A 920,871-nucleotide genomic window follows, 5' to 3' on the forward strand; every position below is an offset into this window, starting at 1 on the left:
CGAAGGACACCTGCACCAACGGCGAGCGGCTCAGGTCACGGCTCAACTGCAGCGCGTCCACAAGCTTCTCGAACGGGACCTCTTGATGCGTCAGCGCTCCGAGGACGGCGTCCTTCACCCGTCCCAGCATCTCCCGGAACGTCAGCTCCTCCGCCGCCTCCGTGCGCACCACCAGCGTGTTCACGAAGAAGCCGATGAGTCCCTCCACCTCCTTCACCGTGCGCCCCGACACCGGCGAGCCCACCACCACGTCCCACTGTCCGCTGTAGCGAGCCAGCAAGACCTGGAAGCCCGCCAGCAGCGTCATGTACAGCGTCACGCCCTCCTGTCGGCTCAGGCGCTTCAGCTTCTCGCTCAGCTCCCGCGAGAATCGCACCGGAGCGCTCGCGCCTCGGTAGCTCTGCACCTTCGGTCTCGGACGGTCCGTCGGCACCTCCAGCGCCTCCGGTGCTCCAGCCAACCTCGCCCTCCACCAGGACAGCTGCTCCTCCAACACCTCCCCCCGCAACCACTCTCGCTGCCAGACGGCGTAGTCCGCGTACTGCACCGGCAGCTCCGGCAACGTCGCGGCCTCGCCTCTCACATGCGCGCCGTAGAGCGCCTCCAGTTCCTTCGTGAGCACCCCCATCGACCAGCCGTCCGCCACGATGTGGTGCACCACCAGCACCAATACGTGCTCGTGCTCGCCCAGCTTCAACAACGTCGCTCGCAGCAGCGGTCCCCTGCCCAGGTCGAACGGGCGACGTCCTTCCTCGACGGCCAGCCGCAACGCCTCCTGCTCACGACGCACCACCGACACGCCGCCCAGGTCCACCACGGGCAGCGCCACGGGGCCCGCGGCCTGGATGGACTGGACCGCGCCCTGCCCTTCCTGATGGAAGGTCGTCCTCAAGGACTCGTGGCGGCGGACCAGCGCCTCGAAGGCACGCTCCAAGGCACTGACCTCGAGCGCGCCTTCGAGTCGCAGCGCGAGCGGGATGTTGTAGAGCGGGCTGTCGGGCTCCAGGCGGTCCAGGAACCACAGGCGCTGCTGCGCGAACGATTGAGGCAAGGCGCCGATGCGCGGCACGGGCAGCAGCGCGGAACGCTCCGCTCCAGGCCCTCCACGGACCAGGGTCTCCAGGCTCCTCGCGAGCGAGGACACCGTGGGGTTCTCGAAGAGCGTCCGCACGGGGACGTCTCGCCCGAGCACGTCACGCAGCCGAGAGGCCACCTGCATCACCAGCAGCGAGTGCCCGCCCTGCTCGAAGAAGTGGGCCTCCGCGCTCACATGCTTCACGCCCAGCAGCGGCGCCCAGACGCCCGCCACCAGTTCCTCGAAGCCCGTCCGAGGCGCGATGAAACCCTCGGGCACGGAGTCGCGCGCCACACGCTCGAGCCGACGCGCCTGGATGCGCGCCACGTCCACCTTCTCCGGCACCTCGCGATGTCCCGACAGGGGCAGCGTCCCCACTCGCGCCTCGGGGTCCGCCACGGCCGCCTCCAGCACCTGCTGATAGTGCGCGGCCATCCGCTCCACGGTGGAGACCTCGAACAGGTCCGTGTTCAGCTCCCAGAAGCCCGTGAGCTCCTCCGCGTCCTCCCGGACGGAGAGCGCGAAGTCGAACTTCGCCATCCCGGGCTCGTACTTCACCTCCGACGCCTTCAGGCCTCTCAACGCGGGCAGCCGCGCCGGCCCGTTCAAGCCGAAGGCCACCTGGACCAACGGAGCCCGACTCGTGTCACGCGTCGCCTGCAGCGCCTCCACCAGCTTCTCGAACGGCACCTCCTGGTGACCGAACGCACCGAGCACCGACTCCTTCACCCGTCCCAACATCTCCCGGAACGTCAGCTCTCCCGCCGCCTCCGTCCTCACCACCAGCGTGTTCACGAAGAAGCCGATGAGTCCCTCCACCTCCTTCACCGTGCGCCCCGACACCGGTGAGCCCACCACCACGTCCCACTGTCCGCTGTAGCGCGCCAGCAGCACCTGGAAGCCCGCCAGCAGCGTCATGTACAGCGTCGCGCCCTCCTGTCGGCTCAGGCGCTTCAGCTTCTCACTCAGCTCGGAGGGCAGGCCCACCTCCACCGTCGCCCCTCGGTAGCGCTGCACCGCGGGCCTCGGCCGGTCCGTCGGCACCTCCAACACCTCGGGCGCTCCTGTCAGCCTCGCCCTCCACCAGGACAACTGTTCCTCCAGCACCTCGCCCTGCAACCGCTCGCGCTGCCAGACCGCGTAGTCCGCGTACTGCACCGGCAGCTCCGGCAGCGGCTCAGCGCTCACGCCGTAGAGCGACTCCAGCTCCTTCGCGAGCACCCCCATCGACCAGCCGTCCGCCACGATGTGGTGCACCACCAGCACCAGCACGTGCTCACGCTCGCTCGACTTCAACAGCGTCGCCCGCAGCAGCGGCCCCGCGCCCAGGTCGAACGGCTCGCGCGCGAGCTTCTCCACCGCGTCACGCAGCTCGCCCTGCACGGAGGCCACCGCGAGCCGCACCACCGCCTCGGAGGCGATGCGCTGCACCGGCTGTCCCTCCACCTCCTCGAATGTCGTCCTCAGCGACTCGTGTCGCCGCACGACCTCCGCGAGCGCCCGCTCCAACAACTCCACGTCCAGCGGGCCACTCAGGCCCACGACGAACGGCAGGTTGTACGAATACCCGCCCGCGTCGAGCTTCCCCAGGAACCACAGACGCTGCTGCGCGAACGACAGCGGCATCCCCGCGAGCCTCGGCACGCGCGACGGCACGGAGAGGCTCGCACCGGAGCCTCGCGCCGTCAGCCCCTCCAGTCGCTCCGCCAGCGCCTCCACCGTGGACGTCTCGAACAACCACCGCACCGGCACGTCACGCCCCAGTGCCTCCCGCAGTCTCGACACCACGCGCGTCGCCAGCAGCGAGTGGCCCCCCAACGCGAAGAAGTCGTCCTTCACGCCGACCCGCGCCACGCCGAGCAGCGGTGTCCAGATGCGCGCGACCAGTGACTCCATCACCGTCCGAGGACTCTGCACCTCCTCGATGCCCGGCCCCTCCTGGTCCGGCGACGGCAAGGCCCTGCGGTCCACCTTCCCGTTGGCCGTCAGCGGCAACGCCTGTAGTCGCACGAAGGCCGAGGGCACCATGAACTCGGGCAGCTTCTGCTTCAGCCAGTCGCGCACCTTCAGCGTCTCGGGCCCTTGCTGCTCGACGTAGTACGCGACCAGCCGCTTGCCGCCGGCTCCGTCCCGCACCACCACGAGCCCCTCCTTCACCGAGGGATGCGCGAGCAACGCCGCCTCCACCTCGGCCAGCTCGATGCGATAGCCCCGCACCTTCACCTGGCTGTCGCGTCGCCCCAGGAACTCCAGCACCCCGTCCGGGCGCCACCGCGCCAGGTCCCCCGTGCGGTAGAGGCGCTCTCCCGGCGCCGCGCTGAAGGGATTCGGGATGAAGCGGTCCGCCGTCACGTCGGGCTGGCGCAGATAGCCTCGGGCCAGTCCATCGCCACCGATGAACAGCTCTCCCGCCACGCCCACGGGCACCGGTTCCATCCCTTCGTCCAGGATGTAGACCTGTGTGTTGCCGATGGGCCGGCCGATGGGCACCGACGTCCCCACGTCCTCCACCCGCGTCATCCGATGCGTCGAGGTGAAGAGCGTGCTCTCCGTGGGCCCGTAGCAGGCCGTCACCGGGATGCACAGCTCCTCCAGCGAGCGCCTCACGTGGGGCGCGGACACCACGTCGCCGCCCGTCAGGAGCTGACGCACCGTCTTCAGCCCCTCCAAGCCCAGCTCCACCATCTGGCTGAACAAACCCGACGTCAGATGCAGCAGCGTCACCGAGTGACGTCGGAGCACCTCGGACAGGAGGTCCAGGTCACTCGGCGAGCGCTGCGGGAAGACCACCAACCTTCCGCCGAGACACAAGGGACCCCAGACCTCCAACGTCGACGCGTCGAAGGAGATGGGCGCGATGAGCAGGAACGTCTCCTCCGGTCCCAGCTTCGCGTAGGGCGCGCCGTACAAGAGCCGCAGCACGCCCCGGTGCTCCACCGCCACGCCCTTGGGACGGCCCGTGCTCCCGGACGTGAAGTCCACGTACGCCAGATTGCGTCCCGACACCGGCATGCGCGGCGCCGTCGCCGGCTGGCCTTCGAGCCGCTCCTCCTCCAGCAACATCAGCTCGGGACGTCCCTCCCGAGGCAGCTGCTCCAGGAGGACCCGGGTGGTGATGAGCAACCGTGGCGCCGAGTCCTCCAGCATCTGCTCCAGTCGCTTCGCCGGGTAGCTGGAGTCGAGCGGCACGTACGCGCCACCGGCCTTGAGGATGGCCAGCAGCGACACGATGAGCTCCACCGAGCGGTCCAGACACACCGCCACCAGCACGTCCACGCCGACGCCGCGCGCCCGCAGGGCCCAGGCGAGCTGATTGGCTCGTGCCTCCAACTCCCGATAGGTGAGCCGCTCGTCACCGAACTCCAGCGCCACCGCGTCGGGGCGCAGCGCCACCTGCTCCTCGAAGAGGTGGTGGACACACGCCTCACGCGGGAACTCGACCGCCGTCTGGTTCCACTCGACCAACAGCCGCGCGCGGTCCTCGGCGGGCAGCAGGGGCAGCGTCGACAGTCGGGCCTGGGGACGGGCAGACAGGTTCGACAACAGCTCCAGGAAGCACGCGGCGATTCGCTGCACCGTGGACGAATCGAAGAGGTCCGCGTTGTAGATGAACTGGCCCTCGACGCTCGCGTCGGGGGCGTCCACGAGCAACAGCTCCAGGTCGAACTTGGCGATGGTGCTCGCGAAGTCCCAGGGGCTCGCGGTGACACCGGGCAACGACAACAGCGGCGCGGCGTCCTGCAACGTGAAGAGCACCTGGAACAGCGGCGAGCGGCTCAGGTCTCGCTCCGGACGAAGGTGCTCCACCAGTCGCTCGAAGGGCACGTCCTGGTGCGCGAGCGCCCCGAGCACCGACTCCTTCGTCTGACGCAGGAACACCTCGAAGGAGCGCGCCTCATCCGGCTGCCCCCGCAGGGCCAGCGTGTTGACGAAGAAGCCCATGAGGCCCTCCGTCTCCCTCGCCGTGCGACCCGACACCGGTGAACCCACCACCACGTCCCACTGCCCGCTGTAGCGCACCAGCAGCACCTGGAAGCCCGCCAGCAGCGTCATGTACAGCGTCGCGCCTTCGCGCCGTCCCAGTTGGCGCAGGGACTCGCTCAGCTCCGCGGACAGTCGCACCGACACGCTCGCGCCCCGGTAGCCCTGCACCGGCGGCCTCGGCCTGTCCGTGGGCAGCTCCAACACCGGCGGCGCGCCCTTCAGCGCCTCGCCCCACCATGCGAGCTGCGCGGACTCCACCTCGCCCTTCAACCAGTCCTGCTGCCACGCCGAATAGTCCGCGTACTGCACCGGCAGCACAGGCAGCTCCGCCCCGACGTACAGCGACTCCAGCTCCCGCGTAAGCACGCCGAGCGACCAGCCATCCGCCACCAGATGGTGCAGCACCACCACCAGCACCTGCTCGTCCCGGCCCGCCCTCAACAGGCTCGCCCGGAGCAGCGGGCCTCGCGTCACATCGAAGGGCGACTGGACCTCGCGAACCACCTGCTCATGCACCGCCGCCTCCACGTCGACGGCGTCCTCGACGGACGTCACGCACAGGGAGATTGCCGCGTTCGGGGCGATGCGCTGCACGGGCTCTCCGCCCACCTCCACGAAGCTCGTGCGCAGCGCCTCGTGTCTGCGCACCACCTGCGTGAGGGCCTGCTCCAGGACACGCGCGTCCACCGCCCCCTGGAGCCGGACGACGAAGGGGAGGTTGTACGAGTGTCCTCCCGCATCCAACTGCGCGAGGAACCACAGCCGTCGCTGCGCGAACGACAGCGGTGGGTCCACCGGTCGGTCCCCGCGAGTCAGCGAGGGGCGCCGCGGACTCCCGCCCGCCGTCGTGCCCAGTCGCTCGGCCAGCGCCTCCACCGTGGGCGCCTCGAACAACAGTCGCACGGGGACGTCGTGGCCCAGCTCGTCCCGCAGGCGCGACACCACGCGCGTCGCCAGCAGCGAGTGTCCACCCAGCGCGAAGAAGTCATCTCGCACGCCGACACGCGGCACGCCCAGCACCTCGCGCCACACGTTCGCGAGCATCTCCTCCATCGCGGTGCGCGGCGCTTCGTGGCGCGTACCCGGCTCTTCTCGTGCTGACTCCAGCCGGGGCAATGCCCGGCGGTTCACCTTCCCGCTCGGCGTCAGCGGTAGGGCCTCCAGCGGCACCAGCACCGAGGGCACCATGTACTCGGGCAGCCGCTTCGCGAGACGACGCTTCAGCGCCTCGGCATCCCAGGCGCCCGTCGCGACGACGTAGCCCACCAGTTGCTTCCCACCCCGCTCGGAGACACGCGCCACCACCGCCGCGTCCTCCACGCCCTCCACTTCCTTCAGGGCGACCTCGACCTCGCCGGGCTCCACGCGGAAGCCACGCACCTTCACCTGCTCGTCCGAGCGCCCCTGGAGCTCCAGGTTCCCATCCGCGAGCCACCGTCCCCGGTCACCCGTGCGGTACAGGCGCCTCCCGTCTCGATGACCCTGCACCGCACTGGGGACGAAGCGCTCCGCCGTCAACTCCGGACGTCCCCAGTAGCCGTGCGCGAGGCTCCGTTCTCCCAGGTACAGCTCCCCCGTGACGCCGATGGGACACGGTTCTCCGAACGCATCCAGCACGAACACCGTCGCGAGCGTGATGGGCTTGCCCACCGGGGGGAGCGCGGGCCACGTCGACGGCGGGCCCTCCGCCCTCCAGGCCGTCACCACGTGCGACTCCGTCGGACCGTACTGGTTCTCCAGCACGCACCCGGGCAGCCGCTCGAAGAACGACACCACCGCGGGCGTCACCTGCAGCGGCTCGCCCGCCGTCACCACCTGCCTCAACGGAGGGAGCGCCGGCTCGTGCCGGGCTCGCTCGGCCAGTGACTGGAGCGCGACGTACGGCAGGAAGAGCCGCTCCACGCCATGCTCCCGCATGTGCGCGAGCAACAGGGCCGGGTCCTGCCGCGTCGTGGCCGAGACGAGCACCAGCGTCCCGCCCTCGCACCACGTGCACAGCATCTCCTGGAACGACACGTCGAAGCTCAACGCGCTGAACTGCAACGTCCGCGCGCGCGGCGCCGCCGTGCTCTCGAGCTGCCAGCGCACCAGCGTGTCCAGCGCGCCGTGGGACATCGTCACGCCCTTGGGCCGGCCCGTGCTCCCGGACGTGAAGAGGACGTAGCAGGGCGTGACGGGAGACAGCACCCACGCGGGCGCCAGCGTGGACGCCTCGGCGATTCGCTCGGCCTGCTCATCCAATCGCACCCGACGCGATGCACCCTCCGGAGGAAGCACGGCCTCCAGCGACGAGTGCGCCAGCACCACCGGCGCGCCCACGTCCTCGAGCATCCGGGCCAGTCGCTCCCGTGGGTAGCTCGCATCCAGGGGCATGCACGCAGCGCCCGCCTTCAACGTCGCCAGCACCGCCACGGGCAGGTCCAGGCTGTCCCGCTCCAAGCACAGACCCACCACGTCACCCGGGAGCACCCCCAGCGTCCGCAGGTGGTGCGCGAGCTGATTGGCCCGCGCCTCGAATCGCGCGTACGTCAACGACTCGCGTCCATCCGTCACCGCCACCGCGTGCGGCGTGCGCGCCACCTGTGCTTCCACACGCCGATGCAGCAACCAGGACGGAGACCGGTACTCCTGCCTCCAGTGACACTCCCGCACCACCGCCTGGCGCTCCTCGCCATCCAGGAGCGGCACCGTCCCCACCCGAGCCTCGGGGTTGCCCACCACGCCCTGGAGGAAGCGGACGAAGTGCCCCGCGAGCCTGCGCACCGTCGCCTCGTCGAAGAGCGCGGTGCTGTACTCCCACAGGCCCATCCAGCCGTCCGGCGTCTCGCGAACGAAGAGCGTGAGGTCGAACTTGGCCACGCCGGGCTCGAAGTCCGCGTCCCGCGACTCCAGCCCCGGCAGTCGCACCAGCGGCGGCGCGCTCTGCAGGACGAGCAGCACCTGGAACAGCGGCGAGCGGCTCAGGTCACGCACCGGCCGCAGCGCGTCCACCAGTCGCTCGAAGGGCACGTCCTGGTGCTGATACGCCCCCAGGCACGAGCGGCGCACCCGCGCGAGCAGCGACTTGAAGGACTCGTGTCCATCCACGTCCGTGCGCAGCGCGAGCGTGTTGGCGAAGAACCCGATGAGCCCCTCCACCTCGCGCCGCGTGCGCCCCGCGATGGGCGTGCCCACCACCACGTCCGGCTGGCCGCTGTGCCGCGACAGCAGCACCTGCAGGCTCGCGAGCAGCCACATGAACGGCGTCACCGACTCCTGCTTGCACCGCTCGTGCAGCGCCCGCATCAACTCCGCGGGCAGCGGCACGCCCAGCACCGCGCCTTGCGTCGACTGCACCGCGGGCCTCGGCCTGTCCGTGGGCAGCTCCAGCGCCGGCGAGGCCCCCGCCAGGTGCTCTCGCCACCATGCGAGCTGCGTCTCCAGCACCTCGCCCGTCAACCACTCCCGCTGCCACGCCGCGTGGTCCGCGTACTGCACCGTCAGCGCCGGCAGCGCGGGCTCGCGCCCCTCGACGAGCGCGCCGTACAGCTCGCGAAGCTCGCGCTCCAGCAGCGACAGCGACCACCCGTCGCACGCGATGTGGTGCAGGGTCAGCAGCAGCACGTGGTCGTCTTCGCCCAGCCGCAGGAGCCGGGCGCGCAGCATCGGTCCGGTGCCCAGGTCGAACGGACGCCTCGCCTCCTCCTCCGCGTGCCGACTCGCCTCCTCCTCCCCTTGCACCCGCTCCGCGTGCAGCGTCACCGTCGCCTCGGGCGAGATGTGCTGCACCGGCTCGCCCGCGACCTCGGCGAAGGTGGTCCGCAGCGCCTCGTGCCGGCGCACCACCTCCGTCAGCGCCCGCTCCAGCGCGGCCACGTCCAGCCGGCCCTTCAGCCGCGAGAAGAACGGCGCGTTGTAGGCGAAGCCCGAGGGGTCCAGCCGCGAGAGGAACCACATGCGGCGCTGGGCGAAGGAGAGCGGCGGCGCGCCCTCGCGGCGGACCGGCACCACGGGGGGCGGCCTGCGAGCACGGGGGCTCGCGGGCTTCGACTCATTCGCGGACATGTCGACACCTCAACTCAAGGAAGCAGATCTCGAAGACACGAAGCCCCACGACACGGACAGGTCGCTTCACTTCGCGAAGGCGTGAGGCGTGGGCCCGGACGAAGCCGGGCGGGACTTCAAGCCGCGGGGAAGGTGCGGCCCTGCTCGCGCAGCTGCTCCTCGCAGACCGCGGTGACGTGCTCCAGCGTGTCGAACAGGTCCACCATGGAGAGCTGGACGCCCAGCTCCTCCTCGATGCGGTTGGCGAGCATCGTCGCCATCAGCGAGTTGCCGCCCACCTCCAGGAAGTGGTCCTGCGGCCTCACCACCTCGGCCCCGAGCAGCTCGCGCCAGTACGCGGCGAGCTGGCGCTGAAGGGGCGTGGTGCTCGTGTCAGTGCTCACGTGTGCTCCTCATGGTGACGCCTCAGCCCACCTTGGCGGTGGGGCCCTTGAGCCGCTCGCGCAGCAGGTACTTGCGAATCTTTCCCGACGGCGTCTTGGGCATCTCCTCCACCACCTCCAGCCGGTCCGGCCAGTACTGGTTGGACATGCCCAGGCCCTTCAAGTGCGTGCGCAGCTCGTCCAGCGTCGGCGCCTCGTCGCGCGCCACCACCACCGCGCACACCCGCTCGCCGCCGATGCGGTCGTCGGAGTGACCGATGACGGCCACCTCCTTCACCTTCGGATGCGAGTACAGCGCCGACTCCACCTCCACCACCGGCACCTTCTGGCCATAGCGGAAGATGACGTCCTTGAGCCGCCCGACGATGCGGATGCCCCCGCGCCCGTCGTCCCGCGCGAGGTCCCCCGTGTCGAACCAACCCTCCGCGTCCACGCTCGCGCGGTAGAGGTCCTCCCGCTTGAAGTAGCCCAGGCACTGGCTCGCGCCCCGGACGAGCAGCCGTCCCGTCCCTTCCGGATAGGGCGAGCCGTCCTCCGCCAGCGCGGGGACGATTCGCACCTCCATCCACTCCACCGGGCGCCCGTCGCTGTGGGACGGCCAGTCCGGCGGGTCGTCGCGCCGCGTAATCGTCACCGCGCCGTTCTCCGTCATCCCCCACAGCGTGTGCAGTGGCACGCCAAAACTCTCGCGGACCGCGGCGATGAGGTGCGGCGGCACGGGGATGGAGCCGGTGGACAGCCGACGCAGCGAGGATGTTTCACCGCCGCGCTTCTTCTTCGCCGCGATGACGTTCATCACATACGTGGGAATCCCATACATGAACGTGACGCCGTGCTCCTGGATGCAGCGCAGCGTGAGCTCCGGGTCCCCCACGTCCATGTAGACAGCCGTCGCCCCCAGGTTCACCGCCATCAAGTACAGGTAGGTAAATCCGCTGGAGGCGGTGAGCAGCGAGGGCAGGCACACCACGTCGTCCTCGCCCAGGGCCATGACGTCCGCGATGGCGCGGGTGATGCCGTAGTTGGTGTTGTGCGAGTGGACCACGCCCTTGGGCTCGCCCGTCGTCCCGGAGGTGTAGAGGACATTGCAGATGTCGTCGGCGCGCGCGGACCTGGCGTCCAACGTCGCCGGGTCGACTTCGTCCTCCCAGCGCCGCTCGACGAAGCAAGCCTCGAAGTCCAGCTCGCCCGGCTGGGTGGCGCCCTGCGCGCCGAGGAAGACGCGGTGCTTCAACGCCGGCAGCGACGACACGGCCTCGCGCAGCATGTCCCGGTGCGAGTGGCCGCTCCAGCTCAGCGGTCCGATGTAGACGGAGGATTCCGTCCTGCCGAGGATGAACTCCACCTCGCGGCGTCGGTAGTCGGGAGGAATGGGCGCGATGACGGCGCCGATGCGCGCGCACGCCAGCGCCAGCGCGGTGAACTGCCACCAGTTGGGAAGCTGCACCGCCACCAGCTCGCCCCGGGCCACGCCCAGCGACACGAGCGCGCCCGCGAAGCGCTCCGCGTACCGTCCCAGCTCCGCGTAGCTGATGCGCGTGACGTCCTTGGCGAAGTAGCGCGCCGCGACGATGGCCGGCTTGTCCGGGTGCTTCTGGATGGCACGACGCAGGTCGTCCAGCACCGTCTCGTCACGCCACCAGCCCCTGCTCCGGTACAGCGCCGCCTGCTCCCGCGTGGGGCCGCTTCCGAACCGTGCGTCCATCGTCCACATCCTCCATGGACCGCGTGACTTTCCGGACCGCGCGAACCATACCGATTCGCCTGTAAAACCAGCAAGACTGCGAAAGCTCACATGTCTGCACCCCAAGGACCCTCACTCACATTGACGGGGCCGCTCTCGGTTTCCTACTTTGGAATGAATAGCCAGGATTGTGCGTCCCACGCGATGATGACACCGGGCACGCTTCCACCGGCATGACACCCATGGTCCAGGTACCCCTCGAGGAGCGCGCCCGTCGCATCCGCCGGACCATCCTCCGGCTCGCCGCCACGCCCGTGGGCTGCCACCTGGGAGGCTCGCTCTCCATGGTGGAGCTGCTCGTGGTGCTGCTCGGCCGCGTGATGAACGTGCGGCCCCAGGAGCCCCGCTGGGAGGAGCGCGACTCGCTCATCCTCTCCAAGGGCCACGCCGCCGCGGGGCTCTACGCCGCCCTGGCCGAGTTCGGCTTCATCGACGCTGAAGAACTGGTGCAGCGCTACAACGCGGAGGGCAGTCCCTATACCGGACACGTGAGCGCGGCGGTGCCGGGTGTCGAGTTCCCCACGGGGAGCCTGGGACACGGCGTGGGCCTGGGCGTGGGGATGGCGCTGGGGCATCGGCTGCGGCAGCGCGCCAACCGCGTGTTCGTCATCTGTGGAGACGGTGAGATGGGCGAGGGCTCCAACTGGGAGGCGCTGCAAATCGCGGCGCAGCACAAGCTGAGCGGGCTCACGGTGCTGGTGGACCGCAACGGCGGACAGAACGACGGGCCCACGGAGAGCATCCTCTCCCAGGCCGCGCTGGTGCAGCGGCTCTCCGCGTTCGGCCTGGGCACCGTGGAGGTGGACGGGCACGACCTGGACGCGCTGGCCTCCGCGCTGGAGGCGCCCGCCGAGGGGCCTCGCGCCATCGTGGCGAACACGAAGAAGGGCGCGGGGGTGCCGATGCTGCGCGGCAAGGGGCCGCACTACGCGACGTTCAACCCGGAGCAGCTCAAGCGGGCGCTCGCGTCGCTGGGGGAGGTGACGCCATGACGAGCTCCACCTCCAGCGGCGCGGACCTGCTGACGGCGCCCTCGGACTGGCTCGCGGAGCAGCCGGGCCTGTCCAACCGGCTGGTGTTCCGGCACGCGCTGGCCCGGCTCGCGGACCAGGATGAGCGCGTGGTGCTGCTCGAGGCGGACCTGGCGGGAGGTGGAGACCCGTACGCCGCGCGCCACCCGGAGCGTTTCCTCAACCTGGGCATCTGCGAGGCGGCGATGCTGGACATCGCCAGCGGCATGGCGGCCACCGGCCACGTCGTCTTCGCGCACACGTTCGCGCCCTTCGGCGCGATGCGCGCGTGCGAGCAGGTGCGGTTGGGGCTGGCCTATGCGCGCGCCAACGTGAAGCTGGTGTGCGACTACGGCGGACTGTCCGGCGCGTTCTTCGGCCCCACGCACCACGCCATCGAGGACCTGGCCATCCTACGCTCCATGCCGAACATGACGGTGGTGTCGCCGGCGGACGGGTTGGAGACGATTCAGGCGACGCGGGCGGTGCTGGAGCTGGAGGGCCCGGTGTATCTGCGGCTGGGCCGCAACCGCGTCACGCGGCTGGACGTGGCCCGGCCCGCCTTCGCCCTGGGGCGCGCCATGTGCCTGCGCGAGGGCGGCGACGTGGGCATCATCGCGCACGGCGAGGTGGGCGTGAGCGTGGCGCTGGACGTGGCCGCGAGGCTGGAGACCCAGGGCGTCTGTGCGCGCGTGGTGAACCTGCACACGCTCAAGCCCTTCGACGAGGAGGCGCTCCTGGAGACGGCCGAGCGGACCCGGCTGCTCGTCACGGTGGAGGAGCACTCCATCCTCGGCGGCCTGGGCGGCGCGGTGTGCGAGAGCGTGGCGAGTCATGGGTTGGGCCGGCGCGTGGTGCGCGCGGGCATCCAGGACCGCTACGACTCCACGGCCGGCACGCACGAGTCGCTGCTGCGGCGCCACGGCCTGGAGGCGGGCGCGCTGGTGGAGACGATTCTCGGCGCCCTGCCCCGCCCCCGGCTGGCGGCGCTGGCACCGGCCAGGAGGGGATGATGCAAGGCCACGAGGTCCACCTGGTCTACACCCGCCTGCGCACCGAGGAGCGCATGCTCGCGGACGCGCTGCGCGCGCGGGGCTTCGGGGTGAGGACGCACGCGGACTCGGAGCTGGTGCTCCCGCTGAGTCGCGAGCGCTGGCAGGACGGCGGCCCCGTGCTGATGCGCAGCATGTCCTTCACGCGGGCTCGCTACCTGGCCTCCATCCTGGAGGTGAAGGGCTCGCGCGTGCTCAACACCGCGCAGTGCATCGCCACGTGCGGGGACAAGGCGCTCACCACGCTCGCGCTCGCCAGGGCCGAGGTGCCCATCCCCTGGGCCTTCGTGGGCTTCGAGGAGGAGGCCTGCGTCGCGCAGATGCAGGAGCGCGGCTTCCCCGTGGTGACCAAGCCCGTGCTCGGCTCGTGGGGGCGCATGGTGGCGCGCGTGGACGGCGTCCACGCGGCGGAGGGCATGATGTCCATGCGCTTCGAGATGGGCGGCGCGCAGGACCACGTGGCGCTGGTGCAGCAGTACATCGACAAGCCGGGCTACGACTTGCGCGTGTACGTCATCGGCAAGGCGGTGGGCGGGATGCGCCGACGCTCCGAGCACTGGGTGACCAACACCGCCCGGGGCGCGGTGCCGGAGCGCTACGAGGTGCCCGAGTCCCACGCCCGGCTCGCCGAGCAGGCCGCGCGCGCCGTGGGCGGGGAGCTGGTGGCGGTGGACCTGCTGGAGACGCGGACAGGCGAGGTGATGGTGAACGAAATCAACCACTGCGTGGAGTTCGCGCGGAGCATCGAGTTCACCGGCATCCCCCTGCCGGAGCTGATGGCGGACTACGTGCGGGAGACGTTGCGATGACGCGCGTCGCGGTGCTGGGGGCCGGGGGCTACGCGGGCGGCGAGGTGCTGCGGCTGCTCCTCGCGCACCCGGCGGTGGAGGTGGCCCAGGCCACGTCCGAGCAGCACGCCGGCAAGCGGCTCGACTTCCCCCACCCGCACCTGCGCGGCGCGAGCACGCTGCGCTTCGCGCCCCACGACGCGCTGGAGCCGTGCGACGTGCTCGTCTCCTGCATGCCCTCCGGCGAGCTCATCCGCCGCTGGTCGCAGGTGAGTCCGCTCGCCGCGCGCATCATCGACCTGAGCGCAGACTTCCGGCTCGGCCCCGTCGAGCACGCGCGCTGGTATCCCCGCGCGCCCCGGCCCGCGGAGCTGCCCGAGTTCGTCTATGGCCTGCCGGAGTGGGCGGGCGCTCGACTGAGGGACGCGCGGCTGGTGGCGGTGCCCGGGTGCATGGCCCACGCGGCGCTGCTCGGGCTGTTGCCCCTGGTGCGCGCGGGGCTGGTGCGTCCCGAGATGGTGGTGGTGGACGCGAAGACGGGCTCGTCGGGCGGCGGAGCGACGCCGGACCGCTCCTCGCATCATCCCGAGCGGGCCTCGGCCCTGCGCTGCTATCGGCCCACGGGACATCGGCACACGGGCGAAATCGAGGCCGCGACGGAGCGCTTCACCGGCACGCGCGCCACCGTGCACTTCAGCGCGACGGCGGTGCCCAGCGTCCGAGGCATCCTCGCCACCGTGCACGCCTTCGCCGCGCGTCCGCTCGAGGACGCCAACGAGCCCCTGCGCGCGCTCGCGTCGACGTACCGTGAGCATCCGTTCGTGAACGTGCTGCGCGCCAACGCGAGCGCGTCACCGTTCCCCGAGCCGGGCCCGCTGTCGGGCACGAACCACTGTGACTTGTCGGTGGACGTGGACGCGGAGCGCGGGCGCATCGTGGTGAACGCGGCGCTGGACAACCTGGTGAAGGGCGCGGCGGGTACGGCCGTGCATGCGTTGAACCTGATGCTGGGCAGGCCCGAAACGGAGGGCCTCGGCTTCCGCGGCCTCCACCCCCTCTGACGTGAAAGACTCCCCCATGCGCCACCTCCCCCTCGGTGTCCGCCCATGAGCACGCTGACCGTCCTCTACATCACCGGCTGGTGCCGCAGCGGCAGCACCATCATCGGCAACGTGCTCAACGAGGTGGCGGGTTGCTTCCACACCGGTGAGCTGAGCTTCCTGTGGAAGAACGCCTACGGGAACGGCTCCAACACGATGTGCGGCTGCGGCACGCCGCTGGTGCAGTGCGCCCTGTGGGCCAAGGTGCTGGAGCAGGGCGTGGCGCCGGGTGAGTCAGCGCAGGGCCACGCCGCGCGAGTGGTGCGCCGACAGCTGGACACGGTGCGCACGCGGCACACGTGGCGCGTGCTGCGGCAGGGCACGCCCTCGCCAGCGCTGTACGAGCACGCGGAGCTGCTCGCCCGGACCTACCGCACCATCGCGGACGCCACCGGCAGCCACATCATCGTGGACAGCGGGAAGTTCCCCTCCGAGGCGGCGCTGCTGCCGCACGTGGACGGAATCACTCCGTACTACCTGCACCTGGTGCGGGACCCTCGCGCGGTGGCGCACTCGTGGACGAAGACGAAGCAGTACGTCGTGCCGATGTCCGCCGCGCGGAGCACCGCATACTGGCTGGGCTTCAACGTGGCCTCGGAGCTGGTCACCCGGCGTCACCCGGAGCGCTCGCTGTTCCTGCGCTACGAGGACTTCATCGCGTCGCCTCAGGCCACCATCGACTCGCTGCTGGAGCTCATCCAGGTGGACCGCTCGGTGAATCCGGTGAAGGGGCGCACGGTGGTGCTGGGCCGCAACCACACCGTCACCGGCAACCCGGACCGGTTCCTCAGTGGCTCCACACTGCTGCGGCCCGGCGACGATGCGTGGCGCAAGGAGCTTCCGGCGAAGGTGAAGACGCTGGTGTGCACGCTCGCGTGGCCGCTGACGGGGCGCTACCAGTACCGGGGAGCGCCAGCCCCCGTGGACGTCGGCTCCGGAGCGGAGCCCGCGAAGAATGTGTCGGACGCTCGGAGTGGGAACCTGGGGACCGGGACTCATTCATAAGGCCGCGCTCATCGACGGTGGAGCCCGGGGACCGGGGCTGGCGAGGAGCCCCGCGATGGTGCAGGCCCCACCAGGACATGTCGGACACTTGAGGGAGAACCTTGGAACCGGGACTCATCCATGAGGTCGCGCTCATTGCCGGAAGCATCAGTGGACTGGGGCTGGCGATGAACCCCTGCGCTGGAGCAGGTCCCGTCAGGACCGTGTCGGACATTCGGAGGAAGAACCTTGGAACTGGGACTCACCCATAAGGTCGCGCTCATCGCCGGTGGCTCCAGCGGACTGGGGCTGGCCGTGGCCGAGGAGCTGGTGAAGGAAGGCGCGCATGTCGCCATCGGCGCACGCGACGCCGAGCGGCTGGCTCGCGCCGAAGCGCACCTTCGCTTGATGTCGCGCGGTGGCAAGGTGCTGGCCACGCGAGTGGACTTGAAGGAGCACGGCGCCGCGAAGGCGTGGGTGGAGGACGTGGCCAGCAAGCTGGGCGGCCCCCACATCGTGGTGACGAACAGCGCCGGGCCTCCGCCGGGGCCTGCGACGAAGTTCGACATCAGCGCGTACCAGGAGGCCATCGACACGGTGATGCTGCCGGCCATCAACCTGGCCCTGGCTTCGTTGCCCTACATGAAGGCCGCGAAGTGGGGACGGCTCCTGCTCATCACCTCGGAGACGGTGGTGCGGCCGGTGGCGCGCTTCGCCCTGTCCGGGACGGCGCGCCTGGGCATCGTGGGATTTGCTTCCGCGCTGGTGCAGGAGCTGGGCGACTGCGGTGTCACCGTCAACGTGCTCGCGCCGGGCTATACGCGCACGCCGCCCGTGGAGCGCACCGCGGGGACCAACACGTCGGGCGATGTCGAGGCGGGGCTTCGGGCCATGGCCGCGCACATCCCGCTGCGTCGGGTGGGTGAGCCGGAGGAGTTCGCCGCGGCGGCCGCGTTCCTCGCCAGTGAGCGTGCGTCGTTCATCACGGGCACCGTGCAGCTCATCGACGGTGGCGCGAGCGTCATCGGATGAGCACCGTGTCCCAGCCGGCGCCCCTGGTGGTGAAGATTGGCGGCGCCGCGGGCGTGGACCTGGAGAACGTCTGCGCCGACGTGGCGGAGCTGCGTCAGCGCGGCGAGCGGGTCGTCGTGGTGAACGGTGGCTCGGAGGCAGGTGACTCGCTGCTGGCCTCGTTGGGCATGGAGCGCACGGAGGTGCTGACGGCCTCTGGCAACGTGGTGCGGCTGACGAACGAGGCCACGCTGCGTGTCCTGACGATGGCGTGGGTGGGGGACGTCAACAAGCGTGCGGTGCTCGCGCTGCTGTCGCGCGGGGTGTCGGCGTTGGGGATGTGCGGCGCGGATGGGCGGATGCTCGTGGCCCGGCGCAGGCCGCCCTTGAAGATTCAGGACGGAGCTCGCACGCGCATCGACCGCACGCACCTGGCGGGAGAGATGACCGAGGTGAACACGCGGCTGCTCGGCGTGTTGATGGACGCGGGCCAGACGCCCGTCGTGTGCCCTCCGGCGGTGACGGAGGATGGGGTGCTGGTGAATGTGGACGCGGACCAGGTGGCCGCCGCCATCGCCGCCGCGCTGGGGGCCCGCGCGCTGGTGATGCTGTCGAACGTGGCGGGGCTGCTCGAGGACCCGGCGGACCCCACGTCGCTCATCCGCGAGAGTGATGATGTCGAGCGGGTCATGGGCTTCGCGCGGGGCCGCATGCGCTACAAGCTGGAGGCGGCTCGGCGCGCGCTCGCGGGGGGCGTGCGGTCCGCGTACATCACGGCTTCGGCGGCGCCTCGGCCCGTGCTGTCCGCGCTGGCGGGCGAGGCGGGTACGAAGCTCACTTCTTCGGGTGTGAAGGTGGCTGATGCGGGTGCGTGAGGCGAGCTCGGAATTGCTGCGGTGGATGCTGGAGCACTACAGCCCCAGTCACCAGGAGCGCGATTTCTCCCGCGCGCTCGCGGACCGGCTGGAGCGTCGCGGCTGGCGCGCCCATGTCGACGAGATGGGCAACACCGTGGCCAGCCTCGGCGACGGCGACACCTGCGTCGCGCTGCTGGGCCACATCGACACCGTGCCCGGCGACATCCCCGTGCGCCTCGAAGGCACGCGCCTGTTCGGCCGAGGCGCGGTGGACGCCAAGGGCGCGCTGGCCGCGTTCATCGAGGCCGCGGAGCTGCTCGATGACTCCGAGCGCGCCGGCAAGCGCTTCCTGCTGCTGGGCTGTGTGGAAGAGGAGGTCGCCATCACCCGGGGAGCGCTCCACGCTCGCGAGCACCACCGCCCGGACTTCGTCGTCAACGGCGAGCCCAGCGGCGCTCACGCCATCACCCTGGGCTACAAGGGCCTCGTCCGGCTGGAGCTGGAGTACCGCGCCGCGCGCAAGCACACCGCGAGCCGCAACTATCGCGCCCCCGCCGAGCACCTCGTCGACGCCTGGAACGCCCTGCGCCGCCGCTGCGACGAGCGCAACCCCGGCTGCACCCTCTTCGAGCAGGACCTGCCCTCGCTCCTGTCCTTCCACACGGGCACCGACCACGACACCGAGTGGGCCACCGCGAACATCAACATCCGCACCGGCCCCACCAGCGACGTGGACGCCCTGCTCGCGTGTCTCACCCGCGTGCCCGACGTCTCGGTGAAGACGGTGTCCCGCAAGGGCGCCGTGTCCGCCGAGGGCAACGACGCGCTCACCCGCGCCTTCAAGCAGTCCATCCGCGAGCGCGGCGCGCGCCCCACCCTTCGCGTGAAGACGGGCACCTCGGACTGGAACACCGTGGCGGACACCTGGGCCGTGCCCACCGTCGCCTATGGCCCCGGTGACTCGGCGCTGGACCACACGCCCGACGAGCACATCGAGCTGGGCGAGTACGAAGAGGGCGTCGCCGTGCTGGCCCGCGTGCTCGCGCTCCTGCCGAACAAGGGCTGAGACGTCAGGTGCTCGCGACGTCCGCCGTACGCGGGCGCTGCCAGCGCAGCCCCACCATCGACAGGAAGAACAGCGCCGCCGCCGTCGCCGTGACGCCACGCACGCTCACCCGGTCCGCGAGCGCACCCTGCGCCCAGACGCCCACCGAGTAGCCCACGTTGACGAGCATCATCGCGAGGCTGCTCACCCGGCCCTGCAGCTCGCGCGGCGCGCGCTCCTGGTTGCGCGTGCTCAGCCCCGTCATCACCACCAGGTACACCGCGCCCAGCACGAACATGCTCCCCATCGCCACGGGCAGCGTGGGCGACAGCCAGTACGCCATCGTCACCGGCCCCATCAACATCATCGACAGGTCCACCACCCGGTCCTTGCCCCAGCGCACCGCGAGGCCGCCCACCAGGCCCGACGCGACGAGCGCGCCCACACCCTGCACCGCGATGAGCACCGACGCGGCGGATGCATCCGCGCCGAACACCTGGAGCGCGAACACCGGCACCAACGCGATGAAGGGCGAGATGAACAGCGCGAGCAGGAACAGCGCCACCATCGACAGGCGGATGCCCGAGTCGCCGCGCGCCAGCCGCGCGCCCTCGAGGATGTCGCCCCACAGCCCCCGGGAGGATGCGGGCAGCGAGGCCCTGGGCTCCGCGCGCACCTGCGCCACCGCGAACAACACCGCGAAGAACGACAGCGTGTTCGCCACCATCACCCACGCCACGTTGCCCGCCGCGAGCAACCCCGCCGCGAGCACCGGCCCGACGATGCGCCCCAGGTTGAACTGCGCCGACATCAGCGTCATCGCGCTGTGCAGGTCCTCCTTCGCCACCAGCCCCGCCACCAGCGCCGTGTACGCCGGCCCCGACAGCACGTGCACGCAGCCATTGAGGAAGCAGATGCCCGCCACCGCCTGCACGGTGAGGCTCCCGGTGAAGGCCAGCGTCGCCAGCACCCCCGCGAGCAGCGCCTGCGACGCCGCGCACACCGCGACGTACTTGCGCCGGTCGAACCGGTCCGCCAGCGCGCCGCCCAACGGCGACAGGATGAGCGAGGGCAGGTACGTCAGCGCCGCCACACCGCCCGTCCACTCCGCGCGCCCCGTGACCTTCGTGACGAAGACGCCCAGCGCGAGCACCTCCATCCACGTGCCCACGTTGGAGACGAGCGCCCCCGACCACACCGCGAGGAACTCCCGGTGACGGAAGGCACGGAAGGACGGCAGGTTCGCCAGGCTCGAGAGGGACACGCTGAGCCCGGTTTCTAACAGCACCCCGACGCGCGCCGGAACAGCGCGCGGGGCCCACATCCCAACCCGTGTCAGACGAGCTCGGACTTGGGCTGACGCGTCATCAGGTCCACCACCGCCATCTTGGCGTTCTTGTCCTCGTAGGCAATCAGGTAGACCTGCTGGCAGATGGGCAGCTCCACGCCCGTCTTGAGCGACAAGTCGCGCGCGCTGCGCGCCGTCTTCACGCCCTCGGCGACCTCCTTCATCTGCCCGAGGATGTCCGCCAGCTTCTTGCCCTTGCCCAGCTCCATGCCCACGTGCCGGTTGCGGCTCAGCTCACCGGTGCACGTGAGCACCAGGTCCCCCATGCCGGACAGGCCCGACAGCGTCAGGGGGTTGGCGCCCTTGCGCACCGCCAGCCGGGTGATTTCGGCCAGGCCGCGCGTGATGATGGCCGCGCGCGCGTTGTGGCCCATGCCCAGGCCGTCCGCCATGCCCGCGGCGATGGCGATGACGTTCTTCAGCGCGCCGCCGTACTGCACGCCCACCACGTCCGTGGACGTGTAGCTGCGGAAGGTCTCCGTCTGCAGCGCCTTCTGGCAGCGTACGGCCACCTTGTCCCAGTGCGACGCGATGGTCACCACCGTGGGCATGCGCCGCGCCAGCTCCTTGGCGAAGCTGGGGCCGGAGAGCACGGCGAGGTACGGGTGGAACTCCTCGGGCAGACAGTCCTCGAGCAGCTCCGTCATCGTCAGGAGCGTCTCGTTCTCGATGCCCTTGGACACGGTGATGATGGGCACGTTGCGCGGCAGGAAGTCCTTGGCGCGCGCGAGCACCTGGCGCGTGGCGTGGCTGGGCGTGGCGAGCACCACCAGCTCCGAGCCGTCGAGCGCCTCCTGCAGGTCCAGCGTGGCGCGCACGCGCTCGGAGATGGGGATGCCGGGCAGGTAGGTGGGGTTCTCGTGCCGCGTGTTGATGGCGTCCACCACCGTCGGCTCACGGCCCCAGAGGCGGACGTCCTCGCAGTTCGCCGCCAGCACGTTCGCCAGGGCGGTACCGAAGGAACCCGAGCCGATGACACTGCCACGCATGAAGACCTCGCTTCGAGGGGGTGGAGGACACCGGCGCTAGAGGCCGGTGACGATGCCGATGGAGACGACCGGCATGAAGGTCGCGTCCTCGGGGCGGCTGCGGAAGTCACCGCCCAGGGAGACAGAGTAGGACGTTTTCTCGCTCAGCGGCACTTCGGCGCCCAGGCGCACGGGCACGGAGCCGGAGGACACCAGGTCGGGCGGCAGTCCGCCCAGGGGCGTGCGCTGGATGGGCTCGGTGTCCAGGGCCACGTGATAACGCACGTCGGCGAAGAAGCGCGTGGCGCGTGGGCCGCGCAGCTGGAAGGTGCCGACGAGGCCGGGCATGAGGTTCCAGTTGCGGCGTCCGCTCAGGTAGCGCGCGCCCCGGTCCTCCAGGCTGGCCGAGCGCAGGAAGAACGCGTGGCTGCCCTCCATCACCAGGCCCAGGCTCCAGCGCGGGCCGCCGTCCAGCGCCGTCCAGCGCAGGCCCAGGCGCGGCTCGTTCATCATCCCATAGAGGGTGTCGAAGCCCGCGAGCACATCGACGCGGGGCAGCACGCCCAAGGCCGCGCGGACGGAGGCGACGGGGAAGCCGAGCGACAGGCCCACGGCCACGCCGCCCGGGCCCACGGAGCGCGCGCCCAGGAGGCTGACGCGGTTGGGGACGGGAGGCGGGCCGGGTGGGGGCTCGGGGATGCGCGGTGTCGAGGGCGCGACGGGGACGGGCTCCTCGTCGTCCGGCACGGGGACGAGGGGTGGGACTTCGGGCAGACGGGGCAGCGTCGCGGCTTCCGGTCCGGTGGGCGCGGTGGCGGCTCCGGGAAAGCCGGTCCAGGAGGTGTCGTCCGGGGAGTCGTTCCGGGAGGGCGCGGGCACCTGCTCGGCGGGCTGTGGGGCCGAGGGGTCCCACGGTCGCTTCTCGGGCGGCGGGGTGCGGACCACGGGGGCCTGGGCCCAGGCGGTGGCATGCCCGAGCGTGAGGGCGAGCGGCACCAGGAGCAAGCGGACGGAGGGCATGGAGACGGCCGCGAGCTTAGTCCACGGCGCGGGAGGGACACGAGCCGGGTGCGGGACGGAGCGCGACCCTGGGTGTGCCCCGTCGGCTGGTAGGCAGGGGGCGGTGGGAAACGTGTCCTCGCCAGCGCCGCACCGGTCTACCATCCGCGGCGCGCCGGGTGGTGGGCGACCGAGGAGAGCCAAGGGATGAGGGCAGGAGGGCGCGTGGCGTTGTGGGTGACACTGGCCATGGGGTTGGCGTGTCGCTCGCGCGCGACGGAGGCGGACGCGGATGCGGGAGTGGCGGCGCGGGTGGCACAGGTCAACGCGATGCTGCCCGCGTGCGAGGTGCTGCTGCCCTCGGACGTGCGTGAGTCGATGCTGCCGGGCTTCACGATGAAGGAGGACCGGGCGTGTCCCACGTGCGGTCCGCTGTGCACGTTCCGCTCGGCGTCGGAGAAGGACGTCACGGTGTCGGTGACGTGGGACTGCAAGCCGCACTATTCACAAGCGGACACGCAGGCCTTGTTGCAGCCGACGTTGAACCTGGGCGGCGAGGAGATTCCGGCGCTCGGCAAGGCGGCGGCGCGCAGGGCTCCGGCGCAGGGGATGTTGCAGGTGATGGCGTGGGACGACGACACGCCGTGCGCGCTCATCGTCACGTGGCTCGGGGGTTCGCCGGAGCAGGCGCTGGATGTCGCGCGCCTCGCGCTCGGCGCCACGCGTCCGGACTCCTTCCGCGTGCCGACGCCGCCGGAGCCCGAGGTGGACTCCGGGACGCCGTGAGCCGAGAGCGTCACCCCGTCGTGCATCCATGGAATCGATGACCTCGCCCAAGAGCTTCGACATGGAGACGACGCTGCGCCTCCTCGGCGAGGCCGGTGGCCATTACGAACCTGGGTCCAAGGAAGACGAGGCCATTCAACTGGCCGGCATCGCCCTGCTCTATCTCCGGCATACGCATCAAATGGATGCGTTCTTCCGATATCGAGCGGAGTTCTCGGACCCGGCCTCCGAGGTTCGCATCACCCAGGACTTCGCGACGCGTGCACTGGCGGATGAATGGCTCACCAGCGGAGCGGGTACAGACGGAGAACTCGTGCGCATCGAGGGACAGGGCTTCCAGGTCGTGGTCCTCCCCACGGGAAAGCGATTCCTCCGGACACCGCTCCCCGAGGAACTGGGCCCGTCCCGTCCCTAGCCATACGACTCCCGGCCGGGAGCCTCGCCACGAATGAGCCGCTACTTCTTGTTGGACGAGGACAAAGCAGCCACGGCGAGGCACGGCGGCGAACTCGATGGAATGCACAAGTGGCGACTGCCCGGTGTCCGCTGCCACGCCTGTGGCGCGACCTGGAGCAGCGTGGGTCATGACCATCCCGAGGTCGACCCCTCGGGGATCACCGAGCACGCTGAGTTCGAGCGACCAAGACCCGAGCCCTTCACGGAGTTCGTGCGCCTGCGGGAGTTGGCCCGCCCCTTCGTCCCACCCGGAACGCCCCTTCCACCAGGAACGACCTTTGGGCCCCTGGTGGGACGCGCCTCGGGCAGGTTCGGCCCCATCGACTGGCTCGGAGGAATCCGGCTGCTGATGCAGCCCGATGCGCTGGAGCGACTTCAAGCCGAGGGCATCCGCGGTCCCCGAGGCTGCCGCACCGAGCTGCGCTTCCGGCAGAAGAACCCACCAGAGCTGCTGGAGATTCAGCTCAACCCCCTAGGGCGACTGCACCTCGACTGCATGCCGCCCGACCATCCACCGCCCTGCGCAACGTGTGGTCGCCTCAACCTCCGGTGGCCCGAGGCCCCCATCCTGGATGCGGCCTCACTCCCCACGGAGCTGGACCTGTTCAGGCTGGGCAACTTCGCCACCATGCTCATCGGCACCGAGCGCCTCGTGGACACCGTGAGCCGCCTGCAACTGGACGGCATCACGTTCCGCGAGCTTCCCATCCGCTGAGCGCACGCCTCACAGCGTACGCAGGTACTCCACCAGGTCGTCGACCTCCGACTCCGTGAGGTCCACGGTGGTGCCGTGCTTGTTGGACGCCCTGCCCTGCATCAGCCAGCCCTTGAGCGACAGCGCGCTGCCGTCGGTGACGAAGCGCGTCCGAGGGCGCCCCTACTCGCCCCCTTCTTCACGGGTAGGTGCGGCGCAGTTCCTGGAGGGCCTAGCGCCAGCTCCCATTTACGCGCTGCTCCCACCGTCTCGGGCACACCTACCGCCTTGCGCCGCACTGTGTCCGTTACCCGGTCCTCGGGCAGGTACAGCCGCATGCCGATGCATCCGCTGCCTCGCCGCCCTGCCAGATGCAGGCTGACGGCCACCTGGCAGTTGTCCGTGCGCCCCAACGTGCCCGAGGACTGCCGGCCACCCCACCGAGTGCTGCCCCTTCTTCGGAAACCCCGTGTCGTCCACCACCAGGGTCTCCAATTCCGGCACCTCGGTTTCCAGTGTCCTCGCCAGCCGCTCTCGCAGCGCTTCGTCACTCCACGTCCCCTGCGAGACGCACTGCTGCAGCCGCTGGCGCATCACCTCCACCTCGCGGGTGTCCTCAACCAGTCGGGACGCCATCGGCTCGACGCTCTTGCGTTCCCCGTCCAGCAGCAGGCCCGTCAAATACGCCTCCATGGCCCGGCGGCGCTCCAGCCGTCCCATGCCGACCACCATCTCATCGAGGTAGGCGCTCAGCGCTTCATCCAGCTTGCACAGATGTGCGGGTGTCTTCCCGACCGAAGATCATGACCGCCACCTGGATTCATGTGACCGGGCAACACTAGCACTGACTGCAAATCCGTAAAAACATGCACTCACAACACGACTGCATCCAGCGATTCAGCGTGGCCGGGGACCTCATGAAGACGCTCAGGTGGTGGGTTTTGCTGCTGCTGTTCTCCGCTGGCTGCGCAGGTGCGCCGGCACATGTTGGAACCGACGACTTGCGCACGGCCAACGTTGAAGACTCCTCGGAGTCCTGCGCCGCGTCAGCAGGGGCGTCCGAGGAGGGCTGCTATGCCCCGTCGTGCAGCGAGGACGAGTGCGGCCTCTTCCGCTGCGAGGATCTCGCCTCGCCGCCGTATGCCCTTCGAGTTGCACCTGCCCGGAGCGCAGACACCGCGACAGCACGTATCCAACGGTACTGGGGTGGTGCGGTTCCCCTTCCAGGCCGCGAGGCTGTTTTCATCATCCCGTGGTACCGAAAGGAGGAGCTGCCGAGCGTCAAGGCTGCACGGAAGGCAATCTCGGAGTGGAAGCGCCGTGAGAAGGAGCGACACCATATCTTTCCGCGCGCCTTCGAGGCGTACTTCCGGAGGAACGGCATCGACATCCACAAGTACACTCTGCTCGTCGACGTTGCTGAGCATCGGAGGGTTCACGCCGGAAATGATGGCGGACCATGGAATCGAGATTGGCGCATGTGGATTGAGAGTCAGCGAACACCACCGTCTCAAGCGGCGCACTTCCGGCATGGCGGAGTGATGGTCGAGCGCTATGGGCTCATCGGTGTTCCAATGACGTACTGGCAGAAGCTGGCGATGACCGCTGCCGCGGGAGAGTGAATGCGCTACTACGCGCTGAGGGAACGACGCGATGTGGAGCGGTCTAAATGGAGCGGGAGCTTCCACCTCGACCGGCAGTGGGGATTGCCCGGAGTGAAGTGCCCAACCTGTCGGGAGACTTGGGCTGGTGTCGGCTACGACTATCCGACCGTGGACCTCTCCTCACTGACGGAGAGGCGCGAATTGGAACGAGCGCAGTGCGTGCCCTGGGAGCAGTTCGTAAAGCTGAGGGAGCGGGTGTTGCCGCTGGTGCCCCGCGGAGCCGTCGTTGAGCCGGGCACTGGGTTTGGCGCGTTGACGGGGAAGGCCAAGGGGAAGTTTCCCCCGGTGGTCATCCACATGCCGTGGCTACTCCTCATCCAGCCGGCATTGGCGGCGCGACTCACGGGGCTCACCGGCGCCATCCCTGTCCCGACACGCTTCAAGGCACGTCCGGGAGTGGCAGAGCTGCTGGAACTCGAGGTTCAGCCTGGCGGGAGCATTCGGGGAGTCGATGCCGGCGAGCCCTGCAGGACGTGCGGCCGCGGAGACTCCGAGATGCCGCTGCCCCCGTTCGACGAGATGCGCCTGGACAATGTGCCAACGGTCGATTTTTCGAGAGTCTTCCGGACCGTCGTGGTCGTAAGCGAGCGCGTCCTCGAGCGGCTGGGCCGCGAGTTGGAGGAGTCGGAGATTCTCGCGGTGGACGTCACCAGCGACCGACCGACGAGGACGTCGGCCCGGCGAGCCGGTGTTGACGTTTCGCCGTGAGCTGGTGGTCCGCGGCCTCGTCGGCTGCCGCTATCCCGGGCTCGTCAGCCTCCGGGCGCCGGCGAGGCCTCCACGCGCGATCCAGCGCCGCCGCGCTCACCGCGCCAGGGACTACCATCCGCTTTACCATCTGCGTCTTGAATGCATCCGTGTACGGCACCAAGTCCTGCCTGCTCTCGCCCCAAGGCGTCGTCAGCTCGGCTTGTTCGCCGAGGCGACAACTTCCCTGACACAGGGGGCTACTCTCCCTACCCGAAGGATCGTCCCGGCACGGAGCTTTCGACCGCTGCTGACCTTATCGATGTCTCGCAGGTGCGAGTCCTGAAACACATCGGACTTGATGGAATTGGAGAACCGCTCGTGGACCGGGGTATCAACCAAGGCCTCCATGACATCGCTCACCCATGAAACAGGCGTTGTCACAAGCTCGACCAAGGTGCTGGCCCAGTCCTTCGGCATCGTTGACCTCGCGTTCTTCCGTCACATCGTCGAACGCTGTCACCTCACAGCGTGCGCAGGTACTCCACCAGGTCGTCGACCTCCGCCTCCGTGAGGTCCGCGGTGGTGCCGTGCTTGTTGGACGCCCTGCCCTGCATCAGCCGGCCCTTGAGCGACAGCGCGCTGCCGTCGTGCAGGTACGGCGCCGTGCGCGCCAGGCCCAACAGCGACGGCGTGTTCAACCCACGCTTGCGCGTGTTCTCGTCGTCCCGAATCGGCCCCGTGGTGATGAAGGTCCCCACGTCCGCCTGCTGGTTGTTCGTGAAGTGCGCGCCCTCGTGACACGTGTCACACGCGGCCTTCTTGAACACCTGCTCACCCCGCGCCTGCGCCGCCGTCTGCACCGCGCCCCGGTACGGGTTGTCCGGCGTGGGAATCACGTCGATGAACGCGGACAGCTGCGCCACCATCACCCCATCCAACGACGTGCCGCCCATCCGCCCCCGCACCGTCGCGTCCAGGAAATCCCTCATCGAGGGGAACTCCCCGCTCCAGTGGAACGGACCTGTCTCCGTCACCTTCCGCCCCGCCAGGCTCGGCGTCTGCCGCGGCCCGTCCGGGAAGCCCCACACGTGCCCGTCATCCCGCCCGTCCAGGTGACACGACGCACACGACGCCGCCACCCCCGCGCTCGTCATCCGCGAATCCAGCGCTGAATAGAACAGCTTGCGCCCCGCCGCCTCCTGCGCCGTCAGCACGTCCTCCCCCACCACCGGAATCGGCGCCCCCTGCGTGCGCACGTTCGCCACGTTCCCCGAGCCGTCGTTCACCAGCGTCGTCACCGTGTGGTCGAACGCGTTGTAGACGTACACCTTGCGCCCATCCCGCGTCATCGCGATGCCGCTGGGCCCCGAGCCCACCCGCACCAACTGCCGCACCGTGCTGCCCCGCTCCCCCGTCAAATCCAACCCCGTGCGCCGCTGCGTCGGCAGGATGGCCACGTTGTCCGTCTCGCGGTTCACCAGGAACAGCCACTGCCCGGACGGGTCCACCACCGCCGCCACCGGCCCCTGGATGGGGTGACTCGACTCCGGGCTGACGATGGTCGACGGCGGGAAGTCCGGCTCCTCGCTCGGCGGCGGACGGCACTGGTCCAGGTCATCCACCCGCGGCGAGCCGTCCTCCGTGTTGAACGTCAACACGCCCGGCGCCACCACGCCCGCCGTGTTGCACGGCCCACCCCCGCCATAGAGCGAGCCCCCAGGCCCCCGCCCGTCACTCGTGAGCGAGTCCTCACGCGCCCACAAGGTCGGCGCGAACGCCCGCGCGCCCTCGGGCGACACCACCACGTCCGCCATGCCTCGCGGACGGAACAGCACGTCCGACGAAGGGAAGGGAATCGGCTCATCCGCCGCCACGCCCTGCCGCGTGTTCGCCCGCGCGTACAGGTCCGTGCCCTCGCGCTGCATGCGCGGCTGGTGCGCGTCCGACAGGTCCACCGTCACCAGGTCCGCGTGCCGGAACAAGCTGACCAGCGCCCTGCGTCCACCATCCACCAGCGCGACACCGCGCGGCTCCTCGCCCACCGGCAGCTCCCAGCGCACCTCCAACGTGCGCGTGTCCACGGCCATCAGCGTGCCGTACACCGAGGAGTCCAGCGCCGTGCTGTTCACCACGTAGAGCGTGTCCCCGTTGGGAGACACCGTCAGACCCATGGGCTCCACGCCCACTGCCACCCGCGCGGCCTCGTTCCAGTCACCCCGGCGGATGACGGACACGCTGCGGGCCCCGCGGTTGGAGACGTAGACCGTGTCGTCCGGGCCCACCACCACCCGCTCCGGCCCCGCGCCCACCTTCACCTCGCCCACCTTCTGTCCGCTCGCGGTCTCCACCACGGCGAGCACGCCGGTGTCCGCGTCCACCACGTACAGGAAGGCGTCGTCCCGGCTGAGCGCCACCGAGCCCGAGGCGTTGGTCCACGCCGCTCCCGTGGAGCGGTCCTCGCACGCACACAGCCCGAGCGCCGCCGCCAGGACCCCGGCCAGAAGATGCCGCTTCATGAAGTCTCCTCTCGCGTCCCCCGACGGGACCCCACCCACCGTGCCTCGTCGTCGGAAGTTGCCGCGCTGTGTCGGAGGGGAGGACACGCCCGGCCCTGGTCGCTCGCCTCCCCCGCGAGCCTGGCATGCTTGCACCAGACCCCCCGCGAAGTCGATGGCCTCCCGGGGCGGCCTCCGGGTGCCGGACAGACGGCCTCGCCGCCCCCTAGGACGAAACGCCCGAGCGTGTCGCACCGGGTGGGAGTAAAGGAGTGGGACGTGTCCCGTTCGTCCTCCGTCATCCTGAGCTTCCGGCGCACCTTCGCCCTGCTCATCATCCTGGTGGTGCTGCCCTCCGCCGGCCTGTCCGGCTTCGGCGTGGTGGCCATCATCAACGAGCGCGCCGCGGTGGAGAAGCGCCTGGAGTCCGCCTGGCGCGGGACGCTGGAGACGCTCTCCCAGGAGCTGCCCCGGCAGCTCGCCGAGGCCCGGCTGGAGCAGGAGGCCGGCATTCTGCGCCTGGAGGCCGCCGACGGCCGCATCCTCTCCGAGCCCGACGGCACCTTCCAACTGGAGGGCGGTCGCGCCATCACCGAGGACCCCCAGCTCGCCGAGGCCCTGGGCACCGTGCTGCCAGAGGTCGGCTCGCTCCCCGAGGCGCCCACCTTCTTCTCCCTGTCCACCGGTGGACGCTCCGTCGTCGTGGTGGCCGAGCGTGACGGCGCCGTCGTGCGCGGCGTCCGCCTGTCCGTGCGCGCCCTGGAGACGCTGATGACGGAGCAGGTGGAGCCGCGCGCCGTGTCCAGCGAGCCGGTGCGCTTCGGCCTGATGCCCGTGCCCCGCGAGTCCTCCGGCGAGGGCGGCCTCATGGGCAAGCTCGTGTCGGAGGTGGCCCAGGCCCGCGCCAGCGCGCTGGGGCCGCAGGTGCTCGCCGAGCGCGTGCTGTCCCCGCCCCTGCAGGACTTCCGGCTGGTGGTGCTGCCCACCGGCGAGGACCCGGTGGCCCGCGCCTCCACGCGCAACCGCGCGGTGTACGGCGTGCTCTTGGGGCTCTTCTACCTGACGCTCACCTTCGGCGTCGTCTACACCGGCCGCGTGCTGTACCGCGAGGCGCGGCTGTCGCGCATGAAGACGGACTTCGTGTCCCTGGTGAGCCACGAGCTGCGCACGCCGCTCACCTCCATCCGCATGTTCATCGAGACGCTCGCCCTGGGACGCCTCAAGGACCCCGCGCAGATGCAGGAGGTGCTCACCCTGCTGACGCGCGAGACGGAGCGGCTGTCCGTCTTCATCGAGCGGGTGCTGGACTGGTCGCGCATCGAGGGCGGACGCAAGGTGTACCAGCGCGAGCCCCTGCCGGTGATGGACGTGGTGGACACCGCCGTGTCCGCCTTCCGCGCCCAGCGGCTGGAGGGCGGCGTGGACCTGAAGGTGGACGTGGCCGGCGACCTGCCGCGCGTGGACGTGGACAAGGAAGCCGTCGCGGGCGCGCTGCTCAACCTGCTGCAGAATGCCTACAAGTACAGCGGGCCGGCGGACCGGCGCATCCAGCTGAGCGCGCACCGCTCCGGCCGGTGGATTGACTTGACGGTGGAGGACAACGGCGTGGGAATCGCTCCGAAGGAACGCAAGCGCATCTTCGAGCGCTTCTACCGGGTGGACAACCTGCTGACGCGAAAGACGGAGGGCAGCGGGCTGGGACTGGCCATCGCCCGGCGTATCATCGAGGCCCACGGCGGCAGCATCACCGTGAAGAGCGAGCTGGGCCGTGGCAGCCGGTTCACCATCCACCTTCCGGTGCAGAAGGCATGAGCGACACGACGCGGCGCATCCTGGTGGTGGAGGATGACTTGTCCATCCTCACCGGCCTCTCCATGAACCTGCGCTTCGAGGGCTACGAGGTGCTCCAGGCCCAGGACGGCCGCACCGGCCTGCAGCGCGCGCTGGACGACAACCCGGACCTGATGGTGCTGGATTTGATGCTCCCGGAGCTCAACGGCTTCGAGCTGCTCAAGGAGCTGCGCCAGCGCGGCCGGGACACGCCCGTGGTCGTCCTCTCCGCCAAGGGCATGGAGACCGACAAGATTCTGGGCCTCAACCTGGGCGCGGACGACTACGTGGTGAAGCCCTTCGGCCTCCAGGAGCTGCTCGCGCGCATCAAGGCCGTGCTGCGCCGCCGCTACCCGACGCCGGGGGGCGCGCCGCCGGTGACGTTCGGCGACGTCAGCGTGGACATGAACGCGCGCACCGTGGCCCGGGGCGGCGCGGCCGTGGAGCTGACGGCGCAGGAGTTCAAGCTGCTGGCGCACTTCCTGGCGCACCCGGAGCGCACCTTCACCCGCGAGGAGTTGCTGTCCGGCGCGTGGGGCTACCACTACGAGGGCAGCGCGCGCACCGTGGACAACTTCATGCGCCAGCTGCGGCTGAAGTTCGAGCCGAACCCCGAGGAGCCGCGCCACTTCGTCACCGTCCGGGGCCTGGGCTACCGCTTCGAGAAGTAGCCGTGGGGCTCACGGCCCCGCGACGCCGATGTGGCGCGAGTCCTCCAGGTCGAAGGGCTTGCCGTCGAAGCGCCCGTAGCGCTCGCGCGGGATGAAGCCCGCGGCGGTGAGGGCGCTGTCCAGCTCCTGGGGCGAGAAGTGCCGCAGCTTGAGCCGGCGGATGGGGCTGGGCACGCCCGGCTGCTTGCGCTCGCGCAGGTGCAGGGCGAACAGCGGGCGGCGCGGCTCCAGGCCCGCGTTGGGCTCTTCGTCATCGCGCGGGAGCACCGGCTCGCGCGGCGTGTTGAGCACGTCGTAGACGAAGGTGCCGTCGGGCGTGAGGTGGTGGCGCACCGTCGCGAGGAACGCCTCCAAATCGTCATTGCCCGGCATCAGCCCCAGCGCGTGCTGGGGGGCGAGCACCAGCGGGAAGCGGTCCGGCATCCGCAGCGCGCGCGGGTCCGCGACGAGGAAGCGGGCGCGGTTGGAGACCTCCGCGGGCTCCGAGGCGCGGCGCTCCTCGGCGGAGCGGATCATCACCTCGGAGGGGTCCACGCCCACCGCGGTGTAGCCGTGCTCGGCCAGGGCCCAGACCACCCGGCCGTTGGCGGCGCCCAGGACCAACACTGGCCCGCCGTGCTCGGCCGCCTGCCGTGTGTAGAAGAGGAGGTCCGGCTCCTGGCCCACCAGGGACAGCGGTGTGCGACCTCGCGCGTCGTTCCCACCCATGGAGGCAAGCCACTAGCACGTTTGCTGGGGTCTTCGGGACAGCGACTTGCCCTGGCAGGGCAGCCGATTGCCCACCCGTTGTCCGGGAGCGGACGAAGGGCGGCTTGGAGCGGCGGTAAACCCTGGCATCGGCCTTGCGATGCAGGTGCCCGGACGACGGTCGCCCATCCGGGGCGGTCCGGGTTTCGCGGGGTGGATGCGGATGACGCGGGGATGGCGCTGGGCGGGTGCGCTCTTCATGGCGGGCGCGATGTGGACCGTGGCGGGTTGCGACTCCAAGAGCAGCGACGAGTCGCAGCAGGACAACCCAGGCATGGACGACCCGGGCCCTCCGCCCGAGCGGCCAGGCCCCTCGGACGGGACGGACGCGGGCACGCCGGACGGCGGGGGCGGTGAGCCCACCGAGCCGGACGCGGGCACGCCGGACGGCGGGGGTGGCGAGCCCACCGGGCCGGATGCCGGCACGCCGGACGGCGGTGGCGGCCCGACGACGCCGGACCCGCGCGCGGACGCGGAGATTCCGCCGCTGCCCTCGGCGCCCGGCTGGCGCTTCTACGGCGCGGACCAGGGCGGCCCGCTCACCGTGTACGGCGTGAGCGCCGACGAGGCGGGCAACATCTGGGTGGCCGGCGGCGAGGAGGGCCTGTTCCTGCTCAAGCGCGGCGCGGAGCGCTTCGTGCGCTACGGCATGGAGGACGGCCTGCGTCCGTACGGGTACATGGACGACGGCAGCACGCCGCCGGGCGCCAAGTACCTGAAGGTCATCTCCGTGGCGGGCGGCAAGGCGGGCACCGTCTTCGTCGGCTACGAGGGCATGCCCGGCAAGGGCTCCGAGCACTGCGAGAACAACTGGGACGGCCCCAGCCCCGACCCCGCGCGCTACAAGAGCGGTGACGCGGACAAGGTGTCGCTCAACGGCGACGGCACGCTGGACGTCATCCACTACGACATCTTCTCCGGTCCCAACGTGGTGGCCGCGGAGCCCCGCGGGCGCGAGAAGCTCTGCAACATCCTGCGGCTGCGCTACGACAAGCGCACCAACAGCATCTGGTTCGGCGGCAACCACGGCTTCGCGCGCGGCAACGCGGAGTTCAACGGCGCGCCCATGTGCAACGGCCAACTCAACTGCACCGGCGTGTTCGAGCACGTGCACCCGCACGTCAACGCGCTGGACGCCAACGGCCGGGTGATTCTCCTGACGGACGCGTACTACGGCGTGGCGGTGGACCCGGGCGGCGACGTCTGGTTCGGCGGCTCGGACCGCACCACGCGCTTCCGCTACGGCACGCTGGGCGGCAACTTCTGGCGCGCGCAGACGGGCTCGGAGAACGACTCCACCAACAAGCTGGACCTGTGGCCGGACGCGAAGCCGGAGTACTCCACGCCCGCCGAGCGCGTGCCGGACAACATCTCCGGCGCGGTGGTGGCCAACGACGGCACGGTGTGGCTGAGCTCCTTCAGCAATGGCCTGGTGCGCATCGACGCGAACGGCGCGGTGCTGGGCCACCTGGGCAAGGGCTCGGGGCTGGTGGACAAGTACCTGTCCGCGCTCGGCAAGGACCCGTCCGACGGCAGCATCTGGACGGGCGCGTCGTGGGGCGGCGGTCTGTCGCGCGTCAAGGGCGGCAACATCACCAACTATGGCCTGGACGTGTTCGGTCGCCGCTACGGGATGTCCCGGGTGAGCGACATCCAGGCGGATGCTTCCGGCAGTGGCCGGCGGATGCTGGTGTCCTTCCTGGGCTACCAGGACTCCACCACCAAGAAGTGGGTGGCGGGGGTCATCGGCATCTATGAAGGGAACTGAGTCGGGCCCGCGCCTCGTGTCCCGATGAAGGCACGCGGCGGCCGTCCTCCTCGGGGGACGGTCGCCGCGTGGTTAATTTCAGCGAACGTCCCGCGCTACTTCGCGGGCAGCGCGCGGTGCTTCTCGAAGAGCGCCTGCTGACGGCTGACCAGCGGCACCTGCCGTCCGGCCAGCCACATGCCCAAAGGCCGCGTGGCCGACTCCAGCGGGTCTCCGTTCCACAGCACCACGTCCGCCGTCGCGCCCGGGGCGAGCCGCCCCACCGGCAGCTCGAGCGCGTCCGCGACGTTCGACGTCATCGCCTTGAGCGCCTCGGTGTGCGGCAGGCCCCAGGCCACCGCGTTGCCCGCCTCCTGCGTCAGCGTGCGCACCATACCGGGCTCGCCCAGCACGGAGAACAGCACCTTCACGCCCGCCGCGCCCAGCAGCGCCGACGCGTCCAGCCGGCTGTTGAGCCGGTCGAAGTCCAGGGGCAGGTTCTGCGTGGGCTGCAGGATCACCGGCACCTTCGCGTCCGCCAGCTCCTTCGCCACCAGCCACGCCTCGCTGGCGCCCGCGATGACGAGCTTGAGGTTGTACTCGCGCGCGAGCGTCAGCGCCGCCCGGATGTCCGACGCCTTCTGCGCCACCATCACCACCGGCAGCTTGCCCGCGAGCACCGGCTGCAGCGCCTCCAGGTCCAGGCGGCTCGCGCCCACGTCGCGCATGCGCCGCTGCTCGAAGTCACCCTTGCGCCGGCCGTACTCGCGCGCGTCCGACAGCACCTCGCGCAGCCGCTCCAGCACCAGCGCCCGCGAGCCCGACACCGCGTCCCGCCCGCCGATGCCCAGGTGGATGTGCATCGCCAGCGGCGTGCGTCGAACCGCGCCGTCCGTCGACACGAGCGCGCTCTGTCCCGAGATGAGTCCCCCGTGCTGCACCGTCAGCGCGCTGGTGACGCCGCCCAGCCGCGCCACCGCGAACGCGGCGGACACGGGGTTGACGTCCTCCGCGGACACCAGCGCCGCGCGCACGTCGCGCTTGTTCGCCTCGCCGCGCAGCCCGTCGTCCTGCGTCGACACCTCCGCGCCCACCTCCACCAGTCCGAGCTGCGTGAGCGGATCCACCAGGCCCGGCGTCAGCACGCGGCCCTTGCCGTCCACCGTGCGGCACCCCGAAGGCACCGCGCCGCCCTCGCCCTGCTGGCGCACGCTCGCGACCTTGCCGCCGTCCACCACCACCGTGGCGACCCTCACCCAGGCGGCGCCCGTGAAGGCCGTCACGCCCTGGAACACGGTGCAGGCCTCGGTGCCCAGCGCCAGGGGCTGCGCACACTCGCGCGTCTTCGTCACGTCGCAGCGCTCGGTGAGGCCCAAGTCGGTCAGCGACGGCACCGGCGCGGACGCGGCCACCAGCTTCGCCGGGCCCTGGGCCATCTCGCCCACCTCGAAGTCGCTCGCCTCCACCGCGCCCGAGCCCGCGTCGAACGTCACCACGCCGTCCGCCCACACCCGCTGGGCCCGCGCGTAGACGCTCAGCGGGTGGCCCTTCCACAGCACCACGTCCGCCATCTTCCCCGGCTCCAGCGAGCCGGTGACACCCTCCACGCCCATCACCCACGCGGCGTTCAGCGTCACCCAGCGCAGCGCCTCCTCCTCCGGAATCGGGATGCCCGACTCCCGCGCGCGCCACATCGCCTTGCCGGCCTCCTGGTTCAGCCGCTGGATGCCATAGGCGGAGTCCGAGTGGATGACGGCCTTGCCGCCCGCCTGCGACAGCAGGCCCGCGTTCTCCGGGATGCCGTCCCACGCCTCCAGCTTGAAGCCCCACCAGTCCGCCCACGTCGCCACCGCCACGCCCTTGGCGGCCAGGCTGTCGCGGACCTTGTACGCCTCCAGCGCGTGGTGGAAGGCGCGGATGGTGTAGCCCGCCTCCTGGGCCACCTGGAGCATCACCTCCATCTCGTCCGCGCGGTAGCAGTGGTTCTGCACCAGGATGTTGCCGCGCAGCACCTCCGCGAGCGTCTCCAGCTTCAAATCACGCATCGGCTCCGGACCCGCCTCGTCCGGGCTCTTCTCCTTCTTCTTCGTCCACTCGTCCCGCTTGGCCATGTAGTCGCGGGCCTGGGCGAAGGCCTGTCGGTAGCCGGCCACGTTGGCCATGCGGGTGGCGGGCGCCATGTTGCGCCCCGCGCCGTAGACGCGCCGGGGGTTCTCGCCACACGCCATCTTCAGCGAGTCCTTCGCCCCCGGGAAGCGCACCTCCGCCGCCGAGCGGCCGAAGTGCAGCTTCACCGGGAAGCCCCGGCCGCCAATCAGGTTGGCGCTGCCCGGCAGCACCAGCAGGGACGTGACGCCGCCCGCCGCGGCGCGGCGAAGCCCGGGGTCCTGCGGCCAGAACGAGTGCTCCGCGGAGACCTCCGCCGTCACCGGCGCGGTGGCCTCGTTGCCGTCCGAGTTGGAGAAGGAGTCGGGCGACGCATAGACGCCCAGGTGGCTGTGGGCGTCGATGATGCCCGGGGTGACGTAGAGGCCGGTGCCGTCCACCTCCTCGGCGCCCGGGGGGCTCGTGACCTCGGCGTTGCGTCCCACCGCCGTCAGCTTTCCATCCACCCAGGCCACCGCGCCGTCCTCGATGGCCGGGCCGGAGGCGGGCAGCACCGTGGCGTGGCGCACCACCACCGCGCGCGTCTGCTTCCAGACACGCGTGGCCCCGGGGGGCGCCTCGGCGGGGGTGGTGGGGGTGGGAGCCCGCGGCACGGTGGCGCAGGCGGAGGCCAGCAGCAGGAGCAGGGAGGAGGAGCGCATAGGGGTGGCCCGTCGTATCACGGCCCCCTGGGGCTCCAACCATGCCCGGTCGCCTGGAGGGCGGGCTGAACCCCACCCGACAGGAAGTCACCTCGCGACGAGAAGCCGTCTAGAATCCCCGCCCGGTCATGCCCCCTCTGCCCCCAGCCCCCATCCCCTCGCACACCGTCATCAACGCGCGAGGCCAGGGTGAGCGACTCTCCGCGCAGCAATTCCACCTCGTCCTCCTCGACACCGAGCGCGCTGGCACCGTCTTCCCGCTCGCCAACGAAGCGCTGCGCGTCGGCAAGGCGGCCGACAACGACGTCGTCATCGACCACCCCACGGTGAGCCGCAACCACCTGGTGGTGCGCCGCCAGGGTGACCGCTTCCTCGTCCAGGACCTGGGCTCCACCAACGGCACCTTCCTGGACGGCGCCCAGGTGCGCGAGGCGTACCTGCGGCCCGGCGCGCTGCTCGAGGTGGGCGATGTCCGCCTGCGCTTCAGCCCCCAGCTGGCCCCCGTGCAGGTGGAGCCCACGCTGGAGGACCGGCTGGGAGATCTGGTGGGCCGCAGCCTGCCGATGCGGCAGATCTTCGCCCTGCTCCAGAGAATCGCCCCCACGGACTCGACGCTGCTGCTGGTGGGTGAGACGGGCTCCGGCAAGGGCGCCGCCGCCAAGGCCATCCACAAGTTGAGCCCCCGCGCGCCCGGGCCGCTCGTCGTCTTCGACTGCGCCAGCGTCTCCGACTCCCTCATCGAGAGCGAGCTGTTCGGCCACGAGAAGGGCGCGTTCACCGGCGCCGTCAGCCAGCGCATCGGCTGTCTGGAGCGCGCCAACGGCGGCACGCTGTTCCTCGACGAAATCGACGACCTGGCGCTGGACCTCCAGCCCAAGCTCTTGCGCGCGATTGAGGACCGCGAGTTCCGTCGGCTCGGCGCCTCCACGCCCATCTCGTTCGACGCGCGCATCGTCGTCGCGAGCAAGAAGGACCTCTGGGCCGAGACGCAGGCGGGCCGCTTCCGCGAGGACCTCTACTTCCGCCTCTCCGTGTTCACCGTCAGCCTGCCGCCCTTGAGAGACCGCAAGGAGGACATCCCCCTGCTCGTGGACGCCTTCGCGGGCGAGGGCCTGTGGCTGCGGCTGCCGGAGAAGATTCGCGAGCAGTTCAACGGACACACCTGGCCGGGCAACGTGCGCGAGCTGCGCAACGCGCTCGAGCGCGCGCGGCACATGGTGGACATCCCGGAGCTGGCCGGGGACGCGCTGCTGCGCGAGTTCACCCGCGAGGCCCCCGCCCCCGCCGGCGACTTCCTGCCCGCCGAGTTCACCGGCCCGTTCAAGGTGTGCAAGGACGAGCTCATCCGCGCCTTCGAGCGCGAGTACCTCACGCGCCTGCTGGGCCGCGCCAAGGGCAACATCGCCCGCGCCGCTCGCGAGGCGGAGCTGGACCGCAAGCACCTCTACTCGCTGCTGCACAAGTACGGGCTGGTGCAGAGCGAGGGCGACTGACCTCGTCACCGGGCCGGAGCACACGCGGCGTCGAGCAGCTCCGGCCGGTACTCGAAGTGCATCGTGTCGTAGTGGTACCAGCGGCCTCCCCAGATGAAGCCCTCCGCCTCGAACGCGTCCACGAGGGCCTGGGGGATGGAGTTGCGCCAGCGCACGGGATTGCGGGGCTTCTGCCATTCCCAGTAGTGCGAGCGCGCGACGTTGAGGTCAATGGAGACGCCGTACGCGTGGGCGCTGCGTCGGTTCGTGTTGGCGATGTTGCGCCAGACGAACGTGCCGCCCACGCCCTGGAGATAGGGCTTGAGCGAGGCGTCCTTCGCCACGAGTGACGCCAGCCGGGCGCTGACGCGCTCGAAGGCGGGCGCCACCTTGCGGTTCACCTTCAAGCGCTGACCCAGGAAGTCGATGGGGATGACGTCCACCTGCTCCCGGGCAGCGCCGTAGGTGGCCTCGAACAGCGGCTCGAAGCGGATGCGGCCGGGGTCCTCGTCCTCGCGGGTCACCGGGGTGATGGGCCCCTTTCGATAGGGAATGGACAGCGTGTCCTCCAGGTCCGGGGCCTCCAGCTTGCGGGCGAACGACTTCGTCTGTCCGTCGTCGAACGGGAAGGAGCGTCCGTCGGGCAGCAAGAAGCCCCAGCCCGAGTCGAGTCGCACGGGCGTGAGCGCCGGATACCACCGGGCCAGACACACGAGCGCGGCGGGTGGCGCATCGGCCTCACGGGGCTGTGCGCGCGTCCCGGCGTCGACGGGCTCGGCGGCGTGCACCGGCAGGGACAGGAGCCACGCGACGAAGGCTTTCGATGACAGACGCGGGGAAGGCATCCCCCGCATCCTCGCACCTCCAAGGGCTGGGAAGTGCTGTCCATCGGATGAAGCCGCGAACAAGGTGTGCCGGGGAAAACCGACGTGGCATGGTGCGTCTGCCTTCGCAGTCCTTCCATCCCCCCAGGAGGGTTCACGATGAAGCGTCCGTCTCCCTGGCTCGCCGTGCTGTGCGCCGGTTTCATCTCGATGCACGCGACCGGGTGCTTCGGCAGTTTCAAGCTCACGCAGAAGATCTGGCAGTTCAACAAGAACATCTCGGGCGAGAAGTTCGTGCAGTGGCTGATGTTCCTCGTGCTCGTCATCGTGCCCGTGTACCAACTGGGCTCGCTCATCGACGCGCTCATCATCAACAGCATCGAGTTCTGGAGCGGCAACAACCCCGTGTCCAGCGTGGACGGCGAGGACGACGGCACCCGCGTGGTGCGCCTGAGCCCCACGGACGTGCTGCGCATGTCGCGCGACGCCCAGAGCGGCGTGATGCGACTGGAGCTGGAGCGCGAGGGCCAGGAGCCCGTCATCCGCCACTTCGAGCCGCTGGAGAACGGCATGGCGGTGCGCGACGACGCGGGCGCCCTGCTGGTCCGCGCCGAGGGCGCCGCGGACGGCGCGGTGGCGGTGACGGACGCCGCGGGCCAGACGCTGACGGTGCACGCCAGCGAGGCCCTGGCGCTCGCGCGGCGCATCTACGAGGAGGGCGGCGCCACGGCGCTCGCCCGCCACACCGTGGACCAGGCCCGCGTGTCCCAGGGGCTCGCGCTCAACACCTGCGCGGCGCACTGACGGGGCTCCGCGAGCAGCGCGCCCGGCGGCCCTCCCGCACGCTGACGGAGGGTTCGCGCCAGGCGCTGGCGCGGCGGCGGCGCTCCTCAGGGCCGACGCGCCGACCCCGAGACGCGCGGAGGGTTCGCGCCAGGCGCTGGCGCGGCGGCGGCGCTCCTCGGGGCCGACGCGCCGACCCGAGACGCGCGGAGGGTTCGCGCCAGGCGCTGGCGCGGCGGCGGCGCTCCTCGGGGCCGACGCGCCGACTTGAGACGCGCGAGCGGACCGCGCCCCTCGCGCGAGGCGACGCCCGAGCCTCCGGGCGTCGCCTCCGCCTCGGTCCTACGGAGGCGTGCCCGCGTCGAGCGGCTCGCCCTCTTCCGGCCCGAAGCCCGCGTCGCGCGCCTCGGAGGAGAACGTCCCCTCCAGGCTGCGACCGGCGCCGTAGCCCTCGCCCTTCTTGAAGGACATGGAGAAGTCCCCGCGCGTCTGCTCGCCGGGGTTGCCTCCCGACTCCAGTTGCAGGTCCCCCTTCTCCACCGGCGCGAAGACACGCGCCGGCTCGCCCGCGTTGAGGTGCACCACCGTGGCGCGCGCCACGCCCGACGGCGTCGTGCCCGCCAGGTTCACCTTCGCGCCGGGCCGCAGGTCCAACCCCTCCGTGGACACGGTGAGCCGCACCACCAGGTCCACGTCCAGGTCGTTGTTGCGGAAGTAGCTCACCTGCAGCGCCTCCGCGTTGCGGAGGATCTCCACCCGCGACACCTCGAGCGGGAACAGCTCCGACACGCTGCCGGACAATGAATTGTCCGGACGCGCGCACGCGAGCATCCCCGCGCCCGAGACCACACCCGAGAGCGTCAGCGCCGCGAGGGCGCGGACCGCGCTCCTCATTGCTCCACCGCCAGACGCAGGACACCCTTCTTGGACGGCGCCATCACCGGCAGGCGGTACAGCACCACGCGCTTGCCCGTGGACAGGTACGCGAGCTTTGGAGACCACGCGCCGTCCTCGTCCACCACCGTCTCACGCCAGATGCCGCCGATGCGCGTGCTGATGAGGAGCCGGTCCTCCGTCGGGTTGCAGCCCGTGTCGTTGTTCCCCGACTCCGACGAGCAGAAGTAGTGCGCGATGGAGGGCTCGTGGTTGATGGGGTCGAACGCGAGCGACGGATACCAGCCACCCGTGCCACGGCCGAACACCGGGTCCGGCGTGGACCACTCCCCCTTCGTGTTGCAGCTCGTCGCGGTGGGGCTCGGGCAGTCCAGGTACAGCAGCACGTCGCCACGCGACGAGGAGCCGCGGTTCTGCACGGCGATGCCGAAGCCCTGCTCCGGGTCGAACGCCATGGAGGGCCCCAGCTGCGTGTTGCCGATGCTCTCCGCCGTGGCGACCTCCACCGGAGCGCTCCACGCCACGCCATCCGCGGCGCGCCGCTGGAACACGATTCCGGCGCCCGTCGCCTGCGCGCCCTCCTTCACGTAGTCGTGCACCACCGCCGGCTGCGCGCCCGCCATGATGAGCCCGATGTGTCCGCCGTAGCCCGCCTTGGTGTCACCCGACGCCGCCACCATGCGGAACGCCCAGCTGGACGGGGGACCGCCGCTCGCCAGCTCCAGGTCCGCCGACTCCCAGTCCTGGCGCCCGAAGTTGCCGTTGTGCCCGTCGCGATACGCGATGAGCGCCTGGCTGCCCGAGAACACGATGGACGAGTTGAGCCCCACCAGGAAGCCCACGTCGCTCAGCGGGTTGTTGATGGCCGCCGCGTTGGAGCGCGTGGCGACGATGCTCTCCGTCCACACGCCCGCCGCCGAGCGGTAGGACACCGCCAGGTCGCTCTGCAGCCAGAACGTGGAGCTGTCGCGTCCACCGCCCAGGTACGACACCGCCGGCTGGCCGTTCGCGCCGAAGGCCACCGACACGCCGTACACCCGCTGCACGGTGGCGATCTTCTCCACCGGCCCGAGCACGCCCGCGTCGAACTCGCGGTAGCGCAGGTCGTAGTTCGTCTCGCTCCCCGTCGCCGTCCCGTTGTTCACGAAGTACACCATGCCGATGCGGTCGTTCGGCCCCACCGCCATGGCGATGTTGGAGATGGGATTGAACTCGCTCGGGTCCGCGTCCACCTCCAGCTTGGTGAAGGTCTCCGTCGTTCCCCCGCCGCCATCCGGCCGGCCCGCGTCCGGGTTGTCCGGCTTCGAGTCCTTGCCGCAGCCCATCGCCAGCGCCAATCCCAGTGCCCAGGCATGACGTCTCATCTTGGTCTCCTTGCGTTTCCGGCCGTGCACAACGTTGCGTCGCATCCTAGTTCACCCACGCACCCGAGGGAGCAGACGAGCAGCGCGCATCCAGACACGCGCCAGGCATGCCCCCGCTGGGTTACGCTTCCGCGCCTATGTCCCGTGCGCGTCCTGCTCGTCGGCGCCTGACCCGGCGCTCCTTCATCCAGCGGCTGAGCTTCCTCGGCGGAGGCGTGGTGTTGCTGGGGCCCCTGGCCTGCAAGCGCTCCTCCGAGGAGCCCAAGCCCGCGAAGGACCCCGGCCCGCTGGGCACCACCTCCGGAGGGCGGCAGACGCACACCTTCTCCGCCTTCGAGTTCGCCGTCGTGGCCGCCGCCACCGAGCGCATCCTCCCCAAGGACGAGGACCCGGGCGCGCTCGACGCGGACGTGCCCGTCTACATCGACCGCATCCTCCAGACACCCTCGATGCAGCCCATGCGCGAGGACTTCATGTCGGGACTGGCCGCGCTGGAGCACCGCTCGCAGCGCATGTTCCAGAAGGGCTTCGCGTCGCTCACGCCCGCGCAGCAGGACGAGCTGCTCACGCTCTTCAAGGACAGCCCGCCCAGGAGCGGCGAGGCGCACTTCATGGAGCTGCTCACCGTGCTGACGCTGGAGGGCTTCCTGGGAGACCCGTCCTACGGCGGCAACAAGGGCAAGGTGGGCTGGAGGCTGATGGGCTTCGACACGGTGGGCACCGTGGCGATGGCGCCCCCCGAGGGCTACGACGGCCCGAAGTGCCTGCGCGAGTGCGGGGTTCACAAGTGAGCCTGCCCCCGGTGGATGTCTGCATCATCGGCAGCGGCGCGGGCGGCGCGCCCATGGCGCTGGAGCTGGGCCGCGCGGGCTTCAAGGTGGTGGTGCTGGAGAAGGGGCCGCACTACCGGCCGCAGGACTTCGTCCACGACGAAATCCTCAACAGCCGCCGCAACTTCTTCATGCCGCTGCCCTGGGAGGAGCCGCACCTGGTGCGCAAGGGCGCCCAAGGGAAGTACGAGCGCAGCACCGCGGCGTGGACCGCCAACTGCGTGGGCGGCGGCACCGTGCACATGAGCGGCTTCTTCTACCGCCTCAAGCCGGTGGACTTCCGGCTGCGCACCACGCTGGGCGCGGTGCCGGGCAGCACGCTCGCCGACTGGCCCATCTCCTACGAGGAGCTGGCGCCCTTCTACGACAAGGCCGAGGCGGAGCTGGGCGTGTCCGGACAGGCCGTGCCCCACCCCTTCGCCGAGCCCCGGAGCGGCCCCTTTCCGCTGCCCCCGCTGGACGTGCACCCGGTGGCGTCGGAAATCGACAAGGTCTGCCAGGCCATGGGCTGGCACTCGATTCCCACCGCGCGCGGCATCATCAGCCGCCCGTACAAGGGCCGCGCGCCGTGCGCGTACTGCGCGCTGTGCGGCAGCTACGGCTGCGAGATGGGCGCCAAGAGCGGCACCAACGCCAGCCTCATCCCCGCCGCCGTCGCCACCGGCAACGTCCAGGTGCGCCCCGGCTGCATGGCGCGCACGGTGGAGGTGGACAAGAAGGGGCGCGCCAAGAGCGTCGTCTACCTGGACGCGGACGGCGTGGCCCAGGAGCAGCCCGCCAAGGTCGTCGTCGTGTCCGCCACCGCGGTGGAGAGCGCGCGGCTCCTGCTCAACTCCACGTCCAGGCGCTTCACGCGGGGCCTGGCCAACGGCAACGGCCTGGTGGGGCGGAACCTCATCTTCAGCTCCTTCGGTGAGTCCCAGGCGACGTTCCGGCTGTCGAAGCAGGCGGAAAGGCGCCCGTGGCTCAAGGACCCTGGGCCCTTCGTCAACCGCAGCCTCCAGGACTTCTACCTGATGCCCGACGCGCGCTTCGGCTTCCGCAAGGGCGGCACCCTGGGCTTCATGTGGACGCACCCCAATCCCATCCACGCGGCGTCGGGGCTGGCGGGCAGCGGCGCGTCCGCCGTCTTCGGCAAGGAGCTCAAGGACCGCATGCGCGCGTACCGCGACTCGCGCGTCCTGCTGTTCGAGGTCTACGCGGAGTACCTCCCCACGCAGGGCAGCTACGTGAGCGTGGAGGGCGACGTGAAGGACAAGCACGGCATCCCCGTGGCCGCCATCACCGTGGAGCGCCACCCCATGGACCTGGCGGCGACGCGCTTCCTGGTCGAGCGCGGCGAGGAGGTGCTCTTGCGGCTGGAGCCGGACTCGCTCGAGCGCAAGAGCGTCGCCGGCGAGACGACCATCCTCCAGCACGGCACCTGCCGCTTCGGCGACGACCCGGCCGAGTCCGTGCTGGACCGGAACTGCCGCGCGCACGAGGTGGACAACCTCTACGTCGTGGACGGCAGCTTCATGCCCACCGGCGGCAGCGTGCCCTCCACGCTGACCATCGCCGCCAACAGCTTCCGGGTGGCCAGCCACCTGGTGCGCACGCTGAAGCAAGGCGTCTCCTCCGGCGGCTAGCGATTGCGCAGGGGCGTCACGTCCACCTTCACGGCGTAGCGCGCCTGCATGTCGGACTCGAACTCGATGAGGTGGTCTCCCACGCCGGTGAGCTCCGCCTCGCGCGTGAAGACGCTGAACTTCTCCATCGAGTCGAGCACCGCGCGGCCGTCCGCCGCGGTCCGGATGCGCGCCCGGCAGCCCTCCTCGTGGAAGATGACCACCGTCTCCTCGCCCGCCGCGGTGACCTCATCCAGGTAGAAGCTCACCTTGATGTGAGACGCCTCCGGCACCTGGACGATGAACTGGCTGCGGCCGGGGAAGCGACCCTCCGAATAGCCTTCCTCTCCCAGGATGCAGCCGGCGACGCGGCCACACACGGGCCATGACTCATCACACACATCCTTCACACGCGGACCGATGAAGTCGTCGCGAGTGTCTCCGCATCCCACCGCCAGCAACGTGAGCAGGAATGCACCGACGCTCTGGGCCTTACGACAGAACACTGTTACAACATTCATCATCATCGACCCTCTAGCGAGGAGTGAACGTCCATGCGACTGCACACCCCGTGGCTCCCCATTCTCTTCTTCTCACTCGCCGCCTGCGGCGAAGGCGCCGAGGAAATCCCCAAGGCCCCGCAGCTCATCTCGGACCGCGACGAGATGGCTTTCGACCAGGAGTTCCGCTCCGGAACCTACGTCGGAACCACGGGCTTCAACTCCGTCCAGGTGAAGAACATGGGCGAGGATACGCTGGATGTCTCCAGCATCGCCCTCTCCGGCCCGAATGTCTTCACGATGAAGGTCTCCAAGGACGGCCAGGACCTCAATCCCCAGGAGGCCTTCCAGGTGAAGTCCAAGGAGCGCTTCTTCGTCGAGGTGGCGTTCCGCCCCCGCGAGGCCCAGCAGTATCAGGGCGCGCTGGTCATCAAGTCGAACGCGGCGAACCTCCCCGAGAAGAGCATCACGCTCAACGGGCTGGGCATCGCGCCTCCCTGAGACACGTTGGACGAAGCGATGACGGGCGGCCCTGACCGCCCCATCCACCCTGGCGCCGTGCGGTCGACTGCCCGCCAGGGTTTGCGCCACGAGGCCCTGCCCGCGGCCTCGCGCGAGCGCCCCCGTTGCAATGACTTGCATGCCGACCGCGCCGGCATCCCGACGGCGGACGCGCGAGTCGTTCCGGACGACCCCTTCATGGCCAGACACGGCGTGCTCGCGTGGGGGGAGACCTTGTCCCGGTGGGAGCCGCGCCCGCCGGACACGACAGCCCGGGAGCGCCCACCCGAAGGTGGGCCCCCGCCCCCCACGACGCTCAAGGCTGACGCGTGAAGACACAGCCACCACTCAGCGGAGCCACGCCGCCATCCGGGTCCGTGCCCGCATCCGCGGGTCCCGGGCACTGCGTGGTGACACCGCCATCCCGCGTATAGGATTGCGGGTAGTCCGCGTAGCCGGTGCGCAGCGTGTAGCCCACCTGCTCGTAGGAGTTGCGCTCGGACGCGGAGACATCCACGCGCATCTTCCCGCCGCGCACGAAGCGTCCCTCCAGGCAACCGCAGGCATACGGCGCCAGGGTGACGACGGTGGAGTTGGGCCGCTCCTCCAGCGTGTACAGCGGCTGCAGGGTGCTGGCCGAAGCACCCGCCGGCGTGTGCCAGGCCCTCAGCGCATCCGAGCGGTAGCCCAGCGTGAGCCCCTGGTTGCGGCTGCCCGCGCGCACCACCGCGCAGTTCTCGATGCCCGCGTCCGGCGTCGCCGGGGCGTCGCCGTCACAGAACGTCAAATCCAGCGCGAGCCCGTGCGCGGTGCCACCGTCCGGTGACTTCGCCACCTCCCACTGCACCAGCCACGCGCGGTCCTCCGGCGCGGGCACGGCGGGAAGCGTGAACAGGTACGAGTCCACGTCGGAAGGCACCGCGTCGTAGTCCATGGGGCCGCGCACGCCGCGGCCGTTCACCCGGTCGTCACCGCTGCGCAGCCGGCCGTAGCCGTGGGACAGCCTGCCGGAGACGCTGTACTCCGCGGTGTCCGGCGGCGCGGGGAACGCGGTGGTGGAGGCCATGGCCTTGGTCACCACCTGCTCGACGCCGCCCGAGTAGCGCCCCTGCTCGTCCGCGTCCTCCTCGCGCCACGTCACCACCAGGTCGTAGTCCTTGTCGTCCGCCCAGCCCACGCCGTTGTCCTGGACGTTGAAGAGGTAGCGCTTCTCCCCGGTGAACACCGGCACCGGGATGACGCCCCGGAAGTTGCTCAGGTTCACGAAGCGCGGGTTCTCCGACACCTCCTCGCGCAGCGAGTGCAGGCACATGGGCGCCGGCAAGTCCGTGCGCCGGCAGTAGTCCTGCACCAGCGGGGCGATGTCCGGGTTCTCCCCGTAGCCCTTGGGGCACTCGGTGCTGTCGTTGACGCACGCCGTGCGCCAGTCCTCGATGGTGGCGCCCTTGGACACCAGCGTGAAGACGAGCACCTGACGGTCCGGGATGTCCGGCAGCGGCGGGAAGCGGCCCCCCTCGCTCTTGGGGACCAGGTGGTAGTGCAGCCGCGTGGGCGCGGCGGTGGCGGGCAGCCTCACCTCGTACCAGTCCTCGTCGCCGATGTAGCCCAGGCGCCCCGTGAAGGTCGTCGTCGCGCCCGAGGGAATCGTCGTGGCCAGGTCCTGCGCCGGAGCGGTCAGCCCGCACGCCAGCGCGTCCGCCACCTTGTCGTTGCCCACGACCACGCCGTCCACCACCCGCGAGTCCTGCGCGTCGGCCTCGTCCAGCACCCGGACGTCCACCTGGTAGGCCTGCTGGATGTCACCCGGCGCGGTGTCCCGGTCGCTGATGCCGCGGTAGCCGCGCACCACCAGCATCCACTTGCCGCCGTACTTCGCCTCCTTCACCTTGCGCGCCGTGGCCAGCACGCCGGGGCGCACGCTCGGGCGCACCTGGTCCTCGTCCTCCTTCTCCTCCTTCACGAGGAAGCCGGGACGCAAGAGCTGGTACGACAGCCGCCAGTTGGGCACGAAGCCCTGGTCCGGCGCGGTGAGGCCCACGTAGAGGACCTTCCCCTGTGGCACGTCGAAGGTGAAGCGGTCCACGTCGTTGTCCGTGGCCAGGTAGCCGGTGGCCGTGCCCGTGAGCCCCCCGCCCGCCGACGTCAGCGCCACCGGCGTGGCGGCCGCCATGGCGTCGTTGGGCTCGTTGGTGTCCGGGTTCTCGGTGATTCGCGCCGTCAGCCGGTAGGGGCTGCGCGCATCGAACTTGGGCTGGGAGACGACGTCCGGCGAGTCCTGCACCAGCACCAGCAGCGTCTTGCCCGCCAGGTCCGCGCGCAGGGGCAGCACCATGTCCACCGGCTTGGGCGCGCCCTGGCCGTGCTTGTCGTCCTTCTTCGCGAGCGCCGCCTCCTTGCCGTCCGGCAGCGTCTCCAGCACGGTGAGCGACAGCTGCACCGCGGTGCTGGAGGCCACGTAGACGCCGTTGAGGTTGAGCAGCGTGCGCGCGGTGGTGTTGGCGGGCAGCACGATGCGGTACCAGTCCTGGTCACCCTCGCGCTGCGGGCCCTCCTTCGCCAGGAAGCGCTCCAGCGTCTCACCGGGCTTGAGCTCGCACTCGTCCAGCGTCAGCGCCTCCTCGCGGCTGTTGCAGACATCCACCACCGCCACGGTGCCGGCGTCCTCCTTGTCATCACCCTTGGAGGAGCAGGCGGCGGCGAGGGCGAGCAGCGAGAGCGACAGCAGTCGGGCTTGGGTCTTCATGGCAGCGTCGTTTCTCACGGCGTCGGGAGGGTGACGTCGGGACGGCCAGGGCAGCCGTCGACGAAGTCCTCGGGATTCACGCGGATGATGCCGTCGGCGGGGGACTTGATGCCCCCCACCGGGTAGCGCACGTGGTTCACCCGGAAGGTGCGCACCTGCGTGCGCGCGGTCGGGTCGTCGGCGGGCACCATGGCCACCGACAAGGCGATGTCGTTGTAGCCGGCGCCCCGCACCACCACGCCCGCGTCGTCGGCGGAGGCGATGGTGGGCGCCAACAGCACGTTGTCCACGCGCAGCGTGTAGCACTGCCGGCCCAGCTCGTCCGGAGGGCCGTCCGCCTCGAAGGAGTAGCGGTAGCCCTCCGCCGCCAGGTTCGCGGTGTCCACCACCAGCGGGCGGGTGTGCAGGCGCAGCTCGGCGCGGCTCGACAGCCCGTCGTTGTCCGGGTCCTCGTCCAGGTCGTCGCTGGCGCCCTGGGTGCCGCCGCGCCACTCGATTCCGTCGGGCACGCCGTCGCGGTCGCTGTCGGCCAGCGTCGCGTTGGTGCCGATGAACTGCTCGTCGCAGTCGAGCAGGCCGTCACAGTCCGAGTCCGACGCGCGCAGGAGCGGCGGGCAGCCCTTGTCCAGGCCACCGCCGTCCGGGTCCGCCACCTGCGTGGGGTCGAAGTCCACGCCGCGGTCTCGGAAGTACACCTCCACGCCGTCGCTGAAGCCGTCGCCGTCGGTGTCCACGCGGTTGGGGTCCGTGCCCTCCTCCCGCTCGCGCGCGTCCGACAGCCCGTCGCCGTCCGTGTCCGCCTCGTCGAAGGGGCTGCCAGGCGGCGAGGAGAAGTTCGTCGCGATGACCTCCTTCACGATGAACGTCCGGCGCACCTGCCCGAAGCTGAAATCCAGGAAGTTGATGGGCTCGTTGTTGCGGAAGTCGCGGAAGTTGCCGCCGCCCAGCGCCGCCATCTTCTCCAGCCGGTCCGAGTTCTGGTTGATGATGAGCAGCGGGCAGCCGCCGTCGCCCGACAAATCACACACCGACGACACCGGCTGCGTGGGGTTGAAGACGTGCACGGTGTTGACGCGCACGTCCTCCACCAGGTCCCGCAGCTGGCGGATGCGCACCACCGCGTCACCCTGCAGCAGCTCGTCGTCCTGGTCCGTGGTGGGCCGACCATCGGACAGGAAGAGGACCGAGTAGCGCGCCTGGGCCAGCGCCTGCGCGCCGCCCGGCTCCAGCCGGCTGCGCGCGATGTCCGTGTTGATGAGCGAGTAGATGTCCGACAGCGGCTTGACGAAGTCCGTCGAGTCGCGGTTCGGGGAGTTGTCCGGGTTGCGGAAGGTGAGCAGCTGCTCGGTGAGCTGGCGCATCCGCGCGTCGTCGAAGCTGGCCACCTGCACGAAGCCGTCCTGCGGCGGGCTGCCCGGCGTCTGGGTGAGGAACGCCGTGGTGCTGCCGGCGAAGAGCACCACCGCCAGGTGGACCTCCGGGTCCCTGGGCAGGTTTTCAATCAGCTCCACCAGCGCGGTGGCGCGGGTGCCGTCCGGGTCGCTGACGCGCATGGACTGCGAGGCGTCCATGGCGACCACCAGCTTGATGGGTCGCACCACCTCGTTGGAGCCCGTGCTGCAGAAGCGGCCCTGGATGGACACCGAGCGGTCCACGGGGACCTCCACGTCGCGGCGCGGGTCATACAGATACGAGTCGGTGCAGGCCACCGTCACCGCCACCGCGACCACCAGCCCCGCCAGGATACGTGCGGCCACACTCACGGAAGCAGACCTCCCTGCTGGCCCGAGGGCGGCGCGCCCACGCACCGGCCCTGGCTGTCCCAGGGATTGCTCAATTCCGTGGGCACCATGAAGTTGTCGTTCGTCAACGTCAGCTCCGGCCCCACCGGCACGCGCACGCTGGGCGGCGAGTACTGGGACCACGCGCAGGCCGCGCGCCACACGCCGTAGTCGGTGGCCACGCCGCTCTCCGGCGCCTCCGCGAACCACAGCTTGAACAGGTTGAAGCCCTGCTTGGTGCCCGGCCGGTCCGGCGTGGCGACCATCTGGAGGTTCGAGACGGTGTAGTCGTAGCAGATGCTCCCGTTGGGGAGGACCTCGGCGATGCGCGTCTCGTACTGGAAGCCGTTCTTCTCGAAGAAGGCCCTGTCGCGCCGCGTGGGGTCCGTGCCCGCGCGCAGCTCCACCTCGTCCGGCAGGCCGTCACCGTCCGTGTCCAGCCCCGCCACGCTGGGCTCCAGCGGGTTCAGGCCCCAGCGCGCCTCGATGCTGTCAGGGATGCCGTCGCCGTCGCTGTCGACGATGGTCTCGCGCGTGCGCAGGTAGGCCTCGGCGAACTGGGAGAGCCCGTCACCGTCCGTGTCGCGGCACGTGCAGCGCGGCGTCAGCGGCGAGTTCGGGTTGCAGCCGCGCGCGTCCAAATCGTTGGCGGCCCTGAAGCCCTGGTCCTCGCGGCGGTGCTCGAAGCCGTCGTCCAGGCAGTCGCTGTCACTGTCGGAGGTGAAGGGGTGGGTCTTCAGCGTGAAGGAGTTGTCCACGTCGTCCGGCACGCCGTCGCCGTCGCTGTCGATGACGCGTCCGTCCAGTCCGGGCGAGGAGCTCAGCGGCTCCACCAGCAGCGTCTTCATCACGTTGCGCGACGCGAAGGACGAGTAGTCCAGCGCGCCCAGGCCCAGGTTGGAGATTTCGGCCGTGTCGTTGAACTCCTGGTAGACGCCGTTGCCCATGTCCGCGAAGCGCTTGAGCAGCCAGGAGGCGATCTTCTTGGCGGCCTCCGGGTACTGGGCCTGCGGCACGCCGGGGTAGATGCCGTAGATCTCCTGGCAGATGGGGCCGCACGCGCGCACCGCCTCCTGGTTGAAGAGCAGCACCGTGTGCATGCGCACGTCGCCGACGTTGTACTGGTCCTTGAGCTCCATCAGCCGGCGCACGTAGCTGAAGAGCTGGTAGTTCTGGTTGCGGTCCGTGCCGATTTCAAACCCGTCGATCTGGTCCGTGGTGTTCGTGGCGTTGCAGAAGCTCACGATGGAGTCCGCCCACGTCAGGTCCGGGTTGTCCGGATTGGCGTACACGCTGAGGTTGTCGGTGGCCGAGCAGCGCGGGTACGGCGTGCCGTCCGTGAGGAAGACGACGACGTAGCGGGTGCGCGGCAGCACCTCCGGGTTGGACAGGGCCACGGCGTTGATGTCGCTGGCGATGAGGCTGTACGCGTACGACAGCGCGCCCTGGTAGTCGGTCCCCTTGCCCAGCTGGCTCTGCAGGCCGTCGATGTAGCTGTCGATGTTGGTGTCGGGCCGGGCGAAGCGGTTGCCCGTCGTGGCCGGCGGCCAGACGTTGCGCACGTTCGTCTCGAAGGGGGCCACGGACACCTGCACGTTGCCGCCCGCCGCGTTGACCTGACGGAACTGGTTCACCAGGCGCTTGAGGGCCCGCACGCGCGCGGGCTCGGTGACGCCCGGCGGGATGATGGCCTGCACCTCGGCGCGCTGACAGAAGCCGCTGTCGGTCTGCGCGCCCGGCGGGTCGCTGATGCACATGCTGCCCGACTCGTCGATGACCACCACCACCTTCACCGGGAAGCCGGAGGGGTTGGGCGGGCGCGTGCACACGCGCCCCTGGAGCATCACGCGGTCATCGACGTGGGTCTGCTGCTCCGTCCGGGGCTCCAACATGGAGTCGGTACAGGACAACAGCCCCGTGGCCAGGAGGCCCGCCATCAGCAGCGGGAGTCGGACAAGGCGACGCATGCGGTACGACCTCCTGGCGAGGGGGACGACGAGATTACTGCTCGCTGCGACGACGGCGCATCAGCATGCGCAGCAGCGCGGCGCCCAGCGCGGTGGCGCTGAAGCCGGCGGGGACGGAGCTGCAGTTGCCGCCCTCGCCGTCACCCTCACCCACCGTCAGCACGAGGGTGCTGGTGGAGACGCGCTGCTCGGGGAAGACGCGGTCGGCGAAGGCCAGTCGGGCCTCCACGGTCAGCTCGTACGTGCCCTCGGTGTCGGGCACGAAGTTGGGCACGCTGCCGTCCACGTACGAGTACTGCCAGTTGCGGCTGAGCGTCACCGCGCCCTGGGGGTTCTCCACCACGGCGTTGGAGCCCGAGGGGCGCTTGGTCACCGTCCAGCGGTACTCCATGGCCGCGCCGTTGCGGTTGGCGAACAGCGGCGGGCGCAGCGACTCACCGGAGCGGGAGAGCTTCATGGTGCCGCCGGCGCTGACCGCGAAGGCCTTCTTCGGGTCCAGGCAGTTCTGCTTCTGCGTGGGGTCCACCACGACGCAGAAGAGGATGTCGCACGCGTCGCCGTCGCCGTCGCCGTCGCTGTCGGCCTGGTCGCGGTTCGCCACGTCCTTGCAGTTGTCGGCGTCATCGAGGACGCCGTCGTCGTCGTCGTCCGGGTCGCACGCGTCACCCACGCCGTCGTTGTCCCTGTCGGTCTGCTCGGGGTTGGCGAGCCCGGGGCAGTTGTCGCTGCTGTCGGCGATGTTGTCGCCGTCCGCGTCCACGCGGCACTGGCTGCCGTCCGCCGGCATCACCTGGTCGGGGTTGGCGACGCGCGGGCAGTTGTCCGTGCCGTCCGCCACGCCGTCGTTGTCGTCGTCCGCGTCGCAGACGTCGCCCTGCGCGTCACCGTCCAGGTTGGCCTGGTCCTGGTTGGGAATCAGCGGGCAGTTGTCCTGCTCGTTGGCGATGCCGTCGTTGTCGCGGTCCGGGTCGCAGTCGTCGCCGATGCCATCACCGTCGGCGTCGCGCTGCTGGAAGTTGGAGAGCGTCGCGCAGTTGTCGCAGACGTTGCCCACGCCGTCGCCGTCGCTGTCCGCCTGGTCGCGGTTGGACGCGAACGGGCAGTTGTCGCGGTCATCCGCGCGGCCGTCGCCGTCCGCGTCGTCCGTGTAGGCGAGCGTGTCGCCGTCGTCCGTGTAGTTCACCCACACCGAGCCGCCGCACCCGCACCCGCACCCGCCGCCCTCCTCCTGGGGCTTGCCGCAGCTGTCGCCGAGACACTCCGGGTTGTCGGGATTGTCGTTGGACTGTGCCTGGGCAAGACCGGGGTTCACGACCAGCATTGCCCCGAGCATCAGCACCGGAGCGAATCGAACGCGTGACATGGTGACTCCTTTCAGCCCCGAGCCCTTAGCAAGAGTCGATCCGCTCCCCGTCGTGAATCAAACATCCGTGATTCCAGAGGGTTGCGCATGGAGTGAGGAGGACTGGGCGGAGGAGTGTGGGGGGCACTCCCCAGCCCGGGCGAGGGGAAGACCCCACACCCACGGGTGGATCAGGTTCCGAGGATGAAGGCCTCGGGGTCCAACAGGAGGGTACCGGAGGGGGTGCGTCCCTCCTTCTCGTCGTACTGGATGCTCTGGATGAGCAGCGAGCCGATGCCGGCGCCGCGCGGGTCGTTGTCCCGGCCGGCCTGGAGGTACAGGTAGATTTCGTTGGTGCCCGCAGGGATGGTTTCGCCGGGCACGAGCGGGTGGGGCCGCGCCAGCGTGCGCACCAGCGTGATGTTCTCCACGCGCGAGTCGTAGCAGGTGCGTCCGTCCACGGTGGGCTCGGACTCCACCAGGTCGTAGCCGTAGGCGCGCTCGCGGTGGAAGTCGAGGTCGGCGCTCAGCGGGTCTCCATGCGCCTCGATTTCGGCGACGTTGGTGATGCCGTCGCGGTCCGAGTCGAGCAGGTCCTCGGGCACCAGCGGGTTGGTCTGCGACAGCACCTCCACCAGGTCCGGAATCGTGTCGCCGTCGCTGTCGCCGATGCAGGGGTTGGTGCCCAGCACGCGCTCCTCGCAGGTGTTGAGCCGATCTCCATCCTCGTCGAGCGACAGGTTGCAGCCGTTGATGATGTCGGGGACGAGCGGATCCAACCCGACGCGGACCTCGATGCCGTCCATCAGCCCGTCCTGGTCCGAGTCGACCACCGTGGGGTCCGTGCCCAGGGCGACCTCGTCCACGTCCGGCAGGCCATCTCCGTCGCTGTCGACGAGCACCTGGCCGGCGCGCACCACCACGTTGCGGTTGAAGGCGAGGAAGCGCTTGAGCTTGAGGGTGTTGGTGCGCGCGGCGTACTGGATGCCGGAGAGCGTGGGGGACAGGCCCGCCGCGTCCGTCTCCACCGCCTGGGTGCCGCCCGCGTGGGCGATGGCCGCCACGTGCGCGCGGGTGTTGGGGTCCGCGACGTCGCGCACGTAGATGGGCTGCACCACCACCTCGCCCGCGCCGTACTGCTGGGCCAGCGCCTTGATTTCGCCGGTGACGGCGGTGAGCTCACACTGGCTGCAGGCGACCTTGTCCGTCAGCGCGTTGCACGTGGCGTCCAGGCCGATGTTGAAGGCCGGGTTGGCGCAGCTGGTGTCCTGGCTGCGCACGACGACGACGACGACGTAGCGCGTGCGGGCCACCTCGCCGCGACACGACGTCTGCATGTCACCGGCGAGCAGCGTCTTGGCCAGCCGCAGCGAGGAGCGGATGCTGACGGGCCCCGTCTCCTGATAGGTGGCGAAGCGCGGCAGCGCGGCCTGGAAGTCCGCCGCGTCGGAGAAGCCGCCCAGGATGCCGGTGGCCACCGAGTGGTACGCCACCAGGCCGAACTTCACGAACGGCCCGGAGAAGCGGCTGGAGAGCGTGGCGAGGCCGTCGGTGGCGTAGCCCACGATTTCCGTCTCGACGCCCTCGCCGCCCTGCAGCGCGAAGAGGACCTTGGTGGGGAACGCATCGCCGCCGGCGAGCGGCACGCAGACCTTGCCGGAGAAGTTGGCGCGGTCTCCGCCGTTGGCCCCACGCCCGTCGATGGCGTACAGGCCCGCGTCGGAGCAGGACAGGAGCAGAATCGGAAGCAGCGGCCACGCGGAGCGCGGAAGGAGGCGCATCAGATGGATTGTAGACCGCAGCCCCCCACGACAACGCAAGCGACAGCCGCGTCCGCGACGAAATCTCCTCGCGCTCGCACACAGCGATGGCGGTGATTTCGCCCCGCCACGGAACCTGGACGCGCCAGGTTCGGCCTCGCGCTCACAATGTGAGCAGGAAGGCGAGCACGTCGTCCCGCTCCTGGGGACTGAACGCGCGCGCGTCTCCGTGGGCGGGGCCCGACATCTCCAGCACCTTCCTCAAGGGGAAGCGCGTGTCGACCACCAAGCGGCCCTCCTTCGCGGCGTAGCCCGCCGAGGCGCTGGTGAGCAGCGGCCACACATCCCACGTGCCCACCAGGGAAGGAGGCGCCGCGCCCACCACCAGTTCCTGCTGCTCCAGCCGCAAGGGCAGCGCCACCGGCGTGCCCACGTCCAGGTACTGGCCGCGCGTCGCCGCGTCCTGGTCCAGCGTGTAGAGGGGCGCGGGGTGGCAGGCGACGCAGCCGCCCTTGCCCTCGAACAGCGCGCGGCCCCGCGCCGGGTGCCCCACGGCGCCGTCGGGGAGCGTCACCGTCGGCGGCGGCGCGCCGTCCTCGCCGCGGTACGGATTGGGCGGCGTGGCAATCAATGACGTGAAGAGCGTGAGCGCCTCCACCTCCGAGGGTGACGGGTCCGGGTTGTGGAAGCGGTTGCGCGCGCCGACGAAGCTCGCCGTCTCCGCGAGGCTGTGCTGGCTGGCCGGCGTGAAGAAGGGCGGCGTGTCGCGGCTGCCCTGCACGGTGGGCGAGCGGTAGATGCGCACGGGATGCTTCTTCGCGTAGAAGAGCCCGCCGGTGTGGCCCTCGATGTGGCACCCGTCGCAGGTGATGCCCGAGCGCCCCAGGTCCGCCGAGTAGAGGACCTGTCCCTGCCGACGCTTGGCCTGATGCCGCAGCGCCACCACGGGCAGCCGCCGCGCCACCACCGCCCCGCCCTTGCGCGCCTCGCGCGCGTCCACCACCGCCACCTCGCGGGTGAAGCGGTTGAGCACGTAGAGCCGCTGGCCGTCCGGGGACAGGACCAGCGAGCGCGGCCCCGAGTGCAGCTCCGGGCCCGCGCGGCCCTTGACGGAGAAGTCCTCCGCGGGGCGAATCAGCGGCGTGCCCTCGGGCGGCGCCACCACCAGCTCCTGCAACACCGCGTCGCGCGCCAGCCGGTCGTCGTTGGACACCAGCGCCCGCGCGTCGAGCACGCGCACCTGGCCCAGCGCCACGTCCGCCGCGTAGAGCAGCCCCGCCGCGTCATCCAGCGCCAGCCCCTCCGTCATGCCCACGCCGAAGCCCCGGTGGCGCACGAAGTCGCCCGTCGCCGGGTCGATGACGGACACGCCGCTGCTGCCGTGCACCTCCTTGCGCTGGGGCATGGGGCCCACGTTCGGCCCCAGACTCCCCATGAACAGCCGCCCCAGCCGGGCGCTGGCCACCAGCGAGCGCGGCGCGTGGCCGCCCATCACCTGCGCGCGGAAGGGCTCCGTGCGTCCGCCGACGATGGCCACGCCCGGCCCCGGCGCCACGGTGAACACGGGCGTGCCGTCCCGCAGCCGCAGCAGCTCCACCTGCCCCGTCTGGAGGCTGCCCACCGCGAGCACGTCGCGCCACCGCGCCAGCGCGCGCGGGTTGGGGTCCACCGGCGTCGTCCACTGCTCGCGCCCGTCCTCGAGCGACACCGCCCGCACCGTGTCGCGCACCTGCTCGGCGATGTAGGCCACGCCCCGCGCGCCATCCACCTCCAGCCCCGAGGCCCCCAGCGGTGCGGGCCACACCCGCGGCGCGCCGCGCGCCTCCAGCGCATACACCCACAGCTCCGGCTGGAAGCGGTGCACCACGCCCAGGAAGGCCCTGCCGCTCGCGTCCTTCCACGTGGCCAGCGCGGAGGGCCCGTCACCCACGGGGAGCGCCTCCACGTGGCCCGAGCCCACGTCCAGCGCGTACACCGTGTCCGTGGGCGGCGAGACGACGAACAGCGTGCGCCCATCGGGCGAGGCCACCATGCCCGTCAGGTCCGGGAAGGCGGTGTCGTTCACCACCGTGAGCGCGTCCTGTCCCTCGCAGCAGTCCGCCCGCTCCGACACCAGGCGCGCCTCCACCACGACCTGGGGCGAGTCCTCGGGCAGCTTCAGCCCGGAGGGCAGCCGCGCGAAGGCGTGGCGCGAGTCCACCACCCTCAGCGGCAGCTCCAGTGACAGGGGTGGACCCAGTGACAGTCGCAACCCGGTCACCAATTGCTCGCCATGCACGGAGAGCGGCTGGGAGGTCTCGTTGCTGGTGAGCCTGGGGCCCACGCCGGTGAGCCGGGGCCCGGTGGTGGGTGGAGTGGGACCTTGTGCCCGCGGGGGCGTCTGACCCCGGGGCTCCCGCGCGCTGAGCCGGTATCCGACGACACCCGCGGCGGACCAGAGCAGGACGCCCACCGTCAGGAGACTCCATCTGCGCAGCGCGCTCGTCACGCGCGCAGCATCTCTCATCCCCCGCGTCGCCGCGATGATTCTCCGGGCGCTCGCCCGGTTGGACGGCGCCTCCTTGGATTTGGATGCGGAGCGGCACGCCACATTTCCAGTCGGCCGGCAACGCGAGACACGAGTCGTGGAGCACGCGCCCCACATGGGGTGGAGTGCCCCCCACACCTGTCGCACCACGCCTCGTGAATGGCCCTGGAGTGTGCGTTGACAGGTCCATACGCGCATCGCTTAACCTGTTGATGATGCGACGCTTCCTCCTCTGCATGGTCGTCGCCCAGCTCCTCGGCATCGGTACGTTGTTGCACCCGAGCGACGCATGGGCCCAGGGCCGCGGCCGTTCCGCGAAAACAGCGAAGGCCAAGAAGGCGGCGGGCAAGAAGTCCGGCCCCAAGGCTCCGCCCAAGATCGAGACCAAGGGCGCGCCGGTGACGGACCCGGTGACGGGCGAGCCGGACGCCACCGCGTCCGCGGCGCCGCCGCAGCGCGGGCCCTCGCGCATCGACTTCGATGACCGGCTCATCCAGGGTCAGACGAACAAGTCGGGCGCGGTGTATCTGTATGACCGCAAGGAATTGAAGACCCGGTCGATGATCCGCGAGCGCGACAGCTTCCGCGCCGAAACGCTCGCCACCGTGTACGACCAGTAGGGCAGTACCGCCCACCCGCCCTTGAAGGGAGCGTCACCGTTGAGCGGCCAGCCCAGCGTCCTGCAAGTCGTCATCCTCCGCGACGGACTCCTCGTTGGGACGGAAGTGTTCGTCCCCGGCACGTATGCGCTCGGGTCGGACCCGACGTCGGACCTGCGCCTGGATGACCCGGCCGTGGAGCCGCGTCACGCGCTGCTCTACTTCCAGAACGGTCGCGCGGCCATCCAGGACGCGGGCACCGCCACGGGCCTGTTCGTCAACGGCCACCGCGTCACCGCGTGTGAGATCCGCTCGGTGGACGAGGTGCTCTGCGGTCCCTTCGTCCTCAAGACGCGCGTGCTCGCGCAGCGCCCCCAGGAGGTGAAGCCCCAGCCGCCGCCGGAGGTCGCCGCGCTGTTCGGCGCGCCGCAGCCCGCCCCGCCCCAGCCGCCCGCGCCGCAGGCCGCGCCCGTGCGCCAGCTGCGCCCCGTGCAGGCGGCGCCGACGCAGCCGCTCGCCACCACCGTCCCCGCGGTGCGCGCGGTGCCGCAGCAGACCGCGCCCTCCGCCGCGACGCAGGCCATCTATCCGCAGCACGCGGCCCAGCCCGCGGTGGTGCCCATGCCGGCGCCCGTCGCGCCGCAGGCGGCCGTCCACGGCGCGGTCGCGCACGCCGCCCCGCCCGCGCAGCCCATCCCCCTGCACGCGCCGGTGCCCGCGGGCACCGTCCCGTCCGTGCGCCGCCGCGCGACCCAGGAGCCCGCCCCCGCCGCCGCCGCGCCCGTCAACACCGGCATGCTGCTGGCGGACGACCTGCTCGCGGACGTGGCGCTGGACCCGCTCCCCGTCGCGCAGGGCCCGCTGCTCCAGGAGCCGCGCGTCACCGCCTCCCGGCCCACGCACGCGCCGCGCATCGACCCGGGCAAGGGCGCCTCCCAGCTCTACCTGGAGCTGTACTGGGGCACCGTGCGCCGCGACGCGCGCCGCTTCGCGCCGGACAGGAAGAAGCCCGTGGTGGCCTCGCTCGAGCTGCCGGAGGCGATGCCGCTGTGGGGCTTCACGCTGCCGGAGACCGGCGCGCCCTTCACGCTGGCCGAGTCCATCAGCGGCTCCTTCCGCCTCTTCGTGCCCCCGGGCACCGAGGTCGAGAAGAGCGGCTCCGACGGCCGCTTCACGCCCGTCACCGGTGCCTCGCTCGAGTCCGACGGCAGCCGCCGCTTCATCACGCTGCGCGAGGGCGTGGGCGCGCGGCTGACGCAGGGGCAGATGTCGCTCGTCGCCTACGCGGCGCCCGTGCCCGCGCGCGTGTTCGTCAACCCGCTGCGCGGCCTGCCGTGGCTGGCGATGACGTGCTTCGCGCTGTTCGCGTCGGGCCTGGGCGCGTTCATCGCGCTCAAGCCGCCCACGCCGGAGACGGCGGACTTCACGCAGAAGAACCTGCCGCCCGTGGCGCTGCGCCTCATCGCCCCCGAGCCCAAGAAGAAGGAGGAGGCGAAGAAGAAGCTGGAGGCGCTCAAGGAGAAGGCCAAGCCGGTGAAGAAGGAGGAGGCGAAGGTGGCGGAGAAGGCGCCGCCCAAGCCGGTGGAGAAGACGCCGCCGCCTCCCCAGCCCGCCAAGGCCGTGGCCGCCGCGCCGCCGGAGAACAAGGCGCTCAAGGCGCTCGCGAAGCTGTCGGCCGCGGGCCCCGCCACCAACGACCTGCTGGCCGCGGTGGACAAGCTGGGCAGCGGGCCGGGCAGCAAGAACGTGAAGAACTCCAACTACAAGCTGTCGGGCCTCATCGGGAAGGCGCCCATCGCCAACGCGGGCCTGGGCACCTTCGGCCTGGGCGGCGGCGGCAAGGGCGGCGGCGCCACGCTGGGCGCGGAGCTGTTGCGCGGCAAGGGCGGCGGCGGCATCGGCGCCCTGGGCGCGGGCTCGGTGGGCAAGGGCAAGGTGGGAGGCACCGTCACGCGCGCCACCGCGCGCAGCATCGCCTCCACGCAGGGCACGGTGGACCGCGAGGCCGTGGCGCGCGTCATCAACAGCCACCTGAACGAGGTGCACGGCTGCTACGAGCGCGCGCTGCTCAAGGACCCGGGCCTGGCCGGCAAGGTGGTGCTCGAGTGGACCATCGGCGCCAACGGCCGCGTGGCCGCGGCGAAGACCAAGTCCTCCACGCTGCGCAACGCCTCCGTCGAGGCGTGCATCCTCTCCAACCTGAAGACCTGGACCTTCCCCGCCCCCAAGGGCGGCGTGGTCATCATCACCTACCCGTTCCTCTTCAACTCCGTCGGCTACTGACGCGAGGGGGACCACCCCCTCCTCCCCGCGTTCCGTTCCGCTCATCCGCCAGGAAGCCCCCACCGTGCGATACGCCCTGCTCATCCTCTTGTTCCTGGCGCCCGGCCTTGCCCGCGCGCAGGCCGAGGCGCTCGAGAACCCCGGCTCCGTCTCCGCCATCCAGGAGCGGCAGTACCGGATGCACCACGAGCTGTACCTCGGCGTCGGCGTGCTGCCGGCGGACGCCTTCTACAAGGGCCTCACCGGGAGCGTCTCGTACACGTACCACTTCAGCGACACGTTCGCGTGGCAGGTGGGCCGGGGCACGTACAGCTACAACATCCAGACGTCGCTGCGCCGCCAGTTGGAGCGCGACTTCGACGTGGCCCCCACCGCGTCCGCGTTCGAGGACCAGGTGCAGTGGATGGTGGGCTCCGACCTGGTGTGGAGCCCGCTGTACGGCAAGACGGCGGTGCTCAACAGCTCCGTGCTGCACTTCGAGGCGTTCCTGCTCGGCGGCGGCACGGTGGTCAAGATTGACCGGCAGGACGGCTTCCGCCCCGCCGTCAACCTGGGCCTGGGCGTGCGCATGTTCTCCGGCAAGACGGTGTCGTTCCGGTTGGACGTGTCCAACAACGTCGTCTTCGCCGGCGCCTCGCGCATCATCAACGTCCCGGTCGTCCAGCTCGGAACCGCGTTCAACTTCGGCGCCACGGAATGACTTCCCGCTCACTCATCGCCGCGCTCGCCAGCGCCGCGCTCGTCGTGTCTCCAGCGGCCGCCCGCGCCCAGTCCGGCGCCGGCGCGCTGCCCATGCCACCCCCCCCGGGGAACGCGAAGCCCGCGTCCACCGGCACGCCGCCCGCGTCCGGCGCGCCCGCCGCCAAGCCCGCGGAGGGCAGCGCCGCGCCGGGAACGCCCGCCGCCGCGCCCGGGGCCGACAAGAAGCCCGAGGGCGACAAGAAGGCCGAGGCCCCACCGGCGTCGCTCCCGCAGAAGGTGGACCCGGCCACGTTCGACCGCGCGCTGCAGGACTACTTCGACGGCAAGCCGCGCGACGCCGCCGGCCCCCTGTACGCCTGGCTCGAGGCCGCGCCCAAGACGGACGACAACTACGCCTGGGGCCAGTACTTCCTGGCCAGGAGCCTCATCGACCTGGGGCTCACGCACGCGGGCGCGTCCTACCTGGCGCGCATCGCGCGCGAGCGCTCCAACCCCAACGTCATCCCGCGCGCGCTCGACGCCCTCAAGGCGCTGACGGACCAGCCGCACGATGACGTGATGATCGACGAGCAGGTGTTCGGCGCGCTGGACCTGGGCTTCCTGCCCGAGGACACGGGCGCGTACGCGCACTACCAGCAGGGCCTGGTGGACCTGCGCGTGGGCAACGAGCGCTGGGCCAACACGCACTTCGCCAAGCTGTCGGAGACGAGCGCGGAGGCGAGCCACGCGAAGTTCGCGCTGCTCGTCACCCGGCTCAAGCAGGTGAAGGAGCCGTCCGAGGAGCTCATCTCGGACTTCCTCACGCTGTCCAAGGACGAGAAGCTCACCCGCTCGGCGCGCAACGAGGCGGCGCTCGCGGTGGCCCGCCTGCGCTACGAGCGCCAGGACTACACGGGCGCGCTGGAGGCCTACAATCTGGTGAAGCTGCCCCAGCTGGACCCGGGCCGCGCCAGCCTCTACCTGGAGGAGGCGTGGACCCGCTACAAGCTGGGCGAGCCGCGCGCGTCGCTGGGCATCCTCACCACGCTGGACGCGCCGTCCTTCCGCGACGAGTTCCTGCCGGACAAGTACCTCCTGCGCGCGCTCATCTACCGCGACCTGTGCCACTACCTGCCCGCCAAGCGCGCCGCCAAGGAGCTCACGCGCCGCTTCGCGGACTCGCTGGAGGCGGTGCGCAACCGCGATGACCTGACGCAGGACATCCGCCTGCGCCGCGCGGCCAACTCGCACGGCGGCACGAAGCGGGCGGCGCGCTTCGTGGAGACGCTGGATTTGGAGGGCGAGCGCCTGGGCCGCTACGCCGGCAGCTTCGGCGACCGGCTCTTCACCCACCTGACGAAGCTCTATGACCTGTCCCGCGCGGAGGCCGTGCGGGTGTACGACGCGCGGCTGGCCAAGGCGGTGCGGCAGGAGGCGGACACGCTCTTGCGCGCGGCCGAGCAGGTGCGGCTGATGGAATACGAAGTGGGACTGAAGCTGTACGAGCGCGTGAAGAAGGGCTCCAAGCTGGTGGTGCCGGTGGATGAGCCCCTGTTGACGCCCGACAGCGTCGCCTTCCGCTTCGACGGCGAGTACTGGAACGACGAGCTCAAGTCGTACCGGGTCAGCATCGAGAGCCGCTGCATCGAGGAGACCCCATGACCGGCCAGCTTACCGGCCTGATTGCCGCCGCCCTGCTGGCGGCCGCCCCTGGAAGCCCGGGCCGCAACGCCGCGGGCTTCAACCCCATCGTGTCCAAGGCGAAGGAGCGCGACGAGCTCATCGCCAAGCTCAAGCGCGACATCTTCAAGGTGGACCGCGCCATCGGCGAGACGGAGAAGCTCATCTCCAAGAGCCGCAACGCGCCGTACCTGCCGGACCTCCAGTTCCGGCTGGCCGAGCTCTACGTGGAGAAGAGCCGCTACGTGTACTACCTGCAGGCCGAGTCCCGGCCCGAGGGAGCCACGGGCGCCATCGTCTCTCCCGAGACGCGGCTGATGAAGCAGAAGGCGGTGCAGATGTACTACCGCCTCCTGCGCGAGTACCCGGACTTCAAGGACGGCGACCAGGTGACGTTCTACCTGGCGCACGAGCAGCGCGAGCTCGGCCAGTTCGACGAGATGCTCAAGACGCTGGGCGATTTGACGCGCAAGTTCCCCAACAGCCCGCTCAGGCTGGAGGCGGAGCAGATTCTCGGCGACCACTTCTTCGACAAGGCCGACCTGGTCGAAGCGGAGAAGCACTACCAGGCCATCCTCGAGGCCCCGCCCTCCCCCGTTCACGACCTGGCCCGCTACAAGATGGGCTGGATTCGCGTGAACCAGGCCAAGCACGCGGAGGCGGTGACGTTCTTCGAGGCCGCGGCGGCCAGCGCTCCCCTGCCGGGCGTGGACGTGAAGAAGGCGCTCAACGTCAAGCGCGAGGCGCTGCTGGACCTGGTCTACAGCTACACCGAGGCGAAGCCGCCCAAGGGCGCGCTCAACTACTTCGAGAAGCTCAGCGACAGCCGGGCCACGTACGCGCTCGCGCTGGACAAGCTGGGCAACCGCTACTTCATCAAGCAGCAGTACGAGTGGGCCATCCCCGCGCTGCGCAAGCTGATGGAGATCCAGCACGACCCGGAGCTGGACCTGGAGCGGAGCCAGAAGCTCTACGACGCGCTCAAGGCGGCCAAGGGCAAGGTGCTGCCGGAGCCGGAGGACCTGCGCGTGCTGGTGCGCGCGGCGGTGCAGAGCAAGACGGACCCGGAGCTGGTGGAGGTCGAGCGCAAGAAGCAGCTCGCGGAGCTGGAGGAGATGGGCCGCGACCTGGCCACCCAGTTGCATCTGGCGGCGCAGAAGAAGGAGGAGAAGGAGCTCTACCTGAGCACCGCCGAGGCGTACGAGGCGTACCTCAGCCTCTTCCGTCCCGAGCAGTACGTGCGGCCGATGATGAAGAACCGCGCGGAGGCGCTCTTCTCCGCCAAGGCCTTCCCGGAGGCGGCGCGCCAGTTCGAGGAGCTGGCCCGCTACGAGGCCAAGGCCAAGGACGCGAAGGGCGAGGAGGACGCCCTCTACGCGGCGCTGCTCGCGCACTTCTCCACGCTCAAGCCGGAGGAGGCGCTCAAGCGCAACGCGTATGAGGTGGCGGACGCGCGCCAGGCCATGAAGCTGCTCGGCGCGGAGTACGTGTCGCGCTACCCCAAGAGCCCCAACGCCCTGGACGTGAAGTTCAACATCGCGCGCGCCTTCTACGAGGACGGCGACTACCCCAAGGCCGCGGAGCTGTTCACCGCCTTCGCCCTCTCCCACCCGCAGCACAAGGAGTCCACCGTCGCCGGCAACCTGGCGCTGGACAGCCTGCGGCAGGTCAACGACTTCAAGGGCCTGGACGAGACGGGCAAGAAGTTCCTCGGCGCGCCCCTGCCGGGCAACTTCCGCGCGGAGGTGCAGAAGATCCTCACGCAGAGCCGCGCCGAGGCGCTCGACGAGCTGGCCTTGCAGAGCGCCCAGGAGACAGGCGACGTCATCCAGGGCCTCGTGAAGGTGGCCGACGAGAACAAGAACAGCGACATCGGCGAGAAGGCCCTCTACGGCGCCTTCACGGCGGCGCGCGAGAAGCGGGACCTGCAGGCCGAGCGCGAGCTGGGCTCCAAGCTGTCGCAGGACTACCCCAAGAGCCAGTACCTGTCGGACGTGCTCCTGACGCTCGGCCGTCACGCGGCGGAGGCCGCGGCGTTCGGCGAGGCGGCCAGCTGGTTCGAGCAGGTGGGCCAGAAGCTGGGCTCGGACGTGGCCGGCGTGGACGGGTGGCTTGCGGGCGCGCGGCTGCGCATGGCGCTGGGTGAGTACAAGGAGGCCGCGCGCAACCTGGAGACGGCGGCGGAGTCCTCCGGCGCTCGCAAGGGCGACGTGCTGGTGCTGCTGGCCGAGGCGCGGCTGAAGGCGAAGGACTACTCGCGCGCGAAGCTGGCGGCGGAGGCCGCGCTGAAGCAGGACCCCAGGAGCGCGGGCGCGGCGGCGGTGCTCGCCGAGGTGCAGGCGACCACGGCGCCCACGGCGAGCGCGGACGCGCTGGTGGCCACGCTCACCACGGCGGTGCAGGGCCCCAACGGGCAGACGGAGGAGGCGGCCAAGGGCCTGTGGTACCTGGGCGAAATCCTCTACCGCGGCTACAAGGACCTGCCCTCCGACAAGGTGGAGGAGAAGGTCGCCGCGCTGCAGGGCCTGGAGGGCATCTACACGCAGGCCGCGTCGCTGGGTTATCCCGAGTGGGCGGTGGCGTCGCTGTGGCGGCTGGCGCTGGCGTACGGGCACATCGCGGACGTGGTCGAGTCCACGCCGGTGCCGGGCGGGCTGTCGGCCTCCGAGTCGCAGCAGTTCCAGGCGGCGGTGAAGGAGCAGGTCGGGCCGCTCAAGGCGCGCTCCGAGGAGGCCTTCAAGGCGTGTCTGTCCCGCGCCGAGTCGCTGGAGGTCTTCAACGCCGCGGTGGTGGGCTGCCGTGCCCGCTCCGAGCAGGCGTCGCTGCCGGTGCCGCAGCCGGGCGCGCCGACGCAGTCGGCCGCGCTGGACGAACTGCGCAAGAAGGCCGAGCGCACGCTCAGCGTGGAGGCGCTGGAGGCGCTGGGCATGGCGTACCTGGACGCGCGGCAGTTCGGCGTGGCGCAACTGACGTTCGGCCGCGTGACGGAGCTGCAGGACACCAAGGCCTCGGCGCACTCGGCGCTGGGCTGGGCGCTGCTCAACATGGGCGACGCGATGGGCGCGCGCGAGGCCTACGCCAAGGCGATGGACTCCGACCCCACCTACGACAAGGCCCGCCTCAACCTGGCCGCGCTGCGCTGCCGCTTCGGCGACGTGGACGGGGCCCGGCGGGAGCTGGCGGTCCTCAAGGACGTGGGCTCGCTCACGGGCTCGGACGTGGACAGCGCGGGCTGGAAGGCGTGCAAGTGAGCCCGGGCATCCACGCCACGTCCATCTCCAGCGTCCGGCCCCTTCGGGGGCTGGCGCTGGCGGCCGTGCTGGTGGCCGGCCTGTGCGCGTGCGGCGACGAGGGCGGCCGGCTGGAGGGCAGCGTCTCTCCGCTGCTCGACTTGCGCTACACGCGCGCGGAGGCGGTGCTGGCGGAGGGCGAGCTGTCCATCAACTTCGTCAAGCCGCAGGGGCCGGGCGTCAACACGCTCCTGAAGGTCAGCGCGCGCGTGGGGGACATGATTCCCGAGGGCTATACGGGCGGGTTGGACATCAACCTGGCCGAGGTCCTGGAGGGTGGCGCGCAGCGGGGCGCCATCGGCCGCAGCGTGCTGGACGAGCCGGCGCGCGTCTTCCCTCCGCTCGAGCGGGGCTCGCTGGTGGTCCAGCGGATTCCCACGGCGCAGGGCCAGCGCATCAGCGGCGAGTTCCACGTCACGTTCGTCAACGGCACCGACATCTATTCCGGCCGCACCATCTTCGGCAGCTTCGAGGCCACCGTTCCATGAAGCACTTGCTCCTGCTCACCCTTCCCCTGCTCGCCGCCGGCTGCGGCTCCAGCTACGGCATGAAGGTGCCCAACTCGTTGGTGAAGAAGCTCCCGTTCGAGGTCCGCATCGAGCTGCTCGAGGCGGAGAACGAGCTGGCGCTCGCCGTCGACAAGGTGGACGAGGCGAACAACGAAATCGACCGGGCCCGCGACAACATCCGCCGCGCCAAGGACCGCCAGGAGGCGGCCGAGGACGAGGTGGACCGCGCCACGGACGAGGTGTCGCGCGAGGTGGCGAAGCTGGCCATCGAGGAGTCCGAGGCGCGCGTGGAGTACCTGCGCGCGAAGCAGCGGCTGTCGGTGGGCCTGCGGGACGTGTCGGAGCTGGCGCGCGACTGCGCCTTCGCGAAGTTCGAGCTGGCCAAGCTGACGTCGGCCCGCAAGGCGAAGGTGCAGGGCAGCGAGGAGCTGGACCCGAAGGAGTACGAGGAGCAGGTGGCCGAGTGCGAGGCGGAGGTGAAGTCGGAGAGGGCCGAGCTCGCCGAGGAAGAGAAGGAAGAGAAGGCGGCGCGTGAGGCGTGGGAGGCGAAGAAGTCCGCCCTCGCCAAGAAGACGTTCGACGCGCGCGCCAGTCCCTACGTGGAGAACCTGTGATGACGAAAGCCGGCGTCCTAGTCCTCCAGTTGCTCACCGCCCAGGCGCCTCCCCCCGACGCGGCGGCGCTCGAACGCACCGCGGCGGTGGAGAGTGCCCGGTTGCGCGCGTCCCCGGACGACGCCGACGCCCTCTACCGTCTGGGCACGGCCTTCCTCGCGCTGAACAAGCCGAAGAAGGCGGTGGAGCCGCTGACGAAGCTGGTGGAGCTGGAGCCGGAGCTCGTCCCGCCGAGGCTGGCGCTGGGACGCGCGCTCAGGCTGGCGGGCGACGCGCAGAAGGCGCGCACGCTGCTGGACCAGGCCATCGCGGCCTTCCCCGAGGACGCGACGCTGCGCTCGGAGCGAGGGCTGCTGGCGCGCGTGCTGGACGAGACGGACGTGGCCATCAGCCAGTACTCGGTGGCGGTGGAGCTGGCGCCGCAGGACGCGGAGCTGCGCTTCAACCTGGGTGAGGCACTGCAGCGCGCCAACCGCACGGACGACGCCATCGAGGCATACCGCGAGGCGCTGAAGCTCAACGCCCAGCTGAACGTCGCGCGCATCAACCTGGGCAAGGCGCTGGCGGAGAAGGGCCTCAACGGCGAGGCGAAGGCGACCTTGCGCGAGGCCACGCGCGAGAAGCTGGGCGACGCGGAGGCGCACTACAACCTGGGCGTCATCCTGCTGCGCGAGAACGACTTCGACGGCGCCATCGGCGAGTACCAGCGCGCCATCGCGGCGGACCCGAAGCACGCGCGCGCGCAGAACAACCTGGGCGTGGCGCTCAACGAGAAGGGCGACCCGCGCAAGGCCACCGACGCGTTCATCAAGGCCATCGCGGCGGACCCGAAGTACGCGGAGGCGCACTTCAACCTGGGGCTCGCGTACTACCAGCTGGGCGACAACGTGCGCGCCACCAAGGCCTTCGAGAAGGCGCTGGTGCTCGAGCCGCGTCGGGCCAGTGGCCCGTACACGCAGCTGGGCCACCTGTACCTGGAGCAGGGCAAGAAGAAGCAGGCGGTGGAGGCGTTCAAGAAGGCCATCGAGAAGAGCTCCGACGACGGCAAGAAGACGACGGAGGCGTACCAGGGCCTCGCCCGGGCGTACCTCTCGCTGGGCAAGGCGGACGAGGCGGTGGCCACGCTGAAGACGGCGGTGGAGGCGTTCCCCAAGGACGCGGCGGCGCGCGCGGGTTACGGCGAGGCGCTCAAGGCCAAGGGTGACCTGGATGGCGCCATCGCGGAGTACGAGGAGTGCGTCGCCCTGTCGCCGACGGTGGAGAACCGGCTGGCGCTGGCGGACACGTACGCGAAGAAGCGCGTGGCGGCGAAGGCGCAGCCCCTGTTCCTGGGCGTGCTGAAGGAGGACCCGAACCACCGCGCGGCGAAGCTGGGCCTGGCGGACCTGCTGATGGCGATGGGGGACTACCCCGGCGCGGAGACGTACCTGCGCCCGAAGGAGGGCGAGGAGGCCGACACGGCGGCGCTGGCGCGGCTGGGCATCGTCCACTCGCGGCGCGGGCGGCCGGAGCAGGCGGTGACGGAGCTGGAGGCGGTGGTGGCCAAGGACCCGGCGCAGATTGAAGCGCGCGCGGAGCTGGGCTTCCTGTACCTGCGTGGTGGTGATGGGGCAAAGGCGCGCAAGGTGCTGAGTGATGCGCTGGCGGTGGAGCCTCGCAACGCGCTGACGTTGTTGTACCTGGGCCATGCGCTGTACCAGCAGGGCAACACGAAGGACGCGGAGAAGTCCTTCCGGGGCTCCGCGCAGGTGGACCCGACGTTCGCCGAGCCGCACAACGCCCTGGGGCAGTTGCTTGAGGCGACCCAGCGCGTGGATGAGGCGAAGCAGGAGTATCAGACGGCGCTGAAGCTCCAGCCGAATCACGAGGATGCGCAAATCGCCCTGAAGCGACTGGGTGGTGCCGCGTCCGCGAAGGCGGAGTAGTCAGCCGGCGGGTGGATGCCCGCCCTCGTCGACCCGGGGCCACGGCCCTGGCCCGGGTCCGAGTGGCGGTGATTCGCGCCGGGATGCCGCGCAGCACCGACTGACGCGAGCACCGTGTCCGCGCTGGCGCGTCCCCCCGGCCAGCGGCTTCACACCAGCGGGCACAGCAGCGCCTCCTCCTGAGTTCACTCCGCCTGGGAGGTTGTTACGCCGGGATGCCGAGCAGCACCGCGCCCACGGACACGAGCACCGCGCCCGAGAGCTGACGGTGTCCGAGCCGTTCCCCCTGGAACGCGGCGAGCAGCAGCGCGAAGGCGATGGACGTGTTGCGCAGCGTGAGCACCACCCCTGCCCCGCTGTCACTCAACGCCGTCAGCAATAGCGAGAAGGACAGCATGCTGATGGTTCCCCCGATGAGCACCAGCCAGGGCCGGCACCACGCCTGTCGCAGGAGCTCCACGAAGCCGAGCTGTCGCCCGCGCTCCACCATCAACACTGGGAGCGCGATGAGCAGGCCCGTGGTGAACAGGGCGGGCGGCTGCGCGCGCTCCGCCAGCGCCAGCTTGTAGCTCAGGTGATAGCCAGCAATCGCCACCGCCGACAGCGCCGCCCACGCCACGCCCGAGGCCGCGCGTCCCTGAGGGCGCGACACGTGCATCACCACCAGCCCCGCGCCCAGCACCCACGCGCCCGTCAGTGACCACACCGACACGCGCTCCGCCAACAGCAGCACCGACACCGGCCACACCAGCAACATCGCGCCACCGCGCGACACCGTGTACGCGAGTCCCAGTGGTGCTCGGTGCAGTGCTCTCGCGAGCGCCACCAGGTAGACGCTCTCGCACGCACCCGCGCACAGCGCCCACATCAATCCTCGCGTCGTCGGGAACGCCTCGCCCCTCATCCCCAGCGCCCACAGTCCTCCGCCCACCGTCGCAACGGTGATGACGCCCACCACCCCGGCCTCCGGATTCGGATGCCGCTTGAGCATCGCGTTCCACGACGCGTGGAGGAAGGCGGACAGCAACACCAACACCAGGGCAGCGGTCTGCAACGAGGCACCTCGGAACGACGAGGCTCCGTATCTACTCCAGCCACGCCTCCCGGGTCCTCATCTGCTCACGAGGCGCCATCCGGTCTGCCTGGCATCACGCTCCCGAGAGGAACCCGGGCCTGGTGGGCGAAGGTTGACGCGCCATCCGCCTCGCGCAGGTCCTCACCTGCTCACGGGTCCGATTCACCGGGCCCGCTCCCAGAGAAGAACCGTGCAGGCAACACCGGCCCCGTGGGCACGGGCTGACGTTCGAGCTGACGCTCGCGTCCGAAGGTGTACCGCGCCTCCGCGTGTGCCCCGAAGGACCCGCCTCGCGCCTGCGCGGACAGCACCAGGTCGGTCTCCGGAACCACGCCGGGAGCAACCGCCACCACACAGGGCGTCACCCGAGCATGGGCCCCCGCGCTCCTCGGCAACACGAACTCCGTGGAGCCCTCGACGACACGCGCACCCTCGGGGAGCACGATGCTCACCTCGATGTCCGCGTCGAGACCCGCGCGTCGCTCCACCTCGGCCACGAGTGACAGAGCACCGCCCTCGGACACCACCTCGCGCCAATCGACCCGCATCGGCGCGGGCATTCGCGACGTCAGCCCCCTCGGCGCGCCCGTGGCACTTCCCGAGTGGACATGTTCGTCCGACGAGGTCCGGGGTTCTTCCTCGCGACCGCGCGAAGAAGGTGTCCGAAAGAGCGCCTCTCGCACCTGATGACGCGCACCCGACTCGCACACCACGGCGGTCGCCGTCGACACGCTCCCGCGAGACGAGGCCCGAGCAGGTGCCTCCACTTCGCGCGCCATCCGAGGCGTGGCACGTGAAGACACTCCACGGCCCACGGCTGCGCCCTCCTGCTGTGAGAGCGACGGCGAAGGCTCCGGACTCCTACGCGGACGCCCTCGGGCTCGCTCCACTCCCGAGGCCACTCCCGCCGAGAGCGCTCCCACCAACGCCAGCGCCAGCACCGCACCCGCGATGCGCCGTCGAGGACTCGCGAGCCACCTCACGGGCGACCCGCGTCCACTTCCCATCATCGACACGACGAACTCCCTACGGCCCCTGGCGCGAACATGGACATGCTCCGCTCACCTGCACAGGGGCGCGTGGCTCGGATACGGATACGCCACGGCGGGCTCGGTGGCGGCGTCCATCAGCTCGCGGGGAAAGCCTCCGCACATGAGCGCATCCAGGAAGTCCGCCAGACACGGCGCGGCCTCCAGCGTCTCCGCCACATCCACGGGCGTCCCCTCCTCCATGCGCCACGTGTGCTTGCGATAGCCCCGCGCCCACGGAGCCAGGTTCATCGCCGGAGCCGCGAGCGACTCGTACAACAGCTGCCGCGACGGCGTGCTCGTGCCCAGCCGATAGAGGATGGCGGCCACCTCGTTCTCCTCGATGGGCTGGAGCAGCCCGTCCTCGGGACGAGGCCGGCTCCACGCAATCATCTCCGGTGAGCGTGTCTCCAGGTCCAGCCAGAACATCGTCCCGCCCTGGCGGTCGTAGTAGCGGGGACTGCCACGTGTGTCCGAGCTGAACCATGTGGCCCACCCCTCGCTCCACGCCTGCCCCGGAAACGTCGGCACGCCCAGGAAATGAGGCCCGCCCTCGGCCGGGCTCGTCCCATGGCTCGCCATGGCCCAGTGTCCCAGCTCGTGGAGCACCATCGCCTCGGACCACCACGCCGCATCCGAGTCCCCGGGCAGCCAGAGCTGCGCGGACCAGCGGCGCCCCACCGCCGTCACCTGCCACGGCGCGAAGCACGCCCCACAGGACCACGTCGTGCCGAAGCCCAGCCAGGCCACCAGCGGCAGCCCCGTGTCGCCATATCGCTCCCGCGTCCCGTGCCACGCCGCGCTCACCGCCTCGAACACCGCCGCGGCCCCGGAGCCCTCGGACTCCTCGATGGCGACCACGGGTGAATCGAGCAGCGCACGCGTCGGCCTCGACCAGCTCCAGATGCGCGCCGAGGCACCAGGCGTCGCGGGCACGCCCTGCGCACCCGACAGTCCCGGGTCCGCCACCGCGTACTCCACCAACCCCGTCTGCCCCTGCCCCGCCGCGTACACCACCACGGCGTCCTCCGCGCCCACCTCCCGCGCCACGCGCACCGTGAATCGCCCCGAGCCATCCGTCACGGCCAGGTCCACGAGCGCCCCGCCCTGGAACGACGCGACGAGGAAGCCCCGCGCGGACACCCACTCCGCCTCCGGCGCCCAGTCGCGGAACGACGCGTCCGGCAGTCGCCGCGCATAGCGGGCCACGCCGCTCAGCGTCCGCCCGGGAGCGCCGCAGAAGCCGCGGTTCCCTTCCGCCACACAGCCCGCGTCACACGCGGCGGATGCCCAGCGCCCAGCCGCGCAGCGCTCCAGCGCGCCCGCGTCGGAGCAACGGGACGTGCCCTCCACACAGGCCGCCGCGGCCTCGCAGTGCGCGCCACCTGCCTCCACACAGGCCTCACCCATCGCGCAGTCCCGCTGCTGGAGCTGTCCATCGACACAGCGCTCCACCACGCGAGGGCCCAGACATCGCCCCTCGGGGGGAAGCGCGTCACAGGCGATGCGCATCCGAGGGCTCTCCTCGGGCAGGGCGCCGCACGCGCTCTGTCGGCACGCCTCATCGGAGGGCTCGCACGCGGAATCACAGGGCGCGCCCGCGCCGCACGCCAGCAACCCCACGCTCCACACCACCAGCGCCCACGCTCGCACCGCGGACTCGAAACCCACCAGGGGGACATCCTCCACGCCCGCCACACTGGTGACGGGTGCGCGGCAGGACAACACGCGCTCCTCCGAGGACTGCAGGAGCAGGAAGCGCGGGGGTCCCCTGCTCGCTCGCATCCGAGCGCGCACTCTGTCCATCAGGAGACAACAGCAGCTGGAACACCGCCTGCCCGGCTGCTCCACGCCCGAGGACGGGCGGTCAGCCTGGGGTCAGACAAGAACACTCCTCGCGGGGGCGGGCGCCCGGCGGTACAGCCTGGAGGGAGGCCGGGTTCGCCGCACACCCCCGCGAGAAGCAGCTTCAGACAACGACTGCCAGACTCCCGCTCACGCGGGAGGTGAGACGCGGCCCGAGGGGATGACGAAGGGACCGGGCACCTCCGGCCACTCGACGACCTGGACCTGCAGACCAAAGGTGCTCGCGATGAGGTCCGCGCGGAGCACCTGCGCGGGAGGGCCCAGCTCCACCAGCCGACCTCCCGCGATGACGGCGATGCGATGCGCGTACCGCGACGCCAGGTTCAAGTCATGGAGCACCGCGAGCACCGCGCCACCGTTGCGCGCGAAGTGCGTCGCCTCTTCCAGCACCAGGTGCTGATGCGACAAATCCAGACTCGACGTGGGCTCGTCGAGCAACAGGTAACGGCCCCCATGCGCGGGCGCATCCCAGAGTTGCGCCAACACGCGCGCCAGCTGCACGCGCTGCCGCTCGCCGCCCGACAGCGACGTATACGGACGCGAGGACAGGTGACGGATGTCCATCACGTCCAGCGCCGCCTGCGCCACGTCCAGGTCCGCGCCACTGTCACCGCGCATCGGATGCGGACTGCGTCCCAGCAGCGCCACCTCCAGCACGGTGAAGCCGAACCCCAGGGATGACTCCTGCGGGAGCACGCCCAGCCGCAGCGCGCGCTCGCGAGACGGCCACTTCAAGAGCGGGCGCCCATCCAGCAGCACCTCGCCCACGGAGCAGGGCAGCTCGCCCGAGAACGCGGACAGCAGCGTGGACTTGCCCGCGCCGTTGGGCCCCACCACGGCGAGCACCTCGCCGGGCACCAGCTCCAGGGACAGCGGCCCCAGCGTGCGCCCTCGGCCCCGCCACACCTCGACGCCTCGTGCCTCCAGGCTCATAGGGTCCCCTTGCTGCGCGCCAGCAGAGCGATGAAGACGGGCACCCCCAGCGCCGACGTCAGCGCGCCCACGGGCAGCTCCACCGGAGCCGCCAGGGTGCGTGTCAGCGTGTCCGCCACGACGAGCAGCGCCGCGCCCAGCAGCGCCGAGGCCCCCATCAACCGACGGTGGTCCGGCCCCATCCCGAGCCGCAGCAGCGCGGGGACCATCAGGCCCACGAAGCCGATGACGCCCGACGCAGACACCGCCGCCCCGACGCCGAGCGCTCCCGCCAGGATGAGCCTGCGCTTGAGCCGCTCCACGTCCACGCCCAGGTGCCACGCCTCGCGCTCCCCCAGCAGCAGCAGGTTGAGCGAGCGCGCCTCTCGCAACAGCAGCGCCAGCGCCACCAAGAGCGGCGCCGCGGCCGCGCCCACCACGCTCCACGAGGACCCGCTCAGGCTGCCCCACGTCCAGAAGGTGATGGTGCGCAGCTGCGCGTCGGTCGCGATGTGCGTGAGCAGGCCGATGCCTGCCCCCGCGCCCGCCGTCACCGCCACGCCCGCGAGCAGCACCCGCGTCGTCTCCGAGCGTCCTCCCCCCGTGCCCAGCCGCTGCGCGAGCAACGTCGCGCCCAGCGCGCCCATGAAGGCCATGCCCGGCACCGCCAGCAGCCGGAACGCGCCCAGCCTCGAATCGATGGACAGGTCCAGGATGATGGCCAGCACCGCGCCCAGCGCCGCGCCGCCCGAGGTGCCCAACAACCCCGGCTCCACGAGCGGGTTGCGGAACAGGGCCTGGAGCGCGGCGCCGCACGTGGCCAGCACCGCGCCCACCATCACCCCGAGCACCACGCGCGGCAGGCGGATGGACAGCAACACCGCCTCCTGCACGGCCTCCAGCCGATGCCCCGTCTCCACCCCGAGCGCTCCCAGCACGCTGCCCGCCAGCCCCAACAGCGGCACCCGCACCGAGCCCACCGAGAGCGACGTCAGCGCGGCCACCCCGAGCGCCGCGCCCAACACCCACCACGGACGTGGACGGAGACGGGCCGGATTCACCGACTCGCGCGCGGGATAGCTCGCGGGAGCCGGTGCCACGTCCGAGGCGCTCATTTCGCGTCCCGCGCCGGCAACCCCATGCCGTCCTGGATGCGCTGCACGGCCTTGCCCAGATGCGGCCCCAGGCTCATGAAGTGCACGTCCTCGACGGTGGTCGCCTTCCAGCCCTTCGCCTGGGACAGCCCCGGCACGTCGCGCAGCCCCGCCTCCCCGCCGATGGCCGTCAACGTGCCCTCCGGAACCAGGATGATGTCGGGCGCGGCGAGGATGACACCCTCCGCCGTGAGCGGCCGGTGCCCCGAGTACTCCGTCACCGCGTTGACGCCCCCCGCCAGACGGATGAGCTCGTCGGTGGGCGTCTCCTTGCCCGCGACCATCAGCGCGTTGGCCCCCCGCGCGTACAGCGCGAGGATGCGCACGGGCTTGTTCTGCTTGCCCTTCGCGGCCCGCGCCGCCGCGTCCTGGAGCTGCTTCTCCAGGTCCGCCACCAGCGCCTCGCCCTGGGACTCGCGCCCCAGCTTCCTGGCGAGCACGCGGACGCGGTTGCGCGCCTCGTCCAGCGTCGGCTTGTTGGACAGGATGACGACGTCCATGCCCGCCGAGCGCAGCTGCTCGAGCACGCCCGGAGGCCCCGCCTCCTCGGACGCGAGCAGCGCCGTGGCGCCGAGCGCGACCAGGGGCTCCGACGCGAGCGCGCGCTGGTAGCCCACCTTGGGACGGCCACGCGCCACCGGCAGCGCGAGGCTGGTGTCGTCCACGCCCACCACGGCCTCGCCCATCCCCAGCGCGAACACCGTCTCGGTGACGGCGGGCCCCACCGTCACCAGCTTCACCGGCGCGCTCTTCGCGGCGGCGGCGGGCGCGGCGGCCAGCGCCCCCTGCGACAGGAGCAGCGCGGCGAGCCCCAGGCTCCAGCGCTTCATGACACCACCCCGGGCGCGGGCAGCACGGCGACGAGCTCTTCCACCAGGGCCCGCCAGTCGGTGGACTCGGGCACGCCCGGCTTCCGCTTGCCGAAGATGAGCGCGATGTTCTCGCCGTCCTTGTCGAACAGCTCCAGCGACGTGACGACGCCGTCCCGCGTGGGCTTGCGGACGATCCAGGCCGAGTGGATGTGGTCGGTGCGCAGGTGCAGGTTGAAGCTGGGGTCCAGCACGTTCATCCACGGGCCCATGGCCTTCACCGTGTGCACCGGGCCGGTGTGGATCTGGATGGCGCCGGGGTTGCCCACGAACACCATGATGGCCAGCCCCGAGGCCGCCACCTTCTCCAGCACCCACGTCAGCGACGCGGACGCCACGGGCGTGACGAACTCCTTGCCCACCAGCCGCAGCGCCTGGGTGCGCGCGACCTTGAAGCGGCGCAGCAGCGGGAAGAAGTCATGCGTGTCCTGCAGCCCGCGCCAGCCCTCCACCAGGCCCGCCACGTCGATGTCCGCGTCCGGACGCGGCGCCTCGGGGGCGGTGGCCGCCTCCACGGGGACGACCTTCGTCTGCTCCGCGTGGGTGAAGTCCTCGACGATGCGCTCGAACGCGGAGACGCCCTGCTCGTCCTCCAGATAGATTTTGTGCAGGGCCATGCCGGTGGCGTCGAAGAAGTGCAGGCTGCGGCGGATGCCCTCGGGCCGCGTCTCGCGCACCGCGTAGCCGAAGCGCCAGCGCGTCAGGAACAGGCGCAGGTCGATGTTCTCGTCGAGCACCAGCGCGACCGCGCCGTTCACCTCGATGTTGCGATACAGGCCGCGCTTCTCGTGCACCGCGCTCTCGTTGCGCGTGAGCGTCATCACCTTGCCCAGCGTGTCCAGCCGGGGCAGCAGGGCATCGAGGCGCAGGTCCAACCGGACGACGTCGCCGCCCACGCCGGTGGCGAGCAGCTGGGCCTCGCTCACGCCCAACTGCTGGGCCGCGTCGCGGATGCGCATGCGCGGCTCGGCCTCGCGCAGCGCGTTCCAACGCTGGAGGAGGGCGGTGGGCTCGGAGGAGGAGGCCGTGGAGGCAGGGTTGGAAATCATGGCGGACACCTGGAAAGGGGGGAACAGGACGGCGACATCAACGCGAGGCTTCGGCGGAGATTTCTTCGGACGGCACGTCATCGACGGCCGCGCCACCCGTGGGCGCCGTCAGCTTCGACCAGCGCAGCTTCAGCATCGCGGGCGTGCCGGCGTCGTCGTAGTAGGACTCCATCTTCACCTTGACGTACGCGCCGGAGTCGGTGCGCACCACGTACACCTGCGCGCGCGGCGTCAGCTTGTGCGTGGACACGTCATAGGAGTACCAGGCGCCGTTCGCCTCGAAGACGGTGTCCGGGTCCGAGCCCTCGTCGTCCCCGTCGTCCTGGTCCACCGCGTAGCCGCTCGCGGGCGCCTGGGTCAGCCCCGCGAAGTCCTGACCGGACACCACCGCCACCTCCACGCCACCCGTGCCGTTGACGCCGCCGCGCGAGCGGATGTGGTAGCGATTGAAGGACAAGTCCCAGAGCGCGTCCGTCTCCGGCGACACCTGCGCGCCCTCGTCCAGGTCCAGGCCAATCCAGACCGACGAGTCCGTGGCGTTCACCGTGGTGGTGATGGAGCCGTCCGCGTTGCTCACGTGGCTGATGTGCGTGCCGTCCGTCGGGTCCAGGTCCTCGCCCGGCGTGGGCTCCAGGTCGTCACCGCAGGCGGCGAGCAGACCGGACAGGCACAGCGCGGCGACGCGGGACGCGGAGAGGAAGGTGGGACGGGACATACGGGCTCCTGGGAAGTGGGGGTGGAAGCTCACAGCCGGAAAGCGACGCCGGCCTGGAAGGAACGCGGAGGAATGGGCAGGTCCGTCGGGTTGCCCGCATCGGCCAGGTTGGAGCCGATGACGAAGAACTGGAGCGCCTCGCGCGGACGCCACGCGATGCGCGCGTCCAGGGAGAGGTACGCGTCCGAGTCGTACGGGTTGGCGACGCCGTCCCCATCCGTGTCCGGATAGAAGGGCCGCTTGCCGACGAGCGCGCCGCGCACCCACGTCTCCAGGCCCCACTCGCGGTGGCGCCAGGTGACCTGCGCCGTCAGCCGGTGGCGCGCCTGGCCCTCCAGCGCGCGCTCCTGCGACTGGTCGCGGCCGTCGGTGAGCGAGTACGCCAGCTCCCCCGACAGTCGCCACGGGAACTGCTGACGGAGGCCCAGCTCGCCGCCGCGCACCCGTGCGCGCGCCACGTTGACGTAGGAGAACTGCTGCTGCTCGCCGCCCTGCTCCACGGACGTCCCAATCATGTCGCGCAGCGAGTGCTGGAACGCGCTCACCCACAACAGCGAGCGCTCCGTGGGGCGCACCTCGGTGGCGACGCTGAAGCTGCGCGAGCGCTCCGGCTTCAGGTCCGGGTTGCCGCGCACGACGTAGCCCACCGAGGGGTTCTCGAAGTCGATGAGCAGCTCCTGGAAGCCCGGCGCCCGGTAGCCCCAGCCGTAGCTGGCGCGCACGGTGAGCCACGACAGCGGGTCCACCTTCGCCGCGAGCCGGGGCGTCACCGCCGAGCCGAACTGCGTGTCCACGTCCACGCGCGCGCCGGGGACCACCACGAGCTTGGGCTCCGTCAGGAGCGTCCAGCTGTCCTGTGCGTAGAGCGAGCCACGGCCCCGCTCGCCGGTGCCCGTCTCCAGCCGGTCCGCCGTCAGCCACTCGCCCAGCGCCTCCGCGCCGACGACGAGCGCGTGCCGCTCACCCAGGCGCGCGTCCAGCTGCGTGCCCAGGCGGGCCTGCTGGTCGCGCGTCTGTTCCACCGTGTCCAGCGCGGAGGAGCGGCGCTGGTCGCGCAGGTACGTCCGCTGGAAGCGCGAGTACGAGCCCTCCACGCGCAGCGACGCGTCGTCGCTCAGCTTCCACGACGGCGCCACGCGCGAGTTGATGGACGTGTCTCGACTGGCCCGGTCGAACACCGCGCCGGTGGCGCCCAGGTCGATGCCGCGCTGGGTGCGCCGCGAGACGCCCGCGGACGCCTCCAGCGACATCGCCCCCTGGTTCTTCAGGTCGCCGCTCGCCGAGACGTCGAAGCCGTCCAGGCTGCTGCCGCTGGTGCCGACGTCGGTCGTGTCCAAATCGTAGGACGCGCGGCGCTGCAGGCCGCCGCTCAGCCGCAGCCCCCAGCTCTCGCCTCGCGCCTCACCCGTGGCGTCCAGGTCCAGCCGGTCCAGCTGGCCGTACGCCAGCCGCAGCTCTCCGCCGAGCGGCCTGCGCGCGCGACGGGTGATGAAGTTCACCACGCCGCCCACCGCGTCGCTGCCGTAGAGGACGGACGAGGGGCCCTTCACGATTTCGACCTGCTCCACGTCCTCGAGGGACAGGCGCGACAGGTCCACGCTGCCGGCCACGCGGCCCGCGACGCGCTCGCCGTCCACCAGCACCAGCACGTACTCGGGTCCCAGGCCCTGCACCTGGAGCGACGCGCCCGCGAACGTCTGGTTCACCACCAGGCCCGGGTGTGCCGCGAGCAACTCCGACGCGTCGCGTGCGCCGCTGGCGACGATCTCCGCGCGGGTGATGACCTCGGTGGCCACCGGTGTCTCGCTCAGCCGCTCCTGCCTGCGCGACGCCGTCACCACCGTGCGCGCCGTGGGCACCTCGTCGAGCGACGCGTCCGCAGGCACGGGCGTCGAAGATGCCGAGGTCGTCGAGGCCCCTGGACCCGCGACGACCTCGGCCTGCTTCGACTGCTCCACCGCATCCTCGGTGACGCCCGACGCGGAAGACTCCGACTGCGCCGGGACCTGCTCCCCGGCGGACTGAACTTCAGAAGGGACAGAGGACTCGGGCGCGGCGGCCCCGGGCTCCGACGCCATCGAGCCCCACGCCATCGACGGCGCGGCACAGGCCAACACGAAGAGACACCAACTGCCGCGCATACAACGTCCTCCGGCCCGCGACCGGTCGAGACTCCCCAGCGTCCTGGAGTCCCCACGGGGCACTGGGCTCAACGGCCTCGGGCCTCAAAGTCCAAACCTGTGACACCCCGGGACGAGCGCCCCGGAACTCCCACCGCTCCACCGTGCGCGCCCTTCGCGCTCCCATCACCCGGCGGCCGCTCCAGCGGCACCACCCGCGTCCGATGACACCGCCGGCACTTGAGCTCCACGCCCTCGGGCACCCGCCTTGCCAGCAGACTTCCGCACAGACACCGCAGCTCGCCCGCCTCGCCCTCCCGCTGGCATCCGTCGCGCATCTCCACCCCGGTGTCTGAAACGCGACTGACGATATTGATACTCATTATCAAAGTCAATCTTCTCTCCCAGGTTCTGTCCCGGGGCGGACAAGTGCGGGTTCCAGGAGGACGGTGAGTGGGGATTGGCGCACCCAGGGACAGTCCGGGGCGGACACTCCGTGGGGCCCGGGGCGAGCGGAGGGCGCGCGGCCAGGGCCATGCCGCGCGGGCGGGGGCACCGTGGAGCTGGGCGCGGACGGCCTCTGGATGAGGAGCGGCACCGCGCGGGCGGGGCGCCGTGGAGCTGGGCACAGACGGCCTCTGGGTGAGGAGCGGCACCGCGCGGGTGGAGGCACCGTGGAGCTGGGCACAGACGGCCTCTGGATGAGGAGCGGCACCGCGCGGGTGGAGGCACCGTGGAGCTGGGCACAGACGACCTCTGGATGAGGAGCGGCACCGCGTGGGCGGGGCGCCTTGGAGACGGGCGCTGACGGCCTCTCGATGAGGAGCGGCACCGCGCGGGCGGGGCGCCGTGGAGCTCGGCGCAGACGGCCTCGAGATGAGGGCTCGGCCCAGGCGGCTCAGCGCGGCGGGGGCGCCGTGGAGCTCGGCGCAGACGGCCTCGAGATGAGGGCTCGGCCCAGGCGGCACCGCGCGGGCGGGGCACCGTGGAACTCGGCGCAGACGGCCTCTGGATGAGGGCTCGGCCCAGGCGGCACAGCGCGGGCGCGCGCGCCGTGGAGGCTGGCGCGGATGGCCTCGCCGCCGAGGAGGGAACCCGGCGCTAACCCTCGGCGCTGCGGCGCTTCGCACAACTGGCGGCCTCGCCGTCGAGGCGAGCGCCGGGCGCTTCCCCTCGACCTAGTGAAGCTTGGGGCGCGCGGCGGCTTCGCGCTGGATGCGAGGCTTGGGCGTCACCATGCGGGCGATGCCGTAATAGAGCTGGTCCTCGGTGTAGACCTTGCGCACGCGCCGGTGGGTGCCGGGGACGTAGGCGGGGCCGGGACGCTCCAGCCACTGGAGCACGCGCACCTCGCCGGTGAGGGCCAGGGCGGAGAGCAGCTCCGGAGGGCACTGCTTGAGGTAGCGGCGCACCAGGGGGCGCAGCTTCCGGGAGAAGTCCTTGCCGAGCACCGCGTGCCTGCGCCCCGAGTGCAGCGTGCCGTCGAAGCGGCGCGACATGTGGAAGAGCTCGTGCATCACCGTCTCCAGTCGGGCCCGGGCGGTGGACCCCCGGAAGAACAGCGGCCGGAGGGTGATGCAGTAGAGCATCCGCCGGCCGCGGATGCGGATGACGGGCTTGCGCCGGCCCCGGCGGTCCTTGCTCTTGCCACCCCGGAAGCACAGGGGCTTGACGGTGCCGCGGGAGGCTCGGCGCGCCTCACCCGCCACCACCAGGATGCGGCCCGCCTTCACGTGGGCGAACTCCGGCAGCTTCGTCGCGATGTCCCGGATGAGGGCGCGGACCGTCTTGTTGAAGTTGGGGCGGCGTCGGACCACGAGTGGTGGACAGTCTAGCGGAAAAGCCCTTGGGGAGGCCCTCCAGGGTGCACACAATGTCTAGCGTCATGCGCAAGACTTCGCTCGTCGTCCAGCTCGCGGCACTCGTCTGCTTGGGTCTGGGGTGCGCCTCGGCCCCCTCCCGTCCGTCGGCCTCGGCCTCGCTGACAGGCCAGCAGACCTCCGTGGAATCCCAGGGCCTCACCGAGGCCACCCTGCGCTTCGGCGCCCAGCTCGAGAGCGCCGGCCCCGGCATGGTGGAGCGGGCCGACTACGAGCTCGTCTCCGACGGGAAGGTCCTCAAGAAGGGCTCCGCCAGGCTGGAGACAGCCCTCCAGCCCGGGACCGCGACGGAGGTCTCCTTCGAGGAGAAGGCCGCCTACGTCCAGAGCCCCGAGGACCTCGCGCGCCTGAGCGCCCAGGGCGGCACGGTGCTGCTCGCCCTCCGAGGCGTATTGGTGGTGCGCTCCGGCGACTCCGAGCAGCAGGTCCCCTTCGCCGCGAGCCGCGCGGTGCGCGTGCCCCGCCTCCCCACCGTGGTGGTGGAGGAGCTGGATGGGGCGCGCTACTCGGCCGAGGAGGTGCAACTCAACCTCCGGCTGGGTATCCGCAACCCCAACCCCTTCCCGCTGAAGCTGGATGGGCTGACGTGGCAGGTGGCGGTGGCGGGCAAGGCGCTGGACAGCGGGACGCTGGCCCAGGCCGACAGCGTGGATGCGTCCGCCACGGGTGTGTACCCGGTGGAGGTGGCGGTGACGAAGGACTCGTGGGGGCCGGAGGTGAAGTCCCTCATCTCACGGGGAATCCTGCCCTATGGGGTGACAGGAGAGCTGACGGGTCCACTGATGCGGGTGCCGTACTCGCTGACGGGCGAGGTGAAGCTGAACGTGTCCCGCTAGGATGGGCGATGCGTGCCCATCTATCTGTTGAGTGAAGAGCACCCGGAGCTGTTCCCTCCTCCGGACCGCGCGGACAAGAGCGGCGTGCTCGCCGTGGGCGGGGACCTGAGCCCCGAGCGGCTGCTGGCGGCGTACTCACGTGGCATCTTCCCCTGGTTCAGCGAGGGGGACCCCATCCTGTGGCACTCGCCGGACCCGCGCTTCGTACTGGAGCCGGACAAGCTCCACGTGGGCCGCAGCCTGAGGAAGACGCTGGCGCGGGGCGAGTACGAGGTGCGCTACGACACGGCCTTCGCGCGCGTCATCACCGAGTGCGGCCGCGTGACGCGCCCCGGGCAGAACGGCACGTGGATCACCAACGAGATGCTGGAGGCGTACGTCGCGCTGCACGAGCGCGGCTATGCGCACTCGGTGGAGGCGTGGGCGGGAGGCGAGCTGAAGGGCGGGCTGTACGGCGTGTCGCTGGGCGCGGCGTTCTTCGGCGAGAGCATGTTCGCGCTGGCGCCGGACGCATCGAAGGTCGCCTTCGTCACCGCGGTGGAGCGCTTCAAGGCGTGGGGCTTCCAGTTCGTGGACTGCCAGGTGGAGACCGAGCACCTGTCGCGCTTCGGCGCGGAGTCCTGGCCCCGGAAGCGCTTCCTCACCGCGCTGCGCGAGGCCCTGCGCCAACCGACGCGGCAGGGGAAGTGGACCCAGCCCGCGTCCGAGTGACGAGCGCGAGCGTCAGTCCTCCACGCCCCACAGCTCCACGGTGCCGTCCGCCCTGCCCCACGCCACCAGGCGCCCGTCGGGCGAGAACACCGCGTCGCTCGTGTGCAGGTCCTCGCCGTCGCCATGGCTGAACAGGGCCTCGCCCGTGTCGAAGCGATGCACGCCGAAGCCTCGGCCATCGCGAGAGGCGGCGAGCAGCGCGCCGTCGGGGCTGAAGCTCAGGTTGCACGCGTAGCCCTGGAAGCCCGCGAGCGACTTCACCTGGCGACGCTCGCCCACGTGCACCACGGCGACCTCCTCCGTGATTCCGCCCACGGCGAGCAGCGGCTGCGTCGGATGGAAGGCGAGACTCCACACCGTGGACGCGTCGATGGAGAGCGCCACGGGGCGGGCCTCGGAGGCGACGTCCCAGAGCCACAGGTTCTCGCTGCGTCGGTCATCGGCGTGGAAGGTCACCGCGGCGTAGCGGCCCTCCGCAGAGAGCGCGCACGCCGTCACCGACACGCCCAGGTCCATCGGCGTGAGCTCACGAAGCGGCCGCCAGGACTTCAGGTCCCACACCTCGGGCGAGTCACCTTCCAACGGAATCAGCAGCAACCGCGCGCCATCCGAGGACACGGCGAGCCGGGTCACCGCGTGCGTCAGGTGCCGCTCACGCACCTGTGCACCGTCCGTCGCGCAGAAGGCCACCAACCTCGGCCGCCACGGTCCTTGGGGCGACCGGTTCGCGGACACCACCGTCAAGACGTGCTCGGCGTCAGGGAACGCCAGGGAGTGCATTCCGGACGCGGACTCGTGGGTGCCCATCGGCTCCGGCGAGAGCGTCTCCACATCCCACCACCGCAGGGGCTGTCCCCTCCGCGCCAGCGCGCCGAGCCGGGCACCCGTCGGGTCGAAGACGAGCCGCTGGCCACAGGCAAACAAGTCCGGCACAGCGGGACCGAGCCTTGCCACCGGTTTGAGGCTCTCCGCGTTGGACTCGGTGATGACGGGACGGGAAGCTCGCATGGGGATGCTCGGCCGACGGGGCGGGAGCGGGGGCCTGACCGCGCCCCACCCTCCGCATACGAAGCCAGGGCGCGTCCCCGGTCACCGGAGACGACGAACTCCCTCAGCGCCTCACCTTGCACGGGGACAGGGTGCGTTGCTGCACCATCAGGTCCTCCTCCGAGGGGCTGCTGTAGCGCACGGCCTTCGGCGCGGCCTTGGGCTTCGCCACCTCGTGCACGTAGAGCGACATCAAGTCCCGCGTGAGGATGAACTTCAGCCCGCCGCTGTCGTGCAGGCCGCCGAAGAACACCGAGCCGCCATTGCGAAGCTGCACGGGCGTCAGCGCGCCGATGGGCTTGTGCAGCACCAGGGACAGGTCCTCCGTGGCCCAGTCACACGGGTTCTTCTTCCCGGCGCGCTCCATCCACGTCACCAGGAAGTCGCTCACCGTGGTGCCATCCTCCCAGCTCGCGCCGATGCGCTCCCACAGCCGTCCGCACTCCGGCATGTCGCAGTCGCGCGCGGGCACGTACTCCATCACGTCCGAGGGCAGCCCCTCCGCCTCCTTGCCCGTCTCGCGCTCCGTCGGTCGGCGCAGCTTGCAGCCCGTGGGCTCGTCCTTCTGCCGCAGCGCCACCGGCGTGCCGGACAACCTGCCCGGCGGCAGCAGGTCGCACTCCGCCTGCACCTCCGCCATGAGGAACGTCTTGCGTTCCGCGTCCGTGGCGCCCATGCGCACGGCCCACCAGGCGCTCGGCACCGCGCGACAGGGCACCGCGTCCGTCTTGCCGTAGATCCACAGTGGAATCGTCGGGTCCGGCGCGCCCAGCTTCCGGATGTCCAGCTCGTCCACCCGCTTGACGCCGGCGCGCTCCCGCTCCAGCCCCTTGAAGTAGGGGTCCTTCGACTCGGGGATGATGGCCTGGTGCACCAACCAGCCCGAGCCCTCCAGCCCCGCCTGCGAGCGCTGGGTGAAGGGCACCACGTCCGGGCGCTTCGGACAGCCCCGCTCCACGTCGGAGGGGACGATGAACTTCACCGAGCCATCATCGTCCTGCGCCCCCGCGCTCCACGGCGCGAGCAGCGCCCATCCCAACACCCATGCAGTCGACCGCATCGACAATCGCATCCGCTCTCCTCCAGGCGACTCGAATCCTGGATGCGTTCATACCCCAAGCCCGGCGCGCCGCGGCACCTCGACGCACCGCGCCCGAAGCACGGCCAGCACCTTCGCGATATGACCCCCCCGACACCCACTCACCAGGATGAGCCCATGCGCGCCCTGTCGATGCTGGCCGCGATGACACTGGCCTTGATGGCCTGCGGCAAGGACAAGCCCGACCCCGAGCCCCAACCTCCCGTCAGCGATGCCGACGAGGGCGACTGGGAGGACACGGGCCCCTTCGCCACCTGCGGCGTGGACGCCGCCTCCAACGCCTGCGGCAGCCTGGGCAGCTTCGACATCACCGGCTGCACCCCCGGGCAGCTCGCCTCGCTGGACCCCGACGGCGTCTACACGATTCACGTGCGCGCGCGCACGCCCCGCTACGGCAACACCTACGCCTTCTCGTCGCAATCGATGCGGCTGGCGGACTCGGGCGACCAGTACGCGGGCGGCCTGCCCCTCGACACGCGGCAGGTGCATGCCGGTGGCGTCGTCTTCGCCTCCGGCTCGTTCACCTCGGGCACCACCTCCCGACGCCGCTCGTTCATCGGTTGCCAGTCCCCCGCCCCGAACCGGCTGCAGGGCTGCTACGTGGACTGCATCAACGGCCGGCTCGAGAGCGAGGGCACCTTCGACGCGTGGAAGGTGACGCCTCGCGACGGCGAGCCGGTGTCCTCCGGCCTGGAGCTGATGTCCGAGACCGCCGTGTCGGCGGGACTCGCCGCCGACGTCTACGTCACCAAGGGCCACGCCTACGTCGTGTCCCTCTATGGTGGCCTCTTCGTCTACGACGTGAGCGACCCGGCCAACCCCCGGCTCACCCGCAACATCCGCCGCGCGAACGACAACTACTGGAACGGCGTGTGGGCGAAGGACGACGCGCTCTACATCGCCAGCGACTCGCGCGGCGTCATCGTCTTCGACATCAGCACCCCGGGCGAGCCGCTGGAGGTGCGCGCGATGGGCACCTCACGCACCAACGTGCACACGGTGTTCGTCGAGGGGAACCGCCTGTTCGCCGCGTCCCCCGCGCCCACCGGAGAAGTCCTCGTCTATGACATCTCCCAGCCGCTCGACCCCCAGCTGACGGGCACGTTCCAGGCCACGGGCTTCACCGCGGCGACGTCCTACGGCCCCCACGACATGTTCGCCTTCGAGGGGCGGCTCTACGTCAACTTCTGGCGCGCCGGCTACGTCATCGCGTCGCTGCAGGACGACGCCGCGCCCCGGCAGCTCGGCGCGTACCGCTACGAGCACTCCAACAGCCACGCCAGCGCCGTCGCGCGCTACGGCGAGCGCCTCATCGCCTTCGAGGGCGGCGAGGACTGGGGCGCGCACCTGCGCGTGCTGGACGTGACGGACGCCGCGAACCCCAAGCGCATCGGCGAGTACCGCCTGCGCCAGCACGTCTCCATCCACAACATGGTGCTGTCCGGCACGAAGCTCTACGTCGCCTGGTACCACGAGGGCGTGCGCGTGCTGGACGTGTCCACCCCGGAGAGCCCCCGCGAGGTGGCCCACTACAACACCTTCCGTCCGGACGACCCGATGCGCGGCGAGAGCTTCTACGACGGCGCCATCGGCATGCGCGTGCCCGGGGACGGCTTCATCTACGCGGTGGACACCTCGCGCGGCCTGCTCATCCTGCGCGAGACGCCCTGAGCCTCACTGCGCCTTCTTGCGCGCGGGCTTCTTCGGCGCCGGCTTGAGGATTTCAATCTCCACCGGGGGCTCCGACTTCACGTCGGGGCCCGCGTCCGGCGTGGCGGCCGCGGGCTCCGGGGCCTTCACCTCCACCCGGTCCTCCAGCGGCACCCGCCCCGCCGAGCGGCGGAACAGCTCCCACAGCGCCTTGTGCCAGTCCTCGCGGCTCGCCGAGCCCGACACCACCAGCCCCGCGCCGCTGTAGCGCGCCTCCAGCCCCAGCGGCTGCAGCGCGGTGGTGAACGACGTGAGCTGCTCCTGGAGCGCCGGCACGTCGAACGTCAGCTCCAAATCCCGCGCGACGAAGGCGTCCGTGCGCAGCACCTCCAGCAGCGCCGCGCGGCACGCCGCGTCCTTCACCGTGGCCGTCAGCGCCCGCTCCGCACCCTGCGTGGCCTTCAGGTCCGGACACGCCTTGCGCGCCGCCGCCAGCCGGGGCGTGACGTCCTCGTCCGGGGGGTTGCCCACGGTGAGCCGCCACACGGCGAAGCGCCCCTCCGCGTACAGGAGCATCAGCGTGCGCCCGGGCTTTCGCCCACTGAGCAACAGTTCGTTGCTGCCCTGGAGCACCTCCACGTGGGCCACGGAGGGGTCCTCCACCTCCACCCACTCGACGGCCGCCAGCTTCTGGAACTGCTCCTTGTCGACGTCCAGGGGACGGACCAGGTCCACCGGCCACGCCAGGGCCAGCGCGGGGACGAGGAGGGCCAGGAGTGCTCCAAGGGAATACATGCGAGCGGGCATCGGGGCTCCGGCGGGGTGGAACGGACCCTTAGCACGGGATAAGAACGGTGCTCTATGCCTACCTGGGCCCTCTGGGTCGCCTGCCTGGCGCTGTGCTTCGTCAGGTCGCTGGTCGCCGCGGCCGAATCCGCGCTCTACGGAACGTCGGACCTGCGTGCACAGGAGCTGGCCGAGTCCCACAAGGGCGCGTCGAGCCGACGCGTGCTGCGCCACAAGACCGAGCGCGAGGCCACCGCCACCGCGCTGCGCCTGGGCACCCTGCTCAGCGGGTTCCTCGCCGCCGCCATCGGCGCGTTCGTCCCGCCGCGCATGCTGGATTTGACGCGCTACGGTGAGGCCGCGTGGCTGCCCGTCGCCACCGTGGCCGCGGGCGCGCTGTTCGTCGGCGTGCTGGCCAGCCTCATGGAGGTCACCATGCGGGGCCTCGCCAACGCGAACCCGGAGCGCTGGGCGCTGCGGCTGTCGGGCGTGGTGTCGCTGCTGGTGGCGGTGCTCTACCCGCCCATGCGCGTGGTGCTCGGCGTGCTCAACCTGATGGCGCGCACCTTCGGCCGCACGCTGCGCTTCGAGCCGCCGCCGCCGCCGCTCGAGGAGCTGGAGAAGCTGCTCGCCGCGCAGGCCGCGAAGAACGAGGTGGACAAGAGCGCGCCCCAGCTCATCCGCTCCATCTTCGAGCTGTCCGACAAGCGCTGCCGCGACGTCATGGTGCCGCGCACCGAGGTCGTCACCGTCGACAGCACCATCTCCTCCGAGGACCTGCTGCGGCTGCTCGCCGAGGAGAACCACTCGCGCATCCCCGTGTACCGGGACGACGTGGACCACATCATCGGCGTGCTGCACGCGCGCGACATCATCCCGCTCCTGCAGCACCCGGAGCTCATCGTCCTGCAGGACATCATCCGCCCCGCGCACTTCGTGCCGTGGATGAAGCCCATCGGCGACCTCCTGCGCGACATGCAGAAGCGGAAGATCCACATGGCCATCGTCGTGGACGAGTACGGCGGCTTCATGGGCGTGGTCACGCTGGAGGACATCCTGCGTGAAATCGTCGGCGACATCGGCGACGAGTTCGAGGTGGAGGAGAAGCAGGTCGAGAAGATGGCGGACGGCAGCTTCATGGTGGACGCCGCCATGGAGGTGGACAGCTTCACCCAGGCGTTCGGCTTCCCGCTGCCCGAGGGCGACTTCGACACGCTGGGCGGCTACCTGTCGTCGCTCGCCGGCCACCTGCCGGACGTGGGCGAGCGCTTCACCTACAACGGCTGGCAGTTCGTCGTGGCCAACAAGGAAGGCGCTCGCATCGACCGCGTGCGCATGTCCCGGCTCAAGAGCGCCACGCCGGGCAAGGACACGCGCCCCAAGGAGCCTCGCTCCGAGGCCTCCGCGGCCAAGTCCTGAGCGTCACTCCGCCATGCCCTCCAGCGGGGGCACGTGCGTGAGCTTGCGCGAGCCCTGGGCCCGGAAGGACGCCCGCCGCTCCGTGCCGCCGAAGCGCAGCACCACCCCGCCGCGCAGCCGCACCGGCACCGCCCCCGTCACCGGCACCACGCGCTCGGCGGCCAGCGGGAAGAGCACGCGCAGGGGCACCTCGCCCTGGGGCGCCAGCGCCGCGTCCACGTGCTGCTGGCCGGTGGCCACGCGCCGTCCGTCCACCCACAGCTCGAAGTCCACCGCGGTGAGCGTCGCCGGGTCCGACGCGGGGTTCCTCACCTGGAGCCCGACATCGAGCAGGCCCGAGCCGTCCGCCTGGAAGTCCACGTCCAGCGACTCGACGCGCACCGCCTCGTCGTAGGCGCGCGGCTTGAGGGGCACCGCGCCCAGGCAGCCCGGGCCGACGAGCGCCGCCCATGCCCCGAGGACGAGGAGCCGCGCGCGCATCAGCCGCCCAACAGGGGCTGGAGCGCCTCCACCGTGAGGGGCCAGCCCGCCCGGCGGGCCAGCGCCTCCAGCGCCTTGATGAACTCCGCCGCCGACTGGAAGCGCCGCGCCCGGTCCGCGAAGAGCGCCTTGCGCACCACCAGCCCCGCGTAGTCCGGCAGGTCCGACGTCACCGAGGAGAGCAGCGGCACCCGCGCGTCGCGCACCTTGTGCATCAGGTCCGCCTCGTTGTCGCCCGAGTACAGCCGCCGGCTGGCGAACAGCTCCCACAGGATGATGCCCACGGCGAACAAGTCGGTGCGCGCGTCCACCGCCTGCCCCAGCACCTGCTCGGGGCTCATGTACGGCAGCGTGCCGCGCAGCGCGCCCGCGTCGCCGCGCATCATCCCCTCCACCTCCGCCACGCCGAAGTCCGTCAGCTTCACGTCGCCGTTGATGCCCAAGAGCACGTTGGCCGGGTTGAGGTCGCGGTGGACGATGGTGGCGCCGTTCTCCCCCACCTTCGCCCGGTGGATGTAGTCGAGCGCCTTGAGCAGGCACCACGCGATGTAGCACGCGGCCTCGGGCGGCATCGCCGCGCCGGCCTTGAGCAAGAGCTCCTGCATGTAGCCGAGCGTCCGGCCACTGACGAGCTCCTGCACCATGAGGTAGTCCGGCCCCGCCTTGAACAGGCGGAACGTCCGGACGATGTGCGCGTGTCGCAGGCGCACCGTCAGCTTCGCCTCGTCGACGAAGGCCTTCACGTAGGCCGTGTCGTTGCGGAACGACGGGTGCAACCGCTTGATGACAACTTCGTCAGGCTCGCCGGGCGAGCGCTGCGTCGTGGACCGGGCTCGCGCCTGGTACACCTCCGCCATGCCGCCAACGGCCAGTCGGCCGACTACCTCGTAGCCACCCAGGTCCGGAGCATCCGCCACGACACAAGCCTACTGCGATTTTCCGCAGGCACCCACTATTCAGCCATCAAGGCTGAATACAGGGCCTCGTATCGCCGGGCGGAGACATCCCAGGAAAAGTCCTTCTCCATGCCCCGCCGCCGGAAATCCGCGAGCCGGGGCGGGTCCGCGTAGAGGGCCTGGGCCCGGCGGAAGGCGGCCAGGAGCGCCGACTTGTGGAAGGCCTCGAAGAGGATGCCGTTGCCGTCCAGCCCCCCCTCCACGGTGTCCACCAGCCCCCCGGTGGCCCGGACGATGGGGACGGTCCCGTAACGCAGCGAATACATCTGGTTCAGCCCACACGGCTCGTAGCGGCTGGGCATCAGGAAGAAGTCCGCGCCGGCCTCCACCAGATGCGACAGGGCCGGGTCGAAGCCCAGGTGCACGGACACCTGGCGCGGGAAGCGGGCCTGCAGGGCGCGCAGGCCCTCCTCCAGGGGGCCCTCGCCGCTGCCCACGCCCACGAAGCGGATGTCCGCCTGCAGCGCGGTGGGCAGCGCCTCCAGGAGCAGGTCCATGCCCTTCTGCCACGCCAGCCGGCTGACGATGGCGAACACGGGCGCGTCCCCCTCCGGCAGGCCGAAGCGCTGGAGCAGCTCCCGCTTGCACACCGCCTTGCCCTCCATCTCCCGAGGGCCGAAGCGCGCCGGCAGGTAGGGGTCCGTGACGGGGTTCCACTCGTGCACGTCCACGCCGTTGAGGATGCCGTGCAGCCGGTGGGCGCGGCGGCGCAAGAGCCCGTCCAGGCCGTAGCCCTGCTCGGGCGTCTGGATTTCGCGCGCGTACGTGGGCGACACGGTGGTGAGCGCGTCGGAGAACACCAGGCCCCCCTTGAGCAGGTTGACGGTGTCGTAGAACTCCAGGCCGCCCTCCGAGGTGAACAAATCCCACGGCAGCCCCAGGTCCGCCATCGCGTCCTTCTGGAACTGCCCCTGGTAGGCCAGGTTGTGGATGGTGAACACGCTCCTGGCGCGCGACAGCGACGTGGACTGGAAGCCGCGCCGCAGCGCCACCGGGACCAGCCCCGTCTGCCAGTCGTTCGCGTGGATGATGTCCGGCTGGAAGCCCACGCGCTGGGCCGCCTGGAGCGCGCCCACGGACAGGTAGGCGAAGCGCCGCGCGTTGTCGCCGAACTCACCCGCCGCGTCGCCGTACAGCCCGTGGCGGCCGCCGAAGAAGTGCTCGTTCTCCAGGAAGAGGACCTCCAGCCCCTCCGCCACGCGGGCGGAGAGGATGGGCCCACCCACCTCGCCGAAGGGGAAGCGCAGCTGGAGCGACTGTCCGGTGGGCGCGAGTCGTCCGGCGTCGCGCAAGTCACGGTAGCGCGGGGTGACGACCTTGACGTCGTGACCCAGCGAGGCGAGCGCGGCGGGCAGCGCGCCGGCCACGTCCCCCAGTCCCCCCGTCTTCGAGAAGGGCGCCACCTCCGAGGAGATGAAGAGAATCTTCATGTGACAACCATGACGGTTGCGCCGGATGAGTCAACCGTGAACGTGCGCCCACTGTCCGCGTCCCTTATGGTGCGCCCGTGCTGATACCTCCCGACCCCATCCAGCGCTTCGCGGACGTCTTCGAGCGCGCCAAGAAGGCCATCCCCGTGGACCCCAACGCGGTGGTGGTGGCCAGCGTCGGCGCCGACGGCCGCCCCAGCGCGCGCGTCGTCCTTCTCAAGGACTTCGATGCGCGCGGCTTCGTGTTCTTCACCAACCACGAGAGCCGCAAGGGCCAGGAGCTGCTCACCCACCCCTTCGCCGCGCTGTGCTTCTACTGGCAGCCCCTGGACGAGCAGGTCCGCGTGGAGGGCCGCGTGGAGGTGGTGTCCCCCGAGGAGGCGGACCAGTACTTCAGGAGCCGCGCGCGCGGCAGCCAGGTGGGCGCGTGGGCCAGCCTCCAGAGCCAGCGGCTGGGCTCGCGCGATGAATTGGAGTCGCGCGTGGAGGACGTGGAGAAGCGCTACGCGGGAGGAGACGTGCCGCGCCCGCCGCACTGGTCCGGCTTCCGCGTGGTGCCCGACCGCATCGAGTTCTGGCACGCCCAGCCCAGCCGGCTGCATGACCGGCACGTCTACCTGCGCGACGGCGACGCGTGGCGCACGCAGATGCTCTACCCGTAGCGACGCGGCCCCTCGTGCTACCAGGGCACCTCCGCGCCCTGGTAGTCGAAGAAGCGACCACTGTGCTCCGCGCGCAGCTCATCGATGACGTTGAGCATCCCTCGCACCGAGTCGCGTGGCGGCAAGGGCGCGTCCGGCCCGCCCATGTCCGTCTTCACCCAACCGGGGTGCAAGAGCACGGGGACGATGCCCTGGGCACGCAAGTCATTGGACAGGTTGCGCACGCCCATGTTCAACGCGACCTTGGACATCCGATAGGCATAGGCGCCGCCGTCGCTGTTGGACGACAGCGAGCCCATGCGCGAGGTGACGTAGGCCACCTTGCGCGAGCGGCCCCGCAGGAGCCCCGGGAGCAGCGCGCTGGTGACACGCAGCGGCCCCAGCGCGTTGACGGCGAAGGTGCGCACCACGTCCGCGTAGTCCACGTCCGTCAGCGCGCACCACAACCCTGGCACGCCCGCGTTGTTGATGAGGACATCCACCGGCTCCAGCAGCACCTCGTCGGCGAAATCCCTGACACTCGCCTCGTCGGCCACGTCCAGCGCATGGACTCTCAAGCGCCCCGCACAGTCGTGTTTCAGCGGCTCCAGCCGCCGCCTCCCCTCCTCGGTGCGCACCCCGGCGTCGACGATGTCGCCGCGCTCGAGGAGCTGTTGGACGAACTCATACCCAATGCCCCTGCTCGCTCCGGTGATGACGTAGCGCATGCTCTTCATTAACGCGCCGAATGGATGTCCTTGGCAAAACACGGACGAATGACGCGAGTGAGTGCACGCTGGTCACCGGAAAATTTGATTCAGGAGAGACAACCCATGACTGTCGCCGTCGTAGGAGGTGGGATTTCAGGTCTGGTCGTCGCCTGGCGATTGCGCTCCCGCGGTAGGGATGCCGTTCTCCTGGAGACAACCCCCCGGCTCGGTGGCGCGGTGGGCACGCGCGCGCAGCAGGGCTTCCTCCTGGAGACGGGCCCCAACAGCTTCCTGGACCGCGAGCCCGCCATGCGAGAGCTGGCATCCGCGCTCAATCTGGAACACAGGATTCGCGCGGCGGATGGGGCGGCGAAGCGGCGGTATGTCTACACGCGGGGGAAGCTGCGCTCGGTGCCCGCATCGCCGCCGGCGTTCCTGAAGTCGGACATCCTCCCCTTCGGCGCGAAGCTGCGGGTGATGGGGGAGCTGTTCAGCGGCCGCGCGGCGGCTGGTGTGGACGAATCCCTGGCGGACTTCGGGCGCCGGCATCTGGGGCCCACGGCGACGCGGGTGCTGCTGGACGCGGTGCAGACGGGCATCTTCGCGGGCGACGTGGAGAGGCTGAGCGTGGGCGCCACGTTCCCGCAGCTCGTGAAGCTGGAGCGCGAGCACAGAAGCCTCCTGCTCGGCGCCATCCACGCCCAGAAGGCCCAGGCGAAGGCGCAGAAGGCCCTGCCCGCGGGCAGCACCGCGCCGAAGCTGAGCGGCGCGCTGAGCACCTTCGAGGGCGGACTCGGCACGCTCATCGACGCCCTGGGCACGGCGCTCGGGGACGCGGCGCACACCGGTGCCACGGTGGAGGGCCTGACGCGGGGAGACGACGGCTGGCGGCTCGCGGTGAGCGAGCGGGGACAGCGCTCGGAGCTGAAGGCGTCCCACGTGGTGCTGGCCGCGCCCGCATACGTGACGCGGGGCCTCCTGGAGCTGCTGGACGCGGAGCTGGCTTCTCGCGTGGGCGGCATCGACTACGCGCCCATCGCCGTGGTGCACCTGGGCTTCGACGCGGGGACGACGCCCGCGCCGGACGGCTTCGGCTTCCTGGTGCCGCCGATGGAGAAGCGCCGCCTGCTCGGCGCCATCCACGCGTCCACCGTGTTCCCCTTCCGCGTGGAGGCGGGCCGGGTGCTGTACACGTGCATGGTGGGCGGCGCGACGCGGCCGGACCTGGTGGCGCTGGACGAGGCCGCGCTGGTGGCGCTGGCGCGCGAGGAGCTGCGGGCGCTCGCGGGCGTCACCGCCACGCCGACGCTCACCGAGGTCTTCCGCTGGAAGCGGGGCATCCCCCAGTACAACGTGGGTCACCTGGAGCGGATGGACGGCGTGGACCGGGCGCTCACGCGCCTGCCCGGGCTGCACCTGGCGGGGAACGCCTACAAGGGCGTGGGCCTCAACGACTGCATCCGCAACGGGCTTTCGCTCGCGGACGCGCTGGTGGACGCGGGGGCCTGAAAGCGACGGCTCGGCCCCGGGCGGCGACCGTCCGGCGCCACCGGGTCAGTGGGGCACGAGGGGCACGTCAGACTGGGCATGCATGCTGCGCAGCCTCCGGAGACCCCCATGCCCCCCACCCTCCTCGTCGCCGCCGCCATCGTCCTGTTCCCCGTCGTCCTCGCCGGAAGCATCCTCGTCGACGCGCTCGAGCTCGACGTGGACAAGGCCCCCGAGCAGTGACGCCTCCGACGGTGTAGGCTCCGCCGGGCGCATGTCGGAGAAGCCCGAAGGGTCCATCGTCCGCGCCACCCTGCGGGCCCTCGCGGAGCCCCGCAGGCTGGTGCCCATCCTCCTCGTCTGCGCCCCGCTCGTCGCCGCGCAGGTGAGCTTCAGCCGCGAGCCGCTCGCCCCGCACCTGGGCGTGCTCATGTGCCTGGTCTTCGTGGGCGTGGCCCCCGTCACCTACCGGGTCCTCTTCCCCAGCGGGCTGGATTTGAGCCACGGCGGCGTGCGCGTGCTGATGTACGGCACGCTGGGCAGCGGCGTGGTGCTGATGATGGGCATCGTGCTGCCCAAGCTCCTGGACATGGGGCCCACGTTCCTCACCCAGCGCACCAACCTCATGGTGTGCAACGCGCTGTTCCTCGTCGGCGGCTGGGGGCTGGGGCGGGACATCGGCTTCGAGGAGTCCCTGGCCAAGGAGCGCGCCCGCGCGGCCCGCTTCGCGCTGGAGGCGGAGCAGGCGCAGCTGCTCGCGCTGCGCAGCCACCTGGACCCGCACTTCCTCTTCAACACGCTCAACGCCATCGCCGAGTGGTGCCGCGAGGACGGCGCGGTGGCGGAGGCGGCGGTGCTCAGGCTGTCCACCATGCTGCGCTCGGTGCTCGCCGGCGTGCGCAAGGCGACCTGGCCCCTCTCCGAGGAGCTGGCGCTGATGCGCACCCTCTTCGACCTCCACCTGCTCAGGGACCCGGAGCTGTTCCAGCTCGCGGTGGACATCCGCCCCGGCGCCGAGGACGTGCCGGTGCCGCCGCTGGTGCTGCTGCCGCTCGCGGAGAACGCGGTGAAGCACGGCCCCGCCGCGGGCCACCGGGGCCGGCTGTCGCTGGAGGTGCAGGTGCGCGACGGCCAGGTGGCGGTGGCCATCGAGAACCCCGGCGCCTCCCGGGGGCCGCGCGAGGGCAGCGCGGGCCTGCCCACCGTGGAGCGCAGGCTCGCGCTGGCCTATGGCGAACAGGCGCGCCTGTCGCTCACCAGTGACGCGGAGCGCACCCGTGTCACCGTCACCCTGCCCCGCTCGGGCCCCCTGCCAGGAGTCATCACGTGAGCCCTCCCCTGCGTGTCCTCATCGCCGACGACGAGCTGCTCGCCCGCAAGCGCCTGTCGCGACTGTTGGGCGCGCTGCCCGACGTGCGGGTGTGCGGCGAGGCGGCCGACGGGGAGGCGGTGCTCGCCGCGGTGCGCGCGGGCGGCGTGGACGTGGTGCTGCTGGACATCCACATGCCCGGCCTCAGCGGCCTGGACGCGCTCGCGCTGCTGCCGGAAGACGGCCCTCGCGTGGTGCTCTGCACCGCGCACGCCGAGCACGCCGTGGACGCCTTCGAGCACGGCGCCGTGGACTACGTCTTGAAGCCCGTGGAGCCCGCGCGGCTGCAGAAGGCCCTGGAGCGCGTGCGCGCGAGAATCGGCGCGGAGCCCCGCGCCCGCGGGGACGGCGCCCCCACGGAGAAGCCGCCGCAGCAGGCCCGGGCGCTGGCGCGGCTGCCCATCCCCACGCGGCAGGGCATCGTCCTGGTGGACCCGGAGACCATCTCCCACGCGGCGCTGGATGACGAGCTGGTGACGGTGTTCACCGCGCAGGGCGAGTTCCTCACCGACTTCACGCTCAACGAGCTGGCGGAGAAGCTGCCCCAGGACCTGTTCCAACGGGTCCACCGCCGGGCGCTGCTCAACCTGCGCCACGTCGCCAGGCTGGAGCCCCTGGAGACGGGGGGCTACCTGGCGCGCACGTCCCGGGGCCACGCGGTGGAGGTCAGCCGCCAGTCCGCGCGCGAGCTGCGAAGGATGCTGGGTCTGCGCAAGGGCGCCGAGGACGAGGGCTGACCGCAGGTCCCCCTCGCGTGTCGCGGCGCGCCCAGCTCGCGCCGCACCTCACCTGCGACTACTGCACGCTCACCTCGACATCGACGAGCTGGCCGTTCTCCTCGCGCTGGAAGCGCACGTTGCCGTCCTCGGTCCACGCGGGCGAGGTGCCCTGACCCAGGCTGTAGGCCGACGCGACGTTGTCCTGGGCGTCGAGCTTCATCACCCGCACCTCGGTGGTGGTCGTCGTCTGCGGCGCGAGGTAGACGATGATGCGGCGCTGGTTGGGCCCCCACTGCACGGGGGTGTTGCTCACCGGAGCCGGCACGTAGGCGGGGTCCGTGGCGAGCGACGTGCTCCGGTTCGTCACCTGCATCAGGTTCTTCCCGTTGGCCTTCACGCGCCAGAAGGACGCGAGCCCCGAGCGCAGCTTCGACTGGAACAGGATGCTCTTGCCGTCCGGCGTCCACGACGCGCTCTGGTCGTCATGGCCCGTCGTCAGCCGCTCCGTCTTGCCGTTGCTCGCCTTGTAGAGGTGGAGCTCCGCGCTGGTCACCGGCTGGCCCACGTTCCACGAGGAGGGCAGCTTCGAGAACACCACCTGGCTGCCGTCCGGCGACACCGACGGGGCGCTCGCGCGCTCGGCGATGAGCGTCGACTTGCCGTCCTTCACGCCGTACAGCTGCTGGCTCGGCGTGAGGTAGACGATGATGCGTCGGTCCGCGACGGCGCCCTGCGACTGCTCCGCCACGGTGGCGTCACCGCCGGAGGATGCGGCCTCCATGTCCGCGCCACCGCAAGCGGTCAGCGCCAGAGAAGAAGCCATCCACATCACGAGTGTCCCGCGACGAGCGATGCTTCGGACTTCATTCGGATGCATACGGTCCTCTGTGTGAAAATTTCCGCTGCCGAGTACGAATACTGACAAAGGAGTCTGACCCGCACTCACGGGTATTTCACGTCAGACTGCTGGAACAATCCACCCAGTCTCAATTGACCCGCCGATTACCCAACGCGCCTCTCGCACCGCGTCAGCGGTTGACGAACAGCGCCGGGATGCGCGCCGCGTCGTCACCCAGCACTTCCGAGAGGAGCTGGTGCGCAGGGGTGGGAAGCGTGGTGCCGGCGCGTGCACAGCGGGAAGCCTCGTCCAATGTGCGCATGGGCACGTCGCAGTAGGACTCGCGCCAGTGGACGGAGAGGGACTCGGCGAAGCGGCGGGCCATCAGCTCCACGCGCTGCTCCAGCCAGCCCTCGGGCGAGGTGAAGCTGGCGCGGCGCGGGCGAATCTCACCGGGCTCGAAGTGGACGTCGTGCTCCAGCGAGGACTCGGACAGGTGGTCCTGGAGCACCGTCGCCAGCGGGGCCCGACGCGCGTCCAGCACCCCCGAGGAGGACAGCGTGAGCTGGTGCTCCACCGACAGGCGCAGGGCGTGGTACTCGAAGGTGCGCGCCACATCCCTGTAGCGCGTGACGGGCACGGTGAAGTTGCGCGTGTACGTGCGCACCTTGGTCACCTTGCGCGTCTGCGTCTTGCCGTCCTTGTCGGTGTACGTCTCGTCCGCCTCGAACGGCTCCTCGATGGTCTCCTTGCGCTCCTCGTGGTCGGTGTAGGGGACGCGCTCCGTGTACGGCGCCGTCATGGCCACGTTCTCGCTGCCGCGGCGCGTGTCGAAGCGGCCGGCGAGCAAGAGCTCCGGCTGGGGCTTCGCGGCGGGCGAGTACCAGGGCGACAGCTCGTAGGCGCGCGCGAGCCGCGAGCGCAGGAGCGCCATGCGCGCGGAGTCGAGGCCCGACACCTGGCCCTCCCACGTGGGCACGCCGGTGAGCTCGGGGGCCGGAGCGGGCTCGGGGGCGGGCTCGCGCCAGTGGCGGCAGTAGCGCGACACCACCTCGCGCCAGTGCGCGCCGGTGTCGGACGTCACGGCCTTGAGGCGCCCGCAGGTGTCCTTGCCGCTCTGGAGCACGGAGGACTCCATCTCGCGCTGGATGCCGACCATCTCCTTGTGCGCGAGCAGCGGGCGCTTGCGGATGAGCGCCTCCTCCGCCGTCAGCGCGTGGCCCTGGCTCGCGGGCGCGACGATGACGGCGCGCAGGTGCCGGTGCGTGCCCTCCATCTCCTCCAGGAGCGAGCTCTCCAGGCCACCGCTGAGCTTCGCGTTCCACTGCACGCGCCGGTCGAGGAAGCGCAGCAGGTCGTCCTCGGCCTTCTCGTCGATGCCGTCCAACCGGAAGCGCCGCGCGTTGCCGAGCAGCTGGCTGAGCGCCTTGCCGCGCAGGCCATCGCGCTCGATGACCAGGGACTTGTCATGCGGGTCCTTGGCGACGAGGTCGTCATAGAGGCTGGCGGCCTCGACGAACTGGCCGTTGCGCGCCAGCTCGTCGGCGCGACCTCGCAGGGTGGAGCAGGCACTTCCCAAAAGAGCGAGCAGCAACAGCGGAGGAAGGAGTCGGAACATGGGTGCGAAGAGCAGGACCTCTGCCGCTGACGTGGCGGGCGCCCGGATATTCGCCCCAGCCGCGCCCGGCTCGCAACGGAGGGGGTCCTCCCGAGGCCGCCCGCCCGCCCGCGCCTACTCCACCGGCCAGTCGTGCACGGGGGCGCCGGAGGCCGTGAGGTCCAGGTAGCGCTCCAGCATCGCCGCCAGGGCGTCCCTGCGGGGCATGCCCGCCTCCAGCCGCGTGAGCACCTGCCGCTGCCAGCGCGCCCCCGTCCTGCGCGTGTCCACCCGGCGGGAGATGACCTCCATCATCCGGTCCGCCTCCTGTGCCTCCACGCCCGCGGACACCAGCCCGCGGTGCGCCACGGGGATGAGCCTGCGCACCAGGTCCACCACGGGCACCACGCGGGGACTCGGCGCGGACTCACCCGGCCACAGCAGCTCCGCGTCCAGCCCCTTGCGCGAGGCGCGGATGAAGTTGCCCGCGGCGTGCGCGAAGGGCAGCGCGGGCAGCAGCGCGTCGATGCGCTCGGCGAGCCCCAGCGTCAGGCCCAGGAGGAACGCGCCGTTGGCCACCATGTCCACCACGGAGGGCCCCGCGGGCAGCGCGCGCAGCTCGATGCGCAGGTGCCCCGCGTCCTTCGGGTCATAGACGGCCCGGTTCCAGGACCACACGGTGCCCTGGTGCAGCCGCAGCTCCTCCAGCCCCGGCGGACGGCCCGAGGCCGCGTGCTCCAGCGGGGACTCGTGCCCCACCACGGGCAACAGCGGCGCGTGCAGCGCGACCGACTCGGCGAACAGCTCGTAGGCGCCCTCGCGCACCCAGCCGTGGCCGAACGTCACGCGCCCGTGGGGCTGGAAGCCGCCCTCGCCCGGCTCGCCCCGGTCATCCACGGACTGACGGAACAGCGCCACGCGTGTCTCGTCCCAGAGCTTGCGCCCCAGGAACAGCGGCGAGTTGGCGCTGATGGCCAAGGCGGGCGCGGTGGCCAGCTGCGCGGCGTTGTACAGGCGCGCGAAGTCGGCGGGCGTCACGCGCAGGTGGAACTGGAGGGACGTGTTCGCGCCCTCGAGCGTCGTGTCGTCCCAGGCGAGCGTCAGCGCCTCCTCGTCGCCCCGGATGGCGACCTCGATGGGCTTGCCTCGGCGCTGGCGGATGGCGTTGTTCAGCGCGCGGTAGCGCGGCTGGGCCGTCAGCGCGCCCTTGCCCAGGTCCGCCTCGCGCAGCGTGGGCAGGATTCCAATCACCGCCACCCGCGCGCCCTCGACCGCCGCCGCGCGCCGCACCTCCGCGAGCGCGTCCTCCAGCTCCGCCCGGAGCGCGGTGAAGGGCCGCCCCGCCAGCGGCCCCGGGCGCAGGTTGACCTCCAGGTTGAAGCGGTTCATCTCCAGCGTCACGCGCGGGTCCTTCGTGCGCGCGAGCACCTGCTGGTTCATCGGCAGCGGGAAGCCCCGGTCGTCCACGAGGAACAACTCCAGCTCCGCGCCAATCGTCGTCGGTCCTTCGCCGAAGCCGGGCCTGGCGAGGACGACGCGCAGCGCCTCCAGGCTCTCGTCGAGCCTGCGCGAGAAGCGCTCGAAGTCCTCCGGACCGAACTGCTCCTGCTGGATGGAGAGCCCCATGCGCGGACAACCTGTGCACGGTCGCCCGCACCGGCAGCACTCGCCAGGGGCTCGCCGGCCCGGCCGCCGGGACTGCCTCGGGCCGTCCGCTCCGGAGGCACGCCCGTCTTCCATCCCGGGGCACCCGGGTGACGAGGGGCCCGGGTGTGTTATCTGGCGTCCTGGCCATGCCGTCCGACACGCCCACCAACCTCTACGACCTGACGCGGCCCGCGCTCGGCGCGCTGCTGTCCGACTGGGGCTACCGGCCCCACCACCGCGACGTGCTCTGGTCCGGCCTGTACCGACAGCAGGCCCGGGCGCTGGACGAGGTGGAGGGGCTGCGCGCGGACCTGCGCGAGGCCCTGCGCGAGCGCGCGCGGCTGGGACAGCTCACCACGCACCACGAGGCGTTCAGCTCCGACGGCCACACCCACAAGCTGCTCATGAAGCTGGAGGACGGACAGACCATCGAGACCGTCCTCATGCGCTTCAAGGGCCGCGCGACGGTGTGCATCAGCACCCAGGCAGGGTGCGCCATGGGCTGTGTCTTCTGCGCCACGGGGCAGATGGGCCTGTCGCGTCACCTGACGCCCGGCGAAATCGTGGGACAGATTCTCCACGTGCAGCGCATCCTCCGCGAGTCGGGCGAGACGCTGCGCAACGTCGTGCTCATGGGCATGGGCGAGCCGTTGCACAACTACGACAACACCCTGGCCGCGGTGGATGTCCTGGTGGACCCGCTGGGCCTGGCCCTGGCGCCGCGCTTCATCACGCTGAGCACGGTGGGCGTGGTGCCGGGCATCCGTCGACTCGCGGACGAGGACCGACCGGTGCAACTGGCGGTGAGCCTGCACGGCGCGACGGACGCGGAGCGCGCGGCGCTGGTGCCCGCGGGGCGACGCTGGCCGCTGGCGGAGCTGATGGACGCGTGCCGCTACTACATCGCCCGACGCAAGCGCCGCATCTTCTTCGAGTGGACGCTCATCGAGGGACGCAACGACACGGTGGAGCACGCCCACACGCTGGGCGCGCTGTTGGGTGACATGGACGCGCACGTCAACGTCATCCCCCTCAACCCCACGGTGGGCTACGACGGCGGGCCGAGCCGCCCCGAGTCGGTGCGCACCTTCCAGGACGTGCTGATGTCGCACGGTGTCCCCAGCACCGTGCGTCAACGCCGGGGCATCGACATCGACGCGGGCTGTGGTCAGCTCAAGTCCGCCGTGGAGCGACGCTCGCGCCGTTCACTTCCCACCAGCCCGTGACGCGCTCGCGCGCGCATGTCAGCCGCGCCCGTTAACGTCGCGCCGCCGGAGGCCTTGTGCCGAGCTCCGGACCCACACCCTCATCTTGTATCGCTGGAGGACACCCGCGAGGTTTCCGCGGGGGGGCTCTTGCACGCTCCATGGCCGTGGGCACATTCTTTCCATCGGCTTCCCCGGGGAGGTGGGCGATGCTTTCCATCCAGGAGCATTCGACGACGGAAGAAGCGAGCAGCGACCTGCTCGACTTCATCCTCCAGCCGTCCAACTGGCTCTCGGCCGCGCGCCGGGAGACGGACCCTGCCGTATGGCCGGGTCAGAACACGCTCTACCAGCGCCGGGTGGGCCCGCTGCGCATCAGCGCGTGCGTGGAGGTCTCCGCGGGGCTGGAGGTGCTGCTGCACATCGCCTTCCGCGCGCCGGGGCTCACGCCCGTGAAGGCGGCGGACCAGCTGGAGAGCTTCCTCAAGGAGCGGCTGCCGCTCACGCCCAACTCCGAGTGGCAGGTGGAGGTGGACGAGCGCCGGTGGATCCACTTCTCCCGGCGCTACGCGGCCTCGCACCTCACGGCGTGAGGCTGTCCAGCCGGTGATGGCGCAGGGGCTGCGCCACGTTCTTCACCGGCGTCTCGGTGAGCGCGCCGAAGCGCAGGCCCTGGATGAAGGGCTCGGTGGAGTCCACCAGCACGTCCCGGGCGCTCGCCATGACGAGCGTCTCGCGGAAGCCCGCCAGTGACTGCAGGCGCGCCGCCTGGTTCATGCCGCTGGAGAAGGCGGTGTACTGACGGTTGGGGCCGAAGAGGCCGCAGTTGACGTGGGCCAGGTTGACGCCCACCGCCACGCCCAGACCGGGGAGCTTCACGCGCTCGCACAGCGCGGCCACTTCCTCGCGGGCTCCGAGCCTCGCGGTGAGCGCCTGGATGTCGCACGCGGCCCGAACGGCGGCCTCGGCGCGCTCCCTGCGGCTGGACTTGAAGAAGGGCGGGCCGAACAGGCCGATGACGCAGTCGCCGACCATCTTGTCGAACACGCCGCCGTGCTCCCAGATGCAGTCCACGGCGCGCGCGCTCCACTCGTCCACGAAGCGGCCGATGTTGCGCGGGCTGTCGAAGCCGTGCTCGCAGATGCGCGTGAAGCCGTTGATGTCCGCGAAGAGGATTCCCACCTCCTGGTCCTGCGCGCGCAGGTGCTGCGCGTAGTTGGGGTCCTGCAGGAGCGCGTCGATGATGCTGGTGGGGAAGAACTGCGACAGGTGGATGCGCTCGCGGTTGTAGTCGAGCAGGCGCTGGCTGAGCGTGGAGGCCAGCACGCGCAAGAGGTCCATCGTGTACGCGGAGAAGCCCTCGTCGCAGGCGACCGCGATCTTGCCCAACGGCTCGCTGGAGGCCGAGCCGGAGATGAGCACCGCCTCGGTGGTGCGGCCGGGGAGCAGCTGGCGCAGGGCGGAGACCTCCTCGGACAACAGGCGGTGGCCGTGCTGGCGCAGGGCGCGCTCCACGTCCTGGCTGGGCTGCTCGCCGCTCTCGAACTCCAGGTGGCCGTTGCGGTACAGGCGGTAGTGGAGCACCTGGGGGCGCACGGCGTCGCGGTAGAGCAGGAGGAAGGAGGGCACGCGCACGCGCTGGGCCAGCGTGAGCACCGCCTGGTCCATGCCCACCTCGAACACGGGGTTGGCCAGGTGCGCGTTGCACTGGATGATGAGCTGGTGCTTCTCCGACGCGGTGTGGACCAGGCACAGCACGGTGTCGAGCTGCTCGGCGATGGTGTCGAGCAGGCGCAGGGCGCGGGCGGAGGCCTCCGGTGACGTGTGGTCTCCGGAGAAGAGCAGACCGAAGGAGCCCACGGGGTCTCCGGCGACGTCGAGCGGCTGGGTGACGAGCGTCGCGTCTCCGATTCGCTGGGGTCCGGGGGCGCCGTCGAGCAGCGGGCCGGGGAAGTCTCCGCCCCAGTCGCCCTCCTGCCAGGTGCGGGTGCGCAGGTCCTCGTCGCGCGTGGTCAGCGCCACGGCGCGGGCGCCGGTGAGCGCGAGGATGGGCGGGAAGCAGCGGCGGAAGGTCTGCGTGAGGTTCTCACGCGCGCGGAGGCTCTCCTCGAGGAGGTCATCCACCGCGCGGTGGAGCGCGCGCAGCGTCTTGTATTCCTCGAGGCTCAGGTCCGTGGCCAGCGGATGCGTCATGAGGCGGGTTCTACCGCCGAGGACGCGGCGTTGTCACAGGGGCGGCGTGTGGGGCTGGCCGCCCACGACCTGACCGTGGGCCACCTCGATGAGCCAGTAGCCCTCGTGGCCGGCCTCGGTGGAGGAGCCGGCGCCGAAGATGTGGGGGCGCTCGTTGGTGGCGGGGTGGTGGTAGCGCTGGTGGATGTGACCGTGGAGGACGGCGTGGCGGGGGCCTGGGAGCAGCCGCAGCAAGGCCTGGGCGTCGCGCAGGCCGTGGTGCCAGCGGTCGGCGCGTCCCCTGCGGGTGAGGGGGGCGTGGTGGACGACGACGAGGACGGCGCGGCCGTCCAACCGGGGGTCCTTCAGCAGGGCCGAGAGGCCGTCGAGCTGGGCGTCGCCGATGACGCCGAAGGAGAGGCCGGGCGAAGCGGGGACGCGGGCGGACAGGAGGCCCACGACGGCGGCCTCGGAGCCCACGAGGCGCACGAAGGGGAAGGCGCCCTCGCGGCGGTGTTCGGGAAGGTCGCTGTGGAGCAGGTGGCCGAAGTGGCTGGCGAAGCGGCCCTTCTGGTGGCTGCCGGGGGTGTAGACGTCGTGGTTGCCGGGGATGATGGTGCAGCGGCTCGGGTCGTCGGCGAGGGGGCCGAGGGCCTGGCGCGCGCCCTTGAACTCGCTGTCGAGCGCGTACGCGGTGAGGTCACCGGAGAGGATGAAGTGGTCCGCGGCGTGGCGGTCGACTTCGCGGGCGATGGCGGAGAGGGAGTGGGGGGCGCGGGCGTAGCGCTTCGCGCGGCCGCCGACGGTGAGCTCGGCCAGCGCGACCCAGCGGCGCCAGCCGAGCTTGCGCAGGGGCAGCGCGAAGTAGTCGTCGGTGATGTGGACGTCGGAACAGTGGATGAAGCGCATCAAGACTCCCGCCCGGGAACGGGCGGCCGGGTGCGGACATTCTCTCCGGATGACGAATGGGGGGAAGCGCCATCGACGCCGGTGGGGTGTACAGGCGTGACGGAATCGCCGCGAAGTGATGGTCAGGCCATGGACCTTCGCGGCGAGCGCTTCGAGATGCTTCGAGCCCCTGCACCGTCCGCGAGGTCGACATGGTGCGTCTGCGGCTCTTGGTGTTCGTGCTGTGGCTCCATGCCCCCCTGGCCAGCGCCTATCCCATTGCGCCGCGGACACTCTGGTCGCTGACGCAGGAAGCGAACAGCATCGTCTGGGTGGAGGTGGAGAGCGTCCGCATGGCCCCGAGACGCGCTGGCGATACCTGGGCAGATGACCCTGGAGATATCGCACGGCTGAAGGTCCTGGAGTCACTGATGGGCGCGGCCCGGCCAGGAATGACGATCGAAGTGCCCTCCTCCTCGGCATTCATTTGCCCAGCCCCCGCGAGCTATACGACCGGGAAGCGGGTGCTCGCGTTCCTCTTCGAGGAAGAGGGCGAATGGTGGACAGTGGGTATGTCCTACGGCGTGCGCCCCTTGGAGAACGCGCCCGAACTGGATGTGTACCGGCGGGTCGTGAAGGCCGCACGGGAGGCACATGCGCTCACCGCATCGCTTCCAGAGACGTCACCCGTCCGGACGAAAGCACGACAGGACTGGCACGTGCTCGCCGCACGTTTTCCAGCGACGCGCTGGGGCGGGCTGCATGACCTGATTCCCAGGGCGAGTCTGCTCCAGTACGGCGCCTTCATGCCTCCCAGCGCGTCATCCCTTCCGCTCACATCGGCACAGCTCGGACAAGTGGCACAGGACTTCGTGAGCGCGCCGTCGCTGGACCTCTCGTTCGTGATGACGCTCATGCTTCTCCGAGAGGTCCCGCACCGGAACTTCGACCAGATGGCCACACGCGTCCTGGAAACCATCATCCTCGACAGGCAGATGCCTCCCTGGGGATTCACCGCCTTCAACCTCATGCGGGCAAGGCATGGAGAGACGCCCCATCCTCCTCCCAAGCTTGTCCCCAAGCCGGGAGTGCTCCGCGCCGAGATGAACGCTCAGCAGTTCCAGTCGCTACAGCTCGAATGGACCGCGTTCAAGCAGCGCCATGGACTGAAGCCTCGACCATTGTCTCTGCCCGTCAGGTCCCAGCCCTCGGGTCCATGATGTGCTTCATCCTGGATGCCTCTTCGTGGCAACCGTTCTCCGAGGGACTTCCCGTTCCGCGTCGAGTAAGCAATCGGCTCTCCCGGAGCCCTCTCGGGCAGGAGGGGCCGGCGGCACGGGACTCCGCTCCGTGATAGGAACACGGTCGGAGTCACTGCCGACCATGAAGCGATTCGCGCTCCTGCTCTGCCTCGTCCTGGGCGCCTCTTCCCTCGCCGCGCAGCCGCGCGTGCCTCGGAAGAAGGTGGCCGTGCTGCCCTTCCAGGCCATCTCCGGCGATGTCCCCGCCCGTGCTGGCCCGCGCCTCGCCGCGCGGCTCGCCTCCGAGGTCCATGGCACCGCGGGGCTCGCGCTCGTCGACACTCCCGCGACCACGCCTTCCGAGACCACGGTCGACGCGCTCGCCGTCGCGCGTGCCGCCGTGCAGGAAGCCACCACCGCGCGTGCCGCCCGTCGCTTCTCCCGCGCAGACGCCGCGCTCGGCCGCGCGCTCGAGGCCTACGCGGACAACGCCGTTCATCTCACGGATGGCGCGGAGCTCGCGGACACCTACGCCCTGCGCGCCGCCGTGCGCTACGCCGTCGGCCGCGATGACGAGGCCACCCAGGCCCTCACCCACGCCCTCTCCATCGCGCCTGGGCGTCCCCTCCCCCTGGCCGCTACGTCCCCGCTCTTCGCGCACACCGTCGAGCGCGTTCGCACCACCCACGCCGCGCAGCCTCGCGCCACGCTCCGCTTCGAGTCCGTCCCCTCCGGCGTCGAGGTCACGCTCGATGGCGTCGCCGTCGGCACCACGCCAGTGCGCGTGCTGCATGTGCCTCCGGGCGCGCACCTGTGGCGCGCCACGCTTCCCTCGGGCGAGAGCGTCGCGGGCGTGGCGGAGGCCGTGGCAGAGCGCGAGGTGCCCGTGCTCCTCATGCCTCCAGGCGATGGCCCCGCCGCGTCGCTGGCGATGTCCCTCTCCAACAATCAGCTCGATGCGTCCGCGATCAAGGCCGCGTCGAAGCTCGGTCGCGACCTCGGCGCAGACTTCGTCGTGCTCGGCACCCTGTCCCGCATGGGCTCGGGCCTCGCCCTCGACGCGTTCGTCCTCGCGCCCGGCGACACCTCGCCACGCAGGCTGCCGCGCATCGCCATGGACCTGGAGTTGCTCGACGCGGGTGACCCGTTGCGCGAGATAGCGGCACAGCTCGCCTCGCGCGGCGTGGAGGCGGGACTCGCCGAGTCCGTTCCGCTCTCACCGACTCCCGGCGCCTCGCGCAACACACGCACCTCACAGACGGTCTATGCCGTGCCTGTCGCGGATGCGGCGAAGCCCGTGGCCCCCGTCCGCAAGCCCGCGGATGCCATCCGCAAGCCGCTCGTCCGTCCATGAGCACCTTCCGAGGACGCTTCGCCCCCAGCCCCACGGGCCGCATGCACCTGGGCAACATCCGCAGCGCGCTGCTCGGCTGGCTCCAGGCTCGCGCCGCCAACGGGCGCTTCCTCTTGCGCATCGAGGACCTCGACCGCGCCCGCTGCAAGCCCCAGTACGTCGACGACCTGATGGAGGACCTGCGCTGGCTCGGCCTCGACTGGGACGAAACACCCCTCGTCCAGAGCCAGCGCGACGACCTCTACCGCGAGGCCCTCGCCACCCTGGAACAACAGGACCTCGTCTACCCGTGCTTCTGCACCCGCGCGGAGATTGCCCGCGCCGCCAGCGCCCCCCACGGACTCTCCGAGGAAGGCCCTCGCTACCCCGGCACCTGCGCCCACCTCACCTCCGCGCAAATCACCGAGCGCGCGAAGACACGCGCCCCCGCCATCCGCTTCCGCGCCCGTCCTGGTGAGATCCACTTCGTCGACGCCCTCATGGGCCCCTACACCCAGGACGTCGACGCCGTCGTCGGTGACTTCGTCGTGCGCCGCAACGACGGCGTCGCCAGCTACCAGCTCGCCGTCGTCGTCGATGACGCGGCCACGCACGTCACCCACGTGCTGCGCGGCGACGACCTGCTCTCCTCCACGCCCCGCCAGCTCCAGCTCTACGACGCCCTGGCGAAACGAGCGCCCGACTTCCTCCACGTCCCACTCGTGCATGGCGAGGACGGCAAGCGCCTCGCCAAGCGCGAGGGTGCTTTCGCCCTCGCTGAGCTGCGCGAGCGCGGCGTCGCACCCGAGCGCGTGCTGGGCCTGCTCGCCGCGTGGAGCGGGCTCGGAGACGGTACCCCCAGGACACTCGAAGAGCTGCTGCGCGCCTTCTCCATCGAAGCCCTCCCCCGCTCGCCCGTGGTGGCGAAGGAAGCCGTGCTCCTCAAGGCACTCGACCTGCGGTGAGCCCCCGCCGCCTCCCTCTCACCGAGGAGGCGTCCTGGAGCCGTGGAATCGTCCGCGGCCCGACGATGCCCATGTTTGCCGCGGAACCCGAGCAGCCCGCTTCAGGGGTGCTCACCGCGGCAGGAGGCCCGGCCCATGGCAACAACCATCGTGGAAAGAGAGAAACCCGGCGTCATCTCCGCCAGCGCGGGAACGCCCTTCAAGCTCAGCTGGGGCGCCATCCTCGGCGGCACCTTCGTCGCGCTCGGCGTGCTCATCCTCCTGTACTCACTGGGCCTCGCGCTCGGACTGTCGTCCGTCGACCCGAGCAACCCAGGCAGTGCACGCTCGGCGGGCATCGGCACCGGCATCTGGGGCCTCATCGCTCCGCTCATCGCCCTCTTCGCGGGAGGCTTCGTCGCCGCCCGCACCGCGGGCGTGGTGGACAAGGGCGGCGGCGCGATGCACGGCGCCGTGATGTGGGGGCTGACGACCATCGCGGGCGTTGCCCTCATGGGCATGGTCATCTCCACCATCGTCGGCACCGCGGTGCGCACCGCCACCGGCGTGGTGGGTGCCACGGGCGCCGCCGTCGCGGGCGCGGCCTCCCAGGGTGACCAGGTCGCCAACGCCTTCGGCCTCGACGCCAACGACGCGCTCGGTCCGGTGAACGAGCGGCTGCGCGCCGAGGGCAAGCCGGCCATCACCGCCAACCAGCTCGAGGCCGCGACGAAGGACATCGTCACCACCGGCGTGCGCACGGGCAACGTGGACCGCGAGCTGCTCGTCAGCTCCATCGCGGAGAACACGCGCCTGTCGCGGCAGGACTCGGAGGACGTCGCCAACCGCGTGCAGGTGCAGATCGATGCCGCCAAGACGAAGGTCGGCCAGGTCGGCCAGCAGGTGCAGCAGGGCGCGCTCGTGGCCGCGGACAAGTCCGGCCGCGTCTTCTGGGGCATCTTCGGCGCGCTGCTGCTGGGCCTCATCGCCTCCGTGCTCGGCGCGGGCCTGGGCGTGAGCAAGCGCCAGCGCGTCTACGCCGAGGGCGCCATCTCCACGCCGGGAACGACGACCCGCCGTGAGGTGTATCCGTAAGGCAACGAAGCGCCCTTGCGGCACACGCGAGGCCCACTCCTTCACGGGGGTGGGCCTCGCGTCGTCCCCATCCAGCCACGAGAGCGAGCCCCAGGCGCGCTCGCCCCGCACAAGGCCCTGACGGCGGCGAACCGTGCCCGACGGAGCGTCGCGTGACGCAGGGCCCCCGCGAAGTCGGTCGGCGGGCCCTCGCGCGCACCCGCGCCACACGGAGCACGACTCGCTCGCGCCGCCCCTCGGCCGGTCCGCGCTCCGGAATGGCGCGGGGTTGAGATGTTCATCGCTCCACGTCAGGGCGTCGCTCGCGTCCGCCAGGCACCTCACGATGCGCCGTCCCCCTCACGACGACGCGCTGCCCCGTGGGCCTCCTGCGGTAACCTGCTCGCGAGTCGTCATCAGGGGGGCGCCCTCACACCTCCAGGCCCCCAGTCACGCTCCATGACGGGGGAAGCTCGTGAACCGAAGTCGGACGTCCCTGCTGTGTCTCGTGCTGCTCGCCACCCTCAGTGGCGGCTGCTTCCTGCGCACCGGCTACATCCTCGAGGCGCTCAACGAGCCCTCGGAGCCGAAGACGCCTCCCCTTCCCCCTTCCTTCCGCGAGCGCGTGGGCCGCCTGACGCGCTCCCACCTGGTCGACGCCTACGCCGACCCCGCCGAGGTCGCGAAGTGGATGTCCGCCCTCGGCAGCGCCCCCCGCCCCATCGTCGAGCAGGTGGAGTGCCTGCGCGCCCACGCCGGCGGCAGCAACGCCACCTGCTACGACACCTTCCTGCGCGCCACCGTCCCCGGAGGCATCTGGGGCCTGCCCACCCAACCCCGGAGCGTCAACCCCACGGCGCCCACCGCCGCGGAGGTCGACGCGCAGCGCTTCCTCGGCAACGCGATGGGCATCGCCGCGTCGCTCGCCGCGCTGGGTGACTCGCTTTCGGACCCAGTGAACCCCAGCCTGCTCAACCAGGGCCTGCGCGAGGGCGCCGAGTCCGCCGCGCAGTACGTGAGCGCCCGCCGCTGGAGCCGCAAGCTGGGGCGCCCCTCCAACGCCATCGTCCTCAGCGGCGGCGGCGCCAACGGAGCCTTCAGCGCGGGCATCCTGTGGCGCCTGCTCGGCGTGCTCGAGCAGTGCCGCGGCAAGCCCGAGCCCGAGGGCTGCGGCGACGCGCGCATCGACCTGGCCGCGGGCTCCAGCACCGGCGCGCTCATCAGCACGCTCGTCGACCTGTTCCACACGCCCGGGTACGAGCAGAAGGCCCGCGACGTGCTCCTGGGCAACTACACGTGCTCGGTGGAGTCGGACCTGTACTGCGTCAACTCGACGTGGGTCTGGAAGATTGCCTCGGACCTCAAGGGACTGGTCCGCTTCGACGGCATCGAGAACAAGCTGCGCGCCATGGTCGTCCCCGCGCAGCTCACCAACGGCACGGAGCTGGTCTCCGTCTCCGTGGACTTCGAGACCGGTGACGTCCACGGCGTCAGCGACCAGGACCCCGCGGACTTCCCGCCCACCGCCACCGAGGCGCAGCGCGTGGACGGCCTCATCAACGCCGTGCTCGCCTCCATCGTCGAGCCCGTGCTCGCCGAGCCCGTCCCCTGGATTCCCTCCAGCAAGGGCCGCCACGCGGGCACCTTCCTGGATGGCGGCGTGCGCTCGGGCCTGCCCGTGCTCCAGGCCGTGCAGCGCGGCGCCGAGCGCGTGCTGGTCATCTCCACCGGCAACCTCGAGTCCACGCCCGTGCCGCCCCCGGACAACGCCGTCACCACGCTGATGCGCACCATCGACCTGTTCGTCGCCCAGCCGCGCGTGGGCGAGGTGCAGCAGGCGGAGCTCGCCGCCGTGGGCCGCCGCTTCGCCGAGTACAACGTCTGCGCGCTGCGGCTCGCCCAGGTGGAGGACCCCACCGCGGTGGAGCCCTACTGCCGCCGCACCGGCACCGGCTTCGTCCCCACCGAGCCGCGCTCGCTCCAGGCCGCCACCAGCATGTGGCTGGGCCCCGCCCGCTTCGAGCAGGTCGCGTCCAGCTGGCGCTCGTCGTGGATGTTCCGGCCCGAGTCGCAGCTCGCCACCGCCAGCGGCTACGCGTTCTCGCCGCAGGTCATGCGCCCGCTCTTCAAGGAGGGCGTGAAGTCCTTCCAGCAGCGCTGCGCCGAGGTGCTGCGCCTGTTCGAGGTGCGCGGCACGCTCGCCCAGAACGAGTGCGCCCGCCCCGTCGACGACGTCGTCACCGAGGCCGAGTCGCGCTTCGCCCCGATGGGCCAGTGCACCGACGGCAAGCCCGACCAGCGCTCCTGCGATTGAAGTCTCCAGGAGAGCCGGGGCCGCCCTCCGCGCCCCGGCTCCCGTCGCCATGAGCCCCCTGTCGCCACGAGGGGCCTCAGCGCCCAGGCCACCGCCGCGCCTGTCGCCACGAGCCCCGGGCTCCCCGGCCAGCCTCCGCGCCATGCGGGCCCCACGGAGCACCGGCGTCGGCATATCCTCGCGCGCCCGCTTCACCCGAGTGCGCCATGTCCCAGAGCTCCACCACCCGCTGGCTCGCCCTGCCCCTGGTCTGCCTGAGCCTCCTGCTGCTCCTGGCCGCCCTGGCCTACTGGCTCACCCAACCCACCACCCCGCCCCCACCGCCGCCCGAGGAGCCCGTCGCCCAGGCGCCCCCGCCAGCCCCCACGCCGCCGCCCCGCCTCACCCCGCCGCCCGTGGTGCCGCCCCCCGCCTTCCCCTCGCCCCAGTCCGAGGTGCCCGTCCCCGAGCAGCCCGACAAGCGCCGCGTCATCCAGAGCGAGTTCACCCTCGAGGAAATCCACGGCGACTTCCGCCCCGAGGACATCGAGGCCGCCCTCAAGGCGGTGACTCCGCTCGTGCAGCAATGTTTCCAGGATGCCGCACAGCGAAACCGGGGCCCACAAGCCGTGAAGCTGCGCTTCAACCTGGAGTCACGCGGCGAGGGCGAGGGGCGGATGGACAAGGGCGAAGTGCTGGCGAGCACCATCCCGGACCCGATGGTGCAGGCGTGCGTGGTGGACTCGCTGCTGGACATCGGGTTCAAGACCCCGTCCCGAGGGGGCCGGGCGACGGTGGTGTACCCCTTCGAGTTCCGCGTACCGTTGGAGTAAGGTCGCAAGGCCCCCAACCCCACCTCAATGCCCGTCTCCGTCGAACAGCTCGGCCCCCAGGACGCGGACGCCCTGCGGGCGTTGCTCTCGAAGGACCCGGTCCACAACCTCTACCTCTTGGGGTTGCTGGAGGAGTTCGGCATCGCCGCCCGGGGCCGCATCCCCTTCGCCTTCTACGGGCGCTTCGACAACAAGCTGCTGACGGCCGCCGTCTTCGTGGGCGGAGAAGGCGGCCTGGTGGTGCCCAGCGCCAGCGACGCGAGCGCCACGAGCGTCATCGCGGACGCGCTGGCCTCCTCGCTGAGCCTGAAGGCCGCGGTGGGCGACAAGTCCTCGGTGGACGCGCTCCTGCGCAGCCTGTCCCCCGGAAAGCCCCGGCTGTCGCGCACGCAGCGGCTGTTCAGCGTGTCCGCGGATGACCTGGGCCCCTTCACCAACCCGCTCCTGCGGCTCGCGCGCGAGGAGGACCTGCCCCGCCTGCTGCCGCTGGCGCAGGGCTACGTGCGCGAGGCCATGGAGCGAGACCCGCTCTCCGAGGACCCCCGGGGCTACGAGGCCCGCGTCGTCCAGCGCGTGCGCCAGAAGCGCACCTACGTGCTGGAGGAGAACGACGCGCTGGTGCTCAAGGTCGACATCGGCAGCCGCTCCCAGTACGGCGCGGAGCTGGAGGGCCTCTACACCCTGCCCTCCGAGCGCCAGAAGGGCCACGCCACGCTGTGCCTGGGACAGATTTCCCGGCACCTCTTGTCCTCGCTGCCCCGGCTGACGATGCGCATCGACGAGCGCGACGAGAGCACCGCCCGCATCGCCCGGAAGGTCGGCTACCTGGCCGGCCGCACGTGGCGGCTGGTGCTGGTGGAGTAGCTCGCCCAGGCCGGGCGCGATGCCGTACAGTCCGCGCCCTCCATGAGCAGCCGTCCCACGCCTTCCCGCCGCCCCCTCTCCGGAGAGGGCCCCGTCATCCTCCACTCGGCCACGGACCCGCGCTGGCTCCCGCTGGCGCTCGAGCACTTCGACGCCGTGCTGGTGGACCACGCCCACTGCGAGAAGAAGGCCGCCGCCAACGCGCTGTCGCTCCTGCAGGCCTACCCGGACCTGCCGGGGCTGCCCGCGCAGATGGCCCGGCTGGCGCGCGAGGAGAGCGCGCACCTGGCCCGCGTGCTCGACCTCATGGAGGCCCGGGGGCTCACGCTCACCAAGGACGCCGGGGACCCGTACGCCCAAGGCCTGCAGAAGCTGGTGCGCACCCCGGCCGCCGAGCGGCGCACCGACAGGCTGCTCGTCGCCGCCATCATCGAGGCGCGCTCCTGTGAGCGGCTGTCACTGCTCGCCGAGGGGCTGACGGACCCGGCGCTCGCGCGCTTCTACGGGGAGCTGGCCCAGTCCGAGGATGGCCACCAGTCGCTGTTCTTCCGGCTGGCCGTCACCGCGTCCGGAGGCGACGACGCGCCCGTGCGCGAGCGGATGGAGTGGATGCTCGACCACGAGGCGCGGGTGCTCGAGGACATCGGCGTGCGCGCGGCCATCCACTGACGCCCTCGCCTCAGAAGGGCCACACCCACGGCACCGCCACCGTCAGCACCACCACGAGCAGCAGGGTGAGCGGCGTGCCCAGCCGGAAGAAGTCCGTGAAGCGGTAGTGCCCGGGGCCGTAGACCAGCACGCAGCTGGGCTCCAGCGGCGTGATGAACGAGCAGCTGGCCGCCAGCGTCACGCCGATGGCGAAGGGGCGCACGTCCACGCCCAGCTGCGCCGCCGCGTTCACGGCCACCGGCAGCACCACCAGCGCCGCGGCCTGGTTGGACATGGGCGCGGACAGGACGATGGTGAGCAGCATCAGCGCCACCAGCACCGTGCGCGGCCCGCCGAAGTCCCCCAGCTCCGCCACCCGCTGACCCAGGAACTTCCCCGCCCCGCTCACCTCCATGGCCAGCCCCAGCGCCATCATGGAGCCGATGAGCAGCACCACCCGCCAGTCCACCCGGAACGCCTTGCGCGCGTCCATGCAGCCGGTGGCGATCATCGCCAGCATGCCGGTGAGCCCCGCCACCGACAGCGGCAGGATGTCCAGCGAGCCCGCCGCGAGCGCGCACAGGAACAGCACCACCGCGAGCAGCGCCTTGCCGTAGCGCGGCGGCTGGTACTCGTGGCCGCTCAGCACCGTCAGGCTCAGCCCGTCCGCCAGCTCCGCCGCCTTCTCGCGGGGTCCGCGCAAGAGCAGCACGTCCCCCACCGCCAGGGGCAGCAGCGACAGACGCCGCTCGCCGAAGGTGCGGCCCAACAGCTGGAGCTTGGTGACGCGCTGGAGGCTCGGGTGGCGGTGCAGGGCCAGCGCCACCAGGCCGTAGCGCTCCACGAAGAGCGCCTCCTTCAGGCTGCGCCCCACCAGCGGGCTGCCCGGCGGTACCGCGGCCTCCACCAGCGCCGTGTCCTCGTCGAGCTGCGCCTCGTCCGCGTGCCGCAGGTCCGGACGGATTTCGATGCCCCGCAGGTCCTTCACCCGGAGGATGTCCTCGCGCGAGCCCTCGACCAGCAGCCGCTCGTCGCCGCTCAGCACCTGCGTGGGCGTGGCCGACGTGGCCTTCCCGTCGCGGAGCAGCCCGATGACGCGCAGGCCCAGCCCTTCCGTGATTTCGGCCAGCGGCTTGCCCAGGTAGCGCGAGCCCGCGGGCAGCACCGCCTCCGTCAGGTAGTCGCGCAGCGTCCACTCGTCCGCGCTCCCCTTGCCCACCCGCGAGGGCAGCAGGAGCGGCCCGAGCAGCACCACGACGAGGATGCCGATGACCGCCACCGGCAGCCCCACCGGCGCCAGCTCCGCCACGCCAATGGGCCGCATCCCCATGCGCTCGAGCGCCGCGGACATCACCAGGTTGGTGGACGTGCCGTAGAGGAACACCATGCCGCCCAGCATCGACGCGTACGCCAGGGGCAGGAGCACCTTGCTCTTGGGCACCTTCGCCCGGTTCGCCGCGCCGATGGCCACCGGCAGGAAGGCCGCCGTCGTCACCGTGTTGGAGATGACGGACGAGAACACCGCCACCACCACCATCATCGCCAGGACGAAGGTCTGGTGGCCGAAGCGCGCGAAGAAGGCCAGCCGCTGCCCGACCAGCTGCACCACGCCCGTCGACGCCAGCCCCTGCGTCATCGCCAGCAGCGTGAAGATGAAGATGACGGTGTCGTTGCTGAAGCCCTCGAAGGCCTGCCGGGGCGTCAGCACCCCCGTCAGCGCCAACAGGCACACCACCACCAGCGAGCTGACCTCGATGGGGATGCTATCGATGGTGAACAGAACCAGCGCGATGAGAACGACGGCCAGGACGATGGCGATGGTCATGGAAAACCGGTGGGGGCCGCCAACTTGTGCCCTGTCCGCCGGGGCGGCGAGCCCCTGCCGCACCGTGTCGTCAACTACTAGATGACCGAGCGCTGATAAGAGGAATTAGGAGATTGTGCCTGGTGGGGCGGGGCATCGTCGGACGCCAGTTGCTTTTAGGCGCCCCTTCCAGAAGTTTTGTCGTCTCTCCCGCTGGTAGGGGCCGTGCCCTACTTCACCAGGACGGGGAGCCCCTATCTTGAGAGAACACAAGGAAACTTCCATGGCTTCGACGCAAGTGGCGGCGGAGGGCTCCAAGGCCCCCACGAACAACCCCACGCTGCTGGCCTGGGTGGCCGAGATGGCCAAGATGACCCAGCCGGACAGCATTGTCTGGTGCGATGGCTCCGAGTCCGAGAAGAAGCGGATGACGGAGCAGGCGGTGAGTGAGGGCATCCTCATCCCGCTGAACCAGCAGAAGCGGCCCGGCTGCTACCTGCACCGCTCCAACCCGAACGACGTGGCGCGCGTGGAGCACCTCACGTTCATCTGCACGCCGAACAAGGCGGAGGCGGGCCCCACCAACAACTGGATGGAGCCGGACGAGGCGTACCACAAGCTGGGCCAGCTCTTCGCCGGCAGCATGAAGGGCCGCACCATGTACGTGGTGCCCTACGCCATGGGCCCCATCGGCAGCCCCTTCACGAAGATTGGCGTGGAGCTGACCGACAGCATCTACGTGGTGCTGAACATGCGCATCATGGCGCGCATGGGACAGCAGGCGCTGGACATGCTGGGCGACAGCGACGACTTCAACCGCGGCCTGCACAGCACGGGCGACGTCAACCCGGACCGCCGCTACATCTGCCACTTCCCGCACGACAACACCATCTGGAGCTTCGGCTCGGGATATGGCGGCAACGTGCTGCTGGGGAAGAAATGCCTGGCGCTGCGCATCGGCAGCTTCCTGGGCCGCGAGGAGGGGTGGCTGGCCGAGCACATGCTCATCCTCGGGGTGACGAGCCCCAAGGGCGAGACGACCTACGTCGCCGCCGCCTTCCCGTCCGCGTGCGGCAAGACGAACTTCGCGATGATGATTCCGCCCGCCGAGTACAAGGGCTGGAAGATCGAAACGGTGGGCGACGACATCGCCTGGATGCGCCCGGGCCCGGACGGCCGGCTGTACGCCATCAACCCGGAGGCCGGCTACTTCGGCGTCGTCCCGGGCACCAACAACAAGACCAACCCCAACGCCATGGAGACCATCTCCAAGGACACGCTGTTCACCAACGTGGCGCTGACGCCGGATGGTGACGTGTGGTGGGAGGGCAAGGACGGCGAGGTCCCCGAGGAGCTCATCGACTGGCAGGGCCGGCCCTGGAAGAAGGGCAGCACGGAGAAGGCGGCGCACCCGAACAGCCGCTTCACCGCGCCCATGTCCAACAACCCGGTGCTCAGCCCCAAGGCGAATGATCCGATGGGCGTGCCCATCTCCGCGCTCATCTTCGGCGGCCGTCGCTCCAGCACCGTCCCCCTGGTGCTCCAGGCCTTCAACTGGACCCACGGCGTGTTCCTGGGCGCCACCATGGGCAGCGAGACGACGGCGGCGGCCACGGGCAAGGTCGGCGTCGTGCGCCGCGACCCCATGGCCATGCTGCCCTTCTGCGGCTACCACATGGGCGACTACCTCCAGCACTGGCTGGACATGCAGAAGACCATTCCGCAGCTGCCCAAGATCTTCCAGGTGAACTGGTTCCGTCAGGACAAGGACGGCAAGTTCCTGTGGCCGGGCTTCGGCGAGAACATGCGCGTGCTGGAGTGGGTGGTGAACCGCGTGCACGGCCGCGTCCCGACCAAGGAGACGCTGCTGGGCTGGGTGCCCCGTCAGGACGAGGGCCTCAACCTCAAGGGCCTGGACATGTCGGCGGACGCCGTCGCCGAGGCCACCTCCATCAAGGAGGACGAGTGGAAGACCGAGCTCAAGAGCCAGGAGGTGTTCTTCGAGCAGCTGGGCACCAAGGCGCCGGAGGCGCTCATGCTCCAGCGCAAGCTCTTGATTTCGCGCCTGGAGCACTGAGGCGCCCGTCGGCTGTAGCGCCTTGAAGCACCCGTCGGGGTCGCTCCCTCTCCCAGTCTGGGGGTGGAAGCGGCCCCGACCTCGTTTCACGAGGTGTGAGGTCACCCTCTTCGCCCCGGGGCCGAAGGCGCGCTAGTCTCGTGTTCATCATGAGACTGGTCTTCGTATTGTCGGCGGCCCTCGCGCTGTCGCCCCCGGTGGCGTTCGCCCAGCGCGCCAAGAATCCAGCGGCCCTCATCAAGGAAGGCGAGCGGCTGTATCAAGCCGGCAAGTACCAGGAGGCAGCGGACGCGCTGAAGAAGGCCCACGAGGCCCAGCCCAACCCGCGGCTCATCTTCAACATCGCCGTGGCGCTGGAGAACGCCGGGGATTTGCGCGAGGCGCTCTCCTGGTACCAGCAATACGTGGGCAACACCGAGGGCACGGACCCGGCGCTGCTCAAGCGCAGCGCGCGCAGCATCGACAAGCTGCGGCTCTTGCTCGACAAGGAGAACCAGGCCCAGGCCACCGCGGAGGCCGAGCGGCTGAAGCTGCAGGGCGAGGCGGAGGCGGCGAAGAAGCGCGCGGAGGAGGAGCAGCTCGCCGCGCAGCGCGCCGAGGAGGAGAACCTGCGCCAGCGCCAGGCGGAGCTGGACCGGGCCATCAAGTCCTACCAGCGCCAGAAGATCGCCGCCTACGCGGTGGGCGGCGTGGCGGTGCTGGGCGTGGGCGCGGGCGTGCTGTTCGGCCTGCAGGCGCGCGACGAGCGCGAGAAGTTCGACGCGGCGCGCACCGAGGACACCAAGCAGACCTTCGCGGACAACACGAAGACCAAGGCGCTGCTCGCGGACATCGGCTTCGGCGTGGGCCTGGCCGGCGCCATCACCGCCATCATCCTGTATCCGAAAGACGGCCCCCCGGCGGAAGGCGAGGTCCGGATGACCCTGGCGCCTCGTGGCACCGGCGCGGGTCTGGAGGTCAGCTTCTGATGAAGACCCTGCGACTCATGTCGTGCTGCGCGGCGCTCCTGGCCGGCTGCAGCTTCACCACCGCGGGCGGGCTCGACGAGTGCGAGACCAGCGCGGACTGCGACACCAACCAGGTCTGCTCCTCGGGCGGCTTCTGCCTGCCCCAGCCGGAGGGCTGCGGCGAAATCGTGGGCCCCACCACGGGCAACCCCATCATCCTGGGCGCGGCGCTGCCCCTGACGACGTCCACCGGAGAGGACGTGTCGGAGCGGCAGGCGCTCAACGCGCTCAAGCTGGCGATGGAGGAGATCAACCAGCGCGAGGGCGTGGGCGGCCGGCGGTTCAACCTGCTCATCTGCGACACGCGCTCGGAGCCCGCCCGGGCCCGCGAGCAGGCCGAGTGGCTGGTGACCGAGCGCGGCGTGCCCGCCATCTTCTCCTCGGGCAGCGCGCAGACCATCGCCATCAGCACCATCACCATTCCGCGCAACGTGCTCTTGATGACGCACACGGCGACCAGCCCCGACATCGCCACGCTGAGCGACAAGACGGCGGCGTCGGGTGAGGCGGGACTGGTGTGGCGCACGGCGCCGTCGGACCGGCTGCAGGGCCGCATCATCGCGGACCTCGTCAGCAACGTGCGCGCGGTGAGCGGGGACCAGCGCCCCTTCGCCGACACCACCACGGTGAGCCTGGTCTACGTGAACGACGCCTACGGTCAGGGCCTGTTCGACACCGTGCTCGGCCGGGTGAGCAACGGCCGGACGCCCTCCTCCGCGTTCTACGCGCGCAACGGCGACGTCAGCGCGGCCGTGACGCACCTGGCGGCCAACCCGGCGCCGAGCATCGCGGTGATGATGGGCTTCTCCGAGGACAACGCGAAGATCATCACCCAGGCCGCCGCCCAGGGCCGTACCAGCCAGCGCTACTTCTTCACGGACGCGAGCAAGGACTCGAACCTCATCACGTCGCTGGGCACCTCGAAGGGCATCGTCGAGGGCGCCTACGGCACGGCGCCCGCGCAGGCGCGCCCGGGTGACGCGGTCTACACGACGTTCAAGGAGCGCTTCCGCACGGCGTACAGCGGCACGGACCCGGGCCAGTTCTCCTTCACGGCGCACGCGTACGACTCGATGTACCTGGTGGCGCTGGGCGCGGCGTACGCGGCGGGCGCGGAGGTCAACAACCCGCAGCCCATCACCGGCGACCGCATCGCCCAGGGACTGGCCAAGGTGACGCCGCCTCCGGCCACCCCGGCCACCACCTACGCGCTGGGCTTCAGCCGCTTCACCGAGGCGCGCGGCGAAATCAGCGCGGGCAAGTTCATCAACGTGCAGGGCGCCAGCGGCCCGCTGGACTTCGATGCCACGGGCGAGGCGCCGTCCGAGTACGAGCTGTTCCAGATTGTCGACGGCGCCTTCCAGACGGTGGAGCTCATCGCTCCGGCCGCGGACTGAAGCATCCCCGGGTTGAAGGAGCGCTCCCTCGGTCGGGGGAGCGCTCTACCCCGCCGCCCCGAGCACCCGCGTCAGGGCAGCGATGGACGGTGGAACTCATCGCTCCGGCCGCGGACTGAAAGCGCCGGTGCGTGGAAGGAGCGCTCCCGCAGCCGAGGGAGCGTGCGCCCCCGTCGCCCCGAGCACCCGGGTCAGGGCGGCGATGGACGGTGGAGTTCATCGCTCCGGCCGTGGACTGAAGAAGCCTGGGCTGAAGGAGCGCCCCCTCATCCGAGGGAGCGCGCTACCCCGTCGCCCCGAGCACCCGCGTCAGGGCGGCGATGGACGGTGGAGTTCATCGCTCCGGTCGCGAACTGAAGAAGCGCCGGTGCGTGAAAGGAGCGCTCCCGCAGCCGAGGGCGCGCTCTTCCCCGCCGCCCCGAGCACCCGCGTCAGGACGGTGGAGCTCATCGCTCCGGCCGAGGACTGAAGAAGCGCCGGTGCCTGGAAGGAGCGCTCCCCCAGCCGAGGGAGCGTGCTACCCCGTCGCCCCGAGCACCCGCGTCAGCGGCGCCAGGGCGGCGAGGAAGTCCTCGGGCGGGGAGAGCAGCGAGAGCACCAGGAACGCGCCCCCGCCGAAGTCGTAGAAGTAGCCGGGCTGGACGAGCACCCCCGCCTCCAGCAGCGCGAGGCACGTGGCCTCCTCGCCGGGCTCCCTCGGAATGCGCAGCACCGCGCTCCAGCCGCCGTGCGCGGGCAGCACGTCCCACGTCGCGCCCGGGGGGCGGGCCCGCAGGAGGTGCTCGCGGTTGGCGCGCACGCGCTCGAGCAGCGCCGCCTGGAACACGGGCGCATGGGCGAGCAGTCGGGGCAGCGCGAGCTGCACGGGCGTGGCCACGGACAGGTACGTGTCGGCCACCCACTCCAGGCGGGCCAGGGCCTCGTCGCGCGCGGCCTCGGGCCCGCCCACGTGCATCCACCCGAGCTTCAGGCCGGGCAGGCCCGCCACCTTGGACAGGCCGGACAGGCTGAAGGTGGGCATGGGGAGCGCGCGGCCGGCCACCGTCGTCACGCGGCCGGGCGCCGGGGCCCAGGCGTAATCGGCGAACACCTCGTCGCTGATGAGGGCCAGTTGGTGGCGCGCGCAGACGTCGGCGAGCGCGGCCAGTTCGCCCTCGTGCAGGAAGTGGCCGGTGGGGTTGCCGGGGTTGATGATGAGCACGGCGCGGGTGCGCGGGCCGAGGGCCGCCTCCACCTCGCCCGCGTCCAGGCCGAAGCCGTGCGCGAGCGGAAGGCGGTAGGAGCGCGTCTGGACGGCCTCCAGACGCGCCAGGTGCTCGAAGAGGGGGTAGCAGGGCGCGGGGACGAGGACGTCGTCACCCGGCTCGCACAGGAGCTTGAAGAGCCAGCCGTAGGACTCGCTGGTGCTCGCGCTGAGCACCAGGTGCTCCGGGGAGACGGCGGTGCCCCGGGAGCGGAGGTACCCGGCCACCGCCTCGCGAGCCGAGGGGAGGCCGAGTGCTTCCGGCGCGTAGTCGAAGGCGCCGGGAGGGTGGAGCACTCCGGCGTCGGGCGCCGGGAGCCCCACGCGGGTGGGGTTTGAAACCGTGAGGTCCAGTGGGGGGAGGCCCTGGGCGCGGAGCCCGGCGAGCGCTTCCGCCAGTGGATTCGGGGTGCGGGAGAAGTCCGAGCGGAGGGAGAAGCGGCTCACAGCCCCGTCTGCAGCATGGCGTTGGCGACGCGGCGGATGAGCTCGCGACGCACTTCCTTGCGGCAGTGCTCGATGGCCTTCTCATGAGGCCTGGGAAGCTCCGGGTCCCTGGCTCGCAGGGCGGTACGGAGGACGAGCTCCACCTTGGTGGGCTCGATGTGGAACAGCCGAGCCCCGTCCTTCTGGAGGAAGTAGGACAGCCCCCTCTGGTCGATGAGCTTGTGGAAGAAGCGTCGGACGTCCGCGAGGAACGTGAGGTCGATGATGTCCGCCATTCGTGACGGCTTTCTCGCGCGGAAAAATCGGCCCGTCCATTTCACGGCCGCGTCACCCGAAAACTTGCGCGACCTGTAGCACCCGTCTGTCCGGCCGAACGCGCGGGAGGCCGAATTCTCGGCCCCGGCGCTCACGGCATCAGAGGACGCAGGGCGCGCCGGAACGCGGCGTGCCGACGTCGCGCGTCGGGCTCGAACGGCACCGGCCCGAGCACGGGAACACCGTGGCGCGCCTGCAGTAGCGCGCGGTTGTCGCGCTCGGAGACGTCACGGGTGGAGGTGCTCCGCGAGAGCAGCACGGCGCGCACGGGGATGCGCCGGGCGGCGAGCGCCTGGAGCGACAGCGCGGTGTGGTTGAGCGTGCCCAGGCCCGCGCGCGCCACCAGCAGCACGGGCAGCCGCAGCGTCTGGATGAGGTCGATGACGTCGTGGCGCGAGTCCAGCGGGACGAAGAGTCCCCCAGCGCCCTCCACCACGGCGGGGCCGCCCTTCAGCTGCCTCCAGGCCGCCAGGGTGGTCTTCCAGTCCGGCTCGCGGCCCAGGCGCGCGGCGGCCACGCCCGGGGCCACGGGCAGGCGGAAGCGGTGCGGACACAGGACATCCAGCGGGAGCGTGCTGCCGGCGGCCTCTCGCAGCGAGAGCGCGTCGGCGGGGGCGCGCAGGGAGGCGCAGCCGGACTCGTAGGGCTTGAAGCCCTGGGGCGACAGGCCCGCGTCGGCGAGCAGGGACAGGAGCGCGCGCGAGGCCTGCGTCTTGCCCACCCCCGTGTCCGTGCCGGTGACGAAAATCTGGAACGGTCGGCTCATGCGGTGTTGTCTCCGTGGATCATCCTCGGGCGAGGTGTCCGCACGCCCGAGCCTTCGCGCCAAGGCCGCCGCGGACCGAGGCACGCTCGCGCGACGTACAGAATGACGAGGGCGTCTGGTCCGCGGGCGCGCCGCGCGCGAGAGGCGTGGCCCGAGGCCCTCACCACGACGTGCCACGGTCATGCACGCCCACGTGCCGCAGCGCCTCGAGCGCGAGGTCCACGTGCCCCAGCGTATGGCCCGCCGACAGGCAGAAGCGCAGCCGGCTCGTCCCCTCGGGCACCGTGGGCGGACGGATGGCCTTCACCAGCACCCCCGCCTCGCGCAGCCGCCTCGCCGCGTCCAGCGCGCGCCCGGGCTCGCCCAGGATGACCGGGAACACCGCGCTGCGAGCCTCCGCGCGCAGGCCCAGGCCCCTCAGCCCCTCCGCGAAGCGACGGATGTTGCGCCACAGCCGCTCGCGCAGCTCCACGTCCTTCTCCACCGCGTCCACCGCCACCTCCGCCGCCGCGCACAGCGCCGCCGGCAAGGCCGTGGAGAAGATGAACGGCCGCGCCCGGCTCGTGAGCAGGTCCACCACCACGCGCGACGTGGCCACGTAGGCCCCCTGCCCTCCCAGCGCCTTGCTCAGCGTCCCCATGCGCAGCGCCACCCGCGACTCCAGCCCCAGCTCCTCGCACAGCCCCGCGCCCCGCGCGCCGAGCACCCCCGTCGCGTGCGCCTCGTCCACCATCAGCGCGGCGCCGTGCGCCTCACACGCCTCCACGATTGCACGCAGCGGCGCCACGTCCCCATCCATGGAGAACACCGTGTCCGTGACGACCAGCTTGCGCCGCGCCGTCGTCGACGCGAGCGCGCCCGCGAGCGCCTCCACGTCCGCGTGCGGGTACACGATGACCTTCGCGCGCGACAGCCTGCACCCATCCACCAGGGACGCATGGTTCAGCGCGTCCGAGAACACCGCGTCCCCCGGTCCCACCAGCGCGGGGAGGATGCCCGTGTTCGCCGCGTAGCCGCTGTTGAACAGCAGCACCGCCTCCGCCCGCTCGAACGCCGCGAGCCGCGCCTCCAGCCGGTGATGCGCCAGGGTGTCGCCCACCACCAGCCGGCTCGCGCCCGTGCCGACGCCGTAGCGCTCCACCGCGGCCACGGCCGCCGCCCTCACCGCCGAGGACGCCGCGAGCCCCAGGTAGTCATTGGACGAGAAGTTGACGAGCGTCTCGCCCCCCATCGTCACCACCGGCCCCTGCGCCGAGTCCAGGGGCTCCAGCCCGCGCCGAAGCCCCCGCGCCTGCAGCGCCGACACATCCTCGCGCGCCCACTCCGAGGCCACGTCGCGCGTCGAATCACTCACGGCCCACCGTCCTACCGGTCCTGCCGCGGCTCCAGCGGACGGATGCCAGCCTTCTCCAGGAGCGCCATGTCCTGGGTGTACTCGGGGTTGCCCGTGGTCAAGAGCTTCTCGCCGAAGAACAGCGAGTTCGCGCCCGCCATCATGCACAAAAGCTGCGCCTCCTCGTTCATCTGCTGACGGCCCGCCGACAGCCGCACCATCGACTGGGGCATCAGGATGCGCGCGGTGGCGATGGTGCGCACCATGTCCACCGTCTCCACCCGGGGCTGCTCCGCCAGCGGCGTGCCCTCCACCGCCACCAGCGCGTTGATGGGCACCGACTCCGGGTGGTGCTCCTGATTGGCCAGCGTGCGCAGCAGGTTGCAGCGATCATCCACCGACTCGCCCAGGCCGATGATGCCGCCGCAGCACACGGAGATGCCCGCGTCCCGCACCCGCCCCAGCGTGCGCAGCCGATCTTCATACAGGCGCGTGGAGATGATGTCCCCGTAGTGCTCGGCGGACGTGTCCAGGTTGTGGTTGTACGCGGACAGCCCCGCGTCCTTCAGGCGCTTGGCCTGGCTGTCCGTCAGCATGCCGAGCGTGGCGCACGCCTCCATCCCCAGCTCGCGCACGCCCCGCACCATCTCCAGCACGCTGTCGAACTGCGGGCCGTCCTTCACCTCGCGCCACGCGGCGCCCATGCAGAAGCGCGTGGCCCCCGCGGAGCGCGCCTTCCGGGCAGCGGCCAGCACGTCCGGCACCGCCATCAGCTTCTCCGCCTTGACGCCCGTCTTGTAGCGCGCCGCCTGCGGGCAGTACGCGCAGTCCTCCGAGCACCCGCCCGTCTTGATGGACAACAGCGAGCACAGCTGCACCTTGTTGTCCTGGAACACCGCGCGGTGCACCGTCTGCGCCCGATGGACCAGGTCCAACAGCGGCAGCACGTAGACGGCCCGCACCTCGGCCAGCGTCCAGTCGTGCCGCACCGCCACTCCCTCCGGAGCGGGCTCGGCGTGGTGGGCATGGCCGTGGAAGGACTCGGTGGCGGCGTCGGACATGGGCTCCTCGACAGACGGCAAGAGGAGCGCGAACGTGCGCGGGCGGCGCGGACTTGTCAACCACTCAGCGAGAACAGGTTGACGACTTCCCTCCCACCCCCGAACGGACGACCGGCGCCCGAGGAGAACCCTGGAGCGCCGGCCTTCCACCCTTCATGTCATGCGGGCTGGCGTCAGACGTGGACGCGGCGCCGGCCGGCCAGTCCCACCAGGAACAGGACCAGGAGCGCGCCCAGCACGGAGAACAGCAGACCGGACGGGTGCAGGTCGAAGACGCGGCCGTCGCTGCGGAACAGCGAGCCGATGAAGCCACCCACGAAGGAGCCGACAATACCCAGCAGCGTCGTGGCCACCAGACCCATGGACTGGTTGCCGGGCATCAGGGCCCGAGCGAGAAGACCGGCGAGAAGACCGATGACCAGGAAAGCGATGATCCCCATGACACGACCTCACAGTGAGTGGTGAAGGGGGCGCACGGTGTGGCGCCCACCCGGCTTGTGCGAGGGTCAGCGCCCTTCGCGCCGCCCGTGGGAATGAAGCTGGGTCGCCCCTCCCCAACGTACAACTCGACGGCATGGGTCTTGACACCAAGCCTGCCTGCTCTCCAGACGTGCAATTCGTGAACGACATGGGCCTACAACGAGCGACTACAAAACACGCTAGGTTGGGCTAGAAGCATCCGGAGTGACGCGCTGCGGCGCCCAAGATTGCATTGAAAACGGGTCTAGCAGGCCCCACTCGACTTAACGCCAGCCCCTCTTGCTAGCCTACGCTTCCATGTCAGCTGCCGAGGCTCTCCGAACCGTCCCCCAGAGATCTCCCTCCTTCGACAAGGAGGGCAGGGAGATTCTGAAGGAGTACACTTCTAATGAACTCGTGTTTGCCGTCGTCGGACATGTCGGCTCGGGCACCACCTTCATTGCGGAGGCCCTTGAAAAGCTGCTGGCTAGTTCGCAGGGTGGTTCCTACGAGGTAGCAATCATCAAGGGGCGAAGAGCGATTACGGAGTGGGCGAAGGAGAGCAAGCAGCAAGGCGAGGGAACTGACAAACCCAAGCTTGACCAGACCATCCAGTTTCAAGACTGGGGCGACGAGATGCGAAGCACGGATGCAACATCTGTAGCCCGTCGCATCGTCGAGCTAATACGCAGGACTCGTGCTGAGCGCCAAGGCAAGAGTCTTAGCGCTGGTCGCGTTCTGCCAGATGGGAAACCTCGTGCCTACATCATTGATGCTCTCCGACATCCCTCGGAGGCTTACCTCCTCAGAACACTCTACCGCAACGCATTCGCTCTTATTGGCGTCGTTTGCCAAGAAGAGGTTCGAAGCAAGCGTTTACGACTTAAGTATCCTGAAGCCGGGACAACTCAAATTTCGAGCTTCATGAAACGCGACGCCAAGGACTCTGCTAAGAAATACGGACAGCGCGTCGTTGACACATTTCACCTAGCCGATTTTTTCATCGACAACACGGAAGAGCGATATACAGAAGTCGGCGATCACAAGCGCGAGAATGACCTCTGGAAAGTCGACGAGCATCTCCTAAGGCTAGTCAGGATAGTAAAGCCACACCAAACAACCATTGAGCGCCCCACATCAAGCGAAACCGCAATGCATGTCGCTCATGGAGCACAAATGCGCAGCGCCTGCTTGTCCCGCCAAGTCGGCGCAGCATTAATTGACCAGTCCGGGAACATTGTTGCGACCGGAGCCAATGAAGTGCCTCAAGCAGGCGGCGGCGTATATGGACAAGGCATTGGAGACAATTCAGTTCGTCCAGTCGACAGCCGCTGTGCCTATCGCGCTGAAAGCTATTGCAGCAACAACAAGGAGCAGGACTCAATAGTTGACGACGTGCTAAAGATAATCCAGAAGACGAAAACCTTAACACCCGACGAATCCACTGAAATCAAAGATACTCTCCGCAAAGACTCTCGAATCGGTGGACTTTTAGAGTTCAGCAGAGCAGTGCACGCCGAGATGGACGCTCTTCTTAGCGCCGCACGAGCAAGAACGTCCCCCCAAGGGTGCCGCTTATTTGTAACAACCTTCCCCTGCCACTACTGCGCACGACACATTGTCGGAGCCGGGGTTGACGAAGTGCAGTACATCGAGCCCTATCCCAAAAGCCGAGCACTCAAGCTCCATGGCGACTCCATTTCCGAACATGCTCGAGACTGGATTCCACCAAGCAAGGGCGGACAGAAGGTACTTTTCAGACCTTTTACAGGTGTTGCCCCTAGACTATACGCAAGAACGTTCATCAAAGATCGAGATTTGAAATCCAGCAACGGCCAGATGAGCATTGGTGAGCCTGACTGGGGCACTGCATGGGATGTCAGCAAACTGAGCTATATCGATCTGGAAGCCAAGCTCTCCGGCCCGGAGGCCGAACATGACTAGATCGTCCACAGTTCCTCACCTTAGACTAGTCGCAGCCCAGGATGAAGGAGTTCCAAAAATTCCTCCATCAAAGGCCCTTCAAATTCCACTCTTCTTTCACCACAATCCAAGGATTCTTGGATTCGTCGACATGTCAAACATGTCAGCAAATCCCTTCATCCAGCTTCTCACGGAGCTTCGTCCACGATGGGTAATGGATCTACGCCCCCTGCCCCTTCTTGATCTTGGAGGGACGAATCGAAGGTGGTTCTTTGATTTTTTTGAAAAACATTCAATCCAGTACTTCGACGTATTTGGGCGCATTGGCCCCTCACTGCGCAACAATGCAGCACTTAGCTCAGGCAACGCAGCCAGCATAATCAGTGCTCTTATCTCAAAAGAGACAGCCTCCCGCAGAGCGCCTCCGGGGCCGATACTCATACTCCTTGAGGACATAAAGAGCACTGAAGCAGCAGAGCGCACACTTCCTTCCGGTATCCCCCCATCTACTGGAGAAGGCTGGGAAACATGCATTATCGAAGCTAAAATACTACCATCACGGAATCCCAGCCAAAGCTACTCTCACCGGTAGGTGGCGTTCGTCGCACGTAACATGTCAGACTCTTGATGTAAGCCCGACCCATGGCGAAGGCGAAGACGCACTACACCTGCCAGGCGTGCGGGTACCAGACGGCGAAGTGGCTGGGGAAGTGCCCGGACTGTGGCGCATGGAGCTCGCTCCTGGAGGAAGCCGGGGCGAAGCAGGACGAGAAGCGCCCGGCCTGGGGCGCCTCGGGCGGCGCGGCGAAGCCCATGCTGCTCAAGGACGTCAGCGGGGACGCGGAGGTGCGCCAGCGCACCGGCATCGCCGAGTTCGACCGGGTGCTGGGCGGCGGCGTGGTGGCGGGCTCCGTCGTCCTGTTGGGCGGCGACCCGGGCATCGGCAAGTCCACGCTGCTGCTCGCGGCCCTGGACCGGCTCGCGCGCCAGGGCGCGGTGCTCTACGTCTCCGGCGAGGAGAGCCTGCGCCAGACGAAGATGCGCGCCGAGCGGCTGCGCGTGGAGGGCGACTCCATCCACCTGTTCGCGGAGACGGACGCGGAGCGGGTGCTGGCCGCCGCCGAGTCGCTCCAGCCGCGCGCGCTGGTGGTGGACTCCATCCAGACCATGTACCTGCCGGAGTTGGGCAACGCGCCGGGCAGCATCACCCAGGTGCGCGAGGTGGCCGGGCGGCTGATGGCCTACGCCAAGCGCACGGGGGTGCCCACCTTCATCGTGGGCCACGTGACGAAGGAGGGCTCCATCGCGGGCCCCCGCGTGCTCGAGCACATGGTGGACACCGTCCTCTACTTCGAGGGCGAGCGCGGCCACCCGTTCCGAATCCTGCGCGCGCACAAGAACCGCTTCGGCTCCACCAACGAGATTGGCGTCTTCGAGATGAAGGGCGCGGGCTTGGTGGAGGTCTCGGACCCGTCCGCCCTCTTCCTGTCGGAGCGCCCCGCGGGCAAGTCCGGCAGCGTCGTCACCAGCACGCTCAACGGCACCCGCCCCCTCCTGGTGGAGGTGCAGGCCTTGGTGGCCCCCACCGGCTACGGCACCGCGCGGCGCACCGCCATCGGCGTGGACAGCAACCGCGTGGCCCTGCTCGCCGCGGTGCTGGAGAAGAAGGAGGAGATTCCCCTCGTCGGGTGTGACTTGTTCGTCAACGTCGCGGGCGGCATGCAGCTCAACGAGCCCGCGTGCGACCTGGCCGTCTGCGCGGCGCTGGTGAGCAGCCTGCAGAACCGGCCGCTGGACCCGCACACGCTGGTGCTGGGCGAGGTGGGCCTGGCGGGTGAGGTGCGCGCGGTGGGCCAGGTGGAACCCCGGCTCATCGAGGCGGCGAAGATGGGCTTCAAGCGGGTGGTGATGCCCGCGGGCAGCGCCCGGCGCATGGAGGCCACGAAGCTGCGCGTGGTGGGCGTGGAGACCCTGGGCGACGCGCTCCGGGCCATGTTCGACTGACGAGCCCTACCTCCGCGTGGGCCCCGTCGGAGGAGGCGGCTTGGGCTTCTTGTCGTAGCGGCCCCGGGCCGTCTGGATGGCGGCGCGGCTCTGCAGCGCCCACTTCGCCAGCTGCTGGACGGGGTCCAGCAGCGTGTGCCCCAGGGGCGTGAGCGCGTACTCCACGCGGGGCGGCACCGTGGGGTACTGGGTGCGCGTCACCAGCCCGTCCCGCTCCAGCCCCCTGAGGGTGAGCGTCAGCATGCGCTGGGAGATGCCCTCGATGCCGCGCTTCAAGTCACTGAAGCGCAGCGGCCCGTCTCCCAGGCTGCCCACGACGAGCACGCTCCACTTGTCGCCCACGCGCGTGAGGACGTCGCGCACGGCCAGACAGGACTCGGTGGCGCCATGGGGATTCTTCGAGCGGGGACGCTTGGCGGGAGGTGGTGACATGGATGTGCCTTCTTGCGGACGAAACGGGCCCCCGTTACACGAGCGCCGGTTACGGGTTGTAACCGACGAACCTTTCGGAACCCACTCCCATCAGGAGCCGTCCCCCATGACGACCGCCGCCACCACCGCCGTCCCCGCCTCCAAACCCTGGGCCCTCTGGACGGGCCGGGTCTTCTCCGGCCTCGTCGTGCTGGCGCTGGTCGCCAGCGCGTCCATGAAGCTGCGGCAGCCCCCGGAGGTGGTGGAGGGCTTCGCCAAGTCGGGCTTCCCGGCGTCGGTGCTCGTGCCCATCGGCATCGCGGAGCTGCTCTCGGCGCTGCTCTACGCGGTGCCGCGCACGGCGGTGCTGGGGGCCATCCTCGTCACGGGCTACCTGGGCGGCGCCACGGTGACGCACGTGCGGCAGGGGGACTCGTTCCTCATCCCCGTGCTGCTGGGCGTCATCGCCTGGGGCGGCCTGTTCCTCAGGGACGCGCGCGTGCGGGCGCTGCTGCCCCTGCGCGGCACGAACTAGGAACCACCTCCTGCCTGCAAGCCGCCGCGCCCTCGTTCCCGACGGGGGCGCGGCGGAGGTGTCCTTCCGCTACCAGGTCACGATGAAGGTGCAGGAGGCGCCGCCCTTCTGACGGCAGCCCTGGTCCGGGTCATGCGCGACGACGGCGTGGGGCATGAAGCGCTGGGCCATGCCCTTGATGAGGCCCTGGTCGAACCGGCACGGATAGGGATTGCCACACACCACGTGGCCCTCGTTCTTCCCGGGCACCGCGCTGTACGAGTAGTGGCCGATGCCGTCCGCCATCTCCCCCGTGAGGGGATTGAACATGGACCGGCCGTTCTTCCGGTGGTTCATGTGGAAGGCGATGTCGATGGAGGCGAGCCCCTTGTGGATGTCGGTGATGTCCGAGGGGAACACGGCGTTCTTGGGAATCATCGAGCCGACCTTCTCCAGGCCGCGCCCGCCCAGCAGGGAGTCGATCTTCCGGTACGCCTGGAGGTAGTCCTCCAGCGGGTACCAGGCCGTCACGTCGATGGCGCGCTCGGCGCCCGCCCCGCGCGCGGGGACCTTCATCACGTCCAGCAGGGCGTTGACGAGGACGGTGAACGACTGGATGGCCTCCACGATGGAGGCCACGCTCGCGCCCGTGACGGTGATGCCGGGCTCGTGGGTGACTTGGGACATGTGAGTCTGGGTTCCGGAAAGAGGGTTCGGAGGGCTACCGGCCGCCCGCGTCGAGGGCGCGGTGGGCGGTGTGGTTGCGCAGGTACAGGAAGCACTCCTTCAGCCCGTCACGCAGGCTGCCGAGCGTCTTCACGTCCCGCAGGTCGACGCCAATCTGCGTGAGCGTCTGGGCGATGACCGGGCTGATGCCCGTCACCACGCAGTAGGTGTCGAGCAGGCGGGCGGCGTTCACCATCTTCACGAAGTGGTTCGCGGTGGAGGTGTCCACCACCTCCACGCCCGTGATGTCGATGATGGCGCAGCGGGCCTTGCCCTGGGAGATGCGGTGGAGCAGCCGCTCGGTCATCTCCAGCGAGCGCTGCGTGTCCACCACCCCGACGATGGGCAGCGTGAGCACGTCCTCCCACAGCTCGATGATGGGCGTGGACAAGTCGCGGATGGCCAGCCGCTGCTTCTCGATGGTGGAGAGCTTCTCCTCCAGCTCGCGCCGGGCCGCGTCGAGCTTGAGCATCGACTGCTCGCTCTCCTGCACGGACGCGTGGAGCTGGCGGGCGAAGAGGTTGATGGTGTCCTCGAACGAGGAGAACACGTCATGGTTCTCCACCGCGATGAGATGCTCGTCCGGGTTGAACTCCCCGAGCGAAATCATCGCCAGCACGTCCCGGATGCGCTCGAGACGCTCGAGGTTGATTTCGATGACCTGCGGTTGCGACTGATTCATGGGCGATGAGGCCCGGGCCGTGGACGAGGGAGTTGGCGTTGGACGGCCCGAAACGGATTCGACACATCAGGGTATGCCCAAAACCTCTCAACGCTTCAAATGGGTGGACATCGACCCGGATGAAACATTGAAAAGCCCGCCTCTCCAGAGAGAGAACAGACTCCCTGGGAAGCGCAGTCAGCCCGGCGGGGCGCGGCCAATTCCTCTCAAATCGAAGGCCCAAACCCAGACGGACGGGCGAGCGCTCGCGGACCGCCCGCGCGCACGGGCAACGCTTCGCGTCGGAGCCATGGACACGGCGTGGGCTCCTGGACGTCGCGGGGCCCTTCGAGTGCGGAGCAGTCGACGCTCGGGGCGGGACCGCCGTCCACGGGTGGACGGGATGTCCGGGGCGCTGACGCGCCGGTGACCGGGCGTGACTAGGACAGGGGGCATGGCGTCCATCGTCCCTCCCGAGCTCCGCGCCGTGGTCGCGGAGGTGAAGCCCCGGCTGCGAGGCGTGTCGCACGCGCTCGCGTTCCTCGCGGCGTTGGGCGGCTTCATCGCGCTCGCGCTCGCGCCGGCCAAGGGCCTGCAGCACTTCGCCGACTGCGTCTTCGGCCTGTCGCTGGTGCTGATGTTCGGGACCAGCGCCACCTACCACGTGCCCACCTGGGGCCCGGCCGCGTACCAGCGCCTGCGGCGGATGGACCACGCCGCCATCTACCTGCTCATCGCCGGGACCTTCACGCCGCTGGCCACGCTGGACGCACCCGACGCGTGGACGCGGCACCTGCTCTGGGTGATGTGGGGCTGCGCGCTCACGGGCGCGGGGCTGTCGCTCTTCGGCATCTCCGGCACGCGGGGCGTGCGCTCGGTGCTCTACGTCATCCTGGGCGCGCTCTCCGCCCCGGTGATGCTGCGGCTGCCCTCGGTGGTGGGGACGACGCGCGCGACCTGGCTCGTGCTGGGCGGCCTGCTCTACGCGGTGGGCGCCGTCGTCTACGCGCGCCGGTGGCCGGACCCCAGCCCCGCCGTCTTCGGCTACCACGAGGTCTTCCACCTCATGGTCATCGCCGCCGCCTCCACGCACTACCTCGTGCTCGTCGACTTCCTCTGGAGCCGATGACGACGGGGTGACGGCGCGCGCCCGCACCAGGACGATGCGTGCATGCGCCCTCACGCATCTCCTCTAGCGACCCGCGCGCGCCCGGCCCCGAAGCCAGACACGGGGTGAAAACCATGCATGCATCGGAATGAAACCCCATGGAAGGGTTACCAACTTCACGCGTGCGTTGGCGCGCATTCCAGGTAGTTTGCCATTGCGGTTCCCCCCTCCTCGAGGTCTCTCCATGGTCGCCAGGCAACGCGCTGCTCCCCCCTCCCCGCCGATTTCCAAGGGAGAGCGAAGGGACGGCTTCGCGTTCCGGGCGGGGCGCGTGTCGCTGGACCTGCCGGCGACGCTGGCGGGGCGGCTGAAGGACACGCCCCAGGAACTGCTCCAGACGCCGAAGGACCTGGGCCGGTGGCTCATCGCCGCGGGACTGGCGGCGCAGGTGCAGGAGCCCACGGCGGAGGAGCTGGCCCAGGCGCGCGAGCTGCGCGAGGCGCTCCACCGGCTGGCCCTGGCCCTCGCGCGCGGGGAGAACTTCTCCGCGAGGGACCGCTCCATCCTCAACCGCTGGGCCGCGGAGCCGCCGCCCGCGCCCCAGCTGGGGCCTCGCGGGCTGTTCTGGGCGGGCGCGGACATCCGGGGGCTGTTGGTGACGGTGGCGCGCGACGGCGCGGAGCTGCTCGGCGGCGAGCTGGCGGAGCGCGTGCGCACGTGTGAGCAGCGCGACTGTGGCCTGCTCTTCGTGGACACCTCGCGCTCGGGCTTGCGGCGCTGGTGCTCCATGTCCGGCTGCGGCAACAAGGCCAAGGTGGCCGAGTTCCGGCGTCGGCAGCGGCAGGAGGCTCGCTAGCCACCCCCGCGCGCCAGGGCCAGCAGCTTTTGGGCGCGGGCCTCCAGCGCGGCGCGCAGCCCGTCGGGGCGCTGGATGTGGAACGCGAAGGGCAGCCGCGACAGCTCCCGCGCGAACCAGTCCAGGTCATCCGTCTGCCCCGACAGCCGCACGCCGCCGGGCACCGCCTCCAGCACGCCCAGCGTGGCGAACAGGTGCTGGCGCGCCCGGGCCAGGTCCGTGTCGAGCAGCACCTCCACGGCGAACGCGCGCGGCAGCGACGCCACCGCGGCCTCCACGTGCGCCAGCGCGTCGAAGCCGTCCGGCCGCGTGAAGTGGACGTCGAGCGGGAGCACCGCGCGCACCCGGTCCAACCGGAAGGTGCGTAGATCCTCGCGCAGGTGACAGACGCCCACCGCGTACCAGCGCCCGCCGCGCCAGACGAGGCCATACGGGTCGAAGTCGCGCTCGGTGTCCTCCTCGCGCGCTCCCCGGTAGCCCAGGCGCACGCGCTTGCGCAGCTGGGCCGCGGAGCTCAGGGCGACGAGCGCGGTGTTGTCCGCCATCTCGCGGGCGCGGGAGATGTCGAGCGTCACCGACTCGTCCACGGAGCGCACGCGCCGCTTCAGCGTCGCGGGCATCACCCGCTCCAGCTTCGCCTGGGCGCTCTCCACCGCGGGGGCCGCCTCCGCCAGGCCCAGCCCGCGCGAGGCGAGCAGCCCCACCGACAGCGCCAGCACCTCGTCCTCGGTGAACATCATCGGCGGCAGCTTGAAGCCCGCCACCAGCATGTAGGCGCCGTCCCTGCCGCGCTCGGCGGTGATGGGGATGCCCAGCTCCTCCAGCTTCAGGATGTAGCGGCGCACGGTGCGCCGGTCCACCTCCAGCCGCCGCGCCAGCTCCGAGCCGCTCATCCGCCCATGGGTCTGCAGCAACTCGAGCACGGTGAGCACGCGCGTGGTGGGCCGGGACATAGGTCGGGAACCTAACGCCAGGGGCGCTCGAATCAGGGCCGATTCCGCCCTACATGCTCCGTACGGTGCCGCCCTCCCCGCTCCCCTGGAGGGCACCCCCATGACGCAGACGTCCCACCTCTGGCTGTTCTTCGTGCTCGTGTCCGGAATCGTCATCCTCCCCGGGCTGGACATGGCCTTCGTCCTGGCCAGCTCCCTGGTGGGAGGACGCCGCTCGGGGCTGGCCGCGGTGGGCGGCATCATCTGCGGCGGCGTGTGTCACGTGGCGGTGGGGGCGACGGGGGTGGCGGTGCTGCTCGCGGTGGTGCCCGCCGCGTTCAACGTGCTGCTCTGGGTGGGGGCGCTCTACGTGGCGTGGATGGGGGTGGCGCTGGTGCGAAGCCCGTCCACCTTCTCCCCGTCCTCGCAGGCCAGCCAGCGCTCCGCCCTGGCCACGTTCCGCCGGGGAGCGCTCACCAACCTGCTCAACCCGAAGGCCTACGTCTTCATGCTCGCCGTCTTCCCCCAGTTCCTGCGGAAGGAGTATGGGCCGCTGTGGCTGCAGGCCCTGGTCCTGGGGGCCATCATCGCGCTGACCCAGGGCGCGGTGTACGGCGCCATCACCCTGGTCGCGGACCGCGCGCGCGGCTGGCTGGAGTCACGTCCCTCCGCCAGCGCGCGCGTGGCTCAGGCCGTGGGAGGCCTCATGGTGCTCGCCGCCGTCGTCACCGCCCTCGAGGGCTGGCGCGGCACCTGAAGCCGCCCACTCATGTGCGTCGGACGCGTGTCGATTGGATGGCTCTCAGGATGAGCAGCAGCACCACCGCTCCGATGAAGGCCACGAAGATGGTCCCGGCCAGGCCGCCGAAGGGCGTGCCCGCTCCCAGTGCACGGAAGATGAAGCCGCCCAGGAACGCTCCCACCACACCCACGACGATGTCGCCGATGAGCCCGTAGCCCCCGCCGACCACGGCCGACGCCAACCACCCGGCGATGAGGCCGATGACCGCCCACACTAGAATCGTTTCCAAAGACATCTCTTCCTCCTCGGGTCGCACTGATGTGTCTGGCGCAAACCTAAGCACGCCGGTTCGCGTTCGAACGGAGGCCGGTCCGTTCGCAGGGCAGGCAAGCGGGCGTCGAGCTGGTTTTGACTGACTTTCCGTTCTTTCGGAGGTAGCTGAAGGAAGACACCGCGCAAAGGAGAGCGCCCATGGGTCGTCATCGGAATGATTCACTGTGGATGAAGTGCGGAGCCCTGCTGTGGGCGGGGGCCCTGGTGGGGTGTGGAGGGGCGGAGGTGGGAGGTGGGCCGGTGGAGGAGGCCCGTGGGGAGCAGGGGCTCGCGGCCTGCGCGTATGTGATTACGACGAACACGTACGTGGGCGCGGACTGGTGGGGCACCATCGTCTTCAAGAACACGGGCGCGGCGGCGATGACGAGCCCGACGATTGCGTTCGGGGTTCCCAGCGGCGTGACGTGCGACCACGACGAGCCGGGCTGGACGCACACGCAGAGCGGGAGCACGTGCACGTACTCGCGCACCTCGGGGCTGACGGTGGGGGTGAACGCGTCCTACACGTTCTACTACTCGACGAACTCGAACACGTCGTGGACGGCGAGCAACATCGTCATCAGCGACCCGAGCTGCGGGAGCACGCCGCCTCCTCCGGGAGGTGGGCTGACGGAGAACCAGAAGAAGGTGTCGGAGGGGCTGACGAGCATCTGGGAGAACGACACGCCGGTGCTCGCGTATGCGTATTCGGAGAACATCCAGGACGGGCGCGGGTACACCAGCGGGCGCGCGGGGTTCTGCACGGGCACGGGCGACGCCATCCAGGTCATCCAGTGCTACAACGCGCGGCGCAGCGCGGCCAATGGCAACCTGATGGCCAAGTACATGCCGGGGCTGACGACCATCAACAACCGCTTCCTGTCCACGGGGCAATCGCAGCCATCCACGTCGGAGCTGGATGTCATCGGCAACTGGCGGGCGGACTGGGCCGCCAGCTACAACAACACCACCACGCGCGCGGACTTCAAGGCGTGCCAGGACCAGGTCAGCGACCAGTTCTATTACACGCCGGCCATGGCGGAGGCGAACAAGTGGGGCGCCACGAGCGCGCTGTCGAAGATGGCGCTGTATGACGCGTACATCAACCACGGCGAGTCGGGGGTGAAGAGCCTGGTGCGCGCGGCGAACAACGCGCTGGGCAACACGGCCCAGGTGGCGCCGGCGGTGGGCTACAACGGAATCACGGAGTCGTCGTGGCTGCAGCGCTTCCTGGAGAAGCGCCGCGACGTGCTGGCGGCGGACGCCACGTGGCTGCAGGCCATCGACCGCGTGGCCGCGTACGAGAAGCTGCGCCGCCGGGGCAACTGGGATTTGTCCGCCGCCGTGCGCAACGACGTGCGCGCCAGCGACTGCTGGAACTCGCCCTATCCGTTCAGCGGCTACACCGTGCGCAACATCAACGCGGACGGCACCTGGAGCACCCCCGGCTCGTACACGTTCTCGTGTCAGTGAGGGGTGGGTGAGCGCCCGGGGAGCGTGACTCCGGGCGCAGGACGCGGGCGGCGCGGCCAGGGCACCATGAGGAGCAGGCACACGAGGAACCCCAGGCCGCTCACCGCCATCGAGACGCCCTCGCCCGGCGGTGAGTAGCGCCACACCACGCGGTGGGCCCCCGGCGGGACTGCCACCGCGCGCAGGGCGTGATTGGCGACGAGGACCTCCGTCGGCACGTCGTCCACGGTGGCGCTCCAGCCGGAGAAGTACGCATCCGACAGCACCAGGACCGCCGGGTGCTTCGCCCGCACCGTCACCTCCACCTCGTCCACGCCGTACCGCTCGAGTTGGGCCTGCCCCGGGGGCTCCCCCTCGGGTGGCACGGGCAACGGCTCGTGGCACTCCACCACGGCCTGGAGTCCGGGAACGAAGCCGGGCGAGGAGAGCAGCGCCAGTCCCTCCTCCGCGCTCGCCACGCAGCGAGGCGCGGCGAGATACACCCGCGACAGCGGTCGGGGGTGCGCGAGCAGCGCCACGCGGAACGGCTCGCTCGTGGCGAGCACGGTGCTCTGAAGTCCCCGGGCCTTCACCTGTTGCTCGTCGGCGACGAAGTACCCGACGCCCGCGAGCGGTCCGAAGCGGTTCCACCACGGCTGCGGGTCCTTGAGCAGGTCCGCCACGCGGGCGGACAGCGCGGGCAGATACCAGTTCGCGCTCTCCACGCCCCAGGACGCGGCCGAGTCCGCCGCCAGCACCACGCGCGCGCCCGCCACCTGCGTCTCGTCCGGGGTCAGCCCCTCCATCGTCTCCGGCAGGGCGATGCCGGCGGCCGTGAAGACCCGCGCCCGTCCCTGCAACGGCTCCCCCACGCGCTGTTGGAGCGTCTCGACGAACGGTGGCGGCGCATCGAGCAGACTCCGCGCACAGGAGACATACGCGGGCTCCGTGGCGCGCCCGAGGTCGACGGCCAGCAGCGCCACCCACGCCACGCCCACCCGCCGCGAGGGCACGCGCAACAGGGCCACGCCGCCCATGGCGATGCAGGTGACGGCCATGCAGGCCGCCTCCACCGTGAGTCGCTCGCCCAACTGTCGCGACACCTCCCGCCACACCTCGGCGGGCCCCGCGTAGAGCCCGCGCAAGGACTCCGCCAGCCACAGCCCCGTCCCCGTCATGGCCAGGAGCAACACCCCCACGCCCGTGGCCAGCAGGCCCCACGCCGTGCGTCGACGCTCGTCCCGCGTGCGCCCCAGCAGCACGTCCGCGCCCCACGCGGCCAGCACCGCCAGCCAGAACGCGGCGTGCACGGTGAGCTTCTCCGGATAGCGGAAGGCCCTCCAGGGAGGCAGCAGCTCGTAGACCCATCCGTAGAGCGGCGTGTGCCGGCCGAGCATCAACAGTCCCGCCAGCCCCACGAACCCGAGCGCCAGCTGCACCCAGCGCTCCCGACGCCGCGCCCACGCCGCCACGCCCGCCAGGAACACCACCGGCAAGCCCACGTAGAGCGAGCGCGCCCAGAAGTCCGCCGTCCCCAGGCCCAACAACCCCTGGGCCACCGCGCCCCGGAGCGGCGGCTCCAGCGCGAGGACATTGCCCACCACCAGGTCCAGCACGCGCAGCGGATGCACGGACCACAGCTGCGCGGCCTCCGCGGTGCGCCGCTGCGCAAAGGTCTCCGGCAACACCGACGCGGAGGCCCACAGCTGCGCCGTGGACACCACCACCGCGAGCAGGAGCCCCGCCCCCGCCACCAGCACCGCGCGCCGTCGGGACACGCCCTCGCCGAGCGGCCCCAGGAGCACCACCAGCGCCACCGTGGCGCCGCCCACCGTGAAGCCCTGCGGGTCGCCCGCGAGCAGCACCAGCGCCAACGTCACCCCCAGGGCGCCCGCCGCCGCCCGCGAGGCCCGGGTCAGCACCGCGTCCGAGAACAGCAGGAGCCACGGCAGCATGGCCGCGGCCTGGAGGTACAGCAGGTTGCTGGTGAGGCTGACCAGATAGCCGCTCAGCGTGAAGGCGAGCGCCCCCAGCACGGAGGCCTCGATGCGGGCCCGCCGCGCCCGCAGGAACAGGTACATGCCCGTGGCCGCCAGCGGATAGCACGCGAGCACCATCACCGTCAGGGCCACCGGGCCGTCGAACAGCAGCATCAACACGTTGGCCGGGTGAAACGCGCCCGTGACGGTGGCGCCCGCGAAGGGCTGGCCCAGCGCGTTGAAGGGGTACCAGCTCGGCCACGCGCCCTGGCTCACGCACGTGGCCCAGTACTCCCGCGTCGGGGCGTACACGCGCAGCATGTCTCGCTCGCAGAACACGCCCCCCGAGGCGAGCAGCCGATGGAAGAACAGCAGCGTCCCGAGGACCGAGGCCCCCAGGATGAGGAGGCCCTCGCGCGCGCGCGTCGAAAGAGGAGAGGACATGCGGTGCCCCGCCTTCTAGCAGAGGAGGAAGGGCTCTCGAAGCAGGGCTCGGCTAGAGTCCGGCCCACGCATGAGCCCGGAGCGCCGAGACACCTTCCGCTGGCGGGACGTCCCGCACCTGTTGTCGACGCGGCTGCTCGCGGCGTTCCTCGTCCCCACCCTGCTCATCCTCGCGGTGACGGGCACGGCGGTGTACCAGCTGGCGCGCGCCATCCTCGAGGAGGAGCTGGGCACCAGCCTCTCCAACATCGCCGCCGCCACCGCCAGCCAGCTCAACGGCGAGCGCATGCTCACCATCGAACCCGGCGACGACGTGGGCGGCACCCGCACCTGGCGCAACGTGGTGCGCCTGCTCGAGGGCGTGCGCGAGGCCAGCAACGTGCGCCGCGTCTTCGCCGTCGACGTCCAGGGACGTGTGCGCGCGGACGTGGGCGGCGGCCTGCCCGTGGGCGCGGAGGTGCCGGAGCTCGCGCGCGACAGGCTGGAGCTGGCGCGCGTCTTCGCCGGCCAGCACGCCGCCAGCCAGGTGCTTTTCACCGGCTCCGACGGGCGCCTGTACAAGACGGGCTATGCCCCCATCACCCTGGCGGGCCAGGTGGTGGGCGCGGTGGGCGTGGAGGGCAGCGCCGCCTTCTTCGGCCCCCTGCAGCGGCTGTCGCGCACCTTCGCCATCATGGGCGCGCTCGCCCTGGCCGCGCTCGCCGTCGTCGCGCTGCTCACCGCGCGGGGCCTCGCGCGCCCCCTGCGCCGGCTGATGGACTCCGCCCTGCGCATCGGCCGGGGCGACCTCACCACGCCCGTGCCGCCTGAACCCACGCGCGAAATCGGCGTGCTCGCACGCGAGCTGGAGGAGATGCGCGGCGCGCTGGAGGGCCGGGACAGACAGCTCAAGATGATGCTCGCGGGCGTCGCCCACGAGGTGCGAAACCCCCTGGGCGGCATCGCCCTGTTCTCCGGCCTGCTCCAGGAGGACCTCCGCGCCGGCGCCCACGAGGACGCGCGCGCGCACGTCGAGCGCATCCAGCGCGAGGTGGCCTTCCTGCAGCGCATCGTCGAGGACTTCCTCGCCTTCGCCCGCGAGCAGCCCCTGTCCCGTGCGCCCGTGGAGGCCCCCGCGCTGCTGTCCATCGTCAGCGAGCTGTCCTCCGCGGAGGCCCAGTCCCGGAACGTGGTCCTGGACGTGGACGCCTCTCCCGCCCTGCTGGAGGCCGACGGCAGCCTGCTCACCGCCGCCCTCTTGAACCTGGTGAAGAACGCCGTGCAGGCCTCGCCATCCGGAGGCCACGTGCGCATCCACGGCGCCGTGCGCGACGGGCGCTACGCCATCCAGGTCCACGACGCCGGCGCGGGCGTGCCCGACCTCCAGAAGGAGCGCATCTTCGAGCCCTTCTTCACCACCCGGGAGAAGGGCACCGGCCTGGGCCTGCCCCTGGCGCGCAAGATTGCCCGCGCCCACGGGGGCGAGCTGCACCTGACGTCCACGCCGGGCGACACCACCTTCACCCTGACGCTGCCGTTGGGCGCCGTCAGCCCGCCTCGTTGAACTGACGCGCCATCTGCCCCACCTCGCCGGACACCTGCGCGAGCGTGCTCGTGGCCTCCTGCGTGGACTCCAGGCGCTTCATCGTCTCGTCCATGATTTGCGACAGGTCCGAGACGGCGATGGAGATCTGCGAGATGCCCGCGTTCTGCTGCGTCACGGCGGCGGCAATCTGACGGGCCGCGGCCGAGTTCTCCTGCGACATCAGCGACAAGGCCCGCAGCGAGTCGCCCGACGCCCGCATCTGGTCCAGCCCCGTGCCGATGGTGCGCACGCCCTGCTCGCCCATGCGGGCCGCGTCCTGGATGCCCACGCTGACGTCCTGGAGCACGTCGCGGATGCGCCGCGTGGACTGCAGCGACTGGTCCGCCAGCGCCCGCACCTCGCGGGCCACCACCGCGAAGCCCTTGCCCTGCTCCCCCGAGCGCGCCGCCTCGATGGCCGCGTTCACCGCGAGCAGGTGCGACTGGGCGGCCAGGTCCTTCACCGTCTCCGTGATGTCGCCAATCAGCGAGGCGCTCCGGGCCAGCTTGTCCAGCCGCTGCTGGATGCCGTCCACCGCGCCGCGGATGTCCGCCAGCCCCGCCACGCTCTTCTCCACCGCCGCCTCGCCCTGCAGCCCCAGCGCCTCCGCGCGCCGGGCCACCTGCAGCACCGCCTCCGCCCGGTCCGCCGCCATGCTCGAGGTGCGCCGTATCTCCTCCGACGTCACCTGCGCCTGGTGCAGCGCCGCCGACTGCTTCGACAGGCTCTGCTGCTGCGCGTCGTTCGCCGCGCGCAGGTGCCCGCCCGCCTCCCCCAGCCGCGCCGCCGAGGCCTGCAGCGTCAGGGGAAGCTGACGCAGCCGCGCCAGCACCGCGTTCATGCCTTCGGCCAGGTCCCCCATCTCGTCCGTGGACACCCACGCGGGCGCCACCACGCGCCCCGCCGCCACGGATTCAATCGCCTGCCCCACCGCGTCCGCCGCCCGCGCCTGCCTGCGCGCCAGCATCCACATGGTGATGCCCGGCAGCAGCAGGAGCCCGCCCACCCACGCCAGGCTGAACGTCAGCTCCCCCGCCAGCACCCCGCCCAGCTCCATCAGCATCCGCGCCGAGCGCCGCGCGCCCTCCGACTCCAGCTCCAGCGCCAGCGTGTCCCGGATGGCCTCCAGCTTCACCACCACCACGCAGCCGCTGAGCACCAGCGCGGAGATGATGGAGCCGCCGAAGGTGAAGGGCAGGAACCACGCCTGCCGGGGCCACGAGAAGCCGCCGCCCGCCAGCGCCACCGTCGCGTGCTTGCGCTGCTCCTCCAGCGCCAGCGGCAACAACATCCGCTCCAGCGAGACGCTGATGGGAAAGCCCAGCAGCACGCCACAGCACACGCCGATGATGGTCCCCAACACCACCTGCGACAAATCCTTGTGCCACGTCAGGCACACGTGGAGGCTGAACCAGAAGCCCCCCAGCGTCCACCCCACCCACGACGTCCCCACCGCCACGCGCCACGGCAGCCGCAGGATGCGCTCCAGTCGCTCACCCGGCTTGTCGCCCGCGCGCGAGCGCAGCGCGTTGCCCACCATCCACCGCATCAGCAGCGCGGGGTAGAGCATCCCCAGGCCCACCAGGATGGGCGGCAGCACCCACGCCACCGCCCTCACGCCCTCCCACCCGGCGACGCCCATGGACATGCCGTTGAGGTACGCCGCGATGGGCGCCGCGGGGACCACCCAGGACATGAACACCCTGAGCGCGCGCCAGCGATACTCGCGAATCAACGAATCTTCGATGCTCATGCGGGATTGCCTTCCCGCGCCTCCGGCCAGGGGACGCGGTGAGTCCAGGAATGGAGGGATGGCGGACGACCCCATTCTCCGCACGTCGTCGAGACGAAAGCGAGCGGCGCACGCCCGGTTCCAGACATTGCACTCCCGTCAGCCGGGCGCTCGTCGAAAGGCATACACAGTCGGGAAATCAACCTCCTCCAGAAAGATTGAGCAAGAAGACAGACGCGGCGATTTCGGCCTCAATCCACACAGCAGGCGCGGATGGCGGAGGTATACAGGCGCAGGGACTTGCGCGTGGCGTCGAGCACCCGGGCAGGCTCGTCCCCGGTGGGGTCCGTGCAGAGCTTGAGGATTTCGAGCGCCTCCACCGGGTGCAGGTCGTCATAGCGAGCGTGCGCCTTGAGCCACATCATCGCGCTGGCGTCGATGCGTGCGCCGTCCGCGGCATAGGCGCGGAAGGGCTCCACCACGTCGCGCGTCCACACGCCGGTGATGCCCTCGATGGCCCAGTTGGACGCGGCGATGCCCTCCGCCAGCGTGCCCCGGGCACAGGTGTCTCGCAGGTGCGCGTGCAGCGCCTGGAGCTCCGGCAGCGGCCGCACCTGGAAGAGCGCCTCGGGCTCCAGGCCGAGCGCGCGCACCCAGTCGATGAACCACTCCGCGTGGCGCGCCTCCACGGCCAGGTTCTGCAAGAGCCAGCGGCGGATGCTCGCGTCCCCCTCGGAGCGGCCGTACGTCGTCTTGGCCAGCGACAGGGCCATGTACTTGGGGAAGGACTCGACGATGAGGAAGAACTGCGACAGCACGCGGCGCCAGTACACCAGCGGCGGGCGCCGGCCCTCGGCGGTGGCGCGGAACAGCGGAGGCCAGCACGCCGCGTCCCAGTCCCGGCGGGTCGCATCCAGCATGGACTCGAGCCAGCGGGGATGCGCCGACGGGTTCAGCGGCGGAGGCCCATAGCGACGCACGGGCACACGAGACGTGAGGCTGCGCACTTCCTGCTCGGAAGACGACATGGCGGCACGAGGCTCCTGCACCCGGCGGGTTCCAGACCGACATGGCCCCCCTCACCCGCCAGGGCGGCCCCATAGTGGTGACAGCACCTCCACGGGGCCACGCGACTGTCGTCGCCCGACGCTTTTCTCACCGCCTTGTTTCAGATTTCAGCCGGGGGCACCTGGAGGCGTCGCGCGCCCCACAGCGGGCCTGTCTCTCCGACCGACGGCGACTCGCGCCCGCCGTCACGGGGTGCGGGCCACCTGGCGGCGCGCCTTCTCCAGCATGCGCTGCAGCGGCGCCTCGTCCGCGCGGGCGAGCGCCTCGTCCCAGGTGAGCCACTGCGCGCCGGAGGACTCGTGGGGGTCGTGCGCGAGCGACTCCGGGTCCTCGGCCACGACGAGGTAGCGCACGTCCAGGTGCTGGTGCTCGGGCTCGTCGCGGCGCGCGGGGATGGTGTGGACGTCCACGTCCAGCGGGCGGGGCGCGGTGGGGTGGAGCACCACGCGGCAGCCGGTCTCCTCGCGCGCCTCGCGCAGGGCGGTGGCCTCCATGTCGCCGCCGTCCGCCAGGTCCGCGTGCCCGCCCGGCTGCAGCCACCGGTGGAGCTTGCCGTGCAGCACCATCACCACGCGCTCGCCCCGGGGGTCCACCACCACGGCGCTGCCGGTGAAGTGCGCCGTGGCCTGCGCGCGGGAGAAGGGCGAGGCGAGCGTGGCCGCGTGGTGGCGCATCCGCTCCAGGTCCTGGCGCTCCTTGTCGTCCCCGGGGACGTGGCGCGCCAGGAGCTCCCGCAGGGCGTGGGCGTTCTGGGATTCCATGCGCGACCACGTATCCCCGGCGGGCCCTCACACGCCAGCGCCTTCTGGAAGCGGCCGGCCCGCCCGGGGCGGTGTAGGGTTCTGGCCGGGTGTGTTCTCATGCGGACGCACCCGGGGCGGCCGGCCCCGCTGGCATGAGGACCTGAGGGCAAGCACCTGCATGGCGCGCATTCTCGTCATCGATGACCACGACACCCTCCGCGAGGGGATGACCGTCACGCTCACGCGCTCCGGGCACGCCGTGTCCGCGGTGCGCGGCGGCGCGGACGGGCTGGCCGCCTGGCGCAAGGCCCCGTTCGACCTGGTCGTCACGGATTTGAAGATGGACGGCATGGACGGCATCGCCGTCACCCAGGCCCTCAAGGCGCTGGACCCCTCCGCCGTCGTCATGGTGGTGACGGCCTTCGGCACGATTGAGACGGCCGTGCGGGCCATGCAGGAGGGCGCCTACGACTTCATCACCAAGCCCTTCACGCCCGACGTGCTGCGCGCCAAGGTGGACAAGGGGCTGGAGCTGGCGAGCACCCGCCGGCGCGTGGAGAAGCTGGAGGGGCGCACCGCCGCGCACGACGCGGACGCGGCCCTGACGCACGGCAGCCTGGTGGGCGACAGCGAGCCCATGCAGAAGCTGCTCTCCCAGGCGCGCAAGGCGGCGATGAGCGACGCCACGGTGCTCGTTCGCGGCGAGAGCGGCACCGGCAAGGAGCTCATCGCGCGCATGCTGCACCAGCAGTCCCCGCGCAAGGACGGGCCCTTCGTCGTGGTGCACTGCGCGGCGCTGGCGGAGACGCTGCTGGAGAGCGAGCTGTTCGGCCACGAGCGCGGCGCCTTCACCGGCGCGGTGAAGCGCAAGCTGGGCCGCTTCGAGCTGGCCGACGGCGGCACCCTCTTCCTCGACGAAATCGGGGAGATTCCCCACGCGGTGCAGACCAAGCTGTTGCGCGTGCTCCAGGAGAAGGAGATCCAGCGCGTGGGCGGCGAGGAGACGCTCAAGGTGGACGTGCGCGTGGTGAGCGCCACGCACCGGGATTTGCAGGCCGAGGTGAAGGCGGGCCGCTTCCGCGAGGACCTGTACTACCGGCTGCACATCGTCCCGCTGGTGCTGCCGCCTTTGCGCGAGCGCCCAGAGGACATCGCCGCGCTGGCGCGCCACTTCGTCGCCAAGCACGCGGTGCGCGTCAACCGCCGGGTGACGGGGCTGGACGAGGGCGCCCTGCGCGCCCTGGCCCGCCACGCGTGGCCCGGCAACGTGCGCGAGCTGGAGAACGTGGTGGAGCAGGCGCTCGTCTTCGCGGAAGGGGAGGTGCTCACCGCCCAGGACCTGCCCGGCCACCTCACCGGCGGCACGCCGCGCATGGACGCGGGGCTGCCGGTGCCGCACGGCGACAGGCCCCTGCCGGACATCCTGGAGGACCTGGAGCGGCAGCTCATCGCCCGCGCCTACGAGAAGGCCGGCGGGGTGAAGACGGAGACCGCCCGCCTGCTGGGCATCAAGACGTCGGCGCTGTACTACAAGCTGGAGAAGTATGGCTTCCTCCCCAAGGGCACCGCGCCCGAGGAGGGGTGATCCTCGGAAATCCGTGACCCCAGGCCCACGCCCCATGACTTTCCACCGGCCCCCCCTCCCCACCCCGTCCCACCCGGCGCGCCCAGACACCTGGAATCCCAGCGCTTTTCGCGCGAGGCCGGGGCGCGGGGGCGCCGCGGGGCTGGCATCCGCCTTGCTCATGGGGGCCTGTTGATGAACCCCCGCTCCCTCGTCCTCGCGTTGTGCCTGCTGGTGGGCGTGCCCGCCTGGGCCGCGTCCGGCCTGGAGGCGGCGCGCGCGCGGGCGCAGGTGGCGAGGACGGAAGCGCGGGCGCTGAGGACCCAGCAGCAGACGCTGCGCGACGAGCTGCAGGGCGTGGCCGAGCGCATCGAGGCGCTGAAGGCCCGTGCCCAGGGGCGGCTGACCACGGGCACGGAGCTGGAGACGGCGCTGAGGCGCTCGCAGGAGCTGAGCGGCTCGCTCACCCAGCTGGCGCAGGCGGTGTCCACGGCCGAGGGCGAGTCGGAGCGCGCGCACGTGGCGCTGCACCAGGCGCTGTCGGAGGAGCTCGGGCGACTGATGACGGCCTGGGACAAGACGGTGGACCGCGCCCAGCGCGCCACGCTGCTGGAGGTGATGCGCACCACGCGCACCGAGCGCGACTCGGTGCGCCTGGCGCTGCCGGCCTCCAAGGTCCCCACGCTGGACAGGACGACGACGGGCGGCGACGACCCGGAGGACCTGCTGGAGCAGGCGGACACCCTGCGCGACGCCGAGGACAAGGTGCGCGAGCGGCTCAAGCTGATGCGCGCGCGAATCACCGAGGCACGCGAGGAGCGCGACCTGGACCGCCGGATGAGCGACTTCCTGGGCGAGGAGTCGATGTTCGACGAGCAGGACCGGCGGCTGCGGCTCAGGATGAGCTCGGACCGGAGCCTGCGGGTGGAGCCCAGCGACCGCGGCGGTGGCCTGTTCCAGGAGGCCAGCGGCGACAGCGACGCGCCGCCCATGTCGGGCAACCCGGGCACGGGCGCGCCCCCGGAGCCCTCCATGCCGGACACCCCCGGGACGCCCACCACGGGCCGCCCCGAGCCCATGTCCGTCCGCGCCACGGACCGCCGCCCCCTGGTGGACGGGGTGCGCGCCCAGGACCTGGCCGCCGGAGGTCCGGTGGACCTCACGGCGATGGAGGCCGAGGCCAGGCGCCTGGAGGCCCTGGCCGGGGAGCTGGATGGCCGGGCCGGCGCGCTGGAGCGCCGCGCGCAGGAGCTGACGAAGTAGGGCCGCCCTCGGGCTAGAGCAGCCCGGACTCGACCTCCAGCCGCACCACCGCGCGCAGCCGCACCTCGCGCTCGGGCGTCCGGCCCTTGCCGCGGATGATGATGCTCATGGTGGGCGCGGCGACGAAGGGCTGCAGCTCCACGTCCGCCAGGTCCAGCCGCAGCGTGGGGTTGGGCGCGCGCGGGCTGCCACGGGACAGGTCGTTCTTCCACGCGATGCGCGACTCACGGTCTCCGGCGCGGACGAAGAACTCCACGTTGTCCAGGAAGGTGAAGTCCACGTCGTTGGGGCTGAGAATCTGGAGCGAGAGCGAGTCGACGTGGACGGAGGTGGCCTCGCTCTTGGAGAGCCCCTGGTTCTTGAAGTCCTGGTTCTGGTCGAAGTCCATCCCCGCGAAGCTGCTGATGGGGGGGAAGGCGTTGAGCTCGGTGCTGCCGCCCGGCAGGCTCGCGGGCACGGTCGTCTCGCCCCTCACCTCGGTGATGAACGTCGACTGGGCGCAGGCGGCCAGCCCGAGGCCGACCGCCGCGGCGAGAAGTGAGGCAGGGCGCATTCCAGCAATGTACCGGGCGCGAGCCGTGTCGTCACCGTCGCCAGCCAACCGGCCGGGCCCGTCCTCCCGCGAGTGGGGCGTGCAGGCACGAGGCCGGGTATGGTGCCCCGCGTCGTGTCCCGCGTCCGCCCTACCCTCCTGGTGTTCCTGGTGCTCGCCACCGCCCGCCCCGCGTCCGCGGCCGAGTGGGAGGGCGCGCTCAAGGGCACCCTGCGGCTGCTGGCGGACACCAACGCCCCGCGCGACTTCACCGACGGCAGCACGCCTTCGCCCGGAGTGGACCCGGCGCTGAGCGTGCTGGGTTCGGCCGAGGGGAAGGGGACGTTCGAGCGCACGCAGCTCGTCGGCCGCTACGAGCTGGGGGCGCGCAAGTACGCGGGCTTCTCCGACGAGGACACGCTCATCCAGGCCGGCGCGCTCGAGGCCTCGCTGGCGCTGGGCACGGAGTTCGGCCTGGGCGCGGAGGGGCACGCGAAGGACCGGCGGGGCGGCACCCGCGCGTACTCGGACCTGGGCGCGAGCGCCTTCGCGGAGTACGCCCCGGACGTGCGGCTGGCGCTGCGGGTGCGCGCGGGCGCGCGCAGGTTCGTCTACCGGCCGGACCCCACGGCGAACTTCGGCGGGCTGGAGCTGGGGGTGCTGGGGCGCTACCGCTTCGACCGGCGCCACAGCCTGTCCGTCTTCGGCGACTGGGGCGCGCGCCGCTACGGGCCGCTGGCGCGCCCGCGCCCGGGCGTGGAGAGCTCCCCGGGACGGCGCGAGGACGGCGCCCTCACCGCGGGCTTCGGCTACAACTACCGGGGGCCGCTGACCCTGGGGCTGCGCTACACGTACCAGGAGGTCTCCTCCAACAGCTACGGGGAGACGGTGCTGCGCCACCGGGTGTCGGCGAACGCCGGGGTGCGGCTGCCCTGGCGGATGACGCTGCTGGCTCAGGGCTCGCTGGGCGTGACGCGCTACCCGGACGGCATCTATTTGTCGCCGGAGATCATCCTCGTGGAGGAGGACGAGGGGCAGAACTCCCTGTCCCTGAAGCTCGCGCGCCCCGTCTCGGAGCGCGTGGACCTGGAGCTGTCCTGGGGCCTGTGGAGCACGCGGCTGCCGCGCAACGACTTGAGCTACTCCCGCCAGGTGTTCGGCGTGGGCGTCACCTGGCGCGACTGAGGCTCAGCCCAGGTCGCAGATGCGCTCGTCGATCTCCTCGGCGAGCCCCGGGTGTCCCTGGGCCAGGGCGTGCTCCTTCGCCCGGGTGAGCACCTCGCGGGCGCGCTCGGACTGCCCGGCGCCCGACAGCGCGTCCCCCAGGGAGACCATGGCGGCCGCGTAGGTCCCATCCAGCCGCACCGCCTGCTCCAGGGCGGCGGCGGCCTCGGCGTACTGCTTGCGGTCCAAGTACAGCTTGCCGAGGGAGAAGTGGCTCATGGGGGAGTCGGGGAAGTCCGCCACCATCTTCTTGAACTGTTCCAGCCGGGCGTCGCTCATGGACAGGACCCTTAGAGGACCCATGGCGTGTTGCCAAGGGTGCGGTAGGGTGCGCCGCACATGGCAACGAAGAAGAAGACGACCCCCAAGAAGAAGAGCGCGGCCAAGAAGGCGCCGGCGCGCGGCAAGAAGTCGGCGACGGGCAGGACGGTCGCCGCGAGCAAGGCGCCCGCCAAGGCCAAGGCCCCGGCGCGCAAGAAGACGACGGGCAAGACGCCGCTGCGGCCCAAGAAGAAGGCGAAGCTGCCAGCCGCCCCGCAGCAGAAGACGGGCCCCGCGGAGAACCCCCAGGCGCAGGCCCTGGCGCGCCGCATGGCGCAGCTGCTCATCGACAAGAAGGCGCTGGACGTCGTCATCCTGGATGTCCGGGGCATGACGTCGTACGCGGACTACATCGTCATCGCCTCCGGCGAGAGCGACCGCCAGGTGAGCGCCATGGCGGAGAACGTCCAGGTGCAGCTCAAGCAGGGTGACGCGCCCGAGCGCGCGCTGGGCACCGAGGGCGTGGACACGGGCCAGTGGGTGCTGCTCGACTACGGCGAGGTGGTGGCGCACCTGTTCCTCGCGGACCTGCGCGCGCACTACGACCTCGAGGGTCTCTGGGCGGATGCCGCCCGGGAGAAGGTGTCCTGAAGGTCCGCCTGCTCTCCATCGGCAAGGACCGCTCGGGCCTCTTCGAGCCGGCGGTCCAGGAGTATGCCCGCAGGCTGGGGCACTACACCCGCTTCGAGCTGGTGGAGCTGGCCGAGGCGAGCGGCAAGAAGCTCAAGCCCGGCGACGCCAAGGCCGCGGAGGCGGAGGCCATCCTCGCCAGGCGCAAGCCGCAGGACTGGCTGGTGGCGCTGGACGAGCGCGGCTCGCTCATCGACTCGGTGGAGCTGGGCCGCTACGTGGGCAAGGCGCAGACGGGCTCCAGGGACCTGCTCTTCGTCATCGGCGGCGACGAGGGCCTGGACGAGAGCGTGCGGGCCGCGGCCCATCTGACGCTGTCCTTGTCCAAGATGACGCTGCCCCACAGGCTTGCGCGCGTGGTGCTCGTGGAGCAGCTGTACCGGGCGTTCACCATCCTCAAGGGTGAGCCGTACCACAAGTAGGCAGGCGGGCCTCCCAGGCCCCCTTGCGCGCTGGCGTCAGGGCCGTCGGACAGGAGGCGTCAACGGGCCCCATGAGCACCGCCAGCACCGAAACCTCCCTTCCCTCCCCCGCCGCCACCGTGCGCGTCATCGCCTCGCCCCAGTCGTGGGTGGAGGGTGAGGCGGTGCGACAGCTCGAGGCCGTCGCGCGGCTGCCCGGCATGAAGGCCGCGGTGGGACTTCCGGACCTGCACCCGGGCAAGGGCGCGCCGGTGGGAGCGGCCTTCACCTCGGAGGGGCTCTTCTATCCCTACCTGGTGGGCAACGACATCGGCTGTGGGATGGGGTTGTGGGACGTGGGGATGCTGGCGCGAAAGGCGAAGGCCGAGCGCTGGGCCTCGAAGCTGGAGGTGGAGGGACCCTGGAACGGTGACGTGGAGGGGTTCCTGGCGGAGGAGGGGGTGAAGCCCTCGGGCTTCGAGGGGGCGCTGGGCACGGTGGGCGGCGGCAACCACTTCGCGGAGCTGCAGCGGGTGGACGCGGTGCACGACGCGCGGGCGTTCGCCGAGCTGGGGCTGGAGGCGGACCGGTTGCTGCTGCTGGTGCACTCGGGCTCGCGGGGGCTGGGCGAGGCGATTCTGCGGGCCCACGTGGACCGGCACGCGGCGGGCGGGCTGACGGCGGGCTCGGACGAGGCGCGGGCGTACCTGACGCGGCATGACCACGCGGTGGCGTGGGCCCGGGCCAACCGGGCGCTGGTGGCGCGCAGGGTGCTGGATGGCATCGGCGCTCCGGCGCGGCGAGTGTTGGATGTCTGCCACAACAGCGTCACCCCACGACGCGAGGACGGGGCCCTGAGGTGGTTGCATCGCAAGGGCGCGGCGCCAGCGGACGAGGGGCCCGTGGTGATTCCGGGCAGTCGTGGCGCGCTGAGCTATCTGGTGGCGCCGGTGGGGGATGGGACGGGCAGCGCGTACAGCCTGGCGCACGGCGCGGGGCGCAAGTGGACGCGCACGGCGGCCCGGGAGCGCATCAAGGAGCGCTTCACGGCGGAGTCGCTCACCCGGACGAGCTTCAAGAGCCACGTCGTCTGCGAGAACAAGGACCTGCTCTTCGAGGAGGCGCCGCAGGCGTACAAGGCCATCGACCGGGTGGTGACGGACCTGGTGGAGGCGGGGCTGGTGAAGGTGGTGGCCACGCTGGCGCCGGTGCTGACGTACAAGACGCGCTCCCACGAGGAGTAGCGCGGGCCCGCGGGAAGAAGCCGGCCCTGGAGTCGCAGCGCGTTTTTCCCCTCCGCGTCCGGCGGGTGCGTGGTTAGGGTTCGGGCATGACTCCCGCGCACAAGGTATTGCTCTGCATCCTGGATGGTTGGGGCATCCGCCACGAGCGAGAGGCGAACGCCATCCTCCTGGCCGGCACGCCGAACCTGGACAAGCTGACGAGCCCCTACCCGTTCACCGAGCTACAGACCTCGGGGCTGGCCGTGGGTCTGCCCGAGGGGCAGATGGGCAACTCGGAGGTCGGCCACACCAACATCGGCGCCGGTCGCATCGTCTACCAGGACCTGGTGCGCATCAACCGCGCGGCCGAGTCGGGGGAGCTGGCGCAGAACCCGGTGCTCCGCGCGGCGATGGACGGCGTGAAGGCGGACGGCAAGGCGCTGCACCTGTTGGGGTTGGTGTCGCCGGGTGGGGTGCACTCGTCGATGGAGCACCTGTACGCGCTCCTGAAGGCGGCGCGGGAGCGGGGTGTGCCGCACGTGTACGTGCACGCGTTCCTGGACGGACGTGACACGCCGCCGCAGAGCGCGCTGGGCTACGTGGAGGCGCTGGAGCGCTTCCTCCACGAGACGCACACGGGCCGCATCGCCACGGTGAGCGGGCGGTACTACGCGATGGACCGCGACAAGCGGTGGGACCGGGTGCAACTGGCGTACGAGGCGCTGGTGCACGCGCGCGGTCCCAAGGCGCCGGACGCGCTGAGCGCCATCCGCGCGTCGTACGCGGAGAAGGTGACGGACGAGTTCGTGAAGCCCACGGTGATGGCGAGCGGGGATGGGACGCCCGTGGGCCGCATCCAGGATGGGGACACGGTGGTGTTCTTCAACTTCCGCGCGGACCGGGCGAGGGAGCTGACGCAGGCCCTGGCGTATCCGACGTTCAAGGAGTTCGACCGGGGCGGGCTCCGGCTGGGGCGGTACGTGTGCATGACCCAGTACGACGAGACCTTCGACCTGCCGGTGGCGTTCGCGCCGGACCAGCCGCAGGACATCTTCCCGGAGATTCTGGCGCGGCAGGGGCTGCGGCAGTTCCGCACGGCGGAGACGGAGAAGTACGCGCACGTGACGTTCTTCTTCAACGGCGGGCGCGAAGTTGTGTATCCGGGTGAGGACCGGCACCTGGTGCCGAGTCCGCGCGACGTGAAGACGTACGACTTGAAGCCGGAGATGGCGGCGCGCGAGGTGACGGCGGAGCTGGTGCGGCGGCTGGACTCGGGGACGTATGACTTCGCGCTGGCGAACTTCGCCAACCCGGACATGGTGGGGCACAGCGGCCGGCTGGACGCGGCGATGCAGGCGGTGCGGGTGGTGGACGAGTGCCTGGGGGTGCTCGGCAAGGCGTGCGAGCGCAACGGCTGGGTGATGGCCATCTCGGCGGACCACGGCAACTGCGAGCAGATGGTGGACCCGGTGACGGGCGAGCCGCACACGGCGCACACGCTGAACCCGGTGCCCTTCCACCTCATCCACCCGGCCTTCCGGGGACAGAAGCTGCGCCCCGGCATCCTCGCGGACATCGCGCCCACGCTGTGCAAGGTGATGAACCTGCCGCAGTCGAAGGAGATGAACCGGCAGGGCGTGCTGCCCTGAGCACGCGGCCCCTCCGGGCCCCACGAATCCACTCGACGCTCCCCTCCACCGCCGCCTAGCGTTCCCAAGCGGGCGGTGGGGGAACGGGCGATGGGGATGGGGACGACACGAGTCGGGTGCAGGGGTTCCACGCAGCGGGCGTCCACGAGCGCGCGCCCATGCTGAGGGCCCTGCTGGACGTGCTCTACCCTCCCGCGTGCATCGCCTGCGCGAAGGTCCTCCCAGGTCCCGGCGCCTTCTTCTGCGAGCCCTGCGACACCGCCGTGGAGCGCCTGCCGCCCGTGTGCTGCCGCACCTGCGCGGAGCCGGGTCCGTTCCCCGCCGGCCTGTGCCCACGCTGCCGCGCCGCTCCCCCACCCTTCTCTCGCGCCTGGGCCCCGTTCGCGCACGAAGGCCCCGTGGCCCGCGCCGTCCACCGCTTCAAGTACGAAGACCACCCGGAGCTGGCCGCGCCCCTCGGCGAGATGCTCGCGGCCGAGGCCCACCGCTTCCTCACCCGCGCGCCCCGCCTCGTCGTCGCGCTGCCGCTCCACACCCGCCGCTACCACGCGCGCAAGTACGACCAGGCCCAGCTGCTCGCGGGCGCGCTGGCGAAACACCTGGGCCTGCGCGCCCCCGTCGGGCTGCTCACGCGCACGCGGGAGACCCAACGACAGGTGGGCCTCACCGAGGCCGAGCGCGCCGACAACGTCGCGGACGCCTTCGTCGCCTCGGACGACCTCGCGGGGCGCGACGTGCTCCTCCTCGATGACGTCTTCACCACCGGCGCCACCGCGCGCGCCGCGGCCACCGCGCTCCTGGTCGCCGGCGCCACCCGCGTCGAGGTCCTCACCCTCGCCCGCGCCTTCACCATGACGTGAACACCACCTGACGCAGCAACTGTCACAGCGCGTCAACTGCAACCGGGTCCACGACAACTCACGCCCGGATTCAGCGCGGACCCCGCGTGTCTTTCATTACCCATCTTCCGCGACTTTCCGTCCCGTGTTCTTGCATCAGTGCCGTGTCACGAGACATTTCGCGTCGCGTTTCACGGCTCGCTTCCCCCCTCTTCGAAACGGAGTCCGTGATGAAGCTCCCCGTGTTGAGCTCGTTCGCCCTCGCCGGTGCCGTGTGCGCGCTGGGCCTCCCCGCCCCCGTCCAGGCCCAGGTCCCCGCGCCCTCGTGGACGCGGCAGTTCGGCGCCAACCTCGACGAGCAGGCCCGCGCCGTCGCCGTCGCGGGCACCGCCGTCTATGTCGTGGGCAACACCACCAGCCAGCTCGGCCCCGAGCCCAAGGCCGGCGGCAACGACGTCTTCGTCGCGAAGTACGACACCGCGGGCGCGCTGCAGTGGGTGCACCAGTTCGGCACGCCCGAGGATGACCGCCCCGCCGCCGCGGCCACCGACTCCGAGGGGAACGTGTACGTGACGGGCCGGACGTACGGCTCGATGGGCTTCCACACGAACGCCGGCGGCTATGACTTCTTCATCGCCAAGTACAGCCCGCAGGGCCAGCAGCTCTGGGTGCGCCAGCAGGGCACGCAGATGGATGACTTCGGCACGGGCCTGGCCATCGGCGCGGACGACACGCTGTACTTCTCCGGCTACACCGGCGGCAGCTTCGCCAACGGCGGCAACCCCGGCCACTACGACGCCCTCGTGGGCCTCTACGACTCCGCCGGAAACCCGTACTGGCTCCGGCAGCTGGGCTCGACGAGCAGCGACATCGCGCGAGGCATCGCCGTGACGCCGGACCATAAGGTGTACGTCGTGGGCCAGACGAGCGGCAGCCTCGACGGCGCCACCACGCCCACGGGCACGGACATGTTCCTGCTGCGCCTGGACATCCTCGGCGCCACCCAGTGGGTGCGCCAGCTGGACCTCTCCGAGCTCGATGACGCCAAGGGGGTGGCGGTGAGCCCCGACGGCGGCGCCTACCTCGTCGGCGACACCTTCGGCGCCATCGACGGCCACACCAACGCCGGCACCATCGACGTGGTGCTCGCCCGCTATGACGCCGTGGGCAACCGCCAGTGGAGCCGCCTGCTCGGCGGCGCGCAGCCCGACTACGCGAGCGGCGTCGCCGTGGCCGCCAACGGCACCGTGAACGTCACGGGCTACACGGCCAACGCCCTGGACGGCCAGCCGTACGCCGGCAGCCAGGACGCCTTCTTCACCCGCTACGACGGCTCGGGCACCAAGCTGGGCACGCGCGTCGTCGGCACCCACCTGCCCGACGTCGGCAGCGGCGTGGCGGTGGACACCAGCGGCAATGCCTACGTGACGGGCTCCACCTACGGCAGCCTGGGCGGCACCAACGCGGGCAGCTACGACGCGTTCCTCGTCCGCTTCTGAGACAGGCCCGCATTCCGTGTCCGGACGTGGGACAGGTGTTCGTTGCCTGTCTCACGCGGAATCCAGGACGGAAGCTTCGCGGTGGCCAATCGTCGAGGGCGCGATAGCCTCGCGGCATGCGCTGGCACTCCCTCCTCCTCGTCCCCGCGTTGCTCTCACTCCACTGTACCCACGCCACCGGGTCCGCCGGGCCGTCCAAGCCCGAGGCCACGGTGGCGGCGGCGCCCGAGTGGCCCGAGGCCCAGCCCCCCGCGCTGCGCCTGCCGGACACCGTCCAGCCCCTGCACTACCTGCTGGACCTGAAGCTCATCTCCACCGAGTCCACCCACTCCGGCACCGTCACCATCGACGTGGACGTGCGCGAGCCGGTGCGCCAGGTCTGGCTGCACGGACAGGATTTGGAGGTCACCTCCGCGCGCATCGAGACGCAGGGCCGCGCGCTCGAGGCCAGGCCCGTCACCGCGAGCGAGGGCCGGCTGGGCCTGCTGCTGCCCGAGACGCTGCCCGCGGGCAAGGCGCGCATCGTCATCGCCTTCACGGGTCAAATCGACAAGGAGCGCAGCCGGGGCCTGTACTCGCAGGAGGAGGGCGGCCACAACTACCTCTACACCTTCTTCGAGCCGGTGGACGCGCGCCGCGCCTTCCCGTGCTTCGACGAGCCGGGCTTCAAGGTGCCCTGGCAGCTGCGCTTCACGGTGAAGGCCGAGGACGTGGCGCTGGCCAACCACGCCATCGAGGCGAAGGAGACGCTGCCGGACGGCCTGCAGCGCATCACCTTCCGCGACAGCAAGCCCATGCCCAGCTACCTCGTCGCCTTCGTGGTGGGCCCGTTCGACGTGGTGGACGCGGGCACCACCGGGCGCAACAGGGTGCCGCTGCGCTTCGTCGTCCCCAAGGGCCGCGGCGCGGAGACGGCGTACGCCGCGAGCGTCACCCCGCGCATCGTCACCGTGCTCGAGGACTTCTTCGACCAGGCGTACCCGTACGAGAAGCTCGACGTCGCGGTGGTGCCCCGCTACTGGGGCACCATGGAGCACCCGGGCCTGGTCGCCCTGGGGCAGCCCCTGACGCTCATCCGCCCCGGCGAGGAGACGCTCCAGCGGCGCAAGTGGTACGTCAACATCGCGGGCCACGAGCTGGGGCACTACTGGTTCGGCAACATCGTCACCTGCCGCTGGTGGGACGACATCTGGCTGAACGAGTCGCTCACCTCGTGGCTGGACCGCAAGCAGATGGACGGGTTCGACCCGAGCTGGGGCTTCGGTCGGGACGCGAGCACCAACGCGCTGGCGGGCGCCATGAGCGCGGACGCGCTCGCCGCGGCGCTGCCGGTGAGAAAGCCCGCCAACACACATGACGAGGTCATCGGCTCGTTCGACAACTCCACCACCTACGCCAAGGGCTCCGCCATCATCGGCATGTTCGAGTCGTGGCTGGGCGAGGACACGATGCGCGACATCCTGCGCGCGCACATCCGCAAGCACGAGTGGGGCACGGCGACGTCGGATGACTTCGCCGCCACGCTCGCCCAGGCCGCGAGCCCCGACGTCGCGCGCTCCTTCCGCAGCTTCATCGACCAGCCCGGCGCGCCCCACATCTCCGCGCAGCTGGTGTGCGACGCGGGCAAGGCGCCGCGCCTGAAGCTGTCCCAGGAGCGCTTCCTGCCCGCGGGCTCCACCGCATCCAAGGACGCCACCTGGTCCGTCCCCGTGTGCGTGCGCGCCGGGGACCGCGCGGGCGACGTGCGCGCCTGCCAGCTGCTCTCCGAGCGCACCGGCGAGATGGAGCTGCCCATGAAGAGCTGCCCCCAGTGGATGCTGCTCAACGCGGGCGGCATGGGCTACTACCGCGCCAGCTACACGCTGCGGCAGTTCCAGCAGGTGAACAGCGTGGCCAGCAAGTCGCTGACGGTGCCCGAGCGGCTGGCCTTCTTCGCGGACATCGAGGGCGCGGTGCAACGGGGCGACGTGCGGCTCGGGGAGGTGCTGTCCCTGGTGAACGACACGGCGAAGGACCCGGACCGCGGCATCGCGCTGAGCGGCGCGCGCCTCTTGCACCTGGTGGGCGAGGACTCGCTCACGCCCGCCGAGCGGCAGCGCTTCCGCGCCTGGGTGGGCAAGCTCTACGGAACGCGGGCCCGGGCGCTGGGCTGGCAGCCGGCGAAGGGCGACAGCGACGAGGTGAAGCAGACGCGCTCGTTGTTCCTGTCGCTCGCGACGATGATGGGTGACGAGCCCACGCTCACGCGCGAGGCCAAGGCCCTGGTGACGAAGTGGCTGGCGCAGCGCGACAGCGTGAGCCCGGAGGCGGTGCCGGTGGCGCTGGCGGTGGCGGCGCGCAACTCCGACCGCGTGCTCCACGAGCAGCTCCTCACCCGCGCGCGCAAGGCGGAGGACCGCAACGAGCGCAACCAGATGATCAACGCGCTGTCGGCCTTCCGCGACCCGGAGCTGGTGAAGCAGAACCTGACGCTGGCGATGACGGAGTTCGACGTGCGCGACGCGCGGCCCTTGTTCGCGGGCGCGTTCAGCGGGCCGGAGACGCGGGCGGTGGCGTGGCAGTTCTACCGCGAGAACTTCGACACGCTGGCCTCGCGCGTCCGCTCGGATGAGCTGGGCTGGCTCATCGCGATGACGGGCTCGCTGTGTGACGACACCAGCCGCGCGCAGATGGAGGCCTTCCTCGGGCCTCGCGTCGACAAGCTGGAGGGTGCGCCGCGCGCCTACGCCCGGGCGCTGGAGTCCGTGCGGCTGTGCGTGGAGTCCAACCGCCTCCACCAGGACAGCGTGCGCGCGTTCATCGGCAAGCTGCCCCAGGTCACCGCGGCGCCCACCCGCTGAGGGCCCGTGCGGGCTCCCTCGTGTTCAAGAGGGAGCCCGCTCCACGCGGGCAGACGGTGCGCGCGCCCCGCGAGCGCGCTAGACATGGGGCCATGCTCGACTCCGCCCGCTACCTCGAACGCATCGGCGCCCCCGCGCACGCATCGCTCGCCGAGCTGCAGCGCGCCCACCTGGAGTCGGTGCCCTTCGAGAACCTGGACATCCACCTGGGCCGGCCCATCCAGCTGGACCCGGACGCGCTCTTCGACAAGGTCGTCGTCCGGCGGCGCGGCGGCTTCTGCTACGAGCTCAACGGGCTGTTCTCCCGCCTGCTCACCGCGCGCGGCCTGCGCGTGACGCCGCTGTCCGCGCGCGTCGCCACCGAGCCCCGGGACGGCACCTTCGGCCCGGAGTTCGACCACCTGACGCTCCAGGTGGAGGACCGCGAGGGGACGTGGCTCGTCGACGTGGGCTTCGGCGACAGCTTCCTCGAGCCCCTGCGCCTGGACGAGAGAGGCGTGCAGACACGCGCCGGCCGCGACTTCCGGCTGGCGCCCGAGGGCGACCGGCTCATGCTCCTGCGGCGCGACGACTCCGGCTGGCAGCCGCAGTACTCCCTGTCCCTCGTCCCGCGCGCGCTCGGGGACTTCGTGGACATGTGTCACCACCACCAGACGTCGCCCCAGTCCATCTTCACGCGGGGGCGCCTGTGCACCCGGGCGACGCGGGAGGGCCGCGTCACCCTCAAGGAAGGCGCCCTCGTCCTCACCCGGGGCACCACCCGCGAGGAGCACCCCGTGCAGGTCGAGGACGCCCGCGCCCGGGCGCTGGCGGAGCACTTCGGCATCCGCCTCTAGCCAGGCCCCACGCCTCAGGGCTTCTGCTCGGCGGCCTGCCTGCGCATCGCCTCGAACGAGGCCTTGTACTCCTCCATCGTCCCCAGGCCCACGGCCGCGCGGCGAGCGTCCACGTTGGCCGGGTCCTCCAGGTTCTTGGGCTCCATCTGCCCGTTCACCTCTTCCATCTGCGTGCCGTAGCGCTGCGGCTTGCCCGTGTTCACCAGCACGCGGTCCGTCAGGTACGCAAGGTTCTGCTTGGAGCCCTCCCCGCGCGCCACGGCCGCCTCCAGCAGGGGCAGCACCTGCTCCTGGAACGCCACGTCCTTGTCCGCGTGCTGCACCAGGAGCCACGCCGCATGGGAGGCCTTCTTGCCCACCAGCGCCTGGCTCGGCCAGCCCTTCTTGGCGATGACGTCCTTGAGCCAGGCCGTGTTGCTCGCGTCGACCTCCTCCAGCTTCTTCGTCATGGCCTCGTCCTGGAAGTTGTTCCGCATCAGCGTCATGCGCACCTGCTGGTCCACCTCCATGCGCGACAGCAGCTCGTCGCGCAGCGCCGGGTCCGCCGCCTTCAGCTGCTTCGCCTCCTCCTCGGCGACGCGCTTCTCGATGGCCGCGAAGCCCGGCAGGCCCCGGACGTTGTCCAGGTCCGTGTCCTTCTTCATGTGGGCCACGTCCTCGAAGCCCTCGTCCGCCGCGCGCCCCAGCCACATCAGGGCCTCCTCGCCCTGGTTCAGCATCGACGCAGCGCAGGCCGCGTTGTAGGCCATGTTGTTGCTGCGCACCCCACCCTCCCAGGCGGACCGGAACAGCGGCAGCGCCGCCTCGCCGTTGCCGACGGCGGCCAGCCCGGTCGCCTCCATGGCGGCCTTGCGCGCCTCGGGCGTCGCCACGGGCTTGGGCGCGGCGGCCTGGGCCTCGGCGGGGGTGGCCGCGCCTCCGGACGCGTGGGCACAGGCGGCCAGGTTCAGCGCGGCGAGCAGGATGACGAGACGACGCATTCGGGGGCTCCAGGGGGTGTGAGGTGAAAACGGGGTAGCAGTGTAGGCGGGTTTTTCGGGACACCAAGCGCTCGTCCACCGCGAAATCCGCCGGAGGCCCACCCACACCCACCCCGTTCCCGAGCGCACCCCGGGTAACGTTTTCGGTTGCCTGTGCGCCGTCCGGGGTCGCATGCAGGGGAAGGCCCCGGAGGGCCCGCCTGTTCATCGCCGTCGGCGCCCCCAGGAATGGGACGCTGTGCCCCACGCATGTCGCACCGAGGAGAACGGATGTCGCGCTTCACATGGCTGGCCGCAGTCTTCGTGCTCACCTGCCCCCTCTGGGCGCAGGCCCGGCCCGCGGCGGACGAAACAGCGCGCGTCTACGCGGCCGAGGCGATGAAGCAGGCCTCCTCGCCCCGAGGCGCCGCCGGCCTGTTGCGGCTGCACTCCCTGGTGGACGAGGTGGAGGACCTCACGCCGCTGGTGAGCACGTACGCGTACATCGCCTCGCGGCGCCAGTTCGACGCGAACACGCGCGCCACCGCGCAGCTGCTCCTCTTGGACACCGAGCGGGCCCGCGGCCGGCTGACGCGCGCCAACGAGGTGCGCCAGTGGATGGGCTTCGTGGGCGACTACTACGTCGTCGGCGGCTTCGACAACGAGGGCAAGTCCGGCTGTGACACGGACTTCGGCCCGGAGGCCGCGGCGCTGGATTTGACGGCCACCTACCCGGGCGCCAAGGGCCGCCAGGTGTCGTGGCGCAAGCTGACGGCGAACACGGCGGACGGCTACGTGGACCTGGCCACCGCGGTGCGCCCCAACCGCGAGGCCGTGGCGTACGCGGCCACCTGGCTGGAGTCCAACCAGGAGTCGCGCGTGACGCTGGGCCTGGGCACCTCCGGCGCCTACCGCCTGTGGGTCAACGGCCAGCTCGCCTCCAAGGAGGACCGCTACAACCTGCCGCGCCCGGACCAGGCGCGCGTCTCCGTGAAGCTGCGCAAGGGCCTCAACCGCGTGCTCCTCAAGGTGTGCCAGGAGACGGGCCCGCTGGGCTTCTACCTGCGCCAGGAGTCGCCGGGCGTGCGCGCGGCGCTGCCCGCCAAGGCCCCCGCCGTGGAGCGCGGCGCGCCCCCCGCGCCCCAGGTGCTGCCCACGCTCACCTCCGCGCTCAAGGCGTTGGTGGAGAAGAACCCCGACGACGCGGCCCTGCGCGGCGACTACGCGCGGGTGCTCGGCTTCTACCGCGGCTTCGATGACCGCGAGCACACCGCCACCGTGGAGGCCACGCGCGCCGCGGAGCTCGCCCCCCAGGACGCGCGCCTGCAGATGCTCGCGGCGAGCCTCCAGCGCGATGACCTGAACGAGCGCCGCCGCTTCCTGGAGGCCGCGGTGAAGGCGGACCCCGCGCTGCCCGAGGCCCGCGTGGCGCTGGCCGACTTCGAGCTGGAGCGCGGCCACCCCGAGCGCGTCATCCCGCTGGTGGCGCCCGTGCTGGAGAAGACGCCGGACGACGCGCCCGCGCGCCTGGTCCTCGCGCGCGCCCACGAGGCGCTGGGCGAGCGTCCCCGCGCGCACGCGCTGGTGGAGGAGGCCTTCCGCCATCAGCCCCGGCAGCCGCGCGCGGTGCGCTCGGCGGCGCAGATTTCGCGGCAGCTGGGCCGCAACCGCGAGGCCATGGACCGCATGCGCGTGGTGCTGGCGCTGCGCTTCGACGACACCGGCACGCGCCGCTCGCTGGCCGCGCTGCTGGCGGACTCCGGTCAGGTGGAGGCCGCCGAGCGCGAGTACGCGCAGCTGGTGGCCCTCAACCCGTTCGACAACGGCGCGCGCGTGCGGCTCGCCGAGCTCAAGGCCAGCAACGGCAACGTGGAGCAGGCCGTGGCGCTGTTCGCCGAGGCCCGCGCGCTGTCGCCCGATGAGCCGGAGGTCTACGAGCGCGAGGGCCGCGCGCTGCTCGCCGCCGGTCGGCGTGAGCCCGCGCTGGCCGCCTTCGAGCGCTCGCTGGTGCTGCGTCCGCAGAACCCCGGCCTCAAGGAGGCCCTGCGCGCCCTCAAGGGCGAGGGCACCGGCGCCGGCATGCAGCACGTGGTGGACGCCAGGCCCCTGGCGAAGGAGGCCGAGGCCTACGTCCACGAGGACGCCATCTACCTGGTCGACAACACCTACGTGAATGTCCAGAAGAGCGGCCTGTCCAGCCGGCTGTCGCAGATGGTGGTGAAGGTGCAGAACGCGCGCGGCGTGGACGCGTTCCGCTCGATGCCCATCACCTACTCGCCGGACCGGCAGGAGGTGCGCATCCTGCGCGCGCGCGTGACGAAGGCGGACGGCTCCGTGGTGGAGAGCTACGGGGAGAACGACCGCAACATCAACGAGCCGTGGACGGGCATGTACTACGACGCCCGCGCCAAGGTGCTGTCCTTCCCGTCGCTCGCCGCCGGCGACACGCTGGAGGTGACGTACCGCCTGGACGACACCGCGCAGGAGAACCTGCTGTCGGACTACTGGGGTGACGTGGAGAGCGTGCAGGGCGTCTATCCGAAGCTGCGCTTCCAGTACCTGGTGGAGACGCCGAAGGAGCGGCCGCTGTACTGGAACAAGAGCAAGCTCACCGGCGTGGAGAGCGCGCAGGAGTCGCTGGAGGGCGGCCGCGTGCTGTACCGCTGGGGCGCGAAGCACGTGGCCAAGGTGGTGCCGGAGCCGGGCATGCCGGGCTGGGCGGAGGTCGCCCAGAACCTGCACGTCTCCACGTACCAGACGTGGGACCAGGTGGGCCGCTACTGGTGGGGGCTCGTGAGGGACCAGCTGCAGCCCAACGCGGAGCTGAAGCAGACGGTGGACCAGGTCCTCCAGGGCGTGGACCGCAAGAACGAGCTGGCGGTGGTGCGCGCCATCTACAACTTCGTGGTGACGAACACGCGCTACGTGGCGCTGGAGTTCGGCATCCACGGCTTCAAGCCCTACCGGGTCGACCGCGTGCTGGCGCGGCGCTTCGGTGACTGCAAGGACAAGGCGAGCCTCATCCACTCCATGCTGCGGGTGGCGGGCGTGGACAGCCGGCTGGTGCTCCTGCGCATGCGCAACCTGGGCGCGCTGGACGCGGAGCCGGCGAGCCTGGCGGCCTTCAACCACGCGATTGCGTATGTGCCCAAGTTCGACCTGTACCTGGATGGCACCGCGGAGTTCCACGGGGCCAAGGAGCTGCCCAGCTCGGACCGGGTGGCCAACGTGCTGGTGGTGGAGCCGGACGGCAAGAGCACCTTCATGGTGACGCCGGAGGCGAAGGCGGAGGACAACGCCACGGGCCTGAAGATGGACGTGACGCTGCGCGCGGACGGCAGCGCCGAGGTGACGGGCTCCAGCACGGTGAGCGGGCAGAGCGCGCCCGAGTACCGCCGCGCCTACCGTCCCGAGGCCACGCGCAAGTCCACCTTCGAGCGCGCGTGGGCGCAGAGCTTCCCGGGCCTGACGGTGAACGAGGTGTCGCTCAACGACACCACGCGCCTGGACGAGGACGTGGCGATGGGCTTCCGGATGAGCATCCCGCGCTACGCGGAGGTGCTGTCCAACGCGGTGCGCTTCCTGCCCTTCGGCACGGGCCGCACCTACCAGCAGGCCTTCGCGCCGCTGGCGGAGCGCCGCTTCGACCTGGTGATGCAGAGCCCGTGGGTGAACCTGTTCAACCTGCGCTACACGCTGCCGGCGGGCTGGTCCGTGACGGAGCTGCCGCAGGCGGTGGACGAGACGAACCCGTTCGGCCGGCTGCGGCTCACCTACCGCGTGGAGGAGGGCAAGCTCATCGCCGAGGGCGAGGTGAAGCTCTCCGTCGCGCGCATCAAGTCGGACGAGTACCCGGCGTTCAGGGAGTTCCTGGGCCGGGTGGACCGCGCCTTCGGGCGTCGGGTCATCATCCAGGGCCCCGGTGGGCGCACCGCGTCGCTGACGCCGTAGGCGGCGCGCTCAGGGCCGGGCTCCACGTGGGTTGCCGTGGAAGCCCGGCCGTGTACTGTCGCCCCAACATGGGAGGGCGGCTCGATGAAGCACGGACGACAGGTGGGACTCGCGGTGGCGGCGATGGTCTTCTGGGGCTTCGGTGCGGCCGCGGCCGAGCCCGAGGTGAAGCCCCTGCCCGAGGTCCTGGAGGTGGGGGCACTCACCTCGGCCTTCGCTGAGTTCCAGCGGACGTGTGCCGCGGACGGACAGCGGCTGTGGGGCCACTCATTGTGCGCCCCGCTCCTCGTCGTCCATCCCGGCACGCGCGTCTTCGTCGCGAGCACCTGGCCGAAGGGCGCGGGGACAGGACCCTGGGTGGGCGTGCTCCCCTCGGAGCTCACCATCGCGAACACGGCCCTGACCTGGGCGGGAACCACCTGGGTCCAGCTCCAGGGGCCGTTGCCCGACGTCCCCGTGCGTCGCCGTGCGCTGATTGCCCACGAGGCCTTTCATCGGCTTCGGACCACGTTGGGACAGCCCGGGCGGGAGAAGGACAATGCCCACCTCGATGGCATGGAGGGCCGCACGCTGCTGCAACTCGAGTGGCGGGCCCTCGCGGCAGCGCTGCGCGCGACGAACCCTTCGGTGCGCGCTCGGGCTGTCGAGGACGCGCTGGTGTTCCGTCGCGAGCGTCGAGCGCGCTTCGAGGAAGCCGCCGTCGCGGAGGGGCTCCTCGAGGAGAACGAAGGTCTCGCGGAGTACACGGGCGTGGCGCTGGCGGGGGCCGATGCACGTGGCAGGCGAGCCCTGGCGCTGGAGAACCTCGAGGATGGCGCCAAACGGAAGTCCTTCGTGCGTGCCTTCGCCTATGCATCGGGTCCGGCCTACGGCCTCCTGTTGGACGAGGCGGGCTCACGCGCCCAGGGGTGGCGTGCCCGGGCGCTCGCCGGGGCGGAGTTGGGAGCGCTGCTGCAGGAGGCATTGAAGCTGGGGACGCCTGAGGCCTCACCCGAGCGCGAGGCACGCTACGAAGGCGCCGCGTTGAGAGAGAGCGAACGGGAGCGGGCTCGCCTCGCCGAAGCGCGGGCCGAGGCGCTGCGCAAGAAACTGGTGGAGGGCCCGGTGTTGCGCCTTCCGCTGGTCCGCATGCGCATCCAGTTCAACCCTGGTGAGCTCATCCCGCTGGCCGAGCACGGCACGGTGTATCCCGGCGCGCGCATCGTGGATGCGTGGGGTTCGCTCACGGCGACGTCCGAGGTGATCCTGTCCTCGGACTGGAAGTCGGCCACGGTGAACGCCCCGCGCACGGAGCCCCGAGATGCTCGCTGGGAAGGCGAGGGATGGGTGTTGGAGTTGGCTCCCGGCTGGCAGGTCAATGCGGGGCCTCGACCCGGAGACCTGGTGCTCCAGGCCCCTGAGGCTCGCGCACCGGCGCCAAGGCCCTGACTCGACTTGAGGGGAGACGTGACGGGCTGCGAGGTGGAGCGCGAGCATCAAGTCCGCAGAGACACGACAACGGACGATGGAGCCGCCGACGCACTTGCAGTCCCCAGCATCAACCCACGCCCCTCGCGTTCACGAGGAGCAACGAGCGCGTGCAGGTCGGCACGGTGACGAAGCTGTTTCAACCCACGCCCCTCGCGTTCACGAGGAGCGACCGCCTAATCCACGCCCGTGACGAGGCGAGCTACAGTTTCAACCCACGCCCCTCGCGTTCACGAGGAACGACCGGTCTTCTCTCGGTGCCGAGCATTTGGGCGAGTTTCAACCCACGCCCCTCGCGTTCACGAGGAGCGACGGTGCATGCGCAGACGGGCAAGCCCCTCTTTAGCAAGTTTCAACCCACGCCCCTCGCGTTCACGAGGAGCGACTGGGGTCAGACCATGATGGTCGTGTTCGAGGAACAGTTTCAACCCATGTCCCTCGCGTTCATGAGGAGCGACCGACGTTCTCGGCCAGCTCAACCATTCCCTGAATGCGTTTCAACCCACGCCCCTCGCGTTCATGAGGAGCGACGCAGATGCGCGCGGTGGTCAAGGCGAAGGTGGAGTTTCAACCCACGCCCCTCGCGTTCACGAGGAGCGACCGCGCGCGCGTTCAGCTTCACCTTGACCGGCATGTTTCAACCCACGCCCCTCGCGTTCACGAGGAGCGACACCGAGCCGGACGCCCAATACACCATCCCCCGGTTTCAACCCACGCCCCTCGCGTTCACGAGGAGCGACGTCCACTGGGTGGGCGAGGGCCAGCCTCCGGAGTTTCAACCCACGCCCCTCGCGTTCACGAGGAGCGACGCGGAGCGGCTCGTTGCCCCACCGCTGCTTGACCCAGTTTCAACCCACGCCCCTCGCGTTCACGAGGAGCGACTTGACGTCACCGGCCGACGGATAGGCGAAACTGCGTTTCAACCCACGCCCCTCGCGTTCACGAGGAGCGACGGGGCAGGCGCCGCGCAAGTTCTGGACGGCTGAGTTTCAACCCACGCCCCTCGCGTTCACGAGGAGCGACACCGTCGACATCACCGTGCCCGACACGGAACGGTTTCAACCCACGCCCCTCGCGTTCACGAGGAGCGACTGTCCGCACTCTGACCGACCCACCCCAGTCGAGTTTCAACCCACGCCCCTCGCGTTCACGAGGAGCGACAGTTCATCACGGACGCGGGCAACGAAATCCTGGTGTTTCAACCCACGCCCCTCGCGTTCACGAGGAGCGACGTCGTGGTGCAGTGCGGACTCAACGACCTGCTCCAGTTTCAACCCACGCCCCTCGCGTTCACGAGGAGCGACTGTGGATGCGCCCGCCCAGGTGCAGGAGACGGCGTTTCAACCCACGCCCCTCGCGTTCACGAGGAGCGACCACCGTCGCGCCGGTGGCGGCAACGCTCAGCTCGTTTCAACCCACGCCCCTCGCGTTCACGAGGAGCGACGGCCAACGCGACCGAGACGATCGAGGGCGCCAAGTTTCAACCCACGCCCCTCGCGTTCACGAGGAGCGACCTTCACCATCATCGAGGCGGTGATGAGCCTCAAGTTTCAACCCACGCCCCTCGCGTTCACGAGGAGCGACCCTCCGAGTAGTTGGGCGCGTAGACGTTGCTCCAGTTTCAACCCACGCCCCTCGCGTTCACGAGGAGCGACCCTGCTCGTCCAACCTAGCAGGATCCCAGGAGAATCCAGCCGCTTCGCGCGAACCCCATCCCAGAAGAGGTCCACAGCACACAGCAGCCAGTCCTGCGGCCACGCAACCTTCAAGAACTATTGAAGTTTTCAAAGAGCGCGAACCCTCGACGGAGCGCACACCGGGACAGGTTCGCGCTTTCGCCGTCCGCCAGCAAGCCACCTCCCGATCTCGCGACCCCGCATTCTGTCGCCGCCATCCTGACGTCCGCACCCTCATCACCTGCGCGAATCTGCCATGCCCAGCACTGCTGGCGTGACAGCCCAGACGCGCCCCGCGCATCCCCCACAAAGCCACGCCATCGACCTGGAAGCACTCCAGACCCGCGCCACCCATGGCCTACCCATCATCGAGGTTGCGCCCCCGTGCGCCCCACTCCTCAAGGCCGGGGCACGCGGGCGGCGAAGGTGGTGGCGATGATGCGGTCGGCGAGCACCGGCCGCGCGTGCCCCATGCGGTGCGTGTTGAAGGCATAGACGAGGCGCCGGCTCGAATCCCGCGTGGCGCCCATCCCGCTGACATAGCCCTGGCGCGCCCCGCGCCGTCCCCACACCGTCACGCCGCCCAACTCGTAGCGCGCCAGGCCCGCGCCGTGCGCCGCGCGACCACCGTGGGCCGAGGGCACGTCCGGCACGGTGAACATCTCCTCCAACTGCTCGGAGGGCAGCAGCCGGCCCCGGAAGAGCGCGGAGAGGAACGTGTCCAGGTCCGCGGTGGAGGAGATCATCTCCCCCGCGGCCCACATCAGGGACTGGTTCGCCTCCGTGACGTCCACCCAGCGCTGCGTCCCATCCGCGCTGGCGAGGGCCTCGTAGCCCCGCGCGTGGGGACCGGGAATCGTCGGGTCGTTGCCCGGCACGGACGTGTCGCGCAGGCCCAGCGGCGTGAGGATGCGCTCGCGCACGGCATGGCCGTACGGCCGACCCGTCACCTTCTCGATGAGCAGCCCCGCCACCAGGTAGCCGATGTGGCCGTACTCCTGCACGGTCCCCGGCGTGAAGCGCGGCCCCTGTGGGAGCGCCAGCGCCACCAGCTCGCGCGGAGACCAGCGACGGAAGCGGTGCTCGAAGAACCACTCGGGATGGCGCGTGGACAGCGGGACACCGGGCAGGCCGTGGGTGTGGTTGAGCAACTGCCGGACGGTGATGAGCGGATAGTTGGGTGGCAGCAGGCCGGGCAGCGAGTGTTGCACCGGACGGTCCAGGTCCACGCGGCGCTCGCCGGCGAGCTGCAACAGCACCGTGGCGGTGAAGGTCTGCGTGAGGCCGCCGATGCGGAAGCGCGCGTCACCAGGCATCGGCGCGCCGGTGTGCAGGTCCGCAACACCCGCGGAGCCGAGCCAGCGGCCCGCGGAGCCTTGCACGCGGACCTGGGCGGCCGTCGCGTCGGGCAGCTCGATGATGACCTGTCGCAGCGTCTCGCGGTCCAACGGGGCCAGCAATGACTGGCCCCAGTCCAGGCCCTGTTCACGGGTGTCCACTTCGTTGGAGAGCGCTTCGTCCCCGGGAGCACACCCCGTCCCGGAGAAGCTCACCACCAATACCGCGGCACCGACCCGCAGACCCCGGCGCGGGACATCCATGTTCCCTCTCCCCTCTCGAAACTCCGGCCCGGGGACAGAACACCAGTGAGGGGGAGCGGTGTCACCCGCTCCGTGGGGATTTCGTGGACTGGACCACGTCAGGTCAGCGGAAGCGTCGGGCCCACGCCTCCACGTAACCCTCCGGGGCGGCGATGGGCGCCTCCCTCAGGGCCTCGGGCAACGCGAAGGACTCCAGCACCCGAGGCACGTGGGGCAGCAGCTCCACGCAGGCCTCGCGCAGCTCCACGTCCAACCGCCGCGCCTCCTCCGCGCCGAGCAGCCCCTCGGACTGGAACCAACCCGCGTGACGCCGCAGGCCGTCGGCCACGAAGACCCGGAGCACCGCGCTCGCCGTCCGGAATCCCTCCGACGACGGGACCTCCGCCCGGAGCGCCACCTGCAAGCACTCCAGCGCGAGCGCCTCGCCCTGCGCCTCCGCCAGGGCGATGGCCTCCGTGGACCACGCGTTCCAACGCTCGAAGCGATCTTCCCCGGGCCCCAGAGGCGCCTCCAGGCCCTGAGCGATTCGCGTCCGCAGCCGTCGGGCCCGCTCGGCGAACAGGCTGGAGCCCTCCGTCCGCGCCGCGTCCGTCCCCTCCGAGGGGGTCCGCAGGTGCTCTCCCATCACCAGGCGCCTGGCGGCGGTGAGCTGCAGCACCTGGTTCTCCCCTTCAGCCGTCATCACCGCCTGACATGTCCCCAGGTACTCCGGGATGCGATTGACGCCGAACATGCCCTGCGCGCCGCAACGCTCCCGACACGTCTGGATGATTTCGAAAGCCGTCCGGGAAATGTACGGTTTGAGCAGCATGGCGAGCAGCGAGAGCCTCTCGCGCTCCTCGTCCCCCTCCTCACTGAAGCGTTCCTGCACGAACCGGCCGAACAGCGTGCAGGCTTGGATGCGTGCCAGCCCGATGAGGAGGTCATGCTGGACATTCCAGCACTCCAGCATCGCAGCAGTGCCCCGGTCCGGCACCGCGACCCGCCGCTGGCGGGCGTAGCTCAGCGCGATGGAGAGCGAGGCCCGGGCGCTCGCCACCGCCCCGCACGACAGGGCCACCCGCCCTGTCTGGAGCATCTCGATGGTGCGCCTGAAGCGCTCACGTCGGCCGTAGTCGCTGTGGAAGACCCCCTGCTCGCTGATGGAGCCCGCGTCCCCCGGCAGCCAGTCCCGGAAGGAAAGTCAGACACGGTCGAACCCGATCATCGCGTTGTCCATGGCATACAGCGGCCGCTCCGGCTGGGGCACCACACGCACGCCCTGATGGAGGCCGCCGTCCTTCCCCCTCAGGCGGAGGATGAAGGGGAAGACCCCCTGGTCCTCCCCGGCCACCTTGAGCCGCGCGGCGATGACGACGAGCTTGGGGACGTCCTCCGCCCCCACGTTCGGCATGAACTTCAACGCGGCGTCGCGCGGCGTGGTCAGCCAGAAGCCGCGCCGGTCATGGTCATACTCGGCCTCCGTCTCCAAACTGAAGACGGTGCTGCCATACCCCAGCTCCGTCAGCAGGAAGACGCCCACCGAGTCCCCGCTGTCGAGCTCGCGCAGGTAGTCCTCCAGGTCCGTGCGCCCGCGCCCCAGGCTCAGCAGCACGTTGAGCGTGAGGTTGAAGTGCCCGCTGAGCACCAGGAACAGCTCCGGCGCCAGCATCGCCGACCACTCGAACAGCGCGAACAGGCTGGGCAGGTCCTGGGCGATGGCCTTCCCCGACCCGAGCCCCCGGTGCACCTCCTGGAGCTGTCGGTACGCATGCCGCGCCCGCTCGCCCAGCGTCTGGTGCTCCCGCTGACGGAACACCTCGGCGGCGAAGAGCCGCGCGAAACGGGACTCGCGCTCACGCGCGTTCGACTCGGCCACCGGAACACGGGACTCGGACATGCGGACCTCGCTCTGGAGTGGACAGCGGCGTGTCTGATAACGCGGACCCCACCACAATGCCCAATCAAAGACAAACATCCAGACCCGCAATCCCAGCCATCCATTCCCCGCACCCGCCTCCACCTGCGGGCGAGCGCGAAGCCCCCAGCCCATCCGCGCTCAGGAGGCCACGAGCGCGGCGAGCAGCTTGCGCACCTCCTCCGGACCGCTGACGCGATAGGTGGCGCGCGTGGGCTTGTTGCCCGCATGAATCGTGAGTCCGTCCTCGGGCATGGCCTCGAACAGGTCCTCGTCCGTGCGGTCATCGCCGATGGCCACCGCAAGCGTGCCGGGGGGCAGCCCGCGCAGGACGCCCTCCACCACCCGGCCCTTGTGCACGCCGTGCGGCCGCACCTCCACCACCTTGTCGCCTGGGAGGACATCCACCGGCCTGCGCGCGAAGGTCTCCGCCAGCTTCAGCCGCAGCTCGCGCGACTGCAGCGCGCCGAACTCCGGGTCCACCTGCCGGTAGTGCCACGCGAGCGACGCGGACTTCTCCTCCACGAACGAGCCCGGCACGCGCGCGGCGAACTCGTCGAGCACCGGCCGGGCCGCGGCCTTCCACTCGGCGGACACCCCCTCCAGCATCTTCCACGTGTCCCCGGGCCTGGGCCGCGACCACAGGCCGTGCTCCGCGTAGAGCCCCAGGTTCAGCGTCCCGAACCACGCCTCCAGCGTCTCCTTGGGCCTGCCGCTCACCACGCTCACCGAGAGGTCCGGCCGCGCGAGCAGCTTCGCCAGCAGCTCGCGCAGCGCATCGTCCGGCGCGGCCAGCTCCGGCCTGCGCGCGAAGCCCACCAGCGTGCCGTCATAGTCGAGCATCAGCGCCAGCCGCCCGGCGGACTTCATCACCTCCAGCGCCTCGGTGGCGCCCTGGAACTTGCGGACGGAGACCGAGGGCAGCCCCTGCAACCGCCCCAGGAAGCTGGACACCCACCAGTGGACGTCATGGGCCTTCACCTGCGCGCGCAGGGCGCGCATGCGCTCGCGGCGCTCGGGCTCGCCCATCTCCAGCGCCTCCTCGATGGCGTCCGCCGCCTTCTCCACGTCGTAGGGGTTGACGGAGACGGCCCGGTGCAGCTCGTCCGCCGCGCCGGCGAACTCGCTGAGCACCAGCACGCCGTCATCGTCCGGCCGGGCGGCGCAGAACTCCTTCGCCACCAGGTTCATCCCGTCCCGCACCGGCGTGACGAGCATGACGTCCGCGGCGCGGTACAGCCCCGTGAGCTGCTTCTCGTTGAAGGAGCGGTAGAGGTAGTGCACGGGCACGTTCTGCGTCGTGCCGTACTGGCCGTTGATGCGCCCCACCAGCTCGTTCACCTGCTCGCGGTACGTGGCGTACTCGCTCACCTGGGTCCGGCTGGGCACCGCCACCTGGATGAAGCGCAGCCGCCCGCGCCACGTGGGCTCGCGCTCCAGCAGGCGCTGCACGGCGAGCAACCGGCGGGGGATGCCCTTCGTGTAGTCGAGCCGGTCGATGCCCAGCAGGATGCGCTGGCCCTCGGCGCTGCGCCGCAGGGACGCGACCTCCTCCAGCACGCTCGGCTCCTTCGCGAGCGACTCGAAGGCCTCCGTGTCGATGCCCATGGGGAACGCGCCCACGCGCACCTGGCGCCCTTCCCACATGATGCGGTCCACGTCCGTGTCCAGGCCGAGCTGCCGCAAGAGCGAGCCGGAGAAGTGCCGCACGTAGCTCACGGTGTGGAAGCCGATGAGGTCCGCGCCGAGCAGCCCCTTCAGCAGCGCCTCGCGACGGGGCAGCGTGCGGAAGATTTCGGACGAGGGGAACGGGATGTGGTGGAAGTAGCCGATGCGCGCCTCGGGCAGGCGCTGGCGCAACAGCCCCGGCACCAGCATGAGCTGGTAGTCGTGGACCCAGATGATGTCACCGGGTTGATAGTGCCGGGCCACCAGGTCCGCGAAGCGCTCGTTGACCTTGCGGTACACCTCCCAGTCGCGGTCCTGCCGGGGGACGCGCTCCAGCATGTAGTGGCACAGCGGCCAGAGCACCCGGTTGGAGTAGCCCTCGTAGTAGCGGCTCACCTCGCTGGGCGACAGGTGGATGGGCACGCAGCGCTCCTCGGCGAGGCGGGCCTCCACCTGGGTGCGTTGGGTTTCCGACAGACGGGACACGTCACCGGGCCAACCAATCCACAGGCCGCCGGAGCGTTCATGGGGTCGTCGAAGGCCCGTGGCCAGCCCGCCGGAGCTGAGCACCACGGCGACACTGTCCTTCTCCACCTTGACGGTGACAGGGAGACGATTGGAGACGAGCAGGAGTCGAGGCATAGAACCTCAAACCCTTATTCACTCCCTCCACGAATGGCCATCGCCGATTCGCGCGAGGTGGCGATTGTTGGACCCTCGCGTGTCGCCCGAGGTGCCCAGCCCAGTCGCGCGAGCAACGCGGGCTCGCGCCCGGGTTTCCAGATGAACGCATCCAGCACGTAGTGCGTGGCCTGCGGCAGCGCGAGCAGCGGCACCACCAGCGCCAGCAGGTCCGGTGACAGCGTCCACTCCGAGCCCCCGAAGAGGCCCGTGCGCTCGTGCCAGATGAAGCGGTCCCACAGGAGCTCCTCCGCGAACGCCAGCGCCACGAGGAACAGGAGGAAGCCCGGCAGGCCCGCGCGGAGGATGGAGCTGGCGACGCCGAAGTCCCCCTCCCCGTCGCGGCCTCGCGCGTAGCGGAACAGGAGCGCGAAGTACGGCACGCCGTGCAGCACGACGTTCATCACCGTGAAGGTGAAGTCGTCGCGCGCGAGGACGATGCCGCCGAACCACGTCACCCACGTGGCGCCGATGAGCAGCACCTTGCCCAGCTGGAGTCCCTCGCCGCGCGCCACGCGGGCGAGCTGGAGGCCTGCCCAGGTGAGGAGCACGCCCGCGTGCAGCAGCAGGGCCACGGTGCCGAGCCACGGGGGCAGCCCCGGGAGGAAGTCGCCCTCGACGAACCACCAGAACGCGCGCGGCAGGTTCGCGTGCCACCACACCACGGGGCCCACGGTGGCGGCGTAGATGGCGGCGGCGTCGAGGCGACGCTCCAGGTCCGAGGCGCGGGCCTTGCGCGTGTAGAGCGCCACCCAGCCGTACTGCTGGCGGACGAAGTGGAACAGCGCCACGTAGGCGAACAGGGTCCAGAACGCGCCCGCGGAGATTTGATGCGCCAGCACGCCCACGACCCAGGCGACCAGGGGAGCCCCCAGGTAGAGCCCGGGGCGCTCACGCAGCTGCCCCGGGTCCAGGTAGGTGCGGAACAGCGTGGACCAGACGTGGGCCACGTCCACGCAGACGACGAGCAGGAGCCACGCCCAAGGAGGCGTGTCCCCCGCGGCGCCGAGCCACGGCGCGGCGAGCACGAGGGCCACGGACGCGAGGGCACTGCCAGCGAACACGGCGAGGTCCACGCGCGGACCGAACAGCCAGCTCTGGGAAGGCGCGAGGAAGCGGGGCATCCGGACCGAGAGGCTATCAGCACCGTGGAGCGGTTGGGTGGCGAGGCTCGGCCCCCTCGTGGGGGCACGAGGAGGCGAGGTGTCCAGGCCACATCGCCATCAACTCGGATGAGCCGAGTGGTGCGCCGCTCCCACGTGGGCGACGCAGACGGAGAGCACGAGAGAGAGGCGGGCATCTGACCAGGCCGGCAACGCCATGGAGTGGAGGGCCCCAGGCAGGGTGTGTCCGGCCCTCGCGGCGATTCAGTCCGCGCCGGGAAGTGGAGGGGCTTGCAAGCGCGGCGCGGCTCCCGCGTAGTGCGCCTGTCGACCTCCTTCCCGAAGCTTCCGCCATGTCCTCCACGCCCCCGCCCCCTCGCTTCCGTCGTCGGCTCCTGGCGGTGATGCTCCTGGCGGGACTCGTGCCCCTGGTGTTGCTGGGCGTGGTGGCGCAGGGCGTCCTGGAGCGTGTGCTGTCCGTCTCCGTCGCGCCCGTGGAGGCCGTGCTGGACGAGGTGTCCGTGAACCTGGAGCGACAAGGGCTCTCTCGTGACGCACTGGACGAGGCGCGGCTGAACCTCGCGCAGGCGGAGCTGACCCGACGGGCACTGGCGCGCCGGGTCCCCGCGTTCATCACCGTGCTCGTGTTCGTCTCGGGCTGTGTGCTCGCGCTGGCCGCCGTGCTGCTCGGCCGCGCGCTGACCCGGCCGGTGACGACGTTGACCGAGGGCATGTGGGCCTATGCCCGTGGCGACCTGTCGGTGCGTCTGCCTGCCGTCGACCCGCCGCGCGACGAGCTCCAGTTCCTCCTGGGCCAGTTCAACCGGATGGGACAGGAGCTGGTCGCACAACGCGAGCGCGCGAAGTCCGCCGAGCAGATCGCCGCATGGCAGGACGTGGCGCGCGCCTTGGCCCATGAGCTGAAGAACCCGCTCACGGCGATGAAGCTCTCGCTCGCGCGGCTGTCGCGCTCGGACCCTGGCTCTCCCGCGGATACCACGCGCATCGCCGAGTCCGTGGCGCTGCTGCAGGAAGAGGTGGAGCTGCTCATGCGCATGACGCAGAGCTTCTCCACCTTCGCGAGGCTGCCCGCGCCGCACTTCCAAGAGGTACCGCTCCGGCCGCTGCTCTCCGAGGTCTGCGCGCTGTACGCGCGGACCTCCGCCGTCCCCGTGGAGCTGGTCGCGGGCCCCGAGGTCTCCCTGCGCGCGGACCCGGATGGACTGCGCCGCCTCTTCGGCAATCTGGTGAAGAACGCCACCGAGGCCTCCTCCGAGGGCGCGCCCCCGGTGCGTGTCTCGCTGGAGCCAGCCTCCACGGGCGGCGTGCGCGTCACCGTGGCGGATGGCGGCAGCGGCGTTCCCGGAGTCCTCGAGGGCGCGGCGCTCACGCGTGGACTCTTCAGCACGAAGCCCGAGGGCAGCGGGCTCGGACTTCCCATCTCGCAGAAGATCACACACGAGCACGGCGGACAGCTTCGCCTGGAGCCCGCGCCGGGCGGCGGTACGCTCGCGAGCGTGGAGCTTCCCCTCGTTCCTCCGCCCGCCCAGGTGTCTCCGTCATGAAGCCCGGCCCTCGCATCCTCGTCGTCGATGACGACCCCGGCGTCCTCGAAGCCGTGCACGAGTTCCTGCGCGACGTGGAGTCTCCTCTCGCGCCTCCACCTCGGTGTCCCTGTCATGAAGCCTGCCTCGCGCCCCCTGGTCGCTGACGATGCTCTTTGCATCCTCGATGCCGTGCGCGGCCTCCCGCGCGACATGGAGTCTCCTCTCGCGCCTCCACCCCCGGTGTCCCTGTCATGAAGCCCGGCCCTCGCATCCTCGTCGTCGATGACGACCCCGGCTCCCTCAAGGCCCTGCGCGGCCTCCCGCGCGACATGGAGTCTTCCCTCGCGCCTCCCCCCCCGGTGTCCCTGTCATGAAGCCCGGCCCTCGCATCCTCGTCATCGATGACGACCCCGGCGTCCTCAAAGCCCTGCGGGGCCTGTTGAGCGACGAGGGCTTCACTGTCGTCGAGGCCCGCTCCACCGCGGAGGCGACCCGCGTCCTCGATGCCCCCGAGGCTCCGCCCGCGATGATGTTGCTCGACCTCCGCATGCCCGGAGAGACAGGCCTGGAGTTCCTCGCGCGACTGCCCCGCCCCCTGCCCGTGCCCGTCGTCGTGCTGTCGGGCGAAGCCTCTCCCTCCGAAGCCGCGCAGGCCCTGAAGCTCGGCGCCACCGACTTCGTGGAGAAGCCCCCTTCCCCCGAGCGACTCCTCACGGCGCTGCGCAACGCACTGGCGCTCGGCGCGCTCCAGGAGGAGCGAGAGCGACTGCTGGACGCGCTCGCCCGCCCTGGACACCTCGTGGGCGACAGCCCCGCCATGGAGGCCCTGCGCCGGCTCATCACCCGCGTGGCCCCGAGCGACACGGCGGTGCTCATCACCGGCGAGACCGGCACCGGCAAGGAGCGCGTCGCACGCGCGCTGCACCTCGCCTCGGGCCGCAAGGGACGCCTCGTCGCCGTCAACTGCGCGGCCATCCCGTCCACGCTGCTGGAGAGCGAGCTGTTCGGCCACGAGAAGGGCGCGTTCTCCGGCGCGCACAGCCGCCGCGCGGGGCGCATCGAGCAGGCCCACGGCGGCACGCTGTTCCTCGACGAGATTGGCGACATGCCGCTGGAGCTGCAGGCCAAGCTGCTGCGCGTGCTGGAGACACGCGAGGTCGAGCGACTTGGCGGCTCGGCGCCCGTGCCGGTGGATGCGCGTGTGCTCGCCGCCACCCATCAGGAGCTCGCCCGCGCGGTGAAGGACGGCCGCTTCCGACAGGACCTCTTCTTCCGCCTCAACGTGATGCCGCTCCACATCCCGCCGCTGCGCGAGCGCCCCGAGGACCTGCTCCCCCTCGCCCGCGCCTTCGCCGCGGAGTTCGCCGGACGCGAGGTGCCCCTGACGCTCGCGCCCGGCGCGGAGGTGGCCCTGCGCGCCTACCCGTGGCCCGGCAACGTGCGCGAGCTGCGCAACGTCATCGAGCGGCTCAACCTGCTGCGCGGCGACGGGCCGATGGTGCTCGGGCCGGAGGCCGTCTCCGGCCCCCTCGCCTCCCCCACGCCCAAGCGCGCCAGCGTGGGAGAGAAGAGCTACCGCGAGCACGTCGAGGACTTCGAGCGCGAGCTCATCCGCGCCGCGCTCCAGGAAGGCGAGAGCATCGCGGGCGCCGCGCGGCTGCTCCAGGTGGACCGGGGAAACCTCTATCGCCGCATCAAGGCGCTCGGCCTTCCCGTGAGCTGAACGCGCCTCACGGAGCCGCGGGCCGCGGCTTCACGTCCGTGTTCTGCCCCGCGACGATGCGCCACGCGCCGTCCGCCGAGCGCTGCATCACGTAGCGCATCTGCGTCCTCAGGACTCCCGGCTCGGTGTTCTGCACGCCCGGAGGAAGGCCCGGATGGCCCGTCACCTCGTGCGTCGTGTCCACCACCGCCACGTCGTCGCCGACGAAGGAGATGCGGCGCACCGTCACCTTGCTCTGGCTGCCCTTGAACAGCGACTCGAAGATGGCCGCGTGGCGCTCCTGGATCTGAGCCTTCCCCTCGAACATCGTCCCCGCGATGTTGATGAAGTCCGCGTCGGGCGCGAAGTCCTGGGACCACACCACCGCGTCCTGGCGGTTCCAAGCCGCCGTCTGCGCGTCCACCTGCTCACGAATCCGCTGCTCGTCCCGCGTGTGGTCCACGTGTGAACACGCCAGGGGGAACATCAGCCATGCGCACGCGGTCATCACCCGAAACCTCCGGGCGGTGTCGAGGGGCAGTTCGGGGAGCAGGTCAGCGAGCATCAGAGGGTTCTCGGGGTGGGTGGTGGCCTTGGCGTGCCATTCTATCCTTCGCTGGGGCCCGTCACGCGTTCAAATGACACTCCAAGGTTCCCGACTCCTTCGAGTGCGTTCTTGATGTCTTCGGAAACAACGAGCGCGACCTTGAACTTCTTCAGCCGGAAGACCTGCGCGCCCTCGGTCTTCGAGGGGTCGATGCGAAGCCCGTAGATCCAGTTGTACTCCCCTTCAAATCCAGGGGGATGGTCGTCGTAATGATGCACCTCGCTGCACCGTGCCTCATCGATGGCATCAACGACCTTGGTTGCATTGACAACGAAGTACCGTTCGGGCTCCCCCTCGATGGACACCTCAAGAAGCTGGACGTCCTCTGGAGCCAGTGTCTGGAAGACGTTCGCGACGGCATCGCTGACGATGGGGGCTGCTTCAATCACAGAAAAAGCAAACGCCCTTTTCCTACCGGGATGTGCGATGCGTGCCTTGAGAGGTCCAAGGTCTGGAAGCACGCGGCCATCCGCGAACATCCAAGGCTCGTCAAACGCATCGCCAGAATCCCGCGTCGGCGTTTCCAGTAGCCACCGGGGCACATCTCCAAGCTCCACCGAATAGAAATGGCGCTCCACCTCACCCCTCCACCTTCACAATGAAGCTCCGCAAGTCGGAGCCCTGCGTCAGAAGCTCGTTGGCTATCTTCGCAAGTTCCTTCGTCAAACTGGCCCGGCAGGCCTCCGTGGTTCGGCAGCGCGAAACCGAAAGCTCGAGGCGCCGGATCACCGCTCGGTGATACAGCTCAGGATGAGGCCCCTCGTGGCCATTGAGCCGCACTTTATTTGCCACGTCCTCGAGAGACATGCCTGCCTTCTCGAATATCTTCAGGCACTGAGGCGTCCAAGGCCCCCCTGTTGCATCCGAAATCGGGTTCTTGTTCGTGCAGATGTGGTGAACAGGCCCGACCTCGTCACCGGGAATCCGCCCATCCGAGTACATCGCCAGGGCAGCGGCTGCGCCAGGCGCCAGCGCGACATGGAGCACGCCGGCGGCGGGAAGCGCCATCGAAGTCACACCGCCATTCATCGCCGCTCCGAGCTGGAACCCCGATTCAGCCCGCGCTCGGACCACGGCTTGCGAGAAGCCAGGGAGCTTCGGACCTTGAGCCGCCATGGCGTTCTTGCCGCCCAGCGCCGCGGTGACGAGCAGCACCAGGACGCGCGTGCCGTTCGTCCCCAACACCCTCCCGAACCGATGCCCGATGTCCTGCAACTCGATGACGCTCGTTGCTCGCTCCGCGTCGTCCCACAACCTCACGAAGCCCCGGCCGATCTCCCAGACCGGCAGGACGCCCAGGTAGGCCACCATCGCCGCCGTCAACGCCACCGCGATGACCTTCGTGATGGGCTCAGGAAGAGCCATCGTGAGGAGCACTGTCAAAGCAGCCGAGGTCAGCAGGGCCTTGAGTGCCGCCGGGTTCAGCACCTTGCCGACCTCCACCTCGACGCTCTCCCAAACAGTATCGAGCGCGAAACGACAGCGCCATCAACGTCCGGTCCCTGCGAGAGAAGGTCAGACCCGTTGCCCCAACGAGGGTCAGGCACTCATCGCCATCAGGGCAGATGCGCGCGGACAGCGACTCGGGCGAGCCTCCATGGCCTGAGTCCACAATGCCCTTCGAGGACACGAGCAGCGTCCTGGACCGCACCCAACCTCGTTGGTCGGCCTCGTCCGCTTCGCGAAAGGCGACGTCCATCCGAAGGTCGAGGATGAGTGCCGTGAGGGCGGACTTGAACTCATCCTCGGTGACCTCGACCGGGTCAACGTCCACGGACTCGTGGACGACCCGCTGACCGCTCCCCGTGTCGAGATGGACGACGCGGCCGGTGGCACAACCGGCCGTGAGCAACAGCAGCGGGAGTATCCCAACCCACCTCATAGAGTCCCCCGAAGGTGAATCTCCCGAAATCCAGGGCGGATGGCATCCTGGGTCCAGTGTCCAGCAACTTCAACGGCATTCCCCGTGCGACTCCCAGTGAGCAGGAAACCCAGGAAGCCCCGGGGCGATAATCCCATGCGGCCACCCCCAGACCGCCTCACAGGAAGAGTCGCCCCATGTCGAACCGCATCGGCCGCCCCACCTTCGTCCCCACCGCGCAGACGGGCCTCACCCCGGAGCGCGAGCGGGCGGCCCGGGCCACCGGCGACAAGCCCTCCCAGACCCGCGCCCAGGTCGACCAGTTCGAGTCGCGCGCCGCCCGCCCCAACGCGTCCCTCCTGGGCACCGCGCTCCCGACGGCGGCGGTCGCCCTGCCTTCCAAGGCCGCGGACATCCAGCCCCAGCTCCACGCGGCCACGGGGTACTCGGCCCACTTCGGCTCGGGCAAGCGCACCGCCACGGCGCACGTGGAGGGCCAGGGACAGGTCCACCTGCCCACCGGCTCGGGCCGTGGCCCCTCCTTCCACGCGGAGGCGGGCAAGCCGCTGACGGTGACGGCGGACCCGGCGCGCTTCTCGTCGCAGTACCAGAAGGTGGAGCTGGTGTGGCGGCTGGTCCCCGGCGGCGCGGAGAACGTCGTCCCCATGTCGGACGGCACGCGCGACGCACAGGGCCGGCTGAACCTCCAGCCGGGCACCTTCGACCTCCCCCCGGACGCGACGGGCCTGGTGCGCATCTCCTTCCGCACCACGGACGCATCCGGGCGCACCAGCAACCAGTGGGACCCGAGCAGCGACGCCTCCATCGCCTCCGCCGAGGGCGCGACGGTGTCCTTCACGGACGACTTCCAGACGCAGGTGGACGGCACGCTGCGCGCGGGCGACAAGCTGCAGCTCGCGTATGACCAGGACCGGCTCAAGTCGCTCGCGGGCGGCAAGACGCCCACCGAGGTCGTCGCCTGCGTCTCCTTCAACGGCGAGCCGCCGCTGGAGTTCCCGCTGGACCTGCAGGCCCAGGACGGCGGCGAGGGCGGCGCGTTCATGCCCTCGGTCCGCGTGCCCTTCGAGGCCACGGACGTGCAGGTCTGGTTCCGCGGCAAGGCGGACGACAACACGACGTGGGACTCCGCCAACGGGCAGAACTTCAAGTTCTCCGTGGGCGTCACGCGCGACGACGCGGAGCCGGGCTGGAAGAACGAGCTCTTGCGCAGCAAGAGCTTCCCCAACCTCAGCGCTGACAAGTTCGTGGGAATCGGCCCTTCGTCACAGCGCTACAACTGCATCGCGTGGACGCTGGGCAACCGCAACGAGTGGGTCTGGCCGGGCACGCGCGTGGAGGACTTCGACAAGCTCTACGCGCAGCAGGGCTACCAGCCGCTCGACACGTTGGACCTGAGCCACGACCCCACGCTGGAGAAGGTGGTCATCTACGGCCGCAAGCCGGTGACGGGCAACGGCCCGCTCGAGGTGACGCACGGCGCGCTGATGGACGAGCAGGGCCGCTTCACGAGCAAGATCGGCACCCAGCCGCTCATCCGTCACAACAGCGCTGACGACCTCACCGGGCCTTCGTATGGTGCGCCCGTGCGAGTCTACGTGCGGCCCCGGTCGGTGAGCGTGTCATGAGCCCGTCCAGCGAGCGCTTCGACGCCCTGGCCGCGGAGTGGGAGCGGCACTGCGAGGAGCACCTGGAGGCATCCAATCCCTTCGTGTTCGTCCAGCATCCGTCCTTCGAGTCGCTCGTGGGGCTCGGGCGCGCGGCGGTGCCGCTCATCATCGAGCGCTATCGCCACGGCAGCGTGTTCTGGGGCGCGGCGCTGCGCCGCATCACCGGCGTCACCACCTTCGGCGAGGGCGTCGTGGGGGACCTGGAGGCGAACCGGCGCGGCTGGCTGAAGTGGTGGGACGCGCACCAGGCCGAGTTCCCGGGCTGAGACGAAGCGGGACGCCGGGCCGGAAGGCCGCGCCCCGTCTGACACACCCACGTCCTCCGACAGCGCGAGCCTCCGGGACCCGGAGTGCTCCCTCGGGACAGGCGTGAAGACGTGCCGCAATCGCGGGGCGCGATGTCAGTATCACATCCGGATTCGACATCAGGATGTGCCCATGACATCGACACGGCTGGCCGGCCCTCGTCCTTTCAAGCACTTGTCACGACGCGGCGGCTGGAACGCAGCGTGCTCTGTCCCATGCGCATGAACCGCCTCGCGCTTCTCTCCTGCCTCGTCTCCCTCGCCTCCGGCGCCCAGTCCATGCCGGACGCTGGCGTCGCCTCCGAGCCCCAGGCCGTCGACACGCCCTCCTCCACCACGCCTGGCCCCGCCACCACGGCGAGTCCAGGGAGCGCCGCCCTGCCCGAGGGGCGCGACCCGCGAGCCGACGACGAGCGTGACGACAAGCACGCGTCCGAGCCCGAGGACACCGAGCCCGAGGGCGACTACGGCCAGCTCCGCGTGAAGACGTCCGAGGAGGACACACGCGCCGAGCACCAGCGCTCGAAGCGCGGCAAGAAGTCGCGCGACGGCCGCAAGGACGCGTCACGCGAGCAGCGCGACCTGTGCGAGGACGAGGACCTGGAGGACGACGACAGCGACGAGCTGTCCGTGCTCGCGCCGCTCCAGCTCGACGTCGACGGCCGCGCGCTCACGCCGACCACGCTCGAGCTGCACGGCCTGCATCGGCTGACGGACGCCCAGGTCCGCGCCTTCATCCGTCCCACCCCGGAGGAGAGCAGCACGCCCACGCCGGCGAATCTCCGGCAGACGCTGCGCCGGCTCGCGCGCACGGGCCTGTTCTCCCGCGTGGAGCCCCGCGTGCGCGTCACCGAGCACGGCGCCGCGGTGCTCGAAATCCACCTGGAGGAGCACCCCATCGTCACCCAGGTGGAGGTCGAGGGCCTGCGGGACCTCCAGCTCGATGAAATCCTGGAGGAGCTGCTCCACCTGCCGCCGCGCTACCCGGACGAGGACGGCGACGAGGAGGACGAGGAGTTCGTCGCCACCCTTCGGGTGAACGGCGCGCGCGGCACGCTCACCGTCACCAGGCCCTGCCCGCCCCAGCACCCGCCCCGCGAGTGGCTGGCCCGAATGGACAAGGACACGTATCGCCCGGGCATCGTCCTCGGCGGCGTGACGGCCGCGCTGCAGCGCGCGTTGAGGGAGCTGCGCTCGGACGGCTACATGCTCGCGAGCCTCTCGGGGACGCTGACGCCGGACGGCAAGCTCACCGTCATCGTGGACGAGGGACGACTGGAGGCCGTGGACGTGGTGGGCGTGGAGGGCGCCATCGCCGACCGCGTGCGCGACGCGCTGGACCTCAAGCCCGGAGACGTCTTCCTGCGCAGCGACGCGCGCCGCGCCATGGAGCGGCTGGAGGCCCGCCTGCCGTTCCTGGAGGCGAAGAGCGTGGACACCGACTCCCGGGACGCGGCCCGGCGCCGCGACGCGCGCATCGTCGAGGAGCGCACCGCCGATGGCGTGCGCCACTACCGGACGCAGGAGCAGAAGCGGAAGGAGAAGCGCCGCCGCGACAACGTCGAGGTCGAGCTGAGCTGGGGCGAGCTCTTCGAGTCCTGGCGCCACGGCCGCGACGGGGACGGCATCACCCTGGAGGGTCGCAAGCTGGTGGTGCACGTGCGCCCGCGCCGCCCGGACGTCGACGTGTCCCTGCTGCCCATCCACACGCAGGTGACGGGACTGGCGCCGGGCCTGGCGGGCTCGCTGCGCCTCTGGGATGGGAAGGACCGCATCCACACCACGCTCGACGCCGCCGCGTTCCTGGCGCTGCGACTGGGCGGCCAGAAAATCCCCGACGACCCCGAGGGCACGAAGCGGCAGCGCCGGGTGAACCTGCTCGGCGGCGCGAAGGTGGAGATTCCAGCGGTGGGCCTGGCGGAGCTGGGCGCCCAGGCGCACGACTTCACCGACACGCTGGACCGCTGGCGGATGAGCGACATCGACTCGTCGCTGTACTCGGCGCTCATCAACCGGCCGGACCGCGACTACTTCCGCCGCAAGGGCGTGGCGGGCTTCGCCACCTTCCGCTGGTCCGACTGGCTCGCGGGCGTCGAGTACCACTCGGACCGCTACGAGACGCTGCGCAGCTTCTCCCCGCCGCTGTCGCTGTTCCGCCGCGACTCGCCGCCCTTCCCCAACGCGCCGGTGACGGAGGGCCGCTTCCAGTCCGTGGTGGCCCGGGTGGAGTACGCCAGCAACGCGCCACGCGGAACGAAGGTGGGCTCGCTGTTCCGCACGCCGGAGACGGCGCTGCTCGACATTGACGGGGACTGGGACCACCGCCCGTTCCTGCACGCCTTCATGACGCTGGAGGTGGGCGAGGGGCCGGCGACCACCGGCGCGGACGAGCGGTTCTGGAAGCTGGTGGGCGACGCCTCCCTGGTGGTGCCCACCAGCGCGAAGACGGGGCTGCGGCTGCGCCTGCGGGGCGCGGGCGGTGACAACCTGCCTGAGCAGAAGCGCGAGGCGCTCGGTGGGTGGACGGCGCTGCGAGGCTTCGGCTTCAAGGAGTTCAAGGGCGACGTGTCCATGCTCGCGAGCGCCGAGTACCGGTGGCATGCCTTCGGCCTCTTCACGGACCTGGGCACGGTGCGCGGGGAGGGCGAGTGGACGGACCCGCGACTCGGCGTGGGCGCGAGCTTCCACTTCACCGACGACGTGCGCATGGACGTCGCGTGGCGCACGGACGAGAAGGCCACGGCCACGCCCGAGGCGCGCCTGTTCTTCGTGCGGACGTTCTAGAGGCCCATGGCACGCACGGGAATACACCGCAGACGCAGGCTCGGCGCGGCGATGGTGGCCGCGCTGGGGCTGTTCGCGCCCCAGGCCCTGGCGGAGGAGCCTCGCGTCGCCTGCACCGCCACGCTCTCCGGTCGGCGCGTGCTGGTGCGCCCGGAGGCCTTCGCCTTCCTCTCGGAGGAGCTGGACCGGCTGGTGCGGCTGGGCATGGCGGGCAAGGTGGAGGTGGAGCTGTCGCTGTGGAAGCGCAGGACGCTGTGGTTCAACACCCGGCTGGACGGCGCGCGGCTCACGCAGGTGATTGGCTACGGCCGTGAGGGCTACCTGCTGGATGGACGGCTGCTTCCACAAGGGCCCGCGGCGCTGGAGCTGGAGCGCGTCGCCTGGACGCTGGAGTCCCGCCCCGACGTGGGCGACCGCTTCGTCGTCCAGGTGGAGGTGAGGCTGAACGTGGTGACGGCGGCCAGCCTGGGACGCATGGCCTCGTGGCTGCGGTGGAAGGATGAAGAGGCAGAGGCAGGCCGCAGCAGCCTGACGGGGACGCTGCTGCGCTCCGTCGCGGAAGACCTCACCCGACGCGCCTCCGGGCGCTGCGACGTCGCTCCGCCCACCTGAGGCGGAGGGACGCCCCGGCAACGACAGACACACACGCCCATCCCCATGGGTCCCACACGAATCGCGGTGCCCGGCCTCGCGTCGGGGCACGGAGAATGGTCATGCGCCGCTGGCTTCTCACCCTGTCCGTCCTGCTCACGTCCTGTGGGCTGCGCGTGGAGTCGCTTGGGAGCACGGTGCATGTCTTCGCGCCCGAGGACGCCGAGGCCCAGGGCGCGAGCATCCCGGTGCTCTATCTGGAAAAGGACCGCGCCCTCTTCTTCCCCGAGGGGGTGAGCGGCGCCGCCGGCTCCGTGGAGCCGCGCCCCAGCGAGCTCGTCGCGCTGGGGCAGCGAAAGGACATCGTCATCATCGCGGTGGACACGGAGCACACGTCGGGTCCCTGGACGCCCTCCGGCATCCCGACGCGCTACGTCACCCACCTCGGCGCCACTGCCAAGCCCTGACGGCCCCAGGAAACCCTCTCACAAATCATTGACTAAACTACAGAAGCAACCAGACTGCGCCTGTCAATCAAACCCCTGGGGGGGATTCATGCGCGATGTCGTCCGTGGACTCGTGGTCTGGGCGCTGTGCTCCACGCAACTGGGCTGTGGTCAAGAAGACCTGCAACCCTCGCACCTCGAGCCGGGCATCGAGGCCGTCGCCTCCTCGTCCGCCCCGTTGAGCACGAATGACGTGGGGGTCATCGCGCCCAAGGATACGGGCTGCCCGACCTTCGCTCCCACCGTCTGGATTCACATGGACAACGAGGACAGCCGCCAGACCAGCTTTGTCGACGGCTGGGTGGGGGCCACCCAGGTGAACGGGTCCGGCAACACCACCTTCACCTTCTGTCGGGTCGACGGGAACAAGTTCAGGGCGCTCTCGACCAGCGCGGGCCCGTCGAGCAACTTCGCGCTGCTGAAGCTGGGGGCGAGCTGTCCCGCGGGCAGCGCCGAGTTCAGTCGCTACTTCGACAACGAAGACCGCGACAACATGAACTCGAACTCGAACTCGGCCAACATCTGGCCCAACCTGCAGGGCCGGGACACGACCCTGTACTTCTGCCTCTTCACGGGGGCGACGACGCCCGCGAGCTCGCTGCCCATCCTCGAGTTCGATTATGGCGTCTTCGCGACGCCCTCCTTCCGCTTCGGCAAGGAAGCGGGCGTCATCTTCAACGACGACGAGGACACCCGGAACGCCAACGCCTACACCGTGGACTACGACTTCCAGTGGGCGGCCAAGGCCATCGTCACGGAGGGAGGGAACACGACGCTCTACACGGCCCGTGCCGCGTATGTCTATTGCGGCGACAACATCTGCAATGCCCACGAAGGCGAGCGGAGCTGCCCTTCGGACTGCACCGTCTGCGGTAATGGCATCTGCGGCCCCCGGGAGACCGCCACCTCCTGCGCCGATGACTGCGGTTGGTGCGGCGATGGGGTCTGCAGCAACAGCGAGAACTCGAGGACATGCGGGAGCGACTGCGCCCGCTGCGGTGACTTCGTCTGCAATGGTGGCGAGACGACCCAGTCCTGTCCAATCGACTGCCGCAACTGCAACGACCTGACCTCCGACCCGGACGGGCTCATCCCCACCTGCCCCGGCCCCAACGGCTAGCCTCCCCCGAGGCGCGCCGCGACGCCGTGGCGCGCCTCACCCCACCCGCACCACCGCGCGCCCGAAGTTCTCGCCGCGAAACAGCCCGGCGAAGAGCGCGGGCGCGGACTCGAGTCCCTCCGCCACGTGCTCGCGGTGCTTCAGCGTGCCGTCCTGGAGCCACTCGCGCAGCGCCGTCCGCGCCTCGCCGAAGCGCGCGAAGTAGTCGAGCACCACGAAGCCCTCCATGCGCAGCCTGTGGGTGATGAGGAACGGCGTGTTCTTCAGGCCCGCGCGCTGCTCGGGCGGCACGCCGTAGTCCGCCACCAGTCCCGACACCACGACGCGGCCCCTGAGCGCCATGCACGCAAGCGTCGTGTCCAGCATCGTCCCGCCCACGTTGTCCAGGTACACATCCACGCCCCGTGGACACTCGCGTCGAATCGCCGCGCCCAGGTCCACCTCCGCCCGGTAGTTGATGACCGCGTCGAAGCCGAGCGCGTCCTTCACCCAGCGGCACTTCTCCGCCCCACCGGCGATGCCCACCACCCGCGCCCCCTGACGCTTCGCGATTTGTCCCGCGACGGAGCCCACCGCGCCCGCCGCCGAGGACACCAGCACCGTCTCGCCCTCCTGGGGGCGCCCCAGCTCCAGGATGCCGAAGTACGCCGTCAGCCCCGGGATGCCCAACACGCCCAGCTCCGCGGACAGGGACTCGCTTCCGCGCTCCACCTTGCGCAGCCCCTTCGCGCTCACCACCGCGTGCTCGCGCCAGCCCCACCCGCCCGCCACCACGTCCCCCACCGCGTAGCGCGCGTCCCGCGAGTCCAACACCTCGCCCACCGTCGCGCTCCCGATGACCTCTCCGGGCCTCAACGCCGGCGCATACGAGTCCACGCCGCCCAGCCGCGCCAACGTCCCCGGGTCCACCGACGCGAACAACGTCCGCACCCGCAGCTCCCCCTCCCCGGGCTCACCCACCTCCACCGGCTCCAATCGGAAGTGCTCCGGCTCCGGACGCCCGGGAATGTGGCGCGCGAGGACGATGTGACGGCTCGGCAGAGGGCTCATCGACAGGCTCCGGGTTCGAGGCGCCCCACCTTCTTCCGTCCACCTCCGACTGGCAACAGGAAGTCATGTCTTCCTAGGCTGTCCACCATGACGAGTCTCCCCACGCCCCCCGTCCATCCCCTGCTCGCCACCGCCCGGGAGCTCGCGCCGCGCCTGTCCGAGCGCTCGGCCGAAATCGAGAGCGCGCGCCGCCTGCCCGCGGACCTGGTCTCCGAGCTCAACCGCGCCGGCGTCTTCCGGATGATGATTCCCGAGACCTACGGCGGCCTGGAGCTGCACCCCGCGCTGTCGTTCCAGGTCATCGAGGCGCTCGCGCGCGCGGACGGCGCCACGGGCTGGAACGCGATGATTGGCGCGGCCACCGCGCTGACGGCCGCGTGGCTCCCGGAGGCCGTGGGCCGCGCCATCTTCTCACGGCCGGACGTCATCACCGGCGGCGTGGCCGCGCCCCTGGGCCGCGCCGAGCGCGTCGAGGGTGGCCACCGCGTCACCGGCCGCTGGACCTGGGCGAGCGGCAGTCAGCACTGCCACTGGCTGATTGGCGGCGCGCTGGTGACGGAGGGCGGCAAGCCCCGCATGGTGCGCGAGGGCGTGCCGGAGACGCGCCTGTTCTTCTTCCCCGCCGAGCACGTCACGCTGCACGACACGTGGTTCGCCGCGGGCCTGTGCGGCACGGGCAGCGGCGACATGGAGGTGAAGGACCTCTTCGTTCCGGACGACCATGGCTTCTCGTTCTTCGCGCCCCCGCGCGTCGCCCGGCCGCTGTATGGCTTCCCCTTCGGCCTGCTCGGCCTGGGCATCCCCGCGGTGGCGCTCGGCATCGCCCGGCGCGCCATCGACGAGCTGACCCTGCTGGCCCGCCAGAAGACGGTGGTGGTGGAGCGCAGGCTGCTGGCCGCGCGCCCCGCGGTGCAGGAGGCCGTCTCCGAGGCCGAGGCCCTCGTGCGCTCCTCGCGTGCCTTCGCGCTGGAGACGATTCACGCCGTCTTCGACGAGGCCTCCCGCGGCCCCGCCTCGGTGCGCGCGAGGGCCGAGCTGCGCCTGGCCATGACCCACGCCACACGAAGCTCCGCGCGCGCCGTGGACCTCATGTACGAGGCCGCGGGAGGCCCCGCCGTCTTCCACACGAGCGCGCTCCAGCGCTGCCTGCGCGACGTGCACACCCTCACCCAGCACGCCATGGTGGCCCGGCCCACGCTGGAGCTCACCGGCGGAATCCTCCTGGGCTTCGACCCGCCGACGCCCGTGCTGTGACACGAAAAAGGGGCCCGGCCTCCCTGAAGCGCTGGGAAGAGACCGGGCCCCGAGGGGCGACGACATGTCACCCCATGCCTACTGCCGGGCCATCGCCGCCTTGCGCTCGGCCTGTTCGTCGCGCAGGTGCTCGCCGGAGACGTCCACCACCACCTCGCGCAGCGTGCCGCCGCGGAACGCGTAGGGCGCGCGGTACATCGAGCTCACCGCGGAGTTGTCATCCCGTCCGCACGTCAGCCCCTCGCCCAGGCTGATGACCAACGGCATGGTGGCGGCGATGTCGCTCTGCGCCACCAGCTCCCCGTCGATGAACAGCCGCCCGCGTCCCGGCGCGCCCTTGCCCTCGGCCAGGTCCGGCGCCCCCGTGGGCTCGAACTCGAACCTCAGCTCGGATGGCCCCTCGGGTATCTCCACCCCGGACTCGATGTGGAACTCGCGCTCGCCCACGAAGTTGTAGACGTAGTGCAGCCGCCGGTCCTGGATGAAGAAGGTGTAGCCGCCGGTGAGCCCGCCGTGGCTGAGCAGCACGCCCTCCGCGTCGCCCTCCACGTCCACCCTGGCGGTGATGGAGTGTGGCCGGTTGAGCACGTGCACCGCCACGTTCTCCGGCGCCGGTGACGTGTGCGGGCGGTACACGTAGCGCTTGCGGTCCCGGGTGATTTGCGGCCGCTCCTCGGAGAAGACGGCCCGGTCGGGCGACGCGAGCGGCATGACCTGGTAGCGCCCCGCCTCCACGTACCAGAGGGCAATCATCTCGATGAGCTTGCCCCGCTCCTCGGACGCGAGGTTCTTCGTCTCCGAGCAGTCCTCCGCCACGTGGTACAGCTCCCACCCCTCCGCGTCGAGCTGGCGCAGCCGCTCCTCGGTGAGCTTCGACTCGCCGAAGCCCTCGCCCGCCTCGGTGAACGAAGGGCCCGGGTAGGGGCACACCGCACGCCAACCGTCGTGGTAGATGGCGCGGTTGCTGAACATCTCGAAGTACTGCGTGCGGTGCCGGCTCTCCGCCCGAGCGTCGTCGAAGGTGTGGCGGAAGCTGACGCCCTCGATGGGGGACTGGGTGACCCCGCGCAGCGCGGCCGGCGGCGTCAGCCCCAGGCAGTCGAGCACCGTGGGCACCATGTCGATGGCGTGGCAGTACTGCGAGCGGATTTCGCCGCGCGCGCGGATGCCCTTGGGCCAGTGGACCAGGAACGGGTCCGTGGTGCCGCCGCGGTACACCTCCCGCTTCCACCGGCGGAACGGCGTATCCCCCGCCCACGCCCAGCCCCAGGAGTAGTGGTTGAAGTACTTGGGCCCGCCCAGCTCGTCGATGGCCTCCAGGTTCTGCTCCAGCGACTCGGGCGTGTTGTTGAAGAACTTCAGCTCGTTGACGGAGCCGTGCGGCCCGCCCTCCGCGCTCGCGCCGTTGTCGGAGATGACCATGATGAGCGTGTTGTCCAGCTCACCGGTCTCCTCCAGGAACTTCAGCAGCCGACCGATGTGATGGTCCGTGTGCTCCAGGAAGCCGGCGAACACCTCCATCATCCGCGCGTAGAGCCGCCGCTCGTCGGCGGACAGCGTCTCCCACTCCGCCACGTCCGGGTCGTGCCGGGACAGCTTCGTGCCCGGAGGAATCACGCCCAGCTTCAGCTGGCGCTGGTAGACCTTCTTCCGGTACGCGTCCCAGCCGTCGTCGAACTGGCCCTTGTACTTGTCCGCCCACTCCCTGGGCACGTGATGCGGGGCGTGCATCGCGCCCGTGCAGAAGTACATGAAGAAGGGCTTGTCCGGCGCCACCTGCTTGGAGTCCGCGATGAAGTCCACGGCGCGGTCCACCAGGTCCTCGGTGAGGTGGTAGCCCTCCTCGGGCGTCTTCGGCGGGAGCACCGGGTGGTTGTCGTGGACCAGGTCCGGGAAGTACTGGTGCGTGTCGCCGCCGAGGAAGCCGTAGAAGCGCTCGAAGCCGCGCCCCAGCGGCCAGCGGTTGTAGGGTCCCGCCGCGCTCGTCTGCTCCGCGGGCGTCAGGTGCCACTTGCCCAGGGCATACGTGTTGTATCCCTGCTCCTGCAGCATCTCCGAGAGGAACCCGTTCTCGAAGGGGATGGTGCCGTTGTAGCCGGGATACCCGAGGGAGACCTCGGTGATGGTGGCCATGCCGTTGGAGTGGTGGTTGCGACCGGTGAGGATGCACGAGCGCGTGGGGGAGCACAGCGCGGTGGTGTGCATGCTGTTGTAGAGCAGTCCGCCCTTCGCCAGCCGGTCCAGGTTCGGCGTGTGGATGGGCGAGCCATAACAGCCCAGGTGCCCGAAGCCCGTGTCGTCCAGGACGATGAAGAGGACGTTCGGCGCGCCGTCCTTCGCGCGCAGCGGCCGGGGCCAGGCCGGTGAGGACTGCTCCCACGTGCGACCGATGGTGCCGGGAAAGGCACTGCCCGGCGTGTATTCCTTGAGCGACATGTCCCTTGCCTCCGAGAAGACGTGACACCGCGAGCCGCGTCCGCGAGCCCCCGTCACGGGAGGACACCGCACCGGCCCCGAAGCTCAGGAATGGACACAGCATCGGACAGCCACCGCTGTCCCCAGGGTGGAGCCGGGCGAGCAGGGCCCGGCTCGACAGCCCCTGGACGTCACTCGCGCTACAGCCAGCTCTCGGAGGCCACGCCCAGTCCCGCCAGCACGCGCTCCGCGGCCTTCACCCCGAACCAGTTCGCCTCCTCGAAGAGGGCCAGTCCCCCCAGGTCCGTGTGCGCGAAGTGCAGGCTGGGCCCCAGGCTCTCCTGCGCGGCCTGGCGCTCCGGGCCCCAGATGAAGCCCGGCGTGGGCCGCACCATGGCGTGGCCCCAGCGCTGGACCTCCAGCCGCTGCGCCTGCGCGGAGATTCCCGGGTGCGCGGGGCGCAGGTCCGCCATGACGAGTGCCTCCCAGTCCGCGTAGCTGGCGGAGAGCGCCTTCTCCCGCTCCGCCTTCACGTCCCCGCCCGCCATCGGCAGGTACCACGTGAGCACCGTGGGGCCGTTCTCGTCCTGGCGCAGCCGCTGGTGCGTGGCCACCACGTAGCCCAGGCTCTTGCTCTCCTGGAACACGTTGTCCCACGCGAGCGGGAAGCCCCGGGACACGGGCGGCGAGGACAACGTCAGGTTCGCCACCACCCACGGCGCGTAGGTGAACGCGGACAGCCACGCGGGCCGCTGCGCGCGCCACGGCGCCACCACGTGCGCGGCGATGAAGCGGGGACACGTCAGCACCACCTGACGCGCCTGGAAGGAGCGCGGCTGGCCCGTGCGCGCATCCAGCGCGTCCACGCGGCACCCCTTCACCGAGGGCGTCACGGTGTGCACCAGCACGTCGCGCTCCACCGCGCGCGGCGGCAGCGAGCTCGACAGCTGTTGGACCAGCCGTCCGTTGCCCTCGGGCCAGCTCAGGAAGCCCTCGCTGCGCTCGCCCTGCCCGTCCTGGCGCGCGGCGAAGTACCAGATGCCCGCCCACGCGGAGACGTGCTCGGACGTGGCGCCGTAGTCGTCGCGGCACGCGTAGTCCACCAGCCACTTCAGCCGCGCGGAGTGGAAGCCCTCGCGCTCGAGCCAGTGCGCCATGCTCAGCGAGTCCAGCGCCGTCCACTCCGCGTCGTCGCTGGAGCGCGACGTGGGCACCGCGAACGCCTTGCGCCCCTTCGCGTCGCGCGCGGCGGCGAAGGCGTTCATCCGCGCGTCGAAGCGCTCCAGCTCGGCCAAATCCTGGGCCGTCGCGCCCACGCGCAGGTAGAGCCCCTCGTACCAGTGGCCCCGGTAGAAGTGGCGCTCGTCCGGCTCCTGGATGAGCAGCGTCTCCTCGAACGTCGGCAGCCCCTGCGCGTCCACGCCCGACACCGCGCCCATCTCGCGCAAGAGCCGCATCACCGGGCCGCGGTCCTCCGTGGGCGCCGGCAGGTAGTGCGCGCCCCAGGGGAAGGCCGTCACCGCGTTGCGGCCGGAGCGCGACGTGCCGCCGACGTCCGCCTCCAGCTCCACCACGCGCACGTCCCTCACGCCCGCGCCCATCAGCCGCCACGCGGCGGACAGGCCGGCGATGCCGCCGCCCACCACCAGCACGTCCACCGGCTCCACCGTCTGGGCGGAGGGCAGCGGGCCGCCGCGCAGCTTGTGGCCCACCTCCACCGCCCGGTCCACCACGGCGCCGGGGATGGGCGCGCGGGGCGCCTCGCGCTTGCACGCGCTGGCCACCGCCGAGCCCAGGAACGCGGCGATGAGCTCCCGCCGCGTCAGTTCCACCGCCGCCACTCCTCCTCGTAGTAGTGCACCAGCACCTGGTTGTTGAGCCGGTTCACCTCCGTGGGCAGCGGGCCCATGTCCGGAGGAAAGCGCGTCAGCGACTCCAGCGTGGACAGGTCCAAGAAGCGCAGCCCCTCCGGCAGCGCGCGGTGGTGCCCGGGCGCCTCGTGCGCCACCAGCACGTAGCCCCACTCACCGAAGGACGGCACCAGCGCGTGGTAGGGCTCCGTCCAGTAGCCCGCGGCCCTGAGCGTGTTCTCCACGCACCAGAAGGAGCGCCGCGCGAACAGGGGGCTGGTGCTCTGCACCACCGCCACGCCGTCGGGCGCCAGCCGCTTCTTGAGCAGCTTGTAGAAGCCCGTGGTGTACAGCTTGCCCAGCGCGAAGTTGTTCGGGTCCGGGAAGTCGACGATGACCACGTCGTACTGCTGCGTCCCCTCCATCAGGAACTGCATCGCGTCCGTGTTGATGACGCGCATGCGCGCATCCGTCAGCGAGTGGTGGTTGAGCTTCACCAGCTCGTCGAAGCGCATGGCGAGGCCCGTGATGGCCGGGTCCAGGTCCACCAGCGTCACGGAGCGCACCTCCGGGTAGCGCAGCACCTCGCGCGCGGCCAGCCCGTCGCCACCGCCCAGGATGAGCACGTGCTCCACCTTGCCCGCGCGCACCATGGCCGGGTGCACCAGCGACTCGTGGTAGCGGTACTCGTCCAGGCTCGCGAACTGGAGGTTGCCGTTGAGGAACAGCGAGAAGCCCCGCTTGCCGCGCGTCAGGATGATGCGCTGGTACGGTGAGCTGGACGCGTGCACCACGTCGTCCGCGTAGAGTTGGTCCTCGTAGAACGTCGTCAGCCTGTCCCCCAGCGCGAAGCCCACCACCAGGAACACCGTCAGCACCACCGCCTTGATGCGCAGGCGCAGCGGGTTGCCCAGCAGCGGCGCCAGGAGCCACGTGCTCCACAGGCCCACCGCCGCGTTCAGGATGCCGAACAACAGCGAGGTGCGCACCAGCCCCAGCTTGGGCACCAGGAGCAACGGGAACGCGACGCTCGCCGCCAGCGCGCCCAGGTAGTCGAGCGACAGCACCTGGCTGACCAGGTCCTTGAACTTCAGCTGGTCCTTGAGGATGCGCAAGAGGAGCGGAATCTCCAGCCCCACCAGCGCGCCGATGACGATGACGCTGCCGTACAGCGCCACCTGGAACATGTCCGTCAGCGTGAAGGTGAGGAACAGCACCGGCGCGCAGATGCCGCCCAGGAGCGCCACCGCCAGCTCCACCTCCACGAAGCGCTGGGCCACCCCCTTGTCGATGTAGCGCGACAGGTAGCTGCCGATGCCCATCGCGAAGAGGTAGCCACCGATGACGGTGGAGAACTGGGTGATGGAGTCGCCCAGCAGGTAGCTGGCCAGCGCCCCGACGACGAGCTCGTAGACGAGCCCGCACGTCGCGATGACGATGACGGTGATGTACAGCAGCGTCTTGTTCACGTCGTCACTTCACGGCCGCGTCGGTCCACCCGACGGCAAACGGCCCCGTCAACCACCAATGGCCGCGGCCACGATGATGGACAGGCCGAGGATGAACGAGCCGATGACGATGCCGACCGCCGTGTTCTGGTCGACCTCCAGCTCCTTGTGCACGTCGAACGGCATGATGAGGCGGATGACGTAGAAGCCCGCCACGAACACCGCCAGGCCGATGAGCGAATAGATGACGCTCGCCAGCACACCCTGCCAGCTCACGACGACGCCGAGTAACAGCATCACTTCCCTCCCTGAAAACCACCAGTCCACAGCAGGATGCCGCCCGGGCCGCGCTTCACGGTGCCCGGCACCCGGTCCTTCTCTTCACGCGTGAACGGCGACCACGCGGTCAACATCATGGTCGCGTACGCCGCGAGCACCACGCCTCCGAACCACTTCATGCCCCGCCTCCGTGTCGTGCCATCGCGAGCCTAATGATTGCCCAGGTTGCTGTCCGCCCACCTGCGCGTCTCGAAGTTGTGCGAGCGGAAGAACGCGAACACCGGCCCCAGCAGCAGCAGCACCAGCGCCACGCAGAACCAGCTCCCGTTGGGCACGTCGTGCACCAGCTTCACGTGGTAGCCGCGGTCGACCGGCTGGGGTGACGCATCGAAGGACGCCGTGGTGCGCAGCACGTACTTCCCCGCGGGGAGCGCGGACAGGTACAGGCTCTCGCTCGGGCTGCCCTCGGACCAGGAGCCGTCGCTGTCCTGGCCATAGTAGTAGCTGAGCTCCTGGTAGAAGCTCGTCACGTCGCCGGTGTCCTGGTTCACCAGGTCGCCCTGCACGCCAATCCAGCTGTTGCCCAGCCCCGAGGACAGCTCCACCTTCACGTTGCCGCGCTTGGTCAGCTCGAACGGCGCGCTGAAGCGCGTGGCGGAGGGTGTGTTGGACATCGCCTCCGGGGGCAGCTTGACGCCCTCCTCCAGCACCACCCGGTTCAGCGCGCTGATGGAGAAGAAGCCCGACAGCACCAACAGCCCCAGGAACCAGATGAAGGACCACAGGAAGGTGGACTTCATCCGCTCGGAGAAGGGGTTGGGCTGGCTGGGCTGGATGCCCTCGGCGGGCGGCAGCCGCTCCAGGTTGAAGGCCTTCTGGATGACCTCCGGCGCCAGGTACTCGCCATGCGTGTACGTCACCTCGTCCTCGGTGGCGTCCACGTTGAGGGAGTACGGCGGATTCACGTACTCGGTGGCCTCGGCGGACTCGCCGGCCTGCACCTTCCAGTAGAACTCGCCCTGCACCGTCTCCGTCACCGCGTGCACGTTCTGGAAGGCCTTGTAGCGCCGCTTGTCGAAGAAGGCGGACGTCAGCGGGGCCAGCGACACGTCACCGGCGGCCACCGGCTCCAGGAACACCCAGTGGCCGTTGGAGTTCATCAGCCAGACGAAGCCCTTCGCCCGGTGGTACAGCAGGTACTCCTCCCACGGGTAGCGCACGCCCTCCACCGTGCACGAGCGCACGAGGAAGCCGATGCACATCCACTCCGTGTTCTTCAGCGTCCCCTTCGCGCCCAGCGGGATGAGGGGCGGATGGTCGGGCTTCTCGAGCAGCCGCAGGAAGGACAGCTTGCCCTTCCGCACATCCAGCAGCGCGCCGCAGAACGGGCACGCCACGCGCAGCGACTGGTCCGGCGCGCGCAGCTCCAGCGGGCCGTTGCACTCGGTGCAGCGCGCCTGCTGCAGGTCCACCTTGCGCTTCGCGCGCGGGCGCAGCTGGTCGGCGGGGATGCCCAGCTGCTCCAGCTTGAGCCGCTCCCCGATGAAGACCTCCGGGTCGCGGTGGCGGGTGCCGAAGTCCAGGGTGAGGAAGGCGCCGTTGGAGCCGGTGGCGTCGACGTAATAGGAGTCCTGCGTGGGGTCCACGTCGCTGGGGAGCTGTCCCTCGGCGGCCACCACGGTGCCGTGGCCACGCTCCTCCACCACCCAGACGCGGTTGCGCAGCTTCAGTCGCTGGCCGGGGTGCATGTCCTCCAGCTGGAGGCCCTCCTCCACGCCGCCGTCGAGCAGCAGGTGGAAGGCGCCCTCGGACTCGCTCATCCACGCGGCGCGGCCGTCGTCGAACTCCACGTACCACTCGTCCCACGGGCCCGCGCCATGGTCCTTCTGCAGGTGGCCCACCACCCGGAAGCCCGAGCGCGCGTAGCGCCCCTCCGCGCCCAGCTGGAGCGGGGAGTCGGTGGGGACGATGCGGCCAATCTTCCCGTGCGACTCGAAGTCATCGCCCTTGCGGGCCACCACCGTCTGGCAGTGGCCGCACACCACGACCTGCGCCGAGCCGGCGGTGAACTCCACGTCCGCGCCGCACGACGGACACCTCCCCTGACTCACGCCATCACCCCCCGCTTCAGCTCACGCACCTCGCATGAGGCCGCGCCCAGGCGCCTGGCCAGCAGCGACTCGAAGTCGGGCCGGGAGCGCGGGCGGCAGCAGTAGACATTGAGCGCGGCGAAGCCATGCTCGGGGAAGGTGTGGATGGCCAGGTGGCTTTCGGCCAGCAACGTCAGGCCGGTGATGCCCCCGGGCTCCGGGAACACGTGCCACTGCGGCTGACCCACGACCTTCAGGTCCAGCAGGACGATGAGCTCCTCGAAGAGCGCCGCCAACGCGGCCGCGTCCTTGAGCAACCCAGGCGAGCAGCCGCTCGCGTCAACGAGCCATTCCTGTCCGGTCGTCAGCTTCGAAGTCCTCCCGCCTCTGCCCACCTCTTTAGCACGAGCCCCGACGCACGAAAGCCGCTCGTGCCCCCGGGGCGCCCCCTCGTTGGCGTCCGGCCCGCGCTTGCCGCTACGCTCCGCAAGTGAAATGACGCAGCCGTCGCCCCCCGAAGTGCCCGTGTCCCCCATCCCCACGCCCTCTCCGGAGCGGGAGCCCGGGGCCATCGCCCGGCTGACGCGAGGTCTGAGAGGACTTCCCGCCGCGCCGCGCTGGTGGGGACCGGGCTGTGGCGGCATGGCTGGCTGGCTCCTGAACCTGCCGGCGGGCGCGCCTCCGTCGGTGGACCTGACGCCGCGCTTCCACGCGCTGCTCGCGCGGGTGCGGGACGGCGAGCCGGTGTTGCCGGTGGAGGCGTGGCGTCACCAGTACGTGCTGGTGCGGGGGATGCTGGGCGACGAGCTGCCCGGGTACCTGTTGGACAACGTGCAGCGGCTGGAGCGCCGGGGCCTGGACGTGCGCGAGGCGCCGGTGGACACCGAGGGGCTGCTGCTCGACAACGTCGCGGTGCTGCGCGAGGCGCTGCTGGACGCGGCGCACTTCGGGCGCTCGGTGGTGCTGGTGGGCCACAGCAAGGGCGGCGTGGAGTGCACGGCGGTGCTCGCGCTGTACCCGGAGCTGCGCCGCGTGGTGCGCGCGGTGGTGACGCTGCAGGCGCCGTACGGCGGCTCGCCCATCGCGCACGACCTGTCCACCACGCCGGAGATGCGCAGGCTCATCGACTTCGCCTTCCCGCTGCTGTTCCACGGGGTGTCGCGCTCGGTGGAGGAGCTGTCCTACACGAAGCGCATGGAGTTCATCCGCCGGCACCCCTACCCCCTGGACATCCCCACGGTGGCGCTCGCCACCTCGCGCCTGTCGAGGCTGTCGTCGCTCTACGCGCTGCAGCGCTACCTGGACGAGCGCTACCAGTACGCGTCCGACGGCATGGTGACGGCGCTGGACGCGGAGGTGCCGGGGGCGGGCCTGGTGCGGCTGTCGGACATGGACCACGCGGAGGCCGCGCTGCGCGCCTTCCCGGGCTTCAGCCGCTACCACCCGGGGGACCTCACCGAGGTGATGGTGGCACTGGCGCTCGAGCCCCGCTGAGGGGGATTGTGCCCTGCGGTGGACGTCCGGGGCGGGGGGCGACGAGACGTCCTGGAATCCGGCGCGGGTGGGGGTAATCTGCGCCGCCCATGACCTTCCGAATCCTGACTGCGCTCGTGCTGAGCCTCTCCCTCGCCGCTTGCAAGGACTCCTCCGACAAGAAGGAGCCCTCGGCGGCCACGCCCACCCCGCCCGCCGCGACGAAGCCCGCGGACAAGCCCGTCGCGGCCACGCCGCCCCCCGCCGCCCCCGAGGCCACCGGGGAGTGGACCAAGAAGGTCCAGGCCGGGCAGGACCTGCTGGCCACGATGGAGACGAACCAGGGCACCATCGAGCTGCGCCTGTTCTCCAAGGACGCGCCGCTGACGGTGGCCAACTTCGTGGGCCTGGCCACGGGCGAGAAGACGTGGACGGACCCGAACACGGGCGAGAAGGTGACGGGCCGGCCGCTGTACAACGGCGTCATCTTCCACCGCGTGATTCCGAACTTCATGATTCAGGGTGGCGACCCCACGGGCACCGGCCGCGGTGACCCGGGCTACCGCTTCGCGGACGAGTTCCAGAGCGGCCGCACGTTCAACAAGACGGGCCTGCTCGCCATGGCCAACGCGGGCCCGGGCACCAACGGCAGCCAGTTCTTCATCACCACGGCGGTGACGGACTTCCTCAACAACCGCCACACCATCTTCGGCGAGGTGACGAAGGGCTACGACGTGGTGGAGAAGATTTCCAAGGTGAAGACGGCCCCGGGTGACCGGCCGGTGGAGCCGGTGGTCATCCAGAAGATCACCCTGGCGGACGCGCCGGCCACGGCCGGGGCGAAGTGATGAGCCCGCCCAAGCTGCGCCGCGTGGCGACACGCCTGGGCGAGCTGGACTGCCAGGTGGTGGACGGGCTGTCCGAGGGCGCCACGCCGGAGCTGGTGGTGGTGCTCTGCCACGGCTTCGGCGCGCCGGCCACGGACCTGGTGATGCTGGCGCCGGAGCTTGTCGGGCTGGAGGCCTCGCTGGCCGGGCGCGTGCGCTTCGTGTTCCCTGGGGCGCCGCTGTCGCTGGCGCAGTGGGGCATGGCGTCCGGACGTGCCTGGTTCCATCTGCCCGAGTCCATCATGCGCGGGCAGCAGCGGGACTGGGACACGTATGGGAAGAGCGTCCCGGAGGGCCTGCCCGCCGCGCGCCGCGCCGTCACGTCCGTGGTGGACGCGGTGTCGACGGCGACGAAGCTGCCCTACAACCGCATCGTCCTGGGCGGCTTCAGCCAGGGCGGCATGGTGACGACGGACGTGGCGCTGCGGCTGGAGGAGTGCCCCGCGGGGTTGTGCATCCTGTCGGGCACGCTGCTGGCGGAGGCGGAGTGGACGCAGAAGGCCAAGGCCCGTCAGGGGCTGCCGGTGTTCCAGGCCCACGGTCGCTATGACGACGTGCTGCCCTTCGCGGCGGCCGAGCGCCTGCGCGACACGTTGGTGAAGGCGGGCCTGTCCGTGGACTTCTTCCCCTTCGACGGGCCGCACACGATTGACGAGGGCGAGCTGACGCGCCTGGCCGCGTTCCTGAAGGCCCGCCTGGGAGGCTGACGAGGGCATGTACCACGCGAAGCAGCTCACGGTGTCCACGCGGGGACGGGGCTTCACGGACATCACCGCGGACGTGCGCACAGTGGTGGAGCACAGCGGCCTGGAGCAGGGGCTGTGCACCGTGTTCCTCCACCACACCAGCGCGTCCCTGGTGTTGAGCGAGAACGCGGACCCGGATGTGCGCCGGGATTTGGAGGCCTTCTTCGCGCGGCTGGTGAAGGACGGGGACCCGCTGTTCGTCCACGACGCGGAGGGGCCCGATGACATGCCGGCGCACGTGCGCACGGTGCTCACGCAGAACTCGCTGAGCATCCCCGTGAAGAACGGCGCGCCGGACCTGGGGACGTGGCAGGGCGTCTACGTCTGGGAGCACCGCACGTCGCCCCACCGCCGACGCGTCACCGTGTCGGTGGTGGGCTGAAGCGACGGTGATTCAGCGCAGGCCGCGCGTGCTGGCGACGACGCGCGCCTTGCGCTCCTTCTGGGGCTTCGGGGGCAGGCTCGCCTGTCCCCGGATGCGCACCCACGAGCCGGGAGACTCCGGCGTGGCGTGCACCATGGACCAGCCGGTGGGGACCTCGGGCGCGGCCCAGGTGTAGAGGAGCCGGGCGTCGCGCGGCGAGAGGTTGACGCAGCCGTGGCTCGTGGGCTCGCCGAAGCGGTCGTGCCAGTAGGCGGTGTGCAGGGCGTAGTCGCGCTCGAAGAACATGGTCCACGGCACGGTGGCCACGCGGTAGGTGTCATTGCCCGCGGTGCCGGAGCCGGTCATGTCGGCCTCGGCGAACTTTATCCAGACGCGGTAGAGGCCCTCGGGCGTGTCCGTGCCGGGCTTCCCGGAGGAGACGAGCGTGGCGTACACGGGGCGCTCGCCCTCGTAGGCCACGAGCACCTGCGCCTCCAGGTCCACGTCCAGCCAGCGCTCGCCGGGCTCGACGCCGGGGGGCGCGTGGGTGAACCAGGCCACGTGCAAATCGTCCCGTGACACCCAGTGGTCCTCGGAGATGAGCACCCAGCGGCCATCGGGGGACAGCTCGCGCACGGCGACGAGCGTCCGTGGAGGGAGCACCGTCTCGCGCGCGGCCTTCTCGTCGGGGGCGACGCGGACGACGACGGGAGCGGTGGGCTTGAGGCGTGACTGGGCCCAGGCGAAGGGCGAGGAGAGCTCGGACATCTGCTCCGCGTCCACGCCGACGAAGGCCGAGGGCCGGTACTCGCGCAGCACCCGGGCTTCCAGGTACTGGCCATCCGTGGTGCGCCAGAAGGTGCGGCGTCCCACGCGCACCTGTCCGCGCAGCTGCACCGTCACCGAGCCCTTGAGGAGCACGCCCTTCCTGCGCGCGCGGGCCAGGGCGAGGCTGGGGTAGGCGCGCACGCGCTTGCCGACGACGCGTGCGTAGGTGCCGGGGGTGAGCTCGCCCTCGCGGAGGCGGGGGAGGTCGCGCACGCGGGGCTCGCGGAAGTTCTGCTCCAGGTAGCGCTCGCAGACCCAGCCGCGCGGCTGGATTTCGACCCAGGCCTCGCACTCGGAGCTGCGCATGGCCGTCTCGCTCTTCCACAGGACGCGCATGTCCTGGGCCACGGTGCCCAGGGGTGGGGAGCTCTGACGCGGCTCGGAGCGCACGGCGATGGAGCGGAGGACGCGCAGCGAACCGGCGTCGGGCTGGTAGGGAATGGCGACGGGCTCGGAGCCCGCGTCGGGGCTGGTGGAGGCCGTGGGTTCGGGGTCCTCGCCTTCGAGCCCGAGAGCGGGGTCATCGAGCACGAGGCTGGTGTCCTCGAGGGGCTCGCCGTCGGGACCGAGCACGAGCTCTTCGCTGGGGTTCTTCCGGTCGGGGATGACGACGAGCTGCTCGGCGGGTGGCGGCGCGTCCGTGTCTTCTTCGAGGGGGAGTTCCTGACGCTCGGGCTTCGGGGTGGCGCTGAGCTCGGGGTCGATGGAGAGCGAGGGCTCGTGGCCGGCGGAGGGGGCGTCGGAGTGCGGGGGCTGCGTGGCGACGACGGGACGCGAGGGACCGCCATCCGTGTCGAGCACCGGCGCCGTGCGGTTCCAGGCCGCGAGCAGCTCGCCTGGTGTCGCGGCGGTGACGGGTGTGCCTCCGTCGACCGGGGGAACCACCGAGGAGGGTTGCGCGGAAGGGACTGTCGTATCGGCCCGAGCCGTGTCGCCGAGTGCGGAGGGATTCGCGGTGGGCGCCGCCCCCAGCCCTGATGGGGCACCGTTCACACTGACTGGCGAAGACGCTGTTTCGCTCGGCGTGGCCGTACTGTTCGCGAGGCCCTGGGCAGAGGAAGGATTCGCGAGAGGCGCAGCTCCAGGCTGCGTCGGTCCGCCGCCTTCGAGTCCGTTCGAGTGTCCCATCTCGGTGGCCGCCGGCGCTGCTCCGCCGCTGTTCGCGCCACCTGGAACAGCTCCGAGCCCGTTCGCGGCGGAAGGCGTCCCCGCTTCATCACGCGCGGCGTTCGCTGCTATCGGGCCAGGAGGTGTGACGGTGCCCGCCGGACCGGGCTCCTCCGTCTTGGACGAAGGCGTGCAGGCGATTCCAGGCAGGAGAAGGGCGAGCTGAAGCCAACGTCGCATGTGGACGACACGGTACGAGGGCTCGCCCGCTTGCTCAACGTCGTCCGAGGTGGGGCCCCCTGCGCACGACTCCGCTCGGGTGCGTAATCCGTGCCGCCACGACGGTGGATGTCACATGTAACGGAATGGAGCCTCCCGCGCCCCCACCCGCACGAGTGGAAACCCGTATGCACCGTGAGACCCGAGACATTGTCTCACGGTGAAACAGCCCCCACGCCCAGGTCAGCGCAGCACCCCAATCAGCTCGACAGGAAGCGCGGTTCCCGAGGGCCACAGTACATACGTCGCGCCCCGCGAGTGCTGCCACGCGCGCCACAGCTCCTCGCGCTTGTACGTCACCGACACCGTCTCGTCCGTCTTGAAGGCGGGGTCGTTGCACACGACGTCCCCCTCGGGCGTGAAGCCCTTGAGCACGATGAGGTGGCCATCGGAGCTGCGCACGGGTGAGCCGGTGAGCTCTCCCTCCTCGTAGGCGATGCTGATGCTGACCGGGATGCCCGCGGCGATGAGCCGCTCCACCTGCGCGAAGCCATCCAGCCGCAGCACCGCGCCATGCAGCGCGCCGTTGCCCATCGCCGAGGCATAGGCCGTGTTGAAGACCCAGTTCCCCGTGCCCTTGTAGACCCAGTCATACGTCCGGTCCGCCGACGAAGGCACCGAGGTCACCAGCTCCGGCCGCCCCAGCCTCCGCCCCCAATACGCGAGCAGCATCGTGGTGGACGTCGGCGAGCACCACACAGGCCCACCGTCCGGATACAGCATCTGCGAGTGGCCGGGCACCTCCAGCACCGTCCCCCAGACGCTCCGGTCTCCACCGCCATCCCATGCGACACCCTGCTTGTCGCTCACCGCCGCCGACAACGCGCGCACACGCGGCGTGGCCTCCGGGTTGGACGAGAACAGCCACACCGTCATCCGCAGCGCGTCCGCGCGACGCTTGAGGTTGAGCGTGTCCGTGAACACCTGACCGTCCGCGTCGCCCTGTCCCTCCACGCTGTGCCGGGCCACGGGCTCCTTGTCGAAGGCCCACACCCCCAGGTGGTAGTCCTTCGTCCAGACGCCCTCGATGCGCGCGGCCAGCGTCACCTTCACCCACGTGCCCGGCGGCGTCAGCGCATCGAAGGACGGGATGACGCTGTTGAAGCCCCCTGGCACGAGCTGCACCTCGGAGACGGCGCTCCCCAGCCGATAGGTCGCCTCATGGTAGCGCGTGCTCCCATCCTCCAACCGGCCCGCGGGCACGGGCACGTTGTCGGTCCGCGCCGAGGCCTCCAGCACGAGCGCACCGTCCGCCGTCACCGCCGTGCCCTCGCGGGTGAAGCGCTCGAAGTCGCGCTCGCTCGCGCTGCGCCGCCACAGTCGCGCCGGAGCCCCCGGCTCCTCCACGGGCAGTTCCTCGCGCCCCTTCTGCGGCGAGACACAGGCGGTCTGCGTGGAGGTGATGAGAAGGGCCAGCGTCGACAGGGAGCGCGCGTTCACGGCCCGGAGTCTGCGAGGGCTCCACCACTCCAGACAAGGCGCATCGCAGCGACACGCTCCATCACCGGACAGCTCGCATGCACCCGGAGCGGCCCTTCGCAGGCGCAGCGGAACACCCGATGACGAACGAGCGCTCGGAGCGCCTCACAGCCCGGCACGCGCTCGGGCGCCGCGCCTTCGCGACGGCATGAGAGCGCCCCGCGCCCCCCACCCCGGCACTACCGCATGACGGCGCCGACCTACGCGCCACCGCATACGGCCCCGCGCACCGCACCTCGACGCTCTCGCGAGCGCCTCGACAGGCGCGATGCACACGGTCCTTCACGCACAACGGTCTCGACGAGAAAGCGGCCGAGCCGCGCCAACCCGAAGCGCCTATGCCTCCGGCGTCTCCGTGCCCGCGCCATCCAGCAGCTTGTAGAGCGTCTTGCGGTCCACATCGAGCAGGCGCGCCGCCTCGCTCTTGTTGCCCCCCACCGACTGGAGCACGTGCGCCGCATACCGCCGCGACAGCTCCGCGAGGCTCGGCATGTCCCCCGCGAGCCCCGTCAGCCGCTTGGGCGCATCTCCAATCGGCTCCGGGAAGTCCTGCGGCCCCAGCACGCCCGTCACGTTGAGCGCCAGCGCCCGCGCCACCACGTTCTCCAGCTGCCGCACGTTGCCCGGCCAGTCATACGCCGTCAGCCGCCCCATCGCCTCCGACGTCACCACCGGGCTCACCCCACCCCGCGCATGCCGTGACGCGAAGTGCTGCACCAGCGCCGGGATGTCCTCTCGCCGCTCACGCAGGGGCGGCAGGTGCAGGTGCACCACGTCCAGCCGGTACAGCAGGTCCTCGCGGAACACGCCCTCCGCCACCCGCTCCTTCAAGTCCTTGTTCGTCGCCGCCACCACGCGCGCGTCCACCTTCACCGGCACGCTCTCGCCCACCCGGCGGATCTCGCCCTCCTGCAGCACGCGCAGGAGCTGCGACTGCACCTTCATCCCCACGTCGCCAATCTCATCCAGGAAGAGCGTCCCGCCGTTCGCCTCCTCGAAGACACCCCGACGCGCGCCCGAGGCGCCCGTGAAGCTGCCCTTCGCATGGCCGAACAGCTCGCTCTCCATCAGCGACTCGGTGATGGCGCCGCAGTCCACCGGGATGAACGGCCCCGTCGAGCGCGGCGAGCGCTTGTGCAGCGCCCGCGCCACCATCTCCTTGCCCGTCCCCGTCTCGCCCGTAATCAGTACCGGCACGTTGCTCGCGGCCGCGCGGGCCACCTGCTTGTAGACCTCCAGGAGCGCGGGGCTGCGCCCCACCAGCGCCGTGCGGTCCACCTGCTGGCGCAGCGAGCGGTTCTCCTCCACCAAGCGCTTCTGCTCGAGCGCCCGGCGCGCGATGCGCAGAATCGCATCCACGTCGAAGGGCTTGGCCAGGTAGTCGAACGCGCCCAGCTGGATGCTGTCCAGCGCGCCCTCGATGTTGCCGAACGCCGTCACCACGATGACCGGCGTGTCCGGCAGGTGCGCCTTCACCTCCTGCAGCACCTTCAGCCCATCCCCTGGCTCCGGCATGGCCATGTCCGTGAGCACCAGGTCGAACGCGCCCTCCGCCAGCTTCTCCTGCGCGGCCTTGGGGTGCGCCGCCTGCGCCACCGAGCCGAGCGGCCCCAGCAACCGCTGGAGCAAATCCCTCGCCTGAGGGTCATCGTCCACGACGAGGATGCGCGCTGAGCTCACGAAGCCACCTTGCGGATTGCGGAAGCCGTGGACGACTCCGCGGACTGGACGGCGCTTCCCACCGTCTGCCGCGCGACCTTCGGGAAGCGCACCACCACGCGCGTCCCCTTCCCCTCCTCCGAGCGCACCGCCAGCGTCCCCCCGTGCGCCTCCACCACCCGCTTCGTGGTGACCAACCCCAACCCATGCCCCGGCAGCGAGCGCGCCTCCGGCGCGCGGAAGAACGGCTGGAACAACGACGTCAACACCGCGGGCCCCATCCCGATGCCGTTGTCCGACACCTCGAGCACCGCGTCCGTCCCGTCCGTCGCCACGCTCACCGTCACCTTCGCGTCGGGCCGCCCCGCCGAGTACTTCACCGCGTTCGTCAGCAGGTTGCGCGCGGTGACCTGCAACAGCTGCCCCGGGCAGTCCACCGCCACGCCCGCCTCCAGCGCCCGGTCCAGCGCCACGTTCTGCAGCGCCGCCACCTGCGACACCTCCAGCAGCACCGTCGTCACCGCCGTGTCCAGCTCGCCCACCGTGCGCTCGCCCCGCGTGCCCGCGCGGCAGAAGCGCAAGAGCGCCTCAATCAGCTCCCCCATGCGCACCGCGCTGGACTCGCACTGCGCCAGCATCTCCAGCGCGCCCGCGTCCTTCACCGCGCCCGTGCGACGGATGAGCGTCAGGTAGCCCTTGAGCGGCGCCAGCGGGCTGATGAGGTCGTGCGCCACGCGGCGCGTGAAGGCATCCAGCTCCTGGTTGTGCCGCCCCAGCTCCTCCAGCTGTCCCTGAATCGTCGCGTCCTGGCGCTGGAGCAGCCGCGTGATGTGCCACCCCACCAACACCGACAGCAGCATGGCCAGGAGCGTGGTGCCCGCGCCCAGCGCCGTGTTGCGCACGCGCAGGTCGGCCAGCCGCCCCACCAGCCGGCGCGCCTCGTTCGCGTTCTCCTCCGACAGCGACTCGCCCAAGGCGTCCAGCTGCGCGGCCACCGGCCGGATGCGCTCGGCCAGGTGCCGACGCGCCCGGTCCGCCTCGCGCCGCTGCGAGAACACCGCCGCCGCGCGCACCTGGTCCGCCAGCCCCTGGCACGCGGCGTTGAAGCGCTCCCACATCGCCTTGTCGCCCGAGGGCAGGTTGCGCGTGTACGCCTCCGAGGCGAAGCGGATGTCGGTGAGAATCTCTTCCATCACCGCGTCGGCCGCGCCGCGCTCCCGGTCGTCCGTGGCGCGGATGTGCGCCTCAATCGCGGACTCCAGCGACAGCGCGTCCACGCGGATGCGCCCGATGAGGCCGGCGCGCTCCAGCGCCTGCTTCACCAGCGCGTCCACCTGCGCGCCCGTGCGCACCTCCGTCCACAACATGAAGGCGGTGACGGCCGACAGCAGGGCCACCACGAAGAAGAAGCCGGCGCGATAGCCGCGGATGGACTTGCGGGTGCTCACCAGGGTCGTCCTGTACCACGGAGCACGGGCCGAGGACCCGCGTCCTGACCTTCAGGGCGCCGCCGTCCCGTCGCCTGCCGCCGGAGCATCCGGCTGCCGCGCCGACGGCAACCGCCGCCGCGCCCGCTCCAGCGCCGACTCATAGAAGACGTCCGACAGCTGCTCGTGCATCTCCCGCAGCTCGTTGAGCTCCCGCTCCCGCGCGAGCAGCTGCGTGTTGTGCTCCTCCAGCGCGTGCCGGTCCGCCTCCGTGCGCGCCAGCTCCTCCATCAGCGCCGCGCGGCCCTGCTCCGCCTCCGCGCGCTCCTGCTTGAGCCGCTCGATGGCCGACTCCAGCGCCGCCAGCTTCACCGCCACCGACTCCATGCGTTCGCGCTCCGCCTCGTACTGGCGCTGCCAGTGCAGCGTCTCCAGCACCTGCGCCTCCAGGCGCTCAGGCGGGATTCGCGCGCACCCTGTCGCCAGCCATGCCACCGCCGTCGCCATCGCGAACCACAGGGACCGCATACACCGTCTCTCCCGCGCCGCGGTCGCGAGAGATTCGCGACGAGGTGCGACGGGCTCGTGTCCTGTTGCAGCAAAGGACGCGTGCGCAGCTTGCTCAAGTGGCCCGGTGTCGTCAAAGCGACAAGCGCCCGTCTGGGGAGCAAGCCCCCAATGTTGGAGCCTCAACTGAGGATTTCCTCCCCAGCACGCGCACGAAAGCCCACGCGCTTCCCTCGGAAGGCCGCGCTGGCACGCCCGCTGCTCAAGCGCCTGTCCGCTGATACGGCGCAATCCTGCGTCGTCCTGCCTCAACGGAGCATTCCATGAAGACCGTGTTCGCCGCCGCCCTGCTCGCCGCCGCCACCGCGTTTGCCAACACCCCCGCTCCGGCCGCCGCGGAGGCCAAGCCCGCCGCCGCCGAGGCGCAGCCCGCTCCCGCCGCCGAGATGAAGGCCGAGGAGGCCAAGCCCGAGACGGCCGAGGCCAAGCCCGCCGCGGAGGCCAAGCCCGCCAAGGGCAAGAAGGCCAAGAAGGCCGCCCCCAAGGCCGAGACGGCCGCCGAGACCAAGTAGTCTCGATTTCCTCACTTCGAGGAATCCCCGCGAGGGCGCCCTTTCCAAGGGGGGCGCCCTCGTGGCATTTCGGGGTCTGTCATCACCCGGACACTTCACGACCAGGTCGCCTCCCTCGGAAAGTCACCTGTGTCATCTACACCCCGCCTGGGTCATTGTCTCCGTGGCGAGCTCTTGATTTTCAGCAAAGCTGGGATTTGACAGAAACACAGTAATCGCGCTTAATGCGACTTCAGAGGATGACAGTCGGTTCCGGATTCCTGCGGAACCCCATTGCAAATCCGTCTTTTCCTGGAGTCACCCCCATGGTGGAAGCCTTCTCGAAGGTGTCGGAAGCCTCGAAGCTGTTGCTGGAGAAGGGCCTCTGCCCCGCCACCGCGGTGGAGTCGCTGGGGCTGGTGGGGCACGCGATGGGCGTGGACCGGGCCTACATCTTCGAGAACCGGGTGTCGCAGACGTACGGCCGGTTCGTGACGGACCTGCGCTACGCCTGGGCGGAGCCGCCCACCGCGTCGCCCCTGGCCAACCCCGTGCTGCGCGCGTTCTCGTTCCGGGACTTCGCGCCGGGCTGGGTGGACATGCTGGAGGCGGGGATGGTGGTCGCGTGCCCCACCCGTGACGCGCCGCCGATGATGCGCGATCTGCTCGAGCGGCAGGGGACGCACTCCATCCTGCTGTGCCCCATCAACCCCTCGCGTCAGCAGTGGTGGGGCGTGGCGGTGTTCGAGGACTGCCGGCAGCCCCGGGCCTGGAAGCCCGAGGACGTGTCGCTGCTCAAGTCGCTGTCGCGGGCGGTGGCGGCGTCGGTGCGCCACGGGCAGATGCGCTCCTCGCTGGACCAGGTGCGCAACAGCCTGAGGGCGGCGGTGGGCCGCACGCCGGCGTCCGGGCACTAGCCCCTCGCCTCCCCGGTCGCCAGGCGACGGAGGGCGCGGGCGACCCTCCCCCCTTGAGCCCTGGCCCCGTGCGTCGAGGGTTTCTGCTACCCTGGCGGCCCCCTGTCTACCGCCATGTCCTCCATCGACCCGACGGCGATCAGCCGGCCTCGCTCCCCCGACCTCATCAGCGGCTACCGCCTCGAAAAGCTCGTGGGCACCGGAGGCATGGGCGAGGTCCACAAGGCCACCCAGCTGTCGCTCGGGCGCACGGTGGCGGTGAAGCTGCTCAACCAGGAGCTGGCGAAGGACCCGTCCTTCATCGCGCGCTTCCAGAAGGAGGCCGCGGCGCTCGCCGCGCTGAGCCACCCCCACGTCGTCTCCATCGTCGACAAGGGGAAGACGGACGCCACCTACTACCTGGTGATGGAGTTCGTGGACGGCCCGTCGTTGCGCGAGCTGATCCGCCAGTCCCAGTTCGACATGATGGGCGCGCTCAGGCGCATGCTCGAAATCTGCCGGGCCATCGAGTACGCGCACGGCCGCGGCGTCATCCACCGCGACCTGAAGCCGGAGAACATCCTGCTGGACCAGCAGGCCGGCGGCATCGCCAAGGTGTCGGACTTCGGGCTCGCCTCGTTCCTGGATGACGCCAGCCCCTCGTCGCGCTACGCGCTGACGTCCACGCACGTGTCCATGGGCACGCTGTCGTACATGGCGCCCGAGCAGCGCGTGGACGCGAAGAACGCGGACGCGCGCGCGGACATCTTCTCGCTGGGCGTCATCCTCTACGAGTGGCTGACCGGCGAGGTGCCGCTGGGCACGTTCGACCCGCCCTCGCAGCGCAAGCCCGGGCTGGACGCGCGCCTGGACGGCATCGTCACCAAGTGCCTCAAGCCGGACCCGGAGGACCGCTACCCGTCGGTGGCGGCGCTCATCGCGGACCTGGAGCTGCTCGTCCCCGGCAGCCTGCCGTCGATGCTGCCGGTGAAGCAGACGCGGGTGCAGCGCTTCAAGGCGGGCGTGCGCAAGGTGGTGCGCACCACCATGCAGGCCGCCGCGGTGGTGATGGTGCTGGCGGCCAGCCTGGTCCTGGGCACGGCCTTCTATCTGAGCGGCGAGCGCCGCGCGGCGTCCGCGCCGGGCGCCACCCTCATGGCCTACCTGGGCGAGCCGCGCATCCAGCCGGTGCCCGGGCGCGAGGAGTCCAACCCCGAGCGGCGCAGGCTCACCCTGGGCGAGGGCCTGGCGGAGCAGAGCCTGGTGGTGGCCGGACGCCCCGTCACGCTCGAGGACAAGACGCTCGTCTTCCCCTGGCAGGACGACGAGCAGAGCGTGGGCCGGGTGCGCGTGGACGTCACGCGCCGGGACGGCGACAGCCTCAGCCTCACGGCGCAGCTGCTCACGGAGGCGCCGCCGCTCACCTTCGAGCGCCGCCTGCGCGACATGTTCAGCCTCTACCAGCCGTCCCCGCCGCCCACCGCGTCCATGCTGCTGCTGGGCAGCACGGGCCGCTACGTGGCGCTGGTGCACAACGGCGTGGGCGAGCCCTTGCGGCTGGAGTGGGCGCTCGGCGAGCGCCGTGGCGCGATGCTCGGCATCGAGTCCCCCAAGGCGGGCCCGGTGAACGTGGAGCTGGCAGTGGACGCGGAGGGGCGGCTGGAGGCGTTCCTGGGCACGGGCAAGGACCGCCGGGCGCTCTTCGAGCCGCTGGTGCTGGGAGCGGGCTGGGTGGAGCAGTTCGGCGACGCGCCCTTCCCCGGCTTCGGCTGCATCGAGGGCACCTGCCGCGTGTCCGGCATCACCTACGTGCTCAAGCAGTCGCCGCCCGGAGGGACGACGGCGCCGGTGCCGCCGACACCCACCCCGTCCCCGCCGAAGGTGGCCGCGGCGGTGCCGGCCAAGGCGGTGGTGCCCAAGAAGGCGCCTCCTCCGCCCCCCAAGAAGCAGCCCGTCAAGCCCGCGCCCAAGAACGGCAAGCGCCGCTAGACGGGCACGAAGGCGACAGAGTTCCGCAGGGGAATATGGCCAGTGACGGGGGATTGCATTATCCCTCGGCACTCCTATGCGCACCTTCCGCCGCGGCCTGACCGCGTTCGCACTCGTCGCCGGCCTCACGGGCTGCTCCCACTCCCCCACCCCCAGCGTCGCGCCGCGCGTGCTGGAGAGCGCCGCGGAGAAGGCGCGCTCCGGCACGGACGAGGCGCGCACGCTCGCCTTCGCCGGCTTCCACGCGTACCTGATGGAAGGCGACGCGGCGGTGGCGCAGCAGCGCTTCGACGCCGCCGTGGCGAAGGACCCGGCGGACCCCTACGCCCTCATCGGCCAGCACCTGCTCGCGCGCCGCGCGGGGCGGCCGGACCGGGCGCTCGTGGCCGCGCTGGAGGTGGTGACGCGCGCGCCCACGCACCCGCTGGCGCTCATCGGCGCGCGCTACGCGCTGGACACCGTGGGCACCGCGCCGCCCCTGGATGAGGCCATCCTCGCGGCGGCGCAGAAGGCGCTCGCGGCGGGCGCGTCGGGCGAGACGGCGTACCTGCTGCGCGGCACGCGGCTGTCGGTCGCGGTGACGCGCGGGGACCTCAAGGCGCGCGACGCGGTGCTCAAGGAGCTGGGCGGCGTGTCCGAGGCGACGCTCGTGGGGCCCTTCTCCGCCTTCCATGTCCTGTCGTGGGACGAGGCGTGGCCCACCGGCCAGGGCGGCTCGCTCACAGGCCCGTTCACCGGCGCCTTCGGGGCGCTCCCCACGCGCAAGCTGCTGGCGCCGGACGGCCGGCTGGATTTGGGCGGCGAGCCGGGCGAGGGCGACGTGTACCTCATGGCCTTCGACGCGGAGGTGCCGCAAGGGGCGACCTACGTGGCGCGCTCGGTGAGCGCCGCGTCGCACCAGGTGGTGATGGACGGCACGCTGGTGCTGGAGCGCGCCGCGTGGACGCAGGCCACCTCCACCGTCACCAGCCGCGCCGTGAAGCTGTCGGCGGGCAAGCACCGCATCATCGTCCGTCAGCTCAAGGGCGGCACCTCCGGCGTGCTGTCGTTCTCGCTGCTGCGCGAGGACGGCCAGCCCGCCAACGTGCGCTTCACCGCGGCCACCGGACCGGCGCCCGCGACGTGGGGCAGCGCCCCCTCGCTGGCCGACGCGAAGGGCGTTTACCCCACCGCGAAGTCCATCAAGGACGCGCTCTCGGGCGAGGCGGGGGAGCTGCTCTCCACGTTCCTCGCGGCGCGTGACGGCCTGGCGCGCGACGCGGACGGCGCCCGGCGGCTGATGGCGGACGTGGACGCGACGACGCCCGCGCTGCTGGCCCTGCGCGCGGAGGTGGCCGCGGCGGACCGGACGGTGCCCTCCAAGGTGGCGCGCGGCCGGGCCACGCGGGATTTGGAAGCGCTCTTGTCCAAGGACCCGACCCACGTGGCCGCGCTGCTCTTGCGCGCGGACCTGTTCATGGACGACGGGCAGGCGGCGAGCGCGCTGGAGACCCTGAAGACGGCGAGCGAGGCGGTGCAGCCTCCGGGCTTCCCGCTGTTCCTGATGCGCGCGCGCGCGGCGCTCACGCTGGACGTGGACGCGCTGGCGGAGGAGTCGCTGGCCGCGGCGCTGCAGCTCCAGCCGCAGCTGTGTGAGGCGCTGGGGCTCCAGTACAACCTGGCGCGGCGGCGCGACGCGGTGGAGCGCTCCAACACGCTGGTGGAGGCGCAGAAGGACTGCCCCGGCGTCGCGGCGCGGCGGGCGGACCACGCGCGTACGCGCGGGGACCTGGAGGCCGCCGCGCGCGAGTACGCGCAGCTGCTCGCCCGGGACCCGACGAGCGTGAGCGCGGGCACGTCGCTGGCGACCCTCTACGTGGGCCTGCGTCGCCATGACGACGCCATCGCCGTGCTGGAGAAGCTGGCGGTGACGTGGCCGCGCAACACGGAGCTGCTCAAGCGCATGGCGGACGTGCGCGAGTACTCGGGCAAGGGCGCGGAGGCGCTCGCGCTGCGAGAGAAGGCGCTGGCGCTGGAGGGGGACGATTTGTCGCTGCGCCGCGCGGTGGAGCGCGCGAAGACGGGCAAGGAGCTGCTGCAGGAGTTCGCCATCGACGGGCAGGAGGCGCTGCGCGCCTACGACGCGGAGCCCGTGACCGGCGGCGCGGCGGTGTTCGTCCTGGATGCCGCGGCGGTGCGCGTGTACCCGGACGGCAGCATCGTCAACCGCATCCACACCATCCAGAAGGCGCTGGAGCAGTCGGGCGTGCAGGAGATCGCGGAGGTCAACGTGCCCCGCGGCGCCCAGGTGCTGGCGCTGCGCACGCTCAAGGCGGACGGGCGCGTGCTCGAGCCGGAGAACATCGAGGGCAAGGACACGGTGAGCCTGCCCGGCGTGCAGGTGGGTGACAGCGTGCAGGTGGAGTACCTGCTGGCGGAGAGCCCGCGCGGCCCCGCGCAGCCGGGCTTCACCGCGTCCGCGTTCTACTTCCAGATCGCCAACCAGCCCAACGCGTGGACCACGTACACGGTGGCCGCGCCCAAGGGGACGGGCATGAAGGTGGACGCGCACGCGATGAAGGCGCCCCAGCCCACGGTGCGCGGCGACGAGGAGGTCTTCCACTACGAGGCGCGCCGCGTGCCGCCGTTCATCCCCGAGCCGGACGCGCCGCCCTCCGGCAACGAGTACCTGCCCTTCGTCATGGTGGGCGCGGGCGCCACGGGCAACGACAGCCTGGCGCGCGTCTACGGCGACGCCTTCCAGGAGCGCTGGGCGCGCACCGCGGAGGTGGTCCGGTTCACCCGCGAGGTCACCCAGGGCAAGCAGGGCCTGGAGGCGGTGAAGGCGCTGCACGCGGCGGTGATGGAGCGCTTCTCCGGGCGGGACAACGGGCTGGGCCAGTCCGCGGCGTCCACGGTGGCGCAGGACCGGGGCAGCCGGCTGACGGTGCTCAAGGCGGGCCTGGAGGAGCTGGGCATCCCCTCGCGCGTGGCGGCGGTGCGCACCTTCAACGTGGACCCGGCCGAGTACCTGTTCCCCAACGACAACCTGCTGCCCTATGCGGCCCTGCGCGTGGAGGTGCCGGGGAGCGCGCCGGTGTGGGTGGACACGTCGGTGCGCTACGGGCCCTTCGGTGAGCTGCCGGAGTTCGCCATGGGCGAGCTGACGGCGTACCTGTTGCCGGAGCCGGGCAGGAAGCTGGAGGTGGTGAAGACGCCCGCGACGAAGCAGTCCACGGGCAAGCAGGTGCGCCTGACGCTCTCGCTCGACGCCGACGGCAAGCTGAGCGGCAAGGGCGAGGAGACGTACACGGGCTTCGAGGCGGCGCAGCTGGCGGAGGCCTTCAACCAGCTGTCGGCGGAGAGCCGCAACCAGGCGCTCCAGGGCGCGGTGGCGCGCTACTTCGGCGGCGCGGCGCTCTCCAGCGTCACGCTGGACCACAAGGACCAGGTGGGCGCGCCCTTCGTGCTGCGCTACGAGTTCACCGTGCCGCGCTTCGGACGGCTGGAGGGCGACAACCGCATGGCGCTGGGGCCCCTCACCTTCCCCGCGCAGCTGGGCCGCCGCTACGTGCAGCTGAGCAGCCGCCGCACGCCGCTCTACATCGACAACACCGAGGCCAGCAGCACGCAGGTGACGCTGTCCCTGCCCTCGGGCTGGAAGCTGCCCGACCCGCAGCCCGCCATCGACGTGAAGAACCCCTTCGGGCAATTCACCCGCACCGAGAAGCAGGACGGCGGCACGCTCACCATCACCGAGTCGCTGCGACTGCCGCGCGCCCGCGTCGCGCCCCGTCAGTACGAGCAGTTCGCCGGCTTCACCGGGGACGTGGACCTCATCCAGACGCGGGAGATGTTCCTGGTGAAGCAGTAGCCAGCCCGCCTGTCCGCCCGCTCTCCCAGCAAGACGGGTCGACCCAAGAGGGGCTCCCGGGTTGAATACGGGGGCCCCTCACGCGTCCGTAGGGCGTGAAGTGCCCCTGACGATGGGGCGCTTGGATTCTCAACCTGGAGAAGACGTCATGAGTCCTCGAAGCTGGCTCTGGATGGTGGCCCTGCTGTCGGCCCCGGTGGTTCAGGCGCAGACGACGCCAGTGCCCGCCGCGGACCCCTCGTACGACGGCCGCGAGTACGGCGAAGGCGAGTTCGACGAAGACTCCGACGACGAGATTGCCCCCATGGCGCCCCAGCCTCCTCCGGCGCTGCCCACGGAGCAGCCCTCGCGCAGGCCCTATGCCGGCGCCGTGTGGGCCTCCGGGCACTGGTACTGGGACGGCGACGAGTGGCGCTTCAACCCGGGCACGTGGCTGGCCCCCATGGAGGGCTACCAGTTCGTGAACGGCTACTGGGAGGAGGACCGGGGGGCCTGGTACTGGGTCTCCGGCGGCTGGGCGCGGCGGGGCACCACCGAGGTGGAGATTCCCATCGCCGTGTCCTCCGAGGCCCTCACCGTGCAGCAGGCGCCTCCCGCGCCGCGCCAGGAAATCCGTCCGGCCGCGCCCTCCGCCGACCTCACCTGGGAGCCCGGCTACTGGTACTGGTCCGGCAACAACTGGGACTGGGTGGATGGCACGTGGGCCGCTCCGCCGCGCGCGGGCCTGGTCTTCGTGTCGCCCCGCTGGGTGCAGCGCGGCCTGACCTGGCACTTCGTCAGCGGAGGCTGGGCGCCGCGCGGCTCGCTGCACGTCACCGTACCCGTCTTCCGCCACGCCCGCGTGTCCGTGCGCTGGGGCCACCCCAACTACTTCGCGCACACGTGGTACCGCGCGCCGGCCGTCCGCTACTACTACCACCGCCCGTGGCGCGCCTCCGGCCACTACTACCGGCATGACCGCGTCTGGCGCTCGCCGACCTACTACCACCGCGCCTCGCCGGGCCCCGGCTACCACCGCCGCGACGACTCGTGGCGCGGCCGCGATGACCGCTGGAAGAGCCACCACCGCGGGCCGGAGCGCCACGAGCGCTGGCGCGCCCCCAGCCACCGCTCCTCGCCCCGCGGCCATGAGGCCACGCCCGTCCGCGGCGGCGACCGCCACCGCGGCGGACGCGGCGGCGGCTGGGGAGACGGCGACCGCCGACGCTAGAGCCCTGGCTCGGGGCCCGCCTCCCCCCGGGGGCCCCCCCAGCGTTCACCCCTCGACAGGGGCGTCGTTCAGACTCGAGAAAATCAAGACTAAACAGCAAAACCCAGGTGCCTCATCCCCCTCCTTCAGGAGTGCACCATGACACCTGGGTCCTGTCGTTTCGCGGTGTTGCTGTCCTTGTTCCTCGTGGCCCCGGCCTGCGCGCCGGAGCCCGCGGCGGAAGAGACTCCGGCCCCGGAGGGCCTGGAGACCTCCCGCGCGGCCATCACCCTGCCCCCGTCGTACACGGACGCGCAGGTGACGGCCATCGCCCGGCCCACGGCGCTGGCCTTCACGCCGGATGGGCGGCTGCTCATCACCACGCAGACGGGGCAGCTGCGCGGGTGTTCAGCGGGGGCGTGCTGCTGCCGACGCCGGCGTTGGACCTCTCCGCGGTGCTGTGCACCAACTCGGAGCGCGGCCTGTTGGGCGTGGCGGTGGACCCGGACTTCGCGACCACCGGGCACATCTTCCTCTATTACACGTTCAACAAGTTCAACACGTGCACGACGAACATCGCCAACGTGGCGGTGAACCGCGTCTCGCGCTTCACGCTGCCGAGCACGAACGTGGTGAGCCCGTCGAGCCAGGTGGTGCTGCTCGACAACATCCCGTCCCCGGGCGGCAATCACAACGGCGGTGATTTGCACTTCGGCCCGGATGGGCTGCTCTACGTCAGCGTGGGAGACGGCGGCTGTCAGCTCGGGGACCCGAGCCGCTGCGGGGGAGCGAACACCACGGCGCGCAGGCTGGACGTGCTGCTCGGGAAGATGCTGCGCATCAACAAGGACGGCACCGCGCCCACGGACAACCCCTGGTACGCGGTGTCGGGCAGCCGGCGCTGCGGCAATCCCGCGGGGGTGCCGACGGGCACGGGGCCGTGCCAGGAGAACTACGCCACGGGCCTGCGCAACCCGTTCCGCTTCGCCTTCCAGCCGGGCACCAGCACGTTCTTCATCAACGACGTGGGCCAGAGCCTGTGGGAGGAGATTGACGAGGGCATCAAGGGCGCGGACTACGGCTGGAACACGCGCGAGGGGCACTGCGCGAACAACTCCACCACCAACTGCGGCGCGCCTCCGGCGGGGATGACGAACCCCCTCTTCGACTACAAGCGCGGCACCAACCCCACGGGCTCGCCGTTCCAGAACTGCAACTCCATCACGGGAGGGGCCTTCGCGCCGCCTGGAGCGTGGGCGAACGCGGACGACAACGCGTACTTCTTCAGTGATTACATCTGCGGGAAGGTGTTCAAGCTGGTGCGCGGCGCGGGCGGCGCGGTGACGGTGGACGCGTTCGCCACGGGCCTGGGCTCCGGCTCCGCGGTGACGCTGCGCTTCGGCCCGTCGGGCGCGCGCCAGGCGCTCTACTACACGACGTACGCCGGAGGCGGAGAGGTGCGCCGCATCGAGTTCACCGGCACGCGCACCGTGACGCCGTAGCGGGCGCTCGACAGGCGGGGCCCCGGACGTGACGCGCTGACGCCCGTCCGGGGTGTTCGCTGTCCTCGCCCGCTCCAGCGGGTCAGCGGATGTCAGTAGTAACAGAGGTTGTCGGAGCCGCAGCCCCCCGTATAGCCCTTGCATTGACAGTGGAAGTCTTCGGAGCAGAAGCTCATGGGGCAGACGGAGCCACCCCCGCCACCACCGCCCGTCGACTGCTGGTAGTAGCAGGCCCCCTGGACGCAAGCGACGCTCAGCGCCGACGGACACGCGTTCCAGCAATCACTCTCATCGTTGCAGAACGACTGGACGCAGACGGACAGGCCCGCCTCCGTCGCGCCCGGCGAGGCCTCGTCACAGACCGCGTCCTCGGAGGGCTCGGCGCTCGCCGGACTCCCACCGAAGACGACGGCCGACACGGCCAGAAGGACGGCGACACTCCAGGGAAGCTGCTTGCGAAGGAACTTCATGGCGATGCTCCTCTCGACGCGTGCGGACCACGCGACGATGCGCGGCCCGCACAGACGCTACAGAAGCACCGCGATTGCAATCAAACCCGGGTCACCACAACCTCAGAACTGACAGAGGACGTCGGGCCCGCGGGAGCCCGGGCGCTCATTCGGCGCAAGCGGACCCGCCCACCCGTGGGTCCATCCCGGAGCCTACAGCAGTATCCCCGTTGCAATCCGGCGACGAAGCCCCCGAGGCGTCAGGGAGGCAGCCCCGTGGAGAGCACCTCGCGGATCTCCCCCGCCGTGTACTGTGTCCCCCAGAGCGCGTTCACCAGCACGGCGACCCCCTCCGAGCCCGAGTAGACGCTGCCCGAGGTCATCTCGACCAGGGTGACGCGAGGGTCCGCAAGCTCAAGCAGGCGCGGCGCCACCTGGGACACGTCCCGCCCGTTCAGTTGGAGCACGCGCTGCGCCTGGAGCCACCCCACCAACGCGTCCTGCACGAAGGGGACGTAGAGCGACTGCTCCTCGGGCCCCAGGTTCGTCAGCAGATACCCCAGGGACACCGTGGTGAGGGCATGGGCGTACTGGACCACCAGTTGCCCGTGGTCCAACGCGCGCGTGTTCCAGTCCGGGACCTCCAGGTGCTGGATGTACAGCGGAGACATCGTCGGGCCCACGAGCGGCGCGAGCGTCTGCGTCTGCTCCACGGGGACGAGCGTGTCCCAGTCCTCGTGCAGGACGAGGAAGGGCGTCGTCAGCCTCGGCGCGAGGTGCTCGCGCGTCCACGCGCTGTAGTCCGCGCCCGGCGCCCCCGGAGCCCCTCCCGTGGCGGCGACGATGCGGCGCCGATAGGGCTCGAAGAACGTGGCGTACTGGGAGCGCACCCACGGGTCCGACACGCGCGAGGGAATCACCGTCTCCAGGTATTCGAACTGCCGCGCGAAGTCGGACAGCGGGAAGAGCGCCACGCCCGCCCTGGGACGCACCGCCCTCGGCGCATCCGCCGCCGCGTAGAGCGCCTCGAAGCCGCCCCAGGAACCTCCCTGGATGCCGATGCGTGAGCGGTCCACCTCGGGCGCCTGCTCGAGGAAGCGCAGCCCCGCGTGCATGTCATCCCGGTCGTTCTGGATGCTGCCACCCGCGTAGAAGCGGCCGAAGACGTTGAGCACGCCGAAGCCGTTGTACAGGTAGAAGAACGACTCGCCCGCGATGAGCTCCGGCGTGCTGATGCTGTAGACGATGTTGGACGAGCCCGCGTGGTGGCCCGGCTCGCTGTCATCCGGATGGAAGCCGTTGCCTCGCGCAGCCCACTTCGCGTCCACCGCCTCGCCCGTCCACGTGATTCCGTCGTAGGGACGGGTCAGCATCATCACGGGCCAGGCGCCCGGACTCCTCGGCGGGAACCACTGCGCGTAGGACGCCGCCTTGCCTTCCTCCTGGAGCCGCAGCAGTTGGTACGCCCACTGCTGCCCACCGACCGCCGCCTGCCCCGAGCCCAGGACGGTCACCGTCAGGGGCTTGGAGTCGGTCTCCTGCTCCTCGGGAGGAAGCGGCGCCTCGGGCTTCGGGTCGGACGAGGAGCAGCCCAACAGAGCCAGGACGAGAATCACCCATCGTGTCGTGCGCATGAGCCCCAAGACACCGCAGTCCGGATTTTTTGGAAGCGGCGAGCGCGGATTCTTCGTCACCGCCCCGACAGTGCGCCCGCGCTACTTCGCTTCCTCGGGTTCCTTGAAGATGGCCACGTGGGGCTGACCGTCCTCGCCCACGTAGCCGCGATACATGCCCGAGGAGTTGAACGGCATCGCCACATTCCCATCGCGGTCCATCGCGATGACGCCGCCCTCGCCTCCCGCCTTCACCAGCACGTCGTTGACAACGAGGTTGGCGGCCTCGGGCAGGGGCAGCTCCTGGTACTCGACGCGCGCGCAGATGTCGCGCGCCACGGTGTAGCGGATGAAGAACTCTCCGTGCCCCGTGGCGGAGACCGCGCAGCGCGGGTCCGCGTAGGTGCCCGCGCCGATGATGGGCGAATCCCCCACGCGGCCGTAGCGCTTGTTCGTCATGCCTCCGGTGGACGTGCCCGCCGCGAGGTTGCCGGCCTGGTCCAGCGCCACCGCGCCCACGGTGCCGAACTTGTGGTCCCCCGTCACCGGGTCATACCCGGGTCGCAGCGTCGAGGGCGTCGTGCCCGGAGCCGGCGTCGCGCGCTCCTTCTCCAGCGCGCGCTGGAGGCCCTGCCAGCGCTCCTCCGTGTAGAAGTACTTCGGGTCCACCAGCTCCACGCCCTGCGCCTTGGCGAACGCCTCCGCGCCCTCTCCCATCATCATCACGTGCGGCGACTGCTCCATCACCCGGCGCGCCAGGTCGATGGGGTTCTTCACGCGCCGCAGCCCCGCGACAGCCCCGGCCGAGCGCGTCCTGCCGTCCATGATGGCCGCGTCCAGTTCGTTGACGCCGTCGTGGTTGAAGACCGCGCCCTTGCCCGCGTTGAAGTGCGGAGAGTCCTCCAGGACACGGATGGCCGCGCTCACCGCGTCCAGGCTCGTGCCGCCCTTGGCCAGCACGCCATGTCCCGCCGCGAGGGCCTGCTGGAGCGCCGCGCGGACCTCGGCTTCGCGCTCGGCTGAGAGGTTCTCGCGCGAGATGACGCCCGCGCCGCCGTGGATGACCAGCCCCCACCGGGGCTTGCGAGCAGCCGAGCCCTCCTGGGTGAGTCGGGCGTCATCGACCCGCGCGCCCTGGGTGCTCGTGCAGCCCACGGGCAGGAGGAACAGCGCGGTCCCCGCGACGAGGCTTCGGGGAAGAGACGGCAGGGAAGCGAACATTCCGTGACCTCCAGCGGGACCCGCGAGACGACGCGTATGAGGTGACGACACGCGTGTTCGCAGGCGATGTGCCCGCGTCGGTAGCACGGCGCTCCGAAGGGCACAACGACGGCCCCCTGCCTGCCCTCCAGGCGACGAGCAGGCCACGGACGGAGGGCCTTCCCGTCCGCTCCGTTCCCCGTGCCTTATGGCGCTGGCGTGCACAGTCTCGGGGTCGTCCACGGAACCGGGGAGCGCGTGATGAAGAAGCTGAAGGGCTTGCGGGTGGCGGTGCTGGCGACGAGCGGCTTCGAGCAGGTGGAGCTGACGCGTCCGGTCAAGAAGCTGCAGCGCCAGGGCGCGGAGGTGACCATCGTGTCGCTCCTGCCCGGCCACATCCGGGGCATGAACCACATGCTGCCGGGCAAGAAGGTCCGCGTGGACGCCACGCTGCGCGACGTGAAGGCCGCGGACTTCGACGCGGTGCTGCTGCCCGGCGGGCTCATCAACCCGGACACGCTGCGCCAGAGCGCGCTGGCCAAGGACTTCGTCCACGACGCGGACTCGCTCAACCTGCCCATGGCCATCATCTGTCATGCGCCGTGGCTGCTCATCTCGGCGGGCCTCACCGAGGGCCGCACGCTCACGTCGTGGCCCGGCATCCAGGACGACGTGAAGAACTCCGGCGCCCTGTGGCGCGACGACGAGCTGGTGCGCGACGACAACTGGGTCTCCAGCCGGGGGCCGCAGGACCTGCCCGCCTTCGAGCGCGCCATGGTGGAGCTCTTCGCGGAGAAGATGCCCGAGGTGCGCGAGCGCCTGCGTCAGGCCCAGGACGAGCACCCCGTGGCCGCGCGCTACCACCCGACGACGGAGGAGTCCGGACGGCGCTGGCCCCGGCTGCTCGCGGGCAGCCTGGCCACCGCGGCCATCAGCTTCGGCGTGCGCCGGCTGGCGGCTTCACGCTGAAGCGCGCGAGGGCCGTGGTGCGTTCCACGGCCCTCCTCGGGCCCGACGAGGTCGAGCGCCGCTCAGAGGCAGCGGGGATTTCCACCCACCTGCCGGCAGGTGCACTCCCCCACTTCCCCGTCATCGCAGCAGGAGAAGGTGGACAAGTCGAGGCAGATCTTGGTCCGCGCGAAGGAGCAGGTCGGCATCCCAGGCCGGCAGCCCGTGGGCGGGCACGCGTACGTCGTGCCATCACAGACCACGCTCACGTAGTTCGTCGAAGTGCAGGTGACGGGCGTCGTCGGACACGTGACGGTGGTGCCATCCGAGCAGGAGGCGTAACAGCCCACCAGCGCCTCCGAAGCGGAGGTCAGGGCATCGCCCTCGTCGACCGTCGTCTCGGCGGGCACTCCGCCACACCCCACCGCAAGACTGACGGCGCAAGCCCACAGCCACAGCTTCAGAGACTTCATGGCAGACCTCCTGGTGTCGAGAAGGTGTGCGAGCGAAGGACGACCGAGCCGGCGGCATCCTCCGCAATCCGGACATCAAGAGCAACTCGGGGGCAGAAGTATCGCTCCGCGGTCTCGACACGCGCGGGCACGAGGCCCGCGGTGGGCTCGAATCAGGGAGTCACATCCACCCGAGCTGCAACCGGGCCACGTCCGTCATCCGGCTCTGGTCCCAGGGCGGGTCCCACACCAGCTCCACGTGGGCCTCCTTCACGCCGGGCACGCCGCTGACCTTGGTGCGCACGTCATCCACCAGCACCGGCCCCATGCCGCAGCCGGGCGCCGTCAGCGTCATCTGGATGTCCACGCGCTGCCCACCCTCCGGCAGCGGCTCCGCCTTGCACGCGTACACCAGGCCCAGCTCCACGATGTTCACCGGAATCTCCGGGTCATACACCGTGCGCAGCTGCTCCCAGACCTGCTCCTCGTGGAACTCGCTGGGGTCGCCCGCGGCCTTCTCCTTGGGCGCGTACTCCTCGCCCAGCGCCGCGCCGTCCTTCTCGTCGATGCGGAAGAGCTGCCCGTAGGGGTCCTGCACCGTGATGTTGCCGCCGAGCGTCTGCATCACCCGCAGCTCCGCGCCCTCCGGCAGCACCACCCTGTCACCGCTGGGGATGATGGTCGCGGGGACCTCCCGCTCCAGCATCGCCGTCACGCCTCGCATGGTCCGCTCCCTCCTTCCCTACTCCGTGGAGACCGCTTCACTGTGTCCCGCCAGCGCCGCGCGCATCGTGTGCCACGCCAGGCTCGCGCACTTCACCCGCGCGGGGAACTCGCTCACGCCAGACAGCACCGCGAGCTTGCCCAGCGCGTCCAGGTCCACCGACTCCGGCCCTTCCGTCACCAGCTTGTGCACCAGCGCGAAGAGCGCCTCCGCCTCCTCGCGCGACTTGTCCTTCACCGCCCCCGTCATCAGCGACGCGGACGCGCGTGAAATCGCGCAGCCCTGCCCCTGGAAGCCGATGTCGCGGATGACGTCTCCCTCCATCTTCATCGTCACGGAGAGCTGATCTCCGCACAGCGGGTTGTGCCCCGCCGCCTCGTGGTTGGCGCCCTCCACCACGCGGTAGTTGCGCGGCCGCTTGGAGTGCTCCAGCACCACCTCTTGATAGAGGTCCTTCAGGTCATCCGAGCCCGAGCTCATCCGAACACCTCCCTCACCTTGTGCAGCCCGCGCACGAGCGCATCCACGTCCTCGCGCGTGTTGTAGAGCGCCAGCGACGCCCGCGCCGTCGCCGGCAGCTTGAAGTGCTGCATCACTGGCTGCGCGCAGTGGTGGCCCGTGCGGATGCAGATGCCCTCGCGGTCCAGGATGGTGCCCACGTCGTGCGGGTGGATGTCCTCCAGCGTGAAGGACAGCACGCCCGCCTTCTCGCGCGCCGTGCCGATGAGTCGCAGCCCCGGGACCGACTCCAGCGCGGCCGTCGCGTAGGCCATCATCTCCCGGTCGTGCTCGGCGATGGCGGACAGCCCCACGCCCTGCAGATACCGGATGGCGGCGGCCAGCCCCACCGCGCCCTCCAGGTTCGGCGTCCCCGCCTCGAAGCGGTGCGGCACGCGGTTGTACGTCACCTTCTCCATCGTCACGGAGAGGATCATGTCCCCGCCGCCCTGGTACGGAGGCATCGGCTCCAGTCGCTCCAGCCGCCCGTACAGCACGCCGATGCCCGTGGGGCCGAACGTCTTGTGCCCGCTGAAGGCGTAGAAGTCACAGCCCAGGTCCTGCACGTCGACGGGGAAGTGCGTCACCGACTGCGCCCCGTCCACCAGCACGGGGATGCCCTTCGCGTGCGCCCGGCGCGTCAGCTCCTTCACCGGGTTCACCGTGCCCAGCGCGTTGGACACGTGGGTCACCGCGAGGATGCGCGTCTTCTCCGTGAGCAGCGCGTCCACCGCGTCCATCACCAGCTCGCCCCGGTCATCCACCGGAATCACCTTGAGCGTGGCGCCAGTCTGCTCGCACAGCATCCGCCAGGGGACGATGTTGGCGTGGTGCTCCATCTGCGTGATGAGCACCTCGTCCCCGGCGCCGATGTGCTTGCGGCCGTAGGTCTGCGCGACGAGGTTGATGGCCTCGGTGGTGCCACGCACGAAGATGATTTCGCGCGCGTCCCGGGCGTTGAGGAACCCGCGCACCGTCTCGCGCGCGCCCTCGTACGCCTCCGTGGCGCGCTCGGAGAGGATGTGGACGCCCCGGTGCACGTTGGCGTTGTCGTGCTGGTAGAAGCGGACGATGGCGTCGATGACCGCCTGCGGCTTCTGCGCCGTGGCCGCGCTGTCCAGGTAGACGAGGGGACGGCCCCGCACCTCCTGCCGCAGCAGGGGGAAGTCCGCGCGCACCTGCTGCACGTCGAACGTGCTCATGCCGTCACCTCCGTCCGGGCCGCGCCCGGCAACCGCTGGGCCAGCAGTGACTCCACGCTCGCGCGCACCGGCCCCTCCGGCACCGCCTCCACCAGCTCACGGGCGAAGGCATACGTGAGCAGCCGCTCCGCCTCCGCCTGGGGGATGCCTCGCGAGCGCAGGTAGAACAGCGCCTGCGCGTCCAGCCGCCCCACCGCCGCGCCGTGCGCGCACTTCACGTCGTCCGCGAGAATCTCCAACTGCGGCCGCGTGTCCGCCTGCGCGTGCTCGGACAACAGGAGGTTGCGGTTCTGCTGCCGCGCGTCCGTGCGCTGCGCGTCCTGCCGCACCTTCACCAGACCGTGGAACGTGCCGCGCGCCCGGTCATCCAGCACGCCCTTGTACAGCTCGCGGCTGGTGCAGTCCGCCACCGCGTGGTCCAGCGCGGTGCGCACGTCCTGGTGCTGCGTCCCGCGCCCCACGTACAGGCCATTGAGGGTCGCGTCGCCACCCTTGCCCGCGAAGGAGACGTGCACCTCGTTGCGCGCCAGCACGCCGCCGAAGGCGAACGTGTGCGAGACGAAGCGGCTGTCGCGCCCCTGCTTCACGTGCAACCCGCCCACGTGCAGCGCCGCGTCCCCCTCCGACTGGAGGCGGTAGTGCTTCAGGCTGGCGTTGTCCCCCAGCGCCACCTCGGTCACCGCGTTGGTGAACGTGGCCACGGGGCCTCCGCTCGCGCTGGCGTACGTCTCCACCAGCGTGCCCTCGCTGCCCTCCTCCGCGAGCACCAGCACGCGCGGGCTCGCCAGCACGGCGGCGTCGCCGCGCGTCAGGAAGACCAGCTGCACGGGCACCTCGCTCAGCGCGCCCTTCGACAGGTGCACCAGCGCCCCATCCTCCAGCAGCGCCGCGTTGAGCGCCGTGAAGGCCTGCTCCGACGCTCGCGCCCTTTGCCCCAGGTGGGCCTCGAGCAGCGCCGCGTCCTCCGTCAGCGCCACGCCGAGCGGCTTCACCGTCAGCCCGCGCGGCAGCCCCGTCACGCTCGACAGCTCCGGAGCGAAGCGTCCGTCGACGAAGACCAGCCGGGGTCCACCGACGAGCGCGAGCCTGTCCACCACCGGCGCCAGCACCGCGCTGTCACGCAGCGCCGACACGGGCGTGAAGCCTCCCTCCGCGATGGGCGAGACGTTGGTGTACTTCCACGCCTCGTCCTTCGTCGTCGGCAGGCCCAGCCGCTCGAAGTGCGCGAGCCCCTCCTGCCGCAGGGTGCGCAGGTAGGCAGGCGCGCTCGCGGCCTGCTTCTGGAAGCGCGAGGCGACGTCCAGGTAGCGCGTCATCGCCGGACCTCCCCGCCCTTCGGCGCCCCCTTGCCACCCTCCAGGCCCAGCCAGCCGTAGCCCTTCTCCTCCAGCTCCAGCGCCAGCTCGCGCCCGCCCGAGCGGACGATGCGGCCCGCCGACATGACATGCACCTTGTCCGGGACGATGTAGTCGAGCAGCCGCTGGTAGTGGGTGATGAGCACCATGCCGCGGTCTTTGGAGCGCAGGCCGTTCACGCCCCCCGCCACCGTGCGCAGCGCGTCGATGTCCAGGCCCGAGTCCGTCTCGTCGAGCACGGCGAGGCGCGGCTCCAGCACCGCCATCTGGAAGATTTCGTTGCGCTTCTTCTCGCCGCCGGAGAAGCCCTCGTTCACCGAGCGGTTCATGAAGGCCTGGTCCAACTGCACCAGCTTCGACTTCTCCTTGGCGAGCTGGAGGAAGTCCATCGCGTCCAGTTCCTCCAGCCCCCTCCCCCGGCGCTGCGCGTTGAGCGCCGTGCGCAGGAAGTGCAGGTTGCCCACGCCCGGAATCTCCACCGGGTACTGGAAGGCCAGGAACACACCCTCCGCCGCGCGAGCCTCGGGCGACAGCTCCAACAGCGACTTGCCGTCGAGCAGCACCTCGCCCTGTGTCACCTCGTAGGCGTCACGCCCCGCGAGCACGCTCGCCAGGGTGCTCTTCCCCGAGCCGTTGGGCCCCATGATGGCGTGCACCTCACCGGCGCCCACCTCCAGGTCGATGCCCTTGAGGATGTCCTTGTCGCCCACGCGGGCGTGCAGATTCCGAACCGACAGCAGCGCCATGACCTACCCCACGCTCCCTTCCAGACTCACTCCGAGCAGCTTCTGCGCTTCCACCGCGAACTCCATGGGGAGCTCCTTGAAGACCTGCCGGCAGAAGCCATTCACAATCATCGACACCGCGTCCTCCTGGGAGATGCCGCGCTGCCTGCAATAGAAGAGCTGGTCCTCGCCAATCTTCGACGTGGAGGCCTCGTGCTCCACCTGCGCCGACGCGTTCTTCACCTCGATGTACGGCACCGTGTGGGCGCCGCACTTGTCACCCAGGAGCAGCGAGTCGCACTGCGTATAGTTGCGCGCGTCCTGGGCGCTCTTGAGCACCTTCACCAGCCCCCGGTACGTGTTCTGTCCCCGGCCCGCGCTGATGCCCTTGGACACGATGGTGGAGCGGGTGTTCTTCCCGATGTGCACCATCTTCGTGCCCGTGTCCGCCTGCTGCAGGTTGTTGGTGAGCGCCACCGAGTAGAACTCGCCCACCGAGTCATCCCCCTTGAGGATGACGCTCGGGTACTTCCACGTAATCGCCGAGCCCGTCTCCACCTGCGTCCACGAAATCTTCGCCTTCTCGTGCGCGATGCCACGCTTGGTGACGAAGTTGTAGATGCCGCCCTTGCCCTCGGCGTCGCCGGGGTACCAGTTCTGCACCGTGGAGTACTTGATGGTGGCCCCCTTGAGCGCCACCAGCTCCACCACCGCCGCGTGCAGCTGGTTGGTGTCGCGCTGGGGCGCCGTGCAGCCCTCCAGGTAGCTCACGTAGGAGCCCTCGTCCGCGACGATGAGCGTGCGCTCGAACTGGCCCGTCTCCGCCGCGTTGATGCGGAAGTACGTGGACAGCTCCATCGGGCACCTCACGCCCTTGGGCACGTAGACGAACGAGCCGTCGCTGAACACCGCCGAGTTGAGCGCCGCGAAGAAGTTGTCCGAGTGCGGCACCACCGTGCCCAGGTACTTCTTGAGCAGCTCCGGGTGCTCGCGCACCGCCTCCGAGAACGAGCAGAAGATGACGCCCGCCTTGGCGAGCTTGTCCTTGAACGTCGTCGCCACGGACACCGAGTCGAACACCGCGTCCACCGCGACGTTCTGCAGGCGCTTCTGCTCCTCGAGCGGGATGCCGAGCTTCTCGTAGGTGCGCAGAATCTCCGGGTCCACCTCGTCCAGGCTGTCCTTCTTCGGCTTGAAGCGCGGCGCCGAGTAGTAGCTGATGGCCTGGTAGTCGATGGGGCGGTACGTCACCGCCTGCCACGTGGGCTCGCGCAGCGTGAGCCAGTGGCGGAAGGACTTCAGGCGCCACTCGAGCAGGAAGGCCGGCTCGCCCTTCTTCTCGGACAGCGCGCGGATGACGTCCTCGTTCAGGCCGGGCGGGAAGGTGTCCGCCTCCACGGCGGAGACGAAGCCCGCCGCGTACGGGCGGCGCGTCAGCTCCTGGAGGGTGTCGGTGGTCATGAGCGAACTCCTGTCACGGATGAAGTCGTCGGGGGGGTGTTGGGGCTCGTGGGCCGCGAGGGCACGCCCAGACCCACCAGCCGCTCGGGCATGCGCGGCGCCGGGGCGATGAGGTCCGCCAGCGTCAGGCGCGCCAGCGACTCCTGGATGGCCTGATTGATGAGGCGCCAGTGGCCGCGCACCTGGCACACCGCCTCCAGCTCACAGGGCGCGCCGCCGGTGGGATGCACGCCACACTCGGTGAGCGACACCGGGCCCTCCAGCGAGGCCACCAGCTCCGCCAGGGACAGGGACGCCGGTGGCCGCGCCAGGCCATAGCCCCCGTTGGCGCCGCGGTGGGACACCACGAGGCCCGCTTGAAGCAGGCCCTTGAGCACCTTGCTGGCCGAGGGCAATGGCACACGGGTGCGTGCCGCCAGCTCGCGAGTGGTGCGGGTGCCACCCTCCGCGCGAGCCAGCTCGGTCATCAGCACGATGCCGTAGTCGGTCATCTTGCTCATCCGAAGCATGCGGGACGCTCTCTCCTCTCTGGGTCCATTCCCACGCGGGCCCTCCAGCCCGCCGGGGCGTCATATGTAATCTGGACCGTTTCAGTCCACATTGCATTTTGACGGAAGGCGGGCGGCCCTGCGGTTGGAGGGCTTCTGGGACAGGGCTAGGGTGAGGCCCCTGTCACCTGGAGGGAATCCGCCGATGCGTCATCTGCTGCTCCTGGCCACCCTGGCACTGAGTCTGGCGGGCTGTGAGAAGAAGTCCGCGCCCACCCCCACCGACGCCCCGCCGAGCGGCCAGGCCACGGCTCCCCAAGGCTCCCAGGAGGGCACTCCAGCGCAGGCCCCCGCCCAGCCGGGCGCCCAGGCACAGGCGGGCGGGGACTCGAGCCCCATCGTGGTGGGTGAGGTGGGCAGCCTCACGGGCAGTGAGGCCACGTTCGGCGTGTCGGCGCGCAACGGCATCGAGCTGGCGCTGGACGAGGCCAACGCGGCCGGCGGCGTGAAGGGCCGCAAGGTGGTGGTGCGCGTGTACGACAGCCAGGGGCGCCCGGAGGAAGGTGCGCAGGCGGCGACGCGGCTGATTACCCAGGACAAGGTGGTGGCGATCCTCGGCGAGGCGGCCTCGTCGGTGTCCATGGCGATGGCGGAGAAGGCGCAGGCGGGCAAGGTGCCCATGATTACGCCCACGTCGACGAGCGCCGAGGTGACGAAGAAGGGCGACTACATCTTCCGCGTCTGCTTCATCGACGAGTTCCAGGGCCTGGTGATGGCGAAGTTCGCGCGCGAGAACCTGAAGCTGTCGCGGGTGGCGGTGCTCACGGACAACAAGAGCGCGTTCTCCATGGGGCTCGCCAACGTCTTCACCGCGAAGTTCCAGGAGTTCGGCGGACAAGTGGTGGGGACGGAGAGCTACTCGAAGGGGGACACGGACTTCCGCGCGCAGCTGACGGCCATCAAGCAGTTGAAGCCGGAGGCGGTGTTCGTGCCGGGTTACTACACGGACGTGGGCATCATCGCGCGGCAGGCGCGCGAGGTGGGCCTGAAGGTGCCGCTCCTGGGCGGCGACGGGTGGGACTCCGACAAGCTGTTCGAGCTGGGCGGGTCCGCGCTGGAGGGCAGCTACTTCTCCAACCACTACTCGCCGGGCAACCCGGACCCGGTGCTCCAGTCGTTCCTGGCGCGCTACAAGGCCCGCTACGGCAGCGTGCCGGACAGCGTGGCGGCGCTGGCGTACGACGCGGGCCGGGTGCTGGTGGAGGCGATGAAGCGCGCCCCGGACCTGAGCGGCCCGTCGCTGCGCGACGCCATCGCGGCGACGAAGGACTTCCCGGGCGTTGCGGGGCGCATCACGCTGGACGCCAACCGCGACGCGGTGAAGGAGGCCGTCGTGCTGAAGGTCGCCGGCGGCAAGGCGGAGTTCGTCACCACCGTGACGCCGTAGCGGTGACGCGTGCCCGGTCCCCCGTCCTCACGGGATGGGGGACTGGATGACGTAGTAGATGGAGTTGAAGTAGCGGTGCAGCGCGTTGAGGAGCTGGACCAGGAAGGGCCAGCCCACCGTGGTGATGCCGAGCAAGGCGGCGGAGACGACGGCGTACTCCACCATGGATTGGCCTCGGCGATTTCGACGCGTGAGCGAGGCCATCAGCACGTCCCCGGTTGTCTGCAGCCCATGTAGTACTCGCCACGGGCCTGCGCCGTGGCCTGGTTGTTGTTCGCCTCCCAGTCACGCCACTCGTTGTTGAAGTAGGTGCCGTTGCCGTCACCTTGCTTTATCTCCTGGATGGGCTCGCCACCGCCTGTCTGTGGCTGGATGGAGATGCTGACTTCTCGAGGATCATCCCCGGGAGTCTCCTTCAGAGCCGCAGCATCCGAGAGTAGCTTGGTCCTGATCGCCTGGGAGACGAGTTGCTCGGCCGCGGACGACATGTCCGAGTAACCATCATTCTCCTGGTGCTTATAGAGGAATGACACGCGGTGATAGAGGTCCCTGTCCTTCTGCTGGCGCTGCCCAGGCTCGAAACTCTGGTGCTCGGTGAGCGCCCAGGTGTCCGTCACCAGCGCGATGCGTTCCCAAGGCAACATATAAGTGTCCCGGGCTACATCCCGTCCTTGGGGGCCGCCCTTCTTGGCATTGCCATGGACGTTGCCTGACTGGGTCTCCTTCGCAAGGTCGACCTTGGAAAACTCCTGGAGGAACGTCGTGGGGAGCAGATAGTTCTGCACACCGCTTCGCGCGGAACAACGAATGAGCCCCCCGCGATTGAACTGGGACATGAAGGGGCCATGAAGCGTGACGCCATAGTTTCCCACGGCATTTTGGTCGACGGTGCATTCCACTTCCTGCGCCCCTGGATGAAGCCAGCACGCATGCGCCACCATTTCCTGGTGGTGGATGTCATCATCCGTTTCGCACTCAGGCCCCTTGCCAGGGCCATAGCTGTCCAAACCCGACTCGTGGTCGCAATACATCTGGCGCGCCAGTCCCTGCGTCTGACTGAAGCCCGCGAAAGACTCTCCGTTCTTGGGCTCCGCAGCATAATCCGAGACCGCATAGTCCCAGATGGTCGCTAGTGAGGTCTCCTGGGCGTCCAACACGTGGCGTAGCAGGTCATCCAGGAAAATGGCGTACATGAACACGGGGATGATGACCAACATGCACAGCGCCGTCTCTACGGCGGCAGCCCCCCGAGCACGCTTCCTCCGAATCCTGAAGGTCTTCACAGTGACACTCCCGGAGCATCGGCGATGGTGGCCGCATCGGAGTTCCCCGCCTCATCCAGTACCCGCCTTGCCTCGGAAGCAGTGAAGGGGTGCAGCTTCACGCGCCAGTAGGGGGCAAAGAGATTGGGAGGCTCCGACCAGCCCCCCTGCTTGAAGCGGTGGTAGTACACAAGGGACTTGGACAAGGCAGTGCCCTCCGCCGCAGAGAGGGTGAGGCTCCCCGAGCCTTGGTTGCCATGGTCAAACTTCACGGACCGGGAGCTGTTGAGTTCCCAGGGGGCCTTCTTCAGGTCTCCGACGTTGAGCTTCATCGTGTAATAACTGTAGACACGGGGCTGTCCCCAATCCCGGCTTGAACTCGGGTTGGCGCGGTACTTCATGAAGCAGTTGCCCGAACCCGCGCACGCCGTCAGCGCCCTCGCGTTGGTCCCCTCGAAGCGATGCCGACCTCGGTGGGTATCGATGCCACCATTGTCGTGGCCCCCACCATTGGCATCGCTCCAGATGAGCGCCTCGTAGGAGTTCTGCGCAGGGAGGGCATCTTCCCACCCGGAGTGGCGAAGAGAGCCCTCCTCGACAGCCGCCACGGTGGAGCCCTGATTCCCACCGCTCCTGCCTCCCTTGTAGATATCCACCTTGCTGCTGCTCTGTGTCGTCTTCGAGGACCCCTGATGATCTAACACTTGACACATCCCCTTGCCGGGGATCTTCCTGAACTCCGCGAGGAACTGAGCGTTGAGATGTTTAGGCGGGCTTCCGCCGCCATTGCGATTGGATGGCCATCCCGAACGGCTCGCATTGCCAATTTCCGTCGCGACCCTCGCGCGAGCATCCGCTGAGGTGCTCGCCACACTGCCCTGGCAATCCATTCCGTCCACAGCGCAGTTGAATTCGTTGGCGTTCATGCCGCCCACCGCCGACGACAACTCGCTCGCCGTTGGGGCAGTGTCGGTCTTGAGGCGGGAGAGCCCATGGCTCGAACCATCCCGCACCGCCTGCAGGGTGTTCTCGTGTACTTCGCGCTGGGACGAGTGAAGGCTGTCCACCATCAGGTCCAGCCCCTCCATCGCAGTCCTGAAGGAGCTTTCGAGGACCCTGACCTCACGGTCGTACATCCTGGCCTCCTTGCCAAAATCAGCCGCGATCTCCCCGGCATCAATCGCGTGCTTGCAGCACAGGCATCTTCCGCCGCAAGCAGCACACCGAAGCCCTTCCGCCTTGGCGATGTCGTTGAAGTTCGATTCCCCAGCCCGCAACATCGCGCCCGTAACACTCGCGGCCGCCATATAGGCGTGCAGGCTGTTCATCGCCACGTAGGACCCCGCGATGGCCCGGTTGCTGACCGCGTAGTAGTTGAGCGCCCGGGCCTCCAGCACTGCCATGGAGAACGACATGGAGTCGCTGTGCTGCTGCAGGCTCATCTTCTGCCGCAGCGCATGACTCAAGTTGAAGCTGAGCGTCACCATCAACGCGAGGACGAGGAAGGACAACGAACCCAGGACGATGGCCTGCCCGCGCTGAGGATGACGACGAGACCGTCCTACGAGCTCGGGTAAGTGAACGGGAAGAGGCATTCATTCCTCGCGGGCACATCGTCAGTGTTGAGGTAAAGATTGGACTGCATCCGCATGGTGTAGGTGGCGCGAATAGGGGCGATGTAGATGCCTTGCCCTGCCGCATCTTCGTAGGGCGCCTCCCCCGCGGACTTACTTCCGTACTTCCACTGCGCCGCCCTGCGAATCTCGCGGGCAGACGCTTTCCCGATCCGCAACACCATCTGCAGATCTCGCGCTCGTGCCGCGTTATAGATGACCCGGTCCGCGAACGGGATGACGAGCCTGTAGTTGAACGTCACCTGCACACGAAGCTTGGTGCGTTGGCTCTGTCGCCAATTGTCGGAGGTGGCATTGTCGGGATCGTCGAAGTCCATCTCGCCGCTTCCACTCACATCCTCTCGCGTGGGTCCGCAGATGGTGACCTCTGCGTATTTCAGGCGAATCTTGCCCATCTGATTGTTCGCCATCTCGTTCCACTTGTCCGTGAACTCCTGTCCGCTGCCCACCGGGCGCACATACTCGATGCCAGCAGGACCCTCCGAACGCTTGGCAAGCATCGGAAGGAGGACGGCGAGCGCCGCCTTTTCCATTTCAGCGACGCTAGCGTTGTGGAGGGAACCGGCTCGCACCGCCTTGTAGGCGGCGTACTTCGTCAGGAGCCGGGCCTGGTGCATCAACCCAAGCTGCAGGATGCCCAGGATGAGAAACACGAAGAGCGGCAGGACTACCGCGGTCTCCACCGCGGACTGCCCAGACTGCGCCTTCGCAGGACGTAAGTGGAAGGGGCATCGCATACAACAATCACTACCACACCCACACAGAGCTCCACAAAAGCCCGGGAACCGAATCTTCTACCCCTGCCCTACAGTGTTCTGCGCCACACAACAATGACAGCCACCTGGCGGACAAATCCATCCCAGCCACCCGCCTGCCCGCCCGCCCGCAGCACGACCAAAAAAGTCCAGACAACCACCCCAGGAAGATCCACGACATGACAAGGTGTCCGCGCCCCCGCTGCCCGCCAGGACCACCGGAGGCTGTCTTTGCGAGAACACGTAAGGGTTTCCCGTCTACCCTCCATGCAGGCAGCGCCCTCAACCGAACAAACCCACGCCAGTCAGGAATCGTCCCTGCACGGAACACCCGCCCCGCAGCTCCCACGGACTGCGGGGCGGAGGCTCGACGACGAGCTTCAGTTCAGGGAATCGTCCGGTCGAATCCAGCACGCCAGGAGCGCGCGACTCGTGCCCGGGCCTCGGGTACCGCCAACGCCCTCTACGGGATGGGCGACTGGATGACGTAGTAGATGGAGTTGAAGTACCGGTGCAGCGCGTTCAGCAACTGCACGAGGAACGGCCAGCCCATCACGGTGAAGCCCATCAGCGCCGCGGTGACGACGGCGTACTCCACCATCGACTGGCCGCGAGGCTTGCGTCGGTCGAGCACGGGCATCAGCACTTCCCCGGCTGCTTGCAGCCCAGGTAGTACCGGCCCCGCTTGCGCGCCGTGGCCTCGTTGTTGTTCACCTCCCAATCGCGCCACTCGTTGTTGAAGTAGATGGCGGGGGTCAGCCCCTGGATGACGATTTGTGACGGCGCGCCGCCGTTCTGCGGCTGGATGGAGAGGCTGACGTCACGCGGGTCGTCGCCGGGGGTGTGGTCGAGCGCCAGGCTGGAGGCGAGCAGGTTGCGATCGATGGCCTGTTTGACGAGCTCCTCAGCGGCGGGGGCCATCTGCGTGTAGCCCGAGTTCTCCTGGTTCGAGTAGATCTGCTGCACGCGCGCGTAGAGGTCCCCCTCCTCCTTCTGTCCCTCTCCGGGCGAGAAGCTCTGCACCTTGGTGAGGGCCCACGTGTCCGTCACCAGCGCGATGTACTCCCACGGGAGCAGGTAGGTGTCCTTCTCGCTCCCTCCCTGGGAGTTGCTGTGGACCTGCCCCTTGTTCTGCTTCTGCTCCTTCGCGAGGTCCACCTGCGAGAACTCCTGGAGGAACGTCGTGGGGAGCAGGTAGTTCTGGACGCTGCTGCGCGCCGAGCAGCGGATGAGCCCCCCCTTGTTGAACTGCCGCATGTAGGCGGCGTGCAACGTGACGCCGTAGCTTCCGACGGCGTTCTGGTCCACCGTGCAATACACCTGCTTCGCCTCCGGATGCATCCAGCACGCATGCGCCACCACATCCTGGTGGTGGCTCACGTCGTTCTCGCACTCGGGTCCATTCCCGGCGCCGTAGCTGTCCAGGCCCGACTCGTGGTCGCAGAACATCCGCCGCGCCAGGCCCTGCGTCTGGCCGAAGCCCGCGAAGGACTCACCACCCGTCGGCTTCGCGGCGTAGTCCGACACCGCGTAATCCCAGACGGTGGACACCACTGTCTCCTGGGCGTCCAGGACGTGCTTCAACAGGTCGTCCAGGAAGATGGCGTACATGAACACGGGGATGATGACGAGCATGCACAGCGCCGTCTCCACCGCGGCCGCGCCCCGCGCGAGGCGGCCTCCAGTCCTGATGCTCACAGCGACACCTCCGGCGCCTCGGCGATGGCGGCCGCGTCGGAGTTGCCCGCCTCCTCCAGCACCTTCTTCGCCTCATCGGGCTTGAACGGATGCAGCTTCACGCGCCAGTACGGCGCGAAAAGGTTGGGGGGCTCCGACCAGCCGTCCTGCTTGAAGCGGTGATAGTAGATGAGGGACTTCGACAGGCTCATGCCCTCGGTCGCGGACAGCGTCAGGCTGCCGGTGCCCTGCTCGCCATGCGTGAACTTCACGCTCCGGGAGGAGTTGAGCTCCCAGGGGGCCTTGGCCGGGTCCCCCTTGTTCAGCCGCATGGTGTAGTAGCTGTAGACGCGCGGCTGGCCCCAGTCGCGTTCCGAGTCGGGGTTGGCGCGGTACTTCATGAAGCAGTTACCAGAGCCCGCGCACGACGTGAGCGCCTTCGCGTTCGTCCCCTCGAAGCGGTGCTGCCCCGAGTGCGCCATCAGCACCGTGTGGCCTCCGCCCCTGTCGTCGCTCCAGATGTTGGCCAGGTAGGGCGCGGTCGCCGGGGTGGCGTCCTCCCACGACAGCTGGGCGAGGGCCCCCGTCTCGTTGGCCGCCACGGTGGTGCCCTGGTTGCCCCCCATCTGCCCCGGCAGGTAGACGCCCAGCATGTTCTGCACCGTCTTCGACGAGCCGAAGTGACCGACGAACTGGTGCGTCCCCTTGTTGTTGGGGATGGTCTTGAACTCCTCGAGGAACTTCTCGTGCAGGTGATTGGGCGGCAGGCCCTTGCGGTTGGCGGGCCACGCCGAGCGACTCGCGTTGCCAATCTCCGTCACCACGCGCGCGCGCGCCTCGGGCGAGGTGTTCGCCACGCTGCCCTGGCACTCCATCCCGTCCACGGCGCAGTTGAACTCGTTGGCGTTGAGCGCCCCCACCCCCGACGCCAGGTCGCTGACCTCCGGCACCGTCTGCGTCTTCAGCAGGGAGAGGCCATGGCTCGAGCCGTCCTTCACCGCCTGCAGCGTCTTCTCATGCACCTCCCGCTGCGAGGTGTGGATGTTGTCCACCATGAGGTCCAGGCCCTCCATGGCGTTCTTGAACTTGCCCTCCAGGCCCCGGACGTCCCGGTCGTACATCAAGGACTGCTTGGCGAACTTCGCGGCGATCTGCCCCGCCTCGACGGCGTGCTGGCAGCAGGGGCACTTCCCCTGACAGGCGGCGCACTTGGCGGCCTCGGAGGCGGCGATGGCCGTGAAGTTCACCCCGCCCGCGCGCAGCATCTCGCCGGTGACGCTCGCGGCCGCCATGTACGCGTGCAGGCTGTTCATCGCCACGTAGGAGCCGGCGATGGCCCGGTTGCTGACCGCGTAGTAGTTGAGCGCGCGCGCCTCCAGCACGCCCATGGAGAACGCCATCGCGTCGCCGTGCTGCTGCAGGGACATCTTGCGGCGCAGCGCGTGGCTCAGGTTGAAGCTCAGCGTCACCATCAACGCGAGGACGAGGAACGACAGCGAGCCCAGGACGATGGCCTGCCCGCGAGGAGAGCGGCGACGCGGCCGGCGACTCAGTATGCGAACGGGAAGAGGCATGCGTTCCTCGAGGGCAGGTCGTCGGTGTTGGTGTAGAGGTTCGACTGCATCCGCATGGTGTAGGTGGCGCGGATGGGGGCGATGTAGATGCGCTTGGACGCGGCGGCGGCGTAGGGGCCCTCGCCGGTGGAGGCGCTCCCGAACTTCCGGACGGCCACCTTGCTCTTCTCCGTGCCCTTCACCTCGCCCATGCGAATCACCATGGGCATGTCGCGGGCGCGCGCGGCGTTGAAGATGACCCAGTCCGCGAACGGGACGACCAGCCGGAAGTTGAACGTGACCTGGATGCGCAGCTTGGTGCGGTGGCTCTGCTTCCAGTCAGCGGAGGTGGCGTTGTCCGGGTCGTCGAAGTCCACCTCGCCGCCGCTCCCGCCCGCGTCCGCCTTCGTCGGCCCGCAGATGGTGACCTCGGCGTACTTCAGCTCCGTGTCCGCCATCTTGTTGTCCTTGAGCTCCTTCCACTTGTCCGCGAACTGCTGCCCGCTGCCCACCGGCCGCACGTACTCGATGCCCCCCTGGCCGGACGCGCGCTGGGCGAGCATGGGCAGCAGCACGGCGACGGCCGCCTTCTCCATCTCCCGCACGTTCGCGTTGTGGATGGAGCCAGCCCGCACCGCCTTGTAGGCCGCGTACTTCGTGAGCAGCCGCGCCTGGTGCATCAGCCCGAGCTGCAGGATGCCCAGGATGAGGAACACGAAGAGCGGCAGGACAATCGCGGTCTCCACCGCGGACTGCCCGGACTGCGCCCTCGCGGGATGTAAGCGGAAGGAGCATCGCATCCATCAATCACTACCACGCACGCAGAAAGAACCACAAAAGCCGAGGATTCGATTCTTCCGCCCCTGACTGGGAATGTCCTGCGCCTCACACCAATGACAGTCATGAATGGACAAAGCCATCCCGGCCTCCCCGCCTGCCTGCCCGCAGCCCCATCAAACAAATACAGGCATCCGCCTCGGGGGAATCCACGACACAACGACGCCTCCGCGACACTTCATCGCCCTGGAGGGCAGTGAGGTGGCTGTCTTTCGGAAAACACGTAAGGGCTTCCCGTCCGCCCTCCAGGCAGCCGGCGCCCACGCGCGCGAACGCGAATCAACCAGACAGGAATGAAACAGCCCGGTCGAATCCAGCGCGCCAGGAGCGCGCGACTCGTCCCGGGCCAGGGGTTGTCGCCGGCGCCCTACGGAATGGGCGACTGGATGACGTAGTAGATGGAGTTGAAGTACCGGTGCAGCGCGTTGAGCAGCTGCACGAGGAACGGCCAGCCCATCACGGTGAAGCCCATCAGCGCCGCGGTGACGACGGCGTACTCCACCATCGACTGGCCCCGGGCACGCCCCTGCTTCCTCAGCGACTTCTCCACCACGGCCTCCTTCATGGCACAGCCCCGCGCTGCAGCAGCGACAGCTGGAGCTCCACGCCCGGCTCGGGCAGCTTCAGGCGCAGCGTGGCGCGACCCATCGTCGTCCCCCGCATCACCTCGAACCCGATGCCACCGGCGTCCATCGGCTCCACCGCCCCCACCTCCCAGCCCTTCTCCTTCAACAGCGCCCGGTACTTCTCCCCCACCGCCTGGGGAGAGTCCCCCGGAAGCCTGCCCGACACCACGTGGTGCGCCGCGCCCTCCATGTCGAAGGACAGCGTCACCGGCTCGCTCAGCTCCGGCGGCAGCGGCATCCACGACGGCACCTTCGAGGCCCGCTTGAGCAGCGGCGCCACCTGCCCCGCCGACACGAAGCCCAGGGTCTCCCCGCCCTGCGCCAGCACGGACACCAGCCGCATCTCCTCCGTGGCCGGGCTCCAGTACCCCACCCAGCCGCCGTTCACCCCGTGCCGCTCTCCGAGCACCGGCAGCCCGTTGTCGAGCAGCACCTTGCGGTAGTGCTCCAGCACCTGCTCGGGCGTGTCCTGCGTGGTGAACCAGGCCACCGCGATGGGCACGTCCGGCCCCAGGTAGTCCACCGCGAGCAGCTCCGCGCGGCTCGCGCGCGGGTACGCCGGGAAGTGCACCAGCGCCCGCTTCAGCGCCGCCTCCTCCGCGGGCGAGCGGCCCGGCGCCTTCGCCGGAGGCGCGTCATCCAGCGAGGGCGGAGGAGACCACTCCTCGGACACGTCCCGCCGCCCGTAGACGGCTCCCTCCCAGGCGAAGCCGATCAACGCGCCCACCACGGCCACGGAGAACAGCAGCGCGGGCACGCGAATGACCAGGCTCGACGACTTGGGCATCAGCAGCGCTCCGCCTGGGCGCAGCCCAGGTAGTTGTTCCCTCGCGCGTTGTGCGTCTTCTCGTTGTTGTTGCGGTCCCAGTCCCGCCACTCGCTGTTGAAGTACGTGGCGCTGCCGCCATTCTGGTTCATCGTCTGTGTCGGGCCGCCGCTGGACGGGAACGGGACGATGGAGAGGCTCGCCTCACGCGGGTCATCCCCCGGCGGCATGTCATCCAGGCGGATGTCGCTGCTGAGCACCTCCTGCGTGGCCTCGTTGACGAACGCCTCCGCGGCCGAGGACATCTGCTCGTAGGCCGGGTTGTCTCCGCTCTTGTAGATCTGCGACACGCGCGCGTAGAGGTTCTCCTGGTCGCTGTCCTCGGTGCCCGGCGCGTAGCGGGCCTCCTTGGTCAGCGCCCACGTGTCCGTCACGATGGCGATGCGCTCCCAGGGCAGCAGGTAGACATCGCCCGCGAGGCCCCGCGGGTCGTCCTGCAAATCACCGCCCTGCGCGTTGCTGTGGATGCCGTCGCTCTTGTTCTTCGTCTGCCGCGCCAGGTTCACCTGGCTGAAGTCCTGGAGGAAGGTGCGCGGCAACAGGTAGTTCTGCACGCCCAGGCGCGCCGAGCAGCGGATGACGCCGCCCTTGCCGAAGTCATCCATGTACGCCTGGTGCAGCGTCACGTTGTACGCGCCCGCGGGCCCACCACCGCCGCCGCCGTTCGGGTCCGCCTGGTTCAGCGTGCACTGCACCTGCTGCGCGCCCGGGTTGAGCCAGCACGCGTGCGCGGTGACCTCGGCGTGGTGGCCCTCGTCGTTCTCGCACTCGGGGCCCTTGCCGGGGCCGAAGCTGTCCAGGCCCGACTCGTGGTCGCAGTACTGGAGGCGCGCGTAGTACTGGGCGCCGTTGAAGCCATAGAAGGGCTCCTCCGCGCCGCCCTCGGGCGGAGGGTTCTTGGGCTTGGTCGGATAGTCCTGGACGGCGTAGTCCCAGATGGTCGACAGCGCCGTCTCTTGCGAGTCCAGCGTGTGCCTCAACAGGTCATCGACGAAGAGCGCGTACATGAACACGGGGATGATGACGAGCATGCACAGCGCCGTCTCCACCGCGGCCGCGCCGCGCCTCGCGCGTTGTCCATAAGTCTTCACAGGGCCACCCCGTCCACCTGGGACATCTGCGCCGCGTCCGAGTTGCCCGCCGCGTCCAGCACCTGCTGCGCATCCCCCTTGGTGAAGGGGTGCAGCTTGGCGCGCCAGTAGGGCGCGAAGAGGTTGGGCGCCTCCTTCCAGCCCTCCTCGCCGAAGCGGTGGTAGTAGACCAGGGACTTGGACATGGCCATGCCCTCGGTCGCCGCCACGGTGAGGCTGCCCTGGCCCTGCTGCCCGTGGGTGAGGCGCACCTGCGCGGACGAATTGAGCTCCCACGGCGCCTGGCGCGTGTTGCCCACGCGGAAGGGCATGGACACGTAGCTGTAGACGCGCGGCTGGCCCCAGTCCCGGTCCGGGTCCGGGTTGGCGCGGAACTTCATGAAGCAGTTGCCGGAGCCCGCGCAGCCGGTGAGCGCGCGCGTGTTGACGCCCTCGAAGCGGTGCTGGCCGGAGTGCGCGCCGTTGTTCACGTGGCCACCGCCGCCGTCGTCGCTCCAGACCTCCGACTTGAAGTTGCTGGTGCCCACGCCGTGCTCCCAGCGGTGGAAGATGTTGCCCTCGTCCGACGCGGCCACCATGGTGCCGTCGTTGCCGCCGGACTGGCCGCCCTGGGTGAGCTGCCCCTTGCTCTTCACCGTCTTGGCGGTGCCCTTGGTGCCGGAGATGAGCTTCGTCGCCTCGTTGTCCGGAATCTCGTCCAGCTCATCGAAGAACTGCGAGTTGAGGTACTTGGGCAGGTTGGCGGACGCGCCTGCGCCGGGGCTGTCGCGGTTGGCGGGCCAGCCCGAGCGCGTGGCGTTGGCGATCTCCGTCATCACCCGCGCGCGGGCCTCGGGCGAGGTGTTGCTCTCGCTGCCCTGGCACTCCATGCCGTCCACGGCGCAGTTGAACTCGTTGGCGTTGATGGAGCCCACCGCGGAGACCAAATCCGTGGCGAGCGGCGCGGTGTAGTCGCGCAGCTGCCCCAGGCCGTGGCTCCTGCCGTCCTTCACCGCCTGGAGCGTCTTGTCGTGGACCTCGCGCTGGGCGGTGTGGATGTTGTCCACCATCAGGTCCAGGGCCTCCATGGCTTGACGGAAGTTGGACTCGAAGGCCTCCACCTTGTCGTCGTAGTCCTTGCCCGCGTCGCGGAAGTCGCCGGAAATCTTGAACGCCTCCGCCATGTGCTCGCAGTGGTCGCACATGAACTCGCAGGCGACGCACAGGCCGAACTCAATCATGGCGATCTGCATGAAGTTGTTCGACGACGCGCGCATCATCTGGCCGGTGAGGCTGGCGGCGGACATGTACGCGTGCAGGCTGTTCATCGCCACGTAGGAGCTGGCGATGGCCCGGTTGCTGACGGCGTAGTAGTTGAGCGCGCGCGCCTCCAGCACGGCCATGGAGAACGACAGCGTGTCGCTGTGCTGCTGCAGGGACATCTTGCGGCGCAGCGCGTGGCTCAGGTTGAAGCTCAGCGTCACCATCAGCGCCAGGACGAGGAACGACAACGAGCCCAGGACGATGGCCTGCCCGCGCTGGCGGCGGCGGGCGGGCCGGCTCAGTAGGAGAACGGGAAGAGGCATGCGTTGCTCGCGGGCAGGGCGTTGGCGCCCAGGTACAGGTTGGACTGCATCCGCATGGTGTACGTGGTGCGGATGGGCATGATGTAGATGCCCTGGGAGGCGGCGCTCTCGTAGGGGCCCTCGCCCGTGGCGGCGCCGCCGAAGCGACGGGTGGACGTCTTGGATTGCTCCTCCGCCTTCATCTTCCCCATGCGCATCAGCATGGGCACCTCGCGGCCGCGCGCGGCCTTGTAGATGACCCAGTCCGCGAACGGCACCACCAGTCGGTAGTTGAGCGTCAGCTGGATGCGCAGCTTGGTGCGGTGGTTCTCCCGCCAGCCGTCCGGGTGGATGTTGTCCGGGTCGTCGAAGTCGAACTCACCGCCGCCGGACACCTCCTCCTGCGTGGGGCCGCAGATGGTGACCTCGGCGTACTTGAGGTTCGCCCCGGGCATCTGGTTGTTCTTCAGCTCCTCGAACTTGGTCTCGAACTCCTGGGCGCTGCCGACGGGCTTGACGACCTCGATGCCCGCCTCGCCCGAGGTCCGGGTGCTGAGGATGGGCAGGAGCACCGCGAGCGCGGCGGCCTCCATGGTCTCCACCTTGGCGTTGTGCAGCGAGCCGGCGCGCACGGCCTTGTACGCGGCGTACTTCGCGAGCAGCCGCGCCTGGTGCATCAGCCCCAGCTGCAACGTGCCCAGGATGAGGAACACGAACAGCGGCAGGACGATGGCGGACTCCACCGCGGCCTGGCCTGATTGGGCCCTTGTGGGGACGGAACGCATCCAGCCTCGCTTCAGGAGCGGCACCCCACCGGGGGCTGCCGCCGGACGACAACAGGGTTGCACGGACCTTTAGATCTCGCGAATGAAGGGCCCGTTGTTGCGAGCCCCGTCCCCCCCTCTGGGAGCATCCCTCTCCTTGGGAGAAAATGCCGTGCGCGAAAGAGCTGTTCGGCCAGATGACCGATGGGTCCCCGGAAAACTCTCAGCGCCTGGAAAAGCGGGTGACGTGAAGAGACATCCATGCACCGCTCGGACGGCTGCTTTCGGGGGGGATTGACCGGGCTAGCGGCGGCGGGCCATCTCCTGGATGAGTTCCACGTAGCGGCGGTTCTTGGGGTTGAGCTTGAAGGCCTTGCGCAGGGCCTCGTCGGCCAGGGCCCACTGGCCCTCGCCCTGGGCCACCTCGCCCAGCAAGGCCCAGCCATCCTCCAGGCCGGGCTCCTGGCGGACCACCTCCTGGAGCTCCTGGAGGGCCAGCCGGCCGTGGGACTCGGGCTTCATCAGATACCGGGCCCAGGCGCGCCAGGCGTGGTGCAGGGGCTTGGGCTCGATGTCGCAGGCGTACTCGAAGTACTCGAACGCGCCGGCGTACTGCTTGTCGTTGAGGCGGCGGCGGGCCTCGTCGAACTGCGTCCTGGCGTCGAGCAAATCCGTGCGGATGCGGAACTGCTCGGCGGTGGAGGGGCGCCCGGTGGCGGTGCGCTCCTTCTCGCGGTGGGCGGCGCGGCGCTTCCGCCACAGGAGGTTCTGCTCCGCGTCGGACAGGGTGCCATAGGCGCGGGCGTAGGCGGCGAGCAGGGACTCGGCCTTCTCCTTGAGCTCGGGCGTCTGGAAGCGCAGGGGTGAGAAGCGCTCGGCCCAGGCGAGGAAGGCCCGGCGCAGCGGCAGGGGCTGCACGTCCTCGGGCACCTCCAGCAGCGCGAAGGGGTCCTTGGCGCGGTGCGCGAGGAAGGCCGACACCAGCGCGTCGCGCGTGGGCACGTCCTCGTCGCTGAAGGGCAGGCCCCGGGCGGCGACGGGCTCGGGCGCCACGGGCTCGGGAGGCGGGGCGGCCACGGGCACCGCGCGCGAGGACAGCTCCACGGCCCGGGCGTCCACGTCCTCTACGAAGCCCGCGACGCCCAGCAGGCACAGCGCGTACAGGCGGCGCAGGACGGTCTCCATGTCGAAGCCCGTGCGCTCCATCAGCTCGTTGAAGGTGGGGCGCTGGCGCAGCTGCTGGAGCAGCCGGGCGTCCTTGGACGACAGCTTGGGGCCCGACTCCACGGCGGGCATCTGCCCGAAGCGGCGCTCGTCGGTGAAGGTGAAGTGGGTGGCCACCGCGTCGAAGGGCATCACGCCCTCCACGCCCGTGAGGATGAGCTGCGCGGTGTTCATCCGCACGCTCGCGTCGGGCGTCTCCACGTCCGCGATGAGGCGGTACTTCGCGTCCACCCACCGGAAGCAGTCGAGCAGCTTGTGCGCCAGGTTCGCCTGCAGCTGCTTGTACAAGTCGAACGGGCTGATGAGCCCCTTCTGCACCAGCAGCCCGCCCATCTGCATGCCCGAGGAGACGCTCTCCGCCAGCGACTTCTGGTAGTCGGCCTCGGACAGCTTGCCCTTCTCCACCAGGTACTTCCCCAGCGTCTCGTGGAGCAGGTTGGACTGGCACGCCACGGGCGAGCCTTCCTCGAAGAGGATGCGCTTCTCGCGCTGGCGCACCTTCAGCTCCAGCGTGCACGTGCGCTCCTCGGCCATCAGCGCCTGGAGCAGCAGCGGGAAGGGCGTGTCCGCGAGCAATCCCTCGCGCTGCCGGAGCACCTGCGACGGGGAGGGAAACATGGAGCGGGGGCCTCGGCTGTGGACGCGGGGAGGGACGACGTCTTGAAGCCTACGCCCGTCCCGCCACTCCAGACATCCCCCGGCCCCAGGGCCCTTCACCAGGAGGTCCGAACAGCGAGCGGACCGGCCCCCACTCGCGGTCCTGGGGTCTGGGGCTACCCGGCGCGCTACTCGATTGGGGGCCCGGCCTCTTCCCAGCCGGCGGCCGAGGGGGCCTCGCCCGGGGGGTAGCCCTCGCCGTAGCCGCCGCCATAGCGGTGGGTGCGCTGGGTGAACAGGCCCATCTGGCGGGCCATCGTCGCGCCCGTGCCCAGCACCAGCGCGAGCAGCACCGCGTAGGTCAGCGGACGGCTGGGTCGGGACAGCCACGCCCACCGGCGCTCGCGGCGACGCTGGAAGCCCGGGGCGACGACGTACTCGTTCCACGCCGCGTCCCGAGCGCGCTTCGCGTCCGCGCTGCGCCCGTCCTTCGCCAGGGCCCGGGCGAGCAGGTAGCGGCCCTCCACCGAGCCCAGCCGCGTCGCGCAGAAGCGCTCCAGCGCCTCGATGGCGCCCTTCACCTCGCCGCGCTTCAATCGGAAGCGGCCGCGCTCCAGGTCGATGGCGCCCTGGCGGTAGCCGGCGTCCAGCTTCGCCGCCTCGTCCAGGAGCAGCTCGCCGCGCTGCGCGTCGCCCGCGCCCAGGTACGCGACGCCGAGCAGGAACAGGGTGTCCACGTCCTCGTCGCCCGCCTCCAGGTTGGGCTTGAGGATGTCCACGGCCTCCTCATAGCGCTTCTGCTCCACGCGGATGTCCGCCAGCTCGTGGCGCGCGCGGCGCTCGTGGGGGTTGGTGAGGATGGTCCCCGCCAGGTACCCGGCGCGCTGGAAGCGCTTCATCATGCGCACGGGGCTGGGCAACAGCCGCCACGTGAAGCGGTCCGCCACGAAGATGAAGACGATGACCAGGCCCAGCGACAACAGCGGGCTGCCCGTCAGCAGCGTCAGGAACATCCACAACAGCCACTTGCTCATACGCTCCTCGAAATCCCTCGCGCGCGCCGGCTCGACTACAAGAGCCGCGCGCAGACGGCGCTGTGCACGTCCGCGCCCTTCTCCGTCAAGGCCAGTCGCCCGTTCGTGAGCGTCGCGAAGCCGTGCTCCACCAGCCGCGCCACCTCCGCCCGTCGGGGCTCCACCGGCTGGCCATATCGCTCACACACCGCCTCCCAGTCCACACCCGACACCAGCCGCAGCCCCATCGCCAGCCGCTCCGCGAACAGCTCCTCGGCGCCCAGCGCCTCGCGGCTGTCCTCGGGCAGGCGCCCCGCCTCCACCTGGGCCAGGTACCTCTCCGGGCTGCGCAGGTTCGCGTAGCGCGAGGGCTCGGGGGACAGCAGCATCCCCGTGGCGCCCACGCCCAGCGCCAGGTACTCGCCGCCCGTCCAGTACAGCGCGTTGTGCCGGGAGCTGAAGCCCGCTCTGGCGTGGTTGGAGACCTCGTAGCGGGTGAGGCCCGCGGCGCCGTACACCTGGCGCACCGTGGCGGCCATCGTCACCACGTCGTCGTCCGAGGGCAGCTCCAGCTCGCCGCGCTTGAGCTGCTTGGACAAGGGCGTGTCCACCGCCAGCACCTCGCGCTCCACCGTCAGCGCGTACGTGGACAGGTGCTCGGGCTGGAGCGCCACCGCGCGGCGCGCGTCCTGCTCCACCTGGGCCACCGTCTGGCCGTGCACGCCGTAGATGAAGTCCATGGACACCACCGGGAAGCGCGCGCGCCGTGCCAGCTCCACCGCGCGCTCCACCTGCTCCGCGTCGTGCGCGCGGCCCAGCGCCTTGAGCGTCCGGGGCTCGAAGGACTGGACGCCCAGGGACAGCCGGTTCACGCCCGCGGCCCGGTAGCCCTCGAAGCGCTCCGCGTCCGCGCGCTCCGGGTTGCCCTCCAGCGACACCTCCGCGCCGGGCGACACCTTCAGCCTCGCGGCGATTCCGTCCAGCACGCGGGAGACGTAACGCGGATGCCACAGTGACGGAGTTCCACCGCCCAGGAAGATGGACTCCAGGGGCTTGTCGCGCAGCTCGGGCGAGAGGGCGAGGCGCGCGTCGAGCTCCGCCAGCACCGCGTTCGCGTAGCGCTCCTCGGGCACCTGGCGCGCCACGGCCACGGCGAAGTCGCAGTACGGGCACTTCGCGAGGCAGTAGGGGAAGTGCAGGTACAGCCCGAAGCGGGCCGCCGGCATCCCCGTGAGCAGGTCCACTGGCGCGTCGAACGGCATGAGGGGCAAACCTCTACTTCCGGCCCTTCAATTGCGCTTCCAGTTTGGCGATCTTCGCCTTGTAGCCGGCCGCCGCCTCGAGCGCCGTCTCGGCCGCCACCAGCTTGCGCTTGAGGTTGGCCGCGTCCGCCTTGAGGCCCTCCCGCTCGGCCTCCCAGTCGGCGGGCGCACTCGACGCCACGGGCTGTGGTGCCTGGGCCAGCTTCTGCTCCAGCGCCTCTCGGGCCTGCTGCTCGGCGCGCAGCTTCGCCTCGGCCGCGGACAGCGCCGCCTTCGCCTCCTCCAGCTTCTTGTCGGACGCGGCGCGCGCCGTGGCCGACTCCTGCGCCTTGCCCGCCTGCGAGGACTCCGCGCGAGCGAGCCGGGCCTCGGCGTCCTGGAGCTTCGAGGCCAGCTCCGCGCGCGTCGCTTCCACTGACTCGAGCTTCGAGGCCAGCTCCAGCCGCGCCACCTCCACGTCCTTGAGCCGGGTCTCCGCCGCCTGGGCCGCCGCCTCCTCCTTCTGCTTGCCGGCCTGCGCGGTCTGCGCCGCCTGGGTTGCACGGGCCGCGTCGGTCTTTGCCGTCTCCAGCGCGCCCTCCAGCATCTTCAGCCGCTGCTGGAGCCGCTCCGCCTTGTCCGCCTCGGCGCGCGCGGCCTCCAGCTCCTCGCGCAGCTCCGCCAGCTGGGCCTCGGCGCCGCCCTGCCCTTCCGCCAGCGCGTCCGCGCGGGCCTCCACTTCCGCCGCGTGCACCTGCGCGTCGGAGCGCTCCGCCTCCGCGGCCTCGCGGCGCACGCGCTCGAGCGACACCTCTTCCTTCGCCTGCGCGAGCGCGCCCTGCACCCGCGCGAGCTCCGCCTCGCGCTGCGCGGAGGCCGTCTCCAGCATCGTCACCCGCGCGGCCAGGCCCACGCGCTCGGCGTCCGTGGTGGCGGTCTTCATCTCCGCGGCGGCGAGCTGCTTCTTGAGTTCGTCGCGCTCGGCGTGCGCGGCCTCCAGCGCCGCGGACACCTCGCCCACCTTCGCCTCGGCCTGCTGGGCCGCCTCGCCCAGCGCCGCCGCGTCCGCCTCCATGCGGTCACGCAGGGAGACCTGCTCGACCTCCAGCGCCTCCAGCGCCTCCTTCAGCGCCGCGGCCTCGCCCTCCGCCACCTGCGCGCGCTCACCGGCCTGCGCGAGCCCCTCTTCCAGGGCCTGGGCGCGCTCGGCGGCGCGCGCGGCCTCGGTCTCCAGCCGCGCGGTGAGTCGGGCCACCTCGGCGGCGCGTCCCTCCAGCGCCTGCCGCAGCACGGGCAGCTCGGAGGCCTCCGTGGTGCGCGCGGTGAGCGCCGCGCGCAGGCCCACGATTTCGGCGTCCTTCAGGGCCAGCGCCTTCTCCAGCTCGGAGGTCTGCGCCTGCAGCGTGCGCAGCCCCTCCTCCACCACCGCGAGCTGGCGGCGCGCCTGGTCGCGCTCCTCCTCCAGCGAGCGCGAGCGGGTCTGCGCCTCCTCCAGCGAGCTCTTGGACCAGTCGCTCTCGCTCTCCACCGCGGAGAGCGCGCCCTGCGCCTCGGCGAGCGCGGCCTCCAGCTGGCCCACGCGCAGGCCCAGCGAGTCACGCTCGGCCGTGGCCGTCTCCAGCTCACCGCCCAGCCGCTCCACGTCGGAGAGCACCTGCTGGTACTGCTCCTGGACGGCCTCCAGCGCGCCCTGCGCCTCGGACTTCTCCGCCGCCAGCTCCGCGACGCGGTCCTGGGCCAGCGACAGCGCCTCCTTGGCGCCCACCAGCTCCTCGGCCACCGCGCCCCGCGACTCGCGCTCGTCGTGGAGCTCCGCCGTCAGCCGGGGGACCTCCGACTCCACCTCCGCGAGCGCCCGCGACAAGTCCTTGCGGTCCGCCTCCACCGCGGACAGCTCCGCCTCCACCGCGGCGAGCTTCGCCTCGGCGTCCGCCGCGCGCTTCTCCGCGCTGGCCAGGGCCTCCGAGGTCTGCGCCAGCTTCGCCGGGGAGTCCTTCACCGCGCCCAGCTGCGCCTTGGCCTCCGCGGCCTCCTTGCGCGCCTGGGTGAGCGACTGCTTGAGACCGGTCACCTCCCCGTCGCGCTCGGCGTACAGGGTGCGCGCCCGGGCCAGGGTCTCCGTCTTCTGCCGGACGACGGCCCGGAAGTACTCGAGCTTCTCCTCCGGAGAAGCCCCCATGGGCATCCGGGGCTCGGCGGCCTCCTTGAAGGGATCATCCCCCGGCACCCGCGCCGCCCGGGCGACCGGGGCCGGGGTGGTGGCGACGGGGGCGGGGGCCTTGGCCGCGCCCGTGCCCGCCGACGACAACGCCGGGGACGCCGCCGGGCGGCGAGGGGGCAGAGGGGGCGGAGCAGCGGGCGGTGGCGCCGAAGGCGGGGGCTTGGGCTGGGGCCTGGGGAGGGCAGTGGCGGTGGGGGCGGGGGGGGCCGCTTGGACGCCAGTGTCCTCCAGGTCCAGGCTGTCGCGCAGGTCCGCGAGCGGATCCACCTCTTCCGGAGGTGACGGCATGGGCCCGCCCAGGTTACCGCCCGGCGGCGCGGCCTACCAGGGACGCGTGACGGGAAGGGTCGGTTCGGGCGACCGGACGCGGGGAGGCCCCACGGACCCCTCGACGCCGGGGCGCCCGGGCGTTAGCCAGTGAGGGATAAATCTCACCTCGCCTTGCCCTCCTGGGGGGCGAGTGCCAGCTTCGGACCCTTCCATATGGCCATCCGCTACGCGCTGCCCAACGGGCTCACTGTCGTCTTCGAGGAACAGCACGCCGCCAAGGTCGCGGCCTTCCAGGTCTGGGTGAAGGTCGGCAGCGCCGACGAGCGCCCGGACCAGGCGGGCCTGGCCCACCTGCACGAGCACATGCTCTTCAAGGGCACGGAGCGGCGCGGCCCCGGCGAAATCGCCCGGGACGTGGAGGCCCACGGCGGGGAGATCAACGCCTGGACGTCCTACGACCAGACGGTCTACCACATCGTCATCGCCAGCCAGTTCGCCCGGACGGGCCTGGACATCCTCGGGGACGCGGTGCGCCGCTCCGCCTTCGACGCCGAGGAGCTCTCGCGCGAAATCGAGGTCGTCTGCGAGGAGATCAAACGCAGCCAGGACACGCCGTCCCGCCGCGCCTCGCGCGACTTGTTCTCCACGGCCTTCCAGCGCCACCCGTACCGGCTGCCGGTGCTGGGGACGGCGGAGAGCGTGCGCAGCTTCAGCCGCGAGAAGGTGCTGGAGTTCTACCACCGGTACTACACGCCGAAGAACATGGTGCTGTCCGTCTCGGGGGACCTGAGCGAGGCGGAGCTGCGCGGGTGGGTCGACGACATCTTCGGCGGGGACTGGGGCCGGCCGTTCGAGGGTGAGGTGAAGCGCCCCGAGGAGCCCGCGCTCACGGGCCGCCGCGTGCTCCTGCGGCCGGACGAGGTGAAGGAGGCGTGGCTGCACCTGACGTTCCCCATTCCGGAGGCCGCGCACCCGGACACGCCCGCGCTGGACGTGCTGGCGATGATGGTGGGCCAGGGAGAGGCGTCCCGGCTGACGCGCGAGGTGAAGCGCCGCCACAACCTGGTCAACGACATCCACGCCTTCGCGTACACGCCGCAGGACCCGGGGCTGTTCTCGGTGTCGATGACGCTGCAGCCCGGCCACTGCGAGCGCGCGCTGGAGGAGGCGGCGAAGACGCTGGCCACGATGCGCGTGACGCCGGTGACGGCGGACGAGCTGTCCACGGCGAAGGCGCTGCTGGAGGCGGAGGCCGTCTACCAGCGCGAGACGGTGCAGGGCGTGGCGCGGAAGATGGGCTACTTCCAGTCCGGCATGGGCAGCCTGGAGGCGGAGGCGCGCTACTACGAGGCCGTGCGCTCGCTGACGCCCGAGCACATCCAGAAGGCGGCGGAGAAGTACCTGCGGCTGGACAAGGCCATCGTCACGGCGCTGTTGCCGCACGGGACGGAGTTCACGGAGGCGCAGGTGAACGCGGTGCTGGACCGCGTGGAGAAGGGCCCCGTGGCCGCGCCGCCCGAGCGCAGGGCGAGCAAGGTGTCGGCGGGCGAGCCCTCGCTCAAGCTGGGCGCGAAGGCGAAGGGTCCCAGCGACATCATCCAGGAGACGCTGCCTTCGGGGGCGAAGGTGGTAGTGCGCGTGGAGCCGGCGGTGCCGCTGTTCGCGGTGCGCGCGGCGTTCATGGGCGGGTTGCGCTACGAGACGCCGGCGGACAACGGACTGACGACGCTCTTGGCGCGCAGCCTCACGCGGGGCACGCCGACGCGGGACGCGGAGGAGATTTCGCAGCTCGCGGACATCTACGCGGGCAGCATGGGGGGCTTGAGCGGACGCAACTCGGTGAACCTGCGCGGGGAGTTCCTCTCGCGGCACTTCGAGGCGGCGTTCCGGCTGTTCTCCGACAGCGTGTTGCACCCCTCGTTCCCCGAGGTGGAGGTGGCGCGGGAGCGCTCGCTGATGCTCCAGGACATCCTCACGCGGGAGGACAAGCCGTCGGGCCTGGCGTTCGACCTGTTCAACCGGACGCTGTTCCGGACGCACCCGTACCGGATGCCGACGCTGGGTGAGAAGGAGTCGGTGGAGGCGCTGGGGCCCGAGGCGCTCCGCGCGTACCACGAGAAGTACATGGACCCGTCGCAGCTGGTGCTGACGGTGGTGGGCGACGTGAAGGTGGACGAGGTGCTCGCGCTGGCGAACGAGTACTTCGGCAAGTCGCGGGGCAAGGCCGCGCCGGCGCCGCGCATCCTGGAGGAGGGACCGCTGGAGGGTGCGCGCGAGGAGAAGCGCGTGCTGGCCAAGGCGCAGTCGCACCTGGTGATGGGCTTCCGGGGCATGCGCATCAACGACCCGGAGCGGCACGCGCTGGAGGCGCTGTCGGGGGTGTTGTCCGGCCAGGGCGGGCGGCTGTTCGTGGAGCTGCGCGACAAGCGGTCGATGGCGTACAGCGTGAGCAGCTTCGGCGTGGAGGGCATCGAGCCGGGCTACTTCGCGGCGTACATGGGGACGAGCCCGGAGAAGGTGGACGCGGCGCTGGAGGGCATCCGCGCGGAGCTTCGGCGCGTGCGTGACGAGCGGATTCCCGAGGCGGAGCTGGAGCGGGCGAAGCAGAACCTCATCGGCACGCATGAGATCGCGCTCCAGCGCAACGGCGCGCGGGCGGGGATGATGGCCATGGACACCCTCTACGGGCTGAACCTGGACAACTTCCTGCACTATGCGGAGCACATCGCCGCGGTGACGTCGGAGCAGGTGCGGGACGTGGCGCGCAAGGTCATCGACTTCGACAAGAGCGCGCTCGCCATCGTCGGGCCGTGATGTCGGGATGGCGAGCGCCGGGGTTTTGGCGCTCGCCTTCAATCAGGTTCAAATCGAGAGCTACACCGACGTGAGCTTCACGCCGGTGACTTTCAACCGCACCAGTGCTCGCTGGAGATCCTCGGACACGATGAGCGCGATGGACCAGCCCTCGGTGCGGAACACCTTCGCATCCCCCACCTTCGCGGGGTCGATGCGCATGCCATAGACATCACGGTACTGCCCCAGCTTCTCGGGTCGATGGTCGTCCTCGGTCCAGTAGAGCACCTCTTCCGTCGCCCCATCGTCGATGCAACGGATGAGCTTCGTCGCCACGAGGATGAAGTACGCGTCGGGGCGCCCCTGGATATCCACGGGGACGAGCTGCACATCGTCAGGAGCAAGCTCCTGGAAGAGGTTGGCCACGGTCACATGGACCACGGGCGTGCCGAAGCCCGCCAGGGAGAAGTCGAGCGCCTTGCCCGGAACTTCGATGGGAACGGAGAGCCGCCCGCTCACCGCCACCGGATGGCCCTCCCTGAACATCCAGGGGTTCTCCAGCTCGCGCCCTTGGGACTCTCGGGGATGCCCCAGGTCCCATCGGCCCGGCACCGAGACATCGTCGGTCAATTGGAAGTACCGCTTCACCATCGCGCAGCCTCGGTCTCACTCGCTTCGCGTCAGCAACTTGTTCAAGCCCGAGCCAGGAGTGGAGACCTCCCTCGCGAGCCGTCTGAGTTCCGTGACCAGGACCTCACGACACTCCATCACCGTCCGGCATCCCTTCGTCGCTTCTTCCAGCCGTGCATAGACGCGCTCATGATAGCGCTGCGGATGGGGACCTCGATGGCCTTGAACCTCGACCACGTTCTCGGCGTCCTTCAGCTCCATCCCCGCCTTCGCGAAGATTCGTCGGAACCGTGGCGTCCAAGGGCCACCCCGGACCGGAGATTTGCTGTTCTTGTCGGTGGCGATGTGATGGTTCTCGGGGTCCCTGCCGCCCATCTCACGTGACGCCATGGCGACGGCGTTGGGAGCCAGCGCGATGGTGAAGCCATCTGCTGCCATCGCCACCGACTGGACGCCTCCGATCGCCCCGTAGCGGTAACCCGCCTGAGACTCGACGAAGAGCGCGGCCTGCGAGGAGCCGGGCAGCCTTGAGGAGCGAGCCAACAGTCCCGCTGTATTCCCCAGAGCAGCGGTGGTCAGCATGACGAAGATGCGCGCCGCGTTCTCTCCAAGGACTTCACCGTAGACCTCTCCCGCGTCACGGAGTTGCTCGAAGGTCGTGGCCCGGTCCACGGTCCGCACCAGCGAGACCCATCCATCCAGGATGCGCCAGACCGTGTCGACGCCCAGGTAGGCGATGGCCGAGGCCGTCAGCAGCGCAGCAAGGCCCTTACTCATGGGCTCGGGCAATACCCAGAGGAGCATGTACATGCTGACGGAGGCACTCACCGTCGCCATCAATGCCTGTGGGTCCGCCATGTCCTCCAGCGCTTCCGCCGTCTCCTCCCAAACTGACTCCATTGCGATGGCCATGGCCAACGAGTACTTGCCGTCGCTGGCCAGCAATGGGCCCTCCGTCAGCAGGCGGAGGCAATCACCCGGTTGGTTCTTCCGCTCACACCAATGGCCGTAGGCGCACGTCAGCGCATCGTCCGCGTAGGACTCCAGCAGGCTCGGTCCATCGGGTGAATCTTGCTCCTTCCGGGGGATGAGCCGTGGTCCCTGGTTGTCGAAGAAGAACACCCCACTCCGCTCGGGAACACCGAAGAGTTCGCGTGCCTCTCGCATGGGACTCGCGAAAGGTCGCACGTCTCGAGCGAGTACCACCACTGCGGCCTCGAACTCCTCTTCGTCCAACTCCACCGGCGCAGCATCGTCCTGGGCGATGGGAGCGTGTGCCAGTGGAGGCTCGACCCCTGTCTCCAGGCGAACCAGACGCGTCGTCCCGCATCCCGTCACGGCCAGCGCAAGCAACAGCCCGACAATCCCGAGCGCTTTCATCCACGCCCTCCCTCTCCGGACTCGTTCCCCGAAGACTGGGCTCCGGGATATCAGAGTGAGTGGGCTGGTGAGGACAAGAGACTCCTCCGCAATCAATCAGAGTTCAGTGCCAGGGAGCACGGGTGACGGCGGCGGTGGCTCCGCTTCCGGCACCTCCCGGAGTCCCATCGACAGCGCCGAGTCGAGCGCATCGAGCAGTGGCCCCGTGGGAGCCCCAGGCAACGTGTTGCACGCCCGGACAAGGTCGCGCTTCCTGCGCAGCTTCTCCGGCTGCCGCTTCGCCTCCACCGCGAGCGCCTCCACATCCACCGGCGCCGACAGCAAGACAGCACACGTGCGGAACAACTCCATCCGCGCGCGGTCGTCCTCCTCCAACAACACCGGCGCCCCGTCCAGCTTCAGCCCCTTGAAGCCCAACGCCCGCACCTGCTCCACATCGAGCACCAGCACACCGTTCTCCGTGGGACGTGGCGCGGGCGGCTCGCCCTTGCCTCCGGTCAGCTCCACCACCCCGTCCGCCGGCTCGGGATGACAGGGCACCTCGCGCAGCGCCACCATCTCATCCGCCTTGCGCGTCTCCGTCGTCTCCCCTCCCCTGTGGAGCTGGATGAGCCCCGCGACCAGCGCCGGCACGCCGACCGACAACAACACCACGCCCCACGTCGTCGCCACCTTGCGACTCGAAGGCCCGTAGTGCCCGTCCCGGTCGATGCCATCCCGGTCCGGCGTGTTCGAGAACAACGTCCTCCCGAGCACCAGGAAGCCACCGATGCCCGTGAGCACCCCACCCGAGCTCACCGCCCCCGCCGCGCCCGGTGACGAGTGCGTGCTGATGAGGTTCTCCGTGTACTCGACGTGCTGCTCCGTCCGGCAGACGTCCGCCGTGGAGAACCGCAGCGAGAGCCGGGGCCAGTCCACCGCCGCGCTCGCGAAGGGCATCCGCTCCCCGAGCTGCGACTCCTGGACATACGTGCGCAGCACAGGCCCCCGCTCGGTGCGCCGCTCCACGTCCAGCGGCGTGCACCCCACCGCCAACATCAACACCGACGCCACCCACCGCTTCATGGCTGCTCCCCCCGGAAGTACGCCGCCACGTCCGGGCACTCCACCAGGAAGCGCGTTGTGTCCTCGCAGCTCGGCGACTTCTCCGTCGTCGTCCCCACCCGGATGAGCGGCTCCCGGCAGTCCAGCACCCGCTCCCGCGCGGGCGTCACGAAGGCGAAGTCCTCCGAGCCACACCCCGTCCGCTCCAGCAGGGTCGTCTCACAGGAGGTGTCCAGGTCGAGCTGCTCGGCGACTCCGGGGCAGGCCGACGTCTGGCAGAGGCGGGTCACCACATCCCGACAGACCGCCGCGTCGGGTGCTTCCGGGCCGGAGCAGGCACACAGCCAGGCCAGGGGCCACAAGATGAACAGGTATCTCACGGCGCTCCCACGCTACGCACGGCGCGGTAAAAGGGCCCGCATGTCCCAGACCTATCTGTCACTCACCGTGGAGTTGCCCGAGGAAGCGTCCGAGGCCGTACAGGACCTCCTCCACGAGTCCGGTGCGCTCGGCCTCGAGGTACGAGACCGCGAAACCCCCACCATGCCCGGCGTGAAGGCCCCCAACGCGGGCGAGTCCATCGTCATCGGCTACTTCGAGGACCGCCCCACCGCCGAGTCCGCCCGCGACAGCGTCGCCGAGTCCTTCCCCGACGCCCGCCTCGCCCTGGACGAGCAGCCCCAGCAGGATTGGAGCAACGAGTGGAAGTCCCTCATCAAGTCCGTCCATGTCGGCCGCCTCTGGGTGGGCCCGCCCTGGGACGTGGCCAACGCCCCCGCGGACGCGGTTCGCCTGGTCATCGAGCCCAAGATGGCCTTCGGCACCGGTGACCACCCCACGACGTCCCTGTGCCTCGCCGCCGTGGACGCATACATGACCGACCACCCCGGCGCGAGCGTCCTGGACGTCGGCACCGGCACCGGCGTGCTCGCCATCGCCGCGAAGAAGCTCGGCGCGGGCCGCGTGGTCGCCACCGACAACGACCCCACCTCCGTGGAGCTCGCCCAGGAGAACCTCACCGACAACGGCACCCCGGACATCGACGTGTCCGGCAAGGAGCTCACGGCCGTCGAGGGCACCTTCGACCTCGTGCTCGCCAACATCCTCGCCAACACGCTCATCGAGCTGGCGCCGCTCATCGCGCCCAAGGCCAAGGACCGGCTGGTCCTCGCGGGTGTGCTCTCCCACCAGCGCGCCGACGTCGAGGCCGCCTACCGCAACCTCGGCTTCACCGTGCTCCCCGGCGCCACCCAGGGTGAGTGGGTGCGCATCGACTTGAAGCGCTGAAGGTCTCCCTCCGAGGGCTCGAACGAGGCCAACCCCTCACGAGCCTTCGGATGCCTGGAGCGCTCCTCGATTCCGAACCCAGGAGTGGCCCTTCGCGACGCCACTCCACCTCGCGCGCGAAGGCCCCCCTCGTGCCCTACTGCACGACGAGGGGACGCGGTGCTGAGCCAGGACACGTGTCCTGCGCCTTCACCGCCTGCTTCGGGCCTCGCGTCAATGCGTCCCTTTGCTCGGCGGAGCGCGAACGGGCTTCAGCTCCTTGTCCAGCTCGACCACCGCGGAGCCGAGCCCACCGCTCTGCATCCGCGAGTAGCGCACGTCATCGATGGTGACGCGCCACCCCTGCTCCGTCTCGTGCACCTGATACGTGGGCAACCGCAGCCAGTTCGACAGTCCGCGCAGGTGCGGCGCCGCGAGCGCGGCCTGGATGACCGGGCCGGGGTTCGGCTCGCGCGGCAGGCTCGGGCCATTGATGCGCAGGTGCTCCTCTCCGCCCTTCAGGAAGTCCGCCGTCACGAAGTGATAGCGGTCCTTCCCCACCGCGATGAGGTCTCGCACGAAGGGGTTCGCCGGCACCGGCCCCGCGATGACTCGCTCCACCGACTGCCCCTGCCCCTCCAGCCACGCCTTCGCGCGAGGCGCCGCCACCTGCGAGCCCAACAGGATGGCCCCCAGGTACAGCACCAGCCCCACGCCACACACCGTGGCCACGCGCTGCGTGGACACCACCTGCGTCCCCTTCAATCGCAGCCACACAATCGCCGCCACGCCCACCACCCACAGCACCTTCGCGGGCCACGGCACGAAGGCGGGGACCGTCACGAGCGCCGTGCTCGCGAGGCCCAACACCATCCACCCCGCCGCGGACTTGCGCGTGCGCGCATCCGCCATGATGACCGCCGCCCCCGCGAGCAACCACACCCACGGGTCGATGATGAACAGCGTGTCCCCGTAGAACCACGCCCCGTCGAACGGCATCAACAACCGCACGCCATACGTGTTGAGCCAGTCCAACGCGGGATGACTCAACACCGACAGCGTCGACAACAAGAAGAGCGGCCCCGCGCGCGCAGGCTCCAGCTCCGGATGGCGACGCCTGCGCACGAAGCGGTCCCACGCCAGCATCAACCCCGTGAGCACGAATGGCCAGATGGCCAGCATCAACACGCCGTGCGTCCACCCGCGTCGCCAGTACAGCGAGGCATCCGAGCCCGCGAACGTCACCACCGCGTCCACATCCGGGAGGTTGGCGCCGATGACGAGCGTCGCGGTGGCCAGCGGCGTGTAGCGCTTGAGCCCCGCCTCCGCCATCCAGGCTCCGACGAGCGAGTGCGCGAGATTGTCCATGTCCCCCCGAGGCTACTTCACCCCACGCGGACCTCGACACCTCGCGTCAGCCGAAATCCTCCAGCACGCAGGGCCCAGGCGGATTAACACTCGCCCCGCGCACCCCTTCTTGTGGAGCACTCCATGTCCCTGTCGATGTACGAGGCCACCATCCCCGTCTTCATCCGCGCCCTCGAGGTGCTCTCCACCCTCGTCACGCAGGGCGAGAAGTACGCCCAGGAGAACGGCCTCGACCCGAAGCAGGTGCTCGAGGCGCGCCTCGCGTCGGACATGTTCAACCTGGTGCAGCAGGTCCAGCGCGCCAGCGACACCTCGAAGGCCACCGCCGAGCGGCTCAGCGGCGCGCCCGCCCCGCGCATGCCCGACACCGAGAGCACCTTCGATGAGCTGCGTCAGCGCATCGACAAGACCATCACGTACCTCAAGTCCGTCCCCGCCAAGAGCTTCGCGGGCAGCGAGAACCGCAACGTCACGCTCACCACCGGCACCCTCAAGCGCGACTTCAAGGGCGACGAGTACCTGCTCACCTTCGGCCTGCCCAACTTCTACTTCCACATCACCACCGCCTACGGAATCCTCCGCCACCTGGGCGTGCCCATCGGCAAGAAGGACTTCATCGGCCCCATGTGAGCCCCGGCTGAACGCCTCTTGGGCCCGACGCGCCGGACAGGCTAGCGTCCCCGGCGCGTGGAGCCCCCTGCCTCCCAGTCCCTCCCGAGACCTCCCACGGAGGTCCGCTCGCAGCTCGTGGGTCCGCTGCTCGCGTACCTGCGCGCCACGGGCCTGGACCCCACGCCCCTGGTGGAGCGCTTCGGCCTGCCGCTCGACGCGGGCTCGCTCCCCGAGGTCAGCCTCCCGCTGTCCACCCTGCACGCCTTCCTCGACGCCGCCGAGCGGCTCTCCCAGGACGCCTTCCTTGGCCTGCACGTCGCCCAGCGCGTGCCTCGCGGCAACTACGGCCTCGTCGAGTACATCGCCCGGGCCTCGCCTACGCTGCGCGACACCTTCCGCGCGATGGCGCGCTACATGGCCCTCCTGGAGCCCGCCTGGAGCGCGTCCTTCACCGACGACGCGGACGGCGGCGGCACCTTCTCCTACGGCATCGAGGGCGCCCCGCTCGCATACGGACGCCACGCCAGCGAGTACGGACTCGCGCTCTTCACCCACGTCGGCCGGCAGCTCACCGAGCGCCCGTGGTCGCCGCGCGCCATCGCCTTCGCGCACCCCGCCCCTCCGGACATCGCGCCGCTGGTGGACCACTTCGGCGTCGCGCCCACGTTCAACCGCGGCCGCAACGCGCTCACGCTGGACGCGGCCACGTTGGATTTGCGCGTGCTCGGCGCGGACCCCGCCCTGCTCTCCGTGCTGGAGCGCGCCGCGAGCGCCGCCGTGCCCTCGCCCGTACCGGACGCGCCCGGCTTCGTCCAGGCCGTGCGCGACACCATCCGCGCGTCCCTGCGCGAGGGCGCGCCCCAGGCCGCCGACGTGGCCAAGGGACTCCACCTGAGCCTGCGCACCCTCCAGCGCCGCCTCACCGAGCACGGCACGTCCTTCCAGGACGAGGTCGACACGGTGCGACGTGAGCTGGCCTACCAGTACCTGCGCGACGTGAACCTGGGCGTCAGCCAGGTCGCCTTCCTCCTGGGCTACTCCGAGCTGAGCACCTTCGACCGCGCCTTCAAGCGGTGGACGGGGATGACGCCGCGCGTCTGGCGCGAGGGCGCCGAGCGGGGCTGAGCCACCGGACGTGCGGGCCCGCCGCCCCGTGGCGTCCCGTGCCAGGAGATTGGCGTGAGCCGCCAGGGACACGCGCCGGGGACTCCCCTAACTTGGGAGGTCCCCTGCTCCACCGTCCGGAGGACGCCATGCTCAAGGCCCCCATCGCCGTGCTCTTCGACGAGTACTACTCGTCGCACCAGCACCCCACCAACCGGCTGACCCACAAGGTCGCCATTCCGGTCATCGTCCTGCACATCATCGCGATGCTGGACTGGGTGAGGCTGGCGACGGTGCCCGCGCTGCCGGGCGGCGTGCTGACGCTGGGCATGGTGGCCTGGGCGCTCGCCGCGGTCTGGTACCTGCGCGCGGACGTGAAGCTGGGGCTCGTCGTGGTGGCCTTCATGGCCGCCTGCTTCCCCCTGGGCCGGCTGATGCCCACCTGGAGCGTGCTGGCCATCGCAGCGTTCGGCTGGCTCATCCAACTGGCGGGCCACGCCGTGTGGGAGAAGAAGTCCCCGTCCTTCCTCACCAACCTGGTGCACGCGCTGGTGGGCCCGCTGTTCTTCGTCGCCGTGCTCTTCGGCGACTACGTCATCAAGCCCCAGCCCCAGGGCGCCACGCCGGCGCGCGCCTGACGTATCCTCCGGACTCCCATGAGCTTCGCCGACAAGCTGCGCACCTGGATGCCCCTGCACGAGAACGGCCTCAGCCGCGCCGTGCACTTCTTGGGCGCTTACATGTTCATCTTCGCCCTGCTCGTCCCGCTGGGCCTCGTGCGCTTCTCGGTGGGAGGCTTCTCGCTGTCCGCCGCCCACGTGCTGGTGGCCCTGGTGGCGCTGTACGCCATCAGCCTGGAGTGGACGGCGGGCCTGCTGATGAGCCTGCCGCTCTTCCCCACGCTGAGCGCCGCGCTGGCCGTGGGCCACCTGCCCGGCCCCACCGTGGCCATCGTCGCCGTGTCCGTGATGGTGGTGCGCTTCGCGCTCGTGGTGGGCGCGCACGTCGTCCTCGAGAAGAAGACCCACGGCCTGTCCCTGGGCGGGCCGCAGCTGTTCTTCATCGAGCCGGTGTACCTCATCACCCTGCTGCTGTTCGGCATGGGCCTCAAGCGCGACCTGCACGCGCGTGTCATGTCCGGTGGGTCCCGCCCCGCGCCGCTGACGGTGTGAGCCCGCGCGCCTGGGGGCCTTCCTCCCTCAGGTGCCGCTGGCGATGCGCACGGGAGCGGGCGACTCGACGTCCGCGTCGAGCGCGTGGCCCTGGAGCGCGTGGACCACCACCGCTTCCCGGCGCCCCCTCACGTGGGCCTCGCCCAGGCGCAGACCGACGAAGTCGCCGCCGCCGCGCGTCCACGTGCTCTCGCTCACCAGGATGTCCACGCCGTGGACCTTGGTGAGCCCCTCCACCCGCGAGGCCAGGTTCACCGCGTCGCCGATGACGGTGTACTCGTGCTGCTCGGCGCCCCCGAGCATGCCCGCGGCCACCACGCCCGTGTGAAGCCCGATGCCGATGCGCAACGGCGGCAGTCCCCGGCGCAGGCGCAGCACGTTGAGCTCGGCCAGCTTCTCGCGCATGGCCAGGGCCGCGCGCATCGCCTGCTCCGCGTGGTCGTCGCTCGAGTCCGGTACGCCCCAGCACGCGAGCATCCCGTCCCCGAGGAACTTGTTCACGATGCCCCCGTGCGCCATCACGATGTGCGTCATCCGCCCGAAGTACTCGTCGAGCAGCTCCAGCACCTCGCGCGGCTGCAGCGTCTCGCTCAGCATGGTGAAGTCGCGGATGTCGCTGAAGAGGATGGTCACCTCGCGCTGCACCGGCCGCAGCGACGTGTCCCCCGACGCCATCACCCGCTCCACCACCGGCTTGGGCAGGAAGCGCGACAGGCCGTCGCGGCGCCGCAGCCGCAGGAACATGCTGCCCACCTCCGCGTTCGTCATCGCGATGAGCAGCCCCAGCGTCACGTAGCAGAAGACGACGAAGCTGGTGCTGGACCACGTGCCGTGCCCGGACACGCCCGCGACGAAGGCATACCCCATGGACGACAGCGCCGTGGACAACAGCACGTGCAGCCACGAGAAGCGCGCCACGGAGAACACCAGCACCATGCCCATGCTCGCGCCCAGCATGCCCGCGTCGAACTGGCCCGTGCGCGCCCAGGCATGCCACCCCATGAAGGCGAAGAAGCTGGTGTCCGCCACCGTGGTGGGCACGGGCAACCACCGTGCGTGCCTCAAGTGCGGCCGCTGGCGCAGCAGCACCACCAACGCGAGCACGGAGAACAACCCGTACAGGACGATGGCCAGCACGCGCTGGAGGTCATGCGGCGGCAGGGACTCGCCGGTGACGTGCGCGATGCCACCCTGGCTCACCGACAAGAGCGCCATCAGCGCCAGCCGCACCCACGCCACGCGCCGCTCGCCTCGCAGCGAGCTCTCCGCCAGCACCAGTTCCTCGTTGGCGCGGCTCAGCGCGAAGCGGGCCACGGCGGAGTCCTGTCCCGGCGAGAAGCCCTCGTCGTCCCGGCCCATGATGGCGAGCTCCCCTTCCTTCCCTTCCCGGGGCGGAGCCAGGACCTCCGCCTGGCCCGTCATCGTCACGTCCGCGCGTCCACCACGCCCCGTGCGCGAAAAGGTCCAGGGGAACCTGCCACGGGGCACCGACATGCTCATGGTGCCTCAAGTCGCGAAGGCCAGCGAGCCCTGGCGTCGGGCCGGCGCTTGCTGTTGAAGTCCCCGCCCCGACACGCCCCCACCCCGTCGCCGCTGGAGAAGCCCACGTGGTCCGCCTCTTCGTCCCCATCGCCGAGCCCGCCCCCGACACGCTCGTGCTCACCGGCGAGCGCCGCCACTACGTCGTCCACGTCCTGCGCCTGGGCGAGAACGACACGCTGGAGGTCTTCGACGGCAAGGGCCGCGCGTTCGAGGCGAAGGTCACCGGCGTGGACGCGCAGGAGGTGCGCGTGAGCCTGGGAGCGTCGCGACAGGCGCCGCCCCGCCGCGCGGTGAGCGTGGTGCAGGGCCTGCCCAAGGGCGACAAGCTGGAGTGGGTGCTGCAGAAGGGGACGGAGCTGGGCGCGGCCGCCTTCCTCCCCGTGGACACGCTGCGCAGCGTGGTGAAGCTCGAGCCCAAGCGCGCGCAGGAGCGCACCCAGCGGTGGACGAAAATCGTGGAGGAGGCCGCGCGCCAGTGTCGTCGTGACGACGTTCCCGGCGTCGAGGTGCCGCGCTCATTGGGTGACGCCGTCGGCGCGCTCGCGCGGGGCACGGTGGTGCTGGTGTTGGACGAGGAGGAGTCCGCGGTGCCGCTGGGCGAGGCGTTCCGGGCCGCGGGCGCCGGCACGCCCATCGCCCTCGTGGTGGGGCCCGAGGGCGGGCTCGCCCGTGAGGAGGTGCAGGCGCTGAAGGCCCAGGGCGCCCGCCCCGTCACGTTGGGTGCGCGCATCCTCCGTACGGAGACGGCCGCGCTCGCCGCCCTGGCGGTGATGATGCACCTCGACGGAGAGCTTGGTTAGCGAGGGGCCAGTCGAGCGCCCGTTCCACACGGGTTCCCACCTTCTCTGGGCCATTCCTACGTTTGGACCATCTGGGACCTTCCGGGTCCCCACAGACAGGAGAAGGGTTCATGGGGATCATCGCATTCATCATCATCGGCCTCATCGCGGGCCTCATCGCTCGCGCCATCCTCCCCGGCAAGCAGAGCATGGGCCTGTTGGCGACGACGCTGCTGGGCATGGTCGGCTCGCTGCTGGGCGGATTGATCGGGTCCCTCTTCACGCGGGACGGACGGCTCTTCGACTTGCGACCCTCGGGTCTCATCATGTCGGTGCTGGGTGCCATCGTCGTGCTGCTCATCGTCGGAGCGGTGGGACGGCGCCGTGTCCACGCCTAGCGTGAGGCGCTCCACACCGGCTGTCCCCCAGGGGACAGGTGGACGCCTGTCGTTGACGAGCCCCTGACGGTTCCTCGACCGAGGGACCTCGGGGGCTCGCCACTTTTCTTGCTCCTTCGGTGCGGACGTCTTTTCATGGCGACGCGTCTCATCCCGGAGGAGAGTCCGTTGTCCAAGTGCATGAAGTGCGGAGCCCTGTTGCCGCCCGTCGGAGAGTGCCCCGCCTGCGCCAAGGCCGCCGCCCAGACCACCCTGCCGGGTCTGCCGAGCTTCCTCGACCGGGACCTGCAGATCGACCGCCGCTCCGGCATGCGTGACGACGGCCCCGCCTTCGCCGAGCGCAGCCCCGCTCCCCCGGCCCCGCCGTCCGTGGCGCCGCTCGCGGGCCCGCTTCCTCCGCCCGCCGCGCCCCGCGCCGCCGCGCCCCAGAATCCGCCCGGGGTCGCCCGCCCCACCCCGCCGGGCATGACGCCCTCGCACCGGCCCGCGCCTCGCGCCGCGACGCCTCCGCCGGCCGCCCAGCCATCCTGGGCCCAGGGGGGTGGTTTCCCCATGGACGTGCCGCCCGTGCCCTCCACGGCCCAGACGCCCATGTCCGCCATGACGCCCGCCTACGGCACCCCGCCGGTGCCGCCGCGTGTGCAGCCCCTGGTGGCGCCCGCCCCTGGCCTCCCCCGCGTGGAGACTCCGGCGCCCGCCGCGAGCCTGGCGGACACGGAGCCCGGCTCGCCCATGCCGTCGGGCCTGCCCTGGTCCGCTCCGGAGCCCGTGGCCCCGGTGTCCTCGGGCCTGCCCGTGATGGCGGCCCTGGAGACGCCGGCGCCTTCCGCGTCCAGCCTTCCGGCGGTGGAGTCCGCGCCCGCTCCGGTGTCCACGGGTCTGCCCGTGATGGCCAGCGCCGCGCCTCGGGCGGAGAAGCCGAAGTCCGTGCGCACCGCCGCGGTGCAGCCGGGGGTCGCCGAGGTCCACGCGCGCCCCGCGTCGCTGTGGCGCCGGCTGCTGTCCTTCAGCATCGACGCGGCGGCCATCGGTGGCGTGGCGGCGCTGTACATCACCCTGGCCTCGTCGGTGACGGGGATGAAGGCGCCCGAGGCGGGCCTGTCCGGCCTGGACGGGTTCGTCGCGTGGCTGCGGGCGCTGCACACGGTGCTGCTGCCCGGGTTTTTCCTGGTGCTGGTGTTGGCGCTCGTGTACTGCGCGGTGGCGGCCTTCCTCTGGAACGGACGCACGTTGGGCCGACTGCTGCTGGGCCTCAGGCTGGTGGACACCCACGGCCTGGCGCCGGCGCCGGGAAGGGCCATCGTCCGCGCGATGCTCGCCAGCCTCTCCTTCGTCCTGTTCCTGGGCGGATTCTGGATGGCGCTCTTCGATCGCCGTGGACAGACGCTCCATGACAAGCTGACGTCCACCTTCGTCGTTCAACCGAGCTGAACCACCGCTTCATTGTGCCTTGCGGCCGCGGCCGTAAGATGCCGCGCCTACATGCCCGCCCGCCTTGCCCAGCTCCTCGTCTCCCGCACGCTCCTTTCCCAGGAGAAGGCGGGAGAGTTGTTGCGACTCCAGCAGGCCCAGGGCGGACATCTGGACACGCTGCTCTTGGAGCAGGGGCTCGCGAACGAGGCGGATGTCCTCTCGCTGCTCGGTGACGTCGCGGGCTTCCGGCCCGTGAACCTGGTCGACTTCGAGCCGAACCTCGAGGTCGCGTCCTTCATCCCGCCGAAGATCGCGGAGCGGCTGTGCGTGGTGCCGCTGTCGCTGGATGGGCAGACGCTGCACGTCGCCTGCGCGTATCCGGTGCCGAAGAAGGAGCTGGACGAGGTCGGGTTCCTGCTCGGCAAGCCGCTCGAGTTGTGGGTGGCCACCGAGGTGCGGATTCGCGAGTGGATCTCCACCATCTACCGCCAGCCGCTGGCGCCGCGCTTCACGCAGCTGGTGTCCGCGTTGGACCCGGACAAGCAGCTCCCCGTCACGCCGCCGCCTCCTCCGCCGGCGGACGAGTCGCTCACGGTGGACATGGTGGAGCGGCTGGCCCGCTCCGTCGCCGGTGAGCCGGTGGCCGCGGAGATTCGCGCCGCGCCCCGCGAGGCGCCCGCGCCCCAGCGTCCGCCTCCGCCGCCGCCTCCCGACCCGGTGCCGCCACCCGCCTTCGTGCGAGCCCCGCTGCGGCTGAACATGCCCGCGGCCGAGCGTCCCTCGACGCCGCCGTCCAGGCCCGATACGTCTCGCCCGGCCCAGCCGCCGGTGCTCACGGCGACGCCCCCTCGGCCTCCCGTGGAAGCGACGCCCACGACGGTTCAACGGGGCGGTGTGCCGTCCGCGAGCGGTGCTCCGACTGGGGCGCGCGCCGGAGGGACTTCGCCGACGGGCGCGCAGTCTCCTGCCCGGTCCACGACGGGTACCTCCGGGGGACAGCCTCCGCCGTTTTCCCCGACGAGCGGAGCCTCGGCCGGAGTGCCCGGAACGCAGTCCTCCGCGAGCGGCGCTTCACCGACAGGCTTCGCGGGACAGCCTCCCGCGGCGAGTGGTGCTTCGCCCGGCACGCAGCCCGCGGCGGGCGGCGGCTCAACGACAGGGTTCGCGGGACAGCCACCGGCGCAGCTCGCGGCGAGCGGCGCCTCCTCGACGGCTTCAGCGGGCCGCCCCGCGACAGGTCCCGGCGCGCAGCCTCCGGTGACGACGGTGAGCGGCGTTCCGTCGGCCACGTCCACGGGCCGACTCGTGACAGGCCCCGCCGCGCAGCCTCCGGCGACGACGCAGGGTGGTGCTTCTTCTGGCGCACGTCCCTCCACGGCGCCTGCCACGCAGCCTTCCTCCCAGCCCGTGACGGGGGCGCGTGCCTCCACGGCTCCGGCCAGCGGAGCGCCTTCTTCCGCGACGACGCCTGGCGCCGCGCCCCCGTTGTGGCCGCCCGCGCAGTCCGGTGGCGCGCCGCAGCTGTGGCCACCGGGTCCCGCCGCGCCCACGTCGGGGGCGGACTCCGTGCCGCTCTCCACGATGCGCTTCGGCTCGCCGCTGTTGGCCGGAGGTCCTCGGCCCGAGGTGCCGCCCGCGCAGCCTCCGCGCTCGAGCGAGCCCGCGTTCATCGTCTTCCCCAATCCGAACAAGCCGGCCGCGCAGCCCAAGGCCAGGCCGCCCGAGCCCGAGGTCCGGCCGCCGCCCACCGCGTCCGCCAATCAGGAGGTCCCTGACTGGACGCTGGCGGCGGCGCGCGCCGCGCTGCGCGAGTCCACCAAGGACCGCGACAAGTTGATGGACGTGGCGCTGCGCTTCGGCCGGCGGACGTTCGACTACGTGGCCGCCTTCGCGGTGTTGCGAGGCGCGGCGATTGGATGGGAAGCGCGCGGCGAGGGCATGGCGAGCGAAGGGCTCACCCAGGTGTCCGTGCCGCTCGACGCGAGCAGCGTCTTCCGCACGGTGGCGGTGACGCGGGGAAGCTACGCGGGGCCGCTGCCTCCGGACGCGCTCACCCGGCACTACCTGGAGCTGTTCGGTCGGCAGACGCCGCGCACGGTGTTCCTGTACCCGGTGGAGGTGAAGGGCCGGCTGGTGGCCATCCTCTACGGAGACTGCGGACAGAAGCCGATGAGCCAGCGCCGGCTGTCGGACTACATCCTGTTCTGCCAGGACCTGGCCTCGGCATTCCAGGAGCTCATCCTCTTCCGCAAGCAGCGCGTGTCCGAGCCTCGCTCCGTCGAGGAGGACATCACCATCGACGTGGACGTGCCGGTGGCCGCCACGCCCGCTCCCGCGCCCGCGGTGGTGGCGGGGCTGGGGTGGAGCCCGTTCTTCGGTCGAGGCGCCGCGGGCACGGTGGGACGCGCCGCCGCGCTGCCGCCTCGCGCGCAGTCGCAGGAGGAGCGCCCGCCGCCGGACTTCGCGCCGCTGCTGCGTCGGCTCACGGGCCCGGACGCCGCGCAGCGCTCGAACGCGATGGTGGAGCTGGCGCGCTCGCCCGAGGCGAGTGCCCGCGTGCTCGCCCAGCACTTCCCCGGCCCCACCGCGTGGAGCCGGCTGCCGGTGGTGGAGCTGCCCGAGGCGGACGAGCTCGGCCCGATTCCCGCCGCGCTGTCGCGACTGGGGCGCCCGGCCGCGCAGGCGTTGGCGCCGCTCCTGGATTCGCATGACGCGGACACGCGCTACTTCGCGCTGCTCACGGCGGGCAACCTGCCCTACGTGGAGCTGGTGGACGGGGTGCTGCGCGGCCTGTTCGACCTGGAGCCGGACATCTCCAGCGCCGCGCGGGTGGCGGCGGCCGCGCTGAAGCAGCTGCCGAGGTTGGACTCGGCGATGCGTGAGCTGCGCCAGGAGCTCAACAGCCGGGACACGATGCGTCGCGCGCTGGCGGCCCGGGCGTTGGGAACGCTGCATGACCGCGAGGCCGTCGAGGGCCTCATCCAGCTCACGCGCAGCGAGGACGAGATGTGCGCGCAGGCCGCGGCGGAAGCACTGCGCGAGGTGACGCGCATGCCGCTGGGCCTCAGCCCGAAGCAGTGGGCGGCGTGGTGGGCGGAGAACCGCAGCCGTCGCCGCGCGGACTGGCTCATCGCGGCGCTGCGACACCGCGAGCTCGACGTGCGGCTCGCCGCCATCGAGGAGCTGAGCCGCGCGCTCAACGACACGCTCGGCTACTACGCGGACGCGCCGGAGAACGAGCGCGAAGTGGCCGCGCGTCGGTGGGAGAGCGCCGCCGTGGACCCGGCCAATGCGCGCCGGCTGGGCATGCTCTGAGCGTCGGTGAGTCGAGGCGGGCTCCGCCTCGGCTCCGGACGCCGCGCCATCCCGCTATGCTGCGCCGGTGACGCCAGCACGGGACAGGACCCCATGACCGGTGGGATGTGGATCAGCCTCATCGCGTGCGCCGGGCAGCTCGCGCTCGCGGGGCTGGCATTGGCCCGGGTGGGACGCAGCCCGCTCGCGCTGCCGCTCTCCCTGCTCTCCATCGCGCTGTCCGCGTGGAACTTCACCGGCTACGCGTTCGCCCGCGCGAGCGAACCGGGTTGGCGACTGGTGGGCTTCGCCGCCGCGCTGATGACGGTGCCGTGCACCCTGCACTTCACCCTCGCGTTCGTGGGCCGCCGCCGCCGCTCGGCCTGGGCCATGTACGGCACCTATGCCGTCTTCGGCGCCCTCGCCCTGCTGATGCACGTGGCGCTGGGTGTGCCCTCGCTCGCCGCGACAATCCTCACCCTGCGCTTCGGCCTCTTCGTCACCGTCCTCGTGGTCCCACCGGTCATCGGGACCTTCACGCTGCTGGCGCTGCACCTGCGCGACGCACGTCGCCCGGACGAGCGCGCCCGCGCGAGCTTGATGGCCCTGGGGCTCACCTTCCTCGTCGCCCTGCTCCTCACCGAGCTCGCGGTGGAGCTCGGCCTCAGACAGGTGCCACGCCTGGGCAACCTGGGCACGCTCCTGTGCATGCCCTTGATGGCCACCGCCTCGCTGCGCTTCGGGCTCTTCGGACGCGACGAGAGCGAGGGCGCCCCGCGCATGGCGCTGCACGCGGTGGTGCTCGCGGGCGTGGGCGTCCTCGCCTACCTCACCGTCTTCCGCCTCTTCGCCGCGCAGGTGGGCGCGCTCGTCCTGTGCACCACCGCCATCACCTTCTCGCTCGTCGCCGCCACGCGCCGGGGCGTCACCGCCTTCGTCACCCGGGGCGAGCGCATGGAGCGCCTGGCCACCCTGGGCCGCTTCTCCGCGCAGATGGCGCACGACCTGAAGAACCCCATCGCCGCGCTCAAGGGCGCCGCCCAGTACCTCAAGGAAGAGCACGCCCGAGGCCAGTCGTGGGACACGCACGGCGAGTTCCTCGACCTGATGCTCGAACAGGTGGAGCGCCTGGGGCGCGTCGTGGACACCTACCAGCGCCTCGCGCGCGTGGAGCCCCTCCCCCGCCCCGTGGACCTGGGCCGGCTCGTGGAGAGCGTCCTCTCCCTCCAGTCCTTCGCGAGTTCGAGCCCCATCACCATCGTCCGCGAGCTCGCCCCGGACCTGCCCGCCTGCGCCGCGGACGAGGACCTGCTCACCAACGCCGTGGAGAACCTGGTGCGCAACGCCACGGAGGCCATGCCGAAGGGCGGCACACTCACCGTGCGCACGCTGAGGGACGACGAGGACGTGGCGGTGGAGGTGGAGGACACGGGTGAGGGCATGGACGTGCGCACCCGCGAGCGCGCCTTCGACGACTTCTTCACCACCAAGGCCTCGGGCAGCGGGATGGGGCTGGCCTTCGTCCGACGCGTGGTGGAGGCGCACGGAGGCACCGTGGGTCTGACAAGCCGGGAGGGGCGCGGTACGGTGGTGCGTCTGCGCCTGCCGGTGGATGCCCGGCGCGTGGACGGTGGGGCCGAAGGAGAAGCCGCGTGAGTGAGTCGTTGAAGGGAACCGTGCTGCTGGTCGATGACGACCCGGCGGTGGCGAAGGTGCTGGGTGCGCTCCTGGGTCAGGCGGGCCTGGCCACGCACACGGCGCGCAACGGGACGGAAGCGCTCTCGCTGCTCGAGCGCTGGCCGGTGGACGTGGTGGTGAGCGACGTGCGCATGCCCGGCATGGACGGCATGCAGCTGTTGGCCGAGATGGGCCGGCTCTGGCCGGACGTCCCCGTCATCCTCATCACCGCGCACGGCACCGTGCCGCTGGCGGTGGAGGCGATGAAGGCGGGCGCCGCGGACTTCGTGCTCAAGCCCTTCGACCGCGAGGAGATCCTCTTCACCATCCGCAAGGCGCTCCTGCGCGCGCAAGGTGAAGCGACGAACGAACCGCTCCGCACCCCGAGCGCCTTCGTCGGGAGCAGCCAGCGGATGCTGGAGGCCCAGGCCCTGCTCGCGAAGGCGGCCACGGGCATGGCCACGGTGCTGCTGCGCGGCGAGTCCGGCACGGGCAAGGAGCTGGCCGCCAAGGCCGTGCACGACGGCAGCCCCCGGCACGCAGGGCCCTTCGTGAAGCTGCACTGCGCCGCGCTGCCGGACACGCTGCTGGAGAGCGAGCTGTTCGGCTACGAGAAGGGCGCCTTCACCGGCGCGGCCACCCGCAAGCCCGGTCGCGTGGAGCTGGCGCACGGCGGCACGCTGTTCCTGGACGAGATTGGCGACATCTCCCTCGCCGTGCAGGTGAAGCTCCTGCGGGTCATCCAGGAGCGGGAGCTGGAGCGGCTGGGCGGAACGCAGACGGTGAAGGTGGACGTCCGCTTCGTCGCCGCCACGCACCAGCCGCTCGAGGAGCTGGTGAAGGCGGGGAGATTCCGCGAGGACCTCTTCTACCGCCTCAACGTGGTGCCCCTGTGGCTGCCGTCACTGCGCGAGCGCCCCGAGGACATCGAGCCGCTCGCGCGCCACTTCCTGGACATCCACGCGCGCACCAACGGCAAGCCGCCCTTCTCGCTCACCCCGGACGGGCTCGCGGTGCTGCGCGCCCAGCCCTGGCCGGGCAACGTGCGCCAGCTCCAGAACTTCCTGGAGCGCCTGGTGGTCCTCTCGGACGGACAGACGCTCACGGGCGACGACGTCTCGCGCGAGCTGGCCCGGCAGCCGGGGCTCACCACGCCCGTGCTCACGCCGCCCCAGGGCGTCACCGCGCTCGCGAGCCCCGCCGCCGACAGCGGCCGCACGCTCGAGTCCCAACGCAAGGGCACCGAGAAGCAGGCCCTGGTGGACGCACTCGCGCGCGCGGGCGACAACCGCACGCTGGCGGCCCGGCTGCTCGGCATCAGCCGCCGGACGCTCTACAACAAGCTGGAGGAGCACGCCCTGCTGTAGCTACACGACCTGCGTCACCCCGTCGCTCAGCGCCTCCAGCTCCGCGTGGAAGTGGTCGATGAGCGCGTGCGGGTCCGGCACGCGCAGCTCATCCGCGGCCACGCCCACCGTCACCTGCCCCGCGTAGCTGAACAGGCTCACCCCCAGCCCCAGGTGTCCCGCCTGGGGCACCCAGAACGTGAGCGCGCGCAGCTTCACGCCCGCGAGCGACACCGGCTGCCGGGGCCCCGGCACGTTGGTGGCCACCAGCGAGGCCTTCGTGGCGAAGACATCCACCACCACCCGCTCCAGCGGCGCGGGCGTGTAGCCCAGCAGCTCTAGCGCGCCGAAGGTCACCACCGCCTCGGGGGACTTCTTCACCAGGTCCATCCGCCGCGACAGCTCGTGGAGCCGTCGTCGAGGCTCGGCCAGGTGCACCGGCAGCCGCAGCAGCACCACGCCGAACCGGTTGCCCAACGCCCGAGGCACCGGCTCATCCAGCGGCCGCAGGTTCACCGGCACCACGGCGTGCAGGTCCTCGGGAGGGACGTTGCGCGCCTCCAGGTAGCGCCGCAGCGCGCCCGTCAGCGCCGCGAGCAGCACGTCGTTCACCGTGCCGCCCAGGGCCTTGCCCACGGTCTTCACCCGCTCCAGGGGGATGGGCGAGGACCACGCCGCGCGCTTGCGAGTCCCCAGGGGCCCCCTGAGCGGCGTGCGCGGGTCCGGCGTCACCACCATCAGCTTGCCGAGCGCCGCGGCCCCCAGCGCCCCCTGCCGCACCAGGTCTCCGGCGAGGATGGGCTCCGCGGCAATCTCCGCGCCCTTGCGCAGCACCGTCCGAGCCGTGCCCGCCACCGCCCGCGCCCCGCGCATCCACTTCGCGAGCCCTCCCTCACGAGGCGCTGTCCGCGAGGACTCCGGCGCCTCCTCCCGCGCACCGTCCCCATCCGTGAGCGTCAGCAGCACCCGCGCCAGCGCGATGCCATCCGACAGACAGTGATGCAGCCGCGCGAGCAGCACATCGCCCCCGTCTCCACCCTCCAGCACGTGGAACTGCCACAGCGGACGCGAGCGCTCCAGCGGCGTGCTCATCCACTCGCTCACCAGGGACTCCAGCGCGGCGCGGTCTCCGGGGGCCGGCACCTGGAGTCGCCGCAGGTGCGCGTCCAGCGAGAAGTCCTGGGCCTCCTCCCACTGCGGCTGCCCCAGCCGTCCCATCACCACCTTCTGGCGGAAGCGCGGGTAGCACTCCACCAGGCGCGTGCGCACCAGCTCGCGCAGCCGCTCGAAGTCCAGCCGGCCCTCGAAGCCGAGCACGGCTGTGATCATCATCAGGTTGGCGGGCTCCTCCATGTGGAACCACAGCGCGTCCACACTCGCCATCCGCTCCTGGTTCATCCCGGCCACGCGTGCCTCCGTGCGTCCCACCCGACGGGACACACCATGATGGCGCAGGACGGCCTCCCGTGGCGCGCTGTCTTGACGAGGGGGCCGCTACTCCTCCTCGCGCTCGAACTGGAAGGTCTGCTTGGTCGCGTCGTCGACCGTCAACGTGAGCGTCTCCTCCTCGAAGTCCCACCGGAACGAGCCGCCCTTGAACTTCACCCTGGAGCGGGCCAGGGGGATGACGCGCTTGTCACCACACACCGGGCCCACCGCCTGGCCATCCTTCGCGAGCAGCTTCACGTGGTGGTCATCCAGCACCTCCATCGTCCCCCAGGCGCGCACGACGAGCTGGTTGCCCTGCCCCAACGTCGCGTCCTTCAACGCGGTGCGCAGCACGAAGCACCCCTCGGGCGTGATTCGCAGCGTGCGCGCATAGTCCGCGCGCGGCTGGGGTTCGATTCGCGTGAAGCCTCCGTCCTGCTGCAACGGCAGGCTCGCGGCCGCCAGCCGCCAGGCGCCCACCAGCTTCTGGGGCACGGGCCTGGCCGAGGCCGCCTGCCCGTCACACGGAGACTTCTGCTCCTTCTCCGGACTGGGCGGCGCGGGCTCGAAGGCCTTCTGACACGTGTTGCCGCACGCCTTCGCCGAACACTGCGTGTCGTCCTCGGCGCAGCCCGCCTTCAGGGTGCAGGCCTTGAGCCGGTCCAGCGACTGCTCGCAGCCCTCGCGCAGACAGCGGTCCACGCACTCGGGCTCGATGCACTCGGCCACGCACACCCAGTTGGCGCTGCCGCAGACGCCCGCCACCGTGCGTGGACGCTCGCCCCCTTCCTGCCCCAGCGCCGTGAAGGCGCTCAGCAGGCCCCCCACCACCACCCACCCACGAATGGAACCCATGCCGGGGTGAAACCTAGGCACGGTCCGACGGAGGCGAAGCCCTCCAGTCCCCCCGGGTGTCCACCCGCGAGCACTGCCGCCCGCTCCCTCAGCGGAAGTGCCAGCGCCAGGTGCCCACATCCCCCGGGTCGGCCAGCTCCAGCTCGAAGGACAACAGCTCGTTGCGAGCGAAGTCGCGCGGGTCCACGCGCAAGAACGTCATGCCCGCCGGATTCTGTCCTCGCAGCGGCGACACCGTGAAGGACAGCTCCGCGTCGAAGGCCACCTTGTAGAACAGGCAGAAGCCATCCACGCGCCCCGCCTCCATCACCGGCCGCTCGTAGCGCACGCGCTGGGGCAGGCCGTCCGCCGCCATCGTCTCCAAATCAAAGGCGAACGCGGGCTCCGGCTCGCACAGCAGGTGGTCCACCTCGTACGAGCGCACCACGCGCGTGAAGTAGGACGGGTTCATCGCCTCACGCAGCGTCTGCAGGCAGCTGTAGTCCACGCCCGGGATTCGCTGGCTCCAGATGAAGGGCAGGCACGCCTCGTCGCGCAGCTGCACCGGCTCCACGAAGACCTCGAAGCGGTTGGGGAGGATGCGCCCGCCGGGCCTGAGCAGCCGCGAGCGCAGGTCCAGCATCCTCGGCACCAGCCCCGCGTCGAAGAGCGCCTCCCCGAGCAGCTCGTGCAACAGCACGTCCACCTTCTCCGGCGGCTGGAAGCTCCACGGCTGCGCGCGCACGAAGTCGATGTGCTCGAGCCCGTTGCGCCGCGCCACCCACTGCGTGGTGTCCAGCAGCCGCGAGGGGTCCACCGCATACAGCCGCCGCGGATGACGCGTCGCCGCCGCGAAGGTGCGCAAGCCCGCCCCCGCGCACACGTCCATCACCACCTGCCCCGGCTTCACGTACCGCGCACACGCCTTCTGCCACGCCAGCACCCGCGCCGGGTCCGACAGCGCCGAGTCCTGCGGCGCCGGGCTCGACAACGCCAGACTGTCCGGCACCACGTTGCGCAACGGCAGCTGCGACACCAACGGCAGGTGGCTCAGCCGAGAACGCAGGTCCATCAACGCCTGCCGAGGCAGGTCGAGCAGATTGGGCATGACACCCCCCACGACAGGAGACGGAAGAACCCCGGGGCGGGCCGTCGGCCTACCGGGGATTACCAATCATGCTGGAATTACCTGGAGCACCCCATCCGCCGTGGGGACAGGGTCTGTGTCCCCACATGAACGGCCCCGGCGTCGAGTCGAGGACAGTCCCGCCTCGCTGGCGGCGGGGTGTCAGGAGGAGGACGGGAGCTTCGCGCCGAAGGCCTTCAATCGCTCGCAGGCCTTCTCCAGCTTGTCACGGGGGATGGAGAAGACGGCGCGCACCCGCTCCGGGTCCGAGCACCAGGGGCCGCCATTGAGCACCACGTGCGTGTGCTCGTAGACGACGCGCGGCAGGTTCTCGGGCGTGAGCCGCTCGCCGTCCACCGTGCGCCCCAACCAGGACGTCACGCGGGGCGCGAGGAACAGCCCGCCCGCGTCACCCACCTCCGCGCGCGCCTCGCTCGGCAGCACCGCCGCGAGCAGGTCGCGCTTCTCCGCCAGCTCGCGGCGCATCTTCGTGAGGAAGGCGCGCAGGGAGCGGTGTCGCGCCGGGTAGAGCAGCTGGCCGTCCGGGCTGCGCGCGTAGGCCGCGTACAGGTAGGCCGCCGCGCGTGCGGTGACCAGGTGCAGCACGCCCGGGCCCGCCTCGCGCATCGCCGAGGCCAGCGCGCGGTCCCTCGTGGCGAGCCAGCCGACGCGCAGCCCGCCCGCGGCGAACTCCTTGGACAGGCCGCCGAGCACCACCGTGCGCGCGCCCACGCCCGGCACCGCGCCCTCCAGCGTCACCGGGCTGTGCACCGTCTCCGCCGTGGGGCTGGTGAGGTTCACCAGCCCGAAGATTTCGTCGGACACCAGCAGGCAGCGCTGCTCCACCACGTAGTTGGCGAGCGCCACCAGCTCCTCGCGCGCCACGTAGACGCCCGTGGGGTTGGAGGGCTGCGAGATGACGACGGCGTCCGGGACGAAGCCGCCCTGTCCCCGTCGCGAGAGCAGCTCCGACAGCGTGCCCTGGTCCACCTGGCAGCCGGCGGAGAGGAACGTCGGCGGCAGCACGCCGTAGCAGGGCGTCGTCAGGAAGACGCGGGGCGCGCGGCCCAGGCGCTTCTTGAGGGCGACGCCCAGGTGGTGGATGAGCGGCCAGACTCCCGGCGCGAGCACCAGCTCCTCGGGCGTGTAGCGCACGGCGCGCGTCTCCAGCAGGAAGGCGGCCACGGCCTCCGAGAGGCCCGTCTGCGCGCCGGACTCGCGAGGCGCGGCCGCGGCGGCGATGAGCCCCTCCACGAGCGGCTCGGGCAGCGGCCCCTCGTTCTCGCCGTAGTCCAGGCGCACCAGCTCCGCGTCGTCCTCGCGGAACACCTTGGGCGCGAAGGCGGGGAAGGCCGAGAGCGTCTGGATGCGCGAGGAGCGCGGCAGCGGCGCCACCGGGTGCCGGCGGGGCCCGGGCGGCTCCGGCTCCGCGAAGGAGATGCGGAAGGACAAGAGGTCCGCGAAGGTGCGCTCATAGAACCACTGGGCCAGCGTGCTGATGCGCGAGTACGTCACCTCCGCGGCCACCTCCAGGTCCGCGCGCAGCGGCTCCGGCACGGGCAGCAGCAGCGTCAGCTCCAGGTCCGGCCACACCGCGTTCTTCACCAGGCCGTAGAGCACGACCAGGTTGGGGGCGTACGGCTCGCGCGCCAGGAACTCGAAGAGGGTGAGCGGCTCCACCTGGCCGGTGATGTTGAAGAAGGCGCTCTCGTCCAGCACCACCCAGATGCCCCGCCGCGACGCCTCCGCGATGATGTCGCGCAGCACGGACAGGTTGGTGCGCTCGCCCTTCTCCACCGTGAGCAGCACCATCTTCACGTCGAAGGCGGACAGCAGCCGGCGGATCTCCTCCAGCGTCGTGTGCGTCACCGTGGCGCGCACGCCCGCCTTCTCCAGCGCCCGCGCGTAGAGGGGGTGGAGGTTGCGCGACACCAGCACCTCGTCGCCCGCGTCACACGTGGCGAGCAGGAGCGAGTACACCGCCTGCTCGCGCTCGGGGGCGACGAACAGCTCCTCCGCCGACAGCCTCAGGCCGAAGTAGCGCTCCAGGTAGCGCACCAGCTGGCGCCGGAACGACGCGTCCCCCGCCTCGTGCGCGTACGGCAGCAGCGGCCCCTTCGCGAGCCGCTCCGAGAGCGCCGCGACGAAGCCGAGCTGCTCGGGCGAGGCGGCGCCCAGATCCAGCTCCTCCTGCAGCGCGGGGATGCCCAGTCCTCGAAGCGACTGGCGCAGGGCCAGCGTCTCGCGCGGACGCGACAGGTGCGCCTCCCACACGGCCACCTCGTGCCATACGGCATGGCCCGACTGCAGCCAGCCCAGCGCGGTGGCGGCGCGCAGGGGCTCGGGGCTGTGCGCCTCCATGAAGAACTCGAACTCGCGCCCGGTGCGCTGCTCCAGCGCGACCAGCGGACGGATGTCCGTGTCCGCCGCCTGCCGCACCCGCCGCGCCACGCGCACCCGCGTGGAGAAACCGCGCCGGGTGAACATCCGCTCGATGATGGGACGGCCCGGGCGGCCCGCCAGGTTGAGCAGCAGCTTCCCCGTCAGCGCCAGCCGCTCGGGCGCCTCGTCGAGCAGCCGCGCGATGAGCCCCAGGCCGAAGTGGTCCTCGTACACGTTCTGCAACGTGCAGTAGTTCGACAAGTCATACAGCGCCTGCTCGTCGGCCTGGGACAGCTCCCCAGGCAGCTCCTCCGTGCGCAGCACCTGGGGGATGCAGCCCACCACGAAGTCCCACGCGGGCTGCGCCGGGACGCCGCGCAACAGGTCGCTCTCCGCGAAGGACAGCCGCGACACCAGCGTCTCGTCGCCGTTGAGCCACGCGTTGCAGCGCGCGACGACGGGCGAGTGCGGGTTGAGATCCGCGCCGTGCACGTGCGCCAGCCGCGTGAACTTCGCCAGCGCGATGCAGATCCAGCCCGAGCCCGCGCCCACCTCCACCAGCCGCTTGCCGGCGTACTCGTCCAACGGGACGCTGAGCAGCCCCTCCAGGAAGGTGTAGGCCCAGGACTCGGGCGCGAAGATGGAGGGCAGGAGGAACAGCTCCAGCCGCTCCTGCGAGGCGCCCACCGCCACGGTGACGGTCACCAGCCGCAGCGGGGCCGACTCGGGCTGGTCGCGCGACAGGTCCGCCAGCGCGCGCAGCTCCACCCGCGCCTGGGCGCGCCGCTCGGGGTGGGCCAGGTCCTCCGACAAAGCGCGCAGCAGGTGGAAGGCCTCTCGGGGTGAGGACGGATAGGTCGGCATGGCGCGCGCGACTGTCCCGGGCCCACCGCCGTGTGTCAACGCACTCCTGGCGCATGCACGCAACCCTTTGGCGCCGTGGCTCCAATCAAGATTTGGCCGCTCGCGCGTAATGAAGGGGTGGTCGCGTGGGTAGGACGGGAAGGCAACGGCTGGAACGAATGAAGTCGGTCACGCTCGTGGACAGACCCCGTGGTGGAGAGGGGGCACTGATGGAACTCAGTTTCGCGTCGCCGACGAAGGTCGGCATGCAGGCCTTGATGAGCATTCAGCCCTCGCGGAGCCGAGTCCTCAGGGACCCCGCGCGTGTGCGGTGGGAGTCCCAGCCGTGGCGTCGTCAGCTGCGCAACCCAGAGGAGTTCGAGACGCCGGTGTCCCGCTCGGCGCTGGTGAAGGCGCTGCTGGATGAGCAGCTGGAGGTGGACGCGGAGGTGGCGCGGTTCGCCGGGGCGTCGGAGGACGCCGACTGCATCAGCATCGCGCAGGTGGTGCGCTTCGCGGAGCTGTTGACGCGGCGCATGACGCTCGCGGACGCGGATGACCAGGTGCTTCAGCTCGCGCACCTGCGGCGCAACACCGAGGACCTGGCGGAGCGGATGATCGAGTGGGCCAACCAGGGCCGACTCTGAGCTGCTCGAAGTCGTGACGCATCCCGTCTGACTCGACATGCCGGGCCGTGCGGGAGGAAGCCTGGGGCTCGAGGCCCCGGGCCACATGCCCGCGGCGGTCTGGATGAGGGGGAGTGACGGCACGGGATGAGGAGGGGGGAACCGGCGGGCAGTCGGGCGGACTGGCTCCGCCTCGCTGTTCCACCGGGGTTTGTCGGCGCCATCGTCCACCACTGGCCGTTCGGATGGGGCCCAGGCGGGTTCCACGGGCACGGGTGGTGCGAGTGTCTTGACAGGGGTGGAGGTGCGCTGCTCTCACGGAGGGCATGTTCTCCTCGCTCGTCCTCGCCGCCACGCTGGCGGCTGCTCCCGCGCCCCGTTCCGCAGCCCAGGCCCAGACGGTGGTGCACGTGCCCAAGCTGGATGCGCTGGCGGGGCTCACGGCCTTCCTGGAGCGCGCGGGCACGCACGCGGCGCTGCTCCGACCCGCGGCGTGGCGCGCGGAGCTGCACCCGTTCCTGACCATCGACCCGACCAGGCCGGAGACGTTGACGGCGGTGGGGTTGGACCCGGCGGGGCCGGCGACGGTGTCGCTGCGCACGGATGGCCGCGTGTCGTGCATGCGGGTGTCGGACGCGAAGGTGTTCCAGGCCAAGGCGGCCGAGGCGATGACGCAGGCCGGGGGCGAGGCGGCGAAGTCGGCGACGTCGAAGGGCGTGACGACGGTGAGCACGACGCGCTCGGCGGGTGGGGCCATGGGCTATGCGCTCAAGGGCTCGGACGTCTGCGCGTACGGGGCGACGGATGAGGGCGGGGCGGCGCTCCTGAAGGAGTCGGTGAAGCTGGTGGGCAAGGCGCCCGCGGCGGATGCGCGGCTGGGGAAGGTGGCGGGGGTGGCGTTCCTGGCCACGGGTGGGGCGGTGTTGGGGTTGGACGGCAACGCGACGGGGCTGAAGGTGGACGGCACGACGACGAAGCTGCCGTTGCCGCCGTTCCAGGCGAAGGCGGCGAGCCCGTATGCGGCGATGAAGCCGGAAGGGCTGTTGTTCTCGCGCGTCGCGGTGGCGCCGGCGGGGGTTTCGCAGGCGGTGGGCTCGCTCAGGGCGAACATCCAGGCGCTGTGCGCGACGTGTCCGAAGGAGCAGGTGCAGGCGACGACGGACGCGGTGGCGAAGCAGCTGACGGGCAACATGTTGGTGAGCATGAGCAACGTGCAGGTGCGCGGCTCGCTCAGGGCTCCGGAGGCGCGCTTCTTCGCGGTGAAGCAGGCGCTGGCGGCGGAGGTGAAGGACGCGGCGGCGATGAAGAATGCGCTGGAGCCGCTGGGGAAGTTGCCGGGGGCGAAGGCGTTGGAGGATGGCTGGGCGCTGACGGTGAAGGGCGGCACGGTGCAGGTGCGGCAGAAGGGCAAGCACCTGGTGGTGGGCAACGACGACGCGGTGACGCAGGCGACGATGGCGGCGCTGCCGGAGACGACGGCGAAGCTGGAGCGCGCGGCGGACTTCTCACTGGACCCCAAGCTGCTCGCGCGCGGACTGTCCCAGGTGTCGCTGGCGGACGTGCTCTCGGACGAGAACCTCGCGGCGATGTTCGCGGTGAGCTCCGAGCTGGGGCCGCTGCTCGCGCGCAGCGAGCGAATCACGGGCTGGCTGGACAGTGCGCCCGGTGGCGCCCACCGGTTCTTCTTCGACTGGACGTTGCCGGAGTCGAAGTAGGGAGCACGGGGCGCTAACGCGCCTCCACCGCCCGGAACGTCACGCCGTCGAGGGACAGTCGGGTCACCGCGTCCAGGAACTGCTCCGTGGCGATGATGACGCCCGGAGCGTCCACGAGCCGGAAGAGGTCGACGCCGTCGGGCAGCGAGCGTGCTTCCAGGACGATGGGGTCCGGCATCGGGCCCTCCACGTCACTGATGCCACACCTCGGACAGGGCGGTCTGCGAATCCAGGTCAGTGCCTCGGGATGGAACCGCCCCTGGACGTCCAACTGAAGGCTCATCAGTGAAGGCGGACTCTGCGTCCTGAACTTCACGGAGACAGGCGCACCGAGCAGTCCTCGGATGCCCTCCTTCTGGAGCGCCTCCATCGCCTCGCGACGCAGGCACAAGGACCAACCCGCGGGCATGTAGAGCGAGCCGAACGTGCCAGAGCCCGTCCCTGTCAGGGGACCCAGCTCGGCTCCCGCATCGAGCACCGCGTTCGCGGGCGCGAAGGGACGCACCAGCTCGCGCAAGCGCTCGAGCTCGTCCTGCGACACAGGAGAAGGGTCGGACAACCGAGCCTGCTCCTTGGGCGGGAGACTGGACAGGTCGACGCAGGGATATTCGAGGCCGAGGGTGGCACCGCTGAGTCCGCACTGAGGACAAGGCTCCACCCCGGGGAGTCCCCAGCGAGGGGCGGCATTCAGCTCCCCCGAGTAGCGCGAGGAGGGCTCCTGCTCGACTCTGAAGTACTTCATGCGCTGTCCGTGACCTCGGAGCCAAGCCTCAAGGGTCCGCGAAGAGCTGGGGCCCCGGCGGAAGAATCGGGTGTCCGTAGTAGGGCACGATGGGTCCGGCGATGTCGAACCGAAACGCGAGCTCCAGGGACTTGCGAAGCAGCTCCTCCTTCGGGATGCGTCGACGGTGCAGGTTCGCGTTCATGTACTCGCGCCAGGCCGCGTTCCAGGGCCCTCCCCGCCCACCTGGATTGTGGACTCGCAGGTGCAGGTGCTCGGGCACGACCATCGTGAACTCATGGATGTTGATGCCATGACGCGCGAACCACCGCGCCAGCAACTCCTCCTGCGGGAAGAGGTGGTGTTTGACCAGGCGGCTCCCATCTTGCGGAGGGAACGCGGGGAGGTAGCCGTAGCGATAGCCGAAATGGAAGACCATCCGAGGCCGCGCCGCCTGTCGGATTCCAGAGCGTCGGTAGTCTCGTGGAGGAAGTCTCCCCGGAGGACGTACGGGCCGATAGGGATGACTGACATTCCGAACCCCAAGCTCACGTCGCGCGCTGGCGCTGAGCGCCGGGTCCACGTCGTCACAGGCGAAGAGCCCACATTCCGCCAGCGCGCCTTCACAGGCGAACACGACGCACTGGTCAGCATCAGGGGCCTCACATTCGACGTCGGAGGAGACCTCTTCAGGGAAATCTGTATGAAGAGCGGAACTCGAAGCGCCGCATGCCGGAAGGAAGGGCACGAAGAGACAAGCGACCCAGAGCCATCTGACGCACCAGTACGAGGGCATGCGCATGATTATGCGCTCGCGGGTGACAGGCTTTCCCGAACCCACGCCTATCCTCTACTCGCTGTCCCCACACCCGAGACAACGAGGAGACGACATGCCCCGAACGAAACATCCCCGATGGACGGCGAAGCGCGCGGCGCTCGCGACGCTGGTGCTGGCCCCCATGGCGGCTGGCGCCGTGAGCCAGAAGCTGCGCTACCGCTTCGACACCGTCACCACGCCCGTCACCACCGTCACGGATGACAGCGGCAAGGGCCACACCGGCACGGTGCAGACGAACAACGGCGCAACGGTGACGGCGGTGACGGGCTTCGAGGGCCTCGGCGTGAAGTTCCCCGCCGTCTGTGACGGCACGGGCTGCCCGCTGGCGAACATCACCACTCCCGACGCGACCGACCTCAATCCCGGCACGGCGCTCTTCACCTTCGGCGCCCGCGTCCGCCTCACGCTCGCCGACCTCTCCACCGCCCACGGCTCCAACCTCGTGCAGAAGGGACTGGCGAGCACCGCGCAGTGGAAGCTCCAGCTCGACGACGCCGTGCAGGGCCGACCGAGCTGTGTGGTCCGCACCACGGGCGGCGTGAACCCCATCATCGCCAAGTCGTCGGTGGGCGTCGCCGATGGCGCCTGGCACAAGGTCGCCTGCCAGCGCACCAGCACCACGCTGACCATCCTCGTGGACAACGTCGCTCGCGGCAGCGCTCTGCTCCCGGCCACCTACGACATCAGCCCCACGGGCCAGGCCGTCAACGTGGGCGCCAAGAGCGTCGGCAACAACAACGACCAGTACCACGGCGAAATCGACGACGTTTACTTCAACCTCGACTGAGCCTCGCCCCTCGCTCCGGTGGGCCTCGGCTCACCGGAGCGCGCGCACCAGGCCATCAGGAGCGCTCACGCGGGCCGCTCCTCGCGCCACCGCCGTGCATCCCGCTCCGCCCGCTCCTCACGGTTCTGGAAGAGCGTCAGCCCGCGCTCCACGTCGCCCACTTCCAGCGTCCCCGCCAGTCGCCCGTCCGCGTCCACCACCAGCAGCAGCGGAGACTCCTCCTCCGCCATGCGACGCAGGGCCCGCCACCCGTCCTCTTCCAGCCGCGCCACCGGCGCTGGGCGCATCACCTCGCGCACCTGCCGCCGCGTCCGCTCCCCCGCCGGCACCGCGCGCACCGCCTCCACCGCCACGCGCCCCAGCGGCCTGCCCTCCTCCGTCACCGGCAACGCCGTGCGCCGCTCCACCCGGAACTCCCACAGCGCCTCTTCCAGTGACGCCCCCGCGTCCACGCCCATCCAGCGCGGCGTCATCAACTCCGCCACCCTCACCTTCTCCAGCGTGGCCTTCATCCGCACCTGCTTCGCCTCGCCATCCGCGCCCATGAAGATGAAGAACGCGATGACCATCAGGAACGGGTTGAACGTCGCCAGCCCCCACACCCCGAACAGCAACGCGAACCCCCGCCCCACCACCGACGCCACCTGCGTCGCGCGCACCATCCCCATCCGCCCCGCGAGCAACGCCCGCAGAATCCTCCCGCCATCCATCGGGAACGCGGGCAGCAGGTTGAACACCCCCAGGAACAGGTTCAGGCTCGCCAGGTAGAAGCACGCGAACTGCAGATTGAACGAGCCCGTACCCGCCACACCCCACGTGGCCAACGCGAGCAACCCCGCCAGCGCCAGGCTCGTCAGCGGCCCCACCAGCGCCATCAGCGCCTCGTCCCGGGCCCTCGGCGGAGCCTCCGACAACTCCGACACCCCGCCCACCATCATCAGCGTTATCGAGCGCACCTGCCCGCCCCGCGCCAACGCGTAGAGCGTGTGCGCCAGCTCGTGCACGAACACCGACACGAACAGCCCCACCGCCACGCCCAGCCCCCACGCCCACGGCGCGCCCCACAGCTGCCCCTCTGGAACCGCCGCCACCTCCGCGGCCCGCCGGAACGCGCCGCCAAACACATACGCGAGCAACGGCAACACGAGCAGCAGCGAGAAGTGCACGCGGACGGGAATGCCGCGCAACGAGCCCACCTGCAACGCACCTCGCGTCTCGCGCATCTCGCATCCTCCGGGTCCGGCGCGCCCTCGCCTGCCCCCACCAACCTCCGTCAGCCGCGCGACGCGCGCACGGTGCCAGGGGCGACGCGTTCGCCCGCCCGGCCCCTGAGTGTCCGCTCCCCATCCCGGCAGGTGTCCACCCACGAGCACACCGACGACGACACAGCGCCACGCGCGTGACTCGCCAGCTAGCGTGCCCGCGCTCGACTGCCCGCCGTGCCCCTTCCCCTCGAGAGGCCCCGCATGAACCTGAACAGCCCCCTCACCCTCGCCCGCGAAGTCTGGCGAGCGGCCCGCGTGCTCAGGGACCCCCACCGCCTGCAGGACATCATCGACCTGGCCCGCGTGCTCGTGCCCCCCACCGCCATGCGCCGCATCGTGGAGCGACTGAGCCAATCCCCCACCTGCGCCCGCGCCCTCGCCGAGCGCCCCCGCGTGGGCCGCCTCCCGCTCGCCACGCTGCGAGCCCTGCCCGAGGGCACCCTGGGCCGCGCGTTCATCGACCACCTGGAGCGCAACGGCCTGGACCCCGACGCCCTGCCCCAACGCGAGGCCCACACCCCCGAGGACTACGTGCGCGCGCACCTGCTCGAGTCCCATGACATCTGGCACGTGCTCACCGGCTTCGACACCGACGTGGCCGGAGAGCTGGGCGTCCAGGCCTTCAGCCTGGCGCAGGTGGGCACCCCCTTCGCGCTCGGCATCCTCACCGGCGGGCTCGCCAACACCCTGCTCTACGCCTTCTCCGAGCGCGACGCCCGCGTCCAGGCGCTCGCCCGGGGCTGGGTGCTGGGACGCCGCGCCCACCCCGTGTTCGGCGCCCCCTGGAGCGAGCTGTGGGCGCGCCCCCTGGAGGAGGTCCGCCAGCGCTACGGCCTGGACTTGTTGGCAGTGGACGCGCTGCTCCCCGTCCTGATGGGCCCGGTAAAGGACGACCCCGCCCGACGCGCCGCCTGAGCGAAGGCGGGCAGCGCGCGAGCGCCCCAATCGTGCTAGAGCGCGGGCCCATGGACGAGACCACCGAGAAGGACCCCCTCCGCGCACGCCTCCAGCAGATGGAGAAGCAGGCCGAGCTGGGCGGCGGTGCGGACCGCATCGCCAAACAGCACGAGGCCGGCAAGCTCACCGCTCGCGAGCGCATCGACCTGCTCCTCGACCCCGGCTCCTTCTGCGAGCTGGACAAGTTCGTCACCCATCGCTCCACCGACTTCGGCATGGGCGACAAGAAGATTCCGGGCGACGGCGTCGTCACCGGCTACGGCACCGTCGAGGGCCGACAGGTGTTCGTCTTCGCCCAGGACTTCACCGTCTTCGGCGGCTCGCTGTCCGGCGCCTATGCCCAGAAGATCTGCAAGATCATGGACATGGCCACCCGCGTGGGCGCGCCCGTCATCGGCCTGAACGACTCCGGCGGCGCGCGCATCCAGGAGGGCGTGGAGAGCCTCGCGGGCTACGCGGACATCTTCCTGCGCAACACGCTGGCCTCCGGCGTGGTGCCCCAGATTTCGCTCATCATGGGGCCGTGCGCGGGCGGCGCGGTGTACTCGCCCGCCATCACCGACTTCATCATGATGGTGAAGGACACCTCGTACATGTTCATCACCGGCCCGGACGTCATCAAGACGGTGACGCACGAGGAGGTGTCGAAGGAGTCCCTGGGCGGCGCGCTGACGCACAACCAGAAGTCCGGCGTGGCGCACTTCGCCGCGGAGAACGAGCAGGCCGCCATCGTCATGACGCGCGAGCTGCTGTCGTTCCTGCCCTCCAACAACCAGGAGGACCCGCCCGTCCAGCCGTGTGATGACGACCCGTTCCGGGCCGAGGAGTCGCTCAAGACGATTGTCCCGAGCAACCCCAACAAGCCCTACGACATCAAGGACATCATCAAGGCCGTCGTCGACAACAAGCACTTCTTCGAGGTGCAGGAGCACTACGCGCGCAACATCGTCGTGGGCTTCGCGCGCATGAACGGCAAGAGCGTGGGCATCGTCGCCAACCAGCCCGCGGTGCTCGCCGGCGTGCTGGACATCGACGCCAGCGTGAAGGCCGCGCGCTTCGTGCGCTTCTGCGACTGCTTCAACATCCCCCTGCTCACGCTGGTGGACGTGCCCGGCTTCCTGCCCGGCACCGACCAGGAGTGGGGCGGCATCATCACCCACGGCGCCAAGCTGCTGTACGCCTTCGCCGAGGCCACCGTCCCCAAAATCACCCTCATCACCCGCAAGGCCTACGGCGGCGCGTACGACGTGATGGCGTCCAAGCACATCCGCGCGGACATCAACTACGCCTACCCCACCGCCGAAATCGCCGTGATGGGCCCCGAGGGCGCGGTCAACATCATCTTCCGCAACGAGCTGAACAAGGCGCAGGACGCCGCGGCCGAGCGCACGAAGCTGGTGAACGACTACCGCGAGAAGTTCGCCAACCCGTTCAAGGCGGCGGAGCTGGGCTACATCGACGAGGTCATCCGCCCCGAGGAGACCCGGGCCAAGGTCATCCGGGCGCTGGAGATGTTGAAGGACAAGCGTCAGGAGAACCCGCCGCGCAAGCACGGGAACATCCCGCTGTAGGCTCCCTTCCGGGCCCCTGGACGCCTGCTCTCCCTCGGCTGGAGAGCAGGCAGGCTCGGGCCGCGCGGGAAATTCTCGTGCGGCCCGAGGGCTTTCACCGGGCCAGGAAAGGAACCCCCATTTTGCCCCACCGCCGACTCCTTCTGTTTCTCGCCGACGTCGAAGGCAACCTCACCGCACTGCGTCAGACGCTCAAGCGTGTCTGCGAGGCGGTGGACCTCCCCACGCCGGAGGTGAAGTGGGTGGAAACGCCCCCGGACGGGCTGGCCGATGCGGGCTGGCACGCCGCGGAGGTGGCCCTGCCCCCGGCCCCTGGCCGCAAGGCGCGCAAGTCCGAGCAGCCCTTCCTGGAGGAGCAGCTCGACGCCATGGCGCAGGCCCTCTCCCAGGACTTCCGTGAGCGCACCCTGGGCATCTTCGTGGACCGGGAGCACAGCTACGCGCGCACGTGCGTCAGCGGCCCGGGCCGTCCCTCCAAGGCCGTGGAGGGCGAGGTGCTGGATGTGATGCGCCAGGCCGCTCGCTGGCTGGACGTGGAGACGGGCTTGCTGGCGCGGATGCTCGGGGGTGGCAACACCGCGCGCAACCTGCTGGCCGCGGCCGTGGATTTCGGTGGGGACGCCGCCGCGGTGCCGTCCAAGCCTCCGGAGCCGGATGAGGATGACCGGTTCGTCGAGGCGAAGCTCGCGCAGGCGCGGGCGTACATGGAGCAGTACCGCAGCGCGCGGAAGTAGGGCGCGCGCATGTGACGCCCGGAGGGGTCTTCCGGGCGGGAAGAGGTTCGAGACGTACCGGGTGGACTCGAGCGTGGAGGTGGAAGCCTCCACTCCCTCCGAGAGCCCGACAGGACGCGCTCGGTGCCAACAACGGGGCCCGCATCCAACCCACGCAAAACGAGGCGGCCCGTGGTAGACGGGCGCCCATGCCCAAGATCCGCAAAGTGCTCGTCGCCAATCGCGGCGAGATCGCCATCCGGGTGATGCGCACCTGCAAGGAGCTCGGCATCGCCACCGTGGCGGTGTACTCGGAGGCGGACCGCGCCGCCCTGCATGTCCGCACCGCGGACCAGGCCATCTTCGTCGGCCCTCCGCCCTCCCGGGAGAGCTACCTGGTCCAGCAGCGCATCCTCGACGCCGCCAAGGCCGCCGGCGCGGACGCCATCCACCCCGGCTATGGCTTCCTCTCCGAGAACGCCTCCTTCGTGCGCGCCTGCGAGGCCGCCGGCATCACCTTCATCGGTCCGCCGGCCTCCGCCATGGACGCCATGGGCGAGAAGACCCGCGCCCGCGCGAACATGATCAAGGCCGGCGTGCCCGTGGTCCCCGGCACCACCGAGCCCATCGCCACGGAGGCCGAGGCACGCGAGTACGCGCAGAAGATCGGCTTCCCCATCATGCTCAAGGCCGCGGGCGGCGGCGGCGGCAAGGGCATGCGCCGCGTGGAGGGGCTCGGTGACTTCGAGTCCGCGTGGCGCTCCGCCAAGAGCGAGGCGCTCAACGCCTTCGGCAACGACGCCGTCTACATCGAGAAGTATCTCGAGAAGCCACACCACGTCGAAATCCAGGTGTTCGCCGACACGCACGGCAACGTCATCCACCTGAACGAGCGCGAGTGCTCGGCGCAGCGCCGTCACCAGAAGGTGGTGGAGGAGACGCCCAGCCCCATCCTCACGCCGGAGCTGCGCTCGAAGATGGGCGAGGTGGCGGTGAAGGCGGCCAAGGCCGTCAACTACGTGGGCGCGGGCACGGTGGAGTTCCTGGTCGACGTGCACCGCAACTTCTACTTCCTGGAGATGAACACGCGCCTCCAGGTGGAGCACCCGGTGACGGAGTGGGTGACGGGGCTGGACCTGGTCGCGCTGCAGATCAAGGTCGCCGAGGGGGAGAAGCTGCCCCTGCTCCAGGCGCCCGCGCCGCAGGGCCACTCCATCGAGGTGCGCGTGTACGCGGAGGACCCCGCGCGCAACTTCATGCCCAGCCCGGGCAAGATTACGTACCTGCGCGTGCCGGGCGGACCCAACGTGCGCGACGACTCGGGCGTGTTCCCCGGGTACACGGTGCCCAACGTCTACGACCCGATGATCTCCAAGCTGTCCGTGTGGGCCCCCACGCGGCGCGAGGCCATCGCCCGGGCGCAGCGCGCGCTGTCCGAGTACGTGGTGAAGGGCATCACCACCAACATCCGCTACCTGCGGGCGATTCTGGCGCACCCGGAGTTCGTCGAGGGCGACTACGACACGGGCTTCCTCGGCCGCGAGCACACCACGCTGCAGGGCGTGGAGGACCCGAAGCTCAGCGAGATGGCGCTGCTGGCGAGCGTCGTCTACGCGCACCAGCGCGATGCCAAGCGAGCCAAGACGCTCCCCGGCGCCAAGGCCGCGAGCAGCTCCGACACGGGCCAGGTCAGCGCGTGGCGCCAGGCGCTGCGCTCGCGTCGCCGCTAACCCCACCCTGAGGCTCACGAGACTTCCATGCGCTATTTCACGAAGCAGCAGGGACAGAAGGAAGCGGTGCCGGTGGACCTGGAGGCGCTGGGTGGCGAGCGCTACAAGCTCACCGTCAACGGCGTCACGTACCAGGTGGACGCGCTCGCGCTCGAGCACGGCACCATGAGCATGTTGGTGGACGGCCAGTCCTACAGCGTCGAGTTCGAGGAGAACGGCGACGAGGTGGGCGTGCTGCTCCGCGGCCAGGTGAGCCGCTTCGACGTCGCGGACGAGCGTCGGCTGCGGCTGCGCGCGGGCACGGCGGGCTTCTCCGTGGAGGGCAAGCAGCTGGTCACCGCGCCCATGCCGGGCAAGGTGGTGAAGGTGCTGGTGAAGGTGGGCGACGAGGTGAAGGAGGGCCAGGGCCTGGTGGTGGTGGAGGCCATGAAGATGGAGAACGAGCTCAAGAGCCCCAAGGCGGGCAAGGTGACCGAGCTGTTCGCCAAGGAAGGCACCACCGTGGAGAACAACGCGAAGCTCGTCGTCGTCGAGTAGCCAGGGCGTGGCGGCGCGTGCCCTGTATCGCGCGCGCCGCTACCACGCCGTTCAGGGCCGGGGCGAGAGTCCCAGGCGCCTCGCCTCGTAGGGGTCGTCAGACTCGAGCCCCAGGTCCTCCACGCGCGTGAGCGACTTCGTCAAGGGCGCGGGCAGCGGCGCCGAGCGACTCGAAGAAGCGGTCCACAGGCGAGCCCTGGTCATCCAGCAGCCCCCACTGGAAGTCGGACGCGAGGTCCGTCCCTCCCGGCTGCGTCTTGGAGTTGGACCCGGACCTTCCCCTCGCACGCATCCCCCTTCGAGGCGGGAGATGCGGCCAGGAGCACGGCGGTGCAATCGACTCAGGGGTTCCAGCAGTTCCCGGCGGTGTCGTTGATGTAGACCCACAGGCGGGTATCGGACCGGACGTTGCCATACGCATACCAGCTCCAACCGCCAGAGCCGTCATGGAACTCGGCCATCCGCCAGCCCGCGCCGAAGGAGTCCGAGCACAGCTGATTCGCGGTCGCCAGGCTCGTCAGGGACGTGCCGCGGATGGGGAGCGTCGTGGCGACGTTCCCACGCGCCCAGCCGTTGTAGAAGTCCGGCACCACGCCCGGCGGAACCGCGGAGCCGTCCTGCTGGATGCAGAGCACCGGCAGCGCCTGCGTACACGCCATCTCTCCCGAGTACGCATTGCAGTTGGAGCAGCCGATGTGGTCCACCCCCTGCGAGTGACTCAGCTTCTGCCACGACATCCCAAAACCGCCCGAGGCAAAGGCCACAGGCGAGGTCAGCACCGACACGAGCACCATCAATCCCAGCCGGGTATTCAGCGTTCGTCGCATGGTCGTCTCCTTGGATTCGCCAGACATCAAACACAATCCGTAAAGACAAGATCAAGCGGAAAAACAGGAGAACCTGATTCGCTGCGCCAATCGCCCGCCAGGCGACAGCCGCCCTGCGCTCGGGGGTCGTCCGCCCCCGAGCGCGCGCCGCATGGCCTTCAGCGGTAGTACGGAGACAGCGCGGCGGTGATGCGGGCAATCAGGTCCGTCGTCTGCAGCCGGTCCTCGGCGCTCAGCGTGGGCAGCGCGGCGGTGAGCGAGTCCCGCGCGGACACCAGGATGGAGTGCGCGGCCAGCGTCTGCTGGAGCTTCAGGATGTCCACCATGGCGCGGCGCGCGACGTACCCTCGCACCCCATCCGCGTTGAGCAGGATGCCCTGCACGTCCGCCAGCACCAGCGACGTCAGCGCGGGGGAGTCGGGCGGGTTGGCGCTGAAGGGGCCTCGCTGCGCCGCCGGGTCCAGGTACAGCCGCGCCAGGAGCCTGCGCGCCAGGTCATCCGCGCGCGACGCGTAGTGCGCGGGAGCCCCAGCGGGAATGACCAGCGGCGGACGCACCTGCTGCATCGCGAGCTGATACGCCTGCGCCTGCACCGCCGGGCTGCCCGCGCGCACGAACTGGAGCACGGGGTTGGCCGTCGCGTTGAACCGGCCCGCCAGCGACGCATACAGGAGGGGGTGCGAGACATTCAGCAGGGTGTTCATCGCCACGTTCATCGCGGGCACGTAGAACTTCGTCAGCGGCTCGTCGGTGCGGTCATACCGGTTGCAGTACGGGTCGACGCGCGCGTCCACGTCGGTGCAGTACGGCTCGGTGGGCAGGCCCGGGGACAGGCCATAGAGGTAGCGCACTGCCTGCACGTCGTAGGCGCCCGGCGCGTCGCCGTACACGGCATCCCGAGGGTCCAGGTACTCCATCACCGAGCTGGAGCGCGCCCCCGTCGCGCCGCCGTCGTACACCTGCGAGCCCGCGAAGTTGTGCCGCAACCCCAGCGTGTGCCCCACCTCGTGCAGCACCAGGTACGTGAGGTACGCCTCCACCTTCTGCTTCTTGGTCATCGGCGAGCCGGGCTCGACGAGGAGCTCCGCCCCCTGCTCGCCCTGCTCGAGCAGCGCCTCGGAGTGGAAGTCACACCGCGCCTCGCCCCCCATGCCGGCCCAGGACATCCGCAGCGACGAGGCGGGGCGCTCGGTGGCCACCAGCGCGCCCACGTCCCCTGAGAAGGTCTGGTGCGCCACCTCCAGCCAGTTGCTGCCCAGGTAGATGCTGGCGCCGCGAATCTCGCCGGTGTTCGGGTTGGTCCGCCAATCGGCGAAAGCGAACGACGCCGCGCGGTCCGGGTCGACGATGAGGTGGTTCTCGTCATCGCGGCCGAAGTCGCTGGAGCTGTCCCCCATCACCGCCTCGAGCACCGGGAAGCCGAAGGCCGTGTTCCATCCCTCGATGCCCCGCTTCACCGCGCCCACCAGGTCATACGCCTGGAAGCGCGGGTCCGCCTGCACCGTGAGCAGGCTGGGGGTGATGCGCCAGCGGATGGGCGTCATGCCCGGCTGGATGGCCCACTTCGCGGCCACGCGCTCGGTGGCGCCTCCCGTGTTCGGAATCAGCTTCGGCTCGCTCAGGAAGTAGTGCTCCCGCGCGGGCGCGGGCGTGGGCACGTAGCTCGGGCTCTCCTGGTAGCGGCGCAGCGCGATGCTCAGCGTGCCCGACGTGCGGAAGGGGTTCTCCTCCAGGTACAGCGGCGCCATGTCATCCGGCAGGTTCGAGTAGCCGGTGAAGACCTGCTCGAAGGTGACGCCGTCCGCGATGGGCCGCAGCTTCTGCGCCAGGCTCAGCTCCACCTGGAACTGCGCGCGCATCATCACCGCGTTCAGGTCCCCCATCACCCCGAAGCGGTTGAGCCCCGCCGCCGGGTCGATGAGCACGTACTGCTCCGAGCCCCGCCGCCGGTGGAACGGCGGGTGGTCCTCCACGATGGGATACGCCTCCACCAACACCTGCGGGTCGAAGATGTCGCTCAGGACCTTGCGGTCATCCACATCCAGGACGAACAGCTTGCCGTTCTGCTCCTTGAAGCTCACCACGCGCGTGCCCAGCGAGTTGGCCGCGAAGTAGGCGGCGCCTCCCGGGTGGTATTGCTGGATGTACGCGGACAGGAACCACTTCGTCGCCAGTTGGTCCCGCCGGATGGCCAGGTAGAAGCCGCGCCCCGAGTCCTCCACCACGCCTCGCAGCTTCTGCTCCACCTGCTGCCGCTCGGCGGCCCCCACCTCCCGCGGCACCGCCACGAAGGCCCCCTCCAGCACCTCGTCCGGCAGCGCCACGTCCGGCGTGTCGGGCGGAGCCTCGCCACAGCCCGTGGCCCACATCAGGGCCAGCGAAAGCACTCCCACCCACGAGCACCGAGGGAACCGCCTGCGTCCGCGCATCGCGTGTCTCCGAGTCCGGGACGCGCAAGGAGGCGCGCCCACCCACGGGTCAACGACGCGCCCGCACCATCTTCCCGGGAGGGGACACGATTTCTCCGCCCCGCCGGGAGCCGTCCGCGACTTTAAATGCGACCCGCGCAACCCAGATGCTTTTGCTACTCAGTTCGACCCGAGCGGTCGCTCACCTGGAGGCACCATGCGGAGCTGGAACATGAAGGGGCCGTGGTTGGCTGGCGTGCTGTTGGCGGGCTGTGGTGGCACCGAGGCCCTGGACGGGCAGCCCGAGGCGGCCGCCCCCGAGCTGGCCCAGACGGAGGCCGCCCTGGAGTACAACGAGGACCTGCACTGCATCGTCATGACGCCCTCGGTGCGCTGCAACAACGGCCTCCAGATGTACGCGTACTGGAGCGACGAGCTCGGCCACTACTTCATCCCCCGCAACGTCTGTGGCAGCCGCGGGCCCATCGTGTGCCCGCTCTAGTCACTCCCTCACACTCCTAGTGTGAAACGGCGCCCCGGCCCGCCTCGTGGTTTGTTCGCACGCAAACCAGATGGCAGACTGGGGCGTCATGAAGGTCACTGGTCGCCGAGTCCTGCTCGCGGCCCTGGGCGCGTCGCTGTCGGCGTGCGCGTCCCGGCCCGCCCCTCCGGTCCTGCACTACAGCTTGGGCATCTCCCGAGCGGACTACCGAGACTACGGGGGTGCCAAGGCCAGCCCCTGTGACGCGGAGCAGCGCTGGTTGTCGGACGAGCTGACGGCCGTCAACGGCGTGCTGGCGCGCTTCGTCAACGGCACCGACAAGCTCGACACGCCCGCCTCGCTGGACCATGCGAAGCAGGTGGAGCTCCTGAAGGAGGCCCAGCAGACGCTGCCGCCGGTGCTGGCGGTCCACGAGAACAACCTCCGGGGCCTCGCGCAGTGCGGGTTCAAGGACAAGGGCGCCTTCCCGGAGATTTCGCGCCGGGGTGGGGAGCTGGTGAAGGAGGCGCGCGAGCGGCTGTCCAGCGCGGACTCGGTGCTCGCCGCCGTGTCGCTGCGCCAGGCCCAGGACAAGTGGAAGGAGGAGTCGCCCCAGCGCGAGGCCACCGCGCGCGGCACGTGGTGCACCGCCGACCCGAAGATTGGCGAGGCCACGGTGTTCTACGCGCGCGCCGCAATGGACGGCACCTTCCGGTGGCACTTCTGCGACGGCTCCCTCGTGGAGCAGCGCGCCGGCGCGGAGCCGACCTACGTGGAGCCCGAGGGGCTCAACAAGCGCGACCGCCGCCGCATCCAGCCGCCGCGCTACCTGGAGGCGGCCGCCAACTTCCCGGCCGAGGAAATCGACCGGCCGCCGGAGACCGGCACCCCGAAGAGCGCCTCTCCGACGCCCTGACGTTCTACAGTCCGGGGACCACCGGGCGGCCTCGTGCCGCCCCCTGCCCCGGAAAGCCGCCCCATGCGACACGCCGCCGCCGTCGCCCTCGTGATGCTCTGCTCGCTGCCCGCGCTCGCGGCGCGGCGCGAGGGCACCTGTGAGGTCCGGGTGATGGGAGGCCTGCAGCTGGCCTTCTCCGGCAAGGGCGGCACGCAGTCCGCCACCTCGGACCACTGGATGTCTCCCGAGGAGATGCGCGCGGTCTACGAGAAGATCCACAGCCGGATGAAGCAGGACCCCAAGAAGGTCCAGGCCGCCGCCGCGAAGCTCGCGGCGAAGGGGACGATGAGCGGCCCCCTGTCCGTCCACTGCATCAGCGCGGGCGGCATCCAGTCGGCGAGCCTGAGCATCCTCTCCGGGCAGAACACCAAGGAGAGCGTTCCCTTCAAGCCCGGCGCGTACCCGCTCGTCACGCTGGACGAGAAGCCCGGCGAGCTGCCCGTGGCGCTGCGCCTCAAGGGCGTCAACTACATGCTCACCGTGCCCGGCGTCCTGGTGCTGACCCGGTTCGACGGCCGCGGCGTCGCGGGCACGTTCAAGTTCACCGCCCGCACGCACAGCTCCGCCAACAAGAAGGACGCCACCGAGCGCACCATCCGGGTGGAGGGCAGCTTCGACTTGCCCTGTCCCGTGAAGAGCCGCGTCTGCAGCTAGCCGTGCGGGGCGCGCGGCGGCACGCCGAACTGGGAACGAGTCTGCATCTGCCATTCGGCTACAGTGGTGTCCGCGGTCATCCCCCACGCCACGGAGCACCTCCATGCAGCTGCGCCCCTTCCTCGCGTCCCTCGCCGTCTGCCTGTCCCTCCTCGGCTGTGGTGGCGGCGCGCCCGCGAGCGAGCCGGTGAGCCCGGAGGCGCCCCAGACCGAGACCTCGACGAGCGCCCAGGTCTCCTGCTGGGACGAGTGCTACCAGGCCAACGCCTGGTGTCCGTCCCAGTGCGGGGTCTCGAGCGAGGTGTGCGCCCAGGCCATCTCCGTCTGCTACGACTCGTGCGAGCGCGGCGTGGGTCCCTGGCTGCCCTGCTGAGCGTCACCTGCCAGCGGCCGTGGAGCGCTCCGTCATGGACAGCTCCACGGTGTGGCTGCTCTCCGGTGAGAGCTCCAGGTTCATCTGGCACGTCTCGATGTGGCGCGGCCCCTTCGCGCAGACGGTGAACACGCCCGCGCGCACCTTGGGGAAGCGGGCCATGCCCTGCGCATCCGTCTTCAACTGCTCCGGATGCAGCCGACGCGGCTGGCCCTCGCTCACGATGGCCACCGTGATTCCCGGCACCGGCTTGAGCCCCCAGGGGTCGAGCGTCCGCACGTAGACGCGCCCCAGTTGAGAAGGCGCCAGCGTGCGGGGGTCCTCGGGGTCCTCGATGGGCATCGAGCCCGCGTCCGGCGAACCCGCGTCGGAAACCCGAGCGGTGGCGACCTTGGGTCGGGGCTCTTGCGCCAGTTGCCGCCGCAGGAGCGCCGCGAGCGACAGCGACACCCCGACGCCCGCGATGGTGATGACCCAACGAACCCCTCGGTGCATACCCGAGCTCCCTGGCTTCCACCCGCGAGGACGACGGCCCGACGTCGGAAGCCTAGCATTCCGAGGACTCGCGGCCCGCGTCGGTGGACCTGGGGGCGGAGGGGCCCGCATCGAAGTTCCGCACGCTCGCCCGGGACTGGTAGGGTCCGGCGCCGCTCCACTTCCCCCGGCTTTCGCGTCACACGAGGTCCCCCGCATGGAGATGCTCTGCACCTTGCGCAGCGTCACGGAGGCGCAGCGCGGCGCCCTGCTTCAGGCCCCCGAGCGCCTGGAGGACTTCCTCGACGACGACGAGGACTTCGGAGACCCGAAGGGCGGAGCGTTCCTGGAGCTGGACATCGGCGAGGCGTGGCATGCCCTCCAGTACCTGCTCACCGGCACCGCGTGGGAGGGCAGCGCGCCGTTGGACTTCCTCGTCCGCGGCGGTGACGACGTGGGCGACATCCCCTCCGACGAGGGCACCGCGCGCGTCTTCGCGCCCGCGCAGGTGAAGGCGCTCGCCACCGCACTGAAGGACGTCTCCGAGAACACGCTGCGCCGCCGCTTCGACCCGGCGAAGATGCAGGCCCAGGACATCTACCCCGGCACCTGGGATGAGCCGCCCGAGGACAGCGACCCGCTCGAGGAGGTGCTCTCCTACTTCGAGGAGCTCCAGAAGTTCGTCGCCCAGGTGTCCCGCCGCGACGGCGCGCTGCTGGTGCACATCGGCTGAAGGCCGTCTCAGCCCATCACCACGTCGCGTCCCAGCTTCAGCACCAGCGCCAGCACCACGGCGAGCACCACCTTGCGCACCAGGGTGTCGCCGCCCTTCACCGCCAGGTGCGCGCCCAGCCACGCGCCGGTGAACTGCGCCGCGGCCATGGGCAGCGCCACCTTCCACAGCACCACGCCCTTGAGCGAGAACAGGATGACGGACGCCAGGTTGGAGGCGAAGTTCACCACCTTCGCGTCCGCGGACGCTCGCGCCAGGCCGTGGCCCAGCAGCGTGTTGAAGCCGACGATGAGGAAGGTGCCCGTGCCCGGGCCGAAGAACCCGTCATAGGTGCCGACGGCCAGCGCGATGAGCGCGCCGATGGCCTGGGCGCGCGAGCGGGGCGAGGGCTCCGCGTGCGCGGGGGCCTTGGGCGGCGCGCGGCGGAAGGCCAGGAACACGGCCACGGCGATGAGCAGCACCAGCACCAGCGGCTTGAGCACCTCCGGCTTCACCAGCAGCACCAGCGCCGCGCCCGCGAAGGCGCCGCCCAGGCCGAAGGGGAACGTCACGCGCGCCAGCTTCCAGTCCACCAGCCCCGCGCGCGAGAAGCGCACCAGCGCCGCGAACGAGCCGAACACGGACTGCCCCTTGTTGGTCCCCAGCGCCACGTGCGGGGGCAGCCCCGCCGTCAGCAGCGCCGGCAGCGTGATGAGCCCGCCGCCGCCCGCGATGGCATCCACCATGCCCGCCACCAGCGCCGCGACACACAGCAGCAGCAGGTGCTGCGCACTGACGTCCACCAGTAGGTCCACCCTGTGTCTCCCTCGCCTCGAGCGGCGCCTGGGTACCACGGGCGCCGTCGCGGCTGCTCGCTTCTTGCGTCCCCCGCCACCTTGGGCGTCAATGCCCGGGTCGTTTCACCTCCGAGGTCTTCATGCTCGCCTCCCTCTTCACCGTGCTGGCGCTCACGCTGGCCTCGGCTCCACCCTCGCAGGACCCCAACGCGCCCACCTGCCGGATGATGAACAGCCAGGTGGCGTGTGGATATGGGTGCAAGTCCGACTCGAACCGCGCCCGCTGTGCGCAGACGCCCCAGGGGCGCTGTCAGCTCATCGACGGGCAGGCGGTGTGCTTCGACCCGCCGGCGTACGTGGTGAAGGCGTATGGCGCGGCGCTGCCGGAGCCCGAGTGCAAGGCCATCGACGGGGCGGTGGCGTGTGGCTACCACTGCGTGACGCAGCCGGGCCGGGTGAAGTGCGCGAAGTCGCCGGCCGGGGTGTGCAAGGCGCGCGGAGGCGAGGTGGAGTGCTTCGACCCGCCGGCGGTGGTCTTCGCGGTGTACGGCAAGGAGACGCCCCGCGCGGACTGCCGCAGCAACGGGGTGGAGCTGACGTGTGGCTACAACTGCCTCAACGCGTCAGAGGGCGTGCGGTGCACCCGGACGCCGGCGGGGGTGTGCAAGATTTCGAGCGGGCGCATCACCTGCTTCGACCCGCCTGCGGCGGCGATGTGCACCTGGAAGCGCGCCATGCCCGCGCCGGAGTGTCGCAACACGGAGTCCGGCCCGGCGTGTGGATATGCGTGCACGACGGCGTTCTCGAAGTCGGCGTGTGCGTCCACGCCCTCGGGCATCTGCAAGGTGTTCGACAGCGAGGTGCACTGCTTCGACCCGCCCGTCGAGCAGCAGGCGGACCCGGCCTGCCTGTCGGTCCTGGGGATGGCGGTGCTGGACGGGGCCACGCCCTGACACAGGGTATGAGCCCTCCGCCCCGCCGTCTGCTTTGAGCCTTCCTGGGAGAGCGGTAGGGTTGCCGTCTTCTCGCAGCAGGAATGGAGCAGAACCGCGCATGGCGGAGGGTGACGTCCGTCAATATTGGGTCCGCAACGACAGGGGCACCCTGTGGGGGCCCCTCACCCTGCCGACCATCGAGCTGCTCATCGACAGCGGCGCCATCAAGGGCAAGCTCCAGGTCTCCGAGGACGGGCTGAACTTCGCCTTCCCCTGGCGCTTCCCCGAGGCCCGCGAGGTGTTCCCGCGCGAGCTGTGGGGTGACGGCGCGCCGGCGAACCTCGGCCCCGGGCCCCAGGCCCCGGCAGCGCGCCCCGGGGTCCCCATGGCGGGGCCGGGCGGTGTGCCCATGGCGGGGCCGGGTGCGGCGCCCATGGCCGGTCCGGGCGTGCCGATGGCGGGACCGGGAGTACCGATGGCGGGCCCAGGTGCCGCGCCGATGGCAGGGCCAGGTGCCGCGCCGATGGCGGGGCCAGGTGCCGCGCCGATCGCACGCCCAGGAGTTCCCATGGCGGGCCCGGGTGCGCCCATGGCGGGGCCCGGTGCAACCGGGCGTCCAGGTGTCCCCATGGCGGGTCCAGGTGCACCGCCGAACGCGCGCCCTGGTGTCCCCATGGCGGGCCCAGGAGCCCCGATAGCAGGCCCGGGAGCGCCCGTGGCTCGACCAGGTGTCCCCATGGCAGGCCCAGGTGCACCCATGGCAGGCCTAGGTGCACCCATGGCAGGCCCAGGTGCACCCATGGCGGGCCCAGGGGTCCCCATGGCGGGTCCAGGGGTTCGACCGGGGGATCCTCGGGCGCAAGGGAACCCGATGCAGGCCGCACGGCCTCAAGTTCCAGGTGCGGCCCCCGGAGCCCCCGGAGCCGTCGCACGGCCCGTCGCGCCGCCCAACGCGGCCACCGGACAGCCCCAGGTCGCCACGCCGCAGGCGGGAGCCGTCCCTCCAGCAGCCCCCTTCCCCTCCACGGGAGCCGCGCCCGCCGTCTCCACGGAGTCCTCTCCCTATGCGATGCCCTCGCAGGGGCAGCTCGAGCAGACCTCGCCGCTGAACCTCTTCGGCCGCATCGCCTCCGCGGAGCAGACGGGCCTGCTCAAGCTGGCGCTCGCGGACCGGGTCATCCTGATTCATTTCCGCAAGGGCAACCCGGAGTTCGTCGACTCCAACCACCCCGAGGACTCGCTGGGCACGTCGCTGATGGGCGCGCGGCTGCTCACGCCCGAGCAGCTCCAGCAAGCCGAGTCCGCCAAGGAGCGCTTCGGCGGAGACCTGCTCGCCGCGCTCTTCGGACTCGGTCTGCTCCAGCCCGCCAGCGCGTTCTCGATTCTGGCGCAGCGAGCCTCCAGCATCCTGTTCAAGGGCCTGCGCGCCGAGTCCGGCATGTTCGCCTTCGAGCTGCGGGAGCTGGCGGGCAACAAGGCCATGCCGCTGGGCAACCGGTGGGCGGTGCTCAGCGACACGGTGCGCCGCATGCCCTCCGCGGACATCAAGCGTCGGCTCATGCCGGTGCTCAACCTGCCCATCATGAAGTCGGGTGGGATGGTGGCCGCCAGCGAGCTGCGGCTGACGCCGCACGAGGTTCGCGCGCTCACGGTCATCGATGGAGTGCGCTCGGTGTCGCAGCTCCTCGCGGACTTCCCACAGGACGCCGACCACCTGCTGCGCCTGGCCTTCCTGCTGCGCGAGCTGGACGCGGTGTCCTTCGCGGCCGCGCGCCCGGCCCCCGCGACGGTGGCGGGCCCCACGGCCGCCGCGCAGCCCGGTCCTGCGCCCACCGCGGGTCCCACGGCCGCGCCCCGCCCGGCCCCGCCACCGGGGGCACAGGCTCCGACCGCCGCGCCTGGGAATCCCCCGGGAGCGGGCTCACCGCAGGCCGCGCGCCCGGGCAATCCGCCGGGTGCCGCCGCGCCGGCAGCGGCCCGTCCGGGCAATCCTCCTGGAGCCGCCGCGGCCCCCCGTCCGCCGCCCGTCGTCGGAGCGGCGCCAGCCCGTCCGGCGAGCCCCGCGCCCGCTGCGGCAGCACGTCCGGCGCCGCCCACGGTCTCCGGCCCTCCGCCGGGCGCCGACGAGATTCCGGCGCTCAAGCAGCTGGCGATGGCGTTGAAGCAGCAGAACCACTTCCAGCGGCTCGGGTTGGCGGAGCAGGCGGACGGCAGCGCGGTCAAGGTCGCCTACTTCCGTCTGGCCAAGCTGTACCACCCGGACACGCTCCCACAGGGGGCGCCGCCGGAGCTCGAGAAGCTCAAGGCCGAGGTGTTCGCCTACATCGGCGATGCGTACCGGACGCTGTCCGACGACAAGAGCCGGGCGGCCTATCTCGAGGAGCTGAAGAGTGGTGGCGCCGGGGCGGAGGTGGACATCAACGCCATCCTGATGGCGGAGGAGCTCTTCCAGAAGTCGTGCATCCTGGTGAAGGCGCGCAAGTTCCCGGAGGCCGTGAAGATGTTGAACGAGGCCATCCAGCTCAACGCCGAGGAGGCGGAGTTCTACGCCTGGCGGGGCTATGCGCGGTTCTTCACGGCGACGGACAAGAAGGCGGCGCAGCCGGAGGCGTTCCGGGAAATCCAGAACGCCATCAAGCGCAACGAGCGGTGTGCGCCGGCGCACTACTTCCTCGGGGTGATTGCGAAGCTGACGGGAGACACCGCGGGGGCGCTGAAGCACTTCAAGCGGACCGTGGAGCTTCAGCCAGACCACATCGACGCTCAGCGGGAGATTCGCATGGCGGCCCAGAAGAAGTAGGGTGCGCCCCCCATCCGGAGGGGCCAGGGGCCCCGCGGGTGGAGTCGAAGGAGACAGCAACGTGTCGCTCACCGGGAAGCAACGCCGCCATCTGCGCGCGCTCGGACACCACCTGGAGCCGGTGGTCATCGTCGGTCAATCCGGCGTCACCGAGGGCGTCATCGCCGCCGTCGAGCAGGCGCTGCACGACCACGAGCTCATCAAGGTGAAGATCAACGAGGGCCCCGAGTCGCGCCAGGAAGCCGCCGCGCGCCTCGCCGAGGGCACCAGCGCCGAGCTGGCCCAGCTGTTGGGCCGCACGGCGCTGCTCTTCAAGAAGCGCAAGGAGAAGTCCAAGTTCGAGAAGTTCTGACGGACCGTCCCCGGGCCCCGCATGTCCGCTTCACTTGCCGCTGAAGCGGGCCTCGCGGCGCTCGAGGAAGGACTGGACGCCCTCGGCGGCGTCCTCCGTCTTCACCAGCTCCAGCAGCCGGGGCAGCAGCGCGGCCCTGGCTGCGTCGGGCCCTTCGTGCACCGCCTGTCGCGCGGACGCGAGCGTCGCCTGCACGCCCAGCGGGGCCTGCTTCGCCACCGTCTCCGCCAGGGCGAGCGCCCGCTCCAGGTGCCGGCCGCGCTCCACCACTTCCTGCACCAGGCCGATGCGGTAGGCCTCGCGCGCGTCGAACTCATCGCCGGTGAGCAGCCACCGCATGGCGTTGCCCCAGCCCGCGCGCTGGGGGAAGCGCACCGTGGCGCCGCCGAACGGGAAGATGCCGCGCTTGATTTCAATCTGTCCGAAGCGCGCGTCCTCCGAGGCCACGGTGATGTCCGCGGCGAGGACGAGCTCGATGGACAGCGTGAGACACAGACCCTGCACAGCGAGCACCAGGGGCCTGGTGCGCGGCGGCCCCTGGATGCCCCACGGGTCGATGAACCCCTCCGCGTAGAGCGGCTCGCCGCTGGAGAGCGCGGGCGCGACGCTCGCGAGGTCCAGCCCCGCCGAGAAGTGGTCGCCCACCGCGAAGATGACCATGCACCGCACGTCCGGATGCCGGTCCGCCTCCGTCACCGCGGACGAGAGACCGCGCAGCATGCCCACGTCGAACGCGTTGCGCTTCTCCGGCCGGTGGATGCCGATGAGGGCAAGGTGTCCGCGCACTTCCAGGGTGATGCGAGGGTCCGACGGGCTCATCTGCGCTCCACGGTGAAGGTGGACGCGCATTGTCCGCCACGCGGCGCCGCGCGCACCATCACGCGTGTCACGCCGTCCACCGCACGACGTTCAGACACGGCCCACCGTCAGCGCGTGAAGCCCGCCGTGCTCGCGGCCAGCTCCGCCGCCACGCCCAGACGCTCCAACAACGCGGGCCCGAAGTACTGCCTGCGCGACTCTCCGCCCTTCGCGTTCACCAGGTCCGGAGTCTCCACGTAGCCCACGTACCCTCCCGCGAGCCCCAGCACGCCCGAGGCCCCCGTGCGCCGCACCAGCTCCGCGCCCGCATCCACCGTGGGCTCGCCCGGCACCGTCACCAGCTCCAGCGGCCCCAACACCAACGCGGACACCTCGGCCACACGCTCGGCCGAGCCACACAACAAGTTATCCCCAGCCGCCCGGGTGAAGGCCGGCACCAGCCGCGACGCATCCGGCCGGGGCATCACCGCCTCCGCGCGCGCCAGCGACAGCCGCACCGACGGCCCCGCCGAAGCCAGGGGCGCCTTGCCCGCCAGCTCCGACAAGGCCCGCGCGAAGCCCGACACCCGCTCCAGCCCCTGCCCCTCCGAGTACGCCACCGACGCGTTGCCCACCGCGCCCTGCAACAACAGCGTCACGCCGCTGCCCTCGGACTCGCGCAGCGTGCTCAAGCGGCCCGGATAGTCCGGGTCCACGTACGCGCGCTGCCGAGGCACCATCGCTGGATGCGCCGCGAAGAAGAGCAGCTCCGCCACGGGCGCTGCCTCACCGCGCAGCACCGCGCGCGTCAGCGTCCCATCCGGCGCGGTGCCACCCGAGCGCGTGTAGACATACGAGGACTCCTTCGCCTCCCCCAGCTCCAGCGTCACGTCCGTGAGCGAGGAGGCGGCCTGCCCGAGCGCGGCGCTCGCCGCGGCCACCACCGTCGCTTCCGAGTCCTCCCGATAGCGCCCCGTGCCGACGAGCTGCGACACCAGCCGCGAGTCATAGCCCCCGAGCGACGAGTGCGTGTGCGTGGCCAGCACCAACACATCCTGCAGCCCCAGCGTCTTCGCGTGCTCGCGCACCCGCGCCGTCACCACATCCGTGACGAGCAGCAGCTCCAGCGACACCAGCCCCACGCGTGAGCCCCCCGCCTCCAACACCACCGCGCGCGCATGGAGCGGCGGGTCGGACTGCGTCGCGTCGGGACGCGGCGGCGAGTACCCCGCCACCACCACCGGGAACGGCGGCGCCAGGGCCACCTTCGCCGCGCCCGCGCGCAGCGGCCCCTCGCCCTTCACCTGCGACAGCAGCACCGGCGCGCGCTCCGCCCACGTGCCGCACCAGTTCCAGGAACCCAATGCATAAGCGGCACCCACGGTGAGCAAGACCAGGGGAAACAGGGAACGCCAGGAGGCTCGTCGTGGAAACACCATGCGGTGCGCAGACTAACGGCATGCGGCACTCGCCGCGAGGCTCGTCTGCCCACATCGGCCGACTCCGGTGACGGGTGGAATACCCACCAGAGGGGCGTGCGTTCCTGTTCCGCTCACCGCCCGAAAGGAGTAAGGCAGCGCGCCATGTGCGGCATCTTCGGAATCACGGGACACGCCGAGGCCTCCAACCTGACGTACCTGGGGCTGCACGCCCTGCAGCATCGCGGGCAGGAGTCCGCGGGTATCGTCGCCTCTGATGGTCATGGCCTGCGGGCCCACCGTCAGATGGGGCTGGTGGCGGACATCTTCGATGCGCCAGTGCTCGCCGGCTTGCCCGGCCAGTCGGCCATCGGCCACGTGCGCTATTCGACGGCGGGCGGCAGCCAGCTCAAGAACGCGCAGCCGCTCTTCGTGCAGTACGCGGGCGGTCAGTGCGCCATCGCGCACAACGGCAACCTGGTCAACGCGGCGGCGCTGAAGGAGAAGCTGGAGGCCGACGGAGCCATCTTCCAGTCGGACGCCGACACGGAGGTCATCCTCCATCTGCTCGCGCGCTCGCGACAGGGGAGCTTCGAGCAGAAGCTGGTGGAGGCCCTGCGCAAGGTGGAGGGCGCCTACAGCCTGCTGGTGCTCACCGAGAACAAGCTGGTCGCGGTGAGGGACCCCTTGGGCATCCGGCCGTTGGTGCTCGGGCGGATGAAGGAAGGCGCGTACGTGCTCGCCAGCGAGACGACGGCGCTGGACCTCATCGAGGCGGACGTGGTGCGCGAGCTGGAGCCCGGTGAGCTGCTGGTCATCGAGAACGGCGTCATGCGCACGAGCAAGCCGTTCGCGGAGCCGGCGCGGCTGGGCCGGTGCATCTTCGAGCAGGTGTACTTCGCGCGGCCGGACTCGGTGCTGTTCGGCAACAGCGTGTACGAGGTGCGCAAGCGCATGGGCATGCAGCTGGCGCGCGAGCAGCCGGCGCCCGACGCGGACCTGGTCATCGCGGTGCCGGACTCGGGCGTGGCGGCGGCCATCGGCTTCTCGCAGCAGAGCGGGATTCCGTATGACGTGGGGCTCATCCGCAGCCACTACGTGGGCCGGACGTTCATCGAGCCGCAGCAGTCCATCCGTCACTTCGGCGTGAAGCTGAAGCTGTCGGCGGTGCGCAACGTCATCAAGGGCAAGCGCGTGGTGGTGGTGGACGACTCCATCGTGCGTGGCACGACGAGCCGCAAGATCGTGAAGATGATCAAGGCGGCCGGCGCGCTGGAGGTGCACCTGCGCATCTCCTCGCCGCCGACGAAGTGGCCCTGCTTCTACGGCATCGACACGCCCAGCCGGCAGGAGCTCATCGCCGCGAGCCACAGCACGGACGAGATTGCCCGCTACGTCACGGCGGACTCGCTGGGCTACATCTCCATCGAGGGCCTGGGCGAGGCTGTGGGAGACCCCAGCCGGGGCAGCTTCTGCACGGCGTGTTTCTCCGGTCAGTACCTGCTCGGGGAGATGGCCGGCTCCGCGCAGGAAGCCAACAAGCTCACCGCCTGACGCCGCGCATGCGCGCGTGAGGCCCCAGGCCCCCTGCCCTTCATCGGGTCGGGGGCCTTCGTCGTTTCAACGGCTGGGTGCCGTGGAGGGCGGAGGCGGCAGGGGCGCGCCCGCGATGAAGTCCGCGAGGTCCGAGGGGAGCGGCGCCGAGAACGAGACCTCCGCGCCGGTGCCGGGGTGCGGGAACACGATGCGCTCGGCGTGCAGGGCGTGTCGGGGCAGTCGCAGTCGAGACCAGGCCTCGGGCTCCAGGCTGTGCTTGCTGAAGCGGTCGAAGTAGCCGGGGTCCGGGCCGTACATCTTGTCGCCGACCAGCGGGAAGCCCGCCTCACGCAGGTGGATGCGAATCTGGTGCTGACGTCCCGTCTCCGGGAAGCAGCGCAGGAGCGCGAAGGGCGCACCATCGCGGGTGAATCGCTGGAGCACCTGGAAGCGGGTCCGGCTCGGCTTGCCCTCGACGGCGTCGATGCGCACGGCGATGCGGATGAGCTCGGTGCCCTCGGCGATGGGGGCATCCACGGTGAAGGTGTCCTCGGGAGGATGTCCCTCACAGAGGGCGAGGTACTCCTTGTGCACGTCGCGCGAGACGAAGAGCCGGCCGAGCACACGACAGGCTTCGGTGGTGCGACCGCAGACGACCAGGCCGCTGGTTTCGCGGTCCAGACGGTGCGCGGGCTCGGCGAAGCGCTCCCCGAAGCGCTCGCGCAGGATGGAGACGAGGGTGCCCTTGTGGTAGCGCGCCGTCGGATGGATGGGGAGACCCGCGGGCTTGTCGAGCACCAGCAGCCACTCATCCTGGAAGACGACGGGCAGCGTGGTGGGCGTCTCCGGCTCCTCGCTGCCGGGGCGGCGCAGGCGGAAGGCCAGTCCGGGGTACACGGGCGTGGAGGGCTTCAGCCGCCGTCCTTCGCAGCGGACGCCGCGCAGGATGATGCCGGCCAGACGCTCGCGAGGCATGCGGCGCAGCTTCTGGCCCAGGTAGTCCTCCAGGCGCCAGCCCGCATAGTTGGGCTCGACGACGAAGGAGATGTCGACGAAGCCCTCGGGAGCGGCATCCGACGCGGGCGCACGACTCGAGCCCCCCTGCTCGGAGGGCTCCTGCTCAGGGGAGGAGTCCTCCGCCGATGAATCCTTCTCGCCGTGCATCACCTCCGCGCTCTAACACGGCGCGGGACGGCGCACAGTCCGAACCCTTCAGGGTCGGGAGGCCTCACGACGAGGCACCACCCGAGCCAGCGCGGAAACAGAAGGACCTGCGCATCGAAGCGGCTTCACGCCGACGTCGACGAGCCCCTGCGGAAACACGCCACCTGGAGGAGTCCTCACTCCCCCGCCGCGTACGCGGTCACAGCCTCACGCGGATGCAGACACGCGCCACACGGTGAAGCCCAAACAAGTCCCCGTCGCTTACGCCCTCACAACGTCACACCGAGGCGGGCACACGCCACGTGGTGAAGCCCACACGGGCCCCCATCACATGCGCACTCACATCCTGGCGCCGAGGCGGCACGCGCCACACGGTGAAGCCCACACGAGCCCCACCGCGCGCCGTCACACGCTCACGCCGAAGCCGCGCGCCGGGCATCCTCGCTCACGCCCAGGAAGCGCGCGAACAGGTCGGCGATGCGCTCGCCGGAGCGCCCATCCCAGTACTCGGGGATGCGGCCCTTCTTGCCCTGACCATCGAGCACGCGGTCCGCCGACTCGCGGATGCGGTCCGGGTCCGTGCCCACCACCTCGTTGGTGCCCTGCTCCACGGTGATGGGGCGCTCGGTGTTCTCGCGCAGCGTGAGGCACGGCACGCCCAGCGCCGTGGTCTCCTCCTGCAGACCGCCCGAGTCGGTGAGGATCAACTTCGCCTGTGACGTCAGCGCGAGGAACTCCAGGTAGCCCATCGGGTCCACGGGGCGCAGGTTCGGGCTGCGCTCGAACCACGAACCCAGGCCCTGCTCCGAAATCATCTTCCGCGTGCGCGGGTGCACCGGGAAGATGACCGGCACGCGCGAAGCCACGTGCGCGATGGCGGACAGCAGCCCCCCGAGCAGCTTCGGGTCATCCACGTTGGACGGCCGGTGGAGCGTGCACACCGCGTAGCCGCGAGGCTCCACGCCCAGGGTCTTCAGCACGGGCAGCTGGTCCGCCCGCTCCTTCGAGGCGAGCAGCGAGTCGATCATCACGTTGCCCACGAAGTGGATGCGCTCCGGGTCCGCGCCCTCCTTCAGGAGGTTCGCGTCGGCGTCGCGAGAAGGCGTGAGCAGCAGGTCGGACAGCCGGTCCGTGACGACGCGGTTGATCTCCTCCGGCTGGTGCCGCGAGTAGCTGCGCAGGCCCGCCTCGACGTGCGCGAGCGCAATCCCCAGCTTCGACGACACGAGCGCGGCGGCGACGGTGCTGTTGACGTCACCGACGACGGAGACCAGGTCCGGCTTGTGCTCGAGGAACACCCGCTCGAGCTCCACCATCGTCTTGGCCGTCTGCTGCGCGTGGCTCCCGGAGCCGATGCCCAGGTGCACCTCGGGCGCTGGCAGCCCCAGGTCCGAGAAGAAGACGTCGCTCATCTTGACGTCGTAGTGCTGTCCCGTGTGGACCAGGACCTGCTGGAGCTGATTCCGCGCGGCGATGGCGCGGTGGATGGGCGCGACCTTCATGAAGTTCGGGCGCGCGCCGACGATGTGGATGACCTTCTTCATGTCGCCAGCCAAGCTAGGCACGCCGGGTCGGATGCCTAGTGCCTGCGGGGCGCCCACCCATCGGGGGGCCAGCGTCCGTTCTGAATCTGATAGACGGAGTGTGCCATGCCCTCCTCGCGCACCATCGCCGTCATCCCCGCCCGTCACGCCAGCACCCGCTATCCGGGCAAGCCGCTCGCCCTCATCGCCGGCCGTCCCATGGTGGAGCATGTCTGGCGCCGCTGTCAGGAAGCAGGCGTCTTCCACGAGGTCTGGGTCGCCACCGACGACGAGCGCATCCGCGCCACCGTCGAGTCCTTCGGCGGCCGCGCGGTGATGACCAGCCCCGCCTGCGCCACCGGCACGGACCGCGTGGCCGAGGTCGCCCGCGCCCGTCCGGATGTGGACGTGTGGGTGAACGTGCAGGGCGACGAGCCCCTGGTCGACCCGGCCGCGCTCGAGGCCCTCGCCGGACTCTTCGACGACACCGCCGTGCGCATGGGCACCCTCGTGCGCCCCCTGGAGGCCGACGAGGCGGAGAGCCCGCACGTGGTGAAGGCGGTGCTCGCGCTCAACGGCGACGCGCTCTACTTCAGCCGCAGCCTGGTCCCCCACGCCCGCGAGACGGGCACCCCCGTCCCCCGCTGGGGCCACATCGGCCTGTACGGCTACCGACGCGACGTGCTGCTGCGCCTCGCCGAGCTGGCCCCCACGCCGCTCGAGGAGACGGAGAAGCTGGAGCAGCTGCGCGCGCTGGAGCACGGCATCGCCATCCGCTGCGCCCGCGTCTCCTGGCGCACGGTGGCCGTGGACATCCCCGCCGACGTCGCGAAGGTCGAGGCCGTCATGCGCGAGAAGGGCCTGCTGTAGTCAGAGCATCGGCAGCTCGTCGCTGTAGGCCCCCAGCGGGAACGCGGCGTCCAGGCGCGCCAGCTCCTCCCGCGACAGCCTCAGCGACGCGGCCGCGGCGTTGTCGCGCAGGTGCGCCACGCGGCTCGCCTTCGGGATGGCGAACAGCGAGGGCCTGCGCACCAGGAACTGGAGCGCCACCTGCCAGGGCGTGACGCCATGCGCGCGGGCCACCGCCTCCAGCACGCGTCCGCCCGGACTGTCGGGACGCGGGAAGCGCCCGTTGCCGAACGGGCTGTAGCCCACCACCGCGATGCCACGCGCCTCGCACCAGGGCAGCACCGCGTGTTCGATGGCGCGCTCCTCCAGGTGGTACAGCACCTGGTTGCACGCGACGCGCTCCGGCTTCGCGAGCTCGACGAGCTCCTCCAGCTCCGCCACGCCGAAGTTGCTCACGCCCCACGAGCGAATCTTCCCGTCCGCCACCAGCTTCTCGAAGGCGCGCACCGTCTCCTCCAGCGGATGCGAGCCGGGCCAGTGCAGCAGGTAGCAATCCAACACGTCGGTGCGCAGCCGCTTCAGGCTCCGCTCACACGCGGCCAGGGTGCCCGCGTACGTCGCGTTGGACGGCATCACCTTCGACACCAGGAAGACCTCCTGACGCCGGCCGGCGATGGCCTCGGAGACGATGGACTCCTCCACGCGGCCATGGCCGTACAGCTCCGCGGTGTCCACATGCGTGAGCCCCAGGTCCAACCCCGCGCGCAGCGAGCGGATGGCCTCGTCGCGGTCATCCTCCTCCATCTGCCATGTCCCCTGCCCGAGGACGGGAACCTGCCTGCCGGTACCGCCGAAGACGCGCTGCTCCATGGCCTACCTCCGTGTCCGGAAGGATGAGCACCTCCCACCCGCTCCGACAGCCGGGAGCCGTGCGAAGCGGGAAACTCCGCGCTAGTCTCCGCCGGTGTCCGCCCGCCCGTCACCCGCCAAGCCCCGGCTCCCCTCGCGCGTGACGCTGGGTCGCCTGCTCACCCTCGCCCGGCCCGAGGTCCCCACGCTCGTCGTGGGCACCCTCTTCCTGCTCCTCAGCAGCGCCGCCACGCTCGTCTTCCCCCGCGCCATCGGTGATTTGGTGGACGAGGCGCTCGGCGCGCGCAGCCGCGACAAGCTGGACACCATCGCGCTGGTGATGTTCGCCGTCTTCGTCGTGCAGTCGGTGGCCATGGCGCTGCGCGCCTACCTCTTCAGCACCGCCGGCGAGCGCGTGGTGACGCGGCTGCGCAAGCGCCTGTTCCAGAGCCTGCTGTCCCAGGAGGTGGCCTTCTTCGACGAGCGCCGCACCGGAGAGCTCACCAGCCGGCTCGCCTCGGACACGAGCGTCCTGCAGAACACCGTCACCACCAACGTCTCCATGACGCTGCGCTACACCTTCCAGGCCCTGGGCGGCGTGGCGTTGCTGTTCTTCACCTCGCCCCGGCTGACGCTGGTGATGCTCGCGCTCATCCCGGCGGTGGCCATCGGCGCGGTGGTGTACGGCCGGCGCGTGCGGGTGCTGTCGCGCCAGGTGCAGGACGCGCTCGCCGCCTCCAGCGAGGTCGCCGAGGAGGACCTGTCGGGCATCCGCACCGTGCGCTCGTTCGCCGCGGAGGCCCACGAGGTGGAGCGCTACAGCGCCGCGGTGGACCGCGCGCTGGCGCTGGCCAAGGACCGCGCGCGCCAGTCCGCGCTCTTCATGGGCATCGCCTCGCTGGCCATGTACGGCTCCACCGCGGCCATGCTCTGGTACGGCGGCCGCCTGGTGGTGGACGGAGAGCTCACGGTGGGCGCGCTCACCTCGTTCCTCATCTACACCTCGCTCGTCGCGCTCTCGCTGAGCGCGGTGGCGGAGGTGTGGGCGGACTTCATGCGCGCCAGCGGCGCCGCCGAGCGCGTCTTCGAGCTGGTGGACCGCGTGCCCGCCATCCCCGCCGGAGGCCACCAGCTCCCGTCGGTGAAGGGCCACGTGGAGTTCCGCGGCGTGCGCTTCTCCTACCCCACGCGCGCGGACGTACCCGTGCTCCAGGGGCTGGACCTGGAGCTCAAGCCCGGCGAGGTCGTCGCGGTGGTGGGCCCCTCGGGCGGAGGCAAGTCCACGCTCGCCTCGCTCATGTCGCGCTTCTACGACCCGCAGGGCGGCGCGGTGGTGCTGGACGGACATCCGCTCACCACGCTCGAGCCCGAGTGGCTGCGCCGCAACGTCGGCATGGTGGCCCAGGAGCCGCAGCTGTTCTCCTGCTCCATCGCGGACAACATCCGCTACGCCCGGCCCGGCGCCACCGACGCGGAGGTCGAACACGCCGCGCGCGCCGCCAACGCCCACGACTTCATCCAGCGCTTCCCGGAGGGCTACAACACCCAGGTGGGCGAGCGCGGCGTGCAGCTGTCCGGCGGCCAGAAGCAGCGGGTCGCCATCGCCCGCGCGGTGCTCAAGGACCCCCGCCTGCTCATCCTCGACGAGGCGACCAGCGCGCTCGACGCGGAGAGCGAGCACCTGGTGAAGGACGCGCTGGAGCGCCTGATGAAGGGCCGCACCACGCTCGTCATCGCCCACCGCCTGTCCACCGTGGCCAACGTGGACCGCGTGCTCGTGCTGGAGTCGGGCCGCATCGTCCAGAGCGGCACCCACGCCAGCCTCATGGGCCAGGAGGGCCTCTACCGCCGCCTGGTCGAGCGCCAGTTCGTCGCGGCCTGAACGCCCGCCTACCCTCCACGTCCTTCGCTCATCGCACCGGAAAGTGGCGCGAAATCAGGAGGGCGATTAGTTGTTCCGGCCTCAAGAAAGGAGGTGATGCCTTGACCGACAGCAAGAGTCAGGCGTCCACCTCCGCTTCGGTGGCCTGAAACGGCTTTCCGTCGCGGTGGAAGACGCTAAAGGTTTCAGGGGCCCGTCTCCGCGCATGCGGGGGCGGGTCTTTTACTTTCCGGTCGGGAATGGAAGTCCCGACAACCTGTTCCGACGCGCCGGGGGGAGTGGCCGACCCTTGACGTACCCATCCGGGAGATTCGCCGTGTCCATCACCCCGTGCCCCAGCCCTCTGCCCACCGCCCTGCGTGACGAGGAGTCCGTCCAGGCGCAGCGCAACCTGTACTGTCCCAACTACGACGCCTGCCTGCACATGGTGGTCAAGCGTGGCTGGGAGGGCTGGAGCTGCCGCAACTGCGACTTGCGTGACTTCCGCGTCGGACAACCCGACGTCCGGGAGTTCGCCGTGTCCCGCCCTGGTGCTTGGGACGGCAACTGAGGCGGCGTCAGCAGGCGGACCGGTCGACCCCCCGTCCGGCGCAGAATAATTGACGCATCCCTGCCCTACTTGGCAGAACGGGATATGCGCTCCAAGAAGACCAAGTTCATTTTCGTGACGGGCGGAGTGGTCAGCTCCCTCGGCAAGGGCCTCGCCTCGGCCTCCATCGGCGCCCTGCTGGAGAACCGTGGCCTCGCCGTCACGTTGCTCAAGCTGGACCCGTACATCAACGTGGACCCGGGCACGATGAGCCCGTTCCAGCACGGCGAGGTCTTCGTCACCGAGGACGGTGGCGAGACGGACATGGACCTGGGCCACTACGAGCGCTTCACCAACGCGCGGATGAGCCGGCTCAACAACTTCACGTCCGGCCGCATCTACCACGCGGTCATCATGAAGGAGCGCCGCGGCGAGTACCTGGGCAAGACGGTGCAGGTGATTCCGCACATCACGGATGAAATCAAGGCGAGCATCCGTCAGGCGGCCCAGGACGCGGACGTGGTCATCGTGGAGGTGGGCGGCACGGTGGGCGACATCGAGTCCCTGCCCTTCCTCGAGGCCATCCGCCAGATGCGCTACGACGTGGGCAGCCAGAACGCCGTCTACGTGCACCTGACGCTCCTGCCGTACATCGGCGCGGCGGGCGAGGTGAAGACCAAGCCCACGCAGCACTCGGTGATGAAGCTGCGGGAAATCGGCATCCAGCCCGACTTCCTGGTGTGCCGCACGGACCGCGAGGTGTCGCGCGAGCTCAAGGACAAGATTGCGATGTTCTGCAACGTGGACACCGGCAACGTGTTCACGTCCCCGGACGTGCGCAGCATCTACGAGCTGCCGCTGGAGCTGCACCGGCAGGGCCTGGATGACCGGCTCGCGGAGGTGCTCAACATCTGGAGCCGCGCGCCGCACCTGGAGCGCTGGGAGAACATCATCCGCAAGGTGTACGAGCCCGCGCGAGGCCAGGTGCAGGTGGCCATCGTCGGCAAGTACGTGAACCTGACGGAGAGCTACAAGAGCCTCAACGAGGCCCTGCTCCACGGCGGCATCGCCAACGACGTGAAGGTCAACCTGCACTTCGTGGACAGCCAGGACGTGGAGGCGCAGGGGCCCGAGAAGCTGCTCGCCGGCGTGGACGCCATCCTGGTCCCCGGCGGCTTCGGCGTGCGGGGCACCGAGGGGAAGATCGCCGCCGTGCGCTACGCGCGGGAGAAGAAGATTCCGTTCTTCGGCATCTGCCTGGGCCTGCAGATGGCGGTGGTGGAGTTCAGCCGGAGCGTGCTGGGGCTCCCCAACGCGAACAGCCTGGAGTTCAACGAGCACACGCCGCACCCGGTGGTGACGCTCATGGAGAGCCAGGTGTCGGTGCAGGACAAGGGAGGCACCATGCGCCTGGGCAGCTACGCCTGCGCGCTCAAGCCCACCACCCGCGCCCACCAGCTCTACGGCCAGGACCTCATCCAGGAGCGCCACCGGCACCGCTACGAGGTCAACAACGCCTACCGCGGCCGGTTGCAGGAGGCGGGCCTGGTCATCTCCGGTCATAATCCGGAGCTGAACCTGGTGGAGATGATTGAACTGTCGGACCACCCCTACTTCGTCGGCTGCCAGTTCCACCCCGAGTTCAAGAGCAAGCCCTTCGCCCCCCACCCCCTCTTCTCCGGCTTCATCAAGGCCGCGCTCGACCAGCGCGACGCCTCCGCCGGCCAGGTGCGCGCATGAGCGCCAGCAGCCTTCCGATTACCCTCTGTGGCCACAAGGTTGGCCCGGGACAGAAACTCTTCGTCATCGCCGGCCCGGACAGCATCGAGTCCGAGGAGATGGCGCTGAAACATGCTCACTTGCTCAAGGGCATCACCAGCCGGCTGGGCGTGCCCTATGCCTTCAAGTGCTCGTATGACAAGGCCAACCGGACAAGCGGGAAGTCCTTCCGAGGTCCTGGCCTCCGGGAAGGGCTGCGCATCCTAGCGCGTATCAGGGATGAAGTGGGCGTCCCGGTCCTCACGGACGTCCATGAAACCAGCCACGTAGGTCCTGCCTCGGAAGTTGTGGATATCATCCAGATACCGGCGTTCCTGTGCCGGCAGACGGACCTGGTCGAGGCGGTGGCCCGCTCGGGAAAGGGCGTGAACTTGAAGAAGGGACAGTTCGTGGCCCCCAAGGACATCGTCCACTCGGCGCGCAAGGCGTTCGAGACGGGCAACCCCAACGTGCTCGTCACCGAGCGGGGTTCGACCTTCGGCTACAACAACCTGGTGGTGGACATGCGGGGCCTGGCGCAGATGCGCGAGGCGGGCCTGGCCGTGTGCTTCGACGCCACGCACTCCGTGCAGCAGCCCAGCTCCGGTGACGGCGTCACGGGAGGCGACCGCAAATTCGTCTCACTGCTCGCCCGCGCTGCCGCGGCCGCCGGGATTGATGCATTGTTCACGGAAGTCCATGAGGACCCTGACCGTGCCCTGTGTGACGGTCCGTGCTCCCTCAATCCACAGATGTTCGAGGACGTGGTACGAAATGTGCTGGATATCCGCCGGGTGTTGGGACACGAGCCCGGCTGATGAACACGACGAGGGGAGCCGAGCAAACGATGCAGACGGACGCACCTTCCAAGCCTGGAAAGGAAGAGCTGACGTCCCGCGCGGCGCGCGTGCGGCTCTTGGTCTTCGACGTGGACGGGGTGCTCACCGACGGCGGCCTGTATTACGGCGACGGCGGGGAGCTGATGAAGCGCTTCGACGTGAAGGATGGCCACGCCCTGGTCATGGCCCGGCTGTCGGGCCTGCCCGCCGCCATCCTCACCGCTCGCACCTCAGGAATCGTGGAGGCACGCGGGCGGGAGCTCGGGCTGGCGGCTGTGTTTCAAGGCCGCCGGGACAAGGGTGCCGCACTGGACGAGCTCCTCCAGCAGCTGGGCGTCCCCCATGAGGCCTGTGCCTACATGGGGGATGACCACAATGACCTGGCCCCGCTGTCGAGGGTGGGCTTGTCCGCGTGTCCCGCGGATGCAGTTCCCGAGGTGCGTCAGGAGGTCCACTTCGTGGCTCAGAGCCCGGGAGGCCGTGGGGCCGCTCGGGAGCTCGTGGAGCTCTGCCTCAAGGCCAGTGCCCGGTGGGACGGGGCCGTGGGTCTGATGAGGGGGACTGATGGACGCAGTGCGCAGAGAGGTTGAAGGAAACCCCGTATTCAAGGTAGGTGGTTGATTCCATGGGCAGCGGAATGATGCAGCAAGAGGGGAGTACGGCGATGACGGACCAGCTCTACACGACGCACGACATCAGTCGTTTGCTTCAGGTGGATCCGTCCACGGTGAGCAAGTGGATTGACCGGGGCATCCTGATGGCCTTCAGGACGCCGGGCGGTCACCGCCGGGTGCGCTCGGCGGACCTGCGCACCTTCCTCATCGCGCACCAGATGCCGGTTCCGGAGGAGCTGGGCAGCGGCACGGTGCGGCTGTTGGTGGTGGATGACGAGCGGGCGGTGCTGGACGCCGTCAAGCGCGCGTTCAAGCCGTTCTCCGCGCAGGTGGAGCTCCAGACGACGACGAGCGGCGTGGAGGCCCTGCTGCTGGTGTCCGAGCAGAAGCCGCACGGGATGATCATCGACCTGAACATGCCGGACATCGACGGCCTCGAGGTCTGCCGTCGCATCCGCGCGCGCAAGCAGATGGAGGGTGTGCGGCTCATCACGATGACGTCCATGCACACCGCCGACGTCGTGGAGCAGTCCAAGCAGGCGGGCGCGCTCGCGTGCCTGGCCAAGCCGCTCGATGTGCAGCAGGTGCTGGAGCTGTTCCGCGTGCCCATCTCGCTCGGCGCCAAGCGCTGAGGTCGGGAGGGCTTCCGCCGCCCCCTCGCGGAAGCCCTCGACAGGGGTGAAGAAGGAGGAAGCCGCGCCGTTCTTCCCCGGACAGCGGCCTCCCAGCAGGGGTGTGCGCGCGATTCGACGCCTCGCGCGAAGCATCAGCCCTGGACCTTGACCTCGATGACCCGAGGCTTGGACGCCTCGCGTCGAGGCAAGGTGAGCGTCAGCACGCCCTGCTCGTAGCGCGCCTCCACCTTGGTGGCGTCCACCGTCTCCGGCAGGGAGAACGAGCGCGTGAAGCCGCCCTGCGCGCGCTCCTGGCGGCGCACGGTCACGCCCTCGGCGACGGGCTGCGCCTTTCGCTCGGCCTTCACGGTGAGCACGTCGCGCTCCACCGTCACCTGGATGTCCTTGGCGTCCACGCCCGGCATGTCGAGGTGCAGGGTGACGCCCGCCTCGGACTCGAGGATGTCGGCCGCCGGCACGCGCTCGCGGGCCGTGGACTGACGGAAGAAGCCCGGCTGGGCGAACTCACGGAAGAGCGCGTCGAAGTCGCGCATCAGGGGGTTCACCACCACGGCGGAGTTGAACGGGTTGCGATTCTGCATGGTCTTCTCCTGTGCGTGTCACTCCTCTGGCGGAGTGCACGGTGTGTGAATCACAGACGTTGTCGTTGTCGGCGGTCTCGCCTCGGGGGCCCCATCGGGGCTCCACTCCAGCGCCGCCTCACAAGACTCAAGAGAACCATGCTCCGGGACGTGTCAAGCAACGCCCCCGGGCCCTCGCGGCCCCCTCCCACCCTGCCCGCACGCCTGCCCTCCGGACCGCCGGACGAGGGCCTTCCGGGACGGGCGGACCCGGGCCGTCAGTCGTCGTCGCGGGCCAGGGCCACGGCGTAGGCCTCCTCGTCGCGCGACACATGCACGGTCCACGGGCGGCAGCAGACGGGGCAGTCCTCGATGTAGCGCTCCGCGCTGGCGCCGATGGGGTCCACGTCGACCTCCACCTCCTCGCCACAGTAGGGGCACTGCTGGATGGCGGCTTCCGCGAAGGGCTGCATGATGGTGCCTCCTCGCCCTCGTAGCGGGCGAAAGCGTCGCGGACTGAGCGTCCGCGCCGTCAGACGGTAGACTCCCGAGCCATGGCTTCTCCTTCCCGCAATCGCATCGGCGAAATCCTCGTCAAGGCCCGCGTCATCGACGAGCTCCAGCTCCGCAGCGCCATGGCCACCCTGGACCAGTGGGGCGGTCGGCTGTCGCGCGTCGTCGCGGACCTGGGGCTGGCCACCGAGGACACGATTACGGAGGCCATCTGCCAGGGCCTGGGGATGCAGCGCGTGCAGCTGGGCAACATCAGCCGGGACGCGGGAGCGCTGTCGCGCGTGGACATGACGCTCGCCGAGCAGAAGGCCGTCTTCCCCGTCTCGCTCAAGGACAACGGCAAGACGCTGGTGCTGGCCATGGCGGACCCCACGGACCTGGCCACGCTGGACCAGGTGGCGGCCCGCAGCCGCGCCCGGGTGGTCCCCATGGTGGCGGGCGAGCGTGAAATCGAGCACGCCATCCTGCGGCACTACCGAGGCCAGGAGCCGGTGGTCAGCACGCGCTTCTCTCCCTCGCGCAACCAGTCCTCGGACACGCAGGCCACCGTCGACGAGCAGGAGGACGAGTTCAAGGTCGTCGACATGAGCGGCAAGACGGTGGTGAAGCGCATCGCCGACATCGTCCCGCCCGAGTCACCCGCGGCGGCGCCAGCCCCCCGCGCTCCGGAGCGGCCCGCACCGCCCGCGGCGGCCCAGGGGTCGAGCGCGGCGGACATCCTCGACGAAATCCTGGCCGGTGGCCCGTCCACCTCGCCCGAGTGGACGGACGAGGACCTGCAGCGGCTGCAGACGCTCCAGCAGAACCAAGAGAAGAGCTCCAAGATTCTGCGCGCCCTGCTGGAGCTGCTCCTGGAGAAGGGCAAGCTGCAGCAGCGCGAGCTCGCCGCCAGGATGCGCCTGTAGCGCTCAGCCCGCCTCCTGGAGCTCCCGCCCGGTGAGCCCCAGGAGGTAGAGGATGGTGTCCAGCCCGCCGGCGGAGATGGACGTGTCGGCGGCCTCGCGCAGCCGGGGCTTGGCGCGGAACGCGATGCCCAGCCCCGCGCGCTCCAGCATCAGCAAGTCGTTGGCGCCGTCGCCCACCGCGATGACCTGCTCGAGCAGGATGCCCTCCTGGGCCGCGAGCTGCTCGAGCAGCTCCGCCTTGCGGCGCGCGTTGACGATGGCCCCGACGGTGCGGCCGGTGAGCCTGCCGCCCTCCGCCTCCAGCACGTTGGAGTAGGCGTGGTCGATGCTGAGCCGCGCCTTGAGCGCCTCGGCCGCCACGGAGAAGCCGCCGCTGATGACCGCGGTGCGGTAGCCCAAGCGCTTGAGCACGCGCACCAGCGTCTCGGCGCCCTCCGTGAGGGGCAGGTTGGCCGCGAGCCGGTGCAGCACGTCCACGTCCAGCCCCTTCAGCAGCGCCACGCGCTGGCGCAGCGACTCGTCGTAGTCCATCTCCCCCTGCATGGCGCGCTCGGTGATGCGCGAGACCTGCTCACCCACGCCGTGCGCGCGCGCCAGCTCGTCGATGACCTCGATGCGGATGAGCGTGGAGTCCATGTCCATCACCACCATCCGCTTGCCGCGCCGGAACAGGCTCTCCTTCTGCAGCGCCACGTCGAAGGTGTTGTCGCGCATGGACAGCGCCAGCAGCGAGCGCTTGAGCACCTGGGGCTCCAGCGCAGGCGGCAGGGTGACGTGCAGCTCCATGGAGCCCAGGTGCGGCTCGGACAGCCGGACGATGCGCTCCACGTTGGCGCCCGCCTGGGCCAGGTGCGAGGTGAGCGAGTGCAGCTGCCCCGCCCCCAGCGCGCGCCCCACCGCGGTGACGACGTAGCGCGCGGGCATGGGAGCCCCGGGGTCCGGCGTCTCCACCGCCTGGAAGTCCAGCGCCACGCCGAGCTCCCGCGCGGCGAAGAGCAGCGCCCGGGGAATGCCCACCGACTCGGGCAGCCGCACCAGGAGGCACAGCGTCAGCCGCCCCTGCACCACCACCTGCTCCACGTCGAGCAGCTCGGCGCCCGCGTCCGCGAGCAGGCCGGTGAGGCGGGCGGTGATGCCGGGGTGGTCCTTGCCCGTCACGGTGACGAGCACACAGCCTGGAGCAGTGGAGGTCATGGCGCGCGGCACAATGCCATGACCCCGCCTGGACGGGGCGGACGCCGCGAGGCCCCCACGTCGTGCCTGCCTGCTACCGCGCTGGCGGAGGGCCAGGACACGGCCTCTCCACGCCACCGTCCACACGGGGGGCGAGCCTCACGAGGAGGCCCGCGCCCGGGAGCGCGTCACTGCTGGGGCGACTCGGAGGAGAGGATGAGGTCGCCGCGGACGAGGAACTCCTTGTCCGGGAAGGCCTTGTAGAAGTCCTCGAGCATGGCGTCGACGTCCGGGTAGCGCTGCTCGCGCTTGTCCTGGGTGGCCTTGTCGAAGAGCTGGTCCAGGCCGCTGGGCGCCTCGGGGTTCACCTCCGAGGGGAGCGGCGAGCGGCGGCCCGGAATCTGCCCGGTGAGCATCTCGTAGAGCAGGATGCCCAGCCCGTACACGTCCGCGGAGGGGCCCGGGTCCTTGGCGCCGCGGTTCATCAGCTCCGGGGCCATGTACGCCATGCCGCCGGTGCCCACGAAGACCTGGGGCATGCCCTTGGTGGCGTCCACCTCCACCACGCGGCCCAGGCCGAAGTCGGACAGCTTGGCGTTGCCGTAGGCGTCGAAGAGGACGTTCTCCGGCTTGAGGTTGTGGTGCGTCAGCCCCGTGGCGTGGGCCGCGCGCAGGCCGTAGGCCATCTGGAGGAACGTGCGCAGCGCGAAGGGCACCGGCACCCCGCTGCCCCCGCCCGCGTCCAGCCGCTCCTTCAGGCTGCCGTTCATCAGCTCCAGGACGAAGTAGGGGCGGCTGGCCTCCACGTTCTGGTCCACCACCTGGACGATGCCGGGGTGGCGCACCTGGGCCTGGGCGCACAGCTCCTTCTTCAGCCGCTTGAGCACCTCACCGCGCTGCAGGAAGGAGAAGTATCCGAAGATGTCCTTGAGCTCCTTCAGGCAGATGTCCAGCCCCAGCGCCGTGAAGCGGCCCTTGAAGACGGTGCCCAGCGGGCCCGTGCCGATGGGGTCGAACTTCTGGTAGCGCAAGTCCAGCTCCGTGCCCTTCGGGGCGACGGGCGCGGCGGCGACGGGAGAAGTGGCGGCGGGAGGGGGCATGGAAGGGGCGGCGGACGACGACGGGGGAGCGAGGGGCAGCGGCGCGGTGGGAGCCAGACCGATGGACGTCTCCCGGCGAGGCTCGGGCGTCGCGGGGGTGATGAGCGCCACGGGCACAGGCGGCGTGAAGGGCGCCGGGACGGGCACGGGTACCTGCGACGTGTTGGGCGGCGGCGTCAGGTCCAGCGCGGGCATGGCCGAGCGCGCGGCGCGCATCGGCGGCATGGGCGGCGGCGACGGGGGCGGCGCAATCTGCGTGGCCGCGGTGGGCACCACCTCCGCCTCGTCCAGGAGCAGCTCCGGCGGGGGCGGCGGCAACACCAGCGACTCCTCGGTGCCCTGGGCCACGGGGGGCTCGTCCTCGGCCGAGGCAATCTGGTCGGCGAAGAACTCGCCCACCTCCACGGAGAACTTGTCCGACAGCTCCCCGCCCGCCACGCGCTCGCCCTGCTCGGTGAGCTTGAGCTGGGCCTCGCGGTCCATGGCGATGTAGTGGAACTTGCGCAGGAAGAAGAAGTAGTTGTCGAAATCGAGCGAGACGGACGGCTCCAGCGCGGCCTTCACATCGGCCAGCTTGTTGGAGCGTCCGAGTTGGCCGTTCTCCCTCAGGTTTCGGAGGATGAACAGCGCCTCGCCACTGACGGCGTCGCGGTTGATGGCGGCCTTCGGCATGGGTGGGCGACTCTACGACGTCCACCCGCCACCGCTCAACGTGGGACTGGCGGAACCCGGGGGGTTCTCAGCGGATGCGAAGCAGCTGCTTCACCGTCTCCAGGACCTCGACGAACTTCACCGGCTTGCGCAGGTAGATGTCCACGCCCAGCTGCAGCGCGCGGTCCTGGGCCTCCTTGCCGCCGGCGGAGATGGCGATGACGGGGATGGCCCGCAGGGCCTCCTCCTCCCGGATGCGCTCCACGAGCGCGAAGCCGTCCATCACCGGCATGTAGAGGTCCGTCATCACCAGGCTGAAGCGGCCCTCGCGCAGCATGCCCAGCGCGTGGTGCCCGTCCGGCGCGAAGTGGACCTCCAGGGGCACCTTCCCGTGCAGCTCACCGGACGCCAGCTTCTTCAGCACGTAGCTGTACATCTCGATGATGTGCGGGTTGTCCTCGACGATGAGCACACGGTACCCCTCGTGCTCGGCGTGGGGCGCGTGGCTGTTGGGTCCTGCCGCACTCAAGATGTCACCCAGTCTGCGCCTGTCCTCCGCGCGCTCGACGCGGACCCCGACTCCTCCGGGCTGATCGACGCCCGCGGGCCTCATCCAGGCCACGATGCCGGTGACTTCTACCGGATCCAGCAGTCCCGGGAAAGAAAGTGCGAGCCGCACCTCGTCCCCCAGGGTGAAGGCCTGGTCGGTCTGCACGAAGAGCCCCGAATGGGACAGGTTCTCCGTGACGTCACGCGCCTGGCGTCCGTCCGCGTACTCCACCTTCAGCACGGCCGGGACCCGGGGGTGCTGACGCTTGTTCTCTGGGCCCGGGGTCATAACAAGGGGTTGAAATCGCTCGGCAATTTGCTGATGGCGGCCCAGTGTACCGTCGAGGGTTTATGTTGACAACGCGGCCTTTGGAGCAATACGTAGCCCCCCGCCATGGCGGAGCCCCTGTTCACTCCTGAAGAGCAGAAGAAGTTCGACGCGGGTATCGCGGAGATCATCTCCCACTACCCCTCTGATCGCAAAAGCGCGGGCATGCTCCCGGCGCTGCGCCTGCTCCAGGAGATCAAGGGCTGGCTGCCGCCCGAGGGCCTGCGGCTGGTCGCCAAGCACCTGGAGGTCACGCCGGAGCGCGCCTACGAGGTCGCCAGCTTCTACGTGATGTACCACCTGAAGAAGCCGGGCAAGTACGTCATCGACGTCTGCACGAACCTCTCCTGCTCGCTCTGGGGCGCGGAGAAGATGCTCGCCTACCTGGAGGAGAAGCTCGGCCTCAAGGCAGGTGAAGCCAACGAGAAGTTCACCTTGCGCGAGACCGAGTGCCTGGCCTCCTGCGGCACGGCGCCGTGCCTGCAGATCAACGAGGATCACCACGAGAGCCTCACCCGCGCGAAGCTGGACGCCATCCTGGCCAAGCTGAGCTGAGCTGAAGCGCCACCCTTTCACCCAGGCAGGACGTCATCACATGGCCTCTACGGCAAAGGGCATCGACCCGATCATCTCCGCGGCCTGGGGCAAGCCCCAGTCCTGGACGTTGGACAGCTACAAGAAGCGCGGTGGCTACGAGGGTCTGAAGAAGGCGCTGGAGATGCAGCCGGCCGCCATCATCGACGAGGTGAAGAAGTCCAACCTCCGCGGTCGCGGCGGCGCCGGCTTCCCCACGGGCCTGAAGTGGAGCTTCGTCCCCAAGGACAGCCCCAAGCCCAAGTACCTCGCGGTCAACGGCGACGAGTCCGAGCCGGGCACCTTCAAGGACCGCTACATCCTCGAGGACGACCCGCACATGATGCTGGAGGGCATCGCCATCGCGTCCTACGCGCTGGGCGTGCACACCTGCTACGTGTACCTGCGCGGCGAGTTCAAGTTCCCCGCGGAGCGCTGCCAGGCCGCCATCGACGAGGCGTACAAGGCGGGCATCTTCGGCAAGAAGCTGATGGGCAAGGACTTCGAGCTCAACTGCTACCTGGTCCGCGGCGCCGGCGCCTACATCTGCGGCGAGGAGACGGCCCTGCTGGAGAGCCTGGAGGGCAAGAAGGGCTGGCCGCGCCTGAAGCCCCCCTTCCCCGCCGTCGTCGGCCTGTTCGGCAGCCCCACGGTGGTGAACAACGTGGAGACGCTCGCCAGCGTGCCCCACGTCTTCACGGGCGGCTCGGACTGGTACGCGAAGCTGGGCACGGACAAGTCGGGCGGCACGCGCCTGGTCTGCCTGTCCGGCACGGTGAACCGCCCGGGCGTCTACGAGGTGTCGATGTTCACGACCCTCGCGGAGCTCATCTACGACGACAAGTACGGCCGCGGCATGCCGGCGGGTCGCAAGGTGAAGGCCGTGATTCCGGGCGGGTCCTCGGCGCCGGTGCTGGGCGCGGACGAGCTGGACGTGGCCATGGAGTTCGAGGCCCTCAAGGTCAAGCAGACCATGGCGGGCTCCGGCGGCGTCATCGTCATGGACGACGCCACCTGCATGGTGCGCAGCCTGTGGCGCGTGGCGCGCTTCTACGCGGAGGAGTCCTGCGGCCAGTGCACGCCGTGCCGCGAGGGCACGCCGTGGCAGACGCGCCTTCTGCGCAAGATTGAAGAGGGCCGCGGCGACCCGGGCGACGTGGAGATGCTCTCCAACGTGGCGTCCTCCATCGCCCCCTACCCGCCCATCGGCCTGGGCAACACCATCTGCGCGCTGGGTGACGCGGCGGCGCTGCCCACGCACTCGTTCCTGATGCGGTTCAAGGACGAGTTCGAGGCCCACATCCGCGAGAAGCGCTGCCCGTTCGGCGACAAGCCCTGGGGTTCGTTCGGAGACTGGTCTTGAACATCGAGCTCATCCTCTTCGGGGCGTTCGCGCTCCTGACGCTGCTGTCGGCCGGGATGGTCATCTTCGCGCGGAGTCCCATCAACTCCGCCATGGCCCTGGTCTCCACGTTCTTCTTCCTGGCCGGGCTGTACGTCCTGCTCTGGGCGCACACGGTGGCGGTGCTCCAGGTGCTCGTCTACGCGGGCGCCATCATGGTGCTCTTCCTGTTCGTCATCATGCTGCTGAACCTGAGCGAGTCGCCCTCGCGTGGAAAGCCCACGCTGGCGAGGCTCGTGGGCGGGGTGGCGACGGTGGGCCTCCTGGCGGTGCTGGGCATCGCGCTCAGCAAGCTGCCCTCGGGGCCGCCCCCGTCCATGGGCGTGGAGGCGCAGGCGACCTTCGGCACCATGGCGACGCTGGGTCAGGTCATCTTCACCCAGTGGCTGCTTCCCTTCGAGGCGGTGAGCCTGCTGCTCCTGGTGGCCATCGTGGGCGCGGTCGTCGTGGCCAAGTCGCGAATCTGATCGCAGCCGACTCCCTCAAACTTTCTGTGCTAGATGGCGGCGCAGGTCGTCCGCCCGCGAGGCCCCGAACCGGCCATGGTCCCCATCTCCTACTACCTCCTGCTTGCCGCCGCCCTGTTCTGCATGGGCATGTTCGGCGTGCTGGTGCGCCGCAACGCACTGGTCGTCTTCATGTGCGTGGAGCTGATGCTCAACGCGGCGAACCTGACGTTCCTGGCCTTCGCCCGCATGCACGGCGACAGCATCGGGCACGTCTCCGCCTTCTTCGTCATCGCGGTGGCCGCGGCGGAAGCGGCCATTGGACTGGCCATCGTCATCGCCGTCTTCCGGAGCCGAGGCAGCATCCTGGTGGAAGACATCCGGACCATGAAGCACTGACGGACACGCCAGGAGCCCACTCATGAGCACCTTCTCGGAATTCCTCCAGGTCGCGCCGGTCGCGCCAGAAGTGATGGCGCCCTCGCTCTGGCTCATCATCGCGCTGCCCCTGTTGGGCGCGTTCATCTGCGGCGTGTTCGGCAAGATGCTGGGCCGCGCCAACGTGCACCTGGTCGCGTGCTCCGCGGTCGCGGGCGCCTTCGTGCTGAGCGTGCTGGCCTTCTGGGCCACCAGCTCCATGGACCTGGAGAGCCGCCGGCTCCTGTCCTTCATCGTGAACCCGTTCGGCAACGAGCGGGACTACGTGCGCTACGCGATTGCGCACGACTACGGCACCTGGTTCTCGGTGGGCGACTTCCGGGTGAACTTCGGGCTGATGGTGGACCACCTGTCCGGCATCCTCCTGCTGGTCATCACCGGCGTGGGCTTCCTCATCCACCTGTACTCCACCAGCTACATGGAGCACGACGAGGCCTACTGGCGGTTCTTCGCGTACCTGAACCTCTTCGTCGCGGCGATGCTGACGCTGGTGCTGGCCGACAACCTGGTCCTGCTCTTCGTGGGCTGGGAGGGCGTGGGCATGGCCAGCTACCTGCTCATCGGCTTCTGGTACACGGACCCCGCCAAGGCGTGGGCCGGCCGCAAGGCGTTCGTCACCAACCGCATCGGTGACTTCGCGTTCCTCATCGCCACGTTCCTGATGGTGCTGATGGTCGGCGCCTTCAACCGGCAAGCCGACGAGCGCGACTACACGGCGGCGGGCAGCACCAGCCAGCGCTACGCCTCCGCGCTCGAGGACAAGGGGCCCGTCACCTTCCTGGGCCTGCAGAAGTTCGCCGAGGCGATGCCCGAGGGCGGCGCTGGCAAGGTGGACCTGTCCACGACCATTGCCGCGGGCCCCCTGGAGGGCTACACGTTCGGCGGCGTGATGACGGTGGCGCTCCTGCTGTTCCTCCTGGGCGCCGCGGGCAAGAGCGCGCAGCTGCCACTCTACGTCTGGCTGCCGGACGCCATGGCCGGCCCGACGCCGGTCTCCGCGCTCATCCACGCCGCGACGATGGTGACCGCGGGCGTGTACCTGTTCAGCCGCATGTCCGCGCTGCTGGTGCTCAGCCCCACGGCCATGGCCACGGTGGCCATCATCGGCGCGCTGACGTCGCTCCTGGCGGCGCTCATCGCCTTCGCGCAGGACGACATCAAGAAGGTGCTCGCCTACTCCACGGTGTCCCAGCTGGGCATCATGTTCATGGGCGTGGGCATGGGCATCTTCTGGGCGGCCGTGCTGCACCTGGTGACGCACGCGTTCTTCAAGGCGTGTCTGTTCCTGGGCGCCGGCAGCGTGATGCACGGCAACGGGGACGAGACGGACATCAAGAAGCTGGGCGGCCTGCGCCACGAGATGAAGTGGACGTGGGGCACCTTCTTCGTCGCCACGCTGGCCATCACCGGCATCATCCCGCTGTCCGGCTTCTTCTCGAAGGACGCCATCTTCCACGGCGTGCACCACAACCACCTGGCGGGCCTGCACTGGGTGTCCAGCGCGGTCTACTACCTGGGCCTGCTCATCGCCGCGTGCACCGCGTTCTACATGACGCGCGTGTACCTGCTGACCTTCGAGGGGCCCCGCTCCAAGGAGGCCAAGGTGGCGCACGCGCACGAGAGCGCGTGGCAGATGACGCTGCCCCTGGTGGTGCTGGCGGTGCTCAGCGTGGTGGCCTCCGTGTACGCGTGGCCGCTGCTCAAGGCGCCCGGTGACGGCCGTCCGCAGCCGGTGTTCGAGAACTTCCTGAGCCCGGTGTTCGCCGCGATGAACCGCGTGGTCGCCACGGGCAAGACGGTGGAGCTCGACACGAGCGTCCCCACGCTGGGTGACTACGGCTTCGCGTGGCTGGTGGCCGTCTCCGGCGGCGCGCTGGCGGCGTTCCTGTACCTGCGCTTCTTCCCGTCCCGCGCGGGTCAGCCCGCGCCGGCCTATGCCCGGGCGGTGCGCCGCGCGGCGCAGAACAAGTTCTACGTGGACGAGCTGTACGAGCTGGCCATCATCCGGCCCATCAAGTTCATGAGCTTCATCCTCTTCCGCGTGGTGGACGCGCTCCTCATCGACACCGTGGCGGTGCGCGGCACGGCGTGGGTGACGGCGCGCGTGGGCAGCGCGCTGCGCTACGTCCAGTCGGGCGACGCCCAGGCCTATGCCGCAGTGATGGCCCTCGCCCTGCTCGGCGGCGTGGCCTACGCCCTCATCCAGGTGCTGCAATGAGCTTCTTCGACACCCACCTGCTCAACCTCGTCGTCTTCCTGCCGCTCGTCTTCGCGGCGCTGGTGCTGATGCTGCCCGCCGGCGAGGCGGGGCAGATTCGCACCGTCACGTTCATCGGCATGGTGGTGGACCTGGTCTTCGGCGTGTGGGCGTACTCACGCTTCGAGGTCGGCGGTCCCGAGTTCCAGCTCGAGTACCGGGTGCCCTGGTTCCAGGAGTTCGGGCTGAGCTACCACCTGGGCGTGGATGGCCTGGCGGTGAGCCTCATCCTCCTGACGGTGTTCCTGGGCCCCCTGGTGGTGCTGGCCTCCACCACGTACATCAGCCACCGCATCAAGGAGTTCCACCTGGCGCTGCTGGTGCTCCAGACGACGATGCTGGGCGCGCTGGTGTCGCTGGACGTGCTGCTCTTCTACATCTTCTTCGAGGCCATGCTCATCCCCATGTACCTGCTGGTGGGTGTGTGGGGCGCCGAGGACCGCCAGATGGCGGCGGTGAAGTTCTTCCTCTACACGCTGGTGGGCTCGCTGCTGATGCTGGTGGCGCTCATCGCGGTGTACTTCATCAGCTCGCCGGCGGGCGCGCGCTCGTTCGACTACGCGAGCATCTACAACGGCCTCCTGGACGCGAACCGGCAGCTGTCCGCGTGCTCGGCGGGACCCGCGGGCGCGTGTGATTCGCTGACGGGCATGGCCGCGACGCTGCACACCTACGGCCCCTGGCTGTTCGCGGCGTTCGCGCTGGCGTTCGCCATCAAGGTGCCGATGTGGCCGGTGCACACGTGGCTGCCGGACGCGCACGTGCAGGCGCCGGTGGCCGGCTCCATGATCCTGGCCGGCGTGATGCTGAAGATGGGCACCTTCGGCTTCTGGCGCTACGCGATTCCGCTCTTCCCGGTGGCCGCGCAGCAGGCCCGGCCGTTCCTGGCGACGCTGGCCGTCATCGGCATCGTCTACGGGGCGCTGATGTGCCTGGCGCAGCGGGACATCAAGAAGCTCATCGCCTACTCGTCCGTCAGCCACCTGGGCTACTGCATGCTGGGCATCTTCGCGCTGACGGCGGAGGGCGCCACGGGCAGCGCGTACCAGATGCTCAACCACGGCGTGTCCACGGGCGCGCTGTTCCTCCTGTTCGGCTTCCTCTACGAGCGGCGCCACAGCCGCCTGATGGCGGACTTCGGCGGCATCGCCAAGGTGATGCCGGTGTTCACCACGGCCTTCATCATCATCACCTTCTCCTCGGTGGCGGTGCCCGGCACCAACGGCTTCATCGGTGAGTTCCTGGTGCTGCTCGGCACGTTCAAGAGCGACCTGGGCGCGGCGGCCGGCAACCCGCACCTGACGGCGGTGTTCGGCGCGTTCGCGACCACGGGCGTCATCCTGGGCGCGGCGTACATGCTGTGGATGGTGCAGAAGGTGTTCTTCGGCGGCCTGACGCACCGGGAGAACCAGCACCTGCGCGACATGAACGTGCGCGAGAGCCTGACGGTGCTGCCCTTCATCATCCTCGTTGGGGTGATGGGCCTGATGCCCCAGCCCTTCCTGGACCGCATCGAGCCGTCCACGGAGCGCTTCCTGTCCCGCGCCCGCGTGGGCACGCCCGGAGCGGGTGTGCAGGCCGACCAGGTGCGCGTGGAGGTGATGTCCCTGCCGGCCAACCCCACCGTGGCAGCCCCGAGCGCCCCTGCCCCGCTCGCCGCCCGGGCCGTCCCCTCGTCCCGGCCGTAAGCCGACTGAGCCCTCGCCATGACCTTGCCCCTGCCCAATCTGACCCTGGCAGACTTCCTCCCGCTGATTCCCGCCATCATCCTGGTGGTGGGAGCCTGCATCCTGCTGCTGTCGGAGGTGTTCCTCAGCAGCACCGCGTCGCGGTCCTACCAGGCCGTGCTCTCCGTGGTGGCGGCGGTGGCGGCCGGCGCCGTGGCCGTGTCCAACATGTTCGAGCCGGCGCACGAGGCGTTCCTCGGCTTCGGCGTGCTGGACCCCTTCTCCAGCTTCCTCACCTTCGTGGTGTGCGTGGGCCTGGGGCTGGCGTCGCTCAGCTCGGTGAGCTTCCTGCGCAAGCGCGGCGCGGAGCGCGGTGAGTTCTACGCGCTGATGCTGTTCGCCGCGGCGGGCATGAGCCTGCTGGCCCTGTCCAACGAGCTCATCACCCTGTTCGTCAACCTGGAGGTCCTCTCCATCGCCACGTACGCGCTGACGTCGTACCTGCGGCGCGGGACGCGGCCCTCCGAGGCGGGCTTCAAGTACTTCATCCTGGGCGCGTTCTCGTCCGCGGTGCTGCTGTACGGCGCGGCGCTGCTGTACGGCGCCACCGGCACCACCACGCTGACGGCCATGGCCGGGCCGCTGTCGACGGCGCTCGCCCAGCAGCCGGCGCTGGTCTACGCGGGCCTCATCCTCCTGGGCTCCGGCTTCGCCTTCAAGGTGGCCGCGGTGCCGTTCCACATGTGGACGCCGGACGTCTACGAGGGCGCCCCCACCCCCGTCACCGCGCTGATGAGCGCGGGCGTGAAGGCGGCCGCCTTCGCGGCGCTGGTGCGCGTGTTCCTGACGGTGGGCAAGGGCATCGACCCGCAGATGCCGCTGGTGCTGTTCTCCACCCTGGCCTTCCTCACCATGGTGGTGGGCAACCTGCTGGCGATTCCGCAGCGCAACGTGAAGCGCATGCTGGCGTACTCGTCCATCGCCCACGCCGGCTACCTCCTGGTGGGCGTGGCGGCGCTGTTCGTCACGGCGCCGGGCGAGCAGTTCCGCCTCCTGGGCCCGTCGGAGCTGACGGGTGGCTCGCCGCTGGAGCTGGCGCGCTCGCAGGCGCTGCGCGGCATCCTCTTCTACCTGCTGGCCTACACCTTCAGCGCGGTGGGCGCCTTCACCCTGGTGTCCGTGCTCGAGCGTCGCGAGGACGAGGAGAAGGGCACCGCGTGGGATTTGGAGCGCTTCAGTGGCCTGGCGCAGCGGCGTCCGGGCTGGGCCGTGGCCATGGCCGCGTTCATGCTGTCGCTGGGCGGAATTCCTCCCACCATCGGCTTCATGAGCAAGCTGCTCGTGTTCCAGAGCGCGGTGGACGCGGGCCTCATCGGCCTGGCCATCATCGGCGTGCTCTCCAGCGCGGCGGGCGTCTATTACTACCTGCGCGTGGTGGTCTACATGTTCATGCGCCCGGTGCCCGAGGGCGCCCAGGCGCTGGAGCGCAGCTGGTCCACCGAGCTGGCCCTGGTGCTCTCCACCGCGGCCGTGGTGGTGCTGGGCATCCTCCCCGGCCCCGTCACCGCGTGGCTGGTGCAGGCCAGCAGCCTCTTCGGTCAGTAGCCTTCGCGGGCCGCGAGCCCGTCGACTCCGCCCGCCCCGGCCTCGTGCCCGGGCGGGCGTCGTCTTTCAGGGGCACCGGAGTGCGTCAGCCCGGGAGCTCGCCGCGCAGCTCGTACGTCTCCAGGCGCGTGCGGGCGCCGGCCTTCCGCAGGACGGCCACCAGGGGCTCGTTGTCCGTCATCACCACGCCCATCGATTGACGCGAGGGCCCCACGCGGGTGAAGGCGTCTTCCAGGAGCGCCCGGGCATGCGCGAGGGACACCGCGAAGAACGGGTAGAGCACCGCGCCGCCGGAGCGCAGGTCCATCAGCCCCAGCAGCTCCGTCCCGCGCGTCAGCTTCCAGAGCTGGTGCGAGGCGAGTGAAGAGAAGCGCGCGAGCTTGCCCGGAATCATCCCGAAGGCCTCCGTCAGCGGCTCCCAATCCGCCGACTCCACCGGCGACGTCTTCAGGCCCCGGGGCGCTTCGGGCAGCGTGGCCACGTGGGCCCGTGTCACCTCCAGGTCCGTGGCCTGCCGCGCGCGCCGCATCCCCAGCGAGCCGTACAGCTCCAGGGCCGGGGTGTTGTCGCGCACCACCGTGAGGGACCAGCGCTGGCAGCCCTGCGCCCGGAAGCGCTCGGCCGTCCTCAGCATCATCCACCGCCCCAGCCCCTGACGACGCGCGGCGGGCGCCACCACGAGCTGCCCCACGTACCCCATGACGCCCAGGGCCTCCGTGGACGTGTACCCCACCACCCCACCCTGCCCCTCGACGAGGAAGGTACGAGCCGCCAGCTCCTGCTCCCACATGGACGCCGGCGGCGGAGGGTCCTCCAGCCCCAGCTCCGCGAACAGCCTGACGTACGTCGGGTAATCGTCGGCGCGTCCGGGCCGCTGCACCCACGGACACGGCCCCACATCCACCGTCATCGGCCTGCCTCCGGTTAGAAGGAGCGATACCGACGCGAGCCTGACTCAACGTCCGACAGCACAAAAGAAGGCGGCCCGACACTCCAGGGGAGGGTCGGGCCGCGGGTCTTCTGAAGGTGACTCACCGGAAGTGCTGAAGGGGTGGGGGGGAACCGCCTTCAGCCTCGCTTCGATGTGTCCCGCGTGAACCTATAGCAGTCGCCGTGCCAGACCCCGATTTGGGACAAACTCCAGTTTTCTCAGGCACTTAGAGGTCTGCCCAACACTGGCCCACCCCGGCGATTGCATTTCAGCCCTGCAATCGGCTTTCAGAACTGAAAATCTCCAATGAGTCCGGGCGGTTGTGTTTTTCACCGATGAACCCCGTTCATTTCGGATCTGAATCCACGGGTGCGCAAAAGTTACACGTCCAACTCCACCCTACTCCCGACCCACCTCGTTGGGCGGCCGGAGGTTGAGGCGCTTCATCTTGCGCCACAAGGTGGTGGAGGAGACGCCCAGCTCGTCGGCGACGCGGGCCAGGTCCACGCCGTGGCGCTCCAGGGACTGGGCGATGGCGCGGCGCTCGGCGTCCTCGACCACCTGGGCCAGGGTGGGCCCGGCGCTGGTGCCGGGAGGAGGGCTGCCCGGGCCGTCCAGCGCGCCCAGGGGGCTGGCGCCGGCGACGGGCGTCAGGCGGGCCTGGCGCAGCGGGAAGTCCTCGGGCAGCAACTCGTCGCTCTCCGAGAGCGCGGCGGCCTGCTCGACCAGGTTCTCCAGCTCGCGCACGTTGCCGGGGAAGTCGTAGCTCATCAGGTGCGTCACCGCGGCGGCGGACAGGCGCCGGGGGTTGGGGCTGCGGGCGTTGGCGCGCCCCAGGAAGTGCTCGGCGAGCGCGGGCACGTCATCCAGCCGCTCGCGCAGGGGCGGCACGCGCAGCGTCACCACGTTGAGGCGGTAGTAGAGGTCCTGGCGGAAGCGCTTCTCGCGCACCTCCTGCTCGATGTCGCGGTTGGTGGCCGCCACGGTGCGCACGTCCACGCGCAGCGCGGTGGACTCGCCCACGCGGCGCACCTCGCCCTCCTGCAGCGCGCGCAGGAGCTTCGACTGGAAGGTGGGGCTGGTCTCCGTCACCTCGTCGATGAAGAGCGTGCCGCCGTCGGCCTCCTCGAACAGGCCCCGGCGGGCCTTCACCGCGCCGGTGAAGGCGCCCTTCGCGTGGCCGAACAGCTCGCTCTCCAGCAGCGTCTCGCTGATGGCCGCGCAGTTGACGGGCACGAAGGAGCGCCCCTTGCGGCGGCTGTGCGCGTGGAGCGCGCGCGCCACCAGCTCCTTGCCCGTGCCGCTCTCGCCCTGGATGAGCACCGTGGCGTCGCTCTGCGCCACGCGCATCAGCCGCGAGGTGAGGTCCCTCATGGCGGCGCTGCGCCCCACCAGCGCGGACAGGCCGTGGCGCTCGTTGAAGTCCGTGGCCAGGTTGTCCACGTCGCGCAGCAGGCGCGCGCGCTCCAGGGCGCGCTCCACGCGGTAGCGCAGCTCGCTCTCCTTGAACGGCTTGGTGACGTAGTCGTACGCGCCCAGCCGCATGGCCTCCACCGCGCTCTCGATGGAGCCGAAGGCCGTCATCATGATGACCTGCAGCCGGGGGGCCACCTCCAGCGCGCGCCGGAGCAGCGTGAGCCCGTCCATGGGCTCCATCTTCAGGTCCGTCAGGAGCAGGTCCATGCTGCCGCCGGCCAGGTGCGCCAGGGCCTCCTCGCCGGTGCCCGCCTCGAAGACGGTGTAGTGCTCGGCGCGCAGGAGCAGCGCGGTGGTCGCGCGCATGTTGCGCTGGTCGTCCACGACGAGGATGCGTCCGCGGGACGGCGGGAGGTTCGCGTCGGTCATGGGAAGGACGGGGGCTGCGAGAGGGGAAGCCGCAAGGTGAAGGTGGTACCGCGACCGGGGGTGCTGTCCACGGCGATTTCGCCGCGGTGCTCCTCGAGGATTCGTTTCACGACAGCCAGCCCCAGGCCGGTGCCCTGGGCCTTGGTGGTGAAGAAGGGCTCGAAGACGCGGTGGAGCAGCTCGGCGGGAATCCCCGGCCCCTGGTCCGCCACGTCGATGCGCAGCTGCTCGCGGCCCGCGTGGGCCTCGCGGCGCGCGCGCACCTGCACCAGCCCCCCTTGCGGCATGGACTGGATGGCGTTGACGGCCACGTTGACCAGCGCCTGGCGGATGAGCCGGCGGTCCATGGGCACGGGTGGCAGCCCCTGCTCCACCTCCGCGTCGATTCGCACCGGCCGGTCCGGCGCCCCCCCCTGCGCGCGCGCCGCCTCCAGCGAGTCCTGGAGCACGCGGCTCAGGTCCTCGTGCTGGAGCACGGGGTCGCGAGGCCGGGTGTAGTCGAGCAAATCACCGACCATGCGGTTGAGGCGGTCGCTCTCCTCGCCCAGGATGTCCAGCAGCATGGCCGCGTCGCCAGAGGGCTCCAGGAGCCGGCGCAGCGAGGCCACCGCGTTGAAGATGACGCCCAGGGGGTTTCGCACCTCGTGGGCGACGATGGCGGACAGCTCGCCCAGCGCGGCCAGCCGCTCGCGCTTCACCATCTCCGCGCGCGTGGCGGCCAGCTCCGCGTAGCTGGCCCACAGCGACTCGTACAGGCGCGCGTTGGCGATGGAGAGCGACAGCTGGCCACACGTGGCCTCCGCCAGCTCCACCAGCTCCGGGCTGAACGTCCGCGCGCGGCGCGTGTCGTCCACCAGCACCACGCCGATGAGCTCCTCGCGCGAGGTGAGAGGCAGCGCCAGGAGCGCCTTCTCCCCGAAGCGCTGGACGAGCTGCGGATTGAAGCCGCCGCCGGAGGCCTCCACGTCCTCGATGACCACCGGCTTGCGCTCGCGCGCGGCGCGCGCCGCCACGCTGTCACTGGAGAGCGACAACACCACCGTGCGGAAGAAGTCGCGGTGCGCCGCGGAGGCCGCCGCGCCCCGGAGCACCTTCGCGCTCTCGTCGTACAGCATGATGTAGCAGTTGGAGACATCCAGCAGGTGGACGAGGAAGTCCGACGCCACGTCGAGGATGCTCGAGGTCTCCAGCACGCCCGATGTCGTCCGGGCCAAATCCAGGAGCAGCCGCGTCTCGGTGAGCTGGCGCGCGGACTCCGAGCGCAGCCGGCGCTGCTCGAGCAACGTCATCAGCAGCTCCGACAGCGTCCCCAACAGCCGCACGTCCCGCGCGTCGAAGGGCCGGTCCGGCGCGCGCAGCACCTGGAGCACGCCGCACACCTCGCCGCCCCGCGCCAGCCGCACCGCCGCGCCGCTGCCCAGCGTGCCTTGCGAGGCCTCGCGCAGCGCCTGGGCCTGCGCCTCGCTGGTGAGGTCGCCATCCAGCGCGTCCGGCACCGAGCCGCCCATCACCCCACCCAGTCGCGCGACATCGCCGCCCGGGCCCACCACCTCCGTCAGGCCGACGTGGGCCGACAGCACCAGCGGCCCCTCCGTGCCCCGGGTCAGGTGCAGCGCCGCGGCCTCGGACAGCAGCAGCTCCGACACGCGCGAGAGGAAGTCCTCGGGCGTGGGCGGAATCGGCCGCGCCACGAAGCGCGCCATCTCCGCGACGGCCCCCACCTCCCACCGGCTGCGCGTGCTGTCCGACTGCACGCGTGCGTCCGTCAGCGCCGCGCCCACCACCTTGGCGAAGAGCGTCAGCACCGAGCCATGCCGGGGCGCCACCCACGGGCCCTCCACGCGAAGGACCTCCACCTGGGGGCCGCCGACGGGCAGGTACACGTGCGTGGGCGAGGCCCGCTCCGCGCCGCCGAACACGGGGCGCCCGTCCGACAGCGCCTCCAGCCCCAGGGCCACGTCCGGCGGAGGAGCACCACCATCCAACGGGTTCAGCCGCAGGCCATCCCAGCGCAGGAGCCGCACCCGGAAGCCCGCGGCCTCCAGGCCCTTCAGGGCCACGCGGCGCACCGCGTCCTCGGAGTGCGCGGACACCAGGCTCGCCGAGGTCTCCACCAACCGCTCCGCCATGGACAGCTCGGGGGGCTTGTCCGTCAGCGGCAGCAGGTTGAGCAGCAGCGCGTGCCGCCCGCCCTCCAGCGGGATTCGGGACGCGTAGAGGGCGACCTCGCGCGTGACGCCGTCGGCCGAGGGCACCTGGTAGACCTGCGTCCTCGCCTCCATGGCCCCGCCGGACTCCACCAGGCGGTAGCGCTCGATGAGCCGGCTGCGCTCCTCGGGCTGGACGAAGTCCATCACGGAGCGCCCCTCCACCCGCTCGCGGGGCAGCCCCAAGAGGGCGAGGTAGGCGTCATTGGCCGCGGACACACGCCCGTCCACCACCGCGAGCACGGGGTTGCCGAAGGGCTCGATGAGGGCGCGCAGCGACGCCTCGCTGTAGTGGCTGGTGCTCATCCGCGACGCAGAACCCGCTTCTCGCCCACCCGGAGCGTCACCTTCTCCCGGTCGAAGTACTCGGACAGAGGGATGACGAACTTGCGGCTCTGTCCCACCAATTCCTTGAAGGACTGGGTGGTAATGTCCTTCTTCTCGCGCAGGTGGGCAACCAGCCGTTCCTTCAAGGCCTCCAGACAGCCCGCGTCGAAGCACAGCTCCTCGCTGACGCGCACCACCTTGCCTTCGGCCACCAGGAGCTTCAGCAGCTCGCGCAGGCGGGGCGCCGGGAGCTGGAGCTTCTGGGACAGCTCGCCCTCGGTGGGCGGCGCCAGACCCGCGGCGGACAGCTCCGCGGCGAGCCGCGCCCGCGCCGCCTCGTCCCCCAACGACAGCGCGCGTCCACGCCCCTTCAGGCGTACCAGGTCCCGCTCGACCTCCAGCTTCCCGGCATCCCCCAGCCCCTGCAACACCCGCTGGAAGGCCCTCGCATCCAGCTCACCGGACAGCCGCTGGCGAAGCTCCTCGCGGGACAGCCCCTCACGCAAGGGCTCACGCTCATGGAAGGCCGCCAGCACCGCGAGCGCCCGACCTTGCAACCCCTCGAGCACCTCGCCGGACAGGTACAGCCGGCTCTCCCGGTCCAACAGCACCACCGCGCCCCGGGCGCCCAGGAGCTCCAGCGCGCGCGTGAGCACCTTGGGCCCCAAGGCCGAGCAGCCGAACAGCGCCTGCTGCGTGAGCCCCGCATAGCCCGCCTGCCGGAGCAGCCATGCCACCTGCCCCGCCGGGTCCGCCTCGCGCAGCGGCGCCACGATGGACGCGCCGCCCTTGCGGCGCCTCGGCGGGGAAATCGACAGCACGCGCCCACCCGCCACCGTCGCGCCCCGCCCCGGCAGCGCGCGCGAGCCCCGGAGGATGAAGCGCTGCCCCACGAGCGCGGCCACGGGTGCGTCCAGGCGCAGCTGCGCGAGCGTCGTCTCGCCGGGCTCCAGCCGCTCCACGTCCAGCAGCGCCACCGTGGCCTCCACCTGCGCGGTGCCCAGGTGCAGCAGGAGCTTGCGGCGGCGCGGCAGGGGCGACGGCGCGGAGGGCAGCAGCGTCAGCTCCACGTCGAGCATGCGCGTCTCGGGCAGCTCTCCGGCGCGCGTCAGCACCTGCCCCCGGTGGAGCGCCTCCGGCTCCACGCCCGGCAGGTTCACCGCGGCGCGCTGGCCCGCCTCCACTCGCGCCACCGCCCGGCCATGCTGCTGCACCCCGCGCACGCGCAGCGGGCCGGGCGTGCCCGGCAGCAGCGACACCGCGTCGTCCACCGCCACCGTGCCCGACAGCAGCGTGCCCGTCACCACCGTGCCGAAGCCCTTGAGCGTGAAGACGCGGTCCACCGGGAGGAACGTGGGCCCCTCCGAGGGGCGCTTCCCCAGCGAGCCCACCGCCCGGGTGAGCGCCGCGCGCAACGCCGCGAGCCCCTCGCCCGTGCGCGTGGAGCACGGCACCACGGGCGCGCCCTCCAGGAACGAGCCGGCGGTGAGCGCGGCGAGGTCCGCCTCCACCAGCGCGCGCCACTCGGGCCCGGGCTCGTCCAGCAGGTCCGACTTGGTGAGCGCGACGACGCCGGCGCGAACGCCCAGCAGCCGGCAGATGTCCAGGTGCTCGCGCGTCTGGGGCATCACGCCCTCGTCCGACGCCACCACCAGCACCGCCAGGTCCACGCCGCCGGCGCCCGCGGCCATCGCCTTCACGAAGCGCTCGTGGCCGGGCACGTCGACGACGCCCGCGACGGTGCCGTCATCCAGCGTCAGGTGCGCGAAGCCCAGCTCCAGGGTGATGCCGCGGCGCTTCTCCTCCTGGAGCCGGTCCGTGTCGATGCCGGTGAGGGCCTTCACCAACGACGTCTTGCCGTGGTCGATGTGGCCCGCCGTGCCGACAATCATCGCATCACCGCGGCACGGCTCAGGCTCCGGCCTTGTCCGGGTCCTCGTCGAAGCGCGCGTCGCCGGTGCCCGGCGCGTAGTCCCACGGGAAGACGACGAGCGCCCCCGTGGAGATGCCCGCGAACTGGGGCGCGTACGCGTCCGGCTTCACCACCAGGCACGCCGTGGACACCTTCTTCGCCCCCGCCTCGCGCGCCAGCGCCATGGCCAATTCCAGCGTGTCTCCGCTGGACGCCACGTCGTCGACGATGAGCACCCGCTTGCCCTTCAGCTCGCGCGGCATCTCGTTCGCGGGCTTCGGTCCGCCACGCGGATGCGCCTTGTCGCCGCGGTCCCTGCTGCGGCGGCTGATGCGCACCGGGAAGAACGCGCACCCGAGCGCCGACGCCAGCGCGCCGCCCACGAACACGCCGCCGTGCGCCACGCCCACCACCGCCTCGGGCTGGAAGGACTGGCGGATGTCGTCGGCCATCTGCTGCACGGCGCGGTCCAGCTGCGCCCAGGACAGCTCGCGCAGCACACCCGCGGTGCGCTTGCGCGACTGGTCCTTGCCCGTCGGCTGACGGGGGGCCTCCGCCTGGGGCGCCAGGACCATGTCCGTCGGGATGGAGACCAGCTTGCGCGCCTGCTCGCGCGCGGCCGACGACGGCGACGCGACACGAGACTTCGCGGGGGCCTTCTTCGACGACGAAGGCTTCGGGGAGGATTTCGCGGTGGGCTTGCGCTTGCCCTGGGCCTTGGGCCCGGGTGCTGCCCGCTTGGTGGCCACGGCGGTGAGCTCCGGCTGAAGTGCGGCCCCGTCATACCCCGAGGCGCGCGCCCTGGCCACATCCCCGCTCACATCCCCACCACCTCACGGACACACGAGGCGGTGGGGACCTCACGGCCCTCAGGCCTGGAGCTTCTCCTCCACCATCCGGTCCGCCACCTGCTCGGGGCGCAGGCCCGACTCCTTCGCGCGCCGCAGCACCGTGTCGATGGTGTCGAAGATGTTCGCCGCCCGGGCGTACGCCTTCTCCCGGTCGTACCCCGCCCACTCCTGGGCGACGTTGATGAGGCCGCCCGCGTTGGCCGCGTAGTCGGGCACGTACAGGATGCCCCGGCTGGCCAGCTGCTCGCCGTGGCGCATGGTGAGCAGCTGATTGTTGGCTGCTCCACACACCGCCTTCACCTTGAGCAGGGGCAGCGTGGTGTCGTTGATGGCGCCGCCCAGCGCGCACGGGGCGTACACGTCCGCCTCCATGCGGTGCAGGGTGTCCGCGTCCACCGCCGTGGCGCCGTACTGCTTCACCGCGTGCTCCACGCTGGCCGCGTTGATGTCGCTCACGAAGATGTGGGCGCCGCGCTCGTGCAGCTCCTTCACCAGGTACATGCCCACGTGGCCCACGCCCAGCACGGTGACGCGCAGGCCCTTGAGGTCCGCGCTGCCGAAGACGTGCTTGGCGGTGGCCTCCATGGCGCGCGCCACGCCGTACGCCGTGACGGGCGACGGGTCTCCGCTGCGCTCCTTCAGGCCGACGACGTTCTTCGTGTGCTTGCGCACGTGCTCCATGTCGTCGGTGCTGGTGCCGCTGTCCTCGGTGGTGATGTAGCGGCCGCCGAGCGACTCCACCGCGCGACCGAAGGACTCGAACAGCTTCGCCCGGTCGAAGTTGCTCCGGGGCAGCATGATGACCGCCTTGCCACCTCCGTGCGGCAGGCCCGCGAGCGCCGCCTTGTAGGTCATCCCGCGCGCCAGCCGGAGCGCGTCCGCGACGGCCTCCTCCTCGCTGGTGTACGTGGACAAGGCACGCGTGCCACCCAGCCCAGGGCCGAGTCGCGTGTTGTGCATTCCGACGATGGCGCGAAGTCCCGTGCGGGAATCGCTGAGCAGATGGACGGCCTCGTAGCCGCCTTCGAGCAGTTGCGTGAAGTAACTCATGGCGCGCGGCCTCTACCGAGGCCACGCACCCAAGTCAAACCGAGCCGGTCTCCAACATGCGCCGAATTTCATCTCCTGGAATGACATAGCGCGTCGTGCAGAATTGACACGTTGCTTCAGCCTGCCCTTCCTTCTCCAGCAGGTCCTGGAGCTCCTCGCGCCCCATGGCGAGCAGCGCGCGCTTCACGCGGTCCTCGCTGCACGAGCAGCCGAAGCGCAACGGATAGCGGGCCATCACCTCGAAGTCCGCCTCCGGCAGCAGCGCCCGCAGCACCGCGGACGCACCCGCGGGGGCATGGGCCCGAAGGGCGCCTTCGGCGTCACGACGCAGCCGCTCACCGAGCGCCTGGAAGACCTCCAGGTCGGCGTTGGGCAAGGGTTGGACGAGCAGGCCCGCGACGATGCCCAGGGACTCCGGCTTGCCGCCCACCTCGGCGGGCAGCTGCGCGAGCACCACATGCGAGGGGAGCTGGTCGGACTGGTGGAAGTAGCGCTCCAGGTCGCCCGCCAGGTCGAAGCGCTCCAGCTCCACGGAGGAGCGGTAGTGCTCGCCGCCGCCCAAATCGCGCAGGACGGAGAGGAACCCCTTGTTCCCCAGCACGGGACGCCAGTGGTACTGGTCGTCACTGCCCGTGTACTCCACGAGCGTGTTCTTCACGTAGCCCCGCACCAGGCCGGACGTGTCGCCGTCCACGAAGAGGCCCCTCAAGGGGCCGTCGCACTCGAGCTGGAGGTTGACGCGGGAGTCGCCCTTCTGGAGGGCGCCCAGCAGGGCGGCGGCGGTGAGGGACTGGGACAGGAGCGCCGCGGCGGCCGGGGCGGTGTGGTGGGTGGCCCGGGCCTGGCGGGACAGCTGCGTGGTGAGGGCCAGCACCACGCGGACATCGGACTTCTTCAGCAATCCACTGACGAGCTCATCGGACATGACAGGGCGAGTAGCGTGCCCGAGCCCGGCGTGCCCGCCAACGTCAGAAGGCGGACGCCCCGTCGCATGCCGGCCCGGCAGCAGGCCCGGCCGGGGTGACGCATAAGTCCAGGCTTATGCCTCCATGCGCGAAGGCTGGGATGCGCATGTGCGGAAGAAATCCAGCGTCGTGGCCGGAACGGCTATAAACCGCCGACCGACAGTCAGTCACCTGACCTTGAGCTGGGGCGCGGCCACCTGCCCGCGCGCCATCGCTGGAGAAACGATGAGCACCCAGGCCGCCACCGCCGACGCCGTTGCAACGAAGACTCCGCTCCTCAAGTCCCGCCTGGGCTCGTTCCTCGCGGTGGTTCCCCTGAGCTTCTGGGTCGTCAACCACCTGTGGAACAACCTGGCCGCCTTCAGCGGCGAAGCCGCGTGGCAGAACGCCGTCACCAAGTACCCCAACCCGTACGCCGAATACTTGGCGTTCATCATCGTGCTGCTGCCGCTGGTGTTCCACACGGGCTGGGGCCTGGTGAGGCTCTTCAGCTTCCGGCCCAACAACAACCGCTACAACAACTACGGCAACTTCAAGTACATCCTCCAGCGCGTCAGCGCCCTGGGCGTGCTCGCGTTCCTGGGCGCCCACATCTGGCTGGCCTTCCTGCGCCCGCGCCTGATGCTGGGTCACCCGGAGATGTTCGAGGACATCGCCCGGGAGATGCACTTCCACGGCCCCACGCTCGTCGTCTACCTGCTGGGCACGCTCGGCACGGCGTACCACCTGGCCAACGGCCTCCAGGGCTTCGCGATGGGCTGGGGCCTGCTGGGCTCCGAGCGCGCCATGCGCCGCTTCGAGCCGGTCTCCATCCTCATCTTCCTGCTGCTGACGGCGATGGCCTGGAGCGCCATCTACGCGCTGTACCAGGCGGGCGGGGCCCTCGGGCCCGCGGGCCACTAGGCCTTCCTGTGTCACCGGGCACTCCGAGAGGAGTGCCCTCCTCACGGTCCACACGTCTCGAAAAGCACACCGGCCGCCCCCGAGTCCTTCCGGGGAGCGGCCGGTTCGCTTCTGGGGTGTCCGACCGGAGCGGCCGGAGTCCCGACACGGCTCAGAACGGGATGTCGTCCTCGTTGTTGCCGCCGCCGCCACCGCCCATGCCGTCATCCATCGGAGGCGGCTGGCCGTAGTCGTTGTTGTCGCCGCCGCGCGGCTGCGAGCCGAAGTTCCGGCGCCCGCCACCACCACCGCCGCTGCCCATGTTGTCCCCGGCGTCACGGCCGCCCAGGAACGTCACCGCGTTGGCCACGACCTCGGTCGTGTAGTTCTTGCGGTTCTCCTTGTCGGTCCACTCACGCGTCTGCAGGCGGCCCTCGACGTAGCACTGCCGTCCCTTCTTCAGGTACTCGCCGCAGAGCTCCGCGAGCTTTCCCCAGACGACGATGCGGTGCCACTCGGTCCGCTCCTGCTTCTGGCCGTTCTTGTCGGTCCAGCTCTCGCTGGTCGCGATGCGGAAGTTCGCGACCGCCTGACCTCCCGGGGTGAACCGCACTTCGGGGTCCGCGCCCAGGTTGCCGATGAGGATGACCTTGTTCACGCCTCCTGCCATGACTGCTCCCTCTTCCTTTTCGTCGAGTACCCCCCCACCACGGGGGGGCTACGGGCCCACCGGGCATCAGCCCTGGCAGGTTGCCTTCCACGTATAGCAGTGCGCCCTGACATTTCCAGAAGGCGGACCGCGGCACGGGGCCCGCCCGGGCGACAGCGCACCAGGCGAGCAGACAGGACCTGACGGGTGCGGGACGGGCCCACCCGGGCGCGAACCCGAAGGCTCAGTGCACCCAGGACCGCACGCGAGGCGAACCAGGGCGTGGGGGCGTCCCGAGCGTCGCGCGGCGGGGCCCGCCTTGAGTCACGCCCAGGAGACACCCGCCCGGCAATGCCCCTCGGTGGAACGAGGCTCGGGGTGAGCTGAGGCGGGCTCGCCGCCCGCTTCGATGCGGTGCACACGCGACAGCACGCAAAGCCCCCGCAGCCAGGTGCGTCGCGGCAGGGAATCGCCGCCCGGATGCAGCTCAAAGATGCGAGCCCCGGCCCCGGAAGGCCACCCGCCCGGGCGCCTTCCGGTACGACGGCCCGCGGTGGCGCGACGCTCGCTACCCGCCCGGGTGCGTCTCGGCGGTGCGGGCCTCGGGGGCGCTGCCCTGGGGCTTCGAGGACGCCGGAGGCGGATTGCCCGCCGGAGCCACCACCTGCACCGGCGCGCCTTCCACCGGGCGGGCCTTGGCCTCCGCCACCTTCTGCGACAGCGTCGAGTCCAGGCCCTTGGCGAACGTCGCCACCTGCGGATCCGCCGCGCCCACCAGCTTGCGCAGCGACTTCCAGAACGGATGGTCCGCCTGGCCCGTCTGCACCAGCGCCCGGGCCAGCAGCGTCGTGGACGCCTCGCGGTCCGAGGTCGACGCCGCGCGCAGCGCCACCACCAGCTCCTCCGGCGCCGTGCGAGCCACCTCCCCCAGGGCCACCGACATCTCGCCCTGCGCCGTGGCATCCGCGCCCGTGGCGCCCGCGAGCTCCAGCACCCGCGCCAGCGCCTCCGTGTTCCCACCGGCCGCCAGCTCCACCATGCTCGTGACGCCCGGCACCTCCACCGCCAGCACCCGCGCCACCTCCCTCAGCCGGCCATACACGTCGCTGCCCGCCGAGTAGCTGTCCAGCAACGTGCGCGCGCCCAGGTAGTCGTGCGGGTTGGACTGGTACAGGCCCTCCGCCAGCACCGCGCGCACCGCCGGGTCCCTCTCGCTGCGCCACGCCGTGCGCAGGAAGCCCAGGTTGCGCGGATCCCTCTGACGGCCCAGCTCCAGGTACGTCTTCACGCGCGAGGCCACGTCCCCAATCGCGCCCGCCGCCTTGCCACCGTCCGCCAGCGACGCCACCGCGCTCGAGGGCCCCAGGCTGGAGCCCGTGGCCGCCACCGCCGCGCCCAGCGCGTCCAGCCCCGCGACGATGGGCCCGGCCCGGCCCGCGAAGTCGTTCACCATCATCGAGAACGAGAAGCGCTCACCGCCCGCGCTCGTCACGTAGCCGCTCAGCGCGGACACCCCCTCCAGCGTGCCCGTCTTCGCGCGCAGCCGGCCCACCGCGTCGCTGCCCTCGAAGCGGTACTTGAGCGTGCCGTCCTTGCCCGCGATGGGCACCGAGGACAGGTACTCCGGCGCGAACGGGAAGCGCTCATACATGTAGCGCAGGAGCTTGTTGAGCTGCGTGGCCGAGAAGCGGTTCGCGTCGTTCAACCCGCTGCCGTTCTTCATCACGTACGTGCCGCGCTGGATGCCCACGTCGCGCTCGAGGAACTGCTCCACCACCTCCACGCCCTTGGTGAAGGTGCCCGGCTGGCCCCGCCCCTCGGCGCCCATCGTCTTGAGCAGCTGCTCGGCGACGAAGTTGCTGGAGAGCTTGTTGAGCCGCTTGAGCAGCACGTCGAACGTGTCCGACTGCGCCACGTACACCGCCCGGGCACGCGACGGCGTCGCCCCCGCGCGCACCCTCCCCTTCGCCTTGACGCCCCGCGTGTTCAGGAGCTGCTTGAGCGTCTGGCCGAAGTACATGGGCGGGTTGTCGATCTTCTTCCAGACACTCACCGCGCCGCCGCGCTCGGGCGGCACCTGCCCGCGCACGACAATCTTCTGCTGCGGCCCCACCGGGTCCGACGTCACCGACACCCGCCGCGCCCGGCGCGCTCCCGTGGAGAGCTGGTTGTCGACGATGAAGTAGTCGCTGGGCGGCTCCATCTCCACCACGCCCTTGGCGCCCGCGCTCGCGCCGGGCCGCAGGTAGATGGCCGCCGCGTTCCAGTTGAGGCTCAGCGCGCCCGTGGGCGCCATGTACGCCCGGTCCGAGTCCTCCTGGTCATACCCGGGCGGCGTGCGCTCGGCGTCGAACCACGAGTCGTCCACGACGATTTCGCCCACCTCGCGCACGCCCACGTGCCACAGCTCCGACACCATGCCCCACAGCCGCTCGGTGGTGACGGACGGGTCGCCCTTGCCGCGCACGTAGAGCGTCTTCACCTTGCCGTCCGCGCCCAGCTCCGGGTCCACGAGGAACTCCGTCTCGTAGCGGAACTCCGGCCCGAGCGTCGCCAGCGCCGCCGCGGACGTGACGAGCTTCACGTTGGACGCGGGGTTGAGCAGCTCGTCCGCGTTGTGGGTGAACACCACCGCGCCGTCATCCAGGCTCTGCATGTGCACGCCCACCCGGCTCACCTTGAGCGGGGCACGCTGGAGCACCTCGAGCAGCGCCGCGCGCAACGCCTCGCGGTCCGCGCGCTTCTCGGCGGAGGGCGGCGCCGCCAGGGCACCGGGGGGAAGCAGCAGGGAAACGATGGCCGTCGCGGCCAAGAGGTGTCTGGCTCGAAGAACCTGCACGCACGCTCCGGGGAAGTCGGCGGCCATTATGGTGAATCGCGTGAAACCACGGCAAGGGAGAGGGGGTGCGGGAGTCCACGGCTGGGCGCTCGCTCTACCGCCAAGAACAATTTGGCCGCCCTGGCATGTGGACTTCTTTTCATAATCCAAGGGCGCAAGATGCCACGCGCCCCTGACAGTCGTCGGTGGACAATCGGCCCTGGGAGGAAAGTTCGATGCGTGCGGTGGTGCAGCGGGTGCTGGAAGCGTCGGTGACGGTGGACGGGCAGAAGGTGAGCGACATCGGCCCGGGGCTGCTGGTGCTCCTGGGCGTGGGCAAGGGCGACACCGAGGCGGACGTGGCCTGGATGGTGGAGAAGCTCGCCACGCTGCGCATCTTCGAGGACGCGGGCGGCAAGATGAACCTGTCGCTGGAGGACACCTCGCGGCAGCTCATCGTCGTCAGCCAGTTCACGCTCTACGGCGACGCGCGCAAGGGCCGGCGCCCCAGCTTCATCGACGCCATGGAGCCCACCGTGGCCAAGGCCCTGTACGAGAAGGCCTGTGAGGGCCTGCGTCAGCGCGGCCTGTCCGTGGGCACCGGCATCTTCGCCGCGGACATGAAGGTGGCGCTCGTCAACGACGGGCCCGTCACGCTCCTGTTGGAGAGCCCCGGGAGCACCGCCGCCGCCACGCCCAAGGCCTAGATGCGGACGGAGGTGCCCTTGGTGACGAGCGCCGCGAGGCCCTGCTTCGCCAGCGCCGCCTGACGGATGTGGCCGGTGAGCGCGCCCAGCTCGCGAATCCAGTTCGCCGCGCGCGGCCCCAGCCCGGAGAAGGCCACCGTCAGCGGCGGCGGTTGTGCCTGCTTGCCCAGCCAGTAGGCGAGCACCTCGTCACGCTCCGGCAACGACGGCAGCTTCATGCGCTCCTGCTCGCGCGTGAGCAGCCGCTCCAGCTTGCGCGGCAGGTTCACCTGCCAGTGCGCCACCGCGCGCGCCGGGCGCCAGGCCCAGTCCGCGAAGGCGAAGCGCTCGTTGGGGAAGTACTCGCCCCGGCCCTGGGTGACGAAGACGCGGTCCGGGGGGAACTCCGGGAAGGGGTCCCACTGCCCCGCCAGCAGCGAGGCCAGCCCCACGTCCGCCAGCGGACGCAGGCGGAAGCCGTCGCGCACCTCGCGGGACGTGCGGTTGTCCCAGTAGGGGTAGTGGGCCTCCTCCAGCATCAGCGCCAGGTGCAGCGCCTCGTCCCAGGCGTCCGCGTACCCCGCGTGGCGAGGGTCCACCTCCCAGCCCATGGGCCCCGTCCTCCACGGCTGGAAGGCGAGCCGGTCCACCAGGTCCGCCCAGGGGTCCGCGTCCACCGAGCCCAGGCCGCCGGGCACTGACGTCGCCAGCATGCGCTCGCACAGCATGCGCGACTGGCCGTCCCCCAGCTGCTCCATCAGCGACTCCAGGGCCCCGCTGGCGTCGCCCATGGCGCGCGTGAGGAACGGGAGCACCTGCTCGTGGAAGAACGCGTCGTTGATGGGCCGCAGCACCACGTCCATGGTGTCCCCCCGGCCCGGCGCTCAGGGCCGGGCGTCTTCCTGGATGATGAGCGCGTGGATTTCCGCGGTCGTGGGCGCCTCGAGGATGGCGGCCCGGAAGCGGGGGTTCTTGAAGAGCCGGGAGATGCGGGCCAGGGCCTTCAGGTGCACGCCGGCGCTGTTCTCCGGGGCCACCAGGGCGAAGAACAGGTGGGTGGGCTTGCCGTCGATGGCCTCGAAGTCCACGCCCGCGCGGGACACGCCGAAGGCCGCCTGCAGCTGCGTCATGCCCGGCAGCTTGCCGTGGGGGATGGCCACCCCCTCGCCGATGCCGGTGCTGCCCAGCTTCTCGCGCTCGCGCAGCACCTCCACCAGCCGCTCCTCCAGGAGCGGGGGGTGGGCCCGGGCCAACGTGGCGCTCAGCTCGCGCAACACCTCCTGCTTCGTCCGCGACTGCATGTCCGCGATGACGGCTTGGGGGCTGAGGAACTCGGCGATTCTCACTGACGCTCCCGCGCTGGCGCTCCTGAGATGGCGGCAATTACTCCTCACCCTCGATTCGCGCAAGGGTCGCCTGTCGTCCCGGCGCCACCCCCGCTCACTGCGCGTCAGGGACCGGGACCACGGGCCGCCCCCATGTCTCCCCGCCCCGCCGTCCCCCAGGGGACGATATGCCCTCCCCCAGCGTCCGTTTCCTTCAGTGAACCACGACAGCAAACGAAAAGGGGAGCGACCGCCATGAAGCGAACGCTGTGCTCGAGCCTTGTCCTCTCGCTGCTGGCCACCGGCTGCGCCACGACCGGTGTCCAGGGCTCCGCGCTGGGAGACGCCGCCGAGGAGTCCCTGCTCCTGCGGGGAGACGCCATCACCGGCCCCACCTCCACGCTGAGCATCTCCGACAACAGCATGCACGGGCGCTACCGCCGCCACCCCGTGGCGCTCCAGTGGGACTACCAGTTGCTCACGGGCTCGGTGGCCCAGCAGGGCACGCGGCTGGAGCTGGCCGAGGGGGACGACACCCGCGTCTGGGGCACCTTCGGCGGCCAGCCGGTGGACCTCACCGAGGACGGCACGTGGCTGCATGGCCGGGTGGGCAGCTGCGTCTACCTCCTGAAACGGGAGGCGGAGGCGCTCTCGGGCATGCGCGAGTGCGGGGGAGCGCGCGAGACGGACATCGTCGTGGCCTTCCCCTCCGCCATCCACTCGCGCCCGCTGGGTGAGCGGGCCGCGCTGATGACGCTGGCGCTCGTCAACGTCCGGGCCCCCGCCGTCACCACGCCCGTGGCCGTCTCCACCGGCGTGTTCACCGACCTGCGCAACGCGCAGGGGATGTCCAGTTGCAAGAAGGGCTACTGACGGCCCCTCCCAGCCAGGGCCGAGGCGCGCTCCATCTCCCGGGGGAGAGATGGGGCGCGTCGTTTTTACCGGAAGCCCCCCGCGATATGCGCGGTGGGCCCAGGCGTTCTTGGGGATGGATGCGCCAGCCGCCCTACCCGGGCGGTTGGGGGGACACCGACAAGGCCGTGGCCGACCGCGAGCCTCGTGGGAAGCAGCATCCGTGAAGGACCGACGACGCTCCCGTCATCGACTGGATGGGAGCGTCCGCGCTCCGCCTCCTCGAGGGGGGTGGCGGAGCGCGACGCTTCCTTCAGGCCCTCGCCTCAGGTGCCGGCGGCCGCGGCCAGCGCGGGCGGCTCGTGGGGCTCGATGAGGCCGTACTGGCCATCCTTGCGCCGGTAGACGATGCCCAGCGCGTCCGACTCCACGTTGTGGAACACGTAGAAGTCGTTGTTCATCAGGTTCATCTGCATCACCGCCTCGTCCACCGACAGCGGCTTGACGGTGAGCTGGGTGGAGCTCACCACGCGCGTCGTGGCGGCCACGGGGGTCGCGGGCGGGGCGGCGGCGAGCTTCGGCGCGGGCGTGTCCACCGTGGACTGCTCGGCGATGTCCGCCAGCTCCTCCGCGTCCGGCACCTCGAAGACGGCGTGACGCACCTTCAGGTGGTTCACCAGGTCCTGACGGTGGTGGACGCGCTCCTTTCCGTGATGCGTCTTGAGCTTGTCGCGGTAGCGGCGCAGCTGTCGTTCGATCTTGTCCATCGCCAGGTCGATGGACGCGTACATGTCACTGCTCTTGTCGCGCCCGCGGAGCACCCAGGCGCCGGAGTGGACGGTGATGTCCGCGTGGTGGATGTGGTTGGCTTCCAACCACAGGACGACGTGTGCCTCTCCTGCTCTATCCAACAGCTTGTTCACCCGCTCGACCTTCTCGCGTGCGTACTCCTTGAGGGAATCCGACGCCCCGAACTGACGGAAGGTGATGTTGAACTGCATGCGTGGCTGCCTCCTAGGGTGAGGGGAGCTGCGTGACAGATCAGAAACGTTCTGCCCCCGGGAAAGCAACCCGTCCCCCCAGGTTGACTCTTCCCAAGCGCACCTGCCGTCCGGGGCCTGACAACACGCCGTGACTGGTGCTCGGACCTGCGGGGCACCAGACTCTTCAACCCCTCGGAATCAGGCGGTGCGCCGCCGCACGGACAACGGCGCACCGGGTAGCTCGGGACACGGGCTCAGGCGAGCAGCCTTCCTCCGGTGACACCCAACACCTCCGCGTTCACGAAGCGCGATTCATCCGAGGCGAGGAACACGTAGGACGGCGCCAGCTCCGCCGGCTGCGCGGGGCGGCCCATGGGCGAGTCCTCGCCGAACGTCGACACCTGCTTGCCGTCGAAGGACTGCGGAATCAGCGGCGTCCACACGGGGCCGGGCGCCACGGCGTTGACGCGGATGCCGCGCTCGATGAGCTGCTGCGCCAGGCCCTTGGTGAAGGTGACGATGGCGCCCTTCGTGGTGGCGTAGTCGAGCAGCGGCGGCGTGGGTTGATACGCCTGGATGGAGGCGGTGTTGATGATGGTGCCGCCGGCCTTCATGTGCGGCAGCGCGTAGCGCACCAGGTGGAACATCGCGAGGATGTTGACGCGGAACGTGCGCTCCACGCGCTCGGCGTCCAGCTCCTCGAACCTCTCCACCGCCTTGCCCTGGAAGGCCGCGTTGTTGACGAGCACGTCGATGCGACCGAAGCGCTTCACCGTCGCCTCCACGAGCTCGCGGCACTTCGCCTCCACCGCCAGGTCCCCGGGCAACAGCAGCGCCGAGCGCCCCGCGTCCTCCACCACGCGCTGCACCTGTCGGGCGTCGTCCCCCTCGCTCAAGTAGGAGACGGCCACGTCGGCGCCCTCGCGCGCGAAGGCCAGGCACACCGCACGGCCGATGCCGCTGTCGCCACCGGTGACGAGCGCCACGCGGTCCTTCAGCCGCCCCAGCCCCTTGTAGGACTGCTCGCCGTAGTCCGGCTCCGGCGACATCCGCCCCTCCTTGCCCGGGTGGGCTTGAGTCTGCTCGGGGAAGGGCGGCTTGGGGCCCGCCTCACGCGGGTCGGGGTTCTTCTGAGCCATGGCTGCGCTCCGTTCAGGGGAAAGAGGGTCCCTGCACGGTGGCGTCCGAGGCGGGCCACGACAACCGGGCGAAGCGGGCTCACGTGCCCGCCCGCCCCGGAGGGATGCGAGCGGAGGGCTACTGCACCGAGACCACGTGCTCCTCGGAGTGGAAGTAGGTGCCCGAGCAGTTCACTACGCCCGAGCACTCCAGCACCTCGCCGCGGACCTGGCCCTTCAAGGTGAACAGGTACGTGGAGGCCCCCATGTTCGGCGGTATGGTGAAACTGACGCGGCCGCCATCGCGCGTGGTGGTGAGATTCGCGGGGACGGAGCCCCCCTCGGCCAGGAACGTGGCGCCAGCAGACTCAAGCGACTCGCTCGACGGCATCCACTGATACGAGTAGCTCTGCCCGCGTAGCAGCCGCGACGTGCCGAACGGGCCTTCGAAGTAGCGCCTGGTCTGGGCCTCCTTCATGACGAGGGTGATGGTGCCACTCCCGTCCTGGAAGACGACGCGCGCATCGGTGGGCGGCAGCGCGCCCCACGACTCCGGGTTGAAGTCGAGAAAGGCGCGCGTGGGCAGGCACACGTCGCGGCCCGCAGTGCCGTCCACCCCGCCCCGCTCCACCTGCATGGGCTCGCCGTTGAACGTCGCCGCGACGCCATCGTTCAACCGCGTGCAGACGTCGCCGCCCGCCTGAGAGAAGGTGACGGTGACGCGGTGCGAGCCCGCGGCCTGCTCGCCCTCGAACAGGTCCACGTCCGCGTGCGTGTACAAGAGCGTGCGGCCGGACAGCCCCGCCAGGTCCACGTCCTGCTCCTTCAGCGAGGAGCCACAGCCAGCCACGAGGAGCCCGAGCGCGGCCAGGACACCCGACACACCACGGAAACGAGAGGAAGAGTGCATACGGGCCGCACCTATACCGCCCGCGCCCGCCCGACGGGAGCACAACGGCACGGGGGCGTTGCCTTTCCCACCCCGCCCCGTAGCCCGCCTGCTCGCTAGGCCTCCTCCTGGAGCATCCCCGACAGCCGCGCCCTCACCGCCGGCCACTCGGTGTCGATGACGGAGTAGTAGGCGCTGTCGCGCACCACCCCACCCCGCACCAGGACGTGGTGGCGGAGGATGCCCTCGAACTTCGCGCCCAGCCGCTCAATCGCGGCGCGCGAGCGCGTGTTGCGCTGGTCCGTCTTGAGCTGCACGCGCATGACGCCCAGCGACTCGAAGGCAAGCTGGAGCAGCAGGAACTTGCACTCGGTGTTGACGCGCGTGCGCCACACCCGGCGGCCCAGCCACGTCCAGCCGATCTCCAGCGTGCGGCTGTCGCGCTGGATGTCCAGGTAGCTGGTGGAGCCCACGGGTGTGCCCGTGGCCTTCTCGAGGATGACGAACGGGCGCTCGGTGCCCTTCTCCGCGCCGCGCAGGCGGTCCGCGATGAAGCGCTCCACGTCCGCGAGCGTGCGAGGCACCACCGTGAAGTACGTGAAGAGCTCGTCCTCGCACAACGCGGCGAGGGCCGGGGCGTGCTCGAGCGCCAGGGGCTCCAGGCGCACCGCGCGGCCTTCGAGGACGACGGGGGGAACGACCAGCGGCAGGGGCTCCCTCCAGGGGAGCCCCTCGTCCGAGGGAAGCAGGAGGACAGGGGCGCTCATGAGACGCCCACTGTCCGTCGGCGCAACCCCTCGCGCCAAGAGCCACTTGTCGCGGTCTCAGTAGTACCGCTTGCGCTTGCTGCTCGGGAGGATGCCCAGCACCTCGCGGTACTTGGCCACCGTGCGGCGCGCGATCTCGGTGCCCTGCGAGCGCAAGAGCTCGACGATCTTCTGGTCCGAGTACGGGTTGCGCGCGTCCTCCTGCGCGACGAGCTGCTTGATGTGGTGCTTCACCGCCTCGCTGGCGGTGTCCTCGCCGGACACGCGGGCGATGGACGAGTTGAAGAAGTACTTCAGCTCGAAGATGCCCTGCGGCGTGTGCACGTACTTGCTCGTCGTCACGCGGCTCACCGTGGACTCGTGCATGCCGATGTCCTCGGCCACGTCGCGCAGGATGAGGGGCTTGAGGTGCGCGATGCCCTTGTCCAGGAAGTCGCGCTGGAACTTCACGATGCTCTCGGTGACCTTGTAGATGGTCCGCTGCCGCTGGTGGATGGAGCGGATGAGCCACACCGCGCTGCGCAGCTTGTCCTGGATGAAGTCCTTCGTCTGGCCGGGGCCCACCGCGCCCGTCTTCAGCGCGTTCCGGTAGGTGCCGGAGATGCGCAGCTTCGACAGGCCGTCGTCGTTGAGCACCACCGTGTACTCGTCCCCCATCTTGTAGACGAAGACGTCGGGGGTGATGTACTGCGCGTCGTCCCCGCTGAAGTTGCGGCCCGGCTTCGGGTCCAGCTTGGGGAGCAGCTTCACCGCCTCCACCACCTCTTCCAAGGTGACCTTCAGGTCCTTGGCGATGGCGGGCAGGTTCTTGCTCTCCAGGTACTTCATGTGCCGCTTGATGATGAGGCCCAACAGCGGCGCCTGCGGCTCCTTCATCCCCTGCAGCTGGATGAGCAGGCACTCCTGCAAGTCGCGAGCGCCGCAGCCGCGCGGCTCCAGCATCTGGATGCGACGCAGGGTGCGCTCGGCGATGTGCATCGGCACGTCCGCCTCGTTGGCCAGGCGGATGAGCGGGTCTCCCTCGATGTCCGGCAGCTTGAGGTAGCCGTCGTCATCCAGGTTGCCCAGGATGAGCATCGCGATGCGGCGCTCGGCGTCGTTCAGGCGCAGCGTGCCCAGCTGCTCCTGGATGTGGTCGACCAGGTCCTCCTTCTTGACCAGGTTCGCCTCGAACGACGGCAGGTCGTCCGTGGCCACGTTGCCCTTGTTGGACGCCGTGGTGGGCTCGTTGAACTGGTAGCTGTTGAGGTACTGCTCCCAGTCGATCTCCGGGGGCCCGTCCCCGTCCGCCTTGAACTCCGGGGCGTTGTCCCCGGAGGCCGACGGCAGCTCCACGTCGCGCGGAATCTCGACGTTGTCCGCCTCCAGCGACGCCTCTCCGGGCTCCTTGTCCCCCACGTCGCCCGGTGCCTGCTCGTCCGGCTGCTCCAGGAGTGGATTCTGATCCATCTCCTCGCGGACCTGCTCCAGCAGCTCCATCCGGGAGAGCTGAAGCAGCTTGATGGCCTGCTGCAGCTGCGGCGTCATCACCAGCTGCTGCGCAAGCTTCAGGCTTTGTTTGAGTTCCATCGCCATGAGACAGGGTCTCCCCGAGTGATTCAGCCCCTACACGACACGGGACCAATCAAAGACCGTGCCAACGTAACAAGGCCCCCTGACGGCGTCTAGTGCCCGAATCGTGGTCCCTTGCTTGCATATTCAAAATTCCACAAGGAAACCAAGAGCTTGCACGCACTGAGCGTGACTGGGCCTTGTTGACCTGTCGACGCAAAAGCGAGGCCAACCGGAGTCTATGCACTCGGTTGGCCGCTTGCCAGTCGTCCCTCAAAGCGGCTGCTGGAGGCGGAACCGCTCCCCCAGGTAGACGGCGCGCGCGCGGGGCGAGGCGGCGATCTCCGCGGGGGTGCCCTCCTCGAGGATTTGCCCTTGTGTGATGATGTAGGCCCTATCACAGATGCCCAGGGTGTCCTGGACGTTGTGGTCGGTGATGAGGACGCCCAGGCCGCGCTCGCGCAGCAGGAAGATCTGCCGCTGGAGGTCACCCACGTTGATGGGGTCCACGCCGGCGAAGGGCTCGTCGAAGAGGATGAAGCGCGGCTGGGGCAACAGGCTCCGGGCAATCTCGGCGCGGCGGCGCTCGCCGCCGGAGAGGGTGCCGCCCAGGGACTCCGCGACGTGGGAGAGGCCGAACTCCTCCAGGATGGCGCTGGCGCGGGCCTCGCGGGCCTTCTTGTCCAGGCCCTTCTGCAGCTCCAGCACGGACAGGAAGTTGTCGCGCACGGTGAGCTTGCGGAACACGGAGGCTTCCTGGGGCAGGTAGCCCACGCCCCGGCGCGCGCGGCGGTGCATGGGCAGGTGCGTGAGGTCCTCGTCGCCCACACGCACGCGGCCCGCGTCGGGCGTCACCAGGCCCACCACCATGTTGAAGCTGGTCGTCTTGCCGGCGCCGTTGGGGCCCAGCAGGCCCACCACCTCGCCCGGGGACACGGTGAAGGACACGCCGTTGACCACCTGGCGCCCGCGATAGGCCTTCTTGAGCCCCTCCGCGTACAGCTTCGCGTCGCTCATCGCGGCGCCGCCTCCGGGGCCACGGGGGCCGTGCGAGCGGGCGCGGGCGCGGCCTTGCGCTTGGGGGACGAGGGGGCCGACGGCGGCGACTCGAAGATGATGACGGCGTTCTCCACCTCGAGCTTCTCGCTGCCCAGCGTGAGGCGGACCTTCGTCCCTCGCATGTACGTGGTCCCCTGGCGCGCCTCCGGGGTGCCGGTGACGACGAGCACGCCCGAGGCGACGTCGTACTCGGCGCGCTCGCCGCGGGCCATGCGGTCGCCGTCCACCGCGTGCACGCCGCCGGTGCACACCACGCGCGTCACCACGCGGGGCGGCGCGAAGTAGGCGGTCATCCGGTCGCACTTCAGGTCCAGGGTGCGGTGCTTCACCTTCACGTTGCCGGTGAGCGTGGCCTGCGACTTGCCGCCCTCGATGAGGTCGGCGTTGATCTGCACCGGCTCCTTCAGGTCCACCGGCCCCAGGGGCCCCTGGCCCGGGCTGCCCGCGGCGGCGGCGGCAGGCGTGCCCCCATCCGTGGGCGTGGCGGCGGCGACGGCGGGCACCGGCTGCGCCACGAAGAAGGCCATCACGAGGAACTCAATCACGCCCTGATTCTCCCAGCACGGTCTCCACCGAGCCTTCGAAGGTGAACGTCTCATCCGGGAAGGACAGCTCGAAGCGGTCCGCCCGCAACCGGTACGCCGGCCCTCGTACCTTCACGCCCTCGTTGCCCCGCGCGCCCTTCTCCACGGCGTCGTAGGTCAACCGCGGCGTCTCCACCACCATGCCCTCGCCCGTGCGCACCACCACGCCGCCGGACGCCACCAGCTGCTTGGACGCGAGGCTGCCCTCCATATTCGGGGCGCTGATGTCCAGGCCCTTCTCGGTGCCCACCGACATGCCCTGCTCGGGGGTGCCCGGGGGGATGCGCAAGGTCGCGTTCGTGGCCTGCACGTCGCCGCCGGAGCGCTGGTACGTCAGCGACTCGGCCGTGCCCGACAGCGTCAGGCGCTCGCCCTCGTAGGACACCAGGCGCGCGCCGCGGAGCACCACCTGCGGCGGAGGCTGCTGGGACGCCCCCTCCGCCGGGCGACGCGGGGAGCACGCCGCGACGAGCAGGCAGAGGGCGAGGAGGCGGACGGGCTCGGAGCGCGACACGAGGGTGCCTTCTATCACCGGGCGGTGGCCGGCGCCGCCCCGGCGAGCAGGGCCTGGGGGGAGGCCTCGACGGGGGGCCGCGTCTTCCAGCGCTGATGCATCCACACCCACTGCTCGGGGGTGCGCCGGATGGCCGCCTCGATTCGCGCCGACAGGGCGGCGGTGAGCGCCAGCGCCGCGGCCTCGCGGTCCTCGACCTCGGGCAGGGGCACGTCCTCCATGACCAGCCGGTAGCCGCCGCCCTCCACGCGGTGACAGAAGCCCGTCACCACCGCCGCGCCCGTGCGCACGGCCAGGTCCGCCGCCGCGCGGGGCGTGGCCGCCAGCTGCCCGAAGAAGGGCACGAAGAGCGACTGCACCTTGGTGTCCTGGTCGATGAGCAGCCCCAGGATTTCACCGGCCCGGAGCGCGCGCAGCATGGCCCGCGCCGCGCCGTCCTGGCCCCGCCAGATGCTGCGCACCCCACCCCGCTCCCGGAAGCGCTCCACCAGCTTCGTCAGGCGCGGGTCCGTGGTCTCCTTCGCGATGCTCTGGCTGGGGTAGCCCGCCCGCGCCACCCGCCGGGCCAACAGCTCCCAGTTGCCCACGTGCCCGGAGATGAAGACCACGCCCTTGCCCTTCGCCAGGGCCGCGTCCAGCACCGCCCGGTCCGCCTCCGGCCATGCCACCAGCGACTCCAGCCCCCGGTCCAGCGCGCCCGTGCAGGCCACCTCCAGCGCCGCGGCGCCCAGGTGACGGAAGGACGCGCGGGCCAGCGCCTGCCGCTGTGCGTCGGACTTCTCCGGAAACGCGGTGCCGAGGGACTTCAGGGCCTTGCGGCGCTCACCGCCCGCAATCGTGTAGGCCCACCCGCCCAGGCGAGAGCCCAGGGCCCGGGCCCACCCCAGGGGGAGGGGTTGAAGGCACAACAGGACCGTCCGGATGAGCAGGTACCGGAGGAAACGTTTCAGGCGCTTTGCTAAGGGTGGACGCTCCACACGTCGCTCCATATCCCATGCGCGAATACAACTTCGACGGGCTCGTCGGTCCTACCCACAACTACGCGGGTCTGTCGCCCGGCAACCTGGCGTCACAGAGTCACGTCGGAGAGTCGAGCCATCCCCGGGAGGCCGCGCTCCAGGGCCTGGAGAAGATGCGCTTCGTCTCCGGCCTGGGGGTCGGCCAGGCGGTGCTGCCACCCCAGCCGCGCCCCTCGCTGCGCGCCCTGAGGACCCTGGGCTTCACCGGCACCGACGAGGAGGTCATCACCCGCGCCGCGCGCGAGGCCGAGCACCTGCTGCGGCTGACCTCCAGCGCATCCTCCATGTGGACCGCCAACGCGGCCACCGTGGCGCCCAGCTCCGACACGGCGGACGGCCGGGTGCACCTGACGCCCGCCAACCTGTCGCAGATGTTCCACCGCGCGCTGGAGGCGGACACCACGCACGCGGTGCTTCGCGCCATCTTCGCCGACGAGAAGCACTTCGCGGTGCACGCGCCCCTGCCGCCCGGCAGCCACTTCGCGGACGAGGGCGCGGCCAACCACACACGCCTGGCCACCCCGGGGCACGCGGGGGTGCACCTGCTCGCCTGGGGCCGCAGCGCGTGGCAGGACGTGACGGGCCCCAAGCGCTTCCCGGCGCGCCAGACGCTGGAGGCGAGCCAGGCGCTCGCGCGGCTGCACCAGTTGGACGCGCGCTCGGTGCTCTTCCCGCAGCAGCACCCCGAGGGCATCGACGCGGGGGCCTTCCACACGGACGTGCTCGCGGTGGGCAACGAGCGCTTCCTCATGCTGCACGAGCTGGCCTTCGTGGACCACCCGGGGCTGCTCCAGGTGCTGCGCGAGAAGCTGGGCCCGGACTTCCGCGCGGTGGTGGCCAGCAGCGCGGAGCTGCCCCCCAAGGACGCGGTGAAGGCGTACCCCTTCAACTCGCAGGTGCTGACGCTGCCGGACGGGACGATGGCCATCGTCGCGCCCATCGAGAGCCGCGAGACGCCCGCGGCCCGAGGCTTCCTGGAGCGCGTGGTGGCCGAGGACACGCCGGTGAAGGCGGTGCACTACCTGGACGTGCGCCAGTCCATGAACAACGGCGGCGGGCCCGCCTGCCTGCGCCAGCGCGTGTGGCTGACGGACACCGAGCGCCGCGCCATCCACGCGGACGTCTTCTACACGCCCGCCCTGCACGAATCCCTGGCCGCATGGGTGCGCCGCCACTACCGCGACGTGCTGCGTCCCAGGGATTTGCAGGACCCGCTGCTCGCGCGCGAGACGATGACGGCGCTGGACGAGCTGACGCGCATCCTCAAGCTCGGCAGCGTCTACGACTTCCAGCAGTGACGCCCGCCCGCCTGCTCCAGTGACAGGACGCCGAGCCCTCGCACCGGGGGCTCCGTCCCGAGGGGCGAGGAGTGCCGTGGCCCCAACCGTCGCGGTGACACACCTTTCGTTCAAGGAGGTGGCGTCCCGTGATTCCGGCTTCCATCCAATACTATCTGCGTCGCAACCGAGTCCTCTACGAGCGCTACTGGCACCCCCGGGCGGTCACCGCCCAGGAGCTGGCCGAGGCGCTCCATGTCTCCGGCTGGCGCGTGGCCAAGTCCGTCATCGTGATGGCGGACCGTCAGCCCTGGATCTTCGTCGTCCCCGCGGCGGGCACCGTGGATTTGGAGCGCGTGCGGGAGCTGCTCGGCGTGCGCACCGCCCGGCTCGCCACCGAGCGGGAGTTCTCCGACCACTTCCCGGACTGCGAGGTGGGCGCGGAGCCGCCCTTCGGCGAGCTGTACGGCCTGCCCGTGGCGGTGGATGAGACGTTGAGCCTCACCGAGCACCTGCTCTTCCGCGCGGGCTCGCACGAGGAGGCCCTGGAGATGCGCTTCCAGGACTTCGCCACGCTGGAGTGGCCGCTCGTCGCCTCGTTCATCCACGAGCGGCTTCAACCCTCGGCCTCGGCCGTCACCGTCATCCCTCCCATCCTGATGGAGCAGGACGCGCCGATTCCGGCGTGAGGAGGGTCAGGGTTCCACGAGCGGCTCGCGGGAGTCTCCCAGCAGGTGCTCCAGCTCCTGCGCGCGCGGGTCGCTCAAGAGCTCCTTGCGACGCGAGTCCACGCGAGCACGCTCGGCGGACTCCAGCCGCGTCATCCAGGCGCGCGCGGCCTCGCGGGCATCGGGCGGCAACAGCGCCAGTCCCTCGCTCACCGAGCGGGCCGCCGCGTCGTAGCGCTTGAGTGACTCCTGCAGCCGCGCCACCGCGAAGTGGGCCTCCGCGCTCGGCAGGAGCCGGGCCACCGTCTGCCGCCGGTCCACCGCGCGCGACAGGAGCCCCTCGCGCTCGAGCCCGTCCGCCTCCATCGACAAGAGGCGCGCCCGCTGACGGTAGTCCGTGACGAGGCCGCCCACCTCCTGGAGCGTCTGGCGCGCCCGCCGCGTCAGGCCCGCGTCCATCTGCCAGGAGGCCAGGATGAGGGCCAGCTCCAGGTCCTCGGGGTGACGTGAGCGCAGGGCCTCGATGTCCCTCAACGCGGCGTCGCTCTCTCCTCGCCCCCGGAGCACCTCGGCGCGCAGGAGCGCGGTGTCACGCTCACCCGGCGCTCGACGCTCGACCTGCACGCAGGCCGCCTCCGCCTCGGGCAGCTCCTTGCGCGTCAGCCGCAGCCGCGCCTCCCGGGCCCACAGGGCCGTGACACCCGGGCGGCCCTCGAAGTGCTCTCGCGCCCAGGCACCATAGGCCAGCGCAAGGTCCGAACGATTCAGATGCCAGGACAGCGCGTCCAGCAGCGCCCCGGCGATGTCGGGCGAGTCCGGCGTCATCGCCACCAGGTCCTCCACCGTGCGCGCCCGTCGGACCGCGTCGCCCACGAGCGCGCCCTTCTCGCCCGCCTCGTACGCCAGCCGGTACTCCAGGAAGGCCTGCGAGCGGTGCCCCATCGCCAGCAGCGCATGCGCCGCGACCCGATGTGACACCGCGTCCAGCGGCGCCAGGTACAGCGCGCGATTCACGAAGGCCAGCGTCTGGCTCGCGCCCTCGACCCCTCGCGCCGCGTGCGCGGAGGCCACCAGTCGATACAGCAGGTAGTCGGCCGGGTGCCGGTCGATGAGCGCGAGCCCCCGCGCATGCACCGTCTCCACCGGCGCCCGCGCGCGGACCTGCTCCGCCAGCTCGGTCTCCGCGTCCGAGAGTCGCGAGGCACCGGGCAGCAAGGCCACCAACGCCACCGCCATCAGCGCACCACTGGCGCCCAGCGAGACGAGGGACGAAGGCAGCGCCCACGCATCCGCGGTGTCGCGCTCGCGAGGGCGCGCCACCGTGCCGAGCACCACCAGCGCCGCCACCGCGCAGGCCGGCAGCTCCAGGCTGAAGTCGAAGAGGTTGTGCAGGGCCAGCGCCGCCACGCCCGCGAGCGCGGACACCTCCAGCGCGTCCAGCCCCTCGCGTCGCGCCAGCCGCGCGAAGCCCCAGACGGCCAGGACCAGCAGCAGCAACCCGGGCAGGCCCAGCTCCGCCGCCAGCTGGAGCACGGCGTTCTCCGGGTGCGTGAGCGTGTTCGGGTTGAGCTCGGACTGGTAGCGCGGGAAGGCCGCCTCGAACGCGCCGCGCCCCATGCCCAGCGCCGGGAAGGACGCGGCTGCCCTCGCCATCATCGGCCACAGCGACACCTTGGACTGGCCCAGCTTCTCCAGGCTGTCCGCCGAGCGGGCCTCGGCCCAGAGCGGCTCCGCCACCGCGTACGCGCCCACGGCCAGCACCGCCACGAGCCCCAGCACCGGGACGAAGCTCCGCGCGGACGTGACGCCGCGCCGGTCCTCCTGGCGCCTTCGCGCGAGCCACAGCGCGAGCAGTCCCTGACCGAGGACGAGGAACACGATGCCGCCGCGCGACAGCGTCAGCACCACGCCCAGCCCACACGCGCCCGCCGCCAGCGCATACGGCAGCGCCTTCATGGGAGGCCGCATCGTGAGCGCCAGCCCCACGCCCACCGACGCCCCCAGTCCGAGGAAGCCCGCCAGGTGATTGGGGTTGCCGAAGAACGTCACCAGCGTCGGATGCGCGTGCACCCAGGAGCGCAGGCCGAACAGCGACGTCACGCCCATGAGCGCGTGGCCCAGCCCCACCAGCGTCACCGCCGCGCCCGTGAAGGTCACCACCGCGAGCAGCCTGCGACGGCTGTCCTTCGAGCGCGACACCTGGACCGTGGCGAGGAAGACGAGCAGGTACGCCAGGTGCTTCGACAGCTCACGCCACGTGGCCGGCGGGTCCAGCGACACGGGCCGCGCGCCGCCCAGGCCCAGGGGCTCCAGCGCGAACTCCCGCAGCGCCGCGGCCTCGGGGCTCACCCACCCCAGCACGCCCGAGGGCAGGGGGACGAGCTGCACCGCGCACAGCGCCGCGCCCGCGGCCAGGGGCGAGGCCATGAGCGGGAAGCGCAGCGACTGACCGTGTCGCCGCGCGCCGATGCACGCCAGCAGGGCCGCCGCGCCGGAGAGGAGGCCCAGCGGGACGAGCACCCACTTCGCCGCGCCGCCGAGCGCCAGCGGACACACGACGACGAGCATGGCCAGGGCCACTTCGGCGAGCCGGGTGTACCGGGAGCTGCTGCGTTGCGAGGGGGCCATGCGAGAGGGCTTGCGAGTATGGCATGGGCTCCGCAACCCTCTGCTTTCCGGCCCGCACGTCCTGCTCGGCGGCTGACAGGGCCGGCAGGCGCGGAGCCCCTCCCTCCCTGTCCGGCGTTGAAAACCCCTACGGCCCCCGAGTGGGCTTGCATCCCGAAGACCTTCTGGCATCTTCGCCCGCACCCATGCGCCGCTTCCTGCTCGCCACCGCCCTCCTCTGCGCCACCCTGTCCGGCCTCGCCGGCTGCAAGGGGCCCTGCCGCGAGCTGTCCGAGAAGCTGTGCGACTGCTCCATCAACTCGGTGGAGAAGGAACTCTGCCTCCAGAACGCCTCGCGCGAGGAGAGCCGGGTGGAGCCCACCCCCGAGCAGGAGGCCGTCTGCGAGACGAAGCTCGCCGGCTGCGACTGCAAGAAGATTGAAACCGCCGAGGGCAAGCGCGAGTGCGGCATCGCCCGCGAGGGCGGCATCGACTGAGGAGGCGGTAGCCCTCAGGCCCCCGGCGCCACCGGCCGCGCGCGCGTGGATGCACCCTCCGCGTCCACCCACGGCTGCAGCGCCTTGCGCACCCGGGAGCGCATCGGCGTCTCCACGTACCGGTGCACCAGCACGGACGCGGGCAGCGCCAACAGCAGCACCGAGCCCAGCCAGCCCCACGGCGTGTTGAGGTCCACCCACGGCGACAGCACGCGCTCCAGCTTCATCGCCGCCTCGCCCGCGGGGTACTGGAGCAGGTACAGCGCGTAGCTCGCCGAGCCCAGGTGCACCGCCCACGGGCGTGACAGCACCCGGCCCAGCAGGCCCCCACCCCGCGCCAGCCCGTACACGAGCAGCCCCGAGGCGGGCGCCAACAGCGCGTTGTGCATCAGCACGTACGGAATGCGCTCGCCCGCCGCGCCCGCCGCCACCAGCATCGCCGCGCCCAAGGCCGCCAGCACCGCGCCCGAGCCCTTCGCCGCACCCGCCTGCCGCTCACGCACGAAGCACCAGCCCAGGAGCACGCCGAAGAGGAACTCCGGCAGGCGCGAGAGCGGCGCGAACTTGAGCACCGCCAGCCACGCGCCCCACGAGTGCGCATCCACCGTGTCCAGCCCATCGGGTCGCAGCGCGAGGTAGAGCACCGGCGGCACGAGCCCCAGCACCCACGTCGCGCCCAGCGCCACGGGCAACAAGGACGGCTTCAGGCGCGACAGCCCGCGCGCGAGCTTCGGGAACAGCGCGTAGAAGAACGCCTCCACCGCCACGGACCAGCCCGGCGGGTTCCAGTACAGCGCGAGCAGCGGCACCCACGCCTGCACCAGGGCCAGCGTCGCCACCGCCGCCACCGCGAGCTTCACCAAGGCCACGTGCCACGCGTTGCTCGCGAACGAGGCGAGCATGGTGGGCGGCGCGGACAGCAGGAAGGTGAGCAGATACACGGGATAGACGCGGGCCACGCGGGCCGCGAGGAAGGCGCGCGTGCCCGTCTCCATGCGCCCGTCCGCGTCCAGGTAGTTCCAGGCGAGCACGAAGCCGGACAGGACGAAGAACACGCCCACGGCCGAGAAGCCCGCGCCCACCAGGTTCTGCAGCCACTCCGGCGCCGGCGCCAGGGCCGGACGCGCGAAGTGGAACAGCACGACATGCAGGGCCGCGAAGAAGCGCAGCCCCGTCAACGCATCGAGTGAACCGCCCCGGCTCACCGCCGGCCGATGCCGTAGTACGTGAAGCCCAGCTCGCGCATGCGCACGGGGTCGAACACGTTGCGGCCGTCGAAGATGACCGGCGCCTTCATCAGCGACTTCATGCGCTCGAAGTCCGGGTGACGGAACTCGTTCCACTCCGTGACGACGAAGAGCGCGTCCACGCCCTCCAGCGCCTCGTAGGGCACGCTGGCGTAGCGGATGCGGTCACCGAAGACGCGCCTGGCCGTGTGCGTGGCCACCGGGTCGTGCGCCACCACCGTGGCGCCCTTGCCGATGAGGCCCTCGATGACCTCGATGGACGGCGCCTCGCGCATGTCGTCCGTCTTCGGCTTGAAGGCCAGGCCCCACACGCCGAACTTCTTGCCCTCCAGCGAGCCGCCGAAGTGCTTGGCCGCCTTGTTCACCAGGAGCTTCTTCTGCCGCTCGTTGGTGCGCTCCACGGCGCGCAGCAGGTCCAGCTCCAGGCCGAACTCGCGCGCGGTGGCGCCCAGCGCCTTCACGTCCTTGGGGAAGCACGAGCCGCCGTAGCCCACGCCCGGGAACAGGAACGGGTAGCCGATGCGCTTGTCGGAGCCCAGGCCCTTGCGCACGAAGTCCACGTCCGCGCCCACCTTCTCGCAGAGCGCGGAGATGTCGTTCATGAAGGAGATGCGCGTGGCGAGCATCGCGTTGGCGGCGTACTTGGTCAGCTCCGCCGAGCGCGTGTCCATGAAGAGCACCGGGTTCTCGGTGCGCACGAAGGGCGCGTACAGCTCGCCCATCACCTTGCGGCCGCGCTCGGAGTCCACGCCGATGACCACGCGGTCCGGCTTGAGGAAGTCGTCCAGCGCGGCGCCCTCCTTGAGGAACTCCGGATTGGAGACGACGTCGAACTCCACGCTCGTCACCTTGCGGATGGCCTCGCGCACCTTGTCCGCGGTGCCCACCGGCACGGTGCTCTTGTCCACCACCACCGTGTACTGCTTCATCGCCTTGCCGATCTGCTCGGCGGCGGCCAGCACGTACTGGAGGTCGGCGTCGCCCGTCTCACCCTCGGGCGTGCCCACCGCGATGAACACCACGTGCGCGTTGGAGACGGCCTCGGCCAGGTCGCGCGTGAAGAACAGGCGCTTCTCGCGCACGTTCTTCTTGATGAGCTCCTCGAGCCCGGGCTCGTAGATGGGCACCTCGCCCGCCTGGAGCATCCGAATCTTCCGCTCGTCGATGTCCACGCACGTGACGTCGTTGCCCGAGTCCGCGAAGCAGGTGCCCGCGACCAGGCCGACGTAGCCCGTTCCGATGATGGCAATACGCATTGAAGGAGTCCCAGTGGGGAGGTGTCTTGACCAGAACTCATACGCCGGGACGCGCTCGGAAAGGAAGCCCGTCCCTGGGGCAGTTCAGCAACCGGGCGGGCTCACTGCCCGGTGAGCAGGCGCCGCACTCTTTCCAAGCCCCTGAGAGCCGAGGTCCGCCCGGGGGTGCTGACTGGACCCACCACCGTGCGGTCCAACAGCTCGCGCGTCGCCCGGCGCAGGGGCGGCAGCGCGGCGGTGGCATCGGCCGCGGCCTCCGGGAAGAGGCGGGCGATGATGGACAGCGACGTGTACAGGGCGCGCTCCAGTCGCCAGTCGGCGGCCCGGGCGAGCAGCGCGGGCACATCCAGCGGGCGCGAGTAGACACCGCCCATCCACTTGGCGCCCGTGACGAGCTCGCGGAGGTCGATGAAGGACAGCCAGGGTACGTCGTACCCCTGACGCGCGTGCTCCAGGCAGACCAGGAGGACCGAATCCTCCAGGTCGGCCCGGTACATGGAGGGGCCGTAGACCTTCATCGGCTTGGCACGCTCGATGATGCCGGCGGTCTGCTCGCGGCGCTGGGGACCCAGGATGTCGGAGTAGAGGTGGATGGCGGTGCGGCCGTCGGTGACGACCTTGGTGGCGCCGCTGTGGGAGGTGTCCGCCTCCGGCTTGAACTCGTGGTTGGAGAGGAAGCCGGCGAAGCCGTCCACGTCCATGCGGCGCAGGAGCAGCTGCAGCTCGAGCACGGGGCGGAAGCCGATGTGCGGATAGAGCGCCTCGGCGAAGGCTGCCGAGCCCATGAGGACCAGCTTGCGCCCCTCCAGCTCGTCGACGACCTGCTTGAAGTTGACGAGCTTCATCACGTTGTCGTTGACGGAGCCCTGGTAGACGGAGAGCAGCCTGTCGCGGGCCCACTCGGGCGCGGCGCTGGCGCCCAGGCGGTACTCCAGGTTGTACGCCGCCAGCGGCGCCAGGCCCTGGGCGATGGCCCAGTCCACGTACTCCTCCCAGGGCGCGCCCTTGAGGGCACCTCGCGGTGGGTCGAACGAGGCGAGGACGCGGAAGGTGTCGAGCAGGCTGAGCGGCATGGTGGCCCCCTTTAACGGGCCCACCGCATGCCCTGCAATCACTGCCTGCGCCCCTCGGGACGACGCCGTGGTGGACAGCGGACATCCGGCCCGTCCCCCAGGGCGAGCCCCCACCCGCTCACCTGTCCGGCGGGCCGCGCAGCAGGGTGTCCAGGCGCCGCAGCGAATAGCGGACCATCGCCACGGGCTCGGGCGACAGGAGCAGCTTCGCCGCCATCCAGCGCGGACGGCTGTGCACCAGCTCGGTCGCCACCAGGCGAGACTCGGAGAAGAACCTCCGCCCCAGGCGCCTGCGCCACCCCGAGGGCGCGAGCGCGGCGAGGACGTCCTCCGGCACCGGCGCGCCCAATAGCCGCCGTGCGACCTCCCAGCCGTGGAAGACGAGCTGGGGCAGCCCCGAGTCCCGAGCCCCCTCGATGACGCGGTCCCAGTCCAGGCCCCGCGCCGCCAGGAGCTTCAGGTCGAACAGCCACGCCAGCCGCTGCAGCAGGTGGTGGCTGGCGTGGAGGGCCAGGTAGACGGCCTCGTCCTCGGGGCCAAGCCACCGCACCCGGTGGCCGTCCACCGTCCCCTCCACCGCGCGCGCCAGCAGCGCGTCCCCCTCGAGCGCCCTGCCCCAGCCCGCCAGCGCGCGGAAGTGCAGCTCCACGAGCCCCGCCTTCCCCTCCAGCTCCAGGTGGTGCGAGTCCACGTCCGAGTGGCGCCCATCGCGCGACGGGCGCACCGTCAGCCCCAGGCTGGAGAGCTGGTGCACCGCCGTCGCCACCTCGGTGCGGGACACGAGCAGGTCCACGTCGCGCGTGGCGCGCTGGAGCGGGTCCGGGTACAGCCTCAGCGCCAGGCCGTAGCCCTTGAGCGACACGGGGACGATTCCCTCGCGGGACAGCGCCTCCAGGCTCTTGAGCAACAGCGCCTTGACCTGGAGCGAGCGGGCCGCGCCGGCGAGTGACTCCCGGCGCAGCAGCGCGCTCGACTCCGAGGGGAGCTGCCACCCCGCCTGTCCCACCGCGTGGGCCACGAACCCGGCGAGCCCGTGGCGGACGGCGCTCCGCACGAAGGCATCCGCCTCGGCGCCCTGGGGAGCGCGAATCTCCGGGGGCTCGGGCCAGGCGCGCAGCAGCCCGACGAGGGGGCTCGGGCCTGGGCGGGTCGTCATCGGCGCAGCGCGATGACGCGCCCGGGTTCAGCGTCCGCGACGGACAGGAACTTCACGGCGCGCTCGGCGATGGCATCCGCCACCAGCTCCAGCGCCAGCTCCTCGTCCCGGTCGATGGCGTCGCGGCCATCGCGCCAGACGAGCAGCAGCGAGCCGAGCACCTGGTCCTCGTCCTTCACCTCGAGCCTCCGCTCGAAGGGCAGCGACAGCCCCGCGGCGCGCTCGGTCTCGAAGACGATGCCCTCCACGAGCTCGTCGTGGGCCTGCTGGAAGCGCAGCTCCTGGCGAGACACGCCCAGCATGTCCGCCAGCGGGCGCACGGCGCTCCAGACCTCCTGCGGCGAGCGAGCCTCACGCACCGAGCCGATGACCTGCTTCACCACCGAGCGCAGCCGGAGGTTTCGCTGACGGCGCTGCTGCATGTCCCCGGCCCGTCCCAGGTCCAGGTAGCCCAGCTTGCGCATCATCACCGCGATGACCACGCCCATGCCGCACAGGAGCAGGGCGCTCTGCGCGCTGTTGGCGAAGTTCAGGCCCAGCGCGGTGAGCATGAACAGGCCGCACAGGGCATACAGCACCAGCACGGTGGAGCGGTGGCTGAGCACCATGCGGCTCATCACGCGGTGATGGATGTGCTCCTTGTCCGCGCTGAACAGCGGGCGGCCCAAGAGCGAGCGGCGAATCACCGCGAGCAGCGTGTCCATGATGGGCAGGCCCAGCGCCATGATGGGCACGAGCATGGCCACCGCGGTGCCGCTCTTGGTGCTCGTCTTGATGGAGACCGCCGCGAGCACGAAGCCCAGGAACATGCTGCCCGTGTCCCCCATGAAGATGGAGGCCGGGTTGAAGTTGAAGACGAGGAACCCGAGGATGGCCCCCGCGAGCGCCGCCATCAGCAGGCACAGCAGCACGTCGCCTCGCGACAGCGCGAGGATGAAGTTGGTGCTCACGCCGAAGAACGCCACGCCGCCCGCGAGCCCATCCAGCCCGTCGATGAGGTTGAGCGCGTTGACCACGCCCACCATCCACAGCACGGTGAAGGGCAGGCTCAGCGCGCCCAGCGTCAGCTCGGGGCCGAAGGGATTGGCGATGACCTCGATGCGGAAGCCCAGCGCATACAGCCCGAGCGCCACCGCGAACTGCACGCTGAACTTCAGCCGCGCGTTCGCGCCTCGCAAGTCGTCGTAGAGCCCGAGCGCGGCGATGACGCCACCGCCGACGAACAGCCCCATCACCAGGTCCGTGTGGGAGCGGAAGTTGTGCCCGACACCGGAGTCCACCAGGAACAGCGCGCACAGGGGCGCGAAGAAGCCCGCGACGATTCCGATTCCCCCGAGCCGGGGAATGGGCCGCACGTGGACCTTGCGACTGGAATTGGCCTGGTCGAGCCACCCCCACGCGAGGGCCTGGTTGCGCACGACGTACGTGAGCCCCAGGGCGACCATCAGCGAAACGAGGAAGGCAACGAAGAAGGTGATCATCGAGGTGGGCCGCCTTCGTCATGCTGACGGTGAGCGTCACGGCGCGTCAATGAATGTCGTTGTGCGACACCCGGATGTCGCACGAGTCGTCCCTCGCCGAGCAACCATGCGGGCTGTGGCGTGTCATTGTTGACCTCGAACGGAACCGATTCCTCGTCGACGGAGAATGCGAGAGGCCGGCCCTGCTGGCAGGCCCTTCGTCGTCCGCTGTTGACGGCTTCGCGTCGGGGGACACAATGCGCCCACCTCTTGCGCATGCCTCCCCGGACATCCATCCGCCTACAAGCCCACGGACCGCCGCCGTCGGGAGCAACCCGTTGAGTGGCGTGCTCGCGTCCCCGCGGCGCATGGATGGGCTGGATGTGCTGCGGGCCTTCGCCATCCTCGGCGTGCTGGTGTTCCATGCGCCCGCGGCGGTGCATGACGCCGTGCCGTACGCGGTGCGCTTCGCGTTCGCGCACGGATGGATGGGCGTGGACCTGTTCTTCGTGCTCTCGGGCTACCTCGTGGGTCGGCAGGTCTTCGCCACGGAAGAGGGGCCCACGCTGGGTGCGCAGCTGCGCACCTTCTGGCTGAAGCGCTGGATGCGCACGCTGCCGCTGTACTTCGTGGTGCTCGCGCTCTACGCGCTCAAGCCGTGGCTGGTGGGCACGCCGTTCGTGGGAGGCGGCTGGCACTACGCCCTGTTCCTCCAGAACTTCGGCCACCCGCGCGACTTCGTGCAGAGCTGGTCCTTGTGCGTGGAGGAGCACTTCTACCTGGTGCTGCCGCTGCTCGCCTTCGCGCTGGGTGGGCGACGCTGGCCCGCGTGGGCATGGCTGGGCTCGGTGGCCTTGAGCGTCACGGCGCGCTGGCTCTTCTCGCGCGGCCTGCCGGCGGACGTCACGATGTCGAGCCTGGACACGCTCGCGCCCTGGTCCACCGAGCTGCACCTGGATGGGCTGGGCATCGGCGTGTTCCTGGCGAAGACCGCGCCCACGTGGAGGAGCTGGTCGCCGCGAGGGCGGATGCTGTGTGGCCTCGTGGGCGTGGGCGTGCTGGCGCTGACGGTGGGGCACCACGGCGCCATCGTGACGACGACGAACCACGTCTGGCTGTTCGCTGGACTGGCGGTGGGCTTCGGCGGGGTGCTCGTGGGTATCGAGTCGCTCCAGCTCCCCCGGGTTCCGCGTTGGGCCATCTATCAAATCGCGCTGCTGTCCTATGGCGCGTATCTCTGGCACGGGCTCGTGCTGCGAATAGTGGAGCGGCTGGACCTCCGCCTGGGCGCGTGGGGGCTGGACCTCCTCGCGTACCTCGCCCTGACGTTGGGCGTTTCGTGGGTGACCTACGTCGCGGTGGAGAAGCCGTGCCTCAAGCTGCGAGACTGGCTGTTGACCCGAGGGGCGCTCCCGCCCGGCGTCTTGTCTCCGTAGGAATGCCATGCAACGACTGAGAGACCACCTGACGCCGCTGAGCCAGCTCCGGTATCTCGCCTGGCGGGCGATGCCGCTGGGGCGTGAGGTGACGGTGAAGCTGCGCTCGGGGGAGAAGCTCTCCCTGAGGCCGCCTCCCGCCGAGGACCTGACCACGGCGTACGAGATGTTCGTCGCGGAGGTCTACCGTCCCCCGTTCTCCGTGCGGACGGACACCACGCTGCGCATCGTCGATGTCGGAGCGAACTGCGGACACTCGCTGCTGTTCTGGGCGAAGCACTACCCGCGCGCGCACGTCGTCGCCTTCGAGCCGCACCCCGTCCATCTGGCGATGCTGGAGCGCAACCTGGCGCTCAACGCACTGACGCCGCGAGTGTCCCTGCACCGAGCGGCGGCGGGTGTGAGCGCCGGTGAGGTGGGCCTGCTCGACGCGGAGAGCGCGTCCACCATCGTGGATGCGAGCGAGGGGCGCTCGCTGCGCGTGCCGCTGGTCGACTTCTTCGAGGCCATCGGCGACGAGCCCATCGACCTGCTCAAGATGGACATCGAGGGCGGGGAGTACGCGCTGCTGGAGGACCCTCGGTTCGCGCGCCTGAAGATCCGCACGCTCATCATGGAGTGGCATCGCACCCGGGAGCGGCCGGACGGCAAGGTCTGGTGCGAGCAGCGGCTCGCGGCGCTGGGCTACGAAGTCACGCAAGGCATCTGGAGCAGCGAGGTGAACGGGCTGCTCTGGGCGCGTCCTCGTGAGGCCGAGGCGCGTCCATGAGTTCGCCGGGCGCGACGGTGGTCATCCCCACGTACAACGGAGCCCGGCGCGTGGAGGCGCCGCTGCAGGCCCTGGTCGAGCAGCAGGCGCCGAGCGGGTGCTTCGAGGTGGTGGTGGTGGACAACAACTCCTCGGACGGCACGGCGCGCGTGGTGGAGGAGAGCGCGTCCGTCGCGGAGCTGCGTCGCCGGGGCGTGGACGTGCGCGTGGTCCCCGAGCCTCGCCAGGGGTTGCTCTTCGCGCGCCTGTGCGGAATCCACAACGCGCGGCGCGAGGTCATCTGCTTCCTGGATGACGACAACATCCCCGAGCCGAACTTCATCGCCGACGGGCTGGCGCACTTCGAGGACGCGGGCGTCGGCATGGTGGTGTCGCGCATCTATCCCCGGTACGAGACGCCGCCTCCGCCGAGCATCTCGCGGCGCGAGCACCTGCTGGCCATCAACCACCGGATGGGGGATGCGCTCATCGACTTCGGAGCGGAGGCGACGCTCGCGCCGACGATTGGCGCGGGGCTGTGGATGCGCCGCTCGGCGATATTGGACGCGGTCCCTTGGCGCACGCCCGAGCGACTCATGCCGGGCCGGCTGGGGAAGCTGATGGTGAGTGGGGAGGACATCGAGCTCGGGTACCTGCTGGGCAAGGCGGGCCATCGTCGCATCTACGGGCCCACGCTGAAGGTCTGGCACGTCATCCCGAGCAGCCGCTTCGAGACGCGCTACTTCATCCGGCTCATCATGGGCGTGGTGCGCAGCGAGAAGACACTCGAGGCCCGCTACCTGGGACGACGCATGGGAGCGCTATCCCGACTCAAGGAGTGCGCGCGGCTGGTGGGAGCGGGACTCGCGAGTCCGGCGCTGGCGCTCCGGGGAGACTCGGTGCGCGAGGTGTTGTTCGTGCTGGCGAGCCGCTGGGCGCAGGTGCAGGGCCCGTATGCGCAACTGCACGAGTCGCGCTGATTGACGCTCATGGCGCTCCGGTCACGTCGCACCTTGGGTGAGTGTCTCGAAGGCCGGGGGAACAACCTGGACTTCCTGCGCTTCGCCGCGGCCACGGGCGTCATCGTCAGCCATGCGTTCCCATTGGGCGAAGGCGCCGCGAAGGCTCCCGAGCCATTGATGGACTTCACGCGCGGACAGCTCTCGCTCGGGCTGGTCTGTGTGGCGGTGTTCCTGGTCATCAGCGGCGTGCTCATCACACGGAGCTGGGAGCGCAGGCCCGACGTTCGAGCGTACCTCCTGGCGCGCACGCTGCGAATCTTCCCCGGGCTCGCGGTGTCGCTGTTACTGACTGTCTTCGTGCTCGGCGCCGTGTTCACCGCGTCCCCGCTGGCGGAGTACTTCACGTCGAAGGACACGTACACGTTCATCCTGCGCAACTTCACCCTGGTGGAGCCGCAGTGGATGTTGCCCGGGGTGTTCGAGGGGAACGTGTACCCAGGAGCCGTCAACGGCTCGCTGTGGACGCTGAAGTACGAGGTGGGCTTCTACCTGCTCGTGCTGGGCCTGGGCGTCACGGGGTTGTTGCGCAAGGAATTGGCGCTGGTCGGGTGGTGTGTCACGGCGGGGTTGTCGCTGCTGCACATCGGGCGGCTGGGGTTCTGGCCGAACCTGGGGCTCGCCTTCGGGGGCGGGCTGGTGCTCTATCTCTGGCGCGAGCGCGTGAGAATGAGCCCGTGGATCGCCGCGGGCTGTGTGCTGGTGCTCGTGGCCACGTCACTGCTGGGCAAGGGGCTGTCCATCGCCATGGGCTCCTGTGGCGCGTACCTGGTGGTCTACCTCGCATTCCTCCCGAGCCGGCTCGCGAGCTTCGGGCGCTACGGGGACTTCTCGTACGGGCTCTACATCTACGCGTTTCCGGTGCAGCAGGCGGTGGCGGCGCTGATGAACGGCGCCACGCCGTGGTGGTTGAACGCAACCCTGGCGTTCCTCCCCACGCTCCTGCTCGCCGTCTTGTCCTGGCGACTCGTCGAGCACCCCTGCATCCGGCTCAAACCCGTGAAGCCCCACGTGGAGCCTCGGGTTCAATCAAGGCCGGTCTGACCCAGCCATCGCCCCAACAGCATCACGCCCACGGTGAAGACCATCGAGGCCGCGCCGCATCCCAGGAACCAGAGTATCGAGTAGAGCTGGAAGCGCGGACGCCGAACCGGGCCCGTCACGAAAACCACATACTCCACCCAGTCGCTGCGCTTCTGCGGCCATTGGCCCGTGACCGCGACCGCGGCCAAGACACGCATCCCCAAGATTCCCATCAGACCGATTGCAGTCCCGCCAGAGAACGCAAGAAAGGTCACCAGGGTTCTGGCATCCATTTCGCCTCACACTCTTGCGTCATCGGTCTTCACGGCCAACCGTATGTCCGCTGGCCGTAGAGCATCACCGCGATGATGAACCCGAACGCGAGGGCCCCGCACACGAAGAACCACGCGATGCCTAACAACTGGAAGCGGCGAGACTTGATGCCCCCGAGCAGGAACATGAACTGCCCCCACTCCCGCCACCCCAGGGGCCATCGCCCCATGACGGCGGCTCCCACAAACACGCGCATCCCCAGAATCCCAATCAATCCGAGCAGCACCCCGCCTGAAAGAGCGACCGTCGAGAAGGCGTCCTTGGTGTACACGGTCCCCTCGCGTCGAGCGTTCACGCGGACTGTCCACGTGACGTGATTCTGCCCGGCGCAGCGGAGCAGTGTCCACACACCCGCGGCGCTCTCGTCGGACCTGTGCCGCTCGACCCAAGAACGAGTGGCACGGACTACGTCACGTCAGGCTCGACCAGCAGCGCCGCGCCAATCGCGCCTGAGAGCTCACCCAGTTCCGCAACCAGCACCGGCGGCTGTCGCTCCGTCATGAAGACATGGGGGCTCATGGCCTCGTGAATCAGCCCGGCGTATCTGGCGCCCAGGCGTGAGCCCAATCCTCCGCCCAGGATGACGGCCTCCACGTCCAGCAGGTTGATGGCCGACGCGATTCCGACACCCAGCATGTGCACCGCGCGCTCGATGAGCTTCGTGGCCAGCGCGTCCTCCTCCTCCAACGCCTTCTTCCAGATGCTGCTCGTCAACCGAGTGCGCTGCTTCTTGCGCATCAGCTCGAACAACTGCGTCTTCTCGCCCTTCTCCTCCGCTTTACGCGCGTCACGCTCCAGGTTTCCGCGTCCGGCGTACGCCTCCATGCAACCCCGCCGGCCACATCCACACCGCGCCCCTCCGGGCTTCACCACCATGTGGCCAATCTCTCCGGCCGCCCCTCGGCCTCGCCAGGGAACACCGTCCAACACCAATCCTCCCCCCACCCCAGTGCCCCACCACACCCCCAGCACCGAGCGATAGGGACGCCCCGCCCCCAGCCGATACTCCGCCGCCACCGCCACCTGGACGTCGTTGCCCAACACCACCTCACCTCGGGTCAGCTCGGACAGACTCCCCGCCAGCGGAAACGGAGCCGTCCATCCACGCCCCACGTTGCTCACCCGCGCCAGCGTCCCCGCGTTCGCATCCACCGCCCCAGGCGCCCCCACGCCGACGCCTCCCAATCGCGTCAGCCGCAGCCCCGCCGTCTGCACCGCGTCCTCCAGCGCGCCGTACATCTCGCGCACCACGTCCTCCGGCTCGCCCTGCGTGGGCGTCGGATGCCTCGCGTGACCTATCGGCTTGCCGTGCCCGTCGATGACCACGGCTTCGATCTTCGTCCCGCCCAGGTCGATGCCTCCCCACACCTTCCCGCGTCGCGGAGTTCGCGACCTGCGAGACGCCACCGTCCTCTTCGAACGGACCCGATCCATGTCCAGCCTCCGAGCAAGGGCCACACAAACGTCCCTCGGAAGATGCGCAGACCTCGCTCCGTCCGGCAGCCCGTAGGGCCGCCTGCTGTGGAGAGACTCAAGACGGACAAGGCCCTGGCCGCTCGGCCGGACTCAGCGACGGCGCACGACGTGCGCCAGCCGCCTCACCGCCACCTTGGGCAGGAACCCCAACAGATAGCGCCACCGGGGAACCTCCCGATGGAACGGCAGCCCCCGCCAGTACAAGTCCAGCGCGAGGTCCATCCGCTGATGGTCCACCATCACGTGTGACACGTGCCGCGTGGCGTACAGCAACATCTCCAGCCGCTCGCGCCTGCGCTCAGGGCCTCCGGGATAGCGGCCCAGTCGCTCCTGCATCAACTGGTACGCCATGCCCTGATGCGCCGCCTCCAGCATCGTCGACTCGGAGCCGTGGTGCTGGCGATAGCCCACCATCACCGGCGAGCGCACCCACGCGAAGCCCCGCTCCGTCCCCAACCGGAACAGCAGGTCGTAGTCCTCCGCGACGATGCGCAGCGGCGTGAAGCCCTCCACCTTTCGCAGCGCCTCCGTCCGCACCGCCAGCACACAGGCCGTGCGCGGCGTCCGGTCCAGGGCGCTCGCCAGATAGTCCGCGAACGGTGACGCGCGCACGGGCTCACGGACCACCCGCGCCAGCTCCGACTCGTCACGGAAGGTCACCGACGTGCCCATCACCACCGTCGGACTCCCGTGCTCCTCGATCACCTGCCGATACGACGACAGCGTCCACGGGAACCACAGGTCGTCACTGTCCAGGAACACCACGTACTCGCCCCGGGCCGCCTCGATGCCCCGGTTGCGCGCGACTCCCGGTCCCGCGTTCACCTGCTGGAGCACCCTCACGCGCTCGCCCAGCCGCGACAGGACCTCCAGCGTGTCGTCCGTGGAGCCGTCGTCCACGACGAGCACCTCGTAGTCCCGCTCCTCCTGCGCGAACACCGACGCCAGCGTCCGCTCCAACAGCCGTGCCCGGTTGTACGTGGGGATGACGATGGAGAAGAAGGGCATGTCCTCAGACCCGCGTCCGCAGCCCCATCTCGGAGATGCGCAGGAACGTGGCGAGCTGCCGCCGATACTCCCTCAACTCCATGCGCCCTCGCAGCAACGTCTGCGTCAGCACCAGCGAGTTGTACGGCAGCGTCCCCACCAAGATGGCGCGCAGCATCCACTCGCGCATCCGACCGTGATGCTTGCGGAAGTACGCCACCCGCGTGCGCCACAGCTCCACGCGCACCTTGTCCGGACCCGTGGCCGAGGGACGGAACGAGCGGCTCGTCAGGTGCGTAATCACCGCCTCGGGACAGAAGGCCACCTCCCAGCCCGCCTTCCACGCCCGGACACACCAGTCCGTGTCCTCCGTGTTCCCCAGGGGCGACATTGCCTCGTCGAGCAGCCCCACCTCCGCCAGCGTCTCCTCGCGCACCACGATGCACGCGCCGAGTACCCAGTTCACTCGGGCCTCCTCGTGCCCGTACTGCGCCGGGTCGATGTCCTTGCGTTTCAAGAAGTGCAACGGACGCGGCAGGAACACCAGGTCGAACAACTGCCCCGACAACGACATCGGCCGGAAGGTGCAGTTCTGGATGGTGCCATCCGCGTTCAACAGCCGCGCGCCCGCCATCCCCACCCGCGGGTTCTCATCCATGAACCGCACGAGCGAGTCGAACGCCCCCTCGTGCACGATGGTGTCGTCATTGAAGATGCAGAAGTAGCGCCCCGAGGCCTGCCGCAGCACCTGGTTGTGATTGGCGGAGAACCCCTTGCGCGCGGTGTTGAAGAGCCAGCGCACCTGCGGGAAGTCGCGCCGCATCGCCTCCACGCCCCGTCCATCCGTGGCGTTGTCCACCACCCACACCTCGAAGGTGCACTCGCGCGTCGTCGCGTACAGCGTCCGCAGGCAGTCGTGCAGCAGCTCCGGGTTGCTGTGGTTGACGATGGAGATGACCAGGTCGGGCTTCGACATCGAATGCCTCACGTCCTTCATGACGCCGGGCTCGCCGGCGCGGACCGGGCCGCGCGTCGCGCCCGGACGAACTCGATGATGTCTCGCACCTCGCCCACCATGGAGCGCAGCCCCGGCAGCAACTCCCGCGCGAGGACGAGCAACAGGAACAACACCCCGCCCACGCCCCACCGCGCCCAATCCCCCTCGGGGCCCCACCTCCAGGCCACCAGCGCCGACACCGCCAGCAGGAAGCCCACCGAGACCAGCGGCTCCACGACCTGCCACATCAACCCTCGCAGCCCCGGGTTCAGGTGCGACACGCGCCACGCCGTCACCCCGACCTCCAGCATCGACACCACCAGGCCCACCGGTCCGATTCCCTCCAGCCCCCAGCGATGGATGGCCCAGGTGCCGAGACTCCACTTCGCCACGCCCACGCCCACCACCACCGCGAAGCGCTCCCAGGGCCGCCCGCCCGCGTTCTGCGCCGTGGCCAACAGCCCCGTGAGCGTGATGAGCAGACACTCCAGCGTGAACCACTGCACCAGCGGCACCGCGGCAATCCAGCGCTGACCGAAGAACAGCGGCACCAACACCGGCATCCCCAGCACCGCCACCGGCAACGTCAGCAGCAGCGCCGCGGACAGCCGCCGGAGCGACGTCTTGAGATACTCCGCGAACCCGCTCGGGTCGTCCTGCATCCGGCAGTACGCGGGGAAGGCCACACGGTTGAGGACCACGCTCAGCATCATCGGCGTGGAGGCGAGCGCCCAGGCCCAGTTCACCAACCCCACCACGTCCTTGCCCAGCACCTGCCCCACCACCAAGGGCACCCAGCCCGCGACCAGCGCCGCCACCAGCGGAGGCAGTTGGAACGCCAGCCCGTATCCCAGCAGCCGCTTCAACACGTCCCGCTGGAAAGTCCCGCTCGGACGCCACGGGGACGCCCACGCGATGCAGACGAGCCCCACGGCGCCTCGGATGAGCGAGCCCACCACCAACGCCCAGGCCCCCATCCCCGCCGCCGCCAGGGCCAGGGTGCCGGCCACCTGCGCCACGTTCTCCACCAGCTCCGCTCGCGCGATGGTCGGGAACGCGAGCTTCCGCTCCAACGCCATCAACGGAATCACGCGCAGCGACGACAGGAACAATCCCAGCGCCATGGCCCAGACCATCGGCACGGCTTCCGCGCCCAGCGCGTAGCCCTCGGTGAGCACCGGCGCCATCGCACACACCGCGGCCACGATGACGGCGGTGAGGGCCTGGTGGCTCCAGAAGATGGTGAAGGTCTCGTCCTGGGTGGGCGCATGCGACTGACGCACCAGCGCGGCGCTCAGGCCCAGGTCGCCCAGGAACACCCCTAGCGAGCTGGCGTAGGCGACGATGCCGAACAAGCCGTAGTCCGAGGGGAACAACAGCCGGGAGAGCGCCAGCGCGCTGATGACCCGCAGCCCTTGCGAGGCCACGGTGCGCAGCACGAGGACGACCATGCCCTTCAGGGCACGGGCCTTGACCTCGCCGGTGTCCACCTGGGGTGCCGCGGTCGCATTCATCGCAATGGGGGCTGACTGCTTCCGGGCCGCGGTGAGAAGGCCGGCCTGCGTGGACGGCACCCACCCGCGCTCGAGGCTCGAATGAGGGCTCGATGCTAGCGAGGCACCTCTCCCCTCACAAGCGACACGCGCGTGTGCCGCGTGGGTCACCAGAGGACCAGGGCCCGCTCGGTCGCCCGGGTGCCGCACTCGTGGTTGCCACCCAGGAAGGCGCGAGGCTACGGTCCGCCCGCCATGTCACCGAGCCCATCCCTCTTCCAGTTCCTCAAGCGCGAGGTCCTCGTCGCCGAGCACGAGGTGTTCCACCGCACGCTGAGAGAGACGCTCGTGGGCACCTGCGACAGCGTGCTCGACATCGGCTGTGGCTCGGGCTCGCCCCTGAAGCACATCTCCCGCGAGTTCTCGCGCACCGTCGGCGTCGATGGCTACACCGCGAGCATCGAGCGCAGCCGCGCCGCGGGCATCCATCAGGAGTACCACCAACTGGACCTGCTCCAGGTGGGGCAGCACTTCGCGCCCAAGAGCTTCGACGCGGTCATCGCGCTCGACGTCATCGAGCACTTCGACAAACCCGAGGGCTATCGGCTGCTGGAGATGATGGAGTCGCTCGCACGCAAGCGCGTCGTCATCTTCACGCCCAACGGCTTCCTGCCGCAGGACGAGTGGGACAACAACGTGCACCAGGTGCACCGCTCGGGTTGGGAGGTCTATGACTTCGAGCTGCGCGGCTACCGTGTCACCGGCATGAGCGGCCTGAAGCCGCTGCGCGGAGACTTCGCGCTGCCGCGCATCCGGCCCGCGCGCCTGGGCAGCCGCCTGTCCATCCTCACCGAGCCGCTGGCGACGCGTGTTCCGCAGCTCGCCTTCCAGCTCTTCGCCGTCCGCGACATGGAGGCCTCCTGAGCCGTGGAGGCCCCCACGTGGCATCTGCTCACGGGTGAGTATCCGCCCCAGCCCGGCGGCGTCAGTGACTACACGGCCCTCGTCGCCCGGGGGCTCGCGCTCCGAGGTCAGCGGGTCCACGTCTGGGCTCCCGGTGACACGGGCACGCTCGACGAGCAGGGCGTCACGGTCCACCGCATCCCCGGGACCTTCACTCCACCGGGCCTGGTCCGGCTGACGCGTGAGCTGGACCGGTGTCCCGGACCTCGGCGGTTGCTGCTCCAGTATGTGCCGCATGCCTTCGGGATGAAGGCGATGAACGTGCCATTCTGCGCCTGGTTCTCCTCACGGGTGCAGGACGAGCGCTGGGTGTTCTTCCACGAGATTGTCTACCCGTGGAGTCTGGCTTCGCCCGTGCGGCACCAGGTGCTCGCGGGCGTCACCCGTGTGATGGCGCGACTGGTGGCCCGGGACGCTCGGCGCATGTTCGTCTCCATTCCCACCTGGGCGGACCATCTGCCCTCCGCGCTTCGCGGACGCGCGGAATGGAGACCGGTTCCCAGCACGCTGCCCACGGAGGTGCCCGAGGACCTCGTGCGCGCGGTGCGCGAGGAGTTGGACGCGGGCCTCTGGCTGGGCCACTTCGGAACCTATGGAGCCGCGATTCGCGGGCCGCTCGAGACGGTGCTCGTGTCGCTGCTGCGCGCGGACGAGCGGCGGCGGTTCCTGCTGTTGGGCCGAGGCAGTCGTCACGTCGCGCGGGAGCTGGGCGAGCAACATCCCGGGCTCACCGCGCGAATCGTCGCGCGCGAGGACCTCGCGCCTTTGGAGCTTGCGGCCCATCTGTCCGCGATGGACGCGTTGATCCAGCCCTACCCGGATGGGGTCAGCACCCGACGCACGTCCGCCATGGCGGGACTTGCGCTGGGCCGCGCGCTCGTCACGCAGACGGGACTCCTGACGGAGCCGCTCTGGCGTGAGTCGCACGCCGTCGCCCTTGCGGGTGACACGAGCCCCGGTGCGATGATTGAAGTCGCCGAACGGCTCCTCGCTCGGCCGGAGGAACCCGTGGCGCTCGGTGAGCGCGCGGCTCGGCTGTATCGGGAGCGCTTCGCGCTGGAGCACACCGTGGAGACGCTCCTCTCGGATATCGGGAGTCGCTCGTGAAGACGTCACTCGAGCTCGCGGTGCTGATGGACCCTCGTGAGGAGGGCTGGCACAGCATGGACCTGGTGGGCGAGGCGCTCCTGGAGGAGCTCGCTGCACACCCTTCCGAAGTCTCCGCGCATGCGCTTCGTCCCCCCATCCCCTCCGTGGCGCGACGGGTGCCTGGAGTGGGCGCGCGGAATGCCGCGTTCAATGTGGACCGGCTGCTGACCCGCTTCGGTCTCTACCCGGCTCGGGCGCTGCTCTCGCGGCCCTGGTTCGACGCCTTCCATGTCGTGGACCACAGCTATGCCCAGCTCGTCCACGCGCTCCCGGCTTCGCGCACGGGGGTCTACTGTCACGACCTGGATGCGTTTCGCTCCGTCGTGGAGCCACACCGTGAGCAGCGGCCCGCGTGGTTCCGACTCCTGGCACGGGCACAGCTCCGTGGTCTCGAGCGCGCCGCCATCGTCTTCCACAACTCCCAGGCCGTTCGTGATGAGCTCCTCGCCCACGGACTCGTCGACCCCGCGCGCCTGGTCTGGGCGCCTCTCGGAACCTCGCCGGAGTACAGGCCCGAGCCCGTCGCTGGCGACCAGAGCGAACAGGTGCTCGCGTCCCTCGGTGGACGGCCGTATCTGTTGCACGTCGGGAGCGCGATTCCACGCAAGCGACTGGACGTCCTCTTCGAAGTGTTCGCCGCGCTGCGCGCACGGCACCCGGACCTGCGGCTCGTCCAGCAAGGTGGCGCGCTGAATGCGGCGCAGCGAGAGCAGGTCGCGCGACTGGGAATGGGTGATGCGCTGGTGCAGCCGCCCTTCCAGGCTCGCGCCACGCTCGCGGGCATGTACCGACGTGCGAAGGCCGTGCTCATCACGAGCGAGGCCGAGGGCTTCGGCCTGCCCCTCATTGAGGCCCTCGCCTGCGGCGTCCCAGTGGTGGCGAGTGACTTGCCCGTGCTGCGCGAAGTGGGCGCGGACACGTGTCTCTACTGCCCTGTCGGCGACCTCGCTGCGTGGACGATGACCGTTGACGCGCTTCTCTCGGGGAAGCTGTCCCCGCCTCCACTAGACGCCCGCCTCGCTCGCGCGGCGCGCTTCACGTGGAAGGCTCACGGTCGAACCATCCTGGACGCGTATCAGCACCTCTTGCGCTGAAACCGACACACGGCTCACAGCGTGACGTGGTGCTCGATGAACGCGCCCGCGTGAATCTCCAGCGAGCCGCTGTACGTCGTCGCGGCATCCCGGCCCCGCACCTCCAGCCGATGGATGCCCTCGGGCAGCTCGAGCACGTAGCGCTCCCCGTGACTCTTCCCGTTCACGAGCACCTCCCTCAGCGGAGGTCCGCTCACCCTGAGCACCACGGTGCCCGTCCCTGGCACCTCGCTCACCAGCGCCGGAGTCGACTGGCGACGCATGGAGGCCGCTCGCGCCTGTGACAGGAACGCCCAGCCTCCGACCACCAGCACCAGCGCCAGCGCTCCGCCCATCCACCACTTGCGCGAACGCCGAGGACGCACCGTGCGGTGGTCCAACGCCGTCTGCTCCAGCAACATCGTGGGCGCTTCCACATTCGTCCGCTGGTCCGAATCCGCAGCCGGGGCGCGACGCTCAGGCATCCTCGCCCGCCGCACCTTCGCCTTGGGAGGCGCCTGCAACGGCGCCATGGAGAGCCGCGTGGCCCCTTCCGAGAAGCTCGCGAGGATGCCCTTCAGCTCCCGACGCACCGCCTCCGCCGACGCGGGCCGCGCCGAGGGAGCCTTCTCCAAGAGCCGCGCCACCAGTGCCGCCAGCGAGGCATTCACCTCCCTATAACGCGACACGGGCGGCGGCGGCGTGCGGACATGCTGCAACACGATACCCATCGCCGACTCCCCCTCGAAGGGAAGCCGCTTCGTGAGCATCTCGAAGGCCATCACCCCCACCGCGTACAGGTCCGTCTGCGGACTCACCTGCTGACCACAGGCCTGCTCCGGCGCGATGTACTCCGGCGTCCCCACCAACGCGTTGGCGTGCGTCTGCGGCGTGCTCCCGTACGGCGCCTCGCTGCGCTTCGCGATGCCGAAGTCGAGCACCTTCACCGACTCCGAGCCATCCCCCTCACGCACCAGGAACACGTTGCCGGGCTTGAGGTCGCGGTGGATGACGCCCACGCCGTGCGCCGCGCCCAGCGCGCTCAACAGCGCATCGAGAATGCGGATGACCTCCACCTCCAGCATCGGCGCGCGCTGGAGCAGCACCTCGTCCAACGGCGCACCGTCCAGGTACTCCATCACCAGGTACTGGCCCACGTCGGGGATGGTGCCGAAGCCGAAGATGTCGATGATGCCGCGATGACGGATGGCCGCCGCCGAGCGCGCCTCCGTGGCCAGGTCCCTGGCGCGACCGCCCTCGACGTAGTCCGGGCGGATCACCTTCACGGCCACCCGGCGACCGATGACGGCGTGCTCGCCCTCGTAGACGATGCCCATGCCGCCATGGCCGATGCGGCGCTTGATGAGGTAGTCGCCCACCTTCGTGCCCACGAGCACGTCGCGCGTGACGGAGTCCTCCCACGTCATGTCGCCCGCGGGAGCCTTCGCCACCAGCGGCCGCACGACCTCCGTGCGCGTCTGCCGGCCTCGCTTGAACGTGGCCTCATCCGTGTCGTCACGCGACTCGGAGCGGTACGCCCCCGCGCCAGCGGCGACACCCGCACGAAAGACCTCGCGCGGGCACACCGTCACTCCCGGCCTGTGGTTCGCACCACAGCGAGGACATTTACGCGCAGGACTCATCGTCGCTCGCATCATGGCCCGGCAAGCAGGCCGGAAGCCATCTCACCCGCGGGTCTCCCAACGGCTCGGAAAACACTTTTCTGGATTCACTTCTCTGGCTTGATTTCATTTCCAAGACATCGCGGCATCCCCATGAGTCCTTGACGGACTGTGACCCAGGGGTGCGGTCCCGCACGACTTCATGAACCCTCATTGACGCCCTCGAAGGGCTCTGCTTCGGTCCATCAGGCGTGCGCGTCCTCTTCCTCAATCCTGTAGGTATTGTCGGCGGCGCGGAGCGCGCGTTGCTCGATTTGATGTCCTGCCTGCGCGAGCTGGACGCGGGGCTGTCGCTCCACCTGTTCTCGGGGATGGAGGGGCCGCTGCTGGAGCAGGCCCGTCGGCTGGGCGTGGACGCGCGCTGCCTGCCAATGCCCTCGCACCTGTCGAGCCTGGGGGACAGCGCGCTGCGCGGACAGAACCTGGGAGATACGCTGCGCTTCGCGAGCAAGCTGCTCCCGGTGCCCGCCCTGCTCGCGAGCCACGGACACGTGCTGCGACGCGAGGTCGCCCGCCTGCGCCCGGACCTCATCCACTCCAACGGCATCAAGTCCCACCTGCTGAGTGCCGTCACTGCGGGCCTGCCGCTCCGGCGCGTCTGGCACGTCCACGACTTCCTCGGTGAGCGTCCCCTGGTGCGACGTGCGATGGGCGCCCTCGCACCGCTGGCCTCGGCGGCCATCGCCAACTCGCGCGCCGTGGGAGACGACACCCGGGAGGTGCTCCTCAAGGTCCCCGTGCAGGTCGTCTACAACGGCGTGGACGTGAACCGCTTCGCTCCGGACACGGGCGGCACCGCCGACCTGGACACGCTGGCGGGCCTGCCTCCCGCCCCGGCGGGGACGTCGCGCGTCGGCCTGGTGGCCACCTATGCACGCTGGAAGGGACAGGACCTCTTCCTGGAGGCCGCCGAGGCGCTGACGCGCGTGGAGCCGTCGCTGCCCGTGCGCTTCTACGTGGTCGGCTCGCCGCTGTACCAGACGGCGGGCTCGCAGTTCTCCGAGGACGAGCTGCGTCGCCTCATCGAGCAGCGCAACCTCACCGGACGCGTCGGGCTGGTGCCCTTCCAGCCCGACTCCGCGCCCGTCTACCGCGCGCTGGACGTCTTCGTGCACGCCAGCACGCGGCGCGAGCCCTTCGGTCTCACCATCGCGGAGGCCCTGGCCTGTGCCCGCCCCTCCATCGTCTCGCGCGCGAGCGGCGCGGCCGAGGCGCTCACCGATGGCGTGGACGCGCTCACGCTGGCGCCGAACGATGCCCATGCCCTGGCGGAGGCGCTGCGCCGGCTGCTGACGGATGCGTCCCTGCGTGCCCGGTTGGGCACCGCGGCCCGGAGCACCGCCGTGGAGCGCTTCTCCCGCCAGCGCTACGCCCGCGAGATTCTCGCCGTGTACCGCTCGCTGCTGGGCGGACAGCCCGCCTCTCGCGCGGGTTGACCACCCTGGGGGGCTCTGGTTTCGTCCGCCGCTCACTGGAGCTTCCGTGCAGCGGCCTCGCAGACTCGTCACCGTCTCGCACTCATACGTCGTCACCCTCAACCGGCGCCTCGCCAACGAGATGGCCCGCGTCGGAGGCGGCGCTTGGGATGTCACCGCCGTCGCGCCTCGCTTCTTCCACGGTGACCTGCGCCCCATCCACCTCCAGCCGGACTCCGACGAGCCCGCGAAGGTGGAGGGAGTGCGAGCCTTCCTCAGTCGCTCGCCGCATGCATTCGTCTACGGCCCCGAGCTGCGCGAGCACCTGCGGCGCGGCGTGGACCTGGTCCATGCCTGGGAGGAGCCCTTCGTCCTCGCGGGGCTTGAGGTGGCCCTGCTCACCCCGCGCCGCGTGCCCCTGGTCTTCAGCACCTTCCAGAACCTCTCCAAGCGCTACCCGCCGCCCTTCGCGCAGACGGAGCGCTTCGTCGTCGGGCGCAGCACCGGGTGGGTCGCGGGCGGCCAGACGGTGAAGGACAACCTGCTCGGCCGACCGGGCTATGCCGCGCGCCGCTCCTGCATCATCCCCATGGGCGTGGACACGGAGCTGTTCCGACCGGACCGCGCCTCGGGCGAGGCCGTGCGGCGCGAGCTCGGGTGGCGCGCGGACGGTCCTCCCGTCATCGGCTACCTGGGGCGCTTCGTCCCCGAGAAGGGCGTGTCGCTGCTGATGCGCGTGCTGGAGCAGCTCCGCACGCCGTGGCGCGCGCTGTTCGCCGGGGGAGGCCCCCTGGAGGCGGAGCTGCGCGCCTGGGCCGCGCGTCACGAGGACCGCGTGCGCATCCTCACCGGCGTGCCCCACGAGGGCGTGCCGCGCGTGCTCAACGCCATGGATGTGCTCTGCGGCCCGAGCCAGACGATGCCTCGGTGGAAGGAGCAGTTCGGCCGCATGCTCGCGGAGGCCTTCGCGTGCGGCGTACCCGTGCTCGCGAGCACCTCCGGCGAAATCCCCCACACCGTGGGCGACGCGGGACGACTGCTGCCGGAGGCGGATGACTCCGCGTGGGCTCGCGCGCTCTCGGACGTGCTGGAGAGCCCCGAGCTCCGGCGCGAGCTGTCGTCACGCGGCCGCGAGTGGGCCGTGCGGCGCTTCTCCTGGCCCGTCGTCGCTCGCGCCCACCTGGACTTCTTCGAAACGCTGCTCGAGCTACGCTGAAGCGCTCAGCCCTCGCGCTCCATCACCTGGACGATGCCGGCGGCCATGTCGTCCCACGTCCACGCGCGCAGCCGCTCCGAGAAGGCCGCCACGTGGGGGGCCCACGCCGCCTCGTGCTCGCGCCACGACTCCAGCGCGCGGACCAACCCGTCCACGTCATCCGGGTCATCCAGCAGCAGTCCCCCGAGCTCCGTCGGATAGCGCTCGGCCACGCCCGCCGAGCGGCTCACCAGCGCGGGCAGCCCCGAGCACAGCGCCTCGTGGACACCCAGCCCGTAGGCCTCGTACCGCGTCGGGGACACCAGCAGGTCCGCCGCGGACAGCAGCGCGGGCACATCCCGTCGGAAGCCGAGGAACTCGATGCGCCGCTCCAGCCCCCGCGTGCGCGCCTCCTGCTCCCAGGCCTCGCGCTGCGCGCCCACACCCACCACCTTCAGGTCCACGCCCCAGTCCCCGTGCGCGTGCAGCCGCGCCCACGCGTGGAACAGGGAGTCGAAGCCCTTGCGACGGTCTCCCAGCGCGCCCACGAAGAGCGCCACGCGCCGGTCCTCCGGCCAGCCCAGCTCCGCGCGCGCCGCGCGTCGAGCCTCGGGGGACACCGGATGGAAGCGCTCCGAGTCGTTGCCGTAATAGACGACGTGCACCCGCGCCTCGGGAACCCCCGTGGCCGCCACCAGGTCCGCGCGTGTCCGCTTCGAGTTGGCCAGGATGACGTTCGAGCGCCACAGCGCCTTGCGCTCCTCGCTCACGAAGCGCGCGTGCCCCACCCGGCCCTTCACCTGGCGCAGCACGCCGCCGACGTGCTCCGAGACATAGGCCCCGTGCACGTAGTGCACCCAGTTGGCGCCGGGCACGACGCAGTTGCCGCCGTTGGCCAGCACCCGACCGCCCTCGGCGCGCGTGCGCAGCGCCCACGCCTTGCCCATCGCGGCCAGCAGCGGCTCGCCGAGCAGATAGGAGTTCGCGGGCTTGGGCACCTTCACGAAGCGCACGTTGGGGAAGCCGAGCAGCTCGTCCGCCACGCGGTGGGCCACCAGCCGCACGGGACCGCCCTGCTTCGCCAGCCAGTGCGCGAGCGCCAGGTTGGCGCGGTCCATTCCACCCGTGGCGACGAAATCACCGGCGATGAGCGTGTAGGGTCTTCGCATGCGTCCAGGCGCCGAAGAGCGCCGCGTTGAGCAACCAGAACTCCATGCCCACCTGGCTCATGAAGAACGGATAGCTGAAGGTCAGGGCCAGCGCGCCCAGGTTGTAGGCGAAGATGACGCTTCCCCACAGCCAGAACTCGTCGCCGGAGTCCTGGCGCCGCCGGGCCATCTGGAGCACCCACGCCATCGTCGCCAGGAGCGCCAGGGGGTAGAGCACCACCACCACGATGCCGCCGTCGTAGACCCACGCCGTCCACTGGATTTCGGCCCACAGGGGCGGCTGCGCCGGGTCGGAGTTGTCCCCGAAGTACGCGTTGGCCATGCCGTAGCGCCCCAGGCCCGCGCCCAGCGGATACTCCGGGAGGAAGTACTCGAAGGTGCCCTCTAGGAAGCGGCCCCGGTTGCTGTGATAGACCTCCTCCGGCTTCGCCTCGAACAAGCTGTCCCAGCGCTTCTGCACCGCGTCGCCACCCACGGCCACGGCCCAGCCGAAGGCGAACACGCTCGCCATTCCCACCACCGCCATCAGCTTCGCCAGCCGCGCCACGCGGCCGGTGAGCACGAGCATGCCCGCCATCGCCGCCAGACAGACGCCCAGCGTCAGCGCAATCGCGCGCACCTGGCACAGGTAGAGGCAGAGCAGCCCCACCAGGATGCCCACGACGCTCAGCGCGCGCGACAGGCCCTTGCGCGAGGACAAGAGGAAGCCGCTGCCGAGCAGCACCGCGTAGAAGCCTCCCGTCGCCGCGCCGCCCGGCATGTCCGTCAGGCCCATGGGGCGGAAGACGCGCGCGCCGCTGGCGGTCTCGAACTCCAGGCTGCGCAGGTAGGAATCGCCCTGCGCCTGCACCGCGGCCGACATCGCCGGCTGGAAGCGGCCCGGGAAGTAGACCTGGAGCACCCCCACCGAGGCGCTGGCCGTGTTGAAGAGGAACAACAGCGTGAGGGTGAGCCGGAAGACGCGCGAGTCGATGGACAGCCGCGTCACCCAGAACAGCGGCGCGATGATGGACAACTGGATGCCCAGTTGCACCACGCCGGCCATCGGGCTGACGGTGCCCGGGTGGAAGAAGTTGAGCGTGGTGATGGCCAGCGAGCCCACCACGAAGGGCACCGCCGGATGTCTCGCCCCGCGTCCGGGGACGAGCACCAGCAGCGCCAGGCTCAACCCGAACGCCAGGATGCGCACCAGCACCCGCAGCGGCGCGATGGCCTCCACCAGCAGCGCGAGCTGACACGCGACGAGCACGCCGATGAACAGCGGCACCAGCCGGCTCGAGGACAAGAAGCCCGTGCGAGGCGCCGCGGGCGGGGCCTCCTTCGTTGGCGCCTGTGCTTGCCGTGGCGTCGCCACCTCCAGGGGCGCGCCCGGCGCGCGGCGCACGTACCTGCGCCCGAGCACACCAGGCCCCTGGAGCTGAGGCCGGGAGGACGGACGTGGCGCGCTCACGCCTCGACTCCCGACACGGCCACGCGCAGGTCCTCGCCCAGGCCGCGCAAGAAGACCTCCGGCGCACAGAGCGCCGCCGCGCGAGCGGGCCCACCCGCGCCCAGCTTGCGCCGCGCCTCCGCGTCCACCACCAGTCGCAGGAGCGCGGAGGACAGCGCGCCGGCCTCGGGTGCGACGAGCCGACCACACGTCTCGTCCACGATTTCCAGCGGCCCGCCCTGCGCCGTCGTCACCACGGGCAGCCCCGCCTGGAGCGCCTCCACGAAGGCCAGGCCGAAGGGCTCCGGCGACGTGTTGGGCTGGCAGTGCACGTCCGCCGCGCGCATCAACCGGGGCACGTCCGCACGCTGCCCCAGGAAGCGCACCCGTCCCTCCAAGCCGAGCGCTCGCGTCTGCGCGACCAATCCCTCCAGGTAGCGCGACTCCTCCTCGCGCTGAGCGCCCCCCGCCACCCACAGTCGCCAGCCCCGCGCCTCGCGCATGCGGCCCAGGGCCTCGAGCAGCAGCCGGTGTCCCTTCCACGCCTCCATCCGGCAGGCCTGGAGGATGACCACGTCATCGTCACTGGCGCCGAGTTCGGCTCGCAGCGCCGCGCGCTCCGAGGGCTCCGGAACCCGCGCTGGTTCCTGCACCAGGGGATGGCGCACCCGATGCGGAGCCCGGGGATACACGCTGCCAAGTGAACGGGCGGCGTACGCGCTGTTGGCGAGCACCAGGTCCGGCGAGGTGACACCGGCCCAGCGCTCCACCCAGTGCGCACCCGTCAAGGCATCGTGCTGGTAGAAGACCAGCGGCACACCGGCCGCGCGCGCCACGGGACCGAACACCGCCTGCGGCCACGCCGCGTGGCAGACGACCACCGCGTACCCGCCGGTCTTCAGCAACGCGCCCAGCGCCCGCCGTGCGCGCCACACCGTCCAGGGCCGCGCCACCCGCACGCTCCCCAACAGGTGGACCGCGGCGCCCGCCTCGCGCAGCTCCGTCGACAGCCGCCCCTCGAAGCACAGCGCGTACTCATGCGCCGTGCCCTCCGCGTGGCGCGAGGACGCCCGCGCCAGCGCGACGAGGAAGGACTCGATGCCTCCGTAGAGGTTGCCGCTGTAGACATGCAGCGCGCGCATGCGGCGTCTCAGGCCCTCCCCGTACCGGTGAGCGCGGGGACCTCGCTCGGGGCCTCCGTCATCTCCGGCACGGGACGACCGAGCGCCTCCGCGTAGAGCTTCAGGCTGCGCGTCGCCATCACGTCGTGCCGCAGCTCCGCCTCCGCGCGCTCCCTGGCCCCACGGCCCAGCCGCTCCGCCAGCCCCGGCTCCTCCACGAGCCGCCTCGCCGCACGCGCCAGCGCGTCCGCGTCCCCCACCGGCACCGTCAGGCCCGTCTCCTCGTGGCGGCTCACCCACGCGACGCCCGAGTGCGGAATCGCCGTGTTCAACACCGGCAGGCCGCTGGCCATCGCCTCCGCCTGCGACAGGCCATAGGCCTCGCTGCGCGCGTTGCTCGGGAACCAGAGCGCGGTGGCGGCGCGATAGGCCCCCATCAGCGAGGCCGGCGGCAGATAGCCCGCCCACGTCACGCGGGACTCCACGCCGAGCGCCTTCGCCCGGGCGCGGCCCTCCGCCTCCAGCGGCCCCACGCCCACCACCACCAGCCGCCCCGGCGCCTTCGCCAGGGCCTCCAGCGCGGTGAACAGTCCCTTGTAGTAGACGAGCCGCCCCACCATCAGCCACAGCGGCGTCCCCGCGAAGTCCTGACGCCAGCGCGCCTCGGCGGCGAGCACCTCCGCGGACGGCCGCAGGTACGGCTCCACGTCGATGCCGAGCGGCAACGCCCGCACCTTGCTCCGGAACAGCTTCAGCAGCGAGGAGCCCTCGATGTACGCCTCGCTGTCCGAGAAGATTCGCAGCGCGCGCGTGTAGAGCAGGAGCTCCAGCGGCCGGAACAGCGCGCCCGCGACCTTCTGCCGGATGACGTCGCTGTGGTGCGTGACGAACACGGCCGGCAGCCGGGGCATCATGTCCAGCGCCAGCAGCATCGTCGGGTTCGGCGCGTGCAGGTGCACCACATCCACGCCCTGGGCGAGCATCCGCCGCAGCGTCCCGGGCAGCTCCGGCAGCACGTCCATGCGCGCCACCGACGCGCGCCGCCCCAGCCTCACCACCCGCACCAGCCCGTCCCACTCCTCGAGCGTGGGGCTCTTCCCGTGGAACTCGTGGCTGGTGTTCCCCGAGTCGCGCGAGTGGTTGGCGCACAGCACCTCCACCCGCGCACCCTGCGCCGCCTGCGCGCGCGCCAGCGTCTGGACATGGCTCTCGATGCCGCCGGACGCCGGCGGATAGAACTTGCCCAGGTGCAACACCCGGAGGCCCGCTCCCGTCAGCGTGCCGCTCACGACTGCGCCACCCGGTCCTTGGGGTCCTCGGCGTACTGCCCGTAGCCCTGGTAGGCGATGTACGTGCCGCCATAGCCCGGGGCCTTGAGGTCCACGTCGTTGAGGACGGCGCCGTACATGCGCGCCTGCACGTCCGCCAGCGAGCGCAGCGCGCGCTGCGCCGAGTCCCGGTTCGTCTTGCCCGCCTTGAGCACCAGCACCACGCCGTCACACTGCGTGGCCAGCACCGCCGCGTCCGCCACCGCGTTGAGCGGCGGGCTGTCCAACAGGACGCGGTCAAACTTCCCCGCCACCAGCTTGAGCAGGTCCGCGAACGCGCGCGTGTGCAGCAGCTCCGCCGGGTTCGGCGGCAAGGGGCCACACGGGAGCAGGAAGAGCCCGGGGACCTCGGTGCTCTTCACCGCGGCCTCCAGCGTCCCCTCACCCACCACCAGCGAGGAGATGCCCAGCTCGTTGGGCACGCCGAAGGCCCGGTGCAGCCGGGGCCTGCGCATGTCCGTGTCCAGCAGCAACACCCGGTTGCCGCTCTGGGCCATGGCCACACCCAGGCTGATGGTCGTGGTGGACTTGCCTTCCTGCGGCCCGCTGGACGTGACGACCAGCGTCTTGAAGGGCGTGTCCGGCGACATGAAGAGCAGGTTGGTGCGGATGGCCCGACAGCACTCGGCCACCGACGACTTGGGCTCGCGGTGCACGAAGAGGTCGCGGTCCTTGGGCGGACGGTTGCCCTCGATACGCGGCATGACGCCCAGGAAGGCCAGCCCCAGCCGCCCCTCCACGTCCTCCTGCGAGGCCACCGTGTTCGCCAGGAGGTCCAAGAGCAGCGCCACGCCCAGCCCCGTCAAGAGGCCGAGCACCACGCCCACCATCAGGTTGCGCTTCACGTGGGGCTTGACCGGCGCGAACTGTGGACGCGCCGGGTCCAGCACGCGCACGTTGCTGGTGCGAAGCAGGCCCGACAGCTCGATGTCCTTGAGCCGCTTGAGCACCAGCTCGTACAGGCGCTGGTTGTTGTCCGACTCGCGCTTGAGCCGGTCGTACTCGATGGACTTCTTGTTCACCTGGAAGGCCTCGGCCTTGGCCTCGTCGAGCAGCTTCACCAGGTTCTTGCGCTGCGCCTCCGCCTCCGACAGCTCCGTCTCCGCCAGGCGCACCACGTTGCGCAGGCTCTTGAGGAAGTCGGCTTGAATCACCGCGAGCTTGCCCTGGCACTCCAGGAGCTTGGGGTGCTCGGGCAGGTAGCGCTCGGCCAGCTCCGCGCACGCGACGCGCGCGTCGGTGTAGCTCTTGCGCAAATCCTGGATGGGCCCGTCCTTCGCGCCCGGCAGCGCCTCCGCCCACGTCTCGTCGTCGGGGGACGCCTTGCGCAGCTTCTGGATGGCCTCCACGCGCGCCTGCAGCGCGGCGATGCGCGTGCTCACCTGGGTGAGGTTCAGGTTGTAGCTGTTGATGCGGTCGCTGACGATGCTCATCCGCGACTCGAGCGACGTGGACAGCATGTCCGCGTCCTTCTTGAAGTCGTAGACGGCCAGCTCGCTCGCCTTGGACGTGTTCTCCAAATCCTCCAGCCGGCTCTCCAGCCAGCTGCGCGCGTCGTCCGTCATGCGCAGCTTGAGCGCCAGGTTCTCCGCCATGTACGCGTTGGCGACCTCGTTGGCGAGCAGCGCCGCGCGCGCCGCGTCCAGGTCATCCACCGCGATGTTCATCACCCGCGAGTCCTTGGCGGGCAGCACCCGGATGCGCGACTGGAGCAGCCCCACCGCGTCCGCGCCCTGCATCGCCTGCACGCGGGCCTTCTCATCCGAGATGTGCGCGACGCCCAGGTAGCTGGCGTCCGTGGACAGGCCCAGCTTGTCCACCACGCGGCTGGCCACCGCGCGCGAGGTGATGATCTCGCTCTGGGTGGCGTAGTACTCCTTGTTGAACCAGTAGTTGCTGCGCTCCTCGCCCATCACCTCCTTGACCTCGCCGTCGAGGAAGCGCGGCGCCGTCACGTCGATGATGAGGGAGGTGCTGGCGGAGAAGACCTTGGGCTGGCGCAGCGTGTAGACGGCCGACAGCGCCGCCACCACCACCGCCACGCCGAGCACGACCCACTTGCGCCGCCACAGCGCCCGCGCGCGGAGCATCAACCCCGCGGACGTCGGGCCACCGGTGCCACCGGCCGGGTCGAACACCGTTCCATCCACGTCTCGTCTCTCCTGGAGCCCTGGGGCGCCGCGCGGTGCGGCGGCGCCCGGCACCCGCCGGCCCCGACCTTCACCCACACCCATGGAAATCACCGTCGAGCGTGCCGTGTCCGCCCGGGGTTGTCCATCGTTCCGCCGCCGCCTGGAAGCCCCCCATCCCACCCTTCTTCGAGGCGGGGCCGCGCGCATCCGGGGCGCCTGTGCTAGTGAGCCCGACGTGAGCTTCCAGCATTCGGTCATCATCCCCTTCGACCCCTCCACCGCGGATGCCGCCGCCCACTTCGCCCGCGAGCTGTCGGGTCGCGCCGAGGTCGTCCTCGCCGGCGCCGGACGGCCCGACGTGGCGTCGAGCCCCGGCCTGCGGGTGCTGGACGTGCAGGGAGGCAAGGGCGCGGCCATCCGGGCGGCGCTCGCGCATGTGACGAGCCCCGTGACGGTGCTCCAGGACCCGGACGCCGCCTACGCCGCGGACGCCTACGAGGCCCTGATGGGCCCCCTGCGCGACGACACCGCGGACGCCGTGTTCGGCCACCGCGCCACGACGGGGCTGTCGCCCGAGCTGTGGGCCGAGCGCGCGATGGGACAGGTCACCCGCTTCGTCACGGACGTGGCGGTGACGGACCCGCTCAGCGGCGTGCGCGCGTTCCGCACGGAGGCGCTGCGCTCCGTCACCCTCACCAGCGACGACGACGCGGTGGACGCGGAGCTGGTGGTGAAGCTGGCCGCGCAGCTGTACCGGCTCACCGAGGTCTCCCTGCCTCCGCTGCAGGCGGTGCCGCGCCGTCCGCGCGCCGCGCGCCTGTCCCAGCTGCGCACCCTGATGCGCTACGCCACCGTGCGCGACGACGCGGACAACCAGCACGAGGGCTACACCACGCTGGAGCGCATGGACGGGGCCACGCACTACAACCAGTGGCTGGGCCGCCGCTTCCGTGAGCACCTGGGCCGCCGCGTGCTGGAGATCGGCGCGGGCATCGGCACGATTACCCGCGAGCTGGAGTCCGGCGCGGAGCTGCTCATCGCGCTGGAGGTGGACCGCTTCTACGTGGACCGGCTCAAGAACCTCTTCCGCGGCCGTCCGCACGTGCGCCCGTATCTGTCGGACGTGGCGCTGGCGGATTGGGAGTCACTGAAGAAGGAGCAGCTGGACACCATCGTGCTGTCCAACGTGCTCGAGCACATCCCGGATGACGGCTCGGCGGTGCGCCGCTTCCGGCAGATCCTGGCGCCCGGGGGCCGCGTGCTCATCCTGGTGCCGGCGCTGGAGCAGCTCTTCGGCAGCATCGACGAGGCGGTGGGGCACTACCGTCGCTACACGCCCGCCACGCTGCGCGCGGTGCTGGAGGAGAACGGGTTCGAGGTGGAGAAGCTGGAGTGGATGAACCTGGTGGGCATGCCCGGCTGGTTCGTCAACAGCCGCCTGTTCCGCCGCCGCTCGGTGCCCAAGCTCCAGCTCAAGCTCTACGACACGCTGGCCCCGCTGTTCGCCCGCGCCGAGGCCCACGTGAAGCTGCCGGTGGGCATGAGCCTCTTCGCCGTGGCCCGCGTCACCGGTGGCGAGGCGTGAGCGGGCCGTGCCGCCCGCGCCCGGAGGACCCGGCGCCGTGAGCCCGGCCGACCCCGGCACCGCGGGAGCGCAGCGCGACGAGACGGTCTCTGGCGCGACGGCGACGAGCCCCGGCGCCGAGGTGTCAGCGACCGCGACGCCCCCCGCCCCCATCGCGGCCTCGCGGGGTGCTCCGCGCTGGGTCTGGGCCAGCCTCGCGGCGCTGTACCTCCTGCTGTTCCCCTACCACCCGAAGCTGCGCTCGCCCAACGAGCTGTGCCGGCTGTGGCAGACCATCTCGCTGGTGGACCACGGCACGCTCGTCATCAACGAGGTGCTGCGCGAGCGCGGCTACGTGGGTGACCTGTCCGTGAAGGACGGGAAGTACTACCCCAGCAAGGCCCCGCTGCTGTCGTTCGCCGCCACCCCGCTCTACGCGGCGCTGCGCGCGGTGGCCCGCCCGGGCCCGGTGCCGGAAGTGCCACTGGTCTTCTTCTCGCGCCTGTTCCTCACGGTGCTGCCCACGCTGTGGATGCTGTGGCTGGTGCGACGGTATCTGCGCGAGCACCTGTCACCGCTCGTCTCGGATGCGCTCACGGTGACGTATGGCCTGGGCTCGCTGGCGTTCAGCTACTCGCTCTTGTTCATGAGCCACCAGACGGTGGCGGTGCTGCTCTTCGCGGGCTTCTATGCCCTGTGGCGCTGTGCTCGCGGCGATTGGCGGGAGCGGGGGTACGTGCTCGCGGGCGTGTGCGCGGGCGCCACCGTGGCGGCGGAGTACACCGGCGCGCTCGGCGTGCTGGGGCTGGTGCTGTACGGCGTGCTCACCTTCCTGCTCCAGGAGGCCCCCGCGCGCGAGCGCTGGAAGGGCCTGGGGCGCGCCGCGGGGCTCGCCACGCTGGGGGCGCTGCCCTTCGTGGTGGCGCTGATGCTGTATCACCAGGCCGCCTTCGGCCACCCGCTGACGAGCGGCTACAAGCACCTCAACGACGCGGGCTATCAGCCGTGGCACCTGGGGGGCTTTTTGGGCATCCGCACGCCGGACCCGCGCGCCTTCACCCTGTCGCTCGTCTCGCCGCTGCGGGGGTTGTTCACCCTGGCGCCCTTCCTGCTCCTGGCCATCCCTGGCGTGACGCGGCTGACGTTCCGGCGCGGCGCGAGCGCCGAGGCCCGCGCCACCGCGTGGATGACGGCGGCGCTCGTCGCCGGCTACCTCTACTTCACGTCGTCGTTCTCCTACGACTCCTGGGGATGGACGACGGGCCCTCGTCACCTGACCGGGCTGGTGCCCTTCCTGCTGCTGCCCGCGGGGCTCTGGCTTGCGCGACTGCGCGCCGCGCCCCGTCCGGTGGCCCTGGGGCTCGCCGCCATGCTGTGCGGGGCGGCCATCCTCACCACGGGGCTGGCCACCTTCGTCAATTACATCCCAGACGATGTCTCCAACGTGCTCGGAGGGCTGACGCTCCCGCTGTTGTCCGACGGCTACTTCCCGCCGTCGGTGCTCTCCTTCCTGGGGCTCCCCCAGCCCGCGGCCGGCGGGGTGTTGCTCGCCGTGCTCGTCGCCGTGACGTGCTGGGTCTTCCTGGCCCTGGCCACGCCTCCGGGACGCCGCGCGCCGGGCGTGGGGGCCTGGGGCGCGGCGGTGGCCACGCTGCTCGTGCTCGCCACCCTGCACCACGCCTCCACCGAGCACGACACCGCGGACCAGAACGCCACGCGCTTCCTGGAGTCGGTATGGCTCGCACCTCCCCAAAGTCGCGTGTCCTTCTGGCCCCTCCCGGGTCGCTGAGACTTCATACATTTTCGGATTCATCGCGAATTCGATGAATCACAAACACATTCCAAGACACGCCTGACACCTGTGACACCTCGCAAGTTTTGCGAGGCTCGCAAAGCGCGTCAGTGTCAGGGTTCACCCGGGGTGCGACTCAAGACCCTGGAAGCATTGAAGTCCGGAAGCCCGCAGCGGCGGGTCCGGGGATTGCTCATCACTCCGGCTGCTCTCGTTCCTCCGTTCATCGGCAAGGAGCCGCTGGTGTCGCGTCCCTCATGCACCCGTCGTCCGTCTGGAATCCGCCCACCTGCCCCGCGGGGCATGGCGCTGTTGATGGCCATCGGCATCATCGCGTTCATCGCCGCGGCCGTCGTCGTGTCCCTGCGCAAGGTGGCCGCGGAGAGCGCGCTGCAGGCGCAGGAGCGCAGGAAGCGCGAGGCCCACTTCGCCGCGGAGGCGGGGCTGGCGGAGGCGCGCGAGCTCACGCGGGTGCTGCGTGAGGAAGGAAACACCAACTTCAACAAGGTCATCGAGAAGTTGAGCAAGCAGTACAACGGGCAGGCTCCTGCCAATGGCTACGTCCAGGGGGAGCCAGGACTGCCCAGCGGTCCTCCCAATGGGAACGTGTTCCCCTGGTACGAGGCCATCCCCTGGACGCCCTATACCCTCGCGGCGGCGTCCTCTGGGACGGCCGTCGACTCGGACGTCACCACCGCCTTCCTGGAGATGAACGGCGCGGCCGGCCGCCGCATCCTGGACTTCCCCGCCCAGGAGCGCGTCCTCTACCGGGTCTTCCTCGTCGACGACAACGACACCGACGACCGGACCGTGGACTCCAACAACCGCGTCTGGCTCGTCTCCGTGGGTGAGGTCCGGGGCCGCGACGGCACCCAACCCCAGCGCGTCATCATCCGGGCCCTCATCACCAGCGGCGCGGTCCCTGGCGGCGCCTGCAGCACCGAAGACACCAACGGCGCCGCCAACAACGGCGAGTGCTGACCTCCTGTCTGTCCTTTCCCGCACCCCACCCCAGGACTCCCCATGCCGTACGCACGACCTCTGCTCATCGCCGCGCTGGCGCTCGTCACCGCGCTCCCGGCGCTCGCCCAACAGGACGGAGGAACCCCCTCCGTCTCCTACAACCCCTGCATCGACGAGACGGGCAAGGACAAGCAGCCGCCCTTCACCGCCGATGCCGGCTACCCCACCGCTGTCATCCTCACGCCCGACAACAAGCTGCGCCTCAACACCAACCGCAGCATCCTGGACCCCGAACGCATCATCCTGCCCTTCGACCAGGAGTTGGAGGCGCTCCTCGTCCATGACCAGGCCGGCGGCGGCGCCTCCAACACGCTGGGCTGGTTCTATTACGACGACCTCATCGCCGGCGGGTACATCGACCCGAAGGACGTGGACAACCCCAACGACGACGTCCTGCTCGACAAGAACGGCAACGGCGTGCCGGACTTCCACGAGCATCTCTACAACCTCGACCCGCAGACCTATATCGGCGACGGGCCCCGCTGCGGAAACCAAGCGAAGACTTTCCAACACAAGCGCGCCGACAACACCACGGTGACGTTGCGCGAACCGGACCTGCTCACCGGCCCCTGCAACGCCGCCAGCACCTACAGCGCCACGGCGGGACCGCGCCGCTGGCAGGACGCCTATGGCACCAAGCCCAGCGGCGGCGTGGTGGGCGCCCGGGTGATGGACCACCCCGCGGGTGTGTTGAACGGCGAAGACAACATGCAGACCAACCCCACGAACGTCGACAGCTACTTCAGCGACCGGGGGCTCTTCCCACACATCCCCAACCTGCTCGAGCCCAGGTCCCAGGAGAACGGCAACCGGGGCATCGGGCACCTCGTCTTCCTCGCCACGGACGACGATGACAACCACTGCCCCACGGGCAACATCTCCGGCGATTCACCCACCTCGGAGTGCTTCCAGCCGCGCACGGCATGGCGCGAGGTCAACGGCGTGCGCACCGCCGTGGGGCCCGTCTGGGACAGCCGCCTGGCCACGGGACAGGATGGTCTGCCCGACTACAAGGCCAGCGCCTTCGATGACCGGGGCGTGCTCATCCCCGGCAGGAATCCCCTCGATGCCCCCAACGAGGAGGACCGCCGCAAGAAGATGGGCGTCATCCAGGGACAGCGGGAGATCGTCTTCTTCCTCGTCACGTACGTGGAGCAGATCTACGACGGCACCGACACCTGCTTCATCACCAAGATGACGACCTGGCCCGCGTCCCAGGGCGGCGGCGCGCGGCTGCAGTGCGACCTGTGGGGCCACGGTGACATCAACGTCTTCTTCACCAAGACACTGCTCAACCTGGACCTGCATCAGACGAAGGACGACATCGTCACCGTGAAGGAGCTGCGCAACGGCTGGCTCGACGGCGTCGCCTATGACCGCCTGCGCTCCCCCACCTACGGCCAGGTCCGCTTCAACACGAACCAGAACCAGGAGGTCAAATCCTACTTCCGGCGGGCCGCGCACACGCTGGTGGGCGCGCCCGTGGACAACCCCCGCGTCTGGATTCTCGGGTGGGAGGACCAGAACTCCGGCGGCAACCGGACCTACGACGACACCGTCATCCTCATCAACAAGCAGAACAACGGCATCTACAAGTCGGACCTGGTGTCGAGCATCCCGCTCGATGTCGCCCAGGACTACACCATCACCTCCGTCGAGATGACCATCGACGACCAGCCCTACTACCGGTTCAACAACCAGACCAGTGACTGCCAGCCGCCAGCGCCCAACCCGATACCCGACGGCTACGTGCAGCCCAAGCCGCAAATCACCTATCAGGTGTCGCTGGACTGCAAGGTGTGCGTGGACCGGTGCAACACGACCGACCCAGACTTCCAGCTCAACCCCGCGCCCCATTGGGTGACGATGCCCTTCCCGGACGCCACGGCCAATCCGGGGACTCGGGTGAACATCACCCGGACGGTGAACGACTTCCTGGAGCAGGGCTTCACCGGCTCGCAGCTGTGCTGGCGCGCGGTCTTCGAGAGCCCCGGCGAGTCGTGCCAGCCCACCATCGCCAACGTGAACATCTCCTACAAGGCGCAGAAGGCGGGCCAGTACGGCCGCGCCGCGAGCCTGGGCGTGGCCAACACCGTCATCCTCGGGGTGTCGGAGACGCCGGGGCGGACCTGGTACACGCCCGAGCCCTGGTACGAGCAGTCCTCCGGCAACCCGCTCTATCCCTCCAAGCGCGTCTACGACCAGCGACTGGACGTGGCCGAGCGGGGCCACGTCTACCTGCGGCGACTGTACGAACCGGACCAGCCCAACCGCGCCAACACGGAGGCGGACGACTGGAACCAGTGGGACGGAGGCGAGCAGCTCAACCGCCTGATTCGCACGGCCTCGCCCAATGACCGCCAGCTCTTCACCAGCGCCCCCGCGACGACGCCCACCTCGCGCGTCACGGTGGCCTCCCAGGCCGGACAGGACGACAACAACAGCCCCCTGTTCCCCACCGTCGCCAACACCAACGACGAGGCTCGCAACTACTGCGCATCCACCCTGGGCCGCCGGTATGACCTGAACCAGGATGGCCTGTGCGACAAGCTGGACCGAAACGCCCTGCGCAACTGGCTGTACGGGTGGGAGGACAACAGCCTCGCCTCCGGCCCCGTCACCCGGCGCACCTGGCCCATGGGCGGCATCAACCTGTCCACGGCGGCCATCGTCGGCCCCGCCAGCGAGCCCACCTGGGTGAAGCGGGCGTCGCTCAGCGAGCAGGCGGCGTACCGCAGCAACAGCTTCATCGGCAACACGGTGATGAAGACCCGTGGCGCGGCGGCCTTCATCGGCAGCACCTCGGGCTTCCTGCACGCCCTGTCGCTCGGTGAGCTGCGCGCCGGAGATGACTCCTGCACGTCCTTCCGGGACTTCCGAGGGTACTTCGCCCACGACTCGGGCTGCTCCGCGGGCCGCGAGTATGGCACGGGCGGCGAACTGTACGCCTACATACCCGGCAAGCTGCTGCGTTTCTTCGCGGAGAACTACGTGCGCGGCAACGACAAGGCGAAGCGCGCCTCCGTGGACGCGTCTCCGGCCGTGACGGTGGTGGACCTGCGCTCGGGCAACGAGTACCAGCCCGACACCGGCCACAACCCCGCCACGGGCACCCAGTGGCGCTTGAGCACCCAGCCCAACGAGCGCACCGACGCGAAGACGGTGCTCGTCAGCCCCACCGGCCCCCAGCAGAGCGTCTTCTTCGCGCTGGACGTCACGCGTCCCACGGAGACCGCGGCCAACTACCCCGGCGTCCTCTGGGAACTGGACGTCCAGAGAGATCGCTTCAACACCTCGGGAGACCCGTGCACCAGCACCAGCAGCACCTGCAAGCTCCTGGAGGAGCACTTCTCCCTGCGCCCCGACACCAGCGGTTCGCGGCACAACCCGCTCCTGGTGCGCATGGACTTCGGCACGCGCGGAGGCAAGAAGTGGGTGGCGGCGTTCGCGTCCGACTACTCACCCAGGAACGCGGGCGGCCGCGCCACGCTGTATCTCATCGACGTGAAGACGGGGCTGCCCATCCAGGTGGCCCATGCCGGGCAGACCGCGCTCAAGCGGAAGCTGGCGGGCGTGGTGGTGCTGGGTGACGAGGGCGAGGGCGTCGGTGGCGCGCCCGTGGCCATCGACGTGGACGGCGACAGCAACTACGACGTCGTCTACGTCCCCACGACGAAGGCCCGCGTGTTCCGCGTCAACCTGCGTGACGTCGACGCGACCCGCCCCATGGGGTCGGTCGTCCCGTCGTGCATCATCGCCGACGCACGCAACGACCGGGACCCCGCGACCAATCAGGTGATCGACGACGCGGCGAAGCAGGGCCTCTATTCGCAGATAGCGGTGAGCCAGGAGCGCTCCGGCTCCGGCACCTCCGTGCGCATCTACATGGGCACCGGCAACAACCCGGACCTGGACAACGAGGACGTGGACCGAGACCCGCGTCCCCGCTACCACGTGATGGCCTTCGTCGACGCAAACCCGCTGGCCTCCGGGTGCTCGGGGCGGAGCGTCGCCTGGGTGCAGAAGCTCGGGCCCAGGCAGGTGGTCTGGGGCGGCGTCTCCGTGGACGAGGACGGCGTCGTCCACACGGCCACCGCCGTGGGCACCTCCGCCAACCAGTGCAGCCTCGACGCCGACGAGAGCGGCCGGGTCTACGCCTTCAACGGGAGCAACGGCGCGCCCCAGCCCTCGAGCGACGCCAGCCTGGAGGGACACAGCCTCACCCAGCCGCTCATCTTCGACAAGAAGGTCGTCATCCAGACCAACAACGGCTTCAAGCTCATGAACAACGGCTCGGATGTCTTCAACAACGAGACAGGCAACGGCCAGGGGAGCACGGCGCGCACGCTCATCTGGGACGTGAAGACCACCGGCAACATCCAGGGGGTGGTCCCATGAGGGCCCTTCGTCGCGCTCACCGGGGGGCCACGCTGCTGGAGGCCATGGCCACCATGGTGGTGGTGGTGTTCGGCATCCTCGGCATCGCGCTCGCGGTGCTCGCCGCCGCGAAGCAGAACCGCCGCAACCTCATCCAGGCCCAGGCGGGCCTCATCGCGGAGCAGGAGCTGGAGCGCATCACCGCGATGAGGTGTGTCACCCCCGCGCCCGGCCGCCCCTGCCAGAACATCGAGGCGCTGGACCGGGACCGGCATGAGGTGTGGTGGAGCGCCAACGGCACGCCGCGCTACCTGGCGCCCGCCGCGGGCGAGCCCGTGCGGATGAAGTACGACGTCGCGGTGGACGTGGACCCGCCCATGGAGGGCGAAGAGGCGGGGACGCCCGTGCTGGCCCGCGACCTCATCCCTGGCGTCAGGCTGCCCAACGTCGTCAACGTGCGTGTCACCGTGAGCTGGCAGGACCCGGACAAGGTCCTGCGCGCGGTGGCCCTGCAGACCCGGATGACGCCATGAGCCGCGCGCCCCACACTCGTGGCTTCAGCCTCATCGAGCTGATGATGGCCAGCACCATCGCGCTGGTGGTCATCGCCGGCGCGGTGTCCGCGGGCACCTATCTCCAGCGGCGCGGCTTCCTCGAGGAACGCACCATGGAGACGCAGAACGCCGCCCGCGCGGCGCGGGACTTGTTCACCCCCTCGCTCCAGCGCGCTGGAGAGGGCTTCGGCAGCTCACCGCTCTACCTGGGCGGAGCCCCCGGGGAGCTGCGCTACGCCATCAACGTGACCAGCGCGGCGGGCGCCTCCGCCGGATACGTGCCGCCCAGTGGCGCCTACGCGACCCTCCGCTCGGATGTGCTGGAGATCTTCGAGGCGGACAGCGCGCGCTCCTTGAGGATGAGGGGCTGCGCCGGCGGCAATACGGACGCCCGCCTGACGGCCACCACGCAGGTATGCCTGGTGGTGGCCGCGCCCCCCGGCACCGACGCGGGCATCCCCACGGGGAGCGCGCTCGTCGCGGCGGATCCGTCTGCCCGAGGCGCATGCGTGGGAGTGGCACAGGCCCAGCGCAACCTCCTCGTCCTTCCCGACACCGAGGCCAAGAACATCGCCTGGCTCCCTGGAGCCCCTGGGGCCACGGCGTTCGACGTCAACAGCTACTGCACCGCCACGGCGGGGAACAGCGCGCCGCTGTGGCTGGTCGGCAACGACGACGACGCGATGCTCATGCCGGTGACCTCGCGCATCTACCGCGTCAACTGGCGCCAGGGGCGGCCCGCCCTGGAGCTGGACCCGGACGGCTCGCTGGGCCCCGAGGAGTTCCGGGTGCTGTCGGAGGAGATTGAGCAGCTGCGTGTCCGCCTGGGGGTCGCCACGCTGGAGAGCCCGAGCGACCCGCTGCGCTACTTCCCGGACCCGGACACCTCGCGTCCGCCCATCGACCAGTGCACCAACGCCCAGTGCTGGGGCCTCATCCCCGGCGACGCGGGCACCATGGGCGCGCTGGACCACGGACCGGGCAGCGCGCGGGACGAGCTGATGCGACGCGTGCGCGTGGTGGAGCTGCTCATCACCGCGCGCTCCGCGCGGCCGGACCGGGAGGCCGCGCGCGGGTCGCCCGACGCGGGGACGCTCCCCGACGACGACGAGGGCAACCCCGACGACGGCTACAAGCGACGCCACTTCCTCATCCGCGTGACGCCGCGCAACTTCGGCTACGCCGGGGGCTGACACCACCATGCAAGTCACACGACGACACGGCATGACGTTGATCGAGCTGATGGTCGCGCTCGGTATCCTCGGCTTGCTCACGGCCCTGGCCACCACGGGCTACCAGGCGCTCACGCGCAACCAGCGCGCCGGCGCCGCCTCGCGCTCCATCCTCCTGGCCGCGCAGGAGGCCCGGCAGCAGGCCCGGAGCACGCGGCAGGCGGTGCGCCTCATGCGCACCACCACGGTGGAGAACGGCGTCAGCCAGCCCGCCCTGCGCTGGGAGAAACCCGACTGCGCGCCCGGGGACACCTGGGGCTCCCAGTGCCCCCGGACCGAGTGCCTCACCGCCGCGTGCGGCACGTCCGGCTGCACCTGCGCGCAGGTGGGGGACGCGTTCGCGGTGTCCCCCGAGCTGGACGTCTCCAGCCTGCACGGCCTGTGCTGGCTCGGAGAGACCGCGCGCCCCGTCGCTGCGCGGGGCGCCACCATGTGCGACCCGGACGGGACGGCGCCGGTGACGGGCTCGCTGCGCATCCTGCGCAAGCGCGGGCCTCAGGACCCGGCCGTGCCGGACCGCGTGCTCCAGGTGGACGCACTCACCGGGAACCCGACCTTGATGGACTGCGAGCTTCAGCCCACCGCCGCCGGGTGCACTCCCTGAAGCCAGCGTTCCGTGTCACAGTCAGGGCCTCCCAAGGAGGCAGTGACGATGATGAAGCGGTTCGCCCTGATGATGAGCCTGTGTCTGGCCCCCGCCGCCCACGCGGCCGACGACGTCGTCGAGGTGTGGAAGGCCAAGTGCAAGTCCTGTCACGGCGACACCGGCAAGGCGGACACGAAGATGGGCAAGAAGGAGTCCATCACCGACATGAGCCAGCCTGCCTGGCAGGCGGCCCAGTCCGACGCGGACATCCGCGTGGCCATCGCCGACGGCTCGCCGCGCAACACGAAGATGAAGGCCTTCAAGGACAAGCTCACCGCCGCGCAGATCGACGCGCTGGTGGGATACATCCGCACCATGAAGGCCAAATAGGGACGGGCCTCGGGGCTGAATAACCGTTTCGGGCTCGCGTCTTGCCGAGAAGAGAAACGGAGCCCCCTCATGAAGACCCTTTCGACCCTCTTCGTTTTCTGCCTGGCCCTCGCGGGCGTCTTCACCTCCGTGCAGGCCCACGCGCTGAGCACCCCGCGCATCGAGCCGGGACTCTCCCGGCCCGAGCCTCTGTCCCTGCGCCCCGATGACGGCAAGGACAAGGGCGACGGGAAGGACAAGGACAAGGACAAGGGCGAAGAGGACGAGGAGGACTACCGCTACCGCGGCCTCCGCGGGGCGGCGGCGCTGGAGCTGGTGGACCCGGGCGCGCTCAACGACATGCTGCGCCTGCGCGCCGCGGCGCGCTACGCCCGGTACTGACCGACACCACCGCGCGTCTGGGCCTCGTCCCTCAGGCCCAGCGCGTCTGGGCCTCGTCCTGGGACTGGGCCACCCGGGGCAGCGTCACCGCGAAGCACGTGCCCGCCTCCTGCGAGGACGCGACGTCCACCCACCCACCGTGGGCGGTGACGATCTGCGACACGATGTAGAGCCCCAGCCCCAGCCCGTGGCGATGCGGCCTGGGCATGCCCGGCTCGGGCGTGCCGCGGTGGAAGGGCGCGAACAGGCGCGGGCGCAGCGACTCCGGAATCGGCGGCCCCACGTTGTGCACCTCCACCCGCTGGAAGAGCGGCTCGCTCGCCGCCAGCCGCACGCGCACGGACGTGCCCGCGGGGCTGTGCTGCAGGGCGTTGCCCACCAGGTTGGAGAGCACCTGCCCCAGCCGCTCCTCGTCCCAGACGCCGCGCGAGTCCCCCACCACCTCCAGGTCCACGCGCTGGTCCGGATGGGCCGGCTCCAGCTCGGAGATGATGCGCCGGCACACCGACTCCATGCACACCTCGCGCGGACGCAAGGGGATGCCACCCGCCATGCGCGCGCGGGTGAAGTCGAGCAGCTGTTTCACCAGCCGCGCCATGCGCTCGGCGCTCCCGTCGATGCGCGTCGCCACCCGTCGCACCTCCGGCGTCAGCGTCGGCTGGGCGAGCAGCGCCGCCGCGGACAGCCGCACCGCCGCCAGCGGGTTGCCCAGATCGTGTCCCAGCACGCCGATGAAGCGCTCCTGGAAGCGCGCCTCCTCGTCCCGCTCCAGCTCCTGGCGGCGCCGCGCGGTGACGTCCCGGCTGATGCCGAACAGGCCGTAGACGGTGCCGTCGCCCCGGCGCAGCACGCCCTTGGTCGTCTGCCAGATGCGGTCGCTGCCCGGGCCGCCCTCGGAGTCCTCGTACGTGGCGGTGACGCCCGACTCCATCACCGCGCGGTCGTGCGCCAGCGTGGGCCCGGCGATGTCCTGGCCCAGGAGCTCCAGGTCCGTGCGCCCCAGGATGTCCTGCGGCGCCCGGTTGAAGGCGCGCGCCGTGGCCGGGTTGATGAGCACGTAGCGCGCGTCCACGTCCTTCACGTAGATGGCGTCGGTGGCGCTCTCGATGACCGCGTGCAGCAGGTCATGGTCTCTTCGCAGCGTCTCCTCGGCGGCCATCCGCTCCGTCAAATCCTCCAGGAAGACGACGACGCCGTCCTCCCACGGGGACACGCGGGCGAACAGCCACACCGGCCCCACGGAGGACTGGCGCGAGACGCGGATGATTTCGGGCTCGCGCCGCACGGCCACCCGGACACACGCGGCGAAGAGGCCACATTCGCCCACCCACGCGGCCTCCTCGAGCAGGCGCTGGCGCACCAGGGAGCGCTCCTCGCGCCCCAACCAGCGCTCCGCGTGCACGTTCGCGGAGACGCATTCGAAGTCCAGGATGCCCTGCTCAGCGGAACGGACGCTGCGCAGCACCACCACGGCTTCGGAGGGGGGCGCGCCCGCCCCGCTCATCACCCTGTTCCAACGGCCGGATTGCATGGCTGGCGTGTGGCACCCCCCAGCGATGCCTTGAGGAAGAGTAGGCCCTGCCCCAGGCATGCGGCCAACCCAGCCCCGGTACGGCTGATTCGTGGCGGACACAGCACTCCGGGCCGCGTCGGCTCCGACACACGACAGGCGACGCGCTCTGTCGTTGACCTGTCAGGGGCGCGCCCCTAATTACCCCGGGGCCCTCAGGGGTCCACTCATGGACAGTCCTTACACACAGAGGTTGGATGGCGAGGCGGCGCGGGACGGTGGCGTGCCTCTCGTGGCGGCGGACACCTTCTCCCGGCTGCTCGGGGAGCTGCGCGCAGGCCAGCGCACACGCACCCAGGGCCTGAAGGGCGCGGCCCGGGGCCACGTGCTCGCCCGGCTGCATCGCGAGGCGAAGGCGCCGCTGGTGTGCGTGGCGGCGGACGAGGAGGCGGCCGACAGCCTGGCCTCCGACCTGGCCTTCTTCCTGGGCGGAACGGGCACGCTGCGAGAGCCGGGGGTGCTGCGGCTGCCCGCGGACGAGGTGCTCCCCTACGACGAGCTGTCCCCGGACGCGGCCGTCGTCACCGAGCGCATCGGCGCGCTGTACCACCTGGCGCGGGGCACGCGCTTCCCGGTGCTGGTGCTGTCCCTGCGCGCGCTGTACCGCCGCATGCTGCGCCCGGACGTCATGGCCCGGCTCACGGACCGGGTGACGGTGGGCCAGGAGTACGACCGCGACGCGCTGGCGCGGAAGCTCTCGCGCATGGGCTACCAGAACAGCCCCATGGTGGAGGACGTGGGGACGTTCTCCGTGCGCGGAGGGCTGCTCGACGTCTTCAGCCCGCTCTACGACAAGCCGGTGCGCCTGGAGTTCTTCGGTGACACCATCGACTCCATCCGCGCCTTCGACCCGGAGTCGCAGCGCACGGTGGACGCGCTGAAGGAAGTGGACCTGGTGCCCGCGCGGGAGCTCCTGCTCACCGAGGACACCCGCCCCCGCGCGGAGGCCGCCGCGCGCGCCGTCGCCGACCGCATCAACCTGCCCACCATCCAGCTGCGCGAGCGGCTGGACGCGCTGCGCGAGGGCCTGCCCGGCTTCGGGCTGGAGGGGCTGCTCCCCGGGCTGTTCGAGGGCGGGCTGGCCACGGTGTTCGACTTCCTGCGCGCGTGGAGCCCCGAGGGGCCCGTCTTCTACCTGGACGACCCGCTGGAGCTGTCGCGCGCGGCGGACGCGCTGTGGGAGGAGCTGGAGCGCACCTTCGCCCAGGCCGAGGAGCGCAAGGACCTGGTGTGCCCGCCGGCCGAGCACTTCCTGTCGCGCGACGCGGTGGAGCAGCAGCTGTCCGCCTATCGCGTCGTCGAGGGCGGTGGGCTGTCGCTGACGCAGTCGGAGAAGCCGCCGGTGTTGTTCCAGTTCGGCGGCACGCAGGACCTGCGGGAGGCCATCCTCGCGCACCATGGCGAGGAGGGCGCGCTGCAACCCCTGGTCGAGCGGCTGCAGCGCTGGCGCGACTCGCGCGTGGCGTGCGCGGTGGCGTGCGGCACGCTGAGCCAGGCGGACCGGCTCAAGCGGCTCTTGCTCGACCGCAACGTCATGGTGAAGGTGCACACCGAGCCCATGAAGGACGCGTCGGCGCTGTACGAGCCGTCCGTCTGGGCGCACCTCTTCACGGGCGAGGTGAGCCAGGGCTTCGTGGACGGCGGGGGCGGGCTGGCGCTCCTGTCGGACGAGGAGATCTTCGGCGTCCGCGCGCGTCGGCGCGTCAAGCGCGGCAAGAAGCTGGACGCGTTCGCCGCGGGCTTCAAGGACCTGAAGGAAGGCGACCTCATCGTCCACACCGACTTCGGCATCGGCCGCTACTCGGGCCTGACGAAGATGCAGGTGAACGGCGTGCCCGGGGACTTCCTCGTCCTGGAGTACGCGGGCCGGGACAAAATCTACCTGCCGGTGGGCCGCATGCGGCTCATCCAGAAGTTCACCGGCGGCAATCCTGAGACGGTCCAGCTCGACAAGCTGGGCACGACGAGCTGGGAGAAGACGAAGAAGCGCGTCAAGGAGCAGCTGCTCAAGATGGCGGCCGAGCTCCTGCAAATCGCCGCCTCGCGCCGCGCGCACCCGGGACACGCCTTCAGCGCGCCGGACCGCTACTTCGCCCAGTTCGAGGCGGACTTCGAGTTCGAGGAGACGCCGGACCAGGCCAAGGCGATTGAGGACGTGCTCTCCGACATGCAGAAGCCGGAGCCCATGGACCGGCTGGTCTGCGGCGACGTGGGCTACGGCAAGACGGAGGTCGCCATGCGCGCGGCCTTCAAGGCGACGCTGGACCGCAAGCAGGTGGCGGTGCTGGTGCCCACCACCGTGCTGGCGCAGCAGCACTTCCTCTCCTTCAAGAAGCGCTTCAAGGACTACCCCGTCACGGTGGAGGTCATCTCCGGCCTGAAGAAGCCGCCGGAGGTGCGCGAAATCCTCAAGCGCGCCAAGGAGGGCAAGGTCGACATCCTCATCGGCACGCACAAGCTGTTGGGCGGCGAGGTGGCCTTCAAGGATTTGGGGCTGATGATCGTCGACGAGGAGCAGCGCTTCGGCGTGAAGCAGAAGGAGTCGCTGAAGAAGTGGCGCTCCCAGATCGACGTGCTGACGCTGACGGCGACGCCCATCCCCCGCACGCTGCACATGAGCATGTCGGGCGTGCGCGACATGAGCATCATCGCCACGCCGCCGCAGGACCGGCGCGCCATCCGCACCTTCGTGATGAAGTACGACCCGATGGTGGTGAAGGAGGCGATTGAACGCGAGATTGCCCGCGGCGGGCAGGTGTTCTTCGTGCACAACCGCGTCGAGTCGCTGCCCTCCATGGAGCAGCAGCTGCGCGAGCTGGTGCCGCAGCTGTCCATCGGCGTGGCGCACGGCCAGATGGGCGAGGGGCAGCTCGAGAAGGTCATGCTGGAGTTCACCGAGCGCAAGCACCAGGTGCTGCTGTGCACGGCCATCATCGAGAGCGGCATCGACATCTCCAGCGCCAACACGATGATTGTCAATCGGGCGGACCAGTTCGGTCTGGCGCAGCTCTACCAGCTGCGAGGTCGCGTGGGCCGCTCCAAGGAGCGCGCGTACGCGTACCTGCTGGTGCCCACGCGCCGGGCGGTGACGCGCGACGCGCAGCGCCGGCTGGAGGTGCTCCAGAACTTCACCGAGCTGGGCGCGGGCTTCTCCATCGCCAGTCACGACCTGGAGATTCGCGGCGCGGGCAACCTGCTGGGCGAGAAGCAGTCCGGCGCCATCGCCGAGATTGGCTTCGACATGTACGCGCAGCTCCTGGAGGAGGCCGTCGCGGAGCTGCAGGGCCAGCCGCCCAAGGTGCAGATTGAGCCGGACGTCACGCTGCCCATGCCCGCGCTCATCCCGGACGACTACGTGGCGGACGTGCACCAGCGGCTCGTCTTCTACAAGCGCTTCAGCCAGGCCAGCCACCCGGACGAGGTCACGGACCTGCGCGCGGAGCTGGTGGACCGCTACGGCGAGGCCCCGGACGAGGTGGACCACCTGTCCGAGCTGACGCTGCTGAAGATCGACATGCGCGACCTCCGGCTGCGCGGCCTGGAGGTGGGGCCGCAGCGGCTGGTGGTGACGCTGGGCGCCGACGCGCTGCTCGACGGACCGAAGGTCGCGGGGCTGGTGCAGCGCTCGAAGGGCTACTACCGCCTCACGCCGGACATGAAGCTCATCGCCCGCGTGGCGCAGGGCACCCAGGGGCACGACCTCATCGCCGAGGCGCGCAAGGTGCTCCGAGACCTGGACCACTGCTCGCTGCCGAGGAACTGAACGCGAAGAGGCTCGGGACACGAAGTCCCGAGCCTCCTGGATTCATCTCGCGGAGCCGACTACGGCGTGCCGTCGCTGTTGCCGCCGCGCTTGAACAGCTTGCCCAGCGCGACGAACAGCATCACCACGCCGGCGATGACGACCTTCTTGCCGGCCAGCAGCACGGCGAGCAGGCCCTTGAAGAGCCCCGCCTTGGCGGCGACCTTGCCCGCCACCAGGCCCGCGACGCCGTACGCGGCGACGCGGCCGGTGCTGGGGTCGAAGTCCTCGTAGCGGTGGCCCTGCTGGAACTCGGTGAAGGCCAGCACCTGCTTCATGTCCGTCTCCACCTGGGGCAGCGCCACCATGCTGGAGACGGCGTTGAGGACCAGCACGCCCTCCTTGCCCAGCACGCGGACGGCGTAGTTCAGCGTGTGCTCCTTGGAGCCACCGAAGGCCAGCTCCTGCGCCCAATACAGCTTGCGCGTGCTGGCGTCGTAGTGCGGGGTGGCGGCCCAGCCGACCAGGTCCACTGCCTCGAAGCCCGCGCGGGTGCGCTCCTTGTTCTCCTCGCGCGTGCCCTCCTGCATCTCCTCGAGCAGCTCCGCGTAGTCGATGCTGGCCGCGTCCTTGTCCTCCACGTGGCCGTCATCGTCGTACTGGATGACGACGCCCCAGCCCTCCGGCGCGTCCACGCTCACGTCCGAGGGGACCAGCATGCCCAGCGTCTTCGTGCCCGGAGGATTGCCCCACACCTCCACGAGCACCTTCTCCGCGTCCTCGGGCGACAGGTAGCCGAAGTTGGAGGGGACGTTCATCTTCGCCAGGCCGTTGCCCAGCACCACCACGCCGGTGCGCGGGTGCAGCTCGGGCAATGCCGGGGCCGCCACCTCCGCCGCCTCGGCGGCCTCCTGCTGCTCGGGGGCCCGGGCCCACGCGCTCACTCCCACCAGCAACACCACCGCGAACAACCCACGTCGACACTGCATTGAGCTCCCCCTCCAGGGATTCCAGACACAATCGGCCGGAGGGACGTGAAGCCTCAGCGAGGCTGACGATGCCGCGCGCGGCTCGACGCACAGGCGCGGCGGGCCTCCCGGGCCGAAAGGCGCGGCAACCTAGCGGCGCGTCGGAGCACGCGTCAAATCAGCGCCGGTGCGGGGGACAGACTCAGGCAGCTTCGGTTTTCGCGACAACCACGGGACGCACGAGAAAGTCGCGCGCGGTCGTGACGGCGCGTGTGTCCTGGAGCACCTGACCGGGCGTGTTGCCGTGGCCGATGAGCGCGCCGCGCCAGTGCATCTCCATGTAGTCCGCGCTGAGCTGGAGGCTCTTGAGCAGGGGCTGGGCGACGGCGTCGTCCTCCTCGGAGGAGTGCGAGGTCACCAGCGAGAGCACCTTGCCGCGCATGCACTCGCGAAAGCACAGCTCGGTGATTCTCAGCCAGTGGGACCAGTGCTCCAGATAGGACACCGCGTTGGCGGGCAGGCCATACCAGTAGACCGGCGCCACGAAGACGAGCTCGTCGGCGGACACCGTGCGCTGGGCGAGGTCCCGCAGCTCGGGGCTCAGGGGCTGCGTGTAGCCGCCGGGCGAGTGACGCAGGTCCTTGAAGACCGCTCCCCGGTAGCGCTCCAGGTTCACCCACTCCGCCACCGTGCCGTCCGGCAGGGACTCCGCGGCCTTGCGGGCGAGTTGCTCCGCGTTGCCGTTCTCACGGGCACTGGAGAGCAGGAAGAGGAGTCGACGGGAGTGCATGACGGAGGTCCGGGAGAAGGAGCGACCGGGCCTTCATAACGAAGGCGGTCGCTCCTCGCACGGGCCCCAGGCTCACTTGCCGCAGAAGTGCGCGACGGCGCGGGCCAGCACGGCCTCGCAGCGAATCAGGTCCTCGATGGGGACATGCTCGCCCGTCTGGTGGGCCACGCGGATGTCGCCGGGGCCGAACACCACTGCCTCCGCGCCCAGCTCCGTCATCTGCGGCGCCTCCGTGCCGAAGGGCACCGTGGTGGACGCATTGCCGCTGGCCTCGGCCAGGAAGCGCACCACCTCCGCGTCCGCTCGCGTGTTCACACCCCGGTCCGTGCGCAGCACGCGGATGCGCGCCTCGTACGCGGGCTCGTCGCGCACCAGCTCCTGGCGGATGGACTCCAGCAGCTCGGACACGCGCTCGGTGGGCTGCCCTGGAATCGGCCGCCACTCCACCGTGAAGCGGCACGAGCCCGGCAGGATGTTCTTCGCCTTGCCACCCTGGATGACACCCACGTTCACCGTGGTGAAGGGCGGCTGGAAGCCCTCGTCGAGCTCCTCGCGCAACACCGTGGTGGCCAGTTGCTCCAGTCGGTTGAGGAAGCGGCCCGCGCGGAAGATGGCCGACGCGCCCGTGTCCGGATACGCGCTGTGCCCTTCCTTGCCGAGCACCTCCACCTCCGCCAGGCAGTAGCCCTTGTTCGCGCGCACCGGCGTGAGCTTCGTGGGCTCTCCGACGATGGCGTGTCGCGCACGGCCCAGCCCCGCGGCCACCAGCTTCTTCGCGCCAATGAGGCCAATCTCCTCGTCCGCGGTGAGCACCACCATCAGCGGCGCGGAGAGCTTCTCGGCCCGCTCGGCGGCGTGCAGCGCGCACGCGATGAAGCCCTTCGTGTCACAGGCGCCGCGCGCGTAGAGCTTGCCGTCCTTCTCCGTCAGCTTCAGCGCGTCCGTCCACGCCGCGTCATACGGCACGCAGTCGGAGTGCCCCACCAGCGCGAGCGCCGCCCGGCCCGTACCGCCCTTCACCGCGACCAGGTTCACCTTCTCCACGCCCGCGTCGTCCGTGTAGCGCTGACGCTCCGCGCTGAACCCGGCCTTCTCCAGCCGCGCCTGCGCGTAGTCGATGAGCGGGGCGTTGGGGCGCGCGGACGTGGTGTCCATCGCCACCAGCTCCGCCAGGGTGGCCCGCAGCGCGGGCAGCGTGTCGCTCATGAAGACTTCCTCCGTCGTGGCGTCATGCCATCGCCCAGCATCAGGCGCCAGCCCCCGTCAGCGATACAGCGAATGCGCGAGCGTCTGGAAGGCGCGTCCACTCTCCTCCGCCAGCGGATGCACGCCGTCCCGGACCACCAGCCGCCCGGCCACCGCCACCTCGCGCACCGCCGCCTTCTCCGCGCCCAGGACGATGGAGACGAGCAGCGACTCCGGCCCCGCGCCCACGAGCGACGGATGGCCCAGGTCCACCGTGAAGAAGTCCGCCAGCGCACCCGGCGTCAGCGCCCCCGTGGACAGCCCCAGACAGCGCGCGCCCTCCAAGGTGGCCATGTCCAGCAGCCGCGCGCCCAGGCCGGAGACCTGTCCACCTCCCGGGTCCAGGACCGAGCGCCGCAGCCGGGAGAGTCGCAGGTGCCCCTCGAGCTGACGGGCCTCGTCCAGCAGGTCCACGTGCGCCTGGCTGTCGGAGCCCAGGCTGATGTGCGCTCCCGCCTTCACCAGCGCGTCCGCGGGGACGATGCCGTCCCCCAGGTTGCGCTCCGTGGAGGGACACGCGCACACCGTCGCGCCAGCGGCGCCCAGCATGGACACCTCTTCGTCCGTCAGGTGCACGCCGTGCACGGCGGTGAAGCCCGCCCCCAACAGCCCCAGGTCCGACAGCAGCTCCACGGGCCGGCGGCCGTACTCCGCGAGGCTCGCTTCAATCTCCTTGGGCTGCTCGGCGACGTGCATGTGCACGGGGAAGCCTCGCGCCTTGGCGACGGCGGACAGCCAGCCCTTCGGCACCGCGCGCACGCTGTGGGGCGCGAGCCCCACGCTCACCGCCGCGTCCCCCTTCACCTCGCTCGCGAGCGACTCCGCCGACGCGAGGAACGTGTCCACGTCCGGGTCGATGAAGCGCCGCTGCCGGGGATTGGGTGCCACCTGGAAGCCCGCGCGCGCATAGCCCACGCGGAGCAGACAGATGCGCAGTCCCGCGTCCCGCGCGGCGCGGATGACGGCCTTGGCCAGCACGTTCCGGTCCGCGTACGGAGTGCCGTCCTGCTGGTGGTGGATGTAGTGGAACTCGCCCACGGTGGTGATGCCGGCGAGCGCCATCTCCACGAAGACCTGTCGGGAGGCCACGTAGACGTCGTCGGGCCCCAGGGACTCGGCGGCGCGATACATGGCCTCGCGCCAGCTCCAGAAGTCATCCGCCTCGTGCCCGGCGACCACGTACTCGGTGCGCCCGCGGATGAGCCGCTGGAACGCGTGGGAGTGGCCATTGACGAGCCCCGGCAACAACGCGCGGCCTCGCAGCCGCACGACGCTCGCCCCGGCGGGCACGGCGGTCGAATCGAGGATACGGCCATCGGCGCCCACGGCCAGGGCGCCCCCTTCGATGAGCCGGCCTCCCACGTACAGGAAGTCCGGCTGGTAGACAGTGATGTCGCTCACCCTGCCGAGCGTACGTCAGCGGACCGGGCCACGCAGCAGCCGTGACGCGGTCCGCCCGCGTCGCTGTCAGCGCCCGAACTCCGCCAGCTTCCAGCCTTCGTCGGGAGCCGGATGATTCGAGTTGTCATCCGCGCCCGGACGCCCCAGCCCCCGGTGCACGGCGGGCGCGGAGGCGTTCACCGAGCCCACATAGAACACGCCGTGGTAGCCCTCCGAGTTCACCGAGTCCCACGTATGCACGAAGTAGCGGTCACCGTTGTTCTTGCCCTTCGTCTCACGCACGCCGCAGTCCAGCCGGTCCCGCTTGCCCTGGCTGTCCACCGAGCAGATCCACGCCGTGCCGCTGTCGTACGCCATGTCCAGCGCCACCACGTCGTCCAGCTTCTCCTTCAGGAGATAGCCCATGGGCCGGTGGTCCTTGTTCCACGGCAGGCCCTTCTTCGTGCGCGAGTGGATGTTGCCCGACAGCACCACGTAGAAGCGCTTGGGCGCCGACTCCACCTGGTGGATGAGCGTGGCCGCCATCGCATCCTCACGCTGCTGCCCGTTCGCCTTCGGGTGGTCGAACACGACGACGTCCACGTCCAGTCCCTGCGAGCGCAGCTGACGCAGTTGCTCCAGCATGTTCGCCATCGCCTCACTGCCGCGCCCGTCCGGATACGGGCTGCGCCAGAACGGCGCCTCCATCAGCTTGAGCCAGTCACCCTCCTCGCCCTGGCTGTCGAGGAACGTGTCCACGCGCCCCTGGTTCTCCAGCGGAATCTCCAATCCCACCGTCACCGGCGTTCCCGCCACCGTCACCTGGCAGGACGTCTGGGCCACGAAGCGCGGCACCTCCTGCGTGCCGTGCAGCTCCCCCAGCATCATCACCGTGCCGGGCCTGGCCTGCTTGCCCAGGCCGATGATGGGCAGGCCGCACTCGATGGCCATCTGCGACGGCGCTTCCTTGGCCTTGGGTGCCTTGGCCACCTGCACCGGCTTGGGCGCGTTCTCTTCCTTCGCCAGCTTCGGCGCCACCTCCCGGAACACCCGCCACTCCATCAAGAGGTCACGCTGCGCCTGCCCCGACTCGGCGAAGAAGGCGTTCTCACCACGCGGCTCCGCGATGACCTCCTCCCAGTCCTCGGTGCTGGTCAGCACCGAGCTCTCTCCGTCCGTGGCCCCCATGTCACCGTCCCCGCCCTTGAGCCCCACGCCACGCCCGACGCCCCAGTCGAGCTGCACCGCCGGGTTCTGCAGCGCCTTGTTCCGGCTCTTGGTGATGCGGAAGATTTGAAGCTTGCTCGTCGTGGGCGTCTCGCGCCGGCCGACGACCATGTAGCGGTGGAAGAAGCCCGCGACCTTCGAGCCTCCGAATTCCTGCCGCCACTCCGTCTCCAGCACCCGGCTGCCCTTGTCCTCGCGGAAGGGCAGCTCGTTGCGGGTGAAGAACTCCCGGACCTCCGGCCACATCTCGTCCAGTGGACGGTCGTAGATGGCCTCCCGGTCCGGAATCTCCAGGTCACTGCGGTGGGCCGCGCACCCCAGCCCCACCCACGTCGACAGCAACAACACCGCGTAAAGAACCGAGCGCATCCACCCTCCCGACATCACGTTCCAGAGCGGGAAACGCGAGCGGGAGGGCGGACATATCGCCCGCAACTACCTCGACGACGCGACCTTCCCCGCCTCAGGCGTGAAGGGGTTCTTGCTGCCCTCCTTGCCAGGGCCGCTGTCACCCACGCGGATGGCCGGCGCGGAGGCATTCACCGCGCCCACGTAGAACACGCCGTGGTAGCCCTCCGCGTTCGCCGAGTCCCACGTGTGCACGAAGTAGCGCTCGCCGTTGTTCTTGCCCTTCGCGTCGCGCACGCCGCAGTCCAGGCGATCTCGCACGCCCTTGCTGTCCACCGAGCAGATCCACGCCGTGCCGCTGTCGTACGCCATGTCCAGCGCCACCACGTCGTCCAGCTTCTCCTTCAAGAGATAGCCCATGGGCCGGTGGTCCTTGTTCCACGGCAGGCCCTTCTTCGTGCGCGAGTGGATGTTGCCCGACAGCACCACGTGGAAGCGCTTGGGTCCCGCCTCCACCTGGAGCGCCACCGTGGCCGCCATCGAGTCCTCACGCTGCTGCCCGTTCGCCTTCGGGTGGTCGAACACGAAGACATCCACGTCCAGGCCCTGCGAGCGCAGCTGGCGCAGGTGCTCCAGCATGTTCGCCACGGCCGCGCTGCCGCGCCCATCCGGGTACGGGCTGCGCCAGAACGGCGCCTCCATCAGCTTGAGCCAGTCGTCCTCGCCGCCCGGGCTATCCAGGAACGTGTCCACGCGGCCCTGGTTCTCCAGCGGCAGCTCCAGTCCCACCGTCACCGGCAGCCCCGCGACCACCGCCTGACACGCCATCTGCGCCACGAAGCGCGGCACCTCCTGCGTGCCGTGCATCTCGCCCAGCAGCATCACCGTGCCGGGCTTCGCCTTCTTGCCCAGGCCGATGATGGGCAGGCCGCACTCCACCGCCATCTGCGACGGCGCCTCCTTCGCGTTGGGGGCCTTGGCCACCTGCACCTGCTTGGGCGCGTTCTCTTCCTTCGACAGGAGCGGCGCCACCTCGCGGAACACCCGCCACTCCATCACCATGTCGCGCTGGCCCTGCGCGGACTCGGCGAAGAAGGCGTTCTCCCCACGAGGCTCCGCCAGCCGGTCCTCGAAGTCCTCCGAGCTCAGGCCGGGCGTCTCCGAGTCGGCCCCGCCGTTCAGGTTGCGGTTGACCCCCCAGTCGATCTGCACGGCCGGGTTCTGCAGCGTCTTGTTCCGGCTCTTGGTGATGCGGAAGATTTGAAGCTTGCTCGTCGTGGGCGTCTCGCGCCGGCCCACCACCAGGTAGCGGTGGAAGAAGCCGGAGATCTTCGAGCCTCCGAACTCCTGCCGCCACTCCGTCTCCAGCACCCGGCTGCCCTTGTCCTCGCGGAAGGGCAGCTCGTTGCGGGTGAAGAATCCCTGGACCTCCGGCCACATCTCCTCGAGCGGCCGGTCGTAGATGGCCTCCCGGTCCGGGTAGTCCAGATCACTGCGATGGGCCGCGCAGCCCATGACGAACAAACCTGCCAGCACCGCGACGACGGCGGACCGCACCATGCTGCCTCCCGGAAGTCCTTGTCCGGGAGCCTAGAACGGCGGCACACGTCTGGCATATCGCCCGGGGGAAGTCCGCCCCAGGTGCGGGCCCCGGGTCAGGCCTGGACCTCGGAGCCCTCGTGCAGCGGGGCGCGCTCCTTCTCCCAGGGGCGGGTCCGGACGGCCTCGCGGATCCACAGGATGTGACGGCGCTCGTCCTCGCGGTGTCGCTCGATGAGCAGGCGCACATCGGGACTCCAGTCGAAGCGCAGGGCCACGTCGTAGGAGCGGTTCGAGTACTCCTCGTTGCCGAGCATCGCCACCAGCGCGGCCTCGGTACCCATCAGGCTGGACATCGCCGTCAGGCCCTTCATCGCCGCGCCCTTCAAGTCGGGCCTCAGGTCCAGCGGCGCGCCTCCGAAGTGGTGGATGAAGCCGTTGAGCTCCCGGACATGGCGCACGTGGTCGGCACGGAACTCGGCGAGCCGCTCACGCACCAGCGGCTCCGGGATGCGCGCGAGCGCCGCGTCATAGGCGCCCACCGCGTCCGCGTCGAGCTGCGCAAGGCTGCGCAGGCGTGCCACCTCGGACTTCTCGGCCATGTCGACATCCTCCAAGCCTAGGGACCGCAGGCAATGTGAGAAGCCTCTTCCCACGAGCCAACCCGTCCCCCAGTGCCTCGGCCCGGCCGCTCCGACACCGGGCAGGCGGCCTGGAGGTGGGTTCAGGAGCGGGGATGCGCGGGACGCAGCGGCAGCGAGCCCTCACCGCGGGCGCCCCGACGCTCGGCGCGGCGGTGCTTGAGCACGATGAGCTCGCCGACCAGGGCGCTCAGCAGAATCAGCGCGTTGGTCACCACGAAGACCCAGTTGCCCACCAGCACGCTGTAGGTGGTGAAGCCCACGGAGGCGGTGATCTGCCCCAGGAAGAGCCACTGCGAGACGCCCTCACTGGAGCCGGTCTTCCACTGCTTGTGGATCTGCGTCCCCAACGTCAGCAACAAGATGAAGGAACTGAACCACCCCACCGCCTCGATGCCCATGCAGCGCCTCCCGCGTACAGATGCGCATGTGCGGGCACGGCGACAGCTGCGCATTCCTCGGACGCTCACGGAGACCCCGCTGTCCAGGCGACATGGCCGGGGCTTGTCGGGTCGTCCGCTCGGACGCAGGTGACGCGGGCGCTCGACGCGGGATGGCGCGGTCGACATTGCGATGGGCTTCCTGGATGCCGACCGTTGAGTCGTGAACCGCGCACGCACACGACTCCAGACCTACCGCCGCAAGCGGGACTTCCGCCGCACCCCCGAGCCCGCTCCGGAGGCGCCGGCCTCCTCGGACGGCGCGCCGGTCTTCGTGGTGCACAAGCACGATGCCACCAGCCTCCACTACGACTTGCGCCTGCAGGTCGATGGCGCGCTGGCGAGCTGGGCCGTGCCCAAGGGGCCCAGCTATGCCCCGGGTGACAAGCGGCTCGCGGTGGAGACCGAGGACCATCCCCTCGCGTACGCCGACTTCGAGGGACACATCCCCGACGATGCCTACGGCGGTGGGGACTCCCTGCTCTGGGACCGGGGCACGTTCGACACGGTCCCTCCGGGACAGGCCCACGCGCAGCGCGAGCACGGGCGGCTCCACGTCGAGCTGCAGGGCGAGAAGCTGCGGGGGCGCTGGCACCTCATCCGCACCCGGCTCCAGGGGAGCGCGAAGAAGCCGCAGTGGCTGCTCTTCAAGGCGAAGGACGAGACGGCGGACCCCTCGCTCGACATCACCACGGAGCGGCCCGAGTCGGTGAAGAGCGGACAGGTCCAGACGCGGGGCCCGGTGAAGCGGGGCGCGAGGAAGCGGCCCGCGTCGCGCGCGCGGGAGGTCGCGACCACGTCCACGAAGCAGCGCAAGCCTCGTGCGCTGGCGACACCTCGCACGCCGGCGAAGCTGCTGGAGCGATTGGGCGCGCCCATGCTGGCGCGCCTGTCGGTGCCGGAGGAGGTCACCGACGCGACGCACGTCTACGAGGTGAAGTACGACGGCTTCCGGGCGCTGGCGGCGCTCGTGGGCGGCAAGCTCGCGCTGCGGAGCCGGCGGGGCAATGACCTGTCGAAGCGCTTCCCCGCGCTCGCCGAGGCCCTGCGCGGGCTGCGCGTGAAGGACGTGGTGCTGGACGGCGAAATCGTCGCGCTGGATGCGAAGGGCCGCTCGCGCTTCCAGTTGCTCCAGCAGGGCTTGGAGGGCGTGGAGCAGCGCTTCGTGGTGTTCGACGTCCCGTGGCTCGACGGTGAGGACCTGCGCGGCCTGCCGCTGGAGGAGCGACGGGCGCGGCTGGAGCGGGTGATGAAGCACGCGCGGCTCCCGCTTCAGCTCTCGGAGCGCATCGAGCTTCCGATGAAGCGCGCGCTGGACCAGGCGCGCAGGAAGGGCTGGGAGGGGCTCATCGCGAAGCGGCGAGGCTCCACGTACGTGGACACGCGCTCGGGCGACTGGCTCAAGCTCAAGGTGGTGGCGGGACAGGAGGTGGTCATCCTCGGGTACCTGCCCATCCAGAACGAGCGCTCCAAGACGGAGCTCGGCGCGCTGCTCGTCGGGGTGCATCGCGAGGACGGCTTCCACGACGTGGGCAAGGTCGGCACGGGCTTCACGTCGAAGGACCGGCGCGAGCTGCGGCGGCTGCTCGACGAGGACGTGGTGCGCAAGCCCGCGGCCGTGGACGCGAAGCCGCGCAAGGGCGCGGTGTGGGTGAAGCCCCGGCACGTGGCGCAGGTGAACTTCAGCGAGTGGACCGAGGACGGCCGGCTGCGCCAACCCGTGTACCAGGGGCTGCGCATCGACAAGGCTCCGACGGAGGTGGTCCGTGAGCGTCCCGCGCCTGCCTCGCGAGGGGCACGGAAGACCTCGGATGAGACCTCCACGGCGGCTGGCACAAGACAGCGCCGCGCCACCGCGCCCGTGCGTGGCGTTTCGCGGCGCACGGCCTCCGCTGGCGGCTCACGACAACGTCACTCGACGGGCTCGCTCAGAGCACCGCGCGCCCAGGCCGCGCGCACCTCTCCTCCCTCGTCGCGCGACGGGCACGCCACGCTGACGCACGGGGACCGCGTGCTCTTCCCGGAGGCCGGCCTGACGAAGGCGGATGTCTTCGAGTACTACCGAGAGGTCGCGCCCTTGATGGTCCCCGTCCTCGAGGACCGCCCCATCTCCGTGCAGCAGTGGCCCGCGGGAATCCAGGCGCCGGGCTTCTTCCGACACGAGCTGTCGGGCATCCCCGCGTGGGTGCCCACCCAGCGCGTGCGCCACCTGGACAAGACGCTGCGCCACGTGAACGTGAACGGCGAGGAGCCCCTGCTGTGGCTCGCCAACCAATCCGCGCTCACGCTCCACATGTGGCTGAGCCGCGCGCCCAGGCTCTCGCAGCCCGACTTCCTGGCCATGGACCTGGACCCGGGCAAGGGCGGCTGGTCCGACGTGGTGACGGTGGCGCTCGCGCTGCGCGGACTGCTCGAGGAGCAGGGCCTCGACAGCTACCCCAAGACCTCCGGCAAGCGCGGCCTGCACGTCATGATTCCCCTGGCCCCCGGACACACGTACGCGAAGGTCCAGGCGCACGCGGACGCGCTGGCCCATGCACTGGAAGCGCGGCTGGGTGAGCTGGCCACCACGGTGCGCGGCATCCGCGCGCGCAAGGGCCGGCTCTACCTGGACGCGGGACAGAACGCGCGCGGCAAGACGGTCGTCGCGCCCTACTCCCTCCGGGCCAAGGAGGGCGCGCCCTTCTCCGCGCCCCTGAAGTGGAGCGAGGTCACCCGACGCCTCGACCCCGCGCGCTTCAACCTCCGCACGCTCGAGAAGCGCCTGGACAAGGTGGGAGACCTGTTCGCTCCCGCGTTGAAGCATCCGCAGCGGCTGCCGGACTGACACGCCCGGCCGCTCGCCGCTCCCCTTCGCGACACACCGTGCATGACGTCGGGGCGGGTGTTATGGGGCGACGCCACCATGGACTCCGCTGTCGCCTCCGGCCCCGTGAAGCCCGCGAGCCGTCTGAAGGTCGCCCTCGCCTACTGCACCTGCTTCCTGCTCTGGGGCTCCACCTGGTCCGTGGTGAAGGTGGGCCTGGAGGACCTGCCCCCCTTGCGCTTCCTCGGCACGCGCATGCTGGTGGCGGGGCTCGTCCTGCTGCCCTTCGCCCGCGCCGCGGGACAGGTGGACCCGCGCACCGGAGGACGCATCGCCGCGCTGGGCATGCTCCAGCTCGCGGCGCCCTTCACCCTGCTCTTCTTCGCGCAGCAGTGGATTCCGTCCAGCTGGGCCGCGCTCCTGTTCTCCACCTTCCCCGTGTGGCTGCTGTTCGTCGGCCGCATCCTCCTGCCGGACCAACCCCTCACCCCCGGCAAGCTCCTGGCCGCGGGCCTGGGCGTGGCGGGCGTGGTGCTGCTCCAGTCCTCCGACATCCAGGGGATGGCGCTGTCCGGCAAGATGCTGCTGGGCGTGGGGATGACGCTCTTGTCCGTGGTCCTCATCGCCGTGGCCAACGTGCTCGTCCGTCGCCACATGGCGCACGTGCCTCCGCGCGTGCTCGTCTTCGGACAGGCGCTCAGCAGCGCCGCGCCCCTGCTCGCGCTCTCGTTCCTGCTGGAGTCGAACGCCGCCGTGACGTGGACGCCGCGCGCCGTGGGAGCGGTGCTCTACCTGGCCATCTTCGGCACCGCGTTCACCTACCTGTGCCTCTACTGGCTCCTGCCGCGCATCTCCCTCACCGCGCTGGGCATCATGGCGCTGCTCGACACGCTGGTGGCGGTGGTGCTGGGCGTCGCGTTCCTCGGCGAGCCGCTCACGCTGTCGCTCGTCGTGGGCGGCTCGCTCATCCTCGGGAGCGCGGCCCTGGCCAACGCGCTGCCCCAGCAGTCCCCGCCCCGGCCCGACGAACAGGCCCGGGGCTGAGGGCACTCGCTCACCGCGGCGCGTTCAGCGCACGGTGCTCCTGAATCCACGCGCGCGCCTCGTCGAGCGTGTCCACGTAGCGCACGTCCAGCGGACGCCCACCGGTGAGCATGGAGCCCACCATCAGGCTCTTGGTGGTGGCCTTCTGCTCCAGCGCCGCGCCCACGTAGACGATGCCCAGGAACCAGTCCGCCTTCGCGTGCTCCACCAAGTAGCGGCGCGACTCCGGGCTCAGCTGCGAGTCGGCGATGTCCGCCGCCAGGTAGAAGCGCCCCTCGGCGGACAGCGACTGGTACAGGCCACAGGACCAGCGCGACGTGTCCTCGGTGATGGCGCCCCGGAAGCGCGCCCACAGGATGTCCGGCGCTTCCAACCACGCACGCTGCGCGCCGTGGCTCCACTCCTGCTCCCAATCCCTTGCCATGCGACTCCCGCGAAGAGGCCGGGCCCAGGATAGGACCGACGGCCTCCGCTTCCCACTGGCCCGCCGCTAGAAGCGCAGCGGCAGCGAGAACGCCGTCCCGTTCTGCGTGCCCGTCCGGAAGCTGCGCGGCGCGCCGATGACCAGCGTGGGCGGCGTAGTCTGGCTACCCGGCGTCAGCGCGACATCCTGACCAATCTGGCTTCGCTCGGAGCCATCCCCGGCGACGAGCAGGAAGGGCGACAGCGCGCCCTGCATGCCGGGGCCACCCGCGTAGATGAACACGGCGCCGCCGCCATCCGAGGCCTCGGAGGCGCCCGGCGCGCCCACGACGAGGTCCGGCACCTTGTCGCCCGACAGGTCCACGTTGCCCGCCAGCGACGTGCCGAAGCCCACCGCGCGCGACTTGTGCACCAGGACGATGGGGCTGAGCCCGTCACCGAAGAGGCCCACCACGCCCGAGGCCACGTGCTCGGGCTTGGCCATCTCCGCCCGGAGCGTGGCGATGTCGACGAGCAGCACCACCGGCTGGGTGGTGCCGTTGAAGGGCACGGACGTGGCGCTGATGGCCAGGAAGTCGCGCGCGTCTCCACCACCGCCCGCGTTGCCCAGGACCTTGCCCGCGCGAGCGATGGCGAGCCCCAGGCCCTGGTTGTTGAGCTGCACCTCGCTGTCCGCGGCGATGCGCCACACCGTGGCCGTGGTGCGCGAGCACTTCGCGCCGTAGCCCAGGAGGATGGCCACGCCCGAGCGGGCGCCCTCCGCGTAGCGCCACGCCAGGTCGTCACACGTGTCGCCGTCGATGTCGCCCAGCGACGTGAGCGCGCTGGTCTGCAGCGCCATGGAGGGCCAGGTGTAGACGGGGTCGCAGACCATGGTGAGCTTGCTCAGCCCGGTGTCGTCGGGCGCGCGGCCCAGGAACACCTCCATGCCGCGGTCTCGCAGCACGCCCACGTCCTGGAACCCGTCGTTGTTGAAGTCGAAGCCGCCCACCAGCCCACGCCCCAGCGCCGAGCGCTTGCACTTCGCGTCCGTCTCCGGCGTGCAGCCGGCAATCTGCAGCGGCGCCCACATGCGGTACGCGGGCTTGTAGCTGCCGTCCGCCTGCCCGAGCGACACCAGCACGCCGCCCACGGACTGGCTGCCCGTGGTGAGGCACTCGGCGCGCGTCGTGTGGTACTGCGCCGCGTGCTCCGCGCTGGTGCTCGCCGGGACGATGAGGCCCGTGGCGCCCACCACCAGGTCCGGGCGGCCATCCTTGTTGAAGTCGGTGAAGGCCACGTCCGCGCCCACCGAGCGGCCCGCCGTATGCGGGGACGGCGCGCCCTCCGCGGCCACCGTCGCATCCCCCGTACGCGCCACCGGCCGCACGTACGCGCGGCCAATGGAGAGCGCGTCACCATCTCCATTGGCGCCCGCGCCGGACCACCCCGGCGCGCCCAGGAGCGCCAGCGCGCCCGAGGCGCCCGTCGTCACCGCCACCTGCTCGCCCACGCGCTCCACGCTGGGCCGCGCGGGGACATAGGAATGCGTGCGCGCCCACTCCGTCAGCGACGCGCCACCCCGGCGGAACAGCTCCACGCGGCCGGTGTACGCGCCCGCCTCCGACGACGCGCGTCCTGCGAAGGCCGCCAGCGAGTCCCCCTCCGGCAGCTTCCACACCGCCAGGCCCGCGCCCAGCGTGTCGGACCGGGCCGTGCCGTTGAGCGACAGCAGCGGCTTGTTGATGACCGCGCCCTTCGTCAGCGTGGCCAGCGGGTACGCCAGCACCTTGCCACCGAAGCGCAGCGCGGTGGCGCCCGTGCCGGGCTGTGCGTAGGGGGCGCCCAGGAGCAGCTCCGGCCCCGGCACGCCGTCCACGTCGAGCACCGCGAAGCTGCGCCCCGCGACGATGCCGCCCGACTCGCCGTAGATGCGCGCGAAGGCCTCCTCGCGCTTCACCTGCGGCGGCGTGGCCGCGGGGTCACCCGTGGGCGCGTGGGTGCTCAGGTCGAACAGCAGCGCGCCACCCGCGTCGCTGGCCGCGCGGTTGCCGCCGCTGGCGCTCAGGTCCGGCGAGTCCGCGCGGTCCGCCACCGCCATCAGCAGCGGCGGGCGCGTGTCATCACCGGGGATGGCGCCCAGCCGCCACGTGCCCTCGTTCGAGTCCGCGAGGTTGGCGGGCAGCACGTACACGTCCGGGGTCGCCCGGAAGCGGATGCCCTCCGAGCGCGCGAAGAAGACGGAGATGGCCACCTGCGTGCCGGAGACCGCGCCCTCCGCGTTGTAGCGAGACACCTTGCTCAGCGCGGCGAGGTCCAGCCGCCCGTCCTTGTTGAAGTCCGCCGTCACCAGCGCGCGGCCCATGTCCGAGCCCGTGCGCGCCATGGGCGCTCCGTCCTTCGTCAGGTCCGAGCCCCCCAGGCGAATCGAGGGCAGGTCCGGCACCGGGGCGCTCGCCGAGGAGAGGTAGATGTCCACGGTGCCACGCGCGCGGATGGCGTTGGTGGGCGCCAGGTCTCCGACGGGCGAGCCCACCACCAGGTCCACCTTGCCGTCCCCATCCATGTCCGCCACGGCCATGCCCGCGCCGAAGGCCGCGTCGCGCAGCAGCCCCGCCAGTTGCAGGCGCAGCGGCGCCGGGGCTCCGCCCTTGAAGGTGTAGAGGTACACCGCGCCCGCGTTGCTCACCGCCACGTCCGCGCCCGGCGAGGACACCACCAGCTCCGCGCGCCCGTCGCCGTCCAAATCACCCGCGGCCAGCGCGTCACCGAACTGCGCCGTGTCCGTGTCGCCCGTCAGCACCCACAAGGGCTGCGGGTCCAACCCGCCGTTGCCGCCCTTGTAGATGAAGACGGCGCCGCCGGTGGGCCGGCCCAGGTCACTCTCACGCTGGCCCACGGCGAGGTCCAGCACGCCGTCGCCGTCGAAGTCCGCCGTCACCATCGTGGCCGCGTCGGTGAGCCGTCCGTGCGCCAGGCCCGGCCGCGTCAGCTCGTCCAGCACCACCACCGTGACGGACGCCTTGTCACCGGTGAACGGGTCGGAGGCCTCCAGCAGCGCCGCGCCCGTGTCGCCCGAGAGGAAGCCGATGCGCCCGGCCGCGAGCGTCCCCGGCCCGGACACCTTGCTCCACACCACCCTGTCACTGCCGCCCCGCGTGAACAGCGGCACGGACGAGCCCGAGGGCACCGCCAGGTACGCGGGCGCGCCGGCCAGCCGCGCCGTCCTGCTCACGGTGTACTGCAGCTCCACCTCGTCGCCCGTCTGCGAGTCGCGCACGGAGACCAGGTCCAGGCCCTCGTTCGCGCCCGCGGTGTAGCGGCCCTCCGGCGTCAGCGTGGCGCCAGAGCGGTTCTGCTTCAGGCTGTAGGTGGCCGTGCCCAGCAGGCCCTGCGTCGCCACCTGGAAGGACACGCCCGGGCGCACGTCCGCGCGCCCGGGCGCGATGTCGAACGCGGCGATGACGTCCACCGTGGCGCGCGCGTCACCGGGACAGCGCGCGTCCTCCACCACCAGCGTGTCGCTGCCCGGCGTGTGCCCCGCGATGAAGCGGTTGCCGCGCAGCTCACCCGACGAGCCTCCGTCCTGCAGCGTGTAGCGGTACTGGCCGCTGCCGCCGGTGGCCACCAGCGCCACGGGGGCCCCCACGCGCACCCGCGAGGGCTCGGCGCGGAGGCTCACGGGCGACAGCCCCGTGCACCGGTCCACCTCCGGAGGCGGCTCGTTCTCACGTGCGGGGTCCAGGTCGTCGGAGCAGGCCGTCACGAGGAGCGCGAGCAGGGGAGCCGCGCGAGGAAATCGAATCATGGGGGTGCCTCGGGGGTAAGGCGGGACGACTAGGGCTTCGCGCCGGACGCGGCCCAGCGCTGGATGAGGGAGATGAGCTGCGGGTCCAGCGGCCCGTCGGCGGGCATGCGCTGGTCTCTCACCGCGGCCGTAATCAGCGCCGCGTTCTCCTTCCACAGCTCGTACGTGTTGAGCGCCCGGCCGGGGCCGGTGATGTGGCACTTCTCGCAGCGCGACACGTGGATGGGCTGGATGTCCGTCGCCCAGCTCAGCACCGCGGTGCTCACCGGCTGGTAGTCGAAGGGCACCAGCCGCTTCGCCTCGGTGCCATCCAGGAAGCGCGCCACCACGCCCAGGGCCAGACGGCCGGCAGGCAGGCCCGCGAACGAGTACGCCTTGGGCGTGCCGTCGTCCTCGGTGCCCCCCAGGCTGTACACGGGGCCCTCGCCCTGCGCGCGGAACTCCGCGCCGCCGAGCTGGAAGACGACCTCCTCCGGGTCCACGCCCGCGGGCATCACCGCGCGCACCACCAGGCCGTCCTCCACCACCTGCATGCCCTGGTGCAGCCCCGTCACGCGCGGCGCGGGGGACTTGCTCACCGCCACCGTCTCGCCGCCCAGCTGCACCCACGCGCAGCCGCTCTCGTCCGCGGACAGGAAGCGGAACTCGCGCGTGTCGATGCCCTGCGCCAGGCCCCACTCGTTCGCGTCCGCGTCGTAGAGCAGCAGCGCGTCGCTCGACTTCACCCACAAAAAGCGCCCCGACGCGAGCAGCTGCGCGGGCCGCTGCGGCAGCGTCACCCGACGCCAGCCCTCCTTCGGGCGGCGCAGGAGGCCCTGGTTCGTGAGCAGCCACAGCTCACCGGCCGTGCCCAGCCCCGGCCCCAGGCCGGCGAGCGACTGCACCTCTTCACCCTCCGCCAGCGGCGCGCCCTCCTCGCGCACGTCGAAGTGCACCAGGCTGGTGGCCACGGCGACGTGCAGCTTGCCGCCGCGCAAGAACCACACGCCCGCGGAGCCCTCGGCCGTCGGCGCCGCCGCCAGCGCGGTGATTCCGGTGAGCGCCTCGCCCTTCACCTTCAGGGCGGACAGCGTGCCGTCGCGCAGCTGGAACAATCCGGTGGGATGCGCCAGCCACACCGCGCCGTCCGAGGACTGCGTCGTGGCGCTGATGCCCAGCCCCAGCGCGTCACGCCACGGCGGGGAGATGAGCCAGCCCGACTCGGCGAGGAACAGGCCGTTCTGCGCCTCGACGAGCGCGCTGTGCGGCCCCATCCGGAACACGGCGTTCACCGTGCCCGGCTGGGCGCTGTTGCCCGGGTGGGGCTCCAGCGCGCCGAGCGAGCCGTCCAGCCGCAGGCGCACCACCTTGCCGCTGGTGTTGGCGAAGATGCCGCCACCGGACTGGTCCGCGAAGCCCGGGGCGGACGCCAACGCCGTCTTCGCCCGGACCTCGGTGGGCCGGAACGAGACGGGCCGGGGCCTGTCCAGCGGGAGTGAGTCTTCGCCGCACGCGGTGAGGAGGACGGCGGCGCAGAGGGGGAGGAGGCGAAGGAGGCCGGGGGCGGAGGACCGCCCCTGGGCCAGGTCCCGGGGGGCTCGGGGATGGGTGCGCATGCGGCTTTCAGGCGAGGATGGGACGGAGGGGCTCCACACGGGTGATGCTGTAGTCCAGGCCCGCCGAGGCCAGCACCGTGGCGATGACGTGCTCGGGCAGGATGTTCTCGCCGTTGGGGTTGGCGGCGCCGGTGCGCAAGTCGAACGTGCCCGGGGCCATGCCGATGTCGCCGCTCTTGCCGAAGACGTAGTTGTGCTTCACGCCGGCGCCCATGACCATGCACGAGTTCGAGATGTGGTGGTCGCGGCCGCCGGAGCTGTTGATGAGCGGCGTGCGGGAGAACTCGGAGAACACCATGATGGTGGTGTGGTCCATGAACGTCCCGCCCGAGGGGTGCTGGGACGCGCGCAGGTCATCCACCAGGCTGGCCAGCGCGTCGAAGCCGCGGCGCTGGTTGCTCGCGTGGGTGAGCTGGGTGCCGAAGTGCGTGTCCAGGCCGCCGGTGAGGTTGATGGTGACGCACTGGGCGATGCCCTTCTTGAGCGCGGTGCCCACCATGGCGGCGCGGCCCGCCTCGTTGTCGTAGCGGCCGCTCTGGTCCAGGCCGTAGCGCTGGCGCACCGCGGCCATGTCGTCGTTGTTCAGCTCGAAGCGGAACGACGACTCCAGCTGCTGCGTCATCACCTGCTGCATCTGGTCGCGGCTGTTCTGGTACGTGGTGCCCACGCCGCGCGCGCCGTAGGCGGCCTGCTCGCAGTTGATGGGCTGGCCCCGGAAGTCCACCAGCTGCTTCTCGATTTCGCTGTCCAGCAGCTGCGAGCTGGGCTTGAGCGTGAGCAGCAGGTCGTCCTTGCGGCTGACGCGCAGCGCGTTGGCGTAGCCGGGGTAGCGGTCGTTGTACGACTCCACGTTGAACGCGATGTTGGAGATGGGCACGCGGGGCTTCATCTGCCCCACGATTTCCGTCGCGGTGGAGGAGCCGCGCGCCGCGCTGCCGATGGGCATCTTCCCGGTGAGGAAGTAGCGGTAGCCCACCTCGTGGCCCAGCGTGTTCATGTTGATGCCGCGCACCACCGTCATCAAATCGTAGTGGTCCGCCAGCCGCCCCACCGCCGGCCCGAAGTCGATGTTCGAGCGGCCCTTGCCGGCGATGTCCGGGCGCAGGGGGATGGAGGAGAAGCGCGAGTCGTTGATGAGGTTGTAGCCGGGGAGGATGCGCGTCTCCGCGGCGCGGTCCGCGGTGAACTCCTCCGGGTCCTTCGGGTCGAAGGCGAGCAGCTGGTCCCAGCCGCCGTTGAAGTACACGAAGACGAAGCAGCGGTCCGCCGGGGCCAGCGCGGCGGCCTGGGCGAAGGAGCGGAAGGGCAGTCCGCCCAGCAGGGTGGAGCCCATGAAGCCGGCGGCGGCCTTGAGGAAGGTGCGGCGCTCGGGACGGTGGTTCTCGTCGAGGCGATTCTTCTTCATCGAAGTCACTCCGCGCTTCAGTAGGTGATGAACCGCGTGTCGGTCAGCATGGCGATGCACATCACCGCCAGCACGTCCGAGCGCCGCTTGGCCGTCTCCGCCCGGGCCGCGGCCTGGGTGAAGAACGTGGCCCACTTGTCCAGCTCCTCGCCCTCCAGGGGCGCGCCCCAGAAGCGCAGGGAGTTGTAGACGAGGAACTCACGCACCTGGGCGTCCGTCAGCTTGCGCAAATCCCCCCAGACGTCGGGCAGCGTGCGCGACAGCGTGCGCTTGGAGGCGTCCGCCAGCTTCAGCTCGTCGTTCGCCTGGCCGATGCACACGAAGCGCGCGCCGTCCTCCAGGAACTTGGCGAACACCAGGTTGGGCTCGGTGTTCTCGCTGTTGACGAGCGCGTAGTCGGCGCGACCCAGCGACGAGGCGCGCGCGTCGATGCCGTCTCCGCCGTTCACCCAGCGGCGGCCCACGGCCTCCAGGATGGCGGCGTCCAGCTGGGCGACGGTGAGCCGGCGCGGGGCGCGGCCCACGCTGCCGCCCTGGGCCTCCGGGTCCGGCAGCGGGTCGAAGTCCCCGGGCTGGTGGGGGTTGGCGATGGGCTCGAGCGTCCCGTCCTCGGTGGGACCGGACTTCTCGTCGGGGGACTTGGTGCAGCCCGCGCTCAGCGCGAGCAGCGCGGCGGTCAGGAGCCAGCGGCGCATCAGTCGATCCTCCGGTAGGCGTCGGTCGTCACCACGCGCTCGATGAGCGCCTTGAAGCGGTGGCCATTCTTCGCGAACTCGCTGGCCAGCGGCGCCAGGTACATCCGCTGCTCCTCCGCCGACATCGGCCGGCCCAGGAACTCGTTCCACACGCGCTTCACCGTGCAGCGCTCCAGCTCACCCGACTGGAACATCCGCTCCACCAGCAGGCGCGGGCCCGCCTCGATGTTCTGCTCCTCGTCCGCGGTGCGGTACAGGTACGTCTTGAGCATGCCCAGGCTGCTGGCGCCATCGCCGTCGTAGGCCTGCATCACGTACTGCGAGCACTCGCCGCCGCAGTTGGTGTCGCCGGCGATGGCGCAGTCGCGGCACTTCGGGTCCAGCCGCGGGAACTGGTCCGGGGAGAGGAACTGCGCGGTGCGCTCGCCGTAGCGGCCCCAGTGGGCGCCGGTGGGCTCGATGGTGGCGTGGCAGTAGTTGCAGCCGCAGCGCTTGGCCAGGTTGTTCTCGCGGTTGCACGCGTCCTCGGGCGCCGGCAGGTTGCCGTCCGAGGCGGGCACGAAGGTCTTGCAGAGGAAGGCCTCGTAGAACTCCGACACGCGGGCGCGGTGCGTGGGGAAGCGGTACAGGAACGCGGGCGTCGTCAGGATGCCGGAGTGCGACGCATCGCGCGTGTAGGGCTGCCACGTGGCCGAGTCCGTGTAGGCGACGGCGGGGATGGCCTCCAGCGGCGCGGGCGCGGTGACGTTGAACACACCCACGCCCTGGCGCTGGCGGTACAGCTCCGACATGGGGCCGTTCACGAACGAGCGGCGGGTGGTGAGGATGTTGTAGTAGGGCTCGTCGTTGCGGATGACCGAGTCGGCGATGCGCAGCGGCTCCTCGTTGAAGGCGGCCACGCGCGAGTCGTAGACGTTGCGCACGTACAGGGGGTCCGTCGTGTTGCCGATGGCCGGCACCTCGCAGCGGCGCATGCCCACGCCGCACCCGCAGCTGCGGTCATTGGCGAAGCGGGCCGCCTCGCAGGACTCGCGCGTCCAGGGGTTCTCCACGCGCTCCTGCGCCTCGATGGCGCACACCTTCACCGTCGCGGGCGCGCCCTCCGGGGCCCAGTAGCCGGCGGGCCGGTTCACGAAGCCCTCGCGCTGGATGCAGCCACGCACCGGGGCGTACGCGCCCTTGATGTTGTTGTTGAGGTTCAGGTCCAGCGTGCAGCGCTTGAGCGTCGTCAGGCTGGGCTTGGAGTCGGGGTTCGGGTGGTCGAAGGAGATGACGTAGCCGTTGGCGTCCTTCGTCTCCACCGTCAGCGCGGAGGTGGTGTTCTTGGCCGGGTCCGGCAGGCAGAGGAACGGCTTGATGCCCGTGCCGGAGCCGCGGTTGTCACAGAAGTAGCGGTACTTCGCCCAGGTGTTGCTGGAGGGCGAGGCCGTCAGCTGCGAGCAGTCCGTCACCGCGTTGGTGGTCGCGGCCGCCAGGTCCGTGCAGCGGTAGAAGTTGGTGTCGTAGTCGAAGCTGACCGGCATGGGCACGCCCATGGCGTCATTGCAGGAGGTGCGCGTCGCGGCCGTCAGCGGGGCGGCGTGCGGGTCCTGCGTCTGGGTCAGACACGCGCTCTGCTCGATGTCGGAGTTGCACGACTGCCCGTTCACACCGCGCAGCGCCGTGGACGGGTTGTTCGCGAAGCCGAAGGCAGTGGTGGTGCCGTTGCCGCCCAGGCGCGAGTTGCCGTTGTTGTTGACGCTGCCGCTGATGTTCGAGCGGATCAACGCGCGGTGGAAGTTGCGGATGCGAGTGTAGAAGCCCTCGCTGTCCATCATCTTCCGGATGTCCTCCTGCGTGACGGCGCCCTTCTCCTGCACGGCCTTGTACTCGTCCCAGGTGGGAGGGCGGCCAAGCAGGTCGAGCGTCAGTTGCCGCAGGTGTCTTTCGGGGCGCACCTTCGCGACGGGCGCGCAGACAGCGGCCTCATCGGCGGAGGCTGGCAGGGCCAGGAACAAGGCGGCGCCGGCCAGGATGGCAAGGCAACGCTCGCGGAGCACGGGGAACCTCCGTGGAGGGGGAGTCGGGGGCGACTGTCTCCTAGTATGCAAGAATTACAGATAAGAGATCCAGTCGACCTAGCAGATTCCTTCATCCCACAAGGTGGCACAAACCTGTGACAGACGCGGGTGCCGGTTGAATCTCTCGACGGGGCGCGAGACATAGGGCGCATGTCGAACGTCAGCTCCGCTCCGCTTCCGCCCCGGGTGAGTGACCGGGCCTTCTATGTCTTCACCGGTGTCGTGTCCGTGGCGGCCCTGGCGTTCATCGGCTGGATTCTGATGGGCCGACGCGGGGCCACGGTGGAGGGCGTGGATCTGCGCTTCCTGCCAGCGGTCAACGCGAGCCTCAACGCGACGGCGGCGGCGCTGCTCATCGCCGGGTGGGTGGCCATCAAGCAGGGCGCGCGGCGGGTGCACCAGTACCTCATGGTGTCGGCCTTCGCGGCGTCCGCGCTGTTCCTGGTGTGCTACCTCGCGTACCACTACGTGCACGGCGACACGCGCTACGTGGGCGACTTCCGCGGGCTGTACCTGAGCATCCTGGCCAGCCACGTGCTCCTGTCCATGGGCGTGGTGCCGATGGCGCTCGCGGCCTTCTACTTCGTGTGGCGCAAGGACTTCACGCGGCACCGCAAGGTGACGCGGTGGCTGGCGCCCATCTGGGTGTACGTGTCGGTGACGGGCGTGGTGGTGTTCTTCATGCTGCGCGGCAGCGTGCCGTCCATGCCCTGAGGCACGGTCAGCCCAGGGCACGCCGGAGCCAGCGCTCGAAGGCGTCGAAGGTGTCCTGGGCTCCCCTCACCACGCGGTCCCCGAAGTCAGGCTCCGACGTGTCCTCGGCCGCGCGCGTGAGCGCTTCCGCGAAGCCGCGCCACTTCGGGCCCACGTCGTCGCCGTAGGCTCGGAAGAAGACGAAGTCGCCCGCCTGCGTGCCCTCGAAGTGGCGGCGCAGGTGGCGAAGGATGAGCTGGCCGCCGAGCGTGGCCCCCTCCAGCACGTAGCAGCCCCCGAGCGCCTCGGGCAGCGAGCGGAGCGACGGCGGCTCGGGACAGCGGGGCAGCCGCGCGAGCGACGCCGCGTCATGGCCGAGCGCGCGCAGGTCCGCCTCCAGCCACGGCAGCTTCAGGCGCTCGCGCAGGTGCAGCGCGGGCAGCTCTTCCGCGAGCACCTCGTGAAGGCGCGCCTCCACCGGCTGGTGGAAGCCGTACAGCGCCTCCAGGTGACGGCGGTAGCCATCGAGCGTCAGCCCCGGCTCCAGGAGGCGCACCGCGGACTCGGCGCGCTCGTGATGGGGGCGGGTCTCCGTCTTCAGTCGCTGCGGCAGGGACACTGCGGGGAAGATGCCGTCACGGACGCGCCGAAGGAACGACGAAATCCACGGCGTGGGCCCGCCCGCCCGGGCAGCGGCCGGGGGCACCTGTCAGGAACACGTGGAGACGGGCGACCTGGGCGCCATGCGAATCCAGACGCTTCAGCCGACGCCGTGTCAAAGCTGGCCTTATCAATCCGCCGCGCCCCGGGGAGGCTCCGAGACGGTGTTCTTCCCGCTGCTGCGGGGCACCGTGGACGTGCTGCCCGAGGACGTCTCGGCGCTGCTCGTGCTCTCCGACCTCCAGGGCGTCGCGCCCCATGCGCTGCACGACGGCGCGGTGGCGCTGCTCGGCGAGGTGCTCGCCGACGAGCTGGCGCTCCTGGGGGAGCTGGGCGAGCTGCCGCCTCCGAGCGCCATCGGCGTGGTGCTGGCCGGTGACCTCTTCTCCGAGCCGGGCGCGAACGTGCGCGGAGCCTCCGGCGACGTGCGCTCGGTGTGGCTCGCCTTCGCGTCCCACTTCCGCTGGGTGGTGGGCGTGGCCGGCAACCACGACACCTTCGGCGGCGCGCGGGAGCAGACGCGCTTCCAGCAGCGCCCCGGCGTCAGCCTGCTCGACGGGGAGGTGGTGGAGCTCGACGGGCTGAAGGTGGGCGGCGTGGGCGGCATCATCGGACACCCGGGCAAGCCGGGCCGCCGCGAGGAGTCCCAGTTCCTGGGCCATCTCGTCGACGTGCTGCGCACCGGGCCGGACGTCCTGGTGCTGCATCAGGGGCCGGACGTCGAGGGCACGCGACTGCGCGGCAGCCCCGTCATCCGCGAGGCCGTGGAGAGGGCCCCGGGCTCGCTGGTCATCTGTGGCCACGCCCACTGGGACGAGCCGCTCGCCACGCTGCCGAGCGGCACGCAGGTCCTCAACGTGGACAGCCGCGCGGTGCTGCTGGAGCGCGCGGCGGCGAAGAGCTGAGGCCCCTTCCGCCGCCGTCTCATGCCCTCAGCGGCAGAAGCCGTCGGAGCGACAGGTCGCCGGAGCCGCGCAGCTGAGCCCCGTCCCGAGGCAGCTCGGCTGACACGCGCCGATGCCGGTGCCGTCGCTGTAGCAGCGGTACTGCGAGCGGCAGTCACCCTGCCCCGTGCCAATCTCCCGCGAGCAGCTGTCCAGGCAGCTCTTCAGGCCCGTCACCGAGTTCACGACGTAGCACTTCGAGCCCGCGGGGCACGCCGTCGAGTTGCACTGGAGCGTGCAGTAGCCGCCGGGGAAGTTCGTGTTGCAGAGGCCCTCGCCGCACTCCGAGTCGAGCGAGCACGGCGCGCCCACCTGGAGCGACGGGTCATCGTCGATGGGCGCCAGCGGGAGCAGCGCGAAGTCGATGTTGCGCGTCGTCGAGCGGGCCGTCACGTCGATGGCCTCCAACGAGTCGACGTTGCGCCAGAAGCCGGTGAGCTCCCCGTCCTCGAAGAGGTTGCCGTCGTCGTCCTCGTCGATGGTCGCCAGCGTGTAGTACGTCCGAGGCACCAGCGAGATGGAGTACGCGTAGCCGCGCGCCGCGGACACGGTGATGAGCGAGTCGCGGTCCGTCTCCCACTCGCCGGTCAGGTCGTCCTGCCAGAGGAACGCGATGATGGCGTCGCGGCCCGCGGCGGCACCCACCGCGATTTTCAGCGCCACCGTGGCCGAGCCCGCTCCGCCCGAGCCCACCAGGTTCAGCGTGGCCAGGTAGTCCCCATCCGCCAGTCCCGCCGTGTTCACCGCCACGTCGAACGACGTCGAGCCGAACGCCGGCACCGTCTTCGTGGTGCCTCCGGGGAACGACACCGTCGCGCGGGCCGCGCCGTCCACGGAGGCCGTCACCACCAGCTCGCCGCCCTGACGCCCGCCGATGTTGCTCAAGGTGAGGTGCTGCGTCTCCGTCCCCTGGAAGAACAGCGTGGAGGTGGACACGCTCAGCTTCGGAGGCACGGTGCCCGGGTCCGTGTTGGCGACCTGTCGGAGCGCCGCCTGCGCGTTGACCAGGCCCGCGCCGCAACCTCCCGGACACTGCGAGCCGGCGACGGGCGTGGCGGTGCTCTTCAGGATGCTCTCCGCCTGTCCGGGCGAGAGCGTCCCGCCCGAGTGCGCGTGCATCAGCGCCACGATGCCCGCCACGTGCGGCGACGCCATGCTGGTGCCCTGCGAGAAGGAGTACGCGGGCTGACGGTTGTCATCCAGCACGGTGGAGAGCACGCCGTCCGCGTAGCCGTCGCCGTTGAGGTCCTCGACCATCTCGCCGCCCGCGGCCACCACGTCCACGCCCGAGCCGTAGTTGGAGTAGCTGCTGCGACGGCCGGACAGGCCGGTGGCGCCCACGCAGATGACCTGCTGCTGGTTGCAGGGCGTGCTGTCGGCGGCGGCCATGTTCTCGTTGCCCGCGGCCACGACGATGGTGGCGCCCCGCGCGACGGCGGCATCGATGGCGTCCTGGTAGAGCCGCTGCGGCGGCGCGGTGCCACCCAGGCTCAGGTTCACCACCTTCGCGGCCACCGCGGGCGACTGGGAGATGCCGGGCACCGAGCCCCCCGTGGCCCAGGTGATGGCCGCCGCGATGTCGAAGCTGCTGCCTCCCTGCCGGCCCAGCACGCGCACCGGGAGGATGCGCGCGTTCCAGGCCACACCCGCCACGCCGAAGCCGTTGTTCGTCATCGCGGCCACCGTGCCCGCCACATGCGAGCCGTGCCACGACGAGCCCCCGGACGGCATGTCGCCGCCCTCGTCCTGGGGGTTGGCGTCACGGCCATTGCTGTCCCCCGCGTTGGCCGGGTCCGAAATCATGTCGTAGCCAGGCACCACGTGGCCGTCGAGGTCGGGGTGCGCGACGATGCCGGTGTCGATGACCGCCACCACCACGCCGGTGGCGTCCGACTCCACGTCCCACGCCGCCGGCAGGTTGAGCGCGGCGTAGTGCCACTGGAGGCTGTAGCCCTTGTCGTTCGGCACCGCGAGCTTGTGCATCCGCAGGTTGCGGTCCGTGAAGCGCACCCCGGGCAGCGCGGCGAGCCGCGACACCAGCTCCCGCGTCTCGTCCGCCGTCACCCCGTGGCCATCCTCGGCCTCGAAGCCCACCAGGTGCAGGTGCTCGCTGGCGTGCCCCTTGTGCACGGCGCGATAGCCGGGGACCTTCGCGGCGGCGAGCACGCGCTCGGGGGAGACGGAGGACTCCTCGAAGCGCACGACGACGTCACCGGGGATGGTCGGGTCCTCATCCGGGACGCGCGAGAGCGGCGGCGGCCCCAGCGGCGCGGGGATGATGGGCAGCTCAGGGTCCGTCTGCTCCAGCGCGGCGCGGCGCGAGGACTGCGCCCGGGCTTCGCGAATCTGCTCCGCCAGCCGGTTCGCCACCGACCTGCCGAAGGGCAGCTTCAGCTCGCGCGAGACGCCGCCCTCCGTGGACTGCTCGTTGCTGCGAAAGGGCGTCAACGTCCCCGTGACGGTGCCCTTGTTGGGGTCCGTGCCACCGTCGGCACCTCCGCCCCCCTTGCTCTCGTCACACCCACTGACGGACAGCAGCAGCCACAACCCCACGAGCCATGCACGACGCATTCAGGATGCCCCCTCACCGCGGACAGAAGGGGGCACCCTAACATCGCGCCTTCGCGCGGACGTGCATTCTCAGCTGGCCTGCGCGACCTCGTCGTCGTCCGTGTCCTCCCGAACGTTCGCATCGGCCTCATCCGCCAGGGCGTTCACATCTCCGGGGACACCGTCGATGTACGTCACGACGTTCCCCGGCAGCGCGGGCACGCGAGGCCCCGGCGTCACCACACCCGTCAGGTTCAGGGGGTCCACTCCCGAAATCTGGATTCGCACCCCGGACGGAGGCTGACGGCGCACCGCGCGCGCCGTGTCCACCGCCTCCGGCAGCGCGAACTGTTCACCGACGAAGCCCGCCACGAAGCGCCCGCCCCGCACCTCGCCCCGCGCCTCCATGCGCCGGTACACGAAGAGCAGCTCGCGCCACGTGGGCGCCAGCGCCTCGCGCATCACCAAATCCCTCCAGACGATGCCGTAGCGCTGGAGGAACAGGCGCGCCAGCGAGTCCATCACCTCGTCCGACGTCTTCGGCTCCGCGGGCGCCAGGAGGCTCCAGCGTCCCGGGCCTCCGCGCTGGAGCAGCTTCTGGCGCTTGCGGTGCGCGGGGCTCTGGAGCACGCGCAGGTTCTGCACCGCGTCCGCCGTCACCAGGCCGCGCGCCACCAACTCCCACAGCGCGTCCTCGATTTCCGCCGGCAGCCGGCGCGCGCGCGACACCAGGTCCTGGAAGAAGCACGCGCCCCGGCGCTCCAGCACCGACACCACGTCCTTCGCGGCGACGCTGAGGTCCGGAGGCGTCCACACGTCCCCGTCCGCGAGCACCGCGTGGGGCCGGGCCGCGACGAGCATCCACTCCAGGTCCTCGCGCAGGGCGAAGGTGAGCGGCGCGTTGCGCGTGGGCGAGGCCCTGGAGCGCGTGGGGGCGGGCTCCGGCTCCGGCGTCACGGGCGCGCCGCGACGCGGCCCCGCCACGGGCTTGGGCTCCTTCATCGTCAGCCGGCCCCAGGCCACCTCGCCGCCGTAGCACGCGCGCTCCAGCAGGTCGGGCGTGTAGCCGCGCATGCGCGCGGGCAGCAGGAAGCGCTCCCACGCGGAGGCCGGCGCCTCGTAGCCCTGGAGCAGGCGCACCGCCTTGAGCAGGCCCGTGGAGCCGCGCAGCGAGTCCACGTCCTCCAGGTGATGCCACCGGAAGAGGAAGCGCATGAAGTCGCGCGCGCTCAGCGGCTCGATTTCGCGGCGCAGCCGGCCCACCGTCATCCGGTGGATGCGCTGGAGCAGGCGCCGGTCGCACCACTCCAGCGGCGGCGCCTCGCCCGGCGCCAGCGGCTGCTCCAGCGGACGGAAGCGGCCTCGCAGCACGGTGCCCTGCATCTCCAGCTGATGCATGGCCGCGTTGACCTCGTCCTCGCTCAGCTCACACAGGCGCGACAGCTCCGCCACCGTGACGGGGCCCACGTTCTCCATGCGCCCGCGCACCACCTGGAGCACCGCGGCCTCGCGCTCCACCGGACGGTCGTGCTCCAGCACCGGGAGCGGCGGCTGGGTCATGGCGTCCGGGAACAGCGCGCGCACCGCGCTGCCCCGCTCGGCCGCGACCAGAAAGCGCCCGCCGGGGAGCGTCAGCCACGACACGCGCCCCTGCTGGAAGAGCGGCTCGGCGAGCCCCCGGGGCACATCCCTGTCCCGCACCAGCACCCACTGGAGGAGCAGGTCGTGCAGCTCATCCTCGTCGCGCATCGGCGGCGCGGCGTCCTCCACCACCGTGGCGATGGCGGTGGCGTCCAGCGCGCCGAAGGCGGCCGCGTCCTCGGCTGGCATGGCGCGGCGCAGGGCCACGTTGCGCACGCGGCGCTCCTCCGCCGGGGCGTCGTCCAGGAACGTGTAGGGCTGGCTGTGAATCATCGCGTGCGCGAAGACGCTCGGCTCCGGCACGTCGCGGGCCTCCAGGCGGATGCGGCCGTCGCGCATGCGCCGGAGCACCTCACGCAGCCCCTCCACGTCCATGGCCTCGTGCAAACAGTCGTCCATCGTCTGCTTCACCAGCGGGTGGTTCGGCAGCTCGACGTCCGCGCCGCCGTGGTTGTCCTGGCAGCCCACCTGCGCGGGGAACACGGCGGCGAGCAGGTCCTCGCTGCGCGCGCGCTGGAGGTTGGGCGCCACGCGCTTGCCGCCCATCATCCGGTGGAGCGCGAGCGCCCGCGTGGCCACCCAGCGGAAGCGCGTGCCGAACAGCGGCGACTGGAGCACCGCCTGCACCAGCACCTCCTCCACGTGCTCGGGGTGGAGGAAGTCGAAGATGTCCGACAGCGGGAACGAGTGCTGCTCGCCCAGCGACAGGAGGATGCCGTCCTCCGTCGCCGCCGCCTGGAGCTCGAAGTCGAACGAGCGGCAGAAGCGCTTGCGCAGCGCCAGTCCCCAGGCCCGGTTGATGCGGCTGCCGAAGGGCGCGTGGATGATGAGCTGCATGCCGCCCGCCTCGTCGAAGAAGCGCTCGGCGACGATGAGGTTGTGGCTGGGCAGCGCGTCCAGCATCTTGCGCCCCAGCCGCAGGTAGCCCAGCAGCGCGTCCGCCGCGGGCGGGGACATGCGCAGCTCCTTCTCGAGGAAGCCCTGCGCGTCCTCGCGCGCGAGCAGGTCCTCGCGCAGCCGCCCCACCTGGAGCGACAGCTCGTCGGTGCGCCCCGGCGCCTCGCCGCGCCAGAAGGGCACGTTGGGCGCGGCGCCTCGCGCGTCCTCCACCATCACCGTGCTGCCCATCACCCGCTGGATGCGCCACGCGGTGCTGCCCAGCAGGAACACGTCCCCGGGCGAGGACTCCACCGCGAAGTCCTCGTCCAGCGTGCCCACCACCTTGCCCTCGGGCTGGGCGGTGACGCTGAAGGTGAAGGTGTCCGGGATGGCGCCGCCGTTGGTGAGCGCGGTGATGCGCACGCCCCGGCGGCCCTTGAGGCGCTGGTTCACCCGGTCGCGGTGCAGGTGGATGCCCGCGCGGCCGCGCCGGTCGCTGATGCCCTCCGACAGCACCTCGAGCACGCCCTGGTACTCCTCCCAGGTGAGGTCGCGGTACGGGTACGCGCGCTGGAAGAGGCTGAAGAGGGCGCGCTCGTCCCACTCCTCGCACGCGCACGCGGCCACCACCTGCTGGGCCAGCACGTCGAGCGGCTTCTCCGGCATGATGACCCGGTCCAGGTCCCCCTCGCGCACGGCGTTGAGGAGCGCGGCGCACTCCACCAGCTCGTCGCGCGTCATCGCGAACAGGATGCCCTTGGAGATGGCGGCCTTGTGGTGGCCCGCGCGGCCCACGCGCTGGAGCAGCACGGAGATGGCCTTCGTGGTGCCCAGCTGCACGACGAGGTCCACGTTGCCCACGTCGATGCCGAGCTCCAGCGACGCGGTGGCCACCATCACCCGCAGGCGGCCGTCCTTGAGCTTCTCCTCGGCGGCCAGCCGGATTTCGCGCGACATGCTGCCGTGGTGGGCCGCGACGAGCCCTTCCCCCAACCGCTCGCCCAGATCATGCGCCACGCGCTCGGCCATCTTGCGCGTGTTGACGAAGATGAGCGTCGTGCGGTGCGAGGCCGTCAGCGCGATGAGCCGGTCATAGACCTGGCCCCACATCTCGTGGCTCGCCAGCGAGGACAGCTCGGCGTCCGGAATCTCGAGCGTCAAATCCCACGGGCGCAGGTGGCCCACCTCGACCTTGCGGCACTGGCGGTGGCTCGCGCCGGTGAGGAAGCCGGCGATGGCGTCCAGCGGCTTCTGGGTGGCGGACAGGCCAATGAGCTGCGGGCGCACCTCGGTGAGCGCCTTGAGCCGCTCCATGGACAGCGTGAAGTGACTGCCGCGCTTGTCCCGGGCGAGCGCGTGGATTTCGTCCACGATGACGGTGCGCACGCCCTTGAGCGTGGCGCGGGCGCGCTCGGCGGTGAGGTAGAGGTAGAGCGACTCCGGCGTGGTGATGAGGATGTGCGGAGGGCGGCGCACCATCTGCGCGCGCTCGGACGCGGGCGTGTCACCGCTGCGCACCTGCACGCGCAGCTCCGTGGGGGTGTAGCCTTCGCCGCGAGCGCGCGAGAGCAGCTCCTCCAGGGGTTGGAGGAGGTTCTTCTGCACGTCGTTGCCCAGGGCCTTGAGCGGCGACACGTAGAGCACCTGGGTGCGGTCCTCCAGGCCCCCCTCCAGCGCCAGCCGGAACAGCGAGTCGAGCGCGGCGAGGAACGCGGTGAGCGTCTTGCCGGAGCCGGTGGGGGCGGCGATGAGCACGTCGTGCCCGGCCTGGATGAGGGGCCAGCCCTCGATTTGAGGACGCGTGGGCTCGCCCAGTCGCTCGGCGAACCAGCGGCGCACCACGGGGTGGAAGCTCGCCAGGGCCGGATGGGCCGCGCACTCGGCGGCGAAGTCGAGGCTGATTTGCGGGGCCATGCACACCTCTCCAGGTGGCAGCCTGAACACAGGTACAGGCGGGCGTCAACGCGCGCACCGCGTGGGAGGACCCACGCCCACACCCTCCGCCCGGGTAGTCGCCAGGAGGGCGGACAGGCTGCCCGCGCCGACGTGTCAGGCCTCATGCACCGGACGACCCGACACGTCCTGCAACCCTCATCCAACCCAATGACTCTCATCCGGCCCGAGCCCCCGAGGAAAGACAGACACAGGCGCCCTGTTCCCTCGGAGCGCTGCCTTGTCAGCGATTCCTCGCCTTCGCTAGCATTTCAGGCTCCTCGGGATGGGTTTCAGCCGCCAGGCCGCGCGGTCGACAGAGGTTTCAGGCATGGCGATTTCGGATGTCGTGGCGAAGCTGCTCTACACCGCGGTGCTGACGGTGGTCTGCCTGGGACTCGGCGCCGTGTTCTTCTCCGAGATTCAGCGGGTCTGGTTCGACAAGCGGCTGTACATCGGCCGCTTCGACTTCTTCGAGACAGGCGAGGCCAAGGCCACGGAGGCCAAGGCCTTCGCGCGGCAGATCGCCTACCACCACCAGTCGTTCAAGACCCTGCTCGCGAAGGAGCGCCAGCGGCGTGAGCGCGCGAGCCAATCAGAGAACCCCGCCGCGTCCGGAGCCAGCACGCCCCTGCCCGACTCCACGTTCGGGAGTGGGAATCTCGAGGCCCTGCTCTCCTCGGCCAATGACCTCTCCTCCGTCGAGCTCACCGTCCAGGGCATCAACATCAAGGAGCTGCTCTCCTGGCTGCGAGACAGGGTGAGCACCCCCAACGAGCTCACGGGCGTCGTGGAGAAGCACCCCAGCGGCGTGCGCGCCCTGGCGAGCTGGACGCGGGGCCCGCTGCGCTCCGAGGGACAACTCATCGACGGGCAGGTCCTGGACATCGCCGGCCAGCCCGACGTGGAGCGGGCCTCGTTCCATGTCGCCTGTGGTCTCATCTGGGCGCAGCTCGCCGCCGCCGACGAGGCGCTGGCCAAGGTGTCTCGCGCCGAGTTCTGCGCCTGGGCCGAGGCCTGGAGCCACTACATCGACCTGCGCGAGCGGAGCGCCACCCTGACGGGCTTGAGCCCCGAGAGCCTCGAGAGCGTGAAGAAGCTGCGCTCGTTCCTCGACCGGCAGGTCGCTGGCTCGACGCAGCTCGCGGAGGTCTATCTCCTGCGCGCGGACCTCCTGGACCTGCTCCCGGCGGAGCAGAAGACCCAGGAGGACCTCATCCAGGCGCAGAACGACCGGCTGCAGTACGCGATGATGGGACGCAAGCCTACCGAGCCGGAGAAAGCCGGCGTGGCGCTCACCGCGCGCGCCGCGCCTCCCGACAAGTACGAGGTCATGGCCCAGGTGCGTCCAGCGCTGCGCATGCAGGGCGACCGGGTCACCGACACGCTGCCGGAGAGCTGGCAGCAGCTCCTGAAGTCAGGTCAGGACTCCGGCTTCCCCGTCAGCCGCGCGACCGGCTCGCTCTACATCACCAAGCCCGACGGGAAGACCACCTACCTGACGGCGTTCGCCGTGGCGCCACGGGTCATCATGACCGTCGGGGACCATGTCCCTCCCTTGATGCTCGACCACCCCGAGCCCCAGCCACTCACCGGAGAGACCTGGCGGTTCACCTTCGACGACGATGGCAACAGCCCGAAGCAGACCCACCGGGTCACCCACGTCATCTTCGCCCGCCACGACACGTCATCCACCGCGCCGCGCACCATCGCCCTGCTCGAGCTGGCCGAGCACGACACGCAGCGCCACCCGCCCGTCACCCTCGAGTGGAACCCCGAGTCGGTGAAGTCCCACGTGGACCAGTACGTCTACGTCATCGGCTATCCCTCCGAGGGCAGCAACCTGCCCAAGAACTTCCTGCGCCCGTTGCTGGGCGACCTCTACGACATCCGCCGGTTGATGCCCGGCCGCGTGGTGTCGCTCACCCCGAGCCAGGAGCCCCGGCCCTCGGTCGTCCGCGCCCTGCGCAGCGATGTCAGCACCACCGTCGGCGTCGCCGGCGCGCCGCTCGTCGACCTGCGCGACGACAAGGTCGTCGTGGGCCTGCACTTCGCCGGTGAGTGGAAGGAGAACCAGGGCAAGTTCGCCCTCGCCCTCTCCATGGCCGACCTGCTCGCCACCCTGCCGGAGTTCGCCATCCAGCGCATCAAGCCCGGCACCATCCAGGACGCGCCCCCCATGGTGACGCCGCTCGGAGACAGCAGCCAGTCGCAGTAGTCCTCAGAACGGAGGAGGCTCGTCGCCGCGCCGCGGCCGCGTCGTGCTCGCGCCGCTCAGGAAGTCCGGCATGCAGCCCCACGACTGCAGGTCCTCCGTCACCGTGGAGCAGATCCACCGCTCCGGGCACGAATCCACCTTGTCCGGATCGCACTGCGTGTAGCACGTGCTGCCCGTGGGCCCACCCACGCCGCACACACTCTGCTTGCCACAGCTCTCCGGCCGCCAGGACTCACAGGCCGCGGAGCAGAACCGACCCGCGCGCCCGCCACGCCCGCCCCTCACCACGCAGTTCTTCCCGCCCCCACACGGCTGCTCGTCCGAGCACTCATCCACCACCAACTCCAGACACTGGAACGAGCCCCCATTGAGCGCCGCGCACGCCCGCCCCTCCATGCACCCGGACTTGCGACAGTCCGGCAGACACGCGGCTCCCATCGAGCTCTGCTCACACGTCTCCCCTTCCGGACAGGTCCCCGGCTGCCCCGGCTCACACGGAGGTCCGCAATGGTGGTTGATGCAGAGCAGCCCCTCCACGCAGGCCTCGTCCGCGGTCGTCGGCAACCGGCTGCAGGTCTCCCCCGCCTGACGCACGCCCGCCTTCAGACACCGACGGACCACCGGCCCCGGTAACTCCCCCGCCGCCACCCGACAGACATCCCCGGGGAAGCAATGCGAGTCGTCCTCGCACTCGCTGTCGGCACACTCGAACCGACGCTTGTCATAGTTGATGACACAGCCCTGCCCCTGAGGGCAGTCCCCATCCGTCGCGCACTCGCCGCAGCGGAAGCTCCCCTTGTCGAAGGAGCAGTCGAGCTGCATCGCCGGACGCACGCGCAGCTCCTCGCGCACCGGCTCCGGCTCGTGCGGAGGGGACGGAGCCTGCGCGCGCCCCACCCGCCGGGTCTCCCGGACCGCGCCCGTCATCAGACTCAGCCCCGGACGGGCCAGCCGCTGCCCCTGGAAGACGTGCGCGAGCCCCCCCGAGCCCCCCATGCCCTCGATGCGCTCAGGCGCCACGCCCCGCGAGACCTGGAACGCCTCGGTGCTCGCCGCCAGCAGCGAGGCCTCCACCACCGGCACCTCCTCCACCACGGGCGCGACACACGCATTGGCGGAGGTCCGCGAGGTCAACACGGACGACGTGGCGAACCAGGACACCCACGCCACCGCCGCGAACACCCCCAGGACCAGGGAGCCTCGCCCCAGGCGCATCGCCATCCGCATCGCATTGGACATGTCCGGACTCACGTGGAATGCATGTCCTTAGCAGGGCGCACAGCACTTGCCGGTGCTTCCATCCGGATTGCACGAACAGGGAACACAGCAAGCGCCCTCCCGGATGATTTGCGCGTACGCCGTCCCCGCCCCCAGCGTGACCGCGGCTCCCAGAATCATCACCCACCGCCGCAGTCGAGCATTCAACTTCACCATGTGCTTCCCCCCGTGCGCGTCATCCGGCACGACCCTGTCTCACTTGACGCAAGCCGATTCAGGGCAAATCTTGTTTTGCATGATGCTACCCATCAGATAGGCATCGGCCCCGGGCGGAGGCATCACCCCCCGAGTAGCATCCAGATGGCCACGGCAGCACAAGTGCCCTGAATGACGCTGACCTATCGTTTCATCACGCATCCTGGCCCCCCACTGATGGAGCCAAGGATTGCGCGTGAGCCCAGGGAAGTCACTCCCTCCCGGGTGGTAGGCGCGCGCGATTCCGGCCCGCAGAGCCAGCGCGCTCGCGGGCAGCAGAGAGGCCAGGCCATTCAAGGACACCCAGGCCCGCGACACCGTCGCCAGGATGCACGGCGTCGAGCGGGAGGCGCTTCGACTAGACGCCTGGAGCGGGAACCAGTTCGCCCACGGGCGCGGCGGCCGCGCGGCCCCAGGTGATGCGGTAGGTGGCGGCGGTGCCGTCGAAGGCGATGGGCTCCACCACGACGTTGCCCGCGCCCGCGACCCGCAGCGACTCGGCGAGGAAGCCCGCGGAGAAGTACGGGTTGTCCGCCACCACGTCCTTCATCCACAGCGTGGCCGCGCCCTCGGTGGACTCCTCGACGCGGACCTCGTTGAAGTTGTTGCCCGCCTTCACGTTGAAGGGGACGCGCTCCAGCGTGCGCATCGGCCCCAGCCGGGTGACGAGCGACAGGCTCGCGCGCCCCACCGACGTCTGGCGGAAGCCCTGCAGGTAGCGCGCGCCCAGCATCAGCCATGCCTCGTTGGGAGGCAGCATCGGGAAGACGTCCTGGACCGCCACGCGCAGGAACGCGTGCCACTGCTCCAGTGAGTAGTGCGGCCGCAGCGACTCCGACAAATCCAGGCCCACGTCCTTCAGGCGCTGGCGCCCCTGCTTCGACAGGTAGGGCCCCAGGGCCCGCACGAAGAGGGCTTCCACGGACTGCGCGAAGATGAGCTTCCCGGGCGACATGACGGAAAGGTGGCAATGGCCCCCCGCAACGGCGAGCCATTCCGCATTCCAACCGTCAACTGGTCATCATCCGCGCGGCAGCCGCACCGTGAAGGTCGTCCCGTTTCCGGAACTGGACTCCACCGTCACCTCGCCCCCGTGGGCGAGCAGAATCTGCCGGGTGATGTAGAGCCCCAGGCCCAGGCCCGACGCGGCCTTCGACTCGTGCTGCACCGCCCGGGAGCCTCGACGCCACGCGGCGAAGACATGGGGCAGCTCGTCCGGGGGGATGGGCGGCCCGCCGTTGTGCACCCGCAAGACCACGCCCTGCCCGTCCGCCTCGCCCCACATCCGCACGGGGCTGTCCCCGGGGCTGTACTTGAGCGCGTTCGCCAGCAGGTTGCTGAAGGCCTGCTCCAGCCGGTCCAGATCCCACGAGCCCCGCCCGTCCCCCACCACCTCCAGGACGAGCAGCCGGCCCGGGTGGCTGGCGCGCATCTCCTCGAGCGTGCGCCGCGCCACGTCGAACACGTCACAGTCGGACGCCACCACCGGCACCCCACCGCCCAGCCGGGAGCGCGCGAAGTCCAGCAGCTGACGAATCATCCGGTCCATGCGCTCGGCGCTGGTGAGGATGCGCTCGGTGAGGGCGGACTGGCGCTCGTCCAGGTTGCCCTTGCGCTTGAGCTGCTGCGCGGACATGGACAGCGCGTTGAGGGGGTTGCGCAGGTCGTGGCCGAGCATGCCGATGAACTGCTCGCGGAACTCCTCCGCGCTGCGCTCCTCGGTGACGTCGCGCGCGGTGGCCATCACCGCCGCCACCCGGCCGTCCGCGCCCAGGGCGGGCGACAGCGTGAAGTCGTAGTGGCGGGGGCCGCGCAGCGCCGCCAGCGTCACGGAGCCCCGCTGCACCTGCCCCGTGGCGAGCGCGGTCTGCATGGTCCGGATGAAGGGCGCCAGGGAGGCGTCCCTCGCCCCGTACTCCTCCAGGGAGACGCCGGGCGACAACATGGAGGCCGTGCCCCTCACCTCGTAGGCGGCCTGGTTGGCGAAGAGCAGCCGGCCGGTGGCGTCATAGAGGGCCATCGGGTCCGCCGCGGAGGCCATGGCCATGGCGAGCAGCCTGCGCTGGTGCTCGACCTCCTCGGACAGCGCGTGCACCTTGCGCTCGGCGCGGCGCAGCCGGAGCAGCGCGTGCACCTGGGCCACCAGCTCCTCCGGGTCCACGGGGGCCACCAGGTAGCCATCCGCGCCGTGCTCCAGGCCCTGCGCCCGGTCCCCGGGTCCCACGGCCTGCGCGGAGAGGTGCAGCACCAGGGCGTCGCGCGTGCGGGCAGACGACTTCAACCGGCGGCAGACCTCCAGCCCGCTGATGTCGGGCAGGCGGACGTCCAGGATGACCAGGTCGGTGCGCTCGTCCGCCAGGGTCAGGGCCTGGCTGCCCGAGCCGGCCTCCACCACCTGGTAGCCAGCGAGCCCCAGCACGCGGCTCGTCACATAGCGGCTGGCGACATCATCATTGACGTTCAGAATGACCGGAGAAGGAGGACTCATGATGTACGGAGCTGGAGTCCTTCGTAGCCGTCAGTCCGGGGTCGCGCCACCTCCATCTCCGACCCCGGGTGCTTCCTTACAGGACGGGCGGACGGACGGAGGGCCTCCGAGTGCACCCGGACACGCCAGGACCCTGACGGAGCGGACAATTTCGCGATAGGGATGGCTCATGCGTCCTCCTTGTCGCCCGCTGCCCGCGGATGGCCGCTTCCTCCAGGCCATCGCTCCGACCCCCCTCGTCCCCGTCCGACTGGACGCGGAGGGACCCACCATCTGGTGCAAGCTGGAGTTCCTCAACCCCAGCGGGTCCACGAAGGACCGCATCGCGCGCTACATGCTGGAGAAGGCCTGGCGCATGGGCGAGCTGAGCCCGGGCGGCGAAGTGGTCGAGGCGTCCAGCGGCTCGACGAGCATCGCCCTGGCGCTGGCCAGCGCGCAGATGGGCGTGCGCTTCACGGCGGTGATGCCCGAGGGTGTCACCGACGAGCGCGTGCTCACCATCCGCGCCTACGGCGGTGACGTGGTGCTGGTGCCCCGCGAGAGCGGCGTGCGTGGCGCCATCCAGAAGGCGGAGGAGCTCGCCCGCGAGCGCAAGGCCTTCGCGCCGCGCCAGTTCGAGAACCCGGACAACGCGGAGGCGCACCGGGTGTGGACGGGCCAGGAGGTGCTCTCGCAGATTCCGGGCGGGCTGGTGCACGGCGTGGTGAGCGGCGTGGGCACGGGCGGCACGGTGGTCGGCCTGTATCAGGCGTTCGCGGAGGCGGGCTGTCCGGTGACGGCGTTCATCGCGAGGCCCATCGCGGGCCTGGGCTGCGACATCGAGTGTTGCAGCTTCAGCCCGCGCGTGCCCGGCGTGGTGGACGGCATGTCCAAGCTGTACCGCGACGCGGACATGCCGGGGCGGGTGGAGCTGGACGTGTCGGACGAGCAGGCCATGTGCACCGCGCGCGCGCTCATCCGCCGGGGCTTCCCGGTGGGGCCGTCGTCGGGGCTCAACTACGTGGCCGCGGTGGAGGCGGCGCGGCGGCTGGGGCCGGGCGCGCAGGTCGTCACCGTGTTCCCCGACCGCATGGAGCGCTACTTCTCCACGGAGCTGATTCAGCAGCGCCCCGTCGCCGCGCGCGGCGTGGCGTGAGCTGACGCGGCGGGTGCGCCGCTCGGAGCGAACACCCGAGCGGCGCCAGGAGCGTCGCGCGGGCGCTTCGGCGCATCCGCGATGCCTCGAGGCACCGCGCGCGCGGCCCGCGCCGGGCTTCAACCGCGTGACGGCTCGGGCCTCCCGCGCCTCGCCTCCCGGGGCACGTCGAGCGTCCGCACGGGGACAGACGCGCCATGTCCCACCGCGTCACCCCGCCCCGCCCCCGAGCGGGCGCGCCTGCCCTTCCGACAGGTACTTCACGCGCGGGGGGCATCCGCGTGCGCGTTGTCGGGGTGCGTGCTAGAAGCCGACTTCGTGCTGCCGCGCATCTGGCTGTGCCTCAGCCTGTTGCTGTTCGCCCCGACGGAGGGAGGCCTGTGGATGGCCTTCTCCGACGCGACGGACACCGTGTGCACGCAGCGCTGCCCGGACGATGACTCCAGCGGACAGTGCGCGCCGGACTGCGCGGACTGCACCTGCTGCGGCCACGTGCGCTCGGTGAGCGCCGCGCCCGTCGCGTCGCCCGCCCTGCTGTGGATTGCACCTCGACCGCGCCCGGTGCGGGTGGACGAGGACGCCCCCGCCTCCGCCGACCTCGACGACATCCTGCACGTCCCCAGAGCCGACCTCGCCTGACGTGGTGGTGGTCCGTCTTCCGCGCGCGAACCGTGCCGAGGTGACGTGTGTCCATGGCGTGGCCGTGGCACCGTCGGCCTGACGCGCGCCTCCCTTTCGCGAGGTCTCTTCCCGTGTTCAAACCTTCCGCGCCGGCGGCCCTCGGGCTCGTCGCCGCCCTCGTCTGGCCCTTCGCCAGCGCCGCTTCACCTTCCGAGCTGTCCTTTCAAGAAGTCCTCTCCCTCGCCCGTCAGCGCGCGCCCGCGTTGCTGGACGCCGCGGGGCGCGTGGCCGAGGCCCAGGGCCCCGTCGCCGGCGCGTCGCCGTGGCTGCGTGACAACCCCACCGTCAGCTTCGAGCTGGGGCCCCGCACGCACGACGACCTCCGGGGGACGCAGCTGTCCCTCGGCATCTCCCAACCCATCGAGCTCGGCGGCAAGCAGGGCGCACGCCGGGACGCCGCGCGCGCGGGGCTCCAGCGACAGGACGCCGAGCAGCAGGACGCCGAGCGGCGCGTGCTGGGTGAGGTGGGCGCGGCCTTCCTGCGCGCGCTGTATGCCCGGGAGCTGTCGCGGCTGATGCACCAGACGGAGGAGGCCGCGAGGAGCCTGTCCGACTCCACCGGCAAGCGCTTCGACGCGGGGGACGTGCCCGTCGTCGACGTCAACGTGGCGAAGGTGGCGCTGGCCCGCGCCCGCGCCGCGGTGGTGACGGCGCGAGGCGAAGAGCAGGCCCTGCTCGACGAGCTGCGCGCCCTGTTGGGCCTGCCGCTCCAGGAAGCGCTCGCGGTGCGCGGCGTGCTGCGGGAGCTGGCCTCGCTGCCCGTGGCGGCGGCCTCCGGGACGAAGGAGCGGCCGGACCTGGTGGCCATCGAGTCGGAGCTCGCGCAGGCGGAGGCCGACCTGAAGCTCGGCCGCGCCGAGGGCTGGCCCGATGTCAGCGTGGGCGTGCGCTATGAGAAGGAGGTCGACGAGACGGCGCTCGTCGGGACGCTCAGCGTGCCCCTTCCCGTGTTCTCCCGAGGGCAGGAGGCGAAGGTGACGGGGGATGCGCGCGTGCGCAGGCTCCGCACCGCGCTGGAGTCCGCTCGCCGCGCGCGGGACGCGCAGGTGGAGGCCGCGCGCGTGCGCGATGCCTCGCGTCAGCAGGCCCTGGCCGTGCTGGAGACCGAGGCGCTGCCGCTGCTCGATGAGAACGAGTCCCTGGCGAAGAGGTCCTACGAGGCCGGGGAGATGGACCTCGCGGGGTTGCTGCTCGTGCGCCGTGAAACGCTCGAGACGCGCGTGGCGCTGCTCGACAGCCACCTGCAGGCGGCGCTCGCCCGGGTGCAGCTCGCCGTCGAGATGGGAGTCCTGCCATGAAGCGCCTCGCGTTCATCATCGCCTCCCTGGTCCTCGCGCTCGCGGCCTGCAAGCAGTCCAAGCCCGAGCACGCGGACGAGCACGACCACGAGGAGGGCCCCCAGCCCTCCGGTGGCAACGACGAGGGCCATGACGAGTCCCACGTCCACATCGCCCCGGAGATGCTTCGAGACCTGCGCGTCACCACCGCCCCCGCGGCGGCGCGGCCCGGCGGCGACAGCGTCAACGCGCTGGGCGAGCTGACGTTCAGCGAGGACGCCTACGCGGAGGTGGCCTCGCCCATCTCCGCGCGCGTGGGGACGGTGTTCGTCACCACGGGCCAGCACGTGAAGGAGGGCGAGAAGCTGGCGGAGCTGCGCAGCCCCGAGCTGGGCAAGGCGCGCGCCGCGCTCCAGTCCGCGAAGGCCCGGGCCACCGCCGCCCGACAGGCCGCCGAGCGCAAGCGCGCGCTCGCCGCCGAGCGCATCGTCGCGCAGAAGGACGTGCAGGCCGCGGAGGTGGACGCGGCCGGCGCCGAGGCGGAGCTCGCCGCGGCCCGCGCGGAGCTGACGGCGTTGGGCGCCAGCGAGGACACCGCGGGCGTGGCCGGCTTCATCCTGCGCTCGCCCATCCAGGGCACCGTCATCGAGCGCGACGCGCGCATGGGCCAGATGGCGGACGCCGAGCACACGCTCTTCCGCGTCGGTGACCTGGGCTCGCTGTGGCTCATCGTCCATGCCTTCGAGCGCGACGCCGTGCGCATGCGGCCGGACACCGAGGCGCGCATCACCTTCGCCGCCTTCCCGGGCAAGGAGGTCCTGGCCCGCGTGGGCCACGTGGGCCAGCGCGTGGACGCGGCCAGCCGCACCATCCCCGTGCGGCTGGTGCTGGACAACACCGAGGGCCTCCTCAAGCCCGGCATGTCCGCCACCGCGTCGATTCCGCTGGGCGGACCCGACGGCACCATCACCACCGTGCCCGCGGCCGCGCTCCAGCGGCTGGAGAACGGCTGGGTGGTGTTCCTGCCCACCGGCGAGCGCGGCTCCTTCGAGCGGCGGCAGGTGGGCCGGGGCCGCACGCTGGGCGACCACGTGGAGGTGCTCTCCGGCCTGAAGGTCGGCGAGCAGGTGGTGGTGGACGGCGCGTTCCTGCTCAAGGCCGAGGTGGAGAAGTCGGCGGGAGGAGCGGACCACCATGGCCACTGACGCCTCATCCTGGGTGGCCCGCGTGCTGCGCGCGTCGTTCGCGCGGCCCGGGCTCACCGTGCTGCTCGCCCTGGCCCTGTCCGCGTTCGGCGCGGTGTCGCTGAACGGCCTGCGGCGCGACGTGTTCCCCGACCTGTCCGCGCCCATCTTCAACGTCATCGTCCAGAACGCCGCCATGGGCGCGGAGGAGCTGGAGACGGCGGTGGCCATCCCGATGGAGGTGGCGCTCGCGGGCCTGCCCGACGTGCGGCGCATCCGCTCCACCTCGCAGCTGGGCGTCACCCAGGTGACGGTGGAGTTCGAGCCGGACGCGGACTACTTCCGCAGCCGCCAGTACGTCGCCGAGCGCGTGGCGCAGGCCCAGGGCGAGCTGCCCGCCGGCACCGACGCGCCGCTGGTCTCCAGCCTCACGGGCCGCCTCAACGAGGTGTTCGAGTTCACGCTCGAGGCCGAGCCCGGCTCCGCGGACCTGATGGCGCTCCGGGATTTGGCCGAGTTCGAGGTGAAGAACCGGCTGCTCGCCGTGCCCGGGGTCGCCGGCGTGGAGCGGCTGGGCGGCTACCTGCGCCAGTTCCAGGTGCTGCTGGACCCGGACCAGATGGTGGCCCGAGGCGTCAGCCTGAACGAGGTGGAGCACGCGCTGGAGGGCGCCAACCTCAACGCCTCCGGAGGCTTCGTGGTGCAGGGGCCCATGGAGTGGACGGTGCGCGCGGTGGGGCGCGCCCAGACGGTGGAGGACCTGAACACCACGGTGGTGGCGCTGCGTGACGGCACGCCCGTGCTGCTCGCGGACGTGGCCGACGTGCGCGAGGGGCCCGCGGTGCGCCGCGGCATCGCCCACCGGCTCAAGGGCGAGGTGGTCAGCTGCCGCGTCATCAAGCAGTTCGGCGCGGACACGCAGGCGGTGGCCAAGGGCGTGCGCGCGGCGCTCGAGGAGCTCAAGCAGTCCATGCCTCCGGGCGTGCAGCTGCGCGTCGTCTACGACCAGTCGGAGCTGGTGGACTCGGCGCTGGGGGGTGTCAGCCGGGCCATCCTGCTGGGCGCGCTGCTGGTGGTGCTCGTCCTCTTCGTGCTGCTGGGGGACTGGCGCGCGGCCCTCATCGTCACGCTCACCCTGCCCTTGTCGCTGGCGCTCGCGGGCATCCTGTTGAAGGTCGCGGGCATCGGCATCAACACCATGACGCTGGGCGGGCTGGCCATCGCCGTGGGCCTGCTGGTGGACGCGGCCATCATCGTCACCGAGAACATCATCCACGACCTGCGCGAGGGGCAGGGCCGCAGGTCCGTGCGCGAGGAGGCGCTGTCAGCGTCGATGGAGGTGGGGCGCCCCATCGCCTTCGCCACGCTCATCGTCGTGGCCGTCTTCATCCCGCTGTTCGCGATGACGGGCATCGAGGGGCGCATGTACCAGCCGCTCGCCGCCGCCGTGGTGGCGTGCCTGGCCGCGTCGCTGGCGCTGGCGCTCACGCTGGTGCCGGTGGCCTCCTCGCTCCTGCTCAAGCGTCCGCGCGAGGGCACGCCCGAGGACGTGTGGCTCATCCGCAGAATCAAGGCGGTGTACTCGCCGCTGCTGGACGCGTGCATGCGGCGGGCGGGGCGGGTGCGGCTGGTGGCGCTGGCCATCACCGTGCCCGCGCTGGGGCTCGCGTTCGCGGTGGGCAGCGACTTCATGCCCCGCCTGGACGAGGGCGCGTTCCTGCTCCAGACGGTGTTGCCTCCGGAGGCCTCGCTGGAGGAGGTGGACCGGCTCAACCACCTGGTGGAGGACGTGCTGCTCGGCTTCCCCGAAGTGGAGGACGTGGTGCGCCGCACCGGCCGCGCCGAGCGCACCGAGGACCCGATGCCGCACACGGTGTCGGACGTGCTCGTCGTGCTCAAGCCGGAGCGCGGCAGGAGCCTGGAGAAGCTGGAGGAGGACCTGCGCGTCGCCGTGGGGCGGGTGCCCGGCGTCACCACGCTGTTCACCACGCCCCTGGGCATGCGCATCGACGAGGGCCTGGGCGGCAGCCCCGCGGACCTGTCCGTGCGCGTCTTCGGGCCGGAGCTGGAGACGCTCGCGACCTTGGGGGAGCGCACGCGCGCCATCCTCGCCAAGGTGGACGGCGTGGAGGACCTGCGCGTGGAGAAGCTCAGCGGCCTGCCCCAGCTGCGCATCACCGTGAACCGCGCCGCCGTGGCGCGCGTGGGCCTGACGCCCGGAGACGTCATCCGCGCGGTGCGCGTGGGCATGGTGGGCGAGGAGGCCTCCCAGGTCTGGAAGGGCCAGCGACGGCACGAGCTGGTGCTGAGACTGGCGGACCACCGACGCGGCGACCTGCAGGCGCTGCGCAACCTCCTGGTGGACGGGCACGACGGGACGCGCATCCCCTTGAGCCAGCTGGCCACCATCGAGGAGACCTTCGGCGCGGGCAGCGTGCGCCGCGAGGCGGGCAGCCGCAGGCTCGCGGTGGAGGCGAGCGTGTCGGGGCGGGACCTGGGCAGCACCGCGGCCGAGGTGCGCGAGCGACTGGCGGCGGAGCTGAAGCTGCCGACCGGTTACTTCGTCGACGTGGGCGGCCGCGTGGAGAGCCAGCAGCGCGCCGCGCAGTCGCTGGCCATGGCCATCGCCGTGGCCATCCTCGCGGTGTTCGTGCTGCTGTACCTCGCGCTCGACTCGGTGGCGGAGGCGCTGGTCATCCTCGCCACGCTGCCCGACGCCTTCGTCGGCGGCATCCTCGCGCTGCTCATCGCGGGAGAGACGTGGAACGTCTCCAGCCTCGTGGGCCTCATCGGCCTGTTCGGCATCGCCGTGCAGAACGGCCTGGTGCTCGTCTCTCAAACCAAGGAGCTGCTCTCACGCGGCAGGTCCTTCGATGACGCGGTGCGAGAAGCGAGCCTGGGTCGCGTACGTCCCAAGTTGATGACCGCGGCCACGGCCATCCTCGGTCTGCTGCCACTGTTGGTTTTGCCTCTGCATGGAACGGAGATTGAGCGCCCCCTGGCCGTCGTCATGGTGGGCGGGCTCGTCACCTCCACGCTGTTCACCCTGTTGGTGTTGCCGACTTTTTACGTCTGGGTGCACGGCGTCAGGGAGAAGGTGCGTCGACGGGGTGTGGCCGCTCGCGGCCCCACTGTGTCCTGAAGAACACGAGAGGTGCTCCGGGTCTTGGGTCCGCAACTTTCGACCCGGAGCACCGACAATCCCGTGATTTTCACACTTCCATACCTGGGGCCCTTCATGAGCTTGCGACTTCCCCCCTCCACGTCGACCCGCACCACCACCCGGGCGGCGGCCGCCACCAACACCGTCACGGCGCCTCCCGCGGGCCTGCGCAAGGGCGACACGGGCCCCAAGGTGAAGCAGCTCCAGGACGCGCTGGTGAAGCTCGGCTACCTGACGGCGAAGCAGGTGGCCACGGGCCCCGGCACCTTCGGCGCGCAGACCGAGACCGCGGTGAAGAAGTTCCAGGCCGACAAGAAACTTCCCACGACGGGGTACTACGGCGAGCAGACGCAGGCGGCGCTGAAGAAGGCGCTGTCGGGCACGCCGACGACGCCGACGACGCCCACCACGCCGGGCACGAAGCCCGCGGTCATCAGCGCGCCGTCGCCCAACTCCGACAGCCGCAACGGGACGGACATCGACACCATCGTGATGCACCACACGGCGTCGAACGACGGCAAGGCCGACCTGTCGTGGATGCGCAACCCGAAGAGCGGCGTGTCCGCGCACTACATGGTGGACCGCGACGGCAAGATCTATCAGCTCGTCGGTGACGACAAGCGCGCGTGGCACGCGGGCAAGAGCGAGCTGCACGGCGTCCCCACGGACGTCAACGCGCGCTCCATCGGCATCGAAATCGTCAACGACGGCAGCGGCAAGACGCCCTTCACGGAGGCGCAGTACAAGGCGCTGACCGAGCTGACGAGCCACCTGAAGGAGAAGTACGACGTGCCGATGAAGAACATCGTCGGCCACGCGGACGTGGCGGTGCCCAAGGGCCGCAAGAACGACCCGGCGCCGAACTTCGACTGGGCGCGGCTGCGCAAGGGCATCTCCTGAGCTGAGCGTCGTCATGGAGTGAAGCAGGTGAAGCGCGGGTCGAGTGCCTGACAGGGTGCTCCCCGCGCTTCGTGTTTGGGGCGGACATGAAGTGCGCGGCTGAACAGCCGGACCTCACGGCGCTCATCACACTGTGATGACCCCGGTTACACCGGGGCCCGCGCGGCATCGCGTCCCTGCACCTCGAGAGCGTCGTCACTTCGCACGGTTGGCGCTCGCGCCGGCATGGCCTGGGGCTTGCTCAACCGCGCGGCGTCTTCGGCCCGCTTCACCGCGCGCCTCATCGAGGTCATCCATGCGTACCTTCCTCAGCGTCCTCGCGAGCCTCACCACGCTCGCCGCCTGTGCCTCCGAGCCGAGGCGGCTCGCGCCGTCCCTGGACCCATCGAACCCCGAGGCGCCCGAGTCCCCGGCCGCCCCACTCTCCAGCGCGCTCGCGGCCGCGCCTCCCGACGCGAAGCCGCCCCGCGTGCCGGAGGCCGAGAAACCGGCGCCGCCCGATGCGGGCACCCCGCTCTACACGTGCCCGATGCACCCCGAGGTCCAGTCGGACAAGCCCGGCGTGTGCCCCAAGTGCAACATGAAGCTGACGCCGGCGAAGCCCACGTCGGGCCATGAGGGACACGGAGAGCACCGGTGAGACGCGCGCTCGTCGCCGCCGCCCTGGTGTTCACGGGCGGCTGTGCCTCCATCCAGAAGGAGAAGGGCCACGCGGAGGTCGCCACGCTCGTCGAGGAGCGCATCGGCCGCAAGACGCGCTGGAATCAGGGGACGCCGGAGGACGCGGAGGTCTCCCGGCATCTGGACACGTTGCTCGCGGGAGCGCTGACCTCGGACCACGCGGTGGAGGTGGCGCTGCTCAACAACCCCGCGCTCCAGGCGACGTACGAGGACCTGGGGGTGTCCCAGGCGGACATGGTGCAGGCGGGGCTGTTGAGCAACCCGACGTTCGACGGGAGCATCGGCTTTCCGCTCACGAGTGACGGCGTGAGCGAGACGGAGTTCTCGCTGGTGCAGGGCTTCGTGGAGCTGTTCACCCTGCCCTTGCGCAAGCGCGTGGCGCAGGAGCAGTTCATCGCGGACACGCTGCGCGTCGCGCACGAGGCGCTCGCCACGGCCGCGGAGGCGCGCAAGGTGTTCCGCGAGGTGCAGGCGCGGCAGCAGCTGGTGGAGCTGCGTCGGATGGTGGTCGAGGCCTCGGAGGCCGCCGCCGAGCTGGCGACGCTCCAGCACGCCGCGGGCAACCTCACGGACCTGGACCTGGCGACGGAGAAGGCCGCGGCGGAGGAGGCCCGGCTGGAGCTGGCGCGCGAGGAGCTGACGCTGGTGGAGGACCGCGAGCGGCTCAATCGGCTGCTGGGCTTGTGGGGTGCGAGGACCCAGTGGGCCATCGCGGAGAAGCTGCCCGCGCCGCCCGAGGAGGAGGCGACGCTGGAGCGGCTGGAGTCGCTCGCCATCCGGCAGCGGCTGGACATCGATGCGGCGCGTAAGCAGACGGAGCTGATGTGGAACGCGCTGGAGCTGGCGCGCAGCACGCGCTTCTTCGGGCGGGTGGACGTGGGCGTGCACACGCACCGGGACGCGAATGGTCCGCGACTGCTCGGGCCCACGCTCTCGCTGGAGCTGCCCATCTTCGACCAGCGTCAGGCGCTCATCGCGAAGCTGGAGGCGCAGCATCGGCAGAGCGAACGGAGGCAGACGGAGCTGTCGGTCAACGCGCGCTCGGAGGTCCGCGCGGCGCGGGCCCGGCTGCTGACGCTCCGAGGCGTGGCCGAGCGGTATCAGCGCGTGGTGCTGCCGCTGCGCGAGCAGGTCGTCGAGCAGTCCCAGCTCCAATACAACGCGATGCAGATTGGATTGTACGCGCTGCTCGACGCGAAGCAGTCCCAGGTCGAGGCGTACCGCGCGTACATCGAGACGGTCCGCGATTACTGGATGGCGCACGCGGAGCTGGAGCAGCTCGTCGGAGGTCGGCTCCCGGGTGGGAGCCGCGCGACGCCCGCCGCCGCGCCGGAGCATCCCCGCCCAACGCCCACTGAAACCGAAACGCCTTCCGGCCACGGCCACGCGCCCGAGCCTGGCCACGGAGTCACACCATGAAGTCCCTCCTCTCTCCCTTCGCTTCCAGCACGACGGACACGGAGGACCCGACGGCGCGCAAGAGGACCTCCACGGACGAGCGGGCGCCCAGCGCCACGTCCGACGCCGCGTCGACCCACGACACGGAGGTCTCCGGCAAGCTCAGCCGACGGAGCATGCTGGCGACAGCGGGGGCCACGCTCGCGGGCGGGGCGCTGCTGCTCCAGGGCGGCGCCGCGCAGGCGCAGACGGCGGCGCCTCGCGCGAGCCCACCGGCGCGGCGCGACTGGCAGTCCCCCGGGATGCCGAACCGGGACTACCGCCCGGTCATCGTGCCCAACGGGACGAAGCTGCCGTGGAAGCTGGTCAACGGCGTGAAGGTCTTCCACATGGTGGCCGAGGAGGTGGAGCACGAGCTCGCCCCGGGCCTGAAGGTCCACTGCTGGGGCTACAACGGCCAGGTGCACGGGCCCACCATCGAGGTGGTGGAGGGGGACCGCGTCCGCTTCTACGTCACCAACCGGCTGCCCGCGCCCACGACGGTGCACTGGCACGGGCTGCTGTTGCCCAACGGCATGGACGGCGTCGGGGGGCTCAACCAGAAGTCCATCGCACCGGGAGAGACGTTCCGTTACGAGTTCACCATCCGCCAGTCGGGCACGGGCATGTACCACTCGCACCACGACGAGATGACGCAGATGGCGCTCGGCATGGTGGGGCTGTTCATCATGCACCCGCGTCGTCCGGTGGGTCCGCGCGTGGACAAGGACTTCGCGCTGATGCTGCACGAGTGGCGCGTGGACCCGGGCACGCGGCGACCGGACCCGAACGAGATGACGGACTTCAACCTGCTCACGTTCAACGCGAAGGCGTTCCCCGGGACGGAGCCGCTGGTGGTGCGCCAGGGCGAGCGCGTGCGAATCCGCCTGGGCAACCTGAGCGCGATGGACCACCACCCCATCCACCTGCACGGCTACCACTTCCGAATCACGGAGACGGACGCGGGCCGCATCCCCGAGTCCGCGCAGTGGCCGGAGACCACGGTGCTCGTGCCGGTGGGCAGCACGCGCAGCATCGAGTTCGTCGCGGACGCGCCCGGTGACTGGGCGATGCACTGCCACATGACGCACCACCTGATGAACCAGATGGGGCATGACATCCCGAACCTCATCGGCGTGAATCCGGGAGGGCTCGACGCGAAGGTGCGCAAGCTCCTGCCGGGTTACATGACGATGGGGCAGACGGGCATGGGCGACATGGTGGAGATGGGCATGCCCGTGCCGACCAACTCCATCCCCATGAGCGGAGCGCGCGGCAAGCACGACGTCATCACCATGGGCGGCATGTTCACGGTGCTCAAGGTGCGCGAGCGGCTGACGGGTAACGCGGACCCGGGCTGGTACGAGAACCCGCCCGGCACGCTGGCGATGGCGGCCAGCACGTCCGAGCTGAGCCAGGACGGCATCGACGTGGACGCGCCGCCGAAGGCGGAGCCCGCGTCTCCGGGTGGGCTGCCGCACGGCTGAGCCGGGTGCTCGCTCAGCCCACGGCCTCTTCGTCGGAGTCGTCGTATTCGTACTCGCCGACCTGTCCCCAGCTCCCGTCCTTCTTCTGGCGATAGGTGTACGAAATCGACTGGAGGCCCGTCTTGAAGCGCTGGTGCAGGAGGAAGAGCTTCTGCACGGCGACCTCGACCTCCTCGTCCGGGGTGACGCTCCCCTGTCCCTTCCCCGTGGGGGTGATCTGGATGCGGTAGCGCTCCACATCCTCCTCACCGGGGACCCGCTCGACCCGGAGGAGCGCACCCGTCCACTCATCGGGCAGGAGGGAGAGGACCGCCGCGCCCAGCTCGCGGTCGACGGGCAACTGTTCTTCTGAAAGCTCCGTGGCCATGCAGCACCCTTACCATTCGGGAAAGAGGACGACCTAGGTCTTGGGATTGGGAATGACTTGTGAGTGACCCGCGATGGGTTTACCCGAGCCATCGAGCAGCGAGTGAGCGACCTCGGTGGGCCGGCCCGATGAACCTGAGTACTTCGGCTCGCTGACGAACAGGGTGTTCGGCGTGGTCTTCGCGGTGGCGATGGATTTGTTCTCCAGCCGCTTCTTGACGCTGAGGTTCGACTTGGTGCCGTGCTCCGCGATGACGTTCTCGGGCACGTTCACCAGGTCCTGGTTCGCCACGCCGCGCTCCGGCCCCAGATGCCCCCGGTGGTCGATTCCGGATTGGTACCCATCCGGCTTGATGTGGCTGACACCCTCCTTCTTGTACTTCTTGGGTGGATCCAACGGGACCTCGCTGAGCACCGTCCGCCCCTTGCCGTCCAGGAAGTACGTCGACTTCCGGCCCTGGGGGTCGGTGTAGACAATCTTCTTCTGCGCCTGGAGCTTCTTCTTCTTGTGGATGCGGCTCTTGATGGGGAGGGTCAGCAGCGTCTCGACCCGCGTGACGCCCTTGGCGGACTTGCCCCCCTTGGCGCTGGCCTTCCCCTTCTTCGAGTGGACCAGCCCCAGGACGTCGACCTGGTCGAGCGGATGGGGCGCATAGGCATACAGGTTGCTGCCGCCCCCCGTGCCCAGCGGGTCGCTCTGGAGATAGCGCCCCAGGCGAGGCTCGTAGTAGCGGAAGCGGTTGTAGAAGAGCCCCGTCTCCGCGTCGTGATAGTGCCCCACCATCCGCAGCGGGCAGTCCACCGTGGACGCGGCGTCGACCTCCACGTGTCCATACGGCTCGATGCGCGTGGCGCGCCAGACCGGCTGACCTCGCGCGTCCTCGATGCGGGTCGGCGTGCCGTTGGGGCTCGTGAAGAGCGTGTAGACGCGCCCCGTCGAAGGGTGCGCCTCCACGTGCTCGTAGTCCACGAACAGCAGCGGCACCAGGGCGTCGTGGGCCCCATACACGTGGATGCGCAGCCTGCCGTCGGAAGCGTGCTCCGCCGCCAGTCGCTCGCCATCCCAGTAGAACCAGGTCTGCCGCGCCCCGCGTCCGCACCGGATGCGCCGACCGATGGCGTCGTAGTCCGCCGTCCACGGCTCCGCGTGGCCATCCTCGACGCGGATGAGCATGTCCGCGCTGTCGTAGGTGTAGCGGACCCGGGAGCCGTCCTCGCGGTGTCGCTCCGCGATGTGATTGCGGTCGTCGTAGACGAAGCGCTCCCCGTTGGCCTCGACCAACCGGTTGCCCTCCTGGAGCACCACGCCTCGCAGCCCCGGCTTCGCCAGCAGGTTGCCCGCGGCGTCCAGGTGGTACAGGTGTCGCCCGCCGGGGCCGTCCTCCTCCACCAGCCGGTGCGCGGCATCCACCGTGTACAGCGTCTCGCCGTCCACGCTGTCGTGGACGCCGATGCAGTCGCCCTCCGGGGTGCGCTCGTAGCGGACCCCGTGGTGCTGGAGCTGCCCGTCGTCGGTCCAGCGCCACCGCAGTGTCGAAAGCGGCCAGCCCCGGTCGTCATGCTGGCGAAGCTCGCGGGTGCCCTGGGCGTGCTCCCGCAGCACCCACCCCGCCGAGTGCTTCCAGATGGCGTGCGCTCCGCCGGTCGGGTCGACCACCTGGACGAGCGACCCCTGCTCGTCCACCACGGTGGAGGTGAAGCCCAGCACCTCGGTGCGCCGCTCACGGCCCCTCACGGTGTGCACGACGCCCAGGCCATCGCGCAGGTCGCTTCGCATGCGTCCTCGCGCGTCGCGCTCGAGCGCCACCGTGTGCGCGTCCGTGGAGGCGCGGATGACCTGGTCCTCCAGGTCGAAGGCCAGCAAGTGCGTTGCCCCCGAGGCGAGGGCGCACGTCACCAGGTGCCCCTCCTGTTCGTAGTCCAGCCTCAGCAGCCACCTGCCCTGCCCGTCCCGCTTCTCCACCAGGCGGTCGCCCACGTCCCAGACGTATTCGTCCCGCGCCACCCCGTGGCGCGTCACCCGGACGAGCCGGTCCTTCTCATCCCGCGCGTACTCGCTGACGGCGCCTCCCGCGTCCTCGACATGGACCACCTCCTCCGTGGAGGAGTGGGCGACGTGCAGGGTGTGTCCGAGCGCGTCCGTCTCGGACACGACGAGGTTCCACCGGCCTATCCCCCACCGGGTGATGGAGCCGTCCGCGTCCTGGTGCCACACCCGGTTGCCGCCGGTGTCGTATCTCCACGCCTGGACCCGGCCCGCTGCGTCCACCTCCTTGATGCAGCGGCCCAGTCGGTCGTACTCGCGAACCGGGGCGGTCGCCTCCTCCGCCGGGGGGTGGGCCCTCACCAGCGTGGCCAGGACGGTGGACAGCTCCGCGGGGACACGCTCGAGCAGCGTCGGGAGGTCCCGCGTCGCCGCGGACGCAAGCTCCTCCATGCGGAGGCCCAGCAGGTGGCCCAGGGGCGTGACGGGATGACTGAAGAGGTCGGGGCCCGGAGGGTCGGCCTGCGTCTCCGCCGGAGGCAGGCGCTGCCCGAAGGGGTCCAGCAGCCCCGTGTGGGCGCCCTGTGCATCGTAGAGCCAGCGGGTGACCCGGCCCCCTGAGTCCACCTCACGTACGATGCCGCCGTCCGCATCCACCTCCCGCCGGAGCACCCCGCCGTAGGGGTCCACCCGCTCCAGCAACGTGTCGTTCGCGTCGTACTTGAAGACGGAGACTCCGCCCTGGCGCTCCGTGACGCGCGTCTCGCGACGCTCGGCGTCGTATTCGAAGCGGGCCCACCAGAGCCCGTCCTCTCCGGACGTCTCCACGCAGCGCCCCTGGTCGTCGTACTTCCACCAGAAGCGGTAGCCGCCGGGCGTGGTCATCTCCGTCCAGCGGTGCGCTTCGTCATGGACCAGCGCATGACGGCCGCCCTCCGCGTCACACGACGTCACCAGCCGTCCCCGCTTGTCGTAGCCGTACGAGGCCAGGCACTCGGGAGGACCGCCATCGCGCAGCCGCAGGAGCGACGTCATCCGGCCCCGTGCGTCGTAGGCGCAGGCGTAGCGCTGACGTCCGTGCCGCGTCCGCTCGAAGAGCAGGACGAGCCGCGCGCCCCGATAGCGCAGCTCCAGCTCCGCGTCCGGGCTCCGGACGAAGCGCAGGCGCGCCAGCGGCTCCGCGCCCGCCAGCTCCAGCTCGAAGCGCGGCGCATCCGCCTCGCACACCTCGAAGCGCCGGGCGTCCAACCTCCGGAGCACCACGCCCTGCTGGAGCGTCTCCACCTCCCCGGGCCCCATCGGCGTGAAGTCGATGACGCGTCCCTGGCCGTTCTCGTAGCGCCAGGCCTGTCGCATCAAGCGCAGGGTGTGCTGGTACTCGTGTCGGAAGCCCCACCCCAGCGGGCCCTGCTCGGTCACGCGCGCCGTGGTGTAGTGCCGCCGCCAGCGAAAGAGGCCGGGCGGCGGAGACACCGCGTCCGTGAACTCGTCGAAGTTGGCCCCGGTGATGATGTCCACCGGATGTCCACCCGTGCAGTGGACCCCGTTCTGCGCCTTGCGCGTCTTGCGCAGCGCCTTCACCTTGCGCAGCAACGCCCCCAGCAGCGCGAAGCCCGCGCGCATGGCCAGGGCCATCAAGGAGACGGTCGGCGCGCCGCCCACCAGGACCGGCAGCGGGATGGACAGCACCACCGTCGTGGGGAGCACCAGCGACTTCGTGGTCTTCTTCTTCTTGAGCCGGGGGATGGGCGGGATGCCGATGTCCTGACAGCTCAGGACCGGGAGGCCCAGGTAGCTGAAGGCGTCTCCATCCACGGACACCGTGCTGCTGCCCATGAAGAGCTCCGACTCGTTGGCCGGAGGCTTCACGAACACGCCGCCCAGGGGGATGTGCGGTGGCAGCGCGATGCCGGACGAGCCCGCCTGCGCGCGCGGCAGTCCGCCCACCAGCACCGTGGCCCCCAGGACGGGCACGTAGTCGACGGGGTCGAACACCAGCCCCAGGTGCGGATGAGGGATGGGGACCGGGGGGACGGGGCCCGGCGGCTGGACGAGGTGGATGTCGATGCCCAGCAGCAGGTCGAAGTGCTTCGCGGCCGGCATCATGACGACGGCCTCCGCGAGTCCGGGGGGCGCCACGCCGGGCCCAGCAGCCGCGACATCTGCTCCTCGACGACGCCTCGGTGCGCGCGGTACTTCCACGTCCGCGTCAGGCGCATCAGCCCGTCGCCCAGGTAGCCCAGCGTGGACGTGCGGCGCGTCTCCTCGTCCATCCGGTGCGCCACGGGGAAGGCGCGCACCCCGCAGGCCCAGGAGGCGTCATGGTCCCGGGCCAGCTCGTAGCCGTAGGCCGCCATACGCCAGCACTCCAGCAGCATGCGGTCATCCTTCAGTTGCTCGGCCAGCGGCGCCGTGTCGCGATACAGGTCTCCGCTTCGCGAATAGGTGCGAGCGCAGATGAGCGCGCCCCCCAGGGCCATGCGCACCTTGAGTTGCAAGGGGAGGCCCTGCGCCTCACCTCGCTGATGCGCGGCCAGGGCCTCGGCCTCCGCTGAGCGGTAGCAGGCGACGGCCGCCGGGAAGTCCTCCTTCGTCATGCACCCCGTGGCCAGCGCCACGTGGGTCGCGACGACGAGATGGCTCCACTCCTGGGCCTTCGCCACCGCCACCGCTTCGGTCGCCAGGCTTCGCGCCGCCCCCAGGTCCCGCGCCTCCAGGGCGCGGCCCAGCTTCACGTACAGATGCCGGAAGTGGCCTTGTGGCGTGTCCAGGTGCCCGGCCGCCGCGGACACCTCCTCCATCGCCGCGCCCATGTCGAGTCCCGCCACACAGGTGCGGACCCGGCGGGGCTGGGCCCGCGCCAGCTCCGCCAGCGTGGGTGAGGATTGGACATCGAAGCACACCAGCCGGACCTGGGCCGCGTGGGCCTGAAGCACCGTTCGCTCGACCCACGCCGTCCAGTCCGCGGTCGAGGAGACCTCCTCCGGGAGGAGCACGAGCACGAGGTGGCGGAACAAGGGCTGGTGGTGCTCGTGAAAGGACTGCGCCGCCTGCAGGAAGACCCGCGAGTCGTCGTGTCCCGACTCGCGACGAGGTGGCACCCAGGACGCATCCACACCCGCCTGCGCCAGGTCGTGCCGGATGGCGTGGTACTGCGAGGCCATCGCCTCCACGAGCTCCAGGCCATGGTGGGATGGCGCGGCGAAGGGCACCTCCAACCGCAGGAACAGGTCCGGCGACACGCCGCCGTCGTGCTCTTCGACGACGAAGAAGGTGTCCATGAGCTTGCGCTCGTCCGGCGCGAGGACCCAACGAAGCAGGCGCGCGTCCTCGTCCTCCGCGAAGGCCGCCCACTGCGCCTGGAGTCGTTCGACGCGGCGGACGATGGGCGCACGGAGGCTGTCCAGGCTCGTGTTCAGTCCCATGGCCCACCCCGCGCATGGCCCCTGGACACGCAGCAGGGAACCGGAGCGCGCAGACCTTGGCGGACCTCATCGCCTCATGACAAAGCCAGGTGGGCTCGGAGGGTTTGAAAGCCCTCACATCCGCGACGGATTGTCAGACGCCCGACGCCCCATGTCCGGTCCACGGCCGACAAGGCCCGGGAGGTCCGACGAGCCCTCGACCCCGCACGGGTGCTCGATGCGCTCCCGCACGTCGATGGAGGGCGGTGGCCTGGAGTGCTTCACAGTCTCGGACGACGCCTGGGAGGCGTCCGTTTCCGCGGCGCTCGTTCCCGGCCCTTCGGCGCGGCGCTCCCGCGGCGGGAGGACACGGCGGCCGACAGCAGTCGGCGGAAGCGGGGACACTCCAGGTGGCTCGGCGCGGGACAGCTCGCGGCGTGCCTCAAGCCGTCGCGCATGGCGCTCAGTCGCCGGATGGAGCTGTCGAGTTCCTCCGCCTTCTCCACCAGCAGCTTCCGGTCGATGGCCAGGCGCCCATCCGGCGCGAACATCCGGGCAATCTCCTCCAGCGAGAACCCTGCCTCCCGTCCCAGCGCGATGAGCGCGAGCCGCTCCAGCACCTCCGGACCGAACAGGCGGCGCAGGCCCCGTCTGCCCGTCGAGGCGAGCAGCCCCTTCTCCTCGTAGAAGCGCAGCGTCGAGGCGGGTACGCCCGAGCGACGCGCCACCTCGGTGATGTCCAGGTCTTTCATCCACTTGACCTCAAGTCGACTTGAACTGGCACTCTAGCGTCCACAGCACATCTCATCGGTAAAGGAGACACGCGATGACCGCCGGAACCTCATCCCCCCTGGAGCAGGAGGCCCTCTGGAAGGGCCCCGCGGGACACGCCTGGGTGGACACCCGGGAGGTGCTCGAGCAGTTGTTCAAGCCCTTCGAGACCCTGCTCATCGAAGCCGTGCGGGCCGCGGGCGCCCACCGGGTGCTCGACGTGGGCTGCGGAACGGGGAGCACGACGCTCGCCGTCGCCCGGCATCTCGGCACGACGGGACAGTGTGTCGGACTCGACGTCTCCACGCCGATGCTCGCCGTGGCGCGGGAACAAGCCGAGGCACAGCACGTGGCCGCCCGCTTCATCGAAGCGAACGCGGAGACCCATGCCTTCGAGCCCGCGTCGTTCGACCTGGTGATGTCCCGGTTCGGCGTCATGTTCTTCGACGACCCGGTCCGGGCCTTCACGAACCTCCGACGCGCGGCCACCGGTGACGCCCGGCTGTGTTGCATCGCCTGGAGGAGCCCGGAGGAGAACCCGTTCATGACGACCGCGGAGAAGGCCGCGGCGCCCTACCTGACGAACATCCCTCCCCGCATCCCGGACGCACCGGGACAGTTCGCCTTCGCGGACCCGGACCGCGTCCAGCGCATCCTGGAGCAGAGCGGCTGGACGGACATCACCCTGCGCGCCATCGACGTTCCGTGCACCATGCCCGCGCGGAGCCTGGCTCAGTACGTCACCCGGCTCGGCCCCGTGGGTCGGGTGATTCAGGAGCTCGATGAACAGGCACGCGCCCGGCTCGTCGACACCCTCCTCACGGCCTTCAGCCCCTTCGTCCACGGCGACGAGGTGCGGCTCACGGCGGCCTGCTGGCGCATCGAGGCCCGCGCTCCGTCCGTCGCCACGTAGGACGGTGTCCCATTCACTGCTGCCACCACGGTGGCAACAGGGTGGCGGTACTCCGTGCGTCTCACCTCAACCGGGACGCACACGATGTTCACGCTTTCAATCAACTGGCTCGCGGTTCTCCTCTCGACGGTGGCGCTGCAGGTGCTCGGCGCCGCGTGGTACATGGGGGTCATCCCGAAGCCATATGCGCTGGCGCTCGCGCGCACCGACCTGGCGGGCCGCAAGCCGGAGCCCCTCTTCATCGCGGGTCCCCTGCTCTGCGGACTCGTGGTGACGATGACGAGCGCGGTCCTGCTGCGCTCGTTCCACATCGACACGATGTCGAACGCGCTCGCGTTCGGCGTCATCAGCGGACTCGGTTATCTCGTCGCCACGGTGTTCAACGTGGCCATCAACCCGAACATGCCCAGGCCGCTGTTGTACGGGGTCATCAACGCGCCCTACTTCCTGGTCAGCAACCTCGTGAGCTGCGCTATCCTCACCGCGATGGCATAGCGCAGAGGACGCATGCGACGCGCGGACCGGCTGTTCGAGATTCTTCAGGTGTTGCGACGGGCCAAGGGTCCACTGACGGCCAGCGCCATCGCCGAGAAGCTCGAGACCAGTCAGCGCACCGTGTACCGGGACCTCGCGGCGTTGATGGCGCGCCGGGTGCCGATTCGGGGCGAAGCGGGGGTCGGCTACGTGCTGGAGCGCGGCTTCGACCTGCCGCCGTTGATGCTGACACCCAGCGAAATCGAGGCGGTGGTACTCGGAGCGCAGTGGGTGGCGGCCAACGCGGACAAGACGTTGTCGACGGCGGCGGAAGGCGTTCTGGCCAAGGTCGCCGCCATCGTCCCGGAGCACCTGCGCGAGCTGGTCGACGACCCGGTGGTGGGCACTCCACCGGCGAGGCACAAGCACCCGGACGGCACGGTCGACCTGGGTCGGCTGCGGGAGTGGTCACGGAAGCAGCTGAAGCTCCATCTCCACTACGCCGATGCGGAGGGCCTCACGAGCCAGCGCACGGTGTGGCCCATCCTCGTGGGCTACGTGACGGGCGTCCGCGTATTGATTGCATGGTGTGAACTGAGGCGCGACTTCCGCTACTTCAGGACCGAGCGCCTGCTCAGCGTGGACTTCCTCGACACACCCTACCCCGAGCGACGCGCGACCTTGCGCAGACGCTGGGAGGCCCAGCTGAAGCTCGCGAAGTAGAGCAATCCCCACGACTCCGAGAGCGCATCACGCCGGCTGCCCTGGCCCCGGAAAGAGAGCGCCGTCATCGCTCAATGAGCAGCGCCGCACCGCCTTGTTGATGGACGGGTGAGCCGGATGGAGGATGGACGCCGGAATCCTGAGTCCGTGCAAGGCCCTCCGGCTGCCTAGCGGCGGCGCCCTCCGGGCAGCCTTGAGCCGCCTCGTGCTCCGGCTCAGGCTGCAACCCTGAGCGATCCCCGCATTTGAGCGAGCGGATCGCCAGCCGCCTACCTGATAGCCCCGTGCGAGGCTGAGTGGTGGAGTGCAGGAAGAGAGGCCATGCTGGTACGCAAGGTGGCCATCAACGAAGAGCAGGTGCGGGCGTTCCTGGAGAGTTTGTTCGAGGAGGACCTGCACGCCAAGAGGGTGCTGTCGCTGTCGCATGCGACGCTGGGCGTGGTGCACGCCGCGTCGTTGTCGGTGCACGCCATAGGTCAGGCGCTGGCGTGGGCCCGAGGCGGAATGGAGAAGCACGGCATCAAGCAGGTGGACCGGCTGCTGTCCAATGAGGGAGTCGAGGTGTGGAAGCTGGCGGGCGCGTGGGTGCCGTACGTGCTGGCCGAACGCCCCGAGGCGCTGGTGGCGCTGGACTGGACGGACTTCGAGGCCGACGACCACACCACGCTGGTGGCCAGCCTTGTCACCTCGCATGGACGCACCACGCCCCTGCTGTGGATGACGCTGCAGAAGAGCGCGCTGGCGGGCAACCGGGCCCAGGCGGAGGACGAGCTGCTGCTGCGGTTGAAGGAGTGCGTGCCCGACGGAGTGAAGGTGACGGTGCTGGCGGACCGGGGCTTCGCGGACCAGCGGCTGTACGCCCTGCTGGAGCAGGCGGGCTTCGAATACGTGGTGCGCTTTCGCAAGGACGTGCGGGTGCAGGTGGAAGGCGGGCACCAGCGGCCGGCGGCTGAGTGGATACCGGCCAGTGGGCACGCCAAGAAGCTGACGCAGGTGCACGTGACGGCGGACCGCACGTCGGTGCCCGCGGTGGTGCTGGTGCACCAGAAGGGCATGAAGGAGCCGTGGTGTCTGGCCACCAGCCTGGGCACGGCCAGCGCGCGCCAGGTGGTGGACCTCTACTCGCGGCGCTTCTCGTGCGAGGAGACGTTCCGGGACGTCAAGGATTTGAGATTCGGGATGGGGCTGTCCGCCGTGCGGGTGAAGAGCCCCGAGCGCCGAGACAGGCTGCTGCTGGTGAGCGCCCTGGCCCAGGTGCTGCTGACGCTGCTGGGCGCCGCCGGGGAGAGCCTCGGCATGGAAAAGGGCTTGAAGGCCAACACCGTCAAGACGCGCACCTACTCGCTCTTCCGTCAGGGCTGCATGTATTACCAGGCCATTCCCATGATGAAGGAGGAGCGCCTGCGGCCTCTCGTCGAGCGCCTCTCCGAGCTCCTTCACGGCCAGCGGGTTTTCCAAGAAGCGCTTGGCTTCATATGAGGGGATGGCTCAGAGGGGCGTCGACACAGAGAAAAGCAGCATGCTGTTGTAATGCGACTCGCAACCAATACACAAAACCCGGTTTCACAAACCTACGGTGGCCCCAACACCCCGAAGAAAATCTCCCAGATCGAACTCTCGCACTTGGCTACTGGAGACAAGCTCGTATGGACTGTCGCGCACGAACTAGGGCATTCAGTGAATATCCCGCATCATGGGGAAGGAGGAATTCAGGATGCGCACTGGGCGCTTCAACCCAATGGCTCATTCCTTGAATTCGTGAATCAAACGCCACCAGGAGTGCCCATTATCCTAAAACTGGAAGCGACGGGGCAGGTGATTTCGTCAACCATGTCCACCAGTGTCACCCTTTCCACGCAACTACATGGACTATTCAGCGGCGATGAAACATGCTTCATGCGCTACCCAGTCGCAAATGCTATTAAGTACGCGACGGAGCCAGGCGCACGCTACTTCATCAATCCTCCCGAGCCTTTCGGAGTGTCCCTATGCTTAGATGGAGTAGGGAAAACCTTCAACTCGAACCGGACCTATCCAAATGGCAGCCCTCAACCATCCCGCCATGGAAACGCTGCGGCTGGCCGCGGCAACTGCGTACATCGGACATGCGTCAATGACTTTATCATCCTTAGAGGGTGCGCCATGATGAAGCGCTTAGTTTATCCTTTGGGGGTATTGATATGCCTCAAAGGGGGCTTGGCTGCCGCCCAACTCTCGGCACAAGCACATCCCGAACAGCCACGACTCTACGTGACACCCCGCCCAGCCACCCTGGTCCCAGGGTGGCCACTCGTAGTGGACGTGGAGATCGTCCATGCGGAGCGCGGTGATGCCGACGGCTCGAGGGACACCGTGCTCGCACCGGGCTGGCACCAACATCTCCACCTGGATGCATGGCTGCGACCGAGGGGGAACCTCCGAGGCAAGCCCCGCCCTCCGCTACTGAACTGGCCGTTCAATCCCACGACGAATTCTTCCGAGCGACTGGTCGTGAGCCGTCGAGCGACTCCAACCCGCAGACAGACAGTTCACTTCGTACTCGCTCCAGAAGAAACAGCAAGGCTGCAACCCGGGGTCTATCAACTCGAGGCTGAGCTGGCTCCGCAAAGCGTGGAGGGTGGAGGGGAAGGCTGGAGGGTAACGGTTCCCTATAGCGCCCAGCTCACCGTGCAAGCGGCACCGGCTGAGCTGACCGCCTCGCTGGCATGCGATGCCGTGCGAGCCCAAGCAGACTATCAGGTGGCGAGGGGAAACCCGCAGCGTGCAGCCATCGTTCTGGATGAGTTCCTGGGCAAGAATGCCGCGACCGCGAGCGCCATGTGCTGGGGTGCACGCGGCCAGCTCTCGGAACAGGCTGGGCAACTCCGGGATGCAGTGGAGTACTACCGGAAGTCCAACCGCGCTTATCAGCGGGACTTCCGGCACGCGGGCAATCCTGATGCCGTCAGGGAGCCCCCCTACCAACTCCATTGCATGAAGCTGCTAGGCACACTGGCGGGCGGAAACACCAGCAAGAGGGAAGTCACCTCTCCCGTCACCGAGAAGCTCCTCCCCGAGAAAACGCTAGGTCGCCCCCGACAGGACACCTGCGATTGACCTTGCGGTGTGGACACCAATGACCTCACCCACCACCTGAACATAGTGGTGGTGTGGGGACTCACGTCCGCATCTTCAGCCGCGTCTCGTGCACGGCATCGCCCACGGCGCCAGTCTTGCCCTGCTCGGCGGCGCGCAGCAGGCGGAGGATTCCGGGGCCGAGCACATCAATCTCCGTGGACGCATACGTCTCCGTGCCGAAGCGCCGGATGGTCTCCGTCTGCGTCTTCAGGATGCGCACGTCCTGGTTGAAGATGTGGAGCGCCACCGGCATGGCCACGGGCAGCACGGCGCGCAGGAGCCAGCGCGGCAGCGGCAGCCGGAACGTCACCACCGCGTACACCATCGTGTCCCACTCCGACACGGGCGTCATCGCCGAGGTCACGATGATATGGCTCCCCTCGCCGATGCGGTACTCCACCTGCGCGATCGACGGCATCAGGAAGCGGTCGAAGTGCTGCACCACGCCACCGCCCGGAGCCAGGAGCCTCCCCACGACGCCGCTGGGACGCGGCTCGCCGATGTACTCCGCCTCCACCCGGTCCGCGCTGCGCCGCACCACCACGTCAATCTCGTTGCGCTTCTCCTCCGTGCGGAACAAGCCCCCGTGCAGGTACGCCGTGTGCGGCACGTCGAGCGTGTTCTCCAGCGTCGCGTGCAGCGAGCCCGGCGCGCGCAGGATGCGGCGCACCGTGGTGTAGTCCCCCGCCTCCAGCAGCGGGAAGCGGAACGGCTCCGTCGTGGGCACCGCGCCGGGCGTCGAGTACACCCAGATGAACCCATCCTGCTCCCGCGTCGCATACGACGTCGCGCAGCGCGAGCGGGCCTCCGGCTCACCCATGAACCCCGGGATGGCGCGGCACTGCCCGCCCGTGTCGAACTTCCAGCCGTGGTAGCCGCACTGGAGCTGTCCGCCCTTCACGCGCCCCAGCGACAGCGGGACGTTGCGGTGCGGGCAGCGGTCCACCAGCGCGCCAGGCGTGCCGCCCTCACCCCGGAAGAGCACCAGCGGCGTGCCCTGGAGCGTGCGCGCCAGCGGCTTGTCCTTCAGCTCACGCGAGGAACAGAGGATGAACCACGCATTCGGCAGGTTGACGACGGAGACGTGACCGGCGGGCGGGCTCATACGACGCAGTCTAATGGCCCGCACGGCCGGTGCACGTCTTCCCTCGCGGGCCCGCGCCGCCCGTCGGGGGGCGAGCAGTCGCCCTCCCCCGGCGCCTCCCGGACCTACAGCTTCAGCCGCCGCAACCTCAACGCGTTGGCGATGACCGACACCGAGGACAGGCTCATCGCCGCGCTGGCGAAGATGGGGCTCAGGAGCAGGCCGAAGAAGGGGTACAGCACCCCCGCCGCCAGGGGAACGCCCAGGAGGTTGTAGATGAAGGCGAAGAAGAGGTTCTGCCGGATGTTGCGCAGCGCCCCCTGACTCAGCCGGCGCGCCCGGACGATACCCCTCAGGTCCCCCTTCACCAGGGTGACACCCGCGCTCTCCATCGCGATGTCCGTCCCCGTCCCCATCGCGATGCCCACATCCGCCTGCGCCAGCGCCGGCGCGTCGTTGACCCCATCTCCCGCCATCGCCACCACGCGGCCCTCCTGCTGCAGCCGCTTCACCACGTCCCCCTTCCCCTCCGGCAACACCCCCGCGATGACCTCGGAGATGCCCAGCCTGCGCGCCACCGCCTCCGCCGTCGTCTGACTGTCCCCCGTCAGCATCACCACGCGCAGCCCCTCCTGGCGCAGCAGCGACAAGGCCTCCGGCGTCGACTCCTTCACCGGGTCCTCGACGCCCAGGAGCCCCGCCGCGCGGCCCGACACCGCCACCAGCACCACCGTCTGCCCCTCCTGACGCAGCGACTCGGCCCGCGCCGTCAGCGCCGTGGCCTCCACGCCGCGCGCCGACATCAGCGCGGCGTTGCCCAGCGCCACCTCCACGCCGTCCACCCGCCCCACCACGCCCTTGCCCGTCTCCGAGCGGAAGTCCTCCACCGCCGTCAGCACCGCCCCGCGCTCCTTCGCGCCGGAGACAATCGCCTCCGCCAACGGATGCTCGCTGCCCCGCTCCAGGCTCGCGGCCAGCCGCAGCAGCGTCGCCTCGTCGATGCCCTCCGAGGCCACCACCGACACCAGCCTCGGCTTGCCCTCGGTGAGCGTGCCCGTCTTGTCCACCACCAGCGTGTCCACCGCCTCCAGCCGCTCCAGCGCCGCCGCGTCGCGGATGAGGACACCCGCCTGCGCGCCCCGCCCCGTCCCCACCATGATGGACATGGGCGTGGCCAGGCCCAGCGCGCACGGGCACGCGATGATGAGCACCGCCACCGCGTTCACCAGCGCGTGCGCCAGCCGAGGCTCCGGCCCCCACACACCCCACACCACCGCCGTCACCACCGCCACCGCGATGACCACCGGCACGAAGACCGCCGCCACCTTGTCCGCCAGCCGCTGGATGGGCGCGCGCGTGCGCTGCGCCTCGCTCACCCGCTGGACGATGCGCGACAGCAGCGTGTCCTTGCCCACGCGCTCGGCCTTCATCACCAGCGAGCCCGTCCCATTCACCGTGCCGCCCGTCACCTTCTCCCCGCGCGACTTCTCCACCGGCAAGGACTCGCCCGTCACCATCGACTCGTCCACCGCGCTGGCGCCCTCCAGCACCTCGCCGTCCACCGGCACCTTCTCACCAGGCCGCACCCGCAGGCGGTCACCGGGGTGCACGTGCGCGAGCGGCACATCCTCCTCGTGCCCGTCCTCGCGAATGCGCCGCGCCACCGGAGGCGCCAGGCTCAACAGCGAGCGCAGCGCCCCGGACGTCGCGTGCCGCGCCCTCAGCTCCAGCACCTGCCCCAGCGCCACCAGGGTGACGATGACGGCGGCGGCCTCGAAGTACAGCGGCGCGGTGCCTCCGTGTCCGGTGCGCAGCCCGTGGGGCAGCAGGTCCGGGAAGAGCGTGGCGAAGACGCTGAAGACATACGCCGCGCCCGTGCCCAGGGCGATGAGCGTGAACATGTTGAGGTGCCGGTTCTTCACCGACGCCCAGCCGCGCTGGAAGAAGGGCCAGCCGCCCCACAGCACCACGGGCGTCGCCAGCAGCAGCTGCGCCCAGGCCAGCACCGACGCGGGCACCGCGTGCTGCACGGGCTGCCCCGGAATCATGTCCGACATCGCCAGCACCAGAAGCGGCACCGTGAGCCCCATGCCCACCAGGAAGCGCCGCCACATGGACGTCAGCTCGGGGTCCGGCCTGTCCTCGGGCAGCACCGTGCGCGGCTCCAGCGCCATGCCGCAGAGGGGGCAGCTCCCCGGCCCCTCGCGCACCACCTCCGGGTGCATGGGGCACACGTACTCGACGCGCGTCTCGGGGACGGAGAGCGTCTCCGGCTCCAGCGCCATGCCGCACTTCGGGCAGGCCCCCGGATGGTCCTGACGCACCTCCGGGTCCATGGGGCACACGTACATCGTCCCCGGCGCGGCGGGAGGCGGCGGCTCGGGCGCTTCCGGGGGTGGCGCGAGGTAGCGCGCCGGGTCCGCGCCGAAGCGCTCACGGCACTTCGGGTTGCAGAAGTGGAAGGTCCGCCCCTCGTGCTCCAGGCTGCCGCCCTTGGGAGCGCTCGGGTCCACCTTCATCCCGCAGACCGGGTCGATGGCGTGCGCCCCCTCGCTCGGAGGATGGGGAGCCGAGGGGTGCGGGTGGGAGTGGGAGCCCGGGTGGGAGTGGCGATGCATGGTGCGTCTCCTTTCCCCCGGGCCAACGAGACACCCGGCGGACTCTTACAGTCGATTTTCCGTAAGGGTGCGCACCCGCACCGGCGGCGTGCCCGCCTACTTGGGTGGCGCGTTGTAGCCCGCGTCGCCGTAGGGCTTCAGGCGGTCGAGCCACAGGTTCTCCAGCACGCGCAGCTCCTCGTTGAGGTCCACGCCGGGCTCCTTGGGCGGCTCGAGCACGTCGAGCACCTCGAAGGTGAACTTCTCCGCGCCGTGGCGCTTCCAGTCCTCGAGCAGCGCGGGGATGCGGGGCATGTTCATGGTCAGCTCGAAGCGGATGCGGTTGAGCATGCCCGGGACGTTGAGCGCCGAGCCCACCAGCACCTTGCCGTTGGCGTGGTTGCGCACGGCGAACACGCCCATCTCGGGAGGGTTCTCCTTGTACTCGCGCTTGAGGTCCGAGCGGCGGGCCCGGCTTGCGTTGGCATCAGGGGACGACATGGGCGACTTCCTCGTGGGGTGGGTGGGGATTTCGCGGCAGCGCTGGAGCAGGCGTTGTTCGAGCCGCGCGTGGGCCTGGGCATCGCGAGGCGCGAGCCAGTCCGGACCGGCCTTCGCCCAGTCCGGGTCCGCCGGGTCCAGCCCGAGCAGGCCCAAGAGCCCGGGCTCGCAGATGAAGAACTGCTCGCGGAAGGGGAAGAGGTAGCCCCCGAACTCGCGCAGCGACGCGGCGGCCTCCTCGTAGGAGGTGAACCAGCGATTGAGGTACGTGCCGCCGGTGCGGGAGAGCAGCCGCTCGAAGTCGACCTGGGGCGCGTCGCGCGCCTCGAGCGCCTGCTTCAAGTCGCTCCAGGTGGCGTGACCCTGCTCCCTCGCGATGACGGCGAGCGCGTGCTTGCGCTGGATGGAGTCACGGCGCGCGAGCACCTCGCCCAGGGACAGGCTGGCGAAGCCGGGCAGCACGCGCAGCCGCTCCGCCGCGCGCGTGGCCTTCGCGGGGTCGTCCGCGGCGAGCGCCTTGAGCAGGAGCGACGCGCGGACCTTGCACTCTTGGAGGGAGGGGGGCTCGGAGGTGTCTGCAACGGTTCCCATGAGAAGTCCCTGAACGGCGGCCCCACCCGTGTCATGGGCCGTGGAAGGAACTCATCGGAAACTGTCGGACCTGCCGGATGAAGCGAGGGTGACGTCGTCTTTTCGGGCAGGCGCCCCTCGGCACCTGCGAAGGAGTTAACGGCGCGCCCGGGACTTCGGCAAGCGCTTTCTCGCCGCGCCCGAGCGCCCCGCCCGCCGCCTGCTCAGGAGCGCGCCTTGCACGAGCAGTCGAGGCAGCCGTGGGACGCACAGGTGCCGCAGCTGCGCACGAGCTGCTTCTTGAGGGCCTGCCGCGCGCGGTGCAGGCGCACGCCCGCGTTGTTGGGGGTGATTCCCGCCTCCCACGCCACGTCCAGCACGGAGCGCTCCTCCAGGTCCACCTCGCGGACCATCTGCGCGTACTCGGGCTTGAGGGTGGGCAACAGCTCGCCCACGCACGCGCAGACCGCCTGCTTGAGCTCGGGGTCCTCGGAGGGCTCCTCGGCTCCCAGCGCCTCGCGTGCCAGCGCACGGCCCTCCACCTGCTGACGGCGGTAGTGGTCCACCAGCGCGTTGCGCAGCAGCCGGTAGAACCACGTCACCGCGCCCTCCTCGTCGTCGAGGACACGCTGGCTCTCCAGCGACTTCACGAAGGCGGACTGGAGGATCTCCTCCGCCGTCGCGCGGTTGCCCACGCGCCGCTCCACGAAGGCGAGGAACTGGCGATGGTTCTCCACCAGCGCCCGCGTCACCGCGTCGCCCTCCTCACGCACCACCTCGGTGTCCTCGGACGCGCTCACTTGACCACCAGCTGGCCCTTCATCATCTGCATGCCGCAGGTGAACTCGAACGTGCCGACCTTGTCCGGCACGAAGGACACCACGGTCTCCGTCAGGCCAGGCAGCGGGCGCTGGATGCCGAAGTCGGGGATGAGCAACTCGTCGCCGCAGCCCCCCGAGTCCTTGCGCACGAAGCGCAGCCGCGCGGGCACCCCCTGCTTCAGCGTCACCTCGCTCGGCTGATAGCCGCCCTGAACTGTAATCGTCACCTCCTGCACCGCCTCGCCGCCCGTCGCCTCGGGCTTCGCGGCGGACTTCGGCGCGTCCGTGGGCGTCAGCAGGAAGCCGATGAAGTACTCCGCGTCCTCGGGCATCGGCAGGCGCACCGTCACCTCCCGCTCCACGTCCGAGGCAGGCAACGTGCCGCTCAGGTACGCGCCGCCCGCCTCGGGCACCAGCGGCGCGGAGGCGCCCGTCACCTCCACCACGCCCTTGCGCCCCGCGAGCGGCAGCGGCTGCCGGAAGGCATCCGTCACCCAGACCCGCACCTCGCCGGAGCGCAGGGACAGCACCTCCAGATGCGTGTCGCCGCTCATCGCCACGACGCCACCATGGAAGGGCGTGTGGTCGTGCTCCAACGCCACCGCCTCGGCCACCACGCGCCCCTCGGCCTCCGTGCCCTTCACATGCACGCGCTGCCCCACGCGGGTGCTCAGCAGGCCCTTCGCGTCCTGTCCCGGCGCCGCGAGCACCAGCGTGGTGGCGCCACCGTCCCGGACCAGCGAGTACACGCCGCCCTGCTTCGCGCAGTCCGCGGCGCTCAGGCCCTCCGGAGGGGTCGCGGGACAGGGCGCCACGCGCAGCGTCCCCACGAGCCCGTTGCCGTGTCCGTTCGCCTCCAGGTGCGCGGCGAAGCGAGCGACCTCCGGCTTCCCGTCCTTCACCACCGTCACCACCATGGCCAGGTGGTCATCGCCGTGCTCGGGTCCCTGTCCCGACAGGTGGTCTCCCGCGGGCGTCAGCGTGACGTCCGGATAGCCGCCCTTGGCCACCTTCACCGAGCCCGTGGCCCCATCCACCGGACGCGGCGCGAGCGACGCATCGAGCAGGTACACGCGATAACCGCCGGCCCGCGTCGTCACCAACTCCAGATGCCCCCGAGGCGTCGACTCCACCAGTCCACCGTGGGGCGCGGCGTGCGCATGCGGCGCTTCCTCGACATGCGAGCGCGCGGCGGCGGCGACGGGCGCGGGCGCCGGTGACTCCTTCTTGCTGCATGCGGCCACCATCCCCGCCGCCACCACCACCGCGATGAATCCGTGTCTCATCTCTCTCCTCAATCCCAATGCGGGCCCGCGAGGGCCTCAATACGAGCCCGCGAGTCGCTCTCCCTCGGGCCGGGGCCCCGGGAGCGTCAGGTCATCCTCGGTCCGCGCCGCCGCCTTGCGCGCCAGGTAGCGCTCCAGCGCGGGACGCCCGAAGCGGTGGAACACGGCCGGCGTGACGAGCAGGTCCAGCAGCGTGGAGCTGATGAGCCCGCCCAGAATCACGGTGGCCACCGGGTGCAGGATCTCCTTGCCGGGAGCACCCGAGGCGAGCGCCAGCGGCACCAGCGCCAGCCCCGCCGTGAGCGCCGTCATCAGCACGGGCACCAGTCGCTCCAGCGAGCCGCGCACCACCATCTCCCGACCGAACACCGCGCCCTCGTGCTCCACCAGGTGGAGGTAGTGCGAGATGAGCATGATGGTGTTCCGGCTGGCGATGCCGCACAGCGTGACGAAGCCCACGAGCGTCGCCACCGACAACGGCTGCCCGGTGAGCACCACCGCCGTCACGCTGCCCACCAGCGCGAGCGGGATGTTGAGCATCACCTGCGCCACGAGGCGCGCCGAGCGGAAGTGCGCGTACAGCACCAGGAACATGCCCACGAGCGACACCAGGGACAGCAGCGCGATGAGCCGCGTCGCGGCCTCTTGGCTCTCGAACTGCCCCTCGTACGAGAGGAACGTCCCCGTCGGCAGCACCACGCTCGCGGCCACGCGCTCGCGGACCTCCTCCACCGCGCTGCCCAGGTCCCTGCCCGCTACGTTGGCCATCACCACCACGCGCCGCTGGAGGTGGTCGTGGTGGATGACGTTGGGGCCGCGCGACTCCACCACCTCGGCCACCGCGGCCACGGGCACCCGCGCGCCCGACGGCGTATCCACCAGCGCCCGACGGAAGGCCTCCGCGTCCACCCGCGCGCGCTCCTCGTAGCGCACCAGCACGTCGAAGGTCCGCTGGCCTTCCAGCACCTGCCCCACCACCACGCCGTTGAAGGCCTTCTCGAGCTGCTCCGCCATCGCGCCCGGCTGGACGCCCAGCCGCGCCGCCTCCTCGCGCTTCAGGCGCACCTGGAGCTGGGGAATCAGCGTCTGCTGCTCCACCTGGAGGTCCACCACGCCGGGCACCTGGGCCATGACGGCGCGCACCTCCTCCGCCTTGCCTCGCAGCGCCTCCAGGTCCTGCCCGAAGAGCTTCACCGCCACCTGCGCGCGGATGCCGGACAGCAGGTGGTCCAGTCGATGCGAGATGGGCTGTCCCACGGACACGGACAGGCCGGGCAGCACGGACAGCCGCTCGCGCAGGTCCGCGAGCACCACGTCCCGAGGACGCCCACCCTCCTTGAAGTCCACGTCCAGCTCCGAGTAGTGCACGCCCTCCGCGTGCTCGTCCTGCTCGGCGCGGCCGGTGCGGCGCCCCACGGTCTTCACCTCGGGGACGGAGGCGATGAGCCGCTCGGCCAGCAGCCCGAAGCGATTGGACTCCTCCAGCGACGTGCCCGGAGGTGCCAGCACGTTGACGGTGGCGGTGCCCTCGTTGAACGGCGGCAGGAAGGAGCGCCCGAGGAACGGCACCACCGCCACCGCGCCAAGCACCAGCATCGTCGCCCCCACCATCACCGCGCTCGAATGGGCCAGCGAGAAGTCGAGCACATGGCGCGCCCGCGCCTTCAGCCAGCGCACCACGGCGCCATCGCCGTGCTCCAGCAAGCGGCCCTTGGGGAGCAGGAACGCACACAGCGCGGGCGTCACGGTGAGGGACACGAGCAGGGAGGCGAGGATGGACACCACGTAGGCCACGCCGAGCGGCGCGAACAGGCGGCCCTCGATTCCACCGAGCGCGAACAGGGGCAGGAACACCAGCACCACGATGAGCGTGGCGAAGACGATGGACCCACGCACCTCCGAGGAGGCGAGGTAGATGACGCGGAGCACGGACTCGGGCTGCTCCTTCGCCCGATTCTCCCGGAGGCGCCGGTAGACGTTCTCCACGTCGACGATGGCGTCGTCCACCAGCTCGCCCACGGCCACCGCGAGGCCCCCGAGCGTGAGGGTGTTGATGGACAGGCCGAACGCCTTCATCACCAGCGCGGTGATGACGAAGGAGAGTGGAATCGCGGTGAGGGTGATGGCGGTGGTGCGCAGGTTGACGAGGAAGAGGAACAACACCACCACCACGAGCAGCGCGCCGTCCCGCAGCGCCTCCACCACGTTGCCGATGGCGGCCTGGATGAAGTCCGCCTGACGGAAGAGCGTCTCCACGCGCACGTCCCCGGGCAGCGTGGAGCGCAGCTCCTTCACGGCGACGTCCACCTGCTCCGTCAGCGCGAGGGTGCTCGCGCCGGGCTGCTTCTGCACCGCGAGGATGACCGCGGGGCGACCGTTCATGCCGCCATCACCGCGCTTCACCGCCGGGCCCACGTCCACCTCGGCGACCTGGGAGAGGCGCACCGGGACACCGTCCCGCATCGCGACCACCGTGGCGCGAAGGTCCTCCACGGAGGCGCTGCGCGCGAGGTTGCGGACCAGGTACTCGCGCCCGCCCTTGTCCACGAAGCCGCCCGTGGTGTTGCCCTGGGACAGCCCCGCCGCGCGCTCCACGTCCTCGAAGGTGAGCCCGAAGGCCAGGAGCTTCTCGGGCGCCACGCGGACCTGGAACTGCTTCACGCCGCCGCCGAGCACCGTCACCTGGGCGATGCCGGGAATCGTGAGCAGGCGCTGGCGCAGCACCCAGTCCGCCAGCGAGCGCAGCTCCAGCGGCGACGTGCGCCCCTCCTCGCTCTCCACGCCGAGCAGGAGGATCTCCCCCATGATGGAGGACACGGGCGTCAGATGGGGCGCCACGTCGCGCGGCAGGCGCTCACGCGCCACCTGGAGCCGCTCGGAGACGAGTTGCCGGTCCAGGTAGATGTCCGTGCCCCAGTCGAACTCCACGTAGACGATGGACAGGCCCACGCCCGAGGACGAGCGCACCCGCTGCACGCCGGGCGCGCCGTTCATCGATGTCTCGATGGGCGTGGTGACGAGGGTCTCCACCTCCTCGGGGGACAGGCCGCCCGCCTCGGTCATCACCGTGACGGTGGGACGGTTGAGGTCGGGGAACACGTCCACGGGGAGCCGCGTGACGACCCAGCCGCCATAGAGCAGCACCGCCACCGCCGCGAGCACGACGAACAGGCGATGGCGCAGCGAGAAGAGGATGACGTGGTCCAGCACTAGCGGCCCCCTCGCGCCAGCCGCAGCGCCGCCACGCCGGAGACCACCACCCGCTCTCCTGTCTTCAAGCCCTGGCGCACCGCCCTCCACGCGCCATCCGTGCCGCCGAGCACCACGGGGCGCAGCTCGAACGTCTCCGGCCCGGTGTGGATGAAGACGAAGGCGCGGCCCTCGTCCTCCACGACTGCATCCGTCGGCACGGCGAGCTCGTCCTTGCGTCCACCTTCTCCGAGCGCCACGTCCACGAACATGCCGGGGCGCAGTCGGCCCTGGCGATTGTCGACCTCGAAGAGCACGCGCACGCTGCGCGTCGCCTCGTCCACCATCTGGCCCACGTGATAGGGCTTCGCCGGGAAGTGCTGGCCGGGATAGGCCGCGGTGGAGATGAGCGCACCCGTGGTGCCCTCGGCCCGCGCGACCTCGGCCTCGTAGACGTGCGCCTCCACCCAGACGATGGAGGCGTCCAGCACGGTGAAGAGCGGACGCGACGGGTCCACCTGCTCACCCACGGAGGCTCGGGCCTCCACGAGCACGCCGTCGATGGGCGCGACCAGTGAGACGCGCGCGGTGCCCTGCCCCTGGCGTGCGCCCGCGAGGACCTCGCGCGCGGACTTCGCCCGGCTCCACTCCTGCTCGGCGGTGCTCACCGCGAGCCGTGCCTGTTGGACCTCCTTCTCCGCCACCACGCCCTGGAGGGACTCGAGGCGCGTGAGGTCCCGTCGAGCCTGCTCCAGCGCGGCCTGGGCGCGGGAGACCTCGGCCTCCGCCTGGAAGTGGCTCGTCGACAGGCCGGTGGACTCGGAGGTGGAGAGGCTCTGCTGCACCAGCGCCAGCACCTCGCCGCGCTTCACGCGCTGGCCGACGAGCGGCACGGCGCCGTTCGCCGCGAGCACCCGCCCCGCGACGGGCGCGGACACCTGGGCGATGCGGTCGGTGCGAGGCACCACCTTCCCGGGCGTCACCAGTCGGGACTCCACCGAGCGCACCGCCGCGCGGCGCGTGCGGACCTCCAGGAGGAACTGCGTCTCCTTCGGGACGGAGAAGGACGGGCCGGTGACGACTGGCTGGGCGGCGGCGTGGGACTCGCCCGTGTGCGCCAGGGCGACGGAGCCGCTCAGGGAGAGACAGAGGAACAGCGAGAACGTGGACCGCATCACCGACCTCATGTCCGCACCTTCTTGCGGCGGGACGTCCACCACGCCCCGACGACCGCCAGCAGCGATGCGCCGCCCACCGCGCCCCAACGCCAGCCTTCCGTGGCTCCGGTGGCGCCCGACGTGTCGTGGTCGTCCTCGAGATGCACCGTGCCGAGCGCCAGCACGTCGACGTCGTTGCCGCGCGTCACCGTGACCACGGCGGCCCACTCCGTCTCGGGTTCGAGCAGGGCCTCTGTCTCGTAGGCGCCTGCCGACAGCATTCGCGCGGGCAGCTTCTGCACGGTGCTGCCCGTGAGCGTGAGCTCCACCTGCGCGCCGCTCACCGGGGCGTTCGTCTCTGTCTCGGCGACCCAGATGCGGACCTGGGTCTTCGGCGTCCCGGAGTGCTCGGGATGCTTGAGCACGACCTCGAACACGTCCCCCGTCGCCGCGAGCACGTGCTGCGCATCACGAACCCCGGAGGACACGGCCGGTCCACCATGCGACTCGCCCTCGTGCGCCAGGGCGGGGAACGCCAGGAGCGCGAGCGCGCAGAGCACCCCCAGATGCTTCGGCGACGTGCTCATTCCGGCACCTGTCCCGTCGGGAGCCGCCCCGCCGAGCGCAGCAGGGCCACACGGGCCCGGACGAGCGCGGCCGCCGCGTCCACACCTTCCGCCGCCGCCGCGAACGCCCTGTCTCGCGCGAGGAACAAGGCATCGAGCCCCAGCTCTCCGGCCTCGTACGCGCGACGCACCAACTCCAGGTTGCGGTCCACCGAGGGGCGCACCGACATCAGTGACTCATGCGCCGAGCGCGCCGCATCGAACGTCGCTCGCGCCACGGCTTGTTCCGCGGACACATCTCGCTCCCTCGCCACCTGCTCCGATTCACGCACCTTGCGTCGGGCCCGCGCCTGCGCGAGCTCGGGCTGGTTCCGGTCCCACAGCGGCAGCGGCACCGAGAGCCGCGCGATGAGCAGGTGCTCGGTGTGCACATCCGAGAAGGCGCCGTGGGACTCCGGCCGTCGCTCACGCTCGTAGCCGAGGGACACCGTCGGACTCGAGATGCGCTCCCGGCGCAGCAGGTCCACCTCCGAGCCCGCCGCGGCCACCTCGGCGCGCGCCGCGACCAGGCTCGGGGGCTCACCCTCCAGCGACGAGGGCAGCGGCTGGGTCGCGGTGTCCACGAGCGAGACACGCAAGGCCGCGTCCATCGAGCGACCCAGGCGACGATTCAGCTCGGCCCGAGCCGCCACCACCTCCGCCACCGCCTGCGCCGCGCGGGCCTCCGCACGCGCGCGCTCCAAGGCAGCGGCGTTGCGGTCCAGCTCCGACACATCGCCCGCGGCGAAGCGACGCACCGTGGCCGCCTCCATCTGACGCGTCAGCTCGAGCGACTCACGCGCCAGCGTCGCGCGCGCCTCACGACGCTCCAGCTCCACGGCCGACTCCACCGCGCCCGCCGAAGCACTCAGCATCACCGCGTGACGTCGTGCACGGGCAGCGGCCAGGGCCGCGCTCGCGCGCTCCACGCGCAGCCCCGACTGCCCTGCGACCTCCAGGGACTGGCTCAACACCAACTCCGTGCGCTGCTCACCCGAGTTCCCCGTGAGCGCATCCGTGACCAGGGCCAGCTCGACGGAGGGGTTCGCGCGGGGCCAGCGGCCGTCGGTCGCGCGGACGCCCTCGGCGCCCTGCTCCTCGGCTTGCGCGGCCGCGACCTCCGGACTGCGCGCCAGCGCCTCCGACACCACGCGCTCCAGCGACCACGCCTCCGAGGGCGAGGCGGCCAGCACGAGCGACAAGGCGACGGACACGAGCGACATGCTCCGCTCCATCGCAAGCCCCGTACCCACGCCGACCCACAGCGATTCCAACAGGTTACGAGCCAGCACCAAGGCCACAGGTGTGACCGAAACCATCACACTGTGATGGCCCCGAGCGGAGCACGGCCTTGTGGCCTCACGGCGCACATCACCGCCTGCCGGGCTCATGGGCCGCGATGGAAGTCACCCGGATGAGCAGCCAGCCGGCGAGCCACGGCCCGTACTGCATTCAAGAGAACGCTGGCCGCCTCCGGCCGACGCCCTCATCCCTCCAAGGAAGCAATGTGACGCCAATCATTCATCATCGAGGCTCGTGCGGCCCGGTCACACGCTCGAACGACACTCCAAGGTTCCCCACTCCTTCGAGCGCAGTCTTGATGTCCTCCGAAACAACGAACGCGACCTTGAACCGCTTCAGCCGGAAGACCTGGGCGCCTTCGGTCTTCGCGGGGTCGATTCGCAGGCCGTAGATCCAGCTGTACTCCCCTTCATAGCCAGGGGCAGGTGCATCCCCGTCCTCATGGTGCACCTCCCGGCATCGCGCCTCGTCGATGGCATCAACCACCTTGGTTGCATTGACGACGAAGTACCGTTCTTGCGCCCCCTCCACCGTCACCGGAAACAGCTGGACGTCATCGGGAGCCAGCTTTCGGAAGACGTTCGCGAGCGCCTCACTGACGATCGGCGTGCGCTCAACTCCTCCAAACACGAAAGCGCGCTTCGTCCCTGGGTGTGACACCTGGGACCTGATGGAGCCAGGGTCCTCAAGCACACGCCCATCCGTGAACAGCCAAGGCTCTTCGAACGCCTCGCCGGATGTCCGCGTGGGCGTCTCCACGAGCCATCGAGGCACGTCCGCCAACCCCACCCAATAAAAGTTCTGCTCCATCCGGCCTCCTATCTCACGATGAAGCTGCGCAACTCCGAGCCGGGAGTCAGCAACTCGTCCGCAATCCTCGCGAGTTCCTTCTGCAGACTGGCCCTGCAGCTCTCCGTCGTTCTACACCGCGCGACGGAGCGCTCGAGGCGGGTCAGCACTTGATTGTGATAGAACTCAGGGTGAGGCCCTTCGTGCCCGTTGAGCCGGACCTTGTTCGCCGCATCCTCGAGCGTCATCCCGGCTCTCTTGAAGATCCTCTCGCACTCTGGCGTCCAAGGGCCGCCCGCCGCACTGGAGCTGGGGTTCTTGTTCGTGCAGATGTGGTGAACCGGCCCGGTCTCGTCTCCAGGGAACCGCCCTTCTCCATACATCACCAGGGCAGCGGCTGCTCCAGGTGCAAGCGTGACGTTCAGCACTCCAGCAGCGGGCATCGCAATGGAAGTCACGCCCCCCTGCATGGCGGCCCCGAGCTGGAATCCCGACTCGGCCTGGGCCTTGAGCGCGGCCTGGGAGAAGCCCGGGAGCCTTGGCCCTTGAGCCGCCATCGCGCTCTTCCCACCCAGCGCCGCCATGACGACGAGCACCAGGACGCGCGTGCCGTTCGCCCCCAGCACGTTCCCGAACCGATGCCCGATGTCCTGTAGCTCGATGACGCTCATCGCCTTGCCCGCATCATCCCACAAGCGGACGAATCCGCGCCCGATCTCCCAGACCGGTACGACCCCGAGGTAGGCCACCATCGCCGCCGTCAACGCCACCGCGATGACCTTGGTGACAGGTTCGGGTAGCGCCATCGTGAGAAGCATCGTCAACGCCGCTGACGTCACCATGGCCTTGAGTACGACCGGGTTCAGCATCTTGCCGACCTCGGATTCGACGCTGTCCCATACGGTGTCTAGCGCGAAGGACAAGGCCATCAGCGTCCGGTCCTTTCGGGAGAACGTCAGCCCCGTTCCGCCCACCAGGGTCAAGCAGTCGTCCGCATCGGGACAGATGCGCGAGTACAGCGTCTCCAGCGAGCTCCCCAAGCCCGAATCGACGAGGCCATGGGACGATGCCAGAAGTGATTGGGACCGAGACCACCCGCGCTCGTCCACCTCTTCAGTCTCCCGGAACGCAACGGCCATCCGCGTGTCCAGGATGAGGCGCACGACCGCAGACCTGAACTCGTCGTCACTCACCTCGACCGGTTCGACATCCACCGACTCATGGACGACCCGCTGTCCACGCCCGACGTCGATATGGACAACACGAGTGCTCGTACAGCCCATCGACAGAAGCAGTAAAGCCACTACCGCAATCGATCTCATGGAACTCCCCGAAGCTGCCTCCTGGCGGAAGGAGGCGGGGTATCGTGACTCCGGGGGCTGACAATCCTACGGGGTCATGAGGGCCACACCCGGCGGCGCCTTCCAGGAAGTCCCGCAAGCACAGCCAGCGGCGTCGCTTCCGGCTCTCACACGACCAACCATGCGGGCTTGCGTGGGATTGACAAGGCCCCGCATCCCGTTTATTTCGCATGCAGCATCAAGAGCGGTCCCGCTTCGGCGGTGGCCCGACAACCTGGAGACGGACCTCCAAGGTGTCCAAACGATGCGGTCCGGAGAGCAGGTGCTCCCCGGGCAAACCAAGTGTCCGAGGCGAGGCAGTCCCTCCGCTTCGGTGAGAGAGGACCTCGTGGTTCCCACCGCTCGCATCGCCCCCCTGTACCCCGCGAAGGTCCGTCGCGCGTTCCGCTCGCCCGAGAGCGTCCGAATGCGCCACGCCCTGCCACGCACGCTCGCGCGAATGCGCGGGCCGGTGCACGCCGGCTAGGGCTTCCACCCCTCCTTCCTTTCATTTCTTCCGTCGGCGCTCCAGCGCCGCGCTCGCTCGACGTGTGCGTCGGCGTCGCGGACGTGCGCCTCCATGTCTTCAGGGCGCCAGGCCCTCGTTCGAGGTTCGCAGATGAGCAGCAATTCCTATCGGGTGATGAAGTTCGGCGGCTCCTCCGTGGGCTCCCCGCGCCGGCTGCGTCAGGTCATCGAGTTGATTGGACAACACGCTCGCACGGGCCCGCTCGCCGTCGTCGTGTCCGCCATGGGCGACACCACCGACTGGCTGCTCGAGGCCGCGGACCTCGCCACCCGGGGCGAGCTGGAGGGCGCGCTCACGGTGGTGGGCCGCATCGCCCACCTCGCCAAGACCAACGCCGCCGCGCTCCACCCCGCGCAGTCCGCCACCCTCGCCGCGCGCGTCGACCAACTCCTCGCGCCCCTGCAACGGCTCCTCCACGGCCTCTCCCTCACCCGCGAGTGCTCCCCCGCGTCCAAGGACAAGGTCCTCGCCTTCGGTGAGCTGGTCTCCGCCACGCTCCTCGCCGAGCTGCTCGACGCCTCCGGCACCCAGGCCCGCTTCCGCGACGCGCGTCACCTGCTCGTCACCGACGACGCCTTCGGCACCGCGCGCGTGGACGTGCCTCGCACTCGCGAGCGGCTCCAGTCGAGCAGCGCCGAGTGGGGCACCACCGTGCCCGTCATCCCCGGCTTCATCGCGTCGACGCCCGACGGCCGCACCACCACGCTCGGCCGCAACGGCTCCGACTACACCGCCGCCCTCGTCGCGCAGGGCCTGGGCGCCACCGAGGTCACCGTGTGGACCGACGTGCTCGGACTGCACACCGCGGACCCGGACCTGGTGAGCGACGCCTACCCCGTCCCGCACCTCTCCCACGGCGAGGGCCTGGAGCTGGCCGCCGTCGGCGTGCGCATGCTGCACCCGCGCACGATGATTCCGCTCATCGAGTCCGGCATCTCCCTGCGCATCCGCAACACCATGCACCCGGAGCACCCGGGCACGCTCATCGACGCCGTCGGCTCGAGCGACGTCCAGCGCCCCACCTGCATCGCCACCCGCGAGGACCTGGCCCTGCTCGGCATCGAGGTGCGCAAGCTCTCCGACCAGTTCCAGCTGGGCGAGCGCGTCCTCGCGGCGCTGCGCTCGGCCCGCGTCACCGTGTGGATGACGGCCCAATCCGCCAACGGCCAGTCCATCGCCGTGGTCATCCCCCGCCCCGACACCGAGCGCGCCAGGACCGCGCTGGAAAGGGAGCTGGCCCAGGAGCTCGCCCGCCGCGAGGTCGAGCCGCTCGGCATCCGTCAGCCCGTGACGCTCGTCACCCTCGTGGCCGAGGCGATGGGCCACGGCGTCAACGTCGCCGGCCGCTTCTTCAGCGCGCTGGGCGCGGTGGGCGTCGGCGTGCGCGCCAGCGCCCAGGGCGCCAGCTCCCGCTCCATCTCCTGCGTGGTCGACGCGGCGGACACCGCCATCGCCGTGCGCACCACGCACGCGGCCTTCAACCTCGCCCACCAGCAGGTCAGCCTCTTCCTCCTCGGCAAGGGCACCGTGGGAGGACAGCTCCTCACCCAGCTGCGCAGCCAGGAGTCGCTGCTGCGCGAGCGACATGGAATCGCCCTGCGCGTGGTGGGCATCGCCGACAGCCGGCGCAGCCTGTTCAACCCGACCGGCCTGCCGTTGGAGGGACTCGAGGAGCAGCTCGCGCGCGTCGTCCGCGGTGAGTCCGGCACGCGCGCCCTGCCGCCGCTGCTCGACGAGCTGCGCCGGCTGCCCGTGCCCATCCTCGTCGACTGCACCGCCAACGGTGACGTCGCCTCGCTCTACATCGAGGCGTTCCGTCGGGGCATCCACGTGGTCGCCGCGAACAAGAAGCCGCTCGCCCTGCCGTGGAACGAGCGCGAGGCGCTGCTCGCCGAGGCCCGCCGTCACCACGTGGCCTACCACTACGAGACGACGGTGGCCTCCAGCCTCCCCGTCATCGACACGCTCGCCAACCTGGTGCGCACCGGCGACACCGTGCGCCTCATCACCGCGTCCCTCTCCGGCACGCTGGGCTTCATCTGCAACGAGCTGATGGCGGGCGTGCCGCTGTCCACCGCCGTGCGCACGGCCAAGGAGCGCGGCTTCACCGAGCCCGACCCGCGCGAGGACCTGTCCGGCGCCGACGTCGCGCGCAAGGCGCTCATCCTCGCCCGCGAGCTGGGCCTGCCCCTGTCCCTCTCCGACGTCGCGCTGGAGCCCTTCGTCCCCGAGCCCGCCGACGCGGGCGACACCGCCGAGTCCTACCTGCGAAGCCTCCGCGCGCTCGACGCGGAGTACACCCGGAAGGTGGAGCACGCCCGCCAGGGCGGCACCGTGCTGCGCTACCTAGCCCGCATCGACCCGACGCGGCTGGGCACCGACACCCCTGTCATCCGCGTGGGGCTCGCGCCCGTGGAGGCGGGCCAGCCCGCCGCGGACCTGCGCGGCTCCGAGTCCTTCGTGTCCTTCACCACCACACGGCACAGCGAGTTCCCGCTCACCGTGCGCGGCGCGGGCGCGGGGGGCGCCGTGACGGCCTCCGGTGTCCTGGCCGACATCCTCCGCGTCTCCCAGACGCTGCGCGGTCGATGAAGCACCCTCGGCTCCGAAAGGAATCACGACCATGAAGCTCGCCACCGCCCTCGTCCACGCCGGCACCCGCCGCGACCCGGCCACCGGCGCCATCGCCGTCCCCGTCTACCACTCGGCCACCTACCAACACCCCGCGCTCGGACAGTCCACCGGCTACGACTACTCGCGCACGAAGAACCCCACCCGCGCCGCGCTGGAGGACGCGCTCGCGCAGCTCGAAGGTGGCGCCCGGGGACTCGCCTTCGCGTCCGGCATGGCCGCGCTGCACGCCGCGCTCAGCCTCTTCGGCCCCGAGGACCACGTGGTCCTCACCGAGGACCTCTACGGCGGCACGTTCCGCCTCGTGGACCGGCTGCTCCACCTGCCCCACACCTTCGTGGACACGACGAAGCCAGAGGCCGTGCGCGCCGCGCTGCGCCCCAACACCCGTGCAGTGGTGGTGGAGACGCCCACCAACCCGCTGATGAAGTCCGCGGACCTGCCCGCGCTGGTGGCGCTCACGCGCGAGGCGGGCGTGCTGCTCATCGTCGACAACACCTTCCTCACCCCGTACCTCCAGCGCCCACTGGAGCTGGGCGCGGACGTCGTCGTGCACTCGGCCACCAAGTACCTGGCGGGTCACAACGACGTCGTGGCCGGCGCGCTCGTGGTGCGCGACGCGGCGCTGGGCGAGAAGCTCGCGTACCTCCAGAACGGCATCGGCGCCATCCTGGGGCCGCAGGACTCGTACCTGGTCATCCGCGGCCTCAAGACACTCGCGCTGCGCATGGAGCGCCACCAGTCCAACGCGCGCGAGGTGGCCGCGTTCCTGTCCGGCCACCCCAAGGTGGAGCGCGTCCACTACCCGGGCCAGGGCGGCATGCTGTCCTTCAGCGTGAAGGACGCGGCCCTCGTCCCCCAGGTGCTCGCCGGCGTGCGCCTGTGCCTCTTCGCCGAGTCACTCGGCGGCGTCGAGACGCTCATCACCTTCCCCGCCACGCAGACCCACGCGGACATCCCCGTCGCGCGCCGGGAACAGCTTGGCATCACTGACCGACTGCTTCGCCTCTCCGTGGGTATCGAGGACTGCCATGACATCATCTCCGACCTGGCCCAGGCGCTCGACGGGCACTCCCGCTCCGAAGACGTTCGCCACGCGCCTGCTGCACACCGGCCATGAAGTGGACCCGGTGACGGGCGCCGCGGCGGTGCCCATCTACCAGGTGTCCATGTTCGACCAGCCGGGCCTGGAGACGCCCGGCGAGTTCGACTACGCGCGCTCCGGCAACCCGACGCGCAAGGCGCTGGAGGGCGTGCTCGCCACGCTCGACGAGGGCGCGGGGGCGTTCGCCTTCGGCTCCGGCATGGCCGCGCTGTCCACCGTGCTGATGCTCTTCAGCGCGGGCGACCACCTGGTCGTCACCGATGACTGTTACGGCGGCACCTATCGGGTGCTCACCCGGGTGTTCAGTCGCTTCGGGCTGAAGGCCACGTTCGTGGACACGAGCGACCCGGAGGCCGTGCGCGCCGCGTTCCGGCCCGAGACGAAGGGCCTCTTGGTGGAGACGGTGAGCAACCCGTTCCTCAGGCGCACCGACGTCAAGGCCATGTCCGCGCTCGCGCGCACCTACGGCGCGCTGCTCATCGTGGACAACACGTTCCTGTCGCCCTACCTGTCGCGGCCGCTCACCGAGGGCGCGGACATCGTCGTGCACTCGGCCACCAAGTTCCTGGGTGGGCACAGCGACGTCATCGCGGGCACGGTGGCGGTGCGCACGCCGGAGCTGGCGAAGGAGGTCTACTTCCTCCAGAACGCGGTGGGCGCGGTGCTCGGCCCCCAGGACTGCTTCCTGCTCCAGCGCGGCATCAAGACGCTCCAGGTCCGCATGGAGCGACAGGTGCGGACGGCCGCGGCGCTGGCTCGTTGGCTCGCCGGCCGTCATGAAATCGAGAAGGTCTACTACCCGGGCATCGGCGCGGTGGTGTCGTTCCGGCTGGCGAGCGACGCGATGACGTCGAGCTTCGTGGAGGCGCTCAAGCTGCCGCTGCTCGGCGTGTCTCTGGGCGCGGTGGAGAGCATCCTCACGGTGCCGGCGAGGCACTCGCATGCCTCCGTGCCCGCCGCCGAGCGCGAGCGTCGGGGAATCACCGACGCGCTCATCCGCTTCTCCGTGGGTCTGGAGGACGTGGAAGACCTCCAGGCGGACCTGGCGAACGCGCTGGGTCGAGCCTTCCGGGAGGCCGCTTGAGGAGGCGGTCGGATTGACAGTGCGGGACGGATTGATTACGTCTGGAGCTCGATGCTCGTCTTCGTCGCCACGTCCGGAACCTGTTGTCGCGGCATGTGTTGTCGCGTCACGACGGGTCCGTCCGTTCGAGCGTACTGAGCGTCCTTCGCGCACAGGCGTGTCCGGCCCGTCCCCAGCACCTGGAGACGGGCCGTTCTCTTTTTCCCCACACGCCGGGGCGCTGCATCGAGGTCCCGGCCCTTCCCACCGAGAGACCGGATGCCCCACAACATCTACCCCGACGTGACGCAGCTCATCGGCCGCACGCCCATCGTCCGCCTGTCGCGCATCGGCACGCCGGAGGAGGCCACGCTGCTGGCCAAGGTCGAGTTCTTCAACCCGGGCGGCAGCGTGAAGGACCGCATCGGCCTGGCCATGCTCGAGGACGCGGAGAACCACGGCCGGCTGCGTCCGGGCATGACGATTGTCGAGCCCACCAGCGGCAACACCGGCGTGGCGCTCGCGATGGTCGCCGCGGTGAAGGGCTACCGCATCATCCTCACCATGCCGGAGAGCATGAGCGTGGAGCGCCGGCGCATCCTGGAGGCGTATGGCGCGGAGCTGGTGCTCACCCCCGCGGCCAAGGGCATGAACGGCGCCGTCGAGGCGGCCGACGAGCTGCTCAAGCAGTTGGGCGACAAGGGCTTCATGCCGCAGCAGTTCCGCAACCCGTCCAACCCGGAGATCCACCGCCGCACCACGGCGAAGGAAATCCTGGGCGATCTGGACGTGACGAAGCTGGACGCCTTCGTGGCGGGCATCGGCACGGGCGGCACCATCACCGGCGCGGGCGGTGTGTTGAAGAAGGCCAACCCGCGGCTCCAGGTCATCGCGGTGGAGCCGCTGCGCTCGCCGCTGCTCACCGAGGGCAAGGCGGGGCCGCACCGCATCCAGGGCATCGGCGCCAACTTCGTCCCGGAGGTGCTGGACCGCGCCGTGTACGACGAGGTCATCGACGTGGCGGACGTGGATGCGTACGTGGCCGCGAAGGACCTGGCGCGCAAGGAGGGACTGCTCGTCGGTATCTCCAGCGGCGCGGCGCTGCACGCGGCCCGTCAGGTGGCGCGCCGACTGGGGCCCGGCAAGACGGTGCTCACGGTGCTGCCGGACACCGGTGAGCGTTACTGGAGCTTGTTCGCGGCCTTCGCCGAGGAGCTGGCGAAGACACCGCAGGGAGTCGCTGGATGATTGAGTTGCGCGGTATCAGCAAGGTCTACAGACAGGGCGGGCGCGAGGTGTCTGCGCTCCAGGACGTGACGCTGCGGGTGGACCCGGGCGAGGTGTTCGGCGTGCTCGGGCAGAGCGGCGCCGGCAAGTCCACGCTCATCCGCTGCGTCAACCTGCTGGAGCGCCCCACCCAGGGGCGCGTGCGGGTGAACGGGAAGGAGATGCTGTCGTTGAGTCCCGATGAGCTGCGCCAGGCGCGGCAGGGCATCGGGATGATCTTCCAGCACTTCAACCTGTTCTCCTCGCAGACGGTGGCGCAGAACGTCGCCTACCCGCTGGAGGTGGCGGGCCTGCCGCGCGAGCAGATTCGCGAGCGGGTCGCGGAGCTGCTCTCGCTGGTGGGGCTGTCGGACAAGGCGGACGTGTATCCCTCGCGGCTGTCGGGCGGGCAGAAGCAGCGGGTGGGAATCGCGCGGGCGCTGGCGCCGCGTCCGCGCATCCTGCTGTCGGACGAGGCGACGTCGTCGCTGGACCCGGAGACGACGCGCTCGGTGCTGTCGCTGCTGAAGGACCTGAATCGCCAGCTGGGGCTCACCATCCTGCTCATCACGCACCAGATGGAGGTGGTGAAGGCCATCTGCGACTCGGTGGCGGTGCTGGAGCAGGGCCGGCTGGTGGAGCAGGGCAAGGTGGTGGAGCTCCTGTCGCGGCCGGGCACGCATCTGCATGAGCTGTGCTATCCGCCGTTCGCCACGGGCGAGGCCTCGGTGCTGCGAGGGGGACAGCGGGTGTCGCTGTCCTTGTCGGGTGAGCACTCGACGCGGCCCATCCTGTCCACGCTGGCGCGGCGGTTCGACGTGGACGCGCACCTGTTGGAGGGCTCGCTGGAGCGCGTGGGTGAAGCGCGCGTGGGCCGGCTGTTGTTCGAGCTCACCGGCGCGCCGGACGCGGTGAGCCAGGCGCTGGCGTTCCTGCGTGAGCAGGGCCTGACGTCCGAGGAGGCGGCCCATGCCTGGTGAGCAGCTGGCGCGGGCGCTGTGGGTGGCGACCCTCGAGACGCTCTACATGACGTCGGTGGCCACGGTGCTGGTGGTGGTGCTGGGGCTGCCGCTGGGTGTGCTGCTGGTGCTCACGGACCGGGGCGGACTGTGGGAACGGCCGGCGCTGAACCGCGTGCTGGGCACGTTGGTCAACGTGGGGCGCTCGGTGCCGTTCATCATCTTGATGGTGGCCATCGTCCCGCTGACGCGGTTGCTGGTGGGGACGACCATCGGCACCACGGCGGCCATCGTCCCGCTGGTGGTCGCGGCGATTCCCTTCATGGGTCGGGTGGTGGAGCAGGGGCTGCGCGAGGTGGACGGAGGGCTGGTGGAGGCCGCCATCGCGATGGGCTCCACGCACCGGCGGGTCATCTTCCGGGTGCTGTTGCCGGAGGCCCTGCCGTCTCTCGTGCGCGGCGTCGCGCTCGTGGTTATCAGCCTGCTCGGCTACAGCGCCATGGCGGGCGCCGTGGGCGGAGGTGGGCTGGGAGACCTGGCGGTGAAGTACGGCTACATGCGCTTCCGCACCGACGTCATGTTGGGCTGCCTCGCCGTGTTGCTGGCGCTGGTGCAGCTCGTCCAGTGGCTCGGTGACGGCCTGGCGTCCCGCTTCGACCACACCACGCAGCGTCCCAGCCGCGCACACGAGTGAAATTTCCGCGCGGGTCTGTTGTTGGCCCGCGCCCCTCTCCCCTTCGGACATGCGGAACCCCCACCCCATGAAGCCACCCGCGTCATTCCTGCTCATCCCCCTGGCCTTCGCGGCCGTCTCCGCCGCGTTGCTGGTGGGGACGGGCTGCAAGAAGTCGGAAGCCCCCGCCACCGGCGAGGCCCCTGGCATTCCCACGCTGAAGGTCGGCGTCAACCCGGTGCCGCACGGGGAGATTCTCCGCGCGGCGGTGCCCGTGGCCCTGCGCGACGGCGTGCGCGTGGAGGTGGTGGAGTTCACCGACTACGTGCAGCCCAACATCGCGCTGGCGGACCAGCAGCTCGACGCCAACTACTTCCAGCACGTGCCCTACCTGGAGCGCTTCGCCGAGGACCGGAAGCTGTCCTTGCGCAGCGCGGGCTCGGTGCACCTGGAGCCGCTGGCGCTGTACTCGACGAAGTTCCGTCAGCTCGCGGAGCTGCCCGAGGGCGCGCAGGTGACGATTCCCGCCGACCCGAGCAACGCGTCCCGCGCGCTGCACCTGCTCGCGGACCAGGGGCTGTTGCGGCTGCGCGAGGGCGTGGGCGCCGGCGCCACGTTGCAGGACGTGGTGGGCAATCCTCGCAAGCTGGAGTTGAGGGAGATCGACGCGGAGCAGCAGCCGCGCACGCTGCAGGACGTGGCCGCCGCCGTCATCAACGGCAACTACTTCCTGGAGGCGCAGAAGCACCTGAACCTGGACGCGAAGGTGCTGGCCCGTGAGTCCGCCACGCGCAACCCGTACGCCAACGTGCTCGTCGTGCGGAAGGGTGACGAGGGTAGCCCCGAGGTCCGCACGCTGCTCAAGGCCTTGCAGTCCCAGGAGGTGCGGCGGTTCATCGAGTCGAACTACGGCGGCGCGGTGGTGCCGGCGTTCTGATGGGACGAGCGAGCTACTCCGTGCGCTTGAAGTCGTCGGAGCGTACGCCGTAGCGCTTGAGCAACCGGTGGAGACTCTCGCGCTCCATGCCGGCGCGCTCGGCGGCGTGGGTGACGTTGCCTCCGAACTCCTGCATCAACGCGGTGAGGTACTCGCGCGACACGGTGTCGCGCGCGCCGTCCACGGCTTCGCGGTAGGGCAGCTTCGCGAGGGACTCGGTCGTGGCGCGGACACCCGGGGCGGTGCTGGCCGCGCGGGGCGTTGTCAGCACTTCCGGTGGAAGCTCCTCGGGAGTGATTCGCGTACCCTGCGCCACGGCCACCGCGCGCGCCACGGCGTTCTCGAGCTGACGCACGTTCCCGGGCCACTCGTAGGTGGAGAGCGCGCGCAGCGCCTCGGGCGTGAAGCTGTCCACCTCGGGCCTCCCGGCGCGGGAGAGGAAGTGCATCGCGAGCAGCGGGATGTCCTCGCGTCGCTCTCGCAGCGAGGGCAGTCGCACCGTCACCACGTTGAGGCGGTAGTAGAGGTCCTCGCGGAAGCGGCCCGCGGACACCTCGGCGGACAGGTCGCGATGCGTGGCGGCGACGACGCGCACGTCCACCTTCACTGGCGTGGTGGTGCCCACGCGGCGGACCTCCCGCTCCTGGAGCGCGCGGTTGAGCTTCACCTGCACCGGCAGCGGCAGGTCTCCAATCTCGTCGAGGAAGAGCGTGCCGCCGTGGGCCTCCTCGAAGAGGCCGGGCTTGGCCACCGTGGCGCCGGTGAACGCGCCCTTGGCGTGGCCGAAGAGCTCGCTCTCCACGAGCTCCGCGGGCAACGCGCCACAGTTCACCGCGACGAAGGGCTTCGAGGCCCGGGGGCTCTCGCGATGCACCGCGCGCGCGGCGAGCTCCTTGCCCGTGCCGGTCTCTCCCGTGAGGAGCACGGTGAGGTCCCTGGCGGCCACCTGGGACAAGAGGCCGTGCAGCGCGCGCATCGCGGGGCTCTCGCCGAGCATGCCGTGGAGGCCGGGGGCCACCGCGAGGCGTGCCTTCAGGGACGAGACCTCGCGGCCCTGGCGGCGCTTCTCCAGCGCGCGGGCCACGACGAGCGCGACCTCGTCCGGGTCGAAGGGCTTGGAGAGGTAGTCGTAGGCGCCCTCCTTGATGGCCTCGACGGCCTTCGGGATGCTCGCGAAGGCGGTGACGAGGAGGACCTCTGTCTCGGGGGCGCGGCGCTTCACCTCGCGCAGCACGGCGAAGCCATCCGCGCCCGGCATCTGGATGTCGGTGACCACCACGTCGAAGTCGCGCGAGGCGAGGCAGGCGAGGGCCTGCTCTCCATCCGCGGCCTCCGTCACGGCGTAGGCGTCTCCGAGCATGCGCGAGAACAGCTTGCGCATGTTCTCCTTGTCGTCGACGACGAGGACGGTGGGCTTGTTGGAGGAGCTCATGACATGGCCTCCCGCTCCGCGGACACGGGGGGCAGGCGGAGGGTGAAACGTGCGCCGCCGAGAGGGCCGGTGTCGGCCTCGATGCGGCCACCGTGGGCCTCGGCGATGGCCTGGCTCACGGCGAGGCCCAGTCCGGTGCCCGTGGACTTGGTGGTGAAGAAGGGTTCGAAGAGGCGACGTCGGTCCTCGGGCTTCACGCCCGGGCCGGAGTCGGAGACGGCCACGGTGGCGCCGCCATCCTGGGAGGGCGCGATGTGGACCTCGACGGTGCCGCCGTTTCCTGCGGCCTCGGCGGCGTTCTTCACGAGGTTGAGGAGCACCTGGCGCAGGCGCGAGGGCTGCGCCCAGACATTCGCCGCGCCATCCACGCGCACCTGGACCTGGCCGAGTCGCTCGGCCTCACGCAGCCGGGCCACCACGTCCTCGCACGTCTCCCGCAGGGGGAGCTGCTCCACGGGGCCCTGGCCCGGCCGGGACAGGTCGAGCAGTCCCTCGACAATCTGCTGACAGCGCACCGCCTCCTCCTCCACCACTTTCAGGTCCTCCGCGAGGGCGCCCTCCGCCTTGCGCTGGAGGATGCGCACATAGCCGAGGATGACGCCGAGCGGGTTGTTGATTTCGTGGGCGACGCCCGCGGCGAGTCGGCCCACGCTGGCGAGCTTCTCGTGTTGGACGAGCTGGGCCTGATGGGTGCGGAGGGCCTCGGTCATGCGGTTGAACTGCGCGGCGAGTCGGCCGAGCTCTCCGGGGTCGTCCTCGGGGATGCGGGTGTCGAGGTTGCCTTCGGCGAGCCGAGCGGCGCCCTCGGAGAGACGTGCGACGGGGCGGGCGACGGAGTTGCCGATGTAGATGCCCACGCCGACGGCGAAGAGGGTGGCGCCACCGAGCAGGAGCAGGGCCCAGCGGAAGCTGGTGTGCTCGACGGCGGCGACGTGCTCCTCGAACGAGCCGATGGAGGTATCGAAGCGGCGGGCGAGGGCCTCGGCGCGAGCCTGGATGAGGGAGACGCGCTCGAGTGCTCGACCGTGGGCGGAGGTGACGGTGGCGTGGTCCTTGGCGAGGACGGCGGGGAGGAGGGTCTCACGGTAGAGGCGGTCCAGCGCGTCACCGTTCTCCTGGATGTCCGCCACCCAGGCGCGCTCCTCGGCGTCCTGAGCCTGCTCGCGGAGCCGGCGGGTGAGCTCCTCGACGCGGGCGCGCGACTCCTCGTGGAAGTGAACGTGGCTGGCGTTGCCGAGGATGATGGTGTGGGCCAGGTGGGCGTACTGGTCGCGTACGGCGGTGGCGAGCTCGAGGGCTTCGCGGACACGGCCGCCGGCCTCGCGCAGCTCGTGGGAGCCATCGTGGATGTCCGCCAGCCGGGCGAGCGCGAAGCCCGAGGCCGCGGTGAACAGCGCCACCAACGCACCGAAGGCGAGCAGCAGCTTGCGAGTCGTGGAGCCGGAGGTCGGAAGCATCGGGCTCTATATAAGGGAGAGCGGGGCCGTGTGGGCGGGATGCAGGTAGAGGGGCGTCGAGCATGCGGGCGCTCTCGCGGAGAGATTCTCCCTGTCGGCGCGTGCACAGTCTGAGGCATCCCACCCTTGAGGTCAGCTCCCGGACGGACCACCTGGGATAGAATCCACGTGGTCGTTTCCTGCGCCGGGGGGCACCGCGATGACGTGGCCGACCATCCGGGTCTGTGCGCTGTCCTGCGCCCTGCTGGGCTGTCCCGAGGTGCATCGGCGTGACGGGCTCGTGGACCGGGCTGCGCACAGGGACTCGCTGGAGAACATCCCCACGCGGTGCACCAGCAAGGAACGTGAGCTGTATTGCGGCGGCAAGGCACCGGACGACCCCGAGTGCATCCAGCACTGTGGTGAGCCCGAATGAACTGGCGCTCTTTCGCAGGCCTGATAGCCGCGCTGCTGCTTCCCCTGCCGCTCGTCCTTCTCTTCGCGAGCGCACTGCGCACCGAACGCACGGAATCGATTCACGGTCGTCAGGTCAGCCCAATCCTCTCCGAGGAGGTTCGCGGTCAGCTCAGGACCTACCACCGCAACTGCCGGGACAGTTCCGGCTGCGTGCCCCCCCTCGGCTGCCTCATGGATGCGCGCGCGCATGCCCAGTACTGCGCCGACAGCCAGTGCCTCGCGGATTCGCAATGTCCAGACGGACAGATCTGCCAGCTCCTCGCGACGGAGGGCGATGGGCCCTTCGTCCGGCACTGTCTCCCCATCGGCCTCCGCGGCGAAGGCGAACCCTGCGTCAAGGTCCCAGCCACGCTCGAAGAGGCCTGTGCCCGTGGCCTGACCTGCGGCGGCCGAACCGGCTTCTGCGGACGTCCCTGCGCGCCCACCTCTCCCAACGACTGCGGCTCAGGCTTCTTCTGCGCGGACACGCTCCCTGTCCCCGTCTGTCTCCCTTCATGCGAGCAGATCACCTGTCCCGAAGGGCAGCACTGCATCCGGCACGAAGAAGGAGCCTCCGCTTGTGCTCACGTCTTGGGACCTCAGTGCCAGACCACCCCATGCCCTCACGGACAAACCTGTCGAGTCATCCAAGCGCCACAGCAGCCGGACCGCATCTGGTCCGAGTGTGAGCAGCGCTGCGGCGACCGCTTCCCTCCCTGCCCCGACGCCCAGGTCTGCGACGGCTGGTCCTGCAAACAGCCTTGCGACCCCAAGGGCCCCAACACCTGCGACGAGGGCTATCGCTGCTTCCAGCGTCGTCCCTCCAGCCCCTGGGTCTGTCACCCCGACTGGTGACCCGAGTCATCAGGTGATGCCCGTCGTCATCGCACCGTGCTCGCGCGTCACCGTGCACGAGCATCCCAAACCCCTGATTTCCCACGGGAGGTAACGCCCCGCCCCGCGCGTCCCTCAGTGGCACAGCTCCTGCTCAATCCCCCCCCAGGTCGCGCAACGCAGCGCCCGCCCCACTCCCCCGAGGCCGACATGTCCATCGCCATCCAGAACCGCTCGCCCCTCCCGCGCACGTCCTGCCTCGAGCCCACCTCCTCCCTCCCCCAGTCCACTCCGACGCCCCGCGCCGGCAATGACGTCCAGCGCAAGCTCCAGGCCGACTCCTTCGAGCAGGGCGACCTCGCGAAGCTCCAGGCCCAACTGTCCCAGCTCCTCGGCGGACTCACGCAACAGCTCCAGTCGCTCGGTGTCCAGGCCCCCGCGTCCCTCGGCGGTGAAGCACCTCCCGCACCCGCGAGCATCTCCGCCCAGAAGCCCTCCGCGCCCAGCCTCGCCGCCAAGGCCGCCGAAGCCCCGCGCACCCACCCCACCAGCGACGCGGGCCCCGGTTTCGGCGCGCCCTCCGCCGGCTCCACCGTGCCCGCGCCCGTCGACCAGCCGTGGCTCGCCAAGAACAACGTCGGTGCGCCCTACAACAGCAACATCCAGCTCATCGACCCGGGCCAGAAGGACCAGTTCAAGTACACCAACACCTTCACCAACAGCACGAACCAGCCCCAGACCATCACCCTCTGGAACAAGACCGGCGAGCACGGCGGCCCCAACGACGGCCAGCACTTCGACAAGAGCACGCCCAAGACCTTCACCCTGCAGCCCGGCCAATCCCAGCTCGTCGCCTTCGACACCAACACCAGCGTCGCCTGGTGCGTCTCCAAGGACGGCACCGCCAACCCCAGCGCCAACTACGGACAGACCTGGGGCGAGGCCTCCTTCGGCCACGCCGCCACCGGCTGGAGCGGCTACGACACCAGCCAAATCAGCCCCGCCGGCCACCAGGGAAAGATGTCCATCTCCAACCAGGCCACCGGCGCCAAGGTGACAGAGGCCAACGCCTGGCAGACCCCCTCCGACAGCCCCGTCGGCCGCGACGTCGGCGTCCCCGCCGGCCCCCTCCACCTGTCCACCGTCTTCAGCTGAGCCGCGCCCTCGTCACCCAGGCAGCTTCGACAGGAACGACAGCAGCGCCGCGTTCACCTCCGCGGGTCGCTCCTGCGGCGCCCAGTGCCCCGCCTCCGGGATGACCCGCACCTCCGTCAACCCCGGCACCAGCGCCTTCATCGGCTCGAGCGGCGCCAACAGGCGCCCCGGGTCCTTCTCCCCCGTGATGAACAACGCGGGCTGCTCGATTCGCGCCGTCGCCAGCTCGGGCAGCTCCTCCCAGTCCCGGTCCATGTTCCGATAGCGATTCAAGCCGCCTCGGAAACCACTCCGCTCGAACTCCCCCGCGAAGTACGCGACGTCCTCCTCCGAGAGCCACGCCGGCAACGACGCGGGCGGCGGCGTGAGGAAGCCATCTCCAGGCTTCTTCGCACGCACCGCCCCCGCGCCCAGGTCGAAGCCCGGCTCCCCCGCCAGGATCGTGCGCATCGTCCGGGGCACGTCTGCCTCCAGCTCCGCCTCCGCGACGCCCGGCTCCTGGAAGTACAGGATGTAGAACCACTTCCCCGCGAACGCCCCCTGGAAGAGCTGCGTCGGAGGCATCGGCGTGCGCCCCAGGTGCGGCACGCTCATCCCGACCACCGCGCGGAAGCGCTCCGGATGCAGCGCCGCGCACGTCCACGCCATCGCGGAGCCCCAGTCGTTCCCCACCACCACCGCGCGCTCCTCGCCCAGCGCATCGAGCAGCCCCACCGCGTCGGCGACCAGCTGCTTCATGCTGTACGCCTCGACCGCCGCGGGCCTGTCGCTGCGCCCATAGCCTCGGATGTCGGGCGCCACGGCGTGATACCCCGCCGCCGCGAGCGCGATGAGCTGGTGCCGCCACGAGTACCAGGACTCCGGCCACCCATGCAGCAGCAACACCAGCGGCCCCGTCCCCGCCTCCGCGACGTGAAGCCGGATGCCGTTCGTCTCCACCGTGCGATGCGTGATGTCGCTCATGTCGACTCCTCCTTCGGTTCACTTCCGCCTCGGCGCCGAGGCCCTGGATGATTCGCGCGGACACGGCCGTCCCGTCCCCGCCCACTCTTGCCGAGCGACACCCCCATGTCATTCCCCTTGCGCCCCCACCGGCCCGCGAGCATGAGAGCCCACAGGGGCGCCACCCGCGCCCGCTCCCGAGGAGTTCCTTCCGAATGACGACGCGCTTCAAGAACCTGGATGGCAGCGGCCCCCAGCCGTTCGGCACCGTCTTCAAGTGGGCAGTCGCCGACAAGCTCGCCGGCCGTCGCCGCAAGTCCCCCGACCACGCCCCCGTGCCTCGCGTGGAGCCGGACCTCGCCCTGCTCCACACGCCCCCGGCGCCAGGTGAAGGCGCGCGGCTGACCTGGCTGGGCCACGCCAGCTGGCTCGTCCAGTTGGACGGCCTGTCGCTCCTCATCGACCCCGTGCTGCGCGACGCCATCAACGTGGTCATCCGCCGCAACGTCCCGCCCGGCGTTCCCATCGACCAGCTACCGCCCATCGCCACAAGCCTCGTCTCCCACAACCACTACGACCACCTGGACCTGCCCACCCTCCTCGACGTGGGCGCGCCCATCGTCACCGGCCTGGGCCATGCGCCCGTCTTCAAGGGCACGCGCCTGGGCGTCACCGAGCTCAACTGGTGGCAGTCCACGAAGGTCGGCCCCGTCACCGTGCACTTCGTCCCCGCCCAGCACTGGAGCCGCCGCGGCCTCAACGACGCCAACCAGATGCTCTGGGGCGGCTTCGTCGTGGAGGGCTCCACGGCCCGCGTCTACCACTCGGGCGACACCGCCTGGTTCGACGGCTTCGCCGACATCGGCAAGCGCTTCCCCCGGCTCGACGCCGCGCTGTTGCCTATTGGCGCGTACGACCCGGAGTGGTTCATGAGCCGCCAGCACATGAACCCCGAGGACGCGGCGCGCGCCTACGACGCGCTCGGCGCGAAGCGCTTCCTCGCGATGCACTGGGGCACCTTCAAGCTCACCGATGAGCCGCTCGACGAGCCGCCCCGCCGCCTGGACACCGAGTGGAACCGCCGGGGCTGGCCGCGCGAGGACCTGCACGTGTTGCCGGTGGGAGGAACGCTCACGGTGCGCGCCGGTTGAATCACACCGGAGCCTGTGCTGTGGAAAGCCCATGCTCCTCGCCACCGCCCTGTCCCTGGCGCTCACCCAGGCGCCGCCACCCCTCACCACCGTGTCCGAGCAGAGCGGCTGGGTCCGCACCGGCCGCTACTCCGAGGTGGAGGCGCTCTGCCGCGCCTTCCCCAAGGCCTACCCCGGCAAGGTGCGCTGCGACACCTTCGGCACCACGCCCGAGGGCAGGCCCATGCTCGCGCTCGTCGCCAGCGCCGACGGCGCCCTCACCCCCGCCGCGAACAAGAAGAAGAACCGCCCCGTCGTCTTCTTCCAGGGCGGCATCCACGCGGGCGAAATCGACGGCAAGGACGCGGGCTTCGCGCTGCTGCGCGACATCCTGTCCGGCAAGACGCTGCCCGGCGTGCTCAAGGGCGTCACCGCCGTGTTCGTCCCCGTCTTCAACGTGGACGGCCACGAGCGCTTCGCCCCCAACCACCGCCCCAACCAGGTGGGCCCCGAGGAGATGGGCTGGCGCGCCACCGCGTCGAACCTCAACCTCAACCGCGACTACGTCAAGGCCGAGGCCCCGGAGATGGTGGCCCTGCTGCGCTACCTCCACACGTGGGACGCGCTCGTGTACGCGGACCTGCACGTCACCGACGGCGCCAAGTTCCAGCCCGACGTCTCCGTCGGCATCGAGCCGCAGCAGTCGGGGCCCCAGGCCCTGCGCGCCCTCGGCGTGAAGCTGCGCGAGGAGCTCTTCCAGGAGCTGGAGAAGGAGGGCCACCAGCCGCTCGAGTTCTACCCGTCCTTCCTCGAGGACGACGACCCGGCCTCCGGCTTCGCCTACGGCGTCCCCACGCCGCGCTTCAGCCACGCCTACGCCGCCGCGCACCACCGCTTCGGCGTGCTGGTGGAGACGCACTCGTGGAAGCCCTACGCCGTGCGCGTGAAGGCCACGCGGGACGTCGTCGCGGGGCTGTTGCGCCTGGTCTCCCGGGACGGCGCCACGCTGCTCGCCGCCGTGAAGGCCGCCGACGCCGAGGCCCAGGCCGGCAAGGTGCGCGACGTGGTGCTCGCGTGGAAGAGCACGAAGAAGAGCCGCGTCCTCCCATTCAAGGGCTACGCCTACGAGCGCGGGCCGTCCGAGGTCTCCGGCCAGACGTGGATTCGCTACGACGACACGAAGCCGCAGGTGTGGAACGTGCCCTACTTCGACACCGTGGAGCCCGCGCTCACCGTGAGCATGCCCGCGGGCGGGTACGTGGTGCCGCCCGCCCACGCGGCCTGGGTCGCCGAGAAGCTCACCACCCACGGCCTCACCTTCCAGCGCCTCACGCGCGCCTCACCCACCACCGACGTGGAGGTCTTCCGCGCCACCGAGCTGAAGTGGGGCACACAGTCCAACGAGGGACGCCAGACGCTGTCGGTCAAGGGCGCGTGGGAGAAGCAGTCGCGCGAGCTCCCCGCGGGCTCGCTGTACGTGCCCAGCGCCCAGCCCGGCGTGGAGCTGGTGGCGCACCTGTTCGAGCCCTCGGGCTCCGACTCACTGCTCGCGTGGGGCTTCTTCAACCCCCACTTCGAGCAGAAGGAATACATCGAGGACTACGTGCTGGAGCCCTTCGCCCGCGAGCTGCTGGCCAGGGACGCCGCCGTGAAGGCCGAGTGGGACGCGAAGCTCAAGGACCCGGCCTTCGCCAAGGACCCGCGCGCCCGGCTGCGCTTCTTCTACGAGCGCCACCCCGCCCGCGACACGCGGCTGCGCGTCTACCCCGTGGTGCGCACCGCCGCCGCGCCAACGGCCTCGCGCTGAGACACGACGGCCCCGGAGGCAGGTGAGCCTCCGGGGCCGCGGTACTTGCTTCGACCCGCTCCCGAGTCACCCCGGGAGCGGGCCACCTCCCACGCCGGCCCCCGCCTCACGACGAGGGGCCGACGCGCGGAGGGGCTGCATCAGCCGATGACGCCCTCGCAGGCGCAGAGGCTGGGGTTGCACACCGTGTTCGACGGGCAGCCGCCGCAGTCCGGCTTGCACGCGCACGAGCAGGACGCCGCGTCCGGCTGCGCGGTGGGGCCGCAGTTCAGCGTCGACGTGTCACACGCGCAGGCGCACACGTTCGGGTCGAACTTGTAGCCCGCCGCGCACGTGGCCGTCTGGACGCACGAGCAACTGCACGTCGCCGTGTTGCACGACTCGTAGGTGCCGCACGTGCCACCGCAGTCCGGCGCGCACGTGAAGGAGCACACCGCCGGGTCCGTGTTGCAGACCTGGCCCGAGGCGCCGCCACCACCGCAGTCCGACGGGCACTCGCACTTGTCCGTGGTGCGGTTGCACGACAGCTTGCCGTCGCAGTAGTCGGCCTCGGTCGCGTCGTAGTACGGGTCATTGCGGCACGGGGGCGGCACGCCGTTGGGGTTCGTCGTGCGGTCGCTCCAGTAGCGGTAGGAGACCGCGGCCTGGGTGTTGTCCGCCTGCGGGCGGCAGCCACCGAAGAACGACAGCGTGCGGTTGATGCCGTCCACGTCGAAGCCGTGGGTGCGGCTGCGCGGCAGGTCCGCCGGCGTAGGGCACGTGGTGGGGTTGGCCACCGCGCCCACGGACACCTTCACCGAGGCGCCGATGGGCGGCTGCTGCGTGCGGTGACCCACCGACGCGATGACGCTGTCCACGATGCCGTTGATGGTCGTGGTGATGGAGCCCGCGTTGCGGATGGAGCCCACCACGCCGCCCGTCGCCTGGATGATGTCCAGGTGCTTCGGGTTGCGCGGGTCCTCCTGCGGGTGGCACCAGGTAGACGTGTCGTTGGTGGCCAGCTCCGGCGGGCAGATGATGCCGTGGACCTGGATGACCTGCCCCAGCGGGTTCCTCGTGGCCGCCGTGGTGCCCGTGCCCTTGAAGTACTGCTCGAAGATGGCGATGGAATCCGTCGAGTAGTCATGCGTGTCCGTCAGGATGACGACCACCACCTTCGCGCCGGGGCGAACCTTGGACGGGGACGACGTCCCGTCCGGCGCGAGCGGGCCGTTGAGCGCGGCCCGGGCCGCGTCCATCGGCTTCTCGCTCCCCCAGCCCTCCACGTTCACCCAGCAGCCCTGGTTGTTCGAGCACGTCGTGGCAGGCGTGCCAGCCGGGATGGTGACCCCGGAGCACTGCCCCCCGCTGCACGTGCTGTCGCTCGTCAGCCAGGCGCGGAACTGGTTCATGTTCGTGGTGAAGCCGCGCACGACATTGCGGTTGGCGTGGTTGCTGGCCGTGGAGGTGTAGCTGGTGGTGACCATCGCCAGGCGCCAGTCCAACGTGGAGTTGGACAGCTTGTTCGCCACGGCGGTGGCCGCGTCGGCCAGCGACTGCTGCGAGTCGCGCATGGAGCCGGAGTCATCCACCACGAACAGGAAGTCCACCACCGCCGCGCGCGTGCTGAACAGCTCGCACTGCACCGCGTCCGCGTCACCGAACTGCGCCAGCGACGAGCCGCCCGCCGTGTCCGTCAGGGCGAACAGGCTGCCGTTCTCGTTGTAGCGGGACGTGGGGGTGATGGCGAGCACCACCAGCACGCTGTCGTTGGAGCGGTGGACGTACTGGCCCTGCAGGGTGAACGGACCGGTGATGCCCGCGGTGCCCGCGAGCGAGCCCGTGCTGTTGGGCACCATCGAGCGCACCAGCGTGTTGGTGAGGGCCTTCAGGTCCTGCGTGCCCGCCAGGGTGTAGCGCGCCGACAGCGCGGCGTAGCCATCCCAGGTGGTGAACGTCTGCGACACCTCGCGCGCCGCGGTGTTGAACGACGCGCCGCGGATGGCGGCCTCGTCGCCCGTGGGCGTGGTGGAGCCGCCCGCCTGGCCGCGCTTGTACGCAATCACCGTCACCTGCCGGGTGTCGTCCCAGCCGATGACGCCCACCGTGGAGCCCGCCACGGTGATGTTGGTGAGGTTGGCGTCCTTGAAGGTGGCCGGCAGCGCGAGCCGGATGTCCGCGCCGTTCTCCTCCTTGAAGGTCACCGGGCGCAGGTTCGACGCGCGGCACGCCTGGCCCGCGGGGGTGTTGGGCGCGCCGTCCGCCGGGTTGTTCGGGTCCAGCTCGCCCGGGTCCACCTGGCCGTTCTGGTTCGCGTCCTCGGCGCCGTCGGCGATGCCGTCACCGTCCGAGTCGGGGTTGTTCGGGTTCGTCGTGCTGGAGGGCTGCGCGTCGCCGGAGTAGCCGCAGTCCTTGCGGGGCGCGTTGGCCGTCGTCACGCCGCGCTCCAGGCCGTCGCGCAGACCGTCGCCGTCCGTGTCCGGGTTGGTGGGGTCGGTCTCGTTGCCGTCCACCTTGCCGTTGCCGTTGGCGTCCTCGCCGAGGAAGCCGTCGCGGCCCGGGCCGTCCTGCAGACCGTCGCAGTCCGTGTCCGTCAGGCGCGGGTCGGTCTCGTTCGCGTCCACCTTGCCGTTCTTGTTCTCGTCCTCGACGCCGTCGGGCAGGCCGTCACCGTCCGTGTCCGCCTTGTTCGGGTCCGTGCCGGTGGCGATCTCCACCGAGTCCGGGATGCCGTCGAAGTCCGCGTCGGGGATGGAGGCGGCGCAGTCGCGCACCTTCGGGTCCGTCTCACCGGGGTCCACCACGCCGTTGCGGTTGCGGTCCTCGTCGCCGTCCGCGCACGAGTCGCCGTCCGTGTCGGGCTTGAGCGGGTCGGTGCCCATCTGGATTTCCAACCCGTCCTGCAGGCCGTCGCCGTCGGTGTCGCGCTTGCGCGGGTCCGTCTCTCCGGGGCTCACCGTGCCGCTCTTGTTCGCGTCCTCCACGCCGTCGGGGATGCCGTCGCCGTCCGAGTCGATGGCGTTGGGGTCCGTCTCACCCGGGTCGCGGCGACCATTGCGGTTGGTGTCCTCCAGACCGTCCGGGATTCCGTCGCCGTCCGTGTCCGCCTTCACGGGGGAGGTGCGCGAGTCCGGGTCCAGGTCCGCGCGGAAGGAGCAGTTGGGATCAACGCTGCTGGTGCGGCCGACCTCGACGCCGTCACGGATTCCGTCGCCGTCGGTGTCACGCAGGCCCGGGTCCGTCTTCAACCCACCGGGATAGACGTTGGCGAACTCCTCCGCGTCCGTCAGGCCGTCGCAGTCGGAGTCCTTGGTCGGGTTCTTCGTGTCGTTCACATCCGTGGGAACACGACCCGGGTCCGGGTCCGGGTCCGGCTCGACGCCCGCGTCCTCCGGCGGCGGCGGGCCCGCATCCGTGCCACTGTCCGGGTTGTTCGTCCCGCCATCGTCTGTGTTGTCGGGAGGGTTGGGGTCGGGGTCAGATCCACCGCAGCCGGCCAGCAACGAAGCTGACACGAGCACGCAGGCGATGAGCCGGGTGAGGGGCTTGCGCATCATTCGACTCCAGGGCCCTGACTCCGGGGGGGTATTGGATGAGCCAGGGGGAATCCGAAGTCTATGAAGAGTCGGGCCCTCGGGTCAGCGTCTATTCCCCTGCGTACGAGTTTACCGTCGCTCTTCGTATGCTCTCTGTTCACCGTCATGGACGGATTGCCGCGTGACTGTTTGCGAACAGTGTTCGCGCCCTGGGAGGCGTCGGTTATCGTCTCTTTCGTGCCTGTCTTCGGTCTCGCGGCGTTGTGGAATGGAAGGGCCTCGCCCGAGCTCGCGGCGGCGGTGGTGGAGGGCTTGGGCAAGCTGTTGCCTACCGCGCAATCGATGCAGCTCGTCGTGGCGATGCAGGCGGAGCAGGCCGGCGTGGAGCTGAAGGTGGAGGCGCCGGGCTATCCGCGCACGTCCGTCGAGCAGCTCGCGGACGAGGTGAAGAAGAGCGGCGGGACGTTCGTGGAGTTGTGGCGTCTGCCCAAGGCGGAGCGGGATGCGTTCCGCAACACCACCTTCGCGAAGGGGCGCACGTTCGGAGGCGAGGAGCGCGCCCTGGCGGCGCGCACGCTGGCGCAGCACGTGAGCGCGCTGGCGACGCGGCCGGAGCCCACCGCCGGGCCCGTGGCGCCCGCCGGGCCCGCGCCCGTCGCGACGTCGGAGGAGGACCCGCGCAAGGTGCCCGCGGCGCCGCCGGGGAGTCCGCAGCGGCGGGGGCGGCGCTTCGCGGTGCGGCTGGAGCTGGCGTTCCGCACGGAGCTGGACTTCGTGCGTGAGCATGCGCTGAACATCTCCAACGGCGGGTTGTTCGTGCGCACCGCGCACCGGCCTCCTCCCGACAGCGTCGTCACGGTGGACGTGACGTTGCCCAACGGCGAGCACCTGCAGGGCGAGGCGGTGGTGGTGCACGTGGTGGATGACCCGTACAACGGCGGCGTGGGACTGGCGTTCCTGAGTGACGACGCCACCTTCTCGCGGACGCTCGACGGCTATCTGGCGAGCCTGGTGGGTGGGGCGGGATAGGACATGGACGTGGGGGGAGAAGAGCACTGGCCGCGCGACTGTGGTCGCTTCGAGCTGCTGTCGCGACTGGGGCGCGGCGGGATGGCGGAGGTGTTCCTGGCGCGGGTGAAGGAGGGTCCGCGCGTGGGGGAGCAGGTGGCCCTCAAGCGCGTGCGTCCCGAGCGCGCGCATGACGACGAGGCGCACGAGCAGTTGCTCCATGAGGCGGAGCTGGCCAGGTGCCTGCGCCATCCGCACATCGTGGGCTTCGTCGAGTACGGGGAGCTTCGCGACGGCGGCTATCTGGCGCTGGAGCTGGTGGAGGGGCCGGACCTGGGGCGGGTGCTGGCGCAGTGCCGCAAGCGGCGCATCGAGCTGCCCATCGACATCTCGGTGCTCATCGTCCGGCAGGTGTTGGAGGCGCTGGCGCACGCGCACCAGGCGACGAGCACCACGGGGCGTCCGCTGGGCGTGGTGCACTGTGACGTGTCGCCGCACAACGTGCTGCTGTCGCGGACCGGTGAGGTGAAGCTGGCGGACTTCGGCGTGGCGCGCTCGCGGGCGGGGATGACGCTGGACGCCCGGCGACTGGGCAAGCAGCACTACCGCTCGCCGGAGCTGCTCGCGGGCGAGGTGTCCGTGGCGGTGGACCTGTGGGCGACGGCGGTGTTGCTGTACGAGCTCTTGTCGTTGGAGTCGCCCTTCCCCTCCGGGCCGGGAGAGGAAGTGGAGTCCGCCATCCGGGGCGCGCGGGTGAAGCCCGTGCGGCTGCATGTGCCGGAGGTGTCGGACGCGCTCGCGTTGGTGTTGGACCGGGCGCTGGCGCCCCACCCCGCGCAGCGCTTCGGCTCCGCCGAGCAGTTCGCGCGGGCGCTGTCCTCGCTGACGGATGACCGCGTGGCCACGCCCCTGGCCGTGGCCGCCGTGGTGCGCGGCCTCATGGGCCCGGGGGCTTGAGGGCTCAACGCCCGGTTACTGCAAGGGCAGCGTTCCCTGTGGCGTCCCCGAGCGTCCCACGTCGACGATTCGCTTGAGGAAGCGCTCACGCTGGGCGGCGTCATCCACGTTGATGACCCAGTCCGCGGCCTTCGACAGCACCAGCTCCGCGGCGCCGACAGCGGCCTGACGGCCTCGCGTCATCACGTAGGCGATGAACAGGGGGCGCTTGTCCAGGTTCGCGCTCCGGAACAGCTCGCGGAAGGCGAGGAACTCCTGGCTGATGTCTCGCAGGTCCTCTTCGAGCTGCGAGCGAGTCCCGACGATGGGCTCCATCAACAGCAGTTCCTGTCGCCCCTCGACGAACTGCGAAATCTCCTGGGCCGCTTTCGCATGCGTACTCGGCAGGAAGCTGGGTGAGTAGCGCCGCTGGACGAACTGGCCCACCTGCCACTGCTCGAGGAAGCGTTGCCCCAGCGTGTCCCGGTGAGGTCCTCGTGGCACGGTCTCCCGAGCATCAGCCTCGCTCGCGGGCTTCTGGGGGAGCAGATGCTTCTCCACCCAGGCGCGAGGATTCGTCACCTCCTGGGGCAGCAGAAGCTCCTCTCCAAGCCGGGCCAGCGGGCTGACCTCTCCCGAGGGGAGGTCGAAGCGCGTGGGGCTGGCCAGCGCATCGAGGATGGCCAGCATCGCGAAGTGCGCCTTGCGTCCGCCGATACAGCCGGGCGCGGGCAGCCACGGGGAGCGCGCGAACTCCACCCGGGCTCCGCTTTCCACGAGCGCACCAATGGTGACCTTCGCCCCCGAGAAGGGGTCCGGCACGTAATGTACGAGACGGATGCGAGTCATCACCGGATTGCTCCAACCACCTGGATGTAGCGCTCGACGAGCTGTGTGGCCTGCTCCATGCGCCTGGAGAGCGCCGAGAACAGTAGGTCGCTGCCCGACTCCCCGACAAGCATGCAGCTTTGCTGGACGCATTGCCGCAACATGACGGAGCCCGCCAGCTCGGCTGCCCTCTTCGCGGCCTTGTAGGCGCCAACCTCCAGCAGCCCTACAGGAAGGCCCCGGGCCAGATTGGGCTTTTCTGGAATCGACAGGCCCGCATCGGAGAAGTCCTGGGGATAGCCCACCAGCGAAGCCCCAGCGTCGATGGCCCACGCCCAGACGTCCAGCTCATCCCCCATCGAGGTCAGGAGGATGTTCTTCGCATGGCGGTCATGGTTGTGGATGAGCGCATCGAGCGTGAGCATGGCCCCGAGTCCTTCCAGGTTCTTGACGAAGTGCGCGTGCGCACCATTCCAGTGCAGCGGCGAGGAAATCAGCGCGCTGAGCCACCCCACCTCCGTGCCCGGGCCCTTGAAGAAAGCCCCGTGAGGCTGCGGAACCCCCAGCGCGTTGCCCAGGTACCAGCCGACGAGCTCCGCCAGCAGTTCCTGCCAGCCCATGTCGACCTTGCGCACCCAGGGACGGCCGAGCGGGTCCTTGAAATAGTCCGCCCCGCTGGTGTGCTCCACTTCGACCTGGGCGACATGCATGCCGCCCGTGACGGTCTCGAAGCACACCTCGACGCCGGCATCCCCGAGGAGGTCTTTCGACTCGCGCATCTGCCCCACCCCCATGGAAACAGCCCACCACCAGGACTCACGCGAGTCGGCGCACCTCGGCGAACGGAATCCCCAGGTCGCCCTCCACCACCAGTCGGCTGCGGCCGCCGCCCTGCTTCACCACGCGCACCTGGACGCCGATGCGCTCGGCCAGCCCCGAGACGTGGGAGATGATGCCCACCTGTCGGCCCGTCGCCTGGAGCGCGTCCAACGTCGCCAGCGCCACCTCCAGCGTCTCCGGGTCCAACGTCCCGAAGCCCTCGTCGATGAAGAGCGTCTCCACCTGCGTCGTCTCCGACGACAGGGAGGCCAGCCCCAACGCGAGCGCCAGTGACACGAGGAAGCTCTCGCCTCCAGACAGGCTCGCCACGCCGCGCACCTCGTCGCCCATGTCCCCGTCCACCACCTGCAGGTCCAGGTCGTGCCCCGGTACCCGCATCAGGCGATACCGTCGCGCCAGCTCCTGAAGATGCGCGTTGGCGTGGAGCAACAACGCGTCCAGCGTCAGGCTCTGCGCGAAGACCTTGAAGCGCTTGCCGTCATGCGAGCCGATGAGGTCTCCCAACACCTTCCACACCTCACCCGCCCGCCGCAGCTCCGCCAGCGCCTGCGCCTCGCTGCCGTGACGCGCCCGCGCCGCGTCGTCCGCCTCCAGCTTCGCGCGCAACATCGCCTCCGCCCGACGACGGACCTCCACGTCGTCGCGCAACTGCGCCCGCGCCGCGGAGGCCTCCTCCTCCGACAGGCTCGGCGGTCCACCCTGCTCGTGGGCCGTGTGACGCTCCCGCCGCTCGTCGCGCACCGCGCGGGCCTGGGCCTGCGCCTCGCGAAGCACCGACAGCGCCCGGGCCTCCGCCTCACACCAGGCCGCGTCGTGCGCGAGCAGCGCCTTCACCACGTCCAGCGAGAGGCCCTGCGCCGACAGCCTCCGCTCGAGTTCCATCCGCGCGGCCTCGCGCGCTTCCAGTGCGCTCGCGAGGCCGCGCACGGCGTCCTCCAGGCGCGCCAGGGTGACGCTCTCCGCCTGTCGTGAGGACTCGGCCGCCACCCGCGCCTGCTCGTATGCGGCCATGGCGGCGTCCAGCTTCGCTCGCAGCTCCGCGCGGACCTCCTGCGTCGGACGGCCGCCGAGCAGCGCCGCGCGGGCCCGGGTCGCGTCCGCGCGCGCCTGCTCCTTGAGCGCCGCCCGGGCCGCGTCGTCCTCGGCGCGCCGGGTGCTCGCCTCCAACTGTCCCTGCGCGCGCGCCCGCTGCTCCTGCTCCTGCTTCTCGAGGGCCTTCGCATCCTCGACGAGCTTCTCCCGCTCCTTCCACATGGAGACGCGCTTGCCGCACTTCTGACGGAAGTCCGCGGGCGCCGCCTCCAGCTTCCCCTCCCATCCCACGTCGGACGCGAAGATGGGCCCCACGTCCGCGATCACCTGACGCACCACCACGTCGGCGGCCTCGACTCGCGCCAATCCCTCACGCAGCGCGCTCTCCGCTCGCGTGAAGGCCTCTTCCGCGCGGCGAAGCGCATCGACAGCGACCTCGCGGCGGGAGCGCTGCGTCTCGAGCGCCGCGCGGGCCTCGCGCGCCGCGCGCTCCAGGCCTTCCGCGGCCTCCTCCTCCGACTTCAATGCAGCGAGTCGCGCCTGGACTCGCGCGACCGTGGACTCCAGCCAGGTCCCGGCCTCGACCGAGGCGCCTGCCTCCGGAGGCATCGCCGCGCCGGACGGCTCGGTGGACGACGAGCCTTCAACCGGAGACCCGTCGCGCAATGGCTCAACTCGCCGCCACTGCTCACGACCGCGCCCCCAGGCCGCGCCGTGCTCCGCGCACTGGGCCTTCGCGCTGTCACGCCGCGACTCGGACTGGGACATCCGCGCTCGCGCCTCGGCCTGCTTCGCGCTCGCCGCCACCTCCGCTCGCGAGCACTCGGCCTGCTCGGCCTCCAGCGTCTCCACGCGCGCGGCTGACTGCGCCACCAACCCGTCGAGCGCCGGCAGCTCGTGCCGATACGGATGCTCCGTCGCACCACACAGCGGACACGCCTCGCCCTCGCGCAAGAGCGCCCGCTGCGCCGCATGGCCCTGCGTGGCCTGCGCCACCGACAGCGCCCGCCGCGCCTCCTTCAGCGCCGCGTCACCCTCCAGCCGACGCTCCGCCGCCCGACGCACCTCCACCGCCGCGACCTCCACCTCCCCACGCGCCGCCACCGTCTCCTGCTCCGCCCGTCGAGCCTCCGACTCCGCCGAGCACAAACCCTGTCGCGCCGACTCCAGCGCCCGCAGCGCCTCCCGCCTCGCCAGCAGCGACTCGCGCAGCACGCGCCGCTCCACCGCCGTGCCCTCTCCCAACGCGGCCTCGGCATGCGTCGCCGCCGCCTGCGCCCGCGCCTCGGCCTCCGCCGCCGCGTCCCGCTCCCGCGTCCTCAGTCGCGTGGACTCCCGCAGCCGCTCCACCTCCGCGCGCTGCGTCTCCACCTGCGTCCGCGCCGCGCTCCCCTCCCCCAGCGCCACCTCGTACCGCTCCAGCTCCCGCTGCCAGCGCGGCCACTCCTTCGCCAACGCCTCCCAGTGGGCCTTCTCCACCAACCACGCCCGCGCCGCTTCCCCCTTCGCCCGCGCCTCCTCCTCCCGCGCCGCGACCTGCTCCAACGTCCCCCGCGCCTTCGCCTCCTCCTCCCGCGACGCCTTCGCCCGCACCCGCGCCTCGTCCGCGTCGCGCGCCGTCGCCTCACACCGCGCATCCAGCGCCGCCGCCTCCTCCAACGCCGGAGTCGCCTCCTCCTGCGCCGTCCGAGCCGCGGCCCGCGCCTCCTCCGCCCCCTTCAACACCCCCACCGCCTGGAAGGCCCGAGCCCTCGCCGCTTCCACCTCCTCCGCGCGCGCTCGCCGGGCCGCCTCCGCGTCCTCCCATCGCCGCCCCGCGACCTCCGCCGCCGTCACCACCTCCCGGAACGACTCCGCCGCGCGCACCTCCTCCAGCTTCCTCGCCCGTGGCGCCGCCTCCTCCAGCGCCTGCGCCGCCCGGACCTCCTTCTCCTCCGCCTCTCGAAACGCCCGCACCAACGCCGAGCGCTCCGCATGCCACGCCGCCGCGCCTTCCGCCTGCTGGAGCCGCGTCTCCACCTCCGCCCGCGCGCGCGCCTCGTCGACGAGCCGCTCCTCCGCCGCCCCGCGCTCCTGTGCCTCCATCAGCACAATCGCCGCCAGCCCCTGCTCCCGCTTCGCCAGCGCCTCCTGCTCCGCCTTGTTCTTCTCGTGCGCGCGGATGGACAGCCGGCTGTACACCTCCGTGCCCGTCATCCGCTCCAGCAGCTCCGCGCGCTCGCTCGCGTCCGCCTTCAAGAAGGCCGCGAACTCTCCCTGCGCGAGCAACGCCGAGCGGCGGAACTGGTCGAACGACAGCCCCAGCCGCTCCTGGATGGCCACCAGCACCTCGCCCTTGGTGCGGCCGAACTGCTGCCCCGAGGCCACCTCCGTCAGGCTCATCTCCTGCGGCCGGAACCGGCCCTCCGCCCGCCCGCGCGCCCGCCACACGTTCCACCGCGCCCGGTAGCGCTTGCCGTCCTTCCCCTGGAAGTCCACCTCCGCGAAGCCCTCGGCCGCGCCCCGCCGCAACATGCCGCGCACGTCGTACGCCGACAGCCGCGCCTCCTCCTCCTCGTCCGCGCGCCCCACCGGCACGCCGCCCCGTCCCCCCAACCTCGGCGTCCGGTCGAACAACGCCAGACACAGCGCATCCAGGAGCGTGCTCTTGCCCGCCCCCGTCGCACCTGTAATCGCGAACAGCCCCAGCCGGTCGAGCGGAGGCCGGTCCAGCTCCAGCTCGAAGTTCCCCGCGAAGCTCGTCAGGTTGCTGCCCCGGATGCCGAGGACCTTCATGACGCGTCCTCCTGCACCTGCGTCAGCAGCGTGTGGAACGCCTCCAACAACCCCTCCGTGGGAGGCTCCTCGTAGTCACGCGCATACCGCGCCCGGAACACGTCCTCCGGCGTGCGCTCACGGAGCGACAGCCCCGGCCGCGCCTCCGCCAGCGCGCCGCCTGTCCCCGTGTACGCGGGCGTCAGCTTCACCAGCCGCGCCGCGCGTCCCTCGAGCGCCTTCTCCACCTTCAGGCGCAGCGCCGGCTCGGGCCGGGGCAACGAGACGCACACCTCCAGGTAGGGACGCCGCCAGTCCGGCACGTCCTCCTCCATCGCCGGCAGCGCCTCCAGCAACCCCACCACCTCCTCGAGCGTCGCCGCGTCCCGCGCGGGCACTCGCACCATCTCCGCCCGACGTGGCACCGGCACCGACTCCACGGCCTCCAGCACCCCGTCCTTCAACTCCACCACCAACACCTGATGGCGATAGTTCGCCTCCGACAGCGACAAGGGCAACGGAGAGCCGCTGTAGCGAACGCCCTCGCGTCCCCCCACGCGCTGCGCCTTGTGCAGGTGCCCCAGCGCCACGTACGCGACGTCCTCGGGGAACAGCTCCACGGGCAGCGCGTGCTGATTGCCGCCGAGAATCTTCCGCTCGCTGAGCTCCGACAGCTCCGAGCCCGTCATGTAGCAGTGCCCCATGGCCACCAGCGCCTGCCCCGGCCGACGCCGGAGCCGCGCCGCCTCCAGCACCTCCTCGTACACGGCCCTCACCCCCGCCACGAGCCTGTCCCCGACCTCCTCGCGCACCGGCGGCAGGTCCGAGGGCCTCAGGTACGGCACCGCCGCCACCCACGCGCCCACGTGCCCCTTCGCGTCGTGCACTGGCACCAGCAGCCGCTCCAAATCCAAGACCCCACCCGCGCGCGGCAGCCCACCCACCACCTTCACGCCCAACGCCGCGAACAGCGGGTCCGGCGCATCCAGGCGCGCGGCCGAGTCGTGGTTGCCACCGATGACCACCACGTCCAGCCGGGGCAGCCGCCGGCGCGCCTTCGCGATGAACTGGTACCACGCGGCCTGGGCCTCGGCGCTGGGGTTGGCGGTGTCGAAGATGTCGCCGGCCACCAGCAGCGCGTCCACCGCCTGGGCCTCCAGCGTGTCCAGCAGCCACTCCAGGAACGCGCCGTGCTCCGCCTCGCGCGAGACGTCGTACAGCGTGTGTCCCAGATGCCAGTCCGACGTGTGCAGCAAGCGCATCCCGCGTTCACCCTCCCTCACCCCACGGCACTCGGGCTGGCCGGCAGCCTCCTTCAGGGAAGCCATCCGCTCCAAGCGCCGGGCGCCTGCTCCCTTACACGCTCCCTCTGACATGTGCCCAGGCCGCTGCAATTCCAGGGGGTTGCCGAGCCACCCGGCCCCGCGAGTCTGGAAGACACGGAAGAACCCGCTGGGGAGACTGGCCCGACAGGTCCCGGACGGAGATGCTTCGCGCCATGTCCTCCGAGCACGCCCCGTACCTCATGCTCGCGCTGATGGTGCTCATCGCCCTCGGCATCATCGTCCTGGGAGCCCGGGAGAAGCGCCAGCAGCGGCAGGCCTGGCGCATCTTCGCCACCCGTCAGGGCTGGACCTTCAGCCAGGCCAGTGACGTCCTCGAGGTGCAGGGGCTCTACCGCGAGCAGCAGCTCTCCCTGCTCACCGAGAAGCACGGCACCGGCAAGAGCGCCCGCTTCGTCACGGTGCTGCGCCTGGAGCTGACCGACGCCCTGCCCCAGGAGCTCCAGCTCGAGACGGAGACCGTCGGCGACAAGTTCCTCAAGCTCTTCGGCAAGGTGGACGAGGAGGTGGGCGACGCGGCGCTGGACGCGGCCCTGAACCTGCGCGACCTCTCCCCCAGGACCCGGGAGCTGCTCCTGACACCGTCCCTGCGCGAGCCCCTGCTGCGCGCCCACCGGCACTACCACCGCCTCTGCATCATCGCGGGGATGCTGGAGGTGGCGGAGGAGGGCGTGCCCACCTCTCCTGAGGACCTCGAGGCCCTCGTCGCCCCCGCGCTCGCCCTGGCGGACGCCCTGCATCTGTCCACCGGGCAAGCGCTCCCACCGCACTCGCGACGACGCGCTCAGTCCTGACGACGCTTGCGGCGCATCAGCGCCAGCGCCGTCAGCGCGGCCCACGCCAGCGAGCCCACCGGCGCGCTGCCGCACGAGCAGCCACTGTCCTCATCCGAGTCCGGCGGGCTCATCCCGCCATCGGAGCCCGTGCCTCCGTCCAGCCCCGTCCCCGCATCCGGCTGTGAGCCCGCGTCGGGCTCCTGCTGCGGGACCAGCGTGCAGTCGCCCTCGCCCACGCACACCTTCACCTCGACCTGGTGCCGCTGTCCCGAGGTGTCCACCACGGCGAAGCGCACCAGGTGTCCCCCGGGCGAAAGGTCCGTCGTGTCCCAGCGGTTGTGCTCGCCGCCGAAGTGGAAGTGGTTGTCCGTGCGCTCGTCGACGTAGCGCTGCACGCCGTCCACGAAGAACTCCGCGCGCGTGCAGCCCACATCATCCTGGCAGTCACCGTAGAACTCGGCGCCCGCGCCGGACACACGCTCGTCCGCGGTGGGACGCGTGAGGACGGCGACGGGCGCGTCGTCCTGCTTCACGGTGACGGTGAAGGACTGCGTCGCCTCGGGCGCCACGTTGTTGGCCACGCGCACGGTGACGGCCTCGCCCGTGGTCGACACCGCGGTGGGCGTCCAGGTGATGAGGCCGGTGGCCGCATCGATGGACATGCCCGTCGGCGCGGTGGTGAGCGAGTACGTCGCCGCGGGCCGGGCCCTCGCCTCCACGTCATAGCGATACACATTGCCCACCACGGCCTGTGTCGGCGCGGTGGAGGTGATGATGGGGGCCAGGTCCTCGTCGTCCACCTCCGTCGCCGTCACGGTGCGCGCGTCCAACCCCGAGCCCACCACCGAGAAGAGCGCGACGCCGTCCTGGTTGTCCGCGTCGGCGGCGGCCCGCAGCGTCACCGTCTGGGGCGCGTTCCAGTTGCTCGCGTTGAAGATGAGCGAGCCCCCCGACTCCACGGTGAGGTCCGCATCGCCCGAGGCGCGGCTGACGGTGACGGTGACGGTGCGCGAGGGCTGGCGCGTCAGCGACACGTCGAACGTGGCCGTGCCGGCCTCGGGGACCGCGACGTTGCTCGAGGAGAGCACCAGCTGCGCGGAGTTGTCCTCGATGGTGGTCGCCAGCACGGACTCGGACGTCAGGCCGCTCGACGCCACGGTGAAGGTGGCGGTGTCCACCTCGTTGTCCGCGTCCTCCAGGGCGTCAATCGTCACCACGCGAGGCGTGCTCCAGTCCCGCGGCGTGAAGGTGAACGTCGCCACGCCGGACACGCGCAGGTCCGAGCTGCCACCCGGCGCGCGGAACACGTCGACCACCACGGACGTCGTGGGAGCCTCCGCCAGGCCCACCGTGAACGTCGCCTTCCCACCCTCCATCACGCGCGGGTACAGGTTCGTCACCACCAGGCGCTGACCCGTGGTGGTGGGGACGATGCGGCGCAGACGCCCACCCGAGACACCGATGGTGTACAGCGCGCCGTCCGGCCCCACCGAGGCATCCACGTACGACGTGAAGCTGGTCCCCCAGAGGTCCACCGTCGCCACGGTGTTGTCCTGGGCCAGCGTGGCGCGCATGAAGGTGGATTCGTTGTAGTCGCCGAAGAAGTAGTTGCCGCGGTACTCCGGCGGAAAGAGCGTGGCGTCGTAGAACACGCCGCCGTTCATGCAGCCGCCCAGCCGCTGGGTCTTCGCGGTGCCGCCGCCACTCGTGGCATCCGGCAGACCCGACTGCGCGACCGTCACAGTGGTCACGCTGGGGACGCTCACGACGTAGAAGTCCCCGTTGAACGAGGCATCGCCCACCCCTTCGAGCGTGAGCTTCTCGCCCTTGCGGAAGCCGTGATTGCCCGTGGTGGTGAAGGTGGTGACGCCGCCCGCGCGCGCGGCCCCGGTGGCCGTGAGGGTGCGGGTGTCGAAGCCGTTGGTGCGGTACTTGATGACCGGGGTGATGTAGTCGTTGCCGGCCGGCTGGTTGTTCTCGTAGTCGTTGTAGCCGGCGTGCCCGCGCCGGGGCACCACGAAGGTCTGCTCGTAGCCGGTGCCCACCACGTTGACCCACAGCTGGCCGGTGCTCGGCTGGAACGTCAGCGTGAACGGATTGCGGAAGCCGCGCGCCCAGATGTACTCGTTGTTCGGACCGACGCCATCGTTGAACGGGTTGTCGTTGACCGGCGTGCCGTCACGGTTCGCCCGGCCCACCTTCGCCGCCAGCGACGTCAGGTCCGCGTCCACGCCCGTGCCGTTGCCCAGGTCACCAATCGCGAAGTACAGCTTGCCGTCCGGACCGAAGCCGATGCCGCCGCCATCGTGGTTCTCTCCACGGGTCGGCAGCCGCGAGACAAGCACCGTGCGCGCCGTGCCCACGCCGTTGACGTCCGTGTAGCGGACGATCTGCTGCTCCGTCGGGGACACGGTGACGAAGACATAGACGTAGCGGTTGGCCACGTAGTTCGGGTCGAACGCGATGCCGATGACACCGCACTCGCTGTTGGTGTGGACCGCGGGCTCCGTCGCGAACAGGCGCGTCACCAGCGTGGTGTTCCCCGGCTGCGTCTCCGGGAGGCCGTCCTTCAACGAGACGACCCGGATGGGACCGTTCTTGAGGGTGATGAACAGGCGGCCCGAGCCATCCGGCGCCCACGCCATCCCCGTCGCCTGACTCAAATCATTGGAGGTGTAGACAGTCTCGACGAAACCCGAGGGGACCGCGGCCCAGACGGGCGCCGCCAGGAGCAGGAGCAGGGGGACGAGTTGGCGCATGGCGCGGGAAGATACCGCACACGTCGTGTAGACCTGCTCGGCCATCCAGACGCAGGACGCCCGAGCACTCAGTCCCACAGAATCCTTTCAGCGAGGCTGTGCCATCCAACCCCGGGCGGTGCCATCCACCTACCAGTCGGTCCCGGTGACGCGATACATGACGGCCGAGCTCAACGGACAGTCGAACAGTCTCTCGAAGGCGCGGGCGCGCGAGAGCAGCAGGCGCTCGGCGGGGCTGTGCTTGCGCACACTCACCCAGCGCGGCGACAGCGCGCGCAGTCGGTCGAGATACACCCCGTCGTTCCCCTCGTGATTCACGTACTCGACGCGGTTGCGCAAATCCCACGTCCAGTACTCACCGAGGAACGACGTGGCGCTGTCGTACGCCACCACGTCACCGGGCCGCAGCTCCCGCTCACGCAGGCGCGCCGCCTCTGGCGTCCACAGCCAGCCCATGCGCATGCGCACCCGGTCCTCGTCGCGCAGGGACGGGTCCGCGCGGCGCCCCATCGTGGGCAGCACCTGATACCCCACCGAGGCCTTCGCATAGGACGCCACGCAGAGGAACGCCGCGAGCGCGGACAAGAGGACCTGGAGGTAGCGCGTCCCCACCTGACGGTGCAGCACCGCGAAGGCGACGAGCCCCGCCGCGGGCAGCCCCAGCGTGAAGCGCCCCCACCACGCCGCGGGCACCAGCACCGACAAGCCCGCGAGCAACGGCAGCGCGAGCCGCGACAGTCGCTCCCGACTGAACACCGCCGTGGCGCTCACCCACAGGAGCGCGGGCAGCAGGAGGTACGGGAAGAGCCAGCCGAAGGCGCGCTCGCGCACGTCCGGCCAGTACATGCCCTCCGGCGCGGTCCAGCTGCGCACCATGCGCTCGAAGGCGCCGGGCGCGCCGAAGAAGGCGGGAGGGCCCGCGATCTCCTCCGCGCCGATGGGCCCCTCGAGCTCATGCCCGAGCACCTTCATGCGCGCGGGCCAGAAGGGGTTGCCCGTGCGGACCGAGTTCTCCACGTACGTGGGCGCCCCCATCCACAAGAGCAGGAGCAGCGCGAGCCCCGTCTGCCCCAGCACCCGCCCTCGCGCCCCCTTCGCCGCGCGCAGCACGAGCGCGCCCCTGACGAGCAGCAGCGGCGACACGAGCGCGAGGTGGAAGAGCCCCGTCACCTTGGTGCCCGCGTACAGGCCGAGCGCCAGCAGCGTCAGCGTGCGCGCGGTGGGGCTCCAGTCGCGCTCGGTGAGGAAGTAGAAGGCCGTGATGAACAGCGCGCCCGCGACAACGTCCGCGTGCGTGGTGTGGAGCTGGAGGGCCACCGCGGGCAGGGCCAGCCACATCGCGCCCAGCGACGCGGACAGCGCGGGGCTGGCGCTCGCGCGACGACAGAACGCGGCCACGGTGAGCGCGCCCAGCAGGCCGAAGGGGAGCTGCGCCAGGTCCTCCAGCCGCGAGTGATGAGGCAGCAGCACGTGCCAGACGGAGAGCAGCTCGGTCAGCTCGGGGTAGCCGTTGACGTACCAGACCGACGTGTCCACCCAGGTGATGCGGCCCGTCTGCACCGCGTAGCTCGTCTTCGGAGTGTGGTACCAGACGACGTCCCAGGCCCAGTTGGGGAAGTGCCACGCGATGGAGCCGGAGACGATGAGCGCGCACGCCGCCGGCAACAGCGCCCACGCGGCCAGCTCCTGACGCGCGAGGATGTCACGCCACAGCCGCACCGGCGCCGTCACATCCGACACGAGCCGAGAGCGCAGCTCCGCGAGCCCCACCCTCCGCACGCTCCAGCCGAGCATCCCGCCGTGGAGCGCGAAGCCCACCAGGGCCAGCTGGAGTCGACCGAGCTGCCCCACGAGCCCCAGCGCCTGCACGCAGGTGAGGACGCTCGCGGTGCCGAAGAGGAGCGCGGCCATCCAGCGCTCCAGCGTGGAGCGCTCACGCAGGAGCGCCGCGGACAGGGCCCACGCGGCGGCCACCGCCCATGACGTCTCCAGCGCCCAGAGCACCCAGCCCATGCGCGGCTCAGCCGTTGGCGGACAGCGTGCTCTCGTACAGCCCGCGCACCCGCTCCGCCAGCTCCACCGGGTCCTGTCCCAGCGACTCGGGCGGCAGCGGCGGCAGGACGCGCACGCGCATGGAGGCGCGGGCATTCAGCCACGGGCCGTCGCCCTCGAGCAGCTCCGTGGTGCCCTCCACCACGACGGGCACCACGGGCACGTGCTCCTCCACCGCGAGCTGGAATGCGCCGCGCTTGAAGGGCAGACGCTGGCCACCCTTCGCGTACGTGCCCTCGGGGAAGATGAGCACGGGCATGCCTCGGCGCAGCCAGCGCCGGCACGGGTCCAGGAGCTGATGCATCGCCTGCGACGAGCCCCGGACAATGGGCACGTACGCGAGCAGCGTCATCATCCAGCCCACCAGCGGCAGCGAGAACAGCGACGCCTTCGCCACGAACTTGTACGGGTGGTACAGCCCCATGACCGCCAGGATGTCCATGGCGGACTGGTGATTGACCACGATGACGCAGGGCCCGGAGGGCAACAGCTCCTTGCCCTCGAAGCGCGTGCGCCAGAACGGCGACACGTGCAGCCACAGCCCATGGCACCAGTGACACACGAGCCAGTGCAGCATCCGGCGGTCCTTGTCGACCGGATAGGTGACCAGGAGCAGCAGCGCCCCCAGCGTGAAGAGGATGGGCGCGGTGGTCAGGAAGACGAGCCAGAACCAGACGGTGATGACGTACTTCATCGCGGAGGGCTCATGGGTGCGTGCTCGGAACGGGGGCGCATCGGCTCACCGACATAGCGCGACCCGGCTGGCACATACAGCAGGGACCTCCAGCGCCTGGGATGACCCTCCGACAGGCGGGCAGCCAGCCGGCGAGGGACGACGATATCCCGACCAGGCCTCCGCGCAGCACCCGGGACTCGGACAGGCCTCCTCGCGGAGGACCGGGTCCGCCGTCGGCTGGAGGTGGCGTCATCCGTCCCGGGCCGCAAGCGTGCACGCGCATCACTCCGCCCAAGCCCGACAACTCCTGCCTGGGCCGAAGCACAGGCGATGGCGGCGCGAGGATAACAGGCATGGCGAGGGGACCCTCCGACTGTTAGAGCAGGCCCCCTGGGGAGCGCTTTCGAACGCTCCAGACGTCACGCGCACGTCACTGCGCGCACTCTGGCTTGCCGCGAGGCGACGAGGGGGGCGTAAGGTGGCCGCCCACGGCAGTCACATCGAGGAGGCAGCGGAATGGACGCGCAGGGCCTGCACATCGAGACGCATCCCCGAGAGGGAGACCCGCTGCTCAGGGCAACGAGACCGGACCCCTGCACGGTGGTGCTGTTCGGCGCGACAGGGGACCTGGCGCAGCGCAAGCTGTTCCCCGCCCTCTTCGAGCTGGCGCGCGCCAACCTCCTGCCGGACCACTTCTCCGTCGTCGCCTTCAGCCGCTCCACCCTGGACAACGACGCCTTCCGTCAGCACGTGAAGGAGGGCCTGAAGAAGTTCGCGCGCACCCAGCCGCTCGACGAGGCCACGTGGCAGAAGTTCGCCCCGCGCCTGGAGGGTGTCTCCGGCGCCTATGACGACCCGGCCGCCTTCGCCCGCCTGCGCGAGAAGCTGGAGCAGGTGTCCCAGCAGCAGGGCACCCAGGGAAACCAGCTCTACTACCTGGCCACGCCCGCCTCCACCTTCCCCCAGATCCTCCACGGGCTCGCCGAGGCGGGGCTGCTCAAGCGCGAGGAGCGCCCCCACCAGACGCCCTGGCACAGGCTCATCATCGAGAAGCCCTTCGGACGGGACTTGGAGACCGCTCGCGAGCTCAACCGCGAGCTGGCCGCGGTGCTCGACGAGAAGCAGATCTTCCGCATCGACCACTACCTGGGCAAGGAGACCGTCCAGAACATCCTGGTCTTCCGCTTCGCCAACGCCATCTTCGAGCCGCTGTGGAACCGCAACCACATCGACCACGTCGAAATCACGGCGGCCGAGCAGATTGGCGTGGAGGGCCGCGGCGGCTTCTACGACGAGACGGGCGTCATCCGGGACATGGTGCAGAACCACCTGCTCCAGGTGCTCGCGCTGTGCGCCATGGAGCCGCCGGTGTCCTTCGGCGCGGAGGACATCCGCGACGAGAAGAACAAGGTGTTCCGCGCGCTGCGTCCGGTGGAGGGCAAGGAGGTGTCGCGCTCCGTGGTCGCCGGACAGTACGAGGGCTACCTGGGGGAGAAGGGCGTGAAGCCCGACTCGCGCACGCCCACGTATGTGGCCATGAAGCTGAGCGTCGACTCGTGGCGGTGGGAGGGCGTGCCCTTCTACCTGCGCGCCGGCAAGGGGTTGAAGAAGCGGCTGACGGAGGTGTCCATCCACTTCCGCTCGGTGCCCATCGGCCTGTTCTCCGGCGAGGGCGCCACCTGCCAGCGCCTGCAGCCCAACGTGCTCACGCTGCGCATCCAGCCCCAGGAGGGCATCGCCCTCTCCTTCGAATCCAAGGTGCCCGGTGAGGACGTGAACATCGCGGGCGTCACCATGGACTTCAACTACGCGGAGAGCTTCAACAAGCCGGTGCCGGAGGCGTACGAGCGGCTGCTGCTCGACTGCATGCGCGGCAACGCCACGCTCTTCGCCAGGCAGGACAGCGTGGAGCAGGCGTGGGCGTACGTGACGCCCATCCTCCAGGCGCTCGAGTCCGGCGAGGGTGGGACGCTGCACCCCTACGCGACCGGGAGCATCGGGCCGCAGGCCGCCTCCGCGCTGCTCGCCCGCGACGGCCGCCGGTGGACGCTGCTATGAGCGCGCTGCCTCCACGCGTCGTGCCCCCGGAGTCCCTGGCCCGCGAGGCCGCGGAGTGGATGGGCCGCGCGCTGCAGACCTCGCTGGCGATGAAGCGACGGGCGAGCCTGGCCCTGTCCGGTGGCAGCACCCCGGCGCCGGCGTACCGCGAGCTGTCGCGGCTGACGCTGCCGTGGGAGCGGGTGGACCTGTACTTCGTGGACGAGCGCTTCGTGCCGCCGGACCACCCGGACAGCAACTACCACCTGGTGGAGGAGGCGCTGGTGGGGCCGCTGCGGCTGTCGCCCTCGCAGGTGTTCCGCATGGAGGGCGAGCGCGAGGACCGCGAGGCCGCGGCGAAGGACTACGAGGCGCGCCTGCCCGATGTGCTGGACGTGGTGCTGCTCGGCATGGGGGAGGACGGGCATACGGCCAGCCTCTTTCCCGGCCACCCGGCGCTGGAGGAGCAGAGCCGGCGCGTGTTGTCCGTCGTGGGCCCCAAGCCGCCGCCCTGGCGGATGACGCTCACGATGCCGACGCTGTTGGCGGCGAACGCGGTGCTGATGCTGGTGGCGGGCGCGGGGAAGCGAAAGACGGTGCAGCGGGCGCTCGGGCGGGATTCCGCGCTGCCGGCGGCCCGGGTGACGAATGCGCAGTGGATGATGGACACCGCCGCCGCGGGACGGTGAGCGGGCCTTGTCGGAGGAATCATGAGTGCGGCAGCGAGCGCCCAGACGGGCGCGCAGTTCGGCGTGGCGGGCATGGGAGTCATGGGCGCGGCCCTGGCCCTCAACATCGCGGACCATGGCTTCCGGGTGGCGGTGTGGGACCGGCATGCGGAGCGCATCGACGAGATGCACCAGCAGCACGGGCATCCGTCGCTGAAGGGCTTCGCGTCGCTGGAGGACTTCGTGAAGGGGCTGGAGCGCCCCCGGCGAATCCTGCTGATGGTGACGGCGGGCACGGCGGTGGACCAGATGATGGAGCGGCTGTTCCCGCTGCTGTCGCCCGGCGACGTCATCCTGGACGCGGGCAACTCCTGGTTCCAGGACACGCGGCGGCGCGAGGAGCTGTGCAAGTCCAAGGGCCTGCACTTCCTGGGCGTGGGCGTGTCCGGCGGCGAGGAGGGCGCGCGCCACGGCCCGTCCATCATGCCCGGCGGCCCCCCGGAGGCGTACGCGCTGGTGAAGCCGGTGCTGGAGGCCATCGCCGCGCGCACGGACGAGGGCCTGTGTGTCACGCACGTGGGGCCGGATGGCGCGGGCCACTTCGTGAAGATGGTGCACAACGGCATCGAGTACGCGGACATGCAGCTGCTCGCGGAGACGTACGACGTGCTGCGCCGGGGCCTGGGACTGTCGGCGGAGGGCGTGGCGGAGCTGTTCACGAAGTGGAACCAGGGCATCGCCGAGTCCTTCCTCCTGGAGACCAGCATCAAGGTGCTGCGCAAGAAGGACGCCGAGACGGGCAAGCCGCTGGTGGACCTGGTGCTGGACAAGGCCGGGCAGAAGGGAACGGGCAAGTGGACGGTGCAGGTGGCGCTGGACCTGGGCGTGCCGGTGCCCTCCATCGCCTCCGCGCTGGACGCGCGAAACCTGTCCTCGATGAAGGACCAGCGCGTGGCGGCGAGCCACAAGCTGCCGGGGCCTGGGGCCTCGCTGTCCGCGGAGGAGAAGGCGGACCTGGCGGCGTGGGCGCATGACGCGCTGTACGCGGCGCGGGTGGTGACGTACGCGCAGGGCCTGCGGCTCATCCAGGCCGCGTCCGACGAGTACCAGTGGAACATCTCCCTGGCGGAGATGGCGCGCATCTGGCGGGGCGGCTGCATCATCCGCGCGAAGCTGCTCACCCCGCTGCGCGAGGCCTTCACGAAGCAGCCGGACCTGCCCAACCTCCTGGTGTCGGACGCGTTCGCGCCGGTGCTCGAGAAGCTGGCGCCCGCGTGGCGCAAGCTGGTGGGCACGGCGACGAAGGTGGGCATCCCCGTCCCCGTGTTCAGCGCGTCGCTGGCGTACCTGGACAGCTACCGCAGCCCGGAGCTGCCGCAGAACCTCACCCAGGCCCAGCGCGACGCCTTCGGCGCGCACACGTACCAGCGCCGGGACAAGCCCGACGCCGGCTTCGTGCACAGCGACTGGAACAGCTAGGAGGGCTCGCCCGCCGGGACGTCATCGTCCAGGGACGGTGACTCCCGGGGTCCGGTGCGCACCGGCGAGGCCGTGTTGCCGATGGCGGTGCGCTCCACGCCCGAGAAGGTGGCGAAGGCCCACCACGCCAGGTTGAACCAGTCCGGCGTGGGCAGCTTCTTCGTCGCAATCACCTTGGCCGCGCCCGCCACCGCGAAGCCCAGCGACGCGAGCGAGCCCAGGTCCACCTTGCCTCCCGTGGCGCGGAGCACCTCCACGTCCAGCCCCTTCACGAAGCGGCTGGTCGCGAGCGCCACGTCGCTGCCCATCGCCAGCGCCTCCAGCAGCACCTCCTCCTCGGGCGCCTCCTCGCCCTGGCGCACGACGAGGTCCACGCCCGTGAGCCTCCGCACCATCGCGAGCACGTCCTCCAAATCAAGAGCCTCCGCGTCGTGGAGGACCAGGACGCTGCCGGTGAAGGGGCGCACCTCCACTTCGTCCACGCCGCGGATGCGCAAGAGCCCCTCGGCGAGCTCGTTGGCCACCGAGCCATGCTCGCGCAGCCACGGGAGCCTCAGCCGTACGCGGCCGGGCAGGACATGGACCACATAGATGAAGCGTGACACGGGCAGCCTCCTCAGGCCTCGGCCTGGCCCTGCGGGTGACCGTTCGCGGCCCGCCGGGCCCGGGCCTTCGCCTCGGCCAGCAGGTCCTCCAGGTCCTCCTGCCTGATGGCGGTCCTCGACATCACCATGTCGCCGAAGCGGTAGGCGGCGGTGGCCAGCTCCACCAGCAACGGGCGCAGGTGCTTGCTCAACATCACCGAGCCGGCGCCAGCGGTGTAGCCCAACAGGAACGACGGGAGATGGAACGTCATGGGGAAGCCTCCGCGAAAGCGGGGATGAGGAAGGGACGACGATGCGCCGCGCCCCGGGGGACGCGGCGGGAGAGACCGTGAAGCGCCCCGGGCAGCGCCCACCCCACCGCCACCCCACCGAGGGTGAGCCACGATGGCGTGGGCAACCCCAGCACGGCGCGCAGCGGGGGCACGGTGAGCGCCAGGGCCTGCATGGCCACCGCGCCGCCCACCCATAGCGTGAAGCGCCCGGAGTCCAGCGAGCGCCCCCGAGCCCCGGTGCGAGGCGCCCGACACACCGAGGCGTACCCCAGCTGCGCGGCGGTGAGCATCCCGAAGGCCAGCGGCGGTCCGCCCAGCACCAGGCCCGCGGCGCCCACGCCCGCCAGCAGCAGCGCGTCGCGCACCACCCGCCGCGACATGTCGCGCGTCAGCAGCGGCGCGTCGGGAGGCGCGGGCGGCCGGTCCAGGATGTCCGCGTCCCCCGGCTCCAGCGCCAGCGCGAGCCCCGGAAAGGTGTCCGTCAGCAGGTTGAGCCAGAGCAGCTGCATCGGAGCGAGAGGCTCGCGGCTGCCCACCAGCGAGGCGCCCACCACCAGCGCCATCTCCGACAGGTTGGTGGCGAAGAGGAAGCGCAGGGCGCGGCGCAGGTTGTCCTGGACGATGCGCCCCTCGCCCACCGCGTGGAGGATGCCGCGCAGGTCCTCGCCCGCCATGACGATGTCCGCCATCTGCCGGGCCATGTCGCTGGAGCGCGCGCCCACCGCCACGCCCACGTCCGCGGCCTTCAGCGCGGGCGCGTCGTTGACGCCGTCGCCCGCCATGGCCACCACCTCGCCACGCGCGCGCAGGGCTCGCACCAGCGCCATCTTGTCCTCGGGCGCCACCCGCGCGAGCACCGCCACCCGGTCCAGCCAGTCCCCGCGCTCGGCCCCGGCCAGTCGCTGGGTCAGCTCCTTGCCCGTGAGCGTCTCGCCTCGCAAGCCCACCTCGCGCGCGACGGCCTCGGCCGTGTGCCGCTGGTCCCCCGTGAGGATGATGGTGCGGATGCCCGCGACGCGGGACTGACGCAGTGTCTCCTCGGCCCCCTCACGCAGCGGGTCCCTGAGGCCCATGAAGCCCACGAAGGTGTAATCGCCCTCCGGCGCTCCCACGTGCCTCGCGCCCACGCGCCGCCAGCCCAGCGCGAGCACCCGCAGGCCCTCCCGGGCCAGCGCGCGGTTGCGCTCGAGCAGGCGCTCGTGTCCCTTCGGGCCCAGCGGGCCTTTCGAGTCACGGGAGCACAGCCGCACCACCTGCTCCGGCGCGCCCTTGATGAACGCCACGCCGCCGCCCGGCGCGTCGTGCAGGCTCACCACGTAGTGGATGCCATTCGTGCGCTCCAACAGGCGACGCCGCGGGAAGGCCTTGCGCAGCGCCGCACCGTCCAACCCCGCGGCGTGCGCGGCGGTCACCAGCGCGCGCTCGGTGGAGCTGCCCGCGATGATGACCTCGTGCCCGTTGCGGTGCACGTCCACGTCGCTGTTGAGCAGCGCCGCGGCGAGCGCCAGCGTCGGCGCATCCTCCAGCACCGCCTTCGGCTTCGCGCGCAAGGAGGCGAGGTCCACCGGGCCCGCGCCCACGTCCAGGACCTCCAGACACATGTCGTTGCGCGTGAGCGTCCCCGTCTTGTCCGTGCAAATCACCGTGACGCCGCCCAGCGCCTCGGCCGAGGACACGCGGCGCACCACCATGCCGCGCGCATGCAGGCGTTGCATCGAGCGCACCAGCGCCGCGGTGGCGACGATGGGCAGCCCCTCCGGGAGCGCCGCCACGCCCAGCGCCACCGCGCCCCGCAGCACCTGTCCCATCGGACGTCCGCGCGCGAGCCCCACCACGCCGGACATCGCCGCCGCGCCCACGGAGAACAGCGCCACGCGCTTGTCGAGCCGCTCCAGCTTGCGCGACAGCGGCGTGGGCGGCGAGGCCGTCTCCTCCACGAGCTTGCGCACCCGCGCCAGCGCCATGTTCCCGCCCGTGGCCACGACGACGGCGCGCCCATGTCCCGACGCCACCACCGTGCCCGCGTGGAGCATCGAGTGACGCTCGGCCAAGGGCGCGTCCCCGGCCACCGGCTCCGCGCCCTTGGCCTGTGGCTCGCTCTCGCCGGTGAGGGGCGCCTCGTCCACGCTGAGCCGGTGCGCCTCCAGCACGCGCGCATCCGCGGGGAGCACATCTCCCGCGCGCACGAGCAGCACGTCCCCCACCACCAGGTCCGCCGTGGGCACGGCCTGGAGGACACTGTCGCGCAGCACCTGCGCCTGCCCCGCCTCCAGCCTCTGCCAGGACGCGAGGAGCGACTCGTTGCGCCGCTCGATGCGATAGCCGATGCCCGCGTTGAGCCCCACCACCGCGAGGATGGCCGTCGACTCCAGCACGTCTCCCACGAGCGCGGACGCCGCCGCCGAGCCCATCAACAACCCCATGGGCACGGTGGCCACCTGCGCGCGCAGGAGCGACCACCGCGAGCGCGGCGGCACGCCCGCCACCAGGTTCGCCCCCTGACGTCGCAGCCGCGTCGCCGCCTCCCTTCCGGACAGGCCGTGCGCGTCCGTCCCGCTCCGATGCAGCGCCTCGTCCACGCTCAGCGCGTGCCACGCCACCTCGTCACGAGACGCGGAGACCGGCGCGGGACGCCGCTCGCGCGCGACAGCGGGGCCGGTGTCCTCGGGAGTCTCCTTCAAGCGCGTGAGCAGCGGAGCGTCGGGGCCGTAGCGCACCAGCACCCGGCCGCTGCGATGCTCCGCCTTCACCTCCTCGATGCCGGGCCAGGTGTGGAACGTGCGCTCCAATCGACGTCCCAGGTGGCGGTCACCCAACAACCCCGGCACCACCAGCCGGAGCCGGCGCGAGGCCACGGCGTGCCGAGCCACGCTCGCGGGCGCCGCCCTGCCATCGATGAGGAACACCACCATCCGCCACACCCCCGGAGGGCCCAAGGTGAGGGCCCACGCCCCGCGCGGCCATCCGACGGGGCGTGCGTATCCATGCACGGCACCGGACAGTCGCGAGGGGAGCACGCCGGTCCGCCAACAGCCCGCAGCACCCAGGGGCCCGCACGCGTCACATGACAGCGGGTGCGATGGTGCTTCCGGAGGCCCGCTCGCCCGCCTGGACGCACCCTCGTGTGCATCGTGTCGGACGGCCCAGGTCCGCTAGGCTTGTCCCCAGAAGCCCGTTCCGCGCGGCCGGGACGAAGGACCCACGAGGCGTGTCATGGAGCTCCAGCTCACCGAAGAGATTCGCAAGCAGGTGGATGAGGCCTTCCGCAGACGCGGGCGGGTCAACATCGTCATCGCCGGACGCAGCGGCGTGGGGAAGAGCACGCTCATCAACGCCGTCTTCCACGGGCGCATCGCGGACACCGGCCAGGGCCGCCCCGTCACGCAGGAGACGCGCGAGTACACGAAGAGCGACGTCCCCGTGAGCATCCTCGACACCCGGGGCCTGGAGCTGGGCGCCTACAAGCAGACGCTGACGCTGCTCGAGGACCTGGTGGCCACGCGGGGCCGGGACGCGGACGCGACGCAGCACCTGCACTGCGCGTGGCTCTGCATCGGAGAGGACTCGCGACGCGTGGAGGATGGAGACCTGGAGGTCGCGCGCATGCTCTCGCGGCACATGCCCGTGGTGGCGGTCGTCACCAAGGCGCGCAACGACCAGGGCTTCCGCGCCGAGGTGGAGCGGCTCCTGCCCATGGCCCGAAACGTCATGCGCGTGCGCGCGCTCCAGGAGACGGACGACGAGGGGAACACGCTCCAGGCCAAGGGACTCGTGGAGCTGGTGGAGCTCACCATGGAGCTGGTGCCGGAGGGGCAGCGCAACGCCTTCGCCGCCGCGCAGCGGGTGAGCATCGAACAGAAGCGCAAGCGGGCCCACGGCATCGTCGCCAGCGCGGCCGCGGCCGCCGCGGCCATCGGAGCCACCCCCATCCCTTTCGCCGACGCCGCCCTGCTCGTCCCCACGCAGGTCGGAATGCTGGCGGGGATTAGCAGTGTCTTCGGCCTGCCGCTCACCGAGGCCTTCCTCTCCACGCTGGTGAGCTCCGTGGCCACGGGGCTGGGCGCCACGTTCTCCGGACAGGCCATCGTGTCCGGACTGCTCAAGGTCATCCCCGGCGCGGGCACGCTGGTCGGCGCGCTCATCGCCGCCTCCACCGCCACCGCGCTCACCACCCTGTTCGGCGAGGCCTATATCGCCGTGCTCTCCCGGCTGATGGAGCGGCGCGCCGGGGAGATTCCCCTCGTGGAGGACGTCATCAGCGCCTTCAGGGAAGAGCTGTCCCTGCGCCGCGCCTCGGCCTGAGTCACCCGGGCTTCGGCGGCGTGGCGCGCAGCTCCGCGCGGCGAATCTTGCCGCTCACCGTCTTGGGCAGCTCGAGCACGAACTCCACCTCGCGCGGATACTTGTACGGCGCGGTGGTGCGCTTGACGTGCTCCTGGAGCTCCTTCGCCAGCTCGTGCGACGGAGTGAAGCCCGGCGCCAGCACCACGTACGCCTTCACCCGCTGGCCCAGCTTGTCGTCCGGCACGCCAATCACCGCGGACTCCGCCACCGCCGCGTGCTCCAGCAGCGCGGACTCCACCTCGAACGGCCCCACGCGGTAGCCGGACGTCTTGATGACGTCGTCCGCGCGGCCCACGAAATAGAAGTAGCCGTCCGCGTCCCGCACGGCCCTGTCCCCGGTGACGTACCAGTCGCCTCGACGGCAGGCCGCGTTGGCCGCCGCGTCGCCCAGGTACTCCTGGAACAGCCCCACCGGCCGCTCCGGCGCCACGCGCACCGCGATGTCCCCCTCCTGCCCGTCCGCCACCTCCTGGCCCGCGTCGTCGATGACGCCCACCGTGAAGCCCGGGGACGGCTTGCCCATGGAGCCCACGCGCGGCTCCACCGAGGGGAACATTCCCACCACCACCACCGTCTCCGTCTGCCCGTAGCCCTCGCGGATGTGCAGCCCCGTGGCCGCCTTCCACGTGTCGATGACCTCCGGGTTGAGCGGCTCGCCCGCGCTCACCGTGTGGCGCAGGCTCGACAGGTCGTGGGCCTTCAGGTCCTCGAGCACCATCGCCCGCCACGCCGTGGGCGGCGCGCAGAAGGTCGTCACCTGCTGGGACGCCAGCACCTTCAGGAGCTTCCGCGGCTCGAACCGCCCCCGGAAGTCGTAGACGACGTTGCACGCGCCCTGGCTCCACGGCCCGAAGAGCTTGCCCCACGCGCACTTGGCCCAGCCCGTGTCACTCAACGTCAGGTGCCGGTCCTCGGGCGTCAAATCCAACCAGTAGCGCCCGGTAATCACGTGGCCCAGCCCGTAGCTGGCGTGCGTGTGCAGCACCATCTTCGGCATGCCCGTGGTGCCGGACGTGAAGTAGATGAGCAGCGGGTCCTCCGCGCGCGTGGGCGCGAAGTCCTGTCCGTGCGCGCCCGTGCCCACCGTGCCCGACTCGTAGCGGACCCACGGCGCCGGCGCGCCCTCCCCCACCGCCACCCACGTCTCCACGCGGCCGGTGCCCGCGAGCCCCTCGAAGCGCTCCAGGCAGCTTGTGTCCGCGATGACCGCGTTCGCGTCCGCCGCCACCAGCCGGTAGCGGATGTCCTTGACGGTGAGCATGGGCGTGCCCGGCATGAAGACGATGCCCGCGCGGATGCAGCCCAGCACCAGGAACCACCACTCCGGCACCCGAGGCATCATGATGAAGGCGCGGTCCCCCTTCTTCAGCCCCAATCCGGTGAGGAACTGCGCCGCGTGCAGCGAGCGCTGCTTCACGCCCTGCCACGTGAAGCGCTGCTCGCGGCCCGTCTCGTCCGACCAGAGCAGCGCCAGCGACTCCCCCCGCTCGGCGGCGTGCCGGTCCACCACGTCCGTGGCGAAGTTGAAGTGCTCGGGCCGCTCCCACCGGAAGTCCCGGTGGGTCGCCGCGTAGTCGCGCATGTTGCGAGGGGTGGACTGGGCCATGCGGGCGAGCCTGCCACGCCCCTCCTCACGACGTCCGTCCACACGCCCCCGCTTCGCACGGTGGACAACACGCCCGCCGCGAAAAAGCAGAGGGGCCGGCCCTTCAGAGAGGACCGACCCCGGTGTGTGACGAGGAGAACCTACGGTGGACTCAGTTGAGCTCCATGCACGGGACGATGTTGCCCATCCCGTTGCACGTGAGCATCGCGTCCATCAACTGCTTCTCGGCCTGCGCGGTGCGGCCCGCGGCCAGCTCCCGGCGGATGCCCTCGCGCTCGGCCAGCAGGTGCAGCCACGGGTCCGGCGTCCCCTCGGCGAAGCCGCGCAGCGCGCTCATCGCCGTGGCGTCCGACACCGCGGAGCCCGTGTGCATCAGCGCGCCGAAGTAGATGTCCCGCTCCCCCGAGCGGCGCAGCGAGTCCAGCAGCACCGTCGCGTCCTTCTTCGTGTCGCTGTCACGCAACAGCCCCGCGTACCCCTGGGCCAAGGGCGCCCGCGCCGTGAAGTCCCGCGCGGCAATCTGCCGCACGTAGTCCTGCAGCACCGAGCCCCCACCCAGCGCGTCCAGCTCGCGGGCCAGCGGCAGCAGCGCCTCCACGCGCTCCTTCGACGTCACCGTGCGCACCGCGTCGTAGAGCGCCGCGCGGGCCACCGCGGGCCGCTGCGCGAGCTGCTTCGCGTCCCAGGGCGCCTCGCCCGTGAGCGTCGTCCACACGTCCATCACCTGACGGCGCGAGCGCACCCGCTCCTCCGCCAGCTGCGTGCGCAGCTCCGCCGCCATGCGCCGCGCCTCGCCGCTCCACCCCGCCTCGCTCAGCGACGCCACGGTGTCGAACGACGCCGCCGCGCGGTCCAGCAGGTCGCGCTCGCGCAGCACCAGCGCGCGGTTCCACAGCGCCTGGGCGTGGTTCGGATTGAGCTTCAGCGCGCTCGTGAGCAGCCCCAGCGCCTCCTCGTAGCGCTGACGGCTGAGCGCGACGACGGCCAGGTCGTTCGCCTTGTCCGCGGACTCGGGCTCCTGCCCCAGGAACGCCTCGGCCTGCTGCCAGTCGCCGCGCAGGGCGTACGCCGCCGCGATGCCCCGGTAGTCGTGCCGCTCCGCCAGCTCCGCCAGCGGCCTGAGCGGCAGCATCTGCGCCGAGTGGCTGGTGCCGCGCATGGGGCTGTAGGGCAGGAAGCGGTCCGCCTTCGGATGGGAGAGCCGCGCCTCGAAGGCGCGCGTGTCCGCGCCCGACAGCCACACCTCGCCCGGAATCTCCGGCTCCGCCTGGCCGCGCACCACCACCACCGCCGCCAGCCCCGCCGCGAGCGCCAGCGGCATCGCCAGCTTCAGGCCCTTCTGGAGCCGTGCCTTCAGGGACACCACGTTGCCGCCCATCACCGGCTCGGCCACGTCGGCGCCCTGCGTCACCGGCGCGCTTCCCCCCAGGGCCCGGGCCGCCAGCAGCTCCAGCTGCAACAAATCCCTCAGTCCCGACTCACACTCCGCGCACCGCGTCAGGTGCTGGCGGAAGGCATCCGCCTCCGTGGCGGACAGCTCCCCGTCCACGAAGAGATGCAGTCGGTTGTTGGTGCATGGCGTCGTCATGAGCTCGTTGCCCCCTGCTCCCGGGCCACCGCTACCTGTGGCAGCAGCAAGTCCTTCAGGTCCCTGCGTGCCAGGGTGAGCCAACTGCCCACCGTGCCCACGGGAACGTTGAAATGCTCGGCGATGGCGTTGTAGCGCTTGCCCTCCGCGTGCAGCCGGTAGGCATCACGCAGGTGCGGCTTGAGCCGCTCCACCGCCTTCTGGAACTCCTCGGTGCTCACCAGCTCCCAGTTCTCCTGGGCCTCCGCCTGCGCCACCCCCTCCTGCACCAGCGCGAGGTGGGGCATTCCCCGGGACTCCGTCCGCTGCCTGCGGCAGTAGTCCAGGAAGCGGTTGGTCATCGTCGTGCACAGCCACGCCGCCGCCGCCGCGTCCGTCCGGTCCTTCAACGACTCGAATTCCTGCATCGCGCGCTCGAAGGTCTCCTGCACCAGGTCCTCGGCCTCCAGGCTGGAGCGGGCGGACAGACGACGCGCCAGTCCCAGCAGGCTGGGCCGGTGCTGTCGGATGAACGCCTCGAAGCGCCTCCGCTCCCGGTTGAAGAGGTTGGCCATGATGTCCTACATGCCTCGCGCGGCAGGTTTCCCAGTCAAAGACGCGGTGCCGTCCGTTCCTTGAGAAAAAAGTGCAAGGGCACCAACAAGGCAATGCCCGGAAGGGATGGAATCCCAGTCCGGGCATGGATCTCCAGCGGATGTAGGTCTGGAGGGGAGACGGCGCCTAGGGCTGCTGCGGGGCAGAGGCCAGGGCGGGGCTGGACGGCAGGGGCAGGGGCTTGCGGGCGCGCTGCACCCCCACCGTGGTGGCGCAGTCCACGTAGTTGTTCTTCACGTGGGCGTCCGCGGCACTCGACTCGACGGGCTTGGAACCGGACGTCATTCGCTCGCTCCTCGTGCTGGGATACAGCAGCACGGACAAGTTGCTGGTGGATGAAACTTTGAATCTGTCGCCGTCCTTACCATGCTCCGGTCCGATTCCGTGAGAGGCGGCGGGGTGGATTGCGTCTCGGATTTCGAGGTTTTCCAAATGAGCGTGGATACATCCCGGTTGGCGTTGGAGTGGCAGGTCTGGCTGGTGGAGAACCTGGCGATGGGGGTGACGCGCGAGGAGGCGTGTCTGGCGTTGGCGAGCGCGGGCGTGTCCGAGGAGGTGGCGCGAGAGGAGGTGGCGCGGGTGGAGGCGCATCCGTTCTTCCAGGCCTGCCAGCGGGTGGGACGACGCTACGGGTGGCTCGAGTCGGTGATGGACACGTACAGCACGTTGCATCGGCAATCGGGTGGACACCTGGCGCTGGAGCGACGCCACGAGCTGTCCGCGGAGGAGTTCTTCACGCGCTACTACTTCGGACACCGGCCGGTGGTGTTGACGGGGCGGATGAAGGACTGGCCGGCGCTCGGACGTTGGTCGCTTTCCTACCTGGCCGAGCGGGTGGGGGACGTGGAGGTGGAGGTGATGACGCGGCGTGAATCCAACCCTGACCACGCGCCCGAGCCGGACAAGCACCGCGAGACGATGCGCTTTGGCGACTACGTGCACCGGGTGGCGACGGGGGGCGAGACGAACGACTACTACATGGTGCCGCGCAACGAGAACTGGCAGCGCGAGGGCTTCGAGCCGCTGCGCGAGGACGTGCGCGCGCCCCAGGGCATCATCGACGACAGCCTGCGGCCGGACATGATGACGCTGCTTTTGGGCCCCGCGGGCACGGTGACGCCGCTGCACCACGACAACATGAACGTGCTGCTGGCGCAGGTGATGGGGCGCAAGCACGTGAAGCTCATCCCCTCCTTCCAGCGGCACCTGATGTATCCCCGCTACGGGACGTTCAGCCACGTGGACGCGGAGCGCCCGGACGTGGAGCGCCACCCGCTCTACGCGGAGGCGCACGTGGTGGAGGCGGTGCTGGAACCGGGGGAACTGGTGTTCATCCCGGTGGGCTGGTGGCACTGGGTGCGCGCGCTCGACGTGAGCGCGTCGGTGACGTTCCACCACTTCCAGGTGCCGCAGGGGAACACGTACCTGCCCACGCCGCTGTAGGGGTATCAGTCGGACGTCTCCACCAGCAGCACGTGGTGCGTCCAGCCGTTGCGGGCGTCGCGGGCGAGCCACTTCTGGCGCTCGTCGCGCAGGGCCACCGCGGGGGCGGTGCCGCCGCGGATGCGCTGGCGCACGCCGTCGAAGAAGCGCCCGGCGGCGTCGGGGATGTCCACCGTGGAGGCGAGCACCGCGCGCGCGCCGGCCTCGATGAAGGCGGCGGGCAGGCTGAAGGGCTCGTGCGTGGTGGTGGAGGCGAGCCGCCCCGCGCTGCACGCGGCCAGGAACACCATGGGCGCGCCGGCGAGCTTCTGCTTGCGCACGATGTCCGCCGTCAGCGCGTAGCGGCCGTTGCCCTCGGGCGAGAGCACCACCAGCGAGGCGTCCGACAGCACGGGGTCGCTGATGCCGTGCGCGTGAATCTCGATTTCCGTCGCGTCCGACATGCTGGACAGCACGCGCGAGGGCGTGGCGTCCGAGCCGGACAACAGCTCCAGCGTCGTGGGCTCCGGCTCGGGCGGCGGCGTCCACGTGGGCAGCCTGGGCAGTTGCAACAGCGCGGGCGCCTCCACACTGGAGACGACCAGGCGCCGCGACGGCGCGGACACGCCCGGGACGATGCGGCCCATGCGGAAACTCCACGGCTGGTCCACGGGCAACAGGTCCGTGCGGCCGAAGACGGGCGCCCACGCGAGCACCTCCACCTGGGCGCAGCCCTTGAGCGCCTGGCGCACGTGCTCGGGGACGAGCTTGACGCTGGGGCTCTCCGCGAAGGGCACTTCGCGCGTGCCCTGGTAGTCACCGACGAGCTCACCCCCGGGCCCCCGGGCGACGGCCACGGAGCGCTCGTTGTGGACGGCGGCGCCGAGCGCGCACCGCTGGGGCACCTGGGTCCCCAGCTGCTCGGCGAGCAGCTCCAGGGCGCGCGCGTACTCGCCCCGGCGCCCCGCGTCGGTGACGAGCGAGGAGTAGGCCAGGGTCCACGCCTCGCGCGCCAAAGGCTCGGTGGACGGCAGCTTGCGCGCGTCCTCGAGGGTGCGCGTGAGCAGCGCCACGCCGCGCTCGTGCTCGTGGTCCAGCACGAAGCGGCCCTCCAGGTAGCGCGCGTAGATGGCGTCGCCGGGCGTGGGGTTGCTGGCGCGCGCGACGTCGAGCGCCTGGCTCAGCCGCTCGGCGTCCTTCGGGTCCGGACGGGCGCGGGCCATCTCCGCGAAGGTGGCGCCGAACATCAGGTCCAGCTTCGCGTTGGGACACGCGGCGGCCGCCTCCAGCGAGGCGCGCGCGGCCTCCGGACGCAGGGCCAGGTAGTGCGTGTGGGCCTGGTTGATGTGGGGCCAGTAGCAGGTGTCGATGACGCGGCCGCCGCGCGCGGTCCACTCCTCCACGTAGGCGAGCGCGCTGGAGAAGTCCCCGCGGTCCCGGGAGATGTGCACGAGCAGCTCCAGCGTGGTCAGCTCCAGCTCCCACTCCTGGAGCTGGCGGGCCCAGGACCAGGCGGTGCGCGCGTGCTGCTCGGCCTCTGTCAGCCGGCGCAGCTCCGCGTAGAGGATGCCCAGGCGGATCTCCAGGTCCACGCAGCGCGCGGAGAAGGCGCCCTCGCGGCAGCGCTGGAGCGCGTTGAACAGGCGCTGCTCGGCCTTCCACCACTCGCCGTCCGCCGTCTCCTTGCGGGCCTGCTCGCGCTCCAGGAACAGGCCGAGCCAGGTGTCCTTCTCTCGCTGGACGTGGGAGACCAGGTCCGGCAGGTAGCGCAGCGCGGCGGCCTTGTTGTGCAGGGCCATGCCCACGAACAGGTCCTCCTCACCCGAGGCGCGCACCGTCTCCACCAGTGACTCCGGCGCGCCCGCGCGCTTCCTGACCCACTCGGAGTACCCCTGGGCCAGGGCGCCCCGGCGCGTGAAGTCGCGGCCGGACACCCGCGTCACGTAGTCGCCGAGCGACGTGCCGCCCTGCAGCCGGTCCAGCTCCCGCGCCAGCGGCATCAGCGCCAGCACGCGCTCCTTGGAGGGCGCGGCGCGGACCACGTCGTAGAAGTGCTGCCGCACCACGCCGGGGCTCTGCCGAGCCTCCTGGAGGGGCAGCGGCGCATTGGGGTCCTCCAGCAGGGCCAGCGTGGCGTCGCGCGCGCCGTGCCACTTGCGCGAGCGCGACTGCGTCTCCTCGCGCAGCGTCAGCGCCTGCGCCTTGGCCTCCCTGCTCCAGCCCTGCTCGCCGAGCGCGGCCACCTTCTCGAAGGTCTCCGCGGCCTTCATCGTCAGGCCCATGTCGCGCAGCGCCAGGGCGCGGTTCCACAGCGCCTGGGGATGCGCGGGGGCACGGGCCAGCACGCGGTCCAGCAGCCGCAGGGCCTGCTCGTGTGCGCCCCGGGAGAGCTGCACGGCGGCCAGGTCGCTGTCGCGGTCCACGGAGGACGACATGCGCTCGAGGAAGGAGCCCGCCTGGTTCCACTCACCCTGCAGGCCGTAGGCGGCGGCGATGCCCGCCCAGTTGCCCTCCTCCTCCAGCCGGGCCAGCTCCTTGAGCGGGATGGGCTCGGCGGGGACCAGACAGCCGCCCGCCGAGACGCGAGGTCGATAGCGGTCGGCCTCCGGATAGGTGAGGCGGGCCTCGATGCGCGCGGACGCCCGACGCTCGGCCCAGAAGCGCGCCTCCACGCCGTTCCCCCCGGACGGCGTGCGCACGAGCAGCGCGGTGACGACGAGCACGGGCGCGGCCAACGCCAGGACCAGGGCCTTGTCGGACTTCGACTTCAACATGCTGCCCCCTCGGGTGCTGTCCCCCCGGACAGGCACCCACCGGTCGGGTTCTACACCAACCCTCCGGCTGGCGACGACTCCAGGCCCACACCGGACCTGTCGCCTCTGTACGAACGCACATCCCACCGGGTCCTTGGGCGCGGGCATTTCTTGGGCGAATTTCCCGCGCGGCCGCAGGCACGGAAGAAGCCGCCGCGTCCCCGGGCCGCACAGCGGGCGAGCGCCGCGGGAGCCCAAGGTGCCGCGCGCTCCCACTTCCGGCGCGTCGCCTCATCCCCCGGGAATCATTGCGGTGGACGGCAAGCGACGAGCGGGGCCGAGGGCGCCCCGACGCCTCGTGCCCCACCGGGCGGCGGAGCGGGGGCTGGGACCCCAGGGGCTTGGCGGGCGAGCGGGAGCGGGAAGTAGCACGGCCGGCCGGATGTCCCAATGCGCCAACCCGGAATGAAAGGACCTCGTTTGACCGCATTCCTTCGACTCGCCGCCCTGGTGTTGCTGGTTCCCCCCCTCGCGTCCGCGGAGGTGGTGTGGAAGGGCGACTTCGAGACCGGAAACATTTCGCAGTGGACGCGCTCGCAGAGCGTCGCGAACAGCCGCCTGCAGGTGGTGTCGGACGTGGTCCGTGAGGGCCGCTATGCGTTGAAGGCCACGGTGCGTCAGGGCGATGACCCCATCGGCGCCAGCGGCAACCGCAACGAGCTGCTCTACATCAGCGAGGAGAAGGCGGGCTCCACGTACTTCTACAAGTGGAGCACGATGTTCCCGTCGAACTACCCCATCTCGGATGGGTGGCAGGTCTTCGCGCAGTGGCACCAGGAGGGCTGCTGTGGCTCGCCGCCGCTGGAGTTCTTCGTGAAGGGGGACCAGATGCACCTGCGCGTGGGTGGCGCGGACGGTGACATCCCCTGGAAGGGGCCCCTCAACAAGGGCCAGTGGCACGACTTCATCCTGCAGGTGAAGTGGTCGTCCAACGCGAAGGTCGGCTTCGTGCAGCTGTGGCACAACGGGAAGCTGGTGCTGCCGAAGACGATGGGGGCGACGCAGTTCGGCAAGGAGATGAACTACCTGAAGCTCGGGCTGTACCGCGAGGACAGCATCCGTCCCGAGGCGAGCGTGTACCACGATGGCTTCACCATGAGCACCGCGCTGGAGGACGTCCTGCCGCCTCCGCCCGCGCCGGAGCCCACCCCGGAGCCGACGCCCGAGCCCACGCCCACCCCGGAGCCGACGCCCGAGCCCACGCCGACGCCCACCACGCCGCCCATCGTCAACGTGCCCACGCTGCCGGGCACGGGCACGCCGCGCGTGGGTGTCATCGACACGGATGACGGCACGGACAATCCGCAGGCGGCGCAGGGCTGCGGTGCGACGGCGACGGGCGGGGCTCCGTTCATCGCCGCCACGGGCCTGCTCGCGTTCGCGGCGCTGCTGAGCCGTCGGCGCAAGCCGGCGACGGTGCGTGCTCGCGGCGCGCGTCGCTGAGCCACCGCGACACCGTGAAGGTCCACAGCGGGTCCGTCCTCCAGCAGGGCGGGCCCGCTGCTGTTTTTGGTCGTGGATGGCGAAGGGCCGCGGACTCGCCGCACGGCGGAGCGGTGTTCACGAAATCAGCGATGGTGTCGCGCCGCCTCACGGAAGAGCTGGGTGAGCGAGTACTCCAGCAGCGACTGGCGCGACTGCATGTACCGGCGGGCACGAAGGAAGGGCAGCCAGACGCGCTCACCGACGCGCACCTGGGACTCTTCCTGGTTCTGCCGTGGCACCCACGTCCCGCCGAGCCGCCGAACCAGCACGTGTCCCAGATAGGCTCCGAGCGCCGGGGCGGTGTGCCCATCGACGAGTCGACGCTCGTACCGCTCCGGGAAGTTCTCGCGCCAGAAGTAGAAGTCCAGGTCCGTCAGGGACTCCGCCGTCTCCTCCGTGATGGCTGGCACCTTCGTATGAAGCGCCGCCACGAGTCCTTCTGACAGTGCGTCGTAGGATGCGAGCACACGCTCAGGGCTCCCTACATCGGACGGCAACGCAGTTGGCAGCCACTCCTCCGGCGCCGGTGGTTGGAATGCGTTGAACTCGGCGATCTTCGTCTGCCGCTCGCTGATGGCGAACTCGTCCGGCAGTCGCGCGAGCAGCGGTGCGAGGTCCGGGTGGAAGCGCGGCTCCACCGGAGCGAGCGCGGCACTGCGCGCCCGCAGCGTGCTCAGCACCGTGTCGAAGTCGAGGTCTGGCCGCAGGTGGACATGCGCGCGCGCCTGCGCCACGCGCGCCTCGTCGCTCGCGAAGTCCGCAGCGTTGCGACGTAGCACCAGCAGGACGGAGCCGTTGGGGAGTTCCTCCACGAGATGCGCGGGCGTCGAGAGCATCCGCTCACGCCCCACGCTCTCCACGAGGCGTGGGCCGAAGACGTTCAGCCAGAACACTTCGTAGATCTGGTCGAAGCCATCTCGGCGAGAAGTCTTCTCATCACGGCCGAAACAGGGCGCTCCTGCGCTTTGCCGATCCGCCAGGCCATGGGCCATGGCGTAGTCGACGCGATAGTACGCGGCCAGGTCCCTGACCATGTCTACGAATTCAAGACATCGCCCTCGCTCCGAGAACAATGAAAGTGGCTGCACATCAAGACCGCAGCTCAGCCGAGTTCCTGATGGAGGAGTATCGAGGTCGAGCGTCAACTCGACCAAGGGTTGTGCCCGGTAGAGCGCGACAGAGGTCCCATGCTCATCGCATCGTTCCTCCAACGCCTTCTTGATGGAGGCGCGCGAGTACTTCCGCCGCTGCGCTCCCTTCACGATATCCGGCATCCAGCCTTCGGCGTGAGCCTCCAGCGCCGCGAAGAAGGACGTGAGTGCGGAGTCTGCTCCAACCTGCTGGGCAGGTGCCCCGTCCAGCAGGAACCGAAGGCCATCGCCTGGATTGGGTTCAAGAGCGCTCATCGCCTTCATCGAAACAGCACCTCCACTCCTCTTGCCTTGTTCTCAGCTCTTGTCACGGCACGCTCGATGGCATCTGGGTCCAAGGGCTTGAAGGCCTTTTCGTAGATCAACCGGACCCTTTTGATCCGAGCGGTCTGTTCGAGTCCAGGCCTGCGGATGCTCACCGTCTCGCCGTAATACCGCAGTGCGGCGCTTGCGTCCGCAACCACCTGCGCGACCAGCGCATCCCTGTTCAGACCAAGAAGGTCCCGACTCTTGAGGCTGAACGTCTCCACGCGAGGAGCTTGGCCCGGCGGAGGCCGCTCCTCGATGACGAGCACATCCGCGAAGCGCAGGTCGGCCTTCGCCACACCCACATGCGTCTCGATGCGGGGCTGCTCGAAGTCTCGGAGCCACAATCGCTGTGCACGCGGGCGGGCCGCATCCTCCTCCAGAAGGGCAACCATCAGCCTCTCGAAGGCGAGGCCTCGGGCGTACCTGTCTCGCATCACCTGGTAGTCCGCCCACCCCAGCGGCCCCTTTGTCGCCTGCCGCTGCCCGATTTCCGCGGTGCGCCTCTCCAGGTACGCCAGATAGTCAGGCCAGAGGGCATGCACCTCGGCTCCAGGAGGCACGGCCTTCTGCAGTGCTTCCCTGTGCTTCTCAAGGAGGCCCACATCCATTGGCAGCCGGGCCCCTCCAGCCTCGGCTTCCGCCTGCCGCAGCTTCGCTTCCGCCGCCTCGACGGGGATGCCAGCCGCCTCTGGTGGGAGGGACGGTCTGCCGCCACTTCGCTTCTCGACACCGCCCCTCGTCGCGCTGGCACTCGAGGGCTCCCGATACCGCTCCGCCAACAGGGCCAGTGCCTTCGGCAGGTTGCCTCGGGCCTCATTCAGGGCGATGACGCCAGCCGGTCCTTCCGCCGCCGCGAAGAGCGCGACCTCTCGCCTGCCCCGAAAGAGGGAGACGGACTCGCCGACCGCGTCGGGGCCGAATTGCGCCTCCAACTCCTTCACGACGGTCTTCAGTGCTTCGGCGTCTGGCGCCGAGAGCCGCCGCGGGCCACTGCGTCCACCGGACGTTGACTTCACCAGGACTCGCGCGCCCTTGCTTCCGGCATACAGCGCCACCATCAGCGCGGCTGGCGCCAACACGCGCGTGGCCTGCTCGTATTTGCCCTGCGCCAGCGAGCGTGCTCCGTGCCCCGTCCCGGCGACCAGATGGTAGAAACCCACGGGCACGCCGAAGGTCAGGTGGTCGAAGGCTCCCACCGAGATGCTGCCCGGCGCGTAGTGCCGCTCCGCCAGCACCTTCTGCACTTCGTCCAGGGCTGCCTGGTAGGGCGGTGGGAGCTCGGCGCGCTTCGCCCAGAGGCTCTGTCCCCGAGCGCTATCGCTCGCCGGACTGCTGGAGAGCATGTCCCGCCCCGCTCGCCCCAGTCCGCGCAGCACATCACGTGCTTGTTCTTCTCGCTCCGGGAAGGTCTCCAGCGACAGACCCCGCTGCTTCAGCTCCTCGCGGACGGTGGTCATGGCGCCCAGCGTCTCTTCCAATTGCTTGTCGCGGGCCAGCAGCCGCACCATCTCGCGCAGCTCGTCGTCGAAGGCCGAGTGGAGGATGAAGAGGGCGAGCACCTCGGCATACGGCACGCCGTACTTCTCCACGGACGTGACGAGGAAGGCCGCGCGCTTGCGGACCAGGACCTCCGAGGCCCGGGCATCCAGCGGACCCAAGGCACCCAGACGGACCGCGTCCCAGTCCGTGAGCGACGCCACCAACTCGGCCATGTCCACCGCGCGCTGCATGGCCACGAACTCGCCGGGTGAGGTACATGCCAGGAAGGGCTCCAGCACCTCTCGGCTGGACTCCAGGTGAGGCCAGCCCGAGGGCATGGGGCGTCCCCCGCATGCAACACCCCCACCGCGCGCCACCCACTCCGTGCCTGGCGCATGTATGCCTTCAGCCCCATCCGCCAGGGGCTCGCGTCGAAGACTCAGGGGCACTTCCGCCGAGGAGGCCAGCAACACTTCCCGCGATGGCTCCTCCGCTGTACTCCACGTTGCCTGTGTGGACGCGGAAGAGGGACGGAAGGCCAGGGCGTCCTGTAGCCCCGACTTCGAGGGCAATGAGGCGCAGCCCACGTTCAGCAGCGCCATGGCTAGCGCCAGGCCCACTCCGCCGCGCCGACGTTGCTCAGCGCGCATGGTCCACCCCCAGCCCCAGGGCGGCGAAGGCGCCCGGACGCAGCGGTCCTTCCGCTGTCGGGAACAGCAACGTGCCGCCTTGTCCCACCGCGTAGAGGCGGCCACTCAAGAGGCGCCACCGGGCCTCGCCCGAAACGAGGTAGCGCGCGGCTGGCTTACCCGCGCCGAGCGCCATCCCTCCCACCGCCACGGTGAGGCGCCGGTGGAAGCCCTGCACCTCCAGGCGTCCTTCCACATCCACCCGGCCCCACGAGAAGACCTCCGCCCCCATCGTCAGGCGCAGGTGGCGCCGAGACAGCGTGCCCAGCCGCTCCGCATCCCCACTGAGAATCACCTCGCCATACGCGGACGCTCCGTCCGGGAAGGACGCCTCCGCCAGCGGCAAGGCGGACAGGCCCGGCACCTGGAAGCGCGCCAGCTCGTAGTCCGGGCCGAAGGCTCCCTGTCGGAAACCGCCTCGCTGCACGCGTCCCTCCAGACGGGCTCGCAGGTCCACCGTCGCGGTCAGCGCATCCACGCCCAGTCCCGCCACCGCGCCCCAGGCCCCGCCCGCTCCTGGACGTCCGCCCCAGCCCCCCAGCAGCGTCACCTCGAAGCTGCCGTCAGCATTCCTGCGCCGCACGAGCATCGCCGAGCCGTCCACGTGCGCCAGCGTCAGCGGCTTCGAGACACCTCCCGCGCGCCCCCAGTCATGCACCGCGGACAGCGACAGCAGGTACTGCAAGGGAATGAGGGGACGGCCGAAGACGAGGTGCTGCACGTCCACCGCGGCTTCCGCGCCCACCAGTCGCGCGCCCAGCACATCCGAGGCGAAGGCCTCCGCGTAGACCGGCCCCAGCCTCCCCGTCACCACCGCTCCTGCGGGGTGGTAGTCGGGGTTGCTCCGATTGCTATAGCGACGCACCAGATGCCCGGACAGCAGCGTGTAGGACTCCAGCGCGCCCATCCACAACACGTTCGGCGTGCCGCCAACCCTCAGGGCGCGCACCACCTGTCCCCAGTCGGACAGCGTGTCCCAGTCCTCCTTCCTGACGAGCCCCGCCCCCTCCGCTCCCCCCCAGAGCCGCAACCGCACCGGTGCTCCGACCTCGAGGGTGAAGACGCCTCGTCTCCTCACCACTCCACGCGGCTCCAGTTGCATGAAACCTTCGTCGCGCCCCACGCCACTTCGGGGCAGCAGCGTCAGCGACGTGGCCTCCAGGCGCAGCCAGTGGGCCCACTTCGTGTCATCGCGGAGAGGCGCAGGTGACGTGGGCTCTTCCTCGGGTTGGACCGCTCCTGCTTCTTCGCCAGAAGCCTCGGCCCGAAGCGCCTCCTCCAGCCTGCGCACGGTGGCGTCGAAGGCCTCAGGGGTGATGGCCTCCTGTCCCCACCCGACCCTGGGTAACAGCAGCCACAACACAACGACCCAACGCGAGGACATCGGCGGCTCCCGTGCAGGCCCCGACGGACGGGGGAGGCCACAGGATTCACGCTCGGTCTGACAAGGGCACCGCGATGCATCGCGGTCGTGAGCCCACTACAAGTGACTCGTGTCCCGGGGAGGATCCCGCACGAGGCTCGTGCAGAATCCATCGACCCAGCCACCCCGGCGACTTCAGTGCGCGCCCTCGACCTTCACGTTGGGGTCGGCGCGGCGCAGCATGAACACCAGCACCAGTGAGCACGCGAAGATGGCCGTGAGCACGGTGAAGTTGGCGTTGAAGGCCCGCACCAGCGCCTGCAGGTTGATGCGCTGGCTGAACAGCCCATAGGCCGCGGCCAGCGGGTCCGTCACCCGCGAGGCCACCGTGGCCTGCATCGCGGCGAGCTGCTCCTGCGTCACCTGGCTGTACGCATCCACATGCGACGCCAGCGCCGTGTTGTTCACCTGCGTCAGCCGGTTGAGCGCGCTGCTCATCCACGCCGTGCCAATGGACCCGCCCAATTCACGCGTCAGGTTGAACAGCCCCGCCGCGTTGCCGCGCTGGTCCGGCCGCAGGTTGCTCAGCGCCATCACCGACAGCGGCACGAAGATGAACCCCATCGAGCACGCCCGGATGAACACCGGCGCAATCAGCGCCGCCTCGTCCGCCGTGCTGCTCAAGTGCCCGTTCGTCCACAAGGACAGGCACATCCCGATGATGCCCACCCCCACCAGCATCCGCCCGTCCACCTTGCCACCGAACTTCCCGATGAGCGGCATCAACAACACCTGGATGAAGCTGCCCTTCAAGAACACCAGCCCGATGTCGAGCGCCGAGTAGCGCATCACCGTTCCGCAGAAGAGGCTGAACAGGAACGACCCGCCGAACAGCGCCGTGCCGATGAGGAAGTTCACCCCCGTCGCCGCCGCGTACGAGCGGTTCGCGAACACCCTCAGGTCCACCACCGGCTGCGGGGTCTCCAGTTCGTGCACGATGAACGTGATGAGCGCCACGCCCGCCACCACCGCGAGCACGGTGATCTTCATGCTGTCGAACCAGTCCTCGCGCGTGCCCTCCTCCAGCACGAACTGCAGCGCGGCCATGCCCACCGCCAACAGGCCGATGCCCCAGCGGTCCACCCGCTCGTGGGACACCTCGAAGTCCTTCTGCTCGATGTGACGCCACGCCATGTACGCAGCGAACAGGCCCACCGGCAGGTTGATGAGGAATATCCAGTGCCAGCTCGCCACCTCGATGAGCATCCCGCCCACCGTCGGACCCAAGAGCGGCCCCGTCACCGCGCCCAGGCCGAAGAGCGCGCCGGCCATGCCGTGCTCCTTCTGCGGATAGCGCGCGAACAGAATCGCCTGCGACGTGGGGATGATGGCGCCGCCTCCCACGCCCTGGAGGATTCGGAAGACCACGAGCGACGGCAGGTTCCACGCGAGCCCACACAACAGGCTGGCCGCCGTGAAGATGAGGATGGACGCGGTGAAGTAGCGCCGGAACCCGAACCGACGCTGCAGCCAGCCCGTCATCGGGATGACCACCACGTTGGCCATCATGTAGCCGGTGGAGACCCACGCAATCTGGTCCATCGGCGTGCCGAAGCTCGCGCGGATGTCGCTGAGCGCGACATTCACAATCGAGATGTCCAGCACGGACATCAACGCCGCCGCCATCGCGGCGATGGTGATACCGGCCTTCGAGCCGGTGATGACGTCGCCCTTCACGACTACTCGCCCCTCGTGTTCACCGTGACGACGGCGCTCATGCCCGGCTTGAGGGCCACGTCCTTCGCGTCACCGTCGAAGCGGATGAGCACGGGGATGCGCTGCACCACCTTCACGAAGTTGCCGGACGCGTTGTCCGGAGGCAGCAGCGCGAAGCGCGCCCCGCTGGCCCCCGCCAGGCTGTCAACATGGCCCTTGAAGTGATGGCCGCTGAAGGCATCCACCTCCACGTCCACCGCCTGCCCCGCCTTCATCTCGCCGACCTGGTCCTCCTTGAAGTTCGCCACCACCCACACGTCATCCTGCGGCACCACCGCCATCAGCGGACGCTCCGGCCCCACCATGTGGCCCACCTCCACCGTGCGCCGGCTCACCACGCCATTCGTCGGCGCGCGGACCTTCGTGTACGACACCGCCAGCTCCGCCAGGTGCAGCGCGGCCTGGGCCTGCTTGAGCTTCGCGTCCGCCAGCTTCACCGCCGCCTGCGCGGCCTGCACCTGCACCGGCCCCGTCTCCGCGGCGGCCAGCTTGCCCTGCGCCGTCTCCAGGCCACCGGAGGAGCCCTGCACGCCCGCCTCCGTGGACGTCAGCCGCGCCTTGGCCACGTCCAGCGCCGCCTTCGCCTGGTCATGCGTGGACTGCCGCGCATCCAGGTCCGCCTGCGTCACCGCGCCCTCCGCCTTCAGCGTCTTCACCCGCGTCAGGTCCGTGTCCGCCAGCTTGAAGCGCGCCTCCGCCGCCACCACGTCCGCGCGCGCCTGGTCCAGCGCCGCCTTGGACGAGCTGATGCCGCTATTCGCCTGCACCACGCCGCCGCGCGCCTGACGCAGGTTGGCCCCCGCGTTGACCTCGGTGAGCGCCAGCTGCGCCTGCGCGTTCGCCGACTGCGCCTCCGCGCTCGACACGTCCGCGCGCGCCACCTCCAGCTTCGCCTCCAGGTCCGTGGCGTCCAGCTCCACCAGCACGTCGCCGGCCTTCACCTGCTGGTTGTCCGTCACCAGCACCCGGGCCACCTGCCCCGAGATTCGCGGCGACACGTTGGCGATGCGGCCCTCCACCTGCGCGTCATCGGTGGACTCCTCGCCCCGGGTCAGCACCCAGCGCGCGGCGCCGCCCAACAGCGCAATCCCCAACAGCGCGGGCAACACCCGCTTCGCCCTGGAGCGCGGCGCCGCCGGCTCCTTCACGAGCGAGGGGCTCTTCTTCGGTACGTCGGTGTCCTGGGCATCCAGGGAGGGTGAGGCAGTGCTCATGGGCGTTCTCGAAGGTTCAACGGGTCGATGATAAGGGGCCTAACCACATGGCCATGACAAGACGTCCGTCGGGCCGGGCCCGAGGGGAATCGAGGGTTCGAGGGGAAGCTCAGGGCTCTCGGAAGGCAGGCAGTCCGGAGGAAACCTTGGTCAAGAGCTCGCGCAAGGTGGCGCGCTCCGGCTCGCTCAGCGTGGACATCAGCGCGGCGACGCGGCGGAAGTGCACGGGCAGCAGCTCCTCCAGGAGCACGCGGGCCTTCGGCGTGAGGTGCACGGTGTACATGCGCCGGTCATCGGGATGGTCGGCGCGGGAGATGAGGCCGTCCTTCTCCAACGTGTCGAGCAGCCCCGTCATCGTGGCGCGGCTCACACAGGAGCTCTCCGCCAGCTCGGCCGGGGTGAGGCCCTTGCCCTCCTCGCTCTCGCTGTAGGAGAGCAGGCGGGCCAGCACGGTGAAGCGGCCCGTGGACAGGCCGTGGCGCGCGAGGTTGGCCTCGTAGGCGCTCGACAGCTCGTTGGACATGCGCAGCAAGAGGACGCAGGTCTCGATGGCGCTCGCGTCCAGTTGAGGGAAGCGCTGCGACAGTCGCTGCAGCCGCTCGAAGCGGGTGATGGGAGGCGTGACGCTCATGGTGAGGCGCGGCGAAGACCCCGCCGCCCCTGAGTCGTAAGGCTCCTAACTACCGCGCGCAACGAAATAGTGGAGCCGGTGGGAGGAAACGGACGCGCTGTTATGACGGGGAGGTGCTGGATGTGAAAGACCCCACCGTGCAGGCGGCGCTGCGGCAGGCGAGCGACGAGGCCGGTCTGCCGGATTATCTGCGCAGCTGCGTGTACCCCCTGCTGCGCGAGCCGGAGGGCGAGTGGCCGAGCTGCTGCGGAGGCGGCTGCCAGCCCTGCTCGGCCACGCTGGTGGACGTGGCGGCGCGGACGCTGGCGCTCCTGGGGACGCCGCGCGTGGCGCCCCTGCCCCTGTGAGCGCGGGCCCTCAGCGCCGTAAGCTCGTGGGGACATGAACCCCATCGTCCATGCGGAGCTGGCGTGGCTCACGGCCCAGGGGCTGCGTGAGCGGAGGGACCGCATCCTCGTCACGTGCGCGGGGCTGGCGCCGGACCTGGATGGGCTGACGCTGCTGGGTGGCGAGGAGTGGTACGCGCGCTACCACCACGTGCTCTTCCACGGCTACGTGGGCGCGCTCGTCACCACTGCGGTGTGCGTGGCGCTGGCGAGGCAGCGCGCCAGGGTGGCGGTGCTCGCGATGGTGGCGTTCCACCTGCACCTCGTCTGTGACCTGGCGGGAAGCGGGCCCGGCTGGCCCATCCACTACTCCTGGCCCACGAGCATGCGGGAGTGGTTCTGGCAGGGGCAGTGGGACCTGTCGTCGTGGCAGAACTCGGTCATCGGGCTGTTCACCACGCTGGCCGTCCTCGCGTGCGCGCTGGGTCCCGGGCGTCGAACCTTCGTCGAGGTGTTCTCCGCGCGCTGGGACGCGGTCGTCACGCAGACGCTGCGCAAGCGCTTCAAGGGCGAGGAGCCCGCCGCGAAGCCCAACGGCTGAAGGTCCTCACCTGTCCCACGAGACAACCGCGCTGTAGGGGCCGTGACATATCTCGAGCACGGGGACCCGCGGGCGCGGTGCGGGGTTGTGTCCCCGGACGCGCAGCGCCTAGCTTGAAGCCCTTCCCGCGAAGGGGGCCCGATGCCCGCATACCGTGACGTGCTCGGCAGGATTCCCGAACCTGACGTCGAGGCCGGCAGGCAGTGCCAGGGCCTGTTGGACATGAAGACCAAACCCCAGGGCAGCCTCGGCCGCCTGGAGGAGCTGGCGTGTCAGTGGGCCGCGCTGCGGGGAGAGCCCGCTCCGGCGATGCCTCGCAAGGGCATGGTGGTGATGGCGGCGGACCACGGGGTGACGGAGGAGGGCGTGAGCGCCTATCCCGCCGAGGTCACCGCGCAGATGGTCGCCAACTTCTCCCGGGGCGGCGCGGCCATCAACGTGCTGTCACGGCAGCACGACGTGCGCGTGGAGGTCGTCGACATGGGCGTGCGGGTGCCCGTGGAGGGGCTCACGGGCGTGCGCCACCACCGCATGGGCCCCGGCACGGGGAACCTGGCGAAGGGGCCGGCGATGTCGCGCAAGACGGCCGAGGAGGCGCTGAGCGTGGGCGCGCTGCTGGCCATCGAGCTGGCGGAGTCGGGCGTGACGCTGCTCGGCCTGGGTGACATGGGCATCGGCAACACTACCGCGTCGTCGGCGCTGACGTGTGTGCTCGCGGGTGTGTCGCCGGACATGGCCACCGGGCGCGGCACGGGCGTGGATGACGCGGGCCTGACGCGCAAGGTGGACGTGGTGCGGCGGGCGTTGGTGGTGAACCAGCCGGACGCGGCGGACCCGCTGGACGTGCTCGCCAAGGTGGGCGGGTTCGAAATCGCGGGGCTCGCGGGCGCGGCGCTCGGCGCGGCGTCCAAGCGCGTTCCGGTGATGCTGGATGGCTTCATCTCCTCGGTCGCCGGGCTGGTGGCGGCGCGCCTGTGTCCCCGGGTGATGCCCTTCCTCATGGCCAGCCACATGTCGCGCGAGGCGGGCCACCGGCGGGTGCTGGAGGCGCTGCGGCTGCGGCCCCTGTTGGATTTGGGGCTGAGGCTGGGCGAGGGCACCGGCGCGGTGCTCGCGATGGGGCTGGTGGACAGCAGCCTGCACGTGCTGCACGAGATGGCGACCTTCGCCTCGGCCGGCGTCGCGGAGAAGTCACAGCGCTGAAGCGCGTGTCCCCGGCTGGAAACCCGGCGGGAGTCGCGCCATACCTGGGCTCCCATGAAGCGACTTCTCGCCGGCATCGCGTTCCTCAGTCGCATCCCCGTCCCCGGGGCGGCCACGTTCGACGCTGGCGACGTGGGCCGCGCCACGCTGTGCTTCCCGCTCGTCGGCGCGCTGCTCGCGGCCATCCTGGTGGGCGTGCGCCACGCGCTCTTCCCCCTGCTGCCCGCCACGGTGACGGCGTTCATCCTGCTCATCGTCTACGCGCTGCTCACCGGCGCGCTGCACCTGGACGGGCTGGCGGACATGGCGGACGGCTTTGGGGGCGGGCGAACGAAGGAGGACGTGCTGCGCATCATGCGCGACCACGTCATCGGCGCGTATGGCGGCACGGCCCTGCTGTTGAACGTGGGGCTGAAGTCGAGCGCGCTGGCGGCCCTGCTCGAGCGGGGACAGGCGGACGTCGCGCTGGTGGTGGCGCTGAGTCTGGGCCGGTGGGGCTCGGTGCCCCAGGGGTGGCTGTTCCCCTATGCGCGGCGCTCCGGTGGCATCGGCATGGCCATCACGGATTATGTCGGGCGCGTCGAGGTGGCGGGGGCCACGGTGCTGGGGCTCGGCATCGCCGTGGGGCTCATGGGCTGGAAGGGGGGTGTCATCATGGGGGCCGTGGCCTTGGTGTCGATGCTCCAGGCCCTGTGGTGCCGGAAGAAGATTGACGGAATCACGGGCGATACGATGGGCGCCAACACCGAGGTGTGCGAGGCGGTGGTGCTCGTGCTCGCGCTGGCGCTCGGCTGACCTTGCTCACGAAAGGAAACGGACGCGTGGACTGGCGACTGCCGAGCGGCGTGACGCGCATGATTCTGGTGAGGCACGGCAAGCCCTCCGAGGAGATGAAGGGCCGCTGCTACGGGAGGCTCGACGTGGGCCTCGCGCCCGAGGGACACGTCCAGGCCGAGCGCGCCGCGCGCCTGCTCGCGCCGGTGGAGCTGCACGGCCTGTATTCGAGTCCCCGGCTCCGCGCGCTCGACACGGCGAAGCGATTCACGGAGGGCCGGGGGCTGGAGCTTCGAGTGGAGGAGGCCTTCCGGGAGATCGACTTCGGGCTCTTCGAGGGGCTCACCTACGAGGAGGCCGAGCGCCGCTTCCCCGCCGTGTACGCGGAGTGGATGACACACCCCGCACAGGTGCGCTTCCCCGAGGGAGAGACGTTCTCCGAGATGCGCGAGCGCGTGCGCGCAGGAGGTCGGGCGCTGCGGGCACGTCATCCCGGCCAGTGCTTCGCGCTGGTGTCCCACGGCGGCGTCAATCGCACCCTGCTCTGCGAGGCACTCGGGATGTCGGATGAGCACCTGTTCCGACTGGACCAGGTGCACGCGGCGGTGAATGTCATCGACTTCTATGGCGATGAGCCCGTGGTGAAGTTGATGAACGCGGAGCCGTGACGCACCACGCCTCGGCTTGACGGTGTTTCCGCGCGAGGCGTAGCCTTTGGTGGCTTGTCTGGGATTGAAGTTCCGTCGTGCACAAGGGGGCGTCACGCGCATGGAGACCCAACCGCCAGGCGAGGCCAGCGGACGTCCCGTCATCCGCGCCCTCGGCAAGACGCCCGACCCCTTCTCCGCGCAGGCGCTCGACAACCCCTACGCCGTCTACGCGCGGCTCCTCGAGCAGCCCGCGTGCTGGAGCGCCGAGTCCCAGCTGTGGCTGTTCTCGCGGCACGCGGACTGCCTGGAGGTGCTCGCCAATCCCCGCTTCAGTCGGAACATCGCCAGCGCGAGGAAGCGCCGTCCCCAGGACTACCCGCCTCCACCCGAGGCGCTCGCGGCGCTGTCCGCCATGCACAACCAGTGGTTCCTGCTGATGGACCCGCCGGACCACACGCGCCTGCGCGCGGTGACGAAGCGTGCCCTGGGCCCTCGCATGAAGGAGCTGGCCATCCACATCCAGGCCCTGGCGGAGTCCCTGGTCTTCCAGGCGCGTCAGCGTGGGGGAATGGATGTCATCTCCGAGTTCGCCATGCCCCTGGCCCGCAGCACGCTGCGCCAGCTGGTGGGCGCGGATGATCTGGATGAGGGGCTCTATCAGCACTGGGCGCTGTGCCTCGCCCGGTGCGCGGATGCCTCCGCGCCGCTGGGGGTTCGCGAGGCCGCGAGCGCCGCGACACGAGAGGTGCACCAGGCGCTCCAGGCCGCCGTCACCCGGCGCCGACAGTCGCGACGCACGGATGTCCTCGGGCTGCTGGTGGCCGCGCAGGAAGACGAACAGGCCTTGAGCGAGGAGGAGCTGCTGCCCACGTGCATGCTGCTGCTCTTCGGCGGCTACGACACCTCCGTCAACCTCATCGGCAATGGGATGCTCGCGCTGATGGAGCACCGCGCGCAGTGGGAGGCGCTGTGCGCCGAGCCCTCGCGAGCCAAGGGCGCGGTGGAGGAGGTGCTGCGCTTCGACACGCCCCTGCAGCTCGTCTCGCGCATGGCACAGGAGGACGTGGACGTGGGAGGGACTCATGTCCGCGCGGGCGAGTGGGCGTGGGTGCTGCTCGGCGCGGCGAATCGGGACCCCAGGCGCTTCGAGAACCCCGATGCGCTGGACATCCAGCGCACGGACCTCCAGCACCTCGCCTTCGGCCACGGCATCCACCAATGCGTCGGCGCGGCGCTCGGGCGCATCGAGGCACAGAGCGCGTTCGGGACGCTGGCGCGCGAACTACCGCAGCTTCGGCTCGTGCCCGGCGCGTGGAAGCGGCGCGACACCGCCGTGTTCCGTGGCCTCACCACCCTGCCCTGCCAGCTCTGACACCGGGTCCGGCGCGACTTGCGCGCCACCAGGGCACAAGCAGCGATGCGCCTGACGCCACCGTCACCCTGCCAGCTCTGACTCCGCACTCGACGCGGCTTGCGAGCTACCAGGGACACGCGCAGCGGCGTGCCTGGCGCTGCCGTCCCCACCTTTGACTCCGCGCTCGGCGCGGCTTACGCGCCACCAGGGACATGAGCAGCGATGTGCTTGGCGCCGCCGTCACCCTGCCTTGCCAGCTCTGACTCTGGGCTCAGCGCGACTTTCGCGCCACCAGGTACACGAGCAGCGGTGTACCGAGCGCCGCAGTCACCAGCCCCACGGGCGGCTCTCGCCCAGGCAAGATGACTCGGGAGGCCGCGTCACAGAGTGCCAGGAAGCTCGCGCCCACGATGACCGAGCACGGCAGCAGCACGCGCCGGCTCACGCCCAGCACGCGCCGGACGATGTGCGGAACGATGAGCTCCACGAACGCGATGGGGCCACACCACGCGACACAGCCCGCCACGCCGAGCGCCCCCAAGCCAATCGAGGCCATGCGCACCACACGCACGTTGACGCCCTGCGACTCGGCATGCTCCTCGCCGGAGATGAACACCTCCAGCGCCCGCGTCAGCGACAACAGCCCCACCACCGACACGGCCGCGATGGGCACGAGCGCGACGATTCCCTGGTAGCCCACCTGCGGCAGGTGCCCCATCGTCCACCGCGTGGCCGCCAGCAGCTCCGCCGAGTCGGCCGAGAACTGCACGCCCGTGGAGATGGCGCCCGCCGCCATCGAGAAGGCGATGCCCGCGAGCACCAAATCGTTCATCCGCACGCCCCGCCCCGCGGCGATGGCGGCCACCAACAGGCTGACACCCAGCGCCCCGGCGAAGGCCGACGCGGTGATGAGCGGCAAGCCCCACAGCGCCGAGCGGGCCCCCAGCACGATGGCCACCAGCGCGCCCAGCGTGGCTCCAGCCGTGGTGCCCACCGTGCTCGGCGCGGCGAGCGGATTGGCGAAGAGCGACTGATACACCGCCCCCACCAGCGACAGCGTGCCGCCCACCAGCAGCGCCATCAGCGTCCGGGGGATGCGCAGCTGCCAGAGGATGAAGTCCCGCGCGTCCGGCGGCATCGGCGGCCCGATGAACGGCGCGGCGACCACCACCAGCCCGCACAAGAGCAACATCACCACCAGCCGGGCCTTCATTCGCCACCCTCCAGCGGCAGGCCCACGAAGACCCTCCGGCCCTCGACCTCCACGCCACGCATCCGCACGGAGAACACCTGCCCCAGGTGCTCGCCCAGCTCCGGCGCGTCGTAGTGCGACTCGAAGGCCACCTGGCCACGCGACAACCCCAGCACCCGAATCCGTCCCTCGCCCCCGTGCCTCACCGCGTGGGCGAGCACGTTGATGTCATGCGTGATGCACAGCACCCCCAGCCCCGAGCGCCACAGCCGCCCCACGAGCGCGTACAACTCCAGCTGCTGCGCGGGGTCCAGGAAGTTCGCCGGCTCGTCCAGCATCACCAGCGGCGACTCCTGCGCGAGCAGCGCCGCCACCGCGACCCGCTGCTGCTCTCCTCCAGACAGCTCCGTGATTCGCCGCGAGGCGAGCCCCTCCGCCTGCACCCGCTCCAGCGCCGCCCGCGCCTGCTCCTCCGAGCGGCGATGCGACTCCCGGAAGCGATAGCGCGCCGCGGCCACGTGCTCCAGCGCGGTGATGGGCTCGGAGACCTGCACACGCTGGGGCAGCCACGCGACATGGGCCGCGCGCTCCCGGGGCGACAGCGCCGCCACGTCGCGCCCGCCCACCGTGACGCGCCCCGCGTCCGGACGCTCCAGCCCGAGCGCCACGCGCATCAACGTCGTCTTGCCCGCCCCATTGGGGCCCACCACCGCCACGAAGTCTCCAGCCCCGAGCCGAAGGGACACGTCCGCCAGCAGCGTCCGCTCCCCCTTGCGCACCGTCGCCCCGGAGACCTCCAGCGTGGACGTCATGGCGTCTTCGCGTCGAAGCGCAGCGCGACCTTCAGTCGCTCCACCAGGTCCAGGATGCGCGGACCGGTGGACTGCACGCCCGGCCCCGCCACCAGCTTCACGCGCCCCTCCTTCACCGCGCGCAGCACCGACAGCTGCTTCCACGCGGCCAGCTGCCGCGCCTCCTCCTCGGGCGTCGGCACGGGCCCCTCCAGCAACACCAGGATGATGTCCGGGTCCAACGTCATGAGCTGCTCGACGGAGATGTTCGGCGGCCCACCCGGGTCCTCGGCCACGGCGTTGCGCGCGCCCGCGGCCTCCAGCGCCGCGCCGTGCAGCGAGCCCTTGCGGATGTACCAGATGCTGGAGAGCCCGGCCTCCGCGTCGCCAATCACCAGCAGCACCCGGGGCGCGTCCTTCGGAGGTGCCCGCTTCAGCGTGCTCTCCACCTTCGCGGCCAGCTCGTTCGCCTGCGCCTCGCGGCCCGTCTGCCGCCCCAGCTCGCGGACCCCGTTCGCCACGTCGTCCACCGTGAGCCAGGGCAGCACCTTCACCGGCGCGACGGCGGCCAGCGAGCCCGCGGGAGCCTGCTTCACCTGCTCATCCAGGATGAGCGTGGGCTTGAGCCGGGCGATGGCCTCGTAGTTGGGCGCCAGCGTGGAGCCGACCTTGGGCACGCCCTCTGCCTCGGGGGGCCAGGACGAATAGTCCGAGCGCCCCACCACCTGCGGCCCCGCCCCCAGCGCGTAGAGCGTCTCCGTGATTCCGGGGGACAGCGAGACGAGCCGCCGCGCGCCCGGCTCCTGGGCCGGAGGCGAGGAGCGCTGGCAGCCCGCGAGGAGCAGGAGCGCGAGACCGAGGAGCCGAAAGGAGCGCGAAGGGGACATGGGAGGACAATCACGCACCGAGGAGTGCGTGACGAGCGCCTTATAGTGCACCCGCCAGAGGAGGCCCGCCATGTCGAAGCACCCCCACCTCATGATTCAGGGCACGGGCTCCCACGTGGGGAAGACCACGCTGGTGGCCGGGCTGTGCCGCCTGTACGCCAACCGGGGCCTGCGCGTGGCTCCGTTCAAGTCGCAGAACATGTCCCTCAACTCCTTCGTCACCGAGGAGAACGAGGAGATTGCCCGCGCCACCGCGGTGCAGTCCTTCGCGGCGCGGCAGCGGCCCATCGTCCACATGAACCCGCTGCTGCTCAAGCCCAAGTCGGACAGCGTCAGCCAGCTCATCATCCACGGCAGGCCCCACCGGGACGTCGACGCGCGCGAGTACTTCCTGGCCGACACGCACCGTGCGCTCAAGCTCGCCGCCATCCAGGAGTCCATCGACCACCTGAACCGCCACTACGACCTGGTCATCGCCGAGGGCGCGGGGAGCTGCGCGGAGCCCAACCTGCGCCCGTTCGACGTGGTGAACATGGAGGTGGCCCACCGCCTGGACGCCCGCGTCTTCGTGGCCGCGGACATCGACAAGGGCGGCGTGGTGGCGGAGCTGCTCGGCACGCTGCGCGTCCTGGAGCTCGTCGCCCCCGAGGACGTCGCGCGCATCTGTGGCTTCATCATCAACAAGTTCCGGGGAGACCGGCAGGTCCTCCAGCCCGCCGTGGACTTCATCGAGCAGCACGCGAAGAAGCCCGTCGTCGGGGTGCTGCCCTACCTGTCCCTCGCGCTGGAAGAAGAGGACCGCGTCCAGCCCCGCATGCACGGCACACCCGAGGTCGACATCGCCGTCCTCTACCTGCCCCACATCTCCAACAGCACCGACTTCGACTACCTCCAGGAGGAGCCCCACGTGCGCGTGCGCTTCGTGCGCTCCGTGGACCAGCTGGGCGCGCCCGACGCCATCATCCTGCCCGGCACCAAGAACACGGTGGGGGACCTGGTCCACCTGCGGCGCATCGGCTTCGAGCGCGTGCTCCAGGAGCTGAGCGCCACCACGCCCATCGTCGGCATCTGCGGCGGCTTCCAGATGCTGGGGCGCCACCTGCTCGACGAGCACCGCCGCGAGTCCGAGCACGGCAGCACCACCGGCCTGGGCCTGCTGGACATCGACGTGGAGTTCCTGCCGGGCAAGACGGTCTTCAACCGCCACTACACCCCGACGAAGGACAATCCCTTGCGGGATGCGGGCGAGGTGTCCGGGTATGAGATTCATTCCGGGCTCATCCGGTACGACAGCGCGCGGCCGATGTATGCCCACCCCGGCGGCTTCGATGGCGCGGTGCACGAGCGGCTGCCCATCTTCGGCACCTTCATCCATGACCTGTTCAAGAATCCTCGTCTGAGCCGCGCCTTCGTCGACACGCTGCGCCAGCGCAAGGGATTGCCAGCCCTGACAGCGCCCCTGTGCAACCACGACACCCGTCGGGAGGACAGCTATAATCGGCTCGCTGCCGCCCTGGCCGAGCACATGACATCCATCGACTGACTCTTCATCCCGCCAAAGGGGGCGCTCGGGGATTCCCGACGACAGGCGAATGTAAGGAGGAGGCTCAACGTGAAGCTCGATGGATTCGCTCGTGTCCTTCCGCGCGTGGTGCTGCTCTTGGCCATGGCTTGCCAGCACAGCGCGCTCGCACAGGACCAGCTCGACACCGCCCCGAAGACACTCACCCAGCAGGTCCTCACGCCCGTTGGCACGACGTACCCCTACACCCAGCAATTGCAGTGGTTGGACGCGGGGCGGTTCATCGTGGGACGGCTGGATGGCTCGATGACGCTCTTCCGCCCGCCTGGACCCACCGAGTGGGGTCCCATGCTCACGGACGTGCTGCGCACGCCCGCCAACCGGGGCGTGGAGATGATGGCCGTGCGGGATGAGCGGACGTTCGTGACATCCAACGACAGCACCACCATCACCCTGTGGCGCGAGCGGGACCTCTCCGTCGCGGAGGACGCCGAGCCCGCGCTGCTGGACCGGCTGCCGCGCGCGTTCCGCTACCAGAACTTCGCCTACGACGCGGACGTGGGCACGGCCAACAGCGCCGTCTTCGTCACCCATGGGAACCGGGAGTACCTCGTCACCGGCCACGAGAACGGCTTCGTCCTCATCTGGAGCGTCACGCGCAACGGCCGGCAGCTGGCGGTGCTGAAGAAAATCGACGTGCGCTCGCCCGACCCCATCCCCAGCCCGTTCCAGCTGTGGAACGTGCGGGACATCGTCTCGTGGCGCGACGGCGTGGTCATCACCGGCTCCGAGGACGGAGACCTGGTGATGCTCCAGCTCCCCCAGGGCAACGTGCTGGCCCGCAAGCGCTACAACCCGGCGGCCCAGCGCGGCATCAACGGCCTCGCCATCCTGGATGACCACCTGGTGGCAGTGGCCTGCTCGGTGGGCCCGTCGGACAAGAACACGTGGCTGTTCCGCGTGCGCCCCGCGGAGCTCCAGTCGCAGGGCTCGGTGGACCTGAAGCAGAACCTGTCCCTGCCGCAGTCCTTCGCGTTCCGCGCCGCGATGGCCAGCGTGGGCGGGCAGCCCCACGTCTTCGCCACCACGCAGGAGGGTCTGCTGTGGACGGTGCTCGTCACGCCGGACGGACAGCTCCAGGTCCAGGCCGTCAGCTCGGTGGATTTCCCCATCGGTGAGGCCATCGACTACAACCCGGCCACCTCGCAGCTCGCCGCCGTGGGCGTGCTCGTCAACCTCTTCAACGTCGCTCCGCCCGCGCCCGCGCAACGCCAGCAGGCGCCCAAGGCCGCGCCGCCTCAAGCGCCGTCGCTGGTCCACTGAGCACGGCGATGTCCCGGGACAGCGCTCCGTGGGTGCTGGGCATCGGCGCGTCGAATCACAACGGCGCCGCGTGCCTCCTGCGTGGTGACGAGCTGGTCGTCGCCGTGCAGGAGGAGCGACTCATCCGCCGCAAGCGGGCGTGGCTCCCTGGCGGAGCCGTGTCCTTCGCGGTGCGCTACTGCCTGGAGACGGCGGGCATCCGCGCGGACGAGCTCAGCCTCGTCTCGTGCTGCTCGCTGATGGGGCCTCGCGGGCCGCTGTACGACGTGCGCGCCAACCCGGACCTCGCTCCGGGTGTCCCGGTGCGCTACCTCTCGCACCACCTGGGCCACGCGGTGGGCGCGTTCGCGACGTCCGGCTTCGACGAGTCGCTGGTGCTCGTCGTGGACGGGTTCGGCTCCAACGTCCAGGACCTGTCCCCCGAGGAGCTGGCGGCGGTCGTCACCGAGCGACGCGGAGAGGAGACGCTGTCCGTCTACCACGCGTCGCGCGAGGGCTTCGTGCCGGTGGAGAAGCACCTGGGCACGTTCCTGGAGGTGACGTCCTCCGTGGACCTGGAGCGCTTCCGGGGCATGCCTCGCTTCGGCAGCCTGGGCGGGCTGTACTCCGCCGTCGGACGGCAGCTCTTCTCGGATGTCCTGGAGGGGCCGGGCAAGGTCATGGGCCTGGCGCCTCACGGCGTGGCGGACACCCCCGTGTCGGACTTCTTCGACATCGTCGACGGGCGCTTCGTGTTCCACGACACCGTGCCTCGCCGCTTCACGCATGACGAGCGCTGGCCCGCGCGACAGGTGGAGTATCGGAACCTCGCGGCCTCGGCGCAGGCGGCGCTGGAGGACGGGCTCTTGCGGCTGGTGCGTCGACTGCGCGCGAGCACGTCCTGCGACGCGCTCTGCTACGCCGGGGGCGTCGCGCTCAACAGCGTGGCGAACGAGCGGCTCTTCACCGAGAGCGGCTTCAAGGACCTCTACGTGATGCCCGCCGCGGAGGACAGCGGCACCGCCATCGGCGCGGCGTACCACGGGCTTTGGCAGCTCACGGGGCGGCGCTCCACGCGGCGACTGGGCCATGACAGCACGGGCAGGACGTACTCCGCCAAGGACTGCGACACCGCGCTGCGCACCGTGCCCGCGGTGGTGTCGCGCAGGCTGCCGCGACTCGTCCCCGAGGTGGCCGACCTGCTCGCCGAGGGGAAGATGCTCGGCTGGTTCCAGGGCGGCTCCGAGCTGGGTCCACGCTCCCTGGGCCAGCGGAGCATCCTCTGCGACCCGCGGCCTCGCGACATGAAGGACACCCTCAACGCGCGGGTGAAGTTCCGCGAGGGCTTCCGTCCCTTCGCCCCCGTCATCCTCGCGGAGAAGGTGCGCGAGTGGTTCGACGTCGACACGGCCTCCACGGACAGCCCCTTCATGCTCCGCGTGTGGCGCTTCCGTGAGGAGCAGCGCGAGCGCGTCCCCGCCGTCGCCCACGTCAACGGCACCGGCCGCGTGCAGACGGTGACGAGGGCGCACACGCCCCTGCTGCACGCGCTGCTCACCGCGTTCGATGAACGCACCGGCGTCCCCGTCCTGCTCAACACCTCGTTCAACATCGCCGGGGAGCCCATCGTCGAGACGCCCGAGGACGCGCTGTGGGGCCTGCTGTCCACGGGGCTGGAGGGCTGCGTGCTCCTGGACCGCTTCGTGTCCAAGCACGAGGCGCTGCATTCACTGCTGGACCTGGAGGTGCTCGTCCTCGGAGAGCGAATCGCGCCCCTGTCCTCGGAAAGCGCGGAGGACACGCTGGACCTGCGTCCCCTCTTGAAGGAGCCGCTGGGCTTTGGCCTGGACGCCTCGGGACGCAACCTGGAGGATGCGCGCCGGATGCTGGGCAGCGGGCAACAGGGTGGCGCGTTCAAGGTGCGGACGCCGTGGGGCGCGGCCGTGCAGCTCGTGTCGAGCGAGCTGTCGATGCTCGTGGCCCAGGTGGAGCGCGGGATGACCGGCTGGAAGCTCCTGGAGCGGGTGTCTCGCGAGGACTCGAACATTGATGAGCAGAAGCTGACGCGGATGCTCGGCACGCTGCGGCGCGCGCACGTGCTCCAGTTCGGTCCGGGCGTGTGAGGACGGCGCTCGCCAGGGGCCTGCTGGGCCTGGGGCTGCTGGCGTGCGCCTCCGTGCGGGCCCAGTCCACCGAGGACGCCGGCACGCCCCCCATGTCCGAGGTCATCGACGTGGTGGGCGAGGTGCCCGACCCGGAGCCGATGGACCGCGCGGCCCGTCGCGACCCGAGCAGCGTCGTCACCGTCATCTCCGTGGAGGAGCGCGGCGGCACCGCGCGTGACACCGCGGAGGTGCTGTCCACCGCGCCCGGCGTCTCCATCCAGGACTCGGGCGGATACGGCCAGGGAAAGAGCCTGGTGGTGCGCGGCGCCTCGTCGAACGGGACGTTGGTGCTGCTCGACGGCATCCCCCTCAACGGCGCGGGCGGGAGCATGGACCTGTCGCGCGTCCCGCTCGCGCTCGCCCGTGAGCTGGAGGTGATGCGCGGGAGCGCGGGCTCGAGCCACGGCAGCGGCGCGCTCGGCGGCGTGGTGAACATCATCACCCGCGCCCCCGGTGACACGCTGAGCCTCGCGGGCGAGCTGAGCCACGGGAGCTGGAACACCACCACCGGGTGGCTGTCGCTCACCGGGCCCGTGCTGGACAGCGAGCTGCTCCTGCTGCTCCACGGCGGCACGTCGTCCGGGCGCTTCTTCTATCCGTTCGATGCCACGCCCACGCTGCCGGGTGACGCGCCCGAGCTGCGACGTCGCGAGAACAACGACGCGCGCGGCGCCGGGGCGCTCGTGCGACTGCGCCGCCGCCTCTCCCAGGGTGTGGTGCTGGACGCGATGGGCGAAGGGACCCTGGAAGGACGAGGGCTCGCGGGCACGGCGCAGAACCCGCTCGCGGACGCGCGTCAGTCCAACCGTCGCGGCATCCTGAGCCTGCGCGTGCTGGGCGACCTGGGCCACCACGTCCACGTGTCCGCTCGCGCGCACTATCGCCAGGAGCGGCTGGAGCTGTCGGGCGGTCCGCTGCCACAGCAGGGCGTGCAGACCCTGCGCACGGGCGGCGTGGAGGCCGAGGGCAGCCTGCCGCTGGGAAGCTGGAACGTCGTCTCCGCGCTGGCGAGCCTCGGCGGGGAAGGCGTGGCCACCGATGGCGCGCCCGTGACTTCGGACGGACGCACGTCCTGGCTGCGCGCCAGCGTCCGCGTCATGGACGACCTGGCGCTGCTCGACGGCCGGCTCCACGTGACGCCCTCGCTGCGCGTGGAGCGCGTGGGCGCGTTCACGCTGCTGTCCCCCAAGCTGGGCGCGCGCGTGACGCTGCCCGCGCGCCTGGAGCTGCGCGCCAACGTGGGACAGGCGCACCGGGCCCCCTCGCTGGTAGAGCTGTACGTGCGCCAGGGCACGCTGCTGCCCAACCCGGACCTGCGCCCCGAGCGCGCCGTGTCCACGGACGTGGCGCTGGCGCACCGCACGGAGCGCTCGCTCGTGTCGGTGGGCGGCTTCTTCGCGAGCTACGAGGACCTCATCACCTACGAGGCGTATCCGCCGTTCGCCGCGAAGCCGAGCAACTTCGCCTCCGCGCGCGTCTCCGGCCTGGAGGTGGACGCGGAGGCGCGCCCCTTCTCCTTCCTGTCCGGCTCGCTGGCGTACACGTTCCTCGTCTCCCGCAACCTCCGGGACGACCCGCGCTACTACCTGAAGGACATCCCGCTCCGGCCGCGCCACACCCTCGCCGCGCGAGTGACGGCGGGCCCCTCGTGGCTCACGGGCCGCGTGGAAGTGCGCGCCCAGTCCTCACAGCTTCGCAACCGCACCGGCGAGCTGGTGCTCCCGGGCCGCACGCTCCTGCACGCGGGCCTGTCCACCACGGTGGGCCAGCGCCCCGCCTTCACCTTCTCCGTCGACCTCAAGAACGTGCTCGACGTCCACGTCGACGACTTCGACGGCTATCCCCTGCCGGGCCGCGCGGTGCTCGCCTCCGTGGCCCTGGCGCTCGACGTCCCACCCTCCCCCTCCACTGCCAAAAAGGCGGACACCCCATGAAGCCCTCGCCTCCTCCAGGACGCCACCTGGCGCTCCTCTGCTCCCTGCTCTCCTGCCTGCTGCTCACCGGCTGTCCCGACGAGGGCGTCGTCTGCAGCGAGGGCCTCTCCCGCTGCGGCGACACCTGCGCGGACCTCACCAGCGAGTCCGCGAACTGTGGCGCCTGCGGCAACGCCTGTGGCGAAGGCCAGCTCTGCGCCGAGGGCGCGTGTCGCTGTCTGACGGGGACCACGGCCTGTGACGGCGCCTGCGTCGACACCCGGTCCTCGCCCCAGCACTGCGGCGCCTGCGGCACGACGTGCGACAGCAGCGAGGTGTGCGAGCAGGGCACGTGCCAGCTCAACTGCACCGCGGGCCTGCTCCGCTGCGGCAACGCGTGCGTGGACGGGGACTCGAACAACCTGAACTGCGGCGCCTGCGGCAACGTCTGCGGCGACGCGCGGACGTGCCGGGGCGGCGTGTGCACGTACGACATCGTGGCCACGTGCTTCAACACCGGCCAGGTGGTGGGCATCCAGTCCGGCGTGGACCTCAAGGGCCCCGGCACGCTGGTGGCGTCGTCGCCGCAGAGCGCCGCGCGGATGAGCGACGTGCTGCTGGTGCTCGACTCCACGCGCAAGCTCATCCAGGCGCGGCTGGACGACTACGGCGTGCTGCCTCCGCGCCACGACACGGGCCGCGCGCCCAACCAGGTCCTCGTCGAGGGGCCGTTCATCTACATCCTCAACTCCACCGACAACACGCTCCAGGTGCTGCGGAGCACCGAGCCGCTCCCGCCCGGCAAGCGCCACCCCGAGGGCATCTCGCTCCAGAACGTGGCCAGCGTGAGCTTCGGCGCCAACACCAACCCCTTCGGCATGGCGCGCGTGGGCAACGAGCTGTGGGTCACCCTCTACGGCAACCTCGTGGGCGACCCGAGCGCCGGAGGCCGCGTGGCGCGCGTCTCGCTAGCGTCCCCGTCCGAGCCGCGCGTGACGAGCACCATCGACCTGCCCACGGGCGCCGCGCTGCGTCCCTTCCCGGACAACACCACGCTGTCGACGCCCGCGGGCATCACCCAGCACCGCGGCAAGGTGTACGTGGCCCTCAACAACCTCAACCCCGCCACCTACGCCCCCGGCGGCCCGGGCCTGCTCGCGCGCATCGAGCCGGCGACGGGCGCGGTGAGCCTCGTCGGCCTGGGCGACGACTGCCTCAACCCCAACGCGGTGGCCTCCGTGGGCGAGCACCTGGTGGTGAGCTGCGGCGGCAAGTCCACCTATGACGCCGAGTTCAAGCTGGTGTCCGTGGAGCGCACGGGCCTGGTGATGCTGGACGCGCAGGACACCGTGGTGGCCTCGGAGCCCATCGCCTGCTCGCCGGGCATCGGCTCCTGCCCCATCCCCGCCGCCGGCCGGTTCGCCGTGGTGGGCCCGCGCATCTACACCGGCGACACCAACGGCGGCCGCGTCTTCGTCCACGAAATCGTGGGCAACACCCTGGTCGAGCGTCGGGGCCTGAAGGACACCTCCGAGCCCGCCATCGCCGCCTGCCCCGCCAGCGGCTTCTCGCTGGTCAGCGACGTGGTGGCCCTGCCCTGATTCCGGGGCAGCTCGGGGGCACTTCGCCCCGATGGGGCAATGTGCCCCGGCCCCGGCGGGACATTCCACCCCGTCCGGGGCCCTCCTCCGAGGGAGCCGCCCCGAGCCAGACGCTGGCACAAAGGATGCTCTAGAGCTTCCGCGTGCCCCGGCCACATCGCGGGGCGGAAACCGGAGGAGGCGTCACGCAGCGCACGTCGGTCCTCGTGCACCCACGCCGAGCTTCGGGCGATTGCTCGCCCGCCGAGGAGCCCGACGCGACGTCCTGACGCCTTCTCACGGCAGTCGCGGTAGTTTCTGAGTACTTCCTTCCGGTCCATGCATTCTCGACCCCTCCCACGTGCATGGACCGGAATAGCCTCGACCCACCGTGAGACTCGCACGCAAGTTCACCCTCGCCCTCGTCCTGCTCGCCGTGGCCGTCATCGCCGCGCTGCAGGTCATCCAGGTCCGCCGCGAGCTGGAGCGCTCGGCGCTGGACATGCAGCATGACCATCGGCTGCTCGGCCACACGCTCGCGGGCACCATCGGCAAGGCGTGGCAGCTTGCGGGTGAGCGCGAGGCGCTCAATCTCCTCAACCAGTCCAACAACTACCAGGAGCAGGTCCACCTGCGCTGGGTCTGGCTGGATGGCGGTCCCGGGACGCCGTCCCTCGCGGGCTTCCCGCCCCGGCTGATGGCCACGCTGCGCCAGGGCAGGGACGGCTCCATGGTGGACCCGGACCCGGCGCCGGGCCTCTTGCACTCGTACACGCCGGTGAAGATTGGCCCGCGCTTCGGCGCCATCGAAATCACCGAGTCGCTGGGCGAGGAGCGCCAGCACGTCTTCGTCACGGTGGTGGGCACCATCGTCGCCACGGGCACCATCACCTTCGCGTTCCTCATCGTCGCCATGGCCATGGGCCGCAGGCTCGTCGGTGAGCCGGTGGACCAGCTGGTCCAGCTGGCGGAGCGCTTCGGCCATGGGGATTTGTCCGCGCGCGTGCGGCTGCCACCGCAGCGGCGGGGGGACGAGCTGACGACGCTGGCCAACGCGATGAACCGCATGGGCGAGCAGTTGGAGGAGACGCGCTCGCGGCTGTCCGCGGAGACGGCCGCGCGCCTGTCCGCGGTGGAGCACCTGCGGCACGCGGACCGGCTCACCACGGTGGGCAAGCTGGCGTCGGGCGTGGCGCACGAGCTGGGCACGCCGCTCAACGTGGTGATGGGCCGCGCGAAGATGATTTCGTCGGGCGAGGCGGAGGGCGAGGAGGTGGGCGAGAGCGCCCGCATCATCAGCCAGCAGGCGCAGCACATGACGCGCATCATCCGGCAACTGCTCGACTTCGCGCGGCGCCGCGCGCCCCACCGGGCCCCGGAGGACGTGCGGGAGCTCGTCTCGCGCTCGCTGTCCCTGCTCAAGCCCATGGCCGCCAAGAAGAGCATCACCCTGGTGGAGGACATCCCCCCCGGCGTCACGGTGGAGGCGGATGGAGGCCAGGTGCAGCAGGTGTTGACCAACCTGGTGATGAACGCGTTGCAGGCCATGAACCAGCCGGGGACGGTGCGCGTGCACGCGGCCCACTCCCGGACCACGCCACCCCAGGACGTGGGCGGCCCCGAGGGGAGCTACGTGCGCGTGGACGTGGAGGACGAGGGCTCTGGGATTGCCCCGGACGTGCTGGCGCACGTGTTCGAGCCGTTCTTCACCACGAAGGACGTGGGCGAGGGCACGGGGCTGGGGCTGTCCGTGTCCTATGGTCTGGTGAGGGACCATGGCGGCTGGATTGCCGTGCGAAGCGAGCTGGGACGCGGTAGCTGCTTCTCCATCTATCTGCCGAGCGGAGGGGACACATGCCAGGCCGCGTCCTGATGGTCGAGGACGAGCGCGAGATGCGCGCCATGTTGGAGAAGGGGTTGACCCGCCGGGGCTACACGCCCGTGGCGATGGGGTCCGCCGACGAGGCGCTGGCGAAGCTCGCCGGCGAGGACTTCGACGTGGTCCTCACGGACCTGCGCATGCCGGGCATGGACGGGCTGGCCCTGTGCGAGCGAATCGTCCTCAACCGGCCGGACATCCCCGTCGTGGTGATGACGGCGTTCGGCAGCATGGAGACGGCGGTGGCCGCCATCCGCGCGGGGGCTTACGACTTCGTCACCAAGCCCATCGACATCGACGCGCTGGTGCTGGTGCTGGAGCGCGCGGTGCAGCACCGCGCCCTGCGTGACGAGGTGCGCCGGCTGCGGCAGGAGCTGGGCAGACGGCAGCAGGACAGCGGCGCGGTGGTGGGCGAGAGCCCCGCGATGCAGCAGGCCTACGCGCTCATCGACCGGGTGGCGGACCTGGACTCGACGGTGCTGATCACCGGCGAGAGCGGCACGGGCAAGGAGGTGGCCGCGCGGGCGGTGCACACCCGTGGACGCAGGGCACAGGGGGCCTTCGTGGCCATCAACTGCGCGGCCATGCCGGAGGCGCTGCTGGAGAGCGAGCTGTTCGGCCACGCCAAGGGCGCCTTCACGGACGCGAAGGCGGCGCGCGCGGGGCTCTTCATCCAGGCGCACGGCGGCACGCTGTTCCTGGACGAGGTGGGCGAGTTGCCGCTCACGCTCCAGCCGAAGCTGCTGCGCGCGCTGCAGGAGCGGGTGGTGCGGCCTGTGGGCGGGGACACGGAGGTGCCGTTCGACGCGCGCATCGTCGCGGCGACGAACCGGGATTTGGACCTGGCGGTGGAGGAGGGCCGCTTCCGCGAGGACCTGTATTACCGGCTCAACGTCATCGGCGTGGAGCTGCCGCCCCTGCGGGCGCGGGGCAACGACGTGCTGCTGCTGTCGCAGCGGTTCATCGAGCAGTTCGCCGCGCGCAACAACAAGCGGGTGGTGGGGCTGTCACCGGCGGCGGCGCAGCGGCTGCTGGCCTATGGGTGGCCGGGCAACGTGCGCGAGCTGCAGAACAGCATGGAGCGCGCGGTGGCGCTGACGTCGTTCGAGCAGATCACCGTGGATGACCTGCCCGAGCGCATCCGGAACTACAGCCAGCCGAAGGTGGTGCCGGAGAACACGGACCCCTCGGAGCTGGTGACGCTGGAGGAGCTGGAGCGGCGCTACATCCACCGCGTGCTGGAGACGGTGGGCGGCAGCCGCACGCTGGCGGCGCGAATCCTCGGCGTGGACCGAAAGACGCTGTACCGGAAGCTGGAGCGCGACGACGAGGCGAAGAAGCCCTAGTCGAGCGTCTCCAGCTTCACCTCGAAGAGCTTGGGCCAGAGCTTGCCCGTCATGAGCATGCGGCCGGTGCCGGGCTCCACGGCGATGCCGTTGAGGACGGCGTCGGTGATGCCTCGGACCTGGGAGGCCACGGAGCGCGCGAGGGCGGACGCGTCGATGACGGCGGTGACCCGGCCGGTGGACGGGTCGATTTCGAGCACGTCCGTGGAGTGCCAGACGTTGGCGTAGATGACGCCGTTGGCGCACTCCAGCTCGTTGAGCTGCTCCTGGGGCTGGCCCTGGAGGGTGACCTCGACGGAGTCCAGGGGCTCGAAGGTGTCGGGGTCGTGGAAGGTCAGCGTGGAGCTGCCGTCGCTGCGGACCAGCCGGCCCTGCCAGTAGCACAGGCCCCAGCCGTCGCCTTCGTACGGCGTGGTGCGCTCACGGGTGGGGGGCAGGCCGCTCCAGGTGAAGAGCAGGCCCTCGGTCCAGGTGAGCTGGTAGAGGCGCTCGCCGTCGCTGGCGAGGCCCTCGGTGAAGACGTCGCCCAGGCGCTCGATCCAGAGGGGCGTGGCGGACTCGAGCGAGATTTCGCGCAGCGAGCCCTTCTGGCCGGTGCTCTCGAACAGGCGCCCCTGGTGGAAGACGAGGCCCTGGGTGAAGGCCTCGGTGGAGTGCGGATACTCCTGGACGATGCGGGCCACCTTCCGTGTGGGGCCGCCCTCCGTCGGTCGACGATGGACAGGTCCACAGCTACAGCCCACGCCCAGCCCCAGCACACAGATGGCCGACATCCACGCTCGCTGATTCAAGTGCATCGAGTCGCGCACGGAAGCAGGAAACGCGGACCGGCACAACACACTCCCGGCCCGGGAGGACCGGGACGTGTCACGGCGTGGACGACGCCTTCCGCCTCAGACGACCTTGGCGCTCTGGATGACCACGTCCTCGAGGGGCACGTCGCTGTGACCGCTCTTGTTGCCGGTGCGCACCTTCTTGATCTTGTCCACGACCTCCTGCCCCTTCACCACCTTGCCGAACACGGCGTAGCCCCAGCCCTGCACCGTGGGCGCGGTGTGGTTCAGGAACGAGTTGTTGACCGTGTTGATGAAGAACTGCGCGGAGGCGGAGTGCGGATCGTTGGTGCGGGCCATCGCGACGGTGTACTGCTCGTTCTTCAGGCCGTTGTTGGCCTCGTTCTGGATCTGCGCGGTCGGGACCGGCTTCTGCCTCATTCCCGGCTCGAACCCGCCGCCCTGAATCATGAAGTTCTCGATGACACGGTGGAAGACGGTGCCGTCGTAGTGGCCCTTCCCGACGAGCTCGAGGAAGTTGCTGACGGACTTGGGCGCCTTGGCCTCGTCCAGCTCGATGGTGATGTTGCCGAAGTTCGTCGTCAGTTCGACCGTGGGCATGGAAGGTTCCCTGGAGGTAGAGGGTGGGAGGCGCACACCACTACCTCTTCGGTGCCGCTGTCCGCAATGAACACGTGAGGCGCTGCGTCCCGGGAGCCGGCGGAGGATTGCACTGGCGAACGATTCCGCCGTCCGCCGAGGGGCGACTTCCCATCAAGCGCCCGGGTTCCCCGTGACGCGCTTGAACATGACGCCCAGGTTGCCGATTCGCTCGAGCGCCTCCTTGACCTCCTCCGCGACGATGATGGGGTGCTTGAAGCGCTTCAGCATGAAGGCACGCGCACCCTCCGTCTTCTCGGGGAGGATTCGCAGACCCGAGATCCACCGGAACTCTCCCGCACGCTCGGGGAATGGGTCGTCCTCGGCGTAGTGCTGGACTCCCGTGGAACCCGCTTCGTCGATGCAGTCGACGACCCTGACCACATTCACGATGAAGAAGCGCTCGTCCACATCCTCGACCGACGCCGGGAACAGCTGCACATCACCGGGCGCGAGGGTCTTCAAGGCCTGGCCCACCTCCTCGCTGACGACAGGAACTCGCTGCACGCCAGCGAACACGAACGCACGTGGGCTGCCCCGATGACGCACTCGCGCCAAGATGGGTCCAGGGTCGGAGAGCAGACGCCCGTCGGTGAACATCCCTGGGTCCTCGAACCTCCCCCCCGAGGCCGGCGCGGGAGTCGCGAGGTACCACTGAGGGACATCGGCGATTTCGACCCAATAGAAGTGACGGTCCACCTCACTCCCCTGCCTTCACGATGTAGCCGCGCAGCTCCGAGCCCGGCGTGAGCAGCTCGTTCGCGATTCTCGCCAGCTCGTTCATCAGTCGCACGCGACAATCCTCGGTTCCCCTACAGTCCTTGACGGCTCGCTGCAATCGGGGCACCACCTGTGAATGGTACAGCTCGGGATGTGGCCCTTCGTGCCCCTTGAGGCGCACTTTATTGGCCGCGTCCTCCAAGCTCATCCCCGCCATCTCGAACACCTCCTCGCACAGCGGCGTCCACGGCCCACCGCGCAATGTCGAGACGGTGTTCTTGTTCGTGCAGATGTGATGGACCGGGCCCTCGGCGTCCCCGGGAATGCGCCCGGTGGAGTACGACGCAATCACCGCCACGGCGCCGGGAGCCAGGGCCACGTTGAGCACTCCCGCCGCGGGCAGCGCGATGGACCCCACTCCCGCGCCGAGCGCCGCCTCGAGCTTGAACCCTCCCTCGACCTGAGCGCGCAGCGCCGCCTGGGAGAACCCTGGCAACGTCGGCCCCTGTGCCGCCATCGCGGCGCGGCCCCCGAGTGCCGACGTGAGCAGCAGCACCAACACGCGGGTCCCATTCGTCCCGAGCACCTTGCCGAAGCGATGACCGATGTCTTGCAGCTCGACGATGCTCGTCGCCCGCTCGGAGGCCTCCCATAGTCGGAGGAACCCCTGCCCCATCTCCCACACCGGGACGACCCCGAGATAAGCAATGAGGGAGGCCGTCAGGGCGACCGCGATGGTCTTGGTGACGGGCTCGGGCAAGGTCATCGTCAGGAGCAGCGCCAGCGCGGCCGAGCTGATCATCGCCTTGAGTACGACGGGGTTGAGCATGTGCCCCACTTCGTCCTCGACGCTCTCCCAGACAGTATCCAAGGCGAAGGACAGGGCCATCAACGTGCGGTCCTTGCGTGAGAAGGACAGGCCCGTCCCACCTATCAGCGTCAGGCAGGAATCCCGCACAGGGCAGATGCGCGAGTAGAGTGACTCGGGGGAATTCTCCACGCGGGAGTCGACAATGCCCTTCGAGGATGCAAGCAGCGCTCCTGACCGGACCCAACCATGCTGGTCCGCCGCGTCCGCCTCGCGAAAGGCGACCTCCAGCTTCAAGGTGAGGATGAGCTCGGAGAGTGCCCGCTGGAAGTCGTCCTCCTCCACTTCGACGGGCGCGACCTCCATCGGCGCGTAGGTGATTCTCTTGCCGTGCCCCGCGTCGAGGTTGACGACGCGAGGGGTGGCACAGCCCGTGAGCAGACACAGCAAGACGATTCCAGACCCGCGCAAGACATCCCCCAGGAAGGCGCCATGAAGACGCGCGCATCCTGGGTGAGGGGCTCAATCCCTCTCAAGCTCACGACCTACCACCGTGGGGGTAGACCGGAGCCGGCCATATGACTTGACAGACAGGGACCCGACTCCAGAGAGGAACTGGAGTCGGGCGCTACCACATCGTGGGGATGTCACTCGTGAGGTCCATGAACTCGCTCAGGGGCTTGCGCCGGAAGGCCTTCCCGTCGAGGGAGTCCGCGAGTTCCTCGGGGGTCGCCACCACGAGCCTCTCCCGGCTGTCCATCGAGGTGACGGGCAGCGAGGGCTCCACCAGCTCCAGGCGGTTGCCCTTCAGGCGCAGCAGGCCGGAGCCCTCGCCCGCCACCAGGATGTCGTCGTGGTACTTCGTCACGTCCACGACCATCCCTGGAGACTCCACCACCTCCGACCAGCCGTAGATGGACCCCTCCATCACGCCGTTGCCACCACAGGCGTACATCTCATCCTGACTCGCCACGTGAATCCCTGTCAGGGGGGCTCTCGTGTAGGAAGGCACCGTATGCCATTGGGAGCCATCCCATCGGGAGATGAGTCCCTTGCGTCCCACCGCGTAGACCAGGGTGGAGGAGAGACCGTGGACGCTGATGACCTCGCCCGGACAGGGAATGGACTGCCAGGCCGTGCCATCCCACCGGAACATGCCGTCCTCCCGCTTGTCCACGCGCGGGCCCCACGTCAGGACGAAGTGGTCATCGACGCCCCAGACGCCCATGGCCAGGAGCGGGAGCGGATGGAACTCCCACTGGGGCGCCGTGGGGTCCTGGCCCAGGGAGACGTGCACCCCTCCCCGCGCGCCGCCGCCCTGGGAGACGTAGACCCGGCCCGAGGGTGAGCACCAGAGCCCCGTCAACCAGCCGACCTGGGACTTGAGCGCATACATCCGCCCGGCCGACACCTGCACCACCCAGGATTCAGCCTCGTCTTCCACCCAGCCCTTGCCATCCCAGCGGTCCGCCAGGAAGTGGCAGTCCTCGATGGAGGGACCACAGACCTTCCGGAATGCATGCCCCAGCGGCATCGTCCACGACTCCTCTCACGAACCCGCGGCTGCGTCGCAGCCGGGCTCTACCTCGCGGGGTCTACACACAACTCGTGCTTGAACTGATTCACCTCGGGATGCGCCGCGAGCAGGGCGGCCATGCATTGATTGACCAGCTTCGACAGCGCCGGGTCCCCTCGATTCCTGAAGACACGCCCGTACAGGAAGAAGAAGTAGATGACATCGGGCTCGTCGGGGTCTGGCGCCGCCCGGGTCAGACTCAAGCGCAGATCTCCCACCCCCTCATCATCGTCGTCACTGTCCGTCAGCTCGTTGGCGGGTGTGAAGTATTCATTCTGGCGTAGGTAGTCCTTCAGGAAGGTCTCCGCCAACATCGCTGACTGGTCGACGCTCACCGACATGTCTTCTCCTTTGGAAAGCCACGGGCTCATCGCGCCCGTCCTGTCGTGCGGCCCGGCGGGGTATCCCTCATGCGCATCCCCTGCTGCGCCAGACACCCCGCTCCTCGGATGCGATTGGCTTCACGCATCGTCGCCTGCCTGTTCCGCAACGCGGCCTCCGTCGTGGGGTGGTTCGCCCCGAGTCGCCGGCGGGCAATGACATGAGCGCGTCTCGCGGCAAGGGCTTCGTCGTCCAAATGCTGCTGGTACTGTTGTTGAAGTGGCGGTGGGGGCGCCTTCTTGCCAGGGAACTGCGCGAGCGGTGCACTGTTTATCTTGTTCTTCTTGATGGAGGCCACAACGTCCTGCTTCATCTGCGCCTCGGCCTTCCTGCGCCAACTGTTGATGCACTCTGCCGCGCTGCGGCCCTCCACGACATCACCCGGGGCACAGTTGGGCGCGGTCACCTTTCCGAGTCCCGCGCCCTCGGCACCGCCAGGCCCCGCGGCGCTCGTCGCGGAGCCACCTGCGCCAGCGCCGCTGGAGGAGCCCGCCCCTGGAGGCTGATTGAGGGCTTCCCGCTCCGCCGTGCGCCACTTCTCCTGATGATCGTCCAGATAGCTCTGCGTCCGGCCATCCTCATCCCGCTGGCGAGCCTCTTGAGGATACTCCTCCTCGGGGCGCCCTTCCGCGAGGTTGCGTTCGCGCTGCCTCGCGGAATCAGCGTTCTCGTTCCTCGTGTGCAGGCCATGCTCATGTTGAGGGTTGAAGGCTGCCCCTTGCATGGGAACAGCGGGAGCCTGCTCTTCCTGGTAGCCATCCACCAGGTTGCGACAGGGGTCTCCCCGCGCCCTGCGTCCCAATCCATCCGTGGAGCGGCCCGCTTCACGGAAGTTCGAGTCACGCACGAGGTGCCCGGACTGGCACTGGTTCAGATACCGGTCTCCCGTGGTGGGGCGCTCCAGCGGCGTCTGCGTGGCAGGCGGACCGGGGTTCTCGATGAACCCGCGGTCCCGCTCCGCCTGGGTCGCGCCATCCCATCGGCTGCACTTCGCTTTCGCGTCGGAGCAGACATTTCCAACGGTTGAATAGGAGCCGAACCAGTCAGGGTTCAGGTGGGCTTGAATCAACAACGCCTGACATCGCTCGGAGAAGAAGTTGCTCCCCCCCATCTCCAGGTAGAGAAGGGGCGTATGAGGCGGAGCCGTCGGAGCGTCGGTGGCCATCGGCAGAGCCCTTTCACCCACGAAGGGGTGGCCTGGAGTCGAGGGCCCACAAGAAGTCTGTCGAAGGGGAACCTGGGCGCGCTCAATTCCAGGCCAACGACGAGACCCGCGCCAATGATTGCCCTCCACTCTCCCGGCGACTCTGTCGGATTCTCCACACGCCCCGAGCGCTCTACCCCGGCTGCCGCCGCCGGCCCCACCACCGGTGCTCCACCAGCTCATGCCCCAGCAGCATCAGCGCGGCCACCGTGAACGGCAGCAGGTAGTAGACGATGCGGTACACCACCAGCGTGCCAATCACGACCGACGTCGGTACCGAGGGCGTCAGCGCCGCCAGGATGACCGAGTCGAACACCCCCAACCCTCCCGGCACCTGACTGGCAATCCCCAACAGCTGCGCCACCGCGAACAGCGCCACCATCGTCAGCGGCGAAATCCCCGCACCCGACGGCAGCAACACCCACAGCACCATCGCCCCCAGCGTCCAGTCCATGCACGACACCGCGAGCTGCTCCAGCGCCTGCCGCCCCGTCGGCAGCGACACCTCCAGATGCAGCCTGGGCACCCTCAACACCCGCCGCATCCACGCGCACGCCGCGAAGTAGACGCCCAACACCCCCAACAATCCCCACCCCAGTCCCCGCGCCACCCACGGCGACAGCGACAGCGCGGACATCGCCCCCTGCCCCGCGTCCACCACCAGCGCCACGCCCGCCACCGCCAACAGCCCCACCCAGAACGTCAGCGCGTTGAACGTCCCCACCTGCGCCACGTCCAGCGCCGTCAGCCCACGCGCCGAATACAGCCGATAGCGCACGCCGCCGCCCGTGAGGAACGACATGCCGATGTTGTGGCCGAACGCGTAGCCCACGAAGGACGTGAAGCCCACCTGCCGGTAGGGCAGCCGCTTCCCCAGGTGACGCAGCGACAACACGTCATACAGCGTCAACGCCAGGTAGTTGCACGCCGCGCACACCACCGCCAACGCGATGCGCTCTCGCGGAATGGACGCGAGCCCCCGGGCCACGTCCTCACCGTGCAGTTGGCGCAGCTCGTGCCGCAGCACCACGAACGCCAACGCCAGCAACCCCAGGGGAAGCAAGGCGAGGAGCGCCCGCTTCATCAGGTTCCTCGAGAACACCCCCGTACGGTGCTCACCCGCCCGCGCCAGGGCACTCGAAGGGCACCCAGGCCCTCAACGCGACGGCGGCACGAGCGCCTCCGCCGTGGCGCACAAGTCCTCCATGGCGAAGGGCTTGTCCAACACACACGCCGCCCCCAGCTGCGCCGCGTCCCGGTGCAGCTGCGCATCTCCAAACGCGGTGATGAGGATGACCGGCGTCGTCCACCCCTCCCGCCGCAGCCGCGCCACCACCTCCAGCCCCGAGTACCCCGGCATGCGCACGTCCGTGATGATGAGGTCCGGCACCAGCGTCTGGTCCGCCAGCAACCCGTCGATGATGGCCTTCACCAACCCCGGCCCGTCCGCCGCCTCCACCACCTCATAGCCCCGGCGCTTGAGCGCCCGATGCAGCAGCGCGCGCATCTCCGGTTGATCCTCCGCCACCAACACCCGAGGCGCCTGCTCGCGCTCCGTGCTCGGGAGCGGCCACGGCTGGACTCCGACTCCCTGCTCCTCGTCTGGCCCCATCAAGACGTCCTCCTCCTGGCGTGGTGGGATGCCCGCCCGCGTGCCCTCCCGACGAGGGCGCCCACAGGGCGAGGCGTGCCCGGGCCAGAGCATTCGACGTGCCACGCCCTTCCCCGGGAGGGCGAGGCAAACCGCCCCGGGGAGATTTGCCCCGACCGGGGCACTTTGCCCCGCGCCCCCTGCCCCCACGCCCCCACCCTCCGAGGGAATCCCTCACACGAAGCGCTGGCCCGGCATCTGCAATGGAGCCCGACGTCGGTGCGGAAGTGGGGACTCGCGGAATGAGCCCCGAGCCAGGAAGCCGTCGGGAGTCGGGGGACGACCAGCGGCAGACCTTTCCACCTCCAGGAGGAGCTTCTCCACGGGCTCCCCATTTCCGGACCGACTCCTGACACCCCTTTCCCAGCCGGACTCACCTCCGGCCTCTTCGGAGAACGAACGATGGCCTGCTCGCTCCCCTCTCGCCGTTTCCTCGGTGCCCTGGCCCTCCTTCCCGCCGCGACGCTGGGCTTCGCGTGCGGACAGGCCCAGGCACTCGGCTCGCCCAACACCTCCAACGCGGCGTCCACCGTGCCCGCGGCCGTCGCCGCCGCCGCGACGCCCTCCGGCGCGCCCGTGCAGCCCGCGCGCTTCAACCCGGCGACGGCCGGCACCGTCACCTCGCTGGCCCCGCTCGTCGAGTCCGTGAAGGGCGCCGTCGTCTACGTCGAGGTGCAGGCCCGCCCGCGCCGCATGTCCGGCATGCAGGGCCTTCCTCCCGGCTTCGCGGAGCGCTTCGGCCTGCCGCCCGGGATGCAGGGCAACGCGCCACCGCGCCAGGGATTGGGCTCGGGCTTCATCATCGACGCCTCCGGCACCGTGCTCACCAACAACCACGTGGTGGACGGCGCGGACCTGGTGCGCGTGAAGCTGGAGGGCGGCCGCTCGTATGAAGCGGAGGTGCTCGGGAGAGACCCGCTCACCGACGTGGCGCTGCTCAAGCTCAAGGGCGTGGCGGGCAACCTGCCGTTCGTGCCGCTGGGTGACTCGGACGCGCTGCGCGTGGGCGACCCGGTGATGGCCATCGGCAACCCGTTCGGCCTGGACTCGAGCGTCAGCGCGGGCATCCTCTCCGCCCGGGCGCGAGACATCCACTCGGGCCCCTACGACGACTTCCTCCAGACGGACGCGGCCATCAACCCCGGCAACTCCGGCGGCCCGCTGTTCAACATGCAGGGTGAAGTGGTGGGCATGAACACCGCCATCATCGGCGGCGCCAGCGGCATCGGCTTCGCGGTGCCCAGCAACCTCATCCGCGCGCTCTTGCCCCAGTTGCAGGAGACGGGCGTGGTGCGCCGCGGCTTCCTCGGCCTGTCCATCCAGGACCTCACGCCGGAGCTGGCGCGGGCCCTCAAGGTGGACGCGAACAAGGGCGCGGTGGTGGCGGGCGTCAGCCGGGGCGGCCCCGGTGACCGCGCGGGCCTCAAGGAGGAGGACATCATCACCTCCGTCGGCGGCCGCGCGGTGGACTCCGCCGGAGCCCTCACCCGCGCCGTCGCGCTGCTCAAGCCCGACAGCAGCGTGAAGGTGGACCTGGTGCGCGGCGGCAAGCCGATGACGGTGAACGTGACGCTCGGCACCCGCCCGGCCCAGCGCGGCGAGGAGGAGCTCACGCCGCGCAACAGCACCGCGCCCTCCACGCGCAAGCTGGGCATCGGCCTGCGTGACGCGCCCGACGGCGGCGCGCAAATCACCGAGGTGGAGCCCGGCGGCCCCGCCGAGCGCGCGGGCCTGCAGCCCGGGATGATCCTGGTGCAGGTCGGTGACGACAAGGTGTCCAGCGCCTCCGACGCCGTGCGCAGCCTGACGGGCGCGAAGTCCGGCGCCGCCCTGCTCCTGCGCGTGCGCGCCCCGGAGTCCGAGAACACCGTGCTGCGCGCGCTCGAAGTTCCCTGAGTCGCTCACGACGTCCGGCGGGACGTCTTCCCCTCCCACCCGCCGGACGTCGTCGAGTCCTCATCCGTGAGGGCGGCTACAGCGAGACAATCGACTTGAAGCCGCCCCAGATCATCCGCTTGCTGTCGAAGGGCACGTCCTCGGGCGAGCCCAGCCGCGGGTCGGCCATCACCTTCTTGTTGACCCGGTTCCGGTCCGCCTTCGACTTGTAGACGATGAAGGCGAACACCACGGCCTCGTCGGGCTTGAGCTTCACGCCCCGGGCGAACGAGACGCGGGTGAGGCTCTCGGGGATGTCATCCTCGATGGACTCGATGTACTGGAGCGCGCCGTGCTCGCGCCAGAGCTTGCCCGCCTTGCGCGACATCTTGCGATAGGCGGCCACGTTCTTCTTCGGCAGCGGCAGCAGGAAACCATCGACGTAGGGCATTGCCGTCCTCCCTCCACGAGAAGGGCGGCACCCTACCCCGTTTCCACGCGTCACTTCGCCGGACGGAAGCGCAGCGCGCTCCACACGTCGTCCACGGAGACCTGACGCACGCTGTCGATGCCCTCCTTCGCCAGCCGCTTCCAGAGGATGTCCCGGTTGAGGAGGGAGGGCCGGCATGACAGCACCGACGCTTGACTGGGGCAACCAACGCGCCCTTGCCGGGCAGGCGGCCCCCGGGTCCAGGTGATGCGAAAGCGACCCCAGGGGTTTCCCACGGGTGTCCTGAATCCCCAGGGCGTTTGGCGTAGAGTGTCGCCGTGCCGCGCTGCCAGACATGTGGGCGGCGCTGGGAAGGCTCCCATGCGCCGTGCCCGCCGAGTCCATCCCCAGACGGGGCGGGACGAGCGACGTCCGTGGAGCCGACGCCGCCGCGCATCCCCGGCTACCAGGTGGAGGGCGTGCTGGCGCAGGGCGGCTTCGGCGTGCTGCTCGGCGCTCGGCGGGAGACGGACCACCAGCGCGTGGCCATCAAGCTGGCCCGCACGGGCAATGCCCTGGCGCGCGCCCAGCTCATCCGCGAGTCGGAGGCGCTGCGCCAGTTGGGCCCGCCCACCGTGCCCGCGCTGTACGAGGAGGGCGTGCTCGCCGGCGGCGTGCGCTTCCTCGTCATGGAGCACGTGCCGCTGCCCACGCTGGCGGAGCGGCTGGCGCGCGCCTCCGGGCCCGTGCCCGCGCAGGAGCTGCCCCAGCTGGCGTTGTCCGTGGCGGACACGGTGGCCCGCGTGCACGCGCTCGGGCTGGCGCACTGCGACCTGAAGCCCGAGCACCTGTTCCTCAACGAGGACGGCGGCGGGCAGGTGCGCGTGTTCGACTTCGGCCTGGTGCGAGGCACCACGCCCCAGGAGGGCACCGCGCTGCCCGGCGAGGGCGCGACGACGAGCGACACCTCGGGCTTCGCCGGCACCGCCGAGTACATGGCCCCCGAGCAGTGCGCGGGCAACGCCAACGTGGACGCGCGCACGGACGTGTACGCGCTGGGCGTGCTGCTCTACGAGATGCTCACCGGCCGGCCGCCCTTCTTCGGCTCGACGCCCGACGTGCTCCAGGCCCACCTGGCGCTGCGGCCGCCGCCGCCGTCGGACTTCGCGCCGGTGCCGCCCGCGCTGGAGGAGGTGGTGCTGCGGTGTCTGGCCAAGGAGCGCTCGCGCCGGCCCGAGGACGCCGCCGCGCTGGCCACCGCGCTGCGCGAGGCCTTCTCGCACGCGCACCGCCCCCTCGAGCCCGTCACGCCCCGCCCCACCGCGCCCGGCGAGCCCCGGCCCGCGCAGGTGCGCCGCTCCGTCGCCGTGCTCTTCCTCACCTCGCGCTCCAACCCGGTCAGCGTGCAGAAGGGGCTGGGCTCCTACGGCGGGCACCTGGCGCATACGGACGGGCCTCGCATCGCGGCGGTGTTCGACCCGGACGTCGGAGAGAACCCCGTGCGCCGCGCCATGCGCGCCGCGGAGGGGATGGCCGAGCGGGGCCTGGCCGCGAGCGCGCTCGTGGACGTGTCCGCCGTCACCGTGCAGCGCCGTCCCACCGGAGCGCCGCGCTACCTGGGCGCCATCTTCGCCCGCGCGGACCGCTACCCCACGGGCCCGGACGCGCACGGGCTCCTGTTGTCCCCCGCCGCCGCGGAGGCCGTGCCGGAGGTGCCGTGCACGGAGGTGCCCAACCATCCGGGCCTGCTGCGTCCGGCGTCACCGGGGGCCGCGCCCCGGCCGGACATCACCGTGCTGCAATTGGGCAGCGAGGTGCTGGTGGGCCGCGACGCGGAGCTGGCCTCGCTGGTGGACAGCGCGCGCGCGGCGGTGGGTGAGGCGGCGCCCACGCTCGTCACGGTGCTGGGCGAGCGAGGGCTGGGCAAGAGCCACCTGTCCGCGGCCCTGGTGCGGGAGCTCCAGTTGCAGCTGCCGCTGGCGCGGATGTACAGCACGCGCTCGCGCGAGCCGGTGCAGGGCGACCCGGACGGTACGCTGCGCACGCTGCTGCGCTGCGCGCTCAACGCCTTCGAGAGCGACGACACGGACACCGAGGAGCAGGGCCGCGCATCCATCATGCAGCGGCTGGGGCCCACGCTGGGCTCGGAGCTGTGGCCGGGCGTGGCCGCGACGCTGGGCTGGTACGCGCCGGGCGGGCCGGAGCTGCAGAGCTGGGCGGCGGCGCCGGGCGCCCTGCGCTCCCTGGCCATGCGCGCCACCGGTGAGCTGCTCGCGTCCACCGCCCGTGAGCGGCCGCTGTGCCTCATCATCGACGACGCGCACTTCGCGGAGGAGACGGCGCTGGACGCGCTGGAGTACGCGTGCCTCGCCGAGGCGAGCGTGCCCATCTGGGTGTGCGTGCTGGCGCGGCCCGGGTTCGAGAAGAGCCGGCCGTTGTGGGGCGCTCGCGCCGCGCGGCAGGTCACCGTGTCGCTGCGGGCGCTCGCGGCGGAGCCGTCGCAGGAGCTGTGCCGCATGCTCCTCAAGCCGGTGGAGAACGTGCCCGCGCAGGCCGTGGAGCGCATCGTCGAGCGCGCCCAGCACGTGCCCCTGTACCTGGTGGAGCTGGTGCGCGGCCTCAAGCGCCAGGGGCTGGTGCGTCAGCGCGCGCCGGGTGGAAGCTGGTACCTGGTCACCGACGGCGTGGAGAAGGTCCCCGAGCTGCGGCTGGTGGAGTGGCTGGCGGACCGGGAGCTGGGCGCGCTGCCTTCGACGCTCGCCGCGCACGCGCGGCTGTGTGCCTTGTTGGGCACGGACTTCACCGCCGCGACGGCGGAGGGCGTGGTGCGGGAGCTGGAGCGGGACGGCGCGGCGGGTGGGTTCCCGTTGGATGCGGGCCACGCGACGCGGCGGCTGTTGGACTCCGGGTTGCTCGTGTCGCATCGGCAGGAGGGGTTGAGCTTCCGTAACGAGCTGCTCCGTGACGCGGTGGCCGCCACGCTGCCGGCCGCCGAGCGACAGCGCATCCACCGCGCGGCGTACCGGTATTACCTGGGGCCCGCGGGCGCCAGCGAGCGACAGCGCTTGCCTCGACTGGCCTTGCACGCGGCCGCGGCGGACCTGCGCGAGGAGGCCGCCGCGCTCTCCATCGACCTGGCGGAGTCCGCGCGGGGACGTCATGCGTTCCTCGACGCGGAGGCCATGTACACGCGCGCGCTGGAGCTGCTGGACCCGGAGGATGAGCTGCGCTGCCTCACCGCGCTGCGGGGACGGGGGCTGATGCGCATCCGCATCGGTCGGTATGACGACTCGCTGGCGGACTTCGCGGCGGCGCGGGAGCGGGCTCGCAGGCTGGGGGATGTGCGCTCCGAGGTGGAGCTGCTGCTGGACGAGGCGATGGCGCTGGACTGGGTGAACGACTACGCGGCCAGCGAGGAGCGCGCGCTGGAAGCCCAGGCGATGGCGATGCAGGTGCGGTCGGCGTACGTGCAGAGCCGGCTGCTGCTGGCCCTGGGCCGCGCGCTGTTCCGCAAGGGTGAGTGGCAGGAGGCCCGCGAGCCGTTGGAGGCCGCGGCGGTCTTCGCCAAGCGACTGGGGGACGCGGGCTACGAGACGCAGGTGGTGTCGCAGTTGCTGCTGGCCGTCATCCTCCCCAACCTGGGCGACATCGACGAGACGGACCGGGTGCTGGCGGAGGTGGTCGCCGCGTGCACGGAGCGCGGAGACCTGTTCCACCTGGGCAGCGCCATCAACAACCGCCGCAACCTGTGGGTGGCGCGCAGGGATTTGGCGAGCGCGCTGAAGGACCAGCAGCGCTTCATGCACCTGGGTCGCGAGCTAGGCATGGTGGGCTGGGAGTACTTCGCGGAGCACAACCTGGGCGAGCTGCACTACCAGGCGGGCGACGTGGACGCCGCCGCGCCGCACATCGCGCGGGCGATTGCGTTGGAGCGCCGGCACCCGGAGGTGGCGCCGCGCCCGTGGGCGCTGCTGCTCCAGGCTCGCACCATGGCGTGGACGGGGAGACAGGCGCGGGCACGAGAGCTGCTCGCGCAGGTGAAGCAGGTGCTCTCCGAGAACCGCAATGGCGTGGAGCTGAGTCCCCCCGAGGAGGTGCTGTTCTCCATGGTGGAGCTGTCCACGCGGGACGCCTCGGCGAAGGAGTGGGCGGCGCTGCGTGAGCGCTCCAGCCAGGTGTCCGTGGAGCAGGAGCCGCTGGAGGTGCTGGAGATGATGGGCCTGGCGGCGCTGCGGCGGGACGAGACACATGAAGCGGTGCGCATCCTCACGGAGGCACTCCAGCTCGCCTCCCGGATGCCCAACCTCATGGAGGTTCGCATCCGCCGTTCACTCGAACGCGCACGGGATGGCCAATTGCCCGTGTAGTCAGCGTCGCCCGCCGAGCACGCTCCCGAGGTTCACGCGACGAGGCGGCGAGAGTACGAGGGCACCGCGACGGTCGTCGTTTCTTCGTTGCCCCTGCGCGTCTCGCTACGCCATGAAGCCCAAGAGCTTGAGCGCGCCGAGCGCTACGCCCACGAGAGACTCCGCGGCAATCGCCCCGGCAGCCAGCGCGGGCACGTTGCGTCCCGTCGAGGCCGGCCAGCGCCAGCGCGCCACCGCCGCCAGCACGCCACCCAGGCACAGCGTCACCGCGAAGTAGGCCGGCAGGATGAAGCCGATTCCCATCGCCACCGGCGAGGGCACCCACCGCGCCGCGCGCCCTCGCGCCAGCAACGTCAGGAGCGCGCCCACGCCCGCGGCCACGCTCCCCGCGAACAGCGCGTTCGGCGGCAAGCCATCCAGCCCTCTCGACGCCAGCTCCGCCACCGCGCGGAACTGCTGCGCGAACGGCGCGGGCAGCGCCTCCGAACCCAAGCCATACGCCCGCGTCAGCAACAGGTACGCCGGCACGCTCACCAACGAGCCCGCGAGCACGCCCAACAGCTGCGCCCCCAGCATCCGCCCCGGCGACGCACCCAACAGGTGCCCCGCCTTCAATGCCCACAGGCTCACGCCCGTCTGCGCCGCCGCGCCGGACACCACGCCGCCCACCGCCACGTTGGGCCCCACGCCCCCAGGCAGCAGCACGCCCGCCGCCACCTGCGACAGCTGGCCCACCTGCGACACCGGCGACACGTCGAGCTGCCCCGCCCCTCGCGCGCACACCGCGCACAGTGGCAACACCAACACCAACGCCAGCACCACCTGCGCCGCGCTCATCCCATACACGCCCACGCCCAGGCCCAACGCCAACACACAGGCCACGCCCCCGCTCAGCCACGCCCACCGGGGCACCCCCCCGCCGCTCCGCAGCGAGCCCAGGTCCTTCGCCACCCGCCAGAAGTCCCGCGCCTGCGCCGTGAGCGACACCGCCGCCGAGCCCACCAGCAGCCCCACGCCCGGCCACGTGAGCCACGTCTGGAGCGCATCGAAGCCCGCCTCCTTCACCGCCCCCGTCGACACCAGCCACGGCGACAGCACGCCCCACCCCACGAGCGCGCCCAGCAGCATGCTCATCCCCAGGTGCAGCCCCGCCATCATCCCCACCGCCACCAGCATGGGGCTCCACGCCAACCCCCACGTCAGCGACGCGGCCGACGCGCCGCCCACCGTACCCGGCGCCGCCACCATCCCCGGCACCTTCTGGAACGCATCCCGCAACACCGTGAAGCCCGTGGACAGCGCCGCCGCCGCCGCAAGCCACCAGCCCCGCCCCCGGTTCTCCTCGGGCGCCGACGCGTGCATCGCGGTGATGAGCTCCGCCGTGGCGATGCCCGTCGGGAACGCGAGCCGCTCCTCCTCCATCAACCGCCGCCGCAACAGGTGCGCCGCCAGCACGCCCAGCACCCCGAGCGCCACGCTCCAGGCGGCCACCGCCACGCCCGGTACATCCATCCCCAGCAGCATCAGCGCCGGCAGCGGCCCCAACAGCCCCGCCGCCGCGGGCATCGCGCCCACCGCGACCGCCGACACCTGCGTGAGGTTGTTCTCCAGCGGCGTGTACGGAGCCCCGCGTCGGCGCGACACCGCCGAAAGCCCGCCGAACCCCAGCACCGCCGCCATCACCGAGCCGCTCTCCCACCAGCCCAGCTTCAACCCCATGGACACGTTGGTGACCGCCAACAGCGAGCCCACCAGCAACCCCATGCCCACCGCGCGCGGTGTCCACTCGCGCGCCTCGGGCGAAGGGGCCGCGGGGGCCGGGGCCACCGCGCTCAAGCGCACGTCGTCGGCGGAGTCAGGTGCGGTCGTCGAGGAAGACACAGCGCGCTCCGCCGAGCCCGTCATCGGCTCGCCTCCGCCGAGCGCCCCACCAGCTCGCGGAGCTGGGTGAGGTCCAGCGGCTTGGAAATCTTCAGGTTGGGGACCTCGCGCAGGAACGACACCGTGCGCGGGGTGAAGGCGCCACCCGTCATGAACACCATGCGGCCCGCCTGCTCCGGCGCGCTGCGGCCCAGCTCGTTGTACAGGTCCATGCCCGTCATCCCCGGCATCATCACGTCACAGAGGATGAGGTCGAAGCGGCTGCCCTCGTTGAGCAGCCGCAGCGCCGCCTGCGCGCTGTTCGCCGTCGCCACCTCGTGGTCCGCCGCCAGCGAGCGCTGCAGCGCCAGCGTCACGTTCGGCTCGTCGTCCACCACCAGGATGCGCGCCCGCGCGTTCGTCGGCACCACCGTCTGGAGCCTGGGCAACAGCTCCAGCTCCCGCGTGGCCGCGCGCAGCACGACGCGGAACGTGCTGCCCTTGCCCGGCTCGCTCTCCGCGTGGATGGAGCCGCCCATGGACTCGATGATGCCGTGGCAGATGGACAGCCCCAGCCCCGTGCCCACGCCCACGGGCTTCGTGGTGAAGAACGGGTCGAAGATGCGGTCCATCACCTCCGCCGTCATGCCCATGCCCGTGTCGCGCACCTCCACCAGCACCCGGCCCCGGTCCCCGGCGCGGATGACCACCCGGATTTCGTGCTCGTGCTCGGGCGAGCGGTCCTCCGGAATCGCCTGCGCCGCGTTGAGCAGCAGGTTCAGGAACACCTGGCACAGCCGCGACTCGCTGGCCTCCACCGGCGCCACCGGCTCGAACTCCGTCACCAGCCGCGCGCGGTGACGGATGACGTTGTCCGCCATCTTGCACGCCAGCTCCACCGCGCGCCGCACGTCCACCGGCATCAGCCGCACCTCCTGCTCGCCGCGCGCGAAGACCTTCAAGTCGCGCACGATGGTGGCGATGCGCTCGGCGCCCTCCGTCGTCTCCCGCACCAGTTGCTGCAGCGAGGCGATGGCCGCCGCGGGCACCTGGCTCTCCATCCGCTCCAGGCCCTCGCGCACCAGGTGCAGGTTGACCAGCATGTACGCCAGCGGGTTGTTGATTTCGTGCGCCACGCCCGCGCCCAGCGTACCCACCGACGCCAGCCGGTCCGCCACGACGAGGTGCGCCTGGAGCTGCTTTCGCTCCGACGTGTCGCGGTGGACCATGATGTTGGCGATGGTGCGCCCCTCGCTGTCGCGCAGCGGGACGACGACGGACTCACACCAGCAGGTGGTGCCATCGCGGCGCTTGAACTCCAGCTCCCCCGACCACCGGCCCTGCTTCTCCAGCCCCGCGAGCACCATGCCCGTCATCCGGTCCGGCTCGTCCGGGTGCAGCACGCGGAAGAGCGTCTGCCCCAGCGCCTCCGTCTTGTTGCGCCCGAACATCCGCTCCGCGCTGGCGTTCCAGTCGATGATGCCGCCGCCCAAATCGGTGATCACCACGCCGTCGTAGATGCTCTCGAAGATGAGCGCCTGGCGCGCCAGCTCCTGCTCGGCCTGCTTGCGGGCGGTGATGTCCATCACCGTGCCCGTCACGCGCGCGGGCATCCCCGCCGCGTCGCACAGCACGTCGCCCTTGCACGAAATCCAGCGCCACCCGCTGCCCTGCGGCTCGATGCGGTACTCCACGTCCACCTGCGTCTTCTTCTCCAACGCGATGGACAAGGACTCCCGCACACGCGGGAGGTCCGCGGGGTGCACCACCTCCTCGAGCTCCATGGCGCGGCCGGACAGCTTGCCCACGGGCAGCCCCAACAGCCGGTCCACCTGCTCGCTCCACGTCACCCGGCCGCTCTGCGCGTTCCAATCCCAGATGCCCACGCGCGCGGCGGACAGCGCCTGGCGCAGGGCCTCCTCGCGCTGCTCGAGCAGCTCCCGCTTGGAGAAGCGGAACACCGTGACGGTGCCAATCTGGAGCCTGTCGCCCTCCTGGAGCTCCGCCGTGGCGATGGGCGTGCCGTTGAGCAGGGTGCCGTTGGTGGACTCCAGATCCGTGACGTGGCAGCCCCCGTCCGGCAGGCGGACGATGCGGGCATGCTTGCGCGACACGCCATGGTCGTCGATGCGCACCGTGGCCTCGGAGCCCCGGCCGATGATGTGCTCGCCGGGCTCCAGCCGGTACGCCTTGCCGATGGCCGCGGGCGTCGTGGTGCTGATGAGGATGAGGCAGGCTCCCGTCGAGGACGGCGGAGCCAGCGCCAGACCGGCGCAGGTCGTGAGGTCATCCAATGTCGTCATCAAGCAGCCCCCCGGCACCCCGCGCCGCGTCCGTCCACTCCACCTGCCCCAGCTTGCACGCGTGGTGTCACGTCCCGAGAATCCAGCAGTCCCCGGGCCCAGCGTCCAACCACCCGGGGTGATGGGGCCCTGGAGCATACGCCAGGCAACATCTGCCCCTGCCTCCGCCACCCGCTGTGATGGGTGGTGAACGCCCAGGTAGGATTGCCGCGTCGCGGCGGACGCTTCGGGCCCAGGCCATGCAGCAGGCGTCCCGGGCGCGGTGCTAGGGTACGACGCCACATGGCGGCCGACTCCGAGAGCACGTTCCGCATCCAGGCACGCGCGGATCTCCATGGCACCGAGCGGACAAGAGGCGATGCGGGCCGAGGCCCGGGAACACTTGCGGGCGAGTACGTCCTCAAGGCCCTGCTGGCCTCCGGCGGACATGGCAGCGTCTATGAAGCCGAGCACCGCATCCTGGGCCGACGGGCCGCGGTGAAGGTGCTCCACCCCCACCTGGCGGATCAGGGCGAGATGCTCAAGCGCTTCGTGCGCGAGGCCCGGGTGGTGAACCAGATACGCCACCCCAACATCGTGGACGTCTATGACTTCGGGCTGATGCCGGACGGCAGCCCCTACTACGTCATGGAGCTGCTCGCCGGGCGCACCCTGGGCCAGGTGGTGCAGGAGCGCGGGCGGCTGTCGGCGTCCCGCGCGCGCGCCTACCTGGAGCCGGTGTGCGGCGCGCTGGAGGCGGCGCACCGCGCGGGCGTCGTCCACCGCGACCTGAAGGCCAGCAACATCCTCGTCGTGGAGGAGGGCGAGAAGCCGCGGGTGAAGCTGCTCGACTTCGGCATCGCCAAGCTGTTGTCCGCCGAGGCCACCCAGGAGGGGCTCACCATCGCCGGCCAGCGGCTGGGCACCGCCCACGCCATGGCGCCCGAGCAGTTCCGCGGGGGCGCCATCGGCCCGCACACGGACATCTACGCGCTGGGCGTGCTGCTGCACCAGCTGCTCACCGGCCGCTACCCCTTCCTCTGCGAGGACCGGATGGAGCTGGAGCGGCTGCACCTGGAGGCCCCCGCGCCCAGGCCCAGCGCCATCGCCCCGGTGTCCCCGGCCGTGGACCAGGTGGTGCTGCGCTGTCTGGAGAAGGACGCCAGCCGCCGCTTCGGCAGCGTGGGCGCGTTCCTGGCCGCGCTCGCCGACGCCGCCGAGGAGCCCGTGCAGCCCACCCACCGCACCCGGCTGGCGCTCGCCGTCCACGCGGAGGTGGTGCTGTCGACGGCGGCCGCCCAGGACGACGACGCGATGTACGCGGTGCTCGCGGACGTGCTGGACGGGCTGGAGCAGGGCCTGCGCGGCGGGGGCTTCCTGCTGGCGCTGCAGTCCGGCACCACGCTGCTCGCCGTGCGCCCCCTGGAGAACGGCGCGCCCACCCCCGAGCGCACCACCTACCTGCGCGAGGCGGAGCGCTCGCTGCGCATCCTCCAGCAGGCCGCGCAGAAGCTCGCCGACCCCGTGGATGCCAAGGTCCACCTGTGCCTGCACCTGGGCCAGGCCGAGACGCGCGGGGACACCGGCGAATCCGAAATCGTCGGCGGCCCCGTCACCGACGTGAGCGCCTGGAGGCTGCGCGGGCCGGAGGGTTTCGCCCTCACCCCCGCCGCCGCGCTGAGCCTGGAGTTTCCAGAGCCTCTCTAGTTTTTCCTGAAATACAAATTCTCCGTTTAATCAAATCCATCCAGACCTGACTGGGTCTAGGACTTTACAACCCTGCTGTTATTGATTCGACGGGAAAAGAAAATTCCTCCATAGCAGCATGCGCGCAGGGAAATCCCCTACGAATCTTGTCGAGCCCATCAGTTTTCAGCGCGATTGGGAGCGCTGAAGCGGGTGGACGACAAGGTGGTCAGCCCTCGCTGACCACCACACACGGGGGAAACGCATGCACCGCATTCCAGCTTCGCAGTCGCTTCGCCACACCCGCTCCATCCGCCGTTGGGCTCGCGGAGGCGTGGTGGGGCTCCTGGGTTGGGGACTCGGGATGGGGGCGGCGGGTTGCGGGGTGGAGTTGGAGCCGGTGGGGGAGGAGCTGGGGCAGCTGCGCGTGCATGCGCTGTCCGTCAACGGGCTCTCCACCAACGGCCTGTCCACCAACGGCCTGTCCACCAACGGGCTCTCCACCAATGGCCTGTCCACCAACGGCCTGTCGACCAATGGCTTCAAGGACTGGTTCAACCAGGACCCGAGCACGGCGGACGCGGTGATGTCCTACGTGGTGACGTGCGCGGTGGCGGCGGGGCAGACGCGCACCTTCACCAACCCGGTGACGGGGGTGCAGTACACGTGGCTGGGCTCGTTGGGGCTGGCGACGAGCTGGGCGAACGGGGCGGCGGCGACGGAGGCGGAGCAGCAGGTGGTGTCCGCGTGCCTGGCGGCGCACGCGAACAAGTACGGCCTGCACGTGCCCATCTCCGTGCTGGGCCGCGTCGCGGCGACCAGCGATTCCACGCCTCCAGCCATCCCCTACACCCAGGCGGAGCTGGACCTCTACAGCGAGAAGGAGGCCTGCTACTTCGGCAACCTCTTCGACGGCACGGGCGTGTTCGCGGCCAATGACCAGCCGTACCTCACCGCGGAGCGGAGCACGCCTCGCACGTGTGGGCTGGCCTCGGGCACCACGCAGCAGTGCCCGCCCATCACCCACCTGGGCATGTGCGCCTCGCTGTGCACGGTGGCCAGGGACGCCGGCAACAACCCCCTGCCCTACTACGCGTCGTGCACGCACAACGCGAAGACCTACCAGCCCATCACCGCGCGCATCCGCCCCGCGGAAATCTATCGGTGCGGGGATGGCGTCTGCCAGTTCACCGAGCGCTGCGGCACGGGCACCACCGCGACGAGCTGCAACGCCGACTGCGGCGCCTGCCCCTGAGGGCAGCGCGCCATCCGCTGCCGCACACTCGCGGCCGGGGCGTGTGGGCCCCTCCCCGCTGTCGGGGGGGACATCCTCGGAGGTGGTGCTAGCCTCACCCCATTCCCGAGGTCGTGTCCGACTGGGGAGGTGGCATGGACAAGCATCACGTCCTGGACGCGCCCGAGGGCGCGGACATCGCGGGCTACCGGGTGGAGGCGTTGCTGGGCGCGGGAGGGTGCGGCGTGGTGTACCGCGCCTCTCGCGACGGGGCCGCCGTGGCGCTCAAGCTGCAGTCGCTGGAGCAGTTGGGGGGCTGGGCCCTGCGCGAGGTGGCCATCCTCACGCGGCTGGCGCATCGCAACGTGGTGGGCTTCCGCGCGGGCGGGCTCTTTCCTTCCGAGTCTCCCGCGTGGCTCTACCTGGCGATGGAGTACGTGAGGGGGCGTCCGCTGGCGCAGTGGGTGGAGGAGGAGAACCCGTCCGCGAGAGGGGCCGCGACGCTGGCGCTGGGCATGGCGCGGGGGCTGGAGGCGGCGCACACGGCGGACGTGCTCCACCGCGACATCAAGGAGGACAACGTCGTCGTGCGCGAGGAGGACGGCACGCCGGTGTTGATGGACTTCGGCGTGGGGGACTACTCGGGGGCGCCCCGGCTGCCGCGCGGGGTGCTGCCGCCGGGCACGCCGCGCTACCGCAGCCCGGAGGCGCTGGCGTTCCGACGCGCGCATCCCGACGGGGTGTATCCGCCCACGTCCGCGGATGACCTGTACGCGCTGGGCGTGGTGCTCTACTGGATGCTCACCGCGCGCCACCCGTTCGTGGACGTGGAGACGCCCGAGGGCGAGCTGGCCGTCATCCACCACCCTCCGGTGTCGCCGCACGTGCTCAACCCGCGGGTGCCGTGGGCGTTGAGCGAGCTGTGCTCGCGGCTGTTGTCCAAGCAGCCCTGGCGGCGCGGCACCGCGAGCACGTGGTGCTCGGCGCTGGAGGCGGAGCTCGCGTCGGCGGACGGTGCGTGGGACGCGCCGCTGTTCCCCGATGTGGCGGACGTGCCCGCCTCCACCGAGGGGACTTGGCCACCGTCGAGAGGGCGGCGCGGCGCGGCCAGCTCGGGTGGACTGCCCGCGTACCGGCCGGCGTCCGAGCCCGAGGTGCCCCGGCTCGTGGTCCGGGCACGGCCCGCGACGGGGACGGCGCGGCTCAAGGGCGTGTCGAGCCTCCTGCTCGCGGTGGTCATGGGTGCGTGTCTGGTGGGTGGCGCGTGCTGGGCCCGGCGCGCGCAGCCCTCGGTGGCGTCGGACCGCCACGCCTCCGAGTCTCCGCGCGCGCGGTGACACACCTCGCGCCCAAGCTTCCACCGCCCAACGCTGGCTCCGACACGGGGGCGCGCCGCCGTCGACTACCCACCTGGAAGTGCTTTCGCCGCCTCGCCAGACGACATCGGCTCCTTGCCCGGGCCGTCCTGGCGGTGTTGACTGGCGCTGTCCACCCGTCCCCGCGCGTTCCACGGGATGGACACCTGACGCTGGGATTGCGACGTGATGACGCTACGAGCCAGGGTGCTGTTGATGTCGGCGGTGGCGCAGCGGCGAGGCACGCTGCGACGCGCCTTCCTGGCACGTCAGGGGATACCGTCCGGCCCGGAAGCTTCCAGCACGACCAGCGCGCGCGAGGCCTCGGGGGCGCTGGAGGAGACGGTGCGCGAGCGCACCGCGGAGCTCGAGGCCGCCAACGCCAAGCTGTCGCGCAGCCTGGAGCAGCTCCACGCCACCCAGGCCCAGCTGCTCTTCGCCGACCGGCTCATCGCCCTGGGCCGCATCGCCGCGGGCGTGGGCCACGAAATCAACAACCCCCTCGCCTTCATCCTCAGCAACCTGGAGTACATCCACCAGGAGCTCCAGCAGAAGGAGCAACTGCCCGAGCGCGAGCGCCAGGAGGTGCTGGAGGCGCTCGCCGAGACGCGCGACGGCGCCGAGCGCATCCGCCTCATCGTGCGGGACTTGCAGACACTCTCGCGCTCCGAGGACGTGGGCAGCGGCCCGTCGGACGTGGGCGCGGTGGTGCGCACCGCGGCGAAGATGGCCATGCACGAGCTGCGGCACCGCGCGCGCCTGGTGGTCGAGTGCGACGGCGTGCCCCCGGTGCAGGGCAACGGCGCCCGGCTGGGTCAGGTGTTCCTGAACCTGCTGCTCAACGCGGCGCAGGCCATCGTCCCCGGTCAGGTGGAGCTCAACGAGGTGCGCGTCGTCGCGAGCGAGGCGATGCCCGGGCGCGTCGTCGCGGTGGAGGTGCGCGACACCGGCTGCGGCATCTCCCCCGAGCACCGCGAGCGCATCTTCGACCCGTTCTTCACCACCAAGCCCCTGGGCGTGGGCACCGGCCTGGGGCTCGCCGTCTGCCACGGCATCGTCACGTCGCTGGGCGGCACCCTCACGCTGGAGAGCGCGCCCGGCCGGGGCAGCATCTTCCGCGTCACCCTGCCCGTGGCCGGCGCCTTCGCCCAGCCCCCACGGCAACTGGACGCGGCGCTCTGACCACCTGGCTGTCGTAGGGCGTCATGCCCTCCATCGGCGGCGCGTACAGGTGCAGCGACACCGCGCCCCGACGCGACGAGTTGTGCACGCGGTGGATGGTGTCCGACGCCTCGAGCAACAAGTCGCCCTCCCGCGCGCGCTCGACGACGGCCGGCAGCAGCCTGTCTCCCGCCCAGTCGTAACGCGTCTCGTCCAGGCTCCCCTGCACGAGCAGCGACACGCCGGCGGAGCCGCCATGGTCATGCACGAGCGAGCCCTGCCCCGGCATCCAGCACACGAGCAGGAGCTCACACGCGTCCGTCTTCGCCAGCGTCCTGCGCACGTAGCGCGCGTCGTCGAACCGGACGAGCGAGCCCAGCAGCCCCCAGTCGGGGCGGCTGTGACGAAGCCGCTCCACCAGCCACGTCAGCGATGGGACGGCGTCCCGACCCTCTGGCAGTGACCAGCCGAGCAGGCTCTTCGTGTCCGGGACCTCACGGTCCCACTCTCCTATGGTGGAGCGCTCTCGCATGGGTCCTCCCGGGATGTGCGTGGGAGTGTGGACACGCCCTCGGACCCTGACCAGGGGTTGCCATCCGATTGTCCACACCGCCAGCGTGGATGCCGTCACGCGCAGGCGGACATAGGATTGCGGCGTGCAAGGACACAGCAGCCCATGGGATGTGGCCATCGTCGGGGGCGGGGCCAGCGGAACATTGTTGGCCATCCACCTCCTGAAGCAGGCACGCGCGCCCCTGCGGGTGCTGCTGCTGGAGCGAGGCCGGAGCGTGGGCCAGGGGCTCGCCTACTCGACCCGCAGCCAGCGTCACCTGCTCAACGTCCCCGCCGGGCGCATGGGCGCCTTCATGGAGGACCCGGAGCACTTCCTGCGCGCCGTGCGGCGACAGGCGCCCGACACGGCGCCCGGAGACTTCGTCCCCCGGCAGCGCTATGGCCAATACCTGGCGGAGGTGCTGGAGGAGACACGCGCGCGCGCGGCCCCGGGGGTGCGGCTGGAGACGCGGTCCGCGCAGGTGGTCTCGATGCGCGAGCACGGCGGCCTGGTGACGCTGACGACCGGGGACGGCGCGGAGCACGTCGCGCGCCGCGCGGTGCTGGCGCTGGGCAACGCGGACCCCGCGGACCTCCGGGTGGAGGACGGCGGGCTGTACGCGAGCCCCCACTACCACCGCTCGCCGTGGGTCCCTGACGCGCTCGCCGGCATCGGCGCGAAGGACGCGGTGCTGCTCATCGGCACGGGGCTCACCATGGTGGACGCCGTGCTGTCGCTGGAGGAGCAGGGCCACACGGGCCCCTTGTACGCGCTGTCGCGGCACGGGCTGCTGCCCCACCGGCACGTGCGGGCCGCCGCGGGCACGTACGACTCGCCCGGCATCCGCGACGTGCTGCGCGCGCTGCGACGCGAGGGCTTGCGGCCCCAGGACGACACCACCCTGCACCCCATCCCCGTGCGCGTGCGCGCGCTGCTCCGGGTGCTGCGGCGCGAGGTGCGCCGGGCCACGGACGCGGGGGCCAGCTGGCGCGCGGTGGTGGATGCGTTGAGGCCGGTGACGGTGCCCCTGTGGCAGCGGCTGTCGGACGTGGAGCGACGGCGCTTCCTGCGCCACCTGCGCTCCTACTGGGACGTCCACCGCCACCGGATGGCGCCCGGCGTCGCCGATGGGCTCGAGCAGCTGATGGAAACAGGACGACTGACGGTGCGCGCGGCCCGGGTGCGCGGCTTCCGGCTGGACGACACCGGCACGGTCCACGCGCGAATCCTCCCGCGAGGCGAGGGCCGCGAGGAGCACCTCCAGGTCCGCCACGTGGTGAACTGCACCGGCCCCGAGGGCACCGTCACCCGACACGGCCACCCGCTGCTCAAGCGCCTGGCGGACGAGGGGCGGCTGCGGCCGGACACGCTCGGCATGGGCCTGGACACCGACAGCCACGGCGCCCTGCTGGACGCGAGCGGGCGGACAGGAGGGCTCCTCTACACCCTGGGCCCCCTGCGCCGGGGGGAGCTGTGGGAGACCACGGCCGTGCCGGAGATTCGCGCCCAGGCCCGCGCGCTCGCGGACCACCTGCTGGCCCGGCTGAACCATGGCCTCCTGCCTCCCCGCCGCAGTGCCGGCTGACCCCCGGGCCGGACGCTGGCCCCCAGGCCCAGACGGCGAGTGAAGTCACGGAAGGATGACGCGGCGAGTCCCCGGAGCGGGGGTTTCATGCGAGGCTCCGCCCGCCGGACTCCCCCTCATGGCCCTCCACCGTCCCCTCTACACCCTCGCTGGCGGCGCACTCGCCGTCCTCCTCGCCTGCGGGGGCGGGTGGGCGTACGTGAAGCTGCGCACGGGGCCCCTGGAGGAGCGGCTGGTGCGGGAGGTGGGGGAGCTGTCGCGCACGAGCTACGCGCGGCCCTCGCACGTGAATCCCTCGGTCCCGGGCAGCTTCGCGCGCCACCTGGAGCCGCTGCTCGAGCCCGTGCTGCAGCTGTATCAGGAGCAACAGAAGCCACAGGGGAACTCGGCGCAGGGGCAGCCCTGTCGGGACGTGGCGGACGGGAAGCTGCCCACGTCGGCGCTGACGCAGGGTTGTGAGCAGGCGCTGGAGCGGGCCCGGCCGTTGCTCGCGCGGGTGCTGCTGGCGACACACGCGGAGGTGGGGGGGCTGCCCGAGCGCTTGGGGGCGCTGGCGCCCCTCACGCCCGCCCGCGCCAATGGGCGGTTCGCGCTGATGTACGTGGTGCACCTGGCGGCGTTGGAGACGCGGGTGCGGCTGTCCCACGGGCAGGCCTCGGCGGCGCTGGATGTGTGTCTGGACGCGCTGGCGCTCAGCCGGGAGCTGGAGCTGGGGGGAGGCATGGAGGGGCAGCTGCTCTCCGCCACGGGCCACGGCGTGCTCTATCACCCCTGCGCGGACGCGCTGGACGCCGCGCCGCTGGAGCGCAAGCGCCTGGCGATTTCGCAGCTGGCGCGCCTGGCGGATGGGTACGCGCCCTTCTCCGTCACGCTGCGGCAGGAGTCGGTGCTGCTGCAGCTGGTCCACTTCCGGCCGCTGCTCTCCGAAGAGACGCTGGCGCGGCTGCCGGCGGGGAGCCAGGACATCGTCCCGCCGGAGCTGCTGGGACTCGCGCCTCCGGACGACAACGCGCTGACGGCGCGGCGCGCGTGGTGGCAGCTGGTGGAGGGCTTCGACGCGCTGACGGCCGCCGCGGACCTGCCCACGGGGGCGCGCCGGCGCGCGTTCGCGCTGCTGGAGCTGGGCACGCTCAGCCTCCACGGTCCGGACGTCGTCACGTATGGCGAGTACGCGGAGCGGCTGGATTTGCGCCGGCTGCAGCACGACGCGCTCATCACGCTGGCGGAGGTGGACCTGGCGCGCGCCGAGCGGGGGCACTGGCCGGACTCGCCGCCCCGCCACAAGGACTCCTCCTTCGTGCTGGAGCCGATGGGGCCCACCGAGGCCCGGCTGCGTCCCTGCTCGCGCGCGTACGCGGCCCAGGGGCTGCGCGTGACGGCGGACCTGGCGCGACAGCCGGGGCCCTGACGCACGGCGTCCACCCGCGCCTCCCGGGACTGCAGGCGAGCAGGCCCCGGTCAGCGGCCTGCCCGGCGGGTGCGTCAGGGCTACCTTGCCTGAGGACGCCAAGCCAGAGCCCTGGAGGGGGAGATGAATCCACCACACGCACGTCGTGCGGCGTCGGACGCGCACGGGGCTCGTCGCGAGGAGTCGGCACGCGAGGCACGGTGCTCGCCCGATGCCCGTCGGCGCGTGCCGGACACGAACGGGCCTCGGCGCGTGGACCCGGAGCAAGCGGCGCGGAGTTCGCCTGGCGCACGTCATCTCGCACCGAACCCGCCCGAGGCTCGTCGCGCGGAGCTGGCGCGATGAGGGCGGGCCGCTTCGTCGCGGACCTCGACTCTTCGGCCGCGCTGCTGCGGGCGCTCGCGGCCTTCCTGCACGGCCGGGACGCTCCAGCGCTGGGAGCCCACCGCCACACGCATCCGCTGTTCGAGGCGCTGGCGCCCGCCGTCAACCGCCTGTCGGTGCCGCTGCGCGAGGTCGCGTGGGTGCGCGGCGCGCTGGCGGAGGCGCTGACGCCGAGGGCCCTCGCGCGCTTCGACGCGGAGGCCCTCGCACGCTGGGTCGTGGGCCGCTACCCGAGGCGCCGCTACCCGGCGGCCGTGGTGGGCGCCACCAACGGCGCGCTCGTCCACCTGTGCGCCGCGCTGGGAATCCCGTGGCTGCCGCAGACGCATCTACTTTCCGTGCGCCATGACGGCCAGGTGCCCGTGGACGAGCCGATGAAGACCCTCGGCTTCGCGCGCGAGCCCGCACGTCGTCTGTTGGAATCCCATCCGGACCTGCAGCTCCACCACACCCACGACGCCAACCACGACCGGCTCCTCCTCCAGGGGCTGACGCACTTCCGGGTGAAGCGACGCGGACTGAGCCCCGCGTACATCCGCTTCCTGGAGGAAGCGCTGGAGCCCGGCGCCACCCTCTTCGTGTCCGAGTGCGAGCTGCGCTGGCCCACGCTCCAGCAAGGCGAGCGGCATGTCTTCCAACAAGGCTCGCTCGGCGGCGCGAGCCCGGACGAGTACTACCTGGGCGGCCCTCGCGTGGAGGCCTACCTGCGCAAGCAGGGCTCGTCCCTGACGCGCTGGCCATCACCACCGCCGGACAGCGACAGCCCGGAGGCGGAGTGGGGCTTCGAGCCCGCCCTGCGCGAGGACCTGCTGCGGCTCGCACGCAAGCGGCGCTGGAGACTCAAGCGCATCGTCTACCCGGAGCCGGAGGCGCTCAGCCCGCTGGTGGCGGACCTGTACCGGCACTGGTACCGCGAGCGGAAGATGCCCTCCGGCAAGCTGCTGGCGGAGTGCTCCATCCTCCTGGAGCCCTGGTGGACGCTGCGCACCGGCGCGGTGCCGTTCTGGATGGTGCTCAACACGCGGGCCTCGGCGCGCGCGCTCGAGCGCTACCTGGACCGCTCCACACCGTGGGACGCGATGTACCTGACGCTCTGCTCACGCGGGGTGGAGTCCATCGGCCTCGCCACGATGGAGCACTGGCGCGAGCTGCTGTCGCGAGGCCGCACCCGGGGCCAGCTGCTCGGCGTGGACGCGCGGGAGTACCCGCGCGACTTCGCGTCCTTCGTGCGCTACCACCCGGCGATGCGGCGCGCGCTGTCCGCGCATCACTCCACCCGCGAGCGCTTGAGGCCGGAGCAACTGGACGCGTTCCTGAAGCAGCACGGTGAGCGCTACGCCGTGCAATGGCTGGAGACGGACGTGCGCCCGCGCCACCAGAGCGCGGACGTGGCCTCCTCCTGGTTCCAGTAAGGACTCAGGCGGCCGACACCGCCACCGAGCCGAGTCCCTCGACGACGAGCTTCACCCGGTCTCCCGGCTGGAACATGTGCGCGATGGTCGCCGCGCCCGCCAGGACGATGCTCCCCGCGGGCAGCACCTGTCCGCGCTTCGCGAGCAGCTCACACAGCTGCACCAACGACAACACGGGGTCCCCGGAGATGGCGTCCGAGCGGGCCGAGTGCGCCAGCGCGTCGTTCACGAACATCTTCATCTCCAGCCGCGTCAAATCCATGGCGCGCGGCGGGTGCTCCTGGGTCCCCAGGACGAACAGGGACGAGGACGCGTTGTCCGCCACCACGTCCGGCAGGGAGAAGTACTTGAAGTCGCGGTAGCGCGAATCGAGGATCTCCATCGCCGCGAACACGGACTCACACGCATCCAACGCCTCGTCGCGCGTCACGGTGCCCTTGAGCTCGCGCGCGGTGCGGAAGGCAATCTCGGGCTCGATTTTCGGGTGGATGCCCTGGGCGAGCGACACCACGCCGTCCGCCTGCACGCGCATCTTGTCCGTGAGGACGCCATACACGGGCGAGTCCAGGTTCATCTGCCGGCGCTTGGCCTCGGACGTCAGGCCCATCTTCAATCCCACCAGGCGCTCACCGGCCGCGAGCCGCAGCTTCAGCCCCTCCTCCTGGATGGCGTACGCGTCCGGCACGGACAGCGCGGGCAGCTCGTTGGTGAAGGGCGGCACCTCCCGCCGCTCCCGCCTCGCGTCGTCCAGTCGTCGGGCCAGCTCCGCGGGGTTCACAGTCCCAGTCATCGCATCCCTCTTCTGAGTCCGCGGCGCGGAAAGCCGGCGCCGGGGGGCGCGCAGCAGAGCAGCTTTCGCGGTGTCGGGCGAGGGTTGCTCGCATCGGCCGTCACCGGGGTATAAGCCCGAGGACCCGGGATTGGGGGTGTCTCCCGGGCTGGCATCGAGCGGTCGCCATGCGGCATCACCCCGACGAGACCTCCCGGCCGGGGCGGGCTCCACCGAAGCAAGGACTCGACTTCATGCGCTACTCTTGGCTCTTCGCGGCAGTGCTGCTTCCCTCCTCCATCGCGCTGGCGGATGACCGCGGCCGACACACCCACGATGGCTTCTACCTGCGCGGTCAGCTCGGCCTGGGCTACACGCACTCGGCCGCCGTGGGACAAGGCGTGGACCTGGCCCTCAAGGGCGGCGCGGGCACGCTCAACCTGGAGCTGGGCTTCGCGCCCATCAACAACTTCATCCTCTACGGAAAGCTGTTCGGCACCTCCACCCCCAACCCGGACATCGAGGTGGAGGGCGTCACCATCGAGGGGGACGAGGACGACGACGTGGCCAGCAACTACGCCGCCATCGGCGTGGGCCTCGCGTACTACTTCATGCCCGTCAACTTCTACCTCTCCGGCGCGGTGGTGGCGAACCAGCTCAGCGCCTCGTACGAGGGCGAGACGGAGGCGGAGACCGACACCGGCGTGGGCCTGCACCTGGGCCTGGGCAAGGAGTGGTGGGTGAGCGACAACTGGGGCGTGGGCATCGGCGCGGAGCTGGCGCTGGGCCGCATCCGAGGCGAGGGCAACGACGACTGGAACGTCACCCACTTCTCGCTGCTGTTCACCGCGACCTTCAACTGAAGTGAGGTCGCGCGCCGGGCCGTGACGCCTCCTCGAGCCGAGGAGCTCACGGCCCGGTCCGCATCAGGCGCTCAGCCCTGCTGGTTGAGCCCGGCGACCATGGCGCGCACGGCGGCGCGCGGGCTCAGGCGCACCATGAAGGCCCCCACCGCGTTGGCCACGCCGTGGATGGCCAGCACGCGCCCGCGCATCATCTTCGCGTACGCGTGCTCCACCACGTCCGGGGCCTTGGCCACGCCGGTGCGCTGGAACAGGCGGGTCTTGTCGTTGCCCGCGCGCTGGGCGAACTCGGTGTGCGTCGCGCCGGGGCAGTGGCACGTCACCGTCACGCCCGTGCCCTTCAGCTCGTAGGAGAGCGCCTCCGACAGCGACACGACGAAGGCCTTGGTCGCGTAGTACGTGGCCATGTAGGGCCCCGGCTGGAAGCCGGCGGTGGAGGCGACGTTGAGGATGCGGCCGTGGCCGCGCTCGCGCATGGGCCGGGCGAACAGGTGCGTGAGCTTCAACAGCGCGGTGCAGTTGACCTCCACCATCTCCCCCTCGCGCTTCACGTCCTGGTCCAGGAAGGGGCCCGCGGAGCCGAAGCCCGCGTTGTTGACGAGGAACTCCACCACGAGGCCGCGCTCAGCCACCTGCGCGAAGAGCTGCTCGGGCGCCTCCGGCCGCGTCAAATCCGCGGGCAGCACGTGGGCTGTCACCCCGTGCTCCTTCTGGAGCGTCGCGGCGAGCGCCTCCAGGCGCTCGGCACTGCGAGCGACGAGGATGACGTCGTGTCCGTCCCGAGCGAAACGCCGCGCGAACTGCTCACCCAACCCCGCCGATGCTCCGGTGATGAGGGCCACCTTGCGTGACATGTTGTTTCCTCCCGGGGCGTTTATAGCCGAGCGGGAGCGGGACGCACGTCAGGTGCTCTCGCGTCGGGGCAGGGTCACCTCGAAGTGGCTGCCCTTCTCCGGCTCGCTCGCCACCTGGATGGTGCCGCCGTGGGCCTCGACGATCTGCCGGGTGACGTAGAGCCCCAGGCCCAGGCCGCCGTAGTGACGCTCGCTGACGGCGCGGCCGAAGCGCTCGAAGATGTGGGACTGGTACTCGCGCGCGATGCCGATGCCCGCGTCCTCCACGCGCACCACCACGTCGTCCCCCGCGTCCTCCAGCTCCAGGCGCACCGGCTGGCCCGCGCCGTACTTCAGCGCGTTGGCGAGCAGGTGCGTCAACACCTGCTCCAGCCGGCAGCGGTCCCAGTGCCCCTTCACGTCCCCGTGCGTGGTGAGCGACACCTCGCTGCCAGCCTGGCTCGCCGCGAGCGCCAGGCGCGTCTTCACCTCGCGCGCCAGCACCTCCAGGTCCACGTCCTCACGGTGCAAGGACAGCCGTCCGCTGGACATGCGCGAGACATCGAGCAGGCCGTGCACCAGCCCCGACAGCTTGTCCACCTGGCGCTGCACCACGTCCAGCTGCGAGAGCACCAGCGACGTGGGCAGGTAGGGCCTGTCCTTGGGCGTCTGCTGCCGCAGCCACTGCAGGCGCAGCTGCAACGGCGTGAGCGGCGTCTTGAGCTCGTGGCTGGCCACGGCGAGGAACTCGTCGCGCAAGAGCACCGAGCGGCGCGCCTCGCGGTAGAGCCGGGCGTTGTCCAGGAACAGCGCCGCGCGGCGGGCCAGGTCCTGCGCCGTCTCCAGGTCCGCCTGGCTGTAGTGGCGCGAGGGGCGCACCGCCAGGAACGTGAGGGCGCCCAGCGAGCGTCCCCGCGCGACGAGCGGCACGGACATGATGCCGTGGAAGCCCACCTCGCGCATCGTCTGGTAGTGCGCCTCGCTCACCGACACCCGATGCAGCCACGCGTCGTCGACGTCATCGACGAGCAGGGACTCGGCGTGGCGGGCCACGCGCGTGGTGGGGTGGATGCTGCCCTCGGGCCCGGGAGGGAACTCGCGCACGCGCAGGGCGAGCGGCGCATCGCGCGCGTCGGCGTGCGCCACGGACGTGCGCTGCACGGCGCCCCCCTCGTCGATGATGTCGACGAAGCACCAGTCCGCCATGACGGGCACGCTGAGGCGGGCCAGCGTGTCGAGCGTCACCTTGGGGTCGAGCGACGACGAGGCCAGCAGGCGGCTGGCGTCGGAGAGGAAGGCCGCGCGGTGCTCGGCGTCCTCGGCCTCCGTGCGCGCCTGTTGCTCCTCCCGCAGAAGGCGGGCGGACTCCAGCGCCAGGCCCGCGAGGCGGGCGAGCCGGGAGAGGGCCAACTCGTCCTCGCGGCTGAAGTCCCCCACCTCCCGGTCGAAGAGGTAGAGCACCCCCGCGTTCGAGGGCAGCGCCACCGCCAGCCGACCCCGGGGCTCCGCGCCCCGCGTGGCGGCGCGGCGCTCCCGCCGGGCTCGACCGCCTGCCGAGGGCACGGCGTAGCCGCCCCAGACCTCGTAGGCGCGCGAGAGCGAGGTGACGCTCGCCCCCCGCGTCCTGCCGGGAGCAGGCGTCAGCACCACGGTCGCCTGGTGCGCGCGCGTCAGCCGGCGGGCGACCTCCACGAGCACCGTGAGCGCCTCCTCGACGGTGGCCGCCGAGAGGAGCTGCCGTGAGTCCGCATCCGCCGCCGCGCGCGCCTCTTCCTCGGACATCGGCGCGACAGGTTCCATGGGCATGTCTGACTCCCTTTACACACAACCCGGTCCGGCCCCTCGCGCCTCCAGTCCTCCGTATTCCCCCGCCGCTCGCCCACCCTCCAGGCAGCCGGAGTCGTCACCCGTTTGACGCGAGAGGACGACGCTCCGAGGCGCGCTTTCCGTGATGCTGGTGACGGCTGGCTCGGTTGCGTACATTGCGCCCCGTTCGACCCGGGCCCCCGCGCTCCCCCTGTCTCCCGGCACCCGAGGGACCAGGCGCTCGCGAGCCATCCCGGGGACGGGCGCACGGAGGGCTCGGACATGCAGAAGGTGCTCAACTACATCGGCGGAGAGCTCATCCCCGCGCGCGGCGGCCAGTGGCTGGACAAGCCCGAGCCCGCGACGGGCAAGGTCTATGCGCAGGTGCCGGACTCGGACGCCACGGACATCCAGCACGCAGTGGAGGCCGCCCAGCGCGCCTTCCCGGCCTGGGCCGCCACGCCCGCCGCCGAGCGCTCGCGCCTCCTGCGCAAGGTGGCGGACACGATTCGCGAGCGACTGGACGCGTTCGCCCGCGCGGAGTCCATCGACTCCGGCAAGCCGCTGTCGGTGGCGTCCAGCGTGGACATCCCGCGCAGCATCCTCAACTTCGAGTTCTTCGCGGACGCGGTGACGCAGTTCTCCAGCGAGGCGCACGCCACCGACGGCGTCGCGCTCAACTACACGCTGCGCTCGCCGCTGGGCGTGGTGGGCTGCATCTCGCCGTGGAACCTGCCCTTGTACCTGCTGACGTGGAAGCTCGCGCCCGCGCTGGCCATCGGCAACTGCGTGGTGGCCAAGCCCTCCGAAGTCACGCCGATGACGGCGTTCCTCCTGTCGCAGGTGTGCCGCGACGTGGGTCTGCCGCCCGGCGTGCTCAACATCGTCCACGGCCTGGGCCCCAAGGTGGGCGCGGCCATGAGCGAGCACCCGGACATCCCGGCCATCTCCTTCACCGGCAGCACCCGCGTGGGCGCGGAGATTGCCCGCGTGGCCGCGCCGAGCTTCAAGAAGCTCTCGCTGGAGATGGGCGGGAAGAACCCCAACGTCATCTTCGAGGACTGCGACTTCGAGGAGGCGCTGGCGACGACGGTGCGCTCGTCGTTCTCCAACCAGGGGCAGATCTGCCTCTGCGGCCCGCGCATCTTCGTGCAGCGCCCCATCTATGAGCGCTTCCGCGACGCGCTGGTGGCGCGCACGCAGGCGCTCAAGGTCGGTGACCCGCTGGAGGCCGGCACCGAGCAGGGCGCGCTGGTGTCCCAGCAGCACTTCGACAAGGTGATGGGCTACATCGACCTGGCGAAGCAGGAGGGCGGGCGCGTGCTCGCGGGTGGCAAGCGCGCGAGCCTGACGGGCCGCTGCCGCGAGGGCTGGTTCGTGGAGCCCACGCTCATCGAGGGCCTGGACGCAAGCTGCCGCACCAACCAGGAGGAGATCTTCGGCCCGGTGGCCACGCTCATCCCGTTCGACACCGAGGACGAGGTGCTCGCGTGGGCGAACTCGACGAAGTACGGCCTGGCGGCGAGCGTGTGGACGCGGGACGTGAAGCGGGCGCACCGCTTCGCCTCGCGGCTGCACAGCGGAATCGTCTGGGTGAACTGCTGGATGCTGCGTGACTTGCGCACGCCGTTCGGCGGGGTGAAGGACTCGGGGGTGGGGCGCGAGGGCGGCTGGGAGGCGCTGCGCTTCTTCACCGAGCCGAAGAACGTGTGCATCAAGCTGTGACGCGCTGGACGGAGACGCGACGTGAGCACCAGTGAGCGAGTCGATTCCCAGAAGGCCCCGGAGCCGGTGGGCCTGTATCCCCACGCACGGCGTGTGGGCAACTTGTTGTTCCTGTCGGGCGTGGGCCCGCGCGAGCGCGGGACGAAGAAGATTCCCGGCGTGGAGCTGGACGCCGAGGGCAACATCACCTCGTACGACATCGAGGCGCAGTGCCACTCGGTGTTCCGCAACGTCCGCTACATCCTGGAGGACGCGGGCTCCTCCTGGGACAAGCTGGTGGACGTCACGGTGTACCTGACGGACATGAAGAAGGACTTCCCCACGTACAACCGCCTGTGGGCCGAGTACTTCAAGGACAACCCGCCGTGCAGGACGACGCTCGAGATCAACCGGCTGCCCACGCCGATCGCCATCGAGCTCAAGTGCATCGCCACCATCGGAGATGAATGAATGGGCCGGCTGACCCCCATCAACTTCAAGAAGTGGATCGACGAGCACCGCCACCTGCTCAAGCCGCCCGTCGGCAACCAGCAGGTGTGGGCGGACCGTGAGTTCATGGTCACCGTCGTCGGCGGCCCCAACGCGCGCACGGACTTCCACATCAACGAGGGCGAGGAGTTCTTCTACCAGTTGGAGGGCACGATGAACCTGCGCGTGCTCGACGACGGCAAGCCCGTGGACATCCCCATCTCCGAGGGGGAGATCTTCCTGCTGCCGCCCAAGGTGCCGCACTCGCCCCAGCGCCCCGCGGGCACGGTGGGGCTGGTGCTGGAGCGCCGCCGCCTGCCGCATGAGCTGGATGGCTTCATGTGGATGTGCCCCTCCTGCGGCGAGAAACTCTACGAGGAGTTCGTGCACGTCACGAATCTGGTGACGCAGCTGCCGCCCATCTTCGAGCACTTCTACGGCAACGACGCGAACTGCACCTGCAAGAAGTGCGGGACGAAGGTGACCAAGGGAGGGCCTTCTCGTTGAAGGTCGACATCCACACGCACCTGCTGCCCGAGAAGCTGCCGCGCTTCGCCGAGCGCTACGGGTACGGCGGCTTCATCACGCTGGACCACCACGCGCCGTGCCGCGCGCGGATGCTGCGCGACGACGGGAAGTTCTTCCGGGAGGTCGAGAGCAACTGCTGGGACCCGGTGAAGCGCATCGAGGAATGCGACGACGTGGGCGTCCACGTGCAGGTCATCTCGACCGTGCCGGTGATGTTCAGCTACTGGACGCAGCCGGAGCACGGGCTGGACCTGTCGCGCTTCCTCAACGACCACGTGGCCTCGGTGGTGCGCGAGCACCCCAAGCGCTTCGTGGGGCTGGGCACGGTGCCGCTGCAGTCGCCGGAGCTGGCGGTGCGGGAGCTGGAGCGGTGCGTGAAGGAGCTGGGCCTGGCGGGCGTGCAGATTGGCAGCCACGTCAACGACTGGAACCTCTCCGACGAGAAGCTCTTCCCGTTCTTCCAGGCGGCGAGCGAGCTGGGCGCGTCCATCTTCGTCCACCCGTGGGACATGATGGGCGAGGCGAAGATGCAGAAGTACTGGCTGCCGTGGCTGGTGGGCATGCCCGCGGAGATGTCGCTGGCCATGTGCTCGCTCATCTTCGGGGGCGTGCTGGAGCGGCTGCCGAAGCTGCGCTTCGCCTTCGCGCACGGTGGCGGCGCGTTCCCCGGGACGCTGGGGCGCATCGAGCACGGCTTCGAGGCTCGGCCGGACCTGGTGGCGGTGGACAACAAGGTGCCGCCGCGCGAGTACCTGGGGCGCTTCTGGGTGGACTCGCTGGTGCATGACGCGGACACGCTGCGCTTCATCGTGAAGCTGTTCGGCCAGGACAAGGTGGCGCTGGGCAGTGACTATCCGTTCCCCCTGGGCGAGCTGCGCCCGGGCACCCTCATCGAATCGCTGACGGAGCTTTCATCCGACGCGCGCGAGCAGCTCCTGTGGAAGAACGCCCTGGCGTGGCTGGGGCGCTCGCGCGAGGACTTCGCCCCATGACGACGTACACCTTCGAGGACTCCCAGGACTTCGCGCGCAAGGCCGACGCCGAGGATGCGCTGCGCTCCTTCCGCGAGCAGTTCCACTTCCCGCCCGGCCCGGATGGCAAGCCGGTGGTGTACCTGGCGGGCAACTCGCTGGGGCTCCAGCCGAAGAACGCCGCGCGCTACGTGCAGGAGGAAATGGAGGACTGGGCCCGCTTCGGCGTGGAAGGGCACCACCACGGGCGCCACCCGTGGCTGCACTACCACGAGCTCGTCACCGAGCAGGCCGCGCGGCTGGTGGGCGCGAAGCCGCAGGAAGTGGTGGTGATGAACACCCTGACGGTGAACCTGCACCTGATGATGGTGTCGTTCTACCGACCCACGAAGGAGCGCTTCAAGATTCTGGTGGAGGGTGGCGCGTTCCCGTCGGACCAGTACGCGGTGGCCTCGCAGGCGCGCTTCCACGGGTTCGACCCTCGCGAGGCGGTGCTGGAGCTCAAGCCGCGCGCCGGTGAGGAGACGCTGCGCACCGAGGACATCCTGGCGACGCTGGAGCAGCACGGCCACGAGGTGTCGCTGGTGCTCCTGGGCAGCGTGAACTACCTCACGGGCCAGGCGTTCGACATCCCCGCGATTACGCACGCGGCGCACGCGAAGGGATGCTTCGTCGGGTTCGACCTGGCGCACGGCGCGGGGAACCTGAAGCTGTCGCTGCACGACGACGGGCCGGACTTCGCGGTGTGGTGCTCGTACAAGTACCTGAACGGCGGACCGGGGAGCCTGGGTGGGGTGTTCGTGCACGAGCGACATGCGCGCTCGAAGGACATCCCCCGGTTCGAGGGCTGGTGGGGGCACGACAAGGCCACGCGCTTCCAGATGGGGCCGCACTTCGACGCGCTGCCGGGCGCGGAGGGGTGGCAGCTGTCGAATCCGCCCATCCTCCAGCTGGCGGCGCTGCGCGCGTCGTTCGAGCTGTTCGACCAGGCGGGCATGGCGGCGCTGCGCGCCAAGAGCGAGCGGCTCACGGGGTATCTGGAGTTCCTGTTGGACAAGCTGCCGCCCGGCTACGTGCGCATCACCACGCCGCGCGACGTGAAGCAGCGCGGGGCGCAACTGTCCCTGCGGTTCCAGGGCGACGCGCCGAGCATGCTCAAGCGGCTGGCGGACGCGGGCATCATCTGTGACTTCCGCAAGCCGGACATCATCCGCGCGGCGCCCGCGCCGCTGTACTGCTCGTTCACGGATGTGTACCGCTTCGTGAAGACGCTGGAGGGACATGCCCGTGGGTGAGCGGAACGAGGCCGTCACGGTGGTGGGCGCGGGACTGGTGGGCTCGCTGCTGTCCGTGTTCCTGGCGCGGCGTGGGCACACCGTGGAGGTGCTGGAGCGTCGGCCGGACATGCGGCGCGAGGTCATCGACGCGGGGCGCTCCATCAACCTGGCCATCTCCACGCGGGGGTTGTACGCGCTGAGGCAGGTGGGGCTGGAGGAGGAGGCGCTGCGCCACGCGATTCCGATGCGGGGACGGATGATTCATCCCCCGAAGGGCGCGCTGATGTACCAGCCCTATGGGAAGGATGACTCGCAGCACATCAACTCGCTGTCGCGCGCGTGGCTGAACAAGTTCCTGATGAGCGCGGCGGAGGCCACGGGCAAGGTGCGCATCCGCTTCAGGCAGCGGGTGTCGGGCGCGGACCTGGACCAGGGCGTGCTCACGGTGGTGGACGAGGCCACGGGTGAGGAGCGCCGCGAGGAGGGGCGTGTGGTGTTCGGCACGGACGGCTCCGGCTCGGCGGTGCGGCAGGCGCTGGAGAAGGTGCCGGGGTTCGAGTCGACGGCGGAGACGCTGGGGCACGGGTACAAGGAGCTGACGATTCCTCCCGGGCCGGGCGGCGCGTTCCAGATGGAGAAGCACGCGCTGCACATCTGGCCGCGCGGGACGTACATGCTGATTGCGCTGCCGAACGAGGATGGCAGCTTCACGTGCACGTTGTTCCTGCCGTGGAAGGGGCCGGTGAGCTTCGAGTCGCTGGACTCCCCTGCCCGGCTGGAGGCGTTCTTCGAGGAGCAGTTCCCGGACGCGAAGGCGCTCATCCCGGACTTGACGCAGGCGTTCTTCGCTCGGCCCACGGGCAGCATGGTGACGGTGAAGTGCGCGCCGTGGAACGTGGGTGGCAAGGCGGTGGTGCTGGGGGACGCGGCGCACGCCATCGTCCCGTTCTTCGGACAGGGGATGAACTGCGGCTTCGAGGACTGCACGGTGCTCGAGGGGCTGCTCGGCAAGGGCGGGGACTGGGAGACGCTGTTCGGGGAGCTGGCGCGGCTGCGCAAGACGAACGCGGATGCCATCGCGGACATGGCGGTGGAGAACTTCGTGGAGATGCGCGACAGCACGGGCAACCCGCGCTTCCTGTTGGAGAAGGCGGTGGAGAAGGTGTTGCTCAACACCTTCCCGGGTGAGTTCGTCAGTCGGTATTCGATGGTGAGCTTCAGCCGGGTGCCGTACCGGTTGGCGTACGAGGTGGGGGCGATTGCCGGTGGCATCGTCTCGGAGTTGTCCGAGGGGCTGACGCGCGCCGAGGACGTGGACCTGGAGCGGGCGAAGCGGCTCATCCACGAGCGGCTGGTGCCATTCATGAAGGAGCACGCGGATGGATTTCGGACTGAAGGGTAAGCGCGCGCTCGTGATGGGCGCGTCGGCGGGGTTGGGATACGCGACGGCCGAGGCGCTGGTGAAGGAAGGCGCCACGGTGGCCATCTGCTCTCGCGGTGGGGAGAAGCTGGAGAAGGCGGCGAAGTCGCTGGGCGCGGCGCTCGCTGTGCCGACGGACTTGAACCAGCCGGGCGCGGCGAAGCGGTTGGTGGATGAGGTGGTGGCGAAGCTGGGCGGCGTGGACGTGCTCGTGGTGAACACGGGCGGGCCTCCCGCGGGCGGCTTCGAGTCGCTGACGGCGGAGCAGTGGCAGTTGGGGTTCCAGAGCCTGTGGATGGCGGCGGTGGATGGAATCCAGGCGGCGCTGCCGGGGATGAAGGAGCGCAAGTGGGGCCGAATCACGCTGGTGACGTCGCTGGCGGCGCGTGAGGCGATGCCGAACCTGACCATCTCCAACGGGCTGCGCGCGGGGTTGCTCGGGTTGGTGAAGACGGTGAGCAACGAGGTGGCGCAGCACGGTGTCACGCTCAACGCGGTGCTGCCGGGCTTCCACGCCACGGAGCGGATGACGCAGCTGGGCCTCACGGACGAGAAGGTGGCCCCGCAGATTCCCGCGCGGCGACTGGGGCGGCCGGAGGAGCTGGCCTCGCTGGTGGCGTTCCTGTCCTCCGAGCAGTCCTCGTACATCACCGGCCAGTCGATCGCCGTCGACGGCGGCGCGGCGCGCGGGTTCTGACGTACCTCCGTGACGCCGAGCCCATGCCAGCTCGGTGACGAAGGCAGGAGACGGTGGCGCAGTGCTTGGGTTGCAAGGCAGGCTGCGCCACCCAATGAACGTTCTGAGAGCTGTTTGGCTTGCGGCGCTTCTAGCTGCGTGGTCGGGCTGTGCAACCGCAGGGAAGGCTCCCATGCAGGGGGCTTGGGAAGCGGCGGAGCTCGAGTGCGATACACCGCTCGAAGACCAGTGCGTCACACTGCTGTGCCTGGGTGATGCCTGTGGTTTCTACCCGTGCGACCAGGACTTCGGGCAGATAGAACTGGCCCGATTCCCGCCGTCCCGCCCGCCTGCAGCCGCAGCGGCTCCGGGCGCAGGCCCGCGGCGGAACTGGGGTGGTGGGCAGCGGCTCCCCAAGGCTTGGGTGATGACGTTCCCCAACTGGAACGGCGCTCCCGAGAGAATCATCCCTCCCTCGCACCAGCTTCCTTCTGGGAGATGGGAGAAGCACCACATCTTCCCGCAGGAGGCTCGGCTCAAGGAGTGGTTCGAGCGGCAGGGGGTGAAGATCCACAACTACACGCTCCCGCTCCCATACGAGGTGCACCGACGGATTCATCAAGTCGGCGGGCAGGGAGGGCAGTGGAACGAGGCCTGGCGTCAGTTCATCAGGAGCAACGCCTCCGCATCGCCAGAGGAGATCTTCAAGCACGCCGGCGAGCTCATCTACCGGTTCCAGCTCACGGGCGGACCGATTCAATCGTACTATTCACGGCCTGGGACGTGAGATGGACCGATTCTACTGGTTGGACGAGGACCAAGGCGCGGCCACCCAGCACGGCGGGCATGTCGACGCTGCGCATCGCTGGGGGCTCCCTGGCCTGCTGAAGTGCCCCACCTGTGAGAAATCATGGGCCGCAGCCGGCCACTACTACCCTGGAGTCGACCTCGCACCACTCGGGGAGCTGGAACGTGAGTTCCGGAAGGCACGGCAAGAGCCCTTCGATGAGTTCGCGCGACTGAGGGCGATGGTGCTCCCCCTTGCGCCACCTGGTGCCGTTCTCCCGCCTGGGACGACCTTCGGCCCATTGGTCGGCAGATGCAGTGGGCAGCTCCCGGACTTCACCTGGGTCGTTGATGAACTGTTGCTCCATCGTCGGGTGCGCGATGGCCTCCAGTCGGGGGGAGTCCGAAGACTCGAGGCCTTTCCTACGGAACTCCGGTCTCGCCAGAAGACACCACCAGACTTCTTGGAGGTGCAGCTGGCCCACCGAGGGCAATTCCACCCGGATTGCATCCCGGACGGAGTCTCGCCGCCTTGCACGACCTGTGGACGGTTTGCGCTCAAGCGCCCCGATGAGCCCATCCTGGACGCGTCGTCGCTGCCCTCCGACCTTGACCTCTTCCGGGTCGGGAACTTCGCGACGATGGTCATCTGCACCGAGAGATTCCTCGACGCGGTGAGCAGGGTCGGGGGCGATGGACTCACCTGGCGCGAGTTGCCAGTTCGCGCGCGTACTGCGACGACATGCGCTTCGACTTCTGCGCCCTGAACTGATGCGCGCCTCCCGCCCATCACCTCGCGTGGTGGGCGGGAGGGCTTCACGCTTCCGCGGCTACGGCTCGCGGGCCAGCAGCGCGTCGAGCGCGCGGTAACTCTGGTTGAGGCCGTCCGCCATGCCGGAGGCAGCCATGCCGTCGCGCTCCTCCGTCGTGAAGAAGAACGACACCGCCACCACCTTCGTGCGCCCGTCGCCCAGGTCCTCCAACGTCGTCGTGTTGAGGATGACGTAGCCGGGCATGCCGTCCCATTCGAAGGTCTGCACCAGGCGCTCGACGGGCGTCACCTCGCGGAAGCGCCCCTCGAAGCCGTGCTCCTGTCCATCCGCGTGCTCGACGAAGCGCCAGTGGCCACCCCGCTCCACCTCCAGGCGCTCCACCACGAGCTTGTTGCCCCGCCCCCACCACTGCGCCACCTGCTTCGGGTCCGTCATCGCCTTCCAGACCCGCTCGCGCTTCGCATCGAAGATGCGCTCGATGCGAATCTCGCGGTCCGTCGGCTGCGTGACGAGTGCTTCCCTGAGTGCCGTGTTCATTCCTCTTCCCCTTTCGTTCGCGCGAGGAACTCGCCGAGCCGGTCGAGCCGCGCTTCCACCAGACGCCGATAGCCATTCATCCACGCCACCTCGTCCTCGAGGCGACATGGCCCTAGCCGGCAGGTCCTCACCCGCCCCTGCTTCTGCGTGATGACCAACCCTGCTTCCTCGAGCACGTGCACGTGCTTCTTCATGCCCGTCAGGGTCATGTCGAAGCGCTCCGCCAGCTCCGTGATGGACGCCTCCCCCTGGCCCAACCGCTCCAGGACTCCCCTGCGCGTCACATCCGCCAGTGCTCCAAACGTCGCATCGAGTCGGGCTTGATACTGAACCATATAGCTCAGTTTAGCAATGGCTCTTTCTCGCGCAAGTCCTGGGGCGCGAAATCCCACGACGGGCAGTGCGTCGGGCCGGACTCGGCCATGAGGGTGGGGCCCATGCCCCCGGGAATCACGGGCCTTGGGTTCGTTCGCGCACGTGCGAGCAGCCGACGCCCCGAATCCTTGGGCTGGAGGCGGCCGCTCACTACCGTCGCTCGGCAGACCTGATTGAGAGGCCCGTCATGGCATCACGTCGTCTGCTCATCCCCGCGGTGTCACTCGGACTGGCTGTCGCGCTCGTGGTGTTCGGCACGCTCCAGGGCCGCGCGCCCTCGGACACACCCGCTCCGGGCGACGCGGGCTCGTCGACCTGCCCGCCCGGCTTCCGTCCCTTCACGCTGACGAACCAGGCGAGCCAGACGGTCTGGATTGGCCAGACCGCGGGCGCGGCGCCTCCGCCCTTCACGTGCACCACGGACAGCGACTGTGGTCCGAACCAGGCCTGCCTGAACCCCGGTTGCACCAGCAGCGCGGATTGCAACGCGGGCAATATGTGCGACACGAACACGGGACAGTGCATGGTGGCCCCGGGCACGACGTGCAACGGCGGTGCTCCCATCGTCACCGTCAATCTCCCCACCGCGCTTTGCACGGGTGCGACGCAGGTGCCCGCGTGCGCCAACTGCGGCTCCGAGGGTTGTGACTCCACCACGGGCCTGTGCAAGTGCGCCGACGGAGGGCAGGCCGCGTGCCCCGGCAGCACGACCTGCTCCACCACGGTGCAGGAGTGCAGCCTCGCCAATGGCGGGACGTGCTACTTCCAGTCCGTCGTCCCCGGTGAGAACCAGGCGTGCAGCTCCGGGAGTTCGCCGTGTCCGAGCGGACAGTCCTGCACGGTGGCGCTGGGGCTCTGCCAGTACCCGAGGACGGATGGCGGGGTTCCGCTCGACGCACTGAAGTTGACGGCCCAGGAGTCGACGACGCTGTGCATGCCTTCGTCGCTGCCTCCCGCGTTCGCGAACCTCCAGCCCGGGATGACGGCGTGCACGCAGAACGCCCAGTGCCAGAGTGGCCGCTGCCTGCTCGCGGACGGAGTCAACCTCGCGAATCCGCCGACGCAGTGCCCGGAGGATGGCGGCGTCGCGTGCCTGTGCCGTTCTCCCATCGGCTGGAGCGGCGGTCTGTTCGGACGGTTCGGCTGTCAGTCCGATGGGACGGGCTGCCTGAGCGCGGACTGCGGCAACGCGGCCGGCATGCCCTGCCCGCTCGGCAAGGGCGGAACCAATCCCTTCACGGCCGCGGAGTTCACGCTCCAGCCGGACACGGTCGACTTCTACGACGTCACCGTCATCAACGGCGCGAACGTGCGCCTCCAGATGGGCCCCAGCGGTGACGGAGGCTTCGCGGCGGCGAACCCACCCTCGCCGTACTCGTGCGGCACGGCGGGCTCCACGAGCGTCCAGGGGAACAGCACCATGGGCATGCTGGAGGCGTGCTCGTGGAGCTTCACGCCCGACACGAGCGCGGGCCTCCCCGCCGACTACACCACCCTGCTCCGGGCCGTCGTGCTGCCGGCCTGCGGACAGGACAGCGACTGCGGCGCGGGGACGACGTGCACCGGCGGCGTGTGTCAGCCGACGTGGACGAAGTGCGGCCCCACGTGCGCGAACGGCGCGGTGTGCGGCAACCCCAACAACCCGGACGCGGGCTACTGCGGCACGTGCACGTCGGACAGCGACTGCGCGGGGGGCGCCGTGTGCGGAACGGCGTTCCTGCCAGGAGTCGGCGGTACGTCTCCGCTCGTCCAGACGTGTGGCCAGTCCATCGGCTGGTGGTCCTATGAAGACCTGTGCTCGGCGAGCACCAGCTTCGGCTACGGGCCCCTGGACTGCAGCCAGGTGATGACCGTGCAGGTTCAGGGCGGCACCGTGCAGGACACGCTGAGCAACCTCTTCCAGTGCGCCGGCAATTTCGGTTCATCCTGCTACAACAGCAACGGAAACACGCCGGCCTGCTGCGGCTGCGCGACGTATCCGGGCAACGACGCGGGGAGCTTCTGGCCCACGCTGCTGGAGCCCGGCAACAACCCGAGCCAGCAGGCCCAGGGGCAGTGCTACGCGAACAACCCGGCGTGGGCGCAGAGCGTCCAGCCGTGGCTCTCGTTCCTGAAGAAGGCGTGTCCCACGGCGTACACGTACGCCTACGACGACGTCACCAGCACCTTCACGTGCATGAGCGGGGGCACGGGCGGCACGAACACGGTGGGCTACGACATCGTCTTCGGTGACGTGAACTGAAGCGCTCGCGTCACAGCAGCGAGCGCACGGCGTCGACGACCTGGGCCCACTCGCGCGAGCGTGGGTCCACGACCTCGAAGTGGCCCGCGCCGGGGAGCACGACACAGCGAACCTCATCCCCGTGCGCGCGGCCTCGCGAGCAGAAGTCCGCGCTCATCGACACGGGGACGGTGTCGTCCTCGGAGCCATGCAGGAGGACCTGGGGGACGCCGAGCGGCTGGAGCGCGGCGGGAGACGCGCGCTGGTAGCGCAAGGGCACCTCCAGGGGCGAGCCCCCGAGGAACTGCCCCGCCGCGTTGTCACTGAGGCCCAGCTCATAGGCGCGCGTCACGTCGGCCACGCCCGCGAGCGAGACGACGCCGAGCGGACGCAGCGGCGACTGATTGTAGAGCGAACTGCCCGAGGGCAGCCGGGGCCTCGCGGCGAGCCACAGCGCGAGGTGACCTCCCGCCGAGTGGCCGAGGAACACGACGCGCGACAGGTCCAGGGGATGCGACTCCGCGAGGGTGCGCAGGAAGTCCGCGCCAAGGGCGACGTCCTCCAGGGTGCCGGGATAGCCGCCGCCCTCATGGCCGACGCGTCGGAACTCCAGACTCCACGTGGCGAAGCCGCTCGCGGTGAGCGCCGCGCACGCATGGCCCAGGTGGGCCAGGTCGTACTTCGCGCGCCAGAAACCGCCGTGGATGGCGACGACGACAGGATGCGGCCCCGGCCCCGAGGGAAGCCGCAGCTCTCCGAAGTGATGCGTCCCCGGTCCATAGGGGATGCGCGCATCCGGCGCCGGAGGTGCCTCGTCCAGAATCCACATCGAGCTCATCCCGCTCTCCTCCAAGGAACCAAGACCCCACCCGACAACCACTCAGAGCCGCGTCACCGCCGCGCCTACGATGCCAAAACCGGACGCATCTTCAATCCAGTGCGTCCTCGGCCCCCGGCGAAGCACGCCGCGAACCGTCACATAGCGCTGCTCCAGATGCGCGCTGGCCGCCTGCCGGTAGTCCACGGCGCCAAGCACGACTCGCGCCCGCAGCAGCTCATCCTCGACCTGCACCTGGAGCACCACGGGCCCCTCGACAGTCCCCTGCTCTCCCGGCGCCCCCATCAACTCCGTGACGCGGCCCACGAACTGGTCGGGCTGCGTCTCGCGCATGGGGCGGAGCTGATGCGCGAGGCGCTCGAGGCGCTCGTACATGTTCCGGTCCACATGGACCTCCGCGGGCACCTCCCCGACAACAGGCAGCAGGGGCGACCAGGAGCCCCGCAGTCGCAGGTCCGCGGACTCGTCCGAGGGCATCATCTCGACCAGCGCCTCACACAGGTTCGCGCTCACCCTCGGCGCATCCTCCACGGCATCGAGGACCCGCTGTGGCTCCCCCATCCGAACGGACCGCGCCAGGTGCGCCACGGACCGCAAGAGGAGCAGGGCCGTCCGCCGTCCGAAGGGCTCTCCACCCTGTGTACCAAGGTCGAGCGGTGTCTCGACGGTGAGCACGAAGCTGCCCACCTCCGTCTGTCCCAGTCGACACTGGCGCACGAAGCTCTCCGCCTCCGCCAGGCCCAGGCGCGGATGAAAGGCGCGAGGCCGCTTCACGCTGCAGGCGCTCGCCAGCAACGCCTTGCGCACGCCGTTCGCCAGCCCCAGCCCGTCCGCCAGACTCACGCCCCCATCGCGAGTGACCTCGCCCTCCAGCCCGAAGCGCAGCACGTCCCTCCGGGGTTGCAGCAGGTCATGCAGCACGGACTCGGCCGAGCGCCCCTCCCACTCGGAGACCCGCCGCGCGACGACCCCCATCGCCTCCGCGTAGTCCGCGAGGTCACGGTCCAACGGGACCTGCACCTCCGCCACGGGCTCGCGCGGGCTCCGATAGATGGCGGCATAGGCCCGACGAGAGGGCACCCGCGTCCATCCCCGCGCCTCCAGGTACGCCCGCACCTCCAGGTAGTCGACCCGACTGCCCAACCCATGAAGCGGCGTGCTCGTCATGACTCCAGCTCCTCCTCGCGAGCCACCTTCTCCAGCAAGCGCCGCAGCGTGTCGTGCGTGAAGCACCGCTCCCGGGAGAGCCGCACCGTCTGCCCGGTGTCATTGAGCGTGCGCGGCTGGCCCCGCAGCGACGTCCAATAGGCACAGTGCCGCAGGACGAGCGACTCCGGCGTCTGCGTCAGCCACGACTCCTCGGCCTCCGGCATCACGAACACCACCAGGATGCGCGGCACCAACGACGGCGCCACCAGGTCGTTGTAGTTCTTGCGCGACAGGGCGAACGGGAAGCCGCCCTCCTGGCCCAGATGCGCCACCCTCGCCGTGGCCTTGAGCTGGATGGCCAGCTCCGGCGACGTCAGCGCCGCGTTCTCCGCCAGCAGCCCACGGGCACAGACCTTCAGGTCGATACTGTCCCGATCCATCCCCACTCGCTCGACCGAGCAGCCCGCCCTGGCCGCGACCGCGTGCACGTACGCGACGCTGAGCTGCTCCTTGATGTCATTCGGTCCCAACATCCCCGCCTCCCTCCACCTACACCGTGAACGGCGGCCACTCTACTCCGCACCTCCCCCGCTCCCCGTGGACCAGGCAGGCAGGCTCCCGAGGCGCCCAAGTGTCCACCGGGCGTCATCCCAGGCCCTCCAGCCCCCCTCCAGAGTGTTGCCCACCGTGCTCTAAAGCTTTTTGGACCAATCTTTTAAGCTTCGTGGCGCGGAATTTAGGCTTGATTTCCCGTCCCCAAATGTAAATACCTGCGCCCACGGATTCGAAATCACCGCGCTGACGGTGACGACCGGCCTGGAGGCACGGCAAGCATGGACACGAAGGGGCTGCGGACGTTCCTGGAGATTCCCTACGACGAGCTGGAAGAGCGCAACCTCAAGGTGAAGGAGCAGCGCCTCCAGCACGTGTCGGCCGACAAGGTCCGCGAGGAGCGCATCAAGTACCTCACCGACGAGCGCAGCCTGAAGGCCGTCACCGTGTGCTTCACCGACCTCGAGGGTCGGCTGCACATGCTGGACTACGACAAGAAGTTCCTCCTCAAGAGCGCCGACAACCTCACCTTCGACGGCTCCTCCATCCGCGGCTTCTCCCAGCAGGCGGAGAGCGACCTGCGCCTCAACATCGACTGGGGCTCGTTCTACTGGCTGCCCTCGGACATCTTCGGGCCCGGCAAGGTGCTGGTGTTCAGCGAGGTCCTCGAGCGCGACGGCTCGCCCTACCACGCCGACATGCGCGGCCAGCTCAAGCGCGTCACCGAGGCCCTGTACCAGAAGGACGGCACTGTCTTCCACGCCGCGCCCGAGGTCGAGGGCTTCCTCTTCAAGGGCCGCGACGCCGAGCGCCACTACCACGAGACGGGCAAGTTCGACTTCATCTCCACCGGCGGCTACTACCACTCGCTGCCCGGTGACCCGCTACGCGCCTTCATCGACAAGGCCGCCGAGGCCCAGCGCGCCATGGGCTTCCAGAACGAGAAGGACCACCCCGAGGTGGCCCCCAGCCAGTTCGAGATGAACTTCACGTACAGCGAGGCCCTGGTCTCCGCGGACCAGATCCAGCTCTACAAGCTGCTGTGCCGCCAGGTCGCCGCGCAGATGGACACCACCGCCAGCTTCCTCCCGAAGCCGGTGACGGGCGTCAACGGCAACGGCATGCACATGAACATGTCGCTGTCGAAGAACAACAAGAACCTGTTCTACGACAAGGCCGGCCAGGACAACCTGAGCCAGATGGGCTGGGACTTCATCGACCGGCTGCTCACCAACGCCAACGACATCTGCCTGGTCCTCAACTCCAGCGTCAACGCGTACCGCCGCCTGGACCCGCACTTCGAGGCGCCGAACCAGATCAAGGCCAGCGCCAACAACCGCGGCGCCATGGTGCGCATCCCCTATGGCAACGAGCGCTCGGCCCGCGTCGAGTGCCGCTCGGTGGGCCCGGACGCCAACCCGTACCTGGTGCTCTACACCCTGCTGCGCACCGGCCTGGAGGGCCCGCAGCCGCAGGAGGACGCCGAGTCCAAGCGCAGCCGCACCCGCTTCCTGCCCGACAACATCTTCGACGCCATCCGCCTCTTCAAGGGCAGCTCGTTCGTCGCCAACATCCTGGGCGAGAACGTGCAGAGCAAGTTCGCGGAGCTCAAGACGGCCTCCGCCGAGCGTTGCCCCAAGCAGCTGGGCACGCGCGTGAAGACGTCCGAAATCCAGTTCCACCACGAAATCACCAACCAGTACCTCTGGAGCCAGTTCTAGGCCCTCGGCCGGGACAGGCCCCAGAGCACCAGGCCCGCCACCACCGCCACACCGGTGGTGGCGGCCTCCCGCACGCTCGCGCCGAACGCCACCAGCGTCAGGCCGAGCGCGAGCGTGGGCACCGCCAGCACCGCATGCCACGGCGTCAGCGCGCGCTCCCGCTTGAAGGAGAGCCACGCCAGCGCCGCCGCCGTGACGCCGTACTGCATCAGCACGGCGATACTGGAGAGCGCGAACAGCTCCGACAGGTTCCCCAGGTTCACGAACACCAGCACCACCGCCCACGTGACGCCCAGCGCCCGTACGGGCACGCCCCTGGGTGACATGCGCTCCAGCCCCAACAGCGCCCTGTCCCCCGACGCGAGCGCGGACAGGTAGCGCGGCGTCGTCACCATCATCCCCACGCAGATGCCCAGCGCGGACACGCTGGTGCCCATCGCCACCACGCGCGACAGCCCCGCCCCTCCCCACACGCCCGCCGCCGAGGCCAAAGGCGCGCCGGAAGACGCCAGCTCCGGCAGCGCCGTCACGCACGCCCACACCAGGCCCACGTAGAGGAGCACCGCGCCCAGCAGCGAGCCCACCGTGGCCCACGGCACGCTCCGCTCCGACGAGCGCACCTGCCCGGCAATCACCGGCACGATTTCGAAACCCTGGTACGCGAACATCACCGTCAGCCCCGCGGGCAGCCACGCCCCCGCCGTCCACGCCACGGGGCTCGCCGCGACGGGCAGCGGCCCCGACAGCGCCACCGCCGCGAAGGCCACGAGCAGCGCCCCGAGCGGCAGCAGCTTGAGCACCGTGAGCGCCGTCCACGCCCTCGCCGACACGCGGATGCCCGAGGCCACAATCGCTCCCAGCACCGTGACGAGCACCGAGGCCAGCGCCCGCTGCCCCCACGCGCCCTCCAGCCCCAGCGACGGGGCCACCGCCTGCGACAGCCCCGCCACCACCGCGGACGTGCTCAGGAACGCGCTGACGTAGGCCACCCAGCCCACCAGGAAGGCCACCCGCTCACCGAAGGCCGCGCGCGCGAAGACGACGGGCCCGCCGTCCGCGTCGAAGCGCCGGCCCAGCACCGCGAACGCCAGCGCCACCGGCACCAGCGCCAGGCCCGTCACCGCGAACGCGAGCACCGCGCCCAGGCCCGGCGTGCGCGCGGCCACCTCCGCGGGCGCGAAGAAGATGCCCACGCCGACGATGCCGTTGACACCCAATGCAAGCAGTTGGAGCGGACCGACGGTCCGCTCCTGCGCCACGGAGGAGACAGCGGGAGAGGCAGGCACGGAGGGGAAGTTCACTACAGCCCGGGGCCCGACACCAACCCACCGCGTCAAAGAAGGCCCGCCGAACGCTCGCTCTGCGTGCATGGGGCCGCTGGCCACCGGACGGGCGCCGGTTCGTCCCCGTCGACGGGTGCACAGGCCTGGCGCCCTCCGAGCGGCCGCGTGTCCCCCACCGCACGGCCCGTCCCCACCGGCTGGGGAGGTGACTTTCCCCGCGATATACTCGCCGTGTACCCGCCGTTCCCGCCGCGGTTCCAGCTCGAGACACCGCGGCCCGGATGCGCTGGGCTGCACGGAGGAAGTGATGCGTCGAATCGGCTTGCTGATGGGCGTCCTGGGGTGTGCGGGGTGTGCCACCCTCACCCGGGGGCTCGACACCCAGTTGAACCCCGAGACGGGGGAGTACGAGACGCCCACGCACGAGACCGTGTACCTGGCGCCCCCCGAGGACGCGATGATGATGGCGCGGCGCGTGCTCGAGGAGCAGCGCTACGACGTGATGGAGAAGGAGGGCGGCCTGGAGCTGTTCTCCTCCGCGCACGAGCCCGGCAAGAACCGCAACGGCCTGCGCAACCACGAGCGCTACTACGTGAAGGGCGAGCGGCTGGGACCCCGCCAGACGCTCATCCGGGTGTTCCGCCTCAGCTATTCCGAGATGGAGAACCTCATCGAGGAGACGCCCAAGCAGATTGGCGACATGACGAGCCGCGACAGCCAGCTGTCGCTCGAGGAGACCGAGCACGCGTTCGACGCACGGTCCGAGGCCCACCTGAGCGCGCCCCCCGCGCGGCACAACGCCCTGCGCACCATCGCCATGCGCAACCCCTTCCCCAACGCGCCCGGCCTGGAGCGCTTCCGCTACGTGCGCGGCTACCGGGACCTGGACGTCGAGCAGACGCTGCTGGCCCGGATGGAGATGGTGCCCGCGCTGGAGCTGGTGGGTGGCAACGCGCCGGTGTCCATGCGCTCGGTGATGATGGAGGGCTGGGGCGAGGCCGGTGACGCGTCCGCCGCCACCCCCGACTGCGGCGAGCCGGTGGAGGGCGCCACGTCGCTCTTGTCGGCCGGTGGGGTGGTGCTGATGGCAGACCCGCTGGGCACGCAGGAGCTGCCCTCCGCGGCGCTGCGCATGCTGTGCGAGGCCACCGCCCAGGGGCTGCCGGTGACGCTGGCCCTGTCGGTGCCCGCCTCCGAGCAGCCGCTGCTGACGCGCTACCTCGCCAGCGCGGGCACGTCGCAGGACGCGCAGGAGCTGCTCCGGGAGAGCGCCTTCTGGCGCCGCGCGCACCAGGACGGGCGCAGCAGCCGCGCCATGCTGTGGCTCGTGGAGCAGGCCCGCCGCCTGCGCGCCTCCGGCAAGGACGTGGCGCTGGCCGCCATCGACGCGGACAAGGCGCAGGGCAACGAGCGCGAGGCGCAGCTGGCCGCCAACCTCCTCTCCTTCCAGGCCCAGCGCGCCCAGGCGTGGACGCTGGTGCTCACCGGCAGCGTGCACGCGCGCACCACCAAGGTGGACTGGGACGGCGACCTGGAGCCCATGGGCGCCCGCGTGGCGAAGGCGCTGCCCTCCGTGCGCGCGCTGGACGTGGGCTTCCAGCGCGGCACCCAGTTCGCCTGCCGCTACAGCGTCTGGGACGACGTGGAGTGCAACGTCTTCGGCATCAGCCCCACGCTCCAGGCGCGGCAGTCCTCGAAGCAGCGCCCCGGCGTGGCACTCGCCAGCGAGGCGCGCGCGGATGGCTTCCACGGGCGGCTGTACCTGGGCACGCTGAACGCCTCGCCCCCGGCGCTCCAGTCGCAGAGCCACGTCGCGCACAGCGCGCCCGCGCGCAAGTAGTCCCCCCAGCGTCGTGAGTCCCGAAGCCCCGGCGCCAGCACCTGGCCGGGGCTTCGTCGTTCCCACCGGCAAGGTTCGCCGGCCGAAGGCAAGGCTTGCCGTCCGACGCGCGCGGGAGTCCGGCAAGACTTGCCGTGCTCGCGGGCCGCTCCGGGCCGAGACTGTCTGGCACTCGCGTTGCTCTTCCTCCCGGTCAGCACGTCACCCCAGGTTGCGCATGACGCGACAGCTCGAGGGGGACGCGCTCGACGAGGAAGACCTCCATGACGAAGAACCTGTTCAAGCAGTCCGTGGCCGCGCTCGCGGTGCTCGGTGCGATGCCGACGTTCGCGGGTCCGGCGACCTACGCGGGCTCGCTGTGCACCTCCGTGTCGGGCTTCAGCGCGCCCAGCATGTTCCGCAGCGGCCGGCTCATCAACCAGACGGGCAGCGCGCTCGAGGTGGTGTGCCCGGTGCAGCGCAACGTCTCCATCCCCAGCTTCAACGAGGCGGTGTCCTTCCTCGTCACCGCCAGGGACCCCCACCTCACCGAGAACGTGTGCTGCACCGCCACGGTGACGGAGCCCGACGGCAGCGCCATCGCCTCCGACTCGGGTTGCACGTCGGGCGCCGACACCGCGAACCCGAAGACCATCAGCCTGAGCGTGCCGACGACGTTCGCGTCCTCGAACGGCTTCATCGCCCTGCGCTGTGAGCTGCCGGCGCCCTACTCCGGCTACAACTCCGCGCTCTCCAGCTTCTACATCTCGGAGTAGCCGCCATGTCCAAGGTCCGCTGGGGAGTGATGGGGTGGGCGGGAGCCGTCGTGCTCACCGCGGGAGTCTGGAGCTGGAAGGGGGAGGCGCCTGGGGGAGGCGCCGCGCCCGTGGAGGCCGCCGGGGCTTCCGCCAACACCCCAGCGGACCTGGAGCGGGAGGTGCGCGCGCTGCGCGCGGAGCTGGAGTCCTTGCGTCAACGACAGGGGAGTCTGGAGCAGCCGCCGTCCGCGGGCGCGTTGGAGCAGGGGGCTCCCCAGACGCGCGAGGACGTGCCAGCAGCGGAGGACTCCGCGCCCTCGCGGGAGGCGGCGATGGTGGTGCACGAGCAGCGGCGCCAGGAGCGGGTCCTGGAGCTGGAGGCGGAGCTGGAGGTGGCGATGAACACCGAGCCTCGGGACACGACGTGGGCGGGGAGCACCGAGTCGCTCGTCACGGAGTCCTTCCGGGGGAAGGACTTCGCCGGCTCGCGGCTCACCCGCGTGGAGTGCCGCACCCATCTGTGCACGCTGGAGGTGGAGCACGAGGGGAACGATGCCCAGGCGGAGCTGCTCATCTCGCTCTCCCGCGTGCCGGGCCTGCGCGGACAGACGGTGGTCCGCCCGCACAACGAAGGGGGCCGCGTGACGTCGCGCGTCTACCTGTCGCGCACCGGTGAGCGCCTGCCCATGACGCTGCGCCGGTGAGCAGGCTCCGGTTGGGTTTCATGTGGCTCCAGATTTCCAGGACGCACACGAGTTGCCCGAATCGACACGGGCGTGCCAGCATGGACGCCCGCTCGATGTCGTCCGCTCCGCCTCCCAGCGCCCGAGACACCCGTCCCCTCGGCTCCGGCCTGGAGTCCGCCGAGACGAGCGCCGCGTACCTGCTGGTGCTGGAGGGCGAGTCGTCGTGGCGCTTCCCCCTGCCCGCGGAGGGCGTGGTGCTGGTGGGGCGCGACGACAAGGCGGACCTGCGGCTGAAGGACGAGAGCGTCTCGCGCCGACATGCGCGCATCCTCGTCACGGACGAGGGGCCGAGGGTGGTGGACCTGGGCAGCCAGAACGGGACGAGCCTCAACGGCCGGCCCATCGACGATGCCCGGCCGCTGTTGTCCGGGGACGTGGTCGCCTTCGGGGCGGTGGTGGCGGTGGTGCGCGCGCGGCATCGGCCCATGCCGGCGCGGCGCGCGCTGGACTCGGAGCGGTTGATGGGGCGGCTGCGCGAGGAGGTGGAGCGCGCGCTGCGGTATGGCCGGCCGCTGACGGTGCTGGCGCTCGCGCTCGGCGAGCCGGGGGGGCGCGAGCTGGTGGAGGCGGTGCTGACGTCGGAGGCGGGCCCGGCGGAGGCGGCGGGCTGGCTCGACGCGGGGCACCTGCTGTGGCTGTTGCCCGAGGTGGCCGGAGAGCCGGGTGAGGAGGGGTTGGGGGAGCGCGTGGAGGCGCTGCTGTCCGCGAGCCCTCGCGCTCGGCTGGGCGCGGCGACGTGTCCGTCGGATGGGTGTGACGCGGAGACGCTGGTGGCCGCGGCGCGCACGGCCGCGCAGACGGCGGCGCCGGGAGGCTTCGCGTCGGCGGCGGAGGGCGTCACGCGGCTGGCGCTGGCGGAGCGCGTGGTGCTGGTGGCGGACCCGGCGATGGCACAGCTGTATGCGCTGCTGCGGAGGCTGGCGGCGAGCGAGCTGCCGGTGCTCATCCGCGGTGAGACGGGCGTGGGCAAGGAGAACGCCGCGTTCGCCGTGCACCATTGGTCCCGGCGTGCGGGTGGGCCCTTCGTTCCGGTCAACTGCGCGGCGCTGCCGGAGGGGCTGGTGGAGAGCGAGCTGTTCGGCCACGAGCGCGGCGCGTTCACCGGGGCGACCCATGCGCGCGTGGGGTTGTTGGAGAGCGCGCAGGGCGGCACGGTGTTCCTGGACGAGGTGGGCGAGCTGCCCGCGTCCGCGCAGGCCAAGCTGCTGCGCGCGCTGGAGGTGCGTCGCATCACCCGCGTGGGAGAGACGCGGGAGCGGCCCATCGACATCCGCGTGGTGGCGGCGACGCATCGGGATTTGGAGGCGGAGGTGGCGCAGGGGCGTTTCCGACAGGATTTGTACTTCCGGCTGGGCGCGGCCACGGTGCTGCTGCCGTCGCTGCGGGAGCGGCCTCGCGAGGTGCCGATGCTCGCGCGGGACTTCCTGGAGCGGGCGTGCGCGGCGCTCGGGCGCCCCGGGTTGGAGCTGGCGTCGGGGACGATGCATGCGCTGTCGCGGCATGGGTGGCCGGGCAACGTGCGCGAGCTGCGCAACCTGATGGACTACGTGGCCGCGGCGGTGACGGGGAACGTCGTGGAGCCGCACCATCTTCCGGCGCGCATGCTCGGCGGCGGACGGGGGGCGCCGGTGGGTGAGCCCGTGGCTCCCGAGGCGGCGCCCGTGGAGCTGTCCCGACGCGCGCGGTTGCCGCTGGCGCAGGAGATTCGCGAGCTGGAGCGTCGGCGGATGCAGGAGGCGCTGGAGGAGGCGGAGGGTGTACAGACGCGCGCGGCGGCGCTGATTGGGATGCCCATCCGGACGTTCTCGTTCAAGTTGAAGCAGCTCGGACTCCAACCGCGGGCCCCGCGCCGGGGCCCACCGACGGAATGAGCACTCCGCCCGGGCTGCTGGAGCCGCCCCGCGAGTTCGAGGAGTACCAGGTGCTCCGGCCGCTCGGACGCGGGGCGATGGGACAGGTGTTCCTGGCGCGCGACACCCTGCTGGACCGGCTGGTGGCGGTGAAGTTCATCGCGACGCCGGCGGGGCGGTTGCCGGACGCGGGGGCTCGGGCGCGCTTCTTCCAGGAGGCCCGGGCGATTGCGCGCCTGCAGCACCCCAACGTGGTGGCCATCCACCGCGTGGGCGAGGTGCGCGGACAGCCCTATCTCGTGTCCGAGCTCATCCGGGGCGAGACGCTGGACACGCTGAGTCTGCCGGTCGAGGGGAGACGGCTGCTGGCGCTCGCCATCGGACTGGCGCGCGGGCTCGCGGCCGCGCATCGCCGAGGCGTCCTGCATCGGGACCTCAAGCCCGCCAATGCCATCCTCTCCGAGGACGGTGAGGTGAAGCTGCTCGACTTCGGGCTGGCGGAGGCGTGGTCGGGGGACCGGCGTTCGTACAGCGTGGCGCAGGAGGGGCCGCGCGCGACGCCGGATACGGACCGGGGAACAGGCTCCGAGCAGGGCACGCGCGTCGAGTCGACACGGGACGAGCGCCGTCACCTCGACTCGGACCGCGCTGTGCGCAAGCCGGAGGTGGAGACACGGCCGATGGCTCCGGCGGAGCCTCACGAGGGAGTACCGGCGTCGGTGACGGAGACGCGGGCTCCGGGCCTCGACTCGCCTGGGCAGCCCGCGATGAGTCCTGGCTTCGTCGAGCCGGAGCATCCTGGGAAGACGCGGGACCTCGGCACGCCAGCACATCCGTCGATGACGGTGGGACTCGATGCGCCGGCAGTATCTGCTCGCCCCTCGGACCGCGAGACAGCTCCGGGGCGCGGAGGGTTCGAGCATCCGCCAGCGGCGCTCGGCGTTGCGCCAGGCTTCGGCGAGCGAGTCGATGCGTCACCGCGTCGCGTGATGAGCCCGGGCCTCGGCGCGCCAATGCAGCCCGCGAGCCCTGGCGACGACTCGGCGCCTGGAGGAGCCAGGGACGGGGTCGCTCCCGTGCATCGCGCGCCGCAGCTCACCGTGCCCGGTACGCCGCTCTATCTCGCGCCCGAGCTCTGGCGCGGCGAGCCCGCCAGTCGGGCCACCGACATCTACGCGATGGGCGTCATGCTGCACGAGCTGTGTACGGGCAGCGCACCCCATCAACACGTGCCCCTCGCGGAGCTGGGCCGCGCCGTGACAGCCGAGCGCCCACCGCTGCTCGAGGGACAACGGCTCGACCTGCCGGCGGGTTTTGCCTCCGTCGTGGACCGATGTCTCGCGCTGGAAGCAGACCAGCGCTTCGACTCCGGCGATGCGCTCCGGGAGGCCCTCGAAGCCCTGTCCCTTCCCGTGCAGGCGACGCCCCTGCCCTCCGGCAATCCCTATCGCGGACTGCGCGCCTTCGAGGCCGAGCACCGCGCGGTCTTCTTCGGCCGCGAAGCGGAGCTGCGTGAGGTGATGGACCGCCTGCGCGGCGAGCGCTTCGTATTGCTCGCGGGTGACTCCGGCGTCGGCAAGTCCTCACTGTGTCGCGCGGGCGTCCTCCCCGCGCTCACCGGCCCCGGGAGTGACACGTCGTGGGACATCGTCTCGTGGACACCTGGACGGCGCCCCCTGGAGTCATTGGCGGTCGCGCTCGCACCGATACTCGATGAGAGCCCGGATGCACTGCTGTCACAGGTGGCCGACGAGGAGCCGGGCGCCCTGGCTCGCGCGCTGCGCAGACGCCGCAGGAGCGCCCATCCGGTGCTCCTGTTCATCGACCAACTCGAGGAGCTCGTCACCTTCTCCGAGCTGACGCAGGCCACCCGACTCGCCGAGGAGCTGGCGCTCGCGCTGCACCGGGTGCCTCGCATCCGGGTGCTGGCCACCGCGCGGAGCGACTGTCTCACCCGACTGGTGGCCCTGCCGGGACTGGGCGACGAGCTGCCTCGCGCGCTCTACCTCGTTCGCGCACTGACGGAGCGCGGACTGCGCGACGCTGTCGAAGGGCCCGCGCGTGCGCTCGGCGTGGCCTTCGAGTCCACCGAGCTGGTCGATGCGCTCGTCACCTCCGCCACGCGCGCCGAGGGTGGGCTGCCTTCATTGCAGTTCGTCCTGGAGGCCCTGTGGGAGGCACGCGACGTCTCGCGCGGCATCATCCCGATGGCGGCGCTGACCGCGCTCGGCGGCGTGGAGGGCGCGCTGGCCCGGCACGCGGACGCGGTGGTGGACCGGCTGAGACCCGAGCAGCGACCTCGGGCGCGGGAGCTGCTCCTCGAGCTGGTCACCTCCGAGGGGACCCGGCTGCGTCGCACCCGTGACGAGCTGCTCCGCGGGCCCGACGATGACACCGGTCGCGCGGTGCTGGACGGGCTCGTGCGCGGTCGACTGCTCACGGCGAGCGAGGCGGAGAGTGGCGAGGGCGTGTACACGCTCGCGCACGAGAGCCTGCTGACCCACTGGGACACGCTGCGCGGATGGCTGGGACAGGACGAACAGCATCGCGCCATCCGCCACCGGCTCGCGCGCGCGGCGGCGGAGTGGGAGCGACTGGGGCGTCCCTCGGAGTTGCTCTACGCGGAGCGACAGCTCTCCGAGGCCGCTGCCGCGAACATCCTTCCCGGAGCCGCCCTCCAGCAGGACTTCCTCGCGCGCTCCAGGCAGGTGGTGCGCCACCGCCGCGTCGCCCGCTGGGCGGTGGCCATCGTCGCGCCGCTCGCCCTGCTGGCGGTGGTGGCCGTCACCCGGGTCCAGTCACGCGCGCAGCTCGACGCACGCATCGCCCAACACCTGAGCGAAGCACGGCGACATCACGACGAAGCACGCGCGAAGGATGCGCGAGCCCAGCAGATGAGACAGGACGCCTTCACCCTGTTCGACACGCCGGGCCCCCAGAATCGCGAGGCCGCCGAGGCGCTGTGGACACAGGTCCAGGAGGAAGAGCAGGCAGTGGAGACGCTCAGCCTCCGAGCGCAGGCCGCGCTCGAGACGGCGTGGGGACTGGACCCGGGAAGCACCCGGTTGAACGAGCTGCTCGCGGACCTGCTCGCGGAGCGCGTGGAGCGTGCGGACCGTCAGCGCCAGCCCGAGGTGCGTGCGCAGCTCCTCGCACGGCTCGCCGCCTATGACACCGGAGGACAGCGACAGCGGCGGCTCGATGCGCCCGCGCGAATCTCCCTCATCACGTCGCCTCCAGGCGCACGGGTGACCTTGCTGGATGCACGCGCTGGCTCCACATCGACACCGAGTGCGGAGCCCGCGAGCGAAGCGAACATCGCTCCAATCAGCACGCGGTCAACGGCAGACAACGCGAACCTCGCGCCTCCTGCCTCGACACCGAGCATGGAGAGCCCGCGGCAGGCTTCCGCGAGTGATACGAACATCACTCCAGTCGGCACGCGGCCGACAGCAGACAACGCGGACCTCGCGCCTCCTGCCTCGACACTGAGCATGCAAAGCCCGCGGCAGGCCTCCGCGAGCGATACGAACATCGCGCCAGTCGGCACGCAGCCAACGGCAGACAATGCGAATCTCGCGCCTCCTGCCTCGACACCGAGGATGAAAAGCCCGCGGCAGGCTTCCGCGAGCGATACGAACATCGCTCCGGTCGGCACGCAGCCAACGGCAGACAACGCGGACCTCGCGCCTCCTGCTTCGACGCCAGGCACGGAGAGCCAGGCGCAGGGCTCCGCGAGCGAGTCGAACATCGCCGCGCGGTCTGGCCCCGCGGGCGCACCGCCGAATCAGTCCGCCACCACACTCCTCGGCCAGACACCGCTGAGAGACCTCTCGCTCCCCGCGGGCTCGCACCTGCTCCTCATCGAAGCGCCCGGCCGCGTCCCCGTGCGCGTCCCCGTCCTCCTGCGCCCGGGTGAATCCTTCTCCCAGGAACTCGCCCTGCCGGAGCCCCCCCAGGTCCCCGAGGGCTTCGTCTACATCCCGCCCGGCCGCTTCCTGCAAGGCGCGTCCGAGAGCGAGTACCTGCGCCGCGCCTTCTTCTTCGCCCCACCCCTCCACGAAGTCGAGACCGGCGCGTACCTCATCGCCCGTCACGAGGTGACCTTCGGCGACTACATCGCCTTCCTCGAGACCCTCTCCCCCGAGGAGCGCGCCGCGCGCATGCCGGGCTCCCGGCGCCGGCTCACCGTGGTGGACCTGACCCGCGAACCCGATGGCCGCTGGCGCCTCAACCTGCGCCCCGCCTCCGCCAGCTACAGCGTCCTCGACGGCGAGCCCCTCCGCTATGGCAAGCGCACCCGCCGCGCCGAGCAGGACTGGCTGCGCTTTCCCGTGTCCGCCATCTCCTTCGAGGACGCCCTCGCCTACGTCGCCTGGCTGGACCACACCGGCCGCGTCCCCGGCGCCCGCGTCTGCACCGAGCACGAATGGGAGCGCGCCGCCCGAGGCGCCGACGGCCGCCGCTACCCCTCCGGCGACTGGCTCTCCCCCGACGACGCCAACCACGACGTCACCTACGGCCGCGAGCCCTGGGGCTTCGGCCCCGACGAAGTGGGGAGCCACCCCGGTTCTCGCAGTCCCTTCGGCGTGGATGACCTCGCCGGCAACGTCTGGGAATGGACCCGCTCCAGCGTGGACCCCACCAAGCCCTCCGCCCAGGGCGGCAGCTGGTACCAGAGCGACCTCACCGCCCACTCCGCCAACCGGGACCGCGTCGAGCCCACCCAACGAGAGGCCCTCACCGGCCTGCGCGTGTGCGCCACCCCTCGGCCCTGAGGCCCGGACGGCAAGCCTCGCCCGACCCCGGCAAGTCTTGCCGGCAGCCCTTGCCACCCCGACCCCGTGACGCACCGTGTGTCCCCTGCCCCGTCCATGGCATGCCGGATGCTCCACCGCGCCGCGTCTGGATGGATTGAACGAACCCGAGGTCCCTCGCATGAGCGCCGTCTCGCGATTGCTGTCATCCGCGCTGTGTCTGTGTCTGCTCGCCGCCTGCGAGCCCCTGTCCCCCCAGGAAGCCTCCCCCCAGCTCGCCGCCCAGGACTTCCGCGCCGACGGCGACGACTCCCACTCCCAGGGGACCCAGCTCCACGGCACGAGCATCGGCTCGTTCTTCTACGACCCCGCCACCGTCCTCTTCGAGAACGTCCGCCGCCCCGCGCTGCTGCGAGTCTTCCGCGGAGAGCTCGCGGCGAAGATGCCGCTCGCCGTCTCGGGCACCACCGCCAGCCTCAGCCCCTGCTTCCTGCGCGCCGAGTCGGGAGCGGCGCGCACCTGCGGCTTCACCGTGAAGGGCCAGGGCGTGTGCACTCCGGACACCGTCGTCACGCTCGACAGCGGCGAGTGCGCGGGCACCACCGGGAGCTGCACCGGTCGCCCCGTCCTGCGCGTCTGCGCGGGGGAGAAGCCCTGTGAGCACGCGCGCCAGGGCTACCTCGGCTCGTCCGAGGGCATCGTGAAGCCCGACCCCAGCTGTCCCCTCGAATGTCCCTCGGTGCGCTTCACCTGTCCCAAGAGCGGCATCTTCACCGTGCTCGCGGGGCCCTACCTCCCGGGGCAGCCCTGGAGCGCCTCGCCGAGGGCCAGCGGCGGCCGCTTCCCCGCGGAGCACAAGGAGCTGCGCGGCAAGCAGCTCATCGGCACGCAGCTGCGCAGCCTCTCGACGGCGCACTACAACTCCACGATTGAAGTCGTGGACGCCGTCAACGCCAACCAGGTCACCATCCCCGAGTCCCCCGGCATCTGGGACGCCACCGGCGCCACCTTCCTCTACCGCGTGCAGGTGACGCCCCCGTCCGGAACCACCGTCGACCTGTGCACGACGGGCGCGAATCCCGCCGTGGGCTGGGCCTGGGCCGTGCCCCTGGAGGGCTACTTCAACGCGAGCGGCGCGCGCCAGGAGACCCCCAACAGCTTCACCCTCGGCTGCGACCCGGGCGTGCTCGCCAAGTGCTACCGCTGGGGCTACAAGCCCTGGCTCGACGGCGCCTCGCCGGGCGCGGTGACGAAGGCCCACTGGGCCTGCACCCGCATGGCCCGCGCGGACTACTGCGGCAACGGCACGCCCTTCACCCAGGACGGCACCCCCATCCAGCCATGGGACGCCCTGACGCCCAACATCATCACCGCGCCAGAGGCGGGCGGCAGCTCCGACATGAGGTTCGAGGCGGGGTGGGACACGAGCGGCCCCGCGTGCCTGAGCCACTGGCGCTGGAAGCACCTGCAGGCCGGGTGCGTGGAGCTGCAGCCCCCCATCGAGGACTCCGAGGGCAACGTCATCAACGACTGCCGCGACCCCAACAACGTCACGGGCGCGTACAAGTGCTCGCCCATCTGCGACAACGCGCAGGAGGCGGCCCAGCGCTACCAGAGCGTCGTCTTCAACAACTCCCAATCCAACGAATCGCTGGCCCCGCCCCAGCCGTGAGCTAGCCTCCCGTCCCCACGAGGAGGAGATGATGACGGGAGCCATCTTTCTGGCCGCGATGCTGTCGGTGGGGAGCGCGGGCATGCGGTGGGAGACCCAGCCGAGCCTCACCTCCGTGAGGCTGCGCGGCGTCAGCGCCGTCGACGCCCGCGTGGCCTGGGCCAGCGGAGACCAGGGCACCTTCGTGCGCACCACGGATGGAGGCCAGACGTGGAGGCCGGGCAAGGTGCCGGGCGCGGAGGCGCTGGACTTCCGGGACGTGGACGCCTTCAGCGCCACCACCGCGTACCTGCTCTCCATCGGCGAGGGCGACAAGTCCCGCATCTACAAGACGGAGGACGGCGGCGAGACGTGGCGGCTGCAGTTCACCAACACCACGCCCGGCGCCTTCTTCGACGGCATGGCCTTCTGGGACGAGCGCCACGGCGTGGCCTTCAGCGACCCGGTCCAGGGCCGCTTCCTCGTCATCGCCACCTCCGACGGCGGCGCCACCTGGACACCCCTTCCCGCCGAGGCCCTCCCTCCCGCGCTGCCGGGCGAGGCGGGCTTCGCGGCCAGCGGCACCAGCATCACCGTGCGAGCCCCCCGGCAGGCGTGGTTCGGCCTGGGCGGCAAGGCGGCCCGCGTGGTGCGCACCACCGACGGCGGCAAGACCTGGAGCGTGGCGACCACGCCCCTGGCCACGGGCGACGGCGGCGGCATCTTCTCGCTGCTCTTCTGGAGCGAGCACGAGGGCATCGCCGTGGGCGGCAACCACCAGCGCCCCACGGACGCCACCGGCAACCTGGCCCTCACGAAGGACGGAGGCAGGACGTGGACGGTGCCCCCGGGAACACGGCCCGCGGGCTATCGCTCGTGCGTCGCGCAGGTGCACGGCGCGCCGGGCCCCACGCTCGTCACCGTGGGCCCGTCCGGCTCGGAGCTGTCCGTGGACGGCGCGCGCACGTGGATGCCCCTGGGCACCACCGGCTTCCACGCCGTCTCCACCTCGCGCTCGGGCAACCGCGTCTGGGCCGTGGGGGAGGCGGGCCTCATCGCCACGCTCCAACGCGCGCGGCCGTCCCGGGCTAACCCACCAGCCGCGCCCAGTCGCCCTCGGCGCTGAACAGCCGGGCGCCCAGCCGGTCCACCAGGTCCGCGTGGGCCACCGCCGCGGCGCCGCCCACCCAGACGGGGATGCCCGGGGGCAGCTCGCGCAGGACCTGGGTGAGCGTGGCCTCGAACACGGCCTCGCCGGGGTTGTTCACCGCCGACAGCCCCACCACGTCCGGACGCAGCCGCGTCACCGCGCGGCCCAGGTCCACGGCGGGCACGCGCTGGCCCAGCAGCGTCACCCGGTGGCCCGCGTGGCGCAGGCGCAGGGCCACGGCGAGCAGGCCCAACTCGTGCTCCTCCTCCGGGAGGCACGCGAGCAGCGCGTGCTTGCGCCCCCCCTGCGGCGCCGCATGCAGCAGGCTCACCAGCCGCGCGCGCACCACCTGCGTCACCAGGTGCTCCTGCGCCACCGTCAGCGTGCCCCGGTGCCAGCGCTCGCCCACCTCGCGCTGGAGGGGGGCCAGCACGCCCTCGAAGGCCTTGAGGGGGGGCAGCGCGGACAGCACCTCGTCCACCACCGCGGACACGCCGCCCTGGTCATACGCCTCGGCCGCCAGCAGGGCCGCGTCACGCCAGAAGTCCAGCCCCGAGCCCGAGGTCAGCGGGTCCTCCCCGGAGGCCACGCTCGCCGCGTCCAGCTCGGCGAGCAGTTGCGGCAGCATCTTCGCCGCCTCGCTGATGGCCACGCCCTCGTCGGTGAGCTTCTTCAGGCGCTTGAGCAGCGCCACGTCCCGCTCCGTGTAGACGCGGTAGCCGGCGGGCGTGCGCAGCGGCTGGAGCACGCCGTAGCGCCGCTCCCAGGCGCGGATGAGCTCCACCCGAACCCCGGACAGCTCGGCCGCGACGTGGATTCGGTAGGTGCGCTCGGCCATGGGGGCGGACGGTTCAGGGGCGATTCTGCGCGGTCCGCACCTGGTTCCAGAGGGCTATCAACTCCTGCGACGACTCGGCGAACTGCGCCCCGAGCGTGAAGACGGTCTTCAGGTGCTCGCGCGCGCCGGGCCCTCCTACCACGACCGACGAGAGGGCGCAGGCCTGCAGCGCCTCGGACAGCACCGTGAGGAACTCCTCCGGCGACCGCCCGTGGACGAAGGACAGCGCCACCAGGTCCGGCCGCACCTGCTCGCACGCCACGCGCAGGGCCTCGGCGGGGGTGTCCGCGCCCAGGAACGTGGTGCGCCAGCCCTTGCGCTTGAGCTGCACGGCCAGGCCCAACAGCCCCCCCTCGTGCGAGTCCCCCCGGGGACACGCCAGCAGCACCCGGGGCCCGCCGGCCGTGGTCTCCAGGCTGGAGAGCACCTGGCGCAGCCGCTGGCGGAGGTAGCCCGAGGCCAGGTGCTCTCGCGCCACGTCCACCCGCGTGGCCATCTCGCGCAACAGCGGCATGAGGAAGCCGTCGCAGTACGTGTCCACGTCCATGGAGCGCTGGGCCTCGTCCAGCACGCGCGACAGCTCGTCCTCGTCCAGCAGCATCGCGGCGCTCCAGAAGCGCTCCTGCAGCCGCTCCGCGCCGGGCATCGTCTTGAGCGGCGAGGACACCACCTGGGCGATGGCCTCGCTCACCGCCAGACCGTCCAGCTGGATGAGGCGGACGACGCGGCGGACGGCCTCCACCTCCTCGCGCGAGTACACGCGGTAGTTGTTGCCCTCGCTGCGAAGCGGCCGGGGGAAGCCGTAGCGGCGCTCCCACGCGCGCAGCGTCGCCTCGCGGACGCCCGTCAGGCGGGAGATGGTGCGGATGCGCAACATCATGCTTGGACTCCCCGGGCCGCGTCCCACCGCTCGGCCACGCCCCGCGCGCCGGACACCTTGCGCGTGAAGCCCTCCAGGCTCGTCGTCGTCATGAGCCGCTTCACCACCGTCTCCAGGCCTGTCTGGAAGACGGACAGCGGTCCGGGTGGATGCGGCGTGCCCACCTCCAACAACACGTCCGGCAGCTCGTGCTCGAAGAAGGCGTAGCGCACGCCGATGGGCACGCACTCCACCTTCGCCACCCGGGCCAGCATCTCCACGCCGCGCTCCAGCCGCAGGGGCAGCTCGCCGAAGGGACGGTGCTCGCCTTCGGGAAAGACATACAGCGCCGCGCGCGGGCGGCGCAGCAGCTCCTTGGCGTAGCGCAGCGACTCGATGGAGGACATCGCGTCCTTGCGGCGGATGCTGAAGGCGCCGATGCGCGCGAGGAAGCGGTAGCGCCGCAGGTTCTCCTCGTCCATGAGGCAGTACGCGTCCCACCCCGCCACGCGCGACAGCTGGTGCAGCATGAAGCCGTCCCACCAGTTGGTGTGGTTCAGGTACACCAGCCGCCCCGGCCCGGACGCCGGCAGCTCGCCGCGCACCCACAGCCCCCGGAACGCCGAGCGGAACTTCCACCCGATGTACCGGTCGAGCGCCCACCCGAAGGGGCCTCCCTTGGCCGCGGGAATCACGGCGAGCGCGCCTCCTTCTTCCAGACGAGCTCCGCCAGCCCCGTGAACAGGGCCAGCCCCAGCGACACCAGGACGCTGGTGATGACGAAGAAGAGCACCTCTTCCAGCGGGACGAGGCCCAGGTAGATGCCCAGGTGCTTGCCCTCGCCGAAGTTCCAGATGCCGGTGGAGATGGCCAGGTGGTCGGCCACCGCCAGGTACAGGCCCAGGATGAAGGCCGGCGGCAGCACCGCGCGCAGCACCGCGCCCGAGCGCTCCTTGTAGTGGCGCACGAGCACCACCAGCTGGAACGCGATGAGGGGCAGCGTCCACGCGAGCAGGTGGATGAGGTAGGCCCAGCGAGACTCCATCATGGCGACACCTCGCTCGGGGACAGCGCGCGCTCGGACGGCGCCGCGGCGGGGGCCTTCGTCTCGGCGGACGGAGCCTCCAGCGCGCGGGCCAGGCGGGCGCGGGCCCACAGGCCCACCAGCAGCGTCTGGAGGCCGAAGAAGAGGTACTCCTCCAGGGGCAGGTAGCCCAGCTTGATGCCCCAGATGCGCTCGGCGTCGAAGCCCCACAGGCCCCACTTCACGGCCAGGTTGTCCCACGGGGACGTGGCCGCGTAGACGACGATGAGGAGCATCCCCATGGGCGCCAGCGACCTGGCGGAGAAGGTCCGCCGGTAGCGCCAGAGTTGGATGAGGATGGGCAGTACGACGAACAGCCCGAGGAAACGTGCGTAGGTCATCCGGGTCCTCCCGTCAGCTCTGGCGACACGCGGACCATGCGGCCACCGCGCAAGAGGGTGTACGTCCGTCCGCGCCACGTCACCGTCCCCTGCCGGCCCAGTGAAACGGCGAAGGCCGCCAGGAGCAAGACTTCTCCCAGCAGCCAGTCCGTCCAGGCGCGGCCGCGTCCTGGGACGGGCCCCTGGGGCGCTCCGAGCACCCCGAGCCGGTGTGCCAGCGCCGCGCGCACGGCGACCAGCAGCGCCACGGCGGCGGACAACGCGGGCGAGCCCAGCAACGCCGCGCACAGCACCAGCGGCACGGTGGGCGTGAAGAGCAGCGGCACGGTGGGGTACAGGCCGGGCCGGTGGCTCGCGAGCACGCGCATCCATCGCGTGAAGCGGGACAGGGGGATGTCCCACGAGCCCACCTCGCCCAGCGGCACCACGGCGGGAGCGGCGCTCAGCGCCACGTCGAGCCCGCGCGCGTGCAGGCGCTTGGACAACTCCAGGTCCTCGCCGATGTGGTCGGCCAGGGACTCGAGCGAGGCCCGGGCCTCGGCGGACAGGCCCAGGGCCTTGCCGCACACGGCCGGGGCGCCGGCGCTCATCGCGTGCAGCGCGAGGAAGCTGTGGTGCGTGTAGCGCAGCAGGCCCGCCATCGCGCGGCCCGCGCCGTCGCGCGCGTCCACGGGCGTGGGGGCGGCGGTGCTCAGCGCGGCGCCGGCGAGCAGCGGAGCCACCAGTCCCTCCACCAGCTCGCCCGTCACCGCGACATCCGCGTCCACGGCGAGCACCACGCGCCCCTCGATGGGGAGGACCGAGAGCGCGTAGAGGAGGTGGCCCACCTTGCGGTTCGGGGTGAGCGGGTCGCTCGGCAGCCAGCGCACGTCCGGGCCGAGGCGCGGACGGTAGGGCGAGACGACCACCTGCTCCAGCTCACCCGCGAAGTCGATGGGGAGCGCGAGATTCTCCAGCTCGCGCGGAGTCGGCGCGTCGACGGGACGAAGCAGGAGCACGCGGGCCGTCGAGGGGGCTCGCGCCGCGCGACCTGTCCGCATGCGCAGGAGCCGCACGAGCGTCACCGCGCTGAAGCCCGTGGCGAGCACCGTCCACCCCAGGACCAGGAGCACCGGCACACTCATGCCGCCCTCCCGGAGCACGCGTGGCGCGTGGGCGTCATCGCGCTGAAGGCCGAGGCGAGCCTCATCCACCCCATCGGCACACTCATGCCGCCCTCCCCAGGCGCGTGCGGAAGTGGGCCATCCACCGGATGAAGGGCGAGTGGAACCGGCGGAAGTCCGCCACCTCGCCCATGCAGTCCAGCGCGCCCTTGCGAGCCTCCAGCCGCGCGTAGAAGGGCGAGGACTCCAACAGCCGCGCCTGCCCCACCACCGTGTTGCCCGACTCCAGGCGCGAGGGCACGCGAAGGCCCCAGCCGGTGATGACCGTGGGCCGGGCTTGAGGCTCCTCGCCACGCTCGCAGCGCACACCGCTGGAACAGGCCGTCATCCGCAGCGGGGCCACGCCATCCGGCAGGTGGTAGTCCACCACCGTCGTGTCCTCGCGGTGCGTGCGCGCCCAGTGCCAGCCGGCGAGCCGCGCGCCCAGCAACTCCTCACCGTGATTCGTGTCGTGGTACCCCAGCCCCTCCGCCGTCACGCCGAGCGAGGACACCTCCAGCTTCGCCTTGGCGCGCGGCGCCAGGGCCTGCCAGTAGTGCGGCAGCTCGGGCATCAACCGCACCACCTCGCCCATGGGCGTCAGCGGCTCCAACGTGAGGCGCGCGCTGACGGGCCGTCCCCACGGCGCCGTCCAGTCGTCCACCTCCATCCGCACCGCGCCGTCCTCGCCGTACGTCAGCGTCGAGCGGCCGATGCGCAGCCGCCCCGGCGACTCCATCTGCGCGTGCGGATACTCGCTGAGCACCCACAGACGACGCACGCCCTCGTGGTACAGCGCGAAGTTCACCGCGCTGTACTCCATGGGTCGTCCGCCTCGACGCGCCGCCACCGAGTACCGGGGCGAGAAGAGCGAGCCCAGCATGAAGATGCACACCGCGCTGAACGGACCCGCCGTCACGTCCGCGTAGAACCAGCGATAGGCCCCCGCCTCGCCGGGCAGCGCCGGAATGTCTCGCAAGGTGTTCATCATCCGCCCCTCCGCAGATGCGCGGAGGCCATCTCCGCGGCGAAGCGGCCGGACAGCATCACCAGGGGCACCCCACCGCCCGGGTGTGTGCCGCCGCCCGCGAAGAACAGGCCCGGCGTGTTGCCCCGGATGCGAGGACGCCGGAAGGGCCCCAGCTTGCCGTGGGGCAGGAAGCCGTAGATGGAGCCCCCTGGAGCGCCCTGCGCCGCCAGGTCCACCGGCGAGCGCTGGCCGATGACTCGCACCCGCCCCCGGAGCTCCGGGTGGTGCGCGAACAGCTTCTCGAACATCTGCGCCTTCACCCGCTCGCCGTGCTGCTCCCACTCGCGCGCGCTGGCCTCCAGCGCCCCGGGGCCTCCTGACAGCGGCGGCGCGTTCACCATGACGAACAGGCCCGTGCGGCCCACGGGGGCCATCGTGGGGTCCGTCGCGGACGGGTTGCAGAAGTACACCGTCGGGTCCGACGCGAGCTGCCCGCTGAACAGCTCCCTGAACTCGCGCGGGTAGTCGCTGCCGAAGAGCACCGCGTGGTGCGGCAGCGGGAGTCGTCCCTCCACGTCCAGCAGCAGCACGAAGCCGGAGAGCGCCAGCGCCTCGCCCTCGCGCCGCAGCGACTCCAGCGGGTCCGCGTTCACCACCACGCCGTCGAACAGCGCGCCGTCCTTCTCCGGGCCCACGCGGTAGCCCTCGTGCGTGCGCTCGAAGCGGGCCCGCGTCCGCAGGTGCACCGTGACGCCCAGCCTGCGCACCGCGCGTCCCAGCGCGTCCACGAGCGCGCCCACGCCGCCGCGCGCATGGTGGACACCGTAGGCGTGCTCGATGTGAGGAATCAGCGCGAAGGCCGCGCTCGCCTCGTACGGCGACGCGCCCGCGTAGGTGGCGAAGCGCCCCACGTACTGTTGCAGGTGCTCGGTGCGCAGGTGCTTCACCGCCAGGGCGTGCAGCGACGACAGCTGCATGCCCGCGAGCACCGCGCCGATGCCCCGCTTCGCCACGCGGCCCATGAAGCCGGCCATGCCCTCGAAGGGCGCCTCCAGGTAGGGCTCACCCGCGGCGGCCCAGATGGCGGCGGCCTCCGCGTAGAAGCCGCGGATGCCTCGACGCTCCGAGGGCTTCACGTCCCCCGCGCTGTCCGCGGTGCGCTCCACGTCCTTGTACGCGGTGAACGAGCACCCATCCGAGAAGCGATAGGAGCACTGGGGCTCCAGCTCCGTGAGCTGGGGCAGCAGGTCCATCGCGCCCAGCTGCTCGAAGGTGCCACGCACCAGGTCCGGCAGCGTCAACAGCGTGGGCCCGGTGTCCAGCGTCACGCCGTCCACGGTGACCGCCTGCGCCTTGCCGCCCAGTGACGCGCTGCCCTCGAACAGCGTCACCGCGTGGCCCTCCTTCGCCAGGAGCCCCGCGGCGGTGAGCCCGCCGATGCCTCCGCCGATGACGGCGACCCGGGAGGCCCTCATGACCGAGCCTCCGGGCACTCGCGAACGCGCGCGGTCTCCGCGGCGTCACCACCCTGCATCGCGCGCAGGCCATGCCCCCCTCGCCGCGGCTCCAAACGTCCGCGAGCACGTACGTCCCCCAGGGCATCATCGCCCCGCTTCGCGTGGAAGCCGGGGCACCCCCGCCTCCGAACACACGCATCAGCCATGGTGTCGGCCCCCCGCCTCGCTCGGCAGCAACGGCACGCGCGCCTCGCCGAGGGGCGCGGGCAGCACACTCATGGGACGCAGGAACGTCGCGGCGGCCAGTGACAGCTTGCGGCCCGTCGGCACGAAGGCGCGCGAGCTGAACACGTCGTAGTCGCGCACCTCAATCTCCCGGAGGATGTCGCCATAGATGGCGCCCATCAGCCGCACCATGCGCTGACTGCCGAACCCGGTGAGCGAGGGCACCCCCTGCGCCGCGCGCGCGTAGTACACGCGGGCCCGCGCCACCTGGAAGCGCATGAAGTCCCGCCACCTCGCGTCCACCTTCCCGCGGTGCAGGTCCTCCTCGGACAGCCCGAAGTGCGCCAGCTCCCGCGCGGGCAGGTACACGCGGCCGCGCTCCAGGTCCTCGCGCACGTCGCGCAGGATGTTGGTGAGCTGCATGCCCCGGCCCAGGTCCGCCGCCGGCTGCAGCGCCGACACGTCCGAGCACCCGAGCACCGGCGTCAACATCAACCCCACCACGCCCGCCACGCGGTAGCAGTAGAGGTCCAGCTCCTCCCACGTCTCGTAGCGGTTCTTCGTCAGGTCCATCTCCATGCCGGAGATGAGGTCCTGGAACGGCTGCTCCGGAATCCGGTAGAGCCGCACCGTGTGCGCCAGCGCCGCGAACTCCCCCGCGTCCCACGGCGAGCGCGCCGCCACACCCGCCACCCGGTCATTCGGGGGCCCCAGCTCGCGCGAGGCCAGCTCCGGCATGGGCACGTACAGCTCCGCCACCATGCGTCGGGCCCGGTCCAACCGCACCGCGAGCTCCTCGCCGTCGGGCCCCGCCTCATCCACCAGGTCATCCAGCCGCCGGCAGAACGCATACAGCGCGAACGCCGCCTTCCGGCGCTGACCGAACAACAGATACGAGGCGAAGAAGAAGCTCTTGGCGTGATGCCGCGTCACCCGCCGGGCCAGCCAGTATCCCCGACGCACCAGCGCCTTCTCGTCGGTCGTGCTCATGCCGCCACCTCCGCCGCCACCGACTTCGCCGGGTCCGCGCGCGGGGACAACTTCACCCCGCGGTCACGAGCCCACGACATCAGCCGCTCGGTGACGAGCCGCGCGGAGATGAGCACCGTGGGCAGCCCCGTGCCCGGCTGCGTGGACGCACCGACGAAGAAGAGGTTCTTCACCCGCGCGTCCTGGTTGGACGGCCGGAACGGACCAATCTGCAGGAAGTTCTGCGCCAGTCCGAACGCGCTGCCCTTGGCCAGGTTGAACGTGCCCGCCCAGTCGTCGGGAGTGAAGACACGCTCCACCTCGATGTCCGACTCCAGGTCCGGATGGCCCAGCTCGGCCAGGCGCGCGAACACCTTGGCGCGCACCTTGGGGCCCTCCACCTTCCAGTCGAGCGACGGGTGCTGGTGCGGCACGGGCACCAGGACATAGAGCGAGTCCTTGCCCTCGGGCGCGAGCGACGAATCCGTGCGCGTGGGCGCGTTGACGTAGAAGCTCGGGTCGTCCGGCACGCGGAAGCGCTGGAAGATGTCGTCGAACGAGCCCTTGTAGTCGTGGCCGAAGACCACGTTGTGGTGCCCCAGCTCCGGGTACTTCCGGCGCATCCCCAGGTAGAGCATGTAGCCACTGGACGTGTAGCGCAGCGACTCGCGGCGCTTGAGCGTGGTGGCCTCCGGGTCCAGCAGCTTCTCGTACGCGTAGGGCAGGTCCGCGTTGCACAGCACCGCGTCCGCCTCCAGCACCTCGCCACCCTCCAGCCTCACGCCGGTGGTGCGGCCGCCCTCCGTGAGGATGCGCTCCACGGGGGTGCCGTAGTGGAAGCGCACGCCCTCCTCGAGCGCCAGCTTCTCCAGCGCCTGCGGAATCGCATACAGGCCCCCCTTGGGGAACCAGATGCCCACGCCCAGCTCGGTGAAGGGCAGCAGTCCATACACCGCGGGCGACTCGAAGGGAGACACGCCCAGGTACATGGTCTGGAAGGTCATCGCCGCGCGCAGCCGGTCGTCCTTGAAGTAGCGGCTGACGTCCGGGTACATGCGCCGATGCGCGCGCACCTGGAGGATGCGGGCGAGCACGCGCGGGGACAGGTAGTCGGTGATGCCCTCGTAGTTGCGGCCCACCAGGTGGTCCAGGCTCGTGCGGTACTGGACACGCCCCTGGGCGAGGAAGGCGAGGTAGCGCGCGTAGCTGCCCGGCTCCACCCGCTCCAGCTCGCGCCCCATGGCGCACAGCTCGGAGGTGAAGGTGACGTCCGAGCCGTCGCGGAAGTGCACCCGGTAGTTGGGCTCGCACTTGAGCAGCGTCAGGTAGTCCTCGATTCGGCGGCCGAGCGCGCGGAAGGTCTCCTCGAACACCTCCGGCATCAGCACGATGGTGGGACCGATGTCCCAGGTGAACCCCTCCACCCGCAGCCGGTTGCAGCGACCTCCCGGCCCCACCGTCTTCTCGACGACGCGCACGTCGAAGCCCTGGTGCGCCAGCCGCGCCGCCGCGGCCAGACCTCCGACTCCGGCGCCCACCACCACCACGCGTCTGCCCTGGATTCGCGAGCTCATGAGGTCCTCAGGCGATGCGATGGGCCAGCCGCGCGATGAGCGCGTCCAACAGGTCCCGGGCCCCGTTGGGGTTGGGCAGCGAGTGCAAGGCGCGCCGGGCCGCGTGGGAGCCGCGCGTCACCAACCGCTCGCACGCCTCACGGCCGCCGTATTCCTCCACCAGCGTCCGGGCACTCGACAGGGCGCGCGCGTCCTTGAGCGACTCGGGCAGCGACCAGAGCAGCTCCAACTCCTCGCGGGCCCTCGGCGGGGCGCGCACGTAGGCCGCCAGCACCGGGAAGGTGCGCTTGCCCTGCATGAAGTCGCCGTCCGCCGCCTTGCCCGCGACGCTCGAGTCACCGAAGAGCCCGATGAGGTCGTCCTTCAGCTGGTAGGCCAGGCCCACCTGACGGCCCACGCGCTCGAGCCCCGCCACCAGCTCGGGGCTGGCGCCGCCCAGCATGGCGCCGCAGACGAGCGGCGCGCAGAAGCCGTAGCGCGCCGTCTTGAGGTAGGCCACGCGCAGCGTCTGGAACAGCGACACCTGCGACAGCGGCGCGCCGCCCAGCGCCAGGTCCAGGTACTGGCCCGCCGCCGTGTGACGGCACACCGACAGGTAGTAGCGCACCACCCTCGCCACGCCCGGCAGGCCCGACTCCAGCATGGCCTCCAGCGAGCGCGCGAAGAGGTGGTCGCCCACCACCACCGCCAGGTCCTCGCCGCCGCGCCCCGGCGCCAGGAGGTGGTGCAGCGCCGCGCCGCCCCGCCGCAGGTGCGCCCGGTCCGCCACGTCATCATGGATGAGCAGGAAGGTGTGCAGCAGCTCCAGCCCCGCCGCGAAGCGCCACAGCTCGCCCGGCACCACCGGCGTGCCCTTCGCCAGACAGTGCCCCGCCATCACCAGCGCCGGCCGCACCCGCTTGGCCGGCCTGAGGGCGTACGTGCGCGCCTGCGCCATGGCCCACGTCCAGCGCGCGTCCAGGCGGGCCTCGTCCGGCAGGTCGAACAGCTCGCCCAACGACGTCTCCACCTGTGCCTGCACGAGCTTCAGCCAGGCCTGCTCCAGGGGAAGCTCGCCCGACATCGGCTGTACAGCGGGACGGGGAAGGGCCATCGGTTGATCCTCCGGATTCAGGCGGCTGCTGCTGAGAGGTAACGTTTGCGTCCAGGCCTTGTCAAGGCTATGTCCATGGTTTGTATCAACCTTGTCCACCAGGGGTCACCTCATGAAGACGTGGATCACCGGCACACTGGCGGCCGCCCTGCTTTCCCAGGGAGCCCTCGCGTCCAACCTTCCGGACGGTCCGCAGGACGCGACGTTACGAACCTCGAGCGGAGAAGAGGTGCGTCTCTCTCGCTGGCGTGGAAAACCGGTAATTCTCTTCTATGAGGACAAGGACTCCACGAAGCTCAACGCGGGGCTGAAGGAGGAGCTCTTCGCGCGGGGCAAGGAGCGCAACCTGTTGGGGGCGGCCACGGTGGTGGCGGTGGCCAACCTCATGAAGTTCGACTTCTTTCCCGCTCGGCAGATTGCCCTCTCCTACGTCCGGGACGAGGAGAAGAAGGTGGGCGTGCCCATCCTGGTGGACCTGAAAGGAGCCATGGGCGAGGCGCCGTGGACGCTGCCGCTGAAGACCTCCAACGTGCTGCTGCTGGATGCACAGGGAGTGTTGGTCTACCGACACTCGGGGAAGATGAAGCCGGAGGAGCAGACGGCCTTCTTCGAGTCGCTCAGCAAGCTGGTGGGGGTGGACCTGACGACGCCGGTGGCCGCGCCGGCCGCCCCGGGAGCCACCCCATGAAGGTGGCGGTGACGGGGGCCACGGGGTTCCTGGGCCCGGGACTTGTCCAGGGTTTGTTGAGTCATGGCCATCAGGTCCAGGTGCTCACGCGGGACGTGGCCCGGGCGCTGGAGCGGCTGCCCGCGGGGGTGACGGGGGCGGTGTTCGACGGGCGGACGGCGATGGCGCCCGAGGCGCTCGCGGGCGTGGACGCGGTGGTGCACCTGGCGGGCGAGCCGGTGGCGCAGCGGTGGACGAAGGACGCGAAGCAGCGCATCCACGACAGCCGGGTGCAGGGCACGCGGGTGCTGGTGGACGCGATGAAGGCCGCGGGCACGGTGAAGCGCTTCGTGTCCACGTCGGCCATCGGCTACTACGGCGGCGCTCGCGAGGCGCAGGCCCTGACGGAGGACAGCGCCCCCGGCGACGACTTCCTCGCGCGGGTGTGCGTGGCGTGGGAGGCCCAGGCGCTCCGGGCGCGCGAGGAGGCGGGGATTCCCACGGCGGTGGTGCGCATGGGCATGGTGCTGCATCCGGACGGCGGCGCGCTGCACAAGATGCTGCCGCCGTTCCGCTTGGGCGCCGGAGGGCCGGTGGGCAGCGGCAAGCAGTACGTGAGCTGGATTCACCTGGACGACGCGCGAGCGCTCCTCCAGTTCGCGCTGGCGCACCCGGAGCTGGAGGGGCCGGTGAATGCCACCGCGCCGGAGCCGGTGACGAACACGGCCTTCGCTCACGCGCTGGGCCACGCGCTGGGGCGCCCCAGCGTGATGCATGTCCCGGCCTTCATGGTGAAGGCGGCGCTGGGGGAGATGTCCAAGGTGGTGCTCGAGGGCCAGCGGGTGTTGCCCGCGCGAGCCCAGGCGGCGGGCTTCGCGTTCGGCTTCCCGGAGCTGGAAGGCGCGCTGAAGCAGCTGCTCGGCTGAGCGACGAAGCCCGGGCGCGCGCGTGGGTGACTCGGGCTAGAAACAGCGGCGGGAACTGCCTAGGAGCGACGCGGGATGGATGCCAGGGAGCTGGAAGCGCGAGCGCGAGCGGAAGGGACACCCGTCATCATCGGCGACACCGTCACCTTCGTGTGGCGCGGGCGCGGGCCCGTCTTCGTCCAGGGGGACTTCCAGGACTGGAAGGGCGAGCCGCTGCCGCTGGAGCGCGCGGGCCCTGGCCTCTGGACGCGCTCGCTGGCGCTGCCCCGGGACGCCTATGTGGAGTACGCGCTATTCGACGCGAAGGGCCGTCGGGTGCGGGACGACTTCAACGCGCGCGTCTGTGACAACGGCTTCGGTGAGAGCAACCACGCCTTCTACATGCCCGACGGCGGGCCCGCCCTCCCCTCGCGCAGGCCCCGAGGTCTTCCCCGAGGCCGCGTCACCCGGCACCGCGTGGACATGTCCGACACGGGCCTGACGGGCCAGCGCACCGTGCACCTGTATGCCCCGCCGACGAAGGGGCCCGTGCCGCTGGTGGTGGTGCTCGACGGCGAGGAGTACCTGCGCCGCGTGCGGCTGCCGGAGCTGGTGGACACGCTCATCGCCGATGGCCGCATGAGCCCCGTCGCCCTCGCGCTCGTCTCCCACGGCGGCCCCATGCGCGACGTGGAGTACACGTGCAGCGAGTACACGGTGGGCCTGTTGGTGTGGAAGGTGCTGCCCCTGGCCCGCGAGCACCTGTCCCTGGTGGACGAGCGCCACCACCCGGGCGCCCATGGGGTGCTGGGCTCGTCCCTGGGCGGACTGATGTCGCTCTTCATCGGCCTGCGCGCGCCGGAGACCTTCGGGCGGGTGCTGTCCCAGTCGGGCGCCTTCGTGGTGGAAAACCACGAGTTCGTCGTCTTCGACCTGGCGCGGCAGGTGCCCCGCCGCCCGCTGGAGGTGTGGATGAGCTGCGGCCGGTTCGAGGGGCTGCTGGAGGGAAACCAGCGCATCACCCCCCTGCTGAGGGCCAGCGGCCACCGGGTGGAGGACCGGGAGTACAGCGGAGGTCACAACTACACGGCCTGGCGGGATGACTTGGTGCGTGGGCTGGAGTGCCTGTTCCCTCCCACCCCCGCCGCCAAACGCCGGTAGTTGCTGAACGAATTGGATTGTCTACCGGTGGTCATTCGACTCGCGCACAGTCGACGGAGGATCCACCTTCGGGCTGGACGCAACTGGCGCCGGGGGCGTCCGATAACTTCCCTGAGACTTCCCGGAGCCATGTCAGCACCGGCTCGCAGTCTTCCTGGAGCGCACGCATGTCGCGCATTGATGGTGGAAACCGTTCGTCGTCGCCGAAGAGCTCCGTGCCGGAGCGCTCCAGCACGGAGCGGGCGGATTCCGCCGCCAACAAGGGCGCGCAGCAGAACCCCGGAAAGAAGGACGCCCAGGCAACTCGCGCGGTGAGTCCGTTCCAGGGGCGCAGCGACTTCGAGCCGGACCGCCGTCCGACGCCTCGCGCCACGCCGGCGGTGGCGCTGGGGGGTGGCCCGCTGACGCCCGCCTCCTCCGAGGCCTCGGCCATCGCCGGTGCGGACGCGGAGCTGGAGCTGCTCTCGGAGTTCTCCGACGCGGACGCGCAGGGCGGCATGGCCTCCGCGATGCTGCACGCGCACGCGGACGAGCCCGCCTCGCAGGCCCGCATCGTCGAGCGGCTGAAGCAGGATGGCCGGCTGGAGTCGCTCTTCGGCGAGGTGTTCCGCGAGGGCAACCCGTACGTCGAGCAGCCGCACCGGGCCGCCGTCGTCCGCGCGCTCGACACCGCGATGGCGCGGGGCACGGTGACGAGCGACGACCTGCGCTCGTTCACCCGCGGCGCCTACGCGCAGGAGTGGCGGCAGATCGGCTCCGAGCTGTCCGCTCCGGACGCGAAGCCGTAGTCCCACGGGCGAGGGGTCATCGCCCCTCCGAGCCACGACGGTGGCGATGAGCGCACGCCTTGCTCGGCGCGCGAGGCCCCGGCGGACCACGCCGTTCCTCGACAATCAGCGCTGGGCTCGGACGAAGTGCCCTGCCCGACTCAGGCTCCGAGCCGTCCGACGAGCGCGCCGCGAACCGCGTTGGACACCGCGCGCGCCTGCTTCGTGAGCTCCTCGGGCAGCCAGTAATAGAGCAGCCTGCCGCCCGTCTCGACCTGGGCGCGGACGAAGCGCATGCCCTGGGCCTGCGCGTGCTCCTGGCTCGCGGGCAGGCACTGCTTGCACAGGCACGGCAGGGCCGAGCCCTCCTGGTGCGCGGTGAGATTGAGGGGGCCTGCGCCCGCGCTGGAGAGGAGCAGCTCCACGTCTCCGGCGGTGAGCGTGCGCGGCGTCTGGAGCGACATGCCCAGCGCGCCCTTCGCGGCCTGGATTCCCTTGCCGGACTCGAAGCGCAGCTTGGGGATGGCGGTGGTGACGTCGGTGATGGGCACGCGGTTCTTGCGGCCCACCCAGCCGTCGTCATCCAGGGACAGCCCTTCGAGCACGGCGACGAGCCACAGGGCCTCGTCCGGGGGCCGCACGGTGACGAGGAAGAGGCGACCGCCATTCTCGAGCGGCGCCAGGTGCTTGCTCTGACTGCGATAGCGGTCCGTGGGCAGCACCTTGCCGGGAGACAGACCGACGGCCTCCTTCTCGAAAATCGCCTTGCTGATGATGGCCAGCATGTCGGGCATGTCCGCAGTGTACCAGGGCGCATAGAGTCCGCGGGCGATGCTCGACTGGGACCTGGCCACCGTGCGGTTGCTCGACGAGGACGTCACGGTGCGGCGCGAGGCGGCGGGCACCGTCGACGGCTCGCGGCTCGACGGGCGCTACGCGCTGAGGCAGGCGCTGCTCACGGACGAGGACGCGCAGGTGCGCGCCATCGCCGCGCGGCGACTGGGGGACGCGCGGGACGGACGCTTCGCGCCCGCGCTCCTGGAGTCACTCGGAGACGCAATGCCGATGGTGCGGGACAGGGCGTGGCGCGCGCTCGCGCGGCTGGGGGCGAAGGACCTGCTCGCGTCCGCGACACGGGCCGTGCGGCAGGAGCCCGTGTGGTGGGTGCGGCGGGCCGCGGTGCGCGCCTCGGCCTCCGTCGCTGGGGCGGACGCCATGGAGGTGTTGCTGACGGCGCTGGAGGACCCGTTCTGGCGCGTGCGCCACGCGTCGGTGCAGGCCCTGGCGTGGCTGGGCGCGGGGGACGAAGCCCTGCGGCAAGAGGTCCGGCAGGCCGCGACGAGACACACCCAAGGCCCCGTGCGCGCGGCGGTGGCGTGGCTGGAGTCCGAGTGGAACACCGGTGCTCGGGACGGCGTCCCGCTCCCAGCGCCGCTCGCGGCTCCCGCGGTGGCGCCCGGAGCCGAGCCTCTCTCCAGCGAGGACCCGGCGGTGACCACCGCACGGCTGGAGGCACGCTCCGCCGAGTCCGTCTCCGCGCGTGAGCTGGTGGAGTGGCTGGGAGATCCACACGAGCCGCTGCGTGCACTCGCGCGTCGGCGACTGCGGGAGCGCAAGGACGTCGAGGCCATCCGTCTCGCGATGCGCTGGCTGGACGAGCCGCGTGTCCCGCATGCGCGCGATGAGGCGCAGGCGCTGCTCGACCGGCCACCCGTGGATGAGGTCGCGCTCGCGAAGCGGGTCCTCGAGTCCCTTCCGAAGCCCAGGCCCGGCGCGTTGGCGTGGGCCGGGCGCATCGCGGTGAAGCACGGTCTCCAGGACTCCGTGTCCCAGCTCCGTGCCTGGATGGCGCATCCGGACGCCGCGTACCGCCGCGCGGCGCTCGGTGCGCTCGTGCATGCTCCGACGCATCGTCGCGACGTGTTGAATGCACTCGGCGACGGGGACGAGACGGTGCGCGAGGAGGTCATCGCGGCGTGGGAGCAACGGCCCAAGGCCCGCGCCGCGTTCGACGACTTCGTCGAGGCGCTGATGGCCTTCGCGCCCAAGGCACGGACGGCGAGAGAGCGCAGGGCTGTCACCTCCGCCGCGGCACATCAGCAGGACCTCGACGTGCTCCGACAGTTCGCATGGGACGAGGACTCCGCGACGAGCGCGACGGCCCTGGCCGCATTGTCCGCGCTGGGTGGACTCAGCGACGCGGAGCGACAGCAAGCCCGTGCCCACGAAGACCCGTGGCTGCGAGCCGCCGTGCTGGACGTGGACGACGCCGCACACGTCTGTCTCCACGACGCGGACGCCACCGTGCGACGCCAGGCGCTGGAGTGGGTGCTCACACACGCACGCGAGTTCGCTGACGAAGGCCCCGCAACCGAGATGCTCGCACGCGGCGACTCACCTGGCGCTGGGATGCGCACCCGCGCCACGGGCCATCCCTCGTCCGAGGACAACGACGCCCCAGCGCCCCAGTCAACCGAAGAGTTCGCACGCAACGGTTCGCGTGCGCCAGGGAAGAGAGCCCACTCCAGGGAGCCGCTCTCCACCGAGAGCGATGAGGCCCTTGCGCCAGAGGCGCTCACACGCAGCGGTCCGCCTGCTCCAGCGATGCGCACTCACCCCGCTGCGAGAAATGAGACTTCAGCGCCCGAGGCGCTCACACGCAGCGGTCCGCCTGCTCCAGCGATGCGCACTCACCCCGCTGAGAGCGATGAGACTTCAGCGCCCAAGGCGCTCACACGCAGTGGCCCGCCTGGCGCGTGGATGCAATCCCGCCACGCCGAGCGGCTCTCGCATGAGAGCGCTGAAGCCCCCGCTCTCGATACCGTCGTGGCCCTCGCCTGCTGCGGCTCTCCGGACCCGTGGATACGTGCCCGCGCCGCGGAGCACCTCTCGCCCGAGGGCGGAGACACGGAGCTGCGCGCGCTCCTGCGCCTGTCACGCGACACCGAACTCATGGTCCGCACGGCGGCGGCCTCGCCCCTGGAGTCCTGTGAGACGCTCGATGCCCGCCTCGACGCGCTCCTCCGCCAGCCCGCCACCGACGACACCGTGGACCTGCGCATCGCCGCATGGACGTGGCGTCTGCGCCGCGCGGATGACGACGCCTTCGCCCGACTCCGTGAGTCGCTCGGCGGCACCACCGAGTCCCCTCGCGTCGCCCCCCACCTGCGAGCCCTCGCGCTCACCTTCCCCGAGCCTCTCTTCGCCGACGAACCCGAGCTGGCACGTCAGCGTCCCACCACCTCCTCGCGACCCCGGGAGCGCCCCGCGCCCCGCCCTTTCATCCCACGCGCCAGCGCACGTCCTCTCGGCCGCACGGGCCTGACGGTCTCTCCCCTCGTCCTCTCCGGCGCGCACCTCACCACGCGCGAGCCCTTCTTCGAGGCCCGCGACGCCGGCATCGACACGTTCTTCTGGGAGCCCCGCTACGCCGCGCTGACGCAGTTCCTCCGCGGAGGCCGGAACACGCGCGAGCAGTCCGTCATCATCGCGGGCACCTACCACTCGGGCGCCGCCGCCATCCGTCGTGACGTGGAGTCCGCGCTGCGCCGTCTGCGCACCACCTGGCTCGATGTCTTCCTGCTCTTCTGGGTCCGCGCACCCGAGCGCCTCTCCGACGAGAACCACGCCGTGCTGGAGCAGCTCCGCGCGGAGGGCAAGCTGCGCGCCTTCGGCTTCTCCACGCACCTGAGAGACCTCGCGCGAGACGCCCTCGACCGACGCGACTGGCCCGTGGTGATGACCCGCCACAGCGCCGCGCACCCGGGCGCAGAGGCCGCCTTCCTCCCCGAGGCCCGACGTCGTGGCACCGGTATCCTCACCTTCACCACCACCTGCTACGGCCGGCTGCTCAAGCCCGTCCCCGGCGGGCCCCAGGACACGCCCCTCCCGACCGCGGTGGACTGCTACCGCTACTCCCTCTCCCAGCCGGGCGTCAGCGCGAGCCTCACCGCGCCGCGCAACCGACGCGAGCTGCTCCACAACCTCGACGTGCTGTCCCGCCCGGACATGGAACCCGACGCGCTGGAGGCCATGCGCGCCCATGGTGAGCGCGTGCGCGCCCAGGGACGACTCCTCGATTCCCTGGTGCGCCGGGCTCCCGGAGGCCCTCGCGAAGCGCTGCTCGCCCTGATGGACGAAGAAGGCCCGGCCGAGCTGGACGACCTTCCTTCATCGTGAAGGATGTGGTCAGCTTCGCTCCGCTCCTGGGGTCGCGTGCAGCCAGCCTTCCGTCCGCGATGTCACGTCGCGGCTGCCCATGACACCCATTGAAGGACGACGCGGTACGAGGTCCGCCTGGCGGGCTTCCCCGACCTCGTCCGCCTCTGCCGTGCAGGTGGCGGCGTCCCCAGGAGCGCGCAGTCTCATCGGTGGTCCCGGAGCACGTGAATGGACCTGGTCTCACTCCTCCTCGAGCTCAAGCCGTTGATGGAGGACCCCGAGGGGAACTTCAGCCGCATCACCGGTCTGCTCGAGCGCCACCAGGGTCTCGCCGAGTACGAGGTCGCCCGCTTCTACGTCAGCCGCCACTGGAGCCAGGCCGTCTCCCGTCGCCTCAACAGCCAGGACCCGCGCGAGCGCCTGGAGGCCGTGCGCCTCATCCCCCTGCTCTTCCCGCGCCTCATCGCCGCCGGGCACCTGCGTCGCCGCGTGAAGGACGCAGACACCCGCGTGGCCACCGCCGCGCGCGCCGCCGTGCGCAAGCTGGGCCTCGCGGACGTGTCCCTGCCCGACACGCGCATCGCGCCGCCGCGACGTCCCCGCCCCATGGCCCTGGGCGGCTGGAATCCCACCGGCTGGTTCTACGGCCTGTATCCCCACTCGCGCGGCAAGGTGAAGCAGAAGCCCGACCTCCCCACCCTGCCGAAGCTCGAGAGCCGACAGGACGTGGCGCGCCTCGTGGGCGTGGAGGAGTCGGAGCTGGAAGCGCTGATGCGCCCCGGCTCCGGCCCTGGCTCCGGCTACGTGGAGTTCGAGGCCCCCAAGCGCTCCGGTGGCGTGCGTCGCATCTGCGCGCCCCGCGAGAAGCTCAAGTCCGCGCAGCGTGCCCTGCTCGAGGGGCTGCTCGCGCACCTGCCCACGCATGACGCCGTGCACGGCTTCGTGCCGGGCCGCTCCACGGTGACGAACGCGAACGCCCACGTGGGAGCGAACGTGGTGGTGCGCGTGGACCTGGAGGACTTCTTCCCCACCGTGCACTACCGGCGCGTGAAGGGCCTCTTCGAGGCGTACGGTTACAACGACGAGGTGGCCTCCACGCTCGCGGGGCTCACCACCTGGCGCCCCCGGCTGCCGGACGGCACCGTGGTGTGGCCGGGCGTGCTGCCGCAGGGCGCGCCGACCTCGCCCGCCATCGCCAACCTCGTCTGTCGCCGCATGGACGCGCGCCTGCACGCGCTGGCGACGAAGGCCGGCGCCGCGTACACGCGCTACGCGGACGACCTGTCCTTCTCCTTCGCGAAGCCGCCGGAGAAGCTGGGCCGCTTCTTCTGGTGGGTGAACGCCATCCTCCAGCAGGAGGGCTTCACGGAGAACGCCCCCAAGCGCCGTGTCATGCGACAAGCAGGGCGCCAGCGGGTGACGGGGCTCACCGTCAACCAACGCGTGGCCATTCCGCGCGAGGAGCGCCGCCGCTTCAAGGCCATCCTCGCCAACTGCCGCAAGCACGGCGTGGACTCGCAGGCGCGCGGCCGTCCGGACTTCCCGGCGTATCTGGAGGGCTATGCCGCCTACGTGCGCATGGTGCACCCGGAGCTGGGCGCACGCTGGCAGGCCGAGGTGAAGGAGCTGCTGGGGCGATGAGCGACTTCGACACGCTGCTCTCGAAGGTGGTGCGGGCGCCCGACGACGACGCGGCGAGGCTCGCCTGCGCGGACGCGCTTCAAGCGCTGGACCCCGCGCGCGCCGAGTTCATCCGCGTGCAGCTCGCGCTGCCCGGACGCATGGACCCGGCCCGACGCAGGTCGCTCCAGCTGCGTCAGCGCGCGCTGCTCGACGAGCATGGCGCGGCCTGGCTCAAGCCCCTGCGCGACGCGCGCGTGCACGAGCCCACCTACCACCGGGGATTCATCGAGGAGCTGGACCTCGCCGAGGACAAGCTGGCCCTGCACGGGCACGAGCTGTTCGCGCGGGAGCCGGTGTCGCGACTGTGCGTGGCGGTCCGGGACGGTGTGGGTCTGGGGCTCTCTGCCGAGCAGCCCTGGTTCTCCCAGGTGCGCTGGCTGCGGCTGAAGGGCTCGGGGGTCGACGCCGCGGTCCAAGCACTCGTGTCCACGCCTCGCACGGAGCGACTGTCGGGACTGGTGCTCGCGGGCGCCACGGACGCGTCCCTGCGCGCGCTCACGGAGCAGCCGGTGCTGCCAACGCTGCGCTCGGTGAGCTTCTCCAGCAGCGCGCTGTCGGACGAGGGCGCCGCGGTGCTCGCGAAGGCGACCGTCCCCTGGGAGCGGCTGTACCTGTCCGGGAGCGGCCTGTCCGACGACGGCGTGGCGACGCTCGCCCGCGCCAAGGGCCTGGAGACGCTCCAGTGGCTGGCGCTCAACCGCAATGATTTGAGCGATGAAGCGGCGGTGGCGCTCTCGAAGAGCAAGGGACTGCCCCGCCTGGAGCGACTGGAGCTGTCGCGCAACGAGGTCACCGAGGAGGGCGCGCTGGCGTTCCGCTCGCCCAAGTCCCTGCCGTCGCTGCGTCGCCTGGAGCTGCTCGACATCGGCCTGGACCCGGACGAACTGGCTCCGCTCATCAAGCGGCTGGGCCCCGGGCTGCGGTTCTGAGCTTCGGGCACGGCGCCCGGAGCGGTGGGGCCACGCCCGCTCCGGACGACGAGGACTCGACTCAGGGCAGGGACACGACGCCCGGCACGGCCCGCTGACCGGGGAGCCCCACGCCCAGCGTGCCGTGGAAGTTCGTGCCCCAGCTGCGCGCCTGTCCCTCCATGTCGAGGGCCACGGAGAACTCGCCGCCGCCCGACACCATCCTCGCGCCGGCGAGCCCCTTCACCGGCGTCGCCTCCAGCCGGTTGTCGCAGTCGTCCGTGCCCAGTTGCCCGTGCGAGTTGCGTCCCCACGTCCACACCTCGTCGCCCACGGCGAAGGAGTGGTAGGCGCCCGCGCCCAGGCGCTTCACCGCCGAGAGGCCCGGGACGGGCTCCGGGTAGATGCGCGTCGACAGGCTCCCATCGCCCAGCTGACCGTGGCTGTTGTCGCCCCAGGACCACACCGTCCCGTCGGAGCGCAGCGCCAGCGAGTGGTAGCCCCCCGCCTGCACGGCGCTCACGCCCTCCAGGTCCATCACCTTCATGGGGGTCATCCGGTTGGTGGACGTCCCCTCGCCGAGCTGCCCGTAGGCATTGTGGCCGCAGGCCCAGAGCGTCCCGTCGCCGCGCAGCACCAGCGAGTGATGGTCTCCGCCCGACACGGCCACCGCGCCGTCGATGTCCACCATGCGCGTGGGCAACGCGCGCGCCTCGGCCGTGCCGTCGCCGAGCTGTCCGAAGACGTTGTAGCCCCAGCTCCACACGGCGCCGTCCGCGTCCACCGCGAGCGAGTGGTAGCTGCCCGCGGCGATGGCCACGACATTCAGGAGGCCGAGCACCTGCACCGGCCGCGTGCGGTTCGTCGTGGTGCCGTCGCCGAGCTGTCCGAAGACGTTGTTGCCCCACGCCCACACCGTGCCGTCCTCGGCCAGCGCCAGCGTGTGCCACGCGCCCGGAGCGACGTCGCGCATCTTCGTCAGGCCCTCCACCGTCGTGGGCATGGACCGGCTCTCCGTGGTGCCATCCCCGAGCTGCCCGTGGGAGTTGATGCCCCACGTCTGCACGGAGCCGTCGGCCAGCACCGCCGCGGCATGCTGATGCCAGGCGCGCACGGTGACCACGGGCGCGAAGTCCTTCGACGTCGGCAGCTTCACGTCCACGGGCATCGTCCGCGGGCCGGACTCCGCGTCACCCAGCTGGCCATACTCGTGGCTGCCCCAGGAGCGCACGCCCTCGTCGCCCAGCAGCGCCAGCGTGTGCTGCTCACCGGCGACGACCTCCGCCACGTTGGACAGCTCCACCACCGGCACCGGCTTGAAGCGCAGGGAGTGCGTGCCGTCCCCCAACTGCCCGTAGCCGTTGTCGCCCCACCCCCACACCGTGCCGTCCTGGCTCAGCGCCATCACGTGATGCGCGCCCGCGGCCACCGCCTTGATGCCCGCGAGCAGCGGCACGGGCTTCGGCGTTCCGCGCGACTCGTTGGTGCCGTCGCCGAGCTGTCCGCTGGTGTTCGCGCCCCACGCCCACACCGTGCCGTCACTCAGCACCGCCAGCGAGTAGGACAGCCCCGCGCTCACGCCCGTCGCCGCCTCCAGGCCCTTCACCCGCATCGGCGCGGCGCTGGACACCGTGCTCCCATCGCCGAGCTGCCCGCTGTCATTCGTCCCCCACGCCCACACCGCGCCGTCCGTGCCCACCGCGAGCGCATGTCCGACGCCCATCACCATCGAGGCGATGTTCGACGGACTCTTCAACGGCGCGGGTGTGGTGCGGTCCAGACGGGTGCCATCGCCCAGCTGCCCGCGCTCGTTGGCGCCCCACGTCCACAGCGAGCCATCCGCGCGCAACGCCATCGACGCGTCACCGCCCGCGGCCACGGCCACCACCCCCTCCAGGCCACTGACGGGGACCGGCGTGACCCGCGGCTTGAGCGAGCCGTCGCCGAGCTGTCCGCGCGCGTTCGCGCCCCACGCCCAGACGGAGCCATCACACGCGAGCGCCAGCGAGTGCCGCGCCCCTGTCGCCACCGAGCGCGTGCACGGCAAGCCCTGCACGGCGATGGGCGCCGCGCGATGCGTGGTGGTGCCATCCCCCAGCTGTCCGGACGTGTTCTGTCCCCACGCCAGCACCCCACCATCGGAGCGCACCAGCATCGAGTGCGAGCTGCCCGCCGACAGCCGCCGTCCCTGGCCCAGCCCCAGCACCAGGACGGGCTGCGCGCTCCACCCCACCGCGCCGAGGCCGAGCTGGCCGAAGCGGTTGTAGCCCCACGCCAGGAGCCGCCCATCGCGGCGCACCGCGAGCACGTGCATGTAGTTGGCGCCGAGCACCTTCACCTGCGACATGCCGGGCACTCCACCGGGCACCACGCGCGACGCGATGCTTCCATCGCCGAGCTGGCCGTACGTGTTCGCGCCCCAGGAGCGAAGCGTCCCGTCCTTCATCACCGCCATCGAGTGATACTGGCCGCCGGACACCGACTCGACGCCCGTGAGCCCCGCCGTCTGCACCGGGCGGAAGCGGTCCGTCCACGAGCCGTCACCGAGCTGTCCGTCCGCGTTGTCGCCCCAGGCCCACACGGTGCCGTCGTCGCGGACCGCCAGCCCATGCGCCCCACCCGCCGCGAGCTTCACCACGCGCGTCAGCCCCACCACCTGCACCGGCGCGACGCGCTGGGCTCCGGTCCCATCCCCCAGCTGCCCCTCGAAGCCGTCGCCCCACGCCCACACGGTGCCGTCCGAGCGCAGCGCCAGCGAGAAGTACGTGCCCGCGGCCACGGCCACCACGCCGGACAGGCCGGGCACCTGTATCGGAGTGAGGCGGTCCTTCGTCGTGCCGTCGCCGAGCTGCCCCACGCCGTTGTAGCCCCACGCCCAGACGGTGCCGTCCGCGCGCAGCGCCAGCACATGCCCGCCCCCCGCGGCCAGCGACGTCACCCCCTGGAGCCCCGCCACGGGCGCGGGGATGGCGCGGTCCCTCGTGGAGCCGTCGCCGAGCTGCCCGTTGGCGTTGCGCCCCCAGCTCCACACCGTGCCGTCCGAGCGCAGCGCGAGCGAGTGATGCCCGGACGCGGCGACGGAGACCATGGCGGTGAGGTTCGTCACCCGGACCGGCGCGATGCGCTCGGTGGTGGTGCCGTCGCCGAGCTGCCCGTTGGCGTTGCGGCCCCAGCTCCACACCGAGCCATCCGACAGCGTGGCCAGGGAGTGGAAGCTGCCGGACGCGGCGGCGGTGACACCGGACAGGCGCGTGACGACCTCGGGTGACAGCAGGCGCTCCGCGCCACCATGGCCGAGCTGACCGGAGGCGCCGCCGCCCCACGTCCACAGCGTGCCGTCGGCGCGCAGCACCAGCGCGTGCTGGGTTCCCGCGGACAACTCCGTCACCGAGCCCAGCCCCTTCGTCTTCACCGGGAAGTTGCTGTCGTTCGTGGTGCCGTCGCCGAGCTGTCCCTGCGTGTTGCGGCCCCACGCGGCCACGGTGCCGTCCTGGAGCAGCACCAGCGAGCCGGCCTCCTGCGCGCTCACGGACCGGACGTGCTTCACGTCGAGCACCTGCATCGGCGTGGAGCGGTCCGCCCACGACCCGTCGCCGAGCTGCCCGGAGCCATTGCTGCCCCAGCTCCACACCGTGCCGTCCTTGCGCAGCGCGAGCGCGTGATAGAGGCCCGCGGCCACGGAGGTGACGCCGTCGAGCGAGAGCACCTGCTTGGGCAACAGGCGCTGGGTGGTGGTGCCATCGCCGAGCTGACCGGAGGCGTTCGCGCCCCACGCCCACACGGTGCCGTCCGAGCGCACGGCCAGGGAGAAGTCGAAGCCCGCCGCGAGCGCCACCACGTCCGTCAGGCCCACCACCTGCGCGGGCGAGGGGCCCTGCTGCGTGTGGCCCCGGCCGAGCTGTCCGTAGAAGTTGCTGCCCCACGCCCACACGGTGCCGTCCGAGCGCAGCGCGAGCGAGTGGAACTCGCCGGTGGCCACCGACACCACCTCGGAGAGGCCGGGCACCGGACGGGGCGTGGCGCGGTCGACGAGGGTGCCATCGCCGAGCTGCCCGGAGGTGTTGCCGCCCCAGGACCACACGGTGCGGTCCGAGCGCAGCGCGAGCGAGTGGAGGTTGCCGGCCGAGACGGCGAGGACGTCCTTCAGTCCCGGCACCTGTCGGGCGAGGACGCGCTGGAAGGACATGCTGCCGGAGCCGAGCTGTCCGGACGCGTTGCCACCCCAGGCCCACACGGTGCCGAGCGGGGTGACGTAGAGCGAGTGCTGGCCACCGGCGGCGACCCGGGACGACGCGGCCTCCAGGGAGCGGGAGGTCCGCGCTTCGGGGAGGGCCTCGGGAGAGGGTGTACCGTCACATCCCGTTGCGAGCAGCAGGCCCAGCACCAGGAACAGTGGGAGACCCGCGCCCACCCTCAGGTTGTCCATCCGCATCACTCAGCCTCCAGCGAGAAGCGGCCGTCCATACATCGTGTCCTTGGGGAATGAGAAGCACGGAGCGTGAGCTTGCTCGCCCGGGCGTGCACGTGACGTCGCGTCATCGGCCCGCGTCAGGAGGGACCCTGGTGCCTCCCGGGCGGGCAGGCGGGCCATGGGCGCACACGCGGGGGGATTCACGTTTCTTCACGGAGGAGCGCCTTGCGGCGCGTGGGGCGCGGGGGAGTATTGGGGGACATGGATTCACCGGCGCGCTTCATCGTCTTCGCGGTGCTCACGGGGCTCATCACCGTGGCCGTCCACATCTACCTGTATCGGCGCCTGTTCGCGGACACGCTGGAGGACGCGCGATGGCGGCGGGTGGGGATGGGGGTGCTGACGGCGCTGGGCACGTTGTTGGTGTTGTCCTGGTCCGTGACGCGCTTGCTGCCGATGGACGCGTTGTTCGCGGTGGCCACGGGCGTGTGGATGTGGATGGGCGCGGCGCTGTACCTGCTGCTCGCGCTGTGGGGCATCGGCGGTGCACGGGCGCTGGGTCGACGGCTGACGCGTGCGCGCGTGCCGGAGGCGGACACGGGGAGCGTGGTGGCGGGCGGGTTGATGGCCGTGGTGGAGGGCACGGGGAGCGGGCTGGAGGTGGAGGTGGCGCCCGCAGAGGTGAACGTGGAGCGGCGGCGGTTCCTGGCGCGGGCCACGGCGGGCGGGGCGTTGCTCGCGTCGGGAGGGCTGACGGGCTACGGGGCGTGGCGGGCGTTCCATCCGCCGGTGGTGAACGAGGTGGCGGTGAAGCTGCCGGGGCTGCCGAAGGCGTTGGATGGGTTCACCATCGTCCACCTGAGTGACATCCACGTGGGTCCGGTCATCCAGCGGCGGTTCATGGATGAGCTGGTGGCCCGGTGCAATGACTTGCGTCCGGACCTGGTGGCCATCACGGGTGATTTGGTGGACGGGAAGGTGGCGTCATTGGGGCCCGCGGTGGCGGCGCTGCGGGAGCTCCGGGCGGGGCACGGGACGTACTTCGTGACGGGGAACCACGAGTACTACTGGGACCAGGACGCGTGGGCGCAGGCGCTGGAGGGAATGGACATCCAGGTGCTGCGCAATCGGCATGTGAGGATTGGCGATGCGGGGGCGTCGTTCGACCTGGTGGGCGTGGATGACTGGTCCGGCGGGCATACGGGCGTGCGCGGGTATGACTTGGAGGCGGCGGTGAAGGGGCGCGAGCCGGAGCGGGCGGCGGTGTTGCTGGCGCATCAGCCCTCGAACTGGCGGGTGGCGGCGCAGGCGGGGATGGGATTGCAGTTGTCGGGGCACACGCATGGAGGACAGTTCTTCCCCTTCACGCTCGCGGTGTCGGCCATCTGGGAGCACGACGCGGGACACTTCCAGGAGGACGGCAAGCACCTGTATGTCAGCCGTGGAACGGGCTTCTGGGGGCCACCGCTGCGCGTCGGCGCGCCGCCCGAAATCGTGAAGGTGACGCTGCTGGCCTGACAAGTCATGACAGACCTGGATGCTAGGTCTGTCTGACCATGCGAACCCGACCCGCCGTCTGCCTTTGGCTGTTCGCCGTCTCCTGGCTGGGCTGCGCCAGCGTCGCGCCTTCCGTGGCGCAGCAGGCCTGGGAGGAGGCGGAGACCGAGTGCGACGCCTCGAGCGAGGACCAGTGTGTCACCCTGCTGTGTCTGGGGGACACCTGTGGGTTCTATCCCTGCGAGAGCACGCCCGGCGCCATCGAGCTGACGCGGTTTCCTCCCTCGCGACCACCTGCCGCCGCCGCGGCTCCGGGCAGTGGACCGAGGAGGAACTGGGGAGGCGCACAGCAGCTCCCCAAGGGTTGGGTGATGACGTTCCCCAACTGGAACGGCGCGCCCTCGCAGGTCATCCCGCCGTCACATCAGCTCCCGAAGGGACGTTGGGAGAAGCACCACATCTTTCCCCAGTCCCGAGACCTGGCGATGTGGTTCGAGCAGCGGGGGGTGAAGATCCACCACTACACCATGCCCATTCCGCTCCACGTCCACCGACGCATCCACGATGGAACTGGAAATGGTGGAGCGTGGAATGACGCGTGGCGCGAGTTCAGGAAGCGAAACGAGTACGCCCCACCTGTGGAAATCTACAAGTTCGCGGGCGAGTTGATTCACCGCTTCGACCTCATAGGCGGGCCGATCCAGCCCTACTATTCTCGGCCTGGAGCGTGAGGTTCTCTGACGGATGAGTCGGTTCTTCTGGCTGAGCGAGGATAAGAAATCCATCACGGCGAGCTTCGACGCCACCCACAAGTGGGGGCTTCCAGGTGCGCACTGCGACACGTGCGGCGCCACATGGGCGAGCGGGGGGCACCAATATCCCGCGGTGGATCTCTCCCAACTGCCAGAACGTCGCGAGTTCGAGCGAGCACGCCCCGAGCCCTACGCCGAGTTCGTACGGCTCCGGGAGTTGGTGCGCCCGCTCGCACCGCCTCACGCCCCGCTACCTCCAGGCACCCACTTCGGCCCTCTCGTCGGCTCCACTTCAGGAAGGTTCGGCCCGTTCACCTCTCAGGGCGACATGCTGTGGGTGGTTCGGCGGGATGCCTTCGAGAGTCTCCAAGCCGAAGGAGTCCGCGGCCTCCTCGGATGCCCCACCGAGCTGCGCTTCCGCCAGAAGGCCCCACCGGACCTGCTGGAGCTTCAGCTCGAGCCCCATGGCCGCTTGCATCCGGACTGCCTCTCGCCGGATGTACCCCTGCCGTGCGAGACGTGCGGATGGGTCTACTTCCGCCTCCCGGATGAGCCCATCCTGGACGCAGCCTCACTACCCACCGACCTGGACCTGTTCCGCGTGGGTAACTACTCGACCGTGATTGTCGGCACCGAGCGCTTCATGAACGCCGTGCAACGCCTGGGGCTCTCTGGAATCGTCTTCCACGAGCTGCCCACCCGTTAGCGTTCCGCCCGAAATCCACACGGTGACGCTGGTGACCCGAGACCCTCGGGGTATGGTTTTCGCCGCCATGGGCAAGGAACCAGCGAAACGAGAGCTCAAGCAGGAACGCTCCGCGCGAACCCGCGTGGACATCCTCGAAGCCGCCATCACCCTGTTCGCCAAGCGTGGCTTCCTCGCCACCACCATGGCCGACCTCGCCCGCGCCATCCACATGACGCCCGGCGCCCTGTACTGGCACTTCCCCGCGAAGGAAGACCTGCTCCTCGCCGCCATCGACGAACTCCACCAACGCTACGTCATCGCCTTCGAGCCCCTCTTCGCCCACTACCGCTCCCTCTCCGCCCGCGAGCAGCTCCTCGCCTTCACCCGCCGCACTCACGACTTCCTCGGACAACATCGCGAGTGCGGCATCTTCTTCGGCATGCTCGCCGCCGAGGCCGCCGACTCCAACGAGCGCGTCGCCGAGGCCATCCGCGAGAAGCTCGGCCTGTACTCCCACATCCTCGGCGGCATCCTCCGCCACGGCCAGAAGACCGGTGAGTTCCGCCAGGACTTCGACCCCCACGTCGCCGCCCAGGGCATCTTCGGCGGCTACATGGGCGCGCTCATGTACCAGAACCTCTTCCGCGCCACCCTCGACTACGACCCGATGGCCGCCGCCCTCGACGGCCTGCTGGCCAACGGCGCCCTCGCGCGCAAGGACGGCTGACCCCAGCAACGACTCGGGCGGCCCCCAGACACCGGGAGCCGCCCGAACCTCAACCCCGACTCATGTCAGGGCGCGACGAGCACGTTCGGCGCCCCCGGCGTCAGCTGCGTGGTGAACCGGAAGTCCTCCACGTTGTCGTCCGTGTCCGAGCCGTTCGGAATCCGCGACAGCGAGCCCTCCACCGTGTCGATGTCCACCAGACCCACGGTGCTCCGCGGCCCCTCCTGCAGGTCGAACCGCTTCTGCGAACCGCTGATGGTGGCCTGCATCACCGGGCCCTCGTACGACAGCGAGTCCACAATCGCGTCCTGGAGGCTGTCGTAGAGGGCCACCGCGTCCGCCGAGGGGCTGCTCGCCGTGCCACCATTCTGGATGGCCGTCGTCGACAGCAGCACCTTCACGCCCGGCTGGTCACGAAGCACGCCAATCACCGCCTCCGGTCCCACGACCAGGTACTCCCCAGGCCCCAGCGTGCCCACGCTCTTCAGGTCGATCTTCGCGTAGCTCGCCGGCTGCGCCACGCCGCCGTTCACGTAGACCAGGAACAACCCATCCAGCGAGACGGCGGCCGGCGTCGGGTTGAAGAGCTCCACGAACTCCCGCGTGTCCGTGCTGCGCTGGTCGTAGTCGACCTCGTTGACCAACAGGTGATTCAGCTCGGGGCGCTCCGCCGTGGAGACCTGCGCCGTCAGCGTCACCCCCGCGTACGTCGCGCTCAAGGTCCCCGTCGCCGCCTCGGTGCCCGCGGTGAAGAGGGCCTGCGCGGTCCGCTGCCCCTCCGCCACCGTCACCGTGGCGGACTCCAGCGTCCCCAGGCCCGTCTCCGGCGTCAGCGCCACCGCGACGACGGCGCCACCCGCCTGCGCCGCGCGGTCCAACGTCACCGTGAAGCCCTGCTTCGCCCCGAAGAACACCGTCGCCGTCGAGGGCGTCAGCGAGGCGAGCTTCGCCGGAGGCGGCGTCACCGTGACGGTCGCCGCGCGGCTCACGCCGAGCAGCGACGCCGTCACCGTGCCCGTCCCCTCACCCTCCACGTCCGCGGTGAACAGGAACGTGGCCTCCGTGCTCCCCGCCGGCACCGTCACCGTGGCGGGCACCGAGCCGTAGCGCGTCACCCCCGTCCCCGGCGCCGCCCCCAACGTCACCGCCAGGTCCTGCGCGGGCGCCGAGGACAACGCCACCCGGAACTCCTGCGTCTCGCCGTACCGCACGGACACCGGCCCCGCCGGCGACAGCGACACGAGCCTGGGCGACGACAGGTCCACCGTCACCGTGGAGCTGGCCTGGCTGGTCCCCACCACCGCCGTCACCGTGCCCGAGGGCCCCGCCGCCGTCTCGTCGAGCGTGAAGGTGAACGTGGTCTGCAGCGCGTTCTTCGCCACCGGCACGGAGACCGCCGGCGTGAAGGTGCCGAACCCCGTCTCCGGCACCGCGAACAGCGCCACGGACGCGTTGTCCGCCGCGGGCCGGTCCAACGACACCGTGTACGTCACCGAGCCGCCCGGCACCATCGTCACCTCCGCGGGCGACAATCGCGCCACCAGCGCCTGCTCGTCCTGGCCCAGCACGCGCACCGTGGCCTGCCGCGACACCCCGCGCAGCGTGGCCGTCAGCACCACGCTCTCCGCGGGCGCCAGGGCCTCCACCTTCACCTCCACCGAGCTCTGGTTGCGCGGCACGCGCACCACGTCGTTGACCACGCGCAGCGCGGCGCTGTTGCTGGAGGTGACGGCCACGTCGATGGCCTCCGTGTACGTGCCCGACAGCGTCAGCGTGAGGACCTGCGGGAAGGTGCTCACCGCGCCCGTCCCGCCCAGGCGGACGTACGCCCCCGGCCCGAAGCTCGCCAGCGTCGGCATGGGCGGCATCAGGTCCGCCGAGCTGCGCGGCAACACCTTCGAGTCGCTGAACATGTACGTCAGCACCCCGCGCAGCGCGCCGTACTTCGTCCCCACCGCCGGGTCCCGGTAGCTGTAGGCGAAGTCATCCACCATCAACCCCGCCTGCCCCGGGTCCCCGCTCTCGTTGACGAGGAACTGCGAGAAGGAGTCGACGCCGCTGGAGACCGTCACGTCGAACACGTCCACCAGCACGCCCTCCAGCGCCTTCGCCCGAGGCCCACCGGTCCGCACGTCCGCCGTGGTGACGGCCACCGGCGTCGGCAGCGCGCTGCCCGCGCCGCGCTTGCGGTACTTCACGTCCACCAGCTCCGGCAGCCCCTGGTAGATGGTCAGCGTCGCCGTGACGATGTCCAGCCGGTCCCCCACCACCAGGTCGTCCTTGGGCGCGTACACGTAGATGCCCGAGTTCTCCACGCCCAGCCCCGGCGGCAGCGGGTGCACCTGGACCCAGAAGCCCATCTCCGTCAGCGCGCCGCGCACCAGCGCCGTGACGACGACGTCGTTGAACGTCACCGTCTTGCCCACCCACGGATAGCGCCCATCCCCGTCCTGCGTCTTCAGCTCGTGGACCGAGGCGGCCGAGCAGCCCAGGTGGCCCGGGTTCGGGTCGGAGGCACACGCGTCGCACGCATCGCCCTTGCCGTCGCCGTCCTGGTCCGCCTGGTCCGGGTTGGCCACGTAGGGGCAGTTGTCCTGCCACGTGGGGTGGCCGTCATGGTCGTCGTCGCCCGCGGTGTACGTCGTGCACGTGGTCGTGTTCGCGTTCAGCGGGCACACGTCGCACGCGTCGCCCACGCCGTCGCCGTCCGAGTCCGCCTGCTTGCCGCCGTCCATCGGACGGATGGGGTTGAAGACGAACGGGCAGTTGTCGGCGTTGCCCTTCAGGCCGTCGCCGTCCGGGTCATCCGAGCGGCTCTCGCCGGAGTACACGTTCGAGCGCTTCACCGACGCGGGGAAGCTGGGGTTGTTGGAGATGCGGCGGGGCACGCACACCGGCTCGCCCTCGGGCACGCCGCAGGCGAACAGCTTGTAGGCCTCCGGGTTCGCCGCCTCCAGCGTGGCCAGCGTCTTCTTCAGCTCCGACTGCACGCACACCGTCTTGCCGCTGCCGCACACGTCCAGCGCGTCACACGGCTCCGCGCCGGACACGAGCGCGCCCACCAGCGCCTGGTCTCCGTAGAGCGCCTTGCCGCCGCGCATCGTCAGCACCACGTCCGCGGCCTCCGCGCTGATGACCGCGCGGTGCGGAGAGGCGGCGTGCGTGCGCAGCGAGTAGATGGCCAGGTCGCCCAGCTTGCCCGGGGCGATGCGGCCCACCCCGGCCTGCATCTCCACCGCCTCCGCGGCCTGGCTGGTCACCATCCGCCACAGGTCCACGTCGCTGAAGGCCCGGTCGAACTGCACGGTGTTGAGCGTGTCCGCGCACTTCAGCTCGCGCAGCAGGTTCATGGAGCCCGACTGCACCCAGTCGGTGCCCAGCGCGATGTTCACCCCCAGCCGCTTGTACGCCGTCACCATCGCCGTGTCGCCGTACAGCGCGACGTTGGAGCGCGGCGACCAGATGAGGCCCGTGCCCCGCTCCGCCATCAGCGCAATCTCCTTCGCCGTCACGCCCACCGCGCTGATGAGGGACGTGCGCGGCTGGATGACGTCGTTGATGCCCGTCGACAGGCAGCGGAACTCGTTGAGCGCCTCCTCGCCGATGCCCTCGGCCAGGTGCGGCAGGTACGTGCCGTGGTTCGGCAGGCCCGAGGTGCGCGGCATGCTGACGTAGTCACACGTGTTGGTCTTGATGTCCGTCTCGCGGCTGCCCAGCGGGAAGTCCACGGACGCGGTGCTCCACTGGTCCAGGCCCTCCAGACGGCTGATCGGCTGGTCCACGTTGCGCAAGAGGCCCGCGGCGCCGCCCAGGCCCGCGATGGACGTGGTGCCCGCCAGCAGGTGGCGCAGCTCGATGTAGCTCACCGCGTCCACCGCCGAGCGCGTGCTGTTGGCGATGCGCGTGTGGTTGCCCAGGCCGACGACCCAGTCCAGCCGGTGCTCGTAGCGCTCGTCCGTCATGGCGAACGGACCGTTCTGCTTGGTGACGTGCTCGTGCGTGTTGATGAGGCCCGGGGAGATGACGCCCGTGGGGCACGCCACGTGCGTGGCCTCGGCCGCGCCCGCCTCCGCGGAGCAGTCACACGACGCGCAGGTGATGACGCCGCTGGCGTCCACCAGCACCTGGCCGCCCACCAGCGTCTCGTCGTCCTTGAGCACCAGGCCCGTGAACAGGCGCGCGCCGTTGCCGGGCTTGGAGACCTCGCACGTGGCGCCGCTCGCCAGGGGCGGAGCGTCCGCCGCCGCGCAGCGCGTGAGCGTCAGCGAGCAGTCCGCCTCACAGCCATCCTGGCCCGTCAGGTTGCCGTCGTCGCAGACCTCCGTGCCCTCCAGCCGGCCGTTGCCACAGGCCGCCTGCGGCCGGGTGGGCGTGGAGGTACAGTCCGCCTCACAGCCGTCGCCGCCCACCTTGTTGCCGTCGTCGCACGCCTCCCCCTCCTCCTGGACCCCGTTGCCACAGACAGCGGCCTGGGTGCAGCCCGTCCCCTCACAGGGCTTCGGGTCCTCCCGCGAGCACCCGACCTGGAACAGCAACACCGCGCTGAGCGCGGCCAACAACGAGCGAGGCGACATTCGCATCTCGGGGGTCTCCTGATGGCACCCGCCTGGGTGCGCGGACAGCACGTACTTGAAACGCCGCGCAGAGTAGCCTGTGAAACATTTCAGCGACAGACGTCCCCGGGGCAATCCACCCTGGCGAAATGCAAGGGGCTCGGGGGCACCCCCCGCAGCCGCTTCCCACCTTTCTGTAGACTGAGAAGCCGATGACCGCCCACACCCTGACGAGCCCCGTCTCCCGCTTCCTCGACGGACACCTACGACGCGATGCGCAGGGCCGTGAGCTGTCCGTGGCGCGCTTCATGGCGGGCCTGTCGGGCGCGTCGGTGGTGGTGGCGGCGGCGCTGGGTCCCTCGCTGGGCTGGGGGCTCACGCAGGCCCTGATGGGGCTGTCGGCGGTGCTGGCGCTCTACTACACGGCGCTGTGGCGCGTGCTGCGCTCGGGCGCGTTCCATCCGGCCATCCCCTGGCTCAACGTGGCCATCGAGGTCAGCATCCCCGCGGTGGTGCTCGCGTTCGACTTGCGCTTCCAGGGGCCCATCTACGCGCTCACCGCGCCCACGCTGGTCATCTGGCCCACGCTGATTACGCTCGCGACGTTGCGCAGCAACCCCCGGCTGGCGCTGGCCGCGGGCCTGCTGGTGGCCGCCGAGTACCTGGGCATCTACTTCCTCTTCGTCCAGCCGCTGCTGCCGGAGTCGGCGCTCATCACGCTGACGCCGCGCTTCATCGCCACGCGGGCCTTCTTCTTCGTGGCCGCGGGCGTCTTCACCGCCACGCTGGCGCGGCACTTCCTTCAGCTGACGCGGGGGGCGCTGTCCGCGCTGCGCGAGCAGGAGGTGATGGGCAAGTACGTGCTGCACGAGCGCGTGGGCGCGGGCGGCATGGCGGAGGTGTACCGGGCCACGTACTGCCCGGAGGGCGGCTTCCAGAAGCAGGTGGCCCTCAAGCGCATCCTCCCCTCGTTCGCGGACGACGACGACTTCGTCGCCATGTTCCGCCGCGAGGCGGAGCTGTGCTCGTCGCTCAACCACCCCAACATCGTGCAGGTCTTCGATTTGGGGCGGCACGGGGGCACGTACTTCCTCGCCATGGAGTTCGTGGATGGGATGCCGCTGAGCACGCTGATGCGGGGGCTTGCGCGCAGGCCGCTGCCGGTGGCGGCGGTGACGTTCCTGGGGGCGGAGCTGGCGTCGGCGCTCGACTACCTGCACCGCCGCACGGGCACGGATGGACAGCCGCTGCGGCTGGTGCACCGTGACCTGAACCCGCCCAACGTGCTGGTGTCGCGCTTCGGCGACGTGAAGCTGTCGGACTTCGGCATCGCGCGGGACTCGGCGCGCTCGCAGCTCACCGCCGCGGGCAGCGTGCGCGGCAAGCTGGGCTACATGGCGCCCGAGCAGGCCGCGGGCAGGCCCTTCGATGGGCGCGCGGACCTCTTCGCGCTGGGCCTGACGCTGCACGAGGCGCTCACGGGGCGGCGCGCGCTGCAGGGCTCCACGCAGGAGGCGCTCTTGCGCGCCACGCTGGACCAGGAGGTGCTCCCGCCCTCGCGCTTCAACCCGGAGGTGCCGCCCGCGCTGGACGCGGCGGTGATGGGGCTGCTCGAAAAGCGGCCCGAGCAGCGCACGGCCAGCGGGGCCATCCTGCGGCAGCAGCTGCTCGCGCTGGAGGGAGAAGCCGCGCCGTATCCGCGAGGACAGGCGCTGCTCGCCAGCGTCCTGCGCGAGGCGTCGGAGCGGCAGCAGCAGGAGAAGGCGGCCCAGGCCTCGCCCGAGGCTCCCGCGCGTGTGCCCGTATCGGCGCGCTCGGCGTGAGGCGCTGACGACACACCGAGGGAGCACGCGCCCCAGGGCCGCGCTCCGCGCTCCCGCGGTGAAGCCGGAGCACACCTCCCCACGCCGCTGACCATCACAGTGCGCGCCCCCGCGAAACTCCTGCTGCCCGGACGACCGCGCGCTACGTATCGTGTCGATGCGCGCCGCCCGGTCCGCCTCGACTGTCCGAGGCGTCCGTGCCCGGCCACCGCCCACACCCCTCGGCGCCCCACCTGGAGCCCTTCACCATGGATGTCGCTGTCCTCACCTATTCAGACATGCCCGAGCTCGCCGAGTTCGAGCGTCCCCTGCTCCCCGCGCTCCGCGCGCTGGGCCTGGATGCGCGGCCCGTCGTCTGGGACGACCCGACGGTGGACTTCCACACCGTGCGCCTCGCCGTGGTGCGCAGCACCTGGGACAGCCACCTGCGCCGCGACACCTTCGTCGCCTGGGCCCAGAAGGTCGGCCGCCTCACCAGGCTCCACAACCCCGCCGACGTGCTGCGCTGGAACACGCACAAGTTCTACCTGCGCGAGCTGGAGGAGAAGGGCATCCCCGTGACGCCCACCGCGTGGGTGGAGCGCGAGGGCACCCTGGACCTCGAAATCGTCGCCCGCGCCCGGGGCTGGGACACGCTGGTCCTCAAGCCCGCCGTGTCCGCCGGCGCCGTGGAGACGCACATCATCCCGCGCGCCGAGGCCGCGGCCGGCAACGCGCTCGTCACCCGACTCTCCGCCACCAGCGAGCTCATGGTGCAGCCCTACCTCCGGGCCTTCGAGTCGGAGGGAGAGCGCAGCTACATCTTCTTCGACGGCGCCTTCAGCCACGCGGTGCGCCGCCCGCCCACGCTGAAGTCCGCGCCGCGCGGCTTCTCGGAGCCCACCCTCTTCACGCCCGACGCCAAGGAGCTGAAGCTGTCCGAGCGCGTGCTCGAGGCCATGGGCGCCCCGCTGCTCTACGCCCGCGTGGACGTGGCCACCGACAACGAAGGCGTCACCCGGCTGCAGGAGGTGGAGGTCACCGAGCCCGCCCTCTTCCTCAACCTGGACGCCGAGGCCCCGCACCGGCTGGCGCGGGCCATCGCCGCGAAGCTGTAGCGGCGTCGCCGAGGGAGTGCGCGCCTAGAGGCCGCACTCCTTCGCGTCCGTGTTGCGGAACGCGCACAGCAGCCCCGGCTGGCGCTTCTTCCAGAAGGCCCAGTCGTGCGCGCCGCTCACCTCGTTCACGTGCACCACGCCGTAGCCCTTGTTGCGCAGCGCGGAGACGAACTGGAGGTTGGACTGACAGTCGTCCGCGCCCTGCTCGCCGTCGCGCGTGCAGCCCGCCGAGGGTGAGCCGTGGTCCACGTAGAAGCGCACCGGCACCACCGGGTCCGCGCTCGCGCGCACCACCATGGCGTTGCCGTCGTTGCGGTCCACCTCGCCGTCGTGCGGCCAGAACAGCGTGCCGGACTGCGTGCCCACGAAGCCGAACTTCTCCGGCGCGCGGAAGCCCGCGTACACGGAGATGAGCCCGCCCAGCGACGCGCCGGAGATGCCCGTCTGCTGGGGCCCCGTCTTCACGCGCATGCCCGACTCCACGCGCGGCATCAAGTCATTGACGATGAAGGCCAGGTAGTCGTCACCCCGAGGCGTGGGCCAGCCCGGCGCGAGCGCGGGCGGGAAGGTGTACTGCCCCAGCCGCACGTCCTGGCTCGGCAGCGCGATGAACACGAGCACCGCCGAGTCCTGGGGCCGCGCCTTGTAGTGGGCGTCCGCCGCGTCCACGAAGGACTCGCGGGTGATGCTCTCATTGCCGTCGTGCACGTACATCACCGGCAGCGACGGGCACTCCGGGCCGTCGTACGACGCGGGCGTGTAGACGAAGACATCGCGCGCGTCGTTCAGCGCCGTGGCGCGCACGTCGTACCACGCGGTGAGCCGGCCCTTCGCCGGGTCCTGCGCGTCCGGATAGACGAGCGAGTTGAACTGGCCCACGTCGTTGCGGTTGAGGCGGTCCCACACGACGTTGCGCGCGCGCGGGTCCTCGAAGAAGCTGCCGCCCTTCACCAGCTTGTACGGCTGCGGCCCCGTGCGCGGAACCTCCACCTCCGCGAGGTACAGGTCCGTGTCGCGCACCTGCCCGAGCGGCGTCGCCGTGGGCGACCACTCGTTGAACTCACCGGCCACGAAGGTGTCGCGCGCGGACTCGCCCCGGGCGAAGAAGGCCACGCGCTGGCGGCCCGCGCTCGCGTCGCTCACCAGCGGCGTGCCTCCCTGGGCCTCCACCTGCTCCACGAAGCGGTCGATGGCCTGGGTGCGCTCGTTCGACGTCGTGGCCCGACCCATGGCGAGCTGCAGGTCCGCCAGGAGCGACATGGGCGCGCCCTTCACCACCGCCTGCCGCTGACAGGCCCACGTCGTCGGACCGCCTCCCCCGTCGGGCGTCGACCCCGCGTCCGGATAGGACTGGGTGAAGGGCGGCGGCGGGACGACGGGCGCGCCCTCCGAATCATCACAGGCGGACGAGAGGCTCGCGCACAGCAGGACCAGGGACAGACGGCGCATCGCGACTCCAGGCGGCGACAGGCGAGAAGCAGGGACGGACTACGGCTGCGGCTTGGCGGCGGTGGCCGCGGCGGGCACGGTGAGCTCGCGCCCCCACACCCGGACCTTCGTGGCCTTCTCCGCCTCGCCATCGAAGTAGATGCTCGCCTTCACCTTCACGGAGGGCGGCACCTTGATGGAGTCGGCCGACTGTCCGGGGGAGCGGGCCTGCAGCGGCGTGGCGAAGCCGTCCTTGTCCAGCAGCTGCGCGCCGCCGCCCTCGTGCAGGCCCAAGAGGTGCAGCGGCTGGTCCGTCTTGTTCGTCACCGCGAGCACCACCTCCACGCCGCCGCCGTGGGAGGGCTTCGCCTCCAGGACGGACAGCTCGGTGTTGGCGGCCACCTCCTCGGCGGTGGACAGCGTGCGCGAGCCGTCCGCGCTGGCGGCGCCCTTGCGGCCCTCGTTGAAGCCCTCGACGACGCCGCTGCCGGCGCCCTTGGCCACCTCCACCGTCTTGCCCACCACCGTGGCGGTGACGTCCTTGGCCGTCTCACCCTTGCAGGCGGGGACGAGGAGCAGGAGCGGGGCGAGCAGGAGACGACGCATGGGACCTCCAGAAGGATGTGGGCGCGGGTGTACTACAGGGCCCACTCCGCGCGCGAGTGGGGGGCCACCCGCCGGGTTTCAGACGATTCGTGGACACCGGAATGCACCTTCTCGCGCGCTGCGGGGGCCGAAGGGGTTATGAGTCATCCATGGCTCGCGCACTGCTGCTCTCGCTGCTGGTGAGGCAGCACCTGGCACTCAAAGAGAAGTTTCGCGCCAAGTACCCGCACCCCTGGCTGGTGTGGGAGGCAGGCGCGTGGAACGTCCCGGAGACCGTGGACGGAAACGTGGGCGCCACCCGGCTGCCGCTCACGGACCTGAAGGACTGCCTGCCCGCCGGGGACGCCATGTGCTTCGAGCTGGTGGCCCTGGCCGAGCGAGGGCCCATCCGCCTGGGCCGCGCCTCGCAGAACAACGCGCTGGTGGTCAACGACGCCACGGTGTCGCGCGAGCAGCTCATCCTCACGCCCCAGTCCGAGGCCACCTGGCACGTGGCCCGCGTGGCCGACGCCAGGCCCGTGAAGCTGGACGGCCGGGAGCTGCCCGACGCGGGCGTGGTGCTGACGCCCGGCGCGAAGCTCGAGGTGGGCGACGTGCGCCTCACCTTCCACGACGCGGCGGGCTTCGACGAGCGCATCTCCCGCATCGCCGCGCAGGTGCTCGCCCAGACGGCCACCTCGCGCTGAAGGTCCAGGCCGAGGCGGCGGCGAGGGCCTCCCGCCGCCACGAAGCCAGGCCTAACGCCCCGAGGACTCGGCGCTCGCCGAGCGCGCCTTGGTCTTGCGCGAGGCGGCGGCGTCCTGCGACGGCTTCTTCGCGCTCGGCTTCTTGCTCGCGTTCGCCCTCGGCGCGGTGAGCGACTTGGCCAGCGGCACCTCCAGCTCCGTGTGCGAATCCAGCCGCACCGAGCGCTCCGAGGACACGTACCCCGCCAGCTCCACGCGCAGGTGCAGCGGCACCTCGCGGCGCGGCAGCTCGCGCACCAGCGGCGTGACGCCCAGCACCTCACCGGTGTCCGAGCGCACCACCTGCGCGCCCTCCGGGAAGGAGTGCACGGTGAGCCGCACCGCGGGCACCACCACCTGCTCGGGCGCCGCCGCCAGCACCAGGGGCTCCGGCGCACGCTCCGGGGAGACGACGGACTCCGACGCGCTCGGGACGATGACCGGCGCGCTCGATGTCCCGGTGCCGCGCCACACCAGCGCACCGGCCGCGAGCAGCGCCACGACGCCCGCCCCCGCGGCCCACTGGGCGCGGCGACGATGGGGGCCCATCACCACGGGCATCCGCCGCGTGGGCCGCTCCGACGGCTCCAGCGCCGCCACGGCCTCCGGCGACGAGGGCACCTGCACGGGCAACAGCAACAGCCCCGTCGTCACCTCCGCGAGCGTCTGCGGCCGGGCCTCCGGCTCCTTCGCCAGACACCGCATCACCAGCTCCGCGAGCTGGGACGGGAGCGGCTCACCGGTCGCCAGCTGCGTGGGCAGCGGCGGCGGCGGCTGGGTGATGATCTGCACCACCAGCTGCCCGAAGGCCTCCGCCTGGAAGGGCGGGTGGCCGGTGAGCATCTCGTACAGGATGTTGCCCACCGCGTAGATGTCCGAGCGCGCGTCCACCGTCAGGCCCGCGGCCTGCTCCGGGGACATGTACGCCGGCGTGCCGATGATGGTCCCGTCCAGCGTGCCCGTGGGCGTCGCGCCCTCGGTGGCCAGGTGCTTGGCGACGCCGAAGTCGAGCACCTTCACGAAGTCCGGCTGCCCGGCGCGCTGGGTGAGGAAGAGGTTGTCCGGCTTGATGTCCCGGTGCACCACGCCCACCTGGTGCGCCGCGCCCAGGGCCGCGCACACCTGCACCGCGATGCGCTGGATGCGCGCGAGCGACAGGGGCTCCTGCTTCAGGAGCGCGCCCAGGCCCTGCCCGCGCAACAGCTCCATGACGCAATAGACGTGGCCGCCCTCGCCCTCGTCCACGAAGTCGAAGATCTCCACGATGTGCTCGTGGTTGATCTGATTCACCGTGCGGGCTTCCTGGAAGAAGCGCTGCACGAAGCCGCCGTCGCGCGCGTGCTCGGGCTTGAGCACCTTCAAGGCCACCTGGCGCCCCAGCCGCGCGTGACGCGCCTGGAACACCCGGCCCATGGAGCCCTCGCCCAGGAGCGCCTCCAGCTGGTAGCTGCCCAGCTGCGAGCCCTCCCGCAGCTCCACGCCGACACGTTGCTCGCCGCTCACGGGCCCTCCGCGAGAGGACAACAAGGTCTGCGCGAAGAGGTCATCGTTGCCCATGGTGTGAAGAACTCTCCATGCTCAGGCCCAACGGCAACCCACCGCGGCCCCTCTGTCTTCCACGTAACGCCCACGTCCCACGTCCCCAGCGGTGCTCGCGAGACGGAGGTCGACGAAGACCCTGTCCGAACCCCGAACCCCTCCACCCCGCACGGCCCCGACGCCCCCCCCGCCACCGTCCACTCGTGGACAGGCGCGAGGGCCGGGCATCCAGGCGGGGCGGCGTGGATCACGTGCAGACCCCCGAGCGGCAGACGCCGGCCACGCGGTTGCCATCCACCAGGCGCGAGCAGCGGGAGTTGTTCGGGCAGTCCTGGGTGTCCGCGCAGTCGGTCAGGCCATCCTTGTCGTTGTCGACGAGGTCGTTGCAGCTCACCTCGGCGCAGCGCTTCGACGTGACGCCGCACACCGCGTTCGGCTCACCGGCCACGCACAGCTGGCCGCCGCAGTCGGAGTCCTGGCAGTCGACGCTGGGGTTGTCCGTCGTGCCATCCCCGTCATTGTCGATGCCATCGGTGCAGTTCGCCTCGGCCTTGGCGCTGTTGCGGCACGCGCAGCCCACGCCGCACGACTGGCCGCTGCAGTCCGAGTCCGCGCAGTCCGTCTGGCCGTCTCCGTCGTCGTCCTCGCCGTTATCGCAGGCGCCCTCGACACAGCTGCCAACGTTGTTACACGAAAGCCCCGGCCCGCACTCCTTGCGCTCGCAGTCGGGGTCCGCGCAGTTGAGCCGGCCGTCGCCGTCCTCGTCGCCGCTGTCCGGCGTGCACAGCGACTCCGTCTTGCGGCCGTCAGTGCACACGCAGCCGGCGCCGCAGGACTTGCCTTCGCAGTCGTCGCGGTCCGCGCAGTCGATGCTCCGGTCCTCGTCGTCGTCCTCGCCGTTGCCGCAGTCCGACTCCGTCTGCCGGCCGTTCTCGCAGACGCACCCCACGCCGCAGGCCTGCCCATCGCAGTCGTCGCGGTCCGCGCAGTCGGTGGCCCCGTCGCGGTTGTCGTCGATGCCGTTGCCGCAGTCGAGCTCGCCGCGCTTCTGGCAGACGCCCTCCACGCAGGTCTGCAGCGCGGTGCACACCGTGCCGCACGTGCCGCAGTTGAACGGGTCCGTGAGACGATTGAAGTCCTCGTCCACCTCGCCGTCGCAGTCGTCATCCACGCCGTTGCAGCGCTCGACGGTGGGCAGCACGTCGCCCACGCACGCCACCGTGCCCTGACGGGTGCAGACGGACTGGCCGTCGCGGCACGCGCCCTTTCCGCGGTTGTCGTCCTTGCCCGAGAAGCACGTCGCCTCCAGCTCGTCGATGGCGCCGTCGCAGTCGTCGTCCAGGCCGTTGCAGAGCTCCGCGCCCTCCGGCCGGCAACAGTACCGGGGCCCGTCATCGGGCAGCGACGTACAGACGAAGCCCTCGCCGCCGCAGTCCCCGTCCTTCTCACAGGTGTAGGCGGCGTTGTCGGGGAACGTCACCTTGCAGCCCGCCACGCCGGAGAGCAGCAGCACCGCGGTGAGGGCTCGCAGCCAGGATTCGAAGGTCTTCATAAGGCTCAGAAGCTCCCACCGACGACGACGTGCACCGCCGTGGACGCGCCACCCGCGCTCACCGTGCCCACGGGCGCGGCCGGCTCGCTGCGCGACGGAATCACCAGGAGCCACGTCACGCTGCCGGCCGCCACGGCTCCACCGCCGATGAGCAGCCCCGCGGCCAGGTTGGCCTGTGACTTCGCGTCCAGCATCTCCTTGCGCGTCACGTCGATGATGCCGTCCCCGTTGGTGTCCGTGGCCCGCTTCTCCACGTCCTTGGCGCTCATGCTCATCACCGCGCCCGCGCCCGCCACCGCCAGCCCCACCAGCGCCGTGTAGAACGCCGGCCGCTTGTAGATGGGCGTGCTGGCGCCGCCGCGCCGCTTCGACGACACCCGCGCCACGCCGTCCTCGGGGCCCTCCGGCGCCGGGCCGGAGATCTCCATGCGGACCTGGACCTCCTCGCGCGCGCCGGGCTTGAGCACCACCGCCTTCGTGAAGGACGCGTACTCGTCCGCGGACACCTCCAGCTGCACCGTGCCCGGCGCCAGCCGCGCCTCCACGCTGCCCACGCCGAGGATGCGCTCGCCCACCTTCACCACCGCCGTGGGCACGTTGACGCTCACCTTCAAGAGCGCGCGCGGGCGCGCCAGCGCCATCATCCGGTTGCCCAGCTTCGTGGCCGCCTCCTTCTGGAAGGCCTCGTCCTTGGGGTTGCGCCCCGACACCACGTCCTCGTGCACCACGCCGCGGTCGCGGTCATACGTCCACGCGCGCAGCGTCCACCCCGCGTCCTCCAGCGACAGCCGCGCCGTCGTCAGCAGGTCCGCGTCCAGCTGCTCCGCCGGCTCCGTCATGCACGACGCCTGGGCGCAGCTCAGCGCCGCCTCGTAGCCCGCCTCCAGTCGCTCCCGCGCCTGCTTGGGCGTCGCGGCGAACTCCACCATGCCGGACGACATCGCGCCCTTCGCCAGCTCCCGCAGCCACGCCGACGCCTGCTGCGAGCCTGCGCGCTCCGGCGTCTCCAACCCCAACAGGATGAAGCGCGGCGTCAGCGACACGGCGCTCTCCTCGCCCTCGCGCAAGTCCAGGCCCATGCCCGGCGCCGGCTGCTCCTGGGGCGCGGACTCCGACGACGACGTCTCGGAGCTGAGGTCCAACCCCAGGCCACCCTGCTCCTGGCTCCTCGCGGGCGGAGCCCAGAGCGCGAGCGCCAGCACGGCGACAGGCAACAACGCGGGAATGCGCATGCCGCCGTTCTACTCCTTTGCCATTCCCAACGGAATGATCGGTCCGGTTCCGAACACCGGAACTCCGGATGTGGGTGTCAAACCCGCGTGACACGCCCGCCTGCCCTGCGCGCGACGGGGGAGCGGCTCGGGACAGGAAGGTTGCCGGGCGCCGCGTGGGTCCTCATCTCCCACCCTAAGGAGGCGTGACACATGGCGGACGCAAAGCTCTGGATTCTCGTGGGGAACGCGAGCCGGGCCCGGCTCTTCGAGACGGACGCGAAGGGGCGCGAGGAGTGGAGTCTGGTCGAGGAGTTCTTCCACGAGGAGAGCCGCGTCAAGAGCGAGCAGCTGCGCGAGCAGCCGGACAACCCCAACGCGGGCACCCTGCACGGTCCTCCCGGGGAGAACGAGCCGCAGGGTCGTCGGGAGCTGGAGCACGACCGCTTCGCGCGCGAGCTGTCCGGCGTGCTCGACAAGGGGCATGACCGCCACGCGTTCGACAAGCTCATCATCGCGGCGCCGCCGGAGTTCCTCGGCAGGTTGCGCAAGGCGCTGAGCACGCGGGTGCGTCAGCGGGTCCTCCTGGACGTGGGCTCGGACTACTCGACGGTGCCCGCGCGGGATTTGCCTGAGCGCGTCCCGCTCCTCTAGCCTCGCCTGCCCTTCTGATGACCGGGCCGCCAGGCGACCCGGTGCGAGGAGCAGGCATGGCGGAGGTGAAGGCGGTCCTCCTGGACCTGGGCAACGTGCTCGTCTTCCACGACAACGCGTTGCTCTTCGCGCGGCTGGGCGCGTGCGCGCGGATGTCCGCCGCGGAGGTCGCCCAGCGGCTGATGGGCGCCGGGTGGACCGAGGCCAACCGGGGCACGCTGGACGCCGAGGGCATCCGCAAGAGCGTGTGCGGGGCGCTGGGCGTCGAGCTGCCCATGGCGGAGTTCGCGCCCCTGTGGAGCAGCCACTTCACCACCCACGAGGCCGTGCTGCCCCGGGTGGAGTCGCTCATCGGCCGGGTGAAGCTGGTGCTGGTGTCCAACACCAACGCGCTGCACGCGGCGTACTTGCGGCCCCGGCTGCCGCTGCTGCAGCGCTTCGACGCGCTGGTGATGAGCTGCGAGGTGGGCTTCGTGAAGCCCGAGCCGGACATCTACCGCATCGCCCTGGAGCGCGCCGGCGTCGAGCCGCGCGAGGCCGCCTTCTTCGACGACCTGCCGGAGTTCGTGGAGGCCGCCGACGCGCTGGGGCTGCGTGGGCAGCTGTTCACCACCGCCGACGCGTTCGACGCGCAGCTCGCCCGGCTGGGGCTGTGAGCCAGCGCGCTCAGTCCTCGTACTTCGCCACGGGCGGCTCGTGCAGTCCGGCCTGGGCCCACTTCTGGAAGGCGGGCTGGGACAGGAGCGTGTCGCGGTACGCGGCGCTCACCGGGTCCAGCGTCACGTCGTAGGTGACGAAGCGCGTGGCCACCGGCGTGTAGAACGCATCCGCGATGCTGAAGCGGCCGAACAGGAACGGCCCGCCCTGACCGAAGCGCGAGCGGCAGTCGTTCCACAGCGCCTGGATGCGGGCGATGTCCTCGGCGACGCCCGGCGCCCGCCCCTGTCCCGGCTTGCGCGCGCGCAGGTTCATCCCCATGTGCTCGCGCAGCCGCGAGAAGCTCGAGTGCATCTCCGCCGTCACCGAGCGCGCCACCGCGCGGGCCTCGCGCGACTCGGGCCACAGCCGGGCCTCCGGGAAGGTCTCCGCCAGGTACTCGCAGATGGCCAGCGAGTCCCAGATGACCAGGTCTCCGTGTCGGAGCGCCGGCACCCGTCCGCTGGGCGAGTGCTCGAGGATGCGGTCCTGGGTCCCTGGCGTGTCCAGGGGGATGACGACCTCCTGGAAGGGCTGCCCGGTATGGCAGAGCGCCAGGTACGGCCGAAGCGACCACGAGGAGTAATTCTTCGAGGCGACGACGAGGGTGAGCTGGGGCATGGCGCGCACCGTAGCGCCAGCGTCCGGTGAATACCCGCGCTTCAGTTCGCCGTGGGCGTGCGACTCAACAGCGAGCGCATCCGGGACAGCCACGGCCGACGGCCGCGATGCTCCCGGGGGTCGATGCGATAGACGGCCACCGGCAGGCGGATGTTCTTCATCTCGCCCCGGCCCAGGCGCACCGGCGGCGACGCCAGCCGGCCTTCCACCTGCCGGGCCACCGACTCGCTGACGTAGAGCGTGCCGGGCCTCGCGAGCGCCTCGATGCGCGCGGCCAGGTTGACGCCCTCGCCGAACACGTCGCCGTCGCGGTGCACCACCATGCCCACGTGCACACCCACGCGCAGCACCACGCGGCGCTCGGCGGCCACGGTGCCGTTGTGGGTCTCCAGCTCCCGCTGGAGCGCCAGGCCGAAGTCCACGGCGGACATCCCGCCCTCGAACTCCAACAGGAACCCATCCTCCAGACGCTTCACCTCGCGCCCTCCATGGCGCGGCAGCAGCTCTCGGACCAACGACGCGTGTTCCTCGCGCACCACCTGCTGGAGCGCTTCATCACGCCAGGACTGACGGCTCACGGCCTCGATGCCCGTGAACAGGATGGCCGACAGTTTCCCCGGCTCGGGTGCCTCCACCACCATCGCTCATCTCCCCTCCCCCCGATGCCAACTGTTCGAAAGCCTACTCCAGGACGCGGTTCCCAGTCCCCGCCGGGCCCCCCTCACGGCGGAGACCGGACCTCGGACGGCCGCTTGCCCTGGTAGGGCGCTGCCTCGCGAAGCTGAACCATCCTATTCGACACCATCAGGAGAATTCATCTTTAACGCAGCGCAACACCCGTCCGCAGGAGGGCGTGGTGGGTCGTGTCTGGCCAACGACGTGGCGGGTCGGGCGGGGGTCTGACGGATGACAGAGGCGAGCGGGGCTCGCCGGTGCTCACAGGGTGATGCCGTGCTGCTGGCAGTACCTGCGCACCTCGGCCTGCTCGGAGGCGGGGACGCGGAGCCAGACGAAGCGCGCGCTGGAGAGGTCCTTCTGGTGGCAGTGGGCGCGCGCGAGGAGCGCGAAGGAGGCGCCGGTGGCCTGGTCGCGCTGACTGCGGCGGGCCAGCTGGATGGCTTCGCCGGGGTCACCACGGGCCAGGGCCTTCTCGGCCAGCTCCAGGTCCGTGGGCTTCGTGCCTTGGCCCTCGGGCTTCGCCTTGGCCTCGGGAGATGGCTTCACGGAGGACTCCATCTGACCGATGCCCGTCGGGGGTGGCGAGGGGGCCTGCGTGTTCTTCTCCGCGGGAGGCGTGCCCTGGACGAGCCGTGTCTGTGATTCCGGCGCGGGCGGAGGCGCTGGCGCGGCGGGCGCGACCTCGGGCGGCGGCGCGTTCTGGGTAGGAGTCGTCGCCAGGGGGACGGGGGTGGTGGAGCGGTTCTTGTGGGTCGCCACGAGGCCCGCGCCCACGAGGGCGACCACGCCGGCCGCGAGCAACCATCGCCCGTAGCGCCTGCGGCCGACCACGGGGACACCTCCCGAGGGCGAGCGGATCGTCACCGGCTCGGAATCCGAGTCGGGCTCCACGGCAGGCGCGTTCGCGGCGGGAGGTCTCCAAACCTCCAGCGGGACGGCGGGGGTGTCCGGGACGGGAGGCCGGGGGAGCTCGGGTGGAGGGGAAGGCTCCGCGACGGGAGGGCGCGCGACGACTCCGGGCTTCGGAGGGGAGACGCGCACCGACTTGCCGACGAGCCCCGACGCGGGTGCACGCGAGGGGTCGACGGAAGGGTTGTCCGCGTCCTGCCCCGCGCGGCCCCGCTCGGCATCGGACGACGCCCTCGCGGCTTGAGCCGCCACGCCGCGCGCGGGACGCGTGGAGCCATCACCGCCATGCACCACGGCACCGAGTGGCGCGCGCGCCGGAGCCTCGGCTCCGTTCGCGGCACGTCCCGCGCCCTGCGCCGAAGCCTCCAGGCCACGGCCCGTCGCGACAGGCCCCTGCGCCGAGCGCGCCGACGCATCCGCGCCGTTCGCGTCTCGTCCCGTGCCATGCGCCTCGGCTCCGTTCGCGGCACGTCCCACGAGTCCCGCGCCCTGTGGCGAGCGCGCCGACGCATCCGCGCCGTTCGCGTCTCGTCTCGTGCCATGCTCCGAGCGCGCCGATGCATCCGCGCCGTTCGCCCCGCGTCCCGTTCCATGCGCGGAGGCCGCCACGCCATTCGGGGCGTGTCCGGTGCCCTCCAGCACGGCTCGAGACGAGACCTCCTCGCGAGGAGCCTCCACCGGCTTCGCGCGCGAAGCCGCGTCCGCCTGCGGCCTCGAGGCCCGCCAGGGCGAGACCACCTGCGTCGCGGGCTTCGACGGCGGCGACGCGATGGGCCGGGGCTGCACGGTCGCCGTCGGCACCTGCGCCGCGGGCCGCACCACCACGGGCGCCGGCGCATCCGGTGACGGCGTCGCCGTGCGCAAGGGCGTCCCCGTCAGCGCGGCGATGAACGCGCTCACGTCCGGGAAGCGGTCCTCCGGGCGCTTCGCCAGCGCCTGCTCGATGGCTCGCACCACGTGCACCGGCGTCTGCGGCGCCACCTCCAGCAGCGGCTCCGGTGGATCATAGACGATGCGGTAGATGAGCTCCGGCAGGATGCCCCCGTCCTTGAAGGGCAGCTTGCGCGCGAGCATCTCGTACACCATGCACCCGAACGAGAAGATGTCCGTCCTCGGGTCCACCTCCCGGTTCTTCCCGGTGGCCTGCTCGGGCGCCATGTACTGCGGCGTGCCCAGCAGGATGGCGTCCTGCGTCTGCACCGTCTTCGAGTCGATGATCTTCGAGATGCCGAAGTCGAGCAGCTTCACGTGCTCCACCGACATCCCCCCGAGCTCCGTGGGCACCAGGAACACGTTGCCGGGCTTCAAGTCCCGGTGCACCACGCCCGCCCCGTGCGCCGCCTGCAGCGCCGAGCCCATCTGCCGCGCGATGGAGAACACCTCCGGCAGCGTCAGCTGCGCGCCCTTGCGGATGCGCCGGGACAGCGGCATCCCCTTCAGGTGCTCCATCACCAAAAACGGCGAGCCGTCCGCCAGCGTGTCGAAGTCGATGACCTCCACGATGTTCGGATGCCCCAGCCGCGAGGCAATCTCCGCCTCCCGCCGGAAGCGCAGGTAGACCTCCTCCCCCAGGCTCGCGTCGTGCCGCAGCACCTTGACCGCCACGTGCCTGCCCGGCAGCCGCAGATGCCGCGCCAGGAAGACGGTCCCCATCCCTCCTCGGCCCAGCACGCCGGAGATCTCATACGTGTCCCGCAGGACCGTACCGAGCGGGATGTCATTCGTTGGCGAGGAGCCCATGGATGAAGCCGGCCTTCACACCGGAAACCTCATTCTATCCTGGAACCCCTGACATGCCTCGGCCAGTCATCAGCCATCCACGCACGTCCCCGCCGAATTTCCGCAGGCACACTGCATCCCGAGGTGCCCTCAGCGAGGACACCTCGGGGTATCGACTTCTCACAGCTTGAGGAAGCCGAGAGGAAGCGTCCTGAATCCAACCTACCTCGCGGGTGGGGCCTCGACGTCGCTGGCTGCCTTCAGCTCGCGCACCACGCGGGCCGCGCCGTAGACGTGCTCCAGCGCGGCGAGGATGCCGTCCCCGTGCACCGCCACGGCGCGGTTCGTCTCCGGGACATAGGCGTAGCGCCCGCCGAGCGAGTGCAGGTTGCCGTCGAAGATGAGCCCCACCACGCGCCCGTCCCGGTCCACCACGGGCGAGCCGGAGTTGCCGCCGATGATGTCGTTGGTGGTGGCCATGTCCAGGGGCGTGGCGTCGGGCACCTTGCCCTTCGCCTTCATCCACGTGTCGGGCAGCTTGAAGGGCTCCTTGCCGGTGTGGCGCGCGTAGGCCCCGCCGAACGTCGTCAGCGACGCCACAGGACGGCCATTCTCCTCCCAGCCCTTCACCTGACCGGGGTTGAGGCGCAGCGTGAAGGTCGCGTCGGGGTAGCCCGAGGTGCCGTACACGGCGAGGTGCGCCTTGGCCAGCCGCTCGCCGTTGCGCTTGAGCACCGCCTCCACCGTGTCCTCGTAGCGCTTGCGCACCTCGCGCGCCGGGCCGTCCACCTTGCGCGCGAACAGCAGCATCGGGTCCTTGGACGCGTCCACCGCGGCCTTGCCCCCCTCGAGCAGCGCCTTGCGCGTCTTCACGTCGCCCAGCTTCGTGCCGCGCACCAGCGCGCGGGCCAGCCCCTCGGGGGACTCCGTGCCGAGCACCTCGCGCACGAACGGGTCATCCGCGCCCAGGGTCTCCCGCAGCCGGCCCAGGCCGAAGGCGAGCATCGACTCGTCCAGTTCCAGCGCGATGGGCGCGCTCCTGAGCAGCTGCTGACGCAGCGAGGGCAGCTGCGCGTCCGTGTACTCGCGCAGGCGCTCCGCGTTCGGCTTGCCCTGCTCCTCCGACAGACGCACCAGCTGCCGGGCGATGCCGAACAGCTCCGAGCCGTACGCGTCCCCCGCCTCCTTCATGCGGTACTCGGGCAGCATGCGGCGGTACGTGTCGAGCGCCTTCGCCGTCTCCTCCCACGCCCCCGCCGTGGCGGCCTTCACCTGGGGGTTGGCCTCCACGCGCCGGCGCAGCTCCGCCTCGTCCTCGCGCTTCTTCGCGAGCAGCGCCGGGTCCGCGAGCGCCTGGAGCCGGCCGCGCAGGGCCTTCAGCCCGTTCTCCACGCCGCGCAGCCTGGAGCGCGTGGTGCGGAAGCGCTCCGGCGACGTGCTCGCGTACTCCTTCAGCTTGCCGCGCACCTCCGCGAGCATCAGCAGCGTGTAGGGCAGGTTCACGTCGCGCTGGAACTCCAGCTCCGCGACGCTCGCCTTGCGCTCGGTGCCGCCGGGGTGGCCGGAGACGAAGACCAGGTCCCCGTCCTTCGCGCCCGTCTTCGCCCACGGCAGGTAGTCGGGGCTCTTCGCCGGCTGCTCGTCCTTCCACACGCGCAGGAAGGCCACGTCGTAGCCGAAGCGCGGGAAGTTGAAGTTGTCCGGGTCTCCGCCGAACGCCGCCATGGAGAACTCGGGCGCGAACACCAGGCGCACGTCCTGGAAGCGGCGGTACTCGTAGAGGTGATACTTGCCGCCGTTGAACAGCGTCACCACGTCACAGCGCACGTCCGTGGACGTGGCACACGCGGACTCCACCGCGGACATCTCCTTCTTGAGCGCGGTGTTGAAGGCCGCGCCGGACAGGCCCTTGGTCGCCGTGTTCATCCGCTCGGTGACGTCCGTCATCTTCACCAGCTGGTTGGCCTCCACCTTGGGGCAGCGCCGCTCCTCGGCGGGCGTGCGGGCCTGGAAGCCCTTGGCCAGCAGGTCCTCCTTGGGCGAGGACAAATCCTCGATACATCCTCGGATGCAGTGGTGGTTGGTCATCACCAGCCCCTCCGGGGACACGAAGCTGGCGGAGCAGCCGCCCGCCAGACGCACCGAGCCGAGCCGGACCTTGTCCAGCCACGCCTGGGTCGGCGTGAAACCATGGGCCTTCTTCACCGCCTCCACGGGGAAGGCGTCGTAGGTCCACATGCCCTCGTCCGCCACGGCGGGCAGCGACAGGAGCAGGCCAAGTGCGAGCAGTGCACGGTCCACGGGTGTTCATCCTTCTGGAAGTCGAGTGAGAAAGGCGCCGCACAACGCCCGCTCGGCGGCAGCATTCCCGAGGGGAATCACGCGGCGCGTCAGGTATGGTGGAGGCAATGGCCGCGAAGCACCACATCTATCTCGTCCCCGGTTTCTTCGGGTTCATCAATCTGGGCGAGCTCGTCTACTTCGGACACGCGCTCGACTACTTGAAGGCGGAGCTGGCCCGGCGGGGCATGACGGACTCGGAGGTCACCATCGTCCTGTCCCATCCGACGGCGTCCATCCGCACGCGCACCGCGGACCTGCTCAAGGTGGTGCAGGAGACGGCGGGTGGGGACGACGGGCCCATCCACCTGGTGGGGCACTCGACGGGTGGGCTGGACGCGCGGCTGTTCGCGAGCCCCGGCGCGCAGCTGGCGGAGGGGTTGGAGCTGGAGCCGTTCGCACGCAGGGTGCGCTCGGTGGTGACGGTGTCCACGCCGCACGCGGGCACGCCGCTGGCGTCGTTCTTCCTGGGGCTGTTCGGTCAGCGGCTGTTGAAGTTGTTGTCGCTGTTCACGGTGTACGTGCTGCGCTTTGGCCGGCTGCCGCTGCGGGTGGTGTTCCGCTTCGGGCACCTGATGGCGCGCGCGGATGACCAGCTCGGCTGGAAGCAGACGCTGTTGGACCAGCTCTATGACCAGCTCCTGGGGGACTTCTCCTCCGAGCGGCGCGACGCGGTGTCGAAGTTCCTGAGCGACGTGGGCAACGACACGTCGCTGATTCCGCAGCTCACGCCGGAGGGCATCGACCTGTTCAACGCGAGCACCGTGGACCGGCCGGGTGTGCGCTACGGCTCGGTGGTGACGCAGGCCAGGCCGCCTTCGCTGCGCACGCGTGTGTCCGCGGGCCTGGACCCGTACGCGCAGCTCACGCACACCATCTACGCGTTCGTGTATGGACAGACGCAGCGCATGCCGCTGACGGCGCTGCCGTTGCACTCGCCCGCGCAGACGGCGGCGCTGGTGCAGGCGTATGGCGCGATGCCGGGGCCCACGGCGTGTGACGGCATCGTCCCCACGCGCTCGCAGGTTTACGGACGCGTGCTCGCGGCGGTGAGAGCGGACCACCTGGATGCCATCGGACACTTCGATCAGCCCGCGCACCAGCCGCCGCACGTGGACTGGCTCATCTCCGGCTCCGGCTTCCGTCGGCCCCAGTTCGAGGCCACCTGGAAGAGCATCACCGACTTCATCTTCGAGGATGCGTCGCGCTGAGGTGTGGTGACGCCGCGCTCCCCGCGAGCAGTGGGACCAGGTCCCGGACGGCCGCGCGGAGGCCGGCGGGACTCGCTCCCGAGAAGCCCAGCACCAATCCCTGCTCCCGCTTGCGTCCCAGGTAGAGCGGCGACAGCCGGCGTGCGCCCAGGCGCCTCGCATCCGTCCGCTCGACCAGCGCCAGGTCCTCACACCCGGACGCCAGGAATGCCGTGACATGCATTCCCGCCTCCGCCGCGCCGGGTCGAAGTCTGGGATTGCCTTCACGTCGCAATGCATCCAACAGCGCATCGCGTCGCTCCGAGTAGACCTGCCGCATGTGTCTCAAATGGGTGACGTAGTGGCCCGAGTCCATGAAGTCCGCCATCGCGGCCTGCGGCAGCGTGGGCGTGTGTCCCTCCGTCGAGGCGCGCGCCGCGGTGAAGGGCTCCACCAGCCCCTGGGGCACCACCAGGAAGGCCAGTCGCAGCGACGGGAACATCACCTTGTTGAAGGTGCCCGCGTAGAGCACCCGCCCCGCGGCGTCCATGCCCTGGATGGCCGCCACCGGTCGCGTCGCGTAGCGGAACTCGCTGTCGTAGTCGTCCTCGAGCACCCACATCCCGGAGGCCCGCGCATGCTCCAGCAAGGCCAGTCGCCTCGGCAGGCTCATCGTCACGCCCAGCGGGTATTGGTGCGAGGGTGTGACGTACGCCAGCCGCGCCCTCGGCGCCCGCGTCCTGCCCGTGTCCACCTGGAGCCCCTGCGCGTCCACCGGCACCGGATGCAGCCGCGCACCCGCAGCGTCGAACGCCACGCACGCTCCCAGATAGCCCGGCTCCTCCAGCCACACGCCGTCGCCTTCATCCAGGAGCAGCCGCGCCGTCAAATCCAGCGCTTGCTGTGTGCTGGAGAAGACCAGCACCTGACGCCAGGCACAGCGCACGCCGCGCGCGGGCCCCAGGTGCGCCGCGATGGCCTCGCGCAGGGGACGAAAGCCCTCGGGCTCACCGTGGAGCATCCGCTCCGGCCCCCACGCCCTCGCCTGCCTCGCGACGGCGCGCGCCCAGGCCTTCGCGGGAAACAGCTCCAGCGCGGGGAGGCACGGCGTGAAGGGCCGCACGTCCCGAGGCTCAGGTGGAAGCACGTCACCCGCCATCCGCCGTCCCCGACGGGAGAGCCCATCGCCCCGGGCCCGTGGCGAGCCACCTCGCACTGGGGTGCTTCGGGGCGCGCGTGAATGCTCCGGCAGCGCGACGGTGCTCCCCGAGCCCACGCGCCGCTCCAGGAAGCCCTCGGCGTCGAGCTGCGCGAAGGCCTCCTCCACCGTGCCTCGCGAGAGCCCCAGCTCCCGGGCGAGCGTGCGCGTGGAGGGCAGCCGGCTCCGAGGCGCCAGCGTCCCCGAGAGGATGGCCTCGCGCAGCCGCTCGTAGAGCCGCCGATGCAGCGGGCCTGTCCCCCGACTCGAGTCCAGCATCAGGAAGGACAGGGGCACGCCCTGGGAGCGCTTCGGCATGGCCCCTCACGTAACCGGGCCCCGTGAAATGGTCCACCCCTGTGCACCGAAGTGGTGCTTTCCCATGGGCCACTTGGAGCGCACTGTTCCGAGCGTCACGGCCCATCCACCAGGAGCCCTCCCATGACCACGCCCTTCTCCTTCGTCCTCGAAGTCCCCGCCGCGTCACCCGAGGAGGCCCGCCGCCACTTCCTCGCGAAGCTCTCCGTGGAGACGGACGCCGCCGACGTGCACCTGGACCTGGAGCGCGGCAAGAAGGGCTTCATCGTCGTGGACACCCGCTCGCCGGACGCCTATGCGGAGCGCCACATCCCGGGCGCGCGGAGCCTCCCCACGCGGAGCATCTCCGAGACCACCACCGCCGGCCTGAGCAAGGACGACGTCATCGTCACCTACTGCTGGGGCCCGGGCTGCAACGGCTCCACTCGCGCGGCGGCGAAGCTGGCCGCGCTCGGCTTCCGCGTGAAGGAGATGCTGGGAGGAATCGAGTACTGGGTGAAGGAGGGCTACGCCACCGAGGGCACGGCGCCCCAGGGACAGCCCGTGTACGCGGAGCGCTGAGCCCGTCAGTACACGCCGATGAGGATGACCTTCACGCGCGGGTTGCCCACGTACTCCTCCAGGCGCCAGCGGCTGCGCAGCCCGTCCGAGCGGAGCCCGCCAACAACACCGTCACAGGTTTCGGAGGATCAACTCTTCGCGACGTGACGCCTTGGACGGATAGGTCCATTTGCAACAGACCCCAGCGCCCAACGGGTTGGGCATGCCGAGCGTATCGCCAATGTCCTCGAAGAGCGCCCTCGCGAAGAGGAGCGCGGAGGAGGACTCCGTCATGAGCCAGTCAAGCGTACGGAGCGCATGAACACCTCCGATGGTCTCATCATACAAACCCCCAGACAGCTCCACGAGGAACTCCAGGTAGCGCTTGGGGTGCTTTTCCTCCCTCCACCATGTAGCGCCATGCTTCGCCTTCCTGGCGTTCTCGACGGCGGCCCGCGGAAGAAACCTCGGATCGTTTGTCTCGAAGTCTTCGAGGTCAGCCTCAGTCCGATACACCGGAGTCGCGGCCGCAACCCCTGCCCGCTGCAGCGCCGCTGGCTCTCCGAACAAGTACGCCTCGGCCAGTGGAACCAGGAGATGGAAGGAACAGCGATTGCGAAGCTCCTGCGCGATTTTCTCGACCGTGCTCGAACTGAGCGACAGCGACTTCGCGCGGGACTGAACCTCTTCCACGACTCCACGGCGAATCCAGCCGACAACGACCTCGGGCTGATGCGCGTTGGCAAGTTCCAGGTCGTCGATGCCAACCACGAGGTCCGGCAACGAAGTGTTCTTCTTGGAGACGTCCAGCGTCTCCGTGACGAGCGCCTTTGCCATTCGCTGCACGGTCCTGGGCGTCTGCGCGGACGTCAGAGGTGGCAATGGGTTCGTGGTCACGGCTCCATCACCGAGCTTTCTCGGTGGGAGGAACTCCACCTTCGCCCCGGCCGCCCGCAAGAGGCGTTCCAGGGACTCCCCAAGCGCACGTTGCTCCATGTCCCCCGTCACGATGAGCTGCACACGCATCAGGTCTTCTCGTTGGCCGCGAACACCCCATCCACGTAGAGTTCGCCAACCGTGTAGTTCGCGAGCCAGTTCCGGTCATGCAGTTCGTTGAGTCGGACAGGCGCGACCTCATGGCCAGGCTCTAGAACGAAGATGCGCTCCGGCTCCGCATTGAATTGATTGAGAAGGACAGGAGAATGGGTCGTCAGCAGGATGGTGAGCTCATTCTGCCGGGCCCAGGCACGACTTCGAGCAATGAAGCGCCGTATCGCAAAGGGATGCAAGGCGTGCTCTGGCTCGTCGATTGCGACCACGCCCCCCTGCTCGGCGGACGCGACCTGGGCAAGGAGCATCAACATGGAGACAACACCATTCGCCTCGTGGCTGATGGGGTTGGGGACCTCCGCGCCAGGGCGATAGATGCGTGCCGTGATGGTCTGCCCTGCGTCGAAGTCCATGCTCTCGTACACGCCAGGGAAGGCGGCCTTCATGCCTTCATCGACGAACACGAAGCGCCGTGCGTCGTCCCGCCGATCTCTCCACTGCCGCAGCATCGTGAAGACATTGCGCCCGCGTGTGTGGAGATGACGGTCCTCAGTTGCCCTCGAACCTCCTTCTCGCAGCCCGTGGAGATCCGGGTCGTGATAGACATGGATGCCACGAATCAGCGAAGCAAGCCGGGCAGCCTCCGCATCTTCTGGATGCACCTCTGTCACCCAGCGAAGTCCAAGCCGCTCCGCGGCCACCGGAGGCAGCTCCTGCGGCGCGCCCCGGTAGCTGAAGTTTCCGAGACTGTCGCGCCGAAAGATGACCTCATCACCTCGGCACAGACTCTCATCCGTCATGGAATCGACGGTAGCGCCCCGAGGGATGAGCCGGATGCGCCAGCTCAAGTCGTCAAGGTCGATACCAAGCTCGACCGGCTCGCCTTCAGCCGCGGCGTGGTTTCGGAGATTGTAGCTGCCGCCCAATACCTGGGAGACCGCTTCGGGCAGGCTGCGGTCAAACGCGGCGCGGATGGCCTTGAGCGCGAGCAACGCGGTCGTCTTGCCGCTGCCGTTGGCCCCAGTCAGCACCGACACACCTTCAAGTGGCCAGCGAATGCGCCTCAGTGCGTAGAAGTTCGAAACATGAAGGATGGGCATGACGGGGTGCCTCAGAATCATCGCTGCCAGCGGCTCGGATAGCCTGAAGCGACAGGTTAGTACACCAGGACGGTGCCTCCTGGCCCGAAAGTCGTGAGACCCGCGGGCATCATCGCCTCCATCCACCGCTCCGGGAGGCCCGTCAGTACACGCCGATGAGGATGACCTTCACGCGCGGGTTGCCCACGTACTCCTCCAGGCGCCAACGGCTGCGCAGCCCGTCCGAGCGGAGCCCATGGCCCGACTCCGGGGGCGCGTCCGCGCTGGCCAGCGCCTCCTTCAGGTGCGCGACGGCCCACTGGTCGAACTTCGGGTCACCCGAGCCCTCCAGCACGCGCAGGTCCACCAACTCACCGTCGCGCGTCTGCCGCACCTCCACCACCGCGGCGAGCGCGAGGATGGGCTCGGTGACATCCACCATGAACATGTTCGCCGCGCGCCCCGCCTCCACGGCCGCCTGCATGCGATTGCGCTCCTCGAGACGGCGGTCGCGCTTCGTCGCCACGTAGGGCGAGCCCGTCTCACCGAAGCGCTTCACCGCGTCCACCTGCTCGCGCTTCATCCGCGAGGCCAGCACCTTCAGGTCCGGCGACGGTGGGTTCACCAGCTTCTTGGCGAACCGGTCCTGGAGGTTCGTGAAGTAAGGATTCACCGCGCCACTCTCGGCGCGCGCCGAGGCCGCCGCGTCCGCCGCCCAGCCATCCACGCGCGCCTGGGCCTCCTCCGCCTGCTCGCGCGCAATCACGCTCGGGTCCGTCCCCGCGTCGCCGTTGTTGCGCAGCGTCCGCCCGGACTGCGATGGGCCCACCGGCATGCCGCCCACCCAGCCCTTGGGCATCAGTGAAATCGCCGGCCCGCTCGCGCGCGGAGCATCCGCGGGCAGCTCTTCGGAACCGGGCGCGTCCTCCCTCTTCCCGCCACCGGGCGCCTGCGCGACCCGCGAGGGCTCCGTCGACGGCGAGGACGGCGGCGTGGCGGGCGCTTTCGCGATGTCCGCCGGCGGACGCTCCGCCTTGCGCGGGGGCTTCGGCGGTTGCGGCGCGGAGGGGCTCGTCGCCGGAGCGGGCGTGGCCACCTGCCGCGGTGCCTTCATGGGCACGTAGACGATGTCCAGCTCCGTCACCGTCGCCGTCCGCCGCGCGGGCACGGGTCCGCTCATCCGCGACAGCGCCACGAAGAGCGCCGCGTGCAGGAGCAGCGACAGGACGACCGCGATGGACCACGAGGAGCGCCGGGACACACCTGAAGTCTGCCTCCAGTGCCTCCCGAGAAGAAGCACTTCGCCGCTCGAAATGTCCGGCCCCGAGCCCCTACCCGGTCCCTCCCACGACGAAGGGGGCCTGGAGCCGCGTCATCGCGACCCCGTGAGCAGGCCCGTCTTCCAGGGAACCCGGGCGCGCCTCGCGATGCTCACGACGGGGCTGGCCGCCACGTGTCGTCGGGGAGACCGCCCGGTCGGCCGGCCGCTCTGCGGGCGTGATGGGGCGCCATGGCGCATGTGGGAGGTCATCCCCACTCTTCGGAAAGCTTTCTGGAGGGAGCGCCAAACCATGAACTTTCCCAGCCATGTGAATGTCCCCAGTGAGAAGCGTGAGGAGATCATCGACCTGCTCAACACGCTGCTGGCCGACTCCATCGACCTGCACTGGCAGATCAAACAAGCGCACTGGAACATCCGGGGCACGCACTTCTACAGCCGCCACCTGCTGTTCGACGACCTGGCCAAGCACGCGCGCAAGCAGGCCGACGAGTTCGCCGAGCGCGCCGGCACCCTGGGCGGCTACGCCGAGGGCACCATCCGCCTGGCCGCCAAGAACAGCGAGCTGCCCGAGTACGACCTCAAGGCGGTGGAGAGCGAGGACCACCTGAAGGCCCTGGTGGACCGCTTCGCCCGCTACGCGGCCTCCATCCGCGGCGGCATCCAGCGCTGCGACGAGCTGGAGGAGCCCATCACCGTGGACCTGCTCACCCAGGTGCTCGGGGACGTGGAGCTGGACATGTGGTTCCTGGAGAGCCACCTCAACGGCGGCGCGCGCCCGGGCATGCGCCCCGGCAAGGGTGGCCGGGACGCCGGCGCCGAGCCCTCGCGCCCCACCAACGCCTGAGGCCGCGACAAGGGTCCTCCCTTCCACACGGGCCCGGCGCTTCCACGAGCGTCCGGGCCCGCGTCGGCATATAGAAGGCGTCCTCGAAATCCTGGGGACGTCATATGAGCGCCGAGACACGGATGGACGGGAAGGTGTGCCTCATCACCGGGGCCACCGGCGGTATCGGCCTGGAGACCTCGAAGGCCCTGGCCCGGTTGGGCGCCACCGTGGTGCTCGTGGGCCGTGACGCCACCCGCACCCAGGCCGCCGTGGACGCCGTCAAGGCGGAGGCGCCGGACGCCCGGGTCGACTTCATCCTCGCGGACCTGAGCTCGATGTCCGCCGTGCGCGCGCTGGCGAAGGTGTTCCTCTCGCGCTACTCGCGGCTGGATGTGCTGGTGAACAACGCGGGGCTCATCATCGACCGGCGACAGGTCACGGTGGATGGGCTGGAGGCGACGTTCGCCACGAATCATCTGGCGCCCTTCCTGCTCACGAACCTCCTGCTGGACACGCTCAAGGCCAGCGGCGCCGCGCGGGTCATCAACCTGTCGTCGGACGTGCACTACATCGGCAAGCTGGACTTCGACGACCTGCAGAGCGAGCGCCGCTATGACGGCTTCCGCGTCTACGCCACGTCGAAGCTGGCCAACGTCCTGTTCACGCACGCCTTGGCGAAGCGGCTGGAGGGCACGGCCGTGACGACGAACGCGGTGCACCCGGGCGTGGTGCGCTCGGGCTTCGGGCACAACACGCTGGGCTTCTTCAAGTGGATCGTGAAGCTGGGCGGGCCGTTCTTCCTGTCGCCGGCCGGCGGCGCCAGGACGTCCATCTACCTGGCCACCTCGCCCGACGTGGAGAAGGTCTCCGGGAAGTACTTCGTCCGACGCAAGAAGAGGAAGCCGTCCGCGGCCGCGCGGGACGACGCCCTCGCAGAGCAACTCTGGCGCGAAAGCGCGCGGCTCACGGGAGTCAGCACACCATGATTGACCTGTACACGTTCGCCACGCCCAACGGGCGCAAGGTCTCCATCGCCCTGGAGGAGCTGGGGCTGCCCTACACCGCGAAGTCGGTGGACATCTCCAAGGGCGAGCAGTTCAAGCCCGAGTTCCTGGCCATCAACCCCAACAACAAGATTCCGGCCATCGTCGATGCGCAGGGGCCGGGTGGACAGCCCATCACCGTGTTCGAGTCGGGCGCCATCCTGCTGTACCTGGCGGAGAAGACGGGGAAGCTGATGCCCTCGGACCTGCGCGGCAAGGCGCAGGTGACGCAGTGGCTGATGTTCCAGATGGGCGGCGTGGGCCCCATGTTCGGGCAGCTCAACCACTTCGCGCGCTTCCACTCCTCGAAGATTCCCTACGCCATCGACCGGTACACGCAGGAGTCGAAGCGGCTGCTCAAGGTGCTCGACGGGCAGCTCGGCAAGGGTGACTACGTCGCGGGGGCGTACTCCATCGCGGACATCGCGCTGTACCCGTGGGTCGCGGGCTCGCAGAGCTACTTCCCGGAGCTGTTCGCGGGCCTGACGCGCGTGCCGCAGTGGCTCGCGCGCATGGGCAGCCGCCCCGCCGTGCAGCGCGGCATGAAGGTTCCCTGAGTCGTCCTCCCGGGATGCGGCCGGACGACGGCCGCGTCCCCGCTTGTTGTCCTCCGTCATGCCCACGCTCGAACAACTCGTCTTCGACAACACCTACGCCCGCCTGCCGTCTGGATTTGGAGCGAGGGTGGCGCCCCGCGCCTTCCCGAACGCCCGGCTGTTGAGCGTGAACCCCTCGGCGATGCGGCTCTTGGGGTTGGAGCCGGAGGAGGCCCGGCGGCCGGAGTTCGTCGAGGCCTTCGGCGGGGGCAGGCCGCTGCCGGGCATGGAGCCCTTCGCCATGGTGTACGCCGGGCATCAGTTCGGCGTGTACGTGCCTCGGCTGGGGGACGGGCGCGCGCTGCTGCTGGGCGAGGTGCGCACGGCGGACGGAGCGAAGTGGGATTTGCATTTGAAGGGCGGAGGGCCCACGCCGTTCTCGCGGGGTGGGGATGGGCGCGCGGTGCTGCGCTCGTCCATCCGCGAGTACCTGTGCGGTGAGGCGATGCACGGGCTGGGCATCCCGACCACGCGGACGTTGTGTCTGATTGGTGGGGATGAGCCGGTGTACCGCGAGGAGGTGGAGACCGGCGCGATGATTGTGCGGATGGCGCCCTCGCACGTGCGCTTCGGGACGTTCGAGTACTTCCACTACACGGAGCAGCCCGAGCAGGTGGCGCGGCTGGCGGACCACGTCATCGCCGGGCACTTCCCGTACCTGTCGGGCGTGGAGGGGCGGTATGCGCGGTTCTACGCGGAGGTGGTGGAGCGCACGGCGCGGCTGGTGGCGAGATGGCAGGCGGTGGGCTTCGCGCACGGGGTGATGAACACGGACAACATGTCCATCCTGGGGCTCACGCTGGACTATGGGCCGTTTGGGTTCCTGGATGACTTCGAGCCGGGGTTCATCTGCAACCACTCGGACCACCGGGGCCGGTATGCGTTCGACCAGCAGCCGCGCATCGCGATGTGGAACCTGGCGTGTCTGGGTGAGGCGCTGCTGACGCTGATGACCGAGGACGAGGCCCGCGCGGCGCTGGGCACGTTCGAGCCGACGTTCAGCGCGCACTTCCTGTCCTTGATGCGCGAGAAGCTGGGGCTCCAGGAGGCGCGCGAGGAGGACCGGGCGCTCGTCGGGGATTTGTTCTCGGTCATGGCCGAGGCGGCGGTGGACTACACGCGCTTCTTCCGGGCGCTTGGGCGGGTGGAGGACGCGGCGGTGATGTTCGCGGACCGCGTGCCGTTCGATGGCTGGGCGGAGCGCTACCGGGCGCGGCTGGCGGCGGAGGGGAGCGTGGATGAGGAGCGCCAGGGGCGGATGGAGCGGGTGAATCCCAGGTATGTGCTGCGCAACTGGATGGCGCAGGCGGCCATCGAGCGGGCACGGCAGGGGGACTATTCGGAGGTCGTGCGGTTGCTGTCCGCACTGGCGGACCCCTTCACCCAGCGCCCCGAGTACGAGGAGTACACGGTGGCGCCGCCGGCCTGGGGTCGGCACCTGGTGGTGAGCTGCAGCTCTTGAGGGGCTGGCTGGTGTTCGAGGGAAGTGGTGGATTAGAAAGACGGCCATGCGTCAGGTCGTCATTCCCAAGAACGAGCTCAGTGAGTTCGATTTGCCCCGGGTGTGCGTCATCACCGGGCAGACAGAAGGCATCACGTTCCAGCCGGTGAAGTTCTCGTGGTATCCGCGCTGGCTGCTCATCTTCGTGCCGTTCGCGGCGCTCATCGTGTTGCTCGTGGCGATGCTGCTGACGAAGAAGGCGCAGGGGACGCTGCCGTTCAGCGAGGAGGGCTGGGCGCAGTGGAAGCGCGCGAAGCTGGTCTTCGGGTTGTCGTTCCTGGGGACCATCGCCGTGTTGTTCGGCTCCATCTTCACGTTCGGCGGGAACACGCAGACCGGGAGCTACCTGATGGTGGGGGTCCTGGTGGCGGTGCTCGTGCCCGTGGTGGCGTACTTCGCGGTGGTGCAGGGGAAGGTGCCGCAGGTGTTGCGCATCGACGACCGGAACATCACGTTGCGGCTGCCCAGCGATGAGGCGGCGTCCGCCATTTTGAGGCACCTGCAGGCGGGACAGGCCTCGCGGGCGATGCCGGCGCGTGAGGTGCGCTCGGCATGAGCGTGGAGGCTCCACCGGAGGGAGCGAGCTGCGCGGCACATCCGGACGCCGAGGCGAGCTGGGTGTGTCTGCGGTGTGGCACGTTCATGTGCCCGGCGTGTGAGCGTCGGGTGCGGCCGGAGGCACGGCCCATGTGTCCGACGTGCTGGGATTTGCGCTCGCGCGTCGTGCCGGGGCAGGAGGGCACCAGCAAGTCGACGGTCATCACGGGCTTCGTCCTGGGTGTGCTGTCAGTGCTCCCCTTCTGCTTCATCCTGCAGGCGGGCGCGGTGATCATGAACCTCGTGATGATGAGCCGCGTGGAGAAGACGCCCGAGCTCGCGAGACTGCGCTGGATGCCCATCGCGGGCCTCGCCTGCTCGGGACTTGGCTTCGCCATCACGCTGCTGGTGTGGATGCTGGGGGGCGACCTGCGGGACTGAGCGACGACAGCCACACCAGGCCATCGCTCACAGGCGATTTCTGCCCCGGCCCCCATCTGCTGTAGCTCCATCCAGTCGTCCGAAGAAGTCCTCAGGGAACTCGACTTCCAGATGTCCACGCTGTTCGAGGTGGTCGAACAAGCGGTTCGTCACGTGTCGAAGCTCAGCGATTTTGAGCTTCATCCCTCAGACCTCGTCGAGTTCCACGCCCAGGGCGCCAATGAGGCCCCAGAGCTCGTCCTCTCACCAGAGTTCCAGCTTCAACTGCGACGCCTCGCGCAAACTCGCCGCCTCCCTACCCCAGTAGGTGCGCGTCGCACCATCAGCCATCAGTTCCTTCTTACAGCGAGTCATGAGCCATGAAGACCACGCCAAGAAACCTGGAGGCTTATCCACCTCTTTCTCTCCTTCATAGTACCGAGCCTTGAAAAACAGACGCCCCGGGCGCATCACGGAGTTGTTCACCCTACATGGACTGAACTCAACGACTGGCGAGTCAGTCGAATCCACCCTGTAGAGATTCCTACCTGGAATCGGTTGAAACCGGACCCCAAGCGCGTCCACGCCCCTAACCAGATAAACCATGTGGGTTTGCTCCGCGAGCACACCTTTAGCGTCGACAACACAAGGCGTCTCAGTCAGGCCCTTGACCACTCGGAATTCCTCTCCCGCACGAAGAACCGCCTCCAATGCCTTTACATCCATACCCGTAAGGCACACTGCCATTTGTCGTCCCACAAAGACCTCGTCAACTGTACGAGCAGAATCGCTGGCGAAACTCGGCCACCTCTTGAACTTCTTGGTTCAGACCTCGTCGAATCTGCCGCCGAAGATGCCATTGGCCTCCAGCGCGTCCTTGAGGTCCTCATCGACGATGATGGGAGCGTGCCATCCCCAGGTCCGGAACACGCGAGCGTCGCCAACCTTCGTCTTGTCGATTCGCAACCTGGACACTGAACGGTACTCCCCGACCCGCTCCGTGTACTCGTCCGCGGTACGAATCTGGACCGCCGCGCATGCGGCGTCATCGATGCACCGAATCTCCCGAGCCACGTTGAGCAGGAAGAAAGGTTGAGACTCTCCCTCGACATCCACCGAGAAGAGCTGAACATCTTCGGGAGCCATCTGGCGGAACAGGGACGCGACCCGGTCGCTGACAATCGGCGCCTGCCCTGCCCCTGCGGTCGTGAAGTCCAGTGGAGCCCCTGCTTGGTAGAGCGGGATGCGCAATCGCTCGGTCAGCTCGACCGGCTTCCCCTGGATGAACTGCCAGATGTCCTCGATCTCGTCTCCGGCGGGATTCTGAGGGTCCGACAGGTACCAACGGCCGGGCACGTATACGTCGATCTTCAAATCAAAGAAGCGGCGCCCCATGTGTCATCCCTCGATGTCCTTCAACACCAGCTTCCGGAGCCAACTGCCAGGGGTCGTCAGGTCTCGTGCAATCTTCGCCAGTTCGTCGACAAGCGCGACACGGCACTTCGCGGGCCCTCGACAGCCCTGCATGGCGTCCGTGAGCCGGCGGAGCACCTCCTGGTGATACTCAGCAGGATGCGGGCCCTTGTGCCCCTGGATTCGTACGAGATTCGCGGTGTCATTCAGGCTCATGTTCGCTCGTTCGAAGAGCGCCTGGAAGATCGGCGTCCATGGGCCACCGGATACCTCGGAGATCTCGTTCTTGTCGGTGCAGATATGGTGGACGTTGCCCTCCGGGTCTCCCTGGATGACGCCCCCAGCCTGCGCGGAGGCGCCCGGTCCCATCGCCACGGCGGCGACCGCCGTCGGCGCGAGCGTCACGTTCAACACTCCGGCGGAGGCCACTGAAATCGCCTGGACCTCGCCGACCAGGGCCCCCGTGAGGAGAAACCCACCCTCCATCTGGGCCCGGGAAGCCGCGTGAGCGAAGCCCGGCAGCCTGGGCCCCTGCGCGGCCATCGCCCCCCTTCCGCCCAGCGCCGACAACGCGACCACCACCAGGACTCGCGCGCCGTTGTCTCCGAGGAGCTTGCCGAAGCGGTGCCCCGCCCGCTCCAGGTCCGCGAAGTTCGCCGCAGCCTTCGACTCGTCCATGAGCCGCAGGAACCCCTGCCCCAGATTCCACACCGGCCCGGTCCCCAGGTACGCAATCAACGACGCCGTCAGCGCCACCGCGACGAGCTTCGTGATCGGCTCCGGCGCCACCAGCATCACCAGCGCCGTCCCAATCATGGAGGTCACCATCGCCCGCAACGCAGCCGCGTTCACCACGTCACCCAGCGCCTCCTCCACTCCCTCCCAGACCGTGTCGAGCGCGAAGTAGAGCGCCATCATCCTGCGCTCCATCGGCCCCAGCGCGAGCCCTCCCGCCAACATCCCCAGGCAGTTTCCAGGATCGTCCTGCCGCTGGCAGATGCGCTCGTACTCCGGAGAAACCGCGCGCCCCCGCGCCCCATCCACGAATCCACCCGAGGACGCGAGCAACGAGCGCCGGAGGTCCTCCTCCTCACTCTCCCTGAACGCCACATCCAGCTTCATGTCGAGCACGAGCCGGGAGACCACCTCCTTGAAAGCGTCTTCTTCAATCTCGACCGGCGCTGACTCCACCGGCGTGTAGGCGATGGACGTCCCCTGCCCGGTCCTCAGGTTCACGACCCGGGACGCTGAACACCCGACACCGAGCAACAGCAGTGCGATGAGCCCCTCGAGCTTCATGTCTTCCCCCCAACCCTGACGCCAATGCCTCGGGCGGTGCGGCGCGACATAACAGCCCAGACAGACAACCTCAAGGGTCACCAACCAAACGAGTGACTCCATACATCTTTCCATCTCCACTCCAGCGACGGCGCCACCCGGCACTTGAGTTCCCGCCCCGCGCTCGCCCAGGATGTCCGCATGCGCGCCCTGCTGCTCCTCGCCGTGCTCCTGGCCTCCTTCGCCCAGGCCCAGACGGCCCGTCCCTCGTCCCTGATTCCGAACTTCGACGACGCCCGCGACAAGGCCCCCGAACGCTCGTGCGACAAGGACTGGAGCGGCCGCGTCACCTGGGGACTCTGCACTCTCTCCCGGCAACCCGACGCGCTCTGGTTCCTCGAGAAGAACGACGCCCTCATTCGCGGCAGCTCGAAAGTCTGCGGCCAGGACCAGTCCATCAAGAGCCTCACCCTGTCGAGCTGCGGCAAGCCCGATGCCACCGTCGTCGACGCCACGCCCTGCGCCGCGCGGATCACCACCTGCCTGCATGAGCTCGGCACGGGCCTCATCGCCGTGGAGCACTACGACGTCGGCAACTCCACCACCTACGTGCGCGTCTACGACGTCCCCAACCGCAAGCGCCTCACCTCAGAGCAATGGACCAACGGCTGCACCTCCAGCGCCTGCTCCATGGGCGCCCTCCAGGACGTCGATGGCGATGGCCTCCCGGAAATCGTCTTCCGCCAGTCCCGCGAGCCCACCGCCCGCCCCGAGCGCATCCTCAAGTGGAGGGGCGCCTCCTTCCAGGACGTCGGCCGCTTCCTCTGGAAGGGCCAGCCCACCCAGGCCCGGTAGACTTCCCGACACTCGGAAGGTTGGCGACCCGTAACGTCGCCCACAAAGGCTCTTGCCGGGCCGCGCCTCCGGCACGACCTTTCACCTTCCATGACGACGGACCTCTCCCGCCTGCCCACCCGCGGGCCCCAGGGCGCCTTCCACGTCGTCGTCGAGTCGCCTCGCGGCTCGACGGTGAAGCTCAAGTACGACACCGCGCTCTCGGCCTTCTCGCTCTCACGTCCCCTCACCCGGGGACTGCGCTACCCCTTCGACTGGGGCTTCATCCCCTCCACCCTCGGCCCGGACGGCGACCCGCTCGATGCCATGGTGCTGTGGGACGACTCCACCTGGCCCGGCGTCGTGCTGCCCTGCCGCGCCCTCGGCGTCCTCCAGGTCGACCAGAAGAAGAAGGACGGCAAGCCCGGGGAGCGCGAGCGCAATGACCGCATCCTCGCCATCCCCACCCAGGCGCCCCGCGCCGAACAGCTGCGCACCTACCAGGACATCTCCAGCCGCGAGCGCGATGAGCTCGCGCACTTCTTCCTCACCGTCGTCCACTTCGCCGACAAGGACGCCCGAGTCCTCGGCTGGGAAGGCCCCGAGGCCGCCGAGCAGATGATTCGCACCTACGCCGCGAAGGGAGGCTAGGCCCCATGGCTCAACCCACGCCCATCCGAGGTCTCGGCCCCGACAGCGAGCTGGGACAGGCCGCGCGCCGCATCCTCGCCGGACGACTCGCCGATGTCCGCAAGCCGGAGTCCAAGCTCAACGGCACCATCGACGACGACGCCGTCCACGACATGCGCGTCGCCACCCGCAGGCTCCGTGCCGCCCTCCAGGTGTTCCGCCCGCTGGGTGGCCTGACGAAGCTGGAGCACGAGGTGAAGCGGCTCCAGGACGCGCTGGGCGACGTGAGGGACCTGCACGTCCAGGCTTCATGGCTCGAGGACGTCGCGAAGAAGGCGCGCCGGGAGAAGCCGGAGACCCGCAAGGGCATCGCCGCGCTGGGCAAGGCCCGGCTGTCCGGCCTGGAGGCGCGGGAGAAGCGACTGCGCTCGGAGCTCAAGCGTTGGTCGTCTCGCACCCTGCCTCGCATGCTGCGCAAGGTGGATGGGCTGGAGGATGACCATCGCTTCGGCGGGCGCCGCGTGAAGGAGCCCCTGCACTGGCGCGTGCGCCGCGTGCACAAGCGGATGAAGGTCTACATGGACGCGCCCGACGCCGTCTCCGCCCATGTGCTGCGCAAGGAATTGAAGAAGCTGCGCTACGAACTCGAGATCTTCCAGCCCGCCTTCCGACGGACGCTCGGCGCGATGACCGAGATGCTCGTCCCGCTCCAGGAAGGACTCGGCGAGCTGCACGACGCGGACGTCCGGCTGGAGGTCTTCGAGCGGCTCGCCGCGGGCGGCAAGCCCCAGGAGCGCAAGGCGGCTCGCGCCCTGCTCCCCCTCATCCGAGAAGGCCGCGCGAAGCGCTCCGCCGAGATTGCCCGTGAGCTCCAGCGCTGGCACGCCGAGGACATCCCCCGGCGGCTGCTCCAGGTCCTCTCGTAGCGCGTCGGGCGGGCTCAGGGAGCCGGGGCGTCGAAGAGGGCCTTCTGGATGGGCAGGGCCTCCTCCAGGTGTCCCTGCACCGCCTTGCGCTGCGCCGTCAGCGTCTGGCGCAGCGCCTCGTTGTCCGACTGGGACAGCAGCAGGGAGTCCATCAGCATCGCCGTGCGCGCATGGAGCGCGAGTTGCACGTCCATCAGCGCCAGGTCGAAGCGCGTCCCCTCCAACGAGTCCATCTCCGCCATCATGTGCTGGGCCTCCGCCATCAGCATCGAGGACAGCTCGCTGTCCGCGGGCCGGAGCCCCTGGTCCACGGCCAACAGGCCCAGTTCCTCGCGCGCCACGGTGTGCTCGGTGACCATCTTCACGCTGAAGTCCCGCACTGACGCGGTGGTCGCGCGAGACTGCCCGAGCGCCCCGAAGGCAACCTCGCTCTCGTTCGCGACCTGCACTACCCGGAGGATCTGCGCGTCCGTGAGCTCCACCGTCTGCGTGCTGAGCCCCGGCACTGGGCTCTCGCTCGACTCACTCATGCAGCCCACCGCGAACACCACCGCGCCCGCCAGCAGCGCGCCCATCCACCCTCTCACCCCGTGCATGTCCCCTCCCCGTTCTCCACCCAGGCTGGCGGAGGTTGGGGAGGGGCAGGTGCGAGCGGTATGGGCGCGGGAACCGTTGCCACTGTCCGACGGACGATAGGTGCCCGACCAGCGACGCTCAGCCGTCGCAATCCAAAGGACAGCTCTGGTGCGTCTCCGCACCGGTGCAATAGCCGTCACCGCACCCGTCAACCGGAGCGTCGCAGTCCACCGGGCAGCTCTGGGGCGTCTCCGCACCGAGGCACGCGCCGTCCCCGCACGTGTCCGTTGGAGGCTCGCAGTCCGCCGGACACGTCACCCAGTCCTCGCCGGAGCCACACTCCCCATCCTTCTTGCAGAGCGCGGGCTCCTGCGGTTCGTCCCACAGGGACGCGGCCTCGCTGGCGGTCGGCTCGAGGGCTTGCTCGACGGCTCCACCACAGCCCATCACCACGCCCAACCCCAGTGCTCCCAGGATGACGACGAGACGCTGCTTCATGATGAGACCTCCTCGGATGTTGTGAGGAGGCCTTTCGTATCACGAGGCGCTTTTCGACACCCCATCACCGGAGCGATGGGATTACTGCTGCGGTGTGGGTTGCGTGTCCTGGAGTGGGGTGCTGGAACCAGTGGGCCCACCTGGCGAGGTGGCCTCGATGCGCGTGGCGGTGGCCTCGCCTGACTCATCCATGGTGTACGCGGCGCGCACCTGGGCGCCCTCCGGGAGGTCCTCGGCGACCGACTGGATGCCATTCACCATCACCAGCGTCGAGGGGCTCACCGTCACGCGGAGCTGCGGCTCGCCGTTCTGGCTGAGCAGGACCTCGCTCTCGGAGGCTCGCACCACCTCCCCGGTGAACTGTTGTTCGGCGCCGAGCTGGGCCCCCGAGGACGCCGTGCCGCCCTGCCACGTCCCCGTGGACGGGACGGGGAGCATGACCATGGGCTGCTGGGGTTGCTGTGTGACCGTCCCAGTCTGCGGCTGGGTGCCGGTGGTTTCTGTCTGAGACTGTGTCTGGATGTCGGTGGAGGGCGCGGTAGCCACCGGCTGCTGCTGGGTGTCCGCGGTGGGCTGCTGTGGCTCCGCGGTGCCGAGAATCTGTTCCTGCTGCTGCCGTGCATCGAGTTGCTCGAGGGGTGAGAGCGGCTGGGGCGGCTCCTCGACCGGCTGCGAGGTTTGCGCCGAGCTGCTCGAATCGGTCGAGGGCAAGGTCTGCGATTCACCCGCCGCGGAGGAGCCTCCAATTCCCGGCTCCGTGGTGGACTGGGACGGGACCGACGAACTCGATGATGAGGTCTCCGAGCCCGTGCCACCGACCGCCGCCGCGCTGGACTGGCGCGCCTGCTGCTCCGCGCGCAGCTCGGCCTGCCGCTCCGCCGCGCGCTCCGCCTGCCTTTCAGACTCGAGATCGCTGGCGTCATCCGTCAGCGTCCCCGTGGCGCCAGCGCTCTGCTGGGCCTGTGCCTGCTGCTGCGCCTCACTGCCCTGCTGTCCCGCCTGTGTGGACTGCTGCTGCGCCTCCGAGCCTCCCGGTGCAGTCTGACCCGCTTGAGCCGCCTGTGCGGGCTGCTGCTGCGCCACTGCGCCTTGCTGTCCCGCCGCCTGCGCCTGTTGCCGTGTCGTCGGGTCCACCTGCCCCGCCTGCGTGGCCTGCTGCTGTGTCTGTCCCGCCTGTGCGGCTTGTTGCTGGGCTGCGGTGGCCTGCTGTCCCGCCTGCGTGGCCTGTTGCTGAGCCGCGGTGGCCTGCTGGCCCGCCTGCGTGGCCTGCCGCTGTGCCTCGGCCGCCTGCTGTCCCGCCTGTGCGGCCTGCTGCCGTGCATCCGCACCCGCCTGGGTGCCCTGCTGCGGCTCCGCCTGCCCCTGGCCCGACTGCCGTGCCTCCGCGGACTCGCGCTCGGCCCGGCCCTTCGCTTCGTCCAGCTCGCGCTGCTCCCGCTGGACGTCCTCGCGCGCCTGGGTGGCCTGCTGTTTCTGCTCGTCCTCCTGCGACGACTTCGACCGACATCCCGTGACGAGCAACGCGGCGCCCGCGGCCACCGCCCACTTCGCGCGGAGCTTCATGAGTCCTCCTGTCGTGACTGCCCGAACAAGAAACATGGGAAGTCATCGAACTCCGCCAACCCACGCCCTCTCCGGGCGGCCGCCCACTCGGCCGTCCTGCATCGGGCAGCCCACCTCACGACGCCCTACCCTTTCCGGGACTTTGGGGATAAGGGGCGCACCCCCATGCACGCCTGCGGACTCGACTTCGGAACCAGCAACACCGCGGCGGCCCTGCCCGACGGCACGGTGCTGTCCCTGCAACCCCACACCTCGGAGCCCCGGCTCTATCGCTCCGTCATGTTCTTCCCGGACGACGAGCGCGAGATCTACACGGGCGCCGACGCCATCAACCGCTACCTCGAGGACAACACCGGGCGCTTCATCCAGTCCGTGAAGTCCTTCCTCCACTCCAGCTCCTTCCGCGCCACCCAGGTCAAGGGCCGCACCTTCACCATCGAGGACCTGGTCGCCATCCTCCTGCGCCGCGTGCGCGAGGCCGCCGGCGCCCACATGGGCACGCCCCCGGAGGCCGTCATCCTCGGCCGCCCCGCCGTCTTCACGCCGGACCCGGACGCGGACGCCCTCGCCCAGAAGCGTCTGCAGCGCGCCGCCGAGCTCGCCGGCTTCCAGCACATCGAGTTCCTCATCGAGCCCATCGCCGCCGCGCTCGCCTACGAGGCCCAGCTCACCCGCGACGAGCTGGTCCTCGTGGCCGACTTCGGCGCCGGCACCACCGACCTCACCCTGATGCGCCTGGGCCCCTCGCGCCGGGGCGCCAAGGACCGCCGCCCGGACGTCGTCGGCTCCACCGGCGTGCGCATCGGCGGAGACCGCTTCGACGCCGAAATCATGCGCCACAAGCTCTTGCCCCGCTTCGGCGCCGGCTCCACGTACCGGGTGCGCGGCCTGAGCGACAAGCGCCTGCCCATTCCACAGCACATCATGGCCAAGCTGCTGTCCTGGCACGAGATGTCCTTCATCCGTGAGAAGTCCACCCAGGAGCTGCTCAACACGATGATGGAGACCAGCGACAAGCCGGCCGAAATCGAGGCCCTCCACGACCTGGTCGTCGACAACCTGGGCTACCGCCTCTTCCGCGCCATCGAGGCCGCCAAGGTGCGCCTGTCCCGCGACGACGTCGCCACCATCGACTTCGAGGAGGCCCGCATCAACCTCCACGAGCCCATCACCCGCGCCGAGTTCGACACCTTCAGCCAGCCGCTGCTCGACGAGCTGGAGCAGTGCACCCAGGGTCTGCTCTCACGCCACCCGGAGGCCGAGCACATCGACGCGGTGTTCCTCACCGGTGGCTCGTCGCAGATTCCCGCCGTGCGCCAGCTCTACGTGCGCCGCTTCGGCGAGGAGCGCGTGCGCACCGCGGACGCCTTCACCTCCGTCGCCGAGGGCCTCGGCCGAGCCTCCGCCACCCTGGGCTGAGCCCGCTCACTCGAGGTAGAGGATTTCGGGCCCCGACACCCGGAGCAGGACCTCTCCCGCGTGGTCGCCCTCCTTCAGGCGGCGGCCCCACCACGCGATGGCCGCGTCGACCTGTCCATAACCGACGACGTCGACCCAGGCCGCATGGGGCGCATGGCAGCCGGGCCGGGACACCGTGGTGACCCCACGCTCCGCCCCGGGCGCGCCAATCAACACGCCGGTGTTGCCGCGCTGCTCGATGGCCTCGGGCTCACCGTCGACCAGCGGCGCGAAGACCCGCGTCCCCTGCCCCGTGAGCACGAGGAGACGGTGGCCCGGGTACTCCTCCGGCCTGCACCACGCGACGGTGTAGCCATCCTGCGCGCCCATGCGCGTCTTCACCTGGTCGACCGTGCCCAGTGGCGCCCACACCTGGATGACGATGGCGCCCTTGCGATGCCCCTCCTGCATCCAGCGCCCCAGGTACGCGATGAGCGCATCCAGCACCTGGAAACTGGGAGCCACCAGCACCCTGTTGCCGGGCTCACACAGCCACACGAAGCCCGGCTCGCAGCGCTCGAACAGCCATCCCTGGTCGCGCAGGTAGTCGTAGTCGAGTCCCTCGACACGCGATAGCACCCGCTCGGGTCGCGCCGCCGAGGGGAGCTGGGACGCCATCATCACGGGATGTTCGATGCTCAGGCCGGGCGCGAGCCGCCGCTCCAGCGCGACATCACCCTGCCGCCGTGACGTCGTCGCCAGGGGCACCTCGCCCAGGCCCGTCACCACGACATCGCCCAGGTGTCCCTGGTGGCGAGCCGTCTGCAAGAAGCTCAGCGTCACCGAGTAGCCGACGTATCTCCCCGGCCGCGTCCGCACGTCGGACTCGCTCCCCAGGGGAGGCACCGGACGCACCGCGCGCGGGGCACACGCGCCCAGCACGAGCCCCGCAATCACACCCACGACCAGGAGCCTGTGTTCCATGGGCTCGGAGCATTCCCTCCGGAAGGCCCCGCACGCCAATCATGGAATCGGCATGGCTTTCCCGACAGCACCGCGCCGCCCGGAGACACCTGCTCCGGACGGCGCGAGGGACATCACTCCACCCAGGCGACGTTGCCCAGGCCCGCGGCGACCATGTCGCACACGTAGAAGATGTCGTCGTAGGGGTAGTCGTCGTAGACGCCGCGCGCGGGGATGCAGCGCGCCGTGGACGGCGACGGGGCGTTCAGGGACGCCGCCAGGTCACGGCAGCTCTGGTGGTCCGTCGGGCCCGAGCACTCCTCGGTGCACGAGTCCGCGCGAATCCAGTACGGGTTGTAGAGCGGGTACGAGTCCGCCTCCAGCCAGCACAGGCCCGAAGCACACTCGGAGTCATACTGACAGCCGCCGCCCGTGGCCGTCAGGCCCTGGGTCTGCTCCGTGGTCTCCGGCGTCGGCTCGGCCGGGGCCTGCTCCGGCGCCGCGTTGCTGCAGCCGAACAGCGAGAGCGACAGGATGGAAGCCGTCACTGCGAGGAAGTTCCGCATTCGATGCGCACCTTTCCAGGTGAGGGGGAGCGCACAACCAAGCATTCCCCGCGAACAGAGCCAAGGGGCCTTCTCGTAAATTCTTATTTACGGAGACAAAACAAGGTTTCCGTTGACTCGGGCTACATCGGCCACCTCGGAGCACTCCGAGGTGGCCGGAGGCCCGTGGCTAGCGGGCGCGGCGGGTGGCCTTGCCCTGCAGCTCGAGGAGGGTGTCCTCCACCGCGGCGCGCAGCTCCTGGATGATGGTGTCGAGGAAGGGGCGGCCCTCCAGGTCCTCGGTAATCCAGGGGTCCATGATGACGGAGCGCAGCACGGTGATGCGGCCCTCCTCGACGTCCTCGGGCGTGGGCGTGCCCAAGAGCCGCTCCTGGTAGTCGGCGAAGAACTTCTTGCCGTAGTCCGCCTCGATGAAGTCGGTGGTGCTCACCAGCAGCCGGTAGCCGTAGATGTCGCGGCCATCCGCCTTCACGCCGAGCCTGTCGTAGATGCCCCGGTTGAAGTCATTCGCCTTGGCGAGGCTGGGATTGAGCCCGTCCGCCGTCTGGAAGTTGAAGGCATACGTGAGGATGTTGAGGTCCGCGCCCATCTCTCGCAGCAGCTCCAGCTCCTCGGAGCGGGCGCTGGCGAGCAGCTCCTCGTGGCGCTTGTTGGAGAGCTGGTGTCGCAGCGTCTCCAGCGCCTTCTGCGTCCCGCCGTACTTCTTGCGCAGGTTCTCCGGCAGCTCGAAGCGCGGGCCGGGCACCACCCGGTAGCCGTCCGCCACCGCGTTCATCATCAGGAGGCGCGCGTGGAACAGCTTGCAGTTGTAGAGCGCCCTGCCCAGGATTTTGCCGTAGCCGCGCTGGTCGGGCGGCACGACGGCGTGGCTCAGGTACACACCCGCCGCGGCGGCGCCGGGCTTGGAGCCCTCGATGCCGTACTTGCCCACCGTGAGGTCCTCCTGGCTGCCCGCGGTGTTGATGTACGGCGCCTCGAAGGCCACGAGGCTGCGCATCGCCTGGTTGCGGTAGCACAGCGCGCCCGCGGGGTACGGCAGGTAGCCCGTCTTGTGCGGGTCCACGGTGATGGTGTCCGCCTCCGGCAGCGCCTCGAACTGCTTCATCGCGTAGGTGCTCAGCTGCAGCACCGGCGCCGGCGGCCCCGAGCGCGCCCCCTTGGGTCCGGGCGCCGGACGCAGGAGCGACGCGAAGTAGCCGCCCCACGCCGCGTCCGCGTGCACGCAGAAGGTCATGTCCAGCGGGTGGTACTTCTGCTTGCGCAGGCCCACCACCGACGCGAGCGGGTCCACCAGCCCCTCCTCCGTGGTGCCCATCACCGCCGTCACCGCGATGACCGGCCGCTTGTCCGCGCGGCACTGGTCCAGCCGCGACTCCAGCATCTCCATGTCCATGCGCCCGGCCTCGTCCAGCGGGACGCTGTACATGTGGTCCGCGCCCAGGCCGAGGATGGCCGCGGCCTTGGGCAGCGAGTAGTGCTTGGAGCCCGGCACCATGAACACCGGCGCCTTCACGTCGCCCAGGTGGCGCCGGGTGAACTCCACCAGGCCCAAATCCTGGAGCGTGTAGTCGGACAGCCGCGCCGTCAGCGTCTCCACCGGGATGCCGAACTGGTCCTGGATGCGCGTGGGCAACCCCAGCACCTCGTCCACCTCCAGGTTGAGCGCCTGCCACGCGTTCAGGTCCAGCAGCCGCGCCTTCGTGTCGGACGGCAGGGTGACCTCCAGCCCCTTCGCGGCGGCGAGCGCGGGCTCCTTGCTCAAGGCCTCGCGCAGGGACAGCGGGTAGAACTTGAGGTTCCGCGCGGCCCACATCGCCTCGATGTTGGCGGTGGTGCCGCCACACGTCAGGTGGCTCCAGGGGCGCACCTGCCCCTGCTCGGCGTAGCCCACCATGCGACACAGGTCCTCACCGACGCGGACCTCCAGCACCGTCGTCAGCGGTGAGGCCTCCAGCGCGACGTTGTTCTGGTTGTAGAGCATGGCCGCGAAGTAGCCCGCCATGCCCGGCAACGTCTGGTCCCACGTCATGTGGCCCTGGTAGCGCATGCTGAAGAACGGCGCGGACTTCTTCAGCTCGGCCAGCAGCGTGTCGAACTCCGTGTGCAGCGTGTCCAGCGCGCGCAGGTAGCCCGGGTCTCTCTTGATGCTCTGCGTGATGGCGGGCGGGTCCGTGGGGTGGAAGTTGCGGCGCCAGAAGGAGTGGTCCCTCAGGGCCTCCAACACCAGCTGCTCGAACAGCTCCGCGTTCTCCGCGCGCGGGCCCAGGAACCACGCCTCCACGTCGCGTCCGCCCGTGAGCGGCGACTCCTCCGCGCGCGCGGAATCCCAGGGGACCTCCCGGTGCACCAGCTGATTGCGGTCCAATCGCTCGCGCAACGCCTGCTTCAAGCTGTCGAGGGCACGACCGGCGTAGTCCGGTTGGGACTTGTTAGCCATGAGGGACGCTCCTTGCCGACGGGGAAGGACCGTGGCGCGGACGTGGGGCGCGCGCTGGGGGAGGGCCACGGTCCGCGCGAGACATACAGGACCCGTGTCCCGGCCCCATCACGCTCGTGACGTGGCGACAATTCCAGACAGTCCCACCGCCCTCCGGGGCCGGGAGCCGTTGACCCCTCCCTCAAAGGCAGACGGCCCGCTCGAAGGCGGGCCGCTTCCCCATCGACAGGTGCTCGACTACGGCCCCGCGTCCACCTCGCGGCTGAGCCAGCCCACGCCGCCACGACCGTCGCGCGCCACCACGTACACGGTGAGGCGCTGGGGCGTCTTGGGCGTCTCGTACTTCGACGTGGGGTCGCCCGGCTTGCCGTCCACCGGCTCCAGCGAGCGGAACTCCTTCACCTCGCCGTCACCCGTGACGAACCAGCTGTAGAAGACCTGCTCCGTCTCCGCGCCTTCCTCGCCGGTGAACACCTCCAGGCTGCCCTCGGTGAGCGTGGGGCGGAACACCACCTCCTGGTCCAAGGGCAGCGGCCCCACCAGCGGCGCGTCGTTCCACAGGATGTCCGCCACGCCCGGGTTGTGGTTCGGCTCGCGCGTCATGCGCACCAGCACCTGGCGCACGCCGCGCTCGCTGCCCTCGGGCGTGCCGGAGCCGTCCGTCGCCTCGTAGCCCACGAACAGGGGGATGCCCTTCTCCAGCGCCGCGCGCGTGCGCGGGTCGTCCGGGTTGGGCGTGGCGCCGCCGTTGGGGTTGGCGGCCTGGAGCGCCTGCCGCAGCACCGCCTGCACGTCGGGGTTCTGCAACGACAGGGTGCCGTCCGCCAGCGGCACGCCGTTCTCACCCGGGCAGCGGCCGTCGTACGGGTTGCCGGTGAGGCGGCACAGCGCATAGGTGACGGTGACGGGCCGCGCGTCCGGCGCCACCGCCAGCGCGGTGAAGGACGTGGGCCCGGGCAGGGCGCCCGTGTCCGGGTCCAGCACCAGCTCGGGCGGCTCGGCGCGGATGCCGAGCACCCGCACCCGGCGGATTTCACTCTGCAGCTCGAAGTCGGGGCCACACGCCAGCAGCGCCGCGGCCAGGGAGATGAAGACGCACGCGCGCATGGTCAGAAGCTCCCCTTGGCGCCGATGACGGGGAGGATGGGCAGTCCCTCGAAGTAGGCGCTCTGGGTGTAGTTGTAGTTGTAGGCGATGCCCTCCACCGCCGCGTTGTTGTAGACGTTCGTCAAATCCAGGTAGAGGTCCAGCGTCCACTTGTCGAAGATGAAGATCTTGTCGACGCGGACATCCAGCTGGTTGAAGGACGGCAGCCGCCGCGAGTTCACCCCCGCGAACAGCGGCAGGAACACGTCGGTGCCGTCGTCACGCACCGAGCCCACCACCGGCGTCGTCGGGTTGCCGGACGCGAAGCGGAACCTGGCGCCCACCTCCCAGCCCCTCGGCAGCTTGTAGGACGCAATCGCCGTCAGCACGTGCGTCTGGTCGTTGTCGAACAGGCGCCAGTTCGCCCCGGGAGCGTCCCGGCGCTCGCTCTTGCTGAGCGTGTATGCAATCCAGCCGAACAGGCGCTCCGTCAGCGCGCGGCGCACGAGCAACTCGAAGCCGTAGACCCGGCCGATGCCGCCGTTCTTCAGCCGCTCCGGCACCAGTTCTCCGTCGCGCTCCACCAGCGCGTCCGAGCGGCTGATGAGGTTGTCCAAGTCGTTGTAGAAGACCTCGCCGCTGACGAACCACTCCTGCACCGGCTGCCACTCCGCGCCCACGCCGTACTGGAGCGAGCGCTTCGCGGAGAGGTCCGGGTTGCCGAACGCGAGGCTGGGCTCATCCTGCACCGGAGGCCCGTGATACACGCCCGCGCCGCCCTTCAAGGTCAGCGTGTCCGTCAGCGCGTAGCGCACCGCCAGGCGCGGGTTGAGCGTGCGCTTGGCCTTCTTCTGGTCCGTGAAGACATACCCCTCGTACCGCACGCCCGGCACCACCAAGAGCCCCTTGAACGGACGCCAGCGCCCCTCAATCCAGAGCGAGGGGAAGTACTGGAGGAAGTCTCCGTCGGTGTCGAGCAGGTCCTCGGTGACGAGCGGGCTGGGCGGCTCCCCCTCGCGAGGCGGCCGCTGGATGCGCGCCTTGACGTTCGCGAAGCTGCTCGTCACGTCCACGCCACCCGCCAGGGTGAAGGGCTCCACCAGCGCGTACTCCGCCGTGGCGCGCAGGTTCAGGTCCGTGGAGGCGATGCGCAGGTTGCGCTCGCCAATCTCGAACTCCACCAGCGTGTTGCCCACCAGCGCGTGCGTGTCCAGCGTGAGCCGCTCGCCGCGGTACTGGTGACGCAGGCGCAGCTGGTTGAAGCCCGTCGTCACGTCCAGGTTGCCGTTGACGGACGGGTCGTCGTCCGACGGTCGGTCGAACACCAGCCCCAGCCGGTCCCGAGAGGTGATGCCCTGCAGCGTGAAGGTGTGGCGTGAAATCGGCTTCCACACCAGCTTGAGCTGCGCGTCGTAGTAGCGCGGCGCCACCTGGAGGCTCGGGCCGTCGTCGCCCTCCGGAATCACGCCCAGCACCAGGTCGATGTACGAGCGCCGGCCGCCGATGGCGAAGCCCAGCGTGTCGGTGATGGGCCCCTCGATGACCGCGTTGGACTCGATGAGGCTCACGCCCACGGTGCCGTGGATGCGGTCCATCTTCGGCTCGCGGCTGTTGACGTTGATGACGCCGCCGGTGATGTCGCCGTAGTACGAGGAGAAGTTGCCGGGCAGGTAGTCCAGCGACTCCAGGAGCTCGGAGTTGTAGACGCTGGTCAGGCCGCCGAAGTGGAACAGCAGGGGGATGCGCTGGCCGTCCAGGAAGACGCCGGACTCCTGGGGGCTGGTGCCGCGGATGACCAGGGCGCCGCCGTTGAAGGCCGGGCGCGCCACGCCGGGCAGGTTCTGCACCACCTTGAGCGTGTCGCCCTGGGTGCCGGGCACACGCTGCACCTCGGCCACCTGGAGCGTGGTGCTCGTCACCTCCTTGCGCTCACGGTCGCTGCGCACCACCGTCTCGAAGGGGCTGAAGATGCGCTTCTGCACGTAGTACGTGGCGCGCGTCTCGCGGCCCTCGGACACCGTCTCCCGCGTCTTGAAGCGGTCATAGCCGCCCTGCACCACCAGCACCTCGTGGGTGCCCAGCGGCACGCCCCGGAAGGAGAAGCGCCCCTCCGAGTCCGCCACGGTGGAGCGGTCCAGCTCCGGGAGCACCACCTCCGCGCCGTTGAGCGGCTTGCGCGTGCCGCGCTCCAGCGCCTGGCCGCTGAAGTTCACCGGGGCCTCGGGCTCCACGGTGCCACCGTCCGCGTCGGTGGGCGGGGCCACCGGCCGGAAGACGAACTGGTAGGCGTACTGGATGCGCACCGGGGAGGGGACGTTGTCGACCTCCGCGGGGGAGAACTCGAACTGCTTCACGGCCTCCACGGCGGCTTCGTCGAAGCCGTGGCCGGCGGGCTGGGTGATTTCGACATTCGTGACGGCGCCCGTCTCCGAGATGTCGATGAACATCACCACCGTGCCCTCGAGCTGCTGGGCGGCGGCTTCGGGTGGATAGGGCGCCTCGACCTGACGCAGCAGCTCGGGCGGTTTCGTCAACACGCCCGTGGGGACGCCCGCGTCGGGGTCGGCGACACCGCCGTCCGGAGCCTGTGCCCAGGCTCCGGCGGCGAGGCAGAAACACAAAACGGCCAGGAACGTTCTCATGGGGGGAAGGGCGCGAAGGCGCCCGACCTCCCTAACGCTTTCACAACTTGGGTGCGAGAACGATTTCGATACGACGATTCAGACTGCGATTCTCGGGCGAGTCATTGACCGCGATGGGCTGGTATTGCCCGTAGCCCGCCGCTGACAGCGTCGTCGGGTCCACGCCCGCGTCCTGCAGCGCCCGCACCACCGCCATGGCGCGCGCCAGGCTCAGCTCCCAGTTGGTGGGGAACTGGCCGCCGCCCGTCGGAACGTCATCCGTGTGTCCTTCGACGCGGATGATCTTCCCCTGCACGCTCTTGAGCGCGTCGGCGATCTTCTTCAGCGCCTCGCCGCCCTCCTTGCCCACGCGCGCGGAGCCGGACGCGAAGAGGATCTTGTCCTTGAGCTGCACCGTCATGCGGCCCTTCAGCTCGGACAACTCAATCTTGCCCTCGGAGATCTCCGACTTGAGGCTCTGCGCCAGGCTCTCGTACTCGGAGCTCTTCTTCTCCAGTTCCTCCTTGGCCTGGGCCAGCTTCTTGGAGTTGCGCGCCAGCTCCTCGTTGAGCGCGGCGAGCTGCGCGTTCTGGTCCTGCAACGCGCGGCGCTCAGCGGCGCCCGCCGTGAGGCGCGACTCGGAGGTGGTCAGCCGGGTCTCCAGCGCCTTCTTCTCCTCCTCCAGCGCGGCGAGCTTCTCCGTCAGCTCCTTGACCTTGGCCTCGGCGGCCTCACGCGCGCCCTTCTCGTCGTTGAGGCCCTTGGTGAGGTTCTCCGCCTCCAGGGCCTTCGCGTCGAACTTGCCCTGAGAGACGCATCCCGTGGTGGAGAGCGCGACGAGCGCAGCCAGAATCAGCCGTGTCCGCATGTGTATGTATTCTCCTGACAGCGATGGTTGGAGCTCCAGCCTACTGCCTGGAAGTTCCAAGGTCAGGAAGAACCCACACTGGCATTTCGCCAGCCTGGACCCCCGCCAGAGGGCCCGGGTGTAAAGCTTCAACGAGGGAAGATGGGGTGCACGTCCAGCCAGACGGCGAAGAGCGCGTCGGCGAACGTCTTGCCGGGGATGAACACGCCGCCGCTGGCCGCGCCGCCGACCTCCAGGCCGCCATCCGGGGTGTAGGTGATGATGAGGTCCCCGCCCTTCTCCACGTCACGCAGCGACGCGAGCATGACGCCCAGTTGCTGGGACAGAGGCCCCTCGCGCAGCTCCGGGTTGCGGTACAGGCCGTTGCGCAGGCTGTCCACCAGCTGCGAGCGGGTGATGTCTCGCAGGAAGCGGAAGTGCAGCCGCTTCACGGAGTTGGAGGCGATGGCCTCCGAGGCGCTCCTCGGCCGCGACTCCAGATAGAGACTCCACACGTACACCTTGAACAAGAAGCGCTTGTGCAGCTCCATGTGGGCCAGCTCCACCGTGCGCCCCTGGAGCTGCAGGGAGTCCGGCATGTGGACTCCACCCACCTGCTTCTGTCCCGCCTGCGCCGCGCCCGTTGCCAGCACCCACCCCAGCACGAGCCACCGCGCGCTCTTCCACGCCTGCTCTCTCATGCGTCCGACCCCCGCCCCGTCCGAGTACGGTGCCCGGATAGGTGCGCATGCCTGGACGCGACCGCCAGCAGATCGTTCCAGTTCCCTGTGGAGCAGTGGACGGAGCGGACCCGGGGTGAGGCCCCGCCCACGCCCGGCGTCGAGGCGCACGGGCCCGGGGCCGTCAGCCACGGGGAGCTCGGGAGGGGGATGTCGCGGGGTGTCGGGGCCATGACGCTCGTTGGAGAACATACCAGCGCTCTCCGACGTGCGGGGAAGGAGGCTGCATGACGGGCGCCCGGTCGGACACTTCGGACCGGGGTGCCAGGGTGCGTCAGGGGGCGGCGCGAGTGCGCTCGAGCAGGGCGCCGGCCCAGGTGAGCCCGCTGCCCACCACGCTCAGGACCAGGGCGTCGCCCAGGCCGGGGTCGTCCCAGTGCTCGCTCAGGACGCCCGGGGCGCCCGCCGCGCCGGTGTTGCCCCGGACGTGGACGTTGAAGAAGTGGCGGGACTCGGGGACCTCGCAGCGGCGCTGGACGGCCTCCAGCATGCGCAGGTTGGCCTGGTGGCCGATGAAGGTGACGTCGCCGGGCCCCTGGTCCGGGTGTCGGGCCAGGTAGTCGGCGCGCAGGTCCAGGAAGGTCTCTCCCGCGCGGCGGATGGCGAACTTCTGCACCTCCGCGCCGTGCTGGGTGAAGTGGCCGATGCGCGGCACGCGCACCTTGTCCGCGCCCGAGGGGTCTCCGGCGAGGCGGGTCTCGGTGATTCGCCAGCGGCCCGGCACGCGGGGGGACAGCACCGCCGCCGAGGAGCCGTCGCCCCACAGCACCGCGCTGGAGCGGTCCGCGTAGTCCACCACGCGCGTGGAGTTGTCCATGTTCACCACGAGCACGTACTCCGGCAGCCGCTCCGGGCGCATGCCCGTCAGGAAGTGCAGCTGCGTGCAGAAGGACGAGCAGGCGCTCTGCAGGTCCACGGCCGGCGCGTCGATGCCCAGCTCCTGCGCCACGCGGTTGGACTCGGCCGGGATGCACTCGTCCGGGCTGCACCCGCCCGCGACGACGAGGCCGATGTCGGAGGGCTTCAGCCCCGCGCGCGTGAGCGCCAGGCGCGCGGCGTGGGCGCCCGTCTGCGCGTTGCTGTAGAGCGCGGCCTCCTGCGCGGCCCGCACGTCCCGGTTGCGCGTCTGCCGCAGGTAGTCGAGCGGCAGCACCGTGTGGCGGGAGCGGATGCCCACCCGCTCCAATATCCACGCGTCCGAGGTCTCGAGGCCCAGCTCCTCCAGGAAGGCATTGGTGAGGAGGTTGGGCGGATGGAAGTGACCGAGCGCGTGCAGGAACATGGGAACCCTCTAACGCCCAACCCTGCCCATTCTCTGTCAGCGTGCTGTCACGCCCGCGCTGCTCCGCGGAGCAGCCGGCCATGCGGGCGTCGCGCCGGGCCATTCCAGTCCCGACGCGACGGGGACTGACGCGACGTGTCGTCAGGGCTTCTTCACGGGCTGGACGGAGAAGAAGAGGACCGAGTCGCCCTTGCCCTTCACCTGCATGCCCTTGGCCTTCATCGCGGGGATGGGGGTGTAGACGACGGGCCCCTGCAGGTTGAAGGCGGTCAGCTCGGTGCCCTCGCCCAGCACGTGCATCGTCCCCTGGTAGGCGATGGTGGTGGTCATGGGGTTCTGCTCGTCCGGGGCCAGCTCCATCGTGGTGGAGACGAGGAACAGGCCGACGAGGCCGCGCGGGTCCTCGTGGATCTCCTGGAGCTGGACGCGCGTCTTGCGGAACTTCACGCTCGCGGGGTTGCCCTTCTGCAGGAGCTTCTCGAAGGCGCGCGCCACGCCGTCCAGCTTCGCGCCCACCTTCACCGGGCCCCGGGGGAAGGCGGCGGCGATGGGGTCCTCGGCGCCCAGCCCGTCCAGGTCCTTGCGCACCAGCTCGGCTTCCTCCGGCGGCACCGGCTGGCCGTTCGCGTCCGTCACCTCGACTCGGCCCGCCCTGGCCTCACCCACGTAGGTCTTCTGGTGGACGACGGTGACCTGCCGCTTCTGCCGTCCCTGCGGGTCCTTCATCACGTCCACCACATCGCCATAGGCGAGCTTCGCCTTGGTGACGAGGGGCCCCTTCACCTCCAGCGGGGTGAAGACCTGCGCCTGGAACATCTCGGTGGAGACGTCGATGGGCTCCGGCTCCATGAAGGGCGCGGTGATGTAGAAATCCTGCTGCATCGTCATCCCCATCCGCACCTCCTCGGCCCGCCCCACCACCGCGTCCTGGCGGGTGAAGCTCAGCGCCCGGGCCTTGGACACGACGATTCGGGGCGGCTCGGTGGCCCCCACGTCCAGCGGCGACAATGCCAACAACCCCACGGCGATGACCCACGGCTCCATCCGGCGCATGTGTTCTCCTCGTGACACAATCCTTTCATGGCACCGCCATCCGCGTCAGGCATTGGCGTTGTGTAGAGTGCGCGGCATGAGCGCCAAGGCCACGTCCCGGGTCCACTTCCGTACGTGCAACCTGTGCGAGGCCATGTGCGGCCTGCGCATCGAACTCCAGGAGGAGCGAATCACCTCCATCCGGGGAGACGACGAGGACCCGTTCAGCCGGGGCCACGTGTGTCCCAAGGCGCTGGCGCTCAAGGACCTGCACGAGGACCCGGACCGGCTGCGCCACCCGATGCGGCGGACCCCGACGGGCTGGGAGCGCGTGTCGTGGGACGAGGCGCTGGACCAGGCGGCGAAGGGCCTGCACGCGGTGCAAGAGGCGCACGGGCGCGACGCGGTGGCGTCGTACCTGGGCAACCCCAACGTGCACAACCTGGGCAACATGGTGTTCGGCTCGGAGCTGGTGCGCGCGCTGCGCTCGAAGAACCGCTTCTCCGCCACGTCGGTGGACCAGCTCCCCCACCAGTTGGTGTCGTACTTCATGTTCGGCCACCAGTTGCTGGTGCCCATCCCGGACCTGGACCGCACGCGCTATCTGCTGGTGATGGGGGCCAACCCGCTCGCGTCCAATGGCAGCCTGATGACGGCCCCGGACGTGCGCACCCGGCTGCGCGCCATCCAGCAGCGCGGCGGCAAGCTGGTGGTGGTGGACCCGCGCCGCACGGAGACGGCGGCCATCGCGGACACCCACGTCTTCATCCGCCCCGGCACGGACGCGCTGCTGCTCCTCGCGCTGCTGCACGTCGTGCTCCACGAGCACCCGCCAAGGACGGGGCACCTGGACGCGCTCACGGACGGGCTCGACACCGTGCGAGCGCTCGCGCGCGACTTCCCGCCCGAGCGCGTGGCGCCGCACACCGGAGTCCCCGCCGAGACGGTGCGCACAGTCGCGCGCGAGTTCCTCGCCGCCGACGCGGCCGTCTGCTACGGGCGCATGGGCCTGTCCACGCAGCCCTTCGGCTCGCTGTGCCAGTGGCTCATCAACGTGCTCAACGCGGTGACGGGCCAGCTGGACAAGGAGGGCGGCGCCATGTTCACCCAGCCCGCCTTCGACATCATCTGCGGCCCCAAGGCGATGGCGCTCGGCCGGGGCAGCCATGGCCGGTGGAAGAGCCGGGTGCGTGGGCTGCCGGAGACGGGCGGCGAATTGCCCTCGGCCGTGCTCGCCGAGGAGATGCTCACCCCGGGCGACGGCCGCGTGCGCGCGCTCGTCACCATGGCGGGCAACCCCGTGCTGTCCACGCCCAACGGCGCGCAGCTGGAGCGCGCGCTCCAGGGGCTGGACTTCATGGTGAGCGTGGACCCGTACCTCAACGAGACGACGCGCCACGCGCACCTCATCCTGCCGCCCGTGTCCCCGCTGGAGCGCGGCCACTACGACGTGGCCTTCCACGCGCTGGCCGTGCGCAACACCGCCAAGTACTCGCCGCCGCTGTTCGAGCCCGGGCCGGAGGGGCGTCACGACTGGCAGATCGTCCTCGCGCTGCAGCACCGCCTGGAGACCCTGCGCAAGGGGCGCCCGTCCGTGCGCCAGACGCTGCGCTACCAGACCCTCACGCGGCTGGGGCCGGAGCGGATGCTGGACATCGGTTTGCGCCTGGGCCCGCACGGCAGCCGGTTCCATCCGCTGCGCCAGGGCCTGTCGCTGTCGAAGCTGCGCGCCTCACCGCACGGCGTGGACCTGGGCCCGCTCGAGCCGTGCCTGCCCGAGCGGCTTCAGACGAAAGACAGGCGCCTGCACCTGGCCCCTCCGCTGCTCGTCGCGGACGTGCGGCGGCTCGCCCAGACGTTCCCGGAGGGCGGGGCGCCCGACGCGCGCGCGGGCGAACTGCTGCTCATCGGCCGCAGACACCTGCGCGACAACAACTCCTGGATGCACAACGTGCCGGGCCTGCTCAAGGGCAAGCCGCGCTGCACGCTGATGGTGCACCCGGAGGACGCGGCGCGGCTGGGGCTGGCGGACGGCGTGGACGCCACCGTCACCTCCCGCGTGGGCGAGGTGACGGTGCCGGTGGCGGTGACGGACGAGGTGATGCCGGGCGTGGTGAGCCTGCCGCACGGCTATGGCCATCGCCGTCAGGGCACGAAGCTGCGCGTGGCCAGCGAGCACGCGGGCATCAGCCAGAACGACCTGACGGACGACCACGCGGTGGACGCCGTCAGCGGCAACGCGGCCTTCAACGGCACGCCGGTGAGGGTGAGGCCGGCCGCGCCACCCCAGGCATCCGCCACACCAGCGGCGTGAGCGCGCCGGCGAGCACGAAGACCAGCTGCACTAGGTGGCCCAGCAGCGCCACCGACATGGCGCGCGCGGCGGTGGTGTCCAGCACGCCCGCCGCCAGCGCGAAGGCGCCGTCGCTCACGCCCACCTGGCCGGGCACCAGCGAGCCCACCGCCAGCGCGCACAGGTAGAGGCCCTGCGAGAAGAGCGCCTGCACCACCGACGTGTCGATGCCCACCGCGTGCGTCAGCACCGCGTACTGCGCCACCTGCAGCGTGCGGCTGCCCAGGAAGGCCAGCACGGGGCTCTTCGGGAGCAGCGGGCCGTGGCACGCCGTCTGGCGGAACTGCTCCGTGAGCTGCGCCCACCTGCGCGAGCGCTTCGCCAGCCACGCGCACGGTCCCTGGGCGCGCATGCACGCACGCACGCCCGTGGAGGCCAGCACCAGCACCACGCCGTGGCCGAGCATCGCCAGCGTGAAGACGGACCAGCCCGTGAGCAGGAACGAGGCCGCCGCGCAGGGAAAGGAGATGAGGCCGCCGGCCGCCAGCGAGGCCGCCTGGGACGTGGCCGCCGCGGCCGCCGCGGTGCCGCCACCCATGTGGGGTGACAGGAGCGCGGCCTTGGTGGCCTCCGCCGCCGCGCGGCCCGCGGGCGCCATGCTGGACACCGCGGTGCCGATGAGCTGCGCGCGCGCCAGCACCCTCAGGGGCACCCGCTCCGCGCTCGCGCCATAGGAGGCGCGCGTGGCGAGCGCGTCCATGCCCTGACGTCCCACCTCCAGGAGCACCACCCACGGCAGCCACGGCGCGGCGCCCAGCAGCACGCTCCCGAGCTCATGCGGGCCCACCTTGCGCACCAGCAGCGCCAGCATGCCCACCCCGGCCACCGCGAAGAGGGGCCGTAGGAGCCCCGTCATCCTGCGTCTCCACGGAACGGCCAGCGGAGCCGCCACCGTCGCGGCCTCCATCGGTCGGCCCAGGGTCATCCCCGCGCGCACGTTGCTGCCCACTGTCGCCTCCTCGCCACCCAGCCGCCCCGAGTCACCACGCAAGGTGAGCAGCGCGACGCGGGAATGCGAGGCCCTCGTGCTCCCCTGCCCCTCCCCTCGCGTCCGCCGGTGGACACCGTGCCTGGCGCCCCCACCCTGGCGAACGGGTTGCCGCGACGACTTGGAGTGCGTGCTCGGCTCCGGGCCCGAAGGTCGCTAGGGTGCGGACCCGAATTCCCGCGCGCACTCGGAGCAACCCATGAAAGCGGTCCGGTTTTCGAAGTTCGGGCATCCGTTGAAGGTGGTGGAGCTGGTGGAGGAGCCCGACGCGGCGCTCGAGTCGGGGCAGGTCCGCATCGAGGTCCTGGCCACGCCCATCAACCCGTCGGACGTGCTCACCCTGTCGGGTCAGTACGGCTCGCTGCCCAAGCTGCCGGCGGTGCCGGGCAACGAGGGCGTGGGCCGCGTGGTGGAGGTGAAGGACACCTCGGCCGTGAAGGTGGGAGACCTGGTGTTCCTGCCGCTGGGCGCGGGCACGTGGCGCACGCACCTGGTGGCGCCCGCCGAGGGCCTGGTGACGGTGCCCCCCGGCACGGACCTGAAGCAGGCGTCCATGTTGTTCGTCAACCCGCCCACTGCGGACATCCTGCTGCGCGAGTTCGGCGCGTTGAAGCCCGGGGACTGGGTGCTGCAGAACGCCGCCAACTCCGCGGTGGGCCGCTACCTCATCACCCTGGCGAAGCAGGCCGGCTACAAGACGCTCAACGTGGTGCGCCGCGAGGAGCTGGCGAAGGAGCTCACCGAGCTGGGCGCGGACGTGGTGCTGACGGACACGGATGATTTGCCCGAGCGCGTGAAGGCGGCGACGGGCGGCGCCAAGGTGCGGCTGGCCATCGACGCGGTGGGCGGCGACTCCACGCGGCGGCTGGGGGATTCGCTCGCCACCGGCGGCACGGTGGTGAACTACGGCGTCATGTCCGGCAAGGGCCCCAAGCTGTCGGCCGCAGCTTCCATCTTCAAGGACATCACCCTGCGCGGCTTCTGGCTGGTGCTGTGGCTCAAGCGCGCCCCGCGCGAGCAGCAGCAGGAGACGTTCGGCCGACTGGCGAAGCTGGTGGCCGACGGCACGCTGAAGACGGCGGTGGAGGGCACCTTCACGCTGGACGCCATCCAGGAGGCGCTGGCGCGCTCGATGGAGGGTGGACGCGGCGGCAAGGTGCTGCTCACGCCCAATGGACCTGTCTGAAGACACGCTGTTCGACGGGAGGCACGACGATGAAGCGCGTGGAAGGCAAGGTGGCACTGATTACGGGCGCGGCGGGCGGGCTGGGCAGCGCGGCGGCGCGGATGCTCGCGCGCGAGGGCGCCAGGGTGGTGGTGACGGACCGGCCCCAGCAGGAGGAGGCCGGCGTCGAGGTGGCCAAATCCCTGGGTGAGGGCATGGGCCTGTTCGTCCCGCTGGACGTCACGCGCGAGGAGGACTGGGTGCGCGCGATGGAGGTGACGCTGGAGAAGTTCGGCCGGCTGGACGTGCTCGTCAACAACGCGGGCCTGGGCGTGCCCAAGGACGTGGAGAACATCACCCTGGCCGAGTGGCGGCTGGTGCACGCGGTCAACCTGGACGGCACGTTCCTGGGCTGCAAGCACGGCATCCAGGCCATGCGCAAGTCAGGCGCCAGGGGCTCCATCATCAACATCTCCTCCGTGGCGGGGCTCATCGGCGTGCCCACGCTGGTGGCGTACGGCAGCGCGAAGGCCGCCGTGCACATGTTCACCAAGTCGGTGGCGTTGCACTGCGCGCACCACGGCTACGGCATCCGGTGCAACTCCATCCACCCCACGTTCATCGAGACGAACATGGTGAAGGCGCTGATTGCGTCCTCGGGCTCGCCGGAGCGGGCTCGCGAGGGGCTGCGGCGCACGATTCCGCAGGGCGCGATGGGGGAGCCGGATGACGTGGCCAACGCCGTGGTCTACCTCGCCTCGGACGAGTCGAAGCTGATGACGGGCGCGGAGATGATTCTCGACGGCGGCTCCACCGCGCAGTAGCGCTTCAGCTCCAAGGCGCGTGGAAGAGCTGGGAGAAGCGCAGGCCCAGCTCCGGGCGTCGAATCATCGCCTCGCCCCAGGCGCGGCCCTCCGTGCCCCACGACGTCACGGACAGGCCATTGGCGGCGAACACTTCCAGTGCGTCGTCGCCCATGCTGAGGGCCTTGAGGATGCGCGAGTAGTCCAGCACCGAGGCCATCGTCGCGCCGGGGAAGATGACCTCCACGTCGATGGGGAGGAGCTCCACCTGGGGGTTCGCGTCGAACCGTCGCAGCTGCGTGGGACGCGGCCCCAACCGCGCCAGCGCTTCCGCCAGGCGGGCCTGGTGTGCCTCCTGCTCCGCGCGGGCCTGTGCGGCCTCGAGCGCGGCGGCCTCGACCTCGAGACGGGCGAGCTCGAGCTGACGCTCCTGGTCGCGGCGCCGCGACTCCTCCACCCGCTTGCGCAGCTCGGCCTGGCGCAGGGCCTCTGCCTCCTCGGCTCGACGCTCGAGGGCCTCGCGCATCAGCCGCACCTCGACGTGCAGGTCCTCGAGCAGGTCCCGCTGGTAGCTGGATTCGGCCTCGGGCGAGGACGCCGCGAGCACCCGCGCCTCGAAGCCGGGGAACCACGCGAGGAAGCGCTCCGCGTCGGGGACGAGGGCGTCGTGTCCCGAGCGCAGGGCCCCGGCCAGCGGCGCGGCGGCGAGGAAGACGGCGTGCGACGTGGAACGAGGCCACGCGTCCACGCGCGCCTCGGCCGCCGCCCAGATGGAGGGAAGCCTGGCGGACAGCGTGTCCACGGGCGCGTTCTCCACGAGGAAGGACACCAGGTCGGGCAGCCTCTTCTGTGAGTCCACGCGCCACCACGTCTCGAAGATGGCGATGGCGTCCGGCTGTGCCGCGAGCTGACGCTCCCAGAGCTCCTGTCGCCAGGGCTCGAACGCGGCCAGCAGCTCCGCGCGGTCGACGGGGTGACGCTGGAAGCGCAGCCACACCGCGTCGATGAGCTCCTCGCGTCCGGAGATGCCGCTCCAGGAGCGCACCGCCTTGTTCAAGGGCGCCAGGATCGTCGAGCGCGCGGGGCGCTCCCACGCGGCCATCAGCAGCCGCGCGCACCGCCCCGGAACCGGGCGCTCGCGACGCAGGCGTCCGGGCAGCGACACGAGCAACTCCAGGAGCGGCGCAGCGCATGCCGCGTCCCGCGCCCAGGTGTGCACCAGGGCCAGTTCCTCCACTTCTCCGTGGACGAGGAAGTCCACGAGTGCGCGCGAGTGGAGCAACTCCGCGCGCTCGGATGAAGACGCGGAGGACAGGGCCTGGGCGGCGGCGCGATGGAAGGCTGTCGCGGACGCATCGTCCGGGACCTCGTCGCCATCGCGCACCCACTCCAGCATCTTCAGCACACGCGCCGCGGGCAACGTCCCCAGGCGGTCATCGGCCCACTGCCGCCAGCGCTCGCGCACCTCGGGCGACAGGCTCGCGAAGGGCGTCTGGCGCGCCCACTGGGACAGCGGCTCGATGAGCCCGTCATCGAATCCAGCGGAGACCGTCAGCAGCGCGTCCACCACCTCCCACGAGGCGGGCGCGGGCCAGCGCCGCATCACCTCGCGCGCGAGCACCGCGCTCCGCGTCTCCCGCAGGACCGTGAGTAATGCGGGGGCACCCATTGATGCCAGCGTCCTCGCCGCCAGCGCGGCCCGGTCCTCGGCATCCGAGTCCTGCGCGGCATTGCCCTCACCGTCCAAGCTCAGCGCGCCCCTCGCCTTGTCGTCCGAGCCACGCGCGGCTCTGGCCTTTTCGTCCGCGCCCTGGACGACTCTGGCCTCATCAGCCGAGCCTTGCGCTGCGCTGGTCTCATCGTCCGCGCCCTGGACGGCTCTGGCCTCAACGGCCGAACCTTGCGCTGCGCTGGCCTTGTCGTCTGAGCCCTGCGCGGCCCTGGCCTCGGCGTCCGAGCGCAGCGCGGCGAGCAGCCCTCTCTCGTCCCCCAACACGAGCGCGCACTCGAAGGCGATGTCCTTGTCCTGGGCGCGCAGGCCCTCGCGCAACGCGAGCAGCAGGTCCACCTCCGGCGCCTTGCCGGTGGCGCGCACCCAGGCCACGGCGGCGCGGGCGGCATGCTCCGGATGATTCGCGAACACGTCGCGCGCATGGCGCGCGATGAGCTCCCGCTGCGGCCGGCCCGCCGGCGCGACGAACCAGACCCGCCAGCGCGTCAACGCAAGCGCGGCCTCCAGGCGGGCGAGCCCATCCGCATACAGCGCCCCCTGCGCCGCGGAGTACAGCTCTCGCGACGGCCGCCCCCGGTTCACCGCCGCGAGCGCCGCGAGCTGTCGCACGCCCGGGTCCTCGCTCCGCTGGTAGAGCGCATCCAGCGAGTCATCCGCCTCCGCCGCCGCGTCACGAGAGACCGGCGGCTGGCTCCAAGGGACCACGTCCGCCCAGCGGTCCTCCGCCTCCTCGACGAAGCCCCCGAGCGTCAGGAAAGGCTCGCAGCGCCGCGCGTCCTCGACGATGCGCAACACCCCCGCCCACTGCCCGGAGTACTGGGCCTCCAGCTGTCGGGCCAGCCCGGGCTCCAGCACCTCCATTCGCCCCGTCAGCGCGAAGCGGTCCACCCCCGCGTGCAACAGCATGCGCGCCGCGCCGTAGTGCTCGGGCGCCACCGGACCACAGGCGCAGCTCGGACACCGGACACCGGGAGGATTGAAGCGGGTGCAGCCCGGACACCGCACCCGCGCGCCGCGAACGGCGCCATTGTCCCAGAAGGGAGCCATGCCCCCTGTCTACAACGTCCCGGGACCTGTTTTCCTCCAGGTGCTCACGGCCCCGGCACAAGGCACCTGCCGTCCGGCCGGAACGGCAGCGTGAAGAGCCGCCGCACCCCCGTCGCATCCTCCGCCGAGAAGAAGACGCTCCACCCCGAGCGCCGGAAGCTCCTCGGCGACGAGCCCCGAGGCCCCGGCGCCAGCTCCGTCAGCGGCACCGTGCCCACGCGAAAGCCGTTGCTCACCCACGGCTCCTGGCCCCGCCCCCGGATGTCCGCGCTGAAGAACAGGTGGTCCTCGACCACCGTCAGCGCCTGCGGAAACGAGCCGCCCGGCCCCAGCTCCAGGTCCCCGAAGATGCGCGTGCGCGCGGCCGTGCCGTCGCTGTCCCAGAGCTCCACGCCGTGGGTGCCGTCGTCCGCGGCGAAGAAGAGCGTGTCCGCGAGCACCGCGAAATTCCGGGGGTTGGAGCCGACGTTGCCCGCGCGCACGTCCTCCACCAGCACCGTGCCCGCCGCCGTGCCGTCGCTGCGCCACAGCTCCAGGTTCTCGTCCTCCATGTGCGCCGCGGCGCTGAACACCAGCCGCTCCCCCACCGCCGCCAGCTCCCCCACGCGCGCGAAGGTGCCCAGCATCACCGGCGCCCTTCCCGCATCCGACACCATCAGCCCCACCGCGCCGTGGTGCTGCTGGCTCCTGACGAAGAACAGCTTGCGGCCCACGGGCACCAACGGGAACTGGAAGCCCAGGTCACTGGGCACACGCAACACCTCGACGGCGTTCGGCCCCACGCCCAGCCGCATCAGCCGCGTGAACAGCCCCCGGGACGAGATGACGAAGTACAGCGCGCCGTCCCCACCCCGGGTGAGCTGGTCCGGCGAGGAGTCCTCCACCCCCGGCTCCAGGTCCTCCACCAGCACCGTGCCCGCCGCGGTGCCATCACTGCGCCACAGCTCCCGCCCATGCGCCGGGTCTCCCGCCGTGAAGTACAACTGCCCCTGGTACTCGAAGAGCGCGTTCGGGAACGAGCCCACCTCGCCGGGCCAGATGTCCTTCACCCGGACGGTGCCCTCCGGCGTCCCATCCGAGACGAACAGCTCCCGCCCCGCCGCCGGGTCGTTCGCGGCGAAGAACACCTTCGCGCCCACGCGCGTGAACCAGGTCGGCTCCGAGCCGCCCACCCCTGGGAACACGTCCTTCAACAGCCGCGTCCCCGCGCCCGGCGCGCCCGAGCTCACCCAGGGCTCGCGGCCGCGCTCCGCGTCCTCCGCGCTGAACACCATGCCGCCCGTGCTCGGCGCCATCGGCGGGGTGTAGGGCCTGTCCTCCACCAGCGTGACCCCCAGCGACACCGCCGTGCGCGAGCAGTACTCCCAGGACTCCAACAAGGGCGAAGCCGCCGCCTCCACCGGCTCCGGCGCTCCCGAGGCCGGGGCACACCCCACGAGCAGACCCACCCAAAGCAGCCAACGGCACCTCATCGGGACATCTCCTTCGTCGACACGAATCGAGCCAGACAGAGGACCAAGCCACCTCGCGCCCTCCGCGGACAACGGTCCTCCGGTGGCACGGCTCGTCACCCAGCCGTCAGTGACTTGCGACGGGCGGACAGCTCGCGCCCGCGCGCGACGTCCCTAGGTTCTGGCCCCTCGTCCGCCCGACCCCGCCTGGAGCCCGCCAATGCGCCACCCTCCCCTGCCTCGTCGGTGCGCGGTCCTCGCCGTCCACCTGCTGGGCCTCGTGGTGCTGGGCGCCACCTCGGCCAGGGCCCAGGTGCCGTCGCTGACGGGGCGCTGGTCCAGCGTGCTGACCTGGCCCATCTCCGCCACGCACCTGTCGCTGATGCCGGACGGCAAGGTGCTCTTCTTCGGTGAGTTCGCGGAGGGCGCGCTGCCACCCCGCCGCTGGGACCCGTCCACCGGGGCGCTCACCACGTACCCGTACGCGGGCTACAACATCTTCTGCAGCGGCCACAGCTTCCTGTCCAACGGCAAGCTGCTGGTGACGGGTGGCCACATCGCCAGCCACGTGGGCCTGCCCGACACCAGCGCATTCGACTTCAACACCAACACCTGGACCCGGCTGCCGGACATGAACGCCGGGCGCTGGTACCCCACCAACACCACGCTCTCCAACGGCGACGTGGTGGTCATCTCCGGAGAAATCGCCGGAGCGGGCGACATCAACGAGATTCCCCAGCGCTTCATCGCGGGCACCAACACATGGCGCACGCTGACGGGCGCCCGGCGCAACCTGCCCTTCTATCCGAAGATGTTCCTGGCGCCCAACGGCCAGCTCTTCTACGCGGGCTCGCTGCGCGGCTCGCTCTGGCTGAACCCCAATGGCAACGGCGCCTGGACCACCGGCCCCCTGAGCAACTTCGGCGGACGCAGCTATGGGCCCGCGGTGTTCATCGACGGCAAGGTGACGCTCTTCGGCGGAGGCGAGCCGCCCACCGCCACCGTAGAGCAGATAGACCTCACCGTGGCGGCGCCGAGCTGGCGGTACGTGGCGCCCATGAGCATCCGCCGGCGCCAGCACAACGCGGTGCTGCTGCCGGACGGCACCGTGCTCATCGTCGGCGGCAGCAGCGGCAGCGGCTTCGACGACGCGACCTCGCCCGTCCGCCACGCGGAGCTCTACAACCCCGCCACCAACACCTGGACCTCGCTGGCCAGCCAGGTGCGCTACCGCGGCTATCACTCCACCGCGGCGCTCCTGCCGGACGGGCGCGTGCTGTCGGCCGGCGGCGCGAACGAGCGCACCGCGGAGGTCTTCTCCCCGCCCTACCTCTTCAAGGGCGCGCGCCCCGTCATCACCGCCGCGCCCACCACGTCCCAGCCCGGCGCCACCTTCTCCATCACGACACCCGACGCGGCCCGCATCACCCGCGTGTCGCTCATCGCGCTCAACTCCACCACGCACACCTTCGACATGAACCAGCGGCTGCTCACCCTGGCCTTCACCCGGACCTCCGGCGCCCTCACCGTCACCGCGCCCCCCAACCGCAACCTCGCGCCGCCGGGCTACTACCAGCTCTTCATCGTGAACGACGCGGGCGTGCCCTCGTACGGCCGCAGGCTGCGCATCCCGCCCCCGTGAGCCCCGCGTCGACCCCCTGCGGGCCCCGGCGGATTCATGGAAGGATGCCCGGGTCATGGAACGCTCCTGCCCCGTCTGCCCGCCCCCCGCGCCCCCGCTGCGCGTCATCGACCTGCGCGGTGTCCCCGTGGACACCTGCGCGCGCTGCCAGGGACACTGGCTGGACGCGGGCGAGCTGGAGCGGCTGGCGCCGGGCTGGAGGACGGAGGCGCTCCAGGCCGCGCTGCCCTCCGCGACCCGGCGCTGCCGCCACGCGCGGCACCATGTTCCGGCCACGCGCGAAGAATGTGGCCTGTGTGGCTCACCCGCCGCGCGCTGTCCGTCCTGCGACGAGACGCTGTCCCAGGTGCGCACGGAGGTCTGCGCGGTGGATGTGTGCTCGCGCTGCCACGGGCTGTGGCTGGACGCGAACGAGCTGAAGCAGCTGATGGACTGGCACCGCCGCTGGAAGCGTCCGCTGGTGGTGGGGCTGACGGCGGCGGGCACCACGGCGGCCGCGGCCGTCGCGCTCTCCCAGGTGGCGGGCGACACCCCGACCCGCACCCGGGTGACGGAAGTCCTTCAGTCCACGATGGAGCAGGCGGCCGAATCGGTGGACGTGGTGGAGCTGGCGGTGGGGGCGGTGGACCTGGCGGGCAGCGCCGCCGAGGGGGTGGGCACGGCCGTCGAAGCCGCGGTGGAGGGGGGCGAGGTCGTCTCCGCGGCCGTGGGCGGGCTGCTCGCGGTGGTGGCGGGGTTGTTCCAGTGACCCACCTGCACGGCGCGTCTGAATCCCCTATGCTCGTGACAGGCCCGTGAGACCCGCCGGATCCTGACGGGGGGAGCGCCGATGATGAACCCAGCAAGTCAGAAGAGCAGCCTGGCGGATGACCGCCGTTCGTTCCCTCGCCTCCAGGCGCCGCTCTATGCGCGCCCGGCGCGACTGAAGTTCGGGGACAAGCAGCGGGTGCTGGATGCGAGCCTCGGCGGCGTGCGCATCTACTCCGACGACGCGTACACCGAGGGCAGCAACCTGGAGGTGGACCTGTTCCTGGGGGACGGCACGACGCTGGAGTGTCGCGCGCGCGTCGCGTGGCTGCGCAAGCTGCCCAAGGACGCGGCGGCCGTCTACGAGGTGGGGCTCGCGTTCATGGACGTCCCCCCGGAGGCGCTCGAGCGCCTCAAGTCGGTGCTCGTCGCCGAGGACTGAAGGCGCGCCGTCATTCGGGCGGGGTCGTCCAGTCGGCCCAGAGGGCGCGCAGCTCCTGCTCCAGTCCCGGCACCGCCACGGAGCGCAGGCTGCCGCCGCCGCGGAAGAGGGACAGGCCCTCGAAGAAGGCCATCAACAGGGCGGCTCGCCGCTCACGGCGCGCGGGCGTGAGCCCGGGGGTCAGCGGCGTGAGCAGCTCGACGAGCCCCTCGCGATAGCCCGCGTAGAAGACCCCGAGCGCCTCGGCCACCATGGTGTCCCTCGCGGCCAGGGCCCACAGCTCGGCGAAGAGCTGGAAGTGCCGGGGGGACTCCTGGTCCTCCAGGATGGCGTCCAGCGCGTGTCGCAGCCGCTGGTCGGGGTGCGTGCCCGCGCCGTCCATGCGCTCGCGGACGTGGCGGATGGCGGCCTCCAGGTAGCGCGACAGGAGCGCGCGCACCACGTCCTGCCTGGTGGGGAAGTAGTACTGGAGGTTGCCCAGGCTCAGCCCCGCGCGCTGGGCCACGCCGCGCAGGGCGAGGCCCGCGGAGCCCTCCTCCACGAGGACGTCCATGGCCGCGTCGAGGATGCGCTCCACGCGCTCGTGGCCCTTCGCGTGGACGGCGGTGCCCGCGCGGGGCTTCGCGGAGGGGAGCGTGCCGGGCGGCTTGCTCGCGCGGCGGGGGCTCACGCGGCCACCATCGACGGGACGGGGGCGGCGCCGACGAGCGACTCGTCGAGGCGCACCTGGACGCCGCACGCGCGCAGCGCCGCGAGGGCGTGCTCGGCGCGGGGCTCGTGCTCGGGGAACCACACGCCGGGGGCGTGCGGCGGCGCGCCGTCGACGCCGAGCAGCCGCTCCACGCCGAGCAGCGCGCCCACGGCCGTCAGGTGGGCCTGGCCCTTGGGGTCGACCACCTCGACCCGGACGCGGCCGCGTTCGCCCACCACGTCCGCGACCCAGGCCGCGTCACCGCCCTTGTTGCTGGTGGCGAGCAGCGCGCGGCGCAGGCGCGTCAGGCGGGGATGCTGAAGCAGCTTGAGCACGCCGAGCCGCTGGAGGACCACCAGGGCCCAGGTGGCGGAGTCCGCGTCGAAGCCCATCCGCGTCGCCACGCCGCGCGCGCCCAGCACCGCGGGCAGCGTGGCCTGCTCGGGCGTGTCCAGGCGGAACACCCGCGTGCTCTTCCCGTCGGAGAAGGTCACCTTCCGTCCATCCGTCAGCGGCAGCACGTGGCGCTCCTGGCCGTCCTCCTTCACCTCGAAGGACAGGGCCAGCCGGTCCATGTACTCGAGGGAGTCCGGTCCCGCCACGTCGGCGAGCGCGAAGCGGATGCCCACGTCCACCTGGGCCAGCGCCCCCACGCGCGCGGCGGCCACGGCGACCAGGCGAGGCACCAGCCCCGCCATCCACGAGGAGCCCAGCAGCACGGGCGCGCGAGGGGGCGTGCCCGACAGGCGCAACATCGCGGAGCGCATGCGCGAGGTCCATCGGGTGATGTCCAACAGCGGCACCCCGGCGCGCGCGGCCCAGACGAGGAGGTGGTCCTCGGGGTCGTTCACCAGGGTGACGACGGCGGCGGGCCTGCCCTTCAGCACGGCCAGCGGGTCCCTGGCGCGGATGTCCATCGCCACGCCCTGGGCCAGCCCGAGCTGGGAGGCGAGCGCGGCGGCCTGCTCCTGCCGGCGTCCGGCGATGACCAGCGGCAGCTTCGGGTGCCGCTCCCTCAAGAGCCGGGCGAGCCGGACTCCCACCACGCCATAGCCACCCACCAGGACGACGCTTCCCTCGGACTCCATGAAGACTCCCGTGCACGGACACGGACCGTCCGTGCCTCACGGGAGGACAATATAGGTCGTTCGACCTAATTTTCACGACAATCGCCCGGGAGCCGGAGGTGGACGGGGCGAAGGTGTTCCGGACAGGGGGATGGCCCATCGCCATCATCGTCTCGGAGGAGAGCAAAGCAGCCTTGGAGCGCATCGGGGCGACCGGAACGAAGGACGCGACGCACCTCTCCCCCCGGCCTCGACAAGGAAGCCAGCAACCCGGTACCTGGAGATGACCGCGAGGGGGCGGCTCAGCAGACCTTCGTCACGATGCCGACGCCCACGGTGCGGCCGCCGTCGCGCACCTCGAAGCGCAGCGTCTCCTCCAGCGCGACGGGGTCGGTGAGCTCCACCAGCAGCAGGAGGCTGTCGCCCGGCTTCCCCAACCGCTCCCCCTCCAAGAGCTTCACCGCCCCCATCATGTCCGTCCCATGGAGGCAGAACCGCAGGCGGTCATCGTCGAGCAGCACGCCGTGTCGCCCCCCATCGGCCCGGGGCAGCAGGTAGACCCGCGCGATGAACCGGTGGTGCGCGCGGATGCTGCCGGGCCTGGCCAGCACCTGCCCACGCTTCAGGCTCCAGCTCTCCAGGCCGCGGACCCGCACGTCGACCTTGTCGCCCACCCGGCCTTCACGCAGTGGCTCGTGGAACCGCCCGATGCTCGTCACCACCGTCTTCAGCGTCGGCCCCAGGCCCACCACCTCCACCTCTTCGTGGAGCTGGAGCGTGCCGCGCTCCACCCGCCCTCCCACCACCGCGCCGCGACCGATGATGAAGCGCACCCCCTGCACCGGCATCAGGAACGGCTCGCGCGTCGCGCACCTGGGCGGGGTGATGGAGCGGTCCACCACCTCCAGCAGTCGCTGGATGGCCGGCTCCCCCCACGCCCCCGTGTCGCCCGCCAGCGCCCTCTGCGCCGAGCCGATGACGATGGGCGTCTCATCGCCCGGGAAGTCATACGACTTCAGCAGCGTCCGGACATCCTGCTCCACCAGCTCGCGGATCTCCGGGTCGTCCATCAGGCGCCACTTGTTCAGGAAGACCACGATGGACTTGATGCCGGCCTCGCGCGCCAGGCGGATGTACTCGCGCGTCTGGGGCATGGGGCCCTCGTCCGCCGACACGACCAGGATGGCCCCATCCATCGGCGTCGCCCCCGTCAGCAGCCCCTTCACGCAGTCCACATGCGACGGAGGGTCCACGTGCGAATAGCGCCGATTCGACGTCTGACATTCCATGTGCATCATCGAGAGGGAGGTTCCCCGGGCCCGCGTCTGTCTGGCCGTGCCCCACCCCGTCGGCGACCAGACCGGGGCATCACCCGACTTCGCCAGCAGCTTCGTGATGGCCGCCGTCAGGGTCGTCTTGCCGTGGCCCTGGTGGCCCAGCACGCCGATGTTCACTCGGGGCTTGAGAGATTCGAGCTCCGCCTGCACACGCATGACATTCCTCACCGTGACCGGTCCGCCGATGCGCCGGCCCGCGATAAATCCCAGGAAAATCACTGGGAGACACAGGTTGTCTGTCAATTCAGGAGAACTGCATCAACCGGAACGAACGAGGCGTCCGCCATCCCGCAGACTGGACCGACCCTGGGCTTCCCTGCCTGCCGTTTCGCTGCAACACCAGACATCGTGTCTGGGTATCACCCGCATGAGCTCCCCGAGCCCCGGCCCCCGTGTCGCCACGGGAGCCCCGCAGAGAGGTGATGCGGCGGGGGGCTCGGGAGAATGCCTGTCCAAGGGGAGCAACGTCGCGCGACGCCCCTGGAGGTCTGACGCGAGGTGGCCCCTTTCCCTCGGGCGCCAACTGGTCCAGGCTCCAGCCACGTGAGCCAGGTCCCCTCCTCCGAGACACCCCGACGCGCGGGCTTCGCCCGGCTCGCCTTCGAGCGCGCGGGGGGGCGCACCGTGGTGAGCACCGCGCTGGCGCACAGCCCGCTGCGACTGCTCACCCCGCGCAACCACGGCCACGCCGCGTGGGCGTACACCAGCTCGTTCGGCGGCGGGCTGGTGGACGGAGACTCGCTCCGCCTCGACCTCGACGTGGCCCCCGGCGCCACCGCGTGGCTGTCCTCCCAGGGCGCCAACCGCGTCTACCGCTCCCCCTCCGGCTGCACGAGCGACGTGTCCGCCCGCGTGGGCGACGACGCCCTGCTCGCGTGGGTGCCGGACCCCACCGCGTGCTTCTCCGGCGCGCGCTACGCCCAGACACTCGCCTTCCGGCTCGCGCCCACCGCGTCGCTCGTCCTCGCCGACATCGTCACCTCCGGCCGCAGCGCCAGCGGCGAGCGCTGGGCCTTCTCCCACTACGCCTCCACCCTGCGCGTCCACGTGGGCGAGCGCGCCCTCGTCGACGAGCGCTGGCTCTTGGACCCCACCCACGGCCCCCTGCGCGAGCGGCTCGGCCGCTTCGAGGCCATGGCCTCCCTCCTCCTCGTCGGCCCCGCCCTGGCCACCGCCCGCGAGGCCCTGCTCGCCCGCGTCACCGCGCTGCCCGTCACCCCACGCGCCGACCTCGTCCCCTCCGCCAGCCCCCTGGGCCCCCACGGCCTGCTCCTGCGCGCCGCCGCCGTCTCCGTCGAGTCCCTGGTGCGCACCACCCACGACTGGCTGTCCTTCCTCCCCGCCCTCCTCGGGGACGACCCCTGGGCCCGCCGCGTGTGAGCCCCCTCCTGGCGGCGCACCCCGGCCCTGCACTAGTGTTGACGCATCAAGTCATGGCGCCGTCGAACCCCGGGAGTCGCGCGCGTGCACCTGTCCCCTCGAGACGTCGACAAGCTGTTGCTGCATCAGGCGGGCTTCCTGGCCCAGAAGCGGCTCGCCCGAGGCGTCCGGCTGAGCTACCCGGAGGCCGTCGCGCTCATCGCCACGCAGTTGCTGGAGTTCATCCGTGACGGCAGGAGCGTGGCGGAGCTGATGGACCTGGGGCGCAAGCTGCTGGGGCGCGCGCAGGTGATGCGGGGGGTGCCGGAGATGCTCGCGGAGGTGCAGGTGGAGGGCACCTTCCCGGACGGCTCCAAGCTGGTGACGGTGCACCACCCCATCGTCGCCGAGCACGGCGACCTGGAGCTCGCGCTGTACGGCAGCTTCCTGCCGGTGCCCCCACGGGAGCGCTTCACGGCCTCCACCGCGGCGGACGACGGCATCCCCGGCGAGGTGCGCGTGCTGCCCGGCGAGGTGGAGCTCAACGCGGGCCGCGACAGCGTCTTTCTCCGCGTCACGCACCGGGGAGACCGCCCCATCCAGGTGGGCAGCCACTACCCCTTCTTCGAGACGAACCGCGCGCTCGTGTTCGACCGGGAGAAGGCCTACGGCCACCGCCTGGACATCCCCGCGGGGACGGCGGTGCGGTTCGAGCCGGGGGAGACGAAGACGGTGAGCCTGGTCGCCATCGCGGGCGAGCAGGTGGTGCGGGGCGGCAACGCGCTGGGCAGCGGCAAGGTGTCCGCCGAGAACCGTGAGCGCGCGATGGCGCAGGTCCGCGAGCAGGGCTTCGGCCACGAGGAGGAGCGCGAATGAGCCGGAAGATGGACCGTCGCCACTACGCGGACATGTTCGGCCCCACCACCGGGGACAAGGTGCGGCTGGGCGACACGGGCCTGTGGGCCCAGGTGGAGCGCGACGCCACCGTCTACGGGGACGAGTGCAAGTTCGGCGGCGGCAAGGTGCTGCGCGAGGGCATGGGCCAGCGCGCGGGCGTGGGCGACGCGGACGCGCTGGACCTGGTCATCACCAACGCGCTCATCCTCGACTGGACGGGCATCTACAAGGCGGACATCGGCGTCAAGGCGGGCCGCATCGTCGGCATCGGCAAGGCGGGCAACCCGGACATCATGGCCGGCGTGACGCCCGGCATGGTGGTGGGCGTGACGACGGAGGCCCTCTCCGCGGAGGGACACGTCGTCACCGCGGGCGGCCTGGACACGCACATCCACTTCATCTGCCCGCAGCAGGCGGACGAGGCGCTCGCCAGCGGCATCACCACCTGGGTGGGCGGCGGCACCGGCCCCGCCACCGGCACCAAGGCCACCACGTGCACGCCGGGCGCGTGGAACCTGCAGCGGATGCTCCAGGCCACCGACACGCTGCCGCTCAACATCGGCCTGACCGGCAAGGGCAACACGTCCCTGCCCCACGGCCTGGTGGACCAGATTCGCGCGGGCGCCATCGGCCTGAAGCTGCACGAGGACTGGGGCACCACGCCCGCCGCCATCGACACCTGCCTCACCGTGGCCGAGGACGAGGACGTGCAGGTCACCATCCACACCGACACGCTCAACGAGTCGGGCTACGTGGATGACTCGCTCGCGGCCATCAAGGGCCGCACCATCCACACGTACCACTCGGAGGGCGCGGGCGGCGGCCACGCGCCGGACATCATCCGCGTGTGCGGCGTGGACCACGTGCTGCCCTCGTCCACCAACCCCACGCGCCCGTACACGGTGAACACGCTGGACGAGCACCTGGACATGCTCATGGTCTGCCACCACCTGGACCCGGGCATCCCCGAGGACGTCGCCTTCGCGGAGAGCCGCATCCGGGGCGAGACCATCGCCGCGGAGGACATCCTCCACGACCTGGGCGCCATCAGCATCATGTCCTCGGACAGCCAGGCCATGGGGAGGGTGGGCGAGGTCATCTGTCGCACGTGGCAGACGGCGCACAAGATGCGCGAGCAGCGCGGGCGGCTGTCCGGCGAGCAGGGTGACAACGACAACCTGCGCATCCGCCGCTACGTGGCCAAGTACACCATCAACCCGGCCATCGCCCACGGGCTGTCGCACGAGGTGGGCTCGGTGGAGGTGGGGAAGCTGGCGGACCTGGTGCTGTGGCGCCCGGCCTTCTTCGGCATCCGCCCGGAGCTGGTGCTCAAGGGCGGCTTCATCGCCTGGGGACAGATGGGGGACGCCAACGCGTCCATCCCCACGCCGCAGCCGTTCATGATGCGGCCCATGTTCGGCGCCAGGGGCCGGGCGCTCGGGGCCACCAGCCTCGTGTTCGTCTCACCGCGCGCGCTGGCCGAGGGCACCACGCGCGAGCTGGGCCTGGGCAAGCGCGCCGTCGCGGTGAAGCGGTGCCGGGGACTGGGCAAGCGCGACATGCGGCTCAACGACGCCCTGCCCGTCATCACCGTGGACCCGGAGACCTACGAGGTGCGCGCGGATGGGGAGCTGCTCCGCTGCGAGGCCGCCGTCCGACTGCCGCTGGCGCAGCGCTACTCGCTGTTCTGAAAGGACGGGGACTCACGCGCATGGGCTCGTCCTGGAAGGTGCTCCAGCTGGCGGACTCGGGCTTTCCCACGGGGGGCTTCGCCCACTCGGGAGGGCTGGAGGCGGCGGTGCAGGCCGGCGAGGTGCGCGGCGCACCGGAGCTTCGCCGCTTCACGCGAGAGCTGTTGTGGCAGGCGGGGCATGGCGCCCTGCCGCTGTTGAGCGCGGCGCACCGCGAGGCCTCGCGGCTGCCGGAGCTGGACGCGCGGGCGGACGCGTTCCTCACCAGCCATGTCGCGCACCGGGCCAGCCGCACGCAGGGCCGGGCCTTCCTGGACACGTGCGCGCGCATCTTCCCCGGGCCGGTGGGGCCGCTGCGCGAGTCGGCGAGGGCCGCGGGGCTTGGCTTCCACCACGCGCCGGTGTTCGGGGCGGTGGTCCGCGCGCTGGAGGTGGAGCTGTCGGAGGCGCAGCGGCTGCACCTGTCGCTCACGCTGCGCGGCGCGCTGTCGGCGGCGGTGCGGCTGGGCATCGTCGGCACGCACGAGTCGCACCAGCTCCAGCACCAGGCGACGCCGCTGTTGGACGCGGTGCTGGAGCGCTGCGCGGGGCTGGGGTTGGAGGCGCTCGCGCAGCCCTCGCCATTGTTGGACTTGTTGGGTTCCACGCACGACCGCCTCTATTCGAGGCTCTTCCTGTCCTGAGGTGAAGCGCACATGCACGACGACCACAGGGGCCACGGCCACGACGATGAGCACGACCACACGCATGAGGAGTGGGAGCACCCGGGCCACTTCCACGAGCGCGAGGAGCCGAAGCGGCGTGATTACCAGGCGCGCGCCTTCACCATCGGCATCGGCGGGCCGGTGGGCAGCGGGAAGACGGCGCTGGTGCTGGCGCTGTGCCGCGCGCTGCGTGAGCGCCACCGGCTGGGCGTGGTGACCAACGACATCTTCACCCAGGAGGACGCGGAGTTCCTGGTGCGAAACCACGCGCTCTCACCCGAGCGCATCAAGGCGGTGGAGACGGGAGGCTGCCCGCACGCGGCCATCCGCGAGGACATCAGCCACAACCTGCTGGCGCTCGAGCAGCTCATGGAGGAGCTGACGCCGGAGCTGCTCATCGTGGAGAGCGGCGGCGACAACCTGGCGGCGCAGTACAGCCGGGAGCTGGCGGACTACACCGTGTACGTCATCGACGTGGCGGGCGGGGACAAGGTGCCGCGAAAGGGAGGCCCGGGCATCACCCAGTCCGACTTGCTCATCATCAACAAGACGGACCTGGCGCCCCACGTGGGCGCGGACCTGGGCGTCATGGAGCGCGACGCGAAGAAGATGCGCGGCGACGGCCCCTTCGTCTTCACCCAGGTCACCCAGGGCGTGGGCCTGGACGTCGTCGTCGAGCACCTGCTCACCGCGTGGAAGCAGCGCACCGGGGCCCAGGCGGGCTGACGTCGCTCAGCGCAACATGGACTCGTGCAGCCGCCCCAGCGCGTTCACCGTCTCCACGCCGCGGGTCACGACCTCCACGCGGTTGCCGTAGTTGCCCTCCACCGTCCACAGCCTTGCGGGCGAGGTGGAGACGTCGTAGGCGAGCAACAGCGTCGAGTGGCCGTGGTCATTCACGGCCATGTAGTCCCCGGGCCGGGCGTAGATGCCCAGGTGGCTGTTGTCGCGCACGTTTCCGCCGAACGCGCCCAGCACCTCCCAGACGTCGTCGCCGCCCACGGTGGTGAAGCGGCCCGCGCTCCACGCATAGAACTCCGAGCACCACTTCTCGTCGGAGGCCGCGCCGTAGCGGGTGCCGTCGCGCTGCAGCCCCGCGTAGCCCACCAGCCCCGAGTCCGAGTCATCCGCCTGGAGGAGGGCCAGGTTCACGATGTCCGTCCGCGCCCGCTCCAGCGCGGAGCCGCCCACCGTCATCGTGTAGTACCAGGGGCTCAGCCCCGTCACCCGGACGTACGTCACCCCGCCCGCGGCGCTCACGTCACGCCGGAGGAAGCGGATGCGGATGCGGTAGACGTCACCGGACACCAGCCCGCCCAACGAGAGGGACACGAACGGCGCGTCCCAGTCCACGTCCCGCACCTTCAGCGGGGAGAGGACGGTGGTGAGCTCGGCGCTGGCCAGCGGCGAGTACTCGAGGTGGAGGTAGAGCCGGTCCTCCGCGCCCGCGCGCACCGCGTCCTCGTCGTTGATGATGGCCAGCATCCGCGCGCTCGTCGGGGTGTTCGCCGGCGTTGCCGAGTACACCCAGCGCACCTCGTCCGCGCCGTCGCGGCAGTTGTCATCCACGCCGTTGAAGGGCAGCTCGCGCTGATTCGGGTGGATGCTCCGGTTGTCGTCGTCGCAGTCCCCCGAAGCCGGCACGTACCCCGCGGGACAGTACAGGCCGGGGACGGGGATGATGACCGCGAGCGCCCCCGCCCTGGCATAGCCGTCCCGGTCCGCGTCCTGGGTGATGGGGTAGCAGGCCCTCGGCGTGCTCGCGAGGGCCAGCGTCAGCAGCAGCGCGTACATGAGTGCGTCCCCTTGCGTGCCGTGGCTCAGAAGTACTCGACGCGCGAGTTGTTGCCGGTGTTCGGCTCCGCCGCGCCGCTCTCCGACACGCCGCCCACCGAGCAGGTGCTCGGGAACGCGGGGTCCGGCCAATAGGACAGTTCAATCTCCACCTCTTGTCCGGGCGCGACGACCCGCTCCTCGGAGATGCCCGCCTGACGGCCCGACTGGAAGCACGCCACGCCCGTCACCTTGCCGAAGCGGCCGTTGTTGCGCACGACGACGGTCGTCTTCCCGTTCGGCGACGACGACGGCGGGCGCATGTCCTTGACGATGAGGTCCACGCCCGTGGGGAAGTCCCGCGTGTAGACGTACGCGTCCGGGCTGTGGGGGCTCTGGCAGTTGACGACGAAGTCCCCGGCGGCCGGGTACTCCGAGTAGCAGCTCGACCAGTCCGGCGGGAAGGTGTACGCGATGGAGTCACTGCCGTTGGCCAGGTTCGCCACCAGCCGGGTGCGGATGCGCGCGAAGTAGCCCGTGGTGCCCGCCACCCAGCGACTGGAGGGAATCACCGCCGAGGTGCTCCACTGGAAGTAATCCAGGTCCTGGATGCGCGTGGGCGTGGCGCGCGTCGTCGTGGAGGCGAACACGGCGGGCGTGGCGCCGCCCGAGTGCACCTCGAAGCGAATCGTCTGCGACGGCTTGAGGCTGGCGCCCTCGAACGTGAGGCTGACGGTGCGCGAGTCGGCGAGCTGTCCGTCCGTGGGCGACAGCGAACAGGCGCCGAGCGACAGCCCGGCCAGCGCGAGGACACCACGACGGAACACTCCGACGAGCGACGAGGACAGCGGCATGGGATTCCCCCTCCGGCCGGCGATGCGACCGTGCATCTCCAACGGGGCGCCCCGGGTTCCTTCGCCAGCGCGCTTCAATCCGCGCGCATCGCCACCAGCGGCGAGACTCGCATCGCCTTCCGGGCCGGCAGGTAGCAGGCCAGGAGCCCGCAGGCCGTCAACAGCACGCAGACCCCCAGGAAGGTCCACGGGTCCGTCGCGGTGACGCCATGGAGCCAGCGCCCGAGCAGTCGCGAGAGCACGAGCGCACCCACGAGCCCCAGCGCCACGCCCGCGAGGATGCGCTGGACGCCCTGCCGCAGCACCAGCCACAACACGTCCGACGCCTGGGCCCCCAGCGCGGCCCTCACTCCGAACTCGTGCGTGCGCTGCGCCACCGTGTACGCCATCACACCCGCCAGCCCCAGCAGCGTCAGCACCAGCGCCGCCCCCGCGAAGGCCCCGAGCAGGAGCGTCACGAAGCGCTGGGGCACCAGCGCCTCGTCGACGAGGCCCTCCACCGTCCGCGCCTCCGACAGCGCGAGCCCCGCGTCCAGGGCCCGCACCTCCGCGCGCACGGTGGGCAGCAGGGACATCGGGTCGCGAGACGTGCGCAGGAACACCGTCAGGGCGTTGAGCGGGAACTGCGCGTGAGGGACATATACCTCCGGCTCCGGCGCGGCGCCCAGCGACTGGTGCCGCACATCCCGCACCACGCCGACAATCTCCTTGGGCGCCTCCCCGCCCCAGCCCAGTCGCAGCCGGCGCCCCAGCGGGGACTTCCCCTCCAGGTGGCGACGGACGAAGGCCTCGTTCACCAGCACCACCGGAGGCGCCGTCCGGTCATCGGCCACCGTGAAGTCCCGGCCGGAGACCCGCGAGATGCCCAGCGTGCGGAAGTAGTCGAGGCCCACGAAGCGCAGTCGCGCCTCGTCCTTGCGCGGGGGCGCCCCCTCCAGTTGTACGCTGGTGCCGTTGTCCAGGCCGCTCAGGGGCAGGAACTCGGCGGTGCTCACGGAGAGCACCCCGGGCACCCCGCCCAGCCGCTCCGTCAGTCGCGCGTAGAACGCGCTTACAGCCGACGAGCGCATCGGATAGCGGGAGACCGGCAGGTCCAGTCCCACCGCGAGCACCCCGCGCGTGTCGAAGCCCGGGTCCACCTGGGTGAGGCGCACCAGGCTGTTCACCAGCAGCGCCGCGCCCACCAGCAGCACCAGCGCCAGCGCCGTCTGCGCCACCACCAGCGCGCCGCGCACGCGCAGGGCCGCGCGGCCCCCAGTCGTTCCCCGGGCCGCGTCCTTGAGCGCCTCGCGCAGCCCCGGCTCTGTGGCGCTGAGCGCGGGAAAGAGCCCGCAGGCGAGCGCCGTCACCAGCGACAGCACCATCGCGAAGCTGGCCGCGACCGCGTCCACCCGCACCTCGTCGAGCCGGGGCACGCCGGGCGGCGCGAACGCCTTGAACACGTCCACCCCCCACACGGCGAGCAGCAGCCCCAGGGCGCCACCGAGCAGCGACAGCACCCCGCTCTCCGTGAGCATCCATTGGACGACGCGCGCGCGGCTGGCGCCCAGGGCCAGGCGCACCGCCACCTCGCGGCGCCGCACGGTGGCCCGGGCCAGCAACAGGTTCGCGACGTTGACGCAGCCGATGAGCAGCACGCAGACGACGGCGCCGAAGAGCAGCCACAACACCGGCCGGATGGGCCCGACCAGGCGCTCGTGTCCGGAGACGACCCGCACCTGCGTGTACGAGCTGGCGTCCGGATACGTCCTCGCGAGCTCCGTTGAGAGCGTGTCCATCTCCCGCCGCCCCGCCTCCAGCGAGACGCCGCGCTTCAGCCGGGCGAGGGCCGCGTCGTAGCGCATGTAGCCCCGGCTGGTGGGAATGGTGCCGCCGTACACGCTCGGCTCCGCGTCCACCGCCACGCTGACCCACAGGTCCGCGGACTCGCGCTGGAGCGGGAAGGTGAAGCCCTCCGGCAACACGCCGATGATGGTGAAGGGCAGCTCGTCCAACCGCACCACGCGCCCCAGCACGCCCGGGTCTCCTTCTCTCGCGCCAGGGAAGTGCTTGCGCCAGAATGCATGACTCAACACCACCGGACGCGTGCCGTCGGGCCCCCCGCCAAGCCGGTCCTCCTCGGGAAGGAAGGTGCGCCCCAGCAGCGCCGACGTGCCCAGCAACGGGAACAGGTCCGCGGAGACGATGGCGCCCGTGACCCGCGTCGCCTCGCCGTCGCCGCTCAGCGTGAAGCGCGTGGAGGTGTACACGGCGATGCGCTCGAAGGACGTGGCGCCCGCGCGCCAGTCGAGCAGGTTCGGATACGCGACGCCGCCCAGCTCCCCCTGCTTCTCCTGCTGCAGGACGACCAGCCGCTCCGGCGCCGTGTACGGCAAGGGCCTGAGCAACACGCCCTGCAACACGGAGAAGAAGCTCACGTTCGCGCCGATGCCCAGTGACAGCACGAGCACCACCACCAGCGTGAAGCCCGGAGCGCGCCACAGACCCCGCACGGCATATCGAAGGTCCTGCCAGACTGCCGTCATGCCGCGTCCTCCGCTCGGGGAATCTCCCCGGGCATGGAATTAGCGTGCCATGCGGGACGCCCTCGGCGCGCCTGTCCTCGGTGAGGCCGCCGCTCCGCTTCTGGGACGCGCGCATCCCAGACGTGGAACGCGCCACACGGGCCCGAGGGAGTCACCCGGTGCTACGCTGGACCCCACATGTCCGCGATTCCCACGGGCTACTGGGGCCCGAGCACCTCGACCGTGGATTGGTGCGAGACGAACTACCAGCACTTCTTCCACATCGGCGAGCTGTTCAACTCGGCCTCCAGCCTGGTGCTGGTCCTCGTCGGCGTGCTGGGCGTCGTGCTCCACTGGCGCGTGCTGGAGCGCCGGTTCCTGCTCGCCTTCGGACTGCTCGCGCTGGTGGGCGTGGGCAGCACCGCGTTCCACACGACGCTGCGCCGCGAGCACCAGATGCTGGACGAGCTGCCGATGCTCTATCTGGCCATCGTCATCGTCTACATCCTGCTGGAGGACCGACCCCAGCGGCGCTTCGGGCGCTGGTTCCCGTGGCTGTTGTTCTGTCACGCGGTGTTGGTGACGTACCTGACGGCCTTCACGCGCGGCGCGCTCCAGTTCTTCCTCTTCCAGGTGAGCTTCGCGTCGCTGGAGTTCTTCGCGCTCGGCCGCACCTACGTCCTCCAGCGGCGCAGCCCGGATGCGAGCACGAAGCGGCTGTTCCAGCTCGGCATCGCGTCCTATGCGCTCGCCATCGTGCTGTGGGTCAGCGACATCCAGTTCTGCCCCACGCTCAACGAGACGCTCCCCGCGCACGGCATCCCCAACCCCCAGTTCCATGCCTGGTGGCACGTGCTGGTGGCCTTCGGGTTCAACGCGCTCCTCCTGGTCATCGCGAAGGAGCGACTGCGGACGCTGGGGAAGGACTCACGTCTCGGCAGGCTGCTGGGCGTGGTCCCGCGCGTGAAACTGACGCCGCCCGGAACGTGAGGCGTCAGCTCAGGCCCAGCTTGCACTCGGGGAGCGCGAGCCGGAGCTGCTCGAGCTCCTGGGGCGGCAGCGTCGTCGAGTAGAGGTCCAGCGTCCTGAGCCACGGCATCCGGAAGAGGACCGGGGGCACCGTCGTCAGGGGCGTGGACTGGAGGTCGAGGAAGGCCAGGCGACGCAGCCGCTCCAGCGAGTCGGGCAAGGTCGTCACGCCGGTCTGCCGCAGGTTGAGCGACTCGAGTGACTCGAGGTTCCCCAGCTCCGGCGGCAGCTGCGCCAACGCGGGGTTGAAGGACAGGTCCAGCTTCTTGAGCTTCGTGAGTCGCCCCAGCTCCGGTGGGACCTGCTGGATGCCCGTGGTGCGCACCCAGAGGGACTCCAGCTCGGTGAACTCGCCGATGACCGGCGGCAGCTCCCCCAGCTTGCGGCCGTTGAACAGCAGCTCCTTGGAGTCGCGCGGGAACCTGTCGAACAGGACGAAGGCGCCCTTGGCCTTGGACGCGGCCGCCCTCGGGAGGGAGGCCTGCGCGAGGTCCGGCGGCTCCTGGGAGGTGGCGCCCTCCTCCGCGCCCTGGAGTGACTCGGCCATCGAGCCCAGCTCCTCCGCGAGCCAGGCGGAGAACGGCCCCAGTTCGTCCACGGGGAGGCTCTCCTCCACGCTCCAGACGACCAGCCCGTCGCCCTGGGTGCCCTGGCCGAAGGCGAAGCCGTTGACGTCCTCCAGGTCGCGAGCGGCGAACATCACGAACGCGTACGTGTGCGTCCCCGCTTCGCGCTCGGCGCGGACTTCGCTCCAGTGCCGGTCGGGGACACCGGTCTGCTGGGACAGGCTCACCCGCCAGCGCGGCGGGAGGAAGCCCAGCGTGGACTCGGAGGTCGACAGCCACCGATAGCCGAGCGCCTCGATGAACTCGACGTACTCGGCGGGCAGCAGCGACGCGATGTCGGGCACGGCCGAGAACGGCACGACGCGCGGCTCCAGGTCCTCCGCGTAGCGCCCCACGGCGCCCCTCCCCAGCACCTGGGTGGCCTGCTTCTCCACCTTCTTCCACTGCATCGTCGGCGACACGGACTTCTTCGGCATGTCCTGTTCCCTACCCGCATCCGAATCCGTGGGGGAAGCGCGAATGCATCCTGGAGCCCGGCGCGTGACGCCGGCGCGCCCGACCTCCCTGTATTCCAGGCCAGTCCACGCCTCCTCGAAAACATCTGCTCCCACTTCAATCCCACCTCGTTTGCCGCGCCAACGGCAACCATGTTAGGAATTGAGCCCATCCCCGCAATGGCATTCCAGGAGGTTCTCGTGACCCGGAACGTGAAGCGATTGCTGGCTTTCGCCCTGCCGCTGTCCCTTGCCCCGACCAGCGGCCTCGCCGAGCCATCCTGGACAGAGACCTTCGTGCTGCCTGCGCGCCCCTCGACTCCGGGTGCCATGCCCCTGCTGTGCATGGCGTGGCAGGAGTACTACGTCCTGAACCTCACCGGCGTCACGGTCTCGTCATCCGGGACCCTGACCCCTCCCTTCCCGAACTTCGTCGCCGCCGGCGGTTTCGCTTCGGCGGGAGTGTTCACCAACCTTCCGGGAACCCACCAGTACCTCTTCACGACCAACCCCTCGGATCCGTTGGGCGCCGCGAAGACGTGCATCTGGCAATTCTCTGTCACCCGCGACAGCAACGGAGTCTTTTCCGGCGTCATCAACCAGGCCTCCGCCGGCAATCAGGGGGTCCTCTGCACCATCGACCCGACGCAATCCTATTTCGACCCCTCCACCTGCCGGAGCCAGGTCGTCACCTACATCCAATGAGCTGCAACTCCTGACACACCACGCTCAAAACTTTCCTTCGAGCGCCGAGGTAGCGACCGACCCGGTCAGGGTCCGTTTGAACTGACTGGGATAAGGGTCCAGGATTCGCCGCGCCCGAGCGGAGAGCGATTCCCGCGCCGTCGGGCGCTCCCATGAAACGAATTGCGCTCCTTCCTGCCCTGCTCACGCTCATTGCCTGCGCGGCTTGTGGTCCCGCGACCGTGGAGTCACCCCCTCCCGCCACGGACTCTCAGACCGCGGCCCTCGCGACGCCACAATGGCTCCCGACCACCTCGGCGCTGTATGCGCGGGGCAACGCCACCGCCACGCGGCTGGCTACCGGGCAGGTGCTCGTCGTCGGAGGCAGCATCTCCGGCGCCGTGACGACCACCGCGGAGCTGTACAACCCGGCCAACGCCTCGTGGACGCCCACGGGCTCGATGACGGGCGCTCGCAGCGAGCACACCGCCACCCTGCTGGACAACGGCCGCGTGCTGGTGGCGAACGGCTACGGCGGCGGGGGCGCGGGCGTCGTGCTCAACACCGCGGAGATCTACTGGCCGACGACGGGGACCTGGACCGCCGCGGCCGCTTCTCCCTCGACTCGCACGGTGGGGCAGGCCGCGAAGCTCACCACGGGCAAGGTGCTCATCACCGGCGGCTACTCGGGCGCCATCGGCATCCTCTCCAGCGCGGACCTCTATGACCCGTTCACCAACAGCTGGACGGCCACGAGCATGAACGGAGGTCGCTACCGGCACACGCTGACCGCGCTGCCCGGCGGCAAGGCGCTCGTCGCGGGTGGCAGCAGCCGGCTGAGCACGCTGAGCACCGCGGAGCTGTTCGACTCCGCGACGAACAGCTTCACCCATGCCGCCCCGATGAGCCGGGCGCGCCACAGCCACACCGCCACGCTGCTGCCCTCCGGCAAGGTGCTCATCGCCGGTGGCAGCGGCACCAACACAGCGGAGCTGTACGACCCGGCCACCAACACCTGGACGCCCACCGGCTCCATGTCCCGCGCCCGCTCCAGCCACCACGCCGCGCTGCTGCCGTCCGGCAAGGTGCTCGTCTTCGACAGCAGCGGCACCAGCGAGCTGTACAACCCCGCCACGGGCACCTGGAGCATCACCGCGCCCCTGCTCTCCAGCCGCACCGGCGGCGTGTCCGCGCTGCTGCGCTCCGGGCAGGTGCTGCTCTCCAGCGGCGCCATCGGCGCCACGCCCACGGCGTCCTCGGAGCTGTATGAGCCGGGACAGCAGTCGTGGAGCGCCACCGGCTCGCTGTGGGTGGGACGCTGCCAGCACACCGCCACGGAGCTGCCCTCGGGGGCGGTGCTCGTGGCGGGCGGCTCGAGCTCCGGCACCCCGCTCGCGAGCGTGGAGTCCTATGACCCGGCCACCAGGACCTGGACGTCGCTGGGCTCGATGACGCAGGCGCGCAGCGGACACGTGGCCGTGCGGCTGCCGTGGGGACAGGTGCTGGTCATCGGCGGCAATGCGTCCACCACGCAGACCACGACGGAGCTGTATGACCCGGACACCCACACGTGGACGGCGCGTGGCAGCCTGAACAACGCGCGCGAGGGCTTCACCGCGACGGTGCTGCCCACCGGGAAGGTGGTCGTGGCCGGTGGACGAATCAACACCATCAACTACCTGACCAGCGCGGAGGTCTACGACCCGGCCACGGGCACCTGGTCGGTCACGGGCAGCCTCAACTTCGGCCGCGCGGACCACAGCGCGGTGCTGATCCCGGATGGCAAGGTGATGGTGGCGAGCGGAACGTACTTCACCAACTCCATGACGACGCAGACGCCGACGGTGGAGCTCTATGACCCGACCACGGGGGCGTGGACGTACACCACCAACATCGCCTGGGCCGGGAGGAGCGACTTCACGCTGGACGTGCTGGGCTCCGGGCTGGCGCTCGCCGCGGGCGGACGCACGGGCAACTCCCTGAACTTCGGCGCGCTCTCCGTGAAGGTGGCGGATGTGTACTCGCACACCACGGGCACGTGGACTCCGGTGGGGAGCCTCGCCACCACGCGCCACGAGCACTCGAGCGCCCTGCTCGCGTCGGGCGCGCTCATGGCGGCGGGAGGCCTGTCGCGCGTGGGGGGCGGACAGCCCGTCACCACCACGCTGGCCAGCGCGGAGCTGTTCGACCCGGCGACGAACACCTGGAAGGAGACGGCGGGCATGCGCGTCGCCCGCGCGGGCTTCACGCTGACGCCGCTCTACACCCAGGAGGTGCTCGCGGTGGGCTGCGGGCCCGCCGGTGAGCCCTCGGCGGAGCTGTACACGCCGTAGCGGCGTGTCACGGGGCGACGGTGCTTCGGGCCCGTCGCCCCTCGTCATTCGAGCCTCACGTGCCGCTCGAGGCCGTTCAGATGAGGCGAGTGCTCGCCTCTCCGAATCCGTCAGGCCCGACTCAGCTCTTGTGGGCTGGTGCGGAGGCAGACGAGATGTCGGCGTTCTCGTCCTCACCGCCCGCGGCGCCGTCCGCGCCGTAGGAGAGGACGACGGGGCGGCCGCCCTCGTTGAGGTACACGTAGTCGTTCTGCCACGGGTCCTTGGGGAGCTGCTCGAGGACCCGGCTCTCCACGAGTGCGCCGAGCCCCGCGCTCGTGTCCGGGAAGTGTCCTGTCTTCGTGTAGTGGAGCTTGAGGGCGGTCTCGATGTTCTTGATGTCCAACGAGGCCCTGTCTCCCTTCGCTTCTCCCAGCATGGGCATGACGGCGACGCCGACCGCCGCGGCGATGAGCCCGAGGATGGTGATGACCACCATGATTTCAATGAGCGTCATGCCGCGACGGTGACGGCGGTGCTGCCTGGACTTGTTCCGGTTCATGACTGTTCTTCACCTCATGTGACGTTCTGGCAGGGTCGCTTTCGTCGCGTGCGTCGCCATGTCGTTGCAGCGTCTGGCTTCACACGTGGCGCTGACCCGCGGCCCTTCCTCCGACCACCGGAGAGAAGCGCCACGAGGAGGCCAGTGCAGACCTCGTGCCGGCATGAGGTTCGTCCTGTTCGGGGCCGTTGTCGGCGAGGCCCCCAGGCCGAGATTTCCCACTCAGGGGCTCTGCGACAACTCAGTTCTTCGGCGCGGGCGCCGCAGCGGGCTTCGACGCCTCCGCGATGCGCTTCACCACGTCATCGACGATGTCGTTCGGGATGGGGATGGACAGGTTGTACTGGGCGATCTTCCAGGTGGCGCCGTCCTTCACCAGCACGCCGCTGCCACGGCTGGGCCCCAGGTTCGGCGTGTCGAGCACCTCGTCGAACCAGGCCACCTTGCCGTCCTTGGACACGGTGATGTGGCGCGAGGTGACCTTGAAGGTCCACGCCTTGCCTTTCGAGAAGTAGGGCTTCGCCCACGCGCGGAACTCGTCGCGCGTCCAGCGCTCGGTGGCGTCGGTGCCCAGGTAGATGGCGTCGGGGGTGAAGTATTTGAAGTAGCGCGCCTCGTCCGCCTGGGCGGCGGCCAGGTGCCAGTCATCCAGCACCGTGGTGATGGCGGCCTTCGGGTCAGCGGCCTTGCCCGTCACGGGGGCGGCGGAGAGCACGAACAACAACAGGGAGACAGTGGACACGCGAAGCGACCTCGTCGATGAGAAGTTCGGGGTATGAAGCGGCACGGCCCACCCCCGGGTCAAGCGCACCCGGGCTGGCCAGAAAGGTGTGAGTCGCGTGGTCCTCGAGAGCTTCCAGGTCGGTGAGGGGGATGTGCCCACGGTGCTGCTGCACGGCTTCCTGGGCACGGGGCGCAACCTGCGCTCGCTGGCGACGGCGTGGAGCGCGGCGGACCCTCGGCGCCGCTTCCTCCTCCCGGACCTCACCGGCCATGGCGCCTCCCCTGTCCCGCCGCCCAGCTCGGACCTCTTCAGCGTGGCGCGCGACGTGGTGGACACCGCGCGGGCCCAGGGCTTCAGCGGCGCGCTCCACTGGGTGGGCCACTCGCTCGGAGGCCGCGTGTCGCTCGCCGCCAGCCTCCACGTCCCGGAGGCGGTCGCCCACGTCTCGCTGCTCGACATCGCGCCGGGCCCCGTGCCGTACGACTTGTCCGACAGCGGCATGGTGCTGGGCATCCTCCTCCAGGCGCCGCCGCGCGCGCCCAACCGCAAGGACATGCGCGCCGAGCTCACCTCGCGTGGGCTGTCCGACCACCTGGCCGACTGGCTCGTGATGAACCTGATGCCGGAGGGAGAAGGGGTGCGCTGGCGCTTCGACCGGCAGGCGCTCGCGGAGCTGCACTCGCGCGTCAACGGCACGGACCTGTGGGCCGCGGTGGAGCGTCCGGACCGCCCGCCCATGCGCGCTGTCCGAGGAGGCCGCTCGCGCTACGTCTCCGACGCCGAGGCCGCGCGCCTGGAGGCCGCTGGTTGCCCGGTGACGACGTTCCCCAACGCCGGCCACTTCGTCCACGTGGACTCGGCCAAGGAACTGCTGGAGTGGCTCCTGCGCGAGTGAGGCCCTGCTCGAAGCCAGGGCCGCGAGGAGGCGACATGTGGAGCACACACCCGGCACTCAACGATGATGCCCGCGCATTGCTGGCGACTCGCCGGGGGATTCTCCATGTGGCTCCGCAGAGCACTACCGCTGCTCGTGATGATGTGTATCCCTGGCTGTGCGACGAGCCGGGTCGTGCGGCTGGAGACGGAGCACGGCTCCGTGACGCTCACCCCGTACGAAGACGTCGGCGGTGAGGTCGAAGAAGCCAGAATCGACGACGCTGAGTTCGAGGAGTCACTGGCGGCGCTGGCCCGGGACGTTCCGCCCTTCCGCCATCCCATGAAGGAGGCACGGGAGCTCTTCGGCGTGCCCACACGCAGCGGTGTGTACCGGTACGAGCGCGGCCCATCACGGCTCATTCCCCAGTCCCAGGAGGATGGAGCGGGCCCCCACCTGCTCGAGTCCTATGCGGACGACGAGCTGACGCGCGCCTATGGCCAGTGGTGCGAACGACGTGACCAGCCTGGAGACTGCTTACGTCTGCTCGATGAAGGCCCTCTATTGGCCAGCGATGGCAAGTACACGCTGGCGCTGGCCATCGCCCTCGGCTCCGTATGGGAAGCGTCGCTGGAGGCCCTCGATGACATGACGGACCCGAGCGCGGTCATGGCCACCCTCACCTCCGCGGTGACCATGTACCTGCTGCTCTGGGCGCTCCCCGAGCCCGTGTCCAAGGGCGTCGCGGCCACGTTGACGGCCCTTGCCATCGCCTACCTCGGCGTGGACACGGTGTGGAGCCTGCTGGATGGATGGCTGACGCTGGTCCGCGCGGTCGACCAGGCCAGGACCTTCGAGCAACTCCACTCGGCCGGCGAGTCCTACGGCGAAGTCCTCGGGGAGAACTCAGCACGCGTCTTCTTGATGTTGGCCACGGCCGCCATCGGCAACACGGCCGGACTCGCGGCGAAGGCCCCTCGACTCCCAGGTTCGGCGCAGGCAGCCCTCGCCGTGGAGACCCAGGCCGGCTTCCAATATGCGGCGGTGGGAAGCGTCCGGTCCATCGCGCTCACTTCGGAGGGATTCACCGTCGCACTCGCGCCGAATGCGCTGGCCATGGCGAACCAGGGCATGGGCAAGCCCCAGAAGCATCACATCGCCACGAACAAGAACGATGTCTCCACGGCGCGAGGAGGACCTTGGACACCACGATTCCGAGAGCTCTTCACCCGCGCCGGGATGGAACTCAAGGACCCGGAGAACATCGTCAAGGTCGCAGGCCATAAAGGCCCCCATCCCATGCGTTATCACAAGCAGATCGACGAGCGACTGAGGCAGGCTTTGTCAGGATGTCGAACCGTGGTGGATTGTCGCAAGGCACTCACCAGCGAGCTGCGCAAACTCGCCCAGGAAGCACAGACGCCCGGGACACGACTCCATAAGCTTCTGACGCAGGGCTAGTGTGATAGCTAGAGCATCCGTCATGCCGAACCCACCGCGCTACTTCAGGCTCAGCGAAGACGTCCAAGGCGGGAACTGGTACCTGGGAGACCCCTCGGGCGAGACGGGTCAGGAGGTCGAGGACATCTGGGCCTTCGCGATGGGACAGCCCATCCCGCCTCCAGGCCGTCTGACGTTTCCCATCAGAGAGCCTGGACGACGATTGGACTTCTGTATGGCAGGCGTCGGGAGCGCGCCCATCGTCCATGTCCGCGTGGCCCACCTCTTCGCGGAGCTGGCGCCCGACGACGTTCAGCTCTTCCCCGTCGATGTCGAAGGCACTCCAGAGCAGTACGTCATGCTCGTGGCCACCAAGCTCATCCGCTGCATCGACGACCAGGCCACCGAAGAGGTCCTCTACTGGAAGCCGGAGGATGAACGTCCGGACAAGCTCGACCAGTACCGCAGTGTCTTCGGCATGCGAATCGACTCGACGAAAGTGGGCGGAGCCAAGGTGTTCCGCACCTGGGGATGGACCATCGCCCTCATCGTCTCCGAGGACCTCAAGGTGGCCCTGGAGCAGGCCAAGGTCACCGGGGCCGCGTTCGAGGAGGTCTGACGCGCGTCAGATGCGCACGCCCAGGAACAGGCCGGGCCACATGCGCGTGCCGGAGGCCCCTCGGCCCGTCTGCCACTGCGGCATCCACGTCACGTCCTGGTCCGGGTCCTCTTCGGGCGGCTTGTAGGCGTTCAGCGACAACCCGCCGAACACCGCGAAGCGCCGCTTGAGCTCCCAGCCGAAGCTCGCGCGCAGCCGATACAGGTTGTTCGGCCTCCCCTCCTCGAACAACTGCGGCGTCCACCCTCCCAGCGAGAGGTCCAGGTCCACGTAGTAGCGGTCCGCCGCCCCCACCGGCAGGTGCACCCCCACGCCCAACGACTTGAAGGTCCGCCACGAATCCTTCCACGGCGACACCCCCGCGCTCGCAATCACATGCACCGTGCGGCTGCCGTACTTCACTCCCACCGACAACGGAGAGACCTCGTCCGCCCAGATTTCGAACGCGATGCGCCCCTTGCGCACCAGGCTCAACAACCCGATGGGCACCGACACGTCGTCCGCGATGTTGATGAGCCCCAGCTGCACCCCCTTCACGTTCCCCGCCACGTTGATGAAGCCCACCTGCGCGCCCGACACACTGCCCGCCAGGTTGAAGAGCCCCACCTGCGCTCCCGTCAGCCGCTCCACCATGTTGACGCCCACCGCGAGCTGCGAGCCCTGCATCTGCTCGTCCGCGCGGTTGCCCACCACCGAGAGCTGCAGCCCGCTGAACGCCCGCTCCGAGTAGTTCACCACCGCCGCCATCTGCGCCCCCGTCGCCCCGCCGAAGGCCAGGTTGCCACCCACCGCCAGCTGGAGCCCCAGCACCTCGCCCCCCGTCACGTTGGCGATGCCCGCCACCTGCGCCCCCTCCATCGTCCCATCCACCCACCCCAACCCTCCCGCCACCCCCACCCCACGCAACTGGAACGAGCGCACCGCCAGCCCCCCCAGCGCCACGTGGTTGAGCCCACCCCCACCCCACAGCGACGTCGTCGACAACGGAGGCACCAGCGACAGGTTCACCGGCACCGACGGCAAATCCTCCCGCGCGCCCGAGGACTCCCGCGCGAGCGGCGCATCCGCCACCGCGCCTCCTCGCGACACCGTGCGCGTCAGCGTCACCGGGACGAAGTCCCCCACCCGCAGCTGCGCACCTCCCTTCACCCCCACCACCAGCTCCGCCTCGAAGCGCTGCGACGGACGCTCCAACGTGACGTGGTAGCGCCCCGGCTCCAACCCCAACGACAGCCTGCGCCCCAACGGCTTCCGCAGCTCGGCCACCAACTGGTTGCCCCAGTCGCGCACGAACAGCCGCCCGTGCACCTCCTCGGCAATCCCCAGACGCGCGCTCGAGCCGCGCAGGTCCGTCATCACCAGGTCCCCACTGCCCGCCAGCTGGATGTCATAGGCCGCGTGCTGCGGCCCACCCTGCGAGCGCTCCGTGCGCGCCAGCGTCTCGTGGAACGCGAACTGATACGCCTCGTGCAGCGTGACGCGCCCATCCCCGGACATGTCCGCCGCCCCGCGCAGCCCCGTCACCAGGAAGTGCGTGAAGAACGACGCGCCGATGGTGTCCGACTCCTGCGCCACTTCATCCGCGGAGCTCGAGGCCAGGTACGCATGCCCCCGCACCTGCGCGGACGCATCCGTGAGGAACGCGGGCCGCCGGAGCCCACCCTTGTAGCGCGTGAGCGCGCCCGAGCCGCACGAGTCCAGGATGGCGATGCGCACGTCCACCGGCACGCGGGACATGAGCTTGCGCAAATCGTCGTAGGAGACGCGCTCGCCGCGCGGCAACAGCCCGTCCGCGTCCGAGTGGCCCGAGTAGTACACCACCAGCTCGCGCCGGAGCCCCGGCACGGCGGCGGCCTCCACCAGCGTCACGAGCCGCTCGAGCGCGGCCAGCAACGCGCCCCGGTCCGCCTCCAGCAACAGCACCTGGTCGGCCGAGGCCACGCCGCCCAGCTCCTGCAGTACCCGCGACATCGCCAGGGCATCCGAGCCCGCGTAGCGCAAGCGCTCGCGCCCCGGGCCGCCCTCGCTGGAGCCCGCGATGAGCGCGAAGCGGCGCAACGTGGCGTCGGGCGCCTCGTCACGACGGGCCGCGTGGGCCTCACGCGTCCACACTCCCAGCACCCACATGGCCAACACGCAGGCCACGCGTCCCCACCGGCGCGCTGTGCTCCCACTCATCATCCGCGTCCCACTTCCGCTCCAGCTCCGGCCCGGCCTCGCGCGAGCACCGGGCATATCCCGGATGGCCGCCCCCTTGCGAGCCATCCGCTACCACGTCACGGCGTCCAGCGCGCCCGACGGACGAGCCAGGAGCTGCCTCCCCGCCCGTCTCGCACCACCGCCCAGAAGGTGACCTCCTGTGCCACCCCGTCCTTCTCCGGCGGCTCCCACTCCGTGCGGTGACGGCCCGGCTGCCCGTTGAACTCCACGCTCTCCGTCTCCTCCACGGAGAACTTCCCCAACGTCGCGTGCCAGGTGATGGCCCAGGACTCCTTGAGCTGCACCGCCTCCTTGCGGAACCCCGGCACCACGTACGACTCCTCGAGCGCGGAGATGTCGTTGGCGCGCACCACGAAGGGCCCCTTCCCCTTGAGCTCGGGCAGCGCCTCCGCGTCCCACGCCGCGTCGTCCAGCGTGAGCCCCTGCAGCTGAGGCTGCTGGTTGGGCGCCATGCCCGGCACCAGCGGGCACGTGAAGACCATCAGCTTCTGCGCATAGACGCCCTCCTCGCCCGCGGTGACATGCAGCACCAGCGGCATGCGCAGGCCTCCGAAGCCCTGGTACGGGTCCGCCTCGCGCACCGCGTCCAGCAGCAGCGTCCCGTCCGCGAGCTGCGAGGCGCCCGGCCGGATGGGCAGCACCAGCTCGCCCGCCGTCGTGGTGCCCCGCGCCAGCTCCACGCGCTTCGAGGCGTCCTCGCAGAGCGAGTCCTCCGGGTCCGCGCAGGCCGTCAGCGTGTAGGCGATGGAGCGCCCCTGCCCCAACGGGTCCACCAGCAGCGCCCGGTAGGACACCTGCTCGGTGAGCACCTCCAGCGCCTCCGCGGTGGGCTCGCACGTCGGAGCCATCAGCTCCGGACGCTCCACGGCGATACCCAGCACGCGCAGGTCGCGCACGTGGGACGAGTGGTCATCCGGGTCGACGCAGGCCACCGCGCCCAGCGCCATCAACAACAGTCCGCCACACTTGAACCAGGTCCCCATGGTCAGAAGCTCCCTTTCACGCCCAGCACGGGGAGGATGGGGATGCCGGGAATCTCCATCTCCTTGCGGTAGCGGTAGTCGTTGAAGACGAACTCGACGTTCTCCGCGTTGTAGAGGTTCTGGACGTCCAGGTAGAGCGCGAGCGTCCAGTTGTCGAAGCGCCAGCCCTTCTCCACGCGCACGTCGAGCTGATGGAAGCTCGAGGCCCGCCCGGAGAGATAGCGCCCGTACGACGGCGAGTAGTTGTTCGAGTCCGAGTTGTAGATGTCATGCGGGTGCACCAGGGGCGTCACCGGACGGCCGGTGGTGAGGCGGAAGCGCCCGCCCAGCTCCCAGCCGTTGCCGAGCACGTAGTTGGCCACCAGCGTGAGGATGTGGGTCTGGTCCCAGGGGCTGGGGCCGTAGGTCTCCTCGCCCACGCCCGGCAGGCCGTCGCCGCCCAGGGGGCCCTCGGCGCGGGGCTTGGGGCCCGCGCGGCCGTCCTCGGCGTGGCTGAGGGTGTACGACAGCCAGCCGTACCACTTGTCGGTGGCGGAGGCGCGCTCCTTCTTCACCATCAACTCCACGCCGTACGCCTTGCCGATGCCCATGTTGACGAAGCGGTCCTGGACGAAGCTGCCGTTGTCCGAGGGGCGCACGTCACCCGGAGACACCACGTTCTCGAAGCGGCGGTTGAAGAAGCCCGTGACGTCCACGTTCCACACGTCGCTGAGGCGCTGCTCCACGCCGAGGCTGGACTGGAAGGCGCGCTGGTAGCCGAGCAGCGGGTTGCCGTACGGGGCGAAGACGAACTGGAAGGTGTCCGCCGGCTGGCTGTAGAGGCCGAGCGAGCCCTTGAAGGCGGTGCGCTCGCTGAACCCGTAGCGGACCCACAGGCGCGGGTCCAACAGGAAGTTGCGCGTGCCGCCCACCTTCTGGAAGTTGCCGCGCACGCCCGGCGTGATGGTGACGGGGCCGAGCTTCAGGTCCGCCTCCGCGAAGAGCGCGCCGTCGAAGCCGTTGATGGTGCGCTTCTCGTAGATGAGCTCCGAGACGGGCTCCGAGCCCGGGAAGGGCACGTACTCGGCCCCGCCCACGGAGGGGGCCTGCACGTCGATCTTCACGTGGTCGAAGTAGACGTCCAGACCCGTGCGCACGGTGAGCAGCGAGGAGACGTCCAGGGCCATCACCTCGCGCGCGCCCAGCGAGTAGATGGTGTCGTCCTCGATGTAGTTGCCGAAGGAGATGTCGAAGTAGTCCACGCCCACGTACGGCGTGAAGACGGAGCTGAAGTTGCCCTTGCGGTACGTCCAGTCGCCCTTCACGCGGTGGAAGCGCGTGTGCGTGTTCAGCTCGATGTCCGCGGAGGACTCCTCGCCGCCGGTGACCAGGCGCAGCTTGTCGTCACTGCCGAAGGCCATGACGTAGCCGGTGCTGCGCGCCGCGCCGGGCTCAGGGGTGGAGCCGCGCGGGGCGCCGAAGTCCAGCCGGAGCTGGTAGTCCCAGTACACCGGGACGATGGAGAGCGTGGTGCCCTCGTCCTTGGGAAGCACCGCGGGGAGGATGGTGTCGATGTACGAGCGCCTGGCGGACGCCGCCACGCTGATGCCGTCGGTGATGGGCGCCTCGAGGAAGAAGCCCGCGTCGAGCAGGTCCACCTTCACCGAGCCGTGCACCGTGTCCGCCGCGCCCTTGCGCGTCGTCACGTCCACCACGCCGCCCACCGCGCGGCCGTACTGGCTGCCGTAGCCGCCCGGGAAGAAGTCGAGCGAGTCGATGAACTCGGCGTTCACCACCGACGGGCCGCCGAGCAGGTGGAAGAGGTTGGGGATGCGCACCCCGTCCATCAGCGTCGCCGTCTGGCCCGGGTTGGAGCCGCGCACCAGCAGGTCGCCGGAGATGAACGGCGCGCGCGCGACACCGGGCAGCGTCTGGAGGACGCGGATGGGGTCACCGAAGGTGCCCGGCGTCTTCTGCGCCTCCTCGCGCGTCACCGTGCGGCGGACCACCTCCTTCTTCGGGCGGTCCGAGCGCACCACCGTCTCGAAGGCGCTCCCGGCCGGGGCCAGGTAGAAGTTCACCTCCGTGGTCTCGTTCTCCTTCAGCGTCTCCTTCGTCTGGTAGAGCTGGTAGCCGGAGGCGACGACGCGCACCGCGCACTCCCCCGGGGGCACCTCGAGGGTGAAGCGGCCGTCCGCGTCCGACACGGCCTCCGCCGCGTCCGCGTCGTCGCCACAGCGCACGGTGGCGCCGGCCACGCGCGAGCGGCTGCCGCGCGAGATGAGCTGACCGGTGAGGACGGCCTTGGGCTGCTCGGGCTCCTCGGTGGCGGCGCCCTCGGCGGGGGCCTTCGCGGTGAGGGTGAAGTGGTAGACGTACTCGACCTGCACGGGCGCGGGCACGCCGTCGACCTCGGCGGGCGAGAAGCGGAACTGGCGCACGGCGGCGAGCGCGGCCTCGTCGAAGCCGTGGCCCGCGGGCTCGGTGGGCTGCACGTCCGAGACGCTGCCATCCTCGGCGATGGTGATGATGAGGCGCACCGAGGCGGTGAGGCCCTGCGCGAGCGCCTCCGGCGGATACACGGCCTCCACGGGCTGCACCAGCGCGGGCGGCCTGGTGATTTGAGGCGGGGCCGCGGCTTGCGCGCCCGGGGCCGGAGGCGTGGGCGCCTGGGCGAGCACCGGAGTCGCCACCCACAGGGAGGCGGCGGCGAGCGCGGCGCGGGCATTCACATTCGAGGACATAGGTCTTTCAGGAGCGGGGACGTGGAGACGGGGTGTGGGCTCCCGCCGGCAAAGGGACGGAGTGAGGGTGTGCTGGAGGAGTCGGCGGGCAGTTCCGGGCCGTGGATGTGGATGAGGCCCACCGATGCATCTCCTCGCTCCGGCCCTCTCCCAGCGGGAGCGGGGGTTCAGTCGAGCAGGAAGGTATAGGCGTACTTCATCTCCGTGGACACGGCCTCGCCGCCCTTGAAGGCGGGACGGAAGCGGAAGCGGAGGATGGCGTTGCGCGCGGCCTCCTCCAGTCCGTGCCCCGGCCCGTTGAGCACGCGCGCATTCACCACGCGGCCCTCCGGGTCGATGGTGATGGACAGCGTCACCGTGCCCTCGACGCCCAGCCGGCGCGCCTCCTCGGGATAGGGGACCTTCACCTCGCTGGCCAGCTGCGGCTCACGGTCCACCTGGTAGATGGGCGTGTACTTCGGCGCGCTGTAGGCCTTCACCTCTTGCGGCGCCTTGGCCTTGTCGGCGGTGCGGCCGTAGAGCGTGTTGCCCACCGGGGCCGCGAAGCCTCCGGCGCTGGTGGTGGAGGACAGGGACATGCCCACCACCAGGGGCGCGGGCTTCGCGCTCGGCGGCGGCGTCTCGTTGGGCGGCGGCGGGGCCTCCGTGGGCGGAGGCGGCAGGGGCCTGGGGGCCTGGGCCACCTTCACCGGCGGGGGCTTCACGCGCACCTTGGGCGGCGGGGGCGGCTCGGGCTTGGGCTCCTCCTTCACCTCGGGCGGCGGAGGCGGCGGCTTCGTCACCTCCACCATCACCAACTCCACGGGCCGCTGCGGCGCGGCGCGCTCGGGAGGACGGGTGTGCAGCACCACCAACCCCAACCCGTGCAGCGCGAGCGAGCCCGCGACGAACCCCACGAACAACCCGTTGCCGCCCCGGCGGGGCAACACGAACTCACTGTCGAGCGCGCTCGTACTCATGGCCTTCACGTCAGCCCCGCGGCGCGGGCGCGGCGTCCTTCTCGATGTTGAGGGCGAACTTGGCGATGCCCTGGCCCTTCACCGTGTCGATGAGGCGCATCACCTGGCCGTACGCGATGGTCTGGTCGGCGCTGATGATGGCGCGCGTGTCCTTGTCCTTGGCCACCGCCTCCGCGACCTTGGCGGACAGCTCCGGCTCGGTGACGAGCGCGCCGTCGAAGTAGAGCTTGCCCTCCTTGTCGAGCACCACGTTGACCAGGCCCTGCACCGTCTCGCCGCCGTTGGCCGCGCGGGGCAGGTCCACCTCCACCGTCTCGCGGACGATGAAGTTCGCCGTCACCATGAAGATGATGAGCAGCACCAGCACCACGTCCACCAGCGGCGTGACGTTGATGCCCGTGATTTCCTCTTCGTTCTCCTGCGCGCCTCCGGCCATGGCTAGCGGGCCTCCGCGCGCAGGCTGCCGACCAGGGCGTGGCCCAGGGCGTTGGCGCGACTGGTGAGCGTCTTGAGCTGACGGTTGAAGATGTTGAAGGCGACGACGGCGGGAATCGCGACGGCCAGGCCCACCGCCGTGGCGACGAGCGCCTCCGAGATTCCGCCCATCACCGTCTGCTGGATGGCCGCGCCCTTCACGTTGCTGGCGCCCAAATCATTGAAGGCCTTGATGATGCCGAGCACCGTGCCGAACAGGCCGATGAACGGGGCGTTGTTGCCCAGCGTGCCCAGGAAGGAGAGGAAGCGCTCGTACTGGGGCCGCTCGCGGGCCATGGTGGAGGCGATGACCTGCTCCACGGTGTCGGCGCCTTGCTCGCTGGAGGCCAGGCCCTCGCGGATGATGGCCGCCTCCATGCCGCGCTTGCCCTGGATGGCCACGCGCACCGCCTCGTGCTCGCCGCGCGCCAGCCGCACCGCCAGCGCCTCCGAGTCCGCCAGCCGGTACCGGGCGAAGTACACCGCGCGCTCCAGCATGATGCCGATGGACAGCACCGACAGGCACACCAGGATCCAGAGCACCCACTCGGCGGAGGTGAGCGTGAAGCCGAGCAGCTTGCTGCTGAGCCACCCGAGGTTCTCCGCATGAGCCTGGGCGATGACCGCGATGGACGACATGGTGTTCCTTCCCCTCGTGAAATGCGTTGGCGCGACTGGAACACCGGGGGCGCCAGGAAGTGTCACCCGGTCGATTCACGGTGGATCTGAACCCCTGTGCGTGGGTGTAGGCCCCAGGGCAGGCGACCCTCGACGGGCCGTTCCTGCGAGGTGAGAATGCGGGCCATGCAAGGCAAGTGCGTGGTCGTGACGGGTGCCTCCATGGGCATCGGCGAGGAGCTGTCGGTGGCGCTGGCGGCGCGGGGCGCGAACCTGGTGCTGGCGGCCAGGAGCGAGGAGGCGCTCCAGCGGGTGAAGCAGCGGTGCGAGGCGGCGGGGGGCAAGGCCGTGGCGGTGGCCACGGACGTGGGGGACCCGGAGGCGTGCCGGCGGATGGTGGAGAAGGCGGTGGAGGCCTTCGGCGGCGTGGACGTGCTCGTCAACAACGCGGGCATTTCCATGGACGCGAAGTTCGAGGACGTCACGGACCTGGGCATCTTCGAGCGGCTGATGCGCATCAACTACCTGGGCGCGGTGTACTGCACGCACGCGGCGCTGCCCTATCTGAAGGCGCGGCGTGGGTTGTTGGTGGCGATTTCGTCCCTGACGGGGAAGACGGGCGTGCCCACGCGCACGGGCTACGCGGCGAGCAAGCACGCGATGCACGGGTTCTTCGACTCGCTGCGCGTGGAGCTGATGGGCACGGGGGTGGATGTCACGGTGGTGTGTCCCGGCTTCGTGTCCACCAACGTGCGCGCCAACGCGCTGGGCAAGGACGGCAAGCCGCTCCAGGTGAGCGCCCATGACGAGAGCGAGGGCAACAACATGGACGTGGCCACCTGCGTGGCCATCATCCTGCGCGCCATGGACCAGCGCGAGCGCGAGGTGGTGATGACCACCAAGGGCAAGGTGGGTCAGTACCTCAAGCTGTTCACCCCGGGCCTCTTGGACCGCATCGTGTTCAAGACCATCCAGGACCGGCGGCGGTAGGGCGCGCGGGCCCCGGTCCACCGTGACGGCGGTGGACCGGGAGGCCATCCGTGGCTAGCAGCCGCAGATGCGCTTGCGCGTGGTGGTACAGGCGCCGTTCTCGTCACAACAGGTCGTGGTGAGGATCGCGAACCGGTCGAGCGCTCCCAGCTCGCACCGTCCCACGTTGCACGTGCCCCAGGTCTCCGTGCACGTCACCGCGGCCTGGGACACCTGGCCCTCGGAGAGGTCCTCGGGGAGCGCCTCCTCCTCCGGGACAGGGCCACCACAGCCAACGACAGACAGCGCCACCGCGCACATCAGCCATCGCAGGTTCTTCATCGTGTCTCCCGTGCCGTCCGCATCCGTGCGGACGTCAGACATTACGAACCCATACTCGGGGTATTGCAAGGCGTCCGCGGCCCGGGCATCACAGTCCGGCTGAAGACCTCTGTCCCGTGCGAAATCGCAGGCCGGCTGACGTACTGACTTCCTCTTCAGGCCCGCGATAGAGCGTTCACGTTCACGAGATGAGGCCTGGACCATGAATGCATCACGTCGGGGCCTGTGCGCCCTGTTGCTCTGCTCCCTCGGACTGGCCTGTGGCGAGGCCAACATCATGAAGGACCCGCCCGATGTCGTGGATTCGGGCACACAGCCACCGGACGGGGGCGGGCCTGATGCCGGTCCGGGTGATGCCGGTGCTCCAGACTCGGGGACTCCGGATGCGGGGGTTCCGGACGCGGGCGGGCCCGACTCCGCGCCCATCACGAGCGCCCGGGTCTTCTTCTCCGGACACAGCCTGCTCGACAACCCCATGCCCGACCACTTCGCGGACATCGCCGCGAGCAAGGGCAAGGACTCCAAGTGGAACCAGCAGAATGTGATTGGTTCACCCATCCGGGTGCGGACCTGGGGCAACGGGGGCTGGGAGGGGTATCGCAGCGGGAAGAACCGCGAGGGCTCCGGCATGGACGTGGTGCAGGAGCTCTTGTCCCCCCGGACGCTGGGCACGGGCGAGAAGTACGACACCCTGCTCATCACCGAGCGGCACGACCTGCTGGGCACCATCGAGTGGGAGAACACCATCGGCTATCTGCGGCACTTCCATGACCGGTTGATTGCCGGCAACCCGCGGGCCGTCACGTATTTCTATCACACGTGGTTGGACATCGATAAAGCCAACCCCTCGCGGTGGATTGCCTATGAGAAGAACGCGCGGGTCGCGTGGGAGTGTGTGTCTTCGAAGGTGAACCTGACGCTGCAGGCCGAGGGGCGGGTGGACCGCGTGCGTGCGCTTCCGGGTGGCGCGGCGCTGGTGGACCTGGTGGAGCGGGTCATCGCGGGCGAGGTGCCGGGCATCACGGGGACGACGTCGCAGCGGCTCAACGTGCTCTTCAGCGACAACGTCCACCTGACGAACCTGGGCGCGTACTTCATGGCCGCGGTCCACCATGCCTCCGTGTTCCGGTCCTCGCCCGAGGGGGCCGCGGGGCCCGCGGGTGCGAACGCGGCCACGGTGCAGGCGCTCCAGCGCATCGCGTGGAACTTCGTGAGCGCGTACTACGCGCAGCCGAGCGCGGGCGAGCGGACGATGGCGGACTGCCGCACGCGCATCCCGGCGGAGGTATGTCCGGGCTTCTGGGAGTCTCGGGGGGAGCCGGGGAACACCGCGGGCTGCCAGCGGTACTTCGGCAACGCGAATCCGGGCCAGGGGGGCAATCCGTTCGTCTGGCCGGACCCGAACTGGCAGCCGCTGCCGGCGCCGTAGGCGGGGCGCGGGAGCGTCATCCCGCGAGCTCGGCGCCACGGGTGGCTTCGAGGCGCATCGCGTCCTGCGCCTCGAGCTGCTTCTTGAGCCAGGTGCTCTCCTCGAAGGACTGGCTCTGCATGGAGCGCTCGACGGCTTGCGTCTCCCGGTACTCCCGGGCCTCGGAGGTCATCGTCCACTGGGTCTGCAGGCCCATCTCGTCGACGACCTGTCGGATGTCACGGAGCGCGACCCGGAAGAACTCCTTGCGGGGATTGACCTTGTTGACCTGGGCCCGGACGAAGCGCTTGTGCAGCTCGCGCTCGAGGGAGGGGGCGTCCTCGCTGTGGATGAGGGCGTGCACGTCGAACTCGAAGGGCACGCTCGCATCCCCCAGCTCCCGGATGCGGTCCAGCGGCTCCAGCCGGCGGGTGAGCCCGACCTTGAAGACGTCCTCGCCGAAGGAGCCGATGTTGGAGATGACGTAGACATGGCCTGTCTTCGTCTGCTGGGCCATGGAGAGGGCTCGCTTGTTCTTCTCCTCCGCCTCCTGGAGCTTCAGGGCGAGCTCGGCGAGCTTCTCCTCGTATCTGGCCTTCTGCGCGTCCCCCGCCTTCTCGAACTCGCTCCGGGCCTTCTCCATCGCCTTGCGAAGGACGTCTTCTTCCTTCTCGGCCTCCCGCTGGGCGCGCTCGAATTCCCGCTGGGCCTTCTCCTCCTCGCGGATGCGCTCCTTGATGAGCCGCTGCTCCTCGCGCTCCTTCAGCTTCAGCTCGTTGACCACCACGGCCCACTTGAGCTCATCGAGGCGTACGTTCAGGTAGTCCAGCTGGATTCGTGCCTCCCGGAAGGCCTGCCCGTTGTGGTTCACGACGCTGAAGGCGTCGCGCACCTTCTGTGAGAGCGTGCCGTGGTTGTCGTGGCGGACGTCCGCGAGGATGGAGTCCACCTTGCCATTGAAGGCGTCGAGGACGAACTCGATGGCGGTGGCGCGGCGGTGGGCCTCCGCGTAGTTGCAGGTGGCCGCCTTGCCCGTGCGAATCATCGAGCGCATCTTCTCGCGGGAGGCCTTGAGCCTGGCACCGGCGTCGGTGAAGCCGAACTGCTCTGCCAGTTCGTCGAGCACGCCCTGGGTGGGTTCAAGGTAGCGGTCTCCGTATCCCTCGATGATGTTGCGCATCGCCGTGGCGGTCTGTTCCAGCTGCTTCGATTTCTGGATGGCCGTGAAGGCCTCGCCGGCGATCTCCTGTGCGCGCTTGTTCGCGGACTCGATGAGCCGGCTGGCCTCGCGGCTCGCATCCGCGAGGGAGCCTTCGGCACGCTTGCGAATCTCCGCCGCGTCCACATCGGCACGGCTTCGCAGGGAAGCGGCTTCCGTTGAAGCGCTGGCCAGGACCTCGGCGGCGCTCTTCTCGGCTTCGTCTCGCAGCGTCGCCACGTGGGCTTCCACGTCGATGATGGCCTGGTACTTCTCGAGCACACAATTGCGCTCACGCAGGGCGGAGAGTTGCCGCTCACCCTCATCCTTCACCGAACGAAGTGTCGCCTCCGCATCCTTCTTCAGCCCGACGAGGACGGAGAGCGCGATGAACTCCGCGAACGCCACCGCCAGGAGCAGCAGACACCACCCGGTCATACAGGGGCCCCCTTCCAGCAATGAGTCACGCCAGCATCGAGCGGAGCCTCATCACCAGCCATACCACCCGAGGGGTAGAGACAGAGAGCGGGTGGCAGGTCCTTCGGGGACCTGCTGGAATGAGGACGCCAGGAAGACCTCCTCCATGCCGACTCCCCATCGATACTTCAGGCTCAACGAAGCCGTGCAGGCAGGGAACTGGTACCTGGGGGTTCCGCTGGACGAGCGGGGACAGGAACCGGATGACCTCTGGGAGTTCACGTCGGGACGACCCGCGACGACGCATGGCCGACTGACGCTCCCCATTCAAGAAGCCGGGCGACGACGTGACTTCAGCCTGGCGGGCGTCAGCATGACCCCTGTTGTCCATGTTCGAGTGGCTACCCTCTTCGCGGAGCTTGCTCCTGAGGACGTTCAACTGCTCCCCGCGAATATCGCAGGCTGCCCGGATGAGTACCTCATTCTCGTCGCCACGAAGCTGGTCCGCTGCATCGATGACGCGGCGACGGAGGACGTCCTCTATTGGAAGCCGGAGGACGAGCGGCCGGACATGCTCGGCCAGTACCGCAGCGTCTTCGGCATGAAGCTCGACCACTCGCGCGTCGGCGACGCGAAGGTGTTCCGCACCTGGGGCTGGCCCGTTGCCCTCATCGTCTCCGAGGACGTCAAGGTGGCCCTGGAGCGAGCGAACATCACGGGCGCCGAGTTCGAAGAGGTCTGACCGTCCGCGGTCCGCAGGCCCTTCGAGCCCCCTTCGCTGAACGATTACGACGCTCTACCTCTCGCGAGGTATGGCCGGTGATGGGGCGCCCCCCGATACTGGGTTGACTCATCGCTGGAAGGGGGCCCTGCATGACGTCCATCCACTGGAATCAAACACAGACCATGCGCATCCGCATGGCCTGAAAGCCCGGCGGTCCGGCACGAATCGAGGGTGCCACGCCGCGGGCCGTTGTAAGCGCCCTCCAGAAGCTCCGATTCCAAACGCTCTCGGCACATGGGGTGTGCCGGCATACCGGAGGTGTCACTTGAACGCCGTTCTCAAGACGATTGCAGTGGTGGGTGTTGTCGGCCTGGGGTTCTCTTCCACCACGGTTCGCGCGGAGGCCACCCTGTCACCGGAGGCATCCCCGGTGTCGGGGCTCATGCGGGAGTCGAACTGGACCTGGACGGACTTTGGTGGGCAGGCGGTGGGCTGGGCCGCGGGGGGTGCGGCGGGTGGCGCCGTGACGGCCGCGATGGTCGGCTCGCCGGTGGGCGCGGCTTGCGGCGCCGTGGTCGGCGCGGTCTCCGGTGCGGCGTCCGGCGCGGCGTACTACGCGGGGACCCAGGCCTGGACCTACATGATGGGCGACAGCGCGCATCCACTCGCGTCCTTCGTGCCGTCGACCGCGCTCGATTGACACTCACGCGTCCATGACTCAGGAGCCGGCACCCTCCGGGAAGAGCGTGCCGGGGCCTCGCCTCGAACAGGACCGTCATGCTCCGTCCGCTCGCTCGTTGTGGTCAGGTGTTGGGTCACGCCACACGTGTCGCCACGCTCGTGGGGCTCATCCTCCACTTCGCGCTGACGCTCCTGTACGTGTTCCCTCTCAACCCGGTGAAGATGGAGCTTGGCTTCGCCGCCAACCTCACCATCGGGACCTACTTCCCACAGAACTGGAGCCTGTTCGCGCCCACGCCGGTCCAGAGCACGCAGGTGCTGCTCGTCCGCTGTCTGAGCGCCGAGGACGTTCCCGAGGACTCCTCGCGGCCCCTGCCCAGCGAGGGCTGGGAGGATGTCTCCTCCGCGCACTTCAAGCAGGCCCAGCGGCATCGACTTTCCGCCTATGAACGGCTGGTGCGCCCGCTGCAGAACTCGCTGCGCACGTATCTCAATGGCGGGCCAGACCTGTACCCCTTCCACGAAGCCTGCGAGAAGGGTGATACCCGGGCGTGCGAGGCGCGCGATATCGCCCTCAAGCCCCGCCGAGAGCTGGCCTCGCGGATGTTCCGCCGCGTCGGCTCCGCGTTCTGTCGCGAGGCCTTTCCCCACAGACGATTCAGTGCCGTGGCCCTCCGCTTCCGCGAGCGTGGAGCGGTGCCCTGGTCGGCTCGCGCGGAGGGCCGCTCCAAGGAGCAGGACTTCGAGCTGGGGCTCTTCAAGCTCGACGAGACCGTCACACTGCCAGGCATCTACGAGGCGCAGGGAACATGAAGACCGCGCTGCGACAAGCCTGGGACTGGCTCGCGATCAAACCCCACCAGCGCCACGGGCTGCGGGCGCTGCAGCTCTGCCTGGGGCTCATGCTGCTCTTCCGGGCCAGCACGGAAGGCCGCTTCGCCGCCTATCTCTGGGGCCCACAAGGCCTTGGCGAGGGCTCCAGCAAGGACTTCCTGAGCGCGCCGGTGGCACGCCTCGCGGATGGAATCTACACCCTGGACTGGGGTCCCGCGGCCCTGGTGACACTCATGGGCGCAGCCGCCATCAGCCTCGTCTTCGGCTGGTCGACGCGTCTGGCAACGGCCGTTGCGCTTCTGTCTTCCCTGTTCCTCGCGGCGCGATTGCCCGAGCTGGGGGATGGCGGAGACAACGTCGCCCGCCTGGTGCTGACGTACATGCTGTTCGCCCTGCCGGCCCACAAGGTCCCTCGCCGTGGCTCGTTGGAGGTCTGGCTCCACAACATCGCCATCCTCGCCATCGGGCTCCAGGTCTGCGTGCTCTACTTGACCTCGGGCTTCTTGAAGGCCACCGGGGACAAGTGGAGCAACGGCACCGCCCTGTACCTCGTGAGCCAGGTGGAGTGGTTCTCACATCCCTCGATGCGCCAGCTCTTCCACAATCCCTATCTGACGACAGCCGCGAGCTACACCACGCTCTTCTATCAGCTGTGGTTTCCCATCGCCGTCCTGACGCGGCTGCGGCTGCCCTTCCTGGCGTTCGGCCTGTTCCTGCACCTGGGCATCGCCGGCTTCATAGGCCTCATCTGCTTCTCCCTCGCGATGATGGGCCTGGAGCTGTTCCTGCTCACGGACGAGGAGTATGCGCGGGCGGCAAGATGGAAGGAGCGCCTTGGGCAGGCGCTGCGAGCAAGGTTTCGCGCCTCGGTGCCCACGACGGAGGAGTCATGATGTCGGGAGTGAAGCTCAGCGGCGTGTCCTTTCGTCATGGGCAAGGGCCCGCCGTGCTGGACCAGGTGTCGCTGGAAGCGCGTCCTGGAGAAGTGTTGGGTCTGCTCGGCGCCAATGGGGCTGGGAAGACCACGCTCTTCCGCGTCGTGGCGGGCCTGTTGAAACCCAGGGCGGGCCAGGTGCGTGTCGCGGGCATCGATGTGGCCACGAACCCGAGCAAGGCCAGCCAGCGACTGGGCTTCGTCCCGGACGAACCCCTGCTCTATCCACGCTTGAGCGCCCTGGAGAACCTCAACCAGTTCGCCCTGCTGTGGGGAGTCCCGGCCACGCAGGCCCGTCCGTGGGCCGAGGCCCTGTTGCGCGACACGGGATTGTGGGAGGTGCGCGAGGCCTGGGTGGAGAGCTACTCACGCGGGATGCGGCAGAAGCTCTCTGTTTGCTGTGCGCTCCTCCATCGGCCATCCGTCCTCATGCTGGATGAGCCCTTCAACGGGCTCGACCTGGACGCGGCCCTGTGGCTGAGGGGACTGCTTCGAGCGCGAGCCGAGGCGGGGGACTGCATCCTGCTGAGCCATCATCAACCCGAGGTGCTCGATGTGCTGGTGGATCGTCTCGCGGTGCTGCATCGCGGACAGGTGATGGACTTGTTCGACCGCGCGGAGATGGCGAGACAAGGGGGGACCGCGAAGCTCTATCAACGCGCCTGCCGGGACGCGACGCTCCGCGCGGTTCGGGAAGGAGTCGCATGAACTGGGCGCTGGCGGCCCATGGCGAGGCCCGACATGCGCTGCGCCAGCTCGTCCCCTGGCGTTGGACGCGGTGGCTCCTGGGTCTTGTCGTGCTGGCGCTCGCCGTGGGGCTGTCCGCGTTCGTCCTCTTCATCGCGCCTCCCTCGCCGCGAAGGCTCGGGGTGGGCGTGATGGGCGGCTTCGTGGGCTTCAATCTGCTGCTGGCGACAGGCGCCGCCGGCGTGGCCCTATCCCGGTTGCTGGGCAGGCCCCAGGGGCCGTGGCTGCTGGCCCTATCACCCGTGGGTGCTCGGGATGCGCTGAGAATCGCGCTGACGCCCACCCTGCTCGCGGCGCTGTGCCCGTTGACGTGCGTGGGTCTGCCCTTCGTGCTGCTCGCTTCGCGCGCGGCGCCGTGGGTGGCCTTCAGCATGCTCGTGGCGGGAGGCTGCGCGCTGGGGTGGGCCGTATGGGCCTCGGTCCGCATGGCGACCTTCCTGGGTCGGCGGCTCGGCAAGGAGCGCGGCGCCCGCGTGCTGGGGGCGCTCTCCGGCTGGCTGGCGTTCCTGTCCATGATGGCGTTCGGAGCCCTGGTCCGGCTGGAACTGGGGACACCCGCGCTGGTGTCGTTCCTCGTCCTGACGCCCCTGCTTCTGCCGCCGCTGTGGGAGCGCGCCCTGCACGCCTTCATGGACGTCCTGCGCGGGACGGAGACCCCCAGACGGTCGCCGGAGCCGAGGTGGGGACACGGAGGATGGGGACGGCTCGCATTGCGCTCGTCCTGGATGCCCTCGCTGCTGGCGCTGGTTCCCGCCACGGTGGTGGGCTTCGGCAGGCCCCAACTGCGCTGGACGCTCTGCGCACTGTTGACCGTGGCGGGAGTCGCCGCGGTACTGGACCGAGTTCTCGCACCCGAGCTGGCGCTTGCGGACCGGCTGCGTCTGGCGCCTCTCGGGGCACGCTTCCGTGCGCGACTGTTGGCGACATGGGGACTGGCGGCGCTCGCCCCCGCGCTGACTGTCTGTGTGGCGGTAGGATGGGGGCACAGATCCTGGCTCGCCGCCATGACCGGAACAGGGCTCCTCGTCCCGTTCACCTACTGCCTCCGCCACCGAGGCCCACGCATCGCGGGCCAACTGGCATTACTCATCCTGGCGCTCGTGGCGTCCTGGCTCTGGGGAAGAGGATGAATTGTCTGCGTTGCAATGTCCGCATGACACCCGCGTCCATCGGAATGCTCCGGCTGCATGTCACCCCGCCGGGTCGCTCCCGCCTGTGCAAGGGCGTGGAGACCTCCGTCCACGTGTGTCCTCGCTGTGGTCACGTCGAGCTCACGGTGAGCAACCCCGCGGCCTTCGTGGTGCCCGAGGAGTGAAGTGCGCGGGATGAGAGGCATTGCCATCGCGGTGTTCGTCGCGGCGCTCGTGGCGCTCGTGCTGAGCCGTCAGCAAGCCCCGGCGCTCGCACCGCCCACGTCAGGGCAGGCGACCACCCGGCCAGCATCGGCGCCCAGGCCCTTCCCCGTTCGCGAAGCCCCTCCCCTCCTGCGGCTGGAGGACCCGGAGCCTCAGGGCCCGTCACGACTGGAGGGGCAGGTGATTGACGCCGAGCAACTGCCCGTCGAAGGGGCACGGGTGAGCCTGGGCACCGTCCCGCCACGCACCGTGCTCACGGAGCGCAACGGGACCTTCTCCTTCGAGCGGCTCCATCCCCGGAGCTACACGCTCCAGGCGCGCAAAGGCACGCAGGCAGCGGCGCCCGTGGAGGTCCGGCTCACGCCCACCTCGGAGCCCGTCATCCTGGTCCTCCGCCCCACGGCTGCGGTGGAGGTGTCGGTGATGGACGCCCGGGAGCGCCATCCCCTGGAGGGCGCGCGGGTGGAGGTGGAGGGGCAGGAGGACTTCGCGGTGCTGACGGGCACGGATGGGAAGGCGCTGCTCCAGGGGCTCGCGCCCGGGCGTCATGCCATCCGCGCGTCGAGCGAGGGACGTGCTCCCGAGCGCGCCACGGTGCTCCACGCTGCGGGCGTCAGCCAGGTGACGCTGCTGCTCCGAGCCGGTGCGCCCGTCCGAGGAGTGGTCGTGGACTCCGAAGGACGACCTGTCGGTGGAGCGAACGTGCGGGCGCTCCGGACCGGCAGCGCCCTGCCCGAGTCGGAGAACATCGTGGAGGAGGCGCGCACCACCTCGGAGGGTGCATGGAGCATGAGGGCGCTGCCCGAGGGCACCTTCCGCTTCCTGGCAACCCATTCGCGGTTCGCGCCGTCCCTGTCGGAGCAGGTGACGCTCGAGGGACTCGCAGCTTCCGCCCCTGTCCGCATCGTGCTGCGACCCGGCGCGGTGCTCTCCGGGCAGGTGGTGGCGCGCTCGGGCGAGCCGGCTCCGTTCGCGAGAGTCCAGGCACGTCAGGGCGGCGTGGGCGGACTTCCCGGCACACGGCATGGTGCCTTCACCGATGCCAGTGGCCGCTTCGAGCTGAGGGGACTGCCGCGAGCGCGGTTCCGCGTGGATGCGCAGAGCGAGCGCGCCTCGTCTTCATCCCAGGACGTGGACCTGGGCTCGGGAGCGGCGGAGGTAACGCTGCGGCTGGAGGAAGAGGGCACCATCGCGGGTATCGTCGCGGCATCGGAGGGTGTGCCCATCGCGAGCGCGCAGGTCGTCGCGGTCCCCCAAGACCGTGCCGCGCTGGGTGGGCTGGCGGAGTCCCACAGTGGCCGGTATGCGTCGGAGGTCAGTGACGGGAACGGCCGCTTCCGACTAATGGGGCTGGCACCAGGGCGCTACCGCCTGCGCGCCTCTGTTCACCACTCGGTGCAGTCGTCGTCGTTCTGGCTGTCGACAGGTGTCGTGGCCGAGGTGGGGGACGAGGACGTGCGCATCGTGCTCGAGTCGCCAGGCACACTGCGTGGACGGGTAGCGAGCTCGGATGGAGCGGTGCCCGAGTCCTTTTCGGTGGCGCTCACCTTGGCTCAGCCCACGGCGTTCCAGGGAACGAACGGGCTCTTCGTGCTCGAGGACGTGCCCCCTGGGCGCTACACGTTGACCTTCCTGGCGCGTGGGTCCGCGCCGCACACGGTGGAGGGCGTGGAGGTAGGAGCCGGCGAGGACAAGGACCTGGGCCGCGTGGTGCTGGAGCAAGGGCGACAGCTCAGCGGCGTCGTGCGCGACGCGGAGGGTAGGCCGGTCGCGGGCGCACAGGTGCTAGCGGGTCCGCAGTTGCTCGGCGATGGCAGCCAGGCCGGGCCCGCGCCCCTGCGGAGCATCAGTGACGCGAATGGCAGCTTCTCGCTCGTGGGGGGCGGGGAGGAGTCGTTGACGGTGATGGCCGAGCACTCCACACGGGGCCGCTCAGCGCCCCTCGTCGTCGCGGCGGGCACGGCATCCGATGCGCTCGAACTGACGCTCCGGCCGCTCGCGGGACTGGAGGGGACGGTGATGAATGAAGGGCGCCCCGTGGGAAACGTGGCGGTGGTGGCCGCCCCACACGGCAGCAGCACGGGCCGCTTCATGGTGATGACCCAAGCGGATGGCCGCTATCGCTTCGACCGACTAGCGCAGGGGTCCTACGTCGTGACGGCGGCGCTTCGCGAGGGCCCGACGACACAACTGCTCCAGAGCGTGCTGGCGCGGATCGAGGACCGTGGTGCGTCCATGGATATCCAGGTGGCGATGGGAGAGCAGGCGCTTTCCATCCAGGTGCTCGAAGCCGATGGACGGCCTCTCCAGAACGCCCAGGTCTATCTGGGCACGGGGCAGTTGAGCGCGGCCACGCTGGGGCAGCTCGAAGCGGTGCTGGCGGCGCGTGGCGATGGACAGACACGCATCCTTCTGTTGATGAAGGGGCAGCCGCTGACCGTGACTCGGCTGGTCCCCGGGACCTATACGCTGTGCGTGGTCCCCGTGAGGGGGAACCTCGAGGACCCGACCTGGGCCCAGCGCGTGCGCGATGGCGCGAGCCGACTCCCCGTGTCCTGCGAGCCGGTGGAGCTGAGCGAGACCGGTACGCCGCGGCCGGTGGTGCATCGACTGCCGCCAGTGCCGAGTCGCTGAGCCAAGCCCCATCCATTACTCCAACAGTTGCCATCGGGTTTCGGCAGCCTCCAGAACTTCTGGCCGCGCCAGATTTCATACCCGCCGCCAGGTGACACGAACGCACCACTCCTCGCTGGCCAGCCACCCTCATTCGTGTGCGAGGCACATCTCCGACCCATCAACGCCTCACACCGTGCCGGTCAGTGCGCGGGAGGCTGCCTGGGCGGCTCGGGCCCACAAGCCCAGCCTTGATTCAGTAGCGCACATCCCTCACGACGCTGGCACCCATCTCGTGAAGTCAAAGCTCGACGGGGTGGAGCCGCGACTCACGGCCCGTCGAGCACCTCTCATTCCACGAATCCGTCGCGACACAAAAGTGCACTTGAGAGGCCCTCGCGCAGGCCTGTCAGCAGTGAGGCCTCCAATCAGATATGAGTACGACCAGGACACTTCATGTTCGATAGAAGTTGGTCCCCTGGATTGGAGTCATCGGAGGAGTCAACTCCAGAATCGAATGCTCGCTGAAATGCACCAGGCTCATCGACCTGTCCACCTTCTGGACAGCGACAACCCTGGCCTCCGAGCAGACCACCGGTTCGTTCGAGCCGTAAGCGCACCGATGGAACCGGACCCGCTCACCGAGCCAAGCCGCGGCCTCACACTGCCTTGCGACCGCTGTCGTCGTGGTGATGGTCAGGACCCTGTTGTCGTCACTCCATTCATTGGTCCAGTTCCGGCTGGGGTCTGCACGATGATGGACCACCAAGTAAAGCATCGCCGTCTCCTCCCAAACCGAAAATCCATCACCACCTCGATTCGAGCCCAACCCAATCATACCACCCAACAAGTAGAAACAGCCACCGACTGCGGACATGGCCTGTCAGTCCATCGCGATATCCAGAGCATGGCACCCTTCAACAAGGCTTTCCTGGGAGTCACCATGGCCGCGCACCCAGTGGTTCCGCTGCTCCTGATGATGTGGTTCACAGGCTGTACGACGAACCGGGTCGTCCGCCTCGACACCGGGCACGAGTCCTTCATCGTCACGCCGCACGAGGTCCCAGGCGCATCTTTGTCCGAGGCCGAAGTTGAGGACGACGAATATGAAGAGGTCCTCGCTGAACTCGCTCGCGACGTGCGCCCTTCCCGCCATCCGATACAGGAGGCGCGAGAACTCTTTGGTGTGCCATCACGCAGCGGGGTCTATCGGTTCGAGCAGCGCCCGGCGCGGCTCATCCCCCACCGGGATGAGGTGGACGGCCCCCGCCTGCTGGAGTCCTACGCGGATGACGCACTGACGCGTTCCTATGGCCACTGGTGCGCAGCGAAGGACCGGCCCGGAGACTGCCTGCGCCTGCTGGACGAGGGCCCCTTGCTGGCCAGCGACGGCAAATACGTCTGGGCCTTGGCCATCGCCATGGACTCTGTCTGGGATGAGACCGCCGAGGCGCTGGAGGACATGACGGACCCTGGCGCCATCATGGCCACCCTGACGGCCTCCGTCACGATGTACCTCCTGCTCTGGTCGCTCCCCGAGCCCGTCTCGAAAGGTGTCGCGGCGACGTTGACTGCTCTCGCCATCGCCTACCTCGGGGTGGACACGGTGTGGCGGCTGCTCGACGGATGGCTGACGTTGGTGCGGGAGGTGGAGCAGGCCACCCGCTTCGAGCAACTCGACGCCGCGGGTCAGGCCTACGGCGAGGTGCTCGGGGAGAACGCGGCGCGCGTCTTCGTGATGCTGGCGACAGTCGCCATCGGCAACACCGCGGGGCTCGCCGCCAGTTCGACGCGGCTGCCTGCTTCCGCACCAGCGGCGCTCGCCGTGGAGACCCAGGCGGGCTTTCAGTACACAGCCGTCAGTGGCGTTCGGTCCGTTGCCATGACCTCCGAGGGCTTCACCATCGCGCTCGCGCCCAATGCCGTCGCCATGGCGAGCCAGGGGATGCACGGCAGGAGCGAGCGTCACCACATCGCCACGAACAAGAACGACGTCTCCACCGTGCGCGGCGGCCCCTGGTCACCGCGATTCCGCGAGCTCTTCCAACGGGCCGGGATGAAGCTCAAGGCCCCCGAGAACATCGTCGAGGTCGTTGGTCACAAGGGGCCTCATCCCGAGCGCTATCATCGGTTCGTCATGGACCGACTCGAGGATGCGCTGGGAAGCTGCCGAAGGGTGGTAGATTGTCGGCAGGCACTCACGAACGAACTGCGCATCCTCGGCAAAGAAGCCCAGACGCCGGGAACGCTCCTTCACAAGCTCCTGACTCAAGGTCGATGAAGCCCCCCGGAAGTCCTCCATGCCGACTCCCTCTCGATACTTCAGGCTCAACGAAGCCGTGCAGGCAGGGAACTGGTACCTGGGGACACCATTGGATGAGCGCGGGCACGCACTGGAGGACATCCGGGAGTTCACGTCGGGACGCGCCGCCCATCCGAGGGGCCGCCTGACGATTCCTGTCCGAGAGCCAGGGCGTCGGTGCGAGTTCAACATGGCGGGCGCGGGCAGGACGCCTGTCGTCCACGTCAAGCTCGCCATGCTCCTGACGGAGTTGGCGCCCTCCGATGTGCAACTGCACCCCGTGGACATCACGGGGTGTCCAGATGAGTACCTCATCCTCGTCGCCACTCGACTGGTCCGCTGCATCGACGACGCGGCGACGGAAGAGGTCCGCTACTGGAAGCCGGAGGATGAGCGTCCGGACATGCTCGGCCAGTACCGCAGCGTCTTCGGCATGAAGCTCGACCACTCGCGCGTCGGCGACGCGAAGGTGTTCCGCACCTGGGGCTGGCCCGTTGCCCTCATCGTCTCCGAGGACATCAAAACGGCCCTGGAGCGAGCGAACATCACGGGCGCCGAGTTCGAAGAGGTCTGACCTCGCTCCAGGACCGCCGTCGACTCACGGCCCGTCGAGCACCGCCAGCATCCGTGGCAGCACGTCGTAGAACGCGTAGTTTCAGCAACTGAAGTTGTGGCCCCCGTCACAGCCGAACGGCTTCTGTCCCGGCAACGGCCAGCCATACATCTCATCGTGATGCGGCCCCCCCGCCGCGTTCAGCGCAGGGTGGAAGCGGTCCGTCGCCGCCCCCGGCGCGCTCCGCCATCCCTGTGGTTCACAATGCCCAGTCAAATACCAAACCCTGCCCTGAACTTCGCAATCGCCTCGACAAGACTGGCGCACGGCTCCGACCGCTCCTCGGGCGCGCTCTCACTCATGAGCTCGAGAAACTGCCGCTCATGACCGTCCCCTCCTCGCATCCTGTCCGCGCTCTGCGCCACGAACCCGCCACCCGGAATCAACTCCAGGCAGCGGTAGACAATCACATCCCCGTCACCCATGCGCTCATACACGTCATGACGCAGATACAGAGACGCCTGCATACTCACCATTGCAGCATCTCAGGAGTCCCCACCCGCGCTCGCGCCGCCCCGTCGGTCCACGCGGGTCAACAAGCCCGCCAGTCCCTCGAAGCTGGCGTTGCCCACCTGATGCAAGCCAAAGCCCCACAGGAACGCCGTCATCCCCGCGCCAAAGCCTCCCCACGTCGGTGAGAAGACATTGAGCAACTGAAGCCCCAGCACCACCGCCACGCCCGTCAACAACACCAACATCGCCAGCTCCACCAGCCACAGATGGCGCGCCGCCGGCAACGGCATTCCCTCCAGCTCCCCCAGCGCCCCTCCCGCGTCCTCCGCCCCCACAGGCGCCTCCGGCAACGCGGGCAGGCTGCCTCCCGTGGGCGCGCTCGCCGAGGGCACCTCCGGCACCGACGCCGTCGAGCCCCGCTCCACGAACGACAGCGGAGTCCCCGGTCGCCCCATCCCGACCCCCTGGGAGCTCGGATACCCCTCCAACGCCAGCTGCGCCTTGTCCGCCTTGTACTCCGCGTCCTGCAACGTCTCGGGCGTCAGCGCCAGCTCCGCCTCGTTCAGCAACGCGTTGATGTGCCCCAGCTCATGCAACTGCCCCTCGCCCTCCGCCTCCCCCCGCTTGCGCGACACCTCCGCGCGCAACCCGGCAATCCGCACACGCACCTGTCCCGTCTGCGCGCGGTGGAGCGCGTCCCGCGCCTCGCGATACCTCGCCGAGGCCTCGTGCGGCGACTCCGCCGCCAGCGCCAACATCGCCTCGCGCAGCTTCGCCTCCGCCGCGTCCAGGTCCGTCTTCTGCGCCTCCGTGGCCGCGCTCCGCGCCTCCTCCACCGCGCCGCGAAGCTCCAACAACAACCGCCGCACGTAGTGCGCGTACGCCCCCTGGTACAGCCGGAAGCCCTCGTCCACGTTCACGTCCGCGCGCGCTCGCGCCTGCTTCAGCCGCTCCTTCACGTCCGACGTCAGCTCCCGCCACTCCTCCAACGAGAAGCCCCGGGGATTGCGCGGCGACGCCACCGCCTGGGACAGCTCCGCGCACAGCACATCGAAGTACGAGCGACGCGCCATCTCGAACTGCTGCCGCGCCGTCGCCACGTCCCCCTGCCCCAGCCGCGCCCTCACGTCCTGCAGCAACGGCAACAGCTCATACGTCAGCCGGAACCCCAGGCTGTCCTCCCCCAGCTTCTGCGCCAGCGCTCGCGCCTGCGCCTCCAGTTCCTCCAGCTTCGCCTTCAGCCCCGCCCGCGCCAGCTCCTGCACGTTCTGCCCGCGCAGCACCTTGAGCTGCTCCTCCAGCCGCTCCGCCGGCACCGTGCCCAGCCGCAGCGACGTCTCCGCCTCCTCCAGCGCCGCGCTCGCCGACTCGGGGCGCATCTCCGGCGGAAGCGCCCGCAGCTCGCGCGAACAGCCGCGCCACGCCTCGTACAGCCGCAGCTCGGACTCCACTCGCGCAAGCTCCCCGTCCGCCACCCGACCACCCCTCACCGGCGAGCGGATGCGCGAGATGAGCGCGTCGATGCGCCCGCGCACCTCCAGCCCCACCTTGCGCGCGTCCTCCTCCTGTCCCTCCAACAACACACTCATCCTCCGCCGCAGCACGCGCGCCCGCTGGAGCTGCTGCGCCCTCGGCCGGATGCTCTGCGTGTACAGCCGCACGCCATACGACGACACCGCGCCCGCCGCGATGAGCAGCGCGCCCCACAGCCACGGCGTCCTCACCCACACCGTGAACGGCTGCTCCACCGCCACGCCCTGCGGCACCGCCATGCGCACCGTGCCCGTGTACTCGCCCGGCCCGTCCAGCCCCCTCAACCGCATCAGCAGCGTGCCGCTGCCATTCGCCGCCACCGTGACGCCCTCCACCGTGGCCAGGTCCAGGTCCGCCCCGTCCTTGCCCCCACCCTCCAACCAGAAGTCCGCGCCACCGAAGCGCGGCTGCACCAGCGTGGCCCCCAGGTCCGGCGCCTTGTGCGAGAGCTGGAGCAGCCTCGGCACCGACACCTTCCCCGTCACCCCCGCCGTCTCCTTGAACGGCAGGCGCACCGTCGCGTCCACCGCGCCGAAGCCCCACCCCGGCGCCGCCACCGCGGGCGACGTCGCCACGAACTGCACCGCCGGCACCGCCTGCACCCGCGTGACGATGAGCGACGTCGTCTCGCGCCCGCCCTCGTGCACCAACACCACCTGCCCCGTGTAGTCCCCCGCCGCCGGCAGCTTCCCGGACACCTCCACGTGCAGCGGCGAGCGCGAGGACAACGGCGCCACGCCCGCGTCAGCCGAGGCCGTCTCGCGCACCACCGCCGTCAGCGCCACCTGCGAGCCGTCGCTCGCCTGCAGCGGGTCCACCAGCACCGTCACGCCGCCGGGCAGCCCGTCCTGCACGCCCGCGTCCGTGGAGGGCGGCGACAGCAGGTCCACCCGCAGCACCGCGCGGAAGTCCTCCGACGTCGTGCGCAGCTTCACCTCGTTGCTGGCCGTGGCGCCGGCCACGCGCAGCCGCGACTGGGCGCTCGCGCCACGCCACGGCGCGACGAGCAACACGAGCAGGGCCAGGACGCAGAAGCCCCGACCACGGAGGAAGCGGGCATCGAGGACGAACATCCACCGACGATAGCAGGCGCGCCCCCCGCCTCCAGTTCACACCCGCCCTCACGTCCAGCCGAGCAGCGCCTTCACCTCCGGCGACAGCCCGCGGCGGATGGTGTCCGTGGGGATGCCCTCGTTGTGACCAGTAGCGGACGGCATGCGCGGCCCGCCGCTGTGATGCAGCGCGACGAGCCGCAGCTCCTGCGTGAAGCAAGGCGCCCCCGAGGAGCCCGGGCTCGTGGACGTCCGATAGGACACCCGCGTGCGCGAGGCGTTGACGCCCAGGAACTCGTCCAGCGCCACGCTCATCGGCTGCCCCTCCGGGTGCTGGACGATGAGCGCCAGCTGGCCAGGGATGATGGGCGTCGGCTCCTCGGGCAACTCCAACCAGCCCCGCGGCGCGTCCTCCACCTGCTCGTCACCGGGCGCGCCCTCCACCTGGAGGAAGGCGTAGTCGAGCTCGCTCACCATCGCCTCCCTCGGGCGCGGGTGCATCAGGTCCGCGGGGCTGTACGGACTGCGCGCGATGCAGCGCTTCACCACGTACTGCCTGCCCGGCTGCAGGAGCGTCCGGTCCGGCAGCACCTTGTGGTCGAAGCGCACGCGCAAGGACTCCAACAGCCGGTTCTCGATGACATGGAAGTTGGTGAGCACCACGTCGCGCGACACCAGGAAGCCCGTGCCCAGCGAGGCCCCCACCACGGGCTCCACCCGACACACGCGCCGCTCGATGGCGGACAGGCGCTTGCGCCACCCGTCCGCGGCGCCCTGCTCCCACGTCGGGCCGACGATGCGCTCCAGGCTGCGACGCGGGACGCTGCGCTGCACCGACGCGAGGTAGCCCTGCATGAAGCGATTCAGACGGGGATGGCGCGGCTGGGCGCCGTGCATGCCCGTCACCAGCTCGCGTGTCCACCCCTCCGACTCCGCGCGGAGGATGAGCCCCGACGCCCGCTCCCTCGGGCCTCCCCTGGGCACGAGCAACTCCAAGTCCCGGTGACAGACATTGGCCACCACCCGACGCAGCTCCTCCACCGAGGGGAAGGCCCCCAGCAGCGCCAGCAGCAACTCGTCTCTCTCCGCGCCGTCGAGCTCCATGGTGCCACCCGTGAAGAACCGCTGACGAGGCCTGCCCCGGCCCGCCGCCGCCGCCGTGACGCTTCCGTATTCTCCGCACGGCGCGACGGGATTCCCAGTGGAAGCAGCCCGCATGCCCTGACGTGCAGGGCCCCACCGGCTGGCAGGACACCCCACCCCCCAGCCCCAGCCCCTGGGGCCCGGGGCCGGGAGTCCACGCGGACACCGGTCTCAGCGCACCGCCCAGGTGGCGGGAGGTACGTAGGAGACCAGGTCCGGCCGAGCCTCCACGCGCAGCGACGACGCGCCCGTCTGGAGCGTGCCCCCCAGCGTGGGGATGACACGGAAGCGCGCCTGGAAGGGTGTCCCCGGACCGCGCGGCGGCAGCTTCAACGTCACCGCGCCGTCCTCGGACGTCCACGAGGACACGCTGCCAGAGGCCACCAGGGCATCCAGGCTCGCCGCGTCCACCTGCGCCCCCGCCGGCAGGCCGTGCCGCAGCTCCAGCGCGAGCCCCGAGGGCGTGGTCGCCTGCACCGTCACCTCCACCGGCTGGCCCACCTTCGCCTCCTGGGGCGAGGCCACCGCCAGCTCCAGCCCTCGCGCGTCCTCCTTCGCCCACGGCACCGCGGCGGACAGCGCCAGCGCGAAGCCCAGCCCCGGCACCGCCGGCTCCGCGCGCACCGTCCACGCGTGCGCTCCGGCCGAGCCCGTCGCCGGGGCCTCCATCACCAGCACCTCGCGCAGCGCCTTCGCGTCGTAGGTGCCCTCCGTCACCGCCTGGCCGTCGCGCTCCAGCACCACCCTCACCCGCGCGGGCAGCGGCTCCTTGAAGAGCGCCACCACGGCCCGCAGCGCCAGCCGGTTCGCGCGGCCGCTGCCCCAGCCCGTCGACGGCGCGTAGCCGGACAGCAGCGACGCGCCCAGGTCCGCCAGGGGCGCCTGGGGGTCGCCTTCAAGGCCCAGCACCGCGAGCGCCGTGGCCTCCGCCTCGGTGGGGGACTGGCCGTTGGCCGCCACCACGCCGGACTCCACCGGCAGGTACACGGCGCCGTCCTCGCGCTTCTTCAGCGCGTCGCGCACCTGCGCCCGCAGGGCCTCCCGCAGCGAGCCCTTCACGACGCCGCTCGACAGCAGCGCCGCCGCCGTGTAGCCGTCCTTCACGTGCGCCCGGTTGCGCTCCAGCGCGCCCTCCGCCAGCGCCGTGAAGCGCGAGGCGCGCCGCTGTCCCGCGGGGCTCCCCGACGCCGCCACCACCGCGCGAGCGCAGTCCGCCGTGGCCACCAGCAGCCGCTGCAGCGTCCAGCCATCACCGCCCTGGCACGTGCCGTCCGGCCGCTGCGCCTGCGCCACCCAACCCGCGAGCCGCTCGCCCAGCCGCGCCAGCACCGGGTTGTCCGGATGCGCGAGCGCGCCCTCCACCAGCAGCGTCCCCGTCGCCACGTCCGGCGTGCGCGACATCCTCAACGCGCGCTGCGTGGCCCGCGCCACCAGGACACGAATCGACTCCGCGTCCACCAGCCCTCCCGAGGACTCCGGAGGCATCGCCACCCGGCCCTGGCTCGGCGAGAGCGCGGAGCGCACCACCTTCGCCGCGTCGGGCTCGCCCAGCGCCGTGAGCAGCTCGGGCGCCTTGCCCGCGAGCAGCAGCGCGTGCGCCACGTCCTCCACGCTCTCGCGCGCGCCCGCCGACGACAGCTCCGAGCGCAGCACGCCGAGGCCGCCCGGGTACACCTGCAGCCGCACGCGCTCACTGCCCTCCTGCGCGTCCGAGGGTCCGGTGAGCGACAGGGTGCGCGGCGTGGCCAGCGTGCCGCTGCGCGTCTGCACCACCGGCCGCCCCGTGGGCCAGACATCCAGGGGCCGCTCGACGCTGTCCGCGTCCCCCAGCGACGCGCGCACCGCGACGGGCCCGGGGCCCGAGACGCGCACCGTCACGTACTCCACCACGCTGCCCCGGGCCGGCACGCGCACGGTGCGAAGGCCGCCCTCCACCACCGCGCCCGTCGCGGCCACCTTCAGCGGCGCCTCCACGGCGGACTCCGTGGTGTTCACCACCTGCACCGGCACCCGCGCGCTGTCCCCCGCGCGCAGGAAGGCCGGCACCACCGGGTCCACGTACGTGGGCAGCGTGCCCGCGAAGCTCGTCACCGCGCCGGCCTGCGCGCCCGAGCGAGAGTGCGCCAGCGCCAGCACCCGCCAGCGGGTGAGCCGGTCCGGCACGCGCACCGGCAGCGTCGCGGCGCCGGAGTCGTCCGTCACCACCAGCGGCTCGAAGAGGAACGTCTCGGGGAACCACGCGCGGCTCGGCGCGCCCTCGGCCTGGGGCGAGGCCTCGTCCTTCATCGGGCCCCCTCGCGAGGCGCCCTTCTTCTTCGCGCCGAAGGCATCGTCCAGGCCGCCGACGGCCACGGCGCCTGGGGCACCGCCCTCCACCTCCTCCATCACCGGCTCGGCCAACGCCTCCATGGGCGCCGGGGCGGCCTGGGCCTTCATCGGCGACTGTAGCCTCACCATCATCTCCGGCTCGGCCGAGCCGCTCAGCGCGTCCGCCGACATGCCCATCAGCGGCCGCGCGGCGAAGAGCGCCCCGAACACCGCCACCACGCCCGCGATGAAGCACACCACTCCGACGATGACCGTGCGCTTCATGGCGCCTCCCGGGCAACCCACGCGTTCCAGTTCTCCACGTCCTCCGGCAGCCGCGTCCCGCGCGACACCACCGCGCGCGGGTCCGTCAGCTCCAGCAGCGCCTGGGGCAGCCGCGACAACCGCAGCCGCTGGCCATACGCATCCGTCACCTTCTCCCCGCGCGCCTCGCACGCCGACAGCGCCTGGGCCCACAGCTTCGCCAGGCCCTCGGGCGCCAGCGTCTCGCCCTCGGGCGCCTTCTCCTCCCACTCACGCACCCGCGCGTGCAGCTCCCCGAGCACCGTGTAGAAGGGCTCGGTCAGCTCCACGTCCGGGTCGAACTCGCCCACCTGCAGGCCCCGCACCCGCGTCTCCGTGTCCACCAGCGTGGGCACCGAGCTGACCCGCAGCAGCGCCGCGGCGGCCGCGTTGGAGCCGCGGATGCGGCCCTGCGCCAGCGCCACGCCATCCAGCACCCCGAAGGCGGGCGAGGACACCGCCGGCGCGGGACGCAGGCTCGCCAGCGCGTCGCCCCCCGGCAGCGGCACCAGCTGCCCCAGCGTCTCGTCCACGCCGACCAGGCCCACCGCCGCCGGGCCGTCCTTGCCATCCACCCGCGTGCGCACCAGCAGCCGCGCCAGGTCCCCGGGCGCATACGCCGGCTTCTCCGGCGACACCTCCACGGACAGCCGCGCGCGCGGCGCCACGTACACCCGCGCCCGCGTCCCCGCCCACTCGGCCTCCGCCCAGCCCTCGAAGTCGTCCGGCAGCCGGAAGCGCGCCGAGGTGGCGCCCTTCTCCAGCTTCGTCACCAGCGTCTGCTTGCCGGCCTGGAGCCGCAGCTCCTCGGGCAGCTTCCCCTGGAAGGACGGACCGCGCATCAGGTCGATGCGCACCTCGTCGCCACCGCGCGCCAGCACCGGCGTCGCGCGCAGGCGGAAGGGCGGCAGGCGCGCGGGGCGCAGCAGCCACTTCGTGTCACCCACCGGCTTGCCCTCCACCGTCGCGACCACCTTCAGCTCGTAGCCCAGGAAGGTGGTGGCCTGTCCCTCGCCGTCGTCCTCCCCCTCACCTCCGGCGGGGTGGACGGTGAGCTCGGCGATGCCCATCGCCTCCAGCCCCGCGTCCTCACCGGAGCCGAAGGCGGACGCGGAGGCCTTCAGCCGCGAGAAGCGCTCCTGGATGCACGCCACCGTGGACGCCCCCAGCTCGCTCTTCACCCACGGCCGCGAGGACCAGGACGTCGTCAGCGCGCCCTTCGCGCCCAACCTCCAGGTGAGCGACATCGGGAAGGGGCTGCTCGTGGACTGCGTCGGGGACACACAGGCGCGCGCATCCCGGGCCGCCGTGCCCAGCGAGTCCATCAACGCCGTCGCGGTGCCGAAGGCCGGATGCACCGCCAGCTCCACCCACGGCAGCCCCGGGTCCTGCACCTCGAGGCTCAGGGCCAGCATCCGCTCACGCCCCGCCGGCAGCGTGCGCGTGCGCACCGCCTGGGCCAGACACCGCGAGAGCGCGTCGTTCGCGCCCACCACGTCCACCACCGCGCCGCCCATGCCCACGCGCACGGCCAGCGGCACCTCGCGCACCGGGTCCTCCGGCAGCACGAAGCGCGCGCACGGCAAGAGCGCGGGCAGCCAGGCCTCCACCGCGACGCGGTCCTGGAGCGACTCCTCGCCGTCCTCCTCCAGGAGGCTGCGCACCTCCGTCAGCGTCACCGACGGCGCCGGCGGCGGGCGGCGCACCGGCATCGGCGGCACCACCACGTTGACAGGCGGGCCCGGGTCCAACTGGAACGCCGCCACGCCGTCCTCGTCCGTCACGCCCCGGACGCCCTCGTCCTGGGAGTCCCACGCGCGCGTCACCGTCAGCTCCGCGCCCCGCAGCACCCGCCCGTCCGGCGTGGTGGCGCGCAGGTACACGCGGTTGCTGAAGCCCTCCACCAGCCCGTCCTCCAGCTCCGTCACCGACGACACCGCGAGCGCGTCCTCGGACAGCAGCAACGACACGCCGCTCGCGACGCGGTCCCCCGCCGCGTCCTTGGCCACCACGCTCGCGGACAGCCGCGCCTGGCCCCGCAGGTCCTCCGGCACGCGCGGCAGCGTCACCTGGAAGCGGCCCGCCTTGTCCGTACGCGCCTGGCCTGGCAGCCCGCCCGTGCCCCACTCGGGGGGCGGCGGCCACGCGCCCGAGACGTCCCACGACAGCTCCACCTCCGCGTCCGCCACCGGCGCGCCGGACGCGTACACCACCTGTCCCTCCACCTGGGGCACGTCGCCCGCGCGCCAGTAGGGGCGGGGGCTCTGCGCCTCCACGCGGAAGCGCGGCAGGGTGAACGGCTTCACCGTGAACTGCGCGCGGGCCACCGTCTCGCCGCTCGCCCACTCCACCGTCCACGCTCCCGTGGGCGCACCCCGGTCCAGCGGGAAGCCTCCCGCGACGACGCCCCACGGCCCCGCGGGGGCGCGCTCCTCGAGCACCACCTCGCCCGAGGGGTCCTTCAAGAACCACGTCCCGGGCCGCCCATCCAGCGGCGCCAGGTCCTTCACGCGCAGCGCCACCGCGCGGAAGCGCACCTCGTTGCCGGGCTCGTACAGCGGCCGGTCCGTCAGCACGTGCGCCACCGCGGGCGCATAGAGCGGCAGCGGTATCTCCACCGTGTCCTCGCCCAATGGCGTGGAGAGCCGGGCGCTCAGCCGGTAGTCACCATCCGGCACGTCGGGCAGCTTCACCGTGGCCCGCGACACCTCGCCGCCGTCGCGCGTCCAGGGGCCGTCCTTCTCGGGCGTCAGCGGCGTCTCTTTGCCCTCGGCATCCACCAGGAACAGCGACACCGAGCCGCGCCGCACCCGCGCCGTCATCCGCTCGCCCCGCGAGTCGATGCCGTGCGCATCCGCCCACGCGAAGACCTCGCCAGGGAGGTTCCGACCGAGTCCCTGCGCACCCAGGCTCACCGTCTGACGCAGCGTCCCCACCGGACAGCGCGCGAGCTTCACGCCTCGCAGCATCCACGTGGACACGCACACGTCCCACGCCGTGAAGGCCCACAGGCCCACCAGCAGGAACGCCACCAGGCCCCCCGTCAGCCATGGACGGCGTCGCAACCGCTCTGTCATGCATCCTCCCCGAGTCCCTACTGTACGCCGGGACGCCCCCAAACCGTTCCCAGCGTCCGTTTTCGCGTACACGGCACCCATGCGGTAGCGTCGAGCGCTCCATGCCTGTGTCGCCCCCCAAGCCCCGCGCGCCCCGTGTTCCCCAGGATGCCCTGCCCTCCCGCCTGGAGGCGCTGCTGCATTCGCTCACGGACCGACACCTGGCGGACCGGCTGGAGCGCGTGCACCGCGCGGCGGCGGTGGCCATCGACCGGCTGGGACACCTGAGCATCGCGAAGTACGAGCCCACCACGGTGGAGCCCGAGGGCGGCGCGGACCTGGCCCTGTGGGAGACGATGGCGCCCGCCATCGGCGACACGCTGGTGGGCGTCAACCAGCTCGTCACCGCCATCCACCACGAGTTCCCCCCGCCGCCCACGCGAGGCGCCTCGGACGGCGGCTGGGCACCTCCCCCGGCCAGCTCCGACGAGCGGCTGGCGCAGGAGGTGGAGACGGTGCTGCACGCCATCGCGGAGCGGCTGTCCAAGCGCGTGTCGGAGCTGGGCCAGCAGATGCGACGGCCCGAGGTGGTCAGCGACCAGTGGACGCTGATGGCGAAGCTGCAGGCCTTCCGCGCGGACTTCCGCGTGCGCATCGGCGACCTCGTCTACCTGACGGCCGCGGCCTTCGAGGACGTGCGGCGCGAGGACGTGGTGCCCGGCTACGTGCACCAGGTGGGCGCCCGCGCGGCCCTGCGCGCGGCGGCGGCGGACCTGCGCCGCTCGCTGCAGGGGAGACTGGAGCGCGCGGCCAAGGCGGAGGCGCCGTCACGGCCCACCTTGGCGAGGCAGGCGGCCGAGAGCCTGTCCGCGTTCATCACCCTGCCCGCCTCGGTGGCGCTGCGCACGCCGCAGAAGCAGCACGTGCTGACGCTGCGCGCGCGCATCCAGGAGGCCGCGGGCAGGAGCGAGCTTCCCGCGGAGGCGCTGCCGGAGCTGGTCGAACCGTTCCTCGGCTTCCTCGACGAGGCGATGGACGAGGTGACGCGCACGTGGCTCACGGTGCATGACCGCGAGCTGTGGGCGTTGTGCGGCGCGAAGCTGGAGCAGGCGGAGATGCACCTGACGCTCGGCTCGCAGGGCGCGGCGCGCGTGCTGGCGGACGCGGTGGACACGGCGGCGGCGCTCTACGGCCGCTCGACGCCCTTCGACGGCTTCCTGCGCAAGGCGCGTCAGGAGGCCGCCGAGGGGCTGGACGAGGCGGGCTCATGGGGCCTGCTCGAGCGCTTCCGCGAGCGCCTGGCGGCCCTGCCCTTCAGCTGACTACTTCGGCTGCGTGTCGGCGGACAGCGCGGGCGCCTCGGGCTTCGGCGGCAGCACGCGCAGCTCGTTGAAGCGCTCCGCCAGCGTCTGCGGCGTCAGCTCCTCCTGCCACTGCTTGGGGCTGGTGTTCCAGCCGAAGTCCGCCGGCACCTTGCCGCCACCCTGGCTGCGGTAGCCAATCATGTCCGGAAACTGCGTGCTCCAGCGGCCCGCGGGGTCCGGCTCCTGGGTGATGTGCTCCCGGTTCGGGCGGTGGAGGAAGTTCTTGCTCGCGTCGCTCATGGCACAAGCCTCTCCGAAACCCGGCCCCAAGGGTAGTGGGAAGCCACGGTGCCCGACTCCCACGCCCGGGCACGAGGGTTCCTCAGGCGGCCTTCCGGGCCTTCCCCCGTCGCACGGGCGGCCACACCCGGGGGCCGAGCTCGAAGATGGCCGCGAAGTAGCGCGCCTGCGCCTCGCTCGCGTACCGGTAGCGCCTCACCTCGCCGTCCGAGGTGACGACCTCGACGCCCCACCCCTTCTTCTCCTCGCGCACATCCACACGCTCCACACCACCCATGCCCTCCCCCTCTCGTGTTCCCGGCGCGGGGCAGATCAATCCACGTGCCAGTCGCGCCACGTCGGAGCCGGGGGTTGCGATGTCGTCAGGACGTCACTCGCGTCCGAGCCCGTAAGGAATGCAGGTGCGCTCGCCTGTCCGCCTGCCTCTTGCGGGGGGAGGGCCAGGAGGATGCGGGTGGCCTGGTGCGGTCTGCTTGTGCCGCGCGATTCCTGCGTTACTTGTGGGACATGACCGAAATCGAGAGCAACCTCGGCGAGCGATTCGCCGAATTCGTCCTTCCCGACGGCTGCGTGCTCTGCGGCGGAGCGGTGAGCGTGCGCGCCACTCCCTCCGGCGCGAACAGCTACTGCGCGCACTGCCACTGGTTGTCCAAGCCGCGCATGCGCGTGAAGGACAACGGCGTGGAGCTGTCCTTCGGCGCGACCGCCACCGCCTGAAGTCTTTCTTTCGCGTCGAGCCCGAGAGCGGGCTCGACGCATCCACCTGCCGACGACTCAGGACGCGCTACACGCCCACTGGCCCGTCGGCATGCAGTAGCAGTTGCCCGCGCGGCGGTTGATGCAGCACGAGCGCGTGCCGCCCACCGGTGAGCAGGTGCGTCCCGCCAGGTACGAGCAGGCGCTGTTGGGCGACAGGCAGACGCTGGGAATCGTGGGGAGGCAGATGTTGTGCAGCCCGTCGCACTCCACGGACTCCCCCGGATAGGTGTTGCACGTCGTGCCCTCGCACGTCACCGTCGAGCCGTTCGGACACGTCGTCGAACAGACGACCGCGCTCGAAACCTGCCCCAGCGAATCCTCCTCCGGCTCCACGGCTCCGGTGCCACCGCAGGCCAAGAGGCCGGACACGACGAGGGCCGACAACACACCCAGGCACAGCTTCATGGTGGGACTCCTTCTTCCGCCAGGGATGGGCTCGCATGCCCATCCACGCGCCGACGTGCGCGAGCGGAAGTCAGGGATTGAAGCACGGGCCGCGCGGAGACTCCCGCGAGTGCCACGTGACTCACCATGACGGATGCATCTGGATTGCACGATTCCGCGCGGAGCGGCTCGACCGGCCCGCACCGGGCCCACCTCAACGCCGAGGTGTCTCGTTCAGGCCAGGCCCCTCCAGCGTGCGCCCGGTGTTCGCGGGCGCCTCGCGCGGCGGGGCGGGTGGCAGGCCCTTCGCGGAGAGCAGCAGCGACAGGAGCGCGGCCTGCTCCGCGGTGTCGAGCGCGAGCACTGTCTCCGGCAGGCTCAGCGTGACGGCGGTCGGCTCGCCCTCCAGGTCCGGCTGACAGGTGCGCCACCCGGTGTAGCGGCCCCCCGCCACCGTCAGCGAGTAGCTGCACCCACCCACGTCCCCGGAGATGCCCACGGGCGAGAAGACGAGCGAGGTGGGCCAGTTCGACAGCTCACCGTCCACGCGCATGCCCTGCTCGGAGGAGAAGCGCGACAGCTCCAGGCGCGTGTCCTCCACGCCCACGCGCCCCACGATGGGGCCCCGTCGCCAGCCCAGCTCCACGTCGCCGCCGCGAAGCTGGCCACGGAAGGACGCACCCGTGCGTCGCAGGTCGAAGCCGCCACCGCTCAGGCGCTCCTTGCCCAGGGAGATGGCGAGGGACTGGTCGCCCACCTGCAGGCGGATGGGACCCGAGCGCTGGGAGGTGGCGAGCTGCGCGCTCGCGGGCGCGACGACGCCGAGGGACAGCAGCACCGCGCCGAAGCGGCCGAGCGCGCGTCGGGGTCCTGACGGGGAACGGGCCACGGGACACCTGCCTTGTTCGCGAAGGGACACTGGAAGCAAGGTAGGGCCGTGAGCCCGGAAGGCACATGGGCCCACGACTCGGGGGCTCGCACGGTGGGACGTGGAGCCCCCCGAGTGAGGGCGCTCAGTGGGGCCCGTGCAGGCCCGGCGCCTCGCCGCTCGCGACGGAGTCCGCCTCGCGCTGGCGCTCCTCCCTGTCCCAGCTGTGCCCGTCCTGGAAGCCCCACTCGTCCACGTCCACCTGGTAGCTGACCTTGGACAGGATGCGCCCCCGGCAGATGCGCTCCTGCCAGTTGCCGGCGTCCACGGAGCCGTTCGCGCGCGAGAGCAGCTCGCGCATCAACCACTCCGGCACGGTGGCGCGGTCGGACGGGTAGGCGAAGCGGAAGAAGAGCAGGTGCGAGAGCAGCACCTCCCAGTACCGGTCGAAGCGGCGCAGCAGGCGCTGCCAGTCGAACGTGGGCCCCGCCTTGAGCAGCAGGTGGGTGAGCTCATGGCCGTCGAAGCGCTCGCGCTCGAGGACGAAGGCCTTGCTCCAGAAGATCTCCTCCGCGGGCGGGACACGGCACGGACAGCCCAGCACCTGGGCCGGCACCGCGTGCTCGAACCACGCGTCATCCACGGCGGTGAAGCCGTTGCCGGAGCCGTAGATGAGGTCGACGAGGAAGTCCTCCCAGAAGGCCTTGTGCAGCCAGCCGTGGACCTCGCTCTCGGTGCGCCACTCGTGGCGCGCGAGCATCTCCACGGCGCGGTCCCCGTCCTTGCGATGCAGGAAGAGGTCCAGGTCCTTCGTGTCGCGGTAGAGGCCCGTGTAGTGGGCGAAGGCGTAGGCCCCACCCACGAGGAACGGGATGCCTGCGTCGGTGAGAAGTTGGATGGCGTAGGTGCGCGCGCCCAGCTCCGCCACGGAGCGCCGCACTTCCATCCGCCTCGGGTCTCCTCCGGGTGCCCCGGAAGCCTTCGGTGGTTGCTCGGCCATGACGGAAGATAGGGGAGCTGCGGCTACACGTCAGTGAGCCGTCCGCGCACCCGCCCGCAGAGCAGGCGGGCAGACCAGACGCCCGCTCACCTCCCCCCGAGGATGACTCAGCGCACCAACCACAACATCACCGGCGCGGTGACGAAGGACAGGGGGATGCCCACGCCCACCATCAGCACCGCCAGTTCCGGGTCCAGGCGGTGCTCGGCGGCCAGAATCGCCGCGCTCACCATGGGCGCCATCGCCGCCTGGAGCACCGTGGCCTGCACCACCATGGGCGACAGGCCGGGCAGGGCCCACAGGCCCAGCATCACCACGCCCGGCACCAGCACCAGCTTGTAGAGCAGGCCCAGGGACAGCGCCGGCAGCCGCGCCTTCACCCCGGACAGTCGAAGCTGCAGGCCCACGGAGAACAGCGCCAGCGGAGTGAGCAGCGCGCCCAGCCGCTCCAGCACGGAGTCCACCCAGACGGGGTAGCCCACGGGGCGCAGGAGCAGCGCCAGCACCAGCGCCACGAACGGCGGGAAGGTCGCCACCTTCTTCGCGAGCGCGCCCAGGGGCAGCGCCACCTCCGCGCTCGCCCTCGCCGCCGCCAGCGTCGCGAGCGTGGACAGCACCAGGAACGAGCCGAGCTGATCCACCACCACCGCCACGGCGAGCCCCTCCGCGCCCAGCAGGGCCTCCGCCATCGGCAGGCCCACGAAGGCCGTGTTGCCCAGGCCGCCCGTCAGCACCAGCGCGGCCACGGACTCCTTGGACAGCCCCAGCTTCGGCCCCAGCCACCGGAAGAACGGCCCCGCCGCGAGGTAGTACAGCCAGGGCACCACCGCGGCCACCAGCAGCGACGGCACGAACTCCAGCCGGTGCATCACGCGCAGCACCAGCGCGGGCAGCGCCACGTACAGCACGAAGGTGTTGAACGGCCCCGCGGAGCCCTCCGGGAACTTCCCGCTCCTGCGGGCCAGCACGCCCAACACCAGACACGTGCCCAGCAACCCGATGACCTGACTCATGACGCCCACGCCCTCCGGCTTCGCCGCCGTCCCGCCCCTGCCTCGCGGGCGATGACGTCCCGCGCTGATAGCGCGCAGGGCGGGCCCACGCCAGCGCCCTCGCGACCCAACGGCGCCAGCGCCACCATGGGCCCACGCCACCGCGCTCACTCACAGGCTCCGGCAAGTCAACCGCGCCAGTGTCCGCGAGGCCCACGCCACCGCGCTCACTCATAGGCCCCGGCAAATCAGCCTCGCCAGTGTCCGCGAGGCCCGCGCCACCCCGCGCTCACTCATAGGCCCCGGCAAGTTCAGCCGCGCCAGTGTCCGCGAGGCCCACGCCACCCCTCGCTCACTCATAGGCCCCGGCAAGTTCAGCCGCCAGTGTCCGCGAGGCCCACGCCACCGCGATCACTCACAGGCCCCGGCAAGCGGCCCGCGCCACCTCACTCAAGGCGAGCAACCCTCGCCAGCGCCCCAACGAGGCCCGCGCACCACACCCACTCGGGAGCCCAGCACACCCCGTGGACTCGGTTCGCCCCTGCCTCCGTCAGGGCCTCATCGAGAGGTCGTCCCCGAAGCCTCTAGCCCAGCGCGAAGCCCCCTACTCCCACCGCCCTCCCGCCCATGCCCGACCTCCCCCATCCGCCCCACCTGAACTCCTCGGAGCACCAAGCAGCACCACGTTCCACGGGCTCCCGCGGCCGCTCGTGCAAGGGCGTTCGCGCTGACACATGCTGCGTGGGCACATGAGTTCGCGATGGACGACGAGCGCGCTGGGCAGGGCCGTGCATGAGATGGCCGGCGGCCTGCCGCCCACCTACTGGGTGCTGTGGGTGGGCACCCTGGTCAATCGACTGGGCAGCTTCGTGGTGCCCTTCCTCGCGCTGTACCTCACGCGCGAGCGGGGCTTCAGCGTGGAGCAGGCGGGCCTCACCGTGTCGCTCTACGGCGTGGGCGCGGTCATCGCGAGCCCCCTGGGCGGCATGCTCGCGGACCGCGTGGGCCGGCGCCTGACGCTGGCGGGCGGCCTGTGGCTCGGCTCGGTGGGCATGCTCCTGCTCGGCTTCGCGCGCGAGCCCTCCTCCATCGCGCTCGCCGCCTTCTGCCTGGGCATCCTCGGAGAGCTCTACCGGCCCGCCGTGTCCGCGGCGGTCGCGGACGTCGTCACCCCCGAGGACCGACAGCGCGCCTTCGGCCTGCTCTACTGGGTCATCAACGTGGGCTTCGCCGTCGCGCTGCCGCTCGCGGGGCTGATGGTCCGCTTCGGCTACGTAGCGCTGTTCGTGGCCGACGCCATCACCACGTTCACCTACGGGTGCTGCATCTGGTTGCTCCTGCCGGAGACGCGCCCCGCCCGCACCGCGTCGGAGGACGCCCAGGCCCCCGGCGCCCTGCGCTCGCTGCTGACGCCCTTCCTGGACCCGAGCTTCGTCGCCTTCGCGCTGCCCATCCTCGGCGTGGCCATCATCTTCCATCAGAGCCAGGTGTCGCTCCCGCTCGACCTGAGCGCGCGCGGCCTGAGCGAGGCGCAGTTCGGCGCGGTGCTGTCCGTCAACGGCCTGCTCATCGTCGCGCTCCAGCCCTTGTCCCACCGGGCGCTCAAGCACCTGCGCCGCGCGCACTCGCTCGCGCTGGCGGCGGCCCTCACCGGCCTGGGCTTCGGCCTGCACGCGCTGACGGGCAACGTCGCGCTCGCGGCGCTCGCCGTGGCCATCTGGACGCTGGGGGAGATGGCCCAGGCCCCCGTCGCGCCCTCCGTCGTCGCGGACCTGGCGCCCACGCGGCTGCGCGGCAGCTACCAGGGCGCGTACCACATGCTCTGGGGCCTGGCCTCCAGCGCCGCGCCCGCGCTCGGAGGGCGGGTGCTGGGGCGCGCGGGCACGTCCGCGCTGTGGCTCGGGTGTCTGGTGCTGGGGCTCGTCTGCGCCGTGTGGCAGCTCGTCATCGCCCCCGCCCGCCGGCGCCGCCTGGACGCGCAGCGCGCGGTGGGCGCGCAGCTGAGCCCGCTCCTCGACTGAAAAGACCACGGGCGGCCTCCCCGACTCGGGAAGACCGCCCGTGTTTCACTCCCGGGTGTCGGGAGCGTGGACTACGGCTTGGTGTAGCTGATGGCCAGGTTGTACGTGCCCGCCGTGTAGCCGCGGACCTGGACGTACGCGCTCGTCTGGCCGGCGGGCACCGTCAGCTCGCATGTCTCGGCGGCGCCCGTCTGGTACGGGCGGCAGTTGTACGCCGTGGTGGTGGGCGCGGAGCCGAAGCGGACGTAGAGGTCCGGGTCACCCGAGCCCGTCATCACGACCTTGAACGTGCTGCCCGCGACCACGGTGTACGCGGGGAAGTCGGTGACGCTGCCCGAGGCCACCGAGCCCGACTTCGTGTCCGTCGCGGGCGTGCCACCCGCGTCCGGACGGGTGTAGTTGATGGTCAGCGTGAAGGTGGCGGCCGTGTAGCCACGCACCATGACGTACGCCGTCGTCACGCCCGCGGGCACCGTCAGGTTGCAGGACTCCGACGCGCCGCTGAGGTACGGGCGGCAGTTGTACGTCGTCGTGGTGGGGGCCGCGCCGAAGCGCACGTACAGGTCCGGGTCACCCGTGCCCGTCATCGTCACGTTGAAGGCCGTGCCGGGCACCACGTTGATGGCAGGGAAGGCGTTGTTGGTGCTCGCCGCCACGGAGCCCGTGAGCGTCGTCGTCGTCGGGGTGCCCGTGCCAGGACCCGGCGGCTCCGGGTCCGTGCCGCCCGGCGCGCCGTAGAGCGCCACGGCGCCCTGCGCGTCCAGCGCGGTGATGACCAGGTCCCCGTTCTGGGTGCCGTTGCACTGCGGATAGTGCATGACGGACGCGGAGTCGTACGCCGTCAGCTGACGCCAGTTGTTGTCCTCGAAGCACGTGCCGGCCTGGGGACGGGTGTGCTCGTGGCGGAAGCCCAGCGTGTGGCCCAGCTCGTGGCGCAGGATGCCCTCGAGCGTCCACGGCGGGATGCTGCCGAAGGCCGACGTGTCGATGAGCACGTTGCGGTTGGCGCGCGTGTCGTTCGGGAAGAACGCGCGGGCCAGGTACTGGTTGCCCGAGTTCACGATGCGCACGTCGAAGACGACGTTGCCGTTGCTCGCGGTGCAGTTGCCGTCCTGCGCCACCACGTGCACGAAGTCCACGTTGGCCACGGCCTCCCAGGCCTCGGCCGCGCTCTTCATGGCCGCCACCGCGGTGTTGTACCGGGTGCCGAACGACGAGGAGCTCACGCAGTAGGTGATGTTCTTCTTCTGCGTCGCGTTCCAGGCCGCGTCCACGCCGCCCGCGGTGTGGACGATGAGCTGCCCGTTGCGCACGTTGTTCTCATAGAACTCGCGCAGGTGCTTCTCGCTGGCGAACGGCGTGTCACCATCCGCGATGAAGATGCCGGTGTCGGGCTCCTGGTACACGCCCGCGAGGAACTCCTCCCACGACATTCCCTGGCTGACCTCCTCGGAGGGGGGAGGGGTGGTGTTTTCGCCGCCGCAACCGGCCAGCAGCGCCAGGCCCGCGAGGGCACCGACAATCTTGGACTGGGACATGAACATCCTTCTTCGCAGAGGAATGAGGCTCCCGGACTCCCACAGCCCGGGGACCCCTGCCCTGAGCAGGTGTCATGCCATCCAGGTAACTAGCGGATTTCCCTTAGCTTCCCACTGAAACACCCGGTATCCACGGAGCGCCTGGACTCCACGCCTCGGGGACCACGGCGTAAAGACTCATGACACTTTGAAGTCTGTGTCCTTTGATTCCAAATGGTTACAACCCCGTAACCAAAGTGTCCTGGGACAGGACACCTGAGTCGAAAGGTGTCGCGGGTCCGTACGGACTCTGGTTACAGGGGCAGCGGCGACTTACAGGCCCAGCAGCGTCTCGGGGCGGTTGAGGCCGCGCGCGCGGGCCAGGGGCTGGAGGACATCCGCGGGGGGCGCGTCCGCGGTGAGCAGCAGCGCGCGCACGGCGGTCTCCACCACGTCCTCGGCGCCCGGGCGCACCATGCCCCGGCGCGCGTCCTCCACGCGCTTGCCCCGGTACGCATCGAAGCGCTCCTTCACCCGGCGGGCCAGGTCCGACACGGCCTTGTCGCCCACCTCCACGCGCAGCTCCAGCTCGTTGCGCAGCTGCACCGGGTCCGCCAGCACGCCGTACCGGTCGTAGCCCTTGTGCGCCAGGTCCTCGTGCATCACGGAGAAGTCATCCGTGTGCGGCGCGGGCACCTGGGACTTGAGCAGGTCCCGCATCACCGCGGTGACGGAGGCCGTCACGGTGAGCCGGTGGAGCTGCACGTCGTAGACGAAGTCCGAGTACATCGGCTCCTCCACCGTGACGGGCTCGCGGAACGTGGTGTCGCGGTGGCGCTGCACCTCGATGCGCTGCGTCTCCGACTTCTCCAGCGCGGCCTCCAGGCTGGCCTCCTTGACCTTCACCGCCGCCAGCAGCAGCGCCAGCGCCTGCTCCTCCTTCGCGCAGGAGCTGGAGGCGCAGCGGGCGGGGCTGCACTCCCCGGGCAGCGTGCCGGGCTTCTCCGCCTCGCGCGCGGCCTCGCCGCACTCCTTCAGCGCCTCCAGGCACTCGCGGCGCTCGCGCTCGCGGCAGCGCTCCGTCCCCGCGCGCAGCAGGTTGAGCTCCGTCTGCAGGCGCAGGTACTCGCGCAGGGCCTGCGCCTGCTTGCGGTCCACCTCCTCCTGGGTGCGCTCGGCCTGCAGCAGCTTCGTCTCGAAGCCGGCGCGGCGGGGGTTGGGCACGGACGTCTTGCCCGCGAGGTAGCGGTGCGAGCGCTGCGAGTCCTCCACCGCCTTGAGCGGCAGCACGCGCTCCAGGGACAGGTCCAGCTTCACGCCCTCGCGCCCCTCGGGGGCCTCGGTCACCACGCGCAGGGGCAGGTGCGTGGGCAGCATGGCCGCCAGCCGCCCCGCCGCCAGTCGCTGCGCCACGTCGGGCGCGCCCGCGCGGTCCTCCACCGGCGTCGCCACGACCAGGAAGGCCACCTCGTCGCGCAGCTTCTGGCGCACCGCCTCCGCCCGCTCGCGCGCCGCGGTGGCGCCCACGCGCTCCTGGTCCGCGCGCACGTAGGCGACGAGCGCGTTGCCCAGCTTGCCCGCCTTCTCCAGCCCGTCCCCGGTGTTGAACCAGCGCTTCGCCCACGCCACCTGCACCGCGTCCAGGGCCTTCTTGGCGCCCGCGTGGTCCGGGGCCACCGCCAGCACCGCGTCCAGCTCCGCGCGCGCCTCCTGGAGCTTGTCCGCCTTGAGCGCGGTGAGCGCCACGGCCACCCGCTCGTCCAGCGTCACGTTGAGCAGCTCCCTGGCCGCCACGTTCTCCGCATCCAGCTCCAGGGCGCGCACCAGCCGCTTCATGGCGCCGTCCAGGTCCCCCGCGTCATGGACGCTCCGGGCCTCCTCCAGCACCACCTGGCTCCAGGCGCGGCGCACCTCGCGCAGCTTCACCGTCACCTCGGAGGCCTCCGGGTCCGCGGCGAGCGCGCGCAGATAGGCCGCCTCCGCCTCCGCCCACTTCTGCTGCTGGCTGGCGGTGTCGCCCTCCTTCACGGCGCGGGAGAAGGCCGAGCAGGCCGTCAGGGCCAGCAGCGCGGCCAGGGCGAAGGCGCCGAGCGCGCCGCGGGACGACGAGGGAGCCGGACGAGGGGGACGGAGGGGGGCGGACACGCCCACATCTTCCGGGAAAGGCGCCACCGGGTGAAGTGTTCGGATGAAGCCAGCCCTCCCCGCCCGTGCCCGCCAGGCCCCTCCCACACGCCTGGCACCTCGCCCCTCGAACGGACGACCCCGCGGGTTGGCAACCCTTGCTGCTGGCCCTTATCAGGTGCACCTCGTGGTGCCCGCGCTCCGGACTCGCAGATGGGAATGACGCGTCGCACCAGCCGGTAAACGGTTCATCGCACCCACGAGGGGGGCAAGAGAGTCATCATGTCCTGTCCACAGCCACGTCCCACCGAGTTCCGCCTGCCCATGCGCGCGGAGTCCTTCTCCATCGAGGAGCACCGCAACGTGCACTGCCGCTTCTATGGCGGCTGCATCGACGTGGCGGTGCGCCAGGATTGGGACAGCTTCACCTGCTCCAGGTGCCCCCTGTTCCAGCAGGACACCGCGCCCGGCGCGGACCAGTACGCCTTCAACCAGCCCGCGGAGAACGGCAGGCCCTAGGCCGCCCGTCCGGACTCCGCTGGACCGGCCCTCCCTCCAGGTGCGGGAGGAGGGCCGGGGGCCTCCGGGGTTCTTGTCCTTCGCAAGGCGGTGGGAGCGCCGGACCCACGCGCCGCTCGTTGGATGTCTTCTTCCGGCCGGTGTGAGCCCGAGCGCATGACCTACCGTCCCGTCGTCGTCCTGGCCGAGGATGATGGCCTCCTTCGAGAGGCGGTGGCCGAGGCCATGGAGCTGGAGGGCTACCGCGTCGTGCCGTGCGACAGCGGCTTCTCCGCCCTCAAGGCCTTCTTCGCCGAGCCCCGCGTGGACGTGCTGGTGCTCGACTGGCTCCTGCCCGACATCGAGGGCCGGGACCTCATCCGGCTCCTGCACGCGCAGCGTGAGCTGTCGGACCTGCCGGTGGTGCTCACCACGGGGCTGGAGCTGGAGCTGCCCAGCTTCGAGGGCGCGGTGTGCCTGTTGCGCAAGCCCTTCGATTCGACCGAGCTGTCGCGCATCCTCCACCGGCTCACCCACCCGACGCGTTCCACGACGCCGGCCCGGTCCTTCGCGCCCACCGACTCGCGCGTCGTCTGACGCGCGGCTTCCCAAGCAGCCCCTCGCGCCGCATCTTGAAGGCCGTGTGTCCCCTGTCGTGGGGACACGGGCCTTCGCATGCAAGAGCACCGGGTCAGCTCATGGCTGGAGCTCCAGGAGGCGCTGTTCGCGGACTCCTGGAACGAGGCGCTGGGCCGCCACCGCGCCAGCTACGTGTTCCGCGGCATGCCCCACGCCGAGCACGACCTGTCCACCGCGCTCAACCGCCGGGGCCTGTTCGTCCGCAAGGAGAAGGACCTGCTGCGCGCCTTCCGCAAGTACGCGCGCGGCACGCCCCGTGAGCCCCTGGACTCCGTCTGGGATTGGCTCGCCCTGGCGCAGCACCACGGCCTGCCCACGCGCATGCTGGACTGGACGTTCAGCCCCTACGTCGCGCTGCACTTCCTCACCGAGGACTCGGACCTGGCGCACGAGGACGGCGTGGTGTGGTGCGTGGACTACCGGGAGACGAACCGGCTGCTGCCCCGCCCGCTCAAGACGCTGCTCAAGCGCGAGGGCGCGGACGTGTTCTCCGGGGAGATGCTGGCGGAGGTGGCGCCGTCCATCTCTGATTTGGACCGGCTGGCGCGCCACCCGTTCGTGCTCTTCTTCGAGCCGCCGTCGTTGGACGCGCGCATCGTCAACCAGTTCGCGCTCTTCTCGGTGATGAACGGGCCGGACGCGCGCCTGGACAGCTTCCTGGAGCGGCGCAAGCAAGGGGTGCGCCGGCTCATCATCCCCGCGGACCTCAAGTGGGAGGTGCGCGACAAGCTGGACCAGGCGAACCTCACCGAGCGGGTGCTCTTCCCCGGCCTGGACGGGCTGAGCCGCTGGCTGCGTCGCTACTACAGCCCGCGGCCCAGGTAGGCCGCCGCGTCAGGCGTGCGCGTGCACGTGGGGGCCGGGGTGGTGGTGCTCATCGTCCTGGTCGTTCATCGTCACGTCACCGACGATGCCGCGCGCCCGCTGGTTTTCAGTCACCTCGCGGATGTCCTTCTCCCACTTGTTGCCGGCCGCGCCGAAGAGGATGACGGCGAAGATGATGAGGCCGAAGAGGAGCGTTCCAATGAGCGCCGCGCCGAGAATGGTCATCGCTGGACCTCGAGGTTGGGGGCCGCCACCCGAAGAGCGCCGGCCAGGTTGAACGCACCCCTGAAGGGTGTGTCCTCCTTCTTCCCGCCGCGACCCGTGCCGCGCGCCCGCCCGGCCCGCCCCTCGAGTCAGCGGGCGGGCGGCCAGGGGGTTGCCGGGGTGTCCCTTCACTCCTCGGTGACGAACTGCCGCGGCAGGCTCAGCCAGAAGGCCGTCCCCTCCTGGGCGGAGGACGACACGCCCAAGAGGCCCCCGTGGGCCCGGACGATTTCGTGGGTGATGTAGAGCCCCAGGCCCAGGCCGTTGCGCTGCGCGCTGCGCTTGTCCTGCGCGCGGCCGAAGGGGTCGAAGATGGAGCCCAGGCGCTCGGCGGGGATGGGCAGGCCCCAGTTGTGGACCTCCACCCGCACGCCGCCCTCCGCGTCCGCCACCGTCACGCGCACCACGGTGTCCTCCGGGGAGTACTGCACGGCGTTGCCCACCAGGTTCGACGCCGCCTGCGCGATGCGGTCCCCGTCCCAGTCCCCCCAGCCGTTGCCCGTGAGCGACAGCTCGAACTGGCGGCGCGGGTGCGCCACCTCCAGCTCCTCCACCACCTGGCGCAGCACCTCGTGCAGGTTCATCCGCGCCCGCTCCAGCACGTACCCCGCGCCCAGCCGCGTGCGCGTGAAGTCCAGCAAGTCATTGATCATCCGCGCCATGCGGTCCGCGGAGATGGAGATGCGGTTGATGGCCTTGCGCTGCGGCTCGCTCAAGCCCCCGTGACGCAGCAGCAGTGACGCGTTGCCGGCGATGGCCTGCAGGGGGTTTCGCAAGTCATGGCCGAGGATGCCCAGGAACTGCTCGCGGAACGTGGCCGTGCGCCGCGCGGCCTCCTCGCGCTTGAGCCCCTCCTCCACCCGCTTGCGCTCGATGGCGTACCTGAGCGCGCGCACCAGCAGCGGCCCCGACACCTGGCCCTTCACCAGGTAGTCCTGCGCGCCCTCGTGCACCGCGCGCACCGCCAGGCGCTCGTCGTCCGTGCCGGTGAGCACCACCAGCGGCACCGACGGCGCGGCCTGGAGCAGCGGCGGGATGTTGCCCAGCCCGTGCCCGTCCGGCAGCGACAGGTCCAGGAGCACCGCGTCCACCGGCGGCCCCTCGCTCACCACGCGCACCGCGTCCGCCAGGCGCTCGACGTGGAGCACCTCGAAGCGCGTGGCGGTGACCTCGCGCAGCTCCTCCTGGAGCAGGAGCGCGTCGCCCGGGTTGTCCTCCACCAGCAACAGCCGCAGCGGGCGCTCCTCGGTGCCGATGTCACTCATGACGACACCTCGGAAGACGCGGGCACCGACGGCGCCAGCGGCAGGGTGAACCAGAACGTGCTGCCCTCGCCCACCTTGGACTCCACGCCGATGCGACCTCCCAGACGCTCCACGATTTTCTTGCAGATGGCCAGCCCGATGCCCGTCCCGGCGAACGACTCCTTGCCGTGCAGGCGCTGGAAGATGACGAAGATGCGCTCGAAGTCCTGCGCGTCGATGCCGATGCCCCAGTCCCTCACCGTGAAGCGCGCCTCCGCGCCCTTCACCTCGGCGGCCACCTCCACCCTGGGCGGCGCGGCCCCGTGGAACTTGAGCGCGTTGCCGATGAGGTTCTGGAACAGCTGCACCAGCTGCGTCTCGTCCGCGAGCACCATCGGCAGCGGGCCTGTCTCGAGCTGGGCGCCCGACTCCTGCAGCGCCACCTGGAGGTTGGCCCGCGCCCGCTCCACCGCGCGCCCCGCGTCCACCGCGCGCGGCTCGCGGCCCTGCGTGCCCACGCGCGAGTACGTCAGCAGGTCCTGGATGAGCCGCTGCATGCGCGTGACGCCGTCCACCGCGTAGTGGATGAAGGTGTCCGCCTCCGCGTCCAGCTTGCCCTGGTAGCGCCGCGCGAGCAGCTGCGTGTAGCCGGCCACCATGCGCAGCGGCTCCTGCAGGTCGTGCGAGGCCACGTAGGCGAACTGCTGGAGCTCCTCGTTGGAGCGGGCCAGCTCCTTGGCGCGCAGCCGCAGCGAGTCCTCCGCGCGCCTGCGCTCCAGCCCCTGCGCGAGCGCGTCCGCCACCGCCGCCAGCGCCGCCACCTTGTCCTCGCCCAGCACCGTCCTGCTGTAGAGCCCCATCACGCCCACCAGCTGCCCGCGCACCAGCAAGGGGATGCCCGCGAACGAGCGCAGCCCCGTCTCGCGAATCCACGTCGGGTCCAGCACCCGGGCGTCGTGCTCCATCTTGTCCACCCAGACCTGCTCGCGCGTGCGGGCCACCTCCGCCACCAGGCTGCCGCCGTGCACCGCCACGCGCGCCCACTTCTCGCGCGGCGGCGCGGACACGCCCGCGTTGCCCACCAGCTCCAACGTGGCGGAGCTGCGCGAGTACAGCCACAGCCGGGCCACCTGCGCGTCCAGGTGGCGCACCAGCGCCTCCGCGCAGCCCTGGAGGATGTCGGCGACGGAGCCCTCCTTCGCCAGGGCGCCGCTCATCTCCGCGCGCAGCGCCTCCAGCCTGCGGGCCACCTGCTCGCGGTCCAACCGGCGCAGGCCCTCCTCCACGCGGCGCTGGGCCGTCATGTCCGTGTTGGTGCCAATCCACTCGCGCAGCTTGCCGTCCGAGTGCAGCACCGGCACCGCGCGCGCCAGCGTGGGCGAGTACGTCCCGTCCGGACGGCGCAGCCGGTATTCCACCTCGTACGGCTTCACGTCCGTCACCGCCGCCGTCCAGGCGCGGCTGGCCGCGTCCCGGTCCTCGGGGTGGACGGCGTCCAGCCAGCCCGTGCCCTTCCATTCGTCATACGACTGGCCGGTGTACTCGCGCCAGGAGGGGCTGTCCTCCTCGATGAAGCCATCCGGCCGCGTCACCCACACGGCCTGCGCGGTGGCGGTGACGAGCGAGCGGAAGCGCTCCTCGGCCCGGCGCGCGTCGCGGAACAGGCGCGCGTTGTCCAGCGCCACCGCGGCCTGGGACGCCACGCCCTCCACCAGCCGCGCGTGCTCCTCGCCAAAGCGCCCCGGCTCCGCGTGCCCGAAGAACAGCCCGCCGAGAATCTCCCCGGAGCGGCTCTTCACGGACACCGCCAGGTAGCTCCTCACCGGCAGGTGCCCCTGGGGCATGCCGTGGTACGGGGCGCTCTTGCCGTAATCAGGGTGGCGCGTCACGTCGTCGTACAGCCGCGAGCCCTCGCCCCGGAAGGTGGGGCCGAAGATGGCGGTGTTGCGCGGCATGGGCAGGTGGGCGAAGGACTCCCGGGGCGCGCCCGACAGCGTGTAGAGCAGGTAGGACTCGCCGCGCTCGTCCACGCGGTTCTCGAAGAAGGCGCCGAAGCCCGCGCCGGTGAGGGCCACCGTCTCGTCGGTGATGCGCTGGACGAGCACGCCCGGGTCCAGCTCCGACGACAGCGTCTCGCCGATGCGCAGCAGCGTCTGGGCGGTGCGGCGCTCCTCCTGGCTGCGGCGCAGCGAGGCCTGGGCCTCGCGGTACAGGCGCGCGGTGTCCACCGACAGCGCGGCGCGCGAGGCGAGCTGCTCGCCCAAGGCCAGGTCCGCCCGGCCGAAGCGCCGGCTGGACTCGGCCGTCACCAGCGTGAGCGCGCCCAGGGTGCGGCCGCGCGCCTTCAGGGGGATGAGCATGGCCGAGCGCAGGCCCAGCGCCGTGAGGAAGCGCAGGTGCTCCCGGTCCCGCGCCGCCAGGGCCAGCACGTCGTCGGACACGGACTCCAGCAACACGGGCCTGCCCGTGCGGATGACGGCCAGCACGCCGTTCGGGTCGTCCTCGCGGGGCGGGTAGCGCACCCGCACCTCCTCGGCCAGCCGCACCCGGCTGGGGTCCACGTGCGCCACCGCCACCTGGCGCGTGCCGCCGTCCTCCTCCACCAGCTCCACCGCGCACCAGTCCGCCAGCTGCGGCACCGCCAGCTTCGCCAGCAGCGCCAGCGTGTCGTCCAGGTCGAGCGCGGACGAGGACAGGAGCGCCCCCGCCTCCGCCAGGAAGCGCATGGACTCCGAGGCGCGCTTGGGCTCCTCGATGTCCGTGGTGGTGCCGAACCACTGGAGGATGTCGCCCTTGGCATCGCGCAGGGGGCTGGCGCGGCCGAGCATCCACCGCCAGGCGCCATCATGGCGCCGGCAGCGGAACTCCACCTCGTAGGGCTCCCCCGTCGCGAGCGAGTGGGCCCAGCGCCTGCCGGCCTCCTGCGCGTCCTCCGGGTGGAAGATGCGCCACCAGCCGTCGCCCAGCGCCTGCTCGGGCGTCAGGCCGGTGTACTCGTACCAGCGGCGGTTGAAGTAGACGTGGTGCCCGTCGGGGCGGGTCATCCAGACGAGCTGGGGGAGGCTCTCCAGGACCTGGAGGGACAGCGCGCCCGGGGACAGGTCCACGGTGGGGACCGGCGCCTCCGGGGGGGAGTGGGGAGGGGACATGGAGCGCACGTGACCTTAACAGTCCGCACAGGGACCGCCCTTTCGGCACCCCTGGGTTTTCCACCATCCGACAATCGTCCCCAGGGACAAGGCCCCGGCGGCTCCCTCCCCGGGAGGGACGGCCGCGACCCGCTGGGAATCCCTCGCTCCATACCTGATACCAGACACGCGACCTGTCATCTCATTGCGCCCCAATGCCTGACATCTCCAGCACGGCACGCGCCTCCAGCGAGTCTGGGTTCAACCGGCCGGAGGGCCACGAACTCGAATGACAGACACGGGATTGCCGGGAGGCAGTCCGGACAGGCCGCCGTGGAGACCGCCATCGTCGTGCCGATGAGGGTCTTCAGGGTGCTGGGCATCATCCAACTGGAGACGCTCGCCGGCAGGACACTGAAGGTGAGCGAGTACTCCTACTGCGGCGGCATCACCGCCGGGTGGTCCGCCTCCGTGCCCAGCCTCGGGCTGGTGCGGATGAGCGGAGAGAGTCCCTTCCAGCTCGTGGACTCCGGCGTGGGCGGAGACCCGTGGAAGAAGCGTGCGGTCCCCGCGCCCACCGCCCGGAAGTGAGCGTCAGCGAGAGGACGGCCCCAGCACCAACCCCTGAACTGAAGATACGTCACCACCCGCGCGCGGGCGGACAGCAGCGTCGCGCGACCCAGAGCCCCCTCACGGTGCTCAAGGACAACAGCACCTGCGCGCCCGAGGCCACGGCCACCGCGAACCCCATCATCGCCCGACGTCCGCCGAGCAGCAGGGACTCCTGGACGAGCCACGCCGCGCAGGCCCCGAAGAACCCCAGGGCCACGACATGGAACAGGACGGTGGACACGGGCAGCGTGAAGGCTTTCATGACCAGCCCGGAGCGCATCACACCTGACAGGCTTTGGGGAAGCCCCCCAGGCCCCTCAGCGCTTGCGCCGGGACACGGCAGTGCCAGGGACGGACTCGACGAGCTGCCGGTACTCGCGGGGACTCAGGCCCGTCACCTGCTTGAACTGGCGTGACAGGGCGCTCTGGTCGCAGAAGCCCACGGACAGCGCGATGGCGGCGATGGGCTCGCGCACGTCCTCCACCAGTCGCTCCGCCGCGGCGTCGATGCGCGTCTTCATGATGAACTGCCCCGCGGAGAGCTGGAAGATGCGCCGCATCCGCCGCTCGAACTGCGCCGCGGACATGCCCGCGCGCCGCGCCAGCGAGTCGATGCGCAGCCGCTCCCCGTAGTTCGCCTGGATGAAGTCGATGGTCGCCGCGAAGCGCTCGTCCACCAGCCCCGCGCGCCCCGGCTCGTGGATGTCCTTGGACAGACACGCCAGCCCCATCACGTCGCCCGTGGCGTCGAACAGCGGCACCTTGCTCGTCAGACACCAGCCCGGCTCGCGGTTGTTGAACAGCGTCAGGTCCAGGTTGTCCACCAGCGGGCGCCCCGTGCGGAACACCTTCTCGTCCTGCCGCACGTACCGGTCCGCCATGTGCTGGGGGAACAGCTCGTGCGCCGTGCGCCCCACCGCCGCCGCCTTGCTCTTCAGCCCGCAGCGCTCCGCGCACGCCTCGCTGATGCACACGTACCGGCCCTGGATGTCCTTCACCGAGAAGACGATGTCCGGCACCCGGTCGAACAGCGCCTCCGCGAACAGCGGGTTCGTCACCCGCCCCATGAAGTCCACCCGCCAGTGCTCCAACGCCTCTCGCCCTTTGGTCGTTTCCATTCATCCCCGCGTGGGAAAGACACAAGAACAGCGCACCGGCCCAGGAATACCTTGAACACCGCGTGAAACCCACGTCGGCGTCGTCCAGTCCTGTCGACACCGTGCGGCAAAGCCCCCACCCCGAGGAGCACGAGCATGCGCAGTCCAATCACGGATTGGTGTCGCTGTCACATCGTCCTCGCCCTCTGTATCGGAGTCTTCGCCCCTGGAGCGGACGCCCGCCCCGGGGCTCCCCCGCCGACCGGGTCCGCCCAGCGCCTTCACGGGCTGGAGCATGCCCATCAGCGCATCCTGCCCGACGAGCGCTCGCCCGACGTCGCGCCGGAGCAACTCCGTCAGGAGCTCGCCCCACCGCCTCCCGCCCGGGCGTTGCTGGCCGCCTGTGACACGGCGGCCTTCGGCTCGGCCAGCGGCGCGGCGCTCGTCACCCTGGTGAAGGGCTCCACGGAGGCGTGCGTCAACACGCTGTTCGGTGTCACCGGCACGCTGGCGCGGCAGGTGTTCATCGAGAGCAAGATGGTCACCATCGCCAACGCGCTCACCACCAGCGCACAGGCCTACGTGGGGGACAACAGCGGGCAGACGCTCCAGCTCATCCTGTTCCTCCGGGCCGGGTACTACGTGCAGTTCTACAGCCCGGACGTGGTGGGGGCGTACGGCACGGCGCTCGGCAACGCCATCCGTCCGGCGCTGGCGGCCTTCGTCGCCAACAGCCACTTCCGGGACGTCAACGACGCGCACGGCGCGGTGCTGCGGGAGTTCGTCACGCTCATCGACAGCGCGGGGGAGAGCGCGCGGCACCTGGCGACGTTCAAGGGGCTCCTGGACCGCTTCAACACCACCGCCGAGACGTTCTGGTACATGCGCGCCGCCACCAACAACGTCTTCGTCGGCCTGTTCCGGGGACACTACGACGCGGCCTTCATCGCGGCCGTGCAGCAGGACAGCGCCATCATCGACGCGCTGGAGTCCTTCGGCCTGCGCACCGAGCACCTGCTGGGCACGGACAACCAGTACCTCACGGTCAACGCCGCGCGCGAGCTGGCGCGCTTCCTCCAGTACCCGGGCGCGCTCCAGGACAAGTCGCGTCCCAAGGTGCGGGCGCTCATCGCGAACCACCAGATGACGGGGCCCACGGCGGGCGTCTGGGTGGGCGCCGCGGAGATGGCGGACTACTACGACGGCGCGAACTGCGCGTACTACGGCATCTGTGACTTCCGTCGCACGCTGGAGCAGGCGGTGTTGCGCGTGACGTACAACTGCGGCGCGACGTTGCGCATGCGCGCGCAGGACATGACTTCTTCGCAGTTCAGCCAGAGCTGCGCCAAGCTCGCCGCGCAGGAGACGTACTTCCACGACATGCTGAAGACGGGGCGCGTGCCGGTGGCCGGGGACAACAACACCGCGCTGGAGATGGTCATCTTCGACAGCAGCCTGGACTATCAGACGTACGCGGGGGCGCTGTTCGGCATCGACACGAACAACGGTGGAATGTACCTGGAGGGAGACCCTTCCGCGTCGGGCAACCAGGCGCGGTTCATCGCCTACGAGGCGGAGTGGGTGCGGCCCACGTTCCAGATATGGAACCTGGAGCACGAGTACGTGCACTACCTGGATGGCCGCTTCGACATGAAGGGCGACTTCGGCGCCAGCGTGAGCCAGCCCACCATCTGGTGGATTGAGGGCCTGGCCGAGTACATCTCGAAGAAGAGCGACAACGCGAGCGCGGTGGCGGTGGGGGCCGGCAAGGCGTTCCAGCTCAGCCAGATTCTGCGCAACGACTACAACAGCGGCACGGAGCGCGTGTACACGTGGGGCTACCTCGCGGTGCGCTTCATGTTCGAGCGGCACGCGGACCAGGTGGGCACGTTCCTGGGACAGTTCCGGGCGGGGAGCTACGCCGCGTATCGCCAGTCACTCGACGCGCTGGGCACGGCGAACGACCCGGAGTTCCACGAGTGGTTGACGTGCGTGGCCACCGCGAGCGACCCGAGCACCTGTGTGAATCCGGGTCCGGGGCCAGGGACGGGGACACCGTGCACGGGCTCCGACTCCAGGATGCTGGGCAATGGCTGCTACCGCGGGCCGCTGTCCGCGACGAGCGGGTTGCAGTACTTCTACCTGTGGGTGCCCAATGGCGCGCGCAACCTGCGCTTCCAGATGAGCGGCGGCACGGGCAACGCGGACCTGTACGTGCGCGCCTCGACGTGGCCCAGCCTCACGACATACGACCACCGGCCCTACCTGTCAGGCAATGACGAGACAGTGGACATCCCGTCACCGCCGACCGGCAGCTACATCTACCTGATGCTCAACGCCCGGACGCCGTACTCGGGCGTGAAGCTGGAGGCCCGCTTCGACACGGGGCCGTAAGACGAGGGACGACTCCCGGGTGGACGTGGCGCCACCTGGGAGTCGAGTCACTCCCGCTTCAGCACGCCATCCACCGTGCGCCACAGGCCCAGCGGGTTCGACTCGCGCAGTTCGACCGGCAATAGCGCGTCCGGCACGTCCTGGTAGCACACGGGCCGCACGAAGCGGCGGATGGCGCCGGTGCCCACCGCGGTGAAGCGCCCATCCGAGCTGGCCGGGAAGGGCCCGCCGTGCACCATCGCCGGACAGACCTCCACGCCCGTGGGCACCCCGTTCACCAGCACGCGCCCCACGCGGTCCGTCAGCACGGGGAACAGCTCCGCCGCCACCGCCGTGTCCCCCGCGTCCATCAACACCGTCGCCGTGAGCTGTCCCTCCAGCCCGGACGCCACGCGCACCAGCTCCGCCGCGTCCTTCGCCGGCGTCAGCACCGCACAGCTGCCGAACACCTCCTCGGTCAGCGCGTGCTCCGCGAGCACCACCGTGGCCGGCGCCTCGAACAGCGCCGCGGCCCCGAGCGCCGCCCGAGACTCACCCCGCACACAGGTCCGGGTGTCCGTGCGCGCCGCGAGCCGGCCGACGCCCTCACGGAAGCGCTCGGCGATGTTCGGCGTCAGCATGGGCGCGGGCGACGCCGCCCCGAGCTTCTCCGCCAGCCGCGCGCGGAAGGCCTCGTACCCCGGACCCTCCACCGCCACGACCAGGCCGGGCGAGGTGCAGAACTGTCCCGCCCCCTGGAGAATCGACGCGGCCAGCGAGTCCGCCATCGCCTCGGGTCGCGCGGCTAGGGCCTCCGGCAACACGAAGATGGGATTGATGGAGCCCATCTCCGCGAAGACGGGAATGGGCAGGGGACGGGAGGCCGCCAGCGCCATCAACGCCTGTCCTCCCTGCCGCGAGCCCGTGAAGCCCACCGAGCGGATGGCCGGGTGACGCACGAGCGCCGCGCCCACCTCCGTGCCCGCGTCGAACAGGAGCGAGAACACACCTTCGTGCAGGCCACACGCGGACACGGCGGCGCGGATGGCCAGGGCCGCGCGCTCCGAGGTCGCCGGGTGCGCGGGGTGGGCCTTGGCCACGACGGGACAGCCCGCGGCCAGCGCGGACGCGGTGTCACCTCCGGCCACGGAGAACGCGAGCGGGAAGTTGCTCGCGCCGAACACCGCCACCGGTCCCACCGGGCGCAGCATCGAGCGCAGGTCCGCGCGCGGCAGGGGCTTCCTGTCGGGCAGCGCGTGGTCGATGCGCGCGTCCACCCAGCTGCCCTCCTCCAGCAGTCGCGCGAACTGGCGGAACTGTCCCGCCGCGCGGCCCAGCTCCCCCTGGATGCGCGCGGGAGGCAGGCCCGTCTCCTTCGGCGTCACCGCGAGGAAGTCCGCCTCCGCCGCGAGGAGCGCCTCGGCGATGTGCTCCAGGAACACCGCGCGCTGCCGCGAGGACAGGGCCGCGAGCGACGGCGCCGCCTCCGCCGCGAGCGAGCACGCCCGCTCCACCTCATGCGGCCGCGCGGCGTGGAAGCGCACCTCCAGCGCCACGCCCTCCGCCGGGTTCCATCCGGTGAACGTCGCGCCACCGGGCTCGCCGCGCCCGGCGCCAATCAACGACAATCCCATCCAGCTCATGCCACTACCTCACGTCGGGGAGGGACACGGCCGTGCCCCTCGAAGCTTCGACCTCGGCTACGTCACACCACGACTCGCCCCTACAGCGCGGGGCGGTTCGCCAACGCCTCGCGCAGCACGCGCAGGCACTCCTCACGCTCGGCGCCCACCAGCTCCATCCGGGGCCCGCGCACCCGCTCGTGGCCCCAGCCCATCTCCTGCTGCACCAGCTTGATGAGCTGGACGAACTTGGGGACGGTGTCCAGGCGCAGCAGCGGCAGGAACCACCGGTACAGCGCGAACGCAGCGTCCTTCTTGCCGGCCAGGGACAGCTCGAGCAGGCGCACCGACTCGGCGGGGAAGGCATTCACCAGCCCGGCCACCCAGAAGCGCGCGCCCGCCTCCACGCCCTCGACGAGGCAGTCATCCACGCCCACGCCCAGGGTCAGCCGGTCGCCCAGCAGGGCGCGGATGCCGGTGACGCGGCGGGCATCGGTGGAGGACTCCTTCACGGCGACCGCATTGTCGTGCTCGGCGGCCAGCTCCGCCAGCTGCGCGGGCGTGAAGTCCGTCTTGTAGGCCACCGGGTTGTTGTAGAGCAGGCACGGCAGCTTCGTGGCGCGGAGGACCGTGGACATGTGCGCCTTCATCTCGCGCCAGTCGCTGGAATAGACATACGGCGGCAGCACCATGAGGCCGGCGCACCCGGCCTCCTCGGCGGCGCGGGCCAGCCGCACGGCCTCCGCGGTGGACAGCGCGGCGATGCCGGGGATGACGGGCGCCTTCACCGCGGACACGCACGTGCGCATCAGCGCGGCCTTCTCCTCGGAGGTCAGCGTCGCGCCCTCGCCCAGCGAGCCGCAGGGGATGATGCCCGTGCAGCCCTGGGAGATGAGCCACTGCACGTGCGAGCGCACCGCGCCGTGGTCGACGGACAGGTCCGCGTTGAAGGGGGTGGTGATGGCGGGGAGGACACCGGACCAGAGGCTCATGACTTGCTCGTGTGGGAAGGGGAAACGTCGGAGGGAGGAAGGCGCAGGCTGCCGATGCGCGCGGGGAGACAGGGCGGGCGCACGTCCTCGCCCGACCAACCAAAGAGCGTCTGCGCCGCGGGGCCGCAGGTGCGCCCCTGACACGCGCCCATGCCCAGCCGGGCGTACAGGCGCGCCTCGCGCAGATTCGTGCAGCCCTCCAGCGCGGACAGGGGCACGTCTTCACAGCGGCACAGCAGGGTGTCGGGCCGGGCCAGTCGGCGCAGCTCCTCGCGGGGTGCGTCGTGCCGCGCGAGGTGGACGGAGAAGTCGCGCACGCCTCGCCAGGCACGGGCGAGAGACTCGGGGACGGGACGGCCCGCGGCGACGAGGCCCGCGAGCTCGCCGGTGACGAGCGCCTGGTCCACACCGCCGATGCCGAGCAGCTCGCCCACGGCGTGCACGCGAGGGACTCGGGTCTCCAGTCGGTCGTCCACGAGGACCGCGCCGTGCGAGACCTCGCAGCCCAGCAGCCGGGGCAGCTCCAGGTTGGGCACGAGGCCATAGGACGCGCCCAGGTAGTCGCAGCGCAGGTGCTCCTCGTGGCCTCGCACGGACAGGCGCACGGACTCCAGGCGGTCCGTGCCCTCGGCGGCGAGCACCCACGCGTCCGTGGACGTGGGGACGCTGATGAGCTTCGCGGTCATCACCGCGCCCTGGAGCAGCTTCGAGGGATGGCGCCAGAGCTGGAGCGCGAAGCGCCAGTGGTCCGCGGCGGGAGCCTGCTCGGCGATGGAGAGGACCTCTCCGCCGTGGGACTGAATCGTCGCGGCGGCGGCGAGGAGCAGCGGCCCCGTGCCCGCGAGCACCACGCGCTTGCCGCGAATCGGCAGGCCGTCCTTCACGAGCACCTGGAGACCGCTGACACCGAGCACACCGGGGAGCGTCCAGCCGGGGAACGGGAGGAAGCGCTCACGTGCACCCGTGGCCAGGATGGCGCGGCCATGGTGCACGGTGAACGAGGAGGCACCCTCCTCCACCAGGAGCACACCGGGCTCGGGCGAGGCGATGACCCGCGCACCAGGACGGAAGCGGGCCCCAGAGGCGGCGAAGCGCGTGAGCCACTTGCGCGCGAGCGGGTTCTTCCCCGTCCGTGCCTCACCGCGCCAGATCTGCCCACCGGGCTCGGGCTGCGCATCGAGGACCAGGACCTTCAATCCCGCCTCAGCCGCATGACAGGCGGCGGCGAGCCCACCGGGTCCCGCGCCGACGATGACGACGTCACACGTCTCACGCATCGGGGCCCTCCTGTTCGGACACACAGCGGGCCGTGACGCACAGGAGACGGCGAGCCTCGCACCCACTCGGCAACGAGGAGGAGACACGCGCAACTCCGGGCATGAATCCCTCACCCATCGGTCACCACCTCCAGGTCGTCACGACACGGCGTCAGGCACGTGAGGACCTCGGACACGCCGTCGACGGTGGCCCGACACTCGAAGCACACGCCCATGCCGCACAGCGGGCCCCTAGGACGTCCACCCAGGTCCGCGCGGCTGACGAACCGCTCCGTCATCGCGAGCGCCGCGGCCACGGAGGTGCCCGAGGGAACGGTGACGGCTTGCCCGTTGATACGCAGCGTGACGGAGGCAGGTGCCTTGCGCGACGGCTCACCCATGGGGCACCTCGCGACGACGCGGCCTCCAGGAGCCTTGCGACTCCTGCTCATGCATCAGCCCACCGGCGGCGTAGAGCGACGAAGCGCCCATCCATGGGCGGCGCACGTCCGTCGAGGCGCCCTGCGGCACCCACTCACGCATGCGCCACCTCGCGAGTCGCCCCACCCAGGAAGCGCGACGGCGAGTACGCCGACACATCGATGGCGCTCGTCCGCCCGAGCATCTGGTCCGCGACCAACCGCGCGCTCCCCGTGGCGGTGGTGATGCCCAATCCCTCATGCCCACAAGCCAGCCACAGCCACGGCTTCTCCGGATGCGCCCCCAAGAGCGGCAGTCCATCCGGGCTCGCCGGACGCAGTCCCGTCCACACGCGCAGCGCCTGCAAGCCATCGAGTCCCGGGAGGAACATCGCCGCGCGCTTCAGCATGCGCTCCAGGATGGCGGCCTCCACCTCACGGCTCGCCTCCCCGGGCTGCCGCGACGACCCGAGCAGCAACTGCCCGGTGACACGAGGCTGCGCATTGAACGCGACCGACGCCCCATCCGTGCCATGCGCGCTCTTCAGGTACCCCAGCTCCACGAGCTGGTGATGCACCACGGGAGCACCGCGCCGCGTGATGAGCAGGTGGCCCTTGCGCGGAGAGATGGGCAGCTCCGGACAGAGCGAGGGACTCGCCACGCCCGCCGCGAGCACCACCCGCCCGGCCTTCAGTACCTCCCCGTTCGTCAGGAAGACGCCCTCGGGCCGCAGCTCCCGGACCGGACATCCCGTCCTCACCTTCGCCCCACGCGCCTGCGCCCTCTGCGCGAAGGTCCGCGCGGCCACCGGCGGATACAACACGGCGTCATCCGGCACCCGCAGCGCACCGACGAGCCCGGGGGCCAACGCAGGCTCCGCCTCGTACAACGCGGCCGCATCCAACACCTCGGCCCGAACACCCGCGGCGCGATAATTGGCGACCTTCGCGGAGACGGCGGCCATCTCCTCGTCATCAGCCGCCAGCCACAAGGTGCCGCACGCGTCGTACTCCACGGTGCGCGGCAGCCCCTGCGCGAGCTGCCGCCAGAGCGACACGGAGTACGCGGTCAGCGCGAGCTCCGCCGCGTTGTCATCCATCGCGACCAGGTGTCCCATCCCGCACGCGGTGGTCGCGGCGCCGATAGAGCGCGCCTCGACGAGCGCCACGGACATCCCCTCGGTGGACAGCGCCTCCGCGAGCGCCGCGCCGACGATGCCACCGCCGACGATGACGCAGTCGAAGGCGCTCATCCGATGCCCCACGCGAACGGGTCCTTCGGGTCCACCAGCAGCGTGGCCTCCGCGTTGACGGACGCGGTGCCCGTAATCGTGGGCAGGACGCGCTCGCCATCACGCACGTAGCGCGCCTGGAAGCGGCTGCCGATGATGCTCTCCTGCACCCACGTGTCGCCCTCGGCGAGCGCGCCCTCCGCGGCCAGGCACGCCACCTTGGCGCTCGTCCCCGTGCCACACGGAGAACGGTCATACGCGAGCCCCGGGCACAGCACGAAGTTGCGCGCATCCACGCCCGGCGTCGGCGACGGCGCATACAGCTCCACGTGGTCGATCTCCGCGCCGCCCTCCCCCGTGATGCCCTGGTCCGCGAGCGCCTGCTTGATGGCGGACGTGTACGCGAGCAGCGCAGGCACCCGCGCCAGCTCCAGCGGCGGGTTCGTCGCGCGCGAGAGGAAGAACCAGTTGCCGCCCCACGCGATGTCGCCGTGCACCTCGCCATGCCCGGGCACGTCCACCTTCACGTCGTGCGCCCAGCGGTAGCTGGGCACGTTGGCGATGCTGACGCTCCCGTCCGGGTGCAGGGTGGCCTTCACCACGCCCACGGGCGTCTCCAGCGCGTGCACGCCGGGGCCGATGCGGCCCAGGTGCTCCAGCGTCTTCACCACGCCGATGGTCCCATGGCCACACATGCCCAGGTAGCCCACGTTGTTGAAGAAGATGATGCCCGCGACGCTCGAGGGGCTGACGGGCGGGCACAACAGCGCGCCCACCATGACGTCCGAGCCCCGGGGCTCACAGACGATGGCCTTGCGGAAGTCGTCGAAGCGCTCCCGGAACCGCTCGCGCAAGCTCGCCAGGTCGCCCGTGCCCAGCTCCGGGCCGCCCTCCGTCACCACCCGCGTGGGCTCACCCCCTGTATGACTGTCGATGACTCGAATGCGCCGCATGCGGACCACTCCCTCCACCCGGGCCTCCCGCATGCAACCCTAGGAGTCCTGGAGCGCGGTTTCTTGCGCGATTCGACCACACCCACGTGGCAAACACGCAAATGCGCCGGGAGCGAGCACCCCTCCATCCCCGCCCCGCGCCGCCACGGCCTCGGCACCGGGTGACGCACCCGGCCACGGCGCCCGCCTCACGGCCCTGGCCGCGTGTCAGCCCTTCGGGCGAGGCTGTGCCTCCTCACGCAAAGGGAGCACGCAATGAACCTTCGGAAGCGAAGTGGAGTTGTCGTGGTGGCCTTCTTCCTGACGGCCTGTGGTCCGGACTCCGATGCCGGGAGTCCCCAGGCCCGGGACACGTCCACGCACCAGCGAATCTCGGACCCGTGGACGTGTGACCCCGCGGACTGGTGCCGGGTCGACTCACACACCCTCGACTGCCCTCCCGGCGCCCCCGAGACGGTCGCCTACGCCTGGCCCACCCAGGGGGGTGGATTCTGCACCCAGCGCTTCGCGTGTGGTCCCTTCCACCCGCTCTGCGCCGGCCCCATCGAGCCGTAATCCGGATGGCATCCGTCATGGAATAGCATCTGTTCCTCACCCCTCAAGGAGCACGACATGCATCCACGCAACTTCCTGGGAGTCATGCTGACGGCCGCGGTCCTCACGGGCTGTGGAGTCGCTCACGACGGCGAGGAGCAGGTCCAGGACGGGACGTCCCGGAGCGCCAGCGACGTCTGCGACGGCACGACGGCCTGGGAGTACTACTACTACGCGGACCCCTCGATGAGCGGTGAGCCCACCGGCGTGGTCATCTGCAAGTGCCGCGGCGTCATCCAGACCTGGGGCGACACCACGCCCACGCCCTATTACTACTACTGGAGTGGCCTGTGCGGCGGCGGTGAAGCCGCCCACTGAGGCCGCGTCCTCCCTCTCGTCCACGCCGCGAGGAGCGTGGACGAGACGCACTCCCTCAGCTGCCCAGCGTGCCGGACTCGAGCGCCTTGCGCGCCGAGCCGGCCATGCTCTGCGCCAGCGTCTGCACCGAGCGCGTCACGTTGCGCGTCTCCTCGACGACCCGCAGCGTCTGCTGCATCTGCCCCGACATGTCCTGGATGGCCACGGCGATCTGCGACGTGCCCGCGTCCTGCTGTGACACGGCCGCCGAGATCTGCCGCACGCTGTTGCTCGTGTCGCCGATGATGCCCGCGAGCTTGCGCAGCTGCGTGCCGGAGACGCGCACCGCCTCCACGCTCACCCGGACGCGCTGCTCGCCCTGCTCGCTCATCTTCGCCGCCTCGCGCATGCTGCTGCTCACACCCTCCAGCACCTCGCGGATGCGCTGGGTGGCCAGGATGGACTGGTCCGCGAGGCTGCGCACCTCGCGCGACACCACGCTGAAGCCCCGGCCGTGCTCGCCGCTGCGCGCCGCCTCGATGGCCGCGTTCACCGCGAGCATGTTGGACTGGTCCGCCAGGCCCTTCACCGTGTCGACGATGCCCGCGATCTCCCGCGTCCGCTCATCGAGCGCCAGGATGCGCCGCGCCATCTCCGACACCTCCTCGCGGATGGCCTCCAGGTTCGTCAGCGTCTTGTCCAGCGCCGCGCCGCCGTCGCGCCCCGCCTCCTCCGCGGCGACGATGGACTCGGCCAGCACACGCGCCTTGTCCGCCGTCACCAGCGAGCCCTGGCGAATCTCCTGCACCGTCTGCTCCAGCTCCTTGAGCGCCGTCGCCTGACGACCGATGCCGTCCGTCTGCTCCTCGCTCGAGGTGCGCAGCTGCTGCGCCACCGTGGCCAGCTCCCCGGCGCCGGTGCCCATGCCCTCGGCCAGCTCGCGCACGTCCTTGCGCCGCGCCTCCAGCTGGCTCGCGTGCGACGACAGCGAGCGCACCACATGCGAGGAGCGCCGCGCCACGATTCCCACCAGCGACGCGGTGAAGGCGAGGAAGCCCCAGTGGATGAACATCCCCTCCATCTTCACCCAGCCCAACAGCGGCAGCATCGCCGCCACCAGGACCAGGGTGAGCACCCCCAGGCCCGCGCTGAAGATGCGCGCGTCGACGTTGCCCCGGAGCGCGGCCACCACCGCGACGATGACGTACGTCAGCAAGACCGGGATGGAGTACAGCATGAGCACCTGGAACAGCCGGCTCGCCGTCCCCAGGTCCACCATGGCCACCACGGCCTGCAGCGCGGCGAGCACCGTCACCGTCCACACCACCGCGCTGAACCAGCGCGCGCGCCCCTCCAGGATGCCCTCCTGGATGAACCAGCCCAGCCCCGGCAGCACGCAGTAGGCCGCGAGGAACGTGGCGCGCCACAGCGACAGCTCCACGCCCCACACCGCGCTCACCACCCCGCTCATGCCCACGAGCAGCACGCCCGCGCCGCCGGAGAACACGCCGAGCGCCAACAACATGCGCCGCTGCCGCCCCAGCAGCGACATGCCCAGCGCCACCTGCGCGATGACCAGCAGCAGGTTGCCGGTGACGAGACAGCCCAGCCCCGTGCGCACCACCCGCGCCAGCAGCTCGTGGCGAGGCCCCACCCGCGCGTGCTGGCTCACGCCCATGGCCGCCGTGCTGCTCTGGATGCGCAGCAGCACCCGCGAGCCCTGCGCGGAGGCGGGCAGCGGAATCAGCTGCGCCCAGATGGACTCGCGCACCTCGGTCCCCGACGGGTTCAGCTTCCCGTTCGCGTAGACACGCTGGCCGTCGACATAGACCTCGTACGCGTTGGTCACCGAGCCCAGCATCAGCGCGGGCTCACCCCATCCACCTCGAGGCACGGGGATGCTCACCCACAACATCGTGTGCGCTTCCCGACCCGGCGGGACCTTCAGCGCCTCCATCGACTTCCAGTCGACCTTGTCGGGCTCCTTCGCCCACGTGGGCACGCCGTCCGGCCCCAGCGGTGAGTCTCCCCAGTGATGGAGCCACCCGTCCTTCAACTCCATGACGCTCGCGGCGCGTGTCTGCGCCTGGGCCGCGGAGCTCCACGCCAGCACCAGCATCCAGCACAGCACCACCAGCCAACGCGTGGATTGCGACACGGGGTGACGCCCTCTGCAAACAGCAGGACCGCGACGCGAGACACGACACGACGACGACACGCGCTGCGAGACAGGAGACCAAGACATGTATGGCGATGCTCGTGTGTTCGAGACATCGCTGTAAACGGGTCCACCCCACCCCGCCCGTCTGCTCCTTCCCCGCGTGTGAGCAGGCTCGAGACGGACGTCGACACTTGGAACACTGCTCCACTGTCTTCATGGAACAAACTCGCGTCACGCGAGCCAATCACGAACAAACCGCGAGCTGTGTCATGCCTGTATCCATGTCGACACGCTGTATCGGGGCGCCGGCCCCGAAGAGGCCCTCCGCCGAGCGGGTCAACGGTCCGGGCCGCCTCCCCACCCGCCCGGGTGGGATTGTTGCCCGGTGAGGGTTACTTCCGGCCGCTCAAGGATTTCCGGCTAATCCGTCGTTAAGAAGGAGCACGGAGATGGTTCCGGGGGCGGTCCAGGTAGGACCGAGGGGGATACATGAGCACGGCGGAGCTGGCGGAGTTGCTGGAAGGGGCGCGGGAAGAGGACTCGGGCGCTCGGGATGCGCTGATGGCGGCGGCCTGTCGGGAGCTCCAGTGGAGGCTCTCGCCGGAGGTGTCCGAGCTCACGCCCCAGCACCCCGTGCGGCTGGTGGAGGAGGCCTGGGCGCGGCTGTTCGCGGCGGGCGTCCCCCTGGAGTCCCGTCCGCGCTTCCTGTGCGCCGCGTCGCGCGCCATGCGCAAGGTCCTGGTGGACCGGGCCCGGGCGCCGCTCCTCCTGCGTCGCGCGGCGAGGCGCGAGCGGGTGAGCCTGCGTCACCTGGGAGACGAAGCGCCGGCGGGCGCCGAGCTGGAGGTGCTCCAGCTGGAGGAGGCCCTGTCGGAGCTGGAGTCCTTCCAGCCCCGGCTCGCGCGGCTGGTGGAGCTGCGCTACTTCGCGGGCCTGAGCCTGCCCGACACGGCCGGGGTGCTCGAGGTCTCCCAGGCGACGGCGCGCCGGGACTGGTCCTACGTGCGCGTCTGGCTGACCGAGCGCTTGAGCCACTGAGGCTCAGCGCCGCTTCGCCGAAGGCGGCCGGGGCAGCGCCGCGTCCGCGAGGCCCGCCAGGAGCAGGATGGGCGCCAGCAGCACGGCGCCGAACCACGTGAGCGCGTACAGGAGCCCGAAGACGAGCTCGGGCGCGCCCCCCACGCGGGTGCCCGACAGCACGCCGACATACTGCCGGCCTCCCGCCAGGTGCAGCAGCAGGAAGACGGCGACCCACACCAGCGCCATGAGGACCCTGGGCGCGCGCGACATCCGGGTGAGCATCATCGGTGGGCCTCCAGCGTTCGCGGTGACAGCGCTCGCCGCCACAGCGGACCTTGCGTCAGGGAGTACAGCAACACGGCATCGGCCAGCGGATTGCCCGCCGCGAAGCGCAGGCCGCCGTCCTCCAGGATGGGGAACGCGGCGAAGCGCAGGCTGGTGGACAGCCCCATGAGCAGCGCCTCGTCGCCGAAGGCCGAGGCCGCCACCAGCGCCAATCCGCTCGAGCCCGCGTTCGCGTTCACCAGCGGAATCGTGGGACCGGAGTCGATGTCGTCCGCGCGCGCATCCGCCGCGGGCCACTCCGCCGCCCAGGCGAAGCCCAGGCGCTCGCCGATGAGCAGCGCCCGGGCGCGCTCGAACTGCTCGCGAGCGAAGTCGGCATCGAACAGCTGGAGCATGTGCGCGGCGAGCCACAGCGATGAGCCCTCGGGTCCGTCCCGCGTCGCGCCCTCGTGCGTGAAGCTGGAGACGAGCAGCCCGGTGCGCGCGTCCAGCAGGTGCTCGCGCGCCGAGCGCACCCACCGCTCGCGCAGCGAGGCGTGGCTGCGGCCATCCACCGCGTCGGACAGGCGCAGCGCGGCGAGCGCCACGGTGTTGCAGAAGATCCAGCCCTCGTCGGGATAGCTCTCCGCCGAGAGCAGCGGGGCCCGCTCCAGCTGCGCGGCCATGCGGTCCACCCGCTCGCGCAGCGGCCACGCCCACGCCTCGCGCGGCTCCACCAGCTGCCGGGCCGCGAGCATCAACGCCACCTCGCCCTCGATGAAGAGGCTGCGCCCCGAGGCGTCCCTGAACGGCGCGGCGTGCACGTACGGCAGGAGGAACGTGTCCACCCCTCCCCGCTCGTCCTCCAGCGTGCGCGTGATGAGCGTGTCGACGACGGCCAGGTGCTCCGCCCTGCGCTCCGGCTCGTGGAGCGCCAGGTTCGCGAAGGCGAGCACGCAGAAGGTGCGCGCCATCAGGTCCCACTCCGGATTGGACCGACGCAGCACGTCGCGCTCGGGGCTTTCCGCCACCAGGGCCAGGGCCCGCTGCCGCGCGGCGAGCGCCGGCACCCAGTCCCGGGGATTGTCGGGACGAAACCCCAGTTGCAGGGAGGGAACCCACACCGCCATCGCCAGCAGCAGCAGGAGCATGCGTCGCATGCCCCGGGTTATCCGCCAGCGGACAGTGCCTCCGTGGACGACGCCGGTGAACGGTCAACGCGGACAGCTGAGCGGTCGTTCGAGGCCGGGGGCCGAGCGGACGGGCGCTCGGTCTCCGTGTCGTCCAGCCGGCGGCCGGCGAGGGGGCGAGCGCTCCCCACATGGCACGGACCGGAGGGCAGACCCAAGTTGAGGAGTCGTACGTGCAAGCAGCAGCGGGTGCCTCCCGGAGCAGGAGCGTGTCATGTGGAGCACAACATCTTCGAACTGGGATTCGGGCCCGGCGCGGCGACGCCTCCTGGGGCGCCTGCGTCGCCCCATGCGCCTGGAAGGCCTGGGTGAAGCGGCGATGACGTCCGGCCTGCTGGAGGTCCTGGGCGAGCGACACCAGACGCCTCGCGGTCCCGGCAAGCGGTGGCGACGTTCCGCACTGCGAACCCACGCGCCTCGCGACGACGACGAGGAGGCCGTGGACTTCGACGAGGCCATCGCCTCCTGGTAGCGCTCCTGCTAACAACGCGGGCATGAGCGCGCCCCGCCCCAATCCGCTGCTGTCGGACCGCGACGTGGACTTCCAGCTCGACGAGGTGATTCACGTCGAGCATCTCTGCACGCTTCCCGCCTTCGCCGAGCACTCGCGCGAGACCTTCGGCCTGCTGCTCGACAGCGCCCGCCGCTTCGCGCGCGAGGTGCTCTACCCCACGTACCGCACGCTGGATTTGGAGCCCCCGTCCTTCCAGGGCGGCCGCGTGAAGGTCCACCCGCTGATGCGCGAGCTGTACCCGCGGCTCGTCGAGCTGGGCATGCTCACCGCCACCCGGCCTCCGGACGTGGGCGGACAACAGCTTCCGATGACGGTGCACGCGCTGGCCAGCGCGTACCTCATGGCCGCCAACCTCAGCGCGTACGCGTACCTGGGGCTGACGCACGGCGCGGCCCACCTCTTGGAGGTCTTCGGCTCGCCGGAGGTGAAGCAGGCCTTCATGGAGCCGCTGTACCGGGGCGAGTGGACCGGCACCATGGCCCTCACCGAGCCGCAGGCGGGCAGCAGCCTCGCGGACGTGCGCACGCGCGCGACGCCCGCGGGGGACGGCACGTGGCGCATCCAGGGCTCCAAGATCTTCATCAGCGGCGGCGACCAGGACTTCACCGAGAACGTCGTGCACCTCACGCTCGCGCGCACCGAGGGCCCCGAGAGCGGCACGCGGGGCATCTCCCTGTTCGCGGTGCCGGCGCGGCGGCGCGAGGGCGACGCGTTGGTGGACAACGACGTCCGCGTGGCGGGCGTCATCCACAAGATTGGCTGGAAGGGCATCCCCAGCCTCGCGCTCAACTACGGCGAGGCGGGTGACTGTCGCGGCTGGATGGTGGGCCCGCCGGGCCGGGGGCTCGCGTGCATGTTCCAGATGATGAACGAGGCGCGCATCATGGTGGGCCTCAACGGCGTGGCCACCGCGTCGGCGGCGTACCACGAGGCGGTGGCGTACGCGCGCGAGCGGCCCCAGGGTCGGCCCGCCGGGGCGAAGGACGCCACCCGGCCGCAGTCGCCCATCATCGAGCACGCGGACGTGCGGCGCATGCTGCTGAGACAGAAGGCCATCGTGGAGGGCGGCCTGTCGCTGCTGGTGACGGCGGCGTACCAGGCGGACCTCGCGTCACACGCCGCGGACGAGGACACGCGCCGGAGCGCGGGGCTGCTGGTGGACCTGCTCACGCCGGTGGCGAAGAGCTTCCCGGCCGAGCGCGGCTTCGAGGCGAACGCGCTCGCGGTGCAGGTGCACGGCGGCTACGGCTACTCCAGCGAGTACCTGCCGGAGGCGTGGCTCCGGGACCAGAAGCTCAACAGCATCCACGAGGGCACCACGGGCATCCAGGGCCTCGACCTGCTCGGCCGCAAGGTGGTGGCGGGCGGCGGCGCGGCGCTGGCGACCTTCGCGCGGGAGGTGGGCCGCACGGTGGCGCGCGCGAAGACGGCGGGCGTGGACGCTGGGTGGGGTGACGCGCTCGAGCGGACGTGTGGCGAGGTGGCGGAGCTCGTCTCGGAGCTCGGCGCCAAGGGCATGGCGGGCGAGGTGGAGCTGATGCTGCGCCACAGCGCGGACTTCCTGGAGCTGTTCAGCATCCTCGCGGTGGCGTGGCGCTGGCTGGAGCAGGCCGCCGCGGCGAAGGAGGGCCTGGCGCGCGGCCAGGGCGACTCGGACTTCTACGAGGGGAAGCTCGCCGCCGCGCAGTACTGGTTCGCGGTGGAGCTGCCCCGCGTGCCCCTGCTCGTCGACTTGTGTCGCACCGGCGAGGACTCCTACGCCCGGATGCGCCCCGAGTGGTTTTGAACCCACCCCACTCGGGCTTCACACTCCGACGCCCGGCCGCCTGCTCGGAGTGTGTGAAACGACTGCTCGCTCGCTACGTTTCGGCTGCATTAATCGTTGGTGCTCGTAAGATGTGAAGGGTGTCTGTCTCTTTCCACCTCTGCCAGCCCGGTGGGGGCGCCTCGTGTGGCGCCTGCTGTGGCCTCTACAACTTCAGGGACCACTCGCGCGGGGCGCTGATGGAGCAGCTCGCGATGCAGACCGAGCGGCTGCGTCGGGTGCCGTACGAGGCGTCTGCCTGGAGCGCGGCGGCGAAGGAGCTGGTGGACGCGCGCCGAGCGGCGCCGATGTTCCCGGCGGTCAGGGTGTGTCCGCTGCTGGGGTTCCTGGACAAGGACCGCAAGCAGGTGGGGTGCCTGGGGCATCCGCTGACGACGGGTGGGACGGACCTGCGGGACTGCGGCGTGTATCGCGCGTCGGTGTGTGAAACGTTCACGTGTCCGTCGTTCGGGTGGCTGACGGATGGGCAGGCGCGCCTGGTCCAGGCGGCGTGCGCGGACTGGTATCTGTATGGGTTGGTCATCACGGATGTGGAGTACGTGCGTGGCTGCCTGCGGCTGTTGGAGTGGGAGCTGGGTGGACCGGCTCGGCCGGAGCAGATGGTGGAGCAGCCCGGGGTGCTCGCGGCGGTGCGGAAGTTGTTCGCGCTGAAGGAGACGGCGCCGCGCAGGGACCCGAAGGCGGGCGTCTTCGGTCGCTTCACGAAGGACACGGAGGGCGAGCCCGTGCCTCGAATGCTCGACTACATGAAGCTCGGTGTGCGCGCTTCGCCCGAGGACGACGTGGTGCTGTGTCTGGGCTACACGCCCGACAACGCCACGGACCTGATGGCGTCGCGCGAGCTGGTGCGAACCCACGTGAAGGCCGTGGCGCGCGCGATGGCGAGCCCGCGCTGAGCGACGTCGGGGCCGGACGCATCGAGGGCTGGCAGGCGAGCAGACGCCGTCAGGGACTGACGAGGGCACGGGCCCCCGGGCTGGTTGGCTGGAGCACGGCGTTTGCACGGACCTCCTCGCAGGTCACTCCGAATGAGAACGCGAGGTGCGCGGATGGGTAGTCGATGGGCGTGGGTGGGAATGTTGGGTCTCTGCGCGTGCGTCACGGGCTGTGCCGAGCGCCAGGGACACGAAGGTGGAAGGGCGGCTCGCGCCACGAGTGGACAGTCCGAGCAGGTCGAGTCTCCCGAGTTGGCGGGCCTCGTCGGGACTCCGACGGGTACTGAGCAGAACACCGGCACGAGCACGGGCGGCGACACGCGAGGCAACCCTGTAACGGGTACAGCCCCGGGCAACACCGCGACGGGCTCGCGGACTGCTGGCGCCGCGCAAGGCAACGCTGCCACGAGTGTGAGGAACACCGGCACCGCGCAGGGCAACGCCGCGAGCACGGGCAACGCCAGCACGGGCGCGCGGAACTCCGGCACCGCGCAGGGCAACGCCGCGAGCACGGGCAACGCGCAGGGCAACGCCACCGCGAGCACGGGGACCGCGCAGAGCAACGCCGCGAGCACGGGCACCGCGCAGGGCAACACCGCGAGCACGGGCAACGCCAGCACGGGCGCGCGGGACACCAGCACCACGCAAGGCACGGGCGCGCAGGGCAACGCCATCGCGAGCACGGGGACCGGTGGCGCGGGTCGCATCATGATTGGCACCGAGGCGGTGCAGGCGAGCGAGGACGAGGACTGGTTCAAGGGAGCCGCGCGAGCGGCGCAGGCCGCTCTCCCCGAGGACACGTCGAACCGCTCCCTCGAGGACGTGGTCATCGCCTCCAGCGCCGTGAGCGGCCGGGTCAAGCGCGTGGGCCGCGACACCATCACCGTGCGAGACCGCGAGGGCAACGACTACGTGCTCACGCTCGACGAGCGCAGCCAGGGCATGCGCCAGGGCCGGCGCGTGTCGTTGCGCCAGCTCCAGGAGGGCACGCCGGTGCGAGCGGGTTTCGTCCTCATGGGAGGCCGCAGCGTCGCGCGCGACGTGCGCATCCGCCGCTGACAGGCAGTTGCTGACGGGAGCATACGTCCGCCTCTCGCCGAGCCGAGTCCACGACCACGCCACGAGGACACGCCCGAGCGCCATCGGGCTTCGTCTTCATGGAAGGTCGCGGTGCCCCGCGACGCACGCCTCCGCCACGGCCAAGCAGGTGCAGACGATCACGCCACGAGGACACGCCCGAGCCATCGGGCTTCGCCATCCTGGAGTCGTCACCACGTCGCACGCGAGGTGCGACCCACCCGCGCTCCCGTGCGAACACATTCCGCCTCCACCTGAGCCAAGGTAGGATGACGCCCCGAGTCACGGACTGAATGCCTCCGCGGTCCCGCCGTCGACGAGCACGGCGGCGGGAGGAAGTCGCCGTACGGGCTGTTCCACCGTCCGACATCGGTGGAGCGGTGTGCCGCATCTCGGAGGCGCGCGGATGGATGACCCAGGCCCAGGTGGAACCGGAACGCGACGCCGCGGAGCTCAGCGCGTCGCCTGGGCCCTGCTGTGTCTCGTCACCGCCTGCGCCCCCCGAGGCGCGGGCACGCCCGAGCCCACCGTCCCGCCCCCTCCCAGGCTCTCCGTCCAGCAGGTCACCCGCCTCATCCCCACGCACGTGAAGGAGAAGGAGGGCTGGGCCCGCGACGTGCTCGCCGCGCTGGAGGCGGAGGACGTGCCGCCTTCTCCCGTCGCGGTGTGCTCCGTGCTCGCCATCATCGAGCAGGAGTCCGGCTACAAGGCGGACCCCGCCGTGCCGAACCTCTCGCGCATGGTGCGCGCGAAGCTGGAGGAGCACGCGGACACGCTGGGCCCGCTCGGTCACAAGGCCCTGGCCTCCGTGCTCTCCGGCAAGGCGCCCGGCCAGAAGCGCACGTTCGACGAGCGGCTGCGCGCCGTGCAGACCGAGCGGGACCTCGACAAGCTCTTCCGCGACATGCTCGCGTTCTACGAGGCCGAGTACCCCACCACTTACGCCACGATGAACCTGGCCAGCGCCCTGTTCTCCTCGCGGCGACTGGAGGACTTGAACCCCGTCACCACCGCGGGCTCCATGCAGGTGAGCGTCCGCTACGCGGTGGAGAAGGCGGGCGAGGACGCGGACCCGGTGAAGGTGCGCGACGCGCTGTACACCCGCGCGGGCGGCGTGCGCTACGGCACCGCGAGACTGCTCGGCTTCGAGGCCGCCTACCCCCAGCCCCTCTTCCGCTTCGCGGACTACAACGCCGGGGTCTACGCCTCGCGCAACGCCGCGCTCCAGGCCCAGGTCAGCCAGCTCACCGGCGTGTCGCTGGTGCTCGACGGAGACCTCCAGCTCTACGACAAGAACGGCGAGCCCAAGAGCCAGGACAGCAAGTCGCTGACGGCGCTGCTCACCTTCCGTCGCACGCTCGCCCCGGACCTCAGCGAGCGTCAGGTCCGCCGCGACGTGAAGAAGGAGAAGGAGGAGTCCTTCGAGTCCACGGAGACCTTCCGCGCGGTGAAGCGCGTCTTCGCGAACCAGACGGGCCAGTCCCCCGTCTACGCGCAGCTGCCGCAGGTGACGCTCCAGAGCCCGAAGCTGAAGGGCGAGCGCACCACGGCCTGGTTCGCCCGCTCCGTCGACGCGCGCTTCCAGAAGTGCCAGGGCCGCTACCGCGACTCGACGAAGCCGCCACCTCGCGCCCGGGACATCCAGGGCGCGAAGTGACCCGTCCACCGGGAGCCCCGGACACGGAGGGCCCCCGGCGAGCTCACGCGCCGAGCGTCACGGCGTGGTGAAGTACGAACTCGTGGTGGCGAACGAGCGATACGGCAGTCGATCCAACGTCCGGAAGGGGAAGTTCTCGATGGCGACGTTCGGGCTGTCGATGGCGCTCACCGTGGCGATGTAGCTGGTCGCGGGCTCCAGGGTATCCGGAGGCAGGCGCACCTGGGTGACGGAGCCGGGCATGTAGAGCACCCGCCAGGTGAACGCGAAGCCGAGGTCCGGGTCGAACCGCTGGATGCTGACCCGGTAGGCGCTGGGCGTGCCCACCAGCGGCGGCGTCCATGCGAGCACCGGACTGACGGTCCCTACCCTGCGCGGAATCGTGGCGGGCACGCCATCGATGGTGAAGGCGAGCGGAGGCGACAGCTTGGGCACCAGGGGCCCGGCGATGAGGTTGTCGATGGAGTCCCACTCCGTATAGCCCCCGGTGATGCTGCCCAGCCGGCCCGAGCCATCCGGCATGCGCTCCTGGTTGCGGAACGAATAGGACACCACGCCGATGACGCCCCAGTTCGACGGATAGGGATTGCCGAACCGCAGACGCGCCGTGAGGTCATACGCGGTGCCACGCGGCAGGCTCAGGCTGAGCAGCTCGCCGGTATAGCCAATCCACCCCTCCTGCAATCCGTGGGGGCCGGGCACCAGGTCCAGGCGCGGTATCCCCGGCTGTGCATTGGGGTGGACGTGCGAGGCGAAGCGCGCGAAGTCAGGCAGCCGCCACTCGATGGGGAACTCCCGCATCCGCGCCGGCTGGAGCAGCCCGGTGACAGGCATGGGCGTGAAGCCATCCGGCAGGAAGTCAAAGGCTCCCACCTGCGCGGAGCGCTCCACGGCGGTGTAGCCCAGCGGGCGTCCATCCGGGAGGGAGCCCGCGCTGAACTCGCTGAGCTGGTTGACGTAGAGCCGGTCTCCCTTGTCCGCCTCGAAGACCGGAAGGTTGCCCAGGCCCGAGTCCATCACGGCGTTGGACGTGACGATGGACGTCGCGCCATCCGGGATGAAGTCGAAGACGCTCGCGGTGGAGTACAGGTCCACCTGCGACGAGGTGAGCTGGAGGCTGGAGCCGGGCTGCGTGCCGCTCTCCCAGTTCTGCCACGGCGCCAGGTTCAGCAGGTTGACCTGGAGCGGCGAGGAGGCCACGTCCACGTATTGCGCGTCGGAGCGGCCCAGGCGGTTGCGACCGACGTCCACGTATCTCGCGCTCGTGATGAGGGAGGTGGACCCCCTGCGCAGGTAGTACGCCCCCTGGCGGATACCGGTGAACAGCCAGCCACCCTCCGGGTGTGCCGAGCCCAGGTGCAGCTCGAACGTCGAGCCGGTGGGCACGAGGATTTCGGGAGGATTGGCGGACAGGTCCTCCTCTTGCTGGGCGACGCCCACGGAGGTGTGGAAACGGGTGGTGCTCTTCACCCACACCAACCCCCAGGGCACTCCCGCGTCAGCCGAGGGCACGCCCCCGTCGACGGAGGGCACGCCGCCATCCGTGGGCACGCCGCCATCCGGCTCGCAGCCCTCGGCGATGGGCTCCCCCATCCACGTCCCATCCCCGGTCGAGTCCGTGTCCGTATCGACGGAAGCCAGCCCGGCGCCGAGTCCGCTCGACTCGGGCGCACCACTTCCACATCCCGCCAGCCACGCGACGCACGTCGCGCCCAGCAGGAAAGACCATCGCGGCGATTTCATGAGAGCCCCCTTCGGAAGAAAGCCCCGGCACGCTAGCCGAGGCCCTCCAGACGGCCCAGGGGGCGCTCGCGATGAATCACATCCAGCAAGCATCCGTGCGAGGTTTGCGCAATCCAGGCCCGTCAGGTGTTGCGGGCCATTTCCTCGCAAGGATGTCTGTCCATGGACCGAACGCACCGCGCCCCCCGGCGCCGACGTGGTGTCGGCGGACCCGGAGGGCGCGATGGGACCGCCTGGGATTCAGCGCTTGGCGGGCGCGGCCGCCGGGGCGAAGCGCTTGTCGGAGATCTTCATCTCCGTGACGGGGCCGTACTTGCGGGCCATCTCCCGGATGGCGGAGGCCTTGCCGATGAAGACGAAGGTCAGGTTCTCCGGCGCGGGCAGCGTGCGCTGGAGGACGGCGCCCACGGACTCGCGGGTGGCGGCGGACACGGCGGTGGCGAAGCCATCCACGTCGCTCGCGTCCAGGTTGTAGAAGGCCAGCTCCGACAGCTTGTTGGCCACCTGGCCGCCCGTCTCCAGCCGGGGCGGGAACTGGCCCAGCACGTAGGACTTGGCGGACGCGAGCATGGCGTCATCCATGCCCGTCTTGCGGTAGCGGCTGTACACCTCCAGCGCCATGTCGATGGCCTTGTCCGTCTTCTCCGTCTGGGTGAAGGAGAAGATGGCGAAGGTGCCCGGGTGGGCGCTCGGAGCGAAGTAGGCGCGGGCGCCGTAGGTGAGGCCGGACTTCACGCGCAGCTCGGTGTTGAGCAGCGAGGTGAAGCGTCCGCCGAGCACCGTCTCCACCAGGTTGGCGGTGACGCGGTCCGCGTCGTTGCGCGCGATGCCCGTGTTGCCGATGGTGAAGTAGGTCTGCGTGGCGTCGGGCTTGTCGACGAGCAGGACGCGGCGGCCCTGGGAGACGGTGGTGGCGGGCACCTGGGGCGCGGGGCTCGCCGCCTTGGCCCAACCACCGAGCGCGGCCTCCAGCTTCGCCGCGAGCGCCTTGCTGTCGAAGTCACCGACGACGGAGAGGATGAGCCTGTCACCGCCGAGCTGGTTCTTGGCGTAGGCGAGCACGTCCTCGCGGCTGAGCGTGGGCAGCGAGGCCTCGGTGCCACCCACGGGGGTGCCGTAGGGGTGGCCTGAGAACTGGTACGCCTCGAAGTAGGTGTTGATGAGGCCGCGCGGGTCACCATCCTTGGCGGCGGTGATTTCGGAGGCCATGCGCTCGCGCGTCTTCTCCAGCTCATCCTGGGCGAAGCGCGGGCGGGTGAGCAGGTCCGCGAGCAGCTCCACCATCAGCGCGCTGTCGCGGGACATGAACTGGCCGTTGACGACCAGGTTCTCCAGGTCGGCGCGGGTGTCGAGCATCGCGCCGACGCCGTCCACCGCCTCGGCGAACTGGCGGGCATCGCGTGCGCCGGCGCCCTTCTGGAGCAGCTCCGCGGTGAGGGCGGCCAGGCCCTCCTTGCCGGACGGGTCGGCGAGCGCTCCGCCGCGCAGCCACGCGCTGAAGGCGATGAGGGGCACCTCCTTGCGCTCGACGAGGAGCAGCTTCGCGCCGTTCTTGAGCGTGACGGTGGTGGGCTTGGGCAGCTTGACGCCCTGGGTGGCGGCGGGCGCGGCGGTCGGGGTGGGCTTGGACGGCGCGGCGCCCTGGGCGGCGGCGGTGCCCGAGGAGAGCAGGACGGCGGCGAGGACCGTCTTCCAGGTGAGGGGGGCGATCATCGCGTGGCGTCCTTGCGAGCGGCGGGGGTGGCGACTTCGGCGGCGTCAGTGGGGACGAGCCAGCCGACGGTGCGGCGCTGGGTGACGAAGATGCGGGCGGCGACCTTGCGGACGTCCTCGCGGGTGACGCGCTCGTAGCGGGCGGGGGCGTCGAAGACCTTGCGGTAGTCGCCGCGGAAGACCTCGGAGGCGCCGAGCGTGTATGCGCGGCCGCTGATGGTCTCCAGCGAGCGCCAGTGGTTGGCGAGGGTGATGTTGCGCGCCTTGCGCAGCTCGGCCTCGGTGACGCCGTCCTTGGCGACGCGGGTGACCTCCTCGGTGAGGAGGGCCTCGGCGCGGGCGAGGTCGCCGCCGGCGGGCAGGTCCGCGGTGAGCCAGACGAGGCCGGGGTCGAAGCCGGGGGAGTACATGGTGCCGGCGCGGATGGCGACGCGCTCCTCCTCCACGAGGCGGCGGTGGAGCCGGGACGAGTCACCGTCTCCGAGGATGTTGAGCAGCAGGGTGAGGGCCTCGGCGTCCGCGTCGTTGCCGGCGATGCCGTGGTAGGCGAGCTGGAGCAGCGGCGACTGGGAGACCTTCTTCACGACGACGCGGCGCTCGCCTTGCTGTTCGGGCTCCTGGGTACGGACGGGCTCGGGGGCGGGCTGCGAGGGGATGGGCTCGAGGTACTTCTCGACGAGGGCGAAGATCTCGGCGGGGGTGACGGCGCCGGTGACGATGAGGGTGCCGTTGTTGGGGGCGTAGTAGGTTTTGAAGTAGCGCTGGAGGTCTTCGATGCGCCACGACTCGATGTCGGACGGCCAGCCGATGACGGGGAACTGGTAGGGGTGGGCGACGAAGGCGGTGGCCTGGACCTGTTCGGCGAGGGCGCCCATGTTGTTGTTGTCCACGCTGGAGCGGCGCTCCGAGTAGACGACGCCGCGCTCGGACTCGATGACCTTGGGGTCGAAGGACAGGTGTTGGAGCCGGTCCGCCTCGAGCTGGAAGATGATGTCGAGGGCGGAGCGGGGGAACCAGTCCTGGTAGACGGTGACGTCTTCGGAGGTGAAGGCGTTGTTGGAGCCGCCGTTGGCCTCCATGACGCGGTCGAACTCACCGGGGCCGAACTTCTTGGCGCCGTTGAACATCATGTGTTCGAAGAAGTGGGACAGGCCGGTGATGCCGGGGTACTCGTTGCGGCTGCCGACGCGGAACCAGTTGAAGAGTGCGACGTTGGGGATGTCGTGGTCCGGCCAGACGACGACCTTGAGGCCGTTCTTGAAGGTGCGCGTCTCGACGTTGGCGCCGAGCTTCTGGGAGGACGCGGCGGCGGGCTTGGGGGCCTTGGCCTGTGTCTGGGCGCCGGCGACAGGAGCCGCCAGCAGCGCCAGGCACGACGTCCAGAGGAGGGACTGACGGAACATCCGTGCTCCTGAGGTGGAGGAAGACGCCCGGGAACGGGCGGCGGGGCACGATATTCCGTTTTCGGGCGGGGGGCCTACCGAGCGGGGAGGATGACGCGCTCAGGCCCCGAGCACACCGCGCAGCACGTCCTGGAAGTAGTTGATGCTTCCGACGTGCGTCTGGTGGTGCCTGGCGGACTGGTGCAGGCGGAGGACGACGGCCTCGAACTCGGCCTTGCTCACGTCGCGCAGGGACAGGTAGAGGCGCGCGGCGCCCTGCAGGTACGAGAACAGGGGGTTGCGGTCCGTGCCATCCGGGCGGCGCGCGAGGTGGCGATAGAGCCGCTCGAACTCCTGGTCCGTCTCCGTGTTGCGCACGGCGCGGCAGTAGCCGGCGGCCGTGGCCTCGAGGAGCATGAAGAACGGGTGATACTCGGGAGGCGGAGTCTTGGTGAAGTCGGGGGGAACCTTGTCACCGGTCCACAGCTTGGAGATGGGCTGGAGGGTGACGTGCGCGAGCTTCTCGCCATCACGCACCAGGGCGCGGGAGCCCACGGGGACCACGTGCTTCTTGTCGGCGTCCCACTCCACGGCGACAAACAGCCGGTCCGGCGCATCCGCCTTCACGCCCGCCTTCTCCAGCTCCGCCACTGCGTTCGCGTCCATCTCGAGTCACTCCTCCGAGCCCTCTCTCTACCCTGCCCCAGGCGTCCTGTGCACCCGGCTTCGCACGAGGTCGTCTGCTCGCCGCCACCTCGCTCGACGATGGGCCCACCACGCCGCGCGGGATAGCCTGCACACATCATGACGAGCCCACGCTTCCAGGGACCCGACTGGACGGCCGCACTCCATCATCTCGAGCACGGGCCGCTGTTCGCGTTCTCCGGCTGGCCCCACCGCACCCTCCCGAGCATCGCCGCGGGCGTGTACTCCATCTGGAGAGACCAGCAGCTCGTCTACGTGGGAATGGCAGGCAGAGGTCCGCTCGTGGAAGAGCCCTCCTCCACCAAACCCAGGGGACTGGCGGACCGACTCAGGAGCCACGCCAGCGGACGGCGCAGCGGAGACAAGTTCTGTGTCTATGTTTGCGACCGGCTGGTGCTCCCCACCTTGTCACCCGAGGACATCCAGCAAGTCTCGAGCGGAGTCCTGTCACTGGATGAGCGGACCCAGGCGTTCATCCACGCGCACCTCGGCTACCGGTTCGTTCAGGTCCCGGACGGCGCCTCCGCCCTGAGCCTGGAGAACCAGGTGAAGGGTGGCGCCCTCTCCTGCGGCCCGCCCCTGCTCAATCCGCACACCCGCCGGAAAAACAAAGGGCCCTGAACCAGAGAGGTCCAGGGCCCTGAAGTCTTCAACGTGTGCCCAGGGGCGGAATCGAACCACCGACACGGGGATTTTCAGTCCCCTGCTCTACCGACTGAGCTACCTGGGCGTACGGGTCACCGCGAGAAGCCGCGCTCTCATATCGAGCCCGTCCCCAGGCCGTCAAGCACCCATTTGACGGCCCTTCACCTCCACGTCACGCCGCCCGCTGCATCGCCTCCGCGTCCCAGGTCGTCAGACTGGCCGTGAGCCTCTTCTTCAGCTTCGCCCTCAGCCCCTGCTCGATCTGCCGGATGCGCACCGCCGTCACCCCGAAGCGCTGGGCCAGGAACTCCGCGCTCACCCCCTCCTCCACCATCATCCGCTCCTCCACCAACGCCCGCTCCCGCGCGTCCAGCTCCGGCCAGGCCGCCTCCACGCTCGCCCGCAGCCTCGCCGCCCACTGCGCCCGGTCCACCGAGTCCTCCTGCGACTCGAAGTCCCCCTCCAACACCTCCAGCCGCGTCACGTCCCCGTCCTGCGTCACCGGCGCGTCCAGCGACACGTCGCGCGTCAGCGACTCCGCCGCCCGGGCCACGTCCTCCTCCTTCTTGCCCAGCGCGTCCGCCAGCCGCCGCACCACCTCCGGATGCCCCTCCCCCCACCGGGCCTCCAGCCGCGCCCGCTCCCGCCGCAGCTGGAACACCACCCAGGGCGCCCGCCCACCCGCCATGCTCCAGTTGCGCCCCACGTACGCCCGGATGCGCGCCCGAATCCACTGACTCGCGTACGCCCCGAACGGAACCCCCCGCTCCTCGAACCGCCCCGCCGCCTCCATCAACCCGACGTTGCCCTCCGCCACCAGCTCGTCCTGCGGAAGCCCCGTCCAGCGGTACTTCCATGCCAACCGCTCCACCAGATTCAGGTGCTCTCGTACCCGCGCCTCGACCACCGCGCCCGACACCTCAAGCTCAGGGGACTCGCAGAACTCGCTCACCTTGATGGCTTCCATGGACCTCCTCCGGGTCATTCGCGGCGAACCAATCGCCGCGAACGCCCCAAGAGATAAGTCACCGCCATCCTTAAAAAAATTAGGTAGTTTGAACTGAATCCATAGGTTATTTCTAAGCCCATGAGCTGGCTCAACTACCACCATCTCCTGTATTTCTGGACGGTTGCGCGGGCGGGCAGCATCGCCAAGGCGGGCGAGGAATTGCACCTCGCCCAGCCGACCATCAGCAGCCAGCTCAAGCTGCTGGAGGAGTCGCTGGGCCACAAGCTCTTCGAGCGACAGGGCCGCAAGCTGGTCCTCACGGACGTGGGCCGCACCGTGATGCGGTACGCGGACGAAATCTTCCGCCTGGGCAACGAGCTGAAGAACGTGGTCGCGGGCCTCCCCCCGGGTCAGCAGCTGCGGCTCAACGTGGGCATCCTCGACGTCATCCCGAAGCTGGTGGCCGAGCAGCTCCTCAAGCCCGCGCTCGAGGCGGGGCCCTCCTTGCGCATCATCTGCCGCGAGGGCCCGCTGCCCCAGCTGCTCGCCTCCCTGGCGCTGCATGAGCTGGACGTGGTGCTCGCCGATGCCCCCAGCTCCGAGCCGGTCAGCGTCCGCTCCTTCAATCACTTGCTGGGCAAGTGCGGCGTGTCCTTCTTCGCGGCCAACAACCTGCGCCACCTGAAGAAGGACTTCCCCCGCTCGCTCGACGGAGCGCCCGTGCTGCTCCCCTCGGACGAGTCCTCCGTGCGCCGCTCGCTGGACCTCTGGTTCGAGCGACAGAACCTGCGCCCGCTCATCGCCGGCGACTTCGACGACAGCGCGCTGCTCCAGGCCTTCGGGCAGAGCGGGCACGGCGTGTTCGCCATGCCCTCCGTCATCGAGTCGCAGATGGAGCGCGCCTTCAACTGCTCCGTCATCGGGCGCACCGACGAAATCGAGACCTGCTTCTACGCCATCACCGTCGAGCGACGCCTGCGCCACCCCGCCGTCGTCGCCATCGCCGAGGCGGCGCGCTCGCAGATCTTCAGCGTGTGAGCGGCAGTCACGGCGACTCGCGGAACACCTCCACGCCCGCCACCACCGTCGCGAGGACTCGCGCGTCCACCAGGCCCCTCGCGGCGCCCTCCACCGGGTCCACGGACAGGGCCACGAAGTCCGCGTCCTGTCCGGGCGCCAGTCGTCCGCGCCGTGCCTCCTCGAACGACGCCCACGCGGGGCCGAGCGTGAAGCCCTCCAGGGCCTCCTGTCCGGTCAGGACTTCTTCCGACCTCCAGCCGCCCTCGGGCCTGCCCGTGGCGTCCTGCCGAGTGCGCGCCGCGTACAGGCCCGCCAGCACGTCCGGGTTCTCGATGGGGAAGTCGCTGCCCAGCGCGAGATTCGCGCCGGCGTCCTTCAGGCTGCGCCACGCGTAGGCGCCACGCAGCCGCTCGCGGCCCAGCCTCGCCTCCGCCCAGGGCATGTCACTGGTCGCGTGGGTGGGCTGCACGCTCGCCACGAGCTTCGCCGCGCCCAGGCGCGTGATGTCCTCGCGACGGAGGAGCTGCGCGTGCTCGACACGGTGCCGCAGCGCCTGCGTGCCCGTCATCTCGGAGGCTCGCAGCAGCACGTCCACGACCAAGGTATTGGCACGGTCTCCAATGGCGTGGATGCAGACCTGGAAGCCCCTCGCCATGAACGCGCGCGTCCTCGCCTCCAGTTCCTCGGGGGACATCAACAACAGCCCGCGCTGGCCGGGCTCGTCGCTGTAGTCCTCGTGGAGCGCGGCGCCTCGGCTCCCCAACGCGCCATCCGCGAGGAACTTCACCGCGCGCATCGTCAGCATCCGCCCCTGCCAGGGACCCTGCTCCAGGTACGCGTGCCGCTCGTCGCCCTGCCCTGCCGCCATCGCGTAGACTCGCAGGGGCAGCGTGCCCTGTGCGTCCCATTGCTGGAGGACGCGGAAGGCCTCCAGGTCCATGCCCGCGTCGTGAATGCCTGTCAGGCCCACCCGGGCACAGCGCTCCAGCGCCGCGCGCAGTCGCGTCTCGAGCTGGTCCTTCGTGGGCGGAGGCATCGCCGCGGCCACCACGTCCATCGCGTTGTCCACGAGCACACCCGTGGGCTCTCCCCGCGCATCCCTCAGGATGCGGCCGCCCTCCGGGTCCTGGGTGTCTCGGGTGATGCCAGCGCGTCGGAGCGCCTCACCGTTCACCCACGCCGCGTGGTGGTCCACTCGCGTGAGGAACACCGGCGTCGACGGGAAGCGTGCGTCGAGCGCTTCGCGCCCTGGGAAGGCTCCGCCGGGCCACTCGTTCTGGTCCCAGCCACGACCCAGCAACCAGTCCCCCTGGAAGCTGGAGGCAGGCGCCTGCGCCAGGCGACGCACCACCTCGTCCACCGAGGGCGCCTTCTCCAGGCGCACCGTGGTGAGGCTCCGGCCCAGCCCGTGGATGTGCGCGTGCGCATCCACCAGACCGGGGACCACCGTGGCGTCACCCAGGTCCACCTCTCGCGCGCCAGGAGCCGCGGCTCGCACGTCGTCCAATGAGCCCACGGCCAGCACGCGGCCATCGCGCACGGCCAGGGCTCGGGCCCGTGGATGCTCAGCATCCAGTGTCCAGATTCGCTCCGCCAGATAGACCGTGGTCGCCACCGTGCGCCTCCGTGGGTGCTTGCCTGTGCCCGCGCACTGTGCGCGAGCCTCGGCGTGCTGTCACGGGCCGCATCCAGATGGCTCGGCACGGACGTCCCTCACGAAGGCATCCGTGCCGCTCGAATCATGATGGCTGCGTAAGACGAGGGTCGGCCATGCGCTGGTCGCTACGGCGTCTGCGTCGTACCCGCGTCCGCCTCGGCGGGCATGGGCGTGGCGGGACCTGGCGGTTCGTTCGGCACCGTCTGCACAGGCTCTCTCACCTGATCGGGTCCCTGTATCGGCGCCTGCGTCTCCGTCCCCGGAGGCTGCGTGGTCTTACATGCGAACGCTGCGGTGACGCCCAGGCCCAGGGCTGCGATGAGAACGACACGGCGCATGAATCCTCCTCGTCCAAGATGATGGGACTGCCGGTGGCGGCCCATGCCGCGCGAACCTCCTGCCGCAATGTGGGGCCTAACGCCGGGTCCCACCAGCCGTTGAGCGGCCTGGCAGGCGGGCGCCCGCTCACGATGCCGGATACCGGACATGCGGAGCGCCCTCGAGGAAGAGGCCGTCGGCCATGAGCACCGTTGTGTCGGGAGGGCCTCACCCCCGGGAGCTTCACGGCCATGCGGGATGTCGTCGATGCCGGCAAGCGAGCACCCGCCATTCATCGTGGCGTCGCGCTCGACGTGCTTCCGCGCCGCGCCGCGCTCCTGCGTGGAGGCCGCGCTGAGCCGCTGAGCGGAGTGCTTGGTGACAGCTACGTCGCGGCCATCCTGCGCGCCCCGGAGTCACGCGGCTCCGTCCATTGCCTCGAGACTGACTGGGAGGGTTTCCACGGTGATGGAGTGTCCGCTCTGCGCCTCGGCAACTTCCTCCTTCGGAGGTCGCGCGACCTCGGCCGATGCGTCGAAGCCGCGTGGAGGCCGAGGTCGTGCGGCAACAGCACCGGCTCCGAGGCGGATTGGCGGCGGCGCAGCAACGACTGTCCGCGACGGCTCGACGCCCCGCGGGTCACCCTCCACGGCTCGCTCCAGCTCCAGGAGGTGTGACGTGTGGCCCTCTCGTTCCATGGGAGCCTCGACACTCCAGCACACGCGGCGACTCGGAGCGATGGGGCTCCTGCTGTCACTGTCACTGGGGTTGCTCGCGGCGACACCGCCGACAGAGGTCCCTCACGACACGGTGGCTCGCTGTGAGCTGGATGGCGTGGTCGACTCGGGCTCGGGCGCCTATCTGGTCGACTGCGTGCGACGCGCGGAGCTGGGTGGGCACTCGGCGCTGCTGGTTCGATTGGATACGCCGGGTGGCTCGCTGGAGGCCACGCACGCCGTCGTGCGCGCCTTCCTGGGCTCGTCCGTGCCCGTGCTCGTCTGGGTGGGCCCTTCTGGTGCGCATGCGGGCAGCGCAGGTGTGTTCATCACCCTCGCCTCGAATGTGGCCTCCATGGCTCCGGGCACCCGAATCGGCGCCGCACATCCCGTGGTGGGACTCACCGGCGAGGACCCGGAGGCGGCGGGAGGCTCGCAGCTCGCGCGGAAGGTAGAGAACGACACCGTCGCCTTCGCGGAGAGCATCGCGAAGCAGCGCGGGCGCAATGCCTCCTGGGCCGCCTCCGCCGTGCGCGACAGCGTCGCCGTCAGCGCGGACCAGGCCCGTGAGCTGCGCGTGGTGGAGTACCTGTCCTCGAGTGAAGAGGGGTTCCTCGACCAGGTGCATGGACGCGCGGTCCAGGTGGCCAGCGGGGACACCGTGCACCTGGACACCCGCGATGCGCGGTTCGTGGAGCTGACGCCCGGTCTGTCACAGAGACTGGTCCATGCTCTCGCGCATCCCTCGCTCGTCTACCTGTTGTTCCTCATGGCCGCGCTCGGGCTCGTCGTCGAGCTGACCCATCCGGGCGGCATCGCTCCAGGGCTCCTCGGCGCGGTGGCGCTGGTGCTCGCGCTCATGGCGTCCTCCGCGCTGCCCGTTCGCACGGGGGCGCTGCTGCTGTTGCTGCTCGGCGTGGCGCTCATCGTCGCGGAGCTGTTCGTCACCAGTGGGCTGCTCGGGGCCTCGGGTGTGGTGCTGTTGGGATTGGGTGGACTGTTCCTCGTGGACCGGTTCGACCCGGGCTGGTTCGTGGACCCGTCCTTCCGCGTGACGTGGGCCTGGTTGATTCCCACCACGCTGGTGCTCGCGGGGGCCACGGCCTACATCGCGTGGCGAGGCGCGCAGACGCGCAAGTTGCCGCAGCTCGGCGGTGACGCGGGGCTCGTCGGCGAGGAGGGCACCACGCTCTCGCCCACTTCGCCCGAGAACGGCGAGGTCTTCGTCCACGGTGAGCGCTGGCGCGCCACCTCTCCCAAGCCCCTCCGCCAGGGCACCCACGTGGTGGTCCGTCGTGTGGACGGGCTCACCCTCTTCGTCGACGAGGTGAAGCCATGACCGACGTATTCGGACTGCTCGGGTTCCTCATCCCCCTGGGCGCCGTCTTCCTGCTGTTCCTCTCCGGCGTGCGCATCGTCACCGAGTACCAGAACGGCGTGGTGTTCCGGCTGGGACGCTACGTGGGACTGAAGCGCGCGGGCTTCCGCTGGCTCATCCCCTTCGTGGAGCGCATGGTCATCATCGACCTGCGCACCGTGGCTCGGGACGTGCCGCCACAGGACGTCATCACGCGGGACAACGTGAGCGTGAAGGTCAACGCCGTCGTCTACTTCCGCGTCATCCAGGCGGACAAGGCCGTGCTCCAGGTGGAGGACTATCTCTACGCCACCAGTCAGCTCGCGCAGACCACGCTGCGCGCGATCCTGGGGCAGGTGGAGCTGGACCAGTTGCTCACGGAGCGCGAGCGCATCAACCGCGAAATCCAGCAGGTGCTCGACTCGCACACGGACCCGTGGGGCATCAAGGTCTCCAACGTGGAGGTGAAGCACATCGACCTGCCGCTGGAGATGCAGCGGGCCATCGCTCGACAGGCCGAGGCGGAGCGCGAGCGCCGCGCGAAGATCATCGCCGCCGAGGGCGAGCATCAGGCCGCGGAGAAGCTCTCCATGGCGGCGGACGTGCTCAGCCGCAACCCAGCCACGCTCCAGCTTCGTTATCTCCAGACGCTGGTGGAGATCACGACGGGCGGAAACCACACCATCCTCCCCATCCCGCTCGACATCCTGCGCGCGGTCGGCGCCGCGGCGGCCCGGAGCGGCTTCGGCTCGCGTGACGAGTCACGCCATGGGCTCGACGACGAAGAGGAGAGCCCTCCCGTGGACGGCTTGACGTAGGCTCCCGCTCAGGACCTGCCTGAGTGGGGCTTCGGATGCTGCGTCGGAACATCAACGCCAACGTCTGCCTCAACGGAGGCTTGCTCCTCACGTTCATCCTGGCATGCGCTCCGGCTCGCCGTTACTTCTCCAGCAGCGAGCTCGCGACGCTCGACAACCGGGACATCCTGCGCGTGGCGCCGGGGCCCTGGGAACATGATGCGGTCCCGACTGTCTACTCGGATGCGACCGACGTCCCGGACGACCTCATCATTCCCGCGCTCGCAACGTTGATGACCCTGCCAGGGGCAACCGACGCTTGCGACCCGAGCACCGGGCGACCTCGCGCCGACGCCGCGGAATACTGTCTCGCCGTCTATCGAACGCCCGAGGACTGGCGGGTGTCCTGGCCCATTCGAAATCTCACGGGCGAGCGAAGCGCCTGCACCCCACCTTTCGGTGGTGTCGAGGACAAGGACTTCGGCCGCCAGCTCCCCGTCTTCGGCTTCGCCCACAATCATCCATGCGGCACGAACATGAGCAGCTCGGACCTCCGCGTCTCCCCAGCGATGAAGTCACCGGAAGGACAATGGACGATGGTCGAGTATGCCGTGGCACCCGACGGGTCTCCTGCTCGCGACGCCCGAGGGCAACTCGTTCCAGTGTGGGCCTGGCTCGCGACGGGCTCCTCGGCCCGGCCCCGAATCTACAAGTGGAATCCCCTGGGAGAGGTCTTCCGCTGGAATGCCGCAGCGAAGCGCTGGTACTTCCAAGCAACCTGCGAACCCCAGCGTCCTGGCAATCTCTCCACGACCCTTCCCCCACCGCGTTGTGTCCCCGAGTTGGATACGATGTCTGAAGCCCGCCCGGAGTGACGCTCATGCTGAAGCCTCTTCAACTGGCGCTCCTCATCTCACTCGTTCCGGACGGCGGCACCCCACCCGTGTCTGTGGCGAAGACCGTGGACGCGGGCCCGGCCGCGCCCTCCGACGCGGGGAGCATTGGCGCCGAGGCCATTCCATGGCCGAAGGACCTCCGTCCCCTGGCCACACTCGAAGGCCCCGCCGTCTTGGCGGCACATGCGGCGCTGCAGCAGGTGCTGGCCCGATTCCCTAAAAGCCCCTCGCCCTCGTGTGAGTCCTCGGCCAAATCACTGGACGTCGTCGTCGGACAAGAAGCCGGCCTCTACTTCGTGCGTGTCGATCGGCGTCCCGAGCGCTGCGGTTGGCCTGCTGGCGTCACGCTCGAACTCGACTGGTTCGAGCTCTACGCCGTCTCACCGGACGGCCGCGTCCTCGCTCGCCATCCGCACATGCCCTAACTCGACCGCGGCCCGCGCTTGCTCCCGAAGAGCTCCTCGCGCTCCAGTTGGATGGCCAGCCGGCTCAGTCTCAATGAAGCCAGCGCCAGCACCGCCACCGCGCCCAGCAACAACACGCCCAACGCGAACGCCACCACCGGCAATGGCTCCGGGATGTCGAGCTGACGCTTCGTCAGGTACAAGAGCGACGTCACCACGAACGACAACAGCGCCGTGTATGTGAGCGCGATGGCCCTCGCCAGGATCGCGTGTCGCCGGTCCAGGATGTCCACCTCCTGCCGCAACACCTCCCGCCGCGAGTGCCCCTCCGGCAACAACCGCACCTCCCTCAACATCTCCCGCATCCGCGTCGTCATCCGCGCAATCTGATTGTCCAACCCCGTCGCCACGATGCCGCACGCCGACACCATCACCGCCGGCGTCACCGCCGTCCCAATCAACCGTATCGACGAGACGTCCAACCCTTCCGCACCGTTCATCCCCCCTCTGTTCCACCCCCTCCCCACCCCACGCAACCCATCCGCCCCATCTCGACACCAGCACTGTCCAATCCGACACCAACACACCCTACATCTCGACACTCCCCTCGCGACAATTCGACACTGTCGACTTGACAGCAATCATGTCGAGTCCTACTGTTCGTGTCGTGAACACGCGGAAGACACAGAGCGAGTGGAAGCTGGCGGAGCTGGCCGAGGAGGCGGGCGTCTCGCCACGCACGGTGCGCTACTACGTCCAGCGGGGACTGCTCCCCGCGCCTCCCTTCAAGGGACCGGACACCGTGTATGGCGAGGAGCACCTCATCCGGCTCAAGGCCATCCGGGTCCTCCAGGCACGGTTCCTCCCCCTGGACGCCATCCAGGCGGAGCTGCTGCGCCTGACGCCCGACGAGCTGCGAAAGCTCGCCGAGTCGGACCCCACCCCCACGCCGCCCACGTACGGGCCGGCGACCTCGCCTGAGCCACAAAACGTGGCACCGGCGCCGCCCGTCCGGCGTCCCAACGGAGCGTCGAATTACCAGCGGTGGGAGCTGGCTCCCGGGCTGGAGCTGCACGTGTCGGATTCAGCGGAAGCCAAGACTCGCGCGCTCGCCGAGCGGGTGCGCGCCCTCATCGAAGAGTTCCAGGACAAGGAGAAGCCATGACGAAGGAGCAAGCTGGGCTGTTCACGCGCGAAGGCAAGCAGGTGCCGCTGCAGGGCGTCGAAGTCACCGGTGAGTTGCTCGGCGGTCATGCGCGCGTGCGCGTGCGCCAGCGCTACCTCAACGACGAGAAGCGCCCCGTCGAGGCCGTCTACACCTTCCCCCTTCCTTCCGATGGCACCCTGTCCGCCTTCTCCATGACGTGCGCGGGCCGCCGCATCGACGGCGTCGTCAAGGAGCGCGAGGAGGCCTTCCGCACCTACGACGACGCCGTCACCGCCGGTCACGGCGCGGCGCTGCTCGACGAGGAGCGCTCCAACGTCTTCACCGCCCAGGTGGGCAACCTGCTGCCCGGCGAGGAGACCGTCATCGAGGTGGAGTTCCTCCAGGCCGTCACCGCCGAGGAGGGCAGCGTGCGCTGGATGCTGCCCACGCTCGTCGCCCCGCGCTACATCCCCGGCGCACCCTCCGGCGACCGCACCGGCCACGGCGCCGCCGAGCCCACCGCCCGCGTCCCCGACGCGGACCGCATCAGCCCTCCCATCGGCCAGGTGCAGTACGGCCTGCGCCTGGACCTGCTCGTCGACCTGGGCCGCGAAGTGGTGGTCGAGAGCCCCTCGCACGCCATCACCTTCACCCGCGAGAGCAGCACCCGGGGCCGCGTGAGCTTCGCGCGCGGCGAGGTGGCCCTGGACCGCGACCTGGTCCTCACCCTGCGCAGCCCCGACACCAGCGCGGTCTTCGTGCCGCTCGTCACCCACCGCAAGGGTGACAACCCCGGCACCTTCGCGCTCACCGTGGTGCCCGACCTGCTCGCGATGGCGTCCACGCCGCCCAAGCAGGAGGTCATCTTCCTGGTGGACGTCTCCGGCTCCATGGACGGCGACAGCCTGCCCCAGGCCCAGGCCGCGCTCCGGCTGTGCCTGCGCCACCTGCGCGAGGGTGACCGCTTCAACGTCATCGCCTTCGAGAGCAGCTTCCGCTCCTTCCAGCCGCAGCCCGTGCCCTTCACCCAGCGCATGCTGGAGGACGCGGACCGGTGGGTTGCCGCGCTGCGCGCCGACGGTGGCACCGAGCTGCTCGGGCCCATGCAGGCCGCCGCGCGCACCGCGCCGGATGGCGTGCTCGTGCTGCTCACCGACGGCCAGGTGGGCAACGAGGACGAAATCCTCCGCGCCGTGCTCGCCGAGCGCAAGACGGCGCGCGTGTACTCGTTCGGCATCGGCACCAACGTGAGCGACGCGCTGCTGCGCGACCTGGCCCGCCAGACGGGCGGCGACGTGGAGTTCATCCACCCCGGCGAGCGCATCGACGACAAGGTCGTGGCCCAGTTCGCCCGCGCGCTCGCGCCCCGCGTCACCGAGCTGCAGGCGACGTTCGAGGGCGTGGAGGGCACGGAGCTGGCGCCCGCGGAGCTGCCGACGATGGTGGACGGCGTGCCCTGGACGCTGCTCGGCCGCTACACCACGCCGGGCTCGGGCAAGCTGACCTTGCGTGGACGCTCGGGCAAGGAGCCCTTCGCGCTCACCGTGAGCGTGAGCTTCCCCGCCGAGTCGGACCGTCCCGCGGTGGAGAAGCTGTGGGCCGCCGAGCGCATCAAGGGCTGGGAGTCCACGGGCCTCATCGGCCGGCGCGCCGAGTCGATGAAGAAGCGCATCATCGAGCTCGCCGTCGCCCATCAAATCGTCACGCGCTACACGTCCTTCGTCGTCGTCGAGGAGCGCACGGGCGACCGCCGCGCCTCGGGCCAGCCGGAGACTCGCGTCGTCCCGGTGAACGCGCCCGCGGGCTGGGCCATGTTCGGCAAGGACAAGCAGGAGGAGGCCGCCGAGGGCGGTGGCAACGTCGTGCAGCGCCCCGGGGCGCGCAGCCGTGGCGGCTCGGCGCAGATTCCGCCGCCGCCCCCGCCCATGCGCATCCCCGCGCCCGCCGCCGCGGCGCCCATGGCGCCTCCGCCTGCGTCCCCCATGATGCCCAGCGGCAGCGCCGTCGGCGAGATGGCGAAGAGCGCGGGCGGACTGCTCGGCGGCATCTTCGGCGGAGGCGGGATGAAGAAGTCCCGCAAGCAGGCGAAGGAGATGGAGCGCGCGGAGATGGCGCCCATGGACTCGTACGACGACTCGCTGGCGGAGGACGCGGTGATGCGCGAGTCGCGCGACCTGGCCCCCATGGCCGAGGAGCGCGAGGAGGGCGGCGTGGAGGCGCTGCTGGGCCGCCAGCTGGCCAACGGCCTCTGGGATGGCACCGGCACGGGTCCCGAGCCCGTGCGGCAGGCCCGCGGCACGGCGCTCGCCCTGCTGGAGCTCTTGCGCGAGGGCATCACCAGCGGCCACGCGCTGCACGGCGCCCAGGTGAAGAAGGCGGTGGAGGCGCTGCTCAACCTCGCCAGCCAGCTCACCGGCGCGCCCGAGGTGGCCGAGCTGGCGCTGGGCGTGGCCTGGCTCGTGGCGGCGGGGCCCCGCACCCGCGGCCGCATCGAGCAGGCCGCGAAGCCCCTGTCCGGGCTCGCCGCCCGGCTGGGCAATGACGTCGAGCTGCGTCAGCACGTGGACACGCTCGCCACGCGCTGACCCCGGGTCGTCTGGCTCGACGCTGCAAGTCATCGGCGACCTCGGCCCCTCCCCTCGTGGACGGGCCGGGGTCGTCGCGTAAAGTGGTGGGTGCACATGACGCTCGCCACCTTCCTGCTCGTCGCTCTCGGTGCCGCCCAGGTCTCACCCTCCCACGACGAAGCCCCTGTCCGCCCGTCGGACACACTCACGGCGCCGCCGCTGATGGCCACGCCGGACGCGTGTCCTCCCGAGTCGGAGACGCTCTACAAGGAAGGCTTCGACGCGCTCAGCAAGGGCGACGACGAGCAGGCCGCGGAGCGCTTCCGCCAGGTCCTGGAGTTGTGTCCGCAGCACTCGCATGCGCCCGAGCTGGAGCGGCTGGCCCGCGCGCGGCTCAAGCCCGGCGCGAAGCTGGCGCAGGCCGCGGTGTTCGAGAACACGGAGCGCCCGACACGAGGCGCGGCGGCCTCGCTCACGGTGATTCAGACGATGCATGGCGCGGTCCAGGGGCTGCTGCTGTGTGCCATCGCGGAGTGCGCGGACCGGGCCTATCCGGCCTCCGCGCTGCTCGGCGCGGGCCTGGGCACGCTCAGCACGCTGCTGCTGGTCCAGGACGGAGTCACCCCGGGGCAGGCCTCGGTCATCAACTCCGGCACGATGTGGGGGCTCTATTTCGGTGTCGCCTCGCTCATCGCGCTCGACCTGGAGGAGGACGAGGCGTTCGGCTCGGTGGCGCTGGGCGGCGCGGCCTTCACCGGCATCGGCATCGTGCTCGCCACCACCCTGAAGCCCACCGCGGGGCAGGTGTCGATGGCGAATTCGGGTGGCCTGTGGGCCGGCGTGCTGACGACGCTGTTCCTGGGGACCGTCGACGGAGAGAGCACGGAGACGCTGTTCGGCGCGCAGATGGCGTCGGCGTCCGCGGGCATCATCGCCTTCTCGCTGCTGTCGCGGAACCTGCCGGTGAGCCGGGGCCGCATGCTCATCATCGACGCGGGCGGCATCATCGGCGGGTTGATGGGCGCGAGCTCCATGTTGCTGCTCACGGGCAACAACGACGAGGACCCCATCCTCATCGGCACGGGCATCGGCGTCATGGGCGGCCTGGCGCTGACGGCCTACCTGACGCGCAACTTCGATGCCCGCCGCCTGCCTCCGGTGGCGGTGACGCCCACGCTGATGGGTCGCAACGGCGCGGGCCTCGCCCTGGGTGGTCAGTTCTGACGACGTCGCTGCTGGGCCGCGAGCCCCAGCGCCGTGAGCAGCCACGCCACGCCCGCGCCCGGTCCTCCCGATGCGCAGTCGTCACAGCCGTCCGGCTTCGAGTCGCGGATGCGTATCGTCGCGTCGACGGGGGGGCTCGCGAGCGTCCCGTCGCTCGCCACCACGCGCAGCACCACCTGCGTTGGATGTTTCACCCTCGGCGCCTCGAAGCGCACCGTCGCCGTCGTCGCTCCCTCCAGCGCCACCGGCGGGCCCGACGTCTGCGTCCACGTGTACGTCAGCGCGTCCCCGTCCGGGTCCGTGCCCACCGCCGTCACCGTCACGCGACTCTCCTCGTTCTCCTCCTGCGCCGGCACCGGACTCACCGTGGGTGGCTGGTTGAGGCACGTGCCCGCGTCGTCCACCACCGCCGTGAAGGGCGTGTTCACCAGCCCCTCGAACTGGACGTCGTCGATGTCCCAGCCGTGGAGCGTGACGGAGTAGCCATCGATGTAGTCGGTGCCATAGGCGAAGCGCACGCGCACCGTCTGGCCCGCGTAGGCCAGGCCCAGGTCCACGCTCACCGGCTCGAATTCCGGGTACGCCGCGTTCCTGTCGCTGTAGACAGGTCGCCTCGAGAGCGGGTTCTCGTTCCCGTACGGGTCCTCGATGAAGGCGTTGTACGTGGGCGTCGCGAACTCGCCGATGTCCGTCCACGTGAGGCCGTCGTCCGTGCTGAGCTCCAGCACCGCGCCATCCTTGTAGTCCGGAGGCTCGCCCTCGTACCAATGGGTCTCGATGTCGTGGCGATGCCGGAAGCTGAAGCGCAGCGGATGGTCCGTGGACACATGTAGCGGCGGTGACACCAGCGACCGCAGTCCCACCACGCCCAGGTTGGGGCCATGGAAGTAATGACCCTCGGCCCCGTCGGAGGCCAGACGCTCCCAGGGCCGCGAGGCGAGCGATTCGCTGTCGAAACGCCAGGGATGGTGCCGCGCCTCCACCGTCTCCGTCGTGCTCGCCTCGAGCGTTTCGTCCCGGCTCACCCAGAGCGGAAGCTCGACATCCTGCTCCTGCGGCAACGTCTGGTGCTCGTCCCAGTACGTCAGCCCCAGCACGAGGCGCCGCGGCGTGGTGCCCTCCAGCACCGTCACGGGGACCTCCACGCTCACCGTCTCGAACGGGTCCGTGGGCGGCAGGGCCCACTCGGCTCCACCCGGGAAGCCGAGCCCTCCGGGCCGACTCGAGACACGCAGGTGGGAGCGCTCCAGCCTCGCCGTGCCCACGTTGCGGAACGTGAGCCGCACCAGGAGCTCGTCTCCCGCGTCCAGCACTCCGTCGCCGTCGCAGTCGCGAACCCAGCGCTTCAGCTCCGTGCGAAGCAGGGACAGGTCCTTGCCGGACACGTGGCTCTCCACCACGCCGAGATGGTCGAGTGACTCCCGGTGCGGCGCCACGGCGCGCAGGCCCGCGCCCCTTCGAGCGAACGCCTGCGCGAAGAGCTCCGCGTCCCGCGCATCCCTCGCGTGCGCCACCGCCAGCAATGCGTCGCGTGCCTCCAGGAAGGTCGGCATCACGGGCGTCATCGCGAGCGACGCGACCAGATGGTCCTTCATGCGGGATTGGGCCTGGTCGAAGGTCAGCCGCGGCGAATCCCTCAGGAGCGCCACGTAGCACTCCCACAGCATCACGGCCCAGACCTCGCCCGAGTTGTGGGACTCCGGGTTGGCCTCCCTCGATGGGCCGGACGGATTGACGGGGATGCCGTCCGGCAGGGGAACGCCCGCCTCGATGAAGCGAAAGGTCAGCGGGTTCTTCGCCAGGTTCGTCGAATAGGGATAGCGCCGGAGGCCCCAGTAGTAGCCCTGGTTCGCCCCACCGCTCTCGAGGAATCCGGCCACCGTATAGGTGCCACCGAAGCCCGCGTTCGCCGCGAGCAGCGCGTCCTCCTCGCGCGTCGTCAGCAGCAGCGCGCCGAAGTCGGACCACCCCTCTCCCAGGCTGAAGCCCTGGTTGTTCGTCAGCCCGTTGCCGTCTCCGATGAGCCGGTTGCTCATGTAGTGCATCCACTCGTGCGTCACGAGGGTCGAGTCGAGCGCCGACTCCCTCGCGGGCCCGCCCCGCACCAGCCGCAAGGTCGTCTCCCCCTGGGCCACGGCTTCACGGATGGCGCGGCTCGTGCTCGCGAAGCCCGTCACGACGGGGATGTGCACGTCGGGCGCGCGGCCCTGCAGCGTCCAGTGTCGACCGCGGGGACGATTGCCCACCAGGTACACGGCGAGCGCTCCGGCCTGCTGGGCATGACGCGCCTGGAGCGTCGGTGCGCAGCCGTCCACCTCGTCCAGCAGGACCACCTTGTCCACCACCTCGGCGCCATTCGTCAGCGGCTCGCATCCATCCGCCGACGTGCCCTGCTCACCCGCCACGACACCATCGACGCCCCATACCGCCCGCGCCGCGAGGTCGAAGCGCTGCGAGCCATAGTCCGCCAGCGTCATCTGGAAGGGCCCCTGCACCCCCGACGCGGTCGTGACGGTGAGCGCGTTCTCCGCCCTGGAGTCGAAGACGAACATCTGCATCCGGGGACGTGCTCCATCCGCCGGCGTCTCCATGTTGGCGTTGCTCCGCCCCAGGAAGTCCTGCGCCTCCGCCTTCATGGAGTCCCCGTCCAGGCCCCCTCTCGCGAAGTTCGTGTCCTGCGCGTTCCCCGCCGCCTCGTCGAAGCCCGAGTCGTAGAACCAGTCGTGCAGGAAGTTCACGACGTAGAAGAGGTGGGTGACGCCCGCCATCCGCTGCGTGTCCGTGAAGCCCGGCGCGTAGCGGTGGTCGTACCCGTGCTCGAAGGTGGCCGTGCCCGTGATGCTCGCGAACAGGTCTCCCTCACCGTAGCCGTCCGGCTCCGCCAGGTCCGCGTACGCCTCCGCGTTGTTGCCCCGCGTACGCGTCGCATCGATAGGAAGCCACGGGTCGTTCCTGCTGAAGGGCGCGTTGCGCAGCGTCACCCGGCTCGGCGCGATGAAGGGCGCCTGGAAGCCATCTGGCAGGCCCGCCGGATGAGGCATCCCGACCTGCCCTTGCGGACCGTCCCACGGCAGGAACGGCGCCTGGGCGTCCGCCCAGACTTGATAGGTGAAGGCCCCCGAGTCCGCGACCAGCGAGTGTCGGTACAACAGCCGCCCATCGTCCGCGGCAATCGCATAGGCATACAGGCCGCTCGGCTCACCCTCCAGCGGCTCGGTGCCCAGCTCCACGTAGTACGCCGGCACCAACAGCTCCGGCAGCGGGAAGTAGATGGGCTTGATGCGCGCGGGAGAGGACAGCTGTACGCCTCGCGGGCCCTGGGTGAGAACGAAGTGGCGGTAGGCCCCCTGGACCTTCCCTGTGTCCTCGAGGCTCGACGGCGGCAGCGCGTGGCCCTCCAGGTCCTGCCAGGCTCGCGCAATCGCGTCCTCGGGCCCCAGCGCGAAGGGCAGCCCCTTGGCGAAGCGGGCCTGCGTGGCCACGGGGCTCAGGTGCCCCGACATCGCCACCCACTCTCCTCGCGAATCCAACAGCACCTTCAAGGACTGGCGGAACACCTCGACGCCACCCACCTGCTGCCCGAAGTGGATGATGCCGCCGCCCTCGCGCAGTCGTCGCACGGAGCGCAGCGGCACGTGCTCCGCGTCCACGCGCTCCAGGCGATAGAGCGAGGCGTATCGGGACAACAGCTCCCGGCCCACCGCCTCCGCGGAGCGTGATGACGCCGCGCGCGCCGGCGCATCGGACGCCTCCCTCCGGACGAAGGTGGGCACGCCGAGGCGTGTCTGTTCATGGGCAATGAAGAGACCCGGAGCGCCTGGGCGAGCGAGGTGCGAGGACGAGGATGAAGGTGCCGTGGTGGAGACATCCACCGTCGGCAATCGCTCACGGGCCAGGACGGGGGACACTGTCGCCAGGACAACACTGGCGCACAGGCCGGACAGTCGCATGGAAGCCTCCTGGGCTCGTGGGGAGCGGGAGACTTCCACCATCCCATGGCAAAAGCCATATCACCACACCCCGGACACCGGGATGCTTGTCTTTTGAAGGCCAGTCCTTGCCGTCAGGCGTGGCAGTGCTCAGCGGCGCTTCAGTCCGAACATGGACATCAGGAGGCCCTCGAAGGTCCTCGCGGGCAGCAGCGTCTTCGCCACCACCGCGGCGCGCTGGGAGAGCTTCCCCACCGAGTACCTCACGTCGGGCTCCCTGGCCTCCATCACCTCGAGCACCTTGCGCGCCACCGCTTCCGCGGGCACGCCCTCGCGCTCCTCCTTCTCGATGATGGCCAGCGCCTTCTCGAAGGGCTCGCGGTACGCGGACCCGTCACGCGAGCCCTCGGCGCGGACGCGGTTGTCCGTCAGCCGCGTGCGCACGTCGCCGGGCTCCACCAGCGAGGCCTGGATGCCGAACGCCTCCACCTCCTGGCGCAGGCTCTCCGTCAGCCCCTCCAGCGCGAACTTGCTGGCGCTGTAGAGCCCCTGGAACGGCAGCCCCACCACGCCGCCCAGCGAGCCGATGTTGATGATGAGACCCGAGCGCCGCTCCCGCATGTGCGGCAGCACCGCCTTGCACACGCGCAGCACGCCCAGCACGTTGGTGTCGAGCTGGCGCCAGGCCTCCTCCACGGAGGTGTCCTCCAGCGCCCCCGCCAGCGCGTGGCCGGCGTTGTTCACCACCACGTCGATGCGGCCCTCGCGCTCCAGGAGTTCCGCCACCGCGCGGCGCACCGAGTCCTCCTGGGTAACGTCCAGCGCCAGCATCCGGTAGCCCACCGTCGGCGTCTCCGGAGGACGACGGCTGGTGCCGTAGACGACGTGCTTGCGCACCGAGAGCAGCTCCGCGCACGCCTCGCCGATACCCGAGGAGGCTCCCGTGACGAGGACCACCTTGCTTCCCTGGGACGTGTCCATGCACGCCCATGATTCCGCGTCCCTTCCGCGCGCACCACGGGAACTCGCGGACGCGCGGCGTCACATTCCTGGGACAGTGCTGGAGCCGGGGATTCCCGGCGGAACCTTCCCGCTCAGACGTGCTTGCGGACGGTGGGCGGCACGCGCTCGTGTCCCTCCTCGTCGCGAGGCACACCGTCCCAGGGCTGCTCGGGTCGGTAGCGCTGCACCTCGCGCATCATGAAGAGCGCCGCCGCGGACAGCACGCCCAGGTCGTCCATCCAGCCCAGCACGGGGATGACGTCCGGCACCGCATCCACGGGCGACACGAAGTAGACCACCGCCAGCACTCCGGCCAGCTTGCGCCAGAGCGACACGCGAGGGTCTCTCACGTACCGGAAGAAGCGGGTGCCCATGCCACGAAGACCTGCGATGTTCATACCCACCTCTACGCACGGAGAGCCCGGGTGATTGCACCCGGGGGACACCGACAGCGTATGCCGTCCGCACGCTCGGAGGACAGCCGAGCTAGTCGGGACTGTCCTCCAGGACGCCCGCTCGGCCGACCACTTCCAGGCGTGCCCTGTCGCCGGCCCGCAGGGGCAGCTCCGGCGCGCCGCGCACCACCAGCTCCATGCCGCCGCAGGCGATGGTGAACTCGGCGCTGGGGCCCTGGAACTCGCGCGACAACACCTCCGCGCGCAGGGCGCCTCCCACCGCCACGGTGTCCGTGTCCGGCGTAAGGCGCAGCGACTCGGGGCGCAGCGACAGGAGCACCTTGCCGCGCGCCTGCCCCACCACCGGCAGGTTGCCGAGCACCGTGCGCGCCGCGCCGCCGAAGCCCATCCCGGGCAGCAGGTTGGTGCCCCCCAGGAAGTACGCGACGAAGGCCGTGCGCGGCGTCGAGTAGACGGCCTCCGGCGTGCCCACCTGCTCCACCTGCCCCGAGCGCATGACCGCCATCCGGTCCGCGAAGGCCATGGCCTCCGCCTGGTCATGCGTGACGAGCAGCACCGTGACACCCAGCGACTTGAGCACGCGCCGCAGCTCCACCCGCGTGGAGGCGCGCAGCGCGCTGTCCAGGCTGGAGAAGGGCTCGTCCAACAGCAGCACCCGAGGCCCCGGCGCCAAGGCCCGCGCGAGCGCCACGCGCTGCTGCTGTCCACCGGAGAGCGCGTGCGGCATCCGCGCGCCGAACTCACCCAGGCCCAGCAGCGTCAGCATCGCGCGCGCCTTCTTCTCGGCCTCCGCGCGCGGCATTCTCGACAGGCCGAACGTCACGTTCTCCAGCACGGACAGGTGCGGGAACAGGGCGTAGTCCTGGAACACCATGCCCACGCTGCGCTGCTCGGGCGCGACGAACGTCCCGGGGCCCGCGAGCACGCGGCCGTCCAGGGTGATGGTGCCCGCGCCGGGGCGCTCGAAGCCCGCCACCAGGCGCAGCGTCGTCGTCTTGCCACAGCCGGAGGGGCCCAGCAGGGCCACCACCTCACCGGGCTCCATCGACAGCGACAGGCCATCCACCGCGGCGGTGCCGCTGGCGGAGTAGCGAAGGGACAGGGCTTCGAGCGAGAGCAGGGGCATGGCGAAAGCGCCACGCACCCTACCGCGTTCCGCCGTTACTTCCAGGGCGGCCGAGCGGCCACCAGCTTCTCCCCGTCCACCTTCACCTCTCCGTCCTCGTCGAGGGAGGTGATGCCGTCCACCAGGACCTTGGGCAGCTCGGCCTTGTGGGCCCGGTCCCGGGCGTCGAAGGTGTCCGGCCCCCAGGCGCCCCCCTGGGACGGGCGCAGCTTCGCCGTCTTCGGCTTGCCGTAGATGAGGTGGTCGTCGCTCACGATGAGGCCCGCGGTGATGGGGCCGAGCACCTCCACCGAGTCATCGTTGTAGCGGCCATACAGCGCGTGCTCCACCGTCAGCCCGCCGATGATGGTCACCCAGCCCGAGGTGTGCATCGCGCGGCAGCGCACCTGCCCCACCACCACCAGCTTCGTGTGCTCGCCATCGTGCAGCACGCCGTCCACCGTGAGGTCGCCCACGACGACGAGCGACTTCTCCAGCGTCAGGTCCCCCTGGACGTGCAAATCCCCCACATGCCCCGTGGGCTCGGTGACGATGAAGGGGCCCGCCAGCGTGGCGGCCGTGCGCGGCGCGTCCTTGTAGACGGAGGCCACGAACGCGAGCGTGGAGCTGCCCGCGGACCCCAGCGCCTTCACCGCGCCGTCGAACGTGGTGGGCTTCTTCTCCTCGAGCACGGACTGGACGTGCCGCGCGGAGTACGGCGGGCCACAGGGCAGCTCACCGAGAGCATTCTCCGTGGTGGCGAAAGCGTCGGCGGCGAGCGGAGGAAGGACAGACTCTGGCAGGGACATGAAGCCCGACGTGATACCGCCTGCGAAGGGGGAGGCCAAGCCACATGAAGCACCTCTCAGTGTCTCGGATTCCGAGGCCGTGTCTCAGCCCCGAGGTGCGTCACCCTCCTGCGATACAAGCAACCCCACACCGAGCGCGGAGACAGCCATCAATACCAGCGCGGGCAGCGCGGCCTCGGCGAAGCGGCCCTCGGCGGTGGCGCCCCACACGCGCGTGGCCAGCGTCTCGTAGCCGATGGGTGCGAGCAGCAGCGTCGCCGGCAATTCCTTCATCGCCGTGAGGAAGACGAGCGCCGCTCCCGCCAGCAACCCCGGACGCAGCAGCGGCGCGGTGACGCGGCGGAACACCCCCGCCGGGGCCTCACCGAGGGACGCGGCGGCCTCCGCGAGGTGCGGGTTGAGCTGCAGCAGCGCCGAGCGCACCGTGCCCACCGCCTGCGGCAGGAAGCGCACCACGTACGCGAGCACCAGCATCACCAACGTCCCGTAGAGGAACGGCAGCGCCTGCACGCCCAGGAAGACGAGCGACAACGCCAGGACGATGGGCGGCAGCGCGTAGCCCACGTAGGACACGCGCTCCATCGCCAGGGTGAGCCGGCTCGGGTAGCGCACCGCGAGGAACGCGAGCGGCAGCGCGCCCAGCACCGACGCCACCGCGCCCAGCACCGACGCGAGCAGCGAGCCCAGCGCGGGCTGCATCAGCGACGCCTCGTCCTGCGCCAGCCCTCGCGCGCCCCAGTACAGGAGCACGCCCACCGGCAGCACCACGCCCGCCAGCACCACCGCGCCGCAGAAGAGCAGCGCGGGCACCCGCCAGCGCCCCAGCGTCACCGGGGCCGAGGCCCGCGCGGCGCCCTTGGAGCTGCGGTGATAGCCGGCACGTCCGCGCAGCCGCACCTCCAGCACCAGCACCACCACCGTCACCGCCACCAGCGCCAGCCCGAGCAGCGCGGCGTAGGCGCGGTCATACGCGCCCTCGTACTGCACATAGATGGCGCGCGAGAAGGCGTCGTACTGGACCAGCGCCACCGCGCCGAAGTCCGACAACACATACAAGCCGACGAGCAGCGCGCCGGACACGAAGGCCGGACGCAACAGCGGCGCCGTCACCTTCCAGAAGGCCCGCGTCGGACTCATCCCCAGGCTGCGCGCGCCCTCCAGCCACGCGGGGTCCTGCGCGAGCAGTCCCGCCCGGAGCGCGAGGAAGAAGTACGGATACGTGGACACCGTCAGCGCCACGAGCGCGCCGGGAAAGCCATACACCGGCGGCACCGGCAGCCCCCAGCGCGTCAGCACCTCCTCCAGCACTCCGCCGATGCCGAAGGCGGCCAGCAGCACATAGCCGCTGACAAAGGTGGGCACCGCGAGCGGCACGCACAACAGCACCGTCCACAGGCGACGGCCCGGCAAATCACTGCGCGTGGTGAGCCACGCGAGCGGCAGGGACACCGCGGCGGCGAGCACCGTCACCGCCGCGGCGAGCCCCAAGGTCCGCCACAGCAGGCCCCACGTGCGCTCCCGGAAGAGCAGCCCCCAGGCGCTCGCGTCGGCCTCCGCCGCGCGAACCCCCAGGTACACGGCGGGCAGCACCGCGAGCGCCGCCACCAGCCCGCCCGATATCAACAACCACCGCGGAGCCCGCCGTGTCACGAAGCCCGCTCCTTCTAGAGGACGCCGGTGTCCTGCAGCAGCTTCACCGTGCCGCGCAGGTCATCCAGCTTCGACAGGTCCAGGTCCGGCGAGCCGACCTTGGACAGCGCCGGCAGGTCCTGCGCCGTCTTCACGCCGGCCACCAGCGGGTACTCGTGCGTCTGCTGGGAGAAGTACGTCTGCGCGTCGTTCTCCAGGAGCCACGCGGAGAACTTGCGCGCCGCGTCCACCTTCTTCGAGCCCTTCAGGATGGCCACGCCCGCCACGTTCACCAGCGCGCCCGGGTCGCCCGGCGCGGAGAAGTCATTGGCCACCGGCAGCTGTGCGTTGTTCTTCTTCGCGGCGTACAGGTAGTAGTGGTTGACGAAGCCCGCGTCGATTTCACCGCGGCCCAGCGCCTCGATGATGGCGGCGTTGTTCTTGTAGACGCGCGCGCCGTTGGCCTGGATGCCCTGGAGCCACTGCTTCGCCGCGTCCTCGCCCTTGAGCAGCCGCAGCGCGGTGACGAAGGCCTGGAAGGACGCGTTGGTGGGCGCCCAGCCCAGCCGGCCCTTCCACTTCGCATCCGTGTAACCCAGGATGCTGTCGGGCAGGTCCGCCGCCTTCACCTTCTGGGTGTTGTACGCCACCACGCGCGCGCGGCCGCTGACGCCCACCCACTGGCCCGTCGGCGAGCGGAAGCGCGCGTCCACCTTGTCGAGCGTGGCCTTGGGCAGCGCCTGCAGGCGGCCCGCGTTGCTCAGCGCGCCGAGCGCCCCCGCGTCCTGCGCGAAGAACACGTCCGCGGGCGTCTTGTCGCCCTCCTCCAGCAGCGTGGCGGCCAGCTGCGGCGTCTCGCCGTAGCGCACCTTCACCTCGATGCCGGTCTTCTCCGTGAACTTCTTGAGGAGCGGCCCCACGAGCTTCTCGTTGCGGCCGGAGTAGACGGTGAGCGTCTCCGCCGCCATCGCGGTGGAGGACACGGACAACAACAGGGTCAGCAGGAGTCGTCGCATCATGGCGGGGCACCCTAACGGACGGGCCCTCACCGTGCCACCCGGAGCCCGGGCTTTTGCGCCGTGCGTCGAGTGTCGAAGCGCGAACACACACGCCCGCTTCGAACCGCGTCAGACATTCCCCGGACGTCAGGGTAACGTGCCGCGCGGTGCTTCCTCGACGTCTGGAGGTCCATCCCATGCCCCGCTTCATCACCGCGGTCCCCGTCGTCGTCCTGCTGAGCTGCGCCTCCGCCCTCGCGCAGTCCGCGAAGCCGCCGCCCGTCGCGCCCAAGCCGCCCGCCGCGCCCAGCCCGATGAAGCTCGCGGCGGAGCGCACCCAGGCGGCGCTCCAGCAACATCCTCCCGGGCGTCCGGAGGACGTGAAGACGCAGGAGGCGCTGCTGGCCGCGCTCTATGACGTCATCAGCGGCCCCGCGGGCAAGGCGCGTGACTGGCAGCGCTTCCGCTCGCTGTTCTATCCGGGCGCGCAGATGGCGTCCGTCCATCGCGCGAAGCCCGGCGGGCTCCCGGGTGTGTCCCCCATCACCCCGGATGATTACGTGGCCTGGGGCGAGACGTTCTTCAAGGCGCACGGCTTCTTCGAGAAGGAGACGCACCGCCAGGTGTATGGCTATGGCGACCTGGTCAACGTGCTGAGCGCGTACGAGGCCCGCGAGGCGCCGGAGGGCGCGGTGCTCACGAAGGGCGTCAACAACATCCAGCTCGTCTTCGACGGCCAGCGCTGGTGGGTGCTGCACATCTCCTGGACGGACGAGAAGGCCGCCGGCGCGCCCGTGCCCGCGACCTTCACGCGCAAGTAGCCGCCCGTGCCGGGACGCTCCTCGTGCGACGTGCTGGTGGTGGGCAACTACTGCCATGACGTGCTGCCCTCGGTCGGAGGTGGGGAGGTGCACACGCTCGGCGGCTCGGCGGCGTACATCTCCTCGGTGTTCGACGCCACCGGGGTGGACCACGCGGTGGTGGCCGTGGCGGGCGAGGACTTCGCCTACGCGGACCGCGTCCGGTATCCACCGCGCATCGTCCCGGGAACTCGCACCACGCGGTTCCTCGCGGACTTCAGCCGGGAGGAGCGCGTGCTCCGTGTCGACGCGCGCTCGGCGAGCATTGCTCCCGAGGACATCCTCTTCGATGCGCGCGTGGCGCTCGCCTGCGGGGTGATGGGCGAGGTGCCGCCGGAGACGCTCGTCCGGATGTCGCAGCGGGCCCGGCATGTCCTCGCCGACGCGCAGGGCCTCTTGCGCGCGCTGGATGACGAAGGACGCGTGTGGAACCAGCGGCTGGAGGACACGCCCTACGCGGAGTTGCTGGGACACCTGCGCGTGCTCAAGGCGAGCGAGGAGGAGGCGCGCGCGATGGATCTCGACGCCGTGCGCGCGAGGACGTGTGTGGTCATCACCCGGGGCAGGCGCGGGTGCACGCTGCTCACGGCGAAGGACACGCTCGAGCTTCCTGTCAGCCCCGTCGAGGAGGTGGACCCGACGGGCGCGGGGGACTGCTTCCTTGCGGGCTTCACGCTGGGCCTGCTGCGGGGCTGGCCGATGACGAAGTGCGCGGAGCTGGCGAACTGGTTCGGCGCGCAGGCGGTGACACAGGTCGGTGTCCCGCGCGTGGAGTTCTCGAAGCTCCCGGACACCTTGCGCTGAGCCTGGACGCCTGTACTGGAGTCCAAGACGTTTGAGCCGTCTCGAACAGCGCTTCGCGCCGTGACTGGCACGCGCCAAACCGAGACAACTATAGCCAATGCCTCACATCCAGGAGGCCATCATGCGTCACCCATCATGGGGCACGGTCGTGGTGTTCATGCTGACAGGAAGTGTCCTCACCGCTTGCGGAGGGCTCGAGGAGAGTGCCGCGCCACAACCCATCGAGGAGCCCGCGACGGCGGAGCAGGGCCTGGTGACGCTCGTCTCCTGCCCCATCGGCTCGACGGTGCTCGACTACTCCCCGCCCTTGAAGAACACCTCCCAGGCAGTGACGACCACGGGCACGACGACCTACTCCAACTGCTACTCCTTGTTCGGCGGGGTGACCTCCGGCAACACCCCCCTCAACGTCTTCCGGCCCAGCTTCGCCTGCTCCGACTTGCTGGACATCGGCACGACGAACTCGGTCGTCACCTGGAACACCCTCGAGACTTCCACCCTGACCCTCACGCGGCTCGGCGCGCGGGTGGAGGGGCTCTCCGTCGTCTTCACGCATGTGGGCTCGGTGGTCTCGGGCAAGTTCGAGGGCGCCACAGCGATTCGGACCACCACCGTGCTCAACACCGACCTGGACGCCTGCTCCTCGCCAGAGGGCCTCGCCCGGCACAGCGGCACGGCGACCCTCTCGTTGCTCGGGCTGCTCTAGACACCGTATGCGGGCGGTGGTGCGGGGCGGCGTTTCCGCAGGGATGTCTCGAAGCGCTTGGCGTCCTGCCCTCGACCTGACCGTTCCTCCTCCCGGAGTGGACGAAGGTCCAACCCCTGAGCCCACGCGCGAACGGTGCGTGTGGGTCCCACGTCGCCCACGTCGAAAGTCCTCCCTATCCCTGCGGCCTCTTTGCACTCCGTGGAGGTTCACTCATGCGTCGAGGGTCCAGGCTCGCCCTGCTGCTGTCAGGTTTCATGGGAAGCGTCTTGTCGGGCTGCGGTGGGGAAGCTCCCGCGCCCGTGCCAACCGAGGACATCGCGCAGGGGCAGCAGTTGCCGACGGTGATGAGCTGTCCGGTGGGCTCGACGATGAATCGCTTTTCACCGCCCCTCTCGGTGGTCCCTCGAGACACGACCGTCACCGGGACGTCGACGTTCTCCAACTGCGTCTCACTGTCCGGTGAGGTGACGTCCGGCGAGCTCTCTGTTCACGTCGAGCTGCCCGGCTTTGCCTGTCAGGACCTGCTGGAGGTGGGCTCGGCACGCGCGGACATCACCTGGAACACGGGCGAGTCCTCCACCCTGCTTCAGACGCGAGGCTCCGTCCAGGTCAGCAACGCCACCGTCGCCATCACCTACGTGGGCACGGTCGAGTCCGGGAAGTTCCAGGGAGCGACCGCCATCCGGACCCTGACGTACTTCGATGTGAACCTGTTCGACTGCTTCTCGTCTCGTGGCGTCCCGGGCATGTCCGGTGTGACGACGCTGACACTGCTGGGGCTGCCATGAGCACGCGCATGAAACACCTGCTGCGATGCATCACCATCTCCCTGCTCGTCAGTGGAGCACTGATGTCCTGCGGATCTCCTCCCGAGCCCCGGGACAACGAAGGCACTCCAGCGGAGGCGCCCGCGCGAGCGGAGCAGGCGTTGCTGACACTCGCGAGCTGCCCGGTGGGCTCGGGAGACCTCCACTACGCACCGCCGCTTCGCAACGAGCGCCAGGACGTGGGCATCTCGGGCACGTCGGTCTTCAGCAACTGCCTGGCCCTGCTCGACCCCACCCTGACGTCCGCCACGTACACCGTGGGCAACCTGGGGGCCTCGCCCTTCTCCTGTCTCGACTTGCTGGAGGTCGGACGGGCTCGTGGGACGCTCGTCTGGAACACCGGCGAGACCTCCACGCTCGTGCAGACCCGCGTCGCCGCTCGCGTCGAGGGACTCCTGCTCACGCTGACCCACGTCGGCTCGGTGGAGTCCGGCAAGTTCCAGGGCGCCACCGTGCTGCGCACCACCACGTTCCTCTCCACGGACCTGGATGCGTGCAGCGGCCCGGAGGGACTGCGGCGCTTGAGCGGCCCCTCCACCCTCACCTTCCTCGGACTTCTCTAACCTCACGCCCACCAAGACGAAGCCCCTCTCCCCACGCACGGGGAAGAGGGGCCTCGGTGTTTCAAATCACGGTCCGACTCAGGCCTGCGGCTCCTCGGAGCCACCGCCCTCGGTCGGCGTCTCGGAGGCAGGAGCCTCCTCGGCGGCGGGAGCGGCCTCGGCCTCGGTGGCCACGGCCTCCGCGACCACACCCTCCGGAGCGCCCTCGGCGGGCGTCGCCGTCTCCGACTCCTCCTCGGACTCCTCGCCCTCGGGGAGCTTGGAGAGGGCCATCACCTTCTCCTGGTCGTTCTCCAGCGCAATCAGGCGCACGCCCTGCGTGTTGCGGCCGATGACGGAGATCTCCTTCACCTTCATGCGGATGAGCATCCCGCCGTTGGTGACGAGCATCACCTCATCCGACTCCTTCACCTGCACCACGCTCACCACCTTGCCATTCCGCTCGGTGGTCTTGATGTCGATGATGCCCTTGCCGCCGCGGCCCTGCTGCCGGTACTCGGCCTCCTCGGTGCGCTTGCCGTAGCCGTTCTCCGTCACCGTGAGGATGGCGGACTCGTTCTCCACCACCACGGCGCCCACCACCTCGTCGCCCTCCTCCAGCGTGATTCCCTTCACGCCGAAGGCCTGACGACCCATGGAGCGGACCTCCGACTCCGGGAAGCGGATGCTCATGCCGCTGGCCGTCGACAGGAGGATGTCCTTCGAGCCGTCGGTGATCATCACCGCCACCAGCTCGTCGCCCTCGTCGATGCCCAGCGCGATGATGCCGCTGGAGCGGACGTTCTCGAACGCGCTCAGGTCCGTGCGCTTCACCACGCCCTTCTTCGTGACGAAGAAGACGTAGCGGCTCTCCGGGAAGTCCCTCGTCACCAGCACCTGGGCCAGCTTCTCGCCCTCGCCGAACTGCACCAGGTTCACCATCGCCTTGCCGCGCGACGTGCGGCTGGCGGCCGGAATCTGGTGCACCTTGAGCGAGTACAGCTTGCCCTTGGTCGTAATCGGCATCAGGTACGCGTGGGTGCTCGCCACGAAGAGCTTGCTGACGAAGTCGTCTTCCTTCGTCGCCGCGCCCGTCTTGCCGCGCCCACCGCGCTTCTGCGCCCGGTACTCCGACAGCGGCGAGCGCTTGACGTAGCCGGTGTGCGACAGCGTGACCACCATCGTCTCCTCGGCGATGAGGTCCTCGCTGGTGATGTCGTCCACGGCGCCGATGATCTCGGTGCGACGCTTGTCGCCGTAGCGCTCGCGAATCTCCATCAGCTCCGTCTTGATGACGTTGAGCAGGCTCTTCTCGTTGGCGAGGATGTCCTGCAGGCGCGCCACGTCGCGCACCAGGCCGATGAGCTCGCGGAACAGCTCCTCACGCTGCAGGCCGGTGAGCCGCTGCAGGCGCATCTCGAGGATGTTCTGCGCCTGCTCCTGGCTGAAGCCCGCGCCCTCGTACTTGTGCGCCAGCCCCCGGTACTGCGGCTCCTCGTTGCGCGCGCGCGAGACGAGCAGCTCCATCTGCGCCTTCGCCTTGTCGTAGTCGATGCGCTGCAGGTTCGCGAAGCGCTCGTGCTCGTACAGCGTGGGCGACAGGATGTTCATCAGGCCCCAGCGCGCCTCGTCCGGATCCCTGGACGCGCGGATGAGGCTGACGACGAGGTCGATGAGGTCCTGCGCGACGAGCAGACCTTCCACGATGTGCATGCGCGCCAGCGCCTTGCGCAGCTCGTAGCGCGTGCGGCGCGTCACCACGTCGCGGCGGTGGGCGATGAAGCGGTCCAGCAGCTCCTTGAGGTTCAGCGTGCGCGGCTGGCCACCGTCGATGGCCAGCATCACCGCGCCGAACGTCGTCTCCAGCGCCGTGGACTGGTACAGGTTGTTGAGCACCACCTGCGAAATCGCGTCGCGCTTGAGCTCGATGACGATGCGCATGCCCTGACGGTCGCTCTCGTCACGGATGTCGCTGATGCCCTCGAGCTTCTTCTCCCGCACCAGCTCGGCGATCTTCTCGATGAGCCGCGCCTTGTTCACCTGGTACGGAATCTCCGTGAAGATGATGGACTCGCGGTCCCCCTTCTTCGACGTCTCGATTTCCGACCGGGCGCGCACGGTGATCTGCCCGCGGCCCGTCTCGTAGGCGCGGTGGATGCCCTCGCGGCCGGTGATGAACGCGCCGGTGGGGAAGTCCGGGCCGGTGATGAACTCCATCAAGTCCCTCACGGTGCACGTGGGGTTCTCGATGAGGTGCAGCGTCCCGTTGATGACCTCCGTCATGTTGTGCGGCGGGATGTTGGTGGTCATACCCACCGCGATGCCGCTGCTGCCGTTGACGAGCAGGTTGGGGAAGCGCGCCGGCAACACGAGCGGCTCCTCGAGGGAGTCGTCGTAGTTGGGGCCGAAGTCGACGGTCTCCTTGTCGATGTCCGCCAGCAGCTCCTCGGCCAGGCGGTCCATGCGCGCTTCGGTGTAGCGCATGGCGGCGGGCATATCGCCGTCCACCGAGCCGAAGTTGCCCTGACCGTCCACCAGCAGGTAGCGCAGGCTCCACGGCTGCGCGAGGCGCACCATGGCGTCGTACACGGAGGAGTCGCCGTGCGGGTGGTACTTACCGATGACGTCACCCACCACGCGCGCGCTCTTCTTGTAGGGGCGGTTGTGGTAGTTCGCCAGGTCGTTCATCGCGAACAGCACGCGGCGATGCACGGGCTTGAGGCCGTCGCGTACGTCGGGCAGCGCGCGACCGATGATGACGGACATCGAGTAGTCGAGATACGAGCGGCGCATCTCGTCTTCGATGTTCACGGGAATGAGCTCTCCAGCGCCGTCCGGAGGAGGAGGCGGGGAGGGCGGGGCCGGCTTGTCGGTGGTGTCGTCAGCCATGGGCTCTGGGAGGTTCGCGGAGGGACCCCGTGAAGGGCCGCCGTCCAGTGAGGGAGCGTTCGTAACCCCTGGATTTCCCTACGTCAACAAGGGAAACGAGGGGGTGGACACCCCACATGCGATGGGGTTCGGAATCAAGTCAACGGAGCGCTGGAAAACGCCCCCTACTGAACGCTCGAACACCCCGTTTTCAGCCCGCTTCCGACGAAGAAAAACGGGCATCCCGAGCCGCCCGGGACGGACGCTAGACGGGCGAGGGACGGAGGGGCGCGGCCAGGCGTTCGGCCTCGGTGCCGACAGGGCCCTCGGGGTCCTTCTCCTTGGCCTTCTCGAAGGCCGCGAGCGCGCCCTGCTTGTCACCCTTGAGCTTGAGGGCCACGCCCACGTTGAGGTGTGCGGGCGCGGAGTCGCGGTCCATGGCGACGGCCTCGCGGAACAGGGCCAGGGCCTGGTCCACGTCGCCCGACAGCAGGGCCTCCTTGCCGGCCTGGACGCGCTTCTCCGCGTCGTTCACCAGCTCCACCTGGAACACGCTGCCGCCCACCACGTTGGCGATGAGCACGCGCAGGATGCCGCCCCAGTAGAACGTGAGCCCCTCCGCCGCGACGACGGCGGCGAGCGGCAGGTCCGGCAAGAGTTGCTTGCCCCGGAACTTGAAGCGCACGCGGGTGTAGCGGCCCTTGTTGGCCCAGTGCACCACCTCGCCCTGGAGCTTGCGCAGCCCTTCCTCCATGCGCTTGGGGTCGATTTCGAAGGGGAGCACGCGGCCTGAGCCCTCCTCGCCCGCGGGCAGGGCCTTGGGGGTGTCCTCGAGCGTGGGCTCCTCGGGGAAGACGGGCTCGGCCTCGAGGACGATGGGCGGTGGCTCGGGGGGCCGGGCGGGCCGCTTCGCCTGGCTCTTCCGGGGAGCGGCGGCACGGGGGGCGGCGGGCTTCTTCACCTTCACCTTCGCCTTCGCGGCGGACTTGCGAGAGGAGCTCTTGGCCATGGTCATCACCTTAAACGAGCGACGGCGGTGGCGCTTGCGCTCGCGGTTTTCTCCGGTTTGCCCGGGCATTTCTTCATGACGACGCGACAGGACTTCACCTGGGGGCGGTGCCTGGGGCGGACGAGGTCGGGGATGATGGCGGGGCCTTCTCCCGAAAGGATTCCCGAAGCATGAAGCGCGTCCGGTCCGCTCTCGTCACCACCCTGCTCCTCGCCGCCCCCCTGGCGAGCGCGGCGGGCAAGGACCCCATCGTCTCCGGCGACCCGTGGCCTCGCATCCGCAAGGAGCGCATCCAGAAGCTGCTGCCGCAGGCCATGGCGCGCGCCAACGTGGACGCCTGGGTGGTGCTCTGCCGGGAAAACGACAACGACCCGCTGGCGATCCACGTCGGCGGGGAGAACGCGGGCGGCACCGCGGCGTTCCTGTTCCTGCGGCAGGGGGACACGGTGCGCTCGCTCGCGCTGTCGCCGGTGAGCGAGGCCACGGCGCTGCGCGAGGTGGCGCCGCTGGACGAGGTCATCTCGGTGGAGCGCGGGCAGGACCTCTATGCGCAGGTGGCCGCGAGGCTTGCGGCGGCGAAGCCCGCGCGCATCGCCATCAACGCGTCCACGTCCGTCACGGTGGCGGACGGGCTGTCGTCCTCGCAGCGCGCGGCGCTGGAGAAGGCGCTGTCGCCCGCGCTGCGCAAGAAGCTGGTGTCGTCCGAGGACGTCGTCTCCGAGTGGCTGTCCGTGAAGCTGCCCGAGGAGGTGGACATCCTGCGCAAGGCCGCGGCGCTCACGGCGCAGTTGCAAGTCGAGGCGTACGCCACGGTGGTGCCGGGCAAGACGCGGGACTCGGACGTCGCTCGTTTCCTCAAGAAGCGCATGGCGGAGCTGGGCGTGGGGGACGCGTGGGCGCCGGACCAGAACCCGGCGGTCAACAGCGGGCCTCTGAGGGGCCACTCGCATGCGACGGAGAAGGTGATTCAGCCCGGGGACTTCATCCAGACGGACTTCGGCATCCGCGTGGGCCACTTGTGGGTGACGGACATCCAGCGCTTCGCCTACGTGCTCGCGCCGGGGCAGACCCAGGTGCCGCAGGACGCGCTGGAGAAGTGGGAGAAGGGCCGGCAGGGCAACCGCGTGGCGCTGGCGGCGCTCAAGCCGGGCGCCAGCGGCTGGGACGTGGACAAGGCGCAGCGCGTGTGGATGAAGGAGGCGGGCTCGGAGCCGATGAACATGTTCGGCACCGGCCACCCGGTGGGCTACTGGGCGCATGACGTGGGGCCCGCGCTCTCCGGCGGGGCGAAGGACAAGCCCAAGCAGGGCCAGTCCACGCGCATCATCCGGACGGGGCAGGTGTTCGCCTTCGACGGGTTCTTCGCGTGGAAGGAGGGCCCGGACGCGATGCGGGTCCTCTCCGTGGAGGAGATGGCCGTCGTCACCGAGACGGGCGCCGAGTACCTGATTCCGCCGCAGGAGGACCTGGTGCTCATCCCGTCGCCGGGCACCCCGGGTCAGCCGAGCCCCGTGGCTCCCGCACCGCGCTGACGGAATGCGTTGCTCGCCCTACTCTCCTGGCTGGCCCGGCTCGTAGGATGAGACAGGCTTGCCGGGAGAGCGCGCGATGCAGACCGTGCTGGTGATTGACGATGACCTGTTCGTGCTCTCGCTGGTGACGGACATCCTGCAGAGCGCCGGCTTCCAGGTGCGCACGGTGCAGTCACCCGAGAGCGCGTTCCAGGAGGAGCTGGGGAACATCTCCGCCATCCTGTGCGACTACAACATGCCGTCGATGAACGGCGCGGACGTGCTCATCGCCATGCGCGAGCTGAAGGAGTGCAACGCGCCCTTCATCTTCCTCACCGGCCACGAGCAGCTCGATGACCTCATCCCCGTCGCCATCCGCTACGGCGCGGAGCTGCTGCCCAAGCCCATCCACCCCGTGGAGCTGATTCGACTGCTCATGAAGCAGCTCGCCAACGTGGCGGCGTGAACGCCGAGCCCCGTGCGGTGAAACCAGCCACCCGCGACGGGCTCGATACATGTTTCACAGGCGGAGGCGGTGCCACGCCACGCGGCGGGTCGATGGCCACGCGCACGAGCGGAGCGCCAGATGCATCAGTGTGCTCGGATGTCGGCCACGCGCGACGCAGGCCAGAGACATCGACACACCCGTGCGGCGGCCTGGCCCGGCTGTCGCGCCGTGGCGGGAACCACACCGCGTGCCGCGACGCCACCGGACGGGCGCCCGTGAGCGCCCGTCCGTCACCTCAGCTCAGGAGGCCAGCGCCTTGATGAGCCGCTCGGCCTGCTCGCGCCACTCGGGGTCCAGGCGCTCCAGCTTCAAGAGCGACTGAGCCAGCCGCGTCGCCCGCTGCTTGTCGCCCAGGCGCGCGCTCACGAGCGCCAGGTTGAGCTGCGGCTCGGGACGCTCCGGCGCGCGGCGGTGCGCCTCCTCCAGCGCCTCGAGCGCCTGCTGGCCCGCGCCCGGGAGCTCGTCCTCGGGGATGCGCATCAGCAGGTTGCCCAGGTTGTTGGCGGGGGCCCAGTCGTCCGGGTCCAGCTTCATGGCCTCGCGCCACGCCGTCAGCGCGGCGGGGATGTCCACCGGCTCGATGGCCTCCAGCGCCATGCCCTCGACCATGCGGCTCTGCGAGGTGGCCTGTCCGCGCGACGCCAGCTTCCTGCACAGCTCCAGCGCGTCGGTCAGCCGCCCCTGCGCCAGCCGCAGCCGCGCCAGGTTCGCCTGCGCCGCGGGAGCGTCCGGCTCCACGCGCGCCAGCGTCTCCGCCGTGGCCACCGCGCCGCTCAGGTTGCCGCGCGCCAGCTGCACGTTGCACAGCGCGTTGAGCAGGTACGGGTCGCCGTCGAGCGCCTTGATGCCCGTGGTCAGCAGCTCCTCGGCCGCGCCCAGCTCACCGCCCGCCTGGAGCGCCACCGCGAGCACCAGGTAGCTGGGCCCGTGCCTCGGGTTGAGGCGCAGCGACTCCTGGAGGTGGTGGAAGCCGTCCTTCAGGTTCTCCTGGGCGAAGAGCACGCGCCCCAGGTGGAAGTGATGGATGGCCGTGCCCGGCGACAGCTTCACCGCCTGCTCGAGCGCGGTGCGGGCGCCGGCGTTGTCGCCCTGCTCCGCCAGGAGGTAGCCCTGGCCGAACCAGGCCTCGGCCTTCTGGGGGCGCGCCTTCGCCACCTTCCGGTAGAGCGCCAGGGCGCCCGCCGCGTCACCTCGTCGGGTGAGCAGCGCGGCCCGGACCAGCTGCACGTCCGGCTCCTCCGCGCTCACGCCCGCGAGCCATGACTCGGCCTGGGCCTCGTTGCCATCGAATGCCGCGAGCCGGGCGAGCGCGACCCGGGCCGCCAGGTCCGAGGCATCGCGCTTGAGCGCGGCCTCGGCCTCCCGACGTGCCTGGTCCAGCTCCCCGGCTGCGAGAAGTGCGTCGTACCTGGCGGTCTCCGCCATCAGCCAAACAGCCCCTTGAAGAAGTTCCCGACGGACTTCACCACATCCTTGACCACTTCGACCGGCTTCTCGACGACGCTCTTCACCGCGTCGGCGATCTTCCCGAAGTTGATGTCCACGTCGAAGCCGAGCTTGAAGCCCACGCCCAGGGCCGCGCCGAAGTCCACGCGGGCCTTGAAGCGGCCGTTGTCCCAGCTGGCCTCGGCACGGGCGGAGACACCCACACCGGCCCAGGCCTCCGCACGGCCCGTGACGCCGCCGTAGTCGCCCAGCTTCACCGTGCCCGTGGCACCGGCGCGGGCGCCGATGAACGCGTCACCACCGACGCGGGCCGCGTACTTGCCGTTGATGGGGTCCACCGTCACTTCACCGTGGAGACCCGCCTTCGCGCCCACCCACGCCTTGCCCTGCAGCTCCGCCTGGATGGGGCCGACACCCGCGCGCAGCGTGCCCTCGGCGTCCACCAGCGTGGCCTTCGCGTCCAGGTCGCCGCGGGCGAACAGCTTGCCGCCCTCGATGCCCACCTCGCCGGAGCCCTTGAGCTCGGCCTCGAGCAGGCTCACCTTGCCGTAGCCCTGGGCCACGCTGTTGGCGTCGCCGAAGCCGCCCTCGAACTTCTTGACCGCCGCGCCCTTGGTGAACTGGCCGTCGATGCCGACCTTCGGGATGGCGCCCAGCAGGCTCGCCATGGCGCCCGTCACGCGGCCCGTGGACTCGTGCTGGGACTCGTGGCTGTAGCTGGTGTTCCAGTTCTGCGTGGTGCTCTTCTCACGCTCGAAGTGGCTCTGGAGCCGGCCGTTCTCGAAGGTGGTCTGGACACCCGTGTTGGTGTCCTTGACGACCTTGTCCGTGGTCGTGTTCTTCACCACCGCGGCGTTCTGCGGCGTCTGGGTGGTGCGAACCGGGTTCTGCTGACCGCGACGGATGGAGGAGCGATCGCTCATGGCGGACCTCGGCCGGGGACTGGCCGGGAAAGAATGTGAAGGGATTGTCGCGGGGGACGTGGATCAGTTGCGTCCAGGACGGAGATTTTCCTACAGGCGCGCCGCGAACCAGCGCGCCACCAGCGGGATGCAGGCGCCGAGCGCCACCAGCCCCAGCCCCACGCCCAGCCGCACGAAGCTGGGCGCGTGCGCGCCGGGCTCCAGCACCGCGTCGGTGGGGTCCGCCGGGTTGTAAGCGACCCGGACGGCCTGTCCCGGAGGATAGCGCCGGAGGACGGACTGGGCGTGCTCCGGGTTGGTGTACGCGGCGGGGTCCACGCGCAGGGTGGAGGTGCCGACCAGGACGCGGCCCACGGTGTACTCGTACTGGATGACGGCTTCGTAGTGGATGCGGGGCTCGGCCGGGCCGGCGACGGGGAGGCGGCGCTCGAACTCCTCGGCGGAGCGGATGGTGCCGGGCGCGGTGGGCCAGCTCAGGGTGCGCCGGGCGCGCTGGACGTCCTTGAGACCGGCGACCACGAAGAGGACACCCACCGCGGCGAGCAGCGCGGCGATGGCGGTGACGACGACCCAGAGCACTTGCACGCCGCCGACACTACCAGATGGCGGGACTTCAGCCGCCCATCACCACGAAGAGCTGGCGGCACTGGGCCAGCAGCACGCCGTCCTCGGTCCACAGCTGCTGGTAGTCGTCCGCGTAGCCCTCGCCCGCCTGACGCGAGCGCCCGGTGCGCAGGAAGTGGGCGTCCGGCTTCAGCCCGGGCCTGGGCAGCGGGTGGAAGAAGTGCACGGTGAAGTCCACCGTGGCCGCCGGGCGGAAGCCCTCCACGCGGGAGAGGGCCGCCGGGGGATAGGCGTCCATCAACCCCACCAACAGGGGCGCGTCCAGCACCGTGGGCTGACGGGGGCGGAGCCAGCCGCCCGTCTCGGCCACGTCCGAGCCCGAGTACGGCGCCGAGCCCAGGCAGAAGCGGAACTCGAAGTGGCGGCAGAAGTCCGGCATGGGCACGTCGTCGGGCGTCGCCGGCACGTCCAGCGGGGGCGGCACCTTGGGGGGCGTCAGGTCCAGGTACTCCAGGGCCCCGCCGCGCGAGGCGCCGAACGTCGCGCTGCCCACGGCCACCACGCCCGCGTCGTTCTCCACGCGCACCGTGGCGTGGGTGACGAGCTTCCCGGCGCGCTCGATGCGCGTCAGCACCCGCGCCTCGCCCTCCACCGCGGGAGAGCAGAAGTGCATGGTGAAGGAGCGCACCGGCCGGGCCGCGTCCGCCAGCGTGTGCTCCAGCGCGCGCAGCGCCGTGCCCGCCACCACGCCGCCATAGGCCCCCCTCCCCTGGTACCAGTCCGCGTGGAAGCGGGTGCGGTAGACGTTGGGTTCCAGCAGCTCGGGCGTGGAGGCGGCGACGAAGGCGGCGGTCATGTCGCGACGCACCGTATCAAGCCTCGTCCCGGAGGCACGGCCTTCGTGCCCGGACGCGCGGTGCGGCCCGCCGCTTCACCGGGACAGGCGCCAGTCGACCGGGGGCCGGCCCTTGGACTCCAGGGCCTGGTTCACCTTGCTGAAGGGCTTGCTGCCGAAGAAGCCGCTGCTGGCCGACAGGGGCGAGGGGTGGGTGCCCTCGATGACGACGTGGCGCTTCGCATCGATGAGCTTCTTCTTCTTCTGGGCGTACTTGCCCCAGAGGAGGAAGACGACGGCGTCCTGCTTGGCGCTCACCGCGCGGATGACGGCGTCGGTGAAGTCCTCCCAGCCGTGGCCCGCGTGGCTGTTGGGCTGGGCCTGGCGCACGGTGAGCACGGCGTTGAGCAGGAGCACGCCCTGCTCGGCCCAGGGGATGAGCGAGCCCGTCTTGGGACGGGGCTCCTGCACGTCCGCCTCCAGCTCCTTGAAGATGTTGACCAGCGAGGGCGGCGAGGGCACGCCGGGCTTCACGGAGAACGCCAGCCCGTGTGCCTGCCCGGGCCCGTGGTACGGGTCCTGGCCCAACAGCAGCACGCGCACGTCCGCGTAGGGCGTCAGCCGGAAGGCGGAGAAGAGGTCCTCCTCCGAGGGGAAGACGGTGGCCGCCTCGCGCTCCTGGGCGACGAAGCGCTCCAGCTCCTGGAACGAGGGTGAATCGAGCGCGGACTTCAGCTCCCGCTTCCAGTCCTCCGGCAACCCGTCCTTCAACATGGCGTGACTCCCCGTCCGACCTGCGAGGTCGGGCATTGAAACACCGCCCGCGCGGGGGGCCCATCGCTTTCGTCCCGGCGTCCAGGGGGTGACAGCCGCACTGGAAGCGACCGGGCGGGCGGGACGGGTTCTTGGGGGGAAGGCCCCGGGCGCGCTAGCCTGCGAGGCGCCATGACGATGTACACCGAGTCACTCCGCGCCTTCCTCAAGCCCGTCCTGCCCTATCTGGACGACGAGTCGGTGTCGGAGATCATGATCAACGGCCCCACCGACGTGTGGATCGAGAAGAAGGGCCGACTGACGAAGACGGACGCGGCCTTCACCGAGGAAGGCCTCATCGGCGCCGCGCGCAACATGGCCCAGTTCGTCGGCCGCATGCTCACCGAGGAGCGCCCGCGCCTGGACGCGCGCCTTCCGGACGGCAGCCGCATCCATGTGGTGATTCCGCCGATTGCCCGCCGCGGCACCACCATCTCCATCCGCAAGTTCTTCAAGGAGAAGCTGACCGTCCAGTCGCTCCTGAAGTTCGGCTCGCTGACGCCGCAGATGGCGCGGCTCATCGAGGCGGGCATCGCCACCAAGCTCAACATGCTGGTGGCCGGGGGCACGGGCTCCGGCAAGACGACGCTGCTCAACATCGTCTCGTCGCTCATCCCCGACGAGGAGCGCATCCTCACCATCGAGGACTCGGCCGAGCTCCAGCTCAACCAGACACACGTGGTCGCCTTCGAGAGCCGTCCGCCGGACAAGTTCGGCAAGGGCGGCGTGGACATGGGAGACCTGCTGCACTCGGCGCTGCGTCTGCGTCCGGACCGAATCGTCGTCGGCGAGGTGCGCGGCGGCGAGGCGTTCCACCTGATGCAGGCGATGAACACGGGCCACGGCGGCTCGCTGGCCACCACGCACGCCAACACGCCCACGGACACGCTGCGCCGCATCGAGTCCCTGTGCCTCATGTCCGGCGTGGAGCTGCCCATGGTGGCCGTGCGCGCCCAGGTGGCCAGCGCCATCAACTTCGTCATCTGCTGCGAGCGCTTGCACGACGGCAGCCGCAAGACGATTGCCCTGTCGGAGGTGCTGCCGCTCAACGAGAAGGGCGACTACCGCACGCAGGACATCTTCGTCTTCACGCCGGTGGCCAAGGACGAGGACGACCACATCCTCGGCTACCACGCGCCCACGGGCATCATCCCCAACTTCGTCGCCAAGGCGAAGGCGTACGGCTTCAGCGACCTGGAGGACTCGTTCTTCGACCCGGCCACCTACGGCCTGCCGCCGCCGCCCACGTTCCACGCCGGTGAGTCGTACACCGTGCGGTGGGCGCCCTCGCTGAAGCACCGCGAGGAGGGACAGCCGGACCCCGCGCACTACAAGCAGGAGTGGTCCGCGTTCGAGGAGAAGCTCAAGCAGAGCGCGCGCGAGGCCAAGGCCGCCAAGGCTGGTGGAGCGCCCGCGCCCGCCGCCGCGCCCGTGCAGGTGCAGGTGCCCGCGAACCTGCCCACCTCGAAGCCCGCCACGACGGCCGCGCCTCCCAGGGTGGCCAGCGCCACGCCGCCCGCGGGACAGGCCGCCGCCCGGCCTCCCGCCGCGCGCCCGCCGCCTCCTCCCGAGAGCGACGACGACAAGACGCCGCCGCCCACCCGCAGCCCCTTCGCCAGCGGCATGGACCACGCCGCCGAGGCCAAGGTGGAGGTGGACGAGGAGCTGCTCACCGACGCGGGCCGGCCTCCCCCGCCGCGTCGCCCGGGCACGCCGCCGCCCAGGCCTCCGCCTCCCGGGGCCCGCCCCGCGCTCGCCGCGCGCAGGCCCCCGCCGGCCATGCCCGCCCACGTGGACGACGAGGACGAGGACACGGGCGCGACGGCCGAGCCCCAGGGCGGCGCCGAGAAGACGCAGATCCGCCCCGCTCCGTCGGAGCGGCCTCGGCGCTGAGGCCACGGGTCACGACTCCGCCGCCCTACCCGGGTGGTGGAGTCTCCCGTCACCGCACGCACCGCCCGCGAGCGTGATGCCACCCGAGGTGGGTCGCCCCTGATTCCCCTTCTTGCGAGGAGGTCGTGTCGGGGGGAAAGTGCTCACGTGTTGATCTCCCTCGTCGCCGTCTTCACCGTGGTCGCCGCCCAGGCGCCCGCGCTCCCCGCCCCGCAGGGGCCCCTGAGCGTGTTGGTCGCGCCCCCGGACGCGACGGGAACTCCCACTCACGTCGTGGATTTCGCGCGCGAGCACATCACGGAGCAGCTCGAGTCGCGAGGCGTGCGCGTCATCCGGATGGACAACGTCACCCGCAGGCTGCCCGCCACGAAGCGGCGCGCGCTCCTGCGCTGCAAGCGCACCGAGGCGCCCTGCATCCAATGGCTGGGCACCACCAGCCAGGCGGAGGTCGTGCTCGTCACGGAGCTGGTGCGAAAGCCCCAGGGGTACCGCGCGGGAATGAAGCTCCACGCGGCGAAGGACGGCGCGCTCATCGCCGAGCACTTCGTCTCCGACGTGCTCGAGGACGGCCTGCTGGACGCGCTCACGCAGACGCTGGACGTGGTGCTGCCCGCGACGCTGCGCGCGCTGCGGCCACCGCCTCCCCCGCCGCGCATCGACGACGTTCCCCCGCCCACGCGAGTGACCCGGCCTGGCACCTCCGACCCCGGCTCCCAGCCGACGCCCGTGCCGCCAGAGCCCGCCCTCGCGCAGACCTCCTCCTCCGCGCGGCGCTGGGCCTGGCTGCCCGCGGCGGGCGGCGTGGTGCTCGCGGGCGTGGGGACGGTGTTCTACCTGAAGGCGAAGGACCGCTACGACACGCTGGAGACCGGCGGCGCGGACATCCCCTTGCGTGACTCGGACGCGCTGGTGTCCCAGGGCAAGAGCGCGCAGACGGTGAGCCGCGTGGCCTTCGGGGTGGGCGCGGCGGGGCTCGTCGCCGGCGCGGTGATGTTCCTGTGGCCGGAGGACGACCCTCCCGCGAAGGTCGTCCCCTCCGCCGCCGTGACGTCGGGTGGCGCCATGGTGGGCCTGTCCGGGACGTGGCCATGACCTCGAGAGGACCCATGCGGAAGACCTGGACGCTCGGCGCCCTGGGCGCGGCGCTCGGCGCGGTGCTCGCCGCCGGCGGTTGCTACGACTTCGACGCCGCGCGGAAGCGCTGCCTCGACGAAGGCCGGTGCGAGCAGGTGCCCGACGCCGGGCGCTGCATCCCCAACACCGCCATCGACGACACCCCGGACGACACCTTCGAGGACTCCGACTGCGACGGCGTGGACGGCCGCGCCAGCGAGGGCCTGTTCGTCGACCCCGTGACGGGCGACGACGTCAACGGCACCGGCACGCGCGACGCGCCGCTGCGCACGCTCGGCCACGCGCTGTCGCTCGTGCGCCAGTGGGACGGCGGCGCGCCCACGCGGGTGTACCTGGCGGGCGGGGAGTACCAGGAGGGTGAGCTGACGCTGGACGTGCCCGTGTCGCTCCACGGCGGCTACGCGGGACGCGATGGCGGCTGGCGCCGCGCCGGCACCCAGGTGGCCCGGTTGGAGGCCGGCCCCACCGCGCTCACCGTTCGCGGACTGTCGGACGCCGGCATCGTGCTGGAGTACCTGCGCGTGCGCTCCGCGGATGGACAGGCGCCGGGACAGCCCTCCATCGCCTTGCGCGTCATCGGCTCGGACGTGCGGCTGCGCCACACCGTGCTCACGGCGGGACACGGCGCCGCGGGACAGGATGGCGCGAACGGTGACGCCGGAGCACCGGGCCCCGACGGCGGCGAGGGCACCAAGACCCTCCAAGAAAGCCCGACCGTGCCGGGTGAGGGTGGCGCGGGCGGCATCAACCTGGCGTGCCCCGGCGAGGAGGGCTCGCGCTCAGGCGGAGACGGCGCCCCCGGAGTCCACAAGACCGTGGGCAACGACGGAGCCCCCGGGCAGCCCCAGGCGGGAGGTCCTCCGACGGGAGGGACGGGCGGCGCGGGTGGCGCGCTGGACACGAAGGACTGTCGGGCCTCTCCCTCCAGCTGCGGCTGTAACGCTGGCGACGGCTTCGCGGGAGACGCGGGCGTCGCGGGCATCCCCGGGGACGCGGGCGCGTTCGGCGCGGGAATGGGGACCTTGTCGGAGGTCGACGGGACGTGGACGGTGGGCGCGGGCCAGAACGGCGGCGCGGGTGAGCCGGGGACGTCCGGTACGGGTGGTGGCGGCGGCGGCAGCGGTGGCAGCTGCCTCATCCAGTCGAGCCCCCAGATCACCGAGCCCGCCAGCCCCGGAGGCAGCGGCGGCGGCGCGGGCGGCTGCGGCGGCCAGGGCGGCGCGGGTGGCGGTGGCGGCGGTGCGTCCATCGGCCTGCTGGTGTTCGACTCAAACGTGGCGTTGGAGACGGCCACGTCCATCGAGACGCTCGGCGGCGGCGCGGGTGGCCGGGGAGGCACGGGTGGACGCGGGGGGTCCGGCGGGGAGGGAGGCCTGACCGTGGGGCGCACCAACCTCGAGGACATGACCTACAAGAGTGGCGCCGGCGGCCCTGGCGGAAAGGGCGGCAACGGAGGCGCGGGCGGGCCTGGCGGCGGTGGTGGCGGCGGCCCCTCGGTGGGCATCTGGTGCACACGCTCGCAGGTGACGCAGGACGACGCGGGGACGACCATCACCCAGGGTCCGGGCGGCGATGGCGGACCGAGCGCGGGCCTTGCGGGCGAACCCGGCGCGTCGGTGCCGACGTTGGGCTGCCCGACCTCACCGTGAGGGACATCCGTCGGCTGACCGACGCTGGAGGGGCGTCGGGGACACTTGGGGTGTGCGTCGCCTGAACGCTCGCCCTGCACCCAGGTCCGAAGCCCATCGCGCCCCCCTCCCGGTCTTGCTACGCTGGCCTTTCTTCCCGAGATGGCTTCCGAGCTGAACTGCGAAACCTGTGGTCTCCCCGTCCCCGCCGACACCGGTGTGTGCCCGCGGGATGGCACCGTGGCACTCGCTGCGTTCCACGTCCCACCGCCGGCACCGGCATCGCCGGAGGCCGACGAGCCGAAGGTCATCGTGCAGAGCACCCTGGAGGCCTCGGCGGAGTCCCTGCGGGACCCGCTCATCGGCCTGAAGCTTGGTGAGTACGAGCTGCGCGCTCGGGTGGGCGTGGGCGGAATGGGGCTGGTGTACGAGGGCATCCAGCCGCTCATCGGCAAGCGCGTGGCGGTGAAGGTGCTGCGCCCGGAGCTGGCGCACTCCACCGAGCAGGTGGAGCGGCTGCTCGCCGAGGCGCGCGCGGTGAACGCCATCCGCCACCGCGGCATCATCGACATCTTCGGCTTCGGCCAGGTCCCTGACGGCCGGCAGTACATCGTCATGGAGTACCTGGAGGGCCAGCCGCTGGACGCGGTGCTCTCGGAGCGGACGCGGCTGCCCGTGCTGGAGGCGCTGCCCATCCTGGACGAGGTGCTGGCGGCGCTGGCCGCGGCGCACGGCGCGGGCGTGGTGCACCGGGATTTGAAGCCGAGCAACATCTTCATGGTCCACCAGCCGGACGGCTCGCGGTACGTGAAGGTGCTGGACTTCGGCCTCGCCAAGCGGGGCCAGGGCCCCACCGGCCGCACCGCGCAGACGCGCACGGACATGGTGGTGGGCACGCCGGAGTACATGGCCCCGGAGCAGGCGCGAGGCCAGGAGGTGGGTCCGATGACCGACCTCTACGCGCTGGGCGTCGTCACCTTCGAGATGGTGACGGGGCGGCTGCCCTTCATCGGCAGCTCGCCGGTGGACCTGCTGATGAAGCACGTGGAGGCGCGTCCGCCCCGGCCGTCGGAGTTCGTGCCCGACCTGCCGCCCGCGCTGGATGCGTTCATCCTGCAGATGCTGACCAAGGACCCGGAGGCGCGCCCCAACTCGGCGGACGCGCTCCGGCAGCAGCTCCACAAGCTGCGCCGCTCCCTGCGCTCCACCACGCACTCCAACGCGAGCGCGCTCGCCCCCACCCAGCCGAAGCCGTCCGTCCCGGACGACGCCGCCTCGCGCAGGCCCACCGCGCCCGTGCCCGCGCCGACGGAGCTGGGCGCGGAGCGGAGCCTGCGGCCGACGGCCGTGCTGGATGCGCCCGCGCGCAAGCACCTGCCCGTGGCCGTGGCGGTGGGGACGGCCGCGCTGCTGCTCGTCGGCGCCGCGGCGTTGATACTGCGCGAGCCGGCCCGCGCCGTGCCGCTCACGCCGCAGCGCGAGGTGGACGCTCGCGCCGACCGGCTCGCCGCGGAGGTTCGGGACGAAGCCCACGCCGCAGCGGCGGAGAACGAAGCTCCCGCCGAGCGTCTCGCAGCGGAGGCTCGGGACGAAGCCCACGCCGAGGCGGCGGGGAACGAGGCTGGGTCTGCGCAGCTCGCCGGGGCGGCTCGGAACGAGGCTGGCACCGCGCAGCTCGCCGCGCTTCCCCGGGATGAAACCCGCGCCGGGCAGCAGGTCCCTGGGGTGGGTGGCGCCGTCGGAACCTCGGCCGTCGGTGATGGCCAGAATCCCGCGGGCTCCACCGCACAGCAGGCTCCCACCGTCGCGAGCGCGCCCGTCGCAGCCCCGTCCGAGTCCGAAGCAGGGTCCGAGGGCTCGGCAACCGCCACGAGGAAATCACTGGCCCTCGCGAAGTCCACGCGAGAGACGAGTTCCACCACCGACGAGCCGGAGACACTGGCCCGTGCCGGACGGCCCTCGAGCGCGAGCAAGCCCACCACCACCCCCTTGGACCCGCAGTCGCGCGCCAAGGTGCTCAAGCGCATCGAATCGTTGGAGGAAGCCCTGCCCGAGCTCCTGGCTCAGAAGCGGGTGACGAGCCCGGGCGCCATGTTGAATCGGCTGGACAACCTCCGCATCGCCGCCAAGGACGCCGGCGACGCCGAGTCCCTCCGCAATGTCCAGCAGGGCATCGACCTGCTGGAGAGGATGTTCATCAAGAAGTGAGGCCCGGGCGGACCGACGCGCGCCCGAGCGTCCCGCTCACTCCATGCAGCCCAGCTTCTGGGACGTCGCGTTGCGCGCGCGGTCCTCGCTCACCAGCTTCCACCCGGCCAGGTCCCCCAGCAACGTGTCGCGGTCCTGCCGCAGCACCGTGGGGTTCTTGCACTGGCGGATGTCCCAGTAGCGGTAGAACGGCGGCAGCGCGAGCTGGAGCTCGGCGAACTCCGCCAACTGCAGCTCGTTGAGCTCCTTCTTGAAGAGCCGGAAGGCCGCGTCCTCCACGCCGACGATGCCTCGCTCGAAGTAGAGGATGGCCAGGTCGTACGCGATGAGCTGGTCCTTCTGCATGAAGGTGTGCAGCCGGTGCGCGGCGACCGTCAGCTCCAGCTTGCCGGAGATGCCCAGCGACTGGGCGATGCGCATGGCCAGCAGCCGCTCACAGGCGCCCTCACCCGGCGGGGACGAGCCCATCGTGGCGCCCACGAACAAGCGCCAGGCCCAGGCCGCGCCGTCCTCGCGCGGCGTCTGGAAGTAGCGCGGGCAGTCCATGTGGCGGATGTAGAGCGCCACCAGGTCCTTGGGCAGCCGGGAGAAGTCAGGCCGGTTGAAGGTGATGGGGCGCGGGTTGCGCTCGAACTGGCCCGCGCGCAGGCTCATCCGCTCGCCCTCGATGCTGTGCTTGAGCAGCTTCTCGACGTCGAACTCGCTCTCGAGCTGGGGCAGCTTGCTGGCCGTATAGAGATACGTCAGCGGAATGAGCACGCCGGCCAGGCCGAGCATGAACAGGATTATCCACAAGAGACTCTTCACCGCCCCAGGCTACCAGGGGCAGCACGCGCCCGACACACGGGTTAGAACCGCACTCACCATGCCCGACTGGCATCCGGCCACCGTCACCGCCCGCACCCCCGCAGCCGATGGGCTCACCGACCTCGTGCTCGACATCCAGGGCACACCCCTGGTGGGAACCCACGCGCACCCCGGCCAGTACGTCCGGATGTGCCTGCCCGGGCTGCAGCCGGGGATGTTCGCCATCGCCTCCCCGCCCGAGGCCCAGGGGCTTCGCTGGGAGTTCCTGCTCAAGGACGGCAGCCCGCTGCCCGACGCGCTCATCCGTCTGCCGCTCGGCGCGCCGGTGCAGGTGTCCGCGCCCGAGGGCAAGGGCTTCCCCGTGGAGCGAGCGCGCGGGCACGACGTGCTGCTGTTCGCCACCGGCTCCGGCATCTCCGCCATCCGGCCCGTCATCGCCACCGTGCGAAGGGACCGCTCGCACTTCGGCCGCGTGAAGCTCTACTTCGGCGCGCGCACGCCCGGGGCCTTCGCGTACCAGGGCGAGCTGCACACGTGGGAGGAAGGCGGCGTCCAGGTGGTGCGCACCGTCAGCCAGCCCGGCGCCAGCGGCTGGCAGGGGCTCACCGGCTACGTGCAGACGCACCTGGGCGAGGAGGCCGTCGCGGATGCCCGCGCCTTCGTCTGCGGACAGCCCGGCATGTCCCAGGGCGTCATCGAGGCACTGCGTGAGCGCGGCGTGCCCCGCGAGCACATCTTCTTCAACTATTGAGCGACGGGCGCCCCGGGAGGAACCACGGTGGCGCCGTCGACGTAGCCCACGTCGAGCAGCACCGCGGACGGGTCGCTCTCCCCGGAGCTGCTGGCCACCTGCGGCGTCCACGCGGCCACGCCCACCCTGCGCCCATCCGGGCTGAAGCGCACCCGGCGCACGGACCAGTCGAAGCCGTACGAGCCCCGCGCGGCCTCCTGTCCCTCGGTGAAGAGGTGCACCTGCTTGTCCCAGCCCCCGGACACGAGCGAGCGCCCATCCGGAGAAATCGCCGCCGTGGACACCACGCCCCGGTGCACCGGCCACTTGTGCAGCACCTTCCCCGTCGCCGCGTCCACCACCGCGCCCGCGTTGAAGTCGCCCCGAGGCTCCTCGACGCCCTTGCGCTCGCGCTCGTACACGGCGCGGTCCCTCTCCGGCTTCTGCTCCGACAACCCCACGCCCAGCCGGGCGCCCCGCGCGTCCACCGTGACGTCGCTGACGTACGCGGGGAACGTGAAGTCCGAGCGCCGCGCGAGCACCAGCGTGTCCACCACCGCCGCGCCCGCCTGGGCACCGCCCTTCAGCGCGAGGCGCGCCTCCAGCGTCTGCTCGTCGAAGGCCACGTCCACCTTGTCGGAGAACGGCGCGCCCAGCACGCCCTGGAAGCCCTGCGGCACGCACGCGTCGCACACCGCCACGTCCACGTCGCGCACCTCCAGCGACTTGAAGCGCAGCGACTGTCCCCGCGCCACCCGCGCCTGCGTCGTGCCCAGCGCGCCCGGCACGTCCACCGTGTCCTTCAGCTGCGACAGGTCGATGCCCGCCTGCGTCGCGGCCTCGCGGGTGATGACCACCTGGGGCACGCGCGCATCCAGCGTGAAGCCCACCGGCGTCTTGCCGTTGAGCGCGCCCACCACGATGGTCGAGCCCCCCCGCCGCTCGAAGCGCACGCGCGCCTCCTGGGGCGACAGTGACTGGACCTCGGTGGTCCACGCGCGCACGTGCTTGTCCCAGCCGCCCGAGTACAGCGTCCCATCCGGAGAGAAGGCCACGCCGCTCACCGGCCCCTCGTGCCCGCGCTCCTCGGACACATAGGCCAGGTCCGGCACCGCCAGCACCGTGAGCAGGCCCTTCACGCCGCCCGCCACCAGCCACTGGCCCTCGGGGTGGAAGGCCACGACGGACAGCGGCTCCTCGGTGGCGCGCACGCCCCTGGGCTCGCCCGTGGCCGCGTCGAACAGGCGCACCGCGCCGTCACGCCCCGCGGTGGCGACCAGGCTGCCGTCTGGCGAGAAGGCCACGCCCTCCACGTCGAACTCGTACGGGTTGATGGCCGGGTCGCCCAGCTTCCGGGGCGGCGTCTCCAGCGCCCACAGCGTCAGGAAGTAGGAGCGCGAGCCCAGCCGCGTGTACGCCACGCGCCGCTGCCGGGGCGAGAAGTCCAGGCCCCAGATGAAGTCCGTCCGGTTGAGGACCGCGCCCTTGCCCAGCCCCGCCGTCGCGCCCGTGACATAGGCGCCCGGCGTCTCGTCCAGCCGGGACACCACGTCCGGAGGCAGCGTCGCGACACCATGCGCGCACCCACCACCGCCCGCCGCCAGCAGCGCCGCCGCCAGCAGCCCCACCCCACCCCTCATGAACCCGAGCCTCCCGTCGCGGAGGCCGCCTTCTCGCGCTCCTTGTCCACGTTGATTTCGGTGACGCCCTTGTTGTCGATGGACAGGAGGAAGAGCTGCTTGACGGCCTCGCGCTTGTCGTTGAACGAGGTGCGGCCGGTGGCGCCGTCGAAGTCCTTCAGGTTGGCGAGCGACTCACGCATCTGCGCGCGCGTGCGCGGAGCGCCCTCCTTCTTCTCCACCAGCTGGCGGAGCATGCGGCCGGAGTCGTAGCCGATGGCCTCCAGCAGGCCCGGGTCCTTGCCCGTCTCCTGCTTGTACGACTCGCGGTACTTGCGCACGAAGTTGCGCGTGGCCGGCCGCTGCGAGTCCACGAAGAAGCCGTCCACGTACACCGAGCAGGTGACGAACTTGCCGCCGCGCTCGATGAGCTCCGGCAGACCCGAGCGCCCCTTGGGGCTGCTCCACTGGTTGGCGCCGAAGAGCGTCACCGTCTTCAGCTCCTTCTTGCCCGTCGTCTTGCGGATGCGCTCCAAATCGCGCGGGTCGCACGCGTTGGTGACGATGTCCTCCACCGCCAGCGCCGGGGCCACCAGGCTCACCCGCCGCCAGTCGTCCGGCATGAAGATGGCCTCGAAGTCGATGATGGGCTCGACGTTGCTCTTCACCTTCTCCAGCGCCTTGCGGCGACGGAACGCGTCCAGGTTCTCACCCTGCAAATCCCTCACGCCCTCGACGTAGTCGCCGCGGTCCTCCAGGTAGTAGCGGCCCACCAGCTTCTTGGCCTCCTGGGTGAACGTCGTCTGGTCGTGCGAGTAGCGCTCCGCGCCCCGCACCACGCCGCCCTGGTCCACCACCTGGTCCCAGAACTCGTTCGCCAGCTCCACGCCGTAGGGGATGTTCGGGTACAGCAGGGCGAACTTCTTGTAGCCCTTCACGTTGATGGCGTAGTCCGCGACGGCGTTGGCCTGCGCGGCGTTGGTCAGCATGTTGCGGAAGACGTACGCGCCCAGGTCCGTGACGCCGTCCTGCCGCGTCATGGTCAGCAGCGGCACCTGGAGCTCCTCGGCCACCAGCGCCGCGCGCTTGGAGTCCTCCGCGAGCACCGGCCCCAAGACAGCGATGGCGCCGTCGTCGAACGCGAGCTGCTCCATCGCCTGGCCCGTCTTGTTCACGTCGCCCTGCGTGTCCTTCACCACCAGCTCGATGTCGCTGCCCTCCAGGCCCAGCTGGATGCCACGCAGCACCGCCTCGCCGATGGGCTGGTAGCGGCCCGTCATGGGCAGCAGCACGCCCACCGTGCGGGGCTTGGCCTCCACGCGCCGCGTGGCGCGCGCGAGCAGCTCCCGGGCCTGGGGCGCGAACGGACTGCCAGGCGCCTCCGCGAGGAAGCGGTTGAGCGTCTCCTCCAGCCGGCTCCACTCGCGCAGGTGGTAGTAGACGCGCGCCAGCTTGAAGGTGAGCACAGGCCAGGCCGGGTTGGACGGCGACAGCCCGTCCGCCACGCGCGCGATGTCCACGAAGTCCGCGCGGCCCTCCACCAGCGCCTCCACCCGGGCCACCGCGGCGTCACGCTCCGCCTGCGTCTTCGCCTGCCCCGCCTCCTCCACCGCCATCGTCAGCGACTGGCCGTACAGGCCCGCGCCCTCGGCCGCGCGCGCCGCGTCACGCAGCAGCTGCTCCTTCTCGGCGCCCTCGGCGCGCTCGGCCAGGCTGGACAGCGTCTGGTACGCGTCCCGGTACGCGCCCACCTCCATGGCGGACAGCGCCAGCTTGCGCTTGGCGTCCTCGGCCTGGGTGTAGAGCGGGTTCTCGAAGAGCAGCTCGTTGAAGGACTTGCGCGCGTTGACGTAGTCCTTCGACTCGAAGAACAGGACACCCGCCTGATAGAGCGCGTCCTGGCCCGCCGTCGTCGCCGGGTACGCCTTGCGCACGGACAGGTAGGCCTCCGCGGCCCGCTTCTTGTCCGGCGTGGCCTGGGCCGTCTGCCGCGCCTGGGCGAGCGCCGCGTCCGCGGACGCGTCCTTGCGCACCTCGATGGCGGGCTTCTTCGGGAACGGGTCCCCCGTGGGCACGTCCTCGCCCGTGGTGCCACCGGACGGGATGCGGGAGGAACGAGGACAGGCCGTCAGCAGCAGGGCCAGCGCGACGATGAGCGAGCGGCGCAAGGTAGGCAGGACTTCCATGGCAGTGGGGTGCATAGCAGCGGCGACGCGCCTCCGTCGACAACGGAGCGGGGAGAAGATTCCTCGCGGAACCCCTCCCCTGCTGCACCCTTCATGCCCATGCGGCCGCTTGCCCCAGGCCGCGTTGACTTCCTCACGTTGGCGCGGCACCCGGACCACGCCCGCGCGGCCCTGGGGCCACGCTCCATGGATTCCCGGGCCTCCACGTGGGGCGGCCGGCCGGACACGGCAGGTCCGGCCTCACACGCCTCAGCCGAAGAGCTCCTTCACCTTGGCGAAGAAGCTCTTCGACTGGGGATGGGACTCCTCGCCCGACAGCTCCGCGAGCTTCTCGAGCAGGTCGCGCTGCTTGGAGGACAGCTCCGTGGGCGTCTCCACCACCACGCGCACGTGCTGGTCTCCGCGCTGCTGGCTGTGCAGATGGGGGATGCCCTTGCCCTTGAGCCTGAAGACTTTTCCGGACTGGGTGCCGGCGGGGATGGTCATCTTCACCTTCCCGTCGAGCGTGGGGACGTCGATCTTCGCGCCCAGCGCCGCGTGCGTGAAGGAGATGGGCACCTCGCAGAAGACCTCGTACTCCTCGCGCTGGAAGAGCGGGTGCTCCTTGACGATGACGGTGACGTAGAGGTCGCCGGCGGGGCCGCCCCGGTCGCCGGGCTCGCCCATGCCGGTCAGCCGCACGCGGGTGCCGTTGTCCACGCCCGCGGGGATGGCCACCTCGATGACCTCTTCGGACGGCGTCTTGCCCGAGCCCTTGCAGCGCGCGCACGGGTCCGGCACCACCGCGCCCGTGCCGCCGCAGTCACCGCACGGCCGCGACACCGCGAAGAAGCCCTGGGTGTAGCGCAGCTCGCCGTTGCCGCCGCAGGTGCCGCAGGGCCGCGGACCCGCGCCGCTCTTGCTGCCCGAGCCGCTGCACGTCTCGCACTTCTTCGGCCGGGGAATCGTCACCTTGGGCCGGCTGCCGAACGCGGCCTCCTCGAAGGTGATCTCCAGGTTGTAGCGCAGGTCCGCGCCACGCGAGCTGGTGCGACGTCCGCCACCCCGGCCGCCGCCGAAGATGTCGCCGAAGATCTCGCCGAAGATGTCGTTGATGTTGACGCCCTGGAACCCGCCGCCCGCGCCGCCGAAGCCCTCGAAGGGGTTGCCCGAGTGCCCGAAGCGGTCGTACTTCGCCCGCCGGTCGGGGTCGCTCAGCACCTCATAGGCTTCCGAGGCCTCCTTGAACTTCTCCTCGGCCTCGTTGTTCCCCGGGTTGCGATCCGGGTGGTACTGGAGCGCCACCTTGCGAAACGCGCTCTTGAGCTCCTGCGCGGAGACGGTCTTGGCCACACCCAAGACCTCGTAGTAGTCGCGTTTCTGTCCCGCCGCCGCTGGCATTCGCTTCAACCCCTGGAATTTGCTGGACTTTTTGACTCAGCGAAAAACTCTGAGTCACTATAACGCAGCCGAACGCGCCAGCAATCCAGGGGGCGGAAACGAGGGCCGCCCGGGGGCCGTGGGGCCCGCCGGGCGGTCGAAGAGGGCGTCGAGCCTCGGTTGGGGCGGGTGGGCCTAGACGGTCCACACGCGGTTGGCGGTCAGCTCCATGCGGGCGAGGCGACGCTTGAGCGTCGGGTCCACGGCGCCGGTGGAGGCCCACTTGGGCACCACGAAGTGCAGCTCCGCGTTGTAGAGCTTGGCGGCGCTGGCGAGCAGGCTCCAGCGGTTCTCCGCGGTCGGCTCCTCGACCATGCTCGGGGTGACGATCTCCAGGATGATGGGTGTGCGCGCCGAGTCGGACTGGCGGCAGGTGAAGTCGGGACGCGCATCCTCGATGGTGCCCGACAGGATGGGAGGCGGCATGAAGCCGGGGAGACGGGCCTTGATGTCCGTGTATCCGATGGTGCGGAAGTACTCGGCCATGAGCCACAGGAGCCGGCGGCGCTCCTCGTCTTCAACCACCGGCTCGCAGCCCGGATTGAAAAGGACCTCTTTTTCGTTATTGGTGTCCATGGCTCCCCTGAAGCTGTCCGCAGGGATGGAGGGGGGCAATGGAATGGGCCTGCCTGCCAGTGACGGTTGGTGGCAGGGCAGGCGACGGGGCACGACGCTCCGGTCGCCCCTGGACGTGGACCTGCTGACGACTCAGTGACAGAGTCCGCCGCCGAACAGTGGCTCCTCGTCCTTCCGCACACGTCTACCGCCGACTCCTCGGCTATCTGCGTCCCTACCGCCCGTTGCTCGCGGCGGGCGTGGGCGCGTCCCTGGTGGCCGCGATGGCCACGTCCGCGTACGCGTGGGTCGTCGGCCCCCTGTTGCGCGCGGTGCTGACGAGTCAGCCCGTCACGGTGGCGGGCGTGTCGCTGCCGGGTGATGCGTTGTTGCGACGACTGCCGCTGGTGGTCATCGCGCTCGCGCTGGTGAAGGCCGCGGCCCAGTTCCTCCAGGGCGGGCTGATGCAGCGGCTGGGCCAGCGGGTGATGGCGGATTTGAGAGGCTTCCTCTACGGGCGCCTGCTCGGACAGCCGCCCGCGTTCTTCGAGCGGCGTCACTCGGGAGAGCTGCTCGCGCGCTTCACGTCGGACGTGCCGTTGGTGGAGTTCTCCATCACGCAGGCGCTGTCATCGTACGTGAAGGACGGGCTGCAGGCGTTGGCCCTGTTGACGACGTGCTTCCTCATCGACGCGAAGCTTTTCCTCTTCACGTTCATCGTGGTGCCGGTGACCGTGCTGCCCATCAATCGCTTCGCCCGCTCGCTGAAGAAGGTCGCCGCCCGCTCGCTGCAGAGCCTGGGCGTGCAGACGTCGCTGATGGCCGAGCAGCTCCAGAACCTGCCGGTCGTGCAGGCCTACGGCGGGCAGGCGCGCGCGCTCGAGGCCTTCGACGTGGAGGCGGACAAGTACCTGGGCGAGATGCGCCGCTCGCTGTTCCTGCGCGGCGCGGTGAGCCCCACGGTGGAGCTGCTGGGCATCGCGGGCGTGGCCATGGCGGTGGCGTGGGGCGCGCGCGCGGTGTCGGCGGATCCGGAGCTGGCCGGGCGGCTGCTGTCGTTCCTGGCCGCGGCGCTGCTGTTGTACCAGCCGGTGAAGTCGCTGAGCGGCACGCTGTCGCAGGTGCTCACGGGCCTGGCCGCGGCGGAGCGGCTGTTCGCCATCGCGGACGAGCCCTCGCCTCCAGACACGGGGGACGACGCGCGGCCGCTGTCGAGGGCGCTGGTGCTCAAGGACGTGAGGGCCACGTACCAGGACGGGCGCGAGGCGCTGCGCGGCGTGGACCTGGTGGTGCCCGCGGGCAAGCGCGTGGCGCTGGTGGGGCCATCGGGCGCGGGGAAGACGACGCTGTTCTCCGTGCTGCTGGGCTTCCTGCCGACGTCGGGCGGACAGGTGTTGTGGGATGACACGCCGCTGTCGTCGCTCAAGCCGTCGAGCGTGCGCGGACAGCTCGCGTGGGTGCCGCAGGAGCCGGTGCTGTTCTCGGGGACGGTGCGACACAACCTGCGGCTGGGACGGCCGGAGGCGACGGACGCGGAGCTGTGGGAGGCGCTGAAGCTGGCGCACGCGGAGGACTTCGTGCGCGCGCTGCCGGGGGGACTGGACGAGTCCGTGGGCGAGCGCGGCGCGAGGCTTTCGGGTGGACAGCGGCAGCGGCTGGCGCTGGCCCGCGCGTTCCTGTGCAAGCCGTCGGTGTTGCTGCTGGACGAGCCGACGAGCGCGCTGGACGCGGCGAGCGAGGCCGCGGTGGGCGCGGGGCTGGAGACGCTGATGCGCGGGCGCACGGTGCTGGTGATTGCGCACCGGCTGTCCACCGTGCGCGACGCGGACGTCATCGCCGTGGTGGAAGAAGGCCGCATCGTCGAGGCGGGCACCCACGCGGAGCTGCTCGCGCTGCGCGGCCGGTACACGCGACTGCTGGGTGAGGGCGCGGTCGCAGCGTAAGGCCTCCTGCCGGACACCCGCGCGCGCGGTGCTTGCCTCCGGGCACCTGCTCTGCCAGCGTCCCGAGCGCGTCATGCGTCACCGGGAGCCCCTGTCCCTCAACGCGTTGCTCCTGGTGCCCTCCCTGGCACTCGCCGCCCTCGCGTGCGTGGCGGTGTCCGCGCGCCAGGGAGTGCTCGCCGCCGCCACCACCAGCACCCTCGTCCTGGTCCCCGTCGTCTTCCGATTGTGGACCCGCACCTGGTACCGCGGGCTCGTCGTGCGGGGCCTGGGCATCTTCTTCATCGGCATGCACGTGCCGCTCCTGCTCGCCGGCGCCCTCGCCTACGGCCGCATCGGCTGCGCCGAGGGCGGGTGCCCGCAGCTCTACCTGCTGGGTGTGCTCGCCTCCCCCATCGCCGGCGCGCTCTCCACCGTCGTGTACTGGCTCATCGGTCGTCCCCCAGTCTGAATTCCAAGAATTACCTGTAGAGACTAGTCTATCCGGGAATGCTTGTTACTCTGCGGCCCCGTCTCGCCCCTGCACTCTGCGTCGCCTCGGCCGTGCCGGTCACTGTCGTCGTGTGGTGCTTCACGCTCGCACCGCTGATGAACGGCCCGGAGGCGTTGGCGGAGGTGGTGGACGCAGCGGGTCCTTTCGCCGCGATGGTGGCCCTGTCGTTGCTGGTGGAGCTTCCGCTGTTGTCGCTGGCCCTGGCGAGCACGGGGCTGGGTCGTCGGGTACCGCTGGCGGTGATGCTGGGCATGGCCACGCTGCCGTGGATGGTGGGGCTGCTCGGCACCGAGGTGCTGGTGGGCCGCGCGATGTCCAGCCTGACTCGGCTGTCCACGCAGGACACCGCGCTGGATGTCGCCCTGAGCACCGGCCAGGCCATGGCCCCCCGACTGTTGGGCGCGTGGACGAGCACCGCGCTGTTGCTGGGACTCTCGCTGGGGCTGGCGCTGGCGCGCTTCGGCCCTGCGTGCGCGGACGAGGCCGGGGGCGCGCGGCGTGCCCGGGGGCTGCTGCTGGCCAGCGGGGTGACGGCGGCGCTGGCGTCCGTGGCGGCGGTGGGCGCGCTGGAGGCGCGTCACTTCCTGGAGATGCTCACCGGCCTGGGAGAGGTGCCCCATGCCGGGCGCGAGGAGTGGGTGTCCTTCGGCATGGAGTCCGCCGTGCGGCTGCGCGAGCTGCGGTGGATGTGCACGTCGGTGCTGGTGGTGCTGGGCATCATGCTGCTGGCGCGCGGCCTCAGCCGCCAGGACCCCTCCCACCGCAGGCCGCGCTGGGTCCCCAGGCTGGTGCCCGCGGCCGCCGTGACGGCGCTGCTGGTGATGGACCTGCACCCGGTGCGCTCGGTGGCGCGCACCACCCACGTCACCCTGCCTCGCGACACGGTGCCCACCACGCTGGACATGCTGCGACTGCTCGGCCTGGAGATCGCCCCCGCTCAGAGCAGCCAGATGAGCAACAGGAGGCCCACCACCACCCCCACGCCGAACACGGCGAGCATCACCATGCCCTCGGAGCCGCGCGACACCGGCGGCGCCACCTCGTGAGGATGCGGCGCGCCGAACACGTACTGGACCTGCTCCTCCTGCGACGACGGCTCGGGCGTGACGGGCGGGGACACGGGCGCGGACTCCAGTGAGGGCAACGTGGGCTCGGACGGGCGCTGGGACTCGCGGACGATGACGCCCGCGCCGGCCATCTCCAGGCCCTCGCGGGCGAGCGCCAGCACGCGCTGCATGTGGAGGATGTAGCGGTCCTGGCCGGTGTACGTGCCCATCGCCTGGGCGGCGCGCACGAGCCGGTGGGGGACCAGCTGAGGGTCCGCCTTCACCACGGGCACCGTGGGGCCGCCGTGGGCCTCCACGCGGCCGGTGCGCACGCCCTCGCCGCTGGCCCACATGTAGTGGTCCTCCAGCAGCGTCAGCTCCTGCCTGCGCACGCGCCCGTCGGAGTCCACCTGGGACATCAGCTCCGCGCCGTCGGTCCCCATGTGCCAGACGGTGCGCAGCCCGTTCTCTCCCGGCGGGCCCTCCACCGCGTGGACGCGGGAGAGGGCCAGCACCGCGGTCTTCAACGTCTCCGGCGAGGACTCGGCCATTCGGGATGGGAGACTAGGTGCGCCGGCTCCGAAACGGAAGGCGGCCATGCCCCCGCCCGCCCGCCCCCAAAGGCTCCCGCGGCCGCGGCCGCCTGCCCACGTTGAAGGGGTGACGGGCGCGTGCGCCAGCCAACACCTGGCGCGCCCGACGCCTGCGCAGCGAGGTCCGCCATGCCCATCCTCATCCCCAAAGAGCCCCTGGAGACGCCCTTCACGCTGCCCGACGAGCGCGCGCCCATCACGGGGGAGCCCGACGAGCACTTCCTCACCGGACAGGTGAGCTGGGACGGCACGCGCCAGCACGGCGGCGGCCACGTCCCGGAGGACTTCGAGTGGACGTCCAACCCGAAGGAGCGCCAGGACGACCTGATGGGCGAGTGGCCCCAGGACTCCTGATGCCGCGTGCGCTCGGCAGCCCGCCGGGGTAAGCGTCCCGCCGCCATGAGCCGCTCCAAGGACCGAGGCAGTGACTTCCAGCGCCAGTTCGAGGGCGCGTCGATGCTGGATGGATTGCTGGAGCTGTCCGGCAGCCCGTACGACACCGCGGAGGTGCTCGCCCGCATGCAGGCGGCGCACGCCAGGGGCCGCCCCCAGGGCGACGTCATCCCGGGGCTCTTCGAGGGCGAGCCGCGCTTCCCGTCGCCGGATATCGCGCGCAAGCTCTACCAGAACCTCTTGGGGCTCTGGGACCTGGTGGTGGAGGGGCGCGTGGTGCGCCTGGAGGACGGGGAGCGGCCGCCCCGGCCGAAGAAGAGCCGGCCCGTCGCGCCCGCGGACTTCCACCCGGGCGAGCCCTCGAGCGAATTCATCGAGACGGCCTGGCGTTATCTGGAGGATGACGAGAAGGCGCGCACGCGGCTGATGCACGCCTTCGAGAACCGACAGGATGCCCTGCTGGGCGCGCTTGACGCCGCGGGGCTCACGGACGAAGGATACGGGGTCGCCCGCCACCTGCTCTTCGAGCTGTACGCCATGCTGGAGCTGGGTTGGTCGCCGGGGGTCGCTTCGGTGCGCCCGGCGGCGCTGGTGGCGGACACGACGGCTCCACCGGTGCCCGAGTCGCTGCGGACGTACGCGGCCGAGGCGCTCTTCGAGGCGGAGCAGGACGAGGAGCAGCCCCTGACCGCACAGGAGCTGGAGGTGGTGCGCACCCTCGTCCAACGCGGACTCGCGGCGCTCTGGGGCGCACGCAAGGGGAGATGAAGGATGGCCAAGGACAACGACGACGGCGGCGGCTTCTCCGGGAAGCGCAACAAGACGTGGCGCGAAATCGACGCGGGCCGCGCCAAGGGCAGCAAGTACCACTCGCGCCAGGATGACCCCGCGCAGCAGAAGATCGAACGCAGCGCGAGCTACCAGAAGTACAAGGCCGCCGCGGACGCGCTCTTCACGGGCGGCGAGCTGCCGGAGGGCCTGGCGAAGACGTTCGACCCGGAGGGCAAGCGCAAGGCCCAGAAGCAGGCCATGCAGAAGGTGACGGAGTCCGAGACGCGCGCCGACTGGGTGAAGGCCGTGGTGGACTACCTGGAGAAGTACCCGGAGCTGCCCGAGGACGCGTACTTCCTCGACAGCCTGCTGGACCACCCGCGCGAGCGCATCGTCGACAAGGCGCTGGCCCGGCTGGAGGTGCTGGTGGAGGAGGGCAAGCTGCAAAAGAAGCCGCAGAGCCTGGACCAGCGGCTGAAGTCGGTGGAGCTGACCAGCATGGACCCGGACATGCAGGGCCGCGCCAAGGCGCTGCGCGAGAAGCTGCGCGCCTGAGTCGCACGGGTGGTGTCCGACGGGACGTGGCGCGACGACACGCGCCTCAGGGCCCGCGAAGTCGACCCCGGTGCACGAGCACCACGGAGCGCAGCCCCTTCTCGGCGGGCGCCTGGATGATGCGCAGCTCCTCACCGGGGCGGGTGTAGACGGACGTCTCCCCGTCGGCGAGCCGCCAGCCGTCGCGCCCCAACGCCTGGGCGTAGAAGGCGCGCACTTCGGCCTCGGACATGGGGACCTGGAAGGACAGCGTCCTGGAGCTCTCGTCGCTCACGCGCATCACGCCGTGCGCGCCGGGAGGGAGCGTGGCGACGTCACCGGCGATGCTCGGCTCGCGGGCCAGGGCGTGGTTGGCCTCGCCCAGGTACACGAGCGTGACGCCGCCCTCCTGAGGCTGGAGGATGACGGTGTAGGTGAGCCCCCGGTACATGTCGACGCCGGTGAGCATGGCCGCGCCGCTGGCGAGCTGGGGCTGCTCGGAGCCTGGAGGGACGTGAAGGCCGCCCGCGCGGAAGGCATCCGCGAAGCGCTGCACCAGGTCCTGCGCGGAGTCCTTCACCACCACGGCGCGGAGCACCACGGGTACGCCGTTGGCGTCGAGCACCTCGCTGGCGTCCACCTGTTCGAGCACGCGCAGCGACGGCCACGCGAAGCGTGGTCCGGTGTCCGCGGAGGGGCTCGCGCCGGACTTCGCGGCGTCGCTCGCGCTTGTGGCACGAGACGCGCCCGATGCCGCGGCGCCCGACTTCGCTGCGGGCGTGCTCGCGCTGGCTGCGCGTGGTGCGATTGATGGCGCGGCACTCGACTTCTCGGTACCCGTGCCCGCGCTGGCTGCGCGTGGTGCGCTCGACGGTGCGGCACTCGACTTCTCGGCACCTGCACCCGCGCTGGCCGCACGTGGCGCGCTCGGCGGTGCGGCACTCGACTTCTCGGCACCTGCGCTCGCGCTGGCTACACGCGGCGCGCTCGATGGCGCGGCACTCGACTTCTCGGCACCTGCGCCCGCTTCGGGCATGCGTGGAGCGCTCGACGGCGCAGTGCTCGACTTCTCGGCGCCCATGCCCGCCCCGGGCACGCTCGGCTTCGCGGTGGCAGTGCTCGCTCCCACGACGCTCGGAGTGCCCGATGGCGCGGTGTTCGGACTCGCACCAGGGCGCGGCGGGTTTGAATCAGGCCGCGCCAGGTCGCTCGCCCGGGCCGCGCGCCGAGACTTCGGCTCCGAGATGCCCGTGCTCGGCGAGCCTCGCTTCACAGGCTCCTGCTCGCCCCCTGGCGTGCTCGCGGCGACAGGCGCCGTGCCCAGCAGGCACAGGACGGCGAGCACGGACCTCACCGCACCCGCACTCCACCCAGCCACCGGTTCTCCCGGGGAACGTCGTACCGGCGCGCCAGGTTCGAGGCCCGGAACGGCGTCGTCTCCCAGACGGACTGGCCGCCCGCGTGCGTGGCGCCGATGTTCTCCTCGTAGCGGTCCTCCTCGCCCCGGAAGCTCATGAAGAACTGGTCCTCATTGACCGACTCCGCGCCCACCAGGCCCGCCAGCGCCGAGCCCGCGTTCCCGCCACCACCGTTGCGCCGGTACACCCGCTCCGCCCAGAGGTAGTAGTCCGGGTTGCCACACACCCTGCCGCTGTTGATGCTCAGCGCGCAGGCCCGTCCCTCCGCCACCGTCGACAGACCCCAGTCGTCCAGGAACACCCCGAACCGCCCCCGGCACTCGCCCGCCGTCGCGCGCCCCGCCGCGCACACGCGGAACGTCGCCGCCGCCGCGCGCTGCGAGGTCTGGAAGAAGCTCGGCTCCATGAAGCGGCCGATGCGCTCGGCGCGAAGCCGCGTGGACGCCGTGCAGCGCATGCCCGGCGACGCCACCCGCATCGTCGCCAGCGGCCCTCCCGCATGCTGCGGCTCCAGCGTGGGGACTCCCGCCGGGAGCTCCGGCTCGCAGTCCACCTGGATGGGCTGCGCGCGAGCGACGGCGAGCTGCACCGGCACCCCACCCGCTCCGTCCATGCGGCTGCGCCCGTCGTAATCCACGTAGCGCCCGTTCGCCTCCGCCAGCGCACCCGTCACCGCGGAGGGCCGCTGCCACTCCCCCGCCGCCGGGTCGTGCATCACGCGCCCCGTGGCGTTCCAGAGCGCGAAGTTGGCGGCCTCCTGCACCTTCAGCGTCAGCGCGCCCACCTCCGCGAAGTAGATGCCGAACAGGAGGATGGTGACGAACACCATCAACCCCAGCGCCGTCTCGATGAGCGACTGACCTCGTCGTGCCGCGCGTCGCGAGCGCATGTCAGTACCCCGCTCCCCGCCGGCTGCCGCCGCGGTAACCCGCCTCTTCCAGCTCCCGCAGCGTCCGGCCGTGCTCCGCGAACCCCGCCGTCTCCAGGCTCTGCGCCGGCCTGTCGTCCACCGCGCCCTCGGCGCTCACCAGCGTGGCGCGCCAGAAGGGGTTGAGGAAGTTGGGCGGCTCGCGCCAGCCTCCCCCCTGCGCCGCCGCGCGCGGCCGGTGGTAGTAGACGATGCCCGCCGACAGCGCGACCTGGTTGCGCTGCACGCTCTCACGCCCCGTCGGACGCGAGCGCCCCAGCGGAATCGAGAGGTCGAACTCCGTCGTGTTCTCCTCCGAGAACTTGAAGCGGAAGAACAGGTTCCACGGGTCCGGGTTCCTGCGGCGCGCGTCACTGCCGTAATCGCGATGCAACACCGAGTACAGCTTCGGCTGCGCGTAGTGGTTGCTCGGCCCGCGCCACATCTCGTCCACGTTGTAGCTCATGGCGAACGGCCAGATGCCCGGGCACGTCACGCACGCGCCCAGCGTGTGCCGCTCGTAGAGGGGCTCGCCCGCCTCGGGCGCCTGCCCCGGCGGCAGGCGCAGGCCGTAGACGTGCTGGTCCTGCGGCGTCTGCTGCTCGTCGGACATCACCCACGCGTCCGTCACCGGCACCGGCGCGGGCGGCGCGTTGCTCGCGCACTGCGTGGGGACGATGGCCGTCCCGTGGTCATGGCCCGTGGCGTTGCGCCCCGACACCGTGTTGTAGGTCGAAGGGTCCATCTCCGCGGCGGAGCCGTAGCGACGGAAGGCCGTGGAGCGCGCCGCGCCGCCCGTGCCGAACCCCGCGCTGCCGGTGGGCCGGTTGTGCACCCACGTCCAGCCCAGGCTGCCCATGGTGGCGTTCAGGTGCGCGCGCGAGGCGCCGCCCACCGGGCACACCGCGCCGCCGCCACAGGCGCCGCCGCCTCGCCGCACGGCGTCCATCAGCGGCCCGTGGCGAGGCACGTCCTCGGAGCCGTTGAGCTCCAGGAAGCTCTTGGCCGCGCCGTCCGCCGTCGCCTCCAGCTCCGGGTTGGCGCCCCGGGCGATGCGCACCGCGAGCTTCTGTCCGGCGATGTGCTCGGTGAGCAGGTGCGCGTAGATTTCCAGCCCCGCGCGGTACAGGTTGCCCGCCTTGCCCTGGGCCAGCTTCGTCTGCGTGGCGGCGTCCTTGTCCCGCGCCTCCCACTCCGTCACGGTGTACTTGGGCGCGCAGACCATGTGGGCCGCGTACACCTGGCTGCTGCGGCTGATGAGCGCCTGGGTGCCGGCCATGGCCACCATGTGCGCCACCTGCGCGCGGTTCATCACGGAGATGGCGTTGAACGTGCGCGCCGCGGCCACCGCCTGGCTGTAGGCCGCCGCGTCCGCCGCCATCTGGATTTCGACGCGCTCCTTGGCGCGCATGCCGAAGCCCAGCGTCATCAGCACCATCAACGCGAGGAGCAGCAGCGTCAGCGCGAAGAGGACGAGCGCCTGACCGCGCGGAGCACTCAGAAGCCGGTGACGGGACATTCGGCGCCTCGCGGGAAGTTCTGGGCCATCACCGGCGTCATCATCCGCATCGCCGCGTGGACCTGGATGGGGAACACGAAGTGGCCCTGCCGGCTCCACGCCACCATGCGCTCGTCGAGCGCGCCACCGGGCCAGTCATCCGGCCCCAGGGGCGGCGCCTCGTCGTTCCACCAGTCCGACTGCTTCTGCGCCGGCATCAGCGGGTTGGTGGCGGTGTAGCGACGCAGACCGAAGTGGGCCAGGAACATCCGGCTCATCACCCAGTTCGCGAAGGGGATGCGCATGTAGTACCAGGCCACCATGCGGATCTCCAACGTGCGGTTGTCGAGCGCCGCGTCGCTGTCCGTGGACTGGTCGAACAGCAGGTCCTCGTTGAAGGCGAGCGACTGCACCCACGCGACGTCCGGCGAGTCGCGGACGATCTCCACCATGGGGCCCCGGAACAGGTTCCCGTAGGAGCTGGTCACCCGGTACTCGTTGTCCCGCCGCACCCGGAACGCGTCCGCCAGCGCGCGCGGGCTGTCCGTGCGCACCACCGACGGCAGCATCGTCACCATCGCCGCGTGCATCATCGGCAGGCAGTCCGCGTGGTTGAGGCTGCCAGCCCGCACCGCCCGGTACACCGCCACCTGCGCCAGGATTCGCGCCTGCAGCATCATGAAGAGCTGCAGCGTCCCCAACACCAGGAACACCACCAGCGGGAGCGTCAGCGCCGCTTCCACCGCTGCCTGTCCGGACTGCCTGGATGTGGGTGAAATGGCGCGGGGAAGCATACACCTTCCAATTCCCTGAATCTTGTTGATTGAGGAATCGGTCAACTGGACCGTAGCCAAATTCGGTACCCAGCCCCACTGTCCACGACACAGTGGGACTGTCCGCGCGAGCCTCCGACACCTCGCGTCACGGGCGCAACACCCCGCCCTGCCCCGCACGTCTCAGCGGTTGAGAATGAAACCGCAAGCCGAGTCGAGTGTCACCTTCGCGTCACGAAGGGCGTGGAGCAGACGCTCGTAGTGCGCATGCTCGGCGCCCAGCTGGGTGGCGAGGGCGTCATCCGACAGGCCCTGGTGGTCCAGGGACAGGCGCAGGCGCTCCAGGCCGGCGTCGCGCTCGGCCTCGATGGCCTCGCGGGCGGCGGTGGTGAGCTTCTTCAGCGCGGCCTCGGCGGCCTTCTGGCCCACGGGCACCGCGGCGTCGAGGAAGGTGTCGAAGCCCGGGAAGGCGCGCGACACCTCGTCGCCCTTGAGCGTCTTGCCCTCGGCCTCCAGCGCGGGGAGCAGCGCGTCGTCGGCCCTGGGGCCGGAGGCGCCCCCGTCCACCACGGCCACGTGGACCAGGGTGCGCTCCAGGAAGCGCGCCAGCTGACGGCTGGGCACGCGCGCGCCGGGCGAGGTGTCCTCCGGCTCCGGCAGCTGCAGGTGGTAGAGCAGCTCCACGCCGCGCGCCTTCTGGGGCCCGCGCTTCTCGATGAAGCGGAACGCGCTGCGGCCATAGGGACCGTCGCGCAGGAAGCCGAACAGCGCCTCCACCAGCGGGTGGCCGGTGGCGAAGTACTCCAGCTCCTCGGCCTCCACCGCGGTGTCGCGCCAGAAGGTGCCCAGCTGCGTGCGGTCCTCCAGCACGTCCAGCCCCGGCAGGCCGTCCACCTTCAGCGCGTGGCCGAACTGGAACGCCACCTGGAAGGCCTCCACCTGCTCGTCGGTGTCCACGCCGATGCCCACCCGGCGCGCCAGCTCCGTGACGGTCTCCTCCAGCCGCTCGTCCAGGTCCCGCGCGACGCCCCACAGGCCGTCCTCCAGCCCGAGCGCCTCGCCGTCGTCGCCGTCCTCGTCGGACTCGATGCCCATGCGCTCCTGGGCCTTCTTCACCAGGCGCTCCACCGCGGGGCGGTCGAAGCTGCGCACGTCCAGGAGCGGATCATACGCGCGCTTCACCTGCTCGCGCGCCGACTCCACCTTGGCCTTGAGCTCGCCCGCATAGGCCACGCGCGCCTCGCGCGGCAGCAGCGCCAGCTCCGCCAGCCGGTCCTCCACCTCCTCCAGCACCGCGTCCAGGCCGCCCACCGTCTCGCCGAACACGCCCACCGCGTCCGCCAGCAGCGTCAGCACGTCCGACGCCAGCGTGCCCGCCACGTCGAAGACGTGGATCTCCACCGGGTGCGTCTGGCCGATGCGGTCCAGCCGGCCGATGCGCTGCTCCACCGTCGCCGGGCTCCAGGGCAAATCGTAGTGCACCAGGTGGTGGGCAAACTGGAAGTTGCGGCCCTCGCCGCCCACCTCCGTGCAGAGCAGCACCTTGGGGCCCTCCGGGTCCCGGAAGCGCGCCACCTGCCTGTCCCGCTCCACCAGCGGCAAATCTCCGTGGTAGCCCAAGGCCTCCACGTTCTCGCGCGACAGCTCCGACTGGAGCATCTCCAGCGTGTCGCGGCTCTCGGTGAAGACAAGCACCTTCGCGGAGGGCTCCGCCTTCCACACGCCGCGCAGCACGCCCACGAAGGCGCTGAACTTCGCGTCGCGCGACGGCAGCTTCAGCACGTCCGCCTTCGCCTTGAGCACCGGGTTGGACTTCACCGCGCCGGAGAACGCCGCGGAGCTGGACTCCAGCCGGCGCAGCACGTTGCCCAGGGGCGCGCCCCTCAGCGTGCCCTGCGCCAGCACCTCCAAGGCCGCGTCGCGGACCTTCAGCTCCTCGGCGGGCAGCGCCACCGCGTGCCGGTGCAGCCTGCGCGTGGAGAAACCACCCACCACCGCACGACGGTTACGCACCAGCGTGTCGCTGAGGCTGTACGTCTCCGCCAGGTGCTGCAGGAGCGCTTCGGGCTCCTTGAGCGTCTTGAGCCGCGCGTCCTCGGGGAAGCGCTGGGCCAGGGCCTTCACCGCCGCCGTGGCCTGGGCCTTGCCGCCCTCGCGCAGCGCGCGCACCGCGGTGGACAGCTCCTCCTGGCGCGCGAGCCGCTCCTCGAAGCCCTTCACGGACGGGGCCGTGGCCGCGTCGATGAGGGTGAGCAGCCCGTGGTACTCGGCCGGGTCCAGCTGCATGGGCGTCGCGGTGAGCAGCAAGAGGCCCCAGGAGTTCTTCGCCAGCACGGAGGCGGCCTCGAAGGCGCGCTCGCCCTTCAGGTGGTGCGCCTCGTCGATGATGACCAGGTCCCAGAACGCGTCCTCGCCCGCGAGCTCCTGGCGGTGCTCCTCGCTGCGCGACAGCAGCTCCAGGCTGGTCACCACCAGCGGGAAGCGCGCCCAGGGCGACACGCCCGGGGCCTCCTTGAGGGACTGCGCGTAGCGGTCCGAGTCCATCAGCGTGAAGAGCTGGTTGAACTTGTGGAACAGCTCCACCAGCCACTGCACGGTGAGGTGGCTGGGGGCCACCACCAGACAGCGCCGCACCAGGCCCGACAGCCGCAGCGCGCTGAACACCATGCCCGCTTCAATCGTCTTGCCCAGGCCCACCTCGTCGGCGAGCACGAAGCGCGGACGCCGGGCGGACAACACCCGCTGCACCACGCCCACCTGGTGGGGTTTCACCATGACGCGGCTGGCGAGCAGCGCGCCCAGCGCGTCACACCGCCGCTCGTCGTCCAGCACCAGCGCCTGCTTGCGCAGCGTGAAGGCGCGCGCGTCCCCCACCCGACCCTCGCGAAGTGTCGACAACAGGTCCGAGCGCGGCGGCAGCGCGCGCACCTCGGACTCCGGCAGCTCGTCCTCCTCGCCCGTGTCCGCGTACCTCAGCACGTAGCGCCGCAGGCCCCGCGCTCCCGGCTCCTCGGCCACCACCAGGGCCAGCCGCCCCTTGTACGTCACCACCGGCTCTCCCGGAGGCAGCGGGTAGGACACCAGGGCGCCGCCCTTGGTGGACACCAGCACCGGGGCGTCCTCCCGTGCGGGGAAGACGACGAGCGCCTTGGCTCCGTCCTCCTGGAGGGACAGCAGGTGACCCACACCCCATTCGGGCTGGGGGAGATAGCGGACCTTCAGACCTTCGACGAGAGACATAGGCGGTGTGGACAGACGCGAGACGAATGAGGGGGGGGCACGCCTCATAACCCCGCGCCCTGGCGATGGCCATTCCAGATGGGGAGTCCTTCCACCCAGGGAGTGTCAGCAACCTCCCTGGGGTGACTCAGACTTTGTCCAACCGGGCAATTTTCCGCTGTCCTCGCATCGGGGATGCTGTCCATCACCTTCCTGATGCGGGCCGGTTGCGGGCTTTCGCCAGGAGCGGGGGGAGCCTCACATGATGCGACGTTGGACGTTCGCCCAGCGGGTGGGTGCGGGGGTGTCCGCCTGCATGCTCGCCGGCCTGTTGTTGTTCGCGACGCTCCTGTCCGTCGTGCACGGACTGTTCACCCATGAGGAGGTCTCCCGCCTGGCCTTGCGACAGGCGCTGCTCGCGGGCTTCGTGGGGCTGGCCGGCGTGGGCGCGCTGGGGCTGGTGCTGAGCCACCTGCTGGCGCCGCTGCACGCGCGCCACGAGCACAGCGAGCAGCGCCTGGGCCTGCTCATGGAGGCGGTGACGGACTACGCCTTGTGCTTCCTGGATTCGCGCGGCCGGGTGACGGCCTGGAACGCCGGCGCGCAGCGGCTGACGGGCTGGGCCGCCGAGGACGTGGCGGGCTGTGCCTTGGAGCGGCTGCACCCCGAGGACGCCGTGGCCGCGGGCCTGCCTCGCGCCCAGTTGGAGCGCGCCCGACGCGAGGGGCGCCTGTTGTCCGAGGGCTGGCGCGTGCGGCGCGACGGCACGCGCTTCTGGGCGGAGACGCTGATCACCGCGCTGTCGGACTCGCGCGGGCGGCTGTGCGGCTTCGCGGAGGTGACGCGCGACATCACCGAGCGGCGCCGCATGGAGCGGGCCCAGGCGCTCTTCGCCGAGGCGGGCCGCGTGCTGCAGCCCTTGTCCGGCGCGCGCGAGGTGGGCGAGGCCCTCACGCGCCTGTGCGTGCCCGAGGTCGCCGACGCGTGCATCCTCTTCCTCCCCTCCGCCGACGGCCGCGTGCGGCCCCAGGCCGTGGCGTGCGCGGACGACCAGGCCGCCAGCCGCCTGTGGGAGCCGCTCCTGCGCTGCCCCGACGCGGACGAGGTGGGCCCCTGTCACGTGGTGTGCACCGGCCGCGCGGAACTCCTCTCGGAGGTGGAAGCGGAGCACCTGCCCGTGGCGCTCGAGGGCAGCGCCCACGGCGAGCTCTTGCGCGTGCTGGGCGTCACCTCCTCGCTCACCGTGCCGCTGGCGGTGGGCTCGCGCGTGCTGGGCGCGCTGTGCCTGCTGTCCACCGGCGCGCGGCGCTACGGCGAGGTGGACCGCGCCTTCATGGAGGAGCTGGCCGCCCGGGCCGCGCTCGCGCTGGACAACGCGCGCCTGCTCTCCGAGGCGCAGGGCGCGCTGGAGCTCATCGGCGTGGCAGCGCATGACCTGGGCAACCCGCTGTCCTCGCTCCAGCTGCGCCTCAGGCGCCTGCGCCTCTTGGAGGTGAACGCGCACGAGCCCCGGCTGCGCGAGGGCCTGGTGGGCGTGGAGGGCGAGGCCCGGCGCATGGGCCGGCTGCTCCACAACCTGCTGGACCTGTCGAGCCTGTCCGCGGGCCCCATGACGCTGGACCGCGAGCAGATGGACCTGGCCGCGCTGACCAGGGAGGTGGCCGAGCGCCACGCGGAGCAGGCCACCGCCGCCGGCTGCGCGCTCACCGTGCGCGTGCAGGAGCAGGACACCACCGGCTCGTGGGACCGGCTGCGCCTGGACCGCGTCCTCACCAACCTGATCAACAACGCCCTCAAGTTCGGCCACGGCCACCCCGTGGAAATCAGTGTCCACGCCGACGCCTCCCACGCGCGCGTCACCGTGAAGGACGCGGGCCTGGGCATCGCCCCCGGCGACCAGCAGCGCCTGTTCCACCGCTTCGAGCGCGTCCACGGCGACGGCCGCCGCCACCCCGGCACCGGCCTGGGCCTCTACATCGTCCAACAGCTGGTCCAGGCCCACGGCGGCTCCATCCACGTCCGGAGCCGAATCGGGGAAGGCGCGGAATTCACTGTTGAACTTCCCCGTGCCCTGCAGGGCAGGGCTCACATCCCCCTGCAAGCGACCGCTTGAGTCGGTTCAGCCCGCAGCGTATTGAGGAAATCCGAACAGTTGGAGGCTTCCGGGATTTAAAGAGGGCGGATTATTTTCCCAGAAGTTGAAGGCGTCTGTTCAGTCCAGATATTCTTCGTACGGCTAAAAAGGCTCGAACCGGGGAAACCCGGAAACGGGAGAGATCCGGCCCCCCTCGCCCCCTGCGGGCGAAGGGCTACAGGGTCCGCTGGCCGGGGCGCCAATGGTGGTGCCCTCAACCACATGTACGAGGAGAGTCACCCATGGGTGGACTTGGAGCACCCTGGTCCCAGCGCGAAGCGTGTACGCACCGCTCGCTCGGTTACCCCACGGCCCGCCAGACGTTGGCGTGGGCCCTGGTGACGGGGTTGCTGGTGGCCTGCGGCGGACCAGAAGACGCGTCACTGGACGAGGCGGCGCTGGCGCCGGAGGCCGGAGAGACCACGTCGGAGTCCCAGGAGCTGTTCGGCTGGCCGTGGCCGCCTGCGCCCAAGCCGGTGGGGCTGGCGCTCGAGGTGGACAACGGCAAGGGGCAGCTCTTGCGCGTGCGCGCGGGCTCGAGCTTCTACATCAACCAGATCGACCTGCGCGCCTCGGTGCTGTCCAACCGCGACACGGGGCTCGCCGCGCTGAAGACGCAGAGCGACTTCGCGGGGCTGGGCTGGTCGGGGCTGAAGGCCGTGGACGAGGAGCCGGTGCTGCTGGGCAGCCCGGGCGCCTTCACCCGTCGGCGCTTCTACCGGGGCGCGGCGTGGATGGACGTGCCCAGCATCTTCACCGTGGAGCCCGTGGACTCGCGCGGCCGGCTCACGGGCCTGCCCGTGGTGCTCAACATCGGCTCGGAGGACTCGCGACGCGAGCGCACCGACGACTTCTTCATCCGCCGGCTGCGCGCCATCCAGTCCATCACCGACTGCCAGTCCCCCACCAACTGCACGGGCGCCCGGAAGTTCGAGGAGGAGGCGCTGGTGGAGGTGCGCAACGCGTACGAGCACGCCAAGGCGAAGGCCTTCACGCTCACCACCACCACCACCGCGCTGCGGCTGCGCTGGAGCCTGCGCCCCTTCACGCCCTACATCATCCCCGTGGAGCAGGTGCGCGACGCCGACTACGCCTATGGCTTCGGCATCGACGTGAAGGCGCTCACCCCGCCGCGCCGCGATGGCACGTATGCCCCAGGGTCCGAAATCACCTTCCAGGTCGCCCTGAAGGACGGGGCGGGCAACAGACTGCACCCCGAAGGCAGTCTGCCGTCCTACAATGAGGTCGCGCCGGACGGAAACGCGGCGGGCATCCAGTACTATCGGGCCTTCTTCGATGCGACGACGACGTACTACCGGCGCAAGCACCGGGAGCGGATGTTGATGTCCCAAATCATCGGGCCCGCGCAGAACATCCAGCCCATCCGCAGCGTCATCGCGCTGGAGGCCTTCCTGGACCCGGAGGTGGACGAGCAGGTGGTCGCCACCGAGGCGCGCGACGGCGTGTACTCTCAGTTCGCCATCCTCCCGTTCGCCAACATCGTCTTCCGCGGCGCCTTCTTCCCGGAGGAGGGCCTGTGGGACCGGCCCAACACGGACAAGTGGCAGTACAAGATTCCCGCCGACGCCACGCCCGGCACCTACCTGGTGACGGTGAAGGGTCGCCGCGTGTACCTGGGCGAGGACCTGCCCGGCTCGCGGACGATTGAAATCCAGGTGGGCACCCCGCGCCGCACCGAGGCGAGGCTCACCACGGGCCCGTGCAACAGCTGCCACAGCGAGGGCGGAGAGCTGTCCCAGGTGCTCCACGGCAACGACAACCGCGCCGCGTGCTCGGGCTGCCACGCGCCCCTGGGCTTCGAGCTGGAGGGGCCCATCTTCGTGCGCACGCACTTCATCCACTCGCGCTCCAACCGCTTCGACAAGCCGCTGGAGCAGTGCTCCTCCTGCCACCTGACGAAGGAGAGCATCCAGCGCACGAGCAAGGCCGCGTGCCTGTCGTGCCACAAGAGCTACCCGAAGAGCCACGAGGCCCAGTTCGGGAAGATTGAAAGCATGTACGTCGGCGGAGGACCCGAGTCCTTCCAGCAGTGCACCGGCGCCTGTCATACCCAGCACCCGCGCAGCGGCCTGTAGCCGCCGCCAGACACCTCGGAGGTCCTCCATGGCCCAAGTGAAGATGCAGACGGCTCGAACCACGCTGACGGAGCCGGCCGCGGCCGCGGAGGACCTCTTGAGCCAGCTGGGCAACGTCAAGCCCGTGCTGGTGACGATGTTCGCCTCGCGCAACCGGGACCAGCATGCGTTGAACCGCGCGGTGCGCGAGCGGCTCCCCCCGGGCACGCGCCTCATCGGCGCGACGACGGCGGGCGAGCTGGACAACACCGGCATCCACGAGGGCAGCGTGGTGCTGTCCGCGCTCTCCGGCGACGTGGAGGTGGGCCTGGGGCTGGGCACGCAGCTGTCGGTGGACGCCATCACCGCCGGGCAGAACGCCATCAAGCGCGCGTGCGAGGATTTGGGCGTGCGCCAGCAGGACCTGGACCCCAGGCGGTACGTGGGCCTCGTCATCGACGACGGCTTTCGTTACAAGAAAGAAGAGCTGCTGCTGGGCATCCTGGAGCGCAGCCAGACGCTGGTGCTGGTGGGCGGCGGGGCCAGCGACGACAACCGCGACCCGGCCAAGCAGTCCGCGCTGGTGCACGTGGACGGCGAGGTGGCCACCGACGCGGTGCTGGTGGCGCTGTTCCGCACCAGCGCGCCCTGGGCGGCCCTGCGCTCGCACTGGTACGTGCCCACCGGGGAGAAGCTCACCATCACCAAGGTGGACGAGAGCCACACCCGCGCGCTGGAAATCGACGGGCACCCGGCCGCCAGGCGCTACGCTGAAATCCTGGGCGTCAAGGACGTGAAGGATTTGGAGTTCGGCACGCCCGAGGGCTTCGCGGTGCGCCCCACCGCGCTGCGCGTGGGCCGCGAGTACTTCATCCGCGCCGCGTGGCGGCCCCAGGAGGACGGCTCCATCCTCTTCGCCAACCTGCTGGAGGAGGGCACGGAGCTGGAGCTGATGAAGCTGGGGGACATGGCGGGCATGACGCGCGGCTTCTTCACCGACGAGATGCCCCGCCGGGTGCAGAACCCCCAGGCCGCTCTCCTGTTCCACTGCGGCGGGCGCATGTGGTACGCGCATGCGACCAACAGCGTGGCCCAGCTCGCGGAGACCCTGAAGGCCGCACCCACCGCCGCTGGGATGAACGTGCACTTCGAAATCTATTCAGGGTTCCACATCAACACCACGTTGACCGCGCTGGTGTTCGGGGCGAACTGAGTCATGGCCACCTCCCTCCCCCCTTCCGTCCCCGTGGCGGACGCCACGTCCCTGCTGCTCGTCGCCAGTGAGCGCGAGTGTCAGCGCGTGGAAGAGGCGCTCGGGCACGCGGGTGTCATCGCCCACGTCGAGCGCGCCACCAGCGCCCCCGCCCTGGAGGCCGCGCTCGCCCGCCCCTGGTCCCTCGTCGTGTGCGGCTCGGAGCTGCCCGGCCTGGGCTTCGCCGAGGCGCAAGCCCTGTGGCGCAAGCACTCGCGTGAGCTGCCGTTCGTCGTCCTGTCGCGCGAGTGGAGCGACGAGCTGTTGGAGGCGAGCACCCGCGCGGGCGCTCGCGACTACGTCAGCGAGGACCGCTTCAACCGGCTGGGGCACGTGCTGCGGCGCGAGCTGCCCCTGGCCGGGGACCGGCTGCGCCATGACGCCACCCAGGAGCAGCTGCATCACGCCAACTGGATATTGGGCAACATCATCGACGCCCTGCCCTTCGTCCTCTTCGTGAAGGACGCGGCGACGCGGCGGCTGGTGGTGGCGAACAAGACGTTCGCGGACGCGTTCGGCGTCACCAAGGAGTGGCTGCTCGGCAAGCTGGACCACGACTACTTCCCGAAGGAGCAGGCCGACTCGTTCATCGCCATCGACTCGGACATCCTCGCGTCCAAGAAGATGCGCTCGTTCGAGGAGGTGGCGCGCGCCGGCGGCGTGGACCGCATCTTCGCCACGCGCAAGCTGCCGCTGCTCGACGCCTCCGGCGAGGCCCGCTACGTGCTGGGCGTCACCGAGGACATCACCGAGCGCAAGCAGAACGAGGAGATGCTGCGCGCGTCCAAGGCGGAGCTGGAGGCGGCCAACAAGCAGCTGGCCGCGAGCCTGGAGGAGATCAAGCGCACGCGCGCGGTGTCCGCCCGCTCGCTGGCGTCCTATCAGCAGCGCGCGCTGCAGATGGAGATCATCCGCCAGCAGAACGAGGACCTGGACCGGCTGGCCCAGGAGCTGGCGGTGGCCAAGCGCAACGAGGAGGAGCGCGCCCGCGAGGCCGAGGCTGCCGCCCGCCTCAAGAGCGAGTTCCTGGCCAACTTCAGCCATGAAATCCGCACGCCGCTCAACGGCATCATCGGCTACTGCGACCTGCTGATGCGCGAGGAGGGCTCGCGGCTGACGGCCCACGGCCGGCGCGACCTCAACGTCGTCAAGACGAACGCCAAGACGCTGCTGGCGCTCATCAACGACATCCTGGACCTGTCCAAGATCGAGTCGGGCAAGGTGGACGTCGTCACCGAGCCCGTGGACGTGCGCGAGCTGGCCGAGGAGTGCATGGCCACCGTGAAGGAGTACCTCAAGGGCAAGGACGTGGCCCTCACGGTGCACGTGGACGCGGCGGTCGAGACCCTGCGCACCGACGCGCTGAAGCTGCGGCAGATCATGCTCAACCTGTTGAGCAACGCCGCCAAGTTCACCGAGACGGGCGAGGTGGCGCTGAGCCTGGTCCCCAACGGGGACGAGGTGGTGATGATTGTCGAGGACACCGGCGTGGGCATCCCCGCCGACCAGCTCCCCTTCATCTTCGAGAAGTTCCGCCAGGTGGACGGCTCCACCACGCGCAAGGTGGGCGGCACGGGCCTGGGGCTCGCCATCGTGCGCGAGCTGTCGCGCGTGCTGGGCGGCACCGTCTCCGTGACGTCCACGCTGGGCCGCGGCACCACCTTCACGGTGCGCCTGCCCAACACCCCGGACGCGGCGCCGACGGGCGCGCAGGCCTCACAGCACGCCGAGCGCGGCGTGCCCGTGGCGGAGGTGGCCAGCCACGTGGGCGCGCTCGCGCAGCCGGGCAGCACCGTGCTGGTGGTGGATGATGATCCGCTCATCCAGCAGCTGGTGACGGGCCAGCTGGAGCCCGTGGGCTTCAAGGTGGTGGTGGCCGAGGACGGCATCATCGCGCTCAAGCGGGCGCGGGAGCTCAAGCCCCAGGCCATCCTGCTGGACATCCACCTGCCCAAGCTGGACGGGTGGAGCGTGCTCAGCCAGCTCAAGAGCGAGCCGGCGCTCGCGGGCATCCCCGTCATCCTCATCTCCGTGGAGGAGCAGCGCTCGCGCGGCTTCTCGCTGGGCGCGTGCGAGTACCTGGTCAAGCCCGTGGAGCCCGAGCGGCTGGTGGAGGTGGTGCAGCGCAGCCTGGCCCAGTCGCTGGGCTCGTCCGCCGGGGTGGGCGAAGTGCTGGTGGTGGACGACGACTCCGCCACGCGCGAGCTGGTCAGCCGCAACCTGCGCCGCGCGGGCTTCAGCACCGCCGAGGCCCGGAGCGGCGAGGACGCGCTGCTCAAGGCGCGCGTGTCCCCGCCGTCGCTCGTCGTGTTGGATTTGATGATGCCCAACCTGGACGGCTTCGAGGTGCTGCGGCGCCTGCGCGCCGAGAAGCTCCAGGTGCCCGTGGTGGTGCTCACCGGCAAGTCGCTCACCCACGAGGAGGAGGCGCTCTTGCGCGACGGCTTCGCCGGCTTCGTGAAGAAGGGCGGCCACGCGCTCGAGGACGTCATCGCCCAGGCCAAGGGCCTGCTGCTCTCCCAGCGCGCCGCGTCCGCGGGGCGGCTGCCGCGCATCCTGTACGTGGAGGACAGTGCCCAGAATCGGGACATCGTCCGGCGCTACCTGGGCGGACTGTTCGAAGTCATCGAAGCGGAGGACGGAGAGCACGGCCTGGAGCGCGCCACGCGCGACAATCCGGACCTCATCCTGATGGACCTGTCCCTACCGCGGTTGGATGGTTGGGAGGCAACACGTCGCTTGCGTGCGGTACCCTCCGTGGCCAACGTGCCCGTCATCGCGGTGACGGCTCACGCGGGGCGTGAATATCAGGACAAGGCGCACGCGGCCGGTTGCACCGCGTACCTCACCAAGCCCCTTGATCGTGACCAGTTGCTCGAGATGATCCGCAAGCATCTAGGGAGAAGCCATGGCTGAAGAAAAAGCACGCGTCCTGGTGGTGGACGATGACCCGGACCTGCTCGACCTCGTGCAGCGCTCGCTGAGCGCGTATGGCTTCGAGGTGCTCACGCACACCTCGGCGTTGGGTGTGTCCAACCTGGTGAGCCAGTCGGAGCCGGACTTCGTGCTCATCGACGTGAACTTCCCCGCCCTCAAGGGCGACAAGGTCGTCAACCTGGCGCGCCAGTACGCGTCCGCCAAGACGAAGTTCATCCTCTACTCGGCCTCCGACGAGTCGAAGCTGCGCTCGCTCGCGCTGGCGTCCGGCGCGGACGGCTACATCTCCAAGAGCGTCCAGGGGGAGGAGCTGGCCAACCGGCTGCGCACCTTCCGCCTCAAGCCGCGCCCGCCTTCACCCTGAAGCCCTCACCGCCGCGCCTCGTGCCCGAAAGGGCCTTGGCGCGGCTTCCACCTGCAGCAGCAGCACCGTCGTCGTCGCGAGCCTCTGGCCGTCACCGTCGGGCACGTCTGCTTCGCTCTCCGCCCCTGAATGCCCATTTCTCCCCTCCGGAGGGGTCCATGCACACGTTCAATGATTACAGTCCTGCGGAAAAGTTACGGCAAGAACTGGATGCGCCGCTGTTCAACCCCCTGTTGAAGAAGTGGGTGGGGAAGGGGGAGCTGGACTACGAGGTCTATCTGAAGACGCAGCAGCTGTTGTCGCTGCAGGCGTCGGAGGAGGAGCGCGTCTCGCACGACGAGCTGATGTTCCAGGTGGTGCACCAGGCGCAGGAGCTGTGGCTGAAGCTGGGCTCGCGCGAGGCGGTGGAGGTGGTGGCGGAGTTCGACAGGGACGCCCTGTGGGCCGCGTCCGCCCGGCTGGAGCGGCTGGTGCGAATCCTCCGGAGCCTGGAGGCGGAGCTGGGGGTGATGGAGACGATGACGCCGGACACCTATCAGGTCATCCGCCGCAGCCTGGGCAACGGCAGCGGCCAGGAGTCCCCGGGCTACAACATGCTGCGCAAGGCGTCGGAGGGACTGGAGGCCGCGCTGGAGCGGCTGCTCGCGCGGCGCTCGCGCACGCTCCTGGAGGTGTACTCGGGCGGCGGGCCGGACGACCTGAAGCGGCTGTGCGAGCAGTTCGTGGACGTGGACGAGGCCTTCCAGGGCTGGCTGTACCGACACTTCCAGTTGGTGCGGCGCACCATCGGCGTGGACCGCTCGGTGAAGGCGCTGGACGGGCTGCCCACGCAGGTGCTCGCGGGGCGGATGACGCTGCCGCTGTTCCGTCAGCTCTGGGACGTGCGCGTGGAGCTGACGGCCGGCTGGCGCCGGGAGGGGGGCCATTCCCCGGGCGCGCGCCGTGACGGCTGCATGGAGGGCGCGATGAGCGCGGCGGCCTACGCGGCGCCCGCCAGGACGGGCGGCGGGTGCCCGGTGGCGCACGCGGGCTTCACGCCCACCCGGGGCGAGTCGTGACGTCGAGGGCGGGCGGAGTGGAGCGCTCGCCTCGCGCGCTGCTGCACCTGCTCTACAACGGCGCCAAGGCGGTGGACGTGCTGACGGCGTCGCTGGAGCTGGGGCTGCTCGAGTCGCTGGAGGGCCCCGAGCCCATCACCCTGGCCCAGCTGGCCGCGAGGCATGGCCTGGTGCCGGGCCGGCTCTACAAGCTGCTCGACTGTCTGGAGAGCCTGGGCCTGGTGACGCGCGAGCAGGACACGGACGCGCTCGCGTCCGCGCGCTACCACGCGGTGGAGGGCCTGCGCGACGCGGCCCTCGCGGTGCTGGGGCCCGACGGCCGGGAGACGGACCGCGAGAAGTTCGCCTGGCGCACCCTGCACGGCCGGCTGCCGGAGGTGCTGCGCGGGCACCACTCCATCGCCCCCGCGGACTTCGACTGGCCCCTGCGCACCCCCGAACAGCTGGAGGGCTTCGAGACGAGCATGGCGGCGGGGCTGCCGCCCATCCTCGAGGCGCTGCGCCTGCACGCGCCCGCGCTGTGGAGGGACGGCCAGCGCGTGCTCGACGTGGGCGGCGGCGACGGCAGCCTCGCGGCGCACCTGTCGCAAGAGCACCCGGGCTTGAAGGTGGATGTCTTCAACCTGCCGGCGACGCTCGCGCTGGTGGAGCGCACGCGCGAGCGCTTCGGCCTGTCCGCCTCGCGCCTGGGCTTCGTGGCCGGGGACTTCCTGAAGGAGCCGCTGCCCGAGGGCTACGACGTGATGAGCTTCGTGCGCGTGCTGCACGACTGGGCGCCGCAGACGGCGCAGGCGCTCTTGCAGGCGGCGTGGGCGGCGCTGCCCCCGGGCGGGCGCGTCATCATCTGCGAGGAGTTCCGCACCCCGGAGCGCCTGGCCGCGCAGTTCTTCTGGACCTACTTCCTCATCGGCGTGGACTCGTGCGTCAGCCGGCTGCGCGAGGTGGAGCTCTACGAGCGGATGCTCGCGCAGGCGGGCTTCCACCACGTGCGCGTGCTGCCCGGCGGCCCCTTCGAGCTGGTGACGGCCCAGAAGCCCTGACGCCGTGCGGCGTCGACAGTGAACGGGCCAGGGCAGCCGCTGCGTTCGGAGCTGCCCTGGCCCGCCGGGGACGGTGACGCGAAGACCCGCGCGCGGGGGTTTTCGGGAGTGGAGCGCCACGGGTCCACCCACCCTCTCATGCGCCCGCGCCCGCGCCCATTGCCTGCAAGTGCTGGCGCACCGCGGTCTCAGATGCCTGCCGGGCGCTGAACGCCCAGTTGCAGCGCGAGCACCGCCAGTTGCGTGCGGTTCTCCGAGCCAATCTTCTTGTAGATGCTGGTGATGTGCGCCTTCACCGTGCGCTCGGTGATGCTCAGGCACGCGGCAATCTTGAGGTTGTCCGCGCCCGCGGCCACATACCCCAGCACCTCGCGCTCGCGCGGCGTGAGCAGCCCCAGCTCCGCGCCGCCCGTCGGCACCTCGTGCTGCAGCATGAAGCCCGGCAGCGACGGCACCCACGACAGCCCGGGCGGCATCAGCCGCTCCCCGCGCGCCACGCGCGTCACCGCCTCCACCACCTCCGCGCAGCCCACGTTGTGCTTCCACAGGTAGCCCGCGGCGCCCGCCTGCAGGCACTGCTCCACCACCTCCGGCTCGTGGTGGCTCGACAACACCAGCGACCTCACCGACGGATAGAAGTCATGCAGGCACTGCAGCGCCGTCATCCCCGTCGCCGTCCCATCCTGGTCCGGCGGCTCCAGCTTCAGGTCCAACACCGCCACGTGCGGCATCTGCTCACGCACCCGCGCCAGGAAGGGCGGCGTCTGGGAGCAGCGCGCCACCACGTCCATGCCCGCACTCTCGAGGACCAATACCAGACTCTCCCTGAAGACCTGCTGGTCCTCCAGGAGCGCCACCCGGATTCTCTCATTGGAAATGTCTGTCGTCATCATCACTCCAGATGCGATGAGAGCCCTCGGGATTCACTTCCGACGAGAGCCCTTCCGCGACCTTGTTCATCAGGCGATGTTCAAAAGTTGTTCAGGGACTGTTCAAGGTAAGCCATTCACTGGCGTGCGGAGCCTCCATCCAGGGATGCTGTCCATGTCGGGCACCCATCCGTATGTCAGTCTTTCGCAGTCGGCGCACGGGGGAATGGCAGTACAGTCCACATCAGACATACCCGTGCGGGCTGGGGCTCCGTGAGGGCGGGGGACCCTCCCTTGCCGCGTGCCGCGCCCTGGGTTACAGCTCAACGCATGTCACCCGCGTCGTCGACCGAGCATGAGCTGGCGGCCCTCCTCGAAAAGGTGAACAAGACACACGGGCCCGACTTCGAGGACGAGCCCCTGACGCCCTCCCGACACTCGCCGGCCCTGGAAGGCATTGCCGGCGCGGTGGCCCTGCTCCGAGGGGATGCGGCGCTGTATGTCAACCTGCGCTGGCAATCCCTCACACTGGCCCGGGGTCCGTGGCGGCGTTTGACAGAGCGCGGACAGGAGGAGGGGCCCGCCCTGCTCACGCTGCGCAGCGTCGTGGCCGCGGAGGTGCGGGCGCTGGACTCGACGCCGGAGGAGCTGGCCCGCATCTCGCGCTACACCTACGCGGGGGGGCATCAGCAATTGGAGGTGGGCGTCCGGCATGTCCGCGCGGACCTGGCGCCCAGGGTCGTCCTGGTGCTCGCCCGGGACATCACCGAGCAGGCGCGTCAGGAGGAGGCGCTGGAGAAGGAGCGCCGCGCCCTGGCGGAGCGCGAGCACCTGCGCATGCTCAGTGAGCAGGCCTCGGGAATCGCCCATGATCTGAGCAGCCTGCTGGTGGCCATGAAGCTGCGGCTGGAGCTGCTCCAGACCCGCCCTGGCAAGCAGGGTGAGCAGGAGACGCCGGCCCACGTGGACACGCTGTTGCGAATCGTGGCGGACGCGACGACGCGGCTGTCGCGGCTGCGCGACTTCGCGCGGCAGAAGCCCGAGTCTCCGGTGGAGCCGGTGCAGCTGGCCGACGTGGTGCGTGACGCGGTGGAGATAGCCCGGGGGGAGCTGGAGTCGCGGGCCGCGCGCGAGGGGCTGAGCCTGCACCTGGACGTGGACGTGCCCCGGATGCCGCTGGTGGAGAGCTCCGCGGCGGACCTGCGCTGCGTGTTCCTCAACCTGCTGCGCAACGGACGCGACGCCATGCCCCGGGGCGGCACCCTGCGCGTGCGCGGCCACCAGACCTCGGCGGGCCAGGTCGTCATCACCGTGGAGGACGAGGGCACGGGCATCCCCGAGCAGCACCTGCTCTCCATCTTCCAGCCCTTCTTCACCACGAAGGGCCAGCACGGCACGGGCCTGGGCCTCTCCATGGCGCACGAGGTGGTGGCGCGGGCACGCGGCACCCTGGTCGCGTCCAACCGCCCGGAGGGCGGCGCCGTCTTCACCCTCACCCTCCCCTCGCTCAGGCGGACGGCCACGGGCCGGGGCGGCCGGGCCTCCGAGTACCGCTCCGGCTGAGACACGGGGCCCCGGCCGGGGTGGACGGGGCGGGTGGAGGTACACCCGGTCCACCCACCACGTCCTGTCACGGCGGCGCGAAGGGCGACTTCGCGAGGGCGCAAGGGGGCGACAGGCGGCCCTCGGCTAGGTGATAATCCGTAGGCCACCCGGCCTGGTGGCGACATCCGGTGGGCGTCGGGCGCCCATGAGGGGGAGGAGTCATGTCGGAGATGAAAATCCGAGTGCTGGTGGTGGATGACGACCAGGAGCAGCTCACGCTCGCGGAGCGCTCGCTGTCGGCGTACGGGTTCGATGTGCGCACCCACCGCTCCTCGTTGGGCGTGTCCAACCTGGTGCGCACGACGATGCCGGACCTGGTGCTGCTGGACGTGAACATCCCGGCCCTCACCGGGGACCGGGTGCTGACGTTGGCGCGGGGGCAGGCCCCGGCGGGCACGCGCTTCGTGCTCTTCTCCGCGTCGGACGAGGCGCAGCTGCGCAAGCTGGCGCTGGAGTCCGGCGCGGACGGCTACATCACCAAGAGCACCCAGGGCGAGGAGCTGGCGCGGAGGCTCCACGCCATCCACGCCAAGGGCCGCGGCCAGGCGGCCTCGTCCGCGCCGTAGCACGCGCGCGGGCTCCTCTCAGCCGAGCAGCTCCGCCATCTCCAGGAAGACGCCGCGGAAGTCCCCGCGGGCGCCGATGAGCCGCAGGTTCTGCGCCAGTCCCCCCGTGGAGCGGAAGAACATCACCGCCTCCGGCGGCGGCTTGATTTTGAGGAAGCGGGCCGCGTTGCGCGTGAAGTGGTTGCGCATGTCGCGGGGGATTTCGCAGGACGTGTAGTCGTACGGGGTGGTGCGCATGGGCCTGCCGGCGATGTGCAGCACCTCGCGGATGAGGTCCGCGGCCTCGTCGCCGGGCAGCTCCACGGTGAAGCCCACCTCCAGGCTCAGCCGCAGTACGTCGAAGGGCTCCAGCTTCAGGGACTGCTGGAACATGCGCCGGTTGGCGTCCACGAAGCGCGGGCTGAAGCGCTTGATGGAGCCGAAGTCGAGCAGGCCCAGGCGCCCGTCCGGCATCACCATGAAGTTGCCCGGGTGCGGGTCCGCGTGGATTTCACCCGCGCCGAAGAAGGGCCCGTACGTGGCGCGGATGAGCTGGCGCGACACGCGGAAGCGCTCCTCGTTGGAGGACTCCTTCGTCACCCAGTCCTTGAGCGTCAGGCCCTCCAGCAGCTCCATGGTCAGCACGCGCCCGGCGCTGTGGCTGTCGACGACGCCGGGGACGTGGAGGTCCTCCAGCCGGGCCACGCTCCTGGCGAAGCCCCGGGCGAGCTCCGCCTCGCGCCGGTAGTCCAGCTCCAGCAGCAGCTCGTCGCGGAACTCCTGGAAGTACGCCGAGCCGTCCATCAGCCGCGAGGCCTTGGACATCGTCTTCACGACGAGGCCCAGGTTCTCCATGTCGTGCGTCAGCGACTCGGCGATGCCCGGGTACTGCACCTTCACCGCCACGGGGCGCCCGTCCGCGAGCACCGCGCGGTGCACCTGGCCCAGGGAGGCGGCGGCCAGGGGCTCGCGGCTGAACTCGCGGAAGGCCTCCTCGGGGGGACAGCCCAGCTCCTCGCGCACCACGCGCGACACCATGTCGTAGGACATGGAAGGGGCCTGGTTCTGCAGGCGGGCGAGGACCTGGCGCACCTCGGGGGTGAGCAGGTCCGGGTCCATGGAGAGCGCCTGGCCCAGCTTCATGGCCGCGCCCTTGAGCTCCCCCAGGGTGGAGACGAGCTTCTCCGCGGCGTTCCTGCTGAGCAGTTCCGGCGTGCCGCCCGTCAGGCGCTTCGCGCTGCTCTTGAGCACGTCGGTGCCCACCTGCATGGAGAGGCCCGCCAGCTTGCGCAGCCGGGTGAAGCGCCCTTGGGGTGGAAGCGAGTCGTCGGAGTCGGAGGCCATGGGTCCAGGGTGGATTAACGAGGAGCCCACCCCGGGACGCAAGGAACGGCGGTCCACCCCTGGCGCCCGCCCGCCCGCCTACCGGGGCGTGGGCGTGTTGCGCAGCCGGGCCCGGAGCATGCGCCAGCGCTTGAGCCCTTCCAGATCCAGCGGGTCCATGCGCACCGCCTGCTCGTAGGCGGCGAGCGCCTCCTGCAGCCGGCCCACCGAGGACAGCGCGTCACCGGACAGCCGCTGCACCGCGGCGCGGCCGTCGCGGCCGGGGAACTCGGCGAGGAAGCGGCGGCGGCAGTTCTCCAGCGCCGTGGCGGTGAGGCCCGCGGCGAGGCAGCGCTCCACGCCCTCCACGTTGCCCAGGCGCGCGTCGTACTCCGCCCGGCGCTCCACGTGCCCCAGCACATGCAGCGCCGCGGCCACCCGCTCCCCCACCCGCTCGAGCTGGGCGCGCTGCCCCAGGGACAGGTTGCGCGCCTTGAGGGGCTCGAGCGCCGTGCGGGCGCGCTGGGCGCCCACGCGCAGGGTCTCCGGCGTGGCGTCCCGGGGGACCTCCAGCACGGCGTAGTGGTCCCCGGACATCCGGTTGCGGAAGCCCTGGAGCACGCGCTCCGCCTCGGCGTCCTCGCGCATGGGGGACGGCGGCGGCGTGGGCGGCTCCAGGCGCACGCCGGACTTCAGCCGGGCGAGCGCCTCCTGGAAGGCGGGGGACGTGTCGCGAAGCTGCACGCCGAAGCCCGGCGACATGCGCCAGGCCCTGGCCTGCTCCTCCGTCACGTGGCGCACCACCTGGCCGGTGCAGGCGAGTTCGCCGCCGGGCAGCCGCAGCAGGAGCCCCACGTCGGAGAGCAGCGGCGGCGGCGCGGCGGGCGTGTGCAGGAAGAGGCCGGCGCGGCCCACCCACTCGCACGACAGCTCGTGCGAGTGCGGCGCGCCCGACATGCGCACCCGGGCGGTGAAGCCGGGCGCCGCGGGCTCCGGCTCGGGCACGAGCGCGGTGGCGAGCGCGGCGCGCAGGTCCGAGGCCTGGGCGAAGCGGTCCGCGGGGCGCTTGGCCAGAGCGCGCAGGAGCACGCGCGACAGCGTCCTGGGCACGTCCGGGCGCACCTCGTGCGGCGGCACCGGCGGCTTCTGGAGGTGGCCGATGAGCACCTCCGCCGCGGTGCGGCCCGCGAAGGGCACGCGTCCGGTGAGCAGGAAGTAGCCCAGCACGCCCACCGCGTAGAGGTCCGTGCGCGCGTCCACCACTTCGTCGCCGCACTGCTCGGGGGCCATGAACTCCGGCGTCCCCAGCAGCACGCCCACCTCCGTGGTGTGCACGCCCGCCGGGCGCGACAGCAGCTTGGCGATGCCGAAGTCCAGGAGCTTCACGCGCTGGCGGCCCTGCGGCCCCGGCACCAGGAAGACGTTGGCCGGCTTCAAGTCACGGTGGACGATGCCGTGCGCGTGCGCCGCGCCCAGCGCGTCACACACCTGGGAGAGCAGGTCCACCACCAGCGCGGGCGGCAGCGGCTCCTTGGCGAAGGCCGCCAGGCTCTGCCCCTCCAGGTACTCCATCACCAGGTAGGGACGGCCGTCGCGCGTGTCCAAGTCGTAGAGCGCGACGACGTTCTCGTGCTGCACCACCGTCAGCGTGCGCGCCTCCGACAGGAAGCGGGCCACCAGGTCCGGGTCCTGCGCCAGGTGCGAGTGCAGCACCTTGATGGCCACGCGCTTCTGGATGAGGGCGTGCTCGGCCAGCATCACCGTGCCCATGCCGCCGCGGCCCAGCTCCTTCAGCAGCTTGAAGTGCCCCAGCTGGTGCCCCACCAACGAGCCCGGCACGGGCGTGGGGACCGGCGTCAGCGTCTCCACCCGGACGGGCGGCGGCGGCGTCCCCGCGTACAACATCGTGTTCCCTTCCGCCGGCGTGTGCCGGTGAGGACGCACCCAGGTCGGACACTCACTGGGGTCGGAGTGCGGAGGCACGCAGGAGCAGATGACGTTCTGGACGAACACGGGGCGATTGGGGGACGCGGGGACAGGGTGATTCGGAAGACGGGTTGCGAGTCGTGTGCCACCCTCGATTCAACCGCGCTGGCACCGGCGCTTCATGCGAAAGGAGTCGTGTGACTTCAGGTTCCGGACAGTGAGGGAGGAACGCGCCCTCATTGCTGGAAGTCTCCCCTGCTCTCTCCGCAGAAACTACAGCCATTCGGTTGAAAACTTTACCGCTCGGCTCGCAATGCGCGGTTGGGTTTCTGGGATTCCTTTTCTCTCCGTCTCACTCCCATGTTTTGTGGAACACGTTTCACGCCTTCCCTGTCTCGCCGCCCCCCTGAAGGGAAGACGCAGGGGGTCGGGTTCCTTGAGTCAAAAGATGTGATGAGGATGAACCGAGGGGCGTGGCTCCCCGGAAACAGGAAGACCCCTCGGGCGGAGCCACGGGGGCGCCGCCGGAGGGGTCTGGGTGAGGCGTCGTCTTCGGGAGGGCCGGTGGGCCCTGTTCATCAGCCGATGATGGGCTCGCAGTAGCCGTCGGTCGAGCAGGCCAGGCCCGAGCAGCAGGCAGCGCCTTCGCCACAGGGCGCCTCGACGGGCTGGCAGGAGCCGGCATCGGGCTCGCCGCCGGTGCCCGCGTCGGGCTCGCTGTCACAGGCGCCCAGCGTGTCGCCGTGCTTGACGTGGGCCTTCACGGCGGCCAGGCCCACGGTGATGGAGTGCGCGTTGTCGGGGTTGCCCGGCGGGATGTGGCAGAGGGTGACCTTGCCCGCGTTGAGCGGGTGGAACGGATCATCGGAGTCGGCTCCCGCGGCCTCGCCCTCGTCGGTGCCGGGCGCACCCTCCAGGCCGCCGGACTGGGGCGCGCCGGTGGACGGCTCCGCGTCGGGCCCGGGTGAGCCACCGCATCCGCTCGCGAGCAACGCGCACAGGGCCACCACGAGAGAGGGAGTCGCAATGAGGTTCAGACGTCGCATGAACGTTCTCCAGTTCCAGGTGTACGGGTGTCGAGCGCCGCGCGAGACCTCGGAGCCATGAGCATGGCCGGGCCACACGCCTGGAGCGAGGGAGCCAGCCCTTGTAGACGACTGCTCCCCGCGAGCACTTCCACCACGCGAAGAAGACCCGGCACCCACGCCCCCGGCCACGCGCTTCACCAGGCGTGGACGCGCTTGAACGCGGAGCCTCGATGAGGGCGCCGGCAGACGCCTCGGAGCGGTTCGCTCGGGAACTTTTCCGTGAGGGTGGTGTCGAGCGGGCGGGGCCGTCATCGGAGGTGGTTGTGGAGCACGTGAGAATCCGACGGGTGCCGAGCTGGACACTCGGTGTCGGGGTGTTGACGGTGCTGCTCGGCGCGGGGGTCGGAGCGGGCGCGGAGCCGGGTGGACCGGGTGCGAGCGTCGCGCCCGCGCTGGAGAACGCCGCGGCGCTGGGGCGCGTCTGGGGCGAGGTGAAGTACGCGCATCCGGCGCTCGCGACGGGCGCGGTCGATTGGGATGCGGCGCTCCTCGCCGCGCTGCCCGGTGCGCTCGCGGCGAGCACCCCCGAGGCGCTCGCCGCGACAGTGGGCGGCATGCTGCGCACGCTCGAGGACCCGCTCACCCGGGTCGTGCGGGATGGGCCGGTGGTGGCCACGAGCACGGCACCTGGGCCGCTGTCGCGCTGGGTGGGTGACGCGCTGGTGCTGGACCTGGACCGAACCTTCGCGAATGTCGACGCACTGTATCCCGCGATGAGCGCGCTGGAGCCGGAGCTCGCGCGAGCTCGCCGCGTGGTCATCGACCTGCGCATGAGTGGGGATGACGCGGCCGCGTGGGCGGAGATGGCGCTCGGCTTCCTGGAGCGCTCGCTGGTGGCGGAGGAGCTGACGGCGCCCGCGGAGCGCTTCCGTGTGTACTCGGGCCACCCCGTGCAGTGGGGGCCCAGCTCCGGGGGATACAGCGCGTCCGTCGAGACGCGGCTCGCGCGGAGCTTCACGCCGGTGTCCGGGACGCCGAAGCGCTCGGTGGCGCTGCTCGTCAACGCGCGGACGCCGCTGACGCCGCTGGTGCTCGCGCTGATGTCCACGCCTCGCACGCGAGTCATCGCGCAGAGTGGGCTCGACGAGTCCTCCGCCGTGAGGACTCGCACGCTGCCGCTGCCCGGGGGATATCGCGCGGTGGTGCGCGCCTCGGAGCTCGTGTTCGCCTCCGGCGCCTCGGGACTGTCCGCGGACGTCACCGTGCCGGTGGAGGCGGACGAGGGTGACTCGGGGCCCGCGTTCCAGGCCGCGCTCCAACGGGTGCGCTCGGGCACGTCGGGGACGCGGACTCGCGCGAGCGCAGCCCCATCGAGGTCCGCCTCCGCGCTCCCCATCATCAGCGCCGAGGCCATGTACGAGCACCCGGGGTATCCACCGGAACCGCATCGGCTGCTCGCCGTCATCCGGTTCTGGAACGTGATGCGCTTCTTTCATCCCGACCCGAAAGCCCTGCGGGACTGGGACGCCGTCCTGCCCACGTTCCTCGGTCAGGCTCGCGCGGCGGCGGACGCTCGCGCCTACACACAGGTCCTCTACACCCTGGCCGCGCGCGTCCACGACGGACACATCTTCGTCGCGGAGCAGGGCCAGCCGCTGCGCTCTCTCGCCGAGGCCACCGCGCCCGTCGTCCTGCGGCCCGTGCAGGGGCGCTTCATCGTGACGCAGCTGCCCGCGCCCGAGGTCACCCGCGCCGCCGGCATCCACGTGGGCGACGAGGTGGTCGCCGTGGACCAGGAGCCTGTCGCCCTGCACGCGCGGCGACTCACCTCCCTCCTCGGTGCCTCACACGACGCCGCGAGGGCCGAGCGCGTCGCCAGCCTGTTGCTCGCGGGCGCGGACGGCAAGCACGTCGAGGTCATGCTCCAGGGCTCCGACGGCCGCCTCAAGGAGTCACGCCTGCCGCGCTCACGCGACTTCCTCCCGTTCCTGCGTCCCCCACCCCGCGACGACGCCCCCTGGAAGATGCTGAGCGGCGGCATCGGCTACGTGGACCTGCGCAGGCTGCGCGCCGAGTCCGTGGACCCCATGCTCACCGCCATGAAGGACACGCGGGGCCTGGTGCTCGACCTGCGCGGCTATCCCCAGGGCAGCGCCTGGGCGCTCGCGCCGCGACTCAACACGCGCGGCGCCACGACGTCCGCGCTCATCTCCCGCCCCCGGCTCTCCGCCGGAGAGCGCCTGGAGGAGCGCTTCCCCACCCTGCTCCCACCCAACAACGGTCCCCTCTACCGAGGACACGTCATCCTCCTGGTCGACGCGCGGACGCTGAGCCAGGGCGAATACACCGCGATGATGCTGCGCGCCGCGTCCGGCGCACGCCTCGTGGGCAGCGCCACCGCGGGCGCCGTGGGTGACACCACCAACGTCTGCCTCCCCGGCGCTCTCTGCGTCCTCTTCACCGGTCAGCGCTTCGAGACACCCGACGGCCAGCCGGTCCAGGGCGTGGGCCTGCGCCCCGACGTGGAGGTCCACCCCACCCTCGAGGGCCTGCGCGCCGGACGCGACGAGGTGCTCGAGCGCGCCCTCAGCCTGCTGAACGAGGCAACAGCACGGTGAAGACGGAGCCCACGCCCTCGCGGCTCTCCACCTCGATGCTCCCGCCCATGGCCTCCACGATCTGCCGGCTGATGTAGAGCCCCAGCCCCAGCCCACCGTAGTGGCGCTCCGACACCGCGCGCTCGAAGCGGCCGAACAGGCGCGGCAGGTCGGTCTCCGAGATGCCGATGCCCTCGTCGCGCACCGACAGGCGCACCCGCGCCTCGCCCTCGGCGGAGGCGGACACCTGCACCGGCCGCCCCGCGCCGTACTTCGCCGCGTTGGTGAGCAGGTTGACCAGCACCTGGTCCAACCGCAGCGCGTCCCACCGCCCCTGCAGCGGCTCTGGAATCTCCACCCGCACCGTGCACCCGGCCACCGCGAAGACCTCCTCCATCCGGTCCACCGCGTCGCGCACCGCCTGCCCCAGGTCCACCTCCGTGGGCTCCAATGCCAGCCGCCCCAGCGAGACGCGGCTCACGTCCAACAGGTGGTCCACCAGCGACGCCAGCCGCTGCACCTGCCGCATCGCCGTGGACAACCTCGGCGCCACCTTCTCGCGCGAGTCCGGCCCCAGCGCCCGGTCGATGAGCCCGTGCTGGAGCTTCAGGCTCGTCAACGGCGTCTTCAGCTCGTGGCTCGCCACGGAGAGGAACTCGTCGCGCAGCCGCACCGCCGCCTGCGCGTCCCGATACAGCGACGCGTTCTCCAGCGCCACCGCCACGCGTCGCGCCAGCTCCTCCATCATCGACACGTCCGACATGGCCAGCGGACGCTGCGGCGGCGACGTCCCCAACGTGATGACGCCCAGCGTGCGTCCGCGCGTGCGCACCGGCACCACCAACAGCGACGCCGGCCTGAGCGCCTGCAACAGCGCCCGCTGCTCGGAGCTGTCCGACAAGCGCTCGCACAGCGCCGCGTCCACGTCCGGCACGAAGCGCGGCTCTCCGGAATGGAAGCACTCGCGCGACAGCGACAGCGCGCCCTCTCCGCCGAGCGCCTGGAGCACCGACGCATCGCGCGAGGGCTCCTGGTGCGCGGACGCCACGCACCGCAGCGTGCCATCCGGCCCCACCAGCTCCACCAGACAGCTGGACGCCACGCTGCTGGCGGCCACGCGCGCCACGTGCTCCAGCGTCCACTCCACGTCGTCCAGGTGCTCGGCCAGCGCGCGGCTCGCCTCGAGCAGGAAGAACAGCCGCTCCTCGGCCTCCTTCCCCATCTGGAGCGCGTGGTGCAACCGCTCGCCCCGCTCGCGCAGCGTGCCGTACAGCACCGCGCGCTCCAGCGCCTGCGAGCACTGCTGGGCCAGCGCCTCCAGGAACGAGCGCTCCGACGCGGTGAAGTCGCGCTGCCCCTCCCAGGCCAGCCACACGAAGCCGCGCACGCCCCGCTCCGTGAGCAGCGGCAGCACCGCGCGCGCCCCGCCCCCCAGCACCGCCACCTCGCGCCGGACGGTGCCCGTCAGGGGCAACAGGTCCTCCAGGCGCGAGAACCACTGCGCCTCCCGCCGCTCGGCCGCGCGCGCCAGCACCGGCACCACCAGCGGACGCTTCCCCTCCAGCGCGGCCCTGAACTCCCGCGAATAGCCGAACGCGCCGATGAAGTGGATGAAGCCCTCGTCCGTCAGGCTCATCACCGTGCCACGCGCCGCGCCCGAGGCCTCCAGCCCGTCATGCACCAGCACCCTGGCCACGTCCTCCGCGGTGGCCGCCCGGGACAGCGCCGCCGTCACCGTCTGCAGTCGCGCGGAGAGCGCCTGGGAGACCCGGGCCTCCTCGTACAACAGCGCGTTCTCCATGGAGAGGCTCGCGCGCCGCCCCAGCTCCCGCGCCACCTCCAGGTCCTGCTCCGTGAAGCCCGCCGCCGCGTCACCGCGCAGCAGCGACATCGCCCCCAACACCCGGCCGCGCGCCACCAGCGGCAACACCATCCCCACCCGCGCGCCCAGCGCCACCTCGCGCTCCCAGGCCCGCTCCGACACGGCCTCCATCCGCGACGCGACACCGGTGCGCAGCGTCTGCGCGATGACGTCCGACATCGTCAGGTCCACCGGACGCAGGCGGAACAGCTCGTGCACCAGCGCCACCCGCCCCGGCTCCCGATGCGCCGCGGCCACGCGCTCCACGCGGCCGTCGTCCCCCAGCACGTCCACCGCGCACCAGTCCGCCAGCTCCGGCACCACCAGCTCCGCCAGCCGCCGCAACACCGTGCGCCACTCCAGCGAGGCCCCCAGCGCCTCACCCGCGCGATACAGGAAGGCCAGCCGCGCGGACTCGGAGGACGCGGGCTCGGCGCGAGGCCCTGTCGCCGCGGCGCCTCGCGGTGTCCCGGCGGTGTCGCCAGGAAGGTCGTCGAGTGGGTTCGGCTCGGCGGACATGAAGGCGACCCCGAGAGCGCGGTGAAGCCCGCAGCTAAGAGCGTCCCGACGCCCGCAACAATGCCGCCCACCTCCGCGGACGGGAGGACTGTCCAATCCCAGACCCGCCAGACGTTGAATGGCCACACCCCCCACGCCCGGGGTGTGTTTCAGGCGAAATGACTCGGGGTCTTCGACTCAAGCCGCGGTCGGGTTCCACCACACGGCGCCCTTGCCGTCGATGGCCCGGCGCGCGCGCACGCGCACGTCCTCCAGCGCCTCGGGCGTGAGCGGACGCCACGCGTGGGCCGCCGCGAGCGCCGCGTCCTGCTCGTTGGGGTGGCTCATCCCCATCAACATGACGTCCGGGTCCAACGTCAGCGTGTAGCGCACGCACTCCTCCACGCCCAGGTGCGGCAGCAGCGGCGCCTCCCGGTCCTCACGTCCACCCGAGCCCACCTTGCCCCGGGGCCGCGACTCCAGCGGCCGGCCATAGCCCTCCGTGTCGCCCAGGAGCTTGCCCGCGCCGAACGTCTTGAACGACACCACGCCCACGCCGCGCGAGCGCGCCAGCGGCAGCACGTCCTCCACGTAGCGCGCGTCCACGAAGGGCCCCAGGGGGAACATCACCACGTCACACAGCCCGGACAGCACCGCCCGGCGCAGCACCTCCGGATGATGGCTGGAGATGCCCCGGAAGCGCGCCTGTCCCGCGCGCACGCACTCGCCCAGCTGCGCCAGTCCCCCACCCGGCGCGGCGAGCGCCTCCCACGCGGGCAGCTCCGACACGGCATGGAAGACGAACAGGTCCACGTGCGCGTGCCCCAGCCGCTTCAGGCTCGCCGCGACCTGGGGCCCCACCGGCGCGTCGAGCACGTCCACCTTGTCGATGAGGAACACGCCCTCGCGCCGGCCGCGCAGCGCCTCTCCCACCACCTCCTCGCTCAGGCCCTCCTCGTAGTTCGGTGCGGTGTCGATGACGTTCAGCCCCGCGTCCAGCGCGCGCGTGAGCGTGGCGACGAGCACCTCGCGGGGCGTCGAGCGGTCGGCGATGTCACCGATGCCCACCGCCGTGGCGACGAAGCCGGTGCGGCCCAGCGCGCGGCGGGGCGAGAAGGAAGGGAGCGTGGACATGGCCCCCGTATCTGCAAGAGCCCTCCCGCGTCGTCAAGCCGCGCGCCTGCCTCAGCGGAAGGGACCGGACACCTCGAACGTGACACCGGCGTTGATGGAGTTCGAGGTGCCGCGCTGCGAGCTGAAGTACAGCCGCCGCCCATCCGGGCTGAAGGCCGGCCCGGTGAGCTCCGAGCCCGAGTGTCCCCTCAGCCGGAGGAACGACGACACCACGCGCTGGGGTCCCGGGGTGATGAGACACAGGTCCATGGTGCCGCCGTCCTCGGCGACGAACAGGTCC

Annotated in this window: 744 protein-coding genes, 1 tRNA gene, 2 pseudogenes, 1 CRISPR repeat array and 1 riboswitch (2 of these 749 only partly in view); of the genes and pseudogenes, 352 read left to right on the top strand and 395 right to left on the bottom strand. The window is 70.7% G+C overall.

The window, feature by feature from the left end:
* The 3 genes from VZQ01_RS11940 to VZQ01_RS11950 form a co-directional block, all read right to left on the bottom strand.
* A protein-coding gene (locus tag VZQ01_RS11940) for a non-ribosomal peptide synthetase (protein ID WP_426747865.1) crosses the window boundary here: on the bottom strand, nt 1-9,103 show its 5' portion. Its footprint begins 5,498 nt before the window's first position; 9,103 of the gene's 14,601 nt are visible here — the first part of the coding sequence; it begins with the start codon at nt 9,101-9,103; its stop codon lies beyond the left edge, outside the window.
* A gap of 116 nt (nt 9,104-9,219) precedes the next feature.
* Entirely contained in the window at nt 9,220-9,486 is a 267-nt protein-coding gene (locus VZQ01_RS11945) for a phosphopantetheine-binding protein (RefSeq protein ID WP_254037070.1), read from the bottom strand.
* A gap of 22 nt (nt 9,487-9,508) precedes the next feature.
* On the bottom strand, nt 9,509-11,191 hold the full coding sequence (locus VZQ01_RS11950; RefSeq protein ID WP_426747866.1) for an AMP-binding protein: 1,683 nt from the start codon (nt 11,189-11,191) through the stop codon (nt 9,509-9,511).
* 221 nt (nt 11,192-11,412) lie between these two features.
* Here VZQ01_RS11950 and VZQ01_RS11955 point away from each other — a divergent pair, with 221 nt between their 5' ends.
* The 8 genes from VZQ01_RS11955 (at nt 11,413) to VZQ01_RS11990 (ending at nt 19,098) form a co-directional block, all read left to right on the top strand.
* Nucleotides 11,413-12,222, top strand: coding sequence for a thiamine pyrophosphate-binding protein (locus tag VZQ01_RS11955; RefSeq protein ID WP_223746381.1), 810 nt, complete (start codon nt 11,413-11,415; stop codon nt 12,220-12,222).
* Nucleotides 12,219-13,253 (top strand): transketolase family protein, encoded by a 1,035-nt coding sequence (locus tag VZQ01_RS11960; protein ID WP_223784831.1) that lies wholly within the window; start codon nt 12,219-12,221, stop codon nt 13,251-13,253. Before VZQ01_RS11955 ends, VZQ01_RS11960 begins: the two co-directional genes overlap by 4 nt.
* Nucleotides 13,253-14,101, top strand: coding sequence for a RimK family alpha-L-glutamate ligase (locus tag VZQ01_RS11965; RefSeq protein ID WP_426747867.1), 849 nt, complete (start codon nt 13,253-13,255; stop codon nt 14,099-14,101). The genes VZQ01_RS11960 and VZQ01_RS11965 overlap by 1 nt, the downstream gene beginning before the upstream one ends.
* A complete protein-coding gene (gene argC, locus VZQ01_RS11970; protein ID WP_223746378.1) occupies nt 14,098-15,141 on the top strand; it encodes an N-acetyl-gamma-glutamyl-phosphate reductase in 1,044 nt (347 codons plus the stop codon). Before VZQ01_RS11965 ends, argC begins: the two co-directional genes overlap by 4 nt.
* A gap of 45 nt (nt 15,142-15,186) precedes the next feature.
* Nucleotides 15,187-16,185, top strand: coding sequence for a sulfotransferase (locus tag VZQ01_RS11975; RefSeq protein ID WP_426747869.1), 999 nt, complete (start codon nt 15,187-15,189; stop codon nt 16,183-16,185).
* A gap of 228 nt (nt 16,186-16,413) precedes the next feature.
* Nucleotides 16,414-17,196, top strand: a complete 783-nt coding sequence (locus VZQ01_RS11980) for an SDR family oxidoreductase (RefSeq protein WP_426747871.1) — start codon at nt 16,414-16,416, stop codon at nt 17,194-17,196.
* Nucleotides 17,193-18,050, top strand: a complete 858-nt coding sequence (locus VZQ01_RS11985; RefSeq protein WP_426747872.1) for a [LysW]-aminoadipate kinase — start codon at nt 17,193-17,195, stop codon at nt 18,048-18,050. The genes VZQ01_RS11980 and VZQ01_RS11985 overlap by 4 nt, the downstream gene beginning before the upstream one ends.
* Nucleotides 18,037-19,098, top strand: a complete 1,062-nt coding sequence (locus VZQ01_RS11990; RefSeq protein ID WP_141325651.1) for a M20/M25/M40 family metallo-hydrolase — start codon at nt 18,037-18,039, stop codon at nt 19,096-19,098. Before VZQ01_RS11985 ends, VZQ01_RS11990 begins: the two co-directional genes overlap by 14 nt.
* A gap of 4 nt (nt 19,099-19,102) precedes the next feature.
* On the opposite strand, the gene VZQ01_RS11995 is transcribed toward VZQ01_RS11990, so the two are convergent.
* From VZQ01_RS11995 to VZQ01_RS12005, 3 genes are all read right to left on the bottom strand, one after another.
* Nucleotides 19,103-20,341 carry an MFS transporter gene (locus VZQ01_RS11995; protein ID WP_223746374.1) on the bottom strand — a complete coding sequence of 413 codons (1,239 nt, stop codon included), beginning with the start codon at nt 20,339-20,341 and terminating at the stop codon, nt 19,103-19,105.
* A gap of 71 nt (nt 20,342-20,412) precedes the next feature.
* Nucleotides 20,413-21,414: an NAD(P)H-dependent glycerol-3-phosphate dehydrogenase gene (locus VZQ01_RS12000; protein ID WP_141325653.1), complete on the bottom strand. Its 1,002-nt coding sequence runs from the start codon at nt 21,412-21,414 to the stop codon at nt 20,413-20,415.
* Nucleotides 21,415-21,450: 36 nt separating this feature from the next.
* Complete coding sequence (locus VZQ01_RS12005) at nt 21,451-22,413, bottom strand: hypothetical protein (RefSeq protein WP_223746372.1); 963 nt, start codon at nt 22,411-22,413, stop codon at nt 21,451-21,453.
* A gap of 186 nt (nt 22,414-22,599) precedes the next feature.
* Between VZQ01_RS12005 and VZQ01_RS12010 the strand changes: the two genes are divergently transcribed.
* The 3 genes from VZQ01_RS12010 (at nt 22,600) to sitI6 (VZQ01_RS12020) (ending at nt 24,349) form a co-directional block, all read left to right on the top strand.
* Nucleotides 22,600-23,178 carry a hypothetical protein gene (locus tag VZQ01_RS12010; protein WP_223746371.1) on the top strand — a complete coding sequence of 193 codons (579 nt, stop codon included), beginning with the start codon at nt 22,600-22,602 and terminating at the stop codon, nt 23,176-23,178.
* 61 nt (nt 23,179-23,239) lie between these two features.
* Entirely contained in the window at nt 23,240-23,593 is a 354-nt protein-coding gene (locus VZQ01_RS12015) for a hypothetical protein (protein WP_223784825.1), read from the top strand.
* A gap of 33 nt (nt 23,594-23,626) precedes the next feature.
* Nucleotides 23,627-24,349, top strand: coding sequence for a SitI6 family double-CXXCG motif immunity protein (gene sitI6, locus VZQ01_RS12020; RefSeq protein WP_426747873.1), 723 nt, complete (start codon nt 23,627-23,629; stop codon nt 24,347-24,349).
* Between the two features lie 212 nt (nt 24,350-24,561).
* Here sitI6 (VZQ01_RS12020) and VZQ01_RS12025 read toward each other — a convergent pair.
* A pseudogene (locus tag VZQ01_RS12025) lies at nt 24,562-25,060 on the bottom strand (IS701 family transposase); the annotation flags it as partial.
* A gap of 185 nt (nt 25,061-25,245) precedes the next feature.
* Between VZQ01_RS12025 and sitA6 (VZQ01_RS12030) the strand changes: the two are divergent.
* Both sitA6 (VZQ01_RS12030) and sitI6 (VZQ01_RS12035) read left to right on the top strand, forming a co-directional pair.
* Complete coding sequence (gene sitA6, locus VZQ01_RS12030; protein ID WP_426747874.1) at nt 25,246-25,950, top strand: SitA6 family polymorphic toxin lipoprotein; 705 nt, start codon at nt 25,246-25,248, stop codon at nt 25,948-25,950.
* Nucleotides 25,951-26,700: a SitI6 family double-CXXCG motif immunity protein gene (gene sitI6 / locus VZQ01_RS12035; protein WP_223746368.1), complete on the top strand. Its 750-nt coding sequence runs from the start codon at nt 25,951-25,953 to the stop codon at nt 26,698-26,700.
* Nucleotides 26,701-26,892: 192 nt separating this feature from the next.
* On the opposite strand, the gene VZQ01_RS12040 is transcribed toward sitI6 (VZQ01_RS12035), so the two are convergent.
* Both VZQ01_RS12040 and VZQ01_RS12045 read right to left on the bottom strand, forming a co-directional pair.
* Complete coding sequence (locus tag VZQ01_RS12040; protein ID WP_408891699.1) at nt 26,893-27,159, bottom strand: hypothetical protein; 267 nt, start codon at nt 27,157-27,159, stop codon at nt 26,893-26,895.
* A gap of 44 nt (nt 27,160-27,203) precedes the next feature.
* A complete protein-coding gene (locus VZQ01_RS12045; RefSeq protein ID WP_426747875.1) occupies nt 27,204-29,198 on the bottom strand; it encodes a c-type cytochrome in 1,995 nt (664 codons plus the stop codon).
* 258 nt (nt 29,199-29,456) lie between these two features.
* Here VZQ01_RS12045 and VZQ01_RS12050 point away from each other — a divergent pair, with 258 nt between their 5' ends.
* Together VZQ01_RS12050 and VZQ01_RS12055 are read left to right on the top strand one after the other, a co-directional pair.
* On the top strand, nt 29,457-30,989 hold the full coding sequence (locus tag VZQ01_RS12050; protein ID WP_223784822.1) for a sensor histidine kinase: 1,533 nt from the start codon (nt 29,457-29,459) through the stop codon (nt 30,987-30,989).
* Nucleotides 30,986-31,678 carry a response regulator transcription factor gene (locus tag VZQ01_RS12055; RefSeq protein WP_141332557.1) on the top strand — a complete coding sequence of 231 codons (693 nt, stop codon included), beginning with the start codon at nt 30,986-30,988 and terminating at the stop codon, nt 31,676-31,678. The genes VZQ01_RS12050 and VZQ01_RS12055 overlap by 4 nt, the downstream gene beginning before the upstream one ends.
* A 9-nt stretch (nt 31,679-31,687) precedes the next feature.
* On the opposite strand, the gene VZQ01_RS12060 is transcribed toward VZQ01_RS12055, so the two are convergent.
* Entirely contained in the window at nt 31,688-32,386 is a 699-nt protein-coding gene (locus tag VZQ01_RS12060; protein WP_223746365.1) for a class I SAM-dependent methyltransferase, read from the bottom strand.
* 202 nt (nt 32,387-32,588) lie between these two features.
* On the opposite strand from VZQ01_RS12060, the gene VZQ01_RS12065 reads away from it, so the two are divergent.
* Nucleotides 32,589-34,193, top strand: a complete 1,605-nt coding sequence (locus VZQ01_RS12065; RefSeq protein ID WP_426747877.1) for a ligand-binding sensor domain-containing protein — start codon at nt 32,589-32,591, stop codon at nt 34,191-34,193.
* Between the two features lie 95 nt (nt 34,194-34,288).
* Here the strand turns inward: VZQ01_RS12065 and VZQ01_RS12070 are convergent, their stop codons facing one another.
* Nucleotides 34,289-36,979, bottom strand: coding sequence for an amidohydrolase family protein (locus VZQ01_RS12070; protein WP_426747878.1), 2,691 nt, complete (start codon nt 36,977-36,979; stop codon nt 34,289-34,291).
* 128 nt (nt 36,980-37,107) lie between these two features.
* Between VZQ01_RS12070 and VZQ01_RS12075 the strand changes: the two genes are divergently transcribed.
* The gene (locus tag VZQ01_RS12075; protein ID WP_248542174.1) at nt 37,108-38,472 is read left to right on the top strand and encodes a sigma 54-interacting transcriptional regulator; all 1,365 of its coding nucleotides are present in this window, start codon (nt 37,108-37,110) and stop codon (nt 38,470-38,472) included.
* Between the two features lie 5 nt (nt 38,473-38,477).
* On the opposite strand, the gene VZQ01_RS12080 is transcribed toward VZQ01_RS12075, so the two are convergent.
* A complete protein-coding gene (locus VZQ01_RS12080; protein WP_426747879.1) occupies nt 38,478-39,296 on the bottom strand; it encodes a M15 family metallopeptidase in 819 nt (272 codons plus the stop codon).
* Between the two features lie 138 nt (nt 39,297-39,434).
* Here VZQ01_RS12080 and VZQ01_RS12085 point away from each other — a divergent pair, with 138 nt between their 5' ends.
* A complete protein-coding gene (locus VZQ01_RS12085; protein ID WP_248542176.1) occupies nt 39,435-40,079 on the top strand; it encodes a DUF3332 domain-containing protein in 645 nt (214 codons plus the stop codon).
* A gap of 321 nt (nt 40,080-40,400) precedes the next feature.
* On the opposite strand, the gene VZQ01_RS12090 is transcribed toward VZQ01_RS12085, so the two are convergent.
* Together VZQ01_RS12090 and VZQ01_RS12095 are read right to left on the bottom strand one after the other, a co-directional pair.
* A complete protein-coding gene (locus VZQ01_RS12090; protein WP_141328779.1) occupies nt 40,401-40,952 on the bottom strand; it encodes a hypothetical protein in 552 nt (183 codons plus the stop codon).
* Nucleotides 40,949-42,316 carry a hypothetical protein gene (locus VZQ01_RS12095; RefSeq protein ID WP_426747880.1) on the bottom strand — a complete coding sequence of 456 codons (1,368 nt, stop codon included), beginning with the start codon at nt 42,314-42,316 and terminating at the stop codon, nt 40,949-40,951. Before VZQ01_RS12095 ends, VZQ01_RS12090 begins: the two co-directional genes overlap by 4 nt.
* A gap of 137 nt (nt 42,317-42,453) precedes the next feature.
* On the opposite strand from VZQ01_RS12095, the gene VZQ01_RS12100 reads away from it, so the two are divergent.
* Together VZQ01_RS12100 and VZQ01_RS12105 are read left to right on the top strand one after the other, a co-directional pair.
* Nucleotides 42,454-43,107 (top strand): gluconate 2-dehydrogenase subunit 3 family protein, encoded by a 654-nt coding sequence (locus tag VZQ01_RS12100; RefSeq protein WP_426747881.1) that lies wholly within the window; start codon nt 42,454-42,456, stop codon nt 43,105-43,107.
* The gene (locus VZQ01_RS12105) at nt 43,104-44,774 is read left to right on the top strand and encodes a GMC family oxidoreductase (protein WP_223784815.1); all 1,671 of its coding nucleotides are present in this window, start codon (nt 43,104-43,106) and stop codon (nt 44,772-44,774) included. Before VZQ01_RS12100 ends, VZQ01_RS12105 begins: the two co-directional genes overlap by 4 nt.
* Here VZQ01_RS12105 and VZQ01_RS12110 read toward each other — a convergent pair.
* Entirely contained in the window at nt 44,771-45,259 is a 489-nt protein-coding gene (locus VZQ01_RS12110; protein ID WP_223746357.1) for a hypothetical protein, read from the bottom strand. The two genes, VZQ01_RS12105 and VZQ01_RS12110, sit on opposite strands and share 4 nt — an antisense overlap.
* 48 nt (nt 45,260-45,307) lie before the next feature.
* On the opposite strand from VZQ01_RS12110, the gene VZQ01_RS12115 reads away from it, so the two are divergent.
* Nucleotides 45,308-45,754, top strand: coding sequence for a hypothetical protein (locus tag VZQ01_RS12115; protein WP_223746356.1), 447 nt, complete (start codon nt 45,308-45,310; stop codon nt 45,752-45,754).
* A 316-nt stretch (nt 45,755-46,070) separates the two neighbouring features.
* Here the strand turns inward: VZQ01_RS12115 and VZQ01_RS12120 are convergent, their stop codons facing one another.
* The 6 genes from VZQ01_RS12120 to VZQ01_RS12145 all read right to left on the bottom strand — a co-directional run bounded on the left by VZQ01_RS12120 (nt 46,071) and on the right by VZQ01_RS12145 (nt 57,853).
* Nucleotides 46,071-48,497 (bottom strand): hypothetical protein, encoded by a 2,427-nt coding sequence (locus VZQ01_RS12120; protein ID WP_426747882.1) that lies wholly within the window; start codon nt 48,495-48,497, stop codon nt 46,071-46,073.
* A gap of 14 nt (nt 48,498-48,511) precedes the next feature.
* Nucleotides 48,512-50,260: a vWA domain-containing protein gene (locus VZQ01_RS12125; protein WP_223746354.1), complete on the bottom strand. Its 1,749-nt coding sequence runs from the start codon at nt 50,258-50,260 to the stop codon at nt 48,512-48,514.
* Nucleotides 50,257-52,245 (bottom strand): cell-cell cohesion protein MtsD, encoded by a 1,989-nt coding sequence (mtsD, locus tag VZQ01_RS12130; protein WP_223746353.1) that lies wholly within the window; start codon nt 52,243-52,245, stop codon nt 50,257-50,259. Before mtsD ends, VZQ01_RS12125 begins: the two co-directional genes overlap by 4 nt.
* Nucleotides 52,246-52,279: 34 nt before the next feature.
* The gene (mtsC, locus tag VZQ01_RS12135) at nt 52,280-53,608 is read right to left on the bottom strand and encodes a cell-cell cohesion MYXO-CTERM protein MtsC (protein WP_223746352.1); all 1,329 of its coding nucleotides are present in this window, start codon (nt 53,606-53,608) and stop codon (nt 52,280-52,282) included.
* Nucleotides 53,609-53,778: 170 nt separating this feature from the next.
* A complete protein-coding gene (locus tag VZQ01_RS12140) occupies nt 53,779-55,368 on the bottom strand; it encodes a calcium-binding protein (RefSeq protein ID WP_267697761.1) in 1,590 nt (529 codons plus the stop codon).
* A 142-nt stretch (nt 55,369-55,510) separates the two neighbouring features.
* Nucleotides 55,511-57,853 carry an MtsA protein gene (locus VZQ01_RS12145; protein WP_426747883.1) on the bottom strand — a complete coding sequence of 781 codons (2,343 nt, stop codon included), beginning with the start codon at nt 57,851-57,853 and terminating at the stop codon, nt 55,511-55,513.
* Nucleotides 57,854-58,086: 233 nt separating this feature from the next.
* Between VZQ01_RS12145 and VZQ01_RS12150 the strand changes: the two genes are divergently transcribed.
* The 8 genes from VZQ01_RS12150 (at nt 58,087) to VZQ01_RS12185 (ending at nt 69,455) form a co-directional block, all read left to right on the top strand.
* Complete coding sequence (locus VZQ01_RS12150) at nt 58,087-58,494, top strand: hypothetical protein (RefSeq protein ID WP_223746349.1); 408 nt, start codon at nt 58,087-58,089, stop codon at nt 58,492-58,494.
* A 39-nt stretch (nt 58,495-58,533) separates the two neighbouring features.
* Entirely contained in the window at nt 58,534-60,756 is a 2,223-nt protein-coding gene (locus VZQ01_RS12155) for an AgmX/PglI C-terminal domain-containing protein (protein ID WP_267697762.1), read from the top strand.
* Between the two features lie 64 nt (nt 60,757-60,820).
* A complete protein-coding gene (locus VZQ01_RS12160; RefSeq protein WP_046711417.1) occupies nt 60,821-61,456 on the top strand; it encodes an outer membrane beta-barrel domain-containing protein in 636 nt (211 codons plus the stop codon).
* A complete protein-coding gene (locus VZQ01_RS12165) occupies nt 61,453-63,099 on the top strand; it encodes a hypothetical protein (RefSeq protein ID WP_426747884.1) in 1,647 nt (548 codons plus the stop codon). The genes VZQ01_RS12160 and VZQ01_RS12165 overlap by 4 nt, the downstream gene beginning before the upstream one ends.
* Complete coding sequence (locus VZQ01_RS12170) at nt 63,096-66,368, top strand: tetratricopeptide repeat protein (protein ID WP_426747885.1); 3,273 nt, start codon at nt 63,096-63,098, stop codon at nt 66,366-66,368. Before VZQ01_RS12165 ends, VZQ01_RS12170 begins: the two co-directional genes overlap by 4 nt.
* Nucleotides 66,365-66,895, top strand: a complete 531-nt coding sequence (locus VZQ01_RS12175) for a hypothetical protein (protein ID WP_223746345.1) — start codon at nt 66,365-66,367, stop codon at nt 66,893-66,895. Before VZQ01_RS12170 ends, VZQ01_RS12175 begins: the two co-directional genes overlap by 4 nt.
* Entirely contained in the window at nt 66,892-67,530 is a 639-nt protein-coding gene (locus VZQ01_RS12180) for a hypothetical protein (RefSeq protein WP_223746344.1), read from the top strand. The genes VZQ01_RS12175 and VZQ01_RS12180 overlap by 4 nt, the downstream gene beginning before the upstream one ends.
* Nucleotides 67,530-69,455: a tetratricopeptide repeat protein gene (locus VZQ01_RS12185; protein WP_267697765.1), complete on the top strand. Its 1,926-nt coding sequence runs from the start codon at nt 67,530-67,532 to the stop codon at nt 69,453-69,455. Before VZQ01_RS12180 ends, VZQ01_RS12185 begins: the two co-directional genes overlap by 1 nt.
* A 205-nt stretch (nt 69,456-69,660) precedes the next feature.
* Here VZQ01_RS12185 and VZQ01_RS12190 read toward each other — a convergent pair whose 3' ends face one another.
* From VZQ01_RS12190 to VZQ01_RS12235, 10 genes are all read right to left on the bottom strand, one after another.
* Nucleotides 69,661-70,509, bottom strand: coding sequence for an EamA family transporter (locus VZQ01_RS12190; protein WP_426747886.1), 849 nt, complete (start codon nt 70,507-70,509; stop codon nt 69,661-69,663).
* 170 nt (nt 70,510-70,679) lie between these two features.
* Nucleotides 70,680-71,078, bottom strand: a complete 399-nt coding sequence (locus VZQ01_RS12195; RefSeq protein WP_426747887.1) for a hypothetical protein — start codon at nt 71,076-71,078, stop codon at nt 70,680-70,682.
* A gap of 513 nt (nt 71,079-71,591) precedes the next feature.
* Nucleotides 71,592-73,343 carry a hypothetical protein gene (locus tag VZQ01_RS12200; RefSeq protein WP_426747888.1) on the bottom strand — a complete coding sequence of 584 codons (1,752 nt, stop codon included), beginning with the start codon at nt 73,341-73,343 and terminating at the stop codon, nt 71,592-71,594.
* 210 nt (nt 73,344-73,553) lie between these two features.
* Nucleotides 73,554-74,357 carry a heme ABC transporter ATP-binding protein gene (locus tag VZQ01_RS12205; protein WP_223746339.1) on the bottom strand — a complete coding sequence of 268 codons (804 nt, stop codon included), beginning with the start codon at nt 74,355-74,357 and terminating at the stop codon, nt 73,554-73,556.
* On the bottom strand, nt 74,354-75,451 hold the full coding sequence (locus VZQ01_RS12210) for a FecCD family ABC transporter permease (protein WP_223746338.1): 1,098 nt from the start codon (nt 75,449-75,451) through the stop codon (nt 74,354-74,356). Before VZQ01_RS12210 ends, VZQ01_RS12205 begins: the two co-directional genes overlap by 4 nt.
* Nucleotides 75,448-76,320, bottom strand: coding sequence for a heme/hemin ABC transporter substrate-binding protein (locus tag VZQ01_RS12215; RefSeq protein WP_426747889.1), 873 nt, complete (start codon nt 76,318-76,320; stop codon nt 75,448-75,450). The genes VZQ01_RS12210 and VZQ01_RS12215 overlap by 4 nt, the downstream gene beginning before the upstream one ends.
* Nucleotides 76,317-77,408, bottom strand: a complete 1,092-nt coding sequence (locus VZQ01_RS12220) for a hemin-degrading factor (protein WP_408887947.1) — start codon at nt 77,406-77,408, stop codon at nt 76,317-76,319. Before VZQ01_RS12220 ends, VZQ01_RS12215 begins: the two co-directional genes overlap by 4 nt.
* A gap of 37 nt (nt 77,409-77,445) precedes the next feature.
* Complete coding sequence (locus VZQ01_RS12225; protein WP_426747890.1) at nt 77,446-78,123, bottom strand: HmuY family protein; 678 nt, start codon at nt 78,121-78,123, stop codon at nt 77,446-77,448.
* Between the two features lie 29 nt (nt 78,124-78,152).
* Nucleotides 78,153-80,264 carry a TonB-dependent receptor plug domain-containing protein gene (locus VZQ01_RS12230; RefSeq protein WP_426747891.1) on the bottom strand — a complete coding sequence of 704 codons (2,112 nt, stop codon included), beginning with the start codon at nt 80,262-80,264 and terminating at the stop codon, nt 78,153-78,155.
* A 1,157-nt stretch (nt 80,265-81,421) separates the two neighbouring features.
* Complete coding sequence (locus tag VZQ01_RS12235; protein WP_223746334.1) at nt 81,422-82,060, bottom strand: hypothetical protein; 639 nt, start codon at nt 82,058-82,060, stop codon at nt 81,422-81,424.
* Between the two features lie 56 nt (nt 82,061-82,116).
* Here VZQ01_RS12235 and VZQ01_RS12240 point away from each other — a divergent pair, with 56 nt between their 5' ends.
* Together VZQ01_RS12240 and aat are read left to right on the top strand one after the other, a co-directional pair.
* Nucleotides 82,117-82,959 (top strand): LEA/WHy family protein, encoded by an 843-nt coding sequence (locus VZQ01_RS12240; RefSeq protein ID WP_223784806.1) that lies wholly within the window; start codon nt 82,117-82,119, stop codon nt 82,957-82,959.
* A gap of 12 nt (nt 82,960-82,971) precedes the next feature.
* A complete protein-coding gene (aat, locus tag VZQ01_RS12245; protein WP_223746332.1) occupies nt 82,972-83,670 on the top strand; it encodes a leucyl/phenylalanyl-tRNA--protein transferase in 699 nt (232 codons plus the stop codon).
* A 12-nt stretch (nt 83,671-83,682) separates the two neighbouring features.
* On the opposite strand, the gene VZQ01_RS12250 is transcribed toward aat, so the two are convergent.
* On the bottom strand, nt 83,683-84,678 hold the full coding sequence (locus VZQ01_RS12250; protein WP_426747892.1) for a WD40 repeat domain-containing protein: 996 nt from the start codon (nt 84,676-84,678) through the stop codon (nt 83,683-83,685).
* A 103-nt stretch (nt 84,679-84,781) separates the two neighbouring features.
* Nucleotides 84,782-85,777 carry a hypothetical protein gene (locus VZQ01_RS12255; RefSeq protein WP_426747893.1) on the bottom strand — a complete coding sequence of 332 codons (996 nt, stop codon included), beginning with the start codon at nt 85,775-85,777 and terminating at the stop codon, nt 84,782-84,784.
* 156 nt (nt 85,778-85,933) lie between these two features.
* On the opposite strand from VZQ01_RS12255, the gene VZQ01_RS12260 reads away from it, so the two are divergent.
* The gene (locus VZQ01_RS12260) at nt 85,934-87,487 is read left to right on the top strand and encodes an LVIVD repeat-containing protein (protein WP_426747894.1); all 1,554 of its coding nucleotides are present in this window, start codon (nt 85,934-85,936) and stop codon (nt 87,485-87,487) included.
* Between the two features lie 3 nt (nt 87,488-87,490).
* Here VZQ01_RS12260 and VZQ01_RS12265 read toward each other — a convergent pair whose 3' ends face one another.
* Nucleotides 87,491-88,273: a hypothetical protein gene (locus VZQ01_RS12265; protein WP_426747895.1), complete on the bottom strand. Its 783-nt coding sequence runs from the start codon at nt 88,271-88,273 to the stop codon at nt 87,491-87,493.
* A gap of 54 nt (nt 88,274-88,327) precedes the next feature.
* Between VZQ01_RS12265 and VZQ01_RS12270 the strand changes: the two genes are divergently transcribed.
* Nucleotides 88,328-89,671, top strand: a complete 1,344-nt coding sequence (locus VZQ01_RS12270; RefSeq protein WP_223746327.1) for a hemolysin family protein — start codon at nt 88,328-88,330, stop codon at nt 89,669-89,671.
* Between the two features lie 3 nt (nt 89,672-89,674).
* Here the strand turns inward: VZQ01_RS12270 and VZQ01_RS12275 are convergent, their stop codons facing one another.
* The 3 genes from VZQ01_RS12275 to glgA are packed head-to-tail and all read right to left on the bottom strand — an operon-like array spanning nt 89,675 to nt 92,537.
* Complete coding sequence (locus VZQ01_RS12275) at nt 89,675-90,151, bottom strand: LEA/WHy family protein (RefSeq protein ID WP_223746326.1); 477 nt, start codon at nt 90,149-90,151, stop codon at nt 89,675-89,677.
* Nucleotides 90,151-91,068, bottom strand: a complete 918-nt coding sequence (locus VZQ01_RS12280) for a serine/threonine protein kinase (protein ID WP_046711397.1) — start codon at nt 91,066-91,068, stop codon at nt 90,151-90,153. Before VZQ01_RS12280 ends, VZQ01_RS12275 begins: the two co-directional genes overlap by 1 nt.
* Before the next feature lie 35 nt (nt 91,069-91,103).
* On the bottom strand, nt 91,104-92,537 hold the full coding sequence (glgA, locus tag VZQ01_RS12285) for a glycogen synthase GlgA (RefSeq protein WP_426747896.1): 1,434 nt from the start codon (nt 92,535-92,537) through the stop codon (nt 91,104-91,106).
* A 77-nt stretch (nt 92,538-92,614) separates the two neighbouring features.
* On the opposite strand from glgA, the gene pdxH reads away from it, so the two are divergent.
* Nucleotides 92,615-93,199 (top strand): pyridoxamine 5'-phosphate oxidase, encoded by a 585-nt coding sequence (gene pdxH, locus VZQ01_RS12290; RefSeq protein ID WP_267697780.1) that lies wholly within the window; start codon nt 92,615-92,617, stop codon nt 93,197-93,199.
* 17 nt (nt 93,200-93,216) lie between these two features.
* Here pdxH and VZQ01_RS12295 read toward each other — a convergent pair whose 3' ends face one another.
* Entirely contained in the window at nt 93,217-93,915 is a 699-nt protein-coding gene (locus VZQ01_RS12295; RefSeq protein ID WP_228556728.1) for an SDR family oxidoreductase, read from the bottom strand.
* A 96-nt stretch (nt 93,916-94,011) separates the two neighbouring features.
* Between VZQ01_RS12295 and hemG the strand changes: the two genes are divergently transcribed.
* From hemG to VZQ01_RS12310, 3 genes are all read left to right on the top strand, one after another.
* Nucleotides 94,012-95,397, top strand: coding sequence for a protoporphyrinogen oxidase (gene hemG, locus VZQ01_RS12300; RefSeq protein WP_426747897.1), 1,386 nt, complete (start codon nt 94,012-94,014; stop codon nt 95,395-95,397).
* A gap of 253 nt (nt 95,398-95,650) precedes the next feature.
* Nucleotides 95,651-96,706 (top strand): sensor histidine kinase, encoded by a 1,056-nt coding sequence (locus VZQ01_RS12305; protein WP_141324242.1) that lies wholly within the window; start codon nt 95,651-95,653, stop codon nt 96,704-96,706.
* Entirely contained in the window at nt 96,703-97,482 is a 780-nt protein-coding gene (locus tag VZQ01_RS12310) for a LytR/AlgR family response regulator transcription factor (protein ID WP_223784800.1), read from the top strand. The genes VZQ01_RS12305 and VZQ01_RS12310 overlap by 4 nt, the downstream gene beginning before the upstream one ends.
* A 58-nt stretch (nt 97,483-97,540) precedes the next feature.
* Here the strand turns inward: VZQ01_RS12310 and VZQ01_RS12315 are convergent, their stop codons facing one another.
* From VZQ01_RS12315 to VZQ01_RS12325, 3 genes are all read right to left on the bottom strand, one after another.
* Nucleotides 97,541-98,287 (bottom strand): TolB family protein, encoded by a 747-nt coding sequence (locus VZQ01_RS12315; RefSeq protein ID WP_426747898.1) that lies wholly within the window; start codon nt 98,285-98,287, stop codon nt 97,541-97,543.
* A gap of 205 nt (nt 98,288-98,492) precedes the next feature.
* Nucleotides 98,493-99,920 carry a hypothetical protein gene (locus VZQ01_RS12320; RefSeq protein WP_223784798.1) on the bottom strand — a complete coding sequence of 476 codons (1,428 nt, stop codon included), beginning with the start codon at nt 99,918-99,920 and terminating at the stop codon, nt 98,493-98,495.
* 114 nt (nt 99,921-100,034) lie between these two features.
* A complete protein-coding gene (locus VZQ01_RS12325) occupies nt 100,035-101,525 on the bottom strand; it encodes a glutamate-cysteine ligase family protein (RefSeq protein WP_426747899.1) in 1,491 nt (496 codons plus the stop codon).
* A 167-nt stretch (nt 101,526-101,692) separates the two neighbouring features.
* Between VZQ01_RS12325 and rlmN the strand changes: the two genes are divergently transcribed.
* Both rlmN and VZQ01_RS12335 read left to right on the top strand, forming a co-directional pair.
* Nucleotides 101,693-102,772, top strand: a complete 1,080-nt coding sequence (rlmN, locus tag VZQ01_RS12330) for a dual-specificity RNA methyltransferase RlmN (RefSeq protein ID WP_223746478.1) — start codon at nt 101,693-101,695, stop codon at nt 102,770-102,772.
* A gap of 188 nt (nt 102,773-102,960) precedes the next feature.
* Nucleotides 102,961-103,344 carry a hypothetical protein gene (locus VZQ01_RS12335; RefSeq protein WP_046711388.1) on the top strand — a complete coding sequence of 128 codons (384 nt, stop codon included), beginning with the start codon at nt 102,961-102,963 and terminating at the stop codon, nt 103,342-103,344.
* Here the strand turns inward: VZQ01_RS12335 and VZQ01_RS12340 are convergent.
* Together VZQ01_RS12340 and VZQ01_RS12345 are read right to left on the bottom strand one after the other, a co-directional pair.
* Complete coding sequence (locus tag VZQ01_RS12340; RefSeq protein ID WP_408887957.1) at nt 103,334-104,944, bottom strand: adenylate/guanylate cyclase domain-containing protein; 1,611 nt, start codon at nt 104,942-104,944, stop codon at nt 103,334-103,336. The genes VZQ01_RS12335 and VZQ01_RS12340 overlap by 11 nt on opposite strands.
* Nucleotides 104,945-104,977: 33 nt before the next feature.
* Nucleotides 104,978-105,832 (bottom strand): metallophosphoesterase family protein, encoded by an 855-nt coding sequence (locus VZQ01_RS12345; protein ID WP_426747900.1) that lies wholly within the window; start codon nt 105,830-105,832, stop codon nt 104,978-104,980.
* A 191-nt stretch (nt 105,833-106,023) separates the two neighbouring features.
* Between VZQ01_RS12345 and VZQ01_RS12350 the strand changes: the two genes are divergently transcribed.
* The 8 genes from VZQ01_RS12350 to VZQ01_RS12385 all read left to right on the top strand — a co-directional run bounded on the left by VZQ01_RS12350 (nt 106,024) and on the right by VZQ01_RS12385 (nt 115,062).
* The gene (locus VZQ01_RS12350; protein ID WP_426747901.1) at nt 106,024-107,031 is read left to right on the top strand and encodes a hypothetical protein; all 1,008 of its coding nucleotides are present in this window, start codon (nt 106,024-106,026) and stop codon (nt 107,029-107,031) included.
* A gap of 163 nt (nt 107,032-107,194) precedes the next feature.
* On the top strand, nt 107,195-108,406 hold the full coding sequence (locus VZQ01_RS12355) for a PEGA domain-containing protein (RefSeq protein WP_426747902.1): 1,212 nt from the start codon (nt 107,195-107,197) through the stop codon (nt 108,404-108,406).
* Nucleotides 108,403-109,350, top strand: coding sequence for a tRNA glutamyl-Q(34) synthetase GluQRS (gene gluQRS, locus VZQ01_RS12360; protein ID WP_426747903.1), 948 nt, complete (start codon nt 108,403-108,405; stop codon nt 109,348-109,350). The genes VZQ01_RS12355 and gluQRS overlap by 4 nt, the downstream gene beginning before the upstream one ends.
* Before the next feature lie 135 nt (nt 109,351-109,485).
* On the top strand, nt 109,486-110,424 hold the full coding sequence (locus tag VZQ01_RS12365) for a hypothetical protein (protein WP_223746312.1): 939 nt from the start codon (nt 109,486-109,488) through the stop codon (nt 110,422-110,424).
* Nucleotides 110,425-110,878: 454 nt separating this feature from the next.
* Nucleotides 110,879-112,717, top strand: a complete 1,839-nt coding sequence (locus tag VZQ01_RS12370; protein ID WP_426747905.1) for a patatin-like phospholipase family protein — start codon at nt 110,879-110,881, stop codon at nt 112,715-112,717.
* A gap of 206 nt (nt 112,718-112,923) precedes the next feature.
* Complete coding sequence (locus VZQ01_RS12375; RefSeq protein ID WP_223784792.1) at nt 112,924-113,529, top strand: AgmX/PglI C-terminal domain-containing protein; 606 nt, start codon at nt 112,924-112,926, stop codon at nt 113,527-113,529.
* Nucleotides 113,530-113,556: 27 nt separating this feature from the next.
* Nucleotides 113,557-114,393 (top strand): GNAT family N-acetyltransferase, encoded by an 837-nt coding sequence (locus VZQ01_RS12380; RefSeq protein WP_046711379.1) that lies wholly within the window; start codon nt 113,557-113,559, stop codon nt 114,391-114,393.
* 42 nt (nt 114,394-114,435) lie between these two features.
* The gene (locus VZQ01_RS12385; protein WP_223784791.1) at nt 114,436-115,062 is read left to right on the top strand and encodes a MiaE family protein; all 627 of its coding nucleotides are present in this window, start codon (nt 114,436-114,438) and stop codon (nt 115,060-115,062) included.
* A 10-nt stretch (nt 115,063-115,072) separates the two neighbouring features.
* Here the strand turns inward: VZQ01_RS12385 and VZQ01_RS12390 are convergent, their stop codons facing one another.
* Nucleotides 115,073-116,866: an SLC13 family permease gene (locus VZQ01_RS12390; protein ID WP_426747906.1), complete on the bottom strand. Its 1,794-nt coding sequence runs from the start codon at nt 116,864-116,866 to the stop codon at nt 115,073-115,075.
* Between the two features lie 262 nt (nt 116,867-117,128).
* Here VZQ01_RS12390 and VZQ01_RS12395 point away from each other — a divergent pair, with 262 nt between their 5' ends.
* The 3 genes from VZQ01_RS12395 to VZQ01_RS12405 all read left to right on the top strand — a co-directional run bounded on the left by VZQ01_RS12395 (nt 117,129) and on the right by VZQ01_RS12405 (nt 121,326).
* Entirely contained in the window at nt 117,129-118,922 is a 1,794-nt protein-coding gene (locus VZQ01_RS12395) for a phosphoenolpyruvate carboxykinase (GTP) (protein WP_223746306.1), read from the top strand.
* A 149-nt stretch (nt 118,923-119,071) separates the two neighbouring features.
* On the top strand, nt 119,072-119,890 hold the full coding sequence (locus VZQ01_RS12400; RefSeq protein WP_141328838.1) for a tetratricopeptide repeat protein: 819 nt from the start codon (nt 119,072-119,074) through the stop codon (nt 119,888-119,890).
* On the top strand, nt 119,890-121,326 hold the full coding sequence (locus tag VZQ01_RS12405; RefSeq protein ID WP_426747908.1) for an ABC transporter substrate-binding protein: 1,437 nt from the start codon (nt 119,890-119,892) through the stop codon (nt 121,324-121,326). Before VZQ01_RS12400 ends, VZQ01_RS12405 begins: the two co-directional genes overlap by 1 nt.
* 517 nt (nt 121,327-121,843) lie before the next feature.
* Here VZQ01_RS12405 and VZQ01_RS12410 read toward each other — a convergent pair.
* The 6 genes from VZQ01_RS12410 to VZQ01_RS12435 form a co-directional block, all read right to left on the bottom strand.
* Nucleotides 121,844-123,016 carry a pyridoxal phosphate-dependent aminotransferase gene (locus VZQ01_RS12410; RefSeq protein ID WP_426747909.1) on the bottom strand — a complete coding sequence of 391 codons (1,173 nt, stop codon included), beginning with the start codon at nt 123,014-123,016 and terminating at the stop codon, nt 121,844-121,846.
* A complete protein-coding gene (locus VZQ01_RS12415) occupies nt 123,013-123,291 on the bottom strand; it encodes a hypothetical protein (RefSeq protein WP_046711372.1) in 279 nt (92 codons plus the stop codon). The genes VZQ01_RS12410 and VZQ01_RS12415 overlap by 4 nt, the downstream gene beginning before the upstream one ends.
* Nucleotides 123,292-123,422: 131 nt before the next feature.
* Nucleotides 123,423-124,097, bottom strand: coding sequence for a dethiobiotin synthase (bioD, locus tag VZQ01_RS12420; protein ID WP_223746302.1), 675 nt, complete (start codon nt 124,095-124,097; stop codon nt 123,423-123,425).
* 160 nt (nt 124,098-124,257) lie between these two features.
* The gene (gene bioF / locus VZQ01_RS12425; RefSeq protein ID WP_426747910.1) at nt 124,258-125,451 is read right to left on the bottom strand and encodes an 8-amino-7-oxononanoate synthase; all 1,194 of its coding nucleotides are present in this window, start codon (nt 125,449-125,451) and stop codon (nt 124,258-124,260) included.
* Between the two features lie 11 nt (nt 125,452-125,462).
* Nucleotides 125,463-126,491 (bottom strand): biotin synthase BioB, encoded by a 1,029-nt coding sequence (gene bioB / locus VZQ01_RS12430; protein ID WP_426747911.1) that lies wholly within the window; start codon nt 126,489-126,491, stop codon nt 125,463-125,465.
* Nucleotides 126,492-126,664: 173 nt separating this feature from the next.
* The gene (locus tag VZQ01_RS12435) at nt 126,665-126,931 is read right to left on the bottom strand and encodes a GlsB/YeaQ/YmgE family stress response membrane protein (RefSeq protein ID WP_141328824.1); all 267 of its coding nucleotides are present in this window, start codon (nt 126,929-126,931) and stop codon (nt 126,665-126,667) included.
* 337 nt (nt 126,932-127,268) lie between these two features.
* Here VZQ01_RS12435 and VZQ01_RS12440 point away from each other — a divergent pair, with 337 nt between their 5' ends.
* Genes VZQ01_RS12440 through radA form a run of 3 tightly spaced genes read left to right on the top strand, consistent with a single transcriptional unit; the run spans nt 127,269 to nt 130,877 of the window.
* A complete protein-coding gene (locus tag VZQ01_RS12440; protein WP_426747912.1) occupies nt 127,269-128,894 on the top strand; it encodes an anti-phage dCTP deaminase in 1,626 nt (541 codons plus the stop codon).
* Nucleotides 128,887-129,465, top strand: coding sequence for a hypothetical protein (locus VZQ01_RS12445; RefSeq protein WP_426747913.1), 579 nt, complete (start codon nt 128,887-128,889; stop codon nt 129,463-129,465). The genes VZQ01_RS12440 and VZQ01_RS12445 overlap by 8 nt, the downstream gene beginning before the upstream one ends.
* Nucleotides 129,466-129,515: 50 nt before the next feature.
* Nucleotides 129,516-130,877, top strand: coding sequence for a DNA repair protein RadA (gene radA / locus VZQ01_RS12450; protein ID WP_223746299.1), 1,362 nt, complete (start codon nt 129,516-129,518; stop codon nt 130,875-130,877).
* Nucleotides 130,878-130,883: 6 nt separating this feature from the next.
* On the opposite strand, the gene VZQ01_RS12455 is transcribed toward radA, so the two are convergent.
* The gene (locus tag VZQ01_RS12455; protein ID WP_426747914.1) at nt 130,884-131,309 is read right to left on the bottom strand and encodes a winged helix-turn-helix transcriptional regulator; all 426 of its coding nucleotides are present in this window, start codon (nt 131,307-131,309) and stop codon (nt 130,884-130,886) included.
* A 106-nt stretch (nt 131,310-131,415) separates the two neighbouring features.
* Here VZQ01_RS12455 and VZQ01_RS12460 point away from each other — a divergent pair, with 106 nt between their 5' ends.
* Nucleotides 131,416-131,823: a DoxX family protein gene (locus tag VZQ01_RS12460; protein WP_426747915.1), complete on the top strand. Its 408-nt coding sequence runs from the start codon at nt 131,416-131,418 to the stop codon at nt 131,821-131,823.
* A gap of 69 nt (nt 131,824-131,892) precedes the next feature.
* On the opposite strand, the gene VZQ01_RS12465 is transcribed toward VZQ01_RS12460, so the two are convergent.
* A complete protein-coding gene (locus VZQ01_RS12465; protein WP_267697799.1) occupies nt 131,893-132,489 on the bottom strand; it encodes a hypothetical protein in 597 nt (198 codons plus the stop codon).
* Nucleotides 132,490-132,523: 34 nt separating this feature from the next.
* The gene (locus VZQ01_RS12470) at nt 132,524-133,210 is read right to left on the bottom strand and encodes an STAS domain-containing protein (RefSeq protein WP_426747916.1); all 687 of its coding nucleotides are present in this window, start codon (nt 133,208-133,210) and stop codon (nt 132,524-132,526) included.
* A gap of 433 nt (nt 133,211-133,643) precedes the next feature.
* On the opposite strand from VZQ01_RS12470, the gene trhA reads away from it, so the two are divergent.
* Together trhA and VZQ01_RS12480 are read left to right on the top strand one after the other, a co-directional pair.
* Nucleotides 133,644-134,318, top strand: coding sequence for a PAQR family membrane homeostasis protein TrhA (gene trhA, locus VZQ01_RS12475; RefSeq protein ID WP_223746296.1), 675 nt, complete (start codon nt 133,644-133,646; stop codon nt 134,316-134,318).
* 310 nt (nt 134,319-134,628) lie between these two features.
* The gene (locus tag VZQ01_RS12480) at nt 134,629-135,153 is read left to right on the top strand and encodes a CGNR zinc finger domain-containing protein (RefSeq protein WP_255510360.1); all 525 of its coding nucleotides are present in this window, start codon (nt 134,629-134,631) and stop codon (nt 135,151-135,153) included.
* Here VZQ01_RS12480 and VZQ01_RS12485 read toward each other — a convergent pair.
* The gene (locus VZQ01_RS12485) at nt 135,150-136,106 is read right to left on the bottom strand and encodes a helix-turn-helix transcriptional regulator (protein ID WP_223784782.1); all 957 of its coding nucleotides are present in this window, start codon (nt 136,104-136,106) and stop codon (nt 135,150-135,152) included. The two genes, VZQ01_RS12480 and VZQ01_RS12485, sit on opposite strands and share 4 nt — an antisense overlap.
* A gap of 100 nt (nt 136,107-136,206) precedes the next feature.
* Here VZQ01_RS12485 and VZQ01_RS12490 point away from each other — a divergent pair, with 100 nt between their 5' ends.
* Nucleotides 136,207-136,842, top strand: coding sequence for a LysE family translocator (locus VZQ01_RS12490; RefSeq protein WP_426747917.1), 636 nt, complete (start codon nt 136,207-136,209; stop codon nt 136,840-136,842).
* 10 nt (nt 136,843-136,852) lie between these two features.
* Here VZQ01_RS12490 and VZQ01_RS12495 read toward each other — a convergent pair whose 3' ends face one another.
* Nucleotides 136,853-137,122, bottom strand: coding sequence for a GlsB/YeaQ/YmgE family stress response membrane protein (locus VZQ01_RS12495; protein ID WP_426747918.1), 270 nt, complete (start codon nt 137,120-137,122; stop codon nt 136,853-136,855).
* A 176-nt stretch (nt 137,123-137,298) separates the two neighbouring features.
* On the opposite strand from VZQ01_RS12495, the gene VZQ01_RS12500 reads away from it, so the two are divergent.
* Nucleotides 137,299-138,612: a chitosanase gene (locus VZQ01_RS12500; protein WP_223784781.1), complete on the top strand. Its 1,314-nt coding sequence runs from the start codon at nt 137,299-137,301 to the stop codon at nt 138,610-138,612.
* Here VZQ01_RS12500 and VZQ01_RS12505 read toward each other — a convergent pair.
* Nucleotides 138,606-141,014 carry a YfhO family protein gene (locus VZQ01_RS12505; RefSeq protein ID WP_426747919.1) on the bottom strand — a complete coding sequence of 803 codons (2,409 nt, stop codon included), beginning with the start codon at nt 141,012-141,014 and terminating at the stop codon, nt 138,606-138,608. The two genes, VZQ01_RS12500 and VZQ01_RS12505, sit on opposite strands and share 7 nt — an antisense overlap.
* A gap of 70 nt (nt 141,015-141,084) precedes the next feature.
* Between VZQ01_RS12505 and VZQ01_RS12510 the strand changes: the two genes are divergently transcribed.
* The gene (locus VZQ01_RS12510; protein WP_426747920.1) at nt 141,085-142,557 is read left to right on the top strand and encodes a sensor histidine kinase; all 1,473 of its coding nucleotides are present in this window, start codon (nt 141,085-141,087) and stop codon (nt 142,555-142,557) included.
* Here VZQ01_RS12510 and VZQ01_RS12515 read toward each other — a convergent pair.
* The 3 genes from VZQ01_RS12515 to VZQ01_RS12525 form a co-directional block, all read right to left on the bottom strand.
* Nucleotides 142,541-144,331, bottom strand: coding sequence for a methyl-accepting chemotaxis protein (locus tag VZQ01_RS12515; RefSeq protein ID WP_223746290.1), 1,791 nt, complete (start codon nt 144,329-144,331; stop codon nt 142,541-142,543). The two genes, VZQ01_RS12510 and VZQ01_RS12515, sit on opposite strands and share 17 nt — an antisense overlap.
* 230 nt (nt 144,332-144,561) lie before the next feature.
* Nucleotides 144,562-145,338, bottom strand: a complete 777-nt coding sequence (locus VZQ01_RS12520; protein WP_223746289.1) for an iron-containing redox enzyme family protein — start codon at nt 145,336-145,338, stop codon at nt 144,562-144,564.
* Between the two features lie 225 nt (nt 145,339-145,563).
* Entirely contained in the window at nt 145,564-146,139 is a 576-nt protein-coding gene (locus VZQ01_RS12525; protein WP_426747921.1) for an NUDIX hydrolase, read from the bottom strand.
* Nucleotides 146,140-146,299: 160 nt separating this feature from the next.
* Between VZQ01_RS12525 and VZQ01_RS12530 the strand changes: the two genes are divergently transcribed.
* Nucleotides 146,300-147,706 (top strand): sigma-54-dependent transcriptional regulator, encoded by a 1,407-nt coding sequence (locus tag VZQ01_RS12530; protein ID WP_223746287.1) that lies wholly within the window; start codon nt 146,300-146,302, stop codon nt 147,704-147,706.
* 174 nt (nt 147,707-147,880) lie between these two features.
* Nucleotides 147,881-148,948, top strand: a complete 1,068-nt coding sequence (locus VZQ01_RS12535) for a coiled-coil domain-containing protein (RefSeq protein WP_223784777.1) — start codon at nt 147,881-147,883, stop codon at nt 148,946-148,948.
* 13 nt (nt 148,949-148,961) lie between these two features.
* Here VZQ01_RS12535 and VZQ01_RS12540 read toward each other — a convergent pair whose 3' ends face one another.
* Complete coding sequence (locus VZQ01_RS12540; RefSeq protein WP_223746285.1) at nt 148,962-149,501, bottom strand: hypothetical protein; 540 nt, start codon at nt 149,499-149,501, stop codon at nt 148,962-148,964.
* A 99-nt stretch (nt 149,502-149,600) separates the two neighbouring features.
* On the opposite strand from VZQ01_RS12540, the gene VZQ01_RS12545 reads away from it, so the two are divergent.
* Entirely contained in the window at nt 149,601-150,665 is a 1,065-nt protein-coding gene (locus VZQ01_RS12545) for a hypothetical protein (protein ID WP_223784776.1), read from the top strand.
* A 3-nt stretch (nt 150,666-150,668) separates the two neighbouring features.
* On the opposite strand, the gene VZQ01_RS12550 is transcribed toward VZQ01_RS12545, so the two are convergent.
* Entirely contained in the window at nt 150,669-150,983 is a 315-nt protein-coding gene (locus VZQ01_RS12550) for a tetratricopeptide repeat protein (protein WP_223746283.1), read from the bottom strand.
* 60 nt (nt 150,984-151,043) lie between these two features.
* Here VZQ01_RS12550 and rsfS point away from each other — a divergent pair, with 60 nt between their 5' ends.
* The 8 genes from rsfS to VZQ01_RS12590 all read left to right on the top strand — a co-directional run bounded on the left by rsfS (nt 151,044) and on the right by VZQ01_RS12590 (nt 160,942).
* Complete coding sequence (gene rsfS, locus VZQ01_RS12555) at nt 151,044-151,616, top strand: ribosome silencing factor (protein WP_223746282.1); 573 nt, start codon at nt 151,044-151,046, stop codon at nt 151,614-151,616.
* Nucleotides 151,613-152,077 (top strand): 23S rRNA (pseudouridine(1915)-N(3))-methyltransferase RlmH, encoded by a 465-nt coding sequence (locus VZQ01_RS12560; RefSeq protein ID WP_426748956.1) that lies wholly within the window; start codon nt 151,613-151,615, stop codon nt 152,075-152,077. The genes rsfS and VZQ01_RS12560 overlap by 4 nt, the downstream gene beginning before the upstream one ends.
* A 71-nt stretch (nt 152,078-152,148) precedes the next feature.
* On the top strand, nt 152,149-153,300 hold the full coding sequence (locus VZQ01_RS12565) for an RNA ligase RtcB family protein (protein WP_426747922.1): 1,152 nt from the start codon (nt 152,149-152,151) through the stop codon (nt 153,298-153,300).
* Between the two features lie 86 nt (nt 153,301-153,386).
* Nucleotides 153,387-154,928, top strand: coding sequence for a 2,3-bisphosphoglycerate-independent phosphoglycerate mutase (gene gpmI, locus VZQ01_RS12570; protein ID WP_267697806.1), 1,542 nt, complete (start codon nt 153,387-153,389; stop codon nt 154,926-154,928).
* A 158-nt stretch (nt 154,929-155,086) separates the two neighbouring features.
* Nucleotides 155,087-155,788 carry a ComF family protein gene (locus tag VZQ01_RS12575; RefSeq protein ID WP_408887975.1) on the top strand — a complete coding sequence of 234 codons (702 nt, stop codon included), beginning with the start codon at nt 155,087-155,089 and terminating at the stop codon, nt 155,786-155,788.
* A 209-nt stretch (nt 155,789-155,997) separates the two neighbouring features.
* The gene (locus VZQ01_RS12580; RefSeq protein WP_426747924.1) at nt 155,998-157,266 is read left to right on the top strand and encodes an SBBP repeat-containing protein; all 1,269 of its coding nucleotides are present in this window, start codon (nt 155,998-156,000) and stop codon (nt 157,264-157,266) included.
* A gap of 116 nt (nt 157,267-157,382) precedes the next feature.
* Nucleotides 157,383-160,106, top strand: coding sequence for a M1 family metallopeptidase (locus VZQ01_RS12585; protein WP_426747925.1), 2,724 nt, complete (start codon nt 157,383-157,385; stop codon nt 160,104-160,106).
* A 92-nt stretch (nt 160,107-160,198) separates the two neighbouring features.
* On the top strand, nt 160,199-160,942 hold the full coding sequence (locus tag VZQ01_RS12590) for an arylamine N-acetyltransferase family protein (RefSeq protein WP_426747926.1): 744 nt from the start codon (nt 160,199-160,201) through the stop codon (nt 160,940-160,942).
* A 14-nt stretch (nt 160,943-160,956) separates the two neighbouring features.
* Here VZQ01_RS12590 and VZQ01_RS12595 read toward each other — a convergent pair whose 3' ends face one another.
* Nucleotides 160,957-161,922, bottom strand: a complete 966-nt coding sequence (locus VZQ01_RS12595) for a DUF6624 domain-containing protein (protein ID WP_426747928.1) — start codon at nt 161,920-161,922, stop codon at nt 160,957-160,959.
* A 270-nt stretch (nt 161,923-162,192) separates the two neighbouring features.
* Here VZQ01_RS12595 and VZQ01_RS12600 point away from each other — a divergent pair, with 270 nt between their 5' ends.
* Entirely contained in the window at nt 162,193-165,852 is a 3,660-nt protein-coding gene (locus VZQ01_RS12600; RefSeq protein ID WP_426747929.1) for a DUF3857 domain-containing protein, read from the top strand.
* Between the two features lie 84 nt (nt 165,853-165,936).
* Nucleotides 165,937-167,280, top strand: a complete 1,344-nt coding sequence (locus tag VZQ01_RS12605) for a hypothetical protein (RefSeq protein WP_223783381.1) — start codon at nt 165,937-165,939, stop codon at nt 167,278-167,280.
* A 106-nt stretch (nt 167,281-167,386) separates the two neighbouring features.
* Nucleotides 167,387-168,974: direct repeats of the CRISPR family, unit length 37 nt; unit sequence GTTTCAACCCACGCCCCTCGCGTTCACGAGGAGCGAC.
* 419 nt (nt 168,975-169,393) lie between these two features.
* Here VZQ01_RS12605 and VZQ01_RS12610 read toward each other — a convergent pair.
* From VZQ01_RS12610 to VZQ01_RS12630, 5 genes are all read right to left on the bottom strand, one after another.
* Nucleotides 169,394-170,596, bottom strand: a complete 1,203-nt coding sequence (locus tag VZQ01_RS12610; protein WP_426747930.1) for a serine hydrolase domain-containing protein — start codon at nt 170,594-170,596, stop codon at nt 169,394-169,396.
* A 103-nt stretch (nt 170,597-170,699) separates the two neighbouring features.
* Nucleotides 170,700-171,674, bottom strand: coding sequence for an acyl-CoA dehydrogenase family protein (locus tag VZQ01_RS12615; RefSeq protein ID WP_426747931.1), 975 nt, complete (start codon nt 171,672-171,674; stop codon nt 170,700-170,702).
* Nucleotides 171,675-171,779: 105 nt separating this feature from the next.
* Complete coding sequence (locus VZQ01_RS12620; protein ID WP_426747932.1) at nt 171,780-172,475, bottom strand: acyl-CoA dehydrogenase family protein; 696 nt, start codon at nt 172,473-172,475, stop codon at nt 171,780-171,782.
* A gap of 159 nt (nt 172,476-172,634) precedes the next feature.
* Complete coding sequence (locus tag VZQ01_RS12625) at nt 172,635-174,803, bottom strand: bifunctional alpha,alpha-trehalose-phosphate synthase (UDP-forming)/trehalose-phosphatase (RefSeq protein WP_223746268.1); 2,169 nt, start codon at nt 174,801-174,803, stop codon at nt 172,635-172,637.
* Between the two features lie 14 nt (nt 174,804-174,817).
* Nucleotides 174,818-175,966, bottom strand: coding sequence for a hypothetical protein (locus VZQ01_RS12630; protein ID WP_223783384.1), 1,149 nt, complete (start codon nt 175,964-175,966; stop codon nt 174,818-174,820).
* A gap of 332 nt (nt 175,967-176,298) precedes the next feature.
* Between VZQ01_RS12630 and VZQ01_RS12635 the strand changes: the two genes are divergently transcribed.
* Nucleotides 176,299-177,510, top strand: coding sequence for a sensor histidine kinase (locus VZQ01_RS12635; RefSeq protein WP_426747933.1), 1,212 nt, complete (start codon nt 176,299-176,301; stop codon nt 177,508-177,510).
* Nucleotides 177,511-177,862: 352 nt separating this feature from the next.
* The gene (locus VZQ01_RS12640) at nt 177,863-179,215 is read left to right on the top strand and encodes a sigma-54-dependent transcriptional regulator (protein WP_426747934.1); all 1,353 of its coding nucleotides are present in this window, start codon (nt 177,863-177,865) and stop codon (nt 179,213-179,215) included.
* A gap of 7 nt (nt 179,216-179,222) precedes the next feature.
* Here VZQ01_RS12640 and VZQ01_RS12645 read toward each other — a convergent pair whose 3' ends face one another.
* The 3 genes and pseudogenes from VZQ01_RS12645 to VZQ01_RS12655 all read right to left on the bottom strand — a co-directional run bounded on the left by VZQ01_RS12645 (nt 179,223) and on the right by VZQ01_RS12655 (nt 181,683).
* Nucleotides 179,223-179,702 carry an SgcJ/EcaC family oxidoreductase gene (locus tag VZQ01_RS12645; RefSeq protein WP_141328359.1) on the bottom strand — a complete coding sequence of 160 codons (480 nt, stop codon included), beginning with the start codon at nt 179,700-179,702 and terminating at the stop codon, nt 179,223-179,225.
* A gap of 98 nt (nt 179,703-179,800) precedes the next feature.
* Nucleotides 179,801-180,379, bottom strand: a complete 579-nt coding sequence (locus tag VZQ01_RS12650; RefSeq protein WP_426747935.1) for an imm11 family protein — start codon at nt 180,377-180,379, stop codon at nt 179,801-179,803.
* A gap of 1 nt (nt 180,380) precedes the next feature.
* A pseudogene (locus VZQ01_RS12655) lies at nt 180,381-181,683 on the bottom strand (AHH domain-containing protein).
* Nucleotides 181,684-181,859: 176 nt separating this feature from the next.
* Here VZQ01_RS12655 and VZQ01_RS12660 point away from each other — a divergent pair.
* The 6 genes from VZQ01_RS12660 to VZQ01_RS12685 all read left to right on the top strand — a co-directional run bounded on the left by VZQ01_RS12660 (nt 181,860) and on the right by VZQ01_RS12685 (nt 188,656).
* Entirely contained in the window at nt 181,860-183,308 is a 1,449-nt protein-coding gene (locus tag VZQ01_RS12660) for a DUF6209 family protein (RefSeq protein ID WP_426747936.1), read from the top strand.
* Complete coding sequence (locus VZQ01_RS12665) at nt 183,305-183,616, top strand: hypothetical protein (protein ID WP_426747937.1); 312 nt, start codon at nt 183,305-183,307, stop codon at nt 183,614-183,616. Before VZQ01_RS12660 ends, VZQ01_RS12665 begins: the two co-directional genes overlap by 4 nt.
* Before the next feature lie 255 nt (nt 183,617-183,871).
* Nucleotides 183,872-186,439, top strand: coding sequence for a BamA/TamA family outer membrane protein (locus VZQ01_RS12670; RefSeq protein WP_426747938.1), 2,568 nt, complete (start codon nt 183,872-183,874; stop codon nt 186,437-186,439).
* Between the two features lie 6 nt (nt 186,440-186,445).
* Entirely contained in the window at nt 186,446-187,051 is a 606-nt protein-coding gene (locus VZQ01_RS12675; protein WP_426747939.1) for a hypothetical protein, read from the top strand.
* 101 nt (nt 187,052-187,152) lie between these two features.
* Entirely contained in the window at nt 187,153-187,497 is a 345-nt protein-coding gene (locus VZQ01_RS12680) for a hypothetical protein (protein ID WP_426747940.1), read from the top strand.
* 88 nt (nt 187,498-187,585) lie between these two features.
* The gene (locus tag VZQ01_RS12685; RefSeq protein ID WP_426747942.1) at nt 187,586-188,656 is read left to right on the top strand and encodes a hypothetical protein; all 1,071 of its coding nucleotides are present in this window, start codon (nt 187,586-187,588) and stop codon (nt 188,654-188,656) included.
* Between the two features lie 36 nt (nt 188,657-188,692).
* Here VZQ01_RS12685 and VZQ01_RS12690 read toward each other — a convergent pair whose 3' ends face one another.
* Nucleotides 188,693-189,706 carry an NADP-dependent oxidoreductase gene (locus tag VZQ01_RS12690; RefSeq protein WP_223746258.1) on the bottom strand — a complete coding sequence of 338 codons (1,014 nt, stop codon included), beginning with the start codon at nt 189,704-189,706 and terminating at the stop codon, nt 188,693-188,695.
* An 87-nt stretch (nt 189,707-189,793) separates the two neighbouring features.
* Between VZQ01_RS12690 and VZQ01_RS12695 the strand changes: the two genes are divergently transcribed.
* Nucleotides 189,794-190,960, top strand: coding sequence for an acyl-CoA dehydrogenase family protein (locus VZQ01_RS12695; RefSeq protein WP_223746257.1), 1,167 nt, complete (start codon nt 189,794-189,796; stop codon nt 190,958-190,960).
* A 78-nt stretch (nt 190,961-191,038) separates the two neighbouring features.
* Here the strand turns inward: VZQ01_RS12695 and VZQ01_RS12700 are convergent, their stop codons facing one another.
* From VZQ01_RS12700 to speD, 7 genes are all read right to left on the bottom strand, one after another.
* Nucleotides 191,039-193,396: an arylsulfatase gene (locus VZQ01_RS12700; protein ID WP_426747943.1), complete on the bottom strand. Its 2,358-nt coding sequence runs from the start codon at nt 193,394-193,396 to the stop codon at nt 191,039-191,041.
* 179 nt (nt 193,397-193,575) lie between these two features.
* Nucleotides 193,576-195,207: an FAD-dependent oxidoreductase gene (locus VZQ01_RS12705; protein ID WP_426747944.1), complete on the bottom strand. Its 1,632-nt coding sequence runs from the start codon at nt 195,205-195,207 to the stop codon at nt 193,576-193,578.
* Nucleotides 195,198-196,694: a polyamine aminopropyltransferase gene (locus VZQ01_RS12710; protein WP_426747945.1), complete on the bottom strand. Its 1,497-nt coding sequence runs from the start codon at nt 196,692-196,694 to the stop codon at nt 195,198-195,200. Before VZQ01_RS12710 ends, VZQ01_RS12705 begins: the two co-directional genes overlap by 10 nt.
* A gap of 48 nt (nt 196,695-196,742) precedes the next feature.
* Nucleotides 196,743-196,970, bottom strand: a complete 228-nt coding sequence (locus VZQ01_RS12715) for a DUF350 domain-containing protein (protein ID WP_046711323.1) — start codon at nt 196,968-196,970, stop codon at nt 196,743-196,745.
* Nucleotides 196,970-197,131 (bottom strand): hypothetical protein, encoded by a 162-nt coding sequence (locus VZQ01_RS12720; protein WP_223746253.1) that lies wholly within the window; start codon nt 197,129-197,131, stop codon nt 196,970-196,972. Before VZQ01_RS12720 ends, VZQ01_RS12715 begins: the two co-directional genes overlap by 1 nt.
* Nucleotides 197,132-197,161: 30 nt before the next feature.
* The gene (locus tag VZQ01_RS12725) at nt 197,162-199,063 is read right to left on the bottom strand and encodes a DUF4178 domain-containing protein (RefSeq protein WP_426747946.1); all 1,902 of its coding nucleotides are present in this window, start codon (nt 199,061-199,063) and stop codon (nt 197,162-197,164) included.
* On the bottom strand, nt 199,060-199,686 hold the full coding sequence (gene speD / locus VZQ01_RS12730; RefSeq protein ID WP_370641930.1) for an adenosylmethionine decarboxylase: 627 nt from the start codon (nt 199,684-199,686) through the stop codon (nt 199,060-199,062). The genes VZQ01_RS12725 and speD overlap by 4 nt, the downstream gene beginning before the upstream one ends.
* Between speD and VZQ01_RS12735 the strand changes: the two genes are divergently transcribed.
* From VZQ01_RS12735 to VZQ01_RS12750, 4 genes are all read left to right on the top strand, one after another.
* Nucleotides 199,568-200,536 carry a PGAP1-like alpha/beta domain-containing protein gene (locus VZQ01_RS12735; protein ID WP_223746250.1) on the top strand — a complete coding sequence of 323 codons (969 nt, stop codon included), beginning with the start codon at nt 199,568-199,570 and terminating at the stop codon, nt 200,534-200,536. The two genes, speD and VZQ01_RS12735, sit on opposite strands and share 119 nt — an antisense overlap.
* An 89-nt stretch (nt 200,537-200,625) precedes the next feature.
* Complete coding sequence (locus tag VZQ01_RS12740; RefSeq protein WP_426747947.1) at nt 200,626-201,363, top strand: peptidylprolyl isomerase; 738 nt, start codon at nt 200,626-200,628, stop codon at nt 201,361-201,363.
* A complete protein-coding gene (locus tag VZQ01_RS12745; protein ID WP_426747948.1) occupies nt 201,363-202,109 on the top strand; it encodes an alpha/beta hydrolase in 747 nt (248 codons plus the stop codon). Before VZQ01_RS12740 ends, VZQ01_RS12745 begins: the two co-directional genes overlap by 1 nt.
* Before the next feature lie 7 nt (nt 202,110-202,116).
* Nucleotides 202,117-202,530: a secondary thiamine-phosphate synthase enzyme YjbQ gene (locus VZQ01_RS12750; protein WP_223746247.1), complete on the top strand. Its 414-nt coding sequence runs from the start codon at nt 202,117-202,119 to the stop codon at nt 202,528-202,530.
* Between the two features lie 12 nt (nt 202,531-202,542).
* Here the strand turns inward: VZQ01_RS12750 and VZQ01_RS12755 are convergent, their stop codons facing one another.
* The 5 genes from VZQ01_RS12755 to VZQ01_RS12775 form a co-directional block, all read right to left on the bottom strand.
* On the bottom strand, nt 202,543-204,225 hold the full coding sequence (locus tag VZQ01_RS12755; RefSeq protein WP_426747949.1) for a L,D-transpeptidase family protein: 1,683 nt from the start codon (nt 204,223-204,225) through the stop codon (nt 202,543-202,545).
* 684 nt (nt 204,226-204,909) lie between these two features.
* A complete protein-coding gene (locus tag VZQ01_RS12760) occupies nt 204,910-206,166 on the bottom strand; it encodes a C39 family peptidase (RefSeq protein WP_426747950.1) in 1,257 nt (418 codons plus the stop codon).
* A 375-nt stretch (nt 206,167-206,541) separates the two neighbouring features.
* Nucleotides 206,542-207,885 (bottom strand): sigma-54-dependent transcriptional regulator, encoded by a 1,344-nt coding sequence (locus VZQ01_RS12765; protein ID WP_046711316.1) that lies wholly within the window; start codon nt 207,883-207,885, stop codon nt 206,542-206,544.
* Nucleotides 207,882-209,315, bottom strand: a complete 1,434-nt coding sequence (locus VZQ01_RS12770) for a sensor histidine kinase (RefSeq protein ID WP_426748957.1) — start codon at nt 209,313-209,315, stop codon at nt 207,882-207,884. Before VZQ01_RS12770 ends, VZQ01_RS12765 begins: the two co-directional genes overlap by 4 nt.
* Nucleotides 209,316-209,363: 48 nt before the next feature.
* Nucleotides 209,364-209,819 carry a hypothetical protein gene (locus VZQ01_RS12775; RefSeq protein WP_141331959.1) on the bottom strand — a complete coding sequence of 152 codons (456 nt, stop codon included), beginning with the start codon at nt 209,817-209,819 and terminating at the stop codon, nt 209,364-209,366.
* Between the two features lie 302 nt (nt 209,820-210,121).
* On the opposite strand from VZQ01_RS12775, the gene VZQ01_RS12780 reads away from it, so the two are divergent.
* From VZQ01_RS12780 to VZQ01_RS12800, 5 genes are all read left to right on the top strand, one after another.
* Nucleotides 210,122-210,370 (top strand): hypothetical protein, encoded by a 249-nt coding sequence (locus VZQ01_RS12780; RefSeq protein WP_255665747.1) that lies wholly within the window; start codon nt 210,122-210,124, stop codon nt 210,368-210,370.
* Between the two features lie 305 nt (nt 210,371-210,675).
* Nucleotides 210,676-211,266 (top strand): GAF domain-containing protein, encoded by a 591-nt coding sequence (locus VZQ01_RS12785; protein ID WP_223746244.1) that lies wholly within the window; start codon nt 210,676-210,678, stop codon nt 211,264-211,266.
* 114 nt (nt 211,267-211,380) lie between these two features.
* A complete protein-coding gene (locus tag VZQ01_RS12790) occupies nt 211,381-213,234 on the top strand; it encodes a serine/threonine protein kinase (protein ID WP_223746243.1) in 1,854 nt (617 codons plus the stop codon).
* A gap of 76 nt (nt 213,235-213,310) precedes the next feature.
* Entirely contained in the window at nt 213,311-217,087 is a 3,777-nt protein-coding gene (locus VZQ01_RS12795; protein ID WP_426747951.1) for a DUF3858 domain-containing protein, read from the top strand.
* Between the two features lie 148 nt (nt 217,088-217,235).
* Entirely contained in the window at nt 217,236-218,297 is a 1,062-nt protein-coding gene (locus VZQ01_RS12800; RefSeq protein ID WP_426747952.1) for a hypothetical protein, read from the top strand.
* Nucleotides 218,298-218,422: 125 nt separating this feature from the next.
* Here the strand turns inward: VZQ01_RS12800 and VZQ01_RS12805 are convergent, their stop codons facing one another.
* A complete protein-coding gene (locus VZQ01_RS12805; protein WP_426747953.1) occupies nt 218,423-218,653 on the bottom strand; it encodes a hypothetical protein in 231 nt (76 codons plus the stop codon).
* 42 nt (nt 218,654-218,695) lie between these two features.
* On the opposite strand from VZQ01_RS12805, the gene VZQ01_RS12810 reads away from it, so the two are divergent.
* Nucleotides 218,696-219,778, top strand: coding sequence for a PQQ-dependent sugar dehydrogenase (locus VZQ01_RS12810; protein WP_426747954.1), 1,083 nt, complete (start codon nt 218,696-218,698; stop codon nt 219,776-219,778).
* A gap of 92 nt (nt 219,779-219,870) precedes the next feature.
* Here the strand turns inward: VZQ01_RS12810 and VZQ01_RS12815 are convergent, their stop codons facing one another.
* The 3 genes from VZQ01_RS12815 to VZQ01_RS12825 form a co-directional block, all read right to left on the bottom strand.
* Nucleotides 219,871-220,248, bottom strand: a complete 378-nt coding sequence (locus tag VZQ01_RS12815; protein ID WP_426747955.1) for a hypothetical protein — start codon at nt 220,246-220,248, stop codon at nt 219,871-219,873.
* A 239-nt stretch (nt 220,249-220,487) separates the two neighbouring features.
* A complete protein-coding gene (locus VZQ01_RS12820) occupies nt 220,488-221,861 on the bottom strand; it encodes an alpha/beta hydrolase family protein (RefSeq protein ID WP_426747957.1) in 1,374 nt (457 codons plus the stop codon).
* An 81-nt stretch (nt 221,862-221,942) separates the two neighbouring features.
* Nucleotides 221,943-223,061: an isoaspartyl peptidase/L-asparaginase family protein gene (locus VZQ01_RS12825; RefSeq protein ID WP_426747958.1), complete on the bottom strand. Its 1,119-nt coding sequence runs from the start codon at nt 223,059-223,061 to the stop codon at nt 221,943-221,945.
* Nucleotides 223,062-223,301: 240 nt separating this feature from the next.
* Between VZQ01_RS12825 and VZQ01_RS12830 the strand changes: the two genes are divergently transcribed.
* Nucleotides 223,302-224,009, top strand: coding sequence for a type 1 glutamine amidotransferase domain-containing protein (locus VZQ01_RS12830; RefSeq protein WP_141327712.1), 708 nt, complete (start codon nt 223,302-223,304; stop codon nt 224,007-224,009).
* A gap of 62 nt (nt 224,010-224,071) precedes the next feature.
* On the opposite strand, the gene VZQ01_RS12835 is transcribed toward VZQ01_RS12830, so the two are convergent.
* From VZQ01_RS12835 to VZQ01_RS12870, 8 genes are all read right to left on the bottom strand, one after another.
* Nucleotides 224,072-224,461 carry a hypothetical protein gene (locus VZQ01_RS12835; RefSeq protein WP_267697831.1) on the bottom strand — a complete coding sequence of 130 codons (390 nt, stop codon included), beginning with the start codon at nt 224,459-224,461 and terminating at the stop codon, nt 224,072-224,074.
* Between the two features lie 160 nt (nt 224,462-224,621).
* On the bottom strand, nt 224,622-225,164 hold the full coding sequence (gene sufT / locus VZQ01_RS12840; protein ID WP_141327710.1) for a putative Fe-S cluster assembly protein SufT: 543 nt from the start codon (nt 225,162-225,164) through the stop codon (nt 224,622-224,624).
* 18 nt (nt 225,165-225,182) lie between these two features.
* Nucleotides 225,183-225,644: a Fe-S cluster assembly sulfur transfer protein SufU gene (sufU, locus tag VZQ01_RS12845; RefSeq protein WP_141327708.1), complete on the bottom strand. Its 462-nt coding sequence runs from the start codon at nt 225,642-225,644 to the stop codon at nt 225,183-225,185.
* Nucleotides 225,641-226,864, bottom strand: coding sequence for a cysteine desulfurase (locus tag VZQ01_RS12850; protein ID WP_223746235.1), 1,224 nt, complete (start codon nt 226,862-226,864; stop codon nt 225,641-225,643). The genes sufU and VZQ01_RS12850 overlap by 4 nt, the downstream gene beginning before the upstream one ends.
* Entirely contained in the window at nt 226,861-228,180 is a 1,320-nt protein-coding gene (gene sufD / locus VZQ01_RS12855; RefSeq protein ID WP_426747959.1) for a Fe-S cluster assembly protein SufD, read from the bottom strand. Before sufD ends, VZQ01_RS12850 begins: the two co-directional genes overlap by 4 nt.
* The gene (sufC, locus tag VZQ01_RS12860) at nt 228,177-228,965 is read right to left on the bottom strand and encodes a Fe-S cluster assembly ATPase SufC (RefSeq protein ID WP_426747960.1); all 789 of its coding nucleotides are present in this window, start codon (nt 228,963-228,965) and stop codon (nt 228,177-228,179) included. The genes sufD and sufC overlap by 4 nt, the downstream gene beginning before the upstream one ends.
* Before the next feature lie 3 nt (nt 228,966-228,968).
* Nucleotides 228,969-230,405: a Fe-S cluster assembly protein SufB gene (gene sufB, locus VZQ01_RS12865; RefSeq protein ID WP_248542276.1), complete on the bottom strand. Its 1,437-nt coding sequence runs from the start codon at nt 230,403-230,405 to the stop codon at nt 228,969-228,971.
* Nucleotides 230,402-230,914 carry an SUF system Fe-S cluster assembly regulator gene (locus VZQ01_RS12870; protein ID WP_426747961.1) on the bottom strand — a complete coding sequence of 171 codons (513 nt, stop codon included), beginning with the start codon at nt 230,912-230,914 and terminating at the stop codon, nt 230,402-230,404. Before VZQ01_RS12870 ends, sufB begins: the two co-directional genes overlap by 4 nt.
* A gap of 184 nt (nt 230,915-231,098) precedes the next feature.
* On the opposite strand from VZQ01_RS12870, the gene VZQ01_RS12875 reads away from it, so the two are divergent.
* Nucleotides 231,099-232,340: an ABC transporter substrate-binding protein gene (locus VZQ01_RS12875; RefSeq protein ID WP_426747962.1), complete on the top strand. Its 1,242-nt coding sequence runs from the start codon at nt 231,099-231,101 to the stop codon at nt 232,338-232,340.
* 27 nt (nt 232,341-232,367) lie between these two features.
* On the opposite strand, the gene VZQ01_RS12880 is transcribed toward VZQ01_RS12875, so the two are convergent.
* The 17 genes from VZQ01_RS12880 to VZQ01_RS12960 form a co-directional block, all read right to left on the bottom strand.
* Nucleotides 232,368-232,505, bottom strand: coding sequence for a hypothetical protein (locus VZQ01_RS12880; RefSeq protein ID WP_426749054.1), 138 nt, complete (start codon nt 232,503-232,505; stop codon nt 232,368-232,370).
* Between the two features lie 38 nt (nt 232,506-232,543).
* Nucleotides 232,544-233,557 carry a hypothetical protein gene (locus VZQ01_RS12885; RefSeq protein WP_426747963.1) on the bottom strand — a complete coding sequence of 338 codons (1,014 nt, stop codon included), beginning with the start codon at nt 233,555-233,557 and terminating at the stop codon, nt 232,544-232,546.
* A 62-nt stretch (nt 233,558-233,619) separates the two neighbouring features.
* Nucleotides 233,620-235,113: a hypothetical protein gene (locus VZQ01_RS12890; protein WP_426747964.1), complete on the bottom strand. Its 1,494-nt coding sequence runs from the start codon at nt 235,111-235,113 to the stop codon at nt 233,620-233,622.
* A 50-nt stretch (nt 235,114-235,163) separates the two neighbouring features.
* Complete coding sequence (locus VZQ01_RS12895; RefSeq protein WP_426747965.1) at nt 235,164-235,973, bottom strand: TadE/TadG family type IV pilus assembly protein; 810 nt, start codon at nt 235,971-235,973, stop codon at nt 235,164-235,166.
* 481 nt (nt 235,974-236,454) lie between these two features.
* Nucleotides 236,455-236,631: a hypothetical protein gene (locus VZQ01_RS12900; protein WP_426747966.1), complete on the bottom strand. Its 177-nt coding sequence runs from the start codon at nt 236,629-236,631 to the stop codon at nt 236,455-236,457.
* Entirely contained in the window at nt 236,631-237,689 is a 1,059-nt protein-coding gene (locus tag VZQ01_RS12905; protein WP_426747968.1) for a hypothetical protein, read from the bottom strand. Before VZQ01_RS12905 ends, VZQ01_RS12900 begins: the two co-directional genes overlap by 1 nt.
* On the bottom strand, nt 237,686-239,242 hold the full coding sequence (locus VZQ01_RS12910) for a hypothetical protein (protein WP_426747969.1): 1,557 nt from the start codon (nt 239,240-239,242) through the stop codon (nt 237,686-237,688). Before VZQ01_RS12910 ends, VZQ01_RS12905 begins: the two co-directional genes overlap by 4 nt.
* Nucleotides 239,218-240,021: a TadE/TadG family type IV pilus assembly protein gene (locus VZQ01_RS12915; RefSeq protein WP_426747970.1), complete on the bottom strand. Its 804-nt coding sequence runs from the start codon at nt 240,019-240,021 to the stop codon at nt 239,218-239,220. Before VZQ01_RS12915 ends, VZQ01_RS12910 begins: the two co-directional genes overlap by 25 nt.
* A 404-nt stretch (nt 240,022-240,425) precedes the next feature.
* The gene (locus VZQ01_RS12920; protein ID WP_141327720.1) at nt 240,426-240,608 is read right to left on the bottom strand and encodes a hypothetical protein; all 183 of its coding nucleotides are present in this window, start codon (nt 240,606-240,608) and stop codon (nt 240,426-240,428) included.
* Nucleotides 240,609-240,619: 11 nt separating this feature from the next.
* Nucleotides 240,620-241,471 (bottom strand): hypothetical protein, encoded by an 852-nt coding sequence (locus VZQ01_RS12925; protein WP_426747972.1) that lies wholly within the window; start codon nt 241,469-241,471, stop codon nt 240,620-240,622.
* Nucleotides 241,471-242,601: a hypothetical protein gene (locus tag VZQ01_RS12930; protein WP_426747973.1), complete on the bottom strand. Its 1,131-nt coding sequence runs from the start codon at nt 242,599-242,601 to the stop codon at nt 241,471-241,473. Before VZQ01_RS12930 ends, VZQ01_RS12925 begins: the two co-directional genes overlap by 1 nt.
* Nucleotides 242,598-244,166: a hypothetical protein gene (locus tag VZQ01_RS12935; protein ID WP_141327687.1), complete on the bottom strand. Its 1,569-nt coding sequence runs from the start codon at nt 244,164-244,166 to the stop codon at nt 242,598-242,600. Before VZQ01_RS12935 ends, VZQ01_RS12930 begins: the two co-directional genes overlap by 4 nt.
* On the bottom strand, nt 244,142-244,930 hold the full coding sequence (locus VZQ01_RS12940) for a TadE/TadG family type IV pilus assembly protein (RefSeq protein WP_223746220.1): 789 nt from the start codon (nt 244,928-244,930) through the stop codon (nt 244,142-244,144). Before VZQ01_RS12940 ends, VZQ01_RS12935 begins: the two co-directional genes overlap by 25 nt.
* 282 nt (nt 244,931-245,212) lie before the next feature.
* A complete protein-coding gene (locus VZQ01_RS12945; RefSeq protein WP_223746219.1) occupies nt 245,213-246,751 on the bottom strand; it encodes a DUF4388 domain-containing protein in 1,539 nt (512 codons plus the stop codon).
* A 167-nt stretch (nt 246,752-246,918) separates the two neighbouring features.
* A complete protein-coding gene (locus VZQ01_RS12950) occupies nt 246,919-247,764 on the bottom strand; it encodes a tetratricopeptide repeat protein (RefSeq protein ID WP_223746218.1) in 846 nt (281 codons plus the stop codon).
* A gap of 35 nt (nt 247,765-247,799) precedes the next feature.
* Nucleotides 247,800-249,005 carry a radical SAM family heme chaperone HemW gene (hemW, locus tag VZQ01_RS12955; RefSeq protein WP_141327681.1) on the bottom strand — a complete coding sequence of 402 codons (1,206 nt, stop codon included), beginning with the start codon at nt 249,003-249,005 and terminating at the stop codon, nt 247,800-247,802.
* Between the two features lie 13 nt (nt 249,006-249,018).
* Nucleotides 249,019-251,493, bottom strand: coding sequence for a coiled-coil domain-containing protein (locus tag VZQ01_RS12960; RefSeq protein ID WP_426747974.1), 2,475 nt, complete (start codon nt 251,491-251,493; stop codon nt 249,019-249,021).
* 195 nt (nt 251,494-251,688) lie between these two features.
* On the opposite strand from VZQ01_RS12960, the gene VZQ01_RS12965 reads away from it, so the two are divergent.
* Entirely contained in the window at nt 251,689-254,289 is a 2,601-nt protein-coding gene (locus VZQ01_RS12965) for a M16 family metallopeptidase (RefSeq protein WP_426747975.1), read from the top strand.
* A 60-nt stretch (nt 254,290-254,349) separates the two neighbouring features.
* Here the strand turns inward: VZQ01_RS12965 and VZQ01_RS12970 are convergent, their stop codons facing one another.
* From VZQ01_RS12970 to VZQ01_RS12985, 4 genes are all read right to left on the bottom strand, one after another.
* The gene (locus VZQ01_RS12970; RefSeq protein ID WP_426747976.1) at nt 254,350-254,919 is read right to left on the bottom strand and encodes an imm11 family protein; all 570 of its coding nucleotides are present in this window, start codon (nt 254,917-254,919) and stop codon (nt 254,350-254,352) included.
* Nucleotides 254,920-254,934: 15 nt separating this feature from the next.
* Nucleotides 254,935-256,278: an AHH domain-containing protein gene (locus tag VZQ01_RS12975; protein WP_426747977.1), complete on the bottom strand. Its 1,344-nt coding sequence runs from the start codon at nt 256,276-256,278 to the stop codon at nt 254,935-254,937.
* Between the two features lie 96 nt (nt 256,279-256,374).
* Nucleotides 256,375-257,343: a hypothetical protein gene (locus VZQ01_RS12980; protein ID WP_223783412.1), complete on the bottom strand. Its 969-nt coding sequence runs from the start codon at nt 257,341-257,343 to the stop codon at nt 256,375-256,377.
* A complete protein-coding gene (locus VZQ01_RS12985) occupies nt 257,340-257,702 on the bottom strand; it encodes a hypothetical protein (protein WP_223783413.1) in 363 nt (120 codons plus the stop codon). The genes VZQ01_RS12980 and VZQ01_RS12985 overlap by 4 nt, the downstream gene beginning before the upstream one ends.
* Nucleotides 257,703-257,742: 40 nt before the next feature.
* On the opposite strand from VZQ01_RS12985, the gene VZQ01_RS12990 reads away from it, so the two are divergent.
* Nucleotides 257,743-258,609, top strand: coding sequence for a 50S ribosomal protein L11 methyltransferase (locus VZQ01_RS12990; protein WP_074949521.1), 867 nt, complete (start codon nt 257,743-257,745; stop codon nt 258,607-258,609).
* Nucleotides 258,610-258,822: 213 nt separating this feature from the next.
* Here VZQ01_RS12990 and VZQ01_RS12995 read toward each other — a convergent pair whose 3' ends face one another.
* A complete protein-coding gene (locus tag VZQ01_RS12995) occupies nt 258,823-259,956 on the bottom strand; it encodes a metal-dependent hydrolase (protein WP_426747978.1) in 1,134 nt (377 codons plus the stop codon).
* A 123-nt stretch (nt 259,957-260,079) separates the two neighbouring features.
* On the opposite strand from VZQ01_RS12995, the gene VZQ01_RS13000 reads away from it, so the two are divergent.
* The 4 genes from VZQ01_RS13000 to VZQ01_RS13015 all read left to right on the top strand — a co-directional run bounded on the left by VZQ01_RS13000 (nt 260,080) and on the right by VZQ01_RS13015 (nt 262,844).
* Entirely contained in the window at nt 260,080-260,586 is a 507-nt protein-coding gene (locus tag VZQ01_RS13000) for a DUF1993 domain-containing protein (RefSeq protein ID WP_426747979.1), read from the top strand.
* A 117-nt stretch (nt 260,587-260,703) separates the two neighbouring features.
* Entirely contained in the window at nt 260,704-261,693 is a 990-nt protein-coding gene (locus VZQ01_RS13005; RefSeq protein ID WP_426747980.1) for an AraC family transcriptional regulator, read from the top strand.
* A 128-nt stretch (nt 261,694-261,821) separates the two neighbouring features.
* On the top strand, nt 261,822-262,310 hold the full coding sequence (locus VZQ01_RS13010; RefSeq protein ID WP_255665767.1) for an Mpo1 family 2-hydroxy fatty acid dioxygenase: 489 nt from the start codon (nt 261,822-261,824) through the stop codon (nt 262,308-262,310).
* 18 nt (nt 262,311-262,328) lie between these two features.
* Nucleotides 262,329-262,844: a DUF962 domain-containing protein gene (locus VZQ01_RS13015; protein ID WP_223783419.1), complete on the top strand. Its 516-nt coding sequence runs from the start codon at nt 262,329-262,331 to the stop codon at nt 262,842-262,844.
* Nucleotides 262,845-262,871: 27 nt separating this feature from the next.
* Here the strand turns inward: VZQ01_RS13015 and VZQ01_RS13020 are convergent, their stop codons facing one another.
* The gene (locus VZQ01_RS13020) at nt 262,872-264,344 is read right to left on the bottom strand and encodes an adenylate/guanylate cyclase domain-containing protein (RefSeq protein WP_223746204.1); all 1,473 of its coding nucleotides are present in this window, start codon (nt 264,342-264,344) and stop codon (nt 262,872-262,874) included.
* Between the two features lie 107 nt (nt 264,345-264,451).
* Here VZQ01_RS13020 and VZQ01_RS13025 point away from each other — a divergent pair, with 107 nt between their 5' ends.
* The 6 genes from VZQ01_RS13025 (at nt 264,452) to VZQ01_RS13050 (ending at nt 273,314) form a co-directional block, all read left to right on the top strand.
* A complete protein-coding gene (locus VZQ01_RS13025; protein WP_223746203.1) occupies nt 264,452-265,186 on the top strand; it encodes a 16S rRNA (uracil(1498)-N(3))-methyltransferase in 735 nt (244 codons plus the stop codon).
* Nucleotides 265,187-265,296: 110 nt separating this feature from the next.
* A complete protein-coding gene (locus VZQ01_RS13030) occupies nt 265,297-265,563 on the top strand; it encodes a GlsB/YeaQ/YmgE family stress response membrane protein (protein WP_223746202.1) in 267 nt (88 codons plus the stop codon).
* A gap of 135 nt (nt 265,564-265,698) precedes the next feature.
* Nucleotides 265,699-266,994, top strand: a complete 1,296-nt coding sequence (locus tag VZQ01_RS13035; RefSeq protein ID WP_426747981.1) for an RDD family protein — start codon at nt 265,699-265,701, stop codon at nt 266,992-266,994.
* Between the two features lie 51 nt (nt 266,995-267,045).
* Nucleotides 267,046-270,291 carry a HEAT repeat domain-containing protein gene (locus tag VZQ01_RS13040; protein WP_426747982.1) on the top strand — a complete coding sequence of 1,082 codons (3,246 nt, stop codon included), beginning with the start codon at nt 267,046-267,048 and terminating at the stop codon, nt 270,289-270,291.
* A gap of 93 nt (nt 270,292-270,384) precedes the next feature.
* Nucleotides 270,385-271,926 carry a sensor histidine kinase gene (locus tag VZQ01_RS13045; RefSeq protein WP_426747983.1) on the top strand — a complete coding sequence of 514 codons (1,542 nt, stop codon included), beginning with the start codon at nt 270,385-270,387 and terminating at the stop codon, nt 271,924-271,926.
* Nucleotides 271,923-273,314 (top strand): sigma-54-dependent transcriptional regulator, encoded by a 1,392-nt coding sequence (locus VZQ01_RS13050; protein ID WP_426747984.1) that lies wholly within the window; start codon nt 271,923-271,925, stop codon nt 273,312-273,314. The genes VZQ01_RS13045 and VZQ01_RS13050 overlap by 4 nt, the downstream gene beginning before the upstream one ends.
* On the opposite strand, the gene VZQ01_RS13055 is transcribed toward VZQ01_RS13050, so the two are convergent.
* From VZQ01_RS13055 to VZQ01_RS13070, 4 genes are all read right to left on the bottom strand, one after another.
* Nucleotides 273,315-274,691 carry a WS/DGAT/MGAT family O-acyltransferase gene (locus tag VZQ01_RS13055; RefSeq protein ID WP_426748958.1) on the bottom strand — a complete coding sequence of 459 codons (1,377 nt, stop codon included), beginning with the start codon at nt 274,689-274,691 and terminating at the stop codon, nt 273,315-273,317.
* A 96-nt stretch (nt 274,692-274,787) separates the two neighbouring features.
* Nucleotides 274,788-275,576, bottom strand: a complete 789-nt coding sequence (locus VZQ01_RS13060; RefSeq protein WP_426747985.1) for a hypothetical protein — start codon at nt 275,574-275,576, stop codon at nt 274,788-274,790.
* Between the two features lie 88 nt (nt 275,577-275,664).
* The gene (locus VZQ01_RS13065; protein ID WP_426747986.1) at nt 275,665-276,663 is read right to left on the bottom strand and encodes an SAM-dependent methyltransferase; all 999 of its coding nucleotides are present in this window, start codon (nt 276,661-276,663) and stop codon (nt 275,665-275,667) included.
* A 180-nt stretch (nt 276,664-276,843) separates the two neighbouring features.
* Complete coding sequence (locus VZQ01_RS13070; RefSeq protein WP_426747987.1) at nt 276,844-279,927, bottom strand: aminotransferase class I/II-fold pyridoxal phosphate-dependent enzyme; 3,084 nt, start codon at nt 279,925-279,927, stop codon at nt 276,844-276,846.
* Between the two features lie 209 nt (nt 279,928-280,136).
* Between VZQ01_RS13070 and VZQ01_RS13075 the strand changes: the two genes are divergently transcribed.
* Nucleotides 280,137-280,553 carry a hypothetical protein gene (locus VZQ01_RS13075; protein WP_223783425.1) on the top strand — a complete coding sequence of 139 codons (417 nt, stop codon included), beginning with the start codon at nt 280,137-280,139 and terminating at the stop codon, nt 280,551-280,553.
* Between the two features lie 305 nt (nt 280,554-280,858).
* Entirely contained in the window at nt 280,859-282,247 is a 1,389-nt protein-coding gene (locus tag VZQ01_RS13080; RefSeq protein ID WP_426747988.1) for a hypothetical protein, read from the top strand.
* A 13-nt stretch (nt 282,248-282,260) separates the two neighbouring features.
* On the opposite strand, the gene sitI6 (VZQ01_RS13085) is transcribed toward VZQ01_RS13080, so the two are convergent.
* Together sitI6 (VZQ01_RS13085) and sitA6 (VZQ01_RS13090) are read right to left on the bottom strand one after the other, a co-directional pair.
* Entirely contained in the window at nt 282,261-282,989 is a 729-nt protein-coding gene (gene sitI6 / locus VZQ01_RS13085; RefSeq protein ID WP_426747989.1) for a SitI6 family double-CXXCG motif immunity protein, read from the bottom strand.
* Nucleotides 282,990-283,017: 28 nt separating this feature from the next.
* A complete protein-coding gene (gene sitA6, locus VZQ01_RS13090) occupies nt 283,018-283,764 on the bottom strand; it encodes a SitA6 family polymorphic toxin lipoprotein (RefSeq protein ID WP_434223588.1) in 747 nt (248 codons plus the stop codon).
* 94 nt (nt 283,765-283,858) lie between these two features.
* Between sitA6 (VZQ01_RS13090) and VZQ01_RS13095 the strand changes: the two genes are divergently transcribed.
* Nucleotides 283,859-284,593, top strand: coding sequence for a laminin G domain-containing protein (locus tag VZQ01_RS13095; protein ID WP_426747990.1), 735 nt, complete (start codon nt 283,859-283,861; stop codon nt 284,591-284,593).
* Nucleotides 284,594-284,658: 65 nt separating this feature from the next.
* On the opposite strand, the gene VZQ01_RS13100 is transcribed toward VZQ01_RS13095, so the two are convergent.
* Complete coding sequence (locus tag VZQ01_RS13100) at nt 284,659-285,816, bottom strand: site-2 protease family protein (protein ID WP_426747991.1); 1,158 nt, start codon at nt 285,814-285,816, stop codon at nt 284,659-284,661.
* Between the two features lie 243 nt (nt 285,817-286,059).
* On the opposite strand from VZQ01_RS13100, the gene VZQ01_RS13105 reads away from it, so the two are divergent.
* The 5 genes from VZQ01_RS13105 (at nt 286,060) to VZQ01_RS13125 (ending at nt 291,366) form a co-directional block, all read left to right on the top strand.
* A complete protein-coding gene (locus tag VZQ01_RS13105) occupies nt 286,060-286,773 on the top strand; it encodes a Coq4 family protein (protein WP_223746186.1) in 714 nt (237 codons plus the stop codon).
* 50 nt (nt 286,774-286,823) lie between these two features.
* Nucleotides 286,824-288,386, top strand: a complete 1,563-nt coding sequence (locus VZQ01_RS13110) for an acyl-CoA carboxylase subunit beta (RefSeq protein WP_046711264.1) — start codon at nt 286,824-286,826, stop codon at nt 288,384-288,386.
* A gap of 122 nt (nt 288,387-288,508) precedes the next feature.
* On the top strand, nt 288,509-289,120 hold the full coding sequence (locus tag VZQ01_RS13115; protein WP_267697923.1) for a hypothetical protein: 612 nt from the start codon (nt 288,509-288,511) through the stop codon (nt 289,118-289,120).
* Between the two features lie 188 nt (nt 289,121-289,308).
* Complete coding sequence (gene accC / locus VZQ01_RS13120; protein ID WP_223746185.1) at nt 289,309-290,829, top strand: acetyl-CoA carboxylase biotin carboxylase subunit; 1,521 nt, start codon at nt 289,309-289,311, stop codon at nt 290,827-290,829.
* 27 nt (nt 290,830-290,856) lie between these two features.
* Nucleotides 290,857-291,366 (top strand): biotin/lipoyl-containing protein, encoded by a 510-nt coding sequence (locus tag VZQ01_RS13125; RefSeq protein ID WP_141331022.1) that lies wholly within the window; start codon nt 290,857-290,859, stop codon nt 291,364-291,366.
* Between the two features lie 51 nt (nt 291,367-291,417).
* Here VZQ01_RS13125 and VZQ01_RS13130 read toward each other — a convergent pair whose 3' ends face one another.
* From VZQ01_RS13130 to VZQ01_RS13140, 3 genes are all read right to left on the bottom strand, one after another.
* Nucleotides 291,418-291,570 (bottom strand): hypothetical protein, encoded by a 153-nt coding sequence (locus VZQ01_RS13130; protein ID WP_426747992.1) that lies wholly within the window; start codon nt 291,568-291,570, stop codon nt 291,418-291,420.
* Between the two features lie 137 nt (nt 291,571-291,707).
* Complete coding sequence (locus VZQ01_RS13135) at nt 291,708-292,193, bottom strand: flagellar hook-length control protein (protein ID WP_141331020.1); 486 nt, start codon at nt 292,191-292,193, stop codon at nt 291,708-291,710.
* 158 nt (nt 292,194-292,351) lie between these two features.
* Nucleotides 292,352-294,580, bottom strand: a complete 2,229-nt coding sequence (locus tag VZQ01_RS13140) for a zinc-dependent metalloprotease (RefSeq protein ID WP_426747993.1) — start codon at nt 294,578-294,580, stop codon at nt 292,352-292,354.
* A gap of 238 nt (nt 294,581-294,818) precedes the next feature.
* On the opposite strand from VZQ01_RS13140, the gene VZQ01_RS13145 reads away from it, so the two are divergent.
* The 4 genes from VZQ01_RS13145 to VZQ01_RS13160 all read left to right on the top strand — a co-directional run bounded on the left by VZQ01_RS13145 (nt 294,819) and on the right by VZQ01_RS13160 (nt 297,067).
* Nucleotides 294,819-295,103 carry a hypothetical protein gene (locus tag VZQ01_RS13145; RefSeq protein WP_426747994.1) on the top strand — a complete coding sequence of 95 codons (285 nt, stop codon included), beginning with the start codon at nt 294,819-294,821 and terminating at the stop codon, nt 295,101-295,103.
* A gap of 88 nt (nt 295,104-295,191) precedes the next feature.
* Nucleotides 295,192-295,998: a hypothetical protein gene (locus VZQ01_RS13150; RefSeq protein WP_223746181.1), complete on the top strand. Its 807-nt coding sequence runs from the start codon at nt 295,192-295,194 to the stop codon at nt 295,996-295,998.
* A gap of 63 nt (nt 295,999-296,061) precedes the next feature.
* Nucleotides 296,062-296,694: a hypothetical protein gene (locus tag VZQ01_RS13155; RefSeq protein ID WP_426747995.1), complete on the top strand. Its 633-nt coding sequence runs from the start codon at nt 296,062-296,064 to the stop codon at nt 296,692-296,694.
* Between the two features lie 103 nt (nt 296,695-296,797).
* Nucleotides 296,798-297,067, top strand: a complete 270-nt coding sequence (locus tag VZQ01_RS13160; RefSeq protein ID WP_223746179.1) for a hypothetical protein — start codon at nt 296,798-296,800, stop codon at nt 297,065-297,067.
* 3 nt (nt 297,068-297,070) lie between these two features.
* Here VZQ01_RS13160 and VZQ01_RS13165 read toward each other — a convergent pair whose 3' ends face one another.
* The gene (locus VZQ01_RS13165) at nt 297,071-297,562 is read right to left on the bottom strand and encodes a hypothetical protein (protein ID WP_426747996.1); all 492 of its coding nucleotides are present in this window, start codon (nt 297,560-297,562) and stop codon (nt 297,071-297,073) included.
* Nucleotides 297,563-297,758: 196 nt separating this feature from the next.
* On the opposite strand from VZQ01_RS13165, the gene VZQ01_RS13170 reads away from it, so the two are divergent.
* Nucleotides 297,759-298,274 carry a YfbM family protein gene (locus VZQ01_RS13170; RefSeq protein WP_141331012.1) on the top strand — a complete coding sequence of 172 codons (516 nt, stop codon included), beginning with the start codon at nt 297,759-297,761 and terminating at the stop codon, nt 298,272-298,274.
* 8 nt (nt 298,275-298,282) lie between these two features.
* On the opposite strand, the gene VZQ01_RS13175 is transcribed toward VZQ01_RS13170, so the two are convergent.
* Complete coding sequence (locus VZQ01_RS13175) at nt 298,283-298,999, bottom strand: TSUP family transporter (protein ID WP_255652742.1); 717 nt, start codon at nt 298,997-298,999, stop codon at nt 298,283-298,285.
* 191 nt (nt 299,000-299,190) lie between these two features.
* Here VZQ01_RS13175 and VZQ01_RS13180 point away from each other — a divergent pair, with 191 nt between their 5' ends.
* From VZQ01_RS13180 to yhbY, 3 genes are all read left to right on the top strand, one after another.
* Nucleotides 299,191-300,003, top strand: coding sequence for a hypothetical protein (locus tag VZQ01_RS13180; protein ID WP_141331010.1), 813 nt, complete (start codon nt 299,191-299,193; stop codon nt 300,001-300,003).
* Nucleotides 300,004-301,054: 1,051 nt separating this feature from the next.
* Nucleotides 301,055-302,785 (top strand): J domain-containing protein, encoded by a 1,731-nt coding sequence (locus VZQ01_RS13185; protein ID WP_223746176.1) that lies wholly within the window; start codon nt 301,055-301,057, stop codon nt 302,783-302,785.
* A 61-nt stretch (nt 302,786-302,846) separates the two neighbouring features.
* Nucleotides 302,847-303,137 carry a ribosome assembly RNA-binding protein YhbY gene (yhbY, locus tag VZQ01_RS13190; protein WP_141328741.1) on the top strand — a complete coding sequence of 97 codons (291 nt, stop codon included), beginning with the start codon at nt 302,847-302,849 and terminating at the stop codon, nt 303,135-303,137.
* Between the two features lie 30 nt (nt 303,138-303,167).
* Here the strand turns inward: yhbY and VZQ01_RS13195 are convergent, their stop codons facing one another.
* The gene (locus VZQ01_RS13195) at nt 303,168-303,956 is read right to left on the bottom strand and encodes a crotonase/enoyl-CoA hydratase family protein (protein ID WP_223746175.1); all 789 of its coding nucleotides are present in this window, start codon (nt 303,954-303,956) and stop codon (nt 303,168-303,170) included.
* Nucleotides 303,957-304,063: 107 nt separating this feature from the next.
* Nucleotides 304,064-305,374, bottom strand: coding sequence for a neutral/alkaline non-lysosomal ceramidase N-terminal domain-containing protein (locus tag VZQ01_RS13200; protein WP_426747997.1), 1,311 nt, complete (start codon nt 305,372-305,374; stop codon nt 304,064-304,066).
* 144 nt (nt 305,375-305,518) lie between these two features.
* On the opposite strand from VZQ01_RS13200, the gene purF reads away from it, so the two are divergent.
* Entirely contained in the window at nt 305,519-306,907 is a 1,389-nt protein-coding gene (gene purF, locus VZQ01_RS13205; protein ID WP_223746172.1) for an amidophosphoribosyltransferase, read from the top strand.
* A 66-nt stretch (nt 306,908-306,973) separates the two neighbouring features.
* Here purF and VZQ01_RS13210 read toward each other — a convergent pair whose 3' ends face one another.
* Both VZQ01_RS13210 and wecB read right to left on the bottom strand, forming a co-directional pair.
* Nucleotides 306,974-308,053, bottom strand: coding sequence for an RluA family pseudouridine synthase (locus VZQ01_RS13210; RefSeq protein ID WP_426747998.1), 1,080 nt, complete (start codon nt 308,051-308,053; stop codon nt 306,974-306,976).
* Nucleotides 308,054-308,466: 413 nt separating this feature from the next.
* Nucleotides 308,467-309,597, bottom strand: coding sequence for a non-hydrolyzing UDP-N-acetylglucosamine 2-epimerase (gene wecB, locus VZQ01_RS13215; RefSeq protein ID WP_248542319.1), 1,131 nt, complete (start codon nt 309,595-309,597; stop codon nt 308,467-308,469).
* A gap of 105 nt (nt 309,598-309,702) precedes the next feature.
* On the opposite strand from wecB, the gene kdsB reads away from it, so the two are divergent.
* Entirely contained in the window at nt 309,703-310,446 is a 744-nt protein-coding gene (kdsB, locus tag VZQ01_RS13220; protein ID WP_223783436.1) for a 3-deoxy-manno-octulosonate cytidylyltransferase, read from the top strand.
* On the opposite strand, the gene VZQ01_RS13225 is transcribed toward kdsB, so the two are convergent.
* Nucleotides 310,447-311,295 (bottom strand): aldo/keto reductase, encoded by an 849-nt coding sequence (locus tag VZQ01_RS13225; RefSeq protein WP_426747999.1) that lies wholly within the window; start codon nt 311,293-311,295, stop codon nt 310,447-310,449.
* Between the two features lie 94 nt (nt 311,296-311,389).
* Between VZQ01_RS13225 and VZQ01_RS13230 the strand changes: the two genes are divergently transcribed.
* The 6 genes from VZQ01_RS13230 (at nt 311,390) to VZQ01_RS13255 (ending at nt 317,528) form a co-directional block, all read left to right on the top strand.
* Nucleotides 311,390-313,156, top strand: coding sequence for an ABC transporter ATP-binding protein (locus tag VZQ01_RS13230; protein WP_426748000.1), 1,767 nt, complete (start codon nt 311,390-311,392; stop codon nt 313,154-313,156).
* Nucleotides 313,157-313,472: 316 nt separating this feature from the next.
* Nucleotides 313,473-313,706: a hypothetical protein gene (locus VZQ01_RS13235; protein ID WP_141328710.1), complete on the top strand. Its 234-nt coding sequence runs from the start codon at nt 313,473-313,475 to the stop codon at nt 313,704-313,706.
* Nucleotides 313,707-313,790: 84 nt separating this feature from the next.
* The gene (pyrG, locus tag VZQ01_RS13240; protein ID WP_408888028.1) at nt 313,791-315,425 is read left to right on the top strand and encodes a CTP synthase; all 1,635 of its coding nucleotides are present in this window, start codon (nt 313,791-313,793) and stop codon (nt 315,423-315,425) included.
* On the top strand, nt 315,422-316,261 hold the full coding sequence (gene kdsA, locus VZQ01_RS13245; protein WP_223746167.1) for a 3-deoxy-8-phosphooctulonate synthase: 840 nt from the start codon (nt 315,422-315,424) through the stop codon (nt 316,259-316,261). Before pyrG ends, kdsA begins: the two co-directional genes overlap by 4 nt.
* Nucleotides 316,262-316,290: 29 nt before the next feature.
* The gene (locus VZQ01_RS13250; protein ID WP_046717472.1) at nt 316,291-316,872 is read left to right on the top strand and encodes a KdsC family phosphatase; all 582 of its coding nucleotides are present in this window, start codon (nt 316,291-316,293) and stop codon (nt 316,870-316,872) included.
* Between the two features lie 35 nt (nt 316,873-316,907).
* Entirely contained in the window at nt 316,908-317,528 is a 621-nt protein-coding gene (locus VZQ01_RS13255; protein WP_046711239.1) for a response regulator, read from the top strand.
* A gap of 134 nt (nt 317,529-317,662) precedes the next feature.
* Here VZQ01_RS13255 and VZQ01_RS13260 read toward each other — a convergent pair whose 3' ends face one another.
* Nucleotides 317,663-318,112: an Hsp20/alpha crystallin family protein gene (locus VZQ01_RS13260; RefSeq protein ID WP_426748001.1), complete on the bottom strand. Its 450-nt coding sequence runs from the start codon at nt 318,110-318,112 to the stop codon at nt 317,663-317,665.
* Nucleotides 318,113-318,369: 257 nt separating this feature from the next.
* The gene (locus tag VZQ01_RS13265) at nt 318,370-318,564 is read right to left on the bottom strand and encodes a CPXCG motif-containing cysteine-rich protein (RefSeq protein ID WP_141328702.1); all 195 of its coding nucleotides are present in this window, start codon (nt 318,562-318,564) and stop codon (nt 318,370-318,372) included.
* Between the two features lie 81 nt (nt 318,565-318,645).
* On the opposite strand from VZQ01_RS13265, the gene VZQ01_RS13270 reads away from it, so the two are divergent.
* Nucleotides 318,646-319,509: a GspE/PulE/PilB domain-containing protein gene (locus VZQ01_RS13270; protein ID WP_426748002.1), complete on the top strand. Its 864-nt coding sequence runs from the start codon at nt 318,646-318,648 to the stop codon at nt 319,507-319,509.
* Between the two features lie 3 nt (nt 319,510-319,512).
* Here the strand turns inward: VZQ01_RS13270 and serB are convergent, their stop codons facing one another.
* From serB to VZQ01_RS13285, 3 genes are all read right to left on the bottom strand, one after another.
* The gene (serB, locus tag VZQ01_RS13275) at nt 319,513-320,703 is read right to left on the bottom strand and encodes a phosphoserine phosphatase SerB (RefSeq protein WP_426748004.1); all 1,191 of its coding nucleotides are present in this window, start codon (nt 320,701-320,703) and stop codon (nt 319,513-319,515) included.
* A gap of 167 nt (nt 320,704-320,870) precedes the next feature.
* Nucleotides 320,871-322,454, bottom strand: a complete 1,584-nt coding sequence (locus VZQ01_RS13280; RefSeq protein ID WP_223746163.1) for a serine/threonine-protein kinase — start codon at nt 322,452-322,454, stop codon at nt 320,871-320,873.
* Between the two features lie 67 nt (nt 322,455-322,521).
* Nucleotides 322,522-323,271, bottom strand: coding sequence for a TIGR02266 family protein (locus VZQ01_RS13285; RefSeq protein WP_421538351.1), 750 nt, complete (start codon nt 323,269-323,271; stop codon nt 322,522-322,524).
* 105 nt (nt 323,272-323,376) lie between these two features.
* Here VZQ01_RS13285 and VZQ01_RS13290 point away from each other — a divergent pair, with 105 nt between their 5' ends.
* The 7 genes from VZQ01_RS13290 to VZQ01_RS13320 all read left to right on the top strand — a co-directional run bounded on the left by VZQ01_RS13290 (nt 323,377) and on the right by VZQ01_RS13320 (nt 331,698).
* Nucleotides 323,377-323,865 carry an NADH-quinone oxidoreductase subunit NuoE family protein gene (locus tag VZQ01_RS13290; protein WP_141324621.1) on the top strand — a complete coding sequence of 163 codons (489 nt, stop codon included), beginning with the start codon at nt 323,377-323,379 and terminating at the stop codon, nt 323,863-323,865.
* A gap of 40 nt (nt 323,866-323,905) precedes the next feature.
* On the top strand, nt 323,906-325,246 hold the full coding sequence (gene nuoF, locus VZQ01_RS13295) for an NADH-quinone oxidoreductase subunit NuoF (protein WP_223783442.1): 1,341 nt from the start codon (nt 323,906-323,908) through the stop codon (nt 325,244-325,246).
* Entirely contained in the window at nt 325,243-325,752 is a 510-nt protein-coding gene (locus tag VZQ01_RS13300; protein WP_223746161.1) for an NADH-quinone oxidoreductase subunit J family protein, read from the top strand. The genes nuoF and VZQ01_RS13300 overlap by 4 nt, the downstream gene beginning before the upstream one ends.
* A 75-nt stretch (nt 325,753-325,827) precedes the next feature.
* Nucleotides 325,828-326,130, top strand: a complete 303-nt coding sequence (gene nuoK, locus VZQ01_RS13305; RefSeq protein ID WP_046711231.1) for an NADH-quinone oxidoreductase subunit NuoK — start codon at nt 325,828-325,830, stop codon at nt 326,128-326,130.
* A gap of 22 nt (nt 326,131-326,152) precedes the next feature.
* On the top strand, nt 326,153-328,387 hold the full coding sequence (nuoL, locus tag VZQ01_RS13310; protein WP_223746160.1) for an NADH-quinone oxidoreductase subunit L: 2,235 nt from the start codon (nt 326,153-326,155) through the stop codon (nt 328,385-328,387).
* Nucleotides 328,384-330,114, top strand: a complete 1,731-nt coding sequence (locus VZQ01_RS13315) for a complex I subunit 4 family protein (protein ID WP_223746159.1) — start codon at nt 328,384-328,386, stop codon at nt 330,112-330,114. Before nuoL ends, VZQ01_RS13315 begins: the two co-directional genes overlap by 4 nt.
* A gap of 24 nt (nt 330,115-330,138) precedes the next feature.
* Complete coding sequence (locus VZQ01_RS13320) at nt 330,139-331,698, top strand: NADH-quinone oxidoreductase subunit N (protein WP_248542514.1); 1,560 nt, start codon at nt 330,139-330,141, stop codon at nt 331,696-331,698.
* Nucleotides 331,699-331,783: 85 nt separating this feature from the next.
* Here the strand turns inward: VZQ01_RS13320 and VZQ01_RS13325 are convergent, their stop codons facing one another.
* The 7 genes from VZQ01_RS13325 to hslO form a co-directional block, all read right to left on the bottom strand.
* Nucleotides 331,784-332,608: a GNAT family N-acetyltransferase gene (locus tag VZQ01_RS13325; RefSeq protein WP_426748005.1), complete on the bottom strand. Its 825-nt coding sequence runs from the start codon at nt 332,606-332,608 to the stop codon at nt 331,784-331,786.
* Between the two features lie 420 nt (nt 332,609-333,028).
* Nucleotides 333,029-334,474, bottom strand: a complete 1,446-nt coding sequence (locus VZQ01_RS13330) for a sigma-54-dependent transcriptional regulator (protein ID WP_426748006.1) — start codon at nt 334,472-334,474, stop codon at nt 333,029-333,031.
* Nucleotides 334,471-336,987: an ATP-binding protein gene (locus tag VZQ01_RS13335; protein WP_426748007.1), complete on the bottom strand. Its 2,517-nt coding sequence runs from the start codon at nt 336,985-336,987 to the stop codon at nt 334,471-334,473. Before VZQ01_RS13335 ends, VZQ01_RS13330 begins: the two co-directional genes overlap by 4 nt.
* Nucleotides 336,984-338,900 carry a selenocysteine-specific translation elongation factor gene (gene selB, locus VZQ01_RS13340; RefSeq protein WP_426748008.1) on the bottom strand — a complete coding sequence of 639 codons (1,917 nt, stop codon included), beginning with the start codon at nt 338,898-338,900 and terminating at the stop codon, nt 336,984-336,986. The genes VZQ01_RS13335 and selB overlap by 4 nt, the downstream gene beginning before the upstream one ends.
* A 19-nt stretch (nt 338,901-338,919) precedes the next feature.
* Entirely contained in the window at nt 338,920-339,669 is a 750-nt protein-coding gene (locus tag VZQ01_RS13345) for a phosphoribosyltransferase (protein WP_426748009.1), read from the bottom strand.
* A gap of 120 nt (nt 339,670-339,789) precedes the next feature.
* On the bottom strand, nt 339,790-340,821 hold the full coding sequence (locus tag VZQ01_RS13350) for a Glu/Leu/Phe/Val dehydrogenase family protein (RefSeq protein WP_141324630.1): 1,032 nt from the start codon (nt 340,819-340,821) through the stop codon (nt 339,790-339,792).
* 34 nt (nt 340,822-340,855) lie between these two features.
* Complete coding sequence (hslO, locus tag VZQ01_RS13355) at nt 340,856-341,746, bottom strand: Hsp33 family molecular chaperone HslO (protein ID WP_267697935.1); 891 nt, start codon at nt 341,744-341,746, stop codon at nt 340,856-340,858.
* Between the two features lie 265 nt (nt 341,747-342,011).
* Here hslO and VZQ01_RS13360 point away from each other — a divergent pair, with 265 nt between their 5' ends.
* The gene (locus tag VZQ01_RS13360; RefSeq protein WP_426748010.1) at nt 342,012-342,689 is read left to right on the top strand and encodes a succinate dehydrogenase/fumarate reductase transmembrane subunit; all 678 of its coding nucleotides are present in this window, start codon (nt 342,012-342,014) and stop codon (nt 342,687-342,689) included.
* Between the two features lie 151 nt (nt 342,690-342,840).
* Here the strand turns inward: VZQ01_RS13360 and VZQ01_RS13365 are convergent, their stop codons facing one another.
* Nucleotides 342,841-343,338, bottom strand: a complete 498-nt coding sequence (locus tag VZQ01_RS13365) for a single-stranded DNA-binding protein (protein ID WP_223746150.1) — start codon at nt 343,336-343,338, stop codon at nt 342,841-342,843.
* 547 nt (nt 343,339-343,885) lie between these two features.
* Nucleotides 343,886-346,156, bottom strand: coding sequence for a D-alanyl-D-alanine carboxypeptidase/D-alanyl-D-alanine endopeptidase (gene dacB, locus VZQ01_RS13370; protein WP_223783448.1), 2,271 nt, complete (start codon nt 346,154-346,156; stop codon nt 343,886-343,888).
* A gap of 215 nt (nt 346,157-346,371) precedes the next feature.
* Between dacB and dtd the strand changes: the two genes are divergently transcribed.
* On the top strand, nt 346,372-346,842 hold the full coding sequence (dtd, locus tag VZQ01_RS13375; protein ID WP_223783449.1) for a D-aminoacyl-tRNA deacylase: 471 nt from the start codon (nt 346,372-346,374) through the stop codon (nt 346,840-346,842).
* Here the strand turns inward: dtd and VZQ01_RS13380 are convergent.
* Both VZQ01_RS13380 and VZQ01_RS13385 read right to left on the bottom strand, forming a co-directional pair.
* On the bottom strand, nt 346,839-347,684 hold the full coding sequence (locus tag VZQ01_RS13380; protein ID WP_141324636.1) for a hypothetical protein: 846 nt from the start codon (nt 347,682-347,684) through the stop codon (nt 346,839-346,841). The genes dtd and VZQ01_RS13380 overlap by 4 nt on opposite strands.
* A gap of 21 nt (nt 347,685-347,705) precedes the next feature.
* A complete protein-coding gene (locus tag VZQ01_RS13385; RefSeq protein ID WP_046711218.1) occupies nt 347,706-348,167 on the bottom strand; it encodes a PTS sugar transporter subunit IIA in 462 nt (153 codons plus the stop codon).
* A 234-nt stretch (nt 348,168-348,401) separates the two neighbouring features.
* On the opposite strand from VZQ01_RS13385, the gene VZQ01_RS13390 reads away from it, so the two are divergent.
* The gene (locus VZQ01_RS13390) at nt 348,402-349,019 is read left to right on the top strand and encodes a hypothetical protein (protein WP_223746147.1); all 618 of its coding nucleotides are present in this window, start codon (nt 348,402-348,404) and stop codon (nt 349,017-349,019) included.
* A gap of 305 nt (nt 349,020-349,324) precedes the next feature.
* Here the strand turns inward: VZQ01_RS13390 and hpf are convergent, their stop codons facing one another.
* The 9 genes from hpf to VZQ01_RS13435 all read right to left on the bottom strand — a co-directional run bounded on the left by hpf (nt 349,325) and on the right by VZQ01_RS13435 (nt 357,452).
* The gene (gene hpf / locus VZQ01_RS13395) at nt 349,325-349,999 is read right to left on the bottom strand and encodes a ribosome hibernation-promoting factor, HPF/YfiA family (RefSeq protein ID WP_223746146.1); all 675 of its coding nucleotides are present in this window, start codon (nt 349,997-349,999) and stop codon (nt 349,325-349,327) included.
* Nucleotides 350,000-350,235: 236 nt separating this feature from the next.
* The gene (locus VZQ01_RS13400) at nt 350,236-351,120 is read right to left on the bottom strand and encodes an SDR family oxidoreductase (RefSeq protein ID WP_426748011.1); all 885 of its coding nucleotides are present in this window, start codon (nt 351,118-351,120) and stop codon (nt 350,236-350,238) included.
* Nucleotides 351,121-351,238: 118 nt separating this feature from the next.
* Nucleotides 351,239-352,009: a hypothetical protein gene (locus VZQ01_RS13405; protein ID WP_426748012.1), complete on the bottom strand. Its 771-nt coding sequence runs from the start codon at nt 352,007-352,009 to the stop codon at nt 351,239-351,241.
* Between the two features lie 95 nt (nt 352,010-352,104).
* Complete coding sequence (locus tag VZQ01_RS13410; RefSeq protein WP_426748013.1) at nt 352,105-352,755, bottom strand: GNAT family N-acetyltransferase; 651 nt, start codon at nt 352,753-352,755, stop codon at nt 352,105-352,107.
* Nucleotides 352,756-352,812: 57 nt separating this feature from the next.
* On the bottom strand, nt 352,813-354,330 hold the full coding sequence (gene rpoN, locus VZQ01_RS13415) for an RNA polymerase factor sigma-54 (RefSeq protein WP_223746142.1): 1,518 nt from the start codon (nt 354,328-354,330) through the stop codon (nt 352,813-352,815).
* Nucleotides 354,331-354,579: 249 nt separating this feature from the next.
* Nucleotides 354,580-355,323, bottom strand: a complete 744-nt coding sequence (gene lptB, locus VZQ01_RS13420; protein ID WP_046711212.1) for an LPS export ABC transporter ATP-binding protein — start codon at nt 355,321-355,323, stop codon at nt 354,580-354,582.
* On the bottom strand, nt 355,320-355,910 hold the full coding sequence (locus VZQ01_RS13425) for an LptA/OstA family protein (RefSeq protein WP_223746141.1): 591 nt from the start codon (nt 355,908-355,910) through the stop codon (nt 355,320-355,322). The genes lptB and VZQ01_RS13425 overlap by 4 nt, the downstream gene beginning before the upstream one ends.
* Nucleotides 355,903-356,463, bottom strand: a complete 561-nt coding sequence (locus VZQ01_RS13430) for a hypothetical protein (RefSeq protein ID WP_426748014.1) — start codon at nt 356,461-356,463, stop codon at nt 355,903-355,905. Before VZQ01_RS13430 ends, VZQ01_RS13425 begins: the two co-directional genes overlap by 8 nt.
* Before the next feature lie 14 nt (nt 356,464-356,477).
* Nucleotides 356,478-357,452, bottom strand: coding sequence for a lysophospholipid acyltransferase family protein (locus VZQ01_RS13435; RefSeq protein ID WP_223746139.1), 975 nt, complete (start codon nt 357,450-357,452; stop codon nt 356,478-356,480).
* A gap of 5 nt (nt 357,453-357,457) precedes the next feature.
* Between VZQ01_RS13435 and astB the strand changes: the two genes are divergently transcribed.
* Nucleotides 357,458-358,780 (top strand): N-succinylarginine dihydrolase, encoded by a 1,323-nt coding sequence (gene astB, locus VZQ01_RS13440; protein ID WP_426748015.1) that lies wholly within the window; start codon nt 357,458-357,460, stop codon nt 358,778-358,780.
* Nucleotides 358,781-358,908: 128 nt separating this feature from the next.
* On the top strand, nt 358,909-359,448 hold the full coding sequence (locus tag VZQ01_RS13445) for an aminoacyl-tRNA deacylase (protein ID WP_141324648.1): 540 nt from the start codon (nt 358,909-358,911) through the stop codon (nt 359,446-359,448).
* A gap of 6 nt (nt 359,449-359,454) precedes the next feature.
* On the opposite strand, the gene VZQ01_RS13450 is transcribed toward VZQ01_RS13445, so the two are convergent.
* On the bottom strand, nt 359,455-362,055 hold the full coding sequence (locus VZQ01_RS13450) for an O-antigen ligase family protein (protein WP_426748017.1): 2,601 nt from the start codon (nt 362,053-362,055) through the stop codon (nt 359,455-359,457).
* Between the two features lie 185 nt (nt 362,056-362,240).
* On the opposite strand from VZQ01_RS13450, the gene VZQ01_RS13455 reads away from it, so the two are divergent.
* Entirely contained in the window at nt 362,241-362,531 is a 291-nt protein-coding gene (locus VZQ01_RS13455) for a hypothetical protein (RefSeq protein ID WP_141324650.1), read from the top strand.
* A gap of 14 nt (nt 362,532-362,545) precedes the next feature.
* On the opposite strand, the gene VZQ01_RS13460 is transcribed toward VZQ01_RS13455, so the two are convergent.
* The 5 genes from VZQ01_RS13460 to VZQ01_RS13480 form a co-directional block, all read right to left on the bottom strand.
* Nucleotides 362,546-363,736 (bottom strand): acyltransferase family protein, encoded by a 1,191-nt coding sequence (locus VZQ01_RS13460; protein WP_408888040.1) that lies wholly within the window; start codon nt 363,734-363,736, stop codon nt 362,546-362,548.
* Nucleotides 363,733-365,034 (bottom strand): UDP-glucose dehydrogenase family protein, encoded by a 1,302-nt coding sequence (locus VZQ01_RS13465; RefSeq protein WP_223746135.1) that lies wholly within the window; start codon nt 365,032-365,034, stop codon nt 363,733-363,735. Before VZQ01_RS13465 ends, VZQ01_RS13460 begins: the two co-directional genes overlap by 4 nt.
* A gap of 101 nt (nt 365,035-365,135) precedes the next feature.
* The gene (locus VZQ01_RS13470) at nt 365,136-366,107 is read right to left on the bottom strand and encodes a nucleotidyltransferase family protein (RefSeq protein WP_223783459.1); all 972 of its coding nucleotides are present in this window, start codon (nt 366,105-366,107) and stop codon (nt 365,136-365,138) included.
* A 118-nt stretch (nt 366,108-366,225) separates the two neighbouring features.
* Nucleotides 366,226-367,263: a nucleotidyltransferase domain-containing protein gene (locus VZQ01_RS13475; protein WP_426748019.1), complete on the bottom strand. Its 1,038-nt coding sequence runs from the start codon at nt 367,261-367,263 to the stop codon at nt 366,226-366,228.
* Nucleotides 367,260-368,744: an MraY family glycosyltransferase gene (locus tag VZQ01_RS13480; protein ID WP_248542338.1), complete on the bottom strand. Its 1,485-nt coding sequence runs from the start codon at nt 368,742-368,744 to the stop codon at nt 367,260-367,262. The genes VZQ01_RS13475 and VZQ01_RS13480 overlap by 4 nt, the downstream gene beginning before the upstream one ends.
* Before the next feature lie 326 nt (nt 368,745-369,070).
* On the opposite strand from VZQ01_RS13480, the gene VZQ01_RS13485 reads away from it, so the two are divergent.
* From VZQ01_RS13485 to VZQ01_RS13500, 4 genes are read left to right on the top strand one after another with little or no spacing between them, the layout of a single operon-like run.
* Entirely contained in the window at nt 369,071-370,159 is a 1,089-nt protein-coding gene (locus VZQ01_RS13485) for an acyltransferase family protein (protein WP_426748960.1), read from the top strand.
* A gap of 7 nt (nt 370,160-370,166) precedes the next feature.
* The gene (locus tag VZQ01_RS13490) at nt 370,167-370,928 is read left to right on the top strand and encodes an FkbM family methyltransferase (RefSeq protein ID WP_426748020.1); all 762 of its coding nucleotides are present in this window, start codon (nt 370,167-370,169) and stop codon (nt 370,926-370,928) included.
* The gene (locus tag VZQ01_RS13495) at nt 370,925-371,887 is read left to right on the top strand and encodes a glycosyltransferase (RefSeq protein ID WP_408888044.1); all 963 of its coding nucleotides are present in this window, start codon (nt 370,925-370,927) and stop codon (nt 371,885-371,887) included. Before VZQ01_RS13490 ends, VZQ01_RS13495 begins: the two co-directional genes overlap by 4 nt.
* 9 nt (nt 371,888-371,896) lie before the next feature.
* On the top strand, nt 371,897-372,970 hold the full coding sequence (locus VZQ01_RS13500) for an acyltransferase family protein (RefSeq protein ID WP_223783465.1): 1,074 nt from the start codon (nt 371,897-371,899) through the stop codon (nt 372,968-372,970).
* Here the strand turns inward: VZQ01_RS13500 and VZQ01_RS13505 are convergent.
* The 6 genes from VZQ01_RS13505 to VZQ01_RS13530 all read right to left on the bottom strand — a co-directional run bounded on the left by VZQ01_RS13505 (nt 372,952) and on the right by VZQ01_RS13530 (nt 378,256).
* Nucleotides 372,952-373,242: a hypothetical protein gene (locus VZQ01_RS13505; RefSeq protein WP_426748022.1), complete on the bottom strand. Its 291-nt coding sequence runs from the start codon at nt 373,240-373,242 to the stop codon at nt 372,952-372,954. The two genes, VZQ01_RS13500 and VZQ01_RS13505, sit on opposite strands and share 19 nt — an antisense overlap.
* A gap of 29 nt (nt 373,243-373,271) precedes the next feature.
* Complete coding sequence (locus VZQ01_RS13510) at nt 373,272-373,451, bottom strand: hypothetical protein (RefSeq protein WP_426748023.1); 180 nt, start codon at nt 373,449-373,451, stop codon at nt 373,272-373,274.
* Between the two features lie 236 nt (nt 373,452-373,687).
* Complete coding sequence (locus VZQ01_RS13515; RefSeq protein ID WP_426748024.1) at nt 373,688-374,716, bottom strand: ROK family protein; 1,029 nt, start codon at nt 374,714-374,716, stop codon at nt 373,688-373,690.
* A 132-nt stretch (nt 374,717-374,848) separates the two neighbouring features.
* Nucleotides 374,849-375,766, bottom strand: coding sequence for a glycosyltransferase family 2 protein (locus tag VZQ01_RS13520; RefSeq protein ID WP_223783468.1), 918 nt, complete (start codon nt 375,764-375,766; stop codon nt 374,849-374,851).
* Nucleotides 375,767-375,770: 4 nt separating this feature from the next.
* Nucleotides 375,771-376,721, bottom strand: coding sequence for a glycosyltransferase family 2 protein (locus tag VZQ01_RS13525; protein ID WP_426748025.1), 951 nt, complete (start codon nt 376,719-376,721; stop codon nt 375,771-375,773).
* 17 nt (nt 376,722-376,738) lie between these two features.
* The gene (locus VZQ01_RS13530; protein WP_426748026.1) at nt 376,739-378,256 is read right to left on the bottom strand and encodes an oligosaccharide flippase family protein; all 1,518 of its coding nucleotides are present in this window, start codon (nt 378,254-378,256) and stop codon (nt 376,739-376,741) included.
* Nucleotides 378,257-378,490: 234 nt separating this feature from the next.
* On the opposite strand from VZQ01_RS13530, the gene VZQ01_RS13535 reads away from it, so the two are divergent.
* Genes VZQ01_RS13535 through VZQ01_RS13545 form a run of 3 tightly spaced genes read left to right on the top strand, consistent with a single transcriptional unit; the run spans nt 378,491 to nt 381,441 of the window.
* Nucleotides 378,491-379,159, top strand: a complete 669-nt coding sequence (locus VZQ01_RS13535; protein WP_141323392.1) for a class I SAM-dependent methyltransferase — start codon at nt 378,491-378,493, stop codon at nt 379,157-379,159.
* Between the two features lie 3 nt (nt 379,160-379,162).
* Entirely contained in the window at nt 379,163-380,305 is a 1,143-nt protein-coding gene (locus VZQ01_RS13540; RefSeq protein ID WP_408888047.1) for a glycosyltransferase, read from the top strand.
* A 26-nt stretch (nt 380,306-380,331) separates the two neighbouring features.
* Nucleotides 380,332-381,441 (top strand): glycosyltransferase family 4 protein, encoded by a 1,110-nt coding sequence (locus tag VZQ01_RS13545; protein WP_426748961.1) that lies wholly within the window; start codon nt 380,332-380,334, stop codon nt 381,439-381,441.
* Nucleotides 381,442-381,455: 14 nt separating this feature from the next.
* Here the strand turns inward: VZQ01_RS13545 and VZQ01_RS13550 are convergent, their stop codons facing one another.
* A complete protein-coding gene (locus tag VZQ01_RS13550; RefSeq protein ID WP_426748027.1) occupies nt 381,456-382,883 on the bottom strand; it encodes a serine/threonine-protein kinase in 1,428 nt (475 codons plus the stop codon).
* 410 nt (nt 382,884-383,293) lie between these two features.
* Here VZQ01_RS13550 and VZQ01_RS13555 point away from each other — a divergent pair, with 410 nt between their 5' ends.
* Nucleotides 383,294-384,538, top strand: a complete 1,245-nt coding sequence (locus VZQ01_RS13555; RefSeq protein ID WP_426748028.1) for a glycosyltransferase family 4 protein — start codon at nt 383,294-383,296, stop codon at nt 384,536-384,538.
* Between the two features lie 46 nt (nt 384,539-384,584).
* Entirely contained in the window at nt 384,585-385,733 is a 1,149-nt protein-coding gene (locus tag VZQ01_RS13560; RefSeq protein ID WP_426748029.1) for a glycosyltransferase family 4 protein, read from the top strand.
* A gap of 5 nt (nt 385,734-385,738) precedes the next feature.
* Here the strand turns inward: VZQ01_RS13560 and VZQ01_RS13565 are convergent, their stop codons facing one another.
* The 5 genes from VZQ01_RS13565 to VZQ01_RS13585 are packed head-to-tail and all read right to left on the bottom strand — an operon-like array spanning nt 385,739 to nt 392,909.
* Nucleotides 385,739-386,881 (bottom strand): glycosyltransferase family 4 protein, encoded by a 1,143-nt coding sequence (locus VZQ01_RS13565; RefSeq protein WP_426748030.1) that lies wholly within the window; start codon nt 386,879-386,881, stop codon nt 385,739-385,741.
* Nucleotides 386,850-388,331: an O-antigen ligase family protein gene (locus VZQ01_RS13570; protein ID WP_223746116.1), complete on the bottom strand. Its 1,482-nt coding sequence runs from the start codon at nt 388,329-388,331 to the stop codon at nt 386,850-386,852. The genes VZQ01_RS13565 and VZQ01_RS13570 overlap by 32 nt, the downstream gene beginning before the upstream one ends.
* On the bottom strand, nt 388,328-389,452 hold the full coding sequence (locus tag VZQ01_RS13575; protein WP_426748031.1) for a glycosyltransferase: 1,125 nt from the start codon (nt 389,450-389,452) through the stop codon (nt 388,328-388,330). The genes VZQ01_RS13570 and VZQ01_RS13575 overlap by 4 nt, the downstream gene beginning before the upstream one ends.
* A gap of 8 nt (nt 389,453-389,460) precedes the next feature.
* On the bottom strand, nt 389,461-390,720 hold the full coding sequence (locus VZQ01_RS13580) for a glycosyltransferase (protein ID WP_223783477.1): 1,260 nt from the start codon (nt 390,718-390,720) through the stop codon (nt 389,461-389,463).
* A complete protein-coding gene (locus tag VZQ01_RS13585) occupies nt 390,717-392,909 on the bottom strand; it encodes a GumC family protein (protein WP_426748032.1) in 2,193 nt (730 codons plus the stop codon). The genes VZQ01_RS13580 and VZQ01_RS13585 overlap by 4 nt, the downstream gene beginning before the upstream one ends.
* A gap of 217 nt (nt 392,910-393,126) precedes the next feature.
* On the opposite strand from VZQ01_RS13585, the gene VZQ01_RS13590 reads away from it, so the two are divergent.
* The 9 genes from VZQ01_RS13590 (at nt 393,127) to VZQ01_RS13630 (ending at nt 404,790) form a co-directional block, all read left to right on the top strand.
* Nucleotides 393,127-394,476, top strand: coding sequence for a methyltransferase domain-containing protein (locus VZQ01_RS13590; RefSeq protein ID WP_223783479.1), 1,350 nt, complete (start codon nt 393,127-393,129; stop codon nt 394,474-394,476).
* A gap of 121 nt (nt 394,477-394,597) precedes the next feature.
* Nucleotides 394,598-396,244, top strand: coding sequence for a hypothetical protein (locus VZQ01_RS13595; protein ID WP_426748962.1), 1,647 nt, complete (start codon nt 394,598-394,600; stop codon nt 396,242-396,244).
* A 132-nt stretch (nt 396,245-396,376) separates the two neighbouring features.
* A complete protein-coding gene (locus VZQ01_RS13600; protein WP_426748033.1) occupies nt 396,377-397,228 on the top strand; it encodes a hypothetical protein in 852 nt (283 codons plus the stop codon).
* Nucleotides 397,229-397,270: 42 nt separating this feature from the next.
* Nucleotides 397,271-401,668 (top strand): pilus assembly protein, encoded by a 4,398-nt coding sequence (locus VZQ01_RS13605; RefSeq protein WP_223783481.1) that lies wholly within the window; start codon nt 397,271-397,273, stop codon nt 401,666-401,668.
* Complete coding sequence (locus VZQ01_RS13610; RefSeq protein WP_223783482.1) at nt 401,665-402,180, top strand: type IV pilus modification PilV family protein; 516 nt, start codon at nt 401,665-401,667, stop codon at nt 402,178-402,180. The genes VZQ01_RS13605 and VZQ01_RS13610 overlap by 4 nt, the downstream gene beginning before the upstream one ends.
* The gene (locus VZQ01_RS13615) at nt 402,177-403,394 is read left to right on the top strand and encodes a PilW family protein (RefSeq protein WP_426748034.1); all 1,218 of its coding nucleotides are present in this window, start codon (nt 402,177-402,179) and stop codon (nt 403,392-403,394) included. The genes VZQ01_RS13610 and VZQ01_RS13615 overlap by 4 nt, the downstream gene beginning before the upstream one ends.
* Before the next feature lie 31 nt (nt 403,395-403,425).
* Nucleotides 403,426-404,037: a pilus assembly FimT family protein gene (locus VZQ01_RS13620; protein ID WP_248542357.1), complete on the top strand. Its 612-nt coding sequence runs from the start codon at nt 403,426-403,428 to the stop codon at nt 404,035-404,037.
* Between the two features lie 48 nt (nt 404,038-404,085).
* Nucleotides 404,086-404,409 (top strand): c-type cytochrome, encoded by a 324-nt coding sequence (locus VZQ01_RS13625; protein WP_046711179.1) that lies wholly within the window; start codon nt 404,086-404,088, stop codon nt 404,407-404,409.
* Nucleotides 404,410-404,478: 69 nt separating this feature from the next.
* Nucleotides 404,479-404,790: a hypothetical protein gene (locus VZQ01_RS13630; RefSeq protein WP_223746107.1), complete on the top strand. Its 312-nt coding sequence runs from the start codon at nt 404,479-404,481 to the stop codon at nt 404,788-404,790.
* Nucleotides 404,791-404,821: 31 nt separating this feature from the next.
* Here the strand turns inward: VZQ01_RS13630 and VZQ01_RS13635 are convergent, their stop codons facing one another.
* Entirely contained in the window at nt 404,822-406,294 is a 1,473-nt protein-coding gene (locus tag VZQ01_RS13635) for a PAS domain-containing sensor histidine kinase (protein WP_426748035.1), read from the bottom strand.
* 235 nt (nt 406,295-406,529) lie between these two features.
* On the opposite strand from VZQ01_RS13635, the gene mfd reads away from it, so the two are divergent.
* Nucleotides 406,530-410,123, top strand: coding sequence for a transcription-repair coupling factor (gene mfd, locus VZQ01_RS13640; protein ID WP_141323376.1), 3,594 nt, complete (start codon nt 406,530-406,532; stop codon nt 410,121-410,123).
* Nucleotides 410,124-410,182: 59 nt separating this feature from the next.
* Here the strand turns inward: mfd and VZQ01_RS13645 are convergent, their stop codons facing one another.
* From VZQ01_RS13645 to VZQ01_RS13680, 8 genes are all read right to left on the bottom strand, one after another.
* Entirely contained in the window at nt 410,183-411,091 is a 909-nt protein-coding gene (locus VZQ01_RS13645) for a DUF2167 domain-containing protein (protein ID WP_426748036.1), read from the bottom strand.
* Between the two features lie 181 nt (nt 411,092-411,272).
* A complete protein-coding gene (locus VZQ01_RS13650) occupies nt 411,273-411,860 on the bottom strand; it encodes a flavodoxin family protein (RefSeq protein ID WP_223783487.1) in 588 nt (195 codons plus the stop codon).
* Nucleotides 411,861-411,932: 72 nt separating this feature from the next.
* Nucleotides 411,933-413,066, bottom strand: coding sequence for an acetylornithine deacetylase (gene argE / locus VZQ01_RS13655; RefSeq protein ID WP_223746102.1), 1,134 nt, complete (start codon nt 413,064-413,066; stop codon nt 411,933-411,935).
* Nucleotides 413,067-413,123: 57 nt separating this feature from the next.
* The gene (gene hutF / locus VZQ01_RS13660) at nt 413,124-414,506 is read right to left on the bottom strand and encodes a formimidoylglutamate deiminase (protein ID WP_223783488.1); all 1,383 of its coding nucleotides are present in this window, start codon (nt 414,504-414,506) and stop codon (nt 413,124-413,126) included.
* Nucleotides 414,507-414,572: 66 nt separating this feature from the next.
* On the bottom strand, nt 414,573-416,081 hold the full coding sequence (locus VZQ01_RS13665) for a TraB/GumN family protein (RefSeq protein ID WP_426748037.1): 1,509 nt from the start codon (nt 416,079-416,081) through the stop codon (nt 414,573-414,575).
* A gap of 66 nt (nt 416,082-416,147) precedes the next feature.
* On the bottom strand, nt 416,148-417,617 hold the full coding sequence (locus tag VZQ01_RS13670; protein ID WP_426748963.1) for a hypothetical protein: 1,470 nt from the start codon (nt 417,615-417,617) through the stop codon (nt 416,148-416,150).
* 98 nt (nt 417,618-417,715) lie between these two features.
* A complete protein-coding gene (locus VZQ01_RS13675) occupies nt 417,716-418,201 on the bottom strand; it encodes a ferritin-like domain-containing protein (protein WP_141323361.1) in 486 nt (161 codons plus the stop codon).
* Nucleotides 418,202-418,323: 122 nt separating this feature from the next.
* Complete coding sequence (locus VZQ01_RS13680; RefSeq protein WP_141323359.1) at nt 418,324-418,641, bottom strand: PQ-loop domain-containing transporter; 318 nt, start codon at nt 418,639-418,641, stop codon at nt 418,324-418,326.
* A gap of 202 nt (nt 418,642-418,843) precedes the next feature.
* Here VZQ01_RS13680 and ligD point away from each other — a divergent pair, with 202 nt between their 5' ends.
* Nucleotides 418,844-421,507: a DNA ligase D gene (gene ligD / locus VZQ01_RS13685; protein ID WP_426748038.1), complete on the top strand. Its 2,664-nt coding sequence runs from the start codon at nt 418,844-418,846 to the stop codon at nt 421,505-421,507.
* Between the two features lie 78 nt (nt 421,508-421,585).
* Nucleotides 421,586-422,530: a DMT family transporter gene (locus VZQ01_RS13690; RefSeq protein WP_426748039.1), complete on the top strand. Its 945-nt coding sequence runs from the start codon at nt 421,586-421,588 to the stop codon at nt 422,528-422,530.
* 10 nt (nt 422,531-422,540) lie between these two features.
* On the opposite strand, the gene VZQ01_RS13695 is transcribed toward VZQ01_RS13690, so the two are convergent.
* The 6 genes from VZQ01_RS13695 to VZQ01_RS13720 all read right to left on the bottom strand — a co-directional run bounded on the left by VZQ01_RS13695 (nt 422,541) and on the right by VZQ01_RS13720 (nt 432,474).
* Nucleotides 422,541-422,954: a hypothetical protein gene (locus tag VZQ01_RS13695; RefSeq protein ID WP_426748040.1), complete on the bottom strand. Its 414-nt coding sequence runs from the start codon at nt 422,952-422,954 to the stop codon at nt 422,541-422,543.
* Between the two features lie 66 nt (nt 422,955-423,020).
* Nucleotides 423,021-426,740 (bottom strand): FG-GAP-like repeat-containing protein, encoded by a 3,720-nt coding sequence (locus VZQ01_RS13700; protein ID WP_426748041.1) that lies wholly within the window; start codon nt 426,738-426,740, stop codon nt 423,021-423,023.
* A gap of 29 nt (nt 426,741-426,769) precedes the next feature.
* Nucleotides 426,770-428,335 carry a hypothetical protein gene (locus VZQ01_RS13705; RefSeq protein WP_426748042.1) on the bottom strand — a complete coding sequence of 522 codons (1,566 nt, stop codon included), beginning with the start codon at nt 428,333-428,335 and terminating at the stop codon, nt 426,770-426,772.
* Nucleotides 428,336-428,342: 7 nt separating this feature from the next.
* The gene (locus VZQ01_RS13710; RefSeq protein ID WP_223746095.1) at nt 428,343-429,740 is read right to left on the bottom strand and encodes a DUF1501 domain-containing protein; all 1,398 of its coding nucleotides are present in this window, start codon (nt 429,738-429,740) and stop codon (nt 428,343-428,345) included.
* Nucleotides 429,741-429,757: 17 nt separating this feature from the next.
* Nucleotides 429,758-430,435 carry a hypothetical protein gene (locus VZQ01_RS13715; protein ID WP_141323349.1) on the bottom strand — a complete coding sequence of 226 codons (678 nt, stop codon included), beginning with the start codon at nt 430,433-430,435 and terminating at the stop codon, nt 429,758-429,760.
* On the bottom strand, nt 430,435-432,474 hold the full coding sequence (locus VZQ01_RS13720) for a DUF1585 domain-containing protein (RefSeq protein WP_223746094.1): 2,040 nt from the start codon (nt 432,472-432,474) through the stop codon (nt 430,435-430,437). Before VZQ01_RS13720 ends, VZQ01_RS13715 begins: the two co-directional genes overlap by 1 nt.
* Nucleotides 432,475-432,645: 171 nt before the next feature.
* On the opposite strand from VZQ01_RS13720, the gene VZQ01_RS13725 reads away from it, so the two are divergent.
* Nucleotides 432,646-433,209, top strand: a complete 564-nt coding sequence (locus VZQ01_RS13725; protein ID WP_141323345.1) for a DUF420 domain-containing protein — start codon at nt 432,646-432,648, stop codon at nt 433,207-433,209.
* 7 nt (nt 433,210-433,216) lie between these two features.
* Here the strand turns inward: VZQ01_RS13725 and VZQ01_RS13730 are convergent, their stop codons facing one another.
* Complete coding sequence (locus VZQ01_RS13730; protein WP_426748043.1) at nt 433,217-433,894, bottom strand: biliverdin-producing heme oxygenase; 678 nt, start codon at nt 433,892-433,894, stop codon at nt 433,217-433,219.
* 118 nt (nt 433,895-434,012) lie between these two features.
* Between VZQ01_RS13730 and VZQ01_RS13735 the strand changes: the two genes are divergently transcribed.
* A complete protein-coding gene (locus VZQ01_RS13735; RefSeq protein WP_223783493.1) occupies nt 434,013-434,753 on the top strand; it encodes a metallophosphoesterase family protein in 741 nt (246 codons plus the stop codon).
* Nucleotides 434,754-434,780: 27 nt separating this feature from the next.
* Here VZQ01_RS13735 and VZQ01_RS13740 read toward each other — a convergent pair whose 3' ends face one another.
* Together VZQ01_RS13740 and VZQ01_RS13745 are read right to left on the bottom strand one after the other, a co-directional pair.
* A complete protein-coding gene (locus VZQ01_RS13740; protein ID WP_426748044.1) occupies nt 434,781-437,363 on the bottom strand; it encodes a S8 family peptidase in 2,583 nt (860 codons plus the stop codon).
* A 69-nt stretch (nt 437,364-437,432) separates the two neighbouring features.
* On the bottom strand, nt 437,433-441,776 hold the full coding sequence (locus VZQ01_RS13745; protein ID WP_426748045.1) for a DEAD/DEAH box helicase: 4,344 nt from the start codon (nt 441,774-441,776) through the stop codon (nt 437,433-437,435).
* 349 nt (nt 441,777-442,125) lie between these two features.
* On the opposite strand from VZQ01_RS13745, the gene VZQ01_RS13750 reads away from it, so the two are divergent.
* Nucleotides 442,126-444,012 (top strand): trypsin-like serine peptidase, encoded by a 1,887-nt coding sequence (locus tag VZQ01_RS13750; protein ID WP_426748046.1) that lies wholly within the window; start codon nt 442,126-442,128, stop codon nt 444,010-444,012.
* A 3-nt stretch (nt 444,013-444,015) separates the two neighbouring features.
* On the opposite strand, the gene VZQ01_RS13755 is transcribed toward VZQ01_RS13750, so the two are convergent.
* The 3 genes from VZQ01_RS13755 to VZQ01_RS13765 all read right to left on the bottom strand — a co-directional run bounded on the left by VZQ01_RS13755 (nt 444,016) and on the right by VZQ01_RS13765 (nt 447,973).
* Complete coding sequence (locus VZQ01_RS13755) at nt 444,016-445,251, bottom strand: hypothetical protein (RefSeq protein ID WP_223746088.1); 1,236 nt, start codon at nt 445,249-445,251, stop codon at nt 444,016-444,018.
* 592 nt (nt 445,252-445,843) lie between these two features.
* Nucleotides 445,844-446,440: a DUF2378 family protein gene (locus VZQ01_RS13760; protein ID WP_267697983.1), complete on the bottom strand. Its 597-nt coding sequence runs from the start codon at nt 446,438-446,440 to the stop codon at nt 445,844-445,846.
* 66 nt (nt 446,441-446,506) lie between these two features.
* Entirely contained in the window at nt 446,507-447,973 is a 1,467-nt protein-coding gene (locus tag VZQ01_RS13765) for a sensor histidine kinase (protein ID WP_267697984.1), read from the bottom strand.
* A gap of 169 nt (nt 447,974-448,142) precedes the next feature.
* On the opposite strand from VZQ01_RS13765, the gene VZQ01_RS13770 reads away from it, so the two are divergent.
* The 9 genes from VZQ01_RS13770 (at nt 448,143) to VZQ01_RS13810 (ending at nt 459,918) form a co-directional block, all read left to right on the top strand.
* Nucleotides 448,143-449,108: a PLP-dependent cysteine synthase family protein gene (locus VZQ01_RS13770; protein WP_223746085.1), complete on the top strand. Its 966-nt coding sequence runs from the start codon at nt 448,143-448,145 to the stop codon at nt 449,106-449,108.
* A gap of 318 nt (nt 449,109-449,426) precedes the next feature.
* Nucleotides 449,427-449,747: a hypothetical protein gene (locus VZQ01_RS13775; RefSeq protein WP_223746084.1), complete on the top strand. Its 321-nt coding sequence runs from the start codon at nt 449,427-449,429 to the stop codon at nt 449,745-449,747.
* 113 nt (nt 449,748-449,860) lie between these two features.
* Nucleotides 449,861-451,087, top strand: coding sequence for a TolC family protein (locus VZQ01_RS13780; protein WP_223746083.1), 1,227 nt, complete (start codon nt 449,861-449,863; stop codon nt 451,085-451,087).
* Nucleotides 451,084-452,271: an efflux RND transporter periplasmic adaptor subunit gene (locus tag VZQ01_RS13785; protein ID WP_223746082.1), complete on the top strand. Its 1,188-nt coding sequence runs from the start codon at nt 451,084-451,086 to the stop codon at nt 452,269-452,271. Before VZQ01_RS13780 ends, VZQ01_RS13785 begins: the two co-directional genes overlap by 4 nt.
* Nucleotides 452,261-455,392: an efflux RND transporter permease subunit gene (locus tag VZQ01_RS13790; RefSeq protein ID WP_223746081.1), complete on the top strand. Its 3,132-nt coding sequence runs from the start codon at nt 452,261-452,263 to the stop codon at nt 455,390-455,392. Before VZQ01_RS13785 ends, VZQ01_RS13790 begins: the two co-directional genes overlap by 11 nt.
* Nucleotides 455,393-455,488: 96 nt before the next feature.
* The gene (locus tag VZQ01_RS13795) at nt 455,489-456,313 is read left to right on the top strand and encodes a peptidoglycan recognition protein family protein (protein WP_426748047.1); all 825 of its coding nucleotides are present in this window, start codon (nt 455,489-455,491) and stop codon (nt 456,311-456,313) included.
* 295 nt (nt 456,314-456,608) lie between these two features.
* The gene (locus VZQ01_RS13800; RefSeq protein ID WP_223783498.1) at nt 456,609-456,953 is read left to right on the top strand and encodes a heavy metal-binding domain-containing protein; all 345 of its coding nucleotides are present in this window, start codon (nt 456,609-456,611) and stop codon (nt 456,951-456,953) included.
* Nucleotides 456,950-458,413: a TolC family protein gene (locus VZQ01_RS13805; RefSeq protein ID WP_426748048.1), complete on the top strand. Its 1,464-nt coding sequence runs from the start codon at nt 456,950-456,952 to the stop codon at nt 458,411-458,413. The genes VZQ01_RS13800 and VZQ01_RS13805 overlap by 4 nt, the downstream gene beginning before the upstream one ends.
* Nucleotides 458,414-458,568: 155 nt before the next feature.
* Nucleotides 458,569-459,918: a multicopper oxidase family protein gene (locus tag VZQ01_RS13810; protein ID WP_426748964.1), complete on the top strand. Its 1,350-nt coding sequence runs from the start codon at nt 458,569-458,571 to the stop codon at nt 459,916-459,918.
* A 13-nt stretch (nt 459,919-459,931) separates the two neighbouring features.
* Here the strand turns inward: VZQ01_RS13810 and VZQ01_RS13815 are convergent, their stop codons facing one another.
* The 4 genes from VZQ01_RS13815 to VZQ01_RS13830 form a co-directional block, all read right to left on the bottom strand.
* A complete protein-coding gene (locus VZQ01_RS13815) occupies nt 459,932-460,285 on the bottom strand; it encodes a hypothetical protein (RefSeq protein WP_223746078.1) in 354 nt (117 codons plus the stop codon).
* A gap of 33 nt (nt 460,286-460,318) precedes the next feature.
* A complete protein-coding gene (locus VZQ01_RS13820; RefSeq protein WP_426748049.1) occupies nt 460,319-464,374 on the bottom strand; it encodes an RHS repeat-associated core domain-containing protein in 4,056 nt (1,351 codons plus the stop codon).
* Complete coding sequence (locus VZQ01_RS13825; protein WP_426748050.1) at nt 464,371-465,693, bottom strand: hypothetical protein; 1,323 nt, start codon at nt 465,691-465,693, stop codon at nt 464,371-464,373. Before VZQ01_RS13825 ends, VZQ01_RS13820 begins: the two co-directional genes overlap by 4 nt.
* Before the next feature lie 260 nt (nt 465,694-465,953).
* Nucleotides 465,954-466,424 (bottom strand): helix-turn-helix domain-containing protein, encoded by a 471-nt coding sequence (locus tag VZQ01_RS13830; protein ID WP_223783502.1) that lies wholly within the window; start codon nt 466,422-466,424, stop codon nt 465,954-465,956.
* A 74-nt stretch (nt 466,425-466,498) separates the two neighbouring features.
* Between VZQ01_RS13830 and VZQ01_RS13835 the strand changes: the two genes are divergently transcribed.
* The 4 genes from VZQ01_RS13835 (at nt 466,499) to VZQ01_RS13850 (ending at nt 470,032) form a co-directional block, all read left to right on the top strand.
* Nucleotides 466,499-467,356 carry a class I SAM-dependent methyltransferase gene (locus VZQ01_RS13835; RefSeq protein WP_223783503.1) on the top strand — a complete coding sequence of 286 codons (858 nt, stop codon included), beginning with the start codon at nt 466,499-466,501 and terminating at the stop codon, nt 467,354-467,356.
* 84 nt (nt 467,357-467,440) lie between these two features.
* The gene (locus tag VZQ01_RS13840; RefSeq protein ID WP_223783504.1) at nt 467,441-467,851 is read left to right on the top strand and encodes a DUF1761 domain-containing protein; all 411 of its coding nucleotides are present in this window, start codon (nt 467,441-467,443) and stop codon (nt 467,849-467,851) included.
* Between the two features lie 12 nt (nt 467,852-467,863).
* Nucleotides 467,864-468,553, top strand: a complete 690-nt coding sequence (locus VZQ01_RS13845; RefSeq protein WP_223783505.1) for a helix-turn-helix transcriptional regulator — start codon at nt 467,864-467,866, stop codon at nt 468,551-468,553.
* Between the two features lie 321 nt (nt 468,554-468,874).
* Entirely contained in the window at nt 468,875-470,032 is a 1,158-nt protein-coding gene (locus tag VZQ01_RS13850) for an IS4 family transposase (RefSeq protein WP_223783506.1), read from the top strand.
* A 1,678-nt stretch (nt 470,033-471,710) separates the two neighbouring features.
* Here the strand turns inward: VZQ01_RS13850 and VZQ01_RS13855 are convergent.
* From VZQ01_RS13855 to VZQ01_RS13905, 11 genes are all read right to left on the bottom strand, one after another.
* Nucleotides 471,711-472,775: a Rieske 2Fe-2S domain-containing protein gene (locus VZQ01_RS13855; RefSeq protein ID WP_223783507.1), complete on the bottom strand. Its 1,065-nt coding sequence runs from the start codon at nt 472,773-472,775 to the stop codon at nt 471,711-471,713.
* Nucleotides 472,776-472,879: 104 nt separating this feature from the next.
* Complete coding sequence (locus tag VZQ01_RS13860; protein ID WP_426748051.1) at nt 472,880-475,372, bottom strand: heavy metal translocating P-type ATPase; 2,493 nt, start codon at nt 475,370-475,372, stop codon at nt 472,880-472,882.
* A gap of 96 nt (nt 475,373-475,468) precedes the next feature.
* Nucleotides 475,469-476,443, bottom strand: a complete 975-nt coding sequence (locus VZQ01_RS13865; RefSeq protein ID WP_426748052.1) for a GIY-YIG nuclease family protein — start codon at nt 476,441-476,443, stop codon at nt 475,469-475,471.
* Between the two features lie 203 nt (nt 476,444-476,646).
* The gene (locus VZQ01_RS13870) at nt 476,647-477,222 is read right to left on the bottom strand and encodes an RNA polymerase sigma factor (protein ID WP_426748053.1); all 576 of its coding nucleotides are present in this window, start codon (nt 477,220-477,222) and stop codon (nt 476,647-476,649) included.
* On the bottom strand, nt 477,219-478,529 hold the full coding sequence (locus tag VZQ01_RS13875; RefSeq protein WP_426748054.1) for a cupredoxin domain-containing protein: 1,311 nt from the start codon (nt 478,527-478,529) through the stop codon (nt 477,219-477,221). The genes VZQ01_RS13870 and VZQ01_RS13875 overlap by 4 nt, the downstream gene beginning before the upstream one ends.
* A gap of 36 nt (nt 478,530-478,565) precedes the next feature.
* The gene (locus tag VZQ01_RS13880) at nt 478,566-481,739 is read right to left on the bottom strand and encodes an efflux RND transporter permease subunit (RefSeq protein ID WP_426748055.1); all 3,174 of its coding nucleotides are present in this window, start codon (nt 481,737-481,739) and stop codon (nt 478,566-478,568) included.
* On the bottom strand, nt 481,739-482,893 hold the full coding sequence (locus tag VZQ01_RS13885; protein WP_194869328.1) for an efflux RND transporter periplasmic adaptor subunit: 1,155 nt from the start codon (nt 482,891-482,893) through the stop codon (nt 481,739-481,741). The genes VZQ01_RS13880 and VZQ01_RS13885 overlap by 1 nt, the downstream gene beginning before the upstream one ends.
* An 8-nt stretch (nt 482,894-482,901) precedes the next feature.
* Nucleotides 482,902-483,462 carry a hypothetical protein gene (locus VZQ01_RS13890; RefSeq protein ID WP_426748056.1) on the bottom strand — a complete coding sequence of 187 codons (561 nt, stop codon included), beginning with the start codon at nt 483,460-483,462 and terminating at the stop codon, nt 482,902-482,904.
* Complete coding sequence (locus tag VZQ01_RS13895) at nt 483,459-484,703, bottom strand: TolC family protein (RefSeq protein ID WP_426748057.1); 1,245 nt, start codon at nt 484,701-484,703, stop codon at nt 483,459-483,461. Before VZQ01_RS13895 ends, VZQ01_RS13890 begins: the two co-directional genes overlap by 4 nt.
* 301 nt (nt 484,704-485,004) lie before the next feature.
* The gene (locus VZQ01_RS13900; RefSeq protein ID WP_426748058.1) at nt 485,005-485,592 is read right to left on the bottom strand and encodes an imm11 family protein; all 588 of its coding nucleotides are present in this window, start codon (nt 485,590-485,592) and stop codon (nt 485,005-485,007) included.
* Between the two features lie 8 nt (nt 485,593-485,600).
* Complete coding sequence (locus VZQ01_RS13905; RefSeq protein ID WP_223783516.1) at nt 485,601-486,893, bottom strand: AHH domain-containing protein; 1,293 nt, start codon at nt 486,891-486,893, stop codon at nt 485,601-485,603.
* A 209-nt stretch (nt 486,894-487,102) separates the two neighbouring features.
* Nucleotides 487,103-487,223, top strand: a riboswitch (SAM-I-IV-variant riboswitch).
* A gap of 307 nt (nt 487,224-487,530) precedes the next feature.
* Here VZQ01_RS13905 and thrA point away from each other — a divergent pair.
* The 7 genes from thrA (at nt 487,531) to VZQ01_RS13940 (ending at nt 496,074) form a co-directional block, all read left to right on the top strand.
* Nucleotides 487,531-490,032, top strand: coding sequence for a bifunctional aspartate kinase/homoserine dehydrogenase I (gene thrA, locus VZQ01_RS13910; RefSeq protein WP_426748059.1), 2,502 nt, complete (start codon nt 487,531-487,533; stop codon nt 490,030-490,032).
* A 31-nt stretch (nt 490,033-490,063) separates the two neighbouring features.
* Nucleotides 490,064-491,191, top strand: a complete 1,128-nt coding sequence (locus VZQ01_RS13915; RefSeq protein WP_426748060.1) for a trans-sulfuration enzyme family protein — start codon at nt 490,064-490,066, stop codon at nt 491,189-491,191.
* Nucleotides 491,103-492,260 (top strand): trans-sulfuration enzyme family protein, encoded by a 1,158-nt coding sequence (locus VZQ01_RS13920; RefSeq protein WP_267698010.1) that lies wholly within the window; start codon nt 491,103-491,105, stop codon nt 492,258-492,260. The genes VZQ01_RS13915 and VZQ01_RS13920 overlap by 89 nt, the downstream gene beginning before the upstream one ends.
* Before the next feature lie 258 nt (nt 492,261-492,518).
* Nucleotides 492,519-493,487, top strand: coding sequence for a cysteine synthase A (gene cysK / locus VZQ01_RS13925; protein ID WP_267698011.1), 969 nt, complete (start codon nt 492,519-492,521; stop codon nt 493,485-493,487).
* Nucleotides 493,484-494,485, top strand: a complete 1,002-nt coding sequence (locus tag VZQ01_RS13930) for a methionine ABC transporter ATP-binding protein (protein ID WP_426748061.1) — start codon at nt 493,484-493,486, stop codon at nt 494,483-494,485. Before cysK ends, VZQ01_RS13930 begins: the two co-directional genes overlap by 4 nt.
* Nucleotides 494,475-495,158: a methionine ABC transporter permease gene (locus VZQ01_RS13935; RefSeq protein ID WP_267698013.1), complete on the top strand. Its 684-nt coding sequence runs from the start codon at nt 494,475-494,477 to the stop codon at nt 495,156-495,158. Before VZQ01_RS13930 ends, VZQ01_RS13935 begins: the two co-directional genes overlap by 11 nt.
* Before the next feature lie 67 nt (nt 495,159-495,225).
* Complete coding sequence (locus VZQ01_RS13940; protein ID WP_426748062.1) at nt 495,226-496,074, top strand: MetQ/NlpA family ABC transporter substrate-binding protein; 849 nt, start codon at nt 495,226-495,228, stop codon at nt 496,072-496,074.
* Nucleotides 496,075-496,087: 13 nt separating this feature from the next.
* Here the strand turns inward: VZQ01_RS13940 and VZQ01_RS13945 are convergent, their stop codons facing one another.
* Nucleotides 496,088-497,506 (bottom strand): sigma-54-dependent transcriptional regulator, encoded by a 1,419-nt coding sequence (locus VZQ01_RS13945; protein ID WP_267698015.1) that lies wholly within the window; start codon nt 497,504-497,506, stop codon nt 496,088-496,090.
* A complete protein-coding gene (locus tag VZQ01_RS13950) occupies nt 497,503-498,963 on the bottom strand; it encodes a sensor histidine kinase (RefSeq protein WP_408888090.1) in 1,461 nt (486 codons plus the stop codon). The genes VZQ01_RS13945 and VZQ01_RS13950 overlap by 4 nt, the downstream gene beginning before the upstream one ends.
* 199 nt (nt 498,964-499,162) lie before the next feature.
* Between VZQ01_RS13950 and VZQ01_RS13955 the strand changes: the two genes are divergently transcribed.
* Together VZQ01_RS13955 and VZQ01_RS13960 are read left to right on the top strand one after the other, a co-directional pair.
* On the top strand, nt 499,163-499,378 hold the full coding sequence (locus VZQ01_RS13955) for a hypothetical protein (RefSeq protein WP_223746054.1): 216 nt from the start codon (nt 499,163-499,165) through the stop codon (nt 499,376-499,378).
* A gap of 1,064 nt (nt 499,379-500,442) precedes the next feature.
* Nucleotides 500,443-501,387 (top strand): hypothetical protein, encoded by a 945-nt coding sequence (locus VZQ01_RS13960; RefSeq protein WP_426748063.1) that lies wholly within the window; start codon nt 500,443-500,445, stop codon nt 501,385-501,387.
* A 12-nt stretch (nt 501,388-501,399) separates the two neighbouring features.
* On the opposite strand, the gene VZQ01_RS13965 is transcribed toward VZQ01_RS13960, so the two are convergent.
* The gene (locus tag VZQ01_RS13965) at nt 501,400-502,350 is read right to left on the bottom strand and encodes an alpha/beta fold hydrolase (RefSeq protein ID WP_426748064.1); all 951 of its coding nucleotides are present in this window, start codon (nt 502,348-502,350) and stop codon (nt 501,400-501,402) included.
* Nucleotides 502,351-502,544: 194 nt separating this feature from the next.
* Between VZQ01_RS13965 and VZQ01_RS13970 the strand changes: the two genes are divergently transcribed.
* On the top strand, nt 502,545-503,480 hold the full coding sequence (locus VZQ01_RS13970) for an MBL fold metallo-hydrolase (RefSeq protein WP_426748065.1): 936 nt from the start codon (nt 502,545-502,547) through the stop codon (nt 503,478-503,480).
* A gap of 31 nt (nt 503,481-503,511) precedes the next feature.
* Nucleotides 503,512-505,266: a M14 family zinc carboxypeptidase gene (locus tag VZQ01_RS13975; RefSeq protein ID WP_426748066.1), complete on the top strand. Its 1,755-nt coding sequence runs from the start codon at nt 503,512-503,514 to the stop codon at nt 505,264-505,266.
* 140 nt (nt 505,267-505,406) lie between these two features.
* Here the strand turns inward: VZQ01_RS13975 and cglD are convergent, their stop codons facing one another.
* The gene (gene cglD, locus VZQ01_RS13980) at nt 505,407-508,799 is read right to left on the bottom strand and encodes an adventurous gliding motility lipoprotein CglD (RefSeq protein WP_426748067.1); all 3,393 of its coding nucleotides are present in this window, start codon (nt 508,797-508,799) and stop codon (nt 505,407-505,409) included.
* A 219-nt stretch (nt 508,800-509,018) separates the two neighbouring features.
* On the opposite strand from cglD, the gene VZQ01_RS13985 reads away from it, so the two are divergent.
* Together VZQ01_RS13985 and VZQ01_RS13990 are read left to right on the top strand one after the other, a co-directional pair.
* Nucleotides 509,019-509,810, top strand: coding sequence for a TIGR02266 family protein (locus VZQ01_RS13985; RefSeq protein WP_426748068.1), 792 nt, complete (start codon nt 509,019-509,021; stop codon nt 509,808-509,810).
* 3 nt (nt 509,811-509,813) lie between these two features.
* Nucleotides 509,814-510,746 carry a serine/threonine-protein kinase gene (locus VZQ01_RS13990; RefSeq protein ID WP_267698024.1) on the top strand — a complete coding sequence of 311 codons (933 nt, stop codon included), beginning with the start codon at nt 509,814-509,816 and terminating at the stop codon, nt 510,744-510,746.
* 15 nt (nt 510,747-510,761) lie between these two features.
* Here the strand turns inward: VZQ01_RS13990 and VZQ01_RS13995 are convergent, their stop codons facing one another.
* The 4 genes from VZQ01_RS13995 to VZQ01_RS14010 all read right to left on the bottom strand — a co-directional run bounded on the left by VZQ01_RS13995 (nt 510,762) and on the right by VZQ01_RS14010 (nt 517,441).
* Nucleotides 510,762-511,502: a hypothetical protein gene (locus VZQ01_RS13995; protein WP_426748069.1), complete on the bottom strand. Its 741-nt coding sequence runs from the start codon at nt 511,500-511,502 to the stop codon at nt 510,762-510,764.
* Nucleotides 511,503-511,573: 71 nt separating this feature from the next.
* Nucleotides 511,574-512,332: a hypothetical protein gene (locus VZQ01_RS14000; RefSeq protein ID WP_408888096.1), complete on the bottom strand. Its 759-nt coding sequence runs from the start codon at nt 512,330-512,332 to the stop codon at nt 511,574-511,576.
* 37 nt (nt 512,333-512,369) lie between these two features.
* The gene (locus VZQ01_RS14005; protein WP_426748070.1) at nt 512,370-516,200 is read right to left on the bottom strand and encodes an AAA family ATPase; all 3,831 of its coding nucleotides are present in this window, start codon (nt 516,198-516,200) and stop codon (nt 512,370-512,372) included.
* Nucleotides 516,197-517,441: an exonuclease SbcCD subunit D C-terminal domain-containing protein gene (locus tag VZQ01_RS14010; protein WP_426748071.1), complete on the bottom strand. Its 1,245-nt coding sequence runs from the start codon at nt 517,439-517,441 to the stop codon at nt 516,197-516,199. The genes VZQ01_RS14005 and VZQ01_RS14010 overlap by 4 nt, the downstream gene beginning before the upstream one ends.
* Before the next feature lie 236 nt (nt 517,442-517,677).
* On the opposite strand from VZQ01_RS14010, the gene VZQ01_RS14015 reads away from it, so the two are divergent.
* Complete coding sequence (locus VZQ01_RS14015; RefSeq protein WP_426748072.1) at nt 517,678-518,316, top strand: hypothetical protein; 639 nt, start codon at nt 517,678-517,680, stop codon at nt 518,314-518,316.
* Here the strand turns inward: VZQ01_RS14015 and VZQ01_RS14020 are convergent.
* From VZQ01_RS14020 to VZQ01_RS14030, 3 genes are all read right to left on the bottom strand, one after another.
* Nucleotides 518,307-521,057, bottom strand: a complete 2,751-nt coding sequence (locus VZQ01_RS14020; RefSeq protein WP_426748073.1) for a PQQ-dependent sugar dehydrogenase — start codon at nt 521,055-521,057, stop codon at nt 518,307-518,309. The genes VZQ01_RS14015 and VZQ01_RS14020 overlap by 10 nt on opposite strands.
* A gap of 129 nt (nt 521,058-521,186) precedes the next feature.
* Complete coding sequence (locus tag VZQ01_RS14025; RefSeq protein ID WP_267698028.1) at nt 521,187-523,070, bottom strand: hypothetical protein; 1,884 nt, start codon at nt 523,068-523,070, stop codon at nt 521,187-521,189.
* 7 nt (nt 523,071-523,077) lie between these two features.
* Nucleotides 523,078-523,803, bottom strand: coding sequence for a lysophospholipid acyltransferase family protein (locus VZQ01_RS14030; protein ID WP_426748074.1), 726 nt, complete (start codon nt 523,801-523,803; stop codon nt 523,078-523,080).
* Nucleotides 523,804-524,301: 498 nt separating this feature from the next.
* Between VZQ01_RS14030 and zwf the strand changes: the two genes are divergently transcribed.
* Genes zwf through gnd form a run of 3 tightly spaced genes read left to right on the top strand, consistent with a single transcriptional unit; the run spans nt 524,302 to nt 527,969 of the window.
* Entirely contained in the window at nt 524,302-525,843 is a 1,542-nt protein-coding gene (gene zwf, locus VZQ01_RS14035) for a glucose-6-phosphate dehydrogenase (RefSeq protein ID WP_223746040.1), read from the top strand.
* Entirely contained in the window at nt 525,840-526,511 is a 672-nt protein-coding gene (gene pgl / locus VZQ01_RS14040) for a 6-phosphogluconolactonase (RefSeq protein ID WP_408888101.1), read from the top strand. Before zwf ends, pgl begins: the two co-directional genes overlap by 4 nt.
* 21 nt (nt 526,512-526,532) lie before the next feature.
* Complete coding sequence (gnd, locus tag VZQ01_RS14045) at nt 526,533-527,969, top strand: NADP-dependent phosphogluconate dehydrogenase (RefSeq protein WP_223746038.1); 1,437 nt, start codon at nt 526,533-526,535, stop codon at nt 527,967-527,969.
* Here gnd and VZQ01_RS14050 read toward each other — a convergent pair.
* The 3 genes from VZQ01_RS14050 to VZQ01_RS14060 are packed head-to-tail and all read right to left on the bottom strand — an operon-like array spanning nt 527,966 to nt 531,758.
* Nucleotides 527,966-528,574 carry an HMA2 domain-containing protein gene (locus tag VZQ01_RS14050; RefSeq protein ID WP_408888102.1) on the bottom strand — a complete coding sequence of 203 codons (609 nt, stop codon included), beginning with the start codon at nt 528,572-528,574 and terminating at the stop codon, nt 527,966-527,968. The two genes, gnd and VZQ01_RS14050, sit on opposite strands and share 4 nt — an antisense overlap.
* 11 nt (nt 528,575-528,585) lie before the next feature.
* Entirely contained in the window at nt 528,586-528,825 is a 240-nt protein-coding gene (locus tag VZQ01_RS14055; protein ID WP_141327577.1) for a hypothetical protein, read from the bottom strand.
* Complete coding sequence (locus tag VZQ01_RS14060; protein WP_426748075.1) at nt 528,822-531,758, bottom strand: cation-translocating P-type ATPase; 2,937 nt, start codon at nt 531,756-531,758, stop codon at nt 528,822-528,824. Before VZQ01_RS14060 ends, VZQ01_RS14055 begins: the two co-directional genes overlap by 4 nt.
* Before the next feature lie 301 nt (nt 531,759-532,059).
* Here VZQ01_RS14060 and VZQ01_RS14065 point away from each other — a divergent pair, with 301 nt between their 5' ends.
* The gene (locus VZQ01_RS14065) at nt 532,060-533,148 is read left to right on the top strand and encodes a YcjF family protein (protein ID WP_426748076.1); all 1,089 of its coding nucleotides are present in this window, start codon (nt 532,060-532,062) and stop codon (nt 533,146-533,148) included.
* Nucleotide 533,149: 1 nt separating this feature from the next.
* Here the strand turns inward: VZQ01_RS14065 and VZQ01_RS14070 are convergent, their stop codons facing one another.
* The 4 genes from VZQ01_RS14070 to VZQ01_RS14085 all read right to left on the bottom strand — a co-directional run bounded on the left by VZQ01_RS14070 (nt 533,150) and on the right by VZQ01_RS14085 (nt 537,263).
* Complete coding sequence (locus tag VZQ01_RS14070) at nt 533,150-534,796, bottom strand: acetate--CoA ligase (RefSeq protein ID WP_426748077.1); 1,647 nt, start codon at nt 534,794-534,796, stop codon at nt 533,150-533,152.
* A 151-nt stretch (nt 534,797-534,947) separates the two neighbouring features.
* Nucleotides 534,948-536,384 (bottom strand): zf-HC2 domain-containing protein, encoded by a 1,437-nt coding sequence (locus VZQ01_RS14075; protein WP_223746034.1) that lies wholly within the window; start codon nt 536,382-536,384, stop codon nt 534,948-534,950.
* On the bottom strand, nt 536,381-536,938 hold the full coding sequence (locus VZQ01_RS14080) for an RNA polymerase sigma factor (RefSeq protein ID WP_046711104.1): 558 nt from the start codon (nt 536,936-536,938) through the stop codon (nt 536,381-536,383). The genes VZQ01_RS14075 and VZQ01_RS14080 overlap by 4 nt, the downstream gene beginning before the upstream one ends.
* A gap of 166 nt (nt 536,939-537,104) precedes the next feature.
* Complete coding sequence (locus VZQ01_RS14085; RefSeq protein WP_426748078.1) at nt 537,105-537,263, bottom strand: hypothetical protein; 159 nt, start codon at nt 537,261-537,263, stop codon at nt 537,105-537,107.
* Nucleotides 537,264-537,410: 147 nt separating this feature from the next.
* Here VZQ01_RS14085 and VZQ01_RS14090 point away from each other — a divergent pair, with 147 nt between their 5' ends.
* Nucleotides 537,411-538,421, top strand: coding sequence for a cupin-like domain-containing protein (locus VZQ01_RS14090; RefSeq protein ID WP_426748079.1), 1,011 nt, complete (start codon nt 537,411-537,413; stop codon nt 538,419-538,421).
* 5 nt (nt 538,422-538,426) lie between these two features.
* Here the strand turns inward: VZQ01_RS14090 and VZQ01_RS14095 are convergent, their stop codons facing one another.
* Entirely contained in the window at nt 538,427-541,174 is a 2,748-nt protein-coding gene (locus VZQ01_RS14095) for a CHAT domain-containing protein (RefSeq protein WP_426748080.1), read from the bottom strand.
* A 459-nt stretch (nt 541,175-541,633) separates the two neighbouring features.
* Here VZQ01_RS14095 and VZQ01_RS14100 point away from each other — a divergent pair, with 459 nt between their 5' ends.
* The gene (locus VZQ01_RS14100; RefSeq protein ID WP_223746031.1) at nt 541,634-542,656 is read left to right on the top strand and encodes a heparin lyase I family protein; all 1,023 of its coding nucleotides are present in this window, start codon (nt 541,634-541,636) and stop codon (nt 542,654-542,656) included.
* A gap of 125 nt (nt 542,657-542,781) precedes the next feature.
* On the opposite strand, the gene VZQ01_RS14105 is transcribed toward VZQ01_RS14100, so the two are convergent.
* From VZQ01_RS14105 to VZQ01_RS14130, 6 genes are all read right to left on the bottom strand, one after another.
* On the bottom strand, nt 542,782-544,113 hold the full coding sequence (locus VZQ01_RS14105; RefSeq protein WP_426748081.1) for a hypothetical protein: 1,332 nt from the start codon (nt 544,111-544,113) through the stop codon (nt 542,782-542,784).
* Nucleotides 544,110-546,287, bottom strand: coding sequence for a hypothetical protein (locus VZQ01_RS14110; protein WP_426748082.1), 2,178 nt, complete (start codon nt 546,285-546,287; stop codon nt 544,110-544,112). The genes VZQ01_RS14105 and VZQ01_RS14110 overlap by 4 nt, the downstream gene beginning before the upstream one ends.
* A complete protein-coding gene (locus VZQ01_RS14115) occupies nt 546,277-547,710 on the bottom strand; it encodes a hypothetical protein (protein WP_426748083.1) in 1,434 nt (477 codons plus the stop codon). Before VZQ01_RS14115 ends, VZQ01_RS14110 begins: the two co-directional genes overlap by 11 nt.
* Nucleotides 547,711-547,884: 174 nt before the next feature.
* Nucleotides 547,885-549,426, bottom strand: a complete 1,542-nt coding sequence (locus VZQ01_RS14120; RefSeq protein WP_223783540.1) for a DHA2 family efflux MFS transporter permease subunit — start codon at nt 549,424-549,426, stop codon at nt 547,885-547,887.
* A gap of 2 nt (nt 549,427-549,428) precedes the next feature.
* Nucleotides 549,429-550,679: an HlyD family secretion protein gene (locus VZQ01_RS14125; RefSeq protein WP_426748084.1), complete on the bottom strand. Its 1,251-nt coding sequence runs from the start codon at nt 550,677-550,679 to the stop codon at nt 549,429-549,431.
* 109 nt (nt 550,680-550,788) lie between these two features.
* A complete protein-coding gene (locus VZQ01_RS14130) occupies nt 550,789-551,310 on the bottom strand; it encodes a MarR family winged helix-turn-helix transcriptional regulator (RefSeq protein ID WP_426748085.1) in 522 nt (173 codons plus the stop codon).
* Between the two features lie 113 nt (nt 551,311-551,423).
* Here VZQ01_RS14130 and VZQ01_RS14135 point away from each other — a divergent pair, with 113 nt between their 5' ends.
* The 6 genes from VZQ01_RS14135 to VZQ01_RS14160 all read left to right on the top strand — a co-directional run bounded on the left by VZQ01_RS14135 (nt 551,424) and on the right by VZQ01_RS14160 (nt 556,236).
* Entirely contained in the window at nt 551,424-551,657 is a 234-nt protein-coding gene (locus VZQ01_RS14135) for a hypothetical protein (RefSeq protein WP_141326798.1), read from the top strand.
* 34 nt (nt 551,658-551,691) lie between these two features.
* The gene (locus VZQ01_RS14140; RefSeq protein WP_223746027.1) at nt 551,692-552,237 is read left to right on the top strand and encodes a metal-dependent hydrolase; all 546 of its coding nucleotides are present in this window, start codon (nt 551,692-551,694) and stop codon (nt 552,235-552,237) included.
* Nucleotides 552,238-552,378: 141 nt separating this feature from the next.
* Nucleotides 552,379-553,440, top strand: coding sequence for a nicotinate-nucleotide--dimethylbenzimidazole phosphoribosyltransferase (cobT, locus tag VZQ01_RS14145; RefSeq protein ID WP_223746026.1), 1,062 nt, complete (start codon nt 552,379-552,381; stop codon nt 553,438-553,440).
* Nucleotides 553,441-553,494: 54 nt separating this feature from the next.
* Complete coding sequence (cobS, locus tag VZQ01_RS14150; protein WP_223783543.1) at nt 553,495-554,235, top strand: adenosylcobinamide-GDP ribazoletransferase; 741 nt, start codon at nt 553,495-553,497, stop codon at nt 554,233-554,235.
* A gap of 26 nt (nt 554,236-554,261) precedes the next feature.
* Nucleotides 554,262-554,882, top strand: coding sequence for a histidine phosphatase family protein (locus tag VZQ01_RS14155; protein ID WP_408888110.1), 621 nt, complete (start codon nt 554,262-554,264; stop codon nt 554,880-554,882).
* Nucleotides 554,883-554,982: 100 nt separating this feature from the next.
* Nucleotides 554,983-556,236, top strand: a complete 1,254-nt coding sequence (locus VZQ01_RS14160; protein ID WP_426748086.1) for a cytochrome P450 — start codon at nt 554,983-554,985, stop codon at nt 556,234-556,236.
* Nucleotides 556,237-556,489: 253 nt separating this feature from the next.
* On the opposite strand, the gene VZQ01_RS14165 is transcribed toward VZQ01_RS14160, so the two are convergent.
* The 3 genes from VZQ01_RS14165 to VZQ01_RS14175 are packed head-to-tail and all read right to left on the bottom strand — an operon-like array spanning nt 556,490 to nt 559,088.
* Nucleotides 556,490-557,431 (bottom strand): FecCD family ABC transporter permease, encoded by a 942-nt coding sequence (locus tag VZQ01_RS14165; protein ID WP_141326809.1) that lies wholly within the window; start codon nt 557,429-557,431, stop codon nt 556,490-556,492.
* Nucleotides 557,428-558,222, bottom strand: a complete 795-nt coding sequence (locus VZQ01_RS14170; RefSeq protein ID WP_426748087.1) for an ABC transporter ATP-binding protein — start codon at nt 558,220-558,222, stop codon at nt 557,428-557,430. The genes VZQ01_RS14165 and VZQ01_RS14170 overlap by 4 nt, the downstream gene beginning before the upstream one ends.
* The gene (locus VZQ01_RS14175; RefSeq protein WP_223746020.1) at nt 558,219-559,088 is read right to left on the bottom strand and encodes an ABC transporter substrate-binding protein; all 870 of its coding nucleotides are present in this window, start codon (nt 559,086-559,088) and stop codon (nt 558,219-558,221) included. The genes VZQ01_RS14170 and VZQ01_RS14175 overlap by 4 nt, the downstream gene beginning before the upstream one ends.
* 70 nt (nt 559,089-559,158) lie before the next feature.
* On the opposite strand from VZQ01_RS14175, the gene VZQ01_RS14180 reads away from it, so the two are divergent.
* The 7 genes from VZQ01_RS14180 (at nt 559,159) to VZQ01_RS14210 (ending at nt 570,795) form a co-directional block, all read left to right on the top strand.
* A complete protein-coding gene (locus tag VZQ01_RS14180; RefSeq protein ID WP_426748088.1) occupies nt 559,159-560,631 on the top strand; it encodes a cobyric acid synthase in 1,473 nt (490 codons plus the stop codon).
* A 69-nt stretch (nt 560,632-560,700) separates the two neighbouring features.
* Entirely contained in the window at nt 560,701-561,933 is a 1,233-nt protein-coding gene (locus VZQ01_RS14185; RefSeq protein ID WP_223746018.1) for a hypothetical protein, read from the top strand.
* An 8-nt stretch (nt 561,934-561,941) separates the two neighbouring features.
* A complete protein-coding gene (locus tag VZQ01_RS14190) occupies nt 561,942-564,035 on the top strand; it encodes a carbamoyltransferase family protein (RefSeq protein ID WP_426748089.1) in 2,094 nt (697 codons plus the stop codon).
* Entirely contained in the window at nt 564,032-566,011 is a 1,980-nt protein-coding gene (locus VZQ01_RS14195) for a TonB-dependent receptor plug domain-containing protein (protein WP_426748090.1), read from the top strand. The genes VZQ01_RS14190 and VZQ01_RS14195 overlap by 4 nt, the downstream gene beginning before the upstream one ends.
* Nucleotides 566,008-567,591 (top strand): MXAN_6577-like cysteine-rich protein, encoded by a 1,584-nt coding sequence (locus VZQ01_RS14200; protein ID WP_426748091.1) that lies wholly within the window; start codon nt 566,008-566,010, stop codon nt 567,589-567,591. The genes VZQ01_RS14195 and VZQ01_RS14200 overlap by 4 nt, the downstream gene beginning before the upstream one ends.
* A 370-nt stretch (nt 567,592-567,961) precedes the next feature.
* A complete protein-coding gene (locus tag VZQ01_RS14205) occupies nt 567,962-569,443 on the top strand; it encodes a sensor histidine kinase (RefSeq protein WP_223746014.1) in 1,482 nt (493 codons plus the stop codon).
* A complete protein-coding gene (locus VZQ01_RS14210) occupies nt 569,425-570,795 on the top strand; it encodes a sigma-54-dependent transcriptional regulator (protein WP_426748092.1) in 1,371 nt (456 codons plus the stop codon). Before VZQ01_RS14205 ends, VZQ01_RS14210 begins: the two co-directional genes overlap by 19 nt.
* On the opposite strand, the gene VZQ01_RS14215 is transcribed toward VZQ01_RS14210, so the two are convergent.
* From VZQ01_RS14215 to VZQ01_RS14255, 9 genes are all read right to left on the bottom strand, one after another.
* Entirely contained in the window at nt 570,792-571,568 is a 777-nt protein-coding gene (locus tag VZQ01_RS14215) for a glutaminyl-peptide cyclotransferase (protein WP_223783550.1), read from the bottom strand. The two genes, VZQ01_RS14210 and VZQ01_RS14215, sit on opposite strands and share 4 nt — an antisense overlap.
* Before the next feature lie 120 nt (nt 571,569-571,688).
* Nucleotides 571,689-572,189, bottom strand: coding sequence for a peptidylprolyl isomerase (locus tag VZQ01_RS14220; RefSeq protein WP_141326829.1), 501 nt, complete (start codon nt 572,187-572,189; stop codon nt 571,689-571,691).
* A 153-nt stretch (nt 572,190-572,342) separates the two neighbouring features.
* Entirely contained in the window at nt 572,343-572,777 is a 435-nt protein-coding gene (locus VZQ01_RS14225) for an imm11 family protein (RefSeq protein WP_426748965.1), read from the bottom strand.
* Nucleotides 572,778-572,928: 151 nt separating this feature from the next.
* On the bottom strand, nt 572,929-574,227 hold the full coding sequence (locus tag VZQ01_RS14230; protein ID WP_426748093.1) for an AHH domain-containing protein: 1,299 nt from the start codon (nt 574,225-574,227) through the stop codon (nt 572,929-572,931).
* 157 nt (nt 574,228-574,384) lie between these two features.
* A complete protein-coding gene (locus tag VZQ01_RS14235) occupies nt 574,385-575,290 on the bottom strand; it encodes a hypothetical protein (RefSeq protein ID WP_426748094.1) in 906 nt (301 codons plus the stop codon).
* A 47-nt stretch (nt 575,291-575,337) separates the two neighbouring features.
* Nucleotides 575,338-575,673 carry a hypothetical protein gene (locus VZQ01_RS14240; RefSeq protein ID WP_141326834.1) on the bottom strand — a complete coding sequence of 112 codons (336 nt, stop codon included), beginning with the start codon at nt 575,671-575,673 and terminating at the stop codon, nt 575,338-575,340.
* A gap of 26 nt (nt 575,674-575,699) precedes the next feature.
* Nucleotides 575,700-576,878 carry a hypothetical protein gene (locus tag VZQ01_RS14245; RefSeq protein WP_426748095.1) on the bottom strand — a complete coding sequence of 393 codons (1,179 nt, stop codon included), beginning with the start codon at nt 576,876-576,878 and terminating at the stop codon, nt 575,700-575,702.
* Between the two features lie 172 nt (nt 576,879-577,050).
* Entirely contained in the window at nt 577,051-578,001 is a 951-nt protein-coding gene (locus VZQ01_RS14250) for a lysylphosphatidylglycerol synthase domain-containing protein (RefSeq protein ID WP_426748096.1), read from the bottom strand.
* A 72-nt stretch (nt 578,002-578,073) separates the two neighbouring features.
* Nucleotides 578,074-578,529, bottom strand: a complete 456-nt coding sequence (locus tag VZQ01_RS14255) for a response regulator transcription factor (protein ID WP_426748097.1) — start codon at nt 578,527-578,529, stop codon at nt 578,074-578,076.
* 441 nt (nt 578,530-578,970) lie between these two features.
* On the opposite strand from VZQ01_RS14255, the gene VZQ01_RS14260 reads away from it, so the two are divergent.
* On the top strand, nt 578,971-580,464 hold the full coding sequence (locus VZQ01_RS14260; RefSeq protein ID WP_223746008.1) for a Do family serine endopeptidase: 1,494 nt from the start codon (nt 578,971-578,973) through the stop codon (nt 580,462-580,464).
* A 76-nt stretch (nt 580,465-580,540) separates the two neighbouring features.
* Here the strand turns inward: VZQ01_RS14260 and VZQ01_RS14265 are convergent, their stop codons facing one another.
* Nucleotides 580,541-580,894, bottom strand: coding sequence for a DUF1428 domain-containing protein (locus tag VZQ01_RS14265; protein WP_223746007.1), 354 nt, complete (start codon nt 580,892-580,894; stop codon nt 580,541-580,543).
* A gap of 50 nt (nt 580,895-580,944) precedes the next feature.
* Nucleotides 580,945-581,079 (bottom strand): hypothetical protein, encoded by a 135-nt coding sequence (locus VZQ01_RS14270; RefSeq protein WP_255652667.1) that lies wholly within the window; start codon nt 581,077-581,079, stop codon nt 580,945-580,947.
* Between the two features lie 132 nt (nt 581,080-581,211).
* Between VZQ01_RS14270 and VZQ01_RS14275 the strand changes: the two genes are divergently transcribed.
* Entirely contained in the window at nt 581,212-585,240 is a 4,029-nt protein-coding gene (locus tag VZQ01_RS14275; protein ID WP_408888119.1) for a protein kinase domain-containing protein, read from the top strand.
* Between the two features lie 105 nt (nt 585,241-585,345).
* Here VZQ01_RS14275 and VZQ01_RS14280 read toward each other — a convergent pair whose 3' ends face one another.
* Nucleotides 585,346-587,121: an OPT/YSL family transporter gene (locus tag VZQ01_RS14280; protein WP_426748098.1), complete on the bottom strand. Its 1,776-nt coding sequence runs from the start codon at nt 587,119-587,121 to the stop codon at nt 585,346-585,348.
* 20 nt (nt 587,122-587,141) lie between these two features.
* On the bottom strand, nt 587,142-589,403 hold the full coding sequence (locus VZQ01_RS14285) for a serine histidine kinase EspA (protein ID WP_194869594.1): 2,262 nt from the start codon (nt 589,401-589,403) through the stop codon (nt 587,142-587,144).
* 282 nt (nt 589,404-589,685) lie between these two features.
* Between VZQ01_RS14285 and VZQ01_RS14290 the strand changes: the two genes are divergently transcribed.
* The 4 genes from VZQ01_RS14290 to VZQ01_RS14305 all read left to right on the top strand — a co-directional run bounded on the left by VZQ01_RS14290 (nt 589,686) and on the right by VZQ01_RS14305 (nt 594,839).
* On the top strand, nt 589,686-591,089 hold the full coding sequence (locus VZQ01_RS14290; RefSeq protein WP_223746004.1) for a serine/threonine-protein kinase: 1,404 nt from the start codon (nt 589,686-589,688) through the stop codon (nt 591,087-591,089).
* A 244-nt stretch (nt 591,090-591,333) separates the two neighbouring features.
* The gene (locus VZQ01_RS14295; protein WP_223783560.1) at nt 591,334-592,323 is read left to right on the top strand and encodes a hypothetical protein; all 990 of its coding nucleotides are present in this window, start codon (nt 591,334-591,336) and stop codon (nt 592,321-592,323) included.
* Nucleotides 592,324-592,457: 134 nt separating this feature from the next.
* Entirely contained in the window at nt 592,458-593,639 is a 1,182-nt protein-coding gene (locus tag VZQ01_RS14300; RefSeq protein ID WP_426748099.1) for a serine/threonine-protein kinase, read from the top strand.
* A 207-nt stretch (nt 593,640-593,846) separates the two neighbouring features.
* Nucleotides 593,847-594,839 carry a sensor histidine kinase gene (locus VZQ01_RS14305; RefSeq protein ID WP_426748966.1) on the top strand — a complete coding sequence of 331 codons (993 nt, stop codon included), beginning with the start codon at nt 593,847-593,849 and terminating at the stop codon, nt 594,837-594,839.
* Here VZQ01_RS14305 and VZQ01_RS14310 read toward each other — a convergent pair.
* Complete coding sequence (locus VZQ01_RS14310; RefSeq protein WP_426748100.1) at nt 594,778-595,350, bottom strand: cysteine dioxygenase; 573 nt, start codon at nt 595,348-595,350, stop codon at nt 594,778-594,780. The two genes, VZQ01_RS14305 and VZQ01_RS14310, sit on opposite strands and share 62 nt — an antisense overlap.
* Before the next feature lie 187 nt (nt 595,351-595,537).
* Here VZQ01_RS14310 and VZQ01_RS14315 point away from each other — a divergent pair, with 187 nt between their 5' ends.
* The 3 genes from VZQ01_RS14315 (at nt 595,538) to VZQ01_RS14325 (ending at nt 600,160) form a co-directional block, all read left to right on the top strand.
* Nucleotides 595,538-596,956, top strand: a complete 1,419-nt coding sequence (locus tag VZQ01_RS14315; RefSeq protein ID WP_426748101.1) for an FAD/NAD(P)-binding protein — start codon at nt 595,538-595,540, stop codon at nt 596,954-596,956.
* Between the two features lie 118 nt (nt 596,957-597,074).
* On the top strand, nt 597,075-598,364 hold the full coding sequence (locus VZQ01_RS14320; protein WP_267698060.1) for a hypothetical protein: 1,290 nt from the start codon (nt 597,075-597,077) through the stop codon (nt 598,362-598,364).
* A gap of 341 nt (nt 598,365-598,705) precedes the next feature.
* Nucleotides 598,706-600,160, top strand: a complete 1,455-nt coding sequence (locus VZQ01_RS14325; RefSeq protein WP_426748102.1) for a hypothetical protein — start codon at nt 598,706-598,708, stop codon at nt 600,158-600,160.
* Nucleotides 600,161-600,164: 4 nt separating this feature from the next.
* On the opposite strand, the gene VZQ01_RS14330 is transcribed toward VZQ01_RS14325, so the two are convergent.
* Nucleotides 600,165-600,950 carry a 2-keto-4-pentenoate hydratase gene (locus VZQ01_RS14330; RefSeq protein ID WP_426748103.1) on the bottom strand — a complete coding sequence of 262 codons (786 nt, stop codon included), beginning with the start codon at nt 600,948-600,950 and terminating at the stop codon, nt 600,165-600,167.
* Between the two features lie 233 nt (nt 600,951-601,183).
* Between VZQ01_RS14330 and VZQ01_RS14335 the strand changes: the two genes are divergently transcribed.
* Nucleotides 601,184-601,792 carry a hypothetical protein gene (locus VZQ01_RS14335; RefSeq protein WP_141324897.1) on the top strand — a complete coding sequence of 203 codons (609 nt, stop codon included), beginning with the start codon at nt 601,184-601,186 and terminating at the stop codon, nt 601,790-601,792.
* 71 nt (nt 601,793-601,863) lie between these two features.
* Here the strand turns inward: VZQ01_RS14335 and VZQ01_RS14340 are convergent, their stop codons facing one another.
* Together VZQ01_RS14340 and VZQ01_RS14345 are read right to left on the bottom strand one after the other, a co-directional pair.
* A complete protein-coding gene (locus tag VZQ01_RS14340; protein ID WP_267698062.1) occupies nt 601,864-602,646 on the bottom strand; it encodes an SDR family NAD(P)-dependent oxidoreductase in 783 nt (260 codons plus the stop codon).
* A 48-nt stretch (nt 602,647-602,694) separates the two neighbouring features.
* Nucleotides 602,695-604,431 (bottom strand): GAF domain-containing sensor histidine kinase, encoded by a 1,737-nt coding sequence (locus VZQ01_RS14345; protein ID WP_426748104.1) that lies wholly within the window; start codon nt 604,429-604,431, stop codon nt 602,695-602,697.
* A 282-nt stretch (nt 604,432-604,713) separates the two neighbouring features.
* Between VZQ01_RS14345 and VZQ01_RS14350 the strand changes: the two genes are divergently transcribed.
* The 9 genes from VZQ01_RS14350 to sitI6 (VZQ01_RS14390) all read left to right on the top strand — a co-directional run bounded on the left by VZQ01_RS14350 (nt 604,714) and on the right by sitI6 (VZQ01_RS14390) (nt 613,049).
* The gene (locus VZQ01_RS14350; protein ID WP_426748105.1) at nt 604,714-606,156 is read left to right on the top strand and encodes an aldehyde dehydrogenase; all 1,443 of its coding nucleotides are present in this window, start codon (nt 604,714-604,716) and stop codon (nt 606,154-606,156) included.
* 21 nt (nt 606,157-606,177) lie between these two features.
* Nucleotides 606,178-606,606 carry a RidA family protein gene (locus VZQ01_RS14355; RefSeq protein WP_141324887.1) on the top strand — a complete coding sequence of 143 codons (429 nt, stop codon included), beginning with the start codon at nt 606,178-606,180 and terminating at the stop codon, nt 606,604-606,606.
* Nucleotides 606,607-607,131 (top strand): 3-hydroxyanthranilate 3,4-dioxygenase, encoded by a 525-nt coding sequence (gene nbaC, locus VZQ01_RS14360; RefSeq protein WP_223745992.1) that lies wholly within the window; start codon nt 606,607-606,609, stop codon nt 607,129-607,131. It begins immediately after the preceding gene.
* The gene (locus VZQ01_RS14365) at nt 607,128-608,144 is read left to right on the top strand and encodes an amidohydrolase family protein (protein WP_223783566.1); all 1,017 of its coding nucleotides are present in this window, start codon (nt 607,128-607,130) and stop codon (nt 608,142-608,144) included. Before nbaC ends, VZQ01_RS14365 begins: the two co-directional genes overlap by 4 nt.
* Complete coding sequence (gene kynU / locus VZQ01_RS14370; protein ID WP_223783567.1) at nt 608,141-609,418, top strand: kynureninase; 1,278 nt, start codon at nt 608,141-608,143, stop codon at nt 609,416-609,418. Before VZQ01_RS14365 ends, kynU begins: the two co-directional genes overlap by 4 nt.
* On the top strand, nt 609,405-610,802 hold the full coding sequence (locus tag VZQ01_RS14375; protein ID WP_255665757.1) for an FAD-dependent oxidoreductase: 1,398 nt from the start codon (nt 609,405-609,407) through the stop codon (nt 610,800-610,802). The genes kynU and VZQ01_RS14375 overlap by 14 nt, the downstream gene beginning before the upstream one ends.
* Nucleotides 610,780-611,517 carry an SDR family oxidoreductase gene (locus VZQ01_RS14380; RefSeq protein ID WP_426748106.1) on the top strand — a complete coding sequence of 246 codons (738 nt, stop codon included), beginning with the start codon at nt 610,780-610,782 and terminating at the stop codon, nt 611,515-611,517. The genes VZQ01_RS14375 and VZQ01_RS14380 overlap by 23 nt, the downstream gene beginning before the upstream one ends.
* Nucleotides 611,518-611,611: 94 nt before the next feature.
* Nucleotides 611,612-612,283 (top strand): SitA6 family polymorphic toxin lipoprotein, encoded by a 672-nt coding sequence (sitA6, locus tag VZQ01_RS14385; protein WP_426748107.1) that lies wholly within the window; start codon nt 611,612-611,614, stop codon nt 612,281-612,283.
* 1 nt (nt 612,284) lies between these two features.
* The gene (sitI6, locus tag VZQ01_RS14390) at nt 612,285-613,049 is read left to right on the top strand and encodes a SitI6 family double-CXXCG motif immunity protein (RefSeq protein ID WP_426748108.1); all 765 of its coding nucleotides are present in this window, start codon (nt 612,285-612,287) and stop codon (nt 613,047-613,049) included.
* Between the two features lie 63 nt (nt 613,050-613,112).
* Here the strand turns inward: sitI6 (VZQ01_RS14390) and VZQ01_RS14395 are convergent, their stop codons facing one another.
* On the bottom strand, nt 613,113-613,592 hold the full coding sequence (locus tag VZQ01_RS14395) for an SRPBCC family protein (RefSeq protein ID WP_426748109.1): 480 nt from the start codon (nt 613,590-613,592) through the stop codon (nt 613,113-613,115).
* Nucleotides 613,589-613,876, bottom strand: a complete 288-nt coding sequence (locus VZQ01_RS14400; protein WP_426748110.1) for an ArsR/SmtB family transcription factor — start codon at nt 613,874-613,876, stop codon at nt 613,589-613,591. Before VZQ01_RS14400 ends, VZQ01_RS14395 begins: the two co-directional genes overlap by 4 nt.
* Nucleotides 613,877-614,154: 278 nt before the next feature.
* Between VZQ01_RS14400 and VZQ01_RS14405 the strand changes: the two genes are divergently transcribed.
* Nucleotides 614,155-616,209 (top strand): thaumatin family protein, encoded by a 2,055-nt coding sequence (locus tag VZQ01_RS14405; RefSeq protein WP_426748111.1) that lies wholly within the window; start codon nt 614,155-614,157, stop codon nt 616,207-616,209.
* Nucleotides 616,210-616,219: 10 nt separating this feature from the next.
* On the opposite strand, the gene VZQ01_RS14410 is transcribed toward VZQ01_RS14405, so the two are convergent.
* The 3 genes from VZQ01_RS14410 to VZQ01_RS14420 are packed head-to-tail and all read right to left on the bottom strand — an operon-like array spanning nt 616,220 to nt 618,708.
* Nucleotides 616,220-617,026 (bottom strand): alpha/beta hydrolase family protein, encoded by an 807-nt coding sequence (locus tag VZQ01_RS14410; RefSeq protein WP_426748112.1) that lies wholly within the window; start codon nt 617,024-617,026, stop codon nt 616,220-616,222.
* A gap of 42 nt (nt 617,027-617,068) precedes the next feature.
* The gene (locus VZQ01_RS14415) at nt 617,069-618,193 is read right to left on the bottom strand and encodes a hypothetical protein (RefSeq protein ID WP_223783575.1); all 1,125 of its coding nucleotides are present in this window, start codon (nt 618,191-618,193) and stop codon (nt 617,069-617,071) included.
* Nucleotides 618,190-618,708, bottom strand: a complete 519-nt coding sequence (locus VZQ01_RS14420; RefSeq protein WP_426748113.1) for a DUF4365 domain-containing protein — start codon at nt 618,706-618,708, stop codon at nt 618,190-618,192. Before VZQ01_RS14420 ends, VZQ01_RS14415 begins: the two co-directional genes overlap by 4 nt.
* 300 nt (nt 618,709-619,008) lie before the next feature.
* Here VZQ01_RS14420 and VZQ01_RS14425 point away from each other — a divergent pair, with 300 nt between their 5' ends.
* Nucleotides 619,009-620,448: a glutamine synthetase family protein gene (locus VZQ01_RS14425; RefSeq protein ID WP_426748114.1), complete on the top strand. Its 1,440-nt coding sequence runs from the start codon at nt 619,009-619,011 to the stop codon at nt 620,446-620,448.
* Here the strand turns inward: VZQ01_RS14425 and VZQ01_RS14430 are convergent.
* Nucleotides 620,445-621,734, bottom strand: coding sequence for an APC family permease (locus tag VZQ01_RS14430; RefSeq protein WP_426748115.1), 1,290 nt, complete (start codon nt 621,732-621,734; stop codon nt 620,445-620,447). The genes VZQ01_RS14425 and VZQ01_RS14430 overlap by 4 nt on opposite strands.
* A 304-nt stretch (nt 621,735-622,038) precedes the next feature.
* Here VZQ01_RS14430 and VZQ01_RS14435 point away from each other — a divergent pair, with 304 nt between their 5' ends.
* From VZQ01_RS14435 to VZQ01_RS14465, 7 genes are all read left to right on the top strand, one after another.
* Entirely contained in the window at nt 622,039-623,571 is a 1,533-nt protein-coding gene (locus VZQ01_RS14435; RefSeq protein WP_223745981.1) for a hypothetical protein, read from the top strand.
* 263 nt (nt 623,572-623,834) lie between these two features.
* Entirely contained in the window at nt 623,835-624,326 is a 492-nt protein-coding gene (locus VZQ01_RS14440) for a hypothetical protein (RefSeq protein ID WP_267698074.1), read from the top strand.
* Nucleotides 624,327-624,331: 5 nt separating this feature from the next.
* Nucleotides 624,332-625,012: a hypothetical protein gene (locus VZQ01_RS14445; protein ID WP_426748116.1), complete on the top strand. Its 681-nt coding sequence runs from the start codon at nt 624,332-624,334 to the stop codon at nt 625,010-625,012.
* Between the two features lie 80 nt (nt 625,013-625,092).
* Nucleotides 625,093-626,925, top strand: coding sequence for a sigma 54-interacting transcriptional regulator (locus VZQ01_RS14450; RefSeq protein ID WP_426748117.1), 1,833 nt, complete (start codon nt 625,093-625,095; stop codon nt 626,923-626,925).
* Entirely contained in the window at nt 626,922-631,682 is a 4,761-nt protein-coding gene (locus VZQ01_RS14455; RefSeq protein WP_426748118.1) for an nSTAND1 domain-containing NTPase, read from the top strand. Before VZQ01_RS14450 ends, VZQ01_RS14455 begins: the two co-directional genes overlap by 4 nt.
* A 160-nt stretch (nt 631,683-631,842) precedes the next feature.
* Complete coding sequence (locus VZQ01_RS14460) at nt 631,843-633,333, top strand: ADYC domain-containing protein (protein WP_426748119.1); 1,491 nt, start codon at nt 631,843-631,845, stop codon at nt 633,331-633,333.
* A gap of 31 nt (nt 633,334-633,364) precedes the next feature.
* Nucleotides 633,365-634,438: a WD40/YVTN/BNR-like repeat-containing protein gene (locus VZQ01_RS14465; protein ID WP_426748120.1), complete on the top strand. Its 1,074-nt coding sequence runs from the start codon at nt 633,365-633,367 to the stop codon at nt 634,436-634,438.
* Here the strand turns inward: VZQ01_RS14465 and VZQ01_RS14470 are convergent.
* The 11 genes from VZQ01_RS14470 to VZQ01_RS14520 form a co-directional block, all read right to left on the bottom strand.
* Complete coding sequence (locus VZQ01_RS14470) at nt 634,401-635,300, bottom strand: MerR family transcriptional regulator (RefSeq protein ID WP_223783583.1); 900 nt, start codon at nt 635,298-635,300, stop codon at nt 634,401-634,403. The two genes, VZQ01_RS14465 and VZQ01_RS14470, sit on opposite strands and share 38 nt — an antisense overlap.
* A 13-nt stretch (nt 635,301-635,313) precedes the next feature.
* On the bottom strand, nt 635,314-636,180 hold the full coding sequence (locus VZQ01_RS14475) for a MerR family transcriptional regulator (RefSeq protein ID WP_223745973.1): 867 nt from the start codon (nt 636,178-636,180) through the stop codon (nt 635,314-635,316).
* On the bottom strand, nt 636,177-636,854 hold the full coding sequence (locus tag VZQ01_RS14480; RefSeq protein ID WP_141330941.1) for a lysophospholipid acyltransferase family protein: 678 nt from the start codon (nt 636,852-636,854) through the stop codon (nt 636,177-636,179). Before VZQ01_RS14480 ends, VZQ01_RS14475 begins: the two co-directional genes overlap by 4 nt.
* Entirely contained in the window at nt 636,851-637,207 is a 357-nt protein-coding gene (locus tag VZQ01_RS14485) for a lycopene cyclase domain-containing protein (RefSeq protein WP_046711043.1), read from the bottom strand. Before VZQ01_RS14485 ends, VZQ01_RS14480 begins: the two co-directional genes overlap by 4 nt.
* Nucleotides 637,204-637,584, bottom strand: a complete 381-nt coding sequence (locus tag VZQ01_RS14490) for a lycopene cyclase domain-containing protein (RefSeq protein WP_223745971.1) — start codon at nt 637,582-637,584, stop codon at nt 637,204-637,206. The genes VZQ01_RS14485 and VZQ01_RS14490 overlap by 4 nt, the downstream gene beginning before the upstream one ends.
* Nucleotides 637,581-638,708, bottom strand: coding sequence for a glycosyltransferase family 2 protein (locus VZQ01_RS14495; protein ID WP_426748121.1), 1,128 nt, complete (start codon nt 638,706-638,708; stop codon nt 637,581-637,583). Before VZQ01_RS14495 ends, VZQ01_RS14490 begins: the two co-directional genes overlap by 4 nt.
* A gap of 82 nt (nt 638,709-638,790) precedes the next feature.
* On the bottom strand, nt 638,791-639,714 hold the full coding sequence (locus tag VZQ01_RS14500) for a carotenoid 1,2-hydratase family protein (protein ID WP_141330961.1): 924 nt from the start codon (nt 639,712-639,714) through the stop codon (nt 638,791-638,793).
* A complete protein-coding gene (locus tag VZQ01_RS14505; protein WP_426748122.1) occupies nt 639,714-641,171 on the bottom strand; it encodes a phytoene desaturase family protein in 1,458 nt (485 codons plus the stop codon). Before VZQ01_RS14505 ends, VZQ01_RS14500 begins: the two co-directional genes overlap by 1 nt.
* A 180-nt stretch (nt 641,172-641,351) precedes the next feature.
* A complete protein-coding gene (locus VZQ01_RS14510) occupies nt 641,352-642,368 on the bottom strand; it encodes a phytoene/squalene synthase family protein (RefSeq protein WP_141330951.1) in 1,017 nt (338 codons plus the stop codon).
* The gene (locus VZQ01_RS14515; protein ID WP_223745969.1) at nt 642,365-643,921 is read right to left on the bottom strand and encodes a phytoene desaturase family protein; all 1,557 of its coding nucleotides are present in this window, start codon (nt 643,919-643,921) and stop codon (nt 642,365-642,367) included. Before VZQ01_RS14515 ends, VZQ01_RS14510 begins: the two co-directional genes overlap by 4 nt.
* 7 nt (nt 643,922-643,928) lie before the next feature.
* Nucleotides 643,929-645,014: a polyprenyl synthetase family protein gene (locus VZQ01_RS14520; RefSeq protein WP_426748124.1), complete on the bottom strand. Its 1,086-nt coding sequence runs from the start codon at nt 645,012-645,014 to the stop codon at nt 643,929-643,931.
* Between the two features lie 112 nt (nt 645,015-645,126).
* Here VZQ01_RS14520 and VZQ01_RS14525 point away from each other — a divergent pair, with 112 nt between their 5' ends.
* The 4 genes from VZQ01_RS14525 (at nt 645,127) to VZQ01_RS14540 (ending at nt 648,535) form a co-directional block, all read left to right on the top strand.
* Complete coding sequence (locus VZQ01_RS14525) at nt 645,127-645,702, top strand: peroxiredoxin family protein (protein ID WP_141330957.1); 576 nt, start codon at nt 645,127-645,129, stop codon at nt 645,700-645,702.
* The gene (locus VZQ01_RS14530) at nt 645,699-646,607 is read left to right on the top strand and encodes a TIGR01777 family oxidoreductase (protein WP_426748125.1); all 909 of its coding nucleotides are present in this window, start codon (nt 645,699-645,701) and stop codon (nt 646,605-646,607) included. The genes VZQ01_RS14525 and VZQ01_RS14530 overlap by 4 nt, the downstream gene beginning before the upstream one ends.
* A gap of 75 nt (nt 646,608-646,682) precedes the next feature.
* A complete protein-coding gene (locus VZQ01_RS14535; RefSeq protein WP_426748126.1) occupies nt 646,683-647,747 on the top strand; it encodes an alpha/beta hydrolase-fold protein in 1,065 nt (354 codons plus the stop codon).
* A gap of 167 nt (nt 647,748-647,914) precedes the next feature.
* The gene (locus tag VZQ01_RS14540; protein WP_223745966.1) at nt 647,915-648,535 is read left to right on the top strand and encodes a hypothetical protein; all 621 of its coding nucleotides are present in this window, start codon (nt 647,915-647,917) and stop codon (nt 648,533-648,535) included.
* Between the two features lie 140 nt (nt 648,536-648,675).
* Here VZQ01_RS14540 and VZQ01_RS14545 read toward each other — a convergent pair whose 3' ends face one another.
* The gene (locus VZQ01_RS14545) at nt 648,676-649,308 is read right to left on the bottom strand and encodes a hypothetical protein (RefSeq protein ID WP_223783586.1); all 633 of its coding nucleotides are present in this window, start codon (nt 649,306-649,308) and stop codon (nt 648,676-648,678) included.
* 37 nt (nt 649,309-649,345) lie between these two features.
* On the opposite strand from VZQ01_RS14545, the gene VZQ01_RS14550 reads away from it, so the two are divergent.
* The 3 genes from VZQ01_RS14550 to VZQ01_RS14560 all read left to right on the top strand — a co-directional run bounded on the left by VZQ01_RS14550 (nt 649,346) and on the right by VZQ01_RS14560 (nt 655,287).
* Nucleotides 649,346-652,693 carry a HEAT repeat domain-containing protein gene (locus VZQ01_RS14550; protein WP_426748127.1) on the top strand — a complete coding sequence of 1,116 codons (3,348 nt, stop codon included), beginning with the start codon at nt 649,346-649,348 and terminating at the stop codon, nt 652,691-652,693.
* 210 nt (nt 652,694-652,903) lie between these two features.
* On the top strand, nt 652,904-654,316 hold the full coding sequence (locus VZQ01_RS14555; protein ID WP_426748129.1) for a reverse transcriptase family protein: 1,413 nt from the start codon (nt 652,904-652,906) through the stop codon (nt 654,314-654,316).
* Nucleotides 654,313-655,287, top strand: a complete 975-nt coding sequence (locus VZQ01_RS14560) for a TIGR02996 domain-containing protein (protein WP_426748130.1) — start codon at nt 654,313-654,315, stop codon at nt 655,285-655,287. Before VZQ01_RS14555 ends, VZQ01_RS14560 begins: the two co-directional genes overlap by 4 nt.
* A 61-nt stretch (nt 655,288-655,348) precedes the next feature.
* On the opposite strand, the gene VZQ01_RS14565 is transcribed toward VZQ01_RS14560, so the two are convergent.
* Entirely contained in the window at nt 655,349-659,698 is a 4,350-nt protein-coding gene (locus VZQ01_RS14565) for an RCC1 domain-containing protein (RefSeq protein ID WP_426748131.1), read from the bottom strand.
* A 240-nt stretch (nt 659,699-659,938) separates the two neighbouring features.
* Between VZQ01_RS14565 and VZQ01_RS14570 the strand changes: the two genes are divergently transcribed.
* The 4 genes from VZQ01_RS14570 (at nt 659,939) to VZQ01_RS14585 (ending at nt 663,341) form a co-directional block, all read left to right on the top strand.
* Complete coding sequence (locus VZQ01_RS14570) at nt 659,939-661,195, top strand: metallophosphoesterase (RefSeq protein ID WP_426748132.1); 1,257 nt, start codon at nt 659,939-659,941, stop codon at nt 661,193-661,195.
* 38 nt (nt 661,196-661,233) lie between these two features.
* Nucleotides 661,234-661,905, top strand: a complete 672-nt coding sequence (gene sitA6, locus VZQ01_RS14575) for a SitA6 family polymorphic toxin lipoprotein (protein ID WP_426748133.1) — start codon at nt 661,234-661,236, stop codon at nt 661,903-661,905.
* Nucleotides 661,906-661,918: 13 nt separating this feature from the next.
* Nucleotides 661,919-662,632, top strand: a complete 714-nt coding sequence (gene sitI6 / locus VZQ01_RS14580) for a SitI6 family double-CXXCG motif immunity protein (protein ID WP_426748134.1) — start codon at nt 661,919-661,921, stop codon at nt 662,630-662,632.
* A 67-nt stretch (nt 662,633-662,699) separates the two neighbouring features.
* Nucleotides 662,700-663,341 (top strand): TetR/AcrR family transcriptional regulator, encoded by a 642-nt coding sequence (locus VZQ01_RS14585; protein ID WP_426748135.1) that lies wholly within the window; start codon nt 662,700-662,702, stop codon nt 663,339-663,341.
* Between the two features lie 65 nt (nt 663,342-663,406).
* Here VZQ01_RS14585 and VZQ01_RS14590 read toward each other — a convergent pair whose 3' ends face one another.
* Entirely contained in the window at nt 663,407-667,921 is a 4,515-nt protein-coding gene (locus VZQ01_RS14590) for an amidohydrolase family protein (protein WP_426748136.1), read from the bottom strand.
* Nucleotides 667,922-668,106: 185 nt separating this feature from the next.
* Between VZQ01_RS14590 and VZQ01_RS14595 the strand changes: the two genes are divergently transcribed.
* Together VZQ01_RS14595 and VZQ01_RS14600 are read left to right on the top strand one after the other, a co-directional pair.
* Entirely contained in the window at nt 668,107-669,717 is a 1,611-nt protein-coding gene (locus VZQ01_RS14595) for a serine/threonine-protein kinase (RefSeq protein ID WP_426733406.1), read from the top strand.
* A 248-nt stretch (nt 669,718-669,965) separates the two neighbouring features.
* The gene (locus VZQ01_RS14600) at nt 669,966-670,814 is read left to right on the top strand and encodes an ATP-grasp domain-containing protein (RefSeq protein ID WP_426748137.1); all 849 of its coding nucleotides are present in this window, start codon (nt 669,966-669,968) and stop codon (nt 670,812-670,814) included.
* A 24-nt stretch (nt 670,815-670,838) separates the two neighbouring features.
* Here VZQ01_RS14600 and VZQ01_RS14605 read toward each other — a convergent pair whose 3' ends face one another.
* Both VZQ01_RS14605 and VZQ01_RS14610 read right to left on the bottom strand, forming a co-directional pair.
* The gene (locus VZQ01_RS14605) at nt 670,839-672,263 is read right to left on the bottom strand and encodes an alpha/beta hydrolase-fold protein (protein ID WP_426748138.1); all 1,425 of its coding nucleotides are present in this window, start codon (nt 672,261-672,263) and stop codon (nt 670,839-670,841) included.
* A 39-nt stretch (nt 672,264-672,302) separates the two neighbouring features.
* Complete coding sequence (locus VZQ01_RS14610) at nt 672,303-672,848, bottom strand: hypothetical protein (protein WP_223745954.1); 546 nt, start codon at nt 672,846-672,848, stop codon at nt 672,303-672,305.
* A 149-nt stretch (nt 672,849-672,997) separates the two neighbouring features.
* Between VZQ01_RS14610 and VZQ01_RS14615 the strand changes: the two genes are divergently transcribed.
* Nucleotides 672,998-673,534: an FHA domain-containing protein gene (locus VZQ01_RS14615; protein WP_141328968.1), complete on the top strand. Its 537-nt coding sequence runs from the start codon at nt 672,998-673,000 to the stop codon at nt 673,532-673,534.
* Nucleotides 673,535-673,585: 51 nt separating this feature from the next.
* Here the strand turns inward: VZQ01_RS14615 and VZQ01_RS14620 are convergent, their stop codons facing one another.
* The 3 genes from VZQ01_RS14620 to VZQ01_RS14630 all read right to left on the bottom strand — a co-directional run bounded on the left by VZQ01_RS14620 (nt 673,586) and on the right by VZQ01_RS14630 (nt 677,896).
* Nucleotides 673,586-675,130, bottom strand: coding sequence for a serine/threonine-protein kinase (locus VZQ01_RS14620; RefSeq protein ID WP_426748139.1), 1,545 nt, complete (start codon nt 675,128-675,130; stop codon nt 673,586-673,588).
* A 229-nt stretch (nt 675,131-675,359) separates the two neighbouring features.
* Entirely contained in the window at nt 675,360-676,664 is a 1,305-nt protein-coding gene (locus VZQ01_RS14625) for a hypothetical protein (RefSeq protein WP_426748140.1), read from the bottom strand.
* Between the two features lie 5 nt (nt 676,665-676,669).
* Nucleotides 676,670-677,896, bottom strand: coding sequence for a hypothetical protein (locus VZQ01_RS14630; protein ID WP_426748141.1), 1,227 nt, complete (start codon nt 677,894-677,896; stop codon nt 676,670-676,672).
* A gap of 192 nt (nt 677,897-678,088) precedes the next feature.
* On the opposite strand from VZQ01_RS14630, the gene VZQ01_RS14635 reads away from it, so the two are divergent.
* Together VZQ01_RS14635 and VZQ01_RS14640 are read left to right on the top strand one after the other, a co-directional pair.
* Nucleotides 678,089-678,529, top strand: a complete 441-nt coding sequence (locus VZQ01_RS14635) for a host attachment protein (protein WP_046711014.1) — start codon at nt 678,089-678,091, stop codon at nt 678,527-678,529.
* 56 nt (nt 678,530-678,585) lie between these two features.
* Nucleotides 678,586-679,185 (top strand): HAD family hydrolase, encoded by a 600-nt coding sequence (locus tag VZQ01_RS14640; protein WP_141328960.1) that lies wholly within the window; start codon nt 678,586-678,588, stop codon nt 679,183-679,185.
* Between the two features lie 10 nt (nt 679,186-679,195).
* Here the strand turns inward: VZQ01_RS14640 and VZQ01_RS14645 are convergent, their stop codons facing one another.
* From VZQ01_RS14645 to VZQ01_RS14660, 4 genes are all read right to left on the bottom strand, one after another.
* Nucleotides 679,196-679,846, bottom strand: coding sequence for a glutathione S-transferase family protein (locus tag VZQ01_RS14645; RefSeq protein ID WP_267698101.1), 651 nt, complete (start codon nt 679,844-679,846; stop codon nt 679,196-679,198).
* Nucleotides 679,847-679,887: 41 nt separating this feature from the next.
* On the bottom strand, nt 679,888-680,487 hold the full coding sequence (locus VZQ01_RS14650) for an adenylate/guanylate cyclase domain-containing protein (RefSeq protein ID WP_223745949.1): 600 nt from the start codon (nt 680,485-680,487) through the stop codon (nt 679,888-679,890).
* 295 nt (nt 680,488-680,782) lie between these two features.
* Nucleotides 680,783-683,086, bottom strand: a complete 2,304-nt coding sequence (locus VZQ01_RS14655) for a serine/threonine-protein kinase (protein ID WP_426748142.1) — start codon at nt 683,084-683,086, stop codon at nt 680,783-680,785.
* Nucleotides 683,087-683,374: 288 nt separating this feature from the next.
* Nucleotides 683,375-685,453: a S46 family peptidase gene (locus VZQ01_RS14660; RefSeq protein ID WP_426748143.1), complete on the bottom strand. Its 2,079-nt coding sequence runs from the start codon at nt 685,451-685,453 to the stop codon at nt 683,375-683,377.
* A gap of 107 nt (nt 685,454-685,560) precedes the next feature.
* Between VZQ01_RS14660 and VZQ01_RS14665 the strand changes: the two genes are divergently transcribed.
* Nucleotides 685,561-686,703, top strand: a complete 1,143-nt coding sequence (locus VZQ01_RS14665) for an esterase/lipase family protein (RefSeq protein WP_426748144.1) — start codon at nt 685,561-685,563, stop codon at nt 686,701-686,703.
* Here VZQ01_RS14665 and pdxR read toward each other — a convergent pair.
* Nucleotides 686,678-688,198, bottom strand: a complete 1,521-nt coding sequence (gene pdxR / locus VZQ01_RS14670) for a MocR-like pyridoxine biosynthesis transcription factor PdxR (protein ID WP_426748145.1) — start codon at nt 688,196-688,198, stop codon at nt 686,678-686,680. The two genes, VZQ01_RS14665 and pdxR, sit on opposite strands and share 26 nt — an antisense overlap.
* Before the next feature lie 123 nt (nt 688,199-688,321).
* Here pdxR and VZQ01_RS14675 point away from each other — a divergent pair, with 123 nt between their 5' ends.
* A complete protein-coding gene (locus VZQ01_RS14675) occupies nt 688,322-688,759 on the top strand; it encodes a rhodanese-like domain-containing protein (protein WP_426748146.1) in 438 nt (145 codons plus the stop codon).
* A 111-nt stretch (nt 688,760-688,870) separates the two neighbouring features.
* On the opposite strand, the gene VZQ01_RS14680 is transcribed toward VZQ01_RS14675, so the two are convergent.
* The 3 genes from VZQ01_RS14680 to VZQ01_RS14690 all read right to left on the bottom strand — a co-directional run bounded on the left by VZQ01_RS14680 (nt 688,871) and on the right by VZQ01_RS14690 (nt 692,128).
* On the bottom strand, nt 688,871-689,764 hold the full coding sequence (locus VZQ01_RS14680) for a hypothetical protein (RefSeq protein ID WP_426748147.1): 894 nt from the start codon (nt 689,762-689,764) through the stop codon (nt 688,871-688,873).
* Complete coding sequence (locus tag VZQ01_RS14685) at nt 689,764-690,888, bottom strand: AAA family ATPase (RefSeq protein ID WP_426748148.1); 1,125 nt, start codon at nt 690,886-690,888, stop codon at nt 689,764-689,766. Before VZQ01_RS14685 ends, VZQ01_RS14680 begins: the two co-directional genes overlap by 1 nt.
* A gap of 142 nt (nt 690,889-691,030) precedes the next feature.
* Complete coding sequence (locus tag VZQ01_RS14690) at nt 691,031-692,128, bottom strand: TonB C-terminal domain-containing protein (protein ID WP_426748149.1); 1,098 nt, start codon at nt 692,126-692,128, stop codon at nt 691,031-691,033.
* A 310-nt stretch (nt 692,129-692,438) separates the two neighbouring features.
* Here VZQ01_RS14690 and dps point away from each other — a divergent pair, with 310 nt between their 5' ends.
* The 6 genes from dps to VZQ01_RS14720 all read left to right on the top strand — a co-directional run bounded on the left by dps (nt 692,439) and on the right by VZQ01_RS14720 (nt 697,093).
* Nucleotides 692,439-692,993: a DNA starvation/stationary phase protection protein Dps gene (gene dps / locus VZQ01_RS14695; RefSeq protein ID WP_141330022.1), complete on the top strand. Its 555-nt coding sequence runs from the start codon at nt 692,439-692,441 to the stop codon at nt 692,991-692,993.
* A 104-nt stretch (nt 692,994-693,097) separates the two neighbouring features.
* On the top strand, nt 693,098-693,961 hold the full coding sequence (locus tag VZQ01_RS14700; protein WP_223745942.1) for an SDR family oxidoreductase: 864 nt from the start codon (nt 693,098-693,100) through the stop codon (nt 693,959-693,961).
* Nucleotides 693,958-694,575 carry a glutathione S-transferase family protein gene (locus tag VZQ01_RS14705; protein WP_426748150.1) on the top strand — a complete coding sequence of 206 codons (618 nt, stop codon included), beginning with the start codon at nt 693,958-693,960 and terminating at the stop codon, nt 694,573-694,575. Before VZQ01_RS14700 ends, VZQ01_RS14705 begins: the two co-directional genes overlap by 4 nt.
* A gap of 58 nt (nt 694,576-694,633) precedes the next feature.
* Nucleotides 694,634-696,076: a protein adenylyltransferase SelO gene (locus VZQ01_RS14710; protein ID WP_426748152.1), complete on the top strand. Its 1,443-nt coding sequence runs from the start codon at nt 694,634-694,636 to the stop codon at nt 696,074-696,076.
* Nucleotides 696,077-696,122: 46 nt separating this feature from the next.
* Nucleotides 696,123-696,671, top strand: a complete 549-nt coding sequence (locus VZQ01_RS14715) for a hypothetical protein (protein WP_223745939.1) — start codon at nt 696,123-696,125, stop codon at nt 696,669-696,671.
* Nucleotides 696,668-697,093 carry a B-box zinc finger protein gene (locus tag VZQ01_RS14720; protein WP_223745938.1) on the top strand — a complete coding sequence of 142 codons (426 nt, stop codon included), beginning with the start codon at nt 696,668-696,670 and terminating at the stop codon, nt 697,091-697,093. The genes VZQ01_RS14715 and VZQ01_RS14720 overlap by 4 nt, the downstream gene beginning before the upstream one ends.
* 27 nt (nt 697,094-697,120) lie before the next feature.
* On the opposite strand, the gene VZQ01_RS14725 is transcribed toward VZQ01_RS14720, so the two are convergent.
* The 4 genes from VZQ01_RS14725 to VZQ01_RS14740 form a co-directional block, all read right to left on the bottom strand.
* On the bottom strand, nt 697,121-697,276 hold the full coding sequence (locus tag VZQ01_RS14725; protein ID WP_426748153.1) for a hypothetical protein: 156 nt from the start codon (nt 697,274-697,276) through the stop codon (nt 697,121-697,123).
* 60 nt (nt 697,277-697,336) lie between these two features.
* Nucleotides 697,337-697,747 carry a hypothetical protein gene (locus VZQ01_RS14730; protein ID WP_223745937.1) on the bottom strand — a complete coding sequence of 137 codons (411 nt, stop codon included), beginning with the start codon at nt 697,745-697,747 and terminating at the stop codon, nt 697,337-697,339.
* A 150-nt stretch (nt 697,748-697,897) separates the two neighbouring features.
* Nucleotides 697,898-698,467: an imm11 family protein gene (locus VZQ01_RS14735; RefSeq protein ID WP_223745936.1), complete on the bottom strand. Its 570-nt coding sequence runs from the start codon at nt 698,465-698,467 to the stop codon at nt 697,898-697,900.
* A 3-nt stretch (nt 698,468-698,470) separates the two neighbouring features.
* Nucleotides 698,471-699,784: an AHH domain-containing protein gene (locus tag VZQ01_RS14740; protein ID WP_223745935.1), complete on the bottom strand. Its 1,314-nt coding sequence runs from the start codon at nt 699,782-699,784 to the stop codon at nt 698,471-698,473.
* A 180-nt stretch (nt 699,785-699,964) separates the two neighbouring features.
* Here VZQ01_RS14740 and VZQ01_RS14745 point away from each other — a divergent pair, with 180 nt between their 5' ends.
* The 3 genes from VZQ01_RS14745 (at nt 699,965) to VZQ01_RS14755 (ending at nt 702,153) form a co-directional block, all read left to right on the top strand.
* On the top strand, nt 699,965-700,618 hold the full coding sequence (locus VZQ01_RS14745) for a hypothetical protein (RefSeq protein WP_426748154.1): 654 nt from the start codon (nt 699,965-699,967) through the stop codon (nt 700,616-700,618).
* Between the two features lie 90 nt (nt 700,619-700,708).
* Nucleotides 700,709-701,248 (top strand): inorganic diphosphatase, encoded by a 540-nt coding sequence (locus VZQ01_RS14750; protein WP_223745933.1) that lies wholly within the window; start codon nt 700,709-700,711, stop codon nt 701,246-701,248.
* 5 nt (nt 701,249-701,253) lie between these two features.
* Nucleotides 701,254-702,153, top strand: a complete 900-nt coding sequence (locus VZQ01_RS14755) for a CHAD domain-containing protein (protein WP_426748155.1) — start codon at nt 701,254-701,256, stop codon at nt 702,151-702,153.
* A gap of 14 nt (nt 702,154-702,167) precedes the next feature.
* Here VZQ01_RS14755 and VZQ01_RS14760 read toward each other — a convergent pair whose 3' ends face one another.
* The 3 genes from VZQ01_RS14760 to VZQ01_RS14770 all read right to left on the bottom strand — a co-directional run bounded on the left by VZQ01_RS14760 (nt 702,168) and on the right by VZQ01_RS14770 (nt 704,790).
* The gene (locus VZQ01_RS14760) at nt 702,168-702,749 is read right to left on the bottom strand and encodes a DUF4142 domain-containing protein (protein WP_426748156.1); all 582 of its coding nucleotides are present in this window, start codon (nt 702,747-702,749) and stop codon (nt 702,168-702,170) included.
* A 118-nt stretch (nt 702,750-702,867) separates the two neighbouring features.
* Nucleotides 702,868-703,227: a hypothetical protein gene (locus VZQ01_RS14765; protein WP_426748157.1), complete on the bottom strand. Its 360-nt coding sequence runs from the start codon at nt 703,225-703,227 to the stop codon at nt 702,868-702,870.
* An 81-nt stretch (nt 703,228-703,308) separates the two neighbouring features.
* Nucleotides 703,309-704,790, bottom strand: a complete 1,482-nt coding sequence (locus VZQ01_RS14770; RefSeq protein ID WP_426748158.1) for a hypothetical protein — start codon at nt 704,788-704,790, stop codon at nt 703,309-703,311.
* Nucleotides 704,791-704,955: 165 nt separating this feature from the next.
* Between VZQ01_RS14770 and VZQ01_RS14775 the strand changes: the two genes are divergently transcribed.
* Entirely contained in the window at nt 704,956-706,209 is a 1,254-nt protein-coding gene (locus VZQ01_RS14775; RefSeq protein WP_426748159.1) for an Hsp70 family protein, read from the top strand.
* A gap of 6 nt (nt 706,210-706,215) precedes the next feature.
* Here the strand turns inward: VZQ01_RS14775 and VZQ01_RS14780 are convergent, their stop codons facing one another.
* From VZQ01_RS14780 to VZQ01_RS14820, 9 genes are all read right to left on the bottom strand, one after another.
* On the bottom strand, nt 706,216-707,172 hold the full coding sequence (locus tag VZQ01_RS14780) for a hypothetical protein (protein ID WP_426748160.1): 957 nt from the start codon (nt 707,170-707,172) through the stop codon (nt 706,216-706,218).
* Between the two features lie 113 nt (nt 707,173-707,285).
* Nucleotides 707,286-707,717 carry a hypothetical protein gene (locus tag VZQ01_RS14785; RefSeq protein WP_223745926.1) on the bottom strand — a complete coding sequence of 144 codons (432 nt, stop codon included), beginning with the start codon at nt 707,715-707,717 and terminating at the stop codon, nt 707,286-707,288.
* Between the two features lie 169 nt (nt 707,718-707,886).
* Complete coding sequence (locus VZQ01_RS14790; RefSeq protein ID WP_426748162.1) at nt 707,887-710,154, bottom strand: pyridoxal phosphate-dependent decarboxylase family protein; 2,268 nt, start codon at nt 710,152-710,154, stop codon at nt 707,887-707,889.
* Between the two features lie 237 nt (nt 710,155-710,391).
* Nucleotides 710,392-711,261 carry a hypothetical protein gene (locus tag VZQ01_RS14795; RefSeq protein ID WP_426748163.1) on the bottom strand — a complete coding sequence of 290 codons (870 nt, stop codon included), beginning with the start codon at nt 711,259-711,261 and terminating at the stop codon, nt 710,392-710,394.
* A gap of 2 nt (nt 711,262-711,263) precedes the next feature.
* Nucleotides 711,264-713,882 carry a TonB-dependent receptor gene (locus VZQ01_RS14800; protein WP_426748164.1) on the bottom strand — a complete coding sequence of 873 codons (2,619 nt, stop codon included), beginning with the start codon at nt 713,880-713,882 and terminating at the stop codon, nt 711,264-711,266.
* Between the two features lie 40 nt (nt 713,883-713,922).
* Nucleotides 713,923-714,729: an OmpA/MotB family protein gene (locus VZQ01_RS14805; protein WP_267698121.1), complete on the bottom strand. Its 807-nt coding sequence runs from the start codon at nt 714,727-714,729 to the stop codon at nt 713,923-713,925.
* 128 nt (nt 714,730-714,857) lie between these two features.
* A complete protein-coding gene (locus VZQ01_RS14810; RefSeq protein ID WP_223745922.1) occupies nt 714,858-715,409 on the bottom strand; it encodes a chalcone isomerase family protein in 552 nt (183 codons plus the stop codon).
* A gap of 313 nt (nt 715,410-715,722) precedes the next feature.
* A complete protein-coding gene (locus VZQ01_RS14815; RefSeq protein ID WP_223745921.1) occupies nt 715,723-716,730 on the bottom strand; it encodes a 3-oxoacyl-ACP synthase III family protein in 1,008 nt (335 codons plus the stop codon).
* Nucleotides 716,731-716,871: 141 nt separating this feature from the next.
* Nucleotides 716,872-717,783: a hypothetical protein gene (locus VZQ01_RS14820; protein WP_223745920.1), complete on the bottom strand. Its 912-nt coding sequence runs from the start codon at nt 717,781-717,783 to the stop codon at nt 716,872-716,874.
* Nucleotides 717,784-717,859: 76 nt separating this feature from the next.
* Between VZQ01_RS14820 and VZQ01_RS14825 the strand changes: the two genes are divergently transcribed.
* On the top strand, nt 717,860-720,076 hold the full coding sequence (locus VZQ01_RS14825; RefSeq protein ID WP_426748165.1) for a molybdopterin oxidoreductase family protein: 2,217 nt from the start codon (nt 717,860-717,862) through the stop codon (nt 720,074-720,076).
* Here VZQ01_RS14825 and VZQ01_RS14830 read toward each other — a convergent pair.
* Complete coding sequence (locus tag VZQ01_RS14830) at nt 720,009-721,106, bottom strand: lysylphosphatidylglycerol synthase domain-containing protein (protein ID WP_223782473.1); 1,098 nt, start codon at nt 721,104-721,106, stop codon at nt 720,009-720,011. The genes VZQ01_RS14825 and VZQ01_RS14830 overlap by 68 nt on opposite strands.
* A gap of 196 nt (nt 721,107-721,302) precedes the next feature.
* Here VZQ01_RS14830 and VZQ01_RS14835 point away from each other — a divergent pair, with 196 nt between their 5' ends.
* Together VZQ01_RS14835 and VZQ01_RS14840 are read left to right on the top strand one after the other, a co-directional pair.
* Entirely contained in the window at nt 721,303-722,289 is a 987-nt protein-coding gene (locus VZQ01_RS14835) for a zinc-dependent alcohol dehydrogenase family protein (protein ID WP_223745917.1), read from the top strand.
* Nucleotides 722,290-722,318: 29 nt separating this feature from the next.
* Complete coding sequence (locus VZQ01_RS14840; RefSeq protein ID WP_223745916.1) at nt 722,319-723,092, top strand: glucose 1-dehydrogenase; 774 nt, start codon at nt 722,319-722,321, stop codon at nt 723,090-723,092.
* Nucleotides 723,093-723,096: 4 nt separating this feature from the next.
* Here VZQ01_RS14840 and VZQ01_RS14845 read toward each other — a convergent pair whose 3' ends face one another.
* Together VZQ01_RS14845 and VZQ01_RS14850 are read right to left on the bottom strand one after the other, a co-directional pair.
* Complete coding sequence (locus VZQ01_RS14845) at nt 723,097-725,850, bottom strand: hypothetical protein (protein WP_426748166.1); 2,754 nt, start codon at nt 725,848-725,850, stop codon at nt 723,097-723,099.
* Nucleotides 725,851-725,894: 44 nt separating this feature from the next.
* Nucleotides 725,895-727,322, bottom strand: coding sequence for an ELWxxDGT repeat protein (locus VZQ01_RS14850; protein ID WP_426748167.1), 1,428 nt, complete (start codon nt 727,320-727,322; stop codon nt 725,895-725,897).
* A gap of 199 nt (nt 727,323-727,521) precedes the next feature.
* Here VZQ01_RS14850 and VZQ01_RS14855 point away from each other — a divergent pair, with 199 nt between their 5' ends.
* The 3 genes from VZQ01_RS14855 (at nt 727,522) to VZQ01_RS14865 (ending at nt 730,132) form a co-directional block, all read left to right on the top strand.
* Nucleotides 727,522-728,943: a galactose oxidase-like domain-containing protein gene (locus VZQ01_RS14855; protein ID WP_426748168.1), complete on the top strand. Its 1,422-nt coding sequence runs from the start codon at nt 727,522-727,524 to the stop codon at nt 728,941-728,943.
* Nucleotides 728,944-728,998: 55 nt separating this feature from the next.
* A complete protein-coding gene (locus VZQ01_RS14860) occupies nt 728,999-729,691 on the top strand; it encodes a TFIIB-type zinc ribbon-containing protein (protein WP_255652663.1) in 693 nt (230 codons plus the stop codon).
* A gap of 84 nt (nt 729,692-729,775) precedes the next feature.
* On the top strand, nt 729,776-730,132 hold the full coding sequence (locus VZQ01_RS14865; RefSeq protein WP_223745912.1) for a PilZ domain-containing protein: 357 nt from the start codon (nt 729,776-729,778) through the stop codon (nt 730,130-730,132).
* A 10-nt stretch (nt 730,133-730,142) separates the two neighbouring features.
* Here the strand turns inward: VZQ01_RS14865 and VZQ01_RS14870 are convergent, their stop codons facing one another.
* From VZQ01_RS14870 to VZQ01_RS14880, 3 genes are all read right to left on the bottom strand, one after another.
* Complete coding sequence (locus VZQ01_RS14870; RefSeq protein ID WP_223745911.1) at nt 730,143-730,802, bottom strand: TetR/AcrR family transcriptional regulator; 660 nt, start codon at nt 730,800-730,802, stop codon at nt 730,143-730,145.
* A complete protein-coding gene (locus VZQ01_RS14875; protein WP_223745910.1) occupies nt 730,799-731,911 on the bottom strand; it encodes a saccharopine dehydrogenase family protein in 1,113 nt (370 codons plus the stop codon). Before VZQ01_RS14875 ends, VZQ01_RS14870 begins: the two co-directional genes overlap by 4 nt.
* 281 nt (nt 731,912-732,192) lie before the next feature.
* On the bottom strand, nt 732,193-733,383 hold the full coding sequence (locus tag VZQ01_RS14880; RefSeq protein ID WP_426748169.1) for a GTP-binding protein: 1,191 nt from the start codon (nt 733,381-733,383) through the stop codon (nt 732,193-732,195).
* Nucleotides 733,384-733,770: 387 nt separating this feature from the next.
* On the opposite strand from VZQ01_RS14880, the gene VZQ01_RS14885 reads away from it, so the two are divergent.
* The 5 genes from VZQ01_RS14885 (at nt 733,771) to ureG (ending at nt 738,604) form a co-directional block, all read left to right on the top strand.
* Nucleotides 733,771-734,607, top strand: a complete 837-nt coding sequence (locus VZQ01_RS14885) for an urease accessory protein UreD (protein ID WP_324289123.1) — start codon at nt 733,771-733,773, stop codon at nt 734,605-734,607.
* Between the two features lie 84 nt (nt 734,608-734,691).
* Nucleotides 734,692-735,462 (top strand): urease subunit gamma, encoded by a 771-nt coding sequence (gene ureA, locus VZQ01_RS14890; RefSeq protein ID WP_223745908.1) that lies wholly within the window; start codon nt 734,692-734,694, stop codon nt 735,460-735,462.
* Nucleotides 735,459-737,174: an urease subunit alpha gene (gene ureC, locus VZQ01_RS14895; RefSeq protein WP_408888173.1), complete on the top strand. Its 1,716-nt coding sequence runs from the start codon at nt 735,459-735,461 to the stop codon at nt 737,172-737,174. Before ureA ends, ureC begins: the two co-directional genes overlap by 4 nt.
* Before the next feature lie 20 nt (nt 737,175-737,194).
* Nucleotides 737,195-737,857: an urease accessory protein UreF gene (locus tag VZQ01_RS14900; RefSeq protein ID WP_426748170.1), complete on the top strand. Its 663-nt coding sequence runs from the start codon at nt 737,195-737,197 to the stop codon at nt 737,855-737,857.
* Between the two features lie 12 nt (nt 737,858-737,869).
* Nucleotides 737,870-738,604 carry an urease accessory protein UreG gene (gene ureG / locus VZQ01_RS14905; RefSeq protein ID WP_426748171.1) on the top strand — a complete coding sequence of 245 codons (735 nt, stop codon included), beginning with the start codon at nt 737,870-737,872 and terminating at the stop codon, nt 738,602-738,604.
* Nucleotides 738,605-738,610: 6 nt separating this feature from the next.
* Here ureG and VZQ01_RS14910 read toward each other — a convergent pair whose 3' ends face one another.
* From VZQ01_RS14910 to VZQ01_RS14920, 3 genes are all read right to left on the bottom strand, one after another.
* Nucleotides 738,611-739,672 (bottom strand): putative metal-binding motif-containing protein, encoded by a 1,062-nt coding sequence (locus VZQ01_RS14910; RefSeq protein ID WP_426748172.1) that lies wholly within the window; start codon nt 739,670-739,672, stop codon nt 738,611-738,613.
* 26 nt (nt 739,673-739,698) lie between these two features.
* Entirely contained in the window at nt 739,699-740,505 is an 807-nt protein-coding gene (locus VZQ01_RS14915; protein ID WP_426748173.1) for a hypothetical protein, read from the bottom strand.
* Nucleotides 740,506-740,579: 74 nt separating this feature from the next.
* Nucleotides 740,580-743,030: an ABC transporter permease gene (locus VZQ01_RS14920; RefSeq protein WP_426748174.1), complete on the bottom strand. Its 2,451-nt coding sequence runs from the start codon at nt 743,028-743,030 to the stop codon at nt 740,580-740,582.
* Nucleotides 743,031-743,207: 177 nt separating this feature from the next.
* Between VZQ01_RS14920 and VZQ01_RS14925 the strand changes: the two genes are divergently transcribed.
* Nucleotides 743,208-743,999 carry a ceramidase gene (locus tag VZQ01_RS14925; protein WP_426748175.1) on the top strand — a complete coding sequence of 264 codons (792 nt, stop codon included), beginning with the start codon at nt 743,208-743,210 and terminating at the stop codon, nt 743,997-743,999.
* A gap of 4 nt (nt 744,000-744,003) precedes the next feature.
* Here VZQ01_RS14925 and VZQ01_RS14930 read toward each other — a convergent pair whose 3' ends face one another.
* Entirely contained in the window at nt 744,004-745,080 is a 1,077-nt protein-coding gene (locus VZQ01_RS14930; RefSeq protein ID WP_426748176.1) for a leucine-rich repeat domain-containing protein, read from the bottom strand.
* Between the two features lie 219 nt (nt 745,081-745,299).
* Between VZQ01_RS14930 and VZQ01_RS14935 the strand changes: the two genes are divergently transcribed.
* Together VZQ01_RS14935 and VZQ01_RS14940 are read left to right on the top strand one after the other, a co-directional pair.
* The gene (locus VZQ01_RS14935; protein WP_223782463.1) at nt 745,300-745,803 is read left to right on the top strand and encodes a hypothetical protein; all 504 of its coding nucleotides are present in this window, start codon (nt 745,300-745,302) and stop codon (nt 745,801-745,803) included.
* Between the two features lie 221 nt (nt 745,804-746,024).
* Nucleotides 746,025-748,115, top strand: coding sequence for a Kelch repeat-containing protein (locus tag VZQ01_RS14940; RefSeq protein WP_426748177.1), 2,091 nt, complete (start codon nt 746,025-746,027; stop codon nt 748,113-748,115).
* A 121-nt stretch (nt 748,116-748,236) separates the two neighbouring features.
* Here the strand turns inward: VZQ01_RS14940 and VZQ01_RS14945 are convergent, their stop codons facing one another.
* Both VZQ01_RS14945 and VZQ01_RS14950 read right to left on the bottom strand, forming a co-directional pair.
* Entirely contained in the window at nt 748,237-748,656 is a 420-nt protein-coding gene (locus tag VZQ01_RS14945) for a type II secretion system protein GspG (protein ID WP_426748178.1), read from the bottom strand.
* 241 nt (nt 748,657-748,897) lie between these two features.
* The gene (locus VZQ01_RS14950) at nt 748,898-749,398 is read right to left on the bottom strand and encodes a nuclear transport factor 2 family protein (protein WP_426748179.1); all 501 of its coding nucleotides are present in this window, start codon (nt 749,396-749,398) and stop codon (nt 748,898-748,900) included.
* A gap of 97 nt (nt 749,399-749,495) precedes the next feature.
* Between VZQ01_RS14950 and VZQ01_RS14955 the strand changes: the two genes are divergently transcribed.
* The 3 genes from VZQ01_RS14955 (at nt 749,496) to VZQ01_RS14965 (ending at nt 752,313) form a co-directional block, all read left to right on the top strand.
* Nucleotides 749,496-750,275, top strand: coding sequence for an alpha/beta fold hydrolase (locus VZQ01_RS14955; RefSeq protein WP_141332316.1), 780 nt, complete (start codon nt 749,496-749,498; stop codon nt 750,273-750,275).
* Between the two features lie 105 nt (nt 750,276-750,380).
* Entirely contained in the window at nt 750,381-751,715 is a 1,335-nt protein-coding gene (locus tag VZQ01_RS14960) for an AHH domain-containing protein (RefSeq protein ID WP_426748180.1), read from the top strand.
* A 22-nt stretch (nt 751,716-751,737) separates the two neighbouring features.
* Complete coding sequence (locus VZQ01_RS14965) at nt 751,738-752,313, top strand: imm11 family protein (RefSeq protein WP_223745891.1); 576 nt, start codon at nt 751,738-751,740, stop codon at nt 752,311-752,313.
* Between the two features lie 6 nt (nt 752,314-752,319).
* On the opposite strand, the gene VZQ01_RS14970 is transcribed toward VZQ01_RS14965, so the two are convergent.
* From VZQ01_RS14970 to VZQ01_RS14995, 6 genes are all read right to left on the bottom strand, one after another.
* Complete coding sequence (locus VZQ01_RS14970) at nt 752,320-754,494, bottom strand: caspase family protein (protein ID WP_223782456.1); 2,175 nt, start codon at nt 754,492-754,494, stop codon at nt 752,320-752,322.
* A 95-nt stretch (nt 754,495-754,589) separates the two neighbouring features.
* A complete protein-coding gene (locus tag VZQ01_RS14975; RefSeq protein ID WP_426748181.1) occupies nt 754,590-755,516 on the bottom strand; it encodes a hypothetical protein in 927 nt (308 codons plus the stop codon).
* Between the two features lie 2 nt (nt 755,517-755,518).
* The gene (locus VZQ01_RS14980; RefSeq protein ID WP_426748182.1) at nt 755,519-758,239 is read right to left on the bottom strand and encodes a TonB-dependent receptor; all 2,721 of its coding nucleotides are present in this window, start codon (nt 758,237-758,239) and stop codon (nt 755,519-755,521) included.
* 167 nt (nt 758,240-758,406) lie between these two features.
* On the bottom strand, nt 758,407-759,198 hold the full coding sequence (locus VZQ01_RS14985) for an energy transducer TonB (protein ID WP_223745887.1): 792 nt from the start codon (nt 759,196-759,198) through the stop codon (nt 758,407-758,409).
* A gap of 10 nt (nt 759,199-759,208) precedes the next feature.
* A complete protein-coding gene (locus VZQ01_RS14990; protein ID WP_141333083.1) occupies nt 759,209-759,634 on the bottom strand; it encodes an ExbD/TolR family protein in 426 nt (141 codons plus the stop codon).
* A 2-nt stretch (nt 759,635-759,636) separates the two neighbouring features.
* A complete protein-coding gene (locus VZQ01_RS14995; protein ID WP_046710965.1) occupies nt 759,637-760,311 on the bottom strand; it encodes a MotA/TolQ/ExbB proton channel family protein in 675 nt (224 codons plus the stop codon).
* Nucleotides 760,312-760,467: 156 nt separating this feature from the next.
* Here VZQ01_RS14995 and VZQ01_RS15000 point away from each other — a divergent pair, with 156 nt between their 5' ends.
* Nucleotides 760,468-761,280: an SDR family oxidoreductase gene (locus tag VZQ01_RS15000; RefSeq protein WP_223745886.1), complete on the top strand. Its 813-nt coding sequence runs from the start codon at nt 760,468-760,470 to the stop codon at nt 761,278-761,280.
* A gap of 54 nt (nt 761,281-761,334) precedes the next feature.
* Here the strand turns inward: VZQ01_RS15000 and VZQ01_RS15005 are convergent, their stop codons facing one another.
* On the bottom strand, nt 761,335-761,643 hold the full coding sequence (locus VZQ01_RS15005) for a hypothetical protein (protein ID WP_426748184.1): 309 nt from the start codon (nt 761,641-761,643) through the stop codon (nt 761,335-761,337).
* A gap of 160 nt (nt 761,644-761,803) precedes the next feature.
* Between VZQ01_RS15005 and VZQ01_RS15010 the strand changes: the two genes are divergently transcribed.
* Nucleotides 761,804-763,030 carry a hypothetical protein gene (locus VZQ01_RS15010; RefSeq protein WP_426748185.1) on the top strand — a complete coding sequence of 409 codons (1,227 nt, stop codon included), beginning with the start codon at nt 761,804-761,806 and terminating at the stop codon, nt 763,028-763,030.
* A 16-nt stretch (nt 763,031-763,046) separates the two neighbouring features.
* On the opposite strand, the gene VZQ01_RS15015 is transcribed toward VZQ01_RS15010, so the two are convergent.
* Complete coding sequence (locus tag VZQ01_RS15015) at nt 763,047-764,645, bottom strand: SNIPE associated domain-containing protein (RefSeq protein WP_426748186.1); 1,599 nt, start codon at nt 764,643-764,645, stop codon at nt 763,047-763,049.
* A gap of 145 nt (nt 764,646-764,790) precedes the next feature.
* On the opposite strand from VZQ01_RS15015, the gene VZQ01_RS15020 reads away from it, so the two are divergent.
* The 10 genes from VZQ01_RS15020 to VZQ01_RS15065 all read left to right on the top strand — a co-directional run bounded on the left by VZQ01_RS15020 (nt 764,791) and on the right by VZQ01_RS15065 (nt 775,388).
* The gene (locus VZQ01_RS15020; RefSeq protein WP_426748187.1) at nt 764,791-765,366 is read left to right on the top strand and encodes an imm11 family protein; all 576 of its coding nucleotides are present in this window, start codon (nt 764,791-764,793) and stop codon (nt 765,364-765,366) included.
* 307 nt (nt 765,367-765,673) lie between these two features.
* Nucleotides 765,674-766,048 carry a hypothetical protein gene (locus VZQ01_RS15025; protein WP_248546545.1) on the top strand — a complete coding sequence of 125 codons (375 nt, stop codon included), beginning with the start codon at nt 765,674-765,676 and terminating at the stop codon, nt 766,046-766,048.
* Nucleotides 766,049-766,125: 77 nt separating this feature from the next.
* Nucleotides 766,126-766,842 (top strand): DUF5819 family protein, encoded by a 717-nt coding sequence (locus tag VZQ01_RS15030; RefSeq protein WP_426748188.1) that lies wholly within the window; start codon nt 766,126-766,128, stop codon nt 766,840-766,842.
* The gene (locus tag VZQ01_RS15035) at nt 766,839-767,756 is read left to right on the top strand and encodes an HTTM domain-containing protein (RefSeq protein ID WP_426748189.1); all 918 of its coding nucleotides are present in this window, start codon (nt 766,839-766,841) and stop codon (nt 767,754-767,756) included. Before VZQ01_RS15030 ends, VZQ01_RS15035 begins: the two co-directional genes overlap by 4 nt.
* Nucleotides 767,753-768,505: an ABC transporter ATP-binding protein gene (locus tag VZQ01_RS15040; protein WP_426748190.1), complete on the top strand. Its 753-nt coding sequence runs from the start codon at nt 767,753-767,755 to the stop codon at nt 768,503-768,505. Before VZQ01_RS15035 ends, VZQ01_RS15040 begins: the two co-directional genes overlap by 4 nt.
* Entirely contained in the window at nt 768,502-769,674 is a 1,173-nt protein-coding gene (locus VZQ01_RS15045; protein WP_426748191.1) for a hypothetical protein, read from the top strand. Before VZQ01_RS15040 ends, VZQ01_RS15045 begins: the two co-directional genes overlap by 4 nt.
* Nucleotides 769,671-769,859, top strand: coding sequence for a hypothetical protein (locus VZQ01_RS15050; RefSeq protein WP_426748192.1), 189 nt, complete (start codon nt 769,671-769,673; stop codon nt 769,857-769,859). Before VZQ01_RS15045 ends, VZQ01_RS15050 begins: the two co-directional genes overlap by 4 nt.
* Before the next feature lie 10 nt (nt 769,860-769,869).
* A complete protein-coding gene (locus tag VZQ01_RS15055) occupies nt 769,870-772,533 on the top strand; it encodes a carboxypeptidase regulatory-like domain-containing protein (protein ID WP_426748194.1) in 2,664 nt (887 codons plus the stop codon).
* 922 nt (nt 772,534-773,455) lie between these two features.
* Nucleotides 773,456-774,793 carry an AHH domain-containing protein gene (locus VZQ01_RS15060; protein WP_426748967.1) on the top strand — a complete coding sequence of 446 codons (1,338 nt, stop codon included), beginning with the start codon at nt 773,456-773,458 and terminating at the stop codon, nt 774,791-774,793.
* Nucleotides 774,794-774,812: 19 nt separating this feature from the next.
* Entirely contained in the window at nt 774,813-775,388 is a 576-nt protein-coding gene (locus VZQ01_RS15065) for an imm11 family protein (RefSeq protein WP_426748195.1), read from the top strand.
* A gap of 524 nt (nt 775,389-775,912) precedes the next feature.
* On the opposite strand, the gene VZQ01_RS15070 is transcribed toward VZQ01_RS15065, so the two are convergent.
* From VZQ01_RS15070 to VZQ01_RS15085, 4 genes are all read right to left on the bottom strand, one after another.
* Nucleotides 775,913-778,486, bottom strand: coding sequence for a coiled-coil domain-containing protein (locus VZQ01_RS15070; protein WP_426748196.1), 2,574 nt, complete (start codon nt 778,484-778,486; stop codon nt 775,913-775,915).
* Between the two features lie 48 nt (nt 778,487-778,534).
* Nucleotides 778,535-779,569: a trypsin-like peptidase domain-containing protein gene (locus VZQ01_RS15075; protein ID WP_426748197.1), complete on the bottom strand. Its 1,035-nt coding sequence runs from the start codon at nt 779,567-779,569 to the stop codon at nt 778,535-778,537.
* A gap of 210 nt (nt 779,570-779,779) precedes the next feature.
* A complete protein-coding gene (locus tag VZQ01_RS15080) occupies nt 779,780-782,200 on the bottom strand; it encodes an alpha-2-macroglobulin family protein (protein WP_426748198.1) in 2,421 nt (806 codons plus the stop codon).
* Nucleotides 782,197-785,295: an MG2 domain-containing protein gene (locus tag VZQ01_RS15085; protein ID WP_426748199.1), complete on the bottom strand. Its 3,099-nt coding sequence runs from the start codon at nt 785,293-785,295 to the stop codon at nt 782,197-782,199. Before VZQ01_RS15085 ends, VZQ01_RS15080 begins: the two co-directional genes overlap by 4 nt.
* Before the next feature lie 107 nt (nt 785,296-785,402).
* Here VZQ01_RS15085 and VZQ01_RS15090 point away from each other — a divergent pair, with 107 nt between their 5' ends.
* Nucleotides 785,403-786,596 (top strand): hypothetical protein, encoded by a 1,194-nt coding sequence (locus VZQ01_RS15090; protein WP_426748968.1) that lies wholly within the window; start codon nt 785,403-785,405, stop codon nt 786,594-786,596.
* Here VZQ01_RS15090 and VZQ01_RS15095 read toward each other — a convergent pair whose 3' ends face one another.
* Together VZQ01_RS15095 and VZQ01_RS15100 are read right to left on the bottom strand one after the other, a co-directional pair.
* On the bottom strand, nt 786,597-786,878 hold the full coding sequence (locus VZQ01_RS15095) for a hypothetical protein (RefSeq protein ID WP_426748201.1): 282 nt from the start codon (nt 786,876-786,878) through the stop codon (nt 786,597-786,599).
* Between the two features lie 82 nt (nt 786,879-786,960).
* Nucleotides 786,961-787,155, bottom strand: a complete 195-nt coding sequence (locus VZQ01_RS15100) for a hypothetical protein (RefSeq protein ID WP_046710946.1) — start codon at nt 787,153-787,155, stop codon at nt 786,961-786,963.
* A 230-nt stretch (nt 787,156-787,385) separates the two neighbouring features.
* Between VZQ01_RS15100 and VZQ01_RS15105 the strand changes: the two genes are divergently transcribed.
* Nucleotides 787,386-787,595, top strand: coding sequence for a hypothetical protein (locus VZQ01_RS15105; RefSeq protein WP_141332979.1), 210 nt, complete (start codon nt 787,386-787,388; stop codon nt 787,593-787,595).
* Between the two features lie 57 nt (nt 787,596-787,652).
* Here VZQ01_RS15105 and VZQ01_RS15110 read toward each other — a convergent pair whose 3' ends face one another.
* The 4 genes from VZQ01_RS15110 to VZQ01_RS15125 all read right to left on the bottom strand — a co-directional run bounded on the left by VZQ01_RS15110 (nt 787,653) and on the right by VZQ01_RS15125 (nt 790,902).
* On the bottom strand, nt 787,653-788,042 hold the full coding sequence (locus tag VZQ01_RS15110; RefSeq protein ID WP_426748202.1) for a hypothetical protein: 390 nt from the start codon (nt 788,040-788,042) through the stop codon (nt 787,653-787,655).
* 193 nt (nt 788,043-788,235) lie between these two features.
* Nucleotides 788,236-788,910 carry a hypothetical protein gene (locus VZQ01_RS15115; protein WP_223745877.1) on the bottom strand — a complete coding sequence of 225 codons (675 nt, stop codon included), beginning with the start codon at nt 788,908-788,910 and terminating at the stop codon, nt 788,236-788,238.
* 124 nt (nt 788,911-789,034) lie between these two features.
* Nucleotides 789,035-789,835, bottom strand: a complete 801-nt coding sequence (locus VZQ01_RS15120; RefSeq protein WP_223745876.1) for a nucleotidyltransferase family protein — start codon at nt 789,833-789,835, stop codon at nt 789,035-789,037.
* Nucleotides 789,836-789,996: 161 nt separating this feature from the next.
* Nucleotides 789,997-790,902, bottom strand: a complete 906-nt coding sequence (locus VZQ01_RS15125) for an AEC family transporter (RefSeq protein ID WP_223745875.1) — start codon at nt 790,900-790,902, stop codon at nt 789,997-789,999.
* Nucleotides 790,903-791,630: 728 nt separating this feature from the next.
* On the opposite strand from VZQ01_RS15125, the gene VZQ01_RS15130 reads away from it, so the two are divergent.
* The gene (locus tag VZQ01_RS15130) at nt 791,631-792,902 is read left to right on the top strand and encodes an MDR family MFS transporter (protein WP_426748203.1); all 1,272 of its coding nucleotides are present in this window, start codon (nt 791,631-791,633) and stop codon (nt 792,900-792,902) included.
* Between the two features lie 71 nt (nt 792,903-792,973).
* Here VZQ01_RS15130 and VZQ01_RS15135 read toward each other — a convergent pair whose 3' ends face one another.
* Both VZQ01_RS15135 and traC read right to left on the bottom strand, forming a co-directional pair.
* The gene (locus VZQ01_RS15135; RefSeq protein ID WP_223749340.1) at nt 792,974-794,440 is read right to left on the bottom strand and encodes a M57 family metalloprotease; all 1,467 of its coding nucleotides are present in this window, start codon (nt 794,438-794,440) and stop codon (nt 792,974-792,976) included.
* A 312-nt stretch (nt 794,441-794,752) separates the two neighbouring features.
* A complete protein-coding gene (traC, locus tag VZQ01_RS15140; protein ID WP_223782443.1) occupies nt 794,753-796,564 on the bottom strand; it encodes an outer membrane exchange accessory lipoprotein TraC in 1,812 nt (603 codons plus the stop codon).
* A gap of 261 nt (nt 796,565-796,825) precedes the next feature.
* Here traC and VZQ01_RS15145 point away from each other — a divergent pair, with 261 nt between their 5' ends.
* The 3 genes from VZQ01_RS15145 (at nt 796,826) to VZQ01_RS15155 (ending at nt 798,505) form a co-directional block, all read left to right on the top strand.
* Nucleotides 796,826-797,062, top strand: coding sequence for a hypothetical protein (locus VZQ01_RS15145; protein WP_046710939.1), 237 nt, complete (start codon nt 796,826-796,828; stop codon nt 797,060-797,062).
* 156 nt (nt 797,063-797,218) lie between these two features.
* Entirely contained in the window at nt 797,219-797,638 is a 420-nt protein-coding gene (locus VZQ01_RS15150; protein ID WP_223749338.1) for a response regulator, read from the top strand.
* Nucleotides 797,639-797,716: 78 nt separating this feature from the next.
* Nucleotides 797,717-798,505 carry an FRG domain-containing protein gene (locus VZQ01_RS15155; RefSeq protein WP_141332834.1) on the top strand — a complete coding sequence of 263 codons (789 nt, stop codon included), beginning with the start codon at nt 797,717-797,719 and terminating at the stop codon, nt 798,503-798,505.
* Between the two features lie 9 nt (nt 798,506-798,514).
* Here the strand turns inward: VZQ01_RS15155 and VZQ01_RS15160 are convergent, their stop codons facing one another.
* From VZQ01_RS15160 to VZQ01_RS15170, 3 genes are all read right to left on the bottom strand, one after another.
* Complete coding sequence (locus VZQ01_RS15160) at nt 798,515-798,730, bottom strand: hypothetical protein (protein ID WP_223749336.1); 216 nt, start codon at nt 798,728-798,730, stop codon at nt 798,515-798,517.
* A gap of 167 nt (nt 798,731-798,897) precedes the next feature.
* On the bottom strand, nt 798,898-800,034 hold the full coding sequence (locus VZQ01_RS15165; protein WP_223749335.1) for an ATP-binding response regulator: 1,137 nt from the start codon (nt 800,032-800,034) through the stop codon (nt 798,898-798,900).
* The gene (locus VZQ01_RS15170) at nt 800,031-803,162 is read right to left on the bottom strand and encodes a GAF domain-containing protein (protein ID WP_426748204.1); all 3,132 of its coding nucleotides are present in this window, start codon (nt 803,160-803,162) and stop codon (nt 800,031-800,033) included. The genes VZQ01_RS15165 and VZQ01_RS15170 overlap by 4 nt, the downstream gene beginning before the upstream one ends.
* Nucleotides 803,163-803,474: 312 nt before the next feature.
* On the opposite strand from VZQ01_RS15170, the gene VZQ01_RS15175 reads away from it, so the two are divergent.
* Nucleotides 803,475-803,732, top strand: coding sequence for a hypothetical protein (locus VZQ01_RS15175; RefSeq protein ID WP_426748205.1), 258 nt, complete (start codon nt 803,475-803,477; stop codon nt 803,730-803,732).
* Between the two features lie 49 nt (nt 803,733-803,781).
* Here VZQ01_RS15175 and VZQ01_RS15180 read toward each other — a convergent pair whose 3' ends face one another.
* On the bottom strand, nt 803,782-804,015 hold the full coding sequence (locus VZQ01_RS15180) for a hypothetical protein (protein WP_223749332.1): 234 nt from the start codon (nt 804,013-804,015) through the stop codon (nt 803,782-803,784).
* 55 nt (nt 804,016-804,070) lie between these two features.
* The gene (locus VZQ01_RS15185) at nt 804,071-804,871 is read right to left on the bottom strand and encodes an AraC family transcriptional regulator (RefSeq protein WP_223749331.1); all 801 of its coding nucleotides are present in this window, start codon (nt 804,869-804,871) and stop codon (nt 804,071-804,073) included.
* 135 nt (nt 804,872-805,006) lie between these two features.
* Between VZQ01_RS15185 and VZQ01_RS15190 the strand changes: the two genes are divergently transcribed.
* Nucleotides 805,007-807,244 carry a M9 family metallopeptidase gene (locus tag VZQ01_RS15190; RefSeq protein WP_223749330.1) on the top strand — a complete coding sequence of 746 codons (2,238 nt, stop codon included), beginning with the start codon at nt 805,007-805,009 and terminating at the stop codon, nt 807,242-807,244.
* A gap of 47 nt (nt 807,245-807,291) precedes the next feature.
* Here the strand turns inward: VZQ01_RS15190 and VZQ01_RS15195 are convergent, their stop codons facing one another.
* From VZQ01_RS15195 to VZQ01_RS15225, 7 genes are all read right to left on the bottom strand, one after another.
* On the bottom strand, nt 807,292-808,866 hold the full coding sequence (locus tag VZQ01_RS15195) for an aldehyde dehydrogenase (NADP(+)) (protein WP_223782437.1): 1,575 nt from the start codon (nt 808,864-808,866) through the stop codon (nt 807,292-807,294).
* Between the two features lie 80 nt (nt 808,867-808,946).
* Entirely contained in the window at nt 808,947-809,837 is an 891-nt protein-coding gene (locus tag VZQ01_RS15200; protein WP_267698169.1) for a dihydrodipicolinate synthase family protein, read from the bottom strand.
* Nucleotides 809,834-811,114: an FAD-dependent oxidoreductase gene (locus VZQ01_RS15205; protein WP_426748206.1), complete on the bottom strand. Its 1,281-nt coding sequence runs from the start codon at nt 811,112-811,114 to the stop codon at nt 809,834-809,836. Before VZQ01_RS15205 ends, VZQ01_RS15200 begins: the two co-directional genes overlap by 4 nt.
* A 110-nt stretch (nt 811,115-811,224) precedes the next feature.
* On the bottom strand, nt 811,225-811,494 hold the full coding sequence (locus VZQ01_RS15210) for a (2Fe-2S)-binding protein (protein WP_223749326.1): 270 nt from the start codon (nt 811,492-811,494) through the stop codon (nt 811,225-811,227).
* Nucleotides 811,487-811,636 (bottom strand): hypothetical protein, encoded by a 150-nt coding sequence (locus VZQ01_RS15215; RefSeq protein WP_223749325.1) that lies wholly within the window; start codon nt 811,634-811,636, stop codon nt 811,487-811,489. The genes VZQ01_RS15210 and VZQ01_RS15215 overlap by 8 nt, the downstream gene beginning before the upstream one ends.
* Nucleotides 811,629-812,765 carry an NAD(P)/FAD-dependent oxidoreductase gene (locus tag VZQ01_RS15220; RefSeq protein ID WP_426748207.1) on the bottom strand — a complete coding sequence of 379 codons (1,137 nt, stop codon included), beginning with the start codon at nt 812,763-812,765 and terminating at the stop codon, nt 811,629-811,631. The genes VZQ01_RS15215 and VZQ01_RS15220 overlap by 8 nt, the downstream gene beginning before the upstream one ends.
* Entirely contained in the window at nt 812,762-813,697 is a 936-nt protein-coding gene (locus VZQ01_RS15225; protein ID WP_408888189.1) for a 4-hydroxyproline epimerase, read from the bottom strand. The genes VZQ01_RS15220 and VZQ01_RS15225 overlap by 4 nt, the downstream gene beginning before the upstream one ends.
* Nucleotides 813,698-813,952: 255 nt before the next feature.
* Here VZQ01_RS15225 and VZQ01_RS15230 point away from each other — a divergent pair, with 255 nt between their 5' ends.
* Complete coding sequence (locus VZQ01_RS15230) at nt 813,953-814,252, top strand: hypothetical protein (RefSeq protein WP_223749322.1); 300 nt, start codon at nt 813,953-813,955, stop codon at nt 814,250-814,252.
* A gap of 57 nt (nt 814,253-814,309) precedes the next feature.
* Entirely contained in the window at nt 814,310-814,609 is a 300-nt protein-coding gene (locus VZQ01_RS15235) for a hypothetical protein (RefSeq protein WP_223749321.1), read from the top strand.
* A gap of 55 nt (nt 814,610-814,664) precedes the next feature.
* Here the strand turns inward: VZQ01_RS15235 and VZQ01_RS15240 are convergent, their stop codons facing one another.
* Nucleotides 814,665-816,746 (bottom strand): methyl-accepting chemotaxis protein, encoded by a 2,082-nt coding sequence (locus tag VZQ01_RS15240; protein WP_426748208.1) that lies wholly within the window; start codon nt 816,744-816,746, stop codon nt 814,665-814,667.
* 492 nt (nt 816,747-817,238) lie between these two features.
* On the opposite strand from VZQ01_RS15240, the gene VZQ01_RS15245 reads away from it, so the two are divergent.
* Nucleotides 817,239-817,787 (top strand): ECF-type sigma factor, encoded by a 549-nt coding sequence (locus tag VZQ01_RS15245; protein ID WP_223749320.1) that lies wholly within the window; start codon nt 817,239-817,241, stop codon nt 817,785-817,787.
* 3 nt (nt 817,788-817,790) lie between these two features.
* Here the strand turns inward: VZQ01_RS15245 and VZQ01_RS15250 are convergent, their stop codons facing one another.
* Both VZQ01_RS15250 and VZQ01_RS15255 read right to left on the bottom strand, forming a co-directional pair.
* Nucleotides 817,791-818,054, bottom strand: a complete 264-nt coding sequence (locus VZQ01_RS15250; protein ID WP_223782431.1) for a hypothetical protein — start codon at nt 818,052-818,054, stop codon at nt 817,791-817,793.
* A complete protein-coding gene (locus VZQ01_RS15255; RefSeq protein WP_426748209.1) occupies nt 818,051-819,193 on the bottom strand; it encodes a linalool dehydratase/isomerase domain-containing protein in 1,143 nt (380 codons plus the stop codon). The genes VZQ01_RS15250 and VZQ01_RS15255 overlap by 4 nt, the downstream gene beginning before the upstream one ends.
* A gap of 319 nt (nt 819,194-819,512) precedes the next feature.
* Between VZQ01_RS15255 and VZQ01_RS15260 the strand changes: the two genes are divergently transcribed.
* From VZQ01_RS15260 to VZQ01_RS15280, 5 genes are all read left to right on the top strand, one after another.
* On the top strand, nt 819,513-819,695 hold the full coding sequence (locus VZQ01_RS15260; protein WP_223749317.1) for a hypothetical protein: 183 nt from the start codon (nt 819,513-819,515) through the stop codon (nt 819,693-819,695).
* Nucleotides 819,696-819,717: 22 nt separating this feature from the next.
* Nucleotides 819,718-821,523: an acyl-CoA dehydrogenase gene (locus tag VZQ01_RS15265; protein ID WP_223782429.1), complete on the top strand. Its 1,806-nt coding sequence runs from the start codon at nt 819,718-819,720 to the stop codon at nt 821,521-821,523.
* Nucleotides 821,524-821,642: 119 nt separating this feature from the next.
* Complete coding sequence (locus tag VZQ01_RS15270) at nt 821,643-822,458, top strand: hypothetical protein (protein ID WP_223749315.1); 816 nt, start codon at nt 821,643-821,645, stop codon at nt 822,456-822,458.
* 450 nt (nt 822,459-822,908) lie between these two features.
* Nucleotides 822,909-823,556 carry a hypothetical protein gene (locus VZQ01_RS15275; protein ID WP_223749314.1) on the top strand — a complete coding sequence of 216 codons (648 nt, stop codon included), beginning with the start codon at nt 822,909-822,911 and terminating at the stop codon, nt 823,554-823,556.
* Between the two features lie 424 nt (nt 823,557-823,980).
* Nucleotides 823,981-825,231, top strand: coding sequence for a DUF1615 family protein (locus VZQ01_RS15280; RefSeq protein ID WP_267698177.1), 1,251 nt, complete (start codon nt 823,981-823,983; stop codon nt 825,229-825,231).
* Between the two features lie 57 nt (nt 825,232-825,288).
* On the opposite strand, the gene VZQ01_RS15285 is transcribed toward VZQ01_RS15280, so the two are convergent.
* The 4 genes from VZQ01_RS15285 to VZQ01_RS15300 form a co-directional block, all read right to left on the bottom strand.
* A complete protein-coding gene (locus tag VZQ01_RS15285; protein ID WP_223749312.1) occupies nt 825,289-826,974 on the bottom strand; it encodes a hypothetical protein in 1,686 nt (561 codons plus the stop codon).
* A gap of 240 nt (nt 826,975-827,214) precedes the next feature.
* Nucleotides 827,215-828,687 (bottom strand): M16 family metallopeptidase, encoded by a 1,473-nt coding sequence (locus VZQ01_RS15290; protein WP_223749311.1) that lies wholly within the window; start codon nt 828,685-828,687, stop codon nt 827,215-827,217.
* A complete protein-coding gene (locus VZQ01_RS15295) occupies nt 828,684-830,090 on the bottom strand; it encodes a M16 family metallopeptidase (RefSeq protein ID WP_426748210.1) in 1,407 nt (468 codons plus the stop codon). The genes VZQ01_RS15290 and VZQ01_RS15295 overlap by 4 nt, the downstream gene beginning before the upstream one ends.
* Before the next feature lie 99 nt (nt 830,091-830,189).
* Complete coding sequence (locus VZQ01_RS15300; RefSeq protein ID WP_426748211.1) at nt 830,190-830,735, bottom strand: hypothetical protein; 546 nt, start codon at nt 830,733-830,735, stop codon at nt 830,190-830,192.
* 138 nt (nt 830,736-830,873) lie between these two features.
* On the opposite strand from VZQ01_RS15300, the gene VZQ01_RS15305 reads away from it, so the two are divergent.
* Nucleotides 830,874-831,395: a hypothetical protein gene (locus VZQ01_RS15305; RefSeq protein ID WP_267698181.1), complete on the top strand. Its 522-nt coding sequence runs from the start codon at nt 830,874-830,876 to the stop codon at nt 831,393-831,395.
* A gap of 36 nt (nt 831,396-831,431) precedes the next feature.
* Here VZQ01_RS15305 and VZQ01_RS15310 read toward each other — a convergent pair.
* Both VZQ01_RS15310 and VZQ01_RS15315 read right to left on the bottom strand, forming a co-directional pair.
* Nucleotides 831,432-831,504 (bottom strand) — tRNA-Phe (locus VZQ01_RS15310).
* 87 nt (nt 831,505-831,591) lie between these two features.
* Entirely contained in the window at nt 831,592-832,386 is a 795-nt protein-coding gene (locus VZQ01_RS15315) for a sigma-70 family RNA polymerase sigma factor (RefSeq protein ID WP_426748212.1), read from the bottom strand.
* Between the two features lie 120 nt (nt 832,387-832,506).
* Between VZQ01_RS15315 and nhaR the strand changes: the two genes are divergently transcribed.
* Nucleotides 832,507-833,406, top strand: a complete 900-nt coding sequence (gene nhaR, locus VZQ01_RS15320; RefSeq protein ID WP_046710904.1) for a transcriptional activator NhaR — start codon at nt 832,507-832,509, stop codon at nt 833,404-833,406.
* Between the two features lie 7 nt (nt 833,407-833,413).
* Here the strand turns inward: nhaR and VZQ01_RS15325 are convergent, their stop codons facing one another.
* Complete coding sequence (locus tag VZQ01_RS15325; protein ID WP_426748213.1) at nt 833,414-835,003, bottom strand: amidohydrolase; 1,590 nt, start codon at nt 835,001-835,003, stop codon at nt 833,414-833,416.
* Nucleotides 835,004-835,614: 611 nt separating this feature from the next.
* Here VZQ01_RS15325 and VZQ01_RS15330 point away from each other — a divergent pair.
* From VZQ01_RS15330 to VZQ01_RS15350, 5 genes are read left to right on the top strand one after another with little or no spacing between them, the layout of a single operon-like run.
* On the top strand, nt 835,615-836,040 hold the full coding sequence (locus VZQ01_RS15330; RefSeq protein WP_426748214.1) for a hypothetical protein: 426 nt from the start codon (nt 835,615-835,617) through the stop codon (nt 836,038-836,040).
* 19 nt (nt 836,041-836,059) lie between these two features.
* Nucleotides 836,060-837,418: an NfeD family protein gene (locus tag VZQ01_RS15335; RefSeq protein ID WP_267698185.1), complete on the top strand. Its 1,359-nt coding sequence runs from the start codon at nt 836,060-836,062 to the stop codon at nt 837,416-837,418.
* The gene (locus VZQ01_RS15340) at nt 837,415-838,254 is read left to right on the top strand and encodes a slipin family protein (protein ID WP_426748215.1); all 840 of its coding nucleotides are present in this window, start codon (nt 837,415-837,417) and stop codon (nt 838,252-838,254) included. Before VZQ01_RS15335 ends, VZQ01_RS15340 begins: the two co-directional genes overlap by 4 nt.
* A gap of 35 nt (nt 838,255-838,289) precedes the next feature.
* On the top strand, nt 838,290-839,108 hold the full coding sequence (locus VZQ01_RS15345; protein WP_426748216.1) for a hypothetical protein: 819 nt from the start codon (nt 838,290-838,292) through the stop codon (nt 839,106-839,108).
* Between the two features lie 5 nt (nt 839,109-839,113).
* Nucleotides 839,114-839,554 carry a hypothetical protein gene (locus tag VZQ01_RS15350; protein ID WP_426748217.1) on the top strand — a complete coding sequence of 147 codons (441 nt, stop codon included), beginning with the start codon at nt 839,114-839,116 and terminating at the stop codon, nt 839,552-839,554.
* Here VZQ01_RS15350 and VZQ01_RS15355 read toward each other — a convergent pair.
* Nucleotides 839,551-840,033 carry a DUF2721 domain-containing protein gene (locus tag VZQ01_RS15355; protein ID WP_046710898.1) on the bottom strand — a complete coding sequence of 161 codons (483 nt, stop codon included), beginning with the start codon at nt 840,031-840,033 and terminating at the stop codon, nt 839,551-839,553. The genes VZQ01_RS15350 and VZQ01_RS15355 overlap by 4 nt on opposite strands.
* A gap of 167 nt (nt 840,034-840,200) precedes the next feature.
* On the opposite strand from VZQ01_RS15355, the gene VZQ01_RS15360 reads away from it, so the two are divergent.
* From VZQ01_RS15360 to VZQ01_RS15370, 3 genes are all read left to right on the top strand, one after another.
* Nucleotides 840,201-840,698, top strand: coding sequence for a MerR family transcriptional regulator (locus VZQ01_RS15360; protein ID WP_223782419.1), 498 nt, complete (start codon nt 840,201-840,203; stop codon nt 840,696-840,698).
* A complete protein-coding gene (locus VZQ01_RS15365) occupies nt 840,695-843,265 on the top strand; it encodes a VIT domain-containing protein (RefSeq protein WP_426748218.1) in 2,571 nt (856 codons plus the stop codon). The genes VZQ01_RS15360 and VZQ01_RS15365 overlap by 4 nt, the downstream gene beginning before the upstream one ends.
* A 96-nt stretch (nt 843,266-843,361) precedes the next feature.
* Nucleotides 843,362-844,471 (top strand): tol-pal system YbgF family protein, encoded by a 1,110-nt coding sequence (locus VZQ01_RS15370; RefSeq protein WP_408888202.1) that lies wholly within the window; start codon nt 843,362-843,364, stop codon nt 844,469-844,471.
* On the opposite strand, the gene VZQ01_RS15375 is transcribed toward VZQ01_RS15370, so the two are convergent.
* The 7 genes from VZQ01_RS15375 to VZQ01_RS15405 all read right to left on the bottom strand — a co-directional run bounded on the left by VZQ01_RS15375 (nt 844,462) and on the right by VZQ01_RS15405 (nt 854,380).
* Nucleotides 844,462-848,463, bottom strand: coding sequence for a myxosortase-dependent M36 family metallopeptidase (locus VZQ01_RS15375; RefSeq protein ID WP_426748219.1), 4,002 nt, complete (start codon nt 848,461-848,463; stop codon nt 844,462-844,464). The two genes, VZQ01_RS15370 and VZQ01_RS15375, sit on opposite strands and share 10 nt — an antisense overlap.
* Before the next feature lie 87 nt (nt 848,464-848,550).
* On the bottom strand, nt 848,551-849,381 hold the full coding sequence (locus VZQ01_RS15380) for an SDR family oxidoreductase (protein WP_426748220.1): 831 nt from the start codon (nt 849,379-849,381) through the stop codon (nt 848,551-848,553).
* A 113-nt stretch (nt 849,382-849,494) separates the two neighbouring features.
* The gene (locus VZQ01_RS15385; RefSeq protein ID WP_223749297.1) at nt 849,495-849,800 is read right to left on the bottom strand and encodes a YkvA family protein; all 306 of its coding nucleotides are present in this window, start codon (nt 849,798-849,800) and stop codon (nt 849,495-849,497) included.
* Nucleotides 849,801-849,888: 88 nt separating this feature from the next.
* The gene (locus VZQ01_RS15390) at nt 849,889-850,944 is read right to left on the bottom strand and encodes an ABC transporter ATP-binding protein (RefSeq protein WP_223749296.1); all 1,056 of its coding nucleotides are present in this window, start codon (nt 850,942-850,944) and stop codon (nt 849,889-849,891) included.
* A 35-nt stretch (nt 850,945-850,979) separates the two neighbouring features.
* Nucleotides 850,980-851,732, bottom strand: coding sequence for a hypothetical protein (locus VZQ01_RS15395; protein WP_223749295.1), 753 nt, complete (start codon nt 851,730-851,732; stop codon nt 850,980-850,982).
* A gap of 84 nt (nt 851,733-851,816) precedes the next feature.
* On the bottom strand, nt 851,817-853,382 hold the full coding sequence (locus VZQ01_RS15400) for an ABC transporter permease (RefSeq protein WP_223749294.1): 1,566 nt from the start codon (nt 853,380-853,382) through the stop codon (nt 851,817-851,819).
* Between the two features lie 14 nt (nt 853,383-853,396).
* On the bottom strand, nt 853,397-854,380 hold the full coding sequence (locus tag VZQ01_RS15405) for an iron ABC transporter substrate-binding protein (RefSeq protein ID WP_223749293.1): 984 nt from the start codon (nt 854,378-854,380) through the stop codon (nt 853,397-853,399).
* A gap of 176 nt (nt 854,381-854,556) precedes the next feature.
* Between VZQ01_RS15405 and VZQ01_RS15410 the strand changes: the two genes are divergently transcribed.
* The 5 genes from VZQ01_RS15410 to VZQ01_RS15430 all read left to right on the top strand — a co-directional run bounded on the left by VZQ01_RS15410 (nt 854,557) and on the right by VZQ01_RS15430 (nt 858,122).
* Nucleotides 854,557-855,180 carry a nuclear transport factor 2 family protein gene (locus VZQ01_RS15410; protein ID WP_426748222.1) on the top strand — a complete coding sequence of 208 codons (624 nt, stop codon included), beginning with the start codon at nt 854,557-854,559 and terminating at the stop codon, nt 855,178-855,180.
* 6 nt (nt 855,181-855,186) lie between these two features.
* Entirely contained in the window at nt 855,187-856,023 is an 837-nt protein-coding gene (locus tag VZQ01_RS15415) for a PfkB family carbohydrate kinase (protein WP_426748223.1), read from the top strand.
* Between the two features lie 121 nt (nt 856,024-856,144).
* Complete coding sequence (locus tag VZQ01_RS15420; RefSeq protein ID WP_223749290.1) at nt 856,145-856,729, top strand: hypothetical protein; 585 nt, start codon at nt 856,145-856,147, stop codon at nt 856,727-856,729.
* 302 nt (nt 856,730-857,031) lie between these two features.
* Nucleotides 857,032-857,520: a hypothetical protein gene (locus VZQ01_RS15425; protein WP_223749289.1), complete on the top strand. Its 489-nt coding sequence runs from the start codon at nt 857,032-857,034 to the stop codon at nt 857,518-857,520.
* Nucleotides 857,517-858,122, top strand: coding sequence for a hypothetical protein (locus tag VZQ01_RS15430; protein WP_426748224.1), 606 nt, complete (start codon nt 857,517-857,519; stop codon nt 858,120-858,122). Before VZQ01_RS15425 ends, VZQ01_RS15430 begins: the two co-directional genes overlap by 4 nt.
* Nucleotides 858,123-858,200: 78 nt before the next feature.
* Here the strand turns inward: VZQ01_RS15430 and gyrA are convergent, their stop codons facing one another.
* Nucleotides 858,201-860,990 (bottom strand): DNA gyrase subunit A, encoded by a 2,790-nt coding sequence (gene gyrA / locus VZQ01_RS15435; protein ID WP_223749287.1) that lies wholly within the window; start codon nt 860,988-860,990, stop codon nt 858,201-858,203.
* A gap of 244 nt (nt 860,991-861,234) precedes the next feature.
* Complete coding sequence (locus VZQ01_RS15440; protein ID WP_267698195.1) at nt 861,235-861,978, bottom strand: tetratricopeptide repeat protein; 744 nt, start codon at nt 861,976-861,978, stop codon at nt 861,235-861,237.
* 170 nt (nt 861,979-862,148) lie between these two features.
* Here VZQ01_RS15440 and VZQ01_RS15445 point away from each other — a divergent pair, with 170 nt between their 5' ends.
* Both VZQ01_RS15445 and VZQ01_RS15450 read left to right on the top strand, forming a co-directional pair.
* On the top strand, nt 862,149-863,510 hold the full coding sequence (locus tag VZQ01_RS15445) for a M24 family metallopeptidase (RefSeq protein WP_426748225.1): 1,362 nt from the start codon (nt 862,149-862,151) through the stop codon (nt 863,508-863,510).
* A gap of 76 nt (nt 863,511-863,586) precedes the next feature.
* On the top strand, nt 863,587-863,955 hold the full coding sequence (locus VZQ01_RS15450) for a response regulator (protein WP_141326776.1): 369 nt from the start codon (nt 863,587-863,589) through the stop codon (nt 863,953-863,955).
* A gap of 282 nt (nt 863,956-864,237) precedes the next feature.
* On the opposite strand, the gene VZQ01_RS15455 is transcribed toward VZQ01_RS15450, so the two are convergent.
* The 5 genes from VZQ01_RS15455 to ung form a co-directional block, all read right to left on the bottom strand.
* Nucleotides 864,238-865,422, bottom strand: coding sequence for a tetratricopeptide repeat protein (locus tag VZQ01_RS15455; protein ID WP_426748226.1), 1,185 nt, complete (start codon nt 865,420-865,422; stop codon nt 864,238-864,240).
* Nucleotides 865,422-866,366, bottom strand: a complete 945-nt coding sequence (locus VZQ01_RS15460) for a hypothetical protein (protein WP_223749283.1) — start codon at nt 866,364-866,366, stop codon at nt 865,422-865,424. Before VZQ01_RS15460 ends, VZQ01_RS15455 begins: the two co-directional genes overlap by 1 nt.
* 90 nt (nt 866,367-866,456) lie before the next feature.
* On the bottom strand, nt 866,457-866,951 hold the full coding sequence (locus tag VZQ01_RS15465) for a DUF3592 domain-containing protein (RefSeq protein WP_223749282.1): 495 nt from the start codon (nt 866,949-866,951) through the stop codon (nt 866,457-866,459).
* A 28-nt stretch (nt 866,952-866,979) separates the two neighbouring features.
* A complete protein-coding gene (locus VZQ01_RS15470; protein ID WP_223749281.1) occupies nt 866,980-867,798 on the bottom strand; it encodes an acyl-CoA thioesterase in 819 nt (272 codons plus the stop codon).
* A gap of 63 nt (nt 867,799-867,861) precedes the next feature.
* Nucleotides 867,862-868,539 carry a uracil-DNA glycosylase gene (ung, locus tag VZQ01_RS15475; RefSeq protein WP_223749280.1) on the bottom strand — a complete coding sequence of 226 codons (678 nt, stop codon included), beginning with the start codon at nt 868,537-868,539 and terminating at the stop codon, nt 867,862-867,864.
* 171 nt (nt 868,540-868,710) lie between these two features.
* On the opposite strand from ung, the gene VZQ01_RS15480 reads away from it, so the two are divergent.
* The 4 genes from VZQ01_RS15480 (at nt 868,711) to VZQ01_RS15495 (ending at nt 875,441) form a co-directional block, all read left to right on the top strand.
* Entirely contained in the window at nt 868,711-870,471 is a 1,761-nt protein-coding gene (locus tag VZQ01_RS15480; RefSeq protein ID WP_223749279.1) for a TadA family conjugal transfer-associated ATPase, read from the top strand.
* 147 nt (nt 870,472-870,618) lie between these two features.
* A complete protein-coding gene (locus tag VZQ01_RS15485; RefSeq protein WP_223749278.1) occupies nt 870,619-871,563 on the top strand; it encodes a hypothetical protein in 945 nt (314 codons plus the stop codon).
* 14 nt (nt 871,564-871,577) lie between these two features.
* A complete protein-coding gene (locus VZQ01_RS15490; RefSeq protein ID WP_426748227.1) occupies nt 871,578-873,254 on the top strand; it encodes a hypothetical protein in 1,677 nt (558 codons plus the stop codon).
* Nucleotides 873,255-873,395: 141 nt separating this feature from the next.
* Nucleotides 873,396-875,441: a serine/threonine protein kinase gene (locus VZQ01_RS15495; RefSeq protein WP_223782410.1), complete on the top strand. Its 2,046-nt coding sequence runs from the start codon at nt 873,396-873,398 to the stop codon at nt 875,439-875,441.
* Nucleotides 875,442-875,477: 36 nt separating this feature from the next.
* On the opposite strand, the gene VZQ01_RS15500 is transcribed toward VZQ01_RS15495, so the two are convergent.
* Nucleotides 875,478-876,218 carry a transglycosylase domain-containing protein gene (locus tag VZQ01_RS15500; protein WP_223749276.1) on the bottom strand — a complete coding sequence of 247 codons (741 nt, stop codon included), beginning with the start codon at nt 876,216-876,218 and terminating at the stop codon, nt 875,478-875,480.
* An 88-nt stretch (nt 876,219-876,306) separates the two neighbouring features.
* On the opposite strand from VZQ01_RS15500, the gene VZQ01_RS15505 reads away from it, so the two are divergent.
* Nucleotides 876,307-876,999: a ferredoxin reductase domain-containing protein gene (locus VZQ01_RS15505; protein WP_223749275.1), complete on the top strand. Its 693-nt coding sequence runs from the start codon at nt 876,307-876,309 to the stop codon at nt 876,997-876,999.
* Here VZQ01_RS15505 and VZQ01_RS15510 read toward each other — a convergent pair.
* From VZQ01_RS15510 to VZQ01_RS15525, 4 genes are all read right to left on the bottom strand, one after another.
* On the bottom strand, nt 876,993-878,618 hold the full coding sequence (locus tag VZQ01_RS15510) for a WD40 repeat domain-containing protein (RefSeq protein ID WP_426748228.1): 1,626 nt from the start codon (nt 878,616-878,618) through the stop codon (nt 876,993-876,995). The two genes, VZQ01_RS15505 and VZQ01_RS15510, sit on opposite strands and share 7 nt — an antisense overlap.
* Nucleotides 878,615-880,783 (bottom strand): penicillin-binding protein activator, encoded by a 2,169-nt coding sequence (locus VZQ01_RS15515; RefSeq protein WP_426748229.1) that lies wholly within the window; start codon nt 880,781-880,783, stop codon nt 878,615-878,617. The genes VZQ01_RS15510 and VZQ01_RS15515 overlap by 4 nt, the downstream gene beginning before the upstream one ends.
* Before the next feature lie 249 nt (nt 880,784-881,032).
* On the bottom strand, nt 881,033-882,163 hold the full coding sequence (dnaJ, locus tag VZQ01_RS15520) for a molecular chaperone DnaJ (RefSeq protein WP_223749272.1): 1,131 nt from the start codon (nt 882,161-882,163) through the stop codon (nt 881,033-881,035).
* Nucleotides 882,164-882,337: 174 nt separating this feature from the next.
* Entirely contained in the window at nt 882,338-882,778 is a 441-nt protein-coding gene (locus VZQ01_RS15525) for a hypothetical protein (protein WP_046710872.1), read from the bottom strand.
* Between the two features lie 158 nt (nt 882,779-882,936).
* Between VZQ01_RS15525 and VZQ01_RS15530 the strand changes: the two genes are divergently transcribed.
* The 3 genes from VZQ01_RS15530 (at nt 882,937) to VZQ01_RS15540 (ending at nt 886,239) form a co-directional block, all read left to right on the top strand.
* Nucleotides 882,937-884,700: an ABC transporter ATP-binding protein gene (locus VZQ01_RS15530; RefSeq protein WP_223782406.1), complete on the top strand. Its 1,764-nt coding sequence runs from the start codon at nt 882,937-882,939 to the stop codon at nt 884,698-884,700.
* 73 nt (nt 884,701-884,773) lie between these two features.
* A complete protein-coding gene (locus tag VZQ01_RS15535; RefSeq protein ID WP_141333117.1) occupies nt 884,774-885,151 on the top strand; it encodes a hypothetical protein in 378 nt (125 codons plus the stop codon).
* Between the two features lie 92 nt (nt 885,152-885,243).
* On the top strand, nt 885,244-886,239 hold the full coding sequence (locus VZQ01_RS15540; protein WP_223749269.1) for a hypothetical protein: 996 nt from the start codon (nt 885,244-885,246) through the stop codon (nt 886,237-886,239).
* On the opposite strand, the gene VZQ01_RS15545 is transcribed toward VZQ01_RS15540, so the two are convergent.
* A complete protein-coding gene (locus tag VZQ01_RS15545; protein ID WP_141333115.1) occupies nt 886,131-886,790 on the bottom strand; it encodes a hypothetical protein in 660 nt (219 codons plus the stop codon). The two genes, VZQ01_RS15540 and VZQ01_RS15545, sit on opposite strands and share 109 nt — an antisense overlap.
* 171 nt (nt 886,791-886,961) lie before the next feature.
* Here VZQ01_RS15545 and VZQ01_RS15550 point away from each other — a divergent pair, with 171 nt between their 5' ends.
* Genes VZQ01_RS15550 through VZQ01_RS15560 form a run of 3 tightly spaced genes read left to right on the top strand, consistent with a single transcriptional unit; the run spans nt 886,962 to nt 888,551 of the window.
* Complete coding sequence (locus VZQ01_RS15550; protein ID WP_141326892.1) at nt 886,962-887,186, top strand: hypothetical protein; 225 nt, start codon at nt 886,962-886,964, stop codon at nt 887,184-887,186.
* Between the two features lie 45 nt (nt 887,187-887,231).
* Nucleotides 887,232-887,993: a hypothetical protein gene (locus tag VZQ01_RS15555; RefSeq protein WP_426748230.1), complete on the top strand. Its 762-nt coding sequence runs from the start codon at nt 887,232-887,234 to the stop codon at nt 887,991-887,993.
* Nucleotides 887,994-887,996: 3 nt separating this feature from the next.
* Nucleotides 887,997-888,551 (top strand): hypothetical protein, encoded by a 555-nt coding sequence (locus VZQ01_RS15560; RefSeq protein ID WP_223749267.1) that lies wholly within the window; start codon nt 887,997-887,999, stop codon nt 888,549-888,551.
* Nucleotides 888,552-888,597: 46 nt separating this feature from the next.
* Here VZQ01_RS15560 and VZQ01_RS15565 read toward each other — a convergent pair whose 3' ends face one another.
* From VZQ01_RS15565 to VZQ01_RS15585, 5 genes are all read right to left on the bottom strand, one after another.
* A complete protein-coding gene (locus tag VZQ01_RS15565; RefSeq protein ID WP_426748231.1) occupies nt 888,598-889,182 on the bottom strand; it encodes a hypothetical protein in 585 nt (194 codons plus the stop codon).
* 698 nt (nt 889,183-889,880) lie between these two features.
* Entirely contained in the window at nt 889,881-890,837 is a 957-nt protein-coding gene (locus VZQ01_RS15570) for a hypothetical protein (RefSeq protein WP_223749265.1), read from the bottom strand.
* Between the two features lies 1 nt (nt 890,838).
* Nucleotides 890,839-892,374 (bottom strand): pilus assembly protein, encoded by a 1,536-nt coding sequence (locus VZQ01_RS15575; RefSeq protein WP_223749264.1) that lies wholly within the window; start codon nt 892,372-892,374, stop codon nt 890,839-890,841.
* Nucleotides 892,353-893,147, bottom strand: a complete 795-nt coding sequence (locus VZQ01_RS15580; protein WP_223749263.1) for a TadE family protein — start codon at nt 893,145-893,147, stop codon at nt 892,353-892,355. Before VZQ01_RS15580 ends, VZQ01_RS15575 begins: the two co-directional genes overlap by 22 nt.
* Before the next feature lie 162 nt (nt 893,148-893,309).
* On the bottom strand, nt 893,310-896,366 hold the full coding sequence (locus tag VZQ01_RS15585) for a helicase-related protein (RefSeq protein WP_426748233.1): 3,057 nt from the start codon (nt 896,364-896,366) through the stop codon (nt 893,310-893,312).
* 241 nt (nt 896,367-896,607) lie between these two features.
* Here VZQ01_RS15585 and VZQ01_RS15590 point away from each other — a divergent pair, with 241 nt between their 5' ends.
* From VZQ01_RS15590 to VZQ01_RS15620, 7 genes are all read left to right on the top strand, one after another.
* On the top strand, nt 896,608-898,458 hold the full coding sequence (locus VZQ01_RS15590) for an ATP-binding protein (protein ID WP_426748234.1): 1,851 nt from the start codon (nt 896,608-896,610) through the stop codon (nt 898,456-898,458).
* A 263-nt stretch (nt 898,459-898,721) separates the two neighbouring features.
* Nucleotides 898,722-900,575 (top strand): cytochrome C, encoded by a 1,854-nt coding sequence (locus tag VZQ01_RS15595; RefSeq protein ID WP_426748235.1) that lies wholly within the window; start codon nt 898,722-898,724, stop codon nt 900,573-900,575.
* A gap of 28 nt (nt 900,576-900,603) precedes the next feature.
* The gene (locus VZQ01_RS15600; protein WP_223749259.1) at nt 900,604-901,767 is read left to right on the top strand and encodes an FIST signal transduction protein; all 1,164 of its coding nucleotides are present in this window, start codon (nt 900,604-900,606) and stop codon (nt 901,765-901,767) included.
* Nucleotides 901,768-901,770: 3 nt separating this feature from the next.
* The gene (locus VZQ01_RS15605; protein ID WP_223749258.1) at nt 901,771-904,722 is read left to right on the top strand and encodes a response regulator; all 2,952 of its coding nucleotides are present in this window, start codon (nt 901,771-901,773) and stop codon (nt 904,720-904,722) included.
* Complete coding sequence (locus tag VZQ01_RS15610; protein WP_046710855.1) at nt 904,715-905,107, top strand: response regulator; 393 nt, start codon at nt 904,715-904,717, stop codon at nt 905,105-905,107. The genes VZQ01_RS15605 and VZQ01_RS15610 overlap by 8 nt, the downstream gene beginning before the upstream one ends.
* 158 nt (nt 905,108-905,265) lie before the next feature.
* Nucleotides 905,266-906,165 (top strand): tryptophan 2,3-dioxygenase family protein, encoded by a 900-nt coding sequence (locus VZQ01_RS15615; protein ID WP_426748236.1) that lies wholly within the window; start codon nt 905,266-905,268, stop codon nt 906,163-906,165.
* 17 nt (nt 906,166-906,182) lie between these two features.
* Nucleotides 906,183-907,205 carry a methyltransferase gene (locus VZQ01_RS15620; protein ID WP_223782399.1) on the top strand — a complete coding sequence of 341 codons (1,023 nt, stop codon included), beginning with the start codon at nt 906,183-906,185 and terminating at the stop codon, nt 907,203-907,205.
* 188 nt (nt 907,206-907,393) lie between these two features.
* On the opposite strand, the gene VZQ01_RS15625 is transcribed toward VZQ01_RS15620, so the two are convergent.
* Entirely contained in the window at nt 907,394-908,095 is a 702-nt protein-coding gene (locus tag VZQ01_RS15625) for a LuxR C-terminal-related transcriptional regulator (protein ID WP_267698214.1), read from the bottom strand.
* A 360-nt stretch (nt 908,096-908,455) separates the two neighbouring features.
* Here VZQ01_RS15625 and VZQ01_RS15630 point away from each other — a divergent pair, with 360 nt between their 5' ends.
* Together VZQ01_RS15630 and VZQ01_RS15635 are read left to right on the top strand one after the other, a co-directional pair.
* Nucleotides 908,456-909,637: a sensor histidine kinase gene (locus tag VZQ01_RS15630; protein ID WP_426748237.1), complete on the top strand. Its 1,182-nt coding sequence runs from the start codon at nt 908,456-908,458 to the stop codon at nt 909,635-909,637.
* Nucleotides 909,638-909,840: 203 nt separating this feature from the next.
* A complete protein-coding gene (locus VZQ01_RS15635) occupies nt 909,841-910,245 on the top strand; it encodes a response regulator (protein WP_046710851.1) in 405 nt (134 codons plus the stop codon).
* Between the two features lie 18 nt (nt 910,246-910,263).
* Here VZQ01_RS15635 and VZQ01_RS15640 read toward each other — a convergent pair whose 3' ends face one another.
* The 3 genes from VZQ01_RS15640 to VZQ01_RS15650 all read right to left on the bottom strand — a co-directional run bounded on the left by VZQ01_RS15640 (nt 910,264) and on the right by VZQ01_RS15650 (nt 914,519).
* On the bottom strand, nt 910,264-911,568 hold the full coding sequence (locus VZQ01_RS15640) for an ABC1 kinase family protein (protein ID WP_223749254.1): 1,305 nt from the start codon (nt 911,566-911,568) through the stop codon (nt 910,264-910,266).
* Nucleotides 911,569-911,646: 78 nt separating this feature from the next.
* The gene (locus VZQ01_RS15645) at nt 911,647-913,452 is read right to left on the bottom strand and encodes a protein kinase domain-containing protein (RefSeq protein ID WP_408888217.1); all 1,806 of its coding nucleotides are present in this window, start codon (nt 913,450-913,452) and stop codon (nt 911,647-911,649) included.
* 599 nt (nt 913,453-914,051) lie between these two features.
* Complete coding sequence (locus VZQ01_RS15650; protein ID WP_426748238.1) at nt 914,052-914,519, bottom strand: hypothetical protein; 468 nt, start codon at nt 914,517-914,519, stop codon at nt 914,052-914,054.
* 314 nt (nt 914,520-914,833) lie between these two features.
* Here VZQ01_RS15650 and VZQ01_RS15655 point away from each other — a divergent pair, with 314 nt between their 5' ends.
* Nucleotides 914,834-917,119: a S41 family peptidase gene (locus VZQ01_RS15655; RefSeq protein WP_426748239.1), complete on the top strand. Its 2,286-nt coding sequence runs from the start codon at nt 914,834-914,836 to the stop codon at nt 917,117-917,119.
* Here the strand turns inward: VZQ01_RS15655 and VZQ01_RS15660 are convergent.
* From VZQ01_RS15660 to VZQ01_RS15670, 3 genes are all read right to left on the bottom strand, one after another.
* Entirely contained in the window at nt 917,088-919,478 is a 2,391-nt protein-coding gene (locus VZQ01_RS15660; protein ID WP_426748240.1) for a GAF domain-containing protein, read from the bottom strand. The genes VZQ01_RS15655 and VZQ01_RS15660 overlap by 32 nt on opposite strands.
* A gap of 177 nt (nt 919,479-919,655) precedes the next feature.
* Nucleotides 919,656-920,591, bottom strand: coding sequence for an aldo/keto reductase (locus VZQ01_RS15665; RefSeq protein WP_426748242.1), 936 nt, complete (start codon nt 920,589-920,591; stop codon nt 919,656-919,658).
* Between the two features lie 51 nt (nt 920,592-920,642).
* A protein-coding gene (locus tag VZQ01_RS15670; RefSeq protein ID WP_426748243.1) for an alkaline phosphatase PhoX crosses the window boundary here: on the bottom strand, nt 920,643-920,871 show its 3' portion. It continues 941 nt past the right edge of the window; the window shows 229 of its 1,170 coding nt (coding positions 942-1,170); the start codon falls outside the window, past its right edge; its stop codon occupies nt 920,643-920,645.

Source organism: Myxococcus faecalis (assembly GCF_050039385.1).
GTDB lineage: Bacteria > Myxococcota > Myxococcia > Myxococcales > Myxococcaceae > Myxococcus > Myxococcus fulvus.

Bases quoted from the DNA above. Each gene is read 5' to 3' on its own strand.
- VZQ01_RS14500 (WP_141330961.1), bottom strand. From the start codon at position 639,714: ATGAACACCTTGCGAGACATTCCGGCGCTGCCCGGCGAGGCGGGGGCC.
- VZQ01_RS14345 (WP_426748104.1), bottom strand. From the start codon at position 604,431: ATGCCCATGGAACCTGTCGCGCCGATGTCCGAGGAAGAGGCGCGCGCG.
- VZQ01_RS15625 (WP_267698214.1), bottom strand. From the start codon at position 908,095: ATGACGACAGACATTTCCAATGAGAGAATCCGGGTGGCGCTCCTGGAG.
- VZQ01_RS13515 (WP_426748024.1), bottom strand. From the start codon at position 374,716: ATGGATCGGGTCCGTTCGAAGAGGACGGTGGCGTCTCGCAGGTCGCGA.
- VZQ01_RS14215 (WP_223783550.1), bottom strand. From the start codon at position 571,568: ATGTCGGCCATCTGTGTGCTGGGGCTGGGCGTGGGCTGTAGCTGTGGA.
- VZQ01_RS14645 (WP_267698101.1), bottom strand. From the start codon at position 679,846: ATGCCCCAGCTCACCCTCGTCGTCGCCTCGAAGAATTACTCCTCGTGG.
- VZQ01_RS14410 (WP_426748112.1), bottom strand. From the start codon at position 617,026: ATGAGCTCGATGTGGATTCTGGACGAGGCACCTCCGGCGCCGGATGCG.
- VZQ01_RS12115 (WP_223746356.1), top strand. From the start codon at position 45,308: ATGCGACTGCACACCCCGTGGCTCCCCATTCTCTTCTTCTCACTCGCC.
- VZQ01_RS13150 (WP_223746181.1), top strand. From the start codon at position 295,192: ATGAAGGTCACTGGTCGCCGAGTCCTGCTCGCGGCCCTGGGCGCGTCG.
- VZQ01_RS12795 (WP_426747951.1), top strand. From the start codon at position 213,311: ATGCGCACCTTCCGCCGCGGCCTGACCGCGTTCGCACTCGTCGCCGGC.
- VZQ01_RS13810 (WP_426748964.1), top strand. From the start codon at position 458,569: ATGCTGGCGACAGCGGGGGCCACGCTCGCGGGCGGGGCGCTGCTGCTC.
- VZQ01_RS14915 (WP_426748173.1), bottom strand. From the start codon at position 740,505: ATGCCGCTGTCCTCGTCGCTCGTCGGAGTGTTCCGTCGTGGTGTCCTC.
- VZQ01_RS14705 (WP_426748150.1), top strand. From the start codon at position 693,958: ATGATTGACCTGTACACGTTCGCCACGCCCAACGGGCGCAAGGTCTCC.
- VZQ01_RS12070 (WP_426747878.1), bottom strand. From the start codon at position 36,979: ATGCGCTCCTCCTCCCTGCTCCTGCTGCTGGCCTCCGCCTGCGCCACC.
- VZQ01_RS13625 (WP_046711179.1), top strand. From the start codon at position 404,086: ATGATGAAGCGGTTCGCCCTGATGATGAGCCTGTGTCTGGCCCCCGCC.
- VZQ01_RS15170 (WP_426748204.1), bottom strand. From the start codon at position 803,162: ATGTCCCCTCCCCACTCCCCCCCGGAGGCGCCGGTCCCCACCGTGGAC.
- VZQ01_RS15260 (WP_223749317.1), top strand. From the start codon at position 819,513: ATGCGCCTGGAAGGCCTGGGTGAAGCGGCGATGACGTCCGGCCTGCTG.
- zwf (WP_223746040.1), top strand. From the start codon at position 524,302: ATGGACGCGCAGGGCCTGCACATCGAGACGCATCCCCGAGAGGGAGAC.
- VZQ01_RS15215 (WP_223749325.1), bottom strand. From the start codon at position 811,636: ATGCGTGAGTGGGTGCCGCAGGGCGCCTCGACGGACGTGCGCCGCCCA.
- VZQ01_RS15225 (WP_408888189.1), bottom strand. From the start codon at position 813,697: ATGCGGCGCATTCGAGTCATCGACAGTCATACAGGGGGTGAGCCCACG.
- VZQ01_RS15040 (WP_426748190.1), top strand. From the start codon at position 767,753: ATGATGTCGGGAGTGAAGCTCAGCGGCGTGTCCTTTCGTCATGGGCAA.
- VZQ01_RS13185 (WP_223746176.1), top strand. From the start codon at position 301,055: ATGCCCTCGCAGGGGCAGCTCGAGCAGACCTCGCCGCTGAACCTCTTC.
- VZQ01_RS13520 (WP_223783468.1), bottom strand. From the start codon at position 375,766: ATGCCCTTCTTCTCCATCGTCATCCCCACGTACAACCGGGCACGGCTG.
- VZQ01_RS12745 (WP_426747948.1), top strand. From the start codon at position 201,363: ATGAGCCCGCCCAAGCTGCGCCGCGTGGCGACACGCCTGGGCGAGCTG.
- VZQ01_RS13710 (WP_223746095.1), bottom strand. From the start codon at position 429,740: ATGAAGAAGAATCGCCTCGACGAGAACCACCGTCCCGAGCGCCGCACC.
- VZQ01_RS14350 (WP_426748105.1), top strand. From the start codon at position 604,714: ATGCAGAAGGTGCTCAACTACATCGGCGGAGAGCTCATCCCCGCGCGC.
- VZQ01_RS12800 (WP_426747952.1), top strand. From the start codon at position 217,236: ATGAGTCCTCGAAGCTGGCTCTGGATGGTGGCCCTGCTGTCGGCCCCG.
- VZQ01_RS12140 (WP_267697761.1), bottom strand. From the start codon at position 55,368: ATGCGCCTCCTTCCGCGCTCCGCGTGGCCGCTGCTTCCGATTCTGCTC.
- VZQ01_RS15515 (WP_426748229.1), bottom strand. From the start codon at position 880,783: ATGGAAGTCCTGCCTACCTTGCGCCGCTCGCTCATCGTCGCGCTGGCC.
- VZQ01_RS12585 (WP_426747925.1), top strand. From the start codon at position 157,383: ATGCGCTGGCACTCCCTCCTCCTCGTCCCCGCGTTGCTCTCACTCCAC.
- pyrG (WP_408888028.1), top strand. From the start codon at position 313,791: ATGCGCTCCAAGAAGACCAAGTTCATTTTCGTGACGGGCGGAGTGGTC.
- VZQ01_RS14000 (WP_408888096.1), bottom strand. From the start codon at position 512,332: ATGCGCGAGTCGAAAGACCTCCTCGGGGATGCCGGCGTCGAGGTGTGC.
- VZQ01_RS12565 (WP_426747922.1), top strand. From the start codon at position 152,149: ATGAGCACCGCCAGCACCGAAACCTCCCTTCCCTCCCCCGCCGCCACC.
- VZQ01_RS15095 (WP_426748201.1), bottom strand. From the start codon at position 786,878: ATGAGCGACGCGAGCAAGAACTTCCTCCACCGCCCGAACCGGGAGCAC.
- VZQ01_RS15665 (WP_426748242.1), bottom strand. From the start codon at position 920,591: ATGTCCACGCTCCCTTCCTTCTCGCCCCGCCGCGCGCTGGGCCGCACC.
- VZQ01_RS14495 (WP_426748121.1), bottom strand. From the start codon at position 638,708: ATGAGTGTGCCGGTGCTCCTGGTCCTGGGGTGGACGGTGCTCGCCACG.
- VZQ01_RS14850 (WP_426748167.1), bottom strand. From the start codon at position 727,322: ATGAGGTGCCGTTGGCTGCTTTGGGTGGGTCTGCTCGTGGGGTGTGCC.
- VZQ01_RS13820 (WP_426748049.1), bottom strand. From the start codon at position 464,374: ATGATGCCGGCCGCGAAGCACTTCGACCTGCTGCTGGGCATCGACATC.
- VZQ01_RS14810 (WP_223745922.1), bottom strand. From the start codon at position 715,409: ATGAGAGAGCAGGCGTGGAAGAGCGCGCGGTGGCTCGTGCTGGGGTGG.
- VZQ01_RS14245 (WP_426748095.1), bottom strand. From the start codon at position 576,878: ATGGCCACCGACGCTCCGACGGCTCCGCCTCATACGCCCCTTCTCTAC.
- VZQ01_RS14475 (WP_223745973.1), bottom strand. From the start codon at position 636,180: ATGATGTTGCGCATCCGCACCATCTCCCGCCTGACGGGCGTCCGCGAG.
- VZQ01_RS14535 (WP_426748126.1), top strand. From the start codon at position 646,683: ATGGATGCCAGGGAGCTGGAAGCGCGAGCGCGAGCGGAAGGGACACCC.
- VZQ01_RS13080 (WP_426747988.1), top strand. From the start codon at position 280,859: ATGTTCTCCTCGCTCGTCCTCGCCGCCACGCTGGCGGCTGCTCCCGCG.
- VZQ01_RS12240 (WP_223784806.1), top strand. From the start codon at position 82,117: ATGTCTAGCGTCATGCGCAAGACTTCGCTCGTCGTCCAGCTCGCGGCA.
- VZQ01_RS12900 (WP_426747966.1), bottom strand. From the start codon at position 236,631: ATGCCCGTGCTCGACCGACGCAAGCCTCGCGGCCAGTCGATGGTGGAG.
- VZQ01_RS12305 (WP_141324242.1), top strand. From the start codon at position 95,651: ATGTCGGAGAAGCCCGAAGGGTCCATCGTCCGCGCCACCCTGCGGGCC.
- VZQ01_RS14615 (WP_141328968.1), top strand. From the start codon at position 672,998: ATGGCTCGCGCACTGCTGCTCTCGCTGCTGGTGAGGCAGCACCTGGCA.
- kdsA (WP_223746167.1), top strand. From the start codon at position 315,422: ATGAGCGCCAGCAGCCTTCCGATTACCCTCTGTGGCCACAAGGTTGGC.
- VZQ01_RS14620 (WP_426748139.1), bottom strand. From the start codon at position 675,130: ATGGGCAACGATGACCTCTTCGCGCAGACCTTGTTGTCCTCTCGCGGA.
- VZQ01_RS13885 (WP_194869328.1), bottom strand. From the start codon at position 482,893: ATGCGGTCCACGTTCTCGCTGTTCCTCTGTCTCTCCCTGAGCGGCTCC.
- rpoN (WP_223746142.1), bottom strand. From the start codon at position 354,330: ATGGCGATGGAACTCAAACAAAGCCTGAAGCTTGCGCAGCAGCTGGTG.
- VZQ01_RS12265 (WP_426747895.1), bottom strand. From the start codon at position 88,273: ATGCCCGCTCGCATGTATTCCCTTGGAGCACTCCTGGCCCTCCTCGTC.
- VZQ01_RS14240 (WP_141326834.1), bottom strand. From the start codon at position 575,673: ATGTCGGTGAGCGTCGACCAGTCAGCGATGTTGGCGGAGACCTTCCTG.
- VZQ01_RS12250 (WP_426747892.1), bottom strand. From the start codon at position 84,678: ATGCGAGCTTCCCGTCCCGTCATCACCGAGTCCAACGCGGAGAGCCTC.
- VZQ01_RS15130 (WP_426748203.1), top strand. From the start codon at position 791,631: ATGAGTTCGCGATGGACGACGAGCGCGCTGGGCAGGGCCGTGCATGAG.
- VZQ01_RS15480 (WP_223749279.1), top strand. From the start codon at position 868,711: ATGACGATGTACACCGAGTCACTCCGCGCCTTCCTCAAGCCCGTCCTG.
- rsfS (WP_223746282.1), top strand. From the start codon at position 151,044: ATGGCAACGAAGAAGAAGACGACCCCCAAGAAGAAGAGCGCGGCCAAG.
- VZQ01_RS15055 (WP_426748194.1), top strand. From the start codon at position 769,870: ATGAGAGGCATTGCCATCGCGGTGTTCGTCGCGGCGCTCGTGGCGCTC.
- VZQ01_RS12945 (WP_223746219.1), bottom strand. From the start codon at position 246,751: ATGTTTCCCTCCCCGTCGCAGGTGCTCCGGCAGCGCGAGGGATTGCTC.
- VZQ01_RS14635 (WP_046711014.1), top strand. From the start codon at position 678,089: ATGGCGGACGCAAAGCTCTGGATTCTCGTGGGGAACGCGAGCCGGGCC.
- VZQ01_RS14465 (WP_426748120.1), top strand. From the start codon at position 633,365: ATGACGGGAGCCATCTTTCTGGCCGCGATGCTGTCGGTGGGGAGCGCG.
- VZQ01_RS12215 (WP_426747889.1), bottom strand. From the start codon at position 76,320: ATGAAGCGCTGGAGCCTGGGGCTCGCCGCGCTGCTCCTGTCGCAGGGG.
- VZQ01_RS12015 (WP_223784825.1), top strand. From the start codon at position 23,240: ATGGAGACGACGCTGCGCCTCCTCGGCGAGGCCGGTGGCCATTACGAA.
- VZQ01_RS14545 (WP_223783586.1), bottom strand. From the start codon at position 649,308: ATGCCCGACATGCTGGCCATCATCAGCAAGGCGATTTTCGAGAAGGAG.
- nuoL (WP_223746160.1), top strand. From the start codon at position 326,153: ATGAGCACCTTCTCGGAATTCCTCCAGGTCGCGCCGGTCGCGCCAGAA.
- VZQ01_RS11975 (WP_426747869.1), top strand. From the start codon at position 15,187: ATGAGCACGCTGACCGTCCTCTACATCACCGGCTGGTGCCGCAGCGGC.
- VZQ01_RS12675 (WP_426747939.1), top strand. From the start codon at position 186,446: ATGGCACGCACGGGAATACACCGCAGACGCAGGCTCGGCGCGGCGATG.
- VZQ01_RS12960 (WP_426747974.1), bottom strand. From the start codon at position 251,493: ATGCCGTCACCTCCGGAAGAGGTGGATCCGCTCGCGGACCTGCGCGAC.
- VZQ01_RS13020 (WP_223746204.1), bottom strand. From the start codon at position 264,344: ATGAGCATGTCGGTGCCCCGTGGCAGGTTCCCCTGGACCTTTTCGCGC.
- VZQ01_RS13105 (WP_223746186.1), top strand. From the start codon at position 286,060: ATGAACCTGAACAGCCCCCTCACCCTCGCCCGCGAAGTCTGGCGAGCG.
- VZQ01_RS13830 (WP_223783502.1), bottom strand. From the start codon at position 466,424: ATGAAAGACCTGGACATCACCGAGGTGGCGCGTCGCTCGGGCGTACCC.
- VZQ01_RS12540 (WP_223746285.1), bottom strand. From the start codon at position 149,501: ATGCGCCCTGCCTCACTTCTCGCCGCGGCGGTCGGCCTCGGGCTGGCC.
- VZQ01_RS14085 (WP_426748078.1), bottom strand. From the start codon at position 537,263: ATGACGTCCGGTTCCAAGCCCGTCGAGTCGAGTGCCGCGGACGCCCAC.
- VZQ01_RS12185 (WP_267697765.1), top strand. From the start codon at position 67,530: ATGACGAAAGCCGGCGTCCTAGTCCTCCAGTTGCTCACCGCCCAGGCG.
- VZQ01_RS14210 (WP_426748092.1), top strand. From the start codon at position 569,425: ATGCCAGGCCGCGTCCTGATGGTCGAGGACGAGCGCGAGATGCGCGCC.
- VZQ01_RS15505 (WP_223749275.1), top strand. From the start codon at position 876,307: ATGCCCGACTGGCATCCGGCCACCGTCACCGCCCGCACCCCCGCAGCC.
- VZQ01_RS14070 (WP_426748077.1), bottom strand. From the start codon at position 534,796: ATGGCCCAGTCCACCCCTCGCAACATGCGCGACTACGCGGCGACCCAC.
- VZQ01_RS15075 (WP_426748197.1), bottom strand. From the start codon at position 779,569: ATGGAGCTCGACGGCGCGGAGAGAGACGAGTTGCTGCTGGCGCTGCTG.
- VZQ01_RS15020 (WP_426748187.1), top strand. From the start codon at position 764,791: ATGCCGACTCCCCATCGATACTTCAGGCTCAACGAAGCCGTGCAGGCA.
- VZQ01_RS15045 (WP_426748191.1), top strand. From the start codon at position 768,502: ATGAACTGGGCGCTGGCGGCCCATGGCGAGGCCCGACATGCGCTGCGC.
- VZQ01_RS12150 (WP_223746349.1), top strand. From the start codon at position 58,087: ATGATGCGACGCTTCCTCCTCTGCATGGTCGTCGCCCAGCTCCTCGGC.
- VZQ01_RS14025 (WP_267698028.1), bottom strand. From the start codon at position 523,070: ATGGGCTGGGTGCTCTGGGCGCTGGAGACGTCATGGGCGGTGGCCGCC.
- VZQ01_RS13565 (WP_426748030.1), bottom strand. From the start codon at position 386,881: ATGCGAAGACCCTACACGCTCATCGCCGGTGATTTCGTCGCCACGGGT.
- VZQ01_RS15000 (WP_223745886.1), top strand. From the start codon at position 760,468: ATGCGGGCCATGCAAGGCAAGTGCGTGGTCGTGACGGGTGCCTCCATG.
- VZQ01_RS13750 (WP_426748046.1), top strand. From the start codon at position 442,126: ATGGCGATTTCGGATGTCGTGGCGAAGCTGCTCTACACCGCGGTGCTG.
- VZQ01_RS14165 (WP_141326809.1), bottom strand. From the start codon at position 557,431: ATGAAGGCCCGGCTGGTGGTGATGTTGCTCTTGTGCGGGCTGGTGGTG.
- trhA (WP_223746296.1), top strand. From the start codon at position 133,644: ATGGCGTCCATCGTCCCTCCCGAGCTCCGCGCCGTGGTCGCGGAGGTG.
- VZQ01_RS13210 (WP_426747998.1), bottom strand. From the start codon at position 308,053: ATGCACGGCGAGAAGGATTCATCGGCGGAGGACTCCTCCCCTGAGCAG.
- VZQ01_RS14015 (WP_426748072.1), top strand. From the start codon at position 517,678: ATGTCCTCCGAGCACGCCCCGTACCTCATGCTCGCGCTGATGGTGCTC.
- kynU (WP_223783567.1), top strand. From the start codon at position 608,141: ATGACGACGTACACCTTCGAGGACTCCCAGGACTTCGCGCGCAAGGCC.
- VZQ01_RS13390 (WP_223746147.1), top strand. From the start codon at position 348,402: ATGAAGCGAACGCTGTGCTCGAGCCTTGTCCTCTCGCTGCTGGCCACC.
- VZQ01_RS13815 (WP_223746078.1), bottom strand. From the start codon at position 460,285: ATGGCCACGGAGCTTTCAGAAGAACAGTTGCCCGTCGACCGCGAGCTG.
- VZQ01_RS14455 (WP_426748118.1), top strand. From the start codon at position 626,922: ATGAGCACTCCGCCCGGGCTGCTGGAGCCGCCCCGCGAGTTCGAGGAG.
- VZQ01_RS14515 (WP_223745969.1), bottom strand. From the start codon at position 643,921: ATGAGCTCGCGAATCCAGGGCAGACGCGTGGTGGTGGTGGGCGCCGGA.
- VZQ01_RS15185 (WP_223749331.1), bottom strand. From the start codon at position 804,871: ATGGAAACGACCAAAGGGCGAGAGGCGTTGGAGCACTGGCGGGTGGAC.
- serB (WP_426748004.1), bottom strand. From the start codon at position 320,703: ATGACCTCCACTGCTCCAGGCTGTGTGCTCGTCACCGTGACGGGCAAG.
- glgA (WP_426747896.1), bottom strand. From the start codon at position 92,537: ATGAAGATTCTCTTCATCTCCTCGGAGGTGGCGCCCTTCTCGAAGACG.
- VZQ01_RS12405 (WP_426747908.1), top strand. From the start codon at position 119,890: ATGAAGACCCTGCGACTCATGTCGTGCTGCGCGGCGCTCCTGGCCGGC.
- VZQ01_RS14335 (WP_141324897.1), top strand. From the start codon at position 601,184: ATGCGCTACTCTTGGCTCTTCGCGGCAGTGCTGCTTCCCTCCTCCATC.
- VZQ01_RS12060 (WP_223746365.1), bottom strand. From the start codon at position 32,386: ATGGGTGGGAACGACGCGCGAGGTCGCACACCGCTGTCCCTGGTGGGC.
- VZQ01_RS15545 (WP_141333115.1), bottom strand. From the start codon at position 886,790: ATGGCCGAGTCCTCGCCGGAGACGTTGAAGACCGCGGTGCTGGCCCTC.
- gluQRS (WP_426747903.1), top strand. From the start codon at position 108,403: ATGAGCACCTTCCGAGGACGCTTCGCCCCCAGCCCCACGGGCCGCATG.
- VZQ01_RS12075 (WP_248542174.1), top strand. From the start codon at position 37,108: ATGCCCCCTCTGCCCCCAGCCCCCATCCCCTCGCACACCGTCATCAAC.
- VZQ01_RS14710 (WP_426748152.1), top strand. From the start codon at position 694,634: ATGCCCACGCTCGAACAACTCGTCTTCGACAACACCTACGCCCGCCTG.
- VZQ01_RS12500 (WP_223784781.1), top strand. From the start codon at position 137,299: ATGGGTCGTCATCGGAATGATTCACTGTGGATGAAGTGCGGAGCCCTG.
- VZQ01_RS13525 (WP_426748025.1), bottom strand. From the start codon at position 376,721: ATGTCGAAGCCCGACCTGGTCATCTCCATCGTCAACCACAGCAACCCG.
- VZQ01_RS12720 (WP_223746253.1), bottom strand. From the start codon at position 197,131: ATGAAGTGGTTCGGAGGCGTGGTGCTCGCGGCGTACGCGACCATGATG.
- VZQ01_RS12670 (WP_426747938.1), top strand. From the start codon at position 183,872: ATGCGCATGAACCGCCTCGCGCTTCTCTCCTGCCTCGTCTCCCTCGCC.
- VZQ01_RS13070 (WP_426747987.1), bottom strand. From the start codon at position 279,927: ATGCCGACCTATCCGTCCTCACCCCGAGAGGCCTTCCACCTGCTGCGC.
- VZQ01_RS15615 (WP_426748236.1), top strand. From the start codon at position 905,266: ATGCACACGTTCAATGATTACAGTCCTGCGGAAAAGTTACGGCAAGAA.
- VZQ01_RS13630 (WP_223746107.1), top strand. From the start codon at position 404,479: ATGAAGACCCTTTCGACCCTCTTCGTTTTCTGCCTGGCCCTCGCGGGC.
- VZQ01_RS13740 (WP_426748044.1), bottom strand. From the start codon at position 437,363: ATGCGTCGTGCATGGCTCGTGGGGTTGTGGCTGCTGCTGTCCGTCAGT.
- VZQ01_RS13065 (WP_426747986.1), bottom strand. From the start codon at position 276,663: ATGCCCAATCTGCTCGACCTGCCTCGGCAGGCGTTGATGGACCTGCGT.
- VZQ01_RS15605 (WP_223749258.1), top strand. From the start codon at position 901,771: ATGGCCACCTCCCTCCCCCCTTCCGTCCCCGTGGCGGACGCCACGTCC.
- VZQ01_RS14610 (WP_223745954.1), bottom strand. From the start codon at position 672,848: ATGCGTCGTCTCCTGCTCGCCCCGCTCCTGCTCCTCGTCCCCGCCTGC.
- thrA (WP_426748059.1), top strand. From the start codon at position 487,531: ATGAGCAGCAATTCCTATCGGGTGATGAAGTTCGGCGGCTCCTCCGTG.
- VZQ01_RS13075 (WP_223783425.1), top strand. From the start codon at position 280,137: ATGGAACTCAGTTTCGCGTCGCCGACGAAGGTCGGCATGCAGGCCTTG.
- VZQ01_RS14055 (WP_141327577.1), bottom strand. From the start codon at position 528,825: ATGACGTTCCATCTCCCGTCGTTCCTGTTGGGCTACACCGCTGGCGCC.
- VZQ01_RS12835 (WP_267697831.1), bottom strand. From the start codon at position 224,461: ATGAAGTCTCTGAAGCTGTGGCTGTGGGCTTGCGCCGTCAGTCTTGCG.
- VZQ01_RS14435 (WP_223745981.1), top strand. From the start codon at position 622,039: ATGCGTCGAATCGGCTTGCTGATGGGCGTCCTGGGGTGTGCGGGGTGT.
- VZQ01_RS15410 (WP_426748222.1), top strand. From the start codon at position 854,557: ATGCCCCGCTTCATCACCGCGGTCCCCGTCGTCGTCCTGCTGAGCTGC.
- VZQ01_RS13015 (WP_223783419.1), top strand. From the start codon at position 262,329: ATGAGCTTCGCCGACAAGCTGCGCACCTGGATGCCCCTGCACGAGAAC.
- gnd (WP_223746038.1), top strand. From the start codon at position 526,533: ATGAGTGCGGCAGCGAGCGCCCAGACGGGCGCGCAGTTCGGCGTGGCG.
- VZQ01_RS12680 (WP_426747940.1), top strand. From the start codon at position 187,153: ATGCGCCGCTGGCTTCTCACCCTGTCCGTCCTGCTCACGTCCTGTGGG.
- VZQ01_RS14420 (WP_426748113.1), bottom strand. From the start codon at position 618,708: ATGTTGGGACCGAATGACATCAAGGAGCAGCTCAGCGTCGCGTACGTG.
- VZQ01_RS12980 (WP_223783412.1), bottom strand. From the start codon at position 257,343: ATGAAGCGGTGGGTGGCGTCGGTGTTGATGTTGGCGGTGGGGTGCACG.
- VZQ01_RS13010 (WP_255665767.1), top strand. From the start codon at position 261,822: ATGCTCAAGGCCCCCATCGCCGTGCTCTTCGACGAGTACTACTCGTCG.
- VZQ01_RS12965 (WP_426747975.1), top strand. From the start codon at position 251,689: ATGGCCATCCGCTACGCGCTGCCCAACGGGCTCACTGTCGTCTTCGAG.
- VZQ01_RS14800 (WP_426748164.1), bottom strand. From the start codon at position 713,882: ATGAGAACGTTCCTGGCCGTTTTGTGTTTCTGCCTCGCCGCCGGAGCC.
- astB (WP_426748015.1), top strand. From the start codon at position 357,458: ATGCGCGAATACAACTTCGACGGGCTCGTCGGTCCTACCCACAACTAC.
- VZQ01_RS13915 (WP_426748060.1), top strand. From the start codon at position 490,064: ATGAAGCTCGCCACCGCCCTCGTCCACGCCGGCACCCGCCGCGACCCG.
- VZQ01_RS15195 (WP_223782437.1), bottom strand. From the start codon at position 808,866: ATGAGCTGGATGGGATTGTCGTTGATTGGCGCCGGGCGCGGCGAGCCC.
- VZQ01_RS14265 (WP_223746007.1), bottom strand. From the start codon at position 580,894: ATGCCCTACGTCGATGGTTTCCTGCTGCCGCTGCCGAAGAAGAACGTG.
- VZQ01_RS13160 (WP_223746179.1), top strand. From the start codon at position 296,798: ATGCAGCTGCGCCCCTTCCTCGCGTCCCTCGCCGTCTGCCTGTCCCTC.
- VZQ01_RS13615 (WP_426748034.1), top strand. From the start codon at position 402,177: ATGAGCCGCGCGCCCCACACTCGTGGCTTCAGCCTCATCGAGCTGATG.
- VZQ01_RS14765 (WP_426748157.1), bottom strand. From the start codon at position 703,227: ATGAAGCAGCGTCTCGTCGTCATCCTGGGAGCACTGGGGTTGGGCGTG.
- VZQ01_RS13330 (WP_426748006.1), bottom strand. From the start codon at position 334,474: ATGACCGACGCGAACCTCCCGCCGTCCCGCGGACGCATCCTCGTCGTG.
- VZQ01_RS12440 (WP_426747912.1), top strand. From the start codon at position 127,269: ATGTCAGCTGCCGAGGCTCTCCGAACCGTCCCCCAGAGATCTCCCTCC.
- VZQ01_RS14490 (WP_223745971.1), bottom strand. From the start codon at position 637,584: ATGACCTACGCACGTTTCCTCGGGCTGTTCGTCGTACTGCCCATCCTC.
- VZQ01_RS13290 (WP_141324621.1), top strand. From the start codon at position 323,377: ATGGCGGAGCCCCTGTTCACTCCTGAAGAGCAGAAGAAGTTCGACGCG.
- VZQ01_RS12640 (WP_426747934.1), top strand. From the start codon at position 177,863: ATGAAGCCCGGCCCTCGCATCCTCGTCATCGATGACGACCCCGGCGTC.
- hpf (WP_223746146.1), bottom strand. From the start codon at position 349,999: ATGCAGTTCAACATCACCTTCCGTCAGTTCGGGGCGTCGGATTCCCTC.
- VZQ01_RS12715 (WP_046711323.1), bottom strand. From the start codon at position 196,970: ATGCTGTTACTCGGCGTCGTCGTGAGCTGGCAGGGTGTGCTGGCGAGC.
- sitI6 (WP_426748134.1), top strand. From the start codon at position 661,919: ATGAGTCGGTTCTTCTGGCTGAGCGAGGATAAGAAATCCATCACGGCG.
- VZQ01_RS12620 (WP_426747932.1), bottom strand. From the start codon at position 172,475: ATGTCCGAGTCCCGTGTTCCGGTGGCCGAGTCGAACGCGCGTGAGCGC.
- gpmI (WP_267697806.1), top strand. From the start codon at position 153,387: ATGACTCCCGCGCACAAGGTATTGCTCTGCATCCTGGATGGTTGGGGC.
- VZQ01_RS12490 (WP_426747917.1), top strand. From the start codon at position 136,207: ATGACGCAGACGTCCCACCTCTGGCTGTTCTTCGTGCTCGTGTCCGGA.
- VZQ01_RS15265 (WP_223782429.1), top strand. From the start codon at position 819,718: ATGAGCGCGCCCCGCCCCAATCCGCTGCTGTCGGACCGCGACGTGGAC.
- VZQ01_RS12355 (WP_426747902.1), top strand. From the start codon at position 107,195: ATGAAGCGATTCGCGCTCCTGCTCTGCCTCGTCCTGGGCGCCTCTTCC.
- VZQ01_RS15105 (WP_141332979.1), top strand. From the start codon at position 787,386: ATGACCGAAATCGAGAGCAACCTCGGCGAGCGATTCGCCGAATTCGTC.
- VZQ01_RS13380 (WP_141324636.1), bottom strand. From the start codon at position 347,684: ATGGACGTGGTGCTGCGGCCCATCAACGACGCGTTCTTCCACGAGCAG.
- VZQ01_RS14180 (WP_426748088.1), top strand. From the start codon at position 559,159: ATGTCGAAGCACCCCCACCTCATGATTCAGGGCACGGGCTCCCACGTG.
- VZQ01_RS13490 (WP_426748020.1), top strand. From the start codon at position 370,167: ATGCAACGACTGAGAGACCACCTGACGCCGCTGAGCCAGCTCCGGTAT.
- VZQ01_RS14630 (WP_426748141.1), bottom strand. From the start codon at position 677,896: ATGCGCATTCCCGCGTTGTTGCCTGTCGCCGTGCTGGCGCTCGCGCTC.
- VZQ01_RS13265 (WP_141328702.1), bottom strand. From the start codon at position 318,564: ATGCAGCCCTTCGCGGAAGCCGCCATCCAGCAGTGCCCCTACTGTGGC.
- VZQ01_RS15460 (WP_223749283.1), bottom strand. From the start codon at position 866,366: ATGAGCGATCGCTCCTCCATCCGTCGCGGTCAGCAGAACCCGGTTCGC.
- VZQ01_RS14140 (WP_223746027.1), top strand. From the start codon at position 551,692: ATGAACCCCATCGTCCATGCGGAGCTGGCGTGGCTCACGGCCCAGGGG.
- VZQ01_RS15395 (WP_223749295.1), bottom strand. From the start codon at position 851,732: ATGTCCCTGCCAGAGTCTGTCCTTCCTCCGCTCGCCGCCGACGCTTTC.
- mfd (WP_141323376.1), top strand. From the start codon at position 406,530: ATGGACAGTCCTTACACACAGAGGTTGGATGGCGAGGCGGCGCGGGAC.
- VZQ01_RS13770 (WP_223746085.1), top strand. From the start codon at position 448,143: ATGCGTCCTCCTTGTCGCCCGCTGCCCGCGGATGGCCGCTTCCTCCAG.
- hemG (WP_426747897.1), top strand. From the start codon at position 94,012: ATGACTGTCGCCGTCGTAGGAGGTGGGATTTCAGGTCTGGTCGTCGCC.
- VZQ01_RS14065 (WP_426748076.1), top strand. From the start codon at position 532,060: ATGGAGCTCCAGCTCACCGAAGAGATTCGCAAGCAGGTGGATGAGGCC.
- VZQ01_RS12610 (WP_426747930.1), bottom strand. From the start codon at position 170,596: ATGGATGTCCCGCGCCGGGGTCTGCGGGTCGGTGCCGCGGTATTGGTG.
- VZQ01_RS14160 (WP_426748086.1), top strand. From the start codon at position 554,983: ATGGAGACCCAACCGCCAGGCGAGGCCAGCGGACGTCCCGTCATCCGC.
- VZQ01_RS12660 (WP_426747936.1), top strand. From the start codon at position 181,860: ATGTCGAACCGCATCGGCCGCCCCACCTTCGTCCCCACCGCGCAGACG.
- VZQ01_RS15125 (WP_223745875.1), bottom strand. From the start codon at position 790,902: ATGAGTCAGGTCATCGGGTTGCTGGGCACGTGTCTGGTGTTGGGCGTG.
- VZQ01_RS15255 (WP_426748209.1), bottom strand. From the start codon at position 819,193: ATGCGACGCATGCTCCTGCTGCTGCTGGCGATGGCGGTGTGGGTTCCC.
- VZQ01_RS12170 (WP_426747885.1), top strand. From the start codon at position 63,096: ATGACCGGCCAGCTTACCGGCCTGATTGCCGCCGCCCTGCTGGCGGCC.
- VZQ01_RS14855 (WP_426748168.1), top strand. From the start codon at position 727,522: ATGCGCCACCCTCCCCTGCCTCGTCGGTGCGCGGTCCTCGCCGTCCAC.
- VZQ01_RS15250 (WP_223782431.1), bottom strand. From the start codon at position 818,054: ATGATGCTCACCCGGATGTCGCGCGCGCCCAGGGTCCTCATGGCGCTG.
- VZQ01_RS15365 (WP_426748218.1), top strand. From the start codon at position 840,695: ATGACGAAGGAGCAAGCTGGGCTGTTCACGCGCGAAGGCAAGCAGGTG.
- VZQ01_RS14530 (WP_426748125.1), top strand. From the start codon at position 645,699: ATGAAGGTGGCGGTGACGGGGGCCACGGGGTTCCTGGGCCCGGGACTT.
- VZQ01_RS12080 (WP_426747879.1), bottom strand. From the start codon at position 39,296: ATGCCTTCCCCGCGTCTGTCATCGAAAGCCTTCGTCGCGTGGCTCCTG.
- VZQ01_RS13255 (WP_046711239.1), top strand. From the start codon at position 316,908: ATGGGCAGCGGAATGATGCAGCAAGAGGGGAGTACGGCGATGACGGAC.
- VZQ01_RS14745 (WP_426748154.1), top strand. From the start codon at position 699,965: ATGCGCGCCCTGCTGCTCCTCGCCGTGCTCCTGGCCTCCTTCGCCCAG.
- VZQ01_RS12925 (WP_426747972.1), bottom strand. From the start codon at position 241,471: ATGCCCAAGTCGTCGAGCCTGGTCATTCGCGTGCCCGCGCTGCTGTTC.
- VZQ01_RS14775 (WP_426748159.1), top strand. From the start codon at position 704,956: ATGCACGCCTGCGGACTCGACTTCGGAACCAGCAACACCGCGGCGGCC.
- cobS (WP_223783543.1), top strand. From the start codon at position 553,495: ATGAAGCGACTTCTCGCCGGCATCGCGTTCCTCAGTCGCATCCCCGTC.
- VZQ01_RS14760 (WP_426748156.1), bottom strand. From the start codon at position 702,749: ATGCACGGGGTGAGAGGGTGGATGGGCGCGCTGCTGGCGGGCGCGGTG.
- VZQ01_RS14175 (WP_223746020.1), bottom strand. From the start codon at position 559,088: ATGTCCCCTTCGCGCTCCTTTCGGCTCCTCGGTCTCGCGCTCCTGCTC.
- VZQ01_RS11985 (WP_426747872.1), top strand. From the start codon at position 17,193: ATGAGCACCGTGTCCCAGCCGGCGCCCCTGGTGGTGAAGATTGGCGGC.
- VZQ01_RS13665 (WP_426748037.1), bottom strand. From the start codon at position 416,081: ATGCGCTCGGTTCTTTACGCGGTGTTGTTGCTGTCGACGTGGGTGGGG.
- VZQ01_RS12255 (WP_426747893.1), bottom strand. From the start codon at position 85,777: ATGCGGTCGACTGCATGGGTGTTGGGATGGGCGCTGCTCGCGCCGTGG.
- VZQ01_RS15445 (WP_426748225.1), top strand. From the start codon at position 862,149: ATGAAGCGCGTCCGGTCCGCTCTCGTCACCACCCTGCTCCTCGCCGCC.
- VZQ01_RS12470 (WP_426747916.1), bottom strand. From the start codon at position 133,210: ATGAATCAGTCGCAACCGCAGGTCATCGAAATCAACCTCGAGCGTCTC.
- VZQ01_RS15070 (WP_426748196.1), bottom strand. From the start codon at position 778,486: ATGTTCGTCCTCGATGCCCGCTTCCTCCGTGGTCGGGGCTTCTGCGTC.
- VZQ01_RS15035 (WP_426748189.1), top strand. From the start codon at position 766,839: ATGAAGACCGCGCTGCGACAAGCCTGGGACTGGCTCGCGATCAAACCC.
- VZQ01_RS14020 (WP_426748073.1), bottom strand. From the start codon at position 521,057: ATGCGCCAACTCGTCCCCCTGCTCCTGCTCCTGGCGGCGCCCGTCTGG.
- VZQ01_RS15065 (WP_426748195.1), top strand. From the start codon at position 774,813: ATGCCGACTCCCTCTCGATACTTCAGGCTCAACGAAGCCGTGCAGGCA.
- VZQ01_RS13970 (WP_426748065.1), top strand. From the start codon at position 502,545: ATGACGACGCGCTTCAAGAACCTGGATGGCAGCGGCCCCCAGCCGTTC.
- VZQ01_RS13465 (WP_223746135.1), bottom strand. From the start codon at position 365,034: ATGCGTATTGCCATCATCGGAACGGGCTACGTCGGCCTGGTCGCGGGC.
- VZQ01_RS13790 (WP_223746081.1), top strand. From the start codon at position 452,261: ATGGCCACTGACGCCTCATCCTGGGTGGCCCGCGTGCTGCGCGCGTCG.
- VZQ01_RS12165 (WP_426747884.1), top strand. From the start codon at position 61,453: ATGACTTCCCGCTCACTCATCGCCGCGCTCGCCAGCGCCGCGCTCGTC.
- VZQ01_RS11960 (WP_223784831.1), top strand. From the start codon at position 12,219: ATGACGAGCTCCACCTCCAGCGGCGCGGACCTGCTGACGGCGCCCTCG.
- VZQ01_RS12345 (WP_426747900.1), bottom strand. From the start codon at position 105,832: ATGCGCTTCATCCACTGTTCCGACGTCCACATCACCGACGACTACTTC.
- VZQ01_RS14260 (WP_223746008.1), top strand. From the start codon at position 578,971: ATGGCCTGCTCGCTCCCCTCTCGCCGTTTCCTCGGTGCCCTGGCCCTC.
- mtsC (WP_223746352.1), bottom strand. From the start codon at position 53,608: ATGTCACGCGTTCGATTCGCTCCGGTGCTGATGCTCGGGGCAATGCTG.
- hemW (WP_141327681.1), bottom strand. From the start codon at position 249,005: ATGCCGTTCGACGCGCCAGTGGACCTGCTCACGGGGATGCCGGCGGCC.
- VZQ01_RS12010 (WP_223746371.1), top strand. From the start codon at position 22,600: ATGAGGGCAGGAGGGCGCGTGGCGTTGTGGGTGACACTGGCCATGGGG.
- VZQ01_RS15080 (WP_426748198.1), bottom strand. From the start codon at position 782,200: ATGAAGCGCACGGTCATCGTCGGAGTGGTGTGCTTCATCGCGGGCGTG.
- VZQ01_RS13195 (WP_223746175.1), bottom strand. From the start codon at position 303,956: ATGAGCCCGTCGGACCCTCGCATCACCCTGGAAGTGCGCGGACACCTT.
- VZQ01_RS12995 (WP_426747978.1), bottom strand. From the start codon at position 259,956: ATGGACAATCTCGCGCACTCGCTCGTCGGAGCCTGGATGGCGGAGGCG.
- VZQ01_RS15155 (WP_141332834.1), top strand. From the start codon at position 797,717: ATGCAAGAGCACCGGGTCAGCTCATGGCTGGAGCTCCAGGAGGCGCTG.
- VZQ01_RS14405 (WP_426748111.1), top strand. From the start codon at position 614,155: ATGGCATCACGTCGTCTGCTCATCCCCGCGGTGTCACTCGGACTGGCT.
- VZQ01_RS15305 (WP_267698181.1), top strand. From the start codon at position 830,874: ATGACGAGCCCACGCTTCCAGGGACCCGACTGGACGGCCGCACTCCAT.
- VZQ01_RS13055 (WP_426748958.1), bottom strand. From the start codon at position 274,691: ATGAACCAGGAGCGGATGGCGAGTGTGGACGCGCTGTGGTTCCACATG.
- VZQ01_RS12850 (WP_223746235.1), bottom strand. From the start codon at position 226,864: ATGAGCACGTTCGACGTGCAGCAGGTGCGCGCGGACTTCCCCCTGCTG.
- VZQ01_RS12180 (WP_223746344.1), top strand. From the start codon at position 66,892: ATGAAGCACTTGCTCCTGCTCACCCTTCCCCTGCTCGCCGCCGGCTGC.
- VZQ01_RS15500 (WP_223749276.1), bottom strand. From the start codon at position 876,218: ATGCTCGGCCTGGCCGGCGTGCTCATTCCGCTGACGTATCTCTATACG.
- VZQ01_RS13725 (WP_141323345.1), top strand. From the start codon at position 432,646: ATGTCGAACGTCAGCTCCGCTCCGCTTCCGCCCCGGGTGAGTGACCGG.
- VZQ01_RS13680 (WP_141323359.1), bottom strand. From the start codon at position 418,641: ATGGGCATCGAGGCGGTGGGGTGGTTCAGTTCCTTCATCTTGTTGCTG.
- VZQ01_RS13250 (WP_046717472.1), top strand. From the start codon at position 316,291: ATGCAGACGGACGCACCTTCCAAGCCTGGAAAGGAAGAGCTGACGTCC.
- VZQ01_RS14190 (WP_426748089.1), top strand. From the start codon at position 561,942: ATGTCCCGGGACAGCGCTCCGTGGGTGCTGGGCATCGGCGCGTCGAAT.
- nuoK (WP_046711231.1), top strand. From the start codon at position 325,828: ATGGTCCCCATCTCCTACTACCTCCTGCTTGCCGCCGCCCTGTTCTGC.
- VZQ01_RS15145 (WP_046710939.1), top strand. From the start codon at position 796,826: ATGTCCTGTCCACAGCCACGTCCCACCGAGTTCCGCCTGCCCATGCGC.
- VZQ01_RS15205 (WP_426748206.1), bottom strand. From the start codon at position 811,114: ATGCGTGAGACGTGTGACGTCGTCATCGTCGGCGCGGGACCCGGTGGG.
- VZQ01_RS13315 (WP_223746159.1), top strand. From the start codon at position 328,384: ATGAGCTTCTTCGACACCCACCTGCTCAACCTCGTCGTCTTCCTGCCG.
- dnaJ (WP_223749272.1), bottom strand. From the start codon at position 882,163: ATGCCAGCGGCGGCGGGACAGAAACGCGACTACTACGAGGTCTTGGGT.
- selB (WP_426748008.1), bottom strand. From the start codon at position 338,900: ATGATTGTCGGCACGGCGGGCCACATCGACCACGGCAAGACGTCGTTG.
- VZQ01_RS15525 (WP_046710872.1), bottom strand. From the start codon at position 882,778: ATGGACACCAATAACGAAAAAGAGGTCCTTTTCAATCCGGGCTGCGAG.
- VZQ01_RS15640 (WP_223749254.1), bottom strand. From the start codon at position 911,568: ATGGCCTCCGACTCCGACGACTCGCTTCCACCCCAAGGGCGCTTCACC.
- VZQ01_RS14640 (WP_141328960.1), top strand. From the start codon at position 678,586: ATGGCGGAGGTGAAGGCGGTCCTCCTGGACCTGGGCAACGTGCTCGTC.
- VZQ01_RS15570 (WP_223749265.1), bottom strand. From the start codon at position 890,837: ATGCGCTCGCGACGCGCGGCACGACGAGGTCAGTCGCTCATCGAGACG.
- VZQ01_RS12095 (WP_426747880.1), bottom strand. From the start codon at position 42,316: ATGAGACGTCATGCCTGGGCACTGGGATTGGCGCTGGCGATGGGCTGC.
- VZQ01_RS14995 (WP_046710965.1), bottom strand. From the start codon at position 760,311: ATGTCGTCCATCGCGGTCATCGCCCAGGCTCATGCGGAGAACCTCGGG.
- VZQ01_RS14655 (WP_426748142.1), bottom strand. From the start codon at position 683,086: ATGGGGACCGTCTTCCTGGCGCGGCATCTGCGGCTGCCGGGCAGGCAC.
- VZQ01_RS13785 (WP_223746082.1), top strand. From the start codon at position 451,084: ATGAAGCGCCTCGCGTTCATCATCGCCTCCCTGGTCCTCGCGCTCGCG.
- VZQ01_RS14945 (WP_426748178.1), bottom strand. From the start codon at position 748,656: ATGAACCGGAACAAGTCCAGGCAGCACCGCCGTCACCGTCGCGGCATG.
- VZQ01_RS14845 (WP_426748166.1), bottom strand. From the start codon at position 725,850: ATGGCTCCCTTCTGGGACAATGGCGCCGTTCGCGGCGCGCGGGTGCGG.
- VZQ01_RS13905 (WP_223783516.1), bottom strand. From the start codon at position 486,893: ATGAGATCGATTGCGGTAGTGGCTTTACTGCTTCTGTCGATGGGCTGT.
- VZQ01_RS13410 (WP_426748013.1), bottom strand. From the start codon at position 352,755: ATGAGCGCCCCTGTCCTCCTGCTTCCCTCGGACGAGGGGCTCCCCTGG.
- VZQ01_RS15280 (WP_267698177.1), top strand. From the start codon at position 823,981: ATGGATGACCCAGGCCCAGGTGGAACCGGAACGCGACGCCGCGGAGCT.
- VZQ01_RS14990 (WP_141333083.1), bottom strand. From the start codon at position 759,634: ATGGCCGGAGGCGCGCAGGAGAACGAAGAGGAAATCACGGGCATCAAC.
- VZQ01_RS15330 (WP_426748214.1), top strand. From the start codon at position 835,615: ATGCGGGATGTCGTCGATGCCGGCAAGCGAGCACCCGCCATTCATCGT.
- pdxR (WP_426748145.1), bottom strand. From the start codon at position 688,198: ATGCCGAAGCGCTCCCAGGGCGTGCCCCTGTCCTTCCTGATGCTGGAC.
- VZQ01_RS12065 (WP_426747877.1), top strand. From the start codon at position 32,589: ATGACGCGGGGATGGCGCTGGGCGGGTGCGCTCTTCATGGCGGGCGCG.
- VZQ01_RS12635 (WP_426747933.1), top strand. From the start codon at position 176,299: ATGTCCTCCACGCCCCCGCCCCCTCGCTTCCGTCGTCGGCTCCTGGCG.
- VZQ01_RS14720 (WP_223745938.1), top strand. From the start codon at position 696,668: ATGAGCGTGGAGGCTCCACCGGAGGGAGCGAGCTGCGCGGCACATCCG.
- VZQ01_RS15165 (WP_223749335.1), bottom strand. From the start codon at position 800,034: ATGAGTGACATCGGCACCGAGGAGCGCCCGCTGCGGCTGTTGCTGGTG.
- VZQ01_RS13945 (WP_267698015.1), bottom strand. From the start codon at position 497,506: ATGAGCTCCTCCAACAAGCCCACCGTCCTCGTCGTCGACGACAAGGAG.
- VZQ01_RS14080 (WP_046711104.1), bottom strand. From the start codon at position 536,938: ATGGCCAACCTCTTCAACCGGGAGCGGAGGCGCTTCGAGGCGTTCATC.
- VZQ01_RS14555 (WP_426748129.1), top strand. From the start codon at position 652,904: ATGGACCTGGTCTCACTCCTCCTCGAGCTCAAGCCGTTGATGGAGGAC.
- VZQ01_RS14550 (WP_426748127.1), top strand. From the start codon at position 649,346: ATGCTCGACTGGGACCTGGCCACCGTGCGGTTGCTCGACGAGGACGTC.
- VZQ01_RS15335 (WP_267698185.1), top strand. From the start codon at position 836,060: ATGGGAGCCTCGACACTCCAGCACACGCGGCGACTCGGAGCGATGGGG.
- VZQ01_RS15120 (WP_223745876.1), bottom strand. From the start codon at position 789,835: ATGGAAGTGCGGCGCTCCGTGGCGGAGCTGGGCGCGCGCACCTACGCC.
- VZQ01_RS12090 (WP_141328779.1), bottom strand. From the start codon at position 40,952: ATGAGGAGCGCGGTCCGCGCCCTCGCGGCGCTGACGCTCTCGGGTGTG.
- VZQ01_RS13155 (WP_426747995.1), top strand. From the start codon at position 296,062: ATGCGACACGCCGCCGCCGTCGCCCTCGTGATGCTCTGCTCGCTGCCC.
- VZQ01_RS12260 (WP_426747894.1), top strand. From the start codon at position 85,934: ATGCGCGCCCTGTCGATGCTGGCCGCGATGACACTGGCCTTGATGGCC.
- mtsD (WP_223746353.1), bottom strand. From the start codon at position 52,245: ATGCGTCGCCTTGTCCGACTCCCGCTGCTGATGGCGGGCCTCCTGGCC.
- VZQ01_RS11955 (WP_223746381.1), top strand. From the start codon at position 11,413: ATGGTCCAGGTACCCCTCGAGGAGCGCGCCCGTCGCATCCGCCGGACC.
- VZQ01_RS12630 (WP_223783384.1), bottom strand. From the start codon at position 175,966: ATGCCCCGCTTCCTCGCGCCTTCCCAGAGCTGGCTGTTCGGTCCGCGC.
- VZQ01_RS12100 (WP_426747881.1), top strand. From the start codon at position 42,454: ATGTCCCGTGCGCGTCCTGCTCGTCGGCGCCTGACCCGGCGCTCCTTC.
- sitI6 (WP_426747873.1), top strand. From the start codon at position 23,627: ATGAGCCGCTACTTCTTGTTGGACGAGGACAAAGCAGCCACGGCGAGG.
- VZQ01_RS15600 (WP_223749259.1), top strand. From the start codon at position 900,604: ATGGCCCAAGTGAAGATGCAGACGGCTCGAACCACGCTGACGGAGCCG.
- VZQ01_RS14255 (WP_426748097.1), bottom strand. From the start codon at position 578,529: ATGGGGCCAGACGAGGAGCAGGGAGTCGGAGTCCAGCCGTGGCCGCTC.
- VZQ01_RS12225 (WP_426747890.1), bottom strand. From the start codon at position 78,123: ATGTCCCGTCCCACCTTCCTCTCCGCGTCCCGCGTCGCCGCGCTGTGC.
- VZQ01_RS13825 (WP_426748050.1), bottom strand. From the start codon at position 465,693: ATGGGACTGAACACGAGCCTGGACAGCCTCCGTGCGCCCATCGTCCGC.
- VZQ01_RS14805 (WP_267698121.1), bottom strand. From the start codon at position 714,729: ATGCGGACACGGCTGATTCTGGCTGCGCTCGTCGCGCTCTCCACCACG.
- VZQ01_RS15190 (WP_223749330.1), top strand. From the start codon at position 805,007: ATGCGCAGTCCAATCACGGATTGGTGTCGCTGTCACATCGTCCTCGCC.
- VZQ01_RS13165 (WP_426747996.1), bottom strand. From the start codon at position 297,562: ATGCACCGAGGGGTTCGTTGGGTCATCACCATCGCGGGCGTCGGGGTG.
- VZQ01_RS14395 (WP_426748109.1), bottom strand. From the start codon at position 613,592: ATGAACACGGCACTCAGGGAAGCACTCGTCACGCAGCCGACGGACCGC.
- VZQ01_RS15005 (WP_426748184.1), bottom strand. From the start codon at position 761,643: ATGTCTGACGTCCGCACGGATGCGGACGGCACGGGAGACACGATGAAG.
- nhaR (WP_046710904.1), top strand. From the start codon at position 832,507: ATGAGCTGGCTCAACTACCACCATCTCCTGTATTTCTGGACGGTTGCG.
- VZQ01_RS15100 (WP_046710946.1), bottom strand. From the start codon at position 787,155: ATGGGTGGTGTGGAGCGTGTGGATGTGCGCGAGGAGAAGAAGGGGTGG.
- VZQ01_RS12525 (WP_426747921.1), bottom strand. From the start codon at position 146,139: ATGGAATCCCAGAACGCCCACGCCCTGCGGGAGCTCCTGGCGCGCCAC.
- VZQ01_RS14525 (WP_141330957.1), top strand. From the start codon at position 645,127: ATGAAGACGTGGATCACCGGCACACTGGCGGCCGCCCTGCTTTCCCAG.
- VZQ01_RS13900 (WP_426748058.1), bottom strand. From the start codon at position 485,592: ATGGAGCAGAACTTTTATTGGGTGGGGTTGGCGGACGTGCCTCGATGG.
- VZQ01_RS12685 (WP_426747942.1), top strand. From the start codon at position 187,586: ATGCGCGATGTCGTCCGTGGACTCGTGGTCTGGGCGCTGTGCTCCACG.
- VZQ01_RS14880 (WP_426748169.1), bottom strand. From the start codon at position 733,383: ATGCGTGTGCAGGCGGAGCTCGAATCTCTCAAGCCCCGAGTGAACATC.
- VZQ01_RS13035 (WP_426747981.1), top strand. From the start codon at position 265,699: ATGGCGACGCGTCTCATCCCGGAGGAGAGTCCGTTGTCCAAGTGCATG.
- VZQ01_RS14470 (WP_223783583.1), bottom strand. From the start codon at position 635,300: ATGGCCGAGCGCACCTACCGAATCCACGTCGCGGCCGAGCTGTCCGGG.
- VZQ01_RS15580 (WP_223749263.1), bottom strand. From the start codon at position 893,147: ATGCTTCCCCGCGCCATTTCACCCACATCCAGGCAGTCCGGACAGGCA.
- sitI6 (WP_426748108.1), top strand. From the start codon at position 612,285: ATGGACCGATTCTACTGGTTGGACGAGGACCAAGGCGCGGCCACCCAG.
- VZQ01_RS12455 (WP_426747914.1), bottom strand. From the start codon at position 131,309: ATGTCACCACCTCCCGCCAAGCGTCCCCGCTCGAAGAATCCCCATGGC.
- VZQ01_RS14110 (WP_426748082.1), bottom strand. From the start codon at position 546,287: ATGCGCGCTGAGCAACGTCGGCGCGGCGGAGTGGGCCTGGCGCTAGCC.
- sitA6 (WP_426748133.1), top strand. From the start codon at position 661,234: ATGCGAACCCGACCCGCCGTCTGCCTTTGGCTGTTCGCCGTCTCCTGG.
- hslO (WP_267697935.1), bottom strand. From the start codon at position 341,746: ATGTCCGATGAGCTCGTCAGTGGATTGCTGAAGAAGTCCGATGTCCGC.
- VZQ01_RS14925 (WP_426748175.1), top strand. From the start codon at position 743,208: ATGTCCGCGATTCCCACGGGCTACTGGGGCCCGAGCACCTCGACCGTG.
- VZQ01_RS14740 (WP_223745935.1), bottom strand. From the start codon at position 699,784: ATGAAGCTCGAGGGGCTCATCGCACTGCTGTTGCTCGGTGTCGGGTGT.
- VZQ01_RS13130 (WP_426747992.1), bottom strand. From the start codon at position 291,570: ATGACCAGGGCTCGCCTGTGGACCGCTTCTTCGAGTCGCTCGGCGCCG.
- VZQ01_RS13765 (WP_267697984.1), bottom strand. From the start codon at position 447,973: ATGAGTCCTCCTTCTCCGGTCATTCTGAACGTCAATGATGATGTCGCC.
- VZQ01_RS15380 (WP_426748220.1), bottom strand. From the start codon at position 849,381: ATGGACACGTCCCAGGGAAGCAAGGTGGTCCTCGTCACGGGAGCCTCC.
- VZQ01_RS12575 (WP_408887975.1), top strand. From the start codon at position 155,087: ATGCTGAGGGCCCTGCTGGACGTGCTCTACCCTCCCGCGTGCATCGCC.
- VZQ01_RS14565 (WP_426748131.1), bottom strand. From the start codon at position 659,698: ATGCGGATGGACAACCTGAGGGTGGGCGCGGGTCTCCCACTGTTCCTG.
- purF (WP_223746172.1), top strand. From the start codon at position 305,519: ATGTGCGGCATCTTCGGAATCACGGGACACGCCGAGGCCTCCAACCTG.
- VZQ01_RS13965 (WP_426748064.1), bottom strand. From the start codon at position 502,350: ATGAGCGACATCACGCATCGCACGGTGGAGACGAACGGCATCCGGCTT.
- VZQ01_RS12000 (WP_141325653.1), bottom strand. From the start codon at position 21,414: ATGCGTGGCAGTGTCATCGGCTCGGGTTCCTTCGGTACCGCCCTGGCG.
- VZQ01_RS14285 (WP_194869594.1), bottom strand. From the start codon at position 589,403: ATGACGACATTGGATGACCTCACGACCTGCGCCGGTCTGGCGCTGGCT.
- VZQ01_RS15535 (WP_141333117.1), top strand. From the start codon at position 884,774: ATGCGTCACCGGGAGCCCCTGTCCCTCAACGCGTTGCTCCTGGTGCCC.
- dtd (WP_223783449.1), top strand. From the start codon at position 346,372: ATGCGTGCGGTGGTGCAGCGGGTGCTGGAAGCGTCGGTGACGGTGGAC.
- VZQ01_RS12805 (WP_426747953.1), bottom strand. From the start codon at position 218,653: ATGAGCAGCCGCCCATCCGGCGTGAAGGCCAGCGCCGTGGGCCGGGCG.
- VZQ01_RS12270 (WP_223746327.1), top strand. From the start codon at position 88,328: ATGCCTACCTGGGCCCTCTGGGTCGCCTGCCTGGCGCTGTGCTTCGTC.
- VZQ01_RS14450 (WP_426748117.1), top strand. From the start codon at position 625,093: ATGGACGCCCGCTCGATGTCGTCCGCTCCGCCTCCCAGCGCCCGAGAC.
- VZQ01_RS15235 (WP_223749321.1), top strand. From the start codon at position 814,310: ATGCATCCACGCAACTTCCTGGGAGTCATGCTGACGGCCGCGGTCCTC.
- VZQ01_RS14235 (WP_426748094.1), bottom strand. From the start codon at position 575,290: ATGCCGCTGGGGCATGCATTCCGGAAGGTCTGTGGTCCCTCCATCGAG.
- nuoF (WP_223783442.1), top strand. From the start codon at position 323,906: ATGGCCTCTACGGCAAAGGGCATCGACCCGATCATCTCCGCGGCCTGG.
- VZQ01_RS15650 (WP_426748238.1), bottom strand. From the start codon at position 914,519: ATGCGACGTCTGAACCTCATTGCGACTCCCTCTCTCGTGGTGGCCCTG.
- accC (WP_223746185.1), top strand. From the start codon at position 289,309: ATGCCCAAGATCCGCAAAGTGCTCGTCGCCAATCGCGGCGAGATCGCC.
- bioB (WP_426747911.1), bottom strand. From the start codon at position 126,491: ATGTCCGACGCCGCCACCGAGTCCTTCCACGGCCATGCCCACCACGCC.
- VZQ01_RS13795 (WP_426748047.1), top strand. From the start codon at position 455,489: ATGAGCTTGCGACTTCCCCCCTCCACGTCGACCCGCACCACCACCCGG.
- VZQ01_RS12145 (WP_426747883.1), bottom strand. From the start codon at position 57,853: ATGAGAGATGCTGCGCGCGTGACGAGCGCGCTGCGCAGATGGAGTCTC.
- VZQ01_RS15200 (WP_267698169.1), bottom strand. From the start codon at position 809,837: ATGAGCCTCTGGTCCGGTGTCCTCCCCGCCATCACCACCCCCTTCAAC.
- VZQ01_RS13350 (WP_141324630.1), bottom strand. From the start codon at position 340,821: ATGAGTTACTTCACGCAACTGCTCGAAGGCGGCTACGAGGCCGTCCAT.
- VZQ01_RS13855 (WP_223783507.1), bottom strand. From the start codon at position 472,775: ATGAGCCCGCCCGCCGGTCACGTCTCCGTCGTCAACCTGCCGAATGCG.
- VZQ01_RS14725 (WP_426748153.1), bottom strand. From the start codon at position 697,276: ATGAAGCTCAAAATCGCTGAGCTTCGACACGTGACGAACCGCTTGTTC.
- VZQ01_RS15050 (WP_426748192.1), top strand. From the start codon at position 769,671: ATGAATTGTCTGCGTTGCAATGTCCGCATGACACCCGCGTCCATCGGA.
- VZQ01_RS13000 (WP_426747979.1), top strand. From the start codon at position 260,080: ATGTCCCTGTCGATGTACGAGGCCACCATCCCCGTCTTCATCCGCGCC.
- VZQ01_RS13175 (WP_255652742.1), bottom strand. From the start codon at position 298,999: ATGGTGGATGCCATCGCGGGCGGCGGCGGGCTCATCACGCTGCCGGCG.
- VZQ01_RS13400 (WP_426748011.1), bottom strand. From the start codon at position 351,120: ATGGCTCAGAAGAACCCCGACCCGCGTGAGGCGGGCCCCAAGCCGCCC.
- VZQ01_RS13135 (WP_141331020.1), bottom strand. From the start codon at position 292,193: ATGCGACGAACGCTGAATACCCGGCTGGGATTGATGGTGCTCGTGTCG.
- VZQ01_RS15060 (WP_426748967.1), top strand. From the start codon at position 773,456: ATGGCCGCGCACCCAGTGGTTCCGCTGCTCCTGATGATGTGGTTCACA.
- VZQ01_RS13100 (WP_426747991.1), bottom strand. From the start codon at position 285,816: ATGCGCGAGACGCGAGGTGCGTTGCAGGTGGGCTCGTTGCGCGGCATT.
- VZQ01_RS15345 (WP_426748216.1), top strand. From the start codon at position 838,290: ATGCTGCGTCGGAACATCAACGCCAACGTCTGCCTCAACGGAGGCTTG.
- VZQ01_RS14425 (WP_426748114.1), top strand. From the start codon at position 619,009: ATGGACACGAAGGGGCTGCGGACGTTCCTGGAGATTCCCTACGACGAG.
- VZQ01_RS14920 (WP_426748174.1), bottom strand. From the start codon at position 743,030: ATGACGGCAGTCTGGCAGGACCTTCGATATGCCGTGCGGGGTCTGTGG.
- VZQ01_RS13365 (WP_223746150.1), bottom strand. From the start codon at position 343,338: ATGGCAGGAGGCGTGAACAAGGTCATCCTCATCGGCAACCTGGGCGCG.
- VZQ01_RS14650 (WP_223745949.1), bottom strand. From the start codon at position 680,487: ATGGTGGTGGAGGCACCCGAGCCGGGGAAACTGTCGGCCATCCTGTTC.
- VZQ01_RS12230 (WP_426747891.1), bottom strand. From the start codon at position 80,264: ATGCGCGGCAGTTGGTGTCTCTTCGTGTTGGCCTGTGCCGCGCCGTCG.
- VZQ01_RS12535 (WP_223784777.1), top strand. From the start codon at position 147,881: ATGAACCCCCGCTCCCTCGTCCTCGCGTTGTGCCTGCTGGTGGGCGTG.
- VZQ01_RS13280 (WP_223746163.1), bottom strand. From the start codon at position 322,454: ATGCCGAAGGCCGCCATCAACCGCGACGCCGTCAGTGGCGAGGCGCTG.
- gyrA (WP_223749287.1), bottom strand. From the start codon at position 860,990: ATGGCTGACGACACCACCGACAAGCCGGCCCCGCCCTCCCCGCCTCCT.
- VZQ01_RS12935 (WP_141327687.1), bottom strand. From the start codon at position 244,166: ATGCCTCTTCCCGTTCTCCTACTGAGCCGGCCCGCCCGCCGCCGCCAG.
- VZQ01_RS15590 (WP_426748234.1), top strand. From the start codon at position 896,608: ATGATGCGACGTTGGACGTTCGCCCAGCGGGTGGGTGCGGGGGTGTCC.
- VZQ01_RS12825 (WP_426747958.1), bottom strand. From the start codon at position 223,061: ATGTTCGCTTCCCTGCCGTCTCTTCCCCGAAGCCTCGTCGCGGGGACC.
- VZQ01_RS14460 (WP_426748119.1), top strand. From the start codon at position 631,843: ATGAGCGCCGTCTCGCGATTGCTGTCATCCGCGCTGTGTCTGTGTCTG.
- VZQ01_RS15210 (WP_223749326.1), bottom strand. From the start codon at position 811,494: ATGGGTGAGCCGTCGCGCAAGGCACCTGCCTCCGTCACGCTGCGTATC.
- VZQ01_RS13955 (WP_223746054.1), top strand. From the start codon at position 499,163: ATGACGTGGCCGACCATCCGGGTCTGTGCGCTGTCCTGCGCCCTGCTG.
- VZQ01_RS12940 (WP_223746220.1), bottom strand. From the start codon at position 244,930: ATGCGTTCCGTCCCCACAAGGGCCCAATCAGGCCAGGCCGCGGTGGAG.
- VZQ01_RS15135 (WP_223749340.1), bottom strand. From the start codon at position 794,440: ATGTCCCAGTCCAAGATTGTCGGTGCCCTCGCGGGCCTGGCGCTGCTG.
- VZQ01_RS12380 (WP_046711379.1), top strand. From the start codon at position 113,557: ATGCCCGTCTCCGTCGAACAGCTCGGCCCCCAGGACGCGGACGCCCTG.
- VZQ01_RS15510 (WP_426748228.1), bottom strand. From the start codon at position 878,618: ATGAGGGGTGGGGTGGGGCTGCTGGCGGCGGCGCTGCTGGCGGCGGGC.
- VZQ01_RS13850 (WP_223783506.1), top strand. From the start codon at position 468,875: ATGCTGGTACGCAAGGTGGCCATCAACGAAGAGCAGGTGCGGGCGTTC.
- VZQ01_RS15430 (WP_426748224.1), top strand. From the start codon at position 857,517: ATGAGCACGCGCATGAAACACCTGCTGCGATGCATCACCATCTCCCTG.
- VZQ01_RS14680 (WP_426748147.1), bottom strand. From the start codon at position 689,764: ATGCGTGTGCAGCTCATCGTGACGGGGGACATGGAGCAACGTGCGCTT.
- VZQ01_RS13475 (WP_426748019.1), bottom strand. From the start codon at position 367,263: ATGACGACCCGCCCAGGCCCGAGCCCCCTCGTCGGGCTGCTGCGCGCC.
- VZQ01_RS14970 (WP_223782456.1), bottom strand. From the start codon at position 754,494: ATGATGAGTGGGAGCACAGCGCGCCGGTGGGGACGCGTGGCCTGCGTG.
- pgl (WP_408888101.1), top strand. From the start codon at position 525,840: ATGAGCGCGCTGCCTCCACGCGTCGTGCCCCCGGAGTCCCTGGCCCGC.
- VZQ01_RS15440 (WP_267698195.1), bottom strand. From the start codon at position 861,978: ATGGCCAAGAGCTCCTCTCGCAAGTCCGCCGCGAAGGCGAAGGTGAAG.
- VZQ01_RS12465 (WP_267697799.1), bottom strand. From the start codon at position 132,489: ATGTCCCAAGTCACCCACGAGCCCGGCATCACCGTCACGGGCGCGAGC.
- VZQ01_RS14290 (WP_223746004.1), top strand. From the start codon at position 589,686: ATGGCGGCCGACTCCGAGAGCACGTTCCGCATCCAGGCACGCGCGGAT.
- VZQ01_RS12600 (WP_426747929.1), top strand. From the start codon at position 162,193: ATGTCGCGCTTCACATGGCTGGCCGCAGTCTTCGTGCTCACCTGCCCC.
- VZQ01_RS13760 (WP_267697983.1), bottom strand. From the start codon at position 446,440: ATGTCGCCCGGGAAGCTCATCTTCGCGCAGTCCGTGGAAGCCCTCTTC.
- VZQ01_RS12085 (WP_248542176.1), top strand. From the start codon at position 39,435: ATGAAGCGTCCGTCTCCCTGGCTCGCCGTGCTGTGCGCCGGTTTCATC.
- VZQ01_RS13575 (WP_426748031.1), bottom strand. From the start codon at position 389,452: ATGCGCGCGCTGCATGTCTACAGCGGCAACCTCTACGGAGGCATCGAG.
- VZQ01_RS13875 (WP_426748054.1), bottom strand. From the start codon at position 478,529: ATGAGACACGGATTCATCGCGGTGGTGGTGGCGGCGGGGATGGTGGCC.
- VZQ01_RS13620 (WP_248542357.1), top strand. From the start codon at position 403,426: ATGACGTTGATCGAGCTGATGGTCGCGCTCGGTATCCTCGGCTTGCTC.
- VZQ01_RS14665 (WP_426748144.1), top strand. From the start codon at position 685,561: ATGGCCGCGAAGCACCACATCTATCTCGTCCCCGGTTTCTTCGGGTTC.
- VZQ01_RS14375 (WP_255665757.1), top strand. From the start codon at position 609,405: ATGCCCGTGGGTGAGCGGAACGAGGCCGTCACGGTGGTGGGCGCGGGA.
- VZQ01_RS13335 (WP_426748007.1), bottom strand. From the start codon at position 336,987: ATGAGCACCAGCCACTACAGCGAGGCGTCGCTGCGCGCCCTCATCGAG.
- ureC (WP_408888173.1), top strand. From the start codon at position 735,459: ATGAGCCGGAAGATGGACCGTCGCCACTACGCGGACATGTTCGGCCCC.
- sufB (WP_248542276.1), bottom strand. From the start codon at position 230,405: ATGACCACCGACACCCTCCAGGAGCTGACGCGCCGCCCGTACGCGGCG.
- VZQ01_RS15575 (WP_223749264.1), bottom strand. From the start codon at position 892,374: ATGTCCCGTCACCGGCTTCTGAGTGCTCCGCGCGGTCAGGCGCTCGTC.
- VZQ01_RS12595 (WP_426747928.1), bottom strand. From the start codon at position 161,922: ATGCGTCGTCTCGTCATCCTGCTCGCCGCGCTGAACCTGGCCGCCTGT.
- VZQ01_RS13405 (WP_426748012.1), bottom strand. From the start codon at position 352,009: ATGCACTCTTCCTCTCGTTTCCGTGGTGTGTCGGGTGTCCTGGCCGCG.
- VZQ01_RS15610 (WP_046710855.1), top strand. From the start codon at position 904,715: ATGGCTGAAGAAAAAGCACGCGTCCTGGTGGTGGACGATGACCCGGAC.
- VZQ01_RS14585 (WP_426748135.1), top strand. From the start codon at position 662,700: ATGGGCAAGGAACCAGCGAAACGAGAGCTCAAGCAGGAACGCTCCGCG.
- VZQ01_RS13890 (WP_426748056.1), bottom strand. From the start codon at position 483,462: ATGAGCACGTCGCCGAAGCATCTGGGGGTGCTCTGCGCGCTCGCGCTC.
- VZQ01_RS12040 (WP_408891699.1), bottom strand. From the start codon at position 27,159: ATGCCGAAGGACTGGGCCAGCACCTTGGTCGAGCTTGTGACAACGCCT.
- VZQ01_RS12950 (WP_223746218.1), bottom strand. From the start codon at position 247,764: ATGAGCAAGTGGCTGTTGTGGATGTTCCTGACGCTGCTGACGGGCAGC.
- VZQ01_RS14340 (WP_267698062.1), bottom strand. From the start codon at position 602,646: ATGTCACGCAAGGTGGCCCTCATCACCGGAGCATCGGCGGGGTTGGGT.
- VZQ01_RS12460 (WP_426747915.1), top strand. From the start codon at position 131,416: ATGACGACCGCCGCCACCACCGCCGTCCCCGCCTCCAAACCCTGGGCC.
- VZQ01_RS14980 (WP_426748182.1), bottom strand. From the start codon at position 758,239: ATGTCCTCGAATGTGAATGCCCGCGCCGCGCTCGCCGCCGCCTCCCTG.
- VZQ01_RS14700 (WP_223745942.1), top strand. From the start codon at position 693,098: ATGAGCGCCGAGACACGGATGGACGGGAAGGTGTGCCTCATCACCGGG.
- VZQ01_RS13180 (WP_141331010.1), top strand. From the start codon at position 299,191: ATGCTCGCCTCCCTCTTCACCGTGCTGGCGCTCACGCTGGCCTCGGCT.
- VZQ01_RS13030 (WP_223746202.1), top strand. From the start codon at position 265,297: ATGGGGATCATCGCATTCATCATCATCGGCCTCATCGCGGGCCTCATC.
- VZQ01_RS12815 (WP_426747955.1), bottom strand. From the start codon at position 220,248: ATGAAGTTCCTTCGCAAGCAGCTTCCCTGGAGTGTCGCCGTCCTTCTG.
- VZQ01_RS14910 (WP_426748172.1), bottom strand. From the start codon at position 739,672: ATGTACGCGCTGCTGCTGACGCTGGCCCTCGCGAGCACGCCGAGGGCC.
- VZQ01_RS12820 (WP_426747957.1), bottom strand. From the start codon at position 221,861: ATGCGCACGACACGATGGGTGATTCTCGTCCTGGCTCTGTTGGGCTGC.
- VZQ01_RS12830 (WP_141327712.1), top strand. From the start codon at position 223,302: ATGAAGAAGCTGAAGGGCTTGCGGGTGGCGGTGCTGGCGACGAGCGGC.
- VZQ01_RS12975 (WP_426747977.1), bottom strand. From the start codon at position 256,278: ATGAAAGCGCTCGGGATTGTCGGGCTGTTGCTTGCGCTGGCCGTGACG.
- VZQ01_RS13470 (WP_223783459.1), bottom strand. From the start codon at position 366,107: ATGCCGCTCAGCCTGCTCGACACCTTCCGCGTCCTCGCCTCGTTCGAC.
- VZQ01_RS13675 (WP_141323361.1), bottom strand. From the start codon at position 418,201: ATGGCCGAGAAGTCCGAGGTGGCACGCCTGCGCAGCCTTGCGCAGCTC.
- VZQ01_RS15355 (WP_046710898.1), bottom strand. From the start codon at position 840,033: ATGAACGGTGCGGAAGGGTTGGACGTCTCGTCGATACGGTTGATTGGG.
- VZQ01_RS14540 (WP_223745966.1), top strand. From the start codon at position 647,915: ATGTCGCGCATTGATGGTGGAAACCGTTCGTCGTCGCCGAAGAGCTCC.
- VZQ01_RS12910 (WP_426747969.1), bottom strand. From the start codon at position 239,242: ATGCCTCTTCCCGTTCGCATACTGAGTCGCCGGCCGCGTCGCCGCTCT.
- VZQ01_RS13990 (WP_267698024.1), top strand. From the start codon at position 509,814: ATGGACGTGGGGGGAGAAGAGCACTGGCCGCGCGACTGTGGTCGCTTC.
- VZQ01_RS12785 (WP_223746244.1), top strand. From the start codon at position 210,676: ATGGTGGAAGCCTTCTCGAAGGTGTCGGAAGCCTCGAAGCTGTTGCTG.
- VZQ01_RS13095 (WP_426747990.1), top strand. From the start codon at position 283,859: ATGCCCCGAACGAAACATCCCCGATGGACGGCGAAGCGCGCGGCGCTC.
- VZQ01_RS13495 (WP_408888044.1), top strand. From the start codon at position 370,925: ATGAGTTCGCCGGGCGCGACGGTGGTCATCCCCACGTACAACGGAGCC.
- rlmN (WP_223746478.1), top strand. From the start codon at position 101,693: ATGCCGTCCGACACGCCCACCAACCTCTACGACCTGACGCGGCCCGCG.
- VZQ01_RS12990 (WP_074949521.1), top strand. From the start codon at position 257,743: ATGTCCCAGACCTATCTGTCACTCACCGTGGAGTTGCCCGAGGAAGCG.
- VZQ01_RS15385 (WP_223749297.1), bottom strand. From the start codon at position 849,800: ATGAACATCGCAGGTCTTCGTGGCATGGGCACCCGCTTCTTCCGGTAC.
- VZQ01_RS12880 (WP_426749054.1), bottom strand. From the start codon at position 232,505: ATGGTGGAGTACGCCGTCGTCTCCGCCGCCTTGCTCGGCATCACCACG.
- sufU (WP_141327708.1), bottom strand. From the start codon at position 225,644: ATGAGCTCGGGCTCGGATGACCTGAAGGACCTCTATCAAGAGGTGGTG.
- VZQ01_RS12775 (WP_141331959.1), bottom strand. From the start codon at position 209,819: ATGCGGTCCCTGTGGTTCGCGATGGCGACGGCGGTGGCATGGCTGGCG.
- VZQ01_RS12210 (WP_223746338.1), bottom strand. From the start codon at position 75,451: ATGAGCGCCTCGGACGTGGCACCGGCTCCCGCGAGCTATCCCGCGCGC.
- VZQ01_RS14985 (WP_223745887.1), bottom strand. From the start codon at position 759,198: ATGAGTACGAGCGCGCTCGACAGTGAGTTCGTGTTGCCCCGCCGGGGC.
- VZQ01_RS14095 (WP_426748080.1), bottom strand. From the start codon at position 541,174: ATGTTGAAGTCGAAGTCCGACAAGGCCCTGGTCCTGGCGTTGGCCGCG.
- VZQ01_RS15595 (WP_426748235.1), top strand. From the start codon at position 898,722: ATGGGTGGACTTGGAGCACCCTGGTCCCAGCGCGAAGCGTGTACGCAC.
- VZQ01_RS13865 (WP_426748052.1), bottom strand. From the start codon at position 476,443: ATGGGAACCGTTGCAGACACCTCCGAGCCCCCCTCCCTCCAAGAGTGC.
- VZQ01_RS14605 (WP_426748138.1), bottom strand. From the start codon at position 672,263: ATGCGCCGTCTGTCCCTGGTCCTGCTGTGCGCGAGCCTCTCGTCCGCC.
- VZQ01_RS15295 (WP_426748210.1), bottom strand. From the start codon at position 830,090: ATGTTCCGTCAGTCCCTCCTCTGGACGTCGTGCCTGGCGCTGCTGGCG.
- sitI6 (WP_223746368.1), top strand. From the start codon at position 25,951: ATGCGCTACTACGCGCTGAGGGAACGACGCGATGTGGAGCGGTCTAAA.
- VZQ01_RS14130 (WP_426748085.1), bottom strand. From the start codon at position 551,310: ATGAGCGTCACGCCTCCCATCACCCGCTTCGAGCGGCTGCAGCGACTG.
- VZQ01_RS12885 (WP_426747963.1), bottom strand. From the start codon at position 233,557: ATGTTGGTCATCATCCCCGTGTTCATGTACGCCATTTTCCTGGATGAC.
- VZQ01_RS12520 (WP_223746289.1), bottom strand. From the start codon at position 145,338: ATGTCGTCTTCCGAGCAGGAAGTGCGCAGCCTCACGTCTCGTGTGCCC.
- VZQ01_RS14115 (WP_426748083.1), bottom strand. From the start codon at position 547,710: ATGTCCTCGCGTTGGGTCGTTGTGTTGTGGCTGCTGTTACCCAGGGTC.
- VZQ01_RS14930 (WP_426748176.1), bottom strand. From the start codon at position 745,080: ATGCCGAAGAAGTCCGTGTCGCCGACGATGCAGTGGAAGAAGGTGGAG.
- VZQ01_RS13040 (WP_426747982.1), top strand. From the start codon at position 267,046: ATGCCCGCCCGCCTTGCCCAGCTCCTCGTCTCCCGCACGCTCCTTTCC.
- VZQ01_RS13645 (WP_426748036.1), bottom strand. From the start codon at position 411,091: ATGCAGTGTCGACGTGGGTTGTTCGCGGTGGTGTTGCTGGTGGGAGTG.
- VZQ01_RS14005 (WP_426748070.1), bottom strand. From the start codon at position 516,200: ATGAAGGTCCTCGGCATCCGGGGCAGCAACCTGACGAGCTTCGCGGGG.
- VZQ01_RS14320 (WP_267698060.1), top strand. From the start codon at position 597,075: ATGGCCCTCCACCGTCCCCTCTACACCCTCGCTGGCGGCGCACTCGCC.
- VZQ01_RS12045 (WP_426747875.1), bottom strand. From the start codon at position 29,198: ATGAAGCGGCATCTTCTGGCCGGGGTCCTGGCGGCGGCGCTCGGGCTG.
- VZQ01_RS14105 (WP_426748081.1), bottom strand. From the start codon at position 544,113: ATGAAGGCGATGAGCGCTCTTGAACCCAATCCAGGCGATGGCCTTCGG.
- VZQ01_RS13935 (WP_267698013.1), top strand. From the start codon at position 494,475: ATGCCTGGTGAGCAGCTGGCGCGGGCGCTGTGGGTGGCGACCCTCGAG.
- VZQ01_RS13505 (WP_426748022.1), bottom strand. From the start codon at position 373,242: ATGGATGCCAGAACCCTGGTGACCTTTCTTGCGTTCTCTGGCGGGACT.
- VZQ01_RS15245 (WP_223749320.1), top strand. From the start codon at position 817,239: ATGAGCACGGCGGAGCTGGCGGAGTTGCTGGAAGGGGCGCGGGAAGAG.
- VZQ01_RS14220 (WP_141326829.1), bottom strand. From the start codon at position 572,189: ATGCCCACGGTCGAACTGACGACGAACTTCGGCAACATCACCATCGAG.
- sitA6 (WP_434223588.1), bottom strand. From the start codon at position 283,764: ATGCCCTCGTACTGGTGCGTCAGATGGCTCTGGGTCGCTTGTCTCTTC.
- lptB (WP_046711212.1), bottom strand. From the start codon at position 355,323: ATGAGCGACGCGAAGCTGTACGCGGAGGGGCTCAAGAAGGCCTATCGC.
- VZQ01_RS13745 (WP_426748045.1), bottom strand. From the start codon at position 441,776: ATGGCCCCGCAAATCAGCCTCGACTTCGCCGCCGAGTGCGCGGCCCAT.
- VZQ01_RS14325 (WP_426748102.1), top strand. From the start codon at position 598,706: ATGAGGGCGGGCCGCTTCGTCGCGGACCTCGACTCTTCGGCCGCGCTG.
- VZQ01_RS13530 (WP_426748026.1), bottom strand. From the start codon at position 378,256: ATGAATGCGACCGCGGCACCCCAGGTGGACACCGGCGAGGTCAAGGCC.
- VZQ01_RS15455 (WP_426748226.1), bottom strand. From the start codon at position 865,422: ATGGCGGAGACCGCCAGGTACGACGCACTTCTCGCAGCCGGGGAGCTG.
- VZQ01_RS15030 (WP_426748188.1), top strand. From the start codon at position 766,126: ATGCTCCGTCCGCTCGCTCGTTGTGGTCAGGTGTTGGGTCACGCCACA.
- VZQ01_RS12695 (WP_223746257.1), top strand. From the start codon at position 189,794: ATGACGAGTCTCCCCACGCCCCCCGTCCATCCCCTGCTCGCCACCGCC.
- dps (WP_141330022.1), top strand. From the start codon at position 692,439: ATGAACTTTCCCAGCCATGTGAATGTCCCCAGTGAGAAGCGTGAGGAG.
- VZQ01_RS12915 (WP_426747970.1), bottom strand. From the start codon at position 240,021: ATGCGATGCTCCTTCCGCTTACATCCCGCGAGGGCGCAGTCCGGGCAG.
- VZQ01_RS13545 (WP_426748961.1), top strand. From the start codon at position 380,332: ATGGACCCTCGTGAGGAGGGCTGGCACAGCATGGACCTGGTGGGCGAG.
- VZQ01_RS12445 (WP_426747913.1), top strand. From the start codon at position 128,887: ATGACTAGATCGTCCACAGTTCCTCACCTTAGACTAGTCGCAGCCCAG.
- VZQ01_RS14825 (WP_426748165.1), top strand. From the start codon at position 717,860: ATGAGCGCCAAGGCCACGTCCCGGGTCCACTTCCGTACGTGCAACCTG.
- VZQ01_RS14510 (WP_141330951.1), bottom strand. From the start codon at position 642,368: ATGAGCACGACCGACGAGAAGGCGCTGGTGCGTCGGGGATACTGGCTG.
- VZQ01_RS14675 (WP_426748146.1), top strand. From the start codon at position 688,322: ATGACCACGCCCTTCTCCTTCGTCCTCGAAGTCCCCGCCGCGTCACCC.
- VZQ01_RS14835 (WP_223745917.1), top strand. From the start codon at position 721,303: ATGAAAGCGGTCCGGTTTTCGAAGTTCGGGCATCCGTTGAAGGTGGTG.
- VZQ01_RS12750 (WP_223746247.1), top strand. From the start codon at position 202,117: ATGTACCACGCGAAGCAGCTCACGGTGTCCACGCGGGGACGGGGCTTC.
- VZQ01_RS14300 (WP_426748099.1), top strand. From the start codon at position 592,458: ATGGACAAGCATCACGTCCTGGACGCGCCCGAGGGCGCGGACATCGCG.
- VZQ01_RS14975 (WP_426748181.1), bottom strand. From the start codon at position 755,516: ATGGGGACCTGGTTCAAGTGTGGCGGACTGTTGTTGATGGCGCTGGGC.
- VZQ01_RS14485 (WP_046711043.1), bottom strand. From the start codon at position 637,207: ATGATGGAGTCTCGCTGGGCCTACCTCATCCACCTGCTCGCGTGGACG.
- VZQ01_RS12580 (WP_426747924.1), top strand. From the start codon at position 155,998: ATGAAGCTCCCCGTGTTGAGCTCGTTCGCCCTCGCCGGTGCCGTGTGC.
- VZQ01_RS13840 (WP_223783504.1), top strand. From the start codon at position 467,441: ATGTTCACGCTTTCAATCAACTGGCTCGCGGTTCTCCTCTCGACGGTG.
- speD (WP_370641930.1), bottom strand. From the start codon at position 199,686: ATGCCGCCACAGCCCGGTCCCCACCAGCGCGGCGCGGCGGGAAGTCCT.
- sufC (WP_426747960.1), bottom strand. From the start codon at position 228,965: ATGGCGCTGCTGTCGGTTCGGAATCTGCACGCCCGCGTGGGCGACAAG.
- cobT (WP_223746026.1), top strand. From the start codon at position 552,379: ATGCCCGCATACCGTGACGTGCTCGGCAGGATTCCCGAACCTGACGTC.
- VZQ01_RS15450 (WP_141326776.1), top strand. From the start codon at position 863,587: ATGCAGACCGTGCTGGTGATTGACGATGACCTGTTCGTGCTCTCGCTG.
- cysK (WP_267698011.1), top strand. From the start codon at position 492,519: ATGCCCCACAACATCTACCCCGACGTGACGCAGCTCATCGGCCGCACG.
- VZQ01_RS12275 (WP_223746326.1), bottom strand. From the start codon at position 90,151: ATGCGCGCGCGGCTCCTCGTCCTCGGGGCATGGGCGGCGCTCGTCGGC.
- VZQ01_RS14865 (WP_223745912.1), top strand. From the start codon at position 729,776: ATGAACCCAGCAAGTCAGAAGAGCAGCCTGGCGGATGACCGCCGTTCG.
- VZQ01_RS13705 (WP_426748042.1), bottom strand. From the start codon at position 428,335: ATGCGCACCCATCCCCGAGCCCCCCGGGACCTGGCCCAGGGGCGGTCC.
- VZQ01_RS14570 (WP_426748132.1), top strand. From the start codon at position 659,939: ATGGATTCACCGGCGCGCTTCATCGTCTTCGCGGTGCTCACGGGGCTC.
- VZQ01_RS14170 (WP_426748087.1), bottom strand. From the start codon at position 558,222: ATGACGTCCACGCTGGAGGTCTCCGGGGCGACGGTGCGCAAGGGGGAG.
- VZQ01_RS15390 (WP_223749296.1), bottom strand. From the start codon at position 850,944: ATGCCCCTGCTCTCGCTCGAAGCCCTGTCCCTTCGCTACTCCGCCAGC.
- VZQ01_RS13605 (WP_223783481.1), top strand. From the start codon at position 397,271: ATGCCGTACGCACGACCTCTGCTCATCGCCGCGCTGGCGCTCGTCACC.
- VZQ01_RS12390 (WP_426747906.1), bottom strand. From the start codon at position 116,866: ATGACCATCGCCATCGTCCTGGCCGTCGTTCTCATCGCGCTGGTTCTG.
- VZQ01_RS13360 (WP_426748010.1), top strand. From the start codon at position 342,012: ATGAGCACCCAGGCCGCCACCGCCGACGCCGTTGCAACGAAGACTCCG.
- VZQ01_RS14560 (WP_426748130.1), top strand. From the start codon at position 654,313: ATGAGCGACTTCGACACGCTGCTCTCGAAGGTGGTGCGGGCGCCCGAC.
- VZQ01_RS14030 (WP_426748074.1), bottom strand. From the start codon at position 523,803: ATGAAGTACGTCATCACCGTCTGGTTCTGGCTCGTCTTCCTGACCACC.
- VZQ01_RS15285 (WP_223749312.1), bottom strand. From the start codon at position 826,974: ATGAAATCGCCGCGATGGTCTTTCCTGCTGGGCGCGACGTGCGTCGCG.
- VZQ01_RS12740 (WP_426747947.1), top strand. From the start codon at position 200,626: ATGACCTTCCGAATCCTGACTGCGCTCGTGCTGAGCCTCTCCCTCGCC.
- VZQ01_RS13110 (WP_046711264.1), top strand. From the start codon at position 286,824: ATGGACGAGACCACCGAGAAGGACCCCCTCCGCGCACGCCTCCAGCAG.
- VZQ01_RS12395 (WP_223746306.1), top strand. From the start codon at position 117,129: ATGGCTTCGACGCAAGTGGCGGCGGAGGGCTCCAAGGCCCCCACGAAC.
- cglD (WP_426748067.1), bottom strand. From the start codon at position 508,799: ATGCGCAAGCCCCTCACCCGGCTCATCGCCTGCGTGCTCGTGTCAGCT.
- VZQ01_RS15420 (WP_223749290.1), top strand. From the start codon at position 856,145: ATGCGTCACCCATCATGGGGCACGGTCGTGGTGTTCATGCTGACAGGA.
- VZQ01_RS14445 (WP_426748116.1), top strand. From the start codon at position 624,332: ATGTCCAAGGTCCGCTGGGGAGTGATGGGGTGGGCGGGAGCCGTCGTG.
- VZQ01_RS13715 (WP_141323349.1), bottom strand. From the start codon at position 430,435: ATGCGCCGCTGGCTCCTGACCGCCGCGCTGCTCGCGCTGAGCGCGGGC.
- VZQ01_RS15550 (WP_141326892.1), top strand. From the start codon at position 886,962: ATGCCCATCCTCATCCCCAAAGAGCCCCTGGAGACGCCCTTCACGCTG.
- VZQ01_RS14590 (WP_426748136.1), bottom strand. From the start codon at position 667,921: ATGCGAATGTCGCCTCGCTCGTTGTTGGCCGCGCTCAGCGCGGTGTTG.
- VZQ01_RS14625 (WP_426748140.1), bottom strand. From the start codon at position 676,664: ATGAAGACCTTCGAATCCTGGCTGCGAGCCCTCACCGCGGTGCTGCTG.
- VZQ01_RS12790 (WP_223746243.1), top strand. From the start codon at position 211,381: ATGTCCTCCATCGACCCGACGGCGATCAGCCGGCCTCGCTCCCCCGAC.
- VZQ01_RS13060 (WP_426747985.1), bottom strand. From the start codon at position 275,576: ATGGGTTCCATTCGTGGGTGGGTGGTGGTGGGGGGCCTGCTGAGCGCC.
- VZQ01_RS12625 (WP_223746268.1), bottom strand. From the start codon at position 174,803: ATGCCTCGACTCCTGCTCGTCTCCAATCGTCTCCCTGTCACCGTCAAG.
- VZQ01_RS12515 (WP_223746290.1), bottom strand. From the start codon at position 144,331: ATGAGCATCGAAGATTCGTTGATTCGCGAGTATCGCTGGCGCGCGCTC.
- VZQ01_RS15110 (WP_426748202.1), bottom strand. From the start codon at position 788,042: ATGAAGCTGTGCCTGGGTGTGTTGTCGGCCCTCGTCGTGTCCGGCCTC.
- VZQ01_RS13535 (WP_141323392.1), top strand. From the start codon at position 378,491: ATGTCACCGAGCCCATCCCTCTTCCAGTTCCTCAAGCGCGAGGTCCTC.
- VZQ01_RS15010 (WP_426748185.1), top strand. From the start codon at position 761,804: ATGAATGCATCACGTCGGGGCCTGTGCGCCCTGTTGCTCTGCTCCCTC.
- VZQ01_RS14200 (WP_426748091.1), top strand. From the start codon at position 566,008: ATGAAGCCCTCGCCTCCTCCAGGACGCCACCTGGCGCTCCTCTGCTCC.
- VZQ01_RS14600 (WP_426748137.1), top strand. From the start codon at position 669,966: ATGGATGTCGCTGTCCTCACCTATTCAGACATGCCCGAGCTCGCCGAG.
- VZQ01_RS14060 (WP_426748075.1), bottom strand. From the start codon at position 531,758: ATGGTGGTGTTCCTCATCGATGGCAGGGCGGCGCCCGCGAGCGTGGCT.
- VZQ01_RS14090 (WP_426748079.1), top strand. From the start codon at position 537,411: ATGAGCGTGGATACATCCCGGTTGGCGTTGGAGTGGCAGGTCTGGCTG.
- VZQ01_RS15290 (WP_223749311.1), bottom strand. From the start codon at position 828,687: ATGATCGCCCCCCTCACCTGGAAGACGGTCCTCGCCGCCGTCCTGCTC.
- VZQ01_RS13845 (WP_223783505.1), top strand. From the start codon at position 467,864: ATGCGACGCGCGGACCGGCTGTTCGAGATTCTTCAGGTGTTGCGACGG.
- VZQ01_RS13895 (WP_426748057.1), bottom strand. From the start codon at position 484,703: ATGTCGCTCGTGTCCGTCGCCTTGTCGCTCGTGCTGGCCGCCTCGCCC.
- VZQ01_RS14250 (WP_426748096.1), bottom strand. From the start codon at position 578,001: ATGAAGCGGGCGCTCCTCGCCTTGCTTCCCCTGGGGTTGCTGGCGTTG.
- nbaC (WP_223745992.1), top strand. From the start codon at position 606,607: ATGGGCCGGCTGACCCCCATCAACTTCAAGAAGTGGATCGACGAGCAC.
- VZQ01_RS12530 (WP_223746287.1), top strand. From the start codon at position 146,300: ATGGCGCGCATTCTCGTCATCGATGACCACGACACCCTCCGCGAGGGG.
- VZQ01_RS13225 (WP_426747999.1), bottom strand. From the start codon at position 311,295: ATGGAGCAGCGCGTCTTCGGCGGTACCGGCAGGCAGGTTCCCGTCCTC.
- VZQ01_RS14310 (WP_426748100.1), bottom strand. From the start codon at position 595,350: ATGCGAGAGCGCTCCACCATAGGAGAGTGGGACCGTGAGGTCCCGGAC.
- VZQ01_RS12340 (WP_408887957.1), bottom strand. From the start codon at position 104,944: ATGACGCATCCGCTGGCCACGGACCTGAGCCTCGAGGAATACAAGACG.
- VZQ01_RS14380 (WP_426748106.1), top strand. From the start codon at position 610,780: ATGGATTTCGGACTGAAGGGTAAGCGCGCGCTCGTGATGGGCGCGTCG.
- VZQ01_RS13800 (WP_223783498.1), top strand. From the start codon at position 456,609: ATGCGTACCTTCCTCAGCGTCCTCGCGAGCCTCACCACGCTCGCCGCC.
- VZQ01_RS12545 (WP_223784776.1), top strand. From the start codon at position 149,601: ATGGTGCCCCGCGTCGTGTCCCGCGTCCGCCCTACCCTCCTGGTGTTC.
- ureG (WP_426748171.1), top strand. From the start codon at position 737,870: ATGCACGACGACCACAGGGGCCACGGCCACGACGATGAGCACGACCAC.
- VZQ01_RS13455 (WP_141324650.1), top strand. From the start codon at position 362,241: ATGCGCCGCTTCCTGCTCGCCACCGCCCTCCTCTGCGCCACCCTGTCC.
- VZQ01_RS14010 (WP_426748071.1), bottom strand. From the start codon at position 517,441: ATGCGCTTGCTGCACACGTCGGACTGGCATCTGGGACACACGCTGTAC.
- kdsB (WP_223783436.1), top strand. From the start codon at position 309,703: ATGCCCTCCTCGCGCACCATCGCCGTCATCCCCGCCCGTCACGCCAGC.
- VZQ01_RS14330 (WP_426748103.1), bottom strand. From the start codon at position 600,950: ATGACTGGGACTGTGAACCCCGCGGAGCTGGCCCGACGACTGGACGAC.
- VZQ01_RS13325 (WP_426748005.1), bottom strand. From the start codon at position 332,608: ATGACGGTGGATGTGGGGCCGTGTCCGTGGGTGCAGCGGCCCGGACGC.
- VZQ01_RS12205 (WP_223746339.1), bottom strand. From the start codon at position 74,357: ATGAGCCTGGAGGCACGAGGCGTCGAGGTGTGGCGGGGCCGAGGGCGC.
- VZQ01_RS12495 (WP_426747918.1), bottom strand. From the start codon at position 137,122: ATGTCTTTGGAAACGATTCTAGTGTGGGCGGTCATCGGCCTCATCGCC.
- VZQ01_RS14735 (WP_223745936.1), bottom strand. From the start codon at position 698,467: ATGGGGCGCCGCTTCTTTGATTTGAAGATCGACGTATACGTGCCCGGC.
- VZQ01_RS15230 (WP_223749322.1), top strand. From the start codon at position 813,953: ATGAACCTTCGGAAGCGAAGTGGAGTTGTCGTGGTGGCCTTCTTCCTG.
- VZQ01_RS12550 (WP_223746283.1), bottom strand. From the start codon at position 150,983: ATGAGCGACGCCCGGCTGGAACAGTTCAAGAAGATGGTGGCGGACTTC.
- VZQ01_RS12615 (WP_426747931.1), bottom strand. From the start codon at position 171,674: ATGCTCCAGACAGGGCGGGTGGCCCTGTCGTGCGGGGCGGTGGCGAGC.
- VZQ01_RS14755 (WP_426748155.1), top strand. From the start codon at position 701,254: ATGGCTCAACCCACGCCCATCCGAGGTCTCGGCCCCGACAGCGAGCTG.
- VZQ01_RS14685 (WP_426748148.1), bottom strand. From the start codon at position 690,888: ATGCCCATCCTTCATGTTTCGAACTTCTACGCACTGAGGCGCATTCGC.
- VZQ01_RS13145 (WP_426747994.1), top strand. From the start codon at position 294,819: ATGCGGAGCTGGAACATGAAGGGGCCGTGGTTGGCTGGCGTGCTGTTG.
- VZQ01_RS13695 (WP_426748040.1), bottom strand. From the start codon at position 422,954: ATGGCAAGGGATTGGGAGCAGGAGTGGAGCCACGGCGCGCAGCGTGCG.
- VZQ01_RS13200 (WP_426747997.1), bottom strand. From the start codon at position 305,374: ATGGTGTTTCCACGACGAGCCTCCTGGCGTTCCCTGTTTCCCCTGGTC.
- VZQ01_RS12485 (WP_223784782.1), bottom strand. From the start codon at position 136,106: ATGTCCCGGCCCACCACGCGCGTGCTCACCGTGCTCGAGTTGCTGCAG.
- VZQ01_RS13700 (WP_426748041.1), bottom strand. From the start codon at position 426,740: ATGATTCGATTTCCTCGCGCGGCTCCCCTGCTCGCGCTCCTCGTGACG.
- VZQ01_RS13860 (WP_426748051.1), bottom strand. From the start codon at position 475,372: ATGCATCGCCACTCCCACCCGGGCTCCCACTCCCACCCGCACCCCTCG.
- VZQ01_RS14125 (WP_426748084.1), bottom strand. From the start codon at position 550,679: ATGAGCACTGCCTCACCCTCCCTGGATGCCCAGGACACCGACGTACCG.
- VZQ01_RS15645 (WP_408888217.1), bottom strand. From the start codon at position 913,452: ATGTTGTACGCGGGGACGCCGCCGCCGCCCGTCCGGGTGGAGACGCTG.
- VZQ01_RS14820 (WP_223745920.1), bottom strand. From the start codon at position 717,783: ATGCGCCGGATGGAGCCGTGGGTCATCGCCGTGGGGTTGTTGGCATTG.
- VZQ01_RS15370 (WP_408888202.1), top strand. From the start codon at position 843,362: ATGACGCTCGCCACCTTCCTGCTCGTCGCTCTCGGTGCCGCCCAGGTC.
- VZQ01_RS13480 (WP_248542338.1), bottom strand. From the start codon at position 368,744: ATGATCACCTTCTTCGTTGCCTTCCTCGTTTCGCTGATGGTCGCCCTG.
- VZQ01_RS13950 (WP_408888090.1), bottom strand. From the start codon at position 498,963: ATGCTTCCGACCTCCGGCTCCACGACTCGCAAGCTGCTGCTCGCCTTC.
- VZQ01_RS15660 (WP_426748240.1), bottom strand. From the start codon at position 919,478: ATGTCCGCCGAGCCGAACCCACTCGACGACCTTCCTGGCGACACCGCC.
- VZQ01_RS14900 (WP_426748170.1), top strand. From the start codon at position 737,195: ATGGGCTCGTCCTGGAAGGTGCTCCAGCTGGCGGACTCGGGCTTTCCC.
- VZQ01_RS15635 (WP_046710851.1), top strand. From the start codon at position 909,841: ATGTCGGAGATGAAAATCCGAGTGCTGGTGGTGGATGACGACCAGGAG.
- VZQ01_RS12335 (WP_046711388.1), top strand. From the start codon at position 102,961: ATGCTTTCCATCCAGGAGCATTCGACGACGGAAGAAGCGAGCAGCGAC.
- VZQ01_RS15490 (WP_426748227.1), top strand. From the start codon at position 871,578: ATGCGGAAGACCTGGACGCTCGGCGCCCTGGGCGCGGCGCTCGGCGCG.
- VZQ01_RS12780 (WP_255665747.1), top strand. From the start codon at position 210,122: ATGAAGACCGTGTTCGCCGCCGCCCTGCTCGCCGCCGCCACCGCGTTT.
- VZQ01_RS14840 (WP_223745916.1), top strand. From the start codon at position 722,319: ATGAAGCGCGTGGAAGGCAAGGTGGCACTGATTACGGGCGCGGCGGGC.
- VZQ01_RS15350 (WP_426748217.1), top strand. From the start codon at position 839,114: ATGCTGAAGCCTCTTCAACTGGCGCTCCTCATCTCACTCGTTCCGGAC.
- VZQ01_RS13500 (WP_223783465.1), top strand. From the start codon at position 371,897: ATGGCGCTCCGGTCACGTCGCACCTTGGGTGAGTGTCTCGAAGGCCGG.
- VZQ01_RS11990 (WP_141325651.1), top strand. From the start codon at position 18,037: ATGCGGGTGCGTGAGGCGAGCTCGGAATTGCTGCGGTGGATGCTGGAG.
- VZQ01_RS13285 (WP_421538351.1), bottom strand. From the start codon at position 323,271: ATGACCCCGGGCCCAGAGAACAAGCGTCAGCACCCCCGGGTCCCGGCC.
- VZQ01_RS13510 (WP_426748023.1), bottom strand. From the start codon at position 373,451: ATGGGGCGATGGCCCCTGGGGTGGCGGGAGTGGGGGCAGTTCATGTTC.
- VZQ01_RS12505 (WP_426747919.1), bottom strand. From the start codon at position 141,014: ATGTCCTCTCCTCTTTCGACGCGCGCGCGCGAGGGCCTCCTCATCCTG.
- VZQ01_RS12350 (WP_426747901.1), top strand. From the start codon at position 106,024: ATGGTGCGTCTGCGGCTCTTGGTGTTCGTGCTGTGGCTCCATGCCCCC.
- VZQ01_RS13125 (WP_141331022.1), top strand. From the start codon at position 290,857: ATGCGCTATTTCACGAAGCAGCAGGGACAGAAGGAAGCGGTGCCGGTG.
- VZQ01_RS13635 (WP_426748035.1), bottom strand. From the start codon at position 406,294: ATGAGCGGGGCGGGCGCGCCCCCCTCCGAAGCCGTGGTGGTGCTGCGC.
- VZQ01_RS12055 (WP_141332557.1), top strand. From the start codon at position 30,986: ATGAGCGACACGACGCGGCGCATCCTGGTGGTGGAGGATGACTTGTCC.
- argC (WP_223746378.1), top strand. From the start codon at position 14,098: ATGACGCGCGTCGCGGTGCTGGGGGCCGGGGGCTACGCGGGCGGCGAG.
- VZQ01_RS13755 (WP_223746088.1), bottom strand. From the start codon at position 445,251: ATGTCCAATGCGATGCGGATGGCGATGCGCCTGGGGCGAGGCTCCCTG.
- VZQ01_RS13610 (WP_223783482.1), top strand. From the start codon at position 401,665: ATGAGGGCCCTTCGTCGCGCTCACCGGGGGGCCACGCTGCTGGAGGCC.
- VZQ01_RS12005 (WP_223746372.1), bottom strand. From the start codon at position 22,413: ATGCCCTCCGTCCGCTTGCTCCTGGTGCCGCTCGCCCTCACGCTCGGG.
- VZQ01_RS15495 (WP_223782410.1), top strand. From the start codon at position 873,396: ATGGCTTCCGAGCTGAACTGCGAAACCTGTGGTCTCCCCGTCCCCGCC.
- VZQ01_RS15300 (WP_426748211.1), bottom strand. From the start codon at position 830,735: ATGGACGCGAACGCAGTGGCGGAGCTGGAGAAGGCGGGCGTGAAGGCG.
- VZQ01_RS15405 (WP_223749293.1), bottom strand. From the start codon at position 854,380: ATGATGCGACGACTCCTGCTGACCCTGTTGTTGTCCGTGTCCTCCACC.
- ung (WP_223749280.1), bottom strand. From the start codon at position 868,539: ATGTTGAAGGACGGGTTGCCGGAGGACTGGAAGCGGGAGCTGAAGTCC.
- VZQ01_RS15340 (WP_426748215.1), top strand. From the start codon at position 837,415: ATGACCGACGTATTCGGACTGCTCGGGTTCCTCATCCCCCTGGGCGCC.
- VZQ01_RS12700 (WP_426747943.1), bottom strand. From the start codon at position 193,396: ATGTCGCTCAAGGAATACACGCCGGGCAGTGCCTTTCCCGGCACCATC.
- VZQ01_RS13930 (WP_426748061.1), top strand. From the start codon at position 493,484: ATGATTGAGTTGCGCGGTATCAGCAAGGTCTACAGACAGGGCGGGCGC.
- VZQ01_RS12320 (WP_223784798.1), bottom strand. From the start codon at position 99,920: ATGTTCCGACTCCTTCCTCCGCTGTTGCTGCTCGCTCTTTTGGGAAGT.
- VZQ01_RS15585 (WP_426748233.1), bottom strand. From the start codon at position 896,366: ATGTCTCTCGTCGAAGGTCTGAAGGTCCGCTATCTCCCCCAGCCCGAA.
- VZQ01_RS14815 (WP_223745921.1), bottom strand. From the start codon at position 716,730: ATGTTCCTGCACGCGCTCGGTCACTTCCATCCGCCCAACCTCCTCACC.
- VZQ01_RS13920 (WP_267698010.1), top strand. From the start codon at position 491,103: ATGACATCATCTCCGACCTGGCCCAGGCGCTCGACGGGCACTCCCGCT.
- VZQ01_RS14965 (WP_223745891.1), top strand. From the start codon at position 751,738: ATGCCGAACCCACCGCGCTACTTCAGGCTCAGCGAAGACGTCCAAGGC.
- VZQ01_RS15555 (WP_426748230.1), top strand. From the start codon at position 887,232: ATGAGCCGCTCCAAGGACCGAGGCAGTGACTTCCAGCGCCAGTTCGAG.
- VZQ01_RS12385 (WP_223784791.1), top strand. From the start codon at position 114,436: ATGAGCAGCCGTCCCACGCCTTCCCGCCGCCCCCTCTCCGGAGAGGGC.
- sitA6 (WP_426747874.1), top strand. From the start codon at position 25,246: ATGAAGACGCTCAGGTGGTGGGTTTTGCTGCTGCTGTTCTCCGCTGGC.
- VZQ01_RS13260 (WP_426748001.1), bottom strand. From the start codon at position 318,112: ATGCAGAATCGCAACCCGTTCAACTCCGCCGTGGTGGTGAACCCCCTG.
- VZQ01_RS13650 (WP_223783487.1), bottom strand. From the start codon at position 411,860: ATGCACTCCCGTCGACTCCTCTTCCTGCTCTCCAGTGCCCGTGAGAAC.
- VZQ01_RS13940 (WP_426748062.1), top strand. From the start codon at position 495,226: ATGAAGCCACCCGCGTCATTCCTGCTCATCCCCCTGGCCTTCGCGGCC.
- VZQ01_RS15220 (WP_426748207.1), bottom strand. From the start codon at position 812,765: ATGAGCGCCTTCGACTGCGTCATCGTCGGCGGTGGCATCGTCGGCGCG.
- VZQ01_RS14595 (WP_426733406.1), top strand. From the start codon at position 668,107: ATGACCGCCCACACCCTGACGAGCCCCGTCTCCCGCTTCCTCGACGGA.
- VZQ01_RS12875 (WP_426747962.1), top strand. From the start codon at position 231,099: ATGCGTCATCTGCTGCTCCTGGCCACCCTGGCACTGAGTCTGGCGGGC.
- VZQ01_RS13450 (WP_426748017.1), bottom strand. From the start codon at position 362,055: ATGGCCCCCTCGCAACGCAGCAGCTCCCGGTACACCCGGCTCGCCGAA.
- VZQ01_RS15315 (WP_426748212.1), bottom strand. From the start codon at position 832,386: ATGGAAGCCATCAAGGTGAGCGAGTTCTGCGAGTCCCCTGAGCTTGAG.
- VZQ01_RS13045 (WP_426747983.1), top strand. From the start codon at position 270,385: ATGACCGGTGGGATGTGGATCAGCCTCATCGCGTGCGCCGGGCAGCTC.
- VZQ01_RS14415 (WP_223783575.1), bottom strand. From the start codon at position 618,193: ATGACGAGCACGCCGCTTCATGGGTTGGGCAGTCGGGTCGACTACCTG.
- VZQ01_RS12375 (WP_223784792.1), top strand. From the start codon at position 112,924: ATGTCCCAGAGCTCCACCACCCGCTGGCTCGCCCTGCCCCTGGTCTGC.
- radA (WP_223746299.1), top strand. From the start codon at position 129,516: ATGGCGAAGGCGAAGACGCACTACACCTGCCAGGCGTGCGGGTACCAG.
- VZQ01_RS12605 (WP_223783381.1), top strand. From the start codon at position 165,937: ATGAAGCACGGACGACAGGTGGGACTCGCGGTGGCGGCGATGGTCTTC.
- VZQ01_RS14305 (WP_426748966.1), top strand. From the start codon at position 593,847: ATGACGCTACGAGCCAGGGTGCTGTTGATGTCGGCGGTGGCGCAGCGG.
- VZQ01_RS14960 (WP_426748180.1), top strand. From the start codon at position 750,381: ATGTGGCTCCGCAGAGCACTACCGCTGCTCGTGATGATGTGTATCCCT.
- sufT (WP_141327710.1), bottom strand. From the start codon at position 225,164: ATGCGAGGCGTGACGGCGATGCTGGAGCGGGAGGTCCCCGCGACCATC.
- VZQ01_RS12645 (WP_141328359.1), bottom strand. From the start codon at position 179,702: ATGACCGCGTGCGCATGGCTGATGTTCCCCCTGGCGTGTTCACACGTG.
- VZQ01_RS12195 (WP_426747887.1), bottom strand. From the start codon at position 71,078: ATGCGGGTCGATTGGCGCGAGGTGGTGTCCGAGGGCGGTGCTCTGTCA.
- VZQ01_RS13270 (WP_426748002.1), top strand. From the start codon at position 318,646: ATGGCTTCTCCTTCCCGCAATCGCATCGGCGAAATCCTCGTCAAGGCC.
- VZQ01_RS12365 (WP_223746312.1), top strand. From the start codon at position 109,486: ATGGCAACAACCATCGTGGAAAGAGAGAAACCCGGCGTCATCTCCGCC.
- VZQ01_RS14780 (WP_426748160.1), bottom strand. From the start codon at position 707,172: ATGGAACACAGGCTCCTGGTCGTGGGTGTGATTGCGGGGCTCGTGCTG.
- VZQ01_RS14440 (WP_267698074.1), top strand. From the start codon at position 623,835: ATGACGAAGAACCTGTTCAAGCAGTCCGTGGCCGCGCTCGCGGTGCTC.
- VZQ01_RS12690 (WP_223746258.1), bottom strand. From the start codon at position 189,706: ATGAGCCCTCTGCCGAGCCGTCACATCGTCCTCGCGCGCCACATTCCC.
- VZQ01_RS14520 (WP_426748124.1), bottom strand. From the start codon at position 645,014: ATGGCCCTTCCCCGTCCCGCTGTACAGCCGATGTCGGGCGAGCTTCCC.
- bioD (WP_223746302.1), bottom strand. From the start codon at position 124,097: ATGAGCCGACCGTTCCAGATTTTCGTCACCGGCACGGACACGGGGGTG.
- VZQ01_RS14715 (WP_223745939.1), top strand. From the start codon at position 696,123: ATGCGTCAGGTCGTCATTCCCAAGAACGAGCTCAGTGAGTTCGATTTG.
- VZQ01_RS14295 (WP_223783560.1), top strand. From the start codon at position 591,334: ATGCACCGCATTCCAGCTTCGCAGTCGCTTCGCCACACCCGCTCCATC.
- VZQ01_RS13835 (WP_223783503.1), top strand. From the start codon at position 466,499: ATGACCGCCGGAACCTCATCCCCCCTGGAGCAGGAGGCCCTCTGGAAG.
- VZQ01_RS12510 (WP_426747920.1), top strand. From the start codon at position 141,085: ATGAGCCCGGAGCGCCGAGACACCTTCCGCTGGCGGGACGTCCCGCAC.
- argE (WP_223746102.1), bottom strand. From the start codon at position 413,066: ATGAGCGACACGCTGCCCGCGCTGCGGGCCACCCTGGCGGAGCTGGTG.
- VZQ01_RS14875 (WP_223745910.1), bottom strand. From the start codon at position 731,911: ATGGAGTCCGAGGGAAGCGTCGTCCTGGTGGGTGGCTATGGCGTGGTG.
- VZQ01_RS12435 (WP_141328824.1), bottom strand. From the start codon at position 126,931: ATGGGGATCATCGCTTTCCTGGTCATCGGTCTTCTCGCCGGTCTTCTC.
- VZQ01_RS13170 (WP_141331012.1), top strand. From the start codon at position 297,759: ATGGAGATGCTCTGCACCTTGCGCAGCGTCACGGAGGCGCAGCGCGGC.
- VZQ01_RS11965 (WP_426747867.1), top strand. From the start codon at position 13,253: ATGCAAGGCCACGAGGTCCACCTGGTCTACACCCGCCTGCGCACCGAG.
- VZQ01_RS12590 (WP_426747926.1), top strand. From the start codon at position 160,199: ATGCTCGACTCCGCCCGCTACCTCGAACGCATCGGCGCCCCCGCGCAC.
- VZQ01_RS14795 (WP_426748163.1), bottom strand. From the start codon at position 711,261: ATGCGCGCGTGCGTCTTCATCTCCCTGGCCGCGGCGCTGCTGGCGTGT.
- sitI6 (WP_426747989.1), bottom strand. From the start codon at position 282,989: ATGAAGTACTTCAGAGTCGAGCAGGAGCCCTCCTCGCGCTACTCGGGG.
- VZQ01_RS13975 (WP_426748066.1), top strand. From the start codon at position 503,512: ATGCTCCTCGCCACCGCCCTGTCCCTGGCGCTCACCCAGGCGCCGCCA.
- VZQ01_RS12200 (WP_426747888.1), bottom strand. From the start codon at position 73,343: ATGCGAGCGAGCAGGGGACCCCCGCGCTTCCTGCTCCTGCAGTCCTCG.
- VZQ01_RS15150 (WP_223749338.1), top strand. From the start codon at position 797,219: ATGACCTACCGTCCCGTCGTCGTCCTGGCCGAGGATGATGGCCTCCTT.
- VZQ01_RS12295 (WP_228556728.1), bottom strand. From the start codon at position 93,915: ATGAAGAGCATGCGCTACGTCATCACCGGAGCGAGCAGGGGCATTGGG.
- VZQ01_RS13690 (WP_426748039.1), top strand. From the start codon at position 421,586: ATGGACTCCGCTGTCGCCTCCGGCCCCGTGAAGCCCGCGAGCCGTCTG.
- VZQ01_RS14505 (WP_426748122.1), bottom strand. From the start codon at position 641,171: ATGAGGGCCTCCCGGGTCGCCGTCATCGGCGGAGGCATCGGCGGGCTC.
- VZQ01_RS12315 (WP_426747898.1), bottom strand. From the start codon at position 98,287: ATGGCTTCTTCTCTGGCGCTGACCGCTTGCGGTGGCGCGGACATGGAG.
- VZQ01_RS15015 (WP_426748186.1), bottom strand. From the start codon at position 764,645: ATGACCGGGTGGTGTCTGCTGCTCCTGGCGGTGGCGTTCGCGGAGTTC.
- VZQ01_RS14790 (WP_426748162.1), bottom strand. From the start codon at position 710,154: ATGGCTAACAAGTCCCAACCGGACTACGCCGGTCGTGCCCTCGACAGC.
- VZQ01_RS15180 (WP_223749332.1), bottom strand. From the start codon at position 804,015: ATGAAAGCCTTCACGCTGCCCGTGTCCACCGTCCTGTTCCATGTCGTG.
- VZQ01_RS14860 (WP_255652663.1), top strand. From the start codon at position 728,999: ATGGAACGCTCCTGCCCCGTCTGCCCGCCCCCCGCGCCCCCGCTGCGC.
- sitA6 (WP_426748107.1), top strand. From the start codon at position 611,612: ATGAACGTTCTGAGAGCTGTTTGGCTTGCGGCGCTTCTAGCTGCGTGG.
- VZQ01_RS14750 (WP_223745933.1), top strand. From the start codon at position 700,709: ATGACGACGGACCTCTCCCGCCTGCCCACCCGCGGGCCCCAGGGCGCC.
- VZQ01_RS12415 (WP_046711372.1), bottom strand. From the start codon at position 123,291: ATGGCGGACATCATCGACCTCACGTTCCTCGCGGACGTCCGACGCTTC.
- VZQ01_RS14075 (WP_223746034.1), bottom strand. From the start codon at position 536,384: ATGACGACGCCATGCACCAACAACCGACTGCATCTCTTCGTGGACGGG.
- VZQ01_RS12325 (WP_426747899.1), bottom strand. From the start codon at position 101,525: ATGGGGCTCTCCATCCAGCAGGAGCAGTTCGGTCCGGAGGACTTCGAG.
- VZQ01_RS12220 (WP_408887947.1), bottom strand. From the start codon at position 77,408: ATGATTTCCAACCCTGCCTCCACGGCCTCCTCCTCCGAGCCCACCGCC.
- VZQ01_RS13435 (WP_223746139.1), bottom strand. From the start codon at position 357,452: ATGGAGCGACGTGTGGAGCGTCCACCCTTAGCAAAGCGCCTGAAACGT.
- VZQ01_RS15085 (WP_426748199.1), bottom strand. From the start codon at position 785,295: ATGACAGAGCGGTTGCGACGCCGTCCATGGCTGACGGGGGGCCTGGTG.
- VZQ01_RS15160 (WP_223749336.1), bottom strand. From the start codon at position 798,730: ATGACCATTCTCGGCGCGGCGCTCATTGGAACGCTCCTCTTCGGCCTC.
- VZQ01_RS15560 (WP_223749267.1), top strand. From the start codon at position 887,997: ATGGCCAAGGACAACGACGACGGCGGCGGCTTCTCCGGGAAGCGCAAC.
- VZQ01_RS12970 (WP_426747976.1), bottom strand. From the start codon at position 254,919: ATGGTGAAGCGGTACTTCCAATTGACCGACGATGTCTCGGTGCCGGGC.
- VZQ01_RS15375 (WP_426748219.1), bottom strand. From the start codon at position 848,463: ATGGTGGAAGTCTCCCGCTCCCCACGAGCCCAGGAGGCTTCCATGCGA.
- wecB (WP_248542319.1), bottom strand. From the start codon at position 309,597: ATGAAGAAGGTCATCCACATCGTCGGCGCGCGCCCGAACTTCATGAAG.
- VZQ01_RS12895 (WP_426747965.1), bottom strand. From the start codon at position 235,973: ATGCGATGCCCCTTCCACTTACGTCCTGCGAAGGCGCAGTCTGGGCAG.
- VZQ01_RS12400 (WP_141328838.1), top strand. From the start codon at position 119,072: ATGAGACTGGTCTTCGTATTGTCGGCGGCCCTCGCGCTGTCGCCCCCG.
- VZQ01_RS13960 (WP_426748063.1), top strand. From the start codon at position 500,443: ATGTCCATCGCCATCCAGAACCGCTCGCCCCTCCCGCGCACGTCCTGC.
- VZQ01_RS11950 (WP_426747866.1), bottom strand. From the start codon at position 11,191: ATGGACGCACGGTTCGGAAGCGGCCCCACGCGGGAGCAGGCGGCGCTG.
- VZQ01_RS12870 (WP_426747961.1), bottom strand. From the start codon at position 230,914: ATGCTTCGGATGAGCAAGATGACCGACTACGGCATCGTGCTGATGACC.
- VZQ01_RS12665 (WP_426747937.1), top strand. From the start codon at position 183,305: ATGAGCCCGTCCAGCGAGCGCTTCGACGCCCTGGCCGCGGAGTGGGAG.
- VZQ01_RS14785 (WP_223745926.1), bottom strand. From the start codon at position 707,717: ATGCGGAACTTCCTCGCAGTGACGGCTTCCATCCTGTCGCTCTCGCTG.
- VZQ01_RS14770 (WP_426748158.1), bottom strand. From the start codon at position 704,790: ATGAAGCTCCGCGCGAAGTGGGCGGTGGCCGCGGGCGCCGCGTTGCTC.
- VZQ01_RS12120 (WP_426747882.1), bottom strand. From the start codon at position 48,497: ATGAAGACCCAAGCCCGACTGCTGTCGCTCTCGCTGCTCGCCCTCGCC.
- sufD (WP_426747959.1), bottom strand. From the start codon at position 228,180: ATGACGCGCTACCTGGACGTCGCCTCGCGCTTCCAGAAGCAGGCCGCG.